Source organism: Streptomyces sp. NBC_00370 (genome assembly GCF_036084755.1).
Lineage (GTDB): Bacteria > Actinomycetota > Actinomycetes > Streptomycetales > Streptomycetaceae > Streptomyces.
The window spans coordinates 5,488,893-6,265,000 of sequence record NZ_CP107968.1 but is presented as its reverse complement, the minus strand read 5'-3'; the positions used below and the strand labels follow the sequence as shown (position 1 = coordinate 6,265,000).

The window sequence follows — 776,108 nt, the reverse complement described above, 5'->3', positions numbered from 1 at the left end:
CGAGTGGGGTGACGCGCAGGCCACCCTTGGCCAGCTTGGGCGGGGCGCCGAGTTCGGGATGCGGATGACTCAAAAGACTCTCCTCACCACACGCGCCACGTACCTCTCAGGCACGTGGCGCGCATGACATTCGTGCACTTGCAGTTGTCTGTGTCCATGTGTGTGTGCTGTCTACGCGTATTCAGTTGTGAAGTCTGTGGTTAAAGCTCTACCCCACCAGCCGCGAGATCGCTCTTGAGCTGGGCCGTTTCCTGGGCCGTCAGCTCGACCAGCGGGAGGCGCAGCGGGCCTGCGGGGAGTTTCCGCAGGTTGAGCGCGGCCTTGGTGGTGATGACGCCCTGTGTCCTGAACATCCCGATGAAGACCGGCAGCAGCTTCTGGTGGATCTCGGTGGCCTTCTGGACGTCGCCCGCGAGGTACGCGTCGAGCAGCTCGCGCAGTTCCGGCGTGACCACGTGGCCGACGACGGAGACGAATCCGACGGCGCCGACCGAGAGCAGCGGCAGGTTGAGCATGTCGTCGCCGGAGTACCAGGCGAGGCCGGACTGGGCGATGGCCCAGCTGGCGCGGCCGAGGTCGCCCTTGGCGTCCTTGTTGGCAACGATCCTTGGGTGCTGGGCGAGCCGGACGATCGTCTCGGTGTCGATGGGGACTCCGCTGCGGCCCGGGATGTCGTAGAGCATCACCGGAAGTTCCGTGGCATCCGCGATCGCGGTGAAGTGCTGGAAGAGGCCCTCTTGCGGGGGCTTGTTGTAGTACGGGGTCACGGCGAGCAGGCCGTGCGCCCCGGCGCTTTCCGCCGCGCGGGCGAGCTCCAGGCTGTGCCGGGTGTCGTTGGTGCCGACGCCGGCGACGACATGGGCCCGGTCTCCGACGGCTTCGACAACAGCCCGTACGAGCTGGTCTTTCTCCGCGTCGCTGGTGGTCGGCGACTCGCCCGTGGTGCCGTTGAGGATCAGGCCGTCGTTGCCTGCCTCCACCAGATGGGCGGCGAGCTGCTGGGCACCGTCGAGGTCGAGTGCGCCGTCCGCCGTGAAGGGCGTGACCATGGCGGTGAGGACCCGCCCGAAGGGGGTCTGCGGAGTGGAGATCGGGGCCATGGGTAACACGCTACTCGCTGCTCAGCTCGCTGTGTCCCCCGAGGGGGACCCGACAAGAGGAGCCCGGCACTGCCTGCTCGGGGGTTCAAGCAGTGCCGGGTCCGTTTGATCAGCCTAGATGAACTTCTCGAAACGCCGCAATACGGACACTTCGCTCGACCGTCCGCACATACGTGCCCAGCCGGGTCCCCGCACCGGAATTACGGCGCCACCCGGCCGTTGGCATTGAAGGCCGCATGGGTGAGCGGCATGAGCGCGGCCCAGTGCTCCTCCATCCGCTCGCCGACCATCTCGATCTCCCGCTGCGGGAAGGACGGGGTCGTGGCCAGCTCGTGCTGGGTGCGCAGGCCGAGGAAGTGCATCAGCGAGCGCGCGTTGCACGTCGCGTACATCGAGGAGAACAGGCCCACCGGCAGAACGGCGCGGGCCACCTCGCGGGCGACTCCCGCCGCCAGCATCTCCTGGTACGCCTCGTACGCCTGCGCGTAGGCCGTTCCCATCGTCCGGCCGGTCAGCGCGCGCTGCTCCGGGGTGCCCTCGACGAAGACGTACTTCCCCGGGCGGCCCTCCTGCACGAGCTTGCGCGCGTCGTCGGGGACGTAGAAGACCGGCTGCAGCTCCCGGTACCTGCCCGATTCCTCGTTGTACGACCAGCCGACGCGATGGCGCATGAACTCGCGGAACACAAAGATCGGGGCGCTGATGAAGAAGGTCATCGAGTTGTGCTCGAAGGGGCTGCCGTGCCGGTCGCGCATCAGGTAGTTGATGAGCCCCTTCGACCGCTCCGGGTCCTTCGTGAGCTCCTCCAGGGACTGCTCCCCTGCGGTCGAGACGCGCGCTGCCCACAGCACGTCCGAATCCCCTGCGCTGTGCTTCACCAACTCGACGCTCACATCGCTGCGGAAGCTCGGTTTGGTTTCGGCGGGAGTGTCGCTCACCGGCGGGTCCTTCCTGTCGCGTCGCTCGGGCGGCGCCCACTCTACGGGCCGCCACCGACAGCCGTCCTCATTGGTCAATTCGGTGAATTCGGGCACCGAATCACTCTGTTGTTCGTCCTACTGGTTGACGCACGAGAGACCGAAGACCACCGAAGACCGAAGAGAGCCCCACATGTTCCGCCGGCGTGAAGCCGTCCCGTTCGCATTCGTCGCCGAGGCCGACGCCTTCCGAAGCAATGTCGCCCCGCCGCCCAAACAGCGCGCCGACCGGTCGCAGTTGGTGGGCCGCACGCTCACCGGACTGGTGATCGTCGCCTGTTTCGCCGGTGCGCTGCTGTTCGGGATGCCGTCCCTGCAGTCGGACCAGGCACCCGATCACACCCAGCACTCCGAGGCCTCGCAGGGCCGTTGAGCCCTCGCCCTACCCGTCCGGCCCCCCTGGGGTGGTCCGGGCGGGTCCGGGATCGGTAGCCTCACCGGGCACAGCAATCGAGCGTGCTTGTGAGTGAGGATCAGTCGTGCCCCTGCCCTTCCTGACGGCCGACCGGGCTTTTGACGCGACCGGGGATGATGTCGCGCTCCCGTTCGACGATCATGATCACTGGCGGCGTCCGTACCGCCCTGGCCCCTGGCGGGTCGGAGCGGCGGCGCTGCTTCTGCTGCTCGCCTCCTTCGTCCTGCTCGCCGCGATGATCATCGCCTTCACCGGCGCGATGTCGGGCGCGGTGGTGTGCATGGTGCTGGCGGCCGTGGCGATACTCGCGGCACTGCGGATGCTGCGGATGGGGACATGGGTCAGCAGGCACGGGGTGCGGCGGGTGGGCATGCTGATGACCACGACCATCGCGTGGGAGCAGGCCGGCGCGGTCCGTACCGTCCAGCAGCCGGTGCGCTGGCTGGGACTGCCGCGCACCGTGCAGGGCCAGGCGCTGGTCGTCGTACGCCGCAGGGGTGAGCCGCTGCCGCTGCTGACGACGCACAACGCGGACTTCCTGTCGCGCGCCGCCGCCTTCGAGCGGGCGGCCGACACGGTCGAGGCCTGGGGCGACGAGTACCGCAAGGTCTGAGCCGCCGGTCAGCCGGCGCCGTCAGGCGCGTACGGGCCTGCCGTCGTGGAGCGCGATCGCGCGCTGCATGGCTGTGCGGGCCCGTGGCGTGTCACGGGCGTCGTGGTAGGCGACGGCGAGCCGGAACCAGCAGCGCCAGTCGTCGGGTGAGTCCTCGGTCTCGGCGCGGCGGCGGGCGAAGACCTCGTCGGCCGAAGCGCGGTCGATGCGGCCGGCCGGTGTACGGACCAGTTCGTCGACGGGCAGGCCGCCCTCGGCGTCCAGTTCGGCGGCCAGCCGGTTGGCCCTGCTGACGAACTGGGTGTTCTTCCAGAGGAACCAGACGCCGATGACGGGCAGGATCAGCACGGCGACACCGAAGGTGACCGTGAGGGGCGTGCCCGCCCGTATCAGCAGCACGCCCCGGCTGCCGGCCAGGACGAAGTAGACGACCAGGACGGCAGCCGTGACTAGGTAAGTGATCTTCGCGCGCATGGGTGCCGGTTTCAGCTCAGGTCGAGGAAGTGTTCCAGGCCGAAGGTGAGGCCGGGGGTGGAGACCACGCGGCGCGCGCCGAGCAGGATGCCCGGCATGAAGCTGCTGTGGTGCAGGGAGTCGTGGCGCACGGTGAGGGTCTCCCCCTCGCCGCCCAGGATGACCTCCTGGTGGGCCAGGAGGCCCCGCAGACGTACGGAGTGCACCCGTACGCCGTCGACCTCGGCGCCGCGCGCCCCGTCCAGCGCTGTGACCGTCGCGTCGGGCTGCGGGCCGCTGCCCGCCTCCGCGCGCGCGGCGGCGACGAGCTGGGCGGTCCTGGTCGCCGTGCCGGAGGGGGCGTCCGTCTTGTTCGGGTGGTGCAGTTCGATGATCTCGACGGACTCGAAGTAGCGGGCGGCCGTCTGGGAGAACTTCATCGTGAGGACGGCGCCGATGGAGAAGTTCGGCGCGATCAGCACACCGGTCTGCGGGGAGGCGGCCAGCGAGGTCTCCAGCTGCGCGAGCCGTTCGTCGGTCCATCCGGTCGTGCCGACGACGGCGTGGATGCCGTGCCGTACGCAGAAGTCGAGGTTGCCCATCACCGAGGCGGGGGTGGTCAGCTCCACCGCCACCTGGGCGCCCGCCTCGACCAGGGTCTCCAGCTTGTCGCCCCGGCCGAGGGCCGCGACCAGTTCCAGGTCGTCGGCGGCCTCGACGGCCCGTACGGCCTCGGAGCCGATACGGCCCTGGGCGCCGAGGACGGCCACGCGCAGCTTGGTGGGCAGTTCGCTCATCGGGTCTGCTTCCTCCGGTTCATGAGACGGCCGCGTCCAGGCGGTCGGCCTGCTTGTCCTTGAGCGGTCCGATGACGGACAGCGAGGGGCGCTGTCCCAGTACATCGCGGGCGACCGCGCGCACGTCGTCGGGGGTGACGGCCGCTATCCGCGCCAGCAGGTCGTCGGTCGACATGTGGTCGCCCCAGCACAGCTCGCTCTTGCCGATCCGGGTCATCAGCGCGCCGGTGTCCTCAAGACCGAGGACGGTGGATCCGGAGAGCTGACCGACAGCGCGGCCGATCTCCTCGTCGCTGAGACCTTCCTCCGCCGCCCGGTCGAGCTCGTCGCGGCAGATCTTCAGGACGTCGTGGACCTGGCTGGGCCGGCAGCCCGCGTAGACGCCGAAGAGCCCGCAGTCGGCGAAACCCGAGGTGTACGCGTAGACGCTGTAGGCGAGGCCGCGCTTCTCCCGTACCTCCTGGAACAGCCGGGAGCTCATACCGCCGCCGAGCGCGGTGCTGAGGACCCCGAGGGCCCAGCGGCGCTCGTCGGTGCGGGCGATACCGGGCATGCCGAGGACGACATGGGCCTGTTCGGTCTTGCGGTTGAGCAGTTCGACGCGGCCTGCCGTACGCAGCGAGCGGTGGCCGGTACGGGGCGCGGCGGGGGCGGCGTCCTTGCCGGAGAGCGCGCCCGCCTTCTCGAAGGCGCGGCGGACCTGGCGGACCACGGTGGCGTGGTCGACGTTGCCCGCCGCCGCGACGACGAGGTGCGTGGGGTCGTAGTGCTTCTTGTAGTAGCGCGCGATCCGGTCGCGGTCCAGGCCGTTGACGGTGTCGACGGTGCCGAGGACGGGCCTGCCGAGGGGGCTGTCGCCGAGCATGGTGTGCGCGAACAGGTCGTGCACCACGTCGCCCGGGTCGTCCTCGGTCATGGCGATCTCTTCGAGGATGACGCCGCGCTCCGCCTCGACGTCCGCGGCTTCGATGAGCGAGCCGGTGAGCATGTCGCAGACGATGTCGACGGCGAGCGGCAGGTCGGTGTCGAGCACCCGCGCGTAGTAGCAGGTGTACTCCTTCGCCGTGAAGGCGTTCATCTCGCCGCCGACCGCGTCGACGGCGGAGGAGATGTCGAGGGCGCTGCGCTTCTTCGTGCCCTTGAAGAGGAGGTGTTCCAGATAGTGGGTGGCGCCGCCCAGGGCGGGCGTCTCGTCCCTGGAGCCCGCCTGCACCCAGATGCCGAAGGTCGCCGAGCGCACCGAGGGGAGCGTTTCGGTGACGATGCGCAGGCCGCCGGGGAGGGTCGTACGGCGGACCGTGCCGATGCCGTTGTCGCCCTTGAGCAGGGTTTGGGTACGGGCGACGGCCCGCGCCTCCGATGAGGTGCGGGCCGTCGTCCTGGAGCTGGCTGTCACTTCTCCGAGTCGTCCTTCGTCTCTTCGGACGCCTCGGCCGCTTCGTCCTCCATGACGGGAATGAGGGAGAGCTTGCCGCGCTGGTCGATCTCGGCGATCTCGACCTGGACCTTCTGGCCGATGCCGAGCACGTCCTCGACGTTCTCCACGCGCTTGCCGCCGGCGAGCTTGCGGATCTGCGAGATGTGCAGCAGTCCGTCCTTGCCCGGGAGCAGCGAGACGAACGCGCCGAACGTGGTCGTCTTGACGACCGTGCCCAGGTAGCGCTCGCCGACCTCCGGCATGGTCGGGTTGGCGATGCCGTTGATCGTGGCGCGGGCGGCCTCGGCCTGCGAGCCCTGGGCGGCACCGATGTAGATGGTGCCGTCGTCCTCGATCGTGATGTCGGCGCCGGTGTCCTCCTGGATCTGGTTGATCATCTTGCCCTTGGGGCCGATGACCTCACCGATCTTGTCCACCGGGATCTTGACGGTGATGATCCGCGGGGCGTTCGGGGACATCTCGTCCGGGACGTCGATGGCCTCGTTCATCACGTCGAGGATGTGCAGTCGTGCGTCGCGTGCCTGCTTCAGCGCGGCGGCCAGGACCGAGGCGGGGATGCCGTCGAGCTTGGTGTCGAGCTGGAGCGCGGTGACGAACGTCTTCGTGCCGGCGACCTTGAAGTCCATGTCGCCGAAGGCGTCCTCCGCACCGAGGATGTCGGTGAGGGTGACGTAGTGGGTCTCGCCGTCGATCTCCTGCGAGATCAGGCCCATGGCGATACCGGCGACGGGGGCCTTGAGCGGCACACCGGCGTTCAGCAGCGACATGGTGGAGGCGCAGACCGAGCCCATCGACGTCGAGCCGTTGGAGCCCAGCGCCTCGGAGACCTGGCGGATCGCGTAGGGGAACTCCTCGCGCGTCGGCAGCACCGGCACGAGCGCGCGCTCGGCCAGGGCGCCGTGGCCGATCTCGCGGCGCTTCGGCGAACCGACGCGGCCGGTCTCACCGGTGGAGTACGGCGGGAAGTTGTAGTTGTGCATGTAGCGCTTGCGGGTCACCGGGGAGAGGGTGTCCAGCTGCTGCTCCATGCGGAGCATGTTGAGGGTGGTGACGCCCAGGATCTGGGTCTCGCCACGCTCGAACAGCGCCGAGCCGTGCACGCGCGGGATGGCCTCGACCTCGGCGGCGAGCGTACGGATGTCCGTGACGCCACGGCCGTCGATACGGACCTTGTCCTTGATGACGCGCTCACGGACCAGGGACTTGGTCAGCGAGCGGTACGCGGCGGAGATCTCCTTCTCGCGGCCCTCGAACTGCGGGAGCAGCTTCTCGCCTGCGAGGGCCTTGACGCGGTCGATCTCCGCCTCGCGGTCCTGCTTGCCGGCGATGGTGAGCGCCTGCGCCAGCTCGGCCTTGACGGCGGAGCCGAGCGCTTCAAGGACGTCGTCCTCGTAGTCGAGGAAGATCGGGAACTCGCCGGTGGGCTTGGCGGCCTTGGCCGCCAGGTCCGCCTGCGCCTTGCAGAGGGCCTTGATGAAGGGCTTCGCCGCTTCCAGACCGGCGGCGACGATCTCCTCGGTGGGAGCCTCGGCGCCGTCCTTGACGAGCTGGATGGTCTTGTCGGTGGCCTCGGCCTCGACCATCATGATCGCGACGTCACCGTCCTCCAGCACACGGCCGGCGACGACCATGTCGAAGACCGCGTCCTCCAGCTCGGTGTGCGTCGGGAACGCGACCCACTGGCCCTTGATGAGGGCGACGCGGGTGGCGCCGACGGGGCCGGTGAAGGGCAGGCCCGCCAGGATCGTGGAGCAGGACGCGGCGTTGATCGCGACCACGTCGTACAGGTGGTCGGGGTTGAGCGCCATGATCGTCTCGACGACCTGGATCTCGTTGCGCAGGCCCTTCTTGAAGGACGGGCGCAGCGGGCGGTCGATCAGCCGGCAGGTGAGGATGGCGTCCTCGGAGGGACGGCCCTCGCGGCGGAAGAAGGAGCCGGGGATCTTGCCGGCCGAGTACATCCGCTCCTCGACGTCCACCGTGAGGGGGAAGAAGTCGAGGTTGTCCTTGGGCTTCTTGGAAGCGGTGGTGGCCGACAGCACCATGGTGTCGTCGTCCAGGTAGGCCACGGCGGAGCCGGCGGCCTGACGGGCAAGACGGCCCGTCTCGAAGCGGATGGTGCGGGTGCCGAAGGTTCCGTTGTCGATAACGGCCTCGGCGTAGTGGGTCTCGTTCTCCACTAGTGTTTTCTCCTCGTCTTCGTCCGGTGCCCGTGTGGCAGCGGACGTGGCGGAGAGGCGCACCTGGGTGCGGGCCGGTCTTCGATCGAAGCACCCGGGGCTGCGGTGTGTGCCGCGCCTTTCCGGGAGCCACTACCGAGGACCGGCGGCGGCGCTGGACGCCTCTCCTCTTCGGTGGTGCTCGTCAGTACTCTTCTGTGCTCTTCGGTTGAGCTCTTCAGTTGTGCTGGCGCGTCCAGATTACTGAGCTTCGGCCAAGGATGACATTCCGGCCGTCCTCGGCGGGGCGCGCGTACGGCGAAGGGAGCGGTCCCCTGGAAGTGGGAACCGCTCCCTTCACGGTGTCCGTGCTTATCGGGCGCCGCCGGCGGCGCCACGGCGGATACCCAGCCGGTCGACCAGCGCACGGAAGCGCTGGATGTCCTTCTTGGCCAGGTACTGCAGCAGGCGGCGACGCTGGCCGACCAGGATCAGCAGACCGCGACGGGAGTGGTGGTCGTGCTTGTGGACCTTCAGGTGCTCCGTCAGGTCCGAGATACGGCGCGACAGCATGGCGACCTGGACCTCGGGGGAGCCGGTGTCGCCCTCCTTGGTGCCGAACTCGGTCATGATCTGCTTCTTTGTAGCGGTGTCGAGCGGCACGCGTACTCCTCGTGGGTCTTCACGGCCTTCGAGTGCCCCGGGTCGAATTCTCCGGGAGGCTTCCGATACTCAAATGGCCGTCACTCAGCGTACCAGCCGGTCAGTACACCGATGACCGCGTCAGGAGGTGAGGGCGCGGGCCGAGGCGAAGACGTCGAGGACGGCGAGACAGAGCGGCACCAGGGAGAGCAGCACCACACTCTCGGCGAGGTCGAGGAGCCGGCCCCAGAAGGGCGAGAGGCCCTTGCGGGGAATGATCAGGCCGACCGCCGTGAGCAGGGCGGCGCCCGCGGCGACCGAGGCGGCGAGCCAGATCGTCCGGATGTCGAGGGGGCCGCGGTCGCCGTACAGCAGGAGCTGGCGGACGGGTTCGGCCGGCGGGTTGAGGGAGAGGCCGAGGACGAGCAGGGCGATGGCCAGGATGCCGGCGACCAGCGCGCAGGCGACCTGTGAGGTGTAGCGGAAGAGCCGGGCGCGCAGCAGCATCGCGAGTCCCGCGACCAGGGCGAGCAGCTGGCCCCACAGGGTGTGGGAGAAGCCGAGGACGGCAGCGCTCGCGACGACGACGGCCGCGCAGCCGCCGACGAGCCCGAGCAGCATCTCGTGGCCGCGGCGGGCCTGGGCCGCGATGCGCTCGGCGTCGACGGGCTCGGCGTCAGGGACGAAGTCGGGGTCGGTGTCGAGTCCGTCCGTGGCGCTGCGCGGGGCCGCGTAGCCGATGGGCAGCCGGGCGAAGCGCGCGGAGAGCCCAGGCAGGAAGGCGACGACGCCGATGGCGACGGGGGCGCAGACCGCGGCGGTCTCGGTGGCCGACGCCTCGGTGAGGATTTCGACGAAGGTGGCGATGGTGCCCGCGGCGCCGAGGAAGGTGGCGGCCACGAAGGGCGCGTCACCACTCGGGGTCAGTGCGACGAGGGCGACGGACGCGACGAGCACGGTGACGCAGCCGAGCAGGAACTGGAGCCGGCCGAGGCCCTGTCCCGCGTCGGGGGCGATGATGCCCGAGCCGCCGATCATCAGCAGCGGCAGGGCACCGAGGCCGAGGGCGACGGCGCTCGCGCGGTCCCCGTACACCCGGGCCCGTACGCCGGCGAACGCGGTCAACAGGAGTCCGGCGGCGCCCGCGATGACACCGGGCAGGCTGTGCATGTTGTGACGGACGGGGTCGGCGAACCAGAGTACGAAGCCCATGAGGACGAGCAGCAGCACACCGCCGGCGAGCCCGGCGCCGCGGAGCAGGTCGTCGCTCCACAGGTGGCGGTCGCGCTGGACGGCGGACGCGACCGCGTCCGACACGTCGTCGAAGACGGCGGGCGGCAGCGACTCGGCGAACGGCCGCAGGCTCAACACCTCGCCGTCCAGGACCTGTTGGGCGGCGAGACTGCGCGCGCCCTCAAGGACGGTGCCGTCGCGCCGTACGAGGTGGTAGCCGGTGGGTGTGCCCGGGGCCTGGGTCTGGCCGGTGAGCCGCAGGATCTCCGGGTAGACGTCGGCGACGGCGATGTCCTCCGGGAGTGCGACGTCGATCCTGCTGTCGGGCGCCACGACGGTGACGCGGCAGAAGCCCGTCGCTGCGGTGGTACTCACGTGTTGTGTCCCCCTGAATCGTGGATGCGCACGGTCTGATTCGCGGATGCGCACGATGCGCGCGCCACCCTACCGGGAGCCGTTGTCGGAGGCTGCAAGTAGGATCGCCCTCGCGCGGGGAAGACCGTCGCCACGGGGGCGCCGGTACGGAATTGCCCGTCCGTATTGAGGAATTGATGCGCCGGTGAGCCAGATCGTCGTCAAACGCCCACCGCGGTCGCTTCCGCCGGAAGTGCCCACGGATGCACTGACCTTGGAGGCCCCTCCCGAGCTGCCGCGCGGGCAGCAGGAGGGCATGCTGATGCAGATCCTGCCGGTGCTCGGCATGGGTTCTTCGGTGGTGTTCTTCTTCTCGCCGCAGGCCCCGCCGTTCATGCGGATCATGGGTGTGCTGATGCTGGTCTCGACCGTCGGCATGGTGGTCGCCCAGGTCGTCCGCTACCGCAAAGGTGCGCAAGGGCAAATCGCCGACGTGCGCCGCGACTACCTCAAGTACCTGGCCCAGTCCCGGCGCGCGGTGCGCAGGACGGCGCGGGCGCAGCGCGACGCGCAGCTGTATCTGAACCCCTCCCCCGAGCAGCTCTGGTCGGTGGTGGCCGACGGGTCCCGGGTGTGGGAACGGCGCGTGGGGGACGCGGACTTCGGGCAGGTGCGGCTCGGTCTCGGTGTGCAGCAGCTGGCCACCCCGCTGATCGCTCCCGACACGGCGCCGGTGGACGAGCTGGAGCCGTTGTGCGCGGGGGCGATGCAGCAATTCCTCGCCGTGCACGGGTCGTTGGACGGGCTGCCGGTCGCGGTCTCGATGCGCGCCTTCTACCACGTGACCGTCTCCGGCGATCCCGAGACCGCGCAGTCGGCGGCGCGTTCGATGGTGGCCCAGCTCGTCACACTGCACTCCCCCGAGGATCTCAACGTCGCCGTGGTGGCGGCCCCCGGCGCCGTCTCCCGCTGGGACTGGACGAAGTGGCTGCCGCACACGCAGGTGGCGGGGCAGATCGACGGCGCGGGCACGAAGCGGCTGTTCGGCGACGATCTCGGGGAGCTGGAGCTGATGCTGCGCTCGCGCCTCGACGGGCGTCCGCGGTTCGGCCGGGACTCCCAGCCGGTCCTCGACCAGCCGCACATCCTGGTGGTGCTGGACGGCGGGATGGTGCCGCCCGACTCGCTGTTCGCCGCCGCCGAGGGCGTACAGGGCGTGACGATCGTCGAGGTCGTGCAGGGGGATCTGGACGAGCCGCGCGGCGGTCTGTCCGTGGTGGTCAGGCCGGGGCGGCTGTGGATCGAGTCGGGCGCCGGTGTGGCGTACGAGGGCGCCCCCGACGGGATCTCGCTGCCGGCCGCCGAGGCGCTGGCGCGCCAGCTCGCGCCCTTGCGCACGGGCGGCGGCGACGAGGACGAACCGCTGCTGGCCAACCTCGACTTCACCGATCTGCTGAATCTCGGTGACGCGGGCGCGATCGACGTGGCGCGCACCTGGCGCCCCCGGTCGACGGCGGAGCGGCTGCGGGTGCCGATCGGGATCGGTGAGGACGGCTCGCCGGTGATGCTGGACCTCAAGGAGGCCGCGCAGGAGGGCATGGGGCCGCACGGGCTGTGTGTCGGCGCGACCGGTTCCGGCAAGTCCGAGCTGCTGCGCACCCTGGTGCTCGGCCTCGCGGTCACCCACTCGTCGGAGACGCTGAACTTCGTCCTCGCCGACTTCAAGGGCGGCGCGACGTTCACCGGCATGTCGCAGATGCCGCATGTCGCCGCCGTCATCACGAACCTGGCCGACGACCTGACTCTCGTCGACCGCATGGGCGACGCGATCCGCGGTGAGCTGCAGCGCCGCCAGGAACTGCTGCGCTCGGCGGGCAACTACGCCAACATCCACGACTACGAGAAGGCGCGGGCGGCCGGTGCGGCCCTCGAACCGCTGGCCTCGCTGGTGCTCGTCATCGACGAGTTCTCCGAACTGCTCACCGCCAAGCCCGACTTCATCGAGATGTTCATCCAGATCGGCCGGATCGGCCGGTCCCTCGGTGTGCATCTGCTGCTGGCGTCACAGCGGCTGGAGGAGGGCAAGCTGCGCGGCCTCGACACGTACCTCTCGTACCGGATCGGTCTGCGCACGTTCTCGGCGGCCGAGTCCCGTACGGCGCTCGGTGTGCCCGACGCCTACCACCTGCCGTCGGTGCCGGGCTCCGGCTATCTGAAGTTCGGTACGGAGGAGATGACCCGCTTCAAGGCGGCGTACGTCTCCGGCACGTACCGCACGGGCGGTCCCGATCTGTCGGTGGGACAGCTGCATGTCGAGCGGCGGCCCGCGTTGTTCACGGCGACGCCGGTGCCGGTGGTGTACGCGCAGCCGGACCTCGGCGCCGCCGCTCCCGACACGTCGGGGGACGACGCGCTGGCCGACACCGTGCTGGACGTCATCGTGCGCAGGCTCGACGGGCAGGGCGTGCCGGCGCACCAGGTGTGGCTGCCGCCGCTGGACGAGGCGCCGACGCTGGACTATCTGCTGCCCGGTATCGCGCCGACGGCGGACCGCGGTCTCACCGCGACGGAGTACAGCAGGCCCGGCGGGCTCGTCGTGCCGCTCGGTCTGATCGACAAGCCCTTCGAGCAGCGCCGTGAGGTGCTGTACAAGGACTTCGCGGGCGCTTCGGGCCACATGCTCGTGGTGGGCGGCCCGCAGTCCGGCAAGTCGACGCTGATGCGCACCCTGATCTCGTCGTTCGCGCTCACCCACACACCGAGCGAAGTGCAGTTCTACGCGCTGGACTTCGGCGGTGGCGGGCTCGCCTCGCTGTCGGACCTGCCGCATGTCGGCGGTGTCGCCTCGCGGCTCGACCCCGAGCGGGTGCGCCGCGCGGTCGCCGAGGTGCTCGGTGTGCTCAACCGCCGTGAGGAGTTCTTCCGGACGAACGGCATCGACTCCATCGCGACGTACCGGCGCAGGCGCGCCGCCGGTGAACTGCCGGGCGAGGCATGGGGGGACGTCTTCCTGGTCATCGACGGCTGGGGCGGCTTCAAGAACGAGTACGACATGATGGAGCCGATCATCTCCGACCTCGCCGCGCGCGGTCTGGGCTACGGCATCCATGTCGTCGTCACCGCCGCGCGGTACATGGAAGTGCGCTCGGCGCTCAAGGACCAGATGCTGGGCCGGCTGGAGCTGCGCCTCGGTGACGTCATGGACTCCGAGTTCGACCGGAAGGTCGCCGCCAACGTCCCCACGGGGGTGCCGGGGCGTGGCCAGGTGGCGGAGAAGCTGCACTTCATGAGCGCGCTGCCGCGTATCGACGGAGTGAGCGACGCGGCCGACCTCTCGGAGGGCACGGCGGCTTTCGTGGCCGCGGCGCGCAGCAGTTGGTCGGGGCCGGCGGCGCCGACCGTACGGCTGCTGCCGCGCAAGCTGGCGGCCGAACAGCTCCCGAAGGGCTTCGAGTTCCCACAGCACGGCATCGCGATCGGTATCGACGAGACCAATCTGGAGCCGGTGTTCGTCGACTTCGAGACCGATCCGTTCCTGCTGATCTTCGGCGAGAGCGAGGCGGGGAAGACGGCCGCGCTGCGGCTGATCGCCAAGCAGATCTCCGAGCGCTACACACCGGACCAGGCGCGGATCGTGGTCGGCGACTACCGGCGTTCGCTGCTGGAGGCCGTGCCGAGTTCGCATCTGCTGGAGTACGCGCCGATGGCGTCGGCGATGGACATGCACATGGACGCCATCGGGACGGTGATGGAGAAGCGGGCGCCGAAGCCGGACATCACACCGCAGCAGCTGCGCGACCGGAGCTGGTGGACCGGGCCGCAGCTGTTCGTGATCATCGACGACTACGAGCTGGTCGCGACCAACTCGGCCAACCCGCTGGCGAGGCTGGTGGAGCATCTGCCGTTCGCCCGGGACGTCGGCATCCGCTTCATCGTCGCCCGCAGCGCTGCGGGCGCCTCACGCGCCATGTACGAGCCGTTCATCCAGCGGATGAAGGAGCTGGGCGCGCAGGGAGTGCTGATGTCGGGCGACCCGAGCGAGGGCGACATCCTGGGCAACGTCAGGGCCCGGCCGATGCCTCCGGGACGCGGCACGTTCGTCTCGCGCAAGCGCGGCGGCGCACTGGTGCAGCTGGGCTGGCTGCCGGACAGGTGAGCCGCGCGCCGCTACGCTGAGAGGCGCAGATCGTCCGCAATACCCGGGAGGGACCGCGCCGATGGCCGACGCAGCCGACAAGGAACGCGTGAAGGAAGAGCTTTACGCTCTCGACATCTCCGACGTGGAGTGGCTCGGTGCGCCGGGTACGGAGGCCGACGAGGAACGGGTGGAGATCGCCTATCTGCCCGAGGGCGCCGTCGCGATGCGCTCGTCGAAGGACCACGACACGGTGCTGCGATACACCAAGGGCGAGTGGGACGCGTTCGTACTCGGAGCGCGGGACGGGGAGTTCGACCTCAAGTAGCGGTCGCAGGCAACGCTGAAGGGGGTGTCCGCCGGGCGGACACCCCCTTCGCTGTGCGAGCCGTGCTGTGCTGTGCGTGCGCGAGGTGCGTGCGGTGCGGGTGGTCAGCCCATCTGCATGCGGAAGCGCGCGGCGTTGCCCTTGTCGGTGTCGTGGTAGCCGATGACCGACTCGTCCAGCAGCGCTGCGATCCGCTGCAGGTCCTGGTTCATGCCGGCCATGTCGTTCGTCAGCCGGGTCTGGCTCTCGCCGTAGGCGGTCTTCGCCTCACCGTCCCAGTTCGCCGCCACGGCCTTGACCTTGGCCATCAGGTCTTCGAGCCCCTGGTTGAGCTGGCTGGCGGTGAGCCGGACGTCGCCGGCCGCGCTGGTGACGGTGTCGTAATTGACTGCGGTGGTCATGTCTCGCTCCTCAAGACGGGTTCAGCTGGTGCGACGAGCTGCGGGCCGGGTACGGCTCAGGCCATGCCGAGGATGGCGCTGCGGCCGGAGGACGTGTCGTCCATCTTCCGGAACGAACGGATGCGCTCGTCCTCCTGGTTGCTGAAGCCGTCGGCGCTCATCCGCATGATCTCTTCGAGCTTGACGAGCTCGACCCGCATACGCGTCAGCCGGTCGTTGAGGTCCTTCTGGACCCGGTCGTACTCCTTGCTGGCCGCGCCGCGCCAGCCGGCCTGGATGCGGTCCACCACTCCGTTGAGGGAGTTGATACGACGGTGCAGCTCGTCGTGGAAGTCCTGAATCCGGTTGGCGAGATCGACTTGATCAGAACTGGTTACGTTAAGGTCGTTCGACATCCTGCTCCTTCTTCCTGTCTACCTGCAGCGAACGATGCGGGCGGGAAGTACCGCGATGCCGCCCCCGTGTGGGAAACACACGCAAGATGATCCCCACCTCACTCTAGCTACTCAGGACGTCAGTTCCAACTGCAAAGTCACGTATGCGCACTTGGGGAATCCGCCGTTCCGCGAAAAGGATCTCCGACTGATTTCCGCGCCTTTTTCCGCCGGCTGTCACGGATGACGGTGGCGGTTCCCGCGACCACCGCCACCAGTACGGCCGCGATGCCGAACGCGTAGGTCGCGTAGCGCTCCGTACGCTCCTGCGGTGTCTCGGTCAGCGCCAGATGCGCCGGCAGCGCGGCCGGGGCCTTGGGCGGCCCCGGGTCGGCCTGCGGGGCCTGCGGCGCGTGGTCGTCGTCCGTCATCGCGCGCACCGGGTCGACCACTCCCCAACCAACGTAATTGTCACGGCCGTTGATACTGCGTTCGGCGGTCTGCTCGATCTGGGCGACGATCTCGCGCGCTTTCCAGTCGGGGTGTTTGGCACGGAGCAGCGCGGCGACGCCCGCGACATAAGGCGCGGAGAAACTCGTGCCGTTGTCGAGGCACTGACCGCCGCCGGGGACCGTCGAGACCATGTCCACACCGGGGGCGGCGACGCCGAGGAACGTACCGGCCTGGGAAAAGGTCGCACGTTCGTTGTTGCGGTCGGAAGCGCCGACGGCGAGCACGCCGTCAATGCCGGCGGGATACGTCGTTCGCAGTTTGCCGTCCGTACCGTCGTTACCCGCCGACGCCACCACCACGACGTCTTTGGCCAGCGCGTCCTGTACGGCTTCGGTCAACTTCGAGTCCGGCGCCAGCGGTGTCGTCGTGTCCTGGGAGATGTTGATGACATCGGCCTTCGCGGTGACGGCGTAGCCGATCGCCTTCGCCATCGTGTCCTGCTTGCCGCTGTTCTTGTCGTCGTTCTGGCGGATCGGGATGATCGTGGCTTCCGGCGCGAGACCGACGAAGCCCGTGCCGGTGCGGGGCCGGGCGGCGATGATCCCGGCGACCTTGGTGCCGTGCCCCACCTCGTCGACCGTGCCGCCGCGCTTGCCGTTCTTGAGGAAGTCCCGGCCGGCGGCGGCGTCGACCGCCGTCTTCAGCTGGGGGTTGACGGTGTCGACGCCGGTGTCGATGACGGCGACCCGTACCCCCTTGCCCTTGGTGTCCTGCCACAACTCGTCGAGCAGCACCCGCTGGAGCGCCCAGGGGGTGCCCGCGATCTGCTTCTTCATCGGGAACGTGCACTCACCGGTCCCGTCAAGTCCCGTCGCTCGAACGGTTGTTGACGGCAGATCGGCGGCGGACACGACAGCGGCGGGCGGCAGGGCCGTCAGGCCGACCAGGGCGGTGGCGCAGGCCAGCAGTGCGCAGGTTCGCAGCGGCATCGTCACCCTCCCTACGAACCCTGCGGCTGGCGCGCGCTGTTGGTGTCGAGCCGGGGCCCCTTGGACAGGAACTCCGCCCACGCGATGGGCACGAGCGCCGGGGTGACCTTCTCGTAGCCGAGCCTGATCTGTGCCTCGCTCGGTTCGGGCCTGCCGTCCTGCTGCTTCTGCTGGTCACCGGTGCCGATGTCCGAACGCGACGCGTCGCTGTCGCCGTTGGCCTGGACGGCGTAGCGCAGTCCGGTGTCCGTCACCAGGAAGAGTGAGCCGTCGGGCGTGGTCTGCCCCTCATGCACCTGGGTGAAGAGCAGCCCGCTGCCCGGCGTGACGTACGTGCTGGTGCCGCCCGCGGTGACCTCGGCCGGGTAGGCGGGACCCGCCCAGGTGGACAGCGTGGCGGCGCCCTTGCCGTCGACCTTGCGCAGCACACTGCACACCGTGTCGCGTGCGCCGTCCCCCGCCGTGGAGTTGACCTGCTCGGTCCGCTCCTTGGGCCAGGCGTTGCCCGCGGCGAAGAAGTCGGCCTCGGGAGTGATCGACGCGGCGTCCACGGCGGCAGCAGCGCCGGCCATCCTGAGCTTGACCGTCTGCGGAGAGTTGATCAGCAGCCAGGCGGTGAAGTCCGACACGGGCTGGACCTTCCCGGCCAGCACGACGTAGTGCTGCGGTCCCGATCCGGTCTGCGCGCTGAGCACCATGCCGATCCGGTCCTGCCCTGAGGTCAGCCCGCCGCCGACGCCGGCGTCGTCCGCGACCTTGCCCGGGACCTGGGGGAAGTCGACGGGCGTGCCGGTGCGCAGCGTCGCCAGCCAGTCGTCGGTGACGGCCTGCGGCTCCCGGCCCACCCCGATGAGCGCACGGGTGAGGTTGTCCGTCGGGTCGCCCGTGAGCTGGTACTTCGTACCGCCCGCGTCGACGAGGTAGCGGGTGCCCTTCTGGCCCTGCACGTAGAGCACTTGGCCGCCGGTGAGCCGCTGCCTGCCCTCGGTGCGGTGGAAGTCGCGGTCGGCGAAGACGAAGGCGGCCTTCTGCACACTGCCGCCGGTGCCGCCGCCCGGCTGTTCGCAGACGGCCCAGCGCTTGGGCTTGGCCGCCTCCGTGTCGCTCGGCAGCCGGTCGGGCGCGTACGGGATGCCGAGGATCGGACCGCGCGGCGGCTTGCCCGCGTCCAGGATCTTGTCGCTGACCTGGACGACTCCGAACTGCTGCGGGGTGAGCAGCAGTCGGGCCGAGGCCAGGTTGAGCACCGGGTGGAGCAGGGTCTCCTTCTTCTTCCCGTCGGGCGTGGTCAGCACCACATAACGGGTCGTGGAGTCCTTGCCGACGATCACTTTCGTGCCCGGCTTGTCCCAGTCCTTGGGCGCGTTGGGTTTGAACATCCCCAACGCACCGAATCCGGCCAGGATCAGCGCGCCGACGATCACACTCGGCAGGACGGCGCGCAGCGGTCGGGGCGCGCCTTCCTCCGAACCTGAAGGTGAGGGTTGGAGAAACGCGGCCACCGTGCGTTTCTTCGCGAAGGTGTACGCGTTGAGCTCATCCCGCCGTGATGCCATGAGTCCCCATAGGTGAAAAAGGCGCGGTCTCCCGCCCAGGGGTCAGGTAGTCAGCATGCCCCCCGGGCCCTGCCTGGTTGTCGGACCGGCCCCCTACTATGCCTGTAGACGGGGCGTCGTGGTGTGGCGGGTAGGGTGATCCAGCTGCCAAAGCCCTGTCGTAGCAGGGTGATCGGGACGAATTGGGGGGATTCTCCATCATGGCTTCCGCGACGCAGACGCGGCCCGCCGCGGCCGCGCCGTCCTCAGCCGCAGCGCCGGGTCCGGCCGTACCCGGACTCAGAGGACGGCCAGGGCACTTCGGGCCGTTCCGCATGCAACAGTTCGTCCTGGTCGAGCTCGCGGCGGCGGTGCTTCTGGTGGCCTGGGTCATCGACACCCTCATGCTGGTACCGGCCGGTGTGATCGCCGCGTTCCTGGTGCTGCTCGCGGTGGTGCGCAGACACCGGCGGTCGCTGCCCGAGTGGCTGTCGACGGTGTTCGCCCTGCGTGCGCGCTCCCGCAGGGCGGCGTCCCTGGTCATCCCCGCCGGTACAGAACCGGGCCTCGCGCCCGCCGTCGAGTGTGATCCGGCGCTGCGTACGTACTCGTTCAGCGACCGCGACCGACGCCCGGTGGGCATGGTCGGCGACGGTACGTTCCTGACGGCGGTCGTCCAGATCGAGTCGGAGGGCACGGCGCTGCGCCCCGACCGCTCGGCGCGGCCCCTGCCCATCAGCCTCGTGCGCGACGTGCTCGATGTCGACGGCATACGGCTGGAGTCGGCGCAGATCGTGCAGCACACCCAGCCGGCGCCCGCCCCGCATCTGCCGCAGCAGTCCGTCGCCGCGCGCAACTACGCCCCGTTGCAGGCGCAGACCGGCTCACCGGCCGTCCGGATCACCTGGATCGCGCTCAAGCTCGACCCCGAGCTGTGCCCGGAGGCGGTGGCGGCGCGTGGCAGCGGCCTGACGGGGGCGCAGAAGTGTCTGGTGCGGACGGCTGACCAGTTGGCGAGCCGGCTGACCGGCGCCGGGTTCCGCGCGACGGTCCTGACGGAGCAGGAGCTGACGGCGGCCGTCGCGATCTCGTCGTGTGCCAACCCGATGGCCATCGCCCAGGCGGGCCGGACGGAAACGCCGACCCGGCGCACGAAGGAGACGTCGCGCACCTGGCGGTGCGACGACCGCAGACACACCACGTACTGGGTGGGCCGCTGGCCCCAACTGGGCGGCGGTGGCGCCTCGATGCCTCAGCTCGTCGCCCTGCTCACGTCGATCCCCGCCCTCGCCACCACCTTCAGTCTCACCCTGGGGCACGGCGAGCGGCAGGGCGTCACGGTCAGCGGGCATGTCCGGATCACCGGCCGCAGCGACGAGGAGCTGGTGAGCGCGCGGCACGAGCTGGAGCGCGCCGCGCGCGGGGTGAAGACGGGGCTGGTCCGGCTCGACCGGGAACAGGTGCCCGGAATGCTCGCCACACTGCCGCTCGGGGGGACCCGCTGATGTCCACACCCCTCGCACCCGCCACCCCCAACACACCCATCACTCCCAACACACCGGCCACACCGGCGCGAGCCGCGGCACCGGTTCGTGGCAGCGGCAAGCCGCGCATCGGTTTCGGCCTGATCGGCCCGCGGCGGGAGCGGCACGCCCTCTCGGTCGACGAGCTGACGTCGCTCGCCGTGCCGGTCGGTGACGACGGCATGGTGATCGGCGTCGACGCCAACGGCCGCCCGGCCGTTCTCGGCATCAACAGACCCACCCCGTACGACGTCACACTGATCGGCGGTCTGTGGACCGCCCAGGTGCTGGCGCTGCGCGCGGCGGCGACGGGCGCGCGGATCGCCGTCGAGACGGGCCGCGCCGCCTCCTGGACGACGCTCGCCCAGGCCGCCGGCGGCGGACAGCCGTGCATCACACTGCACGACGTGGGACGCGTGCCGCCGCAGGGTGCGTCGGCGGTGAGCCCGGTGATCGTCGTGCGGGACTGTGGGATGCGGCCGCCGCGCGGCCGTGTGGTGTCGGCGCCCTGGCAGTCGGTGCTGACCCTGCTGCCGTATCTGAGCCCGGTGGCACCGCGGTTGATGGAGAAGTCGGGACTCGTCGGCATCCAGCGGGTCTCGCCGGACGAAGCCGCGCAGATCGGCCGGATCATGGAGCTGCCACGGGCCGAGACGGAGGCGCTGTCGACGCTCGCCGACGGTGTCACGCTGTGGTGCACCGCGCGGGACCGCCAGTTCGTGATGACGCAGGCGACGGACGCCGAGAACGGACTGCTGGGCAGCGCGCGCCGGATGGACTGAAGCGGACGAAGTGAAGCGGTACGCGATACGCCCGGCAGGTGCGGTTTTTGTCAGGATCTCGCATAGAAGTGGACGGATGTGCCCCCGGCGGACGTTCACCTCGGCCCGCCGCAGGTTCACTTGAGCGCGGACGTGACGTAACGGGTCTGCTGTCGTCGGGCGGTACGCCCTGCCCCGGGGTTACTTTTGACGATTAGGGTGGGTCAGGGCGCGGCAGAGAACCTGCGGGCAGACAGGCCGCGTCGGCAGGGGAAGAGCCGGGCGGATCCGGGCGTACAGACCGGACGCCCCAACCCACCACGGCACAAGGGTGCTCGACCACACCAGGAGGCAAAGTGAACGGCGATCGGGACGAGACCCGCGGCGGCTGGAACGTGCCGCCCGTGGACGATCAGTCCGACGCGGAGCCCGAGTTGACGGGTGAGTTCACCATCGACTACACCCCTCCCGCCTGGTACACGCAGAACGCGCCGGGAAGCACGTCCGGCAGCGGTGCGCCCGGCACCTCGGCTGCCGCGTCTCCCCCGCCGCCGGCGGGCACACCCGTCGCCGTGCCGGGGTTGCCGGCCGGCAGCGGGTACGAGCCGCACTGGACACCCGCGCCCCCGGCTGCCCCCGAGCCCAACCCCCCGGCCGAGCCCGCCCGTTCCGCGGACCCCGCGCCCGCCGCGCCCGAACCCTTCGGCGGCGGTGACATCGAGTCCGGCGCGACCATGCGGTTCTCGCCCGCCGCGCTGAAGCAGGAGATCGCGCGGCGCGAGGAGACCGGCGCCACGGGAGCGGCCGAGACACCACGCGCGCAGTCGGACGCCGACAGCGGTGCCGACTCGGACGCCCCGGACAGCACGAGCGGGGCGGCGGACTCCGAGAGCACCGCCGTGGCGGAGCCGACCGCCGGGACGGACAGCGCGGAGGACGCGGCCGGTACGGACGGTACGGACGACGCCGAAGCGGCCGCCGCACCGGACGCCGATGCCGAGACCGGCCCCGACGCGCACGCCGATGTCCCGGACGAGGAGCCGGGCGACGGCGAGACCGCTGCCCGGGCCGAGGCGGACGACCACCAGGAGCCGCCCGACAGCCCGCCCTTCGACTTCGACGCGTTCGGCGACGCCGCACCCCAGGGCGACGCGGCTCCCCAAGACGCACCGCCCGCCGACGCACCGCCCGCCGACGCACCTGCCGTTGACGCACCGGCTCCCGCACAGCCCTGGTCGGCGCAGCCTGTGCCGCCCGCGCAGCCCCTGCCGCCCGCGCCGCAGCCCGCGTCTTCGCCGGGGCTCCCGCCACTGCCGGCCGCTTTCCAGCCGGCCGCACCGGCACCGGCGCCGCAGTGGCCCGTACCCAGCCAGGCCGCCGAACACCCCGCGCCGCAACCGCCCCAGCCACAGCCGCCCCAGCCTCAACCCCAGCAACAGCCGCAGGGCGGGTACGGCTTCCCCCAGCAGGCCCCGCCCGCGGCGGCACCGCCCGCGGCGTACGCACCGGCCCAGCCGCCCGCCGTACGGCAGGGACCGCCGGTCCCGCCGCCGGGTTACGGCTTCCCGCAGCCCGCGGCCCCCGTACCGCCGCAGGCACCGCAGCCGCAGCCGCAGCCGCCCCAGCAACAGCAACCACAACAGCAGGCACAGCCGCAGCCGCAGGGCGGGTACGGCTTCCCCCAGCAGGGACCGCCCGCGCCGCACGGGCAGCAGCCGTACCCGCCCCAGCAGCCCTATCCCGGTCAGCAGCCGTATCCGCCGCAGCAGGGCAGGCCCGGCGCTCCCCCGGCTCCGGCACCGGCTCCCGCGCCGCTGCCTCCGCAGTCGACCGGGCCCGGCTCGTCGGCCAACCTGCCGGTGCAGGCGTCGCAGAACCTCCCCGCCCAGCAGCAGCCGCCGGCCCAGCAGCCGCAGCAACAGCCGCCGCACCAGGCGCCGCCGGTGGATCCGCGGAGTGGGGCGGCCTGGCCGTCCCCCGTCTCGCACGACCATCGCGAGCGTTCGGTGCCCGGCGCGCCGCTCGGCTACACGGCGGCCGTCGAGCTGTCGTCCGACCGGCTGCTGCGCAACAACAAGCAGAAGGCCAAGAGCAGTCGCGGCCCGTCCGCCGCCGCGCGGTTCAAGATCGGCGGCAAGGCGGCGGAGGCCGAGCGGCTGCGCAAGCTGGAGCTGATCCGCACCCCGGTGCTGTCCTGCTACCGGATCGCGGTCATCAGCCTCAAGGGCGGTGTCGGCAAGACGACCACGACCACGGCGCTCGGCTCCACGCTCGCCACCGAGCGGCAGGACAAGATCCTGGCGATCGACGCCAACCCGGACGCCGGGACGCTGGGCCGCCGGGTGCGCCGCGAGACCGGGGCGACCATCCGCGACCTGGTGCAGGCGATCCCGTATCTCAACAGCTACATGGACATCAGGCGCTTCACCTCGCAGGCGTCGTCGGGCCTTGAGATCATCGCGAACGACGTCGATCCCGCGGTCTCCACGACGTTCAACGACGAGGACTACCGCCGTGCGATCGAGGTGCTGGGCAAGCAGTACCCGATCATCCTGACCGACTCGGGTACGGGCCTGCTCTACAGCGCCATGCGCGGGGTGCTGGACCTGGCCGATCAGCTGATCATCATTTCGACGCCGTCCGTCGACGGTGCCAGCAGCGCGTCCACGACGCTCGACTGGCTGTCGGCGCACGGCTACGCCGATCTCGTACAGCGGTCCCTCACGGTCATCTCCGGGGTGCGCGAGACCGGAAAGATGATCAAGGTGGATGACATCGTCCAGCACTTCGAGACGCGCTGCCGCGGTGTGGTCGTGGTGCCCTTCGACGAACACCTGTCGGCGGGCGCCGAGGTGGACCTCGACATGATGCGCCCCAAGACACGGGAGGCGTACTTCAACCTCTCCGCGCTGGTCGCCGAGGACTTCTCGCGCGCCCAGAACGCGCAGGGGCTGTGGACGGCCGACGGCAACCCGCCGCCGCACATGGTGCCGCCGATGCCGGGCATCCCGGGATATCCGGCGCCGGGTCAGCAGACACCCGGTCAGCCGACGCCCGGCCAGCCGTATCCGCAGCAGCAACCGCCGCCGCCGCCGTACGGTCAGCAGCCCGGACAGCCGCAGCCGTACCCGCAGCAGCAACAGCCGCCCCAGCACCAGCAGCCCCCGCAGCAGCCCTATCCGTACGCACAGCCTCATCCGCAGCAGCCGCCACAGCGGCCCGGTCCGCCGCAGGGCTGGCAGAGCCCGTTTCCACCGGAGGGCCAACCGGATCTGCAGGGTCCGGTTCCTCCGGAGGGGCGGCCTCCGCAGCCCCCACAGGCACCGCCAGCGCCTCAGCAGTAAGGCGACAGAGGTTTAGACCAATGAGGGTCCGCACCGTCTTCACGGTACGGACCCTCAGGGCATTCCCGCAGACCACACCGGGTTTTGACGGCCGTTGACGTGGCTGGACAAGCGCTGATAAACCTTCGCTTCACCAGATGTCGACCCACAAACAACCCAGTCTCTTCTTGCGAGTGATGACACGAGGTCACCGGCCCATGGTCCACAGTTCTCCGCGCACACCGCGCCTGCCCGTTCGGCTACGTTCCCGCTTCCGACTGCTCATGGGCTCCGGTGCCGCCGCCGCCGCACTGGTGGCCGCGAGTGTGATCCCCTTCGGCCCGCTCGCCCCCGCGCCCCAGCAGGCACAGGCCGCCGACAGCGGCGGCAAGAAGGTCCTCACCGTCGCGGTCAGCCAGAGCGTGGACTCCCTGTCGCCGTTCCTGGCCCAGTCATTGGTCAGTACCAGCGTGCTGCGGCTGGGCTACGAGTTCCTGACGAACTACGACCCCAAGGACGCCCACACCGTCCCCGGCTTCGCCACCGCGTGGAAGACCTCGCCGGACAAGCTGACCTGGACCTTCACCATCCGGAACAACTCCAAGTGGTCCGACGGTGTGCAGGCGACAGCAGCGGACGCCGCCTGGACGTTCAACAAGATGATGTCGGACCCGAACGCGGCCACCGCCAACGGCAGCTTCACCGCCAACTTCAAGAAGGTCACGGCGCCCGACCCGGCCACCCTCGTGATCCAGCTGAAGAAGCCGCAGGCCACGATGTTGGCGCTGGACGTGCCGATCGTGCCCAAGCACATCTGGGAGAAGGTCACCGACTTCTCGAAGTTCAACAACGACAAGTCGTTCCCCATCGTCGGCAACGGCCCGTTCGTCATCACGGACTTCAAGGTCGACCAGTACATCAAGCTCAAGCCGAACAAGTCCTTCTGGCGCGGCGCGCCCAAGTTCGACGAGCTGGACTTCAGGTACTACAAGGACCAGGACGCGGCGGTCGCCGCCCTGCAGAAGGGCGAGGTCTCCTTCGTATCGAACCTGACCCCCGCCCAGGCCACCGCGCTCAAGACCACCGACAACATCAAGGTGAACGACGCACCGGGCCGCCGCTTCTACGCCCTCGCGACCAACCCGGGCGCGAAGGCCAAGAACGGCGAGAAGATGGGCAACGGCAATCCCGCGCTGCTCGACCCTGCGGTGCGCAAGGCGCTGTTCGAGTCCGTCGACATCAACACCATCATCGACAAGGTCTTCCAGGGCCACGCCGCCAAGGGTGAGGGCTACATCCCGCCGCGCTTCTCCTCGTACTTCTGGAAGCCGTCCGACACCCAGCGCATTCCGTTCGACCCGGCGAAAGCGGCGCAGACGCTCCAGCAGGCCGGCTACAAGAAGAGCGGCGGCAAGCTGCTCGGCAAGAACGGCAAGCCGCTGAACCTGCGCATCCTCTGCCATGCCACCGACCCGAACGACAAGGCCGTCGGCAAGTACCTCCAGGAGTGGTGGGCCAAGCTCGGCATCGGGCTGAAGGTCGACTGCCTCGACAACGTCGGCGACCCGTGGCTCGCCGGCGACTACGACCTGGCGATCGACGGCTGGTCGGTCAACCCGGACCCGGACTACGTCCTGTCCATCCATACGTGTGACGCGCTGCCCGCCACGCCCAAGGACAGCCCGGCCACGGACAACTTCATCTGCGACAAGCAGTACGACGCGCTCTACAAGAAGCAGGCGGCGGAGTACGACCCCGCGAAGCGCGCCGATCTGGTGAAGCAGATGGAATCGCGTCTTTACGACACCGGCTACATGAATGTCATGGCCTATCCGAACGCCGTCGAGGCGTACCGTACGGACCAGATCAAGTCCATCACGACGATGCCGGAGGCCGCCGGCAACATCTGGGGCCAGGACGGCTACTGGAGCTGGTGGTCGGCCGTTCCGGCGGACAGCAGCAGTGACAGCTCCGGCGGTTCGTCCTCGACCGGCCTGATCATCGGGATCGTGGCCGTTGTCGTGATCGCCGGCGGACTTGGGCTGTTCGTCATGATGCGTCGCCGTTCCACCGCGGAAGACCGTGAATAATCCATGAGCACCGCAAGCACCCCCGGTGTGGTGCGGGAAGCGGCCGGCGGCCCGGTGAAGACCGGGCCGTCCGGCCCCGCCGCCCGCGCCGGCTCCGGCACCAGGACCGCGTATCTGCTGTATGTGGCGGGCAAGCTGGCAGGCGCCGTCGTCTCCCTCTTCGCCGTGCTCGTCACCAGCTTCTTCCTCTTCCGGGTCATCTCGCGCGACCCGATCAGGACCATGACCCAGGGCGTTCCGACGTCCGCCGCCCAACTGGCGACGCTACGCCATCAGTTCGGTCTTGACCTGCCCATGTGGCAGCAGTTCACGAACTACTGCGGCGACGCGCTCACCGGCGACCTCGGCACGTCGTACCAGTTCCACGCGCCGGTCGGGCAGCTGATCCTGGAGAAGGTCCCGGCGACACTGCTGCTCACGGGTGTCGCTGTGCTGATCTACTCCGCGCTCGGCCTGTGGCTCGGCACCCGCTCCGCCTGGCACAACGGCGGGCTGGGCGACCGGTTCAACACCGGGCTCGCGCTGACGCTGTGGTCGATCCCGGGCTTCTGGCTCGGGCTGCTGCTGATCATCGTGTTCTCCGTGGGCATGGGCCCCATTCCGGGGATATTTCCCACGGGCGGTATGTCGTCGGGCGACTCGTCCGGCTTCGGGTACGTCCTGGACGTCGCCCATCACATGGTGCTGCCGGTGATCACCCTCGTCGCCGTCGGATACGCCCAGACCCTGCTCGTCATGCGGTCCTCGCTGCTGGACGAGATGGGCAGCGACTATCTGACGACGGCGCGCGCGAAGGGGCTGCGGGACGACCTCGTACGCCGCAGGCACGCCGTGCCCAACGCGCTGCTGCCGACGGTCACGATGGTCTTCATCAACGTCGGCTTCGTGGCGGGCGGTTCGATCCTCGTCGAGACCGTCTTCTCCTGGCCGGGCCTCGGCCAGCTGTTCTACCAGGCGCTGAGCGTGCCCGACCTGCCGCTCGTGCAGGGGCTGTTCGTCGTCTTCGCCGGTGCGATGATCCTGATGAACCTCCTCGCCGACCTGCTCTATCCGCTGCTCGATCCCCGGGTGGGCCGATGACCGTCGCGAATACCCAGACCCCCGACACGCCGGACACCCCCGAGCCCGCCGAAGCGCCCCGGGCGCGGGCCAGTTCCTCCTCGCTCGCCTGGGAGCAGCGGCGCGCGTCGACCGCCCGCTTCTGGCGGCAGTACCGGACGAACAGGGCCGGGCTCATCGGGCTCGTCGGGCTCGTGGTGATCGGGCTCATCGCCGTACTCGCCCCGCTGCTCGTCGGCAGCGACGTACAGAGTGTGACCGAGGCACCGGGCAAGGCGCTGGAGGCGCCGAGCGGTCAGTTCCCGCTCGGCACCGACCAGTTCGGCCGGTCGCTGCTCGGCCTGCTGGTATGGGGCTCCCGGGTGTCGCTGACCGTGGGGCTGCTGGCGGCCGCGCTGTCCGTGGCCATCGGGACCCTGGTCGGCATCATCTCCGGGCACTTCGGCGGCTGGTTCTCGACCGTCGTCATGCGGATCACCGACTGGTTCCTGGTGATGCCGACGCTGGTGCTGGCGATCGTGCTGACGACGGTGATGTCCCGGTCCATCTGGACGGTCATCCTGGCGATCGGTGTGACGAGCTGGCCGACGACCGCGCGGCTGGTGCGCGCGCAGACCATCGCCGTCGAGTCGCGCCCGTACATCGAACGGGCCAGAGCGCTCGGCGGCGGGCACGGCCATGTCATGAGCCGGCACGTGCTGCCCAACGTGATGCCGCTGGTGCTCGCGCAGACCACCCTCGGCATCTCCAGCGCGATCCTCACCGAGGCCACGCTCGCCTTCCTCGGCCTCGGCGACCCGACGGTCATCTCCTGGGGCGGCATGCTCCAGGACGCGCGCGAGGCGGGCGCCGTCTCCTCGGGGCACTGGTGGTACCTGGCGCCGCCCGGAATCGCCATCGCCCTGGTCGCCCTGGCCTTCACACTCTGCGGTCGCGCCATCGAGACCGTGCTCAACCCGAAGCTTGGGGTGGCCAGATGACGTCGTCGAACCTGCTGGAGATCAAGGACCTGCGGGTCACATACGGCTCGGGGGCGTCCGCCGTCCCCGCCGTGCGGGGCGTCGACCTGGCCGTCGAGCCCGGCAAGAAGCTCGGTATCGCGGGCGAGTCGGGGTGCGGCAAGTCCACGCTGGCGCTGGCGCTGCTGCGGCTGCTGCCCGCGACGGCGAAGCTGTCCGGGGAGATCCTGCTCGACGGCGAGGACGTCCTCACGATGAAGTGGGGCCGGCTGCGCGCCGTGCGGTGGGCGGGCGCCTCGATCGTCTTCCAGGGCGCGATGCACTCGCTCAACGCGGTGCACCGCATCGGGGACCAGATCGCCGAACCGGTCCTGCTGCACCAGCACGCGACCCCGGCGGCCGGGCGCAAGCGCGCGATCGAGCTGCTGGAGCAGGTCGGCCTGCCGGCCGCCCGCGCCGACGCCTATCCGCACGAGCTGTCCGGCGGGCAGCGTCAGCGCGTGATGATCGCGATGGCGCTCGCCTGCGATCCGCGGCTGATCGTCGCGGACGAGCCGACCACGGCGCTGGACGTGATGATCCAGGCGCAGATCCTGCGGCTCATCGAACAGCTCGTCGCGGAGAAGGACATCAGCCTGCTGATGATCAGCCATGACCTGGCCGTCCTGTCGGACACCTGCGACCGGCTCGCCGTCATGTACGCGGGCCGGATCGTCGAGGAGGGCCCGGCGAAGGCGGTGTACGACAACGCGGCGCACCCCTACGGAAGCGCCTTGTCCGCCGCCTTCCCGAGGATCGGCGACCCGGCCTCCCGGCGCGCCCCGCGCGGACTGCCCGGCGATCCGCCCGACCCTTCGGCGCTGCCGTCCGGCTGTACGTTCCATCCGCGCTGCCCGGTCGCCCTCGACAGCTGCGCGCACGAGGACCAGGAACTGCGGGACGCGGGCCCCGGCAGGCGCGCCGCGTGCGTGCACGTGTCCCCGGCCGGCCCCGCGGTCCCCACCGCCCCCGAGGCATCGGCGGGGAGCCCGGCATGACGGCCACCCCTCAGGAGCTACCCATGACCATCACCCCGCTGCTCTCGGCCGCCGAGCTGAACGTCACCTTCCCCGGCAGGCGCGGCGCGGCCCCCGCGCGCGCGGTCGACGGGGTCGACCTCGACATCGGGGCCGGGGAGATCGTGGCCCTGGTCGGCGAGTCCGGCTGCGGCAAGACGACGCTGGCGCGCGCGCTGCTCGGCCTGGTCCCGCCGACGTCGGGAGCGATCACCTTCGCGGGCGAACGGCTCGACTACCACGCCCGGGCGCTGAAGTCCTACCGCAAACGCGTCCAGTTGGTCCTCCAGGACCCGAGCGGCTCCCTCAACCCACGGCACACGGTGTACGACGCGGTGGCCGAGGGCCTGCGGATCCACGGCCGCCCGGCCGACGAGCGCGAGGCGGTCGCGGAAGCGCTGTCACTCGCGGGGCTGCGCCCGCCCGAGCGGTTCTTCCTGCGCTACCCGCACGAGCTGTCCGGCGGCCAGCGGCAGCGCGTCGTCATCGCCGGCGCGCTGGTCCTGAAGCCCGAACTGATCGTCGCGGACGAGCCGGTGGCGTCCCTGGACGCGTCGGTACGCGGCGAGATCCTGGCGCTGCTGCTGTCGCTACGCGACGAACTCGGCCTGTCGGCAATGGTGGTGACCCACGACCTGGGCCTCGCCTGGAACATCGCGGACCGGGTGGCGGTGATGTACCTGGGCCGGATCGTGGAGACGGGCCCGGTCGAGAGGGTACTGACGGCGCCTCAGCATCCGTACACACAGGCGCTGTTGTCGGTCCTCCCGGAGTCGGAGGGCGACCCGGTGGTCCTGACGGGCGAACCCCCGGACCCGTCCCGCATCCCGGAAGGCTGCCGCTTCCACGCCCGCTGCCAGGTACTGGCGTCGGGCGAGGCGGAACGGGCGGGCGTGGCGGACCAGTGCCGTACGAAGGCGCTGCCGGTACTGACGGGGGGCGACGCGGCGCAGGTCGCGTGCCACTGGGCTACGGCGACGGCCACGGCACCGCAGGCGGGATGACGCGTGGCCGTTCGCAGCGCGACGGCCGCGCCGCCGACGGCTTCAGCTGGGGGACAGCGCCCGTCGCGCTCTGACCTCCGCCGGCAGCTCCCGTACCAGCGACGCCGCGAGCAGTGTGCCCAGCAGCCACGCGAACAGCGGTGCGATCAACGGCGCGAGGAGCAGCGCCGGCAGCCTGCCGGCACTGGCACGACCGGGCACCGAGCGCTGCGCCGAGTCGTGCCGGCGCCAGGTCTCCTCCGCCGTCGTGGCCGGCGCGGCTAGCGCGGCCGCCAACTGCCGCCGCCCCCTGACCCAGCCCCAGACCCCGGCGGCGGCACACACCGCGCCGTACGCCACCTCGCAGCCGGCGCGCCACCCGGAGGGCATCCCGGACACGAGGTCGTGGAACCACACGAGCAGCGCCACGAACACCAGGGTCATGACGAGCAGCGAGAAGCCGCTGACGACGACGCGGCGCAGCCAGTAACGCGGTCCTCTGCGGTACCAGGTGGTGCCGACCAACGGCAGCCGACGTTCGAAGCGCCGTGCAGGAGACCGCCGACCACGCCGTGGTCGTGGATGTCCTCGCGCCGGTGCTCGTGGAACGTCTCGTCGAGCAGGTCGGTCGCGCCGATCGAGGCGCACCTGGGGCAGCCGGGCGTCGCGCATGGTCTCGGCGAACGGACCGAGTGATACGGCGATCCAGGGCTGTGCCGGACCGAGCGCTTCGACGAGTCCGCTCAGGCTCGTGAAGGCCACCGGCACCGGCGGACCGGTCGGTGAACGGATGGCCGTACCGGACGAAAGACGCCCAAATTCGTCAGCCATGACCACTGCATGCGAGAACTTGAACGGCTGGTCGCCGGAGGTTGACCAGCTGTTACATCAGTGCGCGTCGTAGCGGTCGATCAGTTCCCGGGAGCGCTTCACGTCGTCGCCGATCGCTTCCAGCAGCGCGTCGATCGACTCGAACTTCTGCTGGCCCCGCACGTACGACAGGAAGTCGACCGTCACATGGAGCCCGTAGAGGTCCAGGCCCACCCGGTCGATCGCGTACGCCTCGACCGTTCGTTCCGTACCCGCGAACTGGGGGTTCGTGCCTACCGAGATCGCCGCCGGCATGCGTTCGCCTGCCGCCGTGAGCCAGCCCGCGTACACGCCGTCGGCGGGGACCGCCGTGTGCGGCAGGACCTCCACGTTGGCCGTGGGGTAGCCGAGTTCGCGGCCGCGCTGCGCGCCGCGGACCACGATGCCCTCGACGCGGTGCGGCCTGCCGAGGATCTCCGCCGCGCCCGCCACGTCGCCTTCGGCGACCAGCCGGCGGGTCAGCGTGGACGAGAAGGGCTCGCCGCCACCCGCGGCGCCGCTCACGTAGAGGTCGACGACCTCGACCTCGTAGTCGTACGTCTCGCCCAGCTCGGCGAGGACGGTGACGTTGCCCGCCGCCTTGTGGCCGAAGCGGAAGTTCGGCCCTTCGATGACCGCGCGGGTGTGCAACTTGTCGACCAGCACCTTCACGATGAAGTCGGCCGGCGACAGCTTCGAGAACTCGACGGTGAACGGCAGGATCAGCTGCGCGTCCACGCCCAGTTCGGCCATGAGTTCCGCCCGCCGGTGGTGGGGGGCGAGCAGCGGGGGGTGGCTGCCGGGGCGTACCACCTCGCTGGGGTGCGGGTCGAAGGTCACCACGACCGACGGCACTCCCAGTTCACGGGCGCGCTCCACGGCCCTGCCGATGATCAGCTGGTGCCCCCGGTGCACCCCGTCGTAGGAGCCGATGGTGACGACGCTGCGCCCCCAGTCCTGGGGGATGTCCTCCAAGCCGCGCCAGCGCTGCACTGTGACCGCTCCTCGCCCAAACCGTGTACGTGATTGCCGATGTAGCCAGGTCCAAGACTGCCATGCCGGGACGTTCCGCTCCGCATCGGCATCGCGCGAACGCGAGCGGCATCGCGTGTGCCGGTCAGCCGGTCAGCCGAAGACGGCCAGGCTCTTCGCCTTGCCGTGCTGTTCCTCGACGAGCGCCAGGAAGCGTCCGTCAGGTCCGAACACGGCGACCGGCGCGCTCGCGAACTCGGGCATCTCCAGCCGCACCCCGTTGAGCAGCAGCTTCGCCCGCCGCTCGTCGACGTCCCAGCGGGCGAACGCGGCGCCCGCCGCGTCGGCGACCGGCATGACGGTCAGTTCCTCCTGGAGCTGGTCCAGGGTCTTCGCGCCGTCGAGGGCGTACGGCCCGACCCGGGTCCTGCGCAGGGCCGTCAGATGACCGCCGACCCCGAGCCCGGCGCCGAGATCGCGGGCGAGCGCCCGGATGTAGGTACCGGAGGAGCAGACGACGGAGACGACGAGGTCCATGACGGGCGTGCCGTCGTCGGCGACGGCCGGGCGTACGTCGTACACCTGGAACGACGAGACGGTGACGGGCCGCGCCGGGATCTCGAACTCCTCGCCGCCGCGCACCCGCGCGTACGACCGCTTGCCGTCGATCTTGATGGCGCTGACCTTCGAGGGCACCTGCATGATCGGCCCGGTCAGCTCGGCGACACCGGCGTCGATCGCTTCGCGGGTGACCGCGGAGGCGTCGGCGGACGAGGTGATCTCGCCCTCGGCGTCGTCGGTGACGGTGTCCTGGCCGAGCCGGATCGTACCGAGGTATTCCTTCTCCGTCAGCGCGAGATGGCCGAGGAGCTTGGTGGCCCGCTCGACGCCGAGGACGAGTACGCCCGTGGCCATGGGGTCGAGGGTGCCGGCGTGGCCGACCCGGCGGGTCCTGGCGATCCCGCGCATCTTGGCGACGACGTCGTGCGAGGTGAAGCCCGACGGCTTGTCGACGATGACAAGGCCGTCGGGCGTCGCGGTCTGCTGTGTCATTCGGAGCTGTCGCCGTCCGTCTCGGCGATGTCGTCCTCGCCGGGCTTGCGGTACGGGTCGGCCTCGCCCGCGTAGGTCTTGCCGGTCGACACCTCCCGTACCTCGGCGTCCTTGGCGCGCGCCTTGTCGAGGAGGTCCTCGATGGTGCGCGCGTTGTCCGGCAGGGCGTCGGGGACGAAGGCCAGGCTCGGTGTGTGGCGCACACCTGTCTGCCGTCCCACCTCGGAGCGGAGCACGCCCTTGGCGCTCTCCAGGGCGGCCGCCGAGGCGGCGCGCTCCTCGTCGTCGCCGTAGACCGTGTAGAAGACCGTGGCCTCCCGCAGGTCGCCGGTGACCCGGGCGTCCGTGATGGTCACGAAGCCCAGCCGCGGGTCCTTGATACGCCGGTCCAGGGTCTCCGCGACCACGACCTGGATGCGATCGGCGAGCTTGCGTGCCCGCGCGTTGTCGGTCACCGGTCCGTCACTCTTCCTTCTGGGTTTCTGGTGCTACAGGTCAGTCGTCTTCGCCGTGCAGGCGCCGCCGTACGGCGAGCAGTTCCACCTCGGGGTGTCCCGCGACCATGCGTTCGCACCGGTCGAGGACGTCCGTGAGATGGCTCCAGTCCCCCGACACCACCGCCAGACCGATCTCGGTCCTGCGGTGCAGGTTCTGGTCTCCCGTCTCCGCCGCGCTGACCGCGAACTTGCGTTGCAGCTCCGCGACGATCGGACGCACGACGGAGCGTTTCTCCTTCAGCGACCGTACGTCGCCGAGAAGCAGGTCGAAGGACAGTGTCCCCACGTACATGCGGATCCGGATGTCCCGCCGGTTCGGGGTCATTTCCCCCGCCATCGCTTGGCGCGGGTATATGAACCGTACACGCGCGGCCGGGGCCGATCGACGGAAATTATCTCCGTCGACCGGCCCCGGCGGTCGCCGTGCGTCAGCCGCGCGGCTTCTCGCGCATCTCGTACGTCGCGATGACGTCGTCGATCTTGATGTCGTTGAAGTTCCCGAGGTTGATACCGCCCTCGAAGCCTTCGCGGATCTCGGTGACATCGTCCTTGAAGCGGCGCAGACCCTGGATGTTGAGGTCCTCCGCGATGACCTTGCCGTCGCGGACGAGCCGGGCCTTCGTGTTGCGCTTGACCTCGCCGGAGCGGATGAGAACACCCGCGATGTTGCCCAGCTTGGACGAGCGGAAGACCTCGCGGATCTCCGCCGTACCCAGCTCGACCTCTTCGTACTCCGGCTTGAGCATGCCCTTGAGGGCCGCTTCGATCTCTTCGATCGCCTGGTAGATGACCGAGTAGTACCGGACGTCCACCCCTTCGCGCTCGGCCATCTGCGCGGCACGCCCCGCGGCGCGCACGTTGAAGCCGATCACGATGGCGTCGGAGCCCATCGCCAGGTCGATGTCCGACTCGGTGACCGCACCCACACCGCGGTGCAGCACCCGGATGTCGACCTCTTCGCCGACGTCGAGCTGGAGCAGCGAGGACTCGAGGGCCTCCACCGAACCGGACGCGTCGCCCTTGATGATGAGGTTGAGCTCCTGTACCAGGCCTGCCTTGAGGGCCTCGTCCAGGTTCTCCAGGGAGAACCGGACGCCCCTGCGGGCGAAGGCCGCGTTCCGCTCACGAGCGGCACGCTTCTCGGCGATCTGCCGGGCCGTGCGGTCGTCGTCGACAACGAGGAAGTTGTCGCCGGCGCCGGGGACGTTGGTGAGTCCCAGGACCAGGACGGGCGTCGAAGGTGTCGCCACGTCGACGTTGTCGCCGTTGTCGTCGAGCATCGCCCTGACGCGGCCGTACGCGTCACCGGCGACCATCGTGTCACCGACGCGCAGCGTGCCGCGCTGGACGAGCACGGTGGCGACGGCGCCGCGGCCACGGTCGAGGTGTGCCTCGATCGCGATGCCCTGCGCGTCCTGCTCCGGGTTGGCCCGCAGGTCGAGCGAGGCGTCGGCCGTGAGGATCACGGCCTCCAGCAGGCTGTCGATGTTGAGACCCTGCTTGGCGGAGATGTCGACGAACATGGTGTCGCCGCCGTACTCCTCGGCCACCAGACCGAACTCGGTGAGCTGACCGCGCACCTTGGTCGGGTCGGCGCCCTCGACGTCGATCTTGTTGACCGCGACCACGATCGGCACGTCGGCCGCCTTGGCGTGGTTCAGCGCCTCGATCGTCTGGGGCATCACACCGTCGTTGGCCGCGACCACCAGGATCGCGATGTCGGTGGACTTCGCACCACGGGCACGCATGGCGGTGAACGCCTCGTGGCCCGGGGTGTCGATGAAGGTGATCCTGCGCTCTTCACCGTTGACGTCCGTGGCGACCTGGTAGGCACCGATGTGCTGGGTGATTCCGCCGGCCTCGCCCGCGACGACGTTCGTCTTGCGGATCGCGTCCAGCAGCCTCGTCTTACCGTGGTCGACGTGACCCATGACGGTCACGACCGGCGGACGGGACACGAGCGATTCCTCGCCGCCCTCGTCCTCGCCGAACTCGATGTCGAAGGACTCGAGAAGCTCGCGGTCCTCCTCCTCCGGGCTGACGATCTCGACGACGTAGTTCATCTCGCCGGCGAGCAGGTGCAGCGTCTCGTCGGAGACGGACTGCGTGGCAGTGACCATCTCGCCGAGGTTCATCATCACGGCGACGAGCGACGCCGGGTTGGCGTTGATCTTCTCCGCGAAGTCGGTGAGGGACGCACCGCGCGACAGCCGGACACTCTGGCCCTGGCCACGCGGCAGCATCACGCCGCCTACCGACGGGGCCTGCATGGCCTCGTACTCCTGGCGCCTCTGCCTCTTCGACTTACGGCCACGACGGGCGGGCCCGCCGGGACGGCCGAACGCGCCCTGTGTGCCACCACGGCCACCGGGACCACCCGGACGTCCGCCGAAGCCGGGACGGCCACCGCCGCCACCGAAACCGCCGCCTCCGGGACGACCCGGAGCTCCGCCGCCACCACCGGGGCGACCGGCGAAACCGCCGCCGCCACCGCCACCGGGACGACCCGCGAAACCGCCGCCGCCACCGGGACGACCGCCGCCACCGCCACCGGGGCGGGCTCCGCCACCGGGACCGCGACCGCCGCCACCAGGACCGCCGCCGGGGCGGGGTCCGGCAGCGGGACGCTGCGGCATCATGCCGGGGTTCGGCCGGTTACCGCCGGGCGCGCCGCCGGGACCCGCGGAGCGCGGGGCCTGCGGACGGGGCATGCCGCCGGGGGACGGACGGGACGAACCGCCGGGACCCGACTGCGGACGGGGACCGCCCTGGCCCGCACCCTGCGGACGCGGAGCGCCACCGGGGGCGCCGGCACCGCCGGGACGCGGGGCGCCGCCACCGGGACGCGGCGACTGCGGCCGCGCCATGCCGGTGGAGCCACCCGAGGTGAAGGGGTTGTTACCCGGACGCGGGCCCGCGGGGCGGGCACCGGGACGCGGGGCCTGGCCGGGACGCGCGCCGCCGGGGCGACCGCCCTGGCGCTGCTCGCGGTCGCCGCCCTGACGCTGCTCGCCCTGGCCTGCCGCCGGACGGGCGGCGGGACGGGGACCGGGGGTGGCACCGGGCCGGGGACCGGCGGCCGGAGCCGACGGAGGCGCGGTGAACTCCGGGGCGGCGGGCGCCGCCGGGGCCGGCTTCTGCGGTGCGGCAGCCGCCGCGGGCTTGGGCGCCGGGGCCGGACGGGGTCCGGGGCTCGGTGCCGCTGCGGGGGTGCTGCCGTTGGTGCTGGGGGCGCTGCTCACGGGGGCCTCGGCGGCGGCCGGCTTGGGAGCCGGGACACCGGGCTTGGGGGCAGCGGGACGTGCCGCCTGCGCCGGTGAGGGCGCCGCGGGCTTCGCGGGGGACGCCTTGCGGGGCGCCCCGGGCTTCGCAGCGGGCTTCGCGCCGTTGCCGGCGGGCCCCTGCAATGCGTCGGTCAGTTTACGTACAACCGGCGCCTCGATGGTCGAGGACGCCGAACGGACGAATTCACCGAGTTCTTGGAGCTTGGCCATGACGACCTTGCTCTCGACGCCGAACTCCTTGGCGAGTTCGTATACCCGGACCTTAGCCACTTCGCTCCTTTTAGGTCCGGGTTACCGCCGGACCGTCGCTACTTCATGGGCGTACTCATCGCGTACTCATCGAGTGCTCATCGCAATCTCGACCTACTTCCAACTCGCGAGGTACCTGAACCGCACGGGGTTCCGTGCCGTACGTCTTCTTACAGTGCTGCCTGCGCTGTGATTGCCTCGACGGCCTGGCGCAGGTCCACGCTGTCGAGCGGTCCCTGGACCCGGAAGGCCCGGGGGAACGCCCGGCGGCGGACCGCCAGATCAAGACAGACCAAGGCGGGGTGCATATACGCACCCCGGCCGGGCAGCGTACCGCGTTGATCGGGAACACATTGTTCACCGTCCACCACGATGCGCAGCAGATCGCTTTTGGCCGCTCGTTCCCGGCACCCCACGCACGTTCGCTCAGGGCAGGCTCGGGCCTTCGTCCGGCCAGACACCATTAAGTCTACCTCCCCGTACGGACCTCACCCCTACGGGGCAAGATTCGAACACCTGCTGTCCGAAAAGATCGTCACGCGTGATCCGCCTCGGCCTGATCTGCGGACTCGGACTGCTCGGTGTCGGGACGGATGTCGATGCGCCAGCCGGTGAGCCGCGCGGCGAGCCGGGCGTTCTGCCCTTCCTTGCCGATCGCGAGCGACAGCTGGTAGTCCGGCACGGTCACCCGTGCCGAGCGGGCGGCCATGTCGACGATCTCGACCTTGCTGACACGGGCGGGCGACAGCGCGTTCGCCACCATCTCGGCCGGGTCCTCCGACCAGTCGACGATGTCGATCTTCTCGCCCAGCAGCTCGGCCATCACGTTACGCACCCGCGCCCCCATCGGGCCGATGCAAGCGCCCTTGGCGTTCAGACCCGACCGCAGCGACCGCACGGCGATCTTGCTGCGGTGCCCTGCCTCCCGGGCGATGGCCGTGATCTCGACGGACCCGTCGGCGATCTCGGGCACCTCCAGCGAGAACAGCTTCTTCACCAGATTGGGGTGGGTACGGGACAGCGTCACCGAAGGACCGCGTACGCCCTTGGCCACCCGGACCACATAGGTGCGCAGCCGCAGCCCGTGCGTGTAGTTCTCGCCCGGCACCTGTTCCTGCACCGGAAGGATGGCCTCCAGCTTGTCGTCCAGCTTGACGAGGACGTTCTTCGGGTCCTTGCCCTGCTGCACCATGCCGGCCACGACGTCGCCCTCGCGGCGCGCGTACTCGCCGAACGTGACGTCGTTCTCGGCGTCCCGCAGCCGCTGCTGGATGACCTGGCGCGCGGTGGTCGCCGCGATCCGGCCGAAGTCCGAAGGCGTGTCGTCGAACTCCTTGGGCTCCTGCCCCTCCTCCAGATCGGCCGCGTCCTCCTTGGCCCACACCGTCACATCGCCGTTGTCCCGGCTCAGTACGACGCGTGCGTGCCGGCGGCTGCCTTCGGTGCGGTGGTACGCGATGAGGAGGGCGGACTCGATCGCCTCGACCAGCAGGTCGAAGGGGATCTCCTTCTCTTGTGACAAGCCCTTCAAGAGCTTCACGTCGATATGCACGGCTACGCCTCCTCTTCCTTCTTGTCCTTGCGGCTGAATTCGAGCTCGACACGCGCCTTGGCGATCTGCGCGAACTCCAGCCGGCGGGCGGTGGGCTTCCGCCCCTTCACCCCGGGCACCTCGACATCAAGGCCCTCGTCGTCCACGGCCAGGATCCGGGCCACCAGCTCGCCCTCGGGAAGCTGGAACCTGGCGAGCCTGCCGACGGCGCGCACATAGTGGCGGTGCTCGGTCAGCGGGCGCTCGGCCCCGGGTGATGTCACTTCGAGCTGGTACTCGTCCTCGCCCATGGCGTCGGTCTCGTCCAGCGTCGTGGAGATGGTGCGGCTCAGCTCGGCGCACTCGTCGAGATCCACGCCGTCGTCGGAGTCCACGACGATCCTCAGTACACGACGCCGACCGGCCCGGGAGACCTCGACCTCTTCCAGATCAAGGTTCTTGGCGCTGACGAGCGGTTCCAGCAGTCCGCGCAGCCTCTCGCTCTGGGTGGTGCTCATCCGGGTGACTCCTCGGCCGCGTCTGCTGTTGTGGGATCGTCCTGCGTCAGACGGCAAGGGTATCCGGTCCCAGGGGGTGTTGCCGTCCACATGGGGCTGACCCGCAGGTACGCTCGCCTGCGATGATCACTGCGAGGGAGAGACGCGTGGGTACGACACGGAGGCAGCTCCTCATGGGCGCCGCCGCGGCCGGTCTGCTGACGGCCTGCTCCTCGACCGACGCCGACCGCCACGGGCCCGGCGAAAGCGCCTCGGTACGCGCCGAGAACACCCTCAGGGTCCGCACGGCCGCCACCAGCCGATCCCTGCTCGCCCAGTACGACGCGGTACTGGCCCGCCACCCCGACCAGCGCGCCACCCTGGCACCACTGCGCGCGGCCACCGCCCAGCACGTGGCGGCGCTCTCCCCCGCCAGGAAACCGCCGGCCACCCCGCCGCCGAGCCCGACCGCCGCGGTCTCAGCGGACCCCGCCGAAGCACTCAGGGCGCTGGCGACGACAGCCCGCCGCACCACGGACGCCCAGACGGCCGCCCTGGTGGACGCGCCCCCGGAACTCGCCCGGCTGCTGGCCTCCGTAGCCGCCGCGAGCGCCACCCACGCGTACCTGCTGACCGAAGGAGCGGCCCGATGAGCAGCGGTGCGCTGGAGGCGGCACAGGCCGCACTCGCCGCCGAACACGCGGCCGTGTACGGGTACGGGGTCGTCGGCGGCCGGATCGGCACGGCCCGCGGCGCTGAGGCGTCGGCGGCCTACGCGGCACACCGCGCCCGGCGCGACGCCCTGGCCCGTACCGTCCGCGACCTGGGCGGCGAACCCACCGCCGCAGCGGCCGCCTACACGCTGCCGTTCCCCGTGGCGGGGGCGACGTCGGCGGAACGCCTGGCCGCCCGCCTGGAGGACAGGGTCGCCGACGTCTACTCCGACCTCGTACGCGCCGCCGAAGGCCCACTGCGCCAGCAGGCCGCCGACGCGCTGCGCGAGGCAGCGGTGCGCGCGGCGCGCTGGCGCGGCACCGGCGTAGCCTTTCCCGGACTCGCCGAGCGGTCGTGAGCCCAGAAGGGGAACTACGTACGTATGGCTTTTGAACCGCCGGAGCGTCTGCTGCGCACGCTCGGCGAGACGTACGGAGAATCCGCGGCCACCCCGTGGCTCGACCGACTACCCGCCCTCGCCCAGGAAACGGTCACCCGTCAGGGCCTGACCGTCGAACGGGTCGTGGCGCCCGGCGGCCGGAGCAGCCTGGTGATGCTCGTACGCAGGAGCGACGACTCCCCCGCCACTCTCAAGATCGCTCCACCCTTCGCCGCCCCCGCTCTCGAACACGCGGCCCTGGCCCACTGGAAGGGCTGGGGCGCGGCGGAGGTCCTGGACGACGCACTGCTGCTGGAGCGCCTGCACCCCGAGATGTCCCTGCGCTCGCTCCCGGAGGCCAAGGCCCTGCTGGAGGCGGCGGGCACACTGCGACGCCTGTGGGTGGAGCCGCCGGCGGACCACGGGTTCGAAACGGTGGAGACCCGCACGGAACGCCAGGCCAAAACGATGGCCGCGACCCAGGACGAAACCGCGGCCCCCCTGATCACAGCAGCGCTCCAGGCCCGAGCGGACCTCATGACCGGTCCGACGGAGACCATGCTCCTGCACGGCGCGTTCCGCCAGGGAAAGGTCCTGGCGGGCGACCGGACACCGTGGCTGGCCGTGGGCCCCGAGCCGCTGGTAGGCGAGCGGGCGTACGACCTGGCGAGGCTGGTACGCGACCGGGTGGAAGACCTGGTCGCCTCGGACGCCGGCGCTTCGGCAGCCCGACGCCGGATCAACCGGCTGGCGGACTCCCTGGACGTCGACCGTGACCGGCTGCGCGCCTGGACGCTGTTCCGCGCCGTGGAATCCGCAACCCGCGCCCTGACGGCCCGTCACCGCCAGGCGGCCGAGCTGCTGTTGGAGTTCGCGGCCTGGCTGTGAAGGGGGTCGTGCAGGGGTGGTGTCCGGAGCGTAGAGCGTGATTTGTGGCGCATCTCGGCGGTGGCTCCGCGTCAGGCGAGTACGCGCCGTAAATCATGCAGCGCAGGACACGACCCCGGAACGGCACCCGGCAACAACCGCAACCAAGAACCCGCAACCCCGAACCGCGCCGGACGGCGACACCGCCCCCGGCAACCACCGCAACCCAGACCCGCAACCCCCGAACCGCGCCGGACGGCGACACCGCAGCGCAGGACACGACCCCGGAGGGCCCCCGGCAACAACCGCAACCACAACCCCGCACCGACCACCGGCCGGACGGCGACACCGCCCCCGGCAACAACCGCAACCCAGACCGGCAACCCCGAACCGCGCCGGACGGCGACACCGCGCCCGGCGACCACCGCGTCGCAAACCCGCAACCCCCGAACCGCGCCGGACGGCGACACCGCAGCGCAGGACACGACCCCGGAGGGGCCCCCGGCGACAACCGCAGCCAGGGACCCGCAACCGAGCCGCACCCGCACACAGACCAGAAGCCCAGACAGCCCAGAAGCCGGAAGGCCGGAAACCTCAGACCGCGGTGAGCCGAGCCACCGCCTCCGCCACCGTCAGCTCCTCGCGCTCACCACTGCGCCGGTCCTTCAGCTCCAGCACACCCTCCGCCGAGCGCCGCCCCGCCACCAGGATCTGCGGCACACCGATCAGCTCGGCGTCCGTGAACTTCACGCCCGGCGACACCCCGGGACGCTCGTCCACCAGCACCCGCAGCCCGGCGGCGGCCAACTGCTCGGATACCGACACGGCCAGCTCCGTCTGCAGCGCCTTGCCCGCCGCCACGACATGCACGTCCGCCGGCGCGATCTCGCGCGGCCAGCACAGCCCCTGCTCGTCCGCCGACTGCTCGGCCAGCGCCGCCACCGCGCGCGAGACGCCGATGCCGTACGAGCCCATCGTCACCCGCACCGGCTTGCCCTGCTGCCCGAGCACGTCGAGCTGGAACGTGTCGGCGTACTTGCGGCCGAGCTGGAAGATATGGCCGATCTCGATCGCGCGGTCCAGGGTCAGGCCCGCACCGCACGCCGGGCACGGGTCGCCCGCCTCGACCACCACGACGTCCAGGTAGTCGTCGACCTCGAAGTCCCGCCCGGCGACCACGTTGCGCGCGTGCGTACCCGTCCGGTTCGCGCCGGTGATCCACGCCGTGCCCGGCGCGATCCGGGGGTCGGCGATGTAGCGGACCTTCAGGTCCTGCGGGCCCACGTAGCCGCGTACCAGATCCGGCCGGTCCTCGAAGTCCTCGGCGGTGACCAGCTCCACCACCGCGGGGGCGAGGTGTTCGCCGAGCTTGCCGAGGTCGACCTCGCGGTCGCCCGGCACACCGACGGCGACGATCTCGCCGTCGACCTTGACCAGCAGGTTCTTCAGCGTGGCCGAAGCGGGCACCCCGAGGAGCGCGGCGAGCGACTCGATGGTCGGGGTGTCCGGCGTGTCCAGCTCCTCGACGGCAGGGTGGTCGACGGCACCAACCGCCGGCGCCACGAACGTCACCGCCTCCGTGTTGGCCGCGTAGTCGCACGCCGGGCAGTCCACGAACGTGTCCTCGCCCGCCGCTGCCGGTGCCAGGAACTCCTCCGACGCAGAGCCGCCCATCGCGCCGGAGACCGCGGAGACGATCCGGAAGTCGAGCCCGAGCCGCTTGAAGATGGCCTGGTAGGCGGCGCGGTGCAGGGCGTACGACTCGGCCAGGGCCTCGTCCGTGGTGTCGAAGGAGTACGAGTCCTTCATCTGGAACTCGCGCCCGCGCAGCACGCCCGAGCGCGGCCTGGCCTCGTCGCGGTACTTCGTCTGGATCTGGTAGAGCATCACCGGCAGGTCCTTGTAGGACGTGCACTGGTCCTTGACGAGCTGCGTGAAGATCTCTTCGTGCGTCGGGCCGAGCAGATAGTCGGCGCCCTTGCGGTCCTTGAGCCGGAACAGCAGGTCGCCGTACTCCTCCCAGCGGCCGCTCGCCTCGTACGGCTCCCTGGGCAGCAGTGCGGGCAGCAGCACCTCCTGCGCGCCGATCGCGTCCATCTCCTCGCGTACGACGCGCGAGACGTTGTCGAGGACCTTCTTGCCCAGCGGCAGCCAGCTCCAGATGCCGGCGGAGGTGCGGCGGACGTAACCCGCGCGCATGAGCAGCTTGTGGCTGAGCGTCTCCGCGTCGGCCGGGTCGTCGCGCAATGTCTTGGCCATCAAACGGGACATGCGCTGGACCTGGGGCATGGGGAGCACTCCTGCGTTCTCTCGGGTGATGCCAGGAGATTAGCCGTGCCGCACCCGCACCCGGAAATCACTTCTCCACAGGGACGGCGGCCCGGGACACACGGACCGCGGGCCCGGGACACACGAAACACGGCCCGGACATCACGCGTCCGAGGCGACCGCCCCGGGTCTGCGCAACGGCAGCGTCGCCCCCATCACCGCGTACGGCCGTGCCGCGCTCGGGAAGTGGACCTGGCGCGCGAGGTCCTGGTAGCCGAGCTGGCGGTACAGATGCCGGGCCGGGCTCTCGACGTCGATCGCCGACAGGATCGACCGGGACTGGGTGACCCCGTCGGTGATGACGGTGATCAGCGCGCGTCCGATGCCCCTGGCCTGGTAGCCGGGGTGGACGTGGAGTTCGGTGATGACGAAGGAGTCGTCGAGCCAGCTGTCCGACTCGGTCCTGCGCAGATACGGCTCGACGACGGTCGACCACCAGTGCGTGCGCTGGTTGGGCAGCCCGTAGACGAACCCGACGAGTTTGCCCTCGTCCGTGGTGGCCCCGAAGGAGCGGCAGCCGGGGTACATCAGATGCCGGAGCACGATGTGCCGGCGTACGTCGATCTCGTCGTCGCTGAGCCCGAACGCGAGGGCCTGTACGGCGAGGGCGTCGTCCACGCGAGCGGTGAGATCGACCGGCCCTACCTGCACGTCGGGGGTCCGGGGGTCGTCCCCGGGGATGCTCAGCATGTGCGGAACCCTACTTTCAGAACAGCACGCTCATGAAGGCGCCCACCTCACGGAAACCGACCCGGCGGTAGGCGGCCCTGGCGGGGGCGTTGTAGTCGTTCACGTACAGGCTCACGACGGGGGCGACGTCGGCCAGCGCGTACCGGACGACAGCGGCCATTCCGGTCTCGGACAGGCCCTGGCCGCGATAGGCGGGGTCGACCCAGACCCCCTGGATCTGGCAGGCCCGGTGGGTGGCGGCGCCGATCTCGGCCTTGAAGATGACCTTGCCGTTGTCGATCCGGGCGAACGAGCGCCCCGCGCCGACGAGTTCGGCCACACGCGCCTGGTAGAGGAGGCCGCCGTCGCCGGCGAGCGGTGAGACGCCGACCTCTTCGGTGAACATCGCCACACAGGCCGGCATGATCGTTTCGAGTTCGTCCTTGCGGATCCGGCGCACGTACGGGTCGGGCGTGACGGTGGCGGGGATCTGCTCGGTGACCATCAGCGGCTGGTTGGCCCTGACCTCGCGGGCGGGGCCCCAGCTGGGTTCCAGCAGCCGCCACAGCTGGGTGGTGGCTTCGACGGGTCCGACGATGGACGAGCAGCGGCGCCCGGTGCGGCGGGCACGGTCGGCGAAGCCGCGTACGGCCTCGCGGGTGGCGCAGATGGGGACGAGGTTGGCACCGGAGTAGCAGAGCGAGCGCAGATGTCCGTCGGCGTACCAGCCCCACATCTCGCCGCCGAGGCGCCACGGGTCGAGTCCCGCCACCTGGACGCGCGAGGTCACGAAGGCGTTGGCGACCGGCTCGCTCTCAAGGATGGCGAGCGCTGCGCCGAGTTCGCTGGGTTCGAGGACCCGGGTGGTGGTCTGCGTCAACACTGGGGGCCTCACCATACGGTCTGCTGATCTGCGAACTCTACCTGGCGGCCTCCGGGGGCGCCTCCCGTGGGCCCGCACGGGTACGGGCCCCGCCGCCGGTGCCTGTGGGGGCACATCGGCGGCGGGGCCCGTTGTGGTTCGTACGACCGGTGGAAAACCCGAGTCGGCTGACGGCGACCTCCGTGGCACCGCCAGGCTCAACGCGGCACCGCAGGGTCAGCGTGGCACCGCTAGCTCAACGCGGCACCGCAGGGTCAGCGCGGCACCCGGCAGGGTCAGCTGACAGCGACCTCGGGCTGGCCGGAGGCGATGCCGTCCTTCTCCATCTGCTCGGCGATCTTCATGGCCTCGTCGATCAGGGTCTCCACGATCTTCGACTCGGGGACGGTCTTGACGACCTCGCCCTTCACGAAGATCTGGCCCTTGCCGTTGCCCGACGCCACACCCAGATCGGCCTCGCGCGCCTCGCCCGGACCGTTCACCACACAGCCCATGACCGCGACGCGCAGCGGCACCTCCATGCCCTCAAGTCCCGCCGACACCTCGTCCGCGAGCTTGTACACGTCCACCTGCGCCCGGCCGCACGAGGGGCAGGACACGATCTCCAGCCGGCGCTGCTTCAGGTTGAGCGACTCCAGGATCTGCAGCCCGACCTTGACCTCTTCGGCCGGCGGGGCGGACAGCGAGACGCGGATCGTGTCCCCGATGCCCTCCGAGAGCAACGCACCGAACGCCACGGCCGACTTGATGGTCCCCTGGAACGCCGGGCCCGCCTCCGTCACACCGAGGTGCAGCGGGTAGTCGCACTGCTCGGCGAGCTGACGGTAGGCATTCACCATCACCACCGGGTCGTTGTGCTTCACCGAGATCTTGATGTCACGGAAGCCGTGCTCCTCGAACAGCGACGCCTCCCACAGCGCCGACTCCACCAGGGCCTCCGGCGTCGCCTTGCCGTACTTCTTCAGCAGCCGCGCGTCCAGCGAGCCCGCGTTGACGCCGATCCGGATCGGTGTCCGGGTCTCCAGCGCGGCCTTCGCGATCTCCCGCACCTTGTCGTCGAACTGCTTGATGTTCCCGGGGTTGACCCGGACCGCCGCACAGCCCGCGTCGATCGCCGCGAAGACGTACTTCGGCTGGAAGTGAATGTCCGCGATCACCGGGATCTGCGACTTCCGCGCGATCGTCGCCAGCGCGTCCGCGTCGTCCTGCGTCGGGCACGCCACTCGGACGATCTGACACCCCGACGCGGTCAGCTCGGCGATCTGCTGGAGCGTCGCGCCGATGTCCGACGTACGCGTCGTGGTCATCGACTGGACCGACACCGGTGCGTCCCCGCCGACCGCCACCGAGCCGACCTGGATCTGGCGGCTGACCCTGCGTTCGGCGAGCTTCGTGGGAACGGACGGCATTCCGAGTGAAATTGCAGTCATCTGGTGTGCAACCCCAAGGTGTGGATCGAGGTCCCGAGATCGGCGGGCTCCAGCCCCCGAGATTACGCCACCGCGCGTCGAACGGGCACACCGCTACGAAGAGTCCACTCAAAAGTAAGCGGCCGGACACAAAAAGTGTCCGGCCGCTGCAAAACGGGAAGATTACCCCGAATCGAATGATTCAGCTGATCTTTACCGGGTTGACCACGTCGGCGATGAAGACGAGCGCCGTGAAGCAGATGAACAGCCCCGCCACCACATAGGCGACCGGCATGAGCTTCGCCACGTCGAAGGGGCCCGGGTCGGGCCGGCTGAAGACCCGCGCCACGTTGCGCCGCAGCGCCTCCCACAGCGCCCCCGCGATGTGCCCGCCGTCGAGCGGCAGCAGCGGCAGCATGTTGAAGAGGAACAGCGAGAGGTTGAACCCGGCGAGCAGGAACAGCAGCATCGCGATCTGGCTCTGCGCCGGCACGTGCAGCGTCATCACCTCGCCGCCGATCCGGGCGGCGCCGACCACGCCGACCGGCGAGTCCGCCTTGCGCTCACCGCCGTCGAAGGCCGCGCGCCACAGCGCGGGGATCTCGGACGGCAGGTCGACGATCCGCTTGGCACTGTCCTCGATCATGGTGCCCATGCGGTCGACGGACTGCGAGAAGGTCAGCGGGACGATCTTGGTGGAGGCGGCGAAGCCGAGGTAGCCGGCGGGTACGTACTTGTCCTGCACGACATCGCCGTTGGAGTCCTTCTTCAGGACGGTGTTGCTGAGCAGCTTGGCGTGCAGCACCTGCTCCGAGCCGTCGCGCTGGACGGTGATGGTGGCGGGGCCGATCGTCTTGCGGATCAGGTCGGAGAGCGTGCTCCAGTCCGCGACCTTCCGGCCGTTGAAGGCGACGATCTTGTCGCCCTGCTTCAGTCCCGCGGCCTTGGCCGGCGAGACCGGGTCGCCCTTCTCACAGGTCTGGCGCTTCGCGCTCTGTGAGATGACGCACTGCTGGACGGCGGCGACGTCGGTGGTCTGCGTCTGGAAGCCGTACGACATCGCCACGCCGAGGAAGATCGCGACGGCGAGGATCAGGTTCATGAACGGCCCTGCGAACATCACGATGACGCGCTTCCAGGGCTTGCGCGTGTAGAACAGCAGCTTCTCGTCACCGGGCTGCAGTTCCTCGAACGCGGCGGAGCGCGCGTCCTCGACCATGCTGCGCCAGGGCGAGGTGGACCGGGACTCGATCCGGCCGTCGGCGCCCGGCGGGAACATCCCGATCATGCGGATGTAGCCGCCGAGCGGGATCGCCTTGATCCCGTACTCCGTGTCGTTCTTCCTCTTCGACCAGATCGTCGGCCCGAATCCCACCATGTACTGGGGCACCCGGATGCCGAACATCTTGGCCGTCGAGAGATGGCCCATCTCGTGGAAGGCGATGGAGAAGAGCAGCCCCACGGCGAAAATGACTATGCCAAGGACCGTCAACAGGATCGTCATGCGCGAGCCTCCGCTGTTGCCTTCACTGCCAGTTCCCGGGCCCGGGCCCGTGCCCAGGTCTCAGCTTCCAGGACGTCACCGACAGTGAGCGGGGTTCCCTTGCCGGGGCTCCCGTGCTCGGCGACGACTTCGGTGACGGTATCCATGATGCCGTTGAACGGCAGCCGACCCGACAGGAACGCGTCCACACACTCCTCGTTGGCGGCGTTGAACACGGCGGGAGCCGTGCCGCCCAGCGCTCCGACGTGCCGGGCGAGTCCCACGGAGGGGAACGCCTCGGTGTCGAGCGGGAAGAACTCCCAGGACGACGCCTTGGTCCAGTCGAAGGCGGGCGCCGCGTCCGGCACCCGCTCCGGCCAGCCGAGTCCGATGGCGATCGGGCCGTGCATGTCGGGCGGAGTGGCCTGCGCGAGGGTCGAGCCGTCGCTGAACTCCACCATCGAGTGAACGTACGACTGGGGGTGTACGACAACCTCGATGCGTTCGAAGGGGATGTCGTACAGCAAATGGGCCTCGATCACTTCGAGGCCCTTGTTGACGAGGGTCGCCGAGTTGATCGTGATGACGGGGCCCATGGCCCAGGTGGGGTGGGCGAGGGCGTCCTCGCGGGTGACATCGTCGAGTTCGGCGCGGGTACGGCCGCGGAAGGGGCCGCCGGAGGCGGTGACGATGAGCTTGCGCACATCGGCGCGGGTGCCGGCGGCCAGTGCCTGGAACAGCGCGGCGTGCTCGGAGTCGACCGGGATGATCTGCCCGGGCGCGGCGGCGGCCTTGACCAGCGGACCGCCGACGATCAGCGATTCCTTGTTGGCGAGGGCGAGGGTGCGGCCGGCTTCGAGGGCGGCGAGGGTCGGCGCGAGGCCGATGGAACCGGTGATGCCGTTCAGCACGGTGTGACAGTCGGAGGCGGCCAGTTCGGTGGCCGCCTCGAGCCCCGCGAGGATCTCGGGAAGCGCCTCGCCGGGCCCGTACTCGGCCCGCAGCGCCTCCCGGAGCACGGGAACCGTGTCCGGGCGCGCCACGGCGACCGTGCGCACCCGCAGCTGCCGCGCCTGCTCGGCGAGCAGGGCCACCCTGCCGCCGGCGGCGGACAGCGCGGTGACCCGGAAACGGTCGGGATTGCGCAGGATCAGGTCGATGGCCTGGGTACCGATGGACCCGGTGGAGCCGAGGACGACGATGTCCCGGCGGCCTTCGGCCGGATCGAAGGCGAGGTGGGGGTCCGCGAGAGGGGCTGGGCTGTCGCTCATGGACCCCATTCTTGCCCCATCAACTGTGTCCGGGGACAGCGCGCCCGGTCAGAAGTGGGTCGCGATGCCGAATTTCGCCCTCAGCAGGGCCATGTCGTGCCGGTCGCGGTCGGCCGGTTCGTACCCCTGGTGGAAGTAGACCTGCTGCGCGGCGGAGAGACACGGGACGACGGCCCCGCCGATCGTCCCGGTGGTGAAGCAGTCCGCCGGATACCGGAAGGGCTCGGCGGGATCGGGGGACGACTGGGTCGCTGAGCCGTCGGGGGCGAAGACGAGCGGATGCAGATCGATCTCCCGCCCGTCCGGATGTGCGTACACGAACCGCAGGGGCCGCGCGTCCAGCGTCGGCGCGAACCCGGCCCCGGCGAGCGCGTCCAGCAACGCGTGCTCCTGCTCCACCCGGTGCACGAGATCCAGATCCCGATGCCCCCGGCTCTGCTCCCCCACCAGGGCGTCCACACCCCAACCCCCCGCCGTCCACACGTCGGCACCGGCGCCCCGGATCAGCGCGAGCAGGGACAGCACGTCGTCGGCGGTCATCACGCGGAGCAGGTTATGCGGTCGTGCTCAGGGTCGTCACTGCCACGTACGGCGCCCGCGCGGGAACGGATCCCGCGCGGGCGTCTGATCGGGTTGCCCGGGTGGCTACTTGATCGGGCGGTGGACGTTGTCGCGCTTGGAGGGGCCCGGGGTCGCGTCGGCGATCCAGGGGCCTTCGCCGCTCGCGTCGACGACGCCCTCCTCCAGCCAGGTGTACGTGCCGGACAGGACGCCGTCCACGACCTTGTGGTCGATGTCGTCCGTGTTGGACCACAGGCGGCCGAACAGCTCCTCGACGCGGATCCTGGACTGCCGGCAGAAGGCGTCGGCCAGTTGGTACGCCTCGCGGCCGTGGTCGCCGCTCGTGCGGAGCAGTTCGGCCCGTACGCAGGCGGCGCTCATCGCGAACAGTTCGGCGCCGATGTCGACGATCCGGCCGAGGAAGCCCTGCTTGGTCTCCATCCGGCCCTGCCAGCGCGACATGGCGTAGAAGGTGGAGCGGGCCAGTTTGCGGGAGCCGCGTTCCACGTAGCGCAGGTGCGCCGCCAGGTCGGGGTGGCCGGCGTGGTGGAACTCGCCGTACGAGTTGGGCAGTTGACCCGGGCCGGCAACCAGCTTCGGCAGCCAGCGGGCGTAGAACTTGCCCGCCTGCGCGCCCGCCTTCGCCTTGTCGGAGAGGGACTTGTCCGGGTCGATGATGTCGCCGGCCACCGCGAGGTGGGCGTCGACGGCCTCGCGGGCGATCAGCAGGTGCATGATCTCCGTCGAGCCTTCGAAGATGCGGTTGATCCGCATGTCGCGGAGCATCTGCTCGGCGGGCACGGGGCGTTCGCCGCGGGCCGCCAGCGAGTCGGCCGTCTCGAAGCCGCGGCCACCGCGGATCTGGACCAGCTCGTCGGCCATCCGCCAGCCCATCTCGGAGCCGTACAGCTTGGCCAGGGCCGCCTCGATACGGATGTCGTTGCGGTTCTCGTCGGCCATCTGCGACGACAGGTCGACCACGGCCTCCAGCGCGAACGTCGTCGCCGCGATGAAGGAGATCTTCTCGCCCACCGCCTCGTGCTTGGCGACGGGCCTGCCCCACTGCTCACGCTCGGCGGACCACTCGCGGGCGATCTTCAGACACCACTTGCCCGAGCCGACGCACATCGCGGGCAGCGAGAGCCGCCCGGTGTTCAGCGTCGTCAGGGCGATCTTGAGACCGGCGCCCTCGGGGCCGATCCGGTTCGCCGCGGGGACCCGGACCTGGTGGAAGCGGGTCACGCCGTTCTCCAGGCCGCGCAGGCCCATGAACGCGTTGCGGTGCTCGACCGTGATGCCCGGCGAGTCCGCCTCGACGATGAACGCCGAGATACCGCCCTTGTGGCCCTTGGACTTCGGCACCCGCGCCATCACCACGAGCAGGTCGGCGACGACGCCGTTGGTCGTCCACAGCTTGACGCCGTCCAGCACGTAGTCGTCGCCGTCCGGGACGGCGGACGTCGCCAGCCTGGCCGGGTCCGAGCCGACGTCGGGCTCGGTCAGCAGGAAGGCCGAGATGTCCGTGCGGGCCAGCCTCGGCAGGAAGGCGTCCTTCTGCTCCTGGCTGCCGAACTGTTTGAGCGGCTGCGGTACGCCGATCGACTGATGCGCGGAGAGCAGCGCGCCGATCGCGGGGTTCGCCGAGCCGACCAGCGCCAGGGCCTTGTTGTAGTACACCTGGGTGAGACCGAGACCGCCGTACTTGGTGTCGATCTTCATGCCGAGCGCGCCGAGTTCCTTGAGGCCGTTGATGACCTCGTCCGGGATCTTGGCCTCGCGCTCGATGAGCGCGCCGTCGACCTTCTCCTCGCAGAACGTCCGCAGCTTGGCCAGGAACGCCTCACCGCGCCGTACGTCCTCCTGTGCGGGCATCGGGTGCGGATGGATGAGGTCGAGGCGGAAGCGGCCGAGGAACATCTCCTTGGCGAAGCTGGGCTTGCGCCAGCCCTGCTCACGGGCTTCCTCGGCGACCTGCCGTGCCTCACGCTCGGAGACCTTGGGCTGGCCCTGGGGTGCGGATGCGGTGGATGGGGCGGACATCAGAACTCACCTCGCCACGAAGTCGGGTGCGACACTGCGTACCGGCCGGTACTACTCGTCCGTATCTACCCGATTCCCCGCACCCGCACCAGTCGTGGGCCGACCAATCAATGCGGCCCCGGCAGCGCTACAGGGCGAGGCCCGTCAATACCATGACCCGCTCGTACGTGTAGTCGTCCATCGCGAACCGCACGCCCTCGCGGCCGACGCCGGACATCTTGGCGCCGCCGTACGGCATCTGGTCCGCGCGGTACGAGGGGACGTCGCCGATGATCACGCCGCCGACCTCCAGAGTGCGGTGCGCGCGGAAGGCGGCCTGCACGTCGTGCGTGAACACGCCCGCCTGGAGGCCGTACTTCGAGTCGTTGACGGCGTCGAACGCCTCGCTCTCGCCGTCGACGCGCCGCAGGGTCAGTACGGGCCCGAAGACCTCCTCGCAGGAGATGGTCACGTCGCCGGGGACGTCGGCGAGCACGGTGGGCGCGTACGAGGCGCCGTCCCGCTTCCCGCCGGCCAGCAGCCGCGCCCCGCCCCGTACGGCCTCGTCCACCCACGCCTCGACCCGCTTGGCCGCGTCCTCGCTGACGAGCGGGCCCACGTCCGTGGCGTCGTCGGCGGGGTCACCGGTGACCTGCGCCCCGACCGCGGCGACGATCTTCGGCACGAGCCGGTCGTACACCGAGGCGTCGGCGATGACCCGCTGCACGGAGATGCAGGACTGGCCGCCCTGGTAGTTCGAGAACGTGGCGATCCGGCTCGCGGCCCAGTCCAGGTCCTGCTCGCTCGCGTAGTCGGCGAGGACGACGGCCGCGCCGTTGCCGCCGAGTTCGAGGGTGAGGTGCTTGCGCGGGACGGAGTCCATGATCGCGAAGCCGACCTTGTCGGAACCGGTGAACGAGATCACCGGCAGCCGCTCGTCCTGGACGAGCGCGGGCATCCGGTCGTTCGCCACGGGCAGCACCGACCAGGACCCGGCGGGCAGCTCGGTCTCGGCGAGCAGCTCCCCGATGAGCAGCCCGGACAGCGGGGTCGCTGGGGCGGGCTTGAGGATGATCGGCGACCCGACGGCGATGGCCGGGGCGATCTTGTGCGCGCACAGGTTGAGCGGGAAGTTGAACGGCGCGATGCCGAGGACGACGCCCTTGGGGAAACGCCGCGTCAGCGCGAGCCGCCCCGCGCCGCCGGCATCGGTGTCGAGGCGCTGCGCCTCACCCCCGTTGAACCGGCGGGCCTCCTCGGCGGCGAACCGGAACACGGACACGGCCCGCCCGACCTCGCCCCTGGCCCACTTCATGGGCTTGCCATTCTCGTCGGAGATCAGCCGGGCGATCTCCTCGGTCCGCTCGACGAGCCGACGCGACACGTGGTCGAGGGCGGCGGCGCGTACGTGCGCGGGCGTGGCGGCGAACTCGCCGACCACCCCGTGCGCGGCGGCGACGGCCTCCTCGACCTGCGCGTCGGTCGGCACGGCGACGGTCCCGACGAGCCGGCCGTCCCAGGGGGAGGTGACGTCGAAGGTGTCCTGCCCGGTGGCCTGGCGGCCGGCGAGCCAGAAGGCGTGGGTGGAGGTCATGGCGAGTCCCGGCCCTTCAGAACGGTGGGGTGGAGCTGTCTCGCACCACGGTAGGGGGGAGGGGGTGGGAGGTCGTTTGTCCGGGGTGGAGTGGTGGCGGTGGGGGGACGCGACGGTTTGTATGTGTGCCGGCGGGTGTGCTTGGGGCGTTGCCTGCGGCGCCGTTCCCCAGTCCCGCCCCTTCCCGAAACCGGGGGCAAGCCCCCGGACCCCCGGACCCCCAGCCGCTTGGGCTGCGCCCGGTGCGGCGGGGCGGGACGCAGGGACGACGCCCCGGCGCCGCGCCCGCCGCGCGGCCGGCAGGCCGGACCGGGGTCCGGGGCCTGCCCCGGGTTCGTGAAGGGGCGGGGCTGGGGAACAAGCTCGCCGCAGGCGACGCGGAGCGCTACGACGGCGACGGCTCCGCCGTCTTCAGGGCCAGCCACAGTTCCATCCGGACATCCGGATCGTCCAGCGAGCGCCCCAGAATCTCCTCCACCCGCCGCATCCGGTAGCGCAGCGTATGACGATGCACCCCCAGGTCCGCCGCCGCCGCGTCCCACTGGCCGTGGTGGGACAGCCAGGCGCGCAGCGACGCCGCCAGGTCGCCGCGGCCCTTCGCGTCGTGTTCGTACAGCGGGCGCAGCATGCCGTCGGCGAAGGCGCGCACCGCGTCGTCGGCGAGGAGGGGGAGGATCGAGCCCGCCGCCAGTTCCTCGTGTTCGACCAGGGCGCGGCCACGGCGGCGGGCGACCGAGAGGGCCTGTTCGGCCTGCTTGTACGCGCCGGCCGCTGCGATGGGGCCCGTCGGGGCCGAGAGGCCGATGGCCACTCCGGCCTCTTCCGACTCGCGCGCAGCGTACGCCACGGCGGCCGTGACCACCGGGCCGCCGTCGACGGCCAGGACGACCAAGCGTTCGTCGCCTTCCGGCACGACCAGGATCGCCTCGGCCGCGCGTGAGGCGGTGGCTTCCAGGGCTTCGGCCAGTACTTCCAGCGGGTGGTCGGTCTCCCGGTCCTGTCCCGCCGCGGCGTCCGCGCTCTCCGCGACCAGCAGCCGGAACGGCGCGTCCAGCAGCTCCCCGTACAGGTCGCCGGCCACGGCGCGCGCGTGGTCCGGCTGGCCGGAGAGCAGCATGCGCAGCACGGCGGCGCCGAGTCGCTGCTCGGCCTCCTGCAAGGCGCGGGAGCGTTCCGTGGTGAGGGTCAGCAGGGCGACCGCCGAGTGGACCGCGTACCGCTCGGCCGTGCCGGGCGCCGCCGCCGTGCCGACGGCCAGCACGCCCCGTACGCGGCGCCCGGTGCCCAGGGACTGGAGTTCCACCCGGTCGTCCGTGTCGACGGCGTCGCCGCCGACCACCTGGGACGCGGGGGCGGGCCGCTCCCCCAGCCTGGCCACGTCGGAGGTCAGCCGGGCGGCCCGTCTGGCCGCCCACTCGGGGGCTGCGGCGACGACGGCGCCCGACGTGTCGTACAGCGCCGCCCAGCCGTCGACGTGCGCGGCGAGCCGGGCCAGCAGCGCCGCCGGGCCTTCGGTGAGCGCGGCGTTCGTCAGCTCGCGCTGGATCTCGAAGCCGGCGCTCACCGCGTGGTACTGGTCAGCGGCGATCGCCTGCGAGACCGCCTTGCTGATCGCCAGGAACGCCGTGCGCCGGGGGACGCCGAGCAGCGGCAGCCCCTCGCTGCGCGCCGCCTCGACCAGCGCGTCCGGGATGTCCTCGTAGTTGACGCCGACGGCGAAGCCGAGCCCGGCCACCCCGGCGCCGACCAGCCGCCGTACGTAGCGCCGCATCGCGGCGGGGTCCTCGGCGTCGAGAGTGGTCGCCGTGACGAGCAGCAGCTCCCCGCCCTCCATGTACGGCACGGGGTCGGCCAGCTCGCTGGCGTGCACCCAGCGCACAGGGGTCTGCAGCCGGTCCTCCCCGGCGCGCACGGTGAGCTTGAGCGCCGAGTGCTGGACGAGCGATGCGAGCGTGGGCGGCATGGCGGAACCGTAGGGCTTTCAGCAGCGGGCGGGTGGAGACGGAGAAGTCGTCAGACCAATCTGGCCGTCCCGTATGAACGGCCACTGCCGATTCTGCCAGGTTGTCCGAAGCCCGTCCCGGTCTCAGTGCCGCAAATCCACCAGCAGCGGTGGCGCGTGCTCGCCATCGACCGTCCGCAGCGACAGCACCGCGTGCCCCGCCGGCACCGCGTGCGCCAGGTCGGAGGCCGACCACCGCTCGCGCTCGACCTGCCGGACGGTCACGCCCTCCGTGGTCACCGCCTTGCCGCTGACCAGCTTCCGGAAGGAGTGGATGGCGCGGGTCAGCGGCTGGTCGGCGAAGACCGTGCGCTGCGTGACGTCGCGGGTCTCCACCCACTCCGTGCCCCATGCCTCGGCGAACCGCTTGCCGTCCCACGTCGTGATGCCGGCGAAGGCCATCCGGCAGCCGACGGCGCCGAGCAGCGCCGTGTGCAGCGTCTCCGGTACGTCGTCGAGCGTGCGCAGGGTGAGTACGGCCCCGGCGTTGACGGACCGCAGCCGCTGCACGCCGCGTAGCGTCTCGGGGGTGAGGGTGCGGGTCGCGTCGTCGAGGACGAGACAGGCGAACAGCGAGTGGTCGGCCCTGACCGCCGCGTTCGCGGTGAACTGGGCGAGCACCAGCCGGGCCAGCAGCCGCGACGCCTCGGCGTGCCCGCGCTCCGGCAGGTCGATACGGACCCGCAGCGGGTGTTCCAGGGCGCGCAGCGAGAACGGCCTGGTCCGGCCGCTGGTGTCGAAGAATCCGGCGAAGGCGGGCCGGTCGAGCAGCGCGATCCGGTCGGCGAGCGCACGGCCGGGGTCCCCGGGCGCGCCTGCCTGCCGCTCGCGTCCTTCGAGCTCCCGGCGCATGGCGTGGTGCCCGTCGGCTTCGAGGGCTTCGCGGAGCGTGGCGATCGCCGTCGGCACCCCGTCGAGCAGTTCGCGCAGTTCGGGGACGGCGGGCAGCCGGCCGTACGCGGCGCGGAACGGGCCGAGCAGCTGCGCGAGCACGGTGGTGGCCCGCCTGCTGTCGGTGTCGGTGAGGTCGCCGACGAGCCCTTCGGCGAGGACGGACGCCGCCTCGTCGGGGTCGTTGGTGCCGCCGTACAGGTCGAGGTCGTACACGGACTGCGGGTCGCCGAGCTTGACCACCACGTCGTACGCGTCGTCGGGCCCGAGCGGGGTGCCGGTGGCGCACACGGCGACGACGGCGGCCTGCCCGGCGAGCGCCTGGAGGGCCAGCGATTCGACGACGGGCCTGACCAGGGCCTGTGTCTTGCCCGCTCCCGGCGGACCGACGGCGAGCAGCGAGGTCCCGAGGAGCTGGGGTTCCAGCGCGATGCCGGTGCCCCGCCTGCCGTAAGGGTTGCGCTCGCCGTCCTGGACGGTGCCGAGCCTGACCTGCCGGACGAACAGATCGTGCCGCGCCGCCCTGACGGGCAGGTCGCGCTTGCCGGACGGATGGACGCAGGCGGCGGCGCCGCCGGTCCGTACGGCGTCGGTGAACGCGGGCAGCCGGGTCGGGTCGACCCGCACGGAGTGCCAGGCGCGCCGGATACGGACGTAGTCGACGTCGTTCATCCGGCCCTCGCGCACCTCGGCGGCGAGCCGCGCCGCGCTGTCGCCCAGGCCAGCTGCCCGCAGCTCGGGCCACTCGGCGAGGTCGTCCTCGGGCCCGGGCGGCGGCGCGGCGACGACGGGCGGCGGGGTGTCGGCGCGGTGTCCGAGGACGCGCTTGGCGAGTTCCGGCCAGCGGCCGAGGCGTCCGAAGACGACGGCGAGGATGCCGATGACGAGCGCGTAGTAGATCCAGGCGGCGGCGGGTGCGACGGATGTGCTGCTGCCGTCCCACCACGAGTCGGGGGTGAAGACGACCAGCGGCCAGAGCCAGAAGCTGCCCAGGTAGCGGTTCCAGAGCAGTGACCAGAGCAGCACACCCACGAGCAGCGAGATCAGCGCGCCGCTCACCAGCTGCCGCAGCGGCGTCCGCTCCGGTTCCACCGCCGGCCTCGGCCGGTGGCCGTACGTCCATGTGCCCGGGGCGTCCGAGAGGCGTGGCATGTGCAGCCAGTCGCGGAGCGTCGGGCCCGTGGCCGGGGCGTGCTCCGGGGCCGGGGGCGTGCCGAACGGGGCCGAGCGTGGCATGGGCGGTGGCCCCGCAGGTGGTCCCGCCGGAGGCCCCGCGTACGACGGTCCCGGCGGGCCCGCCGGCCGGGGCACGGGAGTGGCGCGAGTGTCGCGTGAGTCGCGCGCGCCGCCCCGCGGGTCGTGCGTGCCGTCGGTGTTCATGAACCCCTGCCCCCTGACCAGCCAGGTCCGCTCTGTGCCACCGTCAATCTAGTGCCCTCGCACGGGTAGTTCACCGTCCCACGCGTACGGGGGTGTTACCGAACTCCCGCGCCGACCGGCCGCCGACGCGCCGGTGCCCGAGCACCGACCGGCCGCCGACCGGCCGCGAACGCGCCGCCGACCGACTGTACGCGGCGGACAACGACACGCGCGCACCACTACCGATCGGAGCATGACCGCTCCGCTCCCCCGCATCTAGCCTGCGAAGAAAGGCAACCCGAGCCCCCAGACAGGCAACCGAAGCACCCCTCAGGAGCCCCTCATGACCGCAATCCCGCAGGAGCGCCGTCTCGTCACCGCCGTCCCCGGTCCCAAGTCGCTGGAGTTGCAGGCGCGCCGTACGGCCACGGTGGCCGGCGGGGTGGGGTCCACGATGCCCGTCTTCGCCGCCCGCGCCGGTGGCGGGGTGCTGGAGGACGTGGACGGCAACCGGTTCATCGACTTCGGCTCCGGCATCGCCGTGACGACGGTGGGGGCCAGCGCCGAGGCCGTCGTGCGCCGGGCCACCGCCCAGCTCGCCGACTTCACCCACACCTGTTTCATGATCACCCCGTACGAGGGGTACGTCGCCGTCTGCGAGCAGCTCGCCGAGCTGACCCCCGGCGACCACGCCAAGAAGTCCGCCCTGTTCAACTCGGGCGCCGAGGCCGTCGAGAACGCGGTGAAGATCGCCCGCTCGTACACCAAGCGCCAGGCGGTCGTCGTCTTCGACCACGGCTACCACGGCCGTACCAACCTGACGATGGCGCTGACCGCGAAGAACATGCCGTACAAGAACGGCTTCGGTCCGTTCGCGCCCGAGATCTACCGGGTGCCGGTGGCGTACGGCTACCGCTGGCCGACCGGGCCCGAGAACTGCGGCCCCGAGGCGTCCGCGCAGGCCATCGACCAGATCAGCAAGCAGATCGGCGCCGAGAACGTCGCCGCGATCATCATCGAGCCGGTGCTCGGCGAGGGCGGCTTCATCGAGCCGGCGAAGGGCTTCCTGCCGGCGCTGGCGAAGTTCGCGAAGGACAACGGGATCGTCTTCGTCGCCGACGAGATCCAGTCGGGCTTCTGCCGCACCGGCCAGTGGTTCGCCTGCGAGGACGAGGGCATCGTCCCCGACCTGATCACCACGGCGAAGGGCATCGCGGGCGGCCTGCCGCTCGCCGCCGTCACCGGGCGCGCCGAGATCATGGACGCGGCGCACTCGGGCGGCCTCGGCGGTACGTACGGCGGCAACCCGGTGGCCTGCGCCGCCGCGCTGGGATCCATCGAGACGATGCGCGAGCTGGACCTGCCGGCGAAGGCCCGCCGGATCGAGGAGATCATGAAGGCCCGGCTCGCGACGCTGCGCGAGAAGTACGACATCGTCGGCGACGTACGCGGCCGCGGCGCGATGATCGCGATCGAGCTGGTGAAGGACCGGGAGTCGAAGGAGCCGGCGGCCGAGGCCACGGCGGCGCTCGCGAAGGCCTGTCAGCAGGCCGGGCTGCTGGTGCTGACCTGTGGCACGTACGGCAACGTGCTGCGTTTCCTGCCGCCGCTGGTGATCGGCGAGGACCTGCTGAACGAGGGCCTGGACATCATCGAGCAGGCGTTCGCCGGGCTCTGAGCGAGCTGTGAGCCAGCCCTGAGCGGGTTCCGGGCGGGCTCGGCGCCAGGCGGGCGCCGGGCCGGTGGTGGAGTCCTGTGAAGAACGTGTGCGGGGCCGATGGCGGGATGCGTGTGACGCTGTCGGTCCCCGCACCCCTGCCGTACGGTTTCCGTAGATGAGAGAAACACCCCGCTCGCAGGGGACTGCGGGCAACCCCAGGGCGGAGCGTCCCCAGCGCCGCTTTGGTCGTGCCTTCGCGCACACCACTGGAGCTTCGGGCTCCAGGCATCCTCATGGATCGGACGGCCGACCGCCCCAAACCCCCCGGGGCGAGCGGCACGCCGAACCTTCCGGCCGTCTTGGAGCTACCCCCCCTGCTCCAGGGCGGCCGTCTCTCGTGCCCCGGCTTCTCGGGCCCCTGTTTCCGCCGGCCCTCCTCTGCTGCGCCGTGCTCTTCGCGCTCATCACCTGGGCCGCCGCCGTCGGCGGTCCCGTCCGCAGGGCCGACGAGCGGCTTGAGCTCCATCTCGTGGGCCACGGACCACGGCAGTTCACCGAGGTCCTCGCCGATCTGGGTTCCATGCCCGTCGCCCTGCCCGTCCTCGCCCTCGCGCTGCTCTACGCGCTCGTCCGGGGCCACCGGTGGCAGGCGCTGGCCGGCGCGGTGACGATGGTGCTCGTTCCCGCGCTGGTCGTGCCGCTCAAGCTCTGGATCGACCGGCCGGGGCCGCTCACCGAGGCGACCGGCTACTACCCGTCGGGCCATACGGCGACGGCGATGGTCGCGTACGGGACGGCCGCCGTCGTCCTCGCCCCCTTCGCCGGCGCCCGCAGAACGGCGCCCGTCGCCGTGCTGCTCACGGTGGCGACGGGCGCCGGACTTCTGCTGCGTGGCTACCACTGGCCGCTGGACGTCCTCGGCAGTGTCGCCCTGTGCGGGGTGTTGCTCCTGCTGCTGGCGCGGGTGGTGCGGATGATCAGCCGAAGTACGCGTCGAAGTTCTTCGAGAACTCCCGCTGGTTGAAGTTGTCCCAGTTGACCGACCAGGTCATCAGGCCGCGCAGCCCCGGCCAGGTGCCGTGCGTCTGGTACGTGCCGCAGTCGGTCTTCTTCGTCAGGCAGTTGAGTGCCTTGTTCACCTCACCCGGCGCCGTGAAGCCGCCGCCCGCGTTGACCGAGGCGGGCAGGCCGACCGCGATCTGGTCGGGGCGCAGGGCCGGGAACATCTTGCTGGTGTCACCCGCCACCGGGAAGCCGGTGAGCATCATGTCGGTCATCGCGATGTGGAAGTCCGCCGCGCCCATGGTGTGGTACTGGTTGTCGAGGCCCATGATCGGGCCCGAGTTGTAGTCCTGGACGTGCAGCAGCGTCAGGCTGTCCCGCAGTGCGTAGATCACCGGGAGATAGGCGCCGGCGCGCGGGTCCTGGCCGCCGAAGGGGCCCGAGCCGTAGAACTGGTAGCCGAGCTGGACGAAGAACGTCTCCGGGGCCATCGTCAGGACGAACTTCTCGCCGTACTTGGCCTTGAGCGTCTTGAGCGCCGAGATCAGATTGACGACGACCGGCGTCGTGGGACTGCGGAAGTCGGTGTCGCCGGTGTTGAGCGAGAGGGAGTGGCCCTCGAAGTCGATGTCGAGGCCGTCCAGACCGTACTCGTCAATGATCTTGGAGACGGACGAGACGAACGTGTCGCGCGCGGCCGTCGTGGTCAGCTGGACCTGGCCGTTGGCGCCGCCGATGGAGATCAGGACCTTCTTGCCCGCCGCCTGCTTGGCCTTGATGGCTGCCTTGAAGTCCGCCGCCGACTCGACGTTCGGGCATTCGCTCGCCGGGCAGAGGCTGAAGCGGATGTCGCCGGACGTCACCGAGGTGGGTTCGCCGAAGGCGAGGTCGATCACGTCCCACGAGTCGGGTACGTCCGCCATCCGGATGTAGCCCGAGCCGTTGGCGAAGCTGGAGTGCAGATAGCCGACGAGCGCGTGCTCCGGCAGGTCTCCGCCGCCGGTCCCGCCGCTGCCGCCCGATGCGGACGTGGTCGCCGTGACGGTGGACGAGAGCGCGGAGGCACCGCTCGCGTTGGTCGCCGCCACCTGGAAGCCGTACGCGGTGGAGGGGTTGAGCCCGCCGACGGTCGCCGACGTGGCGGCCGTGTCGAGGACCTTGGTGCCGCCCCGGTAGACGCTGTAGCCGGTGGCGCCCTGGACGGCCGACCAGGAGAGGGAGACCGAGGAGGCGCTGACGCCGGTCGACTTGAGGCCGGTGGGCACGGCCGGCGGCTGGACGGGGGCGCCGCCGGGGCCGACGAGGCTGAGGTCGTCCACGTAGTACGCGCCGGTGCCGTACCAGCCGTTGGTGTAGACGGTCACCGACGTGGTGCCGGGGCCGGTGGTGAAGCTGGTGGTGAGCTTCTGCCAGTCGGGGGCCGACTGGGTCCAGGTGGACACGTCCGTGGTGCCGGTCCCGGACGCCCCGAGGTAGACGTAGCTGCCCCGGACGTACGCGCTCAGGGTGTAGGCGGACCCGGGCTTGACGGTCACGGTCTGGGAGCACTTGGCGTTGTCGCTGCCGGCGGGGGTCGCCTTGAGCGCGCCGCTGCCCGCGTGGACGGGCGTGGTGACGGCCGCGCCGCTGCCCGCCGTACAGCTCCAGCCGGTGATGCCGGCTTCGAAGGTGCCGTTGCGCGCGATGTCGGTGTCGGCGGCCTGCGCCGTCTGCGCCGCCGCGGCGAGTCCGCCGGCGGCGAGGGCGGCTGTCGCGAGGACGGCCACCAGTCTTCGGAACGGGGTACGGCGTCTCGTGCGTTCCACAACTGCCACAACTGCCTCCGGGCATGGGGGAAATGGGGGTGGCGGGGCGCGCACAACATGGTCCAGACCAATTGGTGTTGTCAAGACCTCTGGCAGGACCGGGGTCCGCGCGGGGCTTCGCACAGGCGTCGGCGCGGGTCTGCGCGCCGGGGCGGGTACGGGGCGTCCCACCAGGCCGTTCTCACTCCCCCGCCCCCTCCTCCCCCGTCCCCGCGAGCCCGGCCACCGCCTCGTGCATCGCCAGTTCCAGCAGCGCCGGATCGGTCAGCGTCCCCGAGCCGTCCGGCGGGATCAGCCAGCGCACCCCGCCGCCGGTGCGCCCCGGGTACGGCACGACGATCCACGTGCCTTCGCCCGCTCCCCGTACGCCCGTGCCGAGCCAGCGGGCCGCCGTGCCCGGGGGTACGAGGAAGCCCATGCGCGCCTCGCCGAAGTCCGCGAGAACCGGCCCTGGCCGGTCCACGAGCCTGGTCAGCACATCGAGCGTCGGATAGCCGAGTTCCCCCGGCAGGATCAGTACGTCCCAGCGTTTGCCGGCGGGCAGGAGCGCCACCCCGAGGGGGTTGCGCTCCCATTCCCACCGGCACGCTTCGGGATCCGGTGCCACAGCGGCGAGCCACTCCACCGCGCTTCTTGCCCCCGAGCCAGTCATCCGGCCGGCCTCCCGTCCCTGTTGTTGGACTTTCCGTCCATAGGGAGAGAGCGCCGTGGCGCCGGGGCATGACGCGGGTTGGGACCACCAATTGAAAATGATTCAGCTGCCGGGGCTCGACAGGGGACAGCGGTTCGACAGGGGGCTCGACAGCGGGCTCGACAGGCTCAGCTGTCGAAGCCGAGGCCGAACCTGTCCATCGTCCGCAGCCACAGATTGCGCCGGCCACCGCGCTCGTCGGCGCGCGCCAGTGACCACTTCGTCAGCCCGATGCCCGCCCAGGCGGCGGGCTCGGGCGGGAACGGCAGCGGCTTGCTGCGGACCATCTCCAGCGCCGTGCGCTCCGTGCGTTCCCCCGACAGCAGGTCGAGCATCACGTCGGCGCCGAACCGCGTCGCGCCGACGCCCAGCCCGGTGTAGCCGGCCGCGTAGCCGACCCGGCCGTCGTAGGCGGTGCCGAAGAAGGCGGAGAAGCGCGTGCAGGTGTCGATGGCGCCGCCCCAGGCGTGGCTGAACCGCACGCCCTCCAGCTGGGGGAAGCAGCGGAAGAAGTGCGAGGCGAGCTTGAGGTACGTCTCGGGCCGGTGGTCGTGCTCGGCACTGAGCCGGCCGCCGTACGGGTAGACGGCGTCGTAGCCGCCCCACAGGATCCGCCGGTCCGGGGTGATCCGGAAGTAGTGGAACTGGTTGGCGGTGTCGCCGAGGCCCTGCCGGTTCTGCCAGCCGATCGAGGCGAGCTGTTCGGGGGTGAGCTGCTCCGTCATCAGCGCGTAGTCGTAGACCGGCACGGTGTACGGGCGGACGCGCTTGACCAGCGAGGGGAAGACGTTCGTGCCGAGCGCGACCTGCCTGGCCAGCACCCGGCCGTACGGGGTGCGTACGGCCATGCCGGGCCCCGAGCGCGCCAGTTCGAGGCCGCGGGTGTTCTCGTAGATCCGTACCCCGAGGTCGAGGCAGGCCCGCTTGAGACCCCACACGAGCCGCGCCGGATGCAGCATGGCGACGCCGTCCCGGTCCAGCAGCCCGCCGACGAACGTCGGGGAGTCGACCTCGGCCCGCACGGCGTCCTGGTCGAGCAGTTCGAGACCGGTGAAGCCCAGCCGCTCGGCCTCGTCGCGCAGCTCGGCGAGTTCGTCGAGCTGGTACGGCTCGGTGGCGACGTCGATCTCGCCGGCCCGCTCGAAGTCGCAGTCGATGGAGTAGCGGGCGACCGCGGCCTCGATGGCGTCGAGGTTGCGGGCGCCCAGCTCCTCGAGGGTGTGCAGTTCGCCGGGCCAGCGGGCCAGCCCGTTGGAGAAGCCGTGGGTGAGCGAGGCGGCGCAGAAGCCGCCGTTGCGGCCCGAGGCGGCCCAGCCCGCCTCGCGGCCCTCGATCAGCACGATATCGCGCCCGGGATCGCGCTCCTTGGCGATGAGGGCGCTCCACAGCCCGCTGTAGCCGCCGCCGACGACGAGCAGGTCGCAGCGCTCGTCGCCGGTGAGGGCGGGCTCGGCGGCCGGCCTGGCCGGGTCGTCCAGCCAGTACGAGAGCGGCTGGACGTCGGCCAGGGCGGCCGCGTGCGCTGATGTGTCCGTACGCGCGGGGGTACGCGCGGTCGTTCGCATGGCACCTGGGGCCATGTCTTCCAACTCCTTCAGGGGTTGCTCAGGGATTGCTCAGGGTTTGCTCGTGGCAGGAACCGCACGCCGGGCTCTCACGCGGTGGCGGCGGTCTTCTTCCTGCGGTTGCTGATCAGCTGTCCGCCGACCACCAGCGCTACGGCAATGATGAACATCGCCGTGCCGATCACGTTGATCTGCACCGGCGTGCCGCGCTGCGCCGACCCCCAGACGAACATCGGGAACGTCACCGTCGAGCCGGCGTTGAAGTTCGTGATGATGAAGTCGTCGAACGAGAGCGCGAACGCGAGCAGCGCGCCGGCGACGATGCCGGGCGCCGCGATCGGCAGGGTGACCCGGACGAAGGTCTGCACGGGCCCCGCGTAGAGGTCGCGCGCCGCCTCCTCCAGCCGGGGGTCCATGGACAGCACGCGCGCCTTGACGGCCGTCACGACGAAGCTGAGGCAGAACATGATGTGGGCGATGAGGATGGTGACGTAGCCGAGCTGCGCGCCGAGGTTGAGGAAGAGCGTGAGCAGCGAGGCGGCCATGACGACCTCGGGCATCGCCATCGGCAGGAAGATCAGCGAGTTGACCGGGCCGCGGCCGTGGAACCGGTAGCGGACCAGCGCGAACGCGATCATCGTGCCGAGGACGGTCGCGGCGAGGGTCGCCCAGACGGCGATCTGGAGGGAGAGCCCGAGGGAGTCGCAGAGCCCGGCGGCGCCGCAGGGGGACTTCCAGGCGTCCAGGGAGAAGTGCTGCCAGGCGTAGTTGAACCGCCCCGCGGGTTTGTTGAACGAGAAGACCATCACGACGACGTTCGGCACGATCATGTAGGCGAGCGTCAGCACGCCTGCGATGACGACCAGATTGCGCCTGATCCAGCGGGTCGCTGCCATCAGAGAAGCTCCTCCGTCCCCGCACGGCGGATGTAGAAGGTGACCATCCCCAGGACCACGGCCATGAGGATGAACGACAGGGCCGCTGCCGCCGGATAGTCGAGGACCCGCAGGAACTGCGACTGGATGACGCTGCCGATCATCTTGGTGTCGGCCGAGCCGAGCAGTTCCGCGTTGACGTAGTCGCCGCTCGACGGGATGAAGGTGAGCAGGGTGCCGGAGACGACGCCCGGCAGGGAGAGCGGGAAGGTGACCTTGCGGAAGACGGTGAAGGGCCTGGCGTACAGGTCGCCCGCCGCTTCGTGGAGCCGGCCGTCGATGCGCTCCAGCGAGGTGTAGAGCGGCAGGACCATGAACGGCAGGAAGTTGTAGGTGAGTCCGCAGACCACCGCCATGGGCGTGGCCAGGACCCGGTCGCCGGTGGTCCAGCCGAGCCAGCTCGTGACGTCGATGATGTGCAGGTTGTTCAGCACGGAGACGACCGGACCGCCGTCGGCGAGGATCGTCTTCCAGGCCAGGGTGCGGATCAGGAAGCTGGTGAAGAACGGCGCGATGACGAGGACCAGCAGCAGATTGCGCCAGCGGCCCGCCCGGAAGGCGATCAGATAGGCGAGCGGGTAGCCGATCAGCAGACACAGCACGGTCGCCGTCGCGGCGTACAGCAGGGAGCGCAGGAACTGCGGGTAGTACTGCTGGAGCACGTCCCAGTACGTCTGGAAGTGCCAGGTGACCTGGAAGCCCTTCTCCAGCGAGCCGGTCTGTACCGAGGTCGAGGCCTGGTAGACCAGCGGCGCCACGAAGAAGATCAGCAGCCACAGGATGCCGGGCAGCAGCAGCCAGTACGGAACGAGCCGCTTGCGCCGGGAGGCCTTGCGTACGGGTGGCTCCGCGTCGGAGAGCGGGGGTGTCGGCGCGGCGGGCGGCGCCGCCGTGGCCGTCACGCCGCCTCCTCGTCGACGGTCTTGACGCCCGCGTCGCGCACTGTCCCGGCAAGCACGGACTGGTCGGCGTCCAGGCCGAAGGTGTGTTCCGGGTTCCAGTGCAGGACGACCTCGGCGCCGGGTACGAGCCGGCCGTCGCGCTCGATGTTCTGCGCGTACACCTCGAACTCGGAGCAGACGGGGCTGTCGATCACGTACTGCGTCGAGACGCCGATGAAGCTGGAGTCGACGATCCGCCCGGTGATCCGGTTGCGGCCTTCGGGTACGGCGCCGGCGTCGTCGGCGTGGGCCAGGGTGATCTTCTCGGGGCGTACCCCGACGAGCATCCTGTCGCCCGCCGCGCCTGCCGCCGAGCTGCGTCCCGCGGGGAGCAGCAGTGTGACGCCGCCCGTCGTGACGACGAGATCCGTGCCGTTCTTCGCCGTCACCTCGGCCTCGATGAGGTTGGAGGTGCCGAGGAAGTTGGCGACGAAGGTGGTCCTGGGGTTCTCGTACAGGTCGGCGGGGGTGCCGAGCTGTTCGACGCGGCCCGCGTTCATCACGGCGACCGTGTCGGCCATCGTCATGGCCTCCTCCTGGTCGTGCGTGACATGGACGAAGGTGATGCCGACCTCGGTCTGGATGCGCTTGAGTTCGAGCTGCATCTGCCGGCGCAGCTTCAGGTCGAGGGCGCCGAGCGGTTCGTCGAGCAGCAGCACCTGCGGGCGGTTGATCAGCGCACGGGCGACGGCGACGCGCTGCTGCTGGCCGCCGGAGAGCTGGTGCGGCTTGCGCTTGGCGAAGTCACCGAGCTGGACGAGGTCGAGCATGTCGGCGACCTGTTGCTTGACGGACTTGATGCCGCGGCGGCGCAGCCCGAAGGCGACGTTCTCGTAGATGTCGAGGTGCGGGAAGAGCGCGTAGCTCTGGAAGACGGTGTTGACGGGCCTGCGGTAGGACGGCAGGTCGGTGACGTCCTTGTCACCGAGGAAGACGGCGCCCGTGGTGGGCTCCTCAAGTCCGGCGATCATGCGCAGGGTGGTGGTCTTGCCGCAGCCCGAGGCGCCGAGGAGCGCGAAGAAGGACCCTTCGGGCACGGTCAGGTCGAGGGGTCGGACGGCATGGAAGGAGCCATAGGTCTTGCTGATCCCGGCGAGGCGGACGTCACCGCCGCCGCGGCTGGTGGATGCGTTCTCTGTCATGGATAACGGTCCCGGGGCTAGAGAAATGGACGGGCGCTCGTACGGCAGTGGCCGGGTCAGGCTCCGATGAGGTTGGAGAACTTCTGCTCCAGCGACGTCTCTTCCTTGTTGCTCAGCGAGCGGAAGGCGTGCGACGTGGTCTGCATCTTCGCGTCCGGGATGATCAGCGGGTTGGCGGCCATCGCCTTGTCGATCTTCGCCAGTTCGGGGCCCACGCCTTCGCAGGGACAGACGTAGTTGATGTAGGCGGCGAGCTGGGCGGCCACCGTCGGCTCGTAGTAGTAGTCCATGAGCTTCTCGGCGTTGGTCTTGTGACGTGCTTTGACCGGGACCATCATGTTGTCGCTGGAGATCATGTAACCGGAGTCGGGTATCGCGTACTTGATGGCCGGGTTGTCGGCCTGGAGCTGGACGATGTCCCCCGCCCAGGCGACGCAGGCGGCGATGTCGCCCTTGTCGAGGTCGGCGGTGTAGTCGTTGCCGGTGAAGCGGCGGACCTGCTGGCTGTCGACGCCCTTCTGCAGCCGGGCTGTCGCGGCGTCGTACTGGTCGGTGGTGAACTTCGCCGGGTCGACGCCCATGTCGAGCATGGTCATGCCCATGGTGTCCCGCATCTCGGTGAGGAAGGAGACCTTCCCCTTGAGCTTCGGGTCCTCCAGCAGCTGGGAGACGGAGGTGACGGTGCGGCCCCCGGTCGCCTTGGTGTTGTAGGCGATGACCGTGGGGATGCCGGCCCACGGGTAGGAGTGGGCCCGCCCGGGGTCCCAGTCGGGGGTCCTGAACTGCTGGGTGAGGTTGGCGTAGGCGTGGCCCAGGTTCGACGCGTCGAGGGTCTGCGCCCAGCCGAGTCCGATGATGCGGCCGACGAGCCAGTCGGTGAGGACGATGATGTCGCGGCCGATGTCCTGGCCGGCGGCGAGCTGCGGCTGGATCTTGCCGAAGAACTCGTTGTTGTCGTTGATGTCCGTGTTGTACGTGACCTTGATCCCGGTGCGCTTCGTGAACGCCTCAAGGGTCGGGTAGTGCTTGTTGTCGTCCGTGACGTCCATGTACTCGGTCCAGTTGGAGAAGGTGATCTTCTTCTCCTTGGCCGAGAAGTCGGTCGACGCCGGACCGCCGTCCTCCTTCTTGGCCGCCGGGATCCCACAGCCGCTCAGCGCGGCGAGACCGCCGATGCCGAGCGCGCCTGCCCCGCCGGCACGCAGCACCGAGCGGCGGGTGAGGGCACCCCTGCCGGTCGTCAGATGGCGCTGGATGGCCTTCAGCTGTACAGCGGACAGCGGGTCGGACTCGTACTGCTCCATGCGCTGTGCCCTTTCGGGTGAGAGTTAAGGACGGTCCCCGAAGATCGTGCGGTGCCAGTCCTTCCTGGGTACCGCGGTGTTGTCGTACATCACATGTTTGACCTGTGTGTACTCCTCGAACGAGTACGCGGACATGTCTTTTCCGTAACCACTGGCCTTGTATCCGCCGTGCGGCAGGTCGCTGATGATCGGGATGTGGTCGTTCACCCAGACACAGCCGGCCTTGATCTCCCTGGTGGCCCGGCCCGTGCGGTAGACGTCGCGGCTCCAGACGGAGGCGGCGAGACCGTACGGGGTGTCGTTGGCGAGCCGGATGCCCTCGTCGTCGGCGTCGAAGGGCAGCACGACCAGCACGGGACCGAAGATCTCGCTCTGGACGATCTCGCTGTCCTGGGCGGCTCCGGCGATCAGGGTGGGGAGGTAGTAGGCGCCGTTCTTCAGCTCGCCCCGCGGGGCGGCGCCGCCGGTGACGATCCGCGCGTGACCGCGGGCCCGCTCGACGAAGCCGGCGACCCGGTCCCGGTGGGTGTGCGAGATCAGCGGGCCGAGGTCGGTCGCCGGGTCGAAGGGGTCGCCGAGGCGGACCGTCCCCATCAGCTCGGCGACACCGGCCACGAACGCGTCGTACAGCGGGCGCTGTACGTAGGCGCGGGTGGCGGCTGTGCAGTCCTGGCCGGAGTTGATCAGCGATCCGGCCACGGCTCCGTTGACGGCGGCTTCGAGGTCCGCGTCGTCGAAGACGAGGAAGGGCGCCTTGCCGCCGAGTTCCAGATGGAGGCGCTTGACGGTGCCGGTGGCGATCTCGGCGACGCGTTTGCCGACGGCCGTGGAGCCGGTGAAGGAGGTCATCACGACATCGGGGTGGCCGACCAGATGCTCGCCGGCGTCGCGGCCCGCGCCGCTGACGATGTTGACGACCCCGTCGGGCAGTCCGGCCCTGCGGGCGGCCTCGGCGAACATCAGCGAGGTGAGCGGGGTGATCTCGGCGGGCTTGAGGACGATGGTGTTGCCCGCGGCGACGGCAGGCAGGATCTTCCAGGCGGCCATCTGGAGCGGATAGTTCCAGGGCGCGATGGAGCCCACGACACCGATGGCCTCACGGCGTACGTACGAGGTGTGGTCGGCGCTGTACTCACCGGCGGACACCCCTTCGAGATGGCGCGCGGCGCCCGCGAAGAAGGCGGTGTTGTCGACGGTGCCCGGTACGTCGAACTCGGTGGAGAGCTTGATCGGCTTGCCGCACTGGAGCGACTCCGCGTACGCGAAGTCGCCGGCCTCTTCGGCGAGTACGGCGGCGAAGCGGTGCAGCGCGTCCGAGCGTTCGCCCGGGGTGGCGCCCGACCAGCCGGGGAAGGCGGCGGCGGCAGCGGCGACGGCGGCGTCCACGTCGGCGGTCGACGCCAGCTCGTAGGAGAGGACCGGCTCGCCGGTCGCCGGATTCACCACGTCCTGGGTACGCCCCGACGTGCCGGGTCGCAGCTGCCCGCCGATGAACTGCGCGCCGGCGGCGAAGCGTTCCTGCACCTGGAAGGGGTCGACCATTGCGCTCTCCGTTGTTCCGGCTCCGGTTGAGTGCCGATCCTGGCAGAGGACATTAGTCTCAACAAGGGATTCCGTTGTTTCCTTTTGATTACGCGACGGAATCGGTGGACCATGTGTCGCGCGGAGCCGCCGATCGGCGTACGGAGTGTCAGTGGTGACCGCCAGAATCGCGTGTATGGGGAGCACGTATCTGTATTTCTGGGGGCACACACCGCGCGCGGACGGCACGCTCGACCGGTCCTGCCTGAGTCAGTGGTGGCCGTCGCCCTTCACGGTCGGCGGCGTGCGGTACGCGACGGCGGAGCACTGGATGATGGCGGCCAAGGCGCGGCTGTTCCAGGACCCGGCGGCCGAGCGGCGCGCGGTCGAAGCGGCCAACCCGGCGCTGGCGAAGAAGGCGGGCCGGCTGGTGCGCGGGTTCGACGAGAGCGTCTGGGAGCGCGAGCGGTACTGGATCGTGCTGGAGGGCAGCGTCCACAAGTTCGGCCAGGACCCGGCGCTGCGCGCCTTCCTGCTGGCGACGGGCGAGCGGATACTCGTCGAGGCCAGCCCGATGGACCGGATCTGGGGCATCGGACTGGCCGCCGACGACGAGCGGGCGCTGGACCCGGAGCGCTGGCGCGGGCTGAACCTGCTGGGTTTCGCACTGACGGAGGCGCGGGACCGGCTCAGGAGCGGGAGTGGGGCTCCGGTCTGAAGCGGATCAGCCGGATCAGCGGGCCGGCCGGAGCGGGGCTCAGCGCGGGACGACGAGTGAGGTGTCGTACGTCGGATAGCGGTCCGTCGAGTCCCGCTCGTTCTCGTCCTGGTTGCTCGCCCAGATGACGAAGACGAGGAAGACCGTGGCGAACACCACACCGACGGCGCCGAGGATCATGCCGGCCAGCGCCACACCGCCGTTGCTCGCCACGCCCTTGCGGGCCCGGGCGCGGCCGAGGATGCCGAGGGTCAGCGCGAGGCCGCCGATGAGGATGTCGACGCCGACGAGGCAGAAACCCACCACGGAGATGATGCCGAGCACCAGCGCCGCCGTGCCCATGCCGTCCCTGTTGCCCTGCTGCGGACCGAGCTGTCCGTAGGCGGGGTAGCCGGGATAGCCGTAGCCGGCGACGCCCGGGTACGGCGGCGCGGGGGCCGGGGCGGGGCCGCTGGGGTAGACCGGGTAGCCGTAGTGCTGGGGCGGGGCGGAGGGGCCGGAGGGGGCCTGCGGCGGAGGGGGCACGGCCGCGGCTCCGGGGCCGCTGCCCGGCATCCCGATGACCGTCGGCAGATCATGGACAGAGCCACCGGATCCGCCGGGCCCGCCAGGTCCGCCGGATCCGCCCGGGGCCGGGGACTGGGGGCCGGGGTACGGCTGCCGCTGCTCCTTGTCCAGTGACGTCTTCTTCTCGGGCGGAGCCCACGGGTCTATCGGCTCGTAGCCGCCCTGCGGCTGCTCGCTCTGGTCTGACAATGGTCCTCCCCCATCGTGATTCCGCCATGCTACGGCCTGCGTTCAGGCCCGTAAGGGCCCGGCCTACGATGATCCGTCGGCGTACCGACCGGCACCCGACCCGGCACGACGGAGGACTCCCGATGACCGATCCGCACCCCTTTATCGCTGGGCTGCCCAAGGCCGAACTCCATGTGCACCACGTCGGTTCGGCGTCCCCGCGCATCGTGTCCGAGCTGGCCGGCCGGCACCCCGACTCCAAGGTGCCGACCGACCCCGAGGCACTGGCCGACTACTTCACCTTCACCGACTTCGCCCACTTCATCGAGGTCTATCTCTCGGTCGTCGACCTGATCCGCACCCCCGAGGACGTCCGGCTGCTGACCTACGAGGTCGCCAGGGACATGGCCCGGCAGAACGTCCGCTACGCGGAGCTGACCGTCACCCCGTTCAGCTCCACCAGGCGCGGCATCCCCGGGGAAGCCTTCATGGAGGCGATCGAGGACGCGCGCGTCGCGGCCGAGGCCGAGCTGGGTGTCGTGCTGCGCTGGTGCTTCGACATCCCCGGCGAGGCGGGCCTGGAGGCCGCCGAGGAGACGGCCAGGCTCGCGGTGGACCTGGGCCCCGAGGGTCTTGTCGCCTTCGGACTCGGCGGACCGGAGATCGGGGTGCCGCGGCCGCAGTTCAAGCCGTACTTCGACCGGGCCATCGCGGCCGGTCTGCACTCCGTGCCGCACGCCGGGGAGACGACGGGCCCCGGGACCATCTGGGACGCGCTCACCTCGCTGCGCGCCGAGCGCATCGGCCACGGCACCAGCGCCGTACAGGACCCGAAGCTGCTGGCGCATCTCGCCGAGCACCGCATTCCGCTGGAGGTCTGCCCCACGTCGAACATCGCCACCCGCGCGGTCGCGAACATCGACGAGCACCCGGTGATCGAGATGGTCGCCGCCGGGGTGCTGGTGACGATCGCCAGCGACGATCCGCCGATGTTCGGCACCGATCTGAACCAGGAGTTCGGGGTCGCCGCCCGGCTGCTCGGCCTGGACGAGCCGGGGATCGCCGCCCTCGCCAAGAACGGCGTGGCGGCGTCCTTCCTCGACGCCGCGGGCAAGAAGCAGCTCGCCGACGAGATCGACTCGTACACCGCCGCATGGCTCGCCCGGTGACCGGATGACCCGTCACACGGCGGCCTACCGACACAATGGCCTCATGCGAACCGTCGTTGCTGTAGGCCACCGAGGCGACCCGTACCGGGTACGCGAGAACACCCTCCCCTCCGTACGCTCCGCGCTCGCGCGCGGAGCGGCGGCGGTCGAGGTCGACGTGCGGCTCACCAAGGACGGCCTGCCCGTCCTGTTGCACGACGCGTCGTTGGACCGGCTGTGGGGCCAGGACCGGCTCCTCGCCGACGTGACCGCCGCCGAGCTGACCGCGCTGACCGGCGGCGGGGTGCCGACCCTGCGCGAGGCGCTGCTGGCCACGACCGCGTCCCGGCTCATGATCGATCTGCCGGGGGCGACCGAGGAAGCGGTCCGCACGGTCATCGGTGTCGTACGGGAGAGCGGCGCCGCCGACCGGGTCTTCTACACGGCGGGACCCACCACGATGCTGGCCGTGCGGAACACCGACGCGTCCGCCGAGATCGCGATGACGTGGAAGTCGGTGGCACCGCCCGTACCGGCCCTGCTCGCCGCCGTACGGCCGCGCTGGCTGAACTACCGCTTCGGCCTGATCAGCACGGAACTGGTCGAGCGCAACCACCGGGACGGCCTGCTGGTCTCCGCCTGGACGGTCGACACGGCGCGCTCCATGCGCCGGCTGGTCAAGTACGGCGTCGACTCGATCACCACGAACCGGGTCGACGTCCTGTCCGGCCTGCTGGCGGAGAAGCGGTGACGGCGCGGAACCCGCAGCCGGAAGGCGGTACGGCGGCCAGGGCTCAGAGGCCGACGATCGCGTCCCAGCGCTTGGCGTAGTCCTCCCGCTCGTCGGACGTGATGTCCCGGGCTATCGCCAGCCGTGAGCGCATCGCGTCGTCGGGGAAGATCAGCGGGTCCTCGGCGAGCGCGGCGCTGTCCTTGTCCTTCGAGGAAGCCAGTACGTCCCTGGCGGCAGGCACCGGGCAGACGTAGTTGACCCAGGAGGCGAGTTCGGCGGCGACCTCGGGTTCGTAGTAGTAGTCGATCAGCGCTTCCGCGTTGCTCTTGTGGCGGGCGAGATTGGGGATCAGCAGGCTCTCCGCCCAGAGTTCGGCGCCTTCTTCGGGCACCACGAACTCGATGTCGGCGCTGTCCGCCTGGAGCTGGATGACGTCGCCGGAGTACGCCTGACAGGCCACCACGTCGCCGGTCGCGAGGTCCTTGATGTAGTCGTTGCCGGTGAAGCGGCGGATCTGGCCGCGCCGCTTCTGCCGCTCGACCTGCTCGCACATCGTGTCGAAGTCGTCCGCCGTCCAGCGGGTGACGTCCGCGCCGTTGCCCTGCATGAGCAGGGCGAACGCCTCGTCGAGTCCGGACAGCAGAGTGATCCGGCCGTGCAGGTCGTCCGCCCACAGGTCGTTGGTCGAGCGGATCTCCCGGCCCAGCTTCTTGCGGTTGTACGCGATGCCGGTGATCCCGGACTGCCAGGGGACGCTGTGCAGCCGGCCCTCGTCGAAGGCGGGGCTGCGCAGCTGCGGGTCGAGTTCGGCGGCGACATGAGGCTGCTTCGACCGGTCCATCTCCTGTACCCAGCCGAGCCTGACGAACCTGGCGGCCATCCAGTCGCTGATGACGACGAGGTCCCTGCCGGTCTCCTGATGATTGATCAGGGAGGGGCTGATCTTGCCGAAGAACTCGTCGTTGTCGTTGATCTCCTCGGTGTACCGGACGTCGATGCCGGTGCGCCGGGTGAACGCGTCGAGGGTGGGGCGGCGTGCCGGGTTGTCGTCGTCGACGTCGATGTAGAGGGGCCAGTTGGCGAAGGTGAGTGTCCGGTCCGCCGCCGACCGGTCGGGCGCTCCGCGGTCGCCGGGCTGCACGTACGCGGCCGGCACACCGCAGCCGGTGAGCGCGGCCAGCGCGCCGAGCACGCCCGCCGTGCCGAGACCGTGCAGCAGCGTGCGCCGGGAGACCGGTCGGGAAAGGTCCGCAGTAGCCATGCCCCATACCCTCGGCCCACGCGAGAGGGGCAGGCAATGGACACAGTGTCTACTGCCCGCCCCCTCGGCGGGACTTCGGCGTCCGGACGGCGAAGTTACGCGTCCAGCGACGTCATCACGTGCTTGATGCGCGTGTAGTCGTCGAAGCCGTAGCCGGACAGGTCCTTGCCGTAGCCGGAGTGCTTGAAGCCGCCGTGCGGCATCTCGGCGACCAGCGGGATGTGGGTGTTGATCCACACGCAGCCGAAGTCCAGGGACTTGGACATCCGCATCGCGCGCCCGTGGTCCTTGGTCCACACCGACGAGGCGAGGGCGAACTCGACGCCGTTCGCGTACTCCAGCGCCTGCGCCTCGTCCGTGAAGGACTGGACGGTGATGACGGGGCCGAAGACCTCCTGCTGGATGATCTCGTCGTCCTGCTTCAGCCCGGAGACGACGGTCGCCGCGTAGAAGTAGCCCCTGTCACCGACGCGGTGGCCGCCCGCCTCGACCTTGGCGTGGGCCGGCAGCCGGTCGATGAAGCCGGAGACGTGCGCGAGCTGGTTGGCGTTGTTGAGCGGTCCGTACGCCACGTCCTCGTCGTCGGCGGCGCCGGTCTTGGTGTCCTCCGCCGCCTTCGCCAGCGCGGTCACGAACTCGTCGTGGATCGACTTGTGGACGAGGACCCGGCAGGCGGCCGTACAGTCCTGGCCCGCGTTGAAGTACCCGGCCTCCGCGATGCCCGCGACGGCGCCCGCGATGTCGACGTCGTCGAAGACCACGACCGGGGCCTTGCCGCCCAGCTCCAGATGGACCCGCTTGACGTCCTTGGCCGCCGACTCGGCGACCTGCATGCCGGCCCGTACGGAACCGGTGATCGACGCCATCGCCGGGGTCGGGTGCTCGACCATGGCGCGTCCGCTGTCGCGGTCGCCGCAGATGACGTTGAAGACGCCCTTGGGCACGATCGCGCCGATGATCTCGGCCATCAGCACGGTCGAGGCGGGGGTGGTGTCCGACGGCTTCAGTACGACCGTGTTGCCCGCGGCGAGCGCCGGGGCGAACTTCCACACGCCCATCATCATCGGGTAGTTCCACGGGGCGACCTGCGCGCAGACGCCGACCGGCTCGCGCCGGACGATGGAGGTCAGCCCCTCCATGTACTCGCCGGCCGAACGGCCCTCCAGCATCCGGGCCGCGCCGGCGAAGAAGCGGATCTGGTCCACCATCGGCGGGATCTCTTCGCTGCGGGTGAGCCCCAGCGGCTTGCCGGTGTTCTCCGACTCGGCGGCGATCAGGTCCTCGGCGCGCTCCTCGAAGGCGTCGGCGATCTTGAGGAGGACCTTCTGCCGCTCGGCGGGTGTGGTGTCGCGCCAGGCGGGGAACGCGGCGGCCGCCGCCTCCATCGCGGCGTCGACGTCGGCGGGTCCTGAGAGCGGGGACGTGGCGTAGACCTCGCCGGTGGCGGGGTTGACCACCTCGATGGTCCGCCCGTCGGCGGCGTCCTTGAACTCCCCGTTGATGTAGTTACGCAGACGGCGCAGCTCGGTGGTCACTGCCACCCCTCCTGTTCGGATGCCGGATCCCTGATTGCTCAGTGGGTGAGACACCCACCCTAAACGCTCGGTCGACGCTTTCGACAGGCCCGACCCTCCTCAACTTCGGATTCGGTTATATTTGACCCCTACAACAACGAATTTCATCGCTTCAGGGTTGCGGGACGGTCGAGTCGCAGTGCACAGTGAACCGCGTGGTTAGCCGTAGCGCAGACTCCAGGACCGGGAACGGGTCGTCGCCAGCGATCGACGCCGTCTCCCTCGCCATCATCGAACAGCTGCAGGAGGACGGACGCCGGCCGTACGCCGCGATCGGCAAGGCCGTCGGCCTCTCCGAGGCGGCCGTGCGCCAGCGCGTACAGAAGCTGCTCGACCAGGGCGTGATGCAGATCGTCGCCGTCACCGACCCGCTCACCGTGGGCTTCCGGCGGCAGGCGATGGTCGGCGTCAACGTCGAGGGCGACATGGAGATGATCGCCGACGAGCTGGCCGCCATGGACGAGTGCGAGTACGTGGTGATGACCGCGGGCTCGTTCGACCTGATGGTGGAGGTCGTCTGCGAGGACGACGACCACCTGCTCGATGTGATCAACAAAAGGATCCGCGCGCTCCCCGGCGTGCGCTCCACCGAGAGCTTCGTCTACCTCAAGTTGAAGAAGCAGACCTATATGTGGGGAACCCGATAGCCGTGAGCAAGGACCTCTCCAAAACCGCGTACGACCACCTGTGGATGCACTTCACCCGCATGTCGGACTACGAGAACGCACCCGTGCCCACCATCGTGCGTGGTGAGGGCACCTACATCTACGACGACAAGGGCAAGCGGTACCTCGACGGGCTGTCCGGGCTGTTCGTGGTGAACGCGGGGCACGGCCGGCACGAGCTCGCCGAGACCGCCTACAAGCAGGGCCAGGAGCTGGGCTTCTTCCCGATCTGGTCGTACGCGCACCCGAAGGCGGTCGAGCTGGCCGAGCGGCTCGCCGACTACGCGCCCGGCGACCTCAACAAGGTCTTCTTCACCACCGGCGGCGGCGAGGCGGTCGAGACCGCCTGGAAGCTCGCCAAGCAGTACTTCAAGCTGACCGGCAAGCCCACCAAGTACAAGGTCATCTCGCGCGCCGTCGCCTACCACGGCACCCCGCAGGGAGCCCTGTCCATCACCGGACTGCCGTCGCTGAAGGCGCCCTTCGAGCCGCTGGTGCCCGGCGCGCACAAGGTGCCCAACACCAACATCTACCGGGCGCCGATCCACGGCGACGACCCGGAGGCGTTCGGCCGCTGGGCCGCCGACCAGATCGAGCAGGAGATCCTCTTCGAGGGTCCCGAGACGGTCGCCGCGGTCTTCCTGGAGCCGGTGCAGAACTCCGGCGGCTGCTTCCCGCCGCCGCCCGGCTACTTCCAGCGGGTGCGCGAGATCTGCGACCAGTACGACGTGCTGCTCGTCTCGGACGAGGTCATCTGCGCCTTCGGCCGGCTCGGCACGATGTTCGCGTGCGACAAGTTCGGCTACGTACCCGACATGATCACCTGCGCCAAGGGCATGACGTCGGGCTACTCCCCGATCGGCGCCTGCGTCATCTCCGACCGGCTCGCCGAGCCGTTCTACCAGGGTGACAACACCTTCCTGCACGGCTACACGTTCGGCGGCCACCCGGTCTCCGCCGCCGTCGGCCTCGCCAACCTCGACCTGTTCGAGCGCGAGAGCCTCAACCAGCACGTCCTCGACAACGAGGGCGCGTTCTTCGACACCCTGAAGAAGCTGCACGACCTGCCGATCGTCGGAGACGTACGCGGCAACGGCTTCTTCTACGGGATCGAGCTGGTCAAGGACAAGGCCACCAAGGAGACGTTCACCGACGAGGAGACGGAGCGCGTGCTGTACGGCTTCCTCTCCAAGGAGCTGTTCGCACAGGGTCTGTACTGCCGGGCCGACGACCGCGGCGACCCGGTCGTCCAGCTGGCGCCGCCGCTCATCTCCGACCAGGGGACCTTCGACGAGATCGAGGGCATCCTGCGGTCCGTGCTGACGGAGGCGTACACCAAGCTGTAGGCGTACCCGTCGACGAGCGGCAGGCTTACGCCCTGATCGAACGCTGAGCCTGTTGACGGCCCGGGTGCCCCCCTTTCGGGTGAGAAGGGCGGCATCCGGGCCGTGTGCTGTCCGCACACCAGCCCGAGTCTGCTTAGCGTGCCCAGTGACCGATCGGCCCCGCCGCCGTCCCCCGGACGGGCGGTAAATCTGATCCGAACGAGGTGTACGCCATGGTGGCCCCGCCGGACAACGACGTGCTCTGGGCGCGTTCCCTGCACTACTCCCACAGCGGCTCGCCAGCGCTCGACGGTGTCTCCCTCGGCGTACGCGAAGGGGAGATCCTCGCCGTCAACGGCCCACGCGGCAGCGGCAAGACGACCCTGCTGCGCTGTCTGTCGGGCCAGCTGGTCCCGCAGGAGGGCGAGGTCTGGTTCGACAGCACCGCCGTGCACACCATGACCCCGCAGCTCCGCGAGCGGCTGCGCAGCGACCGCTTCAGCTGGATCGGCGCCGACCCCTCGCTCGTCCCCGAGCTGAGCGCCTGGGAGAACGCGGCGCTGCCGCTGCTGCTGCGCGGCTCCTCGCACCGCGCCGCCAAGTCCGCCGCCATGGAGTGGCTGGAGCGGCTCGACATCGGCGCGCTCGCCCGCAAGCGCCCGCACACGCTGCTGCAGTCCGAGCGCCAGCGGGTGGCCGTGGCCCGTGCGCTGGTCGCCTCGCCCTCGGTGCTGTTCGCCGACGAGCCGACGGCGCCGCTGCACCGTACGGACCGCGCGCAGGTGCTCCGTACGCTGACGACGGCGGCCCGCTCGCACGACATCACCGTCGTCATCGCCACCCTCGACCCGGAGGCGGCGACGCTCGCCGACCGCACGGTGACGCTGGTCGACGGGCGCCGCACCGACGACGCGCACCGGACCTCCGAGGCGGAAGGCCGGGCGGCGTGCTCGCTCTCCGTCTAGCCCGAGGCGCGCGGCCCCTGGTCCAGCTGCGCCGGCTGCTGGTCGTCGCCGCTTCGGCGGGCGTCGGCTTCCTGCTGCTGTGCACCCTGGGCTGGGCGGTCGGCCATCCGGCCGGATCGATGCTGCGGCTGCTGTGGTGTCTGATCCCGCTGGCCGCGACCGTGCAGTTCGCGGTCGCCGTGGCCCGTACCGACCCCGGGACCAAGCCGCGCTCCGGGCTCTCCGCCGTGGGGCTCGGCCCGGCCCGGCTGACGGCGCTGGCCGCCGCCTCCACCGCCGTGTCCTGCACGCTCGGCAGCGCGCTGGCGCTGCTGCTCTTCCTGCATCTGCGCGGCGATCCGACGGGGCTGCCCCTCGACGGCGCCGCCGCCGACCTGCTCGCAGCCGACCGCCCCGTGCCGGTCGCGGCCGCCGCCCTGCTGCTGGCCCTCCTGCCGGTCACCGCGTCGGTGGCCGCCGCCCTCACACTGCGCCCCCGGGCCCGCCGGGCCACGGACGAGGCGACCAGGGAAGCACCGGCGCCGACCGGACTGCCGTGGGGCATCGCGCTCACCGCCGCCGGGCTCGCCGTCGAGACGTACGCGAGTAGGGGCGGGGGCGGCACCCCGCTCCCGCTGCCCGGGCACTTCGACGGCAGTCCGGCCGGGGTACTGGCCGGCTGGACCCTCACGGCGGTGGGACTCGCGCTGGCCGGGCCCGGCATCGTCCATCTCAGCGGCTGGCTGCTCCAGGCCCTGCGCCCCGGCGCCGTACGGCTGCTGGCGGGCCGCGCCCTGATGACGGAGGCGCGCAGGATCGGCCGCCCGCTCGGGGTGCTGTGCGCGGTGGTCTCCGGGGTGTTCGCGGCGGCCTCGCTGTACGGCCCCGGCGACGAGCGCCCCTTCGGCCCGCTCACCGGGCTCGGCGCGAGCCTCGTCATCGGCTGCGCCGCCGCGACGCTGCTGACGGCGGCGCTGGAGTCCCGGCAGTCCCGTGCCGACAGCACACGGGCGCTGCGCGGACAGGGCGCTCCGGTCGCGGTGCTGCGTACGGCGGCGACGACGCGCGCCTTCGCGCTGCTCGTCGTCTTCGTACCGCTGACCTGGGCCGTCTCCACCCTCGCCGCGCTGCCGCTGAGCCGCTGAGCGGTGCCCTGTCCGGCCGTGTCGACGGGTTGAGGGACGGCCCCAGGGTTAGGCCCGGGGCATAGGCCCTAGGCTGGCGCCGTGCTGAATCCGGAGAGCAGTGACAGTGGCCAGGACCTGGAGATCGAGTCCCTGGCGGAATTCGATCGCAGGGTCGGTGGCGGAAAGCTCGGCGGATACCGCCTGCAGGCCGTCGACCTGACGGGCCGTACGGCCGCCCTGCTGGCCGCCGACACCACGGGCGCGGTGTTCCTCGGCTGCCCGATGGAGCCGGAGGCGCTGGCCAAGGTGCGCGCCGACGGCGCCCTGGTGTTCCCGCCGGTGCCCGGCCTGCCGTTCGATCCGTACCGCGGCCTGCTGTACACGCCCGAGCAGCTTTTCGACGGCCTTGACGACGCCGGTTACGACGCGACACCGGACGCCCGCGGCTACGCGTGGTTCCAGCGGACCAGGTCCGACGGCGACATCTTCGCCTCCATGCTGCGCTCCGTGCACGACGACGCGATCTCCGACGCCCTCGACGAACACCTGGTCGGCGCGCAGGTCGTGGGCGTCATGGGCGGCCACGCCATGGCGCGCGGCACCGACGAGTACGCGGGCGCCGCCCGGCTCGGCCGCTCCCTGACCCGTACCGGACTGACCGTCGCCACCGGCGGCGGCCCCGGCGCCATGGAGGCGGCCAACCTCGGCGCCTACGCCGCCTGCTACCGGGACGGCATGCTGGACGAGGCGCTGGAACTCCTCAGCAAGACACCGTCGTTCCGTCCTTCCGTCTCCGACTGGGCGCAGGCCGCCTTCGACGTGCGCAGGCGCTGGCCCAAGGGCGACGACTCCGTCGGGATACCCACCTGGTTCTACGGCCACGAGCCGCCGAACGCCTTCGCGGGCCACATCGCGAAGTACTTCGCCAACGCCACCCGTGAGGACGGTCTGCTGGCCCGCTCGAACGCGGGCGTGATCTTCCTGCCGGGCGCGGCGGGGACGGTCCAGGAGATCTTCGACAACGCGACACCGAACTACTACGAGTCGCGCGGCGAGCCGACCCCGATGATCCTGGTCGACCGCGACCACTGGACCCGGCACCTGCCGGCCTGGCCGCTGCTCCAGGCGCTGGCCAGGGAGCGTGCCATGGAGTCGCGGATCGTGCTGGTCGACACGGTGGACGAGGCGGCGGCGGCGCTGGCGCGGCTGACGGACGCGTACTGACGTCGGGGCCGTCGGGAACGTCGGGGACGTCGGGGGCCTGACCGACGTCGGTGTCATGACCTGTGAGGTAATCGCGTGTCCCGGTGCCTACGGGCAGAGTGGTGCGCGTAGCAGCGGCACGAACATCTGGAGATCCCATGACCACCACCCCCGAGGCCTCTCCGGCCTCAGAGACCGAGCGCACCCGCGCCGTGGCGCTGGAGCTGCTGCGGCTGATCGGTGACGGCGAACCAGCCCTGATCGCGGGGCTGTTCGCCGAGCGGGTCGACTGGTCCATCGCCGAGAACCCGACGGTGCCGTGGATCCGTCCGCGTACCACCCGCGCCGATGTGGCGGACCACTTCCGCGAACTCGCCGCAGGGCAGCGCCCGGACGCCGCGCACTCCTCGGTCGACGTGGTGCTCGCCGACGGCAAGCAGGCCGTGGTGACAGGCCGGTTGGCCGGGACGGTGACGGCGACCGGCAAGACGTTCCGCTCGCCCTTCGCGATGCGGCTCACCGTCGAGGACGGGCTGATCAGCGGCTACCGCATCTACGAGGACAGCCTCGCGATAGCCGCCGCCTGCGCCGACTGAGCGCCGGCGCCCGCTCAGTCGAGTACGACGACGTCCTCGGCGGCGAAGGTCACCCCGACCGCCGTCCCCTCGGGCGGCGCCTCCCGCAGGCCGCACTCCGCCTCCAGCGTCGGCGCCTCGTCGTCGGGACGCAGCAGTACGGCGACGCGGCTGCCCCGGAAGGTGCGCGCCTCGACCGTGCACCGCAGGCCGTCCGCCGGGGCGACCAGCCGTACCCCGGCGGGCCGTACCAGCAGCGTACGGTCGCCCTGCGCCGAGCCCTCGGGCACCGGGATCTTGCCCCAGGGGGTGGCGGCCGCCCGGCCGGCGACGGTGGCGTCCACGACGTTGTCGAAGCCGAGGAAGCGCGCGACGAAGGCGGACGCGGGCCGCTGCCAGACCTCAAGGGGCGTGCCGGTCTGGGCGATTCGCCCGTCCCGCATCACCACCACCCGGTCGGCGAGCGCGAACGCCTCGCCCTGGTCGTGTGTGACGGCGAGCACGGTGGTGCCCAACCGGCCGAACAGCAGGCGCAGTTCGACGACGAGCCGTTCACGCAGACTCCGGTCGAGCTGGCCCAGCGGCTCGTCCAGCATCAGGAGCCGTGGCTCGGGGGCGAGCGCGCGGGCGAGCGCCACGCGCTGCTGCTCACCGCCCGACAGCGCGGCCACGGCCCGCCCTCCGGCGCCCGGCAGACCGACGAGGTCAAGCAACTCGTCCACGCGGCGCCGCTGTTCGTCGCGGGAGGCGCCGCGCATCCGCAGTCCGAAGGCGACATTGCCGCCGACGTCGCGCTGCGGGAACAGCTGGTGGTCCTGGAACATCAGCCCGACCCCGCGCCGGTGCACCGGCACCCCCGACTGGTCGGCGCCGTCCAGCAACACCCTTCCGGCGTCGGCGGGTTGCAGCCCGGCGACCACCCGCAGCAGGGTGGACTTGCCGCTGCCGCTGGGGCCGAGCACGCAGACGATCTCGTGTTCGGCGATCTCCAGGTCCACCGCGTCGACCGCCGTGCGCTCGCCGAACCGCGCCGTCACGTCAGCCAGGGTCAACAGGGCCATCAGAACTCTCCGGAACTGTCGGTGCGGACACGTTCGAGTACGAGCAGGGACACCGCGCACACGATCATCAGGACCGTGCTCAGGGCCATCGCCTCGCCGTAGTTCAGCTCCCCCGGCCTGCCGAGCAGCCGCGCCACGGCCACCGGCAGAGTCGGGCTGCCGGGCCTGGCGATGAAGACCGTCGCGCCGAACTCGCCCAGCGAGACGGCGAAGGCGAATCCGGCCGCGACGAGCAACGCCCGCCGCACCATGGGCAGATCGACCTCGCGCCAGACCCGCAGCGGCGAGGCACCGAGGACCGCGGCGGCCTCACGGAGCCGCCCGTCCACGGCCCGCAGCACCGGCAGCATGGTCCGTACGACGAAGGGGACCCCGACCAGCGCCTGGGCGAGCGGCACCAGGATCCACGACTGCCGCAGGTCGAGCGGCGGTTTGTCGAGCGTGATGAGGAAGCCGAAGCCGACGGTCACCGCCGAGACGCCGAGCGGCAGCATCAGCAGCGCGTCGAAGCCCCGGACGAACCGGCCCGCCCTGCGGGTGAGCGCCGCCGCGGCGAGGCCGCCGATCGCGAGCGCGATGACCGTCGCGACGAGGGCGTACCGCAGCGAGTTCCACACCGCGTCCAGCGCCGGTACGAGGAAGGTGCCGCCGGCGTCGAGGCGGCCGAGCGCCCGGTAGTACGCGAAGCCGTATCCGCCGGGCACGTCGAGCGAGCGCTCGACCAGTACGCCGAGCGGCAGCAGGAGCAGCAGCGCGATGCTCGCCAGCACCCCGCCGAGCAGGGTCCACTGCGCGGCGCCGCGCGGCCGGCGCGCGCTCAGCGCCGGGTCGACGAGCTTCAGGGTGGTCTCCCGCTTGCGTACGGTCCAGGCGTGCACGGCGAGGATCGCGCCGACGGCGACGAACTGGACCAGCGTCAGCACGGCGGCCGTCGGCAGGTCGAGCAGCTGCGCGGTCTGCCGGTAGATCTCCACCTCCAGGGTGGAGTAGCCGGGGCCGCCGAGGATCTGGACGACGCCGAAGGACGTGAAGGAGAAGAGGAAGACCATCAGGGCGCCGGCGGCGACGGCGGGCGCGAGCGCGGGCAGCGTCACCCGCCACCACGCGGCGACCCTGCCCGCGCCGAGGACCCGCGCCGCTTCCTCCTGGCGCGGGTCGAGTTGCGACCAGAGGCCGCCGACGGTCCGTACGACCACGGCGTAGTTGAAGAAGACATGGGCGAGGAGGATCGCCCAGACCGTGGTGTCGAGCCGTACGCCCCACAGCTCGTCCAGCACCCCGCCCCGGCCGACCAGCGCGAGGAACGCGGTGCCCACGACGACGGTCGGCAGCACGAACGGCACCGTGACCACGGCCCGCAGCAGCTGTTTGCCGGGGAAGTCGAAGCGGGCGAAGACGTACGCGGCGGGCAGCGCCACCAGCAGGGTGAGCAGGGTGGACGCCAGGGCCTGCCAGGTGGTGAACCACAGGACGTGCAGGATGTCGGGCCGGCCGAGCACGTCGCCGATCCGGCCGAACTGCCAGCCGTCGCCGGTCTTCAGCCCGCGACCGACGATGGCGACGACGGGGTAGCCGAAGAAGACCCCGAAGAACGCGACGGGCAGGGCCATCAGGCCGAGCCGCACCGCGTTCCCCCGGCCGGGTGCGGTCACTTCACCACGAGTGAGGACCACGACTGGATCCACTGCTCACGGTTGGCGGCGATGCGGTCGGGTGTCACGGTCGCGGGCTTGGGGACCGTGGTGCCGAACTTGGTGTAGATCTCGGGCAGTTTCGCGCCCTTGACGACGGGGTTCACGAACATGGTGAGCGGCATGTCCTCCTGGAACTTCTTGCTGATCAGGAAGTCGATCAGGGCCTTGCCGCCGGCCGGGTTCTTCGCCCCGTCGAGCAGCCCGGCGAACTCGATCTGCCGGAAGCAGGTCCCGGTGGAGATACCGGTCGGCGCCTGGGCCGGCTGCGGCTTGGCGTACAGCACCTCGGCCGGCGGGCTCGACGCGTACGAGACGACGAGCGGCCGGTCGGCCTTGGCCTTCTTGCCGCCGGCCGAACCGGAGAAGTCCTCGTTGTAGGCCTGCTCCCAGCTGTCCACGACCTGGACGCCGTTGGCCTTGAGCTTCTTCCAGTAGTCCTGCCAGCCGTCGTCGCCGTACCGCGCGACCGTGCCGAGCAGGAAGCCGAGGCCGGGCGACGAGGTCGCGACGTTCTCGGTGACCAGGAGGTTCTTGTACTGGGGCTTGATCAGGTCGTCGAAGGTCTGCGGCGGCGCGAGCTTCTTGTCGGCGAAGTACTTCTTGTCGTAGTTGACGCACAGGTCACCGCTGTCGATGGGGGTGACCCGGTGCTTCGCCTTGTCGAGCTGGGTGTCGGCGTCGACCTGGCCGAGGCCCTTGGCGACGTACGGCGTGAACAGGCCGTTGTCGAGGGCGCGGGAGAGCAGGGTGTTGTCGACGCCGAAGAAGACGTCGCCCTGGGGCGAACCCTTGGTGAGGACCGCCTTGTTGACGGCCTCCCCCGCGTCGCCGCTCTTGAGCACCTTGACCGTGTAACCGGTCTCCTTGGTGAAGGCCTTCATGACGGCGGGCGATGCGGCCCACGAGTCATGGCTGACGAGGGTGACGGTCTTGGACTTGGCGCCCCCGCCGCTGCCCGCCGACGAGTCGGAACTGTCGGAGCCGCAGGCGGCGAGGGTCGAGACACCGAGCGCGGCGACGATCGCCACGGCCGTCATTCTCCGGGTGTTGCTCACTGAATTCCTCCTGGATGTCCAGGAGAAGACGCGGCCCTGCCCGGTGCGCCGCTCGCGGTGAGCGGAACCCGGGCAGGGCGCAACAGCTTGAGGGATGTCCGAACTTCCTACCCAGAATGACCTGGGCAAGGTTCAGAGGGTCTGCGGCCTGTGTCCGTCTTCACGGACATGTGCCGCACTCTCAGCGCTGTGGCGCTCCCCTGTCGGAATGTGACTGTGCGGTTGTACGGGAACAGATTACATGCAATCTGTTCCGGCGGTCCTAGCCGCGGGCCCTACCGCTCGGAGGCGGCAAGCTGCCCACAGGCCCCGTCGATCTCCTGGCCCCGGGTGTCCCGTACGGTCACGGGCACGCCGTGGGCGGCGATGGCGTCGACGAACGCCTTCTCGTCCTCGGGGCGGGAAGCGGTCCACTTCGAGCCGGGCGTCGGGTTGAGCGGGATCAGGTTGACGTGCACCCGCTTGCCCTTGAGCAGCCGGCCCAGCCGGTCTCCGCGCCAGGCCTGGTCGTTGATGTCCCGGATGAGCGCGTACTCGATCGAGATACGGCGGCCCGACTTCTCCGCGTACTCCCAGGCGGCGTCCAGCACCTCGCGAACCTTCCACCGGGTGTTGACGGGTACGAGCGTGTCCCGCAGCTCGTCGTCCGGGGCGTGCAGCGAGACGGCGAGGCGGCACTTGAACCCCTCGTCGGCGAAGCGCAGCATCGCGGGCACGAGCCCGACGGTCGACACCGTGATCCCCCGCTGCGAGATCCCGAGCCCGTCCGGCTCGGGGTCGGTCAGCCGCCGGATCGCGCCGACCACCCGCTTGTAGTTGGCGAGCGGCTCGCCCATCCCCATGAAGACGATGTTCGACAGCCGCGAGGGCCCGCCGGGCACCTCCCCGTCGCGCAGGGCGCGCATGCCGTCCACGATCTGGTGCACGATCTCGGCGGTCGACAGATTACGGTCGAGCCCCGCCTGCCCCGTCGCACAGAACGGACAGTTCATCCCGCAGCCCGCCTGCGAGGAGATGCACATCGTCACCCGGTCCGGGTAGCGCATCAGCACGGACTCGACGAGCGTGCCGTCATGCAGCCGCCACAGGGTCTTGCGGGTGGTGTCGTCGTCACACGAGATGTGCCGCACCACCGACATCAGGTCAGGCAGCAGCTCGGCGGCAAGCTTCTGCCGCGAGGCGGCGGGGATGTCGGTCCACTGCTCGGGGTCATGGGCATAGCGCGCGAAGTAGTGCTGCGACAGCTGCTTGGCACGAAACGCTTTCTCCCCCATGGCAGCGACAGCCTCGCGCCGCTCGACGGGACTGAGATCGGCAAGATGCCGCGGCGGCTTCTTGGCTCCGCGGGGCGCGACAAAAGTAAGTTCTCCGGGTACAGGCATGGTCGTACCAGTGTCGCAGACACTCCCCAGTGACCAGTCCGACAAAGGCTCACCAATGACCGATGACGGGTGACACTCGTCATCGTCAACCGCCCCGACCGTTAATGTGCCGCTCATGCTCTTCCGTTGGGACTGGCTCAGGCCCGTGCTGACCGCGCCGATCGTGCCGACTCTCGGCCCCGTCCATCCTCACGCCCTCACCGTCGACCTCTTCGAGGACACACTGCGAGCGGCCGTCACCGACCGGTTCTTCCTGCACTACGACAAGGACCGGCGCTGGAGCGGTGAGAAGGACGAAGCGGTCCTGACCGGCGACATGGTTCACCGACCCGACCGCACTCTCGTCCCCACCCTGAGCCGGCGCGGGCGCGGCACCGTCAAGGTCTTCGCCTACGGGCACCGCGACGGCGTCGTCGACGAAGCCGCCGAGCTGGCAGCGAAGCTCGCCGCCGTGCACGACGCGGCCAACGCGAGGGTGGTGCGCCCGCTGGGGCCCGAGATCGGTTCCCCGCGCGGCATCCGCGTCCAGCTGAAGGACTTCACCAGCGGCCCTTGTCCCGCCCCCGGCCGCACGATCCGACCCGTCACCGACTGGCCGGCCGTCGTGCGGGAGACCTTCGCGCCGTTCGCCAGGGCCATGGCCGCCGACGGCCTGGCGTTCCTCCATACCCAGATGCAGACCGGCAGGTGCGGTCCGGTCCTCGCCGCCGCCGTCGAGGACCGCATCGTGGGCGCGATCGGGCCCATGGACGTACGTCCCGACGCGATCGGCTGCCCCCAGCTCATGCCCCAGTACTTCGGCGTCCTGCCCGAGGCCCGAGGGAAGGGCGTGGGCCGCGCCCTGTGGCGGTCGGCCATGGACTGGGGCCGGTCCCACGGCGCCGCCTACCAACTCCTCCAGACGGAAGTCGGTGGCCCCTCCGACAGGTTGTGCCAGTCCGAAGGACTCATCTCTCTGGGCTTCAGCCACACAACGCGGGCATAGCCGCCGGGAGACGCGCGGAGCGGGGCCCGCTGTCCTGTGGACAAGGGGCCCCGCTCGGGTGCTCGGTGGGGGTGGGGGTGGGGGTGGTCAGGAGCCTACGAAGAGGACCAGGAGCAGCCAGACCACCGGGGCGGTCGGGAGCAGGGAGTCCAGGCGGTCCATGATGCCGCCGTGGCCGGGCAGCAGGGTGCCCATGTCCTTGATTCCCAGGTCTCGCTTGATCATGGACTCGCCGAGGTCGCCGAGGGTGGCGCTGGCGGCGACGCCGAGGCCCAGGAGCAGGCCCTGCCACCAGATTCCGTCGTCGATCATGAACTGCATGCACAGCGCGCCGGCCACCATCGAGAACGCGACCGCGCCGAACAGGCCTTCGCGGGTCTTGCCTGGGCTGATGCGCGGCGCGAGCTTGTGGGTGCCGAAGCGCCAGCCGACCGCGTAGGCGCCGGTGTCGCTGACCACCGTCAGTACCAGGAACATCAGGACCCGCTGCGGGCCGTCGTCCGCCCTCAGCAGCATCGCGACGAACGTGGCCAGGAACGGCACGTAGAACGCGGCGAAGACGCCGGCCGTGACATCCCGGAGGTAGCCCTCGGGAGGTTCGGTCATCCGCCAGACCAGCACGGCGAGCGCGGTCAGGGCCATCGCGACCCAGGCGCCCTCGGCTCCGCGTACGTAACCGGCGACGACCATCGCGGCTCCGCCGACGGCCAGGGGCACGAGGGGGGCCTTGATGCCCTTCTTCTCGGCCAGCCGGGAGGTGAGCTCCCACAGGCCGACGACCACGGCGACGGCGATGACGCCGACGAACACGGCCTTGACGATGAAGAGGGAGGCGATGACCACGGCGCCGAGGCCCAGACCGACCCCTATCGCCGCGCGCAGGTCACGGCCGGCCCGTTTCTTCTGCGGCGGGGGTGGCGGTGCTGCGGGCATGGGCTCCTGCGGGATCTCGTCGCGGAACAGGGGGCCGCCCGGCCGAGCAGCCCCCCGGCCGGCATCCTGGTCCCCGCCGTCGGCGGGTTCGTCGGGCACGATGGGCATGGGGCGAGTCTGCTGTGCCTCATGCTCATCGTATGCGGGACCCGCCGGGGCAGCCCCCTGGTCGGGCGGCCCCCAGTAGCCGGCAGTCGGCGGGGTGCCCCAGGAAGAGTCGTTCATCAGACTTCGAGCAGCTCGGCTTCCTTGTGCTTCAGGAGTTCGTCGACCTGGGCGACGTACTTCGCCGTCGTGTCGTCGAGCTCCTTCTCCGCGCGCCGGCCCTCGTCCTCGCCGACCTCGCCGTCCTTGACGAACTTGTCGATCGTCTCCTTGGCCTTGCGGCGCACGGCGCGGATCGAGATCTTCGAGTCCTCGGCCTTGGTCTTGGCGACCTTGATGAACTCCTTGCGGCGGTCCTGGGTGAGCTCGGGGAAGACCACCCGGATGATGTTGCCGTCGTTGCTCGGATTGACACCGAGGTCGGAGTCGCGGATCGCCTGCTCGATGTTGCGCAGCGCCGACTTGTCGAACGGGGTCACCACGGCCATCCGCGCCTCGGGCACGGCGAACGAGGCGAGCTGGTTGATCGGGGTCAAGGCGCCGTAGTAGTCAGCCACGATCTTGTTGAACATCGCCGGATGCGCACGCCCCGTGCGGATCGCTGCGAAGTCGTCTTTGGCGACCAGGACGGCCTTCTCCATCTTCTCCTCGGCCTCGAGGAGGGTCTCTTCGATCACCACTTGCTCCTGCGTGTCTTGAGTGGGCCCGGTTGTCTGCTGCCGGTCCCGGCGGAACCTGCGTCGCGTCTTCTCCTGCACGGTGTCCGACCGGCAGGCCTTTGTCCATCCCCGTGCGGGGCCGCTCCGGAGTCAGCTCCGGGTGCCCTGGTCGCTCACGAGAGTGCCGATCTTCTCACCCTTGACCGCACGCGCGATATTGCCCTCGGCCAGCAATTCGAAGACCAGGATGGGCAGTTTGTTGTCCTGGCACAGCGTGATCGCCGTCATGTCGGCGACGCGCAGACCGCCGGCGATGACCTCGCTGTACTCCAGGGCGTCGAACTTGACGGCCGAAGGGTTGATCTTGGGGTCGGAGTCGTAGACGCCGTCCACGCCGTTCTTGCCCATCAGCAGCAGTTCGGCGTCGATCTCCAGCGCGCGCTGGGCCGCTGTGGTGTCGGTGGAGAAGTACGGCATGCCCATGCCCGCGCCGAAGATCACCACGCGGCCCTTCTCCAGATGGCGCACGGCACGCAGCGGGATGTACGGCTCGGCGACCTGGCCCATGGTGATGGCGGTCTGGACGCGGGAGTCGATGCCTTCCTTCTCCAGGAAGTCCTGGAGGGCGAGGCAGTTCATGACGGTGCCGAGCATCCCCATGTAGTCGGAGCGGGCCCGGTCCATGCCGCGCTGCTGGAGCTCCGCGCCGCGGAAGAAGTTACCGCCGCCGATGACGATGGCGATCTCCGCCCCGTCCCGTACGACGGCCGCGATCTCGCGGGCGATGGCGTGTACGACGTCGGGGTCGACGCCGAGCCCTCCGCCGCCGGCGAACGCCTCACCGGACAGCTTCAGCATGAAGCGGCCGGCTTTCTTGCCGGGGTCGCCGGGTTCGCTCTTGTCGTCGGCAGACTGGTTGGCGTCCGCGCCCTTGTTCATGGGATCTCCTCGTGCACATACGAAGAAGGCCATTGCCGGTGGGTGGATGTGTCCCTTTCGGCAATGGCCTCCTCGTCAGGTCTGCGGTCGTGCGGCGTGTACACGGCCGACGACTGTCCCAGACCCTAGCGGGATCCGCCGTCGTTCGCGTACGACTGCTGCGACGTCAGGCGCCGACGCGGATGCGCGCGAAGCGCTTCAGCGTGACACCGGCCTCGTCCAGGATCTTCTTGACGCTCTTCTTGTTGTCCTTGGCGAACGGCTGGTCGAGGAGGGTGACCTCCTTGAAGAAGCCGTTGACCCGGCCTTCGACGATCTTCGGCAGGGCTGCCTCGGGCTTGCCCTCCTCGCGGGAGGTGGCCTCGGCGACGCGGCGCTCGTTCTCGACGATGTCGGCGGGGACGTCCTCGCGCGTCAGGTACTGCGGGGAGAAGGCGGCGATGTGCTGCGCGAGATCCTTGGCGATCGTCGCGTTCTCCTTGTCCAGCTCGACCAGGACGCCAACCTGCGGCGGGAGGTCGGGCATGGTGCGGTGCATGTACGACGCCACGTAACCGCCGTCGGCCGGGAACTGCGCGAAGCGGTCCAGGACGATCTTCTCGCCGAGGTTGGCGTTGGCCTCGTCCACGTACGCCTGGACGGTCTTGCCGGCCTCGATCTCGGAGCTCAGCAGAGCGGCGATGTCGGCGGGGGTGGTCTTCGCGACGTGCTCGGCGATCGCCGTGGCGACGGCCTGGAACCGGTCGCCCTTGGCGACGAAGTCCGTCTCGCACTTCAGCTCGACCAGCACGCCCGAGGTGTTGTCGGGGGCGATGAGGGAGACCACCGCGCCGTTCTCGGCACTGCGGCTCTCTCGCTTGGCGACGCCCTTCTGGCCCTTGACGCGCAGGACCTCGACGGCCTTGTCGACATCGCCGTCGGCCTCGACCAGGGCCTTCTTGCAGTCCATCATGCCGGCGCCGGTCAGCTCGCGGAGCTTCTTGACGTCAGCGGCGGTGTAGTTCGCCATGTCTGTGAGTCTCTCTCGGAAGTCGAAGATCTACGGGTGGACGGCGGGGGTCTTGTGGACCCCCGCCGTCAGCAACCGAACCTTGTGAGGGTCAGGCCTTCTCGGCGTCCGCGGCCGGAGCCGACTCCTCGGCGGGGGCTGCGGCCTCGTCGGCTGCGGCCTCGGCGGGAGCGGCGGTCTCCTCGGCCTGCTCGGCGTCGGCGACCTTCTCCGTCTCGGCGGAGGTCTGGACCTCGGCCGGGGCTTCGGCGGTGGCCTCGGCCGGGGCCTCGGCGTCGGCCGGCTTCTCGGCGTCGCCTTCGGCGGCCTTCTTGTCACCGGTCAGCAGGTCGCGCTCCCACTCGGCGAGCGGCTCACCGGCGGCCTTCTCGCCCGGCTTCTGGTCGCCGGTCGCGGCACCGGAGCGGGCGATGAGGCCCTCGGCGACGGCGTCGGCGATCACGCGGGTGAGCAGGGTGACGGAACGGATCGCGTCGTCGTTGCCCGGGATCTTGTAGTCGACCTCGTCGGGGTCGCAGTTGGTGTCGAGGATCGCGACGACCGGGATGTGGAGCTTGCGCGCCTCACCGACGGCGATGTGCTCCTTCTTGGTGTCCACGATCCAGACGGCGCTGGGCACCTTCTGCATCTCGCGGATACCGCCGAGGGTCTTCTCCAGCTTGATCTTCTCGCGGGAGAGGACCAGCAGCTCCTTCTTGGTGAGGCCGGAGGCGGCCACATCGTCGAAGTCGATCTGCTCAAGCTCCTTGAGGCGCTGCAGACGCTTGTAGACGGTGGAGAAGTTGGTCAGCATGCCGCCGAGCCAGCGCTGGTTGACGTAGGGCATGCCCACGCGCGTCGCCTGCTCGGCGATCGCTTCCTGCGCCTGCTTCTTGGTGCCGACGAACATGATGGAGCCGCCGTGGGCGACAGTCTCCTTGACGAACTCGTAGGCGCGGTCGATGTACGACAGCGACTGGAGCAGGTCGATGATGTAGATGCCGTTGCGCTCCGTGAAGATGAAACGCTTCATCTTCGGGTTCCAACGGCGGGTCTGGTGACCGAAGTGGACGCCGCTTTCCAGCAGCTCCCGCATCGTGACGACGGCCATGGCCGTACTCCTCGGATACTCGGTTGTCGCGACCGCCGGACGACGGTCCCGCCTGACGCCCCGGCGCGCTGTGCCACGAAGGACCGAGTGGCGCGGACATCGGCGCGATGAAGGGCCGATGGCGGGGCGTGCGAAGTCGACCCGGTGACCCGGATCGCCACAAGAAGTGTACGGGACCTTCGCACCCCCGGGTGACGGCGCTGTCCACAACCGGTCGGTACTCCACAGATCCGGTTCATGATCAGCGCGAACCGGTCGGTACGCGGCACCGTATGCGCCATGATCACTGTTCGCTGGCTGCTCGGGCCGCTCGTGGCGGCCACTCTGCTCCTGACCGTTCCCGCGGTCGCGACCGCCGCCGCCGGGGCCGCGTCCGCCGCCGTCTGGCCGGTGGATCCCCGGCCGGCCGTGGTGCGCGGCTGGGAGCCGCCCGCCTCCGCGTACGGGCGGGGCCACCGCGGGGTGGATCTCGCCGCCGCGCCCGGCTCGCCGGTGCGGGCGGCGGCCGGCGGGCGGGTCACCTTCGCCGGCCGGGTCGCCGGGCGCGGGGTGCTCTCCGTCGCGCTGGCCGGTACGGGCGACCCGCCGCTGCGCACCACGTACGAACCGGTGGAACCGCTCGTCGCCGAGGGCGCCGAGGTGACCGAGGGGCAGCTGGTCGCCACGCTGGCGGCGGGCCCCTCGCACTGCGCCGGGGGGTGTCTGCACTGGGGGCTGCTGCGCGGCGCGGTGTATCTGGACCCGCTGTCCCTGCTGCCGCCCGAGCTGCTGCGCCGGGGCCCGTCCCGGCTGCTGCCGGTCTTCGGGGTGGCGCAGCCGGTGAGCGGAACCGTGACCCCGCCGGTGCGTCAGTCCTTGCCGACGCCGCGCAGCGCCATCGAGACGGCGGCCTCGGCGATCTCGGCGGGTTCCTCGGCCGCGCCGAGCTCGATCCGGCGGACCGCGGCGTCGACGACTCCCTGGAGGAGCATCGCGGCGAGCCTCGGCTGCTCGTGGCCGAGCGCGGCCAGCGCCTCCACGATCATGGCGATCAGACCGCCGTGCGCCGCGCGGATCTTCTCCCGCGCTCCGTCGTCCAGTTCACCGGCCGAGATCGCGACGACGGCCCGGTGACTGCGGTCGCCGACCAGCGCCAACTGCCGGCGCACATAGGCCTCGACCTGGGCCTGCGGGGTGTCGGCGCAGGCCATCGCCGCCTCGACCTCCGCCGCCCAGCGGGGGAAGTCGACGGCGCACAGTTCCTCAACGACGGCGGCGCGGGAGCGGAAGTACTCGTACACCGAGGATCTGGCGAGGCCGGTGCGCTCGGCGAGGGCGGGGAAGGTCAGCGCTTCCGTACCGCCTTCGGACAGCAGGGAGCGCGCGGCGTCCAGCAGGGCGTCGCGCTGCATGTTCCGGTGCTCGGCCACCGAGGCCGCTCGAATCCTGGGCACGGCACCACTCTACGGACGCGGCAGGCACGATTCAGCGGCAGATCGGCGTCAACGTCCGACGTCGGCCAGTTTGGCCCGCAACTGCAGGACGGACTTGGTGTGGATCTGGCTGACCCTGCTCTCGGTCACCCCGAGGACGTTGCCGATCTCGGCGAGCGTGAGGCCTTCGTAGTAGTAGAGCGTGACCACGGTCTTCTCCCGGTCGGGGAGCGTGTTGATCGCGCGGGCGAGCAGCCGGCGCAGCTCGCGGCCCTCGGCGACCTCGACCGGGTTGTCGGCCGCCGTGTCCTCCAGGGTGTCCATCAGGCTGAGCCGATCGCCGCCCTCACCGCCGACATGCAGCAGTTCTTCCAGGGCGACCACGTTGGCGAGGGACAACTGGCTGAAAACGGCGTGCAGTTCCTCCAGCTGGATCCCCATCTCCGCGGCGACCTCGGCCTCGGAGGGGGTACGCCGCAGCTGCGCCTCCAGGGTGGCGTACGCCCGCTCGACGGCCCGCGCCTTCTGCCGCACGGAGCGTGGGATCCAGTCCAGCGCCCGGAGTTCGTCGATGATCGCGCCCCGGATCCGGGTGATCGCGTACGTCTCGAACTTGATCGACCGCTCGATGTCGAACTTCTCGATCGCGTCGATGAGCCCGAAGACCCCGGAGGAGACGAAGTCCGCCTGCTCGACGTTGGACGGCAGCCCCACGCTCACCCGGCCGGCGACGTACTTCACCAGCGGCGAGTAGTGCAGGATCAGCTGCTCGCGCAACCGCTTCTCACCCGTGGTCTTGTACGACCGCCACAGCGCGTCGAGAGCCGACGGTGCGGTCGGCCGCTCGGCGCTCCGGGCGGCTGGGGGCGCTGCCCGGGGCGCCGTGCGGTCGGACCCGGAGGTGTGCTGGGGCATGCGTTGCCTTGAGCCGTTCTGCTGTGAAGTGCGGGGGGAAAGCGTGGGGGCTGTCCGTCTGGGCCGGAATCCTGGTGAGCGTAGCGTGACTGAGGAGTCGCGGTGCGCGAGGAACGGGCGCCCGTTCCTCCCGGTGTCACTGCCGCCGGCAGGGTTATCCCCGATAGAAATACAAAGGTCATCGCTCTCACCATTTCACCCGAATGCCCCAGGTCAAGCACCGCCTCGCCGGGTCGCGACGGGCTCTGCCGCGAGGAAGGCGGGGCGCCAGGTGTCGCCGCGCCGTTCGACGAACCCCAACGAGTGGAGTTCGTAGAGCTTGCCGAGCGCCTCGTCCGGTGTCGTACCGGCCGCCGTCGCGAGCTGCCGGACGTCGGCCGTGCCACCGCCGGGCAGGGCCTCCAGCACCCGGGCGCCGACCGGGTCGAGCAGGTCCCTGGGCAGGACGGGACCGGTGCGGGGCGGGGCCAGATCGCCGATGTCCCCGACCAGCTCCGCCACTTCGGCCGCGTCCGTGACCAGCACACCTTCGCCTCGCAGCAGCTCGTGCACCCCCGCCGACAGACCGCTGGTCGCCGGGCCCGGGACCCCCATCGTGTGCCGCCCGAGCCGCTGCGCGCTGCGGGCCGTGACCAGCGAGCCGCTGCGGTACTGCGCCTCCACCACCACCGTGCCCCGGGTGAGCGCGGCGATCACGCGGTTACGCAGGATGAACCTGCTGCGGGTCGGGTGGTCGCCGGGCGGCAATTCTCCGATGACCAGACCTTGTTCGGCGATGCGTGCGATCAACTCGGCATGACCGCGCGGATAGACGACGTCGACCCCGCAGGCCAGTACGGCGACGGTCGCGCCGCCCGCCGCGAGGGCGCCGCGGTGCGCCGCGGCGTCGACCCCGAACGCGCCGCCGGAGACGACGACCCAGCCGCGCTCGGCGAGTCCCGCGCCGAGTCCGGCCGCCATGTGTGCCCCGTACGGAGTACACGCCCTGGCCCCCACCACGGCGACGGAGCGCAGCGCCCACAGCCGCAGATCGGGTCCGCCACGCACCCAGAGCCCGATGGGGGCCGCCGCGCCGAGGTCGTCGAGCTGGCTGGGCCACTCCTGGTCGCCCGGGCAGACGAACCGGCCGCCGAGCGCGGCGACCGCCGCCAGATCACGCTCGGGCCGGGCCGTCGCCGCCCGCGCCCGGTATCCGGCGAGCCGCCGCTCGCCCACCTCACCGAGCCACCCACGCCGGGCCCCCGTCCCCTCGTCGGGCGTGGTGAGCCGGGCCAGCACCTCGCGCGGACCGTACTGCCGCAGCCACGCGCCGCCGCTCTCGTCGCCCGGCTCGAAGATCCGCGTGAGCGCGGCCCGCGCCAGCCGCTCCTCGGCCGCGCCGGTCGTGGACGTCATGACCCGCTCCCCGCGGCGGCCGGTACGCCTCTGGCGACGCCGGTACGCAACTCCAGCGCGAGCGCGACGTCCCGCTCCTGCGGCCGGTCGCGTCCCGCGAGGTCGGCGACGGTCCAGGCGACCCGCAGCACCCGGTCCAGGCCGCGGGCGGTGAGCAGTCCGCGCTCCAGATCGCGCTCGGCGGCGGCGAGGGCGCCGGGAGCGACGAGCCAGCGGGTACGCAGCTCATGACCCGGCACCTCGCTGTTGACGCGCCAGGGTGTGCCGTCGAGCCGGGCCGCGGAGCGCGCCCTGGCCTCGGCGACCCGTGCGGCGACGGCGGCCGTCGGCTCTCCCCTGCCGCCCTGCCCCATCAGATCGGCGCGCTGGACCGGCTCGACCCGCACCCGCAGATCGACCCGGTCGAGCAGCGGTCCGGAGAGTCGCGCCTGGTAGCGGCGGATCGCGGACGGCGGGCACTCGCAGCCGGAGCCCTGCAGGGTGTGCCGGCCGCAGGGGCACGGGTTGGCGGCGAGGATCATCAGGAAGCGGGCGGGCAGCCGCACCACGCCGGCGCTGCGGGCCACCACCACATGACCCGATTCGAGGGGCTGGCGCAGCGCGTCCAGGGCCCGCCCCGAAAACTCGGGCGCCTCGTCGAGAAAGAGAATCCCGCGGTGTGCCAGCGACACAGCGCCGGGCCGTGGCATCCCGTTCCCGCCGCCGACCAGTGACTGCATCGTCGCCGAGTGGTGCGGCGCGCAGTAGGGCGCCGTACGGACCAGCGGCTGCCCCGGCGGCAGCATGCCGGCCACCGAGTGCACCGCGGTGACTTCCAGGGCCTCCTGTCGGGTCAGCGGCGGCAGAACGCCCGGCAGCCGCTCGGCCAGCATGGTCTTGCCCGCGCCCGGCGGGCCGTGCAGCAGCAGGTGGTGGCCGCCGGCCGCCGCGACCTCCAGGGCCGTACGCGCCTCGGCCTGTCCCGCCACGTCGGAGAGATCAGGACGATGCCCGCCGTCCGCCCCGGCGCCCGTGGCGAGCCCGGTGCCCACTCCTGCTCCCGGCACCAGCAGCCCGGCCAGCATGGGGTCGGGGCGCCCTTCCAGGGTCTCCTCCGGCTCGTCCGGCACAGGCCCGTCCGTCAGCACGGCGATGAGCTGGCGCAGGCTCCGGACGCCGAGGACCGAGACGCCGGGCACCAGGGCCGCCTCACCGGCGGTCTGCTCGGGGACGACGACCTGCCGGTAGCCGGCCTCGGCCGCCGCCAGCACCGCGGGCAGCACGCCCCGTACGGGTCGGACCCGGCCGTCGAGACCCAGCTCCCCGATCAGCACCAGATCGGCGATCGCCTTGGGGTCGATCCGCTCGGCCGCGCCCAGGACGCTGGCCGCGACGGCCAGGTCGAAGCCGCTCCCGCTCTTCGGTACGGAGGCGGGGCTCAGCCCCACCGTGAGTTTCTTCTGCGGCCATTCGGCGCCGGAGTTGACCACGGCAGCCCTGACCCGGTCCCGGCTCTCGACGAGGCTCTTGTCGGGCAGCCCGACCAGGGTGAAGGCGGCTACTCCCGGCTCCAGATCGGCCTGGACCTCGACCACCACGCCTTCGACGCCCACCAGGGCCACCGAGCACGCACGCGCGAACCCCATCAGGCCACCCCCCGCGCATGCTCCAGCACGGGCGCGCCACGGTCCGGCAGCACCACTCCGACGAGATCGATCCGCACCCCGCCGGGCGGCGGGCCGCCCGAGCGCTCCAGCCAGCAGTCGGCCAGCCGTCTCAGCCGCTCCGCCTTGGCCGGTGTCACCGCGGCCATCGGATGCTCGAACGAGTCGGCTCTGCGGGTCTTGACCTCGCAGACCACCAGCACGTCCGTGTCCATCGCCACGATGTCGATCTCGCCGGTCCTGCCGCACCGCCAGTTCCGCGCGAGCACGGTCATCCCCGCCGCGACCAGCTGTCGCGCCGCCAGATTCTCGCCGTACCGCCCCAGTGCCCCCGTCGCGTTCATCTCGGCACCACCTCCACCACCGACTCTGACGCCTTCGCCGGAAACGAGTGGATCTTGGTGGATAACCCTGCATCTGTGGACAACCCGGCCACTCTCAGGGGTGAGTGCCTCAGGGGTGAGTGCCTCAGGGCCCCGGCCCCAGGCTCCAGGGCCTCAGGGGTGGCGGCTCACTCTCTTCAGCCGCCGGGCAGTTCGAGATCGCTCTTGTTGAGCTCCTCGATGTTCACGTCCTTGAATGTGAGCACCCGGACCTGTTTGACGAACCTGGCCGGCCTGTACATGTCCCAGACCCAGGCGTCCGCCATGGTCACCTCGAAGAAAACCTCACCCTGTACCGAGTGCACCTGCATCTCGTAGTCGTTGGTGAGATAGAAGCGGCGCTCGGTCTCGATCACATATTTGAACAGACCGACGACATCGCGGTACTCCCGGTAGAGCTTCAGCTCCATCTCGGTCTCGTACTTCTCGAGGTCCTCGGCGCTCATGGCATGTTCCCCTTCAGCCGTACGTCCCCCCATTGTGCTCCGGCGCCTCTCACCCCTAGACGATTTCGGGGTCGAGGATCACCGGCTCATCCGGAGGACCCTCGTCGAGCAGCCTGCGCAGCAGCCCGGCGAGCCTGGTCGGATACACCGTCTCACGCGACGCCGACAGTTCGGCGGAGGTCCACCACCTCGACCCGGCGACACTGCGGCGTTCCAGCTCGGTCAGCCCTTCGGACGAGGTGTCGGTCTGTGTCGTACGTGCCAGGAAGTACCACTCGTCCTGGTGCCAGCGGCGGCCGTCGAACGGGAACGAGCAGATCCGGTGCCACAGCACCGGACCGAGATCCACCTGTGTGATCCCCGTCTCCTCGGTCAGCTCACGCAGCGCGGCCTCCCGTCTGGTCTCGTCGCCCTCCAGGCCGCCGCCCGGGGTGAACCACCAGGTGTCGGCGGGGTCGGCCGGTTCGAACCCGCGCAACAGCAGGATCCGGTCGTCGGGGTCCAGCAGCACCACCCGTGCCACCTTCCGCACCACCTCGCCGCCCGGCGCCACACCCTCAAGGGGCACCTCGTCAGCGGGCACCCGCGGACACCTCGCCCGTCCTGGCCCCCCGGCGCGGCCTGGACAGCCTGCCCAGCACCGGTCCGAGGGCCGCGCCGCCCAGGATCAGCACGGCACCGGCAATCACCGCCGCCACCATCAGCTTCAGCGGCCCCGGCCGGGACACCCCGCCCGGCAGCGCGGCGAAGGAGGCGGGACGGCCGATCATGGTCCCCAGCGGCCAGGCGACGGCGTCCACCCGCGCCCGCACCTCGGAGCGCGGCACGGAGCCCTGGTCCGGGTCCTGCAGATGGACCCGGGAGTCCAGCGACCCGCTGCGCTCGTCACCGAGCATGAACAGCTGACCCTTCGGCACCGACGCCGAGAAGGCGGTCGCCGAGGCGAGACCGCCGATGGCCTTCTGGGTGTACGGCTCGTCGATCGGCTTGCCGTTGACGGTGAGCCGGCCGTGGCTGTCGCAGCAGGCGACCTTGTCGCCGCCGACCCCGGCCACCCGCTTCACCATCGGCAGGTCGCCCCACTGCTTGTCCTTGAAGACCACCACGTCGCCGCGGCGCACGTCGGCGCCCGATATCCGCTGGGCGAGCACCCGGTCGCCCGCGTTCACTGTCGGCGTCATCGACTCCGTCGGCACCGTGTACGGCTGGTAGACGACGGCGCCCCAGACGAACCCTCCGAGGAAGAGCACACAGCCGACGGCCACGGCCAGCCCCGACAGCACATTGCCGAGGCGGCCGCGGCCGTCGTTGGTCCGTCCTGTTCCGCTCATCCCAGCGCCCCCATTTCCGGAGAGTGATCCTCGGAGATTTCCGGGAGTGATCCACGGAGATCAAGATCCTCGGAGATCGACGATCTGGGACCGCACCTTACCCGGGGTTACGCTCGGTAAGTCCACGGGTTCGGCGCTTCCTGCGCCACAGCACCAGCGGGAAGGCGCCCACCAGGCCGACCGCCACCGGAGCCGCGCCTGCCGTTGCGCTCAGCCCCGACTGGTCGAAGGTGCTCGGCACGGACAGCGCGTCCCACCGGTTGACCGGCCATGCCACGACGATGGCCCGGCCGACGACCTCGTCGGTGGAGACCGTCCCGTTGCCGGGCAGCGACTGGTGGTAGCGGGAGTCCAGCGAGTTCTGCCGGTGGTCGCCCATCACCCAGATACGGCCGTCGGGGACCTTGATCGGCCCGAACGGCTCGTCGTCGCACGGAGTGTTGCCCGGGTAGATGTACCCGGACTCCTGCAGCGCGTGGCCGTTGACCTTGACCTTGCCGCCCTTGTCGCAGCTCACCGTGTCACCGCCGACCGCGATGACCCGCTTGATCAGGTCCTTCTCCTCGGCCGACGGCATCAGGCCGATGAAGCTGAGGAACTTCTGCGCCACGTTCGGGTCCGGCGTCGGGGTGTCCTCGAGCCAGCCGCCCGGGTCGTGGAAGACGACCACCTCGCCGCGCTGCGGCTCAGCGCCGAACCACGGGGTGAGCTTGTCCACCAGCACCCGGTCGCCCCGCTGCAGGGTGTCCTGCATCGAGTCGGACGGGATGGAGAACGCCTGCACCAGGAAGGTCTTGATCAGCAGCGCCAGTACCAGCGCGATCCCGATCAGCAGGGGCAGCTCCTTCCAGAAGGAGCGCTGCTTGCGCGGCCGGCCGGCCGCGCCGTCATCTTCCCCGTCGCCCTCGCCGTCACCGGGGCCGCCGCTGCCGCCGTACTCGGTGCTGCTCCCGGATTCCGTGCCTGCTCCGCTCCCCGGCGCCGCCGGTTTCGTCATGTCGTTCGTCATATCGGTCACGGCTGCGGGCGACTCGGCGAGCTGCTCGTGTCCCTCCTCGGGATCATCGTGTCCGGATCGTGCGCCGACCGCCACGTCCCCCACATCCACTCCTTCACTCCGTGCGATTCACTCTGCGTTTCGCTCTGTACGAGCTGTACGAGCGCCTGTCCCGGTTCCAGGACAGGACCACCACTCCCATAACGACCGGGAGTTCCGCAGGGCCCGGGGGCCGGACCAATCCGTTGCGATCCTGGGGGATCACACTATTCGTACGTACTGACGCCGCCGCAGGACCCGCACGCGCCTCGGCCACCGAAGCGTACGTGGCCGGTTCCTCCAGTCTGCGCCAGTGGCCGAACGGCCAGGCGATGACCACCGCACGCCCCACGACCTCGGACTCCGCCACCGTGCCCTGGTATTTCTCGTTCAGATGGAAGCGGGAATCGGCCGAGTCGGAGCGGTGATCTCCCATGACGAAGATCCGCCCGGCCGGCACCTTCACCTCGAACGAGAGTGTGGACGGCGGGTTCCCCGGGTGAAGATACGGCTCGTTCAGGGGCGTTCCGTTGACGGTGACTTTGCCATCCTTGTCACAACATTTGACGGTGTCACCGCCGACCGCGATCACTCGCTTGATCAGATCCTGCTCGTCGGCCGACGGCAGCAGTCCGATGAACGTCAGTCCCTGCTTGAGCTGTTTGACGCCGGCGGGTGAGGTGTCGGCGGTGGGCTTCTCGTCCTTCAGCCAGCCGCCGGGGTCCTTGAAGACGACCACGTCGCCGCGGCTCGGCTTCGAGCCGAACCAGGGCGTCAGCTTGTCCACCAGGACCCGGTCGCTGATCCGGATCGTCTCCTCCATCGAACCGGAGGGGATCACGAACGCCTGGACCAGGAAGGTCTTGAGCACGAGCGCGATGAGTACGGCGACGACGATCAGGACGGGCACCTCGACCACGGCCGATCTGCGGCGGCGGTTCTTGACCCGGCGCGCCAGTTTGCGCCGCTCGGCCCGGCCCGGCAGCGAAGGCCGCCCGTCGGTCGGCCGGGTGCCCGTCGGCAGCCTGGTGTCGGACCCGTGGCTGGCCGGCCGTCCGCGCTTACCCATGGGCGCCGCCCGCGTCTCGTACGCCCTGGAAGGCGTCGGTCCGCTTCAGCGAGGTCCAGTGGGCGAACGGCCAGCCGATCCAGTCGGTCCTGCCGATCACCCGGTCCACGGGCACCACACCGCCGCCGGGCTCACCGAGATGGTCCCGGGAGTCGCGGGAGACGGCCCGGTGGTCGCCCATGACCCAGAGCCGTCCGCTGGGCACCACGATGTCGAACTCGACCTCGGAAGGCGCGTCCCCGGGGTACACGTAGCGTTCGTTCACCGCCCGGCCGTTCACCTCGACCCTGCCCCTCTTGTCGCAGCAGACCACATGGTCGCCGCCCACACCGACCACGCGCTTGACGAAATCGGTCTCGGCGGGCTCGGCGAGACCGAGGGCCGCGGCCGCCCCGTGCAGCAGTGAGGTGACGGGATTGCCCGCGGGCGGCTCCTGGACGAAGGATCCGGTGCCGTCGAAGACGATCACGTCGCCGCGCTGTGGCACAGCACCGAAACGGTACGCCAACTTGTTGACCAGTACACGGTCGCCGACGCGCAGCGTCGGCTCCATCGAGCCGCTGGGGATCAGGAAGGGCTGCACCACGAAATGGCTGAACAGGAGCACGATGACGACGCAGACAGCGCCGAGGAACACGACCCTGCGCCATGTGAGCCCGGTGAAACGTGAGAAGCGCGACCCCGCTTCCGCCCCGGTCGGGGATGCGGAAGAGGGGTCGCGCTCCATGTCACGTTCTTCGGTGTCCATCGCGCCCAGAGCTTATCCGGCGGCGCTGTGGACCCGTGCGCGATCGAGCCCGCGGGCTCAGTTGTCGCGCTTCTCCTTGATCTTCGCGGCCTTGCCGCGCAGCTCACGGAGGTAGTACAGCTTGGCGCGGCGGACGTCGCCACGGCTCACGAGCTCGATCTTCTCGAAGATCGGGCTGTGCGCGGGGAAGGTGCGCTCGACGCCGACGGAGAAGGAGACCTTGCGGACCGTGAAGGTCTCGCGGACGCCCGAGCCCTGGCGGCGGATGACGACGCCCTTGAACTGCTGGATACGGGACCGGTTGCCTTCGATGACTCGTACGTGCACGTTGACCGTGTCACCGGGGCGGAAGGCCGGGAGGTCGGTGCGCAGCGAGGTGGCGTCGACGGTCTCTAGCAGGCTGGACATGAAAGATCTGCTTCCTCGTTGATGCCACAGGTCATCAACGGCGATGTCGTGATGAGAGTTCGGGGTGTGCCGTTCGCGTCGGGCGGGCGTCGTTCCCCCTGTGGCAGGGGCGCACTCCGGACGTACAGCAACGGCTCATTCTTCCATGGCGGCGGGCCTGCGCCAAAATCGGCCGCCGGGCTCCGGTGCCCAGCCCATGATGGAGAGCGTCTCGCGGTCCTTCTTGTCGAAGGCCGCGGCGTCCCAACGCTCGATCATGTCGGGCCGGTTGGCGGCGGTGCGGCGCAGTGCCTCGTCGCGGCGCCAGCGCGCGATCTTCCCGTGGTGGCCGCTCAGCAGGATGCCCGGGATCTCCCGGCCGCGCCACTGCGGGGGCTTGGTGTAGACGGGCCCTTCGAGCAGGTTGGCCATGGCGCCGGGCGCGAACGAGTCGTCCTGGTGGGACTCGGCGTTGCCGAGGACGCCGGGCAGCAGCCGGGCCACCGCCTCCGTGACGACCAGGACCGCCGCCTCGCCGCCGGCCAGCACGTAGTCGCCGATGGACACCTCGTGGACGGGCATCCGGCTCGCGTACTCGTCGACGACCCGGCGGTCGATGCCCTCGTAGCGGGCGGGGGTGAAGATCAGCCAGGGGCGCTCGGAGAGTTCGACGGCGAGTTCCTGGGTGAAGGGCCGGCCGCTGGGGGTGGGGACGACGAGTACGGGGCTGTGGGCGCCCGACTCGTAGCCGTCCGCCAGCGCCTCGTCGAGGGACTCGCCCCACGGGCCGGTCTTCATGACCATGCCGGGGCCGCCCCCGTACGGGGTGTCGTCGACCGTGTTGTGCCGGTCGTGGGTCCACTGCCGCAGGTCGTGCACATGGACGTCGAGCAGGCCGCGGGCGCGCGCCTTGCCGACGAGTGAGACGTTCAGCGGGTCCAGGTACTCGGGGAAGATCGTGACGACGTCCAGCCGCATCAGGCGTCGCCCTTGGCGGGGGCGTCATCAGCGGGGGCGTCATCAGCGCGGGCGTCATCAGCGCGGGCGTCATCAGCGCGGGCGTCATCAGCGGGGTCGCGCCGCGCGGGGTCGTCGGCGGCGGGGTCGTTCTTGCCCGCCACGTCCGCCGCGCCGTCGTCCAGGAGTCCGGGCGGCGGGGTGATCACGGCCCGTTGCTCCTCCAGGTCGATCTCCGTGACGATCTTCTCGACGAACGGGATCATCACCTCGCTGCCGTCGGGGCGTTCCACGATGAACAGGTCCTGCGAGGGCAGGTGGGTGATCTCGGTGATCCGGCCGATCTCCGTGCCGTCGGCCAGGACGACGTCCAGGTCCATCAGCTGGTGGTCGTAGTACTCCTCCGGGTCCTCGGGGAGTTCCTCCGGGTCGATCTCGGCGATGAGCAGGGTGTTGCGCAGCGCCTCGGCGCCCGAGCGGTCGCTCACGCCGTCGAAGCGCAGCAGCAGCCTTCCGCTGTGCACCCGGCCCGTCTCGATCGTCAGCGGTCCGACGGAGGCCGGTTCGGTGGCGAGTACGGCGCCGGGCCCGAGCCGCAGTTCGGGCTCGTCCGTGCGCACCTCGACGGTGACCTCGCCCTTGATCCCATGGGCGCGCCCGATGCGCGCCACTACCAACTGCACGGTGCTCGTTTCTCCTGTCGTACGACGACGGGCCGGGAAGGGCCGCGAAGGTCCTTCCCGGCCCGTGCCGGTGTCACAACTTCAGTCAGCGGACCTGGTCCACGTCGACGAGATCGACGCGGATGCCACGGCCGCCGATGGCGCCCACGACGGTACGCAGCGCGCGTGCGGTGCGGCCGTTGCGGCCGATCACCTTACCGAGGTCGTCGGGGTGGACCCTGACCTCCAGTACGCGGCCACGGCGCAGGTTGCGCGAGGCGACCTGCACTTCGTCCGGGTTGTCGACGATGCCCTTCACGAGGTGCTCGAGAGCCTCCTCGAGCATGCTCAGGCCTCGGTCGGCTCGGCGGCGGCCGGGGACTCGGTCCCGGCGTCGTCCGCCTTCTTCTCGGCCTTCTTCGCCTTCTGGGTGATGGCCTCACCCTTGGGCTCGTCGCCGGCGTCCTTGGTGGCGGCCTCGAAGAGGGCGCGCTTGTCAGCCTTGGGCTCCGGCATGAGCAGCGGCGCGGGGGCCGGCAGTCCCTTGTGGGCCTGCCAGTCACCGGTGAGCTTGAGGATCGCGAGGACCGGCTCGGTCGGCTGGGCGCCGACGGACAGCCAGTAACGCGCGCGGTCCGAGTCGACCTCGATACGCGAGGGGTTCTGCACCGGGTGGTACAGACCGATCTCCTCGATGGCCCGGCCGTCGCGGCGGGTACGGGAGTCGGCGACGATGATGCGGTAGTGAGGCGAACGGATCTTGCCCAGACGCTTCAGCTTGATCTTGACTGCCACGGGAGTGGTGTCTCCTGGTCTTGACGTGGTTGGGCACGGCGGGAATGCCACGTGGGGTTGCGGCACCCGAAATGCCCGATGGACGCGTCAGCCGGAGGAGAGAGGGGTCCTGTGCGACTGTCGAGTGCAGCTTGCCATTGTGCCACACACCTGCGGTGGGGCTTGACCCGGCAGGAGAGGCACGGACGGCGGCGCGCTGCGGAGCTGCCCGGCGCTTCAGCTCGCAGCGGCGACCACTTCCTGTTCCGGGATACGGAAGGGCTTGCCGCAGCCGCCGCAGACGATGGGCGCCTGCGCGAGGACCGAGGGGACGACGCGTACGTTGCGCCCGCAGTCGCAGACCGCCTTGACCCGGACGCCCCCGCCGGACGAGCCGTGCCGGGCGGCCGGACCCCGGAAGCTGCGCTTGGTGTCGGCCGCCGTCGCGACGGTGTGCGCCTTGAGAGCGCGCTGCAGCCGTTCCATGGTCGGCCGGTAGCGGCGCTTGGCCTCGGGGCTGAGCAGGACCAGCGAGAAGCCGCTGCTGGGATGCGGCTCGTCGGGGTGGTCCAGACCCATCTCCTCGGCGATCGCGAGGAATCGGCGGTTGTGGTAGCGGCCTGCGCGCGAGGTGTCACGGACGCCTCTGGCTGCGGCAATGCCATGGACCGCTTCGTGAAGCAGTCGTTCGAAGGAGAGCTCGGCGCCGCAGGCGGACGAGGACTCTCCGATCAGGGACTCTGGCGCGGCAAGATCGGGCAGCTCGGGGTGGTACCGCTGAATATCGGCCCACGCCTGCGCCAGCTCTGCGGCGAGAACAGGTGGTGTCGTGCTCACGTCGTGAATAACGAGCAGAACGGCTCCCGGGTTCCATTACGGGGCATCCCAAATAATTTGCACGTACCCGTCAGTTGCCGTTGATGCGTCCTGACGAGGGCGGGTGCGTCTATCTGCGGAGAAGTCTCACAGCTCACACCAAGGTGGTACGTAGCGACTCGTACGCTCCGGCGCGTAGTCGATCTACGTCAGTAGGCGCGCGCCACGACAGCGACAGTACCCGGGGCGTCGTCCGACTCCGGCACCGAGCCGTCCTCGGCGACCAGGGCCCGTACGGACACGCCCTGCCCGGCGAGAGCCGCCTCGCCCTCGGCGCCGAGCTTGTCCCACGGGACCCGCGCCCAGCCGCCGGCGTTGGCCACCTCGGCCGCCTCCTCCAGGGTGCCGACGTCGCTGGTACGCGAGAGACGGCGCTCCCGTGACTGCGCGAGCAGCAGCGCCTGGTCCTCCTCCAGGATGCCGGGCAGCAGGCCCGCGACCGCGTCGAGCGCGACCGGCTCCTTGCCGCCGGGGATCCGGCGGGCCAGCATCGCCGTGCCGTTCTCCAGGTCGCGCGGGCCGATCTCGATCCGTACGGGCACGCCCTTCAGCTCCCAGTCGACGGCGCGCCGGCCGAAGGGGGTGTCGACGCGGTCGTCGACCTGGACGCGGATCCCGGCCGCGGTCAGCTGCTCGCCGAGCTCGCGGACCTTGGCGACCGCCTCGTCGCCCTTGATGGCGAGGACGACGACCTGGACGGCGGCGAGGCGGGGCGGTACGCGCAGGCCGTTGTCGTCGCCGTGCATCATCACCAGCGCGCCGATCATGCGGGTGGTCGAGCCCCAGGAGGTCTGCCAGACGTACTCCTGCTCGCCGTCCTTCGACAGGTAGCGGGTGTGGAACGCCTTGGCGAAGTTCTGGCCCAGTTCATGGCTGGTGCCCAGCTGGAGGGCCTTGCCGTCGCCCATCATCCCTTCGAGGGTCAGGGTGTTGATGGCGCCGGCGAACCGCTCCTTGGGCGTCTTGCGGCCGAGGACGAAGTCCATGGCGAGGACGTTCTCCATGAAGTCGCCGTAGACGTCCTTGTGGATACGGGCGGCGAAGTCGTGCGCCTCCTCGTAGCTGGCGTGGGCGGTGTGGCCCTCCTGCCAGAGGAATTCGGAGGTGCGCAGGAAGAGCCTCGGGCGCAGCTCCCAGCGGACGACGTTGGCCCACTGGTTGATCAGCAGCGGCAGGTCGCGGTAGCTCTGCACCCACTTCGCGAAGTACTCGTTGATGATCGTCTCGGAGGTGGGGCGGACGACGGCGGGCTCTTCCAGCTCTTTGCCGCCGCCGTGGGTGACGACGGCCAGCTCGGGGGCGAAGCCCTCGACGTGGTCGGCCTCGCGGGCGAGGTAGGACTGCGGGATGAGCAGGGGGAAGTAGGCGTTCTGGGTGCCGGTCGCCTTGATCCTGGCGTCCATGCCGGACTGCATCCGCTCCCACAGGGCGTACCCGTACGGCCTAATCACCATCGTGCCGCGTACCGGACCGTTGTCGGCCAGCTCGGCCTTGTTGATCAGATCCTGGTACCAGCGGGGGAAATCGTCCGCCCGGGGCGTGAGTACGGGTGCCTTTGCCATGGCGGGCATCGTACGGCGATGTGAAGCGCGGGACAGAATCGGCCCTGTGCGCCGGGGCGTACGCCCACGACACACACAGTTTGCCTGACACCCACTGGACGGGAGCACGGATGGGGAGTTCCCTGGCATACGGGGGACGAAGGCGCGCACGTACACGGGGGATGTCAATCAGGGCATGCTGACCTCTCGGCGGATTGGGGCGCTATCCATGACACCTACGCTCGTCAAGCACCACCGGCATCAGATGCACGCGACCTCGGCTTCGACTGCTTCTGCGGACGTGAGTGCGCGCGCCCGCGACTGGGCCGAGATCCAGGAACGGATGCTGGTGCCGCTCTACGAAGCGGTGTACCAGCGCCTGGAGGTCCGCGAGGGGACCCGGCTGCTGGGCCTCGGCTGCGGCTCGGGGCTCGCGCTGCTGATGGCGGCCACCCTGGGCGCGGAGGCGACCGGCGTGGACTCCGACAGCGAACTGCTCGCGCTGGCGGGCGAGCGGCTGGACAGCGGCACGCTGCTGCCGACGGACCGGCTGGCCGACGCCGCGGAACCGGGCAGGCCGGGGTACGACGTGATCACCGCCTTCCAGCCGGTCGGCTCTGTCGCGGGCGACACCAAGGGCCTGGGGCCCACGCTCGGCCGGGCGGTCCCGCTGGCCAAGCGGGGCGCGCCGGTGGTGCTGGCGGGCTGGGGCCCGCCGGAGCGGTGCGCGACGGCCGGGGTGCTTCAAGTGGCGGGCCGGCTGACGGACCGGCTGCGCAAGGGCGCGTGGCGGCCGGCGCACCGGGACGACCTGGAGGACGTGGCGGCGCGCGTGGGGCTGCGCCCGGACGGTTCGGGCCGGGTGGCCTGCCCCTTCGGGTACGCGGACACGGAGAGCGCGGTGCGCGGGATGCTGTCGACGGGTGTGTACGACGGCGCGATACGGGCCACGGACCGGCGTCAGGTGGAGAAGGAGATCGCGGAGGCGCTGCATCCATATGTCCGCCGCGACGGCACGGTCTGGATGCCGAACGTCTTCCGCTACCTGATCGCCCGCACGCCCTGACCTGCGGATTCAGTGGGTCTTTCACAAGGACCACAGAAATCCTTGTCAGTATCCAGAATCCTGGTTACTGTCTCTTCCGTGACAGCCTTCGACGAGCGCTTCCTGACGCGCAACGGGCTCGCGGCCCGGCAGCTCGCGGTTCTTCTGCTGAACCACGAGCCGGACACCCGGCTGCCGCGCGTCCGTGACTTCGCCGAGGAGCTGGGCGTCGGCAACGGGACCGTACAGGCGGCGCTCCAGCTGCTGGAGAACGCCGAGGCCATAGAGACCACGGCCCGCGGCCATCTCGGCACGTTCCTGGTCCGCTCGGACCGGGCCGTCCTGTGGCGGCTGTCCGGCCTCGGCACCCTGCTCGCCGCGATGCCCCTGCCGTACTCGCGCCGCTACGAGGGGCTTGCCACGGGGCTGCGCTCCGCGTTCGAGGAGGCGGGCGCGCCCTTCGCGATCACCTTCATGCGCGGCGCCGGCGCCCGGACGACCGCGCTGCTCGAAGGCAAGGTCGACCTCGTGGTGCTCTCGCGCTTCGCGGCGGACCGGCTGATCGAGGAACACCCGGTGGAGCTGGTGGCCGACCTCGGCCCCGCCACCTATGTCGGTGCCCACGGGCTGCTGCTGCGGCACGGCATCACTCAGGACTCCGCCGGGCTGCGGGTCGCCGTCGACCACGCGTCGGAGGACGGGCGGATGCTCGCCGAGCGCGTCTTCGCCGGGCGCACCGACATCGAGTGGGTCGAGGCGTCGTACATGCAGCTGCGGGAGCTTTTCGAACGTGACCTTGCCGACGCCACGGTCTGGAACCTGGACGAGGCGCAGGACCGGCTCGGCGCCGGGGTGGACGTCCTGCCGCTCGGCGACGAGATCAACCGCGACCTTTCGCTACGCAACTCCAGCGCGGCGATCATCGGCAGAACCGAAGGGGCGAAGGCGCTCGGCGCCGTACGCGACTCGCTCGACCTGTCGATCGTGACCTCCGTACAGACGCAGGTACTGCGCCATGAACGGACGCCTTCGTACTGAGACCCGGAAATCGGAGGGTCGAGGCGTAGGCTCAAAATACAAAATACTGGTTACTGTCTTATCGACTTGTCGAGCATGCTCTAGGAGGACCCCATGGACGACCAGCTCGCCCTCCGCATCCAGCTCTTCCGGGAGAGCGGTCAGGTACGCCCCGAGGTCGCGGCTTTCGTGACCGGTGAGCTGACCGCGCTCGCCGACGAGGGCCGCACCGTCACCGAGGACACCGCGGGCATGCTCACCAGCCATCTGATGATGGCGCTGACCAGGCTCCTCGACGGCGAACCCATCGAGAACTTCACAACCGACGAGCAGGTGGCGGCCGAGCTCGACGACCACCCCGAGGCGGTCGCCAGGTCCCGGGCGGTCTCCGCGCGGGCCGGACGTGAGCTGGGCACACCGCTGCCCGACTCGGAGATCAACTTCCTCGCGCTGCACCTCGCCGTACTCGCCCAGAACTCCCCCGCCTGAACCCCCGGGCCCCCGCCCGAAAGCCCCGCCCGAAAGGAAGACAGCCATGACGAAGATCCTCACCGGAGGCGTCGGCAAGACCGAGGTCGCCGGCATCGTCTCCAAGCTCGGCATCGACGGCATCGAGATCGCCGTCTCCAACGACATGGACGCGGCGATGAAGCTCCGCGGCGGCCAGGCCGACTTCTACCTCGGCACCTGCCACACCGGCGCGGGCGCCTCCCTCGGCGTGCTCGTCGGCCTGCTCGGCAAGCCGCTCTGCCACACCTTCGGCCGCTCGGTCCCCACCGAGGACGAGGTCACCGCCCTGCTCGCCGAAGGCAAGAAGGTCTTCGGCTTCGCCATCGACCAGATCGACGCCGTGGCGCCGGTCATGGCCCGCGCCATCGCCGCGCGCGGCTGATTCCCGCACTCCAGGGCCCGGAGGAGAAACTCCCGTGAACACCCTCGCAGCGAGCACCAACCATCTGGACTTCACGCTCGCCCAGCAACTGACCGTCATCGTGCTCGCCGCGCTCACCGCGTTCATCTCGCACATGGCCCTGGCCGTCTTCAACGACGGCACCCGCCCCTTCATGCTCGACTTCATCCAGGGGCGCTCGTCCCGCAGCGCAACGGCGGCGGTGTCCTTCGGCCTCTCCGCCGGGTTCATCTTCGGCCTCGGCGCGCCGATGGCCCTGTCCTCCGGCGTCCTCAACCCGTGGCTGCTGTTCCTGCCGACCGACATCCTCGGCATCCTGGCGTTCCGGAAGTGGCTCGCGCCGCTGCTCGGCGGCGCCTGGGGCGCGCTGATCGTCTTCGGTCTCGGCGGCACCAACAACCTGGCGCACAAGCTGCCCGTCGACTTCCTGACGGCGATGCAGCAGATGTCGACGCCGATCCTGTTCCTGTTCACGCTGTTCCCGGTGCTCGCCATCACCAAGCAGTTCGGCCGGGCGCGCGGCGGGATCGCCGCCGTGATCGAGCTGGCCTTCGTGATCATGACGATGAAGCTGTGGCCGAACGTCTTCGCCGGCTCGCTCGCGATGGCCGCCGGGGTGCTGATGCTCATCGGCTTCGCCGTCCGCAAGGACCTGCTCCAGCGCAAGGCCGACCGGGCCGCCTTCGCCGCCGAGGGCACGACGGACACCGGACCGCAGGAAGCGGACCCGGACGACCCCATGGTGTCGCTGTTCAGCGCCAGCGCCGCCCGGCTGCGCCGCTACCTGCCGCTGTTCATGCTGCTCGGCGCCGGCGTCTGCGCACTGGCCCAGATGCACATATTCGGCGGTGGTGAGGCCACCAGCTTCCTGATCGCCAAGGGGCAGTACAGCGAGGCGGCGCAGGTCGACTTCTACCGCGTCTTCGGCTTCATCCCGCTGATCGCGACGACCGCCCTCGCCTCCGGCGCGTACGGCATCGCCGGTTTCACGCTCGTGTACCCCATCGGCTACCTCATGCCGAACCCGATCCTCGCCGCCGTCGTCGGCGCCGTCGTCTTCGCCCTCGAAGTGCTGGCCCTGTCGTACATCGGCAAGCTCCTCGGCAAGCTGCCGAGCGTGCGCGACTCCTCCGAGCACCTGCGCAGCGCCATCACCGAGACGCTGTCCCTGGCCATCCTCTTCGGCTCGCTGCTCGCGGCGAACGTCATGGGCGGCGGTCTCGCGATCCTCATCGTCGGCGGGCTCTACCTGATCAACGAGGCGATGGGCCGGCCCGTCGTACGCATGGCGGCCGCGCCGGCGGCCGTCATCGTCGGCGGCATCCTGCTCAACGTCCTGTACTGGCTCGACCTCTTCACCCCGGTCAAGGGCTAGCGCCCTTCGTTCGGATCAACCCTCGGGCCCCCCACACCAGGAAGCGCAGCACATGCAGCACCATCTCCACACCGTCGCCGGGCCGTTGCCCGTGTCCGCCGTGCGCGGCCCGGCCCTGGCGCACGAACATCTGGTACTCGACCTCGACAGGACCGACAGCGGCGAAGCCGTCATCGACGGCCGGCACACCGCCGCCGTCACGGCCGAACTGGCCGCTCTGCGCGACGAGTTCGACCTGGCCCTGGTCATCGAGCTGACCTGCCGCGGAATGGGCCGCGACCCGCGCGCGCTGGCCCGGATCGCGGCGGAGTCCGGCGTCGCCGTGGTCGCGGCCACCGGCTGGTACTACGAGCCGTTCCACCCGCGGGAGATCGCGGACGCCGGCGTCGAGCAGCTCACCGACACGCTCGTCCGGGAGATCACCGACGGCATCGGCGACACCGGCGTCACACCCGGGGTGCTCGGCGAGATCGGCAGCCACGGCGACCGGCCGTCCGAGCCGGAGACCCGCGCGCTCCTCGCCTCCGCGCACGCCGCCGTCGCCACCGGCCTCTCCCTCGCCACCCACGCCCAGCTCGGCCACGGCGGACTCGCCCAGCTCGACCTGCTCACCGGCGCCGGCCTCGCACCGCACCGGATCTCCGTCGGCCACCAGGACCTGCTGGACGACCCGGCGGTCCACCGCGCACTCGCGGCGAGCGGCGCGTACGTCGCGTTCGACACCGTCGGCAAATCGGCCTACCAGAGCGACGACACCCGGCTGCGGCTGCTGCTCGCGCTGCTCGAAGCGGGCCACGCCGACCGGGTCCTGCTCAGCTGCGACATCTCCCGGCACGGCTACCTCACCTCCGAGGGCGGCCAGGGATACGGGCACCTCTTCCGGTCCTTCCTGCCGAAGGCACGCGCCGCAGGGGTGGACGACGACCTGGTGGACCTGATGACCCGCCGCAACCCCCTGCGCTTCCTCACCGGCGCCGACGTCGAGGAGATCTGAGATGGCCGCACCACAGACGCCCGTACACCTGCCCACGACCTACCCGCTGGCGACGGTCGGCGTCGACGAGGCGGTCCGCGTCCAGTACCGGCTGCTCGAACACACCGCTGCGCACTTCGAGGGCACCCAGCTCTTCGAGACCGACGCCGGTGTCGTACCCGGCCTCGGCAGGCCCCGTACGACCGCACGCGTCGAAGCGGTGCTCGCCGGGCACTTCGGCGCCGAGGACGCGGCCCTCGTCCAGGGCGCGGGCACCGGCGCGATCCGGGCCGCGCTCCAGGCCGCCGTCTCCCCCGGCGACCCGCTCCTCATCCACCGGGCACCCGTCTACCGCACCACCGCCGTCACGCTGCGCGGCCTCGGGGTGCGCACCGTCGAGGCCGACTTCAACGACCCGGCCGAGCTGCGCCAGGCGCTCGCCTCCGGCCGGTTCCGCTGGGCGTACGTCCAGCACAGCCGCCAGCGGCTCGCCGACTCGTACGACCCCGCCGAGGTGATCGCCGCCTGCGCCGAAGCGGGCATACGCACCGTCGTGGACGACAACTACGCCGTCATGCGGGTCCCCGCCTCCGGGGTGGAACTCGGCGCCGACGCCTCCTGCTTCTCACTGTTCAAGCTGCACGGCCCCGAGGGGGTCGGCGCCGTCGTCGGCTCCCGCGACCTGGTGGAACACATCCGCGCCGACAACTACTCCGGCGGCGGCCAGGTGCAGGGCGCGCAGGCGCTCGACGCGCTGCGCGCCCTCACGCACGTGCCCGTCATGTGGGCGATCCAGTCGCGGGTGGGCGCCGAGGTCGCCGACCGGCTCGCGGCGGGCGAGGTACCGGGCGTCGCGGAAGTCCGTATCGCCAACGCGCAGGACCGCTGCCTGCTTGTCCGGCTGGAGCGGCCCGTCGCCCGCCAACTGCCCGCGGTGGCGGCGAAGTACGGCGCGGCGCCCTACCCGGTCGGCTCCAACTCCCGTTACGAGATCACCCCGCTCTTCTACCGGATGTCCAGCTCGTCGCTGGACGACACCCCCGAACTCGCCGACTGGACCGTACGGATCAACCCCATGCGCGCCGGCGCCGATCTCGTCGTCGAGATCCTGCGCCGTTCGCTGCTCGACCTGGAGGGCTGACCGTGTTCCTCGACACCGTCCTCACCCGCAACGCAGCGCTCGTCGAGACGGCGACCGCGCTGCACGCCTCCGGCGCCATCCCGCCCGACACGTACGTCATGGACGCGGACGCCATCGAGTCCAACGCCGCTCTCCTCGCCGCCGAGGCCCAACGGCTCGGCCTCAGCCTGTGGTTCGTCGTCAAACAGCTCGGCCGCAACCCCGCGCTGATCCGCGCCATCGCCCGGCACATCCCCGCCTTCGCGGCGATCGACCCGGCCGAGGCCCGCACCCTGCACGCCACCGGCGCGCGGGCCGGCAACCTCGGCCACCTCGTACAGATCCCGCGCCGCGACCTGCCCGAGATGCTGGCCTGGCGGCCCGAGGCGGTCACCGTCTTCGACCTGGCCAACGCCCGCGCCGTCTCCGACGCCGCACGCGAACTCGGCTTCGTCCAGGACGTGTTCGTACGCCTCGAAGGCGCGGCGGGATCCGTCTACCCGGGCCAGGAAGGCGGCGTACCCCTCGACGGCCTCGACACGTTCGCCGAAGCCGCCGAGGAGCTGCCCGGCATCCGTATCGCCGGCGTCACCGCTTTCCCCTGCGTGCTGTGCGACCCGGCCACCGGCGTGCCCGCCCCCACGCCCAACTTCGAACTCGCCGTCAAGGCACGCGATCTGCTCGCCGCGCGCGGCCACGAGCGGCTGGGTCTCAGCGCCCCGAGCGCCACGGCCATGGCGACGCTCCCGCTGCTCGCCGAACTCGGCGCGACCCACGGCGAACCAGGCCACTCCCTCACCGGCACCACCCCGCTGCACGCGGTCGACGCGCATCAGCCGGAGCAGCCCGCCTACGTGTACGTCAGCGAGGTCGCGCACACCCTCGCCGACGGCAGACACGCGCTGTACGGCGGCGGCTTCTACGCACGCGCCGGGATCAAGGCGGCGCTGCTGCCCCGTACCGGACTGCGGCTGCCGGTCCAGGACTCCCCCGCCGAGAACATCGACTACTACCGGCTGACAGACGCGGCGCCCGCCGTCCGGGCGGGCGACACCGCCGTCCTCGCCTTCCGCACCCAGATCTTCGTCACCCGCTCGACCGTCGCCGTCGTCGCGGGCCTGTCCACCGGCGCGCCCCGGCTGACCGGCCTGTACGACGCGCACGGCCGGCCGCTGCAAGGAGCGCCATGAGCAAGACGGTCATCGTCGTCATCGACGGCTTCGGCATCGGCGCGATGCCGGACGCGGGGGCGCTGCGCCCCGGGGACATCGCCGCCGACACGTGCGGACACGTCCTGGACCACCGCGCCGCAGCGGGCCGGCCCCTGCGGCTGCCGACGCTCGGCGCGCTGGGCCTCGGCGTCGTCCATCCGCACCCCGGCCTCGCCGCCACCACCGCGCTGCCGGTCGCGGTGGGCCGCGCGGCGCTCGGCTACCCCGGCGCGGACACGTTCGCCGGGCACCAGACGATGATGGGCGCCGACTTCAGCCGGGTCACGGTGGCCCGGCTGGCCGAGCATCTCTCCGAGGTGACTCACGCGTTGAAGGCGGCGGGCCACGAGGTGTCGCCGCTGGACGGCCGCCCGCTGCTCGTCGTGGACGGCGCCGTCCTCGTCCACGACAACCTGGAGGCCGACCCCGGCATCAACTGGAACGCCTCGGGACGCCTGGAGGACCTGCCCTTCGACCGCATCCTGGCCATCGCCCGCACGGTACGGTCCGTGGCGCCCGTCGCCCGCGTCATCGCCGTCGGCGGCCACGCGGACGGGCCGCTGCCCGCGTACGTACGGGACGGCGACGGCGGAACGGTCGGCCTGGACACCCCCGCGACGGGCTTCTACCGCAACGGCGGCCTCCAGGTGCAACACCTGGGCGCGCCCGTCGACCACACCCGCCAGCTGCCCGACGTCGCGGCGCGCGCGGGGATCCCGGTGACGCTCGTCGGCAAGGCGGCGGACATCCTGGTCTGCGAAGCGGCGGTGCGCCGCCCGTGCGTCGCGACGGCCGACGTCGTGGCCCGCACGCTGGAAGCGGTGCGCGCGCCGGGCCCCGGTCTTGTCGTCGCGAACGTCCAGGAGACGGACCTGGCGGGCCACCAGCAGGACACCGAGCGGTACGGGGACGTACTGGAGCAGACGGACGCGGGACTCGGGGCGCTGCTACGGCTGCTGGACGGCGCGGGTGACCGGCTGATCGTGACGGGCGACCACGGGAACGACCCGACGATCGGCCACGCATACCACACGCGGGAGTACGTCCCGGTGCTCATGCACCGCCCGGAGGCGCCGTCCCTGACGCGGCTGCCCGACGCGTCGTCGCTGACGTCGGTGGGACAGGCGGCGGCGACGTCTCTCGGCCTCACGATGTGACGCGGTGTCGCCGTCCGGCGCGGTTTCTGGTTGCGGGTTCTTGGTTGCGGTTGTCGCCGGGTGCCGTTCCGGGGTCGCGTCCTGCGCTGCATGATTTACGGCGCGGTATACGCCCGACGCGGAGCCACCGCCGAGTCGCGCCACAAATCACGCTCTACGCTCCGGACACCACCCCTGCACGACCCCCTTCAGCCCCCGCCCCATCGGGACGGCTGCCCGGACCCGCTGCCCGCAGGGCACCCCTCACCCGCGCTGACGCGGGCGGTGTGGCCGACCGCCGGACGGGAGGGGGCCGGGGCCGGAGGAGGGGGGTGTCCGGACGTAAAGCGAAGGAGCTCATGCGACAAGCAGTCCGGACACCCCCCTCCGCAGGACCCGGACACCGGCACGGACGACGACAACCGCAACCACCGGACCCGGCCGCCCCCGCCGGACGGCGACTAGCTCATGAACTTCTTGAACTCGTCCGGGAGTTCGAAGTTCTTCGCCTGCTCCTCCGCCGGCACCGCCAGCGCCGACTCCTCCCGGCGCGCCAGCGCCGCCTGCTCCTCGGCCTTGCGCTTCATCGGGTTCCCCGAGCGCTGCTTGCCCTTGGCCTGCTTCTGCTTCTTCTTCGTACGGCCCGGCCCGCCGCCCATCCCGGGAACCCCCGGCATGCCCGGCATCCCGCCGCCCTGCGCCATCTTGGACATCATCTTGCGGGCCTCGAAGAACCGCTCGACCAGTCCCTTCACCGCGCTGACCTCGACACCCGAGCCCTTGGCGATACGCGCCCTGCGCGAGCCGTTGATGATCGTCGGTTCCGCGCGCTCCCCCGGCGTCATGGACTTGATGATCGCGGCGGTGCGGTCCACGTCCTTCTCGTCGAGGTTGGCGATCTGGTCCTTGATCTGGCCCATGCCCGGCAGCATGCCGAGCAGCTTGGAGATCGAGCCCATCTTGCGGACCTGCTCCATCTGGGACAGGAAGTCGTCGAGCGTGAACTCCTTCGGCCCCTTGGCCAGCTTCGCGGCCATCTTCTCGGCCTCGGCCTGGCTGAAGGTCTGTTCGGCCTTCTCGATGAGGCTGAGCAGGTCACCCATGTCCAGGATGCGTGACGCCATCCGGTCGGGGTGGAACGTGTCGAACTCGTCCAGCTTCTCGCCGTTGGAGGCGAACATGATCTGCTTGCCGGTGACGTGCGCGATGGAGAGGGCGGCGCCGCCCCTGGCGTCACCGTCGAGCTTCGACAGGACGACGCCGTCGAAGCCGACACCGTCGCGGAACGCCTCCGCCGTGTTGACGGCGTCCTGGCCGATCATCGCGTCGACGACGAACAGGACCTCGTCCGGGTTGACCGCGTCCCGGATATCGGACGCCTGGCGCATCAGTTCCTGGTCGATACCGAGGCGGCCCGCGGTGTCCACGACCACGACGTCGTACTGCTTGGCGCGCGCGTGCTCGATCGAGTCCTTCGCGACCTTGACCGGGTCGCCCACCCCGTTGCCCGGCTCGGGCGCGTAGACGGCGACGCCGGCGCGCTCGGCGACGACGGAGAGCTGGGTGACGGCGTTGGGGCGCTGGAGGTCACAGGCGACGAGCAGCGGGGAGTGGCCCTGGCCCTTGAGCCAGAGACCGAGCTTGCCGGCGAGGGTCGTCTTACCGGCACCCTGCAGACCGGCGAGCATGATCACGGTCGGCGGCTGCTTGGCGAACCGCAGCCGCCGGGTCTCGCCGCCGAGGATGCCGACGAGTTCCTCGTTGACGATCTTGATGACTTGCTGCGCCGGGTTCAGCGCCTGGGAGACCTCGGCGCCGTTGGCGCGCTCCTTGACCTGCTTGATGAAGTCGCGCACGACGGGCAGGGCCACGTCGGCTTCGAGCAGGGCGATACGGATCTCACGGGCCGTGGCATCGATGTCCTCCGGGCTGAGGCGCCCTTTGCCCCGGAGGCTCTTGAATGTGGCTGCGAGGCGGTCGGAGAGAGTGTCGAACACGGTGGTCGCGAATCCTCAGGTCGGGGGCGGGCGGACAGGTCGCCCTCCAGGGTATCCGGCCGGGCAAGCGATCCGGCCTCAGCTACCGGATCCGTACTAGCCGAGGGCGCCTTCCAGCGCCTTCGCGAGGGTCGCGGCCTCCTGTTCGGGCAGGGGTGAGCCGTCCTCGCGTGTGACGTAGACGGTGTCGACGGCGTTCGAGCCCAGCGTGGAGACGTGCGCGCTGCGCACCCGTACGGCGGCCTCCTCCAGCGCGTGGCCGATCCGGTGCAGCAGCCCGGGGGCGTCCTGGGCGCGTACCTCGATGACCGTGGCGCGGTGGGAGCTGCCGGGGGCGACCCGCACCCGGGGCGGCGGGGCCTTCACGCCTCTGCGGCGCGGGTAGGCCGCTTCGCGTTCGGCGAGCCGGGCGGCGATGTCGAGCGAGCCGTCCAGGGCGCGCACCAGGTCGGCGCGGAGCCTGCTGGCCTGCGGGAGCGAGCCGTACGCCGCGGCGACCCGCCAGTTGAGCAGCAGGACCGAGGCTTCGCCGATGTCGGTGGGCAACTCGACGGCGCGCAGGTCGGCGGCCCGTACGGTCAGCCGGTGCAGGGCGAGCACCCCGGCCGCGGCGGGCAGGACGCCCGGCTGGTCGGGCAGGGCGATGAGCAGTTCGACGCCGACGGGTTCCGGCTCCTCGGACTCCTCCGGGGTCTGGGCGTGCAGGGCCAGGACAGGTTCGCCGGTGCGCAGGGCTTCGACGGCGAGCCGTTCCTGTTCGGCGCTGGGCGCCTCGGGTTCCGGTTCGGGTGTGGCCTCGCCGGTCAGTACGGCGGCGACGCGGGCGACGAGATCGGTGACGAGTCCGGCGCGCCAGGACGACCAGGCGGCGGGCCCGGTGGCGAGCGCGTCGGCCTCGGTGAGGGCGTGCAGCAGCTCCAGGGTGCCGATCGAGCCGATCCGGGCGGCGACGGCGCTGACGGTCGCCGGGTCGTCGAGGTCGCGCCGGGTCGCGGTGTCCACGAGCAGCAGGTGGTGGCGTACGACGGTCGCGATGACCTCGGTGTCCTCACCGTCGAAGCCGATACGGGCCGCTATGTCGCGGGCGATGGCCTCGCCGCCCACGGAGTGGTCGCCGGGCCAGCCCTTGCCGATGTCGTGCAGCAGGGCGCTGATCAGCAGCAGGTCGGGGCGGCTGACGCGGCGGGTCATGGCGGACGCCTGGACGGCGGCCTCCACGAGGTGCCGGTCGACGGTCCAGGTGTGGACGGGGTTGCGCTGCGGCCGGCAGCGGACCCGCTCCCAGTCGGGCAGCAGCCGGGTGATCAGGCCTTCGGCCTCCAGCGCCTCCCAGACGGGGATGGTCGACTCACCGGCGCCGAGCAGGGTCACCAGCTCCTCGCGGGCCTCGGCGGGCCAGGGCGAGGGCAGCGGCTTCGAGGCGGCCGCGAGCCGCCGTACGGCGTGCAGCGAGATCGGGAGGCCGGCCTGGGCCGCCGCCGCGGCTGCCCGCAGGGGCAGCACGGGGTCGCGCTCGGGCCGGGCGGCGAGGGCGAGGACGGCTTCGCCGTCCTGCTCCACGACACCGTCGGCGAGCGGGTTGCGCTCGGGTGCCGGTTTGCCGCCGAGCATGGCGCGCAGCCGGGGCCGTACGGAACGGGCGCGCAGGACGCGGTTGACCTCGCGCCAGGTGACGTCTGAGGCGTACGAGATGGTGCGCGCCGCCTCGTAGACCTGGCGCAGCAGTACGTCGGCGTCGAGGAGGCCGAGTTCGGCGGCGACGGGGTCCTGCTCCTGGAGGGCGAGTCGGTCGGTGGCGCGTCCCGTGGTCAGGTGGAGGGCGTCGCGGGCGTCGAGCAGCCGGCGGCGGGCGCCGTCCAGGCCCTCGCGCGGGGCGTCGGCGAGCCAGGAAGCGGCCACGGCGCGCAGCGCTGTGGCGTCGCGCAGCCCGCCGCGGGCCTCCTTGAGGTCGGGCTCCAGCAGGTACTGCAGCTCGCCCTGGCGTTCGGCGCGCTCACGGCACAGCTCGTCGAGTTCGGGGAGGCGTTTGGCGGCGTGGTTGCGCCAGTCGGCGAAGACGGTGGTGCGGAGCTTGGTGAGCAGGCCGAGATCGCCGGCCACATGGCGGGCGTCGAGCAGTCCGAGCTGCACCTTGAGGTCCTCGCCGGCGGTCTTGCGCGCTTCGGCGGGGGTGCGTACGGAGTGGTCGAGGGCGAGCCCGAGGTCCCAGACCGGGTACCAGATCCGGTCGGCGAGCGCGGCCACCGACTCGGCGCTGCCGTCGTGCAGGAGCAGCAGGTCGAGGTCGCTGCGCGGGGAGAGTTCGCCGCGGCCGTAGCCGCCGACGGCGACGAGCGCGACGCCCCGTGCGCCGGTTTCCCTGGCGGCGGTGGTGAAGAGCGCGTTCAGCCAGTCGTCGGTCAGTTGGGCGAGCGCGGCCCGGCGCGGCGGCCCGGACTGCGTCTTCTCCTGGAGAAGACGCAGCCGGGCCGCCGCATAGCCGCTGGGTCCAGCGGTTTCCGGTGCCTCAGAGGGCATCGGGACCGCGTTCGCCGGTACGTACCCGGATGGCCGTCTCCACCGGCACGCTCCAGACCTTGCCGTCACCGATCTTGCCCGTACGTGCGGCCTTCACGATGACTTCGAGCAGTTCCTCGGCGTCGTCGTCACCGACGAGCACCTCGACGCGGATCTTCGGTACGAGATCGACGGTGTACTCCGCACCGCGGTAGACCTCCGTGTGGCCGCGCTGCCTGCCGTACCCGCTGGCTTCCGTGACCGTGAGCCCCTGGACGCCGAAGGCCTGCAGGGCCTCCTTGATCTCGTCCAGCCGGTGTGGCTTCACGACTGCGGTGATGAGCTTCATGCGTCCACCTTCTTGTTCGTCGCCCCGGCCAGCGCGTCGGGCGCCACACCATTCTGACCGTTGGACAGCGATCCGCCCACCGAGCTGAAGTCGTACGCGGACTCCGCGTGGAAGGCCATGTCGACACCACTGGTCTCTTCGTCCTCGGTGGCCCGGAAGCCGATCGTCTTGTGGACGATCATGGCGAGGATCCAGGAGACCACGAACGAGTAGCCCATCACCGAGAACGCTCCGGCGGCCTGCTTGCCGAGCTGCGAGACACCGCCGACACCGTCGATGGCGAGCACGCCGACGAGCAGGGTACCGATCACACCGCCGACGAGGTGGACACCGACGACGTCGAGCGAGTCGTCGTAGCCCAGCTTGTACTTGAGGCTGACGGCCCAGGAGCAGATGACACCCGCGACGACACCGATGAGCAGCGCGCCGAACGCGTTGACGTTGGCACCGGAGGGCGTGATGGCGACGAGTCCCGCGACCGCGCCGGAGGCGGCACCGAGGGTGGTGAACGCGCCGTGCCGGATCCGCTCGTAGGCGAGCCAGCCGATCATCGCCGCCGCTGTGGCGATCTGCGTGTTGAAGGCCATGAGCGCGGCCGTGCCGTTGGCGGCGAGCGCCGATCCGGCGTTGAACCCGAACCAGCCGAACCACAGCAGTCCGGCGCCGAGGACGACGAGCGGCAGGCTGTGCGGCCGCATCGGGTCCTTCTTGAAGCCGATGCGCTTACCGACGACAAGGACTGCCGCCAAGCCTCCGATACCGGCGTTGATATGGACCGCCGTACCACCGGCGAAGTCGATCACGCCGAGCTTGAACAGCCATCCGTCGGACTGCCAGACCCAGTGGGCGATCGGGAAGTACACGATGGTGACCCAGAGCGCGATGAACAGCGTCCAGCCGGTGAACTTCACGCGGTCCGCGAGCGCACCGCTCATCAGAGCGGGGGTGAGGACGGCGAACATCAGCTGGAAGAGGGCGAAGGCGAAGACCGGAATGCCGGTCTTTCCGCCGGTCAGCGTGTCCGCTGTGATGCCCTTCATGCCGATGTGGTCCAGGTTGCCGATGAACCCGCCACCGGCGTCGTCGCCGAATGCCAGGGAGTATCCGTAGAGCACCCAGAGCACACTGACGACGCCCAGGGAGATCATCGACATCATGAGCATGTTGAGGGCGCTCTTCACCCGCACCATGCCGCCGTAGAAGAATGCCAAGCCGGGCGTCATTAGCATGACGAGCGCGGCCATGATCAAAACGAATGCGGTATCTGCGCCATTCAAGGCCGGCGTCTCCTCGCGAGTCGGTACGGCCCCTGCCGAGTGTGGGAGGTGTGGGCCGACTGTGTTGAGGAGAATCGCCCAGGGTGGTTTCGGCCAGTGCCGCTCGATGTTTCACGACAGTGACGAAGGCAACCTCTGTGTTACGGGCAGATGAACCGGCCGCGGTACCCACCCTGCGGTCCTGGCGGCGGGGGAGCCGTGTCGGGCTGTACGGGGTGAGCGCCGCGGCCGGAGCTTTTCAGACGGCTTCCGCACTTTCCGGAAGCTGCGCGTTCAGTTCGTCCGTGAGCTCGGTGACCTCGGCCACGCCGCCGAAATCCCTGGCAGCTGTATATACGGTCTTGCGCAGCCGGGTGTTCACCCGTTCCGAGCGGACTTTGCAGGCGATGTCGAGCGCCTGCCGGCCCAGGGCCGCCGACTGCTCGGGCTCCTTCTTGAGCAGATGCACGGTCGCCATGCCAATCAGGTTAAGAGCGTATGACCGTTGATGGTCGTCGTCCTTGGCGAACAGCTCGACGGCGCGCTCCATGACCGGCTCGGCGAGGGACGCGTACGTGGGGCTGCGACCCGCCACATATGCCAGGTCACGGTACGAATGGGCGTTCTCCGCGTTCAGCTCCGCCTCGGAGAAGAACCGGATCCAGTCGGGCTCCCGCTCGCCGTCGCCGCCCGCGTCGGCGAAGGTCTCCTCCGCCATCCGCGCGGCGCGCTTGCACTTGCTGGGCTGGCCCATGTTGGCGTAGGCGCGCGCCTCCATCGCGTAGAGCATCGCCTGGGTGCGCGGCGTCGCACAGTCCCTGCTGCCGTACTGCGCGAGATGGACGAGCTCCAACGCGTCGTCAGGACGGCCGAGATGGATCATCTGACGGCTCATCGACGACAGGACGTACGAGCCGAGCGGCTTGTCGCCGGCCTCCTTCGCCGCGTGCAGCGCGAGGACGAAGTACTTCTGCGCGTTGGGCTGGAGGCCGACGTCGTAACTCATCCAGCCGGCCAGCTCGGCCAGTTCGGCGGCGCAGGTGAACAGCCGCTTCGACGTCGCCTCCGGCTGCGGCTCCTGCAGCAGGTCGGTCACCTCGTGGAGTTGGCCGACGACCGCCTTGCGCCGCAGCCCGCCGCCGCACTGCGCGTCCCACAGCCGGAACATCGCCGTGGTGGACTCCAGCAGTTCCAACTCGGGCTTGGAGAGCCGCGAAGGGCGCTGCTCGGCCGGGGGCGCCGGCTTCTCCGCCTCCCCCGCGGGGCCCGGCACCAGCCAGCGCTGCATCGGCTCGACGAGCGCGGGGCCCGCCGCCAGCGCCAGCGAGGAGCCGAGGAAGCCGCGCCGCGCCAGCATCAGGTCGCTGCGGGAGAACTCGCTGAGCAGCGCCACGGTCTGCGGCCCGGCCCAGGGCAGGTCGACCCCGGAGACCGAAGGCGACTGGTGGGCGGTCCGCAGGCCCAGGTCCTCGACGGTCACGACGGTGCCGAAGCGCTCGGAGAACAGCTCGGAGAGGATGCGCGGGATGGGTTCGCGCGGCTGCTCGCCGTCCAGCCAGCGTCTGACCCGCGACGTGTCGGTGCTGATGTGGTGCGCGCCCATCTCGCGTGCCTTGCGGTTGACTTGGCGCGCGAGTTCGCCCTTCGACCAGGCGCTGCGCACGAACCACGAGCCCAGCTGCCCGTTCGAGCGCTTGCCGGTGTCCGTGCCGTCTGTGCCGCTGCCACCCACTGGAACGCCCCCATCCGCTGAAACCACCTGTCGCGCGAACCACTGCCAGAATGCCCTGAGTTGCCATCGGCTGTCCGGAGGTTGCACCCCTTCGAACAGGAAACCGAGATGCCTCCGGCATACCCGCGAACACGCTCTCCCCGAGGTTCGTGCACTGAAAGTAATCCTACGATCACCCCTCTAGCGAGGGGGATTCAACAAACGCCACCATTCGCCACCCCTTCGAATGAACTCACCTGCGGCCGGGCGCGATTCACTTGACAGGCAACAGTCACGACGGCGGAGCGTCGCACGCCGGGGCGCGGAAATCACCTCCGCACCACCCTCGATGCCTCCACGCGCCGCCGAAGCGACCCGATGACGACAGAGAGTCACAGGCAGACTGCGAGTCGTAACCACCGGTGCACTCGACCCGTTGGAGGGGGCATGGGCTTCACGATCGGCGGAATCCGGGACATCCGGGAGATGCGGTCCGGCGCGCGCCGCCGCAGCACAGAGTGCACCGCGGTGGCGGAGTACACGGGACTATGGGGCTGGGACGTGGCCCCGGGCGTGACTGCCGGCGGCCGCGTCGGCGGCGCCGGGACGGACACGGCAGCCGAGATCCCGGCGGGCTCCACGCTGGCCGAGGTGGCGCGGGCCTGGTCGCACGCGCCGGGCGCGGCCGTCCTGCTGCCGGTGGGCCGTACGTTCGACATCATCGACGTCGCACAGCCGGCGGGCAGCAGGGCGCTGGTCCGGCTGGAGCGCATGGGGCTGCCGCTGGGACCCGTGATGGCGACGGCGACGGGCCGCGCGCACTTCTTCGTGGCCCCCGGCGCCTGCGCCGAACTGCCCGAACTGCTCTACCGCATGGGCTGGGACGACGCGAATCTCGACCTCGTCGCCCACGGCCGCGGCAGCTTCGTCACCGCACCGCCCACCCCCGGGGTCCGCTGGCTGCGCCCGCCGTGTCTGGACACCGCGGCGGAACCTCCGCAGGCGCGGCTGGTGCTGGGGACCCTGGCGTACATCTGCCACCGCTCGACGGAGGCGTGAGCGGCGGCAGGAGAAGCGGCGCGAGCGGCGCCGGGGGGTGCGGCGGCGGCCGCACCCCCGCCGGAACGGCTACGCGTCGCCGATCAGGGCGTCCACGAATGCGCCCGGCTCGAACGGTGCGAGATCGTCGGCGCCCTCGCCCAGACCGATCAGCTTGACCGGCACGCCCAGCTCGCGCTGGACCGCGATCACGATGCCGCCCTTGGCCGTACCGTCCAGCTTGGTCAGCACGATGCCGGTGATGTCCACGACCTCGGCGAAGACCCGGGCCTGCACGAGACCGTTCTGCCCGGTGGTCGCGTCCAGCACGAGCAGCACCTCGTCCAGCGGACCGTGCTTCTCGACGACCCGCTTGACCTTGCCCAGCTCGTCCATGAGACCGGTCTTGGTGTGCAGCCGTCCCGCCGTGTCGATCAGCACGACGTCCGCGCCCTCGGCGATGCCCTCCTTGACCGCGTCGAACGCGACCGAGGCGGGGTCACCGCCCTCGGGCCCGCGCACCGTACGCGCGCCGACCCGCTCGCCCCAGGTCTGGAGCTGATCGGCGGCGGCGGCACGGAAGGTGTCGGCGGCGCCGAGCACGACGGACCGCCCGTCGGCCACCAGCACCCGCGCCAGCTTGCCGGTCGTGGTGGTCTTGCCGGTGCCGTTGACCCCGACGACCATCACGACGGCGGGCGTGTCCAGGCCGCTCTCCGTCTTCACGGCCCGGTCGAAGTCCGTACCGAGCAGTGTCACCAGCTCCTCCCGGAGCAGGGAGCGCAGCTCCTCGGGCGTACGCGTACCGAGGACCCGCACCCGCTCACGGAGCCGCTCGACCAGCTCCTGGGTCGGCGCGACACCGACGTCCGCGGTGAGCAGGGTGTCCTCGATCTCCTCCCAGGTCTCCTCGTCGAGGTGCTCGCGCGACAGCAGCGTGAGCAGCCCCTTGCCGAGCGTGTTCTGCGAACGGGCGAGCCTGGCGCGCAGCCGGATCAGCCGGCCGGCGGTGGGCTCGGGCACATCCAGTTCCCGGACGGGCGGCTCGGCCACCACCGGGTCCTCGACGGCCACCGGCGACCCGACAGCCTCGTCGGCCCCGGGAAGGCCGACCTCCTCGATGGTGCGACGGGACTCGTCCCGCGGCGTCTCCGCCTCGTCGCCGACATGCGGCTCGGCGGGCGGAGCAGTGATGGTCGGCGTCGACGACGGTGCCGATGGCGGCAGCTGCTTCTTCTTCCTGCGGCTGCCCACCACCAGCGCGCCGATCGCGCCGACCGCGACCAGAGCGATGACTACAACAAGGATGACGATTTCCATCCTCCGATCTTCGCAGGGAATTCCCGTCTTCTGGTCGGGCCGCCTTTGCGACTGCTCTCCGGCTTGGCGGGACCGGCATTCGGCGGACGGCGCACCGGTAAAATCACCGCCGACCCGGAGGGGGTGGGCTGATGATCCGCGCGTACAAGTTCCTCATGAGGCCCACCGCACGCCAGGCAATCGCCCTCGGTGAGATGCTGCGCGATCACTGCTCCCTCTACAACGGGGCCTTGCAGGAGCGCCGTGACGCCTACCGGCATGTCTCGAAGACGGCGATCACGTACGGAACGCAGTCCGCTCAGCTCAAGGCCATCCGCGCCTTCGACCTCGATCGTCAGGGCCGCTGGTCCTTCAGCAGCCAGCAGGCGACGCTGCGCCGTCTCGACCGGGCGTTCCGGGCTTTCTTCCGGCGGGTCCGCTCCGGTGACACCCCGGGGTACCCGAGGTTCCGGGGCACCAGCTGGTTCGACACGGTCGAGTTCCCTCGGGACGGGGACGGCTGCCGGTGGGATTCCACTCCGCACGTCCCCGGCACCCGGATCCGTCTCCAAGGCGTCGGACACGTCAAGGTCAATCAACACCGTGCCGTGACCGGCAAGATCAGAACGGTCTCGGTCAAGCGTGAGGGACGCCGCTGGTTCGTCGTACTCACCGCCGAGCGGGCCGGGCCCGAACCGCTTCCCGTCACCGGCAGCGCCGTCGGTATCGACCTGGGCATCGTCCACTTCCTGGCCGACTCGCAGGGCGGCTTCCTCGACAATCCCCGCCACGGCCGGCGCGCGGCCGACAAACTCACGACCGCCCGGCGGAAGCTGAGCAGGTTCCCGCGGGTACGCCGGGACAAGCGCACCCGCAACCATCAGCGGGCGGTGGAGAAGGTCGCCGCCTTGCACGGCAAGGTGCGTCGCCGGCGGCTCGACCACGCGCACAAGACGGCACTCGCCCTGGTCCGTGAGCACGATGTCATCGCGCACGAAGATCTCGCGATCAGCAACATGATCAAGACTCCCGCACCCAGACCGCATCCCCACCGAGCAGGCGATTTCCTGCCGAACGGAGCTGCGGCCAAGGGCGCACTGAACCGTTCGATCGCCGACGCCGGTTGGGGGGTGTTCCTGACGATCCTCACCAGCAAGGCTGAAAGCGCCGGCCGGGAAGTGATCGCCGTGGACCCGCGCAACACCTCCAGGCACTGCCCCCGGTGCGGGCACACCGCGAAGGAGAACCGGCCCACCCGGGAGACCTTTGTCTGTGTCTCCTGCGGCCACCGTGCGCACGCCGACACGGTGGGAGCCATCAACGTCCTACGGGCCGGGCTGGTCCGTCGCGAAGCCGAATCGGCATAGCGAGAAGCCCTGCCGCTTTCGGCGGGGAGGAGTCACAACGCTCCCAGTATCGGACCGCCGTGGTCGAGATTCTGGACCCGCCGATGCCGTCGTGGTTCGAGGTCAGCCCATTTCTTCGAGCGTCTTTCCCTTTGTCTCCTTCACGAAGATCAGTACGAACGGGATGGAGAGCACCGCGAAGCAGGTGTAGATGATGTACGTCCCCGACAGGCTCCAGTCGGAGGACAGGCTGGGGAAGCTGGCCGTGATGGCGTAGTTGGCGATCCATTGCGCGGACGCGGCGACGCCCAGGGCTGCCGCGCGGATTCTGTTCGGGAACATCTCGCCGAGGAAGACCCAGACGATGACGCCCCAGGACAGCGCGAAGAACAGCACGAAGACGTGCGCCGCGACGAGGGCCGTGGTGCCTTCGAGGGTGGGCAGTTTGCCGTCCACGAGTTTCGCGGAGAAGGCCCAGGCCTCCAGGGCGAGTGAGACCGTCATGCCGCAGGAGCCGACGAGGGCGAGGGGTTTGCGGCCTACGCGGTCCACCAGGACGATCGCGATCACGGTGCCGATGATGTTCACGATCGAGGTCGTGAACGAGTAGAGGAACGAGCTGGACGGGTTGATGCCGACCGACTGCCAGAGCGTCGCCGAGTAGTAGAAGGCCACGTTGATGCCGACGAGCTGCTGGAAGGCGGAGAGGCCGATGCCGACCCAGACGATGGGCAGGAAGTTGCGGCGGCCGTTCAGCAGGTCCTTGAAGCTGGACTTGTGCTCGCGGCGCATCGCGGTGTCGATCTCGGCGACGCGGGCGTCCAGGTCGACGTCGTCGTTCTCGACCTCGGCGAGCACTTCTCGCGCGCGGGCACGCCGGCCCACGGAGATCAGATAGCGCGGTGACTCGGGGATCAGGAAGGAGAGCACGCCGTAGAGGATCGCGGGAAGGACCATCACGCCGAGCATCCACTGCCAGGCTTCGAGGCCGCCGATCTTGCCGCGCTGGTCGCCGTCGGCGATCTGCAGGATGCCGTAGTTGACGAGCTGCGACAGCGCGATGCCGATGACGATGGCGCCCTGCTGGAACGAGCCGAGCCGGCCGCGGTACGCGGCGGGTGAGACCTCGGCGATGTAGGCGGGGCCGATCACCGACGCCATGCCGATCGCGAAGCCGCCGATGACCCGCCAGATGGCCAGGTCCCAGATGGCGAACGGCAGCGCGGAGCCGACGGCGCTGATGGTGAACAGGATCGAGGAGATCTGCATGCAGCGGATACGGCCGATCCGGTCGGCGATCCGGCCCGCGACGGCAGCCCCGATCGCGCAGCCGATCAGGGCGACGGCGATGACCTGGGCAAGCGCGGCGGATCCGACGTCGTACTTCTCCCGGATCGCCTGGACGGCGCCGTTGATCACCGAGCTGTCGTAGCCGAAGAGGAAGCCGCCCATGGCAGCGGCGGCGGCGATGAAGACGACGTGGCGGAGGTGGTCGGGACGGGCCGTCCGCCCTCCGGGCGGCGGCGCCTGCGCTGTACTGGTCACATGAACTCCTGGGGCCGCGCCGCCGTGCCGGCCCGGCGGGTGGGGGTGCGAGGCCCCTCCAGTTGGGCACAGGTCGCTCTCCCCCACCACCGGAGGTGGCGCGGCGTCAGCGCAGCCGCTGGCTGATCACCTTGGACACGCCGTCGCCCTGCATGGAGACGCCGTACAGCGCGTCGGCGACCTCCATCGTCCGCTTCTGATGCGTGATCACGATCAGCTGTGAGCTCTCCTGGAGCTCCTGCATGATGCGGATCAGCCGCTGCAGGTTGGTGTCGTCGAGGGCCGCCTCGACCTCGTCCATCACGTAGAACGGGCTGGGCCTGGCCTTGAAGATGGAGACGAGCAGCGCGACGGCCGTCAGGGAGCGTTCGCCGCCGGAGAGCAGCGAGAGCCGCTTGACCTTCTTGCCCGGCGGCCGGGCCTCGACGTCGACGCCGGTGGTGAGCATGTTCTCCGGGTCGGTCAGCAGCAGCCGTCCCTCGCCGCCGGGGAACAGCCGCGAGAAGACGCCCTCGAACTCGCGTGCGGTGTCCCGGTAGGCCTCGGTGAAGACCTGTTCGACGCGTTCGTCGACCTCCTTGATGACCTGGAGCAGGTCCGCGCGGGTCTTCTTGAGGTCTTCGAGCTGCTCGGAGAGGAAGTTGTGCCGCTCCTCCAGTGCGGCGAACTCCTCAAGGGCGAGCGGATTCACCTTCCCGAGTTGCTGATACGCCCGTTCGGCGGACCTGAGCCGCTTCTCCTGTTCGGCGCGTACGTACGGCACCGGCTGGTTGCGCGGATGCTCCGGGTCCTCCGGAAGCTCCTCGCCCTCGGCGGCGGGTGACGGTGCGACGAGCTGGTCGGGTCCGTACTCGGCGATGAGCCCGGCCGGTTCGACGCCGAGCTCCTCCAGGGCCTTGGCCTCCAGCTGCTCGATGCGCATGCGCTTCTCGGCGCCGAGCACCTCGCCCCGGTGCACCGAGTCGGTGAGCTTGTCGAGTTCGGCCTTCAGATCACGGCCCTGGTTGCGTTCGGCGACCAGTTCCTGTTCGCGCTCCGCCTTGGCGGCCTCGGCCGTGACGCGTTCCGCCTCGGCCCGTACGACCGACACCTCGACGTGTGCGAGCAGTTGCCTGGCCCCCGCCGCGACAGCCGAGGCGACCTGCGCCTCGTGGCGCAGCCGGGCCCGCCGCTGCTCGGCGCGCGCCCGTGCCTCGCGCTCCGCGCGGGCTCCCCTGTCGAGCGAGTCGGCCCGTCCGGCCAGCCCTTTGACCCGCTCCTCGTGGGTACGGACCTGGAGCCTGGCCTCCATCTCGGTCTGCCGGGCGTTGGCGCCGTCGGCGGCGAGCCGGTCCCTGACGGAGGTGTCGGGCTCCTCCTCGACCGGCGCCTCCTCGGCGACGAGCAGCCGCTCGGCCAGCTCCTCGGCCTCGCCGGTGGCGCGCTCCAGGGCTTCCTGCGCCTTCGCGGCCGCCGCTGCGGTACGTTCGGCCTCGCCGACCGCGCCGCGCGCCTGCCCCGAGAGCCGGCCGAGCTGCCCGGAAACGGCGGACTTGGCCCGTTCGGCGGCCCGCCTGCGCTCCCCCAGTTCCTCGACGAGCGCGGCGGATTCGGTACGCCGGGCGCTCGCCGCGTGCTGGGCCGCCGCCAGTTCTTCGCACCGTACGGCGAGTTCGGCCAGCGCGGCCGCCGCCTCGTCCACGGACGCCTGCACTTCGAGCAGGCTGGGCGCGCCCGCCGAGCCGCCGTGCGCGAAGTGCGCGCCGAGGACGTCGCCCTCGGTGGTGACGGCGGTCAGCTCGGGCCGTGCGGCGACCAGCTCCTCGGCGTCCTCCAGTGTCCCGACGACGACCATGTCGCGTACGAGCCGGGCGACGGCGTCCATGAGTTCGGCGGGTCCCCGTACGAGGTCGACGACGGGTGGCGTGGTCGCGACGGACACCGCGACGGCGGGAGCGGTCGCGGGGACGGATCCGTCGGTCGCGGTGCCGGTGCCGGTGCCGGTTTCCGTCGCGGTCCCGGCGCTCTGCCGGGGTAGAGCGTCCGGCGCCGGCGGCGCGGCGGTCGTCCGGTGTTCGGCCTGGCCGGGCACCGTGCCCTGCGGGCGCGGCGCGCTCAGCAGCAGGGCCGCCCGACCGGCGTCCTGTTCGCGCAGCAGCCGGATGGCGTCCGCCGCCGTCGCCGGACCGCTCACGGCAATCGCGTCGGCCGCCGCGCCGAGCGCCGCCGCCACGGCGACCTCGTAGCCGGGCGTGACGGTGAGCAGCTCGGCGGCCGGGCCGAGCAGGCCGGTGAGCCGGTCGCGGGCGCCGAGGAGCGCGCCGCTGCCGTCCTTACGGCGCAGGCCCAGGGCGAGCGCGTCGTGGCGGGCGGCGAGGGCGGCCCGTTCGCGTTCGGCGGCTGTCGCGGCCTCGCGTGCGGCGGTCAGCGCCTGCTCGGCGTCGCGGAGCGCCTGCCGGGCCGCTTCGTGCCGTTCGGTCAGTTCGTGGTCGTCGGCGTCGAGTCCTTCGACCTCCGCCTTGAGCTGTTCGTACTCTTCCTGGGCGCCGGCGGCGCGCTCGCGCGCCTGGTCACGGGCCTCGGCGAGGCGGCCGATCTCGGCCTGGGCGGAGGCGGCGCGGCTGCGGGCCGCGTTGACCTGGCCGTGCAGCCGGGCCAGGCCTTCGCGGCGGTCGGCGATGGCGCGGGCCGCGTCCTTCAGCCGGCGCTCCTCGGCCGTGAGCGAGCGTTCCAGCTCGGCCCGGTGCGCGACGGTGTCCTCCAGGGCGTGCTCGGCCGCTTCGAGCGCGGCCTCCAGCTCCGCCTCCTGCTCGCGGATCCGGGCGGCCTCGCGCTCCATGTCCTCGGGGTCACGGCCGCGCCGCTCGTCGGCGGGGGCCTGGCCCGCGCTCTGTACGCGGGCGTCGGCGAGCGAGACCGTACCGCGCACCCGCTCGGCGAGCTGGGACAGCTCGTACCAGGTCTGCTGGGCGCGCTGGAGCCGTGGCGCCAGCCGCCGTACCTCGTCCTCCAGCTCCGCCTCGCGGATCAGCGCCGTCTTGAGCCGGGTCTCGGCCGTCTCCTTGCGCTGTTTGAGTTCGGCCTCGTCGGCGATCTCGGTGCGCAGTGCCTCGCGGAGCTTGACCAGGTCGTCGGCGAGGAGCCGCAGCCGGGCGTCGCGCAGGTCGGCCTGGATGACGGCGGCCCTCCTGGCGACGGCGGCCTGCCGTCCCAGGGGTTTGAGCTGGCGGCGCAGCTCGTCGGTGAGATCCTGGACGCGGGCGAGGTTGGCCTTCATCGCTTCGAGCTTCCGCAGCGCCTTCTCCTTGCGCTTGCGGTGCTTCAGTACGCCCGCCGCCTCCTCGATGAAGGCCCTGCGGCCCATCGGGTCGGCGTGGAGTACGGAGTCGAGCTGGCCCTGTCCGACGATGACGTGCATCTCGCGGCCGATGCCGGAGTCGGAGAGCAGTTCCTGGATGTCGAGGAGCCGGCAGGTGTCGCCGTTGAGCTGGTACTCGCTGCCGCCGTTGCGGAACATGATCCGCGTGATGGTGACCTCGGCGTAGTCGATGGGCAGAGCGCCGTCGGAGTTGTCGATGGTGAGGGAGACCTCGGCGCGGCCCAGCGGGGGCCGGCCGGTCGTCCCGGCGAAGATGACGTCCTCCATCTTGCCGCCGCGCAGCGACTTCGCGCCTTGTTCGCCCATGACCCAGGAGAGCGCGTCCACGACATTGGACTTGCCTGAGCCGTTGGGACCTACGACGCAGGTGATTCCCGGCTCGAAACGCAGCGTCGTGGCGGAGGCGAAGGATTTGAACCCGCGCAGGGTCATGGCCTTGAGGTGCACGCCGCCGGACTCTACCCGGCCCGGATCGTCCTTCGGCGGTTTCACCGGCGAACGTGCAGGGCACATCAGACGTTAAGAAAGCCGGCGTACGGGCAATGACGCTTCGTGCGGCGGGAGATGAGGGGAAAAGAATCAAGAAAAGAAGGGACGCCGAAGCGTCCCTTGCATATTCTTGATCTCGCGAGAGTGTTTCTCACCTGGCCCCGGTTGGGGGCCGCCGTCAGGTGAGCGCAGGCTCCGCCTGGGGGACGTCGATGTCCATGCTGTCGAACAGCGACTCTCCAGGGTGCTGTGCGACGGCGGCGTTCAACGCGTCGTTCTCGGACTGGATCCGTACAAGCTCGGATTCGAGGTCCTGGACACGCTGCTGAAGCCGTCGCATCTCGGCGAGAAGTCGCGGGTCGGAACCGCCGACATAACCGAGAAGCGCCTTTGCCATGATTGCTGGTCCTCCACACTGAGTGACCGACCGGATGCGGTTCGGGTCATAGGGGAATATCGCACCCGCGGTGCCTGACAGTGCTTTGATCACTGCGGTTCTTACTGCCAAACAGCTGAGGTGCGCGGGGCTTCCAGAGTCTCACCAAAAAGTTTGACGGTCAACACGATCACAGCCCGCGACGGCGGACGGCCCGGGGGCACGCCGCCGTGAAATCGGCGGGGGCGCCTCTCCTGCGGGCGCCGGGGGCATCTCACCACGTGTCGATCAACGTTAACCCGGCAGCCTGGCACGGCCAGGGTGTTCTTGGCAACCACCAGGTCACCGGGGAGATACGCATGTGCCAGGGGCATGACCGGAGCCGGCGGTTCCGAGGCCGTGCCGATCACCGTCAGCGGATGGCGAAGCTCTCGTAACCCTCGCGCGGGGTGTCCCAGATCTCAGTGACTCCGTCGACGCGTCCGGGTGTGTCGGGCGATTCGAGCCACTCCAGCAGACGGTGGCAATTCTCACGCGCCCCTTCCGCCACGATCTGCACCCGCCCGTCGTCCAGGTTGAGGGCGAATCCGGTGAGACCGCCGATCTCCAAAGCGTTTGCCCTGGTGAACCAGCGGAAGCCCACTCCTTGCACTCGGCCGCGCACCCATGCGGTGAGCCGTACGTGTTCCGTCATGCACGCAAGCTAACTGCCCAATTGCTCACACGACCCGGCGACCCCACACGTCATGGGCTACAGTCCCGTCGAAATGAGCCTCACTCGTTCGGGTGAGTCACGTTGTCGTCGAGAGCACGAGAGGGGCACGCAGATGGGACGCCACGGACGCTCCGCTGCCCGGCCCGCCACCGTCGAAGAGGCCGGCCCCGCGGGCAGGCACCGCGGTGGCGCACGCCAGAAGCGGCGCATAGGCCCCGTCCGCACCGGGCTGCTCGGCGCTTCGGCCGCCATGGCCGTGGGCGCGGTCGCCGTGACCTCGGGCATGCTGCCCGGCGGCTCGCAGTTCGTGGTCGGCGGCAGCCCCACCAACGGCGACCAGATACGCGCCGACGGCGGCCCGCCCACGCTGCTGCAGAACGGCGGCGTGCAGAGCCCGGACCAGGACGAGCGGCCCTCCGTCTCCCCGAGCCGTGGCACAGGGCGCTCGTCGGCGCCGGAGAAGACGCCGTCCGCCACGCCCTCCAAGCCGGCGGCCAAGCCGACCAAGGCCCCGAAGCCGTCGACGGCCCCTCCGAAGGCGACGAAGACGAAGCCCGAGGAGACGCCGAGCAAGGCCCCGGCGCCCCGCCAGACCACCGAGCGCGCCGTCCAAGCGGCGCCTTCAGCCCCCAGCTCCACCGAGGCCGCCGTCCTGTCGCTGGTCAACGAGGAGCGCGCGAAGGTGGGCTGTTCACCGGTACGCGCCGACGCCTCGCTGGGCACCCTCGCGCAGAACTTCAGCGACGACATGGCCGCCCGCGGCTTCTTCGACCACACGGACCCGGACGGCGACACGCCCTGGGACCGCGCCGACAAGGCGGGCGTCGAGGGTCTTGGCGGCGAGAACATAGCCCGCGGCCAGGCCGACGCACAGGCGGTCATGGACGCCTGGATGAACAGCGAGGGCCACCGCGCGAACATCCTGAACTGCGACTACACCCGCCTCGGCGTCGGCGTCCACACCGGCTCCGGCGGCCCCTGGTGGACGCAGGACTTCGGCTTCTGAGCCTTCCCCGACTGCCCGACTGCCCCACTCGTCCTGCTGCAAGCCCCACCCGTCCCGCGCGCCGCGTCAGCCGGTGGCGCGTGGCGGACGCTGGCAGAGCGGGCAGAAGTAGCTGGACCGGTTCATCCACGGGCGGCGGCGGATCGGGGTGCCGCACCGGTGGCACGGTTCACCCTCACGGCCGTACGCCTCCAGCGAGCGGTCGAAGTAGCCGGACTCGCCGTTCACATTCACGTACAGGCTGTCGAAACTGGTGCCGCCGACGGACAGGGCCGCGTTCATGACGACCCTCACCTGGTCGAGCAGGTCGGCCGAGCGCGGCCGGGTCAGGGTCGCCGTGGGGCGCTCGTAATGGAGCTTGCTGCGCCACAGGGCCTCGTCGGCGTAGATGTTGCCGACGCCGCTGATCAGCGACTGGTCGAGCAGCGCGCGCTTGATCGTCGTACGGCGCAGGCGCAGCGCGGTGTGGAAGGCGGCGTCGTCGAAGGCCGGGTCCAGCGGGTCGCGTGCGATGTGCGCGATGACGTCCGGCAGGCCTTCGGGGGTGTTGTCGTGCAGCGAGAGGCCGCCGAAGGTGCGCTGGTCGACGAAGCGCAGTTCGGTGCCGAGATCGTCGGCGAAGCGGATACGGATCCGCAGGTGCTTCTCGTCGGGCACCGTCTCCGGCTGGACGAGGAGCTGACCGCTCATCCCGAGGTGCCCCAGGACCGAGGCGTCCGTGTCGGCGAGCGGCAGCCAGAGGTACTTGCCGCGGCGCATGGCCGCCCCGATGGTGTGGCCCTTCAGCTGGGCGGCGAAGTCGGCGCCGCCCGCCGGGTGCCGGCGTACCGCGCGCGGGTGCAGCACCTCGACCTCGGCGACGGTCCTGCCGCTGACCCAGCGCTCAAGTCCGCGGCGGACGACTTCGACCTCGGGCAGCTCGGGCACGGCACTCCTCATGGTGGTGGGGTGACAACAGCACACGCCCCCCGCCGCACCGGTGGGTGCGGAGCGAGGGGCGCGTGCGGAAGCGGGGCTTCGGAGCTGGGTCCTGGGTGGGTCGGACCCGGGTCCGGCCTTCAGACGTCGGCGGAGTCGGCGGGGGCCGAGACCGACGGGGCCTCGGGGGCCCCGGCGTCCGTGGCCGCCGTCTTGCCTGCGGCGGTGCGTTCCTCCGCCGCCGTCGTGATGGACCGCCAGGCGGATTCCGCCGCCTGCTGCTCCGCTTCCTTCTTGCTGCGGCCGGTGCCGGTGCCGTACGAGACACCACCGACGCGGGCGGCAGCTGTGAAGGTCTTCTCATGGTCGGGGCCGGTCTCGGTGACGAGGTACTCGGGGACTCCGAGGCTCTCCGCCGCCGTGAGCTCCTGGAGACTGGTTTTCCAGTCCAGGCCGGCTCCGAGGTTGGAGGACTTCTCGATCAGCGGGTCGAAGAGCCGGTGCACCAGCTCGGACGCCGTGTCGAGGCCCTGGTCGAGATAGACAGCGCCGATCACCGCTTCAAGGGTGTCGGCGAGAATCGACGCCTTGTCCCTGCCGCCCGTGCCCTCTTCGCCCCGGCCGAGCCGGATGAAGGAGCCGAGTTCCAGGCCGCGGCCCACTTCCGCCAGCGCACGAGAATTGACCACCGCGGCCCGCAACTTGGCCAACTGGCCTTCGGGCAGATCGGGGTGGATGCGGTACAGCGTGTCGGTGACCACCAGGCCGAGCACCGAATCCCCGAGGAATTCGAGCCGTTCGTTGGTGGGCAGACCGCCGTTCTCGTACGCGAACGAACGATGGGTCAGCGCACGCACCAGAAGGGCGGACTCAAGGTGATACCCGAGCCGCCCTTCCAGAAGCGTGTGGGACGAGGCTGTACTGACCGTGTCTGTCTGCTGGTCGGCGTTGGACAGTTCAGACATTGAGCCTCTCACCGGCCGCTCAGACCTCGAGGACCTGGCGCTTGTTGTACGTGCCGCAGCTCGGGCACGCGATGTGCTGGAGCTTCGGCTCCTGGCAGCGCTCGCACGCGACCAGAGTGGGGACCGCAGCCTTCCACTGCGACCGGCGGTGGCGCGTGTTGCTGCGCGACATCTTCCGCTTCGGAACAGCCACGGCTACTTCTCCTGCTTCTCGTCGACGCCCGCTTCGGCGCCGCCCATGTTGTCCTTCTCGCCGGCCGGAATGGTTTCGGCGAGTCCTTGCAATGCCGCCCAACGGACGTCGACGGCATCGTGGTGGTGGTCGGGGTTCTCGTCCAGCCTGATCCCGCATTCGGAACACAGACCGGCACAGGACTCCCGGCACACCGGCTGCATGGGCAGTGCGAGCACCACCGCATCGCGCAGCACGGGTTCGAGGTCGAACAAGCTGTCCTCGATGTAGAGCGTGTCCTCGTCGTCCTCGGCGTCGTCGGCCGGCTCGGCAGCACGGCTGCGGCCCCGGTCGTCGGCGTCGTGGTACGCGAACATCTCCTGGAAATCCGCAGCAACCTCCTGGCTGAGCGGCTCCAGACACCTTACGCACTCCCCCTCGGCGGTCGCCCGGGCGGTACCGGTGACCAGGACGCCCTCCATGACCGATTCGAGGCGAAGGGTGAGTTCGACGGGGGCACCCTCGGGGATCCCGAGGACGTCGGCGATGCCGAAGTCCTTGGGCGCGGGCGCCGTGCGGGTCAGCTTCCTGAGCGCACCAGGACGCCGCCCCAGCTCGTGTGTGTCGAACACGAGGGGGTTGCGGTGGTCGAGGCGCGCGTTCAGAACTGTCCCTGCTTCCGTTTCGTGGGGTGGGCCGCCAAGGTCGCCGGAGGGCGAAGCGGGCAGCCGGGATCGCGGACATACACGCGACCGAAGGACCAGGATACCGGTCCGGCCGCCGTAGACCCAATCCGGGCTTTCCGGGTCCGCGCTCAGTGGCCCTGTTCGTACCGGCGCAGCTGATCGAGGTCGATCATGCTGGTGTCGAAGAGGCTGGTCTCGTCCAGGGCGCCCTGCTGGTCGGGGGCACCGGGCGGGAGCGCGGGCAGCGGGGGCTGCTGTTGCTGCCAGCCGTAGTTCGGGTCGTAGCCCTGCTGCGCCTGGGCGGCCTGCATCTGCTCCTGCGCGTACTCCTGCTGCTGGTACGCGTACGGGTCCTGCTGGTAGCCGTACGCGTCCTGCTGCTGGTAGCCGGCGTAGGCAGGGTCGGCGGCGCCGTACGCCGGGTCCTGGTACCCGCTCTCCGGGTATCCCGGGGCGCCCGGGGCCGCGTCCTGGTACGGCGTGCCGGGCTGCGGGTAGCCGGCCAGGTCCGCCGCGTACTGCTGCTGGTCCTGGCCGGGGATCTGCGGCTGGTCGGGGAGCTGGGCCTGCGGGGCGGCCTGGGAGGGCAGCTGGGTGTGCGAGGCGCGGCCCAGCGACTGCGCCTGCATCTGCGGGGTCTCGACCAGGTCGGCCAGGAAGTCGGCGTCGCTGGTGTGGCCCTGGCGGCCCGCCGCGTCCTGCTCGGCCATGTGCAGGCCGAGGGCGTCGGCGTCGGTCCTGCCGTGCAGCTTCTGCCGGCCGCGGCCGACGGCGTCGAGGGTCTTGGACAGCACGGCCTCGAAGGCGCCGAGCTTGGCGTCCACGTACTCGTCGGCGCGCCGGATCAGCGTGCCGGGGTCGGTGCTGTGCTCGGGGGCGTCGTCATCGTCGGCGGCGCCGTCGTACCCCTCGTCGCCGGGGGCCGGGGCGCGGCCGAGGAGCTTCTCGCGGCCCCGGTCGACGGAGCCGATGGTCTTGGTGAGGACGACCTCGAAGTTGGCGAGCTTGGAGTCGACGTAGTCGTCGGCCTCGGCGCGCACCTCTTCGGCGTCCTTGCGGGCCTCGCCGAGGATCCGGTCGGCCTCGTCCTGCGCCTGCCGGGCGATCGCCGTGTCGGAGATCAGCGAGGAGCGCTGGGCGTGGGCCTCCTCGATGATCCGGCCCGCCTCCTGGCGGGCCTGTTCGGAGAGCTGCTCATGCCCGCCGATCAGTTCCTCGGCCTGGGCCAAGGAGCTGGGCAGGGCGTCCCGTACCTCTTCGAGCATGGCGAGCAGTTCGGCGCGGTTCACCACGCAGGACGCCGACATGGGCATGGACCGGGCGTTCCCGACCGTGTCGACGATCTCGTCGAGCTTCTTCTGCACGTCCACCGTGTGCTCGCCACTCTCTCAGCTGGTTTGGAGACGGACGCAACGACTGTACGGCCACTGGGAGCCCTCGGGACACCGGGTGACGCCCTGTCATCCCGTCAGCGTTCGGCGAGGCGCTTGGTGAGGGCGGCGTGGACGGTCGGCGGCAGCAGGTGGGTGACGTCTCCGCCCCAGGTCGCGACCTCTTTGACGAGGGAGGACGACAGGAAGCTGTAGGTGGGGTTGGTCGGTACGAAGAGGGTTTCGACGCCCGAGAGTCCGTTGTTCATCTGGGCCATCTGCAGCTCGTAGTCGAAGTCGCTGACGGCACGCAGCCCCTTCACGATGGCCGGGATGTCGCGCTGCTTGCAGAAGTCGACGAGCAGTCCGTGGAAGGACTCCACCTCGATGTTCCCGAATTCCGCTGTGACCTCGCGGATCAGCTCGATCCGCTCGTCGACGGTGAACAGCCCCTTCTTGGACTGGTTGATCATCACCGCGACATGGACGACGTCGTACAGCTTGGAGGCGCGGGCGATGATGTCGAGGTGTCCGTTGGTGATGGGGTCGAAGGACCCGGGACAGACGGCGCGGCGCAATTGAGTTTCCTCGCTCTCCGGTCCGGTCATGATGCGTCGTGGCGCACAGGGGTGATGCGGCCGTACCAGAGCGTCGCCTCGCCGTAGCGACGCGAGCGCACGGGCTCGAAACCGTCCGGCCAGCCGAACTCGCCGCCCCTGGTGCTCCGCTCCACGGTGACGACGGCGGCGCCGCTGAGCCAGCCCTGAGTGCGTAGTGTGAGCAGGATCTCGCCAAGATCGTCATCGGTCACGGCGTACGGCGGATCGAGGAAGACCAGGTCGTAGGGGGTGGCGGGGGCCGGTCCCGCGACGATCTGGGCGGCTTTGCCCGCGCGGACGTCGGCGCCGGGCAGACCGAGCGTCGCCACGTTGTCCCGGACGGTGCGTACGGCTCGGGCGTCGGCCTCGACGAACAGGGCGTGGGCAGCCCCCCGGGAGAGCGCTTCGAGGCCCACGGCCCCGGAACCCGCGTACAGGTCGGCGATCCGGAGTCCCTCGAGGGTGCCGAGGAGCGAGATCCAGCTGGAGAAGAGGCCTTCGCGCGCCCGGTCGGAGGTGGGGCGGGTGCCGTCGCCCGGCGGTACGGCGAGTCGGCGCCCGCCGGCGGCGCCGGCGATCACGCGGGTCATGGGTGTCGATCCTCGCTTCGTGGGCGGGCTGCTCGTACGTCACAACGATATGGCGTAAGCACCGGCCGGGCGCGAGGGGTCCCACCATCACTAGGGACTTGCGGGGATCTATCCCTTGTCGAGGTACTGCTCGCGCTCCGCGTCCAGCAGGGCGTCCAGGGCCGTGCGCAGTTCCGGGTAGCCGCCGAGGTCCGGATCCTGGGTGACGACGGCGACGGCCTCCTCGCGTGCGGCGGCGATGACCTCCTCGTCGTCGATGACCGTGAGCATCCGCAGCGAGGAGCGGACGCCGGACTGGGCCTGGCCGAGGACGTCGCCCTCGCGGCGCTGTTCGAGGTCGATACGGGAGAGCTCGAAGCCGTCGAGGGTGGCGGCGACGGCGGCGAGCCTGGCCCTGGCCGGGCTCGCCTCGGGGGCGTCGGTGACGAGGAGGCAGAGCCCCGGGGCCGAGCCCCGGCCGACCCGGCCGCGCAGCTGGTGGAGCTGGGAGACCCCGAACCGGTCGGCGTCCATGATCACCATGGCGGTGGCGTTGGGGACGTTGACGCCGACCTCGATGACGGTGGTCGCGACGAGCACGTCCACCTCGCCGGCGGAGAAGGCGCGCATCACGGCGTCCTTGTCGTCGGGCGCCATCCGGCCGTGCAGCACCTCGATCCGCAGCCCGGCGAGCGGCCCTGCCGCCAGCCGTTCGGCCACCTCCAGCACGGCGAGCGGCGGCCGTTTGTCGGCCTCGGCCGCCTTCTCCTCGGCCTTCTTCTTGGCGCCCTCGGCGGTGTCGTCGGTGTCACCGATCCGCGGGCAGACCACATACGCCTGGTGGCCGCCCTCGACCTCCTCGCGCACCCGCTCCCAGGCCCGGTCGAAGAAGCGCGGCTTCTCCAGGGCGGGGACGACATGGCTGGCGATCGGTGAGCGCCCGGCGGGCAGCTGGTCGAGTACCGAGGTCTCCAGGTCGCCGAAGACCGTCATCGCGACCGTACGGGGGATCGGGGTGGCCGTCATGACCAGCAGATGCGGGGGCTGTTTGCCCTTGGAGCGCAGCGCGTCGCGCTGCTCGACCCCGAAGCGGTGCTGCTCGTCCACGACGACCAGGCCGAGGTCGTGGAACTGCACCTTGTCCTCGATCAGCGCGTGCGTCCCGATGACGATCCCGGCCTCGCCGGTGACCAGGTCGAGCAGGGCCTGACGGCGCGCGGCCATCCCCATGGAGCCGGTCAGCAGCACGACCTTCGTCGCGTGCTCCGCGCCGCCGAGCATGCCGCCCTGGGCCAGCTCGCCCATCATCTCGGTGATGGAGCGGTGGTGCTGCTGGGCGAGCACCTCGGTGGGGGCGAGCATCGCGGCCTGGCCCCCGGCGTCCACGACGGTCAGCATGGCGCGCAGCGCGACCAGCGTCTTGCCGGAGCCGACCTCGCCCTGGAGGAGCCGGTGCATGGGGTGTTCGGTGGCGAGGTCGGCGAAGACCTCGGCGGTGACCTTCTGCTGGCCCTCGGTGAGGGTGAAGGGCAAGGTGGCGTCGAACTGGTCGAGCAGTCCGCCGGCGACCGGCCTGCGCGGCACCGCGGGCAGCTGGGCGTCGGCATGGCGGCGGCGGGCCAGCGCGACCTGGAGCACGAAGGCCTCGTCCCACTTCAGCCGCTCCCTGGCGGCCTCGATGTCGGCCTTGGTCTCCGGTCGGTGGATCTTGAGCAACGCCTCGGGCAGCGAGGAGAAGCCGCGGCCCTCGCGCAGCGCGGGCGGCAGCGGGTCGACGGCCTCGGCGGCCCTGGGCAGTACGGCGTCGACGGCCTTGGTGATCTTCCAGGACTCCAGGCCCTTGCAGGCGGGATAGATCGGGATCAGCTTTCCCGCGAACGAGTCGACCGCGCTGTCGGCCGATTCGTCCTCCCCGTCGGTGGTCCTGCCGAGCGCGACGTACGTGGGGTGGGCGAGCTGGAGTTTGCGGTTGAAGACGGAGACCTTGCCGGCGAACATGCCGCGGCTGCCGGGCGGCAGGTCCTGCTGCGGCCGGTGCACGCCCTTGCCGAAGAACACCAGCTGGAGCCGGCCGCTGCCGTCGGTGAGGGTGATCTCCAGGCGCCTGCCACGGCCCGCGTTGAACGTGTGCACCCGGGAGTCGGCGACCTGGGCGACGACCGTCACGTCCTCGTCGAGCGGCAGGTCGGCCAGTTTGGTGAGCTGACCGCGCTCCTCGTACCGCCGGGGGTAGTGGTGCAGCAGATCGCCGACCGTGTGCAGGCCGAGGTGTTCGGCCATCACCTTCGCCGTGGCGGGGCCGAGCGTCTTCTTGAGGTCTTCATCCAGCGCGGACACGCGGTCCATTGCACACCACGCCACTGACAGGCTGCTACTCCACGCCGATGAGCAGCGGTACGGATTGCCTGCCGCCCCGGTAGACGACGGTGTCCACGGCGAGGTGCCCTTCGCGCACGTACTCCTCCAGCCGGTCGGCGAAGGTGTCGGGCACGTCCTCGCCGAGGACGAGCGTGACCAGTTCACCGCCGGCCGCGAGCATGCGGGCCAGGACGGCCTCGGCCGTGGCCGTGAGGTCGGCGCCGATCACCGCGACGTCCCCGTCGATGAGGCCGAGCACGTCCCCGGCCTGGCAGATGCCCGCCATGGTCCAGGACTGCCGCTCGGCGACGGCGAGTTCGGCGTAGCGGGTGGCGCCGGCCGCCGAGGTCATGGCGACGACGTCCTCGTCGAAGCTGCGTTCCGGCTGGTGCACGGCGAGCGCTGCGATGCCCTGGACCGCCGCCCTGGTGGGGATGAGGGCGACCCGTACGCCTTCGGTGCGCGCCTGTTCGGCCGCGGCGGCCGCGGTGTGCCGCAGCTCCGTGTCGTTGGGCAGGAGCACCACCTCGCGCGCGTGGGCCCTGCGGATCGCGTCGACCAGTTCGCCGCTGGCGGGCGGCTCCCCCGGCCGGTTGAGCACGGTCGTCGCGCCGGCCTCGGCGCACAGTCCGGCGAGCCCCTCGCCGGGTACGACGGCGACGACGGCGCGCTGGACGGGTTCCGGCTGCGGCCCCGCGGCGGGGCCGAAGTGGGTGATGCGGATACGGTGCGGGCGCCCGGCCTCCACACCGGCCTCGACGGCGGCTCCGGCGTCGTCCACATGCACATGGACGTTCCACAGTCCGTCGCCGCCGACGACGACCAGCGAGTCCCCCAGCGGGTCGAGCCGGTCCTTGAGCCGGCTGACGGCCGCGTCGTCCGCCTCCAGCAGATAGATCACCTCGAAGGCCGGGCCGCCTTCGCCGGTGTCCTCGTCACGGGCGCAGGCCGCCGCCTCGTACACCCGGATCTCCGTCACGACGGCGGGCGGTGCCTGGCCCGTGACGGTCTCGACGAGCGCGCCGAGTACGGCGAGCAGTCCGCGGCCGCCCGCGTCGACCACACCGGCCCTGCCGAGGACGGCGAGCTGTCCTGGGGTCGCGTCGAGCGCGGCGCAGGCACCGGCGTGGGCGGCGCGTACGGTCGCCGCGATGTCACCGCCGGACCCGGCGCCCTCGGCGGCGGTGGCGGCGGCCGCCGCCACGGTGAGGATGGTGCCTTCGACGGGGTGGGCGACGGCCTGGCGGGCCAGTTCGGCGGCCCTGCGCAGCGCGGGGGCGAGCCGGTCGGCCGCACCTGCCGGGTCCGGCGGACCGGGGGTCTCGGCGGTGAGTACTTCGGCCATACCGCGCAGCAGCTGCGCCAGGATCGTGCCCGAGTTGCCCCGGGCGCCGATCAGGGCGCCGTGCGCCATGGCCCGTACGGCGTCGGCGGGCGCGGGCGCCGATGTGCCGGTCTCGTGGGCGGCGAAGACGGCCTCGACGGCCTGCGCCGCGGACTCCACGGTCAGATAGAGGTTGGTGCCGGTGTCGCCGTCGGCGACCGGATAGACGTTGATCGCGTCGATCTCAGCGCGCTCCCTGCCGAGGGCCTCCAGTGCCAGTGCGCACCAGGTGCGCACCGCTGGGGCGTCGAGGGTGTGCGGCACCTGGCGGTCCTCCTTGAGCGGCCCCGAAGGGGCTGGTGGCGGGCTGCACGCAGGGTAGCCGGAGCTGGGGCGCCGGGCGCCATGGTAGTTTCGTTGTATCGAGGCAGCCGTTGTATGCTGCTTCGGTTGCCCGACGAGAGTCGGGCCATTCCCCCGGCAACACCCCGTCAGTCAATGATGAGGGACGGCCGGATTTCTCTGTACGTACATCTGAAGTCTTTGGAGTGACCCGTGGCTGCCAACTGCGACGTCTGCGGCAAGGGGCCGGGCTTCGGCAACAACATTTCGCACTCGCACCGCCGTACGTCCCGTCGCTGGAACCCGAACATCCAGCGCGTGCGTGCAGTGGTCGGTCGGACGCCGAAGCGGCTCAATGTCTGCACCTCGTGCATCAAGGCCGGCAAGGTCTCGCGCTGACGCCTGCGTCGTAGCGCAGCCCCTGCGGTTGCCTTGAAAAGCCGGTCCACCTCGGTGGGCCGGCTTTTTGTCGTGCCCTGACAGTCGTAACCCGACAACGGCGACCGCCCGCCCGGCCCTCAGCGCAGCCGCCAGGCGTGGTCGACCGGGCCGATGCCCGTGCCGAGCGCGAACCCGGCGGCGATGGCCCCGGTCACGTACTCCTTCGCGGCCTCCACCGCCTCCACCACGCCCTGCCCCTTGCCGAGGCCGGCCGCGACGGCGGAGGCGAGGGTGCACCCGGTGCCATGGGTGTGCCGGTTGTCGAGCCGGGGCGCCCGCAGCACGTGTTCCTCGGTGCCGTCCGTCAGCAGGTCCACGGCCGCCGCCTCACCGGGCAGATGGCCGCCCTTGACGAGCACCCAGCGCGGCCCGAATTCCAGGACGGCGTCGGCGGCGCGGCGCAGATCCGCCTCGCTCGCGACCCGCACCCCGGTGAGCTGTGTCACTTCGTCCAGGTTGGGGGTGGCGACGGTCGCGACCGGCAGCAGCAGGGTCCGTAGGCCGTCCAGCGCCGAGGCGGCGAGCAGCGGGTCGCCGTGCTTGGAGACGCCGACCGGGTCGACGACCACGGGCGCCTTCGTCCCCGCGAGCAGTTCCGCCACGGCCGCGACGAGTTCGGCGGAGGAGAGCATGCCGGTCTTCACCGCCTGGACGCCGATGTCGTCCACGACGCTGCGGTACTGGGCCCGTACCGCTTCGACCGGCAGCTCCCAGACGCCCTGCACACCACGTGAGTTCTGCGCGGTGACGGCGGTGAGCACGCTCATGCCGTGCACCCCGAACGCGAGCATCGTCTTCAGATCGGCCTGGATGCCCGCACCGCCACCGGAGTCCGATCCGGCGACGGTGAGGACACGGGGCGGCGCCGCCGCGGCGGACACGAGTTCGGCCATGCCCCGAATCTACTGCGCGCCGGCTCGTGGGCTACTTCGTGTCCTCGATGTCCCCGAAGTGGTCCCAGCCGCCCTTCCTGGTCCACGGCGCCCCGTCGACCGTCACCTGGGGCAGCGCCGAGGGGTTGAGGACCTCGCCGATCACCTTCCAGCGGGCCGGCAGCTTCACGTCCTGCGGGAACGTGGCGACGATCGCGTGGTCCTCTCCCCCGGTCAGCACCCACTGCAGCGGGTCGATGCCGACGGCCTGCCCGATGTCGTTCATCTGGGAGGGGATGTCGATGAGCCCGGAGCGCAGATCGATACGGACCTTGCTGGCCTCCGCGATATGGCCGAGGTCCGCGACGAGTCCGTCGCTGACGTCGGTCATGGCGGTGGCTCCGAGCCCGGCGGCCGCCGGGCCCGCGTGGTACGGCGGTTCGGGCCTGCGGTGCGCCTCGACGAAGGCGCGCGGTGAGCGGAACCCCCGGGAGAGCACCGCGTGCCCGGCCGCCGACCAGCCCAACCAGCCGGTGTACGCGACGACATCGCCGGGCCGCGCACCCGACCTGAGCACCGGCTCGTGGTTGCGGAGGTCACCGAGTGCCGTGATGGCGAGGGTGATCGTGTCGCCGCGTACGACATCGCCGCCGACCACGGCGGCGCCGGCCACCTGGCACTCGTCGCGGATGCCGTCCATCAGCTCCGTCGGCCAGGTGACGGGGAGTTCGGCCGGCACGACGAGCCCGAGGAGCAGCGCCGTCGGGACGGCGCCCATGGCCGCGATGTCGGCGAGGTTCTGCGCCGCGCCCTTGCGTCCCACGTCGTAGGCCGTCGACCAGTCGCGGCGGAAGTGCCGCCCTTCGAGGAGCAGATCCGTACTCGCCACGACCCTGCGGTCGGGTGCGGCCACGACCGCGGCGTCGTCACCTGGCCCCAGCCTGACCGCCGGGGTGGTGGTGAGCCGGGAAGTGAGCTCCCTGATGAGCCCGAACTCCCCCAACTCGCCCACGGTTCCCTTCACCGAGTCTCCCCTCTCATCGTGTCTCGCCGCGTCCCGTGTCCGCGGTCGCGAGCCGTCACTGCTGTAGGTACCGTCAAGTGATACGTCAACTTGCCGATGCGGTATGCCACGCGTCAGGTGTCACTGCGTGCCCGGGTCTCCCCGTCGCCGGTGACGACGCGATACCGTGGCGTCTCTTTACTCCCCACATGATCCTCGTGGCCGCCCTGGAGGTTCCGTGGTACAGGCGTACATCCTTATTCAGACCGAGGTGGGAAAGGCGACTCTGGTCGCCGAGACCATCGCAAAGCTTCCGGGAGTCATCCAGGCAGAAGACGTGACAGGCCCCTACGACGTCATCGTCCGCGCGCAGGCGGACACCGTCGACGAGCTGGGCCGCATGGTGGTTGCCAAGATCCAGCAAGTGGACGGCATCACCCGAACCCTGACCTGCCCGGTCGTGCACCTGTAGCCCCCGTCTACCCTTGGCCGGTGATCCCTTCCCGCCACCCGGCCCTCCGCCGCAGGCTATCCGGCCGTCTGCTCGGCTGCCTGCCCGCCGTCGTTCTGCTGTCGGCCGCCGTGGGCTGCTCCGCCACAGACGCCACGGCGTCGGTGGCGGTTCCCAGCCCGCCCCCGCCGGAGGCGAAGCTCTGCGACGCGCTGCACAAGGCGCTGCCGAAGACCCTGGCGGGTCTTGACCGGAAGGATCCCGAGCCGAGTTCCGAGCTGACCGCCGGCTGGGGGGATGGCGCGATCGTGCTGCGCTGCGGCATCCCCCGGCCGGCGAAGATGACCGACCCCGCCGCCAACGCCGTGGAGGCCGACGGCGTCAACTGGCTGGTGGAGCAGCGGGACTCGGGGCCCCGCTTCACCACGACCTACCGCAAGACGTATGTGGAGGTCACCATGGGCAAGCAGTACGCCAACGACGCCACCCCGCTCGCGGGGCTGGCGGAACCGGTGAAGAAGACGGTGCCCGCCAGCCTCTAGGGTCTTTCGTTTGGATCAGGCCGGATCAGGGAGCGTGGGCCGGTGTCGTGGATCGCAAGGCGGAGGAGGGAGGCGACGCGGAGCGTCGCCGACCGACGACAACGCCGCGAGGCGCGGCACCAGCCCACGCGAGCCCGGCAAGATCCGAACGACAGGCCCTAGCGTGCGGCGCCGCTCAGCGCAGGCCGGTCGGGCGGCGCAGCGCGGCCTGGATCAGCAGGTCGATGAGTTCGGCGTAGCCGACGCCGGTCTCCTGCCACATCCGGGGGAACATCGAGATCGGGGTGAAGCCCGGCATGGTGTTGATCTCGTTGATGACGAACGTGCCGTCCTCGGTGAGGAAGAAGTCGGCCCGGACGAGCCCTTCGCAGGACGCGGCCTCGAACGCGTCGACGGCGAGCCGCCGTACCTCGGCGGTCTGCTCGTCGGTGAGCGGCGCGGGGACGAGTCCGGTGGCCGAGTCGATGTACTTGGCCTCGAAGTCGTAGAAGCCGTGGTCGACGACGGGCGGGATCTCGGCCGGCAGGCTGGCGCGCGGGCCGTCCTCGAACTCCAGGACACCGCACTCGATCTCACGGCCCCGCAGCAGCGACTCCACCAGGATCTTGGGGTCGTGGCGCTGCGCCTCGGCAATCGCCTCGTCCAGGCCGGACGGGTCGTCGACCTTGGTGATGCCCATGGAGGACCCGGCGCGGGCCGGCTTCACGAAGAGCGGCCAGCCGTGTTCGGCGGCGAAGTCCACGATCTTCTTGCGGGCGGCGGCGCCGTTGTCGGCGGTCTGCCATTCGCGGGGGCGTACGACCACGTACGGACCGACCGGCAGCCCGAACGAGGTGAACACCCGCTTCATGTACTCCTTGTCCTGGCCGACGGCGGAGGCGAGGACGCCCGCTCCGACGTAGGGCACGTCGGCGAGTTCCAGCAGCCCCTGGAGGGTGCCGTCCTCGCCGTACGGGCCGTGCAGGACGGGGAAGACGACGTCGACCTCGCCGAGTGCCTTGGGCACCGAGCCGGGTTCGCTGTAGACGACTTCGCGGCTGCCGGGGTCGACCGACAGGACGACTGCGCCGTCCGTGGACTCGGCGATGTTCTCGACGCTCGGCAGCGTCGACCCGGTGATGGCCATCCGCTCCGGGTCGTCGGCGGTGAGGGCCCAGCGGCCGTCCGTGGTGATCCCGATGGGCAGGACGTCGTACTTCTCGCGGTCGATGGACCGCAGTACGGCGCCGGCCGTGACCACCGAAATGGCGTGTTCGGAGCTCCGGCCGCCGAAGACGACGGCCACGCGGGGTTTGCGGAGCGGCTGCTCAGGGCTCTGGAAGGAGTTCTCGCTGCTCATATCGCGATGAGAGTACCCGGTGCAGGCGCCCAGGTCAGCGGCCCGCGCCCGCACCGGCGCGCCCGCTACTCAGTGCCGCTCCGCCTTGGCGCTGCGTGACATGAGTTCCTTGAGGGCGACCAGCGGCGACTTGCCGTTGTGGACGATGTCCACGACGGTTTCGGTGATCGGCATGTCGACACCGTGCCGCCTGCCCAGATCGAGCACCGACTCGCAGGACTTGACGCCTTCGGCGGTCTGCTTCGACGCGGCGATGGTCTCCTGGAGCGTCATCCCGCGGCCCAGGTTGATGCCGAAGGTGTGGTTGCGCGAGAGCGGCGACGAGCAGGTGGCGATCAGGTCGCCCATCCCGGCGAGTCCGGAGAAGGTGTGCGGGTCGGCGCCCATGGCGAGGCCGAGCCGGGTGGTCTCGGCGAGACCGCGGGTCATCAGGGAGGCCGAGGTGTTGTCGCCGAACTTCATGCCGTCGGCGATCCCGACGGCCAGACCGATCACGTTCTTGACGGCGCCGCCGAGTTCGCAGCCGACGACGTCGGTGTTGGTGTACGGGCGGAAGTACGGGTTGTGGCAGGCGGCCTGGAGCCGTTCGGCCACCGACTCGTCGCGGCAGGCGACCACGGCGGCGGCGGGCATCCTGGCGGCGATCTCCCCGGCCAGGTTGGGCCCGGTGACCACGGCGATCCGCTCGGCGGGCGCCTTCGCGACCTCCTCGATGACCTCGCTCATCCGCTTGGCCGTGCCGAGTTCGACGCCCTTCATCAGCGAGACGAGGACGGTGTCGGGCGGCAGGACGGGCGCCCACTCGGCGAGGTTGGCGCGCAGCGTCTGCGAGGGGACGGTGAGCACGGTGAAGTCGGCGCCGTCCGCGGCCTCCGCCGGGTCGGCCGTGGCCCGTACGGAGGCGGGGAGTTCGACGCCCGGCAGGTACTCGGGGTTGGTGTGGGTACGGGTGATGGTCTCGACGAGATCGCGGCGGCGGCCCCACAGGGTCACCTCGCTCCCCGCGTCGGCGAGGACCATGGCGAACGCCGTGCCCCACGATCCCGCTCCGAAGACGGCAACCCGTGTCACGACGATCCCTCTTCTTCCACTTCTCGTTCGACGGGCGCCGGCTTCACCGCGGCCTTCTCGGCGGCGATGCGGCGCTGTTCCGCCCTGGCCTTGCGGTGGTCGTAGACCTCGGCGGGCGCGGGCTCCCCGCGCAGCTCCACCAGCAGTTCGGTGACGGCGGCCATGATGACCTCGGTGGCCTCCCGCAGCACGTCGGGGGTCATGTCCTTGCCGTAGAACCGCGTCAGGTCGACGGGCTCGCCGACGAGTACGTGGTGCGTCTTGCGCGGGAAGAGGTCGGGCTTCTTCGCGTACGGCGGGAGCAGGGCGTTGGCGCCCCACTGCGCGACGGGGATGACCGGGCACTTGGTCTGCAGCGCGACCCTGGCGGCGCCCGTCTTGGCGGTCATCGGCCACTGGTCCGGGTCACGGGTGAGGGTGCCCTCGGGGTAGAAGGCGACGCACTCGCCGCGCTCCACGGCGTCGATGGCGGCGCGGAAGGCGCTCAGCGCGTCGGTGCTCTCGCGGTAGACCGGGATCTGACCCGTACCGCGCATCACGGCGCCGACGAATCCTTTGGTGAACAGGCCGTGCTTGGCGAGGAATCTCGGGACGCGGCCGGTGTTGTACTGGAAGTGGGCATAGGCAAAGGGGTCGAGATGCGAATTGTGATTCACCGCGGTGATGAATCCGCCGTCGGCCGGCATACGTTCCGCTCCCTGCCAGTCCCGCTTGAGCAGAAGGATGAGCGGTGGTTTCGCGAGGACCGCCGCAAGGCGGTACCAGAAGCCGATTCTGCGGCGGGACACTCGGACACCTTCCTCTTAGGGCCTGGCTGGCTGCCTGGCTGCCGGGGGTCAAGTGTCGCCCCAGGCCCCTGGTCTGTCGAGAACACCGTACGCCCAGCCTCCGTGACCGGCGCCGTGGACAACGGCGCGGTCGGGCCACAATAGAGGGCCGGTACACATGCATGGGGAGCACGCCACGAACACCGACCCGCCGGACCGCTGGTCCCTCGTCGTACCGCTCAAGCCGCTGTGGCTTGCCAAGAGCAGGCTCGCGCAGGCGGCCGGTGACGTGCGGCGGCGCAGGCTCGCGTTGGCGTTCGCGCAGGACACCGTGGCCGCGGCGCTGTCCTGCGCTGCGGTGCGCGATGTGTCCGTAGTCACGGACGATCCGACGGCGGCGGACGGGTTGTCGGCGCTGGGGGCACGGATCGTGCCGGACGCGCCGGGTGCGGGTCTCAACGCGGCGCTGGCGCACGGCGCGCGTACGGTCAGGGCGCGCCGCCCTGCCGCGCCGGTCGCCGCGCTCAACGCGGATCTGCCGGCGCTGCGTCCCGAGGAACTGGCCAGGGTGCTGTCGGCCGCCGCTGTTTTCCCCCGCGCATTTCTCGCCGACGCGTCAGGAATCGGTACGACATTGCTGGCCGCTGCCCCTTCCGTGGAATTGGCCCCCGCATTCGGCGGTCCTTCCCGGCTTCGGCATTTGTCGTCGGGCGCGGTGGAAATTGTCCTGACGGACGTCGATTCGGTACGGCGCGATGTGGACACGGGCGAGGATCTGCTGGTGGCGGCGGCGCTGGGCCTCGGTCCGCACACGGCGTCGCGCTACCCGGGGTACGAGCCGCTGGCGGGGCCGCAGCCCTGGCACTGACCGATACGCTGGGGCCATGCAGGCGACCGCTTACACCTACTCGGCGCAGACGCGCAGTGGCAGCGTCCTCCTGGACGACGGCACACCCGTGGAGTTCGCGGCCGAGGCGTTCGACGCCGGCGGTCTGCGGCTGCTCCGGCCGGGTCAGCGGGTGCGTATCGAGACCGAGGGCGACGGCGCCGAGCGCCGGATCACGCTGGTGACGCTCCAGACGTTCTGACCCCGGCCGGCAGGACCGACCGGACCCGACAGGACCGTCAGGGCTCAACGCCGCGGGCCGGGCTCCCCGGAGGGAGCCCGGCCCGGTGCGTGAGTGGCCTTGTAGCGCTTACTTCTTCCTGGCGACCGTCTTCTTGGCCGTGGTGGTGCGCGCGGTGGCCTTCTTGGCCGGGGCCTTCTTGGCGACGGCCTTCTTGGCCGGAGCCGTCTTCTTGGCGGCGGCCTTCTTGGCCGTGCCGGTGGTCTTCTTGGCGGTCGAGGAGGCGGCGCTGGTCTTCTTGGCCGAGGTCTTCCTCGCCGAGCCCGTCTTCTTCGCCGCTGTCGTCTTGGCCGCCGACGTACGGGCGGTGGTGCCGCGCGCCGCGGTGGTCTTCTTGGCGGTGGCCTTCTTGGCCGCGGCCTTGGCGGTCGTACGGGTGGAAGAACCGCCCGAGAGGCTGCCCTTGGGGGCCTTCTTGACCGCCACGTCGTTCTTGGGGAGCTTCTTCGAGCCGCTGACCAGATCCTTGAAGCCCTGGCCCGCGCGGAAGCGCGGCACCGAGGTCTTCTTGACCCGTACGCGCTCACCCGTCTGCGGGTTGCGGGCGTACCTGGCCGGACGGTCGACCTTCTCGAACGAGCCGAATCCGGTCACCGAGACCCGGTCACCGGCGACAACCGCGCGGACCACCGCGTCGAGTACCGCGTCGACCGCGTCCGCGGCCTGCTGACGGCCGCCGACCTTGTCCGCAATCGCTTCTACGAGCTGCGCCTTGTTCACGTCTTCCCCTTCGGAGACATTGCCAGAACGAAAGTGTTCAAGCTTTTTCGCACGTTAGGCAGATATATACCGCAAATCAAACACGAAACGGGCTAATCACCCTAGTGCCGCAACGAAGTCGACCTGGTGGAGTTCCTCGGAGGTCAGTCACCTTCCGGAAATCGACCCTCGTCGAGGTCCTTCATCAATCGGTCCAGACGCCTTGCTGCATCCGGGAGATCGTGCTTCGCCGCAGCCGTGATGACCAGCAGTTTCCTGGAGAGCGCCGTGCGTACGCCCGCCGGGACTTGCAGGGTGCGCACCCTGATGTGCGCCTCTTTCAGTTGTTCGGCGACCAACCGGTAAAGCTTGAGTTGGCCGTCGGGTTCCATGCACCGATTGTGCCATCTGGGGCGAGTTGTCGCCCGACAGGGTCTCAACATGCAACTGCACCCCCTGCCGTGAGGCAGGGGGTGCAGGAGGGTAAAAGGCCTGATCAGACGGTAATTGTGCGGGGTTTGAAGGACGGTCGCGAGGCCTCGTAAGTCGCGATGTCAGCTTCGTTCTGAAGGGTGAGTCCGATGTCGTCGAGCCCGTTCAGCAACCGCCAGCGGGCGTTCTCGTCAAGGTCGAAATCAGCCGACAGTGCGGTCCCGTCGGGCGCCGTGGCCCGTACCTGGCGCGCCTCCAGGTCCACGGTGACCTCGGTCTTGGCGTCGCTCTCCACCAGCTGCCAGAGGGATTCGACCACGTCCTGGTCCAGAACGACCGTCAGCAGACCGTTCTTGAGGCTGTTGCCCCGGAAGATGTCGGCGAACCGCGACGAGATGACGGCCTTGAAGCCGTAGTTCTGCAGGGCCCACGCGGCGTGTTCGCGCGAGGATCCGGTGCCGAACTCCGGTCCGGCGACCAGCACGCTGGCACCCGCGTACCGCTGCTGGTTCAGCACGAACTCCGGGTCCTTGCGCCACGCCTCGAAGAGCCCGTCCTCGTAGCCGTCGCGGGTGACCTTCTTCAGCCAGTGGGCGGGGATGATCTGGTCGGTGTCGACGTTGCTGCGGCGCAGCGGTACGGCCCGGCCGGTGTGTGTCGTGAAGGCTTCCATGGTTATCGGGCTCCTGCGGGCGTGCGGTCTTCGGCGTCGGACAGGTCGGCGGGCGAGGCCAGATGGCCCAGCACGGCGGTGGCGGCGGCGACCTGCGGGGAGACCAGGTGCGTGCGGCCGCCCTTGCCCTGCCTGCCCTCGAAGTTGCGGTTGGAGGTGGACGCCGAGCGCTCACCGGGCGCCAGTTGGTCGGGGTTCATGCCCAGACACATCGAGCAGCCCGCGTGCCGCCATTCGGCCCCTGACCCGGTGAACACCTTGTCCAGGCCCTCGGCGACGGCCTGGAGGGCCACCCGTACCGATCCGGGAACCACCAGCATCCGTACGCCGTCGGCGACTTTGCGGCCTTCCAGGATGGCGGCGGCCGATCGCAGGTCCTCGATACGGCCGTTGGTGCAGGAGCCGACGAAGACGGTGTCGACCCTGATGTCGCGCAGCGCCTGACCCGCCGTCAACCCCATGTATTCCAGGGCCTTTTCGGCGGAGAGCCGCTCGGCGGCGTCCTCGTACGAAGCAGGGTCGGGGACGTGGGAGGAGAGCGGCGCGCCCTGGCCCGGGTTGGTGCCCCAGGTGACGAACGGGGCCAGTTCGGAGGCGTCGATGAACACCTCGGCGTCGAAGACCGCGTCGTCGTCCGTGCGCAGCGTCTTCCAGTACGCGACGGCCGCGTCCCAGTCCTCGGCCGCGGGTGCGTGGTCGCGGCCCTTGAGGTAGTCGAAGGTGGTCTCGTCGGGGGCGATCATCCCCGCACGGGCGCCGGCCTCGATCGACATGTTGCAAATGGTCATGCGGGCCTCCATCGAGAGTTTCTCGATGGCGGAACCCCGGTATTCGAGGATGTAGCCCTGGCCGCCGCCGGTGCCGATACGGGCGATGACGGCGAGGATCAGGTCCTTGGCCGTGACGTCCTCGGGCAGTTCGCCCTCGACGGTGATGGCCATGGTCCTGGGCCTGGCCAGCGGCAGGGTCTGGGTGGCGAGGACGTGCTCGACCTGGCTGGTGCCGATGCCGAACGCCAGCGCGCCGAAGGCGCCGTGGGTGGAGGTGTGGCTGTCGCCGCAGACCACGGTGGTGCCGGGCTGGGTCAGTCCCAGCTGCGGGCCCACGACGTGGACGACGCCCTGCTCGACGTCGCCCAGCGGGTGCAGCCGGACGCCGAAGTCGGCGCAGTTCTTGCGCAGCGTCTCCAGCTGGATCCGGGAGACCGGGTCGGCGATCGGCTTGTCGATGTCGAGGGTGGGGGTGTTGTGGTCCTCGGTCGCGATGGTGAGGTCGAGCCGCCGCACCGTCCGGCCGTTCTGCCGAAGGCCGTCGAAGGCCTGGGGGCTGGTCACCTCGTGCAGGAGATGCAGATCGATGAAGAGGAGGTCGGGCTCGCCCTCTGCGCGCCGGACGACATGGTCGTCCCAGACCTTCTCCGCGAGTGTCCTACCCATCGCTTTCCCTCCGGCCGGCTGCGTCGCCGGCATTCCTAGAGATGTGTGGGCCTACGTCCGTCCCCCCGCGAGCCGGACGCCGGCCGGTGACCCGTGGTCTCCGCGAGCCCGTACGTACAGGTTGGCAAGTTCACCGGAAAAAGGAACTTGCGTTTCACAGAGTGAGACGCGAGTATCGTTTCATGGACAACTCTAGCGGCGTCGGCGTTCTCGACAAGGCTGCTCTCGTACTGAGCGCCCTGGAGTCAGGGCCGGCCACCCTCGCCGGGCTGGTCGCTGCGACCGGGCTCGCACGGCCCACGGCGCACCGGCTCGCCGTGGCGCTGGAACACCACCGGATGGTGGCGCGGGACATGCAGGGCCGCTTCATTCTCGGCCCGCGGCTGGCGGAGCTGGCGGCGGCCGCGGGTGAGGACCGGCTGCTGGCGACGGCGGGCCCGGTGCTCACACATCTGCGGGACGTGACGGGCGAGAGCGCCCAGCTCTACCGCAGGCAGGGCGACATGCGGATCTGCGTGGCGGCAGCCGAGCGGCTCTCGGGACTGCGGGACACCGTCCCCGTCGGCTCCACGCTCACCATGAAGGCGGGCTCGTCGGCGCAGATCCTGATGGCCTGGGAGGAGCCCGAGCGGCTGCACCGCGGCCTGCAGGGCGCCCGCTTCACGGCGACGGCGCTCTCGGGCGTACGGCGCAGGGGCTGGGCCCAGTCCATCGGTGAGCGGGAGCCGGGCGTCGCCTCGGTCTCGGCGCCGGTGCGCGGCCCGTCGAACCGGGTGGTGGCCGCCGTCTCGGTGTCGGGTCCGATCGAGCGGCTGAGCCGGCACCCGGGCCGGATGCACGCCCAGGCCGTCATTGACGCGGCGGGCCGGCTGAGCGAGGCGCTGCGCCGGGGCGGCAGCTGAGAGGTGAGCGGCAGCCCGCCCTGTTCCGGGCCAACTCCCGGAACAGGGGCGGCGCTTCGGCGTCATGACATGCGAAAGGCCCTTCCCCTGCTGGGGAAGGGCCTGCTCGTATCTGTGGGTACCCCCGACCGGATTCGAACCGGCGCTACTGCCGTGAGAGGGCAGCGTGCTAGGCCGCTACACAACGGGGGCGAGGACCATGAGGTCCAGCTGGGCTACCAGGACTCGAACCTAGAACAACGGAACCAGAAACCGCCGTGTTGCCAATTACACCATAGCCCATGGTGGTAGTACCCCCGACCGGATTCGAACCGGCGCTACTGCCGTGAGAGGGCAGCGTGCTAGGCCGCTACACAACGGGGGCCCTGGCGATCCTGCGTCGACGCATCCGGGTGCGACCCGAAGGCGTCGGAGAGAAGGATCTGTACCCCCGACCGGATTCGAACCGGCGCTACTGCCGTGAGAGGGCAGCGTGCTAGGCCGCTACACAACGGGGGCGTTGCAGATACATCTGCAGCTGGGCTACCAGGACTCGAACCTAGACTAACGGAACCAGAAACCGTCGTGCTGCCAATTACACCATAGCCCACCAAAAATCAACCCCCTGGTGGGGGTTGGTTTGGCTTGCGTCTCCCGGCCGGACCTTTCGGCCTGCTCGGGCGACGCAGGAAGAACATTACCCGATGGCGGACAGCGCTCCAAAACGAGTATCGCCCCGCAGCAGGCCTGGCAGCTCGGCGAGATCGGCGATCCGCACAAGATCGGGACGGCCGCCGAGCCGCCCCCGGTCGAGCCAGATCCCCGCGAGTCCCGCGGCCACGGCGCCGCCGGCGTCGATGTCGGGTTCGTTGCCCACGTACGCCACTTCGGCGGGCGGCAGCGCGAGGGCGTCACAGGCCGCGTGGAAGGCGGCGGCAGCGGGCTTGGCCGCGCCGACCTCGGCCGCGCAGACCACGGCCTCGAAGTGGTCCCGCACACCGAGGACCCGCAGCTTGCGGTCCTGGACCGGGCTGCTGGAGTTGGACAGCACCGCCTGCCGGTAGTCGCCCGCGAGGCCGTCCAGGGCGGCGAGCGCGTCGGGGAAGAGCGTCCAGGCGGACTCGAAGTGGCCGAGGTACCGCCCGAACCAGGCGTCGGCCTCGGCGTCGGTCAGCTCGGCACCGAGGAAGACCCGCGTACGGTCCCTGCGCTGCCCCAGGTAGTCCGTCTCCCCCGCGGCGAACCGCAGCCAGTGCGCGTCGGTGATCTCGCGCCAACGGCCGAGGGCCTGGTCGACGGTGGCGAACCGGTCGATCAGGCCCTCGGCGGCGAGATGCCGCCGCATTCCGGCGCGGTCGGCGCCGGTGTAGTCGAACAGGGTGTCGTCGATGTCCCACAGGACGGCACGGATGGGCATGCCGCCCACGCTACCGACACCCGGCCGCCCCGGGCCGTATCGGCCCCGGGGTCATGGCCGTCAGGCCGTCAGCTTGGCCAGGGCCGCGTCGATGCGGGACAGCGTGCGCTCGCGGCCCAGGATTTCCAGGGACTCGAAGAGCGGCAGACCGACCGTGCGGCCGGTGACGGCCACCCGGACCGGGGCCTGGGCCTTGCCCAGTTTGAGGCCGTGTTCCTCGCCTGCCGCCAGGACCGCGTTCTTCAGGGCCTCGGCGTTCCACTCCGACTCCGCCACCTTCGCGCGGGCCGTGGTCAGCAGCGCCGCCGGGTCGCCCTTCATCGCCTTCGCCCAGGACGCCTCGTCCTCGACGGGCTCGTCCAGGAAGAGGAAGTCGACGTTGGCGGTGATGTCGGACAGCACGGTGACCCGGGTCTGGGCCAGCGGGGCGAGGGCCGCGAAGGCCTCGGCGTCGAAGGCCTCCGGCGCCCAGGGCGCGTAGGGGGCCTTCAGCCAGGGGCCGCAGGCCTCGGTGAAGGTCTTCACGTCCAGCTGCCTGATGTGGTCCGCGTTGATCGCCTCGGCCTTCTTCAGGTCGAAGCGGGCCGGGTTGGCGTTGACGTCCGCGATGTCGAACGCGGCGACCATCTCGTCCATCGAGAACAGGTCGCGGTCGGCCGAGAGCGACCAGCCCAGCAGCGAGAGGTAGTTGAGCAGCCCCTCGGGCAGGAAGCCGCGCTCGCGGTAGAGGTTCAGGGACGCCTGCGGGTCGCGCTTGGAGAGCTTCTTGTTGCCCTCGCCCATCACGTACGGCAGATGTCCGAACGCCGGGATCTCCTTGGCGACGCCCAGCTCGATCAGCGCCTTGTAGAGCGCGATCTGGCGCGGGGTCGAGGACAGCAGGTCCTCGCCGCGCAGCACGTGGGTGATCTCCATCAGCGCGTCGTCGATGGGGTTGACGAGCGTGTAGAGCGGGGCGCCGTTGGCCCGGACGATGCCGTAGTCCGGCACGTTGTCCGGGGTGAACGTCAGCTCGCCGCGCACCAGGTCGGTGAAGGTGATCGGCTCGTCGGGCATCCGGAAGCGGACGATGGAGCTGCGGCCCTGGGCCTCGTAGCCCTTCTTGCGCGCGTCGGTGAGGTCCCGGCAGTGCCCGTCGTACCCGGAGGGCCGGCCGGCCTTGCGCGCGGCGTCCCTGCGGGCCTCCAGCTCCTCGGGGGTGCAGTAGCAGTGGTACGCGTGTCCCGTGGCGAGCAGCTTCTCGGCGGTCTCGCGGTAGATGTCCATCCGCAGCGACTGCCGGTACGGCTCGTGGGGGCCGCCGACCTCGGGGCCCTCGTCCCAGTCGAGGCCGAGCCAGCGCAGCGAGTCGAGGAGCTGCGTGTACGACTCCTCGGAGTCGCGCGCCGCGTCGGTGTCCTCGATGCGCAGGACCAGCGTGCCGCCGGTGTGGCGGGCGTACGCCCAGTTGAACAGGGCGGTGCGGACCAGGCCCACATGGGGGTTGCCGGTCGGCGACGGACAGAAACGAACACGGACAGAACCGTTAGCCACGCTTGATCACCTTGTTGGTGAGAGTGCCGATGCCTTCGATGGTGACGGCGACCTCGTCGCCGACGGCGAGGGGACCGACCCCCGCGGGAGTGCCGGTGAGGATGACGTCTCCGGGGAGCAGCGTCATGGCCTCGGTGATGTGGACGATCAGGTCCTCGACGGAGCGGATCATCTCGCTCGTCCGGCCGAGCTGGCGCTGTTCGCCGTTGACGGTGCACTGGATCGTGACGTCGGAGGGGTCGAGCTCCGTCTCCACCCAGGGGCCCAGCGGGCACGAGGTGTCGAAGCCCTTGGCGCGCGCCCACTGCTTCTCGCGCTTCTGGGTGTCGCGAGCGGTGACGTCGTTGGCGCAGGTGTAGCCGAAGATGACGTCCTTGACGCGCTCGCGCGGCACCTCGCGGCACAGCCGTCCGATGACGACGGCCAGTTCGGCCTCGTAGTGCACGTCGCTGGAGAAGTTCGGGTACTCGATCGCGTCGCCCGAGCCGATCACCGATGTGGTGGGCTTGAAGAAGGTGATCGGCGCTTCGGGTACCTCGTTGCCGAGTTCCGCCGCGTGGTCCGCGTAGTTGCGGCCGACGGCCACGACCTTGTTCGGGAGCACGGGCGGCAGCAGCCGTACCTTGCTCAGCGGGACCTTGGTGCCCGAGAGCTCGAACTCGGTGTACGGAATGCCTCTGATGATGTCGAGGACGAGGCCGGCCTGATCGCCGCTGCCCCCGTCCTCGACCGCGCCGAAGGCGACATTGCCGTCGATGGAGAATCTGGCGATGCGCACGGGATGCTGTCGCCCCTCACTTCACTCGCTCGCTGGTCCGGAGACTGACGCTCCAGGCTAACGTGACGAGCGGTGACGGCAGCGCGTGTCACGGGCCGGCGGGGACCTACTCGACCGGCTGCGGCGCGACGGGCGCGTCCATCAGCTTCGTGCGGCGGGGGTTGGCGGTCCGGGTCGGCAGCGTGACGGGATGTTCGGGCTGCTCCGCGGGGCGCAGCTCCTCGGCGTCGGCGAGGTGTGCCAGGGTGGTGCGCCTGGGGTTGGCGGTGTTGCGGAACATCATCGTCGTCTTCATCTGTGGTGTCAGACCCTTGTCGCGTGGGGCGCCGGGGCGCCACTTGTCGGATGTGCCATCCCTGTAAAGCGTCAGGCTAAACATCCAATTCCCCCGCACGGACGGGATCCGGCAGCGATCTCCATGTGAGTTTGCTCACCAGTTGACGGGCATTTCGCCCATTCCCGACAGCCATCTACCACCAGGGAAACGGACAATGCATCACGGAACGTTGCATTCCGCTCCCGATCAACAGGTCTCAGACACCCCCCACCCGTAGTCGGGTCGCCGGGAATCGCCCCTTTCCTCCATGAACACTTTCTACTGCTCGTGACACGTCAATTACACCGTGTCATACAGGTCACAGCCCGGTACGCGGCCCTTGTTGGAGATCCTGCACTGTGCTGGAATTCCCCCCACCGCCGCGGGTTTGAAGCCGGCGCACAGGGGCGCAACGCAGCGCCGAGTGGTGGCGGGGAAGGGGAGTAGCGCCGGTCACTCACGACCACCATGGGGGGCGTTCCACGCCCCACAACGCCGACACCGTCCTGCCGTTCTGCGGCGGACGCCTGGTCCAGAGGTTGCGACGCTAGTGCAGGGACGTTCGAAGAGGGATAGCAGCGCTGCGGCGGAGCAGGAGCCCCGCAGCGGAATCGACCGCGGCTCCTCGCCCCAGCACACCCAGAACCCGGGTCCCGCACCCTCCGGCGAGAGTGGCGACCGCGCCGCTCGCCCGGGCGCGGCACCGGGCGGCGAAGGGGCCAAGCCGGCGCCCAAGCCCGCAGGTCCGAGCGACGCGGGCTCACGAATAGCCCTGCGCAACTGGCGCATCAGCACCCGTCTGGTGTCCCTGCTCGCCCTGCCGGTGGTCGCCGCCACCACCCTGGGTGGATTCCGCATCAACGACTCGCTCAACGACATCCAGCAGCTGGAGCACATGCAGCTGCTGACCAAGATGACGAAGGAAGCGACCAATCTCGCCACGCAGCTCCAGACGGAGCGCGACGAGTCCGCGGGGCCGCTCAGCAACGGCGTCAACTCGACCGACACCCGGATCAAGAACGAGCGCGTCCAGACCGACCGGGCGAAGAAGGCGTTCCTCGACGCCACCGTCGACATCGGCAACACCGACGGTGACGAGGCGCTGGAGAGCATCCGCTCGAACGTGGAGCAGATCGCCGCGCAGGTCAACCAGATCAACGACATCCGGCGGGACGCCTACCAGTCGAAGACGTCGCACTCGCTGACGGTCGACGCGTACGACGGACTGATCACCTCGCTGCTGAGCCTCTCGCAGGACATGGCGCAGGCGACCAGCAACCCGGACATGATCAAGCGGACCCGTGCGCTGGCGGCGTTCTCCTCCGCGAAGGAGTACGCGTCCATCCAGCGGGCCATCATCGCCGCCGCGCTCCCCGCCGACCCGAAGCAGCGCGGTGAGCTCAACGAGAACGACCGCCTCTACGGCCTCGCGGCGATGAACAAGGAGCGGAACTCGCTCACCACGTTCAGCTCGCTGTACGAGTCCATGGGCGGCGACGCCGAAGAGCTGATGGCGCCCCTGAACGGCCAGGGCAACCCGGAGATCCAGGCGTCCGAGAAGTACGCCGACCCGGTGCTCGGTTCGCGTGACGGGCTGGAGAACCAGGTCAACCGGTCGTACCTGGACTGGACCGACCAGGCGTCCACCCGCATCAACGCGATGAAGACCATCGAAGCCACGCTGCTCAACGAGATGGAGAGCAAGGCCCGGGAGCTGCGCAGCAGTTCGCAGCGCGACGCGATCATCAACGCCGCGCTGATCCTGCTGGTCCTCGGTGTCTCGCTGGTCGGCGCCTTCGTCGTGGCCCGGTCCATGATCCGCTCGCTGCGTCGGCTGCAGGACACCGCGACCCGGGTCGCCCAGGACCGGCTGCCCGAGCTCGTCAAGCAGCTCTCCGAGACCGACCCGCAGGACGTCGACACCTCCGTCGAGTCGGTCGGTGTGCACTCGCGGGACGAGATCGGCCAGGTGGCCGCGGCCTTCGACGACGTGCACCGCGAGGCGGTCCGACTGGCCGCCGAGCAGGCGCTGCTGCGAGGCAACGTCAACGCGATGTTCACCAACCTCTCGCGCCGCAGCCAGGGCCTGATCCAGCGTCAGCTCTCGCTCATCTCCGAACTGGAGTCGCGCGAGGCCGACCCCGACCAGCTCTCCTCGCTGTTCAAGCTCGACCACCTCGCGACCCGTATGCGCCGTAACGGTGAGAACCTGCTGGTCCTCGCCGGTGAGGAGCCGGGCCGCCGGTGGACCAGGCCCGTCCCGCTGGTCGACGTGCTCCGTGCCGCCGCCTCCGAGGTGGAGCAGTACGAGCGCATCGAACTCGCCGCGGTCCCGGCCACCGAGGTCGCCGGTCGCGTCGTCAACGACCTCGTGCACCTGCTCGCCGAGCTGCTGGAGAACGCGACGTCGTTCTCCTCGCCGCAGACGAAGGTCCGGGTCACCGGTCACGCGCTGCCCGACGGGCGGGTGCTCGTCGAGATCCACGACACCGGCATCGGCCTCTCCCCCGAGGACCTGGCGGCGATCAACGAACGGCTGGCCTCACCGCCCACCGTGGACGTCTCCGTCTCCCGCCGCATGGGTCTGTTCGTGGTCGGCCGGCTGTCCCTGCGCCACGGCATCAGGATCCAGCTCAGGCCCTCCGACTCCGGTGGTACGACCGCGCTGGTCATGCTGCCGGTCGACGTCGCGCACGGCGGCAAGAAGGCTCCGGCAGGCAAGGGGGGCGCCGCGGGACCCGCCGGCTCCGCCCAGCCGCCCGCCTCCCGGCTCACCGCAGGCCCCGGCGCCCAGCAGGGCGGCAGGGCGGGTCTCGGCGCAGGACCGGCGGGCGGCGGTCCCGGTGGCGGCTCAGCCGCTCCCGGACGGCTCCCCGCGGGTGCTCCGCGCGGCCAAGTCGGTGCCGGTACGGCGCCGCGCGCCGCGCTGCCGGCCCGTGGCGGACCGCAGAGCGGCGGCCCGTTCAACGGCGCTCCGCAGGCGGACCCGCAGGGCCAGGGCGCAGGTCAGGGCTCCGTGCCCAACGTCTTCGCCCAGAACGCGTTCGGCAGCGGCCAGGCGCCCGGCTCCGGCCAGCAGAACCAGGGCCAGCCGGGGCAGGGGCTGGGCCAGGCCTTCGGTAACAACGGCGCAGGGGGCCCCGGCGGCCCCGGCGGCCCCGGCGGCCCCGGCGCGCAGAACAACTTCGGCTCCAGGGGCCAGAGTCCCTTCCCCGGCCAGCAGAACCAGGGCCAGCAGGGCAACGCGCCCCTCGCCGACCGCGGCAGGCAGCTGCCGCCGCCCGGCGGACCGCGCGCCGAGCTGCCGGGCGGCAACCCCCGTCCGCAGCGCCCGCAGACGCCGCAGGCCACCACCTGGGGCGCCGACCAGCAGTCCGCACGGCAGCAGCCCGCGATGGACGCTCCCCGTGGCCACGAGGAGCACGACTCCGGTCAGTTCCCGCAGGCCGACCGGCAGGGACCCGCGGCCACGGCCGAGTTCCCGCGCCCGGACTTCAACGGACCCCGGCCGGACGCTCCCCGCGCCGGCGCTCAGGACCCCGCGTCCACCGAGCAGTTCGCCCGTCCGGACTTCAACGCCCCGCGGCCCGACTTCAGCGCGCAGCAGGACTTCGGCGCCCCGCGCGGCCCCGTCCAGGGCCAGCAGGGCGGTTACGCGCAGTCCGACTACCGCGCACCGGCCGACTACAACGCTCCGCAGGCTCCGGCACCGGACCAGCAGTACGGCAGGCAGCAGGACTTCCAGGCCCAGCGGCCGCAGGCGCCAGGTGCGCAGGGCGGCTACCAGGGGCCCGGACAGCGCCAGCCCGACGCGCTGCCGCCCGCCGGTCCCGGCGACGGCCGTACGCCGCTCTACGACACCCTGGAGACCAACTGGTTCCACGGTCCGCAGAGCACGCAGGGCGGCGAACGCCCGCCGGAGCAGCAGGCACCCGCGGCCCAGCAGCCGCAGGAGCCGACGCCGCCCCCGATGCCGCGGCGCGAGCCCGCGCGCGGGCCGGTCGGCAACGCTCCCGCCACCAACGGTTCCGGCTCCTTCAACCAGGGGTCGTCCACCGGCCCGGTCAGCAACGGTTCGGGGCTCACCTCCTCCTGGCGCACGTCACCCAACGACGAGCTGGTACGCCAGGCCGAGCGGGTCAGGAAGCCGGCGGCGGGCGGAATCACCACATCCGGTCTGCCCCGCCGGGTACCGCGTGCCAACCTGGTGCCCGGTACCGCGCAGGAACAGAACAACCAGGCCGGTCCGCAGGTGTCTCGTGCACCGGCGGACGTACGCGGCAGGCTGACCAATCTTCGCCGGGGTATCCAGCAAGGGCGGCAGGCCGGCAACACCGGCCCGTCGAACAACAGCTTCAACCTCGGCCCCTCTCACCAGCAGGAGCGTTAGTTGAGTCCGATGAGTCAGGCCGCTCAGAATCTGAACTGGTTGATCACCAACTTCGTGGACAACACCCCTGGGGTGTCCCACACGGTGGTGGTCTCCGCGGACGGACTTCTGCTGGCCATGTCCGAGGGCTTCCCCCGCGACCGAGCCGACCAGCTCGCGGCCGTGGCGTCCGGCCTGACCTCGCTCACCGCGGGGGCTTCCCGGATCTTCGAAGGCGGCCCGGTCAACCAGACCGTGGTGGAGATGGAGCGCGGCTTCCTCTTCCTCATGTCCGTTTCCGACGGTTCCTCCCTGGCCGTGCTCGCCCACCCCGAGTGCGACATCGGCCTGGTGGGATACGAGATGGCCCTCCTGGTCGATCGCGCGGGGACGGTCCTCACCCCCGACCTGCGCGCCGAGCTTCAGGGAAGCCTGCTGCACTGAGGTTTCCCCAGGCACCGCCCGCAACGCTCCACACCGTCCGGCCACCGCCCCCCCGGCCCCCCACCGGCCCAGTCAGACGGCACGCAGACATCTTGCTGTCACGCCCGGAGGATTCATGACCCCGCCACCCGCCTCTCACGACCCGTACGGCGCATCGGTCGACGCGTCGTACGGACCTGAGGGCGATCAGCCGCTGGTACGTCCATACGCCATGACCGGCGGCCGTACCCGGCCGCGGTACCAGCTCGCCATCGAGGCGCTGGTCAGTACGACAGCGGACCCGGCCCACCTGGCCACGCTGCTCCCCGAGCACCAGCGGATCTGCCACCTGTGCCGCGAGGTCAAATCGGTCGCCGAGGTGTCGGCGCTGCTGACGATGCCGCTGGGGGTCGCCCGGATCCTCGTGGCCGACCTGGCGGAAGCGGGCATGGTGGCCATCCACCAGCCGGGTAACGGAGAGGCCGGCGGCACGCCGGATGTAACACTGCTCGAAAGGGTGCTCAGTGGACTTCGCAAGCTCTAGCGGCGGCGCGGCCCGGTCGACCACCAGCGCGAAGATCGTGGTGGCGGGCGGATTCGGCGTGGGCAAGACCACGTTCGTCGGCGCCGTCTCGGAGATCAACCCGCTGCGTACCGAAGCCGTCATGACCTCCGCATCGGCGGGGATCGACGACCTCACGCACACCGGGGACAAGACCACCACGACGGTGGCCATGGACTTCGGCCGTATCACTCTTGACCAGGACCTGATCCTCTACCTCTTCGGCACCCCGGGCCAGGACCGTTTCTGGTTCATGTGGGACGACCTGGTACGCGGCGCCATCGGTGCCATCGTGCTGGTGGACACCCGCAGGCTCGCGGACTGTTTTCCCGCGGTCGACTATTTCGAGAACTCGGGTCTGCCGTTCGTCATCGCTCTCAACGGCTTCGACGGACATCAGCCGTACACTCCGGAAGAGGTGCGGGAGGCGTTGCAGATCGGACCCGACACCCCGATCATCACCACCGACGCCCGCCACCGCGCGGACGCGAAGAGCGGTCTCATCACGCTCGTCGAGCACGCGCTGATGGCACGCCTCAAGTAGACGAACCACTACGGCAGTTGCCGTAGACAGCCCGGAGAACGGACTGTGTCGTCCGACACGGTCCCTCTCCGTGTTCATAACATTTCGACAGAGAATTCATCGGCAACGGGCACTCGGCGCAGCCGAGTGGTACCCCTGTGCTTACCTCCACTCGCTCTTTTGACGGGCCTCGCTCTTTATGCCCGTTTTATCTGCGGCCTGGACCACTTGGAACGGCTGATTCCTGCTGTTTGGAATGAGGCCGTCGCCGTGCTGGAATGCGACGACTCCCGAGTAGTACGGCCCTGATCGAAACACGGCACAACGTAGGTGCCGACGCCGAGAGGTTGTTGGTCGAGTGAGGCGAAGCAAGGCGAGCTCCCCGGACCGGAAGCGGGGCCGGCTGGCCCCGAGCAACTGGCGTGTGGCCACCCGGCTGAACGCCATTCTGCTGATTCCGGTTCTGGTCGGGCTCGTGATGGGCGGCTTCCAGGTCAAGGGGTCGATCAGCACCTGGCGGGAGGCCCAGGACGCCGAGCGCACCGCCCTCGTCGTCCGGGCCGCCTCGGACTACAGCCAGGCGCTGCTCGACGAACGTGACCTCACGGCCCAGCCGTTGCTGACCAACAAGCGCGACTCCAAGATCGTGGTGAAGAGCAGGGCCGACACGGACGCGGCGAAGAAGAAGTTCGACGTCGCTGTGCGGAACATGCCCCAGAAACAGGGGCTGAAGCGCCGGCTCGACCTGTTCCGCGGTGAGGAGCCCAAGCTCTCCGCGCTGCGCAAGATCGCCTATACGGCGGCGGTGGAGACCCCGGACAAGACCGGCAGTCACGGCGGTCCGGTGGCGACCGAAGAGGGCTATGTGCAGATCCAGCACTCCCTCATGGAGTTCTCCAACGAACTCGGCCTCGGCACCAGCAACATCACGAGTTACGGCCGCACCCTCTACTCCATCCAGCTCGCCAAGGCGGCGGGCTCGCTGCAGCGCTCCATCGGGATGCATCTGCTGGTACGGCCCAGCCAGAAGCCCGACATCAGGGGCGGCCAGACGATCGCCTTCACGTCGTACGCGTACCTGGAGGGCATCGCCATCCAGGAGTACGGGTCCGGCGGCACCGCCGAGGACACGAAGCGGCTGCAGGACGTCATGAAGAAGGAGACCGCCGCGGGCGCCAAGAAGCTCGCGGCGGCCCAGCAGCAGGCAGCAGCGGCGGGGCAGGACTTCACCCCGCCGCCCAGCCAGCAGGGCTCCGTGCTCGACGGCATGGTCGCGGCCATCGCCACCGGCGCGAGCCCCGAGCAGCTGGCCGAGCGCGGGGTCACCCCCGAGGCGTGGATGGCGGCGTCCACCGCCAAGTTCGACGGCTACACCATCCTGGAGAAGGGCCTGGTCGACCGGGCGGTCACCGACGCCGGGCAGATCTCCGACGACGCCAGGAACGACGCGATCACCAACGGCGCGATCGTGCTGGTGGCGCTGCTGATCGCCTTCGTGCTCGCCGGGATGATGGCGCGGCAGATGAGCCGCTCGATGCGGACGCTGCGTACGGCCGCCTTCTCCATCGCCGAACAGCGGCTGCCGATGCTGGTCGACCAGCTGTCCAGGACCGAGCCGGGCCGGGTCGACACCCGCGTCGAGCCGATCCCGGTCAACAGCACGGACGAGATCGGCGAGGTCGCCCGCGCCTTCGACCAGGTGCACCGCGAGGCGGTCCGGCTGGCCGCCGAGCAGGCGATGCTGCGCGGAAACGTCAATGCGATCTTCACCAACCTCTCCCGCCGCAACCAGTCGCTGATCGAGGGCCAGCTGACCCTCATCACCGAGCTGGAGAACAACGAGGGCGAGCCGGAACAGCTGGAGAGCCTGTTCAAGCTGGACCACCTGGCCACCCGCATGCGCCGCAACGGCGAGAACCTGCTGGTCCTCGCCGGCGAGGAGCCGGGCCGCCGGTGGAACCAGCCGGTGCCGCTCGTCGACGTCCTGCGGGCCGCCTCGTCCGAGGTCGAGTCGTACGAGCGGATAGAGCTGACCGGCGTCCCCGAGACGGACATCCACGGCCAGTCGGTGACCGACCTCGTCCATCTCCTCGCCGAGCTGCTGGAGAACGCCACCACCTTCTCCTCGCCGCAGACGAAGGTCAGGGTCACGGCGACCCGGCTGCCCGACGGCCGCGTGATGATCGAGATCCACGACAAGGGCATCGGCCTCACCGCCGAGGACTTCGCCGACATCAACCACAAGCTGGCCAACCCGCCGACCGTGGACGCGGCGGTCTCCCAGCGGATGGGGCTCTTCGTGGTCGGCCGGCTGGCCGACCGGCACGGCATCCGGGTCCAGCTGCGCCCCTCGGGCGAGCAGGCCGGCACCACGTCGCTGGTGATGCTCCCCAACGCGATCACCCACGGCGGCGGCGGCGAACCCGTACCGGCCCCCGACGACTTCACCGTCTCGCAGATCATCCCCGACCAGCTGCCCGCACCGCGCGAGCCGTCCTTCAACGGCCGTGCCATGCTGACCGCGGCCGAGCTCGGCTTCGACGACTCCCGTTACGACGAGCAACCGGCGGCGCCCGACCCGCGCAGGCTCAACCCCGTCAACCGCTCGCTGATGCGCGAGGAGCGGCGCGCCGCGGTGGAGGCCCGGTCGTCGCACGACGACGGCGTGAACGGCACCGGGGACGGCAGCGGGCCGCTCTTCAGCGACCAGGTGGACGGCCAGTACCGCGACCAGCCGGACGGCCAGTACGCCCCGCAGGAGAACGGCGCGTACGAAGGGCAGAGCGAGGAGACGCCGTACGGCGCCGGCTACGCCCCGCAGCTGACCGGGTCCGCCGAATACGGGCAGCCGCCCGCGGCGAACGGGCAGCCCGACGCCTTCGGACAGTACGGCGAGTACCGCGCGCCCGAGACCTACGCCCAGAGCTATACGGAAGACCCGTTCAGCAACGGACAGAGCGCGGACACGGCGTATGTGAACCCCTTCGACCCGCAGCCCCAGCAAGGCGAGTGGGCAGATCAGGGGGCGTATCACAACGGCTTCCAATCCGAGTCACAACCGGAACCGGAATCGGCTCCTGGCGGCCCCGACAAGGCCGCGGACCGCGTAGGCTTCGACCGTCCCGGACCCTCTCCGAGCACCAGCCACGCCTTGACCGAAGCAGGTCTGCCGCTGCGCGGCGGCACCCAGCAGCGGGAGAAGCAGGAGTGGCAGCCCGCAGGGCAGGAAGAAGCACCTCTCAACCAGCCAAGTCAGCCCGGACAGGCCCCACAGCCCGCCCAGAGCGGGCAGAATGGGCACAGCGAGGCGGACGGCACCCAGGACTGGCGATCGATGAACGACGATCGCTGGCACCGGGCGGAGAAGCTCCGTGAACCCAAGGCCGGCGGAATCACCTCGTCGGGACTGCCGCGGCGCGTACCCAAGGCCAACCTGGTCGAGGGAGCGGCGGAGCAGACCCAGCAGGGCGGCCCCCAGATTTCCCGGGCTCCGGAGGACGTGCGCGGCAGGCTGAGCAATCTGCGCCGTGGCGTCCAGCGGGGCCGCAACGCGGGAGCGGACAAGAACGGACCGGGCGACGGCTCGGGCAGTACCTACAACCAGGAGCGTTAGTGTGAGCCCGATGAGCCAGGCGGCGCAGAATCTGAACTGGTTGATCACCAACTTCGTGGACAACACCCCCGGGGTGTCCCACACGGTGGTGGTCTCCGCCGACGGACTCCTACTGGCGATGTCCGAAGGCTTCCCGCGCGACCGGGCCGACCAGCTCGCCGCCGTCGCCTCAGGACTGACCTCGCTCACCGCGGGGGCCTCCCGGATCTTCGAAGGCGGCGCTGTGAACCAGACCGTCGTCGAGATGGACCGCGGTTTTCTCTTCATCATGTCCGTCTCGGACGGCTCCTCACTGGCCGTCCTCGCCCATCCCGAGGCCGACATCGGCCTCGTCGGGTACGAGATGGCACTCCTGGTCGATCGCGCGGGGACGGTCCTCACCCCCGACCTGCGCGCCGAGCTTCAGGGAAGTCTTCTCAACTAACAGACAGTGCGCTTCTCGCCACCGCACCATAGGGTGCGGTGGCGCGGCTCCGCAGGGACGTGGACCGGCGGCCGGCAGTCGGAGGAGGAAACGTGGCTACACCCCCAGGCGGTTACCGTTACGACGGTTCCCAGCAGGTGCCGGGAGAGCATGCCCGGAACCGCTTCAACGCGCCTTCGCCCGGCAGACAGCAGCCGTTCGACCCCTACGACCAGCCGCCGGCGCGCATCCAGCCGGTACAGCCGATGCGGGCCCCCGAGCCCGCGTCCCCGCCCGCCATGGGACACCACAACCCCCTGGTGCGGCCGTACGCCATGACTGGCGGCCGAACCAGGCCGCGGTACCAGCTCGCCATCGAGGCGCTGGTCAGTACGACGGCCGATCCGTCCCGGTTGCAAGGGCAGTTGCCCGAGCATCAGCGGATCTGCCGGCTGTGTTTCGAGATCAAGTCGGTGGCCGAGGTCTCGGCGCTGCTCTCGATTCCCCTCGGCGTCACCCGGATCCTCGTAGCCGACCTGGCGGAGGCCGGACTTGTCGCCATCCATCAGCCCGGCGGCGACGAGTCCGCCGGTGGTCAGCCAGATGTGACACTGCTCGAAAGGGTGCTCAGTGGACTTCGCAAGCTCTAGCGGCGGTGCAGCCCGCTCAACCACCAGCGCGAAGATCGTGGTGGCGGGCGGATTCGGCGTGGGCAAGACCACGTTCGTCGGCGCCGTCTCGGAGATCAACCCGCTGCGTACCGAAGCCGTCATGACCTCCGCATCGGCGGGGATCGACGACCTCACCCATACCGGGGACAAGACCACCACGACGGTGGCCATGGACTTCGGCCGTATCACCCTCGACCAGGACCTGATCCTCTACCTCTTCGGCACCCCGGGCCAGGACCGCTTCTGGTTCATGTGGGACGACCTCGTGCGCGGCGCCATCGGCGCGGTGGTCCTGGTCGACACCCGCAGGCTCGCCGACTGCTTCCCCGCGGTCGACTACTTCGAGAACTCGGGCCTGCCGTTCGTCATCGCCCTCAACGGCTTCGACGGACACCAGCCCTACACGCCCGACGAGGTGCGGGAGGCGCTCCAGATCGGACCCGACACCCCGATCATCACCACCGACGCCCGCCACCGCGCGGACGCCAAGAGCGGTCTCATCACCCTGGTCGAGCACGCGCTGATGGCACGGCTTCGCTAGCAGCACTTCACCGGCCGCACTCGCCTGCGACGGAAAGGCCCCGCACTCCGAGGAGTACGGGGCCTTCGTCGTGCGGGGAGCCGCCGGGCGGCCGGTGGCTCAGCCCTGCCAGCTGTGCGGGGCCCGGAAGCCGGGGGTGCGCTCCAGGCGGCGCCAGCCGGCCGTGGAGCGGCCCTGGTGGGCCGGGGCCTCGGGGGTGGCGGCCGCACGGGCGAGCAGGACCGCCGTGATGGCGGCCAGCTCCTCCGGGTCGGCCTGGCCCTTCTCGACACGCAGCAGCGATTCGTTGATGGGGTTGCTCATGGAGGTCGTGTCTCCGTCTTCTACCGCGAGGGTCTCTACTGCGGGGATGTCGGCCGCTGGTGGTTACTGCGGAGGGTTGCCGTGCTTGCGGGACGGCAGGTCCGCGTGCTTGGTGCGGAGCATCGCGAGCGCGCTCCCGAGTACCTGCCGGGTCTCCGCGGGGTCGATGACGTCGTCGACAAGGCCCCGCTCGGCCGCGTAGTACGGGTGCATCAGCTCGGCCTTGTACTCCTTGACCATGCGGGCACGCATGGCTTCGGGGTCCTCGGCCTCGGCGATCTGCTTGCGGAAGATGACGTTGGCGGCACCTTCGGCGCCCATCACCGCGATCTCGTTGGTCGGCCAGGCGTAGGTGAGATCCGCCCCGATGGACTGGGAGTCCATCACGATGTACGCACCTCCGTAGGCCTTGCGCAGGATCAGCGAGATCCTGGGCACCGTGGCGTTGCAGTACGCGTAGAGCAACTTCGCGCCGTGCCGGATGATTCCGCCGTGCTCCTGGTCGACGCCCGGCAGGAAGCCGGGCACGTCCAGCAGCGTGACGATCGGGATATTGAAAGCGTCGCACATCTGGACAAAGCGCGCCGCTTTCTCCGACGCCTCGATGTCCAGGACTCCGGCGAGCGACTGCGGCTGGTTGGCGACGATGCCGACCACCTGTCCGTCGATCCTGGCCAGGGCGCAGATGATGTTGCGCGCCCAGCGCTCGTGGATCTCCAGGAAGTCGCCCTCGTCGACCAGCTCCTCGATGACCTTGTGCATGTCGTACGGGCGGTTGCCGTCGGCGGGCACCAGGTCGAGCAGGACGTCGGAGCGCCGGTCGGCCGGGTCGTCGGACTCGACGGACGGCGGGTTCTCCCGGTTGTTCTGCGGGAGCATCGACAGGAGGTAGCGCACCTCGCCGATGCAGGTCTCCTCGTCGTCGTACGCGAAGTGCGCGACGCCGGAGGTCTCGGCGTGCACGTCGGCGCCGCCGAGGCCGTTCTGGGTGATCTCCTCACCGGTGACGGCCTTGACCACGTCCGGGCCTGTGATGAACATCTGCGAGGTGTCGCGGACCATGAAGACGAAGTCGGTCAGCGCCGGGCTGTAGGCGGCGCCGCCCGCGCACGGGCCGAGCATCACGCTGATCTGCGGGATGACACCCGAGGCGCGCGTGTTGCGCTGGAAGATGCCGCCGTACCCGGCGAGCGCGGACACGCCCTCCTGGATACGGGCGCCCGCGCCGTCGTTCAGGGAGACCAGCGGGGCACCGGCCGAGATGGCCATGTCCATGATCTTGTGGATCTTCGTCGCGTGCGCCTCGCCGAGCGCGCCGCCGAAGATCCGGAAGTCGTGGGCGTACACGAAGACCGTCCGGCCCTCGACCGTGCCCCAGCCGGTGATCACACCGTCGGTGTACGGCTTCTTCGCCTCAAGACCGAACCCGGTCGCGCGGTGCCGGCGCAACTGCTCGACCTCGCTGAATGATCCCTCGTCCAGCAGGAGCGCGATGCGCTCGCGCGCGGTCAGCTTGCCCTTGGCATGCTGCGCTTCCGTCGCCCGGTCGCTGGGCCCTCTGCGGGCCTGCTCGCGCAGGGCGTGCAACTCGGCGACCCGCCCTCTGGTATCGGCGGGCTCGCTCGGCGTCTGGTCCACTACGGTCATGTACCAACCCTACGAACACCACGCGGTAAAAAGCGCCGTCGACTCCACACAGTCTCCTGGCCGTATTCCTGGTAGAGCCTGACAGAACCGGGGCAGGACGGGGGTGACCGAACAGTCGACTAGCACAGCCGCTTGTAGGGTTTCCCTAGATTCCGGCCGCAGGACGGCTCCCTGACCCCGCCGCGTCGGTCCCGCGCGTCCGGTCCGTTCGAGAGCGCTCTCAGCAGGAACTCTTGACGTGTCCATCCCACCACATGAGAGTCTTCCGGAACGCGCGGCCCGGCCCCCACACGCCGTAAGCCGCCGCGTACCCCCCACAGTTCAGGACAGTTCAGGAGAACATTCGTGATATCCCGTCGACTCTTCCTGTCCGGCGCGGCAGCAGCCGCCACGGCCGTCACCTATCCCGTCTGGGGCAGCGCGCTCAGCCCGCACGCCTCGGCCGCCGACACCTGCGAGCTGGCACTCCAGAACAAATCGCTGCCCGGCACGGTGCACGCGTACGTCACCGGGCACGACGGCGCCACCGGCGGCTGGACGCTGCTGAAGCCGGACGGCGACGTCTACCGCCCCGACTCCCCCGGCGCGCCGCAGACCCCGCTGCCGGTCGACTGCGCGATCCCGCTGGGCGCGGCGGGCAGCGCGCCCGTCGTGCTGACGCTCCCCCAGCTCTACGGCGCGCGTGTCTACTTCGTACGCGACGACAAGCTGGACTTCTTCCTCAACCCCGGCCCCGCGCTGGTGGAGCCGGCCTTCGCCACGGAGTCGGACCCGAACTACGGCCGCACCTGGTCCTTCTGCGAATTCACCTTCAACGCGGACCAGTTGTACTCGAACATCAGCTACGTCGACCTCGCGACAGCCCTGCCCATCGGCATCACGCTGGACGGCGACGCCACCCACACCGTCGCCCCGCTGCCCGCGGGCGCCCTGGACAAGATCGCCGACGGGCTGACCGCCCAGGCGGCGGCCGACGGGCACCCGTGGGACAAGCTGGTCCTGCGCGGGCCCGACGGCGGTGTGCTGCGGGTGATCTCGCCGCAGAACCTGGCGGGTGACGCGCCCTTCACCAACGTCTTCGACAGCTACGTCGACCAGGTGTGGCAGAAGTACGCGGCCGAGGACCTGACGATCGACCTGCAGGGCGGGCGCGGTGTCTTCACCGGCCGGGTCAGCGGCGACACGCTCACCTTCAACGGCGGCCACACCTTCGCCAAGCCGACGTCGATGGACATCTTCACCTGCAACAGCGGTCCGTTCGCCAACAACCCGGCCGACTCGGACGACAAGAAGGGGCTGCTCGCCCGGCTCGCCGCCGCCTTCAACCGCTCCACCCTGCTGACCCACCCGGACCAGCCGAACGGCGCGACGGCCGCCGACTACTACCAGGACCCGGTCACCAACCACTGGGCCCGGGTGCTGCACGCGAACACGCCGATCGGCTACGCGTTCCCGTACGACGACGTGCAGCCGGACGGCCAGCCCGACGTCTCGGGCGCGGCCTTCGACGGCAACCCGAAGCGCTGGACCGTCTCGGTCGGCTCCTGACCTCGACGACGACGCAGGCCCCCGGCACCGTGCGGTGCCGGGGGCCTGTGCCGTACGGCGGTGTCAGCAGCCGCCGCAGTTGTAGAACGTCGCGTCCCAGTGGCTGCCCTCGTCCGCGTAGACGTTGCCCGACGCGGCCTGCCACTGCGGGTAGCCGTCACCGCGCAGTCCTATGTAGGTGAAGGCACCCTTGATGTAGTTGGTGAGACAGGTGGTCTTGCCGAAGTCGAGCTTGTAGCCGTTCGCGTGCGAGTACGTACCGCTCGCGTGACCGGTCTCGGTGCCGCCCGTGATGTTGAGGGCGCAGCCGGTGGCGCTCTTGAGCGTCTGTGCTCCCTGCGCGGTGGCGAGGTTGAGCTGGTCGAAGGAGGTGCAGGTGGGGTTGTTCCGGTCCGAGCAGCCGCCCGACGAGGACCAGGTGATCCCGGACGAGCTGAACCGGGACGTGGCCTGGGCGTGGGTGAGCTTGGTGGCTGCCTGGGCGTCGCCCGCCGAACTGAGGACGCCGAAGCCGGGTGCGAAGAGCGCACCGAGGACCAGCGCGAGCGCGACGAGGGCAGAGCGGATCTTCATGGGGGGATGTCCTCCTGCTGAGGCCGTGGGGGCTGCGTGGGGGGCGGAGGTGGCGCAAGGAGATCGTGCCGGATTTCCCTACGGGTCACCAGAGGGCGTGCATCCCGGGAATCACTCGAAGGGTGGTCATTGTTGAAGATTGAACGACGCGGGTCTACTGTGGGCTCCGCCACATCTGACAAGTTCCACGTTTGCCGTCCGCTTTTCCCCAGGAGGAACCATGACCATCTTCAGCCGCAAGAACGACGAGGCGCAGACCACCGGCGACACCGCCACCACTTCGGCCGTGGACCCGGCGCTCGCCGCGCTCTCCGGCGAATACGTCATCGACCCCGCGCACACCAGCATCGGCTTCACCGTGCGGCACGCGATGGTCACCAACGTCCGCGGCGCGTTCCAGGAGCACGAGGGCACCCTCACCCTGGACGGCGAGCACCCGGAGAACTCCACGGCCGCCATCGACGTCTCCATGGCCAGCATCGACACCGGCGCCCCGGACCGTGACGGTCACCTGCGCAGCGCCGACTTCTTCGACGCCGAGCAGTTCCCGAAGATGACCTTCCGCTCGACCTCGGCCGAGGAGCGCGGCGGTGACTCGTACCGCATCTCCGGTGACCTGACCATCAAGGACGTCACCAAGCCGCTCACCATCGACCTGGAGTTCAACGGCTCGGCCACCGACCCGTTCGGCAACCAGCGCGTCGGCTTCGAGGGCACCGCCGAGATGCTGCGCTCCGACTGGGGCCTGACCTACAACGCCGCCCTGGAGACCGGTGGCGTGCTGGTCGGTGACAAGCTCAAGCTCACCTTCGACATCTCCGCGATCAAGAAGGCCCCCGAGGCCGCCTGAGACCGCCGCTGAAAAGGGTGATGCCCCCGGACCTGACAGATGTCCGGGGGCATCACCCATGGGGGTCCGCGTAGCTGGTCAGGCGGCCCGGTAGGCCGCCGTCAGCTTGGCGACGGCGCCGGTCAGATCACCGGTCAGCAGCAGATGGTCCGCGTCGGCGAACGGCTTGGCCGACGCCTGGGTGAGGTGCGAGCCGATCTTCTGCTGCACCAGCAGCCGGGCCTGGCCGACGAGCGCCTTGCCCTGGGCCGACGAGCCCTGGCCCAGCCGCTCCAGCACCTGCGCCGCGATGCCGATCGCGCCGAGCGTCAACTGCCCTCCCGCCGGAGGCGACTTGAGCGTCGTCAGACCCCAGCCGTACGGGAACTGCGGGTCGTACGAGGCGTCGCCGACGTTGATCGGCAGCTGCGCCTCCGACTTCGGCCAGGTGAGCGGCAGTTGGCCGGTGAAGGCCCGCTTGCCGTAGAGGACGTCGGCGACGCCGTCGCCCTCCGTGCCCGGCAGGAACGAGGCGACCAGCGCGTCGATCTCGCCGAGCTGGTCACCGATGAGCTGCGGCCGGCCGGCCACCACGAGCACGGCGCACTTCATCGCGGCGCACACCGTGTCGACGGCCTTCCTGTCGGCGGCCGACAGCGCGAGCGTGTGCCCGTTGCCGACGTCCCCGACGCCTTCCGCGTACGGCTGCTCACCGACGACGACCACACCCACGTCGTAGCCGCTCGTCGGCGCCGAAGCGTCCTTCGAGTAGCTGATGTCGGTGCCGGGCGCCGCCTTCTTCATGCCCTGGAGGATGGTCGTGCCGCCGGTGGTGGTGTTGCCCGACGCGCCCTGCCAGGTGACGGACCAGCCGCCCATCTGGTTGCCGATGTCGTCGGCGTTGGAGCCGGCCACGTACACCTTCTGCGAAGGCTTCAGCGGCAGGACCTTGCCGTCGTTCTTCAGCAGCACCTGCGACTCGGCCGCGGCCTGGCGGGCCACCGCGCGGTGTTCCGGCGAGCCGATCTTGGAGATGTTCGAGGTGTCCGAGTAGGGCTTCTCGAAGAGACCGAGCTTGAACTTCTGCGTCAGGATGCGCGAGACGGCGTCGTCGATCCGGGAGACCGGGATCCGGCCCGCCGTCACCTCGTCCTGGAGGGTCGCGGTGAAGTCCTTGTACGCCGTCGGCACCATGATCATGTCGAGGCCCGCGTTGACCGACGTACGGACGTCGCTCGGGTAGTCACCGGGGATCTGGTCGATGGCCGCGTAGTCGCTGATGACGAAGCCGTCGAAGCCCAGCTTGTCCTTCAGCTCACCGTTGATCATGTCGCCGCGGGCGTGCATCTTGACCGCGCCCTTGCCGTCGCCGGTGATGTCCAGCGAGGAGTACGACGGCATCACCGTTCCGACACCGCGCTTGACGGCGTCCTTGAACGGCGCCAGGTGGATGTCCTGGAGCTCTTGGGGCGTGACGGTCGTGACGCCCTGGTCGAGCGTGTACGTACCGCTGGTGGACGAGCCGTAGGAGGTGCCGCCGTCACCGACGAAGTGCTTGGCCGTGGCCAGCACCTTGTCGTCGCGGTCGAGGTCCTTGCCCGAAGGGTCGCCCTGCATGCCGTTGACGACGGTCTCCATGGAGGAGACGAGCGCCGGGTCCTCGCCGAACGTCTCGTACGTACGGCCCCAGCGTTCGTCGCGTCCCACGCACAGGCACGGCGCGAAGTCCCACGGGATGCCGGTGGCGCGCACCTCGCTCGCCGTCACGGCGCCGGTCTTCTCGGCCAGCGCCGGGTCGCGGGTCGCTCCCAGGCCGATGTTGTGCGGCATCAGGGTCGCGCCGACCACGTTGTTGTGGCCGTGCACCGCGTCCACGCCGTAGATCAGCGGGATCTGGAAGCGGGTGGCCTGGGCGCGCAGCTGGTAGCCGTCGACCATCTTGGCCCACGCCTCAGGGGTGTTGGGCGTCGGGACCGAACCGCCGCCGGAGAGCAGCGAGCCGAGGTCGTAGGCGGCGATGTCGCCCTGCGAGGTGAGCGCGTTGCGCTCGGCCTGGGTCATCTGACCGGCCTTCTCGGCGAGCGAGAGCCGCGACACGAGGTCGGCGACGCGCTTCTTCACGGGCAGCTTCGCGTCGAGGTACGGCAGCCCGTGGGCGTCGATGACGACCTGCGGCTGTTCGAGCGGCGCCTTGGCGCCGGTGACGGTGAGCTTGAGCGGTACGGTCTCGGCGCTCTCGGCCGTCTTGTCCTTGACCGTCGCGACCCGCACGGTCTGCGAGCTGCCCGAGGCCGCGCCGGCCGGGAAGGTGACGGTGCCGGAGACCGGGGTGTAGTCCTTGCCCGCCTCGGCGGTGCCGCCCTCGGTGGTGTAGTCGACGGTGACGGGCTCGGTGGCCGGCACGGCGCCGGTCGTCGCGAGGGAGATCTTCACGTCGGCCGTGCCGCCCTCGGCGACCGGGTAGACCGCCGCGTCGGTGGAGACGGACGCGTTCAGGGTCGCGTCGGGCTTGCCGTACAGCTCCATGCCGTCGACGGCGAACGTGCCAGGACCGCCGACGGGCAGGGTGAAGGCGTACCCCCACATCTCGGTCAGTCCGAGCACATGGTCGATGCCGCCGACCGGCTGGTAGTCGGTGCGGTACCGGAAGGCGGAGAAGGGGATCTCCACCTGGTGCCAGCCGGCCCAGTCGTCGGTGAAGGACGTCGTCCACAGCTCGGACGCCTCGCCGTTGGCGCCGCCGTCCTTGAGCTCGAAGCTGATCTTCTTGCCCTGGCCCTGCGGCAGTTCCACCGGATTCTGGCCGTACCACCAGAAGCGGACGCCGCCGTGCGCCGACCAGTCCTGGGCTGGCCGGTCGTACGCGAAGTCGTGGCTGAAGCCGCCGTATCCGCTGATGTCGTAGCTGCCTTCGAGCGCCTTGGCGCCCTGCGGCGCGTCGGCGCGCTCGGCGAACTTCAGGGTGGGCGGGTCGTCGGCGTCGCCGCCCCAGGTGAACAGGCCGTCGGCGGGCGGCGAAGCGAAGGGCACCTCGCCCTCGTAGTTGTCGACGGCCACCGGCGCCGGGTCGGCTGCCGCCGCCGCACCGGCGGCGGCGCTCGTCCCCGCGCCGGCGAGCGGCAGCAGCCCGGCGATGACGGCCGCTGCGACCAGCGCCGCCGTTCTGCCGGGTCTGACACGTTTGCGTAGCATTGCGGCTCCTCTGATATGTCGTTGTTTCTTCTCGGCCCCTCCCGGGGCGGGGCTCAAGGGGCCGACTGGCGTACGACGAGTTCGGTGGCCAGGACGACAGGCTCCTCCGGTGCCCGCGCCCCGCCCAGATGGGCGAGCAGCATCCGCGCGGCCGTCTCACCCATCCGGTGGACCGGCTGGCGGACCGTGGTGAGCGGCGGATCGGTGTGCTGGGCCATCGCGATGTCGTCGAAGCCGACCACGGCGATGTCGCCGGGGACGGTGCGTCCGGCGGCCCGCAGGGCGCGCAGCGCGCCGGAGGCGCTGACGTCGTTGTGCGCGAAGACGGAGTCGAACTCGGCGCCCTCCGCGAGGAGTTTCTCCACGGCGAGCCGTCCCGACAGCTCGGTGAAGTCCCCCACGGCCACCTGGTGCCCCGGCAGGATCTCGTGGAAGCCGCGGAGCCGGTCCCGTACGCAGGGGAAGTGCGTGGGGCCCGTGACGACCAGCGGCCTGGTGCGCCCGGTCGCGCGCAGATGGCGCGCGGCCGACGCGCCGCCCTCGTAGTTGGTGGTCACCACGGAGGGGAAGTCCGGGTGCTGGCCGCGGTCGTCGATCAGGACGACCGGCAGTCCCTTGCGGTGCATCGCGGCGATGGTGTCGAGGGTGTTGTCGGGTTCGACTACTAGAAGGCCGTCGAAGGCGCGGGCCGACACCTGGCTGGTGAAGCGGTCGACGGACTCGGCGCCGCGGTTGCAGGTGAACAGCAGCAGGCCGTAGCCGGCGGCCTCGACGGTGTCGACCACGCCCTGGAGCACTTCGCCGATCCACGGCCAGGTCAGCGAAGGGACCAGCATGCCGATCGTCCGGCTGCTCCCCCGTGCCAGTCCGACAGCACCTGAGCTGGGCACATAGCCGAGCTGCGCGATCACGGCGCGGACCCGGGCGGCGGTCGGACCGCCCACCTCGCCCTTGGTGTTGACGACCCGGGAGACGGTGGTCTTGCTGACGCCGGCCTCGCGGGCGACATCGGCGATCGTGACGCGCATCGGGCCTCCGCTCCGTGGGGGAACCGCTGCCGGTACCGGTTCCGGAACCGGTACCGGTGTTGGGCGGTGAGTTAACCGGCGCACAACACCGCCGTCAATACTTCACACCCACATTGGTCCGAACCTTTGTTACGTACATGTCTAGCCCCAGGTCAGGGGCGCAGCAGGGGTGTTGTGCGTTCAGCCTTTGAATACGCAACCTCTTGACGGGAGTTCATCAGGGCAGTTCACTCACGCCGCAGCACCACGCAGCACCCCCCACAACTGTGCCGAGAAGGGCAGCGACCCCATGACCAGATCGTCGAGAGCGACAGGACGAACGGGCACCCGAGGGCGGCTGGTGAGACTCCTGCTGACCGGGGCGCTCGCCACGGCCGGCCTCACCGGGCTGACGGCAGGCAACGCGCAGGCCGCGGGCGAGCCGGTGAACATCTGGCTGACGACCACCGACGACGCGGGCGGACGCCATGTCACCCGCGGTCTCCAGCAGCAGACGCCCGTCAACTTCCAGTCGGGCAGCGGCGGCAGCGGTACCAACATCACCGTCGACGAGAACACCAAGTACCAGCAGTTCTCCGGCGGCGGCGCCTCGTTCACCGACACCGCCGCCTGGCTGATGAACAGCAGTGGGGCGCTCTCCCAGGCGACCCGCGACGACACGATGCGCAAGCTGTTCTCGCCGACCGACGGCATCGGACTGAGCTTCCTGCGCAACCCGATGGGCGCGTCCGACCTGGCGCGCAACAGCTACAGCTACGACGACCTGCCGGCCGGGCAGACCGACCCGACCCTGGCGAAGTTCTCCATCGCGCACGACCAGGCCGACGTGCTGCCGCTCACCAAGCAGGCGAAGCAACTCAACCCGAGCGCCAAGGTGATGGCGGTGCCGTGGAGCGCGCCGCCGTGGATGAAGGACAACGACGCCTTCAGCCAGGGCTGGCTGGAGTCGCAGTACTACGGCGCCTACGCGCAGTACTTCGTGAAGTACATCCAGGCCTACCAGGCGGCCGGTGTGCCGATCGACTACATCTCGGCCCAGAACGAGCCCACCTGCTGCGGCGGTTACCCGTCGATGCAGTGGAACGGCTCGGGTCTCGCGTACTTCACCAAGACCAATCTGCTGCCGGCGCTGCACAGCGCGAATCTGAACACCAAGGTCCTGGCGCTGGACTGGAACCCGGACTCGTACGCCGGTTACGCGGCGCCCACGGTGGACGACGCGGCGATCCGCACCGACCCCAACTTCGGCGGGATCGCCTACCACGGCTACACCGGCGGCATCGACATCCAGACGACGATCCACAACCAGTACCCCGACGTGCCCGCGTTCGACACGGAGCACTCCGGCGGTACGTGGATCGGCAACCAGCAGCAGGAGGACATGAACAACCTGTTCGACTACACCCGCAACTGGGGTCAGAGCTTCGTCAAGTGGAGCCTGGCGGTCGACCAGAACATGGGCCCGCACAACGGCGGTTGCGGCACCTGCACCGGGCTGATCACCGTGAACAACGGGGGCAGCAGGAGCGGCCAGGTCGACTACACCGTCGAGTACTACACCATGGGTCATCTGACCAAGTTCGTGAAGACCGGCGCCCGCCGGATCGCCTCCACGGACACCTCGGCCGTTCGTAACGTCGCCTGGCAGAACCCGGACGGCTCCAAGGCGCTCATCGCGTACAACAACAACGCGGGCGCGCAGCAGATCCGGGTCAACTGGGGCGGGCAGAACTTCTCGTACTCGCTGCCCGGCAAGACGTCGGCGACCTTCACCTGGGCGGGTACGCAGAGCGGCAGCACCCCGGCGCAGACCGGCACGATCACCGGTCTCGGCGGCAAGTGCCTCGACGTGGCGGGCGGTCAGAGCGCCAACGGGACCGCCGTGCAGATCTACGGCTGCAACGGCTCGGCCGCGCAGCAGTGGTCGGTGAAGACCGACGGCTCCGTGCAGTCGCTCGGCAAGTGCCTCGACGTGAACGCCGCCTCGACGGCCAACGGCGCCAAGGTCCAGCTGTACGACTGCAACGGGTCGGCGGCGCAGCAGTGGAGACTTGAGTCCGCGGGCGATCTCGTCAACGCGGGCGCGAACAAGTGCCTCGACGTCACGGGCAACACGTCGGCCGACGGCGCCAAGACCCAGCTGTGGACGTGCACCGGAGCCGCCAACCAGAAGTGGCAGCTCCGGTAGTCCGTCAGCCCGGCATCGTCCGGCACCGCGGGCCGGGGCGGACCGCGCGGGGTGCGCCTACTCCGCCGGTTCGACCCCGGCCCGCAGCAGTCCGAACGTGTACGCGTCCTCCAGCGCCTGCCAGGACGCGGAGATCACGTTCTCGGCGACGCCGACCGTCGCCCATTCGCTGGTGCCGTCCGAGGTGGTGACCAGCACCCGGGTGGTGGATTCGGTGCCGTGCCTGCCCTCCAGGATGCGCACCTTGTAGTCCACGAGCTGGAGCTTGGCGAGCTGCGGGTAGATCCGCTCAAGACCGACCCGCATGGCCCGGTCCAGCGCGTTGACCGGGCCGTTGCCCTCCGCCGTCGCGACGATCCGCTCGCCCTTGGCCCACAGCTTCACCGTCGCCTCGTTGGCGTGCGTGCCGTCGGGGCGGTCCTCGACGATGGCGCGCCAGGACTCGGTGCGGAAGTAGTTACGGACCCGGCCCTCCAGCTCCTCGCGCAGCAGCAGCTCGAAGGACGCGTCGGCCGCCTCGTACGTGAACCCCTGGAGTTCCCGCTCCTTGACGCGCCTGACGACCCGGCCGACCATGTCGCGGTCGTCGCCGAGGTCGATGCCGAGTTCCTTGCCCTTGAGCTCGACGGACGCGCGCCCCGCCATGTCGGAGACCAGCATCCGCATGGTGTTGCCGACCGCCTCGGGGTCGATGTGCTGGTACAGGTCGGGGTCGACCTTGATCGCCGAGGCGTGCAGGCCGCCCTTGTGCGCGAAGGCCGAGACCCCGACGTACGGCTGGTGCGTGGAGGGCGCCAGATTGACGACCTCGGCGATGGCGTGCGAGATCCGGGTCATCTCGGCGAGCGCGCCGTCGGGCAGCACCCGCTTGCCGTACTTCAGCTCCAGCGCGGCGACGACCGGGAAGAGGTTGGAGTTGCCGACCCGCTCGCCGTAGCCGTTGGCGGTGCACTGGACGTGGGTGGCGCCCGCGTCCACGGCGGCGAGGGTGTTGGCGACGGCGCAGCCCGTGTCGTCCTGGGCGTGCATACCGAGCCGGGCGCCGGTGTCGGCGAGCACGGTCGCCACGACGGCCTGGACCTGGGCGGGCAGCATCCCGCCGTTGGTGTCGCAGAGCACCACGACATCGGCGCCGGCCTCGGCGGCGGCCCGTACGACGGACTTCGCGTACTCCGGGTTGGCCCGGTAGCCGTCGAAGAAGTGCTCACAGTCCACGAAGACCCGCCGGCCCTGCTCGCGCAGGAAGCTGACGGTGTCGCGGACCATCGCCACGTTCTCGTCCAGCGTGGTGCGCAGCGCGAGTTCGACATGGCGGTCGTGCGCCTTGGCGACCAGCGTGACCACCGGGGCCCCGGACTCCACGAGCGCCTTGACCTGCGGGTCGTCGGCCGCCTTAGCGCCCGGCCTGCGGGTGGCGCCGAAGGCGACGAGCTGGGCGTGCTTGAAGTCGATCTCCTGCTGGGCGCGGGCGAAGAACTCCGTGTCCCGCGGGTTCGCGCCGGGCCAGCCGCCCTCGATGAACCCCACGCCGAACTCGTCCAGGTACCGGGCGATGGTGAGCTTGTCGGCGACCGTCAGATTGATGCCTTCGCGCTGCGCGCCGTCACGCAGGGTCGTGTCGAAGACGTGGAAACTGTCGTCGCTCGCTGTGGGCCCCGTGGAATCCGTGGACTGCGTGGTCATGCTGTTGCTCCCTGTCGAGTGGATGGTCTGGCTCCACTTGCTCCATCTTCGCGTGCGGCTCGTCTCCGGTCGGGGTGGGGCCGGAAAACGAAAAAACCCCTCGCGGGTGCGAGAGGTCTGCGCGCGGGTCTGGGGCAGGATGCCCGCTTCGTACGTCGTGGTACGGAGCGGTCACCGCGGACCGGCGCGCTTGCAGCCAATAATCATGGCGAACGAGAGCACGAGCCGATTTTCGCACGCCTTCCCGCTTTGGGAAGGGGTGTCTCACGATGCGGTCGGCCCGGCGGTGACCTGCGGCCGCGCCGGTACGGGTACCGGCGCGGCCGACAGCGGCGCGATCGGCCGGACACTCCCTAGGCGACGGGGTGCAGCCAGCCGTGGGCGTCGGGGGCGGCGCCCGTCTGGAGGTCGAGCAGCGCCTTGCGCAGCTTCATCGTGACCTCGCCGGGCTGTCCGTCCCCACCGACCGTCCAGCCGCCGCTCGCCGAGCGGACCGTGCCGACGGGGGTGATGACGGCGGCGGTGCCGCACGCGAAGACCTCGGTCAGGGTGCCGTTCGCGTCGTCCCTGCGCCACTCGTCGACGGAGATCTTGCCCTCCTCGACCTGGTAGCCCAGATCGGCGGCGATCCGACTCACCGAGTCCCGGGTGACACCGGCCAGCAGCGAGCCGGTCAGCGCCGGGGTCATCAGCCGGTCGCCGTAGACGAAGAACAGGTTGTTGGTCCCCATCTCCTCGACCCACTTGCGCTCGATGGCGTCGATCCAGACGACCTGGTCGCAGCCGTGCTTGGTGGCCTCGGCCTGGGCGATGAGGGACGCGGCGTAGTTGCCGCCCGCCTTCGCCTCGCCGGTGCCGCCGGGCGCCGCGCGCACGTACTCCTCGGAGAGCCAGACGGAGACGGGCTTCACACCGCCGCTGAAGTACGCGCCGGCGGGCGAGGCGATGACCATGAAGAGGAACTCGTTGGCGGGCCGGACGCCGACGCCGACCTCCGTGGCGAACATGAAGGGCCGCAGGTAGAGGGATTCCTCACCCGTGCCGGGCACCCAGGCGCTGTCCTGCTTGATGAGCGCGTCCACGGCGCCGACGAACAGCTCCTCGGGCAGCTGGGGCATGGCCATCCGGCGGGCCGAGCGCTGGAAGCGGCGGGCGTTCTGCTCGGGCCGGAAGGTGGCGACGGAGCCGTCGGCCTGGCGGTACGCCTTGAGCCCTTCGAAGATGGTCTGCGCGTAGTGCAGCGTCATGTTCGCCGGGTCGAGCGAGAGCGGCGCGTACGGCACCAGCTCCGCGTCGTGCCAGCCGCGGCCCTCGGTCCACTTGACCGTGACCATGTGGTCGGTGAAGTAGCGCCCGAAGCCGGGGGCGGCCAGGATGCGGTCCCGCTCCGCTTCGGTGACGAGGTTGGCTGAGGGCTTGAGCTCGATCGTGGGCGTGGTCATGAATACTCGTCCTTCACCTGTCGTGTGTGACGGACCGCGCTCACGTCGCTACTTCTACTAGGACGTCCGAGCATTCCCGCATGCCGCGGCCCACAGCGATTATCGCCTGCGGGGAACCGTACGGGGAACGAGGTGAGTGCGGCCTGTGGATGATGTGTGTCTCACCCGGGGCCGCACAGCGCAGCCGCCGGGTCAGCGGGACCCGGCGGCTGTCGAAGGATGATCGGCCGGGTCAGCTCGCTACTCGTACGACGAGCGCGTCGCCGATCTCGGCGGTCGTGCGCGCCGTACCGTCCCTGGCCTCCAGGTCGGCGGCGACGGCGTCCTCGACCCGGACGGCCTCCGGCTCGAAGCCGAGGTGCCGCAGCAGCAGCGCGACGGAGAGCACGGTGGCCGTGGGGTCGGCCTTGCCCTGTCCCGCGATGTCCGGCGCCGAGCCGTGGACCGGCTCGAACATGGAGGGGAAGGTGCGGTCCGGATTGATGTTCGCGGACGCCGCGAGGCCGATACCGCCGCTGATGGCGGCGGCGAGGTCGGTGAGGATGTCACCGAAGAGGTTGTCGGTGACGATCACGTCGAACCGCTCGGGCTGGGTGACGAAGAAGATCGTCGCCGCGTCGACGTGCAGATAGTCGGTGGTGACCTCGGGGAACTCCTGGCCCACCCGGTCGAAGATGTTCTTCCACAGGTGGCCCGCGTAGACGAGGACGTTGTTCTTGTGGACCAGCGTCAGCTTCTTGCGCGGACGGGCCGCGGCACGCGCGTAGGCGTCCCGGACGACCCGCTCGACGCCGTACGCCGTATTGAGGCTCACCTCGGTGGCCACCTCGGCGGGCGTTCCGGTGCGCAGCGAACCGCCGTTGCCCGTGTACGGGCCTTCGGTGCCCTCGCGGACGACGACGAAGTCGATCTCGGGCCGGCCGGCCAGCGGGGTCCCGGTGTTGGGGAACAGCTTCGACGGCCGCAGGTTCACGTAGTGGTCGAAGGCGAACCGCAGCTTCAGCAGCAGCCCGCGCTCCAGCACGCCGGACGGGACCGAGGGGTCACCGATCGCGCCGAGCAGGATCGCGTCGTGGGACTTGAGCGCTTCGAGGTCGGCGTCCGGGAGGGTCTCCCCCGTCCGGTGCCAGCGGCGCGCGCCGAGGTCGTACTCCTTGGTCTCCAGCTTCACATCCTGCGGGAGGACGGAACTCAGGACCTTCAAGCCCTGGGCCACGACCTCCTGACCGATGCCGTCACCGGGGATCACTGCGAGATTGATGCTGCGAGACATGACGAGCACCCTAGCCCTCGTCCCATGGAATGACACCGGGTGTCCAGCAAGTGGACACTCCGGGTGCTCCGGGAGGGTCCCGTTAGGCCGGTCGGCCGGTCCGGACACCCGGCCGACGGGCCCTCGGTGAGCTGCGGAAGGACCGCGACATCGACTTCGTCGTGGTCTTCTTCCACCACTGCGCCTTCTCGACGACCGACGCGCACGCGTCGGAGGGCGGGGTGCGCGACGGCGTCGTGTACGTCACGGCGGGCGGCGCGGGCAAGGGGCTCTACGACTCCCCGGCCCCCGACAGCTACGAGCGGCATGTCTCCGACCAGGAGAGCGTGCCCTCGTACCACTGGAAGCAGGGCGGCGAGAAGGTCACCGAGACCGTGGAGTGGTCACGGGTGCGCTACACCGGATTCTCGTTCCTGGCCGTCGAGGTGACGGGCGGGAACCGGCCGCGGCTCGATGTCTCGGCGCTGGCCGAGAGCGGCAAGCGGGTGGATCACTTCACGATCACCCGCTGACCGCCGCAGGACGAGAGGGCCGGTCTCAGTGACCGGTCGAGCCGCCGTTGTCCCTGCAGTCGAGGGCGCGCTGGAGGGCGGCGGCGGCGTTCTTGCGGTCGGACTCGCTGCTGCGGGGAGTGTGACGGACGCGACGGACGGCAGTCTCGGCCATGATGATCGACTCCTTGAGATAGCTGAAGCCACGCGGTGGGGCCGCGTGATGCATCTGCGAGGTGCCGGATGGGGCGGGGGCCGTACACCGCAGGGGTTGCCTGCTCGGGTGGTCGGCCGCATCCGCCGTTCGCTGATAGAGCGAGACGTTCGGCTCTTCCAAGCTAAGTGAGCCGGGCCGCTGTGTCTGCACAATTACTCGGACTTCCTACTATCTGAGACGGGACCGCGTCCGCTTCCCCGCTCCGTCGCCCTTCACTCCCCCGGTCGGCGGCCGTTTTCGCCCGGGAGAGCGGGGCACCCGAGCAGCGGAGGTCAACAACGATGAACGCACGGACGATGACGCTCGGTGGCCGCGGCAAGGCCCGGCAGGCGGCGAACAGCTCAGCCATGGACATGGCCGCCCGGTGGGGCTTCGCGGCGCGCGGGGTGATCTACCTGCTCATCGGGATACTCGCGCTGCAGATCGCCTTCGGCGGCGGCGGCGAACAGGCGGACCGCGGCGGCGCGCTCGCCGAGATAGCCAAGAAACCCCTGGGCTCGGTCATGCTCTGGATCCTCGGGATCGGCCTGGTCGGGATGGCGCTCTGGCGCCTCTCGGAGGCGCTGTTCGGCGCCGCGGGCGAGGACGGAAAGAAAGCGACGAAGCGGCTGATGTCGGCCGGACGCTTCGTCTTCTACGGATTTGTCGCCTACTCGGTGCTGGCGTTCGCCGTCGGCGGCAAGAGCAGCGGCAGCGGGTCCAGCGACCAGCAGTCGCAGGACATCACCGCACGGGCGATGGAATGGCCGGGCGGACGCTGGATCGTGGGGATCGTCGGGGTGGCCATCGCCGTCGCCGGCGTGTGGATCGGGGTGCGTGCCGCGATGCGCAAGTTCCACAAGCGGCTGAAGCTGGCCGAGATGTCGCGCAAGGCCCGGCAGTTCGTGGACGTGACGGGTGTGGGCGGCGGCCTCGGCCGCGGCTTCCTCTTCGCCGCGATCGGGGTGTTCGTGGTCCAGGCGGCCGTCGAGTACAAGCCCGACAAGGCCAAGGGGTTCGACGACACCCTGCGCTCGTTCACCGACACCCCGGCAGGCCCCTGGCTGCTGGCGGTCGTCGCCGTCGGCCTGGTGCTGTTCGGGGTCTTCTCGTTCGGGATGGCGCGCTGGCGCCGGGTGTGACGGCCGCGCGGCCCGACGGCCGCGCGCGGACGGTGTGAGGTACGGGGACCGCCCCCGTACCGGCGGGGGGCGCCGGTACGGGGGCGGAGCTGTGGGTACGGGCGGGACCGTCAGCCCATGTGCGGGTAGCGGTAGTCCGTCGGTGAGACCAGCGACTCCTTGATGGCGCGGGTCAGCGTCCAGCGCATCAGGTTCTGCGGGGCGCCCGCCTTGTCGTTGGTGCCGGAGGCGCGCCCGCCGCCGAAGGGCTGCTGGCCGACCACGGCACCGGTCGACTTGTCGTTGATGTAGAAGTTGCCCGCCGCGTAGCGCAGCTTGTCCATCGCGTGGGCCGCAGCCGCGCGGTCGTTGGCGATGATCGAGCCGGTCAGTGCGTACTTGGAGACGGACTCCATCTGGTCGAGCACCGACTCGTACTGCGCGTCGTCGTAGACGTGCACGGCCAGGATCGGGCCGAAGTACTCGGTCGTGAAGACCTCGTTCTCCGGGTCGGTGCAGACGATCACCGTCGGCCGGACGAAGTAGCCGACCGAGTCGTCGTAGGTGCCGCCGGCCACGATGGTGCAGCTCGGGTCGGCGGCGGCGCGGTCGATGGCGGCCTTGTTCTTGGCGAAGGCGCGCTCGTCGATGACGGCGCCGATGAAGTGCGACAGGTCGGTCACGTCGCCCATGGCGATGCCGTCCACCTCGGCGGCGAACTCGTCCTTGAAGCCGTCGTTCCAGATGGAGGCCGGGACGTAGGCGCGGGACGACGCCGAGCACTTCTGGCCCTGGTACTCGAAGGAGCCGCGGGTCAGCGCGGTCTTCAGCACGGCGCGGTCGGCGCTCGGGTGTGCGACGACGAAGTCCTTGCCGCCCGTCTCGCCCACGATCCGCGGGTAGTTGCGGTACTTCTCGATGTTGTTGCCGACCGTCTTCCACAGGTGCTGGAAGGTCGGGGTCGATCCGGTGAAGTGGATACCGGCCAGCTCGGGGTGGTTCAGGGCGACGTCGGAGACGGCGATGCCGTCGCCCGTCACCAGGTTGATGACGCCCTTCGGCAGTCCGGCCTCCTCCAGCAGCTCCAGCAGCAGGACGGCGGCGAGGGTCTGCGTCGGGGACGGCTTCCAGACGACGACGTTGCCCATCAGCGCGGGCGCGGTGGGCAGATTGCCCGCGATGGCGGAGAAGTTGAACGGCGTGATCGCGTAGACGAAGCCTTCGAGCGGCCGGTGGTCGAGCCGGTTCCACACACCGGGCGCGTTGGCGGGCGGCTGCTCGGCCAGCAGGTCACGGGCGTACGAGACGTTGAAGCGCCAGAAGTCGACCAGCTCGCAGGGACAGTCGATCTCCGCCTGCTGGGCGGTCTTCGACTGGCCGAGCATGGTCGCGGCCGCCAGGGTCTCGCGCCAGGGGCCCGAGAGCAGTTCGGCGGCGCGCAGGATGATCGCGGCGCGGTCGTCGAAGGCCATGGCCCGCCAGGCGGGGGCGGCGGCGAGCGCGGCGTCGACCGCGTCCTGGGCGTCCTGCTCGGTGGCGCCGGCGAAGGTGCCGAGGACGGCCTTGTGGTTGTGCGGCTGTACGACGTCGACGCGCGCGCCGCCGCCCATCCGCTTCTCGCCGCCGATGGTCATCGGCAGGTCACGGGGGTTCTCGGCGAGTTCCCTGAGCTTGGTCTCAAGACGGGCGCGCTCGGCGGAGCCGGGGGCGTAGCCGTGCACCGGTTCGTTGACCGGGGCGGGAACCTGGGTCACAGCGTCCATGGGGCCGTATCTCCTTCAGATCTGTACGTCGGTCGGGGGCGCGACAGGGCGGTTCAGCCGCGGCTGACCAGCGAACGCAGGAAGAACGCGAGGTTGGCGGGGCGCTCGGCGAGGCGGCGCATGAAGTATCCGTACCAGTCGGTGCCGTAGGCGATGTAGACACGCATCCGGTGGCCTTCGGCCGCCAGCCGGTACTGCTCGGTCTCACGGATCCCGTAGAGCATCTGGAACTCGTACTCGTCGAGCTTGCGCCCCGCGCGCCTGGCCAGCTCCTGGGCGATGGTGATGATGCGCGGGTCGTGGGAGCCGACCATCGGGTAGCCGTCGCCCTCCATCAGGATGCGCAGGCTGCGGACGTACGCCTTGTCGACCTCGCCCTTGTCCTGGTACGCGACGGAGGCGGGCTCCTTGTAGGCGCCCTTGACCAGCCGCACCCGGGATCCCGCCGCGGCGAGGGCGCGGCAGTCGTCCTCGGTGCGGAACAGGTACGACTGGACGACGGCGCCGGTCTCGGGGAAGTTCTCGCGCAGCGCGGCATGGATGGCGAGGGTCGAGTCGACCGTCGTGTGGTCCTCCATGTCGAGGGTGACCGTGGTGCCGATCCGGGCGGCGGCCTCGACGACCATCGTGACGTTCTTCAGCGCCAGGTCGTGCCCGCCGGGCAGCGCCTGGCCGAAGGAGGACAGCTTCACCGACATCTCGGCGCGCGGGCCGAGGTTGAGCGGGGCGAGCGCGTCGATCAGCCGCAGGTACGCGTCCCTGGCACGGCGCGCCTCGGCGGGCTCCGTGATGTCCTCGCCGAGGACGTCGAGGGTGACCTGGAGGCCGCGGTCGGCCATCTCCGAGATGACCGGGGCGGTCGCCTCGACCGACTCGCCGGCGATGAAGCGCTCGACGACGGGCTTGGTGACGGGCGCGGCCGAGACGGCACGGCGCAGCCGGTCGCTGCGCGAAGCGGCGAGAATCACGGGACCCAGCACAGGGCACCTCCACGGTGGGATCGGGCACGGCGAACCACTGTGAAATCTACGGAGCGCTCCGGTCCTCTGCCATCGACAGCTGTCACGCATCCGGCTCCCCGGTCTCAGACATATGTCTGAAGACGGTGCGAGAATGGCCGGGTGAAGGGCGATTACCAGGATCTGGTCGACGAGATCTCCGCGCTGCTCGGGGTGCCGGCGACGCTGGAGAACCGCGACTTCGGCCTGATCGCCTTCGGCGCGCACGACAGCGAGGACGACGCGGCGATGGACCCGGTCAGGACCCGGTCGATCCTGACGCGCGGCTCCACCCCCGCCGTCCGCGCCTTCTTCGAGGGGTTCGGCATCGCGCGGGCCACCGGGCCCGTCCGGGTCCACGCGGCGCCCGAGGCGGGGGTCTTCCGGGGCCGGATCTGTCTGCCGGTGCGCCACCGGGGCATGGTCCTCGGCTACGTCTGGCTGCTGGACGACTCCGATCCGGGCCCCGACGACGCGCGTCTCGCGGCGGCCATGCAGGTGACCGCCCGGATCGGCGATCTGCTGGCCGACGAGGTGAAGGCGGGCACGGACCTCGCACGGGAGCTGGCGGCCGTACTGCTCTCGGAGCCCGGCTGGCAGCGCGAGATGGCGACCGCGACGCTGCGCACCGCGATGGGCCCGAGCGCCGACGGCCCCCATGTGGTGCTGTGTGTGACGCCGTGGCGCGGCGAGGACCCGCCCGTCCGCTCGGTACCGGGGACGGCGGCGCTGTGCGCCCTGCCGTACGGGGCCGACGCCCGGGCGCTGGCCGTGCTGGTGCGGCTGCGGGCGGAGGACGCGCTGGATTCGGCGCTCGCCGCGGTGGCCCGGCTGAGCGAGCGCGCGGCAGCGACGGCCGCCGGCGCGTCTGCCGTCCGGCGCGGTCTGTCCGACCTGCCCGCCGCCTGGCGCGAGGCGGCGGGCGCGGCGGCAGCGGCGACGGCCGAGCCCCGGTTCGGCCCGGTGGCCCGCTGGACGGCGATCGGCCCGTACCGCCTGCTGACGGCCCTGCCTCCGGGCGCGGACCCCGCCGTGGTCCCGCTGCTGACCCCCGACCACGCCGAACTGGCGCACACCGCCGAGGTGTTCCTCGACCACGCGGGCCAGGCCGGCCGCACGGCTTCGGCCCTCGGCATCCACCGACAGACGCTGTACTACCGGCTGTCACGGATCGAGCAGCTGACCGGACTCGACCTGGACCAGGGCGAGGACCGGCTGCTGCTGCACATGTCCCTGAAGGCGGCCAGGATCCCGGCGGGGCCTCGGTAGGCGGTTTCGTCAGGCCGCGGGTTTGGTCGCGCGGATCGAGTACAGCAGGGGCAGCCGTGGGTGGCCCGCCGGGAAGCGATAGCCGGCCGGGGTGCCCTCCAGGACCGGGAAGCGCCGGAAGTACGTGACGTCGTGCTCGTGCAGGAACTCGATCCGCAGCCCGGCGGCGGCCAGTGCGGTCACCACCTCGCCGAGCGGGTGCGACCACTGCACGGAGACCGGCTTGTCGAGCGCCGGGCCGTCCGTGTAGGTGTACGGGTTGTCCCAGGTCTGGGCGTCCGCGTCGAAGTAGTCGTACCGCACGCTGCTGCCGTCCTCGGCCAGCATGTCGGGGAACGGGTGGAACTCGGCGAGGTGGAAGACGCCGCCGACGTCGAGCAGCGAGGCGACCACCCGGGCCCAGCGCGGCAGGTCCGGCAGCCACACCAGCGCGCCGAGTCCGGTGCAGACGATGTCGAAGCGCTCGCCGGGCAGCGCCGCCGCCGCGTCGTACACGTCGGAGACGACGAACCGGGCGCGGTCACTCGCGCCGATGTCCTCGGCCAGTGCGCGGGCGGTGCGGACGGCGGGTTCGGAGAAGTCCAGGCCGGTCACCTCGGCGCCGAGCCGGGCCCAGGACAGGGTGTCCTGGCCCATGTGGCACATCAGATGCAGCAGTCGCTTGCCGGTGACGTCACCGACCTCGGCCACCTCGAAATCCCGCAGGGTGGAGCGGCCGGCCCGGAAACCGGCCAGGTCGTAGTGGTCGCTCGCCTCGTGGACGCGTACCCGGTCGTTCCAGTTCTCCAGGTTCTGCCGGAGCCAGTCCGGGGTGGTGTCCTGGTCGGTGCCCGTCGGGGCGGAGTCGCCGTCGCTCATGGCCGCGACCGTACAAGCCGTCCCGGCCGTCCCACATCCGAATATCGGGCTCGCGCCCCCCCCGGTGACGGGCCGTCAGTCGTCCAGACCCGCGATCACCCGCAGGCCGTCCGTCAGGTCCTGGGCGCTGGGCGCCGTCTCCGGGTCGATGAACCACTGCGCCATCACGCCCGCCACCAGCGCCTGGTAGACGAGTCCGACCACGCGGGCCTTCTCGGGCTCCTTCGCCGGGTCGATGCCCTGGAAGATCTCCGCCATACCGTTGCGGCCCTCCACCTGGGGCCCCTTGAGCGCTTCCTTGAACGAGGGCTCCTCGTCGATCCGGGAGATCGTCTCGAACTGGAGCTTCCACAGCGCCCTGCTCGGTTCGAAGTTGCCGATGACCCGCTCCCAGACCGCGCGGAAGTTCTCCATCGGGTCCTTGGGCCGGTCCTCGACCGGCACCTGGGCGTCGATCACGTCCCCCCACTCCTCGGTCACCGCCAGGAAGGCCGCGTTGAGCAGGGCCTCCTTCGATCCGTAGTGGTAGCCGATGGAGGCGAGATTGGTCCCGGACGCCGCCACGATGTCCCGCGCGGTGGTCCTGGCATAGCCCTTTTCGAGCAGGCAGCGCTTGGCGCCGTCCAGCAGATCCTCACGATGTCCCATGTCAGAAGCGTAGCGCCGGATCATACGGACGTCATAGACGAATGTCCTACACGGACGTTCTATACAATCGTTCTAGACATTCGTGTAAGACGCTCGTACAGTTCTGCGCATGACGAACTCCGCCGCACCGCGCGCAGGCCGCAAGGAATGGACCGCCTTCACCGTCCTGTTGCTGCCGCTCCTTCTGGTCTCGATGGACGTCTCCGTCCTCTTCTTCGCGATCCCCTCCATCTCCAGGGAGTTGGACACGACCGCGACCCAGCAGCTGTGGATCATGGACATCTACGGCTTCGCACTCGCCGGGCTGCTCATCACGATGGGCTCCCTCGGTGACCGGATCGGCCGCCGCAAGCTGCTGCTGATCGGCGCCGCCGCCTTCGGTGTCGCCTCGGTCGGTGCGGCCTACGCGCAGAGCGCCGAGATGCTCATCGCCGCGCGTGCCCTGCTCGGTGTCGGCGGGGCCACGCTGATGCCCTCGACCATGGCGCTGGTGCGCAACATGTTCACGGACGACCGGCAGCGCAGTACGGCGATCGGCGTCTGGTCGGGCGCCATGGCCGGCGGAATCGCGCTCGGCTCCGTGCTGAGCGGCGTCATGCTGGACCACTTCTGGTGGGGCTCGGTCTTTCTGATCAATGTGCCGGCGATGCTGCTCCTGCTGGTCCTGGTCCCCCTGGTGGTACCGGAGTTCAAGGATCCGGAGCCGGGCAGATTCGATCTGCTGAGCGTGCCGCTGTCGATGGGCGCGGTACTGCCGCTGGTCTACGCGCTGAAGGAGATCGCCGCGCACGGCTTCGACACGGTCAGGGTGCTGGTGCTCGCCGCCGGTCTCGTCCTCGGCCATCTCTTCGTACGACGGCAGCGCCGCCGTGACGACGCGATGATCAGCCGGGCGCTGTTCCGGGGCCGTGGTTTCGGTGCGGGCGTCGGCCTCAACACCGTCGCGGCTTTCGCCATGATGGGCGCCAACTTCTTCGTCACGCAGTATCTGCAGTCGGTGCTCGGCATGGACACGATGGAGGCGGCGCTGTGGAGCATGGTGCCGTCCCTCGCCATCGGCGCGGCGGCGCCGGTGGCGACCCTGCTCGGCCACAAGACCGACCCGGCCTATGTGGTGTCGGGCGGGTTCGTGATCGCGGCGGCCGGTTTCGGGATCCTCGCCTTCACCGGGACCGACTCACTCGCGGTGGTGCTGGCCGGCTGCGCCGTGATGGGCGCCGGCATCGTCACCGTCATGGCGCTCGTCTCGGACCTGGCACTGGGCTCCGCCCCCGCCGAGAAGGCCGGTTCGGCCGCGTCCCTGATGGAGACGGGGCAGGAGTTCGGCGGGGCGCTCGGCATGGCGGTCCTCGGCAGCGTCGGTACGGCCGTCTACCGCAGGGACGTCGCGGACTCCGTCCCCGCCTCGCTGCCGGCGGGCGCGGCGCACACCGCCGGGGAGACGCTGAGCGGCGCCGCCGCGGTGGCCGGCCAACTGCCGGGCCGGGTGGGGGAATCGCTGCTGGCCGTGGCGCGCGAGGCGTTCGTGCACGGCATGCAGTTCGCCTCGGTCGGCGGGGCCGTGCTGGCGCTCGGCGCCGCTGTGCTCGCCACGACACTGCTGCGCCGGGCGGGGCGGTCCGCGGATCCCGTGGAGGCGCGGCCGCAGACAGAACCGTCGTCGTTCGTCTCCGCCGGCTGACCGGAACACGGCGAAGGGCCCGGCGGATGCCGGGCCCTTCGGTATGACGGGGTGTCCGTCGGTATCAGTCGGTATCAGTCGGTGAGGTTGACCGAACGGGCCGAGGCGGCGCCGATCTCCTCGCCGATCTCCGCGAGGACGTTGGCCGGGACCGTGTCGTCCACGGTGAGCACGACGAGGGCTTCGCCGCCCTCCTCGGCGCGCGAGACCTGCATACCGGCGATGTTCAGCCCGGCCTCGCCGAGGATCCGGCCGACCGTGCCGACCACACCGGGCCGGTCCTCGTAGCGCAGCACGATCATGTGGTCGGCCAGCGCCACATCGACGTCGTAGTCGCCGATAGCGACGACCTTCAGCAGATGCTTCGGGCCGGCCAGCGTGCCGGAGACGGAGACTTCCTCACCGCTCGACAGGGTGCCGCGCACGGTGACCACGTTGCGGTGGTTGGGCGACTCGCTCGACGTGGTGAGCCGGACCTCGACGCCACGCTCCTGGGCGAACAGCGGCGCGTTCACATAGCTCACGGTCTCCGCGACGATGTCCTCGAACACGCCCTTGAGCGCGGACAGTTCGAGCACCTTCACGTCGTGCTGGGTGATCTCGCCGTAGACCTCGACATCGAGCCGCGCGGCGACCTCGCCCGCGAGCGCGGTGAAGATCCGGCCGAGCTTCTCGGCGAGCGGCAGACCGGGACGTACGTCCTGGGCGATGACGCCGCCCTGCACGTTGACCGCGTCCGGCACGAGTTCACCGGCGAGGGCGAGCCGTACGGACTTGGCCACGGCCACGCCCGCCTTCTCCTGCGCCTCGTCGGTGGAGGCGCCGAGGTGCGGCGTGGAGACGACCTGGTCGAACTCGAAGAGCGGGGAGTCCGTGCAGGGCTCCTTCGCGTACACGTCGAGACCGGCGCCCGCGACGCGGCCCTCCTTGAGGGCGGCGGCCAGCGCCGTCTCGTCCACGATCCCGCCACGCGCGGCGTTGACGATGCGCACGGTCGGCTTGACCTTGTGCAGCGCCTCGTCGCCGATCAGACCCAGCGTCTCGGGGGTCTTGGGCAGATGCACCGTGATGAAGTCGGAGACCGCGAGGAGTTCGTCGAGCGTGAGGAGCTTGACGCCCATCTGCGCGGCGCGGGCCGGCTGCACATAGGGGTCGTACGCCACGATGTTCATGCCGAAGGCGGACATGCGCTGGGCGACGAGCACGCCGATCCGGCCGAGGCCGACGACCCCGAGGGTCTTCTCGCTCAGCTCGACGCCGGTGTACTTGGAGCGCTTCCACTCGCCGTTCTTGAGCGCCGCGTTGGCCTGCGGGATGTGCCGGGCCGTGGCGATCAGCAGACCGCAGGCCAGCTCGGCCGCGGTCACGATGTTGGAGGTCGGTGCGTTGACGACCATCACGCCGGCCTTGGTGGCCGCCGACACGTCGACGTTGTCGAGGCCGACGCCGGCTCGGGCGACGACCTTCAACTTGCGCGCCGCGGCTACGGCTTCGGCGTCGACCTTGGTGGCCGAGCGGACGAGGATCGCGTCCACGTCGGCGATGGCGGGCAGCAGTTCCGCGCGGTCGGCGCCGTTGCAGTGCCGGATCTCGAAGTCCGGACCTAGCGCGTCGACAGTGGCGGGCGAAAGCTCTTCAGCGATGAGTACGACAGGTTTCGAGCTCACGTGTGTCCTCACAAGTCCCATTGCGGACGGCCGTCCCGACGGCCGCAGGCGGGTTCTGTCCGCGTGGAAGACGCACGACGCTGTGGGCCTGACGCGTATGTGTTTGGCAGTGTAGTGCTGCCGGGGCAGGCGTCTTCCGAATGCGCGGAATGATCACCCGTACGGGGCGGCCCGACCCGTGGGCCGGGCCGCCCGGGGAGTGTCCGCGACGTATCGTCGTCCGCCCCTCGGGGCGGGGCCGGCGGTGGCTGGTGCGTGCGATCGCAAGGCGTCGGAGTGCCCTTGTAGCGGAGCTACTCGGGCAGTTCGGCAACGCCGCGAGCGTGCGTGCAAGCCGCCGCCGGCCAGACGAGACTGAGCGGACACGACCGCTTACGCCTCTTCGTCGACCCAGCTCATGAGCTTGCGGAGCTCGGCGCCGGTGGTCGCCAGCAGGCTCTCGCTGTCGGCCTTCTTGTACTCGTTGTACTTCTTCAGACCGCCGTGGTACTCGTCCATCCAGTTCTTGGCGAACGAGCCGTCCTGGATCTCGGCCAGGATCTTCTTCATCTCGGCCTTGGTGCCGTCGTTGATGATGCGCGGGCCGCTCACGTAGTCGCCCCACTCGGCGGTCTCCGAGATGGACCAGCGCATCTTCTCCAGGCCGCCCTCGTACATGAGGTCCACGATCAGCTTCAGCTCGTGGAGGCACTCGAAGTACGCGATCTCCGGCTGGTAGCCGGCCTCGGTCAGCGTCTCGAAGCCCGCCTTGACCAGCGCGGCGGTACCGCCGCAGAGCACGGCCTGCTCACCGAACAGGTCGGTCTCGGTCTCCTCGGTGAAGGTCGTCTTGATGACGCCGGCGCGGGTGCCGCCGATGCCCTTCGCGTAGCTGAGGGTCAGCGGGAACGCCTTGCCCGACGCGTCCTGCTCGACGGCCGCGATACACGGCACGCCGCGGCCTTCCTCGTACTGCCTGCGGACCAGGTGACCCGGGCCCTTGGGCGCGACCATGCAGACGTCGACATTGGCCGGCGGCTTGATGAAGCCGTAGCGGATGTTGAGGCCGTGGCCGAAGAACAGCGCGTCGCCGTCCTTCAGATGGTCCTTGATGGACTTCTCGTAGATCTCGCCCTGCAGCGGGTCCGGGACGAGGATCATGATGACGTCGGCCTCTTCGGCCGCTTCCTCGACCGAGACCACGCGCAGGCCCTGCTCCTCGGCCTTCGCCTTGGACTTCGAGCCCTCGTGCAGACCGACGCGGACGTCGACACCGGAGTCGCGCAGCGACAGCGCGTGGGCGTGGCCCTGGCTGCCGTAGCCGATGACCGCGACCTTGCGGTTCTGGATGAGGGACAGGTCTGCGTCGTCGTCGTAGAACAGCTCGGCCACTGGGTCTTCTCCTTGAAGTGCTGGTGTTACGTCCACCGTACGGCGGAGTGGGTATGGGCGGGTTCAGGGTCTCGGCATACGAGAGGGTGCGGAAGCGGCTGCGCCGCGCGGGGTCACGCGCTGCGGTCGAGGGCCCGCAGGCTGCGGTCCGTGATGGACCGCGCGCCGCGCCCTATGGCGATCGTCCCGGACTGGACGAGCTCCTTGACGCCGTACTGCTCCAGCATCTTGAGCATCGCGTCGAGCTTGTCGCTCGATCCGGTGGCCTCGATCGTGACGGCGTCGGGTGAGACGTCGACGGTCTTGGCGCGGAACAGCTGGACGATCTCGACGATCTGGGAGCGGGTCTCGCTGTCGGCGCGCACCTTCACCAGGACGAGCTCGCGCTGGATCGCGGCGCCGGGCTCGAGTTCGACGATCTTCAGGACGTTGACCAGCTTGTTGAGCTGCTTCGTCACCTGTTCGAGCGGCAGGTCCTCGACATTGACCACGATGGTGATGCGGGAGATGTCGGGGTGTTCGGTGACGCCGACGGCGAGTGAGTCGATGTTGAAGCCGCGGCGGGAGAACAGGGCGGCGATCCGGGCGAGGATGCCGGGCGTGTTCTCCACCAGGACGGAGAGTGTGTGCTTGGTGGACATGTGTCGGTCTCGCTGTCTCTCTCGGGCTTCTCGGCTCAGTCGTCTTGGCTGTCGCCGAAGTCGGGACGGACGCCCAGGGCGGCCATGACCTCGTCGTTGGAGGTGCCGGCCGCGACCATCGGCCAGACCTGCGCGTCCTCGTGGACGATGAAGTCGACGACGACCGGGCGGTCGTTGATGGAGTTGGCCTTGGCGATCACCGCGTCCAGCTCCTCCGGGGACTCGCAGCGCATGGCGACACAGCCCATGGCCTCGGAGAGCTTCACGAAGTCCGGGACACGGGTGCCCGAGCTGGGGCCTTCGGCGCCCGTGCTCTGGTGCAGCACGGTGTTGGAGTACCGCTCGTTGTAGAACAGCGTCTGCCACTGCCGGACCATGCCGAGCGCGCCGTTGTTGATGATCGCGACCTTGATCGGGATGTTGTTGAGCGCGCAGGTGGTCAGTTCCTGATTGGTCATCTGGAAGCAGCCGTCGCCGTCGATCGCCCAGACCATCCGGTCCGGCTGGCCCGCCTTGGCGCCCATGGCGGCCGGCACCGCGTAGCCCATCGTGCCCGCGCCACCGGAGTTGAGCCAGGTGGCGGGCTTCTCGTAGTCGATGAAGTGGGCGGCCCACATCTGGTGCTGGCCGACGCCGGCGGCGAAGATCGTGTCGTCGTCGGCGAGTTGGCCGATGCGCTGGATGACCTGCTGCGGCGAGAGGCTGCCGTCGGCCGGCTGGTCGTAGCCGAGCGGGTAGGTCTCGCGCCAGCGGTTGAGGTCCTTCCACCAGGACGCGTAGCCGGAGGCGGCCGCCTCGCCGACGCTGCCCTCGGTGTGCTCGGCCTGGACCGCCTGGACCAGGTCGGCGAGGACCTCACGGGCGTCCCCGACGATCGGCACGTCGGCCGCGCGGTTCTTGCCGATCTCCGCCGGGTCGATGTCGGCGTGGACGATCTTGGCGTGCGGGGCGAAGCTGTCCAGCCTGCCGGTGACACGGTCGTCGAAACGGGCTCCGAGGGCGATGATCAGATCGGCCTTCTGCAGCGCGGTGACGGCGGTGACCGCACCGTGCATGCCCGGCATTCCCACGTGCAGCGGGTGGCTGTCGGGGAACGATCCCAGCGCCATCAGGGTGGTGGTGACGGGCGCTCGGGTGAGTTCGGCGAGGACCTTCAGCTCGGCGGTGGCACCGGACTTGATGACGCCGCCGCCGACGTACAGCACCGGGCGCTTGGCCTGGCTGATCAGCTTGGCGGCCTCCCGGATCTGCTTGGCGTGCGGCTTGGTCACCGGGCGGTAGCCGGGCAGCTCCATGACGGGCGGCCAGCTGAAGGTCGTACGGGCCTGGAGCGCGTCCTTGGCGATGTCGACCAGGACGGGTCCCGGGCGGCCGGTCGAGGCGATGTGGAAGGCCTCCGCGATGGTGCGCGGGATGTCCTCCGCCTTGGTGACCAGGAAGTTGTGCTTGGTGATCGGCATCGTGATCCCGCAGATGTCGGCTTCCTGGAAGGCGTCGGTGCCGATCGCCTTGCTGGCCACCTGGCCGGTGATCGCGACCATCGGCACGGAGTCCATGTGCGCGTCGGCGATCGGGGTGACGAGGTTGGTGGCGCCGGGTCCCGAGGTGGCGATACAGACGCCCACCTTGCCGGTGGCCTGCGCGTACCCTTCGGCGGCGTGGCCCGCGCCCTGCTCGTGGCGGACGAGGATGTGGCGGACCCGGGTCGAGTCCATCATCGGGTCGTAGGCGGGGAGGATCGCGCCGCCGGGGATGCCGAATACCGTGTCGGCCCCCACTTCCTCAAGAGAACGGATGAGGGACTGCGCGCCCGTCACGTGCTCGACTGTGCTGGACGACGATCCGCCGTTTCGGGCCCGCGGCTGCGGATGGTGGGCCCCGGTGGCCTGCTCGGTCATCGGCATTCTCTTCTCGAAGCTGAGGGTTTTTGCGAGGGTTTCAGATGTGTCGGTGCAACAAAAAACCCCTCGTGCCGTGAGGCAAGCGAGGGGAGCGCGTCGGGGTGGTCCACAGAGCCGGTTCGGGGCTCCGCTTAGCCGACGCGCTGTCCAAGTACGAGAATTCGGGTGCGCATGGCAATGACCCTCCCTCCGGCGCGCCATAACTGTCAAGTGGGTGGGACTGGCGTCTCATTATTTGAACGGCTCGACGGTAGCGGGATCCGGTCGGAGGGCCGGGGCACCCGGTCGGACGCGAGCATCCTGGCCCGCCGTACGGGCAGTGCGCCGGTGGTCAGGGCCGGGCCGGTCAGGACGGGTACGGGGGCGGCGCCGGGCAGCGGATAGACGCCGCGCACGAGGGCCCGGCGCAGCCGGTGTTCGTCGAGGGGGCCCGAGAAGGCCATGCCCTGACCATGGGTGCAGCCCATGGCGCGCAGGGCGACGACCTGCTCGGGTAAGTCGATCCCCTCGGCCACGGACTCGATGCCGAGGTCGCTGGCGATCCTGAGCAGCCCTGCGGTGATCTTGTGCAGCCGGGCGGATTCCACGACGCCCTCGACCAGGCCGCGGTCGAGTTTCAGTACGTCGACGGGGAGTCTGCGCAGGGCGTTTATCGCCGCGTAGCCACTGCCGAAGCCGTCGAGGGCGATCCGTACGCCGAGCCTGCGCAGCGCGGCCAGCCGGTGCTCCAGCTCGTCCAGGGAGCTGCGCGGGTCGCTGTCGGCCAGCTCGATCATCAGGGCCCCCGAAGGCAGCCTGTGGCGCGTCAGCAGGGTCTCGATCGAGCCGAGGGGCATGGACCGGTCGAGCAGCTTGCGGGCCGGGAGACGGACGGCCACGGGCGCGCGATGGCCGGTCCTGGCGCGGTCCGCCGCCTGTTCGACGGCCTCTTCGAGGAGCCAGCGGCCGAGTTCGGCGGTGCGGTCGCCGTCGTCCGCGGTGCGCAGGAACTCGGCGGGGGTGAAGAGGATGCCCTGGGCGGAGCGCCAGCGGGCCTGGGCGGCGACGGCGGAGACCCGGCCGGTGGTGAGGTTGACCACCGGCTGGTGGAGCAGGGCGAATTCGCCGTCGCGCAGGGCGGTGCGCAGCCGGGCGGCCAGCTGGGTCCTGCGGACCACGTCGGCCTGCATCTGGGGCGCGTACAGCTCGACGCGGTCCTTGCCCGCCGCCTTGGCGCGGTACATGGCGAGGTCGGCGTTGCGCATGAGGTCGGTGGGGGTGATGCCGGGCTCGGCGAAGGCGACGCCGATGGACGCGGCGACCCGTACGTCGTTGCCGTCGATCCGGTAGGGCTGGGAGAGCCCCAGCCGCAGCCGGTCGGCGATCTCGTGGACCTGGTACTCACGCGCCCGCTGGTCGCAGCCGCCGTCGCCGAGGACGAGGGCGGCGAACTCGTCGCCGCCGAGCCTGGCCGCGGTGTCGCCGGCGCGCACGGACTCCTGGAGCCGCCGGGCGGCGTGGATCAGCAGTTCGTCGCCGACCTGATGGCCGAGCCGGTCGTTGACGCCCTTGAACCCGTCGAGGTCGATGAAGAGCACGGCCGTGCCGGGGTCGGTGGCGCGGCGGCCACCGAGTGCCTGGCGTACCCGCTCGGTGAACAGCGCGCGGTTGGGCAGGTCGGTGAGCGGGTCGTGCTCGGCGTTGTGCTGCAACTGGGCCTGGAGGCGGACCCGTTCGGTCACATCGCGGCTGTTGAAGATCAGCCCGCCCTGGTGCCGGTTGACGGTGGACTCGACATTGAGCCAGTCCCCGCCGCCCGACCTGAAGCGGCATTCGATCCGGGTCGTCGGCTCCTCGGCGGGCGGGGTGGCCAGGAACCGGCGCACTTCGTGGACGACCTGGCCGAGATCGTCGGGGTGGATGATCGAGGACAGCTCGGAGCCGACGAGATCGTCCGCCTCACGTCCGTAGACACCGGCCGCCGCCGGGCTGACGTAGCGCAGGGTGCCGGAGGGTTCGGCGATCATGATGACGTCGCTCGACCCCTGGACCAGTGACCGGAAGTGGTTCTCCTTCTGGGCCAGTTCCTGGGTGAGCGCGATGTTGTCGACGAGCATGATGCCCTGCCGGACGACGAGGGCCAGCACCACCGTGCAGCCGGTGAGCACGACGACCCGGTCGACCCTGCGGCCCTCGATCACGTTGTAGAGGATCCCCAACGTGCAGACGGCGGCGGCGAGATACGGCGTGAGGGCGGCGAGCGAGCCGGCCACCGGGCGGCCGACGTGGCGGGGCTGGCGGGTGTACGAGGGGATCTCGGGCAGCCGGCGTACGCCCCAGGGCGCGTAGGCGAGCAGGAGTGATCCCGCGAACCAGCCGGCGTCGAGGAGCTGGCCCGAGCGGTAGCTGGCGCGCAGCAGCGGCGAGGTGAACAGGGCGTCGCACAGCACCGTCAGCGCCAGGGCGGCGATCGCCGTGTTCACCGCGGAGCGGCTGCCGGTGGCCCGCCGGAAGTGCAGCGCGAGCACCATGCTGACCAGGACGATGTCGAGCAGCGGATACGCGAGGGACAGGGCGGCCTGGGCGACGCTCTCCCCGTCGAAGTGCGCGGTGTGGGCGAGGGCGAGGCTCCAGGAGAGGGTGAGCAGCGAGCCGCCGATGAGCCAGGAGTCCAGCGCGAGGCAGACCCAACCGGCCTTGGTGACCGGCCGTTTGGCGAGGACGAGCAGTCCGACGATGGCGGGCGGCGCGAAGCAGAGGAAGAACAGGTCGGCGAGGGAGAGGCTGGGCACCTGCTCGCCGAGCACGACCTCGTACCAGCCCCAGACCGCGTTCCCGCCGGCCGCCATCAGCGAGGAGAACGAGAACAGCAGCCAGGCGGGCCGGAAGCGGCTGTCCCTGCCGCGCGCGTAGAGGAGGCAGGAGACCGCCGCGATCAGCGCCGCGATGCTCAGGCCGAAGTCGCCCATGAACAGGGCCACTTCCGGCGATCCCCAGCCGAGGGCGGCGCCGGTGGCGTAACCACCGCAGATCAGGGCGAGGCAGAGCTGCGCGAGCACTCCTGTCGGCCCGCCGCCGGAGACCGGCGGCCGGGCCAGGAGCACCCCCTCGGCGCTCACCGGGGTGTCCGAGGCCGCCATCGGCGGCCCTGTCGCGTCGGATCGTTGGTCCATCGGCCGTGCATCGCCCGTCGCCCCCTCGGATTCGAACCGCTCCCTCGCGCTGCCCCACCGTGGTGCAGCCCCCAGATCGGGACGATACACCAGACTCGTCACTCAGGGACATAGTTCTTCTACTCTCCGTGACCACCAGGGGTGTTGTGGGTTCACCCCGTCGTGCGGACCACGTTCCGTACCTCTTCCCCGTTGGCGAAGCGGGTGAGTTGGGCGGCGAGCAGCCGCTTGGCGCGCGGCAGGAACGCCGATGTCGAGCCGCCCACGTGCGGGCTGATCAGGACACCCGGAGCATGCCAGAGCGGGTGGCCCGGCGGGAGCGGTTCGGGATCTGTGACGTCCAGGGCAGCGGTGATCCGGCCACTCTCCAGCTCGGCGACGAGTGCGTCGGTGTCGGCGACGGGGCCGCGTGCGACGTTCACGAAGAGCGCGCCGTCCTTCATGGCCGCCAGGAATCCGGCGTCCGCCAGGCCTTTCGTCTCTTCGGTGAGCGGGGTCGAGACGATCACCACGTCGGCGTCGGGCAGCAGTTCGGGCAGTTCGGTGAACGCGTGGATCTCGCCGCGCTCCGTGGTGCGCGCGGAGCGCGCGACGCGCACCACCCGCGCGCACTCGAACGCCGCGAGCCGGTCCTCGATCGCCGCGCCGATCGACCCGTAACCGACGATCAGGACGGACTTGTCGGCGAGCGCCGGGTAGAAACCGGAGCGCCAGTCCTCCTGGCGCTGCCCTTCGACGAAGCGCGGGATGCCGCGCAGCGAGGCGAGGACGAGGGCGAGGGTGAGTTCGGCGGTGCTGGCCTCGTGGACGCCCTTGGCGTTGCAGAGCAGGACGCCGGGGCGCAGTCCGGCGAGCCCGGGCGTGACATGGTCGACCCCTGCGGAGAGGGTCTGCACGACGCGTACCGACTTCATTTCGGCCATCGGCCGCAGCGTGACGTCCATCGGCTTCATGTACGGGACGACGTAGAAGGCGCAGTCGGCGGGGGCCGCGGGGTAGTCGTCACCGCCGTCCCAGAAGCGGTAGGTGAGGCCGCCGGGGAGTCCTGCCACCTCGTCGGCCTGGAAGGGGAGCCATATCTCTGGGGTCATGGTCACGAGGCTATTCGACGCCGGCGAAGGGGGCGCGCGGCGGATTCTTGCCGTGTGAGGGGGAACCCGGGACGCGGCGGCGGTGTAAGAACTGACGTGGATGACGTAACCGTCGAAGGGATCGGAACAGTGCGACGTTCAGCAGTGACGGCGGGACTGGCCGCTGCCGCGCTTCTCGTGGTCACCGGATGCTCCTCGGACGACGGGCCGGGGCCGCTCGGCGGCCGCAGCGCGCCGTCGGGTCCCGCGACCTCCTCGGCGCCGGCCGGCGTGACACCGAGCGCCTCGCTCCCGCCCGCGAAGGGCACGGTGCGGGTGGTCTCCACCCTCGCCGAGGGGCTCAAGTCGCCGTGGGGGCTCGCGGAGCTGCCCGAGGGCGATCTGCTCGTCTCGTCGCGCGACGAGGGGACGATCACCCGGGTCGACGCGGAGAGCGGCAAGAAGACGGTGATCGGCTCGGTGCCCGGGGTCGCCCCGGCGGGCGAGGGCGGTCTGCTGGGGATCGCCCTGTCCCCCGCGTACGCCTCGGACCACATGGTCTACGCGTTCTTCACGACCGAGTCGGACAACCGCATCGCGCGCATGCTCTACGACGAGAAGAAGCCGGCCGACGAGCAGCTGGGATCGCCCGACACGATTCTGCGCGGCATCCCGAAGGGCAACATCCACAACGGCGGCCGGATCGCCTTCGGCCCGGACAAGATGCTGTACGCGGGCACGGGTGAGACGGGCGACCGCGGGCTGGGGCAGGATCTCAAGTCCCTGGCGGGCAAGATCCTGCGGATGACGCCGGACGGGCAGCCCGCCCCCGGCAATCCCTATCCGAACTCCCTCGTCTATTCGCCGGGGCACCGCAATGTGCAGGGTCTCGCCTGGGACGCGGACAACCGGCTGTGGGCCTCCGAATTCGGCCAGGACACCTGGGACGAGCTGAATCTGATCGAGCCGGGGAAGAACTACGGCTGGCCGGTGGTCGAGGGCAAGGCACACAAGGCGGGCTATGTGGACCCGGTGGTCCAGTGGCGGACGAGCGAGGCGTCACCGAGCGGCATCGCCTACGCGGAGGGGTCCATCTGGATGGCGGGACTGCGCGGCGAGCGGCTGTGGCGCGTTCCGCTCGACGGCCGGGAATCCGAAGCGCCCGCCCAGGCGTTCCTGGAGGGTAAGTACGGCCGCCTGCGCACGGTGCTCTCGGCCGGCGGCGACAAGGTGTGGCTGGTGACCAGCGAAACGGACACCCGCGGCACCCCGCAACCCGGTGACGACAAGATCCTTCAGCTGAAGGTCTCGTAGCCGGGGGGAGCGAGAGGTGGGCTGTCCGTGTTCAACATGATCGAGGACCTGTTCTCTCCTGGGCGCAAACACACCCATGAGGAGCAGAAGCGGCAGGAGCTGAGCCGGGTCGATGTCGAGGACAACGACCCGGGGCGCGGTCCGATAGATCTCGCGTCGGGGAAGGTGACGATGCGGGCCAAGCCGCAGCCGGAGGCCGGCGCCGAGCCGGAATCCGACGCGGAGCCGCCGGACGCCGCCCCCGCATAGCGGCTCAGCTGTAGAGACCGAGCCGGTGCGCCGTGGCCGCCGCTTCCGTGCGGCCCGAGACGCCGAGCTTGGCCAGGATGTTCGAGACGTGCACGCTGGCGGTCTTCGGTGAGATGTACAGCTCCTCGGCGATCCGGCGGTTGCTCAGCCCGTCCGTGACCAGGCGCAGCACATCCCGCTCGCGCGGCGTGAGCCCGAGCGCCTTCGCGGGCTCCGCCTCGGCGGCGGAGGCCTGACCGCGCGCCCCGTCGAGGGTGATCCGGGCCCGCCCCGCCAGCAGCTCGATCTCCTCGGACAGCGGACGCGCGCCGAGCGTGGCCGCCGCGGCCTGCGCCTGGCCGAGCAGTTCGGTGATGTCCGCGCGGTCTGCGTGCAGGTCGAGCAGGGCCGCCGCCCAGCGCAGCCGGACCAGTGCCAGCTGGTAGGGGCGCCGCTGCTCCTCGAAGGCGGCAGCGGCCCGTGCCCAGAGCGTGGGGTCGGTGCTTCCGGCGGCGCGGGCGCGCTCCGCTTCGAGCAGCAGTCCGTAGGCGTGCCAGATCGGTACGTAGGTGGGCAGCCGCTTGGCCTGCTGGGCGATGACGTCGAGGATCTCGGCCCGCTCGGGGTCGGCGGCGGGCAGTCCCCGGGCGTCCGCCTCCATCGCGGCGGCCGCGCACAGGAACGGCAGCGCGTAGCGCTGGGTACCGGGGGCGAAGTCCTTGGTGGTCCGCCGGAATTCGGCTCTGGCCTCGTCGAGCTTGCCCAGCCGGGCGGCGACGGTCATCGCGAGCCGGGCCGGTGTGATGAGGTGCTGCGGCTGGGGGTCGTGGGTACCGAAGAGCTCCCGCGCCAGGGTGACCTGCCGCTGCGCCTCGCCGACGTCGCCCCGGGCGACGGCCAGTTCGGCGCGGTGCGAGGCGATCATGCCGCGCGCCTTCCGGGACTGGGCGAGCGTCTGCGAGGTGTCGAGGGCCGCCGCCGACTCGTCCCAGCGGCCGAGCGAGAAGAGCGACTGGGCCTGGTTGTTCAGGACCCAGGACTCCATGTCGGCGAGCCCCCGGTCGTGGCAGACCTCGATGCCGTGCTCGGCTGCGGCCAGCGCCTCCTCGGAGCGGCCCATGCCCTCCAGGGTCGAGGGGAGGTTGATGCTGGCGCGGCTCATGATCGAGACGAGCCCCAGCTCGTCGGCGCGGTCGCGCACCTCGTACATCTCGGCCAGGCCCTCGGCGACCCCGCCCGACTCGGCGGCCAGCCAGCCCCGTACCAGCCGGGCGTCCAGTTCGGTGTGGTCGGCGCCGACCAGCCGCGCGTACTCGACGGCGCGGTCGGCGGCGATCAGGGTGTCGGGTCCCGGCCGGTGCAGCGCGCCCCAGCTGGCGACGAAGACCAGCACCTCGGCGTGGACGGCGGACGGCGGCAGCCCGCGCACCAGCTCCTGGGCCACGGCCAGTTCCTCCCAGCCGTCCCCCCGGGTGAGGTCCTGCATGAGCCGGGAGCGCTGCGCCCAGAACCACGCGGCGCGCAGCGGGTCGTGCTGCCCCTTCAGGACGCGGGTGGCCTTCTTGGCCAGGGCCAGGGCCCGGTCCCGGTCGCCGCCGAAGCGCGCGGCGACGGTCGCCTCGGCCATCAGGTCCAGGTAGTTCAGCGGCGCGGGCCCGCCCGCCTCGCTGTCCGGTACGAAGATCTCGGCGTCGTCCGGCGGCCACAGCGTGGCCCTGACCTCCTCCGGCGCGCTGTCCCACAGCTCCATCGCCCGCTCCAGCAGCTCCAGTTGCTCGGAGTGCGCGAAGCGCTGCCGGGCCTCGGCGGAGGCGCGCAGTACGACGGGGAGGGCCTTCGCCGCGTCATGTGCCTTGTACCAGTAGCTGGCGAGCCGGGTGGTGCGCTCGTCCGCCCTGACGAGGGCGGGGTCGGCCTCCAGCGCCTGCGCGTACCGGCGGTTGAGCCGGGACCGCTCGCCGGGCAGCAGGTCGTCGCTGACCGCCTCACGCACCAGCGAGTGGCGGAAGCGGTAGCCGTCGCCGTCCGCCGTGGGCAGCAGGATGTTGGCGCCGACGGCGGCCCGCAGCGCACCGATCAGGTCGTCCTCGCCGAGCCGCGCCACGGCCAGCAGCAACGGGTACTCCACGGTGGTGCCGCCTTCGGCGACGATCCTGGTGAGCCGCTGGGCTTCCTCGGGCAGCGTCTCGACCCGTACGAGCAGCAGGTCACGCAGGGAGTCGCTGAGGCCGCTGAGGCAGCCGTCCTCGATGGAGCAGATCAGCTCCTCGACGAAGAAGGCGTTGCCGTCGGAGCGTTCGAAGATCTGGTCGAGCAGCGGTGGTTCGGGTTCGGCGCCGAGGATGCCGGTGAGCTGGCGCCGGACCTCGGCGCGGTTGAACCGGGGCAGTTCGACGCGGCGCACCGAGCGCAGCCGGTCCAGTTCGGCGAGGAGCGGGCGCAGCGGGTGGCGGCGGTGGATGTCGTCGGCGCGGTAGGTGGCGATCACGACGAGCCGGCCGCGGCGCAGGGCGCGGAAGAGATAGGCGAGGAGATGGCGGGTCGAGGTGTCGGCCCAGTGCAGGTCCTCCAGGACCAGGACGACCGTGCGGTCGGCGGCGAGCCGCTCCAGCAGCCGGGCCGTCAGCTCGAAGAGCCGGGCGGTGCCGTCCTCGCCGAGGGTGCCGCCGCGCGACTGGCCCAGCTCGGGCAGGATCCTGGCCAGCTCCTCCTCCTGGCCCTCGGCGGCGGCCGCCAGCTCCTCGGGCAGCCGGCGGCGCAGCGAGCGCAGGGCGGTGGAGAACGGTGCGAACGGCAGGCCCTCGGCGCCGATCTCGACGCAGCCGCCGACGGCGACGACGGCGCCCTGGTCGCACGCCTTGCCGAGCAGTTCCTCCACGAGCCGCGTCTTGCCGACCCCCGCCTCACCGCCGATGAGCAGCGCCTGCGGCTCGCCCGCGGTGGCGCGGGCGAGCGCTTGGGTGAGCACGGTCAGTTCATCGGTCCTGCCGACGAACACCGGGCTGACTGACGTGGTCTCCACAGGGCCGAGCATCGCACAGCCGTCCGGTGCTGCGGCACTTGTTATCGGCGCCCGTGTCATCGCGGCACGCGGCCGGGATCAGGCGGCGCGGTCGAAGAGGTGGTGCAGGGATCTCACCCCGCCCCCGGCTTCGTCCTCGACTGCCTCCCGACGCGCCCTGCGCACCTGCTTGGCGAGCCGGCGCAGGTCGGCCTCGTGGATGAGCTGGGCGTGCCGGATCTTCTGGAGCTCGTACTCCAACATGGTGTTTCTCCCCTGGTACGAAGGTGTATCGGCGTCTTCCGATGCCTCTACCTTCGTCTCCCAGGGGGGTCCGCCACATCGGGAGAGTGCCGCATCCTCGACGGCCCGCGGTGCCTTAGCCGGCCGGGTCCCGGGGTGAACGGCGTCTAAGGCCCCCGCCGAGGAGCGCGGAAGCCTTAGTTCCTGGCGGAAGCCTTAGTTCATGTTGGCCGGTGGTCCTCAGCCGGCGGGCGGCGCCGAAGGGGTGGCCGGGGTCGCCGGTGCGCTCGGGAGCGAGGCGAAGAGGTCGAAGTACATGCCGAGCGAGACCAGGACACCGATGGCGCCGAGGACGATCGCGGCGACGGCGACGGGGCGTACCCAGGTGCCGCGCTGCGGCAGGACCAGGACGACCACGGCGATGATCACCGCGATCAGGGCGACTATGCCGTTGATGAGCGCGGTGGAGTGCCAGGCGTCGCCGTACAGCTCGGAGATCTGCTGGGCGGGGGTGGCGGACTGCGAGGTGTGCAGCTGGCCGACGAGCGTCTCGCGCTCGGCGACCACCCGGCCGGTCCAGGTGCCGGTCAGCGCCACGATGCCGAGGGCGGCGGCGACGATCGCCGCCACCGCCGTACCGAGACCCGACGGGACGCGCGGGGTGGGCTCGACCGTCAGCTCGTCGTCGTCGCCGTCGTCCAGGTCGTCGCCCGCCAGGTCGTCGTGCGCGTCCTTGTCCGCGGGCTCGGTGACCGCTTCGGCGCCCGTGCCGACGGCCTCGGGCTCGCGCTCGTCGGCGGCCTCCGCCGACTGTGGTCCCGGGGTCTCTGTCTTAGGTGTGGGGTTCATACGGCGCACGCTAGGGGCAGCGTCTGAGAGCTTTCTTAACGAGCTGTGCGGGGCTGCTCACGCCACTCGTCCGGGAGGACCGACCAGACCTCCATGTCCTGCCGCTCGCCCCGGTGCGGGTAGCACGAGCGCAGCACTCCCTCCTTGCGCATGCCGAGCCGCTGGGCGACCCGGATGCTGGCGGTGTTGGCCGTCGAGGCGTGCCATTCGACGCGCTGCATGCCGCGCTCGTCGAAGGCCCAGTCGATGATCACCCGAGCCGCCCGGGTGATCAGTCCGCGCCCGGTGGCCGCGGGCTCCAGCCAGCAGCCGACCTCGCAGTTGCCCGTCGCCGCGTCGAAGGAGGGGAAGAGCACCCCGCCGACGAGCGTGCCGTCGAGCCAGATGCCGTAGACGCGTCCGCCGTCGGCCGCCTGCTTCTCGGCGTACGAGGTGAGGACCGCACGCGCGGACACCAGGTCGGTGGCGGCCTGGGCGAGCCTGATGTGGACGTCGACGAGGTCCCGCGCGCGGTCCATGTGGGCGAGGAACTCCTCGGCCTGCCACGGCTCCAGGGGGCGCAGCTCCGCCCCGTCACCCAGCGGTATCGCGAACATCGGACTCCCTCGGCACGAGCGGCGCGTGCGCCGTCGCACGCTGTGTGGTGATACTCGCATCCCCGCGCCGGGCGGCGGCCACCCACCCCCGTACGCCCCGGGGGGGGCAGCCGCGGGGCGGCCCCGGGCGGCCTGCCGCCGCTCAGCCGGAGACGCTGGCGCGCCCGTTCTCGATGTGTCCCATCAGCCGGCGGCGGAAGCCGTCGGCCGCGGTGATCTCGATGTCGTACCAGCCGTGCGCGTCGGCGGCCGAGTGGACGATGTTGCGGCTGCGGCCCGGCTTGACCGTGATCTGCCGGGTCCAGCCGTGCAGGTCCGCCTCGTCCACGTACCCGAGGGGCCGTACGAAGAAGGTGACCGCGCGCTCCCCCCTGTTGCGCAGGGTGAGCTGGAGATCGCGGTCGTGGTGGTCGACGGCCGACGACACTTCGGCGCCCTCGGCCGCCGAACCGGCGAACTCGCGGCGGAAGCCGTTGGGGCCGGTGACCGTGAAGCGGTAGCCGCTCTCCCTGCGGGCGCCGGTAAGGGGCACCGTCCACTGCGCTGTGCCCCTTACGTCACGGTGCTGGGGCGTCGCGAACTCACCGGCGTACGGGTAGAGCGCGAAGTGCGCGCTGGCCCGCCCGGAGTTGTTGAGCGTGACCTCGACGGTGCGGCCCTTGACCCGGCCGTACGCGTCGGGCTGGTACGGCAGCGGCCGCGCGGGACGCGCGCCGCTCTCCTGGACGGGCATCCGCTGGTCGGCCGGCGGCACGGGCTGCCAGCGCCCGCTGAACGCGGGGATCTCACCCGGCTGTTCGGTCCCCGGCTGCGGCCTGACGTGCTGGAAGTCGAAGGCCGACGTCAGATCGCCGGTGACGGTGCGCCGCCAGGGGGTGATGTCGGGTGCGTCAACGCCGGTCCACTTCTCCAGGAAGCGCAGCACGGAGGTGTGGTCGAAGACCTGCGAGCAGACATGGCCGCCGACGCTCCACGGTGAGACGACCAGCATCGGCACCCGCATGCCGAGCCCGGTCGGCAGCCCCTGCCAGTGCTCGTCGGCCACGTCGGCGGGCGGCACCGGCGGGGGCACATGGTCGAAGAAGCCGTCGTTCTCGTCGTAGTTGATCAGTACGACAGTGTGCCGCCAGACGTCCGGATGCGCGCCGAGCGCGTCGAGGACCTTGTAGACGAGCGAGGCGCTGGCGACCGGCGACGACTCGCCAGGGTGCTCGGAGTCGACGGCCGAGGGGACCAGGTACGACACCTCGGGCAGCGTGCCCGCGGCGACGTCGGCCCGGAAGCGGTCGGCCAGCGTCCCCGTCTCCACCCGCCGCAGTCCGCGCTCGAACAGCGAGCGCTCGTGGCCGGTCAGCGTGGCGACGCCATCCTCCAGCGCGTCGAGCAGCCGCTGCCGCTCCCCCGCGTCGTCGCTGCCGCGCACGGCCGCGTAGAACGCCTCCATGTAGGTGAAGCCGGCGGCGCCGGGCACCGCGGCCAGCGCGCGGGCCGGGGCGAGCGCCTTGCGGGCGATCTTCTTGAAGGTGGTGAAGAACTCGATGTTGTTGTCGGTGAAGTTCTCCCACTCCGTGTACGTCTGCCAGCTGTGGCCCGCCTTCTCCAGCCGCTCCGGGTAGGTCGGCCACGGGTAGCCGGGGTGGGTCGCCTCGTCGTACGCGTCGTTGCCGACGGCCCGCCGCCCGTCGGCCTCGAACCCGGTCCAGCCGCTCCACAGGTGGTTGCGGTTCGGGCTGGTCGAGGAGTGGATGGAGGAGTGGTAGGCGTCGCAGACGGTGAAGGTGTCGGCCAGCTCGTGGTGGAGGGGCAGGTCACGCCGGTCGTAGTACGCCATCGTGGCGGGCGACTTGGCTGCGGCCCAGCCGTCCATCCAGCCGCCGTTCCACGCCTTGCCGCCGCCCTCCCAGGAGTGGTCGAGCCCGCCGATGTACTGCAGCTCCTGCCGCTGGGCGAGCGCCGCCTCCCTGATGGGGAACGGCAGTACGGTGCCGGGTGTCCCCCCGGCGGCCGGCTGCTCGAAGACGGGCCTGCCGGAGGGCAGTTCGACGGCGTTGCGGTCACCGAAGCCGCGGACCCCGCGCAGAGTGCCGAAGTAGTGGTCGAACGACCGGTTCTCCTGCATGAGGATCACGACGTGTCTGACGGCCCCCATGCCCCCGTCGGCGGGCTCCGCCGCCATCGCGGCCTGCAAGGACGGCGGCAGCAGCGACCCGGTGGCGGCTGCGCCCAGCGCGCCCGTGCCGAGGGCGAGCATTTTCCTGCGGGACATCTCCGGTGACATGCCCGGCCTCCATGGGGGTGAGTGCATCGGCGGGGACGGTACGCACGGTAATGGGGCCGGATGGCAGGAACGCGGCCCCGGGACGTCCGTGAGATGAACGTGGCCGGTGGAAGCGTTACGGCTGGTCGGCCGGCCACACCAGCAGCACGGGGCAGGTCGCGTGGTCGACCACGAACCGTGACGCGCGGCCGAGGCTGTGGGGTCCCGGCCGGTGCGGGTCACCGTCCCTGGCGCAGATCAGCAGGTCGGCGTCGGCCGCGGCGGCGACGACCTCACGTTCCACGTCCCCGTGGTGGTCGAGGAGTTCGCAAGGCCTGCCGAGCCGGTGCGCCGCCGCTTCCAGCAGATCGGCGGCCGCGGCGCCGCTGAGGGCGGCGAGCCGGCCGCCGGGGTCGCGCTCGGGGGTGTGACCCCGGCCGAGCAGCCCGGCGTACGCGTGGTGCGCGGCGGCGGCCACGTCGTCGTCGCTCACGTGCAGGATCACCACGTCGTCGTGCGGGGCCCGGTCGCGTGCCGCGTCGACGCACGCCGTCCACGTCGATTCGGTGATCCAGACCAGAACGGTCGTCCGGTCGTTCATGGGGCAGCCTCCCGTCGGATGTGGAGTGCCCACAGTGCCACGGGCGGGCCCGGCGGTCCGGTGTCCTGACACGCGTGTGGCGGCCCCGGCGGATCACTTCCCGCCGGGGCCGCACACCGTACGCAGGTCAGCCGGCCGGCCGTCAGGCCGGCAGGTGCCACTGCTGGTTGGAGCCGCCGAAGCACTGCCAGATCTGCAGCCGCGTCAGGTTGGCCGTGCTGTTGTCCGTGACGTCCAGGCACTTGCCGGAGCCGGCGTTCACGAGGGTGTTGCCGGTGCCCTTGGTCCACTTCTGCGCCGCTGTGCCGTTGCAGTCGTAGATCTGGACCTTGCTGCCGTCGGCCGTACCGGCGGACGCGACGTCCAGGCACTTGCCGAGCGCCCGCACCGTGCTGTCCGAACCGACCGTCCACGTCTGGGCGTTGGAGCCGTTGCAGTCGTAGAGCTGGACGGCTGTGCCGTTGGCGCTGCTGGCCGCGTTCACGTCCACGCACTTGCCGCCGAGGCCGGTGATCGGTCCCGTGCCGCCGGTGGGGGGCGGTGTGGTGCCGCCGCCGCCCGTGACCCCGTTCATGATGCTGGAGAACTGCCAGGCGCTCTGCGAGGTGCCGCTGCACACGTCGGAGAGCTGGCCGTTGCTCGAACACGCCTTGTCACGGCCGAGCGCCCAGAAGGACAGCTCCTGGATGCCCTTGGACTTGGCGAAGGCGGTGAGGGTGTTGGCGTTCGCCGTGGAGAAGACCTCCGACTGGGTGTCGTTGACCCCGATCATCGGGGTGTTGCCCTCCATCGCCCACAGCTGCGCGTCGGTCTTGGTCGTCCAGATCCGGCCGAGCTGCGCGTGCAGGGCGGTCGCCGCGTCGGTGGCCGCCTTGCCCATGTCCATCGGCGAGCCGTAGTCCATCGTCATCAGGTTGACGAGGTTGACGTTGAGGTTGTTGTTCTTGGCGTTGGTGAGCAGGTCCAGCTGGTCCTGCGGCAGCCCCGAGGGGTCGGTGGCCAGCGTGTACTGCACGTCCAGCTTCTTGCCCGCCGACGCGTACTCCTGCTGGAGCTGGGCGAGCGCCTTGTTGCGGCGGTCGTTGGCCGCGTCGTCCGCGACGGTCCCGCCCTCGATGTCGAAGTCGACCCGGGTCAGGTTGAGCGCGTCGATGACCTTCTTGTACTGGGTCTTCAGCGCGGCGACGGACGAGCAGGAGGCGCCGACCTCGGTGCCGGACGCGCCGCCGAAGGAGACGATGACGTCGCCGCCCGCCGCGCGCAGCGAGTTGACGGCCGAGGTCCAGCCCGCGTCGGTGACCTCGGTGTCGCCGTTGAACTTGGCGTTGCAGCCGCCGGCGTCGATGACGAACGCGAGCGTGAAGTACTTGAGCCCGGTGGCGTTACGGGCGTTGGTCAGCGCCTGGGGCGACGCCCAGGTCTCCGCGTAGGGCGCGGCGTACTGGGCGGGGAAGCCGGGTCCCGGGTTGGCCGCGGCGCTTGCGCTGCTGCCGGTGGCGACGACCGCGGTGGCGGCCATGGCGAGCACGGCGGGCGCGACGGCCAAGGCTCTCTTACAGGCTTTGAACACAGGAGCACTCCTGTCATGGGCGCATCAAATGCACAGATGTGGGGGTGAAGCGCAGGCAAATGCCTTTGGAGCGGGGTGTGACAGCGAAAGCAGAGAGGAGAACGCGACCTGCGTGTTCATATGGCGGAACGAAGCTTGTCCACATGAACCCGCTGGCGTTGAAAAGTAGTAAAGGACTAGACCAACGTCGCGGTCAATCCCCTGCGCACGTTTACTTGTTGGACGGTTAAGAAATCAACTTCCGATGACCTTCAGCGCCGCCCAGAGCGCCACCGTGGAGACGGCGAGCGTGGCCGGAACGGTCACCAGACCCAGCCGGGTGAACTGTCCGAGCTTCGGTGCCGTGTCGTGTTCGTGCAGGATGCGCCGCCACAGCAGGGTCGCCAGCGAGCCCACGTAGGTCAGGTTCGGACCGAGGTTGACGCCGATCAGCGCGGCCAGCACCGGACCCGGGCCCATCGGGCCCGCCACCGGCAGCAGCGCGAGGATCGCGGGCAGGTTGTTGATCGCGTTGGCCAGTACGGCGGCGACGGCGGCGACGGCCAGCAGCGCGGGCAACGAGGAGCCCGCGGGCAGCACATGGCCGATTCCCGTCCCCAGCCCGTTGTCGACGACGGCCTTGACGACCACACCGAGCGCGATCACGAACAGGCAGAACAGCGGCGAGGCGGCGCGGACCAGACCGGTGACGGTCGTCCGCCGCTGCCGCAGCGCGCGGACGGCCAGGACGAGCGCCCCGGCGAGCGCGGCCCACGCGGGATTCACCCCGGCGAACGACGTGACGGCGAATCCGGCCAGCGTCAGCCCCAGCACCACCAGCGTGAACACCGGCAGTTCGCGCTCCGCGGCGGCCCGTGGGGCATGCGCGCCTGCCGCCAGGTCGGTGGCGAACCAGCGGCGGAAGACGGCGTACTCGACGGCGATAGCCGCCAGCCACGGCACCGCCATCAGCGCGGCGAACCGGGTGAAGGACAGGCCGCTCGCGGTGAACGCCAGCAGATTGGTCAGGTTCGAGACCGGCAGCAGCAGGGAGGCGGAGTTGGCGAGATGCGTACAGGCGTAGACATGCGGCCGGGGACGGGCGCCGACCCGGGCGGCGGTCGCGAACACCACCGGGGTGAGCAGCACGACCGTCGCGTCCAGGCTCAGTACGGCCGTGGTGACGGCGGCGACGGCGAACACCCCGCCGAGCAGCCGCTGCGGCCGGCCGCCGCAGGCCCGCGCGACGAGATCACCGGCCGCTGAGAACAGCCCCTCCTCGTCGCAGAGCTGGGACAGCACCAGCACGGCGGCGAGGAAGCCCACCACGGGAAGCAGCGTGCGGGTCTGCTCCCAGGCGTCGGCGGGCGACACCGCGCCGAACGCGATGAGCAGCGCCCCGGCCGGTACGGCGGCGACGGCTTCCGGCCATCCCCGGGGCCGTACGACGGCGAAGGCCAGCACCCCGAGCAGCAGCCCGACGGAGACGATTTCGGCGGTGACGGTGTTCACGAACTCTCCGAGGGACGGTCAGGCTCTCCGGGGGGACGGCCAGGGGCGGCGCACCACCCGGTGCACCGCCCCTACTGTCGCCTACCGACCGGCGAGGTCAGCCCTCGACTCCCAGCTTCTGCAGAATCAGCTCGCGCACCCGCGCCGCGTCGGCCTGTCCCCTGGTGGCCTTCATGACGGCGCCGACGAGCGCGCCGGCCGCGGCGACCTTGCCGCCGCGGATCTTGTCGGCGACGGCCGCGTTGCCCGCGATGGCCTCGTCCACGGCTGCGCCGAGCGCGCCGTCGTCGGAGACGACCTTGAGGCCGCGCTTCTCGACGACGGTGTCCGGGTCGCCCTCACCTGCGAGCACCCCGTCGATCACTTGGCGGGCCAGCTTGTCGTTGAGATCGCCGGAAGCGACGAGCGTGGCCACCCGGGCGACCTGCTCCGGGGTGATCGGCAGCTCGCCGAGGTCCCGGCCCGTCTCGTTGGCGTTACGGGCCAGCTCGCCCATCCACCACTTGCGGGCCTGGTCGGCCGGGGCGCCCGCGTCGATCGTGGCGACGATCGTGTCGATGGCGCCGGCGTTCAGGATCGACTGCATGTCGTGCTCGGAGACGCCCCACTCCTCCCGCAGCCGGGTGCGGCGCACGCGCGGCAGCTCGGGCAGCCCGGCGCGCAGCTCCTCGACCCAGGTGCGGGCCGGCGCGACCGGCACCAGGTCGGGCTCGGGGAAGTACCGGTAGTCCTCGGCTTCTTCCTTGATCCGGCCGGACGTGGTGGAGCCGTCCTCCTCGTGGAAGTGCCGGGTCTCCTGGAGGATCGTGCCGCCGGAGTTCAGCACGGCGGCGTGCCGCTGGATCTCGAAGCGGGCGGCGCGCTCGACGCTGCGCAGCGAGTTGACGTTCTTCGTCTCGGAGCGGGTGCCGAACTTCTCGCGGCCGTGCGGACGCAGCGACAGGTTCACGTCGCACCGCATCTGGCCCATCTCCATCCGGGCGTCGGAGACGCCGAGCGCCTTGATCAGCTCCCGCAGCTCGGCGACGTACGCCTTGGCGACCTCGGGGGCGCGCTCACCGGCGCCCTCGATGGGCTTGGTGACGATCTCGATGAGCGGGATCCCGGCGCGGTTGTAGTCGAGCAGCGAGTGCGAAGCGCCGTGGATACGGCCGGTGGCGCCGCCGACATGCAGCGACTTGCCGGTGTCCTCCTCCATGTGGGCGCGCTCGATCTGCACCCGGAAGGTCTCGCCGTCGTCCAGCTGGACGTCCAGATAGCCGTTGAAGGCGATCGGCTCGTCGTACTGGGAGGTCTGGAAGTTCTTCGGCATGTCCGGGTAGAAGTAGTTCTTCCGCGCGAACCGGCACCACTCGGCGATCTCGCAGTTCAGCGCGAGCCCGATCTTGACGGCCGACTCCACCCCGATCTCGTTGACGACCGGCAGCGCGCCGGGCATGCCGAGACAGGTCGGGCAGGTCTGCGAGTTGGGCTCGGCACCCAGCTCGGTCGAACAACCGCAGAACATCTTGGTCCTGGTGCCGAGCTCGACATGGACCTCAAGGCCCATGACGGGGTCGTAGGTCGCAAGGGCCTCCCCGTACGGCACCAGATCGATGACGCTCACAGGAAACACAACTCCTTCATCGCTACTCACATCGGGGAGGTGCGCCGGGCACCCGCGCTGCGGCGGGCGCCCGGTGCGGTCGGCTCAGCCGAACAGGACGTCGTCGTCACCGATGCGCTTCAGCTCGCGGTAGAGGATCGCGAGTCCGGTGACGATCGAGACGGCCGAGACCGCCGCGTCGACCAGCCGGAGCTTGTCGTCCTCGGTGCGGGCCCGCTTGACCTGCTTGATGACGCTGAGCGCGCCGAAAGCAGTGGTGGCCATCGACAGATACGTCCCTGACTTGGACTTTTTGAAGCCCTTGGCCTTGCTCAATGCACTACTCATAGTGACGGTGCCTCCTCCAGCAGCGGGTGTCCCCACCTTTCCACGAAGGCCGCCTCGACAGCGGCTCCGACCCTGTACAGCCGGTCGTCCTTCATGGCGGGGGCGATGATCTGCAGTCCGACCGGCAGTCCGTCCTCCGGGGCGAGCCCGCAGGGCAGGGACATGGCGGCGTTGCCCGCCAGGTTGGTCGGGATGGTGCACAGGTCCGCGAGATACATCGCCATCGGGTCGTCGGCGCGCTCGCCGATCGGGAAGGCGGTGGTCGGGGTCGTCGGGGAGACGATCACGTCGACCTGCTCGAACGCCTTCTCGAAGTCCCGGGTGATCAGCGTGCGGACCTTCTGCGCCGAGCCGTAGTACGCGTCGTAGTAGCCGGAGCTGAGCGCGTACGTGCCGAGCATGATGCGGCGCTTGACCTCGTCGCCGAAGCCCGCCTCGCGGGTCAGGGCCGTGACGTCCTCGGCCGAGCGCGTGCCGTCGTCGCCGACCCGCAGTCCGTAGCGCATGGCGTCGAACCGGGCGAGGTTGGACGAGCACTCGGACGGCGCGATCAGGTAGTACGCCGAAAGGGCCAGGTCGAAGGAGGGGCAGTCGAGCTGGACGATCGTGGCGCCCAGCTCCCGCAGCAGCTCGACCGACTCGTTGAAGCGCTGGACGACACCCGCCTGGTAGCCCTCGCCGGCGAACTGCTTGACGACGCCGACGCGCATCCCGGCGACCGAGCCGTTGCGCGCCGCCTCGACGACCGGCGGGACCGGCGCGTCGATGGAGGTCGAGTCGAGCGGGTCGTGTCCCGCGATCGCCTCGTGCAGCAGGGCGGCGTCCAGGACCGTACGGGCACAGGGCCCGCCCTGGTCGAGGGAGGAGGAGAACGCGACCATGCCGTAGCGGGAGACCCCGCCGTACGTCGGCTTGACGCCGACGGTGCCGGTGACGGCGGCCGGCTGGCGGATGGAACCGCCGGTGTCCGTGCCGATGGCCAGCGGCGCCTGGTAGGAGGCGAGCGAGGCGGACGAGCCGCCGCCCGAGCCGCCGGGGATCCGGGTGAGGTCCCACGGGTTGCCGGTGGGGCCGTACGCGCTGTTCTCCGTCGACGACCCCATGGCGAACTCGTCCATGTTGGTCTTGCCGAGGATGACGACCCCCGCGGCCTTGAGCCGCTTGGTGACCGTCGCGTCGTACGGCGGGATCCAGCCTTCGAGGATCTTGGAGCCGACGGTCGTCGGGATGCCCTCGGTGGTGAAGATGTCCTTGAGCGCGAGCGGCACGCCGGCCAGCGGGCCCAGCTCCTCGCCCGCCGCCCGCTTCGCGTCCACGGCGCGCGCCTGCGCCAGCGCGCCCTCACGGTCGACGTGCAGGAAGGCGTGGACCTTCTCGTCGACCGCCTCGATCCTGGCCAGATGGGCCTCGGTGACCTCGACGGCCGTGAGCTCGCCGGCGGCGATCTTCGCCGCGATCTCGGCGGCGGTGAGCGTGATGATGTCCGACTTGATGTCCGTCATGGCTTTTTAGTCCTCCCCCAGGATCTGCGGCACCTTGAAACGCTGCTGCTCCTGGGCAGGGGCGCCGGAGAGCGCCTGCGCGGGGGTGAGCGACGGGCGGACCTCGTCCGCGCGCATGACATTGGTCAGCGGCAGCGGGTGAGAGGTCGGCGGTACGTCTTGGTCGGCTACCTCGGATACGCGGGCGACCGCGCCGATGATGTCGTCGAGCTGTCCGGCGAAGTGTTCAAGCTCTTCGTCCTGCAGCTCCAGACGCGCCAGCCGGGCGAGGTGGGCGACCTCCTCGCGCGTGATGCCAGGCATGCAACGATCCTCAAGGGTGAGTGTGGCGGGTGTACGGATACGAATAAGGCGACGGAAGGAACGGGAGACCCGCCCAATCCTATGGGGCGCGCGTACCTGCCCGCGAAACCCTTTGTCCCGTACGGGTACGGGACACACCGATCCCCCTGCGGTATGCGGCCTTCTGTGGTCTTTCGGGCGCTTTCGTCCGGGCGTCCGGACCGTTACTGGATCACCGGACCGGGCAGCTCGCGGCGCCTCGCCGCCTCCAGCTCCGCCGGACGGCGCCAGCCGCGCTCGCCCCTGGCCCGCAGCCACGCCGTCGTCTCGTGCGGTGGCATCGCGGCCGCCACCAGCCAGCCCTGGACCGCGTCGCAGCCGAGGTCGCGCAGCCGCTCCCAGGTCTCGTCGTCCTCGACGCCCTCGGCGACGACCACCAGGCCGAGCGAGTGCGCCAGGTCCACCGTGCAGCGGACGATCTCGGCGTCCTCGTTGTCGACGGCGAGCTTGGCCACGAAGGACCGGTCGATCTTCAGCTCGCTCACCGGCAGCCGGCGCAGATGCACCAGGGACGAGTAGCCCGTGCCGAAGTCGTCGAGGGACATCTTCACGCCGTGTCCGGTCAGCCCCGCGAGGGTGTCGGCGGCCCGCTGCGGGTCCTCCAGCAGCACATGCTCGGTGATCTCCAGCTGGAGCGCGGCCGGCGGTACGCCGTGCCGGGCGAGCCGGGCCGCGACGGCGCCGGCGAAGCCCGGTGTGTGCACGTCGCGCGGGGACACGTTCACCGCGACCGGCACCATCAGCCCCTGGGCCCGCCAGCGGGCGACCTGGGCGAGGGCGGTCTCCAGCACGTACTCGGTGAGGTACGGCATGAGCCCGGAGGACTCGGCGATGGCGATGAACTCGTCGGGCGGTACCTGGCCGCGCTCCGGGTGCACCCAGCGGACCAGCGCCTCAAGTCCGGCCACCTGCCCGTCGAAGCGGACCTTGGGCTGGTAGTGCAGCTCCACCTCGCCCGCGTCCAGCGCGCGCCGCAGATCGCCCAGCAGCCCCAGCCGGTCGGGGGTGTTGGAGTCCCGCTTGGACTCGTAGACCTCGACCCCCGTACGGTCCCGCTTCGCCTGGTACATCGCGACGTCGGCGCGGCGCAGCAAGCCTTCGGCGTCCAGCGCGTGTTCGGGGTAGACGGCGACGCCCGCGCTGGCCTCCAGGACCAGGGTGAGGCCGTCGAGGTCGAGCTGTGAGGAGAGTTCGGCGACGAGATGGCGGGCGACGCGCTGCGCGCTCGTGGTCGAGTCGCAGGTCGGCAGCAGGACGGCGAACTCGTCGCCGCCGAGCCGCGCCGCCTCGGCGCCGCGCGGCAGCGCGAGCTTGAGCCGGTCGGCGATCTGCAACAGCAGCCGGTCGCCCGCGAGATGGCCGAGCGTGTCGTTGACCGAGCGGAACCGGTCGAGGTCGATCAGGACCAGGGCCGAGCGGGCACCGATGGACTCCGCGTGCTCCAGCGCCGACCAGGTGCGCTCCAGCAGCCACTGCCGGTTGGGCAGTCCGGTCAGCGGGTCACGCAACTGCTCCTCGGCGCGCGCCCTGGCGATCCAGAGCGTCGAGTCGAGGGCGATCAGCGGTATGGCGAAGAGCGGCAGCAGGACCGGGGTCGACACGGCTACGACGCATATCAGCGGGGCTATGCCGAGCAGCGCGACGGCGATGAGCCCCTGCCGCAGCAGGGCGGTACGGGCGACGGTCGGCAGTCCTGCGCCCTGCGGGGCCAGCGCGTACCACAACAGCAGCCGGGTGACGAGGAGATGGGCCGCGGCGGCGAGGACGATCTCCGGTACGGCGCCGATGCCCCAGTCGAGCGGCTGCCAGGGCGCCTCGACGGTGGGCACGTCGCCGAAGAGCAGCAGGACGAGAGCGGCGGCGCCGATGCCGACGATGTCCGCCGCTCCGTGCAGCACGCCCTGGCGCCAGCGGTGTTTGCGGCAGACGCCGACGAGGACGACGACGGCGAAGCTGACGAGTCCGGCCGGCACCCAGCCGTACAGCAGCAGGACCGCGAGGGTGAGGGCGGCGCCGGATCCGGTGCCGCCCCACCAGCGGTCGCGGCCGAGCGCGACGAGATGGCCGACGATGACCGCGGTGAGGACGGCGATCGCCCAGCCCGTACCGCCGCCGGGAAAGAGCGCACGGCCGTCCCGCAGCGCGAGGCCAAGACCGGTCACCAGCGCGACCGCGGCGAGTCCCACCACCAGGACGGGCATCGCGGCCACAAGGGTCGCGACGCTCGCAAATCGCGCGAATCCGCGCGGGGGTGGGACCGGGGCGGCGCTCTCGGTCGGTTTCATTCCCGTCCCTCTCACAGCCGGCGGAGCCAGTGCCACGTGATGGCACGTCGTCATGCCATCACGACTGGCATCCCGACCACTCAGCCGTGTACGACAGGCGCACGACTCAACAGTAGGCCGCCGAACGCCCCAACGGGCAGCGCTCGTCGGCGGTTGCCCGAATGCGACCTGCCCGTCCCTATCCATCTGATATGCGCCGAACGGGCGAGCTTGGCGCCCGCTCCCCCGCCGGTGCGCCACGCTACTCGCCGGTGCTCGGCCCGGAGGCATCTTCGGCCGTTTCCGCCGGAGACTCCCCCGGCGGCTCCGCCTCCGCGCCCTCCGCCGCCAACGCCACTGCCCTGGCCGCCTCTTGGCCGTCCGCGAGCAGGACAGTGAAGCCCCGTTCGTCGAGGACCGGGACCTTCAGCTGGATCGCCTTGTCGTGCTTGGATCCGGGGTTCTCACCGACCACCACGAAGGCGGTCTTCTTCGAGACGGCCCCCGCGACCTTGGCGCCACGGCTCTGCAGCGCCTCCTTCGCGCCGTCGCGGGTGAATCCCTCCAGCGTGCCGGTCACGACGACGGTCAGCCCGGCGAGCGGGCGCGGGCCCTCGTCCTCGCCGCTGCCCTCCTCCTCCATCCGCACGCCGGCCGCCCGCCACTTGCGCAGGATCTCGCGGTGCCAGTCGACCTCGAACCACTGCTTGAGCGACGCAGCGATGGTCGGCCCGACGCCTTCGACGGCGGCCAGCTCCTCCTCCGTCGCCTGCTCGATCCGCTCGACGGAGCGGAACTCCCTGGCCAGCGCCTCGGCGGCGACGGGTCCCACATGCCGGATGGAGAGCCCGGCCAGGATCCGGGCGAGCGGCCGGTTCTTGGCAGCGGCGATGTGCTCCAGCATCGCGAGCGCGTTCTTCTTCGGCTTGCCCTCCTGGTTGGCGAAGACCGTGACGATCTTCTCCTCGCCGGTCTCCGGGTCCCGCTTGGGCAGCCCGCTGTCCTGGTCGAGGACGTACGCCTTGATGGGGAGCAGCTTCTCCTCGGTCAGGTCGAAGAGATCGCCCTCGTCCAGCAGGGGCGGGGTCGACGGCTCCAGCGGCTTGGTGAGCGCCGCCGCCGCCACATAGCCGAAGTTCTCGATGTCCAGGCACTTGCGGCCGGCGAGATAGAACAGCCGCTCACGCAACTGGGCCGGGCACGACTGCCCGTTGGGGCAGCGGAGGTCGATGTCGCCCTCCTTCATCGGGCGCAGTGCGGTCCCGCACTCGGGGCACTCGGCGGGCATCACGAACTCCCGCGCGTCCTTGGGCCGCAGGCCCATCACCGGGCCCAGGATCTCGGGGATCACGTCGCCGGCCTTGCGCAGCACCACCGTGTCCCCGATGAGGACGCCCTTGGACTTCACCACGTCCTGGTTGTGCAGGGTGGCGAACTCGACTTCCGACCCGGCGACGGTGACGGGCTCCACGACCGCGTACGGCGTGACCCTGCCGGTGCGGCCGACGCCGACCCGGATGTCGACCAGCTTGGTGTTGACCTCCTCGGGCGGGTACTTCCAGGCGATGGCCCAGCGCGGGGCGCGCGAGGTGGAGCCGAGCCGGCCCTGGAGCGGGATCTCGTCCAGCTTGACGACCACACCGTCGATCTCGTGCACCACCGAGTGCCGGTGCTCGCCGTAGTAGGCGATGAACTCCCGCACACCCTCGATGGAGTCGACCACTCTGTTGTGCTCGCCGGTGGGCAGGCCCCATTCGCGCAGCAGCTCGTACGCGTGCGACAGGCAGTCGATGTCGAAGCCCTCACGGGCACCGATGCCGTGCACCACCATGTGCAGCGGCAGCGTGGCGGTGACCCGGGGGTCCTTCTGGCGCAGCGATCCCGAGGCGGAGTTGCGCGGGTTGGCGTACGGCTTCTCGCCCGCCTCGACACGTCGCGCGTTGAGGTCCTGGAAGGCCTCCATCGGGAAGAAGACCTCGCCGCGGATCTCCACCAGGGCGGGGATCCGCTTGCCCTTGAGGCGGTGCGGGATCTCGGCGATCGTGCGGACGTTGGGCGTGATGTCCTCGCCGACGCGGCCGGTGCCACGCGTGGCCGCGCGGGTCAGCACCCCGTTCTCGTACGTCAGGTTGACGGCGAGGCCGTCGATCTTCAGCTCGCACAGGAAGTGGTAGTCGGGGGTGCCGACGTCCTTGGCGAGCCGGTCGGCCCAGGCCGTCAGCTCCGCGTCGTCGAACGCGTTGTCCAGGGAGAGCATCCGCTCGCGGTGCTCGACCTTGACCAGTTCCGTCTCGTAGTCGACGGAGACCTTCTGGGTCGGCGAGTCGGGGGTGCGCAGCTCGGGATGGCGCTCCTCCAGCTCCTCCAGCGACCGCAGGAGTTCGTCGAACTCCCGGTCGGTGATGACGGGCTGGTCCTCGGCGTAGTACCGGTAGCGGTGCTCGTCGATCTCCTCGGCGATCCGGGCGTGCTCCTCCCGCGCCTGCGCGGGCACTGCCGTCTGCTGTTCGCCAGCCACCGTTTCGTCCTCCCGTTACTCAGGGTTGTCCGCGAGGGATCTCGCCGCCCGGACGCAGTGGGCGAGCGCCTCCCGTGCGTACCCGGGTGAAGCGCCCGCGAGACCGCACGACGGGGTGAGCACCACGGACCCGGCGAGAGTCCCCGGCGCCAGCCCCAGCCTGCGCCACAGCGTTCTGACACCCATGACGCTACCGGCAGGGTCTGACAATGGGCTGTCGGTGCCGGGCACGACTCCGGCGAAGAGTTGGGTGCCGCCCTCGACCGCCTCGCCGATCGTGTCTTCGTCACGCTCGGTGAGGAGATCGAAATCGAACGAGATTCCGGCCGCGCCCGCCCGCCTCAGCAGCGCGAACGGCACGTCCGGCGCGCAGGAGTGCACCACGGCCGCGCCCGGCGTCAGCGCGGTCACCTGGCGCAGCGCGTCCTCGACCACCTGCCGGTCCACCGCCCGGTAGGTGCGGTAGCCGCTGGCGGACCTGACATGGCCGCGCAGCACGGCGGTGAGCGAAGGCTCGTCCAGCTGCAGCACCGGTACGGCGCCGGGAATCCGGCGGCGCACCTCGGCCAGATGCGCGGTGAGCCCCTCCACCAGCGATCCGGTCAGGTCCCGGCAGGCGCCCGGGTCGCTGAGCGCCGATTCGCCGCCCCGCAGCTCCAGCGAGGCCGCCAGCGTCCAGGGCCCGACGGCCTGGATCTTGACCGGTCCGGTGTAGCCCTGGGTGAACTCCTCCAGCGCGTCCAGATCCTCCCCCAGCCAGGACCAGGCGCGTTTGGTGTCGCGGCCGGGCCGGTCGCCGATGCGCCAGCCGCTGGGCTCCACGCGCGCGTAGACCTCGACGAGCATGCCCGCGGTCCTGCCGATCATGTCGGCTCCCGGGCCGCGGGCCGGCAGCTCCGCCAGATAGGGGAACGTCTCGAAGGTGCCGGTGACCGCCTTGGCCGTCTCCCGCGCGTCGCCGCCGGGCATCGAACCGACGCCGGTGGCAGGACCCCAGTTCACCCGGCTCGCGGTCCCGTCGCCCGCCGCCGCGTCGCTCATCGGCCGGGCCGTACGGTCACGTCGTCCACCTGCGCGTCGCGCGGCAGGTCGAGCGCGGCGATCAGCATCGTCGCCACGGAGCCCGGGTCGATGAACCGGTCAGCCACGTACTCCTTGCCTTCCTGCTGGTGGACCTTGACCTGCATGGGGCTGGCCGTCCTGCCGGGATAGACGGAGGTCACCCGGACCCCGTTCGGCTTCTCCTCCTGGCGCAGCGCGTCGGCCAGGGCCTTCAGTCCGTGCTTGGACGCGGCGTACGCGCCCCACTCGGCGTTCGCGCTCAGGCCGGCCCCCGAGTTGACGAACACCACCTGGCCACGGGCGGCCCGCAGCTGCGGCAGGAAGAGCCGGGTCAGCTCGGCCGGTGCGACCAGGTTCACGTTGAGCTGGCCGTGCCAGACCTTGGGCGTCAGTTCGCCGACCGGGCCGAGGTCGACCACCCCGGCGATGTGCAGGAGCGAGTCCAGGTGGTCGGGGAGCGTCTGCTGCCCCAGCGCCCAGGCCAGCCGGTCGGGCTGGCCGAGATCGCCGACCAGCGTGCCCGCGCCCGGGTAGAGGGAGCTGAGTTCCTTGGCGCGGCCGATGTCGCGTGCGAGCAGCAGCAGGTCGTCGCCGCGTTCGTGCAGCCGGCGCGCGACAGCGGCGCCGATGCCCGAGCCGGCGCCGGTGATCAGATGGGTAGCCATGGCGTCATCGTCGCATCACCCGGGAGCCTCACCGCACGCCGGCGGACTCCTCCAGGTAGGCGAGGGCGCCCACACCGTCCTCGGCGAAGAAGACCAGCTCGGTGAGGGGCAGCGGCAGGAAGCCCTCGGCGTCCATGCGCTGGAACTGCTCCTTGAGCCCGTCGTAGAAACCGGCCGTGTTGAGCAGCACGACGGGCTTGGTGTGCAGACCGTGCTTCTTCAGCTCCAGGATCTCGGTCGCCTCGTCCAGGGTGCCGGTGCCGCCCACCATGATCACGACCGCGTCCGACTTGGCGAGCAGCAGCGCCTTGCGCTCGGCGAGGTCCTTGGCGACCACCATCTCGTCGGCCTCCGGCCGGACCACGGCGGAGAGGAAGTCCACCGAGACCCCGACCAGCCGGCCGCCCGCCCGCTCCACACCGTCAGCGACGACCTTCATCAGACCGCTGTCGGAGCCGCCCCAGACGAGGGTGTGGCCGCCCTTGCCGATCAGCTCGGCGAATTCACGGGCGGGCCGGGTGTAGCGCTCGTCGAGGTCGGCGGCGGAGAGGAAGACACAGATGTTCATGCGGTCAACGGTAGAGGCAGGGAAGAGAGCGAAGCCGGCCGGTGCTGTCGTAAGAGAGAGGTACGGACAACAGAGGTACGGGTCACACCGACAGAGCCGTCGAAGGGACGCAACGACATGGCCACCGGGCACACCATCACCGTCGAAGAGGGCACCGAGCACGTACGCGCCGTACGGGACGGGCAGGTGCTCGCCGAGAGCCGCCGGCCGCTCGTACTGCGCGAGACCGGCTGTCCCGTCCGCTACTACCTGCCGCCGGAGGACGTACGCGTGGAGCTGCTGACGCCGTCGGACACCACGACGCACTGCCCCTTCAAGGGGGACGCCTCCTACTGGTCGCTGCCGGACGCACCGGACCTGGTCTGGGCGTATCCCACGCCGAAGGCGGAAGTCGCGCAGGTCAAGGGGCACTTCTGCTTCTACGACACGGAGCTGCTGCCGGACTGAGCGCCGGTGCGGCGAAGAATTTTCCGGGCCCGGCGATGAGTTTCGCCGGGCCCGCCCGTCTGCACTTCCATGGACACCTCGCACAAGGTGAAGTCTCCGGACGGCACCGTCATCGCCTACCGGCGCTCGGGCCAGGGACCGCCGGTCGTTCTCGTGGTCGGCGCGCTCTGTACGGCGGAGTCGGGGGCGCCCCTCGCGGCGCTGCTGGCCCCGCGCTTCGACGTGATCACGTACGACCGGCGCGGCCGCGGCGTGAGCGGTGACACCGCGCCGTACGAGGTACGGCGCGAGGTCGAGGACCTGGCGGCGCTGGTCGCCGAGGCAGGCGGCGGCGCTTCCGTGTACGGGATGTCGTCGGGCGCGGCGCTGGCGCTGGAAGCGGCCGCCGCGGGGGTGGAGATAAGCCAGCTGGCGCTGTACGAGCCTCCGTATCTGCTCGACCCGGCCGGTGTGCCGGCGAGCGCCGCCTACACGGGACAGCTCGGCGTGCTGCTCTCGCAGGGGCGGCGGGACGAGGCCGTGGAGCTGTTCATGTCGCTGACCGGCATGGACCCCGCGATGATCGCGGCGATGCGCCGGTCGCCCGGCTGGCCCGCGCTGGCGGCCGTCGCTCCCACGCTCGCGTACGACGACGCGATGCTGGGCTCGGGGCTGATCCCCACCGAACGGCTCGCCACGATCGGGACCCGGTCGATGGTGGTGGACGGCGGCGCGAGTCCGGCGTTCCTGCGCGACGCCTCGCGCGCGGTGGCCGAGGCGCTGCCGCGCGGGCGTCATCGCACCCTGACCGGGCAGACGCACGACGTGGCGCCGCACGTACTGGCGCCGGTGCTGGCCGACTTCTTCGCGGGCTGAGCGCAGGAGGGAGCCCGGGGCTGAGCTGGGTCCTGGCCAGGTCCGACCCCGCTCAGCGCACGGCGGCGGGCAGGGTCACGCCGGTCAGCCGCTCCGCCTCGCTCCACAGCCGGGCGTTGACCTCGGTGTCGCGCGCCCTGCGGGTGGTACGCGCGGGCGCCGCAGGGCCGACGAGACCGAAGCGCCCGCCGGGGCCGTAGTAACCGGCGGCGACGGCGTCCGGGCTGGTCGCCGCGTACAGCAGCGGCTCGGCGCCCTGCTCGACGCCCTGCGAGGGCAGGATGTCGAACCGGTTCATCAGCGAGTACGTGAAGGACGGCTTGCCGGTGCCGAGGCTCGCCCCTGCCGTCTGCAGGTTGGTCTTCGTGTAGCCGGGGTGGGCGGCGGTGCTCAGCAGCGGCCAGCCGCGCTCGGCGGCGACAACGGCGAGCTGACGGGTCAGGATCAGGTCGGCGAGCTTCGACTGGGCGTAGGAGCGGACCGCGCTGTAGCGGCGGCTCTCCCACTGCAGATCCTGGAAGTCGATCGTGCCGTAGTTGGCGGTGCCGCTGGTCATGGTGGCCACCCGGGGCGCGTCCGCCGCGAGCAGCAGCGGCAGGAGCCTGAGCGTCAGGGCGAACGGGCCGAGGAAGTTGCTGCCCATCTGGAGCTCGAAGCCGTCTGCGGTGGCGATCCGGCTCGGCGGCGACATCACGCCGGCGTTGTTGACCAGCAGGTCGAGCGGGGACCCCTCGGCGATGAGCCCGTCGGCGAACTCCCGTACGGAGTCCAGCTCCGCGAGGTCGATCCTGCGCACGTCGAGCCGTGCGTCCGGATGCGCGGCGAGGATCTCGGCGCGTGCCTGCTCGCCCTTGGCGACCGTACGGACGGCGAGCACGACGCGCGCCCCCGCGCCTGCGAGGCGCTTCGCCGCCTCCTTGCCCGTACCGCTGTTGGCGCCCGTGACGACGGCGAGCCTGCCGTGCTGGTCGGGAACGGTGTACATGAGGGCCCCTTCGGTCGTCCGGCAGATAGGAGACCGCCGGTCTGTTGTCTTCGAAGGTAACAGACCGACGGTCCGATAACAACAGACCGCAGGTCTGTACGATGGGGCGATGACGAGCTTCCAGCGCGCCCGCAGCGAGGAGCAGCGCGCCGTGCGCAGACAGGCGATCCTCGACACGGCGGCGGCGATGCTCACGGAGATGCCGGTGGCCCAGCTCAGCCTCAACGAGCTGAGCCGGCGCGTGGGACTGGCGAAGTCGAACGTGCTGCGCTACTTCGAGTCGCGCGAGGCCGTCCTGCTGGACCTGATGAACGAGGCGACGCGCACCTGGCTGGACGGCTTCGAGGCCGAGGTCGCCACCGCTGTCGACGCGAAGGCCGAACCGTACGAGCGCGCCGACCAGTTGGCGGCGGCGCTGGCCGCCTCACTGGCGGAGCATCCGGTGCTGTGCGATCTGATCGGCGCGCAGGCGTCGGTACTTGAGCGGAACGTGTCACCCGAGGCGACGGCCGAGTACAAGCGCGCGGCCGTCGCGAACGTGCTGGATCTGGTGCGGCTGGTCGGCCGGCTGCTGCCCGAACTCGACGAGGCGGACGCGACGCGCTTCACCACCGCGGCCGTGATGATGACCGGGGCCGTGTGGTCGCACGCGCATCCGTCGGCCGCCGTGCTGACGGTCTACGAGCGCGACGCCGAACTGGGCGCCCTGCGCATGGACTTCACGGCCACCCTCACCGACGTGTGCCAGACCCTGCTGTCAGGGCTGCTCGTACGCGCCACCCGCCGGGCCACCGCCTGAACGCGACACCCTCGGTCCGGCGCCCGGCTTTTCCGGCTGCCGGGAAGGCGGTTTTCGGCCAACCACCGCCGGTGTCAGGACTGTTCGTACGCGGCGCTCGCCGCATCGGTGTCGGCCGAGGCGCCGCGCGCCGCCGGCAGTTCCGCGCCTGCGCCCGCGCTCGCAGCCGCACCCGCGGCCGTGCCCGGACGCCGCGCGCTGAGCGGCGGCGGCGCGCAGGACTCGCGCACGACGAGCCGCGTGGGCAGCCGCAGCCGGCGCTGCGACGGCTCACGCCCGGCCAGGACCTCCAGCAGCATCTCCACCGCCCGCTGCCCCATCAGCTGCAACGGCTGCTCGATGGTGGTCAGTCCGGGCCGCACCATCGTGCTCTCCGGCACGTTGTCGAAGCCGATGACCGACAGGTCGTCCGGGACCGTCATCCCGAGGGTGAGCGCCACCTCCATGGTGGAGATCGCCGACAGGTCGTTGGCCGCGAAGATCGCCGTGGGCCGCTCGGGCAGTTCGAGCAACTGCCGCGCCGCCTCGGTCGATTCGCTCTCCTCGTACCCCGCCGCCCGCACCAGCTCCGGGTCGAACGCGATACCGGCGGCCTCCAGCGCCGCGCGGTAGCCGTACTCCCGCTGCTTGCCCGACTCCAGGTCGCGCGGCGGCCTGCCGAGGAAACCGATCCTGCGGTGGCCGAGCGCCAGCAGATGCTCCACCGCCAGCTGCGCGCCACGGAAGTTGTCGGCGTCCACCGTCGGCACCGCGTCGCCCCCGACATGCGGGTCGACGGCGACGACCGGCGAGCCGATCCCCTCGGCGGAGACCGTCGGCGTCACCAGCACGGCCCCGTCGATCAAGGTCCCCGAAAGCCGTGAGAGATAGCGGCGCTCCCACCCGATGTGGCCGCCGCCCTCACCGCCCGTCGAGTACACGACCAGCTCGTACCCGGTGCCCTTGATCGCGCGCGCCGCGCCCTTGAGCAGTTCGGCGCTGTACGGCTCGATGGCCCAGACCAGCACGCCGACCACATTCGTGCGGTGGTTGCGCAGGCTGCGCGCCACCAGGCTCGACTCGTAGCCGAGCTGCTCGATGACCGCGCGCACCCGCTCCACCGTGCTCACCGCCACCCCGTGACGTTCGTTCAGCACTTTGGAGACGGTCGCCACCGAGACTCCGGCTTGCGAGGCGACGTCGCGGATGGTCACACGATGAGTGGTCACGGACCAGATCCTACCGCCAGCGAAAACGATTTCGATAACGTTATCGATAACGATTGACAGACCCGAAGCAGCCCTGCACGATGGCCGAAAATCAAAGCTGGATCAGAGCTGCCCCGGGCCCGTTGACGTGACCGGGGCAGAGAGGCGGACAGCATGACGGGATCGGTCACCTCACGCAGAACTGTGCTCGCGGGACTCGCGGCCCTGGTCGGCGGTACGGCGGTGGGCTGCGGCACCTCGGGGCCCAGCACCGGCGCTTCCGGCGGCGGCGGCAAGGGCAGCGCCTCCGTGTGGATCATCAGCGGGGTCACCGAGAAGGCGTTCCAGAACTCGTTCGACTCCTGGAACAGCGCCCACTCGGACCAGCGGATCGGCGTCCAGTCCTTCGCCAACGACCCCTACAAGCAGAAGATCCGCACCGCCGTCGGGGCCGGCCAGTCCCCCACCCTGATCTACGGCTGGGGCGGCGGCGTCCTCAACTCGTACGTCCAGGCGGGCTCGGTCGACGACCTCAGCGACCTCGCGGCCGACCCGCAGCTCAAGGGCCGGTTCCTGCCCTCGATCGCCAAGGCGGGCACGGTCGGCGGCAAGACGTACGCGCTGCCGAACAACGGCGTGAAGCCGGTGATGGTCTATTACAACAAGGACCTGTTCGCCAAGATCGGCGCCCAGCCGCCCGCGAGCTGGGGCGAACTGATGGCGCTGGTGCCGAAGTTCAAGAAGGCCGGGACAGCCCCCTTCACCGTCAGCGGACAGGCCAAGTGGCCGCTGCTGCCGTGGCTTTCCTATCTGATGGACCGCATCGGCGGCCCCGGCGTGCTGAACGACATCCTCGCGAACAAGCCGGACGCGTGGTCCAACCCGGCCGTCACCCAGGCCAACGAGATGATCCAGCAGCTGGTGAAGGCCGACGGCTTCGTCAAGGGCTTCGCCTCGATCTCCACCGACAGCGGCGCCGACATCGCGCTGCTGTACACGGGCAAGGCGGCGATGAGCCTCGGGCTGCCGGCCACGTACCAGACCATCCAGACGGCCGACCCGAAGTTCATCAGCGACGGCAAGCTCGGCTACTTCCCGTTCCCGACCGTCGAGGGCGGCAAGGGCGATCCGGCCAACGTGGCGGGCAACCCGTCCAACTTCTGGTCGATCTCGGCGTCGGCGAGCGCGGCCGAGAAGGCCGCAGCGCGCGCCTACATCAAGAGCGATCTGCTCAACGCCCAGTACGCGGCGGACCTGTTGTCCGTCGGCAATGTGCCGCCCGTGGCGAATCTGGACGCACAGCTCGCCAAGGCGAGCGACCCGGAGTACTTCAAGGCGATCTACGAACTCGCCTCCAAGGCACCGAACTTCGCACTCTCCCTGGACCAGGCGCTGAGCCCGCAGCAGGGCGACTCCGTACTGACGGCGCTCCAGCAGATCTTCCTGGGCGAGATCAGCCCCAAGAAATTCGCGTCCACCATGAACGCGACCATTTCCGCCTGAAGGCGAGTTCGACGTGTCTGTCCTCCCTACCGACAACCCGGCGGCCCGTCGCCGCGGTTCGGGCGCGAGCGGGCTGTTCGCCGTACCGGCCCTGCTGATGTTCGTCGTGTTCGCCCTGGTGCCGCTGGCCGGCGCCGTGGTGCTCAGCTTCACGCACTGGGACGGCCTCGGCGCCATCACCTGGCAGGGGCTGAGCAACTGGACCCGGGTCCTGCACGACCCGCTCACCGGCAACGCCCTGCTGCTGACCGTGAAGATCATGGTGGTCTCGTGGGTGGTGCAGACCCCCATCAGCCTGCTGCTCGGGGTCTTCACCGCCGGCACCCAGCGCTACCGCGCCGTGCTCGCCGCGCTCTACTTCGTACCGCTGCTGCTGTCGTCGGCGGCCGTGGCCATCGCGTTCAAGGCGCTGCTCGACCCGAACTTCGGGATCGGCGGCGCACCGGGGCTGCACGCCCTGGCGCAGAACTGGCTGGGCGATCCCGACCTGGTGCTGTACGTGGTGATCTTCGTGATCGCCTGGCAGTTCGTGCCGTTCCACACGCTGCTCTACCAGGCGGCCGTGCGGCAGATCCCGGACTCCCTGTACGAGGCGGCGACGATCGACGGGGCCGGCCGGCTCCAGCAGTTCTGGTACATCACGCTGCCGCAGCTGCGTAACACCGTCATCACCTCGTCGACACTGATGATCACCGGCTCGCTGACCTATTTCGACGTGGTCTTCGTGCTGACGGCGGGCGGTCCCGGCAACTCCACCCGGCTGCTGCCGGTCGACATGTATCTGACCGGCTTCCAGGCCAACGACATGGGCGACGCCAGTGTCCTCGCCGTGATCCTCGTCGTCATCGGGCTCGCCCTGGCCTTCGTACTGACCAGGTTCTCCGGCTTCAGCCGGATGCGCAGTGAACAGGAAGGTCTCTGATGGTGACGACGACCACGGTCCGGGAGCCCGCGGCGCGGACAGGACCGGACGGCCCGGCACCGCGGCCACGGCGCGGCCGCACGCCGCGCGCGCTGCGCAGGCGGCCCAACGTACTGGCGGGGCTCGGCGGCTTCGTCTGGCTGGCGGTCATCATCGTGCCGGTCTACTACGTGGTGATCTCCAGCCTCCGCGCCCAGCAGGGGTTCTTCGCGACGAACCCGCTGGCGTTCCCCAGCCACATCACCTTCGACAACTACTCGCTGGTGCTGAACAGCGGCTTCGGCCGCTACTTCCTCAACAGCGTCGTCATCACGATCGCCGCCGTCGCCGTCACCGTCGTGCTGTCCCTCATGGCGGCGTACGCGGTGGTGCGGGGCAACGGCCGGTTCGTCCGCTCGGCGTTCTCGGTCTTCCTGCTGGGGCTCGCGATCCCGGTGCACGCGACGATCATTCCGCTGTACTACATGATCACCAAGGTGCATCTGTACGACAGCCTGCTCGCGCTGATCCTCCCGTCCATCGGGTTCGCCATTCCGATCACCGTGCTGATCCTGGCGAACTTCATCCGGGACATCCCCAAGGAACTGTTCGAGTCGATGCGCATGGACGGCGCGAGCGATCTGCGGATCCTGCGCAGCCTCGTCATGCCGCTGGCCCGCCCGGCGATCGTGACGGTCGGCATCTACGACGGGCTGCACGTGTGGAACGGCTTCCTCTTCCCGCTGATCCTCACGCAGAGCCCGAACCAGCGGGTGCTGCCGATGGCGCTGTGGACGTTCCAGGGCGAGTTCACCGTGAACGTGCCGGCGATCCTCGCCGCCGTGGTGCTCTCCACGCTGCCCATGCTCGCCGCGTATCTGCTCGGGCGGCGCTATCTCGTACGCGGTCTGACGGCCGGCTTCAGCAAGTGACCAAGCCGGCTCCTCCCACCGGACACCTTCTTCCAGGAGTACGCACCACCATGAACGATGCATCCGTGATGATCCATGTCGAGGGCGGCCACCTCGCCACAGCGGCGGGGGATCCGGTCAGACTGCGCGGGGTCGGTCTCGGCGGGTGGATGAACATGGAGAACTTCATCACCGGCTACCCGGCGACCGAGGACCTCCAGCGCAAGGCGCTGCGCAAGGTACTCGGACAGGAGGCGTACGACGCCTTCTTCGACCGGTTCCTCGATGTCTTCTTCACCGACGCCGACGCCGCGCTGCTCGCGGAGGCGGGGATGAACTGCGTCCGGCTGCCCTTCAACTACCGGCACTTCGAGGACGACGACCGTCCGATGGAGCTGAAGGAGGCGGGCTTCGCGCTGCTCGACCGGGCGATCGACATCTGCGCGCGGCACGGTCTGTACGCGGTGCTCGACCTGCACGCGGCGCCCGGCTTCCACAACCAGCGCTGGCACAGCGACAATCCGACCCACCGGTCGTTCTTCTGGACCCACCGGCACTTCCAGGACCGGGTGGTGCATCTGTGGGAGGCGCTGGCCGACCGCTACAAGGACAATCCGTGGGTCGCGGGCTACAACCCGCTGAACGAGCCCGCCGATTCGGACGGCGAGGTCATCGGCCCGTTCTACGAGCGGCTGCACAAGGCGATCAGGGCCGTCGACCCCGGCCATGTCATCTTCCTGGACGGCAACCGGCACGCCACCGAGTTCGACCTGTTCAGCGACCCGTGGCCGAACACCGTGTACACGGTGCACGACTACGCGCTCTCCGGCTTCGCCGACAGCGGCGAGTACCCCGGGGTCTCGCGGGGCCAGTACGTGGACCGGGGCTATCTGGAGAGCAGGTTCCTCAAGCGCTCCGAGTACATGCGCTCCACCGGAACCCCCATCTGGGTGGGCGAGTTCGGCCCGGTCTACTCCGGCGACCCGGTGCGTGACGCGCACCGCTACCGGACGCTCGGCGACCAGCTGGAGATATACGACGAGCACGGCGCCGGCTGGAGCCTGTGGACGTACAAGGACATCGGGCTGCAGGGCGTGACGCATCTGCCCCCGGACTCGCCCTACTTGGCGCGGATCTCCGGGGTGCTGGAGAAAAAGGCCCGGCTCGGGGTCGACGTGTGGGGCGGGGTCGACACGGGCGTACGGCACATCCTCGACCCGCTGGAGGCCACGGTCGCCGAGGAGTTCCCCGACTTCGACCCGCTGCCCTTCGGACCGCAGCAGTGGATCCATGTGCTGGTACGCCACATCCTGCTCGCCGAGCCGATGGTCGATGACTACGCGCGCTGCTTCGCGGGGCTCGACGCCGACCAGATGCGGGCACTGGCCGACTGCTTCGCCGTGGACAGATGCACCGTCCGCTCGCCGCTCGTCGACGTCCTGCGGGAGCACCTGTGAGGATCACCGGCGTCGAGACACTGCTGCGGGGCCCGCTCGCGCTGGTGCGCGTGCGGACCGACGAGGGCCTGGAGGGCATCGGCCAGTGCGCGCCGTACGAGGCGGCGAACACCGTGCGCGTCCTGCACTCGATGGTGGCGCCGCTGTTCCTCGGGCGCGACCCGTGGGACGTGGAGGCCCTGGCCGACACGTGTCTGCGGACCCACTACAAGTTCCCCAGCAGCTTTCTGCACCGGGCGCTCGCCGGTGTCGAGACGGCCCTGTGGGACATCCTCGGCAAGGCGGCGGGCCGGCCGGTCAGCAAGCTGCTCGGCGGCCACGCCAGGGACACCGTGCCGATGTACGCGTCCAGCATGCGGCGCGACATCAGCCCGGAGGCGGAGGCCGAACGGCTCGCCTCGTTCGTCGCCGGGCAGGGGTTCCGCGCCGTCAAGATCCGGGTGGGCGAGGCGATGGGCCGGGACACCGACGCGGCGCCGGGACGTACCGAACGGATCGTCCCGCTGACCCGTCAGGTGCTGGGCGACGGGGTCGACCTGTCGGCCGACGCCAACGGCGGCTTCTCGGTGGGCCGGGCGATCCGGGTCGGCCGGATGCTGGAGGAGTACGGCTACTTCCACTACGAGGAGCCGGTCCCGTTCGCCGAGATCGAGCAGAGCGCACGGGTGGCCGCAGCGCTGGACATCCCGGTCTCCGGTGGTGAACAGGACCTGTCGATACCGCAGTTCAACCGGATGATCGGCGGCGGCGCGGTGGACATCGTGCAGCCGGACATCGGCTACATCGGCGGTGTCTCGCGGGCCCGCAAGGTCGCCGTACTGGCGGAGGCCGCCGGCATCCCCTGCACGCCGCACTGCGCCAACGACTCGCTGCTGCAGGTGTTCTCGCTGCATCTGGCGGTCGCGATGCCGTCCTGCTCGCAGTACCAGGAGTGGAGCATCGAGACCACTCCGTGGTCCGAGGGCGTCTACGAGCCGGTACTGCGGGTGACGGACGGTCAGGTCGCGGCACCGACCGCGCCCGGCTGGGGAGTTGAGCTGGTGCCGTCGTTCGTGCGCGAGGCGGTCAGCGAGACGTCGGGCGTCTGACCGCGCGTACCTCTTGCGCCGGACCTCTTGTGCCGGACCTGTTGTGACCGGGGCGCCCCCGCCGCGGACCTCTCGCGGCCGGGGCGCCCCGCAGCGGTGAGCGGCCCCGATCCGGCCCTGTCGGCTCCGGCGGTCCCGGCGGTCCCGGTCAGCCGGCCAGGGCCGTCTTCCGCCGGACCGTCGTCGCGATCGTCGCCGAGCCGACCACGCGCGTGCCGTCGTACAGCACCACGGCCTGGCCGGGCGCCACGCCCCGTACCGGCTCCTCGAACGTGACCCGCAGGGTGCCGTCCACCAGCTCCGCCGTCACCGGCGTCTCGCCGCCGTGGGCCCGCAACTGGGCCGTGTACGCGGCGGATCCGGCCGGCGCCGTGCCGCACCAGCGGGGCTTGACCGCCGTCAGCTCCAGGACGTCGAGGGCGTCGGCGGGGCCGACCGTCACGGTGTTGTCGACGGGCGAGATGTCCAGCACGTAGCGCGGCTTGCCGTCGGCGGCCGGGTGGCCGATGCGCAGCCCCTTGCGCTGGCCGATGGTGAAGCCGAAGGCGCCGTCGTGGCTGCCGAGCTTCGTTCCCGCCTCGTCCACGATGTCGCCCTCCGCCGCGCCGAGGCGCTTGGCGAGGAAGCCCTGGGTGTCGCCGTCGGCGATGAAGCAGATGTCGTGGCTGTCCGGCTTCTTCGCGACGGCGAGACCGCGCCGCTGCGCCTCTTCGCGGATCTCGCCCTTGGTGGTGAGGGTGTCCCCGAGCGGGAACATGGCGTGGGCGAGCTGCCGCTCGTCCAGGACGCCGAGCACGTACGACTGGTCCTTGGCCATGTCGCTCGCGCGGTGCAGCTCACGCGCGCCGTCGGCCCCCGTGACGACCGTCGCGTAGTGGCCCGTGCACACGGCGTCGAAGCCGAGGGCGAGCGCCTTGTCCAGCAGCGCGGCGAACTTGATCTTCTCGTTGCAGCGCAGACAGGGGTTGGGCGTGCGGCCCGCCTCGTACTCGGCGACGAAGTCGTCCACGACGTCCTCGCGGAAGCGTTCGGCGAGGTCCCAGACGTAGAAGGGGATACCGATGACGTCCGCCGCGCGGCGCGCGTCGCGGGAGTCCTCGATGGTGCAGCAGCCGCGCGCTCCGGTGCGGAACGACTGCGGATTCGCCGAGAGGGCCAGGTGTACGCCGGTCACGTCGTGCCCCGCCTCGGCGGCGCGGGCGGCGGCGACGGCGGAGTCCACGCCGCCCGACATCGCGGCCAGGACACGGAGGGGGCGCTGGGGATTCTGAGTCATAGCCTCACCAGAGTACGGCCCGGCGGGAACCACAGTCGCGCGAGTATGCGTTGACGACCATATGGGCGAGAAGACGAGCGGCGAAGCCGCAGGTGAGCACCGGATCGGCAGGCGCGGTCTGCTGATCGGCGGCGGGCTCGCCGTGCTGGGCGGGGCCGGTCTGGCGCGGGAGCAGCTGACCCGCGCCTGGTGGCGGTCGCCGCTCGCCGAGAAGCCGCGCACCCCGGGTGAGCTGGATTTCGCGGGCGCCCAGTGGGTCTCCGCCTCCCCGGCGAACTACCGGCGGGCCGACCGCCCCGCCGACTACACCGTCGACCGCGTGGTGATCCATGTGGTGCAGGGCAGCTACGCGGTCGCGCTGAAGGTGTTCAAGGACCCGGCGCACGCGGCGGCTGCGCACTACGTGGTGCGCAAGGACGGTCATGTGGCGCAGATGATCCGCGAGCTGGACGTCGCGTTCCACGCGGGGAACCGCTCGTACAACGAGCGCAGCATAGGGATCGAGCACGAGGGCTGGGTGGACCGGCCGACGTCGTTCACGGACGCGATGTACCGCTCGTCGGCCCGGCTGACCGCGGACATCTGCAAGCGGTACGGGATACCCGTCGACCGTAAGCACATCATCGGCCATGTCGAGGTCCCCGGCACTGATCACACCGATCCCGGCCGGTACTGGGACTGGAGCCGCTATCTGAAGCTGGTGCGCGAGGCGGCCGCGCCGCCCCCGCCGAGGCGGATCTCCGCCGCGAGCTGAACCCGCGAGCCGGACCGAGGGGGCTCAGCTCAGGCCGGCGCTGCGGGCGCGCTCGACCGCCGGGCCGATCGCCGCCGCCACGGCTTCGACGTCCGCCCGGGTCGAGGTGTGGCCGAGCGAGAAGCGCAGGGTGCCCCTGGCCAGCTCCGGGTCGCTGCCGGTGGCCAGCAGGACATGGCTGGGCTGGGCGATGCCCGCCGTGCAGGCCGAGCCGGTCGAGCACTCGATGCCCTGGGCGTCCAGCAGCAGCAGGAGCGAGTCGCCCTCGCAGCCGGGGAAGCTGAAGTGGGCGTTGGCGGGCAGCCGGTTGTCCGGGTCGCCGCCGAGCACCGCGTCGGGGACCGCCTTGTGCACGGCGTCGATCAGCTCGTCCCGCAGCGCGCCGATGTCCCGCGCGAAGCCCTCGCGGCCCGCCGTGGCCGCCCGCGCCGCGACGGCGAAGGACGCGACGGCGGGGACGTCCAGGGTGCCGGAGCGCACCTGGCGCTCCTGGCCGCCGCCGTGCAGGACCGGTACGGGGGTGTACTCGCGGCCGAGGAGCAGCGCGCCGATGCCGTACGGGCCGCCGATCTTGTGGCCGGACACCGTCATCGCCGCGAGTCCCGAGCGGCTGAAGTCCAGCTCGGTCTGGCCGACGGCCTGGACTGCGTCCGAGTGCAGCGGGATGCTGAACTCCCTGGCCACTTCGGCCAGTTCGGGGACGGGGAGGATGGTGCCGATCTCGTTGTTGGCCCACATCACGGTCGCGAGGGCGACATCGGCCGGATTGCGCTCGATCGCCTCGCGCAGGGTCTGCGGATCGACCCTGCCGTACTTGTCGACGGCCAGGTACTCCACGGTCGCGCCCTCGTGCTCACCGAGCCAGTCGACGGTGTCGAGGACCGCGTGGTGCTCCACGGGACTGGCGAGCACCCGGGTCCTGGCCGGGTCGGCGTCTCTGCGCGCCCAGTACAGCCCCTTCACCGCCAGGTTGTCGGCCTCCGTGCCGCCCGAGGTGAAGACCACCTCGCTCGGCCGTGCGCCAAGGGCCTCGGCGAGTGTCTCGCGGGCCTCCTCGACGGTACGGCGGGCCCTGCGGCCGGCGGCGTGGAGCGATGACGCGTTGCCGGCGAAGCCGAACTGGGCGGTCATCGCCTCGATCGCCTCCGGCAGCATCGGAGTGGTCGCGGCGTGGTCGAGGTAAGCCATGGTGGGCTCGATTCTACGAGCCGTCGAAGGACGTTGGCGCATTCGGGCCTCCCCGGCGGGGTGAACGGCTTGTCGGGACCAGACAGGAGTGATTAGCGTTACGGTCATGACGGAGTGGATTCTCGATCGTACGTTCCGCGGTTCGTCGGGCGACGTGCGCTGGGCCGCGCTCGGGCCTGCGGGCCGGGCGCCGGTCGTCCTGCTGCACGGGACGCCCTTCTCGTCGTACGTCTGGCGGGGGGTCGCCCGCGCCCTCGCGCAGGAACACCAGGTCTTCGTCTGGGACATGCCGGGCTTCGGCGCCTCGGAGCGCGGCGCGGGCCAGGACGTGTCCCTGCGGGCGCAGGCGCTGGTGCTCACCGAACTGCTCGACCACTGGGGGCTGGCCGGAGGGACCGCGGGACCGCAGGTCGTCGCCCATGACGTCGGCGGGTGTGTGGCCCTGCGCGCCCGGCTGCTGCACGGCGCGCGCTACCGGAGCCTCGCCCTGGTCGACCCGGTGGCGCTGGCGCCCTGGGGCTCCCCCGCCTACCGGCTGCTCGGCCGGCACGGCGAGGTCTTCAACCAGCTGCCGGCGAGCCTGCACCGGGCGCTGGTTCGCGAGTACGTGTCGTCGGCGAGCCACCAGGGGCTGCGGCCCGAGGTGCTCGACCGGCTGGTGGAGCCGTGGTGCGGGGAGGCCGGGCAGCCCGCGTTCTACCGGCAGATCGAGCAGAACGACCAGCGGTTCACCGACGAGATCCAGGGCCGCTACGGCGAACTCGACCTGCCGGTGCTGATCTGCTGGGGCGCCGAGGACAGCTGGATCCCGCCGGCCAAGGGCCAGGAGCTGGCCGCGCTGATCCCGGGCGCCGAGCTGCGGCTGATCCCGGACGCCGGACACCTCGTACAGGAAGACGCCCCTGCCGCCCTCACCGCGGCCCTCGGCCGCCATCTGCGGACCGGCTAGGGCCGTACACGGGGGCGTCCGGCGACACCGCGCGCAGGGGAGCGTCCGGCTCAGCCGCGCGGGGCGCGGGCCAGTTGGCGGGACTGGGCGACGAGGCGGTCCGCGCTGTCCCAGACCTCCGCGTCCTCCTCCATGAAGCCGCCGGCCAGATTGCGGGTGGCGATGGCGACCCGCAGCGGTCCGGGCGCGGGGCGGCAGCGGATGTGGACGGTCAGCTCGACGGTCGGGGTCCAGCCGCTGAGCCCCAGGTCGAAGGCGGTGGGCGGCAGCGCGTCCACGGTCAGCAGCAACGAGAGCGGATCGGCGTCCCTGCCGTCGGCGAGCCCGAACCAGCCGCGCATCTCACCGGCACCGGACGGCCGGCCCACGGCCCAGCCCGAGGTGGCGGGGTCGGCCCTGACGGTCAGCCGGTCCAGCAGCGAGGCGTCGCCCACGAAGAGCGACCCGGCGTCCGAACCGTCCAGGCACTGCTCGTACGGCGGGATCTGCGGCGGCTTCGCCGTGGTCCGCACGTCGTCGGGGAGGGCGTCCAGGTCGCCGTAGGAGGCGAGCACCCGGATCCGTTCGACCTCGGTGCCGTCCTGCGCGTACTGCAGGACCGACGCCTGGCCGGTGGAGAGCGTGCGTCCGGCCCGTACCGTCTCGCTGCGCACGACCGCGGGTCCCGGCTGGGACGCGGTCAGATAGTGCGCGGTGACCGTGAACGGATCGGGGTGCGGCAGTACGTCGGCGAGCGCGCGGCAGGCGACGGCCAGCAGATAGCCGCCGTTGACGGCGCGCACGATGGTCCAGCCCGCCGAGAGCTCCGTGTCATGGACGCCCGGCTCCCCCGGGCGTGGGGTGACGGCGGTGTCCCGGTCGAACTCGCTGTCGCCGATGGTCGCCTGTCCCGAGTGATCTGCCATGGGAGGAACGGTACAACAGCCGATTAGCGAGCGCTTGCTTACCCCTCTTCGGCCGCTTCCGACCGGCGGTTCCAGGCGCGCGGCGCCCGCCAGTGGAAGCGCATCGCGAGCAGCCGGAGCGCGAAGGCGGCGAGCACGGCCAGCGTCCCGGTCAGCCCGTTCAGCGCGTCCTCGCGGATGCAGACGGCGGCGAGCACGGCCCCGACGACGGCGGGCACGGCGTACAGATCGCGGTCCCAGCGCAGCAGGGACGGCACCTCGTTGGCGAGTATGTCGCGCAGCACACCGCCGCCGACCGCGGTCACCAGGCCGAGCACGGCGGAAGCGGTGAGGCCGAGGCCGTACTCGTACGCCTTGGTGGTGCCGGTGACGCAGAAGAGGCCGAGCCCGGCCGCGTCGAAGACATTGACCGCGCCCTGGATCCGCTCTACCTGGGGGTGCAGGAAGAAGACCAGGAGGGTGGCGACCAGCGGCATCGAGAAGTAGCCGAGATCGGTGAAGGCGGCGGGCGGCACGGCGCCGATCATCAGGTCGCGGAAGAGTCCGCCGCCGAGCCCGGTGGTCTCGGCGAGCACGGCGATGCCGAAGACGTCGAAGTTCTTACGGACGGCGAGCAGGGCACCGGAGATCGCGAAGACGAAGATGCCGACGAGATCGAGGGTGTGCTGGACGGAGGGGGCGAACAGTTCGGGGAGCACCGGACAATTGTGCAGTCCGGTGCTCCCCGTTCCCGCTCCGCTACTTGGCCTCGGGCGCTTCGGGCGTCTCGTCCGCCGCGGCTGCCGGGGCCGCCGGGGCCGCCGGGGATTCCGGCTTCGCCAGGGACGGCTTCGGCCCGGGAGCCGACAGCGTCACCGACTCGACCGATTCCTGCGGCTGCTGGTCCGGCGCGTTCTCCGGGTGGTGGCAGGCCGTCTGGTGTCCCGGCGCGAGCTGGATCAGCGGCGGCTCGGTCGTCTTGCAGATCTCCGTCGCCTTCCAGCACCGCGTGTGGAAGCGGCAGCCGCTCGGCGGCGAGATCGGCGACGGCACGTCGCCGGTGATCAGGATCCGGTCGCTCTTGGCGTTGCGCCGCTTCGGGTCCGGCACCGGCACCGCGGAGAGCAGCGCCTTGGTGTACGGGTGCATCGGCGTCGAGTACAGCGAGGCGCGGTCGGCCAGTTCGACGATCTTGCCGAGGTACATCACGGCGATCCGGTCCGAGACATGGCGGATGACCGACAGGTCGTGCGCGATGATCACGTACGTGAGGCCGAGTTCGCTCTGCAGGTCGTCCAGCAGGTTCACCACCTGCGCCTGGATCGACACGTCCAGTGCGGAGACCGGCTCGTCGGCGACGACGAGCTTCGGGTTCAGGGCGAGCGCGCGGGCGATGCCGATGCGCTGGCGCTGACCGCCGGAGAACTCGTGCGGGTAGCGGTTGTAGTGCTCGGGGTTGAGGCCGACCAGTTCGAGCAGCCGCTGGACCTCCTTCTTCACCCCGCCCTGCGGATCGACCTTCTGCAGCCGGAAGGGGGTGCCGATGATGCCGCCGACGGTGTGCCGCGGGTTCAGCGAGCCGTACGGGTCCTGGAAGATCATCTGGACGTCGCGCCGCATCGGCCGCATCTTGCCCGTGGACAGGTGCGTGATGTCCCTGCCCTCGAACTCGACCTTGCCGCCGGTCGGTTCGAGCAGCCGCGTGATCAGCCGGCCCATGGTCGACTTGCCGCAGCCGGACTCGCCGACGACGCCGAGGGTCTCCCCGGGGCGTACGTCGAAGGACAGGCCGTCCACGGCCTGGACCGCGCCCACCTTGCGCTTGAGCACACCCTTGGTGATCGGGAAGTGCTTGACCAGGCCCGTGACCTTGAGGAGCGGCTCAGGCCCGGAACCGCCAGCCGACCGCTCCGCAGGCTGGTGCGGAACCTTCTTGGTCTGTTCGGTCTGATCAGTCACAGCTTCGGCGCAATCTCTTCGGTCCAGATCTTTTCCCGCTCCGCCTTCGTCATGTGGCAGGCGGAGAAGTGCCCGTCGGTGATCTCCCGCAGCTCCGGACGCTCGATGCGGGTGATGTTGTCCTTGGGTACGTCGGCGTACGGGCAGCGCGGATGGAAGGCGCAGCCACTCGGGACGTTGATCAGGCTGGGCGGGGTCCCCTTGACCGGGATGAGACGGTCGGTCTGCTCCCGGTCGATACGGGGCATCGAACCCAGCAGGCCCCAGGTGTAGGGGTGCTGGGGCTGGTAGAAGACCTTCTCGGCCGAACCGCGCTCGATGCACCGGCCCGCGTACATCACCAGCAGCTTGTCGGCGATCTCGGCGACGACGCCGAGGTCGTGGGTGATGATGACGACCGCGGAGCCGAACTCCTTCTGCAGATCGCGGATGAGGTCGAGGATCTGCGCCTGGACGGTGACGTCGAGGGCGGTCGTCGGCTCGTCGGCGATGAGCAGCTGGGGGTTGTTGACCAGGGACATCGCGATCATGGCGCGCTGGCGCATGCCGCCGGAGAACTGGTGCGGGTAGTCGTCGTAGCGCCGGGCCGGCTCGGGGATGCCGACCCGGTCGAGCATCTCGATCGCCCGCTTCTTCGCGGTCTTCTTGTCCACCTTGTTGTGGACGCGGTACGCCTCGACGATCTGCGCGCCGATGCTGTAGTAGGGGTGCAGCGCGGACAGCGGATCCTGGAAGATCATCGCCATCTTCTGGCCGCGCAGGGCGCGCACCCGCTCGCGGCCCGCGCCGATCAGCTCCTCGCCGTCGAGCCAGATCTCACCGGAGATCCGGGCCCGGTCCGAGGTGTGCAGACCCATGATCCCGAGGGACGTCACGGACTTGCCCGAACCGGACTCGCCGACGATGCCGAGGGTCTCGCCGGCCTTCAGATCGAAGCTGACGCCGTCGACGGACTTGACCAGGCCGTCGTCGGTGTCGAAGTGGATCTTGAGGTCCCGTACCGAGAGGAACTCCTTGTGCGCGTCGCTCATGAGAGCCTCACCCGGGGGTCGATCGCGGCGTACACGAGGTCCACCAGCAGATTGCAGAGAACGATGAAGAAGGCGGCGACCAGGGTCACACCCATGACCTTGGGCAGGTCGGCGCTTCTGACGCCGTTGATGGCGTAGGCGCCGAGCCCCTGGAAGGAGAAGACGTTCTCGGTGATGACGGCGCCGCCGATGAGCAGCGCGAAGTCCATGCCGAAGATGGTGATGAGCGGGGTGAGCGCGGCGCGCAGGCCGTGCTTGACGACCACACTGCGCTCCCGCAGACCCTTGGCCCGCGCGGTGCGGATGTAGTCCTCGCTCATCGTCTCCAGCATCCCGGCGCGGGTGAGCCGCGCGTAGAGAGCCGAATAGAGGAAGGCGAGCGTGCACCAGGGCAGGATCAGGGACAGGAACCACTGGCCGGGATCGTCGGCGAACGGGATGTAACCGCTGTTCGGGAAGATCGTCCAGTGGAAGCTGAACAGGGCCAGCGAGACCAGGCCGGTGAAGAACATCGGCAGGGAGACGCCGGCGAGGGCGATGGTCATCGCGAGCCGGTCGAAGACCGAGCCCGGCTTGAGGGCCGAGAGCACACCGGTGGCGACACCGGAGAGCACCCAGATGACAGCCGCGCCGACGGCCAGCGAGAGCGTGACCGGGATACGCGAAGTCAGCTCGGGCCAGACCGCCACGTGGGACTTGAAGGAGTAGCCGAAGCAGGGGGCGTTGCAGCTGACCGGGTCGGGGCCGAAGTTGTAGTTGGCGCCGACCACGATGCCCTTGATGAAGTGCCAGTACTGCTCGTAGAGCGGGAGGTCGAGCCCCAGGTTCTTCTTGACCGCGCGAATGACGTCGGGGTCGGGGCTCTTGCCCACGTACTGGGCGGCCATCGAGTCGGTCGTCTGACCACCGAGCCGGGGCACGAGGAAGAAGATCGCGAATGTGACTGCGCTGACCACCAGCAGCAGCAACACCGCGGCGAAGACGCGTCGGATGATGTACGCAGCCACAGCCGTGCGGCGCCGGGTCGGTCCAGCGGATTACGCCAGACCGACCCGACGCCTTCACCTGCCTTTCAGGGGGGTGCTGTCGATTGACAGGTGTAACTACTTGCTAGAGCTCATCAGCACGTAGTCGTACATGCCGAGGTACGCGTCGGTCACCGTGACGTTGGTCGCGGAGGCCGGACGGTAGAGCAGGTTCTTGCGGTAGAAGAGCGGGACGACCGAGGCGTTCTCCATGACCTGCTGGTCGATGGCGCCCCACGCGGCGTTGCGCTCCGTGGTGTCGACCGTGCCGATGGCCTTGACCAGGGCGGCGTTGATCTTCGGGTCGTTCAGCTCCATCAGGTTCGTGCCACCCGACGGCTTGATCGCCGTACCGTCCACGATCTGGTCGAGGAAGCCGTAGCCGGTCGGCCAGTCGGCACCCCACGCCATCATCATCATGCCGGCGTTGTTCTTGTGCACCCAGGCGGGGACACCAGCGAAGTCCGTGAAGTACTTGTCAGCCGGGAACGTCTTGATGTTCGCGGTGATGTTGATCTTCTTCAGGCTCTGCTGGAGCTGCGTGGCGGCGGTGACCTCGTCGGGACGGTCGGAGCGCGCGGTCAGCGTGGTGGTGAAGCCGTTGGGCTTACCGCAGGCGGCCAGCGCGGCCTTCGCCTTGGCAACGTCGCCCTTGTTGCCGGCCGACGGGTACAGGTCGAACTTCTTGTAACCGGCGACGCTCGGCGGGATCACCGTGGTCGCGGGGTCACCCTTGACCGAGCCACCGATGGAGTCGACCATGCCGGCCTTGTCGGTGACGTACTGGACGGCCTTGCGGCAGTCGATGTTGTCGAACGGCTTCACGTTGACGTTCAGCGCCAGGTACTGCAGCGCGCCCGCGTACGGGTTGTCCGTCTTCGCCTTCTCCGCCGGCTTCACCAGGACCTTGGGCTGCGTCTTCGACTGCAGACCGGTACCGGCGATGTCAGCGGTGATCGAGTCGTTCAGCAGGTGATCGTCGACCGTGGTCGCGTTCACGTTGAGCTTCAGGACGATCTTGTCCGGCAGAGCCTTGCGGATCGGGTCCGTCTTCGGGTCCCACTCCGGGTTGCGGACGAGCGTCGCGCCGCTGCTCTCGCTGTAGTTCGTGACCTTGTACGGGCCCGAAGAAACGATGTGCTGGACGTACGAGGCGCCGGTGTCCTTCTTCTGCGGCACCGGGGCCGTCTGCGAGAACGCCGCCAGGTAGTCCATGTCGGCGAACGGCTTGTTCAGGTGGAAGACGATCGTCGAGTCGTCCGGGGTCTCGATGGACTTGAGACCGTCGGGGCTCTTGTCCTTGTACGGACCCTTGTACTTGTCGCCGCCCTCAAGGTAGGCCTTGAAGTACGTCGGACCGTTGGACAGGGCCTCGGGCGCGAAGTTGCTGCGCTCGATGGCGTACTTGACGTCCTTGGACGTGATGACCGTGCCGTCGTCGAACTTCACGCCCTTGCGGAGCGTGTACGTCCAGGTCTTCGCGTCCGGGCTCGCCTTGCCGAGACCTGTCGCCAGGTCGGGGACTATCTTCAGGCTGTCCTTGCCCGGGGCCGGGTTGAAGGTGACCAGCGAACGCCCGTACAGACGGGAGAAGTTCTGGACCCAGCCGTAGTACGTGTTGCCGGGGTCGAGGGAGTCGGGACCACTGGAGTGCTCGTAGGTGACCGTCCCCCCCTTCTTGTCCGACTTGTTGACGATGCTGGTCAGACCGGCGTCGGTCTTGGCGGTGCCGCCGCCACCGCTGCCGCTGTTGTTGTCGCCGGAGTCACTGCTGCTGCACGCAGAAGCGCCCAGCGCGAGCGCTACCGCCGCGGCGATAGCCGCCGCCGTCTTTCTGCTGTTCATCCTGAGGAAAGCCCCCTCGGTTGTCCGGTGCGGCATGGCCGCGATTACTTGCCACGGGGGTCGAGTGCGTCACGCAGCCCGTCCCCCAGCAGATTGAAGGCCAGCACGGTGATGAAGATCGCCAGCCCGGGAATGACCATGAACATCGGATCGACCTGGTAGAGGTCCACCGCCTGGGTGAGCATGCCGCCCCATGAAGCCTGCGGCGGTTCGATGCCGACGCTGAGGAAGCTCAGCGAGGCCTCGAAGAGGATGTTCGTGGGAATCAGCAGCGTCGAGTACACGAGGATCGGCGCGACAAGGTTCGGCAGCAGTTCCCGGAACAGGATGAAGGGTCCGCGGGCGCCCAGCGATCTGGACGCCTCGACGAACTCGCGCTCACGCAGCGAGAGCGTCTGGGCGCGGACGATACGGCCGATGTACGGCCAGTTGAAGAAGCCGATCACGAAGATCAGCACCGCGATCCGCAGCGTCAGGCCGCTCAGTCCGAAGGCGCTGCCCTGGAGCGAGGCCGAGATGGAGATCGCGAAGAGCAGCAGGGGGAAAGCCAGGAAGGTGTCCATCAGCCTGCTGATGGCGCTGTCGACCCAACCGCCGTAGAAGCCGGCCACCACACCCATCACGACGCCGATGACGACGGACAGCAGGGTGGATCCCGCGGCGACCACCAGCGAGACCCAGGAGCCCTCGATGATCCGGGCCAGGATGTCCCGGCCGGTCTGCGGCTCGACGCCGAGCGGGTGGTCCCAGCTGATGCCGCCGAAACTGCCCTTGGGCGCCAGCAGGGTGGGATCGACCAGGCTCTGGTTGAAGGAGTTCGGGTCGAGACCGAACACCGACTGGATCGGCTTGGACAGCACGGCGACGAGGATCAGCAGGATCACGATGACGCCGCCGGTCAGGGCGACCTTGTCCCGTTTGAAGCGCGTCCAGGCGATCCGGCCGAGCGAACGGCCCTCGATCTGCTTCCCGGCGCCCTCCAGGACCGCTTCCGGCTGCACTGTCGCCGCCGACCCGGTGGTCTCGATAGGTGCCGTCATTGCGCTGGAGACCCCTCTCGGCCGACGGTGGCCGGCCCATGACCGCCGCTGTAGCGGCTCTTACACATCACTGGTAGGCGTGGTCCGCCGGTGGATCGGAAGCTGCTGCTGTGAGCGCCTCGGACACAGGGCCGGACCACGTGCTGCACGGAGTCTTCTGCCACTTTGCGATCACCCGCCAGCCCTGACGGGGAATGGTGACTCAACCGTGATGCGCTGAGAGGGTTTCCGTTATCCGAACACGGGCATCGCCTCAGCGGACCAACTCGGTCACTATTCCCCCATATTGGACATGGGGCCGATAGGCCTCAAGCCAGGTCAAAGTGGGGGTGTTCGCGAACTCCGGAAAATAGTATGACTGCTCAGTAGGGGCGCGGCGCGGGCGGGGGGTACCCGTATCCGGTGGCCGGTGCTCCGGCGTGCGCGTCCCGGTCGTAGAAGGGCCGGGAGTTGGCGCGCAGCCACATCGTGACCGGGTCGTACTCGTCCGACATCGCGACCGTCGAGACCGGCAGCCCGTCCGGGACGGCGGCGACGGACTGCTGCATCATCGTCCGGACGGCGCCGACCGACGCCGGGCTCGTGTCGTAGAGATCGAGCCCGATGGTCAGGTACGGGGAGCCGAGCGCCGGCTGCACCCAGGCGCGGCGCAGCGAGCGGACCGCGGGCGTGCGGTGCGCGTTCTGCGTGAGCAGCGCGTAGAACTGCGGCAGTTCGACGGCGGGCTCGGAGAGCCGCAGCGGTCCCGCCGGCATCCGGTCGAGCCCGGTGGCGATCCGGCGCAGATCCAGCCAGGGGATCCCGACACCGCCGCCGGGGGCGTGCGGGTTGAGCCAGATCCCCCAGCGGTCGGGGTAGAGGGCGCGGGCGATGTCACGGCCCGTGACCACTTCGTGCGCCCGGGTCCAGCCGCTGACGGAGAGCTCCTGGGCGGAGGTGACGCAGGGCGCGTAGCCGAGGCCGTCCACTTCCATGTTCCCGTACTGGGCGTCGGGGGAGCCCGCCTGGCCGTGCCAGAGCAGCATCCACACCTGGCCCGTCGTGCCGTCGGCGAGAGCCTGGAGCAGCGCCTCGTACGCGTCGTACCGTCCGGGCGTCACCTGGCGCAGCATCTGCTCCACCTGCCCGGCCGCCGCGGTGCCTGACGCGCTCACTCCTGGTCCCGCCCCTCGTCGATCCGGCCCTGCTCCCCCGCCATCAAACCAGCTTAGGGGGCGGTACTGACACAGACTTGACGGCGGGTGTGTGCTGCGCATAAGCGGCGCGCCGGGGCCCGCAGGATGCGTACATGTACCCGTCGCCCCGTCAGTTCCCCGCGGGTGCGGGGGAATCAGTGCGGATGGATCCGTTGGTAGAAGGGCCGCACCCGCTCCAGCATCCAGTCGGCGACCGGATCGCCCTGCGCCACGTCGAGCAGGATCAGACTGACCTGCCAGCCGACCTGGACCCGGCCGAGCGCCCGGCCGAGCGCGTCCATGGGCACCTCGCGGTCCACGGCCTCCCACGAGGAGAGCTGTACGCCGACGAAGAGCTGCGGCGCGCCTCCCTCGACGCTGGCGAGGGTGCGGCGGGCGGACAGGACGAGCCCGGACGCCTCGAACTCCCCGGCGGCGGCGGCGAGGAAGTCGACGGGCTCCTCCTGCCAGTCCGGCTCGAAGAGCTTGACCCGGCCGCCGCCGGCCGGTCCGTCGAGCGGGGTGCGCCCGGACTTGCACAGCTCGGCGACGGCGGCCGGCGGCAGCGGAGCGCCGACCGTGCCGCCGGGGTTGACGGCGAGCCCGAGCTGCGGGGGCAGCCCGCGGGCGAACTCGACGGCGGGCGCGACGGTGAACGGCATATGGGCGCCGGCGCAGCTGAGGAACTGCTGCTCCGAGCTGAACACCGGCACGTAGGCGGCGCCTTCCAGTTCGACGGTCGGCAGGTCGAGGCCGGGGCTGTCGGGTCCGCCGCCGTTCGGCAGCGGCACCCAGAGCGCGCTGCGTCCGAGCACTTCGACCAGCCGGCCGCCGGCCGCCGGATTGCCGAGCGATGCGGCAAGCACCTCTTCCAGCTCGTTGGCCGGCCACGCTGTGTTCACTGCTTCTCCTCGCCCCTGTCCCGCCCCTGTTTTCGGCGCTGCCGCAGCACCCTAACTCCGTGACTGCCCTGGTGGGACGGGGGCGGTGAACGCGATGCTGCCGAGCGCGCCCGCCGCGGCCCTGTCCAGCAGCACCGCCGTGGCGCAGCCGGGCGGCAGCTTGCCCGCCTCGGCGCCCGTCAGCAGCCCGCGCACCGCGCGGCGGTGCCGGGCGAAGGCGTAGCCGGAGACTCCACGGCCGCGCTCGCGCTGCCCCTCCCGGGCCACCTCGGGCGGTACGTCCAGCAGGACGAGATGCAGGCGCCGGCCGCGCCTGCGGGCCTCGCGGGCCAGCCAGCGCCGTACCCAGGTCTGGGTGCCGCAGTCGTGCACGACGACGCTCTCGCCCGAGCGCAGCGCGCGGCGCAGCCCCGCGTAGTGGGCGATCCTGACCAGCGGGCGGTAGAGCGCGTACGGCAGCGGTCCCGGCAGCCGGCGCGCCCAGCGGTCCCTGGCGTCCTGGGAGTCGATGGCGCCGCTCGCCGCCGTACGCCGGATCAGGGTCGACTTGCCGCTGCCGGGCAGCCCGGACACCACGATCACGTCCCCCGGGGCGAAGACCAGGCCGCCCGGCACCCGGCCGCCCCTGGCGCGTAAATCCCGGACGGGCCCCGCGGGCACCGGGGGCGTCACGGCCCCGGCGGGCGCCGGCACCACCGGGACGCGTGCCCGCGCGGGCACGTACTCGTCCGTCACCTCTGAGCGCTGCACCGTCATCGCCGTCCCCCTGTCATGGTCATCCCTCGGCCCACGACGACTCTTGCTTCTACTTGCCCAAGAAGTGTAAAGAAAAGGTAATGTCCCACAACCCTCTCCCGGGGTGTGCCGGACCGGGATGCGTGCGATGATGTCCGCGCCAACTGCATACCGGCCGTTTGAATCCGCGCGGGAGAGTCCCGGCCACCACATGCGCCGGGCGCCGAAGGAGCAAGTTCCTCCCTTGAATCTCTCAGGCCCCGTACCGCGCGGATGAGGCAGATCTGAAAAGCGGGCCGCAGCTCTGCGGTCCCACCCACGGTGCAAACCACGGCTGTGCGCACGTATGTAGTACGTGCGGTCGTGGTGAACCTCTCAGGTTCCGATGACAGATGGGGAGGAACGTCCTCGCCTGTCATCAGCCATGCCCTGGGAGCCATCGATGAGCCCTTCCCCCCGCCGCACCGCCCTCGACGCCACGCACCGCGCGCTGGGCGCCACCATGACCGACTTCGCCGGCTGGGACATGCCGCTGCGGTACGGCAGCGAGCGCGACGAGCACACCGCGGTCCGTACGAAGGCCGGCCTCTTCGACCTCTCCCACATGGGTGAGATCACCGTCTCGGGCCCGGCGGCGGGTCAGCTCCTCGACTACGCGCTGGTCGGCAACATCGGCGCCGTGGCCGTGGGCCGCGCCCGCTACACGATGATCTGCCAGGAGGACGGCGGCATCCTGGACGACCTGATCGTCTACCGCCTCGCCGACGAGACGTATCTGGTCGTCGCGAACGCGTCCAACGCGCAGACCGTCCTCGACGCGCTGACCGGGCGCGCCGCCGGGTTCGACGCCGAGGTGCGCGACGACCGCGACGCGTACGCGCTGCTCGCGATCCAGGGCCCGGAGTCCTCCGGCATCCTCAAGCAGCTGACCGACGCCGACCTCGACGGGCTGAAGTACTACGCGGGGCTGCCCGGCACCGTGGCCGGGGTGCGGGCGCTGATCGCCCGTACCGGCTACACCGGCGAGGACGGCTTCGAGCTGTTCCTGGCCCCCGCCGACGCCGAGCGGGTGTGGCAGGCGCTGACCGAGGCGGGCGCGGGCGCCGGTCTCGTACCGTGCGGCCTCTCCTGCCGCGACACGCTCCGGCTCGAAGCGGGCATGCCGCTCTACGGCAACGAGCTGACCGCGAGCCTCACCCCGTTCGACGCGGGTCTCGGCAGGGTGGTCAAGTTCGAGAAGACCTCCAACGGCGGAGATTTCGTCGGCCGGATGGCGCTCGCGACCGCCGTCGAGCTGACCGCCGTCGCGCCGCCGCGCAAACTGGTCGGGCTGATCGCCGAGGGCCGCAGGGTGCCGCGCGCCGGCTACCACGTCGTCGTGGGCGGCGCGGTCGTGGGCGAGGTCACGTCCGGCGCGCCCTCCCCGACGCTGGGCAGGCCGATCGCCATGGCGTACGTCGACGCGGCCCACGCCGAGCCCGGCGCCAAGGGCGTCGGGGTCGACATCCGCGGCTCGCACGAGCCGTACGAGGTCGTGGCGCTGCCGTTCTACAAGCGTCAGAAGTGATAGCGAGAGCGTCAGAGCTGATACCGGCGTCTCAGTCCGCAAGACGACTGTTCCCCACCACTCCCCCGCGTACAGGAGAATTCAGACCATGAGCAACCCCCAGCAGCTGCGCTACAGCAAGGAGCACGAGTGGCTGACGACCGTCGAGGACGGCGTGTCGACAGTCGGTATCACCGAGTTCGCGGCCAACGCGCTCGGCGATGTCGTGTACGTCCAGCTCCCTGAGGTCGGTGACACGGTGACCGCGGGCGAGACCTGCGGCGAGCTGGAGTCGACCAAGTCGGTCAGCGATCTCTACGCGCCGGTGACCGGCGAGGTCACCGAGACGAACCAGAGCGTCGTGGACGACCCCTCGCTGGTGAACACCGCTCCCTTCGAGGGCGGCTGGCTGTTCAAGGTGCGCGTCGCCGAAGAGCCGGGCGATCTGCTCAGCGCCGACGAGTACACGGAATTTTCCGGCAACTGACACCCCAGGGACTGTGATGTCTTCGAAGTCGCTCCTCAACACCTCGCTCCACGAGCTCGACCCGGACGTCGCCGCCGCTGTCGACGCCGAGCTGGACCGCCAGCAGTCCACCCTCGAAATGATCGCGTCGGAGAACTTCGCCCCGGTCGCCGTCATGGAGGCCCAGGGCTCGGTCCTGACCAACAAGTACGCCGAGGGCTACCCGGGCCGCCGCTACTACGGCGGCTGTGAGCACGTGGACGTGATCGAGCAGATCGCGATCGACCGCGTCAAGGCGCTGTTCGGCGCCGAGCACGCCAATGTGCAGCCGCACTCGGGCGCGCAGGCCAACGCGGCGGCGATGTTCGCGCTGCTGAAGCCGGGCGACACGATCATGGGTCTGAACCTCGCCCACGGCGGGCACCTGACCCACGGCATGAAGATCAACTTCTCCGGCAAGCTCTACAACGTCGTGCCGTACCACGTGGACGCCACGAGCGGCCAGGTCGACATGGCCGAGGTCGAGCGCCTCGCCAAGGAGTCGCGTCCGCAGCTCATCGTGGCCGGCTGGTCCGCGTACCCGCGCCAGCTGGACTTCGCGGCGTTCCGGCGGATCGCCGACGAGGTCGGCGCGTACCTGATGGTCGACATGGCGCACTTCGCGGGTCTGGTCGCCGCCGGGCTGCACCCCAACCCGGTGCCGCACGCGCACGTCGTCACCACGACCACGCACAAGACCCTCGGCGGCCCGCGCGGCGGCGTGATCCTGTCCACCCAGGAGCTGGCCAAGAAGATCAACTCCGCGGTCTTCCCCGGCCAGCAGGGCGGTCCGCTGGAGCATGTCATCGCGGCGAAGGCCGTCTCCTTCAAGGTCGCGGCATCGGACGAGTTCAAGGAGCGCCAGCAGCGCACCCTGGACGGCGCCCGGATCCTGGCCGAGCGGCTGGTCCAGGACGACGTCACGGAGCACGGCGTCTCCGTGCTGTCCGGCGGCACCGACGTCCATCTGGTCCTCGTCGACCTGCGGAACTCGGAGCTGGACGGCCAGCAGGCGGAAGACCGGCTGCACGAGGTCGGCATCACGGTCAACCGCAACGCGGTCCCGAACGACCCGCGCCCCCCGATGGTCACGTCCGGTCTGCGGATCGGCACCCCGGCGCTCGCCACCCGCGGCTTCACCGCCGAGGACTTCACCGAGGTCGCCGACATCATCGCGGCGGCGCTGAAGCCGGAGTTCGACCGTGCGGCGCTGTCCGCCCGGGTCTCGGCGCTCGCGGCGAAGCACCCGCTGTACCCCTCCCTCTGAACCGCACCGGCCTGTAAGCAGTCACACAGGCGGTCATACCTGTACGGACACGGGGCACCGCGCACACTGGACCGTGCGCGCGGTGCCCCGCACCGTGTGGACCTCGCTACCTCTGCACCACCCCGGCAGACAACGGCGTCTACCAACCAGCAAGGAGTTCCACCGTGGCCATCTCGGTCTTCGACCTGTTCTCGATCGGTATCGGCCCTTCGAGTTCCCATACGGTCGGCCCGATGCGCGCGGCGGGCCTGTTCGCCCGCCGGCTCAAGAACGAGGGCCTCATCGCCCACACCGTCTCCGTACGGGCCGAACTCTTCGGCTCGCTCGGCGCGACCGGCCACGGCCACGGCACCCCCAAGGCGGTCCTGCTCGGCCTGGCGGGCGATTCGCCCCGTACGGTCGACGTGGAGAACGCGGACGCCGAGGCGGAACGTATCCGCACCAGCGGCAGGCTCAATCTGCTCGGCATGCACGACATCGCCTTCGACGCAGACACCGACCTGGTGCTGCACCGCCGCAAGGCGCTCCCGTACCACCCGAACGGTATGACGGTGCACGCCTTCGACGCCGACGGCGGGACGCTGCTGGAGAAGACGTACTACTCGGTGGGCGGCGGCTTCGTCGTGGACGAGGACGCGGCGGCCGAGGACCGCATCAAGCTGGACGACACCGTGCTGAAGCACCCCTTCCGCACCGGTGACGAGCTGCTGCGGCTCTCCCGGGAGACCGGCCTGTCGATCTCGGCCCTGATGCTGGACAACGAGAAGGCCTGGCGCACGGAGGACGAGATCCGGGCGGGGCTGCTGGAGATCTGGCAGGTCATGCAGGCCTGCGTGGCGCGCGGGATGTCCCGCGAGGGGATACTCCCCGGCGGCCTGAAGGTCCGCCGCCGGGCCGCCCACTCCGCCCGCCAGCTACGCGCCGAGGGCGACCGCCAGGCGCACGCCATGGAGTGGCTGACGCTCTACGCGATGGCGGTGAACGAGGAGAACGCGGCCGGCGGGCGGGTCGTCACGGCCCCCACCAACGGCGCGGCGGGCATCATCCCGGCGGTCCTGCACTACTACATGAACTTCGCGGCGGGCGGCGCGACGGACCGCGAGAAGGACGACAACGTGGTCCGCTTCCTCCTCGCCGCCGGCGCCATCGGCATGCTCTTCAAGGAGAACGCCTCCATCTCCGGCGCCGAGGTCGGCTGCCAGGGCGAGGTCGGCTCGGCCTGCTCCATGGCGGCGGGCGCCCTGGCGGAGGTGCTGGGCGGCAGCCCCGAACAGGTCGAGAACGCGGCGGAGATCGGCATGGAACACAACCTGGGCCTGACCTGCGACCCGGTCGGCGGCCTGGTCCAGATCCCGTGCATCGAACGCAACGGCATGGCGGCGGTGAAGGCGGTCACGGCGGCGAAGATGGCCCTGCGCGGCGACGGCAGCCACAAGGTCTCGCTGGACAAGGTCATCAAGACGATGAAGGAGACCGGCGCGGACATGTCGGTCAAATACAAGGAGACAGCCCGCGGCGGCCTGGCGGTCAACATCATCGAGTGCTGACCGGGCCGTACCCGACCTGCGGGTTCCTGCCTTTCAGCTCTGTCGGAGCCTTCCGTGCTTGCACGGCGGAACATCCCCCGGAAGTCCTTCCGACGGAGCTGAAAGCCCCTGGGATCCCGGACTGCAGAAGGGCCTCCACCAGGTGCGGCGGCGCGGTTCCCACCACCCGGAGAAGCGTGGTCCCTACGGTCACACCGCCGGCATCCCGGCAGGAGCGGCCCGCTTTAGGCATCTGCCGGGTGGTTGACCCCCCGCGCGACCTACCCACGGCGAGACCGTGGGGGTCAGACCCGGGGTGCCAGCCCATGCTCGGTAGTGCTGCCCTGCCTGATCAGAACACCTGCGATTGGTTGGGCCTGTGCTGCCTCGGTCGCATCAGCCAAAGGCATCCGGCCACCGGTTGGCCACCGGCGTCGCCAAATGCCTCTCTCATCAGGGTTGTCGTTCTCCGACAAGGGACGATCATGCCGATGCCTGCGAGTCACTGAGCCCGTGGTGCGCCGGTTCGGGATGCGAGATGATCGCGGATCTGTTGGTAAAGGCCGGCAATCTCGTCGGGTATGTCGGGGTGGGCGGCGGCGAAGGCGGCACCGATGCGTGGCTTGCTCGTACGGTGAGTGGCGCGAGTCTGTTCCAGTAGGGTTTCGTCAAGGCGCACCAGGAATGCCTCGAACTCGCCGGACTTGTCTGGATCCCTGCCAAAGGTGTCCGCGACGGTGAAGACGCCGACGCGGTTCCAGTACTCCAGCCATGCCTGGAAGACCTCGTCATCGTCAGGGCGCCTGTCAGAGGGTGCCAGCCCCAGCTTGGCGAGTTGCTTGCTGAGCCCGCTGGTCGGCACAAATGCGGGACCGTCAGCCACGGCCGCCCAAGGGATCTGGAACGCTTCCAAATAGTTGACGTAGCCGCCAAAGTTGTTGTCGCCGCTGACGTCGATCAGGGAGATGTTGGCGCCCTGTGGATCATCTAGTCCAGCTGCACCGTCCTGCCACCAGCGCCCGAGCGCGCCTAGTTCGGTGGAGCCTTCACACAAGATGACCGCGGAGGCGAACAGCAGCGCCCGCACATCGGTCAGCAGCAGGTTCTGCAGCCACTCCCCAAGCCGCCCTTTGTTGTGAGCGGAAAGGGTGGCAACCCGGGTTCCGTCGAGGTGCGGAGTGAGCCGGACGACACGATCCAGATCATTGATGCTGGAGCACATGATCAGGTCCGGGCTGTGCGTGATGACGATGCCGTGGACATCCGCAAGGCGGCGGGCAAGACGCCGCTGCATTGTGGGATGCAGATTCACTGCGGGCTCGTCCAGCACGACGACCTGCCCCGGTTCGCCAGCGAGCAGAGCGGCCAGCAGGAGCGCCTCCTGGATGCCAGCACCTGCGAACTGGGCGATACGGGCCTGGCGGTCTTCCCCGACGAGGATGTCGATGGAGAGAGTGGAGTCGTCGGCTGGCACACTGCGCAGGTGCAGGGAAAGCCCAGTGATGCCGGTGAAGATTTCCCTAGCCTGTTCAAAGCGCTGCTGCTGGTTCCGGTCTCCGTTCTTCAGTCGGAACAGCTCAGCGGCCACGCCACTGCCGTCGCGCAGATCGACCGGCGCTCCCAGGGCTGCTAGCGGAAAGTGTCGTACTAGCGGTAGTCGGCGGTTGTCGGTGAGGACTACCCCGCGGCGTAGCACCTCGGCAAGCACGCTGCGGAATTCGAAGCGGACGTTGGGCTGCTGGTGCTCGTAGCCCAGTGCCCGGGCGAGCATGCCCAGACTTACCGGCTGCCGTGCGTTGCCGTTCGTCAGAGGTTGAACCTGCATGACAAACGAGACCGTCTGATCGAGAGAGTCGAGCATACGGCTGAAGTCGATTGCGGAGGGCTGTGGCTTGCCCGCTCTCTCCGACATCCCCTCGCGCAGGAAGGACCTCAGCACCGCGACACCGCCGGTTCTGTCTGCGTCCGGTACGTGTCCCAGGGGCGGCACCGTGGCGCGGAAGGGATTCACAAGGCCGTCCATCCACGGCAAGATATGACCTCGCTGAAGCCGGTTCCTGCCCGGCCCTTCGAGCAGGAATTGGAAGTCCTCGTTGGAGTGGCGGAAATTCCAGGCAGCCCACCAATGTGCTGGCTGCCGGGCGTTGTAGGCCACGACCAATGTTCCCCTCAGCAGGGAACGCACGGAGTCCGCAGCCACACCCAACTCTGTGAAGAGCGACAGGACGGCCGCCCGCGGGCTTGGATCGCTCGGGGAAATGTCCTCAAGCGCAGCGGAAGCGACGGCCGCTTCGACGAAGCACCGCACCAGGTCTTCCTCCCAGGCCTGGTCGAGCTCGATGTCCAGACTGACGACGTATGCGTCGACCCCGTGTCGACCCGCCTGCTGAAACACCTCCAGCGGGTCTGCGTCTGCGCCACGCCGCCCGCGCTCCAGAACAAGCAGAGGTAGCGCCACAGCGGACGCCAGGTTCGACTTTCCGGCACCATTCGGTCCAGTCACGATGGTCGTCCCCGACCGCAGCGGCAAGGCAAGAGAGGCGAAGGAGAGAAAATCCTCGGCAGCAATCGAGTGAATCTTCATGGAAAGAGAGTCGCGCCCCGCCAGTCGGTCGGTAGTGATCATGTCGGTCTGCAGAGCCTAAATATACTTTCAGGCGAAGCGTTCCCGCACAGGCTCCTGAGCGGCAACTCCTGTCCTGGGCGGGCGTAGTGACGTGCTCCTGTGCCCGACTCGGTGCCCAAGCACCGACTGGGCTGTCGGGCCGAGACAGGCCACTTGCCTGCGACAGCCGTTGGGCATGCGCTGGCAGCGATGAGCAAGCTGTTCTGACCCCAGTAGAACCCCCGAAGCTAGACATGATCATCCCGGCGATGGAAGAACACAGGTCCAATGCTTGCGCCACGGGAATTTCGATGAACTGCGCAGCGAGCGGCGCGCGGTCCGACGCGACCTCTTGGTCTCCGCCTACTACACCTACGCCGAAGTGGATACGTCCCCAGCAACATTTTTCAGCCAGTGCCCCCCATTGCCAGGCTTTACGGTGCCACGGCCAGTACGGTCTATCAGCCCGACCGGGGTCGCGACCGCGGCGGCGACTTGGAGCGCCCGGAAGTGGCGCAAACGCCGTACCCGCTCGCCGCACCGGAACGGTGCGGGTAGCTGGGCGCACAGCCCCACCCGACCCAAGAAATCCCTAGTCGTCCTGGCGCTTACCGGCGATTCCCGCACAGAGGAGCAACCCTCCGCCTGGGCCGTCGCCGGGCCCGGGCGGTCACAGGGCCAAGGGGCGCCAGGACAAAGAGGAGGCAGGTTGCGCCAGCCCTCTGCACCGTGCGGCTTGGGTACGGAGGGCCGGGCTTTGCAGGCTGAGACGATCAGTAGAGCGGAGGCGGGTGGTCGGCCAACCAGTGCTTGATGGGAGTGGTTGCGCACCAGACGGCCCGCGTCGGGCGGCACGAAGGAGTAAGCGTGGAAGCGAACGCGTCACATCAGGATGAGGTCATCGCACGGCCCACGGCACACTACGCTCGAGCCGACATAACGCCTGCACAGTTCGAGCAGTTCGTCGTAGAGCTGCTGCGGTCCATGCACCCTGCCGGAGTCGATCTCCAGGTGGCACTGCACGAGACGGTCCACGGCATGGACGGCGACTACGACATGGACACCACCGTGCGCTACGAGCTCCTGGGCATGGATTTCCTGGTTCTAGTTGAAGCCAAGCACCACACCCATCCGATCAAGCGTGAACTGGTCCAGGTTCTGCATCACAAGCTCACGAGCGTGGGGGCGCATAAGGCGCTGATGGTGTCCACCGCTCCCTACCAGAAAGGCGCTCTGGTCTTTGCGCAAGCCCACGGCATCGCGCTGATGACCGTCACGGAGGGCCGCTACACCTTCGAGACCAAGTCCACCGACACGGCGCCCGTCATGACGCGCCAGGAGGCCCGGGACCGCTTCGGTGTCCCTTCCTTCGTCGCCCATCTGTACACGCCGGGACAAGACGCCGGCTCGACCCGCGTCCAGCTGGTCACCCCCGATGACCCGGCCCCCTTGCACGAGTGGCTGCAGTAACCCGGATGCCGGTCCCGCCGTCGGCGATGGCCAGGACATCGTCGCCCTGACGACCCATTATGGTCGGCCTCGGGCCCCATAAGGCTGTAAGTACACGTGCGGCGGATGTCCGTTGGGATGCGAGGCCGACCGTCCTTCTGCCTTCCCAAGGGCCGTAAGACCCACGAGGTGCCCCTCTCCCCCAACTTCGCCCGAAGGGCGCGCCTTCACTTCCGGCGCTACCCTCCGGCCGCGTGCACCCTCCCGTGGCGGAACCCCGAGGAGCCGACGACCGACCTCGAAGAGCGCCAGCGCAAGCCGATCACGGTGCGGCTCAGCTCCTCGCACGGCCTGCGGATCAACTACAAGACCTGGAACGAACGGAGTCGGAGGCCGGCGCTCGCGCGCGCCGGTGTGCTCCACGAGGTCGGCCGGAGGTGGAGCAGCACGGTGCGCGCACCCGTCGTCATCCCGTCTTCGAACGCTCGCGGCGCGACATGTTCCACGTCCTGCGGCACACCTACGCCAGCGTGCAGTTGGAGGCGGGCGAGTCCATCGTCCGCGTGTCGTCCTGGCTGGCACACTCCTCGCCGAACATCACGCTCGCCCACTACACCCACTTCATGCCCGGCGCGGGCCAGCGGAGTCTGGCCGTGATGGACACCTGGCTGGCGAGCGACCAGCAGCGGAAAGTCCCTGCGAAGTCCCTGGTGCCGTCGTGGCCCGGCCCGAAGTCACTGAAACCGCAGGCCACAGCCATCACATGGGGTGCCGCCGACGTGAAGGTCAAGTACAAGGAAACAGCCCGCAGCGACCTGGCGGTCAACATCATCGAGTGCTGAGCAGCGGCTCGACAGCGGCAGCAATGCGGGGCCGATGATGGCCGGCGTGCTCAGCCACGCGAGCGCGAGGAGTGCCAGACGCCGAACAGGCCGACGCCGGCACCGGTCACGGCGGTAAACGCGGTGGGACCGGCGACCTTGAACACCACTGTGGCCAGGGTGATCAGCACCAGCAGAGCCACCAGGTCCAGAAGGCGCTCTCGAAGCGGCCGTGGTTCCCGGTCTCCGCTGGCTGCGACGCGAGGAGTGTTCTCGTTGTTGTCCATGCCCCCATTTCAGGGCTGGCGTGCCCTGCGGTGTGAGGCTGCCGGACAACCTCGATCAATGCCGTACAGACACGGCTGTTCGGGCAAACGCCGAGTGTGCGGAACTGTTCGGCGAACGCGGCTACGAGGCCCCGACCGAACGTCTACGGTGTCCCCACGCGCCGCAAGGGAGACACCGATGGAAGACCAGAAACCCTCCCCACCACCGCAACCACCAGAGGATTACGACGAAGAATTCGCTGCATTCATCGAGAGGTTGAGGGTTCTGCACGCCTCGTGCGACGCGCCTTCCTATCGGACGATCGAAGCAGCCGGCGGCACCGGCGTCCCGCTCAGCCCCAGTTCGATCAGCGACCTCATGAACGCCAAGCGCTTACCGAAGCTGGACTTCCTGATCCACTTCGTGCGAGTCCTGTACGACCTCCACCGCCCGGACAGTCCGCCGATGAGCCGCGAGGATCCGCGCGTGCGGAGTTGGGAGCAGGACTGGCGGAGGCTCAAGCACCTGCAGGGGAGTCACCAGCGTACGCAGCGCAAGGCGAGTCAGGACGTTCCCCGCACCGCGCCTGCAGTCGGCTGCGCGCTGCCGCCCGGCAACGCCACCATTCCGGAGCTCGAGGCGGCCAGGGAGAAACTGCGGGACTCCCGGGCCGATATCACCGAGCGCCAGAAGCAAGCGAGCAAGGACCTCATGCTTGCTTTCGAGTCACAGGTCAGGATCGACGCCGAGCTCAGGCAACTGCGGGAAACGACCCGCCGGCACAAGCAGGCGCTGCAAGAAAAGATCATGTCTCTTGAGGCCGAGCGGGCCCAGTTGGGCCACCATATCGCCCAACTGCGCTACGAGTTGCAAGAGCTACAGGGAGTGAAACTGGACATCACCGAGGAGGAGAGCGAACTCAATGACAGACGCGCCGAACTGTACTTCGCCTGGGCTCGTTCACAGGAAGCCAAGTCCGACGCGGCCAGTAGGCAGTTGACCAATCACATCGAGCAACTCACCTCCCGGCTCGCGGACCGCGATCAGAAGCTCGCAGCCGCGGACCAGCTCATCGTCGGGCTGCGGGCCGCCGAGCACCCGTCCGACTCTGCCTACGGTCACTGAGCGCCGGTGCGGACGGTGACGCACCGAGGGGCAGTGCCGTTGTCGGCGCAGCCCCTCGGTGGTCGGGCGGTGTCGTGGTCAGGTGGTGGTGCGGCGCCTGCGGTGCAGCAGGGTGCCGCCGCCGATCGCGGCCAGCAGGGCCGCTCCGATCGCCGTCGGGATCAGTGCCGGCGCGGAGGAGCTGGACGACGCGAGGCCCGCGGTGTCCAGGTTTCCGCCGGCCGGGCCGGCGATCTTCCGCTTCACCGGCTTCGCCGGGTGCTTCGGGATCGACGTGATCTTCGAGACCGCGCCGTTCTTGCTCAGCAGCACCTCGACGTTGTTCGGGCGGTGGAAGTCGAACGCGTTGAGCAGCGTGCCGCCCCGGGTGTCGAAGGATCCGTCACCCACCCGTCCGGTCTTCCAGTTGGACTCGATGAACGACGTGACCGACGTCTGCTCGGTGAGCGTGTGGTCGACGTGGTTGGTCTTCGAGTACGGCGAGATCACCAGCAGCGGCTGGCGGGGGCCGGGGCCGCAGCGGTCCTGGTACCCGGACCGCGCCTCGGGTCCTGTCCGGCAGGCCTTGCTGTCGGTGGGCAGTCCGTTGGAGCCCTTGGTGGTGTCCTTCGACCCGTTGAGCACCGGCGGCGCCGCGTGGTCGTACCAGCCGTCCGAGTCGTCGTACGCGACGATGACCGCGGTCGACTTCCACTCCGGGGATTTCTGGATGGCGTTGATCTCCGAGACCAGGAAGTGCTGCTCGTCGATCGGGTCCGAGTTGCCCGGGTGGGCGTCCTGGTAGGCGGGCGCCTTGAGGAAGCTGACGGCCGGCAGCTGCTGCGCGGCGAGCGCCGCGTCGAAGTCCGTCAGGTCGTAGTTGTGGTTGGCCCGGCCGTCGTGGCCGATCTCGTCCACGTTCGCCGGCGCCAGGTGGTGCGGGTTCGAGGTCGACTTGTAGTACTCGAACGGCGAGTGGTGCGGGCTGTAGTCGACGACCGAAGCCCCGCCGAGGTTGGCGTGGGCGGTCGCGCACTTGGCGTACGTGCCCTTCGTGCCGTCCCAGGCCGTGCTCGGCCGGAAGCCGCCCTGGAACCAGCCCCAGGTCACGTTCTTCGCGTTGAGCAGGTCGCCCACGTTCTTGCCCGTGAGCGCGGCGAGCGGCGTGGTCGCCGTGTGGTTGCTGTCCGAGCAGTCGTCGTACGCCGGGTCGGGGTCGGCGACGACCGTGCCCACGCCCTTCTTGTCCGGCGAGACCATGACCGACGAGCTGGGCGTCGCCGTCTGCTTCGGGTGCTCCGTGCCCGAAGCGGGGTCCATGGAGATCACGCCGTGCGTCTGACCCGAGATCAGGTTGAGCGCGCCGGGCGTCGAGGGGCCGTAGGTGGAGCTGTGCGAGTTGTCGTTGAGCGTGTAGTGCTGGGCGTAGTTCCACAGCCCAGTGACGGTGTTCCCGTCGTAGTAGTCCATGACCAGACCCGGCTCGCCGAACAGCCCGCCGGAACACGTGTCGGTCTCCGTGTTCTGCACGAACTTGTCGGACTTGCCGTTGTCGTAGGCGAGCTGCTCGGGGCTGTAGTTGTGGTTCTGCGAGCAGGTCAGCGCCTGCGCCGGGGTCAGCCGCTTCGGCGCGTACTGGTTGGGGTTCTTCGTCAGCAGCTTCGCATTCGCCAGGTTGTTCACCTTGGGCGTCCTCGACGAGGCGGCGAACGGCGTCCCGTCGGTGTTCGCCGCCTTCGGGTACGTCGCGAAGTAGTGGTCGAAGGACTCGTTCTCGTCGAAGAGGACCACCACGTGCTTGATCGGTGTGGCCGTCTTCGCGCTGTTGTCCTTGGGCTTGTGCTGACCGGCGTTGTGCTGTCCGGCGTCGGCGAAGGCGGGGGCGGCCCCGGTGCCGAACGCGACGAGAGCCACCGCCGCGGTGAGCGCCGCGGCCCGTACCGCTCGCCGGCGGTCCTGCCGTGTCAGGGCGTCTGCACTGTGCATCTGTCACCTGTCCATGCTGCGGATTTCTGACAGCCGTATGGTCGGTCGGCCGCACACCCCGCAGCGTGGTCAGGGCATGGCCCCGCGATGAATGGTTGGTCAGGGAATCTAAATGGTTGTGGCATGGCAGCACCAAGTCGCCGCACCGGCCGGCCGCGCGGCGGGCGCGGGCCGCCGACAGGCCGGATTCGGCCGCTCTCATTAGCATGGCCGGGAGTTGAGCGAATTCACCGCGGCCCCAGAAGGTAGGAGCGATGAAACAGAACGGCCAGCACAACGGCCAGTCGAAGTCCACTCCGGGCAGTCAGCCCTGGCTCCATCAGCAAAGTGGTGTCATTCAGGAATTCGGCACCGTCAAGCAATTCCCCGTCGGGCTCTCCTACGACGCGCGGATGTATTCCTGTCAGCGCCTCGCCCAGGTGCTGGCCGACACGCAGATGCTGTACAGCCTTTACAAGAAGCACCACTGGCTCATGCGGGGCGCGACTTTCTACCAGCTCCATCTGCTGCTCGACAAGCACGCGAGCGAGCAGCTCGAACTGGTCGACACCATCGCCGAGCGCATGCAGACGCTGGGCGGTGTCTCGGTCGGCGACCCGCGGCACGCGGCGGAGATCACGTCGGTGCCGCGACCGCCGGACGGTGTCGAGGAGGTGCCGGCCATGCTCTCGCGGCTGCTGGAGGCCCACGAGATCATCCTCACCGACGCGCACGACGCGGCGGCGCGCACCCAGGACCTCGGTGACGACGGCACCAACGACCTGCTGGTCTCGCAGGTCATCAGGACCGGCGAGCTGCAGTGCTGGTTCCTGGCCGAGCACCTGGTCGACACGCCTCTCGTCCGCGTCTGAGCGACGTCCCGAGGGACGACGGTGGCCGGGCGGCGTCAGTACTGCTCGGCCACCCAGGCGTACCAGCGGTCCATGCCCTCGCCGGTGGTCGCGGACACCGTCAGCACGCGTACGTCGGGGTTGACCGACCGGGCGTACGCGACGCAGCGGTCGACGTCGAAGTCGACGTACGGCAGCAGGTCGATCTTGTTGATGATGACGAGATCGGCCGCGGCGAACATGTACGGGTACTTCAGCGGCTTGTCCGTGCCCTCGGTGACCGAGATGATCACGACCTTGCTGCGTTCGCCGAGGTCGAAGAGGGCCGGGCAGACCAGGTTGCCGACGTTCTCGACCAGGATCAGCGAGTCCCGCCCGGGCGACAGCGCGTCGAGCGCCCCGCGCATCATCCCGGCGTCCAGATGGCAGCCGGCGCCGGTGTTGACCTGGACCACCGCGCAGCCGGCCCGCTTGATGCGGTCGGCGTCGAGCATCGTCTCCTGGTCGCCCTCCACGACCGCGACCGGCCGGCTGCCCGCGAGCTCGGCCACGGTCCGCTCCAGCAGCGTGGTCTTGCCCGCGCCCGGCGAACTCATCATGTTGACGGCCACGCTGCCCCGCTCCGCCAGCCAGGCCCTGTTGCGCCCCGCCAGGTCGTCGTTCTTCGCGAGGACCCGCTGCTCCAGGGTGACGGTCCCGGGTCCGTGTGGATGGGGGTGGTCGTGGGTGTGGGGATGCTCGTGCGCGACGGCGATCCGGGTACCGACCCCGCCGCCGGATTCGTCGCAACCACAGGTACCGCACATACGTCAGCCCACTTTCATCGAGATGATCTGCAGTTCACGCCCTGACGTGATAGTCACGTCGGCACTGCCGCACGGGCACAGCAGCACCAGATCGGTCAGGGTGAAATCCGTCGCGCACGCCCGGCAACGACCGGTGCCGGGCGGCTGGTCGATCTCCAGCTCCGCCCCCTCGGCGACCGTGCCTTCGGTGATGAGGTCGAAGCAGAAACGCATGGAATCCGCGACGACAGCGGTGAGCGTGCCCACCCGCACCCTGACCGTGTGGACCGGCCGTCCGGCGGCGCGTTCACATACCGCGTCCACCACGCTTTGCGTGATTGCCAATTCATGCACCGGATCACCCGTTCGGTCTATTTCTTGGTGCCGTGATTCCGTGTTGACAGGGCACTTGGGCGGAGTCTAGATGGTAGCAATGTGAGTGACACCACACGTGTGGGCCGATGCCCCCCGGAAGGCGGCAGCGCTATGCCGACAGAGGCAGCAGTAAAAGCGGAAGATACGCTGATCCATGTTCTGTGGATCAACGCGGGTCTCAGTTGTGACGGCGATTCCGTGGCGCTGACCGCCGCCACCCAGCCCAGCATCGAGGAAATCGCTCTCGGCGCGTTGCCCGGCCTTCCGCAGGTGGCCGTGCACTGGCCGCTGATTGATTTCGAATGCGGCCCCACCGGTGGCGCGGACGACTTCCTCGAATGGTTCTTCAAGGCGGACAGGGGCGAACTCGAACCGTTCGTCCTGGTCGTCGAGGGATCCATCCCCAACGAGAAACTGCACCAGGAGGGCTACTGGTCCGGGTTCGGCAACGACCCCGCGACCGGGCAGCCGATGACCACCAGCGAGTGGCTGGACCGGCTGGCGCCGAAGGCCACCGCGATCGTCGCCGTCGGTACGTGCGCGACGTACGGCGGCATCCACGCCATGGCGGGCAACCCGACCGGCGCCATGGGCGTGCCGGACTACCTGGGCTGGGACTGGAAGTCCAAGGCCGGCATCCCGATCGTGTGCGTGCCCGGCTGCCCGATCCAGCCGGACAACCTGTCGGAGACGCTGACGTACCTGCTCTACATGGCCACCGACCAGGCCCCGATGATCCCCCTCGACGACGCGCTGCGCCCCACCTGGCTGTTCGGCCAGACCGTGCACGAGGGCTGCGACCGGGCGGGCTACTACGAGCAGGGCGACTTCGCGACGGAGTACGGCTCGCCCAAGTGCATCGTGAAGCTGGGCTGCTGGGGTCCGACCGTCAAGTGCAACGTGCCCAAGCGCGGCTGGATGAACGGTATCGGCGGCTGCCCGAATGTCGGCGGTATCTGTATCGGCTGCACCATGCCCGGTTTCCCGGACAAGTTCATGCCGTTCATGGACGAGCCGCCCGGCGGAAAGCTCTCCACGAACACGGTCGGTCTGTACGGATCGACGATGCGGCGGCTGCGTCACATCACCACGCACACGCTGGACCGCGAACCGAAGTGGCGTAAACCCGGAAAGCAGCTCCTGTCCGGCGCCACCCGCACCTGGTAACTCACCGCAAAGAAAAGAAAGATGAGGGCGGCGCAATGACGGCGACGCGGCAAAAGGGTGGCCCGGGAAGCCAGGGCAAGGACGAACTGGTGGAGATGGCCTGGGACCCCATCACCCGTATCGTCGGCAGCCTCGGCATCTACACGAAGATCGACTTCAAGCAGAAGATCGTCGCCGAGTGCCACAGCACCAGCTCCATCTTCCGCGGCTACTCGGTCTTCATGAAGGGCAAGGACCCGCGCGACGCGCACTTCATCACCAGCCGGATCTGCGGCATCTGCGGTGACAACCACGCCACCTGTTCCTGTTACGCGCAGAACATGGCGTACGGCGTGAAGCCGCCGCACATCGCCGAATGGATCGTCAATCTCGGTGAAGCCGCTGAGTACATGTTCGACCACAACATCTTCCAGGAGAATCTGGTCGGGGTCGACTACTGCGAGAAAATGGTCGCCGAGACCAATCCCGGGGTGCTGGAGCAGGCCAACCGCACGCCGTCGCCGCACGCCGAGGCGCACGGGTACAAGACCATCGGCGACATCATGCGCTCGCTGAACCCGTTCACCGGTGAGTTCTACCGCGAGGCGCTCCAGGTCAGCCGGATGACCCGGGAGATGTTCTGTCTGATGGAGGGCAGGCACGTCCACCCCTCCACGCTGTACCCGGGCGGGGTGGGCACGGTCGCCACCATCCAGCTGATGACCGACTACATCACCCGGCTCCAGCGCTACGTGGAATTCATGAAGAAGGTCGTGCCCATGCACGACGACCTCTTCGACTTCTTCTACGAGGCGCTGCCCGGCTACGAGCAGGTCGGCAACCGGCGCATCCTGCTGGGCTGCTGGGGCTCCTTCCAGGACCCGGAGCACTGCAACTTCGAGTACAAGGACATGACCGACTGGGGTCGGAAGATGTACGTGACCCCCGGTGTCGTCGTGGACGGCAAGCTGGTCACCACCGACCTGGTGAAGATCAACCTCGGTATCCGGATCCTGCTCGGCTCGTCGTACTACAACGACTGGGACGAGCAGGAGACGTTCGTGACGCACGACCCGCTGGGCAACCCGGTGGACCGGCGCCACCCGTGGAACCAGCACACCAACCCGCAGCCGCAGAAGCGGGATCTGGACGACAAGTACAGCTGGGTCATGTCGCCGCGCTGGTTCGACGGCAAGGACTACCTCGCCCTCGACACCGGCGGCGGCCCGCTCGCCCGGCTGTGGACGACGGCGCTGGCCGGGCTCGTCGACATCGGCTACATCCAGGCCACCGGCAACAGCGTGAAGATCAACCTCCCCAAGACCGCGCTCAAGGGCCCGGTCGAGCTGGAGTGGCACGTCCCGAAGTGGAGCAACACCATCGAGCGCAACCGCGCCCGCACCTACTTCCAGGCGTACGCGGCGGCCTGCGCACTGCACTTCGCCGAGAAGGCGCTGGTGGAGATCCGGGCGGGCCGGACCAAGACCTGGGAGAAGTTCGAGGTCCCGGAGGAGGCCGTCGGCTGCGGCTTCACCGAGGCGGTACGGGGCGTCCTCTCGCACCACATGGTGATCAAGGACGGCAAGATCGCCAACTACCACCCGTACCCACCGACTCCGTGGAACGCGAGCCCGCGTGACACCTACGGCACCCCGGGCCCCTACGAGGACGCGGTGCAGGGCCAGCCGATCTTCGAGGAGAACGACCGGGAGAACTTCAAGGGCATCGACATCATGCGCACGGTGCGCAGCTTCGACCCCTGTCTGCCGTGCGGGGTGCACATGTACCTCGGCGAGGGCAAGAAGCTCGAACTGCTGCACAGCCCCACCCAGTCAGCGGGCAGTGAGTGACGTGACCACAGAACAGAGTGAGCGCGCGCCCGCGTCCGAGGACTGGCGCGCGACCGGCGAGCGCATCGACACCCTGATCGCCGCCAGTGCCTCGGGCGGCGCCGTCGCCCGTGAGCGCAGTGAGGAACTGGTCCGGCTCGTCACGGACTTCTACGGGGCGGGGCTTGAGCGGCTGCTCGATCTCGTCTACGAGCAGGGGAAGTTGGGCGACGAGACGCTGGCCGCGCTGGCGGCCGACGATCTGGTGGCCAGCCTGCTGCTGGTGCACGGGCTGCACCCGTACAGCGTGGAGACCCGGGTCGAACAGGCGCTGGAAAGCGTGCGGCCCTATCTGGGCTCGCACGGCGGCGACGTGGAACTGCTCGGTGTCACCGACGACGGAGTCGTCGGGTTGCGGCTGCTGGGCAGTTGCGACGGCTGCCCGTCGTCGTCCGCGACGCTCAAGCTGGCCGTGCAGGGTGCCGTCGAGGCGGCGGCGCCCGAGATCACCACGATCGAGGTGCGCTCGGCCGACGAGGAAGGCTCCGCCGCCGCAGGACCGGTCGTCCCGGTCGAGGCGCTTTTCTCCCGGCTGCACGGGAGCGCGCCGGCCGCCGACGAGGCCGGGGCGTCCTGGCAGCCGGTGCCCGAGCTGCTCGCGCTGGAGTCGGGCGCCGTCACGCAGGTCACCGCCGCGGACGTGCCCGTCGTGGCCTGTCGGATCGGCGCCGACCTGTTCGCCTTCCGGGACCGCTGCGCGCGGTGCGAGACGTCGCTGGCGGGCGCGGCGCTGGCCCGCAGGCTCGGCGGCGCCTCGGGCGACGCGGTGCTGCGCTGCCCTGCCTGCCGGGCGCACTACGACGTACGCCGCGCGGGCGCCTGCCTCGACGTCGAGGGGTTGCATCTGGACCCGCTGCCGCTGCTGGCGGACGGCGCGAGCGTGTCGGTGGCCGTTCCGGCCCCGGTGGCCTCTTCCGCGCCGGTGGCGACATGATCGCCGGCTCCCGGCCGTCCCCGGTGGCCGCACTGCTGCGGGTCACCCGCAACCGCCCGCAACCGGTGGCGGGCGAGCGCTGCGAGATGTGCGCCGAGCAGGTCGGCGCCGAGCACTCCCATGTGGTGAACCTCGACAGCCGGGCCCTGATGTGCAGTTGCCGGGCCTGCTACCTGCTCTTCAGCGACCCGGAAGCGCGGCTGCGCTACCGCGCGGTGCCCGAGCGGTATCTGCGCTTCGACGGGCTGCCCCTGGACGAGCGGACCTGGGACGAGCTGCAGATCCCGGTCGGGCTCGCGTTCCTGTTCCGCAACTCGCTCCAGGAGCGCACGATCGCCTTCTACCCGGGACCCGCGGGCGCGACCGAGTCCGAACTGCCGCTGGACGCCTGGGACACCATCGTCCGGGCCAACCCGGAGCTGGCCGTGCTGCGCCCCGACGTGGAGGCCCTGCTGGTGCGCCGCTCGAAAGGACCGGACGGGTCCTCCTGCCATCTGGTGCCGATCGACGCCTGCTACGAACTGGTCGGCAGGCTGCGCACGTTGTGGCGCGGCTTCGACGGCGGCCGTGAGGCGCACGACGCGATGGACGCGTTCTTCGCGCAGGTCGCCGATCGCAGCCGGCCTGCGGTCCTGGACGGCGGTCGCGGATGAGCGGGATGGAGTTCTCCGTGCTCGACGTCGTCGCCGAGCCGTACACCGTCGCACCGCAGCTGACGGCGCGGCTGCGGATCGAGGACGGCGCCGGCGAGCGGATCCACGCGGTCGTGCTGCGCTGCCAGGTCCGTATCGAACCGCAGCGCCGGCACTACGACGCGGCCGAACGGGACGGGCTGCTCGGCCTGTTCGGCGAGCGTGAGCGCTGGTCCGACACGCTGCGGCCGTTCCTGTGGATGCAGTGCAACACCACGGTGCAGGGGTTCACCGGCGCCACCGAGATCGATCTGCCGCTGCCGTGCACGTACGACTTCGACGTGATCGGCTCGCGCTATCTGCACGCGCTGCGCGACGGCACCGTACCGCTCACCCTGCTCTTCTCCGGGACGGTGTTCACCAAGGGCAGCGCGGGGTTCGGGGTGCGGCAGGTGCCGTGGGACTGCGAGGCCCGCTACGACCTGCCGGTCGCCGTGTGGCGGCGGATGATCGCCTCGCACTTTCCGAACTCCGGCTGGATCAGGCTGGATCAGGACGTGCTGGACCAGATCGCCGACTTCCGCGCCCGGCGCGGCCTGATCAGCTGGGACGAGACCGTGCGGATGCTGCTGGCCGACGTCGGCGAGGTGGTCACATGACGGCGCCGGGCCTCGACCAGGTGCGTACGGTCGCCGACGCGGTGCTGTACGAGGGGTACTTGCTCTACCCGTACCGCGCCAGCTCGCACAAGAACCAGTCGCGCTGGCAGTTCGGGGTGCTCGGCCCGCCGTCGGCGGCGCCCGCCAGCTTCGGCGAGGACCCGGGCATGGCGATGCAGTGCCTGCTGACGGCGCCCGGGGACGCACCCGAAGGCACGGCCGCCCGGGTCACCGTCCATTTGCGCTTCCTCCAGCTCCAGGTACGCGAGGTGCAGCGGCTGGAGGCGGACGGCAGCCACTCCCCCGTCGGTGAACTCACCGTGGCCGGTGTGTCGGTGCTCAGCTGGGACGAGGCGGTGGAGCAGGAAATCGCCCTCGGTACCGTGCCGTTGGACGGGCCGACGGATCGACTGCTCACCGTGCCGGGCGGCGAGGAGATCGAAGCGCTCACCGACGAGCGGGGCGTACGGGTGGGCCGTATCGTGCGCCGCCGCGAGGAGCTGACCGCCCGGGTCCGTACCGAGACGGCCGTGGACGACGGGTTCGTCCGGCTGACGGTCTCGGTCGACAACGAGCACGCGGCGACCGCCGCCGACAAGGACGCGGCGATCCGCGCCTCGCTGATCGGCACGCATCTGCTGCTCCGGGCGGAGGGCGCGGAGTTCGTCTCCCTGCTGGAGCCGCCGGCGGCAGCCGAGGCGGCGGCCGGGCGCTGCCGGCAGCGGCGCTGCTGGCCGGTGCTGGCAGGGGCGAAGGGCAGCACCGACACCGTGCTCGGTGCGCCGATCATCCTGTACGACCACCCCGAGGTGGCCGAGCAGAGCGCGGGAGCCCTCTTCGACTCCACCGAGATCGACGAGATCCTGACGCTGCGGGTCATGACCATGACGGACGAGGAGAAGGCGGAGGCGCGGGCGACCGACCCGCGCGCCCGGGAGATCATCGACCGCTGTGACGGCATGTCACCGGCCGACCTCCAGCGGCTCCACGGCCTGCTCCGCGACCCGCACGCCGATCCGCGCGAGGCGCCCGCCGCACCCGCCCAACTGCCCGGCGCGCCCGCCGATCTGCGGGACGCGGAGCCCGCGTCCTTCGACACCGGCGGCGCGCCCTGGTGGGACCCGGCGGCGGACGCCGGTTTCCGGCCCGCGACCGACGCGGTCGTGATCAACGGCGTCAGCGTCGCCAAGGGCAGCCTCGTACGGGTGCACCCCTCCCGCCGCGCGGACGCCCAGGACCTGTTCTTCGCCGGGCAGGTGGCGCGGGTGACCGCCGTGCTCTCGGACGTCGACGGCGGGGTGCATGTCGCGCTCGTACTCGTCGACGATCCGGCGGCCGACATGCACGACTGGTACGGCCGGTATTTCTACTTCGCCCCCGACGAGCTGGAACCGCTGCCCGCCGGGAGCCACCCGGAACCGGAGCCGGAACACCGAGAGGAGAGCCGATCGTGAAGACCCTGGGAATCATCACCACAGGCGTCGCGGCGACCGCCGCGGCCGTGGCCGTTGTCGTCGGTGTGATGTCGATCCCCGACGTCCGCCGCTACCTGCGCATGCGCGCGATGTAAGGACATGGATCCGATGAAGAACGACACACCAGCAGAGGACCGGGCGGAGGAGCCACAGGAGGAGCGCGGCGCCAAGGGCTCACGCGACACCGGCTCCGACAAGCCGTCCGGCGGCCCGGCCGACCGCCCCGAGGGCGGCTCGGACGAGAAGTCCGACACCTCGGTCGACCCGCAGTCACCGAACCACCCGGACGCGCCGGACCTGCAGTCCGGCGGAGGCTGACCGTGGCCGACGGCGTACTGGTCGCCGGCATCGGCAACCTCTTCCTCGGTGACGACGGCTTCGGCCCCGAGGTCGTACGGCGGCTGGCGGGCGAGGGCGGCCTGCCGCCGTCGGTCCGGGTCACGGACTACGGCATCCGCGGCATGCACCTCGCGTACGACCTGCTCGACGGGTACGACGCGCTGGTGCTGGTCGACGCGTATCCGGGCGGCGGCGCCGCCGGTGAGGTGAGCGTGCTCGAAGTCGGGCCCGACGACCTCGGTACGGGTGAATTCGATGCACACGGGATGAATCCGGTCGCAGTACTGGCAAATCTGGGCCAACTGGGCGGTACTCTTCCGGTCACCTACGTCGTGGGCTGCACCCCGGCCGGGGTGGAGGAGGGCATCGGGCTGAGCGATGCCGTCTCCGCCGCCGTACCCGAAGCGCTCGACGCGGTACGCACCTTGGTCCGGCGGCTCGTGCCGGCCGAACCCGCCGAGCCCAGGAGCCCTTGAACATGTGCCTTGGCATTCCCGGTCAGGTCGTGGAGATCGTCGAGGGGTACGCGGGACAGCTCGCGCTCGTCGACGTCGAGGGCGCCCGGCGGCGCGTCAACATCGGCATGCTCGACGCACCGCCCGCCGTGGGTGACTGGGTGCTGCTGCACATGGGCTTCGCCGTGGAGCTGATCGACCGGGCCAAGGCGCGCGAGGCGCTGGCCGGTCTCGCCATGATGGGCAGCGGCGGTACGAGCCGGGTCCGGCGGCGGTACGAGGTGCACGGCGTCGTGCAGGGCGTGGGCTTCCGGCCGTTCGTCTATGTCCTCGCCTCGGAACTCATGCTGGCCGGCTGGGTGACGAACACCCCGGCCGGAGTGGTCGCCGAGGTCGAGGGCGACGAGCCGGCGGTCGCCGAGTTCGGCCGCCGGCTGATCGAGCGCCCGCCGCCGCTCGCGGTCGTCGAAGCCGTCCACACCTCCGAGCAGCCGACGCGCGGCGGCACCGGATTCACCATCGAGGACTCCACCGGGGGTGACCGCGCCCGCACCCTGGTCTCCCCCGACGTCGCGACCTGCCAGGACTGTCTGGCCGAGCTGGCTGACCCGGCGGACCGGCGCCACCGCCACCCCTTCATCTCCTGCACCCACTGCGGCCCCCGGTTCACGATCGTCACCGGCACGCCCTACGACCGGGCCGCGACCACGATGGCCGCCTTCGAGATGTGCGAGGCGTGCCGGGCGGAGTACGAGGATCCGGGCGACCGGCGCTTCCACGCCCAGCCGATCGCCTGCCACGACTGCGGGCCGCGGCTCGAACTGATCCGCAAGGACGGCTCGCCCGCCGACGGCGCCGAAGCGCTGCGGGTGGCGCGGCAGTTGCTCGCCGAAGGCCGGATCGTCGCGGTCAAGGGGCTCGGCGGCTACCACCTCGCCTGCGACGCGCGCAGCGACACGGCGGTGGCGGAGCTGCGGCGCCGTAAGCAGCGCGGCGGCAAGCCGTTCGCCGTGATGGTCGCCGACCTGGAGACCGCCGCCGGGCTCGTGTCGCTGAGCGAGGACGAGGAGGCACTGCTGACCGGCGTGCGGCGGCCGATCGTCGTGCTGCCGCGCAGGACGGGCCCCGGGCTCTCCGACGAGGTGGCGCCGGGCAGTCCCGACCTCGGGCTGATGCTGCCCTACACACCGCTGCACACGCTGCTGTTCGGGATCGGCGACGATCCGGCGGGGCCCGACGCGCTGGTGATGACCTCGGCCAACCGTTCGGGCGAGCCGATCGTCACCGACGACGCGCGGGCGCTGACGGAGCTGGCGCCGCTGGTCGACGCCTGGCTGCGGCACGACCGGAAGATCCAGATGCCGTGCGACGACTCGGTGAGCCGGTTCGTCGCCGGGGCGGAGCTGCCGCTGCGCCGCTCGCGTGGGTACGCGCCGCTGCCGCTGGCGCTGCCGTTCGGGGTGCCGCCGATGCTCGCTGTCGGCGCCGACCTGAAGAACACCTGCGCGCTGGCGGAGGGCCGGTACGCGTGGGTGAGCCAGCACATCGGCGACATGGACGACCTCGCCACGGTCGAGGCGCTGACCGCGACCGAGGCCCAGCTGGAACAGCTCACCGGCGTCTCCCCCGGCCAGCTGGTGGCGGACGGGCATCCCGACTACCGCTCGGCGGAGTGGGCGAGGACGAACGCGGCGGGCCGCCCGGTCCGTACGGTCCAGCACCACCACGCGCACATCGCCTCCGTGATGGGTGAGCACGGCGTCGAGGCCGGTGAGCGGGTGATCGGGGTCGCCTTCGACGGCACCGGGCACGGCACGGACGGCGCCGCCTGGGGCGGTGAGGTGCTGGTCGCGGGCTACAAGTCGTTCCACCGGGCGGCGCGGCTGCGCTACGTGCCGCTCGCGGGCGGTGACGCGAGTGTGCTGCGGCCCTACCGGATGGCGCTCGCGCATCTGCACGCGGCCGGGGTCGACTGGGCCGAGGACATTCCGGCGGTCGCCGCCTGCCCGGCCAGGGAACGGGACGTACTGGTCCACCAGTTCGGGACCGGCTTCGGCTGTGTGCCGACGTCGAGCATGGGCCGGCTCTTCGACGCCGTCGCCTCACTGGCCGGGGTACGGCACGAGGTGGCGTACGAGGCGGAGGCGGCCGTCGCGCTGGAGGGTCTGGCGCGCGGCGTCGGCGTACCGGCGGGGACGGGTTACGCCTTCGGCCTCGACTCCGCCGCCGCCACCGGTTCCCACGAGCCGGTGATCGCGGATCCGGGTCCGGTGGTCCGTGCCGTCGTCGGCGACGTACGGGCCGGTACCGCCGGCGAACTGATCGCCGCGCGTTTCCACACCGCCGTCGTCACCCTCGTCGGCGACCTCGCCGAGCACTGCCGGAGCCGGACGGGCCTCGACGTGGTGGCGCTCGGCGGCGGTGTGTTCCAGAACGCCGTGCTGCTCGAAGGCGCCGAACGGACCCTGGCCGAACGGGGCTTCACCGTGCTGCGGCCCCGGCTGCTCCCCCCGAACGACGGCGGAATCGCGCTCGGCCAGCTGCTGATCGCGGCTTCGGGCTGAGCGCACCACGCCGAAGCACCGAGAGAACCACAGAGAAGAGAGACCATGTGTCTGGCAGTTCCGGGGCGTGTCCTCAGTACCGCCGAGGTCGACGGCACCTTGATGGCCGACGTCGACTTCGGCGGCGTACGCAAGGAGGTGTGCCTCCAGTACATCCCCGACGTGACGGTCGGTGAATACGTCGTCGTCCATGTCGGTTTCGCCATCCAGCGCCTCGACGAACGCTCCGCGCAGGAGACGTTGGCCAACTTCGAGAAACTCGGCATCCTCGCCGAGGAGTTCGGGGACGGCTTCGAACTCGCCGCCGAGCAGGCGGGTTTGTCGGAAGCACCCGTGCGGCAGACGCCGCTGCCCGAAGGAGCCGGCCGATGAGGTATCTCGACGAGTTCAGCGACCCCGAGCTGGCGAAGCGGCTGCTCGACCAGATCCACGCGGCCACCACCAGGCCCTGGGCCATGATGGAGGTCTGCGGGGGCCAGACCCACTCGATCATCCGGCACGGCATCGACCAACTGCTGCCCGAGGGCGTGGAGATGATCCACGGCCCCGGCTGTCCTGTCTGTGTGACCCCGCTGGAGATCATCGACAGGGCGCTCGCCATCGCGGCGACCCCCGGGGTGATCTTCTGTTCCTTCGGCGACATGCTGCGGGTGCCGGGCAGCGGCCGGGACCTGTTCTCCGTCAAGAGCGCCGGCGGTGACGTACGGGTGGTGTACTCGCCGCTCGACGCGCTGAAGCTGGCCCGGGAGAACCCCGACCGGGAGGTCGTCTTCTTCGGCATCGGCTTCGAGACCACCGCGCCCGCCAACGCCATGACGGTGTATCAGGCCGCGCGCCTGGGTGTGCCGAACTTCTCGCTGCTGGTCTCGCACGTGCTGGTGCCGCCCGCGATGTCGGCCGTCATGGAGTCGTCGACCTGCCGGGTGCAGGCGTTCCTCGCCGCCGGGCACGTGTGCAGTGTGATGGGCACCGCCGAGTACCCGCCGCTCGCCGCGAAGTACCAGGTCCCCATCGTGATCACCGGCTTCGAGCCGCTGGACATCCTCGAAGGCATCCGCAGGACCGTCGTCCAGCTCGAAGCGGGCCGGCACGAGGTGGAGAACGCCTACGAGCGCGCCGTGCGCGCCGAGGGCAACGTCCCGGCGATGGAGATGCTGCGGGACGTCTTCGAGGTGACCGACCGCACCTGGCGCGGTATCGGCATGATCCCGCGCAGCGGCTGGCGACTGGCCCCGAAGTACCGGGAGTTCGACGCCGAGCTGCGGTTCGACGTGGCGGACATCCGCACCGCCGAGTCGTCGCTGTGCCGGTCGGGCGAGGTCCTGCAGGGCCTCATCAAGCCGCACGAGTGCGCCGCCTTCGGCAAGGAGTGCACGCCGCGCAGCCCGCTCGGCGCGACGATGGTCTCCTCCGAGGGCGCGTGCGCCGCCTACCACGCCTACCGCCGACTGGAACTGGTCGATTCGAAGTGACTGAAGCCATGCAACACGCAGCCGATCTCGACTTCGAGAGCTGGGTCTGCCCGGTGCCGCTGCGGGACACCCCGACCGTCGTGATGGGCCACGGCGGCGGCGGCGCGATGTCGGGCGAACTGATCGAGCATCTGTTCCTGCCGGGGTACGGGGCCGCCGCCAGCGCCGAGTTGGGCGACTCGGCGGTCGTGTCGGCCGGTGACGGCAGCCGGCTCGCCTTCTCCACCGACTCGTTCGTGGTGAAGCCGATGTTCTTCCCCGGCGGGTCGATCGGTGATCTCGCCGTGAACGGCACGGTCAACGACCTGGCGATGTCCGGCGCGACCCCGCTGTTCCTGTCGACCGCCTTCATCCTCCAGGAGGGCACCCCGCTCGCCGAACTCGGCCGGATCGCCCGGGACATGGGCGAGGCGGCGCAGGCGGCCGGGGTCCGGCTCGTCACCGGCGACACCAAGGTCGTCGACAGCGCGAGCGGCGACGGGGTGTACATCAACACCTCGGGGATCGGGGTGATCGCCGACGGCGTCGACATCGGCCCGCGCCGCGCGCGGCCCGGCGACGCGGTGCTCGTCAGCGGCGACATCGGCGTGCACGGCGTCGCCGTCATGAGCTGCCGGGACGGTCTGGAGTTCGGCACGACCGTGGAGAGCGACACGGCGCCGCTGCACGGGCTTGTGGCCCGCATGCTCGCCACCGGCGCCGACGTGCGCGTCCTGCGCGACCCCACCCGCGGCGGTGTGTCGGCCTCGCTGAACGAGATCGCCCGAGCCTCGCAGGTCGGCGTCGAGCTGGTCGAGAAGGAGCTGCCGGTCCCGGAGACCGTACGGGACGCGTGCAGCCTGCTGGGACTCGATCCGCTCCAGGTCGCGAACGAGGGCAAGCTGCTCGCCGTCGTACCGGCCGAGGCGGCCGACGAGGTGCTGGCCGCCATGCGCGCGCATCCGCTGGGCGGCTCGGCGTGCCGGATCGGCACGTGTGTGCCCGACCATCCGGGCATGGTCGTCGCCCGGACGGGTCTCGGCGGCACCCGGGTGGTCGGCCTGCCCATCGGTGAGCAGTTGCCGAGGATCTGCTGATGAGCGCCGAGGGCGCGGTGCTCTTCGCGCGGTACGCCTATCCGCCGAACGAACTGGGCTACTGCGGCCCGGCCGACGCCTCCGCGCTGCTGTCGCCCGGCGGGAGCGCCGGGATCGAGCGGCGGGCGCGGCAGTTCGAGGGCGCGTGGTGCTATCTGGAGTTCCTGGCCGAGTCGGCGGGGCTCGCCGATCCGCTGGACCCGCGCGTCGTCGAGGCGTACTGGCTCGGCAACGACCTGCTGGAGCTGGCCGATCCTGGTGCGCTGCTCGACCGGATGCGGGAGCGGTTCCGCGGCCAGCTCGGCGGCACGTGGCAGGAGGCGGGGCAGCGCGCCCTCGCCCATCACAGCTTCCAGGTGTTCGACGTGTACCCGTGGGCGCGGATGCTGCGCGCCGGCGGCAGTCCTACGGCGCTGGGCGTGCTCGACCAGTGCCGGATCCGCACCGGTGTGGTGTGCGAGGTCGACGGCGAGACGGCGGTGGCGCGGTCGCGTCCGCTCGTCTGGGACGGTACGCGGATGGTGACCGGGGAGCCGCGCCGCCAGGTGGTGCGCTGGTCGACGGGCGGCAGGTCGCTGATCGGCGGGCTCTCCCCCGGCGACCGGGTGGCGCTGCACTGGGACTGGGTGTGTGACGTCCTCACCGAGGAACAGGCAGCGCGTGTCGAGTCGCTGGAGGAGTCGCGGCGCAACGGTGGTGCGTGCCCGGTTCCGTAACCGGGGGCATGGGCCCGGTCCTGGGCACGCACCCGTCGCTGTCACACGGCTCGCGCCGTCCGGCCGGCCGTCAGACGGTCAGCAGGCTCGGCTTGGCCGCCTTGTCGGTGGGCAGGAACGTGTCCGGCACCGGGTACTGGCCGAGGACGAAGTGCAGGATCGCCGCGTGCATCGCCTCGACGGGCGCGATGGTGGCGGCGGTCTCGATCCCGCCGGCGCTCTTCACGTTGTACGTGGCGAAGAGGTACGTCTGCGCCGCCTGGTCCTCCAGCCGGAGCGCCAGCTTCGCCACGTCGGCGACGCTGGTCGCCTTCGACAGCGCGCTGGTGACCTGCTGCTGGTTGGAGAGCGGCACGTTGGTGATGGCCGGCTTGCCCGCGCCGGTCAGCACCGCGTTCCACGCCTTCGCGTGGTCCTCGTGCTGCGCCATCGCCTTGGTGACGAAGCTCGCCACCGCCGGCGGTACGGTCCCGAGCTTGCCCGCCTTGGCCGCGGACAGCGTCGCCTTGTACGCACCGACGGCCTGGTTCTCCAGCGCGACCGCCAGGGCGACGATCTTCAGGTCACCGGTGTAGGTGACCTTGTCGGAGACAGCGGCAGGCGACCGGGCGTCGCCGGCCGACGACTGGGAGGCCGACGAGTCCTTGTCGCTGGAGCAGGCGGCGAGCAGGAACGCGGCGCCGACCCCGCCGGCGCCCAGCAGGAACCGCCGCCGGTCGGACTTGATCTGCTCCGTGAGATCGGCGGCACTGGCGCGCATCGCGGGCAGTGTCTCCCGGTGCGCCTCCTCCATCTCGTGGGTGAGACGGTCGAGCTGACCCTCGCTGATGGGCAGCTCCCAGCCGCCCTGCTTGGTACTCACTTCACGGCCCCTTCAGAGATCGGCGAGGCATCCTTGGTCGGGTAGAAGGTGTCGGGGATCCCGACGGTGCCGGCGGCGGCGGGCAGCTTGGCGGCATCCGTGGGGATGGCGATCAGGCTGGCGTCACCGGCGGCGAGCAGCGCCTGCACGGACAGCAGTGTCGAGCGGTGCTGCGCCTCCACGGGAGCGACGGAGGCGAAGAGCCTGCGCAGCTGCGGGTCGCTGACCTGGCCGACGTTCTTGGTGTACGTCTGCGCGGCGACGTCCTCCAGCGTGATGGCCAGCTTGACCACGTCCGCCGGGGTCTTGATCGACGGCAGCGTCTGCTTGACGATGGCCGCGTACTTCGGGTCGGGCCCGGTCTGCGCCTTGCCGCCGCCCTGGGTCGCCGCCGCGTTGAACGCCTTGGCGTGCGCCTGGTGCTGCTGGGTGGTCTTGGCGATGAACGCCGCGACCGTCTTGTTGCCGTTCTTGATGAACGGCAGGCCTGCCGCTGTCTGGTAGACGCTGACGGCCAGGTTCTCGATGGACGCCGCGGTCTGCAGCGCCATGATGTCGTCGGCCGATGTCGCGGCCATGGCCCGGTTCGGGCCGAAGAGGGCCGCGGCGCCGATCGCGCCTGCCAGCACGCCTCCCCGCTGCCACCACCGCTCCGGTCGCCCCGCGGACTCGGCGAAGTCCGCCAGCGCGCTGCCCGTGATGCGCAAGGCGTCGCTGTTCAGGTCCTGTGACTGCTCGGTCAGTTCTTCAAGCAGTCGGGTGTCGATGTGCTCTGCGCCCATCACGCCCCATCTCTCTCGGCGCCCGCGCCACCGCGGGCACTCCCACCGACACATTCGCGAGGTAGGGAGGCGGGGATTGCCCTTGTCACCGGCATGGCGCACTGATTCACCCCATCGGCCCAACGAAGGGCCGGGGATACCGGGGGTAGTAGCAAGGGCCTTCGGGCGCCTTCGCACAGACCCCCGGTGGTGCGCCCAGGGCCTGTCGGGTGGATCGGGCCGGATCAGGGAGCGGGAGCCGGTGTCGTGGATCGCAAGGCGGAGGAGGGAGGCGACGCGGAGCGTCGCCGACCGACGACAACGCCGCGAGGCGCGGTGCCGGCCCCCGCGAGCCCGGCACGATCCACCCGACAGGCCCTAGGCGCCGGGACCCGGATCGGGCCGTATCGCGTCGCGCAGCCCGGCGCGCGCGGCCTCCAGCTGGGCGGCGAAGGCCACGCCGAGGAGAAGGGCGATGGCCGCGAGGTTGGCCCACAGCAGCAGCGCGACGAAGGCGGTCAGGGGCCCGTAGACCGTGCCGAAGGAGCCGCTGCGGTCGACGTACAGGCCGAGCAGCCAGGTCGCCGCCACCCACAGCACCAGATGGACGGCGGAGCCGAAGGCGAGCCAGGTGTAGCCCGGCTGGTCGCGGCGGGGCGCCCAGCGGAACAGGGCCGCCGACGCCACCCAGGTCAGCAGCACCCCGACCGGGATCCGCAGCCAGTCCCAGGCGTTGCGCAGCCCCTGTCCCCAGCCGAAGGTCTCGTCCAGGGCGCTGCCCACCGCCTCGCCGCCGACCAGCACCAGGAACCCCCCGATCAGCGGGAGTCCGGCGATGACGACGAGCAACAGCGCCCTGCCGTACTTGAGCACGAAGGGCCGGTCGCGCTCGATGCCGTAGACGCGGTTGGCGCCGCGCTCGATCTGGGACATGGCGGCGGCGAGATTGACGGTGGCGAAGCCGAGGCCGAGCCAGACGGCGATGGCGGCGCCGATCCCGGCGCCCGCGCCGCGCCGCGACCGGTCGAGCGAGTCGCGTACGAGTTCGGCGCTGGGCCCCGGCGCGATCCGGCCGAGCGTCAGCTCCACGACCCGGCCGACGCTCTCGGTGTGCACGGTGGTGGCGACCCCGACCAGCGCGATGGTGAACGGCACGAGCGCCAGGACGATCTGGAAGGCCAGCGCGCGGGCGTTGCTGAAGCCGTCCGCGTAACGGAACCGCAGAAAGGCGTCGACGAGCAGCTTGCGGCCGCCGTAGCGGCGCAGCGCCGCCCACGCCTCGTCGCCGGACAGCTCGTCACCGATCATGTCCCGCGTCTGCGGAACATGGACCGCTGTCCCCATCTCGTCCCCCGCCTCGCCGCCCGGTGATCCCCGGCGGCGTCTACCCCGTACGGCCGGGAACAGGCACGGGTCGGCCGTCAGCGGACGCTGAGCCAGTGCGGGTCGGGGACGACGGTCAGCACGGCCGACACGAGGACGACGCAGGACAGTACGGCCAGTTCGGCGCGGGCGGGCCCGCCCGCGTCCCGGCCGCCCCGCAGCCGCCCTCTGGCGCGCAGGGCCAGGCCGCTCGCCACGGCGACGAGCGCGAGCTTGGCGATGAGGACCCGGCCGTACGCCGAGCTGAGCACCACGTCGAACGGCAGGCGGCGCAGCGCCGACACGGTGCCGGTCGCGGTGAGGGCGGCGAGCAGCCAGCCGGCGACCCGGGCGTAGCGGGCGAGGACGGCGCGCGCCTCGGTCCTGTCGGCCCTGCGCAGCCACATCGTGCGCAGGACGTGGCACAGGCCGCCGGTCCACACGGAGGCGGCGGTGAGATGGACGACGGTGAGGGCCGTGCCGAGCAGCGGGGTGTACGCCTCGGGGTGCGCGCGCAGGGCCTCGGCGCCGATGACGACGGCCAGCGGCAGCGCGGCGAGGAACGGCCGCCTCAGCGCGGCGCAGCCGGCGGCGAGCAGGAAGCCGTTGGCCATGACGAGCAGCAGCCGGCCGTCGACCGTGCCGTAGACGGAGGCGATGTCGAGGTCGCTGACCTCGGAGAGCACCAGGATCTGACCTGCCGCCGCGGCGGCTCCGGTCAGTGCGGCGGGCACGGCCCAACTGCGGGGCGCTGGACCGGTACGCGCGAACCGGTGACCGGCCAGCTCGCCGATGTGCAGGGCCAGCGCGGCGAAGACGGCGGCGCGCAGCAGGGCGGTGGGTCCCGCGGCGGGGATGTGCAGCTCACCGGTGCCGTGGGTGGCGGCGCCGACACCGAGCAGGGCGATCAGCACGGCGAGCACGGCCCCGCCCGCGAGCAGGGCCTTGGTACGGGGGGTCGGTCGCGTGGCGGGCGGCGGCGCGCTCGCGGGACCGGCACCGGGGCCCGCGCCGGTCCGCCGGCGGCCTGCCTCGGTGACATCGCGTGCGGTGGGTCCCGGGAAGATCACCGGATGATCGTCTCCGCCGCCGCTGTCGCGCGCCAGCTCGGCTGCGGCGAATGCCGTACGGCGGATCCGGTGGGCGGCCCTCCGGACCCGGGGGCCGCCGCGCGCCGGTCGCGTGTCAGCCCTTGCTGCGGGCGGCCAGGAACTCGTCGAAGTTCAGCAGCCCGTCACCGTTGCCGTCGTGGGCGTTGATGACTGCCTGGGCCACGGGCTCCGTCACGTAGTGGTCGCCGAGCCGAGCCATGAGGCTCTTGTACTCGGCGGCCGTGATCAGGCCGTCCCCGTCCGCGTCGAACTGGTCGAACGCCTTGCGCACGTCGTCGATGTCCGCCACTGATTCCGCCCCTTCGTTCATGCCGTATGGACGGGTTCAGATTATCGGCTCGTCGCGGCCCTCCTGAGCGGCGGTACGTCAGGGCAGCTGTCGGTCGGCGACGCGCATCTCGAACCATGTGGTCTTGCCCCTGGGTAAGAGGTCCACGCCCCAGCGGTCGGCGAGCCGGTTGACCAGGAACAGGCCCCGGCCGCTGGTGTCCATCTCGCGGACCGGCATCAGACACGGCAGCCCGCGCGACGGGTCCCGTACCTCGATCCTGATCCAGCCGCGGCGCCGCAGCATCCGCAGCCCGAAGACCCGGGCGCCGGTGTGCCGGACGGCGTTGCCGACGAGTTCGGAGACGAGCAGGACGGCGTACTCGGCGGTCTGCGGCGAAAGCGCCCACTGGCGCAGTACGACACCGTGGGTGATCCGCCGGGCGGCCGCCGCCGACTCGGGGCGGGACGGCAGCCGGACTTCCGCGTCCGTCGGATTACCGAACAATTCCAGCGCCTGAAGCGCCTGTTCGTCCTCGACGGCCGGTGTCCGCCGCACCGTGGACGCATGGCCGCTTCGCTGCGGCTGCTCCACATCCTCCAGGCCCGCCATGCCCACCATCATGGCCGCAGCGGGGGCGCTCCGGGGGCGTTCCTGGGGAATCAACCCCCCGGAATGAGTCATTCCGGGGGGCGTGTTTGGCATATGCCAACGGCAGTGCGCATTACCGAACAGCCTGACTGACCTGCGGTGACACCGCGCGTTCGAACGGTCGCGACACGCGATCAAGCGTTTTTTCTTAAGGTTCTCTTAAGGTGGGGCTAAGCCGTCAGGCCACTTGACGGAACCCGCCGCCATGTCCAACAGGCTTTGGATCAGAGGAACTTGGCCTTGCCCGGACCGTCCTCGACGAAGGAGCGCATCCCGCGCTCCCGGTCCTCGGTGGCGAACAGGCCTGCGAACCAGTTGCGTTCGATGGCGAGTCCGGTCTCCAGGTCGGTCTCCAGACCCGCGTCGACCGACTCCTTCGCCGCGCGCAGCGCGAGCGCCGGCCCCTTGGCGAGCTTCGCCGCCCAGGCGTGCGCCTGCTCGTAGACCTCGGCCGCCGGGACCACCCGGTCGACGAGACCGATCGCCAGAGCCTCGTCCGCCGCGACCTGACGGCCCGTGAAGATCAGGTCCTTGGCGCGGGAGGGTCCGACCAGCCTGGCGAGCCGCTGGGTGCCACCGGCGCCGGGAATCAGCCCCAGCAGGATCTCGGGCTGACCGAGCTTGGCGTTGTCGGCGGCGATCCGGAAGTCGGCACACAGGGTCAGCTCGCAGCCGCCGCCGAGCGCGTAGCCGGTAATGGCGGCGACGACGGGCTTGGGGATACGGGCCACGGCCGTGAACGACTCCTGGAGGGAGCGGGAGCGGACGATCATCGCCGCGTGGTCCATCTGCCGCATCTCCTTGATGTCGGCGCCGGCGGCGAAGACCTTCTCGCCGCCGTACAGGACGACGGAGCGCACGTCGTCACGCCGGCCCACCTCTTCGGCGAGCTCGCGCAGCCGGTCCTGGATCGAGATGTCCAGCGCGTTCATCGGGGGGCGGTCGAGCCGGATCGTTCCGACGCCGCCGTCGACTTCGAGGGTCACAGTGTCCGCGGTGTGAGCGGTGTTCGCAGATGCCATGGGAGGCAGGTTAACGGCGGCTAACGCGCGGGGACCCGGTGCGCTTGGTCACAGCGCGCCGGGTCCCCGGTGACGAAGCCGGTGGAGCGGGTGCCTACTTGGTCCAGTCCGCCCAGGACAGGTTCCAGCCGTTCAGGCCGTTGTCCGGGGCGATCGTCTTGTCCTTGGAGTTCTTCACGACGACCACGTCACCGATGAGCGAGCTGTTGTAGAACCAGGCCGCCGGGGTGCCGCTGTCGCCGCCGCCGCGTGCGTCACGCAGGCCGACACAGCCGTGGCTGGTGTTGGTCGAGCCGAAGATGCCCGGCGCCGCCCAGTAGTTGCCGTGGATGAAGGTGCCCGACGACGAGAGGCGCATCGCGTGCGGCACGTCGGGGATGTCGTACTCCCCGCCGAACCCGACCGTGTCACCGTTCATCCGGGTCACCGCGTACTTCTCGCTGATGACCATCTGCCCGTTGTACGTGGTGTTCGCCGGCGCGCCCGCGCTGATCGGGATCTTCTTGATCTGCTTGCCGTCCCTGACGACCTTCATGGTGTGCTTGCCCGCGTCGACCGTGGAGACCTGCGAGCGGCCGATCGTGAAGCTGAACGACTTGGCCTGCTTGCCGTAGACCCCCGGCCGCCCCTCGACGCCGTCAAGGTTGAGCTTGACCGTGACCTTGGTCCCCGGCGCCCAGTACTTCTCGGGCCGGAAGTCGAGGCGGTCGTTGCCGAACCAGTGGCCCTCGACCGGCACCGCCGGGTCGGCGGTCACGGTGATGGCCTTCTCCACCGCCTCCGGGTCCGTGATGCCCCGGGTGAAGTTGAGCGAGACCGGCATACCCACGCCGACCGTCGCCTTGTCCTCGGGGGTGTAGTAGCCGATGAAGGTGTTCTGCGGGACGAGCGTGGTGAAGGTGATGTCCTTGGCGGACACCCGCCCGTCCGCGTCCTTCGCCGACGCGTGCACCTTGTACTTGGTCGCGCCCGCCAGATGCTGGAGCGGCTGCCACGTGCTGCCGTCCGCCGCGAGCTTCCCGTCGACCGGGTCGCCCTTGTCGTCCTTGACGGTGACGGTCGTCAGCTTGCCCTTGGCCGCCGACACCTTCAGCGCGCCGGTGGTGGCGACCGACTTCGCGCCGTCCTCCGGTGCGATCGTCACGACCGCCTGCGAGGCCGTGTTGGCCGCCTGCGCCGCGTCCTTGGCGTCGCCCGCCTTGTCACCGCCGCCCTTCGCCGCGCCGCCCCCGCCGCCGCCCCCGCAGGCGGTGACCATGATCAGCAGGGCGCCGAGCAACAGCGCCAGCAGCCCCGTTCGGCTTCTGCGCCGCACCGGCGCCTTGGATATCGGTAGCTGGTTCACCATGGTCGTCTCCCCTCGCACGGCCTGGCCCCGCCACGGCCCGCACTCCTGCGCGCCTGGTCCACGCGCCCGGCGATAGATAATCACATCGAGTGCCCCGTGGAGTTCTCGCTAATGTCACCGTTCCGTCCCAACTGCGCCGGACAGTGCAGGTCATGGCGGTGTACGGGCCGGACCGCGCGGGGTACGGGCAGCGCGGGGTACGGGCCGGACGGCGCGGGCTCAGCGCAGGGCCGAGCCCGCCACCCAGGCCGGCCAGTCCAGGTTCCAGCCACTGAGCCCGTTGTCCGGAGCGACCACGCTGTCACGGGAGTTGACGACCTCCACCACGTCGCCGACCAGCGTCCGGTCGAAGAACCAGCCCGCCGGGGTGTCGGCGCCGCCGCCCTTGACGTCCCGCAGCCCCACGCACCCGTGACTGGTGTTCAGGGAGCCGAACGTGTCCTCGGACGCCCAGTAGTTGCCGTGCAGGAACGTCCCCGACGTGGTCAGCCGCAGCGCGTGCGGCACGTCCTTGATGTCGTACTCCCCGCCGAACCCGACGGTCCTGCCGTCCATGCGCGTGACGTCGTACAGCTCGGAGACCACCATCTTGCCGTTGTACGTGGTCGTCTTCGCGGCGCCCGCCGTGATCGGCAGGGTGGACAGCAGCGCCCCGTCGCGCCGTACCTCCATGGTGTGCCGCTCGGCGTCGACCAGCGAGACCTGCGAGCGGCCGACCGTGAAGGCGACGGTCTTGCGCTGGATGCCGACGACCCCGGGCGCCGCCTGGACGTCCCGCAGCCGCACGTCGACCGTGACCTTCGTGCCCGGCCGCCAGTACGCGCGCGGCCGGAAGTCGAGGCGCCGGTCGCCGAACCAGTGACCGACGACCTCCACCGCCGGGACGGAGGTGATCCGGATGGCGCGCTCGACGGCGGCCCGGTCGCGGATCCGCCGGTTGAAGTCGAACGAGACGATCATGCCCGTACCGACGGTCGAACGGTTCTCCGGCTTGAAGTACCCGATGAAGCGGTGGGTGGGCACCGCCGTGGTGAAGGTCGTGTGCCGCGCCGAGCGCCTGCCGTCCCCGTCGACCGCGACCGCGTCCACGCCGTACTTGGCCGCCAGGGCGACCCGCTCGCCGCTCAGCGGGGCCCAGGAGCGGCCGTCGGCGGAGATCCGGCCCGCCAGCGGCTCCCGGACCGCGTCCTCGACCCTGCGTACCTCGACCCGCTCCAGACGGCCCTCGGCCACCTTGACCGCGATCCGGTCCGACCGGCCGACGCCCTTCGTGCCGTTCCCGGGCGTGACCTGGATCGAGTCCCCGGGTGCCCCGGACTTTCCGGCCAGGAACGAGCCGCCGCCGGAGCACCCCGCCAGCCCGCCCATCAGTCCTGCCCAGGCCAGTACGGTGGCCGCGGCGGCCCCTGCGCGCTTCAGTACATGTCTCACGCACTTCCAACGATCAGCCCCCCGCGCCGGAAACGTGAGGGCGGGGCCCGAGAAGGGAAGAACAGTCGCAAGGACCACGCGAGGAGAGCCACGGCCGGGACGCCGTGCGCACCGAGCCGCGAGGCCGACGAGCCGCAGGAGGCCGGACAGGTGGCGAGCGCAGCCGAGCAGGAGACAGCGCACAGAACGGTGCGGGAGACCAGGGAGGCGGCGGAGGCGGTCGGCGCCTTCGGCTTCCTCGGGGAGCCCGGCAGGGCCGTACCGCCGGTGTGGCCGGGGGCGCCGACCCCGCTCGGGGCGCGCTACCGGGTGGGCCCCGACGGGGTCGCCGGCACGAACTTCGCCCTGTGGGCCGGCGGCGCGCAGGCGGTGGAGGTCTGCCTGTTCGACGACGAGGAGACCGAGACCCGGCTGCCGCTGACCGAGCAGACCCACGGGATCTGGCACGGCTTCGTGCCGGGCATCGGGGTGGGGCAGCGGTACGGCTTCCGGGTGCACGGCCGCTGGGACCCCTGGACGGGGGCCCGCTGGAACCCGGCGAAGCTGCTGCTCGACCCGTACGCCCGCGCGGTCGACGGCGATTTCACGCTGCCGCCCGAGGTGTACGGGCATGTCAGGGACTGGCCGCAGCAGCAGGTCGCCGACACCGTACGGGACGAGCGGGACTCCGCGCCGTTCGTCCCCAAGGGGGTGGTCGTCCATGACGACGACCCCGGCGACGAGTGGGCCGACGACCGGCGCCCCAAGACCCCCTGGGCCGACTCGGTCATCTACGAACTGCATGTGCGCGGCTTCACCAAGCTCCACCCCGGCATCCCGGAGAAGCTGCGCGGCACCTACGCGGGGCTCGGCCACCCGGCGGCCGTCGACCATCTGCGCCGGCTCGGCGTGACGGCGGTCGAGCTGCTGCCAGTGCACCAGTTCGCCCACGAGGACCATCTGCTCAAGCGCGGGCTGCGCAACTACTGGGGCTACAACTCCATCGGCTACTTCGCGCCGCACGCCGGGTACGCGGCGGGCGGCACCCGCGGCCAGCAGGTCGAGGAGTTCAAGGAGATGGTCCGCTCGCTGCACGACGCGGGCATCGAGGTGATCCTCGACGTGGTCTACAACCACACGGCCGAGGCCGGCGAGCAGGGTCCGACGCTGTCGCTGCGCGGCATCGACAACCGCGGCTACTACCGGCTGCCGTCCGACGCCCGCCGCTACACGGACTACACCGGCTGCGGCAACACCCTGCACGTGGTCCAGCCCCATGTGCTGCGGCTGATCACCGACTCGCTGCGCTACTGGGTCACGGAGATGGGCGTCGACGGCTTCCGCTTCGACCTGGCTGCGGCGCTGGCCCGCTCCATGCACGACGTCGACATGCTCTCGCCGTTCCTCGCCGTCATCGCCCAGGACCCGGTGCTGCGCCGGGTGAAGCTGATCGCCGAGCCGTGGGACGTCGGCAGCGGCGGCTACCAGGTCGGCGCGTTCCCCCCGCTGTGGACGGAGTGGAACGACCGCTACCGCGACGCCGTACGGGACTTCTGGCGCGGCGCGACCCCCGACGTACGCGATCTCGGCTACCGGCTCTCCGGCTCCAGCGACCTGTACGCGTGGGGCGGCAGGCGGCCGTACGCCTCCGTCAACTTCATCACGGCGCACGACGGCTTCACCCTGCGTGACCTGGTCAGTTACGAGCACAAACACAACGAGGCCAACGGCGAGGGCAACCGCGACGGCACGAACGACAACCGCGCGTGGAACTGCGGCGCCGAGGGCGAGACCGACGACCCGGCGATCAACACGCTCCGCCGCCGCCAGCTGCGGAACCTGCTGACGACGCTGCTCGTGTCGACGGGCGTGCCGATGCTCGTCGCGGGCGACGAGATGGGCCGTACGCAGGGCGGCAGCAACAACGCGTACTGCCAGGACAACGAGGTGAGCTGGCTCGACTGGTCCCTGCTGGAGCAGCCGGGTTCGTACGGGCTCTACCGGCTGACCGCCCGGCTGCTGGAGCTGCGCAGGGACCATCCGGTGCTGCGCCGCCGCGCCTTCTTCTCCGGCCGGCCGCAGACCGCCGACGGGCTGCGGGACCTGGCCTGGTTCACGGAGCGCGGCGAGGAGATGACGGAGGAGGACTGGTGGGCGCCGGCCTCGACGCTCGGTCTCTTCCTCTCGGGCCGGGACATCCCGGGCCGGGACGCGCGCGGCGAGAAGATCACCGACGACAGCTTCCTGACCGTGCTGCACTCGTCGGCCGAGCCGGTGGACTTCGCACTCCCGGGCCCGCCGTGGGCGCGCCAGTACGAGCTGGTGGTCGACACGTCGCTGGAGGAGCAGGCCGAGGAACCGGGGACGGTCTTCGAGGCGGGCACGACGGTGACGGTCCCGGGCCGGGCGGTACTGCTGCTGCGGGTACGGGCGTAAGGCGCGGCCGGCGGGGTCGGCGCCGCGTCAGCCGAGGATGCGGCGGTCGTACGCCACGGCGACCGCCGCCGCCCTGTCCTTCACGCCGAGCTTGCCGTAGAGGTGGGTGAGGTGGGTCTTGACGGTCGCCTCGCTGATGAACAGCTCCTTGGCGATCTCCCGGTTCGACGTGCCCCTGGCGACCAGTTCGAGCACCTCGCGCTCGCGCGCCGACAGCGGCTCGACGCCGCCCGCCGCCGGGGTCCTGACCCGGGAGACCAGCCGGGAGGCGACCGCGGGCGACAGGACCGTACGGCCGTCCGCCGCCGCCCGTACCGCGGTGAACAGCTCCTCGCGCGGGGCGTCCTTCAGCAGATAGCCGGTGGCGCCCGCCTCGATCGCGGGGAGCGTGTCGGAGTCCGTGTCGTACGTGGTCAGCACGAGCACCTTCGCGCGGGCGCCGCGCCGGGCCAGCTCGGCGATGGCCGCGACCCCGCCGCCGTCCGGCATCCGCAGGTCCATCAGGACCACGTCGGGGTCGAGGCGCAGGGCCAGTTCGACGCCCTCGACACCGCCCGCCGCCTCGCCGAGCACCGCGAAGCCGGGCGCCGATTCGAACATGCCGCGCAGACCGTCCCGTACCACGGGGTGGTCGTCGACGAGGATCAGGGTGATGGTCCGTTCAGCCATGGCGCACCAAAGGTACGCGAGCCGAGACGGCGGTGCCGCCGCCTTCCTCCGACTCGACGGTGACGGTGCCGGCGATCCGCTCGGCGCGTGCCTTCATGCCGGCCAGACCGAAGCCGTGGCTGCCGGAGCGGGCGGGCAGGGCGAGCGGGTCGAAGCCGCTGCCGTCGTCCCGTACGTCCAGGGACACCTCGTCACCCATGAAGGAGAGCGTCACGCCGACCCGGGCCGGGGAGGCGTGCTTGCCGGCGTTGGCGAGGGCTTCCTGGGCTATCCGCAGCAGTGTCGAGGCGACCTCGTCGTGCAGCGGCTCCTCCGTACCGGTGACGGTGAAGTCGGCCCGGACGCCGCCGCGTTCGGCCCAGCCCGCGACGGTCTTCTTGAGCGCCTCGGGGAGTGTGTCGTTCTCCAGCTCGGCCGGGCTCAGGTTCTGCACCGACCTGCGGGCCTCGCCCAGACTGCTGCGGGCGAGGGCCGACGCGCGCTCCAGATGGGTCCGGGCGACCTCCGTGTCGGTGCTGGCGGAGACCACCTGGAGCTGGGCGATGATGCCGGCCAGGCCCTGCGCGATGGTGTCGTGGATCTCGGCGGCGAGCCTGCGCCGCTCGTCGGCGACCCCGGCCTCCCTGGCCTGGATGATCAGCTGGGCGTGCAGGCTCGCGTTCTCCTCCATGGCCTGCTCAAGACGGGCGTTGGTCTCCTCCAGCGACATGATCGTCGCGGCCCGTTCCTTGGCCGCCTCCAGCTCCTTGACCCCGAGGTGGGCGAAGGCCGTGGTGATGGAGGCGTTCAGCACGAAGAGGCCGCCGAAGAGGATCCAGCCGGTCGCGCCGTCGGGCGGCAGGCCGCCGGCTTCCGAGCCGGCCATGGTGACGGCGGTGACCAGCATCCCCGCCCGCATCACCGGCTTCGGCAGCAGCCGCGCGACGTCGAAGTAGCCGATGACGGCGAAGATGGAGAACAGCGGGTTGAGGAAGGTCAGCGCGAAGGCCAGGGCCGTCCGCACGCAGTAGTAGACCCTGCCCGGCACCGCGTGCTCGGGCAGCCCCGGCCTGACCCGCCCCCACCACACCTGGAGCGCCACGGTGGCCAGGACGAGGGCACCGGCCGCGTACATCTGCGCGCGGGTCATCCCGATCGCTTGGGCCACGGCCGCCGAGATCAGCGTCGCGAACCCCAGCAGCGCGCTGGCGCCGTAGCGGTAGAACTGCTCCCAGCGCCGTTCGAGCGAGACCATGCCCATCCCTGCCATGTCCTCAGTCTCCCCCTGTCGCCCCTGGCCCCGCAGTAGCCCCGCGACGAACGCCGACGTCCCCTCGGAGTCGGTGTTCGGACCTCTCACTCCCACCGGAACCAGCGTGCCGCGCAGGCCGTCAGGACGACCGTCCACAGCGCCATGACACCGAGGTGCGCCCAGCCGGGCCAGTCGCCGCGCATGGCCTGGTCCAGGGCCTGCGACCCAGCGCCGAACGGCGTGTACTCGACGATCTTCCGCAGCAGGTCGGGCATGGTCTGCACCGGCAGCCAGACCCCTGCGGTGAACATCGCGGGGAAGAAGGCCGCGGAGCCGATGGCCTGGGCGGCCTTCTGGGTACGGGCGACGGCGCAGACCAGGGCGCCCAGGGACAGCGCGCTCGCCGCCGCGAGCACCAGCGCCAGCAGATAGCCGCCGAGCTGGTCCGGCAGGCTGACGTCGAAGGCGAGCCTGCCCACGGCCATCACCAGGATCGCCGACCCGATGGAACCGGCGCCGAGCAGCAGCAGATACGCCGTCAGCAGGGCCTGCGGGCGCACCGGCGTGGTCGACATCCGGCGCAGGATGCCGCGCTCCCGGTAGCCGGTCAGCACCGGCGGCATGGCCTGCAGCCCGGCCATGATCAGGGCGAGCAGGACGGCCACGGGGACGTACAGGTCGATGACCCGCCGGCCGCCGAGTGAGGCGTCGGGGTCACGGAAGGACGGGATCAGGCCGAGGATCACCATCAGGACGGTCGGGAAGGCCAGGATCCAGAAGATGATGGCGGGCTCGCGGAAGAAGAGCTTGGTCTCCGTCTTGAAGACGACGGCGGATGCGGAAGCCATGTCAGACCCTCTCTTCTGTCTCTTCCGAGGTGCCGGCGGTCCCGGCGGTCCCGGCGGTGGTGGCGGCTGTACTCGTCGCGTCGGTGGTGAGGTCGAGGAACGCGTCGTCCAGCGACGCCTCGGTGACCCGCAGCTGGCGCGCGGTCAGGTGCCGGACGGCGAGCAGCGAGATCACGGCGTTGACGGTCTCGTCCGTACCGTTGATCGTGACCCGGTCGCCCTTGTACTCCACGGCCGACGCCTCGGGCAGCGCGGCCAGTTCGCGCTCGCCGAGCGGCTCGGACGGGGTGAAGGAGATGACGGTGGACGCCGTCGACCTGCTGATCAGCCCGGACGGGGTGTCGAGCGCCGCCACCCGGCCCTTGTCGATCACCGCGATCCGGTCGCAGAGCCGCTGGGCCTCCTCCATGAAGTGCGTGACGAGCAGCACCGTCACGCCGCTGTCCCTGATCTCCTCGATCAGGGTCCAGGTGTCGCGCCTGGCCCGCGGGTCGAGTCCGGTGGTCAGCTCGTCGAGGACGACCACCCGCGGGTTGCCGATCAGCGAGAGCGCGATGAACAGCCGCTGCTTCTGGCCCCCTGACAGCTTCGCGAACCGGGTCGTCAGTTTGGACTCCAGGCCGAGGCGCGCCGCGAGGGGGCGCCAGTCGGCCGGGTCGGAGTAGAACGCGCTGTACAGCTCCAGCGCCTCCCGTACGGTCAGTTTGGCCTGGAGCTCGCTCTCCTGGAGCTGTACGCCGAGGAGCCGGGTCACCTGCTCGTGGTCGGCGACCGGGTCGAGCCCGGCCACCCGGACCGTCCCCGCGTCCGGGATCCGCAGTCCCTCGACACACTCCACCGTCGTCGTCTTGCCGGCGCCGTTGGGACCGAGGATCCCGAATATCTCGCCTTCTTGGACGTCGAAGGTCACCCCGTCAACGGCGGGTTTGCCGTTGTAGGCCTTGTGCAGGCCATTCACTTCGATGATTGCCATGCGCCAAGAATCCCCCGCGCCTGAGGCCGGAACAATCGGCCGTCGCGCTCGATCCGGCATCATCCGATCGGTTGATGCCGGGGTCCGACCGAGGCTGCGCCGGGGTCCGACCGGAGGCAGGACCGAGGCAAAAACCACATGAGCGATGTCAGTGGTGAACCGTAGGCTCACCCCTGATGTCCGAGAAACCTGCACCCGAGAAACCCGCACCCGGCGACCCCGCCCGGCCCGCCGGTACGTCGGCCACCCGCTCCTTGTTGCGGCTGTGGCCCTACGTGAAGCCGGTACGGGTGCGGCTGTCGCTCGCCGCCTTCGTCGCGATCGTCGCGTCCTGTCTCGGTCTGGTCATCCCCCTCGTCCTGAAGTGGATGGTGGACGGACCTGTCACCGACCGGGACACCGGCGGCATCTGGCTGGGTGCGCTGTATCTGCTGCTGCTCGGGGTCGCCGAGGCCGTGCTGTTCGGCTTCCGCCGCTGGCTGGTGGCCCGGCCGCTGGCGGGGGTCGAGGCGTCGATGCGGGCGGACCTCTACCGGCATCTGCAGCGGCTGCCGGTGGCCTTCCACGACCGCTGGCCGTCGGGCCAGCTGCTGTCGCGCGGCACGACCGATCTGATGCTGCTGCGCATGTTCCTGGCCTTTCCGCTGACGTTCCTGCTGGTCAACGGGGCGACGATCATCGTCGGCTTCGTCATCCTGCTCGGCCAGGACTGGACGCTCGGTCTGGTGCTGCTCGCGCCCGCCGTGCCGCTGGTCGTGCTGTGCTCGCTCTTCGAGTCCCGGTACTCGCTCGTCGCGCGCAAGGCGCAGGACCAGGTCGGGGATCTGACCACGGTCGTCGAGGAGAGCGTGCTGGGCATCCGGATCGTCAAGGGGTTCGGCAGGCACCGCAGTCAGGCGCTCGCCTTCCGGGCCCTCACCCACCGGCTGCGCACCACGGAGCTGGGCAAGGCGCGGCTGCTCGCGGGGATCTGGGCGGTCATCACGACCATCCCCGAGCTGGCCATCGGCGCGGCCGTCGTGCTCGGCACGATCCAGGTCGCCGACGGCGACCTCTCGGCCGGGACGCTGGTCGCCTTCCTGTCGACGGCGCTCGCGCTGCGCTGGCCGGTGGAGTCCATCGGCTTCCTGCTGGCGATGAGCCAGGAGTCGGCGACGGCGACCGCGCGGTTCTTCGAAGTGATGGACGTGGCCGAGGAGCTGGACCCGGAGTCCGGCGCCGACGTGCCGGGCGCCGACGGCGCGGGCGACGCGGCGGGGCTGCGTTTCGAGGGCGTCTCCTTCCGCTACCCGGACGCCGAACCGGACTCCGCTCCCGTGCTGGACCGGATCGATCTGCACATCAGGCCCGGGGAGACGATGGCGCTCGTCGGGGCCACCGGTTCCGGCAAGACGACGCTGACCGCGCTCGTACCGCGCCTGCACGAGGTGACGGAGGGCAGGATCACCCTGGACGGCCAGGACGTGGCGCTGATGCCCCGGCCGCTGCTGCGTGAGCTGGTTTCGGTGGCGTTCGAGGAGCCGACGCTCTTCTCGGCCTCGGTCGGGGAGAACGTGCTGATGGGCGCGCCGGACGCCGGCGAGGACGCGCTGGAGCGGGCGCTGGACACGGCGCAGGCCGGGTTCGTCAAGGATCTGCCGCACGGCGTCGGGACCGAGGTGGGCGAGCAGGGTCTGAGCCTGTCCGGCGGTCAGCGGCAGCGGCTCGCGCTCGCCAGGGCGGTCGTCGGCCGGCCGCGCTTCCTGGTGCTCGACGACCCGCTGTCGGCGCTCGACGTACACACGGAGGCGCTGGTGGAAGCGGCGCTGCGACGGGTGCTCGGCGAGACCACGGCGCTGGTGGTGGCGCACCGTCCTTCGACGGTGATGCTCGCCGACCGGGTCGCGCTGATCTCCGACGGCCGGATCGCGGCCGTCGGCACCCACCAGGAACTGCTGCGTGAGAACGCGGAGTACGGCTGGCTGATGTCCGGGGCGGATGCCAGGGCCGAGGCTGTCGAGGAGAGCATCCGATGACGACGTCCACGACGACGGACGAGACCCCCGACGGCACAGGACCCGGCGCAGGACCGGACTCCGGGACGGCGGGCGCCGCGACGGACGCGGGGACGGACGCGCGGACGAGTTCCGCCGGGCGGGCCGTACCGGCTCCTTCGGGCTCCCCCGGCGTCGAGTCGGCCGGCCCGGCCTCGGACGATCCGTTCGACCAGGACGCGCTGCCCGCGGCGCCCGGCGCCACCCGCGCCCTGCTGATCTCGCTGCTGCGGCCCCTGCGCGGCCGGGCGCTCCTCGCCGTGGTCGTGCTGTTGGTCCAGCAGGCGGCGGCGCAGGCCGGGCCGCTGATCGTGGCGTACGCGATCGACAGCGGCGTGCCGGCGTTCCGGGACGGCGACCACGGGCCGCTGATCGCCGTTGCCGTCGGGTACGGGGTGTGCGCGGTGGCCTCCGGCGCCTTCCAGTACGCCTTCATCCAGGCGTCGGCCCGGGTCAACCAGGACGTGCTGCTCGATCTGCGCGGCCGGATCTTCCGGCACGCCCAGGCGCTGAGTGTGGACTTCCACGAGCGGTTCACCTCGGGGCGGCTGATCTCGCGTTCGACCACGGACGTCGAGTCGCTGCGTGAGCTGCTGAGTGAGGGGCTCCAGGAACTCATCGGGGTGGTGCTGGCGTTCGTCTACATCTCGGCGATGCTGCTCTACCTGGACCTGGGGATCGGCGCCGTCGCCGTCGTGTCGTTCGTGCCGCTGTACCTGCTGGTGCGGCTCTACCAGCGCAGGGCGGGCCGGATCTTCAGCGTCAGGTCCACGGCGATCGCGGCCGTCATCGTGAAGTTCGCCGAGACGATGAACGGCATCCGTCCGGTGCAGGCGTTCCGCCGCGAGCGCGCCAACGACGCGGAGTTCCGGGCCCTCAACCGCCGCCACGAGCGCAGCAACGGCGACGCGCTGATCGAGATGGCCCGCTATGTGATCGGCTCCCGGCTCATCGCCAACACCGCGGTCGCCGCGATCGTCCTGTGGGGTGCCTACCGGGTGGCCGACGGCACCCTCGCGCTCGGTGTGCTGGCGGCGGCCGTGCTGTATCTGCGGCGGCTGTACGACCCGATCGACCGGCTCGGGATGTTCCTCAACTCCTACCAGTCGGCGGCCGCTTCACTGGACAAGATCGCCGGGCTGCTGGCGCAGGTGCCGACGGTCCCGGAGGCGGCGGACCCCCGGCCGCTGCCGGTGCTCGCGAGCGACTTCCCCGGCCGTGAGGTGGTCTTCGACGGGGTCAGCTTCGGGTACCGCACGGGCGGGGAGGTGCTGCCCCGCTTCGAGCTGACGATCCCGGCCGGGCAGACGGTCGCCGTCGTCGGCTCGACGGGCGCGGGCAAGTCCACGCTGGCCAAGCTGCTGGCCCGGTTCTACGACCCGACCGGCGGCCGGGTGCTGCTGGACGGCGTCGATCTGCGCGAGCTGGACACGCCCGAACTGCGGCGCGGTGTCGTGATGGTGACGCAGGAGGCGTTCCTCTTCTCCGGCACGGTCGCGGAGAACATCGCGATCGGCCGCCCCGACGCGTCACCCGAGGATATCGAGCGGGCCGCGCGGGCGATCGGCGCGCACGAGTTCATCAGCGGCCTGCCGGACGGCTACGACACGGACGTACGCAAACGCGGCGGCCGGATCTCGGCCGGCCAGCGCCAACTGGTCGCGTTCGCACGCGCGTTGCTGGCCGACCCGTCGGTGCTGATCCTGGACGAGGCGACCAGCTCGCTGGACATCCCGGGCGAGCGCGCCGTGCAGAACGCGATGGACACGGTGCTGCACGGCCGTACGGCCGTGGTGATCGCCCACCGGCTGTCGACGGTGGAGATCGCCGACCGCGTGCTGGTGATGGAACACGGCAGGATCGTCGAGGACGGCGCCCCCGCGGAGCTGATCGCCGGCACAGGCCGCTTCGCGGGCCTCCACCGCGCCTGGCGCGACAGCCTGGCCTGACGCGGCCCGGGGGCCGCCCTCAGCCAGGGCCTAGGCCTCGCGGCCCGGGTTCAGGTCCTCGGCGCGCAGGGCCAGGTCCTGGAGCACCTCGGTGGACGTGACGTCCTGCTGGCCCGTGTCGTGCACCCGGGCCAGCATCACGAAGGAGAGGCTGAAGGCGCCGACGAGTTGCTGGATGGCGCCGCCGACCTCGCGGCCGACCAGGGTGGCGATCTCCTCGGCCGTCGCGTCGCCCGGGATCTCGATCTTCGGCATCGTCTCGTTGAGCAGCGCCGTCACGATCCCGGGCTCGCCCGCCAGGTCCTCGCGTTCCGAGCCCTCCTCCAGCAGCCGCTGCCACTCGCTGGCTTCGGTGAGGATGCCGATCACTCGCTTCAGGACCTCGCTCTGTTCCATCCCGCGAGCATAGGTGGACGCGGTGTACCCGTACGGGAGGACACCGGCCACGCGCGGCTCGCCGGGCGAGAAGCGGATGGAAAAGAATCAGCCACAATAGGTGGCGATCTCGGCCACCGACCTTGAGTCGTCGCTCAACAATCTGTTCACAAAGGACCGGGCGGGCCCCGATCTTGACGGCCTCTTCGATCCGGGCCGACCCACATCCTGGCCGGTCCGGGGCCGATGCCCGACGAAACGTCCGCTTAACGAACATGACACAACTCGCAGCGAACGAATCCGGCCAACTTGTTGACGCGCTCCTGACAGGAAGGTGCGTGTACTGCCACTCTTCCCCCGTTCTCCGCACCACAACTCTCCGTTTGCTTACACCGGGCCGCCCACCCCGCGGCCTGGACCCCCCTCGCATAAGGAGTTCGCGTGAGACCCACGCCCAGCCGTCGCGCCACAGCGATCGGCGCTCTGATAACCGCAGCAGCTCTCCTCTCCGTCGGTGTGCAGGCAGGCACCGCCTCCGCCACGGCCGACAGCGCCAACGCCCCCGCGTTGCCTGCCGCGTTGGCGGGGCAGGCGGCCCGCACCGCCGATCCCGGTGCGCTGCCGCGTGACCTCTCCCCCGCCCAGCGGACCGCGCTGATCAAGAAGGCCGACGCAGGCAAGGCGGCCAAGGCCAAGGAACTCGGCCTCGGCGCGCAGGAGAAGCTCGTCGTACGGGACGTCGTCCAGGACATCGACGGCACCACGCACACCCGTTACGAGCGCACCTATGACGGTCTTCCCGTCCTCGGTGGCGACCTGGTCGTCGCCGAGTCGAAGGCCGGCGCCACCGAGTCCGTCGTCAAGGCGGCCAGGGCGACGCTGAAGAACGTCGACACCACCGCCGACATCGCGCCTGCCGTCGCCCAGAAGCAGGCGCTGGGTCTCGCGGCCGCCGACGGTTCGAAGAAGACCGCGCCCGACAGCGCCCCGCGCAAGGTGGTCTGGCTGACCGACGGCGCACCGACCCTCGCGTACGAGACGGTCGTCGGCGGGCTCCAGGAGGACGGCACGCCCAACCAGCTGCACGTCGTCACGGACGCCACCACGGGCAAGAAGATCTTCCAGTGGCAGGGCATCGAGACCGGTGTCGGCAACACCCAGTACAGCGGCACGGTGACGGTCAACTCCGTCCACTCGGGCTCGACGTACAACCTGACCGACAGCGCGCGCGGCAACCACAAGACGTACAACCTGAACCGCGGCACGTCGGGCACCGGCACGCTGTTCTCGGGCCCCGACGACACCTGGGGCAACGGGACCACGTCCAACACCGAGACGGCCGCCGCCGACGCCGCGTACGGCGCCGGGCTGACGTGGGACTACTACAAGAACGTGCACGGCCGCACCGGCATCAACGGTGACGGCGTCGGCGCGTACTCGCGGGTCCACTACAGCAGCGGTTACGTCAACGCGTTCTGGGACGACTCCTGCTTCTGCATGACGTACGGCGACGGGTCGGGCAACGCCGACCCGCTGACGTCGATCGACGTCGCCGCCCACGAGATGTCCCACGGGGTGACCGCGGCGACGGCCGGCCTGGTCTACAGCGGTGAGTCCGGCGGCCTCAACGAGGCCACCTCGGACATCTTCGCGACCTCGGTCGAGTTCTACGCCAACAACGCGTCGGACCCGGGTGACTACCTCATCGGCGAGAAGATCGACATCAACGGCGACGGCACCCCGCTGCGCTACCAGGACAAGCCGAGCAGGGACGGCGGCTCCCCGGACAACTGGTCCTCCAGCCTCGGCAACCTCGACGTGCACTACTCGTCGGGTCCCGCGAACCACTTCTTCTACCTGCTCTCCGAGGGCAGCGGCGCCAAGACCATCAACGGCGTCTCGTACAACTCCCCCACCTCGGACGGGCTCCCGGTCACCGGCATCGGCCGGGCGAAGGCCGAGCAGATCTGGTTCAAGGCCCTCTCCACCCAGTTCACCAGCAGGACCAACTACGCGTCGGCCCGCACCGGGACGCTCGCCGTGGCCGGTCAGCTGTACGGCACGACCAGCGCCGAGTACAAGTCCGTCGCCGACGCGTGGGCCGGCATCAACGTCGGCACCCGCCCGGGTGGCGGCGACCCGGGCAACCCGCCCACCGGCACGGTCTTCCAGAACACCACGCCGGTCACCATCCCCGACCACGGCGCGGCTGTCACCTCGTCGGTCAACGTCACCGGGATCACCGGCAACGCCCCCAGCACCCTCAAGGCGGACGTGAACATCACGCACACCTGGCGTGGTGACCTGGTCATCGACCTGGTGGCACCGGACGGAACGGCCTACCGGCTGAAGAACTCCAGCAGCAGCGACTCGGCGGACAACGTCATCGCGACCTACACCGTGAACGCCTCCTCGGAGGTCGCCAACGGCACGTGGAAGCTGAAGGTCCAGGATGTCGCGTCCAGCGACACCGGACGGATCAACAGCTTCAAGCTCACCTTCTGACCGATCGGTCAGACCGCACCACCGCACTACCGCACTGATCGTCCAGAGCCGCCCGGGGTGCCCCACACCCCGGGCGGCTTCGGCGTGGCCGGATACCGCCGATACGCTGACGCACCTGTGCCGATTGACCCGTTGTGCCGATTCTTGGGGAGTGCGCGTGCGTTCGTGGGGACGGTGTCTCGATCTGGCCGGGGTACGCGGCGGTGCGCTGCGCTCCGACTACACCCTCGCCGAGCGGTATCTGCGGCGCCGCGAGTTCGCGCTGCGCGGTGTGGTGCGGGTGCTGGCGCCGCCGGAGTTCCAGCCGCACGCGGTCGTCGGCGCCGCGCTGCTCTGCTTCACCGACGACATCTGCGACCGGGGGCCCGCCGAGGAGCGCACCGCGCGGTTCGAGACCTGGGCCGGCCATGTGGGGGCGGCGCTGGACACCGGCACCTCGCACCACCCGCTGCTGCGCGCCTATCTGCACTCGGCCGGGGAGCGCGGTCTGTCCAGGCACTGGGCGGACACCTATCTGGCCGGGACCCGGATCGACCTGGACTTCCCCGGCTTCGCCGACGAGGGCGCGTACCAGCGCTACATCGACACGCTGACCTGGCCGGGCATCATGCTCAGCACGGGCCTGACCCCCCACCTGGTCCCGGACAAGCAGTTCGCCGAGTCCTGCCGGCTGGTCGCCGACGGCGCGCAGCGCGCCGATCTGCTGACCGACCTGTCGGATGACCTGCGGGACGGCCGGCTGGCGCTGCCCCGCTCCGACCTCGCCCGGTACGGCGTCACGCGGGAGGATCTGGAGCAGGGCCGGGACACCCCCGGCGTACGGAACCTGATCGCGGCGACGGCGGCCACCGCCCGTGAGGCGCTGCTGGAGGCGGACCGGATCGTCGGTGAAGTCCCCCCGGAGTACCGCGCGTTGGTGCTCAGCCTGCTCGGTCTCTACCACCACAGGCTTGACAACGTCAGCGCGCTGGGCGCCGCCGTCACCCGGCGCCCGGTGCGCGACAACCCGGTGGAGTGTGTACGGGTGCTGAACAGGGCGCGGCGCGACTCCCGTAACGAGTCGCTGTGGGAGAACGCGCAGGACCGGTAGCCGCCACCGCCGGCTACCGGCCCAGTCAGGAGTCCGCCCTTCCGGAGAAGGCGCGGTCAGTTGGGGTTCTGCGCGTTGGTCAGCGTCTCCCAGGCGACGAACAGGTTGTTCGTCCCCGAGGGCCGCTGCTGCTGGGTGAGCGTCTGGGTGTTGGTCATGGCGACGCCGTGCAGCGTGTTCAGCGTGTTGAACCCGACCTCGGTGATCGGACCGAGTCCGAGGGTGAGGTTGCCGCCGCACAGGTTGGACGGCGCCGAAGCGGCCCCGACCTGGAACTTGGACTGGAAGCCGAGCGCCTGCCGCAGCCGCTCGCCGACCTGCGGGTAGAGGTCCTGGCCCTGGATGCGCGAGGTCTCCAGGACGTGCGAGATGGACGAGATGCCGTAGCCGGTGTGGACGAAGTCCCGGCAGGTCTCCTGGGTGAGACCGGTCATGGCCGAGCCGAAGGTGGACTGGCCCTGCCAGTAACCGACGATCTTGTCGCGGGTGTTGAGGTTCTGGCTGGGCACGGTCTTCGGCAGGTCGCCGTCCGACGCCAGGTAGACGTAGGCGGGTACGCGCGTCAGATAGAGACTGATCGCCTTGTCGTAACTCGTCTTGTCGTCCAGGTAGACGGAGATGCTGGTGGCCGCCTCCACCATCGTCAGCTCCCAGTTCCCGTTGGAGTTGGAGCCGTTGATGAGCTTGGGGAGGTAGACGTTGCGCAGCATGGTGTCGAACCGCGCCTGGTTGGGCCAGTTGCCGTAGACGTGCTTGATGATCTCGGCGGCCTTGGGCCAGGAGGAGCCCGCCCAGCCGGTCTGCAGCGGCGCGTTGCTGTTGGTGTGGTCCTTGATCGTGGCCGACCAGGCGTCCATCAGCTTGATGGACTCCTGCGCGTACCGGTCGTCGCGGGTGATGTACCAGGCGAGCGCGTCCGTGTACGCGGCTATCGCGTCCTCGCGCTCGTCGGTGCAGCCGTTGTTGGGGTTGGAGTACGAGCCGCATTCGACGGTCGCGCGCGCCTTGGGCGTGCGGGACAGGGAGGCGTAACTGCTCCCGATCATCTGGTCGTAGGCGGCCTTCCACGGCTGGGCGCTCGCCTGGACCTTGGAGCGTACGAAGTCGAGCTGGGCCGTGTTCAGGTTGACGCCGGGGTGGGTGAAGGCGGCGGGCGCCTGGGCCACGGCCGGGGTGACGGCCGACTGGGCCGCCGTCGCCGCCGGGGCGGGCTTGGCCGCCATGGCCGGGGACATGAAGGCCGCGGTCGAGAGGCCGGCGAGGGCCGCGGCGAGTCCGACGATTCTGGGGATGGTTCCGGGGCGCATGTGGGGGATGCCTTCCGGTGGGCGGGCGTTCCGCAAATCCCCTCTGGTTCATGGATAGTTCATGGACATGAACACTGAGTGGGTTTGTGAACTCTGGTGAGTGAGGAACTTAAGGGCATCCCCGCATCGCGTCAAGGTCTGGACCTATGAACGGCGCGCACGCGAAAGCCGGGCCCGGTCCCTCATCAGGGACCGGACCCGGCCGGGGTGCTGAGTGACGGTCAGCGCATCAGCAGTCCCGCGCCGTCCGTCACCGTCTCGGCCGGCAGGGTGACCAGACCCAGGTCGGCGCCGGTGGCGAGCAGCGGGTGCGAGGGCAGCACCCGCACGGTGTAGCCGTACGGCCCGGTGCGGTCAAGACCGAGCGGCCCCTCGTACATCCAGCGGCCCTCGGCGTCCGGTCCGCTCACCGGCTTCAGCGGGAAGGTCTGCGCGTCCACGATCGTGTCGTCCGAGCCGACCCGTCCCGCGACGGCCTGCACCTCCACGTCGTCGGGGCGCAGTTCGCCGAGGCCGACACCGACGCGCAGGGCGAGGGTGCTGCCCAGCGCGGCCGTCCGGTCGGCCGCGGGGGCCGTGACGGTCTCGACATGGTCCACCGTCACATGCGGCCACAGGGTCCGGATGTGGTACTTCCAGGTGGCGAGTTCGGCGGCCGTGGCCGCGTCCAGCGCCCGGTGGGCCCGCGCCGCCGGCGCGTACAGCCGCTCCACGTACTCCCGGACCATCCGGCCCGCGAGGACCTTCGGGCCGAGGGTGACGAGGGTGCGGCGGACCATCTCGATCCAGCGCTCCGGCAGTCCGCTGTCGCCGCCGTGGTCGTAGAAGCGCGGCGCGACCCGGTCCTCGATCAGCTCGTAGAGGGCGTTGGCCTCCAGCTCGTCCCTGCGGTTCTCGTCCGTGGCCGCCACCCCGTCGGCCGTCGGGATGGCCCAGCCGAAGTCCGGCTCGAACCACTCGTCCCACCAGCCGTCCAGCACCGACAGGTTGAGGCAGCCGTTGAGCGCGGCCTTCATCCCGCTGGTCCCGCACGCCTCAAGAGGCCGCAGCGGGTTGTTCAGCCACACGTCGCAGCCCGGGTAGAGCTTCTGCGCCATCGCCATGCCGTAGTCGGGCAGGAAGACGATGCGGTGCCGCACCCGCGGGTCGTCGGCGAACCGCACCAGCTCCTGCACCAGCCGCTTGCCGCCGTCGTCCGCCGGATGCGCCTTGCCGGCGACGACGATCTGCACCGGCCGCTCCGGGTCGAGCAGCAGCCGCGTCAGCCGCTCCCGGTCACGCAGCATCAGGGTCAGCCGCTTGTACGAGGGGACGCGCCGGGCGAAGCCGATGGTCAGCACGTCCGGGTCGAGCACCCCGTCGATCCAGCCCAGCTCGGCCGCGGCGGCGCCGCGCTGGCGCCAGGACGCGTGCAGCCGCTTGCGCACCTCCGTCACCAGCTGGGCGCGCAGCGTGCGGCGTACGTCCCAGACGTCCCCGTCGGGGATGTCGGCGACGGCGTCCCAGCGCTGCGAGCCGCCGACGGACAGGGCGTGTTCGGTACGGCCGTCGCCGATCTGCCGGGCGCCGAGCGCGACGACCTCGGGGGCCACCCAGGTCGGTGCGTGCACCCCGTTGGTGACGGAGGTGATCGGCACCTCCTCGGCGTCGAAGCCGGGCCACAGCCCGGAGAACATCTCGCGGCTGACGGCGCCGTGCAGGGTGGAGACGCCGTTGGCCCGCTGGGCGAGCCGCAGCCCCATCACGGCCATGTTGAAGAGGTTCGGCTCGCCGCCCGGGTAGGTCTCCATGCCGAGGCCGAGGACCCGTTCGACATTCACGCCGGGCAGTTCGCCGTCGTCGCCGAAGTGCCGGGCGACCAGGTCCCGGTCGAAACGGTCGATACCGGCGGGGACCGGGGTGTGGGTGGTGAAGACGGTGCCGGCCCTGACGGTCTCCAGCGCCGCCTCGAAGCCGAGCCCGGTGTCGGCCAGCTCCCTGATCCGCTCCAGGCCGAGGAACCCGGCGTGGCCCTCGTTGGTGTGGAACACCTCGGGCGCCGCGTGTCCGGTGAGCCGGCAGTACGTGCGCAGGGCCCGGACACCGCCGATGCCCAGCAGCATCTCCTGGAGCAGCCGGTGTTCGCTGCCGCCGCCGTAGAGCCGGTCGGTGACCTCGCGCTCCCCCGGGCCGTTCTCCTCGACGTCGGAGTCGAGCATCAGCAGCGGCACCCGGCCGACCTGCGCCTGCCAGACGCAGGCGTGCAGCTGACGGCCGCCGGGCAGCGCGAGGGTCACCCGGGCGGGTGTGCCGTCCTCCTCCTGCAGCAACGTCAGCGGAAGTTCGTTGGGGTCGAGCACCGGATACTGCTCCTGCTGCCAGCCGTCCCTGGACAGCGACTGGCGGAAGTAGCCGTGCCGGTAGAGCAGGCCCACACCGATGAGGGGTACGCCCAGGTCGCTGGCGGCCTTGAGATGGTCGCCGGCGAGGATGCCGAGCCCGCCCGAGTACTGCGGCAGGGCGGCGGTGACGCCGAATTCGGGCGAGAAGTAGCCGACCGCAGCGGGCAGCTCGCCGCCCTGGTCGTCCCGCTCCTGGTACCAGCGGGCGCCCCGCAGGTATTCGCCGAGGTCATCGGCTGCCGCGTGCAGTCTGTCCAGGAACTCGGCGTCCGCGGCCAGCTCGGTCAGCCGGGCGGCCGACACGGTCCCGAGGAGCCGTACGGGATCGCCGTCGGCGGCCCGCCACCCCCGGGGGTCGACGTCCTTGAACAGCTCACGGGTCTCGGTGTGCCAGGACCAGCGCAGGTTGCGGGCGAGGTCGCTGAGGGGTCGCAGAGGTTCGGGCAGGACTGGGCGGACGGTGAACCGACGGATTGCCTTCACGTGTTCCACCTTCGCAAGGGACATACGTAGCACGAGGGACGCACCGCTCTGTACGTCCCGACGCCACCCGACGTTAGCCGTACCCTGCCCTCCGAAACCACGGCGCATGAGCGCACGCCCCCGTGTCTTTCCGCGCCGCGTGGGAAGTCGCTTACCTGTGATGGCAAATATGACGGTAAGACTGGCGGCGAATGCCCGAACAGGCTCGCGCACGGTCCTCCTCCAGTGGAGGATTGGGTGACCACGTCGCCGCCACGGGCCGGTTCGCCCTGGTGGCACCGTGCGCCCTTTTCCGGTTCGGCTTCGCACACCCCCACAGTTGGCTCAGCAGTTGGCCCCGTACTTGACCCAGTAGTTGGCAGAGCGCCGGATTGGCCCCCCGAAACGGGTGGGAAGGCTCCTCCGGTACGCACGGCACACGAGCGCGTCCCCACCCGATCCCAGCGCTATTCGAGTGAACGCGGACAGGAGCGGCCATGCCCGCAGCCCGTCAGTCGTCGACCAAGCGGCTACAAAGAACAGCAAACCTTAATAAAAACCCCACGAGCCCCCAACCGGCTCGTGCCGCTCCACCCGCCCTGCCTGTCACGCCCGCACGACCCTCAGGAAATGCAGTGAAACCGCTGATTGGTCGCATTCCCGTCCTGGACGTCGCTCCGTCCGTCCACTGCGGCAGACGCCCCGCGAAGGCGGTGAGCGGTGAGTCGTTCCAGGTCACCGCGACCGTGTTCCGCGAGGGCCATGACGCCGTGGCGGCCAATGTCGTCCTCACGGACCCCACAGGCCACCCAGGCCCCTATACCCCCATGGCTGAGCTGGCCCCCGGCACCGACCGCTGGGGCGCGGAAGTCACCCCTACGGAGGAAGGCCGGTGGACGTACCACGTCGAGGCGTGGAGTGATCCCGTGGCGACCTGGCGCCATACCGCCGAGATCAAGATCCCGGCCGGCATCGACACCGCGCTCGTCCTCGCCGAAGGGGCCGAGCTGTACGAGCGCGCCGCCGCCGGTGTGCCCAAACGCGACGGACGCGAGGCGGTGCTGGCCGCCGTCGACCTGCTGCGCGACGAGCGGCGCCCCCCGGCGTCCCGGCTCGCCGCCGCACTGGCCCCCGAGGTCGACGCGGCCCTGGCCCGGCACCCGCTGCGGGAGCTGGTGACCGCGACCAAGCCGGCCAAGCTCCAGGTCGAGCGCAAGCGCGCCCTGTTCGGATCCTGGTACGAGCTGTTCCCGCGCTCCGAGGGCGCCGTCGTCAAGAAGGGCGAGCCGCCCGTCAGCGGCACGTTCAAGACGGCCGCCGAGCGACTGCCCGCGGTCGCGGCGATGGGTTTCGACGTGGTCTACCTGCCACCGATCCACCCCATCGGCACCACCTTCCGCAAGGGCCCCAACAACACGCTCTCGCCGGGTCCTGACGACGTCGGTGTGCCCTGGGCGATCGGCTCGGCCGACGGCGGCCACGACGCGATCCACCCCGATCTCGGCACCATCGAGGACTTCGACCACTTCGTCGAGACGGCCCGCAATCTGCGGATGGAGATCGCGCTGGACTTCGCGCTCCAGTGCTCGCCCGACCACCCCTGGGTGCAGAAGAAGCCCGAGTGGTTCAACCACCGCCCGGACGGCACCATCGCGTACGCCGAGAACCCGCCGAAGAAGTACCAGGACATCTACCCCATCGCCTTCGACGCCGACATGCGCGGTCTGGTCAGGGAGACGACGCGGGTCCTGCGCTACTGGATGACCCACGGGGTGCGGATCTTCCGCGTCGACAACCCGCACACCAAGCCCGTGGTGTTCTGGGAGAAGGTCATCGGCAGCATCAACCGCACCGACCCGGACGTGATCTTCCTGGCCGAGGCCTTCACCAGGCCGGCCATGATGCGCACCCTCGGCGCGATCGGTTTCCAGCAGTCGTACACGTACTTCACCTGGCGCAACACCAAGCAGGAACTGACCGAGTACCTGACCGAGCTGTCCGGCGACTCCGCGGCGTACATGCGACCGAATTTCTTCGTCAATACGCCGGACATCTTGCACGCCTATCTTCAGGAGGGCGGCCGCCCTGCCTTCGAGGTACGGGCCGTGCTCGCGGCGACCATGGTGCCCTCCTGGGGCGTGTACGCAGGCTTCGAGCTGTACGAGAACACGGCGGCGAAGCCCGGGAGCGAGGAGTATCTCGACTCGGAGAAATACCAGCTCCGTCCCCGTGACTGGGAGGCGGCCGAGCGCGAAGGCCGCACCATCGCCCCGCTGATCACCACCCTGAACCGGATCCGCCGCAGACACCCGGCGCTCCAGCAGCTGCGCGACATCCACTTCCACCACGCGGACAACGACTCGGTCATCGTGTACAGCAAGAGGTCGGGTTCGAACATCATTCTGGTGGTCGCGAACCTTGACCCGCACCACACCCAGGAGGCGACGGTCTCGTTGGACATGCCGCGGCTCGGCCTCGAATGGCACGAGACCGTCCCGGTGCGCGATGAGCTCACCGGCGAGACCTATCACTGGGGCAGGGCCAACTATGTGCGCCTAGAGCCGGGCGTCACGCCCGCGCACATCGTTTCCCTGCGACCGTCCCCGCCGATCGGAGGGTCACCCACATCATGATCGTCAACGAGCCCGTCCACGACACCTTCGAGGACACCCCGGCCAAGGACCGTGATCCCGACTGGTTCAAGCGTGCCGTCTTCTACGAGGTCCTGGTGCGTTCTTTCCAGGACAGCAACGGCGACGGCATCGGTGACCTCAAGGGCATCACCGCCAAGCTGGACTATCTGCAATGGCTGGGGGTCGACTGCCTCTGGCTGCCGCCGTTCTTCAAGTCGCCGCTGCGCGACGGCGGCTACGACGTGTCCGACTACACGGCGGTGCTTCCCGAGTTCGGCGACCTCGCCGACTTCGTGGAGTTCGTCGACGCCGCACACCAGCGCGGCATGCGCGTGATCATCGACTTCGTCATGAATCACACCAGCGACCAGCACGACTGGTTCCAGGAGTCGCGCAAGGACCCGAACGGTCCCTACGGCGACTACTACGTCTGGGCCGACGACGACAAGCAGTTCCAGGACGCCCGGATCATCTTCGTCGACACGGAGACGTCCAACTGGACCTTCGACCCGGTCCGCAAGCAGTACTACTGGCACCGCTTCTTCTCGCACCAGCCGGATCTCAACTACGAGAACCCCAAGGTGCAGGAAGAGATCATCTCGGCGCTGCGCTTCTGGCTCGACCTGGGCATCGACGGGTTCCGGCTCGACGCGGTGCCCTACCTGTACCAGCAGGAAGGAACCAACTGCGAAAACCTTCCTGCTACCCACCAGTTCCTCAAGCGGGTCCGCAAGGAGATCGACGCCGGCTACCCCGACACCGTGATCCTCGCGGAGGCCAACCAGTGGCCGGAGGACGTCGTCGACTACTTCGGCGACTACAGCTCGGGCGGCGACGAATGCCACATGGCGTTCCACTTCCCCGTCATGCCGCGGATCTTCATGGCCGTACGGCGTGAGTCGCGCTACCCGGTCTCCGAGGTCCTGACCAAGACACCGGCCATCCCGACCGGCTGCCAGTGGGGCATCTTCCTGCGCAACCACGACGAGCTGACCCTCGAAATGGTGACGGACGAAGAGCGCGACTACATGTACGCGGAGTACGCCAAGGACCCGCGGATGCGCGCCAACATCGGCATCCGGCGCAGGCTCGCCCCGCTGCTCGACAACGACCGCAACCAGATCGAGCTGTTCACCGCTCTGCTGCTGTCGCTGCCTGGCTCCCCGATCCTCTACTACGGGGACGAGATCGGGATGGGCGACAACATCTGGCTCGGCGACCGGGACGCCGTACGGACCCCGATGCAGTGGACCCCCGACCGGAACGCCGGATTCTCCTCCAGCGACCCCGGCCGGCTCTACCTCCCGACGATCATGGACCCGGTCTACGGGTACCAGGTCACCAACGTGGAGGCGGCGATGGCATCACCGTCGTCGCTGCTGCACTGGACCCGCCGCATGATCGAGATCCGCAAGCAGAACCCCGCTTTCGGTCTCGGCTCGTACACCGAGCTGCCGTCGTCGAACCCGGCCGTGCTCGCGTTCCTGCGCGAGGCACCGTCCGAGGAGGGCAACGGCGACGACCTCGTGCTGTGCGTGCACAACTTCTCGCGGTTCGCCCAGCCCACCGAGCTGGACCTCAAGGAGTTCAACGGGCGCCACCCGGTGGAGCTGATCGGCGGTGTGCGGTTCCCCGCCATCGGCGAGCTGCCCTACCTGCTGACGCTGGCGGGACACGGCTTCTACTGGTTCCGGCTGAGGAAGGATTCGGCGACCGCCGTTCCGTCCGCGCCGACCCTTCCGGCCGCGTAACGCGATGGTGACCGACGTGCCCCGTGCGAGCCGGTTTCCACGGCCTCGCACGGGGCACGTTCCCCAACGTCCCGTACGTACGGAAGCAAGCCCGTACGGATCATCCTCTCCCGACACGTCCCGCACAGCCGGACAGCCATTGCCGCAATCCGGGACACTCTGCGCATCTTGTGGTGTGCCCGGGGAAAGGACGCGCTGCCATGTCGAAGGCTGCATCCACCCGGAGTAACCCGCGCCCGGCCGCCGTCCCACGCAGTGTGCCGCCCGCCGAGGCGGAAGCACTGGTGGGCTCGCTCGCGCCGCTGCTCCACGACTGGCTCCCCCGCCAGCGCTGGTTCGCGGGCAAAGGACGCCAGGTCACCGGCTTCGTCCCGGTGACGGTGACGGAACTGCTGCCGCAGGACGCCACCGGCACCTCACTGCTGCATCTGCTCGTCCGGGTGGAACAGCAGTCGGCAGGACAGGGCGCTCAGCAGGGGCCGGGCCGAGCCCCGGCCGACGCGGGCGACTGCTACCAGCTCCTGCTCGGCGCGCGTACGGCGCTGCCGCCCCGGCTCGCACCCGCACTCGTCGGGCACGCCACCCAGGGCCCGCTGGCCGGACGCACCGTCTACGAAGGCCTGCACGACCCGCTCCTCGCCGATGTGCTGATCGAGCGGCTGCGCACCTCGGGCGCCGTCGGCGCGCTGCGGTTCGGCCGGGCCGGCGCCATCCCGGCGGGGCTCAGCTCCCGGCTGCTCGACGCCGAGCAGTCGAACTCCTCGCTCGTCTACGGCGACGCCTACATCCTCAAGATCCTCCGCCGGGTCTTCCCCGGCCCCCATCCGGATCTGGAGCTGCCGCTGGCGCTCGCCGCCGAGGGCTGCGAGCGGGTACCGGCGCCGGTCGCCTGGTTCGACGCCGTCGACCCGTCCGGCAGTGACGAACCGCTGACCCTGGGCGTCCTGCAGACCTTTCTGCGCGGCTCGCAGGACGGCTGGCAGCTCGCGCTCGCCGCGCTCGACGAGGGCCGCGAGTTCACCGACGAGGCCCGCATCCTCGGCCGCGCCACCGCCGAGGTGCACACCGCGCTCGCCGCCGCCCTGCCGACGGTGACGCTGGGCCGCAGCCAGACGGCCCAGGTCGCCCACGCGATGCGCGAGCGGCTCGACGCGGCGGCGCAGGCGGTGCCCGCGCTGCTGCCGTACGTCCCCGGGCTGCGCACCGCCTTCGACGCGCTCGCAGGGCTCGACGCCGCAGGACGCGGCAGACCCGCCCAGCGGGTCCACGGCGATCTGCATCTGGGACAGACTTTGCGCTCCCCCGACGGCAGCTGGTCCGTCATCGACTTCGAGGGCGAGCCCGCCAGGCCGCTCGCCGAGCGCCGCCGCCCGCAGCCGCCGGTGCGCGACGTGGCCGGCATGCTCCGCTCCTTCGACTACGCCGCCCGCTCCCACGAGCCGTGGCGCGCGGACTGGGCGGCGCGCTGCAGGGACGCGTTCTGCGAGGGGTACGCCGAGGCCGCGGGCACCGATCCGCGCGCCGAACCCGAGCTGCTGCGCGCCTACGAGACGGACAAGGCGGTCTACGAGGTGCTGTACGAGGCCCGGCACCGGCCGGACTGGCTGCCGGTCCCGATGGCGGCGATCACCCGGCTGGCCGACGGGTCCTGACCACGTCGCCCGGCATGCGCGGGGCCACCCGCCGCCCTACCGTCGAGGGACGAGGCTGTTGACTTCGGTCGACCGCGGCTCGCCGCGCACCGTTCGTCGTACTCGACGCACCTGAAGTACCCGATTGCTGTTCCGTCTGTTGCTCAGCCTGTTGTTGTTCCGCCTGTCCTTCGATCCCTGTCCGTCGCTCATGTCCTCCGAGGAGGCAGCCCCCGTGACCGCCCGCCCGCCGTCCGACCACCACTCCGAATCCGAGCTTTCCCCCACCTTCCGACCGGCCAGGGCCTCGGGCTCCGTACCGGTGGAGCCCGGAAAGCCGGTGCCAGGACGCCGCACACCGCCCGCACCCGCTCCTGCTCCCTCCGCTGCGACCCCTTCCGCACCGCGGAGCGGGGAACCCGCGCCGTCCGCCACGGCTGCTCCGTCCGCCGCGCCGGACGGAGCAGCCGCACTGGCCGCGCGGCCGCTCGACGGCGGCGACAGGGAGCGGCTGCTGAGCGGCACGCACCACGACCCGCACGGGCTGCTGGGCGCGCACCCCGTCGAGGACGGTGTGCTGTTCCGTACGCTGCGGCCGTTCGCACACGGCGTCTCGGTCGTGGCGAAGGATCTCAGGGGCGAGCTGAACGACGACGGCGACGGCTTCTTCTCCGGTGTGCTGCCGCTGCGCGCCGTGCCCGAGTACACGCTCCAGGTGCGGTACGGCGACGCCCCTGACGGGGACGTGACCGAGGTGCACGACCCGTACCGGTTCCTGCCCGCCATAGGGGAACTCGACCTGCACCTGATCGGCGAGGGCCGCCACGAGCAGCTGTGGAAGGCGCTGGGCGCACAGCCGATGACCCACCAGGGCGTCACCGGCACCCGGTTCACCGTCTGGGCGCCCAACGCCCGCGGTGTGCGGGTCACCGGCGACTTCAACTTCTGGGACGGCACGTCGATGCCGATGCGCTCGCTCGGCTCCACCGGTGTGTGGGAGCTGTTCGTGCCGGGCATCGGCGAGGGCGCGCTCTACAAGTTCGACATCGCGCGGCCCGACGGCTCGCACACCGTACGCGCCGACCCGATGGCCCGGCGCACCGAAGTGCCGCCCGCCACCGCGTCGATCGTGACCGAGGCGCACCACGAGTGGCAGGACCAGGAGTGGCTGGCGCACCGCGCCGACCGGCCGGTGCACGAGGCGCCGTTCTCCGTCTACGAGATGCATCTGGCGTCCTGGCGGCCCGGACTGACCTACCGTCAGCTCGCGGTCCAACTGCCGGGCTACGTGAAGGATCTCGGCTTCACCCATGTCGAGCTGATGCCGGTCGCCGAGCATCCCTTCGGCGGGTCCTGGGGGTACCAGGTCACCGGGTTCTACGCACCGACCTCCCGGATGGGCACCCCGGACGACTTCCGCTTCCTGGTGGACGCCCTGCACAAAGAGGGCATCGGGGTCATCGTCGACTGGGTGCCGGCGCACTTCCCGAAGGACGAGTGGGCGCTGGCCAGGTTCGACGGGTATCCGCTGTACGAGCCCGGGGACCCGCAGCGCGCGGAGCACCCGGACTGGGGCACGCTGGAGTTCGACTACGGCCGCACCGAGGTGCGTAACTTCCTGGTCGCCAACGCCGTGTACTGGTGCGAGGAGTTCCACATCGACGGGCTGCGGGTGGACGCCGTCGCCTCGATGCTCTACCTCGACTACTCGCGCGAGGACGGCCAGTGGTCCCCGAACCAGTACGGCGGCCGGGAGAATCTGGACGCCGTCTCCTTCCTCCAGGAGATGAACGCCACCGTCTACCGCCGCTGTCCCGGTGTGGTGACCATCGCCGAGGAGTCCACCGCGTGGAACGGGGTGACCCGCGCGACCGACATCGTCGGACCCGACGGTTTCGGCGGTCTCGGCTTCGGGCTGAAGTGGAACATGGGCTGGATGCACGACTCCCTGGACTACATCTCCAAGGAGCCCGTCCACCGCAAGTACCACCACGGCGAGATGACGTTCTCCATGGTGTACGCGTACAGCGAGAACTACGTGTTGCCGATCTCGCACGACGAAGTCGTGCACGGCAAGGGCGCGTTGGTCTCCAAGATGCCCGGTGACTGGTGGCAGCAGCGCGCCAACCAGCGCGCGTACCTCGGCTTCATGTGGGCCCACCCGGGCAAGCAACTGCTCTTCATGGGGCAGGAGTTCGCCCAGGGCGCCGAGTGGTCGGAAAGCCACGGCCCGGACTGGTGGCTGCTGGACCCGTCGTACTCGGCGGAGGCGGACCACCGCGGCGTACGGGACCTCGTACGCGATCTGAACACGGTCTACCGCGACACCCCGGCCCTGTGGGAGCGCGACACGGCACCGGACGGTTTCGAGTGGGTCGACGGCGACGCCGGTGAGGACAACGTCTTCGCCTTCCTGCGGTTCGACGCCGACGGAGCGCCGCTGCTCGCCGTCTCGCACTTCTCCCCCGTGGTGCGGCACAACTACCGGCTGGGCGTGCCCGACCGGTACGCGGCGTGGACCGAGGTGCTGAACACGGACGGGCTGCGCTACGGCGGCAGTGACGTGCTCAACCCGGAGCCACTGAAGCCGGAGTCGGTCGGCGCGCACGGCAGGCCGGCCAGCATCCAGCTGACGCTGCCGCCGCTGGCGACGGTCTGGCTGCGGCCCGCCTGACGGCTGCGGCCCGCCTGACAGGTGCGGTCCGGTGGGCGCCGTCCGGGTTCTTCCCGGCGGCGCCCACCCGCCTGTTCACCGGCCGACGGTGAGCCGGGACGGCACGTCCGCGTCGCGCACGATCCCCAGATGCTGCGTCGCCCGGGTCAGCGCCACGTACAGGTCGTTCGTACCGCGCGGCGAGCCGTCCATGACGGCCTCCGGGTCGACGACGATCACCGTGTCGAACTCAAGCCCCTTGGCCTGCCGGGCGCTGAGCAGCACCACGTCACGGGTCAGATCGGGGGTCGTTCCCCATGAGGCGTCGGGGAGTTCGGCGGCGAGCGCGGGCAGCAGCCCGGCGGGCGCGATGACGGCGAGCCGTCCTTCGCGTGGTTCCTCCGTCGCCAACTCGGCCGCGGCGCGCGCCAGTCCGGCCCGCCGGACCGACCGTACGACCGGCACAGCGCCGGTGGCACGCACCGAGCGCGGCGGCTGGAAGCCCGGGTCGGACAGCCGGCGCACATCGGCGGCGACCTCCATGATCTCGGCGGGCGTGCGGTAGTTGACGCCCAGCGTCGTCAGCTCCCAGCGCTTGCCGACGTACGGCTCCAGGATGTCCTGCCACGAGTCGCAGCCCGCCGCGTCCCCGGTCTGCGCCGGGTCACCGACGAGCGTCATGGAGCGGCTGGGGCAGCGGCGCATCAGCAACCGCCAGGCCATCGCGGACAGTTCCTGCGCCTCGTCCACGACGATATGGCCGAAGGCCCAGGTGCGGTCGGCAGCGGCGCGCTCGGCAGCGCTGCGCGAGTCGGTCTCCTCCTGGCGCTCCGCGAACCGCTCGGCGTCGATGATGTCGTGCGCGGCGAGGACTTCCGACTCGTCCTCGTCCTTGTCCTCGAACTCCTGGGTGCGTGAGCCGTACGACAGCTCCAGCACGCCCTGCGCGTAGGCGATCTGCTCCTGCTTCTCCCGCGCTGCGGCGGCGCGGGCCGCCGTATCGTCCTCGCCCAGCAGCTCCGCCGCCTCGTCGAGCAGCGGCACGTCGGCGGGCGTCCAGTCGATCCGGGCGTCGGCGCCGGTCCGCGGCTCCGGCCTGCGTACGGCGGCGGCGTCCCGCGCTTCGAGCCGCCACGGCACGGCAAGGAAGTCGGCGACCAACTGCTCGGGGGTGAGGCTCGGCCACAGCGAGTCGATGGCCGCCTGCACGTCGGGGCTGGTGGCGATCTCCTTGCCGAGCTGGGCGATGTCGGTGGGGTCGAGCAGGTTCGGGCCGCCGAGCGGGTCGGCGCCGAGCCGCTCGGCGAGCTGTGCGGTGAGGACGTCGATGATCCGGAAGGCGAAGGCCGGCCGGGCCAGGTTGTGCGGCAGTCCGGTGTCCCGGGCGCGCTGCCTGGCCTCGCGTACCGCGTCCCGTTCGAGCAGCAGCGTGCCGTGGTCCTCGTGCGGGATCTCCAGCACCGACTCGGGCAGCGACTGCCGGTCGCGCAGTTCGTCGGCGAGCACCTGCGCCATCTCGGCGCGGCCCTTCACCTCGGCCGCCTCGGGGGTGTCCGTACCGGTGGCGACGACGCCGGGGAACAGCTCCCCCGTCGTCGACAGCAGCACACCGGTCTCGCCGAGCGAGGGCAGCACCTCGCCGATGTAACCGAGGAAGGCCGGGTTGGGGCCGACGATCAGCACGGCGCGGCGGGCCAGTTGCTCGCGGTAGGCGTAGAGGAGATAGGCGGCGCGGTGCAGCGCGACGGCGGTCTTGCCGGTGCCGGGGCCGCCCTCGACCACGAGCACACCCCGGTGCGGGGCGCGGATGATGCGGTCCTGCTCGGCCTGGATGGTCTGCACGATGTCGCTCATCCGGCCGGTGCGCACCGAGTTGAGCGCGGCGAGCAGCACGGCGTCGCCGTCGGGGTCCTCGTACCCGGTGCGGGTGGTGTCCGTGAGATCCATGATCTCGTCGTGCAGGGCGCTGACGGTGCGGCCCTTGGTGGTGATGTGACGGCGGCGCCGCAGCCCCATCGGGGTGTAGCCGGTGGCGAGGTAGAAGGGACGGGCGACAGGGGCCCGCCAGTCGATGAGCAGGGGCGTGCGTTCCTCGTCGTCCCGGCGCATACCGATACGGCCGATGTGATGGGTCGTACCGCCGTCCTCGGTCCCGTCCCCGGCGCTTTCGGCGTCCTTGGCGTCCTCGGCGAGATCGATGCGGCCGAAGCAGAGCCCCGACTCGACGGCGTTGAGCGCCGACATCCGGTCCGACTGCTCGGCGACGCTGATGTCGCGCTCGACCCGGGCCTGCCGGCCCGTGCTGACCTCGCCGAAGGACCGGCTCATCGCCGTCTCGGCCTGCTCCCGCAGAGCATCGAGCCGCTCATAGAGGAGGGAGATGAATTGCTGTTCGTTCTGCAATTCCTCGGTTGACAATGGAGCCCCTGTCCGATATTCTGTGCCGAGTGAGGTTTTCTATGCCCGCATTTATGCGAGTACGGAAACGTTAATCGTCACAGAAAAACACCCCGGCCGTCAATTCGGCGCGGGGCATTTTTGTGTTCGGGGCCGGGCGGCGGGTCTTTCAGCCGCGTGGCGGTCCTTTCAGAGGACGTCCGCCAGATCCTGCAGCAGCCTGCGCTTCGGACGGGCGCCGACGATGGACTTCACCGGCTCACCGTCCCGGAACACCAGCAGGGTGGGCATCGACAGCACCCCGTACCTGGTCATGATCTCCGGGTTGGTGTCGGCGTCGATCTGCACGATTCTCAGCCGGTCGGCCTCTTCCTCGGCAATGGCGCTCAGTACGGGCGCGAGCTGCCGGCACGGCGGGCACCAGTCGGCGGTGAATTCCACCAGGACCGGCAGACCCGGCCGCATCACGACATCGTCGAAGGTCTCGTCCGTAACGGTGTCGATGCCCTCAGCCTTGATCATTTTTCTTTTCCCCTCCGTCGGGTGATTCCCGCAATTCGTCGGCCGCCGCACCGCCCGCCGTATCGGCTTCGGCGATGCCGCGGTTGAGCGCGCGCGTCAGGTCGCAGGCCGGCTCCGGCGCCCGCGCGGCCTCGGCCCGCGCCAGCTCGGCGCCGACCTGGCCCCGTACCGTACGGAGCTGGTCGATCAGCCCGTCCAGCTCGGCGAGTTTGCGGCGGTAGACGGCGATCGAGTCGGCGCACGAGTCGCCGGCCGGATGCCCGGCGCGCAGACACTCCACGAAGGGCCTGGTCTCCTCCAGCTCGAACCCGAAGTCCTGCAGGGTCCTGATCTGCTGGAGGAGCCGGAGGTCGTCCTCGTCGTACGTGCGGTAACCGTTCACCGAGCGGCGGGCCGACAGCAGCCCCCGTGACTCGTAGTACCGCAGCGTGCGGGTGGTCGTCCCCGCCCGTTCCGCGAGCTCGCCGATTCGCATGTCTTCGACGGTAATCGTTGACGCCGACGTCAAGGCAAGCGTCGGCGTCCGAGCACCGTTACGGGCGCCGGGCACGCTACGGGGGCGGGCGGCGCGACGGGCTGCGCTACGGACTCCGCTACGGGAGGCGGGCGGCCGGGTCGCCCTGGCCCCAGTCCGGGTACGGGACAGGGAGCGCGCTGACCGCGTCCAGCTCCTCGATGTCCTGGTCGGTCAGTACGAGATCGGCCGCCGCCAGGTTCTCGGTGAGCTGGTCGGGGCGCTTGGCGCCGACGATGACGCTCGTGACGCCGGGTCGGGCCAGCACCCAGGCGAGGGCCACCCGGGGCACACCCACATCGTGCCACGCGCAGCGCGTCGACGATGTCGTAACCGCGCTCCAGGTCGACGGGCGGATTGGCGGACTGCGCGCGGCGCGAAGCGGCGTCGGTGTTGCCGTGCCGGTCGACCTTGCCGGAGAGGAAACCGCCGGCCAGCGGGCTCCAGACCAGCGTGCCGACGCCCTGGTCCACGGCCATCGGCAGCAGCTCGCGCTCGATGTCGCGGCCGGCGAGCGAGTAGTACACCTGCTGCGAGACGAACCTGCTGAGCCCGCGCAGGTCGGCGGCGCCCAGGTACTTCATCATCTGCCAGGCGGCCAGGTTGGAAGCGCCGATGTAGCGGATCTTGCCCGCGCGTACGGCGTCGTCCAGCGCGCCCAGCGTCTCCTCGACCGGGGTCAGCGGGTCGAAGCTGTGGATCTGGTAGAGGTCGATGTGGTCGGTGCGGAGCCTGCGCAGGCTGTCTTCGAGCGCCTGGGTGACCCAGAGGCGCGACAGGCCCACCTCGTTGGGGCCGTGGCCCATCCGGACGAACAGCTTCGTGGCCAGCACCACGTCGCGCCTGCGTGCGCCCAGGACCCGGCCCAGGATCTCCTCGGACTCGCCGCCCGCGTACATGTCGGCGGTGTCGATGAGGTTGACGCCGCTGTCGAGCGCCAGCCCGACGAGTTCGCCCGCCGCCTTCTCGTCGAGCGCGCCGAGGACGTTCCAGGGCGGGGTGCCCGCACCGCCGAACGTCATCGTGCCCAGGGCGATCCGGGAGACGAAGGCCCCGGTGGCGCCAAGTCGCTCGTACTGCATGTCGTTCTGCCTTTCATCGGTCGGCCGAGCTGTCGGCCCGGCTCCTTCCGACGCTAGGCACCGACGGGCCGACCGGCCATGATCACGCGTCTAGAAGACTTGCGCGTTCGTCCGGGCCGGGTCCTCGCGCGGATCGTTGTCCGACGGGTGGGGACGGGGGCCGAACCGGTCGCGTGGCTGCTCGGGCGCGGCGGCGGCCGGGTCGTTGCGGTAGCGCGCGGGTGAGACGCCGGTGACCCGCTTGAAGGCGTTGCTGAAGGCGCTCTCCGAGGTGTAACCCCAGTCGGCCGCCACCGCCGCCACGGTCCGCTCCCCGCCGCGCAGCTCCTTGCCCGCTGCCAGGACGCGCCAGCGCTGGAGATAGACGAGCGGCGGCATCCCGACGAGCTGCTTGAACCTGGCGGCGAAACCGGCCCTGGACATGCCCACCTCGCGGCCCAGCTCGGCGACGGTCCAGCGGCGGGCGGCCTGCTGATGCATGACGAGCAGCGCGCCGCCGATGCGGGGGTCGCCGAGCGCCCCGAGCCAGCCGGCGGCGGGCTCCTCGCCCGCGACGAGCGCGCGCATCGCCTGGATGAAGAGGATCTCGGTGAGCCGTGCGGACATGACGGAGGCGCCGAGCCGGACGGCGCCGACCTCCTCGCGGAACAGGGTGAGCAGCGGCTGGATGGCGCGTGCCTGCGGGGTGTCGGCGCGGATGGCGGAGGCGGGCGGCAGACCGCTCAGCAGCAGGGCGACGGTGGCGTCGAGGAAGTGGACACTGCCGGCGATCACCAGGGTCCGGCCTTCGTCGCCGCCCTCTCCGCTGTCGTCGTCGCCTCTGTTGTCGTCGCCGACCCGTACGATCCGGCCGGTGGCGGCGGCGAAGGCCGCTTCGCCGCTGCTCAGCGGCGTTCGCGGGCCGTCACTGAGGACGAACTCCTCGTGGGCGGCGAGCAGGAAGCAGTCGCCCGCGGTCAGCCGCAGCGGTTCGCCGCCGTCGGCGGAGAGCAGGCAGGATCCGGAGAGCACCGCACCGATCTTGATGTGGTCGCGCATCCGGAACCGCAGTCCCCAGCGGCCGCCGGCGTCGAGCCCGGAGAACGAGCCGGTGCGGACGTTCAGCGAGGCGAAGACGTCGGACAGCGGGTCGAGCGGTGGTTCCATGTCACCGAAGGCTACTGCCCGCTCCCACCCTCCGGGCCCGGCGCCGCGTCCGCCGCGTCCGCCGCGAGCTCGCGTACGACATGGGCGAAGCCCTAGCCCCCCGCCCCGCCGGGGTCCGCTTGCCAATGGCGAGAATCCGCCTCGACCTTCCGTTGCTCTGTGTAATCAGCTACACATAGAATGTGTAGCGACGGCGGGGCGACCGGACGAGCTGGAGGCAGGCATGGCACGCGCGTGGGAGGCGGATCCGTCCGCGTTATTCGAGCGACGGCTGGGCAAGTCACCCGTAGAGCTGGGGAACTCCGACGGGAAGGACGAATGCCCGGACATCTGGCAGCTCGACAACGGCGACATCGCGGTGATCGGCAGGGATCTGACTCACGCCTACGCGGCACACATGCCGGACGGGGTGACTCTCGCGACCGACGAGCGGCTGGTCGTCATTCCGGGGAACGTGCTCAGCGCGGCGAAGGCGGACATTCGCGATGCTTAGCCTCTACGATTCGTCAATCGGACCCAGGAACTGGCCGAGCTGAACGTGGTACTGGCCGACGAGGACGGCCGTTCCCTGGTCATCTCGGTCTGTGTGATCGCCGGTACGGCGGGTTCGGGCAAGACCTCGCTCGCGTTGCGCCGGGCGCATCAGGTCAGGCAGCGATTTCCGGACGGGTAGCTCTACGTCAATCTGCGCGGGTGCGACCCCGGTGAACCCGTAACAGCCCAGGAAGCACTGCGCCGCTTTCTGAGCGCACTCGGGGTGCCACCTCGACGCGCATCGGGCAATCGCCCAGTACGCGGACGCCCTCACCGCCTACCAGCGGTCAGCCACCCTTCACCGCCGTCTCGGCAACCGTGGCCGTGAGGCCCTGGCCTGGCACGGCGCCGGTCAGACCTACCACCAGCTGGGCCGCGACGTCGAAGCGGCGAACTTCCACCGGCGCGCCGTCGACGTCCAGCACGAGCTCGGAGACAGCTGGCACGAAGCGCTCGCCCTCGACGGCCTCGCCGTCGCCCTGGCGGACAGCGACCCGGATGCGGCCGGCCGGCATCGCAGGAGGGCCCTGGGACTCATCGCCGACCACGACGATCCCCGGGCCGCCGCGCTACGCGTCCGGCTCGAAGGTGGCGCCGACGCGGCGCGCTGAACCGGTCAGGAGCGTTCGAAGAGCTTGTCGGCGGAGATGCCGAACATCTCGTGGGCCAGGCCGAAGCCGAAGTCCTCGACCAGGCGGCGCTTCCAGGGGCGGGAGACCACGGCGTGGGTGAGTCTGCGGGCGGCTGTCGGGCGGGAGCGGATGGCTGTCGCCAGTTCGCGGGCGCGTGGGAGGAGTTGGGGCGCCGGGAGTACTTCGTTGACCAGGCCGAGTTCCAGGGCCGCTGCCGCGTCGATCGGTTCGCCCGTGTAGAGGTAGTAGGCCGCACGCTTCGCGCCGAGCAGCTCCTGGAGGACCAGGTGCATACCGTCGCCGGGGGCCGCGCCCGCGAGGAGGTGGGAGTCGGCGAACGTGGCCTCTGCCGCGCACAGGGTGATGTCGCACAGCAGCGCTATCTCGGTGTGTCCCGAACCGCTCGGGCCGTTCACGGCCGCGATCGTCGGGATGTCGATACCGGAGATCAGGTTCTCCAGGAGCTTCAGGCCGTCGTAGTACGTGCGGTACGCGTGGTTGTCGGGGTGCGGTTCGCGCATCATCTCCGCGAACCGGGCCCGGTCGACGGGGGCGAGCCAGTGGTCGCCGGTGCCGGTGAGGATGAGCACCTCGTTCTCCGGGTCCCTGCCGACGTCGAGCCAGGCCTGGCCCCAGGCGTTGTGCATGCCCATGCCGTAGGCGGCGGGGCCGCCGTCGGTGTGCATGGTCAGTTCGATCACGCCGTTGGCGCGGCTCATCGTGAAGTAGTCGGCGTACTTCTCGGCGTAGTCGTCGAAGCGCGGAGTGGGCACGTATCGGCCGTTTCGTGCCTGCCAGTCGTCAGGGATTGCCGCCATGGTGACGTCACACCTCGTGTCAAGGGGTCGGAAACGGTTAGGCTGCCATTCGGAGCACTGCTCCGACTATATCCGGAGCACCGCTCCGTCTAGCAACCCCGGAGGCGAACCCCATGGCCGAAACCAGGCGCGCCGACGGCCGCCGTAACTACGAGTTGCTGCTCGACGCGGCCCGTACGGCCTTCGCCGAGTACGGCACCGAGGTCTCGCTCCGCGATGTCGCCCGCCGCGCGGGCGTCGGCATCGGCACGCTCTACCGGCACTTCCCCACCCGCGAGGCGCTCGTCGAGGCGATCATGCGGCGCGGGCTCGACGGCCTGTGCGTACGGGCGGACGAGCTGATGGAGTCGGAGCCGCCCGGCGAGGCGCTGAACAGCTGGCTGGTCGCCTTCTCCGCCAACTCCAGCCGCTACGCGGGCCTGCCGGGCTCGATCCTCGCCGCGATCGACGACGAGACGTCCGAACTCCACCACTCCTGCCACGCCATGCGCACCAAGGCGGCCCAACTACTCGCCCGCGCCCAGCAGGCGGGCGAGGCACGCGGCGACATCACCGCGGGCGAACTGCTCCTGCTCGCGACCGGCGTCGCCTGGGCCGGCCAACAGACCCCGAACAGCGCCGACATGACGGTCCGCCTGCTCGGCCTGGTCAGAACGGGTATCGACCGCGCCTGACCGCCGCCGGGCCGTGCCGTGTGCCGACAGCCGAGTCGGAGGCTCAGCTGTACACGAGAAGGTGGTCACACGTGTTCGTGCCGTCGTGGAGCGACGAGTCGCTGTTGAGGACGTAGAACGCCCCGGCGAATCCCGCAGCCGTCATCTTCGGCACCACGATCAGCGTCTGGTTCGCCATGCTCAGCCCGCTCGGATTCACCACGTACTGCTGCAACAGCGCAAAGAGGTTCATCCCGAGACCGGGCAGCCTGAGGGCTCGGTACGTACGGTCCCCCGACCCGTCCGAGCCCGTGACCGGCACCCGGTTCTGCACGGCGTTCCACTGCGCGGGACTGGTGGCCATGCGTCCCGTCATCTCCAGTTCCTGCAGCCGCCGTTGCGTACTCGCCCGGACGCCGGCCAGGTGAATGTGCAACTGGTTGAGGAACCGGGCGCTCTTCGAATTGATCCCCAGACCGATATTGGGGTATTGAACGGGGACGCCCCCTCCGCTCCGGGCATTTTCCCATGCGTCGTTCCAGTAATTCGGCGCGCCGGAGGTCTCGATGAAGGGGCATTCGATACCGGTGATCCGGCAACTGGGCGTCAGGAGAAAGTTGTGCCGGTTCGACGGCCTGCCGTGCAGGACGACGTAGTCCGGGGTCACCTTCAGACAATCGGGCGGGAACTGCCCGGGGGGCAGCGGCGTGCCTTGCGTGCAGTACTGGACGTCCCGCCACAGCGGATCGTTGTCGGACGGGCTGCCGCAGAGGGGCTGGAGCTGCGCAGGGGGGCAGGTCGGGGCTCCCCCGGGTGGTGGCGTGGGGCACGTGTCGGGCACGGGGTGTGCGGGCGTCGGGGCGGCTGCCGAAGCGGTGCGTCCGGTCGCCGCTCCCGCGCCCGTCAGGAGGGTCGCCGCACCGATGGCGCCGGAGAACGCCACGAACCGGCGCCGAGGCAGTTCGTTCGAATTCTTGTCGTCATTCATGCGTGCTCCTGATTCCGGCCGCGCTGATTTCGCTCACAGGGTAGGGAGCGAGGAGCGGGTTTCCTGTCGTCCGACCCGGCCGGTGTCATGGGTTCCGCCATTCAGCGGCGACCCCGTTGAGCTTTCTCGTTCCCGGTGAATTGCCGACGACCCCGGCCGGACAGAGCGGCGGTCGGACCTTCGCCCGGCTTCACCAGTTCAGTTGCACACCAGGTGACTTGAGCGGGAAGCCGGCCCGGGCCGTACAACATCGTGCGCACCGTCGCCACGCGGGCGCGCCGTCGACGCCGCGAGGTGACCGACAGTGAAGGAGCCGGCCCGGTGAACCGACTGAGCGAAGCGGGGAACGACGTGCCAGGAGACGCCGACCAGGAAGGCGGGGGTACGGGTTCCGACGACCCCCCGGATCCGTCGCGGCCCCCGATCGACCTCGTGACGATCTCCCACACCGTCGACCAGGCGCTCGCCCGGCGCCTCGCGCTTCCCGACCGGGCGTGGGTCGACAGCACGACCGTCAAACTCCGCGGCCACCTGGAGCTGTTGCTGGGAGAGGACCTGGGCGACATCGACACCCCCGAGTCCCGGGCGCTGTACCGCGACGCGTACGCGGTACTCGACCGCACCGCCCGCCCGAACCCCGACACCCCGCCCGGCTACGCCTACGAGCACATGCGCGCCCTGGCGGCGGCCGTACGGCCGGTCGTCGCCGCCTACCGGCTCCGGCACGCCGACGGGTGAGCCGCAGGACAGCGGAACGGCCCGCGCGGAGTGTGGTGCTCCGGGCGGGCCGGTCCCTCGGAGGGCCGGGTGGGGAGGCTGGTCAGGCCCCGGCCTGGGTCTTCGGCTGGGAGGCGCGCGCGTGCTCGATCACTTCGGTGTCGGTGTCCGCGTGCGTGTCACGCTGCTCGGGGACCTCGTCCAGGTCCTTCTCCGGCGTACCGCCGTGCCCCTCGTCCAGCAGGGTCCGTTCGTCGAACGGGATCCGGCCCGCCAGTACTTCGTCCACCCGGGCCCGGTCGATCTCCTTCGTCCACGTACCGACCAGGATCGTGGCGACGGCGTTGCCCGCGAAGTTCGTCAGGGCGCGAGCCTCGCTCATGAAGCGGTCGATGCCGACGATCAGGCCGACGCCGTCGAGCAGTTCGGGGCGGTGGGCCTGGAGGCCGCCCGCGAGGGTGGCGAGACCGGCGCCGCTGACGCCCGCCGCGCCCTTCGAGGCGATGATCATGAAGACGAGGAGCGAGATCTGGTGGCCGATGGACAGCGGCTTGTCGAGTGCCTCGGCGATGAAGATCGAGGCCATCGTCAGATAGATCGCCGTACCGTCGAGGTTGAAGGAATAACCGGTCGGCACGGTGATGCCGACGACGGGCCTGCTGACACCCAGGTGCTCCATCTTCGCGATCAGCCTCGGGAGCGCCGACTCCGACGACGACGTGGACAGGATCAGCAGGAACTCCCGCGCCAGGTACTTGAACAGCAGCAGGATGTTGACGCCTGCGATGGCCCGCAGCAGCGCCCCCAGCACCACGAAGACGAACAGCGCGCAGGTGATGTAGAAGCCGATCATGATGATCGCGAGGGACTTCAGCGCGTCGACGCCCGTCTCCCCCACCACAGCGGCGATGGCACCGAAGGCGCCGATGGGCGCGGCCCACATGACCATCGCCAGCACCCGGAACACCAGGCGCTGGATGTGCTCGACACCGCGCAGGATCGGCTCGCCCGTGCGGCCCATCGCCTGGAGCGCGAAGCCCGACAGCAGTGCGATCAGCAGCGTCTGGAGCACCGAGCCCTCGGTGAAGGCGGAGAGCATCGAGGTCGGGATGATGCCGAGCAGGAAGTCCGTGGTGGAGGTCGAAGCCCCCTCAGCCTGGGTCGTGCCCACATGGCGCGCCGCCTCGGTGAGATGCAGCCCCGAGCCCGGCTCCAGGATGTTCCCTACGACGAGTCCGATGGCGAGGGCCACCGTCGACATCACCATGAAGTAGGCGAGCGAGAGCCCGCCGACGGCGCCGACCTTCGCCGCCTTGCGGACCGATCCGACGCCCAGCACGATCGTGCAGAAGATGATCGGCGAGATCATCATCGTGATGAGGCTGACGAAGCCCGTGCCGATCGGTTTGAGTTCGACCGCGACCCCCGGGGCCGCGAAGCCCACCAGGATGCCGAGGCCGACGGCCACGACCACCGCTATGTACAGAAAGTGCGTACGGTCCCGCCCTCTTGCGGCCACGGGTCCTCCTCGACTCGTCCCTGCTGCACCCCCTGTCCCGAGGGGGCCGCCCCCCGTCCCGAGGGGTCCCGGCGACTATCCACCACGGTGTGACGCCGGTCACCCTTACGTTCATTTCGTTCATACGATTCCGGCCAGGCACACTGAGCCCCATGCATCTGCCACGTCCGCGCAGCCTCGCCGGCCAGCTCTTCGCGATGCAGGCCGTGCTGGTCGCGGCCATCGTGGCGGGGTGCGCCGTCTTCGCGTACCTCACCGACCGGGACCAGGCCGACGAGACGGCGCGCAGGCAGGTGACGTCCGCAGCGCGCGCGGTGGCTGATTCGCCCTCTGTACGGGACGCCGTCCGCACCCCCGACCCGACCGGGCCGCTCCAGCCGTACGCGGAGCGGGTACGGCGCGACACGGGTGTCGACTTCATCACCATCATGAGTCCGCGGGGCATCCGCTGGACGCACCCCGATCCGCTGCAGATAGGCCGGCCCTTCCTCGGCAGCACGGCGGCCGCGCTGCGCGGCCACACCTTCACCGAGACCTACACCGGCACGCTCGGCCCCTCCATCCGCGTCGTCACCCCCATCAGGGACGGCAGCCGGATCACCGGCCTGGTCAGCGTCGGCATCACCGTCGACCGGATCTCCAGCCAGGTCACCCACCAGGTCAAGATCCTGATCCTGTCGGCCGCGGGCGCGCTGGCGCTCGGCGCGCTCGGTACGTACGTCATCAACGCGCGGCTGCGCCGCCACACCCACGGCATGAACGCCACCGAACTCAGCAGGATGCACGACTACCACCAGGCGGCGCTGCACGCCGTACGCGAGGGGCTGTTGATGCTCGACGGCGCGCGCAGGATCGCCCTCATCAACGACGGCGGCCGGGAACTGCTCGGCCTCGACGAGTCCGCCGTCGGCCGGCCCGTCGCCGAACTCGGCCTGCCCACACCGCTCACCGGTGCGCTGCTCGCCTCCGAACCACGCGTGGACGAGGTGCACTTGAGCGACGAGCGGATCGTCGTCGTGAACACCCGCCCGGTGGTCGGCGGCGAACGGCACGGCACGGTCGTCACGTTGCGCGACCACACCGAACTCCAGGCGCTCTCGGGCGAGTTGGACTCGGAGCGCGGCTTCACCCAGGCCCTGCGCTCGCAGGCGCACGAGGCGGCGAACCGGCTGCACACCGTGGTCTCCCTCATCGAACTCGGCCGGGTGGAACAGGCGGTGGAGTTCGCCACGGCCGAACTGGAACTGGCCCAGGCCCTCACCGACCAGGTCGTCGGCTCGGTCGGCGAACCCGTGCTCGCCGCGCTGCTCCTCGGCAAGGCGGCCCAAGCCAACGAACGCGGAGTCGAGTTGGTGCTCGCCGACGACAGCCGCATCGACGACGGCGTACTGCCCGCGACCCTGCCGGCCCGCGATCTGGTGACCATCCTCGGCAATCTCATCGACAACGCCGTGGACGCGGCGCAGGGCGGTGACAGCCCGGCCGGCGCCCGGGTCACCGTCACCGCGCTGGTCGACGACGGCGAACTGCGCCTCGCCGTAAGGGACACCGGCGCCGGCGTCGACCCCGAGTCCGTCGAGGAGGTCTTCCGCCGCGGCTGGTCGACCAACGGGCCCGGTCGCGGCCTCGGCCTCGCGCTCGTACGGCAGGCCGTGCACCGCGCGCACGGCACCGTGGTCCTCGCCCCGGGACCCGACGGCGGGGCGGAGTTCACCGTACGGCTGCCGCTCCTCACGTCCGGCGCCCTGCGGGTGACCTCATGAGCGCGCCCGCCATCCGCGTCCTCATCGTGGAGGACGACCCCGTCGCCGCCGACGCACACCAGCTGTACGTCGGCCGGGTCCCCGGCTTCGCCGTCGCGGGCGTCGCCCACTCCCGCGCCGAGGCGGCCCGGCTGCTGGAACGCGCCGACATCGACCTCATCCTGCTCGACCTCTACCTCCCGGACGGCCACGGCCTGTCCCTGCTCCGCGCCCTGCGGGCGGGCGGCCACCACGCCGACGTCATCGCCGTCACCTCGGCGCGTGACCTCGCGGTGGTCAGGGAGGGTGTGTCACTCGGCGTCGTCCAGTACGTACTGAAGCCCTTCGCCTTCGCCACCCTGCGCGACCGGCTCACCCGCTACGCCGAGTTCCGCGCGGCGGCGGGCGAGGCGAGCGGCCAGGACGAGGTGGACCGCGCGCTCGGCGCGCTCCGCTCCCCCGAACCGGCCGCCCTGCCCAAGGGACTGAGCGCCCCGACGCTCTCCGCGGTGACCCGCACCCTGCGCTCCTCGCCCGCCGGTCTGACCGCCGCCGAGGCCGGCGCGGCGCTCGGCATCTCCCGGATCACGGCGCGCCGTTACCTGGAACACCTCGTCACGGAGGGACGCGCGGGCCGCAGCCCCCAGTACGGTCAGATCGGCCGCCCCGAGCTCCAGTACCGCTGGCTGAGTGCCCCGCGCTGAGCGTTTTGGGGTAGGACGTTCCTACGACATGTGCCGTTGTTCGAACACACGGTAGTCGCGGCGGGTGATCCACCTCTACGGTGTGCCCGTGCAGTCACCCACTTCCTCGCCGCCCTTCGACGCCCAAGCCGCCCGCCGACTGCGCGAGGCGCTGGGCTGGGCGACCGGCCACGTCGCGTACGGCCTGCAGGCCCAGTACGGCCTCCATGACACCTCCGCCGACACCGTGGCCGCGTGGGAACGCGGCCTCGCCGTCCCCACGTCACGCGAACTCACCGCGCTCGCCGGTGTGTTGTGGTGTTCGGTCGGCGAGCTGCTGGCGTCGGCGTCCACGCTGAAGGAGCACCGGCTGTCCCGGGGCCTCCCGGCGGAGGACCTGGCGCGCCAGGTCGGCCTCGACACGACGTCGTACGTACGCATGGAGGAGTCCGGCCGCTGGCGCGGCAACGAACGCCAGACCGTGGCCCTGGCGGCGGCGCTGTCCCTGACCCCGCGCGAGCTGCTGACGGCGACGGGCCGGGACGAGGAACTGGCGACGGCGCTGCGCTCGGCGGCGACGACGCGGTGGCAGGGGTACGTCCGCCCGGTGACGAAGCTGCTGCCGATGCCACGCGAGGCGGTGGAGGCGGCGCTGGAGCGCCTGCACGCGGACTACCAGTCGCGGATGGTCCCGACGCTGGGGTGGGGCGGCTCGGCGAACGCGGGCGAGGAGGGGGAGGCGTTCTTGACGTCGATACTGGCGCGCTTCTGGGAACGGGTCTGACCGTCCGGGTTGCGGGTTTTGGTTGCGGTGGTTGCCGGGTGTCGTTCCGGGGTCGTGTCCTGCGCTGCATGATTTACGGCGCGTACTCCCGAGACGCGGAGCCACCGCCGAGATGCGCCACAAATCACGCTCTACGCTCCGGACACCACCCCTGCACGACCCCCTTCAGCCCCCAGCCCACGGCCCACGGGACGGCTACCCGGACCCGCTGCCCGCAGGGCACCGCTCACCCGCGCTGACGCGGGCGGGTGTGGGCGACCGCCGGACGGGAGGGGGCCGGGGCCGGAGGAGGGGGGTGTCCGGACGTAAAGCGAAGGAGCTCATGCGACAAGCAGTCCGGACACCCCCCTCCGCAGGACCCGGACACCGGCACCAGACGACGACAACCGCAACCCAGACCCGCACACCGCAAGGACGGCAAGAGGCCTAGAAGACCGACTCCGCCTCGTACATCCTGTTCTCCGGCACCGTCTTCAGCTGGGTCACGGCCTCCGCCAGCGGCACCATCTGGATCGTCGTCCCCCGCAGCGCCGCCATCCGGCCGAACTCGCCCCGGTGCACCGCCTCCACCGCGTGCCAGCCGAAGCGCGTCGCCAGGACGCGGTCGTACGCCGTCGGCGTGCCGCCTCGCTGGACGTGGCCCAGGATGACCGGGCGGGCCTCCTTGCCCATGCGGTGTTCCAGCTCCGCCGCCAGGCGGTTGCCGATGCCCACGAAGCGCTCGTGGCCGAACTGGTCGATCTCGCCCTTGCCGTACTCCATCGAGCCCGTCGCCGGATGCGCGCCCTCGGCCACGCAGATCACCGCGAACTTCTTGCCGCGCTGGAAGCGCTCCTCGACCATCTTGACCAGGCTGTCCACCTCGAAGGGCCGCTCCGGCAGGCAGATGCCGTGCGCGCCGCCCGCCATGCCGGACTCCAGGGCGATCCAGCCGGCGTGCCGGCCCATGACCTCGACGACCATCACGCGCTGGTGCGACTCCGCCGTCGTCTTCAGGCGGTCGATGGCTTCCGTCGCGACCATGACGGCCGTGTCGAAGCCGAACGTGCGGTCGGTGGAGTAGATGTCGTTGTCGATCGTCTTCGGTACGCCCACGACGGGCATGCCCGCGTCGGACAGCAGGCGCGCCGCCGTCAGCGTGCCCTCGCCGCCGATGGGGATGAGCGCGTCGATGCCGTAGCGCCGGGCCAGCTCCGCGCAGTTCTCGGCGGCTTCGCGCAGCCGGCCGCGCTCCAGGCGGGCCGAGCCGAGGATGGTGCCGCCACGGGCGAGGATGCCGCTGACGTCGTCGAGGTCCAGCGGCCGGTAGTGGCCGTCGAGCAGGCCCTTGAAGCCGTCCTCGAAGCCGATGACCTCGTCTCCGTGCCCGGTCATCGCCCGGTGCACGATCGACCGGATCACTGCGTTCAGGCCAGGGCAGTCGCCGCCTGCGGTGAGAATTCCGATACGCATCGTGCTGTATCTCCTGCGCGCTAGTGCTGTGCTTTTCTGGGAACGAGCCAGCTTTGATCCTCCCACGCGGGATCGTGAGTATGCGCATCCGCCCTTACCAGGGTTTGCGCGTGACCGCTATATACACTTGTGGAGGCATTGTCAAGGGAGGCGGACGGCCGTGCCGCCCCGGGCCGACACACGAACCGAACGACACGAACACCGAACGAGGAGAGCACCGCGTGACGCGCAGCGTGTACGTGACCGGGATCGACCGCGGAGACGGCCGGCAGGTCGTCGAGCTGGGGGTGATGGAGCTGCTGACCCGGCAGGTGGACCGGGTCGGGGTGTTCCGGCCGCTGGTGCACGACGGTCCGGACCGGATGTTCGACCTGCTGCGCACCCGCTACCGGCTGGCGCAGGATCCGTCGACCGTCTTCGGCCTCGACTACGGCGCCGCCTCCGCGCTGCAGGCCGAGCGCGGTACGGACGAGCTGGTGTCCCGGCTGGTGGAGGGGTTCCACCGGGTCGCGCGCGAGTACGACGTCGTGCTGGTGCTGGGGTCGGACTTCGCCGGCACCCAGCTGCCCGACGAGCTGGCGCTCAACGCCCGGCTCGCCAACGAGTTCGGCGCCTCGGTGATCGCGGTGGTGGGCGGCAAGGACCAGAGCGCCGAGTCGGTACGGGCCGAGGCGCGCAACGCGCACCGCGCGTACGAGGTGCTGGGCTGCGACGTGCTGACGATAATGGTCAACCGCGTCGCGGCCGACGACCGGGAGGCCATCGCGGCGGGGCTGGAAACGCAGCTGCCGGTGCCCAGTTACGTCCTGCCGGACGATCCGGCGCTGGCGGCGCCGACCGTGGCGCAGATCACCCGGGCACTGGGCGGAACGGTCCTGCTGGGTGACGAGTCGGGGCTCGCCAGGGACGCGCTGGGGTTCGTGTTCGGCGGGGCGATGCTGCCGAACTTCCTCGGGGCGCTGACCCCGGGCTGTCTGGTGGTCACGCCGGGCGACCGCGCGGACATCGTGGTCGGCGCGCTGGCCGCGCACTCGGCGGGGACGCCGCCCATCGCCGGGCTGCTGCTGACCCTGGACGAGCGGCCGGACGACGCGGTGCTGACGCTGGCCGCGCGGCTCGCGCCCGGTACGCCCGTGGTGTCGGTGGCCGGCGGGTCTTTCGCGACGGCGGCCGAACTGTTCACCTTCGAGGGGAAGTTGAGCGCCGCCACGCCGCGTAAGGCGGAGACGGCGCTGGGGCTGTTCGAGCGGCACGTGGACACCGCTGATCTGCTGGCGCGGATGTCGGTCGCCCGCAGCGGCCATGTCACGCCGATGATGTTCGAGCGCGATCTGCTGGACCAGGCGCGCGCGTCGCGGCGCCGGATCGTGCTGCCCGAGGGCGCCGAGGAGCGGGTGCTGCGGGCGGTGGACGTGCTGCTGCGGCGGGACGTGTGTGATCTGACGCTGCTGGGTGACGTGGACACCATCCGGAAGAAGGCCGCCGATCTCGGTATCGACCTGGGCGCGGCGCAGTTGATCGACCCGGCCAGGTCGGAGCTGCGCAAGGAGTTCGCGGCGCGGTACGCGAAGCTGCGGGCGCACCGGGGGGTGACGGTGGAGCTGGCGTACGACGTGGTCGCCGATGTGAACTACTTCGGCACGCTGATGGTGCGCGAGGGCCTGGCCGACGGCATGGTGTCGGGCTCGGTGCACTCGACGGCGGCGACGATCCGGCCGGCCTTCGAGATCATCCGGACGAAGGAGGGCGCCTCCATAGTCTCCTCGGTGTTCTTCATGTGCCTCGCCGACCGGGTGCTGGTGTACGGCGACTGCGCGGTCAACCCGGACCCGAACGCGGAGCAGTTGGCCGACATCGCGGTGCAGGCGGCGGCGACGGCCGCGCGGTTCGGGGTCGAGCCGAGGATCGCGATGCTGTCGTACTCGACGGGTACGTCGGGTACGGGCGCCGACGTAGACAAGGTGCGGGAGGCGACGGCGCTGGTGCGCGCGGCCCGGCCGGATCTGCGGATCGAGGGCCCGATCCAGTACGACGCGGCCGTGGAGCCTTCGGTCGCCGCGACGAAGCTGCCCGACTCGGAGGTGGCGGGGCAGGCGACGGTGCTGATCTTCCCGGACCTGAACACCGGCAACAACACGTACAAGGCCGTGCAGCGTTCGGCGGGCGCCGTGGCCGTGGGCCCGGTGCTCCAGGGGCTGCGCAAGCCGGTCAACGACCTGTCACGCGGCGCCACGGTGCAGGACATCGTCAACACGGTCGCCATTTCGGCGATCCAGGCGCAGGACGAGACAGAATGACCGCCCATGCCCCGTCGGAAGGCACCCAGGCTGTGACCGCCACCCGTGTTCTCGTGCTCAACTCCGGTTCCTCGTCGGTCAAGTACCAGCTGCTCGACATGCGGGACAGCTCCCGGCTCGCGACGGGGCTCGTCGAGCGCATCGGGGAGCGCGCCTCGCGTCTGGTGCACACGCCGGCGCACGGCGAGCGCCGGGAGCGTACGGAACAGGTCGCCGATCACGCGGCCGCGCTGAAGGCCGTCGCCGAGGAGCTGCGGCAGGACGGTCTGGGCATCGAGTCGCCCGAGCTGGTGGCGTTCGGCCACCGGGTGGTGCACGGCGGGCCGAAGTTCACCGAGCCGACCGTGGTGGACGACGACGTGCTGGCGGAAATCGAGCGGCTGGTGCCGCTGGCGCCGCTGCACAGCCCGGCCAACATCACCGGCATCAGGACGGCCCGCGCGCTGCGCCCCGACCTGCCGCAGGTCGCCGTGTTCGACACGGCCTTCCACGCGACGATGCCGGAGTCCGCGTACCGGTACGCGGTGGACGTGCGGACGGCCGACGCGTACGACGTCCGCAGGTACGGCTTCCACGGCACCTCGCACGCGTACGTCTCGCGCCGGGCGGCCGAGCTGCTCGGCAAGGACCCGTCCGAGGTGAATGTCATCGTGCTGCATCTGGGCAACGGCGCCTCGGCCTCCGCGGTGGCCGGCGGCCGGTGCGTGGACACGTCGATGGGGCTGACCCCGCTGGAGGGCCTGGTGATGGGAACGCGTTCCGGCGACATCGACCCGGCCGTGATCTTCCATCTGGCGCGGGTCGGCGGGATGTCGGTTGACGAGATCGATGAACTTCTGAACAAGAGAAGTGGACTGACCGGCCTCTGCGGGGACAACGACATGCGCGAGATCCGCCGCAGGATCGACGCGGGTGACGCGGCGGCGCGGCTCGCCTTCGACATCTACATCCACCGGCTGAAGAAGTACATCGGCGCTTATACGGCGGTCCTGGGGCGGGTGGACGCCGTCGTGTTCACCGCGGGCGTCGGGGAGAACGCGGCGGAGGTGCGGGAGGCCGCCGTCGCTGGTCTGGACACCCTGGGCATCGCGGTGGACGCCGGGCGCAATACCGTACGTTCCGACGTGCCCCGGCTCGTCTCGCCGGACGGTTCCAGGGTGGCGGTGGCCGTGGTGCCGACGGACGAGGAACTGGAGATCGCACGGCAGACCTTCGCACTGGTCGGCGAGGATCGAACAGTCGACGCCTGAGCGCCCTCCCGCCCATTTGTATCTTCCACCAGTCGGAATATTCCGCGCCGAAACAAACCGATAGGATCCGCCTCATGCGCCGTTCCAAAATCGTCTGCACACTGGGCCCAGCCGTCGACTCCTACGAGCAGCTGAAGTCGCTCATCGAGGCCGGCATGAATGTGGCCCGCCTGAACATGAGTCACGGGAGCCACCCGGAGCACGAGGAGCGGTACCACCGCGTCCGGAAGGCGGCGGCCGACACCGGCCGCGCCGTCGGTGTGATGGTGGACCTCCAGGGCCCCAAGATCCGCCTGGAGACCTTCGCCGAGGGACCCGTCGAGCTGGTACGCGGTGACGAGTTCACCATCACCACCGAGGACGTCCCCGGTGACAAGGCAATCTGCGGCACCACCTACAAGGGGCTGCCGGGCGACGTCACCAAGGGCGACCCGATCCTGATCAACGACGGCAACGTGGAGCTGCGGGTCGTCGCCGTCGAGGGTCCGCAGGTCAAGACCATCGTCATCGAGGGCGGTGTCATCTCCGACCACAAGGGCATCAACCTGCCCGGCACGGCCGTCAACGTCCCCGCGCTGTCCGAGAAGGACGTCGAGGACCTGCGGTTCGGGCTGCGGATGGGCTGCGACATGGTCGCGCTGTCCTTCGTCAGGGACGCCCACGACATCAACGACGTGCACAAGGTGATGGACGAGGAGGGCCGCCGGGTCCCCGTCATCGCCAAGGTCGAGAAGCCGCAGGCCGTCGCCAACATGGAGGGTGTCGTCGCGGCTTTCGACATCATCATGGTGGCCCGTGGTGACCTGGCCGTCGAGTATCCGCTCGAAAAGGTCCCGATGGTGCAGAAGCGCCTCATCGAGCTGTGCCGCCGCAACGCCAAGCCGGTGATCGTGGCGACCCAGATGATGGAGTCGATGATCACCAACTCGCGGCCCACCCGCGCCGAGGCGTCCGACGTCGCCAACGCGATCCTGGACGGTGCCGACGCGGTCATGCTGTCCGCCGAGTCCTCGGTCGGCGCATACCCGATCGAGACGGTCAAGACGATGTCGAAGATCGTCGTCGCCGCCGAGGAGGAGCTGCTCTCCAAGGGGCTCCAGCCGCTGGTGCCCGGCAAGAAGCCGCGTACCCAGGGCGGTTCGGTGGCCCGCGCGGCGTGCGAGATCGCCGACTTCCTGGACGGCAAGGCGCTGGTCGCCTTCACCCAGTCCGGCGACACGGCCCGCAGGCTGTCCCGCTACCGCGCCTGTCAGCCGATCCTGGCCTTCACCACGGACGAGTCGACCCGTAACCAGCTCGCGCTGAGCTGGGGCGTCGAGTCGTTCATCGTGCCGTGGGTGAAGAGCACCGACGAGATGGTCGACCTGGTCGAGGTCGAGATGCTCAAGCTCAAGCGCTACAACGAGGGCGACACGTTCGTCATCACGGCGGGCTCGCCCCCCGGCGTCCCCGGCACCACGAACATGGTCCGGGTGCACCACCTGGGCGGCACGGGCCGCGACTGACCCGGCGCCGTACGGCGAGTGGCCCGCACCCTGGCTTCAGGGTGCGGGCCACTGCCGTCACCACGGCTCCCGCGGGGGTCCGTCGTCGACTGCCGGCGAGCGGTCAGTCGATGTAGTTGTGCAGCCCGGGGATGGTGAGCGTGCCGCCGAACTGGCCGGCCTGGGTCACCGTCGCGTTGGTGAAGATGGCGGTCGGCACCTGGATCGGCGGCGGGAAGGACGGGCTGAACGTGATCGGGATCAGTCCGAACAGGTTGCCCGACAGCTTCTCGGTGTACAGCGTGACCTTGCCGCCGCGGATGGTGGACGTGGAGCCCGGAGCCGCCTTCACATGGCCCGTCTTGCCGTTCGGGTAGACGACGGACTGGTCCAGGTCCCCGATGTCGATGCTGTCGGCCGTGAACTTCATGACCTTCTTCAGCCGCTGGTCGTACGTCCTGACCTCTTTGATGCCCTCGTACTTCAGCCCGGTCAGCTTGAGGTTGCTGCTGCGCAGCGTCCAGGGGTCGTTGGGCAGCAGCGGGATGCCCTCCTCCTGGGTGGCGTCGGCGAGCGCCTTCGGGTCGGCCGTCGGGCAGGGGAAGCGCTCCTTGCCGTCCGCGCCCTTGGGGATGTCGTCGTCCTTGCCGGGGGTGGTGCCCTTGACGTCGTCGCCCAGGTCCTCGACCTCGGCGCCTGCCTTGCCCGCCGCGTCCCTGATCGCCTTCTCCGTACCGCCCACGGTGTCCCCGACGGCGTCGCCGGCCTTGCCGACCGTGTCGCCCACCGGGTTGTCCGGCTTCGGTTTCGACGGGGCGCTGGTGGAGGGGTCCGGCTTCGGGGTGGCCGAAGCGCTCGGCTCGGGGTCGTCCGACGCCTTGGAGCCGCCGCCCAGCAGGCCGCCGATCAGCCCGCCGAGTCCGAGCGGGTCCAGGTCGACCTTGCTCTTGTCCGTGTCCTCGTCGGCCGAAGGGGCCTTCTCCGCCGGGGTCTTGTCCGCCGACGCCTTGTCCTCGTCGGACCCGGAGTCCGAGGCGGACGCGCTGGACGACGGCTTCGGCTCGCTGCCCTCGTCGTCGTCCCCGCCGTTCGCCGAACCGCTCGCCGACGGCGTGGGGCCGGGCGACGCGGAGTCGCCTGGCTTCTGCCCGTCCGAGGCGGAGGGCGAAGGCGAGGAGGAAGCGGATTCGCTCGGCTCGTCGGAACGGGTCACACACGGGCCCGGCGCGTACGGGATGTCCTTGTTGGAGTCCGCCAGCGCGAGCCTCGGGGTCAGCCCCATGCCCACGAAGACCGCCGTGGGCACGGCGGCGAGCGCCATGGCCTTGCCCGCGGGTATCTGGAGCTTGGTCAGGAGGGACTTCCTGGGGGCCGCGTGGCGCGGCCCTCCTCTGACCCGGAGACCGTCCGCCCCGGCCGTGACCGGCTGCGCTTCGTCACCCCGCACTGTTCCTCCCACCGTAGGCATGGGCTGTCGTATCCGGCACGTTCGGGTTCTCCCCGTCACGCGGACCGGGACCGTACGAGGCGGGGAAGTAGGGATCGGCGGCGCTGTCGCCCGGGGCCGCGCCGTCGGGCCCCGCACCGCCCGGGAGTCCGCCTCCGGGCTCGGGCGCCTGCTGGGGGATGTCGGGCCGTACGGTCGGCTCGGCAGGCTGCGGCGGCGCCCAGGCGATCGACAGGGCTCCGCCGATCAGCGCGCAGAGGAAGCCGATGACGAAGCCGCCGATGTTGGAGATCGGTATCGAGACCAGGCCCAGCAGGATCGTGGCGATGCCGGCGAACACCCGCACGATGCTGTGGAACCACATCGTCAGCCCCAGTGTCACCAGCAGCACACCGATGATCAGCGAGCCGGCGCCCGCGGTGGTGGCCATGGCCAGCGTCAGATTACCGAGGTGCAGATGTGCGTACGGGAAGTAGGCGATGGGCAGACCGCTGAACAGGGTGAACAGGCCGGCCCAGAACGGCCGGGTGCCCCGCCAGGCGCGGAAACGCAGCCGCCAGTACGTGAATCCGCCGCTGCGGTGCGAAGACTCGGCGCTCATGGAAAACAGCTCCCTGGAACCGGCGTTGCCGTGAGAAGAAGAAGGGGGACGGCGGGCAAGGGAGGTGGAGACTTCCCCCACCCGCCGGACGGGGTGCTAGTACCGCGACCGGCAATGTCTGCCCGACAGGGCAAGGCTTGCCGGGAGGGGCACTAGTAGCACTCCTTGGTGCCCTTGAACAGCTTCATGCTCAGACCGCTGAGCTTGAAGGTGCCGGCTGTGGTCGCCCACGCCGTCTGCTTCACATCGGTCAGCACGGCCCGCTCGGCCTGCTGTGCGAAGCCGTAGGGGTTGGTCTTCCCCTTGTCACCGGGTGCGATACCGGCGCCCTTGGTCTCACCGGCCGCCACACCGATGTCGATGTTCGTGAACGTCGCGTTCGCGTTCAGATCGGCGACATCGATGTACAGGTTCTTGGCGCTGACCGGAGTCGCACCGCCGCCGGCCTTGAGCTGCAGGCTGATGCTGCCGAAGATCGGCACATCCGGTGTGACCACCGACTGGCACATGTTGGTGATCTTCGCGGACGTGAACCCCGAGACGGCGACCGGGTTGGCGCTCTTGTTGCCCTTGAGGTCCGTGCCCGTGTCGATGCTGCCGTACTGGGTGAACCCCCGGCCGTCCAGCTTGTCGGCGCTGACCTTGAAGCTCTGGCCCGACACACTGAACGAAGCGGCGAGCGCCCCCTGTGCCAGCGCGACACCGATCGCGGCCGTCGCGGCCACGCTCGGCACCATGACGACGGCGAACCGCTTCCATCTGGTCCCACCACGTACTAGGGACTCCATCAATGTCCTCCTTCTCGGACGTACATCTCCGGACCGGGCCGGAGCCCGTCCTGGGATGGGAGAAGTGCTACGTCCTCGGGAAGGAGAGCGCCTGTTCCGTAGAGGCGCGAACCGCGTCCGAAGAACCGGCGATCACCCCCGAGCGACAACCACTGGCCACGCCTTCGCGCAACCTCTGGACAGGCCCTGCCGGTGAGCAGGAACCCCCCTGTCCGGGCCGGGGGTGCTGGGCACCCGCCGGTCCACCCGGTGGGGACCCAAGGCCGACGGGCGCGGCTGGTGACCGTGCCGGTGCGGTATTGGACCGAGCGTCGCCGATCGTGGTGCATTCCAGCTCATGACACAAGGGGGTTCGTTACTGGCTAGTAACGCCCCGATAACCGGCCGACGACCGCGTGCCATCAACTCGGCACAGAGGGTGCAATCGACCCGTCGCGATGATGGTGCGATTGCCGCACAAATCAGGACAGAGGAAGGGGGGCGCTTTACTGCGAGTAACAGCGGCCGTACTTGCCAAGTTTTGGCAAAATACGGCCGCCGGTGTCGTCGTGTCGCCAAATCACCGTCGGAGAAGGAGGGCCGCCGACGGACTCGCGGTCAGAACAGCACGCGGGCCAGCGACTGCCGCGCCGCGGTCACGAGCGGGTTGTCACCGACGATCTCGAAGAGTTCGAGCAGCCGTACGCGCGCCGCGTTCCTGTCGTCGCCCGTCGTGCGGCGGACGGTCTCGATCAGCCTGCTGAAGGCGTCCTCGACATGGCCGCCGTACAGGTCGAGATCGGCGGCCGCGAGCTGCGCCTCGACGTCGTCGGGCGCCTCCGCCGCGTCCTTGCGCACCTGCTGCGGGTCCAGGCTGTGCACCCGGCCGAGCAGTTCGGCCTGGCCGAGGCCGAGCTTGGCCTCGGTGTTGCCGGGGTCGTCGGACAGGACGTTGCGGTACGCCTGCGCGGCGCCGCTGAAGTCGTCGGCGTCCAGGGCCTGGGCCGCGGCCTCCAGCAGGGCGTCGTAGGGCCCCACGGGGGCAGCAGGGGCCTCCGTCTCGCCCTGTTCGGCGCCGGCCTCGGTGTCGACGGCGATGCCGGTGAGCCCGAACCGCTCCTCACCCACCTGGATCAGCTGGTCCAGCGTCTGCCGGATCTGGGTCTCGGGGGCCGCGCCCTGGAAGAGGGGCAGCGCCTGGCCCGCCACCACGGCGAAGACCGCGGGGATGCCCTGGATCCCGAACTGCTGCATCAGCATCTGGTTGGCGTCGACGTCGATCTTGGCAAGGACGAACCGGCCGCTGTACTCGATCGCCAGGCGCTCCAGCACCGGGCTCAGCTGCTTGCACGGCTCGCACCACTCGGCCCAGAAGTCGATGACGACCGGTACCTCGGCGGAGCGCTGGAGGACGTCGCGCTCGAAGCCGGCCTCGTCGACGTCGATCACCAGGCTGGAAGGGGGTACGGCGGCGGCGCCGCCGTCGCGGGCCGCCTCGGCGCGGGCCTGCTCGGCCTTCGCCTTGGCCTCGTTGGCCGCCTTCACCGCGGCGAGGTCGACGACGCCGCTCATGGACATGTTCCTAGGCTGCATGAGTACATCCTCCCCCCTCCGCGCGTACTTCAGAAAAGCGTTCAGAAAACCGTTCTGCGGCGCCGGGTCCCCACCCGGCGCCAGTGGTTGTCGCGGAGAGCCGGTGAGGGCTTTCGCTACGGGTCGTAGCGTAACTGCGCGCGGCGGGGAGCGGGCGGGAAATGGCCGTGAACTGGCTCACAGCGCATTGCCTACCGGCCGGTATGGTCACCGTCATGTCGAGTACGGGACGTACGACAGGCCGCCCCCGCAGCGCCGAGACGGACGCCGCGATCCTCGCGGCGACCAGGCAGGCGCTGGTGGATCTTGGCTGGTCGAAGGTGACGATGGGCGACGTGGCGGCCAGGGCCGGGGTCGCCAAGACGACGCTCTACCGGCGCTGGCCCGGCAAGAACGAGCTGGTCGTGGACGCGGTCGCGGTCCTCTTCGACGAGCTGGAGGTGCCGGACCTGGGCAGCCTGACGGCCGACGTGCAGGGGGTCGTGCTCCAGTTCGGCGCGCTGCTGGAGCGGCCCGAGACCAGGACGGCGCTGATGGCCGTGGTCGCCGAGTCGACCCGCGACCCGGCGCTGCGGGCCCGGATCCGCGCGATGATCGTCGATCCGCAGAAGCGCCTCGTGCACGAGGGGCGGGAGCGCGCGCGGCGCCGTGGCGAACTGCCGGCCGCGGACGATCCCGAGACGGCCGCCCGCGACACGGACCTGATCTTCGACGTGGTGGCGGGGGCGGTGGTGCACCGGGCGCTGGTGAGCGCGGAGCCGGTCGACGCCGAGTGGGCCCGCCGGTTCACGGAGCTGCTCGTGTCGGGGATCACCGGCGCGGGGAGCGCGGACACGCTCCCCGGGACAGCGCCCTGAACTGAAGGTGCGTCACTTCGCCAGTCTGGCCAGCAGCGAGGACGCCGCGGTGATGCCGGCCGCCGCCGCCAGCGCCAACACCCCGTAGTCGAGCAGCAGATGGGACGAGGTGCCGAGCAACAGGCCTCTCAGTGCGTCGACCTGATAGCTCAGCGGGTTGATCTTGCTGAGCACCTGGAGCCAGCCCGGCATGATCGCCACCGGGTACAGCGCGTTCGACGCGAAGAACAGCGGCATGGTGATGGCCTGTCCGATCCCCATCAGCCGGTCGCGGGTCAGCACGATCCCCGCGATGGTCATCGAGAGGCAGGAGAAGAAGGCCGAGCCGAGGATCACCGCGACGGCGACGCCCAGCAGTCTGAGCGGGTTCCCGGTGAGCCCCACACCGAGCAGCGCGGCGATGACGATCACCACGACGGCCTGGATCAGGGCCTTCACCCCGGCGGCGAACGCCTTGCCGGTGATCAGCGCCGACCTCGGGGTCGGGGTGACCAGCAGTTTGGTGAGGATCCCGGCGTCTCTCTCCCAGATGATCATGATGCCGTAGAAGATCGCGATGAACATCGCCGACTGGGCGATGATGCCGGGCGCGAGATAGTCGATGTACGGGATGCCGCCGGTCGGGATCGCCTTGATCCGGGTGAAGGTCTCACCGAAGATCAGCAGCCACAGCGCGGGCTGCACGGCGCGGGTGTACAGCTCCGTACGGTCGTGCCGCAGCTTCTGCAGCTCGACCACGCACATCGCGCCGATCCTGGCGGCCAGCACCCGCCAGCCCGTGCGGGCGCGCGGCGGGGAGAGCAGCAGATCCAGTTCGAGGGGGTGCGACGCGTCAGCCGACGCGGGTCGCTGTTCGGCGGGTGCTTCGGACACTGCGGAAATCGCCTCCCTGTTCGTCGAGGCCACGCCCGGCGACGTCCCGGAAGACGTCCTCCAGCGTCGGCGCGGCGTTCTTCTCGCCCGCGGCCCGCTGCCGCTCGCGCAGCTCGGACCGCAGCTCCTCGGGGGTGCCGAGCGCGTGGATCCGGCCACGGTGCATCAGGGCGAGCCGGTCGCAGTACTGATCGGCCTCGTCCATGTAGTGCGTGGTGACCAGGACGGTCATGCCGGTGGCCTTGCGCACGGCGTTGATGTGCTCCCACACGCTGGTGCGGGCGATCGGGTCGAGGCCGATGGTCGGCTCGTCCAGCATCAGCAGCCGGGGGGCGCTGACCAGCGCCTGGGCGAGTTCGAGCCGGCGGATCATGCCGCCGGAGTACGTCTTGGCGAGCCGGTCGGCGGCGTCGCCGAGATCGACGGCGGCGAGCGCCTGCGCGACGCGCGCCTTGCGTTCGCGGTGGCTGACGTCGAAGACACGGGCGAACAGCGAGACGTTCTCCCGGCCGGTGAGCGCGGCGTCGGCGGAGAGCTGCTGCGGTACGTAGCCGAGCAGCCGGCGCACCGCCATCTTCTCCTTGGCCGCGTCGTGCCCGAAGACCAGGACGCGGCCCTCGGGGACCGGCAGCAGCGTGGTGATGCAGCGGATCGCCGTGGTCTTTCCCGCGCCGTTGGGTCCGAGCAGCCCGAACACCTCGCCCGAACCGACGGTCAGTTCGAGGCCGTCGACCGCCTTCGTCTCGTCGAAGGTGTATTCGAGGTTGTTGAGCGTGACCGCGTCGGGTCCCGTCGGTTCGGTCATGTCCCCTCCACTTCCTCATGCAGGTTCTCGGCGAGCCTGCGCAGCGCCGGGAGGGCGGCGGCCAGGGCCGCCCGGTCCTCCTCGGTGAGCCGGGCCAGCTGGTCACGTACGAGCGCGCCACGGGCCGCCTCCCAGTCCCGCAGCCGGGTGACGGCGGCGGGGGTGGGCAGCAGCCGGGCGGAGCGCCGGTCGGCCGGATCGGTCTCGCGGACCAGATAGCCGGCCGTGGTCAGCTGGTTGACCAGGGTGGAGACCGAGTTGCCCGCGAGATACAGCTCCTTGGCCGCGTCCGAGACCCGGATCCCGGGCCGGGCGGCGACCAGTCGCAGCAGCGCGATGCCGCGCACGGGCGGTGCGGGCGTCGGCAGACCCGCGCGCAGCTTGCGCCGGATCATCCGCTGGATGCCCGCCAGCACGCCGGCGAGCGCGTCGGGGAACTCCTCTGTGGCCATGCCGTCGATTTTACCTCTCATACAGAGCTATTGGCGAGACCACCGACCCGGTGGGACAGGCGTACGAAAAAGCCGGCCGCCCCCCGGAGGGTGCGGCCGGCTCTGCAAACGAAAGGGCTAGAAGCCGGGCGGCTCGGTGTACGTGCCCCACTCGTCGCGCAGCACGCCGCAGATCTCGCCGAGCGTCGCCTCGGCGCGGACCGCCGCCAGCATCGGGGCGATCATGTTGGAGCCGTCGCGCGCCGCGGCGAGCATGGCGTCCAGCGTCTTGCGCACCTCGGCGTCGTCGCGGGCCGCCTTGCGGTCGGCGAGCGTCCGTACCTGGTCGCGCTCCACCTCGTGACTGACCCGCAGGATCTCCAGATCGCCGGTGACCGAGCCGTGGTGCACGTTGACGCCGACGACCCGCTTGTCACCCTTCTCCAGCGAGCGCTGGTACTGGAAGGCGGACTCGGCGATCTCGCCGGTGAACCAGCCGTCCTCGATACCCCGCAGGATGCCGGAGGTCATCGGGCCGATCGGGTGCTGTCCGTCGGGACGCGCCCGCACCCCGCGCTCCTTGATCTGCTCGAAGATCTTCTCGGCGTCGGCCTCGATCCGGTCGGTGAGCTGCTCCACGTACCAGGAACCGCCCAGCGGGTCGGCCACGTTGGCGACGCCGGTCTCCTCCATCAGCACCTGCTGGGTGCGCAGCGCGATCTCGGCGGCCTGCTCGCTGGGCAGCGCCAGGGTCTCGTCCAGGGCGTTGGTGTGCAGCGAGTTGGTGCCGCCCAGCACGGCCGACAGCGCCTCGACAGCGGTCCGTACGACGTTGTTGTACGGCTGCTGGGCGGTCAGCGAGACGCCGGCCGTCTGGGTGTGGAAACGCAGCCACTGCGCCTTGTCGGTCTTCGCGCCGTAGACCTCCTTCATCCAGCGGGCCCAGATCCTGCGGGCCGCGCGGAACTTGGCGATCTCCTCGAAGAAGTCGAGGTGCGCGTCGAAGAAGAAGGAGAGGCCGGGCGCGAAGACGTCCACGTCCATGCCCCGGCTGAGGCCGAGCTCCACGTACCCGAACCCGTCGGCGAGGGTGTACGCCAGCTCCTGCGCGGCCGTCGAGCCGGCCTCACGGATGTGGTAGCCGGAGACCGACAGGGGCTTGTAGGCGGGAATCTCGGCGGCGCAGTGCTCCATCAGGTCGCCGATCAGGCGCAGATGGGGCTCGGGCTGGAACAGCCACTCCTTCTGCGCGATGTACTCCTTGAAGATGTCCGTCTGGAGGGTGCCGTTGAGTACGGCGGGGTCGATGCCCTGCCGTTCGGCGGCGACCAGATACATGCAGAAGACCGGCACGGCCGGGCCGCTGATGGTCATCGACGTGGTGACGTCGCCGAGCGGCAGGTCACCGAAGAGGACTTCCATGTCGGCGGCCGAGTCGATGGCGACGCCGCAGTGGCCGACCTCGCCGAGCGCGCGGGGGTCGTCGGAGTCGCGGCCCATGAGGGTGGGCATGTCGAAGGCGACGGAGAGCCCGCCGCCGCCGTTGGCCAGGATGGTCTTGTAGCGCTCGTTCGTCTGCCGGGCGTTGCCGAACCCCGCGAACTGGCGGATGGTCCAGGTCCTGCCCCGGTAGCCGGTGGGGTGGAGGCCCCGGGTGAAGGGGTACTCGCCGGGCCAGCCGATCCGGTCGAAGCCCTCGTAGGTGTCTCCGGGCCGTGGCCCGTAGACCGGCTCCACCGGATCACCGGAGAGCGTGCTGAAGTCGGCGTCACGCTTGCGGGCCTTGTCGTAGCGGGCCTGCCAGCGGCGGCGGCCCTCCTCGACGGCGTCAGTGCCCGCGCTGTCGGTGCCCGCGCCGTCAGCGCTCGTGCCGTCCTTGCCCTGCGTGCTGTGCCTACCGTCCATGGATACAAATTTACTAGGACGTCCGAGTAAATGTCGACGCCTCACCGCCGCGAGCCGTACTCGCGGCGGTCGCGGTCAGACCTTGACGGCTTCCGGGGCGGTGCCGACGATCAGCGGCTCCAGCTCGCGGGAGATCCGGCGCTCCACGAAGAAGGCGGCGGTCGGGACGGTACCGGCCAGCAGCACCCAGAGCTGCTTGGCGACCGGCCAGTGGGCCTTGGAGCCGAGGTTGAAGGCGACGCCGAGGTAGACGATGTAGAGCCAGCCGTGCGCGATACCGACGATCTCGACGAAACCGTCGGCCCCGTCGATGTCGAGCAGGTACTTGGCGATGACTCCGAGAGTCAGCAGGACCAGCAGCACGCCCGTGACGTACGCCATGACCCGATAGCGGGTCAGCACGCTTCGTTTCATGGGGACGAGCGTAACCGCACGTTCCGGGCGATCTTCGCGCGGGTCGGCCGCTCGCGGCCCGGTCCTGCGGGACGGTGTCAGGCGTCGAAATCCTCGGCGGCGACCCGCAGCGGACGGAGCATCGCGAAGATCTCCGCGCACTCCTCGGCGTCGTACGCGCCGAGGCCGAAGTCCATCCCCATCAGATCCTTGGTGGCCGCCTCCACGACCTCCCGGCCCTTGTCCGTGATGGAGGCGAGGGTGCCGCGGCCGTCGTTGGGGTTGGGCCGCTTGTCGACGAGCCCGGACCGGACGAGCCGGTCCACGGTGTTGGTGACCGAGGTCGGATGGACCATCAGCCGCTCGCCTATCTTCGACATCGGCAGCTCGCCCGCCTTGGAGAAGGTGAGCAGCACCAGTGCCTCGTACCGGGCGAAGGTCAGCCCGTACGGCTTGACGACGGCGTCGACCTCGGCGAGCAGAATCTGCTGGGCGCGCATGATCGACGTGATCGCACCCATGGAGGGCACGGGCCCCCAGCGCTGCTGCCACAGTTCGTCGGCGCGTGCGATGGGATCGAAGGGGAGGCTCAGCGGCTTCGGCACGGCACCGACCCTACCCACAGGTCATATGCTGGTCAGCCTTGTCTCGCAGTTCGGTCCGATCACCCGGGCCGTACCGTCCGCTGGTGTCGATCCCGGAGCGAGATGCCCCTTATGTCACGATGAGCCGGTCCTGTCGTTACGGAGCCGTCGCCAAGGGGGCTGGATGTCCGGCCGCAGACCGCATAGCCGCCCGCTCGCCGCCACGCCGACGGCCGCCGCCCTCGCCGCGCTGCTCGCCGTCGGCGGCTGCTCGTCACCGTCCCCCGGCGAGGAGCCGGGCGCCCAGGCCGGGCTCTCGGTGGCCAACGGCGAGGCGGCGCCCACCGCCGACTCACCGTTCTGGGTCGACCCGGACAGCGACGCGGCCCGCGAGGTCGTCCTGCGGCGCAAACAGGGCCGTGCGGCCGAAGCGACGGCCCTGCGCAGGATCTCGGAGCGCCCCGTCGCCGACTGGCCGGCCGGTGACAACCCCGCGCCGGAGATCCAGCGGGCGGTCCGGGCCGCCGCGGAGCACCGGCGCACCGTGGTCCTCGTCGCGTACAACATCCCGCACCGCGACTGCGGCCTCTACTCGGCGGGCGGCGCGCCCGACGCCCAGGCGTACCGCGACTGGATCGGGGCCTTCGCCGGGGCCATCGGCGACGCGCCCGCCGTGGTAATCCTGGAGCCGGACGCGCTGCCGCACATCGCGGACGGCTGCACACCGCCGCAGGGCCAGGCCGAGCGGTACGAACTGCTGTCGCAGGCCGTCAGCCGGCTGAAGCGGCAGCCGAGGACCCGGGTCTATCTCGACGCGGGCAACCCGGCCTGGATCTCCGACCCGGCGCGGCTGACCGGACCGCTGCGGCGCGCGGGGATCAACGTGGCCGACGGGTTCTCGCTCAACGTGTCCAACTTCCAGAGCAACGACAGCGTCAAGCTGTTCGGCACGCAGCTGTCCGGCCTGCTCCGCGGCTCGCACTTCGTCATGGACACCAGCCGCAACGGTGCGGGGCCGCTGCCCGGCAACCGCGCGGAGGCCTGGTGCAACCCGCCGGGCCGGGCGCTCGGCACACCGCCGTCCACCAACACCGGCAACGAACTCCTCGACGCCTATCTGTGGATCAAGCGGCCCGGCGACTCGGACGGCCCCTGCCGGGGCGGCCCGGCCGCCGGCACCTGGTGGCCGGACTACGCCCTCGGCCTGGCCCGCCGCGCGAAGAGCTGACCGTCAGCCCTTCACCTGGATCCACTTCGCCACCGACGACACCCCGTCCGCGTCGGTGACGAACAGCATGTACCAGCCGGGCGGCACCAGCGTGCGGTCCTCGGGCACGTGGACCGTCACCGAGTCCTTCTGCCGGGTGAGGTCCAGCGCGATCGACCGCTGCTCCACGTCCGTGGTGTGCGTGACCGCGCTGGGCCGCATCAGCCGCGCCTTGACGATCGCGCCCGGGTTCGCCGTCGTGAAGCGGGCCCTGCCCCGCTGGTCGGGCTGACTGGGCCCCTCCCCCAGCACCGGGCGCCGCGCCGCCCTGCCGCCCTGGAGGCTCGGCGGGGTGTAGATCTCCACCCGCTGCTCGAACGTGCCGAGCTTGGTGTTGTCCGCGTCGTCGAAGAGCGGGTCCGAGCCGAACGTCACCACCCGGCCGTCGGGCAGCAGCAGCGCCTCGGAGTGGTAGTTGCGCCCCACGGTCGGATCGGCCGCGGGCCGGAACGCGTTGGTCTTCGCGTCGAAGAACTGCGCCTTGTGGATGTCGCTGGCGCTGCGCCCCCGGTAGTTGGACGAGCCGCCGGTGGTGAAGACCGAGTCGTCCGGCATCAGCACGCTGCTGAGGTAGCGGGTGCCCTGCGGCAGCCTCGGCCCTTCCTGGAACGCGGGGTTGTCCTTCTTCAGGTCCACGATGCCGGTCCTGGGCGTCGACTTGGACGACTCCCCGACCCCGCCGCCGCCCAGCACCATCACCTTCTGGTCCTGCACCGGCGGCAGCAGCACCGACGCCGACGTCTCCGTCTGGTCGATGTCGGTGAGTCCGTTGACCCGGGTGAAGGTGTTGGTGCCCAGGTCCCACAGCCCCGGCTGGCGGCCCTTCTCGGCCGGTCCGTAACCGGCGTTGGAGCCGGAGTAGAACAGCTTGCCGCCCTTGGTGAGGAAGAGCGCCGGGTACGTCGGGAAGTAGCGGGACGGGCCCTTGGTCCAGGTCTTGGCGGCCGGGTCGTAGATCTCGTTGTCACCGGTCTGTACGACACCGACGTCGTCGAGGCCCGAGACCGCGAGCACCCGGCCGTCGTCCAGGCCGACCAGCGTCGGGTACCAGCGGGCCTTCTTCATCGGGTCCACGGGGATGTACCGCTCCGCCGTGGGGTCGAACTCGTAGGCCTCCTTGATGCCTTGGAAGTCCTGCTTCTCGGTGGTGAGCTTCTGCGCGAGCCCGTAGAGGTTGTCGGCGTCCTTGCCGCGCAGCCCCTCGATCTCGTACTGGGCCGCCTCGGTCGTCAGCGCCTGCGGGCCCTTCTCCGCGGCCTCCACGAACACCCGGGCCTCACCGGCCGTGATCTTCGTCTTCCAGGGCAGCATCCGGCCGCCCTTGGCGTAACTGACCTTGAACTCCCGTTTGGCCCTGGGCACGGTGACGGGGAACTTGCTGACGTACTCGACGCCGGACGGCGAGCGGAAGCGGGTGCCCTTCTTGAACGTGACGGCCTTGTCGGGGCTCTCGTTCTTGACCCGCATGCCGCCACCGGCCCGCTTGACCGTGCCGTCCAGCACCTCGTAGCGCGCCGTGCCGCCCGCCACCAGCAGCTTGCCGTCCGGGAGTTGGCTGTGGCCGCCGCAGAAGAAGTCCACCGGCGTGGGGATCTTCTTGAAGGAGTTGTCGGCCGGGTTCCACAGGACGGTGTCGAAGGATCCCGCGTCGAACTTCTTCTGGTTGTTGCCGGACCCGGCGATGATCAGCACCTTGCCGGTGTGCAGCAGCGCCGCGTGGATCGCGTTGACCCGGTACTTGTGCGGGACGTCGAGCAGACTCCAGGAGCCGTAGCGCGCCTTGTACCCGGGCTGCGCGATCTTGTACGCGTGGTACTTGTCGCCGGCGAAGGAGACAGCCGCGGGGGCGTTGAGGCCGGCGAGAACCACCAGCGCGCCGCCGCCGATCAGTGTCTTCTTGAGCTTTTTCGACGGCCGGTACCGGTAGGCCATGGCTCAGTTCCCTCCTGTCGTCGTCGTGGCGAACGCCGGCTGCGGCTCTCCGCCCGTGTCGGTGTCGGTGTCCGTGTCGGTGGCCGGCGGGCCGGCCGCGCGCGCCGGCGCCGGGCCCGCGAGCCGTTCCTGCCTGCTCGTCCAGAGCCAGATCGCGACAGGCGCGAGCGAGATGACCAGCGCCAGCACCGCCCAGGTGCGCATCGCGGCATGGGTGTGGCCGAGGAAGACCGAGGCGATCAGCGAGCTGGTCAGCACGGCCGCCCAGAAGAGGTGCAGCCGGAAGGTCATCAGCCGGTCGGGGCTGGCCTCGCCGCCCTTGGGCGTGACCACGAAGCGGCCCCGGGTGCGCAGCAGCGCCGAGCCGAACGACTTGAGGTAGATCGGCGCCGACAGGGCCGACATCGCCATGCCCGCGAGGCCGCCCGAGCCCTCGGGCTCGTGGGGCGAGACGTTGTGCCGCCGGTTCCACAGGTAGAGGCCGACCTGGAGGGCCGCGGCGTCGCTGTAGAGCATCAGCCAGACCTCGGACGACACCTGCGTGCCGGAGGCGCCCAGCCACAGGAACAGCACGGAGCTGAGGATGCCGAGGAACCAGTTGACGGCCGTCATCGGGTAGTAGACGAGCATCAGCGTGTAGCTGAGCAGCCGGCCGGGCGGCACCCGGAACGGCGCTTTCCAGTACTGCTTGATCAGGGTCTCGAAGGTGCCGCGCGACCAGCGCAGCTGCTGGGTGAAGAAGTCGGTCCAGGACGCGGGGCCCTCGCCGACCGCCAGCACGTCGGGGGTGTAGACGGAGCGCCAGAACCGGCCGGTGAGCGGGTTCCTGGTGCGGTGCAGCTCGAAGCCGGTGGCCATGTCCTCGGTGATCGAGTCGTAGAGGCCGCCGACCTGCTTGAGCGCCTTGATCCGTACGACGTTGTTGGTGCCGACGAACATCGGCGCGTGGTAGCGGTTGCCCGCGCGCTGGATCAGGGCGTGGAAGAGGAACTGCTGCGATTCGGCGGCCTTGGTGACGGGCGAGTCGTAGTTCCCGTACACCTGCGGTCCGACGACGAAGGCGACGTCCGGGTCGCGGAAGTAACCGAGCATCCGCTCAAGGAAGTTCGGCAGCGGTACGTGGTCGGTGTCGACGGAGGCGAAGAAGTCGTACTCGTCGCCGTGCATCGCGAGCCACGCGTTGTAGTTGCCGTGCTTGGTACGGGCCTTGTGCACGCCCTTCGCGCGGTTCCACTCGGGGACGCCGCTGCGGGTGAAGTGCCGTACGCCGAGCTCGGCGCAGAGCGCGCGGGCGGCCTCGTCGTCGCCCTCGTCGAGGAGCCAGACGTCGAGCGGTCCGCAGTGCCGCAGCCGTACCGCGCCTTCGAGGGTGGCCCGCACCATGGCGAGCGGTTCCTTGCCGGGTACGTACGTGGTGAGGAACGCGACGCGGGTGCCGACCTCGGCGGGGACGGGCACGGGGTCCCTGGCGACCATCGTGGCGTGCGCGATCGAGGCGACGTTCACCAGCATGAAGAAGGCGATGGCCCCGATCGACACCAGCATCACGTGGTCGAAGGCGATCAGCCAGCGCTCACCGCCGGCCCGCTCGGTGCGGTGGCTCGGCCAGACCAGGTAGACCAGCAGCACGCCGGAGAGCAGCGGCGCGAGCGTCATCAGCAGGACGGCTCGTATTCGGTGGGGTTCCTGTGCGAGCAGACTCCGGTACTGCACCCGGTAGGCGACGGCCGGGTCGGGTTCGTCGAGCGGGCCGGCGAGGCAGCTGTGAAGGTCGTACTCGTACTCGGACATATCCCCAACAAAAGGGGACGTTCCCTGGCGTGTCGACCGGTGTCGTCCGAGTGAGGCGCTTTATGTTCGACGGTTACTTCGTACGGAGGTGTCGCTCCACCGTCTCGACCTTGGACGTGAGGCCGTCGGTGACGCCCGGCCTGATGTCGGCCTTGAGCACGAGCGAGACGCGCGGGGCCTTCGCCTCGACGGCGGCGACGGCCCGCTTCACGACGTCCATCACCTCGTCCCACTCCCCCTCGATCGAGGTGAACATGGCGTCGGTGTGGTTGGGCAGCCCCGACTCACGGACCACGCGCACGGCGTCGGCGACGTACTCGCCGACGTCCTCGCCGGCACCGAGCGGGGAGACGGAAAAGGCGACGATCATGCGTTCACCGTACCCTCGCGGCGGGCGCGCGCGGCGATGACCGCGTCGGCGGAGGCCCGCTTGAGCTTGCGCTCGGCGAAGAAGCCGCCGGTCGGCAGCACGGACAGCAGGAGATAGAGGGCGGCGGTGCCGATGCCCCACTTGGCGCGCCGCCAGGAGTCCGCCCAGAAGAGCACGTACAGGACGAAGAGCACCCCGTGGATCATGCCCATGACGGGGACCGCGTTGAAGTCGGTGGTGCGCTTGAGCACCGAGCAGACGAGCAGCAGCAGGAACGACACGGCCTCGGGCGCCGAGACCAGCCGGAGGCGGTGGAGAGCGGATGCGGTCTTGATGTCCACGGGTCAGGCACCTTCGTCAGGGGGCATCGATCGGTGAGCGGGATCTTGTGAACGGATGCACAAGCCCCGCCTCATTGTGTCAGCCGGATCTCCGCCGACGGGTGCCAGGGTCGGGTCGTGACATCAGGCCCTGTTCGCCGCGCCCCCGGCCCGTTACCTTCGTCCCGTGGCTCAGTTCCGACTCCAAGGCAGCAAGATGCTCGCGGTCGATATGACCGGCGACGCGGTAAAGGCGAAGAACGGCTCGATGGTCGCCTATGACGGCCGGATGACGTTCAAGAAGCTGTCCGGCGGCGGTGAGGGTCTGCGGGGCATGGTGACCCGCCGGCTGACCGGCGAACAGATGACGGTGATGGAGGTGAGCGGCCAGGGCACCTGCTGGTTCGCGGACCGGGCGAGCGAGATCAATCTCGTCTCGCTCCACGGCGACAAGCTCTTCGTCGAGGCGAGCAACCTGCTCTGCACCGACGCGGGGCTCCGGACGGGTACGACCTTCACCGGGCTGCGCGGCGGCGCGAGCGGCAACGGTCTGTTCACCACGACCGTCGAGGGCATGGGCCAGGCGGCGATCATGTCGGACGGCCCCGCTGTGGTGCTCCGGGTGACCGGGCAGTACCCGCTGATGGTCGACCCCGGCGCGTACATCGCCCACCAGGGCAACCTCCAGCAGAACTTCCAGTCCGGGGTCAACTTCCGCACGCTCATGGGCGAGGGTTCCGGCGAGTCCTTCCAGATCCGCTTCGAGGGCGACGGGCTCGTCTACGTACAGCCCAGCGAGCGGAACACGATCGGGGGTGACGTCTGATGCCGTTCCGTGAGATCAACTCGAAGATGGTCGAGGCGACCGTCATGCCGGGGCAGAAGATGTTCAGCCAGCGCGGCGCGATGATCGCCTACCGCGGGGACGTCAGCTTCACCCCGAACATCCAGGGCGGCCAGGGCGGTGTGATGTCGATGATCGGCCGCCGGGTCGCCAACGAGGCCACCCCGCTGATGACCGTCGAGGGCAACGGCACGGTGATGTTCGGCCACGGCGGCCACCACATCCAGGTGATCGGCCTGACCGGCGACACCCTGTACGTGGAGGCCGACCGGCTGCTGGCCTTCGACGGGACGCTCCAGCAGGGCACGATGTTCATGGGCTCGCAGGGCGGGGTCATGGGGATGGTGCGCGGCCAGGTGACCGGACAGGGTCTGTTCACCACGACGCTCAAGGGCCATGGGTCCGTGGCCGTGATGGCGCACGGCGGAGTGATCGAGGTGCCCATCTCGCCGGGGCGCGAGGTCCATGTGGACCCGCAGGCGTACGTCGCGCACCACGGCGACGTACGGAACAAGCTCTCCAGCGCGCTCGGCTGGCGCGACATGGTGGGGCGCGGCTCGGGCGAGGCGTTCCAGCTGGAGCTGAGCGGCAACGGTGCGGTGTACGTCCAGGCGTCGGAGGAGAAGCTGTGACCGGCCCGGTGATCTTCGATCCGATGACGCTGCCGAGCGACGACAACGTCAACAACTACACCTTCTGCGTGGAGCTCAAGGGGAGCCAGTGGTTCCTGCAGAAGGGGAAGATGATCGCCTACTACGGGCGGATCGACTTCAACGGCATCGGCCACGGCAGGTTCCAGGGCCTGGTGCGCACCAGCTTCCACTCGCCGCTGCACGCGGCGGACTGGGTGGTGGCCGAGGGCAGCGGCAAGATGCTGCTGGCCGACCGGGCGTTCGACGTGAACTCGTACGACCTGGAGGACGGCAACCTGACGATCAGGTCGGGGAATCTGCTGGCCTACCAGCCCACGCTGGCGCTCAAGCAGTCGATCGTGCCGGGCTTCCTCACCCTGATCGGCACCGGGAAGTTCGTCGCCGCCTCCAACGGCCCGGTGGTCTTCATGGAGCCGCCGCTCAAGGTGGACCCGCAGGCGCTGGTCGGCTGGGCCGACTGCCCGTCCCCCTGCCACCACTACGACCACGGGTACATGACGGGGCTGATGGGCGGGCTGCGCGCCATGACGGGCATCGGCGGGGCCTCCGGTGAGGAGCACCAGTTCGAGTTCGTCGGCGCCGGTACGGTGCTGCTCCAGTCCACCGAGATCCTGATGGCCGAGCGGGTGACGGGCACGGTGCCCAACGAACCCGGCGTACCGGGCGGCGGTGGCGGCCAGCGGCCGGGCCAGCAGCCGCCCGGCGGGCAGCGGCTGCCGGGACAGCTGGGCGATCTGCAGCGTCGTTTCGGGCTGTGAGAGTAGTTCGGCCTGGGTGGGTAGACGGTCGGTGAGGGTGAACGCCGCGCACCGGGTGCGCGGCGTCACATCCACACTTTGTACAGAATTCAACATCTTAGGTAGAATCCTGATATGGAGACCGAGACTGCCACTCACTGGCTGAGCGACGCGGAGCAGTGCGCCTGGCGCACCCACCTGGATGTCAACAGGCTGCTGACGCACCAGCTGGAGAAAGACCTACAGCCCTTCGGCCTGACCATGAACGACTACGAGATCCTGGTGAACCTCTCGGAGTCCGACGAACGCCGGATGCGGATGAGTGACCTCGCCGCCGCCACCCTCCAGTCCAAGAGCCGGCTGTCCCACCAGATCACCCGGATGGAGACGGCGGGGCTGGTCAAGCGCGAGCACTGCGAGTCCGACCGGCGCGGGCTGTTCGCCGTCCTCACGGATCTGGGCATGGAGACCATGCAGCGGGTGTCGCCGCACCACGTGGCGTCCGTGCGCAAGCACTTCATCGATCTGCTGTCGCCCGAGGCCCTCGCCGATCTGCGCAAGGCGCTCGGCCCGGTGGCGGAGCATCTGCACGGCCACCGCGGCAAGCTCTGACGTCAGCGGGCGGGCGGCAGCCGCAGTTCGAACAGCGCGCCGCCGCCCGGTCCTGGCCCGACCGTGAGCGAGCCGCCGTGCCGCAGCGCGACATCGCGGGCGATGGCGAGGCCGAGCCCCGCTCCGCCGTCGTCCCGGCCGCGCGCCTCGTCGAGCCGTACGAACCGCTCGAAGATCCGGTCCCGCTCGGACTCCGGCACCCCGGCGCCGTCGTCACCGACCGCGAGCACCACATCGCCGGCCTCCCGGCGCAGCCGTACCCGTACCTCGGTCTTGGTGTGCCGCTGGGCGTTGTCCAGCAGATTGCCCAGCACCCGGGCCAACTGGCCACGTGAGCCGCAGACTTCGAGACCGGCGGCAGCGTCGACCGTCACCGGGACCCGGTCGGTGGCCCGCTGGGCGACCTCCTCGGCCACCAGCGCGCCCAACTCGACCCGGGTCTCCCCCGGCCGCTCCCCCGCGTCCAGCCGGGCCAGCAGCAGCAGATCCGCGGCCAGTTGCTGGAGCCGTACGGTGTCCAGGACCGCGCCCGGCACGTCGAGCAGCTGTGGATGGGCCGAGCCCACCTCCAACTGGGTGCGCAGCGAGGCGATCGGGCTGCGCAGTTCGTGCGAGGCGTCGGCGACGAAGCGGCGCTGGCGCTCGACCGAGGCCTCCAGCGCGGTCAGCGTCTCGTTGGTGGTACGGGCGAGCCTGGCCACCTCGTCCTGTCTGCCGGGCTCGGGCACCCGGCGCGACAGGTCCTCGGACGCGGTGATGGCGGCCATCTCCCGGCGGATGCCTTCGACCGGGGCGAGCGCCCTGCGGGTCACCAGCCACGTGACACCCCCGACGATCAGCAGCAGGGCGGGCAGTCCCACCAGCATGGCGGTGGTGGCGGTGTTGAGGGCGCTCTGCCGGGCGGCGAGCGAAGAGCCCACCCGCAGCAGGACCTTGGCGTTGTTCCGGTCGGTCACCTCGATGGTGACGAAGCGGTAGTCGGCGGAGTGCCCGTCGACCGTGGCGCGGCCCGAGGTGTGGGAGATGACATCGCCGACGCTGCCGAGCCCGGACCCGTCGTCGTCGCTCCCGCTCCGGTCGTCGTCGCCGCTACTGCCGCTGCCGCTGTTGTCGTCACTCCCGCTCGGGTCGTCGTCACCACCCCCGTCGTCGTCGCTGCCGCCGCCCTTGCCCTTCCCGCTGCCCTTGCCGCCGTCGTCGTGGAAGGCGGCCGGTGTCTTGGGCGGGACGGACACCGGGGCGGGAGCAGGTTTCACCGCGGCGAGCCCGGTCCCGCTGACGGCTTCCAAGTCCTTGCTCGCGGCGAGCAGTTGACCACCCCTGGTGGACACCTGCACCGGGTGGTCCTCCCCGTCGGGAAGCTCCAGCCGCGCGTACGGCACCGGGTTCGGCACCTGGGCGATGATGTCGACGGCGATGTCCCTGGCCGCCGAGTCGGCCTGCTGGTCCGCCTGTCCCGTGAGGTTCGAGCGCAGCGACATCAGTACGGCTATCCCGGCGGCCACCAGGGCTATCGCCACGACCACCGTGGCACCGAGCGACGTGCGGGCCCGTACGGACCCGAAGGGCCGCCTCACGAGGCGACCAGCCGGTAACCCGCGCCGCGCACCGTCTGGATGGCGCCGGCGCCTATCTTGCGCCGCAGGGTGCTGATGTAGACCTCGATGATGTTGGGGTCGCCGTCGTAGGCGAAATCCCAGACGTGCTCCAGGATCTGCGGCTTGCCGACCACCTCGCCCGGCCGGACGGCGAGTTGCTCCAGCACGGCGAACTCCTTAGCGGTCAGCGCCACTTCGACATCGTCACGGAAGACCCTGCGGGCCGCGGTGTCGACGCTGAGGCGGCCGATCCGCAGCACGGGCGAGGCCCCGGCCGAACCCCGCCTGCGCAGCAGGGCCTTGACGCGCGCGACGAGCACGACGTACGAGAAGGGCTTGGTCAGATAGTCGTCGGCGCCCGTGTCGAGCCCTTCGGCCTCGTCGTACTCGCCGTCCTTCGCCGTGAGCATCAGGATCGGTACGTCGTTGCCGGCGGCGCGCAGCGCGGCACAGACCCGGTAGCCGTTCATGCCGGGCAGCATGATGTCGAGCACGACCAGGTCGTACACGCCCTCACCGGCCCGGTACAGCCCTTCGAGCCCGTCGTGGACGACGTCCACGGCGAACCCCTCGGCCGTCAGTCCCTTGGCCAGCGAGACCGCGAGCCTCTTCTCGTCCTCGACGATCAGCAACCGCATGCGCCCAGCTTCCCAAACTGAACCTGAAGATCTCTTCAGGTGGCTTCAGGCTGCCTTCAGCTTGCCTCGGCGAAGTTGATGTCACACGGACAACGACCCGGGAGGCACCACATGAAGCGCAACATCACCATCGCGGCCGTCACGGCGGCGGTACTGATCGGGGGCGGCACCTACACGGCGGTCGCCATGGGCAGCGACGACGGCCGGGTGTCCCCGGCACCGACGGCGACGACGGGCACGGCGACACCCCGCCCGGACCTGTCGGCGGACGACAACCCGCACGTCTCGCCGACGCCCGGGGGAACGAAGACGGACGCCCGGCGGGCCGAGTCGGCGGCGCTGGCGATCGTGCCGGGAACGGTGACCTCCGTCGAACGCGACAGCCGCTACTGGGAGGTGGAGATCCTGGGCAAGGACGGCGTGGAGCGTGAGGTGCACGTCGACCTGACCACCGGCAGGGCGACGCTGGACCGCGACCACCGAGACGGCGCCACCCGCACCGCCACGCCTTCCAAGACGGACGACAACCCGCACCACGGCGCCACCCCGGCCCCGCGCCCCACGGCCGACGACGACCGCCGCGGCGGGGACGACGACGGCCCGGGTCACGACGTGGATGACGACCACGGCGGCGACGACCACGGCAGCGGCCGGCACGGCGACGACGACGGCCCCGGTCACGACGCGGGCGACGACCACGGCGGCGGCCGGCACGGCGACGACGACTGATCAGCCGGAACCGACAGCGCCCCGCCCGGCCCCACCAGGCCGGGCGGTTCGCGCCGCCCCGTACACAGCGGCGGCGCACAGCACCGGAACGGCGGCCCCGGCGAAACACAGCGCGAGCGGCAGCCGGCCGACCAGCACCCCCACGGCCGCCGTACCGCCCGAGATCCCCGCGTTCAGCGCCGTGTTGACCCAGGCACCGGCCTGGGTACGGGCTTCGGGCCTCGCCGCCTCGTCCGCGATCAGATACGCGGTGGTCAGCGCGGGCGCGACGAACAGCCCTGCCAGGGCGGTAAGCCCCGCCAGTACGTACGCGTTCGCCGCGAACCCGGTCAGCACCATGGCCAGCCCCAGCGCCCCGCCCAGCAGGGCGAGCCGCGCCTTGGCCGAACCACGCCAGGAGACAGCGCCGTTGGCGAGCCCGCCGACCGCGCTGCCGGCCGAGAGGGCGGCCATCACCCAGGCCACGGTGCCCGGCCGTCCCAGCTCCTCGGTGCGCGCGACGACCAGCAGGTCGAGCGCGCCCAGACAGATTCCCACCCCGGCGGCGGCCGGCAGCAACCCGCCAAGGCCCCGCACACCGCCGCGCGCCCGCCGCTTCCGGCCGCCGGCACCACCGGGGAACGGTACGGGCGCCGTGACGAGCGCGAGCGTCCCCACGGCCACCAGTACGGCGCTGAGGGCGATCCCGACCGTGGCATCCCACAGGGTGACCAGCGCCCCGACGATCAACGGGCCGCAGACGTAGAGCAGTTCCTCGGCGACCCCGTCGAGACTGAACGCACGCTGCAACAGCGCCCTGTCCGGCAGCAGTTGCCCCCACAGCGTCCGCATGACGGGCCCCAGCGGCGGGGTGCACACACCGGCCGCCCCGCCGAGCGCGACGAACAGCCAGTCCGGACAAGCAGGTTGACGCCCGGCAACCGCCAGCAGGACGAGCAGGACGGCGTACAGACCGGCCATGGGAGCCAGCGCACGGCGCAGCCCGTACCGATCGATGAGAGCCGCCCGCGCGGGCGACAGGAAGACGCTGGTGACGCCGAACAGCGCCACGACCGTGCCGGCCACGGCGAACGAACCCGAGGCGTCCTTGGCGGTCAGAACGAGCGAGAGAGAGACGGTCCCGTAGGAGAGGCGGCCGAGCAGCGCGGCACCGAACGTGCGCAGGGCATGCGGGGTCCGCAGAACAGCGGCGTACGACATGGGGAGGGATTCCTCGAAGAGTGCGTGCGGGGACACCGTGGCAGCGCGAGGAGCGCGGCGGTACCGGGTCCTAGACACGGGGTTCGAGGAACATGAAGCCGACGATAGCAGCCGGCGGGGAGGGCAAAGGGGGTCGTGCAGGGGTGGTGTCCGGAGCGTAGAGCGTGATGTGTGGCGCATCTCGGCGGTGGCTCCGCGTCAGACGAGCACGCGCCGTAAATCACGCAGCGCAGGACACGACCCCGGAACGACACCCGGCAACCACCGCAACGCAAACCCGCACCGCCCCGGGCCGAGCGGCACACTCCCGCCGGACGGGGCCTACGCGTCGCCCGTGATGCCCGCCACCAGTTCGTCCGCCGCCGTGTACGGGTCCAGCTCGCCCGCCACGATTCGTTCCGCCAGGGCGTCCAGGCGGTGGTCGCCGTGCAGGTCGCCGATGCGTTCACGCAGTGCCGTGACCGCGATCGTCTCGACCTCCTTCGCCGCCCGAGCGGCCCTGCGGCCGTTCAGGACGTCGTGTTCCTCCATCCAGGCGCGGTGCTTCTCCAGGGCCTCGACGACCTCGTCGATGCCCGTACCGCGCGCCGCGACCGTCTTCACGATCGGGGGGCGCCAGTCGCCGGGGGCCCTGGCCTCGCCCAGGCCCAGCATGTGGTTCAGCTCGCGGGCCGTCGCGTCGGCGCCGTCCCGGTCCGCCTTGTTGACCACGTACACGTCGCCGATCTCCAGGATCCCGGCCTTGGCCGCCTGGATCCCGTCGCCCATGCCGGGGGCGAGCAGCACCACCGACGTGTCGGCCTGGGAGGCGATCTCGACCTCCGACTGGCCGACGCCGACGGTCTCCACCAGGATCACGTCGAATCCGGCCGCGTCGAGCACCCTGATCGCCTGCGGCGCCGCCCAGGCGAGCCCGCCGAGGTGGCCGCGGGTCGCCATGGAGCGGATGTAGACGCCGGGGTCGGACGCGTGCTCGGACATCCGCACCCGGTCGCCGAGGAGCGCGCCGCCGGAGAAGGGCGACGACGGGTCGACGGCGAGCACGGCGACGCGTTTGCCCGCCGCCCGGTACGCGGAGACCAGCGCGGTCGTGGACGTCGACTTGCCGACGCCGGGCGAGCCGGTGAGCCCGACCACGTACGCGTTGCCGGCGAGCGGGGCCAGCGCCGCCATCACCTCACGCAGCTGCGGGGACGCCCCCTCGACCAGCGAGACCAGCCGGGCGACGGCGCGCGGCCGGCCCTCGCGGGCCTGCGTCACCAGCTCGGGGACGTCCTGCATCACAGCTCCGTTCGTTCCGTACGCGACACCGGCCGCACCCCGGCCGCACCCACACCCGCAGGCACCGGCGGGCGCCCGCCGGGCTCAAACTACTGGGACTTGGCCACCCGGAGGATCAGCGCGTCCCCCTGCCCGCCGCCACCGCACAGCGCCGCCGCGCCCACGCCGCCGCCGCGCCGCTTCAGCTCCAGCGCGAGGTGCAGGACGAGCCGGGCGCCGGACATGCCGATCGGGTGGCCGAGGGCGATCGCACCACCGTTCACGTTCACCTTTTCCGGGGACACCCCGAGGTCCTTCATCGACTGCACGGCCACGGCGGCGAACGCCTCGTTGATCTCGATGAGGTCGAGGTCGGCCACCTCCGCGCCCGCCTTCTTCAGCGCGTGCAGGATCGCGTTGGACGGCTGCGACTGGAGCGAGTTGTCGGGTCCCGCCACATTCCCGTGCGCGCCGATCTCCGCGAGCCATTCCAGGCCCAGCTCCTGCGCCTTGGCCTTGCTCATGACGACGACGGCGGCCGCGCCGTCGGAGATCTGCGACGACGTGCCCGCCGTGATCGTGCCGTCCTTGGCGAAGGCGGGGCGCAGCTTGCCCAGCGTCTCGACGGTGGTGTCGGCGCGGATGCCCTCGTCCTGCGCGAAGACCACCGGGTCGCCCTTGCGCTGCGGGATCTCCACCGGGACGATCTCGGCCTCGAAGACGCCGTTCTTCTGCGCCGCGGCGGCCCGCTGGTGGGAGAGCGCGCCGAACTCGTCCTGCGCGGGGCGCTCGATGCCGAGGCGGGTGTTGTGCTTCTCGGTCGATGCGCCCATCGCGATGTCCTCGAACGAGTCGGTCAGACCGTCGTACGCCATGGAGTCGAGCATCTCGATCGCGCCGTACTTGTAGCCCTCACGGGACTTCGGCAGCAGGTGCGGCGCGTTGGTCATGGACTCCTGGCCGCCGGCCACGACGATGTCGAACTCTCCTGCCCTGATCAGCTGGTCGGCCAGCGCGATGGCGTCGAGCCCGGAGAGACAGACCTTGTTGACGGTCAGCGCGGGGACGGACATCGGGATGCCCGCCTTGACGGCGGCCTGGCGCGCCGGGATCTGCCCCGTCCCGGCCTGCAGCACCTGCCCCATGATCACGTACTGCACCTGGTCACCGCTGATCCCGGCCCGGTCAAGCGCCGCCTTGATCGCGAAGCCGCCGAGGTCGGCGCCGGAGAAGGACTTGAGCGAGCCGAGCAGGCGCCCCATGGGGGTACGGGCGCCGGCGACGATGACTGAGGTGGTGGTGTTCGTATCCGACATGAGACGCGATCCCCTTTGCCCGAGCTTGAGGAGTGAACGAGGGTTAACCACCAGGGTACTGACCGGTAGGCAGCGGGGTCACCAGCCGGTGAGTGTGACGGCGCGCACCTTGCGTAACCGCGGTGGTACCGCTGCACTGGTTCCATGCTGACGCGAATCGATCACATCGGGATCGCCTGTTACGACCTCGAAGCGACGGTCGAGTTCTACCGATCGACCTACGGCTTCGAGGTCTTCCATACGGAGACCAACGAGGAGCAGGGCGTGAAGGAGGCCATGCTCAAGATCAACGAGACGTCCGACGGCGGCGCTTCGTACCTTCAGCTGCTGGAACCGATCCGGGAGGATTCCGCCGTCGGCAAATGGCTGGCCAAGAACGGCGAGGGGGTGCACCACCTCGCGTTCGGCACCGAGGACGTCGACAGTGACTCCCAGGCCATCCGTGACAAGGGCGTACGCGTCCTCTACGACCAGCCGCGGACCGGCACCATGGGCTCCCGCATCACCTTTCTCCACCCCAAGGACTGCCACGGCGTACTCACAGAACTGGTCACCTCCGTCCCGGAGCACTGACCCCGGGCATTCCCGGCCCGGTAGAGTGGCGGCTCCGGGCCGGGACCGGGTCGGGGCCGCACGTGTGCCGATGATCTGACACCATTCCCCGGGGGGCCGCTCGCCGCGAGCGGTACTCGTTGGGAGAGTTGCGACCAGGGGACGGATGGGACCGCGCAGTGCGGGGCTACGAACGCCAGGAGAGCCACCGAGCTGAAGACGACCACCTCTCGCGGTTCGAAGCCGAGATGGACCGGCTGAAGACCGCACGAGAGAAGGCCGTCCAGCACGCCGAGGACCTCGGGTACCAGGTCGAGGTGTTGCGCGCCAAGCTCCACGAGGCACGCCGCAACCTTGCTTCCCGTCCCTCGTACGACAATGCCGACCTGGGCTACCAGGCCGAGCAGCTGCTCCGTAACGCCCAGATCCAGGCCGACCAGCTGCGGGTGGACGCCGAGCGTGAGCTGCGCGACGCCCGTGCGCAGACCCAGCGCATCCTCCAGGAGCACGCCGAGCACCAGGCGCGGCTCCAGGCCGAGCTGCACGCCGAGGCGGTCCAGCGCAGGCAGCGGCTCGACCAGGAGCTGGCCGACCGCAGGCAGACCGTCGAGTCGCACGTCAACGAGAACGTCGCGTGGGCCGAGCAGCTGCGGGCCCGCACGGAGGCCCAGGCCCGCAGGCTCATGGAGGAGTCGCGCGCCGAGGCCGAGCAGTCGCTGGCCGCCGCCCGTGCCGAGGCCGCCCGGGTCACCGAGGAGGCCAGGCGCAGGCTCGGCGCCGACGCGGAGGCGGCGCGCGGCGAAGCGGAAGCGATTTTGCTGCGCGCCCGCAGGGACGCCGAGCGGCTGCTGACCGCCGCTTCGAACCAGGCGCAGGAAGCCACCTCGCACGCCGAGCAGCTCCGTACGACCACGACGCAGGAGTCCGACACCGCGCGCCAGCAGGCCGGCGACCTGAGCCGGGCCGCCGAGGCGCGGATGCAGGAGGCCGAGGAGCGGCTGCGCGAGGCGCGCGCCGAGGCCGAGAAGGTCGTCACCGAGGCCAAGGAGACAGCCGTCAAGCGGCTGGCCGGGGCCGAGTCGCAGAACGAGCAGCGCACCCGTACGGCCAAGTCGGAGATCGCCCGGCTGGTCGGCGAGGCCACCAAGGAAGCGGAAGCCACCAAGTCGGAGGCGGAGCAGGCGCTCGCCGACGCCCGCGCCGAGGCCGAGAAGCTGGTCGCCGAGGCGGCGGAGAAGGCCCGTTCCGTGGCGGCCGAGGACTCGGCGGCGCAGCTCGCCAAGGCGGCCCGTACCGCCGAGGAAGTCCTGAACAAGGCGTCGGCCGACGCCAAGGCCACCACGACGTCGGCGGCCGAGGAGGCCGACCGGATCCGCCGTGAGGCCGAGGCCGAGGCGGACCGGCTGCGCGGCGAGGCCGCCGAGCAGGCCGACCAGCTCAAGGGCGCGGCCAAGGACGACACCAAGGAGTACCGCGCCAAGACCGTCGAGCTGCAGGAGGAGGCCCGCAGGCTGCGCGGCGAGGCCGAGTCGCTGCGCGCCGAGGCCGTCGCCGAGGGCGAGCGGATCCGCGGCGAGGCCCGCAGGGAAGCGGTCCAGCAGATCGAGGAGGCGGCCAGGTCCGCCGAGGAGCTGCTGACCAAGGCCAAGGCGGACGCCGACGAGGCGCGGTCGAACGCGACGACGGAGAGCGAGCGGGTACGTACCGAGGCCATCGAGCGGGCGACGACGCTGCGCCGGCAGGCCGAGGAGACCCTGGAGCGCACCCGCGCCGAGGCGGAGCGGCTGCGCGCCGAGGGCGAGGAGCAGGCCGAGGCGACGAGGTCGGCGGCCGAGCAGGCGGCGGAAGAGCTGCGCGCGGAGAACGAACGCGGCATAGACGCCCGTAAGGCGGAGGCGGCCGGCGAGCTGACCCGGCTGCACACCGAGGCCGAGCAGCGGCTCTCGTCCGCCGATGAGGCTCTGACCGACGCCCGCTCGGAGAGCGAGCGGATCCGCCGAGAGGCCGGCGAGGAGATCGAGCGGCTGCGCGCGGAGGCGGCGGAGCGGATCCGTACGCTCCAGGCGCAGGCCGAGCAGGAGGCCGAGCGGCTGCGTACGGAAGCGGCGGCCGACTCCGCCGAGTCCCGCGCCGAGGCCGAGACGGCGGCCGTGCGGCTGCGTACGGAAGCGGCGACGGAGGCCGAGCGGCTCAAGACGGAGGCGCAGGAGAGCGCCGACCGGCTCAGGAGCGAGGCGGGTGCGGCGGCGGAGCGCGTCGGCACCGAGGCGGCCGAGGCACTGTCGGCGGCCCAGGAAGAGGCCGCCAGGCGCCGCCGCGAGGCCGAGGAGCTGCTGGCCGGGGCGCGCGGCGAGGCGGAGCAGGAGCGCGAGCGGGCCCGCGAGCAGAGCGAGGAACTGCTCGCCTCGGCCCGTAAGCGGGTCGAGGAGGCGCAGACCGAGGCGCAGCGGCTGGTCGAGGAGGCCGACCGGCGCTCGACGGAGATGGTGTCGGCCGCCGAGCAGACCGCCCAGCAGGTACGGGACTCCGTGGCCGGTCTGCAGGACCAAGCCGAGCAGGAGATCGCCGGACTGCGGTCGGCCGCCGAGCACGCCGCTGAGCGGACGAAGACCGAGGCGCAGGAAGAGGCCGACCGGGTCAGGTCCGACGCGTTCGCGGAGCGCGAGCGGGCGAGCGAGGACGCCGGCCGGGTGCGCGCCAGGGCCCAGGAGGAGTCGGAGGCGGCGCGTGCGCTCGCCGAGCAGACCGTCGCCGAGGCGGCGGCCGAGGCCGACCGGCTGCGCGCCGAGACGGCCGAGTACGCGCAGCGGATGCGGACCGAGGCGTCGGACGCGCTCGCCACGGCCGAGCAGGACGCGTCACGCGCCCGCGCCGAGGCCCGCGACGACGCCAACCGGATCCGTGGTGACGCGGCGACGCAGGCGGACCGGCTGATGGCCGAGGCGACGACGGAGTCGGAGCGCATGCGCGCAGAGGCGGCCGAGACGGTCGGGGCCGCGCAGCAGACGGCGGACCGACTGCGCGCCGAGGCACAGCAGTTCAAGGCCGACATAGAAGCGGCGGCCGACCGGATCAGGAACGAGGCGCAGGAGGAGACGGACTGGCTCCTCGACGAGGCGCGCAAGGACGCGGCGAAGCGCCGCTCCGACGCGGCCGAGCAGGCGGACCAGCTCATGAACAAGGCCCAGGAGGAGGCGCTGCGCGCCGCCACCGAGGCCGAGGCGCAGGCGGACCGGCTGGTGGCCGCGGCACGGAGCGAGGCGGACCGCATCACGGCGGACGCGACGGTCGAGGGCAACACCCTCGTCGAGCGGGCCCGCGCCGACGCGGACGAACTCCTCGTAGGGGCCCGGCGGGACTCGACGGCCATCAGGCAGCGCACCGAGGAGTTGCGGGCGCGCAGCGAGGGCGAGATCGAGCAACTGCACGAGCGGGCACGGCGGGAGACCTCGGAGCAGTTGCGTACGGCGGGTGAACGGGTCGACACTCTGATGCGCGCCGCCAACGAGCAGCGCGCCGAGGCCGAGCAGAAGGCCAAGGAGCTGATGGCCGGGGCCAATTCGGAGGCCAGCAAGGTCCGGATCGCCGCGGTGAAGAAGGCGGAGGGCCTCCTGAAGGAGGCCGAGCAGAAGAAGGCCGAATTGATTCGGGAGGCCGAGCAACTGCGTGCGGAAGCCGATCAGGAAGCCAAGCAGATGGTCAAGGACGGCAAACGGGAGCTGGACGTGCTGGTGCGCAGGCGCGCGGACATCCAGACCGAGATCTCCCGTGTCCAGGACGTACTCGAAGCGTTGGAGTCATTTGAGGCACCCTCCGGTCCCACGAAGGACAACCCCGTCAAGGCGGGCGCCGCAGCGGGAACCACACGTTCGGGTAACAAGCCTTCGGACAGTTAGGGCCTGTTCGGCGGGTCATGGCCGGGTCCGCGCCGTCTGGGGCGGCACCTCGCGGCGTTGCCGAGACGCCCCGATAGCTCCGCTATCGAAACGTCCCGGCGCCTTGCGATCCACCGCCCCAGACGACGCGGCCTGTCCGACCCTGACCCGCCGAACAGACCCCAACCACTCAAAAGACTGGACATTGTCCGTATCAAACCGGCATCAACTCGATGACACGCCGCTTCGGCCCCTAGGATTCCCCCTATCACCTCACCGGTCTCATTCGACAGGAACCCCATGAGCGACACATCCTCCCCATTCGGCTTCGAGCTCGTGCGGCGTGGTTACGACCGCGGTCAGGTGGACGACCGCATTACCAAACTCGTCGCCGACCGTGACAGTGCACTCGCCCGCATCACCTCTCTCGAAAAGCGCATCGAGGAGCTCCACCTCGAAACGCAGAACGCCCAAGCCCAGGTCAGCGACGCAGAGCCGTCGTACGCGGGGCTCGGCGCGCGCGTCGAGAAGATCCTCCGTCTCGCCGAGGAGGAGGCGAAGGACCTGCGCGAGGAGGCCCGTCGCGCGGCCGAACAGCACCGCGAGCTCGCCGAGTCGGCGGCCCAGCAGGTGCGCAACGACGCCGAGTCGTTCGCCTCCGAGCGGAAGGCGAAGGCGGAGGACGAGGGCGTCCGGATCGTCGAGAAGGCCAAGGGCGACGCGTCGACGCTGCGCTCCGAGGCGCAGAAGGACGCGCAGTCCAAGCGCGAGGAGGCCGACGCGCTCTTCGAGGAGACCCGCGCCAAGGCCGCCCAGGCCGCCGCGGACTTCGAGACGAACCTCGCCAAGCGGCGTGAGCAGTCCGAGCGTGACCTGGCGTCGCGTCAGGCGAAGGCCGAGAAGCGCCTGGCGGAGATCGAGCACCGCGCCGAGCAGCTGCGGCTGGAGGCCGAGAAGCTGCGCACGGACGCGGAGCGCAGGGCCCGTCAGACGGTGGAGACGGCGCAGCGCCAGTCCGAGGACATCGTGGCGGACGCGAACGCCAAGGCCGACCGGATCCGCAGCGAGTCGGAGCGCGAGCTGGCGGCGCTCACCAACCGCCGCGACTCGATCAACGCCCAGCTGACCAACGTCCGCGAGATGCTGGCCACGCTGACCGGCGCCGCTGTCGCCGCCGCCGGCACCCCCGCCGACGACGAGCCGATCTCGCGCGGAGTGCCGGCCCAGCAGTCCCGCTGAGTACCGGCAGTCACGCGGAACCCGACAGTCCGGGTAACAATCGCGTCAAGCCCCCCGCCACTCCGGTGGCGGGGGGCTTTTCGCACCTTTAGGTTGGCCGCATGATCGAGGTTGAGGGGCTCACCAAACATTTCGGCCGCAAGGTCGCGGTCGACCATCTCTCCTTCCAGGTGAGACCGGGTGTGGTGACGGGGTTTCTGGGCCCCAACGGGGCGGGCAAGTCGACGACGATGCGGATGATGCTGGACCTGGACAACCCGACCGGCGGATCGGTGCGGATCGACGGGAAGCAGTACCGGAACCTGACCGACCCGTTGCAGCACATAGGTGCGCTGCTGGAGGCCAAGGCCATGCACGGTGGCCGCAGCGCGTACAACAACCTGCTCTGTCTGGCGCAGAGCAACCGGATCCCGCGCCGCCGGGTGGACGAGGTCCTCGACATGGTCGGGCTGACCGCCGTCGCCAAGAAGAAGTCGAAGGGCTTCTCGCTCGGTATGGGCCAGCGGCTGGGCATCGCCTGCGCGCTGCTCGGCGACCCCGAGATCCTGATGTTCGACGAACCGGTCAACGGCCTTGACCCGGAGGGCATCCACTGGATCCGCAACCTGATGAAGGCGCTCGCCGCCGAGGGCAGGACGATCTTCGTCTCCAGCCATCTGATGAGCGAAATGGCCCTGACGGCGGACCACTTGATCGTCATCGGCCAGGGCAGGCTGCTGGCCAACACGTCCATGGCCGACTTCATCCACGAGAACTCACGCAGCTACGCCCGGCTGCGTTCGCCGCAGCACGAGCGGCTGAAGGACGTCCTGCACGAGGCCGGCATCAGCGCGGTCGAGGCGGCCGACGGGACGCTGGAGGTGGACGGCGCCGAGACCGAGCCGCTGGGCGACCTGGCCGCCGAGCACGGCATCACCCTGCACGAGCTGAGCGCGCAACGCGCCTCGCTGGAGGACGCCTTCATGCAGATGACGGCCGAGTCCGTCGAGTACCACGCCCATTCCGGTGCGGGCGAGCCGCCGCCGGCCGCGTCCGGACCCCCGCAAGGGCCTCCGCAAGGCTCCCCGCAGGGACCGCCCGCCGGCCCGCAGTGGGGTCCGCGCGCCGGCAACCAGGGCAAGGGAGCCTGAACGATGGCATCGGCACCAGCGGTCCTCCAGTCCGAGTGGACCAAGATCCGTACCGTTTCCTCCACCACCTGGACGCTGATCAGCGCCTTCGTGGTGACCGTCGCGCTGGGCTGGGGACTGTCCGCGCTGTTCAACTCGCAGTACGACAGCCTCTCCCAGGCCGACAAGCTCACCTTCGACCCGACGTTCACCAGCTTCTCCGGGATGATTCTCGGCCAGCTCGCCATGGTGGTCTTCGGGGTGCTCGTGGTCGGCTCCGAGTACAGCTCGGGCATGATCCGCACCTCGCTCGCCGCCGTGCCGCGGCGCGCGACGTTCCTCTTCAGCAAGATCCTGGTGGCCGGGGTGCTGGCGCTGGTGGTCGGGATCATCACCGGCTTCATCACGTTCTTCCTCGGCCAGAGCGCCCTCGGCGACCGCGGCACCAGCATCGGTGAGCCGAACGTGCTGCGCGCGGTCATCGGCAGCGGTCTCTACATGGGCATGATCGCCATCTTCTCGATGGGCGTCACGGCGATGCTGCGCAGCTCGATGCTGGCGCTCGGCATCCTGATGCCGTTCTTCTTCCTCGTCTCGCAGATCCTGTCGGCCGTACCGGGCGCCAAGAAGGTCGCCCGCTACTTCCCCGACCAGGCGGGGTCCAAGATTCTCCAAGTGGTCCCTGACGCGACCGGTTCGGACCGGGCGCCGTACGGGCCGTGGGAAGGATTCGGCATTCTGGCGCTCTGGGTGGTGGCGGCGCTGATCGGCGGATACGCGGTACTGAAGAAACGCGACGCGTAGCGCGTTCCCGGCGGAAGCATTTGGCCGGAACCGTCAACGCCCGGATATCCTCCTAACTCTTACGGGGGCCTTCGGCCGGGGGACGGCCATTGCCCCGACGACCTGACCTTGTCGATGGGGCTGGAGAATGATCGAGGCAGTCGGCCTGACGAAGCGCTACGGCGCCAAGACGGCCGTGTACAACCTTTCTTTCCAGGTACGCCCGGGCACCGTCACCGGTTTTCTGGGCCCCAACGGTTCCGGCAAGTCCACGACGATGCGGATGATCCTGGGGCTCGATCAGCCCACCTCCGGTCATGTCACGGTGGGTGGGCACCCCTTCCGGCAGCTCCCGAACGCGCCGCGCCAGGTCGGCGCGCTGCTCGACGCGAAGGCCGTGCACGGCGGCCGCACCGCGCGTAACCACCTGCTGTCGCTGGCCCAGCTCTCCGGCATCCCGGCGACCAGGGTCGACGAGGTGCTGGGCGTGGTGGGCCTGCAGGACGTGGCCCGCAAACGGTCCAAGGGCTTCTCGCTGGGCATGGGGCAGCGGCTCGGCATCGCGGCGGCGCTGCTCGGCGATCCGCAGGTCCTGCTGTTCGACGAGCCGGTCAACGGTCTCGACCCCGAAGGCATCCTGTGGGTCCGCAATCTGATGAAGCAGCTCGCGGGCGAGGGCCGTACCGTCTTCGTCTCCTCGCACCTGATGAGCGAGATGGCCGTCACCGCCGAGCATCTGATCGTGATCGGCCGGGGGCAGCTGCTCGCCGACATGAGCGTCCGTGACTTCATCTCGCACAACTCGGCCGACTTCGCGCGGGTGCGTACGGCGGACATCGAGGCGGAGCGCCGCGAGAAGCTGACGTCGGCGCTCATCGAGGCGGGCGGCCAGGTGATGCCCGAGCCGGACGGCGCGCTGCGGATCACCGGACTGCCGCTCCCCCGGATCAGCGACGTGGCGCACGACGCCGACGTACGGCTGTGGGAGCTGTCGCCGCACCAGGCCTCGCTGGAGGAGGCGTACATGCGGATGACGCAGCACACGGTCGACTACCGCTCGACGGCCGACGCGCTCGCCGGTTTCCAGCAGCCGCAGCCCGGCTACGGGCCGCACGGCGCCGCGCTGCCGGCCGCGGCGCCGGCCGTCTCCGACGTACCGCAGCAGGGCTGGTACGTACCGCCGCCGCCCGGCGAGAACCCGTACGCGGCACCGGTGGCGACACCGGCCCCGGCTCCGGCCCCGGCTCCGGCTCCGGACGCGGCTGTTCCTGCGGCCGCCGCCGAGAGCGCCCCGACGAAGCGCGACGAGACCGAGGACGCCCGATGACGACCCCGTACCAGCACCAGCGGCAGCCGCTCGGCTATGTCTCACCGATCCCGGTGCGGCGGGCCACCCTCAGCGACGCGGTCGCCTCCGAGTGGACCAAGCTGCGGTCACTGCGTTCCACGATGTGGACGCTCGGCGCGTTGATCTTCCTGATCGTCACCGTCGGCGTGCTCGCGGCCGTGATCAGCAACGCCACGTCGTCGACCGACGAGGACGCGCTGAGCCTCGGCTTCTCCGGGGTGCTGCTCAGCACCATCTGTGTGATGACCCTCGGCGTGCTGACCATGACCGCCGAGTACGGCACGGGCATGATCCGCACGACCCTGACGGCGTGCCCCAGCCGGGCGCGGGTGCTGGCGGCGAAGTCGCTGGTCTTCTTCCTGCTGGTCTTCGCGATCACCACGCTGACCACGGGCATCGTGGGCGCGCTACAGACGACGATCATGGACGTGCCGTCGGCCGGCGGTGAGCGGTGGTTCCGCGCGACGGCCGGCGTCGGCCTCTATCTGGCGCTGCTGGGGCTGCTGTCGCTGGCCGTCGGGGTGCTGATCCGGCATTCGGCGGGCGCGATCACGATCATGATCGGGGTCGTACTGCTGCCGCTGGTGATGGCGCTGTTCATGGTCTCGGACGGGCTCTCCGGCCTGCGCGACGCGCTCTTCGAGTACTCCGTGCCGAGTCAGCTCGCGGTCTTCTACGACAACTCGGTGGGGCCCGCCGGTGAGGGGCCGACCGGCTGGGACCCGCTGTGGATCATGCTGGCGGTGACGCTGGCGGCGATGGTCGGGGCGTTCTTCGCCCTGGACCGCAGGGACGTCTGACGGCGCGACGGCGGACCGGCAGGGCCCTTGCTCAGTACCGGGGCGCGTTACGGGACCGCTGCACCCGCGTGGTGCGGCGGTCCTTCGCGTTCCAGCACGCCTGGTGCCAGTGGCGCCGGTCGTCGACGCCCCCGTACTCGGGCCAGGCCACCACATGGGCGAGCCCCGACGGGATCTCCTGGTCACAGCCGGGGCAGCGGTACCGCTTGCCCGCCGCGCTCGCGCCCGCGACATGGCGGACGCACCACTCCTCGCCCTGCCAGGACTCCGTCCGCTGGAAACCGCCGTACCTGTCACCGGACTCACCGGCGCGCTCGGTCGGTTTCTCGCCGCCACGGGGGCGGTTGCGGCGCGGGGACACAGGACACCTCACGGGGCAGGAAGCACGGTTCCGCTCCAGCCTACGGCCCGGGAGAGGGGGCACGTGTCTTCTGTGGCGGGTGAGTGGCGCAGGCACAGGAGGTACTTACCGGACAATCGCAAGAACTTCGCGCGCAGCCGTGCCTTTGGCACGTGTCACGCGTTATTGCCGGTAGGGGGAGTCGCGTCGGCCTTGAGGAGGCAGAAGCGATGCGGGTTGGAGCATTCGTACTGGCAGCGCAGTTCCCGGGCCAGGGCCAGGGAGAGGCGCTGCACCGGGCGGTACGCACCGCCGAGACCGCCGAGGAGTCCGGACTGGACTCCGTCTGGCTGGCCGAGCACCACTTCGTGCCGTACGGGGTGTGCCCGTCGGCCGTGACACTCGCCGGACTGCTGCTGGGACGGACCCGACACATCCGGGTGGGTACCGCGGTCAGTGTGTTGCCGAACGCGCATCCGGTGGCGCTCGGCGAGCAGGCGGCCCTGCTGCACCTGCTGTCCGAGGGGCGGTTCTCGCTCGGGGTCGGCCGGGGCGGGCCGTGGGTGGATCTTGAGGTGTTCGGCGCGGGTCTTGAGGCGTACGAGCACGACTTCCCCGAGTCGCTCGGACTGCTGCTGCGCTGGCTGCGGGAGCCGCGCGTCGCGGCCACCGGTGACCGGTTCGTCTTCCGTGAGGTGCCGGTGGTGCCCCGGCCCGACGAACTGCTCGACCAGGAGGGCCCGGAGGTGATCGTCGCGTGCACGTCACCGAAAAGCGTGAAACTCGCCGCCCTGCACGCACTTCCGATGCTGCTGGGCATGCACTGCGACGACGAGGAGAAGGCCGGGATGGTCGCGCTGTGGCGAGCACACGCCCATGCGGCCGGACACAGTCAGGAGACCGTCGCCGCCGTGCGCCATGTGTCGGTGGGGGTCGCGCAGATCGCGGACGACACGGCGGAGGCGACCGAGACGCTGCTCAAGGCGATGCCGGGCTGGCTGCGCCAGGGGCTCGGCGCGCATACGACGGTCGACGGCAGGCAGCGCGCGATGCGCGATCCCGTCGCCTACACGGAACTGCTGTGCGCCCTGCACCCGGTGGGCCCGCCGGAGCTGGCGGCCGACCGGCTGGCGGCCACGTCGGAACGTACCGGCATCACCCGCTTCGCCCTGCTGGTCGAGGGCTCGGGCGATCTGGTGGCGACGGAGGAGAACGTACGGCGGCTGGGCTCCGAGGTGCTGCCACGGCTCGGCTGACCGCCGGCGTACGGCCGGCCACCGGCCGTACGCCGAGCGACCGGTTCAGCAGTCGCGCAATTCCGGGGACTGGTTGAGCAACTGGGCCCGTACCGAGGTGAAGCGGGCAAGCCGCTCATCGACCGAGGAGTCCAGCGGGAACACCGCGACACGGTGGCAGTTCTGGAACGCGAGGCGCACTCCGAAGTGCCGCTGGAGTGCGCCGCGAATGGCGTCACTCGCGAGTGCGCGCAACAGCTCACCACGTGCGTGCTCGTCCGGCGGCGGCGTCTGGTTGTCGGCGAACTGACCGCCGTCCACCTTCAGCTGTGCCACCAGGGAACTGATCATCTCCCATGCGAAGGGCAGGGAGGTCCGGACGCAGTCGACGAATTCCGCTTCGTCGACCTCGCCTCGCTCGGCCTGCTCCAACAGTGCCGGTGAGACGTCGAGCGACATGGGTTCTCCTCTCGCGACCCCAGCAAAGTGGGGCCTTACGGGCAGGGAAAGAGGCGCCGACGACGCAGCGTGCACGACCGGCGACCTCCTGCATCCACGTTATGCTCGCTGTCCGGACCGCACCAGGCGAATGGGAACACAACCGGCCACAAACGAAAGGGGCTTGAGGGGCGAATCGCGCCGGGTGGCGGCAGTCGAGTAGCGTTGCCCACCATGCGTCTCGTCATTGCCCGCTGCTCCGTGGACTACGCGGGCCGGCTCACCGCCCACCTGCCCTCCGCGCCCCGTCTGATCCTGGTCAAAGCCGACGGCAGTGTGTCCATCCACGCCGACGACCGTGCGTACAAACCGCTCAACTGGATGTCGCCGCCGTGCACACTGAAGGAGGGCGACGGTGCTTGGACGGTCGTGAACAAAGCGGGCGAGAAACTGATCATCACGATGGAAGAAGTCCTTCACGATTCTTCGCATGAGCTCGGTGTCGACCCCGGACTCATCAAGGACGGTGTGGAGGCCCATCTCCAGGAACTGCTCGCCGACCGCATCGAGACGCTGGGCCAGGGCTACAGCCTGATCAGACGCGAATACCCCACCGCCATCGGCCCGGTGGACATCCTGTGCCGCGACGCGGACGGCGGCACGGTCGCGGTCGAACTGAAGCGGCGCGGCGACATCGACGGCGTCGAACAGCTCACCCGCTATCTGGAACTGCTCAACCGCGATCCCCATCTGGCCCCGGTCAAGGGCGTGTTCGCGGCCCAGGAGATCAAACCGCAGGCGCGGGTGCTGGCGACGGACCGCGGTATCGGCTGCGTGATCCTGGACTACAACGCGATGCGCGGCATCGAGGACGACAAACTCCGCCTGTTCTGAGGCGAGTTGCGGCCCCACCCGCACCGAGTGGGCGGGGCCGCCGATTGGCTGCATGTCGCCCACGCGGAACTCGCTGGTCCCCGCCGACCGCGCTCGTTAGGGTCGCGGGATGAGCACTCGCACGTTCCGTATCACCGTCCGCGGTGTCTTCGACGGACTCGGCACCGACCAGCGGGCCGAACTCCTCTCCCGCGCTCCGGAGCACGACGTCCTGCGCGCGGCCTTCACCCCTGAGGGACACCTCAGCTACGACCTGGCGGCGCGGTCCGCCTTCACCTTCCGCTTCCAGGACTCGGGAGAGGCGGAAGAGGACATCCTGGAAGCGACCGAACGCGCCGAAGAGGCGGCGAAGACGTGGCTGACCGAACGCGGCTACGGTTACAAGAACCTCAGAAGCACCGCCGAAGACCTCTCCCAGGCCCCCCTGGGCAAACGACAGCGCCGCACCGCGGCCCGGCAAGACCACTGACCCACACCACCCGATCCTTGGCCGCTCAAGCCCGTCATATGCTTGAGTGGTCAAGGAGGTGTCAATGACTGAGCCACTGGATGCGGCACTGCGTCTCGTACGGGCCCAGACGGCCCTGGTGAGGCGCTTCGACGCGAGCCTGTCGGGTCTGCACGGCGTGAGCCTCGCCGACTTCACACTGCTGCTCCGCCTCGGCCAGGCGCCGGGCGGTCGGATGCGCCGGGTGGACCTGGCAGAAGCACTGGGCCTGACCGCCTCGGGCGTGACCCGCGGCCTCGCGCCGCTGGAGCGGATAGGCCTGGTCACGCGGGAACCGGACGCCCGCGACGCCCGGGTGGCCTACGCGTCCCTGACCACCACGGGCCACGAGCGCCTGACCGACATGCGCGCCACCGCAGAACGCACGGCGGCGGAGGTCTTCGCCGCCCCGGTCTGGAGCAAGGAGGACGTCACCGACATGACGGCCCTGCTGACGCGCCTTCTCCAGCAGCACCGCTGAGGCGCGTCACGCGGCCGGGCAGGGCCTAGGCGACCGTGCCGGTGGGCTGGGGCACTCCCTCGGTGACGACCGGCGACGTGCCGCTCGCCGAGGTGTCCGGCTCGGACGGGTCGGTGGGATCGGTCGGGCCTGTCGGGCCGTCCGTGGGGTCGGTCGGATCCGTCGGGCCGTCCGTCGGGTCGGTGGGATCCGTCGGGTCCGTGGGTCCTGTCGGCGGCTTCGACGAGTGGGTGGGCTTCGTCGGGTGGCCCGGAGGGGACGAGTGGTGGCCGCCCGGCGTCGAGTGGCTGTCGGACGGGGACGACGGGCTGCCCGGGTCGGACGAGGTCATCGTGTCCGGATCGGTGGGGACTCCGGTGCCGCTCGGTGCGCTGGACGAGCCCGTGTCGCCCGGGGTGCCCGGGGCGTCGCCGCTGGACTGCTCCGCCGGCGACGACGGGTCGGCCGGCGGGTCGGCGGGCAGGCCCGCGCCGTCGTCGTCCGGGCTGGTGGACTCCTCCGTGGTGACCTTGTCCGAGCCCTGTGTGTCGTTGCCCGAGGTGGCGCCCAGGGTCACGACCGTGCCCAGTACGGCGGCGAGCAGCGCGCCCGTGCCGACGGCGACCAGGTTGCGGCGGGCGCCGCCGAGCAGCCGGCGGCGGCCACGCGGCGGGGGTGTGCCGCCGATCAGTGTCGTGCCGGCGGTGGCCGGTGCGGGTGCGGACAGCCGCGAAGGCGGCAGTGCGGGCAGGCCGGGGGTCGGCAGGGCCGCGGCGACCGCCGGGGTGACGGGCGCCGTGGGACCGCTCGCGGGGGCGGCCCCCGTCAGGCTGTTCTCCCGGTCGGTGACCAGGGCCAGCGCACGGCGTCCGGCGACCGTACCGCTCTTGTCGGCGACGGCGCCGCGCATCGCGATCGACGCCTCCAGCTCGGCGCGGGCCCGGTCGAGGTTGCCCTGGCAGAGCGCGAGTACGCCCAACTCGTGGTGGAAGTACGCCTCTTCGGCGACCTCGCCGGCGATCCTCGCGGCTTCCTGGCCGGTGCGCAGCGCCCGTTCCCAGGCGCCCCAGTGCAGGCCCGCCAGGAAGGCGGGGGCGGCGCTGCGGGCCAACAGGACGGCGGCGCTGGGGTGTCCGGCCGCCGCGGGCTTGCCCTGCCCCTGTTCGGGGACGAGTTGGGCCATCGCGGCGAGAACGGCGTCCGCCTCGGCCGCCGCGCGTTCGGGGGTGACGGAGGGGTGCCCCACCCACCAGGCGTAGTGCTGGGCGGCGGTGTGCGCCTGGGCCTCGGCGTCGTCGCCGTAGCCCTTCGCGGTGAGCTGGAGGGCGACGCCGGGCGCGAGCCGGTAGCGCGAGCCGACCGGGGAGAGCAGTCCGCTGCTCATCAGCTCGCCGAGGGCGGCGTCCGCGTGGGTGTCCCCCACCAGGGCCGGCAGATGTGCCTGGTGGGGCACCTCGCCGCCGAGCGCCACGGCGAAGCGCAGCGTCGCGCGGGCGGAGTCGCTGAGCCGGGAGGCGAGCAGGTCGGCGGGGGCCGCGCCCTCACCGACGCTGGGCAGCGGGATGTCGTACCCCTCGCCGCTGTCGGTCGTGGCGTCGAACGCCGGGTCGAAGGCGCTGCCGGACGTCGTCTCCTGACCGTGGTCGCCGGACGGCTTCGCGAACGGCTCGAACTCGTCGAAGATCTGCGGATCGCGGCGCAGTTGGTCGCGCTGGCGCAGCAGCGCGCCGGCCTGGACGAAGCGCAGCGGCAGCCCCTCTGACTCGAACCAGAGGTCGCCCGCCCAGTTGGCCTCCTCGTCGGTGAGCGGCCGCTCGACGGCGCGCTCCAGGAGTTCCAGCGACGAGCCGCGGCCGAGGCCGCCGAGGAAGATCTCCTCGACCGCCGTCTCCGCCGAAGCGGCGCTCACCTCGGGCGTCACGGCGAGCAGGTACGCGCATTCGGGGGTCGCGCCGAGCAGTTCGTCGAGTGAGGCGCCCCCGAATTCGAGGTCGTCGACGATGACGACGGCCCCGATGCCCCGGACGCGGTCGAGCAGTTCGGGGCGGTCGGGCCGGACCAGCTCGGACTCGTAGACGGCGTTGTGGAGTTCGTGGAGCAGTTCGACGGAGGTACGGCGGTAGCCGGAGAGCCGGATGACCCCGTCGGGCGCCGTCTCGGCGCAGTCGGCGGCGACGGCGTCCAGCAGCGCGGTGCGGCCTGATCCGGCGGCTCCGCACAGCCGTATGGACCGGCCGCGGCCCAGCAGCCGTATCAGCCGGTCGTGTTCGTCCTGTCGCTCCAGCAGCGGGAGCGGCGGGGCGGCGGGGCCCGGCGGCACGGGCGGGCGTCCGGCGCGCTGGCGGGCGCCGCGGTCGGCCGCGTCGCGGCGTACCGGAGCGGCGGGCCTGCTGCCGGGCGGGCACGGCTCGATCTCGGTGCCGTCGACCGGGTTGACGGTGAGGAGGAAGTCGCCCGAGACCAGCCGCACCGTACGGGCGGGGTGCGGTGCGACGGGACCCGCTCCCTTGAGATGGCTCAGGGCGGGCGTGACCGGCTCGCGCGGCGGCCGGGGCTGTCCGACGGCGTCCCGCGCCACCTCGGCCTCGGCGGGCCGCTCGGCGGGCCAGTCGTCCGGCCGCTCGTCGTACGGCTCCACAGGACGCTCGTCGTACGGCTCCACGGCGCGCTCGTCCGCCCGGTCGTCCGCCTGGTCGCCGAGTCGTTCGTCCGGCCGCTCGAAAGGCCGTTCGTCCGGCCGTTCGAAGGACCGCTCGTCGTCGTGACGGTTCTCTTCCGGTCCCCGGTTCATCGGGTCCATCGTCAAATCCCCCAGATCAAGGCGTGTAGGTCTCCCCCGGCCTCACAACACGCCCATCTGTCGGTTCTGGTCCGGTGCGGTGTCTGCGTCAGTGGTTCGATCGATTCAGTGGTTCGGTCGATCGGCAGACGGCCGAACCCTAGACCTCAGCACTGTATCCAGGAACACCCGGGGTACCACCCCGTCCAAGACGTCACGGTCTTATGAGGATTGTGCTCAGACCCGTGGCAGTGACTCTGCGGCGATTCCGCCCTCGATGGCGAGAATGCGGTGCAGTCGGGTGGCCACCAGCAGACGCTGCATCTGGGGCGGCACCCCGCGCAGCACAAGCCTACGGCCGCACCTCCCCGCGCGTCGGTGGGCTCCCATGATGACGCCGAGTCCCGTGGCGTCCCAGGAATCCAGATCGGTCAGGTCGAGCACCAGGTCGCCGACGCCGTCGTCGACAGCCGAGTGCAGGACCGTGCGGGCGTCCGCCGCGCTGCGTACGTCGAGGCGGCCCCCGACGACCAGCTCGGCGTGGTCGCCCCTGATGTGCATATGCGCTCCCCGAGAGTGCTTCGGTGCTCCGTGTCTGTCTGTTCTGTCGAATGACAACTGACTGACTGTCTGACAGCAGCGGAAGTTGCCGTCCGTAAGCGAACCGATACCGAATTCACCCGGTGGGGTGGCTCAAATCGGTCAGCGCGGTTCAGTGCTTGTAGAACCCCTGCCCGCTCTTGCGGCCGATGTCACCCGCGTCCACCATCCGGCGCATCAGCTCGGGCGGTGCGAACTTCTCGTCCTGCGACTCGGTGTAGATGTTGCCGGTCGCGTGGAGCAGGATGTCGACACCGGTCAGGTCGGCGGTGGCGAGCGGTCCCATGGCGTGGCCGAAGCCGAGCTTGCAGGCGATGTCGATGTCCTCGGCGGACGCGACACCCGACTCGTACAGCTTGGCGGCCTCGACCACGAGCGCGGAGATCAGCCGTGTGGTGACGAAGCCTGCCACATCGCGGTTGACCACGATGCAGGTCTTGCCCACGGATTCGGCGAACTCCCGCGCGGCGGCGAGGGTTTCGTCGCTGGTCTTGTAGCCGCGCACCAGCTCGCAGAGCTGCATCATCGGCACGGGCGAGAAGAAGTGGGTGCCGACGACACGGTCCGGGCGGTCGGTCACAGCGGCGATCTTGGTGATCGGGATGGCCGAGGTGTTGGAGGCGAGGACGGCGTCGTCCCGTACGAGCTTGTCGAGCGTGCGGAAGATCTCGTGCTTCACGTCGAGCTGCTCGAAGACGGCCTCGACGACGATGTCGGCGTCGGCGACGGCGTCCAGGTCGGTGGTGGTGGTGATCCGGGCGAGCGCGGCGTCGGCGTCGGCGCCTTCGAGCTTGCCCTTGGCGACGAAGCGGTCGTACGAGGCCCTGATGGTGTCGGTGCCCCTGGTCAGCGCCGCATCGGTGACATCACGAAGGATCACGTCCCAGCCGGCCTGGGCGGAGACCTGCGCGATCCCGGACCCCATGAGTCCGGCTCCGACGACGGCGAGTTTCCTGGCCACGACACACCTCGCGATTCTTGTTCTGCCTTGACACGTGCTTACATTCGGTCGCTCTGCCGGAGGTTAGCGGTCACCGGCCGGAGTGTGGCGCGGAAGAGATGCGCGTCACGTCCCAAATGGCGGACATCACACCGGGACGGTCCATCAGCCCGCGCGCACGGCGTACTTGAGCACCCGCTCCCCCAGCAGCTCCTCGATGTCGTCCAGGAGTACCAGGGCTTCACGTGATACGGGGCCCGGCGCGCGCTCCTGTGCCATCTGGCCGCCGATCCACGAGGTGAGCGTGGAGTGCACCCAGGAGAGCTGGCCCGCCACGAGGGTGGGCAGTGTGTCGGTGGGATCCGCGCCGGTCTCCTCCCTGAGCGTGTCGGCGAGCTGGAGCTGGATGTCCTGCTGGACGTAGAGCAGCCGGGCCCTGAGTGCCTGCGACTCCTGGCACACCTTCATGAAACGTGCGTAACCCGTCATCAGCCCGATGGCCGGCGAGACCGTCTCGACCTGTTCGCGCAGCTCACGCAGGATCGCGTCGGCGGCCGACTCCCCCTTGTCCCGGCCGCGTACGAAGCGCGAGAGCCGGCCAGTGACGGCGACGCTCCGGTCGAGGAAGAGGTCCTCCTTCGCCGGGAAGTAGTTGTAGACGGTGTTGACGGAGACGTCAGCCGCCTCCGCGATCTCGGCGATGGTCACGGCGTCGAAGCCGCGCTCCAGGAACAGACCGGTGGCGGTGTCGGAGATGTCCTGCCTGGTCTGCCGCTTCTTCCGCTCTCTGAGCCCTTCGGACATGGCCCCGAGTCTAGTCTTCGTCTACTTCCCTACAAATTTGGAGTCATTGCAATTTTGGGGAGTCTCTGTTTTTCTGGGGCCATGGCAATCATCAGTACGGCCGGGCTCGCCCGGACCTTCCAGACCAAGAACGGACCGGTCGAAGCCGTGCGCGGCATCGACCTGACCGTCCCCGCCGGGGAGATCCTGGGCTTCCTCGGCCCCAACGGAGCGGGCAAGACCACCACCCTGCGGATGCTCACCACCCTGCTGCCGCCCACCGGTGGCGCGGCGACCGTCGCCGGTGTCGATCTGCTCGGCGATCCGGCCGGGGTGCGCGGGAAGATCGGGTACGTCGCCCAGGCCGGCGGCGTCGACCCGCAGATCAGCGTCCGGGAGGAGCTGGTCACCCAGGGCAGGCTGTACCGGCTCGGCAAGCGGGAGGCGGCGGGACGCGCCGCCGAACTCGCCGCCGAACTGGGCCTCGACGGGCTGCTCGACCGCACGTGCGGCGCGCTCTCCGGCGGGCAGCGGCGCCGCCTCGACATCGCGCTCGGGCTGACCCACCGCCCCGAGGTGCTGTTCCTGGACGAGCCGACGACCGGGCTCGACCCCCGCAGCCGCGCGGACCTGTGGGAGCTGATCCGGCGGATCCGGGCCGAGCACGGCACCACGGTCTTCCTCACCACGCACTATCTGGACGAGGCCGACGCGCTCTCCGACCGACTGGTCGTCGTCGACCGGGGCGTGGTCGTCGCCGAAGGCACCCCGAGCGCCCTGAAAACGGCCTACGCGGGCTCGCCCGATGCCTCGCTCCAGGACACCTTCCTCGCCATCACCGGCCGCGAGCTGGCCCCCGCCGACCCCACACCCGTCGCCGTCTAGGAGACCTTGACCATGACCGCCGGCCTGACGTCCGCACTCTTCTCCGACACCGCGCTGATCTTCGGGCGCTACGCCCGGCAGACCCTGGGCTCCAAGCTCCAGATGGTCTTCGGCGTCCTGATGCCCCTGCTCTACCTGCTCTTCTTCGGACCGCTGCTGACAGGACTTCCGCTGGGCGGCGAAGGTGACTCCTGGCAGATCCTGGTACCGGGGCTGCTGCTCCAGCTCGCCCTGTTCGGCGCCCTGTTCACCGGTTTCACCGTCATCGTCGAGAAGCAGCTGGGGGTGACGGAACGGATGCGGGTGACGCCGGTCAGCCGGCTCGCGCTGCTGCTGGGACGGGTCCTGCGGGACGCGGCGCTGCTGGTCTTCCAGTCGGTCCTGCTGGTGCTGGCGGCGCTGGTGATGGGGTTGCGGGCGCCGCTGGCCGGGGTGCTCATCGGCTTCGCCTTCGTCGCTGTCCTGACCGTCGCGCTGGCCTCGCTGTCGTACGCCCTCGCGCTGCGGGTCGGCAGCCCGCAGGAGTTCGGCCCCACCGTCAACGCGATCTCGATGCCGTCGATGCTGCTGTCGGGGCTGATGCTGCCGATGGCGCTCGCTCCCGGCTGGCTGGACCTGGTCTCGCACTTCGTCCCGTTCCGCTACCTGGTGGACGCGGTACGGGCCGCCTACGTCGGCGAGTACGCCGGTACGGCGATGGTCTACGGCGTCCTCATGGCGACCGGTTTCGCACTCAGCGCCGTCGTCGTCGGCACCCGCGTCTTCCGGCGGGCCGGCGCCTAGAATCTGTGCGCGACCTAGGGCCTCTCGTTTGGATCATGCCGGGCTCGCGTGCCCCGGCATGATCCAAACGAGAGACCCTAGGCTGGGCACATGGTCAATCTGACGCGTATCTACACCCGTACCGGCGACAAGGGCACGACCGCGCTCGGCGACATGAGCCGTACCGCCAAGACCGACGTACGGATCGGGGCGTACGCCGACGTCAACGAGGCCAACGCCGCCATCGGCGCCGCGGTCGCGCTGGGCGAGCTGCCCGGCGCGATCGTGAAGGTCCTGGTCCGGGTCCAGAACGATCTCTTCGACGTGGGCGCCGACCTCGCGACGCCGGTGGTGGAGAACCCCGAATATCCGCCGCTGCGGGTCGAGCAGTCGTACATCGACAAGCTGGAGGCGGACTGCGACGCGTTCCTCGCCGACCTGGAGAAGCTGCGGAGTTTCATCCTGCCGGGCGGTACGCCGGGGGCCGCGCTGCTGCACCAGGCGTGCACGGTCGTACGGCGCGCCGAGCGGTCGACCTGGGCGGCGTTCGAGACGCACGGCGAGACGATGAACCCGCTCACCGCCACGTATCTCAACCGCCTCTCCGACCTGCTGTTCATCCTCGCCCGCGCGGCGAACAAGGAGGCCGGGGACGTGCTGTGGGTGCCGGGCGGCGAGCGCTGAGCCCGTCGGCGGTCAGCGCCTGCGCCGTCAGCGCCTCCGCCGTCAGTGCCGCAGGCTCCGCGGAACCTCGCCCTTCGTGGTCTCGCCCTTCGGCGCCTTCTTCGGCCACAGGGTGTACGTCAGGGCGATGGCGCCGTGGATCGCGACCAGCCGTGCCGCGCTGAGCTGCCAGTCGGTCAGCGGCCCTGTGCTGTCCGCGTCGCCCACGTACCAGATGGCCAGCTGGAGCAGCCCGGCGGTGACGGCGACGGCCAGCACCGTACGCAGCCACAGCTTGGCCTCGTGCAGGGCGCGCGCCCTGCCGTAGCGCGGCGGCTTGACCGGCGGCGGGCCGCCGAAGAAGCGGTGGGCCACCCGCGCGTCGATCCACTTCATCGTGTAGTGGCCGTAGGCGACGGTGTAGCCGATGTACAGCGCGGCCACGCCGTGCGTCCAGTCCGGGGTCGCGCCGTTCTTCAGGTCGACGACGGTGCCGACGAGCAGGACGATCTCCAGCAGGGGTACGAGCAGCAGGACAGCGGCTCCGAGCCGGGGCTTGCGGGCCGCGTAGCGCAGCAGGAGCCCCGCGGCGAGCAGGACCCAGAAGCCGACCTCGCAGATGACGACCAGCGTGACGATCACGGCTGTCCACCTCTCTTCCGGTTCCTCCAAGCCTGGGCGCGGGGCCGCCGCGAATCGTCGTCGGCGCTGACGAACCGTGACTGCATCCTTCGATGTAGCGAGGCTCGCCCGGTAAGGGGAGGACGGTGCGCGCGGTGCCCTGTTTGATGGAGGGGTGAGCATCGACCTCCGGAACTTCGGGCCCTTCGGCCCCTTCCGTCCGCACCGCGACGACATCCTCATCGCGACGGCCGGCCTGCTCGGCGGTCTGCTGCTGTGGGGCCTCGGCGTGGAGAACCAGCCCGGCCGGCCGCTGGGCGGCGCGTGGGTGCTGGTCCCCGTAGTCGTCACGGCTGTGCTGGAGCTGCTGCGCAGAACGGCGCCGGGGCCCGCGCTCGTGATCGGCACGCTCGCACTGGTCGCCGATCAGTTCACGCGGGGCAGCATCGCGACGATCGTGATGTTCACGGACCTGGTGTACGCGGCGGTGCTGTACGGCTCGGCGGCCACGGCGCGCCGGCTCCCCCGATGGACGGCGCTGTTCACGGTCGCGCTGTCGATCGGGCTCGTGGCCTGGCTGCACTCGGTGGAGGCGCTGCTGCTCGGGGTGATCATCGGAGTCGTCGGCTTCGGGCCTGCGGCCACCGGCGCACTCGTACGCAACCACCGCGACGCGGCCGACGCGGCCCGGCTGCGGGCCGAGCAGACCGCGCTGCTCGCCGAGGTGGACAGGACCCAGGCGGTGGCCGCCGAGCGGGCGCGGATGGCGCGGGAGCTGCACGACATGGTGGCCAACCACCTCTCGGCGATCGCGATCCACTCGACGGCGGCGCTGTCGCTGGACGACGAGCGCACCAGCCGCGAGGCGCTGGGGGTCATCCGGGAGAACAGCGTCGACGGGCTGGCGGAGATGCGCCGGCTGATCGGGCTGCTGCGCACCACGGGAGGCGAGAGCGAACCGACCGTGGCGCCGACCCTGGACGCCCTCGACACACTGGTGGAGCAGGCCCGGGTGAACGGCGCCCCCAGCGGGCTGACGTTCGCCCTCGACGACCGGCGCGACGCCGAGGCGAAGCTGCCGGCGCCGGTCGAGCTGGCCGCGTACCGGATCGTCCAGGAGTCGATCACCAACGCGCTCAAGCACGGGGCGCGCGGCGAGGTCACCGTCGCGCTCGTACGCACCAAGCAGGCGCTGACGGTGGAGGTGAGCAGCCCGTACGGCGACCGGCCGGGGCCGCGCGCGCCGGGGTCGGGCGCGGGTCTCGTCGGGATGCGGGAGCGTACCGCCCTGCTGGAAGGGGAGTTCGAAGCGGGTCCGGTGGCGACGGACGACGGCAAGAGCTGGCAGGTACGGGCGGTGCTGCCCGTCGGGGAAGGGGACGGAACACGATGACGATCAGGGTGCTGGTCGCCGACGACCAGGCGGCGGTGCGCGCGGGCATTGTGCTCATCCTGCGCAGCGCCGACGACATCGAGGTGGTCGGTGAGGCCGCCGACGGCGTGGAGGCGCTGGCGATGGCCCGTGAGCTGCGGCCCGATCTGGTGCTGATGGACATTCAGATGCCGCGGGTGGACGGCGTTTCGGCGACCCGGCAGGTGGTCGCCGAGCGGTTGGCCGACGTGCTCGTACTGACCACGTTCGACCTGGACGAGTACGTCTTCGGGGCGCTGCGCGCGGGGGCCGCGGGGTTCCTGCTGAAGAACACCGACGCCCGGGACCTGCTGACGGCCGTACGGACGGTCGCGGCGGGCGAGGGTCTGATCGCGCCGGCCGTGACCCGCCGGCTGATCGCCGAGTTCGCCTCGCCCACCACCGGGCGGAGCGGCAGGAGCGCCGATGACGGCGTGCTGGACGCGCTCACGCGCCGGGAGCGCGAGGTGTTCTTCTGCCTAGGTGAAGGGCTGTCGAACGGGGAGATCGCCAGGCGTCTTTCGATGGCGGAGGCCACGGTCAAGACGCATGTGAGCAGGCTGCTGGCCAAGCTGGAGCTGCGCAGCCGGGTGCAAGCGGCCGTACTCGCCCAGGAGTTGGGTGGCTGACCGGCCCGGGCGACTTTGGTCCAGACCTCTTGACGATTGGTCCAGACCTTCCTACTCTCACCGCACACACCGCGGTGAGCCGTCGCGGCGTGTGCAGTGCACGGACCAACCCCGAATTGTCCGGTACTCACTCATGGAGCCCCCTTGAAGCTTCCTTCGGCACTTCACCGACCCAGATCCAGACGCAGACCCATGTCCCGAACCGTCGCGGGCCTCACCGCGCTGCTCCTCCCGCTGGCCGCCCTGGTCGGCCTCGCCTCCCCCGCGGAAGCCGCCACATCGGCGACCGCCACCTTCGCCAAGGCCTCGGACTGGGGAACCGGTTTCGAGGGCAAGTGGACGGTGAAGAACACCGGTACCACCAGCCTCAGTTCCTGGACCGTGGAGTGGGACTTCCCCTCCGGTACGGCGGTCACCTCCGCGTGGGACGCGGACGTCACCAGCTCCGGCAACCACTGGACCGGCAAGAACAAGAGCTACAACGGCACACTCGCCCCCGGCGCCTCCATCAGCTTCGGCTTCAACGGCTCCGGCTCGGGCTCCCCCTCGGGCTGCAAGCTCAACGGCGCCTCGTGCGACGGCGGAGTCGTCGTCCCCGGCGACAACCCGCCCTCGGCGCCCGGCACCCCGTCGGCGAGCAGCATCACCAACACCTCGGTCGTCCTGTCGTGGAGCGCCGCGACGGACGACAAGGGCATCAAGAACTACGACGTGCTGCGGGACGGCGCGAAGATCGCCACCGTCACCGGCACGACATACACCAACACCGGCCTCACCGCCGGCACCGACTACTCGTACACCGTGCAGGCCCGTGACACAGCCGACCAGACCGGTCCGGTCAGCGGCGCACGCGCGGTGCACACCACCGGCACCACCGACCCGGGCAACCCCGGGAACCCGGGCGGCAGCGGCAAGGTCAAGCTCGGTTACTTCACCGACTGGGGCATCTACGCCAGGAACTACCAGGTCAAGAATCTGGTCAGCTCCGGCTCCGCCGCCAAGATCACGCACATCAACTACGCCTTCGGCAACGTGACCGGCGGCAAGTGCGCGATCGGTGACAGCTACGCCGACTACGACAAGGCGTTCACGGCCGCCGAGAGTGTCGACGGCGTCGCCGACACCTGGGACCAGCCGCTGCGCGGCAACTTCAACCAGCTGCGCAAGCTGAAGGCCAAGTACCCGAACATCAAGGTGATCTGGTCGTTCGGCGGCTGGTCCTGGTCCGGCGGCTTCGGCCAGGCGGCGCAGAACCCCACCGCCTTCGCCCAGTCCTGCTACGACATGGTGGAGGACCCCCGGTGGGCCGATGTCTTCGACGGCATCGACATCGACTGGGAGTACCCCAACGCCTGCGGTCTGTCGTGTGACACCAGCGGCGCCGCGGCCCTCAAGAACGTGGCACAGGCGCTGCGTGCCAAGTTCGGCAACAACAACCTGGTCACGGCGGCCGTCACGGCCGACGCCTCGACCGGCGGCAAGATCGACGCCGCCGACTACTCGGGCGCCGCGCAGTACCTCAACTGGTACAACGTGATGACGTACGACTTCTTCGGGGCCTTCAACGCGCAGGGACCGACCGCCCCGCACTCCCCGCTCACCTCGTACGCCGGCATCCCGCAGCAGGGCTTCAACTCGGCGGAGGCGATAGCCAAGTTCAAGGCGAAGGGCGTGCCGGCGAACAAGCTGCTCCTCGGCATCGGCTTCTACGGGCGCGGCTGGACCGGAGTGACCCAGGACGCCCCGGGCGGCACGGCGACAGGACCGGCCACCGGAACGTACGAGCCGGGCATCGAGGACTACCACGTCCTCAAGAACAGCTGCCCGGCCACCGGCACCGTAGCGGGTACGGCATACGCCCACTGCGGCACCAACTGGTGGAGCTACGACACCCCGGCCACCATCACCTCCAAGATGAGCTGGGCGAAGCAGCAGGGGCTCGGCGGAGCCTTCTTCTGGGAGTTCAGCGGAGACACCTCGAACGGTGAACTGGTGACCGCGCTCTCCAACGGCATCGGCTGACCGTAGCCGTCTTCTAGCGGGACCACAGCACGAATGAGGGGTGCGGCGCACGAAGCGCCGCACCCCTCACTGCTGTCAGGTCACCGCCGTCAGGCGACGTTCACCCGCTGGCCGGGCGGGGCCGCCTCCAGCCAGGCGAGGAAGCCGGTCAGGGCGTCGTCACTCATCGCCAGCTCCAGCCGGACGCCCTGATGGGCACAGGTCAGCACCACCGAGTCGGAGAGCAGCGCCAGCTCCTCCTCGCCCTCGGGGGCCCGGCGCGCCAGCACCTCGATGGCCGAGCGCTCCAGATTCCGGCGGGGGCGCGGCGCGTACGAGAAGACCCGGAACCAGCTCACCCGGTCGCCGTTGTAGCGGGCCACCCCGTACACCCAGCCCTTGCCGGAGAGATCGGACTTCTCCGGGACGTTCCAGCGCAGACTGCAGTCGAACGTCCCGCCGGACCGCTGGATCAGCCGCCGGCGCAGACCGAAGACGAACAGGCCCACCGCAACCAGGACGACGACCAGTCCGCACACAAGCAGAGCGAGGATCATCTACACCGACCTCCTCGCTCATCCAGTAACCGAACAAGAACCGCACCCGCATCGCCTCAGCCGCGACCCGGTCCGGAGGGGTCCGGAACAGGCCGCGGCTGAGGGTTGAATCCGTTGTGGCAGCGCCTACTTCACCGCCACCGCGCGCATTCGGACATCGGCGCGCCGCTCGGCGTTCGCGTCGTCGTCCGACTTCGCCCGTTCCAGCGCGCGCTCGGCACGCTGGGCGTCGATCTCGTCCGCCAGCTCGGCGACCTCGGCGAGCAGCGAAAGCTTGTCGTCGGCGAACGAGATGAAACCGCCGTGCACAGCGGCGACGACCGTTCCACCATCACTCGTACGAATGGTCACAGGGCCCGATTCCAGCACACCCAGCAGCGGCTGGTGACCAGGCATGACGCCGATGTCGCCGGAAGTGGTACGCGCGACGACCAGGGTGGCCTCGCCGGACCAGACACTGCGGTCAGCGGCGACCAGCTCGACATGCAGCTCAGCAGCCATGAGGGGCTCCTCGGGTCACCACCCGACTGTTCGGCCGGGTGTTGGTCTTAATTCTATGGGTTGTCGTGGAGAGCGTCAGAGGCGGGCGGCAGTCACAGCCGCCCGCCCCTGATGACCGGCGGCTCAGGAGACGCCGAGCTGCTTCGCGTTCGCCTTCAGGTCCTCGATACCACCGCACAGGAAGAACGCCTGCTCGGGGAAGTGGTCGTACTCCCCGTCACAGATCGCGTTGAACGCGGTGATCGTCTCGTCCAGCGGTACGTCGGAGCCGTCCACACCGGTGAACTGCTTCGCCGCGTGGGTGTTCTGCGACAGGAAGCGCTCCACACGACGGGCCCGGAAGACGGTGAGCTTGTCTTCCTCACCGAGCTCGTCGATACCGAGGATGGAGATGATGTCCTGCAGGTCCTTGTACTTCTGCAGGATCCCCTTGACCCGGGAAGCCGCGTCGTAGTGCTCCTGCGAGATGTACCGCGGGTCCAGGATCCGGGACGTCGAGTCCAGCGGGTCGACCGCCGGGTAGATGCCCTTCTCCGAGATCGGACGCGAGAGCACGGTCGTCGCGTCGAGGTGCGCGAAGGTCGTGGCGGGCGCCGGGTCGGTCAGGTCGTCCGCGGGGACGTAGATCGCCTGCATCGAGGTGATCGAGTGACCACGGGTCGAGGTGATGCGCTCCTGGAGCACACCCATCTCGTCCGCCAGGGTCGGCTGGTAACCCACCGCGGACGGCATACGGCCGAGCAGCGTGGAGACCTCGGAACCGGCCTGGGTGAAGCGGAAGATGTTGTCGATGAAGAGCAGCACGTCCTGCTTCTGCACATCGCGGAAGTACTCCGCCATGGTCAGCGCGGAGAGCGCCACCCGCAGCCGGGTGCCCGGCGGCTCGTCCATCTGCCCGAAGACCAGCGCGGTCTTCTCCAGCACGCCCGTCTCGGTCATCTCACCGATGAGGTCGTTGCCCTCACGGGTGCGCTCACCGACGCCGGCGAACACCGAGACACCGTCGTGCAGGTTGGCGACTCGCATGATCATTTCCTGGATGAGGACCGTCTTGCCGACGCCCGCACCCCCGAACAGACCGATCTTGCCGCCCTTGACGTACGGGGTCAGCAGGTCGACGACCTTCAGGCCGGTCTCCAGCATCTCCGTCTTCGACTCGAGCTGGTCGAAGGCCGGAGCCTTGCGGTGGATCGGCCAGCGCTCCGTGATCTGCGACTCGGCCTCGGGCTCGTTCAGGATCCGGCCGAGGGTGTTGAACACCTTGCCCTTGGTCACGTCTCCGACGGGCACCAAGATGCCGGCGCCCGTGTCGGTCACCGGGGACTGGCGTACCAGACCGTCGGTGGGCTCCATCGAGATCGCGCGGACCAGACCCTCGCCCAGGTGCTGGGCTACTTCGAGGGTCAGCGTCTTCTTCTCACCGGCGTTGGCCGGGTCGGCGATCTCGACGTGCAGCGCGTTGTAGATCTCCGGCATCGCGTCGACGGGGAACTCCACGTCGACGACCGGGCCGATGACCCGGGCGACGCGGCCCGTGACCGTGCTTCCCGGGTTGGCCGCCTCAACAGTGGTCGTCATTAATTTTCACTCCCCGCAGATGCGTCGGCCAGGGCGCTCGCGCCACCGACGATCTCGCTGATTTCCTGGGTGATTTCGGCCTGGCGGGCCGCGTTGGCAGACCGGGTGAGGCTCTTGATGAGGTCCCCGGCGTTGTCGGTCGCCGACTTCATCGCGCGGCGGGTGGCGGCGTGCTTGGAAGCGGCCGCCTGCAGCAGCGCGTTGTAGACACGGCTCTCCACGTAGCGCGGCAGCAGGGCGTCGAGGACGTCCTCCGCCGACGGCTCGAAGTCGAACAGCGGAAGGATCTCGCCCTTCGTGTCCGCCTCCTTGGCCGCTTCGTCGAGCTTGAGGGGCAGCAGCCGGTTCTGGACGGGCGTCTGCGTCATCATCGAGACGAACTCGGTGAAGACGATGTGCAGCTCGTCCACGCCGCCTTCGGACGTCTCCGTCCTGACCGCCTCGATCAGCGGCGCCGACACCTTCTTGGCGTCCGCGTACGTCGGGCCGTCGGTGAAGCCGGTCCAGGAGTCCGTGACCTTGCGCTCACGGAAACCGTAGTAGGAGACGCCCTTGCGGCCGACGATGTACGTGTCGACCTCCTTGCCCTCGCTCCGGAGCTGCTCGGTGAGCCGGTCCGCCGCCTTGATGGCGTTCGAGGAGTAGCCGCCGGCCAGACCGCGGTCGCTCGTGATGAGCAGCAGCGCGGCCCGGGTCGGTGACTCCGTCTCGGTGGTCAGGGGGTGCTTGGTCGTCGAACCGGTCGCCACCGCTGTGACCGCCCGGGTGAGCTCCTCCGCGTACGGCGAGGAGGCCCGCACCTGGCGCTGCGCCTTGACGATGCGCGAGGCGGCGATCATCTCCATCGCCTTGGTGATCTTCTTGGTCGCGGTGACGGATTTGATGCGACGCTTGTAGACCCGGAGCTGCGCTCCCATGAGTCAGGTCCCTTCCGTCGTCACTTGGCGTCGGCCGGCGCGTCGTCGCCGAGAAGCTTGCCGTCCGAGGTCTCGAACTGCTGCTTGAAGGCGGTGATGGCGTCACCGATGGACTGCGTCGTGTCGTCCGACATCTTGCCGCCCTCGGCGATGCTGGTCAGCAGCTCCTTGCGCTCACGGCGCAGGTACTCCAGCAGCTCGCCCTCGAAGCGGCGGATGTCGGAGACCGGTACGTCGTCCATCTTGCCGGTGGTACCGGCCCAGACGGAGACGACCTGCTCCTCGACCGGCATCGGCGAGTACTGGGGCTGCTTCAGCAGCTCGACCATGCGCTGACCGCGCTCCAGGGCCGCCTTGGACGTCGCGTCCAGGTCGGAGCCGAAGGACGCGAACGCCTCCAGCTCGCGGTACTGGGCGAGGTCACCACGGAGCCGTCCTGAGACCTGGCGCATGGCCTTGTGCTGGGCGGAGCCACCGACTCGGGAGACCGAGATACCGACGTTCAGCGCGGGGCGCTGGTCGGCGTTGAAGAGGTCGGACTCCAGGAAGCACTGACCGTCGGTGATGGAGATGACGTTGGTCGGGATGAACGCCGACACGTCGTTCGCCTTGGTCTCGACGATCGGCAGACCCGTCATCGAACCGGCGCCCAGGTCGTCGGAGAGCTTGGCGCAGCGCTCCAGCAGACGCGAGTGCAGGTAGAAGACGTCACCGGGGTAGGCCTCACGCCCGGGCGGACGGCGCAGCAGCAGCGACACGGCGCGGTAGGCGTCGGCCTGCTTCGACAGGTCGTCGAAGACGATCAGGACGTGCTTGCCCTGGTACATCCAGTGCTGGCCGATGGCGGAGCCGGTGTAGGGCGCCAGGTACTTGAAGCCGGCCGGGTCGGAAGCGGGGGCGGCGACGATCGTGGTGTATTCGAGCGCGCCGGCCTCCTCCAGGGCGCCGCGCACGGACGCGATGGTGGAGCCCTTCTGGCCGATGGCGACGTAGATGCAGCGGACCTGCTTGTTCACGTCGCCGCTGCGCCAGTTGTCACGCTGGTTGATGATCGTGTCGACGGCCAGCGCGGTCTTGCCGGTCTGCCGGTCGCCGATGATCAGCTGACGCTGGCCGCGGCCGATCGGGACCATCGAGTCGACGGCCTTGTAGCCGGTCTGCATCGGCTCGTGCACCGACTTGCGGATCATGACGCCGGGGGCCTGCAGTTCGAGGGCGCGGCGGCCCTCGGTCTCGATCTCGCCGAGGCCGTCGATCGGGGTGCCGAGCGGGTCGACGACGCGACCCAGGTAGCCCTCGCCGACAGCGACGGACAGGACCTCGCCGGTACGCGTGACCGACTGTCCCTCCTCCACGCCGCTGAACTCGCCGAGGACGATCGCACCGATCTCGCGCTCCTCGAGGTTGAGGGCGAGACCGAGGGTGCCGTCCTCGAACTTCAGCAGCTCGTTCGCCATGGCCGAGGGCAGTCCCTCGACCTTGGCGATACCGTCACCGGCCACACTGACCGTTCCGACCTCCTCGCGCGAGGCCGCGTCCGGCTTGTACGACTGGACGAAATTCTCCAGCGCATCCCGGATCTCCTCCGGCCGGATCGTGAGCTCCGCCATCTGGATTCCCTGCTCTCCTTGTTGGGCCCGAAGTCTTCTTGGGGGTCTGCTTGGGTCTGGGGGCGACCCCCAGGAATCTTCCGCAATTTCTGCACGGCCCAACCGGGCCGCCGGTCCTGCTCTGTTCTGTTGGTGACCGCGTCAGCGGCCGAGCTGCCGAGCCGCCTCGCTGAGCCGCTCGGCGACCGTGCCGTCGATGACCTCGTCACCGACCCGGACCGAGATTCCGCCGATGACCTCGGGGTCCACGTCCAGGTTGAGATGCATCGGGTGGCCGTACAGCGAGGCCAGGGCCGCGCCGAGACGCTGCTTCTGTCCGTCGGTGAGCGGCACCGCCGAGGTGACGACCGCGACCAGACGATCCCGGCGCTCGGCCGCGAGCCTGGACAGCGTCTCAAGACCTGCTTCCAGGCTACGTCCACGCGGCGCGGTGACGAGACGCACGACGAGCCGCTCGGTGACGGGGTTGGCCCGGCCGCCGAGCAGAGTGCGCAGCAGCTCGCCCTTGGCCGTGACCGTCGCCGACCTGTCGGTCAGCGCCGCCCGCAGTCCGGTGCTGGACTGGACGATGCGGCCGAACCGGAACAGTTCGTCCTCGACGTCGTCCAGCGCACCGGCGCGCTGCGCCGCTGTGAGGTCGGCGGTCGCCGCCAGCTCCTCGATCGAGTCGACCAGGTCACGGGGCTGCGACCAGCGGGCGCGGACCATGCCCGAGACCAGGTCGGCGACGGTGCCGCTGACCTGTCCCGCGAGCAGCCGGCCCGCGAGGTCGGCCTTGGCCTCGCCGTCCTGCGCCGGGTCGGTGAGGACCCGGCGCAGCGACACCTCGCGCTGGAGCAGCGCCGTGACGCTGGCGAGCTCGTCGGCGAGCTTCGCCGCGTCGGCCGACGTGGAGTCGGTCAGCGCGTCGAGGCGCTCGCGTGCCTCGGTCAGGGCGATACGGCTCGCGCCGTTCATCGCCTGGCCTCGGCCTTCGATGCGCCGTCCTCGAGGTCGTCGAGGAAGCGGTCGACGGTACGGCTCTGCCGGGCGTGGTCCTCAAGGGACTCGCCGACCAGCTTGCCGGCCAGTTCGGTGGCGAGCCTGCCGACGTCCTGGCGCAGCGCGTGCGCCGCGGACTTGCGGTCGGCCTCGATCTGGGTGTGGCCGGCGGCGATGATCTCCTCACGCTGCCGCTGACCTTCCGCCCGCATCTCCTGGATGATCGCGGCGCCCTGTTCGGTCGCCTCCTGACGCATCCGGGCGGCCTCGTGCCGGGCCTCGGCGAGCTGCGCCTTGTACTGCTCAAGGACGCTCTCGGCCTCGGACTTGGCGGCGTCAGCCTTCTCGATGCCGCCCTCGATCGCCTCGCGGCGCTCGTCCAGAACCTTGTTGATGTTCGGAAGGAGCTTCCAGGCGAGAAGACCGAAGACGATGACAAAGGCGAGCAGGCCGACGACGAGCTCGGGAATCGGCGGAACGAGCGGGTTTTCCGCATCTTCGGCCGCGAGCTGAACCAGAGGGTTCACATCAATGCCTTTCGTCTGGTCGACTGGTCATGGATCGAAAGATCACTTGCCGTAGACGAAGGGCATGACCAGACCGATGAGGGCGAGCGCCTCACAGAACGCGAAGCCGAGGATCTGGTTGGCGCGGATCAGGCCGGCGGCCTCGGGCTGGCGGGCCAGCGCCTGGGTGCCGTTTCCGAAGATGATGCCGACGCCGACGCCGGGGCCGATGGCGGCCAGGCCGTAGCCGATGGAGCCGAGCGAGCCGGTGACGGCGGCGAGGTTCGAGACAGCGGACATGCCGGAACTTCCTTCTCTTTCACGGACCGGTGGAGATTTGGCCACCGGACGGCTGTGGGGTCTGTGGTCGGGGCGGTCAGTGGTGTTCGGCGAGCGCGCCCTGGATGTACGTGCACGTCAGGAGCACGAAGACGTAGGCCTGAAGGGCTTGGATGAACAGCTCGAACACGGTCATCACGATGACCATGATGAACGAGACGCCGGCATAGGCGATCCCGATTCCGTTCAGCAAGTACCAACTGGCGATGGTGAAGAGCAGCAACAGGGTGTGGCCCGCGAACATGTTCGCGAAGAGTCGCACCGCATGCGTGAACGGGCGGACCAAGAGGTTCGAGAAGAACTCGATGAGCATGGCCAGCGGCAGTACCGGGCCGAGCGTCTTGTCGTAGCCGGTGAAGTTCTTGAAGGCGCCGACAAAACCGTGCCGCTTAAAGGTGAGTGATACCCACAGCACGTACACGATGAGCGCGAGAACCAATGGGTACGAAATGATCGCCGTCACGGGGAACTGCGCGAGCGGGACGATCGACCAGAGGTTCATCATCCAGACGAAGAAGAACAGCGTGACGACGAGAGGAACGTACTTCTCGCCCTCCCGCTTGCCGATCGTCTCGTGGACGACGCCGCGTCGTACGAAGTCGTAACCCGCCTCGGCCACCATCTGGAGCTTGCCCGGAACGACCTTCGGCTTGCGGAAAGCGGCCCAGAAGAACGCGACGATGACGATCGAACCGAGCAGAGCCAGCAGCATCGTCTTGTTGAAGTACAAGTTGCTGTCCCCGTCACCCACCAGGGGCTTGAACAGGAACGAGTGCAGGCCGGGGGCCGGGAAACCACATCCGTCGAAGATGTGGCAGTTGGTCTCGAAGGCGAGCACCTGTGTCGGGTCAGCACTCACCGCGGGCTCCTTCAACATGGCGCATAGGTACGGCAACCTCGTTGTGTCGGCGCGGCGCGCAGCCGCGGTTCGGCACTGGACTGGTGTGACGGATGTAGGAACAACGGCCGGGCTTCGAGCCTCGCGTCGTGAGAACAGGCGTCAGCTCGGAAGCCCGCGCCCACAATGCCGCAGTTGGCACCGGACGATAGCAGGACGTGCAGCGCTTGCTTATCCCGCCCCTACCCCTCACGTCGCCGACCCCGACTTCTGGGGCTCGCCGCTCTTGGAGGATTCCGGTTCAACGTAGAGGATCTTGGCCTTCATGAACGAACGCGCCTGTGCGGCCACCCACACGACGGTCGCCACGACAAGCGTGATGGCGAACGCCTTGGGATTGAACAGCGAGGTGTTCTTGAAGACGGCCACGAAGATCACGAGCAGCAGCAGTTGTGCGGTGTACAGCATGAGTCCCATGGCCTGGAACAGGTGCGGGAGGGAGCGCGCTGTGCGCTGGAGCACCACAAGACCGATCCCCATGAAGAGGATCACCACAAGCGTGCCGACGACGGCGCCCACGACTCCCTTCCCGCCTGCGACCACACCACTGACCACAGCGGCGACAAGGCCGGCGGCAGCGGTGGGTACGGCGGTGTGGAGGAGATTTCGGACGTCGTTGGACAGCATGGCGGCAGCTCCGCTGACTGGGGGGTTGGGCATGGGGCGTGGGGCAGATCGTGTCGTCATGGACGAGCGTAGGCCCGGTCCGAGTCATAAATTCTCGGGCCAACGAACCGTCGCACTACGGTTCTTCGGCTCTGTCGCCGGGTCTCGTGAACGATATCACAAACTATTTGATGCAGTCTTTACCATGTAAGTGTGCTCACCATCACACGTGCGAGCTATTGCGCGAACGAGCGCCAATAGCCGTCGCCCCGTTGACGCCTGTCGCGACAGCCGGGCCTCCGTCGCTCATCTCCGGTGCTCCCGGGGCCAGTCCGGCCTCCGCGGCCTCGCGCAGCGCCAACTGCTCGGCGGCCGCCCGCCGCCGGCGGCGCCGGTAGCGGGGCGGTACGACCGACTCGGCCCAGCGCGGGACATGGGGGTTGAAGCGCGGCAACAGCAGGAGCACCAGACCGACCGCGCTCAGTCCCACCACGAGCACCAGGATCCACATCGACGCCGAGTGCACGGAGTAGAGGAGCACGCCGAACGCGATCAGCGCCGACCAGAAGTACATGATCAGCACGGCTCTGGTCTTCGAGTGACCGATCTCCAGCATCCGGTGGTGCAGATGGCCGCGGTCGGCGGCGAACGGCGACTGGCCGTTCCAGGTACGGCGGCCGATCGCGAGCACCAGGTCGGCGAACGGGATCGCGATGATCGTCAGCGGCAGCACCAGCGGGATGAAGACCGGCAGCGCCGCGTGGGTGCCCTCGCGGGTACCGCCCTCGAAGAGATTCAGTGTGTCCGGGTCGACCTGGCCTGTGACCGAGATCGCTCCCGAGGCCAGGACGAGACCGAGCATCATCGAGCCCGAGTCGCCCATGAAGATCCTCGCCGGGGCCATGTTGTGCGGCAGGAAGCCCAGGCACATGCCCATCAGGATCGCGGCGAACAGGGTGGCGGGCGCCGCCGCCTCGATGCCGTACCCGTACCAGATCCGGTAGGCGTACAGGAAGAAGGCCGCGGCGGCGATGCACACCATGCCGGCCGCGAGACCGTCGAGTCCGTCGACGAAGTTGACCGCGTTGATCGTGATGACGACCAGCGCGACGGTGAGCAGTGTGCCCTGCCAGGACGTCAACGAGACGGTGCCCACACCGGGTACGGGGATCCACAGGATCGTCAGACCCTGCATCACCATCACACCGGCGGCGATCATCTGCGCACCGAGCTTGAGCAGGGCGTCCAGCTCGAACTTGTCGTCCAGGACACCGACCAGCCAGATCAGCGCGGCACCGGAGAGCAGGGCGCGCGGTTCGTTGGACAGGTCGAAGACACCGTTGAGGTTCTGCAGGTTGTCGGCGACGAGCAGTCCGGCGCACAGACCGAAGAACATGGCGATACCGCCGAGCCGTGGTGTCACCTCGCGGTGTACGTCACGGGCGCGGATCGCGGTCATCGCGCCGACCGCGATCGCGAACTTCCGCACCGGGCCGGTCAGCAGATAAGTCACCGCGGCCGTCACACAGAGCGTCAGCAGGTAATCACGCACGGGCTGCCCCACAGGAATCGCTGGCCATCTCAGCCCCACACCTTAGCGTTGGTCGCAGCAGCCCATGGATACCGCGTCGTCCCCCACATGAGGACACCCGGGACGGGAGCGCTGGTTGCACGGCTTTCCGCCGTCGTCCATTCCATTCGGGAATCGGACAGACCGGGCGGAAAGCGCCCCGCCAATTCCCTTGCTTTCTTTGCGGATACTACGGGTTTCCCCGACGCCCCCGCGCATGTGGGACAGGCCCGCCCCGTGGCGAGTGAGCCGAAGGGGCGCGCCGCTGTCGAAAGGGAGAGCGCGCGCAGGCCCGCGAGGAACGAGCGGGACGAGCACGGTCGACCGTCGACAGGGGCACAAAGCGCCCCGGAGGCGAACCGAGCCCCCAAAAAGAGGGGCGTGAGCCGAAGGGGCGCGCCGCTGTCGAAAGGGAGAGCGCGCGCAGGCCCGCGAGGAACGAGCGGGGCGAGCACGGTCGACCGTCGACAGTGGCTTAAAGCGCCCCGGAGGCGAACGCGCCCTCAAAAAAGGGAGGCAGGGGCACAAAGCGCCCCGGAGGCGAACCGAGCCCTCAAAAAGAGGGGCGTGAGCCGAGCCCTCTAAGAACGCGCGGCTACGCCGGTGAGGGCGGTGATCACCGGGTCCAGGGCCTGGTTGATCTCGTCGCCGATCGAGCGGAAGAACGTGATCGGGGCGCCGTACGGGTCGTAGACCTCGTCCGCCTCCGCGTTCGGGGCGAGCAGCCAGCCGCGTAGCGCCGCCGCGGCGCGGACCAGCGCGCGGGCGCGTTCGACCACCCCCTCGTCGAGGGGGTCGGGCAGGGTGGCCGGGTCTATCGCCCGTACCAGCCGGGTGAACTCCTTGAGCGTGAAGGTGCGCAGGCCCGCCGAGTGGCCCATCGAGATCACCTGGGCCCGGTGGTCGCGGGTCGCGGTGAGGACCAGGTCGGCTCTGATCACGTGCTCGTCGAGCAGCTCGCGGCCGACGAAGCCGGTCGCGTCGGCGCCGAAGTCGGCCAGTACGGCCTCGGCGTTGGCCTCCATCGGGGCGCCTTCGTGACCCCAGGTACCGGCGCTCTCCACGATCAGTCCGCCGGTCAGCCGCTCACCGAGCCGGACCGTCAGGGCGTGGCGGTTCAGCCGCTCGGTGATGGGCGAGCGGCAGACGTTGCCGGTACTGACGTGGAGGATGCGGAACGTACTGCCGTGCTGTGCGGTGTCCGCTATGCCACGCCCCTGCGGGGTGGTCAATTGGCCACCTCTAGATCGGGTACCACCTTGCGGAGCTCCTCGGCGTCGAGGGCGCCGGCCCGCAGCAGCACCGGGGTCTTACCCGAGACGTCGACGATCGAGGACGGCACGATGCCGGGCGTCGGACCGCCGTCGAGATAGACGGAGACGGAGTCCCCGAGCATGGCCTGGGCCGCGTCGCAGTCCTCGGGTGCCGGGTGTCCCGTGAGGTTGGCGCTGGAGACGGCCATCGGGCCGAACTCGGTGAGCAGTTCGATCGCGACGGGGTGCAGCGGCATCCGTACGGCGACCGTGCCCTGGGTGTCGCCGAGGTCCCACTGGAGGGACGGCTGGTGCCGGGCGACGAGGGTCAGCGCGCCGGGCCAGAACGCGTCGACCAGCTCCCACGCCTGCTCGGAGAAGTCGGTGACCAGTCCGTGCAGGGTGTTCGGCGAGCCGATCAGCACGGGCGTGGGCATGTTGCGGCCGCGTCCCTTGGCGTCCAGCAGGTCGGCCACCGCCTCGGCGCTGAAGGCGTCGGCGCCGATCCCGTACACGGTGTCGGTGGGCAGCACGACCAGCTCACCGCGGCGTACTGCCGACGCGGCCTCGCGCAGACCGGTCGTACGGTCGGTCGCGTCGTTGCAGTCGTATCGCCGAGCCATTTAGAAGGCCTCCTCGTGCACATACACGGTCTGATGGTCGGAACGGGTCGAACGGTTCACGGCATCGCCTTGCGGGCCGTGGCAAAGCGCGGGCGCTTGTTCAGATCGGGGTGGTCGGCCGCGTCCGCCCAGCCCGACTCCTCGCTGAAGATCCACGGGACCTGACCGCCCTGCGTGTCGGCGTGCTCGATCACGACGAGACCGCCGGGCCGCAGCAGCCGGTGCGCGGTGCGTTCGATGCCGCGGATGGTGTCGAGGCCGTCCTCGCCCGAGAACAACGCCATCTGCGGGTCGTGGTCACGGGCCTCGGGCGCGACGTACTCCCACTCGGTGAGCGGGATGTACGGCGGGTTGGAGATGACCAGGTCGACCTGTCCGTCCAGCTCGGGAAGGGCGCTGAGGGCGTCTCCCTGGTGCACGGTGACCCGGGATCCGTCGGCGTTCTTCCGGGTCCAGGTCAGGGCGTCCTCGGACAGCTCGACGGCGTGCACGCGCGAGCGCGGGACCTCCTGCGCCATCGCGAGCGCGATGGCGCCCGATCCGGCGCACAGGTCGACGACGATCGGCTCGACGACGTCCATCGCCCGTACGGCGTCTATGGCCCAGCCGACGACCGACTCGGTCTCCGGGCGCGGTACGAAGACGCCGGGGCCCACCTGGAGCTCCAGGTAGCGGAAGAACGCGCGCCCGGTGATGTGCTGGAGCGGCTCACGTGCCTCTCGGCGCGCGACGGCCTCCCAGTACCGGGCGTCGAAGTCGGTGTCCTTGACGGTGTGCAGCTCTCCTCGCTTCACGCCGTGCACGTAAGCGGCGAGCTCCTCCGCGTCGAAGCGCGGTGAGGGCACGCCCGCGTCCGCCAGCCGCTGGGTGGCCTGGGCCACCTCGGCGAGCAGCAGACTGCGGGGGACGGGCCCGCGGCGGAGCCGCTGAGGGTCGCTGGGCCCCCCAGGATGTGGCTGCACGCTGGTTCCTCCGGACTGCGAGAGTGGGTGAAGGACTGGGCGGGACGTCAGCGGGCGACGGCGAGCTTCGCTGCGGAGTCCGCGTCGACACATGCCTGGATGACGGCGTCCAGTTCACCGTCGAGCACCTGGTCCAAGTTGTACGCCTTGAAGCCGACCCGGTGGTCCGAGATCCGGTTTTCCGGGAAGTTGTACGTGCGGATCTTCTCCGAGCGGTCGACGGTGCGCACCTGGCTGCGCCGGGCGTCCGCCGCGTTCTTCTCGGCCTCCTCCTGGGCTGCGGCGAGCAGCCGCGAGCGCAGGATACGCATGGCCTGCTCCTTGTTCTGGAGCTGGCTCTTCTCGTTCTGGCAGGAGGCCACGACACCGGTCGGCACGTGCGTGATGCGCACGGCCGAGTCGGTGGTGTTCACGGACTGTCCGCCGGGGCCCGAGGAGCGGTAGACGTCGATGCGCAGGTCGTTCTGGTTGATCTCGACGTCGATCTCCTCGGCCTCGGGTGTCACCAGGACACCGGCGGCCGAGGTGTGGATCCGGCCCTGCGACTCGGTGGCCGGCACCCGCTGTACGCGGTGCACGCCGCCCTCGTACTTCAGCCGCGCCCAGACGCCCTGGCCCGGCTCGGTCGCGCCGTTGCCGCCCTTGGTCTTCACGGCGACCTGGACGTCCTTGTAGCCGCCCAGCTCGGACTCGGTGGCGTCGATGATCTCGGTCTTCCAGCCGACGCGCTCCGCGTACCGCAGGTACATCCGCAGCAGGTCGCCGGCGAACAGCGCCGACTCGTCGCCGCCCGCGCCGGCCTTGACCTCCAGGATGACGTCCTTGTCGTCGCTGGGGTCACGGGGTACGAGCAGCAGCCGCAGCTTCTCGGTGAGTTCCTCGCGCTGCCGCTCCAGGTCCTTGACCTCGGCGGCGAAGTCGGGGTCGTCGGCGATGAAGCCGCGGGCCGTCTCGACGTCCTCACCTGTCTGCTTCCAGGAGCGGTAGGTCCCGACGATCGGGGTCAGCTCGGCGTAGCGCTTGTTGAGCTTGCGGGCGTTCGCCTGGTCCGCGTGGACCGACGGGTCGGCGAGCTGCGACTCAAGTTGAGTGTGCTCGTCGATCAGTTCCTCGACCGCCTCGAACATCGGGGGCTCCTGGGTTGATGCGAAGGTGCTGCGAAATGCCGCGGAAGGACCGCGAAGGTGTTGCGGGACGCCAAAGCGCCGGTCTCGGCGCCCCGGGGAAGGGGCACCGAGAACCGGCGCAGATGGCTCGCTACTTCTTGGCGGCAGCGGCCTTGCCGAAGCGGGCCTCGAAGCGGGCCACACGGCCACCGGTGTCGAGGATCTTCTGCTTGCCCGTGTAGAACGGGTGGCACTCGGAGCACAGGTCAGCACGGATGGCGCCCGACTCGATGGTGCTGCGGGTGGTGAACGACGCACCGCAGGTGCAGCTCACCTGGGTCTCGACGTACGCGGGGTGGATATCGCGCTTCAAGGTGACTCCTTGGGAAGGTCCCCGCGGATCACGGGGAGGGCTCCGGGTCGCACGCGCGGACTGCTCGTACGTGAACCGGGGCCAGCGGACCAGTCTGCCAGCACTGGGCGTATCTCCCAAAACCGGGGGAAGGGCCGGACTATTCCGCGGCCCGGTTGTCCGGCGGTCCGGGGTTCCCCGGCTCAGCCGCCCTTGACCACACCGTGCGCGTCGCCCCGGTCCCCCGCGGAGTCCTTCGTCGCCGACGCGGGGATCGGCCGGTCGTGCGCGAGGGCCGTCCAGACCTGCCGGGAGCCCTTGGCCAGCGGCAGTACCCGGTTCGGGTCGGCGGGGTCGTAGCGCACCGGGAGTGTGATCATCTTCACGTTCTTGGTGGAGATGTCCTTGAGGCCGCCGGCGAACCCGATCAGTCCGTTGATCGAGTCGAGTTTCGAGTCGGGCGTGATCGCGCTGGTGGCGGTGTCGGCGAGATCGAAGAGCTTCTTGGGGTTGCTGAACACCCCGATGTGCTTGATCTGCCCGATCAGCGCCTTGATGAAGGCCTGCTGGAGCTGGATACGCCCCAGGTCGCTGCCGTCACCGACGCTCTTGCGGGTCCTGACGAGCCCCAGCGCCTGCTCGCCGTGCAGGGTGTGCGTGCCCGCCGCCAGCTTGAGATGGCTCTTGGGGTCGTCGATGGCCTGCGTCGTGGTGAGCTTGACGCCGCCGAGCTGGTCGATGAGCTTCTTGAACCCGGTGAAGTCGACCTCGACGTAGTGGTCCATCCGGATGCCGGACATCTGCTCCACGGTCTTGACGGCGCAGGCGGGGCCGCCGGCCTCGTACGCCGAGTTGAACATGGCGCCGCGCTCGGCCGGTGCGGTCTTCCCCTTGCCGTCCGGGCACGCGGGGCGGTCGACCAGGGTGTCGCGCGGTATGGAGACGACAGCGGCCTTCTTGTGGCCCTTGTAGACGTGGATGACCATCGCGGTGTCGGAGCGCGCGCCGGCGTTCTTGCCGTACTCGGCGTTGGCGCCGGACCGGGAGTCCGAGCCGAGGACCAGGATGTCCTGCGAGCCGTTGTCGACGTTCTGCGGGCGGTGCGAGCCGAGCTGCGCGTCGATGTTGACGCCCTTGATGTTGCCGTTGAGCTTGAAGTAGACGAACGCGAGACCACCTGCGGCGATCACGACCAGCGCGGCGACGCACCAGACGGCGATGAACATCGCACGACGGCGCTTGCTGCGCGGTTTGCGGCGGGCGCCGCTGCCACGTATTCGGCTGTTCCGGTCGTCGGTCATGGTCTCCCTCGGTGGCCACTCGTCGGTCCGGCAACCTCCTCCCAGGAGATTCAGGCGATATGTCCCCCTTGTACAGACAGTGACGCACCCGGCGGGGTTCCACAACTTCCGGGGACGGGAAAGGGGCCGCCCCCGTCATCGGAATGACGGGGGCGGCCCCGGTACTGCTGGGGAGAGGACGTCAGTCGTTGCCGTTGCCAGGCATCGGTGTCGTCTTCTGGATCTGCAGCAGGAACTCCGCGTTCGACTTCGTCTGCTTCATCTTGTCGAGCAGCAGCTCGATCGCCTGCTGCTGGTCGAGCGCGTGCAGCACCCGGCGCAGCTTCCAGACGATGCCCAGCTCGTCGTGGGCCATCAGGATCTCTTCCTTACGGGTGCTGGACGCGTCCACGTCCACCGCCGGGAAGATCCGCTTGTCCGAGAGCTTCCGGTCGAGCCTGAGCTCCATGTTGCCGGTGCCCTTGAACTCCTCGAAAATGACCTCGTCCATGCGCGAGCCGGTCTCGACGAGCGCGGTGGCCAGGATCGTCAGCGAACCGCCGTCCTCGATGTTGCGCGCCGCACCGAAGAAGCGCTTCGGCGGGTAGAGCGCGGTCGAGTCGACACCACCGGACAGGATGCGTCCGGAGGCGGGCGCGGCGAGGTTGTACGCGCGGCCCAGACGGGTGATGGAGTCGAGCAGCACCACCACGTCGTGACCCAGCTCCACGAGGCGCTTGGCGCGCTCGATGGCCAGCTCGGCGACGGTGGTGTGGTCCTCGGCGGGGCGGTCGAAGGTCGAGGAGATGACCTCGCCCTTGACGGACCGCTGCATGTCGGTGACTTCTTCGGGCCGCTCGTCGACGAGGACGACCATCAGATGGCACTCGGGGCTGTTGACCGTGATGGCGTTGGCGATGGCCTGCAGGATCATGGTCTTGCCGGTCTTCGGCGGGGCCACGATCAGACCGCGCTGGCCCTTGCCGATGGGCGCGACCAGGTCGATGATCCGGGTCGTCAGCACCCCCGGGTCGGTCTCCAGACGGAGCCGGTCCTGCGGGTAGAGCGGGGTCAGCTTCTGGAACTCGGGCCGGCCGCGGCCCGAGTCGGCCGCCATGCCGTTCGCCGTGTCGAGGCGGACCAGCGCGTTGAACTTCTCGCGGCGCTCGCCGTCCTTGGGCTGGCGCACGGCGCCGGTGACGTGGTCGCCCTTGCGCAGGCCGTTCTTACGGACCTGGGCGAGCGAGACGTACACGTCGTTCGGGCCCGGCAGGTAGCCGGAGGTCCTGATGAACGCGTAGTTGTCGAGGATGTCGAGGATGCCGGCGACGGGGATCAGCACGTCGTCGTCGGCGACCTGCGGCTCGCCGCCGCCACCGAACTCCTCGCGGCCGCGACGGCCACGGCGGTCGCGGTAACGGCCGCGCCTGCCGCGCCTGCCGCCCGCCTCGTCGTCGAAGTCGTCCTGCGGGCCGTTGTTCTGGTTCTGGTTCTGGCCGCCGCGGTTGTCCCGCTGCTGGCGCTGACCGCCGCCGCCCTGCTGGTTCTGGCCGCCCTGGCCCTGCCCCTGCTGGCCGCCCTGCTGGTCGTCGCCGCCCTTGCCCCTGCGGTCGCGCTGCCGGTCGCGCCGGTCACCGCGGTCGCCGCGGTCGGGCCGGTCGCCGCGCTGCTGGCCGCGGTCCTGGCGCTCGCCGCGCCTGCCGTCGGTGTCGACGCTCTGCGCCGAAGCGCCCACGGCGGCCTCGGCCTTGGCGTCCGGCCGGTCCTCCGCCTGCGGGGCCGCTGCCTGCGCTTCGTTCTTGGGCTCGGCGACGCTGATCTCGGAGTTTCCTGCCGGTGAGGTGGCTCGGCGCCTGCGGCGCTCGGTGACCGGCTGGTCGTCGTTCGCCGGCTGGCCGGGGATGTCGATCTGCTGCTGTGCGGCGGCCTTTTCGGCCTTGTCCGCCTTCTCGGCGGCGGCTGCGGCAGTCTCACCCGTACGGGCCTTGGAGGTCGCCCGGCGCTTCGGCTTGGTCTCGGCATCCGCGCCGTCGGCGCTCTTGGCCGCGGGCGACGAACCGCCCTGCGTCTCCTTGATGACCTCGATCAGCTGGCTCTTGCGCATCCGCGCCGTGCCCCTGATGCCGAGGCCGGACGCGACCTGCTGCAGCTCGGCCAGGACCATGCCCTCGAGGCCGGTGCCGGAGCGGCGGCGCCGTGCGGTGGTGCCAGTGGCAGCACCTGCGGCGGGCGCGGTGTTGTCGACACTGTTGTCGGCAGTCACGCCCATCAGATCGGTGGTGTCGCTCACGAAGGGTCCTTCCCTGGAGCGGACGTCGGCCTTCTGGCTCGGCGACCGGTTGTGCTGTCCGGCTGCGGCCTGTGATCTTTCGGATCGAGGACCGATGCCGGGGCGGTGGTCCCGCCGGGTACGGCGGAGAAACATGCGTACGTGCAATGGGTCCGGCCCGAGGTCCCCCTGCTCGGCCCACTCGCTGGGAAAAGCGAGGGGGTGTCGTGCCGGTTCCGAGGCGTGCTCAAAACTGCTCAGGCAGGCTGCTCAGGCAGTTGGGGAGGCTCCCGGAAGAATGGTGGTCCCGAATTGGGGACGCAAATCAGCAAAACACGGCGCCGCAAAGACGTCAGCTGCTGGCTTAAGGCTAACACTACCGGCTCCAACAAACATTCCCCCTCTCACTCACCGGCAATCTCCCGTCACTGAGAGCCGAGCGGCAGAACGCTCGCTCCCGCGCCGTCGAAGGAGAGCCGGTTGGCGGCCCATCCCTCCCCCGCCAGCCGTGCGACCTTGTCGGCCGCACCGTCCTCGGCCAGCGCGAGCACCGTGGGGCCCGCGCCGGAGATGACCGCAGGGACGCCGTCCGCGCGCAGTCGGTTGACCAGGGCGATGCTCTGCGGCATCGCGGGGGCCCGGTACTCCTGGTGGAGCCGGTCCTCCGTTGCGGGCAGCAGCAGTTCGGGGCGCCTGGTCAGCGCCTCGACGAGCAGCGCGGCGCGGCCCGCGTTGGCGGCGGCGTCCACATGGGGGACGGTACGCGGCAGCAGTCCGCGCGCCGTCCGGGTGAGTACGGGGTCGCCGGGGACGAAAACCACCGGAACGACGGACGCGAGGGGCTCCATCCTGATCGCCCGCGCCGCTCCGCCGTCCGTCCAGGCGAGTGTGAAGCCGCCGAGCAGACAGGCGGCGACGTTGTCGGGGTGTCCTTCGATCTCGGTGGCGAGCTCCAGCATGGCCACGTCGTCGAGGCGCGCGTCGCCGCCCGTGGTCACGGCGCGCGCGGCGACAATTCCCGCGCAGATGGCGGCGGATGACGAGCCGAGACCCCGGCCGTGCGGGATCCGGTTGGCGCAGACGACCTCCAGGCCGCGCGGCTGTCCGCCGAGCAGGTCGAAGGCGGTACGCAGGGCCCGTACCAGCAGATGGTCCTCGTCGCGCGGGAGCGTGTCGGCGCCCTCGCCCGCGATGTCGATGTGCAGCCCGGAGTCGGCCACGCGGACGACGACGTCGTCGTAGAGCCCCAGCGACAGGCCCAGGGCATCGAAGCCCGGACCGATGTTGGCGCTGGTGGCGGGGACGCGCACCCGTACGGCGGCGGCGCGGAACGCTGGACCGGCCATCGCTCTGACGACTCTCCTTGTGACTGCGAATTCCGAGGTGACGGCGGTTTTCGAGACCCGGGGCGCACGAAGGCGGCAACACCACGGCATATGCGGCGGGGCGGGTTGGGTACAGCCTATCGAAGGAAGGTTCTCATCCGACATAGGGCGCACAGGAGGCGCACGATGCGTGTCGCCCGTCCCCTGTGCGCCATCGCTGTCAGGCGAGTCCGAGCCGCTCCGCCGCGGCGACCGCGTCGACCGGGACGACGATCGGGCGCGGGGCGCCCTGGACGGCCCAGTCCGGGTCCTTGAGGCCGTTGCCCGTCACGGTGCAGACGATGCGCTGGCCGCGGTCGACCTTGCCCTCCTCGGCGGCCTTGAGCAGACCGGCGACGGAAGCGGCCGAGGCCGGCTCCACGAAAACGCCCTCGCGGGCGGCCAACAGCCGGTAGGCGCGCAGGATTTGACGGTCCGTGACCTCGTCGATGAAGCCGCCGGACTCGTCGCGCGCCGCCAGCGCGTACTTCCACGAGGCGGGGTTGCCGATCCGGATCGCGGTGGCGACGGTGTGCGGGTCCTTGACGACCTCGCCGCGCACGATGGGCGCCGAGCCGGACGCCTGGAAGCCCCACATCCGCGGGGTGCCGGTGGCGGGCCCGTCGGTGGCGTACTCGGTGTAACCCTTCCAGTACGCCGTGATGTTGCCGGCGTTGCCGACGGGCAGCACATGGATGTCGGGGGCGTCGCCGAGCGCGTCCACGATCTCGAAGGCGCCGGTCTTCTGGCCCTCGATCCTGGCCGGGTTGACCGAATTGACCAGCGCCACCGGGTAGTTGTCGGACAGCGAGCGGGCCAGCGTCAGGCAGTCGTCGAAATTGCCGTCGACCTGGAGGATCTGCGCGCCGTGCACCAGCGCCTGGCCCATCTTGCCCAGGGCGATCTTGCCCTGCGGGACCAGGACGGCGCAGACCATGCCGGCCCGTACCGCGTAGGCGGAGGCCGAGGCCGACGTGTTGCCGGTGGAGGCGCAGATGACCGCCTTGGCGCCGGCCGCCTTGGCCTCGGTGATGGCCATCGTCATGCCGCGGTCCTTGAACGAGCCGGTCGGGTTGGCGCCCTCGACCTTGAGGTGCACCTCGCAGCCCGTCAGCTCGGAGAGCAGCTGTGCGGGAACGAGCGGCGTGCCGCCCTCACGGAGCGTGACGATGTCCGTCTCCGCCGTCACCGGGAGGCGGTCCCGGTACTCCTCGATGATGCCGCGCCACTGGTGGGTGCCATTGCTCGTCATGGGTCCCTTACTCCCCTTCAACACGCATGATGCTGGCGACACCGCGCACGGTGTCGAGCTTGCGCAGCGCTTCGACGGTCGCCGACAGGGCGGCGTCTTGCGCGCGGTGGGTGACGACGACGAGGGAGGCCTCGCCGTCCTTTCCCTTCTGGCGGACGGTGTCGATGGACACGCCGTGCTCGGCGAATACCGTCGCGACCTGGGCGAGCACACCCGGTTTGTCGGCCACGTCGAGACTGATGTGGTAGCGCGTGACGACGTCGCCCATGGGGCTCACGGGCAGCCGGGTGTACGCCGACTCCCCCGGTCCTGTCGCCCCGTTCAGCTTGTTCCGGCACACGGCGACGAGATCGCCGAGCACGGCGGACGCGGTCGGCGAACCACCGGCGCCGGGCCCGTAGAACATCAGCTGCCCCGCCGCCTCGGCCTCCACGAAGACCGCGTTGTACGCCTCGCGCACCGAGGCCAGCGGGTGGGTGAGCGGGATCATCGCCGGGTGGACGCGCGCGGTGACGGACCTGCCGTCGGCGGCGCGCTCGCAGATGGCGAGGAGTTTGACGGTGCAGCCCATCCGCCGGGCCGAGGCCAGATCGGCGGAGGTGACCTCGGTGATGCCCTCGCGGTGCACGTCGTCGAGGCGTACCCGGGTGTGGAAGGCGATACCGGCGAGGATCGCGGCCTTGGCCGCCGCGTCGAAGCCCTCGACGTCGGCGGTCGGGTCGGCCTCCGCGTAACCGAGCGCGGTGGCCTCGTCCAGGGCCTCGGAGTAGCCGGACCCGGCGCTGTCCATCCGGTCGAGGATGAAGTTGGTGGTGCCGTTGACGATGCCGAGGACCCGGTTGACGGTGTCGCCGGCGAGGGATTCCCGCAGCGGCCTGATCAGCGGGATGGCGCCGGCCACGGCGGCCTCGAAGTAGAGGTCCCTGCCGTGCTTCGCCGCCGCGTCGTACAGCGTCGTGCCGTCCTCGGCGAGCAGCGCCTTGTTGGCCGAGACGACGGAAGCGCCGTGCTCGAAGGCGGTGGTGATGAGCGTACGGGCGGGCTCGATACCGCCGATGACCTCGACCACCACGTCGACGTCGCCCCGTTTGACCAGGGCCGTCGCGTCGGTCGTGATCAGCGACGGGTCGACACCCGCGCGGGCCTTGCCGGGCCGCCGTACGGCGACCCCGGCCAGCTCCAGGGGGGCGCCGATCCGGGCGGCCAGGTCGTCGGCGTGCGTCGTCATGATGCGCGCCACCTCTGAGCCGACCACACCACAGCCCAGCAGCGCCACCTTCAGCGGACGCGAACGCATCATCCGACCTACGCCTTTCGTTTCAAGCCCAGTGCCCATACAGCACGAATCCGGTCCAGTCTCACTCACTGGACGGAAGTTTCCGCCGTCCGTCCAGATCCCGAGACCATCTCTCTACTTCCCGCATTATCCGACGTCCAGCCGGAGCAGGTCCTCCTCGGTCTCCCGGCGCACGATGACCCGCGCCCCGCCGTCCTTGACGGCGACCACCGGCGGCCGCAGCGCGTGGTTGTAGTTGCTCGCCATGGAGCGGCAGTACGCACCCGTCGCCGGTACGGCGATCAGGTCGCCGGGGGCCAGGTCGGCGGGGAGGAAGGCGTCCCGTACGACGATGTCGCCGCTCTCGCAGTGCTTGCCGACGACGCGGGAGAGCATCGGCTCGGCGTCGGACCTGCGGGAGACGAGCGCGACGCTGTACTCGGCGTCGTACAGCGCGGTACGGATGTTGTCGGACATGCCGCCGTCCACGCTGACATAGGTGCGCAGCCCTTCGAGCGGCTTGATCGTGCCGACCTCGTAGAGCGTGAAGGCCGTGGGCCCGACGATCGCCCGGCCGGGCTCGACGGAGATACGGGGCGTGCTCAGCCGCGCCGACTCGCACTCGCGGGTGACGATGGAGAGCAGCGCCTTGGCGATGTGGTGCGGCTCACTCGGGTCGTCGTCGGAGGTGTACGCGATGCCGAGGCCGCCGCCGAGGTCGATCTCGGGCAGTTCGACGCCGTGTTCGTCGCGGATCTGGGCGAGCAGCTCCACGACGCGGCGCGCGGAGACCTCGAAGCCCGCCATGTCGAAGATCTGCGAGCCGATGTGCGAGTGGATGCCGATGAGTTCGAGGCCGTCGAGCTTGAGCGCGCGGCGGACGGCCTCCGCGGCCTGTCCGTCGGCGAGCTGGATGCCGAACTTCTGGTCCTCGTGCGCCGTGGCGATGAATTCGTGGGTGTGGGCCTCGACGCCGACGGTGACCCGGATCTGGACGCGCTGGCGCTTGCCCTGGCTCTGCGCGATGTGCGCGACGCGGACGATCTCCTGGAACGAGTCGAGGACAATCCGCCCGACGCCGGCCTCGACGGCCCGCTCGATCTCCTCGGTCGTCTTGTTGTTGCCGTGGAAGGCGATGCGCTCGGCGGGCATGCCGCCGGCCAGCGCGGTGGCCAGTTCGCCGCCGGAGCAGACGTCGAGGTGGAGGCCTTCCTCGGTGAGCCAGCGGACGACCGCGCGGGACAGGAACGCCTTGCCCGCGTAGAACACGTCGGCGTCGGGGCCGAAGGCGTCGGACCAGGCGCGGCAGCGGGCCCGGAAGTCGGCCTCGTCGAGGAAGTAGGCGGGGGTGCCGAACTCCTCGGCGAGCCGGGTCACTTCGATGCCGGCGACGGTGGCGACCCCGTTCTCGTTGCGGTCGACCGTGCGGGACCAGACCTTCTCGTCGAGGACGTTGAGGTCGGCCGCCGGTGCGGAGTAGTGCCCGTCGGGGATCACGTCTCCGTGGCGGGGACCTGCGGGGTGCGCGGAACGGCTCATCTCTTCGCTCTTTCAGAGGTGTTCGGGTGCGGTGATGCCGAGCAGGGACAGGCCGCCTGCCAGCACGGCCCCGGCGGCTTCGGCGAGCGCGACGCGGGAGCGGTGGGCGGCCGAGGGTTTCTCGTCGCCGACGGGCAGCGGGCGGCCGGTTTCCTGGAACCGCAGGACGGCGTCGGCGGTCAGTTCGAGATGGCGGGCGAGGCGGTCGGGAGCGCGCAGGCGTGCGGCGCTCTCCAGGACGGCGGGGTGGTCGCCGATGGCGGCGAGCAGTTCGGCGCCCGTTTCCGGCGTCCGGCCGTGCGCGTCGCCTTCCGGGACGCCCAGCTCTGCGGCGGCGCGGCTGAGCGCGCGGGTGCGGGCGTGGGCGTACCGCACCAGGAAGAGCGGGTTGGTCTCGCGCTGTACGAGCAGCCCTTGCCCCGTGAGCGGGCGGTCGTGCGCGGCGGCCCGCAGCAGCCCCCAGCGGGCCGCGTCGGGGCCGAGCCGGGCGACGACGTCGTCACCTGCGGGTACGGGCACGACGGTCAGCGCTTCGCCGCCAGGCCGCACGTCGGCGCTGGCGCCCTGGGCGCGGAGCAGGGCGACGACGGCGCCGGTCCAGATCGTGGCGCGGACGCCGTCGCCGGGCGCGAAGGTCTTCGTCGCCGTTGTATCGGCGAGGGTGTCGCCGTGGCCGTAAAGGGTCCCTGCGGCGAGGACCGTACGGACGAGGTCGGCGCCGCTGTCGCCGGTCAACGTGAAGTTCAGGAAGCCGGGTCCGGTGATCTCGACGCGGGTGATGCCACGGGTCTCCATCCGGCTGCGCAGGATCTCGGCGACCTCGCGCGGCGCGCGTCCGGCCGGCCCGGCGAGGGTCAGCGCGGCGTTGGTCGCCCAGTCGCCGCTGCCGCCGGCCCGTGGCCGCTCGACCTGTACCCGTTCGGGCACGGCGACCCGTAGCGCGCCGTCCGCCACGGCACGGCATACGGCGTGCCGCACGGTGCGGGCGAGCTGGGCGGGGGTCACGGCACAAGCGTATGGGAGACCCCGGCGGGTCTCGCGGTGCGTTTCGCCATGCGGGCACCACGGGGGTTGCGGTGTCGCCGTCCGGCGCGGTTCGGTTGGCGGTCGTGGTTGCGGTGGTCGCCGGGGGCGGTTTCGCCGTCCGGCGCGGTTCGTGGTTGCGGGTTTGCGTTGCGGTTGTTGCCGGGGGCCGTTCCGGGGTCGTGTCCTGCGCGGTGTCGCCGTCCGGCGCGGTTCGGTTGGCGGTCGTGGTTGCGGTGGTCGCCGGGGGCCGTTCCGGGGAGGCGTCCTGCGCTGCATGATTTACGGCGCGTACTCCCGAGACGCGGAGCCACCGCCGAGATGCGCCACAAATCACGCTCTACGCTCCGGACACCACCCCTGCACGACCCCCTTCACCCCCGCGCCACGGATCGGCTGCGCCACGACCCGCGAGGGAACGTGCCCGGGCGTTCACGCCAGGGACGTGCCCCGGCCCGCAGGGCACCGCTCACCCGCGGCGACGCGGGCGGTGTGTCCGACCGCCGGACGGGAGGGGGCCGGGGCCGGAGGAGGGGGGTGTCCGGACGTAAAGCGAAGGAGCTCATGCGACAAGCAGTCCGGACACCCCCCTCCGCAGGACCCGGACACCGGCACGGACGACGAGACGGCAACCAAGACCCCGCCAACCTAGACGCGGCCCGCGCCGTGTTTGTCCACCGCCGACCACGGGTCGTCGCCCCGCGCCAGGCGGCGGACGATTCTGATCAGGTCGGCCGGTTCGAAGGGTTTGCCCAGGAAGGCGTCCACGCCCGCCGCTACGCCCGCGTCGACCTCGTACTGCGTGCAGGCGCTGATGACGGCGATCGGTACGTGGCTGGTGCGCGGGTCGGCGCGTAGGCGGGCCGCGGTGCTTATGCCGTCCAGGCGCGGCATCACCACGTCGAGGGTGATCACGTCGGGCTGCACGTGGTTCACCACGTCCAGGCATTCGGCACCGTCGGCCGCGGTCACGACCTCGAAGCCCTCCAGTTCGAGATTGACCCTGATCAGCTGCCTGATGACTCTGTTGTCATCGACAACGAGCACCCGGCCGGACTCGCCCGCCACCATTCGAGAGTAGGTCGGACGGCGGCGCCGCGTCCGGGTTTTACCGACTTCCGCGCGCGTCCTCGGAGGGGTGCGGCGGCAGGGACGCGCCTTCCATGTCGACGTTCGGCACGATGCGGTCGAGGGCGTGCGGCAGGCCCCAGGCGCGCCGTCCGAGCAGGGCCATCACGGCGGGGACGAGCGTCATCCGGACGACGAAGGCGTCGATCAGCACACCGAAGGTCAGTGCGAAGCCGATGGACTTGATGATGGGGTCGCCGTTGAAGATGAAGCCGCCGAAGACGGCCGCCATGATCAGCGCCGCGGCGCTCACCACTCGCCCGCTGCGGGCCAGGCCCTGGGCGATGGCCTCCTTGGCGTCCCCGTGGTGCTGGAAGTGCTCGCGCATCCGGCTGACCAGGAACACCTCGTAGTCCATGGCGAGTCCGAAGAGCACGCCGATCAGCAGTACCGGCAGGAAGCTGGTGACCGGGGCTGCCGCCGCGATCTGGAACGTGCTGTCCAGGTGGCCGTACTGGAACACCCAGACGACGGCGCCGAGCCCCGCCGCGATCGACAGCAGGAAGCCGAGGACCGCCTTGATCGGTACGAGCAGCGACCGGAAGGCGATGGTCAGCAGGATCAGCGCCAGGATCACGATGATGCCGATGAACAGCGGCAGCGCGGAGGAGAGCTTGGCCGATACGTCGATGGCCGCGGCGGTCGCGCCTGCCACGTACACCTGGCCGTGGGCCCGGGACACCGGCGGTCCGACGTCGTCGCGCAGCCGGTTGACCAGGTCGGTCGTGGCGGGTGCGTCGGGGCCCGCCTTGGGTACGACGCCGAGGACCGTGACGTCGCCGTCCTTGGACGCGTTGGGCGGGGCGACGGCGACCACCTCGGGGTCGGCGGCGATCTTGGCGCGGACCTGCCTGACCACGGGGGCCCGGTCGCCGGGCGCGATGCCGGTGCCGTCCACCACCACGATGAGCGTGGCGTTGAAGCCGGGGCCGAAGCCCTTGGAGAGCAGTTCGTAGCTGCGGTGCTGGGTGGTGTCGGTCGGCTGGGTCTCGTTGCTGGGCAGGCCGAGCCGGAGGTTGAGCGCGGGCACAGCGATGACGAGCAGTCCGACGACCCCGACGACCAGCACGAGGACCGGGGCGCGCATCACCGTGCGGGCCCAGGCGAGACCCCAGGCGCCGGGCAGTTTCGGGGTGTCGCGCCTGCGCCGGAACCGGCCGCCGCCGGGCTTGGGCCGCAGCCGCTCCCCGCCGAAGGCGAGGACGGCGGGGACGAGGGTGAGGGCGACGAACACCGCGACCAGGACGGTGCCGGCCGCGGCCAGACCCATGATCGTGAGGAACGGGATCCCGGTCGCGGACAGCGCGGCGAGCGCGACGACGACGGTGACGCCGGCGAAGGTCACGGCGCTGCCGGCGGTGGCGACGGCCCGGCCGATCGAGTCGTGCACCTCCGTTTCGGGGTCCACGAGCTGTTCGCGGTGGCGGGAGACGATGAACAGGGCGTAGTCGATGCCCACGGCGAGGCCGACCATCAGGGCGAGCACGGTCGCGGTGTTGGTCATCTGGACGAAGCGGGAGACGAACATCACGGCCGTCACGCCGATGCCGACCCCGATGAGCGCGGTGATCAGGGGCAGCCCCGCCGCCAGCAGGGAGCTGAGCGCGATGGCGAGGACGAAGAAGGCGATGACCACACCGATGATCTCGGCGGGCCCGCCGACCTCGGTCTTCGCCGTCTCGGCCGAGCCGCCGAACTCGACCTGCAGCCCGGCGTCACGGGCCGGTGCCATCGCCCGGGAGAGTGCGTCCTTCGCCGAGTCGGGCACGTCGGAGGCAGCCTGACGGAACAGCACATCGGCGTAGCCGATGGTCTTGTCCTTGGAGTACGTGCCGGTCCTGGCCGGGTCGGAGACCGTCACCACGCCGGGCACGGTGGCGGCCTTCTTGAGGCTCGCCGCCACGGCCTGCTTCTCGGCGGGCGCGTTGAGCTTGGTGTCCCCGCGGGCCACGAACACCACCCGGGCCGTGCCGCCCGCCGCTGCGGGGAACTTCTCCTTCAGCAGATCCTGCGCCTGCTGGGACTCGATGCCCGGTACGGAGAACTCGGTGGTCAGCTTGCCGTTCAGGGTGGTCCCCAGACCGGCGACGACCACGAGGAGCAACAGCCAGGCGCTCACGACGCGGCCGCGGTGGCGGGCCGCCCACCGACCCAGTGCGTACAACCGTCGAGCCACGGACTGCCTCTTCCCTCACGTGTCCCCGGGCGTCTTGGGTGCCGGGTCTCTCAAGCCCCCGCGCTCGCTTACCCCGCGATCTTCGAATCATCACCCAGGAGCGCTGCGCGGGCGCGCCCGGAGGGGCCGGACGGCGCACCGCGGCCGGGCCACCGGTCGTTCTCCGGTGGTCCGGCCGCGGGTGTTTCGCCCGGTCGGGCGGGGGTCAGTCGCCGAAGGCGAGTGCGAACAGGTGGAGTGTGCCGTCGGAGCCGGTCTGCGGCAGCGTGATCGACGCCACTGTCTTCGCCGGGTCGACGGGCACCTTCGTGGCGAAGACGTACGCCTTCACCGTGTCCTTGCCACCGCTGCCGGTGGCCCGGTACGCGGTGGTGATGGCCGCCGTGTCACCGGGCAGCGGCTGGGCGGAGTTGGCGTTGAGCGTCCAGTCCGAGAAGGCGACCGTGCCCTGCGCCGTGCTGCCGTCGGTGTAGGTGACGGTCAGCTTGCCCGAGACGCCGCTGCCGTCGGTCGGCGCGTTGGTGGCCGCGCCGAGTACGCCGAGCGAGGCACCGGTGGTGCCGGCCGGGACCGGGATGGTCTGGCCGGTCATCTCCAGGTTGTCGGGCTTCCCCGCGGCCACGTCGGGCCAGGTGTACGTCAGTCCGTCGGCGGTGATCTTCGAGCCGTTGGTGACCCCGGCGGCGGACAGGGCGTTCTGGGAGTAGGCCCAGCCGCCGTCGTCGAACCCGCCGGTGAAGCTCGCGCCGTCCGGGTAGACGCCCTCGTTCGTCTCGTAGGGCCACAGCTCCCCCGGCTTCGCCACGGCGACCCGCAGTGCGGTGCTGCCGGCGGGTGTGCCGTTCTCGGACAGGGCGAAGGAGACCGCGTAGGTGCCTTCGGCGCTGCCCGCCGTGACGGAGAGCTTCTGCTTCACGCTGCCGGAAGCGGGGACCGTCAGCGAGCCCGACGTGGTGTCCAGGCTGACTCCTGACGGCACGGTGGCCTTCCAGTCGACCGTCACCGGCTTGGTGCTGATGTTGGTCAGGTCGAGCGTGCCGGGGGCGGTCGTGCCCGGCGCTACCACCAGGCCGTCCGTGGGCCCGGTCGCCGCGAGGATTCCCTGGCTGCCGGTGGTGTCGGACGGCGGGACCGAACCGGGGTCGGACGCCCAGGAGGTGTTGGGCGACGTGCCGAGGGTCCAGTTGAGGCTGTTCGCGTCCGCGATCTGCCCGTAGGTCAGCCAGGACTTGTTCAGCACCTTCTGGTTGACGCTCAGCGCCTGCACGTACGGCGCGTCCGGCGCAGCCTGCGGGGCGTTGATCTTCAACTTGTGCCCGCCGACGGTCAGTTGCGCGACCGGGAAGGCCGGGCTGCCGAGCGCCAGGGTGTCGGTGCCGGGAGTCTGCGGGTACATCCCCAGCTCGGACCAGACGTACCAGGAACTCATCGCGCCCAGGTCGTCGTTGCCGAACGAGCCGACGGGGGCGTTGAAGTAGAGCTTCTGCTGGGCCTGCCGGACGGCCGCCTGGGTCTTCCAGGGCTGCGCCAGGTAGTCGTACTCCCAGGGGATCTCCAGGCTGGGCTCGTTGCTGAGGTTGGCGTTGACGCTGGTGGGCTCGGTGATGTTGTCGAGCAGTCCGTCGAGGAACGCGGAGTACGCCTTGGTGCCACCGCCCGCGGCGGCGAGCTGCTGGATGTTGAACGGCACCATCGGGGTGTACTGGGCCGAGCTGCCCTCGACGAATCCGTTGGAGGTGCCGGGGGTGAAGCCGGGCGCGAACTGGCCGTCGGCGTTCTTGCCCTGCATGTAGCCGGACTCCGGGTTGAAGACGTTCTGCCAGTCCTGGGCGCGGGTGGCGAACTTCTTGTAGACGGCGTTCTTGCCGAGCGACTTGGCGAACGACGCGAGCGCGTAGTCGGCGCTGTCGTACTCCAGTTGGGTCGAGACGGGACCGTAGAAGTTGCAGCAGCCCGGGTTGGTGGTGTCCAGCGGGATGTAGCCCTTGCTGTCGCGCGCCGGCTCGGCGGGGCGGTCCTGGTTCGGCGCCGTCGCCTCGTGCTGGAGCGCGTCGAGTGCGTGCGCCGTGTCGAAGTTGCGGACCCCGAAGGCGTACGCGTCGGCGATGATCGCGGCGGCCGGGTCACCGACCATCACGTAGCTCTCGCCGTTGTTCGACGCCCACTTGGGCAACAGGCCGGTCTGGTCGTAGCCGTTGAGCATCGACGTCACCACGTCGCCGGTGAGCTGCGGTTCGACCACGGCCATCAGCTGGGTCTGCGAGCGGTAGGTGTCCCAGCCCGAGTAGTTGGCGTACTGGGCTTTCTGACCTTGTGCCAGTTTGTGCACCTGGTTGTCCATGCCCATGTACTGGCCGTTGTCGTCGGAGTACACGTTCGGGTGCAGCAGCGAGTGGTAGAGCGCGGTGTAGAACTGGATCTGCTGGTCGGTGGTGCCGCCGCCGATGCCGACCTTGGCCAGCACCTTGTTCCAGGCGTCGTGGTTGGCCTGGCGCATCGCGTCGAAGTTCCAGCCCTTGACCTCTTTGGTCAGGTTGGACGTGGCGTTGGCGTCGCTGGTGTACGAGATCCCGACGGCGGCCGTCACGGTCTTGGCGGCCGTGGTGTCGAACGTCAGATACATCCCGTTGGCGCCGGTGGTGGGCGGAGCGGCCGCCTTGGCGGCGCTGCCGGCAGCCGCGCTCGGCGAGGCGGACGGGCTCGGGGCCGGGGTGCCCTTGGGGTTCTTGCCGTGCACGGTGGGGGCCGGTGCGGAGGGCACGGTGAAGTGCTTCTCCTTCTTCGGGCCCTTCGGCGCCGCTGACGGCGTCTGCTTGACCGCGCCCCGCTGGAGCGACGTGGTGTCCGGGTTGATCGTGCTGCCCACCCACGTACCGCTGGTGGTGAAGGGGTGGTCGAACTTGATGTCGAAGTGCAGTGTGTACCGGTTGGCCGCGCCGCAGAAGTGACCGCTGTCGATCGACCCGGAGACCTCGCGCTTGCTGACGACGCTCACCCGGGTGCCGTCGACCTCCGTGGCACCGTTGCTCAGCTTCAGCAGCAGGCTGGAGTCGGTGCTGCCGGGGAAGGTGAACTTGCCGAGCCCCGCCCGGGTGGTGTCGGTCAGCTCGGTGGTGATGCCGGCCGCGTCCTTGACGCCGTAGTAGCCGATCGACGTCTGCTCGTCGTCATGGCTGAACTGGGCGGAGGTGTTACCGAGGTTGCCCGAAAGCGCCCCGGTGACCGGCAGGATCGGCAGGTCGCCGGCGACCCCGCAGCCGGGGCCCGACACATGGGTCAGGCTGTAGCCGGAGATCTTGCTGTCGTCGTACTCGTAGCCGCCGCCGGACGGGCGGTCCGGTGTGGTGTCGGGGCCCCACTGCATCATCCCGGCCGGCATGTCGGGGCCGGGGAAGGTGTCCACGGCGCCGGAGGTGCCGATGAGCGGATTGACCAGCGAGGCGGGGTCGCCGACCAGCGCGGGTCCGGTGGCCGCCGAGGCCTGGCCGACCGCCTGGAGCGGTACGAGCGCCAGCCCCAGCACCGCGACCACGGCCAGGTGTCTGCGGAATCGGCCCTGTCTGCGGCTGTCGGTACGACTACGGATCCGGGGCGCCGGTTCGCGTCCGGTTCGGGGTTCTGTCATCGGTTGCCTCCACGGCGAGCAGCGAGTCAAGACGTCACTGATCAGCGGAATACAACGTTGTGCATCCCAGAATTACCAGGATGACAACGTTGCCAATCCGTACCGATGGAGAGCGTGGCCCTCGGCGTGACGCCATGTCAACGCTCCGGACCACACCTTTCCCTGCCCATTACATGTACCGCGCGTGTTACCGGACGGCGCTCCTGCGCCGCAGCGCCGGGTCGCTCAGCGACGGCGGGGTGTAACCGGCGTCCCTGTCGGTGAAGTTGGTGCCGGGCGGGGCGATCTCGTCGATCCGGTCCAGCACGTCCTGGCTCAGCTTGATGTCGTCGGCGCCGAGCTGGGTCTCCAACTGCTCCATGGTGCGCGGGCCGATGATGGCGGAGGTGATCGCCGGGTGCTCCAGCACGAAGGCGAGGGCGAGTTGGACGAGCGTGATGCCCGCCTCCTCCGCCAGCCGGGCCAGCGCGTCGGCCGCTTCGAGCTTCGCCGCGTTCTGCGGGGCGTTGATCTCGAACCGTACGCCCTGGCTGGCGCGGCTCGACGCGGGCTGCTCGGCGCCCTTGCGGTAGCGGCCGGAGAGCCAGCCGCCGGCCAGCGGGCTCCACGGGATCACCGCGAGACCGTACTTCTGCGCCACCGGCAGCATCTCGCGCTCGATACCGCGGGCCAGGACGGAGTACGGCGGCTGCTCGCTGACCACGCGCTCGTGCCCGCGGCGCTCCGCGATCCACTGGCCCTCGACGATCTGCGACGGCGGGTAGGTGGAGGTGCCGATGTAGCGGATCTTGCCCTGGTGCACCAGGTCGGAGAGCGCGCCGAGCGTCTCGTCGAAGTCGGTGTCCTCGCTCGGCCGGTGCACCTGGTAGAGGTCGATCCAGTCGGTGCCGAGCCTGCGGAGACTGTTCTCCACCTCGCGGACGATCCAACGGCGGGAGTTGCCCTGGTGGTTGGGGTCGTCCCCCATGCCGCCGTGGAACTTGGTCGCCAGGACGACATCGTCCCTGCGTCCGCCGGCGAGCGCCTTGCCCAGGATGGTCTCCGACTCGCCGGCCGAGTAGACGTCGGCGGTGTCGACGAAGTTGATGCCCGCGTCGAGTGCGCGGTGGATGATGCGAATGCTGTCGTCGTGGTCCGGATTTCCCCGGCCGCCGAACATCATGGTGCCCAGGCACAGCGGGCTGACCTTGACGCCGGTTCGGCCGAAGGTGCGGTACTCCGTCATCGTGCGCTCCCGTTGACGATTCGTTCGGTCACAGCGCCGAGAAGGCTACGCCCCGGCCCCTGGTGGGACCGGGAGGCGAATCGCCGACGGCCCGCCCCCCGGAGGGACGGGCCGTGCGGGTGGGCGGCGGTACGCGGTTCAGGCCAGCGGCCAGGTCGGCAGCAGCTCGCGCTTCCAGGTGCTGTTGGTGACCGTGGCCGCCGACGCGTACCAGGCGACCACCGCCGTCACCAGGCCGACCCAGCCGCCGGCCTTGGTGATCGAGGTCGACTGGTCGAAGGCGCCGATGGTCAGCAGGACGAAGGTGACGGTCAGCGTGACGAACACGGCGAGCACGGCGACGCTGGTGCGCAGCGCGGCGAGGCACATGTAGCCGGTGAAGATCGCCCAGGCCAGCAGGAAAAGGCCGGTGGCCTGGTAGGCGTGGGCCGGGTCGAGGTGCGGCGCGACCTGCGAGCTGTATCCGGCGAACGCCAGCCAGAAACCGCCGAAGGACGCGAAGGCCGTGGCGGCGAAGGTGTTGCCGCGCCGGAACTCCCACATGCCGGCGAGGAGTTGGATGATCCCGCCGTAGAAGAACGCGAGCGGCAGGACGACGTTCTCCACGGATTCGTTGATCAGCCCCGCGTTGAAGAAGCTGAGGACGAAGGTGGTCATCGCAAAGGCGGCGAGCCCGAGGGCGCCCGGATCGGCGATACCGGAGGCGGCGGGGGCGGCAGACTGGGGGGCGGCTGGTACGGCGGCGTTCGATTCGGCAGATGCCACTGTGGATCCTCTCCGCGATGTCCCCGGCGGACAGGGCGCGCACCCGTGTAGTGCATGCCCATTACACCGGGTTGGCGGAACATCATCCTGGTCTCGCCGGGGACCTCGGTCAAGACGCCACGCATTATCCTTTGCGTCCGTTTTGCCCGTCCTTGGCGACGTACTGTGCCAACTGGGCGTGCGTGGCGTACCAGACGTCGAACTCGGCGATGTGGTCGAGGAGTTCACGCAGGACGGTGATCCGGGACCGGTGGCCGATGACATGCGGGTGCAGGGTGAGCTGAAAGACGCCGCCCTCCTCGACCGCCTGATCGAATTCGTCGCGCCAGATGGTCAGGACGCCCCGGGGCGGTGTGTAGGGCCGGGACGAGGTGTGCCGGTCCATCGTGAAGTACGGCGCGTCGTCCCTGATCCACTCCACCGGGATCTCCACCATGCCGGTGGGCTCACCGGCGGCGAGGATCTCGTACGGGTCGTCGTCGGCCATCAGCGAGGAGTCGTACAGCAGGCCAAGTTCGCGGGAGATCGCGAGGGTGTGGTCGGAGAAGTCCCAGGAGGGCGTGCGCAGTCCGACCGGCCGGGTGCCGCTCAGCCTCTCCAACGTGTCCGCCGCGCGCAGCGCCAGCTCGCGTTCGTCGGCGGGCGCGAGGGTCATGTTGCGTTCGTGGATCCAGCCGTGCAGCGCGACCTCGTGCCCGGCGTCCACGTATGCCCGTACCTCCTCGGGGTGGAGCAGGGCCGACACGGCCGGCATGAAGAACGTCGCGGGCAGCCCGCGCTCCGCCAGCAGCCGCAGGATGCGCGGGGCCGCCACTCGCGAGCCGTACTCCCCTTGCGAGAGCTTGCCCGGACGGGTCTCGCCGTCGCGGAGCGGAATGGTCTCGTGGTCCGAGTCGAAGGAGAGCGCGACGGCCGCCCGCGCCCCGCCCGGCCACGCGGCGGGCAGCAGGGAGCGCCCGGCCCGTACGGCACCGACATGGCCGCGCCAGGTCGCCTCGTCCCACTGCCAGGGCTCCCGGGTGTCGGCGGGGCCGGGACGTCCCGCGCTGTCAGCTGTGGTCATGGCGGCGCTCCTGGCGGACGTGCTCCTCGGCGAAGGTCATGACCCCGACACTGGGCCGCGCTGCCGCCCAGGTCAAGCGGCACGTCACGGCGTGTGGCCTGAGCGTCAAGAAGGAGTGGACTCCTGGTCAACGACGGCCGGTCCCGGGCCTGGCAGTGTGGCGTGAGTCGTCGCCGCACCTTCGGGGGGAGCCGAGCGGGGTGTGCGGCGGAGTCGGGCAGCTGCGCGGGGGGCAGCTGCCCGGGGAGGGGGGAACCGCCGGTGACCGACCCGCGCCCGGCCGGCGGCCCGTGATCGCCGCGCACCCGGCCCGACCAACCGGGTGCGCGGCAGCGGCGAAGCGGAAGCGCGGCGGCGTGCGCGCGTGAGTGCGTGCGCGCGTGCGGCGAGGCGACGGAGCGACCGTGCGGCGGACCCGCCCCGGGACAGCGACGACTGCCGTGACCGGCGACGTCCGCCCGTGAAGGAGCGCCTGCGGCGCAGCCGGCGCGCGGTCGCGGCGGTGCGGGTGAGCGCGAGACGGCCGGGAGAGCAACTAGGCTGCACGTGAAGTGATTTGATCGCCCGAGCGGTCCTGGCCGCTCAACCACTTCGTGTCGCACCGACGACAGCCCCGTTGTCCGGTACCGCCGGCCCCGCCGGTCCCACCGAAGGAACCGTCACGATGACTGACCACGAGCCCGAGGCCGCCGGGCCGGCGGGCGTCCGCAGACGTCCCCCCAAGCCGCAGGTCGACACCAGCAAGCCGCAGTCGGCGCGCATGTACGACTACTACCTGGGCGGCAAGGACAACTACCCGGTCGACCGGGCCGCCGCCGAGCAGGTCCTGACCGCCTTCCCGAACCTGCGTTACGGCGCGCTGGCCAACCGGCGGTTCCTGACCCGCGCCGTGCGGGACCTGGTGGGCGCGGGCATCGACCAGTTCCTGGACATCGGCACCGGCATACCGACGTCCCCCAACACCCATCAGGTGGCGCAGGGGCTCAACCCGGCGGCCCGGGTGGCCTACGCGGACAACGACCCGATCGTCCTCGCGCACGCGCAGGCGCTGCTGGTCAGCACCCCGCAGGGCAGGACCACCTACATCGAGGGCAACCTCAAGAAGCCCGGGACGATCCTGGAGTCCGCCGAACTGGCCGAGGTCATCGACTTCGACCGGCCGGTGGCCGTCATGCTGCTCGCCGTGCTGCACTTCGTCGAGGACGGCGAGGGCGCGTACGAGATCGTGCGGACGCTCATGGACGCGATGCCGTCCGGCAGCCATCTGGTGCTCTCCCACGCGACGAACGAGTTCGCGCCTGAGGAGTGGGCGCGGGTGCACGCGACGTACAAGGCGTCGGGGATATCGGGGCAGATCCGCAACCGCCCGGAGATCCTGAGGTTCTTCGACGGGCTGGAGATGCTGGAGCCGGGGCTGCAGGTCATTCACCGCTGGCGTCCCGACCCGGCGCCCGCCGACCCGGCCGGCAAGGAGGACGGCCCGGACGACGAGGCGCCGGCGCCGCCCGCCGACCCGTTCGCGGGCTACTCGGCGGACCAGCTGGACGCGATGATCTCCGGTTACGCGGGGGTCGCGCGCAAGCCGTGACGCGTGCGCGTGAGCGCGCGGTGGGCCGAGGAACCGTACGGCCCACCGCGCGGTCAGCGGGTCAGGAGGCGCCCACGGCCGCCGCGTCGCCGGGCCGGCCGAGCGCCGAGTTGTACGCGCTGTCGTCACCGGTGACCGAGCGGCTGCGCTCCCCCGAGACCGACACCGGCACATCGCCGACGAGCGTGATCCGCTGCACCCGGCGCGGCTGGTCGCCGTAGTCGGCTATCGCGTAGTGCTGGGTCGCGCGGTTGTCCCAGAAGATCACGTCGCCGGGAGCCCACCGCCGGCGCACGGTGTTCTCCAGCTCGGTGACGTGGTTCTGCAGGACCCGCAGCAGGTCGCGGGAGTCCTCGCCCGTCCAGCCGACGAAGCGGCGGACGAACCCGCCCAGTACCAGGGCCCGTTCGCCCGTCTCCGGGTGGACGCGCACCACCGGGTGCTCGGTGACGTACTCGGTGGAGGTGAACACCTCGCGGTACTCGCGCTCCGACGCCGAGTCGTCGCCCTGCCGCGCCTCGGAGGCGTAGTCGTACGCGTTGGAGTGCACGGCCCACAACCGGTCGGCGAGCGCGCGCAGTTCGGCGGGGAGCGTCTCGTACGCCCGCACGGTGTTGGCCCACACCGTGTCGCCGCCGTACGGCGGGATGGTGACGGCCCGCAGGATCGAGCCGAGCGGCGGCGACCGGACGAAGGTGACATCGGTGTGCCACTGGTTGGCGCGCCCCGTGGTGCGTCCGTAGTCCAGGTCGAGCACGGCGGGGCTGCCGTCGAGGGCCGGTACGGTCGGGTGCGCCGCCGTCGGTGAGCCGAACCGGCGGGCGAACGCCTCCTGCGACACGGCGTCCAGCCGCTGGTCGCGGAAGAAGACGACCTTGTGCGCCAGCACGGCGGCGCGGATCTCCTCGATGACGGTGGGTGACAGGTCCTCGGCCAGATCGACGCCGGCTATCTCGGCGCCGATGTGTCCGGCGGCCTTGCTGATCCGTAGTCCCGTGGCAGTGGTCATGGGATCCGATGCTCGCAGCGGGGGTGGGGGCGGTCAACGGAGGGACGTTACGGGCGTATGGCAGTCCTGCGAAACCTCGTCCGGGCGGCGGCCCGGCGCGGCAACCGGGAACAAAAGAGGGCGGCGGGAAGTTACGGGGAGTGACGAAGGACGACAGCAGGGATGAGCGATGGCTGAGCTGAAGATCGAGCGGACCGGTTCGCACGAGTTCGTCGGACGGAACACGCGCGGGGCGGAGGTGCGGGTCGGCCGCGTCGGCGGTGAGGGTTCCTTCACCCCTGGCGAGCTGCTCCAGCTGTCGGCGGCGGCGTGCGCCGCGGTGACGGTCGAGGAGCTGGTGGTACGGCGTTCGGGCGAGGACGCGCGCTTCACGGCGACGGCGGGCAACGACCGCCGCCCCGGCAGCCATGAGTACGACACGCTGCATGTCGCCCTGGACGTGGACCTCTCGTCGCTGGACGAGGCAGCGCGTGAGCGGGTGGCCGCCGCGATACGCAGCGCGGTCGCCAAGGAGTGCACCGTCAGCCGCACGATCGAGAAGGGCACGGAGGTGACGCTCGACATCGCCACCTAGGGCCTGATCCACACGACAGACCCCAAGGCCCCTCGGGTGCGGCGGAGGCGGGCGGCGCTCAGGCCAGCGTGGCCAGGGCGGCCGACACCAGCGTCTGAACGCCCGGGACGAGCACCGCCAGGTCAGGGGCGAACAGCGGGCTGTGGTTGGCCGGCACGTTGGCGAACTTCTCCATGAGATCGGCGCCCGGCGCGCCGTCCCACACGGACAGCGGCGTCGAGGTGACGTACCAGTAGTCGTACGGGACCCCGGCGGGCGCGAGCAGGGAGAAGTCCTCGCTGCCCATCGCGGGCCCCGCGTCGAGCACGGCGCCGTCACCGAACACCGCGCGGTGGACGGCGGCGATCTCGGTGTCGAGGGCGGCGTCGTTGACGGTCGTGGGATAGCTGGAGACGACCGTGATCTCCGGCGCCTTCGGGCAGCCCGCGGCAGCGCACTCGCCCTCGGCGATCCGGCGGATCGCGGCGAGGATCTGCTCGCGGACGGCCGGGTCCTGGGTGCGCAGGTTGAGCCCGAGCCTGGCCTCGCCGGGGATGATGTTGGACCGCTCACCCGCGTGGAACTGGCCGACCGTGAGAACGGCCGAGTGGCGGGCGGCGATTTCCCGCGAGATCACGGTCTGGAGCCGGGTGACGACATGGGCCGCCGTGACGATGGGATCGACCGCGGCTTCGGGGCGTGAGCCGTGGCCGCCGACCCCGTACACGATCAGATCGAGGTCGTCGGCCGCCGACATCGTCAGTCCCGGTGTGTGGGAGTAGAGGCCGACGGGCCCGGGGGCCGCGTGCTGGCCGAGGACGACGTCCGGGCGCGGGAAGCGGGTGTGCATCCCGTCCGCCACCATCGCCGCCGCGCCGGCGCCGCCCTCCTCGGCGGGCTGGCCGATCACCACGACCGTGCCCGACCAGACGTCCCGCCCGGCGGCCAGTGCCAGTGCGGCGCCCATCAGCCAGGTCACATGCAGATCGTGGCCGCACGCGTGCATGACCCCCGGCACCTGCGAGGCGTAGTCGAGACCGGTCTCCTCACCGACCGGCAGCGCGTCCATGTCGGCGCGCAGCCAGACGACCGGCCCTTCGCCGCGCCGCAGCACCCCCACGACGCCGGTGCCGCCGACCCCCTCGGTCACCTCGTACCCGGCGGTGCGCAGGGCGGCGGCGAGCTTGCCCGCGGTGCGGAACTCCCGCCGGGACAGTTCCGGGTGCCGGTGCAGGTCGCGGTAGAAGTCCGCCAGGTCGGCGGCCTGGAGCCCGCCGGTGAGATCCGCCGTGCGGCGGGCCGTCCGTACGGGTGCGTCCGGCTGCGCCGGCGTGTCCGACTGCGTGGGAGTGGTCATACGCCCTCTGTTTCCCTTCCGAAGATGCAGACTGTCACTTAGTGACATCCTGACGTTTGGTGCCCAAGAAAGCGGACAGGAGATTTCTATGTCCACGACATCGCACACACCCTCGCACCTCACCGTCGAGGAGCTCTTCGACTCACCCGAACGTGCCGGCGCCTCGATCTCGCCCGACGGCACCCGGATCGCCTACCTGGCGCCGTGGCGGGAGCGGCTGAACGTCTGGGTGCGGAGCGTCGAGCCGGACGGCGAGGCCCGCTGCGTCACCGCCGACGTCAACCGCAGCGTGTCGTCGTACCACTGGACGGACGATCCGCGCTGGCTGCTGTACGAGCAGGACGGCGACGGCGACGAGAACTGGCACCTGTACCGGGTCGACCTGGCGAGCCCCGGAGCCGAAGCCGTCGACCTCACCCCCTTTCCGGGGAGCAAGGTCACCGGGCTCGAACTGCCGCTCTCGCGTCCGGGCAAGGCGATCCTCAATCTGAACCGCCGGAATCCCGCCGAGTTCGACCTGTTCGAACTCGACATCGCGACCGGCGAGTTGACGATGCTCGTGCAGAACCCCGGCACGGTCGCCGGCTGGCTGTGCGCGCCCGGCGGCGAGTTGTACGCCTACACCACGACCGACGAGGGCAATGTCGAGTTCGCCCGCTGGGACGCCGAAGCCGGCAGCCTCTCCCCCGTCCTGGAGTACGACGGGTCCGACTACCCGCTCGGCATCCACCCGATCCAGCTCACCCCGGACGGCGCCGGCGTGTGGATCGGCTCCTGCCTGGGCACCGACAGGACCAGGCTGGTCCGGGTCGACCTGGCCACCGGCGAGGAGACCGAGGTGGACAGCCACCCTGTCTTCGACCTCGACACCCGCTCCGCCGTCTTCCCCGCCCTGCCCTCGCCGCTCATCCGCGACCGGCGCACCGGCGAGCTGCTGGGCGCCCGCTACCTCGGCGAGCGGCAGGTGGTCCACCCTCTCGACCCGCACTTCGCCGAGGTGCTGGCACATCTGACCAAGCTGTCCGACGGCGACCTGGCCGGCGTCTCGTCGGACCGGAGCGGCCGGCACTGGGTCGTCAGCTTCACCAACGACGTCGATCCCGGCGCCACGTACCACTACGACCACAGCACGGGCGAGAGCCGGCTGCTGTTCCGGCCGTATCCGCACCTGGACCGCGAGGCCCTCGCCCCCATGACGCCGGTCACGATCCCGGCGCGCGACGGCCTCGACCTCCCCTCGTACCTGACCCTGCCCCTCGGCACCGAGCCGTCCGGGCTGCCGATGGTCCTGCTGGTGCACGGCGGTCCCTGGTCCCGCGACAGCTGGGGCTTCAACCCCCTGGCCCAGCTGCTGGCCAACCGGGGCTATGCGGTGCTCCAGGTCAACTTCCGCGGCTCGACCGGTTACGGCAAGGCCCATCTCAAGGCCGGTATCGGGGAGTTGGCGGGCAAGATGCACGACGACCTGATCGACGCCGTCGACTGGGCCGTCGACAAGGGGTACGCCGACCGGTCCCGTGTCGCCGTCTTCGGCGGCTCGTACGGCGGTTACGCCGCGCTGGTCGGCGTCACGTTCACCCCCGACGTCTTCGCGGCGGCCGTCGACTGCTTCGGCATCTCGGACCTCGTGAACTTCCTGGGTACCGTGCCGGATTTCGTGAAGCCCCATCTGGCCACCAACTGGCATCTGTACGCGGGCGATCCGGACGACCCGGAGCAGCGGGCCGACCTGCTGGCCCGCTCGCCGATCAGCCGGGTCGACCAGATCCGTACGCCGCTGATGGTGATCCAGGGGGCCAACGACGTCCGCGTCGTGCAGGCCGAGTCCGACCAGATCGTCGCCGCGCTGCGGGCGCGGGGCGTACCGGTCGAATACATGGTCAAGAGCAACGAAGGACATGGCTTCGTGAACCCGGAGAACAGCATCGACATGTACCGCGCGGCCGACCGCTTCCTCGCCCGGCACCTGGGCGGGCGGCAGCACGCGAACAGCTAGGCCCTGTCCGGCCGATCTTCGCGGGCCCGCGACGCCTGGCACGGCACCTCGCCGCGTTGTCGGACCGATCCCCGTACAACCAGTACGGGGATGATCCTCCGCCTTGCGACGCACCGCACCAGACGCCGCGGACTGATCCGCGAAGATCAACCGAACAGGACCTAGTCAGCACGGTCCGAACCACCCGCACGACTGAGGGAGTTGAACCCGCATGACGAAGTCCGTACGTTCCGCAGAATCCGACAACCGTACCTACCCGCTCGACGGGCCCCGGACCCCCGAGCCGGAGCGCAAGGCCAAGCCCACGGCGCTCGAACAGATGGGCGGCTCGACCGGCGTCGTGTACATGATGCTGCCCATCGTGGCCTTCGTGCTCGGCAACGCGTCCTTCGGGCTGACCGGCGCCATCATCACGGCCGTCGCCGTGGCGGTCGCGATCTCCGTACTGCGGCTGGTCCGCAAGGAATCGCTCCAGCCGGCCCTCTCCGGGCTGTTCGGGGTGGCCGTGGCCTCGTTCGTCGCCTGGAAGACCGGGTCGGCCAAGGGCTACTTCCTGCTGGGCATCTGGGCGAGCCTGGTCCTCGCCGCGATCTTCCTCATCTCCGTCCTGATACGCCGGCCGCTCGCCGGAATCGTCTGGGGCGCCCTGAACGGCACCGGGACCGCCTGGCTCAAGGACAAGGCGTCGACCCACTACTACGACATCGCCACCCTCGCCTTCACCGCGGTCTTCGCCGTCCGGTTCGGCGTGCAGCAGTGGCTGTACGAGAAGGACGCCACCGGCTGGCTGGCCGTCGCGAAGATCGTGATGGGCTACCCGCTGCTCGCCCTGGCCTTCCTGGTCGTGCTGTGGGCGGCCCGCCGGTCGGGCAAGCGGCTCCAGGCGATCGGCGCGGTGCGGCCGACCTCCTGACCCCGCACCGGCCCAGGAGTACGCCCCGCCACCCGCACGACCGCAGAGGAGAACCCATGCTCGACACGCTGCCGCAGCGGCTGTACCTGCTCAGCTACACCGTGGAGAAGGAGAAGTTCGAGGCGAACAACCTCCAGTTCCGCGGCCAGAAACTCCGCGCGGCCGCCCTGGTCGAACTGGTCGACGCCGGCCTCGTCAGCGTCGTACCGGGCAAGGAGAAAGTGGTCCGCGAGGCCGTTTCGGCCCCGGGTGACCCCTTCCTCGCCGAGGTCTGGAACGAGGTGAAGCCGAAGCCCCAGCACTGGCTCAACCTGGTGCACCTGCGCGCCCACACCGCCGAGTCGGCGGTCCGCGAACAGCTCCTCGAACAGGGCGAGATCGCCCTCGGCGAGAAGACCAAGAAAAAGCTGTCGCTGCTCTCCCAGCACCAGGTCACCGTCAACCACCCGGACCATGTGCTGGCGCTGCGCGAGAAGAGCCAGGAGCCGATCCTGAAGGGCCTGGACCCGGCGAACATCCCTCTGGACGACCTGGCGCTGACGGTGCTCGCCACGGAGAGCGACTACTCGCACCACCTCTTCTCCCGCAGCGAGGCCCGCGCGCACAAGAAGGAAATCAAGGCCTACGGAGAGCAGTTCGACAAGACGGTTCCGGGCCTGCGCAAAGCGCTCCAGGCCTCCATGGCGGCGCTGCGCCCGACGGGCGGCGGCTGGGGAAGCTGACACCGTCGGCCGGCCGGTGCGGCGGCGGGGCGACACGGTGCAGCAAAAAGGCTCTGACCGGCATTTCTGCTGGTCAGAGCCTTGATTCCGGAAGTGCCCCCGGCAGGATTCGAACCTGCGCACCCGGCTCCGGAGGCCGATGCTCTATCCCCTGAGCTACGGGGGCATGTCGTCTTTGTGGCGACGGGAGAAACCCTACCAGCTCCGGTGGGGTGGCCGTGAACAGGTATTCAGGGGCCGGGGCGGGCGGGGGCGTCAGGCGCGGAGGTAGGTCAGGACGGCCAGGACGCGGCGGTGGGTGTCGTCGGCCGGCGGGAGATCCAGCTTGGCCAGGATGTTGCCGATGTGCTTGCCGACGGCGGCCTCGGAGACGACGAGTTGGGCCGCTATCGCCGCGTTGGACTTTCCCTCGGCCACCCGGGCGAGCACTTCCCGTTCACGGGGTGTCAGCCGCTCCAGCGGGTCGCGGCGGCGGCGCAGCAGCCGGCGTACGACCTCCGGGTCGACGACCGTGCCGCCCGACGCGACGTCCCGCAGGGCCGCGTCGAAGTCCTCGACCTGGCCGACCCGGTCCTTCAGCAGGTAGCCGACGGCCGAGCCGTCCCCGGAGTCGAGGAGGTCGGCGGCGTAGGCGCGCTGCACGTACTGGCTGAGGACGAGCACCGGCAGCGACGGGTGCCGTTCGCGCAGCGTCACGGCGGCGTGCAGGCCTTCGTCCTGGAAGCCCGGCGGCATCCGTACGTCCGTGACGACGATGTCCGGGGCGTGCTCGGCGACCGCCGCCAGCAGGGCTTCGGCGTCGCCGACCGCGGCGACGACCTCGTGCCCGAAGCGGGCCAGCAGCCCGATCAGGCCCTCCCGCAGGAGCACGCTGTCCTCGGCCAGGACGACGCGCAGCGCTCGGTCCGCTCGCAAGGGCTCTCCACAGACGGCAGGGGGCGCCGGGCGGGGTTCGCCGGCGGGGTCAAGTCTGCCGCACCGGGCCTCAGGCGCACCGGGCCTCAGGCGGAGCTGCGCTTCGACGGCGCCGACTTCCGGGCGGTGGTCTTCTTCGCCGTGGTCTTCTTGGCGGCCGTCTTCGCCGTCTTCTTCGCGGCCGTCTTCTTGGCCGGCGTCTTCTTCCCGGCGCTCCCGCTCTCCCCGGCCTTGCCGTCCGGCGCCTTGCTCTCCGCCGTCCTCTTCTGCGCCGTCTTCTTGGCCGTGCTCTTCTCGGCCGGCTTGCGGTCCTTGAGGTGGGTGACCTCGGCGTCCGCGGCCTCGGCGCCGTCCCCGCGCGCGTCCTTCGCCGCCCGCACGCTGTTCTCCAGCGCCGCCATCAGGTCGATGACCTGGCCGCCGCCGCCGGACGGCTCACGTTCCGGTACGGGCTGGCCCTCCGCCTTGGCGGCGATCATCTCCTCGACCGCCTCCCGGTAGTCGTCGTGCAGCGACGAGATCTCGACCTCGCCCAGGGTGTTCATCAGCGCGTCGGCCAGGTCGAGTTCGGCGTCCCGTACGGTGACGTCGGTCTCCGGCGCCACGCCTTCCGGCTGCCGGATCTCGTCGGGCCAGAGCAGTCCGTGCATGGCGATGACGTCGTCGACGACCCGCAGCATGCCCAGCCGCTCGCGGCCCCGCAGGGCGAACTTGGCGATGGCGACCTTGTTGCTGCGCTTCAGCGCCTCGCGCAGCAGGGTGTACGGCTTGGCGGCGGGGACGCCGTTGGCCGAGATGTAGTACGCCGTGTCCATCTGGAGCGGGTCGATGGACGAGGAGGGGACGAACGCGACGATCTCGATCGTCTTCGCCGTCGGCAGCGGCAGCGACGCCAGGTCCTCGTCGGTGATCGGGATGATCGTCCCGTCGGCCTCCTCGTACCCCTTGCCGATGTCGGCGGCCGAGACTTCCTGCTGGTCGATCTCGCAGACCTTGCGGTAGCGGATCCGGCCGCCGTCGTCCTTGTGGAACTGCCGGAAGGAGACCGAGTGGTTCTCCGTGGCGTTCACCAGCTTGATCGGGATGCTGACCAGCCCGAAGGAGATCGCGCCGTTCCATATGGATCGCACGTTCCATCCCTTTCATCCTGGATTCGTGGGATTCTCATCGTATGACGCCGATCACAGAGGTGGAGGGGCGGCGGCTGTCGCTCAGCAATCTGGAGAAGGTGCTGTACCCGGCGACCGGCACCACCAAGGGCGAGGTGCTGCACTACTACGCCCGTACGGCGGCCCCTCTGCTGGCCCATCTCGCCGGCCGGCCGATCTCGTTCCTGCGCTATCCGGACGGGCCAGGCGGCCAGCATTTCTTCACCAAGAACCCGCCGCCCGGTACGCCCGACTGGGTGCGGGTCGCCGAGGTGCCGCGGTCGGCGAGCCAGGTCGCCTCGCAGGTGGTGGTGGACGATCTGGCGACGCTGATGTGGGCGGCCAATCTCGTGGTGGAGTTCCACACCCCGCAGTGGCGCGCCGACGCGCCCGCCATGGCCGACCGGCTGGTCCTCGACCTGGACCCCGGGGCGCCGGCCGGTGTCGTGGAGTGCTGCGGGGTCGCGCTCTGGCTGCGCGAGCGGCTGGCCGCCGACGGGCTGGCCGCGTACGCGAAGACGTCCGGGTCGAAGGGGCTGCATCTGCTCGTGCCGCTGGTGCCCGCGCCGTCGGCCGAGGTCTCGGCGTACGCGAAGGGTCTCGCCGTGGAGGCGGAGGCGGAGCTGCCGGCGCTGGTGGTGCACCGGATGCGGCGGGCGCTGCGGCCGGGGAAGGTCTTCGTCGACCACAGCCAGAACGCGGCGGCGAAGACGACGGCGGCGCCCTACACGCTGCGGGCGAGGGACGAGCCGACCGTCTCCGCGCCGGTGACCTGGGAGGAGGTCGAGGGCTGCGCGCGGGCGGGAGCGGCGGGGGAAGCGCTGCTGGTCTTCACGCTGCACGACATGGCGGACCGGCTCGACCGGCACGGCGAGCTGCTGGCCCCGCTCAACGACCCCGGGCGGGCCGCACCCCTGCCGTGACCGGGCCTGCGGTCCGGCCGGCCCGGAACCGTCAGACCCGCAGCCAGGTGTGCCGGTCGCGGGCCGCCGCGTACAGGGCCTCGACGTCCACGGGTTTCAGTACGCCGCCGAGGTCGGCGAGCGACGCGACCTCCGTGTCGTGCAGGATCCGCACGTCCTGCGGCACGGGCCGTACGTCGAGGCTGGCGGCGCCCGCCACCACCAGCACCGGGCCGACCGCGGCCGCCAGGGCGAGCGTGGCCCGCTCGGCGGCCTGGCGGGCCCAGCGCAGCTGCGGCAGCGGCTCGGCGCGGCCCGTCCTGACCAGCGGGTCGTCGATCCGCACCCGCTGCTTGCGCGCGGGCAGGGTCCGTATCGCCAGCACCCCGCCGGGTCCTATCGCGAGATGGTCGACGGAGGCGGCGCCGGGCAGCGGCACGGAGTGCAGCACCCGCCAGCCCGCGCTCTCCAGCCGGTCCAGCTGCTCGCCGACGAACTGCTGGGCCAGCAGCGCGCCGCGCCGCGCGTCCTGCCGCAGCCGCAGCCGCAGCGAGGCGCCGGGCGACGGCATCGCGTCGAGCTGGACCTGCAGGGACTCCCCCGGCCGGTTGGGCGCCAGGTCGTCGTCGGGGTGGAGCGAGAGCCGGTCGAGGTCGGCGGGGGTGGGCACGGGCGGCGGCCCTACCGTCACCTCACCGGTGAGGTACGGCGCGAGCGCGGCCAGTACGGCTTCGCGGCGCGCCGCGTAGACGAGGCTGACGCGGCCCGCGCTCTTGTCGTACCAGGCGACACCGGTGCCGTCGGGCAGGCTCACATAGAGCCGGTCCTGACCGTGGTGGTGCGCCGGTGTGACGCGAAGTCGGGTCATGCCATCACCCCTTGCCCATGGGAACAGCCCACGGGCCGTGGGGCAAGAACCAATTCGTGGCAACCATCCGCCAACCGTACGCGGATGACGGATTCCGTAACGAAACGCCGTCGGGGGGACGGCGGGACGGCAACGACGGGGCATCCGACGTACCCGGGCCGTCCCTGCTGTCGGTGGCGTACGGCACACTCTGACCAGGCACCGTCGCAGGCGCTCGCCGACATTTCCCGGAAGGAATCCCGCACATGATCATCTTCGGTACCAGGGGCTACCTCTACCAACTGGCCATATTGACGCTGGTGTGCGGTCGCTGCGGCAACCCCTCGGCGCACACCCTCAGGAAGCGGGTCACGAAGTTCACGCTGTTCTTCGTGCCGTTGTTCCCCGTCTCCACGAAGTACGCGACGCAGTGCACGTTCTGCGGCGCCGAACAGCGGATCGAGAAGGAGCAGGCCGAGCAGCTGCTGGCGCAGGTCGCCCCGGCGGCGGGACCCGGCGCCGCCCCGGTCACCCCGGGATACGGCCAGCAGGGGTACGGACCGCAGGGCACGGGCGGCCAGCCGCAGCAGAACCAGCAGAACCCCTACCAGAGCTGACGTAACGCATAGTGATGTTTTGCGGACTCTACGTGGTCAAACTAGGGTGAATCGGGCGAGCCGTATGCCGGAACGGCCGGCTCCTCGCACCCAGGTCACCAGGAGTCAGCATGCCCCTGCGTTCCCTCGGCCTCAGCGCCGCCGCAATCGCCGCCATTGCCGCAGCGACGCTCACCACCGCCCCCGCAGCGCTCGCCGCGCCGCCCGCGCCCTCCACGGCGTCGGACAGCCCGGCGGCCGTGGACACCCCCTCGGCCACGTCGAACAGGCCGGTGGCCCGCGAGGACAGCCCGGCGACGGAGCACAGCTCGCGCAGCTACCTCGGCAAGGTCACGGCCAGGACCGGGCTGCTGCTGCGTGACAAGCCGACCCGCAGCAGCCGTGTCGTACGCAGCGAGCCGTACGGCGCCCTCGTGCACATCTTCTGCCGCACGCGCGGTGGGAACGTGAACGGGAACACCAGCTGGTACCTGCTCACCGACGGCACCTGGGCGTGGGGTTCGGCGGCCTACATCGCCAACATCGGCGCCGTGCCGCGCTGGTGCTGACACGCCACCGACACCACTGACACCGTCTGATGCTGAGTAAGTTCGACATGCCTTATGTCTTTACATAGCCGGACATAAGGCATGTCGAATTGCTACGTTGCCTGCCATGACCGCACCGACGACGGTGGACACTCCCCCGCCCGAGCTACGCATCCCCAAGCGCCGGGGTGTCGAGTTCTCGCTCCTCGTCTGCGCCGTCCTCATCTCCGTCTTCGGCTACGCCGCCGTCGGTCTCGCGAAGAACGACGCCGTACCGCCGGACGCCGCCGGCTACGGCGCGGGGCTCGGCCTGCTCGCGCTGCTCGCGCATCTCGCCGTCCGGGTGCGCGCCCCGTACGCCGACCCGCTGCTGCTGCCCATCGCCGTGCTGCTGAACGGTCTCGGTCTGGTGCTGATCTACCGGCTCGACCTGGAGACCCCGCACGACCAGGCGGCCCCGACCCAGCTGGTCTGGTCGACGATCGGTGTCGCGCTGTTCGTCGGTGTCGTGCTCTTCGTACGCGACCACCGGCTGCTCCAGCGCTACGCGTACGTGTGCGTGGCGGCGGCGCTCATCCTGATGATCGTGCCGATCCTCTTCCCCGCGGTGAACGGGGCGAAGATCTGGATCAGGGTCGGCGGATTCTCCTTCCAGCCGGGCGAGTTCGCCAAGGTGCTGCTCGCGATCTTCTTCGCCGCCTATCTGGCCGCCAACAGCGGCGCGCTCGCCTACACGGGACGGACCGCCTGGCGCCTCCAGCTGCCGACCGGGCGAGTGCTCGGCCCGATCGTGGCGATCTGGCTGCTCAGCGTCATCGTCCTGGTGCTGGAGCGCGACCTGGGCACCTCGCTGCTCTTCTTCGGTCTGTTCGTGATCCTGCTGTACGTGGCGACGGGGCGGCTCGGCTGGATCGCGGTCGGGCTGCTGCTGGCCGTCGTGGGCGCGTACGCCGTCGGCTCGTTCGAACCCCATGTGCACGGCCGGGTGGAGGACTGGCTGCACCCGTTCGCCTCCATCGACGCCGGTCAAGGACCAGGACAGCTCGCCCAGTCGCTGTTCGCCTTCGCCGCCGGCGGGATGTTCGGCACGGGGCTCGGCGCCGGCGACTCGATCCTGATCGGCTTCGCCGCCAAGTCGGACTTCATCCTCGCGACCGCCGGCGAGGAGCTGGGCCTCGCCGGACTCACCGCGATCTTCCTGCTGTACGCGCTGCTCGTCGCACGCGGCTTCCGGGCCGGGCTCGTACTGCGCGACTCCTTCGGCCGGCTGCTGGCCGTGGGGCTCTCCTCGATCCTCGCCCTCCAGGTGTTCGTGATCGCGGGCGGGGTGATGGGGCTGATCCCGCTCACCGGCATGGCGCTGCCGTTCCTGGCCCAGGGCGGTTCGTCCGTCGTCACCAACTGGATCATCGTGGCGCTGCTCATCCGGCTCAGCGACTCGGCGCGCAGACCGGCGCCGGCCCCCGTGGAACCCGGGGTCGTCGAGCACGCCGTACCGCCGGGGACGGGTGAGTGATGCTCCGTCATATCCGGCACGCCGCCGTCTTCTGTCTGCTGCTGCTCGTCGCCCTGCTGGTCAACGCGGCCCGGGTGCAGGTGTTCGAGGCCGACGCGTACGACAAGAACCCCGCCAACCGCCGTGACATCGTGGCCCGTTACGCGCAGCCGCGCGGCGAGATCCTGGTCGGCGGCGTCTCCGTCACCGGGTCCAGGGACACCGGCCAGCAGTTGCGCTTCGAACGCACCTACACACAGGGGCCGTTGTACGCCCCGGTCACCGGCTACGCCTCGCAGACGTACGGCACGACGCTGATCGAGAACGCCGAGGACGGCGTGCTGTCCGGCACCGACCCGATGCTGGCCCCGCTGCCGCTGTGGAACGAGACCACGCACGGCCGGCAGCCCGGCGGCCGGGTCGTCACCACCGTACGGCCCTCGATGCAGCGGGTCGCCTTCAGCGGGCTCGCGGGCCGCAGGGGCGCCGTCGCCGCGATCGAGCCGGCGACCGGCAAGATCCTCGCGCTGGTCAGCAGCCCCTCGTACGACCCCACGCAGCTCTCCGGCACCGGCACGGCCGTCACGACCGCCTGGTCCCGGCTCAACGGCGAGATCACCCAGCCGATGCTCAACCGCGCGATCCGGCAGACCTATCCGCCCGGCTCGGCCTTCAAGATCGTCACCGCCGCCGCGGCGCTGGAGTCCGGGAAGGTGCGCGACCCCTCGGCCCCGACCGGCATCGGCGAGCCGTACGTCCTGCCCGGCACGACCACCACGCTGCCGAACGAGGCCGAGGGCTGCGACGACGCGTCGCTGGACTACGCGATCACCTGGTCCTGCAACTCGGTGATGGCCGGGCTCGGGGTGAAGGTGGGGCTGTCGAAGATGGTGGACACGGTCGAGAAGTTCGGCTTCAACGACACCGGTATCGAGATCCCCTCGGGCGTCGCCGCCTCCAACTTCGACACGCACATGAGCGACGACCAGCTGGCGCTGTCCTCGATCGGGCAGTTCGACACCCGCGCCACCCCGCTGCAGATGGCGATGGTCGCCGCCGCGGTCGCCAACGGCGGCGAATTGCGCTCCCCGCATCTGGTGGACCGTACGACGGCGTCGGACGGCGACGTCGTCTCCCGTACCGGCGGGCACACCTACGACCGGCCGATGAACCCGGGCACGGCCCAGCGGCTGCGGCAGATGATGGTCGACGTCGTGGCGAACGGTACGGGGACGAACGCGGCGATCGACGGCGCGACGGTCGGCGGCAAGACCGGCACGGCGCAGCACGGCATCGGCAACTCCGGTACGCCGTACGCCTGGTTCATCGCCTGGGCGCAGGCGGACGACGCGGCGCAGCCCGCGGTGGCGGTCGCCGTGGTGGTCGAGGACGCGAAGGCCGACCGGGCGGACATCAGTGGCGGCGGGGACGCGGCGCCGATCGCGCGGGCGGTGATGGAGGAGGCGCTGCGCTGACCGGACCCGCCGACGGGATCGGGCCGTGACCCAGCGGCGAGACCGGGCCGTGGGTCAGGCGGACCGCAGCGCTTCGCGTCGCTCCAGCCACTCCCGCGGCAGCCCGTCCGTCCCGGTGCGCGCGGCCACGATGCCGCCGGTGATGGCGCAGGTCGTGTCGACGTCCCCCAGTGCCTCGGCCGTCGCCCACAGGGCGGCCGTCAGGTCGTCGCTGTGCCGGGCCGCCGTCCAGACGGCGAAGGGCACCGTGTCGTCGGCGCGGATGCGGCTGCCGTTGCCCAGCACCTCGGCGGCCTCGGCGGGTGCCGTGCCGGGCGGCAGCTTCGCCGCTCGGGCCAGGCCGTCCCGTACCGCGCCCGGCGGTGTCGCGTCCGTGACCGCGTCCAGGGACAGTTCGTGCCGGGCCGACAGCGCGGCGGCGACGGCGACCGCCACCGCGCCTGCGACGCCCTGCGGGTGGGCGTGGGTCACCTCGGCGGACAGCGTGGCCTGCTCCGTCACCCGGCCGAGGTCGTCGGCGAACCACGCGCCCAGCGGCGCCACCCGCATCGCGGCGCCGTTGCCGAGGCTCCCGCCGTCGAACAGGCGCGGCGCGAGGGTGCGCCAGCTCTCGGGTTCGTGCAGCAGGGCGGGCAGCAGCAGGTGCATGCCGTGGCCGTAGCCGCGCGCCTGGTCCGTCTCGAAGGCGAGGGCGAAGTGGAGTGCCAGCAGGTCCTGGTCGACGGCGCCGCGCTCTTCGAGGATCCGCAGGATCGCGAGGGCCATCGCCGTGTCGTCCGTCCAGGGCCAGTGCGGCTCCGGCGGGGTGCGCCGGGCCGCGATCTCCGCCACGGCGGTGGCGTGCGCGCGGAAGAGCGGGAACCAGCGCTCACCGAACGCGTCGCCCGTCGCCAGCCCTTCGAGGCTGCGGCGGCCGGCCGTGCGGGAAGCGGCGGCCGAACCGGGGGGCGGGGTGAATCCCGAAGTGGCAGGCATGTCATCCATCCTGGTGGTCCGTCCGGTCAACTGCACCTCCCTTTCCCGGCTGCCCGGCCCGGCGACGTCAACTCCCGCCCTCCGCTATCGCGTCCGTCACCTCGGCGACCCGCTCCCGCTCCTCGGCGGCGAAGCGTTCCTTGTCGAGCTGTTCGGCTATCTCCTCGTCCTGGGTCATCAGCAGGTCCAGGTTCGAGTCGCCGAGGTCGAAGACCCCCATGTCCAGATAGGCCTTCTGCAGCCGCTCGCCCCACAGGCCGATGTCCTTGACGCACGGCACGATCCGGCTGAACAGCAGCTTCCTGAACAGCTGGAGGAACTCGGACTGTTCGGAGAACTCCTCGGCCTCCGCCTTCGGCACGCCGAAGTTCTCCAGCACCTCCACCCCGCGCAGCCGGTCACGCATCAGGTAGCAGCCCTCGATGACGAACTCCTCGCGCTCGCGCAGTTCGGCGTCGGTGAGCTGCTTGTAGTAGTCGCGCAGCGCCATCCGGCCGAAGGCGACATGCCGGGCCTCGTCCTGCATGACGTACGCGAGGATCTGCTTCGGCAGCGGCTTGTTGGTGGTGTCGCGGATCATTCCGAAGGCGGCGAGCGCCAGGCCCTCGATGAGCACCTGCATGCCGAGGTAGGGCATGTCCCAGCGGGAGTCGCGCAGTGTGTCGCCCAGCAGGGCCTGCAAGTTGTCGTTGATCGGGTAGAGCATCCCGACCTTCTCGTGCAGGAACCGGCCGTAGATCTCGGCGTGCCTGGCCTCGTCCATGGTCTGGGTGGCCGAGTAGAACTTCGCGTCGAGGTCGGGCGCCGACTCGACGATCCGCGCCGCGCACACCATCGCGCCCTGTTCGCCGTGCAGGAACTGGCTGAACTGCCAGGCGGTGTAGTGCTTGCGCAGCTCGCCCTTGTCCTTGTCGGTCATCTTGGCCCAGTAGCGGGTGCCGTAGAGGTTCAGCGCCTCGTCGGGGGTGCCGAGGGGGTCGTACGGGTCGACCTCCAGCTCCCAGTCGATGCGCCGGGCGCCGTCCCACTGCTTGTCCTTGCCCTTCTGGTAGAGGGCGAGGAGCCGGTCACGGCCGTCGTCGTAGTCCCACTGGAAGCGGGCCGAGCCCGCGGCGGGGACCTGCCAGACGGACTCTTCGGGGGCGTCGGTGTAGAGGTCGTGCGTCGACACAGGCAGCAGCTCCTCGGCCTCACGGGCCTCACGGTGGTGTAAGTACCCTCGTCGGCTGGACTGTTGGCAGGCTCACACGTTGGTAGACCCGGAGTCAACAAGTAGGCACGAGGCCGGGCGCCCTGCCGGCGCACAACTCGCGCCGGGGGGATTGACGTCCTTACTGACACGCGGTCTTATAAGGGTACCGCCGGTAACACCCACCGGTCCCGTCCCGAGGTGCGAGGTGCGCTCAGCCATGACAGCAGTGACCGAACGCGACGTGCAGCTGCTCCGCGACGCCCTGGGCCCGCTACGCGACCGCGAGCAGGTCGCCCGGCGGCTGCTCGAATCGTCGGCGAAGCACTCCTTCGACCCGGACAAGGAACTCGACTGGGACGCGCCGATCGAGGACGGCAAGTGGTTCTGGCCGCCCGAGCTGGTCTCCCTCTACGACACCCCGCTGTGGCGGAAGATGTCGCAGGAGCAGCGGATGGACCTGGCCAGGCACGAGGCGGCGTCGCTCGCCTCGCTCGGCATCTGGTTCGAGATCATCCTGATGCAGCTGCTGGTCCGGCACATCTACGACAAGTCGGTGACCAGCAGCCACGTCAGGTACGCGCTCACGGAGATAGCCGACGAGTGCCGGCACTCGATGATGTTCGCGCGGATGATCCAGAAGGGCGGCGCCCCGTCGTACCCCGTGCCGCGCTTCCACCACAATCTGGCGCGCGTCCTCAAGACCGTCTCCACCACGCCGGGTTCGTTCGCCGCGACCCTGCTCGGTGAGGAGATCCTCGACTGGATGCAGCGGCTGACCTTCCCCGACGAGCGGGTGCAGACGCTGGTGCGCGGAGTGACCCGGGTCCATGTCGTCGAGGAGGCCCGCCATGTCCGGTACGCCCGGGAGGAGCTGCGCCGCCAGATGGTGACGGCGCCGCGCTGGGAACAGGAGTTCACCCGGCTCAGCAGCGGCCAGGCGGCCCGGGTCTTCTCCGTCTGCTTCGTCAATCCGCAGGTGTACGACAACGTGGGGCTCGACCGCCGCGAGGCCGTCGCGCAGGTGCGGGCCAGCGGCCACCGGCGTGAGGTCATGCAGTCGGGCGCCAGGAAACTCACCGACTTCCTGGACGACATCGGGGTGCTGCGCGGCCCCGGACGCAAGCTGTGGCGCTCCTCAGGGCTGCTCGCCTGACCGCGCGGAGCCGGTCGGCCGCGGTACCGGACACAGGCGATGCGATTACGCTGCGGAACATGACCGCGCCAGCCACGCCCGCGTACCGACGGCTCAGCGTCGAGGCGCGCCGCACCCAACTCCTCGACGCCGCCCTGACGCTCTTCGCGCACCAGGCGCCCGAGGACGTCGCCCTGGACGACGTGGCGGCGGCGGCCGGGGTGTCCCGGCCGCTGGTCTACCGCTACTTCCCCGGCGGCAAGCAGCAGTTGTACGAGGCCGCGCTGCGCTCGTCCGTCGACCAGCTGGAGCTGTGCTTCACCGAACCGCAGACCGGGCCGCCCACCGAACGGCTCAAGCGGGTCCTCGACCGGTACCTGTCCTTCGTCGACCAGCACGACGCCGGGTTCAGCGCGCTGTTGCAGGGCGGCAGCGTCTGCGAGACCTCCCGCACCACCGCGATCGTGGACGAGGTGCGCAGGGCTGCGGCCGAGCAGATCCTGCTGCACATCGCGCCTGCGGGCGGGGCGGCGCCGGGGCCCCGGATGCGGATGATGGTGCGGACGTGGATCGCCGCGGTCGAGTCGGCGTCACTCATATGGCTGGACGAGAACAAGCAGCCGCCGGCCGACGAATTGCGGAACTGGCTGGTCGACCATCTCGTCGCACTGCTCGTCGCGACGGCCGCCACCGACGAGGAGACGGCGCTCGCGGTGCGCGTCCTCGTACGCCACGAGGACCCGGACGGCCCGGTGGGGACGCTGGCCCGGCGGGTGGTGCCGCTCGTGGGCGAGGCGATCCAGGCGCGCTGAGCGAGACTGGGCGGGTGAGAAACGAAAACACCCTCTTTGTCGGCGGGCCGCTGGACGGACGCGTGCTGCCCGTCATGCCGGGTCCCACGGGCCAGCCGCCCAAGTGGTACGACCTGCCGGTCCCGGACACCGACGGCGGGCCGCCCACGATCCACTCGTACCGCCGCACCCCCGCCGGATACACCAAGCGGCTCGGGCTGCAGCGCGGCTGGACGTACGAGTACGTGCCCGAGGGACACGAGCCCCGCACCCTGAAGTGGCCCTGGTCGAAACCGAACAGCACGCCATAAGATCGCGAGCACCGTGTCACCAGGGGGAGGCTCGCCATGGAGCCGGTAGGGCGTGTCTTACGTCAGGTCGGGCCGTACACACTGCTCGCGCACAGCGGCGCGAGCGCCAGCGCGGTGGAGTATCTCGCGCGCGGCGCCGACGAGGGCGCCGCCGTGGTCGTCCTGTCCGTGGCCCGCCCCGAACTGGCCGGTGCGACCGCCTTCCGCCGCCGGTTCGAGGCCGAGGTGCGCACGGCCGAGCGGCTCTCCGGCGGCTGGGTACGCCCGCCGCTCGACTCCCGTACGGACGAGGCGGCGGAGCCCGCGCCCTGGGCGGCCAGCGCCTATGTGCCGGGGCTGACGCTCGCGGAGGCCATCGCCGTCGCCGGGCCGCTGCCCGAGCGGTCGGTACGGGTACTGGGCGCCGCACTCGCCGAGACCCTGGCCCGCGTGCACCCGGCGGGCACGGTTTTGCAGGGACTCTCCGCCGAAACCGTCCTGCTGGCCGCCGACGGCCCGCGCCTCACGGCTTTCGGCGCCCTGGGCGCAGCGGCGTCCGCGCGACTGGACGCGGGCGGCCGGCTGTCGGTACGGCTCGGCTACCTCACCCCGGAACAGGTCGCGGGCGGCGAGCCGGGAACGGCGTCCGACATCTTCGTCCTGGGCCTGCTGCTGGCGTACGCGGCGACGGGCACGACACCGTTCGCCGACAGCACGGAGATCGGCGGGGCGGAGGCCCGACTCGACGGCGTGCCGGCCGAGTTGCGTCCGGTGGTCGCCTCCTGTCTGGCGAAGGAACCGGCCCGCCGCCCGACGGCGGGCCAGGTGGCGGCGGCCCTGGCGCTGGAGGGCGCGAACGCCCTGGCGTCGGCCGGCTGGCTGCCGGAACGGCTGGAGAGGGCCGTCGCGGAACGGGCCTCGGCGGTAGCGGCGTTGGAGCCGCAGGAGCAGCAACTGCCGCCGCACACGGCCGACCTGGGCACGGCGACCGCGCCGGCGCCCGCAGTGCCGTCCGCTCCCCTGCCGCCTGCCGCCGCCCCGGTCGCCGCCCCGCCGGTCGCCGCCCCGTACGGGGCCACCACCGCCGCCCACGCCCACGCGGCCGCCGGGCCGCCTCCCGTCGCTCGGCCGACTCCGCCGCCCGTGCCCGGTCGGCCGCCCGCCACCCGGCCCGCGGTCGCGCGGGTGGACCGGCGTTCTCTGCTTACCGGGGTGCTGGCCGGGGCTGCTGGGCTTGTGCTGGGCGGGGGCGGGGTGTTGGCCTTCGCCTCGGGTGGGGAGGACGCTCCCGCGAAGGCGAAGCCGGCCCCGCGACGGGTCGCTGTTCCCGGTGTGCCGCCGGAGCCCCGGTGGGCGTACCAGCACAAGACCGAGGCGAGCGCGGCCGTGCTGCAGGACCGGTATCTCGTCCTGACGGCGTCCGCCGCCACCACGTTGGTCGACGTCCACACCGGGCGGGCCCGCTGGGAGCGGCCCGAGGCAGGCTCGGTGCTACGGGCGCAGCCGACGCCCGACGGGCTCGTCTTCGTCGTCGGGGCCGACGAGTTCCGCTGGCTCTCGCCGGTCGACGGGGCGGTCCGGCACCACGTCCCGTTCGCGGACCAACTCGCCGACGGCGGCGCGCTGGAGCTGTCCGGGATCACCGGTCAGTCCGGTTCGGTCGTCTGGCTCACCGGCGCGGCGAAGACGGGTACGGCCGCGAAACCGGCCGTCCGTACATACCTGTTCGCGTACGACGTCACCGGGCGCAAGCTGCTGTGGCGCGCCGCCGTCTCCAACGGCCGTGCGCCGCACGTCCCGAGGTACCAGCTCGTCGCGCTGCTGCCCGACGAGATCGTGGTACGCCAGGACAGCGCGTCGCTCACGCCCGCCCAACTCAAGGCGGCCAAGGGCCACTCGATGTTCCACTCCTTCGACCGGGCCACGGGCGCCCGCAAGTGGTCCAAGGTGCTGGGCGCCGTGACACCTCGCGGGGCCGTGGCGGGGGACGCCACCGGGCTGCTGTTCGGCGCCGCCGGCGCCGATCTGTACGCGGTCGGCGCGGGGAACGGCAAGCGGCGCTGGCTGCTGAAGGGCAGGGCCGCTGCCGCGGGGACCGCGCCGCTGGCCTTCGGCACCGGGGCCGTCGACGGCTCCACGCTGTATGTCGCCAACCGGTTCCAGGACGTGTACGCGATCGACCCGGCCACCGGCGAGGCGCGCTGGAAGCGGTCCACGGAGGCCGCCGTGTGGAGCGGGGTGCCGGCGGTGACGCCGGTCGCCGGCGGCAGGACACTGCTCGCGGGGGACGGTCTGCAGCTGACCGCGTTCGACGCGGCGGACGGCCGCCGGCTGTGGAAGTTCCAGAACGCGGGCGGGACCCCGAGCCAGTCGCCCGCACCCGCGCCCGAACCCGTGGCCCAGGCGCCGTACCGTGCCCTGGCCGCAGGCAGGGACGTGGTCGTCGGACGCGACCGGATGTTCTATCTGCTGCCGTTGGGCTGACCGGGTCCGCAGGCCGGTGTTCCGGCCGCCAGCCGCCACGCCGTATGACATACACATCGGCCCGCCCGGGGTGACTCCGTTGCGCCGTACTGCCTACATACGGGCCAATCACCCCACTTATCGGATCATCATCACCTAGGACTGGACACTCCGAACCGCAACCGGAGGTGATGACGTGTCAGGCAGACTTCTGCGATCCGTCTGTACGGCGGCGCTGGCCACCGCGACCGTGCTGGCGGCGGTGCCGTTCGCCTCGACCGCCGTCGCCGAGCCACCGGGCGGCGCAGCTGCCGCGCCGTCCCCCGGAGCCACCGGCGCGACCACCGCGCCCGCGGCACCCGGGCCACCCGGCGCCCCGGCAGCCCCGGCAGCGCCCGCCGCGCCCGCTGCCCCCGGCGCCGTCCCGGAGACCGTCCCCGCCATGCTCACCCGGCTTCAGCAGCTCTACCAGCAGTCGGAGGAAGCGGGCGAGGCCTACAACACCACCGAGGTGGCCCTCACCCGCCAGCGCGCTGCCACGAAGCAGCTGACCGCCTCGCTCGCCCGGGCCCGCGCCGCCCTCGCCCGTAACCGCGCCGACGTCGGACAGCTCGCCCGCGCCCAGTACCACGGCCAGTCCGACCTCTCGGACTATCTGCGGCTGCTGCTCGCCGACGACCCGCAGCACGCCGTCGACCAGGGGCGGCTGCTGGCGCGCGCCGCGCGCGGCAGGGCGGCGACGCTCTCCGGTCTCACCAAGGGCGAGAAGCACGCCGACGCCCTCGCCACCGCGTCCCGCAAGGCGCTCGCCACCCAGCAGTCGCTCACCGCGCGCAAGAAGCAGCAGCGCGACACGGCCGCGGCGAAGCTCCGCCAGGTCACCGCGCTGCTCGCCGGGCTCAGCGGTGACCAGGTCGCCCAGCTCAACTCCCTTGAGCAGAGCGGCACGGAGGCGGCCCAGCGGAAACTGGTCGACTCGGGCGCGCTCGGCCCGCAGAGCCGGACCGGCCGCACCGCACCGTCGGCGCAGGGCGGCGCCGCCGTGCGGTACGCCGTCGGGCAGGTCGGCAAGCCGTACCAGTGGGGCGCCGAGGGGCCCGGCGCCTTCGACTGCTCCGGGCTGACCTCGCAGTCCTGGGCGCACGCGGGACGGACGATCCCGCGCACCAGCCAGGAGCAGTGGCGCCGGCTCCCCCGGGTGCCGCTGAACCAGCTGCGCCCCGGCGACCTGGTGGTCTACTTCCCCAAGGCCACGCATGTGGCGATCTACCTGGGGGACGGAAAGGTCGTCCAGGCACCGCGTCCCGGCGCCGCCGTCAAGGTGTCGCCGATCGCCGCGAACCCGCTGCTCGGCGCCGTACGCCCGGACGCCGCGCTCTGACCCGGGGCCAGGGAGCGGATCCATCAGGCGGCGCCCGACACCTCGGCGAGGTACGCGTTCGTCAGGGCGGGCTCGTAGAAGAAGTTCTCGAAGTCGGCCGGATCGTTGAAGCCGTTGGCGAACCGGTCGGCGACCGGCTGGAGTTGACCCCCCGCGCCGATCAGGTTGAGCACATGCTCCGGCGGCACGCCCAGCATGGCGTTGGTCCACTTGGTGACGTGCTGGGCGGTGTCCCAGTAGCGGTCGAACGTGGCCCGCATCCACGCCTCGTCGAACTGCCCGTCGCCGTGCGCCACTATCGCTTCGAGGTACGCGGCGGCGCATTTGGCCGCCGAGTTGGAGCCCTGCCCGGTGATCGGGTCGTTGGCGACGACGACATCGGCGACCCCCAGGACGAGCCCGCCGCCCGGCAGTTGCCCCACGGGGTTGCGTACGGTCGGCGCGTACCGCCCGGAGAGCGTGCCGTTGGCGTCCGTCAGCTCGACCTTGGTGGCGCGCGCGTACTCCCACGGCGTGAAGCGCTCCATCAGCTCCAGCGTGAGCGACAGATGCTCGGCCGGGTCCTTGACGCCCTGGAAGGCGTCGAGCGGGCCGCCCGGTACGCCCTCCCAGAAGAGGATGTCGGCGCGTCCGCTGGTGGTGAAGGTCGGCATGACGAACAACTCGCCCACGCCCGGCACCAAATTGCACCGGACGGCGTCGAAGTCCGGGTGTTCGGGGCGCGGGCCGAGACCGTGCACATAGGCGACGGCGAGGGCGCGCTGCGGGGCGTCGTACGGGGAACGTGAGGCGTCCCTGCCGAACATGGAGACCAGTTCGCCCTTGCCGGCGGAGACGAGCACCAGGTCGTAGGTGCGGGCGAAGAAGTCCAGGTCGGAGACGGCAGCGCCGTGGATGACCAACTGGCCGCCGCGCTGCGCGAAGGTCTCCATCCAGCCGGCCATCTTGACCCGCTGGTCGACGGACTGCGCGTAGCCGTCGAGCTTGCCGACCCAGTCGATCGCGCGGCTCGCGTCGGGCGCGGCGACGGAAACGCCGAGCCCCACGATCCTCGGGGCCTGCGACTCCCAGAAGTTGAGCTGGAGATCGCGCTCGTGCTGGAGCGCGGTGTGGAACATGCACTGGGTGGACATGACCCGGCCGGTCCGGATCTCGTCCGCCGTGCGGTTGGACATCAGGGTGACCTCGTAGCCCTGGGACTGCAGTCCGAGGGCGAGTTGGAGACCGGACTGGCCGGCTCCCACAATGAGTATCTTCCGCATGGCGGGCTCTCCGTCGGGGTGCGTGGTGCGCGGTGCGTGCACTGGTCGTGTGGGGGGTGGCGTTGCGAAGGGGGGTCGGACCGGTACGCAGGCTACTCTTGGGTGTTGTCGAGTGCGTGCTGCACCAGGGTGAGCAGCGACTCGACGGCCGTGACCCGGTTGCGCGCGTCCATGGTCAGCACGGGGATGTGCGCCGGGACGGACAGTGCCTCGCGTACGTCGTCCGGCTCGAACAGCTCGGTGCCCTCGAAGTGGTTGACGGCGACGACGTACGGCAGCCCGCAGCTCTCGAAGTAGTCGAGCGCGGGGAAGCAGTCGGACAGCCGCCGGGTGTCGGCGAGGACGACGGCGCCGATCGCGCCGCGCACCAGGTCGTCCCACATGAACCAGAACCGCTGCTGTCCCGGCGTGCCGAAGATGTACAGCACCAGGTCGTTGGAGAGCGTGATCCGCCCGTAGTCCATCGCCACGGTCGTGGTGAGCTTGGCGGGCGTCGCGCTGAGGTCGTCGGTCTCCGCGCTCGCCTGCGTCATCAGCGCCTCGGTCTGGAGCGGTGTGATCTCCGAGACGGAACCGACGAAGGTCGTCTTGCCGACACCGAAGCCGCCGGCGACGACGATCTTCGTGGCGACCGGTGCGCGGGTGCGGTCCAACTGCCAGTCCTGGAGCTGTTCCTCGGGCACGTCGGCCGGACTGCCCGGGGCCCCGTCGAAGAGCCCGGCCGCCGGGGCGGCGGTCACGTCAGAGACGGCGGAGTCCATCCAACACCCTTTCCAGCAGCGCACGGTCGGGCTGGCCGGTGCCGTGCCCCGTCCCGTACACACGGATCTTTCCCTGGTCGGCCAGGTCGCTGAGGAGCACCCGGACCACCCCGAGCGGCATCTTCAGCAGCGCCGAGATCTCGGCGACCGTGCGCATCCGGCGGCACAGTTCGACGATGGCCCGCATCTCGGGCATGACGCGCCACGCGGCCCCGCCGTCGGTCAGTTCCCTGCGCTCGTCGGCCGCCTCGATCGCGGCGACGAACGTCTCCACGAGCAGCACGTGCCCGAAGCGGGTACGGCCGCCGGTGAGCGAGTACGGGCGGACCCGCGCGGGGCGGCGGTCGCCGCCGCGCACCGGGAGTCTGCGGGCCTGGGCACCGGCGGACCCGGCGGCGGCGGTCATCGGGCGTTCTCCATGGACTTGCGCAGCTCGCTGCGGAGTTCGGGCGTCAGTACGTGTCCGGCGCGGCCTACGAAGAGCGCCATGTGGTACGCCACGACGCTCATGTCGCAGTCGGGCGCCGCGTGCACGCCGAGCAACGAGCCGTCGCTGATGGACATGATGAAGACGCTGCCCTCCTCCATGGCGACCATCGTCTGCTTGACCCCGCCGCCGTCCATGAGCTTCGCCGCCCCGATGGTGAGGCTGGCGATACCGGAGACGATGGTGGCCAGGTCGGCGCCAGCGCCGCGCGGTCCCTCGCCGCGTGGCGCGCCGCCCGCCGCCTCCGCGGCCGCGCTGTTGTGCTCCTGGTCGGAGGAGAGCAGCAGCAGTCCGTCGGACGAGACGACCGCGACGGAACGTACTCCTGGCACCTCCTCGACGAGGTTGCTCAACAGCCAGTGCAGGTTTCGGGCTTCGCTACTCAGTCCGAATGTGCTGGTCGCTGTCAACTGCGTGCCTCCTCGACTGTCTCCCCCGCCTCTTCGTCACGTTCCCCGTCCCGCGCTCCGGACGCTATCGGGTCGGTGCCGTCCGTCCGGTCGGAACGCTCGGTGAGTTCGGCCTCGACATCGCGTCGGCCGTCCTTCGCGCCCTGGTGGAAGCCGCCGAGCCGGCGGCGCAGCTCCTCGGCGTCGACGCTGCCGGTGCGTTCGGTGGGCGAGGTCGCCGCCTTGACGACCTTGGGGGTTCGCTTGGGCAGTCCCTTGTCGGTGACCGGATCGGACTCCGGTCCTGTCTGTTCGGGTTCGGACGCGGATGCCGCCGGTTCGGACGCGGATGCAGCCGGCTCGGACGCGGGTGCCGGGTCCGGCTCCGCGCTCTGCTGGCGCGGCAGCCGCATGGTGAAGGTGTCCTGGTCGACGTCGGCCCGTTCGTGCGTGTCGGGGCCGACGGCGTACGGGTCCTGACGGACCCGCGCGGGCGCCGCCGTCTCGCTCTCCACCTCCCGGATCGTCTCCTCGGCCGCCGCGATCAGCGGATCGGGAGCGGCCTGACGGGCGGGCAGCGCGTTGGAGTTGGCCTCGGCGACCGAGCCCGGCTGGTGGACGGCGGGCGCGGGTCCCGCCGTCGGCGGCGGGTACGCGGCGGCCGGGACCGGACCGGTCGAGGGCTGCGTCGCGGGGAGCAGCGCCTGCGGCAGTACGACGACGGCCGCGAGCCCGCCGTCCTCGTGCTTGCGCAGATGGACCCGTACGCCGTGCCGCGCGGCGAGGAGGGCCGCCACCCGCAGTCCCAGGCCCTCGCTCTCGGCGGGTGCGCCGGGGGTGCCCCAGGCGTCACGCGCGCCCTGTTCGCCCCGGTCGCTCTGGGTCGCCTCGTCCAGCAGGGCGTTCAGCTCGCCGAGCCGGTCCTCGGGCATGCCGATGCCCTTGTCCTGGACGGAGATCATCACCTCGCCGCTCTCCAGCAGCCACCCGGACAGCTCCACCTGGGCGTCGGGCGGCGAGAACGAGGTGGCGTTCTCCAGCAGCTCGGCGACGAGATGGCTGAGGTCGTCGGCGGCGAAGCCGGCCACCTGGGCGTGCGTGGGCAGCGACTGGATGGTGATCCGCTCGTACCGCTCGATCTCGCTGACGGCGGCGCGCAGCATGTCCACGAGCGGTACCGGGCCCGGGTGGCTGTGGCCGTGTTCGTGCTCGGCGAGGACCAGCAGGTTCTCGCTGTGGCGGCGCATGACCGTCGCGAGATGGTCGAGCTTGTAGAGCGTGGCGAGCCGGTCCGGGTCCTGCTCGCGCTCCTCCAGCGACTCGATGACGCCGAGCTGCCGCTCGACGAGGCCGAGGGAGCGCAGCGAGAGGTTGACGAAGGTGTGCTCGACGGTGTTCCGGAGCTGGGCCAGCTCGGCGGCCGTCCGCTCCGCGCGCTCCTGGAGTTCCGCCTGGTCGTGCGGTTCCGTGCGCCCGTGGAGTTCCGTGTGCTCCTGGAGCGCGGGGTGCTCCTGGAATCCCGTGCCCCGCGCCGCGGCCTTCGCACTGGCGCCGATCGGAACGGTCGTCTCGCCGCCCGCGGGACCGGGCCGGTCGAGAAGTCCCGCGACCCTGCTGTGCAGCGCGTTGAGGGACCGTACGACCTGGGCGAACTCGTCGTTGCGGCCGGTGAACCGCACCGGCTCGGCCGTCCCGGGCGCTTCGGCCAGCCGGGCGGCGCCGATGCGCAGCACGGCGAGCGGCCGGGTCAGCGTGCGGGCGACGGCCGTCGCGACGCCGACGGCGATCAGCAGCAGGCCGCCGAGCAGCGCGAAGCGCAGCTCCAGCGCGGTGACGTCGTCGTCGCGGACCTTTTCGAGCCGGGTGAGCTGGTCGCTGCCGAGGCCCGCCTCGACGCCGCGCATCTGGTCGATACGGGCGGACAGGGCCGTCCTGACCTTCTCCTGGTCGGTGGAGCGTTCGGACTCGGAGAGTTCCGGGCGGTCGGTGAGCTTCTTCAGATAGCCGTCGGCCGCCGTGATGTCGGGTCCTGTGACGGTCCTGGCGAGAGAGTCGCGCGTCTGGCTGTCCGCGGTGCGGTCGAAGTCGGCGAGCGCGGCGAGTTCACCCGTACGGGTCTGCTGCGCGGCGGCGCTGAGCGCGTCGCGCGCCGCGTCGTTCTTCTTGTTGGCCGCCAGATCGTCCGAGGACGGCACGGGGAGGCCGGTGACCGGGTCGATGACCGTCGTCGCCTCCTCGTCGGCGGGGACGGCCAGCGCGCCCAGCAGCAGCGCGCGGGTGCCGGACGCCCGGTCGACCGCGCTGTCGAGGTCGACGGAGGCGCGGACGTCTCCCGCCACCTCGGCGGGGGCGCGTTCGGCGAGCCGCTCGGCGACCGCGTGCAGGTCGTCGATGACGTCGGAGTAGGCGCGGTACGTGTCGGGGGCCGCGTCCTTGCCGGTGAGGGCGGAGGCGCGGACCGACGGCACGGTGGAGAGGTCCCTGAGCAGCCCGGCCGACGCGGATCCGGTGGCCCGGATCTCGTCGATCTGCCGGTCGACGCGTGCGCGGGTCTCACGGGAGACCTGATGGCCGTCCGCGTCCTTCGCGTCCTTCTCGGATTCGCCCTTCGCCGGGCGTCCCGCCGCCACGTACACGACGGCCTCGTCGCGTTCGTCGGCCAGCGAGTGGGCGAGCGTCACGGTCTGCCGGTTCAGCTCGGCGAGGGTGACGAGCCGCTGCGCGTCGTTCAGACGGGTGGAGGCGTCGAGTACGCCGGGCACACCCGCGGCGACGACAGTGACGGCGATGACCGCCACACCGGCGAACAGCCGGCTGCGCACCCGCTTACGGCGCCCTTCGCCCGGAGTGTCAGCTGTCATGCCGCCGTTGCCCCGAGGCCGCTTCTTCTGCACCGGTGCTCGCATTCTTGACTCGTCCGCCCATGAAGCAGAGGTGACGACCGGTCACTACGAGACAACCCCCACCCCTGGCACGGCTTCAGACCATCCCAGCGCATCCGGGAGGGGGGCGCGCATCGGCCGCTCCGCCACCTGAACGAGTGAACATCACGGAGGAGTTGACGAACAACTTCCGGATCAGCGCTCCGGGTGCCGCCCCGGAGCGCCGGGTGGACCTTCCGCCCGCGCTTTGGCAGGATGCGCGCCCGCACCGCCGCGGAAGAGATCATTCCGCTCCGTCGGTCCTGCTGACCAGGCGGTACGGAGATTCCACGCCCGGTGCAGGGCCGGTGAAGGAGTCGGCAGGAGCTGGGGCGGACTCGTGCAGACTTGATCCCATGCGCATCGAACTCGCCACCGCACCCGGAGTCACCGAACGGCCCAACGAGGACTGGACATCCGTGGTCCTCCCGGCGTCCGGCGAAGGCGGCTCGCTGATCCTCCTGGACGGTGTGACGCCCCCGGCTGGCGATGTCGGTTGTGTGCACGGTGTGCCCTGGTTCACCGCCAGGCTCGGCGGCGCGCTGGCCGAACTGTCCGCTTCGCGACGGGATCTGACGCTGCCGGAGATCCTGGCCGACGCCATCCGGCGTACCGCCGACGCACATCGCGACACTTGTGACCTTTCTCACGTGCGGACTCCGCAGGCAACCGTGGTGATGGCCCGCTGGGGCGCGGACTCCGTCGAGCATCTGGTGCTCTCCGACTCGACGCTGCTGCTGGAGGCGCCGGACGGCGCTGTACGGGCCGTCGTGGACGACCGGCTGCACCGCGTCCCGCTCGCCGCCCTGCGCTCGGCGGCGTCGGCGGACGCGCTGCGCAACGCGGAGGGCGGTTTCTTCACGGCGGCCGCCGACCCGTCCGCGGCGGCGAAGGCCGTGACGGGCCGTACCCCGGCCGCCGACGTACGCGCCCTGCTGGCCCTGACGGACGGCGCGGCCCGGTGGGTGGAGATGTTCCACGAGGGCGACTGGGCGGACTGTCTGGCGCTGGTGCGCAAGAGCGGTCCGCAGGAGCTGATCGACCGCGTACGGGCGACCGAGGACACCGACCCGGACGGCGCCGCCTTCCGCCGCTGGAAGAAGAGCGACGACGCGACGGCGACGTACGTGGAGGTGTGAGCGGCCCCGCCGCGGGCCGGCCCCGGAACCGTCGGCCGGCCGTTTCAGCCGCCCCTGTCAGCTGCCCGTACGGGCGTTCATGTGGTGCAGCAGCCGGGCCAGCTCGGCGATCTCGGCGCGGTCCCAGTCGGCGAGCTGTCGTACGTACCGGCCTCTGCGCGCGTCGCGCACCCGCTGGAAGCGGGCCAGCCCCTCGCCCGTGAGGCGTACGAGTGACGCGCGCCCGTCGGCGGGGTCACGCTCGCGGGTGACAAGTCCGAGGTCCTCCAGCGCCCGCAGCTGACGGCTCATCGTCGCCTTGCCGACACCGAAGTAGGCGGACAGCTCGGTGGCCCGCTGATAAGTGGTTTCCTCCAGCCGGACGAGCAGCCCATAGGCAGCCGGTTCGAGTTCGGGATGGACCTCGCGCGCCATCTCGCCGGAATTCGATCTGGCCCGGCGCAGAAACACTGCCAGCTCCCGCTCCAAGGCGAGGAATTCGTGGTCCACACCACTCGTACCGGCCGGGCCCGGTTCATTTCCCGGTTTACTCCCGTGCACGTCAGCACCCATCACGCGCTTTCCCGCTCCTGAAAGTTTCTTTCACAGACGGCCATTGCCGCAGCTCCGTCATTATTTCGTAGGTTTAGTCCAACGGCAGCAGCGTGGCAACCTTCCATCGTCACGTCTACGTGCGTAGCGTCACCACTGACATGTCCATACCACGACTTGTCGACACGTCCATGAGATCCCCCCACCAGGTCTTCCGGAGGCACGCAATGCCCGTGCACAGATCCGTGACACCCGGCCGCCCGCTCGTCGCGGCGACCACAGCTCTCCTGGCAACCCTCGCGCTCCTGCTCACCCTTCCCGGTGCGGCGGACGCGGCAACCCCCGACCCCCAACCGGTACCCGGTTCGCAGCACGCACCGGGCACCCGACCGGTACCCGGTACGCAGCCCGTACCCGGTACGCAGCCCGTACCCGGCTCCCAGCCGGTCCCTGTCCCCCAGCCGGCCCCCGATCTGCCCGCGCCGGGCTCCGCCTACATGGGCATGGGCGTCCTGGCGCACGACGGGCAGGGCGGACTGCCGCCCGACACCCGCGTCACCCAGACGCACGGCGTCGACGTCTCCAGCCACCAGGGCAGCGTGAACTGGGCCGCCCTGTGGAGCAGCGGCGTCAGGTTCGCGTACACCAAGGCAACCGAAGGAAGTTCGTACAAGAACCCGTCGTTCGCACAGCAGTACAACGGCTCGTACAGCGTCGGGATGATCCGCGGGGCTTACCACTTCGCCACTCCCAACAGCACGAGCGGCGCGGCCCAGGCCAACTACTTCGCCGACAACGGCGGCGCCTGGTCACGCGACGGGAAGACCCTGCCGGGTGTGCTCGACATCGAGTGGAACCCGTACGGCGCCTCCTGCTACGGCAAGTCGCCCAGTCAGATGGTCAGCTGGATCAGGGACTTCCTGAACACCTACAAGTCACGCACCGGCCGTGACGCGGTGATCTACACGGCGACCAGCTGGTGGAGCTCCTGCACCGGCAACTACGCGGGCTTCGGCAACACGAACCCGCTCTGGGTGGCCCGCTACAACACGACGGTCGGCGCCCTGCCGGCCGGCTGGGGCGTCCAGACGATCTGGCAGTACACGTCGACGGGCCCGACCGTCGGCGACCACAACCGCTTCAACGGAGCCCTGGACCGCGTCCAGGCCCTCGCGAACGGCTGACCCGGCCTTTCGCGGCATGCGGCGCGGTCCCGGCCGGTACCACCGGCCGGGGCCGCGCCCGCCGTATGTCCGCCGGCAGCCGGGGTCTCGGTCCGGCGGGCTCTCGGTCCGGCAGGATCTCCGTGCAGCGGGCTCTCAGTACAGCGCGCGCAGGTCGGTGAGGAAGTCGCGGGTGTCGCGGGCGGACTCCGCGTGGGCCACCATGCGGTTCATCGCCTCCAGGTGCTCCATGACCTCGGTCTGCTGGTCGAGGAAGAGCGCGCCGGTCAGATATTCGATGTAGACCATGTCGGGGATCTCCGGCACGTCGAACCGGAACAGCACGAACGGGCTGTACGTCCCCGCGTGGTGGCCCGCCGAGAGCATGGCGACCTGCAAGGTCACGTTCGGCTGGGCCGAGACGTCGAGCAGCCGGTCGAGCTGACCGCGCATCACCTCGGCCGACCCGACGGGCCTGCGCAGCACGGTCTCGTCCAGCACCGCCCAGAACCGTGGCGCGTCGGGGCGGGTGAGCAGGCTCTGGCGCTCCATCCGCAGGGCGACGTGCCGCTCGATCCGCGCGGGGTCGCGCTGCCCTACGGAGCCGGTGGTGAGGATCGCCCGCGCGTAGTCCTCGGTCTGGAGCAGCCCCGGTACGAAGTGCGGCTCGTAGCAGCGGATGGTGCTCGCCGCCTCCTCCAGGCTGACGTAGCCGCTGAACCAGTCGGGCAGGATGTCGTGGAACCGCTGCCACCAGCCGGGCTGGTTGGCCTCGTCGGCCAGCCGGAGGAAGACCTCGACGTCCTCGGCCAGCAGCCCGTAGGCGGGCAGCAGGATCTGTATGTACGGGATCTTCAGCGCGACCTCGGCCATCTCCATCCGGCGCACGGTCGCGGCCGTGACGCGGAGCAGCCGGCCGGCGTCCTCCCTGCTCAGTCCGGCCTTCTCCCGCAGGGCCTGGAGTTGTCTGCCGAGGACGAGCTGACCGATCGTCGGGGCGGAACGGGGCTCGCTCACATCACACTTCTCACTCGGGACTGCACCTGCGTACCGGTCAGTCTGACATACCAACTGACCTGGGGTCACGGCCTGTTGATCGTCGGGAAGGGGCCGGGACGCGACACGGCGGCCGCGCGCGGAACAGATCGTTCCGTGCGCGGCCGCCGTCGCGGTACCGCTTTGTCCGGGTGGCCCGGGGCTCGGCCCGTTGTCCCCGCCGGGGCTCAGGCCCGTCGCCCCGGCCGGGCTCAGGCCGCGGCCTGGACCGGTACCTCCGCCGGGGACAGCGCGATCTCCAGCACCTGCCGGACATCCGTGACCGGGTGGACCTCCAGCCGGTCGAGGACCTCGGCCGGTACGTCGTCCAGGTCGGCCTCGTTGCGCTTGGGGATCACGACCGTCGTGATACCCGCCTGGTGCGCGGCCAGCAGCTTCTGCTTCAGACCGCCGATGGGCAGCACCCGCCCGGTCAGCGAGACCTCACCCGTCATGGCGACGTCCGTGCGGACCTGGCGGCCGCTCAGCAGCGAGGCGAGAGCGGTCGTCATCGTGATGCCCGCGCTCGGACCGTCCTTCGGGACGGCGCCCGCCGGGAAGTGGATGTGCACACCCCGGTCCTTCAGGTCGGCGACCGGCAGCTCCAGTTCGGCGCCGCGCGAGCGCAGGAAGGAGAGCGCGATCTGCGCGGACTCCTTCATCACGTCACCCAGCTGGCCCGTCAGGGTCAGCCCCGAGCCGCCCGTCTCCGGGTCGGCCAGCGACGCCTCGACGAACAGCACGTCACCACCGGCGCCGGTGACGGCGAGGCCCGTGGCCACGCCCGGCACCGCCGTACGCCGCTCCGCCGGGTCCTGCGCCGACTCGGGCACGTGGTGCGGCCGGCCGATCAGACCGCGCAGGTCGTCGGGTCCGACGCTGAACGGCAGCTCGCGCTCGCCGAGTTCGTGCTGGGCCGCCACCTTGCGGAGCAGCCGCGCGATGCCGCGCTCCAGGTTCCGTACGCCCGCCTCGCGGGTGTACTCCCCTGCCAGCTTGCGCAGCGCGCCGTCCTCCAGGGTGACCTCGCCGGTCTCCAGACCCGCGCGCTCCAGCTGCCGGGGCAGCAGGTGGTCGCGGGCGATGACGACCTTCTCGTCCTCGGTGTAGCCGTCGAGCCTGACCAGCTCCATCCGGTCGAGCAGCGCCTCGGGAATGGCTTCCAGGACGTTGGCCGTGGCGAGGAACACCACGTCGGACAGGTCGAGCTCGACCTCCAGGTAGTGGTCGCGGAACGTGTGGTTCTGCGCCGGGTCCAGGACTTCGAGCAGGGCCGCGGCCGGGTCGCCGCGGTAGTCCGAGCCGACCTTGTCGATCTCGTCGAGCAGGACGACCGGGTTCATCGAACCGGCCTCCTTGATCGCCCGGACGATACGGCCGGGCAGCGCGCCGACGTAGGTGCGCCGGTGGCCGCGGATCTCCGCCTCGTCCCGGACACCGCCGAGTGCGACCCGGACGAACTTGCGTCCCATGGAGTGCGCGACGGACTCGCCGAGCGAGGTCTTGCCGACCCCGGGCGGGCCGACGAGGGCCAGGACGGCGCCGCCGCGCCGGCCGCCGACCACACCGAGCCCGCGGTCGGCCCTGCGCTTGCGCACGGCCAGGTATTCGGTGATGCGCTCCTTGACGTCCTCCAGGCCCGCGTGCTCGGCGTCGAGGATCGTCTTGGCGCCCTGGATGTCGTACTCGTCCTCGGTGCGCTCGTTCCACGGCAGTTCGAGGACGGTGTCCAGCCACGTGCGGATCCAGGAGCCCTCGGGGCTCTGGTCCGACGAGCGCTCCAGCTTCTCGACCTCCTTCAGTGCGGCTTCGCGCACCTTCTCCGGGAGATCGGCGGCCTCGACGCGGGTGCGGTAGTCGTCCGACTCGTCCTCGTCGCCCTCGCCGTTCAGCTCGCGCAGTTCCTTGCGTACGGCTTCGAGCTGGCGCCGCAGCAGGAAGTCACGCTGCTGCTTGTCGACGCCTTCCTGGACGTCCTTGGCGATGGACTCGGCGACGTCCTGCTCGGCGAGGTGTTCGCGCAGCTGGCTGATGGCGAGCTTCAGCCGGGCCACCGGGTCGGTGGTCTCCAGCAGCTCCACCTTCTGGGCGGTGGACAGGAAAGGTGAGTAACCGGCGTTGTCGGCGAGCGCGGACACGTCCTCGATCTGCTGGACGCGGTCCACGACCTGCCAGGCGCCGCGCTTCTTCAGCCAGTCGGTGGCGAGCGCCTTGTATTCCTTGATCAGTTCCGTGACGGAGCCGGGCAGCGGGTCGGGGGTGACTTCGTCGACGGCGATGCCCTCGACCCAGAGGGCCGCGCCGGGTCCGCTCGTGCCGGAGCCGATCTGTACGCGGCCTCTGCCGCGGATCAGCGCACCGGGATCCCCGTCGGACAGCCTGCCCACCTGCTCGACGGTGCCGAGCACGCCGGTTGCGGCGTACGACCCGTCGATCCGTGGCACAAGCAGCACCTGAGGCTTCCCGGCACCGGACCCGCCCGTACGCGCGGCGGCCTGGGCGGCCTCCACAGCGGCGCGGACCTCGGTGTCGGACAGGTCGAGCGGAACCACCATGCCGGGCAGCACGACCTCGTCGTCGAGCGGCAGCACGGGAAGCGTGAGCGGGGTGGAAATGGAGGCCATGATCTCCCCTTCGGCAGTTAGGTTGAGCTATGTGGACTCAATGCATGTGAGCCCGCCAATGTTCCCCGGCCGCCGTTCGCTCTGAGCGATAGCAATCGAGCGGCTGGAATCCCCTCCGTACGGCGCCGGCCGGCGATGTCAGTGCGGCCTGCCACGATGCCCGGACGTGATCGCGATCAGGAGGAACACATGGGCACCTGGGACGTCGGCCCCTTCGACAACGACACCGCGGCGGACTGGTGCGGCCACCTCGACGACGCCGCCCCGGACGCGCGCCACGGACTGGTCAGGGACGCGCTGGCCCGAACGGCCGGCACCACCGGCTACCTGGACTCGGACGTCGCCGACGAAGCGGTCGCGGCAGCGGCCCTGGTCGCCGCGCAATGCCCGGCCGGCGAGCCGGCCAACCCGCACTACGGCCCGAAGGAACCCCTCCCGGACCTCACCGACCTCCGCACCCTCGCCCTGCGGAGCATCGACCGCGTCGTGACCGAGCCGTCCGAACTCCTGGAACTGTGGGAGGAGGCGGGGGACGGCCCCTGGCAGGCGGGCATCAACCGGCTCCGCGGCGCGCTCGCACCCGAATCCACGCCCCTCTGATTTCACTTCCCGGGGAACGACCGCCCCTGCTGTAATAGTCCCATGGATAATTCGACCATTACGTCAGCCTGGGTGGCCGGCTGGGCCGTCTCTCGTTCCACTGCGGCGCCCGTCGAGCGGCCGTGGGGGTATCGCATCGACGTCGGGCAGCCGGGGCACGTGCTGCGGCATGTGCTGCCCGAGCCGGACGGGGCGACCGTGCGGATGCTCTGCGGGAGCGAGACCGAGCCGGGTACCTGGCTGCGGCTGCTCGCGGCGCCCGAGGCGGTCGGCGGATGGATAACCCCGGGCTGGAAAGTGCCGGACGACCCCGGCTTCCTGATGTTCACCGCCCTGCGCCGGTCACCCCTGCCCGAGCCGCCCGCCGGGTACGCGGTGCGCACCGAGCGGACGGACGGGGTCGTACGGGTACGGGTGCCGACCGGGGACGGCGGGCCGGCCGCGCGCGGGCAGGCGGGGCTGGCCGGGGAGACCGCCGTCGTCGACCAGGTCGAGACCGACGCGGGACACCGCAGAAAGGGTCTCGGCCGGCTCGTGATGCGCACCCTCGAAACGGCGGCGGCCGACGCGGGCGCCACGACCGGCATCCTCGCGGGCACGACCGACGGACGCGCGCTGTACAGCGCGCTCGGATGGCGGCTGCACGGTCCAATCACCGGCGTCGTACGGGTCGGCTGACCACGCGCGCCGCGCGCCCCCTGCGGGCGCCGTGCGTGACTCGGCCATACCTGTTCCGGCGAGACATCTCCCGCGCGTCCGGGGACAAGTGAACAGGTATGAGTACTCAACAGACAGGACCCCCCGACGAATTGCGCGTCGGCGCCAGGCCACGCGCCGAGGTGGAGCAGGCGTACCGCGCGCTCGCCGACGTCGCAGCGGGCACCGCCCAGCAGACCCAGCTCTCCCGCGGCTCCCTGACGGCCTACCTCTGGGCTCTCGGCCGCGGCGAAACGGCCCCGGTCACCGGCGCCGTCAGCACGGGCGCCCCCGACCTGCCCCTGCTGACGGCGGAGACGGACGCGGCGGTCGTCCAACTGGAGGACGCCACCCAGCGGACGGTCCCGCGCGACTACATCCACGGCGTCCACGAAGCACTGTCCTGGATCTGCGGCCACACCAACACCCGCCCGGCAGCCCCGGCACCCCACCCGGGCGACCACACCCACTGAGCGTCACGCGACGCGGTGAACCGGTCGGGTGCCCGCGAGCGACAGACAGGGCGTGAGACTGTTCCGCCCCATGGGGGGAGACCTGGCCGACGACGCGCTGCTGCGCGCCGTCGCCAAAGGGGATGCCGAGGCCCTCGGCATTTTCTACGACCGGCACTCGGGCTGGCTGCACGCGCGGCTGACCCGACGGTGCGCCGATCCCGAGACCGTGCGAGAAGTCCTCCAGGACACCTTCGTCGCCGTCTGGCGCTCCGCCGCGGGCCACCACGGCGGTGAGGCCGGTGGCTGGCTGTGGGTGATCGCCGCCCGCCGGCTGGTCGACGCCCGGCGGGCACAGGAGCGCGCCGAACGTGCCCGGCGCGTGGAGTACGAACCGGCCGACGTGGCCCCGTCGGCCGAGGACCGGGTGCTGACCGGTCTTGAGTACGGGGATGTGGGCGCCGCCCTCGACCGGATCTCCCCCGAACTGCGCGACGTGCTGCGCGCCACCGTCGTCGACGGGCTGACCACCGGCGAGACCGCGCGGCTCCTCGGCATACCGGAGGGCACGGTCAAGACCCGCGCCATGCGCGCCCGCAAGGAACTGCGCCTGGAACTCGGCCGGATCGCGCCGGGACCGGGCCTGGGAGGCATCGCGTGACCACCTGGCATGTGACGGACCAGCTGGCGGAGCTGTACGCGGCGGGCGCGGCGCGCGAGCCCGACGCCTGGTCGCTGGAGAAGCACGTCGAGGCGTGCGGGCCGTGCGCGGTGCGGGTGTCGGCGGCGGTACGGGCGGGCGCCGCAGGACCCGTACTGGCGGGGGTGCGGGCCGCGGTGCTCGCCGCGGTGCCCGCGCCCGCGCCCACGTCCCGGCCGCGCCGGATCGGCGCGGCCGGGCGGCTGCTGTGGGCGGCCGGTCCGGCGCTGCGCGGGGCCTGGGCGGTGGCGCTGGTGCTGGTCGCCGCCGGGGCGGTGGCTCTCGCGTACGGCGCGGGGTACGCCGGGGGGCGCCCCGTGCTGCTGGCGCTCGCTCCGGTGCTGCCGCTGGCAGGCGTCGCCGTCTCGTACGGGCCGTACGCGGACCCGATGCACGAGATCACCGCTTCGACCCCGGGCGGCGGGCTGCGGCTGCTGCTCACCCGCTCGGTGGCCGTGCTGGCGGCGAGCCTTCCGCTGCTGACGCTCGCCGGCGCCCTGCTGCCCGCGTACGCCGGGGTGCCGGGGGCCGCCGCCTGGCTGCTGCCGGGGCTGACGCTGACGCTGGCCGCGCTGGCGCTGGGCTCGTACACCGGCTGCCGGACGGCGACGGCCGTGATCGGCGGCGGATGGCTGCTGGCGGTGCTGGCCGCCCCCGCCGTACAGCCCCGCGCGGGCGACGGGCTCCCGCTGCCGCCGGCCCGGGCGCTCGCCGAGCAGCTCACGCAACTGCTGGCGGGTGCGACGGCGCAGGGCGGCTGGGCGGTGGCGGCTCTGCTCTGCGCGGGGCTGCTGGCGCTGCGGCGGCAGGCGTACGACCTCCCGAGATCCTCATGACGCGACCGACCGAGAGAGAGCAGTCAGTGCCGGAAGTGCGGGAACAGACCATCGCGGTGAGCGGGCTGACGGTCAGACACCGGAGAACGGTCGCGCTCGACGCCGTAGCGCTCGGCTTCGGCACGGGGGTGCACGGGCTGCTCGGTCCGAACGGGGCCGGCAAGACGTCCCTGATCCGGGTGCTCGCGACGGTCTCGGCGGCGGCCGAAGGACAGGTGGAGCTGCTGGGACACGACGTGTCGGACCGGCGGGCCCGCTCGGAGGTCAGGCGGCGGCTCGGCTATCTGCCGCAGGAGTTCGGCTACTACCCGGGCTTCACGGTGCGGGAGTTCGTCTCGTACGTGGCATGGCTGAAAGAGATGCCCGCGCAGGGGGTGGCGGGGGCGGTCGAGCGCGCCGTGGAGCGGGTCGGACTCGCCGGGCGTATCGACGCGAAGATCAAGACGCTGTCGGGCGGCATGGTGCGCCGCGTCGGCATCGCCCAGGCGATCGTCAACGACCCGGATCTGCTGCTGCTCGACGAGCCGACGGCAGGTCTCGACCCTGAACAGCGCGTCGAGTTCAGGGCGCTGCTCCGCGAGGTGGGCAGCGCGGCCACGGTCGTCGTCTCGACGCATCTGGTGGAGGACGTCGCCACCGCGTGTTCAGAGGTGACGCTGCTGGAGTCGGGCCGGGTGGCCTTCCGCGGCACGACGGCGGAGCTGACCGCCGCCGGTTCGGGGGCGACCGCCGCCGACGAGCGCGACGCCAACCCGATCGAGCGCGGCTACACGGCGGCGCTGCGGACCCACCGGGCGGGCGTGCGATGAGTCTCGTGACGGCTCCCGTGACCGCCCCGGCCGCCGACCGGAAACCGGGCGGCGCGAGCCGCGTACTCCGGCCCGAGCTGCTGCGTGGGACCGGACCGTGGACCGGCGTCGCCCTCGCCACCCTGATCGGCGTCACCATGTACAGCAAGGCCGACCAGTGGCAGCAGCACTGGGCGGAGACCACTGACCTGCTGCGCGTCGCGGGTCTGATCCTCGGCGGGCCGCTCGCCGTGGCGGCCGGCTGCTGGCAGGGCGGCAGGGAACGCAGGCGCGGTACGGAGGAGTTGCGTGCCACGTTCGCGAGGAGCAGGCTCCGGCAGACCCTCGTGGCTGCCGCCCCCGCCGCGCTGTGGCCGGCCGCCGGGTATCTCGTGGCGGCGGCCGGCTGTCTGCTCGCCACCTGGCCGTACACGAGCGGCGGCCATCCGTACGTGTCGCTGATCGCGGCCGACGCCGTGGCGATCGCCTCGCTCGGCACCCTCGGCTTCGTCGCGGGACGGCTGCTGCCGTGGCGGCTCGTCGCGCCGCTGCTCGCCGTCCTCAGCTATGTCGTACTGGCCGTGCCGGGGTACGGGCGGTCGAGCGCTCGTTGGCTGGATCCCGCCCTTGAGTACGACTCCTCGTTGCAGGCGCCCCTGTGGTGGTTCGGCCCGGCGAGCGCGCTGTGGACCGGCGGGCTGGCGGCATCCGCGCTGCTCGGGTTCGCCGCGCGGCGAAGGCTGACCGCGCTGCTCCCGCTCGCCCTGGCCGCCGCCGTCGCCGTACCGATCGTGGCGACCGGCGACGGGCTGTGGCGGGACGATCCGGCGGCTGCCCGGCCGGTCTGCGACGACGGGGTGCCCCGGATCTGCGCGCCGGCGGTCGAGCGGAACATGCTCCCGGAGATGAGAAAGGCGCTCGCCGGGGTGGACGCCAAGCTGCGCGGAGTGCCGGGCGCGCCCAGGCGCTGGGTGCACCACCCCGTCCCGCCGGGTCCCGGCGATGTGTCGCTGCCGGACCGGGTCGACGACACCGTACGGGGGCGGCTGACGCACCCGGACCTGTTCGCCGATTCGGCGGCGGGTGCGCTGGTCGACGGCGCGGACTGCGCATCGGAGGGGGCCGACACGCCGCTGGACGAGCGCGCGTCCGACATCGGGATCGCCGTCCGGCAGTGGCTCGTGCCACGCGGCAACTTCGCGAACTCCCCCGCGCGGGGCGCAAGGCTCCATCGGAAGCGGCTGGAAGCGATGGACGCCGCGCAGACCCGTACGTATCTCACCCGCTATCTCGCCGCCGACCGCTGCGACCCGGCTCAGGTGCCCGTCCCATGAGCCGTGCGCTGTACCTCCGTTCCCGCGCGCTGCCCGCAGTCGCCTCCTCGCTGGTCGCGGCGGCGCTGCTGGCCGGCTGGGCGGCGTACGAACTCCAGGCGGCCCGGCGGTTCGGCGGCACGGCCCGCATCCCGGTCGTCACGCTCGCCCCGATGCTGGCGGCCGGGATCGTCGGGACCGGCCTGTACACCCACAGCGACGAGCTGGACCGGACGGCGGTACGGGCCTGGTGGCCCCGCAGACTCGCCCATCTGTTCGCGCTGACGGCACTGGCCGCCGGCGGCCTGGCTCTGGCGGTGCCGGGCAGTCCCGAAGTGTTCGGCGGGCAGGCGATGGTCCGCAACGTACTCGGCGCGACCGGCATCGCGGCCGGGTCGGCGGCGCTGCTCGGGGCGCGGCTGAGCTGGCTGCCGACGACGGTGTACCTCAGCGGGACCTACCTGTCAGCACCCTCGACGCACGACGGCGTCGCGACGGTCTGGGCCTGGCCGATGCAGCCGGGACCGCAGCCGGGGGCGTGGCTGGCGGCGTGCGCGACGTACGTCTGCGGCGCCGCGCTGTACGCGTGGCGGGGCGCGCGCCCCGACGGGGATTGACAACAGACGGGCGCTGACAGCGCGGGAGCGGGGCACAAGCAGGGGTGCCGGATTGTCCCGGCCGCCGTCGGCGCAGCAGGATGGCGTGCACCACTCCTGACGACCGAACAAGGGATCCGTACCGTGCCCCAGACCGTTCCCGATCCCGATGCCGTGCCCGTCACGCTGGACCGCAGGGACGGTCCGTACGGGGAGGTCGTGCTGCGGCGGCAGGGGGACCGGTTGGAGATCATCGCCAACGGGACGTTCCTGATGGACACCTCCGACGGGCGCTCCGAACGGCTGCTCATCGACGCCGCGCTCGGCGCGCTGAGCGAGGAGCGGCGCAACAGTATGCCGTCGGTCCTCATCGGCGGCCTCGGGGTGGGCTTCTCGCTCGCGCACGCGGCGGCCGATCCGCACTGGGGGCGGATCGCGGTGGTCGAGCGGGAGCGGGCCGTCATCGACTGGCACCACGGCGGGCCGCTGGCCAGGATCTCCGGGGCCGCGCTGGTCGACCCGCGGACTGTGATCCTTCACACCGACCTCGTGGAGCACGTCCGCACCACGACGGACCGCTACGACGCACTCTGTCTGGATATCGACAACGGCCCCGACTGGACCGTGACCGAGAGCAACGAAAGCTTGTATACACAGGCAGGACTGGCTGCCTGCCGGGCCCTGCTGAACCCCGGCGGCGTCCTCGCCGTCTGGTCCGCGCAACCCTCTCCGACCTTTGGCGATGCGTTGCGGAATGCCGGATTCAACGGGGTAACCACCCAAGAGATCCAGGTTGCCCGGGGAGTGCCCGACGTGGTCCATCTCGGCGTTCGCACTGCGTAGCCGGGACCCCTTCGCTGCCTCTACGCTGCTCCCCACACAGGGTTTCTTCGACGGTGTGCGGACGCGCGCGGACGACGGCCCCCGGCGGTACGAGGACCGCAGCGCGAGGACCCGCGGTACGGGCAACACGGACAGCGAACACGTAGCAGGGGCGGGGCGATGGAGCAGACACACACCAGCCAGAACGGGGTCGCGGCGACGCCCGGCGCCCAGCGCCGGGTCCTGGTCGTGGAGGACGACGCGACGATCGTCGACGCCATCGCGGCGCGGCTGCGGGCCGAGGGGTTCATGGTCCAGACGGCGCTCGACGGCCCGGCGGCGGTCGACGCCGCCGAGGCGTGGCAGCCGGATCTGATGGTCCTCGACGTGATGCTGCCCGGCTTCGACGGCCTGGAGGTCTGCCGCCGGGTACAGGCGCAGCGCCCGGTGCCGGTCCTGATGCTGACGGCGCGTGACGACGAGACCGACATGCTGGTGGGTCTCGGGGTCGGCGCCGACGACTACATGACCAAGCCGTTCTCCATGCGGGAGCTGGCCGCCCGGGTGCATGTGCTGCTGCGCCGCGTCGAGCGGGCCGCGCTGGCCGCCGTAACCCCGCGCAGCGGGATCCTGCGCCTCGGCGAGCTGGAGATCGACCACGCGCAGCGCCGGGTGCGGGTGCGCGGCGAGGACGTCCATCTGACGCCGACCGAGTTCGACCTGCTGGTCTGCCTGGCGAACACGCCGCGCGCCGTCCTCTCCCGCGAGCAGCTGCTCGCCGAGGTGTGGGACTGGGCGGACGCCTCGGGCACCCGTACCGTCGACAGCCACATCAAGGCGCTGCGCCGGAAGATCGGCGCCGAGCGGATCCGTACGGTGCACGGCGTCGGGTACGCCCTGGAGACCCCGGCGCCATGAACCTGCCGAGCAGACGCCCGCCCAGCAGGAATCTGCGTCCGTTCTCCATCAAGGCCAAGCTCGGCACCCTCGTCGTGGTCTCCGTCTTCATCACGACGGGGCTGCTGATGGTGGCCCTGCGCACCAAGACCGAGCTGCGGTTCATCACCGTCTTCTCGGTGATCGCGACCCTGCTCATCACCCAGTTCGTGGCGCACGGCCTGACCGCCCCGCTGGACGAGATGAACACCGTCGCCAAGGGCATCTCGCACGGTGAGTACACCCGCAGGGTCAGCGGCGCCGACCGGCGGGACGAGCTGGGCGACCTGGCGTCCACCATCAACCGCATGGCGGACGACCTGGAGGCGGTCGACCGGCACCGCAAGGAGCTGGTCGCCAACGTCTCGCACGAACTGCGCACCCCCATCGCGGCGTTGCGCGCCGTGCTGGAGAACGTCGTGGACGGGGTGTCGGCCGCCGACCCGGAGACGATGCGCACGGCGCTGAGCCAGACGGAGCGGCTGGGCCGGCTCGTGGAGACGCTGCTGGACCTGTCGCGGCTCGACAACGGCGTGGTGCCGCTGCGGGCCCGCCGCTTCGAGGTGTGGCCGTATCTGTCGGGCGTGCTCAAGGAGGCCAATCTGGCGGCCTCGCAGCGCGGCCTCAGCTCGGGGTCAGGGAACCACACCCGTACGGACGTGCATCTGCATCTGGACGTGTCGCCGCCCGAGCTGACCGCGCACGCGGACGCGGAGCGGCTGCACCAGGTCGTGGCCAACCTGATCGACAACGCTGTCAAGCACAGCCCGGCGCACGGCCGGGTCACCGTACGGGCCCGGCGCGGCCCGCAGCCCGAGTCGCTGGACCTGGAGGTGCTGGACGAGGGCCCCGGGATCCCCGAGCCGGAGCGCAGCCGGGTCTTCGAGCGGTTCAACCGGGGCAGCACCCCGGCGCCGGGACCCGGTACGGACGGCGGTACGGGTCTCGGTCTCGCGATCGCCCGCTGGGCGGTGGATCTGCACGGCGGCCGCATCGGAGTGGCCGAATCAGCGCGCGGCTGCCGGATACGGGTCACTCTTCCGGGAGTCCAGCAGAACACCCGGTTGACGTACAATTCGTAAGGAAAGCGCACGATCTCCGGATACGGAGTCGGGGACGGGCGGGCCACGAGCCTGGCCACTCTCCGCTATCGGGGGCTCCGCACAGTCCCGGTGAAGGTGAACCGGGTTTGTTTCCCGCCATTTCATACGCTGAAACCCGCTGTCGGATGTGACTTGCACGACGATGGCACGCCCGGCCTGCACCTGCGCGCCCGGTAGGCGTAGCCTTGATTCCCGCTGTCCATTACTTTTTGTGAAGCGGAAGAGGGCGGTTCACGCCGTGTCGTCTCAGTCCACCAGTAACTCGAGCATCTCGACCGACGCAGACGGGCAGGGGAAGAACCCTGCCGCTGCCTTCGGGCCCAATGAGTGGCTCGTCGACGAGATCTACCAGCAGTACCTCCACGACCCGAACTCAGTCGACCGTGCCTGGTGGGACTTCTTCGCCGACTACAAGCCGGGTTCCTCCGGCGCGGCGGACAAGCCGGCGGAGACCGCAGCCGCGGGGGCTGCGGTGACCGCCGCGCCTGCCGCGCAGGCACCGGCGCCCGCCCCGGCCCAGCCGGCGGCTGCCGCGCCGGCTCCGCCCGCCGCACCCGCGGCTCCGGCGCAGCCGGCGGCCCCCGCCCAGGTGGCCGCTCCCGCGAAGCCCGTGGCCACGGCGCCCGCTCCGGCCAAGCCGGCCGAGCCCGTCGCCAAGCCGGCGGCGGCCAAGGCCGCTTCGAACGGCGGTGCGGCGAGCAAGGACACCGAGGCGCCCGCGGGCCCGGAGTATGTGACGCTGCGTGGCCCGGCGGCGGCCGTCGCCAAGAACATGAAGGTGTCGCTGGAGCTGCCCACGGCCACGTCCGTGCGCGCGGTGCCGGTGAAGCTGCTCTTCGACAACCGCATCGTCATCAACAACCACCTGAAGCGGGCGCGGGGCGGCAAGATCTCCTTCACCCACCTCATCGGGTACGCGATGGTGCAGGCCCTCAAGGCCATGCCGTCGATGAACCACTCGTACGTGGAGAAGGACGGCAAGCCGACCCTGGTCAAGCCCGACCATGTGAACCTCGGCCTCGCCATCGACCTGGTGAAGGCCAACGGCGACCGCCAGCTCGTCGTCGCGGCCATCAAGAAGGCCGAGACGCTCAACTTCTTCGAGTTCTGGCAGGCGTACGAGGACATCGTCCGGCGGGCCCGCGCCAACAAGCTGACGATGGACGACTTCTCCGGCGTCACGGCTTCGCTGACCAACCCCGGCGGTATCGGCACTGTCCACTCCGTGCCGCGCCTGATGGCCGGTCAGAGCATGATCCTCGGCGTCGGCGCCATGGAGTACCCGGCGGAGTTCCAGGGCACGTCCCAGGACACCCTGAACAAGCTGGGCATCTCCAAGGTCATGACGCTGACCTCGACGTACGACCACCGGGTCATCCAGGGTGCGGCGTCCGGCGAGTTCCTGCGGATCATCAGCCAGCTGCTGCTCGGCGAGAACGGCTTCTTCGACGAGATCTTCGAGTCGCTGCGGATCCCCTACGAGCCGGTCCGCTGGCTCAAGGACATCGACGCCTCGCACGACGACGACGTCACCAAGGCCGCCCGGGTCTTCGAGCTGATCCACTCCTACCGGGTGCGCGGCCATGTCATGGCCGACACCGACCCGTTGGAGTACCGCCAGCGCAAGCACCCCGACCTGGACGTCACCGAGCACGGCCTGACGCTGTGGGACCTGGAGCGCGACTTCGCCGTCGGCGGTTTCGCCGGCAAGTCGATGATGAAGCTCCGCGACATCCTCGGTGTGCTGCGCGACTCGTACTGCCGCACCACCGGCATCGAGTTCATGCACATCCAGGACCCGAAGCAGCGCAAGTGGATCCAGGACCGTGTGGAGCGCCCGGGCAGCAAGCCGGAGCGCGAGGAGCAGCTGCGGATCCTGCGCCGGCTCAACGCGGCCGAGGCGTTCGAGACGTTCCTGCAGACCAAGTACGTCGGCCAGAAGCGGTTCTCGCTGGAGGGCGGCGAGTCCGTCATCCCGCTGCTCGACGCGGTCATCGACGCTGCGGCCGAGTCGCGGCTCGACGAGGTCGTCATCGGCATGGCGCACCGCGGCCGGCTCAACGTCCTCGCGAACATCGTGGGCAAGTCGTACGCGCAGATCTTCCGGGAGTTCGAGGGCAACCTCGACCCCAAGTCGATGCACGGCTCCGGCGACGTCAAGTACCACCTGGGCGCCGAGGGCACCTTCACCGGGCTCGACGGCGAGCAGATCAAGGTCTCGCTGGCGGCGAACCCCTCCCACCTGGAGACGGTCGACCCGGTCATCGAGGGCATCGCCCGCGCCAAGCAGGACATCATCAACAAGGCCGGCACCGACTTCACGGTGCTGCCCGTCGCGCTGCACGGCGACGCGGCCTTCGCGGGCCAGGGCGTCGTGGCCGAGACGCTCAACATGTCCCAGCTGCGCGGCTACCGCACCGGCGGCACCGTCCATGTCGTGATCAACAACCAGGTCGGCTTCACCGCCGCCCCGGAGTCCGCGCGCTCGTCCATGTACGCGACCGACGTCGCCCGCATGATCGAGGCGCCGATCATCCATGTGAACGGTGACGACCCGGAGGCCGTGGTCCGCGTCGCGCGGCTCGCCTTCGAGTTCCGCCAGACGTTCAACAAGGACGTCGTGATCGACCTCATCTGCTACCGCCGCCGCGGTCACAACGAGGGCGACAACCCGAAGTTCACCAACCCGCAGATGTACAACCTGATCGACAAGAAGCGCTCGGTGCGCAAGCTCTACACCGAATCGCTCATCGGCAGGGGCGACATCACGCTGGAAGAGGCGGAGCAGGCGCTCCAGGACTTCCAGGGTCAGCTGGAGAAGGTCTTCGCCGAGGTCCGCGAGGCCACCTCGCAGCCGGGTCCGACGCATGTCCCGGACGCGCAGGCCGAGTTCCCCGTCTCGGTGACCACGGCGGTCTCCCAGGAGGTCGTCAAGCGGATCGCCGAGTCCCAGGTCAACATCCCCGACGGCGTGACCGTCCACCCGCGGCTGATGCCGCAGATGGTGCGCCGCGCCGCCTCCGTCGAGGACGGCACGATCGACTGGGGCATGGGCGAGACGCTCGCCATCGGCTCGCTGCTGATGGAGGGCACCCCGGTCCGGCTGTCGGGCCAGGACACCCGGCGCGGCACGTTCGGCCAGCGCCACGCGGTCCTGGTCGACCAGGACACCGGCAACGACTACACGCCGCTGCTGTACCTCTCCGAGGACCAGGCGCACTACAACGTCTACGACTCGCTGCTCAGCGAGTACGCGGCGATGGGCTTCGAGTACGGCTACTCGCTGGCCAGGCCCGAGTCGCTGGTCATGTGGGAGGCCCAGTTCGGCGACTTCGTCAACGGCGCCCAGACCATCGTCGACGAGTACATCTCGGCCGCCGAGCAGAAGTGGGGCCAGACGTCCGGCGTCACGCTGCTGCTGCCGCACGGCTACGAGGGCCAGGGCCCGGACCACTCGTCCGCGCGCCCCGAGCGCTTCCTGCAGATGTGCGCGCAGAACAACATGACGGTCGCGATGCCGACCCTGCCGTCGAACTACTTCCACCTGCTGCGCTGGCAGGTCCACAACCCGCACCACAAGCCGCTCATCGTCTTCACCCCGAAGTCGATGCTGCGTCTGAAGGCGGCGGCGTCGAAGGCGGAGGAGTTCACCACCGGCGGGTTCCGCCCGGTCATCGGCGACGACAGCGTGGACCCGTCAGCGGTCCGCAAGGTCGTCTTCACGGCCGGCAAGGTCTACTACGACCTGGACGCGGAGCGTCAGCAGCGCGGCGTCACGGACACGGCGATCATCCGCCTTGAGCGGCTGTACCCGCTGCCGGGCAAGGAACTCCAGGCCGAGATCGCCAAGTTCCCGAACGCCGAGAAGTACCTGTGGGCCCAGGAGGAGCCGGCGAACCAGGGAGCGTGGCCGTTCATCGCGCTCAACCTGATCGACCACCTGGACCTGGCCGTCGGAGCCGACGTCCCGCACGGCGAGCGCCTGCGCCGCATCTCGCGGCCGCACTCCTCGTCCCCCGCAGTCGGCTCGGCCAACCGTCACAAGACGGAGCAGCAGCAGCTGGTGAACGAGGTCTTCGACGCGTAGCGTCCGCTCGCCCGCCAGTTGAACCGACAGCACCCGGGGCCCGGTCCGCAGCTTCTGCGGACCGGGCCCCGCGCCCGTACCAGCAGGAGTCTGACGTGTATTTCACCGACCGTGGCATCGAGGAGCTGGCGAAGCGGCGCGGCGAGGAGGAGGTCACCTTCGAGTGGCTGGCCGACCAGCTGCGGACGTTCGTCGACCTCAACCCCGACTTCGAGGTCCCCGTGGAACGGCTGGCGACCTGGCTCGCCCGGCTGGACGACGACGAGGACGAGTAAGCCGTGCCTTGACTTCCCCCATCCGCGATATATCGTGTCTTGCAGAAGACGCGATATGTTGCGTCGTGACTGGGGAGGTCAGCAATGGCGGAATCGACATGGCGCGTCGCCGAGCCGCGGAAGCTCACGTTCGAGGAGCCGGTGACCTCGCTCAGCGTGCGCATCGTCAGCGGCACGGTCAATGTCGTCGGTGCCGACGAGGCGACGCTGGCCGCGCAGGGCGGTGCCCGGCTGGAGATCTCGCAGATCGAGGGCCCGCCGCTGATCGTGACCCGCAGCGGCTCCGAACTCACCGTCACCTACGAGGACCTGCCCTGGAAGGGGTTCCTCGACTGGCTCGACCCCAAGGGCAGGCACCGCACCGCGGTCGTCTCGCTCACGGTGCCCGCGACGGCGCGCGTCGAGGTCGGCGTGGTCGGCGCCGGCGCGATGATCTCCGGCATGCGGGGCCGCACGGACGTACGGGGCGTCAACGGCGACACGACGCTGGTCGGCCTCGCCGGTCCGGTACGGGCCGACACGGTCAGCGGCAATCTGGAGGCCCAGGCCGTCACCGGCGACCTCCAGTACCACTCGGTCTCCGGTGACCTGACGTTCGTCGAGGGCGCGGGGTCCTCCGTACGGGCGGACTCGGTCAGCGGCGACATGGTCATCGACCTCGACCCCGCGGGCAAACCCACCGACATCAAGCTCACCACCGTCTCCGGCGAGGTCGCGATCCGGCTGCCGCATCCCACGGACGCCAAGGTCGAGGCGAACACCGCCAGCGGCTCGGTCTCCAGCGCCTTCGACGACCTGCGCGTCAGCGGCATGTGGGGCGCCAAGAAGATCACCGGCACCCTCGGGGCCGGGACCGGCACGCTCAAGGCGACCACGGTCTCCGGCTCGATCGCGCTGCTGCGCAGGCCGCCGACGGCCGACGCGCACTCGCCGGCCGACGCGCCTTCGACGCCCGAAACGAAGGAGCACTGACATGCCTCCTGTCTTCGCCCACGGCCGACTGCGGCTCTACCTGCTCAAGCTGCTCGACGAGGCACCGCGCCACGGCTACGAGGTGATCCGCCTCCTGGAGGAACGCTTCCAGGGCCTGTACGCGCCGTCCGCCGGCACCGTCTACCCCCGGCTCGCCAAGCTGGAGACTGAGGGCCTGGTCACCCACGCGACCGAGGGCGGCCGAAAGGTCTACTCGATCACCGAGGCGGGCCGCGAGGAACTGGCGGGCCGCAGCGGCGAACTCGCCGACCTGGAGCTGGAGATCCGCGACTCGGTCTCCGAACTGGCCGCGGAGATCCGCGACGACGTACGGGGCGCGGCGGGCCAGCTGCGCAACGAGATGCGCGCGGCGGCGTCCGAATCGCGCCGCCAGTCCCCTTCGGACGACGCGGAGTCCTGGCGCGCCGCCAAGCAGGGCTGGAAGGAGCAGGCCCGCCGCGCGAAGGACGAGTCGCGCCGCGCCCGCGAGGACGCCCAGCAGGCGCGCCGCCAGGCGAAGGAGGCGCAGGAGTCGGCGCGCGAGGAGATGCAGCGCATCGCCAAGCAGGTCCAGGACCAGGTCCAGGGCCACTTCGCGCGCGGCGACTGGCCGACGGGGGTCCGCGAGGGCCTGTCCGAACTGGCCGGCCAGCTGAGCGGCATGACCTGGCCCCCGAGCGCGCCGTCCGGCGGCGCCCGGCCCGCGCCGGAGTCGCCGTCGTCCGCCCCGGAGTGGGCGAAGGACACCCCGGAGACGGGCGACCCGGCCCGCGACCTGGACCGCCTGCTGGACCGCTTCCGCGACGACATCCGCGACGCGGCGCGGGACAACGGCGTGACGGAGTCACAACTGGGCGAGGCACGCAGGCACTTGTCGACGGCGGCGGCACACATCACGGCGCTGCTGAGGGTGGGCGGTCGGGGGTAACGGTGTGGCCGTCCGGCGCGGTGTCGCCGTCCGGCGCGGCGTCGCCGTCCGGCGCGGCGTCGCCGTCCGGCGCGGGTTCGGTTGCGGGTTTGGGTTGCGGTTGTTGCCGGGTGCCGTTCCGGGGAGGCGTCCTGCGCTGCATGATTTACGGCGCGTACTCCCCAGACGCGGAGCCACCGCAAAGATGCGCCACAAATCACGCTCTACGCTCCGGACACCACCCCTGCACGACCCCCTTCAGCCCCCGCCCCATCGGGACGGCTGCCCCACCACCAAGGGCCGGCGGCCGGGCGTTCACGCCAGGGACGTGCCCCCGGCCCGCACGACACCGCTCACCCGCGCCCACGCGGGCGGCTGGGTGGGACCCACCGGCGGGAGGGGGCCGGGGCCGGAGGAGGGGGGTGTCCGGACGTAAAGCGAAGGAGCTCATGCGACAAGCAGTCCGGACACCCCCCTCCGCAGGACCCGGACACCGCCACCAGACGAACGCGGCGCAGCCACAAACCGCACCCCCCGCCGGAAGGCGACACCGCAGGACCCGGAACCCGGCACCCGAACACGCGGCGCAGCCAAGAACCCGCACACCCCGCCGGACGGCGCGAACGCCTCAGGTCGTTAGGACGATCTTGCCGAAGACGTCGCCGCGCGCCATCTTTTCGAAGCCCTCGCGCGCCCCGTCCAGTGGCAGCACCCCGTCGATCACCGGTCGTACCCCCGTCGTCGCGCAGAACGACAGCAGGTCCTCCAGCTCGTCCTTCGACCCCATCGTCGAGCCGACGATCTTCAGCTCCAGGAAGAAGACCCGGGTCAGCTCCGCGCGTGACGGGCTGTCGCCGCTCGTCGCGCCCGAGATGACCAGCGTGCCGCCCGGCTTCAGGGACTTGACCGAGTGGGACCACGTCGCCGCGCCCACCGTTTCGATGACCGCGTCGACCCGCTGCGGCAGCCGCGCACCCGGCTCGAACGCGTCCAGCGCGCCCAGTTCGACCGCGCGGGCGCGCTTCTCCGGCGAGCGGCTCGTGGCGTAGACGCGCAGACCCGCCGCGCTGCCGAGCACGATCGCCGCCGTCGCGACGCCGCCGCCCGCGCCCTGCACCAGGACCGAATCGCCCGGTCGTACACCGGCGTTGGTGAAAAGCATGCGGTAGGCGGTCAGCCAGGCCGTGGGCAGGCAGGCGGCTTCCTCGAAGCTCAGCTCGGCGGGCTTCGGCAGGACGTTCCAGGCCGGGACGGTGACCTGCTCGGCGAACGTGCCCTGGTAGCGCTCGGTGAGGATCGAGCGGGGCTCGCGCGGGCCCACGCCGTGGCCCGTGGCGCCGACGACGGAGTAGACGACGACCTCGTTGCCGTCCTCGTCGATGCCCGCGGCGTCGCAGCCGAGGATCATCGGGAGTTTGTCCTCGGCGAGGCCCACCCCGCGCAGCGACCACAGGTCGTGGTGGTTGAGGGAGGCGGCTCTGACGGTCACGGTCGTCCAGCCGGGGCGCTTCTCGGGGGCCGGACGCTCCCCCAGTTCAAGGCCGTTGAGGGGCTGGTCGCGGTCGATGCGTGCTGCGTAGGCGGCGAACATGACCATGACGATAGCGCCGTCCGCGCCCCGGTGGGGGGGCACGGACGGCGCCAGAACGGTCAGCGGCGCCAGCCGCCTCAGCGGCGCGCGACGCCTTCCGCGCGGGCCGCCGCGGCCACCGCCGCCGTGACGGCGGGGGCGACGCGCTCGTCGAACGGCGAGGGGATCACGTAGTCCGCGGCGAGTTCGTCGCCGACGACGTCCGCGAGCGCCTCGGCCGCCGCGATCTTCATGCCCTCGGTGATGCGCGAGGCGCGCACCTGGAGGGCGCCGGCGAAGATGCCGGGGAAGGCGAGCACGTTGTTGATCTGGTTGGGGTAGTCGCTGCGGCCGGTCGCCACGACGGCCGCGTACCGGTGCGCCACGTCGGGGTGGACCTCGGGGTTCGGGTTGGCCATGGCGAAGACGAAGGCGCCGGGCGCCATCGAGGCGACCGCCGGCTCGGGGACCGTACCGCCGGAGACGCCGATGAAGACGTCGGCGCCGGACAGCGCTGCCTCCAGGGGGCCGCTGAGCCGCGCCTTGTTGGTGAGCGCGGCGATCTCGTGCTTGACGTCGGTCAGGTCGTCGCGGTCCGTGCTCACGACGCCCTTGCGGTCGGCGACGGCCACGTCCCCGATCCCGGCGGCGAGCAGGAACTTGGCGATGGCGACGCCCGCCGCGCCGGCGCCGGAGATGACGGCGCGCAGTTCGCCGATGCCGCGCCCGGTGAGCTTGGCCGCGTTGCGCAGGGCGGCGAGGGTGACGACGGCCGTGCCGTGCTGGTCGTCGTGGAAGACGGGGATGTCGAGCCGGTCCTGGAGCCGCCGCTCGATCTCGAAGCAGCGGGGGGCCGAGATGTCTTCGAGGTTCACGCCGCCGAACGAGGGGGCGAGCCGGACGACGGTCTCGATGATCTCGTCGGTGTCGGTGGTGGCGAGCGCGATCGGCACCGCGTCGACCCCGCCGAACTGCTTGAAGAGGATGGCCTTGCCCTCCATGACGGGGAGCGAGGCCTCCGGGCCGATGTCGCCGAGGCCGAGGACGGCGGTGCCGTCCGTGACGACGGCGACGACCTGTGACTTCCAGGTGTAGTCGTGGACGAGTTCGGGATTCTCGGCGATCGCGGTGCACACCTTCGCGACGCCGGGCGTGTACGCAAGGGACAGGTCATCCTTGTCGCGCACGGGGACGGTGGCCGTGATGGCCATCTTGCCGCCGCGGTGCAGCGCGAAGGCCGGATCGAAGGGCTCGTCGGGAGCGCTTTCGGCCGTATCGGTCTCGCTGCGAGGATTGACGATCTCCGCTGCCATGGTCGTACCCCTTAGGTCTTCATCAGTTGAGGGTGGCCACTCCTGGTTGAGGAGGGGTGGGTGGGCACCGCGTCGCTACGTCAGGCATCGCGTAACCACGCGCGGGCGCGCCGCACACGCGCCCTGAGCCCCGGATGAGGGGGTGTGAACGTCCTTCTTACCGGACGGTCCGGCCCGCGCACGCGCGAAGGGCTGGCGGAACCGGAGATTCTCCGGCCGGAGGAAGGCATCCCGGCAGATGGTCCGGTAGTGATGCGCCGGCCGGCAGGGGGACGGGGGTGACCCGTTACCCGATTTTGACATGGCTGCGCCCCTGAATGGACCAGTCCGAATGGCAAGATGCCGGTAATCACACACGGTCGCGAAACCCGAAAGTACGTGCCCGTTCACTTGCCAGCGCTCCCTGACCGCCGGAGGTCCCCGATCATGACCGCAAGCAGCACTCGCCGTACGTCCGCAGCGAAGTCCCGGATCGTCGCGGTCGGCGCCGTAGCGGTCGCGGGCGCCTTGCTCCTGACCGCCTGTGGTGACCAGACCGACAGCGCGGGTGACAAGAGCTCCAAGGGCACCGACAGCACGGCGAAGACCGCGCCGCTCTTCAGCAAGCTGCCCAAGGACATCCAGGACGCCGGTGTCATCAAGGTCGGCACCAACGCCGAGTACGCGCCGATGGAGTCCGAGGCCGGCGGCAAGATCATCGGTGTCGACCCGGACATAGCCGCCGCGCTGGGCAAACAGCTCGGTGTGCGTTTCGACTTCACCTCCGGTTCGTTCGACGGTCTGATCAGCGCCCTGAACTCGGGCCGCTACCAGGTCGCGATGTCGTCGATCACCGACAACAAGCAGCGCCAGGAAGGCCTGGACGACAAGGGCAAGAAGCTCGGCGAGGGCGTCGACTTCGTCGACTACTTCATCGCCGGTACCGCCGTGTACGTGAAGAAGGGCAACCCCGAGGGCATCAAGTCCATCGAGGACCTGTGCGGCAAGACCGCCGCCGTGCAGAAGGGCACCACGTACGAGGAGGCCCTGAACACGCAGTCCAAGGCGTGTAAGGACGGCGGCAAGAAGGCCATCAACATCGAGCCCTTCGAGAACGACACCGAGGCGCAGACCCGGGTGAAGTCCGGTGGCGCGGTGGCCGGTGTCAACGACTACCCGGTCGCCCTCGACCTGACCCGTAAGGCCGACAACGGCAAGGCGTTCGAGATCGTCGGCGAGCAGTACGACGCCGGACCGTTCGGCATCGCGGTCAGCAAGAAGAACACCCAGCTCAGGGACGCGCTGAAGCTCGCTGTCGACGCGATCATCAAGGACGGTTCGTACAAGGCGGTCCTCGACAAGTGGGGCGCGCAGACCGGCGCGATCGACGCCGCGGCCATCAACGGCGGCAAGTGAGCGGGCGCGGTACTGAGGGGCAGCCGTGGTGAGTGACAAGATCGAGAAGATACCGGCCGACACCGCGCCCGGCTCCGGGGGCGCCGCGGCGATCCCCGCGGGGGCCGTCAAGGCCATTCCCGTACGGCACTGGGGGCGGCTGCTCAGCGGGGTGATCGTGGTCGCCCTGCTGGTGGCGCTGGTCTACGCGTTCGCGCAAGGCAACGTCCAGTGGCACGCGGTCTCCGACAAGCTCTTCGACGGCAGTGTCATGAAGGGCGCCGGCCGCACCCTGCTGATCACCGTGCTGTCCATGGTGCTCGGTGTGGTCCTCGGCGTGATCCTGTCCGTGATGCGGATGTCGAAGAACCCGGTGACCAGCGGCGTCGCGTGGCTGTACATCTGGTTCTTCCGCGGCACGCCGGTCTACGTCCAGCTGTTGCTGTGGTTCAACCTGGCGCTGATCTTCCCCATCCTGAACATCCCGTTCATCTACAAGAACGAGATGACGGACGTCATGACCCCCTTCATGTGCGCCCTGTTGGGGCTCGGTCTCAACGAGGCCGCGTACATGGCGGAGATCTGCCGGGCCGGCATCCAGTCGGTCGACGAGGGGCAGACGGAGGCGTCGCACGCGCTCGGGATGACCCAGGGCAAGACGATGCGCCGGGTGGTGCTGCCGCAGGCGCTGCGGGTCATCATCCCGCCGACGGGCAACGAGTTCATCAACATGCTGAAGACCTCGTCCCTGGTGGTCGCCGTCACCTATCCGGATCTGCTGCGCGCGACGTCGAGCATCGGCTCCACGTCGTACGCGGTGATGGAGATGCTCTTCGTCGCCTCGATCTGGTACATCGCGATGACCAGCGTCTTCAGCGTCGGTCAGTTCTATCTGGAGCGCCGGTACGCCCGCGGCACGAGCCGCAGTCTCGCTGCCACCCCGTGGCAGAAGGTCAAGGCGAACATGGCCTCCCTGCGCAGCCCGAGGAGTGCCTGATGACTGCCATGGTGAAGGCGGAGGGCGTCCACAAGTCCTTCGGCACGGCCCACATTCTCAAGGGCATCGACCTGGAGGTCGCGCCGCGTGAGGTCTTCTGTGTGATCGGTCCCTCGGGGTCGGGCAAGTCGACGTTCCTGCGGTGCATCAACCACCTGGAGCAGATCAACGCCGGACGGCTGTACGTCGACGGGGAGTTGGTCGGCTACCGGCAGAAGGGCGACAAGCTCTACGAGCTGAAGGACAGCGAAGTCGCGAGGAAGCGCCGGGACATCGGCATGGTCTTCCAGCGCTTCAACCTGTTCCCGCACATGACGGCGGTGGAGAACGTCATGGAGGCACCGATCCAGGTGCGCGGCGAGTCGAAGGCGGCGGCCCGCGCGCGGGCGGCGAAGCTGCTCGACCGGGTCGGTCTCTCCGACAAGGCGGACAACTATCCCGCGCAGCTCTCCGGCGGTCAGCAGCAACGGGTGGCCATCGCGCGCGCGTTGGCGATGGAGCCGAAGCTGATGCTGTTCGACGAGCCGACGTCGGCGCTCGACCCGGAGCTGGTGGGTGATGTCCTGGACGTGATGCGCGACCTCGCGGCCGACGGCATGACGATGATCGTGGTCACCCACGAGATGGGGTTCGCGCGCGAGGTCGGGGACGCGCTGGTGTTCATGGACGACGGCATGGTCGTCGAGACGGGCCATCCGCGCGATGTGCTCGGCAATCCGCAGCACACCAGGACGCAGTCGTTCCTGTCGAAGGTGCTGTAGGTGCCACGCACGCGGGCGGTACGGCCAGTGACGTCCGTACCGCCCGCCCGCCGCTACTTCAGGGCCAGTACGAGGGAGTCGGAGGGCGAGGACCAGACGGGCCTCGCCTCGGCGAAGCCGGCCTCGCGCAGCGTACGCGCGTGCCAGTCGGCCGACGGCGTGTCACCTTCGGCGTGCTCCCCGTAGATCCGGAACCGCTCGGCGGTGGGTCCGGCGAGTACGGGGTCCTTGGCGGCGACGTCCCACCACTGCGTCCAGTCGAGCGCGCCGGCCGACCTGGCCCGTTCCATGGCGGCGTGCCGGTGGGCGCGTTCGGCCTCGTTGATCCCGGGGGTGGCGGTGTCGATCATGTGGTCGGCGTTCATCAGGACTCCGCCGTCCCTCACGAGCCCGGCGAGCTGCCCGTACAGCGTGGTCAGCGGCCCGGCGTGGAACCAGTGCAGGGCGGTGGCGGTGAGGACGGCGTCGTACGTCCCGTACGGCAGCAGGGCCGGCCAGCCGGGGTCCTTGAGGTCGGCGGTCACGAAGCTGACCCGCTCGTCGCCGGCGAAATACCCGCGGGCGATGGCGAGCAGGGCGGGGTCGAGGTCGACGCCCGTGCTGGTCGCTTCGGGGAACCTGCGCAGCAGCCGGTCCGAGATGCTGCCCGTGCCGCACGCGAGGTCGAGCACCCGGGGCCGCGGGCCCACCAGCGCCTCGACCATGTCCAGCATGACCCGGAACCGCTCCTCGCGGTCGGGCATGTACCACTCCTGCTGCCGGTCCCAGCTCCGCTGCCAGGCCCGCCAGTCGGTTCCGGTCGTCGCCTCCGTCATAAACCCTCCCCTGAGTAATACCCTGGAACGTCAGTCGGCCATTACGGTCGGCTCTCCCGACTCTAGAACGCAGCCGTAAGGACTACAAGTGGAACTGGCCTCTTACTCGGACTACGCGGTACGCCTGGTCAACACCGAGGAGCCGGCCCGTGGCACGGACACCCTGACCTCGGTCGAGGACGTCCGCGCCCTCTTCGGCGCGAGCACCCAGCTCGCCCGCCGCGCGACGGAGGCGGACATCACCCGCTTCCGGTCGGTCAGGGCACGGCTGCGCGCGGTCTTCACCGCCGCCGACACGGGTGAGCCCACCCAGGCCGTCGACCTGCTGAACTCGCTGCTGCTGGAATTCCCGGTCAGCCCGCAGATCTCCGGCCACGACTTCCTCGACGAGGAGGGCCGCCCCGACTGGCACATGCACCTCGCCGAGCACCCCTCGAACGCGACCGCCGGGTACGCGGCGACGGCCGCGATGGGGCTCGCCTTCCATCTGACCGAGCACGGTGTCGACCGGCTCGGCCTGTGCGAGGCAGCACCGTGCCGCAACGCCTACCTCGACACGTCGACCAACCGCTCGCGACGCTACTGTTCGGACCGCTGTGCGACCCGTGCCAACGTCGCCGCCTACCGGGCCCGCAAGCGCCTGGAGACGGAACGGTCGGCGAGCACCGGGCGCACCGAAGAGGCCAGCCAGGAGACCGCCCCGCGCACCGAGCGCTGATCCTCGCCGCGCGGCCGGTACCGGCCGCGTACCCGCCCCAGCAGCAACTCCTCGGGCACCGTCCCGAACAGCCTGCTGTCACCCTCGGCCCCCGGGTTGTCCCCCAGCACCCACCAGCCGCCCTCGCGTCGCTCGATCAGCCGCTTCACGATGAGCAGATCCTGCTGCAACGGGTGTTTGAGCACGACCACGTCGCCCGCCTTCACGGGCGCCCGGTAGTGCACCAAGAGCTGATCGCCGTGCTTGAGCGTCGGGTACATGGACGGCCCCGTCACCTCGGCGATCCCCAACGGCACTCTCGGCTCCCGCCCCGACTCCCGCCCCGACTCCGTCATGCGGCACCTCCCGGTCCCACCGTATGTTCCGCCACAGGTCCCATATTGACGCCGGACTTTTGTCCTAAGCCCACGGGGGCACTCGCGAAAACAGGCTTCTCACGGAGTAATGTCCCACCTGAGAAGACGATCACGAGGAAGGACAGCTCAATGCTCTCCCGACTGTTTGCCCCGAAGGTGAAGGTCAGCGCCCACTGCGACCTCCCCTGCGGCGTCTACGACCCGGCCCAGGCCCGCATCGAGGCCGAGTCGGTCAAGGCCGTCCAGGAGAAGATGGCGGGCAACGACGACGCCCACTTCCAGGCCCGCGCCACCGTCATCAAGGAGCAGCGAGCCGAGCTCGCCAAGCACCATGTCTCGGTGCTGTGGAGCGACTACTTCAAGCCCCCGCACTTCGAGAAGTACCCGGAGTTGCACCAGCTGGTCAACGACACCCTGAAGGCCCTGTCGGCGGCGAAGGCCTCGACGGACCCGGCGACGGGCCAGAAGGCGCTGGACTACATCGCCCAGATCGACAAGATCTTCTGGGAGACCAAGAAGGCGTGACCGCCTTGCGCGACGACTGAGGGCCCGACGGCAGTTGCCGTCGGGCCCTCAGTCGTCCTGTCTGCGGACGGGGGGATTCAGCGGACCCGGTCGTAGACCAGGGCCAACGTGCCGTGTTCGCCTGCCTCTTGGCTGGCCAGCGTCCACTGCCCGGCGGGCAGGCCGTCGTCGAAGAGGCGCGGGCCGCCGCCGAGGAAGACCGGGAAGACGTTGAGCGCCAGCCGGTCGACCTGGTCGGCGGCGAGCAGCGCCTTGATGACGCTCGCGCTGGACAGGACGAGGATGTCGCCCCCTTCGGTCGCCCTGAGGTCGGCGACGACCTCGGCGGCCGGCTTGTCCACGATCGTCGTACGCTCCCACGGCGCCTCGCCGAGGGTCGAGGACAGGACCACCTTCTCGCTCTCGACCAGCCACGTCGCGAAGCCTTCGTCCCGCGGGTCGGCCCCCTCCATGCCGATGACGGTCGGCCAGAAGCCCAGGAAGCCCTCGGCGTTGACCCGCCCGAGCAGGGCCGTCGATGCCGACCCCCAGAGGCCGGCCAGATGGTCGCGGGCGACGTCGGTGACCGCGTACGGCATCACCCAGCTCATGTCCTGGGCGTCGCCGGGGCCGGCGTAACGGCCGTCGAGGGAAAGGCTCATGTTGGTGACGACCCGGCGGCCGGTTGTCTGCTCAGTCACTTCGTGCTCCTTGTCCGGGGGCTGCACTGGATGTCGTGCTCACCGGCGGCGAGGGTCGCGGCGAGCTTGTCGAGGCTCTGGCCGAAGCCGATCTCGATGCCCGCGACGAAGTCCGCCGAGTCGACGGTGCTGTCGGTGATCCGGTAGAGGACGGTCAGGTCCGTCCCCGCGTCGGTGGGGGTGAGGCCGCATTCGACATGCGCGATGAAGGCGAACCCGCCGCCGGGAAACAGCGGCGAGAGCCGGTAGGCGAGGCGTTCACCGGGGCGTACGTCCTCGACCACCCCCTCGGCGCGCCCGGCGACCCGGTCGGAGCCGTCGGCGTCCTCCGCGTCGCGGTACTCCTGGACGATCCGGCCGCCAGGCCGCGTCTCGAAGACCAGCTCGGAGACGCGGAGGTCGTCGGGGGTCCACCAGTGGGCGAGCAGGGACGGCTCTGTCAGGTGGCGCCAGACCTGTTCGGGTCCGCCCGTCAGCGACCGGAGGAAGGTGAACGAACGGCCGTCCGCCCACCCCTGTTCGTCCGCCGCGAGCCGCTCCGCCTGAAGGCTCAGCCCGTGCCGTTCGTAGTCGGCCCGCACGCCGCCCGCTCGGTCGGCGGTGTCGGCGAGCCGCCCGAGTGCCTCCGCCAGCTCCCGCAGCGGAGCGGACCGCAGCGCGTAGACCCGGCGCTGCCCTGTCCGCTGCGAGGTGACGAGCCCGGCCCGCTCCAGGGTCTGCAGATGCTTGGTGGTCTGCGGCTGCCGCGCCTCGGCGAGCTGGGCGAGGACCCCGACCGAGCGGGGCCGCTCGGCCAGCAGTCTCACGAGTCGCCAGCGGGCCGGATCGGCCAGTGCGATGAGGAGTGCGTCCATGGGAAATAGTATTCGTCATGGAGAATATTCTCGTCAAGGAATAAGTGGGGGCGCGCTCAATCGCGGCGGTCAGTCGATGTGGGACGGTACGGCCGGGGCGGCTGGCCGTTCAGGCGGAGGCGAAACCTTTCATCGCCACGCGGGCCGCCTGTTCGACGATCTTGATGCCCGCCTCTTCCGTGGTGCAGCCGTTCAGCAGGACCGCCATCAGATAGACCCGGCCGCCGGACTCGACCCGGCCGATGCTGTTGACGTCCCACTTCTTCGTCGCGCTCCGCTGGAGCCAGCCGTTCTTGAGTGCTGTCGTGGTGCCGGTGTCGGCCACGGCCGAGACGCCCCATTGCTGGCTCTTGGCTATGTGCCGCATGAGGTCCTGGATGTACTTGCGGGAGGCCGCCGACAGGGGTGGACCTTCGCCGAACACGTTCTGCAGCAGGCGCACTTGGTCCTGTGCGGTGGTCCTGGTCACGCCCCAGACCGTGCCGCCGCCGCCCTGGGTCTGCGAGAGGCCGAGGCGTTTGTTGGCGGCGTCGAGGCCGACGGCGCTGCCGATGGCGGTCCACAGGGCACTCGTCGCGTCGTTATCACTGTTCTCGATCATGTCGGCGGCGTAGGCCCGTTCCTTCGCCGTCAACTCGCGCCCCGCGTCCTGCGCCTGGAGCAGGAGTGTGGCGAGGATGTCGACCTTGACGATACTGGCCGTGTCGAAAGCGCCGTCGCCGTACGTCGCCCACTTGCCGCTCTCGGTGTCCAGCAGCGCGACGGACAGCTCGTTGCCGGAGAGCGTGGCCGCGAGCGGGTCGAGGGCCGGCTTCAGGTCCATCGGTACGGGGGTGGGGGTGGGCGACGACTGCGGCGAGCGCGGCGTCCGCTGGGCTGTCGGTGTGCCGTTGTCGTCCTGGTGGGCCTTTGTCTCCGCGTACGTACCGCCGCCGCCGAGCAGCAGGACAGCGGCGGTGACCGCCCACGTCACCCGCCGTCTCTTGGCCTTGCGGCGGCGTCGCTGCTCCCTGCGGGAGCGCCGGCGCCGACCAGGCATGTCCTCATGCACGCGTTCGATGGTAATCGATGGTTCGTTCGGGCTTTTGTGGGTTTTCTGCTGGTTTGACCCCGTCAACAGCTGCCCGATCAGGCTCCGTTCGGGCCCTTCCTGCCGTCTCTCGGGCCGAAGATCGCCAGCGCCTCCGCGTCACCGGCACGGGCGTTGAGGAAGTACTCCGCCCACTCCGCGATGTCCGGATACCCGGACTCGGCGCCGAGCCGGGCCGCCGCCGCCTCGGTGTCGAAGTGGGTGACGCGCAGTTCGACGCCGGGGCCCAGCAGCGCCCAGTGCGCGCCTGGCCGGCCGTACGGCATGCCGACGCTGCCCGGGTTGACGATCTGGCGGCCGTGCGCGAGCCGAACGAACGGCATATGGGTGTGGCCGCACACGACGGTGCGTACGTCGTCGTCCAGCCCGGCCAGCACCTCGGCCCAACGCGCGAGGCGCGAGTCCACCAGGACCACCTCCTCGTCGTCGCGCGGCGTCGCGTGGCAGAAGAGGACGTCGCCGAGGCCGGCCACCGACAGCCGCCGGGTACGCGGAAGTCCCGCGAGCAGCGCCACATGGTCCGCCGTGAGCCGGCCGGCCGCCCAGGTCGCGACGGGGTCGCCGGGGACCTCCGAGATCAACCCCTTTCGCAGCTCTACCAGTTCGCGATCGGCGTTGCCGCCGATCAGTACGGCCCGGTCGCCGAGGCCCGTCAGCACCTCCAGCACCTCGTTGGGCTGCGGTCCCGCCGCGATGTCGCCGGTGACCACCACCCGTGCCGCGGCGGCGACTTCGGGCTCGGCCAGCACCGCCTCCAGGGCGGGCAGGACGCCGTGGATGTCGGACACGACAGCGACCCGGCCGGTTCGCGGGGCGGTCAACTCGGCACTTCGGCAACGGCGGTGATCTCCACGAGCTGCCCCGCGTACCCGAGGCAGGCCACCCCGAGCAGCGTGGACGTGTGCGGGCCGAGCGTCAGGCCGCCGGCCTGTACGACCGCCCACACGCGGCCGAGATCGGCGGGGTCCTGCGACACCACGTACACGTCGGTGGACACCACATCGCCGGGCCCGCAGCCGACGGCCCGCAGCGCCGTCTCCATGTTGGCGAGCACCTGCCGGGTCTGCGCCTCGAAGTCGCCGGGCCCTACGAGGTTCCCCTCGGCGTCGAGCGGTACGGCCCCGGCGAGGAACGCGAGGCGCCGGCCGGTGTCGACGACCGCCGCATGCGCGTAGTCCGGCGGCGGGAACAGCTCGGGCACGGTCGTACGGCGAACCATCGATGTCACTCCTCGTGCCGGGCCCACACGTACCGGCCCCGGCATTGTCGTCACTCCTCCCCCTCCGCGCCCACCGGTTTTCCCGCGCCGCGCGCGTGTCGGCACGGGCGGCCCGCTGCAAGGTTTCGGCAAGGCCCGGTCAAGCCTCCGACCGACCTGCGGGGGCATGTCACGTCACGCAAGGCCCGGAAGAAAGGTCCGAAAACAGCGTCGGGGGATCTGATGACTGATGTGAGAGGGCGGCCCTTGAGCGGCGGCCCGGTAGAGCGGGAGACCGGCCCGGTACAGCGGGAGACCGGTCAGTGGCTGACACTGACCGGCTGCCGGAAGGTACTGGTCGTCGTGCACACGGAGGTGTACGGGCAGCGGCTGCGCGAGCTGCTGCCACTGCTGGAGTCCGATCTGCGGATCCAGGTGGTGTTCACCATCGCGCCGCACGCGTTCAACGAGGGCGCGGCACGCTCGCTGCGCGCGATGGGAAGCACCGTAATGCCGTGGGAGGAGGCGGTCCGTACCGAGTTCGACCTCGCACTCGCCGCCGGGTCGCAGGGAGTTGAGCGGCTTCGCGCACCGCTGATCCGTCTGCCGCACGGGGCGGGGCACATGAAGCTGTCGCGCGTGCTCGACAGCAAGACGGCTGACAGCGAGGAGCCGAGGACGGTCGGCGGGCTGGGGCGCTCGTACCTCATGTGGGACGGTCGGGTCGTACCGAAGGCGTTCGCGCTGGCCCACCGGTCCGACCTGACGGCTCTGAAGCGCTGGTGCCCGGAGGCGCTGCCGGTGGCCGAGGTGGTCGGTGACGCCGACCACGACCGGATCACCGCCAGCCTTCCGCATCGCGCCGCCTACCGCGAGGCGTTGGGGTTGCGCCCCGAGCAGAAGCTGATAATGGTCTGCTCGACGTGGGGACTGGGGTCGTCGTTCAACCGGATCGACGCGCTGCTGCCGAGGCTGGTGGCCGAGCTGCCGCGCCATGAGTACCGGATCGCGGTGCTGCTGCACCCCAACATCCACGCCGGCCACGGCGACTGGCAGGTGAAGGCGTGGCTGGCCGGTTTCCGGCGGCGCGGCGTCGCGGTCGTACCGCCGGACGCCGACTGGCGTTCGCATCTGATCGCGGCGGACTGGGTGATCGGGGACCACGGTTCCGTCACGCTGTACGCCACGTTGACGCGGGCGACCATCCTGCTGGCCCGATTCCCTGACGGGGACGTCAACCCGGAGTCGCCCGGGGCCGAACTGGCACAGGCCGCACCGGCGTTGTCCCCGGCTCACCCGCTGCCCGAGCAACTGGCTTACGCGGCGGCCGAGTACCCGGCGCGGGAGTACGCGCGGATCGCGGCGCGGATCTCGTCGGAGCCCGGCCGCTTCAACGAGCTGATGCGCAAGCTGATGTACCGGATCCTGGGCCTCGGCCGACCGGCCCATCAACCTGCCGTCCGGCCACTGCCGTTGCCGGAACCGCTGGAGTCGGAGGAGGGGCTGACATGGTCGCCGACGGCCATCTGAACATCGATCTCGACGGCGGGGTGGACGAGCGGTGGCTGCAGTGCGCCGACGTGCTCCACGCGACGGCACTCCGCCCGTACGGCGAGGCGTTACGGCTCGCCCGCCGGACGATGCGGCGGTGGCCGGGGTGCCTGCTGACCGTCGTACGGTGCGCGGACGGCGGATGTGTGGCGGCGGCCCGCGCCGGTGACCGGGTCGTCGTGAGGTGGCTGCCGGTCGGGGCCGCTTTCTCCACCGAGGGTTATGTGCGCTTCTCGTCGTTGCTGTACGTCTGGCTGGTCAGGGCTCGGACGGCCGGTCCGGCGACCGGCCGGACGGCCGGTCAAGACGGTCCAGGCGCTCCTCCAGACGCCGTACGTCGGTCGCGCTGACCTGGGCGTAGCGGGCCAGGGACTGCTCGTACCAGTTCCTGGCCCGTGCGCCGTCCTGCCGTTCCTCGGCCGATTCGCCGAGCATCTCCAGCACCCGGCCCTGCCAGTGCCGGGACCCGGTCTCCTCGAACTCACCCAATGCGGCGATCAGTTGGCGCTCAATGTCGTCGACGGTCCGCCCGGCGCGCGGGAGTCGGGCGGACGCGCGGCCGAGAAACGCCAGGGCGCGGGCGGCGTCGTACGCGTCGTGTTCGGCGAGCAGGTCCGCGCGGGCGCGTTCGAGCAGCGGGACGGCCTGTTCGGGGCGGTCGACCGCGAGGGCCACGTCGCCGAGGCAGATCCGGGTGAGTGCCGCGCCGCGCCGGTAACCGATCTCTTCCCGCAGATCGAGCGCCGGGGTGAAGAACGTTGCGGCTTCCGCCAGCCGTCCTGCGAGCCGGTGCGACTGGCCGAGGCCGTGCAGCGCCTGTGCCTCGGCGCGCCGGTCGCCGTCCCTGACCGCCTCCTCGCGCGCCTGCGCGAACCATTCCACGGCGTCGTCATGGCGCCCCGCGTTGCGCAGTCCGGTGCCGCCCGAGGTGAGCATCCGGCTCTCGGCCTGCCGCTCGCCGGCGCGGCGGGCAGCGGCGAGTCCGATCTCGTGCGCTTCGATCCACAGGTCGTAGGGCCGTAATCGGAGGAAGGCGGGCCACATCGCGTCGGCGAGCTGCCACGCGGTGGCGTCCCAGCCGTGTTCGGCGGCTGCTCGTAACGCGGCCATGAGATGGGGCAGTTCGGCACTGAGCCAGTTCAAGGCGCCGGGTGCGGCGCTGAACGGCGGCCGCTGCCCGGGGTCCGGTGGGAACGCGTAGTCGCGGGGCAGTGTGCGGTGGCTCGGAGCCAGCAGGGCCTCGGCGGCCGTGGCGGTAAACAGATACGCGTCCACGACCCGGCGTACGGTGTCGCGCCGGTCGGCGGATGTCTCCAACTCGCCCGCCAGGTCTGCCGCGTGGGCCCTGGTCAGGTCGTGGAACCGGTAGCGGTCGGCGCCGGAGACAGGATCGGGGCCCAGCTCTTCCAACAGATTCACCTCGGCGAGATCGTCGAGCAGCAGAGCCGCTTCGTCCGGGCGTACGGAACAGGCAGCGGCGGCGACGGCCGTGCCGAACACGACGACGGGCAGCAGCCCCAACCGCCGGTAGCCCACGGCCAGTCCGGGCGGCAGATGGCGGTACGACTCGTCCAGCGCGCCCCGCACGGCGTACCCGCCCTCGATGCTGAGGGTGTCGAGCCGGCCCGCGCCGCCGTCCCGGTCAAGGGCCCCGGCCATGGCGGCGAGCGGCTGCCGCGGCCGTACCGCCATCCGCGCCGCCGCCACGCACACGGCCAGCGGCAGTCCGGCACACGCGGTGACGACCTGCCGGGCCGCTTCGGGCTCCCTGCCGACCCGGTCGGCGCCGATCCGGCGCCTCAGCAGATCGACGGCGTCGCTCACGGCGAGCGCGCCGAGCTGGACGAACGCCGCGCCGTCGACGCCGAGTCCGGTCAGCCGGGACCGGCTGGTGACGGCGACGAGCGTGCCGGAGCCGCCCGGCAGCAGCGGACGTACCTGCGCGGCGCTCACCGCGTTGTCGAGCATCACGGCGAGCCGCAGCCCGGCAGTGTGCGACCGCCACAGGGCGGCCTGCTCGCCGAGCCCGGCCGGCGAGTGCGGCGCGCCGATCGCCCGGAGGAACTGGCCGAGGATTTCGCCGGGCCCGGCGGGCATCTGGTCCTGGCCTGAATGACCGCGCAGATCGGCGTAGAGCTGCCCGTCGGGGAACTCGTCGGCCAGAGCGCTCAGCCAGCGGGAGGCGAGGGTGGTCTTGCCGACCCCGGGTGAGCCGCTGATGACGACGATCGCGGGCCCGCCGAAGGGCCGGCCCACCAGCTCGTCCAAGGTGGCGAGTTCGCTCGTACGCCCGGTGAAGTCGGCAGGTACGGGCAGCAGTTGACGCGGGACGGCGGGAGCGGCCGGTACGGCGACGGAGGCCGGGGCGTGGAAGTGCACTCCGCCCTGGATGTGGTGCGCCTGGACGAGGTGCCCGTCGATCGACGTGTCACCGGAGACGGTGTTGCCGACCGGCCCTCCCACTCCCCCGCCCGCATCGACCCACCCCCGCAACGCCCGAGCAAACTCCGGTGCTGTGGATGCCTGTTCGGCCAGCTCGTCAGCCAACCCACCGACGTCGCCCTCCGCCGCCGCCCGCACCCGTAACACCGTCGCCGGATCCACGCCCCTCACGCCTTCCAGCGCGCCGACGAGAGCCCGCCACACACCCGGTCTGGCATATGCCTGCGTCATAGCCACACGCAGCTCGACAGCCGTGACCTCGCCCAATGCAACCGCCCTCCCCCGTAAGTGCATTCTCCCCGACGTCCGGTCGCGGCCGGCCAGAAGAGGCGCCTGCCCATTGATTGATCGGAACTTACCCATACTTTGTCTATTGCAGACTGAATAATTCAGCTAATGAACGTTCAAGCCAAGATAAGTATTCAACTGACGCCACCTTTTGACCGAAGTTGACATCGTGGGACCCTTTGGCAGGGGCCCGCGGGCAGCGGACCGGGTATGGGGGCGCTGGTGACCTTCGAGATACTCATCCTGGGGCCGGTGGAATTACGCTCCGGCGGTCGCCGTGACGCCCTCGGCACCGCCCGGGAGGGGCTGACGCTGGCCGCGCTGGCCGTGGACGCCGGCCGCCCCGTCCCCCTCGACACCCTGATCCACCGGCTGTGGGACGACAATCCGCCCCGCAAGCCACGGGCGAGCCTGCATGTGTACGCGGCGCGGATCCGCCGAAGACTCGACAGCGCGGACGGCGATGTCCGTCTCGCGCAGCAGGCGGGTTCGTACACGCTCGAAATCGACCCCGATCAGGTCGATCTGCACCGCTTCCAGCGACTGACCGCGGAGGCGCGATCCCTCTCCGACGCGGGGGACGACGTCCAGGCACTCGCCTTGCTGGAGGAGGCGGAAGCGGGCTGGCGGGGCGAGCCGCTGTCGGGCCTGCCCGGCCTCTGGGCGGAAAGCGTCCGGACGAATATGGCGGAGAAGCATCTGGCCGCGAAGCTCACCCGAATCGCCGTCGAGTTACGGATGGGCCATTTCGCCGAGCTGATACCGGACTTGACGACGTTGCTCGAACAGCATCCGACCGACGAGGGCCTGGCGGGCCATCTGATGGTCGCCGACTACGGCTGCGGCCGGCAGGCGGACGCGTTACGCGTGTACGACACCGTACGGCGCCGGCTGAGCGAGGAGTTGGGCGCCGAGCCGGGCGGCGCACTCTCGCGGCTCCAGCAACTCATCCTGAACCAGGCTCCCGTGGCGGACCTGCTCGTGCGGCCCGAACCGGTCTCGGCGGCGCCGCACACCTTGCCGAGCCACGGTGAACTCGTCGGCAGGGAACGAGAGATGCGGGCGCTCCAGGCGCCGGGGCCGGGGCCGGGCGGCGCTGTGATCGCCCTCCAGGCCATCAGCGGCATGCCGGGCATCGGTAAATCCACCCTCGCCGTCCACGCGGCCCGGCGCCTCACCCCTTCCTACCCCTCGGGCCAGGTCCACTTCGACCTGGAGGCACACGCCCCGGGCCGTAACCCGCTCACCCCGCAGGCGGCACTGTCCGCGCTGTTACGGATCTTCGGCGTACCCGCCTCCGAAATCCCTGGTGAGCTGGGCGAGTTGGTGTCTCTTTGGCGGACCTTGCTCGCCACCCGCCGCGCGGTGATCGTCCTCGACGACGCAGCCGACGCGGAGCAGGTCCGCCCGCTGCTCCCGGGCGACTCCCCGTCGCTGGTCATCATCACCAGCCGCCGGCGGCTGACCGGTCTGCCCGGGGTGCGGTCGCTGTTCCTGGACGTCATGACGGCGGACGAGGCCGACGCCATGTTCCGGCAGCTGGCGGGCGAGGAGCGCAGTCGCGATCAGGCGGAGGTGTCCGAGATAACCCGGCTGTGCGGAAACCTTCCGCTGGCCGTGGAACTGGCGGCGGGCCGGCTGGTCTCACGTCCTTCGTGGACGACGGCGCACCTGATCCGCAGGCTGTCGCGGGAGGACGGCCGGCTCGGCGAAATCCGGGACGGCTTCTCGATGGAGATCGCGCGCGCGTTCGAGATGTCGTACCACACGCTTCCCGCAGATCAACGCACCGCGTTCCGGCTGCTGAGCCTGCACCTCGGGCCGGATTTCGATCTCCACGCGGCTGCGGCTCTGCTGGGCCGTGAACCTGATGAATCCGAAAGGATGTTGGAAGAACTCCTCGACGCGCACCTGATACGTGAACCGTCCCCCGAGCGGTACGCCTACCACGACCTGCTCCGCGAATTCGCCCGCACCCTGACGACCACCGAGGACCCACCGGCCGTACGCGACACGGCCGTTGAACGCCTGATCGATTTCTACACGGAGTCCTGCGCACAGGCGGACCGCGCCGTATACCCGCACCACTTCCAGCTCGACCTCTTCGAACTTTTATCCGACATTCGAATAAATGGATGGGACGACGCGCAGGGCGCCAGACAGTGGCTGAATGACGAGCGCGCGGCGCTGATCGCCGCCGAACGCCGTTCGAGAGATCACGGCAGCCCCGCGAAGGCCGCGCGACTGGCCCACGTGCTGGCGCGCTTCCTCGACGAGGAGGGCTACTGGCCGGAGGCCCGCGAGATGCACACGGCGGCAGCGGCCCACTGGCGCGAGGAGGGCAACCGACAGGCCGAGGCCCTGGCCTTGATCGACCTGGGCTCGGCCCGCTCCCACGCCAGTGACTACGAGCACGCCATGGAAGCGGGAAACAGTGCTCTCGATGCGGCTGCCGCCATCAACGACAGCCAAGTAGCGGCATCGGCTTTTCATCTGCTCGGAGTGGTGTACTGGAATCTGGGCCGCCTGGACGACGCCCTCGCCATCCAGGAAAAAGCGTTGGAACTCCGCAGGCGATCCGGCGACATTTGGCAGCTCGCCCGCTGCGCCAACAATCTGGGCATCACCCACCTCTTCCGCGCGAATTATTCGACGTCGCTCGAATATTTCCAATCTGCGCTCGCCGGCTTTCGCGAGACAGCGGATCTCCGACAGGTCTCCCATGTATTGAACAACATGTCGGATCATGCACTCCAAATGGGAGACCGCGACACAGCACGTAAGTTGCTGGCAGAATGCATCGAATTACTCCACATCACAGGCGGCGCGTCCGACGAGGCAACCGCCCAGGTCAATCTCGCGGACACCATGGACGCCGCCACGGAATTCGAAGCGATTTTGGATTTGTATCGACAGGCACTTGTCACCTTTCACCGACTGGGAGACCGCCGCAACGCCTGCATCACCCTGCACGGAATGGGGGTCGCCCATCAAGTGGCGGGGCTGCTGGCCGAGGCCGCAACTCACCACCAGCGAGCCCTCGACCTGGCCAGGAGCATCGGCGCCGCTCACGAAGAGGCCCAAGCTCTGCGCCACTTGGGAATGACCGAACACCGGCTCGGCCGACTGGCGTCCGCCACGGCGCACCTTGAGGCAGCAGTCGCTCTGGCCGACCGGACCGGCGCGACGAAGGAAACCGCGCACGCCCTCGACAGCTTGGCTCTGCTCTGCGCCGAGACCGACGAACCGGACCGCGCGAGAGCGCTTTGGCTTCGCGCATGCGCAGCTTTCACGGAACTTTCCGACACAGCAGAAGTCGCCCGCATTGCGGGACATCTGACTGACCGTCACCTCACCCTACCCGAGGTTGGACGGAACTGAAACGGGAGTTGCCGGACTCCCCGTCGCTGGGGTAAACCAGACGCCCAGGGGAAGATCGTTCCCCGTCGGCGGACCACAGCGAATTGTGCGGAGAATACCCATGCTCGACTTCATCAGGAAATTTGCCCTCTACATGTGCATCCCGAGCTTCTTCCTGATGGGCATTTCCGGTGCGAATGGGCACACAGAGGCAGCACCCGCTCACACACAGACAGCAATACACAGCATTCGGTAACCCTGTCGCTAACGGCGTGACCCGGGAGCGGTGGCGACGACGGCCACCGCTGTCAGGCCGATGGCGAGGCCCGCGGCCGTTCGTGGGCCGAAGGGTTCGTGGAACATCAGGGCGCCCCAGACCGCGGTGACCGGGGCCATCAGGAACATCAGCGCGTTGACCCGGGTGATGCCGTAGCGCCGTAGCACCAGCCAGTACAGCCCGTAGCCGCCGAAGGTCGCGAGGCCGATCAGCCAGCTGATCGCCAGCCAGAAGCCGGGGTCGGCGGGCGGTGCCGCCGCGCCCGTGGCCAGGGCGAGGGCCGTGAAGACGACGGCGCTGGTGGCGCAGTGGACCGTCATGGCGACCGACGGTGCGGTACGGGTACGGCTGCGGCCCTCCACGAACGTCGCGGCGACCAGCGAGAGCATGCCGATGAACGGCACCCCGTACGCCCACGGCCGGACCCCGGCCGAGGCGGTCGCCGTGGCGTCGGCCGTGGTGACCAGGACGACGCCCGCGACGCCCAGGCAGAGCCCGAGCCACTGCCGCGCCGACACGTACTGGCGCAGCAGCGGGCCCGCCAGGGCTCCGGCGACCAGGGGCTGGGTGCCGTCGACGAGGGCGGTGGTGCCACTGGAGACGCCGAGCTGGATCGCGTAGTAGACCGTGAGCAGATAGCCGCTCTGGGACAGCAGGCCGACCGCCGCCTGCCGGAGCAGGTCGCGCGCCGTGAGACCGCGCCAGGAGGCGCGGGTGACGGTCAGCGCTGCCAGCCCGAGGACGGCGGCGAGCGGCAGGAAGCGCCACATCAGGATCGTCACAGCGCCGGCGCTGCCCGCGCCGAGTTTGGCTCCGATGAATCCGGAGCTCCAGCAGACGACGAATCCGACCGCCAAGAGGACCTGCACCACGCATCACCCGTCCGGGAGAGACAACTAAACCGTTCTGTTTACTCGCCTGCCCGACCCGAACCCGGAGTAAACAGAACGGTATAGTGGACGGATGGAACGGATCGTACTGACGCCGGGCGCCCGCCGCGCACTGGACGCCGCATCCCGGCTGTTCTACGAGCGCGGGATCCATGCCGTCGGCGTGGACCTCATCGCCGCCGAGGCCGGGGTCACCAAGAAGACGCTCTACGACCGCTTCGGCTCCAAGGAGCAGCTCGTCGTGGAGTACCTCGCCGCCCGCGACGAGCGCTGGCGCGCCTTCCTCGCCGAGCGGCTGGCCGCATCGGACGCGGCGGGCGGCGGAGCCGTGGAGCGGATCGTCGCGGTGTTCGACGCCTCGCGGGACTGGATGGAGGAGTTCAGCCGGCGGGGATGCAGCATGGTCAACGCCCATGCGGAGATCGACGACCCCGGCCACCCCGCGTACGCGATCATCACCGGCCAGAAGGCCTGGATGCTGGACCTGTTCACCACGCTCGCCCGCGAGGCGCGGACCGCGGATCCCGCGGCGCCGGAGCCCGAGTCCCTGGGCCGCACCCTCGCGCTGCTGCACGAAGGCGCGCTCGTGGCCCACGGGCTGCGGACGTTCCCGGATCCGGTCGGCCACGCCAGGGACCAGGCGCGGACGCTGCTCGGCACGGTGGGACGCACCCGCGCCGACTGACCGGTGCGGCCTACGCGGCGGGCGCGTGCAGGAGCGGGCTCTTGTGGTGGGTCAGCCACTGGCGGTACGCGACGGTGCGCAGCGCCGCCTCGCGGTACGCCGCCGTCAGGTCCGCGTACGCCTCGGCGCCGTCGCCTCCCGGGCGGGAGAACAGCAGCAGCCGTACCGCCAGCGGGTCGTCGCGCAGCGGTCTGATCGCGATGTCGTCGCGCGGACCCGAGGTGGGCTGGCAGGGGGCGACCGCCTCGCCGACCGCGATCAGATTTGCCGCCGTTAGATAATCTCCGTGCATGACACGGGGGTTGAGGCCGGCGGCGCCCAGGACGCGGCGCAGGCCGTCCGATTCGCCGTCCACCGTCGGGTCGATCATCCAGCGGTCCTCGGCGAGGTCGGCCAGCTCGACGACGGAGCTCGCCGCCGCCGGGTGGTCCAGCGACATGGAGACGAACTGCGGCTCACGCTCGACCAGTACGCGCTGTTCCAGGCCGTCGGGGACGGGCAGCGGACAGCCCTCCACCTCGTGGACGAACGCCACGTCGAGCTGTCCCGCTGCGACCATCTTCAGCAGGGCGCCCGCTGACACGTCCATGTGCAGGGTGATGTCCGTGCCGGGCAGCCGGTCGCGCAGCCGGCGCAGCCAGCCCGCCAGGGCGCGGCTCGCGGTGGAGCCGACCCGCAGACAGGGGCCGTCGGCCCGGCCCGCCGCCGCGCGCGCCTCGGCGACGAGCAAGGCCATGCCCGCGACGAGCGGCCGGGCCCGGCTCAGCACGGAGCGGCCCAGCGGGGTCGGCCGGCAGCCGGTGCGTTCACGGGAGAACAGCTCCGCGCCCAGGGTGTTCTCGATCCGGCGCAGTTGGGTGGTCAGGGACGGCTGGCTCATCCCCAGCTGTCGCGCCGCCTTGTGCAGACTCCCCGTGTCGGCGATGGCGCAGACGGCACGCAAATGCCTTACCTCCAGCTCCATCCCCCGAGCGTAGAGCGTGCTGCTCCGCTTACACCAGGGGTCCAAACCGCTGCAATAGGCGCGGACTTCGCCGGTGATTGGTCCGTGCTATCGGCTGTTGCCATCATCCGCGCGGGGCCGGACTCACCGAGACTCTGCGGTACCGAACCCGTTCTACGGACGAGTAGGAGTCCCCCCACATGAGACACCCCAAGACGGTGATGTCCGCAATCTGCGGAATCGGCCTCGGCCTCGCGACCGCCTTCGGCGCTCCCGCCACCGCAGCCACCGGCAGCGCTGCCCCCACCAGCGCTGCCGGCGCCACTTCCCTCTCCTCGCCCGCCGCGACGTCCGTCGCCGCGTACGAGGGCTCGAAGGAAGAGGCGGCCAACAACAAGGCGTTCTTCGAGGCCGTCCTCAAGTCCGCAGCGCAGAAGCGCGCCGCCAACCCCGGTGCGCAGGCTGTCACCGTCGTCTACGACCCGTCGCAGGCGCCCAGCTTCGCCGGCCAGATATCGAACGCGGCGTCGATCTGGAACAGCGCGGTCTCCAACGTGCAGCTCCAGGCCGGCAGCAACGCCGACTTCGACTACTACGAGGGCAACGACCCGGCGGGCTCGTACGCGAGCACCGACGGGCACGGCCGGGGCTACGTCTTCCTCGACTACGCCCAGAACCAGCAGTACGACTCGGTCCGTGTCACCACGCACGAGACCGGGCACGTGCTCGGTCTGCCCGACACCTACGACGGTCCGTGCAGTGAGCTGATGTCGGGCGGCGGACCCGGTACGTCGTGCACGAACAGCCAGCCGGACGCGTCGGAGCGCGCCCAGGTCAACGCCCTGTGGGCCAACGGCATCGCCGCCGCGCTCGCCAAGGTGTCCTGACCCGTCCGTACGCCAGGAGGGCGCCCCACCGTACGCCGCGTACGGTGGGGCGCCCTTTCCCTTGGTAGCGTCGCTCGGTGGACTTCAGTACGAACACGGGCGCATCGCCCGGGAGCGGCCTTCTGCCGGCCGTCGACGGCGACTTCCAGACCCAGCTCACGGTACGGACGACGTTACGCACGAGCGTCCAGCTGGCCGACTGGGCGGCTGCCCAGGGCCTCACCCTGACCCCGACCGTCCTCGACCGGGGCCGCACGCCGGGGCGCCCGACGCTCACCCGGCGCGGCACGGGCAGTTTCGAGGAGCAGCGGCGCGCGGCCGACGCGTGCGCCGCGCTGCTGGCGGAGGCCGGCTTCGCCGTCGTACGGACGCGGATCGAGGCGGCTGCCTGGAACGACGGGGTGCCGCTGACGGACACCGAAGCGGCGGCGCTGCCGCCGCACTGTCACTTCGAGCACCGGGTCACGCTGCGGCTGGCCATCCCGTACGACACGAAGCGGCTGGCCGCGCTCGCCGAGCGGCACTCGGCGCAGGTGGCGCGCACCGCACGCCGGGTGCTCTCCCCCGGCGTACAGGAGCGGTCCGTGGTCCAGCGGGTGCCGGGGGCCGGCCGGACCGGGGCACGCGCCCGGCTGGACGGGCTGCTGGACGCGCTGTTCTCGGCGGGCTTCCAGCCGGCCGATGTCGAGGAGGGGTTCGTACTCCTCGACGACAACCCCCCGTTCAGCTGGCCGGGCCGGACCTGACCCGGCCGCGGCTCGCCAGACTGACGCTGGTGCCGGTGGCCGGACTCAGGCGCCCACCAGCGGCCTGCCGCCCAGCTCGGTGTCGGTCGGCAGCTGGCGTCTGATCCGCTCCAGGGCCTCACCGAAACCGCCGCCCGAGATACCTGATTCGTACGCCGCCCCCGCGCAGTGCAGCGTCAGGCTCAGCTCGGCGCGGCCGGCCGGTGCTCCGGTCTGCCGCTCACCGAGCGTCAGCAGGCAGTTGAGCGTGGCCTGTTGCGCCACCCCGGCGGCGACGACCGGCAGCCGGACGTCCCACTCCATGACACAGGACGACAGCACCTCACCCGCGCCCACCGGTTCCAGGGTGGCGAAATCCGGCCCCTCGTACTCGACTTCCCTGATGCGGGTCCGGACCTGATGCCCGCTCGTCGTAAAGGTGATCGCTTCCGCGCCCTGGCGGTCCCGGTACCAACCCGCCCATGAATCCGTCAACTCCGCTGTCATGGCGCGGACTGTAGCGCTAACGGGATCTTTCACCGTCAGCCGCCCTGCGGATCGCGCCACATGGGCCACATATGTGGTCCGTCCGGCAGATCGACGGTGGTCCCGGTGAAGGCGAAGCCGAGCCGCTCGTAGAGCCGGCCGCTGCGCTCGCTGCTCGCCTCCAGATAGGCCGGGGTCCCTTCGCGGTCGCAGCGCTCCAGTACCGGTTCGATCAGCGCTTTACCGAGGCCCTTGCCCTGGTGTTCCGGGGAGACCGCGATCATCAGCAGATACTCGTGGGCCCTGTCGTGCGGATGGATCGCCCCCGTCAGCCGGCCGATCAGCTCGGCACGTTCGTTGTCCGGGTCGGAGACCTCCCGCATCCTGGCCGGGGTGTCGTCCTCCTCCTCGGGCAGCCCGGCGGGTATCTGGAGCCAGAGCGCCGCCGCGTTGCCGTCCTCCGTGATGTCCGCGCGGCCCTCGGTGAGCGCCACGTCCACGAACACACCGAGGAACTTGCTGTGCAGGGTGCGCCGCTGCGCCTCGTCGGGGAAGACCCAACTGCTCACCGGGTCGTCCATGAACGCCTCGTCCAGCAGCCGCACCAGGGTCGCCCGGTCCTCCTCCCCGGCCTGTCGGATCCCCACGCCCGGCACCCGGCCCGGCGGCCCGCCCGGCCCCGTGCCTGATTCCGCGGCCGTGTCTGTCGTCTGGCTCATGATCCGGCCCTCCTCGCTGATCGTCGTGTCGTCAATAGGACGAGGCGATCTTAGAGTTGGGGCGCCCGGCTGTCCCAGCGGGCGACGGAGTCGTTACCGGCTGCGGCGCGTGACGAACTCCGCCAGGGCCATCAGATCGCCCGCGGCCGTGAGATCGGGGACGGCCCGGGAGAGCTGATGGACCGCCCGGGACATCCGGTCGGCCGCCTGGAGCTGCGCCCAGTCCCGACCGCCGGCCCGTTCGACGGCAGCGGCCGCGCGCTGGACGGCCGCCGCGTCCATCGGCCCCTGGTACAGCTCGGCCAGTTCCTCGGCCGCCGGTGTGCCGGAGGCGAGCGCCGCGACCACCGGCAGGGACTTCTTGTGCGCCACCAGGTCGGCGCCGGCCGGCTTGCCCGTACGGTCCGGGTCGCCCCAGATGCCGATCAGATCGTCGATGAGCTGGAAGGCCAGGCCCGCCTCCCTGCCGAACGCGTCCAGCGCGGCGACCTCCTCGGCGCCCGCGCCCGCGTAGAGCGCGCCGAGCGCGCACGACGTGCCGAGCAGGGCGCCCGTCTTGGCCGTCGCCATGGAAAGGCACTCTTCCAGGGTGACTTCGTGCGGGCCCCGCTCCTCGAAGGCGCAGTCCGCCTGCTGGCCGGCGCAGAGTTCGATGACGCAGGACGCCAGCGCGGCCGAGGCCGCCGCCGACGCGGGATGCGGGTCCTCGGCGAGCAGCCGCAGCGAGAGCGCCATCACGGCGTCGCCCGTGATGATCGCGTCCGGGGTGCCGAAGACCGTCCAGGCGGTGGCGCGGTGGCGGCGGGTCGGGTCCTCGTCGATCACGTCGTCGTGGAGGAGGGTGAAGTTGTGGGCGAGCTCAACGGCGACCGCCGCCCGTACGGCCTGCTGCGGATCACCGCCCAGCGCGCGGGTCGCGGAGAGGACGAGGGCGGGCCTGATGGCCTTGCCCGCCCGGCCGGACGCGGGGGTGCCGTCGGCGTGCTCCCAGCCGAAGTGGTACATCGCGACTCTCCGTATGGAGCCCGGCAACGACTCGACGGTGGAGCGTAGTTCCGGATCGACGACGGTCCGGGTGCGCTCCAGGAGAGCCACCGCCTCATGGCCCTCGGCGGGGGCGTCCGTGCTGGTCATGGTCATGATCGCTTCCTTCGGCGCGAGGTGGTGCTGGGTGGTGCCAGGTGGTGCTGGGTGGTGCGAGATGAAGACGTGGTCAGGAGACCGGGGCAGTGGTGCGGCGGGGCGGGGCCGGGTGCCGGAGGGGCCGGCCGGCGGGCTCGTACGGCCGGCCGGCCCCTCCGGGCTGTCGTCACCCGGTCTGCCGCCCCACTACCAGCGGCTCACTTCCACGTTCTCCAGGACACCGACGGCGTCCGGCACGAGGATCGCGGCCGAGTAGTACGCCGTGACCAGGTACGAGATGATCGCCTGCTCGTCGATCCCCATGAACCGGACCGACAGGCTCGGCTCGATCTCGTCGGGGATGCCGCTCTGCTGGAGCCCGATGACGCCCTGCTCGGCCTCGCCCGTACGCATGCAGATGATCGAGGTCGTCCGCGCGTCCGAGATCGGGATCTTGCTGGACGGGAAGATGGGCACCCCGCGCCAGGCGGGCACATGGTGACCCGCGACCTCGACGCTGTCCGGGTAGATCCCGCGCTTGTTGCACTCGCGGCCGAAGGCGGCGATGGCCTTCGGATGGGCCAGGAAGAGCTTCGAGCCGCGCCGCCGCGACAGCAGCTCGTCCATGTCGTCGGGGCTCGGGCCGCCGTCGTGCGGCTGGAGCCGCTGGCCGTAGTCACAGTTGTTCAACAGACCGAACTCGCGGTTGTTGATCAGCTCGAACTCCTGGCGCTCGCGCAGCGCCTCGACCGTGAGCCGCAACTGCTGCTCGGTCTGGTTCATCGGCTGGTTGTAGAGGTCGGCGACCCTGCTGTGCACCTTCAGCACGGTCTGGGCCACGCTCAGCTCGTACTCGCGCGGCGCGCCCTCGTAGTCCACGAACGTGTGGGGGATGGCGGCCTCCCCCACATGGCCGGCCGAGAGGTCGATCGCGGCCTCGCCGTACTGGTTCGTCCGCTGCCCGGGGATCGACGCCAGACCCGCCAGATGCCCGCTCAGCGAGTCGGCGCGCTCCGCGAGGTTCAGCACGTCCTGGCGGGTCAGCACCAGGACCGTCGTCTTCGTCGCCGCGCGCGCCGTGTACTCCCAGGTGGCGTCCCGGTCGAGCAGGGCCTGGTCGCCGAAGTACGCCCCGTCGCCGAGGACTTCGAGCACCGTCTCGTCCCCGTACGGGCCGGTGCCGATCTTCTCCACCTTGCCGTGCGCGAGCAGGAACACCCGGTCGTCCGTGTCCCCGCTCGTGGCCAGGACCTGGCCGGCGGCGAACTCCTGCTGTTCGCAGCGGTTCGCCAGCTCGGCGAGCACCTCCTGGTCCTCGTAATCACGCAGTGCAGGCAGTTCCCCGAGCTCGGCGGGGATGACCGCCACCCGGTCCCCGGTCTGCACGAACGTCACGCGTCCGTCGCCGACCGCATAGCTGAGCCGCCGGTTCACCCGGTAGGTACCACCCTGCACCTGAACCCACGGCAGCATCCGCAGCAGCCACCGCGAGGTGATCTCCTGCATCTGCGGAACCGATTTGGTGGTGGTCGCCAGGTTCCGCGCGGCGGCGGTTCCCAGACTCTGCTGGGGCGGCGCCTGTGCTTCACGGACCTCGTCACCAACCGACATGAAGTCTCCCCTTCGATCATGTGCTGACCTGCGGGACAAAGACTTTCAGTACCGAGCGTGGCCGCGCCATTACACAAATGAGTGGGACTGATTCCCGCAGGACGGGGCACAACACGCAAAAGTCCACCCCGATGGGCCAATTGCCCCGATAAGCCCGCGCGGGTGGTGGCAGGCGGTGCGCGCCGTGTACCCGTATCGCGACCTGACCGACCACGGACCGACATGACACCTGGCCGACCGCGCGCCGACAATGAAGGGTGACCTCGCCCGAAGCGCTCGATCCCGCAGGCCTGCGGCCCCTGCTCCCCTCGCCGCTCCAGCCCGCCGACGACGAGCGCTTCGCCCGGCACGGCGTACGGCTGCTGCTCAAGCGCGACGATCTGATCCATCCGGAGCTGCCGGGCAACAAGTGGCGGAAGCTGACGCCCAATCTGCGGGCCGCGTCCGCCGCCGGGCTGCGCACCCTGCTGACCTTCGGCGGCGCGTACTCGAACCATCTGCGCGCCACGGCCGCGGCGGGCCGGCTGCTCGGCTTCGCCACCGTGGGGGTCGTACGGGGCGAGGAGCTGGCGGACCGGCCGCTGAACCCCTCACTCGCGCGCTGCGCTGCCGACGGGATGCGGCTGCGGTTCGTCTCGCGGGCCGCGTACCGGCGTAAGGCCGAGCCCGGTGTCGCGGCGTCGCTGGTGACCGCAGCGCTCGCGGGCAGCGGCCTGGACCGGGATTCCGTTTATCTGCTGCCCGAGGGCGGCAGCAACGCCAGAGCGGCCCGCGGCTGTGCCGGTCTCGGCCAGGAGCTGCGCGGGGCCGCCGAGGTCGCCGCCGTCGCCTGCGGCACCGGTGGCACCCTGGCGGGCCTGGCGGCAGGGCTCGGGGCCGGGCAGCGGGCGGTGGGTTTCCCGGTCCTCAGAGGCGGCTTCATCGGCCGGGAGACGCGCGAGCTGCAACGCGCGGCCTTCGGCGGCCCCGTCGGTGAGTGGAGTCTTGACGACCGGTTCCACTTCGGCGGTTTCGCCCGGGTACCCGCCGTCCTCGACGCCTTCGCCGACGACTTCGAGGACCGGCACGGACTGCCCGTGGAGCGGCTCTACGTCGCCAAGATGCTCTACGGCCTGACGACGCTCGTCACGGAGGGCGCCTTCGCGCGCGGCAGCACGGTCGCCGCCGTCATCACCGGCCGCCCCGAACCGGCGGACCCGCAGGCACCGGTTGAGCCGCAGGCACCGCCGACCCCACACGCCCCGCGCAAAACGTAGGGGCCGGAGGACCGTCAGTCCGAGGTCTCCTCCCGGTAGGCCGCCGCCTCCTCCAGGTCCAGCCTGCGCAGCAGCGTCCGCAGCATCTCGTCGTCGATGCTCCGCCGGTCCCGCAGCTCGACGAAGACCGAGCGCTCCGTCTGCAGCACCTCGCCCGCGAGCCGCCGGTACGTCTCGTCCGCCGACTCCCCCGTCGTCTCGTTGACCGTGCCGAGCCGTTCCCAGACGGCGTTGCGGCGCCGCTCCAGGACCGCTCGCAGCCGGTCGGCCAGGGGCTTCGGCAGGGCGTTGCGGTCGTCGGCCAGCAGCTCGCGCAGCCGCCGCTCGGCGGCCCGTGACGCCTCGCTCTGCGCCTGCGCCTCCGCGAGCGTCTCGGCCTGTCTGTCGCGCCCCGGCAGCTTCAGCAGCCGGATCAGCAGCGGCAGGGTGAGCCCCTGGACGACGAGCGTGCCGATGACGGTCGTGAAGGTCAGGAACAGCACCAGGTTGCGTCCCGGGAAGGGGTCGCCGTCGTCCATGGACAGCGGGATGGAGAAGGCGATCGCCAGCGACACCACCCCCCGCATCCCGGCCCAGCCCACGATGAGCGGCGCCTTCCAGTTGGTGTCCGTCTCACGTTCCCTGATCCGCCGGGACAGCGCGCGCGGCAGGAAGGTCGCCGGGTAGACCCAGACGAACCGGGCGAGCACGACGACCACGAAGACGCCGACGGCGTACAGGCACGACTCGGCGACCCCGTACTCGCCGAGTCCCCTGAGCACGAACGGCAGTTGGAGCCCGATCAGCGCGAAGACCGCCGACTCCAGCACGAAGGCGACCATCTTCCAGACGGCGTGCTCCTGGAGCCGGGTGTCGAAGTCGACCTGCCAGGAGCGGTGTCCGAGGTAGAGGGCGACCACGACGACGGCCAGCACCCCCGAGGCGCCGAACTGCTCCGCGAGCGCGTAGGCGACGAACGGGATGAGCAGTGAGAGCGTGTTCTGCAGCAGCGCTTCCTTGAGGTGGGTGCGCAGCCAGTGGATCGGCACCATCAGGATGAGCCCGACGGCCACACCGCCCAGCGAGGCCAGCGCGAACTCGCGGAACCCCTCGCCCCAGCCGGCCCCGGCGCCGACGGCGGCGGCCAGCGCCACCTTGAACGCGGTGATCGCGGTCGCGTCGTTCACCAGCGACTCGCCCTGCAGGATCGTGGTGACCCGGCCCGGCAGCCCGAGCTTCCTGGCGATGGCGGTGGCGGCGACCGCGTCGGGCGGCGCGACGACGGCGCCCAGCACCAGCGCAGCGGTCAGCGGCAGGTCCGGCACCAGCAGGAAGGCGAGATAGCCGACGACGAGCGTCGCGAAGAGCACGTAGCCGACCGAGAGCAGCGCGACGGGCCGCATGTTGGCCCGCAGGTCGAGGTACGAGCTGTCCACCGAAGCCGTGTACAGCAGCGGCGGCAGGATCAGCGGCAGCACGATGTGCGGGTCGAGCGTGTAGTCGGGTACGCCGGGCACGTACGCGGCGATCAGCCCGACCGTCACGAGCAGCAGCGGCGCGGGCACCGGCGTGCGCCGGGCGGCCCCGGCCACGGCGGCGCTGCCCGCCACCAGTGCTACCAGCTGCAATACATCCATCCGGGTGTCCTCACATGCGTCGTAACCTTGGTCATCATGAGCGAGTGCGAACACGTCGCGGATCTGCCGCGCCCCGAGCCCGAACCGCAGAGTGACACGTGTCTGGAGTGTCTGGCAGCCGGTACCCACCCCGTACAGCTGCGGATGTGCCTGGTCTGCGGCCATGTGGGCTGCTGCGACTCCTCTCCGTACCGCCACGGGACGCGGCATTTCAAGGACACGGGTCATGCGGTGATGCGGTCCTTCGAGCCGGGCGAGAGCTGGCGCTGGTGCTTTGTCGACGGTTCGATCGTCTGACGTCTGGGTACGTCAACCCTCCGCCGGTTATTCCGCATTGGGCGGTCCACACCTCAAGCGACTTTGCGTGCACATGGACTTACCATCGGTGACAGCCGTGCGGAGAGGGTCCGGCGACAGGGCACTATGGATCGCGATAGCGTCGCCAGTCCAGACCGGCTGCGTGCCGACCACGTACCGCAAGGCTCCGGACCTCTCCCGGTCCTGAGCCCTGAAAGCTTGTGCCACCTTGGAGGTGAGGGTGTCCCAGATCGCAGGCGAGCCCGGGACCCAGGACTTCGTGGAAGTCCGGCTGCCCGCTGCGGGTGCCTACCTGTCCGTGCTGCGTACGGCCACGGCCGGCCTCGCGGCGCGCTTGGACTTCACCCTCGACGAGATCGAGGACCTGCGCATCGCCGTCGACGAGGCCTGCGCGATCCTGCTTCAGCAGGCCGTGCCCGGCTCCGTCCTCAGCTGCGTCTTCCGGCTGATCGAGGATTCGCTGGAGGTCACCGTCTCGGCCCCGACCACCGACGGGCGCGCGCCGGAGCGTGACACGTTCGCGTGGACGGTGCTCTCGGCGCTGGCCGGCAAGGTCGACTCGACGGTGGCAGAGGACCGTACGGTCGCAATCAGCCTGTACAAACAGCGCGGCGCCGGACCCGGTCCGGCGTGAGGGACGGGGGAAGGCCGGTGCAGGACGAGGGGCGCGTCCCCCGGGGTCCTGGGGGAGGGCACGAAGGCTCCGTCGAGCGGGTGCTCACTCCTGCGGGTGTCCCGGAGCAACAGGCCCGCCCCCACCCGGTGGACGGATCTGACGGACCGGACGGCGGGACGGCGGCGGAGCAGGCGCGGGCGGAGCGGGCGGCCTTTATGAGCGAGCAACACCACGATCCACATGACCGCAGCGGGGCGCGGGCGATGTTCATCGAGCTGCGCGAGCTGCCTGACGGTTCGTCCGAGAAGGCGGATCTGCGCAACAGGCTGGTGCGGATGCATCTGCCGCTGGTCGAGCATCTGGCCAGGCGCTTCCGCAACCGCGGTGAGCCGCTGGACGATCTGACCCAGGTGGCGACGATCGGCCTGATCAAGTCGGTCGACCGGTTCGACCCGGACCGCGGTGTCGAGTTCTCGACGTACGCGACCCCCACGGTCGTCGGCGAGATCAAGCGGCACTTCCGCGACAAGGGCTGGGCGGTACGGGTACCCCGCCGCCTCCAGGAGCTGCGGCTGTCGCTGACGACCGCGACGGCCGAGTTGTCCCAGCAGCACGGCCGCTCGCCCACGGTCCACGAACTGGCCGAGCGGCTGGGGATCTCCGAGGAGGAGGTCCTGGAGGGGCTGGAGTCCGCGAACGCGTACTCGACGCTGTCGCTCGACGTGCCGGACACGGACGACGAGTCGCCGGCCGTCGCCGACACCCTCGGTTCCGAGGACGAGGCCCTGGAGGGCGTCGAGTACCGGGAGTCGCTGAAGCCGCTGTTGGAGGATCTGCCGCCGCGCGAGAAGCGGATCCTGCTGCTGCGCTTCTTCGGCAACATGACCCAGTCGCAGATCGCGCAGGAGGTCGGCATCTCCCAGATGCACGTGTCACGGCTGCTGGCCCGGACGCTGGCGCAGCTGCGTGAGCGGCTGCTCGTCGAGGAGTGACCGTCGGGGAGTAACCCTCGGGGAATGTCCGTCGGGCAATGTCCGTCGGGCAACGTCCGTCGGGGAATCACCGGGGCGGGACGACGGGGCAGGTCGGGGCCCGTGCGTCAGGCGTCGTCGCCTGCCGGGCCCCGGATGCCGAGCGCCTCGGTGGTCGTCGGGTTGACCAGGGCCACGAGCCCGGCCACGGCGACCACCGCGAGCGCGATGCCGGCCGGCACCAGCGCCCCGGACGCCGTCAGCAGCGCCCAGGCGGCGGGCAGCGCCATGATCTGCGTGATCATCGCGGGGCCCCGGCTCCACCGGCGGCGCAGCAACAGACCGCGCGCCGCGATCAGCGGAATGGCGCCGAGGACGAGCACGGTCACCCCGAGCGTCACCGCCTGCTGCGGACTGTCCGGGTCTCCGCTCACCGCTTCGACCAGCAGATACACCCCGCCGGCCAGCAGCGCCAAGGCCTCGGCCAGGCACACGGCGGCCGCGACGGCGAGCCGCGCGGGACGCGGTCCTCGGACGGCGTCGGCTGCGGGTTCGGGGGTCTTCTTCTCACTGCTGCTCACCCGAGCAGCGTAGCCGCCGCCCACGGGCCGGGATCGGCCCCCGGGGTCACCGGCCGGTAATCTTCCAGGCATGCGCGCACTCCTCGTGGTCAATCCGGCAGCAACCACCACCAGTGCCCGGACACGTGACGTTCTGATCCACGCACTCGCCAGCGAGATGAAGCTGGAGGCCGTCACGACGGAGTACCGCGGACACGCGCGCGACCTCGGCAGGAAGGCGGCCGAGTCCGAGGACATCGAGCTGGTCGTCGCCCTCGGCGGGGACGGCACGGTCAACGAGGTCGTGAACGGGCTGCTGCACAACGGCCCCGATCCGGACCGGCTGCCCCGGCTGGCCGTCGTGCCCGGCGGCTCCACCAATGTCTTCGCACGGGCGCTCGGCATCCCCAACGACGCCGTGGAGGCCACCGGAGCGATCTTGGACGCCCTGCGGGACGGCAGCGGCCGTACGGTCGGTCTGGGGCTCGCCGCGGGCACTCCAGGTACGGACGACGAAGGGGTGCCGTCGCGCTGGTTCACGTTCTGCGCCGGATTCGGACTCGTGGCCGGGGTCGTCGGCCGGGTCGAACAGCAGCGGGAGCGCGGGAAGCGTTCGACGCACGCCCTTTACGTGCGCCAGGTGATACGCCAGTTCCTCGAAGAGCCGCACCGCAGACAGGGGATGATCACCCTGGAGCGGCCCGGCGCCGACCCGGTGACCGATCTCGTGCTGTCCATAGTCTGTAACACGGGCCCCTGGACCTACCTGGGGAATCGTCCGGTGTACGGCTCCCCCGGCGCCTCTTTCGACACGGCTCTGGACGTGATCGGACTGAGCCGGCTGTCGTCGGCGGCGGTCGCCAGATACGCGACTCAGCTGCTCACTTCGACGCCCGAAAAGGGCCTTCATGGGAAGCATGCCGTCGCCCTGCACGACCTGACGGACTTCACCTTGCATTCAAAGGTCCCCCTGCCCTTCCAACTGGACGGCGACCACCTGGGACTGCGAACGAGCGTGACGTTCACAGGCGTACGCCGTGCACTGCGTGTGATTGTGTGAGTGGAAGGGGCCAAACTCCTTCCACTCGAACGTTTAGGCTGGCATCCACCCCATGGAAGTACGGCTGTGACCTAGTCGACACCGAGGAATCAAAAAAAAGTTTCCGGAAGGGGTTGTATCCGCCGCCGAGGTTTGCGAATCTCTACATGGCGATCGGGACGGCCCGCAACACCGGCCTCCCTGAGAACCAGAACCCCTCCTCATCCCAAGGACGACGTCAGTCCGCCTGACGGTCGGCCCTTCCCTTGTTGAGGGATTCGTGAAAGCGTTCACATTCACAAGCAACATGAATGACACACCCAGAGAGGTAGCAGCCATGGACTGGCGTCACAACGCCGTTTGCCGCGAGGAAGACCCCGAGCTGTTCTTCCCCATCGGCAACACCGGTCCTGCGCTGCTGCAGATCGAGGAAGCCAAGGCCGTCTGCCGTCGCTGCCCCGTCATGGAGCAGTGCCTGCAGTGGGCGCTTGAGTCCGGCCAGGACTCGGGCGTCTGGGGTGGCCTCAGCGAGGACGAGCGCCGCGCGATGAAGCGCCGTGCCGCTCGCAACCGGGCGCGTAACGCGACCGCCTGATCCACCCCGCACGAGCCTCAGCAGGCGGAGCGTACAGCGTGTACGCATAGTCCCGCCCCCGAACCGCAGCGCGCAGTACCCCCACCGATGCGCATAGCAAATGAGCTTCGAGCCGAGCCCCGAACCGTTACCACGGTTCGGGGCTCGCTGCTGTGCGCATCCCTTCCGGCCTGATCCCGCGTCAGCGGTGCGGCACCTCAGCCGTACGTCACTTCTGCGGCTCGACGGGGATGTCCAGCACCACCTGGGTGCCGCGCTCCGGGGCCGGCACCATGTCGAAGCTGCCGCCCAACTCGCCCTCCACCAGCGTCCGTACGATCTGCAGCCCGAGGTTGCCCGCCCGCTGCGGGTCGAACCCCTCGGGCAGCCCACGGCCGTCGTCCTGGACGGTGATCAGCAGCCGGGCGTCCGAACGGGCGCCCTCGCTCCGCTGTTTGCCCGGCGTCTCACCCGAGCGGATCACGGAGACGTCGACCCGGCCCTGGTCCGCGGGGGCGAAAGCGTGTTCAAGGGCGTTCTGCAGAATTTCCGTCAGCACCATGGAAAGCGGCGTGGCCACTTCGGCGTCGAGAATCCCGAACCTGCCGGACCGTCGGCAGACGACCTTGCCGGGTGAAATTTCGGAAACCATTGCGAGAACCCGGTCGGCGATCTCGTCGAATTCCACCCGCTCGTCAAGATTCTGTGAAAGCGTCTCATGCACGATCGCGATCGAACCGACGCGCCGTACCGCCTCGTTGAGCGCTTCCCTGCCCTGCTCGGAGTCCATCCGCCGGGACTGGAGCCTGAGCAGCGCAGCTACCGTCTGGAGATTGTTCTTCACCCGGTGGTGAATCTCCCGGATGGTCGCGTCCTTCGTTATCAATTCACGCTCGCGGCGCCGGAGTTCCGTGACGTCGCGCAGCAGCACCAGTGAACCGATGCGGGTGCCCTTGGGTTTGAGCGGGATGGCCCGGAGCTGGATGACCCCGACGGCGCTCTCCACCTCGGTCTCCTTGGGGGCGTACCCGCTGGCCAGTTTGACCAGCGCCTCGTCCACCGGGCCACGCGCGGGCGCGAGTTCGTCGGTGGCCCGGCCCAGGTGCTGGCCGACGAGGTCGGAGGCGAGCCCCAGCCGGTGGTAGGCGGACAGGGCGTTGGGGCTCGCGTACTGGACGACCCCGTCGGCGTCGAGCCGGATCAGCCCGTCACCGACGCGCGGGGACGCGTCCATGTCGACCTGTTCGCCGGGGTAGGGGAACGAGCCGGCGGCGATCATCTGCGCCAGGTCGGAGGCGGACTGGAGATACGTGAGCTCCAGCCGGCTCGGCGTGCGGACGGTGAGCAGGTTGGTGTTGCGCGCGATCACGCCGAGCACCCGGCCGTCGCGCCGTACGGGAATGGACTCGACCCGTACCGGCACCTCCTCGCGCCACTCGGGGTCGCCCTCCCTGACGATGCGCCCCTCGTCGAGGGCCGCGTCGAGCAGCGGGCGCCGGCCGCGCGGGATCAGATGGCCGACCATGTCGTCCTGGTAGGACGTGGGTCCGGTGTTGGGGCGCATCTGTGCGACGGACACGTAGCGGGTGCCGTCGCGGGTGGGGACCCACAGCACCAGGTCGGCGAAGGACAGGTCGGAGAGCAGCTGCCACTCGGAGACCAGCAGATGGAGCCACTCGAGATCGGACTCGCTCAGGGCGGTGTGCTGGCGTACGAGGTCGTTCATGGAGGGCACACAGCGAGCGTACCCGTGGAATTGACCCGCCCCTACGGATGGACAGCACAGAATGGTCTAGTCCACAATGAACGGGTAAAGCTTCCGCCTTCCCCGCACAGGAAGGCGGGACCGAGGCATCCGGCGCCCTCTGCCCTGACCGCGCCGCTGCCTCTTCCACGGCCGTACGGGACCGCACACCCGTCCGGCCGTAGTAACTCCGGGCTGCGGTGCCGGACGGGCTGAGGGTCCCGTCCCGGCGCCGCGGCCCGCGGGTGTTTTCGCGGGCCCTGTGACCGGGTGACAAGCCGCTTCAGGACCGCCTCAGCGGGTCTCGGTGACCTTCGCCAGGGCGCGCGGGGCGTCCGGGTCCTGGCCCCGGGCGATGGTGACCTCGTACGCCAGCAGTTGCAGCGGCAGGATCTCCAGGACCGGCTGCACCTCCTCGGCGACGCCGTCCGTCGGCAGGACGAATCCGGCGGACGCCGTCTCGACCTCCCACTTGGGGCCGATGACCACCAGGTCGGCGCCCCGGCCGCGCAGCCGGTCGAGCACGGGGCGCAGCACCTCACCGCCCTTGCCGTCAGGTACGACGGCGATCACCGGCGAGATGTTGTCGACCATCGCGAGGGGGCCGTGCAGCAGGTCGGCGCCCGAGTAGGCGAGCGCGGGGATGTAGCTCGTCTCCATGAGCTTCAGCGCCGCCTCCTTGGCCGTCGGGTAGCCGTAGCCGCGGGAGGTGAGGACCATCCGGTCGGCGAAGCGGTAGCGGGAGGCCAGCGTCCGCACCTCGGCCCTGCGGCTGAGGATCTCCTCGGCGAGGTCCGGCAGGACGGCCGCCGCGACCCCGTCACCGCCGCCCAGGCCCTCGACGAAGAGGTAGAGCGCCAGCAGGGTCGCCGTGTACGTCTTCGTCGCGGGCAGCGCCTTCTCGGGCCCCGCCAGGACGTCGATGTGGAACTCGGACACGGCGGCCAGCGGCGAGTCCGGGCTGTTGGTCACGGCGAGGGTGATCGCGCCCGCGTCCCTGGCCGCCTGGGTGGAGGTCACCAGGTCGGGCGAGCCGCCCGACTGGCTGACCGTGATCACCAGCACGTCGGTGAGGTCGGGGCGGGCGCCGTACGCCGTGATGGTGGACATGGAGGCCAGGCCGCACGGCATGCCGCGCCGGATCTCCAGCAGGTACTTCGCGTAGAGCGCCGCGTGGTCGGACGTGCCGCGCGCCGAGAGCAGTACGAAACGTGGCCGCCGCTCGCGGATCGCCGCCGCCACCTCCCGGACACCCGGGGCGCCGTCCCGCAGGATGCGCCGCAGCACCGCCGGCTGCTCCGCCATCTCGCCCGCCATGATCAGACCGGGCTGCTCGCTCTCCGACATCGTCTCTGCCTCCGTACGGCGGGGTTCGTACGCCTTCCCGCAACCTGTCCAGTCGACCATGGGCGGGTACGGCGCCGCCAGCCGGGGAGGCCCGATCCCCTGGTCAGGGCCCCTTCAACCAGGGCTGACTGCTCTGCTAGATTGGTCTATACCACACTTCGGACATCGTCACTCCCCCAGATCGGCAGGGCCAGCGTGGAAGTTGTCATCGTCCAGGACGCCGCGGCAGGCGGCGAGATCGTCGCGGACAGCATCGCCCGCCTGCTGCGGCGCAAGCGCGACGCGCTGATCGGGGTCGCCACGGGCTCGACCCCGCTGCCCGTGTATCTGGCGCTGGCGGCCCAGCGCCGCGCGGGGGCCGTGGATGTCTCGGACGCCCGGATCGCGCAGCTCGACGAGTACGTCGGACTGCCCGCCGGCCACCCCGAGTCGTACCGCTCGGTGGTGCTGCGCGAGGTCGTGGCGCCGCTGGGGCTCTCCGAGAAGTCCTTCATGGGCCCGGACGGCGGGGCCGACGACGTGCAGGCCGCCTGCGAGGTGTACGACAAGGCGCTCGCCGAGGCCGGCGGGGTGGACCTCCAGCTGCTCGGCATAGGCACCGACGGGCACATCGGCTTCAACGAGCCGTGCTCGTCGCTCGCCTCACGCACCCGGATCAAGACGCTGACCGAGCAGACCCGGGTGGACAACGCGCGCTTCTTCGACAACGACATCGACCAGGTGCCGCACCACGTCATCACCCAGGGCATCGGGACCATCCTGGAGGCGCGCCATCTGGTGCTCCTCGCGACCGGCGAGTCCAAGGCCGAGGCCGTGGCGCAGGCCGTCGAGGGCCCGGTGGCCGCGCTGGTGCCGGCCTCAGCGCTGCAACTGCACCCGCACGCCACGGTCGTGGTGGACGAGGCGGCGGCGTCCAAGCTGAAGCTGGCCGACTACTTCCGCGCCACCTACGCCTCCAAGCCGGACTGGCAGGGCCTCTGACCCCGTGAGGGCACGCGAAAGCGCCGGGCGACCCGCGAGGGCCGCCCGGCGCTTTCGTGTTCCCGTGGTGGCGGGGAGGCGGTTCAGCCCGCCGTACGGAGTCGGTTCAGCCCGCCGTACGACCGGTGATGACCTCGGCGGCGGCCTCGCCGCAGACCCGGGCGGCCCCGTGGGTGGCGATGTGCACCGCTCCCCTGGGCTCCGCCTCGTTGACGCCCATCTCGACCACGACCGTCCCCGGCCGGACCGCGAGCAGCGCGTCCAGCGCCTCCGCCATCCAGGCGTGCCGGTGGACGTCCCGTACGACGGCGACCACGGTACGGTCGCCCGCCGCTTCGACCACCTGGGCGGCCACGGCCCGCGCCCCGTCGTCACCGGCGGTGTACGAGCCGGTCTCCGTGCCGGGCAGCAGCCGCGCCAGCTCGGCCCCGACGCCCCACGGGGTGTCGTTGCCCACGGCGATGTTCGCGACGGGGGTGAAGGCGGCGACGTACGGCGCCGACGTGAGCGGGGTGACCTCACCGCTCACGCGTACCGCGCGGCGGGCGGCGACCAGACCGACCGGCGCGCTCTTCACGGCGCCGGGCGCGGTCCCCTCCTGTGCAGCCGCGCCCGGCCCCGAAGCCCCCCTCACCCGATGAGTCCAGTCGGCGAGGTCGCGCACCCGCGCGGCCGCGTCGGCCAGTCGCTCCTCGGGCAGTTCGCCGTTCCGTACCGCGGCGACCAGGGCGTCGCGCAGCCGCAGTACGGTGCCCTCGTCCGCCAGCCCGCCGCCGACACAGATGGCGTCGGCGCCCGCGGCGATCGCGAGGACGGAGCCGCGCTCGATTCCGTACGCCGAGGCGACGGCCTGCATCTCGATGCCGTCGGTGACGATCAGACCCTCGAACCCGAGTTCGCCGCGCAGCAGACCGGTGAGGATCCGCGGGCTCAGTGTCGCCGGGTGGTGCGGGTCGAGCGCGGGGAGCAGGATATGCGCGCTCATCACCGATTTGGAACCCGCCGCGATGGCCGCGCGGAAAGGCAGCAGGTCACGGGCGTGGACTGTGTCCAAGTCCACGTCGACCCTGGGCATCGCGTGGTGCGAGTCGACCGCGGTGTCGCCGTGTCCGGGGAAGTGCTTGGTGCAGGCGGCGACCCCGGCGGACTGCAGGCCCTCCACGTAGGCGGCGGTGTGCCGGGCCACCAGCGCGGGGTCGGCCCCGAAGGACCGTACGCCGATGACGGGGTTGTCGCGGTTGGAGTTGACGTCGGCGGAAGGCGCCCAGTTGAAGTTGACCCCGCACTCGGCGAGCCTGCGGCCGAGTTCGCGCGCCACGTCCCGGGTGAGGTCGGTGTCGTCGACGGAGCCGAGGGCGTAGTTGCCGGGGAAGGACGAGCCGGTGCGCACTTCGAGCCGGGTGACGTCGCCGCCCTCCTCGTCGATGGCGACCAGGACGTCGGGGCGCTCGGCGCGCAGCCGGGCGGTGAGCGCGGCCAGTTGCTCCGCCTCGGCGACGTTGCGGCCGAACAGGGCGACCGAGGAGAGTCCTTCGCCGATGCGGCGCAGCACCCAGTCGGGGACCGTGGTGCCGACGAAGCCGGGCTGCAGGACCGCGAGCGCGTCACGCGTCAGCGTGTCCGTACTGGTGGTGATGGTGGTCATGGGTCGGCGTTATCCCTTCACCGCGCCGGCCGTCAGACCTGCGGCCATCTTGCGCTGGACGATGAGGAAGAGGACCACGATGGGCACAGCCATCATCGTGGAGCCGGCCATCATCGGTGCGAACTCGGTTCCATGCTTGGTGGAGAAGTTGGACAGCCATACGGTCGCCGTCTGGTTCTGCTGGCTCATCAGCATCAGGGCGTAGAGGTACTCGTTCCACGCCTGGATGAAGCCGTAGACGGAGGTGGCGACCAGGCCGGGGGCGAGCAGCGGGAAGACCACGCGGACGAAGGCGCCGGTGCGGCTGCACCCGTCGACCATCGCCGCTTCTTCCAGCTCCTTGGGGATGTTGACGATGAACCCGCGCAGCGTCCACACCGTGAAGGGCAGGGTCAGCGTCAGATAGGTGAGGACGAGCCCGCTGAGCTTGTCGTACTGCTTGAGGTCGTTCAGCAGCAGGAAGACCGGGATGATCATGGCGACCAGCGGGACCATCTGGACGGCGAGGATGCCGACGATCACGATCTTGCGGCCGCGGAAGGCGAACCGGGAGATGGCGAGCGCCGCGAGCAGTCCGACCACGATCGCGATGAGGACGGCGGCGGCCGAGACGATCAGCGAGCGGGTGACCGGGCCCCAGAAGTCGGCGATGTCCAGCGCGCGCTGGAAGTTGGCCAGGGTGAAGGTCCGGGGGAAGAAGTGCGGGTTCGGGTCGATCGCTTCCTTGGCCGGCTTGAACGCCGTGTTCAGCATCCAGTAGACGGGGAAGCCGATGGCGACGAAGACCAGCAGCCCGACGATGTTCCAGCCGAGCTTGCCCCTCTTGCGGGAGCGCTTGCCCGCGGTGCGGGCGGGCGCCGGGGTGGCGGCGGCGACAGGGGTCGCGGCGGTCGTGGTCACTCCACCTCTCCGATCTTCAGCATCTGGCGCATGTAGACGGCGATCACGCCCAGCAGCAGCGCGACCGTGATCAGTGCGATGGCCGAGCCCTGGGAGTAGTCGTTGACGACGAACGCCTTGTCGTACGAGTAGGTGGTGAGCAGCTGGAACTCGGCCTCGGGGTGGCCGTCGCGCATCACGAACACCTGCGGGAAGACGCCCATGTCCCAGATGACCGACAGGGTCGCCAGCATGACGACGATGGGCTTGAGGAGCGGCATGGTGACGTGCCGGAAGACACCCCAGGCGCCGGCGCCGTCGAGGCGCGCCGCCTCTTCGAGTTCGGCGGGTACCTGGGTGAGTCCCGCGGTGAGGGTGATGGCGACGAACGGTACGGCGCCCCAGACCACCAGCAGGATGATCACGGCGAGGCCCTGGGTGCCGCTGGCGAACCAGTTGTGGCCGATCAGATCGACCCCGGGGACCCTGCTGAGCAGCCAGTTGAGGACGCCGTAGTCGGAGTCGAACATCCACTTGAAGATGGTGATGGCGACGACGACGGGCATGCCCCAGCTCGCGATCAGGGCGATGTTGATGAGGGTCTTCACCCAGCCGGACACGCGCTGCAGGAGCAGCGCGACCAGCATGCCGAGGACCAGCGTCAGGATGACGCAGACCGCGGCGAAGACGACGGTGCGCAGGGCGACCGTCCAGAACTCGCTGTCGCCGAGCACCTCGGTGAAGTTGCTGAAGCCTGCCGACTCGGCCGGCTGGAAGCCCCACAGCTGAGGCTGGCCGAACTTCTGGAACGACAGGGTGACCAGCCGCACCAGCGGGTAGCCGAAGACGAGACCGATGACGAGCAGTCCTGGCGCGAGCAGCAGCCAGGGGATCGAACTCCCGCCCGTTCTGCGCTTTCCGCCGGGCTTCCCGGGTCTGCCGGGTGCGGTGCCCGGTTGTGGGTCGCGCCGCGCCGGCGGCACCTTCACAGTGGTTGTCTCTGCGGCACTCATCGCGCGCTCCTCGGGGTCCCTCTCCTGGTGCAGCCCGCCGGACGGGGCCCCGTCGGATCCGACGGGGCCCCGTGCTCAGGTCACTTGGTGTTGATGACCTTGTCGATCGCGGCGTCCGCGGTCTTCGCGGCGTCCTCGACCGACGCCTTGCCGGTGGCGATGGACTGCAGCATCGTCTGCAGTACCTGGGCCTTCTCGACCTGTCCCCAGCCCGGAGCCTGCGGGACGAACCAGCTGGACTCGGCGGCGGTGGCCGGCACTGCCGTGGCCGGGTCGCTCTTCATGGGAGCGAGGTCCGTGGTGTTGTTGGGCAGGTTGCCCTTGGCGACGAGGCCCTTCTGGCCCTGCGCGCCGGTGAAGTCGTTGATCCACTCGGCGGCGAGGTCCTGCGCCTTGGACTTGACCGGGACGGCCAGGTCCGAACCGCCCAGGAAGACGGGCATGTTCTTGCCGGAAGGACCGGGCATCACGAAGTTCTCGAGGTTGCCCTTGAGCTTGCCGGTGGTGTCGGCCTTCGGGTCCTCGGCGGACGCGCCTTCCCAGGCGGCGCCGAAGATCATGCCGGACTTGCCCTGACCGTAGATGGTGAAACGGTCCGACTCGTCCTTGGTCTTGTCGCCGTGCATGTACTTGTCTTCGATGTTCTTCCAGTCGTTCAGGCCCTTGAGCGACTCCGCCGAGGAGAGGTTGGCCTTGAACGTGCCGCCGTTGTCGGTGGCTATGGAGCCGCCGGCGTCGTAGACGAAGGACATCGCCGCGTACCAGTCACGGGAGGGCTGGTACCAGGCGTTGAACTTGGTCCCCTCCTTCTTCTGGATCTTGTCCAGGTCGGAGGTCAGCTCGGCGTAGGTCTTCGGCGGCGCGGTGATGCCGGCCTTCTTGGCGACGTCCTTGCGCCAGTTGCCCACGCGGCCGCCGGCGTAGTACGGCACACCGTAGGTCTTGCCCGAGTAGGTCACGGACTGCTTGAGGCCGTCCAGCCAGGCGCCGGAGTTGTCGAACTTCGAGGCGTCGACCGGGGCGAAGGCGCCCTTCACCATGTAGCCGAGCATCTCGGTGTTGCCCATCTCCACCACGTCCGGCGCCTTGTCGGTGGCGAGGACGGCGTCGAGCTTGGTGTTCTTGTCGGGCCAGCCGTAGTACTCGTGCTTGATCTTGACGCCGGGGTGCTTCTTGACCAGTGCGGCATCGGCTGCCTTCACCAGGTCCGGCCAGTTGTTCTGGGCATCCACCGTCAGCCACACGGTGAGTGCTTTGGCGTCCTCCGACTTCGAAGACCCGTTGTCGGACTTGCTGTCCGAGCCACACGCCGCGATGCTGACCAACATGCCCGCGACGCCGACCGCCGCGATGAGCTTGCGCTTCACGCCACCCTCCTCAGGGATTCCTGCAACCCCCCGCCCACCGCGAAGACTTACGCCGAGTACTGACTGGGGCTGGGACCTGGTCTTTAATGGTTTAGACCAGTACGGGGAGCTTGGCCTAGACCTTTGGGGGTGTCAAGGGTGTATAAGAAGGGCAGTGACGTCCGTTATCGGACCGACACCTGAGAGGCAGGCCCACGTCTTGTGACCGGACCGTGCCACCATGTGAGCCGCGACAGACGGAGGAGCCGGTGACGGCAGCAGCGCAGCAGTCGGGAAGGCAGGGCATGGCCACGGACGGGGGCGGCACGGAGACCGAGGGACCGGCGGCGACCCGCACGGCGCGCGTGCCCAAGTACTACCGCCTCAAGCGGCACTTGCTGGACATGACAGAGACTCTACCGCCAGGGACCCCGGTTCCGCCGGAACGCACGCTCGCCGCCGAGTTCGACACCTCGCGTACGACCGTGCGGCAGGCGCTCCAGGAGCTGGTGGTCGAGGGCAGGCTCGAACGCATCCAGGGCAAGGGCACGTTCGTCGCCAAGCCGAAGGTGTCGCAGGCCCTGCAACTCACCTCGTACACCGAGGACATGCGGGCCCAGGGCCTCGAACCGACCTCGCAGCTGCTGGACATCGGCTATGTCACCGCCGACGACACCCTGGCCGGGCTGCTCGACATCACCGCGGGCGGCCGGGTGCTGCGGATCGAGCGGCTGCGGCTGGCGAGCGGTGAGCCGATGGCGATCGAGACCACGCATCTGTCGGCCAAGCGCTTTCCCGCGCTGCGCCGCTCGCTGGTCAAATATACGTCTCTCTATACGGCGTTGGCCGAGGTGTACGGGGTCCATCTGGCCGAGGCCGAGGAGACCATCGAGACCTCGCTGGCCACCCCGCGCGAGGCCGGACTGCTCGGCACGGACGTGGGCCTGCCGATGCTGATGCTCTCGCGGCACTCGGTCGACGCGGACAACGAACCGGTCGAATGGGTGCGTTCGGTGTACCGCGGCGACCGGTACAAGTTCGTCGCGCGGCTCAAACGACCCGCCCATTGAGCGGTTTAGCCGCACCGTTGTCGTTCCGAGACGGCGGCGGGGGTGACGGCGGTCGGCCTCCTCCCCTAGATTGCCTGCGCATTACAACAGGTGATCAGTGAGGGGACGGTACGCCGAATGCTGGACAACCCGGAAGAAAAACCGCCCACGGTGACACCGCTGCGGGTGGTGATCGGCGTCTGTCTGCTGGCACCGTTCGTGGCGATGCTCTGGGTCGGGTCGTACGCGAAGGTCGACCCGGCGTTCATCGGCATCCCCTTCTTCTACTGGTACCAGCTGCTGTGGGTCTTCATCTCGACCGCGCTGACCATGACCGCCTACAAGCTGTGGCAGCGTGACCAGCGCGCCCGCAAGGGAGGTGCGTCGCGATGAAGGACGGTGTGAACGGCGTCGCGCTCGGCGTCTTCATCTTCTTCTTCCTGGCCGTCACGGCCATGGGGTTCCTGGCGGCGCGCTGGCGCAGGGCGGAGAACCAGCACAGCCTCGACGAATGGGGCCTGGGCGGCCGGTCGTTCGGCACCTGGGTGACCTGGTTCCTGCTCGGCGGTGACCTCTACACGGCGTACACCTTCGTGGCCGTGCCGGCCGCGATCTACGCGGCGGGCGCCTCGGGCTTCTTCGCCGTCCCGTACACGATCCTGGTCTACCCGCTGATCTTCACCTTCCTGCCCAGGCTCTGGTCGGTGTCGCACAAGCACGGGTACGTGACGACGTCGGACTTCGTCAGGGGGCGCTTCGGGTCGAAGTCCCTGTCGCTGGCCGTCGCCGTGACCGGCATCCTCGCGACGATGCCGTACATCGCGCTCCAGCTGGTCGGTATCCAGTCGGTGCTCGACGTGATGGGCATCGGCGGCAGCAACGACACCAACTGGTTCGTCAAGGACCTGCCGCTGTTCATCGCGTTCGCCGTGCTCGCCGCCTACACGTACTCGTCGGGGCTGCGGGCGCCCGCGCTGATCGCGTTCGTCAAGGACGGTCTGATCTACATCGTCATTCTCGTGGCGATCATCTACATCCCGATCAGGCTCGGCGGCTTCGACGACATCTTCGCCAAGGCGGGCGACGCCTTCGCGAAGGTCAATCCGGCCACCGGCAAACCGCGCGGCGCGCTGGCGCCGCCCGAGGCCGGCCAGTGGGGGTACGCGACGCTGGCGCTCGGCTCGGCGCTCGCGCTCTTCATGTATCCGCACTCCATCACGGCGACGCTCTCCAGCCGCAGCCGTGACGTGATCCGGCGCAACACCGCGATCCTGCCGCTGTATTCACTGATGCTGGGGCTGCTGGCGCTGCTCGGCTTCATGGCGATCGCCGCCGGGATCAAGGTCGACAACGGCCAGTTGGCGATCCCGCAGCTCTTCGAGAACATGTTCCCCGACTGGTTCGCCGGCGTCGCCTTCGCCGCGATCGGTATCGGCGCGCTGGTGCCGGCCGCGATCATGTCGATCGCCGCGGCGAACCTCTTCACCCGCAACATCTACAAGGACTTCATCAAGCCGGACGCGACCCCGGCGCAGGAGACCAAGGTCTCCAAGCTGGTGTCCCTGCTGGTGAAGGTGGGCGCGCTGGTCTTCGTCCTCGGGATGGACCCGACCGTCGCGATCAACTTCCAGCTGCTGGGCGGCATCTGGATCCTGCAGACCCTGCCGGCCCTGGTCGGCGGCCTGTTCACCCGCTGGTTCCACCGCTGGGCGCTGCTGGCGGGCTGGGCGGTCGGCATGGTCTACGGGACGCTCGCCGCGTACGGCGTCGCGAGCCCGACCCAGAAGCACTTCGGCGGCTCGTCGAAGGAGATCCCGGGGCTCGGCGAGATCGGCTACATCGGCCTCACCGCGTTCGTGCTGAACGTGGTGGTGACGGTGGTCCTCACCCTGATCCTGCGCGCGGTCAAGGCACCGGACGGCATCGACGAGACGACGGCGTCCGACTACACGGCGGACGCGGGCGACCCGGACGTCAAGGCCGAACTCCCCCTGACAACACCGGCCGAACCGGCTCACTGACCCACCGAGAAAACCGTCACGGGAACGGGCCGCCGGCACCGCCGGCGGCCCGTCGCGCGTATCAGCGCACCCATTCCTTGAGCTGCTCGGTATCCAGCGTGATGCCGAGATGAATCCCGTAGCGGGCAGACGAAACTCGATGCGACACAAGATGTGGGGGGTGACTCCCGAGACGCCCACCAGATGTATGCTCGTCTCGCTGTCGACACAGGGGAATCCGGTGCGAATCCGGAACTGTCCCGCAACGGTGTGCTGTGGTGCGCTTTGTCGTACCCGCGAGTCCGAAGACCTGCCGACGGTGCGTCCGGTTCGACCGAGCCGGGCGCCGAGACGTCCCGGGCCCCGCGGTAGGGCCGGCGGACACGGCGGTGCGCCCTGCCCTGGGTGCGGTCCGTCGTATGCCTGCCTCCTGCCCGCCGGACCCGATCCGAGCGAGGGAGAGCATCACGTGACCATCGCGCCAGACCGTCCGGCCACGCACACCGCCGCTTCAGGCGAGGCACTGCTGCGTACGCTGACGGACCTCACCGCCGATCTGCCCGACACCGACCCGGGCAAGGTCGCAGCGGCGGCGCTCCGGGGGCGTAACGCCGGATCGGACGCTGCGGGCCTGCGCGAGCTGGCCACCGAGGCCGCCGCCGGGCTGATCTCCGAGGACCCCGCGTACTCCCGGCTCGCCGCCCGGCTGCTGACCCGTTCCATCGCCGACGAGGCCGCCGGCCAGGGCGCGGTGTCGTTCTCCGCCTCGGTCGGCGTCGGACACACCGAGGGGCTGATCGCCGACGCCACCGCCCGCTTCGTGGCGCTGCACGCCGACCGGCTCGACGAGCTCGTGGACCCGGCGGCCGACGACCGGTTCGGCTACTTCGGTCTGCGCACGCTCTACAGCCGTTATCTGCTGCGCCACCCGATCACCCGTCAGGTCATCGAGCGCCCGCAGTACTTCATGCTGCGCGTGGCGTGCGGGCTCGCCGAGGACGACAGCCCGGCCGCGCTGGAGGACGTCGCCGCGCTCTACCGGCTGATGAGCCGGCTGGACTATCTGCCGTCGTCGCCGACCCTGTTCAACTCGGGCACCCGGCACCCGCAGATGTCCTCCTGCTATCTGCTGGACTCCCCCGCCGACGAACTCGACTCGATCTACGACCGCTACCACCAGGTGGCCCGGCTCTCGAAGCACGCGGGCGGCATCGGCATCCCGTTCTCCCGTATCCGCTCCCGGGGTTCGCTGATCCGCGGCACCAACGGGCACTCCAACGGCATCGTGCCGTTCCTGCGCACGCTCGACTCCTCGGTCGCCGCCGTGAACCAGGGCGGCAGGCGCAAGGGCGCCGCCGCCGTCTACCTGGAGACCTGGCACGCCGACCTGGAGGAGTTCCTGGAGCTGCGGGACAACACCGGTGAGGAGGCGCGCCGTACGCACAACCTCAACCTGGCGCACTGGATCCCCGACGAGTTCATGCGGCGCGTCGAGGCGGACACCGACTGGTCGTTGTTCTCGCCGTCCGACGTGCCGGAGCTGGTCGACCTGTGGGGCGACGCGTTCGACACGGCGTACCGCGCGGCGGAGGCGGCGGGCCTCGCGATCAGGACGATCCCGGCCCGTGACCTGTACGGCAGGATGATGCGCACCCTCGCCCAGACCGGCAACGGCTGGATGACCTTCAAGGACGCGTCGAACCGTACGGCCAACCAGACGGCGGAGCCCGGCCGCACGGTCCACTCCTCCAACCTCTGCACGGAGATCCTGGAGGTCACGGACGACGGCGAGACGGCCGTCTGCAACCTCGGCTCGGTCAACCTGGCCGCTTTCGTGCTGGATTCGGGCGAGATCGACTGGGCGCGGCTGGACACGACGGTCCACACCGCCGTCACCTTCCTCGACCGGGTCGTGGACATCAACTTCTACCCGACCGAGCAGGCGGGCCGCTCCAACGCCAAGTGGCGCCCGGTCGGCCTCGGCGTGATGGGCCTGCAGGACGTCTTCTTCAAGAAGGGCCTGCCCTTCGACTCCGCCGAGGCCGCCGCGCTCTCCACGAAGATCGCCGAGCGGGTCATGCTCGCCGCGTACGAGGCGTCCTGCGGGCTCGCCGAGCGGTACGCCCCGCTGCCCGCCTGGGAGCAGACGCGTACGGCGCGCGGGGTGCTGCACCCCGACCACTACGGCGTGGAGCTGAACTGGCCCGAGCGGTGGGACGCCCTGCGCGCCCGGGTCGCCAGGAGCGGTATGCGCAACTCGCTGCTGCTCGCCATCGCGCCGACCGCGACCATCGCCTCGATCGCCGGGGTCTACGAGTGCATCGAGCCGCAGGTCTCGAACCTCTTCAAGCGCGAGACGCTGTCGGGTGAGTTCCTTCAGGTCAACTCGTACCTGGTGGCGGAGTTGAAGCGGCTCGGCGTCTGGGACGCAAGGAGCCGTGAGGCGCTGCGCGAGTCGAGCGGCTCGGTGGCGGGCTTCAGTTGGCTGCCCGCCGAGGTGCGCGAGCTGTACCGCACGGCGTGGGAGATCCCGCAGCGCGGTCTGATCGACATGGCGGCGGCGCGTACCCCGTTCCTCGACCAGAGCCAGTCGCTGAACCTGTTCCTGGAGACGCCGACCATCGGGAAGCTCAGCTCGATGTACGCGTACGCCTGGAAGAAGGGCCTCAAGACCACGTACTACCTGCGCTCGCGCCCGGCGACCCGGATCGCCCGCGCGGCCGGCGCCGACGTACCGGCGGCGCGCGTCGCCCCCGGCCCCGGCCCCGGCCCCGTGCCCGTGCCCGTACCGATGGCGCCCGACGCGGACGCCGTCGCCTGCTCCCTGGAAAACCCCGAGTCCTGCGAGGCCTGCCAGTAATGACGACCGAGACCGAACCGACCGAGACCACCGAACCGACCGAGACCGTCGTGAAGAACCTGCTCGACCCGGGGTTCGAACTGACGCTGCGGCCGATGCGCTACCCGGACTTCTACGACCGCTACCGCGACGCGATCAAGAACACCTGGACCGTGGAGGAGGTCGACCTCCACTCCGACGTCGCCGACCTCGCCAAGCTCTCCCCCGGCGAGCAGCACATGATCGGCCGGCTGATCGCGTTCTTCGCGACGGGCGACTCGATCGTCTCGAACAACCTGGTCCTGACGCTGTACAAGCACATCAACTCGCCCGAGGCGCGGCTGTACCTGTCCCGCCAGCTCTTCGAGGAGGCCGTGCACGTCCAGTTCTATCTGACGCTGCTCGACACCTACCTCCCCGATCCGGCGGACCGGGCCGCCGCGTTCGACGCGGTGGAGAGCATCCCCTCGATCCGCGAGAAGGCGCAGTTCTGCTTCCGCTGGATGGACTCGGTCGAGACGATCGACCGCCTGGAGACCAAGGCGGACCGGCGGCGCTTCCTGCTGAACCTGATCTGCTTCGCGGCCTGCATCGAGGGCCTGTTCTTCTACGGGGCCTTCGCGTACGTCTACTGGTTCCGCTCGCGCGGCCTGCTGCACGGTCTCGCCACGGGCACCAACTGGGTCTTCCGCGACGAGACGATGCACATGAACTTCGCGTTCGAGGTCGTGGACACCGTCCGCAAGGAGGAGCCCGACCTCTTCGACGACGAACTCCGGCAGCAGGTCACGGACATGCTCAAGGAGGCGGTCGAGGCGGAGCTGCAGTTCGGCCGCGACCTGTGCGGTGACGGGCTGCCCGGCATGAACACCGAGTCGATGCGCGAATACCTCCAGTGCGTCGCCGACCAGCGGCTGCGCCGCCTGGGCCTCGCCCCGGTGTACGGCTCGGAGAACCCGTTCTCGTACATGGAGCTGCAGGGCGTCCAGGAGCTGACCAACTTCTTCGAACGCCGCCCGTCCGCCTACCAGGTGGCGGTGGAGGGTTCGGTCAGCCTGGACGACGACTTCTGAGCCGCGGCAAGGGACCGCTCACGGCCGGCGCAGCGCCCGCAGGACGGTGTCGTGGGTGTGGTGGGTGCCGGCCGGGGGCGGGACGGCGCGCGGACGGGTCTCGTCGACCAGGACGTCCCAGCCGGGGCCGAGGAGCGGCGGGACGTCGCCGGGCTGGTAGTAGTCGGCGGGGTCGAAGTCGTCGCCCTCCCGGTGGGTCAGGTCGGCGAGGTCATGGCTGACGAAGAGCAGGGTGCCGCCGGGGGCGACGGCGGCCAGGAGGTCGCGCAGCGCCGCGTGGTCCGGCGTGCGGCGCAGCGGGAAGTACTGGACGGACACCAGGTCGAAGGCGTCCGCCGGGGGCGGTGTGGTGCTGAGGTCGGCGCGTCTCCAGGTCACCCGGTCCTCGACGTCGGTGCCCGCCGCCGCCGCGCGCCGCAGGGCGGTCTCGGCGATGTCGACCCCGGTGACCTGCCAGCCGCGCCGGGCCAGCCAGAGCGCGTCGGCGCCTTCGCCGCACCCGGCGTCGAGCGCCCGGCCGGGCGGCAGTTCCGCGGTCTCGGCGACGAGCACCCCGTTGGGGTTGCCGCTGAACAGCTGCTCGCGGCTGCGGTACATGTCGTTCCAGCCCTGGGCATCCATGGGGGTCGGCCTTTCGTCGCTTCGGGACGGCTGCGTCCTGACTGTGCGGTGACTGCGACGCAACGATGCGCTCGGAACGGCATTCGGGCAAAGCTCTTTGCGGAAATGGCAAAACACGGGCACCGTGGTTGCATGAGCGACGAATTCGGCGCGGTGCTGGCGGCGGTCGGGCCCCGGCTGCGCGCCTTGCGCACGCGGCGCGGCGTCACCCTGACCGCACTGTCGGAGATCACCGGCATCCCGGTCAGCACGCTCTCCCGGCTGGAGTCCGGCCACCGCAAGCCGGGCCTCGAACTCCTGCTGCCGCTGGCGAGGGCCTATCAGGTGCCGGTCGACGAGCTGATCGGCGCTCCGGCCGATCTTGATCCGCGGGTGTACCCGCGGCCCTTCACCCGGTACGGCATGACCGTCGTACCGCTGACCCGCAAACCCGGCGGCCCGCAGGCGTTCAAGCACATCATGCCGGCCGGTCTGACCGACGGCCGCGAACCCGATCCGCGCTCGCACGAGGGCTACCACTGGCTGTACGTCCTGCGCGGGCGGCTGCGCGTCGTCCTCGGCGACGAGGACTTCATCCTCACGGAGGGTGAGGCCGCGGAGTTCGACACGCATCTGCCGCACTGGTTCGGCAATGCCGACGAACACGCGGTGGAGTTCCTCAGCATCCTGGGCCCCCAGGGCGAACGCGTCCACATCAGGGCCAGCTACCGGCCCGGCGAGCCGCAAACGTGAGGCGCCGGGTGCGGCCAGGGACGCTCAGGGGGACGTGTCTCGTGGCCGGGGTCTGCGCGGTGCTGACCGTGGCGGCCGGGCTGGGGGTGCGGAGCGTGGGGTCCGGCGACGCCGCCAAGTACACGGGGGACGCGCTCTACACCGTGCTTGTGCAGGCGCTGGTGGTGGTCGTCGCTCCCCGCGTCAGGCCGCTGACGGCCGCGTTGGTCGCTCTCGCGGTCAGTTGTGGTGTCGAGTTGCTGCAACTGACCGACGTACCTGCCGAGTTGGCCGCGCGCAGTGAGATCGCGCGGCTCGTCCTCGGCTCCACGTTCAACGCGCCCGATCTGTTCTGGTACGGGGTCGGCGCGGCGGCCGGGTGGGCGGTGCACGCCGCGCTCGGCCGGCGCCCGGACCGGAACCGCGACACTCAGTTGGTGCGCGAGTAGTCGTCGCGGTTCGGGCTGCGGCGCTCGTGCAGCTCGCGCAGCTCGTGGTCGATGCGGGCCAGCCGGACCCGGCGGTCGGTCGCGCGGTCCTTGACGTGCCAGTACAGCGGGGGCAGCGCGAGGAGGACGAAGAGGGCGATCAGGGCGAGAATGGTGAGGAAGGTGTCCATGTCTTCACTGTCGTCGCTCGGCCCCAGGAAAAGCAGTGGCAGGACTGTCATCAAGCATCGAATTGCTGCCACACTTGGTGCCATGCTGAAAAACGTGGCGACGGTCCTCCTCGACGGCGTTCATCCCTTCGAACTCGGCGTGATCTGCGAGGTGTTCGGCCTCGACCGGAGTGACGAAGGCCTGCCGGTGTACGACTTCGGCGTGGTGTCCGCCGAAGGTCCCGTGCTGCGCACCCACGCCGGGTTCACCCTCGGCGACCTGTACGGCCTGGACCGGCTGGAGGAGGCCGATCTGATCGCCGTACCGGCCGGTGCCTCGTACGCCGTGCGCGACTACCCGCAGGAACTGCTCGACGCGCTGCGCCGCGCCGTCGACCGCGGCGCCTGGGTGCTCAGCGTGTGCTCGGGCGTGTTCGTACTGGGCGCCGCCGGGCTGCTCGACGGGCGGCGGTGCGTCAGCCACTGGAGCCACACCGAACTGCTGTCCCGGACGTTTCCGCAGGCCAAGGTCGAGCAGGACGGGCTGTACGTGGAGGACGGCCGCGTCATCACCTCGGCCGGCACAGCGGCCGGGATCGACGCGTGTCTGCATCTGCTGCGGCTGGAGCACGGCCCGGAGATCGCCAACGCCGTCGCCCGCCGCATGGTCGTCCCGCCGCACCGCGACGGCGGCCAGGCGCAGTTCGTGGAGCGACCGCTGCCCAGGGACCGCTGCGACACGGTCGCCGACGTGCTCGGCTGGATGGAGCGGCATCTGGACAGCGAGATGACCGTCGAGCAGCTGGCCGAGCAGGCGCATATGTCGCCGCGCACCTTCGCCCGCCGCTTCCAGCAGGAGACGGGGACGACGCCCTATCGCTGGCTGCTGCGTCAACGGGTGTTGTTCGCCCAGGAGTTGCTGGAGGCGACGGACGAGACGGTGGACAGCGTGGCCGGGCGCTCCGGGTTCGGCAGCGCGGCGGGGCTGCGCCACCACTTCCTGCGGACGCTGGGGACGACCCCGAACGCCTACCGCCGCACCTTCCGGGTGCCCGCGTCGGCCGGCGCGGCGGGGGGCGCTCAGTCGTTGGGGACGGTCTCGTAGCGCGCCGTGCCCTCGGCCATCTGCCGCAGCGCGTCCTTGCGGTCGCGCTTGGAGAGCCGGTCGATGTAGAGGTACCCGTACAGATGGTCCGTCTCGTGCTGCAGGCAGCGGGAGAAGTACCCGGTGCCCTGGAGCTTGACCGGACGGCCCTTCAGGTCGACGCCGGTGACGACGGCGTAGTCGGGGCGCGGCAGCGCGGCGTACGCGGTCGGCACGGACAGGCAGCCCTCGTTGGAGTCGTCCAGGTTCCGCTCCCCCGGCGGCAGCTCCACCAGCACGGGGTTGCAGACCGCGCCGACGTGCCGGACACCGTCGTCGTCCAGGCAGTCGTAGACGAAGACCTTCAGGTCGACACCGATCTGGTTGGCGGCCAGGCCCACGCCCTCGGCGGCGCGCTGGCTGGCGAACATGTCGTCCACGAGCGCGGCGAGTTCGTCGCCGAACTCCGTCACGTCCCGGCATTCCTTGTGCAGGACGGGATTGCCGACGACGGTGATCGGCCGGGCCGTGCCGCGCTCCCGGTGCGCCAGCTCGCGCGCCTCGGCGTCCGTGGTGTCGTCGACGAACCCGTCCCCGTCCGTCACCGGGGCCTCACTGTCGATCCGCTGGTCCGTCTCCTGCTGCGCCATGTCCGCAGTACGCCTTCCTCAGTACCCGATGCTGCTGCCCGCACGTCGCGCGGGTCCGCACGATGTGCCCGTACAGCCTAAGCGCAGCCGCGGGAGGCTCCGGTCGTTCGTCAGCAGACTTCTTCGAGATCCCGCCACTCACGGGTCTCGGGGCTGTCCGCGACCCAGCCGTCCAGCAGGCCCTTCACCAGGGCCTGCGGCGCCGCGATGCCGCATTCGCGCTCCGGCACCCACAGCTCGCCCGCCGTGCGGTGGCCGAGCGGCCCCGGATGGCCGGGCTCGCTGTGGTCGTGCGGGTCGAGATGCTCACCGTCGCCCTCGGCGCTCGGCATCCGGCTCTCCGAGCAGGCCCGGCACAGCAGCCGTACGGACGACGACCAGTCCTCTGCGGCGAAGCCCGCGTCGGCGGCGAGCCGCTCCAGCGCGTCCCTGTCGTCCTCGGTCGCCGCTTCCAGCAGCACCACCCAGGTGGGTACGGGCGAGGGCGCCCACAGCTCGATCTCGTCGAAGACCGGGTAGGCGCGGGTGGCGCCGTCCGGGGCGGCCGCCGTCGTGCGCTCGCCGTTGGGCACGCCGTCGTGCAGGACGACCTCGCCCCAGCGCCGCCCCGACGAGGGCAGCGGGATCGACAGCACCTCGATCCGCGCGGGGTCGAGTCTGCGGCCCCAGACGACCTCGGCCTCGCCCTCGGGCGACAGCCGGACAGCGGCGCTGCCCAGCTCCATCCCGTCGGGTTCGCCGTTCGCCTCGGCGCTGTGCGGATTGCCGGGCACCCGCAGCCCGTACGCCTGCCAGGCGCGCCGGGCCAGCGGCCAGTCCTGGAGCGCGGTGGCCGCGATGCCCACGTTCCACCAGTCGGGGGCGCCGGTCTCCTTGTCGAGCAGGGCCACGGCCCGCAGTCCGGCCGCCCGCGCCTGCTCCCAGTCGTGCCGGAACTTGTGCAGCAGCGCCAGATTGAACCAGGACTCGGAGAGCCAGGGCTCCAGATCGGCCGCACGCGTCAGCAGCGCGCCCGCGTCCTCGTACCGGCCGTCACCGATCAGCGTGAACGCGCGGTCGGTGGCCTGCCGCCACGAGGCGGATGGCCGATGCCGTACCTTCCCGAAGATCCTCACGATTCCCGCCTGCCGGTCGCTCGGGCCATACTCCCGGACACCCTCTTCTTCGCATCCAACCATGCCGGGTCGGACGCCCGCTCCTTACCCATGGGTTACCCAGCCCCGCCCGACGTCAGACCGCCCCGGGACAGCACGCGTGCCAGGGATTCCACCACCTCGGGCTGGTAGTCGTGCGCCGTGCCCAGCCGTAGCCGCTCCAGCGCGCTCAGCGCGCCGCTCGCGCCCGCTCCTTCTCCGGCCCCTTCCCCGGTCAGATCGTCGTACGCGTTCACGGCGCGGACGATCCTGGCAGGCAGCGGCTGTTCCCGGTAGGGGTCGGCCTGGCGTTCGACCACGACGGCCACCGCCGCCGGCACCCCGGTCTGGCGTACGACGGCCCCGCCGAGCAGCGCGATCCGGCGCTGCTCGGCGACCGGCAGCAGGGCGGTGGCCCCTTCGGGCACGGGGTCCACCAGCGAGAGCTGGCCGATGTCGTGCATCAGCGCCGCGTACTCCAGCACGGTCAGGTCAGGCCCCGACAGGCCCAGCTCACGGCCGACGGCGCGGCTCAGTTCGGCGACCCGCCGGGCGTGCCCTGGCGGGGTGTACCCGGCGATCTCGGTGGCGCGGGCCAGCGAGGCGATGGTCTGGCCGTAGGTGGTACGGACCGCCGCGTAGCGCCGGAACGACAGGTGCGTGAGCAGCAGCGGCACACAGAACACCGGCAGCGCCCAGAGCCCGGCGACGGCGACCCCGAGCGCGATGACAGCGCCGGTGGCGCACACGGCGGAGCCGATGCCGAGCAGGGCCCGCAGTTCCTCCCTGAGGAGGGGGCCGAAGGGGTGGTGCGTGCGGGCGCGGGCCATCAGCGCGGCCAGCACGGCGTCGCACAGGGCGGTCAGCGCCAGCAGCAGGAGCAGCAGCGCGGCGTAGTAGGGACCCTGCCGGGTCAGGTCGCCGAAGCCGCCGGAGTTGTAGAGCGGCTGGAAGCAGACGGCGGCGAAGCCGACGGTCAGCACCCGGCGCACCATGTGGTCGAGCGCGGGGCCGCTGCCGCGCGCGATGTGCGGTACGGACCCGGCGAGCGCCGCGGCCACGGCGACGGCGACCGTCTGGAGCGCGCCGTGGCTGGTGGGCTGGCCGCCGTTCGCGCCGAGCAGGGCGTAAGCGAGCGCGCCCGCCGCACCGAGCGGCGCCGGCTCGCGCTCACCGGGCAGCGCGCCCCAGCGGGCCAGCTCGCCGACGGTGATGAGCACCCCGAAGGCGAGCGCGTCGCGGGGTTCGGTGACGCCGCGCCACAGCGTGGAGCCGAGCCCGGCCGCGGTGAGCAGCGCGGCGGCGCCGTAGACCGCGACGACGGTACGGGACACCCGCCGCCGGGTGCGGGGGACGGCGCCCGCCGTGGCCGCGGCGCTCACCGGGTACCGCCGCGCGGGGTGCGTCCTGCGGTGGTCGAACGGGCGGGCGGCGGGACGCTGCCGCGCGGGTCGGCCTCGGGAGCAGGACCGGTCTCAGCCGCAGCTCCGGTTTCGGCTTCGGGGTCGGCGGCGAGGTCGGACGCCGCCGCACCCGCCGCGATGTTCCGCGCGGCGTTCGTGTCGTCCGCCGTGACCGCCGTCTGCCAGCCGTGCCGGTCCAGGGCCCTGACCAGCGCCCGCACCATCTCCGGGTCGAACTGGCTGCCCGCGCACCGCTCCAGCTCGGCCACGGCCGTCCGCACCGGCCGCGCCCGCCGGTAGGAGCGGGTGGAGGTCATCGCGTCGAAGGCGTCGGCGACGGCGACCACCCGGGCGAACTCGGGAATCTGCCGCCCCACGAGGCCGTACGGGTAGCCGGTGCCGTCGAGCCGTTCGTGGTGGTGCAGGATCGCCGAGCGCGCCTCCCCGAGGAAACCGATGCCGCGCACCATCTCGTGGCCGTACTCGGGGTGCAGTTCGATGACGCGGCGCTCCTCCGGGGTGAGCGGGCCCTCCTTGCGGAGCACCCGGGTGGGGACGCCGAGCTTGCCCACGTCGTGCAGGATCCCGGCGAACCGCAGGACCTCCAGCCGTTCGCGCTCCATGCCCAGCTCGTGCGCGATCATCACGGACGCCCTGCCGACGCGTTCGCTGTGGCCGCGCGTGTACTTGTCCTTGATGTCGACGGCCTGGACGAGCGCCCTGATGGTGGCCTGGTGCGCGGCGCGCTCCCGGTGGTACTGGGCGAAGACCCAGCAGGAGATGTACATCGGCAGCAGGACGAAGAGCGCGGAGAGCGGCCCGTACGGACTGCGCCACAGGACGGCCATCATCAGCCCGGCCAGTCCGTGCGCGCCGTGCGAGGCCAGCGAGCGGGGCAGCAGGCCGCGCCAGGCGGTACGGGCGGACAGCCGCTCGGCGGTGACGAGGATGCCGCCGTCCAGGGCGGCGAGCACCAGACAGAACGTGAGCGCCGCGGCGCCGGCCGGCAGCAGGACGTACGGGAAGTCGGGGGCGGCGAGGCCGTACCCTCCGCCGCCGAGGGCGACGGGCCCGCCGAAGAGCAGATGCGCCCGCGCCGCGGCCCAGGTGGCGACGGCGAGCTGGGCGGCGCGCCAGGTCCGCCGGGCGCCCCGGGGCCGCTGCTCGACCCGGCCGAGCACGGCGCCGGGTACGGCGACCAGCGCGGCGGCGGACGGCGGCAGCAGGAAGGCGGCGGCGAGCAGGACGGGGAAGAACGATCCGGCCGCGACGGGTACGGACCCGCCGAGCCCGCGGCCGGGGAAGTGCAGCCGGTAGCGGGCGGGCATCTCACAGAAGGCGTACAGCGCGGCGAGCAGCACGACGGCCGCCCAGGGGACGGGCGACGGCCGGCCGGGGCGCAGCGCGGGCAGCACGCAGAGGGTCGCGAAGAGCGCGGTGCACAAGATGTACGCGCGCGCCGCACCCGGTATGGCCCTCACGGCGTCGCCGCCCCTCCTCGGCCCGGCCCCCGGCAGGGGCTCACCCAGCCCTCGCAGGGCTCAAACAGACGGTCAGGCTAGCGAGTTGGGCGTCGGCGAGCGGAATTATGCGACTGATTAGCACCTTCGGGTGACAAACGGACGGAACAAGCGGTAGAGACGGTGCGGAGACGACGGAGGGGCGCACAGCGCGCGATGCGCCGTACGCCCCTGCCGGTCCTGCTGGCCCGCGTCAGTCCTTCGTGGCACCCGGCAGGTCGGCGCCGGAAGCCGTCACGTCATGGTCCGGCACGGTCTGTCCCGACCTGACCAGGTCGATCCGGCCCATGACCTTGGCCCGCAGGTCGGTGGGTACGTCGTCCTGACCGCAGCACCGCTTGACGAGCTTCTTCACGGCCTGTTCGAGACCGTACTTCTCCAGGCACGGGGAGCATTCCTCGAAGTGCACCTCGAACTTGGTGCAGTCACTGTCGGGCATCTCGTGGTCGAGAAACTCATACAAGTGATCGAGGACTTCGCTGCAATCCGTCTCATGCGGCTCTCCGCAGCTCATGAGCCCGAACCTTTCCGATCGTCGGACGACTCTCCGGCACCCGCCGGGACGAGCCCGCGCTCACGGGCGTAGTCCTCCAGCATGCCGCGCAGCTGACGGCGACCGCGGTGCAACCGCGACATCACCGTGCCGATGGGTGTACCCATGATGTCCGCGATCTCCTTGTAGGCAAAGCCCTCTACATCGGCGAGATAAACCGCGATGCGGAACTCTTCGGGAATCGCCTGCAGGGCGGACTTCACGTCGGAGTCCGGGAGATGGTCGAGCGCCTGCGACTCGGCGGAACGCAGCCCGGTCGACATGTGCGACTCGGCGCGTGCCAGCTGCCAGTCCTCGATCTCCTCGGCGGCACTGCGCTGAGGCTCCCGCTGCTTCTTGCGGTACGAGTTGATGAAGGTGTTCGTGAGGATGCGGTACATCCATGCCTTGAGATTCGTGCCCTCACGGAACTGGTGGAACGAGCCGTACGCCTTCGCGTAGGTCTCCTGCACCAGATCCTCGGCGTCGGCCGGGTTGCGCGTCATGCGCAGCGCGGCCGAGTACATCTGGTCGAGGTAGCCCAGGGCATCGCGCTCGAAGCGCGCACTGCGCTCCGCAGTGGTCTCTTCCGCGCGGCCGTCGTCGGTCCCTGAAGTCCCCGCGTCGGTCCCAGTGACCGGACCCACCTCCTCCAACGCTGTGGCGGATCCAAAAGCGGACCCACTCGAATCGGAGAATAGTCGACCTTGCTTCGACGGGGCGGTTCGGTCCGGTGCGCCGACCGTCACAGCCGGCGCCGGCTTACCGGCGGCCAGGACCGTCCACGCCAGGTCAGTGCCGTCCGGACGGCGGGGGCACATGGTCGAACCCATACGACGGACTCCCTCTTACGCTTGGTGTACCAACGCTTCTGTCAACAGTGGTCGCATCCTCAGCATTCCCGGGGTTTTCCGAGCCACGAAGCGACGCCTTCGACCAGCGTTCCGAGCGCTTCGGCCTGGCTGAGCGGCGCCCGTTTGGGAACGGCGAAGCTGTGGTCGCCGTACGGGATCTCCAGCAGCTCGTGTCCGCCCGCGGAGAATTCGGCGGGGAATTCGGCGGGCTTCCCGAACGGGTCGTTGCCGCCCTGGACGACGAGCGTGGGTGCTCCGGCGCCGAGCAGTTCGGCCGCGCGTGACTTCTCGGGCCTGCCCGGCGGGTGCAGCGGGAAGCTCAGCGCCAGCACGGCGTGGGCGCCCAGCTCCGCCGCCGTACGGCAGGCGACCCGCGCCCCCGCGCTGCGGCCGCCCGCCACCACCGGCAGTCCCGGTGCGCCCAGCGCCGGCCAGAGCGCGCGCCAGCCGGCGTCGAGGGTCTTCGGGGCGGGAGCGAGCTTCTTGCCCGCCACCCGCCAGGGCTGCTCCACCAGGGCGACGGTGACGTCGCGCGCGGGCAGGGCGGCGGCGAGCGCCTGGAGGTCACGGGCCTCGATACCGCCGCCCGCGCCATGGCTGACGGCGAGGACGAGCCGGGGGCGCCGGGCGTGGTGCCAGGTGATCCTGGCCTGCCCGGCCGGTGTCTCGACGCTCGTCACGCTTGTCGCAGGATCGGTTGGCCCAGGATTGGTTGGCCCAGGATTGGTTGGCACGGAATCGCTTGTCACAGCGCCATCGTGCCGGGTGGCGGCTCAGAACAGCGTGCTCTCCTCCGGCGCCGCCAGCTCCTCAAGCAGTTCGGGTCCGTTGTTGCGGACGTTGCTGACGGACGTGGTGACCGGGTAGGCCCGCATCAGCCCCGCCGGCGGCGGCGCGAGCAGTCCGCGCAGCTCGTCGGGGTCCGTACGGGCCGGGTCGAGCCAGGCGTCCCAGCGGTCCGGGGTCAGCATCAGCGGCATCCGGGGGTGGATGTCGGCCAGCGATCCCGGCCCCTCGGCGGGGGCCACACCGAGCGGTGTCTTCTCCGCCTCCGTGGTGATCACGGAGCAGGTCACCCACCAGGCGCGCGGGTGGTCGTCGGGCAGCGTCCGGTCGCGCCAGAACTCGTAGAGCCCGGCGAGCGCCATCACGGAGCCGTCGGCGGGCGTGACGAAGTACGGCTGCTTCCGCGGCCGCTTCTTCTTGCCCTGCTCCTCCAGCTGCCGCTCGTCGCTGCCGGTGACCCACTCGTAGTACCCGTCGGCCGGCAGGATGCAGCGGCGCGAGAGGAAGGGCTTACGGAACGACGGCTTCTCGTGCACGGTCTCGGCACGCGCGTTGATCAGCCGGGCGCCGCCCTCGGGCGTCTTGGCCCAGGACGGCACGAGTCCCCATTTCAAGGTGCGCAGCTGGCGAACCGGGGCGGGGTCGTTCGCGTCTTTCACGGCGCGTTCGAGGATCGCGTAGACCTCTTTGGTCGGCGCCACGTTCCAGTCGGGCGCCAGGGTCTCCTCGGGGTCCCACTTCTCCACCCCGAAGAGTCCCTGAAGGTCCTCGGGCCGCCTGCTCGCCGCATACCGTCCGCACATAGATGCCAGACTGCCACGACGCAAACCCTGTTGAGGAGCCGCCGGAGAAATGGCCAGCATCGACCCCGCCTCGATCGGCGAACTGTGGGACCGCGTCTTCGGCAGCCAGCCGGCGCCCGACGAGTGGGTGGTGTACGTGACGGCGGTGCTCGCCCTGGCCGTCGTCGTGCCGCACCAGGTCTGGCGAATATCGCGTAACGCCGTGACCATCGCGCACGAGGGCGGCCACGGGCTGACGGCCCTGGTCACCGGCCGCAGACTCGACGGCATCCGGCTGCACTCGGACACCTCGGGGCTGACCGTCAGCCGGGGCAAGCCCTCCGGGCTGGGGATGGTGCTGACGGCGGCGGCCGGCTACACGGCGCCGCCGCTGTTGGGACTCGGCGGTGCCTGGCTGCTCGTCGCGCACCACATCACGCTGTTCCTCTGGCTGGCGACGGTCCTGCTGATCGCGATGCTGGTGATGATCCGCAACGCGTACGGGGTCTTCACCGTCGTCGTCACCGGAGCGGCCTTCCTGCTGGTCTCCTGGCTGACCGGACCGCAGGTGCAGGCGGCGTTCGCGTACACGGCCGTGTGGTTCCTGCTGCTGGGCGGGGTGCGCCCGGCGTTCGAGCTCCAGTCCAAGCGGCGGCGCGGCGGGGCCGCCGACTCGGACGCCGACCAGCTCGCGCGGCTGACCGGTGCGCCGGCGGCGATGTGGCTGTTCCTCTTCCACGCCGTCTCGCTCTGTTCGCTGATCGGCGGCGGACGCTGGCTGCTCGGGCTCTGAGGCGCTCTCCGGCTGTTTGCGGCTGTTTGCGGGTCTCTGCGGCGCCCGGCCGTCGATTCCGTCGTAGCACTCGCTGATTACGTCTGAGTACGTGCTGGTTACGTCCTGGTTTCCGGTTATTTGATCAGGATCAGGGTCGTCCCTCAGCCACTAAAGTGAAGGCATGACCGAGAGTTCCGTGCAGCCCGCCCTCTGGCCCGCCCCCTACGCGAGCAGGACCGTCGAAGCGACGGTCACCGTGCCCGGCTCCAAATCGGTCACCAACCGTGGTCTCGTCCTCGCCGCGCTGGCCGCCGAGCCCGGCTGGCTGCGCCGGCCGCTGCGCTCCCGGGACACCCTGCTGATGGCGGACGCGCTGCGCGCGATGGGCGTCGGCATCGAGGAGACCGTCTCGTCCAGCTCGGGCGGGGCCGGCACCGCGAGCACCGCGGGCAGCACGGGCGAGGCATGGCGGGTGATCCCGGCGGGGCTGCACGGCCCCGCCACGGTCGACGTCGGCAACGCCGGCACGGTCATGCGCTTCCTGCCGCCGGTCGCCGCCCTCGCCGACGGCCCGGTCCGCTTCGACGGCGACCCCCGCTCGTACGTCCGCCCGCTGGGCGCCGTCATCGAGGCGCTGCGGGTCCTCGGCGCGCGGATCGACGACGACGGCCGTGGCGCCCTGCCGCTGACGGTGCAGGGCGCGGGCGCGCTGGACGGCGGTCCGGTACGGATCGACGCCTCGGCCTCCTCGCAGTTCGTCTCCGCGCTGCTGCTGTCGGGGGCCCGGTTCAACCAGGGCGTGGAGGTGCGGCATGTCGGCTCCGCGCTGCCGTCGATGCCGCACATCCGGATGACGGTCGACATGCTGCGCGCGGTCGGCGCCCAGGTCGACGAGCCGGAGACCGGCGGTGAGGCCGATGTGTGGCGGGTCTCCCCCAGCGCGCTGCTGGGCCGCGATCTGACCGTCGAGCCGGATCTCTCCAACGCGCAGCCCTTCCTCGCCGCCGCGCTGGTCACCGGCGGCCGGGTCACCGTCCCCGACTGGCCCGTGCGCACCACGCAGCCCGGGGACGCGCTGCGCGCGATCTTCACCGAAATGGGTGGCTCGTGCCGCTTCGAGGCGACCACCGAGGGCAGCAGCCTCACCTTCAGCGGCACCGGACGGATCCACGGCATCGACGTCGACCTGAGCGAGGTCGGGGAGCTGACCCCCGGTATCGCCGCCGTCGCCGCGCTCGCCGACTCGCCGTCCACCCTGCGCGGCGTCGCCCATCTGCGGCTCCACGAGACGGACCGGCTGGCCGCGCTCACCAAGGAGATCAACGAGCTGGGCGGCGATGTCACGGAGACGGCCGACGGGCTGCACATCCGGCCGCGCCCGCTGCACGGCGGCGTCTTCCACACGTACGACGACCACCGGATGGCGACGGCGGGGTCGATCATCGGCCTGGTGGTCGACGGGGTGCAGATCGAGAACGTGGAGACGACGGCCAAGACCCTGCCGGACTTCCCGCAGATGTGGGCCGACATGCTCGCGGGTGCGGGAGCCTGACGCGATGCGCCGCTACGGCAAGAACCCCGACGAGGACGACATCCGCTCGCGCCCCAATCCCAAGGGCAACCGGCCGCGTACGAACATCCGCCCCAAGCACGAGGACGCGGCAGAGGGCATGGTGCTGACCGTCGACAGGGGCCGGCTCACCTGTCTCGTCGACGACCGGCCCGTCCTCGCGATGAAGGCGCGCGAGCTGGGCCGCAAGGCGGCGGTCGTGGGCGACCGGGTCGGTCTCGTCGGCGATCTGTCGGGCAAGAAGGACACGCTGGCGCGGATCGTACGGATCGAGAAGCGCACCTCGGTGCTGCGGCGCACGGCCGACGACGACGACCCGTACGAGCGCGTGATCGTCGCGAACGCCGACCAGTTGGCCGTGGTCACGGCGCTCGCCGACCCCGAGCCGCGCCCCCGGCTGATCGACCGCTGTCTGGTCGCCGCCTTCGACGCGGGGCTCGAACCGCTGCTGGTGCTGACCAAGTCGGACCTGGAGTCGCCCGACGAGCTCCTGGAGATCTACCGGACGCTCGGGATCCGCTACGTCGTGACCCGGCGGGACGAGCTGGCCACCGGCGAGGCGGCCGAGCAGGTGCGGGAGTATCTCGACGGCCGGGTCACCGCGTTCGTCGGGCATTCGGGCGTCGGCAAGACGACCCTGGTCAACGCGCTGGTCCCGAAGGACAGGGAACGCAGTACCGGCCTGGTCAACGCGGTGACGGGGCGCGGCAGGCACACCACGACATCGGCGCTCGCGCTGCCGCTGGCCAAGGCGGACGGCTGGCTGATCGACACCCCGGGGATCCGGTCCTTCGGGCTGCACCACATCGACCCCTCGCGCATCGTGCTCGCCTTCCCCGACCTCGTACCCGGCACGGAGAACTGCCCGCGGGCGTGCAGCCATGACGAACCTGACTGTGCGTTGGACGCGTGGGTGGCGGAGGGTCACGCCGACCCGGCCAGGCTCTATTCGCTGCGGCGGCTTCTCGCCACGCGCGAGCGGCGCGAAGGTGACTGACGGACCGGCGTTTGCGGCCCGCCGACGTTGGTAAGTGCATAATCGCACCCAAGCGATACGAAGCAGTCACCGACGGGGAGGCATCGAAACAATGGCGTGGCTGCTGGTTGTGGTCGCCGGAATCCTGGAGACGGGCTTCGCCGTCTGTCTCAAACTGTCCCACGGCTTCACCCGGTTGTGGCCGACGATCGCCTTCGCGAGCTTCGCCCTCGGCAGCTTCGGGCTGCTGACGCTCTCTCTGAAGAAGCTGGACGTCGGTCCCGCGTACGCGGTGTGGACCGGTATCGGGGCCGCGGGCACCGCGATCTACGGAATGATCTTCCTCAACGACGTCGTATCGGTGCTCAAGCTGGTCTCGATCTCGTTCGTGATCATAGGGGTCATCGGTCTGCAGCTCTCGGGCTCGGCGCACTGACGGCTTCCGCCGCTGATTCCGTTGGGGAGTCCGCTACGGGTGCTGCCGCCATCGCCGATCTGACGAGCCGTCCGACGGGCTCGTCGGCCGGGGCGACCACCTGGGCGAGCGCGAGCCGTACCGCCAACTCGCAGTGGTCCGGCGGTTCGGGGTCGAGCGCGGCGGCCGATCTGTCCCGTACCAGCGCCACCAGATCGGCGGGCGCCGAGCGGGCCGCTCGGGGCGCCGGCAGCCGGTCCCCCCAGCAGCCGGTGAGCAGCGCGCGCAGCACGGGTCTGGCAGCGGCCTCGCCGACGGTCCACTCGGCGACGGAGACCAGCCGGTCCCCCGCGTCGCCGCGCTGCGCCAACAGCCGTTCCACACCGAGCAGATAGTGGTCGGCCTCGCGGCGCACCAGCGCGCGGGCCAGCCCTTCCTTGCCGCCGAACTCGTTGTAGAGGGTCTGCCGGGAGACTCCGGCGGCCGACGCGACGTCGACCATCCGGACGGCGGTCCAGGGCAGGTCGCCGATCGCCGACAGTGCGGCGGTCAACAGGGCTTCACGCGCAGCAGGCATCAGCGCCTCCGGGGCCGGTCGGCTCTGCGCACAGAGTTGACGCGTCGTCGCTCACTGTCAAGAGCAGCGGCAGCCACCCTCGGGCGGGCCCGCTGGCCCGGGGTCCTGACCGGTCGATACTGTGACGACCATGCCCGACTACCACGATGATCTGCGCCTCGCCCATGTCCTCGCCGACGCCGCCGACGCGGTGACGATGGACCGGTTCAAGGCTCTGGACCTGAAGGTCGAGACCAAACCGGACATGACTCCGGTGAGTGAGGCCGACAAGTCGGCGGAGGAGCTGATCCGCGGCCAGTTGCAGCGCGCCAGGCCGCGCGACGCGATCCTCGGCGAGGAGTTCGGCATCGAGGGCACGGGACCGCGCCGCTGGGTGGTCGACCCGATCGACGGTACGAAGAACTACGTACGCGGCGTGCCCGTCTGGGCGACGCTGATCTCGCTGATGGTGGCCGCCGAGGGCGGCTTCGAGCCGGTGGTCGGCGTGGTGTCGGCGCCCGCGCTCGGCCGCCGCTGGTGGGCGGCGAAGGGCGGCGGCGCCTACACGGGCCGCAGCCTGTCGTCGGCGACCCGGCTGCGGGTCTCGAAGGTCGGGCGGATCAAGGACGCGTCGTTCGCGTACTCGTCGCTGAGCGGCTGGGAGGAGCAGGGCCGGCTCGACGGGTTCCTGGACCTGACCAGGGCCTGCTGGCGCACCCGGGGCTACGGCGACTTCTGGCCGTACATGATGGTCGCCGAGGGGTCGGTCGACATGTGCGCGGAGCCGGAGCTGTCCCTGTGGGACATGGCGGCCACCGCGATCGTCGTACAGGAGGCGGGCGGCGACTTCACGGGCCTCGACGGGCGCCCGGGTCCGCACAGCGGCAACGCGGCGGCTTCCAACGGTGTGCTGCACGAGGAATTGCTCGGATATCTCAACCAGCGCTACTGACAGCGCCGCTGGCGCCGGGCGTGCGCTCCTGCTCCGTGCGCCCCCTTGTTGACTCCGCGTAGGCGTGTCACTCTAAGAGTCCCCCTACTTGTGAACTTGTGAATTCTTTCTCACGAGGCGGTCCACTCCAGGAGGTGGCTGCGGCCATGCTGGTACGCGACGCAATGACCTCGGTGGTTCTGACCATCGGGCCCACCCATACGCTCCGGCAGGCCGCCAGACTGATGGCCGAGCGCCATGTCGGCGCGGCCGTGGTGCTCGACACCGACGACTGCGGGATCGGCATCCTCACCGAACGCGACATTCTCGTGTCGATCGGCAAGGACCAGAGCCCGGACACCGAGACGGCATGCTCCCACACCACGACCGACGTCGTCTTCGCGTCGCCGGACTGGACGCTGGAGGAGGCGGCCGGGGCCATGTCGAACGGCGGCTTCCGCCATCTGATCGTGCTCGACGAGCGGGAGCCGGTCGGCATCGTCTCCGTGCGCGACATCATCCGCTGCTGGGCCCCGGCCGCGGTGCAGCCCGTACTGGCAGGCTGAGCCGCCCTACATTGGACTTTGTCCAAGTCAAGTAAGCATCCAAAGCCGTACTCGTTCGGGACCTGGGGTGCCTCCCTGTTAGGCTTGCCCCTATGAGTGACCTGTTGGAACGACTTCGCGGACGCGGCTGGCGCATGACGGCGCAGCGGCGCGTGGTGGCCGAGGTCCTCGACGGCGACCATGTGCACCTGACGGCCGACGAGGTGCACGCGCGTGCCGTGGCCAGGCTGCCGGAGATCTCCCGGGCGACCGTCTACAACACCCTGGGCGAGATGGTCACCCTCGGTGAGGTCATAGAGGTGTCGACGGACCGCCGCGCCAAGCGCTACGACCCGAACGCGCACCGCCCCCACCATCACCTGGTCTGCTCCACGTGCGGCACGATCCGCGACGTGCACCCGACCGGCGACCCGCTGGCCGAGCTGCCGAGCGGCGAGCGCTTCGGCTTCACGGTCTCGGACGTGGAGGTCACCTACCGGGGCACCTGCCCGGAGTGCGCTTCGGCCTGAGACGTGGCCGTGCATGACGGATGCCTGGAACGCTCATGACGGAAGGCCCGGAACTCTTTCGAGTTCCGGGCCTTCCGTTTCAGTAGCGGGGACAGGATTTGAACCTGCGACCTCTGGGTTATGAGCCCAGCGAGCTACCGAGCTGCTCCACCCCGCGCCGTTGAACTGAACGTTACGTCAAGGCGCCGACCAGAGCAAATGCCGTTCTCAGCGCACCGGCGCCCCCGGCCCCAGCGGGATGCCGACCGCCCACCAGATCAGGAACAGCGCCGTCCACGCCACCGTCATCGCCACCGCGAGCGGCAGCGTGTACGAGGCGAGCGTGCCGATCCCCGCGCTCTTGCGGTAGCGCTGGAGGAAGCCGAGCGCCATCACGAAGTACGGACTCATCGGCGTGATCGCCGTCGACCCCGAGTCCGCGATCCGGAACAGCGCCTGGGTCGTCTCTGCGGGGACACTCACCAGCATCAGCATCGGCACCAGGACGGGCGCCGCCAGCGCCCACATCGCCGAACCGCTCGTCACCATCACGTTGACCAGCGTCAGCAGCAACAGGATCAGCAGGAAGACCAGCACGATCGGCATCCCGCTGCGCTCCAGCGCCTCCGCCGCCCGCACCGCCAGCACATCGCCGATCCGGGTCCAGTCGAAGTACGCGAGGAACTGGGCGATAGCGAAGAACAGCACCAGCACCGGAGCCATCTGCCTGATGCCCTGCGCCATCAGCTTCGGTACGTCGGCCGCCGAGGTGATCGACCCCGACCGGTACCCGTACACAGTGCCGACCAGGCCGAAGACGAACGCCACCACCGCCGCGATCCCGTCCAGGAAGGGCGATTCGACGATGCTGCCGCCCTCGCCCCGCAGCGGCGACGACGCCGGCACCATCGCGGCGACGAGCACCACCAGCGTCACGAGCAGCGTGATGACGGCCGCGCGCAGCGCCGAGCGCTCCTTGGCGCTGAGGGTGAGCGCGCCCAGGTCCTCCAGGTCGGCGTCCGGATCGGCGTCCAGGTCCGGCCTGCGGCTGAGCACGAACCGCGTCACGAGAGTGATGACCGCCGCCAGCAGCAGCGACGAGACGATGTTGAAGAACCAGTTGCTCAGCGGCGAGACATAGGCGTCGTCCCCGCCGACGATCTTCGCCGCCGCCGTGGTGATACCGGCGAAGATCGCGTCGTTGGGGGTCGGCACCGGGCTCGCGTCGTACCCGGAGGCGATGGCCGTGTACGACACCACGATGCCGAGGATCGGCGAGCGCCCGACGGCCCGGAAGGCCAGCCCGCCCAGCGGTACGAGAATGATGTACGCGGCGGCCGAGGCGACATGGGCCACCGTCCCGGCGAAGGCGACGGCGAACACGACCCACGACGCCGGCACCCGCGAGACGCTGACCCGCATCAACGCGTCGAGGAATCCGGTGCGTTCGGCCACGGCGACGCCCATGATCACCACGACGATGGTGGCCATGGGAGGGAAGGTGGCGAAGTTCTCGATCATGGTGGAGACGGCCATGGCCAGACCGTCGCCGCTGAGGAGGTTCTGGACGACGACCGTCTTGTGGTCGCTCGGCGAGATCACGGAGACGTCGGCCGCCGCCAGGACGGCGCTCACCACGGCGAGGATCGCGGAGAGTATCCAGAAGAGCCAGAACGGGTGCGGCAGGGCGTTGCCCGCGCGTTCGATGACGGCCATCGCACGGACGAGGCGCGGCAGTTCGGCCCCGTCGGAGGGCGGCGGCGGCCCGTCCGGTCTGTTCGGCGGTGCGGTCGACGTGGTCATGGGGAGCGGCTCCTTGCTCGGGTCGGCGGATCAGTGGTGGCGGTGCGGCCGGGGCTGGGGCTGGGGCGTACGGAAGTCGCGCACGAAGTCCCACAGGACGTCGGCGGCCTCCACGGTCTGGGTCGTGTATCCGCCGCCGCTGTAGCTGTCGGCGCCGGGCCAGGTGTGTCCGCCGTCCGTGACGGCCACGTGCCGGACGTCGGCGCCCCGGTCGCAGCCGCTCCAGCGGGAGACGGTGATGTCCGGCTCGATGACCTGGACGCTCGCGCGGCTCCGGCAGCCGTTGAGCGCGGCCTTGCCCGCCACCCAGGTGTCGATCGCGGGCAGGCCCCGGTCGGCGTCCCCGGCGTACGGGATCGTCACGTCGCCGGTGCCATGGAAGTCGATCATGGGCATCGGGCGGGCGGGCCTGCACTCCTCACCGGTCGGGTACAGGGCAGCCGCCACCGGCGCGACAGCGGCGATCCGGTCGGCCATCCGGCAGGCGAGCAACGTACTGACGAACCCCGCCCCGTTGGACTTCCCTGTGGCGTACACCCGCCGCTCGTCCACGCACAGGGTGGCTTCGAGCCGGTCGAGAAGATCACCGGTGAAGGCGACGTCGTCGACGCCGGCCGCCGCGTAGGGCGCGCCCTGCCAGGCCTGCCGGTCACCGTCGCCCGTGCCGATCACACCCTCGGGGTAGACGACCACGGCCGGCAGGGTCGACAGCTTGGAGAACTCCTCGGTACCGGCCCCCGTGTTGCCGCGCCCGTGGAAGGCGAGCACCACCGGCCAGTCCCGCTTCGTCCCGTACCCGGCCGGGAGATGCAGGCGGTACGCGCGTTCCCGGCCGCCGCTGCTGATGGTGTGCGGAGCGCTGGTGCCGGCCGGCTGGGGTGCGGGCAGCCCGCACGCGGCCTTCGGCGCCGGCCGGGCGCCGGTGGTCGCGGCGGCCGCGGGTCCGGCCGCGGCGACCGCTCCCGCGACCAGCGTCAGGCCGATCACGGCGCTCGCCAGCCGCCGGAGGGGGCCGCTGCTCCTGCTGTCGCTTCCGGTGGTGCGGTTCATGGCAGGCTCCTTCTGCCGGACGCCGGGGGGCGGACGGCTGGACGGTTTTGGGGACGGGGGTGCCCCGGGCGTGCGGGGGCCGGGACGCGCGCGGCGCGTGACAGTGACGCGTGACGTACGGGCCCGGCGGTACGGCCGGGCGGTACGAGCGGTCGGTGCTGCGGCACCGCGCGCGCCGTGGAGGGTGGGGCGGGCGCGGCGCCGGTCGGCGGGCCGGTCGGTCAGGAGAGCCGGGCGGGTGAGACGGGCGCTCTTCGGTCGGTGCTGTGCGGCGCGGCTGTGCGGTAGGTGGTGTTCAGGGGGCGGGCCGCGGTGTGCGGTTACGGGTCAGATGTCCAGCCACTCCTCGACGAAGGCGGTCACCCGGCCCGCGACCGCCTCCAGGATCGCCTTGCCGTCCTCGGCGCTCGCCCGGCGCGGGTCGCCGAGCACTCCGTTCTCGCTGAGCCGGTCGTAGCGCACGGTGAGCGCGGGGTGGTTCACGCCACGGGCCAGCCGGGAGAGCGGATCGAGCTGCCCGGTGGACGTCGTCCCGGCGGCCAGCCGGTCGGCGTGCACCAACTGCGGTGCGAGGTAGAGCATCTGGGCGGTCTCGGCCTCTCCGCTGTGACCGTGCACCTCGCTGACACCCATTTCCGTGACGACGTCGGCGGCCAGCGCGGTGACGGGGGTCCAGGCGAACTGGAGGTCGGGGTGGGTGGTGAGCAGGTCCTGCGCCACCGTGGTCAGGGTGGCGTTGTTGCCGCCGTGACCTGTCACCACGAGAATCTTCCGCCAGCCGTGCCGGTAGAGGCTTTCCACGTACTCCCGCACCACCGCGGCCAGGGTGGTCGTGGTCAGGGTGACCGTGCCCGCGAAGGCCAGGTGGTGCGGGGAGACGCCGATCGGCAGCGGCGGGCCGATCACCACGCGCCCGGGGAGCCGGGCCGCCACGGCGTCGGCCACGCCTTCGGCCCGGATCGTGTCCGTGGCCATCGGCATGCCGGGCCCGTGCTGTTCGCACGCGCCGGCCGGGATGATCACCACCGGGCTGGCCGTGACGGCGGCGGCCGCCTCGACCGTGGTCATCTCCGCCAGCCGGGCCGGGCGTCCGGTGCTCATCGGCCCTCCCCGGCGACGGAGGACGACGTACCCGTGGACCGTGGAGCCGGAAGGTCGGGGTCCGGGAAGTCGGCGGCGAGGATCGCCGTGCGGATGGCGGCGAGGTGGGTACGGGTCAGCCGCTCGGCCGCTTCCGCGTCACCGTCCCGTACCGCCTCGAAGATCTCCACATGCTCGGCGTGGTCCCGCGCACGGTCGTTGTAGCGGTGCCGGATCTCGACCTGCTCACGCGCCCGTACCTGCAGCAGTGCCTCGACGGCCTCGCGCAGCAGCGCGTTGCCGCTGGCGGCGGCCAGCGCCACATGGAAGTGCACCGGCAGCGGCACCTGACCCTGCGGCGGATGCAGCGCGTTGACGGCCGCCGCCTCCAACTGCCGTACCGCCGCGGGCTCGCGGACCCGCGCCGCGGCTGCCGCCACGGCGGGCTCCACGACCAGCCGTGCTTCGACGAGTTCGAGGACCGAGCGCCGACTGGCCCGGGGCAGATGGGGGTTGGCGAGCAGCCGCCGCTCGCTGCCTGGCCCCACATACGTGCCCGAACCGTGCCGGAACTCCACCACGCCCGTGGCCTCCAGCCTGCGCAAAGCCTCGCGGACCGTGGGCGTGGTGACGTCGAACCGGCGGGCCAGGTCACGGGAGGACGCCAACGCGTCTCCCGGAACCAGCCGTTCGGTCCGGATGATCTCGACGATGCTGTCCGCCAGATGCTCGGACAGTGACCCTTCACTGCGACTCATAAAGTGAATAGATCACTTGATCTCTCAGGGTGTCAATGCTCCTGACAGGATCGGACCGTGGTTCGTCAGGCGGTCAGTTCCTGGTGCAGCGCCTCGCGCAGCCGGGCCGCGCGCTCGGACACCTCGGCGGGACCGAGGTCCATGGCGCGGGCGCACCAGCGCTGCCCCTCGGTCAACTCGCCCCTGCGGGCGGCCAGCAGGGCAAGGCGCAGCGCGGCGCGGCCGTGCCCCGCCTGCGCCGCCCGGGTCCACCACAGGGCGGCCTCCCGTTCGCCGCCCTCGCGGACGAGCAGCAGCCCGAGGTTGAAGGCGCCGTTGCGGCTGCCCGCCTCGGCCGCCTCGCGGTACCAGCGGGCGGCCTCCGCGATGTCGCCGCGGCCGGCCGCGAGCATGCCGACCCGCACCTGGGCACGGCGGTGCCCCTGCTCGGCGGCGCGCTCGTACCACTGCTCGCACTCGCTCTTCTCGGTGTGCGTCTCGCCGAGTGCCGGGGGGCCCGGCGCGGGCATCCGCGAGTCGAGCAGGGCGGCGAGCCGGAACGCCGCTTCGGCGCTGCCGCCGCCCGCGGCGCAGCGCAGATGCCGCTCGGCCGACTGCTCGTCACCGTCCCGCAGACAGGCGATGCCCACCTGGAGGGCGGCTTCCGTGTGTCCGGCCGCAGCCGCGCGCTCGTACCAGCGCAGCGCCGAACGGTCGTCGGCCCGGCCCGCGTAGAGGATGCCGAGGTTGAACGCGGCGTCCACGCTGCCCGCTTCGGCCGCCTTGGAGAACCACGGCTCGGCCCCGGTCGGGTCGTCGGCCTGGAGCAGCAGGACGGCGAGCGCGTTGGCGGCCTCGCGGTGGCCCGCGTACGCGGCGCGCCGGTACCACTGCTCGGCCTGGGCCGTACGCTCCTGGGCGGCGCAGAGCAGCCCGAGGTTGTACGCGCCGTTGACATCGCCCGCGTCCATCGCCGCGCGGTACCAGCGCTCGGCGCTCTGCTGCTCACCACGGGCGGCGTGCAGCGCGCCGAGCGCGTTGGCCGCGTTCCCGTCGCCGTCCTGGGCGGCGCGCAGCCACCAAATGGCGGCGCTCTCCTCGTCGCCCGCGTCACGCAGCAGGAAGCCGAGCGCGCAGGCGGCCCGCGCCTCGCCGTCCTTGGCGGAGTTCAGATACCAGCGGCCCGCTTCCTTCAGCTCGCCGCGCCGCTCCAGGATCGAGCCCAGGTGCAGGGCGGCCCTGCGGTGGCCGCGCGCCGCTGCCTGCCGGTACCACTGCGCGGCCTCGGCGAGCAGGGCGGGCGCCGCGTCCTCGGTGGACCGTACGGCCTCGCGGGCACGCCGCTCCAGGGCCATGGCGAGCCGGTACGACGCCTCGCGGTGGCCCTGTTCGGCGGCGGCGCGCAGCCAGCGCTCGGAGCCGACGTCGCTGCGGTGCTCCAGCAGGTCGGCGAGCGCGTAGGCGCCCAGCGCGTGTCCCTGCTCGGCGGACTGGCGCAGCCAGTACTCGGCGGCGGGCTCGTCGCCACGCTCGCGGTAGTGCCGGCCGAGCGCGTGCGCGGCGGCGGCGGACCCGGCGACGGCGGCGATCCGCCACCAGCCGGCCGCCTCGTCCGGGTAGCCGCGCTGCTGGAGCAGGACGCCCAGGTTGTTGGCCGCGGCGCGGTCGCCCTCGGAGGTGGCCGCACGGAGGTAGGGCTCGGCCGCGTCGAGGTCGCCGCGGCGCAGCAGCAGGGCGCCGAGCGTGCTCATCGCCGCCGTGTCGCCGGCGTCGGCGGCGGCGCGATGGCGCGCCTCGGCCTCGGCGTCGGCGGTTTCCACGGCGGACGCCGTACTGTCGGCAGCGCTGTCGGCCCCGAAAACTCCCGTTTCGGACCGTTGCACAAACCGCCCTGTCTCCAACAGAGTTGTCCTATCCCCCATAAATTCCATCGTCGCATCACCCGCTACCCGTGCACACCTGGTATATCGCGTGCAACAAGGTCACTTCAGCGTTTTGTCGACATGCCCACAGAGAGATAAGTCAAACACGGTCGGGGCCAACTCCTCCGACCTGAAACACACTTGGGACACCATCCGTACAGACGTACGTCAAGGGCCCGGATCCTGAAGGATCCGGGCCCTTGACCATGAGTAGCGGGGACAGGATTTGAACCTGCGACCTCTGGGTTATGAGCCCAGCGAGCTACCGAGCTGCTCCACCCCGCGCCGTTGTGTCCCAACCGTACCACGGCGCGGGGTGAGCCCTGTTCAGCTCTTGTTGGTGCTCCCGCCACCGCCGGCCGAGGAACCGGACTGCGCGTCGGCCGCCCGTTGCAGGGCGTCCTGCAGCTGCTGCTGGGCCTTGCCGTACGCCGTCCAGTCCTGCTTCTTCAGCGCCGCCTCACCGTCGTCGTACGCCTTCTGGGCGTCGGTGATGGCCTTCTGCAGCTCCTTGTTGCCGGTCGCCGGCGGCGGCTTCGTGGTGTCGCCGGGCGGTGGTGGCGTCGTCGTCGGTGGCTCGGCGCCCTCGGCCCCGAACACCGCGTTGAGCGCCCCCGTCAGGCTCGTCTCGAAGACCGGCTTGCCCCCGTACGAGGCCGCGACCATCTTCAGCAGCGGGTAGTTGGCGCTGCCGCCGCGTGCGTAGACCGGCTCGATGTACAGGAAGCCGTTGTCGAGCGGGATCGTCAGCAGGTTCCCGTACTCGATGTCCGAGTCGGTGCCTCTCAGGTTCCTGACGAACTCGGCGACCTTGTCGACACCGTTCAGCTCGCTCTGCACCTGTTGTGGCCCCTGGACGGTGGAGGTCACTCTGAGCACTCTGATCTTGCCGTAGTCCGGACTGGTCGCGTCCGCGTCCACCGCCATGAACGCCCCGAGATTAGGACGTCCGTTGGGCGTGAAGGTGGTCGTCAGCGAGAACCGCTGGTCCGTCTGGCCCGGCATCTTCAGACTCAGGTAGTACGGCGGGACCGCGTTCCTGTTGTTGTTCGTCGGGTCGTCCGGCACCTGCCAGGCGTCACTGCCGCTGTAGAACTGCGCCGAGTCGGTCACGTGGTAGCGGGTGAGCAGCTCGCGCTGCACCTTGAACATGTCCTGCGGGTAGCGGAGATGGGCCAGCAGGTCCGGCTTGATGTCGGACTTCGGCTTGACCGTGCCGGGGAACGCCTTCATCCAGGTCTTGAGGACCGGGTCCTTGGTGTCCCACTGGTACAGCTTGACCGTGCCGTCGTACGCGTCGACGGTCGCCTTCACCGAGTTGCGGATGTAGTTGACCTGGTTCTGCTGGGCGACGACCGCGCGCTGGTTGTTGGTCAGCGAGTCGGTCGTGGTGTCGCCGAGCGTCGTACGGGACGCGTACGGATAGCCGTTCGTCGTCGTGTACGCGTCGACGATCCACTGGATCCGGTGGTCGACCACGGCGGGATAGGCGTCCCCGTCGATGGTCAGCCAGGGCGCGACCGCCTCGACGCGTTCCTTGGGGGTGCGGTTGTACAGGATCCGCGAACCCTTGCCGATGGCGCCCGAGTACAGCATCTGGGGCTCGTTGAAGGCCACCGCGTACGCCGCGCGGTTCACCGGGTTGGAGAGGTTGACCCCGCTCTTGCCCGCGTAGCTGGTGGTCTTCTCACCGTTCTTCTCGTAGTCGAGCTCCTTCTGGGGCCCGCCGACGATCGAGTACTGCTCGGTCTTCTCGCCGTAGTAGACCCGCTGCTGGTAGGTGCCCAGCTGGCCGGTGGTCGGCAGCCCCGACTCGGTGAAGTCCGGGGCGCCGACGGTGCCCTGGTTCTCGTCGGTGACCGTGCCCGTGCCCTTGGCCGCGATCACGCCGAAGCCGTGGGTGTACGTGAAGTGGTCGTTGATCCAGTTCCGCTTCGGGATACCGGTGATGTTCAGCTCGCGCAGACCCACCACCGTGTCCTGCTGCTGGCCCTGCGGGTTCTTGTACCGGTCGACGTCCAGCGTGGCGGGGAACTGGTAGTACTTGCGCTCCTGCTGGAGCTGCTGGAAGGCCGGCGAGACCACGTTCGGGTCGACCAGCCGGTAGCTGGCCGCCGAGTCCGCCGCCTTGCGCTGCTCGGCCTTCTTGTCCGGGTCGCCCTTGCCGGAGTAGTCCGTCACGTCCGAGGTGTCGATGCCGTACGCGGTGCGGGTGGCGTCGATGTTCTTCTGGATGTACGGCGCTTCCTTGGCCTGCTCGTTGGGCTGGACCTGGAACTTCTGCACGATGGCCGGGTAGAGGCCGCCGATCAGGATCGCCGAGAGCACCATCAGGCCGAAGCCGATGACCGGCAGCTGCCAGGTGCGGCGCCAGAGCGTCGCGAAGAACAGCAGGGCGCAGATGACGGCGATGCAGAACAGGATCGTCTTCGCCGGCAGGTACGCGTTCGCGTCGACGTAGCGCAGGCCCGTCCAGTTGCCCGCCGCCTTGAAGTCGCTGGACTTCACCGCGAGGCCGTACCGGTCGAGCCAGTACGCCACGGCCTTCAGCGAGACGAAGAGGCCCAGCAGCACCGACAGATGGCCGGTGGCCGCGGCCGTCGCACGCGCGCCGGGGCTGGTGACGCGCAGCCCGCCGTACAGGTAGTGCGTCAGCGCGGCGGCGACCAGGCCCAGGATGATGGCGGCGAAGCCGAAGCCGAGCAGGAAGCGGTACCAGGGCAGGTCGAACGCGTAGAACGACACGTCCAGGTGGAACTGCGGGTCCTTCTGTCCGAAGGAGACGCCGTTGACCCACATCAGCCACGTGCGCCACTGACCGGAGGCGGAGGCTCCGGCGATCAGCCCGACCAGGGCGGTGATCGCGAGGAGCACCCACTTCTTGTACGGGGCGATGCTCATCCGGTAGCGGTCGAGGTTCTGCTGCTCCATCGACATCGCGCTCAGCGGCGGCCGGAGCCGGTGCGCGAGCCAGATGTTCACGCCCACGGCCGCCGCCATGAGCAGCCCGAAGACCGCGAACAGACCGATCTTGGTCCAGATCGTGGTGGTGAAGACGGACGAGTAATCGACGGAGCGGTACCAGAGCCAGTCGGTCCAGAACCCGGCGAACATGACGAACGCCATGGCCAGTACGGCCAGGACACCCAACGTCATGAGCAGGGTCCGGACGCGTCTCGACGGCCGGCCCACCCTGATCCGTGGCCCGGTCGGGCCTCCGCCGCGGTCCGGCATCTGGAAAGCCAACGTGCGCACCTCTAAGTTCGCGGTCGTGTCCGCCAGCATCGTTTCTGGCAGGTGTGGAGCGGGCCCCGCGATCGTAGAGCCCACACATGCAACTTACTGAGGCTTTACCTAGTTCCCGCCCCCGGGTCCGAAGGAGGCAGGATATCGGCCATGTCCAACGTTTCCCCCTCCTCAGGCACGCCCATGGCGGCGAGCCCCCTCACCCGCGCGGTGCTCGAAATCGACGAGTACGCGTCGGGTCTCGGCTGGGACCAGCCGGCCCGGCTCTTCGCTCTCGTCGACACCGCGCGGCTGCGCACGGACGAACCCGAACTCGCCGCCCAACTGGGCCTCGACGACGGCGGGGCGACCGCCCCGCTGACCCCCATCGAACAGGACGAGATCCCGGCCGGCACCCCGCTGGACGAGTTCCTCGCCACCATCGCCTGGCCGGCCGCAGTGGCGGGTTGCGCGCTCACGGTCGAGCGGCTGATGCTGCCGCCGTCCGCCGAGGCGTCCGTACCGGAAGGACTCGACGAGGCAGGACTCGTCGACTGGGTCGCCGCGCATCCGGACCGTCAGGAGGTGCGGATGACCGTGGCCGTACTGCGTGACGGCACACGGGAGTCGGCGCTGCGGCTGCGGGAGAAGGACTCCGCGACCGACGTCCTCACCGGGTCAGGACTCGTCCCCGGGCTCGCCGAGGCACTTTCCGCCACCTTCGAGGCGTAACACCCCTTTTGCGCCACCCGCTTTGCCGGGTCCCGCGGGGCACGACCGGTCAACTTGCCGAACAGCTCGGCAGGCCGGCCGTGTCCCCGCTGCGGATCTTGTCGAGCGACGCCTTGGCGTCGGAGATGTTCTTCACCTTGACCAGCGTGAGACCCGACGGGGTGTCGGCGGCCGCCGCCGCGCAGTTCTCGGTGGGTGTGAGGAAGAACCGGGCACCCGCGTTGCGCGCGCCCACCAGCTTCATCTCGATGCCGCCGATCGGTCCGACGGCGCCCTTGTCGTCGATCGTGCCCGTACCCGCGATGAACTTGCCGCCCGTCAGCGAGCCCGGGGTGAGCTTGTCGACGATGCCGAGGGAGAACATCAGCCCGGCGCTCGGGCCGCCCACGTCGGCCAGCTTGATGTCGATCGGGAACGGGAAGGTGTGGTCGGTCCCGGCCGAGATGCCCACGACCGCGCGCGGCTTGCCCGTGTCGTCGGACTTCCGGGTGGTGACGGTGACCTTCTGCTCGGCCGCCGGTTCCTTGCCCGCCTTCTTCGCCGCGTCGGCCGCCTTGACCGGGATGATCGTGAAGACGACCTGCTCGCCGGGCTTGTGCTTGGTGACCAGCTTGGCGACGTCGTCGGGCTCGCGCACCGCCGTGCCGTCCACGGCCTTGATGACGTCCCCCGCGTGCAGCCTGCCCTCGGCGGGGCTCTTCTTCAGGACGGTCGAGACGATGGTCCGCGAGGGAACCGGGATCTTCAGCGTCGTCAGGGCGGCGACCTTGGCGCTCTCCTGGGACTGGCTGAACTCCTCGGCGTTCTCCTGCGTCGACTGCTGCTCGGTCTTGCCGTCCGGGTAGAGCGTGTCGTGCGGCACCACCACGTCGTCGTGGGCCAGCCAGCCGTAGACCGCTTCGACGATGTTCATGTTGTAGTCGGCGCCGGTGACCCTGACGGTGGTCATGTTCAGATTGCCGGTCGTCTTGTACGTCTTGTGCCCGGAGATCTGCAGAACCGGTTCGCCGCCGGCGTCACCGAGTGTGTTCACCGTCGGTCCGGGGCTCATCTCCGCGTACGGAACATTGATGAGCACGCCCGCGCAGAGAAGCGCGATGAGGACGAGGGTGGAGGCGAGCATCGTCGCGGTGCGGCGTGGCATGGCACGACAGTACGGTAATGCGCTGTGAGAGCGACGTCCGGCCCTGCCGGCCGTCCGACCCGGCTCAGAGCGCGTCGGGGCCTGATTCGGGCGGGTCCATCGCGTCCCGGAACCTGGCGTAGCCGTTGAGCTCGGCTATGTCACCTATCGTGCTGTTCTTGGCGGCCCAGCCGCCCCATATCGCCGCGCCGACCGCGGCGACGAGCGGAATCAGCAACCAGGCAAGTGCGGCCATCTCGATCTCCCGACCCCGTGAGTGTCCTGCATCCGACTGATCAGCAGATGAACCATCTGCAGGACCAACGCTGCTGGCAGGGATACGGTTACGCAAATCGGCCCACACGGATACGAGGCGCTACGCGCCCACCCCCGGTCGCTAAACCCCGACCCACTCGTCTGAGCCGTCCGAGAACGTCTGGTGCTTCCAGATCGGGACCTCGTGCTTGAGGTCGTCGATGAGCTTGCGGCACGCCTTGAAGGCCTCGGCGCGGTGCGGGCAGGAGACCGCGACGACGACGGCGAGATCCCCGACCGCCAGATCACCCACACGGTGGACAGCGGCCAGCGCGCGCACCGGGAAGTCGGCCACGACCTTCTCGGCGACGCGGCGCATCTCCGCCTCCGCCGAGGGGTGGCTGGAGTAGCCGAGCGCGTCGACGTCGGCCCCGCCGTCGTGGTTGCGTACCGTCCCCACGAAGATCGCCGTGCCGCCCGCCGCTTCGTCCCCGACGGCCCGGAAGACCTCGTCCAGGCTCAGCGGTGTGTCGCGGACGGCCAGCAGCCGGATCGGGTCGTGCGCCGTCTGCTCTCCGGGGTGGTCGTACATGCTTCCCATAGGCCCATTGTGCCTGGCGGACGGTACTGCTCCGAAGCGGCGCCGGAGCGGCACCGCAAGCAGCGGCGCGACAGGCAGCGGCGCTAGAGCCGGCGGCGCGCCTTGCGGGCCCGGCGCACCAGCGCCGCCGTGCCGAGCAGCGCGACCGTCGCCCCCGCCGCACCCGCCGCCGTGGCGTCCTTACGGCCCAGCCGGCGGCCCGCGACGGTGTGCCGGCCCTCGACCTCCTCCAGGAGCGCGGCGAGCACCTCCTCGTTGGTCCAGCTCGGCCGCCATCCCGCGTCGTGCAGCCTGCTGACGCTGACCACCCAGGGGTGCATGGTGTACGCGAGGTCCCCGGCGGGCGAGGGGGTGAGCCCGATCCGGTGCAGCCGGGCAGCGGCGCCCAGGGCGACCGCCGACGGCAGCTCCATCCGCCGGATGCCGCTCAGCTCCTCGACCTCCTCCTGCTCCAGCCAGCCGTCGCAGCCGACGGCCAGCTCGCCCTCGACCTTGCCGAGCGCCGCGTACTCCAGGGCGCTGACCAGGTCGTCGACGTGGCAGAACTGCCACGTCGGGCGGGATCCGGTGACCACGAGCAGCCGGGGCGACTCGAAGTAACGGGTCAGGGCCGTGTCCGTACCGCCGACGAGGACGGCGGGGCGTACGACCGTGACATGCAGCCCGGGGTGCGCGCGTGGCGCGCGGCGGCCGAGCCGTTCGATCTCCAGCAGGTCGCCGACGCCGGTGGCCTCGGCCGTGGCGCGCAGTTCCGCGTCCTCGGAGAGCGGGATGTCGTTCTCCGCCAGCGCCCCGTAGACCATGGCGGAGGTGCAGAGCACCACCCGGTGCACCCCGGCCGCGGCGGCGGCCGTCAGGACGGTCTGAGTGCCGCGGACGTTGTAGGCCGTACGGGCGGCGGCGTCGGTCTCCAGATCGAGGTCGAGCGCCAGATGCACCACCACGTCCGCACCGCGCAGCTTCTCCGCGATGGCCGGGTCCCGGACGTCGAGGATGTGCCACTGCGCCTCGGGGACCTCGCCCCTGCGCTCGTCCATGGCGATGACCTGCTTGATCTCCTCCGACGCCACGAGCCGGCGGACAAGCAGGTCACCGACGCCTGTCGCGGCGCCGGTGACCGCGACGACGGGGCCGCGCGATCTGCTCGGGGTTGAGTGGTTTCGCGCTGCGCGAACCTGCGGATCTGGGGAACTCACCGGGCGTCTCCAGCGGTTGTCTTCAGTACGTACGTGAATGACGCGTGCGTACCAGGTGACGTCCATCCTGCCGCAGGCCGTCGGCCTGCGGGGCACCGAGCCCGGAAGCCGCCCGGGTGTCGCCCGCTGTGGACGGCCGGTCTGACGACCAGGTCGTTAGGCTGGGTGGTGTAGTCGGGCAGTCGCCGCCGGCGGTAAGCCGGCGGCCCTACGAGCCGAGGAAACCCGTGAGTGACACCCCATTCGGATTCGGCCTTCCGCCGGAGGAGCCGGAGGACGGCGACGGCAAGAAGAAGGACCCGGCCGGAGGTGGTCAGGGTTCCGGTGGTCAAGGCGGTTCCGGCAACCCCTTCGGGGACTTCGGGTTCGGGCTGCCGGGCGGCGCGGGCGGCGGAGACAATCCGTTCGCCGCGATGTTCGGTTCGCTGAACCCCAACGACCTGGGGGCGGCCTTCCAGCAGCTGGGGCAGATGCTCAGCTTCGAGGGCGGTCCGGTCAACTGGGACATGGCCAAGCAGATCGCCCGCCAGACGGTCGCCCAGGGCACCCCGGACGGCACGAAGGACGCGAGCATCGGCCCTTCGGACCGTGCGGCGGTCGGTGAGGCGGTGCGCCTGGCCGACCTGTGGCTCGACGGCGTGACGTCGCTGCCGTCCGGCGCGAACACGGCCGTGGCGTGGAGCCGCGCCGAGTGGGTCGAGGCGACCCTGCCCGCGTGGCAGCAGCTCGTCGACCCGGTCGCCGAGCGCGTGGGGATGGCCATGGGCGACGTACTGCCCGAGGAGATGCAGAGCGTCGCGGGCCCGCTGATCGGCATGATGCGCTCGATGGGCGGCGCGATGTTCGGCCAGCAGATCGGCCAGGCCATCGGCGTGCTGGCGGGCGAGGTGGTCGGTTCGACCGACATCGGCCTGCCGCTCGGCCCGGCAGGCAAGGCCGCGCTGCTCCCGCTCAACATCGAGGCGTTCGGCAAGGACCTCGGGGTCCCCAAGGACGAGGTGCGGCTGTATCTGGCGCTGCGCGAGGCCGCCCACCAGCGGCTCTTCACGCATGTGCCGTGGCTGCGCTCGCACATCTTCGGGACGGTCGAGGGCTACGCCCGCGGGATCAAGGTCGACACGAGCAAGCTGGAAGACATCGTCGGCCAGTTCGACCCGCAGAACCCGGAGGAGCTGCAGGAAGCGCTCCAGCAGGGCATGTTCCAGCCGGAGGACACGCCGGAGCAGAAGGCGGCGCTGGCCCGGCTGGAGACGGCCCTGGCGCTGGTCGAGGGCTGGGTGGACGCGGTGGTCCACGAGGCCGCGAAGTCGCGTCTGACGGCCGCTGACGCGCTGCGCGAGACGCTGCGCAGGCGCCGCGCCACCGGTGGTCCGGCCGAGCAGACGTTCGCCACGCTCATCGGCCTCAAGCTGCGGCCGCGCCGGCTGCGGGACGCCTCGCGGCTGTGGGCCTCGCTCACGGACGCGCGCGGGGTCGACGGCAGGGACGCCCTGTGGGAGCACCCGGACAATCTGCCGACCGCCTCCGACCTGGACGACCCGGACGGCTTCGTCCACCACGAGCAGCTGGACTTCTCCGAGCTGGACAAGATGCTCGGCGACGCTGCGGACGGCAAGCCCGACCTGCGGAAGCACGACGGCGGCGACGACAAGGCCGACGGCGCCTCGGACGACGCCCCGGACAAGGGCGACAGCGAGGGCGACACCGACAAGTGAGCCTGCATGACGACGCCGTCCTCGTACTGAACGGGTACGAGGACCAGGACGAGCTGCGCCTGGGCTATCTCGGGCATCTGGCGGACCACCCGGACGCGATGTGGAAGCGCTGCGAGGCCGGGCATCTCACGGCGAGCGCGCTGGTGATCGATCCGTCCCGGCAGCGCGTGCTGCTGACGCTGCACAAGAAGCTCGGCATGTGGCTGCAGATGGGCGGCCACTGCGAGCCGCAGGACACGAGCCTCGAAGCGGCAGCGCTGCGCGAGGCGACGGAGGAGTCCGGCATCCCGGGTCTGACGCTGCTGCCGGGCGGCCCTGTCCAGCTGGACCGGCATCGCATTCCGGCGCCCTGCCACTGGCATTTCGACGTCCAGTACGCGGCGCTCGCCCCGCCGGAGGCGGTGGAGCGGATCAGCGAGGAGTCGCTGGACCTGCGCTGGTTCGACTACGCGCGCGCCGCAGAGGTGGCCGACGGCTCGGTCGCGCGGCTGCTGGAGCGTACCCGCGCCGCGCTGACGGAGCGGGCCGGACCGGAGGCGTGAGGACGGGGCCGGTCCGCCCGGCGGACCGACCCCTTCCGTGCACACGCTTCCGTGCCCGGCTGCCCGGCTCAGCTCCAGGCGTTGTTCTGGTTCTGCGCGTGCGAGCCGTGCTGGCCGGCCCCGAACTGCGCGGCCAGGCCCTGCCCGATCGCCGCGTTCTGCGGCGGCATCACCTCGCTGGGCTGGACGAGCGCGAAGCCCTGGCCGAGGAAGCTCAGCTCCCAGCCCTCGCCGGTGTTGCCGCGCCGCCTGAAGACGCCCGACGAGTGCGTCTGCGACTGCATCTGCACCCGCAGGGACGTCGACCAGGCGACGACGGCGTCCGCGTCGGCGTTGATGTACTTGTCCGGCGTGACCTGCATCATCAGCGGCTGGCCCGAGGTCATCAGCGCGACCTTGCCACGCCCCGAGATGTTCAGCTGGTACTTGCCGGTGCCCGAGACGCCGTACTGGCTGTCGACGGCGATGACCTCGGTGTGCAGCGCGGAGTCGAGCGCCAGGACGTAGGCGCTGTCGACCGTGATGCCGTCCTGGTCGACGTCCACGACATGGATGTACTGGGCGAGGTTGGCCAGATAGACCGTGCCCTGCCCGGAGCAGCGCATCAGGTCGAGGCCTTCGCCGGTGCGGGCGCGGGCGCGCCGCTGGCTGGTGGACTGGTACTCGCCGTCGAAGTCCATCAGCCCCTGGTAGGCGACCATGGCGCCCTTGCGGGCCAGGACGTCGTCCTGGCCGGTGAGGGCGACCCGCAGCAGCTGTGGGTTCTGGATGGTGTAGCGGTCCTGGGACTGCTGTTCGGTGAGTGCGAAAAGCGGGCTCTGCATGATTGTCTGGCTCCCCTCAGCCCCGGACCCGCAGGCGGTCGGTACTGTCCTCGCTCGGCTGGACGACGACGATGCCCTGTCCTGAGAAGGCCATCTGGAAGGCCTCGCCGCTGCCGCGCCCTATCAGCGCGGACGCCTTGAGGCTGCGCTTGCCCTTGACCTTGAGGTTCGGGGACCAGGCGACGAGCGCGTCCGGGTCGACGTACGTCTCGTCCTCGCCACGGCCGCAGTCGACGACCATCGGGGTGCCGCGCGAGGTCAGGGCGACCCAGCCGGTCCCGGAGATCTGCACGTTCCACAGGCCCTGTCCTGCGAACTTCGCCAGGCCCTTGACCCGCTCGACGCCCCACTGGAGATGCGCGTCGAAAGCCAGCACGTTGGTGCCGTTGACCGAGATCGCGTCGTTGTTGAGGTTGATGACGACGACGTTCGCGCCGTAGTCGGCGAGGTAGAGCAGCCCGTCACCCGAGCACTTCATGATGGGCGTGGCCTCGCCCGTGACCCACTGGGAGGCGATCTGGCGCACGGCCGGCGGGTTGGGCTCGTACTGGATGAAGCCCTCGTACGCGACCATCGAGCCGGTGCGCGCGAACAGGTCCTGGCCGGTGGCCATGGCGACCTTGAGCATGGCGCTGCCGTGGTTCTCCATCCGGGCGGCGATGGGGGTGGGCGCGAAGCCCGCGAGTTGCTGGTTCATTCTTCGGGCTCCCTCAGACCTCGTACGGCTGGACGACGATGAAGTTGCCGGGGGCTCCCCGGAACTGGAGATTGACGGTCTCTCCGCTGTGTCCCGGGTAGGCGTTCCTGCGCAGCCTGACCTGGCTGGAGAGGATCACCTGGGACGCCGCCGACCAGGCGACGACCGCGTTGCAGTCGGCGAAGGTGGTGGGCGTCACCGGCAGCACGACGGGTGTGCCGTGCGTCTTGACGACGACGGTCCCGGTGCCCTGGAAGAGCATGGTGAACAGGGCGCCGCCGGGGATGCCGTGGCCCTCGATGCGACGGACCTCGTACTGGAGGGACTCGTCGAAAGCGAGCACGTTCTCCGCGGAGACGCAGATCCCGTCCCCCTGGAGCTCCACGGGGTGCAGATGCGCGCTCTCCTCGGCGAGGAAGACCTGGCCTCGGCCGGTGCAGCGCATCAGCTGCATCTCCTGGCCCGTGGCGTTGCCGACGATCCGTCCGGCGAAGCCGGCGCCCTTGTAGCCGAAGTCGACCTTGCCCTGATACATGACCATGCTGCCCTGGCGGGCCAGGACGGGCGAGCCGCCCATCGACAGGTCGACCCGCATCAGATGGCCGTTCTGCGACGTCCAGCGCTGGCCCGTGGGCAGTTCCTTGTACGGCTGGAGGGCCGCCTGGAGACCGGCGCCACCGGGCGGCGCGCCCTGCGGGACGACGCCCTGCGGGGCGCCACCGGGCGGCTGGCCGAACGGGGACGGCGCGGGCTGGCCGAAGGGCGCCGGTGCCTGGCCGGGGACCTGGCCGAACTGCGGCTGCTGGGGCGGCTGCTGGCCGTACGGAGCAGGCGCGGGCGGCTGGCCGAAGGGCGACGGTGCGCCCGGCGGGGCCAGCGGCGCCGCTATCGTCGGCGCGTGGTGGATCGGCGGCGGCGCCTGGGCGGGCGGTGGGGCCGCGGCCGGTGCCTGCGGCGCGCCGAACGAGGGCGCGGGAGCGGGCGGTTGCGGGGCGGCGGGGGCTGCGGGTGCGCCGAACGCCGGGGCGGGCGCACCGCCGGGCGGCGGTGCGAAGCCGGGGACCTGGCCGCCGGTCTGCGGCGGTGCGGGCTGCTCCTCGGCGACCTCGCCGCCGAAGTTCTTGAGCAGGGCGTCGAGCCCGCCGTCGAAGCCCTGGCCGACCGCGGCGAACCGCCAGACGTCCTTCAGGTAGAAGTCGCCGAGCATCACGGCGCGTTCGGTGCTGAACTCGGCGCCGGTGAAGGAGTAGCGGACGACTTCCTCACCGCCGGCGACGATCCGCAGATAGCCCGGCGCGGCCTGGGACATCTGCCCGGCGCCGTCGATCGTGGCGGTGAACGAGAGCCGCTGGATGTTCGCAGGGATGCGGTCCAGCGTCACCCGGAACGATTCGGTGTCACCTGCCTGCGCGCCGAGGAGCGAGATGGACTCCTCCGGCGACTTCGGCTGGTTGAAGAAGATGAAGTAACGGTCGTCCGACAGCTTTTCCTCGGCGTCGAGGCCGAAGCAGCTGATGTCGAAGGTCAGCCCAGGACCCGAGATCTGCACACCTACGTACAGATCCGTCCCCGGCGTGAGGTCACTGATCTTGGCCTTGTGGCCGCGTTGGAATTCCCTGGCCATGCGTAACGACCGTCCCCCATCCCGAATGCGAATACGTCGCGTCAGGCTAACGGCTCGATCGGACATTGAAGCAAGCCGGTACACATTCGGTACAGGATCGACGAATCAGGTCGCGGGCAGGTGCGGCAACCGGTCGGCGGCCACGACACCTTCGAGATAGCCGCGGGCCCGCTCGGTGCGGGGGTAGGCGTCGAGCAGCCGCCAGAAGCGCGGGCCGTGGCCCGGCACCAGCAGATGGGCCAGCTCGTGGACGAGGACATAGTCCACGACGTACTCCGGCATGCCCTGCAGTCGGTGCGAGAGCCGGATGCTGCCTTCGGCGGGAGTGCAGGAGCCCCAGCGGGTGTTCTGGTTGGTCACCCAGCGCACCGAGTCGGGCCGCGCCTTGCCGTCGAAGTACTGGGCCGAAAGCCGCTCGGCGCGCTCGGTCAGCTCGGTGTCGCCGAGCATGCGCTTGCTCTCCTGCGCCGCGAGCTTGTCGAGCATCACCGTCACCCAGCGCCGCTCCTCCGCCTCAGACATCCGGGCGGGGATCAGCACGATCGTCCGGTCGCCCTCGCGGTACGCCGAGACGGTCCTGCTGCGGCGGGTGCTCCTGCGCACCTCGACAGCGCTCGTCGCCGATCCGCGCTGCTGGCGGCTTTTCACGCTGCGCTGTTGGTTTCCCGCGCTGTGCGGTGGGGTCTCCCCCGCGAGGCGAGGGGAAGGATCGGCGGACACGCCACGACGTTACCCGCTGTGTGTACGGGAAGTCCCGTCCACGGGACGGTTCAGCCTTGATCAATCCGGCGCCTGCGCCATTTGAACGACTAATTCCCCACCCTGTGGATAACTTTTCACGCCGTTTCCCAGGACGTCGCATGCTGGAGACCGGGACGAAGGATCGGATTGATCAACGGGGAGGCCGATATGCGTCCGATGGTGAAACCCGCGTTGCGGCGGGCCTGGCGGGAGCGGCAGACGGTGCAGTTCGGCGTGACGCCGGCGCACGCGGTGCTCGTCGGTCCTGTCGACACGGCCACGGGCAGCTTTCTGGAGCTGCTGGACGGGACGCGTGACCTGCCGGTGCTGCGGGAGCAGGCCCGTGCGATGGGGCTGCCGGACGGCCAGCCGGACGCGCTGGTGGAGCGGCTGACGGCGGCGGGGCTGCTGGACGATCCGGGGGCGGCGGCCGAGGCGGCCGAGGCATTAAGGGAAGCGGAGGCGCTGGACCGGCTGCGCCCGGAGCTGGCGTCCCTGTCCGTGGTGCACCGGGAGCCGGGAGCCGCGGCCCGGCGACTGGCGGCCCGGCGGGCGGTACGGGTGCAGGTGCGGGGTGCCGGCCGGGTCGGGGCGGCCGTCGCCGCGCTGCTGTCCGCCGCCGGGGTGGGCAGGGTCGATGTGCTGGACGGCGGCTGTGTCCAGGAGTGGGACGTCGCGCCCGGCGGCCCGCCCGCCCGGTCCGTCGGCGAGCGCAGGGACGCGGCGGCCCGCCGGCTCGTCCGGCGCTCGGCCCCGGGCCGTACGGGACAGCGGCAGGCAGCCGAGCCCCCGCTCTCGCTGGTGATCGTCGCTCCGCGTGACGGCCTCGCGGCGTACGCACCCGACCCGGCCGCCGCCGGGTCCTGGATCGGCACGGGCACCCCGCATCTCTACGCGGGAGTGATCGAAGCCACAGGCCTGGTCGGACCGCTGGTGCTGCCGGGCGGCACGGCCTGCGCGGGCTGTCTGGCGCTGGAGCGGGCCGGGGGTGATCCCGGCTGGCCGCGGATGCTGGCACAGTGGAGGTCGGGGCGCAGAGCTGTCACCGTACCCGCCTGTGATCTGGGCCTCGCCACGACGGTCGCGGGACTGACGGCCGCGCACGCGCTGTCGTTCCTCGACGGGGAACTGCCCGCGAGCACCGGAGCACGCTGGGAGGTGTCGATGCCGCTGCTGGACTGGCGTGCGGAGCGGCTCACCCCGCATCGGGACTGCTCCTGCGGGGCCGCAGGCAGAACAGAGGGGGAGCGAGTCGCCGGGACCGGCCCGCCGCACGACACAATGGTCGGGTAACCGCCGCACGCTCCATGGCCGCCGGACAGACCCTAGGAGGGGCTTCATGTCTGATCTTCCCCGGAAGGCGGTCACCCGCACCGCGAAGCTGGCCACGCTACCGATCGGGTTCGCCGGCAGAGCCACCTGGGGTCTTGGCAGACGGATCGGCGGCAAGTCGGCGGAGATCGTCAGCCGCGAGCTTCAGCAGCGCACCGCCGACCAGCTGTTCAAGGTGCTCGGCGAGCTCAAGGGCGGGGCGATGAAGTTCGGACAGGCGCTGTCCGTCTTCGAGTCGGCGCTGCCGGAGGAGGTCGCTGGGCCCTACCGGGCCGCGCTCACCAAGCTCCAGGAAGCCGCGCCTCCGATGCCGACCCGCACGGTGCACGCGGTGCTGACGGAGCGGCTCGGCGAGGACTGGCGTGAGCTGTTCCTGGAGTTCGAGGACAAGCCGTCGGCCGCCGCCTCGATCGGCCAGGTGCACCGGGCCGTGTGGCACGACGGCCGCGAGGTCGCCGTGAAGGTGCAGTATCCGGGGGCGGGCGAGGCGCTGCTGTCGGACCTGGCGCAGCTCAGCCGGTTCGCCCGGCTGCTGGGGCCGCTGATCCCGGGCATGGACATCAAACCGCTGATCACGGAATTGCGGAACCGGGTCGCCGAGGAGCTGGACTACGGCCTGGAGGCACAGGCCCAGCAGGAGCACGCGGAGGAGTTCGCCGACGATCCCGACGTGGTCGTCCCCGAGGTGGTGCACCAGAGCGAGCAGGTGCTGGTCACGGAGTGGATCGACGGCTGGCCGCTGGCCGACATCATCACGGACGGCACCCTCGAACAGCGGGACCGGGCGGGCCAGTTGCTGGCGAGATTCCTCTTCTCCGGTCCGGCGCGCACCGGGCTGCTGCACGCGGATCCGCATCCGGGCAACTTCCGGCTGCTGCCGCCCGTCGGCGCGGAGGACGACGACGCGGACTCCCTGGAGGAGCGGATCGGTGAGTTCCGGCTGGGCGTGCTCGACTTCGGCACGGTCGACCGGCTGCCCGGCGGCCTGCCCGACACCATCGGCGAGGCGCTGCGTACGACGCTTGAGGGGGACGCCGAAGCGGTCTACGACCTGCTGCGGGAGGAGGGGTTCGTCAGGGAGACCATCGACCTGGACCCGGACGCGGTGCTCGACTATCTGCTGCCGATCATCGAGCCGGCCGCCGTGGAGGAGTTCACCTTCACCCGCACCTGGATGCGTACGCAGGCGGCGCGGATCGCCGATCCCCGCTCCCCCGCCCACCAGTTGGGGCGGCAGTTGAATCTGCCGCCGGCGTATCTGCTGATCCACCGCGTCACGCTGAGCACGATCGGTGTCCTCTGCCAGCTCAACGCGACGGTACGGCTGCGCGAGGAGCTGGAGGACTGGCTGCCCGGCTTCCTGCCGGACTCGGGATCCGACGACGAGACCGACGGCGGGACCGAGGGCGGGACCGAGGGCTGAACGCGCCGCGGGGGCCGGTCCCCTCAAGGACCGGCCCCCGCGTCTTCATGTCGATCTGCGCACTACGGCTACCGCACGGCGGCGGTCACTGCATGACGGCCATGGCCAGCGCGCGGCGGGCACGCATCGACGCGCGCTCAGCACGTCTCTGCATACGCCGGGCGGCGACCAGGCGCGAGGCCTGGCGCTGCGCCTCGGCGTCCCGCATTCGTTCGTCCATATGCGCGCGGGCAAGGGCTTCTGGAATGAGTTGCATCTCGCGGGTCCTGTTCTGGCGCGAGTCATTCGCGCCCAGCGTGGTGACGACTGGTGTGGCGGAGCCGGACGGCTCACGGGTGGAAGGGGTCATCGGATCCTGTTTCTGGGGATCGTGAGTGAAGGGGCGGTCGATGGTTCCGGTCGCGTTCATGCCGAGACCGGGTTCTTGCGCGGACGGCCACGGGGCCGCTTGCGGGCAACGACCACACCCTGGACGAAGAGCTCGCCACCCCAGACGCCCCAGGGCTCGCGCCGCTCCTTCGCCCCGGCGAGGCAGGCCTCGACCAGCGGGCAGGTGCGGCAGAGCGACTTGGCGTACTCCACGTCGGCCGGGGACTCGGCGAAGAAGACCTCCGGGTCGTAGGCACGGCAGGGAACGGGCACGCCGAGGCTGTCGATGGCGTCGTCGAGCGCGGTGAGGGTGGTGAGCGGGGTCAAGGTGGAGTCCTCCGTGAGACCGGGCGGGGGGTTTGTTTCGGAAGGCGGTACGGACGGGGCGTGCGCTTCGAGTTGCACGGGTTGTTCTTCCTCGTCTGGTCGGTCCGGCCTGTTGGCCGGGTTGCGGCTTGGTACCTGGTGCTTCTTGTCCCCGAGGCCCCTTCGCGCTGTCCGTCCCGTTCGGGACAAACAAAAGGGCCGCGGATCCCGGGTGGGGTTCCGCGGCCCTGAAGGCGCCGGCCTGATTCTCGATCAGACTGGATCGCTCCAGGGTTCGAGCCCACGGAAGGCCCACATCTTGTGCTGGTGCTTCATCTGCTGCTGGGGTTCGGCAGTGGCTGCCGCGAGCGCATAGGCCGTGGCCTGAGCCTCGGCCGCCGTCGCTCCTGCTGCCACTGCCTTGGTCCGTCGCGGGTCATTGACGCGCCGACCGGGAAGCAGGTTGACACCTGTCTCCACGACGGAGCCCGAACGCACGGCAAAGGCGCCGGACAGATCGGTGACGACAATGAACTCCGGGCGGGAGACGCCGAGAGAGCAGACAGAGGCGACCGGACGATCGGTCATTTTGGCGCTGCTACCGCTGTTGATGCTGATCACTGGAATCGCCTCCTCTCGGCGTCTAGGGGACCGGCCGGGGCCGGTCACACGTATTCGGATAAGTAGAGCACGGCGACAGGGCTTCAGTGAAGCGCTTGTTTCCGTGGTTAAGAACCTATGGGGACCGACGGGGCGCGCGCAAACTATTTTCCCGACGAGTTTGAATCAGCTTGTTCCCGCCGTGCCCGCGACGGCGTCCCCGGGCTCCCCGCCTGCGCAGATGGCCAGAACATCGGCCCCGTACCGGCCCAGTTTCCGGCTGCCGACCCCGGCGATACCGGCCAACTCGCCCTCGCCGCCCGGCACCGCCTCGGCGATGGCCATCAGGGTCTTGTCCGTGAAGACGCAGTACGCGGGCTGGCCGATCAGCTCGGCCTGGCCGGCGCGCCAGTCGCGCAGCCGCTCGTACAGCGCCTCGTCCATGTCGGAGGGGCAGTCCTCACAGCGCATCAGCTTCATCTCGCCGGCGTCCGTGAGGGTCTTGCCGCACACCCGGCACAGCGCCGGTCCGCGCCGTTCGCGCCGGGCGCCCGCACCGCCGCGCTCGACGGCCGCCGCCGGTGCGCTGTACGTCCCGTACCCGCCGCGCCCGGCGGGCGCGGCCGAGCCGGGGCGCAGCCCGGTGAGAAAGCGGGTCGGCCGCCGGGAGGCCCGGCCGCCGGGTGAGCGGGCCAGCGACCAGGACAGCGAGAGATGCTGACGCGCCCTGGTCACGCCGACATAGAGCAGCCTGCGCTCCTCCTCGACCTGCTCGTCCGTCTTCGCGTACGTGATCGGCATCATGCCTTCGGTGAGGCCGACCAGGAACACGGCGTCCCATTCGAGCCCCTTCGCCGCGTGCAGCGAGGCGAGCGTGACGCCCTGCACCGTCGGCGCGTGCTGGGCGGCCGCGCGCTCGTCCAGCTCGGCCACCAGGTCGGAGAGCGTCGCCGACGGTTTGGCCCTGACGAAGTCCTCGGCGAGCCGGACGAGCGCGGCCAGCGATTCCCAGCGGTCCCGGACGGCGCCGGAACCGGCGGGCGGTTCCGTGGTCCAGCCCTTCGTGGAGAGCACGGCGCGCACCTGCGACGGCAGATCGACCACATCGTCGAGGATCGAGTCGTTCGAGCCGAACCGGGCCGCCCCGCGCAGCGCGGCGCCCGCCTCCCGTACCTCCTGGCGCTCGAAGAACCGCTCGGCGCCGCGCAGCTGGTACGGCACTCCCGCGTCGGCCAGGGCCTGTTCGTAGACCTCCGACTGCGCGTTGATCCGGTAGAGCACGGCGATCTCGCCCGCCTGGACACCCGCGGCGATCAGATCGCGGATCCGGCGGGCGGTGCCCTCGGCCTCGGCCGGCTCGTCCGCGTACTCGGTGAAGACCGGGTCGGGGCCCGCCTCGCGCTGCGAGACCAGTTCGAGCCGGTGCTCGGCCGCGCGGCCACGGGCCTGGTTCAGCAGGCCGTTCGCCAGATGGACGACCTGGGGCGTGGAGCGGTAGTCCCTGACGAGCTTGACCACCGTCGCCCCCGGGTGCCGGGTGCGGAAGTTCAGCAGGTGGTCGGGGGTGGCGCCGGTGAACGAGTAGATCGTCTGGCTGGCGTCGCCCACGACGCACAGGGTCTCCCTGTCGCCCAGCCACAGCTCCAGCAGCCGCTGCTGGAGCGGGCTCACGTCCTGGTACTCGTCCACCACGAAGTGCTGGTACTGGCGGCGGATCTGGTCGGCGATGTCATGCCGGTCCTGGAGGATGCCGACGGTCAGCAGCAGCACGTCCTCGAAGTCGATCACCCCGCGGTCCCGCTTCAGCTGCTCGTACATCCCGTAGATCTGGCCGATCTCCGCCGGGTCGCGCGGGGCGTCGCGCAGGGACTTGGCGACCTCCGCCGGATAGTCGGCGGGGACCGTCTGGGTGACCTTCGCCCACTCGATCTCGCCCGTCACGTCCCGCAGCTCGTTCCTGTCGAGCCTGATCCGGCAGCGCGCCCCCGCCTCGGCGACCAGCTGCACCTTGCGCTCCAGCAGCCGGGGCAGATCGCCGCCGACCGCCTTCGGCCAGAAGAACTGGAGCTGGCGCAGGGCCGCCGAGTGGAACGTACGCGCCTGGACCCCGCCGGCGCCGAGCTGGCGCAGCCGCCCCCGCATCTCGCCCGCCGCGCGGTTGGTGAACGTGACGGCCAGGACCGTACCGGGCTGGAGGATGCCCGCCCGGACCCCGTACGCGATCCGGTGGGTGATCGCGCGCGTCTTGCCCGTGCCGGCCCCGGCCAGCACGCACACCGGACCGTGCAGCGCCGTGGCGACGGCCCGCTGCTCGGGGTCGAGCCCTTCGAGCACCGCGTCGGCGTCGCGCGGCGGGGCCACGATCTGGCCGGCGTCGGAATCCTGCGGGAACAGTGGGGAGTGCGTTGCTGGTGTCACCCCGCCATGCTGCCAGGTCGCCAGTGACAGGTGCGGAAGTTGTCCACAGGCGATGCGTATTCGTCGTACGAACGCGCGGCCCCGGTCAGCCGCGCGGCCCCGGTCAGCCGCGCGCCCGACACCACGCCCCGGTACGGGAATGGCCGCCGCCTCGGTTACGTTCACACGCGTAGGGCGAGACGGACGAGCCAGAGGAGCGCGAGGGACATGCCGGGCACTGTGACGATGTACAGCACCACGTGGTGCGGATACTGCCGTCGGCTCAAGGGCCAGATGGACCGTGAGGGCATCGCGTACAAGGAGATCAACATCGAGCAGGACCCCGAGTCGGCGGCCTTCGTCGAGAAGGCCAACGGCGGCAACCAGACGGTGCCGACCGTGCTGTTCGACGACGGTTCCACGCTGACGAACCCGTCGCTCGCCCAGGTCAAGCAGAAGATCGGCGCCTGACGTACGAGCCGCGAGCCGGACGTACGGCAGCGTCAAGGAGCCCCCGCCCGACGGCGGGGGCTCCTTCGCGTCTCAGACCGAAGCGCGCGTCACCGCTGCGGCTTGGGCAGCGGCTTGCCGTACCAGAGCTCGACCAGCCGGGCCGCGATCGAGATGCCGAGCGGCGGCAGGATCTCGCCCGTCTCGATCGCCGTCCGCAGGTCCTCGCGGGAGAACCAGCGCGCCTCCTCGATCTCCTCGCCGTCCACGGTGATCTCCGACGACGTGGCGCGGGCCATGAAGCCCAGCATCAGGCTCGAAGGGAACGGCCACGGCTGGCTCGCGACGTACTCGACCTCGCCGACCACGACCCCGGCCTCCTCGAAGACCTCACGGGCCACCGACATCTCGATCGACTCGCCCGGCTCGACGAAGCCCGCGAGGGTCGAGAACCGGCCCTCCGGCCAGTGCACCTGGCGGCCGAGCAGCGCGCGGTCCTCCTCGTCGGTGACGAGCATGATCACCGCGGGGTCGGTGCGCGGGTAGTGCTCGGCGCCGCAGGCGGGGCAGCGCCGGATGTGGCCGGCCGCCGCGATCACCGTACGTTCGCCGCAGCGCGAGCAGAAGCGGTGCAGCCGCTGCCAGTTCTCCAGCGCGACGGCGTGCACCAGCAGGCCCGCGTCGCGCGCCGACAGCAGCAGCCCGGCCTCGCGCAGCCCCGCGGGGCGCGCCGACTGGTCCATGCGTCCCGGCAGGGAGTCCTTCTGGAGCGCGAAGTAGCGCACGCCGTCGTCGTCCGTGCCGAGGAAGTAGCGGTGCGTCTCGGTGACGGGCGCCTCGAAGGACGGCGTCATGACGAGTTCGGTGGTGCCTTCGGGGGTGTCGTCGACCAGCGCCTGGCCGCCCGACACGACGAAGACGCGCGTCGTCGGATGGCTCCAGGCAGCCGCCAGCCACGCCTCGTCCAGCCGGTGGTGGGCGGCGCGGTCGATGCCACTCGGGGCGGTGAGGCCGATCGGTCGGTGTGCGATGTCTTCGTTGCTGGTGGTGCTCACAAGTACTTCCAACTCCCCCGGACGACGTGAGTATTTCTCGGTGGCGGCGACACGCGACGCTCAGGCTGCGCGGGCCGCTCGGGCCGCGCGCCGTGCTCAGTGCGGGGCCGCGGCAAGCTCGCCCCACAGGTACGCGCTGCTCTCGACACCCTTGAGCAGGAGTTCCAGTTCGATTTTCTCGTTCGGCGAGTGCCAGCCGTCGGACGGTACGGAGACACCCAGGAACAGCACCGGCGCGCCCAGCACGTCCCGCAGATCGGCCGCGGGCCCCGAACCGCCCGCCCGGGTGTGGCGGATCTTCTGGCCGAAGGCGCGGCCCATGGCCCGTACGACCGCCTGGAGCGCCGGGTGGTCCAGCGGTGTCAGACACGGGCGGGTGGCGGGGCCGAAGGTGATCTTGTGGCGAATGCCGGCCGGGATCCGCGCCTGCGCCCAGGCGCGTACGGAGCGCTCGATCCGGTCCGGGTCCTGTCCCTCGACCAGCCGGAACGAGAGCTTCAGCATGGCCGACGCCGGGATGATCGTCTTGCTGCCGGGCCCCTGGTAACCGCCGCCGATGCCGTTGACCTCTGCGGTGGGGCGGGCCCACAGCCGCTCCAGGGTGGAGTAGCCAGCCTCACCCAGTGTGCCCTGCGACCTCGCGGTCCCCAGCCACTCCTGCTCGTCGAAGGGCAGCTCGGCGAAGAGGGCGCGCTCGGTCTCTGTCAGTTCCGCCACACCGTCGTAGAAGCCGGGGACCGCCACCCGCTCGTCCGCGTCGTGCAGCGCGGCGACCAGCCGCGCCGCGACGGTGGCCGGGTTCGGTACGGCGCCGCCGAAGGACCCCGAGTGGATGTCCTCGTCGGGCCCGTACAGCTCGATCTCGCACTCGGCGAGCCCGCGCATCCCGGTACAGACGGTGGGGGTGTCCCGGGACCACATGCCGGTGTCGGACACCGTCACCACGTCGGCGGCGAGCCGGGCCGCCTGCCGCCCGACCAGATCGAGGAAGTGCGGCGAGCCCGACTCCTCCTCGCCCTCGACGAGGAACTTCAGATGGACGGCGGGGCTGGTGCGGCCGGTCGCGGCGAGATGCGCGCGGACGCCCAGTGTGTGGAAGAACACCTGCCCCTTGTCGTCGGCGGCGCCGCGTCCGTACAGCCGGCCGTCCCGTACGACGGGGTCGAAGGGGTCGGTGAGCCAGCCGTCCTCGCGCGCGGCCGGCTGCACGTCGTGGTGGCCGTAGACCAGCACGGTCGGCGCCTCGGGGTCGTCGGAGGGCCACTCGGCGAAGACGGCGGGCGCGCCGGGCGCCGCGGGGGTGCCCGTCTCCCAGACCTCGGTGACCGGGAACCCGGTCTCCGCCAGCTTGGCGGCCAGCCAGTCGGCGCTGCGGCGCACATCGGCCGCGCGCTCGGGCTCGGCGGAGACGGAGGGGATGCGCAGCCACTCGGCGAGGTCGTCGAGGAAAGCCGCCCGGTGGGTCTCTATGTACGTACGGACGACGCTGTCCGGGGTCTCGCTCATGATGTCGAGCCTAACCGGCTCAGGGGGCGTGCTCGTCTGCCGGTTCGGCCGCCCCTCCGGTGAGGATCCGCTCCAGCTCCGCCCTGCCTGGCAGCACGGCGGGCCGCACCACGTCGCCGCTGCGCACGTACAGGAAGGCGGCCGCCACCTCGGCCGGCGCCAGCCCGTGCTGCTCGGCCCAGGCCAGCCGGTAGACGGCGAGCTGGAGCGGGTCGGCGTTGCGGGTCCTGCTGGTCTTCCAGTCGACGATCTCGTACGTGTACGCGCCGGTCGCCGGGTCGAGGTCGCGGTAGACGGCGTCGATCCGGCCGCGGATCACCCGCCCGGCGAGGGTGAGGTGGAACGGCGCCTCGACGCGGTACGGGGTGCGGCTCGCGTACGGCGTCCGCTCGAACGCCGCCTTGAGCGCGGCCAGGTCGCGCTCGTCCGCGATCTCGGGCTCGTCGGCGGCGCCGCCCGGCAGCTCGTCGGGGCCGAGCATCGGCAGCGGCAGCTCCTCGAACCGCGACTCCACCCAGGCGTGGAACCGGGTGCCCCTGCGGGCCGCGGGCTGCGGGGGTCGCGGCATGGGGCGGGCGAGATCCTGCGCGTACCCGTCGGGATCGGCGGCGAGCCGCAGCAACTGGGAGGCGGACAGCGAGGGCGGCACGGCGACATCACGAACGGTGGCGCGGGCACGGGTGAGCTCGCGGGCGAGCGCGTCGAGATCGCGGTCCCAGGAGTCGAGGGTCCGGATCTCCTCGGGGGTGAGGGATTCGCCCTGCGACGTCTCTTGCGGGGGCCCCTGCGACGTCCCCTGCGGGGGGCGGGGGGCGGGGAGGTGCGGGGTCCCGCCGGGCGGGGTGCCGTCCGGTGTGGGCGGGGCGCCACCGGCCCGGATCCCACCGGGCACGACCGTGCCGGGCACGGCCCCGCCGGGGCTGGCGCCGTCCGGGGCGGGTGCGGGCTCGTCCCGGGTGTCGGTCCACGCGTCCCAGTCCGCCAGGTCGAGCTCAGGCTCCGGCCCCTCGGGCGGGGTATCCCCGGCCGGGGTCGCGCCGGGCGCGCGCCCGCCGGGGACGGACCCGTCCGGCACAGGACCGGGCTCCGCCGGGGCGTCCCGGTCCGCAAAGCCGGGCTCGGACTCCCCCGTCCCACCGGTCCGGGTCGCATCCCGCGCGGTTTCGTCGTGCGCGGGACCGGGCTCCGCCCGGGTGTCCGTCCAGGCGTCCCGGTCCGCCAGCGGCTCGGGCACCGCCCCGTCGGTCGGAGTGCCCGCAGCCCGGATCGCACCGGGCGCACTCCTGCCGGGGAAGGGCCCGTCCAGCAGGGCGCCCTCCCTCCCGTCCGGCGCGGTTCCATCCCGCGCCGTGCCGCCGTGCTCGGCGGCGGGCTCGGCCTGCGTGTCCGTCCAGGCGTCCCAGTCCGCCAGGTCCTGCTCGGGCTCCGGACCGTCGTCCTCGGGGGCGTACGGCTCCTCGTACGACTCCGAATGCAGCTCGTCCGCGACCGGCTCAGGCGTTCCCGACTCCAGGTACGTCAGTACCGTGTCCGCCGCCTCCCAGCGGCGGCGGCGGGAGCGCTCGTCCAGGGGGAGCGGCCAGGGCTGTGGGGTCGTCTCCGCCAGCAGGGCGGGGTTCTCTTCGTCCTCCGCCGGTTCGTCCGCCCACGCCTCGATCTCGCCGTAGCCCGCCGCGCAGTGGTCGTACAGCGCGAGCAGGAAGTCCGACGGGCCCCTCGGGCGCTTCTGGCTGGGGCCCCACCAGTGGCCCGAGCCCAGCAGCAGGTTGCGCGGGCGGGTGAAGGCGACGTAGCCCAGGCGCAGCTCCTCGGTGTGCTGATGCGCCTTCATCCGCTCCTTGAACGTCTTCAGCCCCTTCGCGTCCCAGGACTCGATGTCCGGGAGGGTCGCCGCGTCGCCGCGCAGGGCGTGCGGGAGCACCTTCGGCTGCGCCGTCCACGCCTCGCGCGCCCTGCCGCTCGGGAACTGTCCGGTGACCAGGCCCGGCACGGCCACGACGTCCCACTCCAGGCCCTTGGCCTTGTGCGCCGTGAGCACCTTCACGGTGTTCTCGCCGCCGGGCAGCGCGTTGTCCAGGCCCTTCTCGTACTGCGCTGCCGTACGCAGGAACGCGAGGAACGCCAGCAGTCCCGCCTCGCCGTCGAGCGCGGCGAAGGAGGCGGCTATGTCGAGGAAGTTGCCCAGGGTCTCGCGCCGCCGGGCCGCCAGCGCGTGCGGCGAGGCGGCCAGTTCGACCTCAAGGCCCGTCGTGGCCAGCACCCGGTGCAGGACGTCCATCAGCGGGTCGGCCAGCGACCTGCGCAGGTCCCGCAGTTCCGTGGCGAGGCGGGCGAACCGTACCCGGGCGGCCGCCGAGAACGGCAGGCCGTCCTGGGGCGCGCCCGCCGACTCCAGGAACGTGTCGAGCGCGTCGGCGAGCGAGATGACCTCGGCGGGGTCGGTGCCCTCGACGGCGGCCGCCAGCCGTTCGTCCATGGCGGCCGGGTCGTCGGGGTCGGCGGAGCCCGCGCCGCCCCTGTGGACGAGCAGCCGGGCCCTGCGGCCCAGCAGCGCCAGGTCGCGGGGGCCGATCCGCCAGCGGGGTCCGGTCAGCAGCCGTACGAGCGAGGCGTTGGCGCCGGGGTCCTGCAGCACCTCGCACACCGCCACGAGGTCGGCCACCTCGGGCAGATGCAGCAGCCCGGAGAGGCCGACCACCTCGACGGGCACGTCACGGGCGACCAGCGCGCCCTGGATCGCGGCGAAGTCGCCCGCCGTGCGGCACAGCACGGCGATCTCGCCGGGCTCCTTGCCGGTGCGCACGAGATGGCCGATCGAGTCGGCCAGCCACTCGATCTCCTCGCCGTGCGTGGCGAGCAGGGCGCAGCGCACGCTGCCGTCCCGCTCGGCGCCCGGCGCGGCGCGCAGGGCCTCGACGCCTTCGTGCATCGCGCGCAGCGGCTCGGCGAGCGAGTTGGCGAGGTCGAGGAGCCGGCCGCCGCTGCGCCGGTTCTCGCTGAGCGAGAAGCGGGTGGCGGGCGCGCCGTCGGCGTACGGGAAGTGGGCGGGGAAGTCGTCCAGGTTGGCGACGGAGGCGCCGCGCCAGCCGTAGATCGCCTGGCAGGGGTCGCCGACGGCGGTCACCGCGTGTCCGGTGCCGCCGCCGAACAGACCGGCCAGCAGGAGCCGCTGGGCGACCGACGTGTCCTGGTACTCGTCGAGCAGCACCACCCGGAACTCGTCCCTGAGGATGCCGCCGACCTCGGGCCTGGTGAGGGCCAGTTCGGCGGAGAGGGCGATCTGGTCGCCGAAGTCGAGGAGGTCACGGGCGCTCTTGGCGTCGCGGTAGCGCCCGACGAGGTCGAGGAGTTCGCCCCGCGCGAGGGCGGCCTCGGGGGCCTTGCGCAGCTCGGCGTTGCTGAGTTTCGCCCCGTCCAGGATGCGCAGCAGCTCGGTGTCGTACGCGCTGAGCTTCGCGGGCCGCACCAGGTGCTCCGCCAGCTCGGCGTCCAGCGCGAGCAGATCGCTGACCAGCGCGGGAAGCGTCTTGACGAGGGACGGGTACGGTCCTGGCGCCTCGCGCAGCACCCGCGCCGCGAGCTGGAAGCGGGTGGCGTCGGCGAGGAGCCGCGCGGTGGGTTCGAGCCCTATCCGCAGCCCGTGATCGGTGAGGAGCTGCCCGGCGAAGGCGTGGTACGTGGAGATGCGGGGCTCGCCCGGCGGATGGTCGGGGTCGATGGCGTCGGGGTCGGTGACCCCGGCCCGTACGAGCGCCTTGCGGACGCGCTCGGCCAGTTCGCCGGCGGCCTTGTTGGTGAAGGTGAGCCCGAGGACCTGCTCGGGCGCGACCTGCCCCGTACCGACCAGCCACACCACGCGCGCGGCCATCACCGTCGTCTTCCCCGACCCGGCCCCGGCCACGATGACCTGCGGGGCAGGCGGGGCGGTGATGCACGCCGTCTGCTCCGGGGTGAAGGGGATGCCGAGGAGCTCCTTGAGCTGCCCGGGATCGGTGAGGTGTGCGGCCACCCCAGAGAGGCTATCCGGCCCCACCGACAACGCCCCCCCCGCTACGGCCTCAGGCCTCCCCCGGCCGGGAGGAGCGTGCGGGCAGCAGCCGTCGCGAGATGCCGGGCCGCGTCGGCGGGGAGCCGTCGGGTGGGGCGTTCCGACCCCCCGGCGTGCGCCGGACGGCGTGGTGCCGTGACCGGCGATGCCGTCCGACCGAGGAACACCCGCCACGCACCCTGCCCCTCGGCCCGTAGCCCCGGGGGCGGCACCGCCCGGCCTTCCGGCCAGCCCCACCCGCGCACGTGCCCGGGATCACGACCAGGCGCAGCCCGTCCTGCCCGGCCGGACAGCAGCCGCCCCGCACGCCGCGCATCCCCCGGTGAGCACCTACCGCGACCGCGAACCGGCAGTGCCCACGCCACCCAGCAGACGGCCGGAGGCCTGGCGGCGGCGCCGCACGGCCAACGTCGCGAACGCGCCTGCGCCGCCCGGACGGGCACCTGTCACTCCACGATCTGTTGGCCCTCCGGTTGCGCTCCGCACGACGCTCGGAACGCGCAGTGGGCGCAGTGCTGGCCCGTGCTCGGGGTGAAGCGTTCGTCCAGTACGCGGCCTGCCGCCGTGGCCAGCAGGTCGCCCACCCATTCGCCTGCCAGCGGCTCCTGCGCCTGGATCTTGGGGAGTTCGTCGCCGCCCTCGCGCTTCGGGGCCGGCTGGCGCAGTTGGACGAGTTCGGCGCCCGCCGCGTCCGGGCGGTGGCCGTCGAAGATCTCGTCCAGGGCGCCTTCGCGTACCGCGAGCTGGTAGACGGCCAGCTGGGGATGGTGGGCGACCTCCTCCTTCGTCGGGGTCGCCTTGCCGGTCTTGAAGTCCACGACGTACGCCCGGCCCTGGACGTCCTTCTCGACGCGGTCCATGGAGCCCCTGATCCGCACCTCGTACTCGCCGGCTTCGATCGTGACGTCGAATTCGTGTTCCGTGGCGACGGGGGTGCGGCCGCCGCGGTCGCCGACGTGCCACTTGAGGAAGCGTTCGAGCGCCACGCGCGCGTGCTCCTTCTCCTGGCGGGACTTCCAGGGCGCGTCGAAGGCGAGCGCGTCCCAGACGGAGTCCAGCCGTTCCATCAGGACGGCGAGGTCGGCGGGGGTGCGTCCGGAGGCCACCTCGTCGGCCAGGACGTGCACCACGTTGCCGAACCCCTGCGCCGCCGTCGCGGGCTCGGCCGCCTTCACCTCGCGGCCGAGGAACCACTGGAGCGCGCAGGTGTTCGCGAGCTGTTCCAGCGCGCTGCCGGAGAGCGCGACCGGCTGGCCCCGGTCACGCAGCGGGACCGCGCTGAGCGTCGGCTCGTACATGCCCCACCAGCTGTTCGGGTGCGCGGTGGGGACGAGCGCCTGGCCGTCCTCGTCGGCGAGGGCGGCGAGGCGGGCGAGTCTGCGGGCCGCCGCGTCCCGCAGGGCGGGGCTCGCCGCCGGGTCGACCGTGGTGGCGCGCAGTTCGGCGACGAGCGGAGCGACGGCGAGCGGCCTGCGCGGGCGGCCCGTTATGTCGCGTGGCTCGACGCCCAGTTCGGTGAGGAAGCGGGACGGCTGGTCACCGTCGTCGGCGGGGGCCTTGACCGCCGTGACGACGAGCCGTTCACGGGCGCGCGTCGCCGCCACGTAGAACAGCCTGCGCTCCTCGGTAAGGAGGGCGCCGGGGGTCAGCGGCTCGGCGAGGCCGTCCCTGCCGATCCTGTCGGCCTCCAGCAGCGAGCCGCGCCGCCGCAGGTCGGGCCACAGGCCCTCCTGGACCCCCGCGACGACGACCAGCCGCCACTCCAGCCCTTTGGAGCGGTGCGCCGTCATCAGCCGTACGGCGTCGGGGCGTACCGCCCGCCTGCTGAGGGTGTCGGCCGCGATGTCCTGGGCGTCCAGCTCTTCGAGGAAGTTGAGCGCGCCACGGCCGCCGGTGCGCTCCTCGGCGCGGGCGGCCGCGTCGAAGAGCGCGCAGACGGCGTCGAGATCGCGGTCGGCGTTACGGCCGGCGGCGCCGCCGCGCAGCGCCGACCGTTCGAGCCTGCGCGGCAGGGTCGTGCCGTCCCACAGCTCCCACAGGGCCTCTTCCGCCGTGCCGCCGCCTTCGAGCAGTTCACGCGCCTTGCGCAGCAGCCCGCCGAGCACCTGCGCGCCCCTGGCGTACGCGGGATCGTGCGCGACGAGCCGTTCGGGCTCGGCGAGCGCGAGGGCGAGCAGCGCGTCGGAGGGCGGCGGGAGCCGGTTCCCCGCAGCCCGCTCGTCGTCCCGCAGGGCCCGGCCGAGCCGGCGCAGATCGGCGGCGTCCATCCCGCCGAGCGGCGAGGAGAGGAGGGTCAGCGCCGTCTCGACGTCGAGCCAGGGGGCGGCGTCGCTCCCGTCCGCCACCGGGTCGCCCGGCGCCGGCCGCAGCGCCGCCCTCGCGACCGCTCTGAGCGCCGTCAACAGCGGCGCGACGGCGGGCTCGTGGCGCAGGGGTACGTCGTCGCCGTCGACGTCCAGCGGCACACCGGCCGAGGTGAGGGCGCGGCGCACGGACGGGATGGTGCGGCCGCCCGCGCGGACCAGCACGGCCATCTCGCTCCACCGGACGCCGTCCTCCAGATGGGCCCTGCGCAGGATGTCCGCGATGTTGTCCAGCTCGGCCGACGGGGTCGGGAAGGTGTACGTCTCGACCCGCCCGCCGCCTCGTACCGCCGCCAGCTCGCGGTGGGCCCGCGCCTTCTCCGCGGGCAGCCGGGGCAGCGGCATCCGGCGGGTCAGCATCCTGCTCGCCGCCAGCAGCGCGGCGCCCGAGCGGCGCGAGGTGGTCAGCACCTCCACCGGGGCCGGCCGTCCTCCGGTGCGCGGGAAGGCCTCGGGGAAGCCGAGGATGCCGTTCACGTCGGCGCCGCGGAAGGCGTAGATCGACTGGTCGGGGTCGCCGAAGGCGATCAGCGTGCGGCCCCCGCCCGCCAGCGCCCCGAGCAGCCTGACCTGCGCCGGGTCGGTGTCCTGGTACTCGTCCACGAAGACCGTGTCGTACTGGGCCGTCAGCCGCTTCGCGACCTCCGGGCGGCTCGCCAGCAGCACCGCGCGGTGCACCAGCTCCGCGTAGTCGAGCACGCCCTGCAGATCGAGGACGTCGAGATATTCGGCGAGGAAGGACGCCGCGGCCGACCAGTCGGGCCTGCCGGTACGGGCGGCGAAGGCGGCCAGCGAGTCCGGGCCGAGCCCCAGCTCCCGGCTGCGGGCGAGCACCGCGCGCACCTCGTCGGCGAAGCCGCGCGTGGTGAGGCACGCGCGCAGCTCGTCCGGCCAGCCGATGCGCGCCCGGCCCTCGCGCGCCAGGTCGAGCTGGCCCGCGAGCAGGTCGCGTACGGCGACGTCCTGCTCGGGCCCGGAGAGCAGCCGCAGCGGCTCGGTGAAGAGGTCGGCCTCCTGGTGCGCGCGGATCAGGGCGTAGCAGAACGAGTGGAACGTCGTGGCCTGCGGCCCGCGGGTGCCGCCGAGCCTGACCGCCATCCGGTCGCGCAGCTCCACCGCCGCCTTGCGGCTGAAGGTGAGCACCAGGATCCGCTCCGGATCCGCGCCCGCCGCGACACGCGCGGCGACCGACTCCACGAGCGTCGTCGTCTTGCCGGTGCCGGGACCCGCGAGCACCAGCAGCGGCCCGGTCCCGTGGTCAACCACCCTGCGCTGTGCGGCGTCCAGCTGAGGAGGGACCACCGGCTCCGGAGGCGTGCGCACCAGTCGGTACGCACCCGTGGACCGCTGCCGTACCCGGCGCTGCGGTGCCGGGGTGCGCCCGGTGGTGGAGGAGGAGCTCACGTGGATCGCCGGTCCTGGAGGAGGTGCTGGGGGACGTGCTGAACGAGGTGCTGGTGGTGCCGGGAGCACCGGCCGGGGTGCGCGGGGCGGATGCCTCAGACGCTACCGGGCCGCCGCCCGGCACGCGGCGGATCGGTCCGCATGGCGTGCGGCGCTCACGCCGGGCCGCCCGATGGCGGAAACTGTCCTGTGTGAGCCACATCGCCCGCTTCCGCACCGCCGGATTCCGCGTCCGCGCGATCCGTGCCGCCGGAATCCGCTGCTCCGGAATCCGCCGCTCCGGGATCCGCGCCGCCGGTACGCGCGCCGTCCCACCGCGCCCGTCCCATGTCGAGCCGCGGCAGATGGCCGTGCGAGGCGCGCCCCGCCTCGCGCAGCGGGGTGGACTCCTCCCGATAGTGGTCGAGGGCCCGCAGCTCGTGCTCGGGGAGCAGCACACCGTCGGACCTGACCACCCGCCACCAGGGCACCGCGCCGCCGTACAGCGCCATGACCCGGCCGACCTGGCGCGGGCCGCCCTCGCCGAGCCATTCGGCGACGTCGCCGTAGGTCATGACCCGGCCGGGCGGGATCAGCTCGGCCACGTCCAGTACCCGCTCCGCGTATTCCGGGAGGCGCTGCGGCTCGTCCCGTTCGCCTGCACGCTCCTCGCTCGTCATCCGGTCCATCCTGCCCCACGGCACCGACAGTCCCCTCCTGGCGTACACGGATCGCGCGCCGTCACCCCGCGTACGTACGCACGCAAAGGGAGGTATCTCGCGCGGCCCACGCCCCCGCAATGCACCCTGATGCCCCCGTCTGTCGTCGGCTCGTGCCACCATCGTCCGGGCGGTGACTGGTGATACGAGATCAAGAGGACACGGATTCGGACTCCACGGAGGAGCCCGTGACGCGCGCTCGCGCCACGGGTTCGCCCTCCGGCGCCCCGGCACGCCCCGACGCCGACCGGCCCGAGGAGAGCGAGCACACCGGCGCCCATCCCTACGAGCCGCCCTGCAACGACGAGGTGACACCCACCGACCGCGTCTCGGGCGACGAGCCGCTGCTCGCCGCCCGGGTGCACCGGCCGTCCGACCTGCTGCGGCTGGTCATCGGCATCCTCGCGATCGGTCTGGTGCTCGCCCTCTCGGCCTTCGCCCACGGCACCACGTCCGGCCTTGAGGACGACATCAGCAGGGGTACGGGCCAGGCGCCCGACCTGCTGGCCAAGATGGCGGGGCTGATCTCCAGCATCGCCGTGCTGCTCGTCCCTGTCGCCTTCGCCATCGAGCGGCTGATCAAACGCGACGGGCTGCGGATCGCCGACGGCGTGCTCGCCGCCGTCCTCGCGCACGGCGTGACGCTCGCCACGGACCTGTGGGTCACCAGGGCGGCGCCGGGCTCCATCCAGGAGGCGCTGACCAGGTCGCAGGCCGGCTCCGGGCTCACCGATCCGGTGCACGGCTATCTGGCCCCCGTCATCGCCTACATGACGGCTGTGGGCATGGCCCGCAGACCCCGCTGGCGCGTGGTGCTGTGGGTGGTGCTGCTGCTCGACGCGTTCGCCATGCTGGTGGCCGGCTACACCACGCCGTTCTCGATCGCCCTGACCGTCCTGATCGGCTGGACCGTGGCGTACGGCACGCTGTACGCGGTCGGCTCGCCCAACGTACGGCCCACCGGGCAGACCCTGATGGCGGGGCTGCGCAGGGTCGGCTTCCGGCCGGTCAGCGCGATGCGCGCCGAGGAGGGCGCCGAGTCGGGCGAGCAGGCCGACCGGGGGCGGCGCTACTTCGTCACCCTGGAGGAGGGCGCGCCGCTCGACGTCACGGTCGTCGACCGGGAACAGCAGGCGCAGGGTTTCTTCTACCGGCTGTGGCGGCAGCTCACGCTGCGCTCGATCACCGCGCGCCGGTCGATCCCCTCCCTGCGCCAGGCGCTCGAACAGGAGGCGCTGCTCGCCTACGCGGCCATCGCGGCGGGCGCGCACGCACCGAAGCTGATCGCCACCTCCGAGCTGGGACCCGACGCCGTCATGCTCGTCTACGAGCATCTGGGCGGCAGATCGCTGGACTCGATCGAGAGCGACGACGTCACCGACGAGCTGCTGCGCGGCGCCTGGCGCCAGGTCAAGGCGCTTCAGTCACGGCGGATCGCGCACCGCGCGCTGACCGGCGACGCGATCATGGTCGACCGGTCGGGCCAGGTGATCCTGACCGAACTGCGCGGCGGGGAGATCGCTGCGGGCGATGTCGTGCTGCGCATGGACACCGCGCAGCTGCTCACCACGACGGGGCTACGGGTCGGCGCACGCCGCTCGGTCGCCGCCGCCGTCGAGGTGATGGGTCCCGACGCCGTCGCCGACTCGCTGCCACTGCTCCAGCCGATCGCGCTGAGCCGCTCCACCCGCGCGACGCTGCGCAAGCTCGCCCGTGAGCGCGCGCAGCGCGAGCGGGAGGCGGTGCTCGAAGCGTCCGACGCGAACAAGCGCCACCGGCTGGCGGAGGCCAAGGCGGCCAGCGGCGGCGACCGCAAGGCCGTACGCAAATCCCTGCGGGCCGAGAAGCAGGCGGAGAAGCGCGCCATAGACGACGCCCTCGACGAGGCGCGCGAAGAGGACCTGCTCTCGCAGATCCGTCAGCAGGTGCTGCTGATCCGGCCGCAGGCACCGGTCGAACCGGTCAGGCTCGAACGGATCAGGGCCCGTACGCTCGTCACCTTCATCGCCGGGGCCGTCGCCGCGTACTTCCTGCTCTCCCAGCTCACCCAGCTCGACTACACGATGGTGGTCGGCGAGGCGCACTGGGGCTGGGTGGCGGCGGCCGCGCTGTTCTCCGCGCTGAGTTACATCGCGGCGGCGATGAGCCTGCTGGGCTTCGTGCCCGAGCGGGTCAGCTTCCTGCGGACGGTGATCGCGCAGGTCGCCGGGTCGTTCGTGAAGCTCGTCGCACCGGCGGCCGTCGGCGGTGTGGCGCTCAACACCCGCTTCCTGCAGCGCTCGGGGGTCCGTCCCGGGCTCGCCGTGGCGAGCGTCGGGGCGTCACAGCTGTTCGGGCTCGGCGCGCACATCCTGCTGCTGCTGTCCTTCGGCTATCTGACGGGTACGGAGAAGACGACGTCGCTCACCCCGTCCAGGACGGTGATCGCCGGTCTGCTGACGGTGGCCGTGCTGGTGCTGGTCGTGACGGCGATCCCGTTCCTGCGCAAGTTCGTCGTGACGCGGCTGCGCTCGCTGTTCGCAGGTGTCGTGCCGCGCATGCTCGACGTATTGCAGCGGCCCATGAAGCTGCTCACCGGCATCGGCGGGATGCTGCTGCTGACCGGCATGTTCGTGATGTGTCTGGACGCGTCGATCCGCGCGTTCGACAACGGCAACCAGCAGCTCAGCTACGCGAGCATCGCCGTGGTCTTCCTCGCGGGCAACGCGCTGGGCTCGGCGGCGCCGACCCCGGGCGGCGTGGGGGCCGTGGAGGGCGCCCTGACGCTGGGTCTGCTCGCCGTCGGACTGCCGAAGGAGGTCGCGGCGCCCGCCGTCCTGCTGTTCCGGCTGATGACGTTCTGGCTGCCGGTGCTGCCCGGCTGGCTGTCCTTCAACCAGCTCACCCGCAAGGGAGCCCTGTAGGACGGGGCGGGCGCGGCAGGCGTCCCGCGCTACTCCGCTTGGACCCCGCCGGGCGCGGCGCGCCGCGCCGTGGCACAGGATGGGGGGATGCCGACCTCCTCCGCCCGGCGCGCCGCTGCCCTGGCCGCCGTCACCGCCGCCGCCCTCCTGGCCGTCTCCGCGTGTTCCGACAGCGGATCCGACGGCGGGAGGGGCAGCGGCAGCTCCGACCCGACGGCCCGGCCCAAGAACCTGGCCACCCAGAAGCTGGACTGGAAGACCTGCGCCGCCCCGTCCGTCGAGCAGGGCGGCGGCCCCTCGCCGTCCCCGCTGCCCGGCAAGGTCAGCTGGCAGTGCTCGTTCATGACCGTCCCGCTCGACTACGCCAAGCCGGACGGCGACACGGTCAAGCTGGCCCTCATCCGCGCCAAGGCCGCCGACACGAGCCACCGGATCGGCTCGCTCGTCTTCAACTTCGGCGGCCCCGGCGGTTCCGGCGTCACCGGACTGCCGTCGTTCGCGAAGGACTACGAGAAGCTGCGCGCCCGCTACGACCTGGTCAGCTTCGACCCGCGCGGGGTCGGCGACAGCGACGGCGTCCGGTGCGAGAGCGACAAGCAGCTCGACGCGTACTACGCGCAGGACGCGACCCCGGACGACGCGGCCGAGGAGAAGTCCCTCACCGAGGGCCTGGCGAGCTTCGCCGCCGGCTGCGAGCGCGACTCGGGCCGGGAACTGCCGTACGTCGGGACGACCAACGCGGCCCGCGACATGGAGCTGATGCGCCAGGTGCTGGGCGACAAGAAGCTGTACTACTTCGGCATCTCGTACGGCACGGAGCTGGGCGGCGTCTACGCGCACCTGTATCCGAAGAGCGTCGGCAGGGCCGTCTTCGACGGGGTCGTCGACCCGACGCAGGACTCCGAGCAGAGCTCCCTCGGCCAGGCCAAGGGCTTCCAGCTCGCCCTGGACAACTTCGCGAAGGACTGTGTGTCGCGCGGCGACGCCTGCACGCTGCCCGGCAGCACCCCGAAGCAGATCGAGGGGTTCATCTCCTCGCTGCTCGCCCGGCTCGACAAGCAGCCGATCGCCGGCATCGGCAACCGCAAGCTGACACAGACCCAGGCCACCAACGGCGTCGCGCAGGCGCTCTACTCGAAGGAGTACTGGCCGCTGCTCGAACAGGGTCTCGACGAGGCGGACGGCGGCAACGGCGGGTTGCTGCTCGCGCTGTCCGACGCGATGAACGGCCGCGACCAGCAGGGCAGGTACAGCAACATCCAGGCGGCGAACGCGGCGATCAACTGCGTGGACTCCAAGGAGCGCTACACGCTCGCGCAGACGAAGGCCAAGCTCCCGGAGTTCCGCAAGGCATCGCCGGTCTTCGGCGACTTCCTCGGCTGGGGCGTCATGAGCTGCTCCGAGTGGCCCGTGCCGGGCACCTGGAAGCATCCGGACGTCAGCGCGCCGGGCTCGGCCCCGATCGTCGTCGTCGGCAACACCGGTGACCCGGCGACGCCGTACGCGGGCGCGAAGGCGATGGCGGACGCGCTGGGCAAGGGCGTCGGCGTGGAGATCACCTACGAGGGCCAGGGGCACGGCGCTTACGACAGCGGCGACGCGTGCATCCAGAAGGCCGTCAACGGCTATCTGCTGAACGGCACGGTGCCCAAGGCCGGCACCGTCTGCAAGTAACCACACACAGCCGACGCAGGGCCCGGACCGCGTACGGTCCGGGCCCCGCGTACGCGCGATGCGCGACCTGACGGTGGATCCAGTAGGACGGTGAATCTAGTAGATCGGCTTCTCGGGCTCGATCTGGTTGACCCAGCCGACGACCCCGCCGCCGACATGCACGGCGTCGGCGAAGCCCGCCGACTTCAGCACGGCGAGCACCTCGGCGCTGCGCACACCCGTCTTGCAGTGCAGGACGATCTTCTTGTCCTGCGGCAGGTGCTCCAGGGCGTTGCCCATCAGGAACTCGTTCTTGGGGATCAGCTTGGCGCCGGGGATCGAGACGATCTCGAACTCGTTCGGCTCGCGGACATCGATGACCTCGATGTTCTCGCCGTCGTCCATCCACTCCTTGAGCTGCTTGGGAGTGATCGTCGAACCGGCCGCCGCCTCCTGGGCCTCTTCCGACACGACGCCGCAGAACGCCTCGTAGTCGATCAGCTCGGTGACGGTGGGGTTCTCCCCGCAGACCGCGCAGTCGGGGTCCTTGCGGACCTTGACCTGGCGGTACTGCATCTCCAGGGCGTCGTAGATCATCAGCCGCCCGACCAGCGGGTCGCCGATGCCGGTCAGCAGCTTGATCGCCTCGGTGACCTGGATCGCCCCGACGGACGCGCAGAGCACGCCCAGCACGCCGCCCTCGGCGCAGGAGGGGACCATGCCGGGGGGCGGGGGCTCCGGGTAGAGGCAGCGGTAGCACGGGCCGTGCTCCGACCAGAAGACGCTCGCCTGACCGTCGAAGCGGTAGATCGAACCCCAGACGTACGGCTTGTCCAGCAGCACGCAGGCGTCGTTGACCAGGTAGCGGGTGGCGAAGTTGTCCGTGCCGTCCACGATCAGGTCGTACTGGGCGAAGATCTCCATCACGTTCTCGGCTTCGAGCCGCTCTTCGTGAAGGACCACGTTGACGTACGGGTTGATACCGAGGACGGAGTCACGCGCCGACTGGGCCTTGGAGCGGCCGATGTCGGACTGGCTGTGGATGATCTGGCGCTGCAGGTTCGACTCGTCGACCTCGTCGAACTCCACGATGCCGAGCGTGCCGACACCGGCCGCCGCCAGGTACATCAGGGCCGGGGAGCCGAGGCCACCGGCCCCCACACACAGCACCTTCGCGTTCTTCAGCCGCTTCTGCCCGTCCATCCCGACATCGGGGATGATCAAGTGACGGGAGTACCTGCGGACCTCGTCGACGGTGAGCTCAGCAGCGGGCTCGACCAAGGGGGGCAGCGACACAGGGACCTCTACAAGGGGGTTGGTCGTTCATTCAGTAATCTGTTCTCTCTGTAACAGTGCCACGGCCCTTCTCATTCCGAGACACCAGGTCCGACCCGCGAGACGATTGCGTCCCAGTAGCCGGGCAGCGCCTCGAACGGGTTCTGCGGGCCCGTCCGGTCGGTGAAGAAGATCGTTCCCGCGCCCTGCCAGCGGGCGACGCGCATCGCCTCGTCCAGGTGGGTGCGGGGCAGTCCGTGGACGAGGTGGACGAACCGTTCCGGCGGATAGCCGGCCGTCCACTCGGCCGCCTGCGACCAGCGGTAGTCGCTCCACGGCCCGGAGAAGGTCACCAACTGGTCGGCGGCCTCCGCGTATCCGGGGTACGGATGCGTCCCGTGGCCGAGGACGACATGCGCGCCGTCCACCAGCGTCTCCAGGGTGGCCGTGATCCGCCGTACCGCCGGCAGGTCCGCCCGGTCGGCCGGGCACCGGTCGAGGGAGAAGCCGGCGACGCGGTACCAGTCCAGATAGCGCTGCGCCTCGGCGACGATCTCGCCGAACGGGCGGCTGCCGTACGCCAGGTCGAGATGGCCGAGCACCCGGACGCCCGCGTTGGTCAGCCGTCCCGCCGCGTCGAGGCAGTGCGGGTCGGGCCGGACGCCGGGGCCCTGGGCGACGTTGAGCACGACCCAGTGCAGCGGTGTGGCGGGCCGGGTGAGTCCGGCCCATTCGGCGGGCGCCAGCAGCGGATGCGCGTAGCCCGGGACACCGAGGCCGACCTCGCCGGCCTCGGTGGCGGAGAGGCGCTGACCTGTCGTGGTCAGATACGGCACGCCGCCTCCATCCAGATGTCGGCCAGCGACTCCTCCAGATTGATCCGCGGGCGCCAGCCGAGCCGGTCGCGCGCGGTGCGTACGTCCGCCTGCTGCCAGCTGCCGCAGCCGTCGGGGTAGGGGAACGGGCCCGCGCCGAGCTGTTCCGGCGCGGACTCGCCGCGCTGGGCGCCGATCGGCGCGTGGCCGTGCCGGGCGGGGCCCGGGGCGTCCAACTCGTGCAGCGCGCCCGCGTATCCGGCGACCCTGGCCAGCACGGCGGCGGCGTCCCTGAGCTTCACGGACCGTCCGGTGCCGATGTTGACGATGCCCTGCGCTGCCGAGAGGGACGCGGCGTGCACCGCGCGGGCCACGTCCCGTACGTCCACGAAGTCCCGCTGGACGCCGAGCCCGGCGAGCTTCAGCTCACCGTCGCCGCCCTGCATGGCGCGGCGCATCGCCTCGGCGAGCCGGCCGAGCGGTGAGCCCGCCGGGGTGCCGGGTCCCACGGGCGAGAAGATCCGCAGCACGACGGCGTCGAGCCCCGCGCCCAGGACGAGTTCGGAGGCGGCGAGCTTGCTCACCCCGTACGGGCCGCCGGGGCGCGGTACGGCGTCCTCGGCCGTGGACGAGCCGTGCGGCGACGGGCCGTACTCGGAGGCGCAGCCGAGCTGGACGAGCCGGGCGCCGCAGCCGCTGCGGCGCAGCGCCTCGCAGACGGTGGCGACGGCGACGGTGTTGTGCCGGATCAGCTCGCGCGCCCCGCCCCGGGTGGCACCGGCGCAGTTGATGACGACCCCGGGGTGGACGGCGTCCAGGAAGCGGGTGAGCGCTCCGGGGCTGCCGCCCGCGAGGTCGAACCGTACGTCGGCGTCGTCGCCGCGGCCCAGGGCGGTGAGATGCACGGCGGGGTCGGCGAGCAGCCGGTCGGCCACGAACCGGCCGAGGAATCCGTTGGCGCCGAGCAGCAGGACCCTCATCGTGCCGCCCCTCTGCGCCGAAGGGTCTGAGCTGGGGATTGCGGGGTCATCTCGTTCGTTCTCCTTGCAGCGGGATGTCGCATGGGGTGCGGGCGGGGTCAGGTGTGGGCCGAGGCCCTGCCGAGGGTGACGACGGCGTGGGCGAGCAGGACGAGCGCGGCCGCCGCGCAGGCGAGTGCGGGGACGGCGCCCGCTCCCCAGGCCTGTACGACGTCGGTGACGGGGGCGGCGACCGGGCCGCAGCCGGGGATGCGTCCGGCGGCCACGGACAGGCAGGCCAGGGCCTCGGCGAGGCAGGCGCAGACGAGTCCGGCCGCCGCCGGGTCGGGGTAGCCGTGGACGGTGAGCAGCCGGGCGAGCATGAGCAGCGTGCCGAGGGCGAGGGTCGGGGCGAGCGCGGCCCCGGCGCCGAGGACGAGGGTGCTGAGCAGGACGATGCCGGTCAGCGCGCAGGCGTAGAGGGCGACGGTCGCGAGCAGCAGCGGCCTGGCTCCCGCGGCGAAGTCGGCGAGGCCGCTGCTGTCGGCGAGCCGGCGCCTGGCGTGTACGGAGAAGAGGTGGGCGCAGCAGACGGCGGGGGCGACGGCGAAGGACAGTCCGACGAGCGGGGTCAGGGTGGCCGGCCACGGCCCGTGCGGGCCGCCGGCGACGAGCGCGTCGAGCAGCCCGTCGCCGCAGACCAGATAGGCGAGCAGCCAGTAGACCCAGAGACCTGCGGCGGGGACCCGGCGCCCGGTGGTGCGCAGCGGCCCTCGGCGCAGCGCGCTCGACAGCGCGCCGGACAGGGCGAAGGCCCCCGCCAGGGCTATCGCGAGCTGGGTCTGGCCGCTCGTGCGATGCAGTCCCGCGAGAGTGAGGGCGCTGACGGCGCCCGGCAGCAGCGAGAGCGTGAGCCGGCGGGCCGAACTCGCCCGGCCGGCGCGCACGTCGGCGACGGGCACCGGCTGTTTCGGGGCGCGCAGGACGGCGGCCGCCCGGTCGCCGTCGCGCGGGACGCGGGCGTACAGCTCCTCGGCGAGCGAGAAGACGTCGCGGTGCCGGAAGCGGGCGGCTGTCCGGTCGGTGATGCCGTGGGCTTCGAGCCCGGCGGCGATCTCCAGCGGGTCGACGGCGCCTTCGCACAGCCGCCGGTGGCGGTGCATCAGCAGTATCACCGGGTCGGCGGGCCCGCGCCGTACGGCAGGGACGGGGACGGTCATGGTGGTGCTGCTCGACGAGGGTTCCGGCACAGAGGTGGTGCGGGCTTCGGTCATGGTGGTGCCTCCGTCAGACATCGCTCTCCCCCGCGCCGGCCGTGGTGCCCGCTGTGGCGCCGACCGGCCAGCGGCTCGGCACATGTCCCTCGGCCGGGTGGGCGAAGGGCAGCGGTGCTCCGTCGGCGCCGACGGCCTCGGCCGGGCGGCGTACGGGGGCGTGCGAGACGATTTCGAGATAGATGGAGCGGAAAGCGGCGAGATTCTGCTCGACCGTGAAGAGTTCGACGGCGCGGGCACGGGCCGCCGCGCCCAGCCGCTCGCGGCGCTCGTCGTCGGCGAGCAGCCCGACGACGGCGTCGGCGAGCGCCTTCGGGTTGCGCGGCGGTACGACGAGTCCGGTGCCGCCGATGACTTCGACGACGGCCCCGACGTCGGTCGAGACCGTGGCGCGCCCGCAGAACATCGCTTCGACGAGGCTGAGGGGGAAGCCCTCGACGATGCTGGACAGGACGACCACGCTCCCCGCCGCGTACGCGTCGGGGAGCTCGGGCGCCTCGGGACACCCGATCTCCTCGAAGGAGACCGGGTTCTCCCCGACCGCGTGCGCGTCCGGCGCCTCGTCGGGGAAGAGCTGGGCCGCCAGGGCGCGGCAGTGGGCCGGGTAGTCGGCGGCCTCGGCGCCCTGGGCGGGGGCGCCTATGATCCGCAGCCGCGCGCCGGGCCGCGCGGTCCTGATGTCGGCGAAGGCGTGCAGCAGGGAGACGAGGTCCTTGGCCGGTTCGATCCTGCCGACCCAGACGACGGTGTCGGTGTCGCCGCCGTCGTCGCTCTCGCCCACGGCGGCGAACCGCTCGGCCTCCATGCCGGGGTAGACCGTGCGCAGTTTGGCGGGGTCGGCGCCGCACCGCTCCTGCCAGCGCCTGGCGTGCGCGTTGCCGGGGGTGATGACGGCCGCCTGCCGGTAGACCTCGGCGGCGAGCCGGCCCTGGAATCCGGCGAGCAGGGCGCGTACGGGGGCGCCCAGGGCGGCCGTTCCCGCCGGTTCGGCGGCGGAGCCGCCGCTGGCGAGGTAGTGCGCGCGCAGCTGGACGCCGTACTCGGTGACCAGCAGCGGTACCCCGAAGAAGCGTTTGGCCAGCAGGCCGGGCAGGGCGGCCGAGCCGCCGGAGGCGGCGTGGCAGAGGTCGACGCCCGCGAGACCGCCGGCGCTGCTGTCGCCGTCCCCGCCGCCACTGCCGTCGCCGTCGGCGTACCAGTCGAGCGACAGCGGGCGCAGGGCGCGCTCCAGATGGTCGGCGAAGGCCAGGTAGCCGGTGACGCCGGTGGCATGCACGCTCCGGCGCGCGCCGGGCGCACGGCAGGCCGCTTCGAGGAGCCGGACGGCGACTTCGGAGCGGAGCGCCGCGTACAGCCCGCCGCGCTCCCTGGCCAGGTCGGCGAGTCCGTAGAGCCCTGCGGCGAAGTCGTCCGCGGCGGCCGGGTCCTCGCCGGCGGCGCAGATGGCGGCGGCGAGCTGCTTGAAGTGCGCGGCGAACCTGCGGCGGTCGCGGCGGCCGTACGTCCTGCCGTCGTCGGCGGGGGCCCAGAGCGCCGCCGTGCGCACCTGCCGGACCTGGGGCGGCAGTGCTATCCAGCCGCGCCCTTCCTGCTGGGCGCTGCGGCTGAGCGCGTAGATGTCGAACTCGTGCTGTGTGAGCCCGCGCACGAGCCGGTCGCACCAGAGCCTGGACTCACCCGTCGCGTACGGATAACCACCATCGGTGAGCAGTCCGATCCGCACGATCACACCCCCGATCTCCCTTGTGGAAGGCCGCCGTTGATCCGGCGACTCGCAGCGGGACGACCGTAAGCGGATATGACCGTGGTGCGACGGACGGTTGTCCGTCGCACCACTGGAAGGGGTGAATGCACGTAACTTATGCGTACCGGGCGCGTTCTGTGGCGCTACGGTGCTTTTCGACTACGCAAGGTCACGCAGGGGGGTCAGGCGGGGCGGGGTCGGGCGGCAAGGTCAGGCGGCGGCCGGCTCTCCGGTCAGTTCCCTGCGTGCCGCGCGGCGCACGGCGGCGAGCGCGGGGTCGAGTGCGGGCACGGCGGCGAGCAGCTGCTTGGTGTACGGGTCCTCGGGGGATCCGTACACCCGGTCAACGGTGCCCTGTTCGACGATCCTGCCGTGCCGCATCACCGCGACCCGGTCGCTGACCTTGCGTACGACGGCGAGGTCGTGCGCGATGAAGACCAGCGCCAGGCCCAGCTCCCGCTGGAGCTCCGCGAGCAGCGCCACGACCTGCGCCTGGGTGGTCACGTCGAGGGCCGAGACCGGCTCGTCGCAGACGATCAGCCGCGGCTCGGCCGCCAGCGCCCTGGCGATGCCGACGCGCTGGCGCTGGCCGCCGCTGAACTCGTGCGGATAGCGGTCGTAGCGGTCCGGGTCGAGGCCGACCCGCTCCAGCAGCTCGCGCACCCGCTCGATGACCGCCGCGTCGTCCAGCACGCCGGCGGCGCGCAGCGGGTCGGCGACGGACTCGCCCACGGAGCGGCGCGGGTTGAGCGAGGAGACCGGGTCCTGGAAGACCATCTGGAGCTCCCGCCGGTAGGGCCGCAGCTCCTTCTCCGACAGCGTCCCGATCTCCTGGTCCCGGTAGGTCAGCCGGCCGGACGTCGGGTCCAGCAGCCGGACGAGCATCCGGCCGAGGGTGGTCTTGCCGCTGCCGCTCTCGCCGACGATGCCCAGGGTCTCCCCCGGCCGTACGGTCAGTGAGACCCCGTCGACGGCGCTGACGGTCTGCTTGCCGCGCCGGAACTCCCTGCGCAGGTCGACGGCTTCGACCAGCGGCGGTTCCTCGGCCGGCGCTGCGGTACGGGACACGGCGGCGTCGACCCTCGGTACGGCGGCGAGCAGCGCGCGGGTGTACTCCTCGCGCGGCGCGCCGAGGACCGTCGCCACCGGGCCGCGCTCCACCTGCCTGCCGTGCCGCATCACGAGCACGTCGTCGACGCTCTCGGCCGCCACCCCCACGTCGTGGGTGACCAGCAGCAGCCCCATGCCGGTCTCCCTGCGCAGGTCGTGCAGCAGGTCGAGGATCTGCGCCTGGACCGTGACGTCCAGGGCCGTCGTCGGCTCGTCGGCTATCAGCAGCCGCGGTTCGCAGGCCAGCGCCATCGCGATCAGCGCCCGCTGCCGCATCCCGCCGCTGAACTCGTGCGGCCGCGCGCCCGCCCGGCGCGCCGCGTCGGGGATGCCGACCCGGTCGAGGACTTCGACGGCCCGCGCACGCGCGGCCTTGCGGGAGGCCCGGGTGTGCACCCGGTAGACCTCGGATATCTGGTCGCCGACGGCGTAGTACGGGTCGAGGGACGACAGCGGGTCCTGGAAGACCATCGCCGCCACCGCGCCCCGCAGCGCGCGCAGTTGGCGCTCGGGGACGGTGTTCACCGCCGTACCGCCGACCCGGACGTCGCCGCCCACCTCGGCGCCGGTGCCCCGGTGCAGGCCGAGCAGGGCCGCGGCCACGGTGCTCTTGCCGCTGCCGGACTCGCCGACCAGGCCGAGGGCCGCGCCGGCTTCGAGGGTGAACGACAGGTCGTCGACGGCCCTGATCGCCTCGGCCCCGGTGGCGAAGTCCACCGTCAGGCCGTCCACGACGACCAGCGGCTCGGCCGGGTCCCCGGCCCCGGTGTTGTGTTCGAGAGTCATCGCAGAACCACCCGTCGGTCGGCCACGGCGTACAGCAGGTCGGCGAGGACGTTCGCCAGGACGACGGCGGTACCGGTCACCAGCACCACCCCCACCACCACCGGCAGATCGATCTCCCGCACGGCGTCGATCAGGGTCTTGCCGACCCCGGGGATGCCGAACAGCGACTCGGTGAGCACCGCCCCGCCCAGGACCGTGCCGAGGTCGAGGGCGTTGAGCGCGATGACGGGCGGCACGGCGCCGCGCAGCGCGTGCCGCGCGATGATCGCCCGCTCGCCGACGCCGTAGGCGCGGAAGGTGCGGATATGGTCCTCCGCCAGGGTCTCCAGCGTCGAACTGCGCGTCAGCCGGGCGTATTTGGCGCTCTCGAAGAGGCCGAGGGTGAGCCAGGGCAGCAGCATGTTCCAGCCCCACTGCGTCGGGTCCTCGGTCAGTGGCACGTACGAGGGGAACGGCAGCCACTTCAGATAGGCGCAGACCACCATCAGGAACAGCAGCCCGAGGATGAACACCGGTGTGCTGGTGCCCGCGAGGGTCAGCAGCGTCAGCGCGCGTTCGGTGATCCCGCCGCGCCGCAGGGCGGACAGCAGCCCGGTGCCGATGCCGATGACCAGCCACACGACCATCGCGCCGACGGCGAGCGACAGCGTCGCCGGCAGTTTCTCCAGCAGCAGGTCGGTGACCTGCTGGTCGCTCTGGTACGAGAAGCCGAGGCAGGGTGCGTCGCAGTGCAGCGCGGCCGTGCCCGACGAGTAGTCGCGCCCGGCGAAGATGCCCTGGACGAAGTGCGCGTACTGGACGTACACCGGGTCGCCGAGGCCGAGTTGTCCCCGTACCTGCGCGACCTGCGCGGGCGAGCAGCGGTCGCCGCAGGCGAGGCGCGCCGGGTCGCCGGGCGCGATGTAGAACAGCGCGTAGATCACGGCGGACAGCACCAGGAGCACGAGCACGGCGCCGCCGAGCCGCTTGAGCAGATAGCGCGTCACGAGGCGGCACCCTTCGAAGACGTGCGCGGGCGCCCGCGGCCGATCCGCAGCCTGCTGGCCTCGCGCGGGTCGAGCGCGGCGCGCACCCCGTCACCCAGCACGGTGAAGGCGAGGACGGTCACGAACAGCACCGCCGCCGGCAGCAGCACATACATGGGGTCGGCCCGGAACCAGGTCGTCGCGCCGGACAGCATCTGTCCCCAGGACGGGGTCGGCGGCTTGACGCCGACCCCGAGGAACGACAGCGACGCCTCGATGACGATGTTCGAGGGGACCAGGATCGACGCGTACGTGATGACGGGCGCGGCGAGCGACGGCAGCAGTTCGCGCCGCGCGACCCGCCACCGCCCGGAGCCGCCGAGCCGGGCAGCGGCCACGAAGTCGAGTTCCTTCAGGGTCAGCGTCTGCGCCCGCACGATCCTGGACGTACCGCCCCAGTTGAGCAGGCCGATGATCAGGATCAGCAGCAGCGGGCGCGGGAACCCGGACGGTACGACGGCGGTCAGGGCGATGCCGAGGACGAGCAGCGGCAGCGCGACCATCACGTCGGTGACCCGGCTGAGGAACGTGTCGAGCCACCGGTTGCCGAGCGCCGCGCACAGCCCGACGGTGACCCCGATCGCGAGCTGCACCACCGTCGCGCCGAGGGCGACGAGCAGCGAGACCCGGGCCCCGTACATCAGCCGGACGAACAGGTCGCGTCCGGTGCCGGGTTCGACCCCGAGCCAGTGGTCGCCGCTGACCCCGCCGAACGATCCTGTGGGCACCCCGCCGCGCGCCGAGTCGACGAGCGCGTCGTGGTACGTGTTCACGTCCTGGCCTTCGAGGGCGGCGAACAGCGGTGCGGCGACGGCGAGGACGACGAGCAGGACCAGCACACCGGCCGCCACGAGGGCGGAGGGCCTGGCCCGCAGCCGGCGCCACACCTGGCGCGCGTCCGAGGCGGCGGGCGCCGCCGCCTCGGACACCAGCAGATCTGCCGTGGTCACTTGACGGCGACCCGCGACACGTCGAGCACGCCGGTCCAGTCGCTGATGACGACGTTCTTGACGTTCTTGCCGACGAGCCGCTTGTAGACGGGGTGGAACAGCGGCACGTCGAGCGCTTCCCCGCCGAGCTTCTTGTCCAGCGCGCCCCAGCGCTTGGCGGCGGCCGCCGGGTCGGTCAGCTTGTTGATGTCGTCAATCTCCTTGTTGACCGCCGGGTCGTCGAGCTGGGCGTGGTTGAAGTTGCCCGCGCCGTCCTTCACGATCTGCCGGCCGTCGAAGATCGGCGCGAGGAACGGACCGCCCGAGGGCCAGTCGCCGCCCCAGTGGGCGAGGAAGAAGCCGGGCGCCTTCGCGGCGGTGCGGGTCTTGTCCTTGTAGGCGTTGTTCTCAAGACCGTCCAGCTTGACGGTGATGCCGGACTGCTTCAGCCCTTCCTGCACGGCCGTCGCGATGGTGGGGCTGTTCTCCCGGTCCTCCAGCGTGGAGTGGGTGAGCGTGACGGTCAGACCGTTCGGGTAACCGGCCTGCTTCAGCAGCTCCTTGGCCTTGGCCGGGTTCCCCGACTTGCCGGCCGGGAACAGGTCGTACGGCGCGTAGCCGTACGCCTCCTGGTCGGGCAGGAAGGTGGTGGCCGGCTCCGCGAGCGCCGAGCCGCCCGCCGCGTTGATGACGCTGGTGCGGTTGATGGCGTACGAGATCGCCTGGCGCACCTTGACGTTGTCGAACGGCTTGACCTTGGTGTTGAAGGCCAGGTAGTTCGTGTAGCCGAAGTGCCCGGTGCCCACGCGCTTCGAGAGCGCGCTGTCGCCGGAGACCTGCGCCAGCTCGGCGGGGCCGAGGTTGGTGTCGGTGGTGACGGCCGACGCGTCGGCGCCGGTGCTGGTGGACAGCCGCTGGTTGATGACGGACGGGTCGAGGCCCGACTTCACGTCGATGGTGTCGGGGTACTGCTGGCGCCTCGGGTCCGTCTTCTGCGACCAGTTGGTGTTGCGGGTGAGGACCATGTGCTCGCCGTCGCCCTCGTTCTTGACCACCTTGTAGGGGCCGGAGGAGATCGGGTGGGTCTCGTACTTGGCGCCGGTGTCCTTGCCCTTCGGCACGGGCGTGAACTGCGTCTGGGTGGCGAGGAGCGGGAAGTCACCCTCGGGCTTGGAGAGTTTGAAGACGATGGTCTTCGGGTCGGGCGTCACGATCGAGGCGAGGCCCTTGGGGTCCTTGTACGGCCCCTGGTAGTCGGCGCCGCCGACCAGCCAGTCACGCAAGTAGGGCGCGCCGCCGGAGAGTTCGGCGGCGAAGGAGCGCTCGATGCCGTACTTGACGTCGGCGCTGGTGATCGGGGTGCCGTCCTCGAACTTCAGCCCGTCCTTGAGTGTGTACGTCCACTCGGTGGCGTCGGCGTTGGGACGGCCGGTGTCGGTGGCGAGGTCGGGGACGACCTTGTTGCCCGCCGGGCCAGAGCCGGGGCCGCGGGTGGTGAGCGTGCGGAAGACGAGCGTGGGGATGTTGCCGCCGCCGGAGGTGTACTGCCGCGCCGGGTCGAAGTCGGTCAGCGGTGTGGTGTTCAGCACCGAGAGGGTGCCGCCCTTCTGCGGCTTGCCGCCGGTCCCGTCACCGTCCTTGGAGCTGTTGTCCTTGGGTCCCGCGCAGGCCGCGGCGCCCGCGACGACGACCAGGCCGACGGCTGCCGCTGCCAGGCGGCGGGATATGAGGGACGGTTGACGACGCATCGGAAGACCTCTCGGAGTGCTGTGGGAACAGCGGATGACTGCGGGGGGTGGGGCCGGTTGGAACGGGCCCGCACACGCGGCGAGAGGCCAGGCAGGGGTACTGACGGGACGCGACGCCGGCGCGCGCGGAGGCGGGCGTCAGCGACAGAGGATGTCGGCCACGCACAGCGGCGTCACACCGATGAGCGTCAGCTCAATGGCGATGTGACCGCAGAAGCTTGCGTGGCGGGACGGCATGCCGAGAAATATGGAGGACCCGACCCCCTCTGTCAAAGGGCGGCCGGGTCCGTGATGTCAGCCTTTGGGGAAGACCCAGGGGTTCGGACGGCACGTGATCCCGTCGATATCAAGGGACTTAGTCTGCTGTTGCATGACAGGCGCCAGGGCCCCCGGCGTGCGGCATGTCACATGGCTGTGGCCGAGCCGGTGGCCGACCTCGTGGTTGATCAGCATCTGCCGGTACGGGTACATCGCGGCGGCGCCGAAGGTCTTCGAGCCCTGTGCCCAGCGGAACGCGTTGATCATGACCCGGTCGGTGCTGGCCGAGTCGCAGGACACGTTGTCCTCGGTGGTGTCCAGACCCGACTTGGCACACCAGACGGCGGTGGTGCCGGGGCTGGCCAGGGTGATCACGAAGTCGGGTCTGCCGGTGGAGATCCGCTCGAAGGTCTTGGCCCCGTCATGGGCCCAACTCCGGTCGTCGTTCAGGGTCTTCTGCACGGCGTCGGCGAAGAGCGCGCCGTCGAGACCGAGGCCGTTCTCGATGTCCACGCGGTAGCGGAACTTCTCCCCCTTGCCGGGGGCCTTCACCGCGCCGGAGACGGGGGTGAAGCGGCCGGACGCCTTGAGCTTCGGCGAGAGCGGGAACTGCTCGGCCATGAGCTGGGTGTACGTCGGGGCCGCCGGCGGGGCCTTCACCGGGCGCGGCGGCGGCACCGTCTGCGTACCGGCCCTGGCGGCGATGTCGCCCGCACCGTCGGCCTTGGCCGTGGGCTGCTTGCCGCCGTCGGCGACCTGGCCCGCCACGACGATCGCGAGGACGGTGGTGACCGCGGCGGCGGCGATACCGGTGAAGGTGCGCCCCTTGCCGCCCTTCGCCGGCTGCGCCTCGTCGGAGGCGCCGGGGCCCGGCGATGCGGGCTCGTCGGGCCCCGCCGGGTCGGGGGCCGGGTCCGGGTCAGGGGCATCGCCCGGTGCTTCGTCCTTCGTACCGGCGGCAGTTGGGCCAGGACTCCGGCCGACGGGCGGCGCGTCGAAAGCGTCGAAGGTGTCGAACGCGTCGACGAACTCCCGTCGTGGGCCCGGGATCATCGGCGCGCCGGTGACCGGATTGGTCAACCGCCCTGCCCCCGCCCGCCCCGCGGTCGCCCCGGGACGCGCCGCCGCGCCCTGCCAGTCGCCGTAGCGCTGCCCCGAACCCCAACCGCCGCCGGGCTCACGCTGTTCGGGATGGCCGCCGCGCACCTGCGGCGCGCCGTGACCGACGGCGGTGTGCTGACCGGGACCGAACGGGTCGAAAGGAGTGCTCGGTTCCAACGGGCCGGCGGGGCGCTCGCGCCGGTCGCCGCCGGTGGCCGAACCGGCCGCCGTGCCCGGCGTACCGCTCTGCGGGCCCGGGGAAACCGGGCCCTTGCGGCTGTGTCGTCCCACGCCCCGGATCAGCCCCTGACGTCGTCGGTCGAAGTGTCGGTCGAAGTGATGAGGTCCCGGAAGGCTTTGGCGACCAGGTCCGGGTATTCCATCATGGCGACATGTCCGGCGTCCGGAAGTGTCAGGAGCCGGGAATCGCGGAACGAACGCGACGCCTTGCGGGCCATGCGGTACGACACGAGCTGGTCGCGCCCGCCGTAGATGAGCAGGGTCGGTGCGAGCACCCGCTCCGCCTGACGCCACAGCGCGTGCTGGCCACCCAGCGTGTACGCGTTGACGATGCCGCGCGCCGAGCGGGTCATCGCGTCCCAGAAGTACGGGAGTTGGAGCCGGCGCTCCATCTCGGCCACCGCGTGGTCGAGGTCTTCGTCCGACACCGAAGCGGGATCGCCGTAACACAACGCCATCACACCGCGGGTGCGCTGCTCGGCCGTCCACTCACGGGTCATCCGGACGAACAGCGAGGCGACACCGGGCAGCGCCAGCAGCCCGGTCGGCACCGCGCTGCGCTGCACCCGGAGCTCGGGCAGGGCGGGCGACACCAGCGTCAGGGTGCGTACGAGATCGGGGCGCGCCGCGGCGACCCTGGTGACGACGGCGCCGCCGAGCGAGTTGCCGACGAGATGCACCGGGCCCCGCCCCGAGGCGTCCAACAGCCGGGCCACGGCGCGGGCGAGACCGGACACGGAGTAGTTGCCGTCGTCGGGCGGCGGGGAGTCGCCGAAGCCGGGCAGGTCGACGGCCTCGCCGTCCACCACGCCGGCCAGCAGCGGCATCAGCGCCGACCAGTTCTGCGACGAGCCGCCGAGGCCGTGCACGAAGAGCGCGGGCGGCAGGCCGGCCCGGGTCGCCGGTCTCGCCCGGACGGTCAGTGTCAGTCCGGGCAGCGCCACGGACCTCAGCTTCTCCCCGTCCGCGACACGGACGGCGGCGACGCGCGGAGCCACGGTGGCGGCGAGAGTTTCCGGCAGGTCGGTCGAAGGCATGCGGCAATGTTACGAGACCGTCACGCCCCGGTCTGCGTGTTCGCCGTCACAGACCATATGGCGCCGCACCCGCCCCGCTCCTACGCTCGTAGGTGAGGCAACGAGGAGAGAAGGCTGGTATGCCGGTCGACCCCGCAGAGCCCGACGAGGACAGGACCGAATCCGACGAGCCCGACGAGAGCGGAGAACCGGACGAGACCGAAGCGGCCGAGGCGGCCGTCGACAGCGACATCGAGGTGCCGGAGGCGGACGCGGTCGAGCAGGCCCGTACGGTCCCGACCGACGAGGACGAGTACCGCTGATCGGATTTCGTCGGCATTGGCCGTCTTTGGCCGTCCGGTCCGTGAAATTCTGCGTCCGCACGGCCCGCCGCCGGGTTACCCAAAAGTACGATGGGTGGCGCGGCGCACCGCGCGCGGAGATCGACTTTTTTGGGAGGCGGCGTGACAGCCATAGAGCAGACCGAGGCGGCACGCCCACGGGGGACGCGGCTGCCGCGTCGCGCCAGGCGCAACCAGCTGCTGGGCGCGGCTCAGGAAGTGTTCGTCGCGCAGGGCTACCACGCGGCGGCGATGGACGACATCGCCGACCGGGCGGGCGTCAGCAAGCCGGTCCTGTACCAGCACTTCCCCGGCAAGCTTGAGCTGTACCTGGCCCTCCTCGACCAGCACTGCGAGGCGCTGCTCCAGGCGGTCCGTACGGCACTGGCGTCGACGACCGACAACAAGCTGCGCGTCGAGGCGACGATGGACGCCTACTTCGCCTACGTCGAGGACGAGGGCGGCGCCTTCCGGCTGGTCTTCGAGTCGGACCTGACGAACGAGCCCGCGGTGCGCGAGCGCGTCGACCGCGTGGCGCTCCAGTGCGCCGAGGCGATCAGCGACGTCATCGCCTCCGACACCGCGCTGTCCAAGGAAGAGTCCATGCTGCTGGCCGTCGGCCTCGGCGGCGTGTCCCAGGTGGTCGCCCGCTACTGGCTGTCGAGCGAGTCCGCCATCCCCAGGGAGCGGGCCGTCGAGCTCCTCACCTCACTGGCCTGGCGCGGTATCGCCGGCTTCCCGCTGCACGGCAGCGAGCAGCACCCCGACAAGCCTTAGACCGCGTCCGGATCGTGCCGGGCGGCGCGTGTTCGCTGCCGGCGTTCCCCGTGGCGTCCTGTGCGCGGTCCCGCCGGGCTAATGTGTGCTGCGTACCGCGCGGCTGGCCGCGCACCTGTGACCGTTCGGAGGGACATAGCCGTGGAGGTCAAGATCGGCGTGCAGCACGCACCCCGGGAGATCGTTCTGGAGAGCGGGCAGTCCGCCGAAGAGGTTGAGCGCGCCGTGGCCGACGCGCTGGCCGGCAAGGCGCAGCTGCTCAGTCTCACGGACGAGAAGGGCCGCAGGGTCCTCGTACCGGCCGACCGGGTCGCGTACGTGGAGATCGGTGAGCCGACGACACGACGGGTCGGATTCGGCACGCTGTAGTACCCGGCTCCTTGGGCCGGTCCGGCCGACCTCGGTCGTGACGGACATTCGGGCGAAGGCCCGGCGGGACCTCCCGCCGGGCCTTCGCGCTGTTTCGGCGGGATCATTGCGCTGTCACGGGAGGGTTGCGTTCCGCGCACGCCGGGTAATGACGGCGTGACACACAAGACCGTCGACGCCGTGCCGACCGCACGCCACCCCCGATGACGCGAGGTGATCAGCAGTGGTCCTGGAAACCCTCGGATCCGTCCTGCTCGGGCTGGTCCTGTCGCTGGCAGCCGCCGGGCTGCTCGCCCACCGGCTGCCCGCCCGCAGGACCGTGCTGGGCGCGGGTCCGCTCGGCGCCCTGTTCGGCGCTTTCGTGACGCACATGGCGCTCGGCCCCGGCCACGCGCTGGCGACGCTGCTGGGCGCCGCCATCGTCGGTGCCGTACTCATCTCGCTGCTGCTGCGCCCCTCGGCGCGTACCCTGCGCCGCGCCATGCCGTCCTGAACGCCTGACGCCGTAACCGCCGTACCCCGGACCCGCCGTGTGACGGCGGGTCCGTTGTCGTTGTCGCCGTCGCCGTCGCCGGACCGTCAGGCGGCGAGGCCCAGCGCCGCCATCCGCTTGGTGTGTGCCTCGGTGATCCGCGAGAACATCCGGCCCACCTCGGCCAGGTCGAACCCGTCGGCCACCCCGCCCACCAGCATCGTGGACAGCGCGTCCCGGTCCGCCACGACCCGCTGCGCCTGCGACAGCGCCTCGCCCATCAGCCGCCGCGCCCACAGCGCGAGCCGGCCGCCGACGCGCGGCTCCGCCTCGATCGCCGCGCGCACCTTCTCGACGGCGAAGTTGCCGTGCCCTGTGTCGTCCAGCACAGCGAGCACCAGCGCGCGGGTGTCCGTGTCGAGCCGGGCGGCCACCTCACGGTAGAAGTCACTGGCGATGGAATCGCCGACATATGCCTTGACCAGCCCTTCCAGCCAGTCCGAAGGCGCGGTCTGCCGGTGGAATTCGTCGAGTGCCTTGGCGAAGGGCTCCATCGCGCTCGTGGGTTCCACGTCGATCTCGCTGAGCCGTTCGTTGAGCTGCTCGAAGTGGTGGAATTCCGCGGCGGCCATTTTCGCGAGGGCGGCCTTGTCGGGCAGGGTCGGCGCGAGTTTGGCGTCCTCGGCGAGCCGCTCGAAGGCCGCGAGCTCGCCGTAGGCCAGCGCTCCCAGCAGATCCACGACGGCCGCGTGGTACTGCGGCTCCGAGGAAGCTGTGGCCCAGTCCTGGGCGGCGATCCCGGTGGGTGTTACGGCGGTGGATTCGGGTGCGGTGGCGTTGTCGGGCGTCTCCATGGAGCGCACAATAGCCCGGCCGGCGCCCCTCGTAAGGGGCCGTCCGAACACGCCCCGCACACTGGCCCGTCGAATTCCACCAACACAGATGCGCGATTCCGGGGTACAGTGGTAATGCGCCTGCCGAGTATCCGGCGGGCGATCGCAGTGTTTAGCAGTATTGACAGTGTGAGGATGCCCGGTCGGTGGCCCGATCGGCTCCGCCCCGACCGCCCTCCGCGTGGACCGTGCGCACAGCTGCGTACGACCTGCAGATGAGGGGCCCCCTCAGCGGCACGAGCGCTCGAGCGACGGCAGTGGTCCCGCGCCATCCGGCCAACCCACGGCCGGCCGAGTACCCAGGTGCGGTACGACCCCCATCGTTCGCCTCGGGTCGCGTCTCACAGAAGAGGCAGCACCCTGACTACGACTTTCCGAGAGCTCGGAATCCTCCCCGAGACGGCCGAAGCACTAGAGGCCGTCGGCATCATGTCCGCCTTCCCGATCCAAGAGATGACCCTGCCGGTCGCGCTGTCCGGCAAGGATGTCATCGGGCAGGCCAAGACCGGCACGGGCAAGACCCTCGGTTTCGGCATCCCCCTGCTCGAATGCGTCACCGTCCCCGCGGACGTCGAGGCCGGCCGCGCCGTGCCCGAGAAGCTGACGAACGCGCCGCAGGCGCTCGTCGTCGTACCGACCCGCGAGCTGTGCCAGCAGGTCACCAACGACCTGCTGACCGCCGGCAAGGTCCGCAATGTGCGGGTCCTCGCCATCTACGGCGGCCGGGCGTACGAGCCGCAGGTCGAAGCGCTGAAGAAGGGCGTCGACGTGATCGTCGGCACCCCCGGCCGGCTGCTCGACCTGGCGGGCCAGCGCAAGCTCGACCTCTCGCACGTGCGCTCGCTCGTGCTCGACGAGGCCGACGAGATGCTCGACCTGGGCTTCCTGCCCGACGTCGAGCGGATCATCCAGCTGCTGCCGGCCAAGCGCCAGACGATGCTCTTCTCCGCGACGATGCCGGGCGCCGTGATCGGTCTCGCCCGCCGCTACATGTCGCAGCCCACCCACATCAGCGCCACGTCGCCCGACGACGCCGGCGCGACCGTGGCCAACACCACACAGCGCGTCTACCGCGCCCACTCCATGGACAAGCCGGAGATGGTCGCGCGCATCCTCCAGGCCGAAGGCCGTGGCCTCGCCATGATCTTCTGCCGTACGAAGCGCACGGCCGCCGACATCGCCGACCAGCTCGCCCAGCGCGGCTTCGCCTCCGGCGCCGTCCACGGCGACCTGGGCCAGGGCGCCAGGGAGCAGGCGCTGCGCGCCTTCCGCAACGGCAAGGTGGACGTGCTGGTCTGCACGGACGTCGCCGCCCGTGGCATCGACGTCGAAGGCGTGACACACGTCATCAACTACCAGTCGCCGGAGGAGGAGAAGACCTACCTCCACCGCATCGGCCGCACCGGCCGCGCGGGCGCCTCGGGTATCGCCGTCACGCTGGTCGACTGGGACGACATCCCGCGCTGGCAGCTGATCAACAAGGCGCTGGACCTGGGCTTCCCCGACCCGCCCGAGACGTACTCGACCTCGGCGCACCTCTTCGAGGAGCTGAACATCCCGGCCGGCACGCGGGGCATCCTGCCGCGTACCGACCGGACCCGCGCCGGGCTCTCCGCCGAGCAGGTCGAGGACCTGGGCGAGACGGGCGGCCGTGGCCGCAAGTCCGCCGCGACGGCCACCCCGGTACGGGAGGAGCGCCCGGCCCGTACGCGCACACCGCGTCAGCGCCGCCGCACCCGTGGCGGAGCGGCGGCCGAGTCGGCCGCCGTGACCGCCGTGGCTCCTGTCACGCCGGTCGCACCGGTCGCCGTGACCGAGCCGGCCGACGAGCCGCAGTTCCAGCAGGCGCCCCTGCCGGCTGTCGAGCCCGCCGAGCCGCGCACGCCGCGTCGGCGCCGGCGTACCCGCGCGAGCGCCGTCGAGACCGTGGCCGCCCCTGAGACGGCGACGGCCGAGCCCGTCATCGCCGAGCCGGCAGCGGAGGCGGAGGAGGCCGCGGTCAAGCCGCGCCGCCGCCGTACCCGCGCGGCGAAGCCCGCGGCGGACGCCGTGGAGACGGCGGTGACGACCGAGGCACCGGCCGAGGCGCCCGTCGCCGAGGCACCGGCGGTGGAGACCAAGCCCCGCCGCCGCACCCGCGTCGCCAAGCAGTCGGCCGAGTCGGCCGTGGCCGCCAAGGCGGTGCCCACCGAGGCACCGGCCGAAGCGCCGGTCGCCGAGGAGAAGCCCCGCCGCCGCACCCGCGCCAAGAAGGCCGTGGCTGTCGAGACGGCCGAGTCCGTCCCGGCGCCCGCCGCCGCTCCGGAGGCCGGGGCCGAAACCGCCCCGACCGCGCCGAAGCAGCGCCGCCGCCGTGCCAGTACGGCAGCGGCGACGACAACCGAGAGCTGACCCGCGTCGGCTCACCGCACCGCCCGACGGCCCGGCCCCCTGCGAGGGGTGCCGGGCCGTCGGTGTGCGGCGGGGGCCGTTCGCGGCGGGCGCGCTAGCCTCATGCCATGAGCCGGCCGCCGACCTTCGTCCTGCCCCCCTGCGCACGCGCCCGCACCCTGACCACCGCCAGGGGCGACTTCGCCGCCCTGGAAGCAGCCCCGGAAGGGCCGCCGCGCGGAACCGTCCTCCTGCTGCCCGGCTTCACCGGCAGCAAGGAGGACTTCACGACGATGCTGGAGCCGCTCACCCGCGCCGGCTACCGCGCGTTCGCCGTCGACGGCCGGGGGCAGTACGAGACGCCGGGACCCGACACGGAAGAGGCGTACGCGCAGGACGAGCTGGCCGCCGACGTCCTCGCGCAGACCGCGGCGATCGGCGCCCCGGTGCATCTGGTGGGCCACTCCATGGGCGGCCAGGTCGCCCGCGTCGCCGCACTGGCCGACCGGGGCGCGTTCCGCTCCCTGACGCTGATGTGCTCGGGCCCCGCGCAGATCTCCCCGTCGCAGCAGCAGCGGGTGAAGCTCCTCCAGGACGTGCTGCCCGTCATGACGATGGCGGAGGTCTGGGACGCCTTCCAGACGATGGAGCCGCCGGAGGAGGTCACGGCGCAGGACGGCGCGCTGATGCGGGAGCGCTGGCTGCGCAACAATCCGCTCCAGCTCGCCGTCACCAGCCGCCAGCTCGCGACCGAACCGGACCGGGTGGCCGAACTGGCCGCGCTGCGGCCGCCGTTGCCCATGTACGTACTGTCCGGCGAACGCGACGACACCTGGCCGGTGCCGCTCCTGGACGAGATGGCCCACCGGCTGCGGGCGCGCAGGACGGTGATCGAGGGTGCGGAGCACTCCCCCAACACGGACAGACCGCTGGAGACGACGGCGGCACTGACGGACTTCTGGGACCTGTACGGCTGAGGCGGCCGGGTTTCGTCCGACGGTCAGTACTGCGACTGAAGATGCTGCCAGAACCCGTCCCGCAGGGCCCTGCGCAGCATGGAGTGGCCTCGCAGGGACCGCTGGAGCAGCCTCTCCGCCTCGATCAGCAGGTCCTGGTCCACCGGGCCCGGCAGGTACGGCAGCCCCGGCAGCAGCTCGCCCATCGCCTCCCGTCCCCGCTCGACCAGCCAGGTGGCCGCGATCTGCGCGCCGACGAACCGGACCTGGTCGCGTGAGGGCGGCGGGTCGCCCTCGTGCTCGTACGTGGTGACCGGCCGCCGGGAGACGTACGGCTTGCAGAATTCGAGGTCGAAGGTGCGCTGGCTGTCGACCTCCCAGAGCAGCGGCTCGGCCTGGTTGCGCCCGTCGGCCGCCTCGATGCCCCACAGATGCACCCGCGCCCCGTAGCCCTGCGCGGCCTCGACGGCCGACACCAGGTCCTCGTCGCCGCCGACCAGCGCGGCGTCGCTGATGGCGCGGTGCCGGGCGAGCGATTCGAGATCCGTACGGATCAGCGAGTCGACGCCCTTCTGCTGGTTGTTGGCGTTGAGATTGCCGAGCCGCACCTTGACGTCGGGCAGCTCGGCGATGGACTGCTGCTCCGGGGTGTGGATACGGCGCCTGGCGCCGTCGTACCAGTAGACGCGCAGCAGCCTGCTGTCCGCGAAGATGATCCTGGCCTTGTCGATGAACGCCTCGATGAGCCCTTCGGCGTCAAGATCGAACGACCGCCGGTCCTCGGTACCCGTTACAAGCAACCCGGCCGCAGCATAGACGTAACCGGCGTCGACGAAGATGGCATGCGTGGACGGAGTCTTCGCGACCTCGGCGAGCATCCTCTGGAGCAGTGCGTTGGTGCGCTCCAGCCGGGCGCCGATGTCGCTGGTCTCTGGATCGATCTCTGCCTCACTCATACGCCGTTCATTCTCCGTGGACGACATCGTACCCGCCAGTAGTTAGCCGTCCGAAAAATTTCCTTAGCGTAGGGAATGTTTGCAGAGGGCAAGCCGTTGTGCAGTATGAAACCAACGACGGACATGTGCCGTCACCAGTAGTTCTCCAGCAGGAGGATCAGACGAAGGGAGAAGCCTTGCGCTTCGAAATCACGCGCCTCGACGACGTCGACGGTTCGCCCGTGGACAGCACCGTTGTAGACGCCGCCTCCGTCAATCGGATCGTGCAGCAGGCCGCAGCGATGGGCCAGCGCATCTACATCCGACCGGCCGAGCAGTCGGCCTCGTAACTCTCACGCACTTCGTCAGTACCCGGCGCCCCCGTACACGAATCACCCGTACGGGGGCGCAGCGCTGTCCGCGCCCGGCCGGTGCGGGCGGATTACTTGCGCCAGAAGAGGTGGTGGGTCACTCCGCTCGGGCTGGGGACGACGTCCAGGTGGAAGCGGTCGAGCAGGTCGTCAGGGGACTCCCAGAGGCGTACTCCTGTGCCGAGCTTCAGCGGGGAGACCGCGACGTGCAGGGTGTCGACCAGGTCGGCGTCGAGGAACTGGCGGATGGTGGTGGCGCCGCCGCCCAGTCGGACGTCCTTGCCCTGCGCCGCCTCCTTGGCCTGTTCGAGGACCGTGGCCGGGTCGCCGGCGACGAAGTGGAACGTGGTGTCGGACAGCGTGAGCGAGGGGCGCTCGTGGTGGGTCAGGACGAAGACCGGGGTGCGGAACGGGGGCTCGTCGCCCCACCAGCCCTGCCACTCGTGGTCCTGCCAGGGCCCGCGCAGGGGCCCGAACTTGTTGCGGCCCATGATCTCGGCGCCGATGTTGCGGGGATAGTCCCGCGTGAGGTAGTCGTCCAGGCCCCGGCTGCCCCCGGGGTCGGTGCGCATGGGCCAGCTCGCCGTGGCACCGGCCCAGGCGAACAGCTTCCCGGGATCGACATGACCGAACGGCCTCTCCAGGGTCTGGTCCTCACCGGCGCCGATACCGTCGCTCGATACGTTGAAATTCTGGACTCTCAGCAGCTGAGCCATGTGCTCCTCCTGTGGTCGACAACGGTGGTGAGACCGGCCGGGCCGGCGAAACTCATCGTCGCGCCCGTTCGCGGCGCAGCGCGATGTGGACCACTCTCTCGTCAGCTCGTGCGGATCACCTGGGTGATGCCGTTGATGATCTGCTGCACCGCGATGGCCGACAGCATCATGCCCGCGAGTCTCGTCACCAGGACCACGCCGCCTTCCTTGATGACCCGGATGATCAGCAGCGAGTAGCGCATGGTCAGCCACAGCACCAGGTGCATGGCGACGATCGCCGCCCAGACGGAGACCTGGGCCGAGGCGCCGTTCGCGTGTTGTACGGCCAGGATGACGGAGACGATGGCGCCGGGACCCGCGAGCAGGGGCATGCCGAGCGGGACGAGGGCGACGTTCACGTCCTTCGTCTGCTTGGGCTCGTCGGTCTTGCCGGTCAGCAGGTCCAGCGCGATCAGCAGCAGGAGCAGACCGCCGGCGATCATCAGGGCCGGGATGGAGACGTGCAGGTAGTCCAGGATCTGCTGGCCCAGGATGCCGAAGACGGTGATCACCCCGAAGGCGACGGCCGCCGCCTGCCAGGCCATGGCGCGCTGGATCTTGCCCGGCCGGCCCGAGGTCAGGGCGAGGAAGATCGGCGTGATGCCGGGGGGGTCCATGATCACGAAGAGGGTGAGGAAGAGGGAGCCGAACACGGCGAAGTCGAACACGGGGTGGCCTTGCGAGAGTGGGGGCGAGAAGTACGGGAGGCGCGGGGGCGCGCGGGACAGCGGCCGGCCGCCGTGCGTAGGTACGTGCGCACGGGAAGGCGGCGGTACGTGGGTGGCTGCGAGCGTTACGCGGGTCCGCCCGCGCCCGGTACCGGGAAGGCGCCCGTGGCGCGGCGGGTGATCTCGCCGTACACCTCCGGGTCGGTGGTGCACGCGCCGAGCTCCACGAACTTCCGGCTGCCGTGGTAGTCGCTCGACCCGGTGGGCAGCAGGCCCAGCTCGGCGGCGAGCCCCCGGAGCCTGGCCCGGGTCGGCTCGTCGTGGTCCATGTGGTCGACCTCGATGCCGTCGAGCCCCGCGGCGGCGAGGCGCGCGACGGCCTCTTCCGGCACGACGGCCCCGCGTTTGACGGCCTGCGGGTGCGCGAAGACGGTGACGCCCCCGGCGGCCTTGACGAGCCGGACCGCGTCGAACGGATCGAGTTCGTGCTTCCCCGCGTACGCCCGGCCGCCGTCCGCGATCCACTCCGGTGTGAAGGCGTCGGAGACGGTCTCGACGACGCCCAGCTCGACCAGGGCGGTCGCGATGTGCGGCCGGCCGAGGGACGCGTCACCCGCGATGCGGGCCACCTGCTCCCAGGTGATCGGGACGCCCAGCTCCTGGAGCCTGCCGACCATGACCTTGGCCCGCGGCACCCGGTCGTCCCGTACCAGCTCGCGCTCACGGAGCAGTTCGGGTTCGGCGGGGTCGAAGAGGTACGCGAGCATGTGCAGCCCGACGCCGTCGATACGGCACGACAGCTCGGCACCGGTGACCAGCGTGAGCCCGGCGGGAAGCGCGGCGATCGCCGCCGCGTGCCCCCGGGTGGTGTCGTGATCGGTCAGCGCCACCACGTCGAGCCCGCTCGCCGCGGCGTTGCGCACCAGCTCGGCGGGGGTGTCCGTACCGTCGGAAGCCCGGGAGTGGGTGTGCAGGTCGATACGCACGCGCGTGACTCCACTGGGCTCGAAGGGGCAGAAGGGGAACGCTCAGCAGGATAACGGCCCGCGCGGACCGTCGAGAACGCGGCAGGTCAGGTGGGTCCCGACGCCCCGGCAGGGCAGCACGGTCAGCGCGCATGCGCGCCGTCGGTGGGGCCGGGTCGGCGGCTGGTACGGCCCGACGGCCCGGCAGGGCAGCGCGGGTGCGGCACCCGTCGGCCTCCGGCCCAGGGGCCGCGTAGCGGGACAGCGGGGCCGGACGCCCAGCCGTGCGGCTCGATCGTTCGGCCGCCGCCCCTACGACAGCAGCCTCGGCGACAGCGCCCCGCACGGGAGCAGTTCCACCTCCGCGCCCGCGTCCCGCAAGTCCGTCAGGACCAGTTCGTCGTACATCAGCAGTCCCGACTCGCCCGGCCAGACCACCGCCCACAGCCACAGTCCCAGCGCCTCGCCCGCGAAGACGGCGCGGTCCTCGGGGGCGGCCCGGACGTGCCACAGCGGGGTGGGGCGGCCCGCTGCCAGGAGTTTTGTGTGCGGGGGGAGGTCGACGCGGATGCTGGGGCCGGGGTCGGGGCCCTCGATTCCCGCGTAGCGGGCGCCCAGGCCCACCCCGATCTCCTCAGCGATCAGCAACAGTTCGCCGACGCCGCCCAGCGGAGCGGGGCCCGAGCAGGCCACGGCCGTCGCCCGGCCGCCGCTGCGGTCGTCGCCCGCGTACGAGACTCCGGTGAACAGCCAGCCCACGGGCAGCGGCCACGGCATCCACACGGGGACCTGCGCCCGGTTCACCACCACGCCCAGCGCCTCGACACTCGGCGGTATCACGGGCTGCATCGGGTGCACGGTGCCGTGGGTGTCGCATGTCCAGGTGTCGGCGAACAGACCGGGCGCCCTGACCCGGCCACCGCACTTCGGGCAACTGGGTTCACCCCTCATAGCGCCCCACGGTCCTCCCCGGCCGACGCCGCGTCAAGGACGATCACCGGCCTCGGATTCTCCGAGCGGAACCGCCCCGCGCAACGGGTCGCGCAGGTCCGTTCCGTGGGACAGCCAGCGCTCCTGAAGCTCCTCGGCGCCCTTGGCGCGCTTCCACGCCGCCTCGTTGGGTGTCATCGGCAGCAGCGGCAGGAACCGTACGGGATCCAGCGGCGCCGGCAGCTCCAGATCCTCGACGAGACCGCCCGGCTCGCCGACCAGCACCGAGGTGAACGGGGCCTGCGGCCACAGCGGGGCGCCGAGGTCCAGCGACGCCCCCGGGGCCACGACAACCCCCTCGACCTGCGGCGAAGCGGCCAGCACAGCGAGCGGGCGCAGCACCTGGTCGGTGTCGGCGCGCCCGGCCCGCACCGACAGGATCAGCTCGGCCCGCGGGCCCCGCTCCGGGTCGGCGAGCACCGCCGCGGGGTCGGCCATCGGCTGGGCCGACATGCCGAGCGTGGCGTACCGCACCACGGGGCCGCCGTCCCGTACGCCGGGGACACCGACGCCGGAAACATCCGTGAATCTCAGGACCTCGATGCGCTCCGTGCCCAGAAACGTCACTGCGGCGCGCGCGTCCGGCTCGCCGAGCGCCGCGCGCAGCCGCGCCTCGACCAGAGCAAGAATTTCTGCCATCCCGGGAGCATAGATCGCGTATGGATGGGGCAAGAGGCAAGATTGGGCTCGGGTGGGCTGATAGTCTGGGCCGCCGGTCGGGACAGTACGCAGCAGCGTCGCTCTCCTTGTCCCGACGACACGTCATCCCCTACGGGGGACAGACCGGAGGAGGTGGGGCTGCGGTGGATCGAAGTCACCCGGCCAGTACCAGCCGCTCTTCCGCTTTTTTCGCCGCTCTGTGATCTGAGGCCCCCGCCCGCACAGGCTCGCGGTGTACGTCACACGCCGGAAGAGCGCTTTGTATCAGCCTCTGTTTTCCGCCTGTCTGTAGCGAACGCCGTTACCGCGAACTCGCGGTGCCGCCCGCTTTGCGGACGTACGTACGCCTGCGTACGCGTCACGTCCTCGTTCCGGGCTGTGCCACGCCCTCGCCGACGGCCTCTCCGTGAAGGAGCCCGCCATGTCGATGATTCGTGACCTGCGCGCAGCGGTCCGCCCGTCCCTGCGCAAGAACAGTGCCTCCTACGGCAAGTACGACACGTACGACGCGACCCGCGATCCCTCGGCTTCGAGCGCCGTCGTCGACTGCGCGGTTTACCGCGAGGGCCGGCGGCTCACCGCCGATCCGTGCGTCACGCCGCACGAGGCGATGCTGCGGGTACGCGAGGGCGGCGAGGGCGGCTTCGCCTGGATCGGGCTGCACGAGCCGACCGAGGAGGAGTTCGCCGGGATCGCCGCGGAGTTCGGACTGCACCCGCTGGCCGTCGAGGACGCGGTGCACGCGCACCAGCGGCCGAAGCTGGAGCGGTACGACGACACCCTGTTCACCGTCTTCAAGACCATCCACTACGTGGAGCACACGGAGCTGACGGCGACCAGCGAGATCGTCGAGACCGGCGAGGTCATGTGCTTCACCGGGCGGGACTTCGTCATCACCGTCCGGCACGGCGGCAAGGGCTCGCTGCGCAATCTGCGCCACCGCCTCGAAGAGGACAGCGAACTGCTCGCCAAGGGCCCGTCGGCCGTGCTGCACTCCATCGCCGACCATGTCGTGGACGGCTACATCGCGGTGGCTGGCGCCGTGCAGGACGACATCGACGAGGTGGAGATCGAGGTCTTCTCCGCCCCGGCGAAGGGCAGCCCGCGCGGCTCGGACGCCGGGCGCATCTACCAGCTCAAGCGCGAGGTGCTGGAGTTCAAGCGGGCCGTCTCCCCGCTGCTGCGGCCGATGCAGCTGCTCAGCGAGCGGCCGATGCGGCTGGTCGACCCCGACATCCAGAAGTACTTCCGTGACGTCGCCGACCACCTCGCCCGGGTGCACGAGCAGGTCATCGGCTTCGACGAACTGCTGAACTCGATCCTCCAGGCCAACCTGGCGCAGGCGACGGTCGCGCAGAACGAGGACATGCGCAAGATCACGTCCTGGGCCGCCATCATCGCCGTCCCAACGGCCGTGTGCGGGATCTACGGCATGAACTTCGACCACATGCCCGAGCTGCACTGGAAGTACGGCTACCCGATGGTGCTCGCCGCGATCATCGCGGCCTGTCTGGCGATCCACCACTCGCTGAAGCGCAACGGCTGGCTCTGACCCCCACCGGTGGTGACCCCTGCCGGTAGCTGACCCGACAGGCTCCGGCCGTCGCGTCAGCTACCGGTGTCACACTGTGCGCATGACAGAACCGCTGCTCGGCCAGGCGCTCGTCGAGGAGGCCGGCAAGAAGTCGGGCCTCGTCTGGGTCCGTGGCTCAGGACCCGACCGCGCGCTGTGGCACGTCTGGCACGAAGGGGCCGTCCTGCTCGTCGGCGACGGCCCCGGGGAACAGCCGCTGCCGGGGCTCACCGACGGCGGCGCCGCCGAGGTGACCGTACGCAGCAAGGACAAGGGCGGCCGGCTCGTCGCCTGGACGGCGGCCGTCACGGAACTGGCGCCGCACTCCGACGGCTGGGAAACGGCCGTCGCCGAACTCAAGGGCAAGCGGCTGAACGCCCCGGACGGCGAGCAGATGACGGAGCGTTGGGCGCGCGAGTGCCGCGTGCTGCGGCTGGAGCCGCGTGAGGTGAGCCCGGAGCTGCCCACCGGCTCGCTGGCCGCCACGCCGCTGCCGACCCCCGCCACGACGCGGGAGCCGGTCCCCGCGTCCCTCGGCCGCCTGCTGCTCAAGCGCAAGCGCAAGGGCACGCCCGCGAGTTGATGCCGCGAGGCGCGGTGCCGGCCCACGCGCGGCCGGCGAGATCCGAACGACCTAGTCCTTGGCGCGCGGCAGTTTGCTGCCGTAGTCGACCGTCTGGCCCTTGGCCGGTGCCTCCAGCGTGAAGTCCCTGCCCCACTCCGACAGCGTCAGCGTGCCCGCGCCGCCCGCGCGTTCCAGTTGCAGCGGGTACGGGGTGCCTTCGAGGGACACGTCCAGCGAGCCGCCCTTGCCCTCGGCCGCGCTGACCTCGATCGCGCGTACGCCGCCGATCTTGTCCCGATCGCCCTTCGCCAGCTCGCCGTTGAGCGTGAGCAGCCCGTCGAGCAGGACGTTCATGTCCGTGAAGCCGCGCAGCTGCTTGTACGCGGGGTCGTCCTCCGGGACCTTCACATACTTGTCGTCGAGCTTGTGCGCCGCCTCGGAGTCCGTGTCGCCGGACGGGGCGCCGCCCTTGGCGCCCGCCGTGCCCCGGCTCCAGAACCCGGCGTCGGCCTTGAGGAACAGCGCGTCCTCGACCCGCAGCAGCTCGAAGGTGCTGTTCTTCGAGGTGACCGAGCCCGAGCCGCCGGTCTTCTTGAGCCGCATGTTGAGCTTGTAGGTCTCCCCCTGCGTGACCAGCGCGCCGGCCAGCCGGACCGCGCTCGCGCTCTCGACCGCCGCCTGCGCCTTGTGCTCGATCTGAGTGGCCGACAGTCTGCCGACACCGTTCGTGCCGGCGTCCGGATCCTCTCCGCCGCACGCCGTCACGGCCGTCGCGAGGCCCGCGCACAACGCCACGGGCAGCACACCCCTGCGGACAGCCCTGCGGGCGGTCCTGCGGGCGCGGTCGGACAATGGGAGAGCAGTCACGAACACATGCCTCTCATGCACGGGTGGGGGTGGCCAGACCGCAGCGTACCCGGGCCGTCGGCGCCGCTCGACGCGGAGTCTTGACGGGGGATGTGCGAGGGCGCGACGAAGCGGTACGAGCTAGCCTGAACCCGTTCTCCCACCGGGAAGAACGGCATGAAGAGGCTTCGGGAACGAGGAGGCGCGCGGTATGGCGGCAGGCGCCCCCAGGATCTTCGTCTCGCATCTCGCCGGCGTGGCGGTCTTCGACCCCAACGGCGATCAGGTGGGCCGGGTCCGCGACCTGGTGGCGATGTTGCGGATCGGCAACCGGCCGCCCCGGCTGCTCGGCCTGGTGGTCGAGGTGCTGAGCAGGCGACGGATCTTTCTGCCCATGACCCGGGTCACCGGTGTCGAGTCGGGCCAGGTCATCACGACGGGCGTGGTCAACGTACGGCGCTTCGAACAGCGCCCCACCGAGCGGCTGGTGCTCGGCGAACTCCTCGACCGCCGGGTGCGGCTCGTGGAGAACGACGAGGAGGTGACCGTGCTCGACGTCGCCATCCAGCAGCTGCCCGCCCGGCGTGACTGGGAGATCGGCAAGGTCTTCGTCCGCAGGGGCAGGAAGGGCGGCGCGCTGCGGCGGCGCGGGGACACCGTCACCGTCGACTGGTCCGCCGTCACCGGCTTCTCGCTGGAGGAGGACGGGCAGGGCGCCGAGAACCTGGTCGCGACCTTCGAGCGGCTGCGCCCGGTCGAACTCGCCAACGTGCTGCACCATCTGACACCCAAACGGCGGGCCGAGGTCGCGGCGGCCCTGGACGACGACCGGCTCGCCGACGTCCTGGAGGAGCTGCCCGAGGACGACCAGGTGGAGATCCTGGGCAAGCTCAAGGAGGAGCGCGCGGCCGACGTGCTGGAGGCGATGGACCCGGACGACGCCGCCGACCTGCTCTCCGAGCTGCCGGAGGACGAGAAGGAGCGGCTGCTGACGCTGATGCAGCCGCACGACGCCGCCGATGTGCGCCGGCTGATGTCGTACGAGGAGCGGACGGCCGGCGGTCTGATGACGACCGAGCCGATCATCCTGCGCCCCGACGCGACGGTGGCGGACGCGCTGGCGCGGGTACGCCAGCAGGACCTGTCCCCCGCGCTCGCCGCGCAGGTGTACGTGTGCAGGCCGCCCGACGACACCCCGACGGGCAAGTACCTGGGCACGGTCCACTTCCAGCGGCTGCTGCGCGACCCGCCGTTCACGCTCGTCAGCTCGATCGTGGACAGCGACCTGCCGCCGCTGGCCCCCGACACCCCGCTGCCCGCGATCACCAGCCACCTCGCCGCGTACAACATGGTCTCGGCGCCCGTCGTGGACGCCGGCGGCTCGCTGCTCGGCGCCGTCACCGTCGACGACGTACTGGACCACCTGCTGCCCGACGACTGGCGGGAGACCGGCTTCCGCGGCCTGGAGGGGGTGGCCCGTGGCGAATGAGCGGCTGGACAAGGACGCGGGCAGGGAGCGCGCGAAGAGCGGCGGCGGTCCGCGGATCCGGCTGGACCAGCCACGGCCGCAGCGCCGCAGGCTGCTGCCCGACTACGACCCGGAGGCGTTCGGGCGGCTCTCCGAACGGGTCGCCCGCTTCCTCGGCACGGGCCGGTTCATCGTATGGATGACGCTGATCATCATCCTGTGGGTGATCTGGAACATCGCGGCGCCCCGGGGACTGCGCTTCGACCAGTACCCGTTCATCTTCCTGACGCTGGCGCTGTCCCTCCAGGCGTCCTACGCGGCTCCGCTGATCCTGCTCGCGCAGAACAGGCAGGACGACAGGGACAGGGTCACCCAGGAGCAGGAGCGCAAGCAGAACGAGCGCTCCATCTCCGACACCGAATATCTGACCCGGGAGATCGCGGCACTGCGGATGGGGCTCGGCGAGGTCGCCACCCGCGACTGGATCCGCTCCGAGCTGCAGGACATGGTGCGGGACATGAACGAGGAGCGCCCGTCCCGGCGCCCGCCGCAGCCGCCGCCCCGACCAGGTCAGGACCCTGGTCACGGACGTGAGGAAGCAGACCGCTGACGGCTTTCGTCCGGCGGTACGCGGCGCCGTACCATCTCGGTATGGCTACCGACACGTACGGAACCACCCTCCCGGCGGAAGACGCGGTGCGCGACGCGCTGGCGACGGTGAACGACCCCGAGATCCACCGGCCGATCACCGACCTCGGCATGGTCAAATCGGTGGACATCGGGTCGGACGGCGCGGTGGCTGTCACGGTCTATCTCACGGTGTCCGGCTGCCCGATGCGCGACACCATCACCAACAACGTCACGGAGGCGGTCACCCGCGTCCCCGGGGTCACCCGGGTCGATGTGACGCTCGACGTGATGGGTGACGAGCAGCGCAGGGAGCTGGCGGCCTCGCTGCGCGGCGGCACCCCCGAGCGCGAGGTGCCCTTCGCCCAGCCCGGCTCGCTGACCCGCGTCTACGCGGTGGCCTCCGGCAAGGGCGGCGTCGGCAAGTCCTCCGTCACGGTCAACCTGGCGGCGGCGATGGCGGCGGACGGGCTGAAGGTCGGCGTGGTCGACGCCGACATCTACGGGCACAGCGTGCCCCGGATGCTGGGGGTCGACGGCAGGCCCACCCAGGTCGAGAACATGATCATGCCGCCGTCGGCGCACGGCGTGAAGGTCATCTCCATCGGTATGTTCACCCCGGGCAACGCGCCGGTGGTGTGGCGCGGGCCGATGCTGCACCGCGCACTCCAGCAGTTCCTCGCCGACGTGTACTGGGGCGATCTGGACGTGCTGCTGCTCGACCTGCCGCCGGGCACGGGCGACATCGCGATCTCGGTGGCGCAGCTCGTGCCGAACGCGGAGATCCTGGTCGTCACCACCCCGCAGCAGGCGGCGGCCGAGGTCGCCGAGCGGGCGGGCTCCATCGCCGTACAGACCCATCAGAAGATCGTCGGCGTGGTCGAGAACATGTCGGGCCTGCCGTGCCCGCACTGCGACGAGATGATCGACGTCTTCGGTACGGGCGGCGGCGCTGCGGTCGCCGAGGGCCTGACGAGGACGACGGGTGCCACGGTGCCGGTGCTCGGCGGTATCCCCATCGACGTACGGCTGCGCGAGGGCGGCGACGAGGGCAAGCCCGTCGTGCTGTCCGACCCGGACTCGCCGGCGGGGCAGGCGCTGCGCGGCATCGCCGCCAAGCTGAGCGCCCGTCAGCGGGGCCTGTCGGGCATGTCGCTGGGGATCACCCCGCGCAACAAGTTCTGAGCGGTTCGCCGGGAGACGTACAGAAGGCGTTATACGGGTGAGGGCGGCCGGTCGACCGGCCGCCCTCACCCGTATAACGCCTTCATGTGTCTCGCGTGCCTCGGGTACGGCTCTCGGCTACGACCCCGAGTTGGCGTACGAGGCGATGTCCTCGATCACGGCGAAGCCGAGACCGTACGCGCTCATCCCCCGGCCGTACGCGCCGAGGTGCACCCCGCTCTGCGTCGAGCCGGCCAGCACCCAGCCGAACTCGGACTCGCGGTAGTGGAACGGCGTCGGCACCCCGTCGACCGGCAGCGAGAGCGCCGACCACTCAGGGCCCGTCAGATCGTCCGCGACCTCGAACGCCGCTTCCGTCTGCTGGTCCAGCCAGTCGTCACGCAGCGAGTGGTCGAGCTGTGCGGGCCAGGTGGCCGACAGCAGGCCCGAGCCGGCCAGCCAGGCGGCCGACGAGGCCGTGGTGGCGTCCAGCTGGCCCGTACCGTCACCGCTGCGCCGCTCGGGGCTGCCCGCGACCGTGACGACGACGGCGAAACGTTCCGTGTCCGCGCCTGACGCGTCCGGTCTTATCGACGGCTCGTCGCCGTGGCCGATCGCGCCGTGCTGGACCGTGCCGTCGGCGGCAGCGCCGACCTGCATCAGCCTGCGCGGTCCTGTGAACGCGTCGTCCAGCCCGTACCAGGGGAACGTGGCCCGCAGATACCCGTCGATCGTAAGCCGGGCCGCTGGCACCCCCTCGTCAGTCGATGAGCTGAGCGCTCCCCGCTCGCCTACCCGACTCGTGGTCTCCATCTGTCCGGCCGCCTCCTCGTATCCGACGTCCGAAGCGGCCCGCCCCCGACGGGCACCTCACTACCGGACAGTTGGAGGATAGCCACCCCGTACCGGCTCGCCGGTACAGGCCGGGCTCAGGTGGCGTCCGCGTCGAACGGCGGGCGCTCGCCCTCGTCGGGCTTGTCGCGCTTTTTCAGCAGGTCGGGAGTGGTCGAACCGGACGATCCGTTGGCCGAGGAGACCGGAGCCGACGGTGTGTCGGACGCGGCGTCGGCGTGGCTCTTGACCGCGTCGGTGACCTCCGCCATCTCCTTCTTCAGGTCGAAGCTGCTGCGGATCTCCTTCAGCCCCAGGTCGTCGTTGTCCATCAACTGCTTGCGGACGAACGTCTTGGGGTTGAGGTCCTCGAACTCGAAGTCCTTGAACTCGGGACCCAGCTCGGAGCGGATGTCCTGCTTCGCGCTCTCGGAGAACTCACGGATCTTCCGCACGAAGCGCGCGGCGTCCTGGATGACCTTGGGCAGCTTCTCCGGGCCGAAGACGATCACGGCCAGAACCGCGAGCGTGACCACCTCAAGTGCGCCTATGTCATTGAACACCTAGCTGCTCCTTGTGTTCTCCGCTGTGGGTCGAGGGCCCGGGGCTTTTACACGGTACCCGCACCAACTGTCCCCGCGGTACCTCCCCACGGGGGTCATGTCCCTTCGGCGGATCCCAGGACCAGCGTGACGGTGCTCGACCGGCCCGACCTGAGCAGCGTCAGCCGCAGCCGGTCACCGGGGCGGTGGGAGCGGATCTTCACGATCAACTCCTCCCCGTTGTGCACCCGGTCGCCGTCCACGGCCGTGATCACGTCGCCCTGCTTGATGCCCGCCTTCGCCCCGGCGCCGCCCGCCGCCACGGCCGGTCCGCCGTCGGCCGCCTTCGGCGCGACGCGTGCGCCGTCGCCCGCGTACTCGGTGTCGAGCGTCACGCCGATCACCGGGTGGGTGGCCTTGCCGGTGTTGATGATCTCCTCGGCGACCCGCTTGGCCTCGTTGATCGGTATGGCGAAGCCGAGCCCGATGGAGCCCGACTGGCCGCCTTCGAGGCCCGCGCCGTTGTCGGCGGCGCGGATGGCGCTGTTGATGCCGATCACCTCGGCCTTGGTGTCCACCAGCGGGCCGCCGGAATTGCCGGGGTTGATCGGCGCGTCGGTCTGCAGCGCGTTCACATAGCTGACGTCGCTGCCGTCGCCCTTCTCGCCGCCCGCGGTGATGGGCCGGTCCTTGGCGCTGATGATCCCGGAGGTCACCGTGTTGGAGAGGTCGAAGGGGGCGCCGATGGCCACGACCGGATCGCCGACATGGACGTTGTCGGAGTTGCCGAGGGGCATCGGCTTGAGCCCGGAGACCCGGGTGACCTCGACGACGGCGAGGTCGTAGCCGCTGTCCTTGCCGACGAGCGTCGCGTCGGCGCTCTCGCCGCCGCTGAACGTGACCGATATCTCACCGTTGGCGCCGGCTGCCTCGACGACGTGGTTGTTCGTCAGGATGTGTCCGCGCGTGTCGAGGACGAACCCGGTGCCGGTGCCCTCCTCGCTCGGCCCGGTGACATGGAGGGTGACGACGCTGGGCAGCGCGCTGGCGGCGATGCCCGCGACACTGTCCGGCGCGCGGCCGCCGCTGTCCCGGCCGGCCTGCGGAAGCTTGATGTCGGCGAAGCCGCCGTCCCGTTCGATGTACGCGCCGACGGCGCCGCCGAGGACACCGGTGACCAGCGCCAGGACGACGGCGGCCGCGAGACCGCCACGGCGCCTGCGGCGCGGCGGGTCGGGCTGGGTCAGGATCTGCGGCGGCTGCCCGCCGGGACCGCCCCAGGGGTCGTAGCGCAGCCACTCCGACGTCTGGGGTGCCTGGAGTGTCTGGGATGCCTGGGGTGCGGCCTGCGGGGCGGGCGGCGGCGGAGGCGGATACGAGTGCGCCGGACCCACTTGCGGCACGGGAACGCCGTGCGGCGGCGTCGTGGGCGGCAGTTGGACGGGCGGCGCGGGCGCCCAGGGGCCGGGGCCGCCGTAGGGCGGGGTGCTGTACGGGTCCGGGTCGTGCAGGGGCTGCTGACGCGGCGGCGGGACCGTAGGGGCCGCGTCGGCGGGAGCGGCGGACTCCTCGTCGGCCACCGGGACGTCGGCGGTGGTGTCGGTGGCCTCTCCGGTCGTCACCGGCGGCCGTCCCTCGTCGGGACGGCCGTCGTCACCGGCGGCCGTCCCTCGTCGGGACGGCTCCACCACTGCGCCGTGCGTCCGGTGGGCTTCCCGTCGTCCATGCTCTCCCCGCAGACTGCCGCTCCGCGCCCCGGCGAGGGCACCCTGGTGAGGATTCAACCAGGTTCGGGAACCGGTGCCGCTCAGTGCCGGGAAGAAATCCGCTGGGCGGGCTGTGACGGCGCCGTGAGCTGCGGGGAGCGCGGGGTGGTCGTCACGGGAAAGGTCTTGTCGACGGCGTCGAGCTGGAGGGCCGGACCCGTGGACCGTATGAGCGGGGTCAGCCGCGCGCTGTTGAGCACCGCCGAGGAGAACGACTCGGTGGTGAACGCCCGTGTCGACAGCGCCTGCGCCGTCGGCAGGTTGAGCGGTGAGACCGGCGTACGGTCCGTGACCTGCGGCAGGATGCCGCCTCCGCCGCCTTGGCGGCGGCCGGACTCGGCGACGGTGCCGGCCGGGGCCGTGTTGCCGGGGGCGCGCATCGGGGTCACGCCCACACCGCGCGGCAGCGGGGCGTCGGCCGCCGAACCGAGCGGCATCGCGCCACCGAGCGCCATCGCGGCGAACGAGACGGCGCTGGCAGCCGCGAAGGCGAACCTGCGGCCACGCCACGGGGAGCGCTCCGCCTCCTGGCGGCCGACCTCGTGGATACGGAAACCGGAACCGGAACCCGGGCCGCCGGGCAGAACGCCGCCGTGAGCGCCTGCCGGGGCGTAGCTGAAGCCGCCGGTACGCAGACCGCCGCCGAAACCGCCGGCGCCGCTGCCGAAGCCGGCCGCCTCGAAGAGGCCGCGCTGGTCGGGGCCGCGTCCCTCGTCGTCATCGTCACGGGGCGGCCCGCCACCGGGCAGCCCCTGAAGTCTGGCGAGGAAACCCTCGGACGGCGACGGCGGGGCGGCCTCGGCGAAGACGCTCTTCAGCCTGCGCTGGGCGTCCGCCTCGGCCTTGCATTTGGCGCAGGTGGCCAGATGGGCCAGCACCCGCTCCCGCGCGTCATGCCCCAGCTCGCCGTCCACGAGGGCAGCGAGGCGGTCCCCCAGATGCTGCTCCGCGGGGGTCGGGCTTGAGCCACTCACGCCGTTCCGCCCTCCCCTGCCACGCTGACGAAGGAACGCTGCTGCTCGGCACGTGCCTCGGGGGAACGGTGCTGCAGGGCCTTGCGCAGATGTGAGCGACCGCGGTGGATCCGGCTGCGGACGGTGCCCAGCTTGACCCCGAGCGTCGCCGCGATCTCCTCGTACGACAGGCCCTCGATGTCGCAGAGCACCACGGCGGCGCGGAACTCGGGCGCGAGGGTGTCCAGCGCCTGCTGGACGTCCGCGTCGAAGTGCGTGTCGTGGAAGACCTGCTGCGGGGACGGCTCACGGCTGGGCAGCCGCTCCGCCGCGTCGTCGCCGAGCGCGTCGAACCTGATCCGCTGCTTGCGGCGGACCATGTCGAGGAAGAGATTGGTGGTGATGCGGTGGAGCCAGCCCTCGAAGGTGCCGGGCGTGTAGGTCGACAGCGAGCGGAAGACGCGGACGAAGACCTCTTGGGTCAGATCCTCGGCGTCGTGCTGGTTGCCCGTCAGTCGGTAGGCGAGGCGGTAGACCCGTCCGCTGTGCGTGCTGACGATCTCCTCCCAGCTGGGAGGCGTCCACGCCTGCGATTCCGCATCCGATGCGAAGGTCGCAGTAACTGCGGAGTCGGTCGGGCGAGAACGGTCAGCAATGTTGGTCACGGATTTCGGCTCACCTGCCGACCGCAGAAAGCGCCTGAGCACTCCCCTCCGATCCACAGCCGCAGCCGCACCTCCCCTATCGGCTCTGGTGGTGTCCAGTGGAGCCCCTACCATAGCCACCTCGCCCGTTAGCTCCGGATAAGAATCTTTACGCGAATTTGGGCCCGCGACTTCGTCTTGATCCGTCTGTTGATCCGCCTGTGTCCGCCCCTACATAACGACTGGTCCCATCTGCGGGTTCCCGAGCCCAGCGGATACAGTCACCGTTGCGCCGCCAACGGGGACAAGGAGAGGGTCATTACCGCCAACCGGCAGACGAGCTGGGCGTTCGCCGACGCCTTTGTCGCCGAGGACGAAGCACTGCGCTGGGCCCGTGACAGGGCCCGGGAGAGCGGGCTTCGCTCGGTGTCTCCAGGCACCGGCGCCGCGCTGCGTCTGCTCGCCGCCACGGCGGCGGCGAAGTCGGTCGCCGAGATCGGTACGGGCACCGGCGTCTCCGGTATCTATCTGCTCCAGGGGATGCGCCCCGACGGCGTCCTGACCACGGTCGACACGGAACCGGAACGCCAGCAGTTCGCCCGGCAGGCGTTCCGCGCGGCCGGTTTCGCCGGCAACAGGGCCCGCTTCATCCCGGGCCGCGCCCTGGACGTCCTGCCCAGGCTCGCGGACGGCGGGTACGACCTCGTGTACTGCGACGGGGACCGGCTGGAGTCGCTGGACTATCTCGCTGAATCGTTGCGTCTGCTGCGGCCCGGCGGACTGGTGTGCTTCGAGGGCGTGTTCGCCGACGGCCGTACGGTGGACTCGGCGGCGCAGCCGGCGGAGGTGCTGCGGCTGCGGGAGCTGCTGCGGACCGTGCGGGAGATCCCGGAGCTGGTCCCGTCGCTGTTGCCGGTCGGGGACGGGTTGTTGTGCGCGGTGAGGCGGGCGTAGCGGTTCGGCCGCGCCCCCGGAGCCCGAGCCCCCTCCCCCGCCTCCGCGCCTCCGCACCCCTTCGCGGACATGGCACTGCCCCGGCGCGGACGGTACTGGTCCGCGCCGGGGCAGTGATGGTGTCGATCCGGGGGTGACCCTCGACCCCGAAGACTGTGAGCGTTCCGCTCAGCCGACGACCTTCTTGAGCGCGTCGCCGAGTGCGTCCGCCTCGTCCGGAGTCAGCTCGACGACAAGCCGACCGCCGCCTTCGAGCGGAACGCGCATGACGATGCCCCGCCCCTCCTTGGTCACCTCGAGCGGGCCGTCGCCCGTCCGCGGCTTCATGGCCGCCATGCTCGTTCCCCTTCCTGAAACCAGCTCATCGCAGCCGGCGGCCCCATGACAGGCGCTGTGTCACCGGCATCGAACACATTGCTTCCAGGTCATTATCCCGCATCGCGGGACCCCATGACCAACATCGGTCGGCATCGCTTGCGCAACGCGCTCACGCAAAACGACTCAATTCGGCGATCCGCCTGCGATACTTCGCCGCCGTTTCTCCGCCATGCTGGGCCCGGACACCGATGCCGCAGCCGAGAAGGGACCTGATCATGGCCGACACCGTGCTCTACGAGGTGAGTGACGGACTCGCAACGATCACGATCAACCGGCCCGAGGCCATGAACGCGATGAACATCGCGGCGAAGGTCGCCCTCAGGGACGCCCTGGAGGCCGCGGGAGCCGACTCGGCCGTACGGGGTGTCCTGCTCACGGCGGCGGGCGACAGGGCCTTCTGCGTGGGTCAGGACCTCAAGGAACACGTGGCGCTGCTGACCGAGGACAGGAAGACGGGCGCCGGCGCGACGATGCGGACGGTGAGCGAGCACTACAACCCGATCCTGCGGGCGATCACGGGCATGCCGAAGCCGGTGGTCGCGGGCGTGAACGGGGTGGCGGCGGGGGCGGGGATGGGGTTCGCCCTGGCGGCGGACTACCGGGTGGTCGCGGACTCGGCCTCCTTCAACACGTCCTTCGCGGGCGTGGCCCTGACGGCCGACTCCGGCGTCTCCTGGACCCTGCCCCGCCTGGTGGGCCGCAGCCGCGCGACGGACCTGCTGCTGTTCCCGCGCTCGGTGCGGGCGCAGGAGGCGTACGACCTGGGCCTGGCGAACAAACTCGTCCCGGCGGCCGACCTGGCCCCCACGGCACTGTCGGTGGCCCGCACCCTGGCCGATGGCCCGACGGCGGCGTACGCGGCGATCAAGGCGTCGCTGGCGTACGGGGCGGAGCACACGCTGGCGGAGACGCTGGAGCGGGAGGACGAACTGCAGTCGGCGGCGGGCGCGTCGGAGGACCATGTGATCGCGGTGGAGGCGTTCTTGGCGAAGGCGAAGCCGAAGTACGTGGGCCGCTGACCCCTACGCGGGGACGTTTCCCCACCCCGCCCCTCCCCGAACCGGGGCTCCGCCCCGGACCCCGAACGCCGACCGTTGCGCGGCGGCGGGGCAGGGGTGGGCGGGGGCCCGATGCCGGGGCTCGGCCCCGAACCCCAAGCGTTGCCCGCCCCGCTGGGCAGGCCCCGCGTCAGATGCCGGGCGCGGCATGCGGGGCTCCGCCCCGGGCCCCGCACGCCCGCCGCTTCGCGGCGGCGAAGCCTGCGCGCCGCAGGCCGGGCACGGCGGCCCACCGCCTGGGGGTCCGGGGCGAAGCCCTGGTTTCGGGACCCCGCCCCTCCCCGAACCGGGGCTCCGCCCCGGACCCCGAACGCCGACCGCTACGCGGCGGCGGGGTAGGGGTGGGCAGGGGTCCGATGCCGGGGCTCGGCCCCGAACCCCAAGCGTTGCCCTCCCCTCGGGGCGGGCCCCGGGTCAGTGCCGGGCCCGGTACGCGGGGCTCCGCCCCGGACGCCGCGAGCCGGCCGCTTCGCGGCAGCGAAGCCTGCGCGCCGCAGGCCGGGCACGGCGGCCCACCGCCTGGGGGTCCGGGGCGAAACCCCGGTTTCGGGAAGGGGCGGGATCGGGGAAAGGCACCGGCGCGGCGAAGCTCGCGCCACGGGGGGTCCGGGGGCCTGCCCCCGGTTTCGGGGAGGGGCGGGGCTGGGGAAAAGGCTCCGCGCAGCGGCTAGCGGTCTCGGGTGAAGCAGTCCGCCAAGTGGTCGTTCACCAACCCGCACGCCTGCATCAACGCATACGCCGTCGTCGGCCCCACAAACCTGATCCCCCGCTTCTTCAGGTCCTTCGACAGCGCCGTCGACTCGTCCGTCACCGCCGCCACGTCCGCCGTCGTCCGCGGTGCCCGGCGCTTCGCCGGGTCCGGGGCGTAGGACCAGATCAGGGTGGTCAGTTCACCGGGCTCCCAGTCCGTCAGGACACGCGCGTTCGCCAGCGTCGCGTCGACCTTGGCGCGGTTGCGGATGATGCCCGGGTCGGCGAGCAGGCGTTCCCTGTCCGCGTCGGTGAACTCGGCGACCGCGGCGATCTTGAACGAGGCGAAGGCCGCGCGGAACGTCTCGCGGCGGCGGAGGATCGTGATCCAGGACAGGCCGGACTGGAACGCCTCCAGGCAGAGCCGCTCGAAGAGGGCGTCGTCGCCGCGGACCGGGCGGCCCCACTCCTCGTCGTGGTACGCCACGTAGTCCTCGGACGAGAGGCCCCAGGGGCAGCGCGGCAGCCCGTCCGCGCCTTCGACGACGCCCGTGCCGCTCATCGCCCCGGCTCTTCGCCGGGGCGCTTGAACAGGTCGGGTGACGAGACCGCCGTGGCCTGCGCGCCGGCCAGCGCCGATTCCAGCTCGGCGATCCGGGCGTCCCGCTCGGCGAGTTCCGCGCCGAGGCGGGCGAGGACGTCGTCGACGTCCGCCATCCGGTAGCCGCGGGCCGAGACGGGCAGCCGTACGGCGTCCACATCCGCGCGGCCGACCGGGCGTGTCATCGGCAGCGGGTCCACCAGTTGTTCCGGTGCGGTGTCCGTGAGGACGGCGCTGTCGCCGCCGCCGACGACGGCGAGCGTCACGGCGGCGACCACCACGACCATCGCGACGATCAAGAACAAGAACAGCACGATCTTCTCCCGGGGCCGGAAAACGTCCGGTGCCGATGGTGTCACGAAGACCGTTAAGGTCGCAGGCGGGCCGACGTGACCATGAGGAGGACGAGCGGGATGCGCGGTGGGACTCTGCGGCTGGGGCGCCGGGAATTCGGCGAGCACGAGCAGGTGATCATGGCCATCGTCAACCGCACCCCGGACTCCTTCTACGACCAGGGCGCGACCTTCGACGACGAACCGGCCCTGGACCGCGTCGAGCTGGCCGTCGCCGAGGGCGCGGCGATCATCGACATCGGCGGGGTGAAGGCAGGCCCCGGCGAGGAGGTCGGCGCCGCCGAGGAGATCCGCCGTACGGTCGGCTTCGTGGCCGAGGTGCGGCGGCGCCACCCCGATGTGGTGATCAGCGTCGACACCTGGCGGCACGAGGTCGCCGAGGCCGTCTGCGAGGCCGGCGCCGATCTGCTGAACGACGCCTGGGGCGGCGTCGATCCGGCACTGGCCGAGGTCGCCGCCCGGTACGGGGCCGGTCTCGTCTGCACCCACGCGGGCGGCGCCGAGCCGCGCACCCGGCCGCACCGCGTCGCGTACGACGACGTGATGGCGGACATCCTGCGGGTCACGGTCGGTCTCGCCGAGCGCGCGGTACGGCTGGGGGTGCGCGAGGACGGCATCCTCATCGACCCCGGCCATGACTTCGGGAAGAACACCCGGCACTCGCTTGAGGCGACCCGCAGGCTGCCCGAGATGACCGAGACCGGCTGGCCGGTGCTGGTCTCGCTGTCCAACAAGGACTTCGTCGGCGAGTCCGTCGACCGCCCGGTCAAGGAGCGGCTGATCGGTACGCTCGCGACGACCGCCGTCTCGTCCTGGCTGGGGGCGCGCGTCTACCGCGTCCACGAGGTGTCGGAGACCCGGCAGGTGCTGGACATGGTCTCGGCCATCGCTGGCCTGCGACCCCCGGCGGTCGCCCGCCGAGGGCTCGCCTGAGGCAGCCGGCCGTCACCGCCCGTCAGGCGGTGCGGCTCCGCACGGCTACTTCCCCGTCTCCTTCGTCACCAGCGCGACCGCCTCGTCCACATCGTCCGTCAGGTGGAACAGCAGCAGGTCCTTCTCCGACGCCTTGCCCTGCGCCACCACCGTGTCCCGCAGCCAGTCGACAAGGCCGCCCCAGTACGCCGTCCCGAACAGCACGATCGGGAAGCGGGTCACCTTGCGGGTCTGCACCAGCGTCAGCGCCTCGAACAGCTCGTCCAGCGTGCCCAGACCGCCCGGCAGTACGACGAATCCCTGGGCATACTTCACAAACATCGTTTTCCGAACAAAGAAGTACCGGAAGTTCACCCCGATGTCGACGTGCGGGTTGAGCCCCTGCTCGAAGGGCAGCTCGATACCGAGGCCGACGGAGACGCCGTCCGCCTCCCGGGCCCCCTTGTTGGCCGCCTCCATCGCGCCGGGGCCACCGCCCGTGATCACCGCGAAGCCCGCCTCGACCAACGCCCGGCCGATCCGGGTGCCCGCCTCGTACTCCGGCGAGCCGACGGGGGTACGGGCGGAGCCGAAGACGCTGATGGCGCTGGGCAGTTCGGCGAGTGCGCCGAAGCCCTCCACGAACTCCGACTGGATCCGCATCACCCGCCACGGGTCGGTGTGCACCCATTCCGAGTCGCCCTCGGTGTCCAACAGCCGCTGATCGGTGGTGGAGGACTGCACCTGTTCGCGTCGCCTGAGCACCGGACCGAGCCGCTGCTCCTCCGGCCTCTGCGTTCCCTCAGGCATGCCCATGACCTGTTCCTTCCGCCGCTGAACCGAAAGCTTTCCCCCGTTCCGGCCAGGTTAGGTCCAAGGACGTGACGAACAGCGAAATTCCGTCCGTCGGTCCGGCGGAAGCACCGTCCCCCGCCGTTCTCAAGCGGTCAGCCAGCCGCGCAACTGGTCCTCGCACCGGGTGATCCGCTCCACCACGACCCGCTCGTCACGCTTGTGGGCGAAGACCGGGTCGCCGGGGCCGTAATTGACCGCGGGCACACCCAGCGCGCTGAACCGCGCGACGTCCGTCCAGCCGAACTTGGGCCGCGCCGTGCCGCCCACCGCCGCCATGAAGGCCGCGGCAGCCGGGTGCGAGAGTCCGGGCAGCGCGGCGCCCGAGTGGTCGTCCACGGTGAACTCGGCGACCCCGCAGCCCTCGAACACCTCACGGACGTGCGCCAGCGCCTCATCGGCGCTGCGGTCCGGCGCGTAGCGGTAGTTGACGACGACCGTGCACGCGTCGGGGATGACGTTGTTGGCCACACCGCCCTCGACGCGTACCGCGTTGAGTCCTTCCCGGTACTCGAGCCCGTCGATGACCGGCCGGCGCGGCTCGTACGCGGCGAGGCGGTCCAGGATCGGCGCCGCCGCGTGGATGGCGTTGGACCCCATCCAGCTGCGCGCGGAGTGCGCGCGCTCGCCCTCGGTACGGAGGATGACCCGCAGGGTGCCCTGGCAGCCGCCCTCGACCTCGGCGTTGGAGCCTTCGAGCAGGATGGCGAAGTCGCCGGTCAGCCAGTCGGGGTGGGCGTCGGCCACCCGCCCGAGACCGTTCAGGTCGGCGGCGACCTCTTCGTTGTCGTAGAACACGAAGGTCAGATCGCGGTTGGGCGCGGGCACGGTCGCGGCGATGCGCAGCTGGACGGCGACGCCCGACTTCATGTCGGTGGTCCCGCAGCCCCACAGCACACCGTCGTCGTCCAGCCGCGACGGCACGTTGTCGGCGATCGGCACGGTGTCGATGTGCCCGGCGAGGACGACCCGCTCCGCGCGACCGAGCTGGGTGCGCGCCACGACGTTGTTGCCGTACCGGTCGACGGTGAGATGCGGCAGTGTGCGCAGCGCCTGCTCGATCGCGTCGGCGAGCGGCTTCTCGGTCCCGCTGACGGACGGGAAGTCGACAAGCCAGGCGGTGAGCGCGGGCCCGTCCGATGTGAGGTCAAGAGCGGTCTCAGACATGCTGGTGACCCTAACTCCCCCGCGCACCGGGCCCCCGGCTCCCGCCGCCTCCACGGGCGGGGAACGCGGCCCCTCGCGGCACAGTACGGTGACCCCGTGTCCCAGACCGCCTCCCCCGCCTCCGCGCCCCGGCGCCGCCGTCGCCCGCTGCGTATCGCCGCCGCGTTCCTCGTGCTGCTCGGTGTCGCCGCCTATGTCATCACCCAGTACGTGACCGGCGGGCCGCACTCGCAGCAGTGCAAGGTCGTGGCGAAGAATCCGGGGGACGACAAGGCGTCGTACGAACTCAGCCCGGAGCAGGCGGCCAACGCGGCGACGATCTCCGCCGTCGGGACCACCCGCGGTATGCCGGAGCGCGCGGTGACCATCGCGCTGGCGACGTCGCTCCAGGAGTCGGCGCTGCGCAATCTGGACCACGGGGACCGGGATTCGCTGGGGCTCTTCCAGCAGCGCCCGTCGAAGGGGTGGGGCACGGCGGCCCAGATCGTCGATCCGGTCTATTCGTCCGGGCAGTTCTACGACCATCTCGCCAAGATCCCCGGCTATTCGCGGCTGCCGCTGACGGTGGCGGCGCAGCGGGTCCAGCGCAGCGGTTTCCCGCAGGCGTACGCGAAGCACGAGCCGGACGCGACGCTGCTGGCCGCCGCGTTCACCGGCAGGGCAGCCGCCGTGCTGACGTGTCCCGCGCCGGCCCCCGCGGTGGCGGGCGACCCGAAGAAGGTACGGGCGGCGCTGGTGAGCAACTTCGGGCGGAAGGTGCTGCCGCAGCCGGATCCGTCGCAGGCGCCGGCGTCCGAGGAGGTCGGCGGCCCGGCCGGCCCCGAGGTGTCGGTGCCGGTGGACGCCCTGCCCCCCGCCGAGGGCGGCAGGCGCGGCTGGGAGCTGGCGCAGTGGGCCGTCGCGCAGGCGGCCGAGCTGCACATCTCCGAGGTGGGCTACGCGGGCCGGGTGTGGAGCGCGGCAAAGGCCGACCAGGGCTGGCGCCGTGCGGACGACGGGTCGTCGAAGGCGAAGGCCAAGGCGGAAGAGGCCTCGAACGACGTGCGGATCCGGATCGCGCAGTAGTACGGCGGATCGCCCGCAGGGGGTGGTCGTGGCATATCCGGCCGGCAGATTCGAAGGATGACCAAATCCCGTGCCGGGCCTGCGAAGTGACGGTTCGGCAGGCGATACGGAACACAACCGTTTGCCCGTTTTTATCCGTACCTGATAATGCGACGCATTACCAACTCTTTACGTACGGTCACCGCAACCCGTATGCCCCCCTGAGCGGTTGTCACAGTGTCCGATCGACGGACAAGCACTGTTTCTCTCCCGTCAAAGGAGCATCATGTCCCTCCCCCTGACCCGTCGGATCGCCCGTGCCGCACTGCTCATCGCGGCTGGCGCAGCTCCCGTGGTCGGTGCGGCCGGCTCCGCCGGTGCCGCGACGCTGCCGCAGGCCACCGACCTGAGCGCGGTGACCGCGCTGGACGGTGCCTCGGTCGGCAACAGCATCGACAGCGGCGCGCAGAGCGCGACCGACGTGGCGGGCAAGGCCGGCGGCGCCGCTGTCGAGTCCGCCGTCCCGGCTGCGGGCAAGACCGTCGGGAGCGCGGCGAAGACGGCGACCCCCGCCGCGCAGAAGGTGGCGGGCGACACCGCGGGCAGCACCGGTGAGGTGCTGGGCCAGACCACGTCGACCGCGGCGCAGGGCGCGGCTCCGGCCGGCGGGCTCGGCGGCGGCCTGCCGGCTCTGCCGATCGGCTGACACCGGCGTAGCGCGGCGAAGGGCCCGGGGAGCTTCCGTCTCCCCGGGCCCTTCGCGGTCGTTCACGGTCGTTCGCGGCGCCACGGCACCGGCCGGCGCTCAGCCGAGTCGCTTGACCGCGGCCTCGATCCGCTCGTCCGTCGCCGTCAGCGCGACCCGCACATGGCGCTCGCCCGCAGGCCCGTAGAAGTCACCGGGGGCGACCAGGATGCCCAGCTCGGCGAGGTGCGCCACGGTGTCCCAGCACGGCTCGTCGCGCGTCGACCAGAGGTACAGGCCCGCCTCGCTGTGCTCGATGCGGAAGCCGTGCGACTCCAGCGCCGCGCGCAGCGCGATACGCCGGGCGGTGTACCGCTCCCGCTGCCGGGCGACGTGTTCGTCGTCGCCGAGCGCGGCGACCGTCGCCGCCTGCACCGGCGCCGGCGTCATCATCCCGCCGTGCTTGCGGATCTGGAGCAGTTCGCCGAGCACGGCCGCGTCGCCCACCAGGAAGGCGGCCCGGTATCCGGCCAGGTTGGAGCGCTTGGAGAGCGAGTGGACGGCCACCAGGCCCTCGTACGTGCCGCCGCTGACGTCCGGGTCGAGCACCGAGACGGGCTCGGCCTCCCAGCCGAGTTCCAGGTAGCACTCGTCGCTGACGACCAGCACGTCGTGCGCGCGCGCCCAGCCGACGATCCTGGTCAGTTCGTCCTTGGCCAGCACCGCCCCCGTCGGGTTCGACGGCGAGTTGAGCCAGAGGACCTTCAGTCCCGCCGGGTCCAGCTCGGTCGGGTCGTCGTACGGGACGGGTTCGGCGCCGCAGAGCCGCGCCCCCACCTCGTACGTCGGGTAGGCGAGCCGCGGGTACGCGACCCGGTCGCCCGCGCCGAGGCCGAGCTGCGTCGGCAGCCAGGCCACCAGTTCCTTGGAGCCGACCACCGGCAGCACGTTCGAATGGGTCACCCCGCGCGCGCCGAGCCGCCGCACGGCCCAGCCGGTCAGCGCGTCCCGCAGCGCCTTCGTGCCCCAGACCGTGGGATAGCCGGGCGAGTCGGCGGCGCCGGCCAGTGCCCGCTGGATCAGTTCGGGGACGGGGTCGACCGGGGTCCCGACGGACAGGTCCACGATCCCGTCCGGATGGGCCTCGGCAGTCGCCTTGTAGGGCTCCAGCTTGTCCCAGGGGAAGACGGGCAGGCGGGCAGAGACTGCGGACACGGTGCTCACTCTTTCTCGTACGGACGTGCTCGTACCGGCGTCCGCCTGCGGGCGGGCTCGTGCCGCCGGCTCAGGCGGACGCCAACGCCTCAGCCCCGTACGGCGAGCAGTGCCGTACGGGGCCGGTGCGGTGCGCTGTCAGCCGTTCTGGGGCGGCAGCGCGGCGATGAAGGGGTGGTCGCGCTCGATGAGACCGAGCTTCGAGGCACCGCCGGGCGAACCGAGTTCGTCGAAGAACTCCACATTCGCCTTGTAGTAGTCCTTCCACTCGTCCGGGGTGTCGTCCTCGTAGAAGATCGCCTCGACCGGGCAGACCGGCTCACAAGCCCCGCAGTCGACGCATTCGTCCGGGTGGATGTACAAGGACCGGGAGCCCTCGTAGATGCAGTCGACCGGACACTCCTCGATGCACGCCTTGTCCTTGACGTCGACACAAGGCTGCGCGATGACGTAGGTCACGCTGTCGTTCCTCCTCGATAGGGCGGCGGCGGGCCGATGTGCGGCTCCGTCCACAGGCGCGCGGGAGCGCGGCGTCGTCGATGCCCGCCACCTAGTATCTCCGTTCTTGGGCACGATCCGAACAGGAGGGGTGGGCACAGCTGTGGAATTCAGCGCCGGAGGCCGGCTCGAAGTCCGGGTGACCCCCACCGACGTGGGCAAACGCGTATCAGTCAGACAGCTGACCGGCGCGGGCCCCGGCGCGGGTCAGTTCACCGACACGGTGGGTGTTCTCACATCGTGGGACGACGGTGTGGTCCTCGTCACACGCCGCACCGGCGAGCGTGTCAGCATCCCCGAGTCGGCGCTCGTGGCCGCCAAGGTCGTACCGGCGGCGCCCGCCAGACGGCGGGGTCCCGCCGCGTCCTTCGATGAGCTGGCCCACGTCTGTGCGCGCGCCTGGCAGCCGGCCGAGACCGAGCGGCTCGGCGACTGGCGGCTCGGCGCTTCCGGCGGTTTCACCCGGCGCGCCAACTCCGTGGTGCCGCTGGGCGGCCCGGGGCTGCCGCTGGACGAGGCGCTGGAGCGGGTGCGCGCCTGGTACGGGGCGCGCGGGCTGCCCCCGTACATCCAGGTGTCGAGCGGCGCCGAGGGCACCCAGGAGCTGCTGGGCGCCGAGCTGGCGCGGCGCGGCTGGGTGGCCGAGGTGTCGGTCGAGGTACGGATCGGGGCGCTGGCGCCGCTGGCCGAGGCGGCGCCCGACGCGGACGCCGAGCAGGTCGCGCTGCGCCCGGTCTGCGACGAGAGCTGGCTGCGCGGCTACCACCGGTTCAGCGCGCCGGGCCCCGAGGTGCTGCACGTGCTGAACACGGCTCCCTCCGTCCGGTTCGCGACCGTGCCCGGCGCTACGGAGACGCCGGCCGCGATCGGCCGGTGTGTCGTCGACGGGCGCTGGGCGGGTTTCATGGCGGTGGAGGTGGACCCCGCCCACCGGCGCCAGGGGCTTGCCACCGCCGTGATGACGGCCCTCGCCCGTGACGCGCTGGCGCAGGGCGCTTCGGCGGCCTGGCTCCAGGTGGAGACGGAGAACGAGGCGGCGCGTGCGATGTACGACCGCCTGGGCTTCGTCACCCATCACCGGTATCAGCACTTCCGCTTCTCCTGAACGGGTACGGGTCGCGTATGAGGCCGGAACAGCCGGACGAACCAGAACCGGACGAATCAGAACCGGACGAGCCGGAACAGCAGCCGGGCCCCGCGGGCCGACGGCGGCGGTTCGCCGACGAGGCGCGCGCCGAGCGCCCCGATCTGGCGGCGCTGTGCCTGCTGATCGGCGCCGAGGCCGGCCAGGGGCAGGACGACGCAGCTGTGGAGGCCCGGACGGACGCCGCGGAGATGGAGCTGGACCGGCTGGCGGGCCTGCTGCCCTTCGGCCTCACCGGACCGCGCGCCTGGGCGGCGGCGCTCGCCGAACTGCTGGGCGCGCGGCTGGGCTTCCACGGCTCGGGCGCCGACTACCAGCTGCTGGAGTCCTCGCTCCTGCCCGAGGTGCTACGACGGCGGCGCGGGCTGCCGATCCTGCTCTCGGTCGTCTGGATCGAGGTGGCACGACGGGCGGGCGCCCCGGTGTACGGCCTGGCGCTGCCCGGCCATTTCGTCGTCGGTTTCGGCGACCCGGCCGAGCGGGTGCTGGCCGACCCGTTCGCCGGCGGTCAGTTGCTGACGGGCGACGACGCGACGCGGCTCGTCACCGCCGCGACGGGCGCTCCCCCGCCGCCTGGCCCGCCGGTCCCCGCCGATCCGCTCGACATCGTCCAACGGATCCTCAACAACATCCGGGCCTGGGCGGCGGCCCGGCCGGAGCGTACGGACGTGGCGCTGTGGGCGGTCGAGCTGTCCCTGCTGCTGCCCGCGCATCCGGCGCGGCTGCGCTACGACCGGGCGCGGCTGCTCATCGAGCGGGGCGACTATCTGACGGGCGCCGCCGCCCTGGAGGAGTACGCCGAGGTGGTGTCGGCGGTGGAGCCGTCCACGGCGGAGGCGCTGCGCCGCAGGGCGCGCGCCGCGCGGGCGATGCTCAACTGACCGGGCCGCCGGGCCGCCGGCCGTCAGAGCCAGCCCTTCTCGCGTGCGATACCGACCGCCTCGGTGCGGTTGCGGGCTGCCAGTTTCTGGATCGCCGTGGAGAGGTAGTTGCGGACGGTGCCCTGGGACAGGTGCAGCAGCGCGGCCAGTTCGGCGTTGGTGGAGCCGCCGGCCGCCGCCCGCAGCACCTCGCGCTCCCGGTCGGTCAGCGGATTCGCGCCGTCGGCCAGCGCGGCGGCGGCGAGCGTCGGATCGATGACCCGCTCCCCTGCCAACACCTTGCGTACGGCTTCGGCGAGTTGGGCCGCCGGGGCGTCCTTGACCAGGAAGGCGTCGGCGCCCGACTCCATGGCCCGGCGCAGATAGCCGGGGCGGCCGAAGGTGGTCAGCACGATCACCTTGACCCGGGGCAGCGCGTCGCGCAGCTCGCCCGCCGCCTCGATCCCGGTCATGCCCGGCATCTCGATGTCGAGGAGCGCCACATCCACCTCGGCGGCCCGGGCGGCGGCCAGCACCTCGTCGCCCCTGGCGACCTGGGCGACCACTTCGATGTCCGGTTCGAGGCCGAGCAGCGCCGCCAGGGCCTCGCGCACCATGGACTGGTCCTCGGCGAGCAGAACCCTGATCATGCGGGTCGTGCCGGTCACGCTGCTCATGCCGGGGAGTTTAGGGGGACGGCCAGAGGCGCGCGGACGGTGAGCAGGAAGCCGCCCTTGGTGGAGCCCGCCTCCAGCGTGCCGCCGACCTGGGCGAGCCGTTCGGCGAGCCCGGTCAGCCCGTTGCCCCGGTCCGCGCCGCTCGCGCCGCGTCCGTCGTCCTCGACGGTCAGCTCCACCACAGGTCCTTCCAGGGTCTGCCGGGGGGTGAGCGCGACGACGCAGCGGCGGGCGCCGCTGTGCCGTACGACGTTGGTGACGGCCTCCCGCAGCGACCAGGCGAGCACCGTCTCCGACTCGGCGCACAGCGTGGCACCCAGCTCCTTCGGGACGTCCTGCGGTACGTCGGCGGTGACACCGGCCACGGCCAGCGCCGTACGGGCCCCCGCCAGCTCGCCCGGCAGGGTGGGCCGCCGGTAGCCGCTCACGGCTTCCCGTACGTCCGTGAGGGCCTGCCTGCTGACCTGCTCGATGTCGGCGACCTGCTCGGCCGCCCGGTCGGGGTGGGCGGGCAGCATCCGGCCCGCCAGCTCGCTCTTGAGCGTGATCAGCGACAGCGAGTGGCCGAGCAGGTCGTGCAGGTCGCGGGCGAGCCGCAGCCGCTCCTCGTTGGCGGCCAGTTCGGCGACGGTGGCCCGCGCCTCGCGCAGCTCGATCGTCGTACGCACCAGCTGGCCCACCCCCGCCATGGCGAAGCCGCCGAGCAGCGCGGGCACCACCAGCGCGCTGAGCAGGTCGTGGTTGTCCGCCGACCGCAGGCCGACCGCCGCCATCACCCCGGTGACGGCCGGGATCGCGAACCGGGAGACCCGGATCGGCAGCGCGGCGCCGCACGACACCGACACGTAGACGAAGAGCACCAGCCACGCGCTGTCCAGCGTGAGGGAGAGCAGCACCGCCAGGGCGAGCATGAACAGCAGCGCGCTGTAGACGGTGCGTGGCCGGAGCGGCCGTCCGGTGTGCCGGAAGATCACCATCAGGTAGACGCCCACGAAGGCGACCAGGCCGACCACGCCGAGCACGACACTCCACGGCGACCCGTCGTGGTCGAAGAGGTCGCTCACCGGCGCGCCCATGAAGGCCAGCCAGATGCCGAACCACATCAGCTTCACGAAGGAGTGCCTGCGGCCGTCGGGTGACTGGCCGATGCCGACGCCGGAGAAGGTCACTTCGCTCATGCCTTCAGTGTGTCCTTGCGGTACAGCCAGGCGGCGCCGCCCGCGAAGACCACGAAGTATCCGACCATGATCGCGACGTCCTTGAGATGCGGCGCGCCGCCCAGCTCGATGGCCTGTCCGAGGGCCGCGTAGGCATGCGTGGGCAGCCATTCGGCGATGTTCTGCAGCCACTGCGGATAGCTGGAGACGGGCAGCCACAGGCCGCCGAGGATGGACAGGCCGAAGTAGATGATCATCGTGATGGGCCGGACGGCGTCACCGGAGGCGACGTAGCCGATGGCCACCCCGAGCGCGGCGAAGCACAGGCTGCCGGCCCAGATGACGCCGGTGAGCGCCAGCCACTGCCAGGTGTCCAGCGTGACGCCCTTGACCGAAGCGGCGATGACGAACACGACGATGATGGACGGCAGGCTGACCACGGCGGCGCCGGCGATCTTCGCGAGGACGTAGCCGCGTCCGGGCAGCGAGGTGAGCCGCAGCTGGCGCACCCAGCCCTTCTCGCGCTCCTTGGCGATCTTCTCGCTGTTGCCCATCAGTACGGCGGTGAGCGCCCCGAAGGACGCCAGCGCGACCATGTAGAACGAACTGAGCGACAGGTCGCTGCCGGCCACCTTCTTCGCGTTGTCCTGCGGCCCGGCGATGACCAGGAAGAGCACGGCGGGGTAGATCACCGAGAAGAACATGAACTTCTTGTTCCGCAGGGTGCGGGTGATTTCGAGCTTGATCAGGGTGTTCACGCGGTCCTGGCCTCCTCGGCCTCGGTGATGGCGACGAACGCCTGCTCAAGGCCGAGCCCGGCCACTTCGAGATTGCGCGGGTAGAGCCCGAGCCCGTACACGCCGTGCACGGTCGCGTCCGCGTCGTGGGACTGCATACGGACGGTGGTTCCGGAGACGGACAGCGCGCCGAGGGACGGCAGCGCGCGCAGCGCTGTCTCGTCGATCGGACCGTCCAGGTCGAAGGAGATCCGGCGGGCGCCCGCCCTGGCCTTGATCTCGGCGGCCGTGCCGTCGGCCAGCAGCCTGCCCTTGTACAGCACGAGCACCCGGTCGGCGATCGCGTCCGCCTCTTCCAGGTAGTGGGTGGCGAACAGCACCGTACGGCCGTGCCGCGCCTGCTCGCGCATGGTGGCCCAGAACGCCTGCCGCGCCGTGACGTCCATCCCGGTGGTCGGCTCGTCGAGGACGATGAGGTCGTTGGCGCCCGCGGTGGCGAGCGCGAACCTGACCCGCTGCTCCTGGCCGCCGGAGAGCTTGTTGACCTTGCGGTCGGCGATCTGGGTGATGCCCGCCCTGGCCAGCACCTCGGAGACCGGGAACGGCTTGCGGTGCAGGGCGCACGCGAGGTTCACCAGCTCGCGGACCGTGACCTCCTCCATCAAGCCGCCGCTCTGCAGCATGGCGCCGACCCGGCCCGCCGAGATGGCTTCCTTCGGGCTCATGCCGAAGACGCTGACGGTGCCCGAGTCGGGGTTCCTGAGGCCGAGCAGCAGATCGAGGGCCGAGGACTTGCCCGCGCCGTTGGGGCCGAGGAGCGCGACGGTCTCGCCGGGGTGGAGCGTGAGCGTGAGACCGGCCACCGCGTGGACGTCTCCGTAGCTCTTGTTCACGTTCTCGAAGCTCGCCACCGCTGTACCGGTGGCGGTGGGAGGGGCTGTCGTCGTCATGCCCTCATCGTGGCCGCCGCGCCCCCGCTTCCGGCAGTGCCGACGGTCGTGGCCCTGGGATGACATCCGTCATCCCAGGGCCACGACTCATGTCCGGACGCCGGGTCAGCTGGGGTCGGTCTCGATCACCTTCGTGCGCTCCTCCTGCGTCTTGCCGCGCAGTGCCTCGCGCAGCGCGCCCGCCACGTCCTGCGGGGTGACCGCGGTCTTCGAGCCGTCGCCCCTGGTGATCAGGACGCCGTCGAACACCGAGCCGTACAGCTCCTTGAGCGCCTTGAGGTCGTAGCTGTCCTGGAGCTTCCCGTCGACGGCCTTCATCGAGAGGATCTTGGGCAGCGACCGGTCGGGGCCGAACTGGATCGAGGCGTTCCCCGCCTTGATCGTGACGAGCCCGGACATCGCCGGCTTGGCGAAGTCCTTCATCGCGCGGTCGATCTCGGCCTCGCTGATGGTGGGTTCGCGGCTGGTGAGCGGCAGTTTGACGACGCTGACCTTGCCCGTCTGGACCTGGGTGCGGTAGGCGTCGCGCACCGAGATCATCGACTGGCTGACGTCCAGGGACTGGCCCGCCTTGCCGGGCACGGCGACGGGCTTGCCGGGCTCGAACTTGATCGTGCCCTCCGTGGCGGAGCCCGAGGTGCCCGCCAGGTCGGTGAGGGCGGCGGTCAGTTTCTCGTCGTCGACGGGGATCACCGGCTCGACGACCCGTGCGCCGCCGAACAGCGAGCCGACCACGGTGACCGGGTTGTAGTCGCTGCCCGCCGCCGACCGGACGGTCGCCTGCGTGTCGAGGGTCAGGCCCGCCTTGTCGGGGGCCAGTTCCTGCGTCGTGCCGCTGACGTCGAGCTTGAGCGGGGCCTTCGCCTGCTTGCCGAGCGCGCTCTCCAGCTTGTTGACGGCCTGGTCACGGGTGCCGCCGCCGATGTCGACGCCGAGGACCGTGCTGCCCTTGGGCACGTCGGAGTGGTTCATGAGCAGTCCGGCGCCGTAGACGCCGACGGCGGCCACGATGAGCAGGGCGACGAGCAGCATGCCCTTGGAGCGGCCCTTCTTGGCCGGCGCCGCGGGGCGCGGCGCGGGCGCGGGGGCCGGCGCCGCCGCGGGTCCTGACCGCTCGGGTCCCTCGGGGCCCGGGTAGACGCCGGGCGGGAAGCCCCGGCCGGGGGTCGGCCGGTCGTCGGTCCTGGGCGTGAGGTCGGGCCTGCCGCCCTGCGGGCCGCCCGTCGGCGTACCGGAGCCGGGGAACGGCGCGCGGTGCTCCGGCGGGATGACCGGGATGCCGCTGGTGAGCGTGTCGCCCGAGACATGGCCGCCGGGCGGTTCGGGGGCGGGCTGCTGCGGTGTCAGTACGGCGGTGTCGTCGGACATCCGGGGCACGCCGCCCTGGTCGGGGCCGCCCGGGTAGCCGGGTGCGCCGGGGCCGCCCGGTGCGCCGCCCAGCGGGGTGAGCGGTGAGCTGCCCGTCGCGGGGCCCGTGGTGGGCCCGTTCGGACCGTTGTCGGGGCCGGGGATGCCGACGGGCACGCCGTAGGGCGGGGTGCCGTGGCTGCCGGGCGCGTAGCCGCCCGCGCCGGGGTCGCCCTGCTGACCTGGTGCGCCTTGCTGCCCGGGTGCGCCCTGGCCCTGCGGGCCCGGCTGCGCCGCGTAGTCGGCGAGGGAGCCGCCGCCCGTGCCGTCGCCCGCGCCGGGCTGCGGCGGGGTGGGTCCGCCGGCCGTCGCAGCGGCGCCTGCGCCCATGCCGGCCGCCGTACCGGTGCCCGCGCCCGAGGGGCCGGGGGCCGCGCCCGCCTTGCGGGGGGCGAACCAGTCGCTCGGGGGCTGCTTGTCCTGGCCGGCGGGCGGCTCGCCCTCCGGGGCCGCGGACCCGGCGGGGTCCTGGCCCGCCCCGTCGGGGCGCGGTGTGCTGCCCGTACGGTCGCCGTTCTGCCCGGCCGCCGGGATGCCCCGGCCGTCGGTGGACTCGCCCTCGCCCATCGGCGTACGCATGACGACGGGCGGGATCGGCCGCGAACCCGGGATGTTGATCCGGATGCGGGTGGTCAGTGTGGTCTCGGTTCTCGGCTCGTCCGGCTGCGGGACGGGCGGGATCTCGGTCTCGTCCGACGCGTCCTGCTGGGGCGGCCCCGGATACTGGCGTGATCCGTACGGCGGTGTCCCCGAGGGGTACGCGGCTCCGCCGCGCCCCTGGGGCCCGGAGGACGAACTGTCAGTTTCACGACTCAAAGCAGGATCTCCCGGTTGGCTCCGCCGCCCGTTCTTACTGGTACTCAACTACGCAGGTCCCCATGCCGGAGGCCGGGGACGGCCCGGAGCGCGCACCACCATACTGTCCTCCGCCGACACACATCCGCCGACCGCGTGAAGCGGCTGCTCAGCCGGCCGTACGGACATGGTCAATTCAGCAGCAGACGGACGCTTCACTTCCCAAGTCGGCCGGACTTCGTGCCCGGTTGCGGCAACCGGAGCATGGTGGCACAGATCACAGCGACCACCATCCCACCCAGCAGATAGACGAGGGGTCCGATACCGGCCGCGAAGACACCGTCGCCTTCCGGCCGTCCCATACTCAGCAGAATGACAGCAATCAGCCAGCCGGCCGCGGGCGCCCCCACCCCGAGCTGGGTGCCGGTCGCCAGCAGTCCGCCGCCGAATACACCGGCGGTGGCGAGCAGGGCGAGCACCAAACCCCCCGGGAACCAGCCGCCTTGGGCCAGCGCGCCCGCCACACCGACGACGGCGCCGAGGACGAGCAGCCCGGCGTAGGCGGCGATCCTGGCGGGTCTGGGCGGCTGCGCGAGCCAGCCGCCGGGCGTCCGGTCCACGCTCATCGGCCGGCCCCCGCGGTGGCTTCCGCACCGGCGATGCCGGCGAACAGGTCGGTCTCCCGCTCGCCTGCGGGGGCGCCCCGCTCGCCCTGCACCAACTCGTAGTACTCCTGGGCGAACAGCGGCTGGCCGAGGCCGTTGGAGAGGGCGAAGAAGGGCCCGTCGACGGTGATTTGAGTGGCGTGGGCACGCATCGCGGCCGTCTTGCGTCCGGCGTACTCCGCGCCGTCGACCACCGTCGTGATCCGCGCGTCGTCGACCACGCCCGGAAGGTCGTCGACCGCGGCCGTGCCGGCGAAGACCGGTCCCGCGGCCCGCAGCCGGGCGAAGCCCGCCTCGGCCACCGAGCGCGGCATCCGGTTCCAGTACACCTTCGCGACGGTGTGCGGCGCTCCCAGGTCGGTCCGGTACGCGGCGTCGGCGGCCAGTTCGGCGGCGCGCGTGGCGACGCGGTGGGCCTGGATGTGGTCGGGGTGGCCGTAGCCGCCGTCGGGGTCGTACGTGACGAGCACCTGCGGGCGCACTTCGCGGATCATCTCCACGAGGTACGGCGCCGCCGCCTCGACGTCCGTGTGCCAGAACGCGTTCTCGCGGTCGTTCTGCGGCAGGCCCATCATCCCGGAGTCCCGGTAGCGGCCCGCGCCGCCGAGGAAGCGGTGGTCGGTGACGCCCAGCTCCCGCATGGCGGCGGCGAGTTCACCGACGCGGTGCGGGCCGAGGGCGTCGTCCTTGTCGGCCGCGAGCCGGGCGAGAGCGGCCGGGACGACCTCACCCTCCTCGCCGAGCGTGCAGGTCACGAGCGTGACCAGGGCGCCACCTGCCGCGTACTTGGCCATGGTGGCGCCGTTGTTGATCGTCTCGTCGTCAGGGTGCGCGTGCACCAGCATCAGACGCCGACCGGGTAGATCGCTCATGGGGACAGCCTACGAGGCGGCCCGATCCGGACGGGACGCACTCAGAACTTGATGCCCCCGATCATGCCCGCCACGTTGGAGGTCAGGTCGCTGATGGTGGGCGCGATGGTGGAGCTGGCGAGATAGAACCCGAGCAGCACACAGACAACCGCGTGTCCACCTTTGAGCCCGGATTTCCGGACCAGGAGGAAGACCACGATCGCCAGCAGCACCACCGCCGAAATCGAGAGTGCCACGGCGGTTCACCTCCATAGATATTCAGTCGGAACATCGCAGCGTGCATGTGCCCGGCAGAGTCATACCCACCAAGCGCTACGGATCATAACTATCCGTGCCAACGCATCGATCGGAGCACGGCAGCACATGGGGGCGCACGGCCACCGCGGCCTCATAGGATTCGGTTCATGACCTTGCGGCCGCAGCTCTCGTTCCCTCGTCAGTACGCGACCACCCAGCGGTTCAGCCTCGGGGCCCCGCGCTCGTTCACGGTGTCGCCCGACGGCGACCGGGTGGTCTTCCTGCGTTCCGCCTCCGGCACCGACCGGGTGAACCGCCTCTGGGTGGTCGATCTCTCCGGTGCGGCGGCCGGTGAGGTGCGCGAGCGGGTGGCCGCCGATCCGGAGCTGCTGCTCGGCGGCGCCGGTGAGCGGCTCTCGGCGCAGGAGCGGGCCAGACGCGAGCGGAGCCGTGAGGGCTCGGCGGGCATCGTCGGGTACGCCGTGGACGGGGCGGTCGAGCTGGCGGCCTTCACGCTGTCGGGGCGGCTGTTCACGACCGGGCTGCGGGACGCGGCGGTACGTGAACTGCCCGTGCCGGGTCCGGTGATCGACCCGAGGCCGGCCCCGGACGGCCGCCATGTGGCCTATGTGGCCCGTGGGGCGCTGCGGGTGATCGGGACGGACGGTACGGGTGACCGGGAGCTGGCGGGCCCCGAGAACGACGATGTGACGTACGGCCTGGCCGAGTTCATCGCGGCCGAGGAGATGGACCGCTCGCGCGGCTACTGGTGGTCGCCCGACTCCGACCGGCTGCTGGTCGCGCGGTCCGACACGGCGCGGGTCAACCGGTGGTGGATCTCCGACCCGGCCCACCCGGACCGGGCGCCGGAGCAGGTGGCGTATCCGGCGGCGGGCACGCCCAACGCGGACGTGACGCTGTTCCTGCTGGGGCTCGACGGGTCGCGTACCGAGGTGGTCTGGGACCGGGCGCGCTACCCGTACCTGGCCCGGGTGCACTGGTCGGCCGCCGGCGCCCCGCTGCTGCTCGTCCAGACCCGTGACCAGGGCAGTCAGCTGTATCTCGCGGTGGACCCGGCGAGCGGCGCGACACAGATGGTGCACAGGGACGAGGACCCGGCCTGGCTGGAGCTGTTCGCCGGGGTGCCGGCGTGGGCGCCGGACGGCCGGCTCGTACGGATCGCCGACGAGGGGGGCGCACGGGTCCTGGTGGTCGGCGACCGGGCACTGACCGGGCCGCAGTTGCAGCTGCGGTCGGTGCTGGACATCGGTGAGCACGACGTTCTGGTGTCGGCCGTGGCCGGCGAGGAGGCGGCGGCGCCGGAGATCGGCGAGATCCATGTGTACCGGGTCAACGAGCTGGGGACGGAGCGCTTCTCCGCCGGGCCCGGGGTGCATTCGGCGGTACGGGGCGGCCGGGTGACCGTGCTGACCTCGGCCAGGCCCGGTACGCCGGGTACCTCGGCGCAGGTGCTGCGGGACGGCAAGCCGCTGGTGACGATCGTCTCGTACGCCGAGCAGCCGGTGCTCACGGCTCGCGCGCGGTTCGTCGAAGGGGGCGCACGGCGGATTCCGTGCGCCGTCCTGCTCCCCACCGATTATCAGGAATCGGACGGTCCGCTTCCGGTTCTGTTGGACCCGTACGCGTGCCCGCACGGCCAGCGGGTGCTCGCTTCACACAACGCGCACCTCACGTCCCAGTGGTTCGCCGACCAGGGCTTCGCGGTGATCGTCGCCGACGGCCGTGGCGCGCCCGGCCGGTCGCCCGGCTGGGAGAAGTCGATCAAGAACAACATGCTGCTGGCCCTCGACGACCAGATCGAGGCGCTGCAGGACCTCGCGGGACGCTTCCCGCTGGACACCGGCCGGGTCGCGATCCGCGGCTGGTCGGGCGGCGGCTGGCTCGCGGGACTCGCCGTCCTGCGCCGCCCCGACATCTTCCACGCGGCGGTCGTCGGCGCGCCGGTCACCGACGTACGGCTGTACGACACGCACTACATGGAGCGCTACTACGGCCTGCCGGACGAGCAGCCCGAGGTCTACGCGGCGCACTCGCTGGTCACCGACGACGGCCTCTCGGCGCCCCAGGAGCCGGCCAGGCCGATGATGATCATCCACGGCCTCGCCGACGACAACGTGGTGGTCGCGCACTCCCTGCGGCTGTCGGCGGCGCTCCTGGCGGCGGGCCGGCCGCACGAGGTGCTGCCGCTCACGGGCGCGACGCACATGACGCCGCAGGAGGAGATCGCGGAGAACATGCTGCTGCTCCAGGTGGACTTCCTCAAGCGGTCCCTGCCGGGCGGCCGACCGGCCGCCGGCTGATCGACCCTTTCCGGCCACCCCAGGCGTGGCCGGAAAGCGCGCCACGGCGTCTCCCGGCACGACGCCGTGCGAGGCCGCCGGCCCAGGCAGCGCGGGTCCGGCCCGTACCGGCCGCCCGGGGGCGTCTCGTGCGGAGTACGGCCCGATCTCGTCTACCGGAGCCGTGCCGCCTGTGCGGCCTTGACCGTGTGCTGGAGGAGCAGCGCCGTGGTCACCGGGCCGACGCCGCCCGGCACCGGTGTCAGGGCGCCTGCCCGGTCGGTCACGGACGGGTCCACGTCGCCGACGAGGCCGCCGTCGGCCGTGGGGTTGGTGCCGACGTCCACGACGACGGCCCCCGGCCGTACGTGCGCTGCGGTGATCAGCCCCGGCCTGCCGACCGCTGCGACCACCACGTCGGCCGCCGACGTGACGGCGGCCAGGTCGCGGGTGCGGGAGTGGCAGACCGTCACGGTGGCGTTCTTGTCGAGTAGCAGGTGCGCCGCCGGTTTGCCGACGACCGTCGAGCGGCCGACGACGGCGACATGACGGCCGGTCAGCTCGACCTTGTGGTGGTCGAGGAGCGCGACCACGGCCTCGGCGGTGGCCGGGGCGAAGGCGGGGAGCCCCGCCGCCAGCCGGCCGAGCGAGAGCGGGTTGGCGCCGTCCACGTCCTTCTCGAACGCGATGGCGGACGCCAGGTCCTCCAGGGCCGCCCCCGCGGGCAGCGGGGTCTGCAGGATGATGCCGTGCACGGACGCGTCGGCGCTGAGCGCGGCCAGCCGGTCGCCGATCTGTTCTGCGGTGGCTTCGGCGCCGAGGTCGACGATCTCGCAGTCGATACCGGCCTTCCCCGCCGATCTGGCGATCGAGCGTACGTACCAGGCGCTCGACTCGTCGGCGGTCGCGACCACCACCGCCAGCTTCGGCGGGGTGCCGGACGCGGCCAGCTCGGCGGCAGCCGCGGTGGCCTCGGCGCGTACGGCGGCGCCGAGTTCCTTGCCTGACAGGACCGTCGCGCTCACTTCTTGATCTCCTCGCGCACGGCCACCGTGATCTGCTCGGCGCGGGCGGCGATCTGGTCCACCCGGTCGGCCTCGGCCGCGAGCGCGGCGCTGACCTCGGTGTCCTTGATCCCGCCCAGATTGATCTCGACGTTGACCCGGGCGGTGGTGGCGGCGGCGCGCGCCGCCTCGGCCGCCGCGGCCACATCGGTGATGACGTTGCGGTTGCCGATCGGCAGCAGTTCCTCGGCCAGCGTGACGGCCACGTCGGCGACGACGATCACCTCGGCCGGCGGCCGGCCCGCCCCGACCAGGGCCGTGGCGATGGCCGCCGAACGGGCGGCCTTCTGCTCGTCGTCCGCCCTGGGCAGCCGGTAGGCGTCGGTGACCGCGGTGAACGCCACGGCGTCGTCCTGCGCCAACTGCAGCGCGGCGGCGCGCAGTTCGTCGGTCTCGGTGATGATCCGCTCGATGGTCGCCCGGTCGGCGGCGTACTTCTCACCGGTGCTGTAGCGGGCCACCATGCCGAGCAGGGCCGCCGCCTGGGCCGCGTGCAGGGCGGCCGAAGCGCCGCCGCCGGGGGCCGGGACCCGGTCGGCCAGCCGGTCGAGGAAGTCGCCGATCGTCTCGTCACGCATGCCCGGAATCCTCCCACGCTCACCGGTCGTCGGGACGCTCGGTCCACGTACCGGGCTCCGTGCCCGTACCGGGCCCCGTGCCGAGTTCCCGCCACGTACCGGACTCGCTGCCCGCGCCGGGCGCCGCCTCCCGGCCGCCGTCCGGTTCCGGTTCCGGGCCCGTGACCGGGACGATCTGCTTCTCCTCGGCGAAGTGGCACGCCGAGGGGTGCGACGCCGGGCCCGTGTCGTCGCGGAAGACCATCGGGACCGCCAGGACCGGGTCCTCCACCGCGCACTTCTCCTGCGCCTTCCAGCAGCGGGTACGGAAGTGGCAGCCGGACGGCGGGTTCGCCGGTGACGGCACGTCACCGCTGAGGATGATCCGCTCGCGGTGCTCGCGCGCCGTCGGGTCCGGCAGCGGTACGGCGGAGAGCAGCGCCTGCGTGTACGGGTGCGTGGGGTGGTCGTAGATCTCGGCGTCCGAACCGATCTCGACGACCCGGCCCAGATACATCACGGCGACCCGGTCGGAGATGTGCCGCACGATCGACAGGTCGTGGGCGATGAAGACGTAGCTCAGCCCGAACTCCTGCTGGAGCCGCTCCATCAGGTTGATGACCTGCGCCTGGACCGACACGTCGAGCGCCGACACCGGCTCGTCGGCGACGATGACCTCGGGCTGCAGCGCGAGGCCGCGCGCGATCCCGATGCGCTGGCGCTGGCCGCCGGAGAACTGGTGCGGATAGCGGTTGATGTACTCCGGGTTCAGGCCGACGACGTCCAGCAGGTCCTGCACCTTGCGGCGCCGGTCGCCCTTGGGCGCCACCTCGGGGTGGATCTCGTACGGCTCGCCGATGATGTCGCCGACGGTCATCCGCGGGTTGAGCGAGGTGTACGGGTCCTGGAACACCATCTGGATGTTCCTGCGGACGGTCTTCATCGCGCGCCCTGACAGCTTGGTGATGTCCTCGCCCTTGTACCGGATCGTGCCGGCCGTCGGGTCCTCCAGATGCACCAGCATCCGCGCCACCGTCGACTTGCCGCAGCCCGACTCCCCCACCACACCCAGGGTTTCGCCCTGGCCGAGGTCGAAGGAGACGCCGTCGACGGCCTTCACCGCGCCGACCTGTTTCCTGATCAGGATCCCCTGGGTCAGCGGATAGTGCTTGACCAGGTCCCGTACTTCCAGGATGGGCTCAGTCATCGAGGGTCTCCCTCCAGAAGTGGCAGGCGCTCCGCCGGGTCGACGACACCTCGTAGAGCGGCGGCTCGTCCGTCCTGCACACGTCCTGGGCGCGCGGGCAGCGCGGGTTGAAGGCGCAGCCCGGCGGGATCCGCAGCAGGTTGGGCGGCAGGCCCTTGATCGCGTAGAGGTCCTGGCCCTTCTGGTCCAGGCGCGGGATCGAGTCCAGCAGCCCCCGGGTGTACGGGTGGGCCGGTGCCTTGTAGATCTCGTGGACCGGCGCGGTCTCGACGATGCGGCCCGCGTACATCACCGCGATCTTGTCGGCGACGTCGGCGACGACACCGAGGTCGTGGGTGATCAGGATCAGCCCCATGTTCAGCTCGCGCTGCAACTCGGCGAGCAGGTCCATCACCTGGGCCTGGACGGTCACGTCGAGGGCCGTGGTCGGCTCGTCCGCGATGATCAGCGAGGGTTCCAGCGCGAGCGCCATCGCGATCATGATGCGCTGGCGCATACCGCCGGAGAACTGGTGCGGATAGTCCCCCACCCGCTGGTGGGCGGCCGGGATCCGGACCCGGTCCATCAGCTCGACGGCCTTGGCGCGCGCGTCCTTGCGGGACATCCCCCGGTGCACGATGAACATCTCGCCGAGCTGGGCGCCGACGCTGAGCACGGGGTTGAGCGAGGACAGCGCGTCCTGGAAGATCATCGCCATCTCGGAGCCCCGGATCTTGCGCCGCTCCTCCTCCTTGAGCTTCAGCAGGTCCTGGCCGTGGAAGACGACCTCGCCGCCGGTGATCTTGCCGGGCGGTACGTCGAGGATGCCCATGATCGCCTGGGCGGTGACGGACTTGCCGGATCCCGACTCGCCCAGCACGGCCAGGGTCTCCCCCTCGTCCACCTGGTAGCTGACCCCGTTGACCGCCTTGGCGACGCCCTCGCGGGTGTGGAACTCCACGTGCAGATCGCGCACTTCGAGCAACATGGGACGCAACTCCTCAGCGCAGCTTGGGGTCGAGGGCGTCGCGCACCGCGTCGCCGAGCATGATGAATGCGAGCACGGTGACCGCCAGCGCGCCGGCCGGCCAGAGCAGCATGTGCGGGGCGTTGCGGATGTACGGCGACGCGGCCGAGATGTCGATGCCCCAGGACACGGTCGGCGGTTTGAGCCCCACGCCGAGGTACGACAGCGTCGCTTCGAGCGAGATGTACGTACCGAGCGCGATGGTCGCGACGACGATCACCGGCGCGATGGCGTTGGGCATGATGTGCCGGACCAGCAGCCGGGTGCTCGAAGCGCCGAGCGCCCGCGCGGCCTGCACGAAGTCGTTCTGTTTGATGGTGATGACGGAGCCGCGCGCGATCCGGGAGATCTGCGGCCAGCCGAGCAGCACCATGAACCCGATCACCGGCCAGACGGTGGAGCTCTTGACCACGGACAGCAGGACGAGCCCGCCGAGGACGACGGGAATGCCGAAGAAGATGTCGGTGGCCCGGGACAGCAGCGAGTCGGAGATGCCGCCGAAGAACCCGGCCAGCGCGCCGAGGAAGGAGCCGATGAGGGCCACTCCGACGGTGGCGCAGACGCCGACGGTGACCGAGGCGCGCGCCCCGTACACGGTCCTGGTGTAGACGTCGCAGCCCTGCCCGTCGAAGCCGAACGGGTGTCCCGGCTGGGAGCCTTCCTGTGCCTTGCCGAGATCACAGGTCAGCGGGTTGCGGGAGGCGATGGCCTGCGGCCAGATCGCGATGATCACCAGGAAGAGGATGACCAGCGCCGAGATGATGAAGATCGGGTTGCGCCGCAGGTCGCGCCAGGCGTCCGACCAGAGACTGCGTGGCTTGTCGTCCGTGCCGCCGCCCTCGGGGCCTTCGCCCTGTACGGAGCTGCCCTCGCTCATGGCGAGGTCCATCGTGCCCCCGGCACCTGTGCCGGCGATGGCTTCGTTCGGCGGTCGGTTGGGATCTTCAGGCATACCGGATCCTCGGGTCGAGAACGGCGTAGAGGAGGTCGACCAGCAGGTTCGCCACCAGGAAGACGATGACCAGGACGGTCACGAAGCCGACGACGGTCTGGGTGTTCTGGCGCACGATGCCCTGGTAGAGCTGGTAACCGACGCCGTGGATGTTGAAGATCCGCTCGGTGACGATCGCGCCGCCCATCAGCCCGCCGATGTCGGTGCCGATGAAGGTGACCACCGGGATCAGCGAGTTGCGCAGCAGATGACGGACGATCACCCGGCGCCTGGGCAGCCCCTTGGCGATGGCGGTGCGCACGTAGTCGGAGCGTCTGTTCTCGGCGATGGACGTACGGGTCAGCCGGGTGACGTACGCCAGTGACACGGACGCGAGCACGAGCCCCGGCACGATCAGCTCGTCCAGCGGGGCCGACGTGGAGACCGAGGGGTTGATGATGCCCCAGTTCACGCCCAGCACGAGCTGCACGATCAGACCGGTGACGAAGGTCGGTACGGAGATGACCACCAGGGTCAGCAGCAGGACGCCGGTGTCGACCGGGCGGCCCCTGCGCAGCCCGGTGATCACGCCGAGCGTGATGCCGATGATGATCTCGAAGACGATCGCCACGACGGTCAGCCGGATGGTGACGGGGAAGGCCGAGCCCATCAGGTCGATGACCTTCTGGCCGTTGAAGGCCGTGCCGAAGTCACCCTGGAAGAGATGGCCCATGTAGGTCAGGTATTGCTGCCACACCGGCTTGTCGAGGCCGAATTCCTTCTTCAGCTGCGCCACGGTCGCCGGATCGCAGGTCTTGTCGCCGCAGAGACCGGCGATGGGATCGCCCATGACGTTGACCATCAGGAAGATCAGCAGCGTCGCACCGATGAACACGGGGATCATCTGGAGCAGACGCCTGATCACATATCGTCCCATGGAGGACTCCGGGGATCGTGGGGTGCGTGCAGAGCCAGGACGACGCCGGTAACGGCCTGCGGCCCGGCGCCAGTGGTGGGCCGGGCCGCACGCCGTCCGGCGTCAGTTGACCTTGATCTCGTTGTAGACCGGCACGCTGAACGGGTTCAGCGCGACGTTCGACAGCCGGTCCGAGTAGCCGGCGCTGCCGTTCTGGTACCAGAGCGGGATGGCCGCCATCTGGTCCCTGACGACCTCTTCGGCCTGCTGGAACAGCTTGACCGCCTTGGTCGTGTCGGTCTCGGCGTTGGCCTGGTTGACCAGCTTGTCGAACTTCGGGTCGGAGAACTTGCCGTCGTTCGACGAGGCGTTGGTGAAGTACAGCGGCTGCAGGAAGTCCTGGATCAGCGGGTAGTCCATCTGCCAGCCGGCCCGGAAGGGACCGGTCATCTTCTTCTGGCCGATCTGGTTACGGAAGTCGGCGAAGGTGCCGACCGGGGCGCCCACGCACGTCTTGCCGCTGCCCATCACGTTGTTGATGCTGTTGCAGACGGCGTCGACCCATTCCTTGTGCGAGCCGGTGTCCGCGTTGTACGAGATGGTCATCTTGCCGCCGGGGATGCCGCCGCCCTGCTGGATCAGCTTCTTGGCCTGCGCCGCGTTGAAGTCGCACGCCGAGCCGCAGAGCCCGGCCTTGTAACCGCCGGCCGCGCCGAGCACCGGCGAGGTCCAGTCGGTCGCGGGGGTGCGGGTGTTCTGGAAGATGGTCTTGGTGATCTGCGCGCGGTTGATCGCCATCGACAGGCCGGTGCGCAGCTTCGCCGAGTTCGGACCGTTCCACTTCTTGTCGTAGAACGGGAACGCCAGCGTCTGGATGATGCCGGCCGGGGTGTTGATGTAGCGCCCCGCCAGGTCCGACTTCACGTTCTTGAGCTGCGCGGCGGGCACGTCGTCGACCAGGTCGAGGTTGCCGGCCGTCAGGTCGGTGTAGGCGGTGTTGTTGTCCGTGTAGACCTTCAGGTCCACGCCGCCGTTCTGCGCCTTGTCGTCGCCCGGGTACTTCTTCCAGGTGCGCAGCGACATCTGGGAGCCCTTGGTGTACTTGTCCACCGTGTACGGGCCGTTGCCGACGGGCTTGGAGAGCCACGCGGAGTGGTTGCTGAAGAACGCCTTGGGCAGCGGCGCGAACGCCGCGTAGCCCAGGGTGTCGGGCCAGGTCGAGAACGGCTGCGACAGCGTGGCGGTGAAGGTCTGGCCACCCGTGATCTTCAGCCCCGACATGGTGGTCGCCTTGGGCTGGCCGGTCTCCGGGTGCACGTCGGTGTAGCCGGCGATGTACTGGAAGAACGACGCGTTCTTCTGGTTGTTCTTCAGATTCGCGCCGTAGTTCCAGGCGTCGACGAAGGACTTCGCCGTGACCTTCTCACCGTTGCTGAACGTCCAGCCGTTCTTGACGGTGATGTTGAAGGTCTTGGAGTCCTTCGTGGTGATGCTGGAGGCGAGGGCGTTCTCGGCCTTGGCGGTCTTGGGGTTGTAGCGCTTGAGACCCCGGAAGATCATGTCCAGGACCTTGCCGCCCTGCACCTCGTTGGTGTTGGCGGGCTCCAGCGGGTTCTGCGGGTCACCCCACGAGGCGCTCAGCACCCCGCCGGAGCCGCCACCACTGCCACTTCCGCTGCCGCTGTCGCTGTCCCCGCCGCAGGCCGTCGCGGTCAGCGCGACGACCACCGCACAAGCGGCCCACTTGGCGTGTGTGGCTCCACGCATGGAGTGCCTCCCTTTCAGGCCCAGATCTCACTTGAACCCAAATACACCCCATACGGTGTCGAACCGCACTTTCTTGAGGGCTGTACGAGTCACAGCCCTCGGGACGGGTCACACCGGCACGATCAGCTCCCAGGTGTCCACGGCGAAGTGCAGCCGCATGCCGTTCGCCTCGTAGAGCTTCAGCGCGCCGGTGGCGTTCTCGGTGTCGACGCCGAGGCCCACGGTCTCCCGGCCGCGTCCGGCGAAGGCGTGGAAGGCGTGTCGCAGCAGGAACCCGCCGATCCCCCGGCCCCTGGCGTCCTTGACCACACCGAGGTTGGGGATCCAGCCCATCGACTCCCGCTCGTTGCCGCCGATCAGCACAGCCGCGTCGCCGATCCCCTCGGCCGCGGCGATCCACACCAGCGACCAGTCGATCCGGTCGCCGCCCTGGTGCTCCAGCCACTCCTCGTAGCCGCGCGGCCGGTGGTCGAAGTGGTCGGCGAAGGTCAGCTCGCACAGCTCGTACGCGACGCGCCGGTCGGCCTCGGCCGTACAGTCCCGTACCCGTACGCCCGGCGGCGGGGTCGGCGCCGCGCCGAGGGCCGCGACGTCACGGGTCATCACCTGGTAGCGGCGGACCCGGCGCCAGTCGCGCGCCTCGATGACCGCGGTGTCCAGGGTCGGCTCGGTGTTCAGGTGCATATGGACGACGGCGCGCCCGGCGCCGTTCGCGCGGGCCCGTTCGGCGGCCCGTCCCTCCATCAGCTCGAACAGCCGCACCCCCGCGGCGGCGCTGCCGGGCAGCAGATAGTGGTCCATGCCGATGCGCTCGTCGCCGGAGTCGTCCCACATCAGGCCGTAGCAGACGAGCCGGCCGTCCTCGTACGCCAGCCAGGAGTCCTTGGCGAGGTCGACGCCGGGGTGGCCGAGATCGTCCCGCACCTCGTGCAGATCGGTCTCGGGCCGGCCTATCTCGATCACGTCGATCGCGTTGAGCAGCTCACAGATGGCGGGAGCGTCGTCGGGTACGGCGGGCCGCACGGTAAGAGACATGGACGTACTGTCGAGCGCGCCGCACCCCGCCCGCAACGCCTTTTCGCGACGGTGCGCGGGAAAGGGTGCGAACGGGGTGCGGGGCGGGCGTCCGTACGGGCGCCTCTGTGCTACGGCCGGTCCTCCGGCTCCAGGTCCTTCTCCAGGGCCCGCAGCGCCGGGTCGAGGATGACGTCCTCTTCGCGGGCCTCGGTGGTGGGGTCCTCGGGGAAGTGGCAGGCGGTCAGATGGCCCGGCTTGTTGCCGGAGATCTGGACCAGCGGCGGTTCCTCCGTGGCGCACTTGTCCTGCGCCTTCCAGCAGCGGGTACGGAACCGGCAGCCGGACGGCGGCATGATCGGCGAAGGCACGTCGCCGAAGAGCCGGATGCGCTCGCGCTTCTCCACGTCGATGTCCGTCTCGGGCACGGCGGAGAGCAGGGCGTGCGTGTACGGGTGACGGGGCCGGTTGTAGAGGGAGTCGCGGTCGGCGACCTCCACCACCTTGCCCAGGTACATCACGGCGACCCGCTGCGAGAAGTGCCGCACGATCGACAGGTCGTGCGCGATGAAGACGAAGGCGATGCCGAGGTCGCGCTGGAGCTCCTGGAGCAGGTTGATGACCTGCGCCTGGATGGAGACGTCCAGGGCCGAGACCGGCTCGTCGGCGACGATGAGCTTGGGCTGGAGCGCGAGCGCGCGGGCCACCCCGATGCGCTGGCGCTGGCCGCCGGAGAACTCGTGCGGGAAGCGGTTGTAGTGCTCCGGGTTGAGGCCGACGGTCTCCAGCAGCTCGCGCACCTTGGCCTCACGGCCGCCGGGCGGCTTGATGCCGTTGATCTCCATCGGGCTGGCGATGATCGTGCCGACCGTCTGCCGCGGGTTGAGCGACGCGTACGGGTCCTGGAAGATCATCTGGATCTCGGACCTGATCGGCGCCAGCTGCCTGCGGTTGGCGTGCGTGATGTCGCGGCCCTCGTAGGAGATGGTGCCCGCGGTCGGCTCCAGCAGCCGGGTGAGCAGCCGGCCGGTGGTCGACTTGCCGCAGCCCGACTCGCCGACGAGGCCGAGGCTCTCCCCGGGGAAGACACTCAGGTCGACGGAGTCGACCGCCTGGACGGCGCCGACCTTCCGCTTGATGGGGAAGCCGCCGTAGATCGGGAAGTGCTTGGTCAGGCCCTTCACTTCCATCAGCGGCTCGCCGGGAGCAGCGGTGCCCGCAGGCGCTGTCGTCTGACTGACGACGGTGTTCGTGTTCTTCTCGCTCATGGTCATAGCCCCAGTCGCCGGTACATCAGCCCAGCCGGGGCTGAATCTTCTCAATGAATATCTGCTGCTTCTGATCCAGCGTCAGATGGCAGGCGGAGCCCCGTCCCACGGGCAGCTCGGGCCGCTCCTTGACGCAGCGGCCGTTCCCGTCGACGACGTCGACGAACTCGCACCGCGGGTGGAACGCACAGCCGGTCGGCGGGTTCAGCAGGCTGGGCGGGGTGCCCGGGATGGGCCGCAGCGGCTCGTTGACGTCGGAGGCCAGCCGCGGCATCGAGCTGAGCAGACCCCAGGTGTACGGGTGCTGCGGCTGCTTGAGCACCTCACGTACGGTGCCGCGCTCGACGGCGCGTCCCGCGTACATGACCAGCAGATCGTCGGCGACGTTCGCCACGACGCCCAGGTCGTGGGTGATCAGGATGATCGCGGAGCCGAACTCCTGCTGGAGGTCCTTGAGCAGGTCGAGGATCTGCGCCTGGACCGTCACGTCGAGGGCGGTGGTCGGCTCGTCGGCGATCAGCAGTTCGGGGTTGCACACGAGCGACATGGCGATCATGGCGCGCTGGCGCATACCGCCGGAGAACTGGTGCGGGTAGTCGTCGACCCGGGACTTGGGGTCCGGGATGCCGACCTTGCCGAGCATCTCGATCGCCCGCGCACGCGCCTCCTTCTTGGAGGCGCCGGTGTGCTTCACGAACGGCTCGGCGATCTGCCGGCCGACCGTGTAGTACGGCGACAGCGCGGTGAGCGCGTCCTGGAAGATCATCGCCATCTTGTTGCCGCGGAGCTTTTCCATCTGCTTGTCCGAGACATCGGTGAGGTCCTCGCCGTCGAGCAGGATCTCACCGGTGATGGTGGTGGTCTCCGGGGCGTGCAGGCCCAGGATGGACAGGTTGGTCACCGACTTGCCGGAGCCCGACTCGCCCACGATGCCCAGCGTCTGGCCGCGCGCCAGGTCGAAGGAGAGGCCGTCGACGGCCTTGACCGTGCCCTCCTCGGTGGAGAACTGGACACGCAGGTCGCGTACCGAGAGGAACGTGTCCGACCCGGTCGGGGCAGGTGCGCCCTCGGTCTTGGTGAGTGTGGTCACGGTCGTACTCCTAGGACAGACGCACGCGCGGGTCGATGAACGCATACGCGGCGTCCACAATGACGTTGAACAGCAGGATGAAGGCGGCGCTGAAGATCATCACGCCCATCGTCAGCGGCAGGTCCTTGTCGGTCACCGACTGTACGGCGAGCCGGCCGATGCCCGGCAGACCGAAGGTGAACTCCGTGACGATGGCACCGCCGAGGAGCGCGCCGATGTCGATGCCGAGGATGGTGACGATCGGGATGAGCGAGCCGCGCCAGGCGTAGCGGAAGAAGACGTACTTGCCGCTCATGCCCTTGGCCCGAGCCGCTCTCACATGTTCTTCCTGCAACTGTTCGATCATCGTCGAGCGCGCTGTTCTGGTGTAGTTGGCGGTGAAGATCACCGAGATCACCAGCCAGGGAATCAGCAGCCCCATGAACCAGCCGGCCGGGTCCTCGGTCAGCGGCACGTACTTCGGCTTGTCGAGCCAGCCGGTGTTGAAGACCAGGAGAAGGAGGACCAGCGGGCCGAGGAAGTAGATCTGCAGCGAGCTGAGCACCAGCGAGGCGGAGCTGAACACCTTGTCGATCGTGGTGCCCTTCTTCGCCGCGGCGATCATGCCGGCGCCGAGGCCCACGACGAGGAAGACGATGAGGCCGCCGACCGACAGGGAGAGCGTCAGCGGGAAGCGGTCCAGGATGGTGTTCCACACCGGCTGCTGGTTGGCGAAGGAGATGCCGAGGCAGGGGGCCGGGCAGTGGCCCGTGGGGAAGTCGCGTCCCGCGAAGATGCCCACGAGGTAGTGCCAGTACTGCACCGGCACCGGCTGATCCAGGCCGAGGTTCTTGTGAATGATGGCCAGCGCGTCCGGAGTGCAGTTCTTGCCACAGGCCAGCAGAGCCGGGTCCTGGGGGATGGCGAAGAACATGAAGTATGTGATGGCACTGATGAGGAAGAGGATCAGAATCGCGCCGAACGACCGGCGTATGAGGAATTGCACCATGGGTTGTCGCTGCTCTCAGGACGGCGGCTGTGAGGGGGTCGAGAGAAGGGCCCGGCGGCCCGATGGTGCGCACTCCGCCGGGTGCGCACCATCGGGACGGGCCTTACCTTTCCGGTGTTACTTCTTGAGGAACACGCGGGTCACGTCGACGTAGCTGGAGTCCGACGAGTAGCGCAGACCACCGACGTTGGAGCCGAAGATCTGGAACACCTTGGTGAAGTAGACCGGGGCCGCCGGGTTGATGCGCTCCACGATGTCGTGGTGGATCGCGGTCCAGGCCTTCTGGGCGGCGGCGGGGTCAGTGATCTTCTGGGCTGCCGCGATGGCGGCGTTGACCTTCGGGTCGTTGATGTGCGAGTAGTCCGAAGAACCGTCCTGCAGGGTGGTTCCGTCGTACGACGGCGGGATCACCGTGGACGCGGACGGCCAGTCCTGGCCCCAGCCGGTCATGTAGAGGTCCATGCCGTTCTGGATCTTGCCCATCTGCTCGTACCAGGTGGCGCTGTCCACTTCCTTCTTCACCGGGTTCAGGCCGATTTCCTTCAGCCGGTTGGTGATGACGACGGCCTGCTGCTGGCGGACCGGGGTGTTGCCGAACGCGTAGACGAGCTTCTTGCCCTCGGCGCCGGCCTCCTTGATCAGCTGCTTGGCCTTGACGATGTCACCGTTGGGCTTCTTGAGCTTGCCGAACGGGTCGTAGCCCTTCTCGTAACCCGGGACGGTCGGCGCCATCAGACCGGTCGCGACCTCACCGCCGTACGTACCACCGTCGAGCTTGTAGATCTGGTTGCTCGGCAGCGCGTACGTGATGGCGTCACGGATGCGCTTGTCCTTGACGCGGTCCAGGTTGAAGTTCAGCTGCCACACGTACGGGGCGTAGCCCTGGACGGTGCGCTTCATCGCGGCGGCGTTGGTGACGACGTTCTTGACCTGGTTGGTGGAGACCTGGCCGGTGAACATCATGGCGTTCTTGGCTTCACCACGGTCGGCGAGGAGCGTCTTGCTCTGGTCGTCGTCGTCGTGGTTGAAGTCGATGTTGAAGCCGTCGACGTACTGGTGACGGACCGAGTCGCTCTTCGGGTCCCAGTTCGTGTTCTTGACGAGCGTCATCGACTTGCCCGGCTTGAAGTCCGAGATCTTGTACGGGCCGGTCGCGACCGGGGCCGTGTCGTACTTCTCCTTGGTGTCCGTCTTGGCGGGCACCACGGAGTAGCCGGTCATCGTCAGGGCCTGCGGCAGGTCGGGCTGCGCGTCCTTGAAGTGGAAGACGATGGTCTTGTCGTCCGGGGTGGCGAGCACCGAGTCGGGCAGGTGCTTGCTGCCGAAGCCGCCGTCGGGCAGGGCCTTGCGGTACGTCGTACCGCCGCCGGACAGCCAGTTCTGGATGTACGTCGGGCCGTCCGTGATGAACGGGGCGTAGAGGCGCTCGATCGTGTGGCGGATGTCCGCCGACGTTATCGGGCTGCCGTTCTGGTCCTTGAGGCCGCTCTTCAGCGTGTAGGTCCAGGTCTTGCCGCCATCGGTCTGCTTGCCCGAGTCGGTGGCGAGGTCACCGACGACGGTGAGCTTGCCGTTGGCGTCCTCGTCGTACTGCGTCAGACCGCGCTGGAGCAGCCGGTCGAGGAGCTTGGTGTCGCTGACGTAGCTCTGGCCCGGGTCCAGGTGGGAGAAGTCGGCCTCCTGGTAGACCGACATGGTGCCGCCGGTCTGAGCACCGGGCACCTCCTTGGCGGGACCCGTGGACACCTGCGCGTCACCGTAGGTAACGGCGGCCGACTGCTTGGCGGCGTCCTTCTGGGTCTTGCTCTTGTCCTTCGTGCCGCTGTCACTGTCGCCGCCGCCACAGGCGGTCAGCGCCAACGAGCCGGCCGCCAGGGCGACGACGACAGCACGTGTTCTGCGCGTGCCAAAGATGCTCATGCTGGTGAGTACCCATCTGTCAGTAGTGATCCATCGGTGCTGCCTGGCTCATCCGGTCGCGGCCGGTGCCCGGGTGGCAGCTTTCCCCTCAGCTGGACGTCAGCGTCCGGACTTCGGGTCAAAGGCGTCTCGGACCGAGTCGCCGAGAAGGTTGAATGCCACGACGAAAATGACCATGGCGACACCCGGGTAGATCATGTAGGCCGGGTCCTGCTGGAAGATGCCACTGCCGATCGAGAACATCCGGCCCCAGTCCGGGGTGGGTTCGACGTAGCCGACACCCACGTAGGAGAGGAACGCCACCGAGAGAATGGTGGACGGCAGCAACAACGTCGCCTGAACCAGGATGGGTGTGACCAGGTTCGGCAACAGCTCCTTGCTGATGATCCGCCAAGGCGAAGCACCGGCGATCTTTGCCGCCTCGACGAACTCCCGCTCACGCAGGGAGAGTGTGGAGGCCCGGATCAGACGGGACAGACCCATCCAGCCGAGGAACGACAGCACCACGACGATCGCGGCCGCGCGCAGCGCGGTCGGCGTCTCCTCGTCCGGACGGACGAAGGCCGCGGTGACCACAGGCATGGAGGCGATGAAGAACAGCTGGCTGGGGAAGCCGAGCAGCAGGTCGGTCAGCCGGCCGAGCCAGTAGTCGATCTTGCCGCCGAAGTAGCCGCCCACCAGACCCAGCAGCACGCCCAGGAAGACCATCACGATGGTCGCCACCAGGGCCGTGTAGATCGAGGTCCGCATGCCGTAGATCAGCTGCATGAACACGTCGCGGCCCAGGTTGGGTTCGATACCGAACCAGTGGGCACCCGACGCACCGCCGAAGCTGCCGGTGGGCATGTTGAAGTCGTCGAGGAGGGTGATGTCCCCGCCGCCCTCACCCTGGCCGTAGAGGGTGTAGGGGTCCTTGCCGTACAGCATCTTGATCACGGGCGCGAGAAGCGCGATCACGAAGAAGAAGATGACGACGATGGCGGAAATGACCCCCGCGCGGTCCCGCTTGAAGCGTCGCCACATCAGCTGGCCGGGCGAGAGCCCCGCCGCCTGCTTCGCTTCCTGCGTCCCGTCCTTCGACAGGGCATCCGCGTCGGGTCCGCCTGACGCCTGAGCGTCTTCGGTCTGTACTGGACTTGTCACGATCGCTCTTCCCCCGTGGGGACGACTACCGTGCGCCCGACCCATTTGGTGCTTATGGCACCACGCATGGGGTCCTCCTCATGAGTCCACTTGTCACTACGAGAAGGGCACTGTCTACGCGCGCTGACACCCCTGCCGGCTCGCCCGTCAAGTACCCCGAGTGTGCTCGTGGGCCCGCGCTCCCCACAGCGCATGACCCATTGACCCGAGCTCAATGGAGCCAACTATTAAGTACGCCCGGGCCGTAAACCACACTTAAAGGGTCTCGTTTTGACAACATCCCCCCACCCCCTCCGCCCGAAATCCGGACAAAGTCAGGCCAGGCAGACACCCGCGAAACGGACCGTTAACACGCGTTCCGGAGAGCGTTGGTCGATATCCGGACACTTGGTGCCGGGAAATCCACGGACGGTGAGCGGCGGCGCTTGACGAACGGCCCGGCACCGTTCGCTTTCGCGGGGTGCCGGGCCGTCCGTACTGACGTCACGTCAGCCGAGATTTTGCCTCAGGAATGCTTGGCCCGGGAAGCGGCGCGGCCGCGCTGCTTCTGGTCCAGGACAACCTTACGGATCCGGACGGTGTCCGGGGTGACCTCGATGCACTCGTCGTCGCGGCAGAACTCCAGCGACTGCTCCAGCGAGAGCCTGCGCGGCGGCACCACGTTCTCCGTGGTGTCGGCGGAGGCGGCACGCATGTTGGTGAGCTTCTTCTCCTTGGTGATGTTCACGTCCATGTCGTCGGAGCGCGAGTTCTCACCGACGATCATGCCCTCGTAGACCTCGGTGCCGGGCTCGGTGAAGATGACCCCGCGCTCCTGGAGGTTGACCATCGCGAAGGGGGTCACCGAGCCCGAACGGTCCGCGACCAGCGAGCCGTTGTTACGGGTCCGCAGGTCACCGAACCACGGCTCGTGGCCCTCGAAGATGGAGTGCGCGATGCCGGTGCCCCTGGTCTGCGTCAGGAACTCCGTACGGAAGCCGATCAGACCCCTGGACGGCACGATCCACTCCATGCGGACCCAGCCGGAGCCGTGGTTCGTCATGGTCTCCATGCGGCCCTTGCGGGTCGCCATGAGCTGCGTGATGGCGCCGAGGTGCTCCTCGGGGCAGTCGATCGTCATGCGCTCGATCGGCTCGTGCGTCTTGCCGTCGACCTGCTTGGTGACCACCTCGGGCTTGCCGACGGTCAGCTCGAAGCCCTCGCGGCGCATCGTCTCGACCAGGATGGCCAGCGCCAGCTCACCGCGGCCCTGCACCTCCCAGGTGTCGGGGCGCTCGGTCTCCAGGACGCGCAGCGAGACGTTACCGATCAGCTCGCGGTCCAGCCGGTCCTTGACCTGGCGGGCGGTGACCTTGTGGCCCTTGCCGCCCTTGCCGACGAGCGGCGAGGTGTTGGTGCCGATGGTCATCGAGATGGCCGGCTCGTCGACCGTGATCAGCGGCAGCGCGATCGGGTTCTCCGGGTCGGCGAGGGTCTCGCCGATCATGATGTCCGGGATACCGGCGATGGCGCAGATGTCACCGGGGCCCGCCTTCTCGGCCGGCTTGCGGGTGAGCGCCTCGGTCATCAGCAGCTCGGTGATGCGGACGTTGGACATCGTGCCGTCACGCTTGATCCACGTGACGGTCTGGCCCTTCTTCAGCTCGCCCTGCTCGACCCGGCACAGGGCGATACGGCCGAGGAAGTTGTCCGCGTCCAGGTTGGTGACATGGGCCTGGAGCGGCGCCGACTCGTCGTACTCGGGGGCCGGGACGTGCTCCAGGATCGTGCTGAAGAACGGCTCCAGGTTCTCGCTGTCCGCCGGAACCGTGCCGTCCTCCGGCTTGGTCAGCGAGGCGATACCGTCACGCGCGCAGGCGTAGACGATGGGGAACTCGATCTGCTCCTCGTCCGCGTCGAGATCGAGGAAGAGGTCGTACGTCTCGTTGACGACGTCGTCGATCCGGGCGTCCGGGCGGTCGGTCTTGTTGATGCAGAGGATCACCGGCAGCCGCGCGTCCAGTGCCTTGCGCAGCACGAAGCGGGTCTGCGGAAGAGGGCCTTCCGAGGCGTCCACCAGGAGTACGACCGCGTCGACCATGGAGAGGCCGCGCTCGACCTCACCGCCGAAGTCGGCGTGGCCGGGGGTGTCGATGATGTTGATCGTGATCACATCGCCACCCGTCTTGGGGTGGTACTTCACAGCGGTGTTCTTGGCCAGGATCGTGATGCCCTTCTCACGCTCCAGGTCGTTCGAGTCCATCATCCGGTCGTCGAGGTGCTCGGCTGCGTGCGCGGCGAAGGCGCCTGCCTGCTTCAGCATGGCGTCGACCAGAGTGGTCTTGCCATGGTCGACGTGGGCGACGATGGCGACGTTACGGATGTCGTGGCGCGTGGGCATGCTGGCTGGCGCTTCTCTCGATCGTGGGATGCGGCGTTTTCCTTCTCCGCCCGCCGGGCAGACACGCCACGGCCCTTCCCATGGTACGGGGCGCGGGCACCGGGAGCTTGCGGGCCCGGTCGGGAGAGGCCGGATCACGATGTCGATCAGTTACATACGGATACTGCCGGGGTGCCGTACGGAGACTGCTGGGGTGTCGAGTGCCCGGGTCAAGGACTCGGTACGAGCTTGCCCGCCGGACGGGCCGGCGGGCAAGTGAATTGATGCCGTCATGAGCGTTTGAGCCCGTTCGGCAGCGCTTCTTCTTCTCGTATTACTGCCGCTGAAGCTACTTCTTCTTCGAAACTTCAGCCTGCGGGCCGTCGTGCCCGTGCGACCCGGCGAAGCCGATGTCCTGGTAGCGCGGGGTGGCGAAACCGTAGGCCCCGATGTTCTTCAGTCCCGACCTGGCCGCCACCAGCTGCGGGCGCTGGTAGAGGGGGATGGAGCCGGCCGCCGCCCAGATCCTGGCGTCCGCCTGCTTCACCAGATCGCGGGCGTCGCCCTCGTTCAGCTCACCGGACGCCTGGTCGAACAGCTGGTCGATACGGTCGGTGCCGACCCGGGTGTAGTTCTGCTCCACCAGCAGCGAGCCGTCGGAAGCGGGCTCCGGCTTGGCGTAGATCGGCCGGCCGTCGGTCGCCGGGAAGGCGGTCGCCGGCCAGGAGTACAGCGCCATGTCGTAGTCGCCCGAGGCGATGTAGTCCTTGAAGTAGCTGGCGTCGGAGACCTTGGTGATCTGGGTGGAGATCCCGACCTTGTCGAGCATCCGCGCGATCCGCTCACCGACGGTGCGCAGCTGCTCGGAGCCCTGGCCCGAGGGCAGGACGAACCGCAGGGTGAGCGGCTTGCCGTCCTTGCCGATCTGCGGGACCTTCGCCGCCTTGGCCGCCTTGGGGCCCTTCGCGCCACTGGACGCCACCGTGCTGGGGGCCGCGGTGCCGCTCGGTGCGTACGCGCCGGCCACCCCGCCCGGCTTGGTGTCCTGGGCGGCCTTCACGGCCTGCTGCTTGGTGTCGGAGTCGTCGGGGGCCTGGCCGGGCTTGTCGTCGCCCTCGGCCGTGTCGTCCGACTTCTCCTCCGTCTTCGGCTTCTCCGCCTTCTTCTCGGCGTCCTTCTTCTCCGTGTCCTTCTTCTCTGTCTTTTCCGCGTCCTTCTTCTCGGTGTCCTTCTTCTCCGTGTCCTTCTTGCCTTCGCTGCCGGCCTTCGTCCCGTCGTCCGGCGCCTTGCGGGCGCCGCCCACGGTCCAGCCCGCGTCGGCCAGCAGGGCCTGCGCCTCGTGGGTGTTCTGCTTGCCGAGCGCGTCGCTGCTGTCCGCGTACGCCTGCTGGCCGCGCAGCGCCAGGTGGCTGCCGAGCGGCTGCGCGGGCAGGCCCAGCGGCTTCAGTACGGCGTTGGCGAGCGTCTGGCGGTTGATGGCCCTGGCCACCGCGCGCCGTACCCGGTCGTCGGCGAGCGGGCCCGACTCACCGTTCAGCGCGAGCTGCGTGAAGGACGGTTCGAGCGACTTGCGCACCCGGAAGGCGCCCAGCTCGCGCTGCTGCTCCGTGTACTCCTTGATCGCGGCGAGGGTCTGCTTGCGCGACTTGCCCGCCGCCTTGAGCTCCTCCTTGTCGGCGCCGTGCGTGAGCGCCCAGGCGCGCAGCGCGGAGGCCGGGGAGACCTGGGCGGGCGGCCGGACGGCGGCGGGGCCCGCCGCGGGGCTGCCGCTGACCGCCGGGCCGGCGCTCGTCGCAGGGCCGGCGCCGGCCGCTGGGCGGGCCGGGCCGTTGGCCCTGTTCTTGTCCTGCACGGCCGAGGAGATACGTTTCGCCGCAGCGGGGTCGACATCGGCCACGTCGAGCTTGCCCGAGGCGAGGGCCGCCACCCGCTCGTTGTTCGGCACCGCGCTCAGCACGACCGAGTCGAGCTTGGCGGGCTTGCCCCACCAGTGCGGGTCGCGGACGAGCGTCGCCTCCTTGGCCTTGCGGTCCACCTTCTTGACCGTGAACGGGCCCGCCGTCTTCTTCAGCGCCGTCCTCGCCCCGTCGTTGAAGGCGTTGGGCGTACCCATGACCTCCTTCGGGTACAGCGGGCTGAACAGCGACTTCCAGTCCGCGTACGGCTTGTTGAAGGTGACCCGGACCTCCAGGTCGTCCCCGCCGCGCTCGATCTTCTCGATCCGCTCGTAGCCCGCGTTGCGCGCGGTCCAGTACGCGGAGTCCTGGCCGCGCAGCGCGTGCCACTGGGCGACGAAGTCCGGCGCGCCGATCTCCCGGCCGTCGCTCCACACCGCCTGCTGGTTGAGCTTGTACGAGACGACCTGCTTGGGCTCCCGGTCGACGATCTTCGCGGACTCCAGGTAGTCAGGATTGAGCTGCGGCCTGCCGCGCTTGTCCAGCGTGAAGAGCGTGGGCAGCACGGCTCCCGCGATCCGGTTGGTCGCGGCGTCCGCGTCCGCCTGGAAGGCGTTGAGCGTGGCGGGCATCGAGTCGATCGCCCAGTGCAGGGTGCCGCCCTGGCTGACCGCGGCGCGCGAGGCCGGCGCGACGTCCACGGCGGCGGCCGGGGCGTCGCTGCCGTTGTCGTCCGAGCTGCAGGCGGACAGTGCGGGCAGGGCGAGCACACCGGTGGTGAGGAGCGCTACGGAGCGGAACGTCCGGGAGCATGTCCTCCCGCGAGGGGCGCCGACGTGGGACATGGCTTGTACCTCTTCATCCTGTTTTGTGGAATTTAGAGATGATCACACCTATTGCCCACCCACTGAAGGGGAAAGAGTCGCGGCGACGCCAGCGACACGGCGCCACGTGCGCCGAAACCCACCCGTGCGGCCCAACGGGACCGCCGGCCGCACCCGTGACGGCGGTCTTGTCAAAGGGAGTGTGACGCGGAACACTCGCAGGCGCATACAGAGCCCTCTGGGGGCGACGGTCCCCCAGACCCCCGCATGCCACCCGCGACCGCGGAAGTGAGGGCAACACATGTCCCTGCAGGACGATTTGACAGCGGTTCGACGCTGCCTCGACGACCTGGTCCGCACGGTCGGACGGTTGGAGCAGAGTCTCGCGCAGCAGCCCGTGACCGAGCTCCACCACCCGTCGGCCGGCCGCGCCGACGACCTGGTCACCATCCCCGACACCCCGTACAACAGCGCGCTGTGGACGGATTCGGACGACGAGGGCCTGGGCGTAAGCGACCGGCGGGCGCCGTAGCCCGTAAGGCCTCTCGTTTGGAGAACTCGTTGGCCACCGGTACCACTGAACCCAGCGCCAGTACGGGCGTGCACGGCGCGACACGCGCCGCCATCGCCCCCCGCCATCTGCGGACGGACCGCTGGTGGCTGTCGCCGGCCCTGACAGCGGCAGGGCTGCTCGCCTTCATCGTCTACTCGACGTGGCGGGCGTTCGCGAACAGCGACTACTACTCGGCGCCCTACGTGTCACCGTTCTACTCGCCCTGTGTGGCGGACAACTGCGCACCGATGCGGCACGGCCCGAACTGGGACCTGTTCGGCAGCTGGTGGGGCCTGTCCCCCGCGCTGCTGATCCTGATCTTCCCGCTGGGCTTCCGGCTGACCTGCTACTACTACCGCAAGGCGTACTACCGGGGCTTCTGGGCCTCGCCGCCCGCCTGCGCCGTCGCCGAGCCGCACAAGAAGTACAGCGGTGAGACCCGCTTCCCGCTGATCCTGCAGAACATCCACCGGTACTTCTTCTACCTGGCGGTCCTCGTCGCCGTCGTCCTCACCTACGACACCGTGCTCTCCTTCCGCGACGAGGAGTACCACTGGGGCCATATGGGTCTCGGTTCGGTGGTCTTCCTCGTCAACATCGGGCTGATCTGGGCGTACACCCTCTCCTGCCACTCCTGCCGGCATGTCATCGGCGGACGGCTGCGGCACTTCTCCAAGCACCCGGTGCGCTACCGGCTGTGGGGCTGGGTCGGGAAGCTGAACAACCGTCATATGCAGTTGGCCTGGGCCTCGTTGATCAGCGTCGCGGTCGCCGACTTCTATGTCTACCTGGTCGCTTCCGGAGCCTTCGACGATCCGCGCTTCTTCTAGGGAGAGCCTTCAGAAATGACGCAACTGGAACACCGGCAGTGGGACGTCGTGGTGGTGGGCGCCGGAGGCGCCGGACTGCGCGCCGCCATCGAGGCGCGCGAGCGTGGCGCCCGTACCGCTGTCATCTGCAAGTCCCTGTTCGGCAAGGCCCATACGGTGATGGCCGAGGGCGGTATCGCCGCCTCCATGGGCAATGTGAACTCCGGCGACAACTGGCAGGTCCACTTCCGCGACACCCTGCGCGGCGGGAAGTTCCTCAACCAGTGGCGGATGGCCGAACTGCACGCCAAGGAGGCGCCCGACCGGGTCTGGGAGCTGGAGACCTGGGGCGCGCTGTTCGACCGCACGCCCGAAGGCAAGATCTCCCAGCGCAACTTCGGCGGACACGAGTACCCGAGGCTCGCCCACGTCGGCGACCGTACGGGCCTTGAGCTGATCCGCACCCTCCAACAGAAGATCGTCTCCCTGCAGCAGGAGGACTTCAAGGAGTTCGGGGACTACGAGGCGCGCCTGAAGGTCTATCAGGAGTGCACCGTCACCAGGGTTCTGAAGGACGGCGAGCGGGTCTCGGGCGCCTTCTGCTACGAGCGGGAGTCCGGGGGCTTCTTCGTCCTGGAGGCTCCCTCGGTGGTGCTCGCCACCGGCGGCATCGGCAAGTCCTTCAAGGTCACGTCCAACTCCTGGGAGTACACGGGCGACGGGCACGCGCTGGCGCTGCTCGCCGGGGCTCCCCTGCTGAACATGGAGTTCGTGCAGTTCCACCCGACCGGGATGATCTGGCCCCCCTCGGTCAAGGGCCTGCTCGTCACCGAATCGGTGCGCGGCGACGGCGGGGTGCTGCGCAACGCCGAGGGCAAGCGGTTCATGTTCGACTACATCCCCGACGTCTTCAAGGAGAAGTACGCCGAGTCGGAGGAGGAGGGCGACCGCTGGTACGACGACGCCGACAACAACCGGCGTCCGCCCGAGCTGCTGCCGCGCGACGAGGTGGCGCGCGCCATCAACTCCGAGGTCAAGGCGGGCCGTGGCTCACCGCACGGCGGTGTCTTCCTGGACGTCTCGACCCGGATGCCGGCCGACGTCATCAAACGGCGGCTGCCCTCGATGTACCACCAGTTCCGTGAGCTGGCCGACGTCGACATCACGGCCGAGGCCATGGAGGTGGGACCGACCTGTCACTACGTGATGGGCGGTGTCGCCGTCGACTCGGACTCGGCGGCGACGATCGGCGTGCCGGGCCTGTACGCGGCGGGCGAGGTGGCCGGGGGCATGCACGGCTCCAACCGGCTCGGCGGCAACTCCCTCTCCGACCTGCTGGTGTTCGGCAGGCGCGCGGGTCTCCACGCGGCCGAGTACGCGGCGGGCCTCGCCGGGCGCCCGGCCGTCGACCAGGCCCAGGTCGACAGCGCGGAGGCCGAGGCGCTGCGCCCGTTCAGCGCGGCCGACCCGGTGGGCGCCGACGCGAACGCGGGGCCGCCGGAGAACCCGTACACCCTCCATCAGGAGCTCCAGCAGACCATGAACGACCTGGTGGGCATCATCAGGCGCGAGGGCGAGATGGAGCAGGCCCTGGAGAAGCTGGCCGATCTGCGGGTTCGGGCGAGGCGGGCCGGCGTCGAGGGCCTGCGGCCCTTCAACCCGGGCTGGCATCTCGCGCTCGACCTGCGGAACATGCTGCTGGTCAGCGAGTGCGTCGCGCGGGCCGCCCTGGAGCGCACCGAGAGCCGCGGCGGGCACACCCGGGAGGACTGGCCGGGGATGGCGAGCGACTGGCGGCCGGTGAATCTGCACTGCGCCCTCGCCGATCCGACGGGCGCGCTCGCCGCCACCGATCCGGCACACGGCCAGATCACGCTGACCCGGCAGACGACCGAACCGATCCGTCCTGACCTGCTCGCGCTGTTCGAGAAGGAAGAGCTGGTCAAGTACCTCGCCGAAGAGGAGCTCCACAGTTGAGTGCCAGCACTGTTCCCAGCAGTACCAGTACCGCCACGGCGTACGACGCGAAGTTCCGGGTCTGGCGCGGTGACGCCGCCGGGGGCGAGCTGAAGGATTTCACCGTCGAGGTCAACGACGGCGAGGTCGTCCTCGACATCATCCACCGGCTCCAGGCGACCCAGGCGGCGGATCTGGCCGTGCGCTGGAACTGCAAGGCGGGCAAGTGCGGTTCGTGCAGCGCCGAGGTCAACGGACGGCCCCGGCTGATGTGCATGACGCGGATGTCCGTCTTCTCCCGTGAGGAGACGATCACCGTCACCCCGCTGCGTGCCTTCCCGGTGATCCGCGATCTGGTGACGGACGTGTCGTTCAACTACCAGAAGGCGCGGGAGGTCCCCGCGTTCGTACCGCCGCCGGGTGTCGCCGCCGGTGAGTACCGGATGCAGCAGATGGACGTGGACAGGTCGCAGGAGTTCCGCAAGTGCATCGAGTGCTTCCTGTGCCAGGACACCTGCCATGTGGTGCGCGACCACGAGGAGAACAAGGCCGCGTTCGCCGGGCCGCGCTTCCTGATGCGGGCGGCCGAGCTGGACATGCATCCGCTGGACGCGGCGGCCGAGTCGGGGCTCGACCGCAAGCGAACGGCCCAGGAGGACCACGGTCTTGGCCTGTGCAACATCACCAAGTGCTGTACGGAGGTGTGCCCCGAGGGCATCAAGATCACGGACAACGCGCTGATCCCGCTGAAGGAGCGCGCCGTCGACCGTAAGTACGACCCGCTGGTCTGGCTGGGCAACAAGATCCGCCGACGCGGCGAGTGAGGCAGGGAACAGGGCGGGGCCCGCATCCGGTCGGATGCGGGCCCCGCCGTGCGTCGCGCGGTGCCGGTGACTGCCGGATCAGCCGGATCAGCCCGGTCAGCCCGGCCAGCCGGATCGGCCGGATCAGCCGAGGAGCTTGATGATCGCCTCGGTGGTGTCGGTCTCGCCGAGGCGCGGGAAGATCCGCTCGACCGCGTTGCGGTGCGTCTCCTCGTCCATGTCGGTCACGGCGTCGGTCGCGACGGTGACGTGGTAGCCGTGCTCGTAGGCGGCGCGCGCGGTGTTCTCGACGCCGATGCTGGTCGCGATGCCGGTCAGCACGACCTGGGTGACGCCCTTGCGGCGCAGCTGGAGGTCGAGGTCGGTGCCGTGGAAGGCGCCCCAGACCTGCTTGGTGACGACGATGTCGCTGTCCTCGCGGCCGAGCCCCTCGGCCAGGTCGGCCCAGTCGGCGGGCGGCTGCTGGCCGGAGCCGCCGGGGCCCTCGGTACGGCCGGGGGCGCCGCCGGTGACGCGGACGAGGACGACCGGCAGGCCCTTGGCCCGGAAGGCGGCGGCGAGCTTCGCCGAGCGCTCGACGACCTCGGCGGCCGGGTGGACGGTCGGCAGGCCGACGATGCCCTTCTGCAGGTCGACGACGACCAGGGCGGTGGTGGGATCGAGGATGGTGGCGGTCATGGGTGGTGCTCCTTGCGATGGGGGGTCAGCGACGGGCTCGTAGCGCCCGGTCGGTGAAGGTCAGGATGATCAGCAGCACCCCGAGACCGGCGGAGACACCGGCCATGAGGTGCAGACCGCTGTCGCTCGCCCGCCGGCCGTAGGCGAGAGCGATCAGACTGGATGCGGCGATGGCGCCGATGTACTGCGCGGTGCGCTGGAGCCCGGCCGCCGAGCCGATCTCCTCCGGCGGGGCGTACGCCTGCACGGCCGCCTGGTTGCTCGTACCGATCAGCCCCTGCGGAACGCCGAAGCAGGCGCCCACCAGCAGCAGCACGGCGAGCGGTGTCTGTCCGCCGACGAAGGCCAGCACGCTCGCGCCGACGGCGAGCAGGACGGCGGCGAGCGCCAGCGGACCCCGGATGCCCTTGGTACGGGCGCCGAGCAGCGAGCAGACCAGCGCGGCCACCGACATCGGCAGCATCAGCAGCCCGGTGTACCCGGAGGAGAAGCCGCGGCCCTCCTCCAGCCACTGGGTGTAGCCGTACATCACGCAGTAGATCAGCAGATAGCTGAGGCCGTGCCGCAGGTAGGTGCGGGCGAGCGGGGCGTTGCCTGCGAGCATCCGCAGGTCGATGAAGGGCCGCGGCCTGCGCAGCTGCCACCACACCAGGACGGCGGAGACGGCGGCGAACGGGGCCAGCAGCCACCACAGGGGGTGGGACAGGTCGAGCAGGAAGAAGACCAGCAGGGTCAGCGCCGTCGAGAACAGTCCGATGCCGAGCGGGTCGAGCGAGCGGCGCAGCGAGTTGTCGGCCGTCACGGCGCCACGCGGCGGGTCGACGGGGATCCAGATCAGCGCGGCGACGAAGGCGACCAGCGCCACCGGCAGGTTCACCGCGAAGATGCCGCGCCAGCCGACCAGGGCGACCAGCAGCCCGCCGAGGCTCGGTCCGACGGCAGCGCTGCCGAGCGCCGCCATGGAGACCCGCGCCAGGACCGTGCGGGGAGGCGTACGGCCGACCCGGCGGCCCTCGTCGCGCAGTACGGACATGGCGGCGGGGTACGCGGCCGAGGTGCCGACGCCGAGCAGCAGCCGGGAGACGATGAGCCAGCCGAAAATGGGCGCGAGGGTGCCGACCAGGCCGGAGGCGAAGACCAGGACCAGGCCGGCGAGGAAGATCCGGCGCGGGCCGAGGGCGTCGGCGAGTTTGCCGAGTACGGGCTGGCCTACGGCGCTGGCGAGGTAGAGGACGGAGATGAGCCAGGCGGTGTCGGCGGCGCCGATCCCGAAGCTGTCGCCGATCGACACCAGCGCCGTGGAGATCATGGTCGTGTTGAGCGGGTTGAGCAGGGAGCCGATGAGCAGCGGGGCGGTGAGCCGGCCGCTGAAGCCTTTCGGCGCGGGACCGCCGGGGGTGCTCTCTTCAGGACTCCTCGGCTCGGGGCTCGCTGACTCCGCACTCCCTGGCTCGGGCAGCGTGCCCGCCGGTATGCCGGTCGTCGCGTCGCTCACTTCTCGACCAGCCGCCGCAGCAGCGCCGCGGCCTCGGCGAGCGTGCGCCGCTCGGCCGCGTCCAGTTCACCGGCGATGGCCTCGGCCAGCCAGTCCCGTTTGGCGGCGCGCACGCCGGCGAGGGTGTGCCGCCCGCTGTCCGTGGCCGAGACGACCGACTGACGGCCGTCGTCGGGGTCCGGTGTCCGCTCGACCATGCCCTGCTCCTCCAGGGAGCCGAGCGTCAGCCGCATGGACTGCGGCCTGACGAACTCCGCGCGGGCCAGCGCCGCCGTGGTGGCCGGGCCCTCGGTGTCCAGCCGGGACAGCACGGACCGCTGGGAGGGGGTGAGCAGACTGTCCGGGGAGGTCGTCCGCAGCCGTCGCATCAACGTGCTGACCACGGCGGCCACCTCGGCGGCGACCTGCTCGGGCGTCGGGTTCGGGTGGCTTTCGGACATGGCTTCACCGTACGAGATCGACAGGCCGCCTTGCAAGTTTGCCTGTTTTTCTTGGTGCGGCGCCGGATCAGCCGGCGCCGTCGCACGCGACCTCGCCCGCGCCCGGCCTCAGACCGGGTCGCACCAGCCCTCGCGGTACGACGCCCAGTCCTGCTCGCTCGCCGCGAAGTCGACGTACAGGGCGACCCCGAACCGCTGCCGGTCGCGGTCGGTGCGGCCGAGGCCGAGCCGTACGCCGCGCACGGCCGCCGCCGTCGTCTCCGCGTGGCCGTGGTGGCTCATGTCGTCCTCGTAGTAGAAGGGCAGCCCCATCAGCAGGTCCGTCGACGTGGGCGTCACCTCCAGGGCGAGCGTGGTCTGCTGGGCCACGTAGCCCCCGTACAGGCTCTGCACCGGCATCGCCGTGTCGTACGACATGACGGCGATCTGGTCGACCCTGCGGGCCACCTGGGCGAAGAACGCCTGCGACCACCACTTGGGGTGGCGGGTGAAGAAGCCGGCGACCGTGTGCTGGGCGGGCAGCGGGTCGATCTGGTGGGCGGCGACGGAGAGGGGCTTGTGCCGCTTCCCGGTGACGGCGCGCAGATCGTCCAGCAGGGAGAGGTAGTGCCGGTCGCCCGAGTGCAGCGGCTCCAGGTCGAAGTGGACCCCGTCGAACCCGTCGTCCAGCACCTGCGCCGCCGACCGCACGACGGCGGCGCGGGTCGCCGCGCGCTCCAGGCGCAGCCCGTCCGGGGTCTCGGTGGCCAGCACGTCCCCGAGCCAGGCGTGTACGCGCACCCCGGGCATCGTGCGGTGCACGGCGGCGATCAGCCACCCGGCGCGTGCGTAGCGGTCGGCGGGCAGGGTGCCGTCGTGCTCCAGCGGCCCCGCGTGCACGTACAGGTCCTTGATCCCCGTCCCGTCGATCCGCCGGGCGAACGCGGCGAGATCGGCGTCCTTCTTGCGTCCGTCCACCCAGGCATGGCCGAGCCAGATGGCGTCCCGGCCGCGGGTGCGGGTGCCGTCCTGGAGGTCGCCCGCGTAGTTCATCCGCAGCGCGGCCGCCGCCGACAGCAGCGGCACGACGATCACCACCGCGAGCGCCAGCGCGATTCTCTTGGGCCACCGCGCCCGCCTGCCGCGCCAGCCCCGCGCCAGCCCCCACCCGAATCCACGCAGCTGTGTACGCACCGTCCGCCCCCTCCCCCGGAAGGGCCACAGACTAAGCGGGACTCTCTCCGGTCGCGGGGGCGTATTGCCGGACATACTGTCCGAAAGGTGACGTCTCTCATCGGTCGCCGTGACAGAACCCGTACGTACCGGGTCGCGACGAGCGCGCTGACCGTACTGCTGGTCACCGCGTGGTGGCCGGCCGTACCCGCGCTCGCGGCGGCGACCCCGGCCCCCGACGGCGGCGGGTCACCCGGCGCATCGGCCAATCTCGTCCTGCCCATCGCCGTCCTGCTCGCCGTCGTCGTCGGCGCCGCGTACACGTACCGCAGGCGCAGACGGCGGGCCAGGGCCCGTACGGTCCGGGTCGCGTCCCACGAGGGACGTCCCCATGAGGGCCACCGGGGCTGAGCGGCCGGCTCAGAACATGCTGAGGAGCTGTTCCACCGACGGTTCCGACGACGAGTCCCCGTCGGGCAGGGCCAGTTCGAACCAGACGGTCTTGCCGCGCGGCGTGCGGCGCGAGCCCCAGGCGGCGCTCAGCAGCCCGACCAGCTGCAGTCCGCGCCCGCCCTCGTCGGTGTCGCGGGCGCGCCGCCTGCGCGGCTGGACGAGCCCCGCGTCCCACACCTCGCAGACGAGCGTGCGATCGCGCAGCAGCCGTAGCCTGATCTCGCCCTCGCCGTACCGCATGGCGTTGGTGACCAGCTCGCTGACCAGCAACTCGACGGTGTCCACGAGCGGTTCGAGATCCCAGGCGAGCAGCTGCGCGCGGGCGCGCTCCCTGGCGCGGCCGACCGAGCGCGGTTCGCGCGGCAGCCGCCAGTCGCCCACCGCGTCCTGCTGGAGCCCCTGGATCCGGGCCATCAGCAGTGCGATGTCGTCTTCGCCGTGCCCGGTGTCGAGGGTGCTCAGGACGTGGTCGCAGACGTCCTCCAGCGGGCGTACGGGATTGCTGAGCGCGGCGCGGAAGGCGCTCAGGCCCTCGTCGAGCGGCTGGTCGCGGGACTCGACGAGACCGTCCGTGTACAGGGCGAGCAGCGCGTCCTCGGCCAGCTCGACCTCCACCTGCTCGAAGGGCTCGCCGCCGACGCCGAGCGGCATCCCCGGCGGTACGTCGAGCAGCAGGGCCGCCTCGCCCGGCTCCACCACGACCGGCGGCAGATGGCCGGCGTTGGCGAAGGTGCAGCGCCGGGTGACCGGGTCGTAGACCGCGTAGACACAGGTGGCGAGATAGACCTCGGAGAGGTCCGCGTCCCGCGATTTGTGCGCGACCCGGGAGGCCTGCTGGGCGCCGCTGGGGGTGCCGAGGCCGCGCGCGATCTCGTCGAGCGCGGACAGCACCTCGGCGGGTTCCAGGTCGAGCAGCGCCAGCGTCCTCACGGCGGTGCGCAGTTCGCCCATGGCGACAGCGGCCCGTAGCCCGCGGCCCATCACGTCGCCGACGACCAGGGCCGTGCGGTGTCCCGGCAGCTCGATAACGTCGAACCAGTCACCGCCCACCTCGGTCGCCGTGTTGCCCGGCAGATAGCGGCAGGCGATGTCCAGTCCGGCCGCCTCGGGGTCGCCGGGCGGCAGCAGGCTGCGCTGGAGGATCAGCGCGCGTTCGTGCTCCCTGCGGTAGAGGCGGGCGTTGTCGATACAGACGGCGGCGCGCGCTGCGAGTTCGACGGCGAGCGCGCGGTCCCGGTCGCCGAAGGGCTCACTGCCCTTCGTACGGGAGAACTGGGCGAGCCCGACGACCGCGTCGTGCGCCACCATCGGCACCGCGAACGTCGACTGGATCAGGCTGCCGGTCTCGCCGGGGACGGTCTGCACCCGGGCGGTACGCAGCGCGGCGGCGCTGAGCGAGCTGAACGGGAAGCGGTGCACGGCGCCGACCTCGGGCATCACGTACCCGTCGTGCGGCACGGCGCCCGCCGCGCCCAGCGGGGCGTCGGAGACGGCGCTGGCGAAGGCGACCCTGCGCAGCCGGGCGCTGCCGTCGCCGGATTCGGCGCCGGTCGAGCTCCAGCGTCCCGGCGGCGCCTCCTCGCCGGTGAGCAGGTTCTGGTAGAGATCGACCGAGGCGAGGTCGCAGAAGCCGGGGACGGCGACGTCGAGCAGTTCGCGTGCGGTGGTCTCCAAATCGAGCGAGTTGCCGATCCTGGCGCTCGCCTCGTTCAGCAGGGCGAGATTGCGGCGGGCGCTGGCGGCCTCACGGGCGGCGATCTGACGGTGCGTGACGTCGGTGCCGATCGCGGCGACGCCGAGGACGCGTCCCGAGCCGCTGTTGACGCGGTAGAGGTTGATGGACCAGAACCTGCGGTCGGCGGAGCCGTCCACGCTGCCCACGAGCTGGAGTTCGGTCACCGGGTCGCCGGTCTCCAGGACCCGGCGCAGCGCGTCGACCAGCCGGTCGGCCTGGGGCGGCGAGAGATAGTCGTGGGCGCTCCGGCCGCGGTGGCCTGCGGGCGTTCCGCCGAAGACGGTCACGAAGCGCTGGTTGGCCCGCCGGATCTTCAGATCGAGGTCGAAGAGCAGGAACCCGAAAGGAGATTGGCCGAAAATCGCCTGCGAGGAGGCGAGGTCCGTCTCAATATGGCGCAAGGCCCGGACGTCCACGACGATGCAGAGCGCGCCGCGCCTGCCGTCGTCGGTCTCACTGGGCATCACATAGATCTCGGCGAGACCTTGCTCGGCGTCCTGTCCGGGGAGCCGGAACGGCACGAGTCCCGTCCACTCCTTGCCGTCCAGAATCTCGTCGACCCTGCGGTGACCGTGCGGACGCAGCTCGTCCGGGAGGAAGACCTCGATCGGGTCCTTGCCCCTGACCTGCGGCGCCGTGACGCCGAAGAGTTCGGCGGCACGCTCGCTCCACTGGTCGACCAGCCCGTCGGGGCCGATCGAGAAGGAAGCCACCCGGATGTAGTCATAGATGGAGCCGGGCGGGCTGCTCTGCCAAACGACGTCGCCCGTCGTCTCTGGTATCTCGCTCACGCGACCGTCCCCTCCAGCTCACGCACCGGACCGGCCTTGCCCGCAGTATTCAGCACTACGGCCCCGGCCGACACGCCGTTCACGATCACATCACGGTCTCGGTCTGTTTGAGCCGGACAGGACGTGATCGTTGTCCCCCCACACTTCTAACCAAGCAGCGGCAGCTCGAACCACACCGTCTTACCCGTCTTGCCGCGCCGCGTCCCCCAGCGCCTCGCGGAACAGGCCACGAGCTGCAGTCCGCGCCCTCCTTCGTCGTCCGGTCCCGCGGCCCGTTCGGTCGGTGCCTCGGGGACCGGATCGGAGATTTCGACCACCAGTGCGCAGCGCGCCGAAGCGGTGTCAACCGCCGCCCCGTCAGGGCCCGAAGAGAGCGGCCGGACGTCCAGCCGCACTCCGATCGGGCCGGAGGCGTAGCGCTGGGAATTGGTCACCAGCTCGCTGACCAGCAGCACGGCCACATCACCGACCGAGGAAGGGATCCGCCAGCGGCGAAGAGTGTCGCGGACCTCGTGCCGCGCCCGGCGCACCGAACTCACCTCGGCAGGGAAGGTCCACTCGGCACAGGCACCCTCGGCAACGATCAAGCCGACCACTTCCCACAACAGGCGGCAGACCCGCATCTTCTGAGTGGGGTCAATGTGGGGCATACCCCGCTTTCCGCCCGGCCTACCTTCGGGGCGGGCGCACTGTGGCACGAACGGCGTACGGAGTGACCTGACGGGGGCGCACGGCGGAGCAGGGCCGGGGCAGGGTTCAGGTCAGGCAGGGGCAACGGCCGGGGCAGGTGCTACGAGGGCGTGCGCAGCCGGCGGGCGGCCTCGGCGACGGCGGGGCGGTCCTGGTCCAGCCAGTCGACCGTATGGATCTCGTCGGGGCCGAGCCAGCGCAGCTCGTCGTGGTCCTCAAGTGGCCGCGGGTCGCCGGAGAGCAGCCGGACCGTCCACGCGTGCAGCACATAGCCGGGCTTCAGCGGCCACGCACCGGGGATCCGCTCCAGCGGCTCGCTCTCCACGCCCAGCTCCTCGCGCAGCTCACGCGCCAGCGCCTGCTCGGGCAGCTCCCCCGGTTCGACCTTGCCGCCGGGCAGCTCCCAGCGGCCCGCCAGCTCGGGCGGCGCACTGCGCCGTGCGGCCAGCAGCCGCCCCCGGTCGCACACGGCACCGGCCACCACGACTCGATCACTCATGCGCCGGAGCGTAACGCGCGGCGGCGCGCGGGACAGCGGCGCGCCGTACGGGGGGAGGAGCGGGCGGGGCTCAGTGGGCGGGCTGGCTCACGCGCTCGACCCAGTAGAGCTTTCGCTGGCCGCGCCCGTCGAGGGTGTCGGCGATCTGCTGCGCCTCGTCCCTGGTGGCGTATCGGGCGACGCGATAGCGGTTGCCGTTGTCGTCCTGCCGTATCACCAGCCATGGGAGTACGGCTCCGCTGTCCGTCACCGAGCCCCTCCCGCCGCCGGCCTGCCGCTCACTGAAGATCTCCGGGAAACCGCAATCCGCATATGCCCGAGCCTACGCCTGACCTTTACTCAGCGGATACGTGTTTACACAAAGAGACACGCATCCGGCCAACAATGCGCCGAAAACCGAGGGGCGCGCGCCGTTCGCGCGCCCCTCGGCTGCCCGCTCGGTCAGCCGGTGCGCACCGTCGGCATCGGCATCAGCACTGGACCCGCCGTCGTCTCCTGCTGGCAGGCGTCCCCGCACTCGGAGTCCAGCGAACAGCAGAGCGAGCAGATCGGGCCCGACCGGACAGGGCAGTCGGCGATGTCCGGCAGCTCGTACGCCGTCTCGCAGACCGCGCAGAGATGGGTGGCGGTGATGTCGGGGACGTCGGCGTCCGGGCCGTTGACCGGGTTCGGCCGGGCCAGGTAGTACTTCCCCTTCGTCGCCCAGGCGATCAACGGGCAGAGCACCAGGGCGAGTCCGGCGGCGATGAAGGTCGAGAACGCCTCCGCGTACGCGCCGAAGAGTCCGAAGAAGGCGAGGATCGAGACGACGGAGGCGATCACCATCGAGCCGAAGCCGGCCGGGTTGACCGCGTACAGGTAGGCCCGTTTGAACTCGATGTACTTGGGGCTCAGTCCGACCCGCTTGTTGATGACGAGGTCGGCGGCGACGGCGGTGATCCAGGCGATCCCGACGTTGGAGTAGAAGCCGAGGAGCTTGTTCAGCGCGGCGAACATGTCCATCTCCATCAGCGTCAGCGCGATGGCGAGGTTGAGGAAGATGTACCAGACCCGCCCCGGGTGCTTGTGCGTCAGCCGGGAGAAGAAGTTCGACCAGGAGAGCGAACCGCTGTACGCGTTGGTCACGTTGATCTTCACCTGGGAGACGATCACGAAGATCGCGGCGGCCGGCAGCGCGAACGAGCCGAGCCACGGCTTGAGCGCCTCGATCTGCGGTGCGATCGGCTCCAGCGCGTGCGTCTTGCCGACGGCCTCCAGCGCGACGAAGGCGAGGAAGGCGCCGCCGAGCTGCTTGGCAGCGCCGATGATGACCCAGCCGGGCCCGGCAGCCAGTACGGCGATGTTCCAGCGGCGCTTGTTCTGCTCGGTCTTGGCCGGCATGAAGCGCAGGTAGTCGGCCTGCTCGCCGATCTGGGCGATGAGCGAGAGCGCCACGCCCGTACCGAGTCCGAAGCCGATCCAGTCGAAGCCGGAGCCCGCGCCCTCCGTGCCGCCGAAGGAGGTGAAGGCACCCCAGGAACCAGGGGCGTTGAACGCCAGCACCACGAACGGCAGGACGAGTCCGATGAGCCAGATCGGCTGGGTCCACGCCTGCACCTTCGCCAGCGCGCCCATCCCGCGGAAGACGATCGGGATGACGATCAGCGTGGTCAGCAGATAGCCGAACTGGACCGGCAGCCCGATCGCCTGGTGCATGGCCTGCGCCATGATCGAGCCTTCGAGCGCGAAGAAGATGAAGGTGAACGAGGCGTAGATCAGCGAGGTCAGGGTCGAGCCGAAGTAGCCGAAGCCGGCGCCGCGGGTGATGAGGTCCATGTCCAGGCCGTACTTGGCGCAGGCGCGGGCGATCGGGATGCCCGTGACGAAGATGATCGTGGCGGCGGTGAGGATGGAGGCGAACCCGCTGGTGAAGCCATACGTGAAGACGATCGAAGCGCCGATGGCGAAGTCGGCCAGATAGGCGATCCCGCCGAGCGCCGTGCCCGCGACCATCGAGGGCGACCAGCGGCGGAAGGAGTGCGGGGCGTAGCGGAGCGAGAAGTCCTCGCGGCTCTCGTCGGCGGCGAGTTTGGCGTAACTGCGCGGTGGCGCCCCGGGCGGGACGACGTCCGACGCCGGGTCGGGGACGGGGGCGGGGGGCGGGGCTGGTGCGGCTGTGTCCGTCATGAGGTGGCTTCCCCTTCGCCGACTGTGGACCGGTGGGCGGTGCACCGGTAGGAGGGGAAGGTAGGAGGCGGACATGACAAGGCCCAACTGCGGCGCGTTGCCTGGCCGTTACGGCACGACCTGAGGAGTTAACTCGCCGTCACGACCGCCGTACGGCCCGTCCGGATACCGGTCACTTGACAGAAAGGTGGTACGCGACGCGGTAGCGGTCGGCGGGGACGACCACATCGGCGGTCTCCACCGCGCGCCCCGACGCGTAGAAGGTCCGCTCCAGGACCATCACCACATGGCCGGGCACCCCGCCCAGCGCCAGCAGTTCCTCGGCGAGCCCGGGGCGGGCGCCGACCTCCTCCAGCACGTTGTCCACGACGAGGTCGATGGCCGCCATCCGCTCGACCACCCCGCAGCCGCCGAGCGGCCCCTCCTCGGGCAGCATCACCGGCGTACGGCCCGTGACGGCCAGCGGCTCCCAGGAGGTGGAGAGCATCATCGGCTCGCCGCCGTCCCGGAAGACGTAGCGCGTGCGCATCACCCGGTCGTCCGGGGAGATCCCGAGCCGCACGGCGATCTCCGGCCCCGCCGCCTCCTGTTCACTGCGCGACTCCCACGTACCCCTGGCCTCCTCGTCCGTCTGCTCCTGACGGAAGGGGTTGGAGCCCGCCGAAGGGCGGTAGCCGGAGCGGGAGATGCGGCGCGGCACGGGGCGCTCGCGCACATAGGTGCCGGAGCCCGACCTGCCTTCGACGAGCCCCTCGGCCATCAGGACCTTGCGCGCCTCCAGGGCGACGGTGTCCGAAACGCCGTACTCCTCACGGATCCGCGCCTGTGAGGGCAGACGGGTGTGGGGTGGCAGCGCTCCGTCGACGATCTTCCGGCGAAGGTCACTCGCCACACGCAGGTAGGCCGGCTGCTCACCGAATGCCACGGGCCACTCCCATTCCCCATCGACCGTCCCCATCAGGCTTTTCCGCCAGCCCTCTCAGGTTGACAGACAGCAACAGCCTGGCAACCGTGGGTTGATCACCGCAAGCGTGGGCCAGGGTTTCACCCGAAGTGATGACTTGCGTTTACGCAGCAGGTATCCCGCCCGGGGCCCTCCGGACCCCCACTGTTGGTCCGCCCTCTTGACCCCATTGGTCCAGACCAATACCTTTCCGGCCATGAGCCTCACGCACCGCAGCATCCCGGCCCGAAGAACCCTGGGCAGACTCGCCGTTGCCGTCTGCTCCCTCGCCCTCGTCGCCACCGCCGCCCCCGCCGCGACGGCCGGCGGCCACAGCGGCGGCCATGACCACGGCGGCGGCCACCACGCACCGGCGCCCGCCCTGAAGAACGTCGGCTACTTCACCCAGTGGGGTATCTACGGCCGGAACTACCAGGTCAAGGATCTGGACACGAGCGGTCAGGCAGCCAAACTGACCCATCTCAACTACGCGTTCGGCAATGTCGGCGCCGACGGCACGTGCTTCACCGGCAATGTCGCCGGCCAGGCCGACGCCTGGGCCGACTACCAACGCCCGGTCGACGCCGCCGGATCGGTCGACGGCACGGCCGACACCGCCGAGCAGCCCCTCGCCGGCAGCTTCAACCAGCTGCGCGAACTCAAGGCGAAGCACCCCGGCCTGAAGGTGCTGATCTCACTGGGCGGCTGGAGCTGGTCGACCAACTTCTCCGACGCCGCCCGGACGCCCGCCTCCCGCAAGGCGTTCGTCTCCTCCTGCATCGACCTCTACATCAAGGGCAATCTGCCCGTCGACGGAGCCAGGGGCGGTGCGGGCGCCGCGGCGGGCCTCTTCGACGGCGTGGACATCGACTGGGAGTGGCCGGGCTCCGAGGCCAACACCGGCACGGTCTTCCGTCCCGAGGACAAGAAGAACTACGCCGCGCTGGTCCACGAGTTCCGCACCCAGCTCGACGCCTACGCGAAGTCCCAGGCCAAGGCGGCGGCGCACGGCAGGCACCATCCGGCGCCCGCGCCCAAGCACTACGACCTGTCGGCCTTCGTCCCGGCCGCGCCCGCCAAGATCGACGCGGGCTTCGACGTCCCCAAGATCATGCGGGACTTCGACTTCGTGAACCTCCAGGGCTACGACTTCCACGTCTCGGGCGAGGCGACGACCGCCCAGCAGTCGGCGCTCTACGGACGCACCGACTTCAGCGTCGACCGGACGGTGCGCGACTGGGAGCGCCGCGGCGCGCCCGCCCGCAAGCTCGTGGTCGGCATGCCGTTCTACGGGCAGGGCTGGACCGGTGTCACCGGCGGCGGCGACGGGCTCGGCCAGCCGGCCGCGGCGCCGGGACCCGGCACCTGGGCGCCGGGCACCGAGGACTACAAGGTGCTCAAGCAGCTCGCCGACTCCGGTACGTACAAGGTCTACCGGGACCGCGCGGCGGGCGACGCCTGGCTCTTCGACGGCACCACGCTCTGGACGTACGACGACCCGCAGGTGCTGCGCACCAAGGCGCGGTACGTCCGCGACCAGCGGCTCGGCGGCGCGATGATCTGGTCGCTGGACGGCGACACGGCCGACGGCGAGCTGACGACGGCGATCGACCGCGGCCTGAACGGCCACTGACCGGTCCCGACCGCCGGGCCCCCCGAGGGGAGGGGTCCGGGGCCGCTCCACAGGCCCCGGACCCCGTACGGACGACGACCACCGCACCCCGGACCCGCCCACGCGACCGCGCCGGACGGCGACCCGGCTGACATGCTGGCGCCATGACCACGACGTACCGTTGCCCGGCCGACGGCACCCGCTCCCCCGTCACCTCGGCCGCCTGGTGCTGCCCCGTCTGCCGCGGCCCCTGGGACCTCGACCTCGACACCGCTCCCGTGCCGCGCGAGGCCCTGCCGGGGCGGGTCAACTCCCTCTGGCGGTACGCGGAGGCGCTGCCGCTCGAAGCGCCCGTCACGACGCTCGGCGAGGGCCGTACGCCGCTCGTCCAGCTGACCCCGCACGTGGCGGCGAAGCTCGACTACCTGATGCCGACGCTCTCCTTCAAGGACAGGGGCGCCGTGCTGCTCGCCGAACTCGCCCTGCGGCTGCGGCCCGAGCGGGTCGTCGCGGACAGCAGCGGCAACGCGGGCACGGCCGTCGCCGCCTACTGCGCACGCGCCGGGCTGCCCTGCACGGTGTACGTCCCCGAGACCACGTCGCCCAAGAAGACCGAGCAGATCCGCGCGCACGGCGGCCACTTGGAGCGCGTCGCGGGCGACCGCGAGGCGACGGCCGTCGCGGCGCGCGCGGCCGCCGACGAGCCGGGCACCTTCTACGCGAGCCATGTGTACAACCCGTACTTCCTGCACGGCACGAAGACCTACGTCTACGAGCTGTGGGAGGACCTGGGCGGCCGGCTGCCCGAGGCGATCGTCGTGCCCGTCGGCAACGGCACCCTGCTGCTGGGCGCCGCGCTCGCCGTCGGCGAACTGCACGCGCACGGACTGATCGACGAACGCCCCGCGCTGATCGCCGTCCAGGCCGAAGCGGTGTCGCCCCTGGCGACCGCCTTCCGCGCGGGCGCCGGGGATCTGCTCGCCCCCGCCGAACAGGCCCCCACGCTGGCTGAGGGCATCGCCATCCCGAACCCGCCGCGCGCGGCCCAGATCCTGGCCGCCGTACGGGAGTCCGGCGGTACGTTCCTCACGGTGACCGAGGACCAGCTCCGCGCGGCCCAGCTGGACCTGGCCTCCCGCGGCCTCTTCGTGGAGTCCACGGGCGTCGCCTGCTGGGCGGCGGCCGGCAGCTGGACCGACCGCTCCGCCGTCGTACCGCTGTGCGGCGCGGGAGCCAAGACAGGCCTGGCGGCACCGCGCGAGCGCTGAGCTTCACCCGCCCGAACGCGCCGCGCCCCGGGCCGTCTTCACGAACTGAACCAACAACAGGGGCCACACTTCTTCACCGCACAAGTATTGACGTGTACGAAACATGGAGGAAGCATCTTCCCTACTCGGAGAGCGCTCTCAGAGGGCCGTTCCCAGCGGCCTCCCGTGCTCCCTGTCCGTACATACGTACACGCTCAGGAGGTCATCCCCCCATGCAGACACCTCCGCTCGGCTCCCCACAGCCGGGCAACAACCCCCACATCAGCCGGCGCGGTTTCGCCGCTTCGGTGACATCGGCCGTGCTCGGCGCGGTGTTCCTGCCCGCCCTCGGCTCCTCCGCCAGTGCCGCTCCCGCCGCACCGTCGAGGGCTGCCGCCGACCCGGTCGTGGGCGGTGGCGACCTCGGTCCCAATGTGATCGTCTTCGATCCCTCGACGGCCAATATCCAGGGGCAGTTGGACAGCGTCTTCAGCCAGCAGGAGTCGGCGCAGTTCGACACCCGCCGCTTCGCGCTGCTCTTCAAGCCGGGCACCTACAACGGTCTCAACGCGCAGATCGGCTTCTACACCTCCATCGCCGGGCTCGGGAAGAACCCCGACGACACCCACATCAACGGCGATGTCACCGTGGACGCCGGCTGGTTCAACGGGAACGCCACGCAGAACTTCTGGCGCTCCGCCGAGAACCTGTCACTCACCCCGGTCAGCGGCGAGAACCGGTGGGCCGTGGCCCAGGCCGCGCCGTTCCGCCGTATGCATGTGCAGGGCGGCCTCAACCTGGCGCCGAACGGCTACGGTTGGGCCAGTGGCGGCTACATCGCCGACAGCAAGGTCGACGGGACGATCTCCCCGTACTCCCAGCAGCAGTGGTACACCCGCGACAGCAACATCGGCGGCTGGGGCAACGGCGTCTGGAACATGGTGTTCTCGGGCGTCCAGGGCGCCCCTGGACAGTCTTTCCCGAACCCGCCGTACACGGTGCTGGGCACCACGCCCGTCTCGCGCGAGAAGCCGTACCTCTACCTGGACGGCGACAACTACGCGGTGTTCGTACCGTCGTTGCGCACGAACGCGTCCGGCGCCTCGTGGGCCAACGGCTCCACGCCCGGTACGTCCATCCCGCTCGACCAGTTCTACGTGGTCAAGGCGGGCGCGACGGCGGCCACCATCAACCAGGCCCTCAGCCAGGGCCTGAACCTGCTGTTCACGCCGGGCGTCTACCACGTGGACCAGACGATCAACATCACCAGGGCCGACACCGTCGTCCTCGGCATCGGCTTCCCGACGATCATCCCCGACGGCGGCGTGACGGCGATCCGGACCGCCGACGTGGACGGCATCAAGCTCGCCGGCCTGCTGCTGGACGCGGGCGCCCAGAACTCGCCGTACCTGCTCCAGGTCGGCCCCTCGGGAGCCTCCGCGGGCCACGCGTCCAACCCGACCTCGGTGCAGGACGTGTTCGCCAGGGTCGGCGGCGCGGGCCCCGGCCTCGTCACCACGGCCGTCGAGGTCAACAGCAACGACACGATCATCGACCACACCTGGATCTGGCGCGCCGACCACGGCGCGGGCGTCGGCTGGACCACCAACCCGTCCGACTACGGGCTGCTGGTCAAGGGCGACAACGTGCTGGCGACCGGTCTCTTCGTCGAGCACTTCCAGAAGTACGACGTGGAGTGGAGCGGCGAGGGCGGCCGGACGATCTTCTTCCAGAACGAGATCGCGTACGACCCGCCGAACCAGGCAGCCATCCAGAACGGCGACCGGCTGGGCTGGGCGGCGTACAAGGTCGACGACTCCGTCAACACCCATGAGGGCTGGGGGCTCGGCAGCTACTGCAACTTCAGCTCCGACCCGACGATCCGTCAGGACGCGGGTTTCGAGGCCCCGGTGAAGGACGGCGTCAAGTTCCACGACCTGCTCGTGGTCTCCCTCGGCGGCGTCGGCCAGTACAACCACGTGATCAACAACACCGGAGACGGCACCTCCGGCACCTCGACGGTCCCGTCGAACGTGGTGTCGTTCCCCTGACCCGTCCGTAACCGGAACGCCACGACGGCGGCCGGGTCCTGCCCCCTCCCCGGGGCCGGGCCCGGCCGCCGTCGTGTGATCGGCGAAATGTCAGGAAGTTTATGAATAACCGGTTTCACCGGCGCGCGCGAATTGCCGCCGGGCGAACTCCGGGAACTACGCACGTCTGTCGCGCGTGTTCATGGGGAAAGGGGGATCTATGGATTCACAACTGACCATGGGCGAGCAGATCGTGCTCCTCGCACTGGACGGGCGGAGTGGAGAGCTGCGCGAGCCGCCGCTGCGGGTGGGGCTCGCGGTGTCCGCGGCCACCCTGCTGGGGCTGACGTTCTCCGGGCATGTGGTGGTACGCGACGGGGCGCTGGCCGCGGCGCCGCTCCCGCCGCCCGCCGACCCGGTCGAGGCGGCCATGGCCGAGCAGCTGCGCAGCCACCCCGAGGCGAAGCCGCAGGCCTGGCTGCTGGCGGTCAGGGAGCAGGCGCTCACCGCCGCGTACGACGGGCTGCTGGCGAAGGGCCTGGTCCGCGAGGAGGGCCGCAAGGTGCTCGGGATCTTCGGGTCGGTCACATACCCGGTCAAGGACACCGCGACCGCCGAGACGCTGCGCGCACGGCTGGCCGCCGTGGTGCTGGCGGGCCAGGAGCCCGACGAGCGGACGGCGGCGCTGGTCACCGTCCTGCACCACGCGGGTCTGCGGGCCGTTCTCGTCCCCGACGAGCAGGCCGGGGCGGCCGAGGCCGGGTTCGCCGCGATCGACGCGGGCCAGGGGCCCGCTGCCACGCTCGGCGAGGCCGTACGCACCGCGGTCGCCGCGCTCACCGCGGTCATCGCCGTCTCCGGACTGTAGGACACGTTCAATACACGGCAAGGGAGAGTTTCCCGCCGGTTCACCGGCCGGCGGGAACCTCGCGCATGGCTCGGGGGAATGCGTCCCGGGGAGTCCGGCGGTTCCCTCAAATAACCGGTGAAATAGCACAACCTCGGGTTAATCCGTGATCCATTGACAGGTTCATTCCAGGGTGTTCGAATACGCATCATGGGGGAATCAACACTGATCACACTGGGCGTACTGCCTCTCGACGAATCCGTGTACAGAAAGCTTTTGCAGCAACCAGGACTTGGCACAGCCGGCTTGAGCATGGCTCTCGGTCTTGACGAAGCGTGTGTGCGCGAATCGTTGCAGCGGCTCAGTACGCAAGGAATGGTCAGGTACGACGTAAGCGGAGACGCCACCGCACTCGATCCCGGCATCAGCGTCGGAAGACTCGTGGAACAGCGGCTCCGGACACTGCACGCGGAAGAACAGGAGGTACTGACGCAAGGCCACTCGTTGATCAACCAGGCGCTGCTCTGGCGGATGCGGGAGCAGGTGCACGACAGCCACGACAACGTCGAACAACTCACCGGCAGTGAGCCGGTGCAGGACACCGCCGAGGAACTCACCGTGCTCTCCCGGCGCGAGGTGCTGACGATGCGGCCCAGCCGCCCCTCGCCGCCCGACGGCATAGCCGCCACCCGCCAGTCCGAACTGCGCTGCCTGCGCCGCGGGATCGCCCTGCGCGCCCTGCTGCACCGAGGCGCTCTGGAGGACAAGGCGACGGCGGCGCATCTCACCACCATGATCGAACACGGCGCGCAGGTCAGGCTGCTGGACGACCGGTTCGAACGGATGCTGATCTTCGACAGGAAGGCGGCCCTGGTGCAGTCGGACCGCGAGGCCACTCCGCGCAGCGCGCTCCTGGTGCGTCAGGAGGGGCTGGTCCGCACGCTCTACTCGTTCTTCGACCGCTGCTGGTCACAAGCGGTCGACGCGGCGCCCCTGCTGCTCCCCGGGCACACCCGCACCCAGCTCGACGCCGTCCAGATCCAGGTGCTCCATGCCATGGCGCGCGCGGAGAAGGACGAGGTCGGGGCGCGTGAACTGGGCATCTCCGTACGCACGTACCGCGGACATGTCGCCGGGCTGCTGAAGCACCTCAACGCCACCACCCGCTTCCAGGCGGCGCTGAGAGCCAGGGAGAAGGGGCTTATCTGAGCGGTGTGCCCGCCCCGGCGGGCACACCTTCCCCGGCCTCTGCGCCGGCGCAGGGCCGCGCACCCGCGCCGGCCTGTACGCCGTCCGCCAGCTCCCGCAGCAGCCGCATCTCGCGCGGCTGGATGCCGGGCAGCAACCGGGCGGCGCGGCGCGCGTGTTCGGTACGCGCGCACAGCAGGTTCCTGGCGATGGCGAACCGGCCGCGCTCCGGTACGAGGACCAGCTCGCCGAACAGCTTCTCCTCGCCGAGCACGACCCGTTCGATCTCGGCGTGCAGATCCCCGTCCCAGTCCTGCGGCCGCACCAGCTCCCCGGTGTCGGCCATCTGCCCGTACCACTCCCGCATGTCGGCCAGACACGCGGCGCGGAAGGGCTCGTCGTGCCGTCCCGCGCGGAGGTCGCCCAGCAGTGTGTGGGCGGCCTTCGCGTCGTCCAGGACGACCAGCGGCAGCCGGTGCGGGCGCGCCATCCGGTTGCGCCGCGTGCCGCCGTCGACCAGCAGGTCGACGGTCGGCTCCACGACGGTACGGAACGCGTGTCCCGCGTCGGCCATCCGCAGCCACAGGTCCCAGTCCTCAAGCCCCGCCCCGGTCCGCCAGCCGCCGGCCGCCTCGGCGAGACCGCGCCGGTGACCGACCCGGGAGGGCTCGAACATCGGTCCCATCAGCTGGAGTTGCGGGTGCCACCAGGCGGACAGCGCCGGGAACGGGGCGACTTCGCCGCCCGTCGCGTCGTGGTACGCGACACCCGTCGCCGCCAGCTCGGCGCCCGCCTCCAGCAGGCCGAGCAGCACCCGCAGATGGTCGGGGCGCCAGCGGTCGTCATGGTCCAGATAGGCGATGAACTCACCCCGTGCGAGGGCCAGTCCGGCGTTGCGCGGCCCGCTGGGATGGCCGCTGCGCTCGATCCTGTGCAGCCGGACGCGGCCGTCGCGCGCCGCCGACCCGCGTACCCAGTCCTCGGTGTCGTCGTCGCAGCCGTCCGAGACGACCAGCAGCTCCCAGTCGGCCACCGACTGCGCGCGTACGGAGTCGATGGTGTCCGTGATCTTCCGCGACCTGTTGTAGGTCGGGCAGATCACGGACACCCGCACGCCGGGCCGGCTCACAGGAACGGCAGGGCGGTCGGAGCGCCGGCCGTCGCGCGCAGCGCGAGCAGCACACCGGCGGCGCCCGTCGCCAGGTCCGTCGACAGCCGTACGTTCTCGACGCCGAGGAACGCGGGCTTGCCCTGGTAGCCGACCCCGTACAGGTCGAGGGCCGCCGCCGGGTCGACCGCGGGGGTGTCCCCCGCCGCGCCGCCGGTACGGCCGAGCCTGCTGAGCACCACCATCACGCCCGCCCAGCCGTGGAAGAGACCGGCGGTGTGCGGCACGCTGTCGCGGGCCGTGCGCAGGACGGTGTCGTGGGCCAGGGCGAAGCGCGGCTCGGCGCGATGCGCCAGGTAGTCGGCCAGCACCATGGCCGTACCGCCACCGCCGGATGCGAGCAACGGCCGCGCGCCGTAGGCGCCTTCGGCCCAGTCCTCGTCCGGAGCGACACCGCCGGTGAGCGTGGCCGCCTCCGGCGCCGCCGCCCAGCCGAGGGCCCGCAGGTCCGTGTCGAGCAGCAGCCGCGCCGCGTCGAGGAGGCCGGTGTCCGGGCTCTGTTCGTGGAGCCGCAGCAGCAGCAGCGCGCCGCCCGCCCTGCCGCGCAACAGCCCTGCCTCGCCCCGGCGGGGCGGCTGGGCCGCGGTCCGCTCGACGATCTGTTCGGCCAGGGCCGTCGCGTGCTTCAGGGCGTCGTCGTCACCCGTCGTACGGGCGAAGTGCAGCTGGGCGAGGCCGAGTCCGGCCCTGCCGTCGAAGAGGCTGTCGTTACCGGGCTCGGCCTTGGCCGCTTCCTTGAGCAGCGCCGCAGCCGCTTCGCCGCGGCCGAGGCGGTGGAGTGTGGTCGCGATGCCCGCGATGCCGGTGTACAGGCCGGGCGCCGGGTCGGTGAGCCGGCCCGCTGCGGCCTCCAGCCAGTCGATGTGCGCGGCGGACACCTCGACGCCCGCCTCGGCGAGCGCCCACAGCACGCCCGCCGCCCCGTAGGCGAGGCAGACGCCGCCTTCCGGCAGCAGGAACTGCGTCGCGTCGCCGGGGAAGAGCCGGTCCTCGCGCTTCGGCGTGGCCGTGACGAGGATGCCGTCGGCGACGGCGGCCGGGTCCCGCCAGCCGGAGAAGGGCCGGGGCGCCGGCTCGGTGGCCGGCCGCGGCGGCTCGCCGAGCGCCGCCGCCTCCTCGGCGCTCAGCTCGTTGCGCGCGGCGTCCACGGGCCCGGCGGGCTCCGCGGGTGCGGCGACGGGCGCGAGGTCGGCCCGGACCTTGGCCGCGTAGTCGGCGGGCACGGGGTAGCGGGACTCGATGTGCTCGATGATCCGGTCCACCTTGCCCTGGTCCCACGGCAGCAGGCTGGTGAGCGGGGCGAACAGGGCGATCCGCAGACAGCCGAGCGCGTACCTGTCCACGTCCTTGCCCCGGTGGGTGGCCGGCGCCGCGAACCCGGGAGCGGCGTGGACCTGCCGGGCCGCGGGGTCGGTCGAAGCGGTCTCCAGGTCGATGAAGACGACGGAGCCGTCCTCCCTGACCATGACGTTGCCCGGGTGCAGGTCACCGAAGGCGACGCCGCGCCCGTGCATGGCCGCGAGTCCCTGCTCGATCTGGTCGAGCACGCCGAGGGCCCACTCGGTGTATTCGGCGGTCCTGCGCGGATCGCCCCCCGGTGAGGGCGGGTTGTCCTTGGTGGTGCGTACGGCGAGAGTCTCGCCCGCCACGTACTCCCTGATGAGGAAGTGGTGTTCGTGGCCGACCCGGGCCTCGACGAGCGCCGGGATCCACGGCAGTCCGGCGAGCTTCAGCAGGCACTCGTGCTCCCTGACCAGCCGGGAGACGGCGTCCTCGCCGTTCGTGTCCAGTCCGGAGAGCGGGCGCGCCTCGCGCAGCAGCACCGGCTTGCCGTCGCGCAGGTCGGTGCCCCGGTAGACCCCGCCGCCGTTGGAGAAGTGCAGTGCCTGCTCGGCGCGGTACGGGAAGTCGCGCAGGGTGCCCGCGTTGCGCGCCTCGACCGCCTCGGCCAGACAGTCCGGGATGCTCACCCACTCCGGCGGCTTGAAGGAGGGCCCGCGCCGGTCCGGCACGAGCCGGCCGTCGGGAGCCTCGACGCAGGGGACGGTCTCGCCGCGCTCCGTCTTCATCGTCCGGGCGACGAAACCGCCGTAGCGCACGTACAGCGGGCCTGAACGCCACCGGAGGTCGCTCAGGATGTACGGTCCCGGCTCCCCGTCGAGGACGCCGCCGAGCCCTTCGAGCACGGCGGCGAGCGCGGCCTCGTCCGCCGGGTAGACCGTGATGAACTTCCCGCTCGCGCCCCGGTCCCCGTACTTGCCGTTGCGTCGCAGCAGCACCTTCTTGCTGCGGATGAACTTGAACGGTATCCGGCGCGCCACCAGCCAGTCGTACGACCTGACGAGGACGCTCTCCGCGTTGTCCGGTGTCGCGGACACATGGATCTTCCAGCCCTGCTGGGGCATCCGCGCCTCGGGCGGCGTCAGCATCGTCCAGTCGGGCCCGGTGTTGCGCACCCAGCCCTCCGGCGCCTCGGCCGGCAGGGCGGCGAAGCCCTCGTCCGTGGCGACGTCGGAGTCGTCCCGGTCGAAGAAGGGCGTGCCCGGGGGAAGGAACATCACATGCCGAAATGCGTCCATGACAAATCAACCGCCTTGCGGGGCACGTAGGAGAACGGATGGGGGCGGCGGGGGGAATCAGCGCCAGAAGGGTGCCAGGTACTTCTGGTAGAGCCAGCCGGCCAGGGTGCGCCGGCCGGCCTCGACGGAGGCGAGCCCCGTGGTGTCGGCGGGCAGCCGGTCGCTGTCCAGGACGATCCCGGAGGCCGGGATGCGCACCGAGTCGATGCCCTTGACCGGTACGAAGGCGGCCAGCGGGGCCGACAGGTCGACGGGCTCGACGGAGGCGACCGTTGCCTCGCCCAGCCGGCGGTGCAGCAGGACGCCGCCGCTTTCGAGCCGTACCGTGGCGCCGCGTTCGATCGCCGCCTGGTCCGTCGCGCCGGTCGAGACGAACACCAGCCGGCCGTGCTGCTCGACGAAGCCGCCGGAGACGGTGTACGGCAGCGTGACGCCCAGCATGACGGCCGCCAGGGCGCCAAGTGCCGCCGTGGAGACGGTGATCCGGCGCAGCCGCGAGGCCCCCGCCGTACGGGCCTCGGCGCCCAGCTTGAGCGCGCCGCCGTACAGCCGCAGCAGCAGGTATCCGACGACGACGGAGACGATGGCCGCGCCGACCATGCCCATGTCCTCAAGGACCTGGCCCCACACGGTGAAGGCCATGCTGACGACGTAGAGCGGGAAGAGGATGCAGGCGAAGCCGAACAGCGGCGCCCAGCCGACGTCGGGCAGCGCGCGCTCGTAGCGCCCGCCGAACAGCACCTTGGCGAACAGCCGGCGCGCGTCCGTCATGGACCGGTCCCGCAGGTGCGAGATGTCCAGATGGCTCATGAGCGCCAGGTAGCCGTCGAGTTTGACGAACGGAACGGCGTTGAAGACGCCGGAGGCGTAGTTGGTGACCGCGAGGAGCAGCAGCAGGTCGCGCAGCCCGTCGTTGCCTTCGGCCGCCGCGACGGCCGAGGCGATGGCGGCGACACCGCCGATGGCCGCCTGGGTGGTGATCCCGGCCAGCGCGATCCGTACCCGCTGGGTGCTGCGGGGCAGCCGCCAGCCGTCGGAGACGTCACAGAAGAAGGCGGGCGTCAGATAGAAGAGCATGACGCCCATCCGGCTCGGCGCGCCGCCGTAATGGCTCAGCACCATGCCGTGCGCCAGCTCGTGCAGGACGGTGCCGAGGTAGGTGACGACCATCAGGGCGAGCAGCGCCTCGATGGAAATGGGGCTCTCCAGCGCGCTCTTGGCCGCCGAGCCCTGCGCGAGGACGCACAGCAGCCCGGCCGCGGCGACGACGGCGAGCGCGACGGCCCAGCCGCGGTTGGCGAGCCGCGCCATGAGCGGCCGGAACCTGCCCAGGACGTGTTCGGGCCGTACGACCGTGAACTGCACGGTGAGCGGCGGTACGAACGCCCATCTTCGGGGCTTGCGCGTCTTGCGTTCGGTGTCCTGGAGCAGTTCGGTCTTCTGGGCGCGCAGCAGCCCCTGGTTGACCAGTTCGGGGGTCCAGGGCCTGCCGAGTTCGCCCGCGATGTCGTGGGCGGTGTGGGCGCCGTCGGCGAGGCTGAGCAGCCTCGCCATGCCGGCGCCCACCCGCAGATAGCGCTGCGCGCCGAACTGAACGATCCAGGGGGCACCGTCCTCGACCGGCGCGTGCACCTTCACGTCCGGCGCCAGGCGCGGGCGTTCGGGCAGCGGCAGCGGTGTCTTGACGGCTTCAGGACGGTTCAGTGTCAGTTTCACGGCAGGTCCCTGCGCAGGAACAGACCACGGGCGGCGACGCCCGCCGCGACGATCCAGGCCGCGATCACGACGAGGGCCCACGGGATCGACAGCACACCGGCGTCACCGCTGCGGTACACCGCGGCCATGGCCTCGTCGATGGTGAACTTGCCGACGTCCGGGGCGAGTCGGAGCAGTCCGCCGCTGACCAGCCAGGTGCTCAGCAGCAGGACGACGACGGCGACCACCTGCTGGCGGATCACCATGCCGAGCAGGATCCCCCACAGGGCGCCGGCCAGCACGACCAGCATCACCCCGAACAGGGTCCAGGTGGTGGTCATGGACCAGTCGGGCCGCTGGTCGCGTCCGGCGAGGAAGACCCAGGGGCTGACGGCGGCGACCACGCCCGTACCGATGGCGAACACCGCACCGCTGGCGGCCCCCGCCAGCAGCTTCGCCGTCAGCAGCCGGGCCCTGCTGCCGCCGAGGAGGACGGACCTGCAGATCGCGCCGCTGCCGAACTCCCTGGTCACCAACAGCATGCCGACGAGCGCCGCGGCCAGTTCGACCATGAACCAGCCCTGCACCAGGGTGTTGGTGAGCTGGCCGTCCGTGCCGGCCGCAGCGCCCTTGTCGAGTTCCTGCTGGAGGTAGCCGGCGTCGGCGAGCACACACAGCAGGAACGCCGTGACGGCCAGGCTCCACCAGGCCTTCCCGGTCCAGATCTTGCGCCACTCGGCGCCGACGAGGTCACGCATGGACGTTCTCCTTCGGCGCCGGACCCGCCAGTTCGAAGAAGCGGCTCTCCAGGCTGACGCTGCCGTTGTGGGTGAGGTCGGCCGCTGTGCCGCTGTAGCGCAGCGAGTGCTGGAGGATGACGATGTCGTCGGCCATCTGCTCGACCTCGGCGAGGAGATGACTGGAGACGAGTACGGTGCGTCCTTCGTCGGCGAGAGAACGCAACAGCTCGCGCAGCCACCGGATGCCGTCCGGGTCAAGGCCGTTGGCGGGCTCGTCCAGGATGAGCAGCTCGGGATCGGCGAGCAGCGCGGTCGCCAGCGCGTGCCGCTGCTTCATGCCCGTCGAGTAGCCCTTCAGCTTGCGATGGGCGTCGGAGGCGAGCCCAACGCGCTCCAGGACGTCGTCGACCCTGGCGCGCGAGATGCCCAGGGTCTTCGCCCAGATGCGCAGGTCGCCCCGGCCGGTGGCGGCGTTGGACGGGCCGATGCCGTCGATGCTGACGCCGACGCGGTGTGCGGCGTCGGGCAGTTCGGCGTACGGGTGGCCGAAGACGGTGGCGCTGCCCGAGGTCGGGCGGGCGAGACCCAGCAGGATGCGCAGGGTCGTCGTCTTGCCGGCGCCGTTGCGTCCGAGGAGTCCGACGACGCGGCCGGAGCCGACCGTGAAGGTGACGTCCTCGACCGCGGTGAGTTCGCCGTAGCGTTTGGTCAGACCGTTGATGTGGACGACATCTGTCATGTTCCGGTCCTCGCCCTCGTACGGAGGTACAGACCGACACAGACGATGATCACAAGCTCCACCCCGACGCAGATGAGAAGACCTCTCGTGCGTTCCTGGCCTTGGGTGAGAGCGTAGACAGTGCCGGGAGCCGCGATGACGACGACCAAAGCGAAGGTCGCAAGGGCCCAGATGACACCGCGGGATGCTGATTGAGGCATCGCGTATCTCTCCTCTGCGGCGTGGAGCCGCGCGTATATTCACTGGTGCGGCCCTGTCCCGGATGCTCTTGGCCAGCATCCGGAACAGGGCTTCGTCATCAGTTTCGGGACCCGATCAGGTCGCGATAACCGAGGTGACGGCGATGGTGCTGTAGGCGGCGCTCACGCCCGCCGAGACGGCGAAGCTCGCGAGGAAGCTGCTCCACCAGTCGGGGGCCTCCATGCCTTCCAGCTCCTCCATGTCCAGCTCCTGCATGGCCAGTTCGAGGCTGTTGTTCTCCATTGTTTTCACCTCCTTCCAGAACGTGTCGGTGTGGGCTCCACGAATGCGGCGCTCCGAGAAGAGCCGGCTCCGGGAGGTCTCAGGTCGCCAGCGTGACGATGGAGATGTACGAGACAACTCCTCCGGCGCTCAGGCCGCCGATGAAGCTCAGCGCGTCGCTCCAGCCGAACGGCGCGTCGAGCGCCTCCAGCTCCTGCATGTCCAGCTCCTGAGCCTCCAGCTCCTGAAGAGCCAGCTCGAGAGGCGCGACGGTGTTCTTGTTCGCAGTCTGCATTTTTCTTTCCCCCTCCCCGTTGAGTGTTCTGTTGGTGTATCCGTCGGCGGACACCGACGGAAATCTGTGGTGCGCGGTGACGCCGCCCGTCAGCGGTGTGTCACAGCGCGGCCGCCGGCTGCGGCACCCGGACGGCCTGGGCCATCACGTGGCGCACATCGGCGAGGGTGAGCGCGCCGAGGGTCGGCAGTCCGTCCCCCCAGGCCCGTGTGGTGGCCCGGGCGATCCGGTCGATCTGCTCCGCTGTCGCCTCGACGCGGTGCTCGATCTGCCAGTCGTCCAGCAGGGCCGCGACGCCCTCGACGGGGTCGGCGGGCAGCGGAGCCCCGCCGCTCTGCGCCTGGTGGGCCTCGGTGACCGTCCGCCACAGCCGGTGCAGCCGGGGGGCCGAGCCCCAGCGCGCGTCGCCCTCGACGACGCGCTGCCAGAGCGGCCCCAGGACCGCGGCTGCGGCCGTCATCTTGCGGCGCCCGAGACCGGACGAGAGCTCGTTGCCCAGGTACCAGCCCTTGCAGGCGCAGGGGTCGCGGCCGAGGTTGAACCACTGGCTGTGGCTCACTCCGCTCAACTTGGCTATCTCCAGGCGAAGCTGGTCGCCCGGCGCCAGGCCGGCCCGCCGGGTCCGCGCCAACTCGGTGCCGAGCCGCACCATCCGGTCGACGAGGGTCAGCACGAAGGCGTCCTCCGTCGGCAGCTCCTGCGGGTCTCCGGTGTACATCCCGGCGACCCGGAACAGGACTTCGAGTACGCCCTCGGCGAGGAGTTCCACCGGCAGGGTGCTGGTGGCGACGGGATCGAGTACGGCCACGTCGGGCTGGAGTCCGCTGCCGAGCACAAGTCGCTTGCCCTGCGCGGTACTCAGACAGGCGCCGCCGCTCAGCTCGCTGCCGGTGCCCACCGTCGTCGGTACGGTCACCACGGGTATCCGCGGCTCCGCCTCGGCCGGCAGGAGCACCAGGCCGCTGCGGTGCCGTACCGCGAGCCGGTCCCGTACGGCGGGGTGGGAACCGAGCAGCACCGCGAGCTTGGCCTGGTCGAGGATGGTGCCGCCGCCGACGGCCACGACGAGTTCGCTCTCGCGCAGCCGCTCGGCCAGGGCCGTGACGCTCTCCAGCGTCCCGGGGCCGGAGGGCACCAGACACTCGACCGTACGGCCGGCCCACGCCGCGCACTCCCGCACCCGGGCCACGGCCTGCGACTCGGCGACCGCCGGGTCAGCCAGGATCGTCAGGCTCCGGCCGCCTTGCAGCGGCAGCCATTTGGCCAGCCCGCCGATGCCGTAGGCGACTTGGGTGAGCGGACGCCTGCTGAGGTTCCACACCGCGTCCATCAGACCGCCCTCGTCCCTGTGGCGCCGAAGGAGCGGCCACGGGCCTCGGCGTGCGCGGCGACCCCGGCCCGTACACAGCCGATCAGCTCGGCGAGTTCGGCGTCCGTGTAGGTGAGCGCGGGAAGCAGCTGTACGCCGTTGACGCTGGGGTGGACGACGGCGCCGGCCTGCCGGATCGCGGCGACGACCGCCGGGACCTCGTCCTGCGGCAGCGGCTCTCCCTGATCCGTGCACAGCCGCACGGAGCGGAAGCAGCCGATGCCGGTGGTGCCGGCGACGGACGGTTCGGTCTCGACCAGCTCGGCGAGCGCCGTGTCGAGGAGCGCGGAGAGCCGTCGCGCCGAAGCGACAGCGCCGAGCCGCCGCATCTCGTCGATGGTGGCGAGGATCGCCGCGCAGGTGACGGGAGTTCCGGCCTGGGTCTCGCCGTGCACGAACACGTCCCCCGCCGTGTCGAACTGCGCGGCGATCGGCTGCGACACCAGCACGGCCGCCGCCGCGCTCGTACCGTTGGTCAGGCCCTTCGACGTGATCAGCAGGTCCGGGGGCGCCGGCCAGCGCTGCGAGGCGAAGAAGTCGCCGGTGCGGCCGAAGCCGGTGGCCACCTCGTCGGCGACGAGCAGGAAGCCGTGCCGGTCGCGCAGTTCGAGCAACGTCTCGATGTATGCGGGTACGAGCGGCACCGCGCCGCTGCCGAGTACGGGCTCCACGACCACGGCGGCGATCCTGCTGCCCTGGCGCTCGGCGAGGGCGACGATCTCGTCGACCGCGTTCGGTGTCACATGCCGCACCAGACGCTGGTCGACCCCGTAGACGGCCTGGCCCAGATTCTCGCCGGTGAGCGCGAACCCGCCGAAGGTCAGGCCGTGATAGCTGTCCCGCAGTCCCACGACGAGCTTGCGCGCGCCGTCGCCGCGCAGTGCGTGGTGGTGCCGGGCCAGTTTCATCACCAGGTCGTTGGCCGCGCCGCCGGATGTGGAGAACAGCACCCGGCCGTAGTGTCCGGCGCCCGCCACCTGGACGAGTGCCTGCGCGGCGCGCCGGGCGTAGACGTTCTCGTAGCGGAACACCGACAGGTAGGAGGCCTCGCGCAGGGCGTCGGCGCAGGCGCCGGCGATGGCCTCGTTGCCGTATCCGAGGTTCGCGTTCCACAACCCGCTTGCCCCGCAGAGCAGTTCACGGCCGTCGAGAAAGCGGATCCGGACGCCTTCCGCCGACACCGCGCACAGTTCGTCGGCGCCGTGCAGACCGGGCTCCAGCAGGGAGGGCCACAGTTCGTTCGCCATCAGACGGCCTCCACTTCGAGCAGCACGTCGGTGTGCCGGGGTCCGCCGTGGGGCAGTTGGTGCCGGGCGACGACGCGCAGTCCGGCATCGGCCAGCTCCCGCGTCAGTGCGTCGGCGGGCAGGACCCGGATCGACGTGGTGAGCACGTCGATGCGCTCGGCCGTCGCCGCCTCCGGCGCGGGCGGCAGGATGGTGACGCGGCGCACCGGATCGCCGGCCGGCCAGTGTTCGATCATGCGGTACCGCCGGCCGCTGGCGCCGGCCGCCTCGAAGTCGAGGTCGGCTTCGTCGGTCGAATCGCCGCTCGCCATGACAGCCGTGACGGGCGTGACATCGACGGTGGAGAGCACGAACCGCCCGCCGGGGGCCAGATGGGACCGCACGGCTGCGTAGAGGCCGGCCCTGCCAGCTTCGTCGAGCAGCGACACCGATGTGGTGCCGAGGACGACGACGGCGAACGTCCGGCCGAGGCTGAACGCGGACATGTCGCCCAGTACGGGTACGCAGCGGCGTCCGGCCCCTGCGGGAGCGGCGGCGAGCCTGGCCCGCAGCAGGTCCAGCATGCTCTCCTTGAGCTCCAGCGCCGTGACCTCACGGCCGAGGGCGAGCAGCGGCAGCGTCAACCGGCCGGACCCCGAGGCGAGTTCCAGCACCGGGCCGCGGAACGCGCGCACCACGCGCAGCAGTTCCCTGATCTCGCTGGTGTCGCCGGCGGCCAGGTCGTGATAGACCGGCGCGCCTTCCTCGTCGTACAGGTCGTGCAGAGAGACCCGGTCCCCGTATTCCGCCAGGACCTGCCCGGCAAGTCCCGGGACGGCTGCCGCTGTTGTGGTCATGCCGTCACCGCCACCGCTGAGGTGTCGGGCACGAGTGGCACGCCCTTGGCGGCGAAGAAGGCCAGCACCTGGTCGACGGCGGCGCGGTCGACGGGCGGGGTGTCCGGCTGCGTGTCCGGCTGCGCCGGCTGGTCGAGTACGCCCTCGACACTGCCGTGGACCAGCAGCATCTCGGTGATCTGCGCTGCGCGCCTGCCGAGTTGGAAGGTCCGGTCGAGGCCCGGCACCCGTACGTACGCCTTCTCCGGGGTCCAGGAGAGGAACGGCGCTCCGGGGTCCACGGCGTCGTGCGCGTCGGTGACCGCGTCGAGCGCGGGCACCAGCCGCCGGCCGAAACCGGAGACCCGGGCGTCGGTGACCCCGTGCCCCTGCAGGTCGCGCTGCACGTCCAGGGCGGCCAGGTAGCGGGCGAGCCACGGCCGTTGGCGCACGGCGGGGCCGCGTACCTCTTCCGGCAGTGCGGCGCCCAGCGCCACCGAACCGTCCGCCGGGGACTCGGAGTTCAACCGGTCCCACTCGGCGCCCAGGGCGGCGGCCGAGTCGCCGGCGGTTCCGAGGCGCACGCCCTGCGGCGAGATGGAGACGTCGCCCTCGCGGTTGACGTAGAGCCGGGTGCCGGGCCCGTCGCCGGGCTCACGGCCGCCGAGCGCGGGCAGATCGGCGAGTTGCACGGCGGGGCTGACCGCGAACGCGGCGAACGTCCCTTCCGTCTTCGCTGTGTCGGCATCGGCGAGGAACGTCTCGAAGTCCGTCTCCCCCGCGACCCGTACGAGCGTCGTGCCGAGCAGCGACATGTAGGGGCTCGTGCTGTAGTCCTGCACCTGGAGGAAGAGGACGTCACCGACCGAGGCGTCGTCGCCCGGCTCGCTCAGCGAACCCTCGTACCCGATGACGGTGGCACCGGACGCGTGCTCCTCGCCGTCCTGCTCCCCGGGGACCAGGACGAGCGTGCGCGGCCCGACGACATCCGAGCCGAGTACGGCGGTGAGATGTCCGGGGTCCTCCAGTACGACGGTGGCCACGCCGGGGCCCGCCGTGTCGCCGAGCGGCGGACGTCCCGTGACCCAGGAACGCAGGTGCCGGCCTACCCGGCCGATCAGTTCCTCATTCACCGGATTCCCTCCGATCCGCGCCTACCGCAGCGAGAATCTTTTTCAAGTCGTCCATTGCGGCTTTGGGGCCGTACAGATTGCACACGCCCGTGAGATTGAGCACGATCTCGTCGACGCCGGCGTCCCGGTATTCGTCGAAGCGCTTGACTATCTCGTCAAGACTGCCGAATACGAAGGAGCCGGATTCTGCCATCAGCCGCCCTGCGGACCGCGGGTCGAGACCAGCTATATCAACGCCCGCTTTTCCCAGCATGTCAATATAGTGCGGGGCCTGCATATGGGCCGCATTACTCGCCATGACGAACTCGGAGACATCGCGCCCAGGCCGCTCGATCGCCACGGGCACCATCGCCGAGATGCGGGGCACGGGCCGCCCCGCGGCCTGCGCACCCTCCCGCAGCGCGGGCCGCACGGTCCCGTCGAGATAGGCGGCGGGCGTCAGCCAGGTGACGGCCACGTCGGCCACCTCACCGGCGAGCCGCGCCATACCGGGCCGCAGCACACCGAGCCCCAGGTGAACAGGGGGCGCCATGGCCGGCCCCATCTGCGCGTGACAGGAGAAGTACTCCCCGTCGACATCGACCACTTCGCCGCTGAGCAGCCCGCGTACGACCGTCAGGTATTCGCGGACGGCGGTGAGCTGGCTCTTGTACGGAGCGCCGAGCAGACTCTGCTGGAACACCTTGGCCCCGGGCCCGAACCCGGCGACCACACTCTCGCCGGTCGCCATCGCCAGGGACTTCACCTGGTGGGCGGCTTCGAAGGGATGCCGCAGCGGCATCAGGGCCACACCGAGCCCGGTCGGCACCCGGAATCCGGCACCGGCAGCCGTCGAAAAAGCCTGGAAGGGCTCCATCAAAAGACTCTGCCCTTGCCACAACCGCGCAGCGCCTGTCCATTGCACCAACGCCGCATAAGGCAGAACCTGCTCAGGACGGCGCGGCAGGAAAGGCATCAATATCGAGTAGTTCAACATTCTCCCCGTTCACAACTTCGTGTGACGGCGTGAATATTTGCAGGAGACCACCGGACGGCGCAAGGCCATCAGTCGCAGCTTCATGCAGGCGCGACTGCAACAAACTGCGGGAGCGGAGATATCGACGCGACGTTTAATTCGAGCAGACCCGCAAAGCGGCAGCTCGCAGCGGCACCGACCACCCCTCTGACGCGTCGGAAACGGTCAGGGACGAGGCACCGGCGGTGCCGAATCAGGCACCCACGACAGGCAGTGCCACACCAGAAAGACGCACCGGCGGGTCAGTAGGTTGTACGGGAAGCGCCGTTCCCGCTCCCCCGGCACCATCTTTCGAAAGGGGCACGATGAGTGACACCGTCAACCACCTGACCGCCGAGGACCGCGAGTTCCTCGCCCGCCCGCTGCACGGGTTCCTGACCGTGGCCGGCTCCCCGCCGCCGTCACAGCCCCGGCCCGTCTGGTTCGAGGCGACGGCCGAGGGCACGATCCAGCTCATCACGGAGCCGGACGCGCTGAAGGTACGGCGCCTGCGCACCGACCCGCGTGCGTCGATCGTCGTCGCCGCCCCGGTGGGTGAGCGGGAGCGCTGGATCTCCGTCGTCGGCCGCGTGACCCTGGAGTCCGAAGGGGCGCACGACCTGTGCTCGCGCCTCGCCGCCCGCTACTGGGACCTCGACGACCCGACCCGGGCCGCCGACCTCGCCGGGATGCTGGCCGGCGACCAGTTCCGTATCGTCATCCACCCGGAGACGGTGCGGCGCTTCGCGTACTGAGTCGCGGTCGCCGGGCGGTCGGGGCAGAGCCGTCAGGGCCGGGCGATCAGGGCTTGGTGCGCTTCGCGCGGCGGTTGCGCCAACGGGTCACCAGCCACAGGACGTTGACGCCGCCCAGGATGATCAGCACCACCGCGGAGTCGGCGTTGCCCGCGACGCCGTGGTCAGGGCCGAGCCCGCGCGCAGCGCGGACCAACAGGGTGATGTCGACGGGGAGGGTGACGGCGGCCAGGAACGTCAGGCACGCCGCCGTACCCACCACCAGGACGACACTGTAGACGCGGACGGCCCGGCGCTCGTGGGCCGGCAGCCTGCTGCTCGGGTCGGCTGCCGTTCCCGGGCCGCCCGTGCGGCCGAAGCGCACCGCCCGGCGGAACGCGTAGCGCGCGTAGGCGAGCCCGTCCCCGTACAAGTCCCGGCAGCCGGTGAGGTCTTGGAGGACGAAGTACAGGTCGGTGCGGGTGAACACCATGAGTTGGAAGGGCAGCGGCAACAGGGCCAGCAACAGAGCGGCGCCCAGCAGCCGGTGGGCCGTCGTCCCGGTGTCGGTCAGGGCGAGCACCAGGACGAGGGACGAAGCGACGGACAGGTTGAGCGCGATCCCGGCCAGATAGGCGGTCAACCGATGCCGGCGGGGGGCCAGTTCGATGCCGCTGATGTCCGTCTGCATGACGAGGAACTGCAGCCGCGTGCCCAGCCGCATCCGGCCCGGTACGCCCGCGGCGCGCGCGGTCACCAGATGCGCCAGCTCGTGGGCCAGCAGCAGCGTCCATCCGGCCGCCGTCCCGGAGAGCAGGACCAGGCTGCCGTGCGGGCTCCACAGCAGGTCGCGATAGGTGGGGAGGAGATCCGGGCGGCGGACGAGGACGGCCACGGCGGCCGCCAGCACCAGTCCGACCAGTACCGGCAGCGCGGGACGCAGGGCGAACCGGACGTGGTGGGGGCGCAGTCGCGGCAGGGACGCGCGCGGCGGCTCCACGTCCGGGACCGGACAGTCCCCGATCCGGGCGACGAACCCCAGAGCGGCGAGGTCGTCGACGAAGTCGCTGACCTCGAACTCCTCGCCGGTCTCGGCGCGCAGCGTCTCCGCCGTACGCCCGACGCTCATTCCCTCGCCCAGGAGTTCCACGGCCCGCGCCCCGACGGCGGGCAGCGCGACGAAGGTTCGGGTGGCCATGCGGCCGACGATCCACTCGTCCCGGTCGCGGCGCACCGCCAGGTCGTGCAGCAGGACCCGGGTGGACGGCCTGATCCGGCGACGGTCCTCGGCGGCGGTGTCCGTCATGCGGGGGCCAAGGGAGCGGCCGGACGCGGACCGTTGACCGATTCCGCCCCGCAGGCCGGGCAGTCGGGCCGTCGCTCCGAGCGCTGCATGACCGGGTCGCCGGGCAGCATGAGGTTCAGCCCGAACCGGTAGCCGGGTTCGATCGGCGGGACGCCGCACAGCAGCGCGATGGCGGCATGGGCCAGCAGGCTCCCGGACAGTCCCGCGGTCACCGCGTTGGCCGGCTGCCAGGGCATACGGGGCGATGCGGCGTCCTCGTCCTGGCCGGGCGCGAGGCGCAGATCGCGCCGCTCGGCCTCGGCGAGGCGCAGGCATTCCCAGCACGCGCCACGGCCCGGCGCGAAGACCCCGACGCTCACCAGCGGGCCCCGGTAACCGGCTTCGGCCCACGGCGTACCGCTCGCCAGACAGGCCGTGTTGGCCCATCTGCGGATGACGGCGGGGCTGTCGGCGGCCAGCAGCAGCACGTCGTACCCCGCGCCGTCACCGAGGCCACCGGGCCCGCTGGGGCCATCGAGCCCGCTGGGGCCGCCCGCCAACAGAGCTTCCAGATCGGCGGGCCCGCGTATCTCCCGCCCCTCGCCGGTGACCGTCGCATGCGAGTTCAGGGCGCGCAGCGCCGCCAGCGCCGCGTCGATCTTGGGCGTACCGATGTCCTGCTCGCGGAAGAGCGTCTGCCGGTTGAGGTTGGACAGTTCAACGAGATCCGGCTCGACGCAGTGCAGCCGCCCCACTCCCGAGGCCACCAGGTCCCGTGCGGCGGCGCCGCCCGTACCGCCGACGCCGACCAGCAGCACCCGGGCGCGGCTCAGCCGTACCTGCGGCTCCCAGACGCTCTCCCGCGGCGCCAGGTCCATCCAGCGCAGCAGGGTCATCCCCCGCCCGTAGCGCTCCCGCTCCCGTTCGGAGAGCTCCGCCGGCGGCGCGGCACCGGCGTCCTCCACGAATCCCGCCGTGGTCAGATCGGTCAGCGCCTGGACGATGTCCGCTTCCGGCAGCCGCAGTTGGGGGTGGTGCTTGTGCACCTCGGCGACGATCTCCCCGCCGTCCCGTGTGCCGTCCATGGCCTCGACCAGCGTCCACACCCAGCCGTCGGGATCCTTGACCTCGGACCCGATGCCGTGGACGACACTGCCGATCCGTACGTGACCGTCCACCGTCCGATAGGCCCGGTGCTCCGGCTTGACCCTGGGCAGTCGCATCATGCCCGCCGTCATCTTTGCGCCAATCTCGTCAGCCCCAACTCCCCCTGTGACAGCAGTCATTGACAACACTGACCGGACACGCGAAGTCTTGCAAGGGCATCAAACGGCTGCACCGCGCAGTCACCGGAAGGGAGACGGCATGGCGAACAAGATCGAGATCCGTCCGCTGGACAAGAAGGAAACCACCGGCGACAGCGGCGGCAACGGCGGGTCCTGACCGGACGCGAATGATGGACCGTTACCTCACGGTCGCTGAAGTCACCGATTCGGCGCGGCGGTTGGTCTCCCGGTTCCCGGGGGCGAGCCGGCTGCGCCGGATCGGGACATCACGCGCGGGCCGACCGATCCTGATGCTGTCCCTGGGCCACGGGCCGCACCACATCCTGGTGGTCGCGGGAGCCCACCCCGACGAACCGGTCAGCGGCGTGAGCGCGCTCGCACTCGCGGAGCGCGTGGCGCTCGGCGACGCCCCGTCGACGGTGACCGACCTCTCGGCCGTCACCTGGGACATCATTCTGTGCATCGACCCGGACGGCGCCACACTGAGCACGTACGGAGTGAGCGCGTACGGAACGAACGACGCGACGGCGCCCCACACCCTGAAGGACTACTTCGGCTCCGCCTTCCGCCCGATGGCGGCCGAACAGCCCGAGTGGGCACCGATCATCGGGCAGTCGCTCCCGGAGAGCCGCGCGCTCTTCGGCGTGATCGACGAACTGCGGCCGATCCTGCAGTGCTCCCTGCACAGCGTGGACGCGGGCGGCAGCTGGGTCCAGTTGACCCGCGACCTGCCCGAACTGACGGTCCCCTTCCACGCGTCGGCCAAAGAGCACGCCATTCCGCTGCAACACGGCAGCTACGACGCCCTGTACTGGGAGAACCCGGCCGCCGGCATCTACGTCCTGCCGCCGGAGGACAGCACTAGCCGGCTGGCGGCCGGGTCGGAGAACATCGGCCGGTCCACCTGGTGCGCCCCCGCCGGGTACGGCGGCGTGACGGCGATCATCGAAGTACCCCTGTGGGCAACGGACCTGGCCGAGGACTCGTCCCCCCACCCGAGCGCCCTCGCCGCACTCCACGACCTGACCGCGCTCGTACTGGACGGCGGCCGGCAGGTGACCGCCGTCCTCGACAAGGCACGCGGCTTCCTGCCCCCGGCCCGAACCAGCCCGCTCAGGCGGGTGCTGGAGTGGATGACCGCCGACCTGTACGACGTGGTCGCCGCCTCCTGGACCCCCCTGACCCACCAGGCAGCCGCCGCCACGCACCCCGACGACCCGAACCGCCTGACAACGGCCCAGGTAACGGCCCTGGACGTCGTCGCCCGCCGCCAACCCCTGCGCGCAGCAGGCCTCCTGCTGCGGCTGCTGAAAACGGCGGACGACCCAGCCGCCCCGCGACTGCACCGCGAACTGAACGCACTCTTCACCACGTGGTGCACGGACTTCGAAAGAGACCTGCGGCTGCGCCGCGTCCCGATAGCCAAACAGGTGGAACACCAGACCCGCACGATAACGGCAGCCGCCGAAAGCGCCCTGACCACCGCCAGCTGACCCCGCCCGACGTGCCCTGTCCGCCGCGACCTACCGCGCCTACACGTTGAAGCGGAACTCGACCACGTCGCCGTCCTGCATCACGTAGTCCTTGCCCTCCATGCGGGCCTTGCCGGCTGCGCGGGCTTCGGCTACCGAGCCTGTGGTGACCAGGTCGTCGAAGGAGATGACCTCGGCCTTGATGAAGCCCTTCTGGAAGTCGGTGTGGATGACGCCCGCCGCTTCCGGGGCCGTCGCGCCCGTTTTGATGGTCCAGGCCCGGGATTCCTTCGGGCCGGCCGTCAGGTAGGTCTGCAGGCCCAGGGTGCGGAAGCCGACGTGGGCGAGGGTGGCCAGGCCCGGGGCTTCCTGGCCCACCGACTGGAGGAGTTCCAGGGCCTCGTCGTCGTCCAGTTCGACCAGCTCGGACTCCAGCTTCGCGTCGAGGAAGATCGCCTCGGCGGGGGCCACCAGGGCGCGCTGTTCGTCCTTGAAGGTGTCGTCCGTCAGCTCGTCCTCGTCCACGTTGAAGACGTAGAGGAACGGCTTCGTCGTCAGCAGGTGCAGGTCGTGCAGCAGCTCGACGCGGTCGGTGCCCTGGACGATGCCCGCGGCGAAGAGGGTCTGGCCGGTCTCCAGGATGGCCTGGGCCTCCTCGATCGCCTTGACCTTCGGGCCCACGTCCTTCTTGATGCGGGACTCGCGCTGGAGGCGCGGCAGGACCTTCTCGATGGTCTGGAGGTCCGCGAGGATCAGCTCGGTGTTGATCGTCTCGATGTCGCTCTTGGGCGAGACCTTGCCGTCGACATGGACGACGTTCTCGTCCTTGAAGGCCCGGATGACCTGGCAGATCGCGTCGGACTCGCGGATGTTCGCCAGGAACTTGTTGCCCAGGCCCTCGCCCTCCGACGCACCGCGCACGATGCCCGCGATGTCGACGAAGTCGACCGTCGCCGGGAGGATCTTCTGCGAGCTGAACAGCTCAGCGAGCTTGTCCAGGCGTGGGTCGGGTACGCCGACGACGCCGACGTTGGGCTCGATCGTGGCGAACGGGTAGTTGGCCGCCAGCACGTCGTTCTTGGTCAGGGCGTTGAACAGGGTCGACTTGCCGACATTCGGCAGGCCGACGATTCCGATCGTGAGCGACACGTTGGCGACTTCCTGAAGTGAGGGGCTGAGCGGGGACTGGCGATTTCCCAGTTTACGGGCGCCCCGGCGGGCTCGACGACGGGTTCGACGTCACGGTCGGGGCCTGGTGCGACGCGGCCGAAGGCCTCGAACGCAACCCCAAGGTCATTCAAAGGGCGTGTCCCACCCCCGATCGGGACCCCCGGGCCACCTACGTTGTTCGGGTGGAGCAGCCCAGGACACGTCCCCCCCAGCGCCGGCAGCGGCCGCAGACCACCCTCCCGGCTCCGACGCGCGGCGCGGTCTCGGAGGCCGCGGGCTCCTACCGGGTGCCCGCTCCGGGCGGCCGGCGGGTGCCGCCCGTCGTGCTCACGTTGCGCAGACTGCCCAATCCCCGGTTCACCGGGCTCGGCGCCGGGCTCTTCGCCGTCGCCGCGATGCTCTGCGTCGGCTTCCTCGACGAGCTGATCCTCGACGGGGCGCCGCTCGCGTACGGGCTGCTGTTCCTGCCGCTCAGCGCCGCCACGGCGCTCTGGGTGCGGACGGCCGACCTGGTCACGGCGCCGATCAGCGTGCCGATCGCCTTCGCCGTCGGCACCGTACCGATCTCGGGCGGCTCCGGCGGTCTCGGCGGCCAGACGATGGCCGTGATCACCACCCTCGCCGTGCACGCCGGCTGGTTGTACGGCGGCACGCTCGTCGCCGGCGTCATCGCGTCCGTACGGAAGGTACGGCAGATGGGGCGGCGGCAGCTGGCACGTGACACCGCCGCAGCCGCCTCCATCGGCACCGGGACCCGGCTTCCGCGTCGCTAGCCGGGTCAGCGCAGGTACGGGTCCCGCGCCGATCGCGGCTGGGTCAGCAGAGGTCAGGTCCGGTGCAGGTCCGCGTCCGCCCTTCGGCGGCGTCGCGGTCGCCGGACCGCTCCCCTCAGCGCCTCGCCGCCGCCATCGCCGCTCCCACGATCCCCGCGTTGTTCTGCAGCTGCGCCGGGACCATCTCCGCCCTGACGCCCTCGATCAGCGGCAGGAACTTGTCCGCCTTGCGGCTGACGCCTCCGCCGATGATGAACAGCTCCGGCGAGAACAGCATCTCCACATGCTTCAGATACTTCTGGACGCGATGCGCCCAGTGGTGCCAGCTCAGTTCCTCGTCGTCCTTGGCCTTGGTCGACGCGTGCTTCTCCGCGTCATGGCCGTGCAGCTCCAGATGGCCCAGCTCCGTGTTGGGCACGAGCGTGCCGTCGATGAAGAGCGCGCTGCCGATGCCCGTGCCGAACGTGAGCAGGAAGACCGTGCCCTTACGGCCACGCCCCGCGCCGAAGGCCATCTCGGCCACGCCCGCCGCGTCCGCGTCGTTCAGCACCGTGACCGGCATGCTCAGCCGCTCGCCGAGCAGCTCGCCCGCGTCCACGTCGATCCATGACTTGTCGACATTGGCCGCCGTACGGATGACGGAACCGGTCACCACCCCAGGGAAGGTGATGCCGACCGGTCCCGACCAGCCGAAGTGCTCCACGACCTCCACGACGCCGTCCGTCATGCTCTCGGGCGTCGCGGGGTGCGGGGTCAGTACTTTGTGGCGCGGCTCCGCCAGGTCGCCGCGCTCCAGGTCCACGGGCGCGCCTTTGATACCCGAGCCGCCGATGTCCACTCCGAAGACGTTCATGGACGACACGTTACGGCCAGACGCTGACAAGGAGTTACTTCTGTGTCATCGCAGCGGCTTCGGCCCGCAGATCGCGGCGCAGTTCCTTCGGCAGCGAGAAGGTGATGGACTCCTCGGCGGCCTTGACGATCTCGACGTCCTCGAAACCACGCGCGGCCAGCCACTCCAGCACGCCTTCCACCAGAACCTCCGGTACGGAGGCCCCCGACGTCACGCCGACCGACGACACCCCGTCGAGCCACGTCTCGTCGATCTCGTCCGCCGCGTCGACCAGATGGGCGGCGCCGGCGCCGGCGCCGAGCGCGACCTCGACCAGCCGTACCGAGTTGGACGAGTTCTTGGACCCGACGACGATGACCAGATCGGCGTCGGAGCCCATCTGCTTGACCGCGATCTGCCGGTTCTGTGTGGCGTAGCAGATGTCGTCGCTCGGGGGCGAGATCAGCAGCGGGAACTTCTCCTTGAGCTTGTCGACCGTCTCCATCGTCTCGTCCACGGAGAGCGTGGTCTGGGAGAGCCAGACGACCCTCGACTCGTCGCGCACCTCCACGTTCGCCACGTCGTCGGGGCCGTCGACCAGCGTGATGTGGTCCGGGGCCTCGCCCGATGTGCCGATGACCTCTTCATGGCCGTCGTGGCCGATCAGCAGGATGTCGTAGTCGTCGTTCGCGAACCGGACGGCTTCCTTGTGGACCTTGGTGACCAGCGGGCAGGTCGCGTCGATCGTGGCGAGGTTGCGGCCCGCGGCCTCGTCGTGGACGACGGGAGCCACGCCGTGCGCCGAGAACATGACGATGGATCCCTCGGGGACCTCGGCCGTCTCCTCGACGAAGATGGCGCCCTTCCGCTCCAGGGTCTGCACGACGTACTTGTTGTGGACGATCTCGTGTCGGACATAGATCGGCGCGCCGTACTGCTCCAGGGCTTTCTCGACGGCGATCACCGCGCGGTCCACGCCCGCGCAGTAACCACGGGGGGCGGCGAGCAGGACGCGTTTGCGGGACGTAGCAGTCATGCGTCCCATCGTAAGGCCGCCCAGAACAGGCGCGAGATCGCCCGTACCGGTGAGACTGAGCAGGTACGGACGGGGCATACATGCCGGGCATGACGGGCGTACACGCTCGGCGTGACCGGCATACGTGCTCGGCATGACGGGCGTACGTGCTCGGCATGACGGGCGTACGTGCTCGGCATGACCGGACGTACACGCCGGACATGAATGAACGACGACGATCGGACTCATGCGATGACGGCTGAGGGGCAGGCGCCCGCGCACAGCGGGTTGCGGCGGACGCTGCGCTTCCGCGATCTCGTCGTGTACGGGCTCCTCTTCATCGCCCCGATGGCCCCCGTCGGTGTCTTCGGCACCCTCGACGCGAAGTCGCACGGCTCGGTGGCGCTGGTCTATGTGGTGTCGACCGTCGCGATGGGCTTCACCGCCTTCAGTTACGCCCAGATGGTGCGGGTGGCGCCGCAGGCGGGTTCGGTCTTCGCGTACGCCCGGAAGGGGCTGGGCGAGGCGCCCGGGTTCATCGCCGGGTGGATGGCGATGCTGGACTACCTGCTGATCCCGGCCGTCGCCTATCTCTTCGCGGGGATCGCGATGGAGGCGCTGGTGCCGTCCGTCGACCGGTGGGTGTGGACCGCGATCGCCGTCGTGATCACGACACTGCTCAATCTGACCGGGGTACGGGCCGCGGCCCGGGTGGGCTTCGCCGTCCTCGCCCTGGAGATCGTCGTGCTGCTGGTGTTCGTGGTGTCGGCGATCGTGGTGCTCGCACGGGACGGCGCGGAGCGTGGCTGGTCCACGCCGTTCACCAGCGATACGAGTTTTTCGGCCGCCGCCGTGCTCGGCGCGGTGTCGGTCGCCGTGCTGTCGTACCTCGGCTTCGACGCGATCGCCTCGTTCGCCGAGGAGGTGACGGGCGGTTCGCGGCAGGTGGCACGGGCGGTGCTGCTCTGTCTGGCGCTGGCGGGGGTGCTGTTCGTGGCGCAGACGTATCTGGTGGCGCTGCTGGAGCCGCAGACCTCGGCCCAGCTCGCCGCCGATCCGGTGGCGCAGGGCTCGGCGTTCTACGACGCGGTGGACGCGTCGGTCGGCAGGTGGCTGCACGACCTGGTCGCTTCGAGCAAGGCGATCGGCGCGGCGTTCGCGGCGCTGGCGGGTCAGGCGGCGGCGGGACGGCTGCTCTTCGCCATGGGCAGGGAACGCAGACTGCCGCGCGCACTGGCCCGTACGGACTCGGGCGTCCCGCGCGTCGCCCTGCTGCTGGCCGCCGTGGTGACGCTGCTGGCGGCGGTCTGGGCAGCGCGGCGGGACGACGGCCTCGACCGGCTGGTGTCGGTGGTCAACATCGGCGCCCTGACGGCGTTCGTGCTGCTGCACGCGTCGGTGGTCGGCTGGTTCGCGGTCCGCCGTCCGGGCCGCAACCCGAACTGGTTCACGCAGGTGGTGGTACCGGTGATCGGCGCGGGGATTCTGATCGCGGTGATCGTGGAGGCGGCGGACTCGGCGCAGCTGGTGGGCGCGGTGTGGTTCGTCATCGGGCTGGTGGTGCTGCTGGTGCAGTGGCGAGGACGGATGGGACCGGGGTCGCCGAAGGCGGGTGCCGGGTCCGGGTCGGGGTCGGGGTCGGCATCCGGCTCCGGGTCGGGGACGGGGTCGGACGCGGGTTCCTGACCCCGACCCGGACCCGGCACCCGGTACGGCTCCGGCGGGCTCCTGGTGCGCATCCGGGTCGTCGACCGACGTAAGTGGCGGGCTTACCGGCCCGGCTAAGGCTCTCCAACGGTCTCGCTCCGGGCCGAGGACCCGGCCAGGCCGGCGGTTTCCTGGGGATGTCGTACGTGGCGGATACGCTCGGCGCATGGCTCTCAACACGTCAGCCGAGGCTCCGCTGCCCGTCGGGGAGGTCTCGCGGCTCATCGGTGGGTGGATCGACCGGCTCGGGGCCGTCTGGGTCGAGGGGCAGATCACACAGCTCTCGCGCAGGCCCGGCGCCGGGGTCGTCTTTCTGACGCTGCGCGACCCGTCGTACGACATCTCCGTGGGCGTCACCTGCTACCGGCAGGTCTTCGACGCGATCGCCGATGTGGTCTCCGAGGGCGCGCGCGTCGTGGTGCGCGCCAAGCCGGAGTGGTACGCGCCGCGCGGGCAGCTTTCGCTGCGGGCCACGGAGATAAGGCCGGTCGGGATGGGCGAACTGCTCGTGCGGCTGGAGCAGTTGAAGAAGGCGCTGGCCGCCGAGGGGCTGTTCGCGCTCGATCGCAAGCGGCCCCTGCCGTTCCTGCCGCAGCTGATCGGTCTGGTCTGCGGCCGTGCCTCGGCGGCCGAGCGCGACGTCCTGGAGAACGCCCGCCGCCGGTGGCCCGCCGTCCGCTTCGAGGTGCGCAACACGGCGGTGCAGGGCGTCAACGCGGTCTCGCAGGTCGTCGAGGCGGTGCGGGAGCTGGACGAGCTGCCGGAGGTCGACGTGATCGTGGTCGCACGCGGCGGCGGCAGCGTGGAGGATCTGCTGCCGTTCTCGGACGAGCAGTTGATCCGGGCGGTCGCGGAGTGCCGTACGCCCGTGGTGTCCGCGATCGGGCACGAGCCGGACTCGCCGCTGCTGGATCTGGTGGCGGACGTACGGGCGTCCACGCCGACGGACGCGGCGAAGCGGATCGTGCCGGACGTCGGGGAGGAGCTGGACCGGGTGCAGGCGCTGCGGGACCGGGCGCTGCGGACCGTACAGGGGCTGCTGGACAGGGAGGAGCGCGGGCTCGCGCACGCGCTGGCCAGGCCGGTGTTGGAACGGCCCCACCGGATGCTGGAGGAGCGCGCGGCCGAGGTGACGGCGCTGGCCGACCGGGGCCGCCGGGTGCTGCGGCACCAGCTGGACCGTGCCGACTCGGAGCTGTCGCACACGCTGGCGCGGGTGGTCGCGCTGTCGCCCGCCGCGACGCTGGAGCGGGGGTACGCGGTGCTGCAGCGCGAGGACGGGTCGGTCGTCAGGTCCCCTGAAGGGCTCGCGGGCGCGGAGGAACTGCGGGCGAGGGTGGCGGACGGGGAGTTCACGGTGCGGGTGACGGAGTGAGGACGAAGGTGTCAGGCGCGGTGAAGTGCGCGGTTGTTGTCGGAGAGCGCTCGTAGGGTGGATGCCATGGCCAAGACAGACACGGAAACATCAGCGGCCACGGCCGGTGAGCCGCTCGGCTACGAGCAAGCGCGCGACGAACTGATCGAGGTCGTCCGCCGGCTGGAGACGGGCGGCACGACGCTGGAGGAGTCGCTGGCCCTGTGGGAGCGCGGCGAGGAGCTGGCCAAGGTCTGCCGCCGCTGGCTGGAGGGCGCCCGCGCCCGCCTGGACGCCTCCCTGGCCACCCCGGACCGCGACGAGCCGGCAGCGGAGGAGTAGCCGACCGGCCCCCGGCCTCGGGCCCTTGCGGGCACGCTCTCGGGGCGACGTCTCCGGGCGCGCCCTCGGAAGCCGCTGGATCCCGGGCCCACGGCCCGGGGCCTCCCGTTCGGATCCGGCAGGACTCGCATGCCCTGGCACCTCCCCGCACGGCGTCGCCGTCGGTCGCCGACCGGCCCCCGACCTCGGGCCCCTGGGCACGCTCTCGGGTCAAGTTTTCCGGACGCGCCCTCGGGAGCCGTTGGATGCCGGCCCCAGGGCCAGGGGTCCTCACGTTCGGATCCGGCAGGCGTTGCCGTCGGTCGCCGTGAGGCGCCCGCACGGGTACGCACCGTGGCCACTGCGCCCGACGGCCGGGCATCCCGGTTCCACCGGCGTATGAGCGCTGAGCGTGACGCGATGCGGTATCCGCGCCACCCCGAGCCAACACTGCGCCGTGCGGCGCTGCCGCCGGTCAGCACCGGACACCCGGACACGGGACCCGGAACCCGGCGAAGGCCGGTATCCCCCGGCTCAGCCCGGCACCCTGCCGCATCGCCACCGAGCCGACGGCCGGTGCCGCCCGGCTCTGCCGGCGCACGACAGCGAGCGTGGCAGGACATGGCGGCCGCGCGGACGTACGACCGCTGCGTGGGAGCTGACGGCCGAAAGTGTTCCGGTCGGATCCGGCAGGGCTGGCGTGCTGCCCTGGCACCGCGCCTCGCGACGCCGACGCCCGTCGATGACGCGACGCCCCCAACACGCCCGCGCGCCCGCGCCCAGCCCTTACGCGCCCGCCTGTACCGCCGTTTTCTTGAACTCCAGCGCCGCCGCCATCGCGCCCAGGCGCTCGTACGACGCCGTGCCCGTCACCACCGTCGTCGCGCCGTTCTCCGTGCGGACCAGGGCGTCGTAGCGCGGGCCCTTCCAGCGTTGCCAGGGTTGGCCGGCGACCTCTTGGGTCTTGCCGGTGTTCTTGGCCTCCTGCGTCACGTCGGAGACGTACCGCTTCGTCGGCGACGTCGACTGCTCGATCGCGACGTACTCGCCCTCCGGGTCCAGGAAGCCGAGGTGCCAGGAGTTGCCGTTCGCACCGTCGTACGTGACGGAGGTGGCCTTCCACTTGCCCGTCAGGCCCGTGGGGGCCGCTACGGGGTACGGCGCCGCGCGGCGCGCCGTCAGGAGTTCGACCCGGTAGTCGACCTTCTTGACCGGGTCCGCCTTGTCGTCATGGGGGATGAACACATAGATGACCGCGACGATGATCCCGATGACCACCATCGACAGCAACATGTCCCGCACCGTCTGTCTGCCTCGCTCGCCTGCCACTCCCCCATCGTCGCATCAGCGTTTCGCGCTCATCCGTGGACCCCTCTGCTCAAGTTGTCGATGTACGGATAGAGTCGTATCACCCTCTTTTCCGGCCGTCGCCGTACAGAAAGGTGCGTTCCGATGACCGAGCATCAACTACCTCCCCCTCTTGAGGTGTCTCCCGAGGCACCTGACCGCAACCTCGCCCTCGAACTCGTCCGGGTCACGGAGGCCGCCGCGATGGCGGCCGGCCGCTGGGTCGGCAGGGGCGACAAGAACGGCGCCGACGGCGCCGCCGTGAACGCCATGCGGACCCTCGTCTCCACCGTCTCGATGAACGGCGTCGTCGTCATCGGCGAAGGTGAGAAGGACGAAGCGCCGATGCTGTTCAACGGCGAGCACGTCGGTGACGGCACCGGCGCCGAGGTCGACATCGCCGTCGACCCGATCGACGGCACGACCCTCAACGCCAAGGGCATGCCGAACGCCATCGCCGTGCTGGCGGCGGCCGACCGGGGCGCCATGTTCGACCCGTCGGCCGTCTTCTACATGGACAAGCTGGTCACCGGCCCCGAGGCGGCGGACTTCGTCGACATCAACGCCCCGGTCGCCGTCAACATCCGCCGGGTCGCCAAGGCGAAGCACTCGTCCCCCGAGGACGTCACGGTCGTCGTCCTGGACCGGCCTCGGCACGACGGCATCGTCAAGGAGATCCGGGAGACCGGCGCCCGGATCAAGTTCATCTCCGACGGCGACGTGGCCGGCTCCATCATGGCGGCGCGCGAAGGCACCGGCGTCGACCTGCTGATGGGCATCGGCGGTACACCCGAGGGCATCATCTCGGCGTGCGCCATAAAGTGCCTCGGCGGAGTCATCCAGGGCAAGCTCTGGCCCAAGGACGACGACGAGCGGCAGCGCGCGATCGACGCGGGTCACGATCTCGACCGGGTGCTGTCCACGGACGATCTCGTCAGCGGCGACAACGTCTTCTTCGTCGCCACCGGCATCACCGACGGCGAGCTGCTGCGCGGTGTGCGCTACCGCTCGGAGACGGCGACGACCCAGTCGCTCGTGATGCGCTCGAAGTCGGGCACGATCCGGCAGATCGACTCGACGCACCGGCTGTCGAAGCTGCGCGCCTACAGCACCATCGACTTCGACCGCGCGAAGTAGGACGTAGCAGGACGAGTCGCATCGGAAGGGGTGTCCCGTTGTGCGGCGGGGCACCCCTTCCGTACGCGATCAAGTCCGTACGCGATCAAGTCCGTACGCGATCAGGAACCGCCGCCGCTCAGCCGGCCGCCGCGATCCTGCCCGCCGGCGCCGCCTTGCGCAGCTCCACCTCGCGCCGCCTGCGCCGCGCCAGCACCACCCGGCGCTCGGCTGCGGTCAGGCCGCCCCAGACGCCGTACGGTTCGGGCTGGACCAAGGCGTGCTCCCGGCACTCCACCATCACGGGGCACCGGGCACAGACCCGCTTCGCGGCCTCCTCACGCGACAGCCTCGCGGCTGTCGGCTCCTTGGAGGGGGCGAAGAACAACCCGGCCTCGTCCCGGCGGCACACAGCCTCCGAATGCCACGGGCCGGCCTGATCCTCCCGAGCGGGACTCCGCTGGGCGGGAACGGCAGCGACCTGCAGGGGCTGATGCGGCGGATGCAGCACGGTCTACTCCTGACGACGGCTTCGCGAGCGAGAGACGATGCAGCTCTCCCTACCCGCTGTGCGTGCTCCTATGCACTGAGTGGCACTCGGGACACGGTCCGCAGTCGCGCGAAGACGGCCCGCGGTCACTGACGGAGGTGCTTGCGCAGCAAGTCCTGGAGGTTGGCGACGAACTTCCCGCGCTTCGGCTTGGCCTCGATGTTGCCGAACACCGAGTAGCCGTTGACCACGACCACCGGCGCGTCCGGCTCCGGCGCTTCCAGCGTGTGGACCTCGAAGTTGCCGAAGACGCCGGTGCCGCTGCCGCGCAGTGAGATGTTCTCCGGGACCCTGACCTCCACGTTGCCGAAGATCGACGTCGCGTTGATCACGGTGGTCCGCTGGCCGAAGAGGGCTTCGGTGAGGTCGATCTCGATGTTGCCGAACAGCGCGAACGCGTTGGTGCGCGCGCCGATCCGCCAACGCCCCTTGCGGGTATTGCTGCTGAAGACCGCGATCATGCTCTCGGCCGTCGCGTTCGGGTCGTCGGGCCCGTACGGGTACGACCCCGGCGCCCCGGAAGCTCCGGGAGCCGCGCCCCGCGCCCCCTGGCCGCCGGACGGCAAGTCCCGTACCAGCGGCGCCAGCTCGGCGACGGTCTTGGCCCGGTAGACGGAATCGATCCGCTCGGCATGCTCCTCGGCGTCCAGACGGCCCTCCGCCAGCGCCTCCCTGAGGATGTCGGCGGTCCGGTCCCTGTCCGCGTCGGAGGCCCGGATGTCCGAGGCCCGGATACCTGGGGGCTCCGCCGACGCGACGGGCTTCTGGGGGTGCTTTTCGAGGTCCACGAAACCAATGTAGCGAAACGCGATAGATCGCGACTAGGGGTAGTTGCCGGGCGGCGCGTCGGAGACGCGGACCCAGAGGCGGATCGGCACCGCGGCCCCGGAGGCGGAGAAGCCGGGGCGGGTGAGCCGTACCTCACGGTCCGGGCACCCGCGCCGCGTCCTACGCTGGAGGGCGCTCGGCCAATGGAGGCCGCGCCGCCGCCCGTCGAGTGAGGAATGGCCGTAATGCCGGATTTTGCGTACTCCGATCTGCTTCCCGTCGGAGAGGACACCACGCCCTACCGACTGGTGACCGCCGAAGGCGTCTCCACCTTCGAGGCCGACGGGCGTACGTTCCTGAAGGTCGAGCCGGAGGCGCTGCGCATCCTCGCCGCCGAGGCCATGCACGACATCTCGCACTATCTGCGCCCCGCCCACCTCAGCCAGCTGCGCCGCATCATCGACGACCCCGAGGCGTCGTCGAACGACAAGTTCGTGGCGCTCGACCTGCTGAAGAACGCGAACATCGCGGCAGCGGGCGTGCTGCCGATGTGCCAGGACACCGGTACGGCGATCGTGATGGGCAAGCGCGGTCAGCAGGTGCTGACCGGCGGCGGTGACGAAGAGGCCCTGTCGCACGGCATCTACGACGCGTACACGAAGCTCAACCTGCGCTACTCGCAGATGGCTCCGCTCACCATGTGGGAGGAGAAGAACACCGGCTCGAACCTGCCCGCGCAGGTGGAGCTGTACGCGACGGACGGCGGCGCGTACAAGTTCCTCTTCATGGCCAAGGGCGGCGGCTCGGCCAACAAGTCGTTCCTCTACCAGGAGACGAAGGCGATCCTCAACGAGGGCGCCATGATGAAGTTCCTTGAGGAGAAGATCCGTTCGCTCGGCACGGCGGCCTGCCCGCCGTACCACCTGGCGATCGTCGTCGGCGGTACGTCGGCGGAGTTCGCGCTCAAGACCGCCAAGTACGCCTCGGCGCACTACCTGGACGAGCTGCCGGCCGAGGGCTCCCCCACCGGGCACGGCTTCCGCGACAAGGAGCTGGAGCAGAAGGTCTTCGAGCTGACCCAACGGATCGGTATCGGCGCCCAGTTCGGCGGCAAGTACTTCTGCCACGACGTACGGGTCGTCCGGCTGCCGCGGCACGGCGCCTCGCTGCCCGTCGCCATCGCCGTGTCCTGCTCGGCCGACCGCCAGGCGGTGGCGAAGATCACGGCCGAGGGCGTCTTCCTCGAACAGCTGGAGACCGACCCCGCGCGCTTCCTGCCGGAGACCACGGACGAGCACCTGGACGAGACCGAGGTCGTACGGATCGACCTCAACCGGCCGATGGACGACGTCCTCGCCGAGCTGACCAAGTACCCGGTCAAGACCCGGCTTTCACTGACCGGCCCGCTCGTGGTGGCCCGGGACATCGCGCACGCGAAGATCAAGGAACGGCTCGACGCGGGCGAGCAGATGCCGCAGTACCTGAAGGACCACCCCGTCTACTACGCGGGTCCGGCGAAGACCCCCGAGGGCTACGCCTCGGGCTCCTTCGGCCCGACGACGGCGGGCCGGATGGACAGTTACGTCGAGCAGTTCCAGGCGGCCGGCGGCTCCAAGGTCATGCTGGCGAAGGGCAACCGCTCCCGGCAGGTCACTGACGCCTGCGACGCGCACGGCGGCTTCTACCTGGGCTCGATCGGCGGTCCCGCCGCGCGGCTGGCCCAGGACTGCATCAAGAAGGTCGAGGTCGTCGAGTACGAGGAGCTGGGCATGGAGGCGGTCTGGAAGATCGAGGTGGAGGACTTCCCCGCGTTCGTCGTCGTGGACGACAAGGGCAACGACTTCTTCACCGAGCCGGCCCCCGCGCCCACCTTCACCAGCATCCCCGTCAGGGGCCCGGGACTGGGCTGAGCACTCCGGACAGCCCGCTCGACAGCCGCCCGTTCAGGCGCTGTCGAGCGGGCTGTCGTCCGTCCCGTCGAGCGGCGCCTCCAGCAGCCCCGAAGTCGCCAGCAGAAAGCCGAGTTGGGCCCGGCTGTTACTGCCGAGCTGCTCCGAGACCTTCCGCATGTGCTCCGCGACGCTGCGCCTGCTCATCCCGATCCGGCGCGCGATCGACGCGTCCGTCTCGCCGTTGACGACGGCCAGCAGGATGGTCCGCTGGAGGTCCGAGGTGATGACGGGCGTACGCGGCGACCCGACCGCGGGACGTACCGGAACCGCCCTGGCCCACGAGCTGTTGAAGTGGTTCAGCAGGAAGCGGATCAGGGCCGGGTGCTGGACCCGTACGGCGGTGCTCGCCGTCGACACCTCGTCCGACGGGATGAACGCCACCTCGCGGTCGAATATCAGCATCCGGTCGAAGACGTCGGCGATCGTCCTGACCTCCGCGCCCGCCGCCGTCACCTCCTCGATGTACGAGAGCGTCGGCCCGTGCGAGCGCACCGTGTGCTGGTAGATGGTCCGCTGGCGCACCCCGCGCGCCAGCAGGTCCCTGGAGCGCGCGAGTCCGTCGGCCAGCGCGACGGCGGGCCGTGCGCCGCCCGGCTGGATGGTGAGGATCTCGTCCCGGCAGTCGGCCACGGCGGTGTCGATCGCCGCGTTGATGACGGAGAGACCGACGATCCTGGTGAGCACCGGCGGGTCCAGCCGGTGCTTGTCGTCGTAGAGCCCCTCGAAGACCGCGAGCGCCGACCGCAGGGAACGCAGTCTGCTGTGCCGTTCGGCGATCTCCTCCTCGACCGGGCCGAGCGCGGTGAGCGCGGCGGCCCCGGGCGGGATGAGGCTCAGGAACTCGGCCGATTCGCCGTCGTCCACGACGAGTCCCAGCGCGTGCAGACAGCCCGGCACCTCGTCGCGCCGGACGCGCCCCGCCTCCAGGCCGTGCCGGTACACGGCCAGCGCCGTTTCGCACGGCCGGCCCTGGGACGATTCGCGGCAATCGCATGCCCATGGGGTGGATTGATCGTCCTTCACAATCATGCAGATTACATTTGTACGTCCTGTGCCGGTGTCCCGCAGAGCTGCCGGTCAGCCACGATGAGTGGGCGGCGCTCGGTCGCGAATGTCGGAGGGTGTCGCGGTGCCACGGGGGTATACCGCGCCATCGCTCCGAGGTGGCCGGGCCGCCACGGGGAACACATCCCATGACCAGGATGCTGTTGCCCGTAGGAGGTACGACCGACGATGACGAACGACGAGAGCCCGCGCGGCGGGAGCCCGAACCCTGCCCAGGGCGGTTACCGGACCGAGCACGACTCCATGGGTGAGGTGCGGGTGCCGGCGGCGGCCAAATGGCGCGCCCAGACCCAGCGCGCCGTGGAGAACTTCCCGATCTCGGGCCAGCACCTGGAACGGGCGCACATCGAGGCCCTGGCGCGGATCAAGGCAGCTGCGGCCAAGGTCAACGCCGACCTCGGGGTGATCGACAAGGACATCGCGGGGGCGATCCAGGAAGCGGCGGCCGAGGTCGCGGCGGGCCGCTGGGACGAGCACTTCCCCGTGGACGTCTTCCAGACGGGGTCGGGCACGTCGTCCAACATGAACACCAACGAGGTGCTGGCCACGCTGGCCACCGAACGGCTCGGCAGGGACGTCCACCCCAACGACCACGTCAACGCGTCGCAGAGCTCCAACGATGTCTTCCCCTCCAGCATCCATATCGCGGCGACGGCGGCCGTCACCGGCGAGCTGATGCCGGCGCTGGACCATCTGGCGCAGTCCCTGGAGCGGAAGGCGGACGAATTCTCCGAGGTCGTGAAGTCGGGCCGGACGCACCTCATGGACGCGACGCCCGTCACACTCGGCCAGGAGTTCGGCGGCTACGCGGCGCAGATCCGGTACGCGGTGGAGCGGCTGACCGCCTCGCTGCCGCGCCTCGCGGAGCTGCCGCTGGGCGGCACGGCGGTGGGCACCGGCATCAACACGCCGGCCGGGTTCTCGGCGGCCGTGATCGAGGAGGTGGCCCGGACGACCGGGCTGCCGCTGACGGAGGCCCGCAACCACTTCGAGGCGCAGGGCGCGCGCGACGGGCTCGTGGAGACCTCGGGCCAGCTCCGCACGCTCGGTGTCTCGCTGACGAAGATCGCGAACGATCTGCGCTGGATGGCGTCGGGCCCGCGCACCGGCCTCGCCGAGATCACGCTCCCCGACCTCCAGCCCGGCTCCTCGATCATGCCGGGCAAGGTCAACCCGGTGATCCCCGAGGCCGTGGTGATGGTGGCGGCGCAGGTCACGGGGAACGACGCGACGGTCGCCGCCGCGGGCGCGGCGGGGAACTTCGAGCTGAACGTGATGCTTCCGGTGATCGCCAAGAACCTGCTGGAGTCCGTGCGGCTGCTGGCCAATGTGAGCCGGCTGCTCGCGGACCGGACGGTCGACGGGATCACCGCGAACGTGGAGCGGGCGCGCGCGTACGCCGAGTCGTCCCCGTCCGTCGTGACACCCCTGAACAAGTACATCGGGTACGAGGAGGCGGCGAAGGTCGCCAAGAAGTCGCTCGCCGAGGAGAAGACCATCCGCGAGGTGGTGCTGGCCTCGGGATACGTCGAGCGCGGCGATCTCACGCTGGAGCAGTTGGACGAGGCGCTGGACGTGCTGAGGATGACGCGGCCGTGAATGGGTGACGCGCACCGCAGCGCTGAGTGAGCCTCACCTCTAGGATCTGTGCATGACGGAGACGGAAGGGCGGAAATGGCCGCCCGGCACGCAGATCCTGTGGCGCTACCGCGAGAACGGTGGCGATCGCATACACATCTGCCGTCCCGTCACGGTCGTCCGGGACACGGACGACCTGCTCGCCGTGTGGCTCGCCCCCGGCACCGAGTGCGTACGCCCGGCTCTCGCCGACGGCAGGCCCGTCCATCTCGAACCGCTCGCCACCCGCTACACGGCGCCGCGCACGGTGGTGCGCGACGAGTGGTACGGCATGGGGGTGCTGAAGCTGGCCCGTCCCGGCGAGCCGTGGTCGGTGTGGGTGTGGTGGAGCACGGGCTGGCGCTTCCAGAGCTGGTACGTGAACCTCGAAAGCCCGCGCACCCGCTGGTCGGGCGGTATCGACTCGGAGGACCACTTCCTCGACATCGACGTCTACGAGGACCGCAGCTGGCGCTGGCGGGACGAGGACGAGTTCGCGCAGGCGCAGCAGGACGGGCTGATGGACCGGGAGCAGGCGCGCCGGGTCAGGGCGGCGGGCCGGGCGGCGATCGAGACGATCTCGGCCTGGTCGGCGCCGTTCGCCGACGGCTGGGAGCAGTGGCGGCCCGACCCGCGGTGGCCGGTGCCGGGCCTGCCGGACGACTGGGACCGGATGCCGGCGCGGTCCGAGGTGGCGGCCGGATGACCGGGCGTACGGGCCGGTCCGCGCACCGCCGCGCGGGCCGGCCGGGCGCGGCGGGCAGGCGCGGCCCGAGAGCGGGCCCGGGAACGGGCTCCGCGACGGGCTCAGGACCGGGCTCTGGATCACCGGGTCACAGCGATCGGGGCCGTGAGACCCTTGCTGTGCCCACCGGGTCCAACCGTAGGATCGTCCTCCGCAGGGTCTCACCTGGCCAACGGAGGAGCGCCGCGCACGACCTGACCTAAAGTCAACCGTAAGCAAGTCACCACGAGGGGGTAGGTGGAGCCGTGCGCGAAGGCCGCCACCCTGCCCCAGCCGAAGCGACGATCGCAGCGCATCACCGGCCCGGACGGACGGAATCCCACGCGTGACGGAGCATCCCACCTCCCACGAAGGCCGGCAGCCCCTGGTTGCCCGGCCGCAGGAACGTACCCGGCCGCGCCAGGAGGCGGCGGCCGGCACCGTCCCGGGTCCGGCAGGGCCCGTGGCCGCCGACCCCGCGGTCACGGCGCGCCGCGAGGGTGACCGGCTGCGGTTCGTGGGCGCGGCGACCCGGCGTATCGCCCGCGGCATAGACCTGGACGAGATCGTGCTCGGGCTGTGCAGGGCGACGGTCCCCACGTTCTCCGACGCGATACTCGTCTATCTGCGCGACCCGCTGCCCGTCGGCGACGAGCGGCCCGTCGCGCCGTTCGTGCTGCGGCTGCGGCGCACGGACCGGCTGCGGCTGTCCGACGAGGACACCGAGGCGGCGATCGGGCTCGTACCGCAACTGCCGGACGGACCCGCGCAGATCCTCGACGCGCAGTCCGACGTGATGCCGGCGGCCGAGCTGTGCGAGGTGCTGAACGGCGGCGCGCTCAACGAGGTGCTGCGCGGGGTGCGCCCCGTCTTCGGCGACTCCGCCGCCGCCCGGGTGGCGCTGCCGGAACTGCTCGGCGCCGGCCGGATCGTCCCGAGCGGGCACCGTGCGATCCTCGCTCCGCTGCGCGGCAGACGGCGGGTCATCGGCGCCGCCGTCTTCCTGCGCAGGAGCGACCGCGCGCCCTTCGAGCCGAACGACCTGCTGGTCGCGGCCCAGCTGGCGACGCACACGGCGCTCGGCATCGACAAGGCGGTGCTGTACGGGCGCGAGGCGTACATCGCCGACGAGCTGCAGCGCACGATGCTGCCCGAGAACCTGCCCCAGCCGACCGGCGTACGGCTCGCCTCCCGCTATCTGCCGGCCGCCGAGACGGCCCGGGTCGGCGGCGACTGGTACGACGCGATCCCGCTGCCGGGCAGCCGGGTGGCCCTGGTCGTCGGCGACGTCATGGGCCATTCGATGACCTCGGCCGCGATCATGGGCCAGCTCCGCACGACGGCACAGACCCTCGCGGGCCTCGACCTGCCGCCGCAGGAGGTGCTGCACCATCTGGACGAGCAGGCGCAGCGGCTCGGTACGGACCGCATGGCGACCTGCGTCTACGCGGTGTACGACCCGGTCGCGCACCGGATCACCATCGCCAACGCCGGCCATCCGCCGCCCATACTGCTCCATCTCGGCGGCCGGGCCGAAGTGCTCAAGGTGCCGCCGGGCGCGCCGATCGGCGTCGGCGGGGTCGACTTCGAGGCGGTCGAGCTGGACGCGCCCGCCGGGGCGACGCTGCTGCTCTACACGGACGGCCTCGTGGAGTCGCGGCTGCGTGACGTCTGGACCGGTATCGAACAGCTGCGCGAGCGGCTGGCGGCGACGGCCCAGATCACCGGTTCGGACCACGCGCCGCCGCTGGAGGCGCTGTGCGACGACGTGCTGGACGTGCTCGGCCCTGGTGACCGGGACGACGACATCGCGCTGCTCGCCGCCCGCTTCGACGGGATCGCGCCGAGCGACGTCGCCTTCTGGGACCTGGAGCCCGGGGACGAGGCGCCGCGCAAGGCCAGACGGCTGGCCAGACAGGCCATCGCGGCCTGGGACCTGGAGGAGATCAGCGACTCGGTGGAGCTGCTGATCAGTGAGGTTGTGACCAACGCCGTACGGTACGCCGAGCGGCCCGTGACGCTGCGGCTGCTGCGTACCGACGTGGTGCGGTGCGAGGTCGGCGACGACTCGCCGCAGCTGCCGAGGCAGCGGCGCGCACGGGACACGGACGAGGGCGGCCGGGGATTGTTCCTGGTCAACCGGTTGGCGCGGCGCTGGGGCGCCACCCGGCTTTCCACCGGCAAGGTGGTCTGGTTCGAGATCGCGACGCCTGCCTGATTTCTACCGGTCCCAGGGTTGGACCAAATCCAAGTGTTGCCGAAGGGGTGTCGTAGGGGTTCACTGGGGCAGGCGGGTTCCGTACCCGCTGCCATACCCGGGGCAGTCCCCGGACCCCCGGGCCTTCTTTCGACAGGAGGCCGCTTGTGACCGAGTCATCCCCCACAGTGCCGCCGTACACGACCAACAACGTCGGAATCCCGGTGGAGAGCGACGAGCATTCGCTCACCGTCAGCTCCGACGGACCGATCCTGCTGCAGGACCACTACCTCATCGAGAAGATGGCCCAGTTCAACCGTGAACGGGTCCCCGAGCGAGTGGTCCACGCCAAGGGAGCCGGCGCGTACGGCGTGTTCGAAGTGACGAACGACGTCAGCCAGTTCACCAAGGCTGACCTCTTCCAGCCGGGCCGGCGCACCGAGATGCTGGCCCGCTTCTCGACGGTCGCAGGTGAGCAGGGTTCGCCCGACACCTGGCGCGACCCGCGTGGCTTCGCGCTGAAGTTCTACACGGAACACGGCAACTACGACATGGTCGGCAACAACACGCCGGTCTTCTTCGTACGCGACCCCATCAAGTTCCAGGACTTCATCAGCAGCCAGAAGCGCCACCCCGCAACCGGGCTGCGCAACAACGACATGCAGTGGGACTTCTGGACGCTGTCGCCCGAGTCGGCGCACCAGGTGACCTGGCTGATGGGCGACCGGGGCATCCCGAAGTCGTTCCGCCACATGAACGGCTACAGCTCGCACACCTACATGTGGGTGAACGCGGGCGGCGAGCGGTTCTGGGTCAAGTACCACTTCAAGACCGACCAGGGCATCGACTACCTGACCCAGGCGGACGCCGACGAGATGGCCGGCTCCGACGCCGACCACCACCGGCGTGACCTGTACGAGTCGATCGAGTCGGGCAACGCGCCGACCTGGAGCCTGAAGGTCCAGGTCATGCCGTTCGAGGACGCGCCGGACTACCGGTTCAACCCGTTCGACCTGACGAAGGTGTGGCCGCACGGCGACTACCCGCTGATCGACGTCGGCCGGATGACCCTGAACCAGAACCCGGACAACTTCTTCGTCCACATCGAGCAGTCCGCGTTCGAGCCGTCGAACATGGTGCCGGGCATCGGCCCGTCGCCGGACAAGATGCTGCTCGGCCGGCTCTTCTCGTACCCGGACACGCACCGGTACCGGATCGGGCCGAACTACACCCAGCTGCCGCCGAACCGGCCGCACTCCGGGGTGAACTCGTACTCGAAGGACGGACCGATGCGGTACACCGCGTCGAACGCCGCCGTGCCGTACGCGCCGAACTCCTACGGCGGGCCCGCGGCCGACTTCCAGCGCTTCGGCGACCCGGCGGGCTGGGCGTCGGCGGGCGAGATGGTGCGCGAGGCGTACAAGCTGCGCCGCGAGGACGACGACTGGGGCCAGGCGGGCACCCAGGTCCGTACCGTGCTGGACGACGCCCAGCGCGACCGGCTCGTCTCCAACGTGTCGGGACACCTGCTCCAGGGCGTCTCCCGGCCGGTCCTGGACCGGGCGCTGCAGTACTGGCGCAACATCGACAAGGGCGTCGGTGACCGGATCGCCGCCAAGGTCAACGGCGGCTGACCGCAGCCGAACGAGCGGGGCCCCGGTGAACGCCTCAGGCGTCCACCGGGGCCCCGCTCACGTGCGGCGGCAGCTACCGCTGCTGCTCGTTGCCGCCCAGCAGGTTGGGCCTGACCGGCTGGCGGCCCTCTTCCTCTTCGTTCGACGACGCGCCCTCACCGGGATCGCCGGGGTCGTCCGGATCCGTGGACTCCGTCTCGGACGGGTCCTCCTGCGGGTCCTCGGACGCCGACTCGCTCGGGGAGTCGCTGGGCGGGGTGATGCTCGGCGAGGGCGCCTCCTCCGAAGGCGTCTCGGACGGCTTCTCGCTCGGCGACTCCTCCGGTGCCGACGTCGACGGGGACTCGGAAGGCTCCTCGCGTACGACCTTCTGGGCCTCCAGGTCGAAGTCCACGTCCGAGCCGCCGTTCAGCGCGGCCAGCGTGTAGTCGGCCCAGATCTTGGCGGGGAAGCCACCACCGTTGGCGCGGCCCGAGTTGGCCGTACCGGTCAGGGTGACCTGGCCGCCGCCGTCCTTGGGCGACTCGCCGAACAGCGCGACCGCCGTGGTGATCTGCGGTGTGTAGCCCACGAACCAGGCGGACTTGTTGTTCTCCGACGTACCGGTCTTGCCCGCCGCGTGGTAGGCGTCCGTGTTCACGACCGACCCCGAGCCGTTGCTGACGACCCCTTGCAGGACCTTGGTCACGGTGTCGGCGGTCTCCCGGGTGAGCACCTGCTTGCCGATCGGGTCCGGCAGGTCGACCTTCGAGTCCTTGTGCTCCGCCGACTTCACGATCGACGGCGTGACCTGCTTGCCGTGGTTGTCGAGCGTCGCGTACACACCCGCCATGTCCCAGGTGGAGGCGCCCATCGTGCCGAGCGCTATCGCCGGCCGCTCGGGGAAGCCGTCGCCGTCGGGCATCCCGAGGCTGAGCGCGGTCTTCTTCACATCGGCAGGACCGACGTCGACGACCATCTGCGCGAAGACGGAGTTGATGGAGTCGTCCATCGCCTTCTGCACGTCGACCTTGCCGTAGCTCCGGTCGTCCTCGTTCTCCGGTGCGAAGGGGGTGTCGCTGCCCTTGACGGGCCGCTGGCTCGTGCCGTCGTAGATCGTGCCGATGCCGATCTGCTGGCCGTCCTGCGTCTCCGCGCCGTTCTGCAGGGCGGAGGCGAGCACAACCGCCTTGAAGGTCGAGGCCGGCTGGTAGTCCGCACGGGTCGCGTTGGAGATCCAGTGCTCGGTGGCGCCCACACCGCCGTACATGGCGACCACCCGGCCGGTCTTGGTGTCCACGGAGGTGGCGCCGGCCTGGACCGTCGCGTCGACCTTGTTCTTCTTGCGGTCGAGATGGTCCTCAAGCTGTTTCTTCACCGAGGCGAGCAGGGCCTTCTGCTTCTTCTCGTCGATGTTGAGCGTGATCGTCCAGCCGCCCGCGTCGATCTTCTCCTGGCTGACGCCCTGGCGTACCAGTTCCTTGTTGGCCGCCTCGACCAGATAGCCGGTCTGGCCCTCCATGCCGGGCGCCGCCTTCGGCGCGTGCGGCGTGGGGAACTTCAGGCCCTGGCGCTCCGACGGGTCGAGCCAGTGCTGGCCGACCATGTTGTCCAGGACGTAGTTCCAGCGCTCGGTGACCAGCCGCTTGCCGGTGGGCGTCGCCTGGCCCCAGTCGTACTGGTTCGGCGCCTGGAGCAGGGCGGCGAGATACGCGCCCTGCGAGACGTTCAGCTTGGCCGCGTCGATGCCGTAATAGGCCTGCGCGGCGGCCTGGATACCGTAGGCGCCGCGCCCGTAATAGCTGGTGTTGATGTATCCGGCGAGGATCTCGTTCTTGTCCTTCTGCCGGTCCACCTTCAGGGAGATCACCAGCTCCTTGAGCTTGCGGGTGACCGTCTGGTCCTGGGTCAGGTAGTAGTTCTTGACGTACTGCTGGGTGATCGTCGAACCACCCTGCTTGCCCTTGCCCGAGAGGGTGTTCAGCAGACCGCGCGCCGTGCCTTTGATGTCGACGCCGGAGTCCTGGTAGAAGCTCTTGTTCTCGGCGGCGACGAAGTCACGCTGGACCGGCTTGGGGATCTGTTCGAGCCCGACGATCTCGCGGTTGATCTTTCCGGTACGCGTCAGCACCTTGCCGTCGCTGTACTTGTACACGTTGCTCTGCATCTCGGCCTGCGCATTGGCGTCCGGGACCGGTACGAGCAGATACGCGACGAAGAAAGCGCCCATCGCGAGCAGGCAGAGTCCGAAGAAAGTGCCGAGGATCTTCTTCCAGGTGAAAAGCCGGCGTATACGGCCACCGGTCTCTTTCTTCGCCCGGCGTGATCCTTGCTGCCGGGCCCGTCGTTCATCAGCTCGGCCCATCGGTTTCTCGCTCCGCTCTCGGGGTCGCCTGGTCGGAATCAGCTCAGAAAGCTAACACTGCTCCCTATGCGGACGGACCGCTGATAGCACGTTTGAAGCGTGACAATCAGCACCCATTCCAGTGGAACCGACTCACGAGAGCGCAGAAGGGTTGCCAATCACAGTAATGTGATAGCAGAATGATAGGGGCCCGCCGGACGGCGGACCGGCATCGGAACGGGGTACGAACATGGCTTCCACCAGCACCGCACCGAACGACGAACTGCCCGAGATGCCCAAACCACGCGTCAGGGAATTCCCGGCCCACAGCATCGGCGGCGGGCTCGCCCTGCTGCTCGGACTGATCGGCCTCGCCGCCGGTATCGCCCTGACCGTCGTCGCCGCCTCGCTCGGTTCCGCAGGCGTCAAGGCGGCGCTGATCATCGTCGGGGTCGTCCTGATCGTCGTCGCGGTCTTCGCGATGATCGGGCTGAACATGGTCGCGCCGGGCGAGGCCCGCGTCGTCCAGCTCTTCGGCCGCTACCGGGGCACGATCCGCACCGACGGGCTGCGCTGGGTCAACCCGCTCACCTCGCGCCGCAAGATCTCCACCCGGGTACGGAACCACGAGACGGCCGTGCTGAAGGTCAACGACGCCTACGGCAACCCGATCGAGCTGGCCGCCGTGCTGGTCTGGAAGGTCGAGGACACGGCGATGGCGACGTTCGAGGTGGACGACTTCCTGGAGTTCGTCTCCACCCAGACCGAGGCCGCCGTGCGGCACATCGCCATCGAGTACCCGTACGACGCCCATGACGAGGGCGGCCTTTCGCTGCGCGGCAGCTCCGAGGAGATCACCGAGAAGCTCACCCTCGAACTGCTCGCCCGGGTCGAGGCGGCCGGTGTGCACATCGTCGAGTCCCGCTTCACCCACCTCGCCTACGCGCCCGAGATCGCCTCTGCGATGCTCCAGCGCCAGCAGGCGGGCGCCATCGTCGCGGCCAGGCGGCAGATCGTGGACGGCGCCGTCGGCATGGTCGAGGCCGCGCTCACCCGGCTCACCGAGCGGGACATCGTGGAGCTGGACGCGGAGCGCAAGGCGGCGATGGTCTCCAACCTGCTGGTCGTGCTGTGCGGTGACCGGGCCGCGCAGCCGGTCGTGAACACGGGCACGCTCTACCAGTGACCGAACGCAAGCAGGTGCTCCTGCGGCTGGACCCGGCGGTGTACGAGGCGCTGGCGCGCTGGGCGGGCGACGAACTGCGCAGCGCCAACGCGCAGATCGAGTTCCTGCTCCGCAGGGCGCTCGCCGAGCACGGACGGCTGCCGGGCGGCGCGGGGCCCATCCCGCGCCGTGGCAGACCGCCCAAGGCCCTGCCGGAGCCGTCGCGGCCCTCGGGGCCGCCGGAACCCCCGGAACCGTCAGAGGCGGAAGCGGACGACCAACCGGGCTGAGCCGGCGCTCACTTGCTGAGCTTCGTCATCAAGTCCCTGATGTCGGCGACCAGTGCGGGCTCGACCACGTCCGGTTCGAGTGGTTCGTGCACGTACTGGTTGCCGGCGCCAGGGCCCGTACCGAACTCGGTGAACGCCTGGACCTCGGCCGTGATCACCGCCTGGCCGTCGAGGACCATCAGCTGGAGCGAGTTGCCAGCCGCGTCCCGCAACACGTAGGCGCGCTCGCCGAGATCGGGGACGAGCTTCGCCGTGTACGTGGGGCCCATGGCGGACGCGGGCCCGGTGGCTATCGCCTCGAACTCGGGCCCCGGGTCGGTCTTCCGGTGCAGGACGTAACTGATGTCGACGGTGGCGTGCTTGGTGGTCGCGCTGATCGCCTCCCGGCCGTTCTTGCCCTCGGGCGTCAACTCGACCATGCAGAAGGACCGGTCGACGGTCTCCCGCTCGTCCACCACGGCCTTCGGCAGCCGTTCGGTGCCGAGCGCGGCCGACAGCGCGGGCAGTTCGGCGTCCAGGCAGAGATTGCGGCTGACCCGGTAGCCGCGCAGATCGGGTCCCGCGCCGTGGTCGAGCTGGATCCAGGCCGCCCAGCCCGCCGAGGCCAGGAGCGCCCCGCAGAGCCCCCACACCCAGGGCCTGCGGTGCGGGGGCAGGCCGTCGGCCGCGATCGTCTCCGGTGGGGCCTCAGGGTCGTCAGGGGCAGCAGGGTCCGGTGCGCCGGCCCGCCAGGCCCCCGGCGGGTCGTCGTCTCTGCGGGGCGCCGGAACGACCTGCCCGCCCACCAGTTCCGGCTCGGAGATCATTCCGGCCGGTCCCGCGGCTCTGTGTCGTCAGCCGGCGGCTCGGCGGGCGGCGCCCCCGCGGGCACGGAGGCACCCGGCGCCGGGGTCGGCGCGATGCCGGCGGCCGTGGCGCCGTGCGGCGGCGGCTGGGTCCGCAGCGCCTGGTCCCTGCTGTACGAGCGCAGATAGCCGACGACGGTGTTGGTGACGGCCACCAGCGGCACGGCGACGACAGCACCGCCGATACCGGCGACGAGGCTGCCCGCCGCCACGGAGAGGACCACGGCGAGCGGATGGACCCGTACCGCGCGCCCCAGGATGAAGGGCTGCAGGATGTGCCCCTCGATCTGCTGGACGGCGAGCACGATGGCCAGCACCATCAGCGCCGTGAACACCCCGTCGGTGACCAGCGCGACGACCACCGCCAGGGCACCGGAGACCACGGCGCCGACCAGCGGCACGAAGGCGCCGAGGAAGATGAAGACCGCCAGCGGCACGGCGAGCGGCACGTCGAGGAAGTAGATGCCGACGCCGATGAAGATCGCGTCGATCATCGCGACTATGACCGTGCCGCGTACGTAAGCGGTGAGGGTGCGCCAGGCACGCGGCCCGGCGCCCGCGACGCCCGGCCGGGCCGCCGCAGGGACGAGCTTGAGTGCCCACTGCCAGATCCGCTGGCCGTCGTAGAGCAGGAAAAGCGTCGAGAAGAACGCCAGCAGCATCCCGGTCAGCAGCTCGACGATCACCGTCACGCCCTGGATGCCCGCCGAGGTGATCTCCTCGGTGTTGGTGCCGATCGCGTCGCTCAGACTCTTCGCGAGATCGTTGATCTGGTCCTCGGTGACATGGAACGGGCTGTTGAGCAGCCAGCGTTTGAGTTCGTTGATGCCGTCGGTGACGCGGTTGGAGACGTCGTCGATGTTCTCCACGACCTGCCAGACCACGAACCAGCCGACCAGCCCCATCAGGATGAAGCCGAGGAGTGCGGTCAGCGCGGTCGCGAGGCCGCGCGGCAGCCCGGCGCGCTTCAGCCGGGCGACGGTGGGTTGCAGCAGCGCCGTGATCAACAGCCCGGCGACAAAGGCGAGGACGACGATCTGTACGGCGCTGATGATCCGCATCAGCACCCATACGGTGCCGGCGAGGACGAGCAGCCGCCAGGCCGCCTCACCGGCGACCCGGATACCCCAGGGGATGGCGGCGACCGGCTCGGGTCTCGCGGCGACGGCCGGGGCGTACGTGGGCGGTGGCGGGACGCTCTCCGCCGGATGATCCACCACGGGAACGTCGTGATGGTCGTCCGCTTCCGCGGCGGCCCTGCGCTGGTCCAAGCGCTCCCCCATCTGGGTCAGTTCCGCGCCTACCCGACCGAGCCACGCTGGCACTCTTGACATGATGTTCCCTCTTCCCCCCGGATCTCTCCCCACTCACTCCCCCCGAAGCCGTCCGGACCTGACCGTACACGTGCGAAGCCCCCCACCGTAGGGACGGCGGGGGGCTTCGTGAGGTTGAGCGGCCAGCGGGGCCCGGCGCTGCCTCTGACTTCTAGTACCAGCTGTTGGCCTGCCAGAACGACCAGGCGCCGCAGGGGCTGCCGTAGCGGCCGTCCATGTAACCCAGGCCCCACTTTATCTGCGTGGCCGGGTTGGTCCGCCAGTCGGCGCCCGCCGAGGCCATCTTCGACCCGGGCAGTGCCTGGACGAGACCGTAGGCACCGGACGACGCGTTCTGCGCCGTGTAGTTCCAGCCGGACTCGTGGCTGACGATGTTGCTGAAGCACTGGAACTGGTCGGACGGCATCATCTGCCGTGCCATCGCCTGGACCTCGGAGGCCGAGTAGGAGCTCTGGACCGTGAAGCTGGAGGCGTCGGCGCGCGCCGAGTCACGGCTCGCACGCTCCTTCGCGTCCTTGCGGTCCTGCTCTTCCTTCGCCTTCTTCGCCTCGGCGGCTTCCTTCTTCGCCTTGGCGTCGTGGGCAGCCTGGATACGGGCCGCCTCCTCGGCGGACTTCTGTGCCGCCGCGTCGGCCGAAGCGGCCTGCGCGTCGGCCTGCTGGGTCAGCGACGCGGTCTGCACCTGCGCCTGCTGGCCTACGGGGATGTCTGCGAGGAGTGTCGTGTCAGCAGCGGTCGCCTCGAAATTGTCGCTGTTCGAGGTCTGGGGGTCGCCAGAGGCAACTCCCACGACAGCGCCGACGGTGGTGACCGCGGTGGCTGACGCCACGGCGAATCCCCGGACCGAAATCCGGCTCACACGGTGTCCTTCCAGCATCGCCCGCTTGGTGACCTCGCGGACGCGATCGTGCCCCTGGCACTGGTCTCCGTACTAACCGGGTCACTGGAGACACGGGCCCGGTGGGCAATCCCCTGCGGGGAGTGCCGCGTTGGTACGCGGGCGGCATACGGCGGCAGTTGTTGAGTTGTATGGAGCCGCATCCCTGAAGATGCGTGAGTGCCGTATGCGGGGCCTGACGGAAGCAAGACTCTGCCGGACGGTGACGCCGCAAGGCAATTCTTCGTTGCGTGTGAAAGCTCACACCTCGTTTGCCTCAAGTGTTTCGCGGAAATCTCCGCGCAGCGCGGCGCCGCCCGGCTAAGCTCTCAAGCTTTGCCGGGCGGCGCCAACTGCTGCATATGGGTCAGATCTGACCTTCCTCCAGCATTTCGGTCACGAGCGCGGCGATCGGCGAACGCTCGGAGCGGTTGAGCGTGACATGGGCGAAGAGCGGATGGCCCTTCAGCTTCTCCACGACGGCGACGATCCCGTCGTACCGCCCGACCCTGAGGTTGTCGCGCTGCGCCACGTCGTGCGTGAGCACCACCCGGGAGTTGGCCCCGATCCGGGAGAGGACCGTCAGCAGGACGTTCCGCTCCAGCGACTGGGCCTCGTCCACGATGACGAACGCGTCATGCAGGGACCGGCCGCGGATGTGCGTGAGCGGCAGCACTTCGAGCATGCCGCGCCCCAGCACCTCCTCGATGATGTCGCGCCCGGCGACGGCGGAGAGCGTGTCGAAGACCGCCTGCGCCCAGGGGCTCATCTTCTCGGCCTCGGTGCCCGGCAGATAGCCCAGCTCCTGGCCGCCGACCGCGTAGAGGGGACGGAAGACCATCACCTTCTGGTGCTGTCTGCGCTCCAGGACGGCCTCCAGGCCGGCGCAGAGGGCCAGCGCCGACTTTCCGGTGCCCGCCCGGCCGCCCATCGAGACGATGCCGATGTCCGGGTCGAGCAGCAGGTCGAGGGCGATGCGCTGCTCGGCGCTGCGGCCGTGGATCCCGAAGGCCTCCCGGTCGCCCCGCACGAGCCGGACATTCCCCTCGGCCGTCACCCGCCCGAGCGCCTTGCCCCGGTCCGACTGGAGCACGAGGCCGGTGTGCACGGGCAGCTCGCTCACCTCGGGCACGAACAGCGTCTCCTCTGTATAGAGGAGATCGATCTGTTCGGCGGAGAGCGACAGCTCGCTCATCCCCGTCCAGCCCGAGTCGGTGATGGCGAGCTCGGCGCGGTACTCCTCGGCGAGCAGCCCGACCGATGACGCCTTGATGCGCAGCGGCAGGTCCTTGGAGACGACCGTGACGTCGTACCCCTCGGCCTGCAGATTGCGCGCTACCGCGAGAATCCGTGAGTCGTTGTCCCCCAATCGGAAGCCGGCGGGCAGAACGCCGGGATCGGAGTGGTTGAGCTCGACACGGAGCGTGCCGCCGAGGTCGCCGAGCGGGAGCGGGGCGTCGAGGCGTCCGTACCGGATTCGGAAGTCGTCGAGCCGGCGCAGGGCCTGCCTGGCGAAATAGCCGAGTTCGGGATGGGACCTCTTGGCCTCCAACTCCGTGATCACCACGATGGGGAGCACAACTTCGTGCTCCTCGAAGCGGGACATGGCGTTCGGATCGGCCAGCAGGACGCTGGTGTCGAGAACGTAGGTGCGCCTGTCAGGCATGCGGCGCTTTGTGCTGGTCACCACGGAAGGACGTACCCCCTCGGATGAGGTCGGGGTGCGACGGCGTCGCGGGCGGGTGGACCGGGCTGCGGCTCCCATGCGCGGGCCGAGCTCCGGCCCTCCACGTCGCCCGTACGTTTCACCGTACGGTCGTCCTGGTGCAAAGGGCCTCCCGGGTGGACGGCCCCATGCCGTCCACTGAGATGCGGCGCCCGCCTGGCATTGCTGACAGAACTTTTCGGACGCCGACCTGAAGGGGGTATTCCCTCGAACACGCGCCGCCATGCCATGGCATATGACGGACACCGGGTGAATCGTGGGTGAAGAGGACGCGGGCGGACCGCTCCCGCCGGGGCGAGATCCGCGGGGAAGGGCCCGGATGCCTTACGGCACAAGGCCCGATTCAGGCGCCGTAGCGGCGATGGCGCGCCGCGTAGTCACGCAGGGCGCGCAGAAAATCGACTTTCCGGAAGGCCGGCCAGAAGACTTCACAGAAGTAATACTCCGAATGGGCGCTCTGCCAGAGCATGAAGCCGGACAGACGCTGCTCGCCACTGGTCCGGATGACGAGGTCGGGGTCGGGCTGGCCGCGCGTGTAGAGGTGCGAGGAGATCAGGTCGGTGTCGACGATCTCGGAGAGGTCCTCCAGGGAGGTGCCCTTGCCCGCGTGCTCCATCAGCAGGGAGCGGACCGCGTCGGCGATCTCCTGACGGCCGCCGTAGCCGACGGCGACATTGACGAGTATCCCCTTGTTACCGACGGTATCCTGCTCGGCTTCCTTGAGGACGTTCTGCGTGTGGGCGGGCAGCAGGTCGAGGGTGCCGACGTGGTGCACCCGCCAGCGGCCGTCGGCCGCGATGTCGTGCACGGCGTCCTCGATGATGCCGAGCAGCGGGATCAGCTCCCGCTCGGGCCGGTCGAAGTTGTCCGTGGAGAGCATCCAGAGGGTGACGACCTCGACATTGGTCTCCGAGCACCAGCCGAGCAGCTCCAGGATCTTGCTGGCGCCGGCCTTGTGCCCCTGCTCGGCCGTGCCGCCGGACGCCTTGGCCCAGCGCCGGTTGCCGTCGAGGATGACGCCGATGTGCTTGGGCACCTGGGCGTGGTCGAGGCGGCCCTCCACCCGGCGTGCGTAGAGCCCGTACACCAGGTCGCGCAGATTCACGTGAGTCCACCTCTCGATTCTGTGCGGGGGTTCCGTGGCGGGCCGGTCCTGGGGACAGCTGCGGCCCGGGACCTGACCAGACCTGGTCGACCCGAAGCCGTCACACTACTGCTCGGTCGCGGCAGGAGCCCAACCCGGAGTGTCACAAGTCCGTGATAAGGAAGGAAGCGTGACTGATTCTCCCCATTACCTCGCAGCTGACGACCGGTACGACTCGATGGAGTACCGCAGGAGCGGGCGCAGCGGTCTGAAGCTGCCCGCCGTCTCCCTCGGCCTCTGGCACAACTTCGGCGACGACCACGCCCTTGACACACAACGCGCCATTCTTCGCCGCGCCTTCGATCTGGGCGTCACGCACTTCGACCTGGCGAACAACTACGGCCCGCCGGCCGGCTCCGCCGAGCTGAACTTCGGCAAGATCTTCGCGCAGGACTTCGCCCCGTACCGGGACGAGTTGATCATCTCGTCCAAGGCGGGCTACCGGATGACGCCGGGACCGTACGGGGAATGGGGATCCCGTAAGTACCTGCTGGCGTCGCTCGACGCGTCCCTGAAGCGGACGGGCCTCGACTACGTCGACATCTTCTACTCGCACCGCCCCGACCCGGACACCCCGCTGGAGGAGACGATGGGGGCGCTGGCCTCCGCCGTACAGCAGGGCAAGGCGCTGTACGTGGGCATCTCCTCGTACCGGGCGGAGCAGAGCGCGGAGGCGGCCAGGATCCTGCAGGACCTGGGGGTGCCCGCGCTGATCCACCAGCCGTCGTACTCGATGATCAACCGCTGGATCGAGGACGACCGGCTGCTGGACACGCTGGAGGCGGCCGGGATGGGCTGCATCTCCTTCGTGCCGCTGGCCCAGGGGCTGCTGACGAACAAGTACCTCGACGGCATCCCGGAGGGCTCGCGGGCCACCCAGGGCAAGTCCCTTGACCCCGGGCTGCTTTCGGACGAGGTGGTGCGCCGGCTGAACGGGCTGAACGACATCGCGCAGCGGCGCGGCCAGTCGCTGGCGCAGCTCGCGCTGAACTGGGTGCTGCGGGATCCGCGGATGACGTCGGCGCTGATCGGCGCGTCCAGCGTGGCGCAGCTGGAGCAGAACGTGGCGGCGCTGGGCGCCGAGCCGCTGTCGGCCGACGAGCTGCGGGAGATCGACACCTTCGCGGTGGACACGGAGGGGACGAACATCTGGGCCGGGCGGAGCTGACCGTCTCGGCCGGCTTCGAGTCCGGCTCGGGCTTGAGCCCCGCTCGGGCTTGAGTCCGGCTCGCGGGCCCGGGCAAGAAAAAACGGGCCGGTCCGTGGGGGGGGGTTACGGACCGGCCCGAGGGGGGGTTTCCACCATAACCCTTTGTAAGTGGTCCTGGGTGCCATGGCGCGATGCCGTGACGCTCCGGAAGCGCTCGGATGCCGCCTGTGCCCCGGAATACTGGGCTCCGACGCGATTCGGCGGTCCGATGTGGCGAGAACTCGCCAGTTATTTTGGTAACCCACAGGAGCGATGGCGCCCGGGGCGTCGCGTTGACGACGCGATCCGCGACGAGGTTCCGCACGGCTGCGGCACGGCGTGCCGCCGGTCAGCCGGGGCGGCCGGGGCGGCCGGGGCGGCCGGGCTTGACCGCTTCGATCAGGAAGCGGGTCGTCGTCGCCACGAAGGGGCCTTCGGCCTCGATCCGGTGGTGCAGCTCCAGCAGCCGGTCCCGGTACTGGCCGACGGTGAAGCCGGGCACCATCCAGATCACCTTGCGCAGGAAGTAGACGACGGCCCCGACGTCGAAGAACTCGGTGCGCAGCTCGGCCGTCCGCAGGTCGACGACATCGAGGCCGGCCGCCTCCGCCGTCTTGCGGGCCCGCTCGGGGTCGCGGCCGGACCGTACCTCCTGCGGCATCGGCCCCAGGAAGTACTCGACCAGCTCGAACACGCTGGCCGGGCCGACCTCCTGGGAGAAGTACGTACCCCCGGGGGCCAGCACCCGCGCGATCTCGTCCCACCACGCCTTCACCGGATGCCGGCTCACGACCAGGTCGAAGGCGGCGTCGGCGAACGGCAGCGGCGGCTCGTCAGGGTCGGCGACGACCGCCACGCCCCGCGGGTGCAGCAGGGCGGTGGCGCGGGCGACGTTCGGCGGCCAGGACTCGGTGGCGACCGTCAGCCGTGGCAACCGCGCTACGGAGGCGAGCACTTCACCGCCACCGGTCTGGATGTCCAGCGCGGCGCCTGCCCGCGCCATCCGCTCGGCCATGGCACCGGCGTACCCCCACGGCGGGCGCTCCTCGGTGGCGCGGCCGTCGAGCCAGGAGAAGTCCCAGCCGTCCACGGAGACCGCTTCGGCCTCGGCGATCAGTTCTTCGAAGGTACGGGTGCCGTGCATGGCGCGAGTCTCCCAGGGGTGGTTCGGGGACGGCGAACTCTTTATCGGAGGTCGTTGCCGGACGTTGTCGCTGAGCGGCGCTGCTGGAGGCCGCTACTGGAGGGCGCCCGCCAGCAGCCCCAGCAGGGTCCCGCCGATCATGAAAGGGCCGAACGGAATCGCGGACTTCCGTCCCGCCTTGCGCAGCAGGATCAGCCCCGCCCCGTAGAGCGAGCCGAGCAGGAAGCCGGCGAAGGCGCCGAAGAACAGCACCTCCCAGCCGTACCAGCCGAGGGCGACACCGAGCGAGAGCGCGAGCTTGACGTCGCCGAAGCCCATACCGCTGGGGTTGATCAGGAACAGCACGAGATAGCAGAAGCCGAGGACGAACCCGCCGAGCACCGCCGTCGACCACGCCCCGTCGGCGCCGGGCCGCAGATCGGCGAAGAGCAGCAGGACGGGGGCCGCTGCGGCGAGCGACAGGGTCAACTGGTCGGGAAGGCGGTGGACGTTGCTGTCGACGAGCGCCAGCAGCACGCCGAAGGGCGCGAGGAGCAGCCAGACGACCAGCTCGGGGCGCGGCCCGGTGGCGGCGGCCAGCGCGCCGCAGACGAGGGCGGTGACGACGGGGACGAGCACGGACGGCGCGTACGCGACCCGGGCGGCGGGGAACTGGGGTCCGGCGCCACGGTCGGCGCCGAAGGCACCGGCGTCGGTAGCGGGTCCGGCATCGGTAGTTGATCCGGCGTCGGGGGCGGGTCCGGTCGCGGGGCTGTCCGGTGCCGGGGCGGGGGCGGGGGTCGCCGCGTCGCCGCCCGTGCCGGCCGCACCGGTCGGGGGGATCCCGGCCGCCACGCATGTGGCGCATCCCGCCCCGCCCAGCCAGCCGCGCGCGACCCCGGTGATCGGGTGCCCGGCGGGGCAGCTGTCGCGCCACGGGTCCTCGGGCTCGACCGAGAGCCGGTACGCGGCGCGCGGCAGCAGCAGCCCGGTGGCGGCGCCCCAGGCGGCGGCGAGGACGATCAGCGCGGCGTACACAGGGCCGACCCTAACGGCCGCCACCGCGCCCGGTCATGGGTCCTGGGGCCCACTTGCGCGCGTCGAGGGCTCCTGGGTCATGCCCCGGGGGCACCGGGGGCGCTACGGTCTACCGTCATGGGCAAAGTGGGCAAATGGCGTGACGGCAAAGGGACGTTGTCGGTCGTCGGCGGGGACACCGTGCCCCTGGAGATCGCCGCGTCGTACCGGGCCCGGCGGCGCGGGCTGCTGGGGCGTACCGGTGTCGAGGGCGCGATGCTGATCACCCCGTGCAGCAGTGTGCACACGTTCCGCATGGGCTTCCCCATCGATGTGGCCTATCTGGACCGGCATCTGACGGTCCTTCATGTCCATACGCTGAAACCGGGCCGGCTGCCGCGCCCGCGCCTCCGGGCCCGCCATGTGCTGGAGGCGAAGGCGGGCGCGATGGCGGGCTGGGGACTGCGCCCCGGCGAACAGGTGACGATGGACGCGGACGTGGCCACGTAACCCCGCCTACCTGAGCTTGGCGACCTGCGCGGCGACCAGCGCCCGCGGCAGGTCGGGGGTCGAGGCACCTTCGAGGTTGGCGGTGTAGAAGGTGGCCACCGTGCCGCCGACCCGTACGACGTGGAACACGAGCGGCACCGGATCGCCCTCGAAGTCCCCCGTCACCTGGTACTTCAGCGACTCGTCACCGGCCTGGGGAGCGGTCAGGTCCCGCACGGCCGTATAGGTCGAAGGGCTGTCGCCACCCGTCGCCCTGAAGCCCCTGGCACAGGCGGTGACGGCCGTACGCAACCGGCTGAGCAGCGCGCCCGCGTCCCGCGGGCCGTGTGCGGTCAGGAACTCCGACACGGCGGGCACGCCGTTGGCCGCGCCGGTGATCTGCCGGTACGAGACGGCCTTGCCGACCGGCTCGGGCTTGCCGTTGATGACGGCCGTGAGCGGCGCACACGCGGCCGTGGCCGCCCGTTCGCCCTGGGCGGGCGGCGGGTCCATCGGTCCGACGTCGAAGCCGGGCACATCGCCGCCGGCGAGCACCGCGCGGTCCAACTCGCCCTGGGAGAGCACCTTCCCGCTGCCTGCGCCGACGCCGGGCGGGACGGTCGGGCGCGGCGACGCCGGAGGTACCAGGACGGGAGCGGTGGACGACGCCGATGCCTCGCTGGTGGCGGTCCGCTCCGACGCCCCGTCCGACGTACCGGCCGTACACCCCAGCAACAGCGATCCGGCCGCCACCGCCAGGGCGATGCTCCGGAGCGGGCAGGTGCCTGCGGCGCGCGTCCTCATCAAGTCCCCATCTCGCCTCGGCACTTCAGGGCACAGCCCGTGCACCGCACGCTAACGGAACGACGCGGCCCACCGCATGGGCCCACGGACCCAATCACGCCCGGCAGTCACTTCACCGTCGGCCACGGCAGCGACCGGGGGACGCGCCGCCACCACCACCCGTCGCCGTGCGGTCCTGCCGAGGGCAGGGCTGCCGCCGCTCCCGCGTCGTCGACCGTGTGCGCGCGGAAGATGCCGTCCAGCTCGGCGACCGCGTGCAGCAGCAACGTCCGCTCCTCGCGGCCGACTTCGGCGACCTGCTTCTCGAACGCGTCGCGCGCGGCCAGGTCCTGCGCGTACAGCTCGGGCAGGTACCGCCCGGACGGGGCCCAGTCGCCGCGCATCCGCTGCCCGAGCCGCTCCCAGATGTGGAGGGACACGGCGGCCGGGCTGTCCGAGCCGAGCGCGTCGGCGACCGGTGTGGGGACGGGCTGCGAGCGCAGGATCTCGGCGAGCGGTGTCACCTCGGCGCCGGGAAAGGCGGAGACCGCGGACTCCACGGCGTCGACCCGGTACACGGGCCGCTCCTCGTCCGTGGCCAGCAGCCGGGCGCGGGTCACCGTCCCCGTCCGGTCGGCCAGCCAGTACGTCTCCGGGTCGATCCGGTCGTCCGGGTAGAGCACCCCCGTCCCGGTGCGGACGGCGAAGGCCAGCGCCAGCTCCGCCTCCGTCCCCGGCGCACCGGCCGTCCCCGCCGCCGAGCGCACCTGGATGTCGAGGCTCATGGCCACGTCACCGCGCAGGCAGTGGTACGTGCAGAGGACGGGAGCCCCCCAGTCCCGGTGATCCATGTCGCCGTCCTCATGGCAGACGTCCACCTGCCCGGCGGGCACCTGGGCGGCGTCCGCGAGTCCGGCGATCAGCTCGGCCGGCTCCATGCGACGGCTGACCAGAAAGTTGCAGATCACTTGTACGTTCCCTCGACGATGGCTCGGGCCTTCTCGACGGCCTGCGGATTGGCCTTGAACTTCGGATCCATCTGCAGCTGCTTCAGGGACTTCGCGTCGCCCTTCGCCAGCAGTTGGAGCGCCGAGTACTCGACACGGTCCAGTTTGACGAGTCCGGGGCCGCTCTTCGGGAAGACGGTGCCGTTGGCCTTCACCTCGTACGTCCGCCCGTTGACGTGGTAGGTGTTCCCGTCCGCGTCGAGTCTGGCCTTGCCCTGGGCTATCGCCTTGATGTCGTCGTCCACCTGCTGCTGCATCCCGTCGAGGATGACGGTGTTGGCCTCCTTCACCTCCGCGCCGACCGACCCCTTGACGGTGTGCCGCTTGTTCGGCCGCTTGAGGACCTTCCCGGCGGCGGGGCCCGGTACGTCGTCGGCCACGGGCCATTCGCAGTCGACGTTGTGGACGAGCGCGGTGGCGGCGCCGACCCCCACGTAGTAGGTGTGCGCTCCCTCGACCTCCAGGTCGTACGTCGTACGGACCCGCTCGTAGCGGCGTACGGCGAGGACGGTCAGCGGCCTGCCCCGCTCGGTGCGGAGCGCGGCACCGGGCACGATGTCGCCGGCGTCCGCCCAGCGCTGCCGGCCGGCGAGCCAGAAGGGATGGGTGTCGGTCGCGGTGACGACGGCGGTCCCGGCGGGGGTACGCACCGTGAGCCGGGTGAAGTCCTTGTCGTCGTGCGTGGTGAACGTACGCGTCACGCGTCTCGCCGCGGTACGTCCGGTGAGCGGATCGGTGGCCTCGACGCGGTCGCCCGTGCGTACGGCTTCGATGGCGACGCGCCGGCCGTCGCCGAGCAGGACGGGGGTGCCGGGCGGGAAGCTGTGGCTGACCGCGCAGGTGGGCGGCTTCTCGCCGGGCTTCTCCCCCGGTTTGCCGCCGGGCTTCCCCGCGCCGCGTGCCTTCTGTTCGGCTTCCAGCTTCCGCTTGGCCGCCGCGAGCCGCTTCTCCGCCTCGCCGACCTTCTTTCGGTTCTTCAGCAGGGTCTTGAGGGCGTCGTACAGCTCCCCGCCGTGCTTCCTCAGCGCCTTGACCAGACCGACGGCCTTCTTCCACTTCCAGGGCGCCCCGTACTTCGCCGCGAGTTTGCCGACGGCGCCGCCGATGAGGCTGAGCAGCACATTGACCAGGGTCGCCGTGCAGGCGCCCATGTCGCCCTTGGTGATGCAGTCGAGTGCGTCCGTGATGCCCAGCTCGTCGGCGAGGATCTTCGCGAGTTCCTTGGCGGCTTCGAGGACCTTCTCGGAGTCGGACTTCTCGGTGGTCCGAGCGTCCTGGAGGTTCTTGAGGGCGGCGGCGTAGTCGAGTTGGGTGGGGGACGTGGGCGCGTCGGCGTCGGCGGCGTCCGGATCGCCGTCGTCGGCGGGCAGGCCTTTGCCGGGCAGGCCCTTGTCGTGGCGGCCTCCTGCTTGGGCGCCGCGCCCGCCGCGCCCGCCGCAGTCGGTACCGCCACCGCCTGCGCCGCCGATGCCGATCCGGCACACCTGTGCCTCGATCCGCTCACTGATCGTCGTACCGATACCGGTCGCCATCAGGGCGCCGACGATCGCGAACACGACGCAGAGCAGCCCCAGATACTCGATCGCCGACTGCCCGGACTGCGCCCGGCGCAGCCCCAGCAGCCGTGCCCCCGCTCGTCCCCCCGTTGATGACATACCGGCGACGGTAGAGACGGGCGGCGTGCCCGTCATGGGCCCCAGGACCCAACCATGGGCTCAAGCATTTACATAAGCGATTTAAATAACTCACTGATACGTTGGGCTCATGGCAGCCAAGAGCCGGCAGCACCTGGACACGGCCGAACTCGCGACGGTGATGGGGCAGTTCACCCGTGGCTCCATCCGGCTCCCGACGACCGAGAAGCACAGCTTCACGACCCTGTCGGTCCTGCACACGCTGACCCACCAAGGTCCGATGCGGCTGACCGCGCTGACCGCGAACGAGCAGATCACCCAGCCCGCCGTCACCCAACTCGTCACCCGGCTGGAGCGCGACGGACTGGTGGAGCGCCGCCCGGACCCCGAGGACGGCCGCGCGGTACTCGTCGGGGTGACCCCGGCGGGTGCGCGGGTCATCGAGAACCGGCAGCAGGACCGGGTACGGCAGTTCACCGAACTGGCCCAGGCGCTGACCGCCGACGAACGGCTCGCCATCGCCGCGGCGTTGCCCGCGCTGGCGCGGATGGCGGCGCTGATGGCGGAGGACGGCTGACCGCGCCTCTCCTCCCCCCTCCTCCTCCCCCCTCCTCCTCCCCCGATTCCCGCCACTCCCGCCACTCCCGTCACCACCCCAGACACCCCGAAAGGAACCATGACAGCGCAGACGGCCTTTCCCCTGGAGCCGACGCCGATCCATGTACCGGACGCCGTGCTGGACGACCTCAAGGCCCGCCTGCGGCTGACGAGATGGCCCGACGACGTGGGCAACGACGACGGGTACTACGGCATCAGCCGCCGCTACCTCCAGCAGCTCGCCGAGTACTGGCTCGACCGGTACGACTGGCGCGCGGCGGAGGCCGCGATCAACGCGTACGAGCACTACCGGGTGGACGTGGACGGCGTACCGGTCCACTTCATGCGCAAGCCGGGCGTCGGGCCCGCCCCCACCCCGCTGATCCTCACGCACGGCTGGCCGTGGACGTTCTGGCACTGGTCCCGGGTCGTCGGCCCGCTCGCCGACCCGGCAGCCCACGGCGGCGACCCGGCGGACGCGTTCGACGTCATCGTCCCGTCCCTGCCGGGCTTCGGCTTCTCCGCGCCGTTGCCGGACGACCCGGACATGAACTTCGTCAAGGTCGCCGACCTCTGGCACACCCTGATGACGCGCACGCTGGGATACGAGAAGTACGCGGCCGGCGGCTGCGACGTGGGCGCCCTCGTCACGGGCCAGTTGGGCCACAAGTACGCGGACGAACTCCACGGGATCCACATCGGCTCGGGCCAGCGGCTCGACATGTTCACGGGCGAGCGCGCCTGGGACATCACCGGCGGCCACCCGCTCCCGGCGGGCCTGCCGGCCGCCGCGCACCGCCAACTCCTCTCCCTGGAGCGCCGCTTCGCGGTCCACCTCTCGGCCCACCTCCTCGACCCGAGCACCCTCGCGTACGGCCTCTCCGACTCCCCCGTCGGCCTGCTGGCCTGGATCCTGAAGCGCTGGACCACCTGGAGCGACAGTCGCGGTGATGTGGAGACCGTCTTCTCGAAGGACGAACTCCTCACCCACGCCATGATCTTCTGGGTGAACAACACCATCAGCACGTCGATCCGCTACTACGCCAACGCCAACCGCTACCCCTGGGCCCCGTCCCACGACCGCCACCCGGCCGTCGAGGCGCCGACGGGCATCACCTTCGTCGCCCACGAGAACCCCCCGGGCGTCACGACCCCCGCCGAACGCGTCCAGCACTGGCTGGGCAGCGACCGCGCGTCCTGGTACAACCACACGAACCTCACGGCCCACGAGGAAGGCGGCCACTTCATCCCGTGGGAAACCCCGGAGGCCTGGACCACGGACCTCCGCCGCACGTTCCGCGACCGCCCCTGACCGCGCCGGAGGCCCCGCCCCGGATCAGCTCTGCGATCCACCGCCCTCGCCGCGCGGGAAGGAGACCTCCACGCGACGGTTCTTCTTACGGCCCTCTTCGGTGCCGTTGTCAGCGATCGGATAGTCCTCGCTGTACCCCCGGACCTCGTACGTGACGGTGGCACCGTTCAACTGCTGTGCAAGCAGGCCCTGTACGGCGTCGGCACGCTGCTTGGAGAGCACCTTGCCGTGTTCGTAGGTGCCGAGGTTGTCCGTGAAGCCGAAGACCCGGATGTTGCCGGCGTGCTGCTTCTTGATCTCGTTCGCGATGGCGGCGATACGGGAGTTGGCCTGGCCGGTGAGCTTCGCGCTGTCCTTGCCGAAGAGCACCTCGGCCTGGAGCGCGAAGGTGATCTCGGCGTTGGTGTCCTCCCGCCGCTCCTCCCCGCCCTGGTCCTCGACGACCTGGACGATGTCCAGCACCTTGGACGGCCCGAGGGTGCCGCCTTCCGGCAGCTTGAGGTCGGGGTCGGTGCCGTCGACCTCGACGGGCGGCGAAGCCGAGGCCTCGGTGCCGGGCGGGACGCTGGGGCCGTCGTCGGCGAAAGCGGGAACTGCCCCCGTACCGAGGACGCTGGACGTCACAAGGAACGCGAATGCCGTCAGGAATGTCCCGGCACCATGTGGCGATCTCGACTGAGTACGACTCCGGGCAATGGGCATGGCGATCATCACCCGCTGATTTTCAGCGAGGCCGCGGCGAACGTCGGCACTGTGAGATCGACATCGACGACCCCGTCGGGGGGCGAGGGGAACTGCATGAACACGGGCGTCGATTTATCGGGCTGCAGCGGCAGCAGCCCCGTCGTGCAAAGACACCGGTTGTCCGTGTCACGCAGGACGTAATAACGCTTCTTTCCCGCCGTGTCGACCAGCGTGGCGCCGGCCACCGAATTGGGGTTGTTCGCCACGACACCGCTCTCCAGGCCTTCCATGCCTGACAGCGGAAGCGCCCCGGAAGTCGGGTTCTTGATCTCGGCGTTGACGGTGATGAAGCCGCCCGTGTCGCGCTTGATCTGATGGACGGTCAATACCAGGCCGCCGCGCCCCGCGACCTCGGCGAGTTTGATGTTCGGATCCACGATTTCCGGAGAGGAAGTGACGCTCGGCGAAGGCTCGTCGCTTGCCGACTGCGAAGACGGGGCGGACGCCTGGGGCGTCTCTCCCTTGCCTTCTTCGTCACCGCCCCCACCGCATCCGGCGACACCGAGGGCGAAGGCGATGGCCGCCGACGTCACTACCGCTGCCCTCCGGGCTCTCTTCGTTCGGCGCATCTTCATGGATACCGCTTTCTTTCTTGTCAATCGCTGTCAGGCGACGTCAACCAGGTGGACGGTGAAAAGCCGGTCGGCCAGATCGAGCCATGAGCCCGGGTCGGTCGGATCGATGTCGAAGGTGCCACCGCCGGCGCAGGTGAAGGTGATGGGTGCGGGAGACCCGCCCGGTTCGTCACCGGGTTCCCCGCCAGGCTCTCCGCTCGGGCTCGGACCGGGTTCGCCACTCGGGGTCTCCCCCGGTTCCCCGCTCGGGCCGTCCGCCTCCCGCCACGTGCAGCGGAACACGACAACGGCCGTCGCCTTGGCCGTGGCATGCCGCTGCTCCGTCCCGGGGATCACGGACTGCCCGACCGTGTACCGCGTCCTGACATCGACCGTGAACCCGTCGCCGTCGGCCCCGCTGTACGGCACGCAGCCGGCCCCGGTCAGATCGGCGCGGTTCTTCCCTGCGAAGACCCCGGCCTGGAAGCACGGATGAGCTGTCAGCAGATTGTTGCCGCTGAGGAAATCCTCCAGCCCGTCGGGCCGGAGCAGCGCCGCGAGAAAGTCCGGCCCCATCAGGTCGCGTGCGTCCTGCGCCGCGGCGAGTGCCGCGGCGTCGGCTGCACCCTGGGCACCGTTGCGGGTCGCCGCGGCCTTGCCCACGGCGAAGAACGCGAGCGCGAGAAAGAGCAGGCCCGCCACCATCACGATGTAGATGGGGAAAGCCTGCCCTTGGTCGCCGTGACGGCGCTGGATCATCCCGCGGTGATGGAACTCACCAAACCGCTGATCCGCGAGGAGATCGCCCCGCCGATTCCGGTGGCCAGGATGGCGGCGATGATCGCCACAACGACCAGAATGATCCCCAGGTACTCGAACGCCGTCTGGCCCCGGTCCTTGTCCACGTAACGCTTCTGCATCCGCGAAACGATCGTGTTCGCCCAACCGTTGACCCGCACCTTGGTGTCGACGGCGGCCTTCGTCATGGCGTTGTTCGGCATGGGGTTCCCCTCCAGGTTGGACCGACCGCCTGACGGCCGCCGAGTAAGTCCCTTGGGCGTCGCCGTCGTTACCGGTCGTCGGTTGCCGGGTACCGCCCGCGACGCGAGAAACGTACGCCTTTACACCATGCCCGGCAGAGGGCCCCTGGACCCATTTTTGGGCCCAAAATGAGCCACGGACGCGTGCAGCCGTCCCCCTCGCCTCAACCATGACCGATCACCCCCCTGCCGGGCCCACCGCTCGGCATCGTGCCGAGCCACTTCGCGATCGCTTCGCTGCGACTGCCGCTGGCCAACTTCGCGAAGATCCGATTGATGTGGTTCTTGACTGTCTTCTCACTGATGAAACAGGTCGCCGCGATCTGATGATTGCTCATGCCCGATGCGATCAGGTCCATGATCTCCATCTCCCGCGCGCTCAGGCCCAGTTCCGGCCGATCGCGAGGGACCGGATCGACCGACGGCCTCACCGAAGACTGTGACACATTCGATTGCAGTTGCGAAAGCCCTCGTGCCGTCGAATGCGGATTCTTTGCGGCTGACGGAGAGAAACCGCTGGTAAAGGCATCATGATTCATCTCAGGCAATCGCGGATCTTCATGTGCATTCGCATCGCCCGGATAGACAGTGCCGAGCCCTTCCGGCAGTGGCCGCCCCGCCACCGGCGCCGGGCCGCGGCGCATCTCGTGCAGGAGCGCGTTCGCCGCCGTAGGCGTGAAGTGTGCCCGGCCCTGCTCGATGTCCCGTACCGCCGAGACGAGTTGGTCGGCCGTGAACTCGCCGTGCACCAGGTAACCGCCCGCGCCCAGTCGTAGCGCCTCGTGGACTATCTCGCTCTCGCGGCTGTACGTCAGCATCAGCACCGGGCAGATCCGCACGATGTGCGGCAGCGCCGAGATGCCGTCCACGCCCGGCATCCGGACGTCGAGCAGCACCACGTCCGGGCGGGAGCTGTGGGCCGCCTCGTACGCCTCGCGGCCGTCCGCCGCCTCGGCCACGACCTCGATGTCCGCGCGGCCCGACAGCAGGACCGTCAGTCCCGCCCGTACCACCGGGTTGTCGTCGGCCACCACCACGCGCAGCGGGGCACTCGCCGCCGCGGGTCCGGGAAAGGCGGGGAAAGAGTCGTCCGGCATCGTGCGGCCTCCTCTGGGTGGCACTCGGGTCGGGGTCGTGTCGAGAGGGACGTTCATGTCGAGGTAGACATCGGAGAGAACGGGCCCGGGGGCAAGGGCAGTTGCGAGGAGCGGAGAGCGGCGAGGGGCAGGTCGACCCGGACTTCCGTGCCCACCTTGGCCCCTCCTCTGCCGATACGGATACGGGCGCCGATACCGGCGGCCCGCTCGACCATGCCGACGAGACCGAAGTGCCCGGCCCGTCTGAGGTCGTCGAGGGTGGTCCCGGGCGGCAGGCCGCGTCCGTCGTCGTAGACGCTGACCCGCAGTTGGTCGCCGACGACACCGGCACAGACCGCCACCTGGTCCGCGCGGGCGTGCCGGTGCGCGTTCTCCATCGCCTCGGAGGCGATGGTCAGCAGTTGCCTGGCCACCGCGTGCGGCAGGGGCGGCACGGCGTCGGCGCCGAGCCGTCCGAACGACGTACGGAGACCGCTGCGCCGCTCGAAGTCGACGGTCCGGGCGCCCAGTTCGGCGATCAGGGCGATACCGCCGTCAAGGCCCGACTCTCGCCGCAGGTCGAAGAGCAGTTCGCGGGACTCCGACGCCGCCCGGCGTGCGGAGCGGGCGACAAGCTCGGCCTGGAGCCGGACGGTTTCGGGGTCCAGGCGGCCGGCGGACCCTGCCAGGCCGTCCGCCGCAAGTGCCAGGCCGTGCAGGGTCTTGGCCACCGAGTCGTGCATCTCCCGGGCGAGCCTGGCGCGTTCCTCCTCGATGGCCTCGCTCACCGCGAGCCGCGCGCGGGTGTCGGTCAGGGCCTGGCTCGCCGTACCGAACCGCAGGAGGAGCCCCCGCAGCGTCACGCCGACCGCGCCCGCGATCACGCAGAAGCCCGGCAGGAGCAGCGCGGTGGCCACGACCCCGCCCTCGTCGGGTTCGGCGGCGTGGACACCCACCAGGATCAGTATCTGGAGCGTCGCGAAGACGCCGGCTCCCCGCCACCCGTAGACCAGTCCCGCCAGCAGCGGGGTGCAGACGGTGACGTAGGCCAGGGTGGAGTCCGGGGTCGCGGTGATGAGCAGCAGGGCGCCGAAGAGAGTGTCGATCACCAGCAGCCAGGGGTATTGCAACAGCAGACGGCCGAATCTCTCCCAGTCCCGGAAGAGCACGTACGACCCCATGAAGGTGACCAGTACGGCTGCCCCGATCAAGACGGCGGGCAGGCCCGGTGCGGTGCGGGCCAGGGCGAACGGGGTGGCGACGGCGATCATCGCCAGCCGGAAGCCGAAGACCTGACGGCACAGCGCCTGCAACGCGTTGAGCTGGAGGGAGAGCGCAGGTGTGGTCTCCGGCGGCGCCGGGGTCAGGCCGAGGCCGCCGACCGGCACGGACGGCAGCCGAGTCCATCGGCTCCGCGGCTTCGCCACGCCCCCACCTCCTCCCCGGCATCACTCGGTTAACGGCCCGTCATCCTCCGAGGATGCTGAAATCGATGTTCGATCCGTAGAAGAAGCCCACCATCAGCAGAATCAGCGTGCCCGGCAGCAGGAATGTGGTGACGGCGAGAGTCGCCTTGGGAATGGCTTTCGCCGCCTTCCTGCGTGCGTTCTGCGCATCCGTCCGCCGCATGTCGTTGGCAATGGCGATGAGGGTGTCGACGATTGGTGCGCCCAGCTCCTCACCTTGCTGGAGCGCGGTGACGAACATCGCGACCTGGTCCGAGTCGTTCCTCCGGCGCAGTTCCTCGAAGGCTTTCCTGCGGCTGACTCCCATGTCCATCTGCCGCAAGGTGATGCGCAGTTCGTCGCTCCACGGACCTTCGTACTTCTCGGCGACCCGGCCGAGCGCCTGCCGGAAGCCGAGTCCGGCGCTCACGACCACCGCCAGCACGTCCAGGAAGTCCGGCAGGGTGCGTTCGATGTCGGCCTTGCGGACGCGGACGGCCGACCAGATGCCCACCTCGACCCACACCAGACCGAAGGCGGCCATGAACATCGCCAGGAAGACCTGCCCGCGCGCGATCATCACGATGGCGCCGAGCACGCCGAGGAATCCGTAGACCGCCCGGCGCGCCCCGTAACGGTCGATGGTGAGACCGCCGGGATTGCCGGCCATGTCGATCTGGCGGCGTTTCTTGTCGACCAGTTTGGGGCCCATCAGCCGCAGCACCGTGGGCGCCCAGCGCATGCCGAGCCGGTCGATGACCGACCCGACGGCGGTGGTGCGGGTCGCGCCCACTTCGAGTGCGATGGCCAGGTCGCTGGGGAGTTTGGCGTCGGCGCGGTACATCCGGATGCCGTGGATCGCCCCGTAGACACTGAGGCCGATCACCGCGGCGAGCAGTAGCTCCATGGTCGTCGCCCTCCTCAGACGTCGATACGGGAAAAGCGGCGGATGACGAGAAATCCGATCGCGTAAAGGACCAGGGAGATAATCACCGCGGCCTGCCCGACGAACGCTCCCGTCATCCGGTCCAGGGCGCCCGGCAGCACGAGATTCAGCATCAGCAGGGCGGCGAGGCCGAACCCCGGGACCGCGTACGCCGTCACCGTCACCTGCGACAGCTGCGTCCGCACCTCGCGCCGCGTTTCCTTCCGTTCCTCCAGCGTCTGCGTCAGGTTCCGCAGCGAGCTGACCACCGTGCCGCCCGCGCGGTTCGACAGGACCAGGGTGGTGACCAGGACGACCAGCTCTCTCGACGGGAGCCGTTCCGCCAGCTCGCCCAGTGCGTCGTCCAGCGATTCGCCGACCGCCAGGCGGTGGGCGACCCGGCTGAGTTCTTCGCCTGCCGGGGCTTCCAGTTCCTCCGCCGCCATCGCGATGGCGGTGCGCAGGGCCAGGCCGGCCTGGGTGGCGTTGGCCAGGATGCGGCTCAGTTCCGGGAGTTGGTTGATGAAGCGCTCGATGCGCTTGCCGCGCTGCCAGTTGAGGAAGGTGTTGGCGCCCCAGAGCGCGGCGAGGCCCGCCAGGGGGCCGAAGAAGGAGGCGAGGACGGTGGCGGCTATCAGCCAGAGCACGGCCACTGCCGCCAGCATGTAGACGAAGAACTCGCCCGGGGTGAGGTCGAGACCCGTCGCACCCAGTTTGAGTTCGATCCTGCGGCCGAGGCGGGTACGGCGCAGGCGACGGTCGATGCCGGTGAAGCGGCGTCTGCGGGTGGTGACCGCCACCTGGCCCGTCGCGGAGAGCCGGTCGATCAGGTCCTGGCGCTGGGCGTGGCCCGACGCGTACAGGCGTACCCCGAGGACGCCGAACAGGCAGGCCAGGAGCGTGACGCCGATGGTGATCTGAGCGGGATTGTCCATGGCGGGCTACCTACTTGGCCTCTCGGGTGAGGAGCTGCTCTTCGGACACGGCGACTCCGAATGCCTGGGGGATGGGCTGGCCCGCCATGTACATGCGCTCGGCCACTCTGCGGGGCAGGGGGAAGTAGCGGAACTCGCCGTACACCCGGCCGCTCGCGTCGAGCGGGCGGGCGGCGAAGCGGACGGCGCTGACGATGCGGTAGCCCTCCCTGCCGTGCGAGTCGAGCAGGGCGATCTCGGTGACCCTGCGGGATCCGTCGGCGTGCCGGGTGAGCTGGACGATGACGTCGATGGCGCTGTTGATCTGGTCGTGCAGCGCCTCGAAGGGGATCTGCACCTCCGACATCGACGCCAGCGTCTGCAACCGCATCAGGGCGTCCTCGGCGCTGTTGGCGTGCACGGTGGCCAGGGAGCCGTCGTGACCCGTCGACATCGCCTGGAGCATGTCGAGCGATTCGCCGCCTCGGACCTCACCGACGACGATGCGGTCGGGCCGCATACGCAGCGAGTTGCGCACCAGGTCGCGGATGTTGATCTGCCCCTTGCCCTCGACGTTGGCCGGGCGGGACTCCAGCCGGATCACATGGGCCTGTTGGAGCTGGAGTTCGGCCGAGTCCTCGATGGTGATGATGCGTTCGCCTTCGGGGATGAGCCCGGACAGCGCGTTGAGGAGCGTCGTCTTCCCCGTGCCGGTCGCGCCGGAGACGATGATGTTGAACTTCGCCTGGACCAGGCCCGACAGCAGGAGCAGCATCTGCTCGTCGATCGAGCCGAAGCTGATCAGCTCGTGCAGGGTGAAGGAGCGCGGGAAGCGGCGGATGGTGAGGGTGGCGCCGGTCAGGGACAGCGGCGGGATGATGACGTTGACGCGCTCGCCGGACGGCAGGCGCGCGTCGACCATCGGATTCGACTCGTCCACCCGGCGGTTGACGGTCGAGACGATACGTTCGATGGTCTGCATCAGCTGCTCGTGCGAGCCGAACCTGATCGGGAGCTGTTCCACCCGGCCGCCGCGCTCGACGAAGATCTGGTCGGGTCCGTTGACCATGATCTCCGTGATCGACGCGTCCTCCAGCAGCGGCTCCAGGATGCCGAGGCCCAGGGCCTCGTCGACGACCCGGCGGATCAGCTGCGAGCGCTCGGACGTCGACAGCACCGGGCCCTCGCGGCTGATGATGTGCCCGAGGACCCGCTCCAGCCTGGCGCGCCGGTCGGCGGCGGCCAGGGCCGACATCTCGGCGAGGTCGATCTCCTCCAGCAGTTTGGCGCGGTACGTGGTGACGAGGTGGCTGTCTCCTCCCCTCGCGCCGTTCTCCTCGGGGGAGGTGATCCGTGCCCGCAAGCTCATGGTGCGTAGCTCCGTTCGGTTCCTGGTCCGCCGGGTCAGTTGCCTGGCATGGGCATGGTCGAGCTGCGCCGGGCGGTCCCCCAGTCGACACCCGGCACCAGTGTGGGGACCTTGATCGTGGCCGTGTACGTCGCGCTGTCGCCCCCCGCGCCGCCCGAGATGGCGGGGTGCAGCCAGCCGCTGACCGCGTTCTGGCCCGCAGACTCGGGGGACTGCTTCTGGTCCTGCTGGTCCTGGCTCGCCACCCGCGCCGCCACCCGCGCCGCCGTGCCCGCCTGGTTCGCCGCGTACGCGGCGAGCCCCAACTGGATGGCCAGCAGCGCCACTATCAGCAGCAACGGGATGAAGCCCAGGTATTCGATGGCCACTTGGCCCGACTGACCCGACTGACCCAACCGCCGGGCTTCTCCGGCTTCCCGGGCTTCTCCGGCTTCCCGGGCTATTCCGCGACGTGCCCTGCGCATCCCTCAGCCCTCCTCTACCGACGCCGCGCTGCCGTGCACCGTGAACGGCCAGTCCAGCGCGCCCGGCACCAGCACCGGTACCTTCAGCGCCACATCGGCGCGGTACAGGCCGCCGGACGCACCGCAGTTGAACGTGCCGGACCACGCGCTCGGCAGGTCCTCCTGGGCCGCCGCCGCGCACGCACCGCCCGTCGCCCCCACCCGCGCTCCGACGTCGGCCGCGTTGCCGGCGAGGATGAAGGTGTAGCCGATCAGCGCGCACTGCCACATCGCGACGCAGATCAGCAGGATCAGCGGGGTCATGCCGACGAACTCGATCGCCGTCTGCCCCCGGTCGCGGTCCCGGTGCCCGGTGCCAAGCAGACGACCGGCCCGAGGCAGTTGACCGGCCCCGGGCAGTTGACCGGCCCCGAACAGGGGGCGGCGCCGCCGTAAGCCCTTCGCCCGTACTCCCAGAGTTCCCATCGTCAGCCGTCCCCCTCCTTGGTTCCTCGTCTGCGCCGCAGCCCCACCGAGCCGCGGTCGCCCCGGAATTTGGTGGTGCGGTCGGCGCCCTCGGGGACCTTCACCAGGCCCAGTTCGCCGGCCAGGCCCCACAGCGCCTGCTTGACGACGCTCCGGCTCTCCAGGTCCTGGAGCCGTCCCGCGTCCACCACCGCCTGCAGCTCCTTGAAGTTCGCCGGGATCGCGGTCCCGACCAGCCGCGTCCCGGTGATCTTCTGGATCAGCGGCGGCTGGATCTCCGTCGTACGGGTGTAGCGGTTGACGACCGTCGTCGTCTCCTCCGCCTTGCGGATCTGGAGCCGGTCCCACATGCGCACCACCCGCTTCGCCGCCCGTACGGCGATCACGTCGGGGGTGGTGACCAGCAGCGCGATGTCCGCCATCTCGATCGCGGACGCGTTGGCGCTGGTCATCTGCGATCCGCAGTCGACCACCACCACCTCGTACCGCGCGCGCAGGGCGCTGACGATCTGCCGGCCCGACCGGTCGCTGACCTCCTCGCCGCGTTCGCCGTCGCCGGGCGCGAGCAGCAGCGCAAGACCCGTGGCGTGGCTGAACACCGCGTCGGACAGGACCCGTGGGGAGATGTCGGCGATGGCGGCGAGGTCGACGATCGAGCGGCGGAACTGTACGTCGAGGTACGAGGCGATGTCGCCGGCCTGGAGGTCCATGTCCACCAGCGCCACGCTGCGGCCCGACGCCTGCGCCGCGAGGGCGAGTTGGACGGCGACGACGGTGGTGCCCACGCCGCCCTTCGCGCCGGTGACGGTGACGACCGTGCCGCCGGGTCCGGTGAAGACGTCGGCGCCGTGGCCGAGGTGTCTGCGGACCCCGACGGACCACTGGGCAGCGGCCTGGAGCCGGTTGGCCAGTTCCTCGTAGCTCAGCGGCATGGTGACGAGGCCACGCGCGCCCGCGTCCATGGCGGCGGCGAAGACGCCCTGGCTGAGGTCGGTGGTGACGAGGATGACGCCGACCGACGGGAAGCGCAGCGCTATGTCCCGTATCAGTTCGAGCGCGGGCACCGGGCCGATCCGCTCGTGGACCAGGACGACTTCGGGCAGTTCGTCGAGCGATTCGCCGGCCAGCCGCGCCAGCAGGTCGATGAGCTGGGTCGAGTCGCCGACGGGCGGCGCCGGTTCCGCGTCGGGGAGCTGGCTGAGCAGGGTGGTGATCGAGCGGGCGGCGTCGGGATCTCCGACGACCGGGAGGATACGTGTCGTCATCGGGCGCTCACTTGTTCGCGTCTTCGCTGAGCTCGTACGTTCCCTCACCCGGGCGCAGCGTGGTGGGACTGCCGTCGGCCAGCAGGGCGAGGCGTACGTGATCGGCGAAGGACTCGGCGTAGGCGACGCGTTGGGCGTCGGTGGTGTTGAGGGCGAAGGTGATCGGCACTGCCTCGGTCGGGCCGCTGCCCCGGTCGTCCTGCTTGGGTTCGAGCGGGGTGAGCCTGCCGACGTCGATGACCCGGGCGTTGGCGACGATGATCCGGGACTGGTCCTTCTCCTTGTCGTTCTGGGCGGCGAACGTCGCGAAGATATTGACCGTGTCCCCCGGGTTGATCTTTCCGGCGACGCCCGTCGCCGCGTCGATCATGATGGCGATTTCCTGTTCGCCGCTCTCCAGTGCGGGACGTTTCACAATCATGTCGTCCTGGAGCAGTGAGCCCTTCTTGAGCTGGGTCACCGCGATCTTTCCGCTGACCACGGAGAGGTCCGTCACCGCGTTCTGGGAGAGCCAGCGCTTCGGCATCTTGATCTTCTTGAACTGCCCGTCCTGCAAAGGCGTGTACGGGGCGACATCCGCTTTCAGCTCATACGCCGAGACTTCGGGTCCGACCTTCGAATTGACGTCGCTGATCACCGAGAGGACACCGGCGAAAGCGCCGAAGGCGCAGAGGACCGAGAGGAGCAGAAGTATGATGCCGCGGCGTTGCCGTGAATTCATGAGCGGGACGACCTCGTTCGGGGACGTGGGGACGGCGTGGTGGTGGCTGACCTGCGGTTACGACCCGTGGCGCAAGGCTGCTCCCTGACTTCCGCGGGCTCCGCCGCCCAGGGCCCGTCTGCCCTGGCCGCCTTGGCTTCCCTGGCTTCCTTGGGTCAGGACACCGACCGCGCGGGTCTGGTTCTCGGGCGGCGCGAGCGGCGCCGAGCAGAATCCGCAACGGTCGCCTATGAGTTCGACACCGCACCAGGAACAGATCTCCCGGCGTACGGATGCGACGAGTTGGTAGAGCACCGTGATGTCCGGCAGGAAAGCGGCGAATTCGATCAGCTTCTGGGTGCCCCACCAGTCGGCCGAGTCGGCGGGCAGGACACATTCCTCGACTCCGCCGACCTGCCAGTGCGGGGCGAGCGTCGTCGTGGGCCAGTCGGACTGCGTCTGGCCTTTGGCGACGAGGAGTTGGGTGGCGAATTCAGGTCCGGTGAGTTCGCCCGCACCGATTTTGACCAACTGCGGTACGGGGCTGGCGAGTACGCCGAACTGGGCGCCGGGCACCCAGGACTTGGCGTGGCTCTTGAGGCTGACGGGGACCCGGTCGAGCTTGGTGACGGAGCCCAGCAGGGCCCCCGCGTAGATGTAGTGCGAGAGCAGCCGGGCGGCGGAGGCGACGACGCCGGCGCTGAAGTCGCAGACCGACAACTGCCGCAGCTGGCGGACGAGTACGGCGACGCCGAGCGGCGGGAGGTCGAGCTTCAGCAGCGCGATCCGGTCACTCTCCAGGACCGAGCGCACGGTGTGCAGCCGCCGTTCATGGGCGGTCGCGATGTTCGCCGGGTAGAGCACGACGACGTAGCCGTGGTGTTCGAGCAGGCCCTGCATGTCGGCGAGCGAGGCTTCCAGGGACTGGGTGTCCGGGGACGGCAGGAGCGCCGCCGTGGGCGTCTGGCGGTCCGTCGGTGGTAGCACCAGATCAGGGCTGGTGACAGCAATTGCGGTCGGCACGCTGGTTCCCCGTTCCGCTCCGGTCGCCGGAGTCCCGGCGACCGCAGATCTCTCCTGCTCCGTGCTCCTGTCCCAGCACTTTATCCACGTCCTCAGGCCCAGAGAACACTTTTAGGATGCGCGGTGCCACCGTCCGTACACAGCCACCGATGGCAAATACGGGCGAACCAGTCATGGGTTGACTCACGTATCAGGACTTGTCCCTTCTTGCCGAAGAGTTGACCCAACTCGGCCGCTTTGGGTCCGGGTTGGGGCCTCGGGCCCTCGCCACAGCTGTGCCCAGATCCGTACGTTCCCACTCGCCCCGGCGCTCCCACGGCGTCCCGCGCCGATCGGGCCGAAACCGGAACTGGCGGCGGAGGGCTTGACAAGTTTATTGGTCTGGACCAGTTTTACGCCCAACGGTGGCCACCGTTCCCGCTTTTCCGTACCTCCCCCCGACGCCAGCGGAGGCTTCAAGTGGAACGTGCACGCGCACACCGAAGACATCTGAGGAACTGGACAGGCCGCTCGTGGATCGGCGGTGCCGTGGCGGCACTGTCCGCCGCAGCGCTGACCATCACCGGACTCACCGGCACGGCGCAGGCCGCCGACATCAACGTCGCAAAGAACGGCGGTTACGAGTCCGGGCTGTCCAACTGGACCTGTTCGGCCGGGAGCGGGACCACTGTCAGCTCCCCCGTCCACGCGGGCGCGGCCGCCCTCCAGGGCACCCCCAGCGGGCTCGACAACGCGAAGTGCTCGCAGAGCGTCGCCGTCCAGCCCAACTCCACGTACACGCTCAGCGCGTGGGTGCAGGGCAGTTACGTCTACCTCGGCGCCTCCGGCACCGGGACGACCGACGTGTCGACCTGGACCCCCGGCACCTCCGGCTGGCAGCAGCTCTCGACGCGCTTCACCACCGGCGCCTCGACCCGGTCCGTCAGCGTCTACACCAACGGCTGGTACGGCCAGCCCGCCTACTACGCCGACGACCTGACGCTCGTCGGTCCCGACGGCGGCGGCGGCACGGACCCCGGCCCGCAGGTGCCCGCCACCCCCGGCGGCCTCTCCGTCGGATCCGTGACGTCCTCCTCGGTCACGCTCAACTGGGGCGCCGTGTCCGGCGCGACCGGCTACAACGTCTACCGCGCCGGGACCAAGGTCCAGTCGGCGACCGGCACTTCGGCCACGGTGACGGGCCTGGCCGCGAACACCTCGTACCAGTTCCAGGTGAGCGCGACCAACTCGGCGGGTGAGTCGGCCAAGTCGACCGCCGTGGCCGGCAAGACCTCGGCCGGCGGCACCGATCCGGGCAACCCCGGCAACCCCTCGGTGCCCAAGCACGCGGTGACCGGCTACTGGCAGAACTTCAACAACGGCGCCACGGTCCAGAAGATCAGGGACGTGCCGTCGCAGTACGACATCATCGCCGTGTCCTTCGCCAACGCGACGGCCACCCAGGGCCAGCTCGCCTTCAGCCTCGACCCGGCGGTCGGTTACGCGTCGGCGGCCGACTTCAAGGCGGACATCGCCGCGAAGAAGGCGGCGGGCAAGTCGGTCATCCTCTCCGTCGGCGGCGAGACGGGCAGCGTCAGCGTCAGCAACGACGCGTCCGCCACCGCGTTCGCCAACAGCGCGTACTCACTCATGCAGGAGTACGGCTTCAGCGGTATCGACATCGACCTGGAGAACGGCCTCAACTCCACCTACATGACGAAGGCGCTGCGCCAGCTCTCCGCGAAGGCGGGCCCGAGCCTGGTCCTGACGATGGCGCCGCAGACGATCGACATGCAGTCGACGTCCGGTGAGTACTTCAAGACCGCCCTGGCCGTGAAGGACATCCTCACCGTCGTCAACATGCAGTACTACAACAGCGGTTCGATGCTCGGCTGCGACGGCAAGGTCTACTCCCAGGGCTCGGTGGACTTCATCACCGCGCTCGCCTGCATCCAGCTCCAGGGCGGGCTCGCCCCGTCCCAGGTCGGCATCGGCGTCCCGGCCTCCACCCGCGGTGCGGGCAGCGGCTACGTCGCCCCGTCCGTCGTCAACAACGCCCTCGACTGCCTGGCCAAGGGCACCAACTGCGGTTCGTTCAAGCCGTCCACGACCTACCCGGGGCTGCGCGGCGCGATGACCTGGTCGACCAACTGGGACGCGACGGCCGGCAACGCCTGGTCCAACGCGGTCGGACCGCACGTCCACAGCCTGCCGTAGCCCGTTCTCGGCGGACGAATCCCGGCAGTGGCGCCGCCGCTCCCCCGGCGGCGTCACTGCGCGAGGTCTTGACAAGGGCAATGGTCTGGACCAACTTGGTGTCACAGCGGTGGCCACCGTTCCGTATCCCCGCAAGACTCTCCCCCCACGGAGGCCATGCAGTGCACCGGACAGAACGTTCACGCGGTATTCGCCGTCCCCACGGCCCTCGCATCCGCACGGCGCTCGCCGCGACCGTCGGCGTCATCGCCGCAGCCGCGTTCGCGCTGCCGTCGGCCCAGGCGTCCCCCAGCGCCCCCGCCGCCACCAAGGCCGCCCCGGCGAAGGCCGCCGCAACCGCGGCCGCGGTTCCCGCCCACGCCGTCACCGGCTACTGGCAGAACTTCAACAACGGAGCGGCCGTTCAGACGCTCGCCGACGTCCAGGACCAGTACGACATCGTCGCCGTCGCCTTCGCCGAAGCGACCGGCAACCCCGGCGAGGTCACCTTCAACCTCGACTCGGCGGGTCTCGGCGGCTACAGCGTCGACCAGTTCAAGGCGGACGTCGCGGCCAAGCAGGCGGCCGGCAAATCCGTGGTCATCTCCATCGGCGGCGAGACCGGCACCGTCTCCGTCAACGACTCGGCCTCCGCCGACGCGTTCGCCAACTCGGTCTACGGGCTGATGCAGGAGTACGGCTTCGACGGCGTCGACATCGACCTGGAGAACGGCCTCAACTCCACCTACATGACGCAGGCGCTGGAGTCCCTCGCCGCGAAGGCCGGTTCGGGCCTCGTGCTGACGATGGCGCCCCAGACGATCGACATGCAGTCGACGTCGGGCGAGTACTTCAAGACGGCGCTGGCCGTGAAGGACATCCTCACCGTCGTCAACATGCAGTACTACAACAGCGGTTCGATGCTCGGCTGCGACGGCAACGTGTACTCGCAGGGCTCGGTGGACTTCCTCACCGCCCTCGCCTGCATCCAGCTGGAGGGCGGTCTCGACCCGTCACAGGTCGGCATCGGCGTCCCCGCCTCACCGAGCGGCGCGGGCAGCGGCTACGTGGAGCCCTCCGTGGTCAACGCCGCGCTGGACTGTCTGACCAAGGGCACCAACTGCGGTTCGTTCAAGCCGTCCACGACCTACCCGGGGCTGCGCGGCGCGATGACCTGGTCGACCAACTGGGACGCGACGGCCGGCAACGCCTGGTCCGACGCGGTCGGCGCCCACGTGCACGGTCTGTAGCCCAGCCCGCAGGAACAGCACCACCCCAAGGGCCCCCCACAGGGCCGGCAGCGCCGCCGAACCTCACCCGGCGGCGCTGTCGCGCGTCGTCAGCCGAGCACGGCCAGCGCGTCGATCTCGATGAGCAGGCCCTTGGGCAGCCCCACATAGACCGTGGTGCGCGCGGCGGGCGGCGCCTGGAGGCGCTGCTCCTCGAAGTACGCGTTGTAGATCTCGTTCAGCTCCGCGAAGTGGCCGGTGTCCGTGAGGTAGACGCGCATCATCATCACGTCGTCCCAACTCGCCCCGCCCTCCTCCAGGATGGCCTTGACGTTGGCGAGGGTCTGCAGGGTCTGCTCGCGCAGCGAGGGGCCCGCGGGCGTCGGCGGCCGGCCCTCGACCGCGGGCAGGAAGCCGACCTGTCCCGCGACCTGGAGGATGTTGCCCTTGCGGACGCCGTGCGAGAACTTCGCCGGCGGGGCCGTGTGGGTCGACGGGGTCAGCGCCGTCTTGGGGGTGGTACCTGTGGTCTGTGCGGACTCGCTCATGAAGCTTCCTTGGTAGGGGTGTTGCCGGAGTACTCGCCGCTGATCGCTTCGGCGGTGCGGCGCACCAGCGGGAGCAGGGAGAGGAGTTCGTCGGCCGTGACGACGACATTGGGCGCCGAGACCGACATGGCGGCGACGACGCGGCCCTCCGTACCCCGGACGGGCGCGCCGACGCAGTTGATGGACTCCTCGTGGCCACCGAGGTCGGTGGCCCAGCCCTGTGCCCTGACGGTCGCCAGCTCGTCGAGGAACGCGGCGGCGTCGGGGGTCGAACGGGGCGTGTACATGGGGTAGTCGAGCCGCTGGGCGAGCGCTCTGCGCTCGGGCTCGGGGAGGTCGGCGAGCAGCAGCTTGGCGACGGCGGCGACGGTGAGCGCCACGGGCTTGCCGATACGGGAGTACATCCGCACCGGGTAGCGGCTCTCCACCTTGTCGATGTAGAGGACTTCGCCGTCCTCGTGGACCGCGAGATGGACGGTGTGGCCGCACTGTTCGTTGAGCGCGACGAGATGGGGGTGGGCGATCTCGCGGATGTCGAGGTTCTCGACGGCTTCCTGGGCGAGCGCGAACAGCCGGGCGCCGAGCCGGTACCGCTGGTCCTGCTGCCGGTAGACCAGGCCGTGTTCGTGGAGGGTACGCAGCAGCCGCAGCGCGGTGGACTTGTGGACGTCCAGCCGCTCGGCCACCTGGCCGAGGTCGGCGGGTCCCTGGGCGAGCAGCGGCAGGATGCTCAGCGCCCGGTCGACCGTCTGGCTCATGGCGTGGCCACCTCCTCAGCGGCCGCCGTCCAGCCGGGGCCCAGACGCAGTGTGCCCCATGCCGTGTCGTCGAGGGCGGCGAGCCGGTCGGCGTGCGCGCGGCCCGGCGGGGCGGCCAGGTCGGCGGCGACGGTGAGGGTGGCGGCTGCGGTGAGATGGCCGTGCCGCAGCCGTGCGGCCATCGGGAGGCCGCGCAGGGTCGCCGAGAGGAATCCGGCGGCGAACGCGTCACCGGCGCCGACCGGCGCGACGACGTCGACCCGCAGCGCGGGCACGGACGTGACGGTGTCGGACGGGGCGGTGTCGGACGGGGCGGTGTCGGACGGGGCGGTGTCGCCGGCGCCGGTCTGCCCCGGGGCCGCGTGGTAGACCGTGGCCCCCGCGCTGCCGCGCTTGACGACGACGGTGGCCGGTTCCGGCAGCGCCGCGCGGATCGCGTCCCCGCCGTGCAGGTCCCACGCGTCGGCCGCCTCGTCCTCGCCGACGAAGACCAGGTCGGCGCCGCGCGCCAGCTCCAGCAGGACGCGGGCGCTGGTGGCGTCGCGGGCACCGGACGCGTCGCGCCACAGCCCCGGGCGGTGGTTGACGTCGAAGGAGACCAGCGGGCGCCCCGGCCGCCTGGTGGTGATCTCGCGCATCAGGGCGAGACAGTCGGCGGACAGGGCCGCCGTGATCCCGGAGACGTGCAGCACAGTCCCCGACCACAGCCCTTCGACCGGCGTGTTGGCCGGGGACATCGCCGAGGCGGCCGAGCCCGCCCGGTAGTAGAGGACCTCATGGGTGTCGGTGGCGCGGTCGCCCGCCGTGCGGAAGTAGATGCCGGTGGGCCGGTCCGGGTCGCGGTGGACCCCGGTGGTGTCGACGCCGTACGCGGCGACGGCGTCGACGAGATGGTCACCGAACCCGTCGGCGCCGACCCGGCTGACCCAGCTCACGGAGTGCCCGGCGGCGGCCAGGGCACAGGCGACATTGGACTCCGCGCCGCCTATGGTCCGGGCGAAGGACGGGACGTCGGCCAGCCGGCCGGGGCGCGAGGGCACGAAGGTGACCATGGACTCACCGAGGCAGACGACCTCGGCTCCTGCGGTTCCGGTCACCCTGGTGCTCCTCCGCTGCGATCCATGTCGGTCCGTGTCGGTCCATGTCGGTCCATGTCGGTCCGCCGGCATTGACCCGGCGTCGGCTCGGATGTTAGACAATCATGAGCGTTATACGCAATGGGCGTTGCACATGTTGCAACGCCGGGGATCGGGAGGCTTCATGACCGCCGAGCGGCCGGCACAACCGCTTTCAGGACTGGCGCAGTTGCGTGACGAGCCCGTCGACCACCGCTTCAAGGGCCTCCCGCCGGACGCCGAAGGACTGACCGTGGGCGAGCTGGCGGCCGAGCGTCGCTCGCTGTTCACCGGCGGCTTCACCACCCCCGTACTTGCCCTGTCGGCCGAGTCGGTCGAGCACAATCTGGTGCTGCTGGAGACGTACGCCGAGCGGCACGGCCTGGCCTTCGCCCCGCACGGCAAGACGTCCATGTCGCCCCAGCTCTTCGAGCGGCAGCTCGCGCACGGCGCCTGGGGCATCACGGCGGCCGTCCCCCACCAGGTGCGCGTCTACCGCGCCTTCGGCGTCGCCCGTATCTTCCTCGCCAACGAGGTGGTCGACGCGGCTGCCCTGCGCTGGATCGCCGCCGAGCTGGACCGCGACCCGGGCTTCCGGTTCCTGTGTTACGTCGATTCCGTACGCGGTGTCGAGCTGATGGACGAGGCCCTGCGCGCGGCGGGCGCGACCCGCCCCGTCGAGGTCGTGGTCGAGCTGGCGGCCGGCGAGGGCGCGCGCACGGGTGCGCGCACCGAGGCCGACTGCGCCGCGGTCGCCGACGCCGTGGCCGCCGCCCGCACCCTGCGGTTGACCGGCGTCGCCGGGTACGAGGGCGAGGTGCCGGAGGCTGACGACGAGGCCGTACGCGACTGGCTGCGCCGGCTGACCGCGCTCGCCGCCGGCTTCGACCGGGCGGGCCGCTTCGACGGCGCCGAGGAGATCGTGATCAGCGCGGGCGGCAGCGCCTGGTTCGACGCGGTGGCCGACGTCTTCGCCGACATCCCGGATCTGACGCTGCCGGTCCTGAAACTGCTGCGCTCGGGCGCGTACATCTCGCACGACGACGGCCACTACCGCGAGATCACCCCGTTCAACCGGGTGCCCGAGGAGGGCGCGCTCCAGCCGGCGTTCCGACTGTGGGCGCAGGTCGTCTCCCGCCCGTCGGCGGGGCAGGCGTTCGTCAACGCGGGCAAGCGGGACGCGGCGTACGACCTCGACCTGCCGGAGGCGCAGGTCGTACGGGACGCCCGCACCGGCGCCGTCCGCCCGGCGGCCGGTATCGCCGTCGAGAAGCTGTCGGACCAGCACGGCTGGCTGACCACCTCGCCCGACGCCGTTCTGGAGGTCGGCGACTGGGTGGGGATGGGGCTCTCCCACCCGTGCACGTCGTTCGACAAGTGGCAGCTGATCCCGCTGGTCGAGGCGGACGGCACGGTCACCGACCTCGTCCGTACGTATTTCTGACCCGAAAGGCCCCCCGCACCATGGATCTCGTCCTGCGTGACGCCCGCGTCGCCGACGGCACCGGCGGCGCGTCGTACCGCGCCGACGTCGGCGTCACGGAAGGACGGATCAGCCGCATCCTGCGGGAGGGCGAGGGCCCGCGGCTGTCCGGCGCCCGAGTGGTGGAGGCCGCGGGTCTGGTCCTGGCGCCCGGCTTCGTCGACATGCACGCGCACAGCGACCTGGCGCTGCTCCGCGACCCCGACCACTCGGCGAAGGCGGCGCAGGGGGTGACCCTTGAGGTCATCGGCCAGGACGGACTGTCGTACGCGCCCGTGGACGACCCCGCCCTGGCCGAGGTGCGCAGGGCCATCGCCGGATGGAACGGCGGCGGCCCCGGCGACCCGTCCGTCGACTTCGACTGGCGCACGGTCGGTGAGTACCTGGACCGGCTCGACCACGGCTTCGACGGGCAGGGCATCGCCGTCAACGCCGCGTATCTCGTCCCGCAGGGCACGGTGCGGATGCTCGCCGTCGGCTGGGACGACCGCCCGGCGAGCGGCGCCGAACTGGACCGGATGCGCCAACTCGTCGCCGAGGGACTGGAACAGGGCGCCGTCGGCATGTCGTCCGGGCTGACCTACACCCCCGGCATGTACGCGGACGACGCCGAACTCACCGAGCTGTGCCGGGTGGTGGCGCGCTACGGCGGCTACTACTGCCCGCACCACCGGTCGTACGGGGCGGGCGCCCTCCAGGCGTACGAGGAGATGGTGACGCTCAGCCGCACGGCGGGCTGCGCGCTCCATCTCGCCCACGCCACCATGAACTTCGCGGAGAACGAGGGCCGGGCACCCGAGCTGCTGGCCCTGCTGGACCGCGCGCTCGAAGCGGGCGCCGACATCTCCCTCGACACCTATCCGTACACGCCGGGCGCCACCACGCTCGTCGCGATGCTGCCGAGCTGGGCGAGCGAGGGCGGCCCCGACGCGACGCTCGCCCGCCTCCAGGACCGGGCCGAGGCCGAGCGGATCCGGTACGCCCTGGAGGTGACGGGTTCGGACGGCTGCCACGGGGTGCCGATCGAGTGGGACACCATCGAGATCTCGGGCGTATCGGCGCCGGGGCTCGGCGCGCTGGTGGGCCGGACGGTCGCGGAGTCGGCGGCGCGCGCGGGCGAGGAGCCGTGGACCACGGCCCGCAGGCTGCTGGTCGAGGACGGGCTCGGCTCGACGATCCTCCAGCACGTCGGCCACGAGGAGAACGTCCGGCGGATCATGCGCCACCGCGTCCACACCGGCGGCAGCGACGGCATCCTCCAGGGCGCCAAGCCGCACCCGCGCGCGTACGGCACGTTCCCTCGCTATCTGGGCCACTACGTACGCGAGTTGGGCGTGCTGACGCTGGAGGAGTGCGTGGCCCGGCTGACCGGCCGTCCCGCGGCCCGGCTGCGGCTGCCGGACCGCGGTCTCGTACGCGAGGGGTACCGCGCCGATCTGGTCCTCTTCGACCCGGAGACGGTCGCCGCCGGTGCCACCTTCGCCGCGCCGCGCACCCTGCCGACCGGGATCCCGTACGTACTGATCGACGGCCGCTTCGTGATCGACGGCGCCCGCCGGACGGACGTCCTGGCGGGCAGGTCGGTACGCCGGACACGGATCTAGGGTCCGGCTCAGCAGATCCCCGGCTCAGCGGGAGGCGAGCCGCAGGACGAGCGCCACCACGGCGAGGACGACGAAGACGGCGGCGGGAGCCATCGCGTACGCCTTGGCCCGTACGTGGAAGATCAGCGCGCCGATGAAGTACAGGGCGACACCGACCGCCGCGGCGACGCCGAGGTACGGCACCCACAGCCCGGCGACGAGCCCGACGGCGCCCGCCGCCTTCAGCGTGGCGAGCCGGGGCAGCCAGCTGTCGGGCACACCCACGGACTTCATCGAGGTGACGACGGTCTCCTGGCGGGTGAACGTCGCGAAGGCGGACCCGGCGAGCGCGACGGCGAGCAGCAGACCGACGACGGCGTAGGCGATGAACACGGCAGACCTCTCGGGGGACGGACGAGAACCGGCTCAGCATGTGCCTGACCTCGGGCGGGAGGAACACCGCGCCGAGACGGGTACTGACAGGGCGACGCTGAGCCGGCCACGCGCGGCGCCACGCCGGTACCGTGGGCGGGTGAGCGAAACCGAACTGGGGCACTTCCTGCGCGCGCACCGCGAGGCCGTGACGCCCGCCGAGGTGGGCCTCCCGCCCGGCAGCAGGCGCCGCACGCCGGGGCTGCGCCGTTCGGAGCTGGCCATGCTCGCCGGCATCAGCGTCGAGTATCTGGCCCGGCTGGAACAGGGCAGGGACAACAACCCCTCGCCCCAGGTGCTGTCCGCGCTCGCCGAGGCCCTGCGGCTCGACGCGGAGGCGCGTGTCGAGCTGCTGCACGTCCTGAAGGCGACCAACGGCACACTCAAGCTCTGCCCCGGCGCCTACCAGCCGCCGGAGCGCACCGTACGGCCCACGCTGCGCGCCCTGCTCGACCGCCTTGAGCCGACGCCCGCCGTGCTGCTCAACCGGCTGAGCGAGGTCATCGGCTTCACCGAGGGCTACGCGCACCTGTACGGGCCGCTGGGGCTGCTGGACCCGCCGGCCCCGTGCCTGCCGCGCTTCCTGCTGACCGATCCCCGGGCGCGCGCCGCCCACCCGGAGTGGGACCGGGTCTGCGACGACGTGATCGTCCGGCTGAAGAACGACTCCGTGCCGGACGATCCTCATCTGCTCGATCTGGTCGACGAGTTGACCCTGCTCGCGGGCGCCGCGTTCACCGACCGGTGGAACAGCCCGCAGCGGACACCGGAACGCGCCGGAGTACGGCGGCTGGTGCACCCCGCCGCCGGTGAACTGCGCCTCGTCCAGGAGACGCTGGAACTCGCCGACTTCCAGCGGCTGGTGGTCCAGCTGCCGGCCGACGACGCCACGGGCGCGGCTCTCGACGAGCTGACGGGCCGCCGGCCGGGCGCGCTGCGCGCCGTGGCCGGCTGACCCCGCGGTACGTGCTCCACGCCCTCCGGGCCCAGGCCGCTCGCCGGGTGAACCGGCCGGGCCGCCCAGGTGAACTCCGCCTCAACAAAAAACGCACCCGCTCGCATGGGAACACCTGACCGGGGTGTCACACGAACTTATGAGCATCCTGTGTGGACCGGATCCTCGGCGCCCACTTGCTCGTCTCCCTCCTCGGACGCAACGGAGCGTAGGCGGGAGCGCGGACCATGGCACGCAGGGACATTCGGACGTCGGTCAATTGGTCATCGGGCGGGCGGGCACGGGCGGCGGTCCTCGCGCTGGCCACCGCCGTACTGCTGGCGGGCTGCGGCGCCGAACAGGCGGCCAGGAGCAGCGCGACCGACGGCAGCGACGGCAGCAGCACGAGCGACGGGAAGGGTGGCGGCTCGCCCGCGACCACCGTCCGGCCGCAGCGCACCCCGCTCCCCGGCCCCGACCGTACGACGCCGCCGCCGCTGCCCGCCGAGACCTCGTCCCCCAACCCGGCGCTGTCCCGTCCCGTGGTGTCCATGGACATCGCGCACGCGGCGCAGCGTGGCGGCCAGGCGGTCAATGTCACGATCGACGACGGCCCCGACCCGGTCTGGACGCCGCAGATCCTGAAGATCCTGCGGCGGAACGGCGTCAGGGCGACGTTCTGCATGATCGGCCCCGCGGCCGAGGCGCATCCCGATCTGGTCCGCCGGGTGGTGGCCGAAGGACACCGGCTGTGCGACCACACCGTGTCGCACAACACGGCGATGGACCACCGCTCACGCGCCTACCAGAGCGGACAGATCCTGACCGCCGAGCGCCAGATCGAGCGGGCGTCGGGCGGCGTGGCGCCGCAGTACTACCGGGCCCCGGGCGGCGCCTTCACCCCGTACAGCAGGCAGATCGCCGCGGCGGCCGGCATGCGGCCGCTCGGCTGGAACGTGGACTCGCAGGACTTCGAGCGGCCCGGCGTCGAGGCCATCCAGCACACCGTCAAGGAGGAGCTGGACAACGGCCCTACGCTGCTGTTCCACGACGGCGGCGGGGACAGGTCCCAGACGGTGGCGGCGCTGGGCCGGCTGCTGCCCTGGCTGCGCCACCACGGCTACGGATTCAGCTTCCCGGTCCGCTAGGGCCTGACCCCTTACGGCGACCGCCGCCCCCGTTAGTCCTGTCACGCTGAGCGTTTCCCGCGCCACCAGGTCGTATGGTGGCGGGCATGCAGGTGATCCAGTCGACGAAGCTCGCCAACGTCTGTTACGAAATCCGGGGCCCGGTCCTCGACGAGGCGATGCGGCTGGAGGCAGCAGGCCACCGCATCCTCAAGCTCAACACCGGCAACCCCGCGGCCTTCGGCTTCGAGTGCCCGCCCGAGATCCTTGAGGACATGCTCCGCAACCTCGGCGCCGCGCACGGCTACGGGGACGCGAAGGGGCTGCTGTCGGCGCGCCGCGCCGTGATGCAGCACTACCAGACCAAGGGCATAGAGCTGGACGTCGAGGACATCTATCTCGGCAACGGTGTCTCCGAGCTGATCCAGATGTCCATGCAGGCGCTGCTGGACGACGGCGACGAGGTGCTCGTCCCCGCCCCCGACTACCCGCTGTGGACGGCGTCGGTCTCGCTGGCCGGCGGTACGGCGGTGCACTACCGCTGTGACGAGCAGGCGGACTGGCAGCCGGACCTCGCCGACATCGAGCGCAAGATCACCGACCGCACCAAGGCGATCGTGATCATCAACCCGAACAACCCGACCGGCGCCGTGTACGACGAGTCCATGCTGCTGGCGCTGACCGAAGTGGCCAGGCGGCACAATCTGGTCGTCTGCTCGGACGAGATCTACGACCGGATCCTGTACGACGGCGCCACCCACACCCCGACGGCGGCGCTCGCGCCCGATCTGCTGACCCTCACCTTCAACGGGCTGTCCAAGAACTACCGGGTGGCGGGCTTCCGCTCCGGCTGGATGGCGGTCTGCGGCCCGAAGGCGCACGCCGGGTCGTACATCGAGGGGCTGACGATCCTGGCCAACATGCGGCTGTGCGCCAACATGCCCTCGCAGCACGCGGTGGCGGCGGCGCTGGGCGGCCGGCAGACGATCGACGACATGGTGCGGCCGGGCGGCCGGATCCTGGAGCAGCGGGACACCGCGTACGACCTGCTCACCCAGATCCCGGGGGTGACGTGCGTGAAGCCCAAGGGCGCGCTGTATCTCTTCCCCCGGCTCGACCCGAGCGTCTACAAGATCAAGGACGACCGGGAGATGGTCCTTGACCTGCTGCGGCGGGAGAAGATCATGGTCGTGCACGGCACGGGGTTCAACTGGCCGGAGCCGGACCACTTCCGGATCGTGACGCTGCCGGCCGCCTCCGAGCTGGCCGACGCGGTGACCCGGATCGGCACATTCCTGGACGGATACTCCCAGCCCTGAGCGGTCTCCGAGCGGGCTTCGAGCGGTCCGCAAGCGGTCTGCGGGCAGTCTTGAGTTCCCACTAACTTTAGACTGATTCCAATGTAGGATGGTCTCCTGACCCTGCCAGGAGGCCATCCCATGTACGAGCCCATCCGTACCAAGTCGGTCCACTCGCCTGCCGACGACGCCGACTTCCCCCACCGCAGCCGCGAGGAGGAGCTGGACATCCAGCTCGCCGGCCATCTGTCCGCCCTGCTCGCGCTCACCGACGAGCTGGGCGACGGCGAGGCCGCCGAAGCCCTGGCCCGGCAGCTCACCCGGCTGCGCGGAGCAGCCCCGCTGCGGCAGCCCGGATCCGACAACGACCCGGTCGACCCGGAGGCGCTGCACCGGCGCGCGCTCGCCGTGGCGGGACGGGCGCTCGTGGTCGCCGCCTCACGCGCCGACACGGCTGCGGCGATACTGGCCGCCGAGCGGATGGACGCGCACACGGCGGCGCTGCACAGCGGCGCGCAGCCGCTCGTCGGCGCTCACTGAACGTCCCGTTCCGGTTCCGGGCCGGGATGGCTCCTTCACCTTCCGTACACCCTGCGGCGCCCGGAGTGTCGGATTGCGCGAGCACGCTCTGACGTGTGAGACGCATCGTAGGAATCGTCCTGGCGGTGCTGCTGATCGGCGGCGTGGCAGCGGCCGTCGTGGCAGGCCGGGAGAGTCAGGGCACGAGCACGGCAACGAAGACCGTGCGTGGCGTGATCGGATCGGAGAAGGCCGAGTTCTTCGCCGATCCCGGTGTGGTGAAAGCGCTGGCTGCCAAGGGCTTCACCGTGAAGACGGAGACGTCGGGCTCCTGGGCGATGGACCAACTGACGCTCCAGGACGATGACTTCGCCTTCCCTTCGTCCAAGGCCCCGGCCGACGCACTGGACAAGAAGTACGGCGTCCAGGGCGGCCCGATCCGCCCGTTCTACTCGCCCCTCGTCGTCGTGGCGCACCGCGCCGCGGCCCGGGTGCTGGCGGCGAACGGGCTGGTGACGCTGGACGGCCCGTCCCGCGGCACGCTGCGGATGGGCCCGTATCTCGAAGCCGCGGGCCGCAACCGCACCTGGCAGCAGCTCAAGGGCGCGTCCGCGCATACCGAGTTGACCGGGACGCTGTTCATCACCAGCACCGATCCGCAGACCTCCAACTCGGGCGCGCTCTACCTCGCCGCCGCCTCGTACGTCGCCGACGGCGGGAAGGTCGCCACCGACGAGGCAGCGGTCGGCCGGACAGCGCCGCTGCTCAAGAAGCTGATCTCGGTGCAGGGCGCCCAGCAGACCAGCTCGGACGCGCCCTTCCGCGACTTCGTCAGCGGCGTCGGCAATCCGCTGGTGCTGGTGTACGAGTCCCAGGTCGCCTCCCTGCTGCTCCAGCACCAGGACACCGGTGACCTGGTGGTGCTCTACCCGGACACCACCGTCAACAGCGACCACACGCTGGTCCCGCTCACCGACAACGGCCGGGCCCTGGGCGAACTGCTCTCCACCGACAAGACGTTGCGCGAGCTGGCCGTACGCCACGGCTTCCGGCCGCAGGGCGCGGCAGCCGAGTTCGACGCGGCGACCACGCCCGACGCCGCGTTCATCAACCGCACGCTCGCCGGGGTCCGGCAGGCGCCCGTACCCACCAACAGCATCCTGCACGCGATGGCGGTGCGGGCCGGCTCCTGACCGGCTCCCGCGCCACCGCTTCCGTCCCAGGGGGGACCGCATGTCCACAGAGAACAGCACGGAGTCGAGCGGGCAGAGCGAACTGACGCTCACCCCGCCCGAGCCGGTACCGCCGGTGCGCGGCGAGCAAGCCGCGGGTCTGGTGCCGCTCGCCGACTCCGTACGCGACGAGATGACCCGCCGCGCCGCCGACTACGTCGGCTCGCTGGCGGCGCTCGACGCCCGCTCGCCCGAATTCACCGCCCGCGTCGGGGAGATCGCCGGTCTCGGCTCGGGAGAGATCCGCAGCGCGGCCCAGCAGTCCAACCGGATGCTCGACCGTACGGTCCGCTCGCTCACCTCCGGCGGCGAGGACGCCCAGTCCCGGGTCGGGACCTCGCTCGTCGAACTGCGCCGCACCGTCGAGGACCTGGACCCGCGCGACACCCCGGGCAAGGGCGCGCGGCGGCTGCTCGGCAAGGTGCCCGGCGGCAACAAGCTCCGCGACCACGCCGCCAAGTACGTCTCCTCGCAGGGCACGCTGAACCGGATCGTCGGCTCGCTGCGCGGCGGCCAGGACGAACTGCGCCGGGACAACGCGGCGTTGCACACCGAGCGCAGCCGGCTCTGGGAGACCATGGGCAAGCTGCAGGAGTACGCGGTGCTCACCGAGGCACTGGACGCGGCGATCGAGCTGCGGATCAGCCGGGTGGAGCCGGCGGACCCCGCGCAGGCCGACGCGCTGCGGGCCGACGTGCTCTTCCCCGTCCGGCAGAAGCACCAGGACCTGCTCACGCAGATGGCGGTGTGCGCCCAGGGGTATCTCGCGATGGACGTCGTGCGCCGCAACAACGAAGAGCTGATCAAGGGCGTCGACCGGGCGGCGACCACGACGGTCTCCGCGCTGCGGATCGCGGTGATGCTGGCCTCGGCGCTGGAGAACCAGCGCAAGGTCACCGAGCAGGTGAACGTGCTCCGTTCGACAACCGAGGACCTGATCCGCGGCAACGCGGAGATGCTCGCCACCCAGAGCGGCGAGATCCAGCGGATCGCGGCCGACCCGGCGGTCGGTGTGGAGACGCTGCGGGCCGCCTTCCAGCAGATCTACCGGACCCTGGACGCGATCGACACGTACAAGATCCAGGCGACGGAATCCATGGCGGCGACCGTCGAATCGCTCTCCACCGAGCTGAGGACGGCGAGTTCGTATCTGGAGCGGACCCGCTCGGCCGGCGCGCTCGAAGGCGGTTCCCAGTGATACGGCGGCGCCCGCTGATGTCGGGACGGCGAAGAACCCGGCAGCGCGCGCTGCTCGCGCTGGCCGTCGCCGCGCTGTGCGCGGCGACCGCCTGCTCGTCCGGCGGCTCCGGCACACCGGACGACGGGCGGAGCGGCGACACCGGCTATCACCCGGGCACCCTGCGGGTGCTGGCGTCGAGCGAACTGTCCGACATGACGGGGGTGCTCGCCCAGGCCGAGAAGAAGACCGGCGTGAAGGTGCGGCCGACGTACATCGGCACCCTGGACGCCGCCGAACTCGTCACCTCGGGCAAGGCGGACGGCACGTACGACGCGCTGTGGCTCTCGTCCGACGACTATCTGCGGCTGCACCCCGAAACCGGCGCGCGGCTGACCAACGAGACCCCGATCATGTCGTCCCCCGTCGCGCTCGGCGTGCGGCAGGAGACCGTCACCCAGCTCGGCTGGCAGCCGGACCAGGTCACCTGGGCACAGGTCGAACAGGCCGTCGCAGCGGGGAAGCTGACCTACGGGATGACCGACCCGGTGCGCTCCAACTCCGGTTTCTCCGCGCTGATCTCGGTGGCCTCCGCTCTGTCGGGCGCCCAGTCGGCGCTCACCGACGCGGACGTGGCCAAGGCGACGCCCCGGCTCAAGCAGTTCTTCGCCGGACAGAAGCTGACGTCGGGATCCTCGGGGTGGCTGGCCTCGGCGTACACCCGGGGCAGCACGGTCGCGGGCGGCGGTGTCAACGCGCTCGTCAACTACGAGTCGGTGCTGCTGTCGATGAACCGCGACAGCCACGCGGGGCTGACCGTGATCCGCCCGAAGGACGGCGTCGTCACCGCCGACTACCCCTTCACGCTGCTGACTTCGGCGCCCCGGGAGGCACGCGAGGCAGGACAGCGGCTCACCGCGTATCTGCGCAGCCCCGAGGCGCAGCGGGCGCTGACCGAGCAGACGTTCCGCCGCCCGGTGGTGCCGTCGGTGCGGCCCGCCGCCGGACTCGGCGCCGACAAGCGCCGTGAACTCCCCTTCCCCGGGACGCAATCGGTCGCCGACGGGCTGCTGGACAGCTACGAGAACACCCTGCGCCGCCCGTCGCGGACCGTGTACGTGCTGGACACCTCGGGCTCCATGGCGGGCGACCGCCTCGACGCGCTGAAGACGGCGCTCGCCGGGCTGACCGGTACGGACAACTCGCCGACCGGCGACCGCTTCCGGGACCGCGAGGAGGTGACCCTGATGCCGTTCGGCTCCGTGGTGAAGCGGATCACGACGCACACGGTGGACCCGGGCGACCCCGGCGGCTCGCTGGACGCCATCCGCTCCGACGTGAAGGCGCTCACCTCGTCGGGTGACACGGCGATCTACGGCAGCCTTGAGCAGGCGTACTCCCGGCTGCGCGGCGGCGGCGACACGTTCACGTCGATCGTGCTGATGACGGACGGCGAGAACACCACCGGCCCGGGAGCCGGCGCCTTCGACTCCTTCTACGCGGGGCTGCCCGCCGCGCTGCGCGCCACCCCCGTCTTCCCGATCGTGTTCGGCGACTCGGACCGGAGGGAGCTGGCGCACATCGCCGAACTCACCGGCGGACGACTGTTCGACGCGACGACCGGCGAGGGCGCGCTCGACGGCGCCTTCGAGGAGATCCGCGGCTACCAATAGTCCGCGGCTGCCGACAGCCCGTGGCTGTCAACAGTCCGCGGCTGTCAACAGTCCGCGGCTGTCAACAATCCGTGGCTATCCGTTCCATGGCTACCTACAGGGGGATCAGTGGCCGGCAGGAGAGCGCTCGCCTATCTGGAATCACGCAAGAACCTCACCGGCGGTGTCTGCGGTGTGGCCGGTCTCGCCCTGACCTTCACCGGGCTGGCCGGCGCCTACTGGCCGGTGGTGGTCGCCGGGCTGTACGGCGCGGGCGCGCTGATCGCGCCGCCCGAGCGGCCCGCCGCCCCGCACTTCCCCGACCCGGCGCAGCAACTGGACGCGCTGCGCGTCGACTTCGGCAAACTCACGGACTATCTGACCGAGGTGGAGCTGCCACCGGCCGCCGCCGGGCGGCTGACCGAGCTGACCGGTGTGCTGGCGGCCCTGCTCGAACCCGGCTGGGTCGCCGACGCGCTCGCGGGCGACGCCGAGGCCGTACACGCGCTGTCGCGTGCGGTGCGCCAGGACATACCGGAGTCGGTGGACACGTACTCACGGGCCCGCTGGTGGACCCGGCTCCAGCCGGGAACCGAGCCGCCGGAGCGCCATCTGGAGCGGCAGTTGACGGCGCTGCACGAGGAGGCGTCCGCACTGGCCGGTGCGCTGCGGGAGGCGGAGGCGCGGCGCCAGGAGTCGCACACCCGCTATCTGGAGGACCGCAACCGGGCGCAGTGAGCCGGCAGGGGCCCAGCTTTCGGAAGCGGGCGGACATAGCAAACCCCCGGAGCCCATAAGGCGGTTCCGGGGGTTCCCGACGTCAGCCCAGGCGCTCGACGAGCGCGTGGTATTCGTTCCACAGTTCCTTCGGCGTGT

695 protein-coding genes, 8 tRNA genes, 5 pseudogenes and 2 riboswitches (2 of these 710 cut by a window edge) are annotated in these 776,108 nt (G+C 70.7%); of the genes and pseudogenes, 272 read left to right on the top strand and 436 right to left on the bottom strand.

All coding sequences use genetic code 11. The features are described 5' to 3' along the window. The 3 genes from OHS57_RS28075 to thyX form a co-directional block, all read right to left on the bottom strand. On the bottom strand, window positions 1-73 hold the start of the coding sequence (locus OHS57_RS28075) for a ribonuclease J (RefSeq protein WP_041983716.1). The gene continues 1,613 nt to the left of window position 1, outside the view; 73 of the gene's 1,686 nt are visible here — the first part of the coding sequence; the start codon lies at window positions 71-73; its stop codon lies off the left edge, out of view. A gap of 127 nt (window positions 74-200) precedes the next feature. Continuing rightward, the gene (dapA, locus tag OHS57_RS28070; RefSeq protein ID WP_328583695.1) at window positions 201-1,100 is read right to left on the bottom strand and encodes a 4-hydroxy-tetrahydrodipicolinate synthase; all 900 of its coding nucleotides are present in this window, start codon (window positions 1,098-1,100) and stop codon (window positions 201-203) included. A gap of 200 nt (window positions 1,101-1,300) precedes the next feature. Continuing rightward, window positions 1,301-2,038, bottom strand: a complete 738-nt coding sequence (thyX, locus tag OHS57_RS28065) for an FAD-dependent thymidylate synthase (RefSeq protein WP_041983721.1) — start codon at window positions 2,036-2,038, stop codon at window positions 1,301-1,303. Between the two features lie 172 nt (window positions 2,039-2,210). On the opposite strand from thyX, the gene OHS57_RS28060 reads away from it, so the two are divergent. Both OHS57_RS28060 and OHS57_RS28055 read left to right on the top strand, forming a co-directional pair. After that, window positions 2,211-2,450 carry a hypothetical protein gene (locus OHS57_RS28060; RefSeq protein ID WP_328583694.1) on the top strand — a complete coding sequence of 80 codons (240 nt, stop codon included), beginning with the start codon at window positions 2,211-2,213 and terminating at the stop codon, window positions 2,448-2,450. 106 nt (window positions 2,451-2,556) lie between these two features. After that, window positions 2,557-3,105, top strand: a complete 549-nt coding sequence (locus OHS57_RS28055; RefSeq protein ID WP_041983725.1) for a hypothetical protein — start codon at window positions 2,557-2,559, stop codon at window positions 3,103-3,105. Window positions 3,106-3,126: 21 nt separating this feature from the next. Here the strand turns inward: OHS57_RS28055 and OHS57_RS28050 are convergent, their stop codons facing one another. The 6 genes from OHS57_RS28050 to eccD all read right to left on the bottom strand — a co-directional run bounded on the left by OHS57_RS28050 (window position 3,127) and on the right by eccD (window position 10,202). Continuing rightward, window positions 3,127-3,579: a membrane protein gene (locus OHS57_RS28050; protein ID WP_041983728.1), complete on the bottom strand. Its 453-nt coding sequence runs from the start codon at window positions 3,577-3,579 to the stop codon at window positions 3,127-3,129. Between the two features lie 11 nt (window positions 3,580-3,590). Beyond that, on the bottom strand, window positions 3,591-4,355 hold the full coding sequence (dapB, locus tag OHS57_RS28045) for a 4-hydroxy-tetrahydrodipicolinate reductase (RefSeq protein WP_041983732.1): 765 nt from the start codon (window positions 4,353-4,355) through the stop codon (window positions 3,591-3,593). Between the two features lie 19 nt (window positions 4,356-4,374). After that, complete coding sequence (locus OHS57_RS28040; RefSeq protein WP_328583693.1) at window positions 4,375-5,751, bottom strand: M16 family metallopeptidase; 1,377 nt, start codon at window positions 5,749-5,751, stop codon at window positions 4,375-4,377. After that, window positions 5,748-7,973, bottom strand: coding sequence for a polyribonucleotide nucleotidyltransferase (locus OHS57_RS28035; protein ID WP_041983736.1), 2,226 nt, complete (start codon window positions 7,971-7,973; stop codon window positions 5,748-5,750). Before OHS57_RS28035 ends, OHS57_RS28040 begins: the two co-directional genes overlap by 4 nt. Window positions 7,974-8,324: 351 nt before the next feature. Continuing rightward, on the bottom strand, window positions 8,325-8,615 hold the full coding sequence (gene rpsO / locus OHS57_RS28030) for a 30S ribosomal protein S15 (RefSeq protein ID WP_041983738.1): 291 nt from the start codon (window positions 8,613-8,615) through the stop codon (window positions 8,325-8,327). Between the two features lie 120 nt (window positions 8,616-8,735). Beyond that, complete coding sequence (gene eccD, locus OHS57_RS28025) at window positions 8,736-10,202, bottom strand: type VII secretion integral membrane protein EccD (RefSeq protein WP_328583692.1); 1,467 nt, start codon at window positions 10,200-10,202, stop codon at window positions 8,736-8,738. 184 nt (window positions 10,203-10,386) lie between these two features. Between eccD and OHS57_RS28020 the strand changes: the two genes are divergently transcribed. Next, window positions 10,387-14,337 (top strand): type VII secretion protein EccC, encoded by a 3,951-nt coding sequence (locus OHS57_RS28020; RefSeq protein ID WP_041983743.1) that lies wholly within the window; start codon window positions 10,387-10,389, stop codon window positions 14,335-14,337. 61 nt (window positions 14,338-14,398) lie between these two features. Beyond that, window positions 14,399-14,644, top strand: coding sequence for a DUF397 domain-containing protein (locus OHS57_RS28015; RefSeq protein WP_041983745.1), 246 nt, complete (start codon window positions 14,399-14,401; stop codon window positions 14,642-14,644). A gap of 104 nt (window positions 14,645-14,748) precedes the next feature. Here OHS57_RS28015 and OHS57_RS28010 read toward each other — a convergent pair whose 3' ends face one another. The 4 genes from OHS57_RS28010 to eccB all read right to left on the bottom strand — a co-directional run bounded on the left by OHS57_RS28010 (window position 14,749) and on the right by eccB (window position 18,417). After that, on the bottom strand, window positions 14,749-15,045 hold the full coding sequence (locus OHS57_RS28010) for a WXG100 family type VII secretion target (RefSeq protein WP_041983747.1): 297 nt from the start codon (window positions 15,043-15,045) through the stop codon (window positions 14,749-14,751). Between the two features lie 56 nt (window positions 15,046-15,101). Then, window positions 15,102-15,440 (bottom strand): WXG100 family type VII secretion target, encoded by a 339-nt coding sequence (locus OHS57_RS28005; protein ID WP_041983749.1) that lies wholly within the window; start codon window positions 15,438-15,440, stop codon window positions 15,102-15,104. Between the two features lie 137 nt (window positions 15,441-15,577). Then, window positions 15,578-16,861, bottom strand: coding sequence for a type VII secretion-associated serine protease mycosin (gene mycP / locus OHS57_RS28000; RefSeq protein WP_328583691.1), 1,284 nt, complete (start codon window positions 16,859-16,861; stop codon window positions 15,578-15,580). Between the two features lie 11 nt (window positions 16,862-16,872). Then, the gene (eccB, locus tag OHS57_RS27995; protein WP_328583690.1) at window positions 16,873-18,417 is read right to left on the bottom strand and encodes a type VII secretion protein EccB; all 1,545 of its coding nucleotides are present in this window, start codon (window positions 18,415-18,417) and stop codon (window positions 16,873-16,875) included. Window positions 18,418-18,617: 200 nt separating this feature from the next. Here eccB and eccE point away from each other — a divergent pair, with 200 nt between their 5' ends. From eccE to OHS57_RS27955, 8 genes are all read left to right on the top strand, one after another. Then, window positions 18,618-19,901 carry a type VII secretion protein EccE gene (gene eccE, locus OHS57_RS27990; protein WP_041983755.1) on the top strand — a complete coding sequence of 428 codons (1,284 nt, stop codon included), beginning with the start codon at window positions 18,618-18,620 and terminating at the stop codon, window positions 19,899-19,901. Continuing rightward, window positions 19,901-20,701 carry a hypothetical protein gene (locus tag OHS57_RS27985; protein ID WP_328583689.1) on the top strand — a complete coding sequence of 267 codons (801 nt, stop codon included), beginning with the start codon at window positions 19,901-19,903 and terminating at the stop codon, window positions 20,699-20,701. Before eccE ends, OHS57_RS27985 begins: the two co-directional genes overlap by 1 nt. 335 nt (window positions 20,702-21,036) lie before the next feature. Further along, a complete protein-coding gene (locus tag OHS57_RS27980) occupies window positions 21,037-24,024 on the top strand; it encodes an SCO5717 family growth-regulating ATPase (protein ID WP_328583688.1) in 2,988 nt (995 codons plus the stop codon). A 197-nt stretch (window positions 24,025-24,221) separates the two neighbouring features. After that, window positions 24,222-26,093, top strand: coding sequence for an ABC transporter substrate-binding protein (locus tag OHS57_RS27975; RefSeq protein WP_328583687.1), 1,872 nt, complete (start codon window positions 24,222-24,224; stop codon window positions 26,091-26,093). A 3-nt stretch (window positions 26,094-26,096) separates the two neighbouring features. Beyond that, entirely contained in the window at window positions 26,097-27,173 is a 1,077-nt protein-coding gene (locus OHS57_RS27970; RefSeq protein WP_328583686.1) for an ABC transporter permease, read from the top strand. Next, window positions 27,170-28,132 (top strand): ABC transporter permease, encoded by a 963-nt coding sequence (locus tag OHS57_RS27965; protein ID WP_041983771.1) that lies wholly within the window; start codon window positions 27,170-27,172, stop codon window positions 28,130-28,132. Before OHS57_RS27970 ends, OHS57_RS27965 begins: the two co-directional genes overlap by 4 nt. Further along, complete coding sequence (locus OHS57_RS27960; protein WP_328583685.1) at window positions 28,129-29,148, top strand: ABC transporter ATP-binding protein; 1,020 nt, start codon at window positions 28,129-28,131, stop codon at window positions 29,146-29,148. Before OHS57_RS27965 ends, OHS57_RS27960 begins: the two co-directional genes overlap by 4 nt. A 23-nt stretch (window positions 29,149-29,171) precedes the next feature. Then, a complete protein-coding gene (locus tag OHS57_RS27955; protein ID WP_328583684.1) occupies window positions 29,172-30,170 on the top strand; it encodes an ABC transporter ATP-binding protein in 999 nt (332 codons plus the stop codon). A gap of 42 nt (window positions 30,171-30,212) precedes the next feature. Here OHS57_RS27955 and OHS57_RS27950 read toward each other — a convergent pair whose 3' ends face one another. The 10 genes and pseudogenes from OHS57_RS27950 to rimP all read right to left on the bottom strand — a co-directional run bounded on the left by OHS57_RS27950 (window position 30,213) and on the right by rimP (window position 39,102). Further along, window positions 30,213-30,674 carry a hypothetical protein gene (locus tag OHS57_RS27950; protein WP_328585264.1) on the bottom strand — a complete coding sequence of 154 codons (462 nt, stop codon included), beginning with the start codon at window positions 30,672-30,674 and terminating at the stop codon, window positions 30,213-30,215. A 171-nt stretch (window positions 30,675-30,845) separates the two neighbouring features. Then, window positions 30,846-30,980: pseudogene (locus OHS57_RS27945) on the bottom strand (hypothetical protein); the annotation flags it as partial. 57 nt (window positions 30,981-31,037) lie between these two features. Beyond that, window positions 31,038-31,991: a bifunctional riboflavin kinase/FAD synthetase gene (locus tag OHS57_RS27940; RefSeq protein WP_078863386.1), complete on the bottom strand. Its 954-nt coding sequence runs from the start codon at window positions 31,989-31,991 to the stop codon at window positions 31,038-31,040. Window positions 31,992-32,123: 132 nt separating this feature from the next. After that, window positions 32,124-33,023 carry a tRNA pseudouridine(55) synthase TruB gene (gene truB / locus OHS57_RS27935; RefSeq protein ID WP_041983783.1) on the bottom strand — a complete coding sequence of 300 codons (900 nt, stop codon included), beginning with the start codon at window positions 33,021-33,023 and terminating at the stop codon, window positions 32,124-32,126. Then, window positions 33,020-33,478 carry a 30S ribosome-binding factor RbfA gene (gene rbfA / locus OHS57_RS27930; protein ID WP_041983786.1) on the bottom strand — a complete coding sequence of 153 codons (459 nt, stop codon included), beginning with the start codon at window positions 33,476-33,478 and terminating at the stop codon, window positions 33,020-33,022. Before rbfA ends, truB begins: the two co-directional genes overlap by 4 nt. Window positions 33,479-33,518: 40 nt before the next feature. Next, the gene (locus OHS57_RS27925) at window positions 33,519-33,812 is read right to left on the bottom strand and encodes a DUF503 domain-containing protein (RefSeq protein ID WP_328585187.1); all 294 of its coding nucleotides are present in this window, start codon (window positions 33,810-33,812) and stop codon (window positions 33,519-33,521) included. 136 nt (window positions 33,813-33,948) lie between these two features. Continuing rightward, entirely contained in the window at window positions 33,949-37,074 is a 3,126-nt protein-coding gene (gene infB / locus OHS57_RS27920) for a translation initiation factor IF-2 (protein ID WP_328583683.1), read from the bottom strand. 149 nt (window positions 37,075-37,223) lie between these two features. Continuing rightward, window positions 37,224-37,514, bottom strand: coding sequence for a YlxR family protein (locus OHS57_RS27915; RefSeq protein WP_078863873.1), 291 nt, complete (start codon window positions 37,512-37,514; stop codon window positions 37,224-37,226). Window positions 37,515-37,588: 74 nt separating this feature from the next. Next, window positions 37,589-38,605: a transcription termination factor NusA gene (nusA, locus tag OHS57_RS27910; RefSeq protein WP_041983796.1), complete on the bottom strand. Its 1,017-nt coding sequence runs from the start codon at window positions 38,603-38,605 to the stop codon at window positions 37,589-37,591. 2 nt (window positions 38,606-38,607) lie between these two features. After that, window positions 38,608-39,102 (bottom strand): ribosome maturation factor RimP, encoded by a 495-nt coding sequence (rimP, locus tag OHS57_RS27905; protein ID WP_328583682.1) that lies wholly within the window; start codon window positions 39,100-39,102, stop codon window positions 38,608-38,610. Between the two features lie 146 nt (window positions 39,103-39,248). Between rimP and OHS57_RS27900 the strand changes: the two genes are divergently transcribed. The 3 genes from OHS57_RS27900 to OHS57_RS27890 are packed head-to-tail and all read left to right on the top strand — an operon-like array spanning window position 39,249 to window position 41,062. Beyond that, a complete protein-coding gene (locus OHS57_RS27900; RefSeq protein WP_328583681.1) occupies window positions 39,249-39,734 on the top strand; it encodes a hypothetical protein in 486 nt (161 codons plus the stop codon). Next, on the top strand, window positions 39,731-40,153 hold the full coding sequence (locus OHS57_RS27895; protein WP_328583680.1) for a ferritin-like domain-containing protein: 423 nt from the start codon (window positions 39,731-39,733) through the stop codon (window positions 40,151-40,153). The genes OHS57_RS27900 and OHS57_RS27895 overlap by 4 nt, the downstream gene beginning before the upstream one ends. A 24-nt stretch (window positions 40,154-40,177) precedes the next feature. After that, window positions 40,178-41,062, top strand: coding sequence for an aminoglycoside phosphotransferase family protein (locus OHS57_RS27890; RefSeq protein ID WP_328583679.1), 885 nt, complete (start codon window positions 40,178-40,180; stop codon window positions 41,060-41,062). A gap of 573 nt (window positions 41,063-41,635) precedes the next feature. Here the strand turns inward: OHS57_RS27890 and OHS57_RS27885 are convergent. The 11 genes from OHS57_RS27885 to OHS57_RS27835 all read right to left on the bottom strand — a co-directional run bounded on the left by OHS57_RS27885 (window position 41,636) and on the right by OHS57_RS27835 (window position 57,531). Then, a complete protein-coding gene (locus OHS57_RS27885) occupies window positions 41,636-43,330 on the bottom strand; it encodes a proline--tRNA ligase (protein ID WP_328583678.1) in 1,695 nt (564 codons plus the stop codon). A gap of 141 nt (window positions 43,331-43,471) precedes the next feature. Beyond that, on the bottom strand, window positions 43,472-44,059 hold the full coding sequence (locus OHS57_RS27880; protein ID WP_328583677.1) for a GNAT family N-acetyltransferase: 588 nt from the start codon (window positions 44,057-44,059) through the stop codon (window positions 43,472-43,474). 16 nt (window positions 44,060-44,075) lie between these two features. After that, a complete protein-coding gene (locus OHS57_RS27875) occupies window positions 44,076-44,918 on the bottom strand; it encodes a GNAT family N-acetyltransferase (RefSeq protein WP_328585186.1) in 843 nt (280 codons plus the stop codon). A gap of 278 nt (window positions 44,919-45,196) precedes the next feature. Further along, window positions 45,197-46,351 carry a flavodoxin-dependent (E)-4-hydroxy-3-methylbut-2-enyl-diphosphate synthase gene (gene ispG, locus OHS57_RS27870; RefSeq protein WP_041983814.1) on the bottom strand — a complete coding sequence of 385 codons (1,155 nt, stop codon included), beginning with the start codon at window positions 46,349-46,351 and terminating at the stop codon, window positions 45,197-45,199. A 181-nt stretch (window positions 46,352-46,532) separates the two neighbouring features. Then, window positions 46,533-47,834 carry a M50 family metallopeptidase gene (locus OHS57_RS27865; protein WP_328583676.1) on the bottom strand — a complete coding sequence of 434 codons (1,302 nt, stop codon included), beginning with the start codon at window positions 47,832-47,834 and terminating at the stop codon, window positions 46,533-46,535. Further along, a complete protein-coding gene (gene dxr / locus OHS57_RS27860) occupies window positions 47,831-49,084 on the bottom strand; it encodes a 1-deoxy-D-xylulose-5-phosphate reductoisomerase (protein ID WP_328583675.1) in 1,254 nt (417 codons plus the stop codon). The genes OHS57_RS27865 and dxr overlap by 4 nt, the downstream gene beginning before the upstream one ends. 48 nt (window positions 49,085-49,132) lie before the next feature. Next, on the bottom strand, window positions 49,133-49,624 hold the full coding sequence (locus OHS57_RS27855) for a nucleotidyltransferase domain-containing protein (RefSeq protein WP_328583674.1): 492 nt from the start codon (window positions 49,622-49,624) through the stop codon (window positions 49,133-49,135). A 105-nt stretch (window positions 49,625-49,729) separates the two neighbouring features. After that, window positions 49,730-51,685, bottom strand: coding sequence for an acyl-CoA dehydrogenase family protein (locus tag OHS57_RS27850; protein WP_328583673.1), 1,956 nt, complete (start codon window positions 51,683-51,685; stop codon window positions 49,730-49,732). Between the two features lie 127 nt (window positions 51,686-51,812). Beyond that, complete coding sequence (locus OHS57_RS27845) at window positions 51,813-53,258, bottom strand: aldehyde dehydrogenase family protein (protein ID WP_328583672.1); 1,446 nt, start codon at window positions 53,256-53,258, stop codon at window positions 51,813-51,815. A 385-nt stretch (window positions 53,259-53,643) separates the two neighbouring features. Continuing rightward, entirely contained in the window at window positions 53,644-55,221 is a 1,578-nt protein-coding gene (locus tag OHS57_RS27840) for a PucR family transcriptional regulator (protein WP_328583671.1), read from the bottom strand. A gap of 123 nt (window positions 55,222-55,344) precedes the next feature. Beyond that, on the bottom strand, window positions 55,345-57,531 hold the full coding sequence (locus tag OHS57_RS27835; RefSeq protein WP_443042982.1) for an ATP-binding protein: 2,187 nt from the start codon (window positions 57,529-57,531) through the stop codon (window positions 55,345-55,347). Between the two features lie 322 nt (window positions 57,532-57,853). Here OHS57_RS27835 and gabT point away from each other — a divergent pair, with 322 nt between their 5' ends. Together gabT and OHS57_RS27825 are read left to right on the top strand one after the other, a co-directional pair. Further along, the gene (gene gabT / locus OHS57_RS27830) at window positions 57,854-59,188 is read left to right on the top strand and encodes a 4-aminobutyrate--2-oxoglutarate transaminase (RefSeq protein WP_328583669.1); all 1,335 of its coding nucleotides are present in this window, start codon (window positions 57,854-57,856) and stop codon (window positions 59,186-59,188) included. A gap of 430 nt (window positions 59,189-59,618) precedes the next feature. Beyond that, a complete protein-coding gene (locus OHS57_RS27825; protein ID WP_328583668.1) occupies window positions 59,619-60,194 on the top strand; it encodes a phosphatase PAP2 family protein in 576 nt (191 codons plus the stop codon). Here OHS57_RS27825 and OHS57_RS27820 read toward each other — a convergent pair. The 8 genes from OHS57_RS27820 to OHS57_RS27785 all read right to left on the bottom strand — a co-directional run bounded on the left by OHS57_RS27820 (window position 60,148) and on the right by OHS57_RS27785 (window position 70,097). Then, the gene (locus tag OHS57_RS27820) at window positions 60,148-61,977 is read right to left on the bottom strand and encodes a chitinase (RefSeq protein ID WP_328585185.1); all 1,830 of its coding nucleotides are present in this window, start codon (window positions 61,975-61,977) and stop codon (window positions 60,148-60,150) included. The genes OHS57_RS27825 and OHS57_RS27820 overlap by 47 nt on opposite strands. Before the next feature lie 181 nt (window positions 61,978-62,158). Further along, window positions 62,159-62,629, bottom strand: coding sequence for a hypothetical protein (locus tag OHS57_RS27815; RefSeq protein WP_041983835.1), 471 nt, complete (start codon window positions 62,627-62,629; stop codon window positions 62,159-62,161). 167 nt (window positions 62,630-62,796) lie between these two features. Beyond that, window positions 62,797-64,248, bottom strand: coding sequence for an NAD(P)/FAD-dependent oxidoreductase (locus OHS57_RS27810; protein ID WP_328583667.1), 1,452 nt, complete (start codon window positions 64,246-64,248; stop codon window positions 62,797-62,799). 74 nt (window positions 64,249-64,322) lie between these two features. Next, window positions 64,323-65,129, bottom strand: a complete 807-nt coding sequence (locus OHS57_RS27805) for an ABC transporter permease (RefSeq protein ID WP_328583666.1) — start codon at window positions 65,127-65,129, stop codon at window positions 64,323-64,325. Further along, window positions 65,129-66,070 carry an ABC transporter permease gene (locus OHS57_RS27800; protein ID WP_041983840.1) on the bottom strand — a complete coding sequence of 314 codons (942 nt, stop codon included), beginning with the start codon at window positions 66,068-66,070 and terminating at the stop codon, window positions 65,129-65,131. Before OHS57_RS27800 ends, OHS57_RS27805 begins: the two co-directional genes overlap by 1 nt. Continuing rightward, window positions 66,067-67,251, bottom strand: coding sequence for an ABC transporter ATP-binding protein (locus OHS57_RS27795; protein ID WP_041983841.1), 1,185 nt, complete (start codon window positions 67,249-67,251; stop codon window positions 66,067-66,069). Before OHS57_RS27795 ends, OHS57_RS27800 begins: the two co-directional genes overlap by 4 nt. Before the next feature lie 56 nt (window positions 67,252-67,307). After that, the gene (locus OHS57_RS27790) at window positions 67,308-68,555 is read right to left on the bottom strand and encodes a polyamine ABC transporter substrate-binding protein (protein WP_041983844.1); all 1,248 of its coding nucleotides are present in this window, start codon (window positions 68,553-68,555) and stop codon (window positions 67,308-67,310) included. 24 nt (window positions 68,556-68,579) lie between these two features. Beyond that, complete coding sequence (locus OHS57_RS27785) at window positions 68,580-70,097, bottom strand: gamma-aminobutyraldehyde dehydrogenase (protein WP_328583665.1); 1,518 nt, start codon at window positions 70,095-70,097, stop codon at window positions 68,580-68,582. 175 nt (window positions 70,098-70,272) lie between these two features. On the opposite strand from OHS57_RS27785, the gene OHS57_RS27780 reads away from it, so the two are divergent. After that, on the top strand, window positions 70,273-70,794 hold the full coding sequence (locus OHS57_RS27780; protein WP_328583664.1) for an NADAR family protein: 522 nt from the start codon (window positions 70,273-70,275) through the stop codon (window positions 70,792-70,794). 39 nt (window positions 70,795-70,833) lie between these two features. Here the strand turns inward: OHS57_RS27780 and OHS57_RS27775 are convergent, their stop codons facing one another. Continuing rightward, a complete protein-coding gene (locus OHS57_RS27775; RefSeq protein ID WP_328583663.1) occupies window positions 70,834-71,550 on the bottom strand; it encodes a DUF4190 domain-containing protein in 717 nt (238 codons plus the stop codon). A 68-nt stretch (window positions 71,551-71,618) separates the two neighbouring features. Here OHS57_RS27775 and OHS57_RS27770 point away from each other — a divergent pair, with 68 nt between their 5' ends. Next, the gene (locus tag OHS57_RS27770) at window positions 71,619-72,698 is read left to right on the top strand and encodes an adenosine deaminase (protein ID WP_443042981.1); all 1,080 of its coding nucleotides are present in this window, start codon (window positions 71,619-71,621) and stop codon (window positions 72,696-72,698) included. Between the two features lie 43 nt (window positions 72,699-72,741). Then, window positions 72,742-73,428 carry a glycerophosphodiester phosphodiesterase gene (locus OHS57_RS27765; RefSeq protein ID WP_328583662.1) on the top strand — a complete coding sequence of 229 codons (687 nt, stop codon included), beginning with the start codon at window positions 72,742-72,744 and terminating at the stop codon, window positions 73,426-73,428. Window positions 73,429-73,471: 43 nt separating this feature from the next. On the opposite strand, the gene OHS57_RS27760 is transcribed toward OHS57_RS27765, so the two are convergent. Both OHS57_RS27760 and OHS57_RS27755 read right to left on the bottom strand, forming a co-directional pair. Beyond that, on the bottom strand, window positions 73,472-74,671 hold the full coding sequence (locus OHS57_RS27760) for an ABC transporter substrate-binding protein (protein WP_328583661.1): 1,200 nt from the start codon (window positions 74,669-74,671) through the stop codon (window positions 73,472-73,474). Window positions 74,672-74,766: 95 nt separating this feature from the next. After that, window positions 74,767-76,206: a gamma-aminobutyraldehyde dehydrogenase gene (locus tag OHS57_RS27755; RefSeq protein WP_328583660.1), complete on the bottom strand. Its 1,440-nt coding sequence runs from the start codon at window positions 76,204-76,206 to the stop codon at window positions 74,767-74,769. 194 nt (window positions 76,207-76,400) lie between these two features. On the opposite strand from OHS57_RS27755, the gene OHS57_RS27750 reads away from it, so the two are divergent. The 6 genes from OHS57_RS27750 (at window position 76,401) to OHS57_RS27725 (ending at window position 82,105) form a co-directional block, all read left to right on the top strand. After that, window positions 76,401-76,892: an Lrp/AsnC family transcriptional regulator gene (locus OHS57_RS27750; RefSeq protein WP_041983858.1), complete on the top strand. Its 492-nt coding sequence runs from the start codon at window positions 76,401-76,403 to the stop codon at window positions 76,890-76,892. After that, a complete protein-coding gene (locus OHS57_RS27745; protein WP_078863390.1) occupies window positions 76,877-78,256 on the top strand; it encodes an aspartate aminotransferase family protein in 1,380 nt (459 codons plus the stop codon). The genes OHS57_RS27750 and OHS57_RS27745 overlap by 16 nt, the downstream gene beginning before the upstream one ends. Before the next feature lie 212 nt (window positions 78,257-78,468). Continuing rightward, window positions 78,469-79,200 carry an ABC transporter ATP-binding protein gene (locus tag OHS57_RS27740; protein ID WP_041983860.1) on the top strand — a complete coding sequence of 244 codons (732 nt, stop codon included), beginning with the start codon at window positions 78,469-78,471 and terminating at the stop codon, window positions 79,198-79,200. Continuing rightward, a complete protein-coding gene (locus tag OHS57_RS27735) occupies window positions 79,182-80,324 on the top strand; it encodes a hypothetical protein (protein WP_328583659.1) in 1,143 nt (380 codons plus the stop codon). The genes OHS57_RS27740 and OHS57_RS27735 overlap by 19 nt, the downstream gene beginning before the upstream one ends. Before the next feature lie 81 nt (window positions 80,325-80,405). After that, the gene (locus OHS57_RS27730) at window positions 80,406-81,530 is read left to right on the top strand and encodes an LOG family protein (RefSeq protein WP_328583658.1); all 1,125 of its coding nucleotides are present in this window, start codon (window positions 80,406-80,408) and stop codon (window positions 81,528-81,530) included. Between the two features lie 137 nt (window positions 81,531-81,667). Further along, window positions 81,668-82,105, top strand: a complete 438-nt coding sequence (locus tag OHS57_RS27725) for a nuclear transport factor 2 family protein (protein ID WP_328583657.1) — start codon at window positions 81,668-81,670, stop codon at window positions 82,103-82,105. Between the two features lie 14 nt (window positions 82,106-82,119). Here OHS57_RS27725 and OHS57_RS27720 read toward each other — a convergent pair whose 3' ends face one another. The 4 genes from OHS57_RS27720 to rlmN form a co-directional block, all read right to left on the bottom strand. After that, window positions 82,120-83,145, bottom strand: a complete 1,026-nt coding sequence (locus OHS57_RS27720; RefSeq protein WP_328583656.1) for an ABC transporter ATP-binding protein — start codon at window positions 83,143-83,145, stop codon at window positions 82,120-82,122. After that, window positions 83,145-84,770 (bottom strand): ABC transporter permease, encoded by a 1,626-nt coding sequence (locus OHS57_RS27715; protein WP_443043101.1) that lies wholly within the window; start codon window positions 84,768-84,770, stop codon window positions 83,145-83,147. Before OHS57_RS27715 ends, OHS57_RS27720 begins: the two co-directional genes overlap by 1 nt. A gap of 23 nt (window positions 84,771-84,793) precedes the next feature. Beyond that, window positions 84,794-85,876, bottom strand: a complete 1,083-nt coding sequence (locus OHS57_RS27710) for a thiamine ABC transporter substrate-binding protein (protein ID WP_443043100.1) — start codon at window positions 85,874-85,876, stop codon at window positions 84,794-84,796. A gap of 293 nt (window positions 85,877-86,169) precedes the next feature. Then, the gene (rlmN, locus tag OHS57_RS27705) at window positions 86,170-87,276 is read right to left on the bottom strand and encodes a 23S rRNA (adenine(2503)-C(2))-methyltransferase RlmN (protein ID WP_041983875.1); all 1,107 of its coding nucleotides are present in this window, start codon (window positions 87,274-87,276) and stop codon (window positions 86,170-86,172) included. 115 nt (window positions 87,277-87,391) lie between these two features. On the opposite strand from rlmN, the gene OHS57_RS27700 reads away from it, so the two are divergent. Then, window positions 87,392-88,261 (top strand): GNAT family N-acetyltransferase, encoded by an 870-nt coding sequence (locus OHS57_RS27700; protein WP_328583654.1) that lies wholly within the window; start codon window positions 87,392-87,394, stop codon window positions 88,259-88,261. 87 nt (window positions 88,262-88,348) lie between these two features. Here OHS57_RS27700 and OHS57_RS27695 read toward each other — a convergent pair whose 3' ends face one another. The 5 genes from OHS57_RS27695 to rpsB all read right to left on the bottom strand — a co-directional run bounded on the left by OHS57_RS27695 (window position 88,349) and on the right by rpsB (window position 92,996). Continuing rightward, complete coding sequence (locus OHS57_RS27695) at window positions 88,349-89,419, bottom strand: phosphatidate cytidylyltransferase (RefSeq protein WP_328583653.1); 1,071 nt, start codon at window positions 89,417-89,419, stop codon at window positions 88,349-88,351. After that, entirely contained in the window at window positions 89,419-89,976 is a 558-nt protein-coding gene (gene frr / locus OHS57_RS27690; protein WP_041983879.1) for a ribosome recycling factor, read from the bottom strand. The genes OHS57_RS27695 and frr overlap by 1 nt, the downstream gene beginning before the upstream one ends. 132 nt (window positions 89,977-90,108) lie before the next feature. Beyond that, the gene (pyrH, locus tag OHS57_RS27685) at window positions 90,109-90,897 is read right to left on the bottom strand and encodes a UMP kinase (protein WP_041983882.1); all 789 of its coding nucleotides are present in this window, start codon (window positions 90,895-90,897) and stop codon (window positions 90,109-90,111) included. 166 nt (window positions 90,898-91,063) lie between these two features. Continuing rightward, complete coding sequence (tsf, locus tag OHS57_RS27680; protein WP_041983884.1) at window positions 91,064-91,906, bottom strand: translation elongation factor Ts; 843 nt, start codon at window positions 91,904-91,906, stop codon at window positions 91,064-91,066. Window positions 91,907-91,997: 91 nt separating this feature from the next. Next, window positions 91,998-92,996, bottom strand: a complete 999-nt coding sequence (gene rpsB, locus OHS57_RS27675; RefSeq protein WP_041983885.1) for a 30S ribosomal protein S2 — start codon at window positions 92,994-92,996, stop codon at window positions 91,998-92,000. 279 nt (window positions 92,997-93,275) lie between these two features. Here rpsB and OHS57_RS27670 point away from each other — a divergent pair. Continuing rightward, a pseudogene (locus OHS57_RS27670) lies at window positions 93,276-93,815 on the top strand (peptidoglycan DD-metalloendopeptidase family protein); the annotation flags it as partial. A gap of 29 nt (window positions 93,816-93,844) precedes the next feature. Here the strand turns inward: OHS57_RS27670 and OHS57_RS27665 are convergent. The 18 genes from OHS57_RS27665 to proS all read right to left on the bottom strand — a co-directional run bounded on the left by OHS57_RS27665 (window position 93,845) and on the right by proS (window position 108,592). Further along, on the bottom strand, window positions 93,845-94,405 hold the full coding sequence (locus tag OHS57_RS27665; protein ID WP_041983890.1) for a TetR/AcrR family transcriptional regulator: 561 nt from the start codon (window positions 94,403-94,405) through the stop codon (window positions 93,845-93,847). Window positions 94,406-94,477: 72 nt separating this feature from the next. After that, window positions 94,478-95,323 carry an RNA polymerase sigma factor WhiG gene (gene whiG / locus OHS57_RS27660; RefSeq protein ID WP_041983893.1) on the bottom strand — a complete coding sequence of 282 codons (846 nt, stop codon included), beginning with the start codon at window positions 95,321-95,323 and terminating at the stop codon, window positions 94,478-94,480. Window positions 95,324-95,536: 213 nt separating this feature from the next. Next, window positions 95,537-96,718: a DNA-processing protein DprA gene (gene dprA, locus OHS57_RS27655; RefSeq protein WP_328583652.1), complete on the bottom strand. Its 1,182-nt coding sequence runs from the start codon at window positions 96,716-96,718 to the stop codon at window positions 95,537-95,539. Then, window positions 96,715-98,343, bottom strand: coding sequence for a YifB family Mg chelatase-like AAA ATPase (locus tag OHS57_RS27650; RefSeq protein WP_328583651.1), 1,629 nt, complete (start codon window positions 98,341-98,343; stop codon window positions 96,715-96,717). The genes dprA and OHS57_RS27650 overlap by 4 nt, the downstream gene beginning before the upstream one ends. Then, a complete protein-coding gene (locus OHS57_RS27645) occupies window positions 98,343-98,705 on the bottom strand; it encodes a YraN family protein (RefSeq protein WP_041983932.1) in 363 nt (120 codons plus the stop codon). The genes OHS57_RS27650 and OHS57_RS27645 overlap by 1 nt, the downstream gene beginning before the upstream one ends. A gap of 176 nt (window positions 98,706-98,881) precedes the next feature. Next, window positions 98,882-99,190, bottom strand: coding sequence for a DUF2469 domain-containing protein (locus tag OHS57_RS27640; protein WP_014675276.1), 309 nt, complete (start codon window positions 99,188-99,190; stop codon window positions 98,882-98,884). A gap of 55 nt (window positions 99,191-99,245) precedes the next feature. Further along, a complete protein-coding gene (locus OHS57_RS27635) occupies window positions 99,246-99,773 on the bottom strand; it encodes an NUDIX hydrolase (protein ID WP_328583650.1) in 528 nt (175 codons plus the stop codon). Beyond that, window positions 99,763-100,521: a signal peptidase I gene (gene lepB, locus OHS57_RS27630; protein WP_041983938.1), complete on the bottom strand. Its 759-nt coding sequence runs from the start codon at window positions 100,519-100,521 to the stop codon at window positions 99,763-99,765. The genes OHS57_RS27635 and lepB (OHS57_RS27630) overlap by 11 nt, the downstream gene beginning before the upstream one ends. A 97-nt stretch (window positions 100,522-100,618) precedes the next feature. Then, complete coding sequence (lepB, locus tag OHS57_RS27625) at window positions 100,619-101,614, bottom strand: signal peptidase I (RefSeq protein ID WP_328585183.1); 996 nt, start codon at window positions 101,612-101,614, stop codon at window positions 100,619-100,621. A 19-nt stretch (window positions 101,615-101,633) separates the two neighbouring features. After that, on the bottom strand, window positions 101,634-102,626 hold the full coding sequence (gene lepB / locus OHS57_RS27620; protein WP_078863394.1) for a signal peptidase I: 993 nt from the start codon (window positions 102,624-102,626) through the stop codon (window positions 101,634-101,636). After that, complete coding sequence (gene lepB / locus OHS57_RS27615) at window positions 102,619-103,374, bottom strand: signal peptidase I (protein WP_041983943.1); 756 nt, start codon at window positions 103,372-103,374, stop codon at window positions 102,619-102,621. The genes lepB (OHS57_RS27620) and lepB (OHS57_RS27615) overlap by 8 nt, the downstream gene beginning before the upstream one ends. A 57-nt stretch (window positions 103,375-103,431) precedes the next feature. Beyond that, the gene (rplS, locus tag OHS57_RS27610; RefSeq protein WP_041983945.1) at window positions 103,432-103,782 is read right to left on the bottom strand and encodes a 50S ribosomal protein L19; all 351 of its coding nucleotides are present in this window, start codon (window positions 103,780-103,782) and stop codon (window positions 103,432-103,434) included. 135 nt (window positions 103,783-103,917) lie between these two features. Beyond that, window positions 103,918-104,739: a tRNA (guanosine(37)-N1)-methyltransferase TrmD gene (gene trmD / locus OHS57_RS27605; protein WP_328583649.1), complete on the bottom strand. Its 822-nt coding sequence runs from the start codon at window positions 104,737-104,739 to the stop codon at window positions 103,918-103,920. Then, on the bottom strand, window positions 104,739-105,401 hold the full coding sequence (gene rimM / locus OHS57_RS27600) for a ribosome maturation factor RimM (protein WP_328583648.1): 663 nt from the start codon (window positions 105,399-105,401) through the stop codon (window positions 104,739-104,741). Before rimM ends, trmD begins: the two co-directional genes overlap by 1 nt. Before the next feature lie 85 nt (window positions 105,402-105,486). After that, entirely contained in the window at window positions 105,487-105,726 is a 240-nt protein-coding gene (locus OHS57_RS27595; RefSeq protein WP_020868149.1) for an RNA-binding protein, read from the bottom strand. A gap of 2 nt (window positions 105,727-105,728) precedes the next feature. Further along, window positions 105,729-106,175 carry a 30S ribosomal protein S16 gene (rpsP, locus tag OHS57_RS27590; protein WP_041983952.1) on the bottom strand — a complete coding sequence of 149 codons (447 nt, stop codon included), beginning with the start codon at window positions 106,173-106,175 and terminating at the stop codon, window positions 105,729-105,731. Window positions 106,176-106,391: 216 nt separating this feature from the next. Continuing rightward, entirely contained in the window at window positions 106,392-106,991 is a 600-nt protein-coding gene (locus tag OHS57_RS27585) for a hypothetical protein (protein WP_041983953.1), read from the bottom strand. A 188-nt stretch (window positions 106,992-107,179) separates the two neighbouring features. Further along, a complete protein-coding gene (gene proS / locus OHS57_RS27580; protein WP_041983954.1) occupies window positions 107,180-108,592 on the bottom strand; it encodes a proline--tRNA ligase in 1,413 nt (470 codons plus the stop codon). Window positions 108,593-108,800: 208 nt separating this feature from the next. Between proS and OHS57_RS27575 the strand changes: the two genes are divergently transcribed. From OHS57_RS27575 to OHS57_RS27535, 9 genes are all read left to right on the top strand, one after another. After that, the gene (locus tag OHS57_RS27575; protein ID WP_078863395.1) at window positions 108,801-109,637 is read left to right on the top strand and encodes an SAM-dependent methyltransferase; all 837 of its coding nucleotides are present in this window, start codon (window positions 108,801-108,803) and stop codon (window positions 109,635-109,637) included. A gap of 78 nt (window positions 109,638-109,715) precedes the next feature. Next, window positions 109,716-110,654, top strand: coding sequence for a GntR family transcriptional regulator YhfZ (gene yhfZ / locus OHS57_RS27570; protein WP_041983956.1), 939 nt, complete (start codon window positions 109,716-109,718; stop codon window positions 110,652-110,654). Window positions 110,655-110,747: 93 nt separating this feature from the next. Continuing rightward, the gene (locus OHS57_RS27565; protein WP_328583647.1) at window positions 110,748-111,122 is read left to right on the top strand and encodes a PRD domain-containing protein; all 375 of its coding nucleotides are present in this window, start codon (window positions 110,748-110,750) and stop codon (window positions 111,120-111,122) included. 46 nt (window positions 111,123-111,168) lie between these two features. Beyond that, window positions 111,169-111,525 (top strand): DUF2620 domain-containing protein, encoded by a 357-nt coding sequence (locus OHS57_RS27560; protein ID WP_041983958.1) that lies wholly within the window; start codon window positions 111,169-111,171, stop codon window positions 111,523-111,525. A 34-nt stretch (window positions 111,526-111,559) separates the two neighbouring features. Beyond that, the gene (locus OHS57_RS27555; protein ID WP_328583646.1) at window positions 111,560-112,918 is read left to right on the top strand and encodes a YhfT family protein; all 1,359 of its coding nucleotides are present in this window, start codon (window positions 111,560-111,562) and stop codon (window positions 112,916-112,918) included. 52 nt (window positions 112,919-112,970) lie between these two features. Beyond that, window positions 112,971-113,912, top strand: a complete 942-nt coding sequence (locus OHS57_RS27550) for a phosphotriesterase family protein (RefSeq protein WP_041983960.1) — start codon at window positions 112,971-112,973, stop codon at window positions 113,910-113,912. Between the two features lies 1 nt (window position 113,913). Beyond that, window positions 113,914-115,032 (top strand): aminotransferase class V-fold PLP-dependent enzyme, encoded by a 1,119-nt coding sequence (locus tag OHS57_RS27545; RefSeq protein WP_328583645.1) that lies wholly within the window; start codon window positions 113,914-113,916, stop codon window positions 115,030-115,032. A 2-nt stretch (window positions 115,033-115,034) separates the two neighbouring features. Continuing rightward, window positions 115,035-116,201 (top strand): alanine racemase, encoded by a 1,167-nt coding sequence (locus tag OHS57_RS27540; protein ID WP_041983962.1) that lies wholly within the window; start codon window positions 115,035-115,037, stop codon window positions 116,199-116,201. Continuing rightward, window positions 116,198-117,379, top strand: a complete 1,182-nt coding sequence (locus tag OHS57_RS27535; protein ID WP_328583644.1) for a phosphopentomutase — start codon at window positions 116,198-116,200, stop codon at window positions 117,377-117,379. The genes OHS57_RS27540 and OHS57_RS27535 overlap by 4 nt, the downstream gene beginning before the upstream one ends. 440 nt (window positions 117,380-117,819) lie before the next feature. On the opposite strand, the gene ffh is transcribed toward OHS57_RS27535, so the two are convergent. The 5 genes from ffh to nsdA form a co-directional block, all read right to left on the bottom strand. Next, complete coding sequence (gene ffh, locus OHS57_RS27530; protein WP_041983963.1) at window positions 117,820-119,355, bottom strand: signal recognition particle protein; 1,536 nt, start codon at window positions 119,353-119,355, stop codon at window positions 117,820-117,822. Window positions 119,356-119,451: 96 nt separating this feature from the next. Further along, window positions 119,452-121,872 (bottom strand): [protein-PII] uridylyltransferase, encoded by a 2,421-nt coding sequence (locus tag OHS57_RS27525; protein WP_328583643.1) that lies wholly within the window; start codon window positions 121,870-121,872, stop codon window positions 119,452-119,454. Continuing rightward, window positions 121,862-122,200, bottom strand: coding sequence for a P-II family nitrogen regulator (locus OHS57_RS27520; RefSeq protein WP_041983966.1), 339 nt, complete (start codon window positions 122,198-122,200; stop codon window positions 121,862-121,864). The genes OHS57_RS27525 and OHS57_RS27520 overlap by 11 nt, the downstream gene beginning before the upstream one ends. Then, window positions 122,197-123,477, bottom strand: coding sequence for an ammonium transporter (locus OHS57_RS27515; RefSeq protein ID WP_041983967.1), 1,281 nt, complete (start codon window positions 123,475-123,477; stop codon window positions 122,197-122,199). Before OHS57_RS27515 ends, OHS57_RS27520 begins: the two co-directional genes overlap by 4 nt. 238 nt (window positions 123,478-123,715) lie before the next feature. Further along, window positions 123,716-125,188 (bottom strand): transcriptional repressor NsdA, encoded by a 1,473-nt coding sequence (gene nsdA, locus OHS57_RS27510; RefSeq protein WP_328583642.1) that lies wholly within the window; start codon window positions 125,186-125,188, stop codon window positions 123,716-123,718. A gap of 426 nt (window positions 125,189-125,614) precedes the next feature. Here nsdA and OHS57_RS27505 point away from each other — a divergent pair, with 426 nt between their 5' ends. Further along, complete coding sequence (locus tag OHS57_RS27505; protein ID WP_328583641.1) at window positions 125,615-126,226, top strand: bifunctional DNA primase/polymerase; 612 nt, start codon at window positions 125,615-125,617, stop codon at window positions 126,224-126,226. A gap of 69 nt (window positions 126,227-126,295) precedes the next feature. Here OHS57_RS27505 and ftsY read toward each other — a convergent pair whose 3' ends face one another. Further along, a complete protein-coding gene (gene ftsY / locus OHS57_RS27500) occupies window positions 126,296-127,525 on the bottom strand; it encodes a signal recognition particle-docking protein FtsY (RefSeq protein WP_328583640.1) in 1,230 nt (409 codons plus the stop codon). Between the two features lie 131 nt (window positions 127,526-127,656). Between ftsY and OHS57_RS27495 the strand changes: the two genes are divergently transcribed. Beyond that, entirely contained in the window at window positions 127,657-128,871 is a 1,215-nt protein-coding gene (locus OHS57_RS27495; protein WP_328583639.1) for an RNA-guided endonuclease InsQ/TnpB family protein, read from the top strand. A gap of 102 nt (window positions 128,872-128,973) precedes the next feature. On the opposite strand, the gene OHS57_RS27490 is transcribed toward OHS57_RS27495, so the two are convergent. The 4 genes from OHS57_RS27490 to OHS57_RS27475 all read right to left on the bottom strand — a co-directional run bounded on the left by OHS57_RS27490 (window position 128,974) and on the right by OHS57_RS27475 (window position 135,312). Next, window positions 128,974-130,395, bottom strand: a complete 1,422-nt coding sequence (locus OHS57_RS27490) for a sugar porter family MFS transporter (RefSeq protein WP_041983971.1) — start codon at window positions 130,393-130,395, stop codon at window positions 128,974-128,976. Between the two features lie 106 nt (window positions 130,396-130,501). Further along, window positions 130,502-134,200 (bottom strand): AAA family ATPase, encoded by a 3,699-nt coding sequence (locus tag OHS57_RS27485; protein WP_328583638.1) that lies wholly within the window; start codon window positions 134,198-134,200, stop codon window positions 130,502-130,504. Window positions 134,201-134,420: 220 nt separating this feature from the next. Further along, window positions 134,421-134,639 carry a hypothetical protein gene (locus OHS57_RS27480; RefSeq protein ID WP_041983976.1) on the bottom strand — a complete coding sequence of 73 codons (219 nt, stop codon included), beginning with the start codon at window positions 134,637-134,639 and terminating at the stop codon, window positions 134,421-134,423. A gap of 391 nt (window positions 134,640-135,030) precedes the next feature. Then, complete coding sequence (locus OHS57_RS27475) at window positions 135,031-135,312, bottom strand: acylphosphatase (protein ID WP_328583637.1); 282 nt, start codon at window positions 135,310-135,312, stop codon at window positions 135,031-135,033. Window positions 135,313-135,445: 133 nt separating this feature from the next. On the opposite strand from OHS57_RS27475, the gene OHS57_RS27470 reads away from it, so the two are divergent. Further along, window positions 135,446-136,339 carry a CAP domain-containing protein gene (locus OHS57_RS27470; protein ID WP_041983980.1) on the top strand — a complete coding sequence of 298 codons (894 nt, stop codon included), beginning with the start codon at window positions 135,446-135,448 and terminating at the stop codon, window positions 136,337-136,339. A 66-nt stretch (window positions 136,340-136,405) separates the two neighbouring features. Here OHS57_RS27470 and mutM read toward each other — a convergent pair whose 3' ends face one another. From mutM to OHS57_RS27425, 9 genes are all read right to left on the bottom strand, one after another. Then, window positions 136,406-137,266: a bifunctional DNA-formamidopyrimidine glycosylase/DNA-(apurinic or apyrimidinic site) lyase gene (gene mutM, locus OHS57_RS27465; protein WP_328583636.1), complete on the bottom strand. Its 861-nt coding sequence runs from the start codon at window positions 137,264-137,266 to the stop codon at window positions 136,406-136,408. A gap of 131 nt (window positions 137,267-137,397) precedes the next feature. After that, complete coding sequence (gene rnc / locus OHS57_RS27460; RefSeq protein WP_041983984.1) at window positions 137,398-138,222, bottom strand: ribonuclease III; 825 nt, start codon at window positions 138,220-138,222, stop codon at window positions 137,398-137,400. 19 nt (window positions 138,223-138,241) lie between these two features. After that, window positions 138,242-138,415: a 50S ribosomal protein L32 gene (rpmF, locus tag OHS57_RS27455; protein ID WP_030753522.1), complete on the bottom strand. Its 174-nt coding sequence runs from the start codon at window positions 138,413-138,415 to the stop codon at window positions 138,242-138,244. Window positions 138,416-138,417: 2 nt separating this feature from the next. Next, entirely contained in the window at window positions 138,418-139,026 is a 609-nt protein-coding gene (locus OHS57_RS27450; protein ID WP_041983986.1) for a YceD family protein, read from the bottom strand. 182 nt (window positions 139,027-139,208) lie between these two features. After that, entirely contained in the window at window positions 139,209-140,450 is a 1,242-nt protein-coding gene (locus OHS57_RS27445; RefSeq protein ID WP_328583635.1) for an ATP synthase F0 subunit B, read from the bottom strand. Between the two features lie 98 nt (window positions 140,451-140,548). After that, the gene (gene coaD, locus OHS57_RS27440; protein ID WP_198533380.1) at window positions 140,549-141,028 is read right to left on the bottom strand and encodes a pantetheine-phosphate adenylyltransferase; all 480 of its coding nucleotides are present in this window, start codon (window positions 141,026-141,028) and stop codon (window positions 140,549-140,551) included. Window positions 141,029-141,054: 26 nt separating this feature from the next. Continuing rightward, window positions 141,055-141,639, bottom strand: a complete 585-nt coding sequence (gene rsmD / locus OHS57_RS27435) for a 16S rRNA (guanine(966)-N(2))-methyltransferase RsmD (protein WP_328583634.1) — start codon at window positions 141,637-141,639, stop codon at window positions 141,055-141,057. A gap of 108 nt (window positions 141,640-141,747) precedes the next feature. Then, entirely contained in the window at window positions 141,748-143,964 is a 2,217-nt protein-coding gene (gene recG, locus OHS57_RS27430) for an ATP-dependent DNA helicase RecG (RefSeq protein ID WP_041983993.1), read from the bottom strand. 25 nt (window positions 143,965-143,989) lie between these two features. Next, a complete protein-coding gene (locus tag OHS57_RS27425; RefSeq protein WP_328583633.1) occupies window positions 143,990-145,624 on the bottom strand; it encodes a DAK2 domain-containing protein in 1,635 nt (544 codons plus the stop codon). Between the two features lie 231 nt (window positions 145,625-145,855). On the opposite strand from OHS57_RS27425, the gene rpmB reads away from it, so the two are divergent. Further along, window positions 145,856-146,041, top strand: coding sequence for a 50S ribosomal protein L28 (rpmB, locus tag OHS57_RS27420; protein ID WP_003957616.1), 186 nt, complete (start codon window positions 145,856-145,858; stop codon window positions 146,039-146,041). A gap of 119 nt (window positions 146,042-146,160) precedes the next feature. Here rpmB and thiD read toward each other — a convergent pair whose 3' ends face one another. Then, entirely contained in the window at window positions 146,161-146,976 is an 816-nt protein-coding gene (gene thiD, locus OHS57_RS27415) for a bifunctional hydroxymethylpyrimidine kinase/phosphomethylpyrimidine kinase (RefSeq protein ID WP_328583632.1), read from the bottom strand. Window positions 146,977-147,007: 31 nt separating this feature from the next. After that, entirely contained in the window at window positions 147,008-147,979 is a 972-nt protein-coding gene (locus OHS57_RS27410) for a thiamine-phosphate kinase (RefSeq protein ID WP_041984001.1), read from the bottom strand. 217 nt (window positions 147,980-148,196) lie between these two features. Between OHS57_RS27410 and OHS57_RS27405 the strand changes: the two genes are divergently transcribed. Together OHS57_RS27405 and OHS57_RS27400 are read left to right on the top strand one after the other, a co-directional pair. Beyond that, on the top strand, window positions 148,197-148,430 hold the full coding sequence (locus OHS57_RS27405; RefSeq protein WP_041984003.1) for an Lrp/AsnC family transcriptional regulator: 234 nt from the start codon (window positions 148,197-148,199) through the stop codon (window positions 148,428-148,430). 20 nt (window positions 148,431-148,450) lie between these two features. Next, on the top strand, window positions 148,451-148,951 hold the full coding sequence (locus OHS57_RS27400; protein WP_443042976.1) for a DUF3515 domain-containing protein: 501 nt from the start codon (window positions 148,451-148,453) through the stop codon (window positions 148,949-148,951). A gap of 175 nt (window positions 148,952-149,126) precedes the next feature. Here the strand turns inward: OHS57_RS27400 and OHS57_RS27395 are convergent, their stop codons facing one another. The 3 genes from OHS57_RS27395 to OHS57_RS27385 all read right to left on the bottom strand — a co-directional run bounded on the left by OHS57_RS27395 (window position 149,127) and on the right by OHS57_RS27385 (window position 152,149). Then, window positions 149,127-150,290, bottom strand: coding sequence for a D-alanine--D-alanine ligase family protein (locus tag OHS57_RS27395; protein WP_041984005.1), 1,164 nt, complete (start codon window positions 150,288-150,290; stop codon window positions 149,127-149,129). A gap of 69 nt (window positions 150,291-150,359) precedes the next feature. Continuing rightward, entirely contained in the window at window positions 150,360-151,361 is a 1,002-nt protein-coding gene (locus OHS57_RS27390) for an NAD(P)H-dependent glycerol-3-phosphate dehydrogenase (RefSeq protein ID WP_041984008.1), read from the bottom strand. Further along, window positions 151,358-152,149 (bottom strand): lysophospholipid acyltransferase family protein, encoded by a 792-nt coding sequence (locus OHS57_RS27385; protein WP_328583631.1) that lies wholly within the window; start codon window positions 152,147-152,149, stop codon window positions 151,358-151,360. The genes OHS57_RS27390 and OHS57_RS27385 overlap by 4 nt, the downstream gene beginning before the upstream one ends. Before the next feature lie 157 nt (window positions 152,150-152,306). On the opposite strand from OHS57_RS27385, the gene cofC reads away from it, so the two are divergent. Continuing rightward, the gene (cofC, locus tag OHS57_RS27380; protein ID WP_041984011.1) at window positions 152,307-152,996 is read left to right on the top strand and encodes a 2-phospho-L-lactate guanylyltransferase; all 690 of its coding nucleotides are present in this window, start codon (window positions 152,307-152,309) and stop codon (window positions 152,994-152,996) included. 16 nt (window positions 152,997-153,012) lie between these two features. Continuing rightward, complete coding sequence (locus OHS57_RS27375) at window positions 153,013-153,216, top strand: hypothetical protein (protein ID WP_041984012.1); 204 nt, start codon at window positions 153,013-153,015, stop codon at window positions 153,214-153,216. Window positions 153,217-153,324: 108 nt separating this feature from the next. On the opposite strand, the gene OHS57_RS27370 is transcribed toward OHS57_RS27375, so the two are convergent. From OHS57_RS27370 to leuC, 4 genes are all read right to left on the bottom strand, one after another. Beyond that, window positions 153,325-153,975 (bottom strand): HU family DNA-binding protein, encoded by a 651-nt coding sequence (locus OHS57_RS27370; RefSeq protein WP_041984014.1) that lies wholly within the window; start codon window positions 153,973-153,975, stop codon window positions 153,325-153,327. Window positions 153,976-154,118: 143 nt separating this feature from the next. Next, window positions 154,119-154,346 carry a hypothetical protein gene (locus OHS57_RS27365; protein WP_078863397.1) on the bottom strand — a complete coding sequence of 76 codons (228 nt, stop codon included), beginning with the start codon at window positions 154,344-154,346 and terminating at the stop codon, window positions 154,119-154,121. Window positions 154,347-154,450: 104 nt separating this feature from the next. Next, entirely contained in the window at window positions 154,451-155,059 is a 609-nt protein-coding gene (leuD, locus tag OHS57_RS27360) for a 3-isopropylmalate dehydratase small subunit (RefSeq protein ID WP_041984016.1), read from the bottom strand. Between the two features lie 2 nt (window positions 155,060-155,061). Next, the gene (gene leuC, locus OHS57_RS27355; RefSeq protein WP_041984017.1) at window positions 155,062-156,495 is read right to left on the bottom strand and encodes a 3-isopropylmalate dehydratase large subunit; all 1,434 of its coding nucleotides are present in this window, start codon (window positions 156,493-156,495) and stop codon (window positions 155,062-155,064) included. A gap of 182 nt (window positions 156,496-156,677) precedes the next feature. Here leuC and ndgR point away from each other — a divergent pair, with 182 nt between their 5' ends. Then, entirely contained in the window at window positions 156,678-157,397 is a 720-nt protein-coding gene (gene ndgR / locus OHS57_RS27350; protein WP_041995019.1) for an IclR family transcriptional regulator NdgR, read from the top strand. 119 nt (window positions 157,398-157,516) lie between these two features. Here ndgR and OHS57_RS27345 read toward each other — a convergent pair. The 9 genes from OHS57_RS27345 to OHS57_RS27305 form a co-directional block, all read right to left on the bottom strand. Further along, window positions 157,517-157,589: transfer RNA gene (locus tag OHS57_RS27345), tRNA-Glu, on the bottom strand. A gap of 18 nt (window positions 157,590-157,607) precedes the next feature. After that, window positions 157,608-157,679, bottom strand: a tRNA-Gln gene (locus OHS57_RS27340). 9 nt (window positions 157,680-157,688) lie between these two features. After that, window positions 157,689-157,761: transfer RNA gene (locus tag OHS57_RS27335), tRNA-Glu, on the bottom strand. A 61-nt stretch (window positions 157,762-157,822) separates the two neighbouring features. Beyond that, window positions 157,823-157,895: transfer RNA gene (locus tag OHS57_RS27330), tRNA-Glu, on the bottom strand. Between the two features lie 19 nt (window positions 157,896-157,914). Further along, a tRNA-Gln gene (locus OHS57_RS27325) sits at window positions 157,915-157,986 on the bottom strand. 87 nt (window positions 157,987-158,073) lie between these two features. Further along, window positions 158,074-158,793 carry an HAD family hydrolase gene (locus tag OHS57_RS27320; protein WP_328583630.1) on the bottom strand — a complete coding sequence of 240 codons (720 nt, stop codon included), beginning with the start codon at window positions 158,791-158,793 and terminating at the stop codon, window positions 158,074-158,076. A gap of 60 nt (window positions 158,794-158,853) precedes the next feature. Beyond that, window positions 158,854-160,326 (bottom strand): glutamate--tRNA ligase, encoded by a 1,473-nt coding sequence (gene gltX, locus OHS57_RS27315; RefSeq protein ID WP_041984020.1) that lies wholly within the window; start codon window positions 160,324-160,326, stop codon window positions 158,854-158,856. Continuing rightward, window positions 160,319-161,104, bottom strand: coding sequence for a fumarylacetoacetate hydrolase family protein (locus tag OHS57_RS27310; protein ID WP_328583629.1), 786 nt, complete (start codon window positions 161,102-161,104; stop codon window positions 160,319-160,321). The genes gltX and OHS57_RS27310 overlap by 8 nt, the downstream gene beginning before the upstream one ends. A gap of 106 nt (window positions 161,105-161,210) precedes the next feature. Next, complete coding sequence (locus OHS57_RS27305) at window positions 161,211-161,399, bottom strand: hypothetical protein (RefSeq protein ID WP_041984023.1); 189 nt, start codon at window positions 161,397-161,399, stop codon at window positions 161,211-161,213. A 571-nt stretch (window positions 161,400-161,970) separates the two neighbouring features. Between OHS57_RS27305 and OHS57_RS27300 the strand changes: the two genes are divergently transcribed. The 8 genes from OHS57_RS27300 to OHS57_RS27265 all read left to right on the top strand — a co-directional run bounded on the left by OHS57_RS27300 (window position 161,971) and on the right by OHS57_RS27265 (window position 172,525). After that, window positions 161,971-165,810: a sensor histidine kinase gene (locus tag OHS57_RS27300; RefSeq protein ID WP_328583628.1), complete on the top strand. Its 3,840-nt coding sequence runs from the start codon at window positions 161,971-161,973 to the stop codon at window positions 165,808-165,810. 9 nt (window positions 165,811-165,819) lie between these two features. Then, window positions 165,820-166,233 carry a roadblock/LC7 domain-containing protein gene (locus OHS57_RS27295; protein WP_030351794.1) on the top strand — a complete coding sequence of 138 codons (414 nt, stop codon included), beginning with the start codon at window positions 165,820-165,822 and terminating at the stop codon, window positions 166,231-166,233. Between the two features lie 115 nt (window positions 166,234-166,348). Beyond that, a complete protein-coding gene (locus OHS57_RS27290; protein WP_030351795.1) occupies window positions 166,349-166,756 on the top strand; it encodes a DUF742 domain-containing protein in 408 nt (135 codons plus the stop codon). Further along, window positions 166,737-167,318, top strand: a complete 582-nt coding sequence (locus OHS57_RS27285) for a GTP-binding protein (RefSeq protein ID WP_041984026.1) — start codon at window positions 166,737-166,739, stop codon at window positions 167,316-167,318. Before OHS57_RS27290 ends, OHS57_RS27285 begins: the two co-directional genes overlap by 20 nt. Window positions 167,319-167,721: 403 nt before the next feature. Then, window positions 167,722-170,910, top strand: coding sequence for a sensor histidine kinase (locus OHS57_RS27280; protein WP_041984028.1), 3,189 nt, complete (start codon window positions 167,722-167,724; stop codon window positions 170,908-170,910). Between the two features lie 10 nt (window positions 170,911-170,920). After that, a complete protein-coding gene (locus OHS57_RS27275; RefSeq protein ID WP_041995023.1) occupies window positions 170,921-171,334 on the top strand; it encodes a roadblock/LC7 domain-containing protein in 414 nt (137 codons plus the stop codon). A 92-nt stretch (window positions 171,335-171,426) separates the two neighbouring features. Beyond that, complete coding sequence (locus OHS57_RS27270; protein ID WP_063779609.1) at window positions 171,427-171,963, top strand: DUF742 domain-containing protein; 537 nt, start codon at window positions 171,427-171,429, stop codon at window positions 171,961-171,963. Further along, window positions 171,944-172,525: a GTP-binding protein gene (locus OHS57_RS27265; RefSeq protein ID WP_031229389.1), complete on the top strand. Its 582-nt coding sequence runs from the start codon at window positions 171,944-171,946 to the stop codon at window positions 172,523-172,525. The genes OHS57_RS27270 and OHS57_RS27265 overlap by 20 nt, the downstream gene beginning before the upstream one ends. A gap of 99 nt (window positions 172,526-172,624) precedes the next feature. Here the strand turns inward: OHS57_RS27265 and OHS57_RS27260 are convergent, their stop codons facing one another. Next, entirely contained in the window at window positions 172,625-172,828 is a 204-nt protein-coding gene (locus OHS57_RS27260; RefSeq protein WP_041984032.1) for an acyl-CoA carboxylase subunit epsilon, read from the bottom strand. 63 nt (window positions 172,829-172,891) lie between these two features. After that, on the bottom strand, window positions 172,892-174,475 hold the full coding sequence (locus tag OHS57_RS27255; RefSeq protein ID WP_328583627.1) for an acyl-CoA carboxylase subunit beta: 1,584 nt from the start codon (window positions 174,473-174,475) through the stop codon (window positions 172,892-172,894). 345 nt (window positions 174,476-174,820) lie between these two features. On the opposite strand from OHS57_RS27255, the gene OHS57_RS27250 reads away from it, so the two are divergent. Next, window positions 174,821-176,023, top strand: coding sequence for a glycoside hydrolase family 64 protein (locus OHS57_RS27250; protein WP_328583626.1), 1,203 nt, complete (start codon window positions 174,821-174,823; stop codon window positions 176,021-176,023). Window positions 176,024-176,086: 63 nt separating this feature from the next. On the opposite strand, the gene OHS57_RS27245 is transcribed toward OHS57_RS27250, so the two are convergent. Beyond that, entirely contained in the window at window positions 176,087-176,596 is a 510-nt protein-coding gene (locus OHS57_RS27245; RefSeq protein WP_041984038.1) for a hypothetical protein, read from the bottom strand. A gap of 220 nt (window positions 176,597-176,816) precedes the next feature. Here OHS57_RS27245 and OHS57_RS27240 point away from each other — a divergent pair, with 220 nt between their 5' ends. Beyond that, on the top strand, window positions 176,817-177,446 hold the full coding sequence (locus OHS57_RS27240; RefSeq protein ID WP_328583625.1) for a YceI family protein: 630 nt from the start codon (window positions 176,817-176,819) through the stop codon (window positions 177,444-177,446). A 78-nt stretch (window positions 177,447-177,524) separates the two neighbouring features. Here the strand turns inward: OHS57_RS27240 and OHS57_RS27235 are convergent, their stop codons facing one another. After that, window positions 177,525-180,617 (bottom strand): glycoside hydrolase family 3 protein, encoded by a 3,093-nt coding sequence (locus OHS57_RS27235; RefSeq protein WP_328583624.1) that lies wholly within the window; start codon window positions 180,615-180,617, stop codon window positions 177,525-177,527. Window positions 180,618-180,670: 53 nt separating this feature from the next. Then, the gene (locus OHS57_RS27230; protein WP_328583623.1) at window positions 180,671-181,645 is read right to left on the bottom strand and encodes a LacI family DNA-binding transcriptional regulator; all 975 of its coding nucleotides are present in this window, start codon (window positions 181,643-181,645) and stop codon (window positions 180,671-180,673) included. A gap of 289 nt (window positions 181,646-181,934) precedes the next feature. Here OHS57_RS27230 and OHS57_RS27225 point away from each other — a divergent pair, with 289 nt between their 5' ends. Next, window positions 181,935-183,833 carry a ricin-type beta-trefoil lectin domain protein gene (locus OHS57_RS27225; RefSeq protein WP_041984044.1) on the top strand — a complete coding sequence of 633 codons (1,899 nt, stop codon included), beginning with the start codon at window positions 181,935-181,937 and terminating at the stop codon, window positions 183,831-183,833. A 57-nt stretch (window positions 183,834-183,890) separates the two neighbouring features. Here OHS57_RS27225 and cimA read toward each other — a convergent pair whose 3' ends face one another. The 3 genes from cimA to OHS57_RS27210 all read right to left on the bottom strand — a co-directional run bounded on the left by cimA (window position 183,891) and on the right by OHS57_RS27210 (window position 188,231). Continuing rightward, a complete protein-coding gene (cimA, locus tag OHS57_RS27220; protein WP_041984045.1) occupies window positions 183,891-185,516 on the bottom strand; it encodes a citramalate synthase in 1,626 nt (541 codons plus the stop codon). A gap of 353 nt (window positions 185,517-185,869) precedes the next feature. Beyond that, window positions 185,870-186,958, bottom strand: a complete 1,089-nt coding sequence (locus OHS57_RS27215) for a branched-chain amino acid aminotransferase (protein ID WP_328583622.1) — start codon at window positions 186,956-186,958, stop codon at window positions 185,870-185,872. 232 nt (window positions 186,959-187,190) lie between these two features. Further along, on the bottom strand, window positions 187,191-188,231 hold the full coding sequence (locus OHS57_RS27210) for a 3-isopropylmalate dehydrogenase (RefSeq protein WP_328583621.1): 1,041 nt from the start codon (window positions 188,229-188,231) through the stop codon (window positions 187,191-187,193). 116 nt (window positions 188,232-188,347) lie between these two features. Between OHS57_RS27210 and OHS57_RS27205 the strand changes: the two are divergent. Further along, a pseudogene (locus OHS57_RS27205) lies at window positions 188,348-188,743 on the top strand (phosphoesterase); the annotation flags it as partial. A gap of 25 nt (window positions 188,744-188,768) precedes the next feature. Here OHS57_RS27205 and OHS57_RS27200 read toward each other — a convergent pair. Beyond that, entirely contained in the window at window positions 188,769-188,897 is a 129-nt protein-coding gene (locus OHS57_RS27200) for a hypothetical protein (RefSeq protein WP_277816747.1), read from the bottom strand. A 323-nt stretch (window positions 188,898-189,220) separates the two neighbouring features. Here OHS57_RS27200 and OHS57_RS27195 point away from each other — a divergent pair, with 323 nt between their 5' ends. Further along, entirely contained in the window at window positions 189,221-190,060 is an 840-nt protein-coding gene (locus OHS57_RS27195) for a DUF1206 domain-containing protein (RefSeq protein ID WP_041984051.1), read from the top strand. Between the two features lie 110 nt (window positions 190,061-190,170). Here OHS57_RS27195 and pruA read toward each other — a convergent pair whose 3' ends face one another. Together pruA and OHS57_RS27185 are read right to left on the bottom strand one after the other, a co-directional pair. Next, on the bottom strand, window positions 190,171-191,802 hold the full coding sequence (gene pruA / locus OHS57_RS27190) for an L-glutamate gamma-semialdehyde dehydrogenase (RefSeq protein ID WP_328583620.1): 1,632 nt from the start codon (window positions 191,800-191,802) through the stop codon (window positions 190,171-190,173). 53 nt (window positions 191,803-191,855) lie between these two features. Then, a complete protein-coding gene (locus OHS57_RS27185) occupies window positions 191,856-192,782 on the bottom strand; it encodes a proline dehydrogenase family protein (protein WP_041984054.1) in 927 nt (308 codons plus the stop codon). Between the two features lie 141 nt (window positions 192,783-192,923). On the opposite strand from OHS57_RS27185, the gene OHS57_RS27180 reads away from it, so the two are divergent. Beyond that, window positions 192,924-194,069, top strand: coding sequence for a PucR family transcriptional regulator (locus tag OHS57_RS27180; RefSeq protein ID WP_328583619.1), 1,146 nt, complete (start codon window positions 192,924-192,926; stop codon window positions 194,067-194,069). Window positions 194,070-194,078: 9 nt separating this feature from the next. Here OHS57_RS27180 and OHS57_RS27175 read toward each other — a convergent pair whose 3' ends face one another. Together OHS57_RS27175 and OHS57_RS27170 are read right to left on the bottom strand one after the other, a co-directional pair. Further along, window positions 194,079-194,927 carry a class I SAM-dependent methyltransferase gene (locus OHS57_RS27175; protein ID WP_328583618.1) on the bottom strand — a complete coding sequence of 283 codons (849 nt, stop codon included), beginning with the start codon at window positions 194,925-194,927 and terminating at the stop codon, window positions 194,079-194,081. A 75-nt stretch (window positions 194,928-195,002) separates the two neighbouring features. Beyond that, a complete protein-coding gene (locus OHS57_RS27170; protein ID WP_041995028.1) occupies window positions 195,003-195,575 on the bottom strand; it encodes a TetR/AcrR family transcriptional regulator in 573 nt (190 codons plus the stop codon). Window positions 195,576-195,684: 109 nt separating this feature from the next. Here OHS57_RS27170 and OHS57_RS27165 point away from each other — a divergent pair, with 109 nt between their 5' ends. Continuing rightward, the gene (locus OHS57_RS27165) at window positions 195,685-197,256 is read left to right on the top strand and encodes an MFS transporter (protein ID WP_041984055.1); all 1,572 of its coding nucleotides are present in this window, start codon (window positions 195,685-195,687) and stop codon (window positions 197,254-197,256) included. Between the two features lie 74 nt (window positions 197,257-197,330). On the opposite strand, the gene serA is transcribed toward OHS57_RS27165, so the two are convergent. The 6 genes from serA to OHS57_RS27135 all read right to left on the bottom strand — a co-directional run bounded on the left by serA (window position 197,331) and on the right by OHS57_RS27135 (window position 207,079). Next, window positions 197,331-198,923 carry a phosphoglycerate dehydrogenase gene (gene serA / locus OHS57_RS27160; RefSeq protein WP_041984057.1) on the bottom strand — a complete coding sequence of 531 codons (1,593 nt, stop codon included), beginning with the start codon at window positions 198,921-198,923 and terminating at the stop codon, window positions 197,331-197,333. A 372-nt stretch (window positions 198,924-199,295) separates the two neighbouring features. After that, entirely contained in the window at window positions 199,296-200,294 is a 999-nt protein-coding gene (gene ilvC / locus OHS57_RS27155) for a ketol-acid reductoisomerase (protein ID WP_041984059.1), read from the bottom strand. Between the two features lie 113 nt (window positions 200,295-200,407). After that, complete coding sequence (gene ilvN / locus OHS57_RS27150; RefSeq protein ID WP_041984060.1) at window positions 200,408-200,935, bottom strand: acetolactate synthase small subunit; 528 nt, start codon at window positions 200,933-200,935, stop codon at window positions 200,408-200,410. Window positions 200,936-200,970: 35 nt separating this feature from the next. Beyond that, window positions 200,971-202,833, bottom strand: a complete 1,863-nt coding sequence (locus OHS57_RS27145; protein ID WP_041995030.1) for an acetolactate synthase large subunit — start codon at window positions 202,831-202,833, stop codon at window positions 200,971-200,973. 209 nt (window positions 202,834-203,042) lie between these two features. Then, on the bottom strand, window positions 203,043-205,934 hold the full coding sequence (locus OHS57_RS27140; protein ID WP_328585182.1) for a putative bifunctional diguanylate cyclase/phosphodiesterase: 2,892 nt from the start codon (window positions 205,932-205,934) through the stop codon (window positions 203,043-203,045). A gap of 206 nt (window positions 205,935-206,140) precedes the next feature. Beyond that, window positions 206,141-207,079, bottom strand: a complete 939-nt coding sequence (locus OHS57_RS27135) for a 2-hydroxyacid dehydrogenase (RefSeq protein ID WP_041995033.1) — start codon at window positions 207,077-207,079, stop codon at window positions 206,141-206,143. A 129-nt stretch (window positions 207,080-207,208) separates the two neighbouring features. Between OHS57_RS27135 and OHS57_RS27130 the strand changes: the two genes are divergently transcribed. Both OHS57_RS27130 and OHS57_RS27125 read left to right on the top strand, forming a co-directional pair. Continuing rightward, window positions 207,209-208,372: a PQQ-dependent sugar dehydrogenase gene (locus OHS57_RS27130; protein WP_443042975.1), complete on the top strand. Its 1,164-nt coding sequence runs from the start codon at window positions 207,209-207,211 to the stop codon at window positions 208,370-208,372. A gap of 36 nt (window positions 208,373-208,408) precedes the next feature. Then, on the top strand, window positions 208,409-208,621 hold the full coding sequence (locus tag OHS57_RS27125; protein WP_328585180.1) for a DUF6191 domain-containing protein: 213 nt from the start codon (window positions 208,409-208,411) through the stop codon (window positions 208,619-208,621). A gap of 4 nt (window positions 208,622-208,625) precedes the next feature. On the opposite strand, the gene OHS57_RS27120 is transcribed toward OHS57_RS27125, so the two are convergent. The 17 genes from OHS57_RS27120 to OHS57_RS27040 all read right to left on the bottom strand — a co-directional run bounded on the left by OHS57_RS27120 (window position 208,626) and on the right by OHS57_RS27040 (window position 230,062). Further along, complete coding sequence (locus tag OHS57_RS27120; protein WP_328583617.1) at window positions 208,626-211,634, bottom strand: helix-turn-helix transcriptional regulator; 3,009 nt, start codon at window positions 211,632-211,634, stop codon at window positions 208,626-208,628. A gap of 66 nt (window positions 211,635-211,700) precedes the next feature. After that, a complete protein-coding gene (locus tag OHS57_RS27115) occupies window positions 211,701-211,865 on the bottom strand; it encodes a hypothetical protein (RefSeq protein WP_198533196.1) in 165 nt (54 codons plus the stop codon). Window positions 211,866-212,084: 219 nt separating this feature from the next. After that, window positions 212,085-212,693 (bottom strand): hypothetical protein, encoded by a 609-nt coding sequence (locus tag OHS57_RS27110; protein WP_052456997.1) that lies wholly within the window; start codon window positions 212,691-212,693, stop codon window positions 212,085-212,087. A gap of 35 nt (window positions 212,694-212,728) precedes the next feature. Continuing rightward, entirely contained in the window at window positions 212,729-213,289 is a 561-nt protein-coding gene (locus OHS57_RS27105) for a GNAT family N-acetyltransferase (RefSeq protein ID WP_041984074.1), read from the bottom strand. Between the two features lie 142 nt (window positions 213,290-213,431). Continuing rightward, window positions 213,432-215,567: a phosphocholine-specific phospholipase C gene (locus OHS57_RS27100; RefSeq protein ID WP_328583616.1), complete on the bottom strand. Its 2,136-nt coding sequence runs from the start codon at window positions 215,565-215,567 to the stop codon at window positions 213,432-213,434. A 115-nt stretch (window positions 215,568-215,682) separates the two neighbouring features. Continuing rightward, window positions 215,683-216,147: a universal stress protein gene (locus OHS57_RS27095; RefSeq protein WP_328583615.1), complete on the bottom strand. Its 465-nt coding sequence runs from the start codon at window positions 216,145-216,147 to the stop codon at window positions 215,683-215,685. A 142-nt stretch (window positions 216,148-216,289) separates the two neighbouring features. Next, a complete protein-coding gene (locus OHS57_RS27090; protein ID WP_241778459.1) occupies window positions 216,290-217,717 on the bottom strand; it encodes a ricin-type beta-trefoil lectin domain protein in 1,428 nt (475 codons plus the stop codon). Between the two features lie 234 nt (window positions 217,718-217,951). Next, a complete protein-coding gene (locus tag OHS57_RS27085; protein ID WP_041984084.1) occupies window positions 217,952-219,208 on the bottom strand; it encodes an arsenic transporter in 1,257 nt (418 codons plus the stop codon). A 97-nt stretch (window positions 219,209-219,305) separates the two neighbouring features. Next, complete coding sequence (gene gatB, locus OHS57_RS27080; protein WP_041984086.1) at window positions 219,306-220,814, bottom strand: Asp-tRNA(Asn)/Glu-tRNA(Gln) amidotransferase subunit GatB; 1,509 nt, start codon at window positions 220,812-220,814, stop codon at window positions 219,306-219,308. An 84-nt stretch (window positions 220,815-220,898) separates the two neighbouring features. Then, window positions 220,899-221,141: a hypothetical protein gene (locus tag OHS57_RS27075; protein WP_041984087.1), complete on the bottom strand. Its 243-nt coding sequence runs from the start codon at window positions 221,139-221,141 to the stop codon at window positions 220,899-220,901. Further along, window positions 221,138-222,643 carry an Asp-tRNA(Asn)/Glu-tRNA(Gln) amidotransferase subunit GatA gene (gene gatA, locus OHS57_RS27070; protein WP_041984088.1) on the bottom strand — a complete coding sequence of 502 codons (1,506 nt, stop codon included), beginning with the start codon at window positions 222,641-222,643 and terminating at the stop codon, window positions 221,138-221,140. The genes OHS57_RS27075 and gatA overlap by 4 nt, the downstream gene beginning before the upstream one ends. A 6-nt stretch (window positions 222,644-222,649) precedes the next feature. Continuing rightward, window positions 222,650-222,946, bottom strand: a complete 297-nt coding sequence (gene gatC, locus OHS57_RS27065; protein WP_040025077.1) for an Asp-tRNA(Asn)/Glu-tRNA(Gln) amidotransferase subunit GatC — start codon at window positions 222,944-222,946, stop codon at window positions 222,650-222,652. A gap of 203 nt (window positions 222,947-223,149) precedes the next feature. Next, window positions 223,150-225,270, bottom strand: a complete 2,121-nt coding sequence (locus OHS57_RS27060; protein WP_041984089.1) for a putative bifunctional diguanylate cyclase/phosphodiesterase — start codon at window positions 225,268-225,270, stop codon at window positions 223,150-223,152. 241 nt (window positions 225,271-225,511) lie between these two features. After that, complete coding sequence (gene ligA, locus OHS57_RS27055) at window positions 225,512-227,767, bottom strand: NAD-dependent DNA ligase LigA (protein WP_328583614.1); 2,256 nt, start codon at window positions 227,765-227,767, stop codon at window positions 225,512-225,514. 15 nt (window positions 227,768-227,782) lie between these two features. Continuing rightward, the gene (locus OHS57_RS27050; RefSeq protein ID WP_041984091.1) at window positions 227,783-228,808 is read right to left on the bottom strand and encodes a methionine synthase; all 1,026 of its coding nucleotides are present in this window, start codon (window positions 228,806-228,808) and stop codon (window positions 227,783-227,785) included. After that, window positions 228,805-229,494 (bottom strand): SDR family oxidoreductase, encoded by a 690-nt coding sequence (locus tag OHS57_RS27045; protein WP_041984092.1) that lies wholly within the window; start codon window positions 229,492-229,494, stop codon window positions 228,805-228,807. Before OHS57_RS27045 ends, OHS57_RS27050 begins: the two co-directional genes overlap by 4 nt. A 28-nt stretch (window positions 229,495-229,522) precedes the next feature. Next, window positions 229,523-230,062: a TIGR00730 family Rossman fold protein gene (locus tag OHS57_RS27040; RefSeq protein ID WP_041984093.1), complete on the bottom strand. Its 540-nt coding sequence runs from the start codon at window positions 230,060-230,062 to the stop codon at window positions 229,523-229,525. 117 nt (window positions 230,063-230,179) lie between these two features. Between OHS57_RS27040 and OHS57_RS27035 the strand changes: the two genes are divergently transcribed. Together OHS57_RS27035 and OHS57_RS27030 are read left to right on the top strand one after the other, a co-directional pair. After that, the gene (locus OHS57_RS27035) at window positions 230,180-230,509 is read left to right on the top strand and encodes a DUF427 domain-containing protein (protein ID WP_041984094.1); all 330 of its coding nucleotides are present in this window, start codon (window positions 230,180-230,182) and stop codon (window positions 230,507-230,509) included. A 69-nt stretch (window positions 230,510-230,578) separates the two neighbouring features. Then, window positions 230,579-231,364, top strand: a complete 786-nt coding sequence (locus tag OHS57_RS27030) for an alpha/beta fold hydrolase (protein ID WP_328583613.1) — start codon at window positions 230,579-230,581, stop codon at window positions 231,362-231,364. Between the two features lie 52 nt (window positions 231,365-231,416). On the opposite strand, the gene OHS57_RS27025 is transcribed toward OHS57_RS27030, so the two are convergent. Next, a complete protein-coding gene (locus OHS57_RS27025; RefSeq protein WP_328583612.1) occupies window positions 231,417-232,349 on the bottom strand; it encodes an SDR family oxidoreductase in 933 nt (310 codons plus the stop codon). A gap of 109 nt (window positions 232,350-232,458) precedes the next feature. Between OHS57_RS27025 and OHS57_RS27020 the strand changes: the two genes are divergently transcribed. After that, on the top strand, window positions 232,459-233,148 hold the full coding sequence (locus OHS57_RS27020) for a TetR/AcrR family transcriptional regulator (protein ID WP_041984102.1): 690 nt from the start codon (window positions 232,459-232,461) through the stop codon (window positions 233,146-233,148). 74 nt (window positions 233,149-233,222) lie between these two features. Here the strand turns inward: OHS57_RS27020 and OHS57_RS27015 are convergent, their stop codons facing one another. Then, window positions 233,223-234,356: a LacI family DNA-binding transcriptional regulator gene (locus OHS57_RS27015; RefSeq protein ID WP_328583611.1), complete on the bottom strand. Its 1,134-nt coding sequence runs from the start codon at window positions 234,354-234,356 to the stop codon at window positions 233,223-233,225. Between the two features lie 153 nt (window positions 234,357-234,509). Between OHS57_RS27015 and OHS57_RS27010 the strand changes: the two genes are divergently transcribed. Genes OHS57_RS27010 through OHS57_RS26990 form a run of 5 tightly spaced genes read left to right on the top strand, consistent with a single transcriptional unit; the run spans window position 234,510 to window position 240,195 of the window. Beyond that, window positions 234,510-235,838: an ABC transporter substrate-binding protein gene (locus OHS57_RS27010; RefSeq protein WP_328583610.1), complete on the top strand. Its 1,329-nt coding sequence runs from the start codon at window positions 234,510-234,512 to the stop codon at window positions 235,836-235,838. A gap of 13 nt (window positions 235,839-235,851) precedes the next feature. Further along, complete coding sequence (locus tag OHS57_RS27005) at window positions 235,852-236,760, top strand: carbohydrate ABC transporter permease (protein ID WP_041984107.1); 909 nt, start codon at window positions 235,852-235,854, stop codon at window positions 236,758-236,760. Continuing rightward, window positions 236,760-237,671 carry a carbohydrate ABC transporter permease gene (locus tag OHS57_RS27000; RefSeq protein ID WP_328583609.1) on the top strand — a complete coding sequence of 304 codons (912 nt, stop codon included), beginning with the start codon at window positions 236,760-236,762 and terminating at the stop codon, window positions 237,669-237,671. Before OHS57_RS27005 ends, OHS57_RS27000 begins: the two co-directional genes overlap by 1 nt. A gap of 50 nt (window positions 237,672-237,721) precedes the next feature. Next, window positions 237,722-239,107 (top strand): glycoside hydrolase family 5 protein, encoded by a 1,386-nt coding sequence (locus OHS57_RS26995; RefSeq protein ID WP_328583608.1) that lies wholly within the window; start codon window positions 237,722-237,724, stop codon window positions 239,105-239,107. Then, window positions 239,104-240,195: a mandelate racemase/muconate lactonizing enzyme family protein gene (locus OHS57_RS26990; RefSeq protein ID WP_328583607.1), complete on the top strand. Its 1,092-nt coding sequence runs from the start codon at window positions 239,104-239,106 to the stop codon at window positions 240,193-240,195. Before OHS57_RS26995 ends, OHS57_RS26990 begins: the two co-directional genes overlap by 4 nt. A gap of 148 nt (window positions 240,196-240,343) precedes the next feature. Here OHS57_RS26990 and mnmA read toward each other — a convergent pair whose 3' ends face one another. After that, window positions 240,344-241,471 (bottom strand): tRNA 2-thiouridine(34) synthase MnmA, encoded by a 1,128-nt coding sequence (gene mnmA, locus OHS57_RS26985; RefSeq protein ID WP_041984114.1) that lies wholly within the window; start codon window positions 241,469-241,471, stop codon window positions 240,344-240,346. 61 nt (window positions 241,472-241,532) lie between these two features. On the opposite strand from mnmA, the gene OHS57_RS26980 reads away from it, so the two are divergent. Beyond that, complete coding sequence (locus OHS57_RS26980) at window positions 241,533-242,225, top strand: N-acetylmuramoyl-L-alanine amidase (protein ID WP_041984116.1); 693 nt, start codon at window positions 241,533-241,535, stop codon at window positions 242,223-242,225. A 24-nt stretch (window positions 242,226-242,249) separates the two neighbouring features. Here OHS57_RS26980 and OHS57_RS26975 read toward each other — a convergent pair whose 3' ends face one another. Beyond that, window positions 242,250-243,413, bottom strand: coding sequence for a cysteine desulfurase family protein (locus tag OHS57_RS26975; RefSeq protein WP_328583606.1), 1,164 nt, complete (start codon window positions 243,411-243,413; stop codon window positions 242,250-242,252). A 106-nt stretch (window positions 243,414-243,519) separates the two neighbouring features. Here OHS57_RS26975 and OHS57_RS26970 point away from each other — a divergent pair, with 106 nt between their 5' ends. Continuing rightward, entirely contained in the window at window positions 243,520-244,362 is an 843-nt protein-coding gene (locus tag OHS57_RS26970; RefSeq protein ID WP_328583605.1) for an alpha/beta fold hydrolase, read from the top strand. 50 nt (window positions 244,363-244,412) lie between these two features. On the opposite strand, the gene OHS57_RS26965 is transcribed toward OHS57_RS26970, so the two are convergent. The 10 genes from OHS57_RS26965 to OHS57_RS26920 all read right to left on the bottom strand — a co-directional run bounded on the left by OHS57_RS26965 (window position 244,413) and on the right by OHS57_RS26920 (window position 254,979). After that, window positions 244,413-245,267 (bottom strand): thioesterase family protein, encoded by an 855-nt coding sequence (locus tag OHS57_RS26965; RefSeq protein WP_041984123.1) that lies wholly within the window; start codon window positions 245,265-245,267, stop codon window positions 244,413-244,415. A gap of 38 nt (window positions 245,268-245,305) precedes the next feature. Next, window positions 245,306-245,965 (bottom strand): trimeric intracellular cation channel family protein, encoded by a 660-nt coding sequence (locus tag OHS57_RS26960; RefSeq protein ID WP_041984124.1) that lies wholly within the window; start codon window positions 245,963-245,965, stop codon window positions 245,306-245,308. Window positions 245,966-246,005: 40 nt separating this feature from the next. Further along, complete coding sequence (locus OHS57_RS26955) at window positions 246,006-247,205, bottom strand: ABC transporter ATP-binding protein (RefSeq protein ID WP_041984125.1); 1,200 nt, start codon at window positions 247,203-247,205, stop codon at window positions 246,006-246,008. After that, the gene (locus tag OHS57_RS26950; protein WP_041984126.1) at window positions 247,202-248,236 is read right to left on the bottom strand and encodes an ABC transporter ATP-binding protein; all 1,035 of its coding nucleotides are present in this window, start codon (window positions 248,234-248,236) and stop codon (window positions 247,202-247,204) included. The genes OHS57_RS26955 and OHS57_RS26950 overlap by 4 nt, the downstream gene beginning before the upstream one ends. Continuing rightward, window positions 248,233-249,243 carry an ABC transporter permease gene (locus OHS57_RS26945; RefSeq protein ID WP_041984127.1) on the bottom strand — a complete coding sequence of 337 codons (1,011 nt, stop codon included), beginning with the start codon at window positions 249,241-249,243 and terminating at the stop codon, window positions 248,233-248,235. Before OHS57_RS26945 ends, OHS57_RS26950 begins: the two co-directional genes overlap by 4 nt. A 96-nt stretch (window positions 249,244-249,339) precedes the next feature. Next, on the bottom strand, window positions 249,340-251,106 hold the full coding sequence (locus OHS57_RS26940; protein ID WP_041984129.1) for an ABC transporter substrate-binding protein: 1,767 nt from the start codon (window positions 251,104-251,106) through the stop codon (window positions 249,340-249,342). Between the two features lie 44 nt (window positions 251,107-251,150). Next, window positions 251,151-252,146: an ABC transporter permease gene (locus OHS57_RS26935; RefSeq protein WP_041984131.1), complete on the bottom strand. Its 996-nt coding sequence runs from the start codon at window positions 252,144-252,146 to the stop codon at window positions 251,151-251,153. A 362-nt stretch (window positions 252,147-252,508) separates the two neighbouring features. Next, window positions 252,509-253,300, bottom strand: a complete 792-nt coding sequence (locus OHS57_RS26930; protein WP_041984133.1) for an enhanced serine sensitivity protein SseB C-terminal domain-containing protein — start codon at window positions 253,298-253,300, stop codon at window positions 252,509-252,511. Window positions 253,301-253,476: 176 nt separating this feature from the next. Continuing rightward, entirely contained in the window at window positions 253,477-254,223 is a 747-nt protein-coding gene (locus tag OHS57_RS26925; RefSeq protein ID WP_328583604.1) for an enhanced serine sensitivity protein SseB, read from the bottom strand. Window positions 254,224-254,274: 51 nt separating this feature from the next. Then, the gene (locus OHS57_RS26920) at window positions 254,275-254,979 is read right to left on the bottom strand and encodes an AAA family ATPase (protein WP_328583603.1); all 705 of its coding nucleotides are present in this window, start codon (window positions 254,977-254,979) and stop codon (window positions 254,275-254,277) included. Between the two features lie 159 nt (window positions 254,980-255,138). Then, window positions 255,139-255,236, top strand: a riboswitch (glycine riboswitch). Between the two features lie 164 nt (window positions 255,237-255,400). Here OHS57_RS26920 and gcvT point away from each other — a divergent pair. The 4 genes from gcvT (at window position 255,401) to OHS57_RS26900 (ending at window position 259,823) form a co-directional block, all read left to right on the top strand. Next, on the top strand, window positions 255,401-256,525 hold the full coding sequence (gene gcvT / locus OHS57_RS26915; RefSeq protein ID WP_041984144.1) for a glycine cleavage system aminomethyltransferase GcvT: 1,125 nt from the start codon (window positions 255,401-255,403) through the stop codon (window positions 256,523-256,525). Window positions 256,526-256,613: 88 nt separating this feature from the next. Next, entirely contained in the window at window positions 256,614-256,991 is a 378-nt protein-coding gene (gcvH, locus tag OHS57_RS26910) for a glycine cleavage system protein GcvH (RefSeq protein WP_041984148.1), read from the top strand. Window positions 256,992-257,007: 16 nt separating this feature from the next. Further along, the gene (glyA, locus tag OHS57_RS26905; protein ID WP_041984151.1) at window positions 257,008-258,276 is read left to right on the top strand and encodes a serine hydroxymethyltransferase; all 1,269 of its coding nucleotides are present in this window, start codon (window positions 257,008-257,010) and stop codon (window positions 258,274-258,276) included. Between the two features lie 164 nt (window positions 258,277-258,440). Then, window positions 258,441-259,823: an L-serine ammonia-lyase gene (locus OHS57_RS26900; RefSeq protein WP_041984153.1), complete on the top strand. Its 1,383-nt coding sequence runs from the start codon at window positions 258,441-258,443 to the stop codon at window positions 259,821-259,823. Between the two features lie 481 nt (window positions 259,824-260,304). On the opposite strand, the gene OHS57_RS26895 is transcribed toward OHS57_RS26900, so the two are convergent. Further along, entirely contained in the window at window positions 260,305-262,428 is a 2,124-nt protein-coding gene (locus OHS57_RS26895; RefSeq protein ID WP_328583602.1) for an AAA family ATPase, read from the bottom strand. An 846-nt stretch (window positions 262,429-263,274) separates the two neighbouring features. Here OHS57_RS26895 and OHS57_RS26890 point away from each other — a divergent pair. Then, complete coding sequence (locus OHS57_RS26890) at window positions 263,275-263,877, top strand: restriction endonuclease (protein WP_328583601.1); 603 nt, start codon at window positions 263,275-263,277, stop codon at window positions 263,875-263,877. Between the two features lie 416 nt (window positions 263,878-264,293). Beyond that, window positions 264,294-264,698: a hypothetical protein gene (locus tag OHS57_RS26885; RefSeq protein WP_328583600.1), complete on the top strand. Its 405-nt coding sequence runs from the start codon at window positions 264,294-264,296 to the stop codon at window positions 264,696-264,698. Between the two features lie 50 nt (window positions 264,699-264,748). Here the strand turns inward: OHS57_RS26885 and OHS57_RS26880 are convergent, their stop codons facing one another. Continuing rightward, window positions 264,749-264,964, bottom strand: a complete 216-nt coding sequence (locus OHS57_RS26880) for a hypothetical protein (RefSeq protein ID WP_328583599.1) — start codon at window positions 264,962-264,964, stop codon at window positions 264,749-264,751. 178 nt (window positions 264,965-265,142) lie between these two features. Here OHS57_RS26880 and OHS57_RS26875 point away from each other — a divergent pair, with 178 nt between their 5' ends. Next, entirely contained in the window at window positions 265,143-266,069 is a 927-nt protein-coding gene (locus OHS57_RS26875; protein WP_328583598.1) for a hypothetical protein, read from the top strand. Window positions 266,070-266,147: 78 nt separating this feature from the next. On the opposite strand, the gene OHS57_RS26870 is transcribed toward OHS57_RS26875, so the two are convergent. Next, the gene (locus tag OHS57_RS26870) at window positions 266,148-268,034 is read right to left on the bottom strand and encodes a phospholipase C (protein WP_328583597.1); all 1,887 of its coding nucleotides are present in this window, start codon (window positions 268,032-268,034) and stop codon (window positions 266,148-266,150) included. 254 nt (window positions 268,035-268,288) lie between these two features. Between OHS57_RS26870 and OHS57_RS26865 the strand changes: the two genes are divergently transcribed. Then, window positions 268,289-268,885: a Dps family protein gene (locus OHS57_RS26865; protein ID WP_041984159.1), complete on the top strand. Its 597-nt coding sequence runs from the start codon at window positions 268,289-268,291 to the stop codon at window positions 268,883-268,885. Between the two features lie 35 nt (window positions 268,886-268,920). On the opposite strand, the gene hypB is transcribed toward OHS57_RS26865, so the two are convergent. Continuing rightward, a complete protein-coding gene (gene hypB / locus OHS57_RS26860; protein WP_328583596.1) occupies window positions 268,921-269,670 on the bottom strand; it encodes a hydrogenase nickel incorporation protein HypB in 750 nt (249 codons plus the stop codon). 3 nt (window positions 269,671-269,673) lie between these two features. Further along, on the bottom strand, window positions 269,674-270,003 hold the full coding sequence (locus OHS57_RS26855; protein WP_041984163.1) for a hydrogenase maturation nickel metallochaperone HypA/HybF: 330 nt from the start codon (window positions 270,001-270,003) through the stop codon (window positions 269,674-269,676). A gap of 132 nt (window positions 270,004-270,135) precedes the next feature. Between OHS57_RS26855 and OHS57_RS26850 the strand changes: the two genes are divergently transcribed. From OHS57_RS26850 to OHS57_RS26790, 14 genes are read left to right on the top strand one after another with little or no spacing between them, the layout of a single operon-like run. Beyond that, on the top strand, window positions 270,136-271,191 hold the full coding sequence (locus OHS57_RS26850) for a hydrogenase expression protein HypE (RefSeq protein WP_041984166.1): 1,056 nt from the start codon (window positions 270,136-270,138) through the stop codon (window positions 271,189-271,191). Between the two features lie 35 nt (window positions 271,192-271,226). Then, entirely contained in the window at window positions 271,227-273,020 is a 1,794-nt protein-coding gene (locus OHS57_RS26845) for a nickel-dependent hydrogenase large subunit (RefSeq protein WP_041984168.1), read from the top strand. Window position 273,021: 1 nt separating this feature from the next. Continuing rightward, window positions 273,022-273,993 carry a NifU family protein gene (locus tag OHS57_RS26840; protein ID WP_328583595.1) on the top strand — a complete coding sequence of 324 codons (972 nt, stop codon included), beginning with the start codon at window positions 273,022-273,024 and terminating at the stop codon, window positions 273,991-273,993. Then, window positions 273,990-274,646, top strand: a complete 657-nt coding sequence (locus OHS57_RS26835) for a DUF5947 family protein (RefSeq protein ID WP_328583594.1) — start codon at window positions 273,990-273,992, stop codon at window positions 274,644-274,646. Before OHS57_RS26840 ends, OHS57_RS26835 begins: the two co-directional genes overlap by 4 nt. Next, entirely contained in the window at window positions 274,643-275,284 is a 642-nt protein-coding gene (locus tag OHS57_RS26830) for a DUF6084 family protein (protein WP_328583593.1), read from the top strand. Before OHS57_RS26835 ends, OHS57_RS26830 begins: the two co-directional genes overlap by 4 nt. Beyond that, a complete protein-coding gene (locus tag OHS57_RS26825; protein WP_328583592.1) occupies window positions 275,281-276,738 on the top strand; it encodes a hypothetical protein in 1,458 nt (485 codons plus the stop codon). The genes OHS57_RS26830 and OHS57_RS26825 overlap by 4 nt, the downstream gene beginning before the upstream one ends. Then, window positions 276,735-276,854 (top strand): DUF6893 family small protein, encoded by a 120-nt coding sequence (locus tag OHS57_RS37800; RefSeq protein WP_443042974.1) that lies wholly within the window; start codon window positions 276,735-276,737, stop codon window positions 276,852-276,854. The genes OHS57_RS26825 and OHS57_RS37800 overlap by 4 nt, the downstream gene beginning before the upstream one ends. Before the next feature lie 13 nt (window positions 276,855-276,867). Continuing rightward, window positions 276,868-277,077, top strand: coding sequence for a hypothetical protein (locus OHS57_RS26820; RefSeq protein ID WP_157874279.1), 210 nt, complete (start codon window positions 276,868-276,870; stop codon window positions 277,075-277,077). Window positions 277,078-277,079: 2 nt separating this feature from the next. Beyond that, window positions 277,080-277,574: a hydrogenase maturation protease gene (locus OHS57_RS26815; RefSeq protein WP_328583591.1), complete on the top strand. Its 495-nt coding sequence runs from the start codon at window positions 277,080-277,082 to the stop codon at window positions 277,572-277,574. A gap of 2 nt (window positions 277,575-277,576) precedes the next feature. Further along, on the top strand, window positions 277,577-280,117 hold the full coding sequence (hypF, locus tag OHS57_RS26810) for a carbamoyltransferase HypF (RefSeq protein ID WP_328583590.1): 2,541 nt from the start codon (window positions 277,577-277,579) through the stop codon (window positions 280,115-280,117). A 45-nt stretch (window positions 280,118-280,162) separates the two neighbouring features. Continuing rightward, window positions 280,163-280,489: a HypC/HybG/HupF family hydrogenase formation chaperone gene (locus OHS57_RS26805; protein WP_328583589.1), complete on the top strand. Its 327-nt coding sequence runs from the start codon at window positions 280,163-280,165 to the stop codon at window positions 280,487-280,489. Further along, window positions 280,486-281,589: a hydrogenase formation protein HypD gene (gene hypD, locus OHS57_RS26800; protein WP_328583588.1), complete on the top strand. Its 1,104-nt coding sequence runs from the start codon at window positions 280,486-280,488 to the stop codon at window positions 281,587-281,589. The genes OHS57_RS26805 and hypD overlap by 4 nt, the downstream gene beginning before the upstream one ends. 8 nt (window positions 281,590-281,597) lie before the next feature. Then, entirely contained in the window at window positions 281,598-282,665 is a 1,068-nt protein-coding gene (hypE, locus tag OHS57_RS26795; RefSeq protein ID WP_041984182.1) for a hydrogenase expression/formation protein HypE, read from the top strand. Next, window positions 282,665-283,381, top strand: a complete 717-nt coding sequence (locus OHS57_RS26790) for a DUF6390 family protein (RefSeq protein WP_041984184.1) — start codon at window positions 282,665-282,667, stop codon at window positions 283,379-283,381. The genes hypE and OHS57_RS26790 overlap by 1 nt, the downstream gene beginning before the upstream one ends. 70 nt (window positions 283,382-283,451) lie before the next feature. On the opposite strand, the gene OHS57_RS26785 is transcribed toward OHS57_RS26790, so the two are convergent. The 9 genes from OHS57_RS26785 to OHS57_RS26745 all read right to left on the bottom strand — a co-directional run bounded on the left by OHS57_RS26785 (window position 283,452) and on the right by OHS57_RS26745 (window position 292,198). Continuing rightward, a complete protein-coding gene (locus OHS57_RS26785; protein ID WP_328583587.1) occupies window positions 283,452-284,243 on the bottom strand; it encodes a ferritin-like domain-containing protein in 792 nt (263 codons plus the stop codon). Next, a complete protein-coding gene (locus tag OHS57_RS26780; protein WP_041984187.1) occupies window positions 284,240-285,025 on the bottom strand; it encodes a ferritin-like domain-containing protein in 786 nt (261 codons plus the stop codon). Before OHS57_RS26780 ends, OHS57_RS26785 begins: the two co-directional genes overlap by 4 nt. Before the next feature lie 357 nt (window positions 285,026-285,382). Then, the gene (locus OHS57_RS26775) at window positions 285,383-286,348 is read right to left on the bottom strand and encodes a YihY/virulence factor BrkB family protein (protein WP_328583586.1); all 966 of its coding nucleotides are present in this window, start codon (window positions 286,346-286,348) and stop codon (window positions 285,383-285,385) included. 77 nt (window positions 286,349-286,425) lie between these two features. Further along, on the bottom strand, window positions 286,426-287,433 hold the full coding sequence (locus OHS57_RS26770) for a CopD family protein (RefSeq protein WP_443043099.1): 1,008 nt from the start codon (window positions 287,431-287,433) through the stop codon (window positions 286,426-286,428). A gap of 118 nt (window positions 287,434-287,551) precedes the next feature. Then, the gene (locus OHS57_RS26765; protein ID WP_041984191.1) at window positions 287,552-287,767 is read right to left on the bottom strand and encodes an EF-hand domain-containing protein; all 216 of its coding nucleotides are present in this window, start codon (window positions 287,765-287,767) and stop codon (window positions 287,552-287,554) included. A gap of 78 nt (window positions 287,768-287,845) precedes the next feature. Continuing rightward, window positions 287,846-288,370, bottom strand: coding sequence for an ATP-binding protein (locus tag OHS57_RS26760; protein ID WP_198533383.1), 525 nt, complete (start codon window positions 288,368-288,370; stop codon window positions 287,846-287,848). A 251-nt stretch (window positions 288,371-288,621) separates the two neighbouring features. Then, on the bottom strand, window positions 288,622-289,419 hold the full coding sequence (locus OHS57_RS26755; RefSeq protein ID WP_328583585.1) for an enoyl-CoA hydratase/isomerase family protein: 798 nt from the start codon (window positions 289,417-289,419) through the stop codon (window positions 288,622-288,624). 94 nt (window positions 289,420-289,513) lie between these two features. Then, window positions 289,514-290,767 carry an Ig-like domain-containing protein gene (locus OHS57_RS26750; RefSeq protein WP_041984195.1) on the bottom strand — a complete coding sequence of 418 codons (1,254 nt, stop codon included), beginning with the start codon at window positions 290,765-290,767 and terminating at the stop codon, window positions 289,514-289,516. 219 nt (window positions 290,768-290,986) lie between these two features. Further along, window positions 290,987-292,198, bottom strand: coding sequence for a L,D-transpeptidase (locus OHS57_RS26745; protein ID WP_041984197.1), 1,212 nt, complete (start codon window positions 292,196-292,198; stop codon window positions 290,987-290,989). A 150-nt stretch (window positions 292,199-292,348) separates the two neighbouring features. Here OHS57_RS26745 and glgX point away from each other — a divergent pair, with 150 nt between their 5' ends. Next, entirely contained in the window at window positions 292,349-294,613 is a 2,265-nt protein-coding gene (gene glgX, locus OHS57_RS26740; RefSeq protein ID WP_443042973.1) for a glycogen debranching protein GlgX, read from the top strand. Between the two features lie 27 nt (window positions 294,614-294,640). Here the strand turns inward: glgX and OHS57_RS26735 are convergent, their stop codons facing one another. The 4 genes from OHS57_RS26735 to OHS57_RS26720 form a co-directional block, all read right to left on the bottom strand. Continuing rightward, entirely contained in the window at window positions 294,641-295,282 is a 642-nt protein-coding gene (locus OHS57_RS26735; RefSeq protein WP_041984199.1) for a response regulator, read from the bottom strand. Continuing rightward, complete coding sequence (locus OHS57_RS26730; RefSeq protein ID WP_328583584.1) at window positions 295,275-296,531, bottom strand: sensor histidine kinase; 1,257 nt, start codon at window positions 296,529-296,531, stop codon at window positions 295,275-295,277. The genes OHS57_RS26735 and OHS57_RS26730 overlap by 8 nt, the downstream gene beginning before the upstream one ends. A gap of 86 nt (window positions 296,532-296,617) precedes the next feature. After that, on the bottom strand, window positions 296,618-297,361 hold the full coding sequence (locus OHS57_RS26725; RefSeq protein ID WP_328583583.1) for an ABC transporter permease: 744 nt from the start codon (window positions 297,359-297,361) through the stop codon (window positions 296,618-296,620). A 1-nt stretch (window position 297,362) separates the two neighbouring features. After that, window positions 297,363-298,334 (bottom strand): ABC transporter ATP-binding protein, encoded by a 972-nt coding sequence (locus tag OHS57_RS26720; protein WP_328583582.1) that lies wholly within the window; start codon window positions 298,332-298,334, stop codon window positions 297,363-297,365. A gap of 176 nt (window positions 298,335-298,510) precedes the next feature. On the opposite strand from OHS57_RS26720, the gene OHS57_RS26715 reads away from it, so the two are divergent. Together OHS57_RS26715 and OHS57_RS26710 are read left to right on the top strand one after the other, a co-directional pair. Further along, on the top strand, window positions 298,511-300,349 hold the full coding sequence (locus OHS57_RS26715; protein ID WP_078863403.1) for an ABC transporter ATP-binding protein: 1,839 nt from the start codon (window positions 298,511-298,513) through the stop codon (window positions 300,347-300,349). Further along, a complete protein-coding gene (locus OHS57_RS26710) occupies window positions 300,346-302,316 on the top strand; it encodes an ABC transporter ATP-binding protein (protein ID WP_041984202.1) in 1,971 nt (656 codons plus the stop codon). Before OHS57_RS26715 ends, OHS57_RS26710 begins: the two co-directional genes overlap by 4 nt. A gap of 30 nt (window positions 302,317-302,346) precedes the next feature. Here OHS57_RS26710 and OHS57_RS26705 read toward each other — a convergent pair whose 3' ends face one another. Then, window positions 302,347-302,712: a hypothetical protein gene (locus tag OHS57_RS26705; protein ID WP_041995061.1), complete on the bottom strand. Its 366-nt coding sequence runs from the start codon at window positions 302,710-302,712 to the stop codon at window positions 302,347-302,349. Window positions 302,713-303,132: 420 nt separating this feature from the next. Here OHS57_RS26705 and OHS57_RS26700 point away from each other — a divergent pair, with 420 nt between their 5' ends. Next, window positions 303,133-305,196, top strand: coding sequence for a M4 family metallopeptidase (locus OHS57_RS26700; RefSeq protein ID WP_328583581.1), 2,064 nt, complete (start codon window positions 303,133-303,135; stop codon window positions 305,194-305,196). Between the two features lie 157 nt (window positions 305,197-305,353). Then, window positions 305,354-306,286, top strand: a complete 933-nt coding sequence (locus OHS57_RS26695) for a squalene/phytoene synthase family protein (protein ID WP_328583580.1) — start codon at window positions 305,354-305,356, stop codon at window positions 306,284-306,286. A gap of 56 nt (window positions 306,287-306,342) precedes the next feature. Here the strand turns inward: OHS57_RS26695 and OHS57_RS26690 are convergent, their stop codons facing one another. Both OHS57_RS26690 and glgP read right to left on the bottom strand, forming a co-directional pair. After that, window positions 306,343-307,593, bottom strand: coding sequence for an alginate lyase family protein (locus OHS57_RS26690; RefSeq protein WP_328583579.1), 1,251 nt, complete (start codon window positions 307,591-307,593; stop codon window positions 306,343-306,345). 221 nt (window positions 307,594-307,814) lie between these two features. Next, window positions 307,815-310,457, bottom strand: a complete 2,643-nt coding sequence (gene glgP, locus OHS57_RS26685; RefSeq protein ID WP_041984207.1) for an alpha-glucan family phosphorylase — start codon at window positions 310,455-310,457, stop codon at window positions 307,815-307,817. A 623-nt stretch (window positions 310,458-311,080) separates the two neighbouring features. Here glgP and OHS57_RS26680 point away from each other — a divergent pair. From OHS57_RS26680 to glgB, 4 genes are all read left to right on the top strand, one after another. Then, entirely contained in the window at window positions 311,081-313,069 is a 1,989-nt protein-coding gene (locus OHS57_RS26680; protein ID WP_041995065.1) for an alpha-1,4-glucan--maltose-1-phosphate maltosyltransferase, read from the top strand. Continuing rightward, window positions 313,066-314,820, top strand: coding sequence for a maltose alpha-D-glucosyltransferase (gene treS / locus OHS57_RS26675; RefSeq protein ID WP_041984209.1), 1,755 nt, complete (start codon window positions 313,066-313,068; stop codon window positions 314,818-314,820). Before OHS57_RS26680 ends, treS begins: the two co-directional genes overlap by 4 nt. A gap of 200 nt (window positions 314,821-315,020) precedes the next feature. Beyond that, window positions 315,021-316,472 (top strand): maltokinase N-terminal cap-like domain-containing protein, encoded by a 1,452-nt coding sequence (locus OHS57_RS26670; protein ID WP_328583578.1) that lies wholly within the window; start codon window positions 315,021-315,023, stop codon window positions 316,470-316,472. A 214-nt stretch (window positions 316,473-316,686) separates the two neighbouring features. Then, the gene (gene glgB / locus OHS57_RS26665; RefSeq protein ID WP_443042972.1) at window positions 316,687-319,125 is read left to right on the top strand and encodes a 1,4-alpha-glucan branching enzyme; all 2,439 of its coding nucleotides are present in this window, start codon (window positions 316,687-316,689) and stop codon (window positions 319,123-319,125) included. A 75-nt stretch (window positions 319,126-319,200) separates the two neighbouring features. Here glgB and OHS57_RS26660 read toward each other — a convergent pair whose 3' ends face one another. The 5 genes and pseudogenes from OHS57_RS26660 to OHS57_RS26640 all read right to left on the bottom strand — a co-directional run bounded on the left by OHS57_RS26660 (window position 319,201) and on the right by OHS57_RS26640 (window position 324,765). After that, complete coding sequence (locus OHS57_RS26660) at window positions 319,201-321,507, bottom strand: HelD family protein (RefSeq protein WP_328585176.1); 2,307 nt, start codon at window positions 321,505-321,507, stop codon at window positions 319,201-319,203. A 183-nt stretch (window positions 321,508-321,690) separates the two neighbouring features. Next, on the bottom strand, window positions 321,691-322,023 hold the full coding sequence (locus OHS57_RS26655; RefSeq protein ID WP_041984217.1) for a thioredoxin family protein: 333 nt from the start codon (window positions 322,021-322,023) through the stop codon (window positions 321,691-321,693). Window positions 322,024-322,120: 97 nt separating this feature from the next. Further along, a pseudogene (locus OHS57_RS26650) lies at window positions 322,121-322,498 on the bottom strand (MerR family transcriptional regulator); the annotation flags it as partial. Between the two features lie 118 nt (window positions 322,499-322,616). Beyond that, window positions 322,617-323,559: pseudogene (locus tag OHS57_RS26645) on the bottom strand (aldo/keto reductase). A 150-nt stretch (window positions 323,560-323,709) separates the two neighbouring features. Next, on the bottom strand, window positions 323,710-324,765 hold the full coding sequence (locus OHS57_RS26640) for an AraC family transcriptional regulator (RefSeq protein WP_328583576.1): 1,056 nt from the start codon (window positions 324,763-324,765) through the stop codon (window positions 323,710-323,712). A 223-nt stretch (window positions 324,766-324,988) separates the two neighbouring features. On the opposite strand from OHS57_RS26640, the gene OHS57_RS26635 reads away from it, so the two are divergent. Both OHS57_RS26635 and OHS57_RS26630 read left to right on the top strand, forming a co-directional pair. Continuing rightward, window positions 324,989-325,258, top strand: coding sequence for a hypothetical protein (locus OHS57_RS26635; protein WP_041984221.1), 270 nt, complete (start codon window positions 324,989-324,991; stop codon window positions 325,256-325,258). Between the two features lie 289 nt (window positions 325,259-325,547). Continuing rightward, complete coding sequence (locus tag OHS57_RS26630; protein ID WP_328585175.1) at window positions 325,548-325,910, top strand: tetratricopeptide repeat protein; 363 nt, start codon at window positions 325,548-325,550, stop codon at window positions 325,908-325,910. Window positions 325,911-325,915: 5 nt separating this feature from the next. On the opposite strand, the gene OHS57_RS26625 is transcribed toward OHS57_RS26630, so the two are convergent. Beyond that, window positions 325,916-326,749: an enoyl-CoA hydratase/isomerase family protein gene (locus OHS57_RS26625; RefSeq protein ID WP_328583575.1), complete on the bottom strand. Its 834-nt coding sequence runs from the start codon at window positions 326,747-326,749 to the stop codon at window positions 325,916-325,918. A 113-nt stretch (window positions 326,750-326,862) separates the two neighbouring features. On the opposite strand from OHS57_RS26625, the gene OHS57_RS26620 reads away from it, so the two are divergent. Beyond that, window positions 326,863-327,423: a TetR/AcrR family transcriptional regulator gene (locus tag OHS57_RS26620; RefSeq protein WP_328583574.1), complete on the top strand. Its 561-nt coding sequence runs from the start codon at window positions 326,863-326,865 to the stop codon at window positions 327,421-327,423. A 43-nt stretch (window positions 327,424-327,466) separates the two neighbouring features. Here the strand turns inward: OHS57_RS26620 and OHS57_RS26615 are convergent, their stop codons facing one another. After that, window positions 327,467-328,390 carry a CDP-diacylglycerol diphosphatase gene (locus OHS57_RS26615; protein ID WP_328583573.1) on the bottom strand — a complete coding sequence of 308 codons (924 nt, stop codon included), beginning with the start codon at window positions 328,388-328,390 and terminating at the stop codon, window positions 327,467-327,469. A 321-nt stretch (window positions 328,391-328,711) separates the two neighbouring features. Between OHS57_RS26615 and OHS57_RS26610 the strand changes: the two genes are divergently transcribed. Further along, window positions 328,712-329,128, top strand: a complete 417-nt coding sequence (locus OHS57_RS26610; RefSeq protein WP_078863408.1) for a DUF6415 family natural product biosynthesis protein — start codon at window positions 328,712-328,714, stop codon at window positions 329,126-329,128. A gap of 82 nt (window positions 329,129-329,210) precedes the next feature. On the opposite strand, the gene OHS57_RS26605 is transcribed toward OHS57_RS26610, so the two are convergent. Beyond that, window positions 329,211-330,626 (bottom strand): cation:dicarboxylate symporter family transporter, encoded by a 1,416-nt coding sequence (locus OHS57_RS26605; protein ID WP_328583572.1) that lies wholly within the window; start codon window positions 330,624-330,626, stop codon window positions 329,211-329,213. 152 nt (window positions 330,627-330,778) lie between these two features. Here OHS57_RS26605 and OHS57_RS26600 point away from each other — a divergent pair, with 152 nt between their 5' ends. The 3 genes from OHS57_RS26600 to OHS57_RS26590 all read left to right on the top strand — a co-directional run bounded on the left by OHS57_RS26600 (window position 330,779) and on the right by OHS57_RS26590 (window position 333,835). Further along, window positions 330,779-332,389, top strand: coding sequence for a sensor histidine kinase (locus tag OHS57_RS26600; protein WP_328583571.1), 1,611 nt, complete (start codon window positions 330,779-330,781; stop codon window positions 332,387-332,389). After that, window positions 332,386-333,072: a response regulator gene (locus OHS57_RS26595; protein ID WP_328583570.1), complete on the top strand. Its 687-nt coding sequence runs from the start codon at window positions 332,386-332,388 to the stop codon at window positions 333,070-333,072. The genes OHS57_RS26600 and OHS57_RS26595 overlap by 4 nt, the downstream gene beginning before the upstream one ends. Window positions 333,073-333,139: 67 nt before the next feature. After that, window positions 333,140-333,835 (top strand): helix-turn-helix domain-containing protein, encoded by a 696-nt coding sequence (locus OHS57_RS26590; RefSeq protein ID WP_041995072.1) that lies wholly within the window; start codon window positions 333,140-333,142, stop codon window positions 333,833-333,835. A gap of 426 nt (window positions 333,836-334,261) precedes the next feature. On the opposite strand, the gene OHS57_RS26585 is transcribed toward OHS57_RS26590, so the two are convergent. Next, the gene (locus OHS57_RS26585) at window positions 334,262-335,287 is read right to left on the bottom strand and encodes an ATP-dependent 6-phosphofructokinase (RefSeq protein WP_041984233.1); all 1,026 of its coding nucleotides are present in this window, start codon (window positions 335,285-335,287) and stop codon (window positions 334,262-334,264) included. A 221-nt stretch (window positions 335,288-335,508) separates the two neighbouring features. Between OHS57_RS26585 and pta the strand changes: the two genes are divergently transcribed. The 3 genes from pta to pyk all read left to right on the top strand — a co-directional run bounded on the left by pta (window position 335,509) and on the right by pyk (window position 340,339). Next, a complete protein-coding gene (gene pta / locus OHS57_RS26580; protein ID WP_041984235.1) occupies window positions 335,509-337,584 on the top strand; it encodes a phosphate acetyltransferase in 2,076 nt (691 codons plus the stop codon). Beyond that, window positions 337,581-338,834: an acetate kinase gene (locus OHS57_RS26575; RefSeq protein WP_328583569.1), complete on the top strand. Its 1,254-nt coding sequence runs from the start codon at window positions 337,581-337,583 to the stop codon at window positions 338,832-338,834. The genes pta and OHS57_RS26575 overlap by 4 nt, the downstream gene beginning before the upstream one ends. Window positions 338,835-338,908: 74 nt before the next feature. Next, complete coding sequence (pyk, locus tag OHS57_RS26570) at window positions 338,909-340,339, top strand: pyruvate kinase (protein WP_041984237.1); 1,431 nt, start codon at window positions 338,909-338,911, stop codon at window positions 340,337-340,339. A 103-nt stretch (window positions 340,340-340,442) separates the two neighbouring features. Here pyk and OHS57_RS26565 read toward each other — a convergent pair whose 3' ends face one another. The 4 genes from OHS57_RS26565 to OHS57_RS26550 form a co-directional block, all read right to left on the bottom strand. Continuing rightward, window positions 340,443-341,765, bottom strand: coding sequence for a hypothetical protein (locus OHS57_RS26565; RefSeq protein WP_328583568.1), 1,323 nt, complete (start codon window positions 341,763-341,765; stop codon window positions 340,443-340,445). After that, a complete protein-coding gene (locus OHS57_RS26560; RefSeq protein WP_328583567.1) occupies window positions 341,755-342,366 on the bottom strand; it encodes a DUF6114 domain-containing protein in 612 nt (203 codons plus the stop codon). Before OHS57_RS26560 ends, OHS57_RS26565 begins: the two co-directional genes overlap by 11 nt. 152 nt (window positions 342,367-342,518) lie before the next feature. After that, window positions 342,519-343,154: a DUF6230 family protein gene (locus OHS57_RS26555; RefSeq protein ID WP_041984240.1), complete on the bottom strand. Its 636-nt coding sequence runs from the start codon at window positions 343,152-343,154 to the stop codon at window positions 342,519-342,521. Between the two features lie 597 nt (window positions 343,155-343,751). After that, window positions 343,752-344,726, bottom strand: coding sequence for a tetratricopeptide repeat protein (locus tag OHS57_RS26550; protein WP_328583566.1), 975 nt, complete (start codon window positions 344,724-344,726; stop codon window positions 343,752-343,754). A gap of 215 nt (window positions 344,727-344,941) precedes the next feature. Here OHS57_RS26550 and OHS57_RS26545 point away from each other — a divergent pair, with 215 nt between their 5' ends. Then, the gene (locus OHS57_RS26545) at window positions 344,942-345,583 is read left to right on the top strand and encodes a TetR/AcrR family transcriptional regulator (RefSeq protein ID WP_328583565.1); all 642 of its coding nucleotides are present in this window, start codon (window positions 344,942-344,944) and stop codon (window positions 345,581-345,583) included. Between the two features lie 12 nt (window positions 345,584-345,595). Here the strand turns inward: OHS57_RS26545 and OHS57_RS26540 are convergent, their stop codons facing one another. The 6 genes from OHS57_RS26540 to OHS57_RS26515 all read right to left on the bottom strand — a co-directional run bounded on the left by OHS57_RS26540 (window position 345,596) and on the right by OHS57_RS26515 (window position 350,595). Continuing rightward, window positions 345,596-346,456 (bottom strand): ABC transporter permease, encoded by an 861-nt coding sequence (locus tag OHS57_RS26540; protein WP_041984244.1) that lies wholly within the window; start codon window positions 346,454-346,456, stop codon window positions 345,596-345,598. Next, window positions 346,416-347,261: an ATP-binding cassette domain-containing protein gene (locus tag OHS57_RS26535; protein ID WP_328583564.1), complete on the bottom strand. Its 846-nt coding sequence runs from the start codon at window positions 347,259-347,261 to the stop codon at window positions 346,416-346,418. The genes OHS57_RS26540 and OHS57_RS26535 overlap by 41 nt, the downstream gene beginning before the upstream one ends. Then, a complete protein-coding gene (locus OHS57_RS26530; protein ID WP_328583563.1) occupies window positions 347,258-347,713 on the bottom strand; it encodes a MarR family winged helix-turn-helix transcriptional regulator in 456 nt (151 codons plus the stop codon). The genes OHS57_RS26535 and OHS57_RS26530 overlap by 4 nt, the downstream gene beginning before the upstream one ends. Window positions 347,714-347,830: 117 nt before the next feature. Beyond that, window positions 347,831-349,597 (bottom strand): acyl-CoA mutase large subunit family protein, encoded by a 1,767-nt coding sequence (locus OHS57_RS26525; protein WP_328583562.1) that lies wholly within the window; start codon window positions 349,595-349,597, stop codon window positions 347,831-347,833. A gap of 75 nt (window positions 349,598-349,672) precedes the next feature. After that, window positions 349,673-350,011: a DUF3817 domain-containing protein gene (locus OHS57_RS26520; RefSeq protein ID WP_041984250.1), complete on the bottom strand. Its 339-nt coding sequence runs from the start codon at window positions 350,009-350,011 to the stop codon at window positions 349,673-349,675. A 77-nt stretch (window positions 350,012-350,088) separates the two neighbouring features. After that, on the bottom strand, window positions 350,089-350,595 hold the full coding sequence (locus OHS57_RS26515; RefSeq protein ID WP_328583561.1) for a MarR family winged helix-turn-helix transcriptional regulator: 507 nt from the start codon (window positions 350,593-350,595) through the stop codon (window positions 350,089-350,091). Window positions 350,596-350,758: 163 nt separating this feature from the next. On the opposite strand from OHS57_RS26515, the gene OHS57_RS26510 reads away from it, so the two are divergent. Next, entirely contained in the window at window positions 350,759-351,802 is a 1,044-nt protein-coding gene (locus tag OHS57_RS26510) for a glycoside hydrolase family 6 protein (RefSeq protein ID WP_328583560.1), read from the top strand. Between the two features lie 3 nt (window positions 351,803-351,805). On the opposite strand, the gene OHS57_RS26505 is transcribed toward OHS57_RS26510, so the two are convergent. The 4 genes from OHS57_RS26505 to OHS57_RS26490 form a co-directional block, all read right to left on the bottom strand. Then, window positions 351,806-353,773 (bottom strand): galactose oxidase early set domain-containing protein, encoded by a 1,968-nt coding sequence (locus OHS57_RS26505; RefSeq protein WP_328583559.1) that lies wholly within the window; start codon window positions 353,771-353,773, stop codon window positions 351,806-351,808. Between the two features lie 3 nt (window positions 353,774-353,776). Further along, on the bottom strand, window positions 353,777-355,564 hold the full coding sequence (locus tag OHS57_RS26500; protein ID WP_328583558.1) for a glycosyltransferase family 2 protein: 1,788 nt from the start codon (window positions 355,562-355,564) through the stop codon (window positions 353,777-353,779). 73 nt (window positions 355,565-355,637) lie between these two features. Continuing rightward, window positions 355,638-355,934 carry an MTH1187 family thiamine-binding protein gene (locus OHS57_RS26495; RefSeq protein ID WP_041984255.1) on the bottom strand — a complete coding sequence of 99 codons (297 nt, stop codon included), beginning with the start codon at window positions 355,932-355,934 and terminating at the stop codon, window positions 355,638-355,640. Next, window positions 355,931-356,275, bottom strand: coding sequence for a DUF3817 domain-containing protein (locus OHS57_RS26490; RefSeq protein WP_328583557.1), 345 nt, complete (start codon window positions 356,273-356,275; stop codon window positions 355,931-355,933). Before OHS57_RS26490 ends, OHS57_RS26495 begins: the two co-directional genes overlap by 4 nt. A gap of 166 nt (window positions 356,276-356,441) precedes the next feature. On the opposite strand from OHS57_RS26490, the gene OHS57_RS26485 reads away from it, so the two are divergent. The 4 genes from OHS57_RS26485 to OHS57_RS26470 all read left to right on the top strand — a co-directional run bounded on the left by OHS57_RS26485 (window position 356,442) and on the right by OHS57_RS26470 (window position 359,100). Next, a complete protein-coding gene (locus OHS57_RS26485; RefSeq protein ID WP_078863412.1) occupies window positions 356,442-357,080 on the top strand; it encodes an AIM24 family protein in 639 nt (212 codons plus the stop codon). Beyond that, entirely contained in the window at window positions 357,080-357,730 is a 651-nt protein-coding gene (locus OHS57_RS26480; RefSeq protein ID WP_041984260.1) for an AIM24 family protein, read from the top strand. The genes OHS57_RS26485 and OHS57_RS26480 overlap by 1 nt, the downstream gene beginning before the upstream one ends. Before the next feature lie 23 nt (window positions 357,731-357,753). After that, window positions 357,754-358,509, top strand: a complete 756-nt coding sequence (locus OHS57_RS26475) for an AIM24 family protein (protein ID WP_041995076.1) — start codon at window positions 357,754-357,756, stop codon at window positions 358,507-358,509. Window positions 358,510-358,623: 114 nt separating this feature from the next. After that, the gene (locus OHS57_RS26470; RefSeq protein WP_328583556.1) at window positions 358,624-359,100 is read left to right on the top strand and encodes a MarR family winged helix-turn-helix transcriptional regulator; all 477 of its coding nucleotides are present in this window, start codon (window positions 358,624-358,626) and stop codon (window positions 359,098-359,100) included. 2 nt (window positions 359,101-359,102) lie between these two features. On the opposite strand, the gene OHS57_RS26465 is transcribed toward OHS57_RS26470, so the two are convergent. Both OHS57_RS26465 and OHS57_RS26460 read right to left on the bottom strand, forming a co-directional pair. After that, the gene (locus OHS57_RS26465) at window positions 359,103-360,581 is read right to left on the bottom strand and encodes a sensor histidine kinase (RefSeq protein WP_443043098.1); all 1,479 of its coding nucleotides are present in this window, start codon (window positions 360,579-360,581) and stop codon (window positions 359,103-359,105) included. A gap of 92 nt (window positions 360,582-360,673) precedes the next feature. After that, a complete protein-coding gene (locus OHS57_RS26460; protein WP_041984265.1) occupies window positions 360,674-361,336 on the bottom strand; it encodes a response regulator transcription factor in 663 nt (220 codons plus the stop codon). A gap of 111 nt (window positions 361,337-361,447) precedes the next feature. Here OHS57_RS26460 and OHS57_RS26455 point away from each other — a divergent pair, with 111 nt between their 5' ends. Then, entirely contained in the window at window positions 361,448-362,065 is a 618-nt protein-coding gene (locus tag OHS57_RS26455; RefSeq protein WP_328583554.1) for a PepSY domain-containing protein, read from the top strand. On the opposite strand, the gene OHS57_RS26450 is transcribed toward OHS57_RS26455, so the two are convergent. From OHS57_RS26450 to OHS57_RS26440, 3 genes are all read right to left on the bottom strand, one after another. Continuing rightward, entirely contained in the window at window positions 362,066-363,265 is a 1,200-nt protein-coding gene (locus OHS57_RS26450; protein WP_328583553.1) for an MFS transporter, read from the bottom strand. It abuts the gene before it with no gap. A 321-nt stretch (window positions 363,266-363,586) separates the two neighbouring features. Beyond that, the gene (meaB, locus tag OHS57_RS26445; protein WP_328583552.1) at window positions 363,587-364,546 is read right to left on the bottom strand and encodes a methylmalonyl Co-A mutase-associated GTPase MeaB; all 960 of its coding nucleotides are present in this window, start codon (window positions 364,544-364,546) and stop codon (window positions 363,587-363,589) included. An 89-nt stretch (window positions 364,547-364,635) separates the two neighbouring features. Continuing rightward, entirely contained in the window at window positions 364,636-365,841 is a 1,206-nt protein-coding gene (locus OHS57_RS26440; protein ID WP_041984271.1) for an acetyl-CoA C-acetyltransferase, read from the bottom strand. 144 nt (window positions 365,842-365,985) lie between these two features. Between OHS57_RS26440 and mce the strand changes: the two genes are divergently transcribed. The 7 genes from mce (at window position 365,986) to OHS57_RS26405 (ending at window position 375,547) form a co-directional block, all read left to right on the top strand. Next, complete coding sequence (gene mce / locus OHS57_RS26435) at window positions 365,986-366,414, top strand: methylmalonyl-CoA epimerase (protein WP_328583551.1); 429 nt, start codon at window positions 365,986-365,988, stop codon at window positions 366,412-366,414. Between the two features lie 158 nt (window positions 366,415-366,572). Beyond that, entirely contained in the window at window positions 366,573-370,289 is a 3,717-nt protein-coding gene (scy, locus tag OHS57_RS26430) for a polarized growth protein Scy (RefSeq protein WP_328583550.1), read from the top strand. Between the two features lie 279 nt (window positions 370,290-370,568). Next, window positions 370,569-371,507 carry a cellulose-binding protein gene (locus tag OHS57_RS26425; RefSeq protein ID WP_041984278.1) on the top strand — a complete coding sequence of 313 codons (939 nt, stop codon included), beginning with the start codon at window positions 370,569-370,571 and terminating at the stop codon, window positions 371,505-371,507. Between the two features lie 101 nt (window positions 371,508-371,608). Further along, on the top strand, window positions 371,609-372,637 hold the full coding sequence (locus OHS57_RS26420) for an ABC transporter ATP-binding protein (protein ID WP_328583549.1): 1,029 nt from the start codon (window positions 371,609-371,611) through the stop codon (window positions 372,635-372,637). Window positions 372,638-372,640: 3 nt separating this feature from the next. Next, window positions 372,641-373,420 (top strand): ABC transporter permease subunit, encoded by a 780-nt coding sequence (locus tag OHS57_RS26415; RefSeq protein ID WP_041984283.1) that lies wholly within the window; start codon window positions 372,641-372,643, stop codon window positions 373,418-373,420. A gap of 127 nt (window positions 373,421-373,547) precedes the next feature. Then, window positions 373,548-374,726 (top strand): ABC transporter ATP-binding protein, encoded by a 1,179-nt coding sequence (locus OHS57_RS26410; RefSeq protein ID WP_328583548.1) that lies wholly within the window; start codon window positions 373,548-373,550, stop codon window positions 374,724-374,726. Further along, the gene (locus OHS57_RS26405) at window positions 374,723-375,547 is read left to right on the top strand and encodes an ABC transporter permease (RefSeq protein ID WP_041984287.1); all 825 of its coding nucleotides are present in this window, start codon (window positions 374,723-374,725) and stop codon (window positions 375,545-375,547) included. The genes OHS57_RS26410 and OHS57_RS26405 overlap by 4 nt, the downstream gene beginning before the upstream one ends. A gap of 31 nt (window positions 375,548-375,578) precedes the next feature. Here OHS57_RS26405 and OHS57_RS26400 read toward each other — a convergent pair whose 3' ends face one another. Then, complete coding sequence (locus OHS57_RS26400; RefSeq protein WP_328583547.1) at window positions 375,579-375,908, bottom strand: ATP/GTP-binding protein; 330 nt, start codon at window positions 375,906-375,908, stop codon at window positions 375,579-375,581. 209 nt (window positions 375,909-376,117) lie between these two features. Here OHS57_RS26400 and OHS57_RS26395 point away from each other — a divergent pair, with 209 nt between their 5' ends. After that, a complete protein-coding gene (locus tag OHS57_RS26395) occupies window positions 376,118-377,143 on the top strand; it encodes an LLM class flavin-dependent oxidoreductase (protein WP_041984291.1) in 1,026 nt (341 codons plus the stop codon). A 45-nt stretch (window positions 377,144-377,188) separates the two neighbouring features. On the opposite strand, the gene OHS57_RS26390 is transcribed toward OHS57_RS26395, so the two are convergent. After that, window positions 377,189-377,581 carry an SCO5389 family protein gene (locus OHS57_RS26390; RefSeq protein ID WP_041984292.1) on the bottom strand — a complete coding sequence of 131 codons (393 nt, stop codon included), beginning with the start codon at window positions 377,579-377,581 and terminating at the stop codon, window positions 377,189-377,191. Window positions 377,582-377,794: 213 nt separating this feature from the next. Here OHS57_RS26390 and nucS point away from each other — a divergent pair, with 213 nt between their 5' ends. The 3 genes from nucS to OHS57_RS26375 all read left to right on the top strand — a co-directional run bounded on the left by nucS (window position 377,795) and on the right by OHS57_RS26375 (window position 379,422). Then, window positions 377,795-378,454 carry an endonuclease NucS gene (gene nucS / locus OHS57_RS26385; RefSeq protein ID WP_041984294.1) on the top strand — a complete coding sequence of 220 codons (660 nt, stop codon included), beginning with the start codon at window positions 377,795-377,797 and terminating at the stop codon, window positions 378,452-378,454. Window positions 378,455-378,563: 109 nt separating this feature from the next. Next, window positions 378,564-378,923 carry a DUF6204 family protein gene (locus tag OHS57_RS26380; protein ID WP_328583546.1) on the top strand — a complete coding sequence of 120 codons (360 nt, stop codon included), beginning with the start codon at window positions 378,564-378,566 and terminating at the stop codon, window positions 378,921-378,923. Window positions 378,924-378,987: 64 nt separating this feature from the next. Then, complete coding sequence (locus OHS57_RS26375) at window positions 378,988-379,422, top strand: MarR family winged helix-turn-helix transcriptional regulator (protein ID WP_328583545.1); 435 nt, start codon at window positions 378,988-378,990, stop codon at window positions 379,420-379,422. A gap of 25 nt (window positions 379,423-379,447) precedes the next feature. Here the strand turns inward: OHS57_RS26375 and OHS57_RS26370 are convergent, their stop codons facing one another. From OHS57_RS26370 to OHS57_RS26355, 4 genes are all read right to left on the bottom strand, one after another. Next, the gene (locus tag OHS57_RS26370) at window positions 379,448-382,039 is read right to left on the bottom strand and encodes an ATP-binding protein (RefSeq protein ID WP_443043097.1); all 2,592 of its coding nucleotides are present in this window, start codon (window positions 382,037-382,039) and stop codon (window positions 379,448-379,450) included. 378 nt (window positions 382,040-382,417) lie between these two features. Then, window positions 382,418-382,741, bottom strand: coding sequence for an STAS domain-containing protein (locus OHS57_RS26365; protein WP_041984301.1), 324 nt, complete (start codon window positions 382,739-382,741; stop codon window positions 382,418-382,420). A 151-nt stretch (window positions 382,742-382,892) separates the two neighbouring features. After that, window positions 382,893-383,741 (bottom strand): 3-hydroxyacyl-CoA dehydrogenase family protein, encoded by an 849-nt coding sequence (locus OHS57_RS26360; RefSeq protein WP_328583543.1) that lies wholly within the window; start codon window positions 383,739-383,741, stop codon window positions 382,893-382,895. Between the two features lie 144 nt (window positions 383,742-383,885). Then, window positions 383,886-384,524 carry a TetR/AcrR family transcriptional regulator gene (locus OHS57_RS26355; RefSeq protein ID WP_041984304.1) on the bottom strand — a complete coding sequence of 213 codons (639 nt, stop codon included), beginning with the start codon at window positions 384,522-384,524 and terminating at the stop codon, window positions 383,886-383,888. Window positions 384,525-384,605: 81 nt separating this feature from the next. Here OHS57_RS26355 and OHS57_RS26350 point away from each other — a divergent pair, with 81 nt between their 5' ends. The 3 genes from OHS57_RS26350 to OHS57_RS26340 all read left to right on the top strand — a co-directional run bounded on the left by OHS57_RS26350 (window position 384,606) and on the right by OHS57_RS26340 (window position 386,834). Beyond that, window positions 384,606-385,388, top strand: coding sequence for an ABC transporter ATP-binding protein (locus OHS57_RS26350; protein WP_328583542.1), 783 nt, complete (start codon window positions 384,606-384,608; stop codon window positions 385,386-385,388). Between the two features lie 12 nt (window positions 385,389-385,400). Next, the gene (locus tag OHS57_RS26345) at window positions 385,401-386,171 is read left to right on the top strand and encodes an ABC transporter permease (RefSeq protein ID WP_041984306.1); all 771 of its coding nucleotides are present in this window, start codon (window positions 385,401-385,403) and stop codon (window positions 386,169-386,171) included. A 90-nt stretch (window positions 386,172-386,261) separates the two neighbouring features. After that, on the top strand, window positions 386,262-386,834 hold the full coding sequence (locus tag OHS57_RS26340; protein ID WP_041984308.1) for a cob(I)yrinic acid a,c-diamide adenosyltransferase: 573 nt from the start codon (window positions 386,262-386,264) through the stop codon (window positions 386,832-386,834). A gap of 42 nt (window positions 386,835-386,876) precedes the next feature. Here the strand turns inward: OHS57_RS26340 and OHS57_RS26335 are convergent, their stop codons facing one another. Then, entirely contained in the window at window positions 386,877-387,455 is a 579-nt protein-coding gene (locus tag OHS57_RS26335) for a hypothetical protein (RefSeq protein WP_328583541.1), read from the bottom strand. A gap of 154 nt (window positions 387,456-387,609) precedes the next feature. On the opposite strand from OHS57_RS26335, the gene OHS57_RS26330 reads away from it, so the two are divergent. The 3 genes from OHS57_RS26330 to OHS57_RS26320 all read left to right on the top strand — a co-directional run bounded on the left by OHS57_RS26330 (window position 387,610) and on the right by OHS57_RS26320 (window position 391,496). After that, window positions 387,610-388,827, top strand: a complete 1,218-nt coding sequence (locus OHS57_RS26330; RefSeq protein ID WP_241778462.1) for a sensor histidine kinase — start codon at window positions 387,610-387,612, stop codon at window positions 388,825-388,827. Then, on the top strand, window positions 388,824-389,474 hold the full coding sequence (locus tag OHS57_RS26325; protein WP_328583540.1) for a response regulator transcription factor: 651 nt from the start codon (window positions 388,824-388,826) through the stop codon (window positions 389,472-389,474). Before OHS57_RS26330 ends, OHS57_RS26325 begins: the two co-directional genes overlap by 4 nt. Window positions 389,475-389,666: 192 nt before the next feature. Next, window positions 389,667-391,496, top strand: coding sequence for a glycosyl hydrolase family 18 protein (locus tag OHS57_RS26320; RefSeq protein ID WP_041995092.1), 1,830 nt, complete (start codon window positions 389,667-389,669; stop codon window positions 391,494-391,496). A gap of 89 nt (window positions 391,497-391,585) precedes the next feature. On the opposite strand, the gene OHS57_RS26315 is transcribed toward OHS57_RS26320, so the two are convergent. The 29 genes from OHS57_RS26315 to OHS57_RS26175 all read right to left on the bottom strand — a co-directional run bounded on the left by OHS57_RS26315 (window position 391,586) and on the right by OHS57_RS26175 (window position 425,819). Beyond that, on the bottom strand, window positions 391,586-392,032 hold the full coding sequence (locus OHS57_RS26315) for a DUF2550 domain-containing protein (RefSeq protein ID WP_041984313.1): 447 nt from the start codon (window positions 392,030-392,032) through the stop codon (window positions 391,586-391,588). A 126-nt stretch (window positions 392,033-392,158) separates the two neighbouring features. Beyond that, window positions 392,159-392,533 carry a F0F1 ATP synthase subunit epsilon gene (locus OHS57_RS26310; RefSeq protein ID WP_041984316.1) on the bottom strand — a complete coding sequence of 125 codons (375 nt, stop codon included), beginning with the start codon at window positions 392,531-392,533 and terminating at the stop codon, window positions 392,159-392,161. Between the two features lie 123 nt (window positions 392,534-392,656). Continuing rightward, complete coding sequence (gene atpD / locus OHS57_RS26305) at window positions 392,657-394,111, bottom strand: F0F1 ATP synthase subunit beta (RefSeq protein ID WP_041984320.1); 1,455 nt, start codon at window positions 394,109-394,111, stop codon at window positions 392,657-392,659. Beyond that, a complete protein-coding gene (locus tag OHS57_RS26300) occupies window positions 394,111-395,028 on the bottom strand; it encodes a F0F1 ATP synthase subunit gamma (RefSeq protein WP_041984322.1) in 918 nt (305 codons plus the stop codon). The genes atpD and OHS57_RS26300 overlap by 1 nt, the downstream gene beginning before the upstream one ends. A gap of 20 nt (window positions 395,029-395,048) precedes the next feature. Continuing rightward, window positions 395,049-396,638 carry a F0F1 ATP synthase subunit alpha gene (gene atpA / locus OHS57_RS26295; RefSeq protein WP_041984325.1) on the bottom strand — a complete coding sequence of 530 codons (1,590 nt, stop codon included), beginning with the start codon at window positions 396,636-396,638 and terminating at the stop codon, window positions 395,049-395,051. 141 nt (window positions 396,639-396,779) lie between these two features. Continuing rightward, window positions 396,780-397,595 carry a F0F1 ATP synthase subunit delta gene (locus OHS57_RS26290; protein WP_328583539.1) on the bottom strand — a complete coding sequence of 272 codons (816 nt, stop codon included), beginning with the start codon at window positions 397,593-397,595 and terminating at the stop codon, window positions 396,780-396,782. Then, window positions 397,592-398,146: a F0F1 ATP synthase subunit B gene (locus tag OHS57_RS26285; RefSeq protein WP_041984332.1), complete on the bottom strand. Its 555-nt coding sequence runs from the start codon at window positions 398,144-398,146 to the stop codon at window positions 397,592-397,594. Before OHS57_RS26285 ends, OHS57_RS26290 begins: the two co-directional genes overlap by 4 nt. A 42-nt stretch (window positions 398,147-398,188) precedes the next feature. Continuing rightward, window positions 398,189-398,425 (bottom strand): F0F1 ATP synthase subunit C, encoded by a 237-nt coding sequence (locus tag OHS57_RS26280; protein ID WP_328583538.1) that lies wholly within the window; start codon window positions 398,423-398,425, stop codon window positions 398,189-398,191. Between the two features lie 76 nt (window positions 398,426-398,501). After that, window positions 398,502-399,323 carry a F0F1 ATP synthase subunit A gene (atpB, locus tag OHS57_RS26275; RefSeq protein WP_328583537.1) on the bottom strand — a complete coding sequence of 274 codons (822 nt, stop codon included), beginning with the start codon at window positions 399,321-399,323 and terminating at the stop codon, window positions 398,502-398,504. A gap of 228 nt (window positions 399,324-399,551) precedes the next feature. Beyond that, the gene (locus OHS57_RS26270; RefSeq protein WP_328583536.1) at window positions 399,552-399,989 is read right to left on the bottom strand and encodes a hypothetical protein; all 438 of its coding nucleotides are present in this window, start codon (window positions 399,987-399,989) and stop codon (window positions 399,552-399,554) included. Window positions 399,990-400,191: 202 nt separating this feature from the next. After that, window positions 400,192-401,520 (bottom strand): MraY family glycosyltransferase, encoded by a 1,329-nt coding sequence (locus OHS57_RS26265; RefSeq protein WP_328583535.1) that lies wholly within the window; start codon window positions 401,518-401,520, stop codon window positions 400,192-400,194. Window positions 401,521-402,119: 599 nt separating this feature from the next. Next, window positions 402,120-402,770, bottom strand: a complete 651-nt coding sequence (locus OHS57_RS26260) for an arsenate reductase/protein-tyrosine-phosphatase family protein (protein WP_041984340.1) — start codon at window positions 402,768-402,770, stop codon at window positions 402,120-402,122. Continuing rightward, window positions 402,767-403,414 (bottom strand): L-threonylcarbamoyladenylate synthase, encoded by a 648-nt coding sequence (locus tag OHS57_RS26255; RefSeq protein ID WP_041984342.1) that lies wholly within the window; start codon window positions 403,412-403,414, stop codon window positions 402,767-402,769. The genes OHS57_RS26260 and OHS57_RS26255 overlap by 4 nt, the downstream gene beginning before the upstream one ends. Window positions 403,415-403,470: 56 nt before the next feature. Next, on the bottom strand, window positions 403,471-404,310 hold the full coding sequence (gene prmC, locus OHS57_RS26250; protein WP_198533384.1) for a peptide chain release factor N(5)-glutamine methyltransferase: 840 nt from the start codon (window positions 404,308-404,310) through the stop codon (window positions 403,471-403,473). Between the two features lie 113 nt (window positions 404,311-404,423). After that, window positions 404,424-405,503 carry a peptide chain release factor 1 gene (gene prfA / locus OHS57_RS26245; protein ID WP_041984348.1) on the bottom strand — a complete coding sequence of 360 codons (1,080 nt, stop codon included), beginning with the start codon at window positions 405,501-405,503 and terminating at the stop codon, window positions 404,424-404,426. 130 nt (window positions 405,504-405,633) lie between these two features. Next, window positions 405,634-405,855, bottom strand: a complete 222-nt coding sequence (rpmE, locus tag OHS57_RS26240) for a 50S ribosomal protein L31 (protein WP_041984350.1) — start codon at window positions 405,853-405,855, stop codon at window positions 405,634-405,636. Between the two features lie 182 nt (window positions 405,856-406,037). Continuing rightward, entirely contained in the window at window positions 406,038-407,135 is a 1,098-nt protein-coding gene (locus OHS57_RS26235) for an LCP family protein (RefSeq protein WP_041984353.1), read from the bottom strand. 181 nt (window positions 407,136-407,316) lie between these two features. Next, entirely contained in the window at window positions 407,317-409,404 is a 2,088-nt protein-coding gene (rho, locus tag OHS57_RS26230; RefSeq protein WP_328583534.1) for a transcription termination factor Rho, read from the bottom strand. 404 nt (window positions 409,405-409,808) lie between these two features. Beyond that, a complete protein-coding gene (thrB, locus tag OHS57_RS26225; RefSeq protein WP_328583533.1) occupies window positions 409,809-410,729 on the bottom strand; it encodes a homoserine kinase in 921 nt (306 codons plus the stop codon). A gap of 199 nt (window positions 410,730-410,928) precedes the next feature. Then, the gene (thrC, locus tag OHS57_RS26220) at window positions 410,929-411,999 is read right to left on the bottom strand and encodes a threonine synthase (protein WP_041984358.1); all 1,071 of its coding nucleotides are present in this window, start codon (window positions 411,997-411,999) and stop codon (window positions 410,929-410,931) included. A 7-nt stretch (window positions 412,000-412,006) separates the two neighbouring features. Beyond that, window positions 412,007-413,299, bottom strand: a complete 1,293-nt coding sequence (locus tag OHS57_RS26215) for a homoserine dehydrogenase (RefSeq protein WP_328583532.1) — start codon at window positions 413,297-413,299, stop codon at window positions 412,007-412,009. Window positions 413,300-413,422: 123 nt separating this feature from the next. Continuing rightward, window positions 413,423-414,814, bottom strand: coding sequence for a diaminopimelate decarboxylase (lysA, locus tag OHS57_RS26210; protein WP_041984360.1), 1,392 nt, complete (start codon window positions 414,812-414,814; stop codon window positions 413,423-413,425). 12 nt (window positions 414,815-414,826) lie between these two features. Continuing rightward, on the bottom strand, window positions 414,827-415,819 hold the full coding sequence (gene nrtL / locus OHS57_RS26205) for an ArgS-related anticodon-binding protein NrtL (RefSeq protein ID WP_328583531.1): 993 nt from the start codon (window positions 415,817-415,819) through the stop codon (window positions 414,827-414,829). Window positions 415,820-416,485: 666 nt separating this feature from the next. Continuing rightward, window positions 416,486-416,908 carry a response regulator gene (locus tag OHS57_RS26200; RefSeq protein ID WP_041984362.1) on the bottom strand — a complete coding sequence of 141 codons (423 nt, stop codon included), beginning with the start codon at window positions 416,906-416,908 and terminating at the stop codon, window positions 416,486-416,488. Window positions 416,909-416,945: 37 nt separating this feature from the next. Beyond that, on the bottom strand, window positions 416,946-419,141 hold the full coding sequence (locus tag OHS57_RS26195) for an MMPL family transporter (RefSeq protein ID WP_328583530.1): 2,196 nt from the start codon (window positions 419,139-419,141) through the stop codon (window positions 416,946-416,948). A gap of 205 nt (window positions 419,142-419,346) precedes the next feature. After that, window positions 419,347-422,766, bottom strand: a complete 3,420-nt coding sequence (locus OHS57_RS26190; protein WP_328583529.1) for a GH92 family glycosyl hydrolase — start codon at window positions 422,764-422,766, stop codon at window positions 419,347-419,349. Window positions 422,767-422,953: 187 nt separating this feature from the next. Continuing rightward, window positions 422,954-423,991, bottom strand: a complete 1,038-nt coding sequence (locus OHS57_RS26185; RefSeq protein ID WP_041984367.1) for an aldo/keto reductase — start codon at window positions 423,989-423,991, stop codon at window positions 422,954-422,956. A 138-nt stretch (window positions 423,992-424,129) separates the two neighbouring features. Then, window positions 424,130-424,756 (bottom strand): acetate uptake transporter, encoded by a 627-nt coding sequence (locus tag OHS57_RS26180; RefSeq protein ID WP_328583528.1) that lies wholly within the window; start codon window positions 424,754-424,756, stop codon window positions 424,130-424,132. A gap of 124 nt (window positions 424,757-424,880) precedes the next feature. Beyond that, window positions 424,881-425,819 carry a polysaccharide deacetylase family protein gene (locus OHS57_RS26175; protein WP_328583527.1) on the bottom strand — a complete coding sequence of 313 codons (939 nt, stop codon included), beginning with the start codon at window positions 425,817-425,819 and terminating at the stop codon, window positions 424,881-424,883. A 664-nt stretch (window positions 425,820-426,483) separates the two neighbouring features. Here OHS57_RS26175 and OHS57_RS26170 point away from each other — a divergent pair. Further along, window positions 426,484-427,407 (top strand): SAM-dependent methyltransferase, encoded by a 924-nt coding sequence (locus tag OHS57_RS26170; RefSeq protein WP_328583526.1) that lies wholly within the window; start codon window positions 426,484-426,486, stop codon window positions 427,405-427,407. Between the two features lie 61 nt (window positions 427,408-427,468). Here OHS57_RS26170 and OHS57_RS26165 read toward each other — a convergent pair whose 3' ends face one another. Then, window positions 427,469-428,416, bottom strand: a complete 948-nt coding sequence (locus OHS57_RS26165; RefSeq protein WP_328583525.1) for a TauD/TfdA dioxygenase family protein — start codon at window positions 428,414-428,416, stop codon at window positions 427,469-427,471. 169 nt (window positions 428,417-428,585) lie between these two features. On the opposite strand from OHS57_RS26165, the gene OHS57_RS26160 reads away from it, so the two are divergent. Further along, entirely contained in the window at window positions 428,586-428,990 is a 405-nt protein-coding gene (locus OHS57_RS26160) for an OsmC family protein (protein WP_041984376.1), read from the top strand. 58 nt (window positions 428,991-429,048) lie between these two features. Here OHS57_RS26160 and OHS57_RS26155 read toward each other — a convergent pair whose 3' ends face one another. Further along, window positions 429,049-430,326: an amidohydrolase gene (locus OHS57_RS26155; RefSeq protein WP_328583524.1), complete on the bottom strand. Its 1,278-nt coding sequence runs from the start codon at window positions 430,324-430,326 to the stop codon at window positions 429,049-429,051. Window positions 430,327-430,414: 88 nt separating this feature from the next. Between OHS57_RS26155 and OHS57_RS26150 the strand changes: the two genes are divergently transcribed. The 3 genes from OHS57_RS26150 to OHS57_RS26140 all read left to right on the top strand — a co-directional run bounded on the left by OHS57_RS26150 (window position 430,415) and on the right by OHS57_RS26140 (window position 433,957). Continuing rightward, on the top strand, window positions 430,415-432,322 hold the full coding sequence (locus OHS57_RS26150; RefSeq protein WP_328583523.1) for a S9 family peptidase: 1,908 nt from the start codon (window positions 430,415-430,417) through the stop codon (window positions 432,320-432,322). Window positions 432,323-432,533: 211 nt separating this feature from the next. Continuing rightward, complete coding sequence (locus OHS57_RS26145; RefSeq protein ID WP_041984382.1) at window positions 432,534-433,235, top strand: DUF3159 domain-containing protein; 702 nt, start codon at window positions 432,534-432,536, stop codon at window positions 433,233-433,235. A 56-nt stretch (window positions 433,236-433,291) separates the two neighbouring features. Then, a complete protein-coding gene (locus tag OHS57_RS26140) occupies window positions 433,292-433,957 on the top strand; it encodes a GOLPH3/VPS74 family protein (RefSeq protein ID WP_328583522.1) in 666 nt (221 codons plus the stop codon). Between the two features lie 94 nt (window positions 433,958-434,051). Here OHS57_RS26140 and OHS57_RS26135 read toward each other — a convergent pair. The 3 genes from OHS57_RS26135 to ku form a co-directional block, all read right to left on the bottom strand. After that, a tRNA-Arg gene (locus OHS57_RS26135) sits at window positions 434,052-434,123 on the bottom strand. A gap of 89 nt (window positions 434,124-434,212) precedes the next feature. Further along, window positions 434,213-434,872, bottom strand: coding sequence for a response regulator transcription factor (locus OHS57_RS26130; protein WP_328583521.1), 660 nt, complete (start codon window positions 434,870-434,872; stop codon window positions 434,213-434,215). Between the two features lie 86 nt (window positions 434,873-434,958). Beyond that, complete coding sequence (ku, locus tag OHS57_RS26125) at window positions 434,959-436,002, bottom strand: non-homologous end joining protein Ku (protein ID WP_328583520.1); 1,044 nt, start codon at window positions 436,000-436,002, stop codon at window positions 434,959-434,961. Window positions 436,003-436,043: 41 nt separating this feature from the next. Here ku and ligD point away from each other — a divergent pair, with 41 nt between their 5' ends. Further along, window positions 436,044-436,943: a non-homologous end-joining DNA ligase gene (gene ligD, locus OHS57_RS26120; protein ID WP_041984391.1), complete on the top strand. Its 900-nt coding sequence runs from the start codon at window positions 436,044-436,046 to the stop codon at window positions 436,941-436,943. A 31-nt stretch (window positions 436,944-436,974) separates the two neighbouring features. On the opposite strand, the gene OHS57_RS26115 is transcribed toward ligD, so the two are convergent. Then, window positions 436,975-437,790, bottom strand: a complete 816-nt coding sequence (locus OHS57_RS26115; RefSeq protein ID WP_328583519.1) for a nuclease-related domain-containing protein — start codon at window positions 437,788-437,790, stop codon at window positions 436,975-436,977. 245 nt (window positions 437,791-438,035) lie between these two features. Between OHS57_RS26115 and OHS57_RS26110 the strand changes: the two genes are divergently transcribed. The 4 genes from OHS57_RS26110 to OHS57_RS26095 all read left to right on the top strand — a co-directional run bounded on the left by OHS57_RS26110 (window position 438,036) and on the right by OHS57_RS26095 (window position 441,883). Continuing rightward, window positions 438,036-438,386, top strand: coding sequence for a zinc-ribbon domain-containing protein (locus OHS57_RS26110; RefSeq protein ID WP_041984392.1), 351 nt, complete (start codon window positions 438,036-438,038; stop codon window positions 438,384-438,386). 110 nt (window positions 438,387-438,496) lie between these two features. Continuing rightward, window positions 438,497-438,934, top strand: a complete 438-nt coding sequence (locus tag OHS57_RS26105) for an SH3 domain-containing protein (protein ID WP_041984394.1) — start codon at window positions 438,497-438,499, stop codon at window positions 438,932-438,934. 106 nt (window positions 438,935-439,040) lie between these two features. Continuing rightward, window positions 439,041-440,429 (top strand): FtsW/RodA/SpoVE family cell cycle protein, encoded by a 1,389-nt coding sequence (locus tag OHS57_RS26100; RefSeq protein ID WP_041984397.1) that lies wholly within the window; start codon window positions 439,041-439,043, stop codon window positions 440,427-440,429. Beyond that, complete coding sequence (locus OHS57_RS26095) at window positions 440,429-441,883, top strand: penicillin-binding transpeptidase domain-containing protein (protein ID WP_328583518.1); 1,455 nt, start codon at window positions 440,429-440,431, stop codon at window positions 441,881-441,883. Before OHS57_RS26100 ends, OHS57_RS26095 begins: the two co-directional genes overlap by 1 nt. A 54-nt stretch (window positions 441,884-441,937) precedes the next feature. On the opposite strand, the gene OHS57_RS26090 is transcribed toward OHS57_RS26095, so the two are convergent. Next, window positions 441,938-442,858, bottom strand: a complete 921-nt coding sequence (locus OHS57_RS26090; protein WP_328583517.1) for an ADP-ribosylglycohydrolase family protein — start codon at window positions 442,856-442,858, stop codon at window positions 441,938-441,940. Window positions 442,859-442,925: 67 nt separating this feature from the next. Continuing rightward, entirely contained in the window at window positions 442,926-444,029 is a 1,104-nt protein-coding gene (locus tag OHS57_RS26085) for a ferritin-like domain-containing protein (RefSeq protein WP_041984401.1), read from the bottom strand. 238 nt (window positions 444,030-444,267) lie between these two features. On the opposite strand from OHS57_RS26085, the gene OHS57_RS26080 reads away from it, so the two are divergent. From OHS57_RS26080 to OHS57_RS26060, 5 genes are all read left to right on the top strand, one after another. Beyond that, window positions 444,268-445,203, top strand: coding sequence for an AurF N-oxygenase family protein (locus OHS57_RS26080; protein ID WP_328583516.1), 936 nt, complete (start codon window positions 444,268-444,270; stop codon window positions 445,201-445,203). 59 nt (window positions 445,204-445,262) lie between these two features. Continuing rightward, window positions 445,263-445,994, top strand: a complete 732-nt coding sequence (locus OHS57_RS26075; protein ID WP_041984408.1) for a TetR/AcrR family transcriptional regulator — start codon at window positions 445,263-445,265, stop codon at window positions 445,992-445,994. A gap of 14 nt (window positions 445,995-446,008) precedes the next feature. Continuing rightward, a complete protein-coding gene (locus tag OHS57_RS26070) occupies window positions 446,009-446,284 on the top strand; it encodes a hypothetical protein (RefSeq protein WP_328583515.1) in 276 nt (91 codons plus the stop codon). A 36-nt stretch (window positions 446,285-446,320) separates the two neighbouring features. Further along, window positions 446,321-448,747, top strand: a complete 2,427-nt coding sequence (locus OHS57_RS26065; RefSeq protein WP_328583514.1) for an outer membrane protein assembly factor BamB family protein — start codon at window positions 446,321-446,323, stop codon at window positions 448,745-448,747. 175 nt (window positions 448,748-448,922) lie between these two features. Next, window positions 448,923-450,107: a C40 family peptidase gene (locus OHS57_RS26060; protein WP_328583513.1), complete on the top strand. Its 1,185-nt coding sequence runs from the start codon at window positions 448,923-448,925 to the stop codon at window positions 450,105-450,107. Window positions 450,108-450,130: 23 nt separating this feature from the next. On the opposite strand, the gene OHS57_RS26055 is transcribed toward OHS57_RS26060, so the two are convergent. The 5 genes from OHS57_RS26055 to OHS57_RS26035 all read right to left on the bottom strand — a co-directional run bounded on the left by OHS57_RS26055 (window position 450,131) and on the right by OHS57_RS26035 (window position 455,867). After that, on the bottom strand, window positions 450,131-451,369 hold the full coding sequence (locus OHS57_RS26055; RefSeq protein WP_328583512.1) for a styrene monooxygenase/indole monooxygenase family protein: 1,239 nt from the start codon (window positions 451,367-451,369) through the stop codon (window positions 450,131-450,133). Window positions 451,370-451,461: 92 nt separating this feature from the next. Beyond that, window positions 451,462-452,130, bottom strand: coding sequence for a GTP-binding protein (locus tag OHS57_RS26050; protein WP_328583511.1), 669 nt, complete (start codon window positions 452,128-452,130; stop codon window positions 451,462-451,464). Next, window positions 452,111-452,536: a DUF742 domain-containing protein gene (locus OHS57_RS26045; protein ID WP_041984417.1), complete on the bottom strand. Its 426-nt coding sequence runs from the start codon at window positions 452,534-452,536 to the stop codon at window positions 452,111-452,113. The genes OHS57_RS26050 and OHS57_RS26045 overlap by 20 nt, the downstream gene beginning before the upstream one ends. Continuing rightward, window positions 452,533-453,027, bottom strand: coding sequence for a roadblock/LC7 domain-containing protein (locus OHS57_RS26040; protein WP_041984420.1), 495 nt, complete (start codon window positions 453,025-453,027; stop codon window positions 452,533-452,535). The genes OHS57_RS26045 and OHS57_RS26040 overlap by 4 nt, the downstream gene beginning before the upstream one ends. After that, entirely contained in the window at window positions 453,024-455,867 is a 2,844-nt protein-coding gene (locus OHS57_RS26035) for a sensor histidine kinase (protein ID WP_328583510.1), read from the bottom strand. The genes OHS57_RS26040 and OHS57_RS26035 overlap by 4 nt, the downstream gene beginning before the upstream one ends. A 416-nt stretch (window positions 455,868-456,283) precedes the next feature. Between OHS57_RS26035 and OHS57_RS26030 the strand changes: the two genes are divergently transcribed. After that, window positions 456,284-457,066, top strand: a complete 783-nt coding sequence (locus OHS57_RS26030; RefSeq protein WP_328583509.1) for a hypothetical protein — start codon at window positions 456,284-456,286, stop codon at window positions 457,064-457,066. 57 nt (window positions 457,067-457,123) lie between these two features. On the opposite strand, the gene OHS57_RS26025 is transcribed toward OHS57_RS26030, so the two are convergent. Further along, window positions 457,124-457,618, bottom strand: a complete 495-nt coding sequence (locus tag OHS57_RS26025) for a MarR family transcriptional regulator (RefSeq protein ID WP_078863416.1) — start codon at window positions 457,616-457,618, stop codon at window positions 457,124-457,126. Between the two features lie 206 nt (window positions 457,619-457,824). Here OHS57_RS26025 and OHS57_RS26020 point away from each other — a divergent pair, with 206 nt between their 5' ends. Continuing rightward, window positions 457,825-458,781, top strand: a complete 957-nt coding sequence (locus OHS57_RS26020) for a lysozyme (RefSeq protein ID WP_041984425.1) — start codon at window positions 457,825-457,827, stop codon at window positions 458,779-458,781. 135 nt (window positions 458,782-458,916) lie between these two features. Here the strand turns inward: OHS57_RS26020 and OHS57_RS26015 are convergent, their stop codons facing one another. Beyond that, entirely contained in the window at window positions 458,917-459,777 is an 861-nt protein-coding gene (locus OHS57_RS26015; protein WP_041984429.1) for a helix-turn-helix domain-containing protein, read from the bottom strand. 230 nt (window positions 459,778-460,007) lie between these two features. Beyond that, window positions 460,008-462,419 carry an endopeptidase La gene (lon, locus tag OHS57_RS26010; RefSeq protein ID WP_041984431.1) on the bottom strand — a complete coding sequence of 804 codons (2,412 nt, stop codon included), beginning with the start codon at window positions 462,417-462,419 and terminating at the stop codon, window positions 460,008-460,010. A gap of 189 nt (window positions 462,420-462,608) precedes the next feature. Between lon and OHS57_RS26005 the strand changes: the two genes are divergently transcribed. From OHS57_RS26005 to OHS57_RS25935, 15 genes are all read left to right on the top strand, one after another. After that, complete coding sequence (locus OHS57_RS26005; protein WP_328583508.1) at window positions 462,609-463,019, top strand: DUF4259 domain-containing protein; 411 nt, start codon at window positions 462,609-462,611, stop codon at window positions 463,017-463,019. Between the two features lie 42 nt (window positions 463,020-463,061). Continuing rightward, complete coding sequence (locus OHS57_RS26000; protein WP_328583507.1) at window positions 463,062-463,697, top strand: GNAT family N-acetyltransferase; 636 nt, start codon at window positions 463,062-463,064, stop codon at window positions 463,695-463,697. Window positions 463,698-463,795: 98 nt separating this feature from the next. Further along, entirely contained in the window at window positions 463,796-464,188 is a 393-nt protein-coding gene (locus OHS57_RS25995; protein WP_041984440.1) for a hypothetical protein, read from the top strand. 52 nt (window positions 464,189-464,240) lie between these two features. Beyond that, entirely contained in the window at window positions 464,241-464,828 is a 588-nt protein-coding gene (locus OHS57_RS25990) for an RNA polymerase sigma factor (protein WP_328583506.1), read from the top strand. Continuing rightward, window positions 464,825-465,703: a zf-HC2 domain-containing protein gene (locus OHS57_RS25985; protein WP_328583505.1), complete on the top strand. Its 879-nt coding sequence runs from the start codon at window positions 464,825-464,827 to the stop codon at window positions 465,701-465,703. Before OHS57_RS25990 ends, OHS57_RS25985 begins: the two co-directional genes overlap by 4 nt. Beyond that, complete coding sequence (locus OHS57_RS25980; protein WP_443042971.1) at window positions 465,700-466,512, top strand: ABC transporter ATP-binding protein; 813 nt, start codon at window positions 465,700-465,702, stop codon at window positions 466,510-466,512. The genes OHS57_RS25985 and OHS57_RS25980 overlap by 4 nt, the downstream gene beginning before the upstream one ends. Then, window positions 466,509-467,825: a hypothetical protein gene (locus OHS57_RS25975; RefSeq protein WP_443042970.1), complete on the top strand. Its 1,317-nt coding sequence runs from the start codon at window positions 466,509-466,511 to the stop codon at window positions 467,823-467,825. Before OHS57_RS25980 ends, OHS57_RS25975 begins: the two co-directional genes overlap by 4 nt. After that, the gene (locus tag OHS57_RS25970; RefSeq protein WP_328583502.1) at window positions 467,822-468,421 is read left to right on the top strand and encodes a hypothetical protein; all 600 of its coding nucleotides are present in this window, start codon (window positions 467,822-467,824) and stop codon (window positions 468,419-468,421) included. Before OHS57_RS25975 ends, OHS57_RS25970 begins: the two co-directional genes overlap by 4 nt. 123 nt (window positions 468,422-468,544) lie before the next feature. Further along, window positions 468,545-469,243 (top strand): spermidine synthase, encoded by a 699-nt coding sequence (locus tag OHS57_RS25965; protein ID WP_041984457.1) that lies wholly within the window; start codon window positions 468,545-468,547, stop codon window positions 469,241-469,243. 159 nt (window positions 469,244-469,402) lie between these two features. Beyond that, entirely contained in the window at window positions 469,403-470,140 is a 738-nt protein-coding gene (locus OHS57_RS25960; RefSeq protein WP_041984459.1) for a response regulator transcription factor, read from the top strand. Next, a complete protein-coding gene (locus OHS57_RS25955; protein WP_328583501.1) occupies window positions 470,137-471,240 on the top strand; it encodes a HAMP domain-containing sensor histidine kinase in 1,104 nt (367 codons plus the stop codon). Before OHS57_RS25960 ends, OHS57_RS25955 begins: the two co-directional genes overlap by 4 nt. A 259-nt stretch (window positions 471,241-471,499) precedes the next feature. Then, a complete protein-coding gene (locus tag OHS57_RS25950; RefSeq protein WP_328583500.1) occupies window positions 471,500-475,348 on the top strand; it encodes a multifunctional oxoglutarate decarboxylase/oxoglutarate dehydrogenase thiamine pyrophosphate-binding subunit/dihydrolipoyllysine-residue succinyltransferase subunit in 3,849 nt (1,282 codons plus the stop codon). A 95-nt stretch (window positions 475,349-475,443) separates the two neighbouring features. Next, a complete protein-coding gene (locus tag OHS57_RS25945) occupies window positions 475,444-475,623 on the top strand; it encodes a DUF6104 family protein (protein WP_041984467.1) in 180 nt (59 codons plus the stop codon). Between the two features lie 84 nt (window positions 475,624-475,707). After that, entirely contained in the window at window positions 475,708-476,595 is an 888-nt protein-coding gene (locus OHS57_RS25940; protein WP_328583499.1) for a DUF4097 family beta strand repeat-containing protein, read from the top strand. 1 nt (window position 476,596) lies between these two features. After that, window positions 476,597-477,523, top strand: a complete 927-nt coding sequence (locus tag OHS57_RS25935) for a PadR family transcriptional regulator (protein ID WP_041984471.1) — start codon at window positions 476,597-476,599, stop codon at window positions 477,521-477,523. A 607-nt stretch (window positions 477,524-478,130) separates the two neighbouring features. On the opposite strand, the gene OHS57_RS25930 is transcribed toward OHS57_RS25935, so the two are convergent. Together OHS57_RS25930 and OHS57_RS25925 are read right to left on the bottom strand one after the other, a co-directional pair. After that, entirely contained in the window at window positions 478,131-479,093 is a 963-nt protein-coding gene (locus tag OHS57_RS25930) for a zinc-binding dehydrogenase (RefSeq protein WP_041984473.1), read from the bottom strand. A 77-nt stretch (window positions 479,094-479,170) separates the two neighbouring features. After that, on the bottom strand, window positions 479,171-480,385 hold the full coding sequence (locus OHS57_RS25925) for an NAD(P)-dependent malic enzyme (protein ID WP_328583498.1): 1,215 nt from the start codon (window positions 480,383-480,385) through the stop codon (window positions 479,171-479,173). 426 nt (window positions 480,386-480,811) lie between these two features. Between OHS57_RS25925 and OHS57_RS25920 the strand changes: the two genes are divergently transcribed. The 3 genes from OHS57_RS25920 to OHS57_RS25910 are packed head-to-tail and all read left to right on the top strand — an operon-like array spanning window position 480,812 to window position 483,517. Further along, window positions 480,812-481,780 (top strand): ABC transporter substrate-binding protein, encoded by a 969-nt coding sequence (locus tag OHS57_RS25920; protein WP_328583497.1) that lies wholly within the window; start codon window positions 480,812-480,814, stop codon window positions 481,778-481,780. A 28-nt stretch (window positions 481,781-481,808) separates the two neighbouring features. Continuing rightward, a complete protein-coding gene (locus OHS57_RS25915) occupies window positions 481,809-482,756 on the top strand; it encodes an amino acid ABC transporter permease (protein ID WP_443042969.1) in 948 nt (315 codons plus the stop codon). Beyond that, complete coding sequence (locus tag OHS57_RS25910) at window positions 482,756-483,517, top strand: amino acid ABC transporter ATP-binding protein (protein WP_328583496.1); 762 nt, start codon at window positions 482,756-482,758, stop codon at window positions 483,515-483,517. Before OHS57_RS25915 ends, OHS57_RS25910 begins: the two co-directional genes overlap by 1 nt. Window positions 483,518-483,570: 53 nt before the next feature. Here the strand turns inward: OHS57_RS25910 and OHS57_RS25905 are convergent, their stop codons facing one another. Continuing rightward, window positions 483,571-484,332 (bottom strand): class I SAM-dependent methyltransferase, encoded by a 762-nt coding sequence (locus OHS57_RS25905; RefSeq protein WP_328583495.1) that lies wholly within the window; start codon window positions 484,330-484,332, stop codon window positions 483,571-483,573. Window positions 484,333-484,420: 88 nt separating this feature from the next. Between OHS57_RS25905 and OHS57_RS25900 the strand changes: the two genes are divergently transcribed. Next, window positions 484,421-485,050, top strand: a complete 630-nt coding sequence (locus OHS57_RS25900) for a CGNR zinc finger domain-containing protein (RefSeq protein ID WP_041984480.1) — start codon at window positions 484,421-484,423, stop codon at window positions 485,048-485,050. Here OHS57_RS25900 and sodX read toward each other — a convergent pair. Then, complete coding sequence (gene sodX / locus OHS57_RS25895) at window positions 484,954-485,385, bottom strand: nickel-type superoxide dismutase maturation protease (protein WP_328583494.1); 432 nt, start codon at window positions 485,383-485,385, stop codon at window positions 484,954-484,956. The genes OHS57_RS25900 and sodX overlap by 97 nt on opposite strands. Before the next feature lie 150 nt (window positions 485,386-485,535). Between sodX and sodN the strand changes: the two genes are divergently transcribed. Next, window positions 485,536-485,931, top strand: a complete 396-nt coding sequence (sodN, locus tag OHS57_RS25890) for a superoxide dismutase, Ni (protein WP_041984481.1) — start codon at window positions 485,536-485,538, stop codon at window positions 485,929-485,931. 77 nt (window positions 485,932-486,008) lie between these two features. Here the strand turns inward: sodN and OHS57_RS25885 are convergent, their stop codons facing one another. From OHS57_RS25885 to OHS57_RS25865, 5 genes are all read right to left on the bottom strand, one after another. After that, entirely contained in the window at window positions 486,009-486,611 is a 603-nt protein-coding gene (locus OHS57_RS25885; protein WP_328583493.1) for a dihydrofolate reductase family protein, read from the bottom strand. Continuing rightward, entirely contained in the window at window positions 486,608-487,465 is an 858-nt protein-coding gene (locus OHS57_RS25880) for a metalloregulator ArsR/SmtB family transcription factor (RefSeq protein WP_328583492.1), read from the bottom strand. The genes OHS57_RS25885 and OHS57_RS25880 overlap by 4 nt, the downstream gene beginning before the upstream one ends. A 109-nt stretch (window positions 487,466-487,574) precedes the next feature. After that, a complete protein-coding gene (locus tag OHS57_RS25875; protein WP_328583491.1) occupies window positions 487,575-488,516 on the bottom strand; it encodes a serine hydrolase in 942 nt (313 codons plus the stop codon). 77 nt (window positions 488,517-488,593) lie between these two features. Beyond that, window positions 488,594-489,376: a metallophosphoesterase family protein gene (locus OHS57_RS25870; protein ID WP_328583490.1), complete on the bottom strand. Its 783-nt coding sequence runs from the start codon at window positions 489,374-489,376 to the stop codon at window positions 488,594-488,596. Further along, on the bottom strand, window positions 489,373-489,774 hold the full coding sequence (locus tag OHS57_RS25865) for a RidA family protein (RefSeq protein WP_328583489.1): 402 nt from the start codon (window positions 489,772-489,774) through the stop codon (window positions 489,373-489,375). Before OHS57_RS25865 ends, OHS57_RS25870 begins: the two co-directional genes overlap by 4 nt. Before the next feature lie 222 nt (window positions 489,775-489,996). On the opposite strand from OHS57_RS25865, the gene OHS57_RS25860 reads away from it, so the two are divergent. Then, complete coding sequence (locus OHS57_RS25860) at window positions 489,997-491,283, top strand: hypothetical protein (protein WP_328583488.1); 1,287 nt, start codon at window positions 489,997-489,999, stop codon at window positions 491,281-491,283. Further along, on the top strand, window positions 491,262-491,654 hold the full coding sequence (locus OHS57_RS25855; protein ID WP_328583487.1) for a hypothetical protein: 393 nt from the start codon (window positions 491,262-491,264) through the stop codon (window positions 491,652-491,654). The genes OHS57_RS25860 and OHS57_RS25855 overlap by 22 nt, the downstream gene beginning before the upstream one ends. Here OHS57_RS25855 and OHS57_RS25850 read toward each other — a convergent pair. Beyond that, a complete protein-coding gene (locus OHS57_RS25850) occupies window positions 491,563-493,977 on the bottom strand; it encodes an ATP-binding protein (RefSeq protein ID WP_328583486.1) in 2,415 nt (804 codons plus the stop codon). The two genes, OHS57_RS25855 and OHS57_RS25850, sit on opposite strands and share 92 nt — an antisense overlap. A 279-nt stretch (window positions 493,978-494,256) precedes the next feature. Here OHS57_RS25850 and OHS57_RS25845 point away from each other — a divergent pair, with 279 nt between their 5' ends. Further along, entirely contained in the window at window positions 494,257-497,415 is a 3,159-nt protein-coding gene (locus tag OHS57_RS25845) for an AfsR/SARP family transcriptional regulator (RefSeq protein WP_328583485.1), read from the top strand. A gap of 243 nt (window positions 497,416-497,658) precedes the next feature. On the opposite strand, the gene OHS57_RS25840 is transcribed toward OHS57_RS25845, so the two are convergent. After that, window positions 497,659-498,540 carry a DMT family transporter gene (locus OHS57_RS25840; RefSeq protein ID WP_328583484.1) on the bottom strand — a complete coding sequence of 294 codons (882 nt, stop codon included), beginning with the start codon at window positions 498,538-498,540 and terminating at the stop codon, window positions 497,659-497,661. Between the two features lie 94 nt (window positions 498,541-498,634). Here OHS57_RS25840 and OHS57_RS25835 point away from each other — a divergent pair, with 94 nt between their 5' ends. Next, entirely contained in the window at window positions 498,635-499,246 is a 612-nt protein-coding gene (locus tag OHS57_RS25835; RefSeq protein ID WP_328583483.1) for a TetR/AcrR family transcriptional regulator, read from the top strand. A 10-nt stretch (window positions 499,247-499,256) separates the two neighbouring features. Here OHS57_RS25835 and OHS57_RS25830 read toward each other — a convergent pair whose 3' ends face one another. Beyond that, window positions 499,257-500,210, bottom strand: a complete 954-nt coding sequence (locus OHS57_RS25830; protein ID WP_328583482.1) for a LysR family transcriptional regulator — start codon at window positions 500,208-500,210, stop codon at window positions 499,257-499,259. Between the two features lie 179 nt (window positions 500,211-500,389). Here OHS57_RS25830 and snpA point away from each other — a divergent pair, with 179 nt between their 5' ends. Both snpA and OHS57_RS25820 read left to right on the top strand, forming a co-directional pair. Further along, the gene (snpA, locus tag OHS57_RS25825) at window positions 500,390-501,076 is read left to right on the top strand and encodes a snapalysin (RefSeq protein ID WP_198533207.1); all 687 of its coding nucleotides are present in this window, start codon (window positions 500,390-500,392) and stop codon (window positions 501,074-501,076) included. 77 nt (window positions 501,077-501,153) lie between these two features. Beyond that, window positions 501,154-501,822 (top strand): hypothetical protein, encoded by a 669-nt coding sequence (locus tag OHS57_RS25820; RefSeq protein ID WP_328583481.1) that lies wholly within the window; start codon window positions 501,154-501,156, stop codon window positions 501,820-501,822. A gap of 45 nt (window positions 501,823-501,867) precedes the next feature. Here OHS57_RS25820 and OHS57_RS25815 read toward each other — a convergent pair whose 3' ends face one another. The 4 genes from OHS57_RS25815 to OHS57_RS25800 all read right to left on the bottom strand — a co-directional run bounded on the left by OHS57_RS25815 (window position 501,868) and on the right by OHS57_RS25800 (window position 505,739). Then, window positions 501,868-502,308 carry a DUF6304 family protein gene (locus OHS57_RS25815; RefSeq protein ID WP_041984528.1) on the bottom strand — a complete coding sequence of 147 codons (441 nt, stop codon included), beginning with the start codon at window positions 502,306-502,308 and terminating at the stop codon, window positions 501,868-501,870. Window positions 502,309-502,343: 35 nt separating this feature from the next. Next, the gene (locus OHS57_RS25810) at window positions 502,344-502,868 is read right to left on the bottom strand and encodes a GNAT family N-acetyltransferase (RefSeq protein WP_443043096.1); all 525 of its coding nucleotides are present in this window, start codon (window positions 502,866-502,868) and stop codon (window positions 502,344-502,346) included. A gap of 231 nt (window positions 502,869-503,099) precedes the next feature. Beyond that, entirely contained in the window at window positions 503,100-504,146 is a 1,047-nt protein-coding gene (locus OHS57_RS25805) for a family 2 encapsulin nanocompartment cargo protein polyprenyl transferase (RefSeq protein ID WP_041984531.1), read from the bottom strand. Between the two features lie 189 nt (window positions 504,147-504,335). Next, window positions 504,336-505,739, bottom strand: coding sequence for a family 2B encapsulin nanocompartment shell protein (locus OHS57_RS25800; protein ID WP_041984535.1), 1,404 nt, complete (start codon window positions 505,737-505,739; stop codon window positions 504,336-504,338). A gap of 257 nt (window positions 505,740-505,996) precedes the next feature. Here OHS57_RS25800 and OHS57_RS25795 point away from each other — a divergent pair, with 257 nt between their 5' ends. Next, window positions 505,997-506,995 (top strand): 1-aminocyclopropane-1-carboxylate deaminase/D-cysteine desulfhydrase, encoded by a 999-nt coding sequence (locus OHS57_RS25795; RefSeq protein ID WP_328583480.1) that lies wholly within the window; start codon window positions 505,997-505,999, stop codon window positions 506,993-506,995. A gap of 14 nt (window positions 506,996-507,009) precedes the next feature. Here OHS57_RS25795 and OHS57_RS25790 read toward each other — a convergent pair whose 3' ends face one another. Beyond that, entirely contained in the window at window positions 507,010-508,611 is a 1,602-nt protein-coding gene (locus OHS57_RS25790) for a Na+/H+ antiporter (RefSeq protein WP_328583479.1), read from the bottom strand. Between the two features lie 36 nt (window positions 508,612-508,647). Between OHS57_RS25790 and OHS57_RS25785 the strand changes: the two genes are divergently transcribed. From OHS57_RS25785 to OHS57_RS25775, 3 genes are all read left to right on the top strand, one after another. Beyond that, window positions 508,648-508,908, top strand: coding sequence for a UBP-type zinc finger domain-containing protein (locus tag OHS57_RS25785; protein ID WP_078863418.1), 261 nt, complete (start codon window positions 508,648-508,650; stop codon window positions 508,906-508,908). Window positions 508,909-509,149: 241 nt separating this feature from the next. Beyond that, window positions 509,150-509,563: an anti-sigma regulatory factor gene (locus OHS57_RS25780; RefSeq protein WP_041984546.1), complete on the top strand. Its 414-nt coding sequence runs from the start codon at window positions 509,150-509,152 to the stop codon at window positions 509,561-509,563. Continuing rightward, complete coding sequence (locus OHS57_RS25775; RefSeq protein ID WP_078863419.1) at window positions 509,560-510,537, top strand: RNA polymerase sigma factor SigF; 978 nt, start codon at window positions 509,560-509,562, stop codon at window positions 510,535-510,537. The genes OHS57_RS25780 and OHS57_RS25775 overlap by 4 nt, the downstream gene beginning before the upstream one ends. 107 nt (window positions 510,538-510,644) lie before the next feature. Here the strand turns inward: OHS57_RS25775 and OHS57_RS25770 are convergent, their stop codons facing one another. Continuing rightward, window positions 510,645-511,097, bottom strand: coding sequence for a hypothetical protein (locus OHS57_RS25770; protein WP_328583478.1), 453 nt, complete (start codon window positions 511,095-511,097; stop codon window positions 510,645-510,647). Window positions 511,098-511,167: 70 nt separating this feature from the next. Between OHS57_RS25770 and OHS57_RS25765 the strand changes: the two genes are divergently transcribed. Together OHS57_RS25765 and OHS57_RS25760 are read left to right on the top strand one after the other, a co-directional pair. Continuing rightward, entirely contained in the window at window positions 511,168-512,136 is a 969-nt protein-coding gene (locus tag OHS57_RS25765; RefSeq protein WP_041984558.1) for a diacylglycerol/lipid kinase family protein, read from the top strand. A gap of 316 nt (window positions 512,137-512,452) precedes the next feature. Continuing rightward, window positions 512,453-512,710 carry a WhiB family transcriptional regulator gene (locus OHS57_RS25760; protein ID WP_004937597.1) on the top strand — a complete coding sequence of 86 codons (258 nt, stop codon included), beginning with the start codon at window positions 512,453-512,455 and terminating at the stop codon, window positions 512,708-512,710. A 208-nt stretch (window positions 512,711-512,918) separates the two neighbouring features. Here OHS57_RS25760 and OHS57_RS25755 read toward each other — a convergent pair whose 3' ends face one another. Both OHS57_RS25755 and OHS57_RS25750 read right to left on the bottom strand, forming a co-directional pair. Beyond that, window positions 512,919-514,415, bottom strand: coding sequence for a sensor histidine kinase (locus tag OHS57_RS25755; protein WP_328585172.1), 1,497 nt, complete (start codon window positions 514,413-514,415; stop codon window positions 512,919-512,921). A 312-nt stretch (window positions 514,416-514,727) separates the two neighbouring features. Beyond that, on the bottom strand, window positions 514,728-515,780 hold the full coding sequence (locus OHS57_RS25750; RefSeq protein WP_041984568.1) for an SIS domain-containing protein: 1,053 nt from the start codon (window positions 515,778-515,780) through the stop codon (window positions 514,728-514,730). Between the two features lie 195 nt (window positions 515,781-515,975). On the opposite strand from OHS57_RS25750, the gene nagB reads away from it, so the two are divergent. Next, window positions 515,976-516,761 (top strand): glucosamine-6-phosphate deaminase, encoded by a 786-nt coding sequence (gene nagB / locus OHS57_RS25745; RefSeq protein WP_041984571.1) that lies wholly within the window; start codon window positions 515,976-515,978, stop codon window positions 516,759-516,761. Between the two features lie 106 nt (window positions 516,762-516,867). On the opposite strand, the gene OHS57_RS25740 is transcribed toward nagB, so the two are convergent. The 4 genes from OHS57_RS25740 to OHS57_RS25725 all read right to left on the bottom strand — a co-directional run bounded on the left by OHS57_RS25740 (window position 516,868) and on the right by OHS57_RS25725 (window position 521,665). Beyond that, on the bottom strand, window positions 516,868-518,406 hold the full coding sequence (locus OHS57_RS25740; protein WP_328583477.1) for a glycoside hydrolase family 3 protein: 1,539 nt from the start codon (window positions 518,404-518,406) through the stop codon (window positions 516,868-516,870). 9 nt (window positions 518,407-518,415) lie between these two features. Continuing rightward, window positions 518,416-519,306 carry a carbohydrate ABC transporter permease gene (locus tag OHS57_RS25735; protein ID WP_041984576.1) on the bottom strand — a complete coding sequence of 297 codons (891 nt, stop codon included), beginning with the start codon at window positions 519,304-519,306 and terminating at the stop codon, window positions 518,416-518,418. After that, complete coding sequence (locus OHS57_RS25730; protein ID WP_328583476.1) at window positions 519,303-520,298, bottom strand: carbohydrate ABC transporter permease; 996 nt, start codon at window positions 520,296-520,298, stop codon at window positions 519,303-519,305. The genes OHS57_RS25735 and OHS57_RS25730 overlap by 4 nt, the downstream gene beginning before the upstream one ends. 80 nt (window positions 520,299-520,378) lie before the next feature. Further along, entirely contained in the window at window positions 520,379-521,665 is a 1,287-nt protein-coding gene (locus OHS57_RS25725) for an extracellular solute-binding protein (RefSeq protein ID WP_041984581.1), read from the bottom strand. A 284-nt stretch (window positions 521,666-521,949) separates the two neighbouring features. Between OHS57_RS25725 and OHS57_RS25720 the strand changes: the two genes are divergently transcribed. The 5 genes from OHS57_RS25720 to OHS57_RS25700 all read left to right on the top strand — a co-directional run bounded on the left by OHS57_RS25720 (window position 521,950) and on the right by OHS57_RS25700 (window position 528,605). Then, window positions 521,950-522,714: a GntR family transcriptional regulator gene (locus tag OHS57_RS25720; RefSeq protein ID WP_041984584.1), complete on the top strand. Its 765-nt coding sequence runs from the start codon at window positions 521,950-521,952 to the stop codon at window positions 522,712-522,714. A 117-nt stretch (window positions 522,715-522,831) separates the two neighbouring features. Continuing rightward, on the top strand, window positions 522,832-523,086 hold the full coding sequence (locus OHS57_RS25715; RefSeq protein ID WP_041984588.1) for a DUF3311 domain-containing protein: 255 nt from the start codon (window positions 522,832-522,834) through the stop codon (window positions 523,084-523,086). Further along, complete coding sequence (gene mctP / locus OHS57_RS25710; RefSeq protein WP_328583475.1) at window positions 523,083-524,714, top strand: monocarboxylate uptake permease MctP; 1,632 nt, start codon at window positions 523,083-523,085, stop codon at window positions 524,712-524,714. The genes OHS57_RS25715 and mctP overlap by 4 nt, the downstream gene beginning before the upstream one ends. Window positions 524,715-524,900: 186 nt before the next feature. Next, window positions 524,901-525,025, top strand: a riboswitch (cobalamin riboswitch). A 137-nt stretch (window positions 525,026-525,162) separates the two neighbouring features. Next, window positions 525,163-527,553 carry a ribonucleoside-diphosphate reductase subunit alpha gene (locus OHS57_RS25705; protein WP_328583474.1) on the top strand — a complete coding sequence of 797 codons (2,391 nt, stop codon included), beginning with the start codon at window positions 525,163-525,165 and terminating at the stop codon, window positions 527,551-527,553. Beyond that, window positions 527,553-528,605, top strand: a complete 1,053-nt coding sequence (locus tag OHS57_RS25700) for a ribonucleotide-diphosphate reductase subunit beta (protein ID WP_328583473.1) — start codon at window positions 527,553-527,555, stop codon at window positions 528,603-528,605. Before OHS57_RS25705 ends, OHS57_RS25700 begins: the two co-directional genes overlap by 1 nt. An 18-nt stretch (window positions 528,606-528,623) precedes the next feature. On the opposite strand, the gene OHS57_RS25695 is transcribed toward OHS57_RS25700, so the two are convergent. Continuing rightward, the gene (locus OHS57_RS25695) at window positions 528,624-529,226 is read right to left on the bottom strand and encodes a class I SAM-dependent methyltransferase (protein WP_041984602.1); all 603 of its coding nucleotides are present in this window, start codon (window positions 529,224-529,226) and stop codon (window positions 528,624-528,626) included. A gap of 132 nt (window positions 529,227-529,358) precedes the next feature. Between OHS57_RS25695 and OHS57_RS25690 the strand changes: the two genes are divergently transcribed. Beyond that, the gene (locus OHS57_RS25690; protein WP_041984605.1) at window positions 529,359-529,958 is read left to right on the top strand and encodes a helix-turn-helix domain-containing protein; all 600 of its coding nucleotides are present in this window, start codon (window positions 529,359-529,361) and stop codon (window positions 529,956-529,958) included. A gap of 41 nt (window positions 529,959-529,999) precedes the next feature. Further along, entirely contained in the window at window positions 530,000-530,386 is a 387-nt protein-coding gene (locus OHS57_RS25685) for a ribosomal maturation YjgA family protein (RefSeq protein WP_328583472.1), read from the top strand. Here OHS57_RS25685 and OHS57_RS25680 read toward each other — a convergent pair. Next, window positions 530,368-530,556, bottom strand: a complete 189-nt coding sequence (locus OHS57_RS25680) for a hypothetical protein (RefSeq protein ID WP_328583471.1) — start codon at window positions 530,554-530,556, stop codon at window positions 530,368-530,370. The two genes, OHS57_RS25685 and OHS57_RS25680, sit on opposite strands and share 19 nt — an antisense overlap. Before the next feature lie 82 nt (window positions 530,557-530,638). Here OHS57_RS25680 and OHS57_RS25675 point away from each other — a divergent pair, with 82 nt between their 5' ends. Next, window positions 530,639-531,640: a GlxA family transcriptional regulator gene (locus OHS57_RS25675; protein WP_328583470.1), complete on the top strand. Its 1,002-nt coding sequence runs from the start codon at window positions 530,639-530,641 to the stop codon at window positions 531,638-531,640. Here OHS57_RS25675 and def read toward each other — a convergent pair. From def to OHS57_RS25635, 8 genes are all read right to left on the bottom strand, one after another. Beyond that, a complete protein-coding gene (gene def, locus OHS57_RS25670) occupies window positions 531,616-532,269 on the bottom strand; it encodes a peptide deformylase (RefSeq protein ID WP_041984617.1) in 654 nt (217 codons plus the stop codon). The genes OHS57_RS25675 and def overlap by 25 nt on opposite strands. Before the next feature lie 110 nt (window positions 532,270-532,379). After that, complete coding sequence (locus OHS57_RS25665) at window positions 532,380-533,384, bottom strand: tetratricopeptide repeat protein (protein WP_041984620.1); 1,005 nt, start codon at window positions 533,382-533,384, stop codon at window positions 532,380-532,382. A 95-nt stretch (window positions 533,385-533,479) separates the two neighbouring features. Continuing rightward, window positions 533,480-534,736 carry an HD-GYP domain-containing protein gene (locus tag OHS57_RS25660; RefSeq protein ID WP_328585171.1) on the bottom strand — a complete coding sequence of 419 codons (1,257 nt, stop codon included), beginning with the start codon at window positions 534,734-534,736 and terminating at the stop codon, window positions 533,480-533,482. Between the two features lie 44 nt (window positions 534,737-534,780). Then, window positions 534,781-536,286 carry an HD-GYP domain-containing protein gene (locus OHS57_RS25655; protein WP_328583469.1) on the bottom strand — a complete coding sequence of 502 codons (1,506 nt, stop codon included), beginning with the start codon at window positions 536,284-536,286 and terminating at the stop codon, window positions 534,781-534,783. A 232-nt stretch (window positions 536,287-536,518) separates the two neighbouring features. Next, window positions 536,519-536,839, bottom strand: coding sequence for a mycothiol system anti-sigma-R factor (rsrA, locus tag OHS57_RS25650; RefSeq protein ID WP_041984625.1), 321 nt, complete (start codon window positions 536,837-536,839; stop codon window positions 536,519-536,521). Beyond that, the gene (locus tag OHS57_RS25645) at window positions 536,836-537,504 is read right to left on the bottom strand and encodes a sigma-70 family RNA polymerase sigma factor (RefSeq protein ID WP_041984627.1); all 669 of its coding nucleotides are present in this window, start codon (window positions 537,502-537,504) and stop codon (window positions 536,836-536,838) included. The genes rsrA and OHS57_RS25645 overlap by 4 nt, the downstream gene beginning before the upstream one ends. A 245-nt stretch (window positions 537,505-537,749) precedes the next feature. Then, a complete protein-coding gene (locus OHS57_RS25640; RefSeq protein ID WP_328583468.1) occupies window positions 537,750-538,391 on the bottom strand; it encodes an alpha/beta hydrolase family protein in 642 nt (213 codons plus the stop codon). 93 nt (window positions 538,392-538,484) lie between these two features. Further along, window positions 538,485-539,300, bottom strand: coding sequence for an SOS response-associated peptidase (locus OHS57_RS25635; RefSeq protein ID WP_328583467.1), 816 nt, complete (start codon window positions 539,298-539,300; stop codon window positions 538,485-538,487). A gap of 49 nt (window positions 539,301-539,349) precedes the next feature. On the opposite strand from OHS57_RS25635, the gene OHS57_RS25630 reads away from it, so the two are divergent. The 4 genes from OHS57_RS25630 to OHS57_RS25615 all read left to right on the top strand — a co-directional run bounded on the left by OHS57_RS25630 (window position 539,350) and on the right by OHS57_RS25615 (window position 543,036). Next, window positions 539,350-540,072 (top strand): M50 family metallopeptidase, encoded by a 723-nt coding sequence (locus tag OHS57_RS25630; RefSeq protein ID WP_041984635.1) that lies wholly within the window; start codon window positions 539,350-539,352, stop codon window positions 540,070-540,072. Between the two features lie 163 nt (window positions 540,073-540,235). After that, on the top strand, window positions 540,236-541,606 hold the full coding sequence (gene aroA / locus OHS57_RS25625; protein WP_041984638.1) for a 3-phosphoshikimate 1-carboxyvinyltransferase: 1,371 nt from the start codon (window positions 540,236-540,238) through the stop codon (window positions 541,604-541,606). 4 nt (window positions 541,607-541,610) lie between these two features. Then, a complete protein-coding gene (gene rsgA, locus OHS57_RS25620; RefSeq protein ID WP_041984640.1) occupies window positions 541,611-542,621 on the top strand; it encodes a ribosome small subunit-dependent GTPase A in 1,011 nt (336 codons plus the stop codon). A gap of 91 nt (window positions 542,622-542,712) precedes the next feature. Beyond that, on the top strand, window positions 542,713-543,036 hold the full coding sequence (locus OHS57_RS25615) for a DMT family transporter (RefSeq protein WP_041984642.1): 324 nt from the start codon (window positions 542,713-542,715) through the stop codon (window positions 543,034-543,036). Here OHS57_RS25615 and OHS57_RS25610 read toward each other — a convergent pair. Next, window positions 543,002-543,592: a TetR/AcrR family transcriptional regulator gene (locus tag OHS57_RS25610; RefSeq protein WP_078863422.1), complete on the bottom strand. Its 591-nt coding sequence runs from the start codon at window positions 543,590-543,592 to the stop codon at window positions 543,002-543,004. The two genes, OHS57_RS25615 and OHS57_RS25610, sit on opposite strands and share 35 nt — an antisense overlap. A 130-nt stretch (window positions 543,593-543,722) precedes the next feature. On the opposite strand from OHS57_RS25610, the gene hisN reads away from it, so the two are divergent. From hisN to OHS57_RS25595, 3 genes are all read left to right on the top strand, one after another. Continuing rightward, complete coding sequence (gene hisN, locus OHS57_RS25605) at window positions 543,723-544,523, top strand: histidinol-phosphatase (protein ID WP_328583466.1); 801 nt, start codon at window positions 543,723-543,725, stop codon at window positions 544,521-544,523. Between the two features lie 146 nt (window positions 544,524-544,669). Next, window positions 544,670-545,068, top strand: coding sequence for a CBS domain-containing protein (locus OHS57_RS25600; protein ID WP_041984645.1), 399 nt, complete (start codon window positions 544,670-544,672; stop codon window positions 545,066-545,068). A gap of 92 nt (window positions 545,069-545,160) precedes the next feature. Continuing rightward, window positions 545,161-545,577, top strand: coding sequence for a Fur family transcriptional regulator (locus OHS57_RS25595; protein ID WP_063779614.1), 417 nt, complete (start codon window positions 545,161-545,163; stop codon window positions 545,575-545,577). Window positions 545,578-545,660: 83 nt separating this feature from the next. On the opposite strand, the gene OHS57_RS25590 is transcribed toward OHS57_RS25595, so the two are convergent. The 8 genes from OHS57_RS25590 to OHS57_RS25555 form a co-directional block, all read right to left on the bottom strand. Next, window positions 545,661-545,734 (bottom strand) — tRNA-Met (locus OHS57_RS25590). Between the two features lie 50 nt (window positions 545,735-545,784). After that, the gene (locus OHS57_RS25585; protein WP_041984649.1) at window positions 545,785-547,359 is read right to left on the bottom strand and encodes an AbgT family transporter; all 1,575 of its coding nucleotides are present in this window, start codon (window positions 547,357-547,359) and stop codon (window positions 545,785-545,787) included. 30 nt (window positions 547,360-547,389) lie between these two features. Beyond that, window positions 547,390-548,409, bottom strand: a complete 1,020-nt coding sequence (locus tag OHS57_RS25580; RefSeq protein ID WP_328583465.1) for an alpha/beta hydrolase family esterase — start codon at window positions 548,407-548,409, stop codon at window positions 547,390-547,392. A gap of 327 nt (window positions 548,410-548,736) precedes the next feature. Continuing rightward, window positions 548,737-549,510, bottom strand: coding sequence for a creatininase family protein (locus OHS57_RS25575; protein WP_041984650.1), 774 nt, complete (start codon window positions 549,508-549,510; stop codon window positions 548,737-548,739). Continuing rightward, the gene (locus OHS57_RS25570; RefSeq protein WP_328583464.1) at window positions 549,507-550,247 is read right to left on the bottom strand and encodes a FadR/GntR family transcriptional regulator; all 741 of its coding nucleotides are present in this window, start codon (window positions 550,245-550,247) and stop codon (window positions 549,507-549,509) included. The genes OHS57_RS25575 and OHS57_RS25570 overlap by 4 nt, the downstream gene beginning before the upstream one ends. A gap of 65 nt (window positions 550,248-550,312) precedes the next feature. Next, window positions 550,313-552,157, bottom strand: coding sequence for a tetratricopeptide repeat protein (locus OHS57_RS25565; protein WP_328583463.1), 1,845 nt, complete (start codon window positions 552,155-552,157; stop codon window positions 550,313-550,315). Window positions 552,158-552,359: 202 nt separating this feature from the next. Further along, a tRNA-Met gene (locus OHS57_RS25560) sits at window positions 552,360-552,433 on the bottom strand. A gap of 42 nt (window positions 552,434-552,475) precedes the next feature. Beyond that, complete coding sequence (locus OHS57_RS25555) at window positions 552,476-555,382, bottom strand: UPF0182 family membrane protein (RefSeq protein WP_198533387.1); 2,907 nt, start codon at window positions 555,380-555,382, stop codon at window positions 552,476-552,478. A gap of 162 nt (window positions 555,383-555,544) precedes the next feature. Here OHS57_RS25555 and OHS57_RS25550 point away from each other — a divergent pair, with 162 nt between their 5' ends. Beyond that, window positions 555,545-556,105, top strand: a complete 561-nt coding sequence (locus OHS57_RS25550; RefSeq protein WP_041984660.1) for a PPA1309 family protein — start codon at window positions 555,545-555,547, stop codon at window positions 556,103-556,105. A 49-nt stretch (window positions 556,106-556,154) separates the two neighbouring features. Here the strand turns inward: OHS57_RS25550 and OHS57_RS25545 are convergent, their stop codons facing one another. From OHS57_RS25545 to OHS57_RS25530, 4 genes are all read right to left on the bottom strand, one after another. Next, window positions 556,155-557,249 carry a YlbL family protein gene (locus OHS57_RS25545; RefSeq protein ID WP_041984662.1) on the bottom strand — a complete coding sequence of 365 codons (1,095 nt, stop codon included), beginning with the start codon at window positions 557,247-557,249 and terminating at the stop codon, window positions 556,155-556,157. Window positions 557,250-557,313: 64 nt separating this feature from the next. Beyond that, window positions 557,314-557,484, bottom strand: coding sequence for a hypothetical protein (locus tag OHS57_RS25540; RefSeq protein ID WP_198533209.1), 171 nt, complete (start codon window positions 557,482-557,484; stop codon window positions 557,314-557,316). Between the two features lie 141 nt (window positions 557,485-557,625). Beyond that, entirely contained in the window at window positions 557,626-558,084 is a 459-nt protein-coding gene (locus tag OHS57_RS25535) for a molybdenum cofactor biosynthesis protein MoaE (RefSeq protein ID WP_041984665.1), read from the bottom strand. A gap of 83 nt (window positions 558,085-558,167) precedes the next feature. Continuing rightward, complete coding sequence (locus tag OHS57_RS25530; RefSeq protein WP_328583462.1) at window positions 558,168-559,280, bottom strand: SDR family oxidoreductase; 1,113 nt, start codon at window positions 559,278-559,280, stop codon at window positions 558,168-558,170. A gap of 227 nt (window positions 559,281-559,507) precedes the next feature. Here OHS57_RS25530 and OHS57_RS25525 point away from each other — a divergent pair, with 227 nt between their 5' ends. Then, window positions 559,508-560,995 (top strand): zinc-dependent metalloprotease, encoded by a 1,488-nt coding sequence (locus OHS57_RS25525; protein ID WP_328583461.1) that lies wholly within the window; start codon window positions 559,508-559,510, stop codon window positions 560,993-560,995. Next, complete coding sequence (locus tag OHS57_RS25520; RefSeq protein ID WP_328583460.1) at window positions 560,992-561,537, top strand: NUDIX hydrolase; 546 nt, start codon at window positions 560,992-560,994, stop codon at window positions 561,535-561,537. Before OHS57_RS25525 ends, OHS57_RS25520 begins: the two co-directional genes overlap by 4 nt. A 68-nt stretch (window positions 561,538-561,605) precedes the next feature. Here OHS57_RS25520 and OHS57_RS25515 read toward each other — a convergent pair whose 3' ends face one another. The 4 genes from OHS57_RS25515 to OHS57_RS25500 all read right to left on the bottom strand — a co-directional run bounded on the left by OHS57_RS25515 (window position 561,606) and on the right by OHS57_RS25500 (window position 565,402). Next, window positions 561,606-562,361 carry an AIM24 family protein gene (locus tag OHS57_RS25515; RefSeq protein ID WP_328583459.1) on the bottom strand — a complete coding sequence of 252 codons (756 nt, stop codon included), beginning with the start codon at window positions 562,359-562,361 and terminating at the stop codon, window positions 561,606-561,608. A 16-nt stretch (window positions 562,362-562,377) separates the two neighbouring features. Next, the gene (locus OHS57_RS25510) at window positions 562,378-563,058 is read right to left on the bottom strand and encodes an AIM24 family protein (RefSeq protein WP_328583458.1); all 681 of its coding nucleotides are present in this window, start codon (window positions 563,056-563,058) and stop codon (window positions 562,378-562,380) included. Window positions 563,059-563,071: 13 nt separating this feature from the next. Beyond that, window positions 563,072-564,682 (bottom strand): TerD family protein, encoded by a 1,611-nt coding sequence (locus tag OHS57_RS25505; RefSeq protein ID WP_328583457.1) that lies wholly within the window; start codon window positions 564,680-564,682, stop codon window positions 563,072-563,074. Window positions 564,683-564,787: 105 nt separating this feature from the next. Continuing rightward, window positions 564,788-565,402, bottom strand: a complete 615-nt coding sequence (locus OHS57_RS25500; protein WP_078863423.1) for a M48 metallopeptidase family protein — start codon at window positions 565,400-565,402, stop codon at window positions 564,788-564,790. Between the two features lie 189 nt (window positions 565,403-565,591). Here OHS57_RS25500 and OHS57_RS25495 point away from each other — a divergent pair, with 189 nt between their 5' ends. Then, window positions 565,592-566,716 (top strand): ThiF family adenylyltransferase, encoded by a 1,125-nt coding sequence (locus OHS57_RS25495; protein ID WP_328583456.1) that lies wholly within the window; start codon window positions 565,592-565,594, stop codon window positions 566,714-566,716. A 46-nt stretch (window positions 566,717-566,762) separates the two neighbouring features. Next, on the top strand, window positions 566,763-568,178 hold the full coding sequence (locus OHS57_RS25490; RefSeq protein WP_328583455.1) for an ABC1 kinase family protein: 1,416 nt from the start codon (window positions 566,763-566,765) through the stop codon (window positions 568,176-568,178). Window positions 568,179-568,263: 85 nt separating this feature from the next. Here the strand turns inward: OHS57_RS25490 and OHS57_RS25485 are convergent, their stop codons facing one another. From OHS57_RS25485 to OHS57_RS25470, 4 genes are all read right to left on the bottom strand, one after another. After that, window positions 568,264-568,587: a hypothetical protein gene (locus OHS57_RS25485; protein WP_041984686.1), complete on the bottom strand. Its 324-nt coding sequence runs from the start codon at window positions 568,585-568,587 to the stop codon at window positions 568,264-568,266. Further along, the gene (locus OHS57_RS25480; protein ID WP_041984688.1) at window positions 568,584-568,952 is read right to left on the bottom strand and encodes a WhiB family transcriptional regulator; all 369 of its coding nucleotides are present in this window, start codon (window positions 568,950-568,952) and stop codon (window positions 568,584-568,586) included. The genes OHS57_RS25485 and OHS57_RS25480 overlap by 4 nt, the downstream gene beginning before the upstream one ends. A 174-nt stretch (window positions 568,953-569,126) precedes the next feature. Next, window positions 569,127-569,474 (bottom strand): hypothetical protein, encoded by a 348-nt coding sequence (locus tag OHS57_RS25475; protein WP_041984690.1) that lies wholly within the window; start codon window positions 569,472-569,474, stop codon window positions 569,127-569,129. A 165-nt stretch (window positions 569,475-569,639) separates the two neighbouring features. Next, window positions 569,640-571,871 carry an ATP-dependent DNA helicase UvrD2 gene (locus OHS57_RS25470; RefSeq protein WP_443042967.1) on the bottom strand — a complete coding sequence of 744 codons (2,232 nt, stop codon included), beginning with the start codon at window positions 571,869-571,871 and terminating at the stop codon, window positions 569,640-569,642. Window positions 571,872-572,078: 207 nt separating this feature from the next. Between OHS57_RS25470 and OHS57_RS25465 the strand changes: the two genes are divergently transcribed. Then, window positions 572,079-572,321 (top strand): mycoredoxin, encoded by a 243-nt coding sequence (locus OHS57_RS25465; RefSeq protein ID WP_041984696.1) that lies wholly within the window; start codon window positions 572,079-572,081, stop codon window positions 572,319-572,321. A gap of 89 nt (window positions 572,322-572,410) precedes the next feature. On the opposite strand, the gene nudC is transcribed toward OHS57_RS25465, so the two are convergent. The 5 genes from nudC to OHS57_RS25440 form a co-directional block, all read right to left on the bottom strand. Beyond that, the gene (gene nudC / locus OHS57_RS25460) at window positions 572,411-573,355 is read right to left on the bottom strand and encodes an NAD(+) diphosphatase (RefSeq protein WP_041984701.1); all 945 of its coding nucleotides are present in this window, start codon (window positions 573,353-573,355) and stop codon (window positions 572,411-572,413) included. Between the two features lie 96 nt (window positions 573,356-573,451). Next, window positions 573,452-574,861, bottom strand: coding sequence for a dipeptidase (locus tag OHS57_RS25455; RefSeq protein ID WP_328583454.1), 1,410 nt, complete (start codon window positions 574,859-574,861; stop codon window positions 573,452-573,454). A gap of 19 nt (window positions 574,862-574,880) precedes the next feature. Then, window positions 574,881-578,870 carry a UvrD-helicase domain-containing protein gene (locus OHS57_RS25450; protein ID WP_328583453.1) on the bottom strand — a complete coding sequence of 1,330 codons (3,990 nt, stop codon included), beginning with the start codon at window positions 578,868-578,870 and terminating at the stop codon, window positions 574,881-574,883. 485 nt (window positions 578,871-579,355) lie between these two features. Further along, on the bottom strand, window positions 579,356-582,676 hold the full coding sequence (locus tag OHS57_RS25445; RefSeq protein ID WP_328583452.1) for an ATP-dependent helicase: 3,321 nt from the start codon (window positions 582,674-582,676) through the stop codon (window positions 579,356-579,358). 155 nt (window positions 582,677-582,831) lie between these two features. Beyond that, window positions 582,832-583,335, bottom strand: coding sequence for an MGMT family protein (locus OHS57_RS25440; protein ID WP_443042966.1), 504 nt, complete (start codon window positions 583,333-583,335; stop codon window positions 582,832-582,834). A 227-nt stretch (window positions 583,336-583,562) separates the two neighbouring features. Between OHS57_RS25440 and OHS57_RS25435 the strand changes: the two genes are divergently transcribed. After that, window positions 583,563-586,277: a lysylphosphatidylglycerol synthase transmembrane domain-containing protein gene (locus OHS57_RS25435; RefSeq protein ID WP_328583451.1), complete on the top strand. Its 2,715-nt coding sequence runs from the start codon at window positions 583,563-583,565 to the stop codon at window positions 586,275-586,277. Window positions 586,278-586,364: 87 nt separating this feature from the next. Continuing rightward, entirely contained in the window at window positions 586,365-587,951 is a 1,587-nt protein-coding gene (locus OHS57_RS25430) for an alpha/beta hydrolase (RefSeq protein WP_328583450.1), read from the top strand. 96 nt (window positions 587,952-588,047) lie between these two features. On the opposite strand, the gene moeZ is transcribed toward OHS57_RS25430, so the two are convergent. The 12 genes from moeZ to OHS57_RS25370 all read right to left on the bottom strand — a co-directional run bounded on the left by moeZ (window position 588,048) and on the right by OHS57_RS25370 (window position 602,231). Then, window positions 588,048-589,226 carry an adenylyltransferase/sulfurtransferase MoeZ gene (gene moeZ, locus OHS57_RS25425; RefSeq protein WP_041984716.1) on the bottom strand — a complete coding sequence of 393 codons (1,179 nt, stop codon included), beginning with the start codon at window positions 589,224-589,226 and terminating at the stop codon, window positions 588,048-588,050. Between the two features lie 71 nt (window positions 589,227-589,297). After that, window positions 589,298-590,041, bottom strand: a complete 744-nt coding sequence (locus OHS57_RS25420) for a spherulation-specific family 4 protein (RefSeq protein ID WP_328583449.1) — start codon at window positions 590,039-590,041, stop codon at window positions 589,298-589,300. Beyond that, window positions 590,029-591,000, bottom strand: coding sequence for an NAD-dependent epimerase/dehydratase family protein (locus OHS57_RS25415; protein ID WP_328583448.1), 972 nt, complete (start codon window positions 590,998-591,000; stop codon window positions 590,029-590,031). Before OHS57_RS25415 ends, OHS57_RS25420 begins: the two co-directional genes overlap by 13 nt. A gap of 98 nt (window positions 591,001-591,098) precedes the next feature. Beyond that, on the bottom strand, window positions 591,099-592,253 hold the full coding sequence (locus OHS57_RS25410) for a hypothetical protein (protein WP_328583447.1): 1,155 nt from the start codon (window positions 592,251-592,253) through the stop codon (window positions 591,099-591,101). A 13-nt stretch (window positions 592,254-592,266) separates the two neighbouring features. Further along, entirely contained in the window at window positions 592,267-593,976 is a 1,710-nt protein-coding gene (locus OHS57_RS25405; RefSeq protein WP_328585168.1) for a DUF3492 domain-containing protein, read from the bottom strand. A gap of 231 nt (window positions 593,977-594,207) precedes the next feature. Continuing rightward, window positions 594,208-595,893 (bottom strand): ABC transporter ATP-binding protein, encoded by a 1,686-nt coding sequence (locus tag OHS57_RS25400; RefSeq protein ID WP_041984727.1) that lies wholly within the window; start codon window positions 595,891-595,893, stop codon window positions 594,208-594,210. Further along, window positions 595,890-596,879 carry an ABC transporter permease gene (locus OHS57_RS25395; protein WP_041984729.1) on the bottom strand — a complete coding sequence of 330 codons (990 nt, stop codon included), beginning with the start codon at window positions 596,877-596,879 and terminating at the stop codon, window positions 595,890-595,892. Before OHS57_RS25395 ends, OHS57_RS25400 begins: the two co-directional genes overlap by 4 nt. Next, the gene (locus OHS57_RS25390; RefSeq protein WP_328583446.1) at window positions 596,876-597,868 is read right to left on the bottom strand and encodes an ABC transporter permease; all 993 of its coding nucleotides are present in this window, start codon (window positions 597,866-597,868) and stop codon (window positions 596,876-596,878) included. The genes OHS57_RS25395 and OHS57_RS25390 overlap by 4 nt, the downstream gene beginning before the upstream one ends. Beyond that, entirely contained in the window at window positions 597,865-599,595 is a 1,731-nt protein-coding gene (locus OHS57_RS25385) for an ABC transporter substrate-binding protein (RefSeq protein WP_328583445.1), read from the bottom strand. Before OHS57_RS25385 ends, OHS57_RS25390 begins: the two co-directional genes overlap by 4 nt. A 138-nt stretch (window positions 599,596-599,733) precedes the next feature. Next, window positions 599,734-599,832 (bottom strand): Ms4533A family Cys-rich leader peptide, encoded by a 99-nt coding sequence (locus OHS57_RS25380; protein ID WP_328583444.1) that lies wholly within the window; start codon window positions 599,830-599,832, stop codon window positions 599,734-599,736. 57 nt (window positions 599,833-599,889) lie between these two features. Further along, window positions 599,890-601,245 carry a DUF3152 domain-containing protein gene (locus tag OHS57_RS25375; RefSeq protein ID WP_328583443.1) on the bottom strand — a complete coding sequence of 452 codons (1,356 nt, stop codon included), beginning with the start codon at window positions 601,243-601,245 and terminating at the stop codon, window positions 599,890-599,892. Window positions 601,246-601,253: 8 nt separating this feature from the next. Next, entirely contained in the window at window positions 601,254-602,231 is a 978-nt protein-coding gene (locus OHS57_RS25370) for an alpha/beta fold hydrolase (RefSeq protein ID WP_328583442.1), read from the bottom strand. Window positions 602,232-602,350: 119 nt separating this feature from the next. Between OHS57_RS25370 and OHS57_RS25365 the strand changes: the two genes are divergently transcribed. The 4 genes from OHS57_RS25365 (at window position 602,351) to OHS57_RS25350 (ending at window position 604,190) form a co-directional block, all read left to right on the top strand. Beyond that, the gene (locus tag OHS57_RS25365) at window positions 602,351-602,533 is read left to right on the top strand and encodes a hypothetical protein (protein WP_041984740.1); all 183 of its coding nucleotides are present in this window, start codon (window positions 602,351-602,353) and stop codon (window positions 602,531-602,533) included. Between the two features lie 141 nt (window positions 602,534-602,674). After that, window positions 602,675-603,328 (top strand): TetR/AcrR family transcriptional regulator, encoded by a 654-nt coding sequence (locus OHS57_RS25360; RefSeq protein ID WP_041984742.1) that lies wholly within the window; start codon window positions 602,675-602,677, stop codon window positions 603,326-603,328. Between the two features lie 141 nt (window positions 603,329-603,469). After that, entirely contained in the window at window positions 603,470-603,697 is a 228-nt protein-coding gene (locus tag OHS57_RS25355) for a DUF3107 domain-containing protein (protein ID WP_041984746.1), read from the top strand. Window positions 603,698-603,920: 223 nt separating this feature from the next. After that, window positions 603,921-604,190 (top strand): hypothetical protein, encoded by a 270-nt coding sequence (locus OHS57_RS25350; protein WP_041984750.1) that lies wholly within the window; start codon window positions 603,921-603,923, stop codon window positions 604,188-604,190. Between the two features lie 86 nt (window positions 604,191-604,276). On the opposite strand, the gene OHS57_RS25345 is transcribed toward OHS57_RS25350, so the two are convergent. Next, window positions 604,277-605,023, bottom strand: coding sequence for a ferritin-like fold-containing protein (locus OHS57_RS25345; protein ID WP_041984752.1), 747 nt, complete (start codon window positions 605,021-605,023; stop codon window positions 604,277-604,279). A gap of 468 nt (window positions 605,024-605,491) precedes the next feature. Between OHS57_RS25345 and OHS57_RS25340 the strand changes: the two genes are divergently transcribed. Together OHS57_RS25340 and OHS57_RS25335 are read left to right on the top strand one after the other, a co-directional pair. Then, window positions 605,492-607,453: a DEAD/DEAH box helicase gene (locus OHS57_RS25340; protein WP_328583441.1), complete on the top strand. Its 1,962-nt coding sequence runs from the start codon at window positions 605,492-605,494 to the stop codon at window positions 607,451-607,453. A 107-nt stretch (window positions 607,454-607,560) separates the two neighbouring features. Further along, window positions 607,561-608,409, top strand: a complete 849-nt coding sequence (locus tag OHS57_RS25335) for an alpha/beta fold hydrolase (protein ID WP_328583440.1) — start codon at window positions 607,561-607,563, stop codon at window positions 608,407-608,409. 23 nt (window positions 608,410-608,432) lie between these two features. Here OHS57_RS25335 and OHS57_RS25330 read toward each other — a convergent pair whose 3' ends face one another. Further along, window positions 608,433-609,344, bottom strand: coding sequence for an NYN domain-containing protein (locus OHS57_RS25330; RefSeq protein ID WP_328583439.1), 912 nt, complete (start codon window positions 609,342-609,344; stop codon window positions 608,433-608,435). 176 nt (window positions 609,345-609,520) lie between these two features. Between OHS57_RS25330 and OHS57_RS25325 the strand changes: the two genes are divergently transcribed. Continuing rightward, window positions 609,521-609,673 carry a hypothetical protein gene (locus tag OHS57_RS25325; protein ID WP_328583438.1) on the top strand — a complete coding sequence of 51 codons (153 nt, stop codon included), beginning with the start codon at window positions 609,521-609,523 and terminating at the stop codon, window positions 609,671-609,673. A 92-nt stretch (window positions 609,674-609,765) separates the two neighbouring features. Here OHS57_RS25325 and OHS57_RS25320 read toward each other — a convergent pair whose 3' ends face one another. The 5 genes from OHS57_RS25320 to OHS57_RS25300 form a co-directional block, all read right to left on the bottom strand. Next, window positions 609,766-610,410 carry a dihydrofolate reductase family protein gene (locus tag OHS57_RS25320; protein ID WP_328583437.1) on the bottom strand — a complete coding sequence of 215 codons (645 nt, stop codon included), beginning with the start codon at window positions 610,408-610,410 and terminating at the stop codon, window positions 609,766-609,768. A 101-nt stretch (window positions 610,411-610,511) separates the two neighbouring features. After that, window positions 610,512-611,117: a MarC family protein gene (locus tag OHS57_RS25315; RefSeq protein WP_328583436.1), complete on the bottom strand. Its 606-nt coding sequence runs from the start codon at window positions 611,115-611,117 to the stop codon at window positions 610,512-610,514. Between the two features lie 125 nt (window positions 611,118-611,242). Next, a complete protein-coding gene (locus tag OHS57_RS25310; RefSeq protein ID WP_328583435.1) occupies window positions 611,243-612,103 on the bottom strand; it encodes a PHP domain-containing protein in 861 nt (286 codons plus the stop codon). A gap of 291 nt (window positions 612,104-612,394) precedes the next feature. Then, window positions 612,395-613,033, bottom strand: a complete 639-nt coding sequence (locus tag OHS57_RS25305) for a DUF6758 family protein (RefSeq protein ID WP_041984772.1) — start codon at window positions 613,031-613,033, stop codon at window positions 612,395-612,397. A gap of 33 nt (window positions 613,034-613,066) precedes the next feature. Then, a complete protein-coding gene (locus tag OHS57_RS25300; protein WP_041984776.1) occupies window positions 613,067-613,711 on the bottom strand; it encodes a suppressor of fused domain protein in 645 nt (214 codons plus the stop codon). Window positions 613,712-614,153: 442 nt separating this feature from the next. Here OHS57_RS25300 and OHS57_RS25295 point away from each other — a divergent pair, with 442 nt between their 5' ends. Both OHS57_RS25295 and OHS57_RS25290 read left to right on the top strand, forming a co-directional pair. Beyond that, entirely contained in the window at window positions 614,154-615,284 is a 1,131-nt protein-coding gene (locus OHS57_RS25295; protein WP_041984779.1) for a magnesium and cobalt transport protein CorA, read from the top strand. Window positions 615,285-615,366: 82 nt separating this feature from the next. Next, complete coding sequence (locus tag OHS57_RS25290; RefSeq protein ID WP_041984784.1) at window positions 615,367-615,888, top strand: hypothetical protein; 522 nt, start codon at window positions 615,367-615,369, stop codon at window positions 615,886-615,888. Window positions 615,889-615,939: 51 nt separating this feature from the next. Here the strand turns inward: OHS57_RS25290 and OHS57_RS25285 are convergent, their stop codons facing one another. Further along, the gene (locus OHS57_RS25285; protein ID WP_328583434.1) at window positions 615,940-616,737 is read right to left on the bottom strand and encodes a hypothetical protein; all 798 of its coding nucleotides are present in this window, start codon (window positions 616,735-616,737) and stop codon (window positions 615,940-615,942) included. A gap of 190 nt (window positions 616,738-616,927) precedes the next feature. Between OHS57_RS25285 and OHS57_RS25280 the strand changes: the two genes are divergently transcribed. Genes OHS57_RS25280 through OHS57_RS25270 form a run of 3 tightly spaced genes read left to right on the top strand, consistent with a single transcriptional unit; the run spans window position 616,928 to window position 619,996 of the window. Continuing rightward, window positions 616,928-618,205, top strand: a complete 1,278-nt coding sequence (locus OHS57_RS25280; protein WP_041984786.1) for a magnesium transporter MgtE N-terminal domain-containing protein — start codon at window positions 616,928-616,930, stop codon at window positions 618,203-618,205. Further along, entirely contained in the window at window positions 618,195-618,794 is a 600-nt protein-coding gene (locus OHS57_RS25275) for a DUF1003 domain-containing protein (RefSeq protein ID WP_443042963.1), read from the top strand. The genes OHS57_RS25280 and OHS57_RS25275 overlap by 11 nt, the downstream gene beginning before the upstream one ends. 41 nt (window positions 618,795-618,835) lie before the next feature. Next, window positions 618,836-619,996 carry an Mrp/NBP35 family ATP-binding protein gene (locus OHS57_RS25270; RefSeq protein ID WP_041984794.1) on the top strand — a complete coding sequence of 387 codons (1,161 nt, stop codon included), beginning with the start codon at window positions 618,836-618,838 and terminating at the stop codon, window positions 619,994-619,996. A 117-nt stretch (window positions 619,997-620,113) separates the two neighbouring features. On the opposite strand, the gene OHS57_RS25265 is transcribed toward OHS57_RS25270, so the two are convergent. The 5 genes from OHS57_RS25265 to sigE form a co-directional block, all read right to left on the bottom strand. Next, window positions 620,114-620,788: a hypothetical protein gene (locus tag OHS57_RS25265; protein WP_107070053.1), complete on the bottom strand. Its 675-nt coding sequence runs from the start codon at window positions 620,786-620,788 to the stop codon at window positions 620,114-620,116. Window positions 620,789-620,904: 116 nt separating this feature from the next. Then, a complete protein-coding gene (locus tag OHS57_RS25260) occupies window positions 620,905-621,369 on the bottom strand; it encodes a sec-independent translocase (protein WP_041984799.1) in 465 nt (154 codons plus the stop codon). Window positions 621,370-621,464: 95 nt separating this feature from the next. After that, window positions 621,465-622,970, bottom strand: coding sequence for a S1C family serine protease (locus OHS57_RS25255; RefSeq protein WP_328583433.1), 1,506 nt, complete (start codon window positions 622,968-622,970; stop codon window positions 621,465-621,467). Between the two features lie 185 nt (window positions 622,971-623,155). Then, window positions 623,156-624,088, bottom strand: a complete 933-nt coding sequence (locus tag OHS57_RS25250; RefSeq protein WP_328583432.1) for an anti-sigma factor family protein — start codon at window positions 624,086-624,088, stop codon at window positions 623,156-623,158. Beyond that, window positions 624,085-624,846 (bottom strand): RNA polymerase sigma factor SigE, encoded by a 762-nt coding sequence (gene sigE, locus OHS57_RS25245; protein ID WP_198533213.1) that lies wholly within the window; start codon window positions 624,844-624,846, stop codon window positions 624,085-624,087. The genes OHS57_RS25250 and sigE overlap by 4 nt, the downstream gene beginning before the upstream one ends. 183 nt (window positions 624,847-625,029) lie before the next feature. On the opposite strand from sigE, the gene OHS57_RS25240 reads away from it, so the two are divergent. Then, window positions 625,030-625,665, top strand: a complete 636-nt coding sequence (locus tag OHS57_RS25240) for an O-methyltransferase (RefSeq protein ID WP_241778736.1) — start codon at window positions 625,030-625,032, stop codon at window positions 625,663-625,665. A gap of 168 nt (window positions 625,666-625,833) precedes the next feature. On the opposite strand, the gene OHS57_RS25235 is transcribed toward OHS57_RS25240, so the two are convergent. Next, a complete protein-coding gene (locus OHS57_RS25235) occupies window positions 625,834-626,001 on the bottom strand; it encodes a DUF3117 domain-containing protein (RefSeq protein ID WP_003966491.1) in 168 nt (55 codons plus the stop codon). A 257-nt stretch (window positions 626,002-626,258) separates the two neighbouring features. Between OHS57_RS25235 and OHS57_RS25230 the strand changes: the two genes are divergently transcribed. Next, window positions 626,259-627,062: an enoyl-CoA hydratase/isomerase family protein gene (locus OHS57_RS25230; RefSeq protein WP_328583431.1), complete on the top strand. Its 804-nt coding sequence runs from the start codon at window positions 626,259-626,261 to the stop codon at window positions 627,060-627,062. 706 nt (window positions 627,063-627,768) lie between these two features. On the opposite strand, the gene OHS57_RS25225 is transcribed toward OHS57_RS25230, so the two are convergent. Beyond that, the gene (locus tag OHS57_RS25225) at window positions 627,769-628,353 is read right to left on the bottom strand and encodes a DNA-3-methyladenine glycosylase I (protein WP_041984812.1); all 585 of its coding nucleotides are present in this window, start codon (window positions 628,351-628,353) and stop codon (window positions 627,769-627,771) included. After that, window positions 628,350-628,703, bottom strand: coding sequence for a DivIVA domain-containing protein (locus OHS57_RS25220; protein ID WP_041995174.1), 354 nt, complete (start codon window positions 628,701-628,703; stop codon window positions 628,350-628,352). Before OHS57_RS25220 ends, OHS57_RS25225 begins: the two co-directional genes overlap by 4 nt. Before the next feature lie 102 nt (window positions 628,704-628,805). On the opposite strand from OHS57_RS25220, the gene folP reads away from it, so the two are divergent. Then, window positions 628,806-629,678 carry a dihydropteroate synthase gene (folP, locus tag OHS57_RS25215; protein ID WP_041984816.1) on the top strand — a complete coding sequence of 291 codons (873 nt, stop codon included), beginning with the start codon at window positions 628,806-628,808 and terminating at the stop codon, window positions 629,676-629,678. A gap of 45 nt (window positions 629,679-629,723) precedes the next feature. On the opposite strand, the gene OHS57_RS25210 is transcribed toward folP, so the two are convergent. Continuing rightward, on the bottom strand, window positions 629,724-630,473 hold the full coding sequence (locus OHS57_RS25210; protein ID WP_041984819.1) for a TIGR00730 family Rossman fold protein: 750 nt from the start codon (window positions 630,471-630,473) through the stop codon (window positions 629,724-629,726). A gap of 123 nt (window positions 630,474-630,596) precedes the next feature. Next, window positions 630,597-631,676: a succinyl-diaminopimelate desuccinylase gene (gene dapE, locus OHS57_RS25205; RefSeq protein WP_041984822.1), complete on the bottom strand. Its 1,080-nt coding sequence runs from the start codon at window positions 631,674-631,676 to the stop codon at window positions 630,597-630,599. 96 nt (window positions 631,677-631,772) lie between these two features. Here dapE and OHS57_RS25200 point away from each other — a divergent pair, with 96 nt between their 5' ends. After that, entirely contained in the window at window positions 631,773-632,741 is a 969-nt protein-coding gene (locus OHS57_RS25200) for a hypothetical protein (protein WP_328583430.1), read from the top strand. Window positions 632,742-633,006: 265 nt separating this feature from the next. Beyond that, a complete protein-coding gene (locus OHS57_RS25195) occupies window positions 633,007-633,426 on the top strand; it encodes an ATP-binding protein (RefSeq protein WP_328583429.1) in 420 nt (139 codons plus the stop codon). A 99-nt stretch (window positions 633,427-633,525) separates the two neighbouring features. On the opposite strand, the gene dapC is transcribed toward OHS57_RS25195, so the two are convergent. Both dapC and fdxA read right to left on the bottom strand, forming a co-directional pair. Further along, window positions 633,526-634,620 (bottom strand): succinyldiaminopimelate transaminase, encoded by a 1,095-nt coding sequence (gene dapC, locus OHS57_RS25190; RefSeq protein WP_041995176.1) that lies wholly within the window; start codon window positions 634,618-634,620, stop codon window positions 633,526-633,528. Window positions 634,621-634,758: 138 nt separating this feature from the next. Further along, window positions 634,759-635,079, bottom strand: a complete 321-nt coding sequence (gene fdxA, locus OHS57_RS25185; protein WP_018845645.1) for a ferredoxin — start codon at window positions 635,077-635,079, stop codon at window positions 634,759-634,761. A 142-nt stretch (window positions 635,080-635,221) separates the two neighbouring features. On the opposite strand from fdxA, the gene OHS57_RS25180 reads away from it, so the two are divergent. Together OHS57_RS25180 and OHS57_RS25175 are read left to right on the top strand one after the other, a co-directional pair. Then, window positions 635,222-636,223, top strand: a complete 1,002-nt coding sequence (locus OHS57_RS25180; RefSeq protein ID WP_328585166.1) for a GNAT family N-acetyltransferase — start codon at window positions 635,222-635,224, stop codon at window positions 636,221-636,223. A 17-nt stretch (window positions 636,224-636,240) separates the two neighbouring features. Continuing rightward, on the top strand, window positions 636,241-637,143 hold the full coding sequence (locus OHS57_RS25175; protein WP_328583428.1) for a transglutaminase-like domain-containing protein: 903 nt from the start codon (window positions 636,241-636,243) through the stop codon (window positions 637,141-637,143). A 23-nt stretch (window positions 637,144-637,166) separates the two neighbouring features. On the opposite strand, the gene OHS57_RS25170 is transcribed toward OHS57_RS25175, so the two are convergent. The 8 genes from OHS57_RS25170 to OHS57_RS25135 all read right to left on the bottom strand — a co-directional run bounded on the left by OHS57_RS25170 (window position 637,167) and on the right by OHS57_RS25135 (window position 644,618). Then, on the bottom strand, window positions 637,167-637,799 hold the full coding sequence (locus OHS57_RS25170; protein ID WP_328583427.1) for a response regulator transcription factor: 633 nt from the start codon (window positions 637,797-637,799) through the stop codon (window positions 637,167-637,169). Next, window positions 637,796-638,977: a sensor histidine kinase gene (locus OHS57_RS25165; RefSeq protein WP_328583426.1), complete on the bottom strand. Its 1,182-nt coding sequence runs from the start codon at window positions 638,975-638,977 to the stop codon at window positions 637,796-637,798. The genes OHS57_RS25170 and OHS57_RS25165 overlap by 4 nt, the downstream gene beginning before the upstream one ends. Continuing rightward, the gene (locus OHS57_RS25160; protein ID WP_041984838.1) at window positions 638,974-639,714 is read right to left on the bottom strand and encodes an ABC transporter permease; all 741 of its coding nucleotides are present in this window, start codon (window positions 639,712-639,714) and stop codon (window positions 638,974-638,976) included. The genes OHS57_RS25165 and OHS57_RS25160 overlap by 4 nt, the downstream gene beginning before the upstream one ends. Next, window positions 639,711-640,643, bottom strand: a complete 933-nt coding sequence (locus OHS57_RS25155) for an ABC transporter ATP-binding protein (RefSeq protein WP_328583425.1) — start codon at window positions 640,641-640,643, stop codon at window positions 639,711-639,713. The genes OHS57_RS25160 and OHS57_RS25155 overlap by 4 nt, the downstream gene beginning before the upstream one ends. A gap of 105 nt (window positions 640,644-640,748) precedes the next feature. Next, complete coding sequence (locus OHS57_RS25150) at window positions 640,749-642,866, bottom strand: hypothetical protein (RefSeq protein ID WP_328583424.1); 2,118 nt, start codon at window positions 642,864-642,866, stop codon at window positions 640,749-640,751. Between the two features lie 194 nt (window positions 642,867-643,060). Then, on the bottom strand, window positions 643,061-643,471 hold the full coding sequence (locus OHS57_RS25145; RefSeq protein ID WP_041984847.1) for a DUF6113 family protein: 411 nt from the start codon (window positions 643,469-643,471) through the stop codon (window positions 643,061-643,063). Next, window positions 643,468-644,382, bottom strand: coding sequence for an N-acetyl-1-D-myo-inositol-2-amino-2-deoxy-alpha-D-glucopyranoside deacetylase (gene mshB / locus OHS57_RS25140; RefSeq protein WP_328583423.1), 915 nt, complete (start codon window positions 644,380-644,382; stop codon window positions 643,468-643,470). The genes OHS57_RS25145 and mshB overlap by 4 nt, the downstream gene beginning before the upstream one ends. Window positions 644,383-644,423: 41 nt before the next feature. Then, a complete protein-coding gene (locus OHS57_RS25135; protein WP_041984854.1) occupies window positions 644,424-644,618 on the bottom strand; it encodes a hypothetical protein in 195 nt (64 codons plus the stop codon). Between the two features lie 168 nt (window positions 644,619-644,786). Between OHS57_RS25135 and OHS57_RS25130 the strand changes: the two genes are divergently transcribed. Next, on the top strand, window positions 644,787-646,940 hold the full coding sequence (locus OHS57_RS25130; protein ID WP_328583422.1) for a prolyl oligopeptidase family serine peptidase: 2,154 nt from the start codon (window positions 644,787-644,789) through the stop codon (window positions 646,938-646,940). A gap of 152 nt (window positions 646,941-647,092) precedes the next feature. Here the strand turns inward: OHS57_RS25130 and OHS57_RS25125 are convergent, their stop codons facing one another. From OHS57_RS25125 to OHS57_RS25055, 15 genes are all read right to left on the bottom strand, one after another. After that, window positions 647,093-647,944 carry a bifunctional 5,10-methylenetetrahydrofolate dehydrogenase/5,10-methenyltetrahydrofolate cyclohydrolase gene (locus OHS57_RS25125; RefSeq protein ID WP_328583421.1) on the bottom strand — a complete coding sequence of 284 codons (852 nt, stop codon included), beginning with the start codon at window positions 647,942-647,944 and terminating at the stop codon, window positions 647,093-647,095. Then, complete coding sequence (locus OHS57_RS25120) at window positions 647,941-648,561, bottom strand: cyclodeaminase/cyclohydrolase family protein (protein ID WP_328583420.1); 621 nt, start codon at window positions 648,559-648,561, stop codon at window positions 647,941-647,943. The genes OHS57_RS25125 and OHS57_RS25120 overlap by 4 nt, the downstream gene beginning before the upstream one ends. Before the next feature lie 19 nt (window positions 648,562-648,580). Next, entirely contained in the window at window positions 648,581-649,747 is a 1,167-nt protein-coding gene (locus tag OHS57_RS25115; RefSeq protein WP_328583419.1) for an ABC transporter ATP-binding protein, read from the bottom strand. Next, window positions 649,740-650,714, bottom strand: a complete 975-nt coding sequence (locus tag OHS57_RS25110; protein ID WP_041984868.1) for an ABC transporter ATP-binding protein — start codon at window positions 650,712-650,714, stop codon at window positions 649,740-649,742. The genes OHS57_RS25115 and OHS57_RS25110 overlap by 8 nt, the downstream gene beginning before the upstream one ends. A gap of 13 nt (window positions 650,715-650,727) precedes the next feature. Further along, window positions 650,728-651,705 (bottom strand): ABC transporter permease, encoded by a 978-nt coding sequence (locus OHS57_RS25105; protein ID WP_328583418.1) that lies wholly within the window; start codon window positions 651,703-651,705, stop codon window positions 650,728-650,730. Then, window positions 651,698-652,621, bottom strand: coding sequence for an ABC transporter permease (locus OHS57_RS25100; RefSeq protein WP_041984873.1), 924 nt, complete (start codon window positions 652,619-652,621; stop codon window positions 651,698-651,700). The genes OHS57_RS25105 and OHS57_RS25100 overlap by 8 nt, the downstream gene beginning before the upstream one ends. Before the next feature lie 102 nt (window positions 652,622-652,723). Next, window positions 652,724-654,367 carry a peptide ABC transporter substrate-binding protein gene (locus OHS57_RS25095; RefSeq protein WP_041984875.1) on the bottom strand — a complete coding sequence of 548 codons (1,644 nt, stop codon included), beginning with the start codon at window positions 654,365-654,367 and terminating at the stop codon, window positions 652,724-652,726. 108 nt (window positions 654,368-654,475) lie between these two features. Further along, complete coding sequence (locus OHS57_RS25090) at window positions 654,476-655,402, bottom strand: GNAT family N-acetyltransferase (RefSeq protein ID WP_328583417.1); 927 nt, start codon at window positions 655,400-655,402, stop codon at window positions 654,476-654,478. Between the two features lie 110 nt (window positions 655,403-655,512). Continuing rightward, the gene (locus OHS57_RS25085) at window positions 655,513-656,571 is read right to left on the bottom strand and encodes an ABC transporter ATP-binding protein (protein ID WP_328585165.1); all 1,059 of its coding nucleotides are present in this window, start codon (window positions 656,569-656,571) and stop codon (window positions 655,513-655,515) included. 103 nt (window positions 656,572-656,674) lie between these two features. After that, window positions 656,675-657,739 (bottom strand): ABC transporter ATP-binding protein, encoded by a 1,065-nt coding sequence (locus OHS57_RS25080; protein WP_041984880.1) that lies wholly within the window; start codon window positions 657,737-657,739, stop codon window positions 656,675-656,677. Between the two features lie 10 nt (window positions 657,740-657,749). Beyond that, window positions 657,750-658,727 (bottom strand): ABC transporter permease, encoded by a 978-nt coding sequence (locus tag OHS57_RS25075; protein WP_041984881.1) that lies wholly within the window; start codon window positions 658,725-658,727, stop codon window positions 657,750-657,752. A 117-nt stretch (window positions 658,728-658,844) separates the two neighbouring features. Further along, a complete protein-coding gene (locus OHS57_RS25070) occupies window positions 658,845-660,647 on the bottom strand; it encodes an ABC transporter substrate-binding protein (RefSeq protein ID WP_328583416.1) in 1,803 nt (600 codons plus the stop codon). A gap of 99 nt (window positions 660,648-660,746) precedes the next feature. After that, the gene (locus OHS57_RS25065; protein WP_041984887.1) at window positions 660,747-661,790 is read right to left on the bottom strand and encodes an ABC transporter permease; all 1,044 of its coding nucleotides are present in this window, start codon (window positions 661,788-661,790) and stop codon (window positions 660,747-660,749) included. Between the two features lie 505 nt (window positions 661,791-662,295). Continuing rightward, window positions 662,296-664,170, bottom strand: a complete 1,875-nt coding sequence (gene typA, locus OHS57_RS25060) for a translational GTPase TypA (protein ID WP_041984890.1) — start codon at window positions 664,168-664,170, stop codon at window positions 662,296-662,298. Between the two features lie 328 nt (window positions 664,171-664,498). Continuing rightward, complete coding sequence (locus OHS57_RS25055; RefSeq protein ID WP_328583415.1) at window positions 664,499-666,889, bottom strand: ABC transporter family substrate-binding protein; 2,391 nt, start codon at window positions 666,887-666,889, stop codon at window positions 664,499-664,501. Window positions 666,890-667,169: 280 nt separating this feature from the next. Here OHS57_RS25055 and OHS57_RS25050 point away from each other — a divergent pair, with 280 nt between their 5' ends. From OHS57_RS25050 to OHS57_RS25035, 4 genes are read left to right on the top strand one after another with little or no spacing between them, the layout of a single operon-like run. Next, window positions 667,170-667,400 (top strand): hypothetical protein, encoded by a 231-nt coding sequence (locus OHS57_RS25050; protein ID WP_041984894.1) that lies wholly within the window; start codon window positions 667,170-667,172, stop codon window positions 667,398-667,400. 29 nt (window positions 667,401-667,429) lie between these two features. Further along, the gene (locus OHS57_RS25045; protein ID WP_328583414.1) at window positions 667,430-668,251 is read left to right on the top strand and encodes a hypothetical protein; all 822 of its coding nucleotides are present in this window, start codon (window positions 667,430-667,432) and stop codon (window positions 668,249-668,251) included. A 15-nt stretch (window positions 668,252-668,266) separates the two neighbouring features. Further along, entirely contained in the window at window positions 668,267-670,207 is a 1,941-nt protein-coding gene (locus OHS57_RS25040) for a fumarate reductase/succinate dehydrogenase flavoprotein subunit (RefSeq protein WP_328583413.1), read from the top strand. Beyond that, window positions 670,204-671,010, top strand: coding sequence for a succinate dehydrogenase/fumarate reductase iron-sulfur subunit (locus tag OHS57_RS25035; RefSeq protein WP_328583412.1), 807 nt, complete (start codon window positions 670,204-670,206; stop codon window positions 671,008-671,010). Before OHS57_RS25040 ends, OHS57_RS25035 begins: the two co-directional genes overlap by 4 nt. 123 nt (window positions 671,011-671,133) lie before the next feature. On the opposite strand, the gene OHS57_RS25030 is transcribed toward OHS57_RS25035, so the two are convergent. The 4 genes from OHS57_RS25030 to OHS57_RS25015 all read right to left on the bottom strand — a co-directional run bounded on the left by OHS57_RS25030 (window position 671,134) and on the right by OHS57_RS25015 (window position 674,796). After that, a complete protein-coding gene (locus OHS57_RS25030) occupies window positions 671,134-671,688 on the bottom strand; it encodes an isochorismatase family protein (protein ID WP_041984903.1) in 555 nt (184 codons plus the stop codon). A 25-nt stretch (window positions 671,689-671,713) separates the two neighbouring features. Then, window positions 671,714-673,183: an MFS transporter gene (locus OHS57_RS25025; protein ID WP_443042962.1), complete on the bottom strand. Its 1,470-nt coding sequence runs from the start codon at window positions 673,181-673,183 to the stop codon at window positions 671,714-671,716. After that, a complete protein-coding gene (locus tag OHS57_RS25020; protein WP_041995194.1) occupies window positions 673,180-673,623 on the bottom strand; it encodes a MarR family winged helix-turn-helix transcriptional regulator in 444 nt (147 codons plus the stop codon). Before OHS57_RS25020 ends, OHS57_RS25025 begins: the two co-directional genes overlap by 4 nt. A 108-nt stretch (window positions 673,624-673,731) precedes the next feature. Then, window positions 673,732-674,796 carry a hypothetical protein gene (locus OHS57_RS25015; RefSeq protein ID WP_443042961.1) on the bottom strand — a complete coding sequence of 355 codons (1,065 nt, stop codon included), beginning with the start codon at window positions 674,794-674,796 and terminating at the stop codon, window positions 673,732-673,734. An 87-nt stretch (window positions 674,797-674,883) separates the two neighbouring features. On the opposite strand from OHS57_RS25015, the gene OHS57_RS25010 reads away from it, so the two are divergent. Next, a complete protein-coding gene (locus OHS57_RS25010) occupies window positions 674,884-675,186 on the top strand; it encodes a hypothetical protein (RefSeq protein ID WP_328583411.1) in 303 nt (100 codons plus the stop codon). A gap of 9 nt (window positions 675,187-675,195) precedes the next feature. Here the strand turns inward: OHS57_RS25010 and OHS57_RS25005 are convergent, their stop codons facing one another. The 6 genes from OHS57_RS25005 to OHS57_RS24980 all read right to left on the bottom strand — a co-directional run bounded on the left by OHS57_RS25005 (window position 675,196) and on the right by OHS57_RS24980 (window position 682,034). Further along, on the bottom strand, window positions 675,196-677,754 hold the full coding sequence (locus OHS57_RS25005) for a SpoIIE family protein phosphatase (protein WP_041984911.1): 2,559 nt from the start codon (window positions 677,752-677,754) through the stop codon (window positions 675,196-675,198). Window positions 677,755-677,900: 146 nt separating this feature from the next. Beyond that, window positions 677,901-678,350, bottom strand: a complete 450-nt coding sequence (locus OHS57_RS25000; RefSeq protein WP_041995197.1) for an ATP-binding protein — start codon at window positions 678,348-678,350, stop codon at window positions 677,901-677,903. A 194-nt stretch (window positions 678,351-678,544) separates the two neighbouring features. Beyond that, entirely contained in the window at window positions 678,545-678,943 is a 399-nt protein-coding gene (locus tag OHS57_RS24995) for a (deoxy)nucleoside triphosphate pyrophosphohydrolase (protein ID WP_041984913.1), read from the bottom strand. 70 nt (window positions 678,944-679,013) lie between these two features. After that, window positions 679,014-679,193 carry a hypothetical protein gene (locus tag OHS57_RS24990; protein WP_041984916.1) on the bottom strand — a complete coding sequence of 60 codons (180 nt, stop codon included), beginning with the start codon at window positions 679,191-679,193 and terminating at the stop codon, window positions 679,014-679,016. 191 nt (window positions 679,194-679,384) lie between these two features. Then, window positions 679,385-681,109 (bottom strand): purine-cytosine permease family protein, encoded by a 1,725-nt coding sequence (locus tag OHS57_RS24985; protein WP_041984918.1) that lies wholly within the window; start codon window positions 681,107-681,109, stop codon window positions 679,385-679,387. Between the two features lie 172 nt (window positions 681,110-681,281). Beyond that, entirely contained in the window at window positions 681,282-682,034 is a 753-nt protein-coding gene (locus tag OHS57_RS24980) for a GntR family transcriptional regulator (RefSeq protein ID WP_041984921.1), read from the bottom strand. A 235-nt stretch (window positions 682,035-682,269) separates the two neighbouring features. Here OHS57_RS24980 and OHS57_RS24975 point away from each other — a divergent pair, with 235 nt between their 5' ends. The 5 genes from OHS57_RS24975 (at window position 682,270) to OHS57_RS24955 (ending at window position 688,997) form a co-directional block, all read left to right on the top strand. Next, window positions 682,270-683,685, top strand: coding sequence for a glycoside hydrolase family 18 protein (locus OHS57_RS24975; protein WP_328583410.1), 1,416 nt, complete (start codon window positions 682,270-682,272; stop codon window positions 683,683-683,685). Window positions 683,686-683,828: 143 nt separating this feature from the next. Further along, entirely contained in the window at window positions 683,829-684,932 is a 1,104-nt protein-coding gene (locus OHS57_RS24970) for a threonine synthase (RefSeq protein WP_041984925.1), read from the top strand. 212 nt (window positions 684,933-685,144) lie between these two features. Then, window positions 685,145-686,962: a coagulation factor 5/8 type domain-containing protein gene (locus tag OHS57_RS24965; protein ID WP_328583409.1), complete on the top strand. Its 1,818-nt coding sequence runs from the start codon at window positions 685,145-685,147 to the stop codon at window positions 686,960-686,962. 199 nt (window positions 686,963-687,161) lie between these two features. Beyond that, window positions 687,162-687,809, top strand: coding sequence for a GOLPH3/VPS74 family protein (locus tag OHS57_RS24960; RefSeq protein WP_328583408.1), 648 nt, complete (start codon window positions 687,162-687,164; stop codon window positions 687,807-687,809). Between the two features lie 420 nt (window positions 687,810-688,229). Beyond that, the gene (locus tag OHS57_RS24955; RefSeq protein ID WP_198533214.1) at window positions 688,230-688,997 is read left to right on the top strand and encodes a helix-turn-helix transcriptional regulator; all 768 of its coding nucleotides are present in this window, start codon (window positions 688,230-688,232) and stop codon (window positions 688,995-688,997) included. Here OHS57_RS24955 and OHS57_RS24950 read toward each other — a convergent pair. From OHS57_RS24950 to OHS57_RS24895, 12 genes are all read right to left on the bottom strand, one after another. Continuing rightward, the gene (locus tag OHS57_RS24950) at window positions 688,990-690,105 is read right to left on the bottom strand and encodes a glycosyltransferase family 2 protein (protein ID WP_328583407.1); all 1,116 of its coding nucleotides are present in this window, start codon (window positions 690,103-690,105) and stop codon (window positions 688,990-688,992) included. The two genes, OHS57_RS24955 and OHS57_RS24950, sit on opposite strands and share 8 nt — an antisense overlap. Beyond that, a complete protein-coding gene (gene lanKC, locus OHS57_RS24945; protein WP_328583406.1) occupies window positions 690,102-692,723 on the bottom strand; it encodes a class III lanthionine synthetase LanKC in 2,622 nt (873 codons plus the stop codon). Before lanKC ends, OHS57_RS24950 begins: the two co-directional genes overlap by 4 nt. 57 nt (window positions 692,724-692,780) lie before the next feature. Continuing rightward, a complete protein-coding gene (gene mpaP, locus OHS57_RS24940) occupies window positions 692,781-694,439 on the bottom strand; it encodes a daptide biosynthesis intramembrane metalloprotease (protein WP_328583405.1) in 1,659 nt (552 codons plus the stop codon). Continuing rightward, window positions 694,436-695,176: an ABC transporter permease gene (locus tag OHS57_RS24935; RefSeq protein ID WP_328583404.1), complete on the bottom strand. Its 741-nt coding sequence runs from the start codon at window positions 695,174-695,176 to the stop codon at window positions 694,436-694,438. Before OHS57_RS24935 ends, mpaP begins: the two co-directional genes overlap by 4 nt. Next, window positions 695,169-695,897, bottom strand: a complete 729-nt coding sequence (locus OHS57_RS24930; RefSeq protein WP_041984938.1) for an ABC transporter ATP-binding protein — start codon at window positions 695,895-695,897, stop codon at window positions 695,169-695,171. The genes OHS57_RS24935 and OHS57_RS24930 overlap by 8 nt, the downstream gene beginning before the upstream one ends. Window positions 695,898-696,212: 315 nt before the next feature. Further along, window positions 696,213-696,380 carry a daptide-type RiPP gene (locus tag OHS57_RS24925; protein ID WP_198533215.1) on the bottom strand — a complete coding sequence of 56 codons (168 nt, stop codon included), beginning with the start codon at window positions 696,378-696,380 and terminating at the stop codon, window positions 696,213-696,215. A 79-nt stretch (window positions 696,381-696,459) separates the two neighbouring features. Beyond that, window positions 696,460-696,654 carry a hypothetical protein gene (locus OHS57_RS24920; protein ID WP_041984941.1) on the bottom strand — a complete coding sequence of 65 codons (195 nt, stop codon included), beginning with the start codon at window positions 696,652-696,654 and terminating at the stop codon, window positions 696,460-696,462. A 100-nt stretch (window positions 696,655-696,754) separates the two neighbouring features. Further along, a complete protein-coding gene (mpaC, locus tag OHS57_RS24915) occupies window positions 696,755-697,984 on the bottom strand; it encodes a daptide-type RiPP biosynthesis dehydogenase (protein ID WP_328583403.1) in 1,230 nt (409 codons plus the stop codon). Further along, window positions 697,984-699,270, bottom strand: coding sequence for a daptide-type RiPP biosynthesis aminotransferase (mpaD, locus tag OHS57_RS24910; RefSeq protein ID WP_041984944.1), 1,287 nt, complete (start codon window positions 699,268-699,270; stop codon window positions 697,984-697,986). Before mpaD ends, mpaC begins: the two co-directional genes overlap by 1 nt. Then, window positions 699,270-700,106, bottom strand: coding sequence for a daptide-type RiPP biosynthesis methyltransferase (mpaM, locus tag OHS57_RS24905; RefSeq protein WP_328583402.1), 837 nt, complete (start codon window positions 700,104-700,106; stop codon window positions 699,270-699,272). Before mpaM ends, mpaD begins: the two co-directional genes overlap by 1 nt. Continuing rightward, entirely contained in the window at window positions 700,103-701,218 is a 1,116-nt protein-coding gene (gene mpaB / locus OHS57_RS24900; protein WP_328583401.1) for a daptide biosynthesis RiPP recognition protein, read from the bottom strand. The genes mpaM and mpaB overlap by 4 nt, the downstream gene beginning before the upstream one ends. Beyond that, window positions 701,211-702,194 carry an LLM class flavin-dependent oxidoreductase gene (locus tag OHS57_RS24895; protein WP_328583400.1) on the bottom strand — a complete coding sequence of 328 codons (984 nt, stop codon included), beginning with the start codon at window positions 702,192-702,194 and terminating at the stop codon, window positions 701,211-701,213. The genes mpaB and OHS57_RS24895 overlap by 8 nt, the downstream gene beginning before the upstream one ends. A 344-nt stretch (window positions 702,195-702,538) precedes the next feature. On the opposite strand from OHS57_RS24895, the gene OHS57_RS24890 reads away from it, so the two are divergent. Beyond that, window positions 702,539-702,967, top strand: coding sequence for a pyridoxamine 5'-phosphate oxidase family protein (locus OHS57_RS24890; protein ID WP_328583399.1), 429 nt, complete (start codon window positions 702,539-702,541; stop codon window positions 702,965-702,967). 46 nt (window positions 702,968-703,013) lie between these two features. Here the strand turns inward: OHS57_RS24890 and OHS57_RS24885 are convergent, their stop codons facing one another. Then, complete coding sequence (locus OHS57_RS24885) at window positions 703,014-704,252, bottom strand: hypothetical protein (protein WP_328583398.1); 1,239 nt, start codon at window positions 704,250-704,252, stop codon at window positions 703,014-703,016. Further along, on the bottom strand, window positions 704,249-705,457 hold the full coding sequence (locus OHS57_RS24880; protein WP_241778473.1) for a ThiF family adenylyltransferase: 1,209 nt from the start codon (window positions 705,455-705,457) through the stop codon (window positions 704,249-704,251). Before OHS57_RS24880 ends, OHS57_RS24885 begins: the two co-directional genes overlap by 4 nt. Window positions 705,458-705,503: 46 nt before the next feature. Here OHS57_RS24880 and OHS57_RS24875 point away from each other — a divergent pair, with 46 nt between their 5' ends. Both OHS57_RS24875 and OHS57_RS24870 read left to right on the top strand, forming a co-directional pair. Continuing rightward, window positions 705,504-705,674 (top strand): hypothetical protein, encoded by a 171-nt coding sequence (locus tag OHS57_RS24875; RefSeq protein ID WP_157874285.1) that lies wholly within the window; start codon window positions 705,504-705,506, stop codon window positions 705,672-705,674. A gap of 13 nt (window positions 705,675-705,687) precedes the next feature. Next, window positions 705,688-707,010, top strand: coding sequence for a M14 family zinc carboxypeptidase (locus OHS57_RS24870; protein WP_328583397.1), 1,323 nt, complete (start codon window positions 705,688-705,690; stop codon window positions 707,008-707,010). A 39-nt stretch (window positions 707,011-707,049) separates the two neighbouring features. On the opposite strand, the gene ychF is transcribed toward OHS57_RS24870, so the two are convergent. Then, a complete protein-coding gene (gene ychF, locus OHS57_RS24865) occupies window positions 707,050-708,138 on the bottom strand; it encodes a redox-regulated ATPase YchF (protein ID WP_328583396.1) in 1,089 nt (362 codons plus the stop codon). Between the two features lie 203 nt (window positions 708,139-708,341). Between ychF and OHS57_RS24860 the strand changes: the two genes are divergently transcribed. Continuing rightward, entirely contained in the window at window positions 708,342-708,932 is a 591-nt protein-coding gene (locus OHS57_RS24860) for a DUF6542 domain-containing protein (RefSeq protein ID WP_443042960.1), read from the top strand. Between the two features lie 115 nt (window positions 708,933-709,047). Here the strand turns inward: OHS57_RS24860 and ppgK are convergent, their stop codons facing one another. Together ppgK and OHS57_RS24850 are read right to left on the bottom strand one after the other, a co-directional pair. Continuing rightward, window positions 709,048-709,785 (bottom strand): polyphosphate--glucose phosphotransferase, encoded by a 738-nt coding sequence (ppgK, locus tag OHS57_RS24855; RefSeq protein ID WP_041984983.1) that lies wholly within the window; start codon window positions 709,783-709,785, stop codon window positions 709,048-709,050. 34 nt (window positions 709,786-709,819) lie between these two features. Then, the gene (locus OHS57_RS24850; RefSeq protein WP_198533216.1) at window positions 709,820-710,809 is read right to left on the bottom strand and encodes a 4-hydroxy-3-methylbut-2-enyl diphosphate reductase; all 990 of its coding nucleotides are present in this window, start codon (window positions 710,807-710,809) and stop codon (window positions 709,820-709,822) included. A 222-nt stretch (window positions 710,810-711,031) separates the two neighbouring features. Here OHS57_RS24850 and OHS57_RS24845 point away from each other — a divergent pair, with 222 nt between their 5' ends. The 3 genes from OHS57_RS24845 (at window position 711,032) to OHS57_RS24835 (ending at window position 714,182) form a co-directional block, all read left to right on the top strand. Beyond that, complete coding sequence (locus OHS57_RS24845) at window positions 711,032-712,465, top strand: APC family permease (RefSeq protein ID WP_328583395.1); 1,434 nt, start codon at window positions 711,032-711,034, stop codon at window positions 712,463-712,465. Between the two features lie 187 nt (window positions 712,466-712,652). Then, a complete protein-coding gene (gene xseA / locus OHS57_RS24840; protein WP_328583394.1) occupies window positions 712,653-713,861 on the top strand; it encodes an exodeoxyribonuclease VII large subunit in 1,209 nt (402 codons plus the stop codon). Window positions 713,862-713,927: 66 nt separating this feature from the next. Then, entirely contained in the window at window positions 713,928-714,182 is a 255-nt protein-coding gene (locus OHS57_RS24835; protein ID WP_041984991.1) for an exodeoxyribonuclease VII small subunit, read from the top strand. Between the two features lie 765 nt (window positions 714,183-714,947). Here OHS57_RS24835 and OHS57_RS24830 read toward each other — a convergent pair. Beyond that, entirely contained in the window at window positions 714,948-715,490 is a 543-nt protein-coding gene (locus tag OHS57_RS24830; RefSeq protein ID WP_041984994.1) for a DUF4245 domain-containing protein, read from the bottom strand. A 123-nt stretch (window positions 715,491-715,613) separates the two neighbouring features. Here OHS57_RS24830 and glpX point away from each other — a divergent pair, with 123 nt between their 5' ends. Beyond that, window positions 715,614-716,645: a class II fructose-bisphosphatase gene (gene glpX / locus OHS57_RS24825; RefSeq protein WP_041984996.1), complete on the top strand. Its 1,032-nt coding sequence runs from the start codon at window positions 715,614-715,616 to the stop codon at window positions 716,643-716,645. Window positions 716,646-716,763: 118 nt separating this feature from the next. Here glpX and OHS57_RS24820 read toward each other — a convergent pair whose 3' ends face one another. Both OHS57_RS24820 and OHS57_RS24815 read right to left on the bottom strand, forming a co-directional pair. Beyond that, window positions 716,764-717,135, bottom strand: coding sequence for a WhiB family transcriptional regulator (locus OHS57_RS24820; RefSeq protein WP_041984998.1), 372 nt, complete (start codon window positions 717,133-717,135; stop codon window positions 716,764-716,766). Window positions 717,136-717,260: 125 nt separating this feature from the next. After that, window positions 717,261-717,962 (bottom strand): DUF1707 SHOCT-like domain-containing protein, encoded by a 702-nt coding sequence (locus tag OHS57_RS24815; RefSeq protein ID WP_041984999.1) that lies wholly within the window; start codon window positions 717,960-717,962, stop codon window positions 717,261-717,263. 225 nt (window positions 717,963-718,187) lie between these two features. On the opposite strand from OHS57_RS24815, the gene OHS57_RS24810 reads away from it, so the two are divergent. Further along, window positions 718,188-719,852: a fumarate hydratase gene (locus OHS57_RS24810; RefSeq protein ID WP_328583393.1), complete on the top strand. Its 1,665-nt coding sequence runs from the start codon at window positions 718,188-718,190 to the stop codon at window positions 719,850-719,852. A gap of 33 nt (window positions 719,853-719,885) precedes the next feature. On the opposite strand, the gene OHS57_RS24805 is transcribed toward OHS57_RS24810, so the two are convergent. Continuing rightward, on the bottom strand, window positions 719,886-720,836 hold the full coding sequence (locus tag OHS57_RS24805) for a LuxR C-terminal-related transcriptional regulator (protein WP_241778476.1): 951 nt from the start codon (window positions 720,834-720,836) through the stop codon (window positions 719,886-719,888). Between the two features lie 291 nt (window positions 720,837-721,127). Between OHS57_RS24805 and OHS57_RS24800 the strand changes: the two genes are divergently transcribed. The 4 genes from OHS57_RS24800 to OHS57_RS24785 all read left to right on the top strand — a co-directional run bounded on the left by OHS57_RS24800 (window position 721,128) and on the right by OHS57_RS24785 (window position 727,131). Further along, the gene (locus OHS57_RS24800; protein ID WP_328583392.1) at window positions 721,128-722,558 is read left to right on the top strand and encodes a class II fumarate hydratase; all 1,431 of its coding nucleotides are present in this window, start codon (window positions 721,128-721,130) and stop codon (window positions 722,556-722,558) included. A gap of 52 nt (window positions 722,559-722,610) precedes the next feature. After that, complete coding sequence (gene fomD / locus OHS57_RS24795; protein ID WP_328583391.1) at window positions 722,611-723,282, top strand: cytidylyl-2-hydroxypropylphosphonate hydrolase; 672 nt, start codon at window positions 722,611-722,613, stop codon at window positions 723,280-723,282. Between the two features lie 364 nt (window positions 723,283-723,646). Continuing rightward, complete coding sequence (locus OHS57_RS24790; RefSeq protein WP_041985010.1) at window positions 723,647-725,518, top strand: SpoIIE family protein phosphatase; 1,872 nt, start codon at window positions 723,647-723,649, stop codon at window positions 725,516-725,518. 146 nt (window positions 725,519-725,664) lie between these two features. Next, entirely contained in the window at window positions 725,665-727,131 is a 1,467-nt protein-coding gene (locus OHS57_RS24785; RefSeq protein ID WP_041985013.1) for a catalase, read from the top strand. A gap of 73 nt (window positions 727,132-727,204) precedes the next feature. On the opposite strand, the gene OHS57_RS24780 is transcribed toward OHS57_RS24785, so the two are convergent. After that, entirely contained in the window at window positions 727,205-729,475 is a 2,271-nt protein-coding gene (locus OHS57_RS24780; protein ID WP_328583390.1) for a transglycosylase domain-containing protein, read from the bottom strand. Between the two features lie 229 nt (window positions 729,476-729,704). On the opposite strand from OHS57_RS24780, the gene OHS57_RS24775 reads away from it, so the two are divergent. Then, complete coding sequence (locus tag OHS57_RS24775) at window positions 729,705-730,640, top strand: SPFH domain-containing protein (protein WP_041985020.1); 936 nt, start codon at window positions 729,705-729,707, stop codon at window positions 730,638-730,640. Continuing rightward, window positions 730,637-730,909, top strand: coding sequence for a hypothetical protein (locus OHS57_RS24770; RefSeq protein ID WP_328583389.1), 273 nt, complete (start codon window positions 730,637-730,639; stop codon window positions 730,907-730,909). The genes OHS57_RS24775 and OHS57_RS24770 overlap by 4 nt, the downstream gene beginning before the upstream one ends. Before the next feature lie 8 nt (window positions 730,910-730,917). Here OHS57_RS24770 and OHS57_RS24765 read toward each other — a convergent pair whose 3' ends face one another. The 5 genes from OHS57_RS24765 to OHS57_RS24745 all read right to left on the bottom strand — a co-directional run bounded on the left by OHS57_RS24765 (window position 730,918) and on the right by OHS57_RS24745 (window position 736,796). Further along, window positions 730,918-731,715, bottom strand: a complete 798-nt coding sequence (locus OHS57_RS24765; RefSeq protein WP_328583388.1) for a hypothetical protein — start codon at window positions 731,713-731,715, stop codon at window positions 730,918-730,920. Then, a complete protein-coding gene (locus tag OHS57_RS24760) occupies window positions 731,712-733,088 on the bottom strand; it encodes an AI-2E family transporter (RefSeq protein ID WP_328583387.1) in 1,377 nt (458 codons plus the stop codon). The genes OHS57_RS24765 and OHS57_RS24760 overlap by 4 nt, the downstream gene beginning before the upstream one ends. A 151-nt stretch (window positions 733,089-733,239) precedes the next feature. After that, window positions 733,240-733,947, bottom strand: a complete 708-nt coding sequence (locus OHS57_RS24755) for a lytic transglycosylase domain-containing protein (protein ID WP_041985030.1) — start codon at window positions 733,945-733,947, stop codon at window positions 733,240-733,242. 385 nt (window positions 733,948-734,332) lie between these two features. Then, a complete protein-coding gene (locus tag OHS57_RS24750; protein ID WP_041985033.1) occupies window positions 734,333-735,655 on the bottom strand; it encodes a PhoH family protein in 1,323 nt (440 codons plus the stop codon). Window positions 735,656-736,034: 379 nt separating this feature from the next. Further along, window positions 736,035-736,796, bottom strand: a complete 762-nt coding sequence (locus tag OHS57_RS24745) for an isoprenyl transferase (RefSeq protein ID WP_041985036.1) — start codon at window positions 736,794-736,796, stop codon at window positions 736,035-736,037. A gap of 169 nt (window positions 736,797-736,965) precedes the next feature. Between OHS57_RS24745 and mgrA the strand changes: the two genes are divergently transcribed. Further along, window positions 736,966-738,003: an L-glyceraldehyde 3-phosphate reductase gene (mgrA, locus tag OHS57_RS24740; RefSeq protein ID WP_328583386.1), complete on the top strand. Its 1,038-nt coding sequence runs from the start codon at window positions 736,966-736,968 to the stop codon at window positions 738,001-738,003. Window positions 738,004-738,373: 370 nt separating this feature from the next. Here the strand turns inward: mgrA and OHS57_RS24735 are convergent, their stop codons facing one another. Beyond that, window positions 738,374-739,168, bottom strand: a complete 795-nt coding sequence (locus tag OHS57_RS24735; protein WP_041985039.1) for a class I SAM-dependent methyltransferase — start codon at window positions 739,166-739,168, stop codon at window positions 738,374-738,376. A 93-nt stretch (window positions 739,169-739,261) separates the two neighbouring features. Further along, entirely contained in the window at window positions 739,262-740,185 is a 924-nt protein-coding gene (locus tag OHS57_RS24730) for a prepilin peptidase (RefSeq protein WP_328583385.1), read from the bottom strand. Between the two features lie 117 nt (window positions 740,186-740,302). Between OHS57_RS24730 and OHS57_RS24725 the strand changes: the two genes are divergently transcribed. Further along, entirely contained in the window at window positions 740,303-740,674 is a 372-nt protein-coding gene (locus OHS57_RS24725; protein WP_328583384.1) for a DUF192 domain-containing protein, read from the top strand. A gap of 6 nt (window positions 740,675-740,680) precedes the next feature. Here the strand turns inward: OHS57_RS24725 and OHS57_RS24720 are convergent, their stop codons facing one another. The 3 genes from OHS57_RS24720 to OHS57_RS24710 all read right to left on the bottom strand — a co-directional run bounded on the left by OHS57_RS24720 (window position 740,681) and on the right by OHS57_RS24710 (window position 744,098). Continuing rightward, complete coding sequence (locus tag OHS57_RS24720) at window positions 740,681-741,457, bottom strand: hypothetical protein (RefSeq protein ID WP_328583383.1); 777 nt, start codon at window positions 741,455-741,457, stop codon at window positions 740,681-740,683. A gap of 107 nt (window positions 741,458-741,564) precedes the next feature. Beyond that, window positions 741,565-742,404 carry a hypothetical protein gene (locus tag OHS57_RS24715; protein WP_328583382.1) on the bottom strand — a complete coding sequence of 280 codons (840 nt, stop codon included), beginning with the start codon at window positions 742,402-742,404 and terminating at the stop codon, window positions 741,565-741,567. Then, window positions 742,401-744,098, bottom strand: a complete 1,698-nt coding sequence (locus tag OHS57_RS24710; RefSeq protein ID WP_328583381.1) for a polymorphic toxin-type HINT domain-containing protein — start codon at window positions 744,096-744,098, stop codon at window positions 742,401-742,403. The genes OHS57_RS24715 and OHS57_RS24710 overlap by 4 nt, the downstream gene beginning before the upstream one ends. Before the next feature lie 109 nt (window positions 744,099-744,207). Here OHS57_RS24710 and OHS57_RS24705 point away from each other — a divergent pair, with 109 nt between their 5' ends. Both OHS57_RS24705 and OHS57_RS24700 read left to right on the top strand, forming a co-directional pair. Further along, window positions 744,208-744,654: a MarR family winged helix-turn-helix transcriptional regulator gene (locus tag OHS57_RS24705; protein WP_328583380.1), complete on the top strand. Its 447-nt coding sequence runs from the start codon at window positions 744,208-744,210 to the stop codon at window positions 744,652-744,654. A gap of 99 nt (window positions 744,655-744,753) precedes the next feature. Next, on the top strand, window positions 744,754-745,986 hold the full coding sequence (locus OHS57_RS24700) for an epoxide hydrolase family protein (protein WP_328583379.1): 1,233 nt from the start codon (window positions 744,754-744,756) through the stop codon (window positions 745,984-745,986). Window positions 745,987-746,010: 24 nt separating this feature from the next. On the opposite strand, the gene OHS57_RS24695 is transcribed toward OHS57_RS24700, so the two are convergent. The 14 genes from OHS57_RS24695 to OHS57_RS24630 form a co-directional block, all read right to left on the bottom strand. Beyond that, window positions 746,011-746,688, bottom strand: a complete 678-nt coding sequence (locus OHS57_RS24695; protein ID WP_328583378.1) for an OmpA family protein — start codon at window positions 746,686-746,688, stop codon at window positions 746,011-746,013. Window positions 746,689-746,696: 8 nt separating this feature from the next. Continuing rightward, window positions 746,697-747,263: a hypothetical protein gene (locus OHS57_RS24690; RefSeq protein WP_328583377.1), complete on the bottom strand. Its 567-nt coding sequence runs from the start codon at window positions 747,261-747,263 to the stop codon at window positions 746,697-746,699. A 72-nt stretch (window positions 747,264-747,335) separates the two neighbouring features. Next, window positions 747,336-748,043, bottom strand: a complete 708-nt coding sequence (locus OHS57_RS24685) for a pilus assembly protein TadG-related protein (protein WP_328583376.1) — start codon at window positions 748,041-748,043, stop codon at window positions 747,336-747,338. After that, window positions 748,040-748,285, bottom strand: a complete 246-nt coding sequence (locus OHS57_RS24680; RefSeq protein ID WP_443042959.1) for a Flp family type IVb pilin — start codon at window positions 748,283-748,285, stop codon at window positions 748,040-748,042. Before OHS57_RS24680 ends, OHS57_RS24685 begins: the two co-directional genes overlap by 4 nt. 203 nt (window positions 748,286-748,488) lie before the next feature. After that, complete coding sequence (locus OHS57_RS24675) at window positions 748,489-749,421, bottom strand: response regulator transcription factor (protein WP_328583375.1); 933 nt, start codon at window positions 749,419-749,421, stop codon at window positions 748,489-748,491. Window positions 749,422-749,474: 53 nt separating this feature from the next. Further along, window positions 749,475-750,788, bottom strand: coding sequence for a sensor histidine kinase (locus OHS57_RS24670; protein WP_328585160.1), 1,314 nt, complete (start codon window positions 750,786-750,788; stop codon window positions 749,475-749,477). Window positions 750,789-750,867: 79 nt separating this feature from the next. Then, window positions 750,868-751,752 carry a DUF5936 domain-containing protein gene (locus tag OHS57_RS24665; RefSeq protein WP_328583374.1) on the bottom strand — a complete coding sequence of 295 codons (885 nt, stop codon included), beginning with the start codon at window positions 751,750-751,752 and terminating at the stop codon, window positions 750,868-750,870. A 14-nt stretch (window positions 751,753-751,766) separates the two neighbouring features. Continuing rightward, window positions 751,767-752,705 carry a type II secretion system F family protein gene (locus tag OHS57_RS24660; RefSeq protein WP_328583373.1) on the bottom strand — a complete coding sequence of 313 codons (939 nt, stop codon included), beginning with the start codon at window positions 752,703-752,705 and terminating at the stop codon, window positions 751,767-751,769. Between the two features lie 10 nt (window positions 752,706-752,715). Continuing rightward, window positions 752,716-754,053: a CpaF family protein gene (locus tag OHS57_RS24655; protein ID WP_041985081.1), complete on the bottom strand. Its 1,338-nt coding sequence runs from the start codon at window positions 754,051-754,053 to the stop codon at window positions 752,716-752,718. Between the two features lie 35 nt (window positions 754,054-754,088). Further along, window positions 754,089-754,421 (bottom strand): TadE/TadG family type IV pilus assembly protein, encoded by a 333-nt coding sequence (locus tag OHS57_RS24650; protein WP_041985084.1) that lies wholly within the window; start codon window positions 754,419-754,421, stop codon window positions 754,089-754,091. Window positions 754,422-754,520: 99 nt separating this feature from the next. Beyond that, window positions 754,521-754,982 (bottom strand): TadE family protein, encoded by a 462-nt coding sequence (locus OHS57_RS24645; protein WP_078863441.1) that lies wholly within the window; start codon window positions 754,980-754,982, stop codon window positions 754,521-754,523. 2 nt (window positions 754,983-754,984) lie between these two features. Further along, entirely contained in the window at window positions 754,985-756,247 is a 1,263-nt protein-coding gene (locus OHS57_RS24640; RefSeq protein ID WP_041985087.1) for an AAA family ATPase, read from the bottom strand. A 7-nt stretch (window positions 756,248-756,254) separates the two neighbouring features. Continuing rightward, window positions 756,255-756,968, bottom strand: coding sequence for a Flp pilus assembly protein CpaB (cpaB, locus tag OHS57_RS24635; protein WP_328583372.1), 714 nt, complete (start codon window positions 756,966-756,968; stop codon window positions 756,255-756,257). 57 nt (window positions 756,969-757,025) lie between these two features. Then, on the bottom strand, window positions 757,026-757,970 hold the full coding sequence (locus OHS57_RS24630) for a hypothetical protein (protein WP_328583371.1): 945 nt from the start codon (window positions 757,968-757,970) through the stop codon (window positions 757,026-757,028). A 459-nt stretch (window positions 757,971-758,429) separates the two neighbouring features. Here OHS57_RS24630 and OHS57_RS24625 point away from each other — a divergent pair, with 459 nt between their 5' ends. Next, the gene (locus tag OHS57_RS24625; protein WP_443042958.1) at window positions 758,430-760,166 is read left to right on the top strand and encodes a chitinase; all 1,737 of its coding nucleotides are present in this window, start codon (window positions 758,430-758,432) and stop codon (window positions 760,164-760,166) included. Window positions 760,167-760,354: 188 nt separating this feature from the next. After that, complete coding sequence (locus tag OHS57_RS24620) at window positions 760,355-761,395, top strand: chitinase (RefSeq protein ID WP_443043095.1); 1,041 nt, start codon at window positions 760,355-760,357, stop codon at window positions 761,393-761,395. Window positions 761,396-761,484: 89 nt separating this feature from the next. Here the strand turns inward: OHS57_RS24620 and OHS57_RS24615 are convergent, their stop codons facing one another. From OHS57_RS24615 to OHS57_RS24605, 3 genes are read right to left on the bottom strand one after another with little or no spacing between them, the layout of a single operon-like run. Further along, window positions 761,485-761,922, bottom strand: a complete 438-nt coding sequence (locus OHS57_RS24615; protein ID WP_328583369.1) for a RidA family protein — start codon at window positions 761,920-761,922, stop codon at window positions 761,485-761,487. Continuing rightward, window positions 761,919-762,680: an IclR family transcriptional regulator gene (locus OHS57_RS24610; protein ID WP_328583368.1), complete on the bottom strand. Its 762-nt coding sequence runs from the start codon at window positions 762,678-762,680 to the stop codon at window positions 761,919-761,921. Before OHS57_RS24610 ends, OHS57_RS24615 begins: the two co-directional genes overlap by 4 nt. After that, a complete protein-coding gene (locus OHS57_RS24605; RefSeq protein ID WP_443043094.1) occupies window positions 762,677-763,732 on the bottom strand; it encodes a sugar kinase in 1,056 nt (351 codons plus the stop codon). Before OHS57_RS24605 ends, OHS57_RS24610 begins: the two co-directional genes overlap by 4 nt. Before the next feature lie 208 nt (window positions 763,733-763,940). Here OHS57_RS24605 and OHS57_RS24600 point away from each other — a divergent pair, with 208 nt between their 5' ends. Together OHS57_RS24600 and OHS57_RS24595 are read left to right on the top strand one after the other, a co-directional pair. Beyond that, window positions 763,941-765,239, top strand: coding sequence for an alanine racemase (locus OHS57_RS24600; RefSeq protein ID WP_328583366.1), 1,299 nt, complete (start codon window positions 763,941-763,943; stop codon window positions 765,237-765,239). Between the two features lie 20 nt (window positions 765,240-765,259). Next, on the top strand, window positions 765,260-766,882 hold the full coding sequence (locus OHS57_RS24595; RefSeq protein WP_328583365.1) for an N-acyl-D-amino-acid deacylase family protein: 1,623 nt from the start codon (window positions 765,260-765,262) through the stop codon (window positions 766,880-766,882). Between the two features lie 24 nt (window positions 766,883-766,906). Here the strand turns inward: OHS57_RS24595 and OHS57_RS24590 are convergent, their stop codons facing one another. Further along, complete coding sequence (locus OHS57_RS24590) at window positions 766,907-767,254, bottom strand: DoxX family protein (RefSeq protein ID WP_041985109.1); 348 nt, start codon at window positions 767,252-767,254, stop codon at window positions 766,907-766,909. A gap of 139 nt (window positions 767,255-767,393) precedes the next feature. Between OHS57_RS24590 and OHS57_RS24585 the strand changes: the two genes are divergently transcribed. The 8 genes from OHS57_RS24585 to OHS57_RS24550 all read left to right on the top strand — a co-directional run bounded on the left by OHS57_RS24585 (window position 767,394) and on the right by OHS57_RS24550 (window position 775,970). Then, window positions 767,394-768,248 carry a helix-turn-helix domain-containing protein gene (locus OHS57_RS24585; RefSeq protein WP_328583364.1) on the top strand — a complete coding sequence of 285 codons (855 nt, stop codon included), beginning with the start codon at window positions 767,394-767,396 and terminating at the stop codon, window positions 768,246-768,248. A 227-nt stretch (window positions 768,249-768,475) separates the two neighbouring features. Then, window positions 768,476-769,375, top strand: coding sequence for a polysaccharide deacetylase family protein (locus OHS57_RS24580; protein WP_328583363.1), 900 nt, complete (start codon window positions 768,476-768,478; stop codon window positions 769,373-769,375). A gap of 86 nt (window positions 769,376-769,461) precedes the next feature. Beyond that, complete coding sequence (locus OHS57_RS24575; RefSeq protein WP_041995239.1) at window positions 769,462-770,673, top strand: pyridoxal phosphate-dependent aminotransferase; 1,212 nt, start codon at window positions 769,462-769,464, stop codon at window positions 770,671-770,673. Window positions 770,674-770,793: 120 nt separating this feature from the next. After that, complete coding sequence (locus OHS57_RS24570; protein WP_041985115.1) at window positions 770,794-771,192, top strand: SCO4983 family protein; 399 nt, start codon at window positions 770,794-770,796, stop codon at window positions 771,190-771,192. A 95-nt stretch (window positions 771,193-771,287) separates the two neighbouring features. Then, window positions 771,288-772,364: a hypothetical protein gene (locus OHS57_RS24565; protein WP_328583362.1), complete on the top strand. Its 1,077-nt coding sequence runs from the start codon at window positions 771,288-771,290 to the stop codon at window positions 772,362-772,364. A 40-nt stretch (window positions 772,365-772,404) separates the two neighbouring features. Continuing rightward, entirely contained in the window at window positions 772,405-773,601 is a 1,197-nt protein-coding gene (locus OHS57_RS24560) for a toxic anion resistance protein (RefSeq protein ID WP_328583361.1), read from the top strand. A gap of 17 nt (window positions 773,602-773,618) precedes the next feature. Further along, the gene (locus OHS57_RS24555; RefSeq protein ID WP_328583360.1) at window positions 773,619-775,253 is read left to right on the top strand and encodes a substrate-binding and vWA domain-containing protein; all 1,635 of its coding nucleotides are present in this window, start codon (window positions 773,619-773,621) and stop codon (window positions 775,251-775,253) included. A 108-nt stretch (window positions 775,254-775,361) separates the two neighbouring features. Then, window positions 775,362-775,970 carry a hypothetical protein gene (locus OHS57_RS24550; protein ID WP_328583359.1) on the top strand — a complete coding sequence of 203 codons (609 nt, stop codon included), beginning with the start codon at window positions 775,362-775,364 and terminating at the stop codon, window positions 775,968-775,970. Between the two features lie 82 nt (window positions 775,971-776,052). Here OHS57_RS24550 and OHS57_RS24545 read toward each other — a convergent pair whose 3' ends face one another. Continuing rightward, on the bottom strand, window positions 776,053-776,108 hold the end of the coding sequence (locus OHS57_RS24545) for a phosphoenolpyruvate carboxykinase (GTP) (RefSeq protein WP_443042957.1). It continues 1,816 nt past the right edge of the window; only the last 56 of its 1,872 coding nucleotides appear in the window; the start codon falls outside the window, past its right edge; its stop codon occupies window positions 776,053-776,055.

Coding starts and splice junctions, on each gene's coding strand:
- OHS57_RS26965 (WP_041984123.1), bottom strand. CDS start 245,267: ATGGCAGATCACTCGGGACAGGCGACCATCGGCGACAGCGAGTTCGAC.
- OHS57_RS25675 (WP_328583470.1), top strand. CDS start 530,639: ATGCTGAAAAACGTGGCGACGGTCCTCCTCGACGGCGTTCATCCCTTC.
- thrB (WP_328583533.1), bottom strand. CDS start 410,729: ATGGCCGGTCCAGCGTTCCGCGCCGCCGCCGTACGGGTGCGCGTCCCC.
- OHS57_RS26935 (WP_041984131.1), bottom strand. CDS start 252,146: ATGACGGCACCTATCGAGACCACCGGGTCGGCGGCGACAGTGCAGCCG.
- OHS57_RS26350 (WP_328583542.1), top strand. CDS start 384,606: ATGGCAATCATCAGTACGGCCGGGCTCGCCCGGACCTTCCAGACCAAG.
- OHS57_RS25935 (WP_041984471.1), top strand. CDS start 476,597: ATGCCTCCTGTCTTCGCCCACGGCCGACTGCGGCTCTACCTGCTCAAG.
- OHS57_RS27320 (WP_328583630.1), bottom strand. CDS start 158,793: ATGCCCATCCGTGCCGTCCTGTGGGACATCGACGACACCCTGTTCGAC.
- OHS57_RS25565 (WP_328583463.1), bottom strand. CDS start 552,157: ATGGAATTTATGGGGGATAGGACAACTCTGTTGGAGACAGGGCGGTTT.
- OHS57_RS25330 (WP_328583439.1), bottom strand. CDS start 609,344: ATGAGTGAGGCAGAGATCGATCCAGAGACCAGCGACATCGGCGCCCGG.
- OHS57_RS25805 (WP_041984531.1), bottom strand. CDS start 504,146: ATGACCATGACCAGCACGGACGCCCCCGCCGAGGGCCATGAGGCGGTG.
- OHS57_RS27720 (WP_328583656.1), bottom strand. CDS start 83,145: ATGGCCCTGTTGACCCTGGCTGACGTGACGGCGCGGTTCGGCGAGCGC.
- OHS57_RS25440 (WP_443042966.1), bottom strand. CDS start 583,335: ATGACGAGCGAGGAGCGTGCAGGCGAACGGGACGAGCCGCAGCGCCTC.
- OHS57_RS24580 (WP_328583363.1), top strand. CDS start 768,476: ATGGCACGCAGGGACATTCGGACGTCGGTCAATTGGTCATCGGGCGGG.
- lanKC (WP_328583406.1), bottom strand. CDS start 692,723: ATGGACGCATTTCGGCATGTGATGTTCCTTCCCCCGGGCACGCCCTTC.
- OHS57_RS25430 (WP_328583450.1), top strand. CDS start 586,365: ATGCCGACCTCCTCCGCCCGGCGCGCCGCTGCCCTGGCCGCCGTCACC.
- OHS57_RS27885 (WP_328583678.1), bottom strand. CDS start 43,330: ATGCCCCAGGTCCAGCGCATGTCCCGTTTGATGGCCAAGACATTGCGC.
- OHS57_RS24675 (WP_328583375.1), bottom strand. CDS start 749,421: ATGCCGGACGACTCTTTCCCCGCCTTTCCCGGACCCGCGGCGGCGAGT.
- OHS57_RS25880 (WP_328583492.1), bottom strand. CDS start 487,465: ATGGACGCACTCCTCATCGCACTGGCCGATCCGGCCCGCTGGCGACTC.
- OHS57_RS26145 (WP_041984382.1), top strand. CDS start 432,534: ATGACGAAGTCCGTACGTTCCGCAGAATCCGACAACCGTACCTACCCG.
- OHS57_RS26525 (WP_328583562.1), bottom strand. CDS start 349,597: ATGGACGGTAGGCACAGCACGCAGGGCAAGGACGGCACGAGCGCTGAC.
- OHS57_RS25410 (WP_328583447.1), bottom strand. CDS start 592,253: ATGACCGAAGCCCGCACCACCTCTGTGCCGGAACCCTCGTCGAGCAGC.
- OHS57_RS27215 (WP_328583622.1), bottom strand. CDS start 186,958: ATGACCACGCCCACGATCGAGCTCAAGCCCTCAGCCAACCTCGTCACC.
- OHS57_RS25785 (WP_078863418.1), top strand. CDS start 508,648: ATGAGCGAGTGCGAACACGTCGCGGATCTGCCGCGCCCCGAGCCCGAA.
- OHS57_RS25040 (WP_328583413.1), top strand. CDS start 668,267: ATGACGCAACTGGAACACCGGCAGTGGGACGTCGTGGTGGTGGGCGCC.
- OHS57_RS24685 (WP_328583376.1), bottom strand. CDS start 748,043: ATGATCCAGCGCCGTCACGGCGACCAAGGGCAGGCTTTCCCCATCTAC.
- OHS57_RS27000 (WP_328583609.1), top strand. CDS start 236,760: ATGGTGACGACGACCACGGTCCGGGAGCCCGCGGCGCGGACAGGACCG.
- OHS57_RS25720 (WP_041984584.1), top strand. CDS start 521,950: ATGGCCACGGACGGGGGCGGCACGGAGACCGAGGGACCGGCGGCGACC.
- OHS57_RS26415 (WP_041984283.1), top strand. CDS start 372,641: ATGGCATCGGCACCAGCGGTCCTCCAGTCCGAGTGGACCAAGATCCGT.
- OHS57_RS24970 (WP_041984925.1), top strand. CDS start 683,829: ATGACCACGACGTACCGTTGCCCGGCCGACGGCACCCGCTCCCCCGTC.
- OHS57_RS27010 (WP_328583610.1), top strand. CDS start 234,510: ATGACGGGATCGGTCACCTCACGCAGAACTGTGCTCGCGGGACTCGCG.
- OHS57_RS24780 (WP_328583390.1), bottom strand. CDS start 729,475: ATGGGCCGAGCTGATGAACGACGGGCCCGGCAGCAAGGATCACGCCGG.
- OHS57_RS25905 (WP_328583495.1), bottom strand. CDS start 484,332: ATGACGGAGGCGACGACCGGAACCGACTGGCGGGCCTGGCAGCGGAGC.
- OHS57_RS27145 (WP_041995030.1), bottom strand. CDS start 202,833: ATGACCGAGCAGGCCACCGGGGCCCACCATCCGCAGCCGCGGGCCCGA.
- OHS57_RS26715 (WP_078863403.1), top strand. CDS start 298,511: ATGTCCGAGAAACCTGCACCCGAGAAACCCGCACCCGGCGACCCCGCC.
- OHS57_RS24735 (WP_041985039.1), bottom strand. CDS start 739,168: ATGCACGGCACCCGTACCTTCGAAGAACTGATCGCCGAGGCCGAAGCG.
- OHS57_RS26470 (WP_328583556.1), top strand. CDS start 358,624: ATGGAGACCGAGACTGCCACTCACTGGCTGAGCGACGCGGAGCAGTGC.
- OHS57_RS25300 (WP_041984776.1), bottom strand. CDS start 613,711: ATGGCAGAAATTCTTGCTCTGGTCGAGGCGCGGCTGCGCGCGGCGCTC.
- OHS57_RS26690 (WP_328583579.1), bottom strand. CDS start 307,593: ATGCGCCCCGGAACCATCCCCAGAATCGTCGGACTCGCCGCGGCCCTC.
- OHS57_RS26735 (WP_041984199.1), bottom strand. CDS start 295,282: ATGGCTGAACGGACCATCACCCTGATCCTCGTCGACGACCACCCCGTG.
- OHS57_RS25055 (WP_328583415.1), bottom strand. CDS start 666,889: ATGTCCCACGTCGGCGCCCCTCGCGGGAGGACATGCTCCCGGACGTTC.
- OHS57_RS27225 (WP_041984044.1), top strand. CDS start 181,935: ATGACCAGATCGTCGAGAGCGACAGGACGAACGGGCACCCGAGGGCGG.
- OHS57_RS25800 (WP_041984535.1), bottom strand. CDS start 505,739: ATGTCGGTTGGTGACGAGGTCCGTGAAGCACAGGCGCCGCCCCAGCAG.
- OHS57_RS25740 (WP_328583477.1), bottom strand. CDS start 518,406: ATGACCACCATCACCACCAGTACGGACACGCTGACGCGTGACGCGCTC.
- dapA (WP_328583695.1), bottom strand. CDS start 1,100: ATGGCCCCGATCTCCACTCCGCAGACCCCCTTCGGGCGGGTCCTCACC.
- prfA (WP_041984348.1), bottom strand. CDS start 405,503: ATGTTCGAGGCGGTCGAGGAACTGATCGACGAGCACACTCAACTTGAG.
- OHS57_RS27260 (WP_041984032.1), bottom strand. CDS start 172,828: ATGAGCAACCCCATCAACGAATCGCTGCTGCGTGTCGAGAAGGGCCAG.
- OHS57_RS26465 (WP_443043098.1), bottom strand. CDS start 360,581: ATGTCGCTGCGCTCGAACCTCACGGGACAGGCGGACCAGCAGGCCGAC.
- OHS57_RS25105 (WP_328583418.1), bottom strand. CDS start 651,705: ATGCCTGAAGATCCCAACCGACCGCCGAACGAAGCCATCGCCGGCACA.
- OHS57_RS27960 (WP_328583685.1), top strand. CDS start 28,129: ATGACGTCGTCGAACCTGCTGGAGATCAAGGACCTGCGGGTCACATAC.
- OHS57_RS24880 (WP_241778473.1), bottom strand. CDS start 705,457: ATGATGCGACTGCCCAGGGTCAAGCCGGAGCACCGGGCCTATCGGACG.
- OHS57_RS27925 (WP_328585187.1), bottom strand. CDS start 33,812: ATGTACGTGGGGACACTGTCCTTCGACCTGCTTCTCGGCGACGTACGG.
- OHS57_RS25075 (WP_041984881.1), bottom strand. CDS start 658,727: ATGGTGCAATTCCTCATACGCCGGTCGTTCGGCGCGATTCTGATCCTC.
- OHS57_RS25830 (WP_328583482.1), bottom strand. CDS start 500,210: ATGGAGCTGGAGGTAAGGCATTTGCGTGCCGTCTGCGCCATCGCCGAC.
- OHS57_RS27275 (WP_041995023.1), top strand. CDS start 170,921: ATGAGCCAGGCGGCGCAGAATCTGAACTGGTTGATCACCAACTTCGTG.
- OHS57_RS24640 (WP_041985087.1), bottom strand. CDS start 756,247: ATGACGACACGTATCCTCCCGGTCGTCGGAGATCCCGACGCCGCCCGC.
- OHS57_RS25265 (WP_107070053.1), bottom strand. CDS start 620,788: ATGGAGACCACGAGTCGGGTAGGCGAGCGGGGAGCGCTCAGCTCATCG.
- OHS57_RS25385 (WP_328583445.1), bottom strand. CDS start 599,595: ATGCGTCGTCAACCGTCCCTCATATCCCGCCGCCTGGCAGCGGCAGCC.
- lepB (WP_041983943.1), bottom strand. CDS start 103,374: ATGGACACCGAAGAACGTGACATGGAGCGCGACCCCTCTTCCGCATCC.
- OHS57_RS26320 (WP_041995092.1), top strand. CDS start 389,667: ATGTCCCGAACCGTCGCGGGCCTCACCGCGCTGCTCCTCCCGCTGGCC.
- cpaB (WP_328583372.1), bottom strand. CDS start 756,968: ATGAATTCACGGCAACGCCGCGGCATCATACTTCTGCTCCTCTCGGTC.
- OHS57_RS25695 (WP_041984602.1), bottom strand. CDS start 529,226: ATGGATGCCCAGGGCTGGAACGACATGTACCGCAGCCGCGAGCAGCTG.
- OHS57_RS24930 (WP_041984938.1), bottom strand. CDS start 695,897: ATGACAGATGTCGTCCACATCAACGGTCTGACCAAACGCTACGGCGAA.
- OHS57_RS27695 (WP_328583653.1), bottom strand. CDS start 89,419: ATGAACGACTCTTCCTGGGGCACCCCGCCGACTGCCGGCTACTGGGGG.
- OHS57_RS26050 (WP_328583511.1), bottom strand. CDS start 452,130: ATGGACTCCGCCGTCTCTGACGTGACCGCCGCCCCGGCGGCCGGGCTC.
- OHS57_RS26020 (WP_041984425.1), top strand. CDS start 457,825: ATGCCCGTGCACAGATCCGTGACACCCGGCCGCCCGCTCGTCGCGGCG.
- OHS57_RS24710 (WP_328583381.1), bottom strand. CDS start 744,098: ATGTCATCAACGGGGGGACGAGCGGGGGCACGGCTGCTGGGGCTGCGC.
- rsgA (WP_041984640.1), top strand. CDS start 541,611: ATGCGCCGCTACGGCAAGAACCCCGACGAGGACGACATCCGCTCGCGC.
- OHS57_RS27725 (WP_328583657.1), top strand. CDS start 81,668: ATGACCACCACCCCCGAGGCCTCTCCGGCCTCAGAGACCGAGCGCACC.
- OHS57_RS25280 (WP_041984786.1), top strand. CDS start 616,928: ATGGCGGCAGGCGCCCCCAGGATCTTCGTCTCGCATCTCGCCGGCGTG.
- OHS57_RS27865 (WP_328583676.1), bottom strand. CDS start 47,834: ATGACGATCCTGTTGACGGTCCTTGGCATAGTCATTTTCGCCGTGGGG.
- OHS57_RS27835 (WP_443042982.1), bottom strand. CDS start 57,531: ATGAACACCGACGGCACGCACGACCCGCGGGGCGGCGCGCGCGACTCA.
- mpaM (WP_328583402.1), bottom strand. CDS start 700,106: ATGACCACAACAGCGGCAGCCGTCCCGGGACTTGCCGGGCAGGTCCTG.
- OHS57_RS26375 (WP_328583545.1), top strand. CDS start 378,988: ATGACTGAGCCACTGGATGCGGCACTGCGTCTCGTACGGGCCCAGACG.
- OHS57_RS26880 (WP_328583599.1), bottom strand. CDS start 264,964: ATGGACAACAACGAGAACACTCCTCGCGTCGCAGCCAGCGGAGACCGG.
- OHS57_RS26160 (WP_041984376.1), top strand. CDS start 428,586: ATGGCTGAGCTGAAGATCGAGCGGACCGGTTCGCACGAGTTCGTCGGA.
- OHS57_RS27845 (WP_328583672.1), bottom strand. CDS start 53,258: ATGACCTCCACCCACGCCTTCTGGCTCGCCGGCCGCCAGGCCACCGGG.
- folP (WP_041984816.1), top strand. CDS start 628,806: ATGCGCGGTGGGACTCTGCGGCTGGGGCGCCGGGAATTCGGCGAGCAC.
- OHS57_RS24810 (WP_328583393.1), top strand. CDS start 718,188: ATGCCGGATTTTGCGTACTCCGATCTGCTTCCCGTCGGAGAGGACACC.
- OHS57_RS25100 (WP_041984873.1), bottom strand. CDS start 652,621: ATGGGACGATATGTGATCAGGCGTCTGCTCCAGATGATCCCCGTGTTC.
- OHS57_RS27565 (WP_328583647.1), top strand. CDS start 110,748: ATGGACGACCAGCTCGCCCTCCGCATCCAGCTCTTCCGGGAGAGCGGT.
- OHS57_RS26315 (WP_041984313.1), bottom strand. CDS start 392,032: ATGATCCTCGCTCTGCTTGTGTGCGGACTGGTCGTCGTCCTGGTTGCG.
- OHS57_RS25575 (WP_041984650.1), bottom strand. CDS start 549,510: ATGAGCACCGGACGCCCGGCCCGGCTGGCGGAGATGACCACGGTCGAG.
- OHS57_RS26075 (WP_041984408.1), top strand. CDS start 445,263: ATGACCGCGCCAGCCACGCCCGCGTACCGACGGCTCAGCGTCGAGGCG.
- eccB (WP_328583690.1), bottom strand. CDS start 18,417: ATGGCATCACGGCGGGATGAGCTCAACGCGTACACCTTCGCGAAGAAA.
- OHS57_RS27505 (WP_328583641.1), top strand. CDS start 125,615: ATGGGCTTCACGATCGGCGGAATCCGGGACATCCGGGAGATGCGGTCC.
- OHS57_RS26870 (WP_328583597.1), bottom strand. CDS start 268,034: ATGCACAGTGCAGACGCCCTGACACGGCAGGACCGCCGGCGAGCGGTA.
- OHS57_RS27650 (WP_328583651.1), bottom strand. CDS start 98,343: ATGGGGTTCGCGCGTGCGTGCTCGGTGGCCCTGGTGGGCGTCGAAGGC.
- OHS57_RS27135 (WP_041995033.1), bottom strand. CDS start 207,079: ATGACCCCAGAGATATGGCTCCCCTTCCAGGCCGACGAGGTGGCAGGA.
- OHS57_RS26705 (WP_041995061.1), bottom strand. CDS start 302,712: ATGGAACAGAGCGAGGTCCTGAAGCGAGTGATCGGCATCCTCACCGAA.
- OHS57_RS26440 (WP_041984271.1), bottom strand. CDS start 365,841: ATGTCGGATACGAACACCACCACCTCAGTCATCGTCGCCGGCGCCCGT.
- dapE (WP_041984822.1), bottom strand. CDS start 631,676: ATGTCTGAGACCGCTCTTGACCTCACATCGGACGGGCCCGCGCTCACC.
- OHS57_RS26505 (WP_328583559.1), bottom strand. CDS start 353,773: ATGGCCTACCGGTACCGGCCGTCGAAAAAGCTCAAGAAGACACTGATC.
- whiG (WP_041983893.1), bottom strand. CDS start 95,323: ATGCCCCAGCACACCTCCGGGTCCGACCGCACGGCGCCCCGGGCAGCG.
- OHS57_RS27810 (WP_328583667.1), bottom strand. CDS start 64,248: ATGGCCCCAGGTGCCATGCGAACGACCGCGCGTACCCCCGCGCGTACG.
- OHS57_RS26155 (WP_328583524.1), bottom strand. CDS start 430,326: ATGACCACTCCCACGCAGTCGGACACGCCGGCGCAGCCGGACGCACCC.
- OHS57_RS28005 (WP_041983749.1), bottom strand. CDS start 15,440: ATGTCGAACGACCTTAACGTAACCAGTTCTGATCAAGTCGATCTCGCC.
- OHS57_RS25155 (WP_328583425.1), bottom strand. CDS start 640,643: ATGACGACGACAGCCCCTCCCACCGCCACCGGTACAGCGGTGGCGAGC.
- OHS57_RS26190 (WP_328583529.1), bottom strand. CDS start 422,766: ATGACAGAACCCCGAACCGGACGCGAACCGGCGCCCCGGATCCGTAGT.
- rsmD (WP_328583634.1), bottom strand. CDS start 141,639: ATGACCCGCGTGATCGCCGGCGCCGCCGGCGGGCGCCGACTCGCCGTA.
- sodX (WP_328583494.1), bottom strand. CDS start 485,385: ATGACGGAGTCGGGGCGGGAGTCGGGGCGGGAGCCGAGAGTGCCGTTG.
- ndgR (WP_041995019.1), top strand. CDS start 156,678: ATGGACAACTCTAGCGGCGTCGGCGTTCTCGACAAGGCTGCTCTCGTA.
- OHS57_RS26215 (WP_328583532.1), bottom strand. CDS start 413,299: ATGATGCGTTCGCGTCCGCTGAAGGTGGCGCTGCTGGGCTGTGGTGTG.
- mnmA (WP_041984114.1), bottom strand. CDS start 241,471: ATGACTCAGAATCCCCAGCGCCCCCTCCGTGTCCTGGCCGCGATGTCG.
- OHS57_RS26410 (WP_328583548.1), top strand. CDS start 373,548: ATGATCGAGGCAGTCGGCCTGACGAAGCGCTACGGCGCCAAGACGGCC.
- OHS57_RS25630 (WP_041984635.1), top strand. CDS start 539,350: ATGGCCAGCATCGACCCCGCCTCGATCGGCGAACTGTGGGACCGCGTC.
- OHS57_RS27165 (WP_041984055.1), top strand. CDS start 195,685: ATGACGAACTCCGCCGCACCGCGCGCAGGCCGCAAGGAATGGACCGCC.
- OHS57_RS24925 (WP_198533215.1), bottom strand. CDS start 696,380: ATGGAGAACAACAGCCTCGAACTGGCCATGCAGGAGCTGGACATGGAG.
- OHS57_RS24570 (WP_041985115.1), top strand. CDS start 770,794: ATGTACGAGCCCATCCGTACCAAGTCGGTCCACTCGCCTGCCGACGAC.
- OHS57_RS26750 (WP_041984195.1), bottom strand. CDS start 290,767: ATGGTGAACCAGCTACCGATATCCAAGGCGCCGGTGCGGCGCAGAAGC.
- OHS57_RS25765 (WP_041984558.1), top strand. CDS start 511,168: ATGCGCGCACTCCTCGTGGTCAATCCGGCAGCAACCACCACCAGTGCC.
- OHS57_RS26300 (WP_041984322.1), bottom strand. CDS start 395,028: ATGGGAGCGCAGCTCCGGGTCTACAAGCGTCGCATCAAATCCGTCACC.
- OHS57_RS24850 (WP_198533216.1), bottom strand. CDS start 710,809: ATGGGACGCATGACTGCTACGTCCCGCAAACGCGTCCTGCTCGCCGCC.
- OHS57_RS24870 (WP_328583397.1), top strand. CDS start 705,688: ATGGACCGTTACCTCACGGTCGCTGAAGTCACCGATTCGGCGCGGCGG.
- OHS57_RS27245 (WP_041984038.1), bottom strand. CDS start 176,596: ATGAAGATCCGCTCTGCCCTCGTCGCGCTCGCGCTGGTCCTCGGTGCG.
- OHS57_RS25085 (WP_328585165.1), bottom strand. CDS start 656,571: ATGGAAGTGAAGGGCCTGACCAAGCACTTCCCGATCTACGGCGGCTTC.
- OHS57_RS27120 (WP_328583617.1), bottom strand. CDS start 211,634: ATGCTCGGCCCTGTGGAGACCACGTCAGTCAGCCCGGTGTTCGTCGGC.
- OHS57_RS25940 (WP_328583499.1), top strand. CDS start 475,708: ATGGCGGAATCGACATGGCGCGTCGCCGAGCCGCGGAAGCTCACGTTC.
- OHS57_RS26390 (WP_041984292.1), bottom strand. CDS start 377,581: ATGTCGCTCGACGTCTCACCGGCACTGTTGGAGCAGGCCGAGCGAGGC.
- OHS57_RS26395 (WP_041984291.1), top strand. CDS start 376,118: ATGCGGGTTGGAGCATTCGTACTGGCAGCGCAGTTCCCGGGCCAGGGC.
- glpX (WP_041984996.1), top strand. CDS start 715,614: ATGACCGAGCATCAACTACCTCCCCCTCTTGAGGTGTCTCCCGAGGCA.
- gcvH (WP_041984148.1), top strand. CDS start 256,614: ATGAGCAACCCCCAGCAGCTGCGCTACAGCAAGGAGCACGAGTGGCTG.
- OHS57_RS27200 (WP_277816747.1), bottom strand. CDS start 188,897: ATGGCCGAGACTGCCGTCCGTCGCGTCCGTCACACTCCCCGCAGCAGC.
- OHS57_RS26600 (WP_328583571.1), top strand. CDS start 330,779: ATGCATCTGCCACGTCCGCGCAGCCTCGCCGGCCAGCTCTTCGCGATG.
- hypD (WP_328583588.1), top strand. CDS start 280,486: ATGAGGTATCTCGACGAGTTCAGCGACCCCGAGCTGGCGAAGCGGCTG.
- OHS57_RS26940 (WP_041984129.1), bottom strand. CDS start 251,106: ATGAACAGCAGAAAGACGGCGGCGGCTATCGCCGCGGCGGTAGCGCTC.
- OHS57_RS26100 (WP_041984397.1), top strand. CDS start 439,041: ATGACCGCACCGACGACGGTGGACACTCCCCCGCCCGAGCTACGCATC.
- nucS (WP_041984294.1), top strand. CDS start 377,795: ATGCGTCTCGTCATTGCCCGCTGCTCCGTGGACTACGCGGGCCGGCTC.
- OHS57_RS27110 (WP_052456997.1), bottom strand. CDS start 212,693: ATGAACCCCACACCTAAGACAGAGACCCCGGGACCACAGTCGGCGGAG.
- OHS57_RS27970 (WP_328583686.1), top strand. CDS start 26,097: ATGAGCACCGCAAGCACCCCCGGTGTGGTGCGGGAAGCGGCCGGCGGC.
- OHS57_RS25680 (WP_328583471.1), bottom strand. CDS start 530,556: ATGGACACCTTCCTCACCATTCTCGCCCTGATCGCCCTCTTCGTCCTC.
- OHS57_RS25585 (WP_041984649.1), bottom strand. CDS start 547,359: ATGACCACGTCGACCGCACCGCCGAACAGACCGGACGGGCCGCCGCCG.
- OHS57_RS27595 (WP_020868149.1), bottom strand. CDS start 105,726: ATGCTCGAGGAGGCTCTCGAGCACCTCGTGAAGGGCATCGTCGACAAC.
- OHS57_RS25345 (WP_041984752.1), bottom strand. CDS start 605,023: ATGGAGACGCCCGACAACGCCACCGCACCCGAATCCACCGCCGTAACA.
- OHS57_RS24645 (WP_078863441.1), bottom strand. CDS start 754,982: ATGGGAACTCTGGGAGTACGGGCGAAGGGCTTACGGCGGCGCCGCCCC.
- OHS57_RS26460 (WP_041984265.1), bottom strand. CDS start 361,336: ATGCGGTTGCTGATCGTCGAGGACGAGAAGAGGCTCGCGGTCTCGCTG.
- OHS57_RS26025 (WP_078863416.1), bottom strand. CDS start 457,618: ATGGGTGCTGACGTGCACGGGAGTAAACCGGGAAATGAACCGGGCCCG.
- OHS57_RS25835 (WP_328583483.1), top strand. CDS start 498,635: ATGGAACGGATCGTACTGACGCCGGGCGCCCGCCGCGCACTGGACGCC.
- hypB (WP_328583596.1), bottom strand. CDS start 269,670: ATGTGCGGTACCTGTGGTTGCGACGAATCCGGCGGCGGGGTCGGTACC.
- OHS57_RS26165 (WP_328583525.1), bottom strand. CDS start 428,416: ATGACCACTGCCACGGGACTACGGATCAGCAAGGCCGCCGGACACATC.
- gcvT (WP_041984144.1), top strand. CDS start 255,401: ATGAGCCCTTCCCCCCGCCGCACCGCCCTCGACGCCACGCACCGCGCG.
- rpsB (WP_041983885.1), bottom strand. CDS start 92,996: ATGGCCGTCGTCACGATGCGGGAGCTGCTGGAAAGCGGCGTCCACTTC.
- mpaD (WP_041984944.1), bottom strand. CDS start 699,270: ATGGCGAACGAACTGTGGCCCTCCCTGCTGGAGCCCGGTCTGCACGGC.
- OHS57_RS25580 (WP_328583465.1), bottom strand. CDS start 548,409: ATGAACCGCACCACCGGAAGCGACAGCAGGAGCAGCGGCCCCCTCCGG.
- OHS57_RS25595 (WP_063779614.1), top strand. CDS start 545,161: ATGAGTGACCTGTTGGAACGACTTCGCGGACGCGGCTGGCGCATGACG.
- OHS57_RS27805 (WP_328583666.1), bottom strand. CDS start 65,129: ATGGCAGCGACCCGCTGGATCAGGCGCAATCTGGTCGTCATCGCAGGC.
- OHS57_RS26545 (WP_328583565.1), top strand. CDS start 344,942: ATGTCGAGTACGGGACGTACGACAGGCCGCCCCCGCAGCGCCGAGACG.
- OHS57_RS27040 (WP_041984093.1), bottom strand. CDS start 230,062: ATGAACATCTGTGTCTTCCTCTCCGCCGCCGACCTCGACGAGCGCTAC.
- OHS57_RS25455 (WP_328583454.1), bottom strand. CDS start 574,861: ATGAGCGAGACCCCGGACAGCGTCGTCCGTACGTACATAGAGACCCAC.
- OHS57_RS26970 (WP_328583605.1), top strand. CDS start 243,520: ATGACGGAGTGGATTCTCGATCGTACGTTCCGCGGTTCGTCGGGCGAC.
- OHS57_RS26730 (WP_328583584.1), bottom strand. CDS start 296,531: ATGGCAGGGATGGGCATGGTCTCGCTCGAACGGCGCTGGGAGCAGTTC.
- OHS57_RS26290 (WP_328583539.1), bottom strand. CDS start 397,595: ATGAACGGCGCGAGCCGTATCGCCCTGACCGAGGCACGCGAGCGCCTC.
- OHS57_RS25165 (WP_328583426.1), bottom strand. CDS start 638,977: ATGAGCGAAGTGACCTTCTCCGGCGTCGGCATCGGCCAGTCACCCGAC.
- recG (WP_041983993.1), bottom strand. CDS start 143,964: ATGGACCGCGTGTCCGCGCTGGATGAAGACCTCAAGAAGACGCTCGGC.
- OHS57_RS27770 (WP_443042981.1), top strand. CDS start 71,619: ATGATCCGTCGGCGTACCGACCGGCACCCGACCCGGCACGACGGAGGA.
- OHS57_RS25865 (WP_328583489.1), bottom strand. CDS start 489,774: ATGGTTCGCCGTACGACCGTGCCCGAGCTGTTCCCGCCGCCGGACTAC.
- OHS57_RS26110 (WP_041984392.1), top strand. CDS start 438,036: ATGATCATCTTCGGTACCAGGGGCTACCTCTACCAACTGGCCATATTG.
- OHS57_RS24680 (WP_443042959.1), bottom strand. CDS start 748,285: ATGCCGAACAACGCCATGACGAAGGCCGCCGTCGACACCAAGGTGCGG.
- OHS57_RS26625 (WP_328583575.1), bottom strand. CDS start 326,749: ATGGCGGCAATCCCTGACGACTGGCAGGCACGAAACGGCCGATACGTG.
- rnc (WP_041983984.1), bottom strand. CDS start 138,222: ATGTCTGAACTGTCCAACGCCGACCAGCAGACAGACACGGTCAGTACA.
- OHS57_RS25370 (WP_328583442.1), bottom strand. CDS start 602,231: ATGCCTTCGACCGACCTGCCGGAAACTCTCGCCGCCACCGTGGCTCCG.
- OHS57_RS26995 (WP_328583608.1), top strand. CDS start 237,722: ATGAACGATGCATCCGTGATGATCCATGTCGAGGGCGGCCACCTCGCC.
- OHS57_RS27535 (WP_328583644.1), top strand. CDS start 116,198: ATGAGCAAGACGGTCATCGTCGTCATCGACGGCTTCGGCATCGGCGCG.
- OHS57_RS27395 (WP_041984005.1), bottom strand. CDS start 150,290: ATGAGCAGCGAGAACTCCTTCCAGAGCCCTGAGCAGCCGCTCCGCAAA.
- OHS57_RS27235 (WP_328583624.1), bottom strand. CDS start 180,617: ATGCTACGCAAACGTGTCAGACCCGGCAGAACGGCGGCGCTGGTCGCA.
- OHS57_RS28010 (WP_041983747.1), bottom strand. CDS start 15,045: ATGACCACCGCAGTCAATTACGACACCGTCACCAGCGCGGCCGGCGAC.
- pruA (WP_328583620.1), bottom strand. CDS start 191,802: ATGGACGCTGTGACCCAGGTTCCCGCCCCGGTCAACGAACCGGTGCAC.
- OHS57_RS25540 (WP_198533209.1), bottom strand. CDS start 557,484: ATGGCCGCACTTGCCTGGTTGCTGATTCCGCTCGTCGCCGCGGTCGGC.
- OHS57_RS25535 (WP_041984665.1), bottom strand. CDS start 558,084: ATGGGAAGCATGTACGACCACCCCGGAGAGCAGACGGCGCACGACCCG.
- OHS57_RS25225 (WP_041984812.1), bottom strand. CDS start 628,353: ATGAGCGGCACGGGCGTCGTCGAAGGCGCGGACGGGCTGCCGCGCTGC.
- thrC (WP_041984358.1), bottom strand. CDS start 411,999: ATGACGAGCAATGGCACCCACCAGTGGCGCGGCATCATCGAGGAGTAC.
- OHS57_RS27545 (WP_328583645.1), top strand. CDS start 113,914: ATGGCCGCACCACAGACGCCCGTACACCTGCCCACGACCTACCCGCTG.
- OHS57_RS27880 (WP_328583677.1), bottom strand. CDS start 44,059: ATGCTGAGCATCCCCGGGGACGACCCCCGGACCCCCGACGTGCAGGTA.
- tsf (WP_041983884.1), bottom strand. CDS start 91,906: ATGGCGAACTACACCGCCGCTGACGTCAAGAAGCTCCGCGAGCTGACC.
- sodN (WP_041984481.1), top strand. CDS start 485,536: ATGCTCTCCCGACTGTTTGCCCCGAAGGTGAAGGTCAGCGCCCACTGC.
- OHS57_RS25030 (WP_041984903.1), bottom strand. CDS start 671,688: ATGACCGCCACCATCCTCGATCCCACCACCGCCCTGGTCGTCGTCGAC.
- OHS57_RS26450 (WP_328583553.1), bottom strand. CDS start 363,265: ATGTCGTACGCCGCTGTTCTGCGGACCCCGCATGCCCTGCGCACGTTC.
- OHS57_RS25760 (WP_004937597.1), top strand. CDS start 512,453: ATGGACTGGCGTCACAACGCCGTTTGCCGCGAGGAAGACCCCGAGCTG.
- OHS57_RS26340 (WP_041984308.1), top strand. CDS start 386,262: ATGGTCAATCTGACGCGTATCTACACCCGTACCGGCGACAAGGGCACG.
- OHS57_RS27855 (WP_328583674.1), bottom strand. CDS start 49,624: ATGACCGCCGACGACGTGCTGTCCCTGCTCGCGCTGATCCGGGGCGCC.
- OHS57_RS27780 (WP_328583664.1), top strand. CDS start 70,273: ATGGGGAGCACGTATCTGTATTTCTGGGGGCACACACCGCGCGCGGAC.
- mycP (WP_328583691.1), bottom strand. CDS start 16,861: ATGCCGCTGCGAACCTGCGCACTGCTGGCCTGCGCCACCGCCCTGGTC.
- OHS57_RS26405 (WP_041984287.1), top strand. CDS start 374,723: ATGACGACCCCGTACCAGCACCAGCGGCAGCCGCTCGGCTATGTCTCA.
- OHS57_RS26805 (WP_328583589.1), top strand. CDS start 280,163: ATGTGTCTGGCAGTTCCGGGGCGTGTCCTCAGTACCGCCGAGGTCGAC.
- OHS57_RS27795 (WP_041983841.1), bottom strand. CDS start 67,251: ATGACAGAGAACGCATCCACCAGCCGCGGCGGCGGTGACGTCCGCCTC.
- atpA (WP_041984325.1), bottom strand. CDS start 396,638: ATGGCGGAGCTCACGATCCGGCCGGAGGAGATCCGGGATGCGCTGGAG.
- OHS57_RS25145 (WP_041984847.1), bottom strand. CDS start 643,471: ATGAGCGTGGACCGGACGCCCGGCGGCTGGCTCGCGCAGCCGCCCAGA.
- OHS57_RS25975 (WP_443042970.1), top strand. CDS start 466,509: ATGAGTCTCGTGACGGCTCCCGTGACCGCCCCGGCCGCCGACCGGAAA.
- OHS57_RS26820 (WP_157874279.1), top strand. CDS start 276,868: ATGAAGAACGACACACCAGCAGAGGACCGGGCGGAGGAGCCACAGGAG.
- OHS57_RS27985 (WP_328583689.1), top strand. CDS start 19,901: ATGTCCACACCCCTCGCACCCGCCACCCCCAACACACCCATCACTCCC.
- OHS57_RS24760 (WP_328583387.1), bottom strand. CDS start 733,088: ATGTCAAGAGTGCCAGCGTGGCTCGGTCGGGTAGGCGCGGAACTGACC.
- OHS57_RS25490 (WP_328583455.1), top strand. CDS start 566,763: ATGTCTGATCTTCCCCGGAAGGCGGTCACCCGCACCGCGAAGCTGGCC.
- OHS57_RS27030 (WP_328583613.1), top strand. CDS start 230,579: ATGGACACCTCGCACAAGGTGAAGTCTCCGGACGGCACCGTCATCGCC.
- OHS57_RS27760 (WP_328583661.1), bottom strand. CDS start 74,671: ATGGCTACTGCGGACCTTTCCCGACCGGTCTCCCGGCGCACGCTGCTG.
- OHS57_RS26055 (WP_328583512.1), bottom strand. CDS start 451,369: ATGCGGAAGATACTCATTGTGGGAGCCGGCCAGTCCGGTCTCCAACTC.
- OHS57_RS25235 (WP_003966491.1), bottom strand. CDS start 626,001: ATGGCGGCCATGAAGCCGCGGACGGGCGACGGCCCGCTCGAGGTGACC.
- OHS57_RS26575 (WP_328583569.1), top strand. CDS start 337,581: ATGACCGCCCATGCCCCGTCGGAAGGCACCCAGGCTGTGACCGCCACC.
- OHS57_RS27785 (WP_328583665.1), bottom strand. CDS start 70,097: ATGGTCGACCCCTTCCAGGTGCAGGAACGCTTCGCCGCCGGCGCGCAG.
- OHS57_RS27210 (WP_328583621.1), bottom strand. CDS start 188,231: ATGTCTCGCAGCATCAATCTCGCAGTGATCCCCGGTGACGGCATCGGT.
- OHS57_RS27035 (WP_041984094.1), top strand. CDS start 230,180: ATGGCCACCGGGCACACCATCACCGTCGAAGAGGGCACCGAGCACGTA.
- OHS57_RS28060 (WP_328583694.1), top strand. CDS start 2,211: ATGTTCCGCCGGCGTGAAGCCGTCCCGTTCGCATTCGTCGCCGAGGCC.
- OHS57_RS25020 (WP_041995194.1), bottom strand. CDS start 673,623: ATGTCCGAAAGCCACCCGAACCCGACGCCCGAGCAGGTCGCCGCCGAG.
- gatC (WP_040025077.1), bottom strand. CDS start 222,946: ATGCCTGGCATCACGCGCGAGGAGGTCGCCCACCTCGCCCGGCTGGCG.
- leuC (WP_041984017.1), bottom strand. CDS start 156,495: ATGGGTAGGACACTCGCGGAGAAGGTCTGGGACGACCATGTCGTCCGG.
- OHS57_RS26825 (WP_328583592.1), top strand. CDS start 275,281: ATGACGGCGCCGGGCCTCGACCAGGTGCGTACGGTCGCCGACGCGGTG.
- OHS57_RS26865 (WP_041984159.1), top strand. CDS start 268,289: ATGAAACAGAACGGCCAGCACAACGGCCAGTCGAAGTCCACTCCGGGC.
- OHS57_RS25930 (WP_041984473.1), bottom strand. CDS start 479,093: ATGTTCGCCGCCTACGCAGCACGCATCGACCGCGACCAGCCCCTCAAC.
- OHS57_RS26670 (WP_328583578.1), top strand. CDS start 315,021: ATGTCGAAGGCTGCATCCACCCGGAGTAACCCGCGCCCGGCCGCCGTC.
- OHS57_RS26475 (WP_041995076.1), top strand. CDS start 357,754: ATGACGCTGCCGAGCGACGACAACGTCAACAACTACACCTTCTGCGTG.
- OHS57_RS26045 (WP_041984417.1), bottom strand. CDS start 452,536: ATGACCGCCGCCGCCGGGTCCGCCGGTGCCCAGGCCCGCAGACTCCCG.
- OHS57_RS25610 (WP_078863422.1), bottom strand. CDS start 543,592: ATGCCTGCTGCGCGTGAAGCCCTGTTGACCGCCGCACTGTCGGCGATC.
- OHS57_RS27480 (WP_041983976.1), bottom strand. CDS start 134,639: ATGGCAAAGGCGCTTCTCGGTTATGTCGGCGGTTCCGACCCGCGACTT.
- hisN (WP_328583466.1), top strand. CDS start 543,723: ATGCCCGACTACCACGATGATCTGCGCCTCGCCCATGTCCTCGCCGAC.
- OHS57_RS25465 (WP_041984696.1), top strand. CDS start 572,079: ATGCCGGGCACTGTGACGATGTACAGCACCACGTGGTGCGGATACTGC.
- OHS57_RS26105 (WP_041984394.1), top strand. CDS start 438,497: ATGCCCCTGCGTTCCCTCGGCCTCAGCGCCGCCGCAATCGCCGCCATT.
- aroA (WP_041984638.1), top strand. CDS start 540,236: ATGACCGAGAGTTCCGTGCAGCCCGCCCTCTGGCCCGCCCCCTACGCG.
- ppgK (WP_041984983.1), bottom strand. CDS start 709,785: ATGAACGTCTTCGGAGTGGACATCGGCGGCTCGGGTATCAAAGGCGCG.
- OHS57_RS25615 (WP_041984642.1), top strand. CDS start 542,713: ATGGCGTGGCTGCTGGTTGTGGTCGCCGGAATCCTGGAGACGGGCTTC.
- OHS57_RS26455 (WP_328583554.1), top strand. CDS start 361,448: ATGAAGCGCAACATCACCATCGCGGCCGTCACGGCGGCGGTACTGATC.
- OHS57_RS27840 (WP_328583671.1), bottom strand. CDS start 55,221: ATGCCGCCCACGCTCGCATCGCTCGTCCAGCACTCGGCGCTCAAGCTC.
- OHS57_RS27195 (WP_041984051.1), top strand. CDS start 189,221: ATGAACGCACGGACGATGACGCTCGGTGGCCGCGGCAAGGCCCGGCAG.
- OHS57_RS26365 (WP_041984301.1), bottom strand. CDS start 382,741: ATGCACATCAGGGGCGACCACGCCGAGCTGGTCGTCGGGGGCCGCCTC.
- OHS57_RS24935 (WP_328583404.1), bottom strand. CDS start 695,176: ATGCGTGACCTCGTCGGCGCCGAGTGGCGCAAGATCTGGACCGGGAAG.
- ftsY (WP_328583640.1), bottom strand. CDS start 127,525: ATGGAAATCGTCATCCTTGTTGTAGTCATCGCTCTGGTCGCGGTCGGC.
- OHS57_RS26280 (WP_328583538.1), bottom strand. CDS start 398,425: ATGTCCGCTGTCTCGAACCTCGCCGCCGTCACCGGCTCGCTCGGCTCC.
- OHS57_RS27740 (WP_041983860.1), top strand. CDS start 78,469: ATGGTGGCCCCGCCGGACAACGACGTGCTCTGGGCGCGTTCCCTGCAC.
- atpD (WP_041984320.1), bottom strand. CDS start 394,111: ATGACGACCACTGTTGAGGCGGCCAACCCGGGAAGCACGGTCACGGGC.
- dprA (WP_328583652.1), bottom strand. CDS start 96,718: ATGACGTCCACGACCGGCGCGGCCGAGGAGCGGCTGGCGCGGGCCGCG.
- OHS57_RS26560 (WP_328583567.1), bottom strand. CDS start 342,366: ATGAGCGCCGAGTCTTCGCACCGCAGCGGCGGATTCACGTACTGGCGG.
- OHS57_RS26755 (WP_328583585.1), bottom strand. CDS start 289,419: ATGGCATCTGCGAACACCGCTCACACCGCGGACACTGTGACCCTCGAA.
- mpaC (WP_328583403.1), bottom strand. CDS start 697,984: ATGGACGCGGTGTGGAACCTCAGCAGGCGTCCGCTCACCCAAGTCGCC.
- OHS57_RS25230 (WP_328583431.1), top strand. CDS start 626,259: ATGGCCGACACCGTGCTCTACGAGGTGAGTGACGGACTCGCAACGATC.
- OHS57_RS26895 (WP_328583602.1), bottom strand. CDS start 262,428: ATGATCACTACCGACCGACTGGCGGGGCGCGACTCTCTTTCCATGAAG.
- OHS57_RS24600 (WP_328583366.1), top strand. CDS start 763,941: ATGACCGCCGAGCGGCCGGCACAACCGCTTTCAGGACTGGCGCAGTTG.
- dxr (WP_328583675.1), bottom strand. CDS start 49,084: ATGAGCGACAGCCCAGCCCCTCTCGCGGACCCCCACCTCGCCTTCGAT.
- OHS57_RS27365 (WP_078863397.1), bottom strand. CDS start 154,346: ATGGAACCCGACGGCCAACTCAAGCTTTACCGGTTGGTCGCCGAACAA.
- hypE (WP_041984182.1), top strand. CDS start 281,598: ATGCAACACGCAGCCGATCTCGACTTCGAGAGCTGGGTCTGCCCGGTG.
- OHS57_RS25130 (WP_328583422.1), top strand. CDS start 644,787: ATGACCTTGCGGCCGCAGCTCTCGTTCCCTCGTCAGTACGCGACCACC.
- OHS57_RS27115 (WP_198533196.1), bottom strand. CDS start 211,865: ATGTTGGAGTACGAGCTCCAGAAGATCCGGCACGCCCAGCTCATCCAC.
- OHS57_RS25320 (WP_328583437.1), bottom strand. CDS start 610,410: ATGGCTCAGCTGCTGAGAGTCCAGAATTTCAACGTATCGAGCGACGGT.
- OHS57_RS26850 (WP_041984166.1), top strand. CDS start 270,136: ATGCCGACAGAGGCAGCAGTAAAAGCGGAAGATACGCTGATCCATGTT.
- dapB (WP_041983732.1), bottom strand. CDS start 4,355: ATGAGCGAACTGCCCACCAAGCTGCGCGTGGCCGTCCTCGGCGCCCAG.
- OHS57_RS27050 (WP_041984091.1), bottom strand. CDS start 228,808: ATGAGCGACGCGGCGGCGGGCGACGGGACCGCGAGCCGGGTGAACTGG.
- OHS57_RS26875 (WP_328583598.1), top strand. CDS start 265,143: ATGGAAGACCAGAAACCCTCCCCACCACCGCAACCACCAGAGGATTAC.
- OHS57_RS26500 (WP_328583558.1), bottom strand. CDS start 355,564: ATGTCCGAGTACGAGTACGACCTTCACAGCTGCCTCGCCGGCCCGCTC.
- OHS57_RS27295 (WP_030351794.1), top strand. CDS start 165,820: ATGAGTCAGGCCGCTCAGAATCTGAACTGGTTGATCACCAACTTCGTG.
- meaB (WP_328583552.1), bottom strand. CDS start 364,546: ATGCAGGACGTCCCCGAGCTGGTGACGCAGGCCCGCGAGGGCCGGCCG.
- OHS57_RS24885 (WP_328583398.1), bottom strand. CDS start 704,252: ATGACGGACACCGCCGCCGAGGACCGTCGCCGGATCAGGCCGTCCACC.
- OHS57_RS25335 (WP_328583440.1), top strand. CDS start 607,561: ATGAGCCGGCCGCCGACCTTCGTCCTGCCCCCCTGCGCACGCGCCCGC.
- OHS57_RS26535 (WP_328583564.1), bottom strand. CDS start 347,261: ATGACCGAACCGACGGGACCCGACGCGGTCACGCTCAACAACCTCGAA.
- OHS57_RS27075 (WP_041984087.1), bottom strand. CDS start 221,141: ATGAGTAGTGCATTGAGCAAGGCCAAGGGCTTCAAAAAGTCCAAGTCA.
- typA (WP_041984890.1), bottom strand. CDS start 664,170: ATGCCCACGCGCCACGACATCCGTAACGTCGCCATCGTCGCCCACGTC.
- OHS57_RS26380 (WP_328583546.1), top strand. CDS start 378,564: ATGAGCACTCGCACGTTCCGTATCACCGTCCGCGGTGTCTTCGACGGA.
- OHS57_RS25700 (WP_328583473.1), top strand. CDS start 527,553: ATGACGACCGAGACCGAACCGACCGAGACCACCGAACCGACCGAGACC.
- OHS57_RS26710 (WP_041984202.1), top strand. CDS start 300,346: ATGACGACGTCCACGACGACGGACGAGACCCCCGACGGCACAGGACCC.
- OHS57_RS25110 (WP_041984868.1), bottom strand. CDS start 650,714: ATGTTGCTCGAAGTGCGCGATCTGCACGTGGAGTTCCACACCCGCGAG.
- OHS57_RS24605 (WP_443043094.1), bottom strand. CDS start 763,732: ATGGTCACCTTCGTGCCCTCGCGCCCCGGCCGGCTGGCCGACGTCCCG.
- OHS57_RS26355 (WP_041984304.1), bottom strand. CDS start 384,524: ATGTCCGAAGGGCTCAGAGAGCGGAAGAAGCGGCAGACCAGGCAGGAC.
- OHS57_RS24725 (WP_328583384.1), top strand. CDS start 740,303: ATGGGCAAAGTGGGCAAATGGCGTGACGGCAAAGGGACGTTGTCGGTC.
- cimA (WP_041984045.1), bottom strand. CDS start 185,516: ATGACCACGCAGTCCACGGATTCCACGGGGCCCACAGCGAGCGACGAC.
- OHS57_RS27975 (WP_328583687.1), top strand. CDS start 24,222: ATGGTCCACAGTTCTCCGCGCACACCGCGCCTGCCCGTTCGGCTACGT.
- OHS57_RS27125 (WP_328585180.1), top strand. CDS start 208,409: ATGATCGAGGACCTGTTCTCTCCTGGGCGCAAACACACCCATGAGGAG.
- OHS57_RS25715 (WP_041984588.1), top strand. CDS start 522,832: ATGCTGGACAACCCGGAAGAAAAACCGCCCACGGTGACACCGCTGCGG.
- OHS57_RS24775 (WP_041985020.1), top strand. CDS start 729,705: ATGGCTTCCACCAGCACCGCACCGAACGACGAACTGCCCGAGATGCCC.
- OHS57_RS26480 (WP_041984260.1), top strand. CDS start 357,080: ATGCCGTTCCGTGAGATCAACTCGAAGATGGTCGAGGCGACCGTCATG.
- OHS57_RS27965 (WP_041983771.1), top strand. CDS start 27,170: ATGACCGTCGCGAATACCCAGACCCCCGACACGCCGGACACCCCCGAG.
- OHS57_RS28015 (WP_041983745.1), top strand. CDS start 14,399: ATGGCCGACGCAGCCGACAAGGAACGCGTGAAGGAAGAGCTTTACGCT.
- OHS57_RS24555 (WP_328583360.1), top strand. CDS start 773,619: ATGTCGGGACGGCGAAGAACCCGGCAGCGCGCGCTGCTCGCGCTGGCC.
- OHS57_RS26005 (WP_328583508.1), top strand. CDS start 462,609: ATGGGCACCTGGGACGTCGGCCCCTTCGACAACGACACCGCGGCGGAC.
- OHS57_RS27240 (WP_328583625.1), top strand. CDS start 176,817: ATGACCATCTTCAGCCGCAAGAACGACGAGGCGCAGACCACCGGCGAC.
- OHS57_RS26140 (WP_328583522.1), top strand. CDS start 433,292: ATGCTCGACACGCTGCCGCAGCGGCTGTACCTGCTCAGCTACACCGTG.
- trmD (WP_328583649.1), bottom strand. CDS start 104,739: ATGCGGCTGGACGTCGTCACGATCTTCCCCGAGTACCTGGACCCGCTG.
- pyk (WP_041984237.1), top strand. CDS start 338,909: ATGCGCCGTTCCAAAATCGTCTGCACACTGGGCCCAGCCGTCGACTCC.
- OHS57_RS24720 (WP_328583383.1), bottom strand. CDS start 741,457: ATGAGGACGCGCGCCGCAGGCACCTGCCCGCTCCGGAGCATCGCCCTG.
- OHS57_RS25570 (WP_328583464.1), bottom strand. CDS start 550,247: ATGAGTCGCAGTGAAGGGTCACTGTCCGAGCATCTGGCGGACAGCATC.
- rimP (WP_328583682.1), bottom strand. CDS start 39,102: ATGAGCACCACCCAGAGCGAGAGGCTGCGCGGACTGCTGGAACCGCTC.
- OHS57_RS25175 (WP_328583428.1), top strand. CDS start 636,241: ATGAGGCCGGAACAGCCGGACGAACCAGAACCGGACGAATCAGAACCG.
- OHS57_RS26530 (WP_328583563.1), bottom strand. CDS start 347,713: ATGGCCACAGAGGAGTTCCCCGACGCGCTCGCCGGCGTGCTGGCGGGC.
- OHS57_RS24845 (WP_328583395.1), top strand. CDS start 711,032: ATGACGGCTGAGGGGCAGGCGCCCGCGCACAGCGGGTTGCGGCGGACG.
- OHS57_RS24665 (WP_328583374.1), bottom strand. CDS start 751,752: ATGGAGCTACTGCTCGCCGCGGTGATCGGCCTCAGTGTCTACGGGGCG.
- OHS57_RS27255 (WP_328583627.1), bottom strand. CDS start 174,475: ATGACCGTAGTGGACCAGACGCCGAGCGAGCCCGCCGATACCAGAGGG.
- OHS57_RS26030 (WP_328583509.1), top strand. CDS start 456,284: ATGCGCATCGAACTCGCCACCGCACCCGGAGTCACCGAACGGCCCAAC.
- OHS57_RS26835 (WP_328583594.1), top strand. CDS start 273,990: ATGATCGCCGGCTCCCGGCCGTCCCCGGTGGCCGCACTGCTGCGGGTC.
- OHS57_RS27815 (WP_041983835.1), bottom strand. CDS start 62,629: ATGACTGGCTCGGGGGCAAGAAGCGCGGTGGAGTGGCTCGCCGCTGTG.
- OHS57_RS25210 (WP_041984819.1), bottom strand. CDS start 630,473: ATGGGCATGCCTGAGGGAACGCAGAGGCCGGAGGAGCAGCGGCTCGGT.
- OHS57_RS27850 (WP_328583673.1), bottom strand. CDS start 51,685: ATGTCCGCCCCATCCACCGCATCCGCACCCCAGGGCCAGCCCAAGGTC.
- OHS57_RS25365 (WP_041984740.1), top strand. CDS start 602,351: ATGCCGGTCGACCCCGCAGAGCCCGACGAGGACAGGACCGAATCCGAC.
- OHS57_RS27375 (WP_041984012.1), top strand. CDS start 153,013: ATGCAGGCGACCGCTTACACCTACTCGGCGCAGACGCGCAGTGGCAGC.
- OHS57_RS27525 (WP_328583643.1), bottom strand. CDS start 121,872: ATGCCCTCTGAGGCACCGGAAACCGCTGGACCCAGCGGCTATGCGGCG.
- gatA (WP_041984088.1), bottom strand. CDS start 222,643: ATGACGGACATCAAGTCGGACATCATCACGCTCACCGCCGCCGAGATC.
- OHS57_RS26655 (WP_041984217.1), bottom strand. CDS start 322,023: ATGATCAAGGCTGAGGGCATCGACACCGTTACGGACGAGACCTTCGAC.
- OHS57_RS25555 (WP_198533387.1), bottom strand. CDS start 555,382: ATGCCGGACCGCGGCGGAGGCCCGACCGGGCCACGGATCAGGGTGGGC.
- OHS57_RS26920 (WP_328583603.1), bottom strand. CDS start 254,979: ATGACGGTGCAGCGCTCAGAGGTGACGGACGAGTACGTGCCCGCGCGG.
- hypF (WP_328583590.1), top strand. CDS start 277,577: ATGTGCCTTGGCATTCCCGGTCAGGTCGTGGAGATCGTCGAGGGGTAC.
- OHS57_RS24765 (WP_328583388.1), bottom strand. CDS start 731,715: ATGATCTCCGAGCCGGAACTGGTGGGCGGGCAGGTCGTTCCGGCGCCC.
- OHS57_RS25910 (WP_328583496.1), top strand. CDS start 482,756: ATGACTGCCATGGTGAAGGCGGAGGGCGTCCACAAGTCCTTCGGCACG.
- OHS57_RS25920 (WP_328583497.1), top strand. CDS start 480,812: ATGACCGCAAGCAGCACTCGCCGTACGTCCGCAGCGAAGTCCCGGATC.
- OHS57_RS27790 (WP_041983844.1), bottom strand. CDS start 68,555: ATGGAGCAGTACGAGTCCGACCCGCTGTCCGCTGTACAGCTGAAGGCC.
- glyA (WP_041984151.1), top strand. CDS start 257,008: ATGTCTTCGAAGTCGCTCCTCAACACCTCGCTCCACGAGCTCGACCCG.
- OHS57_RS26510 (WP_328583560.1), top strand. CDS start 350,759: ATGTCCGGCCGCAGACCGCATAGCCGCCCGCTCGCCGCCACGCCGACG.
- OHS57_RS25635 (WP_328583467.1), bottom strand. CDS start 539,300: ATGTGCGGACGGTATGCGGCGAGCAGGCGGCCCGAGGACCTTCAGGGA.
- lysA (WP_041984360.1), bottom strand. CDS start 414,814: ATGAGCCGTTCCGCGCACCCCGCAGGTCCCCGCCACGGAGACGTGATC.
- thiD (WP_328583632.1), bottom strand. CDS start 146,976: ATGGCCGAACTCGTGTCCGCCGCGGCGGCGCCGCCCCGTGTCCTCACC.
- OHS57_RS27170 (WP_041995028.1), bottom strand. CDS start 195,575: ATGGGACATCGTGAGGATCTGCTGGACGGCGCCAAGCGCTGCCTGCTC.
- lepB (WP_041983938.1), bottom strand. CDS start 100,521: ATGAGCGGAACAGGACGGACCAACGACGGCCGCGGCCGCCTCGGCAAT.
- OHS57_RS26780 (WP_041984187.1), bottom strand. CDS start 285,025: ATGGGCGCAGAGCACATCGACACCCGACTGCTTGAAGAACTGACCGAG.
- OHS57_RS27520 (WP_041983966.1), bottom strand. CDS start 122,200: ATGAAGCTCATCACCGCAGTCGTGAAGCCACACCGGCTGGACGAGATC.
- OHS57_RS24610 (WP_328583368.1), bottom strand. CDS start 762,680: ATGAGCCAGACGGTCGACCGGGCGCTGAGCATCCTGCCGCTGCTCGCC.
- OHS57_RS25485 (WP_041984686.1), bottom strand. CDS start 568,587: ATGAACGCGACCGGAACCATCGACCGCCCCTTCACTCACGATCCCCAG.
- OHS57_RS25340 (WP_328583441.1), top strand. CDS start 605,492: ATGTCCGCCTTCCCGATCCAAGAGATGACCCTGCCGGTCGCGCTGTCC.
- OHS57_RS25955 (WP_328583501.1), top strand. CDS start 470,137: ATGAACCTGCCGAGCAGACGCCCGCCCAGCAGGAATCTGCGTCCGTTC.
- OHS57_RS26585 (WP_041984233.1), bottom strand. CDS start 335,287: ATGCGTATCGGAATTCTCACCGCAGGCGGCGACTGCCCTGGCCTGAAC.
- OHS57_RS24575 (WP_041995239.1), top strand. CDS start 769,462: ATGCAGGTGATCCAGTCGACGAAGCTCGCCAACGTCTGTTACGAAATC.
- fomD (WP_328583391.1), top strand. CDS start 722,611: ATGACGGAGACGGAAGGGCGGAAATGGCCGCCCGGCACGCAGATCCTG.
- OHS57_RS24995 (WP_041984913.1), bottom strand. CDS start 678,943: ATGAGTGATCGAGTCGTGGTGGCCGGTGCCGTGTGCGACCGGGGGCGG.
- pyrH (WP_041983882.1), bottom strand. CDS start 90,897: ATGAACAAGGGCGCGGACGCCAACCAGTCTGCCGACGACAAGAGCGAA.
- OHS57_RS25380 (WP_328583444.1), bottom strand. CDS start 599,832: ATGCCGTCCCGCCACGCAAGCTTCTGCGGTCACATCGCCATTGAGCTG.
- OHS57_RS25400 (WP_041984727.1), bottom strand. CDS start 595,893: ATGACTCTCGAACACAACACCGGGGCCGGGGACCCGGCCGAGCCGCTG.
- OHS57_RS27045 (WP_041984092.1), bottom strand. CDS start 229,494: ATGGCTACCCATCTGATCACCGGCGCCGGCTCGGGCATCGGCGCCGCT.
- OHS57_RS26845 (WP_041984168.1), top strand. CDS start 271,227: ATGACGGCGACGCGGCAAAAGGGTGGCCCGGGAAGCCAGGGCAAGGAC.
- OHS57_RS25115 (WP_328583419.1), bottom strand. CDS start 649,747: ATGACTGAGCCCATCCTGGAAGTACGGGACCTGGTCAAGCACTATCCG.
- OHS57_RS25510 (WP_328583458.1), bottom strand. CDS start 563,058: ATGAACCAGCAACTCGCGGGCTTCGCGCCCACCCCCATCGCCGCCCGG.
- OHS57_RS26950 (WP_041984126.1), bottom strand. CDS start 248,236: ATGAGCGACGCGCACAAGGAGTTCCTCTCGGTACGGGACCTCAAGATC.
- OHS57_RS27550 (WP_041983960.1), top strand. CDS start 112,971: ATGCAGCACCATCTCCACACCGTCGCCGGGCCGTTGCCCGTGTCCGCC.
- OHS57_RS26720 (WP_328583582.1), bottom strand. CDS start 298,334: ATGGCAATCATCGAAGTGAATGGCCTGCACAAGGCCTACAACGGCAAA.
- mshB (WP_328583423.1), bottom strand. CDS start 644,382: ATGAGCGATCTACCCGGTCGGCGTCTGATGCTGGTGCACGCGCACCCT.
- OHS57_RS26170 (WP_328583526.1), top strand. CDS start 426,484: ATGACTGACCACGAGCCCGAGGCCGCCGGGCCGGCGGGCGTCCGCAGA.
- OHS57_RS24695 (WP_328583378.1), bottom strand. CDS start 746,688: ATGCCCATTGCCCGGAGTCGTACTCAGTCGAGATCGCCACATGGTGCC.
- OHS57_RS26775 (WP_328583586.1), bottom strand. CDS start 286,348: ATGGGGACAGCGGTCCATGTTCCGCAGACGCGGGACATGATCGGTGAC.
- OHS57_RS27230 (WP_328583623.1), bottom strand. CDS start 181,645: ATGCGCGTCACGATCGCCGATGTCGCCCGCGAGGCCGGCGTCAGCAAG.
- OHS57_RS24895 (WP_328583400.1), bottom strand. CDS start 702,194: ATGTTGAACTACTCGATATTGATGCCTTTCCTGCCGCGCCGTCCTGAG.
- OHS57_RS26090 (WP_328583517.1), bottom strand. CDS start 442,858: ATGCCTGCCACTTCGGGATTCACCCCGCCCCCCGGTTCGGCCGCCGCT.
- OHS57_RS26185 (WP_041984367.1), bottom strand. CDS start 423,991: ATGACGGAGTACCGCACCTTCGGCCGAACCGGCGTCAAGGTCAGCCCG.
- OHS57_RS27060 (WP_041984089.1), bottom strand. CDS start 225,270: ATGAAACCGACCGAGAGCGCCGCCCCGGTCCCACCCCCGCGCGGATTC.
- OHS57_RS24595 (WP_328583365.1), top strand. CDS start 765,260: ATGGATCTCGTCCTGCGTGACGCCCGCGTCGCCGACGGCACCGGCGGC.
- OHS57_RS25855 (WP_328583487.1), top strand. CDS start 491,262: ATGGTCGCCGACGGCCATCTGAACATCGATCTCGACGGCGGGGTGGAC.
- eccE (WP_041983755.1), top strand. CDS start 18,618: ATGGCTTCCGCGACGCAGACGCGGCCCGCCGCGGCCGCGCCGTCCTCA.
- OHS57_RS26310 (WP_041984316.1), bottom strand. CDS start 392,533: ATGGCTGCTGAGCTGCATGTCGAGCTGGTCGCCGCTGACCGCAGTGTC.
- OHS57_RS27895 (WP_328583680.1), top strand. CDS start 39,731: ATGAGCAGCGGTGCGCTGGAGGCGGCACAGGCCGCACTCGCCGCCGAA.
- OHS57_RS24800 (WP_328583392.1), top strand. CDS start 721,128: ATGACGAACGACGAGAGCCCGCGCGGCGGGAGCCCGAACCCTGCCCAG.
- OHS57_RS25120 (WP_328583420.1), bottom strand. CDS start 648,561: ATGCGTGACGAGACGATCGGCGACTTCCTCGACCGGCTGGCCGACCGG.
- OHS57_RS25305 (WP_041984772.1), bottom strand. CDS start 613,033: ATGAGGGGTGAACCCAGTTGCCCGAAGTGCGGTGGCCGGGTCAGGGCG.
- OHS57_RS25170 (WP_328583427.1), bottom strand. CDS start 637,799: ATGAGCAGCGTGACCGGCACGACCCGCATGATCAGGGTTCTGCTCGCC.
- OHS57_RS25995 (WP_041984440.1), top strand. CDS start 463,796: ATGAGTACTCAACAGACAGGACCCCCCGACGAATTGCGCGTCGGCGCC.
- OHS57_RS24965 (WP_328583409.1), top strand. CDS start 685,145: ATGCAGACACCTCCGCTCGGCTCCCCACAGCCGGGCAACAACCCCCAC.
- OHS57_RS26175 (WP_328583527.1), bottom strand. CDS start 425,819: ATGACCACAGCTGACAGCGCGGGACGTCCCGGCCCCGCCGACACCCGG.
- OHS57_RS26635 (WP_041984221.1), top strand. CDS start 324,989: ATGGCACGCGCGTGGGAGGCGGATCCGTCCGCGTTATTCGAGCGACGG.
- proS (WP_041983954.1), bottom strand. CDS start 108,592: ATGGCAAAGGCACCCGTACTCACGCCCCGGGCGGACGATTTCCCCCGC.
- OHS57_RS26975 (WP_328583606.1), bottom strand. CDS start 243,413: ATGGCTTACCTCGACCACGCCGCGACCACTCCGATGCTGCCGGAGGCG.
- OHS57_RS25960 (WP_041984459.1), top strand. CDS start 469,403: ATGGAGCAGACACACACCAGCCAGAACGGGGTCGCGGCGACGCCCGGC.
- OHS57_RS25790 (WP_328583479.1), bottom strand. CDS start 508,611: ATGGATGTATTGCAGCTGGTAGCACTGGTGGCGGGCAGCGCCGCCGTG.
- OHS57_RS27700 (WP_328583654.1), top strand. CDS start 87,392: ATGCTCTTCCGTTGGGACTGGCTCAGGCCCGTGCTGACCGCGCCGATC.
- OHS57_RS25925 (WP_328583498.1), bottom strand. CDS start 480,385: ATGGCAGCGGAGATCGTCAATCCTCGCAGCGAGACCGATACGGCCGAA.
- OHS57_RS25980 (WP_443042971.1), top strand. CDS start 465,700: ATGACGCGACCGACCGAGAGAGAGCAGTCAGTGCCGGAAGTGCGGGAA.
- OHS57_RS27495 (WP_328583639.1), top strand. CDS start 127,657: ATGATCCGCGCGTACAAGTTCCTCATGAGGCCCACCGCACGCCAGGCA.
- OHS57_RS26495 (WP_041984255.1), bottom strand. CDS start 355,934: ATGATCGTCGCCTTTTCCGTCTCCCCGCTCGGTGCCGGCGAGGACGTC.
- OHS57_RS26425 (WP_041984278.1), top strand. CDS start 370,569: ATGAGCGACACATCCTCCCCATTCGGCTTCGAGCTCGTGCGGCGTGGT.
- OHS57_RS25415 (WP_328583448.1), bottom strand. CDS start 591,000: ATGAGGGTCCTGCTGCTCGGCGCCAACGGATTCCTCGGCCGGTTCGTG.
- OHS57_RS26000 (WP_328583507.1), top strand. CDS start 463,062: ATGGATAATTCGACCATTACGTCAGCCTGGGTGGCCGGCTGGGCCGTC.
- gabT (WP_328583669.1), top strand. CDS start 57,854: ATGACCGCAATCCCGCAGGAGCGCCGTCTCGTCACCGCCGTCCCCGGT.
- OHS57_RS27710 (WP_443043100.1), bottom strand. CDS start 85,876: ATGACGGCCGTGGCGATCGTCGCCGCGCTCGGTGTCTCGACCCTCGCC.
- OHS57_RS26270 (WP_328583536.1), bottom strand. CDS start 399,989: ATGCTGTCCAACGACGTCCGAAATCTCCTCCACACCGCCGTACCCACC.
- sigE (WP_198533213.1), bottom strand. CDS start 624,846: ATGGTAGGGGCTCCACTGGACACCACCAGAGCCGATAGGGGAGGTGCG.
- OHS57_RS27560 (WP_041983958.1), top strand. CDS start 111,169: ATGACGAAGATCCTCACCGGAGGCGTCGGCAAGACCGAGGTCGCCGGC.
- OHS57_RS24835 (WP_041984991.1), top strand. CDS start 713,928: ATGGCCAAGACAGACACGGAAACATCAGCGGCCACGGCCGGTGAGCCG.
- OHS57_RS24660 (WP_328583373.1), bottom strand. CDS start 752,705: ATGGACAATCCCGCTCAGATCACCATCGGCGTCACGCTCCTGGCCTGC.
- OHS57_RS25690 (WP_041984605.1), top strand. CDS start 529,359: ATGAGCGACGAATTCGGCGCGGTGCTGGCGGCGGTCGGGCCCCGGCTG.
- OHS57_RS26255 (WP_041984342.1), bottom strand. CDS start 403,414: ATGGCTCGGCGATACGACTGCAACGACGCGACCGACCGTACGACCGGT.
- OHS57_RS24655 (WP_041985081.1), bottom strand. CDS start 754,053: ATGAGCTTGCGGGCACGGATCACCTCCCCCGAGGAGAACGGCGCGAGG.
- OHS57_RS25545 (WP_041984662.1), bottom strand. CDS start 557,249: ATGCCACGCCGCACCGCGACGATGCTCGCCTCCACCCTCGTCCTCATC.
- OHS57_RS26095 (WP_328583518.1), top strand. CDS start 440,429: ATGCTCCGTCATATCCGGCACGCCGCCGTCTTCTGTCTGCTGCTGCTC.
- OHS57_RS27645 (WP_041983932.1), bottom strand. CDS start 98,705: ATGAACGCGACGGGGGCACTGGGGCGGTACGGCGAGAATCTGGCGGCG.
- OHS57_RS24700 (WP_328583379.1), top strand. CDS start 744,754: ATGACAGCGCAGACGGCCTTTCCCCTGGAGCCGACGCCGATCCATGTA.
- OHS57_RS24890 (WP_328583399.1), top strand. CDS start 702,539: ATGAGTGACACCGTCAACCACCTGACCGCCGAGGACCGCGAGTTCCTC.
- OHS57_RS26200 (WP_041984362.1), bottom strand. CDS start 416,908: ATGGTGGCGGGCGAGTCCGGCCGGGTGCTCGTTGTCGATGACAACAGA.
- OHS57_RS24985 (WP_041984918.1), bottom strand. CDS start 681,109: ATGACGGACACAGCCGCACCAGCCCCGCCCCCCGCCCCCGTCCCCGAC.
- OHS57_RS26035 (WP_328583510.1), bottom strand. CDS start 455,867: ATGACAGCTGACACTCCGGGCGAAGGGCGCCGTAAGCGGGTGCGCAGC.
- ligD (WP_041984391.1), top strand. CDS start 436,044: ATGACGCCGATCACAGAGGTGGAGGGGCGGCGGCTGTCGCTCAGCAAT.
- OHS57_RS27640 (WP_014675276.1), bottom strand. CDS start 99,190: ATGAGCGCCGAGGACCTCGAGAAGTACGAGACCGAGATGGAGCTGAAG.
- OHS57_RS26325 (WP_328583540.1), top strand. CDS start 388,824: ATGACGATCAGGGTGCTGGTCGCCGACGACCAGGCGGCGGTGCGCGCG.
- OHS57_RS26345 (WP_041984306.1), top strand. CDS start 385,401: ATGACCGCCGGCCTGACGTCCGCACTCTTCTCCGACACCGCGCTGATC.
- OHS57_RS26235 (WP_041984353.1), bottom strand. CDS start 407,135: ATGACCGACGACCGGAACAGCCGAATACGTGGCAGCGGCGCCCGCCGC.
- OHS57_RS25750 (WP_041984568.1), bottom strand. CDS start 515,780: ATGTCGGAGAGCGAGCAGCCCGGTCTGATCATGGCGGGCGAGATGGCG.
- OHS57_RS27890 (WP_328583679.1), top strand. CDS start 40,178: ATGGCTTTTGAACCGCCGGAGCGTCTGCTGCGCACGCTCGGCGAGACG.
- OHS57_RS27095 (WP_328583615.1), bottom strand. CDS start 216,147: ATGAACGACCGGACGACCGTTCTGGTCTGGATCACCGAATCGACGTGG.
- OHS57_RS25095 (WP_041984875.1), bottom strand. CDS start 654,367: ATGCGTGGAGCCACACACGCCAAGTGGGCCGCTTGTGCGGTGGTCGTC.
- rplS (WP_041983945.1), bottom strand. CDS start 103,782: ATGTCCAGCCTGCTAGAGACCGTCGACGCCACCTCGCTGCGCACCGAC.
- OHS57_RS24960 (WP_328583408.1), top strand. CDS start 687,162: ATGGATTCACAACTGACCATGGGCGAGCAGATCGTGCTCCTCGCACTG.
- OHS57_RS26550 (WP_328583566.1), bottom strand. CDS start 344,726: ATGCAGCCTAGGAACATGTCCATGAGCGGCGTCGTCGACCTCGCCGCG.
- OHS57_RS27305 (WP_041984023.1), bottom strand. CDS start 161,399: ATGAAGACGACGATGATGTTCCGCAACACCGCCAACCCCAGGCGCACC.
- OHS57_RS24615 (WP_328583369.1), bottom strand. CDS start 761,922: ATGAGCGAGTCCGCACAGACCACAGGTACCACCCCCAAGACGGCGCTG.
- OHS57_RS27765 (WP_328583662.1), top strand. CDS start 72,742: ATGCGAACCGTCGTTGCTGTAGGCCACCGAGGCGACCCGTACCGGGTA.
- leuD (WP_041984016.1), bottom strand. CDS start 155,059: ATGGAAGCCTTCACGACACACACCGGCCGGGCCGTACCGCTGCGCCGC.
- OHS57_RS25290 (WP_041984784.1), top strand. CDS start 615,367: ATGACAGAACCGCTGCTCGGCCAGGCGCTCGTCGAGGAGGCCGGCAAG.
- OHS57_RS25295 (WP_041984779.1), top strand. CDS start 614,154: ATGTCGATGATTCGTGACCTGCGCGCAGCGGTCCGCCCGTCCCTGCGC.
- OHS57_RS25090 (WP_328583417.1), bottom strand. CDS start 655,402: ATGTCTCTTACCGTGCGGCCCGCCGTACCCGACGACGCTCCCGCCATC.
- OHS57_RS25810 (WP_443043096.1), bottom strand. CDS start 502,868: ATGGACGACCCGGTGAGCAGTTGGGTCTTCCCCGACGAGGCGCAGCGG.
- rsrA (WP_041984625.1), bottom strand. CDS start 536,839: ATGAGCTGCGGAGAGCCGCATGAGACGGATTGCAGCGAAGTCCTCGAT.
- OHS57_RS26760 (WP_198533383.1), bottom strand. CDS start 288,370: ATGATGGTGGGCATGGCGGGCCTGGAGGATGTGGAGCAGCCGCAGCGA.
- OHS57_RS26790 (WP_041984184.1), top strand. CDS start 282,665: ATGAGCGCCGAGGGCGCGGTGCTCTTCGCGCGGTACGCCTATCCGCCG.
- OHS57_RS25515 (WP_328583459.1), bottom strand. CDS start 562,361: ATGCAGAGCCCGCTTTTCGCACTCACCGAACAGCAGTCCCAGGACCGC.
- OHS57_RS25755 (WP_328585172.1), bottom strand. CDS start 514,415: ATGAACGACCTCGTACGCCAGCACACCGCCCTGAGCGAGTCCGATCTC.
- lepB (WP_078863394.1), bottom strand. CDS start 102,626: ATGGGTAAGCGCGGACGGCCGGCCAGCCACGGGTCCGACACCAGGCTG.
- OHS57_RS26420 (WP_328583549.1), top strand. CDS start 371,609: ATGATCGAGGTTGAGGGGCTCACCAAACATTTCGGCCGCAAGGTCGCG.
- OHS57_RS26620 (WP_328583574.1), top strand. CDS start 326,863: ATGGCCGAAACCAGGCGCGCCGACGGCCGCCGTAACTACGAGTTGCTG.
- OHS57_RS26980 (WP_041984116.1), top strand. CDS start 241,533: ATGGGCGAGAAGACGAGCGGCGAAGCCGCAGGTGAGCACCGGATCGGC.
- mctP (WP_328583475.1), top strand. CDS start 523,083: ATGAAGGACGGTGTGAACGGCGTCGCGCTCGGCGTCTTCATCTTCTTC.
- OHS57_RS27475 (WP_328583637.1), bottom strand. CDS start 135,312: ATGACGGAACACGTACGGCTCACCGCATGGGTGCGCGGCCGAGTGCAA.
- OHS57_RS25495 (WP_328583456.1), top strand. CDS start 565,592: ATGCGTCCGATGGTGAAACCCGCGTTGCGGCGGGCCTGGCGGGAGCGG.
- OHS57_RS26520 (WP_041984250.1), bottom strand. CDS start 350,011: ATGAAACGAAGCGTGCTGACCCGCTATCGGGTCATGGCGTACGTCACG.
- OHS57_RS26830 (WP_328583593.1), top strand. CDS start 274,643: ATGAGCGGGATGGAGTTCTCCGTGCTCGACGTCGTCGCCGAGCCGTAC.
- OHS57_RS26115 (WP_328583519.1), bottom strand. CDS start 437,790: ATGACCCGACTTCGCGTCACACCGGCGCACCACCACGGTCAGGACCGG.
- OHS57_RS25730 (WP_328583476.1), bottom strand. CDS start 520,298: ATGAGTGCCGCAGAGACAACCACTGTGAAGGTGCCGCCGGCGCGGCGC.
- ilvN (WP_041984060.1), bottom strand. CDS start 200,935: ATGTCCACCAAGCACACACTCTCCGTCCTGGTGGAGAACACGCCCGGC.
- snpA (WP_198533207.1), top strand. CDS start 500,390: ATGAGACACCCCAAGACGGTGATGTCCGCAATCTGCGGAATCGGCCTC.
- OHS57_RS25195 (WP_328583429.1), top strand. CDS start 633,007: ATGTCCCTCCCCCTGACCCGTCGGATCGCCCGTGCCGCACTGCTCATC.
- ispG (WP_041983814.1), bottom strand. CDS start 46,351: ATGACTGCAATTTCACTCGGAATGCCGTCCGTTCCCACGAAGCTCGCC.
- OHS57_RS25860 (WP_328583488.1), top strand. CDS start 489,997: ATGACTGATGTGAGAGGGCGGCCCTTGAGCGGCGGCCCGGTAGAGCGG.
- OHS57_RS27020 (WP_041984102.1), top strand. CDS start 232,459: ATGACGAGCTTCCAGCGCGCCCGCAGCGAGGAGCAGCGCGCCGTGCGC.
- OHS57_RS24705 (WP_328583380.1), top strand. CDS start 744,208: ATGGCAGCCAAGAGCCGGCAGCACCTGGACACGGCCGAACTCGCGACG.
- OHS57_RS27575 (WP_078863395.1), top strand. CDS start 108,801: ATGACACCTACGCTCGTCAAGCACCACCGGCATCAGATGCACGCGACC.
- def (WP_041984617.1), bottom strand. CDS start 532,269: ATGGCGCAGCAGGAGACGGACCAGCGGATCGACAGTGAGGCCCCGGTG.
- OHS57_RS24920 (WP_041984941.1), bottom strand. CDS start 696,654: ATGCAGACTGCGAACAAGAACACCGTCGCGCCTCTCGAGCTGGCTCTT.
- OHS57_RS26615 (WP_328583573.1), bottom strand. CDS start 328,390: ATGAATGACGACAAGAATTCGAACGAACTGCCTCGGCGCCGGTTCGTG.
- OHS57_RS26150 (WP_328583523.1), top strand. CDS start 430,415: ATGTCCACGACATCGCACACACCCTCGCACCTCACCGTCGAGGAGCTC.
- OHS57_RS25970 (WP_328583502.1), top strand. CDS start 467,822: ATGAGCCGTGCGCTGTACCTCCGTTCCCGCGCGCTGCCCGCAGTCGCC.
- mce (WP_328583551.1), top strand. CDS start 365,986: ATGCTGACGCGAATCGATCACATCGGGATCGCCTGTTACGACCTCGAA.
- OHS57_RS26595 (WP_328583570.1), top strand. CDS start 332,386: ATGAGCGCGCCCGCCATCCGCGTCCTCATCGTGGAGGACGACCCCGTC.
- OHS57_RS25505 (WP_328583457.1), bottom strand. CDS start 564,682: ATGGCCAGGGAATTCCAACGCGGCCACAAGGCCAAGATCAGTGACCTC.
- OHS57_RS26065 (WP_328583514.1), top strand. CDS start 446,321: ATGGAGCCGGTAGGGCGTGTCTTACGTCAGGTCGGGCCGTACACACTG.
- OHS57_RS25070 (WP_328583416.1), bottom strand. CDS start 660,647: ATGAGCATCTTTGGCACGCGCAGAACACGTGCTGTCGTCGTCGCCCTG.
- OHS57_RS27470 (WP_041983980.1), top strand. CDS start 135,446: ATGGGACGCCACGGACGCTCCGCTGCCCGGCCCGCCACCGTCGAAGAG.
- OHS57_RS26640 (WP_328583576.1), bottom strand. CDS start 324,765: ATGGAACCACCGCTCGACCCGCTGTCCGACGTCTTCGCCTCGCTGAAC.
- OHS57_RS25270 (WP_041984794.1), top strand. CDS start 618,836: ATGGCTACCGACACGTACGGAACCACCCTCCCGGCGGAAGACGCGGTG.
- treS (WP_041984209.1), top strand. CDS start 313,066: ATGATCGTCAACGAGCCCGTCCACGACACCTTCGAGGACACCCCGGCC.
- truB (WP_041983783.1), bottom strand. CDS start 33,023: ATGACACAGCAGACCGCGACGCCCGACGGCCTTGTCATCGTCGACAAG.
- OHS57_RS27100 (WP_328583616.1), bottom strand. CDS start 215,567: ATGTCACCGGAGATGTCCCGCAGGAAAATGCTCGCCCTCGGCACGGGC.
- OHS57_RS25550 (WP_041984660.1), top strand. CDS start 555,545: ATGTCCAACGTTTCCCCCTCCTCAGGCACGCCCATGGCGGCGAGCCCC.
- xseA (WP_328583394.1), top strand. CDS start 712,653: ATGGCTCTCAACACGTCAGCCGAGGCTCCGCTGCCCGTCGGGGAGGTC.
- cofC (WP_041984011.1), top strand. CDS start 152,307: ATGCATGGGGAGCACGCCACGAACACCGACCCGCCGGACCGCTGGTCC.
- OHS57_RS25050 (WP_041984894.1), top strand. CDS start 667,170: ATGTCCCTGCAGGACGATTTGACAGCGGTTCGACGCTGCCTCGACGAC.
- OHS57_RS26555 (WP_041984240.1), bottom strand. CDS start 343,154: ATGGAGTCCCTAGTACGTGGTGGGACCAGATGGAAGCGGTTCGCCGTC.
- OHS57_RS28050 (WP_041983728.1), bottom strand. CDS start 3,579: ATGCGCGCGAAGATCACTTACCTAGTCACGGCTGCCGTCCTGGTCGTC.
- OHS57_RS25600 (WP_041984645.1), top strand. CDS start 544,670: ATGCTGGTACGCGACGCAATGACCTCGGTGGTTCTGACCATCGGGCCC.
- OHS57_RS27955 (WP_328583684.1), top strand. CDS start 29,172: ATGACCATCACCCCGCTGCTCTCGGCCGCCGAGCTGAACGTCACCTTC.
- OHS57_RS27025 (WP_328583612.1), bottom strand. CDS start 232,349: ATGTACACCGTTCCCGACCAGCACGGCAGGCTCGCCGTCGTCACGGGC.
- OHS57_RS26725 (WP_328583583.1), bottom strand. CDS start 297,361: ATGGCTTCCGCATCCGCCGTCGTCTTCAAGACGGAGACCAAGCTCTTC.
- OHS57_RS27290 (WP_030351795.1), top strand. CDS start 166,349: ATGACCCCGCCACCCGCCTCTCACGACCCGTACGGCGCATCGGTCGAC.
- rlmN (WP_041983875.1), bottom strand. CDS start 87,276: ATGCCTGTACCCGGAGAACTTACTTTTGTCGCGCCCCGCGGAGCCAAG.
- OHS57_RS26080 (WP_328583516.1), top strand. CDS start 444,268: ATGACAGCAGTGACCGAACGCGACGTGCAGCTGCTCCGCGACGCCCTG.
- OHS57_RS25815 (WP_041984528.1), bottom strand. CDS start 502,308: ATGACAGCGGAGTTGACGGATTCATGGGCGGGTTGGTACCGGGACCGC.
- OHS57_RS24975 (WP_328583410.1), top strand. CDS start 682,270: ATGAGCCTCACGCACCGCAGCATCCCGGCCCGAAGAACCCTGGGCAGA.
- OHS57_RS27175 (WP_328583618.1), bottom strand. CDS start 194,927: ATGAGCGACGGCGACTCCGCCCCGACGGGCACCGACCAGGACACCACC.
- OHS57_RS27105 (WP_041984074.1), bottom strand. CDS start 213,289: ATGTTCGCGATACCGCTGGGTGACGGGGCGGAGCTGCGCCCCCTGGAG.
- OHS57_RS25850 (WP_328583486.1), bottom strand. CDS start 493,977: ATGACGCAGGCATATGCCAGACCGGGTGTGTGGCGGGCTCTCGTCGGC.
- OHS57_RS24560 (WP_328583361.1), top strand. CDS start 772,405: ATGTCCACAGAGAACAGCACGGAGTCGAGCGGGCAGAGCGAACTGACG.
- lon (WP_041984431.1), bottom strand. CDS start 462,419: ATGGCCTCCATTTCCACCCCGCTCACGCTTCCCGTGCTGCCGCTCGAC.